The organism is Halobacillus sp. AWH4_228, from assembly GCF_056158365.1.
Genome location: NZ_JBSWTE010000001.1, coordinates 1657199 through 2579944, shown reverse-complemented (window position 1 = coordinate 2579944; position 922746 = coordinate 1657199). Strand labels below are relative to the sequence as shown.

Below are 922746 nucleotides of genomic sequence, written 5' to 3'. Positions count from 1 at the left end.
AGGAATATGCTGGCGTTATGGAGAGAATGGGGAGTGGATGTGATCTTGAAGAAAGCGTGGGAGCAGGGCGTCATCCTTGCAGGTGTCAGTGCCGGATCGATCTGTTGGTTTGAAGAAGGCGTCACGGATTCCTTCGGAGGGGAGCTGGAACCGCTGCAAGGGCTGGGCTTTCTTTCGGGAAGCCACTGTCCGCATTATGACGGCGAACCGAAACGGAGGCCGGCATATAAGAAATTAATGTCCGAAGGGAAAATCAAGCCCGGACTGGCCGTTGATGATCATGCGGCCGCCCACTATATTGATCACCATCTGCACAGAGTGGTGAGTTCTAAGCCGAATGCCAGGGCTCACCGGCTTTATCATAACCATGGTATACAGGAAGAGGAGCTGGAGACGCATTACTTAGGAATGGATGAATGAACATACATCAAAAAAATTTGATGCATTCAATTGACATCCTTCCTGAGGGATGAATATAATGCAGTTAGATCAAAAAAATTTGATGTAGAGGTGAGACGATGGAAACGGTCGATCAACATGCAGGAACCGGGAAGGAACTTTCCTTTGAAGGGTACGAAAAGAAATTCAAGGCACTCGCAGATCAGCTTCGTCTTAAAATCATGTATGAACTGAATCAGAAGGGACAGCTGTGTGTCTGTAATCTGACAGAGCTTGTCGGACTCCCGCAGTCCAAACTGTCCTACCATTTGAAAATCCTTCATGATGCCGGTTTTATTCAGAGGGAAAAGAAGGGGACCTGGAACTATTATCAGCTGAACGATTCGGAAGTTAAATCCATCCTATCCCCGGAACTCTGCTGCATCTTTTACCCTGGTCAGTAGTCAGGGTAAATCTATACATTATACATCAAAAAAAATTGATCTACTGTGATCATTACATCAAAAAAAGTTGATGCAGGGAGGGATCTTATGAATGATTTTCTCGAGTTTATGAAAACATTCCTCATTTTGTTTGCGGAGTTGACCGCATTGTTCATTCTCATCAGCTTCCTCGTCAGTCTTCTGCAGCAGAAGGTGACAGAGGAGCGGATTAAACGGGTGTTGGAACGACCGAATAAGTGGAGCGGCTACCTGTATGGAACGGTGCTCGGGGCACTGACGCCCTTCTGTTCATGTTCGACGATCCCGATTCTGGCGGGGCTGCTTTCTTCTAAAGCACCGTTTGGACCGTCCATGTCCTTCTTAGTAGCCTCGCCATTATTGAACCCCGTCATTGTCCTTCTGCTGTGGACGCTGCTCGGGTGGGAATTGACGTTGTCCTATGTTCTGATTGTCGGTGCTTTCTCCATCCTGATTGGAGTGGTATGGGATCTGCTCGGGCTTGAAAAGTTCGTGAAAAATGTAAGGGTCCGGAAAGGAAGCACTACTGCTGAAGCGGATGAGCCGAAATGGAAGGTGGCGCTGCGGGACGCCTGGGGCTTCTTTTACCCTGTCCTGCCGTTCCTTCTACTTGGGGTATTCATCGGAGCATTCATCCATGACTTCATTCCTAAGGAGATGATCGCCAGGTTTGCAGGTGGAGATCAACCATGGACGATCCCGGTGGCTTCTGTCATTGGTATCCCCATGTACATCCGAGCGGAAGCGATTCTGCCGATTGCCGATGCACTCGTTAGTAAGGGCATGGGGATCGGTGCCATTATCGCCTTGGTCATCGGTGGTGCGGGCGCGAGTATTCCTGAGGTGGTTTTGTTGAATAAACTGTTCAAACCGAAGCTCGTCACAGCTTTTGTTGTCTCCATCCTCGTCGTGGCGGTATCCACAGGGTTTATCGTGCAGACGGTACTTTAAAGGAGGTGAAATCCATGGCTGAAAAAAAGAAAGGGCTCCGCGGTTTGTTTTCCAAATCTGATAAAAACTGCTGTCATGTAGACATTGAAGAGGTAGAGGAAAAAGAAACAAAGGAAAACGATAGCGAAGAGGGACAGGAGGAAAACCGTCAGGAAAACGCATAGAGTCTGCCGGGGGAGTCTTCAAGGAAGGCTCTCCTGCTTCTGTGATGAAGAATGGAGGAGGGAATGACGTATGCTGCATCAATCGGGCGCATTGACCAAGGAATATTTTAAGTCTTATTTAAAGCTCGTGTTAAACAGTGGAGACCTCTCTATCGAACAAGCGCAGGAAATCGTCCTGCACCGATTGTTCGGCGGTGACAGGTCTGCGTTGGGAGGAGAATCACTGGAAAACTTCCAACGAGCCTGCGAGGAAATAAAGCAGGAAAAGCGTCCTTAATCCAAAGGATGCTTTTTTTAGTATTGAGTTTAGGTTTGGGTTTTGAAATAATTGGAATCGTAGAAGAGGAGGAAAACAAATGTTTACGATGCATGTGGATGATGACGTAGAGCTGTCCATCCTGGAATTGAGACACGCGGAGTCCTTGTTCCAGCTGGTCGACAAAAACAGGGACCGCCTCGGGGTGTGGCTTTCCTTCCCTGAAAAGACGAGAGAAAAAGCGGACTCACTAGCTTTCATCAGAAGGTCCCTGACAAGGATGGCCGATGGAAAAGGTTTCTGGGCCGGCATCCTGTATAAAGGAGAACTGGCCGGTTCCACTGGATTTCTATACATAGATGAGGAAACGGGAAGAACGGAAATCGGCTACTGGCTCGGAGACGACTTTACGGGCAGGGGGCTGGTAACGAAAGCGGTCCGGAAGATGGTCGATTACGCATTTTTTGAGCTCGGTTTAAGAAAAGTGGACATTCAGACGGCCGTAGGAAATGGGAAAAGCAGAGCGGTCCCCGAACGGCTCGGATTCACGAAGGAAGGAGTCCTGCGTGAGTATGAATATTTGAACGGAAGCCATCACGACAGGATCGTTTATGGTTTGTTGAAAGAGGAGTGGGGGAAATTTTAACGAACGATTATAAGCTGAAAAAGATTCTGCGGATGGTCGTATTAGGAATGGGTCTAATGGTCATAACAGCCGGCATTTATCAAATCATTCATCTACATTCATCTTCTCCTTTTCGGTTTCTTTTACCACTTCAAATGGCAGCCTTAGCTGTTTATTGGAGCGTCCAAAGGAAGCTGGAAAGGTTTGGAGGTGATCAGTCATGAGTTATTCCATCAATCCGAAGAGGATCAGGGATACGGTCACACTTCTCTTTCCCCTTCTGTGGTTACTCCTCTCCAGCGCATTCGGTGCATCGATTCAACTGTTCCTGGTGATTCTATTATTCTTAGCGATGGGGAGTTTATTTCGATTTCAAATTGATATTCAGGATCAGCGATTGATTTATACCGTTACCTATCTGAAGAAGCGGGTGTTAAAGAAAGAACTGGTACCTGCGCATATCCAAACGCTTAAATTCTTCCGGACCGGCTGGAAAAAGAAAGCCGCTGCCATTCAAACCTATAAGGGCTTGAACATCCCGTTAGTGGTGATGACAGAGCCGGAGGGGTATGACGAATTACTGGCTTTTGGCAGGAGAAAGCAAATCGATGTAGAAAAAACAAAGGACTACATGCTTTTGGAACGGATGGATTCCTAAAAGGAAATGAAAGAGGAGGAGTTCTATGTATCGATCCTTTGTCGTATGTGTTCTTCTTTCCGTTGTTTTCATTTTTTCTGCCCTTGTTTCCTGGTATGAAGGAAGTGCGCTTCTGGATAAATCATGGGAATGGGCCCATTCCACTCCTTTTTCCCAAATGATCAACGGAGAGGTAAGGGGAGAGGAGCAGATCATCCAGCTGGATTACTTTGTATATGCCGCTAAGTTCAGTCCGCTGTTTCCGATGCTGATGTTCAGCAGTTTCATTTTATTGCTTTTGGCGGTGGGCTCCATCCTGACGAAAGGCCGGTGGAAAGGGTCGATGGTTTTACTGGCTTTGTTAGGGGCGGGGCTGTTCGCTTTCAGTTACCTCAGCTATGCTTCCTCCACAATTGGCGGACATCTCTTTTTTTACTTTGGAATAGCAGCCGGGATGTTTGCCGTGGGAAGTGCCCTGTTGATGTATGTCCGGTTCGGCCGGAGAACGGTATAACAAAGGAGGATGTTCATTGGTACACCATATAGCAGCGGCGATCTATTTTTCTTTTTCCATGCTGCTGTTTGTCATCATAGAAATGGCGCAGAGCTTTCCGGGAATGTCATTCCGGTATGATTCCAGCGCTGTGCCCTGGCTGCCCTGGCTTCTTTTTGTGACAGGGCTGTTTTATTTAGGATGGAAGAAGATGAAAGAAGAGTAGAGGTTACGTTTAGGAGGTCGCGATGTATGAAAACCTATGTGATTTTGTTTGTGCTTTTATTAATTACACATACCATGACCCTTGTGAACATTACAATTTTTGATGGTCAATGGAAAGGCATGGTTCTGTTTTTCTCCAGCATTCTTTTTCTTATGGGAGCCGTGTTCTTTGGGACAGAATTCAATGCACGAAGAAAAATGAACACCTAAGGTCAGGAAAAGACTCCACCCCGCCATTATGGCGGGCTTTTTTATGGTTAATCTCTCACGATCTGCTGATTTTTTTACAGGTAATGACCTGCCTCTCTATCAACTGGAAGAGAGTATCCTTCAAAGAGATTAGCATTGAGAAATATGTATAAATTTGGAATAATAGATAGAGAGAATAATAGAAAAGGGATGAAGGGGATATGGCAGGAAGAAAACCACTGATCAAACGGATTAAATGGCCTGGCTGGGTCGTTCTTCTGCTGATTGCCGGTCTAATAGGAACGGGAATGGTAAAATGGCTCACGCCTGTATCTGGTCAAAGCAGCAGCGCCCCCTACCTCTATTTCCAGGAGGAGACGGAGGAAGCGGATACCTACACGCTCTCCATCAGCACCGCCTCCATGAAAGAGGATGAACAGAACGAGGCTGTCCAAGCGTGGATTGAACAGGAAAAAGAAAGCTTTTTCAACAAAGTGGAAAAGTATAACGGGGAGCTCGGTGACGGCCGACGTGCGCATTTAACCATTGAGGTTGATGCTCATCAGGGGCGCGGGGATACATACAGCTTTATTTTCCGCTCCCACAAAAGGGTGGAGGAAAAGCAGTCCGAGTCCAAGGTGCGGGTCTTTTCACTAAACAGGGAAAATCAAAGCGTCACGCTTACGAACCTGCTGGATAACCCTGAAGCCGTCCGAGGGATTCAGGAAGGTGTGGAGAAGCAGTTGAAAAAGGAGAACCCTGATGGGGAGGCGCTTGCAGATATGATAAACCGGCCGGATGATTGGAACTGGTCCATACAAGGGAAAGATTTGACCGCTTATTTCAATCCGGAAGACCTTGGAATAGACAAGGAAGATTTTGTTCAAGTGAACGTATCGTTGGAAAGGATTCTTTCTTTTACAGACTCCGGACAAAAAGTGGTGGCGCTTACCTTTGATGATGGTCCAGACCGGAAAGTGACACCGGAAGTTCTGGATATTTTAAAGCATCACCATGCCAAAGCCACTTTTTTCATGATGGGGGAACAGGTGGATAAATATCCCGACCTTGCCAAAAGGGTGGCTGAGGAGGGGCATGAGATCGGTAACCATACCGACCAGCACAAGGATTTAACGAAGATTGGGATGCCGGCCGTCAAGAATGAAATGCAGGCGTCCCGTAAGAAAATTTCAAACGTCACAGGGCAACAACCGTCGGTTTTCCGCCCTCCTTACGGTGCTGTCAATGAAACCGTAGAGGAAGCGGCAAGGCACTTTGGGTCATCAGTCGTATTATGGTCCGTGGATTCCCACGACTGGAAAAGCAGAGATCCGGAGGCCGTGAATAAAGTGATCAAGGAAGAAGTCGTACCCGGCTCGATTGTCCTGCTGCATGATGTGCATAAGGAAACAGCCGAAGCTCTGCCGACGCTGCTGGACTATTTGGAGAAGGAAGGTTATCAGTTCGTGACAGTGTCTGAACTGCTTTCCATTCAAGGGTGAGAAGGAGAATGGTATGAAAAAGTTAGGGATATTTATGATACTCGGTCTTCTGTTGGCCGCCTGCTCGAATGAAGAAGGAGAACCTGAACAGAAGGAAGCATCGAAGGATACGCTGGCAGTTAAGCCGGCAAAATTGTCGGAGCGTGAAGAAACAATCATTTCCCATCTGGGCAGCGGATTCGAACGTTTTTACACTATAGAGGGGGAAATACCTGAGGGAGAGGGCTTAAAGACTACGACTTATGTAATCGAAGATGGAAGCGAACCGGAAGAACGGTTTTCATCATTCTCCGGAGAAGAAGGGGAGGAAATCTATAAAAAAGACCTCTTCAGCTTTCACCTCGGTGAAATGGAAGAACAAACGTCTGTGAGCGTCGGAACGATGGGGGGCCGGTCAGGAGGAACGATTCAGCTTCCGGACTCGTTAACCGGGTATTCATTTACTGGAATCGAGCAGGCCTTCAACATGGAAAAAGGGGTTTCCTATTATCCTGCTTATATGATTGCCGGTAAAGAGGATATGCTGCGTGTGCCGGGAATCGAAGATGCCCGGCAGATGCCGGATGCTGTGAAAGAGGCGGATTATGCGATCGTCTTTCAATTGGAATGGATCGATGATGAAACGTATGAGCCGTCCGGGACGTAAGGAGTAATGGGGCTTAGTTACAGAAAGAGCATGACTATGCCCCCGATCAGTAAAAGGATAGACACGAAGAGCAGGGCCATTTTCTTTGGACGGTCGAGTTTGTGAAAGAGCCGGAAGAACATGCTGTTCACCTCCATAAGGAAATCAGTCTTTGTTATACATACGCTGACCAACTTGATTAGGTTTCGGAATCATCTGGGTGAGGAAAAATATAACAGATGCTTACTTCTTGGGAGGGGATTTGCTGTATGCAGACGATTGAGGATGTAAAGGTAGAAAGCGTCGATATTGAGCGTGTGCGACAGGCGAAGAAGCGCCAGCTTTTATTCTCCAATCTTTTGATGGGTGGGCTGCTTGGTTTTTATGCGGTTTGTGTGTTCAATCAATGGCCGACGGCGTATTTCTTAATCCTTGGTACAGTTGTTTTAATAGGCACAGCCATGTACAAGCTTTTCTCGTTATGGAGAGGAGAAGCTTGGGGATCCAAAGATATAAGAGTCATAGAGGCTTTTGAAAAGGAGCAGATGGGAAGGGAGAAGTGGCGCAGGAATAGAGGGATAGAAATTTCCATACTTATTGCTTTCCCTGTCATCGCCCTTGGATTTTTAGGACTTACTAATTTTGGGCGTCCACCTGCGGATCTCTTTTCCCTCTTTCTCCCTATGGGACTGACATGGGTATTAATAAACGCTCGAGAAATCGGAAACATCAAAAAGCTGTCCAAGTAAAGCCTTCGGGTTTAGGATTTTATCGCTTATAAGGAGTTCTTGTCATTATGAAATGGAAAGTCACCACATACGCTTTGACAGGCGGGCTTGTGGGAATGTTTATTGATGGAATAATGCTCGGTGTTTGTGCCGGCTGTCTGGTTTACATCGGCATGGTAGTCGAGAAACGCTTCGATTCATGAACAAAGGGGAGCGGATCATTTATGACCCAATCAGATAAAGCTTATGATAGAGAAAAGCTGAGGCAGGAGGATTTAAAAGAAACAGTCCCGGCCGGGAACACGGCGGCGGACTGATGGATTTAGTCGGCAGCCTCGGCTGGAAAGGAACAGGACTGATTCTTGTCGGTTTGATTCTGGTCTTCATTCTTTTTTCGATCTTTCTTCGCTGACAAAGAACGGTGTTATACAGAAGAGGTTGCCTGCGACTGTCCAGGCAGCCTCTTCATTTTTTAAAAAACAGGGAAGGGCGCCTGCATGAAAATCAGGGTCCGTCATACACGCCTGGAGCCCATCTTGTTTGTTCTAGGATGATTCAAGCCACGTAACCAATGTTTTGATAATAATGTCCTGCTGTTCTTGAACAGGAATATCCGCTGGCTTGTCCCCCTTTTGCTCTCCGTACCAGCCGAATTGGGCGTGGTTGCCACCCTTGACTTCATAGAGGACAGCCATATCTGAAAGAAGCGGACTCTTTTCCTCGATATCTGTGAGCGTAGTCAGGCCATCCTTTTCTCCGTAGATGGACAGCATCGGGAAGTCGGAGTCCGAAAAGTCATTTTGATCAGCCGGGTAGGAAGCCAGGAAAAACAAGCCGTCCAGTTGTTCTTGATTGTCATCGGCATAAGAGGCAGCGGCAACACCACCAAGGGAATGTCCTCCAATGAACCATTCATCAAGGGGGGAGTTTTCCAGCATTTCATCCGCTTTTTGTGCTTCTAGGATGGGAAAGTTGAACCTCATGGACGGAATTGCCGTCAGGTATCCCTGTTCCCGCAGTTGGTTTCCGATATAGCTGTACGCTTCGGGTTCGACTTTCGCTCCAGGATATAGCACGACCCCGGCCTTCGGCTCCCCGTCCGGTTCAAAGATTACCCAGTCTTCCTGACGCTCTGGAATGTCTGATAGTTGGTCCGAGGGTTCGAAAGTCTGCTCCGCCCATATATAGAATGCTCCAAAGGCAAGCAGAGCGAGGGTGAACATACCAGCAAGGATATACAGAAGCCATTTTTTCATAAGCCTTCTCCTTCTCTTTATCTGTTGTTATTCTATTCTACTAAAGACTTTACAAAAAAGCCGCTTTGATGAATGGCGGATCCTGTGTTGTGTGTTTTCTACAAAAGAAGGAAGACCTGCACGAGGCAGGTCTTCCTTTATTCGTGTGCTGATTTCATCAGATCTTCTGTTACGGAAGGACCGACCGCTCCTGTTCCGCCTAAAATGGTGAAGTGACGGATGCCGAGCTCCTCTGCTGCTTCTGCAATGGAAGCATCAAGGTATTCAGGAGGAACAAGCAGGAACGTGCTGTTTTCTTTAGCCGCCAGAATCGATCCTGTCAAAGCATCGGCGAAATCTGAACCGGTAGCTATAAATGCCCGGTCTGCCGGATTCAACTCCTTAGCAATCAAGGCTGAAGTTTCATAACGATTGTCACCGCCGTAACGGACGGCTGAAGGGAGCGCATGAAAAACTTCATCAGAGATTACACGCGTGCCGCCGACCGCTATCGCAGCATCCACATCGGTAAGGGCCAGGGCCGTCACGTCGGGGAGTTGGGTGTCTTTCGTAAGTAAGATTGGGTGGCCCTCTCCAGCAGCGTAGGAGGCGATGGCCAGGGCATCAGGGAAATCCATACCATTCGCTACTACAGCTTGTTGAGGATTCCCGTTTAAGACAGCAGCAATATTAGCTGCCGTTACAAACCGGTCTTTACCACCAATACGCTGAACGGTAAGGCCGATTCCCTTTAACTGACTTTCAACAAAAGGAGAGACCGCTTCTGTACCGCCCAGAACAACGGCTTTGTCCGCTCCGAGTCGCTGGATTTCTTCCCTGACCTCAGCTGGCAGGCGTTCCTTTGTCAGCAGGATGGGCGCATCCATATGGTAGGCAAGTGGAGAGCCTGCCAGTGCATCTGGGAAATGATCCCCCCTGGCAAGGACGATGGTGTCTGATTCGTCCCAGCCCTGTTTAGAGATTTCAACAGCTGTTTCATAACGGTTCTCTCCGGCAATCCGGTCTGTGGCAATAGGGACGAATGGTTTGACCGCTTTCCAGAACTCCTCAGCGATTCGTTCATAGCCCTTTTCACCAGGATGGACGTTCTGCGGGTTCGGGAGATAGGCGTCATAATTCTCAGCCACTGCCTCAAACGTAGCGACATAGTCACTTCCTGATGCAGACGCCACCTTCTGGATGGTTTGGTTCAATGCGTCCATCAACTGAATGAACTGCTGCTGGTCTTCTTCAGGGTAGGCAGGAAATGAATTGTAGTAGCCCATAAGGAAGATCTTCGCATCCGGATTGACGGTTCGAATCTGACGGACGACTTTTCCATAATTCTCGCCCACATTCTGCAGGATTGATTGTACGACTTCCGGATTTTTAAGCTCGTCAGGGTCTTTACTGAATACCTGTAAAAAATCGTTGGCTCCAATACTGATCGTAATCAAGTCGGCTTCAGCGGCTGATTTGAGAGCCTCCTCATTGGTCTGCATCTGACTGAGCAGCCCTTCCGAGGTGAGGCCGGGAACAGCATAGGCCTTCGTGAACGTTTCCAGCCTGTCGACGTTTTCCAAATCGTTGGCTAAAAAGTCGGCATAGCTGAGTCCTGCAGAACCGTCGGATTGAATACCGTAGGCGAGGGAATCACCAAGCGCCGTGTATCTCCATTTTCCGTTTTCCGTTGATTCTGCTGCCCATCCTTGGGCAGGGAAAATCAGCAATGACACAAGGAAAAGGATGGACCATAACCAACGCCGCTTCTGTTTGCTTCTATACACTTGCTTTCCTCCTTCTCACGTGATCTTTATAGAAAGAACGTGTGTTTTATATATTTGCGCTTTTTTCCTTTATACCTGCAAACCGTCGAAAAGAAAACCCGTTTTTGTTCTCAGTCACAATGGAATATATTGGTTGTTTTATGATAAGGTGAACGTAATGGAAGGAGGGAGGCCGATGATACCAGCACTCCTGATTATTATGATCTCAGTGGCCGTTGATTATTTCTGGCTTGATGTGGACAGAAAAAGGTGGGGTTGGATGAAATCGTGGAGCCGCTCCAAGAAAGCGTTGTTTCTCTCCGGGTTCCTGCTCGTTTCCATCCTTATCTATACTGGTATGGGCTGACCTCGGGAAATGGGATAACCCTCAGCTTTGGAGGGACGGTGTGGGAAGATTGATTTTGGAATAAAAGGGGAGGATCCAATGACTTCTGTTCCTATCCGGTGGATGCTTGTGTTTGTCCTTAGTTTATTGGCGATGCTGGGCATCTATTATACGATGAATTTCAGTTATTTGGATTATAGTGTAACCGACAAAGATCAGCTCGTTATCCATGAAGGATGGAAAGAACCCGGGCCAATCATGAATTCAAACGTTTCCGGTGAAGAGGCTGGTTTAAGTAAGCTTGGCACACATATGGAAGCCTTTAACCAATGGGTTCTCGCGGCAGCGGTTCTCCTCCCGGTTTTCATAGCAACATACGCCGTATTGACGAGTAGGAAAGCCCTCGGCAGACATCCCAGGAAAAAGGGGCTGTTGTGGGTAACAATTGTTCTCCATACAGCTGTCTGTGTGTTTTTCCTCATCCAGTGGATCCGTTATGCGGACCTGATCAATACGACCGTACATAACGTCATGTTCAAGTAACCCCTCTGAAAACAGGGCTGAAGGGTAAAGAAAGCATCGCAACTATCGGTCGAACCCTTTCATAAGCTGGCAGCTCTCTATCCATAGCAGCGATTTTTCTCGTAATGGGAAGGTCCTGGCAAGGCCATAGAGAGGTCCGGTGCCATGATCGTTTAGAAAAAGAGAAGAAGGGGGCGTGAAAAATGCCTGTATGCAGAAATTGTGGGCATGAATGGCCTTGGAAAGATACCCAGAGGCTGTCCATACGCAGGGATCGCGGAGCGGTCTGCCAGTTCTGCGGCGAGAAGCAGTTCCAATCCCGCAAAAGCATGCGCAAAGTATCGCTTTTTCATATGATGCCATTATCGGTCCTGCCGTTTGCCCTTGTGATGGATGTCTCGATAGCTGTTGGACTGGCTCTGCTTTTTACAGCGGAAGCCGGCTTTTTAACCGCTTTTCCATGGATGGTGGAACTGACGAGTAAAGAAGAAGCGCTTTGGTAAAGTAAACGTCTGTTGGGAAGATCCCCCGCAGACGTTTCTTTTTCCCTTCCGCTACCAAAAAACTCTCCTTTTTCATCAGACTCCTGTTCGAGTGAAGATGAGGTTTTGTATATCCAAATAAATAGACGTCGCTAACCAATACTTAAACCTGATCATTAGGTGTGGTTACGAGGAGCGTTTGGTGGTGACGCCTGCGGGAACAGCGCGAGTCGAAGATCCACTTGGGCAGATGTTCTTCCTGCCCAAGTTAGCTGAGGCCGTGCCCGCGGCAAGCACCCACCGATAAGCGGAACGTGACCATCAACACGGCACAGACAGAAATGGTTGTCCCGAGTAGGATCCAATGATTGTATGCGGAAAGGGAATGGTCAATGTTCCTGGAGACAATGGACATACAAACGTTTTCCATCAAATGAAAAGACCTGCCAATTTGGCAGGTCTTTGCTTAGTCAGCTTGCTTTCCGGCTGCTGTGATGAGGTTTCATCAAATAATCGTTAAAGAACGAATCGGTCTCTCTGACAATCACTTTATAAAGCAGCAGGAGCGCGATTAAGTTCGGAATCATCATAAGCGCATTGGCCATGTTGGCGAAGGCCCAGACAAGATCCAGCTGCATAACAGCCCCCATGAAAGTGGCCCCGACGTAAACAAGACGGTAAGGCACGATATACTTCAATCCAGCCAGGTATTCAAAGCATTTCTCCCCGTACATATACCAGCCTACAATCGTTGAGAACCCGAAAAAGATCACCGAAAAGGCGACGATATATTCCCCGACAGTTCCCAGCGCATGACCGAAGGCTGCACTGGTAAGCGCACCACCGTCAAGGCCGGACGCGTGCTGGACGCCTGAAATATCTCCGCCGGACGGGTCCCAGAATCCGGTCATGAGAAGGACAAGTCCTGTCATTGTACAAACGATGATCGTCACAATAAACGTACCGGTCATCGCTACAAGCGCCTGCTTCACCGGGTGGTCGGTTTTGGCATTCCCCGCAATCAAAGCAGCTGTACCAAGTCCTGCTTCGTTGGAAAAGATTCCTCTGGAAACCCCGCTCCGGACAGCTTCCATAACGACGACACCAGCAAAACCGCCGACCGCAGAAATAGGTTGGAAAGCGTAGGTGAAGATCATCTCAAACGCCGGTATGATCGCATTGTAGTTCATCGTAATTATCAGCAGGGCTCCGCCTATGTACAGAAAAGCCATGACCGGTACAAAAAATCCGGCCACCGTACTGATCCGCTGAATCCCGCCGAAAATGATCAGGGCCGTAAACAGGACGAGCACCGTTCCCGTAATCCAGCCATTGATATGAAAACTTTCGTTCATCACATCCGCAATGGTGTTGGACTGCACACTGTTGCCGATCCCGAGTGCAGCAAAGGCACCGAAGAAGGCGAAAGCGACAGCGAGCCATTTCCACTTGCTTCCAAGCCCGCGTTCCACGTAATACATCGGTCCCCCGGAGTATTCGCCATTTTCATTTTTTACGCGGTATTTCATGGCAAGCAGGGCTTCAGCATACTTGGTAGCCATCCCGAGAAGACCGACAATCCACATCCAGAAGATCGCTCCAGGCCCACCGAGTGTCAGTGCCGTAGCCACACCGGCAATGTTTCCATTTCCGATTGTCGCCGATAAAGCCGTCATCAGCGTTTTGAAGTTACTGATATCTCCTTCGGCACTTTCGGTTTGATCCGTTTTTTCCTCTTTTGTGAAGGCGAGCTTGAAGGCATAAAAAAGCTTTCGGAACTGCAGTCCCCGCAGCATCACCGTTAAAAATAAGCCTGTCCCGAATAATAGTATAAGACTGGGTGTTCCCCATAGGACATCGTTGATTTGATTTAATAGTTCCAGCATGAAATCCCCCCTGAAATCGGTTGATACGTTGTTGTGTGGTGGATGTAAACGGTTTCTCCTTTCACACTTTACCATTCCTGTTTCTATAACTATTTGTGTAGATGTGAAATTCTAAGCGCTTACATTTGTAAAAAAACACAAAAGTTTGTAGAAAAGAGGAGAACGGGGGGAACCGACCATTTGGAATCGCTTTAAGTTTAAATATTCTAATAATTTAAACTGGTATAGACAACTATAAGGGAATGGTGGTACGATGGCTTCAATGAAACGTTTTCATATTTTAGAGGAGGTACACCATCATGTTGAACTTTTTACAAAGAATCGGAAAGTCGCTCATGTTTCCGATTGCTACGCTGCCGGCTGCTGCCCTGCTTGTCAGGCTCGGGATGGAGGATTTTCTCGATCTTCCGTTCATTACAGCAGCGGGAAACGGAATTCTAGGCAACCTTGCCCTTATATTCGCCATCGGAATTGCGATGGGTTTGTCGAAGGATGGAAGCGGAGCCGCCGCTTTGGCGGGTGCCGTCGGGTATCTGGTTCTTGATAATGGAATCGGTGCCATAAATGAAGATGTAAAGATGGGCGTTTTTGCCGGGGTGATCGCCGGGATTGCGGCTGGTTTGCTTTACAACCGCTACAATGATGTGAAGTTCCCGGAATTTTTATCATTTTTCGGAGGAAAACGATTTGTACCCATCATTACGTCCGCGGTTATGGTTGTCGCCGCTTTTGTTCTGGGTTATGTCTGGGTCTATCCGCAGGCCTTGTTGGATTCAACAGCGGACTGGATATTAAATGGTGGAGCCGCTGGTGTCGGTATTTACGGATTCTTAAACCGTCTGTTGATTCCAGTCGGACTGCACCATGTGATGAATACATTGATCTGGTTTGATTTTGGTACGTTCACAACAGAAAGCGGAGAGGTCGTGCGCGGGGAGATCAACCGCTTCTTGAACGGCGATCCGTCTGCAGGAAGCTTCCTGGCCGGATTCTTCCCTGTCATGATGTTCGGTCTGCCTGCAGCTTGTCTCGCTATGTATGCCGCAGCGAAAAAAGAACGCAAGGCAGCCGTCGGGGGGATGTTCCTCAGTATCGGTCTGACATCGTTCCTGACAGGTGTAACAGAGCCGATCGAATTTTCCTTCATGTTCCTGTCTCCACTCCTTTATGTTGTACACGCTGCTTTAACAGGAGTATCGATGATTCTGGCCTACCTCTTTGATGTTCGTCACGGTTTTGGATTTTCTGCCGGGTTGATCGACTACGTATTGAATTACAATATTGCCCAAAACCCGTTCACTCTTATTTTGATCGGATTGTTCATGGCTGCCGTCTATTTCTTTGTTTTCTACTTCCTGATCATCAAATTAAACTTGAAAACACCAGGTCGTGAAGACGAAGAAGAAGTGCAGACAGAGGTGGAAGATGGAGCAGACGAATATGAAGCCAAAGCTTATCATTATTTAGAAGCTCTTGGTGGTAGAGATAATATTGAAACGCTCGACTATTGTACAACCCGTCTACGTCTTGAAATGAAGGACCGTGACATTGTCAATGAACCCGCTTTGAAGCGTTCCGGCGCCCGCGGCGTAATGAAGATCGGCCGTAACAACCTGCAGGTCATCGTTGGAACGACGGTGGAGTTTGTAGCGGAAGCTATGAAGAAACAGATGCAGAACCCAGGAATGACGGTTTCCTCTGCTCCAAGGGCCGAAAAGGAAAAAGCTCCTGGATCTACCGGACGAACATTAAACAAAGAAGAGTTCGCCATGCCGGTCAATGGACGAATTCTACCGCTTGAAGAAGTACCGGACCAAGTCTTTGCAGAAGGCATGATGGGGCCGGGTCTTGCAGTGGAACCTTCCGATGGCACCATCACTTCTCCGGTCAAAGGAAAAGTAGTCCAAGTCTTCCCGACGAAGCATGCGGTTGGTCTGGAAACAGATAAAGGTCTTGAACTGTTGATTCACGTTGGTCTGGATACGGTGAAACTTCAAGGGAAAGGATTCGAAGCTCTTGTTGAAGCCGGCGATCTTGTCGATCAAGGAACGCCGTTATTGCAGGTGGCTCTTGATGACGTGAAGAAGGAAGCACCGTCGGTCATTACACCGATTATTTTCACGAACCTGGAAAATGAAGTCGTCCATGTGCTCAAGCAGGGAACAGCAGATCGTGGAGATAAAGAGATTGTGGAAGTCACCAGTGAAAAGGAGGACGATGGCAATGAATGAAATGGTCATGACGAATGTGGACATCGTTTTCACTGACCGTACCATCTCATCCGGCTCTGTGCGGATCCAAGAGGGGAAAATCGCTGAAGTTTCGACTGGTACACTGAAAAGCTCTGGAACAGTTGTTGATGGGAAAGGCCGGAGGATGCTCCCTGGGTTCATTGATGTACACATCCATGGAGCGGCTGGGCATGACGTGATGGATGCTGTGCCGGAAGCAATCCATGGCATGAGTGTACAGCTGCCGGAAGAAGGAACGACCAGCTTCCTTGCGACGACGATGACCCAGTCACGCGAAAACATAACGAAAGCTATCAGAAACGCTGGGGCATTCAAGGAATCCCAGGTCCCCGGCGAGGGTGCCGAAATGCTCGGCATCCACTTGGAAGGTCCGTTCATTTCAGAGAAAAAGGCCGGCGCCCAGCATCCGGATCACATTATCAAACCATCCGTCGAGTTGTTTCACGAATGGCAGCAGGAAAGCCGCGGTCACATCAAGCTTGTTACGGTTGCCCCTGAAACCGAGGGGGCCTCTGCTTTCATTGAAGACGTGAGCCGGACAGGTGTGGTCTGCTCGCTCGGTCACAGCGATGCGCGTTTCGATCAGGTAACAGAAGCCGTCGAAAAAGGAGCGCGTCATGTCACGCACTTGTACAACCAGATGAGCGGCCTGCATCACCGGGAGCCCGGACTTGTAGGCGCCGCCTTTATGAATGACCGTCTGCTCGTGGAAATGATTGTCGATCATATTCATGTCCATCCGGATGCCGTCAAATTAGCGTATCAGAATATCGGAAGCGAACGGTCGGTTTTGATCACAGACGCGATGCGTGCCAAATGTCTTCCGCCGGGGACGTATGATCTTGGCGGGCAGGATGTTTTTGTAGAAAACAATGAAGCCAGGTTGTCCGATGGAACCCTTGCCGGCAGCATTTTAACGTTGGAGGAAGCCGCTAAAAAGATGAAACAGGACGCTGGATTGTCATGGCAGGAACTGGTCAGTATCACTTCCTGGAACGCCGCCGTCCAGCTTGGTGTCGAAGACCGTAAGGGGAGCATCGAACAAGGAAAGGATGCCGACCTTGTGCTGTTGGATGAACAAGGAAATGTCACCCTTACCATGTGCAGAGGAACGATCAGCTACAACGCAGAGGAGGGGCAGTAATGGAAATCATCGTTACGAACAACTATGAGGAACTCAGTAGAAAAGCGGCAGAGATCATTGACAGCCAGGTGAAGAAAGACCCTGCTTCTGTCCTCGGTTTAGCTACAGGCAGCACACCCCTTGGAACGTACAGGGAGCTTGTAAAGAGTTATGAAAAAGGAGAGACGGACTACAGCCAGGTTTCTACGTTGAACCTGGATGAATACGTCGGCTTGAGTCCGGATCACCATCAAAGCTACCGCTGTTTTATGAACGAGCATCTCTTTGACCTGGTGAACATCCAGAAAGCCAACACCTACATTCCTGATGGCAAGGCAGGGAACCTCACTGAGGAGTGTGAACGGTATGAGCAGGTCATTGATGAGATCGGCCCGCCGGACCTGCAGCTGCTTGGCATCGGCGAAAACGGCCATATCGGTTTCAATGAGCCGGGAACGTCATTTGAGAGCGGCACCCATGTCGTGGAATTGACGCCTTCTACGCGTCAGGCGAATGCCCGTTTTTTTGATACAATGGAGGAAGTACCGACGCATGCGGTTACGATGGGGATTCAATCCATTCATAAAAGTAAAAAAATCATTCTGCTGGCCTCCGGAAAGCGCAAGGCTGAAGCGATCCGTCAGCTGATTTACGGGGAGAGGGATGAGCAGTTTCCGGCTTCCTCCTTGAAAGAGCATCATGATTTGACGCTGATCGTCGACCGTGAGGCTTATGCGTTAGTTAACGAGAAAGGGTGAGGGATTGTGCTGAAAAAGAATCATCCGCTCCCGATGTATTATCAAATTGAAGAGTTTTTAAAGCAGGAAATCAAGGAAGGAACGTTCCATCCGGGAGATATGATCCCTTCGGAAAGAGAGTTGTCGGAACGCTTTCAAGTGAGCCGGATGACCGTCAGACAGGCCGTATCCAACATGGTCAACGACGGCATCCTGTACAGGGAAAAGGGAAGAGGAACGTTCGTCGCAGAAAAGAAAATTGAACAGCCTCTGAAAGGGCTGACAAGCTTTACCGAGGACATGAAGCTGCGCGGCATGAGTTCATCCAGCCGTCTGTTATCGTTTGATGTAATACAGGCCCCTCAGGACATTGCCTCTAAATTGAACCTTGAAGATGGCGGGGAGGTGTATGCCGTCAAACGAATCCGATTCGCTGACAAACAGGCGATGGCAGTGGAAACGTCTTTTCTTCCTGTTTCTCTGCTTCCGGATCTTACAGAGGAAATCGTCCAGGGATCGATGTATGAGTATTTGGAGAACGTGCTTGATTTTAGAATCAGTCATGCGCGTCAGGAGATTGAAGCCCGTGCGGCCGATGAAAAAGACAGTGGAGATCTTCATATTGAAGCCCACTCGCCTGTTCTCCATATTGAGCGTTGCAGTTATCTTGATAACAAAGTTCCGTTCGAAGTCGTCAAATCCACCTACAGGGCGGATCGCTATAAGTTCATCAGTGATATTGAGCGGTAAGGAGGATGTCATGAGTTACTTATTGGATGTGACCCGCCGCCTGCAGTCATTGGCAGGGCGCCGGTCAGAGGCTTTTGAAGCCATCAGTCGTCGGTTTGCGGAAGTAATCAGCAGGGGCGGTGTGATTCATACGTTCGGTTGTGGGCATTCCAGTTTGATTGCCCAGGAAGCGTATTACCGGGCCGGCGGTCTCGTTCCGGTCCGTCCGATACTCATCGAGCCGCTCATGCTTCATAAGGGCGCCGTGCAGGCAAGCCAATATGAAAGAACCCCCGGTTTTGTCGGTCCGTATCTGGAAAAGGAAGACGTACAGCCTGGAGATGCGGTACTGATCATCTCCACCTCAGGCCGAAATCCGGCTCCAGTGGAAGCAGCGGAATTTTTCAGGGAGATGGGTGTGTACACAACAGCTCTGACATCGCTCCGTTATGCTGACTCCCAGCCTTCCCGGCTGGATTCCGGGAAGCGGCTGGAAGATAGGGCTGAGGATGTGATTGATATGGAAGTTCCGGTCGGTGACGCAGTCATGAAAGGGAAGGAAACGGATCATTCCCCCGTATCCACGGTACTTGGGACGGCTATCATCCACGAGCTTTTGACCCGCACCATTCATCACTTGGAGGAGAGCGGTAAGGAAGTGCCGATATTCAAAAGCGGGAATGTGGATGGCTCTGACGAACATAACCAAAGAATGATGAAGCATTATACCCAGATTCGTTTTTAACGTGAAAGCACGTTCTTAGTATGCATGGCGGTTCGTGGAATAAGGAAAATCAAAAATCCCGTCCCGTGAACAGGTTTCGTTCACCGGACGGGATTTTTGTGTTCAGCCTTTTAAGTTGCTGCGGATATACTGGATGATTTTCCTCAGTTCTGTCGGTGCCGGACGACCGAATGGACTCGTCTGTCTCTGCTGGTACAACACCCGTCCCTCAGCATCGGTCAGAAAGTAGGCCGGGTCTCCGTGCGTGCCGTGGTCTTCGTAAGGCGCATCTTCATCGTGGAAGTGCACCTGGTAGTCTTTTAAAAACTGGAAGTCCGTATCATTCAGCACAGGAAAGCTGAATTGATGCTCCTCCTGCATTTTTTCAAGATCGGCTTTTTCGTCGTGAGTCACAGTAATCAGATGGATCTTTTTATCGTTGAAGTATCCCTGGTCCTTTTCCAGCTGATCGAGCTCGTTCATGCAGGCAGGGCACCACGATCCACGGAAAAATATAATCAAATGCCAGTGATCCTCGTCATGGCTTTTTAAATCCTCAGAGAAACAGAATTCCCCGCCGGTAATTTTCGGAAGGGTGAAATCAGGCGCTTTGTCATTCAATTTGAACATTCATACACACTCCTTCATCCATTCTTCTCTCCTAAAATGCCCATATTCAAATGTAAACATGTGTAAAGATTTTGTCATTTACCTTACAAATTGGAAAAAGCAGGATTAAAATAAAGGCAGAAGGGAAAAAGGATTCAATATACTTATAAGGAGGTTTGAAACGATGGCAGATTTGAAAGCGCTGATCTTGAACTGCAGCTTAAAGAAAACATCGGATGAAACATCCCATACCGAAGCTCTCGGGCGGGAGGTACTCGATATTCTGGAGAATGAAGGGGTACATACGGAAACGGTCCGTCTGGCGGATTATCATATTCCAAACGGCGTGGCGAAGGACCTCGGGGGCGGAGACCAGTGGCCGGAGATTTTTGAAAAGGTCAAAGAAGCGGACATCCTTCTGATCGGAACACCGCTCTGGCTCGGGGAGAAAAGCAGCATCGCAAGCGTGGCGATGGAACGTTTGTATGGAAGCAGCAGTGAAACGAATGAAAAAGGGCAGGCGGTCTACTACAACAAAGTCGGAGGCGTCGTCATTACCGGGAACGAAGATGGAGCGAAGCACGCCGCTGCCTCCATTATTTACGGGCTTTCCCATATCGGTTTCGTCATTCCGCCGAATGTGGATGCCTACTGGGTCGGAGAAGCCGGTCCCGGCGCGTCTTATCTGGATGAAGGCGGCGGACAGGAGAATGAGTTTACAAAAGGTCATGTGAAGATGCTTGCCTACAATACGCTGCACCTGGCCCGTATTTTCAAGGAAAACCCTATTCCTGCTGTTGGGAATACCACAGAGTAAAAGGAGCTGCTATATGGAAACGACCCATCAAAGTGTATTAAGTGTCTATACAGAAACGAGAACATTCACAGAGAAGCTTGTTGCAACGCTGAAGACGGAAGACTTTGTCGTCCAGGCGGCTAAGCATGTGAGTCCGGCGAAATGGCACCTGGCGCACACGACATGGTTTTTCGAGAAATTCATTCTGGAAGTGTACATTCCTGATTACCGGCATTATAACGAGGCGTTCCTATTCCTCTTCAACTCCTACTATGAAACCGTCGGAGAATTCCACCCGCAGGAGAGGCGTGGTTTGATTACCCGCCCGACGGTGGAGGAAACGATGGATTACCGCCGTCATGTGGATCAGGAAATGAGCCGCCTGCTTGCCGGACGTGTCGGTGACGCAGATATTGACGGGCTTGTGGAAATCGGTCTGCAGCACGAACAGCAGCACCAGGAGCTCATCTTAATGGACATCAAATACAACTTTTCCTATAACCCGCTTTATCCGGTATTCAAGGAGCAGGTGGATGCTTCCTATGGCCGTGCTCCTGAGCTTTCGTTCTTTGAATTCGAAGAAGGGGTCGCGGAAATCGGTCATAACGGGGAGGGGTTTGCTTTTGACCATGAAGGTCCGCGCCACAAAACGTACCTTCATCCGTACCGCATTGCCAACAGGCCGGTAACAAACGGGGAGTTCATGCAGTTTATGGAGGCAGGTGGCTATGAACAGCCCGAGCACTGGCTTTCGGACGGCTGGGGAACGGTGAAGGAACATCAGTGGAAGCATCCTCAGTACTGGGTGAATAAAGACGGGGAATGGCACATGTTCACACTTTCCGGTCTGCAGAAAATTGATCTGGATGCTCCGGTCAGCCATGTCAGCTTTTACGAAGCCGACGCGTATGCGAGATGGTCCGGGCACAGGCTTCCGACAGAACAGGAGTGGGAGCATGCCATGGAAGCGCTTGAGGTGGACGGTCACTTTATGGAGCATGAGCAGTATCAGCCGCATTCCATTTATAAGGGAGATGGAACGATCGAAAAGGCATACGGCGATGTGTGGGAATGGACACAGAGCCCATACGTTCCCTACCCGGGAAATAAACCACTGGACGGAGCTCTTGGTGAATACAATGCCAAATTCATGGCGAACCAGATCGTTCTCCGTGGAGGCGCCTGTGTTACACCGCAGTCCCACATCCGGGCGACGTACCGGAACTTTTTCCATCCGCAGATGCGCTGGCAGTTCAGCGGTATCCGATTGGCGGAGGATGTATGAAGACGCATTTGAATGTAAAGGCGCCATCCAATATTCTCACCGGTCTTTTAGAAGAAAAGAAATGGATTTCCTCTAAATTTTTATACGATGAGCAGGGGTCACAGCTGTTTGAACAGATTACAGATCTGCCGGAGTATTACCAGACACGGACAGAAGCGCAGATTCTTCTGGAAAACCTGAGTGCATGGAAATCCGTTTTCCATGAACCATCCGCCCTGATTGAGCTGGGCAGCGGCAGCAGTAAAAAGACGAAAATTCTGCTGGATCATGTGAAGAACATTGAAAGCTATATTCCCATCGATATTTCTGAAGAATTTCTGGCGGATACGGTGACTCAGCTGCAGACATCGTATCCGGGGATTCATATTCAAGGCGTCAGTGCGGACTATACACAGCCGTTTACACTCCCTGATTTGAAGGGGAAGAAGAAAGTCGTTTTCTTCCCAGGCTCTACGATCGGAAATTTTGAACCGGAGGAGGCAGAGCGTTTTCTCGGAAATATCCGAAGCCTCCTGCAACCCGGCGATCAGCTGATCCTCGGAGTTGATCGCAAAAAAGACGAAACGATCATGGAAGCCGCTTATGATGATGCGGCAGGGGTGACCGCAGCGTTTAATAAAAACTTGATCACAAGGATGAATCGTGATCATGGAGCATCGATTGATGTGGAGAGTTTTTCTCATGTGGCTCTTTATAATTCAACTGCCGGGAGAATTGAAATGCACCTGGAAAGCGTCAGGGATCAGGTTCTTTCCGTCGGCGGGTATACCATTGAGATGAAAAAGCAGGAAAGAATCCATACAGAGAACTCCTATAAATATGATTCGGAAGATATGATTCAACTGGGCAGATCGAGCGGTTTTCTGCTTCAGCGTGTCGTATCAGATGAAAGAGAGTATTTTAGTGTCTGTCTGATGGAAGTGGTTTAGGTGGAAGGCCCGGACTCTGTCAGCAGGGTCTGGACTTTCTTTTTAATAAAAGATAAAGGGAGGAAAAGAAGGGTGATTTTGATCAGTTCCTGTCTGGCTGGTATGAAAGTGCGCTACGATGGCACCGACTGCCTCCAGGAGAAAATTCAAAAATTAATATTGGAAAAGAAAGCGGTTCCCGCCTGCCCGGAACTGCTGGGAGGATTCATGGTCCCGCGCCCTCCGGCAGAGATTATCGGCGGTGATGGAGAGGATGTCCTGAAAGGCCGGGCCCGTGTAATGGAAAAGACAGGAACCGATGTAACAGAGACGTACATAAGAGGGGCATATTTGACGTTGGAAACGGTAAGAGATCTGCAGATTGATACGGTAGTGTTGAAGGAGGGAAGCCCGTCCTGCGGCAGTACCCTCGTCTATGACGGCACGTTCAGCGGGAGACAGGTTACTGGAAAAGGGGTCACGGCGGCCCTGCTTGAACGGAACGGCATACAGGTGATGAGTGAAATTGATTTTATCCATACGTTGGTGTAAAGAGCCCCTCTCCAGGGGCTCTCCTCATGTAGAAAAGCTTTTCTCCTCGAGGGGGGGACTGCGATTGTCACGCTCCGCCTATCGGTGGATGCCCGCCGCGGGCACGGCCTCAGCTGACTTGGGCACGAAAACCACCTGCCCAAGTGGATCTTCACCTTATGCTTTTCCACAGGCGTCACCATCGAACACTCCACGTCGCCTTCCCTTATGCGATCTAGGATGTTTAAGTCGCGTTTGCAGGAATAGGGATCTCATCTAAAGGGACTCTTATTATTGGATGAATCCGGCTATGGAAGTAAACAGACAGAAAACAGAGACCGCATAATAAATGGAGGCACGCTTTTTGGTTGTTTCTTTTTGTTCTTCAAGGCCAAGGATAACCATAAGAATGGCAAAACCTGCGAGAGTGAAAGACAAAAGGTCTCCTGATTTATCTGTCCATAATCCGTAGCCGGACAAAAGGATGATTATGACTGATAAGAGGATTCGAATCTTTTTTAACATATGTATCCGCTCCTTATAAGTGGATGGTTCTCTTTAACTGCTGCCTTCCCTTAGAGGACATAAAACAACAAGACAAGACTGACAGCGGTAAAGCCGAAGTTTAAAATGGCATGCTTATTTTGGCGGATCAAGTGATACCTCCAGGCGTCCAGTCCGCTTTTCACTGTCCAGAACAGGATAAGAAAGAGGGATCCCGTGTAGGTGTTGGATGGATTGACATCCAACAGAAACCATCCGGCAGTGATCAAAAGCGCAGCGGGAAGGATGTTCCACGCAGAAAGGACTTTCAGTTGTGTCATTGTTTTCCTCCTCTCCGAGCCATATTTTACCTGAGATGAGCATAAAAAAACACCCGTCCTGAAAAGGGCGGGTGTTTTTAGAATGAAATGACTTGACTTGTCCTTCCCTGCAGAGGACCATTATCGTGGATATCCAGCGCTTTGGTAAGGTGGAAGAAGGAGCAGGTGTCGTTGTCTACCTCGCTTCCCTGAAGGCTTCTGCCATTGATGGAGCGATGCAGAAAGTCAAAGACGTTATTATCCGTTCTGTGTAACGGTTTATAATAAAGAGACACTATGAATATGCTCAATAGTCTTTTCTTCATGAGGGGGAGGAAATTGAAGCGGTGTGTCGAATTTGGTAAGGATTGGTTAAAAAAGGAGGTTTGTATATGTCGTATTCTTATATCATAAACGTAGAAGCGGCCATTATGAAAGAGGACCATATTCTACTTATTCAAAGGTCACCGGAAGAGGAGCACGCGGGAGGATTGTATTCGCTGCCTGGAGGGAAAATGGAGTTCAGTCCGGATTCCCTTGATGTGCTGGAAGATAACGTCCGCCGTGAAATTAAAGAGGAGATCGGCCTCACTTTGGATGGGGACCTTACCTATGTACACAGCAATACTTTTTTAATCGGGGATATCCAGGTTCTGAATATCGTGTTTTTGACTACGGATTTCACAGGAGAGCCCTATATAAAGAGTCCGGAAGAAGTGGCGGACATGGTCTGGGTCGAGCCGGGTCTAAACGAGAGTCCCGTCCCGATTCCTCCATGGACCGCCAACAGTATCCAGAAAGCCGTGGAACGGCAGTCGAAAATTTGTTTTTGACAAAAAATTCTAACGTGTTACGATGAAAGGGAATTTAATAACGAGCGATCCACTAGGGGTGCCTTCTCAAAGGCTGAGATTAAAGTGATGCTTTAAGACTCTTGGAACCTGATCTGGTTTATACCAGCGTAGGGAAGTGGCCGATACCTATACATGTCTATGAAAATAAATGTATATCAGCCACTTTTCCTATGCCGGGGAAAGTGGCTTTTTTAGTGGAAAAAATCAGTGGCGGATCGTTCAACAAAGGAGAGAGTGGATATGACATTTTCAGAAGAAATCAGAAAGGCCGTGGATGAGATTTGGGAGGGAAGTTTTCACCATCCTTTTGTCACAGGGATTGGAGAGGGAACGCTTCCTCTCGAAAAGTTCCGTTATTATGTGCTTCAGGATTCGTATTACTTGTCTCATTTTGCCCGTGTCCAGTCACTGGGAGCTGCAAAGTCTGAAGATATGGCTGTCATGGCCAATATGGCGTCTCATGCTCAAAGTACGTATGAAGCTGAGCTTGGGCTTCATGAGAATTTTTCGAAGCAGCTGGGCATTACGCAGGAAGAGCGGGAGCAGTTCAAACCGTCACCAACGGCCTATGCGTATGCGTCCCATATGTACAGAGGAGCGTATAACGGGGACTTAGGGGATGTGATTGCGACGATTCTTCCGTGCTACTGGCTGTATTATGAAGTCGGCGAACATTTGAAAGAATCGTCACCGGAAGAACCGGTCTATCAGGAATGGATTGCGGCTTACGGAGGGGATTGGTTCCGGACGCTTGTAGAAGAGCAGATCGAGCGCCTTGATGAACTGGCTGAAGCGAAAACAGATGCCGGCAGATCCCGGATGAAGGAATTGTTTATCATCAGCAGTCAGTATGAATATATGTTCTGGGAAATGGCTTACCGTATGGAGGAATGGCCGTTTGATTTAAAACAGTCGATCGCAGCCGGACGTGAATGAAACTGCACGTCATTTCCACAGGGCGGCAGTCCAGGGAGGAACTGTGCACAAGGGTGGCTGCGATTGAACCGATGATTGATTTCTTCCATCTTCGTGAAAAGCAGTGGTCCGCAAGTGAAGTGGCGGATACTGTAGATGCTTTGACAGACCTTGGGTTTCCAACCGAAAAGCTCGTCATCAATGACAGGGTGGATGTAGCCGTGGCAAAAGCAGTGCCTCACGTGCAGCTGTCCGGACACAGTCTTCCGGTCGAAGAGGTTAAGCGGGCTTTTCCTTTTTTAAACGCCGGGTGTTCGGTCCATTCTGTAGAAGAAGCTGTCACTGCAGAAAAACGGGGAGCAGATTTTATTTTGTTCGGACATGTCTTTGAGACAGCATCCAAGCCTGGATCGGCGGGACGCGGGCTCGAGGCTCTGCAGAGGGTCACACAGGCAGTCTCGCTGCCTGTCACCGCGATAGGGGGATTGACACCGGAAAATGTCAGCCGTCTTCAGCCCTTTGGAGCGTCGGGAGCGGCTGTACTATCCGGCATTCTATTAGCAGACGATGCGGAAAAGGCGGTCCGCCGTTATCAATACCGACTGGGAAGGAGATGGAGGGATGTTTTATGACGCAATTGTTGTGGGTGGTGGAGTGATTGGGAATTCTATTGCGTATCAGCTGGTTAAGCGGCAGAAAAAAGTCCTCGTCATCGACCGGGGGAAAACTGGACAGAAAGCATCAAGCGCCGCCGCCGGCATGCTTGGGGCTCAGTCCGAATGGAAAGGGGACGATCCGCTTTTTCAAATGGCGAGAACGAGCCGGGCGATGTTTCCTTCTCTTGCAGCTGAATTGAAAGAACTCAGCGGGGTGGATATCGGACTCCAGCAGAAAGGGTTGTATAAAATTGCCCTTACGAATGAGGAAAAGGAAGCGTGGAAGCAGCTGGGGAAATCGCAGGAAGCGGTCGGTGAAACAGCCCGGTGGATCGATCGTGATGAAATGCGTGATACAGAGCCGTCTCTTTCCGACAGGATTACAGGAGCATTATACCTGCCGGAAGACGGACAGGTAGACGCACCAAAGCTGACAAAAGCGTATGCGGCTTCGGCCGCAGCGCTCGGCGCGGATTTCCTGGAACACACGGACGTCACCGGTTTGGTGGAAGAAAACGGTCGGATCATTGGAGTCAACACCATCGGAGGCACGTATACAGGGGATGCGGTCATCGCAGCTGCCGGGGCGTGGAGTGCTTCGCTTTTGAATGCTGAACGCACCATTGTGGAAACGTACCCGGTCAAAGGGGAGTGCTTTTCTGTCCGGACGAAACGGCCGCTCATCACAGGGACCCTTTTCACAAAAGGCTGCTACATCGTTCCGAAGGCGGGAAACCGCCTCGTTATCGGCGCCACTGAACAGGTGGGTTCCTTCGACGAGTCCGTTACTGTAGAGGGCCTTTTTCAATTGATGGAAAAAGCCCGACGCCTCGTTCCTTCACTTCGGAATGCCGAAATGGAAGCTACGTGGGCCGGAATCCGGCCGCAGACGAAAAGCGGCATTCCTTATGTCGGTCCACATCCTGAAAAAGAGGGGCTGTGGCTGGCGACAGGCCATTACCGGAACGGCATCCTGCTTTCGGCGGTGACTGGAACGCTGGTGGCGGACCAAATCGAAGGGAAGCCGGTGGAGCCGGACTGGGTGACGAGTGGACAAAGCTTCATCACGTTATAAAGGAGGATCATCATGAATGTGAAAATTAACGGCGAGTGGCATGAGATTCCTGACCACCTGGCTGATGTCCGTACGCTTCTGAGCCACTTTCAATTGGATAACCGAGTGGTGATGGTGGAACTGAACGACACCATTTTAGAAAAAAGCGAGCACGGCCATTCACAGCTGCATGAAGGCGATCAAATGGAACTGGTCCAATTCGTAGGAGGGGGATAATCATGCTTAAGATTGGAAATTTCACGTTTAACTCACGACTGCTGTTGGGGACAGGGAAATATCCTGATTTTGAAACGCAGAAAAAGGCTGTAGACGTATCGGAAACCGATATCCTTACCTTTACCGTCCGGAGAATGAATATTTTTGAACCGCAGCAGCCGGACCTGCTTCAACAGCTCGATGTCGGCCGTTATACACTTCTGCCTAACACGGCAGGGGCGGAAAATGCTGAAGAGGCGGTGCGGCATGCAAAATTAGCCAAATCTTCCGGACTTTGCGATATGATTAAGGTAGAAGTAATCGGCTGTAAAAAAACGCTTCTGCCCGATCCGGTCGAAACGTTGAAGGCGACGGAAATGCTGTTGGAGGAAGGCTTTACGGTTCTTCCTTATACGTCGGATGACGTCGTCCTTGCAAAACGACTGGAAGAAATGGGAGCCCACGCCGTAATGCCAGGGGCGTCCCCGATTGGGTCAGGGCAGGGGATTCTCAATCCGCATCAGCTGGATTTGATTATTGAACAGGCCGAAGTGCCGGTCATTGTGGATGCGGGCATCGGTTCACCAGCCGATGCAGCAGCGGCGATGGAACTTGGCGCTGATGGTGTGCTGTTGAATACTGCTGTATCTGCCGCCGATGATCCTGTGAAAATGGCGGAAGCGATGAAGCTTGCCATACAGGCAGGACGGCTTGGATTTGAAGCAGGGAGGATCCCGAAAAAGCGTTATGCTGCGGCCAGCAGTCCAATGGAGGGAATGAGCCGAACATGAACGACCGATATTCAAGACAGACTCTGTTCCAGCCCATCGGGGAAAAGGGGCAGGAGAAAATCAGCAGCAAACATGTACTGATCATCGGGGCAGGTGCCCTCGGAACCGGAGCCGCTGAAAATCTTGTGCGCGCCGGGGTGGGAAAACTGACGATCCTTGACAGGGATTATGTGGAATGGAGCAATCTTCAGCGTCAGCAGCTGTATACAGAAAAAGACGCAGAGACCCGGCTTCCGAAAGCGGTCGCTGCCCGGCAGAGGCTGGAGCAGGTAAACAGTGAGGTCATCATTGATGCAAAAGTCGTCGATGCGACACCGCTTGAACTGGAGCCCCTTCTGGAGGGCGTTGATGTCATCATTGATGCCACTGATAATTTTGATATCCGGATGATCATCAATGATCTTTCCCAAAAGCATCAGATCCCGTGGGTTTACGGGGCCTGTGTCGGGAGCTATGGCATCAGCTATACCATTCTTCCGGGAGAAACGCCGTGCCTGCACTGCTTGATGGAGCAGGTGCCGCTTGGAGGATTGACATGTGACACCGCAGGTATTATCAGTCCAGCGGTCCAGATGGTGACCGCTCATCAGACAGCAGAAGCTATGAAACTGTTAGTCGAAGACTGGGACGCTGTCAGGAAGAAACTCGTTTCTTTTGATCTATGGACGAACCAGCATTCAGCCATCGGCGTCTCCAGCGTGAAAAAGGATGACTGTCCGTCCTGCGGCCGAGAGGCATCCTATCCGTTCTTATCCTATGACCAGCAGATGAAGACAGCTGTCCTCTGCGGGCGTGACTCTGTGCAGATCCGCCCGGCATCGAAGCAGGAATGGAACCTGACCGTGCTCGCCGAGACCCTGTCCGGTCAGGACGGCAAGGTGGAACAGAACCCGTACCTGCTTTCGTTTACGACCGGGGATAAGCGGATGGTGTTCTTTAAAGACGGACGCGCCCTCATTCACGGAACCCAGAGTGTAGCCGAAGCGAAAACCCTCTATCATCGGTATACAGGATAAAAAAAGCTCAGAGACCCTGTCTCTGAGCTTTTTTCCATTTGTAGAGAGCACGTGTTCTTTTCTAATGCCTCCTGAAGCTCCGGCAAACCGCTTTAAGCTGATGAGCGTTCAAGTCAACCCATCCCTATTTTCATCTCGTCATTTAGTAAGGTCTCGTGAAGTGTTTGGTGGTGACGCCTGCGGGAACAGCGCGGACCGAAGATCCACTTGGGCAGGTGGTTTTCCTGCCCAAGTCAGCTGAGGCCGTGCCCGCGGCAAGCATCCACCAAAAAGCGGAAGGTGACCACTCTGCATAATATAGGGAGCAGTTTTTCCAATAGGTAAGCACATCGTTACCCCAGCGCGACATCGAGCGTCATCATGATGGCGAAACCGAGCATGAGACTGATCGAAGCGAGGTTCACGTTCCCTTTTTCATGAGAACCCGGGATGATTTCCTTAGCCACGACGAAAATCATCGCCCCGGCAGCGAAGCTTAACGCATAGGGGAGAATCGGTTCGATGAAAATCACAGCAACCGCACCAACGACGGCCGCGATTGGTTCGACCATGCCGGAAAACTGCCCGAACATAAAGCTTTTCTTCTTGCCCATCCCGTCACGGTGGAGCGGCATGGATACGGCTGTACCTTCCGGGAAGTTTTGAATACCGATACCAAGCGCCAGGGCGACCGCTCCGGCAAGCGTCGATTCCGTTCCGCTCGAGGCAAGCGCACCAAAGGCTACACCGACGGCAAGTCCCTCCGGGATGTTGTGCAGCGTCATGGAAAAAATGAGCAGGGCGGTCCGATTTTTAGCACGGTTATCCTTGATGTCATTCAAATACTTATCTGTATCCAAAGCCGGAAGCATCCGGTCAATCATCAATAGAAGGGCTCCGCCCAGTAAAAAACCGACAAGGGCTGGAATCCAGCTTGGTACAGGACCATTCTCAGACATTTCAATAGCCGGTGCAAGCAATGACCAGTAACTCGCCGCAATCATCACCCCGCCGGCAAAAGCCAGCATACTATCGAGAAACTTTTGATTCGTCCCCTTTACGAAGAAGACGAGAGCGGCTCCGAGAGCTGTCATGCCCCACGTAAAAAGAGTACCGATAAAGGCCTGCATCACAGGGTTCATATCTTGAAACGCTTCAATCATAGTTATCACCTTTCTAAAAGTTGCCTTCGTGCAAAATTTGTTTATGCGGTCATTTTACATACGTTAAGAAAAAACGTCAAAAATACAGCCTGCGTTCCTTTAACCTTTCTGGTGTCTTTAAAAACCTTCCGAATCTTTTGTTATTTTTCCGTGAGCGCTTTCAAAGAATGGAAGAATACAGTAAACTGAAATTAAAAGATAGGGTTGGGGGAAGTGGCGTGGAGTATAAACCGATTCGGAGAAAGAAAATTTATGAACAGGTAGCGGATTCGTTATTGGAATCTTTAAAGGAAGGTCGGTTGAAGCCGGGGGATAAGCTGGACAGTGTGGAAGCTTTGGCAAAAAGCTTTGATGTCGGCCGGTCAGCAATCAGGGAAGCGCTCAGTGCGCTGCGGGCCATGGGTATTCTTGAAATGCACCAGGGCGAAGGGACGTATGTCAAAACGTTTGACCCTGCCCGGTTCACCGTTCCTGCATCTGTCGCGTTTCTAATGAAGCCGGAAGATATGAGAGAACTGCTGGAAGTCCGGCAGATCCTCGAGGTGGGGGCGGCAGGAGCGGCAGCTTTATCACGGACAGATGAAGACCTTCAAGCCATGGAAGCGGCTCTTTTTGAGATGGAAAGAGCGAAGGGGAATGGAGACATCGGGGAGCAGGCGGATCTGGCGTTTCACATGGCACTAGTAAAAGCTGCTCACAATCAAATGCTGTTTCACCTCATGCAGAGCGTGTCGGAAATCATGATGCAGGGCATGCGGGAGACAAGGAAGCTCCTTCACACCGAAGAAGGCACACGTCAGCTGCTGGACCAGCATCAACGGATTTTTGCTGCCATAAAGGAAGAAAAAAACGAGGAAGCGCAGGCATTTATGGTGGAACATTTGAATCACGTCAGAGAATCGCTCAGTGGAATCATTTCGTGATGAAAGGGTTCTACTCCAGTCATCAGATGACCTTATGATTAAAAGGGAGGATGAATGATGAACGTTTCGTTATTTATCACTTGTTTGTGTGATACCTTTACGCCGGATGTGGGGAAGGATACGGTACAGCTGTTGGAGCGTTTCGGATGCGAAGTGGATTTTCCAGCTGGTCAGACGTGCTGCGGACAGCCCGCCTACAACAGCGGGTACACGACCCAGTCCAAACAAGCCGTCAAGCAGATGATTGCAGCCTTTGATGCGTCCGAGTATGTCGTTGGTCCATCAGGTTCCTGTGTGCAGATGATGAAAGAATATCCACATATTTTGAGGGACGAACCGGAATGGCAGAAACGCGCAGAACATGTAGCCGGAAGAACCTACGAGCTGACGCAGTTCATCGTAGACGTTTTAGGCATCGAAGACGTTCGCTCTACTTTTCAAGGTACAGCTACCTACCACCCCTCCTGTCACATGACGAGGCTGCTGGGAGTAAAAGATGCGCCGCGCCGCCTTTTGGAAAATGTCGAAGGACTCACCTTGATCGATCTGCCTCAAGAGGAGGACTGCTGCGGGTTCGGCGGGACATTTGCTGTGAAAAATGCGGCCATATCCGCACAGATGGTCGAGGAGAAAACGTGCCACGTCACGGAGACAAAAGCGGAATACTTAATCGGCGGCGATATGGGCTGCCTCATGAATATCGGCGGACGCTTATCACGGAACGAAGATGACGTGAAAGTGCTGCACATCGCTCAAGTTCTGAACAGCCAATAACGGGGAGGGCGGACAAATGAGTATAAAAATTGGAACGAAAACGTATGCGGACCGGATTCAGGAAGGGATCGACAACACGTTTATGCGCAGCGCCGTCAGCTCAGCGCAGGGCCGTTTCCGGACAGGGCGGCTGAAAGCGGCAGAAGAGCTCGGAGACTGGGAGGACTGGCGTACGCTTGGGGAGGAGATCCGCAGGCATACAATGGAAAACCTCGACTCCTACTTGCATCAGTTGAGTGAGCAGGTGGAAAAAAGGGGCGGAACGGTGTTTTTTGCTGAGACGGCCGAGGAAGCCAACGCCTATGTGAAGAAGGTCGCTGCGGAAAAACAGGCCCGGAAAGTCGTCAAATCGAAGTCAATGGTGACGGAGGAAATCGGCTTGAATGAAGCCCTTGAGGAAAGTGGGTGTGAGGTTGTGGAATCGGATCTTGGCGAATGGATTCTGCAGCTCGATGAAGACCCCCCGTCCCATATCGTTACGCCCGCCCTTCACAAAAATAAAAGCCAGATCAGAGAGACGTTCGTCACGAAAAAAGGCTATACGAAAACCGATGACCCGGAAGAACTGGCGGCTTTTGCCCGCGAGCAGCTCCGGCAGGATTTTCTGGAAGCGGATATCGGTGTAACCGGCTGTAATTTTGCCGTAGCCGAATCGGGTACCGTGACGCTCGTGACGAATGAAGGAAACGCCCGTATGGTCAGTACACTCCCGGATACACAGATTGCTGTGATGGGCATGGAACGAATCGTACCGACATGGGAGGAGCTGGAGGTGCTTGTCAGCCTGTTGACCCGCGCGGCGGTCGGGCAGAAACTGACGAGCTACATTACGTCGCTGACGGGCAGTCGTCTGGAAAATGAAGTGGACGGCCCGGAAGATTTTCATCTGGTCATCGTCGATAACGGCCGCTCGAAGATTTTAGGAACGGAATTCCAGTCCGCCCTCCACTGCATCCGGTGCGCGGCATGTATCAACGTCTGTCCGGTTTACCGCCATGTCGGCGGACATTCGTACAATTCCATTTACCCGGGACCGATCGGGGCTGTCCTTACACCGCTGCTTGATGGGTATGAAGACCATAAGGAGCTGCCTTACGCTTCCAGTCTTTGTGCGGCCTGCACCGAAGCCTGTCCGGTGAAAATCCCGCTTCATGAACATTTGATCCGCCACAGGGAAATCATCGTGGAAAAGGAACAGAAAACGACCAAAGCGGAGCGGCTCGCTATGAACGGTTTTGCACAATGGGCCTCGACGCCTGCTGCTTACAAACTCAGTACGAAAATGGCGGGAACGGTATTGAAACCGTGGACGAAGGACGGGTCGATCAAGAATGGACCGGGTCCGATGAAAGCGTGGACGGCAGCCCGGGATTTTCCGGCACCAGCGAAAAAGAGCTTTCGAACGTGGTTTGATGAACGGGAGAAAAGGAGGGAGAAAGATGACCGTCTATAATCGGGAACGCTTCCTGGATCAACTCGCCGGACAATTGGGAAGGGACCGGAGAACAAGGGCTGAACGACCAGCCTACTCCGTACAGCCTCAGGAGCGGGTCTTCCAAGGAGCAGACCAGGATCAGCTGCTGGGAAAATTAAAGGAACAATGTGAAATTATTCATACGACCTTGGTAGAAACGACAGTTGATGAGCTTGGGGATACCTTGAGGCGTGTATGGGAGGAGGGTCATATTCAAAATATCGTCAGCGCCGGCGGTCCCCGTCTGGAAGCGTACGGTCTTTCTGATGTCTTTGAAACAATGAGACAGGATGGTTACCATGTCCATGTGTGGGATGAGCAGGAAGGACAGAAGAACGTGACGACCGCAGAAAAGGCCGGGGCCGGCATCGTGTTCAGCGATGTGACCCTTGCTGAATCAGGGACCGTCACCCTTTTCAACGATCGTTGGAACGGAAGGTCAATCAGCCTGCTTCCGGAAACCTTCGTAGCGGTTATCCCGAAAAGCACGCTCGTCCCGAGGATGACGCAGGCAGCAAAAATCATTCATGAGCAGGAGAAAAAAGGGGTGCCTGTTTCCTCATGCGTGAGCTTTATTACAGGTCCGAGCAACAGCGCGGATATTGAAATGAACCTGATTGTCGGGGTGCACGGTCCGGTGAAGGCGACCTACATCGTCGTCGATGATAGGTAAAGTTGAACGAAAAAAGAGGCCGTACACGGAACAGGCACGGCCTTTTTCAATCAATCGTGAGTTTTTGCCCGGTAATAGGCAAAGGCACAAACCACGTATAAGACAGGACCAATGGTAAAGAACAACAGTCCTGAAGTTAAGTAATGGTGATGATGGTAATAGTCCCAATTAAAGAAGAAATGAAGCAGTCCGGACGCCAGGGCAGCGATGGCGATGATGTAATGGAACCATTCATCCTTTTTCAATTTGTCTTTCATAGCGGCTTCCTCCTGTCAATCACGTTGTCCTGCTGGTTGTCTTGGCAGGGGCTGTTCCTATCTTACCATATCCACTTGACAGGTCATAGAAAACAGAACACTTTACATAAGAATAGACAATGAGTCTGGGGGAATAGGTATTTTTCATAGAAGTCTGGCCGCTTTTTTAGCTGCTATCAGTTTAAGTATCATTTGGAACATAAGAAGCCCGGGATATGACAATTCGGTCATGGTTTTCGGCTTTACATTCCCGCTCTTTCTAATCGGAGGAACGCTGGCTGACAAGATCATTACATCTGTTCACAAAAGCTTTCCGATACGCTCACCGCTTCGTCTTGTTATTTGGATCCTGGCGGGAGGTGCTGCCGGATGCATCCTGGGTGTTTGCTTTGTGAAATCGGAGGAAGACCTCCTGTTATCAGGCTTAGGGGCGGGCAGTGCCCTGCTTTATGCAGCAGTGCTGAACATGATTAGGTTGTTGAGCTCCCTCATGAACGAAAAGGAGGAGAACTATGAAGACAGCCGGGCGTAAGCTGGAAAAGTTCTGCCGGACGTATGGCGCTCTCCTTGTTTTTATACGTTCGTACATACATGGGGAGAAGGGGGTCTTTTCCTGCCTTGGTTTTTCCTTGCCGGCGGTGTTATCTGCGGTTTGTTCGGCTTTTTTGATCTCCGTCGTGCTATTCCTAGAAGATAATCGTCCACAAAACGGTTTCTGCTTTTAGGCGGGAGCTGTTTTCTTTTTGATGATTCTTATTGAAAATGATTCTCACTTTCACTATAATGTGTGTAACAGATCAAAAAAGGGAGCGGATACATATGCACGACGTGACGATTATCGGCGGAGGACCAGCCGGGCTTTTCTCAGCTTTTTACAGCGGTTTACGAAACATGAAAACGAAAATCATCGAAAGCCACCCGTTTCTCGGCGGCAAGGTGCATGTATACCCTGAGAAAATAGTCTGGGATGTCGGGGGTCTTCCGGCTGTCACCGGACAGCAGTTGATCGATCACCTCGTAAAGCAGGGAACGACGTTCGATCCGGATATCGTGCTGGGAGAAAAGGTAACGTCCATCGAGAAGGTCGACGGTACATTTAAGCTCACCACCCATAACGGACAAGTGCACTGGTCGCAATCTGTGATTGTCGCAGTCGGCGGCGGCATCATCGAACCGAAGAAACTGGATATCCAGGGAGCGGAGAAATTTGAAGTCAGCAACCTTCATTATACCGTGCCGTCCTTTCAGCGCTTTGCCGGCAAGCGTGTGGTCATTTCGGGAGGAAGTCATTCAGCCATCGACTGGGCGAATGAACTGGCTCCCATTGCAGAACGTGTCCATCTCGTTTACCGCCGGGAAGAACTGAAAGGTCATGAAGCGAGTATTGACCTTCTCATCGAACAGGGCGTTGAGCTGAATGAGCAGTCCGCCATCCAGGCGTTGACCGCCAATGAAGCAGGAACGGAGATCAGTCAGGTTACGCTCACCCATCCGGAACACGGGGTAAGAACGCTGGATGTCGATGAAGTCATCATCAGCCATGGCTTCAACCGAGACGCATCCCTTCTTGACCAAAGCCCGATCCCGCTGGAGCGGGTGGATGACTTTTTCATAAAAGGCTCTGCCCAGAGTGCCTCCTCGGTCCCGGGCTTGTTCGCTGCTGGTGACATCCTTCATCACGAAGGAAAGCTTCACTTGATTGCCGGGGCCTTCCAGGATGCAGCCAATGCCGTGAACCTGGCCAAGCAGTATATCGATCCAGAGGCCAGTGCCCGTGCGATGGTCTCCTCCCACAATGAGCGTATGGATGAATACAATAAAAAATGGAAGGAAGAACAGCTGGTTTCTTCCTGACCGAAAAGCCTCTGCTTAAAGCAGGGGTTTTTTCTTATTTCGAACAGGGAAATGCTTCGTTGGCGTGGAAAGAAGAAAAGGGAGTGCTATTTTACATCATTGAAACAAGACAGGAGGAGTAACAAATGAATACAGTCCGATGGGGAATCATAGGATGCGGCAATGTCACAGAAGTCAAAAGTGGTCCGGCGTTTCAACTTATCGACAACAGCTCGCTCACAGCGGTTATGAGAAGAGACGGGGAGAAGGCTGAAGACTACGCCAGGCGTCACGGTGTTCCGAAATGGTATGACAAAGCGGAAGCACTGATTCATGATCCTGAAGTGGATGCCGTCTACATAGCCACACCGCCTTCCTCTCATAAGGAATATACGCTCATGGCAGCAGAAGCGGGCAAACCCGTTTATGTGGAGAAGCCGATGGCAGACCGTACGGAAGCTTGTGCCGAGATGGTGGAGATTTGTGAAAAGCATGGCGTACCTCTGTTTGTCGCCTATTACCGTCGATCACTTCCGAGGTTTTTAAAGGTTAAAGAGCTGCTCGACAATGGAGCTATCGGAAATGTCCGGTTTGTATCCATCCAACAGACGCAGCGTTTAACGGAAAGAGACGAGCAAGGGAACTGGCCGTGGCGCGTCATGCCGGAAACGAGCGGCGCCGGGTTGATTTATGATGTGGGGGCCCATACCCTCGACCTTTTTGACTATCTCCTGGGTCCGCTGAAGGACGTGAAAGGCACCGCCTGTAACCTCGCTGACGTGTACCCCGCAGAGGATACGGTCAGCGGAACGTGGCGGTTTGAATCTGGAGCGGCAGGCACAGGCGTGTGGAACTTCTCCTCTTACAAACATGAAGATAACAACAAGATCGTCGGCTCAAAAGGAGAAATCCAGTTTTCCACGTTTGATGACAAACCGGTGAAGCTGCTTACAGAAGAGGGAGAAGAAGACTTTACTATTGAACACCCCAAGCATATCCAGCAGCCTCATATCGAGTCGATCGTTCATGAGCTTACAGGCAAAGGGACGTGTCCGAGTACAGGGGAGACGGCTCTTCGCACCAACCGTGTGATGGATGAATTGTTAAAAGACTATTATGGAGGTTGAGTTGTGTTTGTCATTATCCCGAAATTGAGTCTTCAGTGAAAGGGCAGGAGACTCAGTTTCGAGATATGAGGCGGAATTGGATGATTTTTGAAAATTTAAAGTAAGCTGATCGTAATATATAAAGAAAGGCGGTGTGAAATATGTCTCAAGACGTGCTGTTTCTCATAGTTATCATATCTATGGCTGCATGGGTTATGGTGTCTAAAGAGGCTGTAAAACCTTCAAATAAAATAAACCGGTGGAAAATGATAACATTATTGTCTGTTGGTTGTTTATCTAGTTTATTTATAACGATCACTCTTTTCCAAAGCCTGTCGTAGTTTCAATAAATGGATTGTAGTAATTGATTCGCACACACCTCGAAATCAAGTCTTCTATAAGTGGAGGCTGAATTTTAAGAGGTAATGTTCATGCGGTGTTTTTTTTATAATATACTTAAAAAAATAAAGGAACATTCTGGTGGAAAAAATTATTGAGCAAAATAAAGATGAAATAATGATGAAGTATATTGTAGTTAGTGTTTTTTCATTGCTGACTGTAAGGAAGTTCGAGAAAGTAGAGAAATTAAGAAACGATTTAAAAGAACAGATAGAACTAAACCATGATTCTAATAGAATATAAGGAATAACATAATATGGAAGATCTCATTTTCCAAAAATAAAAGACGCCCTAAAAAGGGCGTCTTTGCGTATTGCGGCGAGTGACAGCACTCCACATTAGTGCCTTGCCATAAAGGCGCGTCAATCTCGTCTTATGCAATTCAGCTCATCGCTGGATAAGTGTAACATAATGCAGCTATTATGCCAATAGAAAATTCCCCCTTTATTAAAAGCCATTGACGGACGACTTTTTTAATCCCCCCCAGTCTTGGGTACCGCCGGCAAAACGCTGATAGCACAAACTGAGATAATTCCGCTTTTCTGATCCTTACCGTTACTCATTAGAAAAATGAACCATTACTTTAACCTTAGTTACGATCTGAAATTTAAGACAATTACTACTATTATCGTATTTACCACTACCCTATAGTCCTGTACACTTAAATCGAAACGTTTCACCAATCTTTGAAAGGAAATGTTTTTTTGAAAAAGAAGGTTTTCCTTTTGTTTTTTACCCTTATCCTAGTGATGAGTGTTGCCGTACCAGCCGAATCTTCTGCTAAACAGTCCCCAAAGGGAAAAGAGGTTGCTTTAACCAAACAATTGAAAGCGATTTCAAAAAAGACGTACCGTTATTTTGAAGATTTTACAGTGGACGAGACGGGACTTACTTATGATGCTGTCAGATATGATGAAAATGGGGAGATGACAGCACAGAAGCATACTTCACCAACTAATATAGGAATCTATATGATGAGTACGATTGCAGCGGAGGAAGCGGGGCACATTTCCCGTGATACAGCTGTTGAAAAAATTAAGACGACACTTACGACCCTTGAAAGTATGGAAACATGGAATGGGCTGTTTTATAACTGGTACAATACATCCGATGGATCGCTGTATACGGACTGGGGGGAGTTCATTTCAACCGTAGATAATGGCTGGCTTTCTGCAGGGTTGATTGTCGTCGGGCAAGCGTACCCGGAGCTCTATGATCAGTCTGACGAAATCGTAGAGGATATGGATTATTCCACCCTCTATACGCCTGAAGTCGGGCAGATGAGAGGCGGATATGATGTCGCAGCAGAAAGCTATACGTCCCACCATTACGGAGCGTTTTACACGGAACCACGTGTCGCCAGCTACATCGCTATCGGTAAGGGGGATGTTCCAAAAAAACACTGGTGGATGATGTACCGCACGATGCCGGACAGCTGGGATTGGCAAGCTCAGAAGCCGGAAGGATATTTGACGACGTATGATGGTGTGGACGTGTTTGAGGGCCACTATTCTTACAAGGGTAAAAAGTATGTACCAAGCTGGGGCGGAAGCATGTTCGAAGCTCTCATGCCACCTCTTGTATTAAAAGAAAAAGAACTGGGTAAAGACGCCCTGGGACTGAACAATAAGCGTCATGCTGACATTCAAATCCAATATGCGAAAGAGGAAGGATACGCAGCATGGGGAATGTCTCCTGCCGCGACGCCTGGGGATTATTCGGAATTCGCCGCTACACCGCTTGGCATGGATGGATATAAGTCAGATGGCACGGTAACGCCTCACGCCACTTTCTTAGCTCTTGACTACGCACCGATGGAAGCCTTCAAAAATATCCAGCAATTGAAACGTTTCGATACTTACAGCAAGTATGGCTTCTTAGATTCCGTCAATGTAGAAACAGGGGAAGTGACCAATGCTTATCTCGCTCTCGATCAGGGTATGACAATGGTTTCGATCATCAATTATTTGAAAGATGGGGTAATCAGAGATTATTTCCATGAATCGGACATTGGACACGGTCCTGAAGATTTACTGATCAAAGAAGAATTCTCCATCGAATAATCAATAACCCGGTGACTCTCAAGAGAGAATCACCGGGTTATTTCATTTGCTTCTTACAGAAGAGCGTTTCACAAACTCTGTGGAAAGATCAAACGACTGGTCCACCTGCTCTCCGGCAAGCATTTGGAAAATGGTATGGACTGCTAAAGCGCCTGCTTCATACTTTGGTTGCTTGATGGTTGTCAAAGGGGGGGTTACATATTCCGATAACTGGATATCATCAAATCCGACGATAGAAACGTCATCCGGAATAGATATCCCTTTTTCCGAGAAAGCTTGAAGGCCACCGATGGCCATCTCATCATTAGCATAAAACACAGCATCTGGCAATTGCTGCTGGGCAATAAGCATTTTGGTTGCCCGGTAACCACCTTCACGAGTGAAATTCCCGCTAATTTTAAAGCGGGATTGAAACGGGAGGTTATTGTCTTTCAAGGCATCTGAAAAGCCTTTAAACCGTTCCTCATTGTCGTGGGAATCATGGGGACCACTAATATAGGCGATCGACCTGTGCCCATTCTTGATCAAATGCTCCGTGGCTTGATTGGCTCCATGACGGTTATCAACTTTCACATGGATTGCAAACGGATTTTGAACTTCCCGATCCAGCACGATGATAGGGAAGTCTTCACGTGCAGACTCCTCAATTAACTGGGTGCTGACATTATTCGCAAGAATGATGGCTCCGTCCACTCGTTTCTCCCGCAGGAATTTTGTCGCAGTGGATCGATCGCCCCCAAGGGAGCTGCAGGCGATCAAATCATACTGATGGCTGGCGGTCACTTCCTGGACCCCTTTGATTAACTCAGAAAAGTAGGGCCCTGACATATCACTCAATATTAAGGCGATGGTATTCGTTTTGGTCCGTTTCAGATCGGAAGCGAACCCGTTCTTTTGATAATTTAATTCTCTAGCGGCCTTAAGCACCTTTTCAATCGTCGATGCACTCACTTTTTGATTGCCATTTAACGCATAGGAAGCTGTCGAAAGAGCAACCCCTGCGCGCTTAGCCACATCTTTAATTGTAGCCATATTAAATCCTCCATCTGTCCATTCATATACTTAAACTATAACACTTCTCACAAGAAAACCGTCTTATTTGATTCCCGACATGGTAAAACCTTCCACAATATACTTTTGAAAAAAAGAAAAGATGATGATGATGGGTACGACCATGAAAGCAGCCCCTGCCATTTGCAGGGCAAAATTATTCGCATATTGTCCCTGCAGTAAGGAAAGTCCCACGGATAAGGTGTAAAGACTTTCATCGTTGGCGATGATCAACGGCCAAAGGAAGCTGTTCCACCCTGCGATGAAGGTCAGAATCCCTTGAACAGCAAAAATCGGTTTCGCAATCGGAATGACCAGACGGAAAAAGATGTAAAATTCTCCCGCGCCATCCAGCCTCGCTGCTTCAATCAAATCATCAGGGATTGTCGTCATGAACTGACGGAATAAAAAGATGCTGAAGGCGACAGCCAAGCCCGGTAAGATAATACCTGTCATCGTATTCGTAAGTCCCATGGCATTTAACAACAGATACACAGGAATCATGGTGACCTGACCGGGGATCATCATTGTCGCCAAGACGATATAGAACACTTTTTCCCGGCCTTTGAAATCATATTTAGCGAAACCATAGCCCGCCATCGCATTAAATAATAACCCGAGGAAAGAGAAGAACACAATGACGAGTGTATTCCTCAAATAGACGGCAAAATTCATGTTGGTAAAGAGGTTGATGTAATTTTCAAGGGTTGGGTTTTCCGGAATGATGGTCGGTGGGATCGCCAACACTTCACTTTCAGGCTTGAAAGAACTGGAGATCATCCAAATGAATGGAATCGAAACGAGAATGCCTCCCGCTACCATAATAAAGATGACAAGCGCTTGTTCCCACTTGTTTTTCTTAGTCGCTGCTGCCATAACTGCTGAAACCCCCTTCGGTTAATATTCAGTATCTGATTTTCTCAATTTGAATTGGATCATCGTTACAACGATGATCATGGCGAAAAGCACAAAAGACCCAGCTGCTGCATAACCGAATTCACTGAATTGAAAACCTTCCTTGTAAATGAAAAGGGCAATGGAAATCGTGCCGTCCAACGGCCCGCCATCAGTCATGACGAACGGTTCTTCGAAAAACTGCATCCAGCCAATCAGGGTGGTCACGGTCACGAAGAACGTAGCGTAGCGTAGGAGCGGCAACGTCACATGAAAAAGCACCTGCAAACGGTTTGCTCCATCCATTTCGGCTGCTTCATAATAGGATTTAGGGATGCCCTGGAGAGCCGCCAAGAAAATGATCATATTGATCCCGATCCCTTTCCAAACCGCTAAGATAATCAATGAAATCTTAGCGATGGTCGGTTCCTGCAGCCATGGGATGTTTTCAACTGTAAGCAGGGAGAGAATATAGTTGAACAAGCCGTATTCCGTGTTGTATAAATAACCCCAGATCACAGCGACAGCAATGATATTCGTGATCGAAGGCATGTAGTACACGGCCCGGAACATCGAGAAAAGCCTGCTGGTTCCATAGTTCAACAGCAAAGCGATGGATAACGAACATATGATGACTAAAGGAACACCAATAACCACGTAAAAGATAGTGTTGAAAATGGACTTGATAAATGTATCATCTGCGAATAGGGTTTGGTAATTTTCAAATCCGATGAAGGAAATCGAAGACCAATCGGCCAGACCTTTCAAGTTCATATCCGTGAAACTGATAAAAAAGGCAATAAGAATCGGAATCAAACTGAAAAGGGATAACAGGAGAACAGCTGGAGATATGAACAGATAAGGATATCTATTTTTTAATTTCATGAAAACCCACCTACCTTGTTATGACATGGATAAAAGAAGATGGAATGGGGTTCCATTCCATCCTTCCATGGATGTTTTATTCTTCAATCAAGCTTTGAGCTTCCTGGTTGAATTCTTCAAGCTCTTTTTCTACGTCGGCTCCACCTACAGTAATGCGCTCGATATGAGCCAATAGTTCCTGGGCAATGCGTTCAAATTGTTCGGTCTGCAAACCAGGCTTTGTATTCTCCAGCTGCTCTCCGAATGTTGCATACATCGGATCTTCCTGCATCACTGGATCTTCCCACGCTTCCGTCCGGGAAGGGAGAGTGTTGGACTCTTCCAACCAGCTCAATTGTGTATCTACATCTGTCATATAGGAAATGAATTTCAGTGCACCTTCCACGTTGTCGGAACTTTCAAAGATGGATAGGTTCGCGCCACCCATGCTGGACGTATTCGTTTCTTTGGTCGGCATGACAGCGGTCGCCCATTTTCCTTCTAGGTCCGGGGCCTGATCATTGATGATATTGATCATCCAGGGACCACTGAAGAACATTGGTTTCGATCCCTCCTTGAAAGCTTCCACGATGTCTTTGCCTTCCTGTTTCTGACTGATTCCTTCTTCGAAATAACTGGTATAATATTGCATCGCTTCTTTGAATTCCGGAGAATCAAAATTCAAATTCCCTTCTTCAAGGTCCGCCTCATAACCATTCTGCCATGCGAAAATGAAAGGGGTGATCTGATCATTTCGATCGATATCCAGACCATACATATCCTCGCCACGGTCCGCTAACGTTTGAGCGGCTTCCTTCAGCTCGTCCCACGTTTTCGGTGCTTCTTCATAGCCTGCTTCTTTCAAGATATCCTTCCGGTAGTAAATAACCCGTGTATCGGCATACCAAGGGATTCCTACGATCTCGTCATCATGTTCCATCGTCGTTACAGAACCATCGAAGTAATTTTCCTTTGCGAAATTCGGATAATCCTCCATATATTCGGATAAATCGAGGAGAGCTCCTGCTTCTGCGAATTCCGGTACCCATGTTGTGCCCAGTTGGACGACATCGGGTCCATTTCCTGAGGCCACCGCTGTTAACAATTTATCATGGGCTGTATCCCATGGAATAGCTTGCACATCGACCGTCAAACCTTCGTTCTTTTCCTCGAAATCTTTACTGAACTGTTTCAGTTTTTTACCTTCTTCTCCCATCGCCCACACCGTTACCGTGTTTTTATCCCCTTCAGAGGATGAGCTGTCCGAGCATCCTGCCAACATCAATGATGTCATAACAACAACGATCAACAACCATAGTTTTCCCTTCACGTAAAGCACCCCTTTTTGAAAAATCAAAGTTTATTGAAACGTTTCGATAAATGAATTATAATTGACTTTGTATCCGCTTTCAACTACTTCTTTGATTTTTTTATAAAATTTAATAAAGACTTATTTAATGAATAAATAAAGTAGTTGACGGATAATAATGGTGACATTATACTGCGAATATACTTATTCGAAACGTTTCACTAATTCTTAAACTGAGGGGGAACATTCATGGGAGAACATCAACTGAAACACTTATTGGATCAAATGACTGTAGAAGAAAAGGTGGGACAGCTCGTCCAATTGGCCACACCCTTTTTCAAAGGAGCTTCCGATCGAGGGGAAATTACAGGTCCGATGGTTCATATGAATATAGATGAAGAAGATATCAAACGTACAGGTTCAGTACTAGGAGCTTCAGGAGCGAAAGAAACGATCAATATTCAAAAGGTTCATATGGAAGAGAGTCGGTTAGGCATTCCTTTGTTGTTCATGTCGGACATTGTTCATGGGTTCAAGACCATCTTTCCTGTACCCTTAGCAATCGGCTGCTCCTGGGATATGGTGCTGGCTGAAAAGAGTGCTTCCATTGCAGCTAGAGAAGCGGCTGTCGCCGGCGTGCACGTCACTTTCGCTCCGATGGTGGATTTATCACGGGAACCCAGGTGGGGGCGAATCATGGAAAGCACAGGGGAGGACACCTTCCTGAACAGCCAGTTTGCCCGGTCATTCGTCCGAGGTTTTCAAGGAGATCTGGAAAATGATCCTCACAAAGTAGCTTCCTGCGTCAAACACTTTGCTGCCTATGGGGCGCCGGAGGGCGGACGTGATTACAATACCGTCGATATGTCCGAATGGCAGCTGCGTGAAAACTACCTTCCCGCCTACAAGGCTGCGTTAGATGAAGGTGCGCAAATGGTGATGACAGCCTTCAATATTTTAAATGGTATGCCATCGACAGGGAATGAACCGTTAATGAGGGGCCTTCTCCGAGATGAATGGAAGTTTGATGGCGTGCTCATTTCTGATTGGGGAGCGGTGAAGGAATTGATCCCTCACGGCGTCGCAGAAAATGAAAAGCAGGCAGCGGAAAAAGCAATGAAAGCGGGCGTCGATGTCGAAATGATGACGTCCTGTTACGTCAATCATGTAGAAGAACTGATCGAGGAGGGGAGATTGGAAGAAAGCACCCTCGATGAAGCTGTGCTGCGTATTCTGCAATTGAAACAGAAACTTGGATTGTTTGATAATCCTTACCGGGGAGCGAGTGAACAAGAGGAAGACACCCATATTCTCTCCACGGAAAACAGAAAGGCTTCCCGTGAACTGGCCGCTAAATCGATGGTACTCCTGAAAAACGAAGGGACTCTACCTTTGCAGAGGGATCAAAAGGTCGCTTTGATCGGTCCATTCGCCGACAATACCGATATTCTCGGGCCGTGGTCATGGGGAGGTTCAGCCGATGATACTGTTACCGTTGCTTCCGGCTTCTCCCAATACTTATATGTAAACCAGCTCCTAACTTCAGCAGGGACCGGCATTGAAACGGGAACGGACGAACAAATGGAAGCGGCACTGCAAAAAGCCGCACAGGCAGAATCCATCGTTGTAGCGCTGGGGGAGCATTCTGATATGAGCGGGGAGGCTGGATGCCGGGCAGACATCCGCATTCCTGAGGTCCAGCTAGAGCTTCTGAAAAGAATCAAAGCATTAGGGAAACCTGTCACTGCCGTTCTATTCAATGGACGTCCTCTGGATCTACGCGAAGTCATTGAAAATGCCGACGCCGTCATTGAAGCCTGGTATCCAGGAACCGAAGGCGGGAACGCGCTCGCAGATCTCCTATTCGGCGAAGTGAACCCATCGGCTAAACTGACGATGTCGTTACCTTATTCCGTTGGACAAGTTCCGATCTACTACAACCGTTACAACACAGGCCGTCCTAAAGGTGCGCCGGATGCCCAGGAGCGCTATGTATCTCAATATCTCGATATCCCGAATGAACCATTATTTCCGTTCGGGTATGGATTGAGTTACAGCCGATTTGAATATGCCCAATTGATGGTTTCCTCGAAGCGGATCCAACAAGATGAATCACTGACAGTCTCTATACAAGTTACCAACACAGGTGATTATGCTGGAGAAGAAATCGTTCAGTTATATGTGAGAGATTTGGTGGGAGAGGTTGTCCGACCGTTGAAAGAGTTGAAGGATTTCGAAAAGGTTTATCTCCATCCTAATGAGAAGAAGGTCATTCATTTCACTCTTACAGAGGATCAGCTCAGGTATTATCATTCGAACATGGAACATAAAAGTGATGCAGGGGAATTTGAGGTTTTCGTAGGACCAAACAGTCGGGATGCACAGTCTGTAAGATTCTTTCTTGATTAAATCCATCTTCACTCCAGAACCACATGGAATCTTTCCATGTGGTTTTTTAAGTTGATCTTTATAGAATCATACATGCCTATTCATTTATAGGTAAATTACTGAAGAAGGTTCGCGCAGAGTAATTCCTACCTGCCTATTCCTAAGGGGTTGTTTTTGTAGGTGCATATATAAAGGGGGGGATAGAAAAAACTCCGGTTGGTAATAACCATCGCTGGTTTGCGATTCAAATGCAAAAGCATCAACCTGAAATACTTTATAGCTGGGTGAATCTTTCTTAATGAATAATAAGTACCATATTTTTGTTTATTTTTTGTAAAAAAACTAGGTTATTTAGTTTTTATATGTATAATAGGGTTAGTTATCCTTATCAGTAAAATATTACATGATAAGGATAATTTTTTAATTTTGAGAAAGGAGTACAAATCATGTAACGCGCGCTTTTCATATAGCTGTTTTCTGAAGCCTATACCATACATATCAGCAACGCAGTTTCAGGCGAAAAATACTTAAAAAGGGATGATGAGATGAAATGTCCACAATGTAACCATGAACAAATATCCGGGAAGTTCTGCGGAGCCTGTGGTGCTCCGTTGGATCAATCCACTCCGGTAGGAAACGCGGAACAGGCTGCAACAGCTTCTACCATGGGAAATCAATCAGCCGGATCCGGCAAGGAATCGGTGGAGAAAGTTAAAAAGATGTCGGGAGACTATGGTCAAGGAGCTCTGCGTTTTCTAAAGCAGCCTTCCTTAGCCTTCCATACAGGAGAATCGGCTTTTGCTCAAGGCCTTGTCACGCTGATCATCTATATGGCGGCTTTTTCTATGAGTCTTTATTTCTTAGCTAATTCATTATTCAAGCTTATGGGCATGGGTTTTGGAGAACAGGCTTCTCTTCCGTTCTTCAATATCAGTTCCAGATTATTTTTAGTTTCTTTGATTGGACTGGTTATTTGTTTGGCTTCTCTGTTTATGATGGCAAGGTTTATGGGGCTGTCATTAACGATTAAACAACTAATTGCTCAATATGGCTCCTTAGTCACTCCGTTTGCTGCTATTAACGTGCTGGCCATTGTATTTGGACTTAGCGGGGCCGTGGTTATGACAATGTCGTTATTAGGGATTTCCACCACGTTCGTGCTTACAGTGGTACCAGCTATATTTATTTATCATAAGGGACTTTTGTTGAATGCGGATCGAAATGTGTTTTATTGGAGTACAGGAACCAGCTTATTGATTTTGTTTATTTCCTACTTGATTTGGGATTGGATTATTTCGGATATGTTGGATAAAGTCGATTCATTTCTATCCTTCTTTTAATAGTATACAAACGCAATCTATAGAGTTATAGAATAAAGGAGCGGTACAATTGAAATATTGCACGAAATGCGGGGAGAGTCTTGAAGAGAACCAAACGTTTTGTATTTCCTGTGGATCTAAGCAGATGGAAAATCAACCGGAGGCTCAAGCAAATGTCGCACAGCCTGTTCAGCATCGTCCTCCAAGTAAGCCGATGTCAAAGAAGAAAAGAGTCGGGATTTTCTCAATTATTGCTTTAGTCGTTTTATTAACGAGTGCACATTTTATTATTTCATCGGTAACCGATCCGTTAAAGATCGTTCAGGCAATGGATCGAGCGGTCACTGATCAAGATGCAGAAGCGTTTTTTGATGAGGTGGATGTTAATGAGACCGCATTGATTAATAAAGAAGAATATTTATCTTATATTCATTCTTCTGATTGGGAAAGCATGCGAATCCAGTTGACGGAAGGGTTCGAAAGTGAAGATGGGCAAACGTTTGATTTCTCCATTTACGAATATGGTGGAGGTAAAGTGTTCACTGTAAAAGAGCATCCTAAGGTGTTCGGCTTGTATTCCACCTATGATATCGAAGCCATCCCCAATCAAGTGGTCGCTTCTGCAAATGTGGAAGATACGAGTGTTTCCATTGAAGGAGAAACTTTGAGAGTGAAGGGCGTTTCTGAATACCAGGATCTTACTCTGGCCTATCCAGGAGAGTATGACGTTAAGGGAGAGGCTGAATCCGAGTTCGGAACTTTTGAGTACAGGGGTACATGGAGTGTTTTTCCCAATGAATTAAACGAGTCTGAGTTAATGATTGATTTTCCAAGTAATTCCTACACCCTGGATACAAATAAAGAAGACGCTATTTTATTTATCAATGGAGAAAGTACGGATAAGCCTTTGTCAGCCTACCCGGAACTCGGGCCGTTTCCCGTAGAGGAAGAAGTGACGGTTCACGCTGAGTGGGAAGATGAAGATGGGAAGACTCATACAACTGAAAAGGTGGATACACAATCCAATCTATGGGGGTCAATACCATTATATTTTGAGGAGTTGGAAGCGGAAGAAGTCCATGCGGACAGAGAGCCCGATACCAATACCAACACAACAGAGGATGCGGATAATAGCCAGGGGGAGACTATTGAAAAGGCTGAAGTGGAAGATTTCATGCTGCAGTTTTTGGGGCAGAGCATAGATGCTTTAAATTCTAAGGATTTCTCCATTGTGGAACCATATTTCAGTGCAGACGGAACTGGTAAAGCAGAATCACGTGATTTTATAGAATCAGGTCGAGTTGAGAGTGAAACTTTACTGGATGGAAAAATGCTCAATTTGAAAGAAGTGGACGAAGGTGAATATGAGGTAACCATGAGTGAAACTTATGAAATTGATTACTCAGATGGAGACTACAAAGAACCGACTTTTGAAGCGACTTATCTCCTCAAAGAAGAAAATGGTGAATTAAAAGTCGATTCCTTTGTGGAAATCAATTGACTTGTAAACATTAAAAGTGGGAGTGTAACCAAACCGATGGGGAAGGGTTCCACGTTAAGACGTGGAACCTTCAACTTGTAGAGGAATTTTTGTTTCTTTACGAGCTTTTTTCTTTCTTACCTCCAGGAGCGAAAGCCCCTTTCCGTGGCCGAGCTTCCTCGCAATACCTACGCTCGGCGATTTCGGACTACTCGTTCTTTAAAATCGAAAAAGACTCTTCTTCACCCGGATCACCCTTGCTGGATGGAGGACAACCTTTTTCATATTCCGGCAGGCAGCCGTCATCAGCGCAGCCCATGCCGTACTTTTGAATCTGCGAACCTGCATAGGGTGCAACCTCTCTCCTCTATATTCTAACGTCGGCACGAGGAGCGTTCGGTGGTGATGCCCGCGGCATTCATCCAACGATAAGCGGAATGTGATCCCTTTACACGACAATTGGAAAACTCTAACTGGTTAGCACAGGCTTTTTCTACAGCAAAAAGGTTCCACGTTTAAGACGTGGAACCCTTTTGGTTTTATTTGGCGTTCGTGAAGCCGCCGTCGATGCGGACCACTTCGCCATTGATATACTGAGCTTTCGATGTAAGCAGGAAATTGACAAGCTCGGCCACTTCTTCTGGTGTTCCGAGCCGCTGCTGCGGAATTCCTGCTTCTGCGCTTTTCTTCATTTCCGGGTTCGCCTCAAAGTAGGAAGCGACCATTGGTGTTTCGGTCGGACCTGGGGCTACGGCGTTGATCCGCAGACCGTCTTTGGCATATTCGGCCGCCATACTCTTCGTAATTCCTACAAGGGCGTGTTTCGTGGCGGAGTATGTGACAACCGTTGTCTGTCCGATGACTCCGGCACTGGAAGCGGTGTTTACGATAGCGCCTCCGCCGTTTTTAATCATCACATCGGCTACATAGCGGATGCCGTACATGCTTCCCATTAAGTTAATATTGATGATCTTTTCAATCTCTTCGATATCTGTATCTAAGTAGTATTTTCCGCTCCCGGAGATGCCGGCGTTGTTGAAGAAGTAATCGATGGTACCGAACTTTTCGACGGTTTCATCGACATATTTTTTCACTTCTTCCGCTTTGGAAACGTCAGCCTGTACAAAAATCGCATCAGGTCCGATTTCTTTTACCAGTTTGACGGTTTCCTCTCCCGCTTCCTCGTTGACATCAACGACGGAAATGTTGACACCTTCTTCTGCCAGTCTCAGTGCAGCGGAACGGCCCAGGCCACTGCCGCCTCCTGTAACAATTGCAACTTTACTCATCATGATAACCTCCTATGTCAATAGTAGAAATGATGTGTTTCCGGTGTTTCATGTTTATTATAGAAGTCCTTGATGAAAAAAGAGAAGCAAACTGCTCAGAGTCATACGTGGTTAAATTTTCCTATAGAAATATATGGGTGAATACCGGTTCGTTTGCCAGGGTTATCTTGTAATAAACAACTTAATTGGTAAACTATGTTATTATTTTCATAAGAATGATAAAGCAGGTTTTATTCTTTATCGATGGGGATGAGAGAGGGAGGAGGGGTGTTATGATATTGCATTCGATCATAGAAGGGGAGGGAGATCCTGCCGTTTTTCTTCACGCAGGGCTTCAGACGGGGGAGAGAGATTTTGTGGAACAGCGGAAATCGCTGAAATCTACCATGTGTGTCATTGCTCTGGATTTAAGAGGGCATGGAAAATCAAAGAGTGATGATCTGGGTCATTATTTTGAAGCATGCGCGGAAGATATCAAGGATACGCTCGATCACTTAAAGCTGAAGCGCGCCCATCTCATCGGTGCCTCTATGGGAGCCTTGGCTTCGGTAGTCTTTGCGAAACGGTTTCCGGAGTATGTGGCTACGTTAACGACTTCAGGGATCATGGCGGACAAGCCGGATCACTGGCTGGAAATCCATGAAAAAGAAGCGTCTTTTCAAAGACAGCTGCGTAATGATAAAGACATAAATCAACATTTCACAGAATTGCACGGACCAGGTTGGGTGAAGCTGCTGGACCTTGCTCAAGATGAGAATTGGTATCCATTTTCTTACACAAAAGACTTGGACGGGGGAAGTATTCCTGTTCTTTGTATCGCCGGTGAAGAAAATGAGTTTGAAACAGCCACTGTTTTGAAATATAAAAGAAATCATAAGCATGTTCACGGAGCGGTGGTCCCATTTGCCTCCCATTTGGTCCATCAGGAGAAGCCGGAGGAATTCAATCGTTTCCTCCATCAGTTTTTAGAAAGCTATCCGTTAAAAAGATTCCAAGAGGTGGATGGTTTAGGTTTATAGATGATCCATCCATGGGAAAGGAAGTCCTTTATGGGTTTAGTGCTTATTTTTATTATTATTGTAACGGCCATATCCATTGAACTGCAGCTGCGGAAATTGAATAAAACCAACGAACAGATTTTGAAACACCTTCAAGAAGGGAATAGAGAAGGAAAAGAACTTACGTAGTCAGGCTTACAGGTAAAACCTATTCACAAAAAGGATGATGAATCATGAGAAGGCTGCAGGCAGCAGCGCTTGTAGGACTGATCATCTGTCTCGTGCTTTATCTGACGGGGTATAAGAACACCTTGATATACGAAATGGCTTTCTTCATTACTATCGGACTGACACTATGGTGGACGGTGGTCAAATGGAAGTGGAGACGCAGAGAAGTAGAAAGAAACCGGACTTGATGGGTAATCAAGTCCGGTTTTTTCATGCTGCCTGGTCAGCGTTCTTTTCTTTTTTATCAACGACGGCGGATCCGACGATATCACCAAGCACGTTAGAGGCTGTGCCGGCCATGCCGATCAGTACATCCACGCCGGCGATGAGGGCGACAATTTCAAGCGGCAGGTTGAACATCGTCAATACCGCAGACAGGGTGACGAGCCCAGCCGCCGGGATGCCTGCTGTTCCGATGGAAAGCAGCGTGCCGACAGCGACGATGGTAATAAAATCGACCGCAGAGAGATCGAGTCCAGTAATGTTAGCGGCAAAGACGATGGAAACCCCCATGCGCAGTGCGCCTCCATCGGAATTGAAAACCGCTCCGATCGGGAGGGAGAAGTGGGCGGTTCGTTCGGATATGCCTGCTTTTTTAGCCGCTTCAACAGCCACCGGCAGGGATGCAATACTGCTGGAAGTGAAAAAGGCGGTCACGTAAGCATCTTTTGTCCGGCTGAAAAATTGTCGGATGTTCACTTTGGCATACATCAGAAAACCGGTATAGACGAAAATCCAGAGAAGTGCGACGCCTAAATAGAAAACACCGGTAAAGGCGAACAGGGACTGGAAGGTTTCCCATCCTTGTGTGGCAAATGTGGAGGCTCCAATAGCGAAAATCCCGATGGGTGCATAAAGCAGGATTCCTTTTAACAGAAGGAAAAACATTTCATTAGCGGCACGGAAAAAGCGGTATAGAAGATCGCCGTATTCCTTATGCTCCTCTGTTCCACGGAAACGCATTATGGATAACGTCAAACCGATGATGACAGCGAGAAAAAGGATGCCCATCAGTTCACCTGAGGAGAACGCCTGGAACAAGTTGTTCGGGACGATATTCAGCAATACATCAGAGAATCCCGGTGTCTCCGGCTTCTCAACATCAGCAGCAGGGAGGGTGAGGCCTGTGCCCGGGTTGATCCAAAGCGCAAGTCCGACCCCGATTAAAACAGCGGCCGCTGTCGTTATGCCGTAATAGCCGAGCAGCTTACCACCAAGCCGGCCGAGGTGTTTCGGACTGATTTCATTGATAGCCAGGACGACGGTCAGGAAAATGACGGGAACGGCGATCAGATTGAGCAGATTGATAAGGATGGTTCCCAGCGGCTGGACGATTTCCATCTCCGGTCCGACGACAATGCCCGCTGTAATACCAAGGACGAATCCGATGGTCATTTTTAATAGAAAAGAAGAATGTTTGTATAACTGCCAGATTTTTTTCATAGGTTACCCCTTTCTTTCTTGTACAAAAGTACATTATAACAGCAACTCATCCAATCCGGTAATCATTCATCCTTGAAAGATTGAAACCCGTATATTTCCTGAAACGTACAAGAAATGGAAGGGAGAGTTTTCATGATTGCCGATATGTATAAAAGAAGAGAGCGGACCGCGTACAGTCTTTTAATCCTTGTGCTGCTCATTACAGCTGGGGTGATTATTTTTATGAGGCCGTCAGGAACAGAAGAGTGGATGGAAACGGGATTCTTTCTCTTTCCGATCCTCCTCCTGATTTTCATTTCGCTTTCAAGCCGGAGGAAATACAACAAAGTCCGAAATATGGCTATCGAAGATTCCACTCGTTCATTAAAGGAACTGGATCATCTCGTTATCCAGCCGGATGCAGGCTTGTACCCGAGGCTTCTCGCTTTTGAGAAAAACGGAGCATATGTAGGAATGTTGAAAGTGGATGACCTGCCATGGTGGAGCCGCCCGCTCGTTGCCTTCCGTTCCTCTTTTCTGTCTTTTATTCCCTGCACCTTTCGTTTTTACTCCAATGAAGGGAGACCGTTGTTTTCCCTGCATAGGAAAGGGTTTAAGGAAACGGTGGTGGCAATTGATAATGAGAAGGAGGAAAAGGTGGGCTCTTACATACAAAAGGAATTCAAAAGCCTTATCCATATGAAGGGGATGATAAAGAATTCACGGGGGGAGGAGGTCTTATTCGTGCAGGCTTCCGGGTTATCCGGGGATTTCACACTCAAGGATGAGACCGGTCACACCTGGGCCCATTTTTATAACGGACGCTTTCCTATCGAATATACCCGGATCTTCCGTGATATAGACAATGATATGGTAGAGTTATCGGATACGCTGACAAAGGAAAACAAGACACTGCTGCTTGGAACGATCAGCTTTTTATTCATCGAGCGCCTTTTACGGAAATAAAAACGCTTTCGTCCTGTGAATTAAGAAAATAGGAGGGAGATCCTCAGATGGTTCCTCCTGTAAATGACCCCGCTGCTCTTCATGAAGCAGCGGTTTTTTTGTGACTATAGTCCTGCGTGAAATAGAAGGGAGGGATGATGGATCAACATTTTGTTTCTTTTAAATTTTGCAAATATTCACCGGAGCTTATATACTATACAACATCCATTTTAGGAAATCTTTACGTTTCATAGGCAGGGAAAAGAAACTATGAATACATATTCAGGAGGATTGTATCGTATATGAGTGTACCAGCAGAGAAGACAGAGATGCAGCATGAGAAAAAACGCCGGTGGGAGATGCCGGATACGTACGTCATTTTATTTGCCGTTCTCCTTGCTGCATCCATTGCTACCTATTTCGTCCCCGCTGGAACGTTTGAGCGGGAAACCGTTGAGGGGGTGGAACGTGTGGTTCCTGGCACCTTTAGTGCCGCTGACGGATCCCCGGCCGGATTTATGGACATTTTCATGGCGCTTCAGGAAGGAATGATCCAGTCTGCCGGGATGATCTTTTTAGTCTTGTTTGCCGGTGGAGCCTTCGAAGTGGTTGAACGTTCAGGCGCGGTCAAGGGAGGAATCCTGAGAGCGGTCCATTTGACCCGGGGGAAAGAGTTCTGGCTCATCGCTGTCGTCTCCACGTTATTTGCCATTGGTGGAGCGGTCGGTGTAATTGCGAACGCGGTCATTCCGTTCGTAGCAATCGGAGTCATCATTGCCCGGGCGTTGAAGCTCGATGCGATTGTGGCGGTATCGATTACGTTCGGAGCGACGTTTGCCGGGTTTAACGTAGGTTTCCTGAACCCTTACACCGTAGGAATTGCTCAGTCGATTGCTGACATCCCTTTGTTTTCAGGGATGGCGCTGAGAATGACTGCGTTCGTCGTGATCGTCGGGGTGACCATTGCTTATACGTGGAGATATGCGAAAAAGTTGTTACAGGATCCGTCGAAAAGCCTGATGGGTGTCTTGGATGAAGGGGAGGAAAAGGGGGGGTTAAAAGCACCGTTCACCACCCGCCATAAATGGCTGCTCGGTTTTGTCGGGGCCTGCCTTGCCTTTTTCATTTACGCTACAATCCAGTTTTCCTGGACGATCAATCATATGTCCGCCTTCTTTATCGTCATTGGTCTTGGAGCGGGCATCATCGCTGGTATGAACTACAATAAACTGGCACTGACGTTTCTCGATGGATGTCAGAAGCTGGTGTACGGCGCTCTGATCATCGGTGTTGCCCGGGCTGTGCTTATTGTGATGGAGAACGCCAAGATCCTTGATACAGCTGTACACGCCCTGTCGGTTCCTCTGCAGGAACTCACCCCCGTCACAGCTGCGCTCGGTATGTTTGCGGCGAACGGAGTCCTGAACTTTCTCGTCCCATCCGGAAGCGGTCAGGCGATGATCGCCATGCCGATTCTATCCCCGCTGGCGGATATGGTCGGGATTACCCGCCAGGTTGCCGTTCAAGCGTATCAATTCGGGGACGGGTTTACAAACAGCATCTTCCCGACGTCAGGCCCGCTGATGGCCAGTCTGGCCGTTGCAGGAGTTCCGTGGATCAAATGGGCGAAATGGATGCTTCCCCTGATGCTGATCTGGGTCGTCATTGCTGTCGTGATGCTCTCCATCGGGGTTGTCATCAACTGGGGACCTGTATGATCACAGGATTTTGAAAAGGAATTTCTCTTCTTCATGTCGAATAAATAAAAGAGCAGGACAAGGTCGTCCTGCTCTTTTAGAAACTCAAGTATGATGGAGGAGGAATGCATCATGTCCGGGGTATTTTCTATGGAACAGACGGTTGATGTACTAAAAAATAAGGGGCTGTCCAATCGGGATATTCTCTCCAACGTCGACAGCAGTCACTTTCCATTTGAACAGGAAGATATCGTTATGGCCTTCATTGATCTGCAGATTGAGTGTTCTTCGGACGAAGATTATGACAAGCTTGTGAATTACTTATATGGATTTAAAAACAACGCCTCCTAACTTCAGCCTCCGGCACCAGCTGCCGGGGGTTTTCCTATGCCTTTTATAAAAAATCAAGTTGAGGGTGTGGTATTTTTTTGAAATAATGGATAGGTCCGATTCAGGAGGTGTCAGTGTGAAGGAATATATCCGATTCTTTATATGGATGATCGTTGGAATGACGATCTTTCTGGTTCTTTTTTCAACGTTTGAGGACGGATGGATGGAGATTGCAGGGACAGCTGTTGCTGCCACCTTCTCCAAGTGGGCCATCGATAATTTCATGAAGGATCGAAAGAAAACATCAGAGAATCACTAAATGAGAAGGAAAGAAGTGATCATTCATTGTTTACCAGCCACAGCAAACTGGAAGTTAAGCCGCAATCTCTCTATAAAAGTCAGAAGCAGCAGTTTTCGATTCGGGCAGGTGGGGCGTTGATCGGGATGATCGAAGAAACAGCTGAGTCGGCGTCCAGCTGGAAGGATCAGCTGCTTCAATGGGTCAGCTTACATTTTATATGCAGTAAACATTTTCGTATGACCAACCCTAAAGCTGAGCCTGTGGCTGTTTTTAGTAAAAAGAGAGGACTGAATCAGCAGATCGATATTTTTGGCCGGGATGGGAAGCGGGTGGCCGTCCTTGAGCAGAAATTAAAATTCAGTTCTCAACGGTTGAGCGTCCGGGATACAGTTGGCCGCCTGCTGCTTTCGGCGGAGGGAAAGAATGGGTCACTGGATTTTGTGGTATATGAAGAAGGTGATCCTTCCTCAAAGCTCTCGACTATCAAAAAACGGTCGATTCCATATCCGACAACAAAGGAAGCTTTAGTGTCCATGGATCATTATGAGGTCAACAACCGTAGTGATCTTTCTGAGTTTCAACAGCTGTTGATCCTGATGATCCCGGTCATCGTCTTTGATCAGTTACATAATGCTTGAAACGTACTTGGAGTCCCAATCTATAAATCTGTCAGGGTGGTGTGTGTATGTATGGGTTCGAGCATGTGCCTCAATGGTACTATTGGAGTGCCATCGTTGTCTTTATTCTTTTCTTTATTATAGCGAAGTGGTGGATGGATAGAGATTAGAAGGGTTGGATGAGAAATCAACCGCCGGAACCAATACCAATGGGGTGAAAGTGGATTCAGAATGTGAACGACTATAAGAGGTGAAACTTTCATCCGTATCCATTGTCGAAAGGGAAGTTGTATGGAGAACATAGAAACAGAAGTTCAAGGGGTATTAACGTTTAAGGATGTCCACACGTTTATGCGGTTGAAAATGCAAAGATCAATAAAGCGTGTGGTCTTATTCTCTTTTTTAATATTAACGGGATTCTTTATCTCATGGTCTCAGGGACACTGGCTGGTCAACATTGTGTTTTCTGTAATGGAAGCTTTATTGTATACCTTTTTCCTCTGGCTGTTATGCCGGTTATTCGTCTATATGACCACACGTCTAACTTATGCGAAAAACCGGCATTTACAATCACCCATCACTTATCAATTATCTTCAGAAGGTGTTATTCAGAAGGGAAAAAACGCGTATTTATTACTGGAGTGGGATGAACTCACCTCTATAATGGAAAGAGAAGAGCATTTCTTCTTATCCGTTTACCGCACGAAAATTTTTATTGTGCCGAAGCATTTCTTTTCATCTAAAGAGCAGGTGGTTAATTACCGCAAGGCTTTGGATGAGTTTGCGGGAAGCAGAACGAAAGTGGATCTGAAAAAAGGATAGATAGGAAAGTATCGACTGGCTTTAGGACGGTCATTGTTCCTGCTTTTTAAGGAGGTGTTCTGGATGTTTGATTGGGTGTCAAGGGGGAGAGAGAGGTTTTCCATACACGTGGACGAACACACAAAACTCAGACTGCTCCATCCCTCAGATCAAAATGAGTTATTTCAGCTGATTGATTCCTCAAGAGAGCATTTACGAGTATGGCTCCCATGGGTGGATGCAGTCACACAGCCTGAACACTCCCTGCAGTTTATTCAACGCTCGCTTCAACAGTATGCGGATAACAACGGTTTTCAGGCAGGAATCATCGATAAAGGAGAACTGGCAGGGGTGATTGGTCTGCATGGCATCAACTGGGAACACAAATCCACTTCAATTGGCTATTGGATAGGAATGCACTTTCAAAAGAAGGGGTTAATGACAGCCGCCTGCCGGCAAGTCGTACGCCACTGCTTCCAAACGCTGAGGTTGAACCGAATTGAACTCCGGGTCGCTGTTGGAAATGAGAGCAGTTCGGCCATTCCCCGGCGGCTCGGTTTCGCATATGAAGGACGAATCCGTGAAGCAGAGATGCTCGGGAAGACGCACGTGGATCATGATGTATTTGGACTGTTGGAATCAGAGTCCGAGTTTACATGCAAAGCAAAAGGAGCTCATGGTACGATAGGGGATAGACAGGAGGAAGAACGATGACAAAGAAATTGTATTACGAAGATGCGTACCTTACGAGTTTTCATACATATGTAAAAGAAACCGGAATGGATGACCGCGGAACGTACGCGGTTCTTGAGGAAACGGCCTTTTATCCGACAGGAGGAGGTCAGCCTCACGATACCGGCACATTGAACGGGACTAGGGTTGTTGATGTCGAGGAAATCGATGGGGAGATCCGTCATTACCTGGCTGAAGCCCTGCCGCTGGAAGACACAAGTGTCCATGGCGTCGTGGACGAACAGCGGCGTAATGACCATCGGCAGCAGCACAGCGGACAGCACATCGTATCCGCCATTTTCCATGATGATTACCAGATTCCAACGACAAGCTTTCATTTGGGTGACGATACGGTTACCATCGACCTGGATACCCCTCAACTCAGTGAAGCCGTCATGAAGGAAGCAGAAGCGAAAATCAATAAGGTCATCCGCGCTGGTTATCCGATTGACACGAAATGGGTGACAGTGGAAGAAGCAGACACCTATCCACTTCGCAAATCGTTAAGTGTGGAAGGGGACGTGCGTCTTGTCATCATCCCGGAGATCGATTACAGCGGCTGCGGCGGCACACACCCCTCATCGACCGCGGAAGTGGCAACAGTGAAATTCCTCGGCTGGACGAAGAACAAAGGGCAGGTCCGTCTGGAATTTGTCTGCGGCGATCGTGTTTTGAAGCAGCTTGAAAACAAACATCAGGTCATCCAAGGAGTCAAGCATCTGATTTCCCGTCCGGAAGCGGAGCTGGTAGATGAGGTGAAGTCTCTCATCCAAGGTGACAAGGCAAAAGATAAAAAAATCGCTGAACTGGAAGAGGAGCTGTTATCTTATGAAGCTTCAGAGCTGGCAGCCGCTCATCGGGAGGAAAAGCTCATTGTGAATGTGTACAAGGATCGTTCCATCAAGGCTCTGCAGTCTCTGGCGCAGGCCGTGCTCAAGAAGACCTCTGACCATCAGGTTGTCTTTGTGAGTGAGCAGGAAGATCAGCTTCAATTTGTTATGGCAAGAGGGGAATCCCTCGATGGGAATATGAATGCGGTCGCCAAACAGGTGATGCCGCTGATTGAAGGCAAGGGAGGCGGCCGGCCTCACTTTGTTCAAGGGGGCGGCCGGAAGCTGATGTCCGGCGAAGCATTTGCTCAAAAAGTGAAGGAACACCTCCTTGCTCCTGCTGATTAAATAAAAAAGAAGCGTACCTGAAAAAGATCAGGTACGCAGTTTGTAGAGAAACCCCTGTTTCTTTACAAGCTTTTTATCTTTCTTACCGCCAGGACCGAAAGCCCTTGGAGGTTCTTTAACATCGACAAAGACTTTCCTTCACCCAGCTCAACCTTGCTGGATGGAGGAGAGTCTTTTTTATATTCCGGCAGGCAGCCGTATCAGCGGCTGTTCCTTCCCTTTTTCTTTTCCACGCAAGTGCGCAACAGCGCAGCCCATGCCGTTCTTTTGAATCTGCGAACCTGCTTCGTGCACAACCTCTCCTCTATATTCTAATGTCGGCACGAGGAGCGTTCGGTGGTGATGCCTGCGGGAACAGCACGGGCCGAAGATCCACTTGGGCAGGCGACCTTCCTGACCAAGTTAGCTGAGGGCGTGCCCGCGGCATTCATCCACCGATAAGCGGAAAGTGACCCTTCCCACGACAAATGGATAACTCTACCTGATTAGCACAGGCCTTTTCTACAGCCATCGTACCTGGAAAGGATCAGGTGCGCTTCTTTTTATGATTGAATCGTTTCTGTCTGCATGTTCTTCGAAGGCTGGACGTGCTGATTCTTCCAAAAATAACCGACCAATCCTCCGATCACGGCCGGCAGTATCCAGCCAAGGCCGATATCGTAAAACGGCAGGTAGGCAGCATAGAGGGTGTTGACTGATTCCAGCCAATCGGCTGCAATTGATGGGATCGTTCCCACGAGGGCATTGTATCCATCGATGATGCTGACGAAAAAGGTGAGCCCCATGGCTCCAGCATAAACGGTCTGCTTATGGTTGAACATTTTAGAGCTGAGACCGAGCAGAAGAAGAACGATGGCCAGCGGATATAAGAACATCAGTACAGGCACTGCATACTCGATGATATTCGTCAGCCCAACGTTTGCTACGATAAAGGAAAACAGGGATAACACAAGGACGAACGTCTTATAGCTGACTTTCGGATAGATCGTATGGAAAAATTCACTGCAGGCAATGATCAGACCAATGCACGTTTTCAAACAGGCCAGGATGATGATCAAGGCAAGCAGAATGGAACCATAGGACCCGAAGTAGAACTGAGAAACCGCTGCAAAGGTCAATCCGCCGTTTTCAAACTGGCCGACGGCTGCTGTACTGGAGGCCCCCATATACGTAATCAATCCGTAAATCAGCGCCATCAAACTCATGGCAAACAAGCCGGATTTCCACGTTGTACTCGCAATCGCTTTGGAGTCGGTGATCCCGAGACGGCGGATCGCATGAATGACCACAATCCCGAAAGCGAGGGCGCCGAGCGCATCCATCGTGTTGTAGCCTTCCTTGAAGCCGGTCATGAACGGCATGGCTTCATAAGCTCCGGTCGGGGCACCGAAGCTTCCCATCGGCTTGATGATGGCTGTAACGATAAGAATGGATAAGAACAGTAAAAAGGTCGGAGTCAGATACTTCCCGACGATATCCATCACTTTTGCCGAATTAAGAGAAAAGTAGTAGGCCGCCGCAAAAAAGATAAAGGTGAAAACGCCGAGCCAGATAGCCGCTGATCCTTGGTCAAGGAAAGGTTCGAATCCAACGACAAATGGGACGGTAGCTGTCCGGGGAATCGCAAAAAACGGTCCAATGGTTAAGTATAATAAAAGAGCAAATCCCGTGCCGAATAATGGATGAACCCGGCTGGCCAGGTCATGCAGTCCGCGGCTTCCGGATAAGCCGATGGCAAGGATACCCATGAACGGAAGTCCGATGGCTGTGACGAGAAAACCGATCAAAGCCGGCCAGAAGGAAGTTCCAGCAAGCTGTCCAAGCTGAATCGGAAAAATCAAGTTCCCGGCCCCGAAAAATAACCCGAACAGCATGGTTCCGATCATGATGTAGGTGGAAATGGAAGTTCGTTGTTGCATATGCATGTTCCTTTCTTCGATGTAGTCGTCATTCGCTGAACGAATAAAGATTATCCTACCAAGAATCGATGGAAGGAACAATAGGCTTACCGCAATTCGTTGAAATTATTTGTCTTTTTCAAAAATGGCATCGTTTTCTTTGGAACGATCTGGATAGAGACCCGTTTCCACCCTTGCTATTAGATGATTTTTTTGACTTTCCCAGAGTGGTCATGCATGATATTTCCGTAGGAGATTTTTCCGGCTGTACGGAAAATGGGGGATCGTCCAGGCGGGTCATCGTGGTTGAATGGCCGAAGCCTGAAATCGTACACAGGGAGGAAACATACATGAAAAAAACGTGGATCTGGATGGCTGTTGCAGCCGCCGTTGTCATTGTGATCGGCGCCATAGCTTTATTAAGCGGGGGCCAGTCAAGTGAAGATACAGCGGATCGTTATGAAAGCCAGCCTTACTTAGGTGAGGAGAGCGCAGAAGTAAATATTGTGGAATTCGGGGATTACAAGTGTCCGTACTGTAAGGATTTTGAGTCTGGATTCTTTCCATTGATTGATGAACAGCTGATTCAAACCGGAGATGTGAAATTTTACTTTATTCAATATCCATTCATCAATGCGGATTCCGACCGCTCTGCTGAATTTGCTGAAGTCGTTTATGAGGAGCTTGGAAACGACACCTTCTGGGAATTTCATGAATTGATGTATGAAAAGCAGGAACCGGGAACCGAGCAGCAGGAAGTTTACACCGAAGATTACTTATATGACACACTGGCAGAAGTCGTCAGTGAAGAAGAAGCGCAGTCTGTTCTTACCGCCTATCAGGATGGTGCTGGAGAAGAAGCGCTGGATCGTGATCTTGACTGGGCTGGTGATTGGGATGTCACTGGAACGCCGACGCTCTTCGTTAATGGTGAAAAGTTTGAAGGCAGCTCTATCGATGACCTCGTTCAAATGGTTGAGGAAGCAAAATCGGAATAAAAAGAAAAACCTGCAGCAGGCTAAGTTCAGGCCTTGCTGCAGGTTTTTTTATGGTTCCAAATCTCCATAGGTGGTTCCCCACTTATGCATCTGTTCAAGAATCGGCATCAGCGTTTTTCCCATATCTGTAATGGAATACTCGACTTTTGGAGGAACAGTATCATATTGGAAGCGGATGATGAATCCATCCTCCTCCAGTTCCTTCAACTGCTGACTCAACACCTTATGCGAAATGCCGGGAAGCAGGTTCCTCAAAGCGTTGTAGCGAAGCGTGCCGTCTACGCTCAAGTGCCAGAGGATGACGGTTTTCCACTTGCCGCCGATCTTTTTCAATGTATATTCAATGGAGCATTTAAGCTTTCCATTATCGTCCATCGGTGCCTTCATAAACGGGCTCCTTTCTAACTTTTTGGTAAGCCTCTTACTTTAAAGTGCGTTCTTCTCAAACGTCTAAATCTAACTATAATGGAATTTGTAAAGGAAATAAAACAAGGAGGAATAAATAATGATGACTTTTCCAAGATCTTTTTCCCATATTGGACTTTCTGTCCCGAATTTAGATGAAGCCGTTAAATTTTACACGGAGGTATTTGGCTGGTATGTCATTATGGAGCCTTCAGAAGTGAAAAATGATGACACAGCCATCGGCCAGATGTGCCGTGACGTCTTCGGAAACGAGTGGGAGCAGTTCCGCATTGCCCACCTCGCTACAGGTGACCGTATCGGTGTCGAGATGTTCGAATTTCCGGAGAACGAGCAGCCGGAAAACAATTTTGAATACTGGAAGACAGGCATCTTCCATTTCTGCATCCAGGACCCGGATGTAGAGGGCATGGTTGAAAAAATTAAAGCCCACGGTGGAAAGCAGCGCATGCCGATCCGTGAATACTATCCTGGAGATAAGCCGTACCGGATGGTTTATGTTGAAGATCCGTTCGGCAACATTTTTGAAATTTACTCCCACAGCTATGAGCTGACGTATTCTGACGGAGCTTATTAATAAACGAACGCCCTTGTCCTTGCAGACAGGGGTGTTTCTTTTTATGGTAGGGAGAAAGGAGGGAGCTGGATGAACGTGATGGAACTATTACGCACAGGGTCTGAGAAGCAGCGGCACGTCCTGCGGTTGTTTCACAAACTGAACATCGCTGCACAATTCAAGGAAAACCACCCGGTCATCTGTGGAACCATTCCACTCGGGATTGATTTGGAGGACTCCGACGTTGATATCATCATGCAGACAGAAAACCATTCCTTTTTATTGGAAAGATGGGAGAGATTGTATGGAGGCTTTTCCAATTTTAAAATTGTAGAAAAATACATACGAGGGCGTAAGGTCGCAAAAGCCAATTTCCGGTACGGGGGACTGGAGTGGGAATTGTTCGCTCAGAACCAGCCGGTGACCGATCAGCATGCCTGGCTTCACATGTTTATTGAATACCGTATCCTCCGGGAGGATCCTGCTCTCAAACCCATCATTCTTCAGAATAAGAAAGACGGCTTTTCCACGGAAGCCGCATTCTGTGATCCATTAGAAATCGAAGGGGATCCATATGAAGGGCTGCTTGCTTATGGAAAAAAGAAGGGGTGGATTTGAAAATAGTCTGTTTATTGCGGGCGTTCTGTTTTATAATTATATCAAATAGATATATATCATATTGATATAAAAGGAGCAGCCTATGAAGGAGAATCATACCCCTTATGCCCTGCTTGGCTTGATGACAGCAGGATTTCACACAGGCTATGAGATGAAGCGGATGATGGATGGGAGCTTGAATCACTTTTGGAAGATCAGCTACGGACAGATTTACCCGACGCTTAAGAAACTGGTGGAGGAGGGAAATGCAGAGGTTCATGTCACCTCACAGGAAGGCCGGCCGGATAAGAAGGAGTACATCATCACTCCGTCCGGTGAGGAACAGCTCCGGTCCTGGCTGATGAAACCGGTGGAGGATCTCCCGGTGGAGAAAAATGAACTGTTGCTGAAGCTGTTTTTCAGCCGGAATCAGCAGAAATCCGTCATTCTTCATCAGTTGGAAAGCTACAGAAAAAAACTGTATGAGAAGCAGCATACGTACCAGAGCATCAAAGAACTGCTGCTGAGCGAGGAGTGTCCGTCGGAAGACGCGCCGTTCTGGATCATTACCCTGGATTACGGACTCGCTACGACGGAAGCGGCTGTCGAATGGTGTGAGAAAACGAAATCCCGTATCGATGAAATGAAGGAGGAGTAACGTGGGGAAACAAGTGTTTCAAGGACGTTATACGACACAAGCGGCAGGAGAGCAAGGGTTTGTCGTTTTTCTCATCGGGATGCGGATCAATAAATGGCGGGCGGTACACAAATGGCTTCCTGTGCTCCGGGCGATGCCGCCGATGATCAAGGAGCTTTATACACATAAGGACATGGGATTTCTTGATATGGAGAACTTCTTTACAGGCCGGACGGTGCTGATGGTGCAGTACTGGAAATCTGAGGAGGCCTTGATGGACTATGCCCGTGGGAAAAAGCATCGGCAGGCGTGGAAGAAGTTTTACCAACTAGCCGGGGATACAGAAGAAGTCGGCATCTATCATGAAACGTATCTTCAGAAACCGGGGCAGTTTGAATCGATCTATGGAAACATGCCGAAATTCGGGCTGGCTAAAGCCATCGGTCATACAAAAATCAGCCCGCAGACCGTTTCAGCGCGCCGGCGGTTGAAAAGGCAGGAGGCTGTGAAAATGGATGAATCCTCCCGCGGCCGGTTGTGAAGAAAACGGATGTTTTTTTGTAATTCAGGAGTCCAGCGATTCTTCTATCATGTTTATGGAAAACAGGGAGGAGCTTCTGTCTGACAGAAGCTCCTCCCTGTTTTCTTTTTTGATTTGGTGATGTTACGAATTTTGTCCGGTCCTTTCATGGCTTTTAATTATACATCATTACAAAATGGAGGACGGCCGGCTCATCGTAGGGGTTATGATACCCGTGGAGCTGATCAGCACTGAATTTAATCGCATCATACGGTTTTAGATCATAGAAGTCGTCCTGGATCTGAATACGGGCACGTCCTTCCATCACTGTGATGTATTCGACCACTCCGGATTGGTGGGCATCGGTGACATATTCGGTTCCCGGCTTTAAAAAGGCGCGGTGCGTCTCGATTGCGTCAAAGCTGCGGGTGGAAAACATCGGTTCAAGTGTTAAGGACTCATCTGCACTCAGAACTTTATTTCCTTCATGTTTTCTTGATATGACAATTTCCTGCTCCTCGGCAAGCAGCGTGGAAAGAGGGATCTGCAGACCGTTGGCAATTTTCCACATGACGGTAAGGGATGGATTGGCTTCTCCGCGCTCGATGTTGCCAAGCGTCAGTTTACTGACATTCGTGAGGTCGGCCAGGTCCTGCAGACTGAGCTGCTTTCCTTTTCGCAGGCGCCTGAGCGTCACTCCGGCCTGTCTGGCCATTTTTTCAGCATCGTTCTTTTGGGGATCGCTCATCATTTTTCCTCCTGTAGATGGTTTTCATTTGATCATTCTTTTGGTATATTATGATGTATCATCAGTTAAATATAATATATAAAGGTGTGGTGGAGATGAGAGAGATTTTGCTCGGTGTAACGGCCTCGATGTTTTTTGCTGTCACCTTCATTCTGAATCGGTCGATGGAACTAGCCGGTGGCAGCTGGATGTGGAGTGCATCCCTGCGCTTTCTATTTATGGTCCCGTTCCTGCTTCTCATTGTACGTGTAAGAAAGAATGGGAAACAAGTGTTTATAGAATTGAAAAAGCATCCGGCCACCTGGATCGGATGGAGCTTTGTCGGATTCGTTCTGTTTTACGCTCCCTTAACCTATGCCGCTGCCTACGGTCCTGGATGGTTGATCGCCGGGACCTGGCAGGTGACTATTGCGGCCGGTATCCTCCTCACTCCGTTTTTCCACACGACTGTGTACATCGGGAATCGTCCTGAAATAAGGCGGGAGCGGATTCCGATGCGCTCGCTGCTTATTTCCTTTCTTATTTTAACAGGAGTCTGTCTGATTCAACTCCAGCATTTGGAGAAGGTCACACCACTGGAACTAACAGCAGGGATTCTTCCTGTTCTTATCGCTGCCTTCTGTTATCCTCTTGGAAATCGGAAAATGATGGCCTTCAGCAGTGATCGTCTGGATACCTTCCAGCGCATTCTAGGCATGACGCTTGCCAGTCTCCCGTTCTGGTTGATTTTAAGTACGACGGCTTTGGTCACAGCGGGACCGCCGGCGCAGGGGCAGGTACTCCAGTCCTTCATTGTCGCCGTCTGCTCCGGTGTGGCAGCCACAACCTTATTTTTCATAGCAACAGACCGCGCCAGGCATCAGAGCGGAAAGCTTGCAGCTGTCGAAGCCACGCAGTCCACCCAGGTTCTGTTCGTCCTTCTAGGAGAAGTGCTTCTATTGTCTGCGCCCCTTCCTGGTTCAACGGCCTTTCTGGGAATGGGGTTATTAATCACAGGAATCATTCTGCACAGCCTGTCCGTTAAAAAAGGGAGTGCGCCGGTACAAAGCGGCGTACAGATGAAAAGAGCTTGAATATCCAGAAACCCGGATCAGCTGTTCCGGGTTTTTTCATTTTGTTCTTGCCTTTCTTGAAACGTTTATGCTATGTTCTATGTAACCGGTTACACAATGCAGGAGTGAAGCTATGGTAACGATAAAAGATGTAGCGAAACATGCGGGGGTGTCCGTGGCTACGGTATCACGCGTGTTGAATAATAATGGCTATGTAGGCACAGAAACACGGAAGAAAGTGATGGCGGCTATTGAAGAGCTGAATTACAGCCCGAACGAAGTGGCACGGTCGCTGTATAAGCGGGGCTCCAGATTGATCGGCCTGCTTCTTCCGGATATAACAAACCCGTTTTTCCCTCAGCTGGCCAGAGGAGTGGAGGATGAGGCCGGCCGCCAGGGCTTCCGTCTTCTACTCGGAAACAGTGATGAGGATATCGAAAAGGAAATGGACTACATTCAAACCTTTGTCCAGAATAATGTGGTTGGTATGATTACGGCGACGAACCACGTGGATTATGATATGTACCAGTCGCTCGATCTCCCGCTGGTCCTGCTTGACCGTACGTCAAGCAGTTATCCCGCTGTGTACGCAGACGGCCGGGAAGGAGGAAGGCTCGCAGCAGAGACCCTCATTAAAAAAGGGGCGCAGCGGGTGACGCTCGTCAAAGGCCCTGCCCATGTTAAACCCGCAGTTGATCGCTACCGGGGTGCCATGGAGGTTCTTGGGGAAGCGGACGTGGATTTTTCCGTCATGTCAACGACCTCCTATGCCTTTGAGGAAGCTTTGAACTGGGCCGAGGAGCTGTTTCAGAAATTTCCTGAAACCGACGGCATCATTGCCAGTAATGATATTGTCGCCATCGCCATCGTCCATGAAGCGTTGAAGCGGGGGAAAAACATCCCCGGGGATCTGCAGATCATCGGCTATGACGATATCCCACAAAGCCGTCTGTCCTATCCGCCGCTGACGACCATCCGCCAGCCGGCTTATGAAATGGGTAGAAAAGCGGCTGAACTGTTAATACAAAGAATTGGACAGCCTCAACAAGAGCACCGGTCCATTCAAATGCCGGTGGAATTGATCGAACGACATACAACACGAAAGGATGATCAAGAATGAAAAAGCCGACCATCGCTGTCATTGGCAGCTCTTCCATGGACCTTGTCGTCTCCTCTGACAAACGGCCGGAGGCAGGTGAAACCGTATTAGGTAAAGCATTTGATACCGTGCCCGGGGGCAAGGGGGCGAACCAGGCGGTCGCAGCCGCCCGTCTGGGAGCTGATGTCTATATGATCGGATGTGTAGGGGAAGACACTTACGGAGAAGAAATCACAGCCAATCTGAAGAAAAACGGTGTACGAATCGACTATGTGGAACCGGTTACACATGAAAGAAGTGGAACAGCCCACATCATCTTAGCAGAAGGCGATAACAGCATCGTCGTCGTCAAGGGAGCGAACGACCATGTCACTCCGCAGTATATTGAAAAAGCAGAAAAACTTTTGAAGAACAGTGATCTTGTGATGATTCAGCAGGAAGTGCCGGAAGCAACGGTTGTTCATGCCGCAGAGCTGTGCTCCCGTTATGGCGTGCCTTTGTTGTTAAATCCAGCTCCGGCAAGACCTGTACCACAAGTGGTCCTGGATCAAGTCAGCTACGTCACACCGAATGAACATGAAGCCGCTGTATTATTCGGAGGCCTGGCTTTATCAGAGGCGCTCCAGGCACACCAGAATAAATTGTTCATCACCGAAGGCGCAGCCGGCGTCCGTTACCATAATGGAAGGGAAGAAGTTCTCGTACCGTCCTTCCCGGTCAAGGCTGTCGATACGACGGGAGCGGGGGATACGTTTAATGCCGCCTTTGCTGTCGCTGTTGCCGAAGGAAAAGAGATGGAAGAAAGCCTGCGTTTTGCCAACCGGGCGGCCAGCTTGTCTGTCACCGGCTTCGGAGCGCAGGGGGGAATGCCGTCCCGTGAGGATGTTGAGGAGGCGATGAAGCCATGAAGAGACACGGCATCTTGAACAGCAGCATTAGTAAAGTGCTCGCCGATCTCGGTCACACCGACCGGATCGCCATCGCTGATGCGGGCCTTCCGATACCGGCAGGAACATTGAAGATCGACCTTGCCTTAAAAGAGGGAGTACCCGGGTTTATGGAAGTGGTACAGGTCGTGCAGGAGGAGATGTGTGTAGAAAAAGTGACCACAGCGGAAGAGATGAAGTCCAATCCGGCTGTTCAGCAGGAAATGAGAGACATGTTCACAGCTGTCGAGATGGACGAACGTTCCCATGAAGCGTTCAAGCAGGAGCTGACAGATGTTAAAGCTGTCATCCGCACAGGTGAAATGACGCCTTATGCCAACTGTATCCTGCATGCCGGGGTCATTTTCTAAAAAGGGGTGAGACGATGCATATTACGATGAATCAGATTCATAAAGCGTTTGGAACGAACAAAGTGCTGGAAGGCGTGGATATCGAAATCAAGGAAGGGGAAGTCCACGCCCTCATGGGAGAGAACGGGGCAGGTAAATCAACGCTCATGAATATCTTGACCGGCCTTCACAAAAAGGATCAGGGGACGATCCAGATTGACGCTCAGGAAAAAACGTTCTCCAACCCAAAAGAAGCGGAAAACTACGGCATCGCTTTTATTCATCAGGAGATGAATGTCTGGCCGGAGTTGACCGTTCTGGAGAACCTGTTCATTAATCGGGAACCGGTTACATCTTTTGGGATTATCCATACGAGAAAAATGAAAGCGGTTGCGAAGGAACAGTTTGAAAAGCTCTCCATTTCCATCCCGCTTCATAAGGATGCCGGACAGTGTTCGGTCGGGGAGCAGCAGATGATTGAAATCGCCAAGGCGCTCATGACCGATGCCAAGGTGATTATTATGGACGAACCGACAGCAGCCTTAACCGACAGAGAGATTGAAAAGCTGTTCGGCGTGATCCGTTCCTTAAAAGCCTCGGGGGTTTCTATTGTTTATATTTCCCACCGGATGGAGGAGATTTTTGACGTCTGCGACCGTATCACCGTCATGCGGGACGGCCGTACCATTGATACGACACCGATTCCGGACACGAGCTTTGATGAAGTGGTCCGCAAAATGGTGGGGCGTGAACTCACCGATCGTTTTCCAGAAAGGCAGGCCGATGCGGGAGAAACCGTCCTTGAGGTGAAAAACCTGACACGTCCGGGCGTATTCCAGGACGTCAGTTTCCAAGTGAAATCTGGTGAAATTGTTGGGGTTGCTGGATTGATGGGGGCGGGAAGAACAGAGATCATGCGGACGATTTTCGGACTGGATGGAAAATACGAGGGAGACATCCATGTGAACGGTCAGCGTGCCGTTATGAAGAATCCGGGCCAGGCGATCAAACTCGGACTTGGGTTAATTACAGAAGACCGGAAAGACGAAGGACTCGTGCTTGATTTTCCTATTAAAGATAACATCGCTCTCCCCAGCCTGAAAAGCTTCACAAAGCGTTCGCTCATCCAGGATGGCAGGGAGCTGGAATTCGTGGAGATGTTGATCAAGCGCCTGACAATCAAAACCGAATCCGCCCAAACCGAAGCGAAGAACTTATCCGGCGGGAATCAGCAGAAAGTGGTCATTGCCAAATGGATCGGCATCGGGCCGAAAGTGTTGATTCTTGATGAACCGACACGTGGAGTGGACGTCGGGGCAAAACGGGAGATTTACCAGTTGATGAACGAGCTGACCGACCGTGGAGTAGCTATCCTGATGGTGTCCTCTGAACTGCCGGAAGTACTCGGCATGAGCGACAGGATTCTCGTCGTCCACGAAGGCACCATTTCCGGTGAACTGGACCGGTCGGAAGCGACACAGGAAAAGATTATGACATTTGCGACAGGAGGGAACGTCCATGATGAACGCCATTAAAAAAACGAACAGCATCGGCCAGTCACTGCAGAAGCTGGGGCCGCTGGTCGGGCTTCTTGTACTTATTACCGTTGTATCCATTATAAACCCAAGCTTTCTGGAACCTTTGAACCTATTAAACCTGCTACGTCAGGTTGCCATTAACGCCCTCATTGCCTATGGGATGACCTTCGTCATTCTCACCGGCGGCATCGATTTGTCCGTCGGATCGATTCTTGCTTTATCGAGTGCCCTGATGGCCGGGATGATGGTATCCGGCATTGATCCGATTTTAGCTATTCTGATCGGATGCCTGCTTGGTGCGCTGATGGGAGCTGTCAACGGACTGTTGATTACAAAAGGAAAGATGGCTCCGTTTATTGCTACATTGGCAACGATGACGATGTTCCGTGGTCTGACTCTTGTCTATACCGACGGAAACCCGATTACAGGACTTGGCGACAGCTATGCGTTTCAGCTGTTCGGCCGCGGCTATTTCCTCGGCATCCCTGTACCTGCGGTGACCATGCTGCTCGCTTTTGCTGTTCTTTGGGTGATTCTTCATAAAACACCGTTCGGACGTCGGACGTATGCGATTGGTGGTAACGAAAAAGCGGCGTTCATCTCAGGAATCAATGTTTCCCGGGTGAAAGTCCTTGTCTATTCTTTAGCCGGTCTATTGTCTGCACTTGCTGGGGCGATTCTTACCTCACGCTTGAATTCAGCACAGCCGACTGCCGGTACATCCTATGAACTGGATGCGATTGCTGCCGTTGTGCTTGGCGGGACGAGCTTATCCGGAGGGCGTGGTTTGATTGTCGGTACATTGATTGGCGCCTTGATCATTGGAACGTTGAACAATGGACTGAATCTGCTCGGGGTCTCCTCCTTTTTCCAAATGGTTGTTAAAGGTGTCGTCATTATTATTGCCGTCCTCATGGACCGGAAGAAATCAGCGTAGGAGGGATGAACATGATCAAACGATTGTTACTTATCATCGGTGCAGTCCTGCTTTTTCTTAGCGGATGTTCTCTGCAGCCGCCGGAATGGGCCAAACCGAACAATAATAAAAATCCGGAAGATATTAAAATAGGATTGTCTGTGTCGACTTTGAATAACCCATTTTTCGTTTCCATGAAGGACGGGGTGGAGAAAGAAGCAGAAGCCCAGGGGATGGATGTTGTCGTCGTTGATGCACAGAATGATGCAGCTAAACAAGTCAGCGACGTGGAAGACTTGATCCAGCAGGGGGTCGACGTCCTGCTGATCAACCCGACCGACTCTTCGGCGGTTTCAACGGCTGTCCAGTCTGCCAACAGCCTCGGCATTCCCGTCGTTACGCTGGACCGTTCTTCTGAAAAAGGAGAAGTGGCCACTCTCGTCAGTTCGGATAACGAAAAAGGCGGGAAGATGGCCGCTGAATATATGGTGGAACAGCTGGGAGAGGACGCCAAAGTGGCAGAGCTTGAAGGTGTTCCCGGAGCCTCTGCAACGAGGGAGCGGGGAAGCGGCTTCCATACGGTAGCTGATGAGCAGTTGAATGTGACGGCTAAGCAGACCGCGAACTTCGATCGTACAGAAGGCTTGAATACGATGGAGAACATTCTTCAGGGAAATCCGGATTTGGAAGCAGTCTTCGCCCACAATGATGAAATGGCTCTGGGCGCCTATCAGGCCATTCAAAGCTCCGGTCGTGATGTACTAGTCGTTGGTTTTGACGGAAATGAAGATGCAATGACGAGTATTCAGAACGGCAATCTTTCCGCAACCGTCGCCCAGCAGCCGGAACAGATCGGCTCGCTGGCTGTCCAGGCAGGCGCAGATGTACTGCAGGGAGAGGAAGTAGAGGAAACGATTCCGGTTCCTTTGAAACTGGTAACCACAGAGAACATCGGCGAATAACTGGAACTCCTGCATATTCGTCAGTGGGATTGATCAGTATCCGTACTCACGTTCCATTTATTGATGAGGTTCTGTTCCCGCAGACGTCACCAGTGTACGCTGTGGATCCCTGTAAAGCCTGCCGTGAATTTTCGAACCACTTTGAAGAGACAGCCATAGAGCTGTCTCTTTCTGTTTTTACTTGTGTTTTACCATGTGGTTTGTAATACTGACAGGACATAGGACGAAGGTAGGATTGATGACAACCGGCCCCGGTTTGACGAAAACCCGGATTCTTGAAACTATTGGACCTGGCTTCCGAAAGCAGAGGGGGGCAGGGCCGTTTTCTTTCCTTCAGCTTGCGAAACGATCGATCTTTATTTACGCGCGTTTCAATTTTTCAATACGAGAAATAATCTATGAAACGATGCACAACAGAGATAGGAGGGAGTCCTTTGCGTAATATTCTAATCAAATTTATCCGCCTTGATAAAACGACGCTGCTGATCGGCTCTTTCCTGATTATTTTCGGCAGTACGTTCACCATCATGTGGATCGAGCCCGAAACCTTCACGAGTTTTCACGACAGCCTCTGGTGGGTAATGACGACGATATCGACCGTCGGTTATGGAGACATCTCCCCACAAACAACCGCCGGTAGAAATTTTGCCATGCTGCTTTACCTTGTGGGTATCGGTGTGCTGGGTGTTGTCATCAGCCTGATTGCCAATGCGATGGGGATTTTTAAAAAGCGGAAGGAGGAAGGGAAATTGAGTTATCACGGTAAAGGCCACATTGTCATCGTTGGCTGGTCCAAAAAAGCGGCGCTGGCCATTGATGAAATCCTGCTGGCCGATAAAGAGACAGAAATTGTCCTCATCGATGAGGTAGAAAAAGAACCTCTCAACATGAAGCGTGTCCATTACATAAACGGCAGTCCGATGAAAAAGGATGTTCTTGACAAAGCCAATCTTGAAGACAGTAAAAGTGCGATTGTTTTTGCGACAGACTGCTCGGACAGTTCGAGGCTTGTCGACGGCAACTCGCTGCTCGTTGCTGCAGCGTTGGAAAAGAATGCCCCTCACGTCCATACAACGGTCGAGGTGCTCGACCGCGACCACGTTCCGATGTTCAAGCACAGCAAAGTAGATGAGGTCGTTTTATCCGATGAGTTTGTCTCCCGAATGCTCGTCCGCTCTTCATTCCAAAAAGGCGTTTCCGGATTATTCAATCAGCTTATCAGCCGGGAGTCCGGTTATGATCTTCGCCAGATTGAAAGAAAAGAAGAATGGAAGACCTACCGCGATGTTGTCGAGGATGTCACGTCGCAAGGGGGCAATGTCATCGCCGTCGGAGAAAACATGGACATCTATAAACACTTGGATGAGCCGCTCCCTGAAGGGGCGCATATCCGTGTCGTCTGTGATAAACAAACGTATGATGCGCTCTGCTGATCCCTTAGAGTATTGAAAAATCCGGCTGAGTACGGGATAATGGTCCGGGATTTTCCGTAAGAAAGGGGGGAGGAATGTTACCTGTACTAAACCATTCCGGTCTAATGGTCATGGTCGTTGTCCATCTGCTGACAGCTGTCATTCTATTTGCTGTGTCGTATACATATGAAAAGTCAATCATTACCGATCGGAAAAACAAGTGGCTGTTTTTCATCATCAGTCTGATCTACAGCTGGATGGGGACAATGATTATTGTAGACAGCCTGTTTGATCTGCATAGAGACCATGAACTCTCTGTTTTTATGTACCGTAATAGTCTGGTGCTCTTATGGATCGGCTTTATTCTGGTACAGCTCCTCGTGTACAAATGTTTAAACCAGGTGGAAAGCAGAGGAATAAATAAAAAAGGAGAGGGCCCTGAGGTCCTCTCCTTGTCTGTAGAAAAAGCCTGTGTCAACCCGTTAGCGTTGTCCATTTGTCGTGGGAAGGGTCACACTCCGCTTATCGGTGGATGAATGCCGCGGGCACGCCCTCAGCTAACTTGGTCAGGAAGGTCGCCTGCCCAAGTGGATCTTCGGCCCGTGCTGTTCCCGCAGGCATCACCACCGAACGCTCCACGTGTCGACGTTAGAATATAGAGGAGAGAGATTGTGCACGAAGCAGGTTCGCAGATTCCAAAGAACGGCATGAGCTGCGCTATTGCCGCTTGCGTGGAAAAGAAGGGAAAGAACAGGCGCTGATGACGGCTGTCTGCCGGAATATGTAAAAGATTGTTCTCCATCCAGCAAGGGTGAGCGGGGTGAAGGAGAGTCTTTGGCGATGTTATAGAACCCCCAAGGGGCTTCGCTCCTGGCGGTAAGAAAGAAAAAAGCTCGTAAAGAAACAGGGGTTTCTCTACAAGCTGAGGAGAGGACCCCGGGGCCCTCTCCTTTTCTATGATTCCGATCCGGTTTTTATAGGAGTGACTGTCCTCTCCAGCTCCTTTGTCACCTGATCCTTATATTTGGATTCCACTAGAATATAAAGGAAGTCTCCAGCTTTGATTTCTGTTTCACCATAAGGGGTGATGACCTGATTATCACGAATGATGGCATTAATGTTCGCATGGTTCGGGAAAGACAAATCCCGCAGCCGGCTTCCCACCACCGCTGATTCCTGGCTTGTCTGATACTGGATCATTTCCACAGCCACCTTCCCCATCGATATCAGCTCGATGGAATGGTGTGGGGTATCCTTTTTCGGCCCGACAAGGTTTAAGCGGTCCGCCATCCATGAGATCGTCGAGCCTTGAATCAACGCTGACGTCAACACGATAAAGAAGACGATGTTGAATAAGGTCTGACTGTTGTTCAATCCATCTACGACCGGAAAAGTAGCGAGGACGATTGGAACGGCTCCCCGCAGTCCGGCCCATGAAATGAACAGTTTTTCCTTGAACGTATAGTTGAGGCGGATCAAGGAAAGGAAGACAGCGGCCGGCCGCGCAACAAAGATGAGCAGCAGAGACAGGATGATGCCGTCATACATCACTTCGGATGAAAACAGCTGGTCCGGAAAGACGAGCAGCCCGAGGATGATGAACATGAGAATTTGTGCCATCCAGGCAAAGCCTTCATTAAATTGAAATATGGAATACCGGTATGTCAGTTCCCGGTTTCCAATAACAAGCGCGGCAATGTAAACAGCCAGGAATCCGCTTCCGCCGACGAACGCGGTGATTCCGTAGGTCAAGAGCGCAAATGCAATCGATAAGATTGGATAAAGGGCACTTGATCCGAGTCGGATGCGGTTGATAGAAAAGGAGGCTGTCCAGCCGAACAGGACACCTAACACGAGGCCCAGGCCCATCTGAAGGAAAAATGTGGGGATGAGCATCCAGATGGAGCTCCCTTCATTGGAAATCAATTCAATGAAAGAAAGCGTCAAAAAGACGGCCATAGGATCGTTGGTGCCGGATTCCGCTTCCAAGGTCGCTCCCATTTTCGCTTTGATGTTCCGTTCTTTTAACACAGAAAATACAGCGGCGGCATCGGTCGAACCGACAATCGCTCCGAGCAGCAGTCCCTCCATCAAGCTTAAGTCAAGCAGAAGAAAAGCCGCCGCCCCAATTAACGTCGATGTAAGGACAACGCCGATGGTAGCGAGGGACAGAGAAGGCAGGGCCACCGAGCGGACGGTCGACCATTTTGTGTGAAGCCCGCCTTCAAACAAAATCAGAACAAGGGCGAAGACCCCGAACAACTGAGCCACTCCCGCATCATCGAAATAGATGATCCCAAGGCCGTCACTCCCGATAATCATTCCGACAATCATAAACAGAATCAACGCCGGCAGCCCCCAGCGGCTGGAAAACTTGGCGGCCACGATGCCGCTGAAAAGTAAAAACGCGGTAATAAGTACAAACGCATCCGTTCCAAAAGCTTCAATAAACATTCCATAACTCCCTTATTCAATGTGTAGATGAAGGACCATGCCTGCAGCTCCAAGCATGGTCCCGTTTTTACAAACTTATGATCTGCTTCAGCTCTTTCGTATTGACCATGTCCCAGGAAAAATCGATCCACCAGGAGGACCAGTCCGCTCCGTTTAGAGCACCGAAGAACCAGACAGACCCGAAAAAGCATAGATAGATAAATAGAACGACCACGGCATAAAGCCCTGTGTCTTTAGAATTTTTCAACGCGCTGTCTCCTTTATATGGAATCGTGTGGATCCATGAGAAAGGAGCATTTATGTATAGGTTGAATTCGCATGCCTGGCAATGAGAAATCCTCTGTTTTCACCCTGATAACCAAACACCTGGTTCTCAACTAGTTCATGGAACTGGACAAGGGAGAAAAGGGGAGCGTTTAAAAACGCAGAAGGTCCCTCATCATCCTGGTCCGGAGGCAGAGGAAAGGATAGAGGCTGGAAAAAGACGGCCGCGCCGTCCGACAACTGAACAGATGACGCGATATTCAAATCGTCAGACCAGCTGTAGGCAAGCTCCAGAAATTTTCCATGCGGACTTAAAACCGCTGCAAACAACAGCATGCATCCTGCGATAAAGAGACGCATCCTTTTCCTCCTTCCAAACAGGTGATCTTTCTATTATATCAATCGATCCAATTAAAGTCATTGGAGAAGAACGTGGGAAAAACAATGGCGAAAGTGAAACGTCCGCCGGCTTCAATCGTATAGAAAGGCAGAGAAAAAATGTCCGGGGGGAATTCATATGCTGAGATGGCTGATTTATTCGTTCGTAATCATCATGAATGGCTCGTTTCTGCTTGCAGTTTTTAACGTGTGGACGGATCGAACCGCTTTTGGGGTGATGATCACAGGGGCAGTAGTCATCATAGGAACCTTTGAAGTCCTGCATCGGCGGGGAAAACTGACAGATCTGAATAAGGGAGCGTCTTAAATGCGTCATCTACTGCCGGTGATTTTAGTTATGGCAGCTATAGGTCTTCTGATTAAGGTTATAGATATATTTCCAGCCGGTTACACCGTATTTATTGGAGTCGTGTCAATCTTTCTAATGTATGACAGCGTTAAAGCGTGGAAGGATCGCTCATTCATAACAGCAGTGAGTAAGATGCTGATGTCGGTGCTGCTGTTTATGATGATGGTCACACGTGTTTTTTAACAACAAGGGAGGTGGACGGACGTGGGTTTTGCTTCCTGGTTTATATTGTTGTTCACCTTATTTATGGCGATCGGTGGTTTTAAAAAGAAGAATAAGAAGAGATGAGAATAGAGAAAGCCGCTGATTATGAAGCGGCTTTCTTTTTTTGGGAGCGTCGGAACCACCTGTCTCCGGTTTCATTGACAACGATGGAAAAGAGAATCAGGCCGATGCCCGCCCACTGCAGGAGGGTCACCTGTTCCTTTAACACCACCATAGCCGATACAATGGCGACCGGCAGTTCTACAGAGCTGAGAATATTGGCCAGCCTCGCAGAAATGTGCGGGGCCCCTCCAGCGAAAAACAATGGGGGAATCACAGCACCAACCATCGCAATACCGAGACTGATCAGCCAAAGCTCTCCTTCGAAGACAGGGAACGTTGGAATGTCCCTGGAAAAAACTATCAGTACGAGCAGGAGTGAGCCTGTGATCATCCAGGAGCTGCGGAGCACGGAATTCACTTCCGGTGCGGCCTGTCCACTCGTATAAATAAACGCCGCATAGGAAAGTGCAGATAAAAGGCCGAGGATCAAGCCGGCAGGAGGGAGTTCACCCACGCCTCCCGAAAGCACCTCGGACGCCAGAATGACACCCGACAATGTAATCGCAAGGGAGACGAAATGCACTTTTTCCGGTGATTTCTTTAAAAAGACCCATTCAATCAGCATTCCGATCCAGACAAATTGGAAAAGCAGGAGTATGGCCATGGAAGCGGGAATATACTGCATCGCTCCGTAATAAAAAATACTTGTTAAGCCTACGGACGACCCGGCGCCCATCACCTTGAGCCGGTCAATGTACTTTATTTGCCGGATCTCCTTCCAATGCGGGAAGGACAACAGCCACAGCAGAATGAACGCGATCATCATCTGTGCGATGTTCAACTGACCGAGCGAATATCCCTCAGCAAATCCATGCTTCACAAAAATCGGGGTGAAACCGAAACTTGCTGCTCCGGTAAATACCAGCAAGGCTCCTTTCTTTTTCATACCGTCACCTTCTTTCTTTATCCATCCTCCACTTTATCATGAACGAGAAAAGACGGCATCCGGGATAAATAGTTCTGTCCATGAATCTGCTGAATAAGATGAAGATGGGGATTTCTTGAAAGGGGAGTGGCACGATGTATCCAAACGAAAATCCGGAGCAGCTGGCGTGGCAGGCGATGAAATATGATATGCTTTCGAATTACTACAAGTATATTGACCCGAATAAGCATATCCACTATTACCATAAGCACCTGCAGTGCATGCAGCAGTGGGTGATGTGTGAACGCAGTGAAGGGATGGGCATGGGTGGCGGTGGAACAGCAAAAGTAAGAGTTCTTCATGCTTCACCGGATGCACCGAACGTGGATGTCTATGTGAACGGTCAGAAAATATTGGAAAACGTCCCGTATAAGCAGCAGAGTGAGTATTTGGAAGTTCCTCAAGGGCAGTACCGCATAGATATTTATGCCGCTGGTGACACTTCGCAGCCTGTTCTGACCCAGACTGTAGCTGTTGAAGCAGATCAATCCTATACGGTGGCCGCAGCTGGAAAAGTCAATCAGCTTCAGCTCATCCCGGTTGTCGACAACGATCACACCGCGTACGGCAATGCCAAGGTCCGTTTCTGGCACCTGTCTCCAAACGCACCGGCTGTAGATGTAGCTGTCAAAGGCGGAGATGTCCTGTTCAGAAATGTGCCGTTCGGCCGGGCGACCCGCTATATCACGGTTCCACCGACGACAGCTGATTTAGAGGTCCGGGTAGCGGGAACGAATCAGGTCGTTCTCGAAGTGCCGGGGGTAACCTTGAACCCGAATGAAGCTTATACGGCTGTTGCGGTCGGATTAGCTGGTGAGCAGCCGCCGCTCGAAGCGATTTTTCTACAGCCATAAAAAAGGAAGCGTTCATGATGAACGCTTCCTTTTTTATTCAGAAGCCTGGCCGGCTTTCTTCTTGCTGTAATGCTTTCTTGCTTTCATCCGGTTGCCGCAGACGTCCATGGAACACCATTTGCGCCGTCCTTTTTGGTTCACGAACAACGCCAGACAGTCATCGTTCTGGCATGCAGAAATCTTTTCCCAGATGCCGGCTTCCTTGTGATGGAGCATTTGATAGGCAAGGAGTGCCAGCAGCCCGTCCGAACCCCCTTTTAAAGGGACGGGTACAAGCGCACCCTGTTCGAACATGAACTGCAGCGTTCCTTTCGTCCATTCACTCAGCATGTGTGTGAATCCTTCTTCATTCTCTTTCCTGTAAAAATAAGAACGGCTTCGATCACGGAAATCGCGGAGTTTATCAGTGTGAAAGGCTTCCTGTTTGAGAGCTTTCATCTGCTGATCCGAGAGGAGTCCGTGGTAAGACATGAGGTCAAGCCATTGATACACCTCTTCTTCTGTCGTTAAATAATCATTCGCCTGATCCCAGTGGCTGTTTATCGTATTGAAAAAGTTAATAAATACATAAGAGGAAAATTGGGACAGTGTCATCCGATCCTGCATCATAAAAACCTCCGAATCCTTTCTATTGACTTATAGTTTAACATACCTTATCATTCTAACCGTAATAAAATTATTTACAGGTTAGAAAATAACCGGCAAATGGAGGAATATATCATGGCAGTTACAAACGTAACCGATGCAGACTTTGCAAATGAAACCAAAGAAGGCCTTGTCCTTGCGGATCTTGGTGCCCCATGGTGCGGACCATGTAAAATGATCGCCCCTGTTCTTGAGGAACTGGATGCTGAAATGGGCGAACAAGCGAAAATCGTAAAACTGGACGTTGACCAAAACCCTGAAACTGCGCAGGAATATGGAGTAATGAGCATCCCGACACTTCTTTTCTTCAAAGACGGAGAGCTGGTTGATAAAAAAGTCGGCTTCAAATCAAGAGAAGAACTTGCTGAAACATTGAATCAACACCAATAATGAGTAACGGAGGCTGCGGCCTCCGTTTTTTTTATGGGGAAAATGGAGAAAAATTGATATATCGCGAAATTAATTGATATAGACTGGAAAAAATCGATATATCACAAATTTAGTTGATATATTCTAAAAAAATCGATATATGTGGAAAAAGACTGATAGCCCCGCCTGACCGACCGATATCACCTCCGGCAAAAAAGTTTTCGCTTTGACATCTTCCTGACTTATTTCTTTTTTATGATGAACATGTACCAAATACATGAAGTCTACAGGAGGACGTAAAGACATGAAAAACCTACTATCGAAAAAAGCGCTGACAGGGGCTCTTGCATTGGCGATTGCCATCCCGGGTATCTCTTATGCGGCGACAGATGCAGAAACAGATACGGGTTCAGAAGCCGCGCAGGAATCGGTGGAAAGCGGGGAAACGGAAATCCGCAGCCTGCTCCAGCAGTTTAAAAACGGGGAGCTGAGCGAAGATGAAATTCTTGAAAAGCTGCAGGAGCAGAAACGCTTTTTCTTCCAAACAGGCGGCCACCCTTTTGAGGACGTAGATGAAGAAACCAAAGAGAAACTGGAAGAGATCAGGTCCAAGGTGGAAGCAGGCGAATGGACGAAGGAAGAAGCGAAAGCAGAACTGGAGGAGCTCGGGATTGAGCAGCCCCGTCATCGCGGTGGAAAAGGTCATCGCATGGGCGGAGACCTGACTGAGGAAGAGCGCACCCAGGTGAAGGAGATCCGTGAGCAGGTCAAAAGCGGTGAACTGACACAGGAGGAAGCACAGGCCCAGCTCGAGGAACTTGGCTTGGACATAAAACCTCGCGGTCAGGCCCCGGATACAGAGGAAAGTGAAGAAGCAGAACCTACGGATTCCGCTGTATAATCTCCTCTTGCGAGTAAAGAAGGCTTTTCCCACAAAGCCTTCTTTTTTTATGATTTTTTCTCACCGGCCCTGGTTACCCTTTATAATGGAAGCAAAGGAGAGCTGAAACGATGAACAAAGTATTGATTGTAGAAGACGAACCGACCATTTCCCGTGTTCTCCAAGCCTATTTATCCAAAAATGACATGATCACTGAACAGGCGTGGACGGGGAATGAAGCCATGGAAAAATTCACTGCACAGCGCCCGGATCTCGTTCTGCTTGATGTGATGCTTCCGGACAAGGATGGATGGACGGTGCTGACGGAAATCCGTGAAAAAAGTGCCTGCCCCGTCATCATGCTGACCGCGCTCGGCGAAATCGATCATAAACTGAAAGGGTTTGAAACAGGGGCAGACGATTACATAGCTAAACCATTCATCGGTGAAGAAGTGGTGGCAAGAGTGAAAGCGGTCCTGAGCCGCCCTCCGGCAAGAGTGGAGGACCAGCTTCTCCGCATAGGATCACTTGTCGTCGACCCGGCTGCTCATACCGTCCATAAAAATGGAGAGGAAATTGAACTGTCTCCAAAGGATGGCAAGCTGTTTATTTTTCTTACCCGTCATCCGAACCAGACCTTCACACGGGAGCAACTGCTTGACCGGGTATGGGGCTACGAATATGAGGGGAGTGACCGCGCGGTGGATTTGTCGATCAAGCGTATCCGTAAGGCGCTGGGAGACTCAAAGGAAGAGCCGTATGACATCAAAACACTGCGGGGATTGGGGTATCAGTGGAGTGTACAAACCTGAGAAGCGTAAAACGATTTTCCATTATTGGTCCAGAAGATACTTAGCTACGCTTCTCATCGGACTGATTCTCATAGCCGCAGGGTCCGTCTGGTGGATCAAGAAGACGACCGTTGATCACCGGTTGAATCTCATGCACATTGTCGGACAGGAAATCGCTGATAGAATTGTGACGACAAATGGCCGGATTCTTTCGGGGCCGTTGTTTGAGGAGATTTTAAGAAACCGCGCAGGAGAATTGGATGTGGATGAATCTCCGGCCGCACTGATAGTCACCGATCAAGGAGAAATCCTCGTTTCGAATCAGCGCGGAGGCCAGATCAGGAATGCCGGCGATTATGTCGATGAATCGTTGTATCAGACGACCGAGTCTGTAATTTCGCTGGATCAGAATCAGCGGGCGTACGTCATCAGCGAGCCGATTGTCAGCGGAGAAGAAACGCTTGGGTATGTCGTTTTAGTCAATGATAAGGAAACGCTCAGCCGTCTGAATCAGGAATACGGACTGCTGGCTCTGCTGCTCGGTGGTGTCGGTCTGCTCGGCTGGGGGGTCATCTATTATTTGACAAGACAGCTCTCGAAGCCGTTGAAAGAGACAGCCCGTGCAGCCCGGATGGTCAGTGAAGGCAGCTATGATATCCAAATGTCTTCGCCGCCGAAGGAAAAAGAACTGGCCGAATTGATGGATTCCTTTACGGATATGGCCGCCAAGCTGAAGCAGTTGGAAGAGATGCGCACCGAACTCCTGGCGGGGGTGACTCACGACTTGAAAACCCCTGTCACTTCGATGAGCGGTCTGATCCAGGCGGTCAAGGATGAGATTGTCGAAGGGGAGGAAGCCAAAGAATATCTTGATTTATCTCTGCAGGAGGTGGAACGCCTCCAAGTCATGATTCAGGATCTATTGAGCTTTAATACGTACGCCGCAGGAGCCCTGCCGATGTACAAAAAGCATCAGCCGCTTCGTCCGATTCTGACCCAGTTTCAAAAACAGTGGCAGTCAGATCCGGATCACATACCCTTGGACGTGCGGTTCCCAGCGGAGGCTGTCCCTCTTTCTGTTGATGATCACCGGCTGAAGCAGATCTTATTCAATCTTGTTCAAAATGCCGATCAAGCAGTCGAGGAAGGAAAAGTCACTATAGATGTCAGCCGGGACGAATCCGATCTGATCATGAAAATTTCCGATACCGGAACAGGCATTCCGGATGACGAGCAGACGCTCATTTTCGAACGTTTCTACCGAGGGAAAGACAAAAAGCTGAAACAGAGAGGCCTCGGACTCGGTCTTCCTCTCAGTCGTATGCTTGCCGAGGCGCACGGAGGACGTCTTGAGCTGACTGAATCATCGGAGAACGGCACAATTTTCACGTTGAAGCTTCCTCTTCTGGAGGAGTAGGCGTACGATAGTCTCCTATTTATATAAGACCCTGATCAACACCTGACATCCAAATGCTGTCAGGTGTTTGTTTTGTCGAAAGAAAGGGAAAGGATTGGTAACGTTCGAGGGGGGATAATTTTGGAAACCCGTATGTGGAACATTCAACGCTACAACGAACAGTACGGGCAGGAGGAAGAAGACATCGTAGCTGTCGAATACCCGTTGACCATCGTTGTCAATGGAGAGGAATTCGCTACGATGGTCTGCACACCGATGGATATGGAAGACCTTGTCATTGGTTTTCTTGCTTCGGAAGGTGTCATTCTTTCGTATAGGGAATTGACGAGCCTGACGATCGACGAGGAGCGCGGCTTTGCCTATGTGGAAACATCCCGCAGCGTTCCGTTTGTAAAAGAAGGGCAGAAACGCTGGCTTGGAAGCTGCTGCGGAAAAAGCCGCGCCTTTTACTTTCAAAGTGATGCGGCTACCGCCAAGACGGCCGTGGATACGACGTCGTTTTCTCCAGAAAAGTGTTATCAGCTGATGGAATCCTTTCATCAGGAAGCGGGCATGTTCAAACAGACTGGAGGCGTCCACCAGGCTGCCATTGCTGGTGTTTCGGGCATTTTGAAGGCGTATACAGATATCGGCCGTCATAATGCTCTTGATAAATTATATGGGTGGATGCTGCGAAAGCAGGTAAGTCCAAAAGAAAAGATCGTGATTTTCAGTGGCCGGATTTCTTCGGAGGTTCTTTTGAAAGTATCCAAAATGCGTTTCGGACTGCTTTTGTCAAAATCGGCCCCCACAGATCTGGCGCTGCAACTGGCTGATGATCTGAATATTACAGCCGCCGGGTTTGTCAGAGGAAACCGGATGAACGTGTACACCCATCCCGGCCGTGTAAAGGAAGAAAGTAGAGGAGGAGTTATGATTGAATGAACATACCGTCGTAAAAATAAACGGCACAGAATACCTTGCTGATCATCCGGACCAGACACTCATCCAATTAATGAATAAAGTCAATGAGCAGGTCCCTCAGATTTGTTACAACGAATCCCTTGGACCGATCCAGACCTGCGATTCCTGTATCGTTCAGGTCGACGGAGAGCTTGTCCGGGCGTGCGGGACCAAAGTCAGGGCGGGGATGAAAGTGCAGACGCAGCTTCCACATGTACATAAAGCACAGAAGGAAGCACTTGACCGTGTTCTGGAAAAACATGAACTGTACTGCACGGTCTGTGATTATAACAATGGATCGTGTGAAATCCACAATACAATGGCAGAATTCGGCATTGAGCACCAGGAACGTCCATTTCAGCCAACAAGCTATGAAAAGGACTACTCCGGCACGTTTTACCGTTACGACCCTGACCAGTGTATCCTGTGCGGCCGCTGTGTGGAAGTTTGTCAGGACGTTCAGGTAAATGAGACGCTGACGATAGACTGGGAGCGTCAGGAGCCGCGTGTCATCTGGGATAATGATGTTCCGATTGATCAGTCTTCCTGTGTCAACTGTGGGCAGTGCTCCACCGTCTGTCCGTGTAACGCCATGATGGAAGTCGGCATGGAGGGAGAGGCCGGATTTTTGACGGACACCGAGCCTGGAATCCTGAAATCGATGATCAACTTAACGAAGAAGGTGGAAACCGGTTATGGTCCATTGTTCGCTGTATCTGATTCTGAAGCAGCGATGCGTGAGGAAACGATCAAGAAGGAAAAAACCGTGTGTACCTACTGTGGTGTCGGATGTTCCTTTGATGTATGGACGAAGGACCGCCAGATTCTGAAGGTGGAACCGAGTGCCCAGTCACCGGCCAACGGCATATCCACATGTATTAAAGGGAAATTCGGCTGGGACTATGTAAACAGTGAAGACCGTCTTCAGAAACCTCTCGTCCGCCGCGGTGATCATTTTGAAGAGGTGGAATGGGACGAGGCGATGCAGTATGTGGTCGATCGTATGAAGAAGATCCTTGCTGAAAAAGGACCGGATCACCTGGCCTTCATCGCATCCTCCAAAGCGACCAACGAGGAATCCTACCTGATGCAGAAGCTGGCCCGTCAGGTGATCGGAACGAACAACGTGGATAACTGTTCCCGTTACTGCCAGGCACCGGCAACGAAAGGGTTGTTCCGTACGGTGGGGTATGGCGGCGATTCCGGATCCATTGATGATCTCGGAGACAGTAAACTTGTCATTACCATCGGCTCCAATACAGCGGAGTCCCACCCAGTTCTTGCTTCGCGCATCAAACGTTCCCAGAAACTGTTGGGACATAAGCTGTTCGTCTTTGATTTGAGAAAGCATGAAATGGCGAAGCGTGCGGATCGTTTTTATCAGCCGAAATCAGGAACCGATCTTGTCTGGCTTTCCGCTGTTACGAAATACATTCTTGATCAAGGCTGGGAAGATAAAAACTTCCTGGACGACTGGGTCAACGGCTTTGATGAATACCGGGAAAGCCTGGAGCCGTTTACGATGGAATATGCATCTGAACTAACCGGTATCCCTCAGGAGGAACTGAAGCAGGTGGCGGAAGAAGTGGCCACATCGGAAACGGTAGCGATCTGCTGGGCGATGGGCGTGACGCAGCATATGCTTGGCAGTGATACAAGTACAGCGATCAGTAATCTGCTGCTTATTACCGGAAACTACGGGAAGCCGGGTACAGGCGCTTATCCACTGCGCGGCCACAACAACGTACAGGGATGCAGTGACTTCGGAAGTATGCCGAACTTCTTCCCCGGCTATGAATCGACAGAGGATGAGGAAGTCCGGGCCCGTTATGAAAAAGCCTGGGGAACAGAGCTTCCGAAAGAAACCGGCATGGATAACCACGAGATGATTGAAGCCATTCATGACGGGGAGCTTTCCATGATGTATGTCATGGGTGAGGACACAGGAATTGTCGATGCCAATATTAATTATGTAACAGCCGCCTTTGAAAAGCTCGATCTGTTTATCGTACAGGACTTGTTCCTGACCAAGACCGCTGAATATGCCGACGTTGTGCTGCCGGCCTCCCCAAGTCTTGAAAAGGACGGCACGTTTACGAATACGGAACGACGTATCCAGCGTCTTTATAAGAGCTTTGACCCGCTGGAAGGCACAAAGCCGGACTGGGAAATCATCCAGCTGATGGCCAAACATTTTGGTGTGGACTGGGGCTATGAGCATCCATCTGAAATTATGGCAGAAGCGGCCGGACTGGCACCATTATTTGCAGGTGTTACGTATGACCGTCTGGAAGGGTACAATTCCCTGCAGTGGCCTGTAGCCGAAGACGGGACAGATGAACCGCTTCTCTTTACGGAAGGGTTCCCGTTTGAGGATAAAAAGGCGAAGCTTTATCCACTGACGTATGAGCTGATGTACGACACCAATGAAGAGTATGACCTTCATGTGAACAACGGCCGGCTGCTGGAGCATTTCCACGAAGGCAACATGACTTACCGAACATCGGGCATCCAGAGGAAAACACCGAATGCCTTCATAGAAGTTTCCGAGGAACTCGCCAAAGAGCGGGGCATTGAAGAAGGAGCGGAAGTGAAGCTGATTTCTGAATCAGGAGAAGCGACCGGACAGGTGACGGTTACTGACCGTGTCCGTGGAAAAGAGATCTTCCTGCCGTTGAACAGCAATGGTAAATCAGCCATCAACTATCTGACTGATAACCGTGTCGATAAAGATACCGATACACCGGCGTATAAGGAAATTGCTGTGAAAATGAAAGTGCTGAAGAAGAAAGGGAAGTCGCCGATTCCGAAAAATAACCACCGGAATGGAAACCCGGTGCCGCAGATTAGTGTGAAGGTCCAGAAAAAATGGCAGCGGGAAGATTACACATTCCCAGGCAGGGGGGCTCATTAATGGCACGGGCGATCACCGATATCAAACGGTTGGAGAAATCGCGGGAAGAAGTCATTGAAGAAAATGTCCAGGAGGTCAAAGAAGCGGTCGCAGACAACAAGGATGCGATCCTGGAAGGCATCGAACTGCTCAGCGCCTTTCAAAAAGAAGGAACGCTCGAAACGCTTTCGGCTTTTGTGAAGGCGAAGGATGAAACCCTCGCCAATGTTGTCAGGGAAATTGACAAGGAACAGTATACACCACTGTTGAACAATCTTCCTGAGCTTGTTTTCCTGCTTGGCGACTTGAACGTCAGTGGCATCCGCAGCTTGAGCAGCCGCCTGAATAATGGTCTGGAGCGTATGGAGGATGAAGGAACGACGAAAAAGATGAACATGCTTGATTTTGCCAAAGTATTGAAAGATCCGGAAATCAACCGGAGCCTGACAATGCTGATGTCCTTTTTAAAAGGGATGGGACAGAAGTAATCAGCAAATAGAAGCCTGAACCAACATGTGGTTCAGGCTTCTTTGTTCAGATTCGTCATCGGGAGGAGAGGATGAACTATGTTGAATCAAACCATTGCCATTGTTACAGGAGTGGGGAGGGAAAAAGGCATCGGTACAGCGGTATGTCACGCACTGGCGTCTGCTGGAGTGGATATTTTCTTCACTTATTGGTCGGCTTATGACCGGTCGATGCCTTTTTATGACAGAGATAAAGATGAAGGATGGCCGGATAAACTGGAAGCGCAGATTCAACAATCCGGGGTCCGCTGTGCGTCACTGGAGCTGGATTTATCGGAAAAAGAAGCCCCGGAAAAATTGATCGATGAGGTGGAAGAACGCCTCGGGAGTCCTTCCATTCTTATAAACAATGCGGCCTATTCCATTGACGCAGACTTTAAATCTATGAATGCAGCTATCCTTGATGCCCATTACGAGGTGAATGTCAGAGGCACCCTTTTATTAACGACGGCTTTTGCAAGGAGAATCGAAGGCAGACACGGAGGAAGGGTGGTTCATATGGTTTCCGGACAGGATCAATCGCCGGAACCGGGAAACCTTGCCTATGTATCGACGAAAGGGGCTGTCTCTGCCTTCACGAAATCTGCAGCGGTTGAACTGGCGCCGCTGAATATTACTGTTAATGCTGTCGACCCGGGCCCGACGAACACAGGGTGGATGACCGGGACGCTTAAAGATGAACTGAAGCCAAGATTTCCAATGGGACGGATCGGTGAACCTGAGGACGCGGCCCGCCTGATCTGTTTTCTAGTCGGAGAAGATGCCGGGTGGGTGACGGGGCAGATCATCCATTCCGATGGAGGCTTCCGTTCATAAAAAACCACCCTTGGAAGCTGACAGGGACGGTCATGGCTTTTCTTATGAAAGACGGGCCGTTTCTTTTACATAATCACGCGACATTGAAATGAACTCCCGCGCTGAAAAGGCGAGGTACTTATTCTTCTTCCATACCAGCCCGAGCTCCAGGCGGAGGTTGGGATGCGACAGAGGAAGAACAGCGATATTTTTGTCAGCCGCTTCCCGTGCAATCTGACTTGGAAGCAGGGCGGCGCCGACTTTTGCCTCCACCATCTCCATCATAAAGTCACGGTGGGAGCTGTGGCAGACGATATTCGGGTGAAAGCCGGCTGCCCGGCACTCTTCAATGATGCGGTCGTGAAGAGTAAAATCCTCCCGGTATAGAATGAAAGGTTCATCCTGGAGTTCACCTAGATGGACGGTTTCCTTAGCAGCCGTAGCTGTATCTTTATGGACAAGAAGCATCAAAGGATCGTCCACAACCTTTAACGTATGAAATTGCGACGATTCCACAGGCAGGTTGCATACGAGTCCAAAATCCAGTGAACCGTCTTCAACGCCCTGCTTGATCATCTTCGATCCGACTTCACTTAAGAGAATGTCCACTTCGGGATATTTGTCACGGTAATAACGGATGATTTTTGAGAAAAAAGCTGCCCCTGTGATCGGTGGTATGCCGATACGAATCTTCCCTTTTTTCACGTTCGTAATATCATCCAGCTCCGCCGTCAAATTGTGAAAGGCATCCAGTACTTGAATGGCATGGGCGAGTACAGCTTCTCCGGCATCGGTCAGCTGCAGGACCTTGGATCTGTAAAACAGCGGCACACCAAGCTCTGTTTCCAGCTGCTTGACCGTTTTACTTAACGAAGGCTGGGACACATGCAGGGTAGAAGCGGCTTTTGTGAAGCTCATTTGTTTAGCGACTTCTGCAAAGTATTGCAAATGACGAATATCCATATCCATTCCTCCCTGTAAAAATCAGGTCATTCAAATGTCCTGGTATAACTAAATGGAATAATAGTGATTCCAAATATGTATTTTAGATATGCTCACATCTATTATATGATAGAAAGCAACCAATAGATAGAAATTTCCGACAATTATTGGAAGCGTTTTCTGTCGGATGTTCTTTCCATTTATGAAGGAGGAATAAAGAATGCAGGACTATGTGAAAGTGGGAAACATTCAGGTCGCTCCTGTGCTGTATGAATTTATTAATAAACAGGCGGTGCCGGAAAGCGGCATCTCCAGTGATGACTTCTGGTCCGGTCTTGAAGCCATCCTGGACGACCTCACTCCAAAAAATAAGCAGCTGCTGCAAATCCGTGATGAGATGCAGGAAAAAATCGATGATTGGCATCTCAACCATGATCTATCCAACAAAGAGGCCTATACGTCGTTTTTAAAGGAACTGGATTACATCGAGCCGGAAGTCGGGGACTATTCCATTTCCACAGAAAATATTGACGATGAAATCTCCCGTCAGGCAGGTCCTCAGCTTGTGGTGCCTGTAAACAATGCCCGATATGCCATCAATGCTGCCAATGCCCGGTGGGGAAGCTTGTATGATGCGTTATATGGGACGGATGTGATCAGTGAAGCAGATGGAGCCGAACCTAAAGGGGACTACAATCCCATACGCGGCGAAAAAGTCATCACCTATGCAAAATCGTTTCTTGATCGGACATTCCCACTTGCTGAAGGCTCACATGAAGACGTCGAAGGTTACAGGATATTTGACGGCCGTTTGCAAGTGAAAACGTCAGCAGAACCGACGGAGCTGAAATATCCGGAGCAGCTGGCTGGATTCACTGGAGGACCAGATGCACCGGCGGGCGTGCTGCTTGTCAACAATGGTCTCCATGTCGAGATTCAAATCAACCGTAATCATCCGATCGGTCAGACGGACAAGGCTGGTGTGAAAGATGTGCTTGTGGAATCAGCAGTGACGACGATTATGGATTTTGAAGACTCCGTGACGGCCGTTGATGCGGACGATAAGGTCGAAGTCTATCAAAATTACCTCGGTCTGTTAAAAGGCGGTCTTTCTGTCACTTTTCAAAAGGGAGACCGTGAGATCAAGAGAGAGCTGAACCCGGACCGGACGTATACGACGCCGGACGGAAGTTCCCTGATTCTATCCGGGCGCTCTCTTATGTTTGCAAGGAATGTCGGGCATCTCATGACGACCGATACGGTTCTTGATCAGAACGGGGAGGAAGTGCCGGAAGGAATCCTCGATACCGTTGTCACCGGACTGCTGGCAAAACATGATTTGTTGAAAAATGGGCCGTATCAAAACTCCGCCAAAGGGTCTGTGTATATTGTAAAACCGAAGATGCATGGCTCCAAGGAAGTGGCGTTCGCCAACGAGTTGTTCAACCGGACAGAGCAGCTGCTTGGCTATGAAAAAAACACATTGAAAATCGGCGTCATGGATGAAGAACGGCGCACAACCTTGAATTTGAAGGCCTGTATCAATGAAGTGAAGGAGCGCATCGCATTTATTAATACCGGATTTCTTGACCGGACCGGCGATGAAATCCACACATCTATGGAAGCGGGGCCTGTCATCCGCAAAAATGATATGAAAGATTCGCCATGGCTGCAGGGCTATGAAAAATCGAATGTCCTTGTCGGCGTCCATGCCGGATTCCGAGGCCGCGCGCAGATTGGAAAAGGAATGTGGGCGATGCCGGACCGAATGGCAGAGATGATGGCCGTGAAGGACGGCCAGCTGAAGGCGGGAGCGAACACCGCATGGGTGCCTTCCCCGACAGCTGCAACTCTTCATGCCCTTCACTATCATGAAGTAGATACAGCCGATGTACAAAAAGAAATTTCCGGGGACCCTGCCGTTCTTCAGCAGGACATTCTGAAGGTTCCTGTATCAAAGGACAGAGACTGGAGGGAAGCGGATATCCAGCATGAACTGGATAACAATTCCCAGGGAATTCTCGGCTATGTTGTCCGGTGGGTCGAGCATGGCGTCGGATGTTCGAAAGTACCGAACATCGACGACGTTGAATTGATGGAAGACCGGGCGACGCTTCGGATTTCCAGCCAGCATATGGCGAACTGGCTCCACCATGGTATCGTCCAGGAAGATCAGGTCATGGAAACATTGAAGCGGATGGCGAAGGTCGTGGACGAACAGAATGTGGATGACCCTGAGTACAAAGCGATGTCCCATAACTATGAGCAAAGCGTGGCCTTCCAGGCGGCCTGTGATCTTGTGTTCAAAGGAAAAGAACAGCCGAACGGCTATACCGAACCGATTCTTCATAGACGACGCCGCGAAGCGAAACAGAAACAATATGCCAGCCATTAAGAAAAGGGAGCCGGAATTCCGGCTCCTGTTCTCTTTCCGGCAGGGTCTGGTAGGAAACCAGAAGGGAGGAGCCTGATGGACACTCAGGAACATGTGAAGCTTAAGGATATCTATGGAAATAGAGGAAGCCTGCTTCATGAACCCGTAACGGAGGAAGGAATCAGGGAACTGCTGACACAGGCCCATAAGGAAGGGCCGCACGTGGCTGTTGAATCCGGAGGCACGAAGCGGTTAGCCTACGGATTCGGGCGTGATCTCGTCATCGGACTACGTGTGGTCTATCCTGATGGACGGATCATCCCTACAGGTGGGAAGGTCGTAAAAAATGTTGCCGGTTATGATATGAATAAATTGTTGAAGGCATCCGTGTCTGGGAGTTTGCTTTATTTGCTGCTTTTGCCATGACCATTCCGTATACCATCGTTGCAAACCTTCTCGGACCTGAATTTCCGTCTATGATTGGCGGATTGGTTGGACTGGCCATCGTCTGGACGGCTGAAAAAGGGATCTTCAATCTTGGCTCTATATTAGCCGCCATGATTATGACCGCGCCCGTCTATGTAATCGCCACCCATCATAAACGGCTTCCGGAAAGCCGGCTTCGGAACCTGAAAAACGTACGTGCAGCCAAATAAAACTACGCCCGGGATGCAGGCTGCATCCCGGGCGTGTTTTTAAATATCGATGAAGAACCAGATGACCATGATTAGTGTGATGACAATTTTAGCCGCGGTACCACTAAGGAAGCCGAATAAAGAGCCGATAGCGGCCTTGAAGGCATCCTGGCTTTCCCTCTTTTGAACAAGTTCTACAATGATGACAAGGACAAAAGGGACGACTAAGATCCCAAATGGCGGGATAATAAACGAGCCGATAATGACGCCGATGGCCGCTGCCCGCTCGCCCCATTTGCTTCCCCCATACCGTTTCACAAAATAACTATTGGCGATGATATCGGATATGATAAGCAGAATCGTAAGCACAACCGCACCGATCCAGAAAAAGACCGACAGTTCGTTCCCATCTACAAAAAAGAAATAGATCAGGAATCCAATCCATAAAACCAATGGTCCTGGAATGATCGGGAATATGACACTGGCAAAACTCGCCACGAAACTTGCAATGATGAATACCCATATTAGAATTTCCATTGTTCCATCCTCCTCATTTACACTACGCTTCTATTACGATTCACAACAAAAAAGGTTTCTAAACTTTTCTTTCTTCAATGCTTAGGTTTTGTTTAAAAGAGCAAAGTGAGCTCTCATAAGGGACCATAGCTAAGGAAATTCCGTCTCATCACCTTGTGTGTACGGACGTCCAAGGTGTCTTGGCAGCACGAACTAAGGGATTTCAGTCGTTCCAGCGGTTCTGTAATCTTCATATTTTGCAAGTGGATAGGCCTGTATACGGACGGTTTGTAAAAACTGTCGAGGTTGTGTGTACGATAGACTTTTTCCGCAGAAGATTTCTTAGATTTTCTATAAAAAAAAAGCGGCCTTCTATTATTTAGAAGGCCGCCTCTTTTCCCGCTCATCATTTGGTAAGGTCACGAGAAGCGTTCGGTGGTGACGCCTGCGGGAACAGCGCGAGCCGAAGATCCACCCGGGCAGGTGTTCTTCCTGCCCGAGTTAGCTGAGGCCGTGCCCGCGGCAAGCATCCACCGATAAGCGGAACGTGACCATCTGGACATATGGTCACGTTCCTACGATTTGAATGATCGTATTTCTGAAATTTACAGACCTGTGTAAGCATCCGACTTTAAAGGTTTATTTTAGACCTAGTTCCTGGCGGTCCGGTGGAGCCATGAATTCAGGACCGACCGGGTCGTTGACATGCTTCAATAAAATCTCATCAATATCATGCATCGTCTGCTCGTCGATCTGGAAATCACTGATACCTTTGACAGGATTGAGCTGGTCCGGACGACGTCCGCCCATTAGAGCAATACCGGAGCCGGGCTGATCAAGCACCCAGCGCACCGCAAGCTGAAGGACCGATTTTCCGAACCGTTTCTCAGCAAGCTGTTCCAGTTCCTGTACAGCGTTTAAATACTGCTTGAACCGCGGCTGGTTGAATTTCGGATCATTGTTTCTCAAATCATCGCCTTCAAATTCCCGATCGGTGGACATTTTTCCGGAAAGGAGTCCGCGGCAGAGGGAACCGTAGGAGATCGTTGTGATCTCATGATCCTGCACGTATGGCAGTGTTTTGGATTCAATATCACGTTCAAATAAATTGTAAGGGGGCTGGAGCGTGTGAAGCGGTGCAGCTTCACGGAATATATCCATCTGCTCCGGCGTGAAATTACTCACTCCGATGGCACGGATTTTTCCCTGCTTATGCAGGTAGGCCAGCGCTTCAGCGGTCTCATGGATCGGTGTGACCGGGTCCGGCCAGTGCACCTGATAGATATCGATGTAATCCGTCTGCAGGCGTCGGAGTGAATCTTCCACTTCCTGGTGGATCCGCTCTTTGCTTGCATTACGGAAGACCGTTTCTTCGTCTTTCCAGTCCATAGCTACCTTCGTCGCTAAGAGAAGATCTTCGCGGCGTCCATACTGGCGGACGGCTTCTCCGACAATTTCCTCTGATTTACCAAACCCATATACTGGGGCTGTATCAATTAAGTTAATGCCTTGATCGAGAGCGGCATGAATCGTTTGGATGGATTCCTTCTCATCTGTGCCGCCCCACATCCAGCCGCCGATGGCCCATGTGCCGAGGCCGATGCGGCTGGCTTCCATTGATGTATTACTAATTCTTACTTTTTCCATTATTTCTTCACCTCCACAATCAAACACATTATGGTCTGTACCCGATTTTTGCAGAAATTAACCACACCCATTTGTAACTTTTCCAGCCGAACCTATCCACTTTCCAGATGGCAGGTTATAATAATGGTAATGACGAAAGGGGCTGGGGGAGTGGAAACAGCGGGAAAGTTTCATACAGAAAAACAAAAGCACCGGAAAAAATGGAAAAGGCCTGTATTTTGGACGCTTGGAATTACGATTTTTTTAATGATTGCTGTCGTTATTTTTGTAAACGCTTACACTTTGAGGAGCCTTCCTGAAACAGAAGGTGACGTTTCGCTGCAGGGGTTAAACGGACAGGTTGAGGTGCTCCGTGACGAAAATGGTGTGCCTCATATTGAAGCGGAAAGCCTGGATGATTTATTCATGGCCCAGGGCTATGTTCAGGCGCAGGACCGGATGTTCCAGATGGAGCTGGCCCGCAGGCAGGCGTCCGGCCGGTTGAGTGAAGTGGTTGGTGAAGCAGCCATTGAACAGGACCGGTATTTCCGGACATTGGGACTTAGACGGGCGGCGGAGAAATCGCTGGCTGTATATCCAGAGGAAACGATGGAACTGTTGCAGGCTTTCGCAGACGGAGTGAACGCTTATATGGAAACAGAGCCGCTCCCACCCGAATTTGCCATGATGGCCATTGATCCCGAGCCCTGGACACCGCTTGATTCATTAACAATTGGAAAATATATGGCTTTTGACCTGGGCGGGCACTGGGAACGCCAGGCGTTCAACTATTATATTCTGGATAATTTTTCTGAAGAGGAAGCCTATGAATTGTTTCCCGCTTATCCGGAAGGAGCTCCAACCGTTCTAGCGGATGCGGAAGGGCTGGACGTGGAAGAAAGTCTGGCTCATGCGGTTATTCCACACGAATTCAACGGCAGTAACAACTGGGTGGTCAGTGGCAGCCGGACGGCTTCCGGTTCGCCGATGCTGGCTGATGATCCTCATCTCGGAATGGCCACCCCGTCCATTTGGTATCAGATGGATTTAATGGCTGATGATTACCAGGTTTCCGGTGTCATTTTTGCCGGTATCCCGGGAATCATCCTCGGCCACAACAAATCGGCAGCCTGGGGGGTGACGAACGTCGGCCCGGATGTGCAGCAGTTGTACATGGAAAAAAGAAATCCGGATAATCCGGAGGAATTTTTGTATGAAGGCCGGTGGGAGCAGGCGGATGTGATCGAAGAAACCATTGAGGTGAAAGATGGAAGCGATGTTCAGATGGATGTACTGGAGACAAGACATGGTCCTGTGATCAGCGAGTTCAGTGAAGGAGCAGAGGGAGATACGGTCCTGTCGCTCCGGTGGACAGCACTGGATGCAACGACAGAGCTTGATGCGATACTGGAAATCAATCAGGCGGATGACTGGGAATCGTTTGAGAAAGGCCTGGAAAAATTTTTAGCTCCTGCACAGAATTTTGTTTTTGCCGGGAAGGACGGCACGATCGCCTATAAAGCGAACGGCCGTATTCCGATTTATGACAATCCGGATGATGCCCTGCTGCCATTAAGAGGATGGGAAGCAGAGGATGAGTGGCAGGGCTATATCCCTTTTGATGAGCTGCCTACGGTCATCAATCCTGAGGAAGGGTTTGTGGCTACAGCCAACAACAAAGTCGTTTCCGATGATTATCCTTATCACATCAGTCATAACTGGGCTCAGCCTTACCGGTATAACAGAATTGCTGAGATGCTTAAAAATCATGAATCGGTAACTTTGGCTGATATGCAGGACATGCAGATGGATGTCAAAAACCTGCAGGCTGAAGAATTTCTGCCTTATCTGTTGGAACATACGGAAGCTGAAGGAAACTTGGAAAAGCAGGCGGTCACCCTGTTGGAAGAATGGAATTTTGAAGATGATCGGAATCTCCCACAGCCGCTTCTATTCCATCTCTGGATGGCCGGCATCGAAAACGAATTGTATGAATCATCCATTCCCAAGTCCATTCAAAGTCTTTTCCGAGGTTCAGCTCAAACGACAGATGAGCTGTTGAGAATGGACAGGGACGGTGGAAATTCTTTATGGATGGAGAAAGCCGGAGGAAGTTCAAAGGTGATCACGACGGCTTTTGAAACCACGGTTCGGGAATTGGCTGAGGAATATGGGGAAGATCCTTCTGCGTGGAAATGGGGAGAGTATCACGCCGTGGAATTTACTCATCCGTTATCCAGTATTGGTTTTCTGGAGCGTTTCTTAAATCCAGGCGATCCTTCCCCTGTCAGTGGAAGCCGGGTAACCGTCAGAGCCGCGGGTTTTAATGAGAACGGCCTCGTCAATCACGGTGCCTCCTGGCGTTTTGTCATCGATATGGCCGAGTCACAGAAAGGATACCATCTCGTTGGTCCCGGGCAGTCCGGGCATTTCCGAAGCGCCTGGTACCATGATCAGCTGGAGGACTGGGTTGAAGGCGACTATCATGTAACAAGCCTGGATGAACAGGAAGGCGGAGTGCTTACGCTTAGCCCGTAACATGAATGCTTAGTCCATCCGGGTTTGGGGAATGACTAAAGATGTCATTTTCTAATAAGGGGGCATCCTGTTGTGCATGGGTTTCATGATGTTTTCATCCAGATTTTAATTTTATTAGCGATTTCCATTACCGTTATCGCGATTGCCAATTTGTTAAAGGAGCCGGATTCGATCGCGCTCGTCCTTGTCGGTCTTGTGCTGGGATTGACGGAACTTCCGGTGATCGAGGAAGCAGAACGGTACATCACACAATCGGAAGTGTTCCAAGCGACGATCATCTCTTTGTTTCTGCCGATTTTACTGGGTGATGCAACGTTGAAGCTGCCGTTTCATCATTTGTTTTCCGAAAAGAAAACCGTCATGGGACTGGCCTTTATGGGAACGTTCATTTCAGCGATTTGTATCGGGACTGCGTCCTATTTCTTCCTGGACCTTCCTTTGGCTGTTGCTTTCACGTTCGCTGCGCTCATGAGTGCGACGGATCCCATCAGTGTCCTGTCCATTTTTAAGTCGCTCGGAGTACCTCAGAAGATGTCGACGATTATGGAAGGCGAGTCTCTATTCAATGACGGGATTGCGGTCGTATTATTCAAAATCGCGAGCATTTATCTGCTTACCTACATTGAAATGGGATGGTCTGGCCTTGGCAGCGGAGTTTTCATGTTCCTGAAATTCGCCATTGGGGGGGCGCTTGTCGGTCTTGCCCTTGGATTTTTCTTCTCGCAGATCATTCGTTTCTTTGATGATTATCCGCTCGAGGTGGCCTTCAGCGCCCTCTTGTTTTTCGGAAGCTATTTCATTGCCGAGCATTTCCATACATCCGGAGTTATCGCTGTCGTTGTAGCAGGGTTTGTTTTTGGAGATTACGGGGCGAAAGTCGGCATGTCCAAGCAGACAAAAACGAACATCAACACGTTCTGGGATTCGATCACACTCCTTGCGAATGCGTTGATCTTCCTTATGGTCGGTCTGGAAATCCGGAACATCAATCTATCGGAAAACTGGGCCTATATCGCAGGGGCTGTCGTGATTGTACTGATCGGCCGGACGATCGCTCTTTATATCAGTACGGGTTGGATCAAGGAGCTGAATGCCAAGGAGCGTCTGCTGATCAACTGGGGCGGTCTGCGGGGAAGTTTGTCTGTCGCCCTTGCGCTCAGTCTGCCGATGGATTTTTCCGGGAGGGACCAGGTGCTGCTGTTAACCTTCTCAGTCGTGCTGTTTTCATTGATTGTCCAAGGGCTGACATTGAAGCCGCTGATCAAAAAGCTTGGTCTTGTCTGAGTCCCGAACAAAGACGCCGTTTCCCGGCGTCTTTTTTTATGTCTAAAAGTTATAACCCCATGTTAAATGAGCATTTTCGGAACGGTTCGAACTGGTTTTATACTGAACCTGTACCAAACACATGCCTGAGTCGTTGAAAGGCAGAAGGAGAGGCTGCCGCAAGATACATGTCTCTGAAGAGGGGTCGTCCTTCAATGGGGAGAAAAGTAATGCCTCTGTATTCCATATGTTTTGCCATCCATTCAGGAAAATAAGCGATTCCCATGCCCTGGGAAACAAAACCGGAGTGGGCATGTTCATGCACCGCCGTGCTTTCGTAAGAGCCTCCCATTTCTTCAGCAAGGGACTGGAAGCGGCTTGTGAACCGCTGGTTTTCAGCAGGAAGAATCTGATGCTCCTTCAAGCATTCCTCCAGGGATACGGTCTCCAGATCAGCAAGAGGAGAGTCATTGGAAACCGCAGCGACAAAGTGATCCCGGAATAGAAACGAAGCGTACAGCTCTTCCCATTCCGCTGGGGTCGGCGGACCGGTGGGGATGGGGACGATCCTGTCTGTCCTCCTTGCCGGGCCTTGTATCGAACTCTGGTCCACCAAGACAGCCGTGCTCCTATCTTCATAAAAAAAACGACCAGCGCAAACTGGTCGTTTTCTTTTCTACGTTATGCTCGTCAGGATCTTTGGATAGGCTTTAAGGAAAGCCTGTTTGTTGTGTGAATGTGCTGTATTTACGAACAGCTTATTGGTGGTGACGGCTGCAGCAGACATCCACCGATTCTCAGGTCCCTATTTTAAAGAAGCTCTTGAAGCTGTTGGACGGCACAGGAAAGATCCTCATGGAGAACGATATCAAACCAATTGTCCTTGTCTGTAGGTTCATTATTGATCAGGATCGACGCCGCTCTGCCGTGTTCCCGTGCGAAATAAGGAAGAAGACTGAATGGCGTAACCTGCAGGGAAGTTCCCATAACGAGAAGCAGGTCAGCCTCCCTGATGATCCGCTCGGCTTCGTCATGAGCTGTAATCAGGTCCCCGAACAGCATGACGCCGGGTTTCAGCGTCGTCCCACACTCCCTGCACACAGGAACCATCCTCTCCATCACACTTTCCAACGAATAAGAGCGTCCGCAGTCCTGGCAGAACGATTGGTTCAACGTTCCGTGATACTCGAGAACAGATGAGCTGCCAGCGAGCTGGTGAAGACCGTCGACATTCTGGGTAATGACAGACACATTACGTCGCTCCGATTCAAGCTCGTGAATGAATTGATGGACGTCGTTTGGACGATACTCCTGTAGAAGCTTTAAACGGAAAATGGCTTTGTACTTTTTCCAGAAGTCATCCGGATGCCTTTGGAAATAATCGCTGGACATGTAGTATTCCCGCGCATGATCTTCTGTCCACAATCCTTCACTGGAGCGGAAATCAGGTATTCCGCTTGCCGTTGATACACCCGCCCCGGTGAGAACGACGATCCGCTCTGCGCGTTTTATCCGGCGGGCTGCTGCTTCATAGGACATGAGGATCTCTCCTTACTGTTTATTGAATCCTTTTCTCTTCACGATACCGGTCACATCCATACGCATCGGTTTTGAGAAACGACGCCGCATCTGGTCCGTCCATGAGTCGCTTCGGTTGTTCGTCTGACGGGCCTCGTAATAAGAAGCAATTTCCTTGTCAAAAGCAGCAAGCTCCTCTTTGTGGTCCCGCTTGTAGCTGTTTTCAAAGTAAACAGCCTGTTTTGGCAGGCGTGGTTTAAGATCGGGCTCGTGATCCGGGACGCCGATGACCATGCCGAATAAAGGCAGGACATGCTTAGGCAGGTCAAGGATTTCATCAACTTTATCCAGTTGATTCCGAAGGCTTCCAATATAGCAGATGCCCAGTCCCATCGCTTCAGCGGCAATGGCGGCATTCTGGGACGCAAGCGCTGCATCGATGGCGGACACGAGAAAATGTTCGCTGTTTTCCAGGTTGGACAGCATCTGCTCATACTCAGATGGTGTGGCGTACAATGTATGGCGGTATAAGTCCGCACAAAAAACCAACAGGTGTCCGTTGTTTTTTACATAACCCTGGCCCGAAATTTCGGCCAGCTGGGATTTCTTCTCCTCATCCGTCACACCGATGATGCTGTAAGCCATCATGTAACTGGATGTGGAAGCCTGCTGGGCTGCTTCAATAATGGTGTTCAGTTGTTCGTCTGTCAACTTTTCATCTTTGAATTTACGGATGGAGCGGTGGTTCAACAAAGTCTCTATCGTCTGGTTCATTTTCCTGCCTCCTCAAAAGTGCTGCACATGGATCTTTTTCATTTTCTTCCTTTAAGGTAACAAAATCGACAGGAGAATGGTAATGATATGGCTGTTTTTATTCTTACAGGAATAGAAGGAATCCGTTAGAGGGGTGCAGAATCTTAAGGTATAGGAAAAAGACGAGGTGGTAAAAGTGGCGGAACTTTACAGCTTCCATTCTTTTAAAAAAAGGAAGGAAACAATAGAACTGATCCCGGATAAAAGGCTCCCCGTAGCGGTCTATCAGAGTGTGCTTTATTATATTCATCTGGATGTCACGGAACTTCAGCAGCCAGCATTTGAATACATGTCCACCCAGGGCAGTCTGCAGGAAATTTATCATGATAACCGCCTGCTTTTTCTGCATACCTTTCAATCGCTGCTGGTCCATTGGAAACTCATCTATACACCGCATGTTCTTCCGGAAAACCCGTTTGCTGTTTTTGGGACCGTCGGAGATTTATGCGCGTATATCGAAAAAAGGGTGAAAGCTCTATAAGACGATGATTACTCATGTCTTACAGCTTTCACCCTTTTTACATTGACGACTCCTAAGTATATCTGGGTAAGTCCGACACCGAACAGGACGGGAGCGGCACCAGTGACAAGGTAGGTGCTGATCATTGTCTGGATGATCCCCATGCTCATCATTAGTAGATACTTTTCCTGTTTAAAACTGAAGTAGGTCCCGATGAGGGAAAGAATGGCTAGTCCGACAAGCAGCGGTGCTGCCCATGGATAAAGGTATAAAGCTTCCATAATTATTTGTACCTCCTGATTGTTTTCTGAATTTTATAAAAGTTTATCATCTGAGTGTAATGGCTTCAACAGTGAAAAACGTCTAGTTTTGACGCTTTTCTGTTGTTTGAGGTATGGATAGGTATTCCCGTGCTGCTGCTTATTTAAACTTGTTCGTACAACATTTTTTTACATAGAGAGGGTGTTGGAAGGATGAATGGAAAGATTGTCGTTGATCATTTATCTAAAACATTTAAAAAAGGCGGGGTTCAAGCTGTCAAGGATGTTTCTTTTAACGTGGAAGACGGAGAGTTCTTCGCCTTTCTCGGTCCAAACGGAGCTGGGAAATCAACGATTGTGCAGATTTTGACTACCTTGATGAATGCAACGTCTGGATCGGCTTTTGTTGCAGGCTTTGACGTAATCAAGGAACCGGAAAAGGTGAGGCGCCATATAGGTGCGGCCCTTCAGGAAACAGGGGTCGATCCGGATCTGACCGGCCGGGAAATGCTTGAGCTGCAGGCATGGATTTTCGGGTTCGGTAAAAGGGAGGGGCGTATTCGCGCAGAAGAGCTTCTGGATATTGTGCAGCTGACGGAAGCTGCTGAGCGAAGAATCGGACGGTATTCCGGAGGCATGCGCCGGCGTCTCGATCTGGCGCTTACCCTTGTACATGAACCTGCCATCCTTTTTCTGGATGAGCCGACAACAGGGTTGGATCCCTCCAACCGTATCGCCGTGTGGGAGGAGTTGAGGCGGTTGAATAAAGACAAGGGAACGACCATTTTTTTAACCACCCAGTATTTGGAGGAAGCCGACAGTCTGGCTGACCGGATCAGCATCATTAACGATGGAGAAATCGTGGCTTCTGGAACACCCAGAGAGCTTAAGGCTCGAATAGGGAGTGACCTTATCGCCCTCACTCCTGTGGATGGAGGAGATGAAGACAGGACGCTCCACTTGTTGAAATCCGGTCTGATCGATGCGGATGTTATTAGAAAACAGGAAAAGATTTTGATTTACGTTGAGGAAGGGACGAAACAACTGTTGGAAGTGACACGTATTCTCGATCGGGAAAATATTGAAGTCGAGGATATCCAATTATCCTCTCCGACCCTGGATGATATTTTCCTGAAGATTACAGGAGAGGGGAAGAAAAGCTATGAGCAGTAATGTGTGGAGAGATACGTGGCTGATGACAAGAAGAAACGTGAAAACGACCTTAAGAAATCCGTTTTCTTTTATTCCCAATCTGATGATTTCCGCTTTTTTTCTATTGGTCTATGAAGGAGGGCTGAGCGGGATATCTCAGCTTCCAACGTTTGAGGGAGCCAACTACTTAGCTTTCATTCTGCCTGTATCCATCGTTTCGGCAGCCATTGGTGGAGCCGGTGGGGCGGGGCAGAGTATTGTGAAGGATATTGAAAACGGGTTCTTTTCCCGGCTGCTGCTGACGCCTGCCTCGCGTCTTTCGATTGTCCTTGGTCCGATCATTGCGGGGATGCTCCAGCTTTTTGTGCAGACGCTGCTTATCATCGGGATAGCTTTTTTGCTGGGTCTTGAAGTCCGGACAGGCGTGGGAGGCGTCCTGTTTGTCCTTCTGATCGCCATCGGATGGGGACTTGCCTTTGCCGGGTACTCCGCCGGTGTTGCTTTACGGACAGGGAACGCGCAGGCTGCTCAGGCCGGAACGTTTATCTTTTTTCCTCTTATATTTTTAAGCACTACGTTCGTCCCCTATGAGCTCATTGACGCGCAGTGGCTCAAAATTGCTGCGGTCATCAACCCGACCACCTATATTTTTGAGAGTATGCGGACAGTTCTGATTGATGGGTGGGTCTTCTGGGATATGATGCAGGGGGTCATCGCCATTACCATCGTCAGTACATTGACCATTACTTTTGCGGCAGTCTCAGCGAAGCGGGCGGTTTCCCGTGGATAATTAAGGAAAAAGGGAGATTCTGGCCTTCCTCGTATGGTAGACTAAGGATAATAATGAAGCAAGGAGTGGTGTTTATGTCAAATAACAGACGATTCATAACAAATAGCATCCAACAAAACAGAGGAGGACACCACTCGTAGCGTCCTCCACATATTCAGGAGGAATGGAATGAAACGGAAGGATTTTACAACATACTTTAAAGAACAGCTGCAGGATGGAGAAAAGGCCGGCAGGGTGACGACATCCACCCACGGCATTTACACAGTGGCCGACGATGAAACGGAGCGCTTCGGTGAAGTATCCGGACGCTTCCACTATCATACGGTTGAAGACAGCGGTTTTCCTGCTGTAGGGGACTGGGTTGTCATTAAGCCCTGTGATCAAAGCAGGCGTGTGAAAATCCAGCGTGTATTAAACAGGAATACGGTCTTATCCCGGAGTGCTCCTGGACAGACCCACAAAGAGCAGGTGATAGCGGCCAATGTGGACGTTGTCTTTATCGTCACAGCTTTGACTCAGGAAATGAATCCGAGAAGAGTGGAACGGTATATAGAGCAGGTGTATGAGAGTGGGGCACGTCCAGTTATCGTTTGTACGAAAAAGGATGTATCTGCGTCGCTTCATAAACAGCTGCTTCAGGTTGAACAAGCAGCCCCGGGAGTCCCTGTGTATCCTGTGAACAGCCTTCTTGGAGAAGGGCTGGAGCCATTGAAACAAGAATTAACACCTGGATTGACCGTTTCTTTGATCGGTTCTTCGGGGGTAGGGAAATCCACGTTAATGAACGCTCTGCTTGAACAAGAAGTACAGGAGACACAGGCCGTCAGGGAAGAAGATGATCGCGGGCGTCATACGACGACACATCGAGAGTTGTTCCGCCTGCCTGACGGCTCTTATATGATCGATACGCCGGGAATGAGGGAGCTTCAGCTCTGGGGAAACGGTGAAGGGAATCTTGATTATACGTTTTCTGATATTGAAGCTTTAAGCGCCGGGTGCAGGTTTCGGGACTGCCGTCACGAAGAGGAGCCGGGGTGTGCGGTCAAAGCGGCCATTCAAAGCGGAGAGATGGAAGCGAGCCGGTTGAAAAGCTACTATAAATTGAAGCGTGAACGGAGACGTCTGGAGTTGAAGGATCAGTACGGAACTCATCGGACGAATCGTATGCTGCATGGTCCCAACGCTGTCAAAGAATAAAGACATCGGTATCAACAAACGCCCCCTGAGAACAGGGGGCGTTTGTTGATACCATATAAGAAAGCATCTCCCGATAGGAGATGCTTTTTGTCGTTCTTATTTATTCATATACTTTTCGATTTCCCATTTACTGACCTGCAGGGAATACTCTGTCCATTCTTTGCGCTTTTCTTCAATATAGGCACCGGATGTGTGATCACCAAGGGCTGATAGAAGAAGCTCGTCTTTCCCAAGGGCGCCAAGCGCTTCTTTCAAGTTTGTTGGAAGTGTTGGAACACTATCGTCCTCGACTTCATACAGGTTACGGCTTTCTGCTTCACCGGCGTCCATTTCTTTCTTGATTCCGTCAAGACCCGCCTGGATCAGGACAGCAAGCGTCAAGTAAGGGTTGGCAGTCGGGTCCGGGTTCCGGACTTCGAAGCGTGTTCCTTTTCCACGGGTTGTTGGTACTCGGACCATACAGCTGCGGTTGGAGTGGGACCATGCCACACTCACCGGCGCTTCATAACCTGGTACAAGACGCTTGTAAGAGTTTACGTTCGGGTTCGTAATCGCAGCGATTCCGCTTGCGTGGTGAAGAATACCCGCAATGAACTGCTTCATTGTTTTGGAAATGCCGTCAGAAGCATCCTCATCAAAGAAGGCGCTGTCTCCGTTTTGGAACAAGGATAGGTGACAGTGCATTCCAGAACCGTTTTCACCGGAAATCGGCTTCGGCATGAAGGTTGCATGATAGTCATGGTTGGTGGCGATATCTTTGACCACGTTTTTGAATGTTTGAATGTTATCGGCTGTTTTCACCATGCTGTCAAAACGGAAGTTGATTTCGTGTTGTCCCATAGCTACTTCGTGGTGGGACGCTTCCATTTCGAATCCGTATTTCTTAAGGGTACGCACGATGTCACGGCGCACTTTATCTCCTTTATCTTTAGGAGAAGCATCGAAGTATCCGCCGCGGTCGTTCATTTCGCGGATTGGGTAGCCGGCGTTGTCCAGTTTGAATAGGAAGAATTCCGGTTCAGGACCAACGTTAACGGTATAGCCCATGTCTTCCGCTTCCTGCATCGCACGTTTAAGAATGAAGCGTGGATCGCCTTCAAATGGCGTTCCGTCCGGCTTGTAGATGTCACAGATGAAACGTGCACTGCGATCTTCGTCCACAAGGGAAGGAAGAAGCAGGAAGGTGTCGAGATCAGGATAGAGATACATGTCACTTTCCTGAATATCCGAGAATCCGGAAATGGAGGAGCTGTCAAACATTGCTTCATTCTCAAGAACCATTTCAAGCTCTTCAACTGGAAGTTCTACGTTTTTCGTATCCCCAAGCATGTCCGTGAATTCCAAGATAAGAAATTCAATATTGTTTTCCTTTACTTCATGAATGATCTGTTCTTTCGTGTATCCCATTGATTTACCCTCTCTCTTTATAATTTGTAAGTTTTGTATCCATTTCACTTTGGATATGTAGCTCTTTTTTCTTTATGTAAGGAATTCTAACATAAAGTGTAGAGTAATCTCAAACCCTTTTAGGAAATTCCCCAAAAAAATATTCTGAAACTTGTGTAAAGCAAGAAAATAAGATGGGAATCATAAACTTAAAGGGAAAGGGGATGGCCTGTCATGATAAAATTCATCCATTTATGGAAGGTTTTTTTCTGTTTTTTATACCTGTTCCTGCTCAGCGGCATGCAGCCGTGGCTTCAGGAAACGGCATCCGAGGGGCACATTTACAGGTATCTGCTTATGATGCAGACCGCCTATATTCCCGTGGGGATGATCCTTGCCCTTCCGGTGAATTTCTCTTCCTTTCATTTATCAAAGCCGGCCTTTACTCTGCTTACCTTCTATGTCATACCCTGTTTTCTGTTTCTTTATGTACCTTTTTTATTTCCAGGGTTCATGATCTTTCCAGAGGTTCTTCATGCCGACCCTTATGCAGGTATGATGGTGCAGGTGCTTCTTGGGTATGGAATGCTCTCCGTCTTGAAGGAGTGTGGCCCGTCAAAAAATGGAGGCCGTAATGGACGCGGGCGTTAATCTATTTTATAATCGTATCGGACAAGCAAACTTACATAGAAAGGATGATTTTAAATGAGTAAGACATTTATTTTCGGTCATAAAAACCCGGATACCGATACGATTACGTCTGCACTTGTGTATGCAGATCTGAAAAAGGCTCTTGGCGAGGACGTGGAACCTGTCCGCCTTGGTGAAGTGAACGGGGAAACACAATACGCACTGGATCAGTTTAACGTAGAAGCGCCGCGTCTTGTCGAGCGTGTATCTGATGAGGTGGAACAGGTGATCCTTGTCGATCACAACGAGCGGCAGCAGAGTGCAGCAGACATTGACGACGTTACGGTTCTTGAAGTCATTGACCACCACCGTATTGCCAATTTCGAAACGAAAGGCCCGCTTTACTACCGTGCAGAACCGGTCGGTTGTACAGCAACAATTCTTCTTAAGCTTTATAAGGAGAAAGGACAGGAGGTTTCCAAGCCGATGGCAGGGCTGATGCTTTCAGCTATCATCTCTGATTCCCTTCTATTTAAATCTCCGACATGCACGGAAGAAGACCGTCGTGCAGCGGAAGAGCTTGCTGAAACCGCCGGTGTCGATACAGAAGAGTACGGCTTGAACATGTTGAAGGCCGGCGCGGATATCAGTGATAAAACAGCGGAAGAATTGATTTCCCTTGATGCCAAGGAATTCGATATGGGGGGCAGGAAAGTTGAGATCGCCCAGGTGAATACCGTCGATACGAATGATGTCCTTTCCCGTAAAGCAGAACTCGAAGCAGCAATGGATATAAATGTGGCTGAAAAAGGACTGGATTTATTCGTGCTTGTCGTTACAGACATTCTTGAAAGTAACTCCACTGTCGTTGCTGTCGGTAGTGAAACAGCAGCTGTCGCCGAAGCTTTTGAAACGTCCCTTGATGGAAACCAGGCGGTCTTGAGCGGCGTTGTTTCCCGTAAGAAACAGGTCGTACCACCGCTTACTACGTATTTTGGATAAGGAACACAGAACTCCCCTTTCATAAGGGGAGTTTTTTTATGTCATTGACAGCCTGTGCAGAAAACTCTATAATTTGCGATAATGATAATCATTTTCAATAAGGGGTTGAACATGTTGACCATCACGGACATAAAAATTACCGAACAGGAAAAAACAGAAACCTTTACGTTCCGGCCCTTGAGTGAAAAGGATACCGATACGCTGTTTGAATGGATGCATCAGAGGCACATTGCCCCTTTCTGGAAGCTCAATCTTCCGATGGAATCGTTTAAAGAGTGGGTGCGGGCATCCATCACTGCAGATCACAAAGACTGTTATCTTGTAGACTGGAATGGGGAGCCGGCGGGATATCTTATTGCTTACTGGGCGGGAAAGGATCCTGTTCACCACTATTATGACCACGAGGCGGGGGACCTCGGCATGCATGTACTTGTAGGTCCGGAGAAATTTTTGAACAAGCAGGCAGGACGGCAGCTGCTGCAGTCCATGATTCAGTTTTTGTTTTTTACCTATCGTACAGAACGGATCATAGGAGAACCGGATATCCGCAACCGTATCATTATTCCCATTATGAAGGGTCTGGGAGGAAAGGTTCTTCACCGGATTCAACTCCCACATAAGCGGGCAGCGCTTATAGCAGGAGAGAAGCAGGCGGTTGAACATGTCCGTAAAAGCCAGGGGATCCAAGTTGCCTTCCGGATTTCAGAAGAAAAGGAGGGTGTATATGGAAAAGACGCATCAAGTAGATGAACAGGTGCTTGAATTATTACATAAAATCGGCCGGAAAATGCAACAACTCCAGCATCCACCTTTAGATCTGTTGACAGCCCGACAGTCGCGCGAGTACTACAAAGTCGCGCGTACGTATTTCCCTGACCTCCCTGCCCAGGGTGTGAATACAAGGGAGGACAGGGTTTTGTCTGCCGATGGGCATGAGATTCCTGTCCGCATCTATACGCCTTCAGGTAAAGAAGAACTCCCTGTACTTGTCTATTTCCATGGCGGGGGATGGGTGTTCGGGGATATTGACAGCGCTGATTCGGTCTGCCGTTATCTCTCCTCCCATTCAGAGGTCACCATCGTTTCTGTCGGATACAGGCTTGCACCGGAGCACAAGTTCCCGGCAGCATATGATGATGCACGTGCCTCCGTTTTATGGGCCCGGCAGCAATGGCCGGACGCTCCGGTCTATTTAGGGGGAGAAAGCTCCGGTGGTAATCTGGCCGCAGCCGCTTCTGGATATTTCAGGGATAATCACGAGGTTTCTATTGAAGGGCAGCTGTTAATTACGCCGGTCCTTAATTACGATTTTTCGACGTTCAGCTATCAGGAAGACTTCCGCTATAACTTGACAACGGGAAAGATGAAATGGTTTTTCAATCATTACTTACATATGGAGGAAGAGGGAGAAAAAGAAGAAGTTTCTCCCCTTCGCCTGAAGAATAAACGCGGGCTGCCTGAAACACTGCTTGTTACAGCCCATTTCGATCCCCTGCGGGAGGAGGCCGCTGCCTATCACAGACAGCTGCAGGAGTCCGGTGTCCAGGCATCAAGGCTCCATTTCGAAGATCTCGTTCACAGTTTTATCAATATGGCGGGCGCGGTGGATTGTGCCCAAGAAGCCCTTGGGGACATAGCCGCTTCTTTCAAAACCATGATTCATCAAAACGAATCCTGACAGGAAGGACCAGGAGAACACGGCACTGCTTCGCACATCCTATGGAGAAATCCTCTTTCGGTGATCCGCATCGTTTATTCATCACCGGCGGCTTTTTTCATACACTAATAGTCGAGGTGAGGATATGCCGAGAATTCAATATAATAATTCCGACGTTGACTTGATGGCCCGTATGATGAGGGCGGAAGCGGTAGGAGAAGGAAAACAGGGGATGTTGTATGTAGGGAATGTCATTGTGAACAGGGCCAAGGCAGATTGTCTGGATTTTAGAAATGTGCGGAATATCAATGACGTCATTTATCAGGTTCAAGGCGGGAACTATTCGTTTGAAGCTGTTCAAAAAGGCAACATGTTTTATAACCGGGCACGTTCTACAGAAAAAAGACTGGCAAAAAAGAATCTGGATTACTGGCGGCAGCATCCGGCTAAATATTCCCTCTGGTATTTCAACCCCTACGCCCCATGTCCAGACACATGGTACGGCCAGCCCTTTGCAGGACAATACAAGAAGCACTGTTATTATGAGCCGGCTCCTGGGTCATGTGACAGTGTGTATATTGGAAGTTGAGCAGCAAACATGCAATGAGGCCCTTGAACGGGTCTCTTTTTTCTATAGCAAAGGGGTGGATGGAATTGCCAGCCAAGAGTTTTTTTGAAACAATAGAAGCAGGGTGCAGCCTTACATATATCCTTTAGAGGTCATGAAAGCTGATTCGGCAGTTTTTCCTTTTTATTCCATAGTTCATGAACGTTTGATAAGGACTCATTTAGGAAAGACAATCGGAGTGCGCTTCTGCAGGCTTCCGGAGTACGAATCCGGCTTCGACTGTAAGGAACGAGGAGGGTAAAGGAATGAATACAATAGAGAGCTTGTACGAGTTTTCCATCGCTGTCCTGCTTCTATGCAGTCTGCTTTCCATCCTGCAGTTGAGAAAAACGAAAAAGGAAAGAAAGCTGTCCTTGTTTGAAACCGGTCTTTATGCGGCTATGCAGGGAGCCGCTGCCTTATGGGTCGGAACCTTTCTTTATATTTATTATATCGGGTAGGGCCCCGGATCGTTTCGAAAATCTCAGCGCGCGGTTCATATGAAAACCTGCTATACTTTTTATAAAAGATTTCGAACCTGCCAAACCGGCGGGAGAGGAGGAGCCATCGTGTTAAAGGATAAATACTTAGAACTGCTTGCCAAGGAATACGATAGTGAAGAAAAAGTGATTACCGAACTGATCAATCTGAAAGCTGTCCAGAATCTTCCCAAAGGAACGGAGCACTTCGTCAGTGATCTGCACGGCGAATACCAGGCCTTTCAGCACGTACTCCGCAATGGGTCAGGCAAAGTCCGTGAAAAAATCAGTGACTTGTACAAAGGCATTCTATCTGAACAGGAATTGAACGAATTCGCTACGCTGATTTATTATCCTGAAGAAAAAATGCAGCGGATTAAAAATTCCTTCGACCGCAGGGAGGATCTTGAGCTGTGGTATGAGGTCATGATTGAGCGGATGATCAAGCTGATTTCTTATGCCTCTTCCAAGTACACCCGCTCCAAGCTCCGCAAAGCCCTTCCAGAGCCTTTTGTTTATATTGTGGAAGAACTGCTGTACAAAACCGAGGACTTTGCAAATAAGGAATCCTACTATAACAAAATCGTCCAGCAGCTGATCTCCCTCGATCAGGCTGATCAGCTGCTTATCGGGCTTTCGTATACAACACAGCGGCTCGTCGTCGATCATCTGCATGTTGTCGGGGATATCTATGACCGTGGCCCGGAGCCGGATAAGATCATGGAAACGTTGATGGACTACCATTCCCTTGATATCCAGTGGGGGAACCATGACGTTCTCTGGATCGGCGCATATGCCGGCTCACAGGTATGTCTGGCTAACATCATCCGTATTTGTGCGCGCTATAATAACCTCGATATTATTGAAGATATGTACGGCATCAATCTGCGTCCGCTGATGACCCTTGCCGAAAAGTACTATGATGATAACGTGCCTTTCCGGCCGAAAATCCAATCCGGTTACCAGCCGTCGGAGGATGAAATTGTCCAAATTTCAAAAATCCATCAGGCCATAGCCATGATCCAGTTCAAACTCGAGAGTCCAATCATTAAACGGCGCCCATATTTTAATATGGATGAACGCCTTCTACTGGAAAAAGTCGACTATGAGCGGCAGGAGATTACGCTGCAGGGAACCACGTATCCGTTGGAAAATACCTGCTTTGCGACCATTGATCCGGAAGACCCGTCCAGGCTGCTGCCAGAAGAGCAGGAAGTCATCGACAAACTGTTGTTTTCTGTCCAGCATTCTGAGAAGCTGGCGAGACATATGAAATTCTTAATGAAAAAAGGCAGTCTTTATTTGAAATATAATGGCAACCTGCTTATCCACGGGTGTATACCTATCGATGAAGATGGAAATATGGAAGAGATGAAGATTGAAAACCAGACATACGCGGGAAGGGAACTTCTTGATCAATTTGAAAAATTCCTGCGTCAGGCCTTCGCAAATCCGAATACCATCGATGACCTCGCCACTGACATGGTGTGGTATTTATGGACGGGAGAACATTCCTCCTTGTTCGGGAAACGGGCCATGACTACGTTTGAACGTTATTTCATCAGTGACAAGGCGACTCATAAAGAGAAGAAAAATCCTTATTATTACCTTCGTGAGGATGAAGAGATCTGCAGGAAAATTCTAAAGGAGTTTGATATGAACCCAGACCAGGGTCATATTATTAACGGTCATACACCTGTAAAGGAGATTGAAGGGGAAAATCCGATCAAGGCCAACGGGAAAATGGTCGTCATCGACGGTGGTTTTTCAAAAGCCTATCAGCCTAAAACCGGAATCGCCGGTTATACGCTCCTTTACAATTCTTACGGGATGCAGCTCGTCGCCCACCAGCACTTCAACTCGAAGGAAGAGGTTCTTCGTGACGGAACCGATGTATTATCCGTGAAACGCCTCGTAGACAAGGAACTGGAACGGAAAAAGGTGATGGAAACGAATGTAGGACAGGAGATTCAGGAAGATATCGATAACCTGGAGCAGCTGTTGAAAGATCGTTATTTGAAGTAAGGGAGAAGATATAATGAGTGAAACAGGGTTACTCGGGGCAGGGAGTATTCTCGTAGGAGACCTGCTTGTCCAGGGCTTGTTTTTTCTGATTCTCGCCGCTGCTGTCGTTGGTGTGGTTTCTTTTTTCATTACATCGAGAAAAAAGAAGGATAGGCTGGACCTCATAGAAGAAAAGCTGGATCTGCTCATCCAGGAATGGAAGGACAAAAAATGATAACCAAAGGAAGGCTGTTTTACCAGCCTTCCTTTCAGTCTGTAGAAAAAGTTCGTCCTATCCAGTTAGAGTGGTCCGTATGTCCTGTTGAGAAGGCACGTTCCGCTTATCGGTGGATGCCTGCCGCGGGCACGGCCTCAGCTAACTTGGTCAAGAAAACCCTCTTGACCAAGTGGATCTTCGGCTCGCGCTGTTCCCGCAGGCGTCACCACCGAACGCTCCTCGTGCCGATGCAGCTATACCCTATGATAAAAGAGAACGTTGAGCATCGCTCCTTCGTCGTTTCAAATGAACAGGACAAGCTGCGTTACGGCCGCTTGCGTGGGGAAAATCCTATTCATGACCAAGTATTGGTGATCGTTCCTTTGGAGTCACTAGAAAAAAAGTTTCTCTACAAGCTGAAAAGGAAGGCTGTTTACCAGCCTTCCTTTTTTAATGGTGTCCTTCATGGGTTGTCATGTCGGCAGGGGCCTGATCTTGAAGATACTGAATGTCTTCAGGAGTCAGTTCACCTACTACAACCTGGGTCATCGGTGAAATGGTTGAGCCTTCATTGGAGGCATGAACCTTTACAAAGTACAGGCCTTCGGTTTCCAAGCTTTTTTCTGAACGCCATGATCCCTCTTTATGATGGCTCATGGCGTTCATTCCAGATGACGTTCCATCCCGATTTGTCCATTCGATATGTACGAAATCAGGGTCTGTTACCGGCTGTCCGTCTTGAGTGAGGGTGACAGTTGTAACAGCTGATCCACCTTTAACTAAATCTTGAGGTATGGAAATTTCCGCTTGGAGGGGGTGTGTAACCTTATACATGGATGCAGCATCTTCCTTCAACTGACATCCCGACAATAACAGCAAAGCTCCAATGATGATGGATATTCCATTAAGCTTCATGGAAAAACCTCCTTAAGGTTCCCACTCGTCTAATGATCAGCTGATCAATGAGAAGGGCGGCCAGCAGGGACAACCCCGCCAGTGGAAAGAATAAGCCGAGAAGAAGCAGTAAGGTGAAGAATGGCTTCACGCTTCTTTCTTTTCTCTCTCTTGGCGCACCCATGCTGTGACTGGGCTTCTTTTTCAACCATAGGTAAACGCCGCTGACAACTACGAGAATAATTCCAAGGCAGATGAAGAGGCTTAGAAGCTGGTTGACTATGCCGAACTGAGTTCCTTTGTGAAGGGTGATCCCCAGAGCGACGGTCTTTCCGATCCAGCCATAATCTTCAAACTGATAGTTGGCAAGAACGGCATTGGAATATTGATCGATGTGAACCGTTGCTTCATCTTGAGCACGTGGTGGAAAAGCGGATAAGGTGTACACGCCTTCCGGGGTGCTTGGGTAGTAAACACTATACGTCGGGTGAATATCCAGCCGTTCCGCTTTTTGAACCACATCATTTATGGAAACAGGCGTCAGCCCCTGGACAGCAGAAACGGGAACATCCAGGGTTTCTGCGGCCCATGGCACTTCCGCAATATCCTTTGTTTCCATATTCGAGGTCGGAGCGCTGCCTGTCCAGACGGAAGGGGGATAGCCTTCCCCAGTATTTGTGGCCATGTTTTGGAAGTTGGTGCCCCAAAGCCCGGACCAAGGAAGACCGGTCATTATTAAGAAAAGCATGCCGGCAGAAATCCAGAAGGCAGGAACCGTGTGCAGATCCCGCCGGAAAATATTCTTCCCTTTATTGAAACGCGGAATCCATATACCCCAGGGGCCTTTCCTTTTCCGGGGAAACCATAAGTATATGCCTGTCACGATTAACACAACACCCCAGCTCGCGGCTAATTCAACAATTCTGTCGCCCGTTGTGCCAGCCATCAGCTCTCCGTGAATTTCTTCTATTTTATCCATAATGCGGTCTTCATCTTTTAAAGTTCCCATGGTTTCGCCTGAGTAGGGATCAACGAATACCGTAAGTCCATCCCCTTCAGTCTGTAGGTTGACTTCACTGGAGCGGATGGGAGATTCTCCTGGGCGGAATGCAGTAGTAGTTCCTTCTGGATATTCAGCTTCCGCTGCCTGCACCTGTTCGGATGCGGGTACCTTTTGGCCTGTTTCTGTTACCTCATGATACTCACTGTAAAGAACAGCTTCAATCTGGGGTTTGAACAGGTAAACAGCTCCTGTAACGGCCAGTATCAGAAGAAATGGGGCGAAAAGGATACCTGCGTAAAAGTGCCATTTCCATATCGTCTGGTAGAGGGTCGCTCTTTTTTTCTTTTTTGACTGCTTATCTGCTGGAAGGGGATGATGGCTCATGTGTCCGGCTCCTTTAACATTGGGATGGTTTGGTTTTTAGTCGGCATAAAGATTACGAATGAACGATCCAACTGGATCAATATGCATAGATAGATTTTGAGGATGGAGAAAAAAGCTGCATCTATCAGGATATAAAAAAAGGACAACCCCTTCAAATAGAATTGGATAAGGAAGAAAATTACGAGATGATTGTGCGATTCTTGTCATGAAATAGTCACAGAACAGACAAAAAAAGCTCTCCATAAGGAGAGCTTAAGAGTGTATTCATGTTCAGACCTTTAAAGGGAGCGGCGTTTTAGTAGTTTTCATTAAACTGCTGGATGGTTGTGGTCAGCTTGTCGAGCTGCGATGAGTTTTGTATGGAAAAAGAAGGGTCGTTTACCAACGTTTTGATTTCTTCCTTCAGCGTTCGTAAGGAAGACGCCAATGCTTTATTGTCTGCATCTGTCTCCTGTTCGAAGGAATGGTGGGTGATGATTCCGTTCAGAGTGAACAGGGCGTTATTGTACTCGTTGAACCATCCCTTTTCAAGCAGGGCTGAACGCTCGGCCGTATTTAAGAGGCGTTGGTTTCCCGTCAACCGCTGCAGACTTTTGGTCAAAAGGGCCGTCTTCATTTGGGCTCCAGCCTCTCCAGAGTCCTGGTTGTGGTAGGATTCATAGCTGATCGCTACATCTTCCAACATAAAGGGGAGTTCTTTAATGATGGATTCAGAGGCGGCCACTGAAAATTCATCCACATCATCCGCCCGGCTGAAATCAAATGCCAGATAGGAAGAGAGGAGTGTTGTGAAAAGAAGAACGGCACTGATCAGTTTCCATCGATTCATGTTTGGTGCTGCCACTCTTCCCGAAGAACCCCCATGCGGATAGAGTCATAATAGTCACCCTGATAGATACGGACTTTCCGCATCCTTCCTTCAATTTTCATCCCCAGCTTCTCCCCGACACGCATCATTCGTTCATTCCGCGACCACGTCGTAAGCCCTATCCGGGCCAGTGGGAGGTTCTCGAATAAATGCCCGATCCAAAGCTTGAGCGCTTCTGACCCATAGCCGCCGTTCCAGTAGACAGGGTCGTATATCCCGATGCCGACCTCGAGCCACAGCGAAGGCTTGTGCTCCCAGTAATAGGAAACGGTGCCGATGATGACTCCGTTCACTTCGATGATCAATCTTGAATCGGGTTCATCGGGGGCGAGCCTGCGCTTTCTGGCGTACTCATGACTTCGATAGCTGTCCATTGTATGAGGCTCCAGAGGATAATAAGGAGCATCCCATTTTTTCCATTCCGCGTTTTTTCCATAAATTAAAGGATAAAGAATGGGTATATCTTCTTCTTCAATACTTCGTAGTGTAACGAGCTGACTGGTCAATTTTAGTGCCTTATTCAGTTTTTGCAAGCGCATCCCCCTCCGTTCACACTTTTTTCCATCGTACCATAATTGAAGAGGGTTGTTTGAAAAAATGGAAGTGTGGAATTAAAATAAGGAAACGTACATAAGCAGGGCAGGTGAGAAGATGATTCATGTTATGGCCTATTCAAAAGAAAACGGCCTGAAGGAAGGTTTATCGGTGGATGACCTGCATAACCAGCAGTGGGATTGGTACTGGGTGGATTTTGAAGCCCCGACCGAAGATGAAGTGAAACGGTTGGAAACAGATTTCCATTTTCATCCGCTCGCCGTGGAGGACTGTCTCCATGGATTGCAGCGGCCGAAGCTGGATTATTATGATGATCACACATTTCTCGTCATCCATTCAGTCGACAGCACGACATTGGAACGGAAGGAAGTGGATATCTTTCTCGGGGAATGTTCCATCGTCACCTTTCATAAGGAAAAGAACGCCCCCCTGGATCAAGCGCATACTATCGTAAAACGGACGCGCGATTTCACCCAGGTGGATGAATATTATATTTTCCATCAGATTCTGGATAAAGTGGTCGATAACTATTTCCCGATCATTTACGGAATTGAAGATCATATCAATGATATTGAGGACAATACGAAAAACCTGTCGATGGAAAAGCTGCTGGAGCAGTTGTTTGACAGGAGGGGGGAACTGTTGACATTAAGGCAGACGGTTCACCCGATGCGCGATCTTTTGTATCGGATTTTGAACTCTCATCATTTGGAAGGGGTGTTCGAGCGGAGGGAATACTTTGCGGATATCCATGACCACCTGATCAAAGTGGCAGATATGATTTTGTCCAACAGGGAAATGACGCAGGATATCCGGGACAGCTATATGTCTTTAAACTCCCATGAGACGAACCGGACAATGCAGATTTTGACCGTCATCAGTGTCATCTTTATGCCTTTGACATTCATCGTCGGGGTGTATGGCATGAACTTTCAACATATGCCGGAGCTTGGATTCCAATACAGCTACCTGATCGTCTGGATCATTATGATCGGTGTTGCTGCAAGCATGTTCTTCTGGTTCAAAAATAAAGGATGGTTTGATTAAGGAAAAGGCGGAGAATGAATCTCCGTCTTTTTTCCGTCTTAAGGAGGAGAAAAGTTCACTCGTCCGGCCGTTATGGAAATGAGGGGGGCGTTCTATACTGGAGATAACTACAAAACAAAGGAGATGAAAGCATGTGGAACCCTTTGGAAATCTCCATTGATATGGAAGAACGCCGGCCTCGATAAACGAAAAAAAGCGCCTGGAGATCACCTCCAGGCGCTTTTGACTTTAATCTTCCTGATCAAACCAGAGCAGTTCGTCGTCGTCGACGAAACCATTATAGTTAATGAAGATTTCTTCATCCGCTTTGATATCTGTATAAGCATAAAAGTCAAACGTATGCGTATCAAAATTAATGACATAATTCGCGTTCGGTTTATAGGAATGATTGAACATCATCCCGTATCCAAGAACGAAGGCGGTATGGTTTTCCCCGTATTCAAAGGCATAATCGGCAAGCATTGTTTTTTCAATATGCTCGTGTTCTTCGTTCGGATAAGGAATAACCGGTGCCCTGTGGATCAATTCGTCCTTTTGAATATTACGGACAGCAAACATTCCGCGTCCCAGTTCGTCGTCTTCCAGTGTGGAAGTCCGTACTTCGATCATTTCGTTCACCTGCACTTTCTGTTGAGCGGTCTTCTTCCCTAGTCTGACAGGTTGAAGGGAAAAATACAACTTTCCCTTTCGAAAGAATAAGAAAAACAAGCGGTTGGATACTATACGTGACTCATCAAATCAAGGGAGGAGCATTCCCGTTGCTGAAAAAATACAACATGGTGTTCAAAGTATCCGCTGCTATTATGCTTGTGCTGGTCGTGTTCGGGGTCATATGGCCGGACGCGCTTGAACAGACGACCTCATCCATAAAAACACTCATTGCCAACACCCTCGGGTGGTATTACTTAATTGTTGTCACCTTGTTTCTTCTCGTTTGTTTATCTTTTTTAGTCACACCTTTGGGAAGGATCAAGCTCGGAAAGAAGGACGATAAGCCTGAATTTTCCCGTCCGACATGGATTGCGATGCTGTTCAGTGCAGGTATGGGAATTGGGCTTGTGTTCTGGGGAACAGCGGAGCCGATCAGTCATTATGCTGTCAGTTCACCGACAGGGCAGACAGGAACTGAGCAGGCCATTAAAGATGCTATGCGCTTTACGTACTTTCACTGGGGCATCCATGCGTGGGCGATTTATGGCATCGTTGCTCTTGTGCTCGCTTATTTCAATTTCCGTCATGAACAGCCGGGGCTGATCAGTGCGACACTGAAGCCGCTGATCGGTGAAAAAGCAGCGAAGGGCGCGTTCGGCCAGGTCATCGATATTCTGGCTGTGATCGCTACTGTAATCGGGGTTGCAACCACCCTTGGGTTTGGTGCCGTTCAGATAAACGGAGGTCTTTCGTACTTGTTTGACCTTCCATCCGGCATTCTTGTCCAATTTATCATTATCGCTGTCGTGACGGTCTTGTTCATGATTTCCGCCTGGTCAGGACTTGGAAAAGGAATTAAAATTCTCAGTAATGCCAATATGGGACTGGCGAGTCTGCTGTTTCTGCTCGTCTTCATCCTTGGGCCGACCATGTTTATTTTGAACTTATTTACGAACTCAATTGGTACGTATGTACAGAATCTGCCGATGATGAGCTTCCGGATTGCTCCGTTAAATGCCGAGACGAGAGACTGGATTGACGCGTGGACATTGTTCTACTGGGCCTGGTGGATTGCCTGGAGTCCGTTCGTCGGTGTGTTCATCGCAAGGGTTTCCCGAGGCCGGACCATCCGGGAGTTTGTCTTTACGGTCCTCGTGGTACCCTCGATTATCGGGTTCCTGTGGTTTTCCACATTCGGGGGGACAGCGATTGACATGGAGCACAGCGGTCTTCGTATGATATCGGAACTGACAGCTGAAGAATCCCTGTTCGGAGTATTTGAAAATCTCCCGCTCAGCTGGATGGCTTCCATTACAGCCATGACGCTTGTGGCAACCTTCTTCATTACCTCTGCGGATTCCGGGACATTTGTCCTCGGGATGATGACGACAGGGGGATCGGAGACTCCGGGAACTTCTATCAAACTGACGTGGGGCGTGCTTCTTTCCGCAACAGCGGTTGCTCTTCTATACACGGGAGGCCTGCAGGCTCTGCAGAACACGATGATCATTGCTGCGCTGCCGTTTTCCATTATTATGCTGCTGATGGTTATCAGCTTTATCAAGGCGATTTATAAGGAGGGAAGGGAACTGGGCGTCGGCCGGTTCAACCCGCCGCATAAAGATAAATAGAAGAACCCCACGGCCGGTACAGGGCTGTGGGGTTCCGTTTTGTTCAGTTCTTCAGGATATCGTGATCGACATACCGTTTTCCGTTCAATTCGCTGATGATATTGACGGCTGTTTCTGCACCGTGGCCGGCTGTAATGATGGTGTGTACACTTTTTCCAGCAACTGTCCCGGCTGCCCAAGCTTTCGGGAGGGATGTACGCCCATGCTGGTCTGTTTCAATGATTTTAGCGACCCGTGGTTCGGTGCCATCGGTCGTCTTTACGCCAAGCTGTTCAGCCGCCTTCACGGACATTCCGGTAGCAAACAGGAGATGTTCCGACTCATAGCTGCCTTCCGTAGTTGTGATTTCATAATAGGCGCCATCCTTAAAGGAAAGATTAGTCACTTCTTCAGACTTTAACTCCGCTCCGAATTTTTTCAGCTGCTGATGTCCCGTTTCAAGAAGGGCCGGACCTTCGATCGCGTCCACCCCATAATGATTCTCGACCCAGGCTTTTGCGGTTATACTCTTTCCGTGATCGAGTACGAGCGTTTTTTTACCTGCTTTCGCTGTAAATAGACCAGCTCCGGCCCCGGCTGGACCGGCACCAATGATTGCAATATCGTACATGCCTGTCACTCCTCTACATAAAATTGGTAGACAATTCAATTATATCGGAATGATTAGAAAAAATAAATTTCATATTTCGTGAGCAACCCCGTTGCTTTATCCATAGATGTCACGTATGATTCATTTCGGAATGCGAAATAAAAGGAGGAGAGATCATGAGTGAAGAACAAACGGTCCGCAATCCGAGGGGATTACTGATCTCTCTTTGTGCGGTCATGATGATGTCTGTGATGAACGGGACAATGTTCAATATTGCCGTTCCGGATATCGCTAAAACGTACCAGCTGATGCCGTCAGAAGTCAGCTGGGTAATGACTGGATATATTATGGTTTATGCTGTAGGGGCTCTTACTTACGGCAAGCTTGCTGACTATTATCCGTACAGAACGCTCATTACGTTCGGACTAACGGTTTTTGCCGTGGGGTCTCTGTTCGGTTTCTTTGCCCAGAATTATGCCATGGTCCTCATGGCCCGTGTTATTCAAGCTCTTGGAGGTGCGATGATCCCGGCGCTTGTTTTCCTGGCTCCCATCCGGTATTTTCCGAATGAACGCGGAAAAGTACTTGGGATTGTATCTTCAGTCATGGCTTTTGCGTCGGGGATCGGTCCGATCGCCGGAGGATTTATCGCTGGCTTTCTTGACTGGCGCTATTTGTTCCTGACATCAGCGCTGATCATCATAACCCTGCCGTTTCTGAGGAAGAATCTGCCTCAGGAAGAAGCGAAGAAGGGATATATCGATTACGTGGGTGCTGGTTTGATCGGAGGTTTCATCTCTACCCTTCTTCTGGCGATTACACTCGGAGTGACGTGGCTTTTTGCCGTATCCGCCCTGTTTTTTGCCTTGAACCTTTGGCGGATGAAGATGATTGATGAACCGTTTATCCCGCCTCATCTATTTAAAAATGTCAAATACACAGCGACGATCGTTACGAGCTTTTTAGGTGTTGTGTGCTTGTTCGGAATGATGTTTATGCTTCCGATTATGTTCAGGGATGCCTACCAGATGGATACGATGACCATCGGTCTGATTCTTTTCCCTGGTGCGATCAGTGCGGCCCTGATGGGACAGAAGGGCGGAAACCTTGTTGATTCCAAAGGGAATACCTTTGTCCTTTATCTTGCTTTAACGCTGTTGATCACGGGATTTGCCGTTCTGTCCACCCTCGTCGGTGCCCATCCGTATGTGTTGAGTGCCGCTATCATTATTTCATACATGAGCTTCCCGCTCGTTCAGGCTTCTTCTGCCGATATTCTGGCCAACCTGCTTCATAAAAATGAAACAGGGGTCGGGATGGGTGTGTTTAATCTATTGAACTTTGTCTCAGGAGCTTTAAGTGGAGCGGTCATCGGAAAAGCATTGGATCTGTATGACCCTTTCCAACCTATAAATGTGCTTGGATTTAACGGGAACACAGCCATTTACAGTAACGTCTTTTTAGTTTTTGCTGTCATCATTGCCGTTGGTTTCATTCAGTTCAGGCTGAACTACAACAAAACGAAAAAGCCGGCAGCACAAGAAGAACCCGCCTCCTTATAAGGAGCGGGTTCACAGCTTGTAGAGAAATCTCTGTTTCTTTACAAGCTTTTTTCTTTCTTGCCGCCAGGAGCGAAAGCCCCTTCCCTTTCCGCGGACGAGCGCCCGAGCTTCCTCGCAAAACCCACGCTCGGCGATCTCGGCCCACTCGTTCTTCCGCAGGAGTGGAAGGGGCACCGCTCCTTGGGAGTTCTTTAACATCGACAAAGACTCTCCTTCACCCAGCTCAACTTTACTGGATGGAGGAGAGTCTTTTTTAGATTCCGGCAGGCAGCCGTATCAGCGGCTGTGCTTTTCCTTTTTCTTTTCCACGCAAGCGGAAAGTGACCCTTCCCACGACAAACGGAAAACTCTAACTGGTTAACACACGCTTTTTCGACAGCCAAAGAACCCGCTCCTTATAAGGAGCGGGTTCTTTTTCATTTCGTATGATAAAAGAGTGATGATTGCGTAAAGCGGTAAGTATGCCTGTTAAACAGGGATGGATGTTTCGTCCGTGACCATGGAAGAACTGTATTTCCTGCGGCAGACACTGTTTACGATGGTGTCGTCAAGAAATGCGGTGATCTCCTCGTATACATCTTCTACACAGCGGCCGTCAATGATCAGCACGAATGGGTCATCTATATTCATGAATAGGAAAAAAGACAACATTTTGGGAAGGTGTCCGGCATCTGCAATCAATTGATTCTGATGGATGTATAAGTCGCATCCATGCTGTTTGACGGTATGGTGCACCTTCATGATTTCATTCGTTTTTAAAGGACGGTTCAACTGAATCTGGTAAGATGACAGCTCATTCACTGTCGTCACCTCCGTATTAGTTTGTTGATATAACGTTACCCCGGTGCTGTTTATACTAAACATCGACGCATTTACTCTTCATATATCATTTTCCGTGTCATTCCACCATCGACCACAAGGTTTTCCCCATTCACAAAATCGTTCTCCGGATCGGTCAGGTAAAAGCAGGCTTTCGCCACATCCATCGTCCGGCCTGCACGATTGGATAAATGCTGGAGGTGGTCACCTTCTGTCAACTCCTCGGAGCCTGTGTGGATCCAGCCGGGGCTGATGCAGTTGACCCGGATGGACCACGGAGACAGGGAAGAGGCCATGGCATGAGTCAGCGCTGTAATGCCGCCTTTGCTGGCTGCATAGGCTTCTGAATCCGGCTCACTCATCAAAGCTCTCGTGGAAGCCATATTTACGATTCTTCCGTTCGTCCCATTCTTTTTCCACAGTGCTGCAGCGAGCTTGGAAAAGAGAAATACGCTGCGGAGGTTGGTATTCAGTATCCGGTCCCAATCTTCCACAGACAACTCGAACATGGATGTAAAGGTGCTTTCTCCGGCATTATTGATAAGGATCGAAAAGGAACGGCTGTCTTCATTCAACTGTTGAAAAAGCTCCGCTGTACTATCCGGGTCACTGACATCACAATAATAAAAAGCGCCTCTTCCTCCGGGAAGGCTTTCGAGTGCTTCTTTTCCTTTTTCCCGGTCCTTATCCACCCCGATGACCTGAAAGCCTTTTTCTGCATAAAATCTTGCTGTCCCAAAACCAATTCCATCTGCCGCACCTGTGATCAGGACGGTTTCATTGCGTTCGCTCATGGGTTGTCCACCTTTTTCTCTAGATTGGAATAGCTTTTCAGCCTTGTTCAAAAGCAAGCCTCATGATAAGCTTTTTTTTAACAAAAGGATGCACGTTCTCTCCCGTAGAGCCAACCATATTAGGGAGAGATTGGAAATCGACGGAGGTGATCGTATGGCTCGTGTTACCCTGGTAGATGTATTTAAGCACAGAATAACACAAAAGTATCTTCAACGCTCAGGCATTCATCACGCGGTCACCGTGGCAGGTTATGCGTTTGATATGGCGGTTGAAAAAGGAGTGGATCCAGATCTTGCAGCGAAATCAGCCCTGCTTCATGATATGGGGCACTATGAATGGTACAGGGATGGGAAATGGGATTATGATGAATACCGCCGACATGACATCCATGCCATCAAAGGAGCAGAGAGGGCTCATAAACTGCTGATCCGGCTTGGGGAAGACCGGCTGACTGCGAAGGATGTATCCGTCGCTGTTCTTCTGCATACGGACAGCTACCTTCCGTTTGGACTGGATGAAAAAAGAACCCCGCTCCAGCATGTGGTCGCCAAGGCCGATGAAAAAGATGAACAGCCGATGGGGCTGCATCATTATAAGGAAATGGATAAAAGTGAAGCATTGAAACGTCTGCACGAACTGGACCAGAAAATCGAAGCCTTTTTCGATGAGAAGGATCCTGAATCTGTATGAAGCGTTTCAGAAAAGTCAAATGATTTACACAAAAAGGTTTACAATTGGAAAAAAGCCCTATATACTTTCCATTGTAAGAAAAAATTCTCAGAAAGCGAGGTCGGAAATCATGAAAAACACAAAAACGGTTTTCCTGAATAATTTCATACCATCGACCTGCGCTCGGAATAATTTCTGAGACCAACGACTATTTTACCTACAATGAATCATGATAGCCGCAGGAGGTGCATATTGTATTCCTGTGGCTTTTTTAATGGATTTGAATGTTGAAAAGCCGCAGACCTCCTGCGGCTTTTTCTTATGCTGTCAAAGAGTAATTTTACTCTTTTGATATAAAATTACACTATATTTATGAAGGAGTTGACACGTATGACGATTCATTTTTTCCTGTTTACGATTCATGTGACCAAAAAGAAGCAGCAGCGTCTGCAGCCGGTTCCCGGGTACCAACCCACAGTCAAAGACGAATGGCTCGACCGTAAATCATCCGCTTTTAACCGCTACGTGTAAATACAAGAAGGAGGAGAATAAACAATGACACAAACATTCAAGATGGTCTTTATGAGCTGGTTCAATGCGGAGAAGGATACGGATTAGCCTCATTACAAAGAGGAGGTAGAACGATGAGATTGAATATGCTGATGTTTACGATTGTTATTGAACGGACCAGTCGTAAAAACATGGATCACTCCATCCAGCGTGCCCGCGCGATTGGGAAGAAGATCAATGATGTGAAATCCAAATACCACATATGATGCAAACCCCTGCTGTGCAGGGGTTTTTCTTTGGCGTATCCTGATTTTGGTATCATATTGAAATGTAGAGCGGTGAAGAATAAGGACGAGGGGAGGGAGTCGAGATGGCTTCAGGGAATAAAAAACTTGCTGAAACCGGCAGAAAGAAACCAGCAGAACGTAAACGAGGACGTGGCAGAGATCAGGGGGAGACAGCCGTGAACCACGTCGTCAATGTCTATGACCCCATCTAACAGAACAATGACAGGGTGAGTTGTATAAAGGCTGCCGGTACATACACCGGCAGCCTTTTTCTTATGGTTATCCAATACCAAGGGATGATCCTTGTTCTTCTTCTGTGAAGTAGGGACAGAGGTGCCTCATGGTAGACGTGTTTGATGATCTCTCTGCATGATTCAGGGGAAGGGGGGAATCCCTTTCTCCTGAATCTGACTGGAGGAGCCTGTCGGTAATTACTTCCGCAGCAGGTCCATCACACACAAGGTTCCGGTATCATCGATCTATAACGTAAGGTCCGTAAGAAAACATGGGCTGTCCTTATGTTTCAGAATCGTCTGTAAAGGGAAAAAATGATTACATTCGACAACCTTTGAAAAAGTTGGAAAAATGCTTTATGTTCTAAGAAGCGTATCCATTTTACCTGATCACAGAAAGGAAAGAAATAGATGGCACATTTACATAGAACACCTCTTCCCGTCCTGGATGCTGTGGAAAGGGTCATGCAGTATAAACGAAAGGGCGGGGTGGAAAAGAAATTCCTTCATGAAAGTGGTGGACGAGTGCTGGCAGAAGATGTATCTGCCACTCATGCCGTACCTCCTTTTCATAAATCTCCTTACGACGGTTTTGCTTTGTCTTCAGCGGATACAAAAGACCTGTCCCGCGAAAATCCGGGAACGTTCCAGGTTATAGAAACGGTGGCTGCAGGACACCGGGCTTCAAGGGAGCTGCGGCCGGGGGAGGCCGTCAGAATAATGACAGGTGCTGAAATCCCACAGGGGGCGGACTGCGTAGCTATGTTTGAAATCTGCACCACGGGAGAAGATCAAACAGGGCACCCGGTTATGACGCTTAAGAGGAGGATGGATGCAGGGCAGAATGTAATTCAGAAAGGCTCGGAAGCAGAGCAGGGAGAAGTGCTCGTACCGGAAGGAGCTAAAATAAATCCGGGGGTCCAAGCCCTGCTGGCCACGTTCGGTTATTCTGAAATCAGCGTATATAAAAAACCCAGGGTAGGTGTTTTTGCCACAGGTACAGAACTGCTGGAAGTGGATGAACCTCTGGAACCTGGGAAGATCCGCAATTCCAATGCATCTATGATTCAGGCTCAGTTGCAGAGGTCCGGGGCAGCGTGTACATATTTAGGAAAACTGGATGATGATTTTGATTCCTGCTATGAAGCGGTCTCCAGCGCTCTTGGAGATTACGATGTATTGGTGACAACAGGGGGCGTCTCTGTCGGGGATTATGATCTGATGCCGGATATTTACGAAAAGCTGGATGCGGAAGTCTTATTCAATAAGGTGGCGATGAGACCGGGGAGTGTTACAACGGTCGCTGAGCATCGCGGAAAACTGCTGTATGGACTGAGCGGAAATCCTTCGGCCTGCTATGTCGGGTATGAATTATTTGTCCATCCGATCCTTCAGCATTTTATGGGGAACACACGTCCCTATCACACCCGGGTGCAGGCTGTTCTTGGTGAGGATTTCAAGAAAGCCAATCCATTTATGAGGTTCGTCCGTGGGAAACTGCACTACGAAGAGGGGAAAGTCGTCGTTTATCCCGCCGGCATGGATAAATCAGCCGTTGTGACCTCACTGGCCCATACAGATGTTTTCATCGTCTTAAGAGGCGGAACAAGGGGATACAGCAAAGGGGACATGGTGGAAGCCGTCCTTTTGGAAGACCAGACGGGTCAAACACAATTTTAAAGGGGTGATCCTATCGATTCCCGTATCATAGACCGACTAGGAAGGCCGATTAAAGATCTGCGGATATCTGTTATTGATAAATGCAATTTCCGCTGCAGCTATTGCATGCCTGCCGAGATTTTTGGACCGGATTATTTATTTATGCCGGAAAAAGAGCGGCTCAGCTTTGATGAGATCATACGTCTTGTCCACATCTTTGCCCAGTTCGGTGTCGAAAAAATCCGTCTGACCGGAGGGGAACCTCTGCTCAGAAAGGATCTGGATGTACTCATCCGGCGTATCCGGGAAATTGACGGAATCAAAGATATCGCTTTGACGACGAATGCGGTGATGCTTGTGAAGCAGGCAGAAAAATTGAAGGCCTCGGGACTAGACCGGGTGAACATCAGTCTTGACGCCATTGAAGATGAAGTGTTCAAGAAAACCAACGGCCGAGGAGTTCATACGGATCCGGTCCTGCGTGGAATTGAAGCCGCGAGAAAGGCTGGACTGGGAATTAAAATAAATATGGTCGTAAAAAAAGGAATGAATGAGGATCAGATTCTTCCGATGGCCCGTTACTTTAAAAAGACGGGGGACAACCTTCGATTCATTGAGTTTATGGAAGTCGGAAACCATAATGGGTGGAATATGGATGCCGTCGTATCAAAAAAAGCCATCGTTGATGCTATTCATGAGGAGATGCCTTTAATTCCGGCAGAAGCTAATTATTACGGAGAAGTGGCCTCCCGTTATCAATATGAAGATGGGTCAGGGGAAATCGGCATCATTTCATCGGTTACTGAAGCGTTCTGCTCCAGCTGCACGAGAGCCCGTTTGTCAGCAGACGGGCAGTTGTATACCTGCCTGTTTGCGGATTCAGGATACGATCTGCGTGGACGTCTGCGGGAGGATTGGAGTGACGAGGACCTGACCGATTATTTGATGGCTGTATGGGAAGGACGTGCCGATCAATACTCGGCTGACAGAGCCCGGGGAAAACCGATGAAAGAGCGGAAAATTGAAATGTCCTACATCGGAGGATAGAAAAAAGTAAGATTCAGGCTTTTCTCACCCCCTCCTTTTCCTCTATAATAAGTTATAATGATGAATCCCGGAGGTCATTCGGATGAAAACCTTTAAATTGATTTCATTGGACATTGTCGAAGAGAAGAACGAAGACATTACGCAGCGGAGAATCAAGCTGCAGGATGGTTTAATCATCAACCGTGAAGATGATCACGGGCGCTGGGTGATTGAGGCCTACATGGATAACAGCTACCGTTCCTTTTTTGAGGATATGTACCGGAACGGGGATGAGATTATTATCCAGGCGAAGATTACGAAACAGACAAACCGCCCCGCTACGTTTATGGTCAAACCGATCGATTTTAATGAAATTGGTGGTTCAATGAATGTCATTTTCATGGGAACGATGATGGATCGTCAACAGGAACAGGTTGAAAAAGTGCTCAAACAGCTGCTTGATGAAGGATATCAAGGGGAGGATCTGTTGGAGCAGTTCAAGCAGAAAGGCAGCGAATCGAAAGCTTAATTGAACGGACAGAGGCGTCTGGGATCCCCCCCCAGACGCCTTCTATGTGCTTCTTTTATCAGCTTTTGTAAATTCATAAATCATGGAAGTATTATGTCGATTATCCTGCTATACTATGAATGATGGTCATCATCGAACAGAAAAAGCAGCATCAAAAGGAGTTTTAGTATGTGGGTGAGAAGAAAAGGCCTGCGGTGGCTTAACGATTTAACACCATTTCAGTTGATTGCAGTGTATTACCTGCTCGCTGTGACCATATCTTCCATCTTGATCGCTCTGCCTGTAGCTCACCAGGACGGCGTGAAGTTGGATTTTATTGATATATTATTTACAGCTGTCAGTGCTGTCAGTGTAACAGGGTTGACAACGGTCCCTACAGCCGAGACTTTCAGTACACCGGGCATATTCATCCTCGCTATCGTCCTGCAGCTTGGCGGGATCGGCGTCATGACGCTTGGAACACTGATCTGGCTTGTCCTCGGGAAGAAGATCGGCCTGAAGGAACGGCGTTTGATCATGACCGATCAGAATCAGACCTCCTTCCAGGGAATGGTACGGCTTGTGAAGGAAATTGTCCTCGTAGTGCTTTTAATCGAATTGATTGGATTTTTAGTGCTGGGTACGTACTACCTCCAGTATTTCGATCCCGGGGAAGCTTACCTTCAAGGATTTTTCGGGACAATCAGTGCCATGACCAACGGTGGTTTTGATATTACAGGACAGTCGCTCGTCCTCTTTAAGGACGACTACTTTGTCCAGTTCATTAATATGATTTTGATTATCGCAGGGGCGATCGGCTTTCCCGTCTTAATTGAGGTGAAGCAGTATCTCCTCCAAAATCAGGAGGAGAAGACGATTCGTTTTTCCTTGTTTGCCAAGCTTACAACCCTGACATTTTTTGTCCTGGTTGTGTTCGGGACGATCATGATTGTCCTGCTTGAGTTCAATCATTTCTTTTCTGATAAGACCTGGCATGAAATATTCTTTTATGCGCTTTTTCAATCCGTCACCACACGGAGCGGCGGCTTATCCACGCTGGATATCAACCAGTTTACAGAGCAGACCCAGTTGTTCATGTCCTCGCTGATGTTTATCGGGGCGTCTCCAAGCAGTGTCGGAGGCGGGATTCGAACGACAACTTTTGCTCTTGTGGTCATTTTTGTGCTCACTTTTGCCCGCGGAGGAAATAACATCCGTATTTTCCGTCGTGAGGTTCATCCGGAAGACTTGAATAAAGCCGTTGTCGTTTTAATTGTTGCTCTATTTGTCTGTCTGAGCGCTGTAATTACATTAACGATTACAGAACCATTTACTTTGAATGAACTTGTATTTGAAGTAACATCTGCATTCGGAACCGTCGGGTTATCCCTGGGGATCACCCCTGGAATGACAACATTCGGGAAGTGTGTGTTAATGCTCCTTATGTTCTTAGGAAGAATAGGTCTGTTGACATTCTTGTTTACGTTCCAGAAAAACGATGCCAGGGGTAATTACCATTATCCGAGAGAAAGAATCATCATTGGATAAACAACAGGAAGAATAGGTTCAAAGCCGGATTCAGGATCTACTCCTGTTCCTTATGGTAACCGTGGAAATCGTCCACGGCGCCGATCATGCAGCGGGCAGCTATTCCCAACGCACACGGTTTTGATGCTGCAGATAAAGACAAAGAACACAGCGCTTGGGCTGTGTTCTTTTTTAATAAGGTATAGGATGAGTCTGTAGAAAGGGGACAGGGAGATGACATACCCTCCTGTTCCCGAATTTTCTTTTCAGACCGGCCCGGCCGCCTGATCTCACTGCGGCAGTTTATGACCAACCCATCAGCAGTAAAATGCTGCACCTACAATAATAAGCAGGATGAACAATACGACGATTAAAGCAAAGTTGTTGCGGTAGCAAGGTCTGTGGCATTGTCTTCCTCCGTAAGGATAGCCTCCGTACATAAGCTCACCTCCTGTTGTTACATTCGTAGCCTATGCAGAGGGAGGCTGTTGTGTATGGTCATTCACCCAGAAAGATCAGTTCATAAATGTCGGTGGAGATAACTTCGTAATGCTGCTCCTTTGGTGAAGGGCATCAGCCTGCTGCTTCTGCTGATGGCTGCATTGGTCGAGCTCTTCGCACCAGTGGTTTATCTGTTCATTGTTATACTGGTTATGGGGCGGATGCTGAGTCGAATGAGAAGGGTAATAAGGTCCCGAAATTCTTTGGTTTGCATACATAGACAGTCCTCCTTCGGCTGTATTTTTCCCATAATTCATGATTTTATCCCGTTAAAATCGGTAGAGGAGAAGGTTTTTTGACACATGTGTCGAAAATAATTAATGTGAATGCTCTTATGTAGGTTATAGAACAACGAAGAAGGGTACATCATGTGTATAGGAAAAAAGACCGGCACATTGAGGAAGTACATTGAATAGCCGGCTTTGTACATATTTTGTATAATGATTGCACAATAGATGTCACATAAGAGAAGGTGAACGTAATGAAAAAGATCGCTGTGATTGGTGCCGGCCCCGGAGGGCTTGCATCGGCTATGATTTTAGCCGCAAAAGGGTACGACGTAGACGTTTATGAAAAACAGCCGTTTGTAGGAGGACGAAACGGTCATTTTTCTTTAGGAGAATATACGTTTGATATTGGACCGACATTTTTAAGTATGCCGCAGATCATGGAGGAGATCTTTGAGATGTCAGGGAGGAACGTCCATGATTATCTCGATTTAAAAGAACTGGCACCAATGTATGAGCTGCAGTTTGATGGGAAACGCATCCCGATGTATCGCGATCGGCAGAAGATGGTGGAAGTCATCCAGAAACATTTCCCTGGAAATGAACACGGGTATGAGCGGTTTATGGAGGAGACAGGGGAGAAGATGCAGGCGCTGATGCCGCTGCTGCAGACGAAACATAACCGTCTGACGGACTATGTTTCCAAACGGGCGTTGAAAGCCCTGCCGAAGTTGTCACTGGGTAAATCCGTGTACGATGTCCTCTCCGACTACTTTACGGATGAGAAGTTGAAAATAGCCTTTACATTCCAGGCTAAATATCTCGGCATGTCTCCGTGGGAATGCCCGGGAGCTTTTTCCATTCTCTCGTACATGGAACACGAATGGGGCGTATTTCATCCCATTGGAGGAGTCAATCAGCTTTCCAAGGCGATGGCCGCAGTGACAGAAGAACACGGTGGGAAGATCCATTTGAACAGTGGAGTAAAACGAATCCATACAGATCATCAGGCCATTTCGAGCCTGGAACTGGATTCCGGCGAAATTGTGAAGGCGGACGAATACATCATCAACGCCGATTTTGCAGAGGCCATGACGAAACTCGTTGATGACGGCGTCCTCCGCAAGCATTCGAAGAAGAAGCTGGAGAATAAAAAATTCTCCTGTTCCACTTTTATGATCTATGTCGGCCTGGACAAAAAGTATGAAATGCCTCATCACACGATCCTGTTCGCCGAAGATTATAAGAAGAATGTGGAGGAAATGACCAAAGACCTCGTTTTATCCGATGAACCCTCCATCTATATTCATAACGCCAGTGTCACGGATGATACACTGGCACCCGAAGGTCATTCGGCTGTTTACATTCTGGCCCCTGTACCGAACAATTATTCTGAAATCGACTGGGAGGATAAGGAAGATACTTTTAAACAATTGGTCTTTGACGAAATAGAAGCAAAAACCGGCTTTTCAGACATTCGGGATCATATCGTCGTCGAGAAAGTTCTGACACCGAAACAATGGGAAACGGACCATTTTGTTCATCAGGGAGCTACGTTCAGTCTTGGTCACCAACTGTCGCAGATGATGTACTTCCGCCCTCACAACCGATTCCAGGAGCTGGATCACTGCTGGCTTGTGGGAGGAGGAACGCACCCGGGAAGCGGTCTTCCTACGATTTTGGAATCGGCACGAATCACCACCGGATGGATTACCGAGAAAGAGGTGGAGCCGGTATGAGACGTACAGCCATTGTCGGAGGAGGAATAGGCGGACTTGTGACCGCTTTGTACTTGTCCAAACAGGAAGGACGACACGTGTCGATTTTTGAGAAGAACGATTTTCTAGGCGGGCGTTTAACTTATGAGCGTCACGGCAGTTTCAAGATTGACCAGGGCCCGACCATCGTCCTTCTGCCCGAAATGCTGCTCACCATTATGGAGGAGGCGGGAATTCCGAGAGAGGAAATCCCTATGGAACCGTGTGATCCGTTATATCATATTCATTTTAAGGATGGGTCCATCTATACGAAACATAGAAATCCAGCTCTTCAGAAGGAAGAACTGGAAGCGAAATTTCCAGGGAACGAACAGCATTTCGACCGGTTCCTTCAGGACATGAAAACGAGGTTCCTGCAGGGGAAAGCACAGTTTCTTGAAAAGTCTTTTGTCGAAAAACGGACGTTCTTTTCGGGGAAGAACATCAAAACGCTGATGAAACTGAAAGCTTATCAAAATGTGAAGAAGATGATGCGGACGTACTTCGATGATGAACGTCTTGTAGAAGCGTACACACTCCAGACGCTGTACATCGGCGGTCACCCCGAGCAGTCTCCGGCGATGTATTCGCTCGTTTCCTACAGTGAGCACGAACACGGGATCTGGTATGTCAAAGGAGGGTACGCCCACCTTGTGGAGATCATACAAAAGGAATTGGAACGCCGCGGCGTTTCGATACACACGAATGCGGAAGTGAGCCATGTGGAGGTGGAGGGGGGAGAAGCTTCTTCCATTACCGTCGATGGAGAAACACGTTCTTTTGATGAATATATCCTGAATGGTGACTTTCCATTAATGGATAAACTGATGCCCGAGAAGAAGCGTCTGAATCGAAAATATACGGCTTCCTCCGGATGTCTCCTCCTCTATATGGGTCTTGACCGTATTTATGAAAACAACACGATGCACCAGTTTTTCATGACGTCTGATTTCGACCATCATATGAAACAGGTATTTATGGATAAAGTGCTTCCTGATGAACCATCCTTTTACACGTTCCACCCATCCATTATCGACGGCTCCCTGGCTCCGGAAGGAAAAGGGGTATTGTATACGCTGATTCCAGTACCAGCTGGAAAGGACGTGGACTGGAACGGAAAAGAAGCATTGATCGAACACGTCCTGGATGAAATGGAAGCCCGCGGTTTCCCTGAACTCCGAAACCATATCGAATGGATGCATGTCCGTTCTCCGGAGGAAGCGGCAAGAGACGGTTTGTTTGAAGGCGGCAGCTTCGGGATTGCCCCCACCCTGTTCCAATCCGGTGTCTTCCGACCACAGCTTCAGCCTTATCCGGTCAGGAATGTATATGCTGTCGGAGCGTCTGTTCACCCCGGCGGGGGCGTCCCTATTGTTATGCAGGGAGCAAAATTGTTGGCAGATTATTTGCAATATGGGTCTAAAAAAAGGCATAATTACAAGCGAGGTGTTTAATGATGACGGATTTGAATCAAGCATACCATCATTGTCGAAGGATTATTGAAGAACATTCCAAGACATTTTCCAAAGCATTCGCTATGCTGCCCAGGCAGCAGAAAAGGGCTGTCTGGGCCATTTATGCTTTCTGCCGGCGTGTGGATGATATTGTTGATGAAGGGACGAACCCGAAAGCAGAGCTGGAGGCGTTCGCCTTTGAATTTGACCAATTCCTTGAGGGAAAGCTTGAACTGAATGATCCGTGCTGGCTCGCTCTGGACGACGTTTTCCGACGTTTTTCTATAGATCCGGACCCATATTACGATATGATCAAGGGGCAGCGGATGGACCTGTATCCGACTTTGATTGAGACGAAGGAAGATCTTCTTGACTACTGCTATCATGTAGCGAGTACCGTTGGTCTGATGCTGCTGCCTGTCATTGCTCCCGGGCGGACGGCTTCTTTAAGGCAGGGGGCTGTTGAACTCGGTTATGCGATGCAGTTGACCAACATCCTGCGGGATATTGGAGAAGATGTGGAAATTGACCGTGTATACTTACCGACACAAGTCATGGAATCCTATGGTTATACCTCTCGGGATCTGCAGAATGGAAAAGTAAATACCGCCTTCATACAAATGTGGGAGGACCTGGCTCATGACGCAGAAACCTATTACGAGAGGGCTTTGAAAACCATTCCCGATTATCCGGTGTATTCCAGAGCTCCTGTGGGGGGAGCGGCGAAGATGTATCGTGCGATCCTTCCCACCGTTCGAAAAAATGATTACCAAGTGTTCGGCCGCCGGAATTACGTTTCGGACAAGCAGAAGAAGCAGATCATTGCAGAAATGCAGTGATGCTGCTTCTTTTTTTATGTAGGAAAGGATCCTGTTCTGCCCGCATAAGCTGATAGAGGGGAATACGAGTGAGAATATTATCGATAGTCAGTGCCCTGCTTCTCATTTGCTGGGGAATCGGTTTATGGATGCAGAAAAAACAGGATGGGCATGAAAAGAAAAGCCGAGGTCTGCGGTGGTTGGAAAAAGTACGTCTGATGGAACAGTTGTGGGAACCGGTCAAGGAAATTAAAGGGGTGGCAGTTGCACCGCCTTTAAGAATTGTTGCCGTACACACCCGTCTTGCCGACACAGAAGCTATCCGAAGGCTGAAAACAGCATGGCTGATGGACTGGCGGTACGAAGGAAAAGGGCTGGTGACAGAGTCAAACTCTGTGCTTTTTTACTATGAAGATGGACGTCCATACTGGGCCTTTCATGAGCTGTGGAATAAACCAGGATCTGGTAAAACAGCAGAAGGCTATCACGATTAGCAGCGGGCGGAGGAATGACCGCTGCTTTCTTTATAGGACAAGACCGTGGCGGCATAGAAAAAGGAGGAAGCTATATGACGCTTGTGTTATGGATAGCAGGAGGCTTATTCGTGTCAGGACTGTGCTTGAATAAGATATTGAAGAATGTTCTAGTTTTATGGATCTCTGCTATCGGAATCGGCTCCGCTTGCGGAGCCGTTGTTTCTTCGGGTATTCCGGGACCGCTCCTGCTGGCCTCCTATGGGATGATCTTTCTTGCCGGAGCGGGGGTGTCAGGCGGGATTCGTTCCGCAGTCGATTGGACAAAAAGGGAAAGCGGATGATTCATGCGCCGGGGCGTCCACAGGTATAGTTTTCTATAATATAGCAGATACTTGTAACTACGATCTGTTGTTTATAGAAAGGAGCGTCCTGATGCAGGAGAAGTATTTGATCTACTATCAGGCAAAATCTGGTGTAGTCAAACGTGTTCCCGTGTTTGCTGCTCACCGGGAACAAGCCCGGGAAAGCCATTTGAGAAAGTTTCCTGAAACAAAAATTACACACATCCGATTACTTTAGAAAAGAGACGAATAGCATCCGTCTCTTTTTTTTATGGGTGGTGAAGGGAATAAAAGGGAACACAACAAGGAACAAAAGGACTAGACAGGAGGGATTGGATAATGACGAAGGATGAAGAGATGATTCAGCGGGCGCTTATCATAGCCCGCCGTTCTAAAAAACAAGGAAATGCGCCGTTTGGTGCCCTTCTCGTGAAAGAGGGTGCTGTAATCATGGAGGAAGGAAACCAGGTGCATACAAACAGCGATCCCACCCATCATGCAGAGCTTGCCTTAATCAGGCGTTTCTGCCGGGAAACAGGGGGGACAGACTTGAGTGACTATACGTTGTACACAAGCTGTGAGCCGTGCGTCATGTGCGCCGGTGCTATCGTGTTTTCCAGCGTCCGCCGGGTGGTATACAGCGTTTCAAATAAGCAGATGGCTGAGAAGACAGGCTCGGGAATCATGGTGCCCTGTCATGACGTTTTCAAAAACAGCCCCCATCAACCATCGGTGAAAGGGAACGTGTTGAATCGGGAAGGAATAGAGCTTTTTAGTTGAAAACCGCTGGAAAATCCAGCGGTTTTTTGCATCCCTTTTTGTCGAACACCGGCTGTTTTGCCGAGGAATCGAGGGATTCTGCGGTTTGAAATAATATTTCATAGTTCGTTTTCCTTCTTGAAATTATTCCTTTTTATTGGTAAAGTTATGAGAAAATTAGAAATATTAACACATAATGACTAGGGAGGAAAGAACTGTATGAAGCTGTATCTTTCTGTCGACATGGAGGGAATTACTGGGGTTCCCGATCACACCTTTGTCGATTCGTCCAAACACAATTATGAACGCGCTAGAAAAATCATGACACAGGAAACGAATCATGTGATTGAAGAAGCATTTCGAAATGGGGCCACTGAGATTCTCGTCAACGACAGTCATTCTAAAATGAATAACCTGCTTATTGATGAAATCCATCCGGATGTGTCGCTTATTACCGGAAGTGCGAAACCTTATTCGATGGTTCAGGGACTTGATGCGGGCTTTGACGGCGCGGTGTTTATCGGCTATCACGCAAGAGCGGCCCAAAAAGGGGTGCTTTCCCATTCCATGACGTTTGGAGTGCGTCACTTTTTCATTAACGACAAACCCGTTGGAGAACTGGGGTTCAATGCTTTGATGGCCGGCTACTACGGCGTGCCTGTCCTGATGGTGGCTGGTGATGATTGTGCAGCAGCTGAAGCCGAAGACCTGGTGCCGAACATCGTGACGGCACCTGTGAAAGAGACCATCTCCCGTACAGCCGTGAAAAGCCTCACACCGAAAAAAGCCGGTGAGCTTCTCCGGGAGCGAACCGCACTTGCCATAAATAGACGGGGGGAAATAAAGCCGCTCACGACAGCAGCACACCCTGAGCTGAAAATTGAATTCATGAACTATGGACAGGCAGAATGGGCCCATTTGATGCCGGGAACCACACTTGAACCAGGTTCAACAACGGTTCATTTTAAGTCCGTCGATCTACTGGAAGCCTACCAGGCGATGCTCGTCATGACAGAACTTGCGATGCAGGCGACATCAAGCTGAGGGGAGGAAAAACGATTGGTTACATACATAGTGAAACGTTTGGTTTACATGGTTGTTACCGTTTTTATTATCGCTACGTTAACATTCTTCCTGATGAACTTGATTCCAGGATCACCGTTTAACGAAGAAAGGACCACTAATGCAGCGGTTCAGCAGAATCTGGAGGAGCATTACCACTTGAATGAACCGCTCGCTGTCCAGTATGTGCTTTATTTAAAATCCATCATCACTCTTGATTTTGGTCCTTCGATCAAGCAGCCGACCGAAACGGTGAATTCTCTGCTTGGCCGTGGTTTTCCTATCTCAGCTGAACTCGGAATCTGGACGGTTCTGATCGCGCTGGTATCCGGGGTGGCTCTCGGAGTGTTTGCGGCTTTAAAACATAACCATCTGATTGATTACATGGCCATGACTATCGCCGTTCTCGGCATTTCCATTCCAAACTTTGTCCTGGCTACCATGCTGATCCAACAGCTGGCTGTACAGCTGGAATGGCTTCCGGCAGCGACCTGGAGTTCTCCTGCTCATATGGTTCTCCCTGTACTCGCCCTTGCAACAGGGCCGATGGCGATTATCGCCAGGCTGACACGATCGAGCATGTTGGAAACCTTGACCCAGGACTACATAAAAACAGCCCGTGCCAAAGGGCTTTCTCCCTATAAGGTCGTTGTGAAACATGCATTGAAAAATGCCTTGATGCCGGTCGTGACCATTATGGGGACCCTCCTTGCAGGAATTTTAACAGGCACTTTTGTTATCGAAAAAATCTTCGCTATTCCAGGTATGGGCAAATATTTCGTAGAAGGGATCAACCAGAGGGACTATCCAGTCATTATGGGAACGACCGTATTTTACAGCGCTTTTCTCGTATTCATGCTGTTCCTTGTTGATATTGCCTATGGCTTTTTAGACCCGCGCATCAAACTTCATAAGGAAGGGGGGAGCAGCTGATATGTCTGCTTTAAAAGAAAAGCAACGGGATGATTCCCATTCATCGATTCCGGATGAGTGGTTCCGGCCAAAAGAGAAAAACATCGATGAGGCTGAGTCTGTGGTCCGTCCTTCCCTTTCATACTGGGAAGATGCCTGGCGCAGGCTCCGCCAGAACAAATTAGCCATGGCAGGGTTTGTTTTCCTCATTCTGCTTGCCGTCATGGCGGTGATCGGCCCATGGATTTCCCCGTATACCGTGTCCGAAGCTTCCCTGGCTGATCAAAACCAGCCCCCGTCTCTCAGTCACTGGTTCGGGACGGATGAACTCGGCCGTGATGTGTTTACAAGAACGTGGTATGGAGCGAGAATTTCTTTGTTTGTCGGTTTGATGGCCGCCCTGATTGATTTCTTTATCGGAGTCGTTTATGGAGGGATCTCCGGTTATAAAGGCGGCCGTACGGACAATGTGATGATGCGGATCATTGAAATATTGTACGGCCTTCCTTACCTGCTCGTTGTCATTCTTCTGTTAGTCGTTATGGGGCCGAGCCTTTTGACCATCATTATTGCTCTTACAGTAACCGGATGGGTGGGGATGGCAAGGATTGTCCGTGGGCAGGTGCTGCAGTTGAAGCACAACGAATTTGTGATGGCTTCGCAGTCCTTTGGTGCCAAAACGAAACGGATCATCCAGAAGAATCTGCTGCCTAATACGATGGGGCCCATCATTGTACAAATGACGCTGACCGTTCCGACGGCGATTTTCGCCGAAGCCTTTTTAAGTTTTCTCGGTCTCGGCATCCAGTCTCCCTATGCCAGCTGGGGAGTCATGGCGAACGATGCCCTCGGCGTCATTTTGTCGGGGGACTGGTGGCGGCTGTTTTTCCCGGCCTTCTTTATTTCAGCAACGATGTTTGCATTTAATGTGCTCGGGGACGGGCTGCAGGATGCGCTCGACCCACGCTTAAGGAGGTGAGGATGTTGAACAAGATTCTTGAAATTCATGACCTGCATATCTCCTTTAAGACGTTCGGAGGAGAAGTGCAGGCGGTGCGCGGAGTCAATCTCGACTTGTACGAAGGAGAGACGCTTGCAATTGTCGGAGAATCCGGCTGTGGAAAAAGTGTGACAGCCTCAAGCATTATGCGCTTAATCCCGACCCCTCCGGGACAGATCAAAGAGGGAAGCATTCTCTTTAAGGGAAAGGACATGACGAAACTGTCCGACAAGAAAATGAGAGGGATCCGTGGTGTCGACATATCGATGATCTTCCAGGATCCGATGACAGCCTTGAACCCGACGTTGACTGTCGGTGATCAGCTTACAGAAGGGCTCAGACAGCACCGGCGTGTGACGAAAAAAGAAGCGGAAGGCCAGGCTGTGGACATGTTGAACCTCGTCGGCATTCCGAATCCTGATGAACGGATGAAGCAGTATCCGTACCAGTTTTCCGGCGGAATGCGGCAGCGGATTGTCATTGCTATGGCTCTTATCTGTGAACCGGAGCTCTTGATAGCCGATGAACCGACGACTGCCCTTGACGTAACGATTCAGGCGCAGATTCTCCAGCTGTTTAACAAAATTCAAAAGGAAACCGGAGTCTCGATCATCCTGATCACACACGATTTGGGTGTGGTTGCGAAAGTGGCGGACCGGATCGCGGTCATGTACGCAGGGAAAGTCGTCGAAACAGGTACAAGGCGGGAGATCTTTTATGAGCCGCAGCATCCCTATACAAAAGGGCTTCTGCATTCTGTTCCCCGTCTGGACCAAAAAGGAGAAAAGCTGATTCCGATTGACGGTACGCCTCCGGATTTGTTTTCACCACCGGAAGGCTGTCCATTTACCGCCCGGTGTCCGGCTGCTATGGAAGTGTGCAGCAGGATTTATCCATATCCAACGGTCCGCAGCGAAACCCATGAGGTGGACTGCTGGCTTCAAGATGAGCGGGCGGAGAAATACTCAGCAACCATTCAATCATGATCAAAGAGAGGGGTAGTACGATGAAAAAGTGGCTGCATGTTTTATGGGGGATTGCAATTATTGCTGTGCTGGCGGCCTGTACAGCCAACAGTTCTAGTGAAGAGGACAATGCGGAAGGGGAGCAGGCAGAATCAGGAGACACTAAAACATTACTGCTCAATAATGGGGAAGAGCCGACGTCCTTTGACCCTCCGATGGGATTTGATTCCGTTTCCTGGAACGCTTTGAACAACCTGATGGAAGGAATGACCCGGCTCGGGAAGGATCATCAGCCTGAGCCTGCAGCGGCAGAGGAGTGGGAAGTTTCTGAAGATGGTAAGGTTTACACGTTTATGATTCGTGAGGATGCCAAATGGTCCAATGGTGACGACTTAACAGCAGGAGATTTTGAATTTGCCTGGAAACGTCTTTTGGATCCTGAAACGGCCTCTCCGGCTGCGTTTCTCGGCTATTTCATTGAAGGTGGAGAAGCGTTTAACAATGGGGATGGATCAAAAGAAGATGTGATGGTCGAGGCCGTAAGCGAGAAGGAGCTGAAAGTGACCCTCTCCTCACCAACCGGTTACTTCCTGAATATTATCTCCAACCCGGCGTTCTTCCCGATTAATGAAAGTGTGGCGGAAGAAAATGCCGAATGGTATGCGGAAGCGGACAGCTTTGTAGGAAACGGACCGTTTACGTTGGACGAGTGGAAGCATGACAGTGAAATGACGTTTAAGAAAAATGAAAACTATTGGGACAAGGATACAGTCAAGCTGGATGAAGTTCACTGGGCCATGGTCAATGATACCAACACAGAATACCAGATGTATGAAAGTGGGGAACTGGACACGACGAACATCCCGGCTGATATGTCCGAAGAGCTGATGGAACATGAACAGCTGAAAGTTCAAGACCAGGCGGGCACCTATTTTTATCGTTTTAATGTAAACGAAGAGCCGTTCCAGAACAAGAAAATCAGACAGGCGCTTGCGATGGCTGTCAATCAGCAGGACATCGTTGATTATGTAACGAAAAACAAAGAAGAACCTGCTTACGGATTCGTTTCCTATGGATTCGAAGGCCCTTCCGGGGAAGATTTCCGTGAACAGAATGGAAACCTTGTAGAGTTCAACGCTGAAGAGGCGCAAAAGCTGCTGGAGGAAGGGATGAAGGAAGAAGGCTATGAAGAACTGCCTCCAATCACTCTTTCCTATAATACAAGTGAGTCACATAAAAAGGTTGCGGAAACGATCCAGCAGATGTTCAAGGAAAACCTGGATGTTGACGTCACCCTGGAAAATGCAGAGTGGAACGTATTCCTCCAGAATCAAAAAGATTTGAAGCACCAGTTGTCACGCAGCTCCTTCATCGCCGACTATGCCGATCCGATCAACTTCCTGGAAAGTTTCGTCACCGATTCATCCATGAACCGGACGGGCTGGTCCAATGACGAGTATGATCAATTCATTGAACAGGCGAAAAATGAAACCGATGAAACGAAGCGGTGGGAGCATATGTATGAAGCAGAGAAGATTTTATTTGAAGAGATGCCGATCTTCCCGATCCATTTCTACAACTTCGTTCTGCTCGAAAAAGAAGGCATATCCGATGTCATCCGTCATCCTGTCGGCTATCTGGAATTGAAATGGGCAGATAAGGAGTAACAACCAAAGGGGCACCCGGCTGAGCCGGGCTTGCCTCTTCTCTATGGAGGAGTCTATGCAGAAACCAAACCGATTACAAAAAGGAGATACGGTTGGAGTGATTGCTCCAGCCAGCCCTCCGGATCTAACGAATTTAACAAATGCGCTGCCGTTCCTGCATTCGCTGGGATTGAACGTTATGATCGGACCAAACGTTAAGCGGACATACGGCTACTTGGCTGGCACAGACCGTGAACGACTGAACGACCTGCATCAGATGTTCAGAGATCCAGCCATTAAAGGGATTTTCTGTGCCGGAGGGGGGTATGGGACCAGTCGTCTGGCTGCTTCCATCGATTACAGCATGATCCGCAGAAACCCCAAAGTATTCTGGGGCTACAGCGATATTACTTTTTTACATACCGCCATCCAGCGTCAGGCAGGTCTTGTCACATTTCACGGACCGATGTTGAGCTCGGATGTCGGGAAGCCCGGCTTTGATGATCGTTCAAAACAGCGGTTTACCCAGCTGTTTCATCCGGAGACATTTACGTACACCAATAAGACATCACCGTTACAAGTAATCTGTAAGGGGACGGCTTCGGGCAGACTTGTGGGGGGAAACCTTTCCCTTCTTGTCAACTCCATCGGTTCCCCTTATGAAATCGATACGAAGAACCGGCTTCTGTTGATCGAGGATGTCGGTGAGGAACCTTACCGGATTGATTCTTTCTTAAGTCAATTAAAGCTTGCAGGTAAACTCGACGACGCTTCCGGTATCGTCGTTGGTGATTTCAGTGAGACCGATCCTAAAAAGAAAAAAGAAACGATCGAAGTTCAGGAAGTATTCCGTCATTATTTTGCTGATCTTCAAAAACCGGTCCTGTCAGGATTTAGAATCGGTCATTGTCTGCCTCACTATGCTGTGCCTCTCGGGGTGGAGGCGGAGCTGTGCAGCAACGCGGAATATTTGAGGATTGCCGCAGGTGTTCAATAACGAAAGGGGGGGAAAGCGATGAAAATCCAGTCCGTAGAAACAATGAGGGTGGCCGTTCCACTACACAAACCATTTATAACCGCTCTTCGTACGGTGACCGTCGCCGAATCGATCTATGTGAAAATTGAATTTGATAATGGTCTGACAGGCTGCGGGGAAGCCCCGCCCACACATGTCATCACAGGGGAATCGCTCGGAGGTATTGAGCACACGATCAAGGAGATTTTGACACCGGTGTTAATTGGCTCCGACATATTGCAGAGAGAAGCTGTATTTGAGTCTCTCCATAGGAGCTGTGTAGGAAACACCAGTGCCAAAGCAGCCGTCGATATGGCATTGTATGATGGGCTTTCTCAAGCTGCCGGACTCCCTCTTTATCAATTTCTTGGAGGGTGGACGGACCAATTGGAAACGGATTATACCGTCAGTGTCCATACACCAGAGGAAATGGCGGAGGACGCTGACGCCTATATCCAGCGAGGATTCCGCGTCTTGAAAGTGAAAGTTGGTAAAGACAGTATCCACCATGACATTGAACGCATACAAGCCATTCATCAAAGAATAGGAAAAAAAGCTGCCATACGACTTGACGCTAATCAAGCGTGGACAGCAAAAGAAGCTGTCTACGCGATCCGTGAGATGGAAAACAGGAAGCTTCCGATCGAACTGGTGGAGCAGCCGGTCAAAGCGGGAGACATTGATGGACTTAAGATGGTGACCGATGCAGTAAGTACGGTAATTATGGCTGATGAGAGTGTGTTTTCTTCAGAAGATGCGATACGTATTTTGAAAACAGGAAGCGCAGATATGATTAATATTAAATTGATGAAAAGCGGAGGGATTCACCAGGCCTTGAAAATCAATGCGGCTGCTGAAAGTTTCGGCGTCCCGTGCATGGTGGGGAGTATGATTGAAACGAAACTCGGCATTACCGCAGCGGCCCATTTTGCTGCCAGTCAGAAGAACGTAACGAAAGTAGATTTCGATGCTCCTCTCATGCTTACCGCAGACCCTGTTGAAGGAGGCGTGCATTACAATCAGGCGGTTATGACTCTACCAAAAACGCCGGGTCTCGGCGTTTCCAGGCTCTCTTTAAAGAATACCGGGATTTCATAAAAGGAGGAAGACCATGACAAAGAAACCAGCAATCGAAACAGTCTGGGTGGTGGCCGTTCCAGTAGCCACGGTCTGGACGGCACCAGACTCCCCGAGAGACTGTGATGAAGCAGGCCTGTCAGCGGTCAGTTCGATGTCCGAATGGCTGAACCAGCTCGATCATAAACAGAAACTTGCACTCTGCGATGACAATCTCGTTCAATCCCAGCTTTTATACGGCGAAGAAGTGATCGTCGATGACATGAAGGACGGGTGGGCACGGATTATTATTCCGCATCAGGCTTCGAAAAAAGATGCCCGGGGGTATCCCGGCTACATACCTGAAAGGCAGCTCAGTGCTCTGGCGGATTCCAAATGGCAGGGAAATGGCATGCTCGTTGTCCATGATAAACAGACGATGCTTCTGGATGAAAAACGCCAGCCGTTCCTGGAGCTCAGTTATCTGACCTCTCTTCCGGTCATTCAAGAGGAGGGCGTGCTGATCAAGGTCCGTACCCCTCATGGAGAAGGCTATGTATCTGCAGAGGCTGTATCGGTTTACCCTTCTGGTGAAGCGGTCCCGAAAGGCAGTGGAGCAGCCATTATAGAATCAGCAGAAACCTTCCTTGATCTGCCTTATTTCTGGGGAGGGATGAGTGCATATGGGTTTGACTGCTCAGGTTTCGCTTATGCGCTGCACAAAGCTCATGGCTACATCATTCCGCGTGATGCCACTGATCAAGTGACCAAAGGAGTGGAAGTACCGATCGATCAAAAGCAGCCTGGCGATCTGTTGTTTTTTGCCTATGATCAAGGTCAGGGGCGTGTTCACCATGTCGGGTTCTATTATGGAGACGGAAAAATGCTTCACTCTCCGAACATAGGGAAGAGCATTGAAATCATTGAGCTGAACGACACGATTTATGAAAAAGAACTGTGTGCGGTACGAAGATACTGGGAAGAAGCGGAGGAGGCAGGATGACGATGGAAAAAGTATTGGAAGTCAAACAATTGAAAAAGCACTTTGACATCGGCAGAAACAAATCGTTGAAAGCTGTGGACGGCATCAGCTTTGATGTATATGAAGGGGAGACGTTCGGCCTTGTCGGGGAGTCCGGGTGCGGCAAATCGACCACAGGCCGGACGATGATGAACCTGTATTCCGCCACAGATGGAGAGGTTCTATATAAAGGGAAAAGTGTTCATGATCGTAGTGAACAAGAGCAGTTCCACTTGAAAAGAGAGATGCAGATGATCTTTCAGGATCCTTATGCTTCTTTAAACCCAAGATCCACGGTCGCGGAAATCATTGCGGAACCCATGGAAATTCACAAGCTCTTCCGAACAAAGCGGGAGCGGATGGAACGGGTGTATGAACTGCTTGAAGAAGTCGGGTTGAACCGTGATCATGCCAATCGATATCCACACGAGTTCAGCGGCGGACAGCGGCAGCGGATCGGGATTGCCCGCGCTCTTGCTCTTGATCCATCCGTCATTATTGCAGACGAACCTATTTCTGCGCTCGACGTTTCTGTCCAGGCTCAGGTGGTCAACCTGTTGGAGAGGCTGCAGGAGGAGAAGGGGCTCACGTATTTGTTTATTGCCCACGACTTGTCTATGGTGCAGCATATATCGGACCGCATCGGGGTGATGTATTTAGGTCACCTCGTCGAGCTGACAACCAGTGATCAGCTTTATAAAAAACCCCTCCATCCTTATACAAAAGCGCTGTTGTCTGCGATTCCAATTCCTGACCCGGATTTGGAAGATGAGCGCGAACAAATGATTATTGAAGGGGAAATTCCCAGTCCGATCGATCCTCCAAGCGGGTGTGTGTTCCGGACAAGGTGCCCCGCAGCGATGGACCGTTGCGCAGAGGAAGTTCCAAAATGGCAGGAGGTTGAAAGTGGACACTATGCAGCCTGTCATTTGTATAACGAAGACGATCCGTCAGGGAAGGATTTACATAGCCGATCAATCTCCCTTTCCTGATGCATTTCCTATTTTTTTTTTTGAAACGATTGGCTGCTTGTTTCGTATAGACAGAAGAAGGAGGCAGCCTGATGAAAAAGTATTTGATTTTTATAAGTAGTTTTATCGTTCTCTATTTTCTCTATCAATATCTCACTGGTATAATTTTGACGATCCAATATGACCCTGGGACAGGCGGAGCTGGGAGTGGTCCATCCCATCTGTTGATCCTGGTCGTGGTGGCCACCGTATCCTATTTCCTGTCTTGTCTTCCAAAAAGAAAACAAGCATAAACTTACATAATAAAAGAGGCTACCATTTCCGGCAGCCTCTATTTGCAGGTGTGGCATTCATTCGATATGGACAATTTTTCCGATGATTTGATTAGCTACGTTTTCTCCACTGAGAACGACCATCGGGGAACCACCACCAGGATGGGTGCTGCCGCCACAGAACCATAAGCCTTTCAAGTCCTGGGATTTGTTGAACGGCCTCATAAAGGCCTGACTCCTGCTGTTGGAGGAAGGGCCGTAAAGCGAACCACGATAGGCTCCGAATGTCACTTCAATTTCCTCCGGTCCGATGACCTTTTCATATACAAGATGATCACTGATGGGGATGCCGGCCTTTTTCAGCTTTTCATAGATCAGCGCTTTGTAATGGTCCTTATTCTGCGGATGCCCGCCAACGGCTGGAGCATTGACGAGAATAAAACAATTATCCCCTTTAGGAGAAACATCAGGATCTGATTTTGCTGACGTACAGATATAAATCGTCGGATCGTCGGCATACCTTCCACGGGACAGCTGCCGGAACTCTTTTTTGTAATCACCCGAAAAGAGCAGATGATGGTGGTGCAGCTGGGGAAGATAGGTATCCAGTCCTGCCATGATCACAAAAGCGGAAATGGAAGGATCGTAGGAAGCGAGCTTTCCGTCACTCATTTTTTTCCTTTCCTTCTGATCGATGAGGTCCGGGACTGCCTGGAGCAGATCGCCGTTTACGATGACATGATCGGCTTCAAAGAAATCGCCATCCCCTGTTTCGACGCCTACGGCACTTCCTTGATACGTATGGATTTTTGATACGGTGGTGCCGCTGTAGAGATGGACGCCGGCAGCTTCTGCTGCTTGAACGAAGGCTTCCGCAATTTTCGTATTGCCGCCTTTCACATAATACACCCCCTCATTCCATTCAAGGTGGGCAATCATACTGAATGTGGCCGGAGCTTGATAAGGATTGGATCCGATATACGTCGAGTACCGGTTCAAGGCCTGAATGATATCAGGATTGGTAAAGTACTGTCTGAAAAAATGATCCATCGATTGGAGCGGGCGTACCTTCATCATGCTCTTCATAAGGGCGGGAGACAGATAATCCTTCCATCCGTTGAATGTTCTGTGCAGAAAATGCTTCCGGGACATATGGTAGAGCCGCTCGATCTCCTTCAGAAACGGTTCATAAGCCTGGTACCCTTCAGGATCAAGCTGCTTCAGCTGTTTTTTCATAACATCCTGATCGGTGGAAAAATCAAAGGTCGTGCCATTCGGAAAGACATTTCTCGTATGAGTGTCAATCTTTTCAAAGTCGAGAAGATGGGGGGAGAGTCCAGCTTTCGACAGCACTCTTGTGAATACATCCGGCATTGTCATAGTATTGGGGCCAAAGTCGAAGTGATAGCCTTCTTCGTCTACGGCCATCATTTTGCCTCCAAAATGGCTGTTCTTTTCAAACAATTTCACATCTACGCCTTCACTGGCCAGGTGGACCGCAGCGGAAAGACCGCCGAGTCCACCCCCGATAATGACTGCTTTCATTGATACGACCTGCCTTTCCATTGATAAGTACGTCCTCGTTTATGTACAAGCATGGATGCCCACATCATCGCAATCAGCAGCACTCCTGCTACTGGCATGAGAAACGACAGCCACAAGGGGTGTCCTGTCCGTGCATCCACATACATTTTGAACGTAATCAGCAATACATAGGGAAGCAGCAGGTAAAAGGCTCCCGTGAAGACACCGAAAACGGCGAGGCCCCCTGGGAGTATAAAAAGGATGGCATACAACACGGTTAGGAAAACGACCATCCATGTGGAACGTCCGATGCCGGTGTATAGATTCTTCTTAAATCCTGCCCACGTTTCTTTGTTCGACTCGTACATATACGACAGAGCAGATGATGTAATATTGGCAAGGATCATGCGGTAACCGTTCTTTTTCACTTCACGAGCGAGATGAACATCTTCTACAAGCGAATCCTTTACCGATTCATGACCTCCGACCGCCTGATAAGCCGACCGTTCAATCATAATAAAAATGCCGCAGGCTGCTGTAAACATCGGCTTTGTCGTACGGTTGGCCATAAAAAGTGGAAGGTGAAGCAGCACGACCATATGCTGAAGCGGCACAAGCATATGGCTGAGAAAATGATGATTCGGGTAATAGGGAAATCCGCTGAGCATAGAAGCTTTTCTTTTGTTCATTGTTCCCAATGTTTGCTGGATCACGGATGGGGCGACACGGGCATCTGCATCCAGGAAAAACAGGTAGTCGCCCCCTGCTTTTTCTGAAAGCTGGTGGCAGGCATGAACTTTCCCGTTCCATCCATCCGGCAGCTCTTTCCCCTGCAGAATCGTAAACCGGGCATCCTCCGCTGTGAGAGAGAGTAGTTTTTCATAGGTACCATCCTCGGAATGGTCATCAAGAAGAAGCATCTCAAGATTTGGATAGGTGAGTGATGATAGCGAGTGGATCAAGCCCTCCACGTTATCCACTTCATTCCGGAGGGGGACGAGCAGGGAAACTTTTTGATCCGCCTCTTCGTGTTTACCTGCCCGCAAAGGATATAGGAATAAACTGTTAACCATTGTCCATACGTTCATGACGACTAAAAGAAGGACAAAGATAAAAAACCATAGCAATGACGGCAGCCTCCTTTCTGTTTAAATAGGGCGGAACAGCTGATGGTCTTCCTGTAGGACTCGTGTCCGGAGTTCATCCAGCTGCTTCGTGGCGGCTGTTTCAAAGTAACGGGTCATAGATTTCCGGTTCAAATCGGAGTACCCCTCCTGTGGAAGGGGGTCCCCGATTGTTATGTAAGCATTCGGTTTTCGTTCATGCTCCAGGGCATAATAGATGGAAACAGGCACCACGTTGACGTGTGGAGCTTTTTGCACGATATAACTGATGCCGGAAAAAAACTCAAGCGGACGTTTTTCCAAAGGCTGTTCCGCCCCCTGGGGGAAAATCCATACCGTTTTTCCTTTAGATAACAGATCCGCACTATAGGAAAGGGATTCTATAAGATGCTTGTGGCTGCTGCTGTTGATGGAAAAGGCGCCAATGCTCCTGAAAAAGGGGAATTTCTGCAGCCCATCCTCATGCATCATACCGTATCCGTCGGAATGGACGACCTGGTCATTGAGATAAAAGATGAACAAAGGGTCCCACCATGCTGAGTGGTTGATAAGAAATAAGGTATTCTTTTTTGGAACGGTTTCCGGGGCATCCAACAGGATCCGGTTGAAATGTTTGTTCAGGAACATCCGGTTGAAACGGGTAAACCCCCACTCGATGATCGGACGTTTATGAGACGGCTTGAACATGTTTTTTCCTCCAAAAATAAAGAGCGTACCAGCAAGCGGTTAAGAGAGCGACAAGCGTGATAGCCAAATACAGCCCCCCGGTAAAGGCCATACAGATAAATAAGAACACCATCAGCCCGAACACCAAAGCCATTCGTTTCGGCCATGTTCCCTCATTCACCAGGTTATCCGGATTCCATATCAGGAATACGAGATGGAAGAAGGCGGCGGTGACAAACCAGCCGGCAAAGTTGCTGAAAGGAATGTCATAATAAAAGCCGGGTTCCTGCCAGATCCAGTATTCTTTTACTTTATAGGATACTGGATCGAGAATAAGATCGATCGTTACCGCACACAACGCTCCCGTCAAAAGAAACGTAAGGAAGCGGGGGAGGGATGGAAGGCCGCTGGAAATAACACGAGCGATTTCGTGGGAGCACCCGATGATCAAGAGCCAGGCAAACCCAATGGTGACAGGGGTGTCGGCGATCTTTATCCCAAAGTCCTGCGTGTAGTCATAGGTTCCGAACAGGAAGTTGTAGGCCACTCCTAAATGTTCGATATAAATACTGGCAGCTATAATGAACAGGCTGTAGAGGATGCCTGTTCTTTTCCCATACATATGTATAAAGTACAGCCCGGCGACAATACCGGCAGCGATTAAAAATACACTGTTGGCCCATTCGAGCCAGGGGGGCAGCCAGTCAAAGGTAACCAGGAATACGCCGCATATGTACCAGAAAATAAAAAAGCGGAAAATATAAGTGGACATGAACGCACCTCAATTTCTACGAAGAATATCAAATATATAACAGGGTCGAGACCTCCTTTCATGATACCTCATCCATATAGAAAATAAACAATATTTTGTATTCAAATGGAATCCGGATACAGGGGTTCCTTTCATGCACAAAGAGCAGGCATGGGCCTGCTCTTTGTGTTTGTCTATTCTGTTACGTATGAGCCAGCTGCCCTTTTCGGATGTGCGGCCGGCGTTTCTGCATGAATGGAACGATCCAGTGATCCAGGCCGTACCGCCCGGCGTTGATACCAGCAGCAAGGATAAAGACCGTCAGGATGACCATCTGTGGATTCGTGCTGACTGTACCACTGAACAAGAAAGCAAAATTCATCAGGATGCCTCCAAAGGCTGCAGCTGTTGTAAATAATCCAAGGATAAGAGCGATGCCCGCAAGAATTTCTCCCCACATGACGAGCTGTGCGAATAATGGATGATTCGGAAGCGCGAACCCTTCAAGGAAAGCCGCCCACCATCCTTGTACGGCCGGGTGATCGCCTGCCGCCTGACTGATGGCTCCCTGGAGAAATCCCTGGACTTCAAAACCATCGGTCAGCTTACCAATACCAGCTTTCAGCCACGTCACACCGATATAAACCCGGATGACCGCTAACACAGCAGCCGCTATTTTATTGGTTCTCAGGAAATGATTCAACATGTTCCTCACTCCTTCGTTTATTATGTTCATTGTTTCACATGATTGCCGGCATCTTTGTTACAACTCCATTATATAATGAATCATGAGCATGGATGGTGTATTGCTCACTATTTCACAATATAGCCATAAACATAAGAACGAATGGTGAACAGTGAGTGGCAAAGGAAGGTTATCGGGAAAGAATCCCGTATAAAGAAGAGAGAATGTCTAAAAATAAACGAAGCAGATGAAAGCGTTTTTTGTTAAAATGGGAGCAGAGAGAGGAGTGGGAAGATCATGGAAATGGTCATGAATGTAGTAAGTATTGTCGTTATGCTGGGATTGATCGGCCTCACGATTTTTGATCACGGTTAATACGTAGAAAAAAAGAAAGCCCGGGAACCTGTCATACAGGTTCCCGGGCTTTTTTCTTGTTAACGCACGCGTACGCAGATGAGCTGTTTATCTAGTTGAATTAAGCTAGGACGCGCTTGTATAGCGTGATGCAGTAGGTACCGCTGTCACCAAGCGCAGAGGTAATCGTAAATGAAGTCGGGCTGTTGACGCTGACAGAGTCAGTAACACCTGGAGCTGCTGCAAGAACCCCTGCGGGTGTACCTACGACTGCCCCTGCTACAGGAGCGAGACTGGAAGCGGAGTTGAAAATCTGGAAGGTTCCGGAGACGTAGCTTCCTGCAGGAGCGTTCCACACTTCTTCAGCTACAAGTGCTCCATTGAAATTCCCACAAATTTTTTCCTGAACAATCTGCGCCTGCGGACAGCAGGCCGAATGTGATTGACACATAATTATATTCTCCTTTGTTTTATTAAGCTAAAACACGTTTATACAACGTAATACAGTACGTGCCGGTTACCCCGGCGAGGGTGGTTACCGTAAATAATGTCGGGTTGTTAACACTTTCGGAAACCGTGTTCCCCGGCAGGGCTGTCAAAACGACATCTCCGGCTGTGACAATGTTCCCTGCACTTGATGCTGAATTAAATACTTGGAACGTTGCAGAAACATAGCTGCCGGCTGGAGCCTCCCATAAAGTATCAGCGACCAGCAGTTCATTGATATTCCCACAGATTTCCTCCTGGACGATCTGTGCCTGGGGGCAGCACGCGGACCCGGAATCCGAATAGACACCACACATATTCATTCCTCCTTGCAGTCTCAAATTTCACTTCTACACTATAGTAATAATCTATGTCATTTCGTAGAAACAGCTTGTGTATCCGTCTATGAAGACTTACCATATTGTAATTTGGGCCGCAGAAAAAATAGGCCGACACCTATTTGTCTTTCACTTCGATTATAGAAGTGAGAGGAGGTGAGAAATATGGCCGTAACCAACACACGCATGGATTCCCGGCTGCAGCTTGTATTAGCGGTTGGACAGGATGAAGAGGGAAACATGGTTTACAAGACGAAATCATTTAACAACATGAAAACCGAAGCAACGGATGAACAGCTTTACCAAACCGCAGCTGCGCTTGCACCGCTTCAACAGCACATCATGGAAGAAGTCGCCCGAGACAACCGCTCGATTCTTACTGAAGAATAATAACAAGGAGGTCAAACGATGAAAAAGCTCGAGCTTAAGTTTTTAAATGAAGAAAACAGGACAGTGACAATCAGTCTTGATGATCCAGTAGAACCAGTGGATCCGGCTTTGGTGAACGCTGCGATGGACGAAATCCTCGTGCAAGACTGTTTTACTTCAACTGGGGGAAGTCTTGTATCCAAGAAAGAAGCCCGTATTGTGGAACGGAACGTATTTGATATTGCGTTGTAAATGAAGAAAGCCGCCCGGGAGATGCGGGCGGCTTTTTTATCAAAAGGAGGATGCTGCCCTTGGACACGTGGATATCCATCATGGCGGATGTCGGTTTTCCGGTTGCGGTGACCTTTTACCTGCTTCACCGGATCGAAGGAAAGCTGGATCAGTTGATTGAAACGATGCATCAGTGGCCGGAAAAGCTGATCGATCAAAAATAAAGAACATCCAGCCATGACAGGCTGGATGTTCTTTTTAATTGGTAAGCCCCCATTGATTGAATGGATAGATGACCAGTTCTGTACGGCCGATGATCTCATCTTCTTCGATAAAGCCGAGACCGTTGCGGCTGTCTTTACTGATGGAGCGGTTATCTCCCATGACAAAGTATTTCCCGTCTGGAACATCCACAGGACCGTAGTCTCTCGTAGCGGAGGCCGCATCTTCACTCAAGTATTCCTGCGTCTGCTTTTCTCCATTAACATAAAGCTCGTGGTCCCGGATTTCGATGGTATCCCCCGGCTGACCGATGATTCGTTTCACATAACTTTTAACAGGACGTTCAATGATCACGATATCTCCACGCTCAGGTTCATCTATATAGTAGATAATTTTATTGAACATGACTCGTTCACCGTTTTGAAGAGTAGGATCCATACTGGCACCCTCTACGATAGACGTGGCGAAGAAGAACGTTCTTAGAATGAAGGCCAGCGTGATGGCGACGGCAATGGCTTTCAACCATTCCAGCCATTCATTTTTAGATTGTTCAGACAATCTCATCTTCCTTTCTCGATGAACAGAAATGATTTCGCTTTTATTTTACCATATTGGTTTAGAAATGAAAGGGAGATCGATTTCAATGTAATGGATATGTAACATAGGAAAGGGGGAATCTTCGTCAACCTATGTCGAATTGTAAATTGTTTTAGCATATATCTTTACAAATGGAATGAAAATTGAGATAATTTTTTTCGTGCAGGTTGGACAGGCGAACAAACATTCCTTTTGCTTACGTATTTGAAAGAGATAAAGACAAAAAGATAGGACTGGCAGGAGGTCGTCGCACGTGCAGGTCATGGATAAAGAGACGATGCTGGAAGAGATTGAGCACCTTCGAAAAAGAATGATGGAGGTCGCCAATGAAAAGGGATTCTCCAGTGTGGAATCGGTTCAAATCAGTCAGCGGCTGGATACATTACTCAACGAGATTCAACAACAATCATAAAACTTACAGAGCTTACCGTTCTGTAAGTTTTTTTATGTAGCTGCCCTCAGCGATGATGTCATCTATACATAAAGAGCAGATCAGTTTTTTTCTGTTTGATTGGAACAGGAAAGAGGATCGATCAAAGGGCGGGGATCACATTCCTGAGCAGTCACAGCAATGGTGGCAGGGTGAATCACTTTGACCGACTGGCAGATATCAATCAGCAGTTCCAGGCAGAGGCAGTGTTTGATTTTCGTAATCATTTGTACCCTGCAGGTAAAATGGGTCACTTCACATTGGATACTCGTGCCTGGCGGGGCACAGAGGAGCAGTTTTTCAATTTGCGAAAAGGCACACACACAGACGCATCCATTAGGGAGTTTGACACCCAGACAGCCTTCTTTACATAAAGTAACTTCATGAAGGATGATTTTTTCACCAGACGGCAGAAGAACCGGGACTTCTTTTCTCTGTCCAATTTCCCTGCAGATAATGGAGTCAAGACCTGATTTCCTGCAGCACCCATCCGTTAAAAAGCAGGTGTAACATTCACAGTCGAGAGGCAGTTCTTCCTTTCCTTGGGGAAGGATGTAATTTAAATCCAGGCAGTATTTTCCTCTCAGTACCATATCCCCCGTACGGACAACTTCAAGGCTCTGAAGACCTTGAACAGTCCTGCTGAATGTTTTCCCTGTACCACTATTTACTTTTTCGCCATTAATAAAAATAAAAAGATCGCTTAAATCTCCCTGCTGAAGGGTGAGGACAATGGTTCCTGTAATCGGTTCAGTCAACAGCGACTGCCAAAGCAGTTGACGGGAATCATTCGTCAAGGTGAAGTTGCCGCAGACCTCATCCATAAGGATATCATCACGAAATGAAATGGTTAAACACTTCGTAAATTGAAGAGGTGCGGTCACCCAGTCATACACTTTTTCTGTTTGTATACAATGCTTATCCATAAGATCCCCCCTTTTAGAATAGTAGCCGGCACCTGTAAACATTCATGCTGGTCCCTCTTTTTTATCATTCGTAACAAACGCTCCTCCATCTTCTTCCTGCAGGGAACCATAACGGCTCATGGACAGATCGGTTTCACGGGTTCCGGATCTTCGCATCCGGTGATTCGCAGATTATCCAAAAAAGCAGCCGAGTTAAACACCCGGTCAATGACATCAGCCACTCTGATCTGAAGGGTGATCAGTTCACAGCTGTAGCAGGACAGGTCAAGCTCCGCTGTGTAGATGTCCGTAGTCACAGCGTTATACGTAACATCATTAGGTGTAGGGAAAGGTGGAAGAGGTGCCATGGAATTCCCATTCGGCATATTGGAAAAGGGCGCAGCATTCGTAACCGTTACAGGATTTCCATCCGGGAGCAGGGCAATATTTTCTGTCCCGAGAGAAGTGAAGACATCCGCCCGGAAATAGTCGGCAAACGCTCCGACAAACTGTGGATTTTCCTCGGTACCGAATTTCCAGTCGAATGTCAGCTTGCCGGGGTCTTTCGGCAGAAGGAATTGAAGCCTGACGGTGACAACATCAAGAGACACCTGCCCATCCGGGGAACCTAAGGGGTCTCCGGCGGGCACGATGGGCCCGCCTGTATTTTCAGATACGAAAGTGGTGGCTGTTCCAGGAGTAAGGCTGGCAAAACCGCTGCTTAAAACGACAAATTCATTTCCATTCGTCGGAAAACCCTGGAGCGCCGTAGAGAAAATTTCACTTTGAACAGACGGGCCTGTCACTGTAGCATTTACTAAACAGCACTTTGTCAAGGGAGTGACCAGTGCTTCAACAATTTCATCTATTGTGGCCATACCGGCACACTACCTTTCCTATAAAGATTGAATTTTGGGATAAATCGGAAAAGGCAGGAGTAAAAGGTATCCTGCCCCGCCATTCATAATCGATAATTCGCGCTGATGCAGTATTTTCCACGGCATGCGTTTCCTGCTGCCGCCTCTGTATTACAAATGATCCGGACTTCATCAAAGGTCTGGACCGTCACTGATCGTGTGTTTCCGTTACTCCCAAGTGTTGCCAGAGGGATCGTAAAGGTTTCCACCACCACTCCACCATTCGCTACATAAACAGTCAATGGATCCGCACACCCGGTATCATAAAAGACACTGATGGTACCGGCATCAATCGAAAAACTTGAGGTCCAGACCGTTTCTGCAAGGTCGAATGCCGGGTCTGCCGTATCAGTTAAACAATCGATTGTGAAGTTTCCGCAGAACTCATCCATAGCAAATTGACCACCGCGGTCGGGACAACAACAATTCGCCATTCGTTTTCCTCCTTGAATCGTTATAGTACAGCCTATGATAAAAAGAAGAAGCTGCATAGGTTTGTGTACTAGAGGAATGAAAGTTTTTAAAATCAGGCATTTCTAATAAAAAGACACATCCGTCATGGATGTGTCTTAAAACAATTTGGCCCAGGCCGTCGGTTTTCCTTCGTTTCTCTAATAAGGGGCTTGTTTCTGTAATCTTGTAAATAAAGGTTTGTTTTGAGAAACGTTGATCGCAATTAACCATGGATAAAGGCTTTGATTCACAAAGACTTAGTGACGATGCAAACATCCAGCGTTAAGTCGCACGTGACCATCTACACATGAGGCCTTTGCATCTGCAAGCTGTCACACGTGTTTTTGTTATTTCAAATATTTCTCAAGTCGATCGAGACCTTTTTTCAGTGTTTCCATGCTGTAAGCGTAGGAAAGTCGCATATATCCTTCTCCATAGCTGGAAAAAGCATCTCCCGGCACGAGGGCCAGGCCGGCTTCTTCCACCAGCTCGACGGCTTTATCTGTGGTCGATTTACCATCCAGGGGGAATTGGATAAACAAATAAAAGGCACCGTCCGGCTGAGCGAATGATAATCCCATTTGTTTGAGTCGATCTGCTGCATAATCGCGACGTTCCTTATAGGCATCACGCATGTTCTCCGCTTTCTGCTTCTGATTGGACAGTGCTTCCAGAGCAGCATATTGGCTGATCGAGGTGGCGCAGGACACGTTATATTGATGGACTTTCAATAGATGACGGGACAGCCATTCCGGTGCAAGCAGATAGCCGATCCGCCAACCTGTCATGCTGTGGGACTTGGATACTCCGTTCACGACGATGACGTTGTCGCGGACATCCGGAATAGAAGCAATGGATGTATGCGGCTGTTCGTAGACGAGCTCGCTGTAAATTTCATCAGCAATGAGGAAGATGTCGTTTTGCTTGATGACTTCAGCGATGTCCTCCAACTCTTCTTTTGTTAATGAAACACCGGTCGGGTTGGAAGGGTAGGGAAGAATGACCGCTTTAGTTTTTTCGGTGATATGTGACTGAATAATGCCGCCGGTGAGCTTGAATTCCTCAGCACTCGTATCTGCAAATACCGGTATGCCGCCGGCGAGCCGGATCAATGGTTCATATCCCGGATATACAGGGCCGGGGAGGATAACTTCATCTCCAGGATGGAGGATGGTACGCAGGGAAAGATCCAGCGCTTCGGATGCTCCGACCGTTATAATGATTTCCCGTTCGGCGTCATAAGAAAGACCATAGGATGCGGCCGCATGATGCTGGACCGCCTGGCGGAGCTCAAGGAGACCGGCGTTATGTGTGTAGCTCGTCTGGTCTCTTTCAATCGCCTGGATACCCGCCCGCTTGACAGCTTCAGGGGTAGGGAAGTCCGGCTGGCCGATGGTCAGGGAAACGACGTCCTCATAATGGCTGACCATATTAAAAAAGCGGCGGATGCCTGAAATTTCGATGTTTTTAACTGTTGGGTTGATCAAATGCTCCATTATAGCTCTCCTTTTTACATAAAGTTAACAAAATGTTCAAACAATTTAAGTATATCATTTGTTGAATTTTGTTATAATTCAAACTAAGACAAGGAAAGGAAGTGTAGAATGAGGTCGATTCACCGTTTATCTTTTGAAGAACTTGTTGATCGTAACAAGCAGCAGCTGCTGCAAGACGAAGAAGCGATTGAAGAAATTGAAAGACAAATAGATGAAAAACATACAAATAAACTTCGTCCTGACCATGTTGTAAATTAATGACTGTACTAAAAAAAGCGGCCGCCTGCAAGGGGCTGCTTTTTACATTTTCATAGGAACGTGGGAGAATGTAAAGCATAAACCATAACTATTTTCAGGCAGGTGATCCATATGAACGATGTTGGTTTAGTGTTGGAAGGCGGGGGGATGCGGGGAGCATATACCGCAGGAGTCCTGGATTATTTTCTCGATCAGGGTCTGCATTTCCCCTATGTTGTCGGAGCTTCTGCCGGCGCGTGTAATGGCAGCTCCTATGTAGCGAGACAGCGGGGCAGGAATTACCGGGTCATTGTTGAATACGGGGATCATCCCGAATACATATCCTATAAGCGAATGCTGACGAAACGGCAGTTGTTTGGCATGGACTTTCTTTTCGACAAGCTTCCAAATGAACTGGTCCCTTTCGATTATGACTCATTTATGAAACAGACGACGAAGTTCGTCGTAGCGACAACAGACATGGATTCCGGCAGACCGGTCTTTTTTGATTCCTTCCATGACAGGGAAAGTCTTCTGAAGGTCATCCGGGCTTCCAGCTCGCTTCCGATGATTGCTCCCAGCATTGACTTCGGTGGATTTCAACTCATGGACGGCGGTATTGCCGATCCGATCCCATTGCAGCGTTCGATTGATGACGGTAATCAAAAGCATGTGATCGTCCTGACAAGAAATGACGGGTATACGAAAGAAAAATCCAAAGCGGGCTGGTATTTGAACCGGCGGTATAAAAAGTTTCCGAACTTCGCTAAAACGATGACAGACCGCCATTTAAACTACAATGCCCAGTTGGAACACGTAAGAAAATTGGAGGAGGAGGGCAGGGCTCTCGTCATCCGTCCCCGCCAGCCGCTGGTGGTCAGCCGGATTGAGAGGAACCGCGACCGGCTGCACAACCTCTATACGCAGGGCTATCAGGAAGCAGAGGATCTTGGAGGACAGCTGGCCGATTTTCTTCAGATGGATCACTTAGAAATGAGCCGGACATGAGACCTGAGTATATAGCGTCTGAAATCAATGAAGCCTTGGCGGAACATAAGGATGACCGCCAACGGCAGCCGATGGAAAACTATATGAAAAACCACTTTCCATTCTATGGAATCCAAACGCCCGAAAGGAAAAAAATCCTGGCTCCTTTTGTGAGCGACAGTAAAACCTACCATGAGAAGGAACGATTCGGATTGGCGTTTCAACTTTTTCAGATGCCTGAGAGAGAATGTCACTATGCAGCCCTGGCTGTCTTGGAAAAAGGGAAAAAGGCGGTTTCTCCGGAGGCGCTGGAGTTTTACAGAGAGCTCCTTTTGATGAAACCGTGGTGGGATACTGTTGATATGATCGCTTCCCATCTGTGCGGCGAATATTTTAAGCTCTACCCGGAACAGCTGCGTCCATATACAGAACAATTCCGTGATTCGGACTTTATGTGGCTGCGTCGTGCCGCACTGCTTTTTCAACTGAAGTACAAAGGGGAGACAGATGAAGCCCTTTTATTTGAAACCATCCTCCGTTTAAGAGAGGAGAAGGAATTTTTCATCGAAAAAGCCATCGGATGGGCCCTCAGGGAATACAGCAAAACCGATCCGGATGCTGTTATCGATTTTTTGTCGACGCACGAATGCCGTCCCCTCAGCCGCCGGGAGGGATTGAAGTGGCTGAAGAACAAGCAGCCTCACCTGCTGGACCGTCTCTAGGTTTATTCCTTAAAGCTCCTGTTCATAATGGAGAAGAGAACAAGGATAAAGGAGACGTACATGATGAATATGGGTGAATGGCTCGATCCTCACTTTTTGGAAGAACCGATCCAATGGCTGGATGAAGATATCCTTCAGATATTTGGTATGGAGCCGGAATACATCCAGTTTCTTCTGGTGTTTGCTTTCATGGGGGCTTTGATGTGGGTGGTAAAGCCGGTGGTCGAGTGGCTGATGCTGCGAAACTGGCTCATCTTTTTAAGTGGCGGGGCCTCTGTATTGATCGCGCTCGTTTTCCTGCAGATGGTGGACAGGTATGCCATGTCAGGAACAACATCCACCCTGCCGGAATACTACTGGTTCATCTGCCTTTCCGCTATCAGTGGATACGGTCTCACCCTCGCCGGGTGGCTGACGGTAAAACAGGCGTACCTCAGATTCACGAAGCGTAAAAGAAGGAAGGCTGCTTGAACTCTCTTTTAAAAAGAGAGTTTTTTTCTTCACCACTGGACGAGTCCTGCCGATACTATAGGAGGATGTTTAGAAGAAAGGGCGATGTTCATGAAACAGGACCAGGGAATTTTACTGGAGAGTGGTACCAATGAACTCGAAATCGTAGAGTTTGGAATTGGTGAAAACCGCTTCGGTATGAATGTGATAAAAGTGAAAGAGATTTTAAACCCGCAGCCAATGACAAAAGTGCCTCACTCCCACCCCTCTGTAGAGGGGATCATCGATATACGCGGTGAAGTCGTGCCCGTCGTCGATGTTGCGCATGCGCTGGGATTTCCAGCCTCTGATCGTCCGGAAAAGGATAAGTTTATTCTCTCGGAATTCAACCAGACGAAAATCGTTTTTCACGTCCATACGGTTACTCAGATTCACCGGATTTCATGGGAACAGATTGAAAAACCGAATCAAATGTATCAAGGCCTCGACACGCAGATCACCGGGGTCATCAAAAGAGAAGAGGATATGCTGCTTCTGCTTGATTTCGAAAAAGTGGTCGCTGATATCAACCCGGAAACGAGTATGAAAAAAGAACAGCTCCGGGAGCTGGGACAGCGGGAGCGTTCTTCGAAAAAGATTCTTATAGCTGAAGACTCTGCCATGCTCCGTGCGATGCTTCAGGAAACGTTGAGTGAAGCCGGGTATGATCAGACCGTCAGTTTTGAAAACGGCAGGGAGGCGTGGGATCATCTCGAAGGAATGATGGAAGAAGGAAAAACGATGACCGAGGAATACCAGCTGATCATTACAGATATCGAAATGCCTATGATGGACGGTCATCATTTTACGAAACTGTTGAAAGAGCATGAGCAGCTGCAGGTACTTCCTGTTGTCATATTTTCCTCCCTTATTACAGAAGATCTCCGACATAAAGGAGAACGAGTAGGGGCAGATGCCCAGGTTTCCAAACCGGAAATCGTGGAGCTGGTCAAAATCATCGATCAAAACATCTTGTAACATAAAGAAAAATCCGCTGGAATCAGCGGATTTTTCTTTATTTCTTCAGTCGTTCAAACAGTTCGTCATGCCAGGCATAGGCCTGTTTAGAAAGGGTTTCCGGTCCTTGTTTTGTAGGGGATGATTCTACAATCAGGCTTTTTTCATGATCGGATAGATGCTCATAAGAAGCTCTCATTTCTGTGGTATACTCCATATACTTTTTCAAGTGCCATAGAAAATCGTCCATTGGATTCATCGTCATAGTGATCCTCCTCCTCTGGTACTTTCATTCCTTCTTCCTGAAAGAACGAAACATCAAAAAGGAAGAGAATTACATTCATCTTCTTGGGCGCTGATTCCAAGGGGTTTCCGTCCTTTGGCCGAGCAGGGATGGCTGCGGAGTGGAATGAAAAGCGCGGGGAGAGCTCTTTTTCGGCTGCTTCCAGTTTAAATATTGGTATAAGGTCCGTTTCGCACGGGACAAAGACAGCTTCGGCTTAGGGTTGCGGTAGGACTGGTCGACCCGGCCAAGGTGTTCCAGGTGCTGGAAGTCATCCTTTGCTGCTGGTACGTGAAAATAATACCCGCCAATTTCGATCAGAAGAGTGGAATGCTGCTGACTTAAACGAGGATGATCAGAATAATGAAGACCAACTTTCCTGGCCCGTTTCTCCTTCAGCAGGAGGTCGATGGTGTGTTTTTTTATGTCATATAAATGTTTCGGCTCAGGAGCCGTTTTTGCGTGGCGGTTTACGATGAATAATGATTCGGCAATTTCACGGTCGGATAGCTGCTTTCTGTTCATCTAAGATCTCCTTTCCATCCAAGTATAGCGTTCCCTCTATCGATTGACAACATTTTACATTGGTCACTTTTTATATTCTTTTAAATCTTTGATGATCTCGTTGATGCTGTCGGCACTTGTCCCACTGTAATTCTCTAATATGTCCCCGTCAGGACCGACAAGAAAAAAGCTCGTTCCGTGGGCCATCTGATCGGAATCTTCCATTTTCTTGACAGGGGATTGAAAGGATTTGATTGACCATTCTTTGACATCCTCATAGGAATAGCCCGTCAGGAAGTCCCAATTGTCGTAGTCTGGCTGATAGGCATCCGCAAAGCTTTTCAGCACATCCTTCGTATCATTCTCCGGATCCACACTCACAGATACGAGCCGGGCGTCCAGATTTTCCGATTCCAACTGCTGCTGGAGTCTGGACATATGTCCGGTCATTGGAGGGCAGACGGTTTCACAATTGGTGAAAATGAAATCAACGATCCAGTAGTCCCCTTCATAGGACTGGGGGAGGGTTCGTTCTTCTCCGTTCTGATTGACAGCGTGGAGGGGATTGACATCCTGCGATCCGCATCCTGTTATAAAGAGAACGGTACATAGTAGTCCAAACCAAAGTTTTGCATTCATGTTCCTGCCTCCATGTCTTTAGATGAGTCTAGTGTAACATTCAGGGGAGAAGAGAGGCGCCGATTCTGTCATCTGTCACAAAACTGTACGAGTCAGGAACCCTTATGCTTGAGCTGGAAGACGGAATATTCCGGCCTGCAGAGAAAACGGTAAGGGAGTCTTGTCGTACCGATCCCGCGGCTTACATATAAGTCGAAGGTTTGTGTGATTGTATAATGTCCTTCCACATACTTATCGGCATAAGGCGGTGTAATCAGATGACCAATCAAAGGGAGCTGCACCTGACCGCCATGACTGTGACCAGAAAGCTGGATATCGACAGCTCTGTCTGTGAAGCGGTCGGCTACATCCGGCTCATGAACCATCAACAATGTGAAAAGCTCTTCATCCGCCCCGTATAAAGCTCTGGCAATGTCCGGTTTCCCGAGCATCACATCATCCAGTCCTGCCAGAGTGAAGGAAGCGTTCCCGTTTTTTATGGATCTATGCCCATTTTGGAGCAGTTGAAAACCGGAGGCATCCATCACCTGCTGAATTTTCTCGGTCCCATAACCGCCATGGTCATGGTTGCCGTAAATCCAGTATTTCCCTTTGGAGGCGTGGAGTTTTTTGAGTACATCCACAAGCCTCGGTGAAAAAGGATACGTCTGCGGTTCATCCACCAGGTCACCCGTGAACAAAAGCAGATCAGGCTCTTCTTCATTGATTTTCCGGACAAGCTTCTCAAGTTGTTCCAAATCATAATGAAACCCGAGGTGGGTATCGGAAAACTGCAGTATTTTAAAGTTATGAAAGGCACGAGGTACCTTTGGATGCTCGATGACATACATTTGTCTGGAAAGCAGACGCGGCTCTATATACCAGGCATAAGAATAACCGAGCGCACCGATCCCCACAAATCCGGCTATTCCGGTGGTCATCCGCTTGATAAACTGGCGGCGTGTTAAGTTCATAGCGATTCTCCTCTGAAATTCTTTCGTCATTATATCACGAATTACTGTAAGAAGAAGTCGAATGATCGATTAAATTTCTAAAATGAACAGGAATTCATTTTCCTTTTGTGGAATGTAAGTTAAGAAGTCAAAAAGATGGAGGTACATGATGAAGGATCAAGTAATCATCGTTACTGGTGGGTCAAGCGGTATGGGGCTCCATATGGGGAAACGTTTCGTTTCCGAAGGAGCCCGTGTAGCTATTACTGGAAGGAACGAAGAACGTCTGGCGGCCGCTAAACAGGAAATAGCAGGCGGAGATGAGTCTGCTGTTCTGACCATTCAAATGGATGTCAGAGAAGTGGAGGATGTACAGCGGATGGTACAGGAAACCGTAGATGCATTCGGGACCATCGACCACCTCGTCAATAATGCGGCCGGTAACTTTATAGCTCCAGCTGAAGAACTTTCACCAAATGGCTGGAATTCGGTTATTAATATAGTCCTCAATGGTACATTCTACTGCAGTCAGGCCGTTGGCAAGTACTGGATTGAAAACCATATCAAAGGGTCGATCCTGAACATGGTGGCTACATATGCCTGGAATGCCGGGGCCGGCGTCATTCATTCTGCCTCAGCGAAAGCCGGCGTTCTCACAATGACCCGGACCCTTGCGGTGGAGTGGGGAAGTAAGTATGGAATCCGGGCCAACGCCATAGCTCCGGGACCGATTGAACGTACGGGAGGGGCCGATAAGTTATTTCAGTCCGAAAAGGCTGCGCAGCGTACGATTCAATCGGTGCCGCTCGGACGTGTCGGAACTCCAGAAGAGATTGCCGGACTGGCAAGGTTTATTCTTTCTGAGGAAGCGGCTTATATGAACGGAGAGTGTATCACCTTGGATGGTGGTCAGTGGTTGAATAAGTTTCCTTTTTAAACGTTTATCATCCCATTGTGTATAAATGCCGGGAGGAAACAGACCCAATCGGTTCTTCCATGAGCAGGCATGTCCTGTATGAATGAAGACAAACCTATAATCGGAAACTGCCGGGGAAAATTCCCGGCAGTTTTTTGTTTGTTTCAAAGGTTCTTATGCTTGATGGACTTGAACAGCAGGCCTTGTACTTAGACTCCCTCGCTTCTTTGATTCCTTGTTGACGAGGATCCAGCCGTTGATCGGCTATACAACATTCAAGACTTTCATCATCTGAGGATGGTAAGCCATTCGATCAGTTTTTTATATAAGATGTCACTTTTGTATACCCCCGGTAAGTAATTATGAAAATATGAAACCTACATAGATTTTCAAACGTTTCTTTTGACTATCTATACCTATACCGGGTATATTAAGCTTATCAAAGGAGGCGGAGAACATGTGTGAGCACTCATTACCTGAGAACAGCGGGAAAGCCCCGGTGACGCCAAGAACCGACGATGAAAAGCAGGCCGTCGTAAACAGGCTGCGGAGAATTGAAGGTCAAGTCCGTGGTATCCAGAAAATGGTCGAGGATGACCGTTACTGCGTCGATATTCTCGTGCAGATTTCTGCTATAGATAAAGCCTTGAAACGTGTCGGCTATTCTCTTCTTGAGCGGCATACACACCACTGTGTGAAAGATGCTATTCAAAAGGGAGACGGAGACGAAGCCATTGATGAATTAATGAAAGTCGTCCAGCAGTTCTCCAAATAAGGAGGGATCATGATATGTCAGATACAAAAGAAATACAATTTGGTGTAACAGGAATGACATGTTCCGCCTGTGCTTCCAGAATTGAAAACGTGTTAAATAAAATGGATGGCGTGGAACAGGCAGACGTCAATCTGGCCATGGAAAAAGCGTCTGTTTCCTACCGTAATGATGAAGTCGATGCCAGTCAGATCAAAGAACGGGTGGAGAAACTCGGCTATGGTCTCCGCATGGAAAAGCTGGAACTTGATATTGAAGGGATGACATGCTCTGCCTGCTCCTCCCGCATCCAAAAAGTGCTGAGCCGGACGGATGGCGTCAATGAGGCAGCCATTAATCTGGCGACAGAAGCGGGAGTCGTGGAATATGACCCATCGGAAGTCACGGTCGATGATATCATTGCCCGCGTGAAAAAGCTCGGATACGGTGCTGTAGTGAAACGTGACCGGGAGGATCAGAAGGAAAAGAAAGAAGAGGAAATCCAACAGAAGAAACGCCGGTTATGGATTTCGGCTCTCCTTTCCCTTCCTCTGCTATATACGATGGCTGGTCATCTTCCTTTTGGTCTTGCTTTTTACGTGCCTGAACTGCTGATGAATCCGTGGTTTCAATTTCTTCTGGCAACTCCCGTCCAGTTTTACATCGGGGCGCCGTTTTACAAAGGGGCCTGGCGGGCGTTATCCAATAAGAGTGCCAACATGGATGTACTCGTTGCGCTGGGTACCTCGGCGGCTTATTTTTACAGTGTTGTAGAAATGATCCGCTGGATGAGCGCATCAGACGGGATGCCGGATCTTTATTTTGAAACGAGTGCCGTCCTCATTACGCTGATCCTCGTAGGGAAGTTGATTGAAGCCCTTGCTAAGGGAAGAACAACAGCCGCCCTTTCCCACCTGCTGAATCTGCAGGCGAAGGAAGCTGTCGTTTTTAGAGACGGAAAAGAAGAGAAAATTCCTGTTGAACAGGTTCAGGTGGGCGATGAGCTCATCGTTAAACCTGGAGAAAAAATACCCGTCGACGGGACGGTCCGCTCCGGGATGACTTCCATCGACGAATCGATGATTACCGGTGAATCGATTCCGGTCGAGAAAATGGAAGGAGAAGCGGTCATCGGATCCACCATCAACAAGCATGGTACAATCCGAATGACAGCGGAAAGGGTAGGGAAGGATACCGCTCTTTCCGGCATCGTGAAAATCGTCGAAGAGGCCCAGGGGTCCAAAGCTCCCATCCAGCGTACAGCGGATCGGATTTCCGGAATTTTCGTGCCGATTGTCGTCGGAATCGCCTTGATGACTTTCTTAGTATGGATGATCTTTGTATCTCCAGGAGAATGGGGGTCTGCTCTGGAGGCTGCGATTGCTGTCCTTGTTATTGCCTGCCCTTGTGCTCTTGGTCTTGCTACGCCGACCTCGATCATGGTTGGGACCGGTAAGGGAGCAGAACACGGCATTTTATACAAAGGCGGAGAATATTTGGAGGGGACACATAACCTGACCACTATTCTGTTGGATAAAACGGGGACCATTACGAAAGGGAAACCGGAAGTCACGAACTTTGAATCGTTTGATGATCGTTTTGATCTGCTGCATCTCGCTGCTTCTGCGGAATCGGCATCTGAGCATCCGCTTGCGGAAGCGGTCGTTGACTATGCGGGAAAGCAGGAGACAGCGCTGGCAGAACCTGAGCGATTTGAAGCCGTTCCTGGCTATGGGGTCATTGCAGACATAGAGGGACACCACATTATGATCGGTACGAGAAAATTGATGGAACGGGAACAGCTGGATTATGAGGCATATGAATCGAAAATGGCAGATTTTGAGCAGGAAGGGAAAACAGCGATGTTCATTGCTGTCGACGCTGCACTTGCAGGTATTATGGCTGTGGCTGATACGGTGAAGGAATCCTCAAGGGAAGCTGTTGCCGATTTGAAGAAGCTTGGTCTGGATGTGTACATGGTCACAGGAGACAACCGCCGGACGGCTGAAGCGATTGCCAAGGAAGTAGGCATTCACGGCGTCTTTGCAGAAGTGCTTCCAGAAGAGAAAGCGGAAAAAGTGAAGGAACTGCAGCAGGAAGGTCATAAAGTAGCCATGGTCGGGGATGGAATCAACGATGCTCCTTCGCTTGCTGTTGCCGATATAGGGGTAGCGATCGGGACTGGGTCGGATGTTGCGATTGAAACCGCAGATATTACTCTAGTCGGAGGAGACCTTGCCCATCTCAGCCAGGCCGTTTCCCTCAGCAGGAAGACGATGCGCAACATCCGCCAGAATTTATTCTGGGCACTCGCCTACAACAGTGCAGGGATTCCGGTGGCGGCGCTCGGGCTGCTCGCGCCCTGGGTGGCTGGTGCGGCCATGGCCTTCAGCTCGGTCAGTGTTGTAACCAATGCTCTCAGACTGAAGCGGGTTAAATTGTAAAGGAGGAACGATAATGGAAATGATGCTCCAAGTAGAAGGAATGACATGTGACCACTGCAAGAAAGCGGTGGAAGGAGCTTTAGCCGGACTTTCCGGTGTGGAACAAGCCGATGTCAACCTGAAATCGGGAGAGGTCCGTGTTTCTCATAACGATACGGTCTCCAATGAAGCTTTGAAAGAAGCAGTCGAAGATCAAGGATACGATGTAGTCTAAATAAAAAACGCTGCGCATAAAGCGCAGCGTTCAGGCTTTAGAAAAAGCCGTGTTATCCAGTTAGAGTTGTCCGCCTGTCGTGTTGAGGGTGACACGTTCCGCTTATCGGTGGATGCTTGCCGCGGGCACGGCCTCAGCTAACTTGGTCAAGAAAACCCTTTTGACCAAGTGGATCTTCGGCTCGCGCTGTTCCCGCAGGCGTCACCACCGAACGCTCCTCGTGACGATGCCTGTGGGAAGACAGCTTTACCCTCGGATAAAAGAGAACGTTAAGCATCGCTCCTCCGCCGTTTCAAAAGAACAGGACAAGCTGCGTTACTGCGGCCTGCGTGGGAAAAATCCTATCCATGACCAAGTATTGATGACCACTCCTTTGGAAAAAGGTTTCTCTAAAAGCTAAACGCTGCGCATAAAGCGCAGCGTTTTTTTATCCGATGATATAAAAGAAAATCGTGAAGAAGTGAAGGATCGACCCTCCGAGTACGAACAGGTGCCATACCATATGGTGGTAGGTGAAGCTTCTCCAAACGTAAAAGATGGAACCGATGGAATAAAGGACGCCTCCTACGACGAGGTAGGTGATGCCGGCAGCTGGTAACTGGGCAGTCAAAGGCTCCCAGGCGAGAACGATGAGCCAGCCCATCAGCAGGTAGAAGACCGTGGACATAAAGACGTACTTTTTCACGAAAAATACTTTGAAAACGATCCCCAGAATGGCAATTCCCCACACGATTCCGAAAAGCGTCCAGCCGAGGGAACTTCTCAGTGGAACGAGGAGAATCGGTGTATACGTCCCGGCAATAAACAAATAGATGGCGGAATGGTCGAAAATCTCAAAGAGATCTTTGGCGCGGCCGGGAGGAAAACTATGGACGAGAGTCGAAGAAGTGTAGAGCAGGAGCATCGTTACTCCGTAAATCGTCACACTTGTAATGTGCCACGCATTGCCTCCGAGACTTGCGAAAACTATCAGCAGGACAAGCATAGCCACACTCAGGACGGCTCCAATTCCGTGAGTTACGGCATTTGCGATTTCTTCCTTTTTCGTAAATGTATGTGTCAGCATCGATTCAACCCCAATATTGTTCAGTTATATTCATTATAAGCGGTTAAGAAAAAATTATAAAGACCAAGTGTGTTTTACAGGTTTTGACAGCCTGCGAATCGGGGTATCAGATAATCGTCAACCTGGTCAGAGAGAGATTTGTCGGGAATTGCGGTTCGAGTTTTAGGATGATGTATGATAAACTGTTTATGGTCCAATGAACGTCTCTTTCTGCTCCTTCAATGTTTGTGAAAAAAAGAGGAGTGAAGTAGAACATGGTAAGTTTACAAAAAGAAACACTGCGTATTCCATTAGTATCTGAGCTGATGATTCCATCTGAGAAAGTGGCCCACGTACAAATCAGCAACCCGTTGGAGCATGCCCTGCTCGTATTAGTGAAATCCGGGTATTCCGCTGTTCCTGTACTGGACCCATCCTATACATTTCAAGGTGTGATCAGCAAAACGAGAATTTTAGAGGAAACGATTGGTATAGAAGAATTCGAGATGAACCGTCTTTCTGAAATTATGGTTAAGGAAGTCATGGATGATCAAGTCCCATGCCTCACCAAGGAGCAGACGATGATTGATGCGCTTCACAAACTGATCGATCATCCTTTTGTATGTGTAACAGACGACAAAGGCGAATTCGACGGTATTGTGACCCGTAGAACGATATTAAAACAATTCAGCAAACACTATCATGAAACGTTGAAGTATACCATGCTGGAGACAACATAATCTTCCATCTATGGTAAAATGGATGACATCCACCGGGTGTCATCTTTTTTTATAACGAAAAAGGTGGAGATACATATGTCGAATACACAACAAAATAGAGGACTGGTCCTCGCTTCGATTATGCTGGCGATGTTTCTGGCGGCTATTGAAGCTACCATCGTTTCAACAGCCATGCCGAGTATCGCTGCAGACCTCGGCGGTTTCCGATGGTATTCATGGGTGTTCTCCGCTTATCTTTTGACGAATGCGGCCACCGTTCTGCTCTTCGGCCGTCTCTCTGATGTTTTTGGTCGGAAACCCGTGTTTATGACCGGCATCGGTCTGTTTCTAACCGGAGCGGTTTTATGTGCGCTTGCGCCTTCAATGGAAGTCCTGATTGGGGCAAGGCTGATACAGGGACTTGGTGCAGGGGCTTTGATGCCGATAGCAACCACCATCGTCGGAGATATCTATACAAAAGAAGAACGGGCCCGGATCCAAGGATGGCTGTCCAGTGTGTGGGGCATATCTGCAGTCGCAGGACCGCTGCTCGGCGGATTGTTCGTCGATGTGCTCAGCTGGCCTTATGTCTTCTGGATGAACCTGCCTCTCGGTATGCTGGCTCTGCTGGGCATTTTATTCTTCTTTAAGGAAGAGAAAACGAAAGAAAAACGGAGCGTAGACCTGCCCGGTTCCGTATGGGTGATGATTACGATCAGTTCCTTGATTGTCATTTTGGTTGAGGGCGGGACAAGCATCCCGTGGCTTTCGTGGGGGATGGCTGCACTGGGTGTGATTTCCACAGGAGGGGCCCTGGCTTTTATTATTCATGAAAGAAAGATGGAGGACCCGATGATGCCGCTCGACTTGTGGCAGATCCGGTCCATCCGTTACTCCAATGCCACGTCTCTGATTACAGGTATGATTTTGATCGGGGTGAGCAGTTACCTTCCGGCTTTTGTCCAGGGCGTGATGGAGCAGTCCGCTACAGTGGCAGGATTTACCCTTACAACAATGTCGATTGGCTGGCCGGCGGCATCAGCAGCTGCCGGACGGTTGTATTTGAAGATCGGTTTCAGACCTACAGCTCTCGCCGGCGGTGTTTCTCTTATAGTGGGAAGCATTCTCTTTTCCTTGCTTTCTCCTGAGAAAGGACCTTTATTCGCAGCAGCTGGTTCTTTGTTCATTGGAATCGGGATGGGATTGACGACCACTTCTTTTATCGTCTCCATTCAAAATAGTGTAACTTGGGAGAAAGAGGGATCGCTACGGCTTCCAACATGTTTATGAGGACGATCGGAAGTGCGCTTGGAGCAGCCCTTCTCGGCGGTCTGCTGAACAGCCGCGTATCTGAGGCGATTGAGGAGGCCGGCATGGGCAGTAAATTGAGCATTAACGATACGAACGCCCTGCTCCGGGAAGAAACACGGCTGTCTTTAGGTGAAGAAGCTCTTGCCGTACTGCAGCATGGACTGACCTCGGGACTTCATATCGTATACATCAGTCTGGTCCTTTTAGCGGCCGTAAGTTTTCTACTGATTCTGCAAATTCCGAAAAAAGATTGATAACCCCGGACATCCTTTGATAAAGTAAAGGATGAAAGATACATAAAGGAGGAAGAAATGACTGATGAAACAAATGGATGCCAACGAGATTATTTCTTTTATCTCAAACAGTGAAAAATCTACACCTGTAAAGGTTTATCTTAAAGGTAACAATCTGGAAAGCCTTGAGTTTGGTGACCAGATCCAGGACTTCATTACTGGAAATACAGGTGTCATTTTCGGAGAATGGAAAGTCATTCAGCCACTTCTTGAACAGTATGAAAATGACATTGAGGATTATGTCCTTGAAAATGACCGCCGCAACTCTGCCATCCCGCTGCTTGACCTGAAGAAAGTCAATGCACGGATCGAGCCGGGTGCTGTGATCCGTGATCAAGTGGAAATCGGTGATGGAGCGGTGATCATGCTGGGAGCGATGATCAATATCGGATCCGTAGTCGGAGAAGGCACAATGATTGATATGAACGTCGTTCTCGGCGGCCGCGCGACGGTCGGTAAGAACTGCCACATCGGTGCAGGCGCCGTTCTCGCGGGAGTCATCGAGCCGCCTTCTGCCCAACCGGTTGTAGTAGAAGACGGCGTTGTCATTGGTGCCAATGCGGTCGTCCTTGAAGGTGTCACAGTTGGAGAAGGTGCCGTTGTAGCAGCTGGAGCGATTGTAACTGAAGATGTACCGGCAAACACACTCGTGGCGGGAACCCCGGCTAAAGTGATCAAGGAAATTGATGACCAGACAAAATCAAAAACAGAAATCAAACAGGAGCTGCGTAAGCTGGATAACTAATTCCACTTCATAAGCTTTATACAGGCGTAGTCCAAAGCGGGCTGCGCCTGTCTGATACCCTGCGGTCTGCAGGGTTTTTCTATAGAAGGAGTGAGTGTTTTGCAACTGGATCAACTGATAGACATCCGCAGGGAACTGCATCAAATCCCTGAATTGGGATTTGAAGAATTTAAAACACAGACCTATTTACTTTCCTATATTGATACACTGCCTCAGGAAAGGTTAACGGTAGAAACGTGGAGGACCGGTGTATTCGTCTATGTGAAAGGGACAGAAGGGAAGCGGACGATCGGGTACCGCGCAGATATCGACGGCCTGCCTTTGACAGAAACCACCGGTTATCCGTTTTCATCGATCCATGAAGGGCGTATGCATGCGTGTGGGCACGATTTTCATATGACCATTGCCCTCGGTGCATTGACCCGGCTGGCTGAACAGCCAGCAGAAGACGACATTGTATTTCTCTTCCAGCCGGCGGAAGAAGGCCCGGGCGGAGCCGAGCCGATGCTGGCCTCTGAGCCAATGAAACGAATGAAGCCGGATATTATTTTTGCGCTGCATGTAGCTCCTGACCTTCCTGTCGGGACAGTGACTTCGCGTCCGGGCCTGTTGTTTGCCAACACGAGTGAACTTTTCATCGATTTCAAGGGGGTAGGAGGGCATGCCGCCTTTCCTCACCTGACGCATGATATGGGTGTGGCGGCAAGTACGTTTGTTACACACATCCAGCAGATTGTGGCCCGCCGGATGGATCCGCTCGACAGTGCCGTCATTACCGTAGGGAAAATCGAGGCCGGCACTGTACAGAATATCATCGCAGAAACAGCAAGGCTTGAAGGAACGATCCGCACTCTTTCTCCAGCATCCATGAAGCTTGTGAAAGAAGAAATCGAAAAAATCGCGCGCGGGTTTGAAATTGCCCACGACTGCAGCATTTCCATAGATTACGGCTCCACTTATCATCAGGTGTATAACGACAAGGAGCAGGTGGAAGCTTTTCAAAAGGTGATGAATAATCTTTCCTATACGTTCAAAGAAGCCCCTATGGCCATGACAGGGGAAGATTTCGGATACATGTTGAAAGAGATTCCGGGTTTTATGTTCTGGCTTGGGGTGGACTCGGAGGCAGGTCTGCATCAATCTTCTTTAATGCCGAAAGAGGAAGCGCTGGTTGTAGGCGTTGACACTGTCGAACAAACGCTTCGTTCTTTGTAAGCAGGCGTATAGCTTCCCCGCTTATGTGAACACTAGAGAAAGGTGTTTAGAATACGTCAGTAATGGTAAAACATGTGTAGGAGAAGTTCACATAAGCAATGATCGAAAAAGAGGAGGGACGACTCCTCTTTTTCTATAGTGGAGGGGATCGGCTGAAATGGAATCGGTGTTGAAGTTATCTGCAGTAGCGGTTTTAATCATTTTGACAGCTTTCTTTGTAGCGAGTGAATTTGCAATCGTAAAAGTGAGAAAAACACGGATTGAGTCGGCTGCCTCCGATGGGGATAAACGGGCGGGCAACGCCTTGAAAGTGTTGAATGACCTGGATTACTATCTATCGGCGTGTCAGCTCGGAATCACGATCACAGCCCTCGGTTTAGGGTGGCTGGGCGAACCGACACTGGATGTCCTGCTCCGGCCTTTGTTTGATCGTTTTCCGCTTCCTGAAGGAGTTACCCACACGCTCTCCTTTGCGATTGCGTTTTTCGTCATCACATTTCTTCATGTCGTACTCGGGGAACTCGCTCCGAAGACAGTAGCCATCCAAAAAGCAGAAGCGCTCACGCTGGTCTTATCCAGGCCTTTAATGCTCTACAGCAAGGTCATGTACCCGCTGATCTGGCTGTTGAACGGCGCTGCCAATATCTTTGTACGGATGATGGGATTTCATACAGCGAATGAATCTGAAGAGGCTCATTCTGAAGAAGAACTGCGCCATATATTATCCCAAAGCTACCAAAAAGGCGAAATCAACCGTTCAGAATATACGTATGTCGACCGGATATTTGAATTTGATAACCGTACAGCCAAGGAGATTATGATCCCCCGGACAGAAATGGCTGTGATCAATGTCCATCAGCCGGTGTCCAACATCATACGTGAAGTGAAGCAGAATCGTTTTACCCGTTATCCTGTTATAGATGGGAATAAGGATGAAGTGATCGGAATCATCCATATGAAAGAGCTGTTGTTTGATGATGCAGAACATCATACATCCCTCCGGCCTTTCATGAGGCCTGTGATGAAAGTGTTCGAAAATGTGCCCATTCATGACCTGTTGGTGAAAATGCAGAAGGAGCACAACCATATGGCTGTTCTGATTGATGAGTATGGCGGGACGGCCGGTATCGTGACGGTCGAGGATATCCTGGAAGAGATCGTCGGGGAAATCAGGGATGAATTCGATGCAGAAGAGGAACGGGACATCAAACGCTTGAAAAACGGCCACTACCTCGTCGAGGGGAAAACAGCGGTTCAGGATATTAATGAGTACTTCCAGGTACATCTTCACCATGAGGACATTGATACAATATCCGGCTGGATTTATACGCAGGACTATGAGGCTGAAGAAGGGACAGTTGTCGTGAGCAGCGGCTATTCCTTTAAGGTTGTCGATATGGTGAAAGGGCAGATAAAAAAAGTGGAAATATGGAAAGTGGAAGAATGAGAAAACGCCCGGATCAAATCATCCGGGCGTTTTTCTGTTATTCTTCGTTTTTATGAACGTAGACTTGATGAGGGAACGGAATTTCAATGCCTGCAGCATCAAGCGCTTCTTTCATCGCTTTTCTCAAGTCGCGTTCCACGGCCCACTGTTCCATGTTTTCCGTCTTACCAAGAATACGGATGACGATATCGGATGATCCGAGGCTTTGGACACCAAGGACGTCCGGACCTTCTTTGAAGCGTTCATCCTCTTGGAAGTCCTGAGCCACTTTCTGCAGGACAGCCATTGCTTCGTCAATGTTCTCATCATACCCGATGCCAATGTCCACAAGGGCACGCATGTTGCCGCGGGAGTGGTTGGCTACACCTGAAATGTTGCGGTTTGGAATGAAGTTCAACGTTCCATCAAAGCTCCGGATGCGGGTTGTGCGGATGCCTACTTCCTCGACAATTCCGTCATAACCGCCGGCGGTTACGTAATCATCCACTTCCACTTGACGTTCAAGCAGGATGAAAAAGCCGGTGACAATGTCTGACACAAGACCCTGGGCTCCGAAACCGATCGCAAGACCAACGATTCCTGCACCGGCAAGGAGAGGGCCGATTTCAATGCCGACAGCACTGAAGAGCATCATGACGAGGATGAAAATAAGAGCATAGGAAAAGAGGTTAACAGAAAGTTTCTGTAACGTTTTATTCCGTCCTTCGGAGAGTTTCCTCTGGGTACTTAAGCGGTTGATGGCCGATTCGATGGCTTTACGGCCGAGTGGTTTTGCAATAGCATAACCGATCAGGAGTACGAGCACTTTCAAGCCGACTTGAATGAGCAGTTCGACAAGCTCTGAGAGGTTAAATTGCATTCCTTCTTCAAATAAATTCATAGCTGCATGGAGCTCCTTTCTTTATGTCCTTGTACTGACCTCTCTAATAGAATAGCGGAACGTAAGGGATGATTTCAATGATTTGTCGAAAATACGCATAAAACTTCGCATATCCGCTTGCGTTTTTTACATTTCTTTCTATTTGCCAAGAGGCGTATAGGGACACCCTAATCTTGTGCATATAATGGAAAGACATAGGCAGGCGTGAGCTGTTCAGGCTGGACAAGATCCAAAAGCCGGGGAAGGGAACCCAGGAGCCATTTGCTGAGATCCTGCGGTAAAGCGGGAAAGGGCTTAACAGAAAATTTTAAAAATTATTTCAAATGGGTGGCAATTTATTTCGATACCCGATATATTTATAAATACGTTGACAGCGAAGGAGGTCATGATTTGGATACGTTCAAAAAGTTGAAACAGTTTTACTGGCCGTTTAAAAGTTATTTTTTATGGTCCATGTTCGCCCTGCTTTTTGTTACAGCTATTACCGTGGTTTATCCGATTGTCTTGCAGAAAACGATTGACGATGCCGTATCAGGGGAGCAGTACAGCTTAATTCCCTATTTATGTGCTGCTTTTATCGGACTTATGATTGTTAAAGGAATCGCTACATATTTCAACCAGTATTATGGAGATTATTTCGGCATACGTTCGGTTTACACACTCAGGGATGAAATTTACAAGAAACTGCAGCGTCTGCCTTTCCGTTACTATGACAACGCGAAAACGGGGGATCTGATGTCCCGTTTGACAGCGGATGTGGAAGGCTTCCGGTTCTTTTTATCCTTTGGCTTTTCAGAACTGCTCCGGATTGTCCTGTTGATTGTGATCAGCTTGATTGTCATGTTTTACTATTCCGTTCCTCTGGCACTGGTCACGATGGCTGCAATGCCGTTTCTTGGGATAGTCGTCTACCGGTTTGACCGCCGTGTGCACCCGGCTTTTCGTAAAATCCGGAAATCATTCGGTAAATTGAATACAAGAGTACAGGAAAATATCAGTGGAATGAACACGGTAAAATCTCTTTCCAGAGAGGATTTTGAAATCGGTCGTTTCTCCAACCGCAGCAATGACTACAGGACGAAGTATATCGACACCTCCAACATATGGTCGCGTTATTTTCCGCTGATGGAGTTTATCGGAAACGTGTCGGTTGTGGCACTGCTGGCCTATGGCGGGTATCTTGTCATCAATGGCTCGCTCCAGCTTGGAGAGCTGGTGGCCTTTTTCAGCTTTGTATGGTATATCCTCGGTCCATTGATGAATCTGGGGTTTGTCATCAACCAGTTTTCACAGGCCAAAGCATCCGGCGAGCGGCTGCTTGAGATATTAGAAGCTCCGGAAGAGATTACCGAAAAGGAGGATGCCATCCATCAGGAACGACTGAAAGGCCATGTCACCTTCAAGGATGTCACACTGACGTATGTGGAGGATGATGACTCAGCACTAAAGGAGATCAGCTTTGATGCCCCACCTGGGAAAACGATCGGGTTAATCGGAGCTACAGGGTCAGGCAAGACGAGTATCACCCAGCTGATTACCCGTTTTTATGAACCGGAAAAAGGGGAGGTGCTTGTCGACGGCCGGCCGGTTTCGGATTATGGATTGAGAACCCTCCGGAAGAATATAGGCTTCGTGCTCCAGGAATCGTTTTTATTCTCGACTTCGATCAAGGAAAATATCGCCTATGGTAATCCAGATGCGACTATGGATGATGTGATTGATGCAGCCAAAAGAGCCCAGGCTCATGAGTTTATCATGGAGTTGTCCGAAGGCTATGATACGCTCCTTGGAGAGAGGGGCATGGGATTATCCGGCGGACAGAAGCAGCGGATTGCGATTGCCCGCGCGATTCTTATTGACCCTGCTGTTCTCATTTTGGATGATGCGACCTCAGCTGTGGATATGGAAACCGAGTTCAACATCCAAAAAGCTCTACAGGAAGTCATGAAAGGCCGTACGACATTCATCATTGCCCACCGCATTTCCTCGTTGAAGCACGCCGATGAAATCATCGTTCTCGAAGATGGAAGCGTGAAAGAACGCGGGGTGCATGAAGAGCTGTTGAGCAATGGAGGACCGTATCAACGCATTTACGATATTCAATACCAGGACAAAGAAAAGATTCTAAATACAGCTTCCCATCGATGAAAGGAAGGAGGGACATTCTATGGCAGGAAAAAATAAACACTTAAACCGTTTCAAATATTCACAGGATCAGGCCATTGAGAAGCCTTTTAACTGGGCACAGATGTGGCGTCTGCTTACGTACATCAAGCCGTATACAAAAAAACTTCTGCCTGTATCCATTATTTCCATGCTGATTTCCACGCTCGTCCGGCTGATTGTACCGATTTTAATTGGTAAGGTGGCTATTGATACTGCGATTGCAGAAAGAGACAACGGTTTATTGATCCAGCTGGTGCTGGGAATTGCAGGCTTGTATGTTCTCAGCTACATCGCCAACGCCTTGAGGATTAAGTATGTCAACATTCTGGGGCAGAACGTGATTTATGATCTCCGACAGCATTTGTTTTCCCATGTCCAAAGGCTGTCGCACAAGTTTTTTGATTCAAGATCTGCCGGTTCCATTCTCGTGCGGATTATGAATGATATCAACTCGCTTCAGGAACTGTTTACAAACGGGATCATCAACCTTCTGATGGATATTGTTCTCTTAACTGGGATCATCGCTATTCTGCTGGCACTCGATCCGAAGCTTGCCCTGGCGATTCTCGTGATCATGCCGCTGATGTTCTATATTTCCACGAAGCTGCGCCGGAATATCCGACGCTCCTGGCAGCAGGTACGAATCCAGCAGTCCAGGCTGAATTCCCACTTGAATGAAAGTCTGCAGGGCATTCGGATTACCCAGTCCTTTACACAGGAGAAGGAAAATACCGAATACTTTGACGGGGTGAACACGGATAACTTTCTCGCATGGAAGGAAGCGACGAAAAAAAGTGCGATGTTTCGTCCGTTTGTCGAAATGAGCAATGCCATCGGTACAGTCATCCTCGTTTCATTTGGGGCCTGGTTGATTCTTCAGGGAGATATCCAGGTCGGAACGTTTGTATCGTTCGCCTTCTTCCTTGGGATGTTCTGGGAACCTATATCCAGACTGGGGATGATGTACAACCAGCTTCTTATGGCGATGGCAGCCTCTGAACGGATCTTTGAATTCCTGGATGAAGAACCAAATGTCGAGGAGAAGAAAAATGCCGTGGAACTGAAGGATATGAAAGGTCACATCGAATTCGACCACGTTCAGTTTGCCTACGATTCCAAGCGGATTGCTCTTCATGATATCAACCTTGAGATGAAACAAGGAGAAACGGTGGCCCTTGTTGGACATACGGGATCAGGGAAATCTACGATTGCCAACTTGATCAGCCGTTTTTACGACCCAACCAAAGGTGCCGTCAAAATCGATGGGGTGGATTTGAAGGATGCTTCCATTGATAGTATCAGACAGCAGATCAGTGTCGTTCTTCAGGACACGTTCATTTTTTCGGGAACGATTATGGAAAATATCCGCTTCGGGCGTCCGGGTGCTACGGATGAAGAGGTGAAAGAAGCGGCAGAAGTGGTAGGAGCGGATGGTTTTATCCAGCGCTTGAACAACGGCTACGAAACCGAAGTAGAGGAGCGGGGGAATATTCTTTCAGCCGGAGAACGGCAGCTTCTCTCCTTTGCCCGGGCCCTGCTTGCCAATCCGAGAATTCTCATTCTGGATGAAGCAACAGCGAGTATAGATACAGAAACCGAATTGAAGATTCAACAGGCTTTGAAGAAGCTCCTGAAAGGGAGAACAGCCATTATGATCGCCCACCGCTTATCAACGATACGTGAAGCCGACAACATTTTCGTGCTCGAGCATGGAAAGATTCTTGAGCAGGGATCTCATGATGAACTTATGGATCAGCACGGTGAATATTATGAACTTGTAAAAGCCCAGTTCCAAATGCTGGATGCCATATAATAAATCACCCTGTAGAAAAATTCTACAGGGTTTTTTCTTTTGAACAACGTTAGAAAAGAACGGAGGAGGGGAACAGGCAGATAGGTCGACAGGACGGATGGTGTGCGGTACGATAAGAATTGAAAAGACTTTGTGAAGTTTGTCACAAAATAGTCATCATCTTGAATACCACAACGGTGTTTTACGTTTTATACTAATCCCAGAACAGATTTTGAGATTATTCCTGGGTAGGAGGGAACGAATTAAGATGTTTGGATTCGAAACCGTCGAAGTGAGTCGTGCGCTCACTGCGATGACATTACTATTTCACGCCATTTTCGCAACACTGGGAGTCGGGGTCCCCGTCCTCGTGTCCATTGCGGAATTCATCGGAATCAAGCGGAAGGATCCGCATTACACTCTGCTCGCCAGGCGCTGGACGAGAGGGTATACGATTACGGTCGCTGTCGGAGTTGTGACAGGGACGGCGATCGGTCTGCAGCTGTCACTCATCTGGCCGAGCTTCATGAGGCTTGCGGGGAACGTGATTGCTCTGCCGTTATTCATGGAAACCTTCGCCTTCTTCTTTGAGGCGATTTTCCTAGGGATCTACTTATATACGTGGGACCGGTTCAAGAAGCCGATCTACCACTGGCTGTTATCCATTCCTGTGGTCATTGGAGGAACGATGTCCGCCTTCTTTATTACAACGGTGAATTCGTTTATGAACACGCCCCAGGGTTTTGAGCTGGAAGAGGGCCGTTTTACATCGGTGGATCCACTTGCGGCGATGTTCAATCCTGCGACACCGACGAAGGTCTTTCACGTCATATCTTCCTCTTATTTAACCGCTGCAGCGGTGCTTGCAGGGATTGCTGCTTTCATCATTTTGATAAAAAAAGGATCCCTCTATCACAAAAAAGCATTAAAACTTACAATGACTGCCACTTTTATCTTTGCCATGCTTACAGCGCTTGCCGGTGATTTATCGGCGAAGTTTCTGGCTGAGCATCAACCCGAGAAGCTCGCAGCCGGGGAATGGCACTTTGAATCCGAAGAAGGCGCAGACCTTGTTGTATTCGGTACCCTGAATGAGAACAATGAAGTTGAAAACGCGATCAGGATTCCCAATGCTTTAAGTTTCCTCGCTCACGGCGATTTTAATGCAGAAGTGGAAGGGCTCGAGGAAACACCTGAGAACGAGCGGCCTCCCTTATGGATCCACTATATGTTCGATCTGATGGTATCGATCGGCTTTTACACCCTGGGGATTTCTCTGCTCTTCCTTGTGCTCTGGAAATGGAAGAAAGGAAACCCGTTCCATCCTATTCTCTTGTGGGGAGTAGCAGCGGCTGGTCCTTTGACGATGCTCGCGATTGAGTTTGGCTGGATTTATGCCGAAGTCGGAAGACAGCCGTGGATTTTGAGAGGCTTTATGACTGTTGCGGAAGGTTCGACGACATCTCCGTACATCGGCTGGATGTTTGCGCTGTTTGCTGCCGTCTACCTTGTGCTCGGTGTTGGATGTCTGCTTACGTTACGCAAAATATTCAAAGGCAAGCCTGCCGAGCTTGAACTGGAGCACCGCTTTCCGAATACAGCCGCAGCCAGCAGGGAGGGACAGTCATGAGCTATGAAATCATCGGGATATCCGTCCTCTGGTTGTTCCTTTACGGATATTTGATCGTCGCATCTGTAGATTTTGGTGCTGGCTTTTTTGCCTATTATGCAAGAATAACGAAAAAGGATCACTTGATTAATCAGCTGATCTCCCGGTACCTCTCTCCGGTATGGGAAGTGACGAATGTTTTCTTCGTCTTTTTCTTCGTCGGTCTTGTCGGATTCTTCCCGGATATGGCGTATTATTTTGGGCAGTCCCTGTTGATTCCGGGAAGTATTGCGATTGTTCTCCTTGCTATACGGGGATCCTTTTATGCGTTTGAAAACTATGGATCCAAAGACAACTCCCTCTACATGTTCCTTTACGGAGCGACAGGGCTGCTCATTCCGGCCTCTTTATCCACCGCTCTGACGATTTCAGAGGGAGGCTTTATTGAAGAAACGGAAAATGGTGTGCAGCTTCTTTTCGGAGAACTGTTCTCAAGCCCTTATTCATGGAGTGTCGTTTTTCTCGCCATCGTTTCCGTTCTTTACATCAGCGCGATGTTTTTAACGTATTATGCCCATCGTGCAGGAGACCGCCCGGCACTTGAAATTGTCAGGAAGTATGCCCTGTTCTGGAGCTCTCCGACCATCATTGCCAGCCTCACGACATTTATTGCTTTGAGTCAGCAGAATCCAGAGCATTTTCAACGGGCGATTGACTTGTGGTGGGTGTTCGGAATTTCTGTAGGGTTCTTTATAACTGCATTGTTCCTCGTCTATACAGAAAGGTTTTACGGATGGGCCTTTATAGCCGTCATGCTTCAGTTCTTCGTAGCTTTCTTTGGGTATGGAGCGTCTCATCTTCCGTATCTGCTTTATCCGTACGTGACGATTTCCAATGCGGTGACGAATGAATCGATGGCTGTGGCGCTTGTCATTGTCTTTATTGCAGGTCTTTTCCTGCTGATTCCATCGCTGATTCTCCTCATGCGCATGTTCTTGTTTGATGCAGATTATGTGAAGGGGAAAAAGTAGCAGAGCTCCTTCTCTACGCTTACTGAAGAAAAACACCTGCATCATGTAAGGTCACGGATCGCTTATTGGCGGATACCAGCCTGACCAAATAGATATCGATAAAAGGGGAGAACCTCTGTTTGACAGACGTTCTTCCCTTTTTGCTCTGCAAGACCATAGTGGTAAAGAACATGTCCCTTATGAATACCCCGCCTTTCCCCGGTCCCGTCTGAATGGTAGGAGCTTCTTTAGGCAGTGGAAGAACAAGTGGTTTCTACTTTTTTATGTGATGGACACAATTGTGTGATAGAATAAGCATAGATTTTTTACGTGATAGATGGGGGTCGGGAAAGATGAAGAAAGAATTTGCCGTCATTGGTCTTGGACGATTCGGGGGCAGTATATGCCGCGAATTAAGCCGTGAAGGAATGGAAGTGCTGGCGCTTGACCTTGATGAGGATAAAGTCAATGAATACAGGGATATCGCGTCTCATGCCGTCATTGCAGATTCGACGGATGAAAATGCCCTGAAAGAACTTGGATTCCGCAACATTGACCATGTCATTGTTGCCATAGGTGACAATATACAGGCCAGCATGCTGACTACTTTGATTCTAAAAGAAATGGGCATCAAAATGATTACGGTCAAAGCCCAGAATGATTACCACGAAAAGATCCTGAACAAAATCGGTGCCGATCAAGTCGTCCATCCGGAAAGAGATATGGGGAAAAGGATTGCTCATAATATCATTTCCAATAATATTCTGGATTACATCGAGCTTTCCGATGACCACAGCGTTGTCGAGGTGAAAGCCGGCAGTAAAATGGGCGGACAAACATTGGTGGACCTCGATATCCGTGCGGAATATGGGTGTAACGTCGTTGCCATTAAGCGGGAGAAGGATGTGATTGTCTCCCCGATGGCTACGGAGGAAATCAGGGAAAGTGATGTCCTGATCGTCATTGGTGCAGACAAAGATATCAGCCGCTTTGAAAAAAATCTTGTTGTTGAGGACTAAACCAGAAGCCCCGGTTCCTATATGGAATCCGGGGCCTTTATTATAAGTGTTTATAAATAATAATAAGGACATGCCGCTCATTGGTCTCATTCGGAGGCGAGATTCAATCAGCTTTTCCTTTTTAAACAGCAGCCCCCTCGTTTAACAGGACGCTCGACTTTATTTTTCGTCGTTTCAATAACGATTGGGGTTGGGGTTTGTTTCATGGTCCGGTTGACCTTAACCAGTCTTTTTCTTCTTTTTTCTTTCATAGCCACCTCTCCTTACACCTTGATACTGTAGTATAAGCACACTATGGAAAAAGGGAAGGGCGCTTAACGCTCCCCGATATGAAATGGGTGCTTTACATAGCGGCCGTCCCATATGGAGTAGCAGGCGGAGCGTGGAGAATGGAATTTGTAGGAGATGATCACCATTTTTACCGTGCTGTCCTGGTGACTTTGAAGATCATAAGAGGAGGGCACGGGTGCTGTTCCCGGATGGGTATGATAAACGGCCAACACCTGCTGCCCTGATTGTTCAATGGCTTCAAGGGTGGAAGAAACGATGGTCTTACTGACAAAAAAACGGCGGGGGGAAGGGCGTTCGTTCACAAGCGGCCAGATTTGCTCAACCTTTTCACCGTGACCCGAGATCAGTCCGCAGGCTTCATTCGGCAGGCAGGTATACCCGTGATCGACCATTTGCTCATATAACCTCTGATCAATCCTCACCATTATCCGTTCCACTTCTGAAAGATGGAAAAGATCGAAGAGAATTCCCGTTTTTTAGCAGGGGTCTCCTTCTCCAATAATGGTTCTGACCCAGGAGAGACGATTTCCGGCTTATGCCTCTGCGTGATGTTAGCCTTTTCGATTGAGACAGGGGAGGTGCGTTTCATCCCCTTGGAGGCCTGTTGTTCAGGGAGAGTTGATTCCTCTGCTGGAATGGCCGCGATGGTATGAGCGATGGTTTGAACCAGCGCTTTTTTATTTTCAGGCTCTTTCTGAATTGTAGTTACCGCCGGCGGAGTGTGGGAACTCACGGTCTGGGCGGGTTCTTTATCGTTTTTTTTTGAAGTTGACTTTAAGATGGTATTTTTGACAGGTTCTATAAACGGGTGGCGGGACGACCGTTTATGTCCTCTCCGGGTCGACTCTTGTGCGGTTGGATAGTTTTGCTGATACTGGCCCGGTTGTGGTGGATAGTAGGAGGCAGGGCTGGAATATGGATAAGGCTGCTGGGGAGGGTAATAGTCCTGTCTCTGGGCTGGATACATGGGCGAGGAATGCAGCATCGTCTTCAGTCTCCGATACTCTGAAACTTTAGGTCCTGCCTGCTCTTTCGCCGTCGTCTTCTGTTCGGTGTATTCCTGCATCTTCTGCGCTTTCATTTCCGCTTTTAACTGATCAATTTCACTTTTTAACCGGTCATTCTCAGATTGCTGCACTTGTTCCTGTTCACGATCGTCCTGCTGTTCAATAATCACATTCATTTTCTGAATTAAATCTTTCAATTGCAGGCGGTCAAGCTTTTCCTTGATGTCTTCCACATCATCTTTCAATAGATGAACATGCTCACTCAGTTGCTGAACTTGAGCTGTGAGCTGATTCGTTCGCAGCTCAAGCTGCTGGTTGAATTCTTCCATTTTGTTGATAACTCCTTCTAACAATAACTTATAATGAAGCGGATCTTTTCCCCTGTACCCATCCTCCACCGTCCAGTCACCATTTTCCAGAGATTGGACCATCTCCTTAAAAAGGTTGATGTTCCATTTTAGGAGCTCCACATGGTCCGGGCCTGTATGGCTGAACTGTCCCATCATTCATCACCCTTACCAGCACAGTATTATAGTATTGATTCGTTCCTGATCCGTGACACATCGCTGAGGTGTTTTTAAGACACCTGCCCACGGTTGTGAAACGGCTCTTTTTACATATCAGCCTATGCCCGCCTTTGGGATGTTATGTGTGGAACATTTCCTTTGGGCTGGACAGACACCATATGAGGTCTCCTGCATGTAATATAGGTGTTCGCACAAAATTGTAAAATCCCACCAAACATCAGCGAATGTACTAGACCCAAGCTTTTTTCCAGACATATGCTACGAATGAAAGAAAAATCTTATTCGGAGGTGTTTGCTAACCATGCAAGCAAAAAATCTTAATGGGGGCCAGGAGCTCCTATGTATCAACACAACAAAAGTTTATGACTGGGTAATCAATGAGGCTTCGTTTGATCTAACAATCGGAGACTTTGAGCTTCCCGTCGGTCCCTCAGGAGAACAGCTTGAGTGTGATGACATTGAAGAAGTCATCTGTACAGTAGAGCCGCGTGAAGACGATCCGATTGAAATCGTCGGACGCGTCGATCAGGAGCTTGTCGTTGACGGAACGCTGTTGACGCTTCAGCTTGTGAACATTCGTAAATACTTTACGGTAACCATCGCTGTAGAATTGACAGCAGAAAATGGTGGAGCAGTTGTAGAAGTAGGAGAAGCTGACTTTGTCCGCTGTGAGCAGGTACTATTGTGTGCGCCGGAAGGAACAGACGTGGAGGTTACTTATACAGACCTTGACTGTTTTGTTTGTAACTTCACGTGTGAAGAAAATGGAACAGCTGGAGATTCCCTTGATGACATCACGGTATCCGTGCGTCTCTGCCAAAGCATCCAATCCACATATCCAGTAACGCTTGAGCTTATTGCTGAGTTCTGTGAGCCGCGTGATCTGCTTCCAATCCCACCTTGCCCGGCACCAACAATGCCGCCACAATGTCCGGTATTGTTCCCAACGGCTGACGATGGTGATAATGCGTAAACCAGCTGCATAAATACAAGAGAGGAATCCCTTCTTCTCTTGTATTTTTTTTGGAGGTGGCATGATATGGAACGGTTGTTGCAGTTGAAAAAACAGCAGGAGGCCCGCATCAAGGACATCCGTAAAAAAGTCACCGCATTGAAGGCAGGACAGCACAGGGCTGTTATCTGTTTTTTTACGTATTCCATCCACGTTTCCCATGATTCCGATCAGGAAAGTATGATGATCGCAAGTTTTCATATCCGTAACCTGGGTCACCAGGTGATGCATGACCCTTACATCTGCCTTAAGATGTCAGAGGATTCCCCATTTCAATTCTCAGGAAAATATATACATAAAGCTCAAGTCGCAAAAATGAAGGCAGCAGGTGCCTGGCTTCGGATGGATGAAGAACAGGCGAAGAACGAATTCTGGTTAAAACCCCTGGAGCAGAACATGATTGAACCTGGAGGGTCCCTGACCTTCGCAAATTTTCAGCTGAAATGGAAACCGGAGAAATCCTATGCTTCCATTATGCAGGGATTTGCGTATGGAAAAGGGTGGGAATCCGGTGTACCCTCCTTGAACCAGATGAGTGCAAGTGGTGTGAAAGGGGAGGGAGATTGATGGCGGAAGAAAATGTCCAGCAATTTATAAAGCATTGGCTTGTTGAAAAATTAAAACAGAAAAAGAGTGCCAAGCGGACAGATGACCATAGTTTTGTTTTTCTGGAGGAGGACTCCTTGAAGCTGCTTTTCCTATACCTGATGCAAAAACAGGAGCAGGGGGGAGAGCTGGAAAAGTCTCCTCTTGTCGATGAGGTGGAACAGTGGATGGGGGATGTACTGGTACAGCTCGAAGAGATTGAGGCCCTTTTAGATGAGGGGGAAGAATGAAAGAATCTTAAGAACGGGACGGAATCCCCGTTCTTTTTTTGTTTACTGAATGAGCGATAAGGAAATACAAAGGATAGACGAGAAATTCAGCAAGTTGAAAGGATGAAGCATATGTTTGAAAAACGTACAGGAGCATTACTGACACAGCAGTTGATCGACTGGGGTGTGGATCATGTATACGGCATGCCTGGTGATTCTATAAATGAATTGATTGATGATTTGAGAAAAAGGAAGGACGAGATCGAATTTCTTCAGGTCCGCCACGAAGAGACAGGTGCTCTGTCGGCAGCCGCATATGCGAAGCTTACTGGAAAACTTGGTGTGACGATGGGGATAGCCGGTCCGGGAGCCATCCATCTATTAAATGGACTTTATGATGCGAAGGCTGATGGTGCGCCTGTCCTTGCTATCGTGGGGCAGGTACACAGCGAGGAAATTGGAACCGGAGCATTTCAGGAAATTAATCTGGAGCGCATGTTTGATGATGTATCGGTTTTTAATCAACGTGCGGAAACGGAAGAACAGCTCCCGGATCTGCTGGACCAGGCAGTGAAGGAAGCTTATGCCAATAAAGGCGTGTCTGTATTGATTGTCCCGGATGACTTATTCGCTAAAAAGCAGAGCGATAACACGAGACGGACATCCGGTGAATTTTTCAAACCGGAAATTTTCCCTCGTCAGGAACATTTAAATGAGGCAAGGAAGTTGATTGAGAAGTCCGAAAAACCGTTGATTCTGGCAGGACAGGGGACGAAGTCTTCAGCCAGTGAACTGATTGCCTTCGCCGAAACCATTAAAGCGCCGATCATTATGAGCCTGCTCGGAAAAGGGATCATTCCCGATAATCATCCCTATTGTCTGGGCCAGCACGGTCAAATTGGTACCAAACCGGCGTACCATGCGATGAAGGAAACCGACCTTCTCATTTTAGTCGGCACCCAGTTTCCTTATCGTGACTTTCTCCCGGAACAAGTGAATGCGATTCAGGTTGATCGGGAGCCCGCTCACCTTGGCAAGCATTATCCGATTACAACAGGCCTTGCCGGGGACAGCCGGGAAACACTGCAGGCGCTGACCGATGTGATGGAACCAGTGGAAGAACGCAGCTTTCTGTCTTACTACCAGGAAAAGATGAAGGATTGGCGTATTGCTGTACAGGAGGAAAAGAGAAGGGAAGAGGATCCTCTACATGCTCCACAAGTAATGTATGAATTGGAAAAACATTTGAAGCCGGGGGCAGTCGTTTCCGGAGATGTTGGGAACGTTACCGTATGGCTCACACGCTTCCTTCATCTCGTCAACCAGAAATTCCTCATTTCCGGCTGGCTTGGAACAATGGGGAGTGGACTCCCTGGTGCCATAGCAGCGCAGAAAGCTCATCCGGAGAAGCAGGTGGTCGGAGTATCCGGAGACGGAGGGTTCTCCATGGTCATGCATGATTTCGTCACCGCTGTTAAATACGACCTGCCGATTAAAATGGTTGTTCTGAATAACAGTAAAATCGGGATGATTAAGTATGAGCAGGAACAGATGGGACACTTGAATTATGCAACAAACCTTGGTGAAGTGGACTTTGCCAAATTTGCTGAAGCGTGCGGAGCAGAAGGCTACCGCATTGAATCCTATGAAGAACTTGGGACCAAAATGAAGCAGGCATTCCTCTCAGATAAACCGGTTCTGATTGATGTAGTCATTGAAGACCAGGCTCCGCTTCCAGGGAAAATCGATTACACATCGGCGGTGAATTATTCGAAGTATATCGTGAAGGAATTCTTTGAATCCGGAACGCTGGACCTTCCTGACCTCAAGAAATCCATTCAACGTTTATTATAATACCACATCAAAAAAGCCCGCTGTCGAGAGACAGCGGGCTTTTTCATTACACTTCCATAATGATTGGAAGAATCATCGGACGGCGTTTTGTTTTTTCAAACAGGAACGGCGCGATGGTATCTGTAATTTCATTTTTAATTTCAGACCATTGAGTCGTACGGCGCTCCATCACTTTTTCAACGTGGGAGCTGACGAGCTGCTGGGCTTCTTTGATCAAGTCCTCGGATTCTCTCATGTAGACAAATCCACGGGAAATGATGTCAGGACCTGAAGCAATCTTAAATTCCTTCATGTTGATACTGACTACAACGATGACAAGACCTTCTTCAGAAAGGATGCGTCGGTCCCGAAGAACGATATTACCAATATCACCGATTCCGCTTCCGTCTACATAAACAGACCCGGATGGGATCTTTCCTGCCACAGAGGCTTCTTCCTTGCCTAGGGCAAGCACATCACCGTTATCCATAACGAAGCAGTTCTCTTCCTGAACGTCGCAGTCCAGACTCAATTTCACATGTTCTTTCAGCATGCGGTATTCACCGTGAATCGGCATAAAGAACTTCGGCTGCATAAGGCGGAGCATGAGCTTCATTTCTTCCTGACTGCCGTGTCCGGATGTGTGGATATCATTCAGTGGTCCGTGAATAACATCGGCACCTGCACGATACAGCTTGTTTATGGTACGGCTGACACTAATTGTGTTTCCAGGGATTGGGGAAGAAGAGAACACAACGGTGTCGCCTGGTTGAATTTGAATCTGACGGTGGGTGCCGTTGGCGATTCTTGACAGGGCGGCCATTGGTTCACCTTGGGATCCGGTACAAAGGATGACGACTTCGTTTGCCGGCAGACGATTGATCTGCTGGGCATCAATGAATGTATCCTTAGGGGCACGGATATATCCAAGTTCCTGACCGATACGGATGGAAGATTCCATACTGCGGCCGAATACGGCAACTTTACGGCCATGTTTAATAGCGGCTTCCACGACCTGTTGAAGGCGGTGGATGTTCGACGCGAAGGTCGCAAAAATTAAACGGCCGTCCATACGCGTGAAGATGTCATGGATGCTTTGTCCCACAACACGTTCTGATTTAGTGAAACCAGGAACCTCACTATTGGTACTGTCGGAAAGGAGGGCAAGAACGCCTTCTTTACCGATTTCAGCCATTTTAGCAAGGTTGGCCGGTTCACCTACAGGAGTGAAATCAAACTTGAAGTCACCCGTGTGAACGACGTTGCCTGGTGGTGTTTTTACAACAATTCCATAAGAATCAGGAATGCTGTGTGTCGTCCGGAAAAAGGATACGGACGTTTTGCGGAATTTAATCACGTCTTCTTCCTGAATCGTGTTTAATTTCGCACTGCGCAGCAGGCCGTGCTCATCCAGTTTATTACGGATTAAGCCGATGGCAAGCTTCCCTGCATAGATTGGAATATTGAGTTCACGCAGAAGGTAGGGAATACCACCGATGTGATCTTCGTGACCGTGCGTGATAAACAGACCTTTGATTTTATCTTGGTTCTGCACGAGATAAGTATAATCCGGAATGACATAGTCGATACCGAGCAGTTCGTCTTCCGGGAACTTAATCCCTGCATCAATGAGGATGATTTCGTCTTGGAATTGTACGCCGTATGTGTTTTTACCGATTTCACCGAGGCCTCCAAGGGCAAACACGGCGGTCTGGTCATTTTTCACAAATTTCATCGGTTAAAACTGCTCCAGCCTGAAATCTTCGGATTGCTGCTCATATGCCAGGTGATCCTCATCAAGCACCTGGATATATTCGATATTAAATCCTGCATTTTTTAATTTTTCACGTACTTGTCTTTCGGTTTCCGCTTCGAGGTACATGCTGTCTGTACGTTCGCGGACAGGAACTTCAGTATCAAGTCCCTGATACAATACTTTGAATATCATTACGTTATCGCTCCTAACTAGATATAATTTCCACATTCTTGTCCTCTCATCATCATAGCACGATTCCAGCGTGTATGGTAATGATTCTTGTATGCGCAGGTGGCCGTACACCTGAAACAATGATTTACGCGTATGTCTTCCGCTTCATAAAATTTTTCCAACGTTTTCTAAGCTTTCTTCTCAGACGCTTCATCATTTGCATCCATCCCCTTTATGTTGATGAAGAAAACGCCAAAAACGTTAAACCGCCCAATCCCTGTTATCTCTAGTATAATACGGTTTGTGAAAGAATGAAACATTTACATTTTATATTTTGTCATTATGGTGTGTTTTTCTTCTCAAACCTATCCACTCATGCTACAGTATAGCCAAAGAGCAGGACATGCTATGATAAGAGCGCAGAAATGAAAGAATTTGAATATGCAGGAGGAACGCTTATGGATAAGAAAATTGCCTTTTTTGATATTGATGGAACACTGCTTGACCACGATAAAAAGCTTCCGGAGAAGACGAAAAAAGCGGTTCAGGATCTGAAGGATCAAGGCGTTTACTGTGCCATTGCCACCGGACGTGCTCCTTTTATGTACAAAGAGCTGAGAGAAGAACTTGGAATCGATTCCTATATCAGCTTCAACGGTCAGTATGTTGTTTTTGAAGGGGAGGAAGTCTACACGAACCCCCTCTCAGGACCTGATCTTGAAAAGCTCCATGCTCATGCAGAATCGAATAATCATCCGATGGTGTTCATGAACCATGAGGAGATGAGGGCCTCCACTCCGGATCATGAAGATATTTCTTCCAGCCTCGGAACATTATACATTGATCATCCGGATGAAGATGCGTCTTTTTATAAAGGAAGAAACATTTATCAGTCCCTGATTTTTTGTGAAGGCGATGAAATTGAAGAGTACAGGGAAGCCTTTCCGGCCTTCGATTATATCCGCTGGCACCCGGTGTCCTGTGATGTGCTTCCCCGTGGAGGGTCAAAGGCAGAGGGGATCAAGAAACTCGTAGAAGCCGCCGGCCTTAAGATGGAGGACACTTTTGCCTTTGGTGATGGATTGAATGATATTGAAATGATCCGGGAGGTCGGCACCGGTGTAGCTATGGGGAATGCCGTGTCCGAAACGAAGGCTGTGAGCGATTTTGTTACGGTTGATGTTGGAGAGGATGGCCTGTCCCACGCGATATATGAACTTGGCTTATTAAAATAATGAAAAGAGCGCCGCTGAATGATCAGACGGCGCTCTTTTATTAACGATCGGCGGGTGTGGCGTTTTCCGGTTCTTTGAACGGCTGCTCCTGGTCGATGTGATCGTAGAACATCACTCCATGAAGGTGATCGATTTCGTGTTGGAAGACAATGGCTGCGTAATCCTTCAGCCGCAGTTTCACATCATTCCCTTCCAAATCTGTCGCTTTTACTGTGATTCTCCGGTACCTTGGGACATATCCGGGCACTTCACGGTCGACCGAAAGACAACCTTCTCCAGTGGATAGATACGTACGTTCCACTGAGTGGCTGACTATACGGGGGTTGAACAGACCGTAACTGTATAGTTTATCTTTCATATCTGTAAAATGTACGGCCAGCATCCGTTTGTTCACATTGATCTGAGGTGCTGCAAGGCCGACACCGGGACGCAGGCCGTAGCGGCTGCACACCTGTTCATCCTGGCTGTTTTTTAAGTATTGAACCATTTCCTCCAATGTTTTCTTATCCTCTTCAGAAGGAGGGAGGGTTACTTCTTCCGTTACTGTCCTTAATGCGGGGTGACCCTCGCGGACAATATCGTCCATTGTGATCATGAAACAACATCCTTTCAAGCTTATATCTTCCTCTGTATTTCCATTGACAGGACAGGTGAATGAATTCGGTACTTTTCAATTCCTGCCAATTATTATACTATTGTAGATATGCTTAGTTTACAATAATGTGTCAGGGATTACGAGGGGGAAATGTTGTGCGATTACATACGATGATCGGAGCGCTTGCCGCAGCGGCCTTAGTTATGACAGGCTGTTCCAATCAAGCGCCGGAAGAACAAATTTACGAGCATTTGGAAGAAGCCGTTTCACAGGAAGAAACGTTCCGTGAACAGCAGGAGCCGATGGTTGAACTGGAAGAGCAGGAACAAAAGCTTTATGACGAAATCATTGCCTTGAATATGGATCAGTTTGATCAAATCAAAGAAAAATCAGAAGAAGCCGCCGGCATTGTGGAAGAGCGACGGAATAAGTTGGAGCTCGAAAAAGAAAGCATCGATGCAGCTAAAGCTGAATTTGATGAGATTAAATCTCCTGTAGAAGATCTAGGCGAGGAGAATCAGGAAGCTCAGGAAAAAGCGCAGGAGCTTATAGATGTCATGGAGAAACGGTACCGTACATATGAGGAGTTATACAGCGCCTATGATGAGGCACTCACGCTTGATGCGGAATTGTATGAAATGACGCAGAAGGAAGACCTGAAGGAAGAGGACTTGAAATCTCAAGTTGAGAAGATTAATGAAAGCTACAATACGGTTATAGAAAAGAACGAAGCGTTCAACCAGTATACAGATGAATACAATACATTGAAGAAAGAGCTTTATGAAATGATGGAACTCGATGTGACCTATGAAGAATCCGAAGAGGACACAACAGAGGAAGAAGCTTCTTAACAACAAAGGACCCGCTTACATACGCAAGCGGGTCTTTTGTTGTTTTTATGATGACGCTTCAACCCTCCCCGTTTTGACACCTGCCCATGGGCGAGGGGTGACCGGAGTCTTAAGTCCATCCATGCCGCGAAGAAGGGTGCTTTACGCACCGGATATGATTTACGCTGACTGGACTGCCCGGAAATGCCTGCCTATTAAAGCCTCCCATTTGATTATTAAGGAGAAAAAACATAAGATTAATACAGGCTTAAATTTTGGGTGATACAGTGTTAGTTTTTTTCACCGCAGGATCTGCCGGGTTTCGACTGCTGTGCAGCGGCTCTTTCCTCATCTGGATATTATCTGCATCGAAGTGATTGACGAATGATGACGAATTGAGCTAAACTACAAAGTGGATTGACATTGTACCATTGAATCTTAGTTAACAATTGTAACAGTTTTAGATATCTCCTCGTCATGATTAATCCATGGATGTGAGGGGTAAAACGTAAAGAGCAAATCGGTACAGTTTTTTTCATAATTGGGAAAGCTACTTACAGCATCCATTTTTAAAATACGAAAGGAAAGGGTGAATGACTTGAAACGAACTCTAGAGAACATTGAAAACCAGTTCGAAACGTTTCAAATCCTTAACGAAGAAGGCGAAATCGTAAATGACGATTTCATGCCTGACCTATCAGATGAAGATTTAAAAGAAATCATGCGCCGTATGGTATATACGCGTATTTTGGACCAGCGTTCTATTGCGCTTAACCGCCAGGGACGTCTAGGTTTCTACGCTCCAACAGCAGGGCAGGAAGCTTCACAGCTTGGAAGCCAGTTTGCATTGGAGAAAGAAGACTTTATCCTGCCGGGATACCGTGATGTACCACAGTTGATCTGGCACGGTCTTCCACTTCACCAGGCTTTCCTGTTCTCCCGTGGACATTTCAAAGGAAACCAAATGCCTGAGGGCGTGAACGCAGTAAGCCCGCAGATTATTATTGGTGCACAAATTACACAAACAGCCGGCGTTGGTCTTGGCTATAAAAAGCGCGGCCAAAACGCTGTAGCGATTACTTATACTGGTGACGGCGGTGCCTCCCAGGGTGACTTCTACGAAGGTATCAACTTTGCAGGTGCTTTCGGTGCCCAGGCGATCTTCGTTGTACAAAACAACCGTTTTGCGATCTCTGTACCTGTAGAGAAGCAGTCTGCGGCTCAGACCATTGCTCAAAAAGCAGTCGCTGCTGGTATCGAAGGAATCCAGGTTGATGGTATGGATGTTCTTGCTGTTTACGCGGCTACAAAAGAAGCTCGTGACCGCGCTGTAAACGGTGAAGGTCCTACATTGATCGAAACTCTTACTTACCGTTACGGCCCTCATACCATGGCTGGTGACGATCCTACACGCTACCGTACGGAAGATGAAGACAGCGAGTGGGAGAAGAAAGATCCAATCGTGCGTTTCCGTAAATTCCTCGAAGCTAAAGGTCTTTGGTCTGAAGAGGAAGAGAACGAACTGATCGAAAAAACAAAAGAAGAAATCAAAGCAGCGGTTAAAGAAGCTGACAACACTCCTAAGCAGTCGGTAGCCGATCTTATCGGTATCATGCACGAGGAACTTCCATCCAACCTACAGGAGCAGCTGGAAGAATATAAGGAAAAGGAGTCGAAGTAAATCATGGCACAAATGACAATGATTCAAGCCATCACAGACGCGATGCGCACAGAACTTAAAAATGATGAAAACGTGCTGATCTATGGTGAAGACGTTGGTCAAAACGGCGGAGTATTCCGTGCTACTGAAGGTCTTCAAAAAGAATTCGGCGAAGATCGTGTATTTGATACACCCCTGGCTGAATCCGGAATCGGCGGTATGTCCATCGGACTTGCACTAACCGGCTTCCGCCCGGTACCAGAAATTCAATTCTTCGGCTTCGTTTACGAAGTCATGGATGCGATCAGCGGCCAAATGGCTCGTTACCGCTACCGTTCCGGCGGTACACGTCCAATGCCGATCACGGTTCGTTCTCCGTTCGGCGGCGGTGTTCACACGCCTGAACTTCACGCGGACAGCCTTGAAGGTCTAATGGCACAGCAGCCTGGCCTGCGTGTAGTTATTCCATCCAACCCTTACGATGCCAAAGGTCTTTTGATCTCTTCCATCCGTAATAATGATCCAGTTATCTTCCTTGAGCATATGAAGCTCTACCGTTCTTTCCGTGAAGAAGTACCGGAAGAAGAGTACACGGTGGATCTGGATAAGGCAGCCGTTAAGCGCGAAGGTACAGATGTAACTCTTGTTGCTTATGGTGCAATGGTTCATTCTTCCCTTAAAGCGGCAGAAGAACTTGAGAAAAATGGAATCAGCGCTGAGGTTCTTGACCTTCGTACGGTTTCCCCTGTGGACTACGAAACAATCCTTGCATCTGTGAAGAAGACAAACCGTGCCGTTGTTGTGCAGGAAGCACAAAAGCAGGCCGGTATCGCTTCCAACATTGTAGCTGAAATCCAGGAAAAAGCGATTCTTCACCTTGAGGCCCCGGTTCTGCGTGTAGCTGCACCAGATACGGTATATGCATTTACTCAAGCGGAAGAAGTATGGCTTCCTAATCACAACACGATCGTTGAAAAAGTCAACGACGTTATGAACTTTTAATTATCTCTAATTACTAGGAGGGAATACCCGTGGCATTTGAATTTAAACTGCCTGATATCGGTGAAGGTATCCACGAAGGTGAAATTGCAAAGTGGTTCGTCAAACCAGGCGACGAAGTAAAAGAAGACGATGTACTCTGTGAAGTACAGAACGACAAAGCCGTTGTTGAAATTCCTTCCCAGGTGGATGGTACTGTAAAAGAGATCCATGTTGATGAAGGCGAAACAACAACCGTAGGTACTGTAATCATCACAATTGATGACGGTTCCGAGGACACTGGTTCTTCTGAAGCTCCTCAGGAAGAGAGCGCTGAGGAAGAAAAAGCAGAGGCTCCTAAAGAAGAAAGCAAAGAAGAAAAAACTGAACAGCCGGCTGCATCTTCTGCAGATGCAGATGTAGACGAAGACAAGCGCGTCATCGCTATGCCGTCTGTACGTAAGTTTGCCCGTGACAATGACGTTGAAATCCGTCAGGTCCAGGGTTCAGGCAAAAATGGCCGTGTTCTTAAGGAAGATATTGAAAGCTTCATGAACGGTGGACAAGCGGATACAGCTTCTTCTGAAGCTCCAGCTCAGGAAGAGAAGCAGGAAGAAGCCTCCAGCAAACCGGCAGCACCAGCTGCAGGCGAAGCTTATCCAGAAACTCGTGAGAAGATGAGTGGAATCCGTAAAGCGATCTCCAAAGCTATGGTGAACTCCAAGCATACAGCTCCTCACGTAACATTGATGGATGAAGTGGATGTTTCTGAACTTGTTGCACACCGTAAGAAGTTCAAGAGCGTTGCTGCAGAACAGGATATCAAGCTGACTTACCTTCCATATGTTGTGAAGTCCCTTGTTTCTACACTGAAGAAATTCCCTGTTCTAAATACGTCCATTGATGACAATACGGATGAAATTATTCAGAAACACTACTATAATATTGGTATTGCTGCAGATACAGAAAAAGGACTGATGGTTCCTGTCGTTAAAGATGCGGATCGTAAGTCTGTATTCTCTATCTCAAGTGAAATCAATGAACTGGCTGTTAAAGCCCGTGATGGTAAACTTTCTGGTGAAGAGATGAAAGGTGCTTCCACAACGATTACGAATATCGGCTCTGCCGGTGGTCAGTGGTTTACACCAGTTATCAACCACCCTGAAGTAGCTATTCTAGGAATCGGCCGTATCGCTGATAAGCCGATCGTACGCGATGGTGAAGTCGTAGTGGCTCCAGTTCTTGCTATTTCCCTAAGCTTTGACCACCGTATTATTGACGGTGCAACAGCTCAGCACGCAATGAACAACATCAAGCGTTTACTGAACGATCCACAACTAATTATGATGGAGGCGTAAAGTATGGTAGTAGGAGATTTCCCAATTGAACTAGACACATTAGTAGTAGGTGCGGGCCCAGGCGGTTATGTTGCTGCCATCCGCGCCGCCCAGACGGGTCAGAAAGTAACCATCGTTGATAAGGGCAACCTTGGCGGTGTCTGCTTGAACGTCGGCTGTGTACCTTCAAAAGCATTGATTCAGGCGGGTCACCGTTACGAGCATGCTAAAGGTGCCGACGACATGGGTATCCAATCTGAAAATACAACGGTTGACTTCTCCAAGGTCCAGGAATGGAAGAGCGGCGTTGTAAACAAACTTACCGGCGGTGTTGAAGGTCTTCTTAAAGGAAACAGTGTAGACATCGTAAAAGGTGAAGTATACTTTGTCGATAAAAACACGGTACGCGTTATGGATGAGAAAAACTCTCAAACCTATACGTTCAACAATGTGATTATCGCAACAGGATCCCGTCCAATTGAACTTCCAAACTTCAAGTTCTCTGACCGCGTGCTTGATTCTACAGGAGCTCTTTCCCTTCAGGAAGTTCCTAAGAAGCTTGTCGTAATCGGAGGAGGATACATCGGTACGGAGCTTGGTACAGCGTACGCAAACTTCGATACGGAAGTAACCATCCTTGAAGGTATGAAAGATATCCTTGGCGGATTCGAAAAACAAATGTCTTCCATTGTGAAGAAACGTCTGAAGAAAAAAGGAGTGGCCATTGAAACAAACGCGATGGCTCAAGGTGTGGAAGAAACAGAAAATGGCGTAACAGTTACGTATGAAGTGAAAGGCGAAACAAAAACCGTTGATGCTGATTACGTTCTTGTAACGGTTGGACGCCGTCCGAACACTGATGAAATCGGTCTTGAAGATCTTGGATTGAACATGACGGATAAAGGTCTGATTGAAATCGACAACCAGTGCCGCACAAACCTTGATAACGTGTATGCGATTGGTGATATCGTAGCTGGACCTCCGCTTGCTCACAAAGCTTCCTACGAAGCGAAAGTGGCTGCTGAAGCTATTGCAGGCGAGAAAACAGAAATTGATTACCACGGCATCCCTGCTGTAGTATTCTCTGATCCAGAACTTGCTTCTGTTGGTTATACTGAGCAGGAAGCTAAAGACGCAGGATATGAAGTGAAAGCTTCTAAATTCCCGTTTGCAGCTAATGGTCGTGCCCTTTCTCTTAACGACAGTGACGGTTTCCTTAAACTCGTTACGCGTAAAGATGATGATCTTGTTATCGGTGCTCAAATTGCCGGTCCAAATGCCAGTGACATGATTGCTGAGCTTGGTCTTGCCATTGAAGCTGGAATGACTGCTGAAGACTTGGCTCTTACCATCCACGCTCACCCTACACTTGGTGAGATTACGATGGAAGCTGCTGAAGTTGCTATCGGTCAGCCGATTCACATCACGAAGTAATGATAAAGTAAAAACTGCCGGACAAAAAGTCCGGCAGTTTTTTTATGTTTCCACATAAAACGGGGGATCAGCGCCCCTGAATTAAAAAGAAGCAGTCCGCCGGGAGCGGGTGCTTCTTTTTGTTTGGAGGTATGTTGTTTATGTTCCTGAGAGCACGAGTGCTTCCTCCAGGGTGGATGAAATTCGATGTTCGGTTTCAATACCGGAAAGCCGGGTAATCGTACGGCCTTCCTTTTTGACAACGAGCATAGGGAGAGAAGCCCTTTCAATATCTTCGACTTTGTGGGAGTCTGTGGTCGTTTGTTTGAATTGCAGGCGGTTTTGGTCCTGATGCTCTAGTTTCCAATTCAGAAGGGCGCTCATGTAGTTTTCAGCCTTTTCCTCCTGATCTGGATTCGTGTAGAGGTATAAATCATAATCATCAGGAGATGTAGAAAGGACCTGGACTTCTTCAGACTGACCGATACAGCCCATTAATAGGAGAAGGACGGTGAAGATCATAAGTTTGTTTGTTTGCATGCAGCTTCTCTCCCTTATCTGAGTTCATGTTCAGTTTAACAGATGAAGAAGATGGATCCCGGGTTGTTATGGATTTGTCACAGGAATGAAAGCCTGGTGTTTTATAATGAAAAGAGATGTTAAAGAGGGGAGGTTATCATGGAGAGTAGGATTGGATATAAAAATGCCCGGGTATTTTACCCGGGCGTTTTTATTGAGCTTATCGTTTTTTCTTAAGGTCGACTTTCTTCGCTTCTTCCTGGAACGTTTTCAACAGGGAGAAACAGATGAGAATTAAAATGAATGTGAACGGGAAGGCTGCGATAATGGCAGCTGTTTGAAGGGCTCCCAATCCACCCTGCCACAGCAGCACAGCAGCAGCTCCTGCCTGAATGATTCCCCAAGTGAATTTCACCTGGTTTTTAGGATTCAGGCTTCCATTTGTCGTCTGCATACCAAGAACGAAGGTTGCAGAGTCGGCAGATGTGATAAAGAATGTGCTGATTAACAGCAGTCCGATGACACTCATGACAGCTCCGAGCGGAATGTGCTCGAGCATGGAGAATAGAGCAACTTCTGTACCAAGTTCATTAACGTCAGAGATGATATCTATACCGTCAAAGTATTCAAGAGAAATTGCTGTTCCGCCGAATACGGAGAACCAAAGGGCACCGAAGATCGTTGGAACGAGCAGGACACCAAGAATGAACTCACGGATGGTACGGCCGCGGGATACACGGGCAATGAATGTACCTACGAATGGTGCCCATGAAATCCACCATGCCCAGTAGAAGATCGTCCAGCCCTGAACCCAGGAATTATCCTCAGCAAAAGGCGTCAGACGGAAACTCATATAAGGAAGGTCACGGACATAAGAACCGAATGTCGTCGTGAAGTAATCCATAATAAAGTTCGTAGGACCTGCAAACAGTAGGAAAACCATTAATGTAATCGCTAGTACGATGTTTGTATTACTCAGGTATTTAATCCCCTTGTTCAATCCTGTCATAGCAGAAACCATGAACAATACGGTAACAGCACAAATGATGATCAGCTGCAGTGTAAACGTATCCTCAAGTCCATCGATGACAAATGCAAGACCACTTGAAATCTGCAGGGCACCAAGTCCGAGTGATGTAGCGACACCAAAGATTGTGGCAAATACAGCGATAAAGTCCACGATTGTACCGATTGGACCTTTTACTCTCTTCTCGCCTAATACCGGTGTAAGAGCCGCACTGATAACACCAGGGGCATCTTTTCTGAACTTAAAGTAGGCAAGGGCAAGAGCAAGTACAGCATAAATGGCCCAAGGGTGGAGTCCCCAGTGGAAGAAGGAATATTTCATGGCAGCCTGGGCTGCTTCTTCACTCATAGCCTCCTGTCCTGGAAGTGGCGGCGTGTGGAAGTGGGAAAGTGGCTCCGCAGCTCCCCAGAATACAAGGCCGATCCCCATACCTGCACTAAACAGCATCGCAAACCATGTAATGTATGGATATTCCGGCTCGTCGTCAGGCTTACCAAGCTTCAGCTTTCCGAATTTAGAAAAGACGAGGAAGATGGCAAAGATTAAGAAGCCTGTAGCAGATAATAGATAAAACCATCCGAATTTATCGGTTAGAAATCCCTGAATTGTAGATGTAACGTTGCTTAAGTTCCACGTGGGAAGGGTGGATTCAGGAATAACACCCCATCCAATGAATAATAGTGCAGCGACAACTGAGATATAAAACACTTTCGTCACTTGATTCATGAAGAAAATCCCTCCTATTAAGTATTATGTTTGATTCCCCTCATAAAAATCAGGTCTAAAAGTAGCACCTTTTCACGACATGCATCTGTTTTTCTGACAAATTTTGCAATTCTTCCAGAACATCGTGAAAACAAAGCATTTCGTAGATTAAAATGGTTTGAGGGGGTAAGTGATGCCTGTACCCGGTCTGTTTCACGACATGTTCTTCTTTCCATTTCCAAAATGCTTCATCCAATTGATGCACCATATTGAATTGTTTCTCCCTGATCGAATGAGCCGGGTCAAACAGTACATTGACATATTCATCCGTCAGTTCGAGAAGCAGATTTTTTTCGCTTTCCGTAAAATCAGAGGCTTTTGTCTGGACATACTGCAGGTTCCCCAAATGATAGGCAATCTGCTGAAAAGCGGCAAGCTTTCGCTGTGAAAGCTGAAAAGAAACCATCTCTTCGTCGGTATGACGATGGTACTTCCACTCCTCACGCTGATACCGTGACAGCTGGTTCGTTGTTTCCAGATGGGCAGTGAGTTGTCGGTATGACCGCTGAATCCCACGGGATTTCTCTTTAGAATCTGCCGTTACATTCTCGATTATACGCCTTAAGAGCAGACCAGCTTGATTATACAGACCATTGATGTTTTTGTAAATCGTGGGGGAATAGTTGGGTGGAAGCAGGAAAAAATTCACAAATGTCGATATGATGATCCCAATGGATGTAGTACCCAATCTTGTGAAAAACGAAACAAAATACTGGTCCTGAAAATCGGGAATCATAGCTGTAGCTGTGATCGTGGCCACCAAAATCCCATCATCAAGCTTTAATTTGTGGCAGACGGCAATCGTAGCCATGGCGACCAGTGCGAATGTCAGCGCACCTTTACCGAATAATCCATAAAAGGCAGTTGCAAGTAAAGCCCCGATTGCTGATGCAGGAAACCGGACCGCTGCCTTCTTAATGGAATCTGCTGCCGTATGCTCGATGGTCACTATAGCTGTAATAACAGCAAAGATGATCGGCAAATTAAAAAAACCGCATATTAATGCAGTCAAAAAGACAGAGATTCCCGTTTTCAACGTCCGGCTTCCTAAAATCTTAAATTTCTTCAATGTATGAAGCATAACCATCACCCATATGTCGTGTCTTCTGACCACGGTTCCTTATTATATAATAAATTACCCAAAAACGATAGAAAAAATGTCGGATAATCTATTATAATGATAAAAGTGGAAATACATAACAGTGGAGGGTCAAAAATGAAACGATGGTTTAGTGTGTTCCTGCTTATGCTTGTATTCCTGGCTGCCTGTGGCGGCAACGAGGGAACATCAGGGGCAGAAGAAGATCAGACAGCGTCAGATGAACCGGCTGCTGAGCAGCAGGAAAAGGACAGTACGGAGTCGTCAGAAAACCCTGAAGAAGGGGAAAAGGAAGAAGAAGAAACGCAGCAAGCGTCAGATGAGGAAGAGGCTGCGCAGGAAGCTTTCGTGCAGAAAGAGGCTCAATATGAAATGACAGACACCTGGTCTTTCCAGCCGATTGCAGATGCTGATCCGAAGGTGGCTTTATTAACGATTGATGATATACCTGATGAACATGCCATGGAGATGGCTGAAACTTTGAAAAAGAAAGGTGCCCCCGCCATTTTCTTTGTAAATGGACACTTTTTAGACACTCCGGATGAAGAACTGGCAGAAAAGAGAAAGCAGTGGGTGAAGGACATTCATGACATGGGCTTCCCAATCGGAAACCATACTTATTCCCATAAGGATCTTAAAACAATGTCCGAGGAGGAACAGCGGGAGGAAATCCTGACAGTAAGTGACCAGATTGAAGAAATTACCGGGGAACGGCCGGTGTTTTACCGTTCGCCGTTTGGCTCGAATACAGACTATGTCAAGCAGCTCGTAAAGGAAGAGGGCATGCTGCTGATGAACTGGACGTATGGCTATGATTGGGAACAGGAATACCAAAATGCGTCATCGCTCGCTGATATAATGGTTAATACACCATTGCTGGCCAACGGCGCAAACTTGCTGATGCACGACCGTGACTGGACGAATAAAGCTCTCGGGGATATCGTAGATGGATTGAGGGATAAAGGATATACCCTGCTTGATCCAGCGCTTATTCAAACCCCTTAAATATTGACCATCACTTAAAAAAAGGAAGCCGCCCGGCTTCCTTTTTCTTTTATTCTTTTTTGAAGAACAGGATCATATAATGGTAGGTGGGCGACTTATTAGTATGACATATATTTTAAAAAGTTATACTAAAAGGGTTGATTTTCACAATAAGCCATATTAAAATAAAACTACATTGAAAACGATTACAAAAATGAAGGGGTGGATATGAATGGGAACAATCGTATGTCAAGACTGTCAAAAGGTGATTGAGCATTACGAAAACGAGAAGGTTTCTACTTTATACAGCACATGCCCGACATGCACGGATACCGAAAAATAAACCTGAAAAAAGCCGGACGCTGTGATGCGTCCGGCTTTTTTAGGTTTACTTGAAGGCTTTCTGCTCACGGATGACTCGGATTGTTTCTAAGGTATCATCAACGGGTCCCTGGACAGGGAGTCCTGCCTCCACGTTTTCATAAATGTAATCAATGTTATCGGCGGTAATGATTTCTCCAGGGATGAAAATAGGGATTCCCGGGGGATAGACCATCACAAACTCGGCACTGATTCTGCCTGCTGCCTTTTTCAAAGGAACCGTCTCGGTGGTGGAGTAGAACGCCTCTCTTGGAGAGAGCGCAAGAACAGGGATGTCAGGAACTTTTACAGAAACGGGTGTTACTTCGGCCTCGGTCCGGCACAGATCTGTTAAATGATGCAGCGCTTGTACAAGTTTTTCGACTTCCTGCAGGCTGTCGCCTGAAGTGATGATACAAAGAATATTGTAAAGGTCGGAAAGTTCCACCTCAATGCTGTAATTCTCCCTTAACCACACTTCAACATCGTAACCGGTCATGCCGAGATTTTTCACTGAAATAATCAGTTTGGTCGGGTCATAGTCGATCGTTGCGCTGGACGATAAAATATCAGCACCTGGACAGAAAATGGCTGGAATTTGATTGAGCTTTTCACGTGCGCGATCGGCCAGCAGAATAGCATTTTCCATCAGTTGATGTCCATGAATGGCAAGATGACGCCTTGCTGTATCCAGGGAGGCCAGCAGAATATAGGAGGTCGATGTCGTATGAAGCATCGACAATACAGCCTGTACACGCTCATGAGACACAAGCCCTTCTCTTACATTCAAAACAGAGCTCTGCGTTAAGGACCCGCCCAGCTTGTGGACGCTGGTGGAAGCCATATCCGCTCCGGCCTCCATAGCGGACATAGGCAGACGCTCATGGAAGTGTATATGCACACCGTGAGCCTCATCGACGAGGACGGGTATATCGAAGCTGTGGGCAATATCCACAATTCCTTTTAAATCAGCCGACACACCGAAATACGTCGGATTGATAACGAGCAGGCCCTTAGCATCCGGATGTGCCTCACAGGCCTTCTTCACGGCGTCTGTCGTAATGCCGTGGGAAATGCCAAATCGTTCATCCAGTTCCGGATGGATAAAAACAGGCTTGGCCCCGGAAAAAATGATGGCAGTGGTTACCGACTTGTGCACGTTTCTTGGAACAATGATTTTGTCGCCCGGCTGGCATACACTAAGTATCATCGTCATAATGGCTCCTGAGGTCCCTTGAACAGAAAAGAACGTGTAGTCGGCTCCAAAAGCCTCTGCTGCAAGCTCCTGTGCCTCTTTGATCATGCCTTGTGGATGATGGAGATCATCCAATGGCTGTATGTTAATTAAATCAATCGATAATGCATTTTCACCGATAAAGGAACGGAATTCCTCGTCCATTCCACGTCCGCCTTTATGACCGGGGATGTGAAATTGTACGGGATTGCGCTCCCGGTGTTTTTTCAACCCTGTAAACAGGGGGGTTTCATGTTGATTCATGTATGGGAACACCTCTTTATAATAGCAAAGCAAATGAATTATAGCAGAGTCCAGAACCTTGCGCCAGTCTTTTATGTCTCCTTTTTCCAATCGTGCTAAACTAGAAGTATGGAGGTGGAGCAAATGAAATGGAATACACGAGTGACGGAACTTTTGGACATTACATACCCGGTCATACAGGGAGGGCTGGCCTATCTGGCCTATTCGAATCTGGCCGCCGCTGTTTCGAATGCCGGCGGGCTTGGTCAGCTGACAGCTATGAGCATGGAGGGACCCGAACACTTGAAAAAAGAAATTAAGCTGGTCCGGGAAAAAACCAACCGGCCGTTCGGGGTCAATTTTGCGATCGGCCAGCACGGGCGCCCTTTTGAAAAAATGGTGCAGACAGCCGTGGATGAGCAGGTGCCCGTGGTTTCTGTTACTGGAGGGAATCCACAAGGTGTTTTGGAAGCGCTTAAAGGTACCGGCATTAAAACGCTCGTCCTTGTTGCTGCGCGGAGGCAGGCGGTAAAAGCTCAGGAGCTTGGGGCGGATGCTGTGATGGTGGTCGGTCATGAAGGGGGAGGCCACCTCGGGCGTGATGATGTGGGGACGCTCGTCCTTACTCCACAGGTCGTCGATGCCGTCGATATTCCGGTTATTGCTTCCGGGGGAATTGGAGACGGCCGGGGTTTAATGGCTGCGTTGTCCCTTGGTGCGGAAGGAGTGGAAATGGGAACACGTTTTATTGCTACAAAAGAGTGCACCCATGCGCACCCCGCCTACCAGGACGCCCTGATTAAAGCAGATGAAACGTCAACGACCGTCATTAAAAGAAGTTTAAAAGCTCCGGCCCGGGCCTTGAAAAATGACTGGACAACTCGTATTTTAGAATTGGAGCAGGAAAATGCCGGCTATGACGGTCTCCGCTCCTATATCAGCGGGGATGCGAATAAAACATTTATATACAAAGGACAGGCCGGTCAAGGCTTTGGATGGGCCGGACAGATTGCCTCCCGCATCCATGATGTCCCAACGGTCGAAGAACTCTTTGACCGGGTGATCAAGGAAGCGGAGGATATCCGCACCCGCTGGTCCTGATGAAGGAGGAAAAAAGATGAGTTATACTTATCCAATTGATGAAATCCACTGGTCAAAGGAAGAGATCATCGATGTTGTGAATTTCTACAGTATCGTTGAACAAGCGTATGAGCAGGGAGTGAAGCGGGACGACCTGCTGCTGGCTTATACACGGTTTAAACAGATTGTGCCATCGAAGAGTGAAGAAAAAACACTCTGCGGGCAGTTTGAAAAAGATTCCGGATATTCCTGTTACCGTACCGTGAAGCAGGCGCGCAGTCTCTCAGAGGGTGACCGATTGAAAATGTAAAGAAAAAAGAGACACACGTCAGACGTGTGTCTCTTACTTTTCTTCCAGTTGTTTCGTAAAACGATACAAAGGCTCCAGCGTCTGGAATGTCTCCCGGCAGAATTCAATGAATGCCTCAGGATCCTTCAATCGGTCATCTCCACGCTGAAGCTGACGTCCACAAAGGATCTCGGCTTTCTTGACGGTTTTCAACCGTTCCGTCATTTTGGAGAATGTCTCGTCGTCCACATCGCTGTGAGGGGCCGCTTCGGGCTTCGTATGATCGACAGACCACACAAAATCCTCTGGAATGTGCGAAAGGATATCCTCTTTATTTTCTTCCAGCTTGGAAGCGAAGTCTACTTTGATTGGACTTTCATAAATGACGGCAAACCATACAAATACGTGGGTTTCCCACAAGCCGATCTGGAAGTGGGGAAGTTTTTTATAGCCGCGTTTACTGGAGGCAAGAGCGGCCCACGTATCGTTTGGCGGATTGGTTTTGCGACGGGCATGCCTGGCGACGTGGACAAACATTTCATCGCCTGTCATAGCTGTAACATCCGCTGAAAGTTCCTGTGCTGCCGCTTCAAGTTTAGGGGAGATCCTTTCCCGCAGAGCTTCCATTCGATTTTCCAGTCCGGGAATGGAAAATACGTCAAAGTCTTCTTGTTTAAAACCTGTAAAAGTCGTCAAACTATCATCTCCTACCATTTCTTCCATAATAGTTTAACACAATTCGACAAAGTTACTAAGGGATGTGTTTGACTGGTTTGAATGCGTGAAAAATGGGTTACATATAAGTAATCTAAATGAAACTTCTGTCGTTAAAGCCACATATATATAAGGTAAGGATTTAAAAGGGAGGGATTGCAATGAAACATGTAATGGAAGCGTTGCGTAAGAGAGAAGCTGAAGAGAAGCTCCCGGTAATCCGTATGGAGATTGATTATGAACTGGTCACCCTGCATGATGCCATGATTGCAGGAGACGCCGAGCAGATGTCAAAGACAAAAAGGCGTCTGACTGAACTTCGTAAACAATTGATTGAATGGTCGATCTAGAACCAGGCAGCGATAGAGTTGCCTGTTTTTTTTGTGTTCCTTCCCTGTAAAGGGGTGAATCCTGTACCGCGGGCCTCCCTCTACCAATGGCAGGAAGCGTGAAAGATTTGTGATGGAAGGGGATCAAGCATGCATTTGTTGCCTGCATTTGGTACGATTAAAGGTGAGACTGATAAAAGGGGTACGATGCTATGGATCAACAGACAAAGAATGAAGTGTTCGATCAAGCTAAAGCATGGATACTGGAAGCGGGCGAGCGGATCAAATCAAAGATTGATGCCCCCCGATCCATTGAAACAAAATCCAATCCGAATGACCTTGTAACAGAAATGGATCAGCAGACGGAACAATTTTTCGCAGAGAAAATTAAAAATGCCTACCCGGATCATTATCTGCTTGGAGAAGAAGGTTTTGGGGATGAACTGGAAGACATCGGAGGGACCGTCTGGATTGTGGACCCTATTGACGGCACGATGAACTTCGTCCACCAAAAACGCAATTTCGCTATATCCATCGGCATTTACGTAGATGGTATAGGGGAAATCGGCTTTATTTATAACGTCATGGAAGGGACTCTTTACACAGCGAAACGAGGGGAAGGGGCATGGAAAAACGATGTGCAGCTTCCACAGCTCAGCAAAGACCGTCCGTTAAAGCAGTCGATTCTCGCTTTGAATACAACCTGGCTCATTCCTGAAAACCCATTTATAGAACATAAAGGGGTGGAGGAGCTTGTGAAGACGCTTAGAAGCACGCGTTCTTACGGGTCTGCCGCTCTTGAACTTGCATTCGTGGCTGAAGGTATTCTCGATGGATATTTAACGATGACGCTGATGCCGTGGGATTATGCAGCAGGTAGTATCCTCGTCCGCGAAGTAGGTGGAATCGTTACCCGTGCAGACAAAGAAGAACTGGATTTATTAAATAAAACAACCGTGCTTGCCTGCCGGTCCAACATTCATGATGAAATCATCAATGATTATGTACAACTGAAAAGATAGAACAAAAGCGACCTTGGGAAAAGGTCGCTTGTTTTGTGTGCGGATGAATTAATCGGCATGAACTTCATCCCGTCTTCTTTTGCGGCGGAGACCGACGCTCATGAGAGCAAAGCCGGAGAAGAAGAGGAGTCCGGCCAGCCAGAACAAATTCTGGCCGATGGCGAATCCGACAAAAACGAAACTTAAAATGACAAGAACAGCAAGCATTGCATTGTTCACCATAATTTTTGAATCACCTCTATTCGATACCAGTATATCGGATTTGAACACGGATGAAAATGGTTTCACGGGTAGCAACCCAGTCTCTTTTCTAGTAATATAGAGAAAAGGACAGGATCTCTTGAGGAGGAACATCATGCAGGATACATCGACACTTCCAGTACCGACGGATTTATGGCCGGTGGCCGACTTTTTCTTCCGCGGGCTTGGAAGCGAAGTGAACTTAAATGATGAAAGCGAAGTAACGATGTTGTTTCGCTCATTTATGCTGTTATACTTAACGACTGTCATTTTAACGGTCATTACCTTCAAACTGGGATTTGCAAAGAAGCTCCCTTTGCTGAAGACCATTGTTGTTTATGCCGTCCTTATTATCGGTACATTCGTGTTGACGTTGATTCTGGGACTGAATCTGCCCGTACCAGAAAGTCTGCTTGCAGCCGCATTAATTCTTGGTATATACAGGGTGAGACTGCACAGGGAGCGTTCGGCCAGGCATCAGGGAGAATCGTAAAACGGGAAAAACCCGGCTTCATTCATAAGCCGGGTTTTTTATCGTTAACTTAAATGTTTTTCTCTTTTACGCTCGCGGTGGAATTTGAAATCACCCGTGGCCAGTCTTTTTTTCGTATTTTCAGCTATCCGCTCATGACATGGCTGACACATATACGTGTTGATCCTCCGGTTTCTTAACCGTTTCGCCTGAAGACAGTAGCTGTCTATTTTTTCAATATGATCACAAATTACGCATTGGACACGCATATACTCACCTCTATTTACTTAGTACGGTTGCCTCTAGTGTAACACATGTGAAAATTTAGAAATAGATGGAGTTTCCACGTTTTAACGGAACTGGGTTTGGGAACTGTTATTATAGAAGTCATGGAAAGGATGATAATAGTGAGAAAACGCTGGATGGTTACAGCAGCAGGCGCCGTGGCCGGCGGGGTGGCTGCCTATTTTCTTAAAGACGGTGACAACAGACAGAAAGTGAAGGACAAGGCAGGTTCCCTTCAAAGCCGCCTGAAAAAAGGTGACGATATGCCGATCGAAGAAGCGGGCAAACCGGAAACCGCTGACTTGGAAAACTCTAAAATGGTAAATGAGGGATCCCAGTTCGGAGTTCAGTACTATAATGAACTGACGGAAAAAGAAAGAGAAATTTTGGAAAAAAGTAACAGCTAAATCCTTTTTAGGATTTAGCTGTTTTTCTGTACTAATCCGAATGCGATTGTTCCTTCTCTATTTGATCCAGCTGCTTCTGTTCTTTTTCCGGAATGGAGTCCTGGCTGCCATTGGACTCCGGTTCTTCATTTATAGGACCTTCAGGCATGTACCGGGCAATAATCTGACTGAGTTCATCGGTCAAGGCCCCGATTGGGTGTCCTTGAGAGGCTTTGTCCCCGATCCCCCTGAGGCGTTCGACGACATCAGCATCCGCAAATACGGCGGCCTGCTTTCCGTAAGGATCATTTTTCAGCGCTTCAGCAACTGAATATTTAATAACACCAACTCTGGCCCGGTCGAGGTCTTTGTCTACATCAATGCCGACCGCTACATAATCACCGAGGACGACAGCAGTCGCATCATGGACATCCGGAACTTGTACAGCCAGCCCGGCTAAATGCTCGGCTGCTTCTTCACTTGTCAGTGTCTTTTTCTCAATGGGATCGGAATCAGATACGTATTTGTACTTTGGATCGCTCTGCTTTTCTTCCAGGAGGGATTGTTCATTATCACCCTGCTGACAGGCACTCAGAAGTAGGAAAACAGCTATCAATAGGAACTTGTTCAAAGGAAACCACCACTTTTTTTACTTATAGTCTGTGTCTGAGGAGAGATAATATACAAAAAGGACAGCTGCAGGCAGCCGTCCTTCGTCTTTACTGAAAGATGATTTTCTTTATTCCTTTGACAGGAGTTTCGCGGTTGGATCCATCACCGAAGTATAGGTGAACAGGGCCCTCCGTCTGTAAAGGTTTTCCGTTTTCAGCAAATAAAAGCAGGGCATCTTTCAAATCATCGGCTTGGATGATTTCTTCTCCCTGATCAGAAACGAGCGCCGCTTTTTTCGAATCCGCGGAAGGCTCACTGGTTTGCAGGAAAGGGAGAAGGGGCATTAGGAAAGTGCCGTTCATAATTCTCTGTTTTTCGTACCGGTTGATGCTTTTATTTACAGGTGGATTCAGTTTCTGCTGGTAAACTTCTCTGTCGAAGCGGAGGGATTTCCGTTTCATTTCATCTTCCTCCTCAGGGGAGGTTTCCGGGGATCCCCCTTCAAATGCTTCAGTAAATGTTAATTTGCGGTCATCAAAAATCCATACGGTGGGGTCTAAAGTAATCGGGAATTTTACTTTTCCAGTTAGTTGAACAATCATGGCTGAAGCCACCTTTCAAAATAGTAAGAATCATCCATCCAAAATCATAGCAGATAATGAATTCGATTTCATTAAAGGAGGCTCTTTTCTTTGATTAAAGATATTTCCGAACAAGTATTAAATGAGTGGCTTGAAAATGTCCGTCCCTACGCCTATGATGGCCAGGTGGCCGATTATATCCCTGCACTGGGAAGACAGAATCCTGAAGACCTGGCCGTTGCCATCCATTACCAGGACGGGGACACGGTAGAAGCGGGACAGACAGAAGTCCGGTTTACGCTTCAAAGCATATCAAAAGTCATCTCCCTGGCCCTGGCGCTAATGGACAATGGGGAGGAGTATGTGTTCGACAGAGTGGGAATGGAGCCGACTGGAGATCCGTTCCACTCCATTTACAGACTGGAGCAGATCCCCTCCAAGCCGTTGAATCCGATGATCAATGCCGGAGCGCTTGCTGTGACCAATATGATTCACGGGGTGACACCTGATGAAAAAGTAGGCCGTCTATTGAGCTTTGTTCATGATTTAACCGATGATCACAGCATCCGCTACAACGAAGAAGTGGCAAGTTCAGAATTCGAAACGGCCTTTTTGAACCGTTCTCTGTTGTTTTATATGAAACAGCACCAGATCGTGACCGGCAGTGTAGAGGAAACGCTCGATGCTTATACAAAACAATGTGCGATTGAAGTCAACGTCTGTCAGCTTGCACGGATCGGGGCTCTGCTTGCCAATGAAGGGCGGGACATTTCTTCGGGACGCCGGATCATTCCGAAACATCTTGCCCGTATCTGTAAAACTTTTATGGTCACATGCGGGATGTACGATGCTTCCGGGTCCTTTGCCATTAAAGTTGGAATTCCTGCCAAAAGCGGTGTCTCCGGATCGGTGCTGGCTTCTCTGAATAATTTCGGAGGAATAGCTGTCTATGGTCCAAGCCTGGATGAAAAAGGAAACAGCGTCATAGGTTTGAAGCTTCTGGAAACATTGTCCAATCGATATGACCTCTCCATCTTCTAGGCGGCGTCCATTCCAATGTTGCAATTTTCACGCCGAAACGATAATATAGTGAGAAGAAAGACTTGTGTAATGGAGGGGATTTCAATGTTGTCTGATGTGGCTGTGGATCATCGGGAAAAAGCCTATGCCCTTCTGAAAGCTGACGCTGATAAAATATTAAGACTGATTAAAGTCCAAATGGATAATCTCACAATGCCCCAGTGTCCACTATATGAAGAAGTTTTAGATACACAGATGTTTGGATTATCCCGTGAAATACATTTCGCAGTTCGCTTGAATTTAATCAGCGAAGTAGAAGGTAAAGATTTACTGGATAACTTGGAAAAGCAGCTGAACGTTCTGCACGAAGCTGCCCAGAAGTCATAACATAAAGCTCAAATTGCGACAGATCCTGTTGTAGTTTGGGCTTTTTTTATGTCTTCTCTTAAATGGAACGGAAGCTTCTAGTCAGGTTAAATGTAAAATTGTCAGATTTGAAGGAATTTTGCCACAGTATAGAGAATCTAGGTAAGCGGAGAAAAAGATTTTACGTACATAGAGGGAGTGGGAAAATGACAGAGACAAAGAAGATCAGTAAAGTACTTGTAGCGAACCGTGGAGAGATCGCCATCCGTGTATTCAGAGCGTGTACAGAGCTTAATATCCGTACAGTAGCGGTGTATTCCCAGGAAGACACCGGTTCCTATCACCGTTATAAAGCTGATGAGGCTTACCTTGTCGGGGCAGGAAAAAAGCCGATTGATGCATACCTTGATATTGAAGGCATGATCGATATTGCCAAAAGTGTAGGCGTGGATGCCATTCATCCGGGCTATGGTTTTCTATCTGAAAATATTCAGTTTGCCAGACGTTGTGAAGAAGAAGGGATCGTTTTCATCGGTCCGACCAGTACCCATTTAAATATGTTCGGGGATAAGGTGAAAGCAAGGGATCAGGCTGTTCAGGCAGGCATACCGGTGATCCCGGGCAGTGATGGACCAGTGACTGGATTGAAGGAAATTTACGATTTCGGAGCCAGGCATGGTTTCCCCCTTATGATTAAAGCGGCTATGGGCGGGGGCGGCCGGGGAATGAGGGTGGTCCGAAGTGCTGAAACACTGGACGAGTCGTATGACCGTGCCCGTTCGGAAGCGAGAGCAGCTTTTGGAAGTGATGAAGTCTACGTTGAAAAGCTGATTGAGGAACCCAAGCATATCGAGGTGCAGATCATCGGAGACCGCGAAGGAAATATCGTCCATTTATATGAACGGGACTGCTCCGTGCAGAGACGTCATCAGAAAGTCGTAGAAATTGCTCCGAGTGTGAACTTGAGTGACCAGCTCAGGGAAGAGATTTGTCAGGCAGCTGTCAAGTTAATGGAAAACGTTTCTTATATCAACGCCGGAACAGTTGAGTTTTTAGTGACAGATGAAGAGTTCTTCTTTATTGAAGTGAATCCGCGTGTCCAGGTTGAGCATACCATTACGGAGATGATCACAGGAGTGGATATCGTCCAGACTCAGATCATGGTGGCGGAAGGCCGCAGTCTGCACAGCAGCCCTATAGGAATTCCGAAGCAGGAAGAGATCCGCACCCATGGTTTTGCTATCCAATCAAGGGTTACAACAGAAGACCCGCTCAATAATTTCATGCCCGATACCGGAAAAATTATGGCTTACCGTTCAGGTGGAGGTTTCGGTGTGCGTCTTGATGCGGGCAATGGATTTCAGGGAGCGGTTATTTCCCCGTATTATGACTCCCTGCTCGTGAAGCTGTCTACGTGGGCGCTGAGCTTTGATCAGGCGGCCCATAAAATGCTGCGGAACCTGAAGGAATTCAGAATCCGCGGGATTAAAACGAACATCCCTTTTCTGGAAAATGTTGTGCAGCACAAGCAGTTTCTATCAGGAGAGTATAATACGACGTTCATCGACAGGTCTCCGGAACTTTTTGTATTTCCTAAGCGGAAAGACCGTGGGACGAAGATGCTCACGTATATCGCGGACAGGACAATTAATGGATTTGAAGGGTATGGAAACAGGAAGAAGCCGGTGTTCCCTAAGCCGCGCATCCCTGTGATCAATCATTCTGAACGGATGCCCGGCGGGACGAAACAGATTCTTGATGAGCAGGGACCAGAAGGCCTCGCCGCATGGTTGAAAAGTCAAAAGCAAGTACTTCTGACCGACACCACCTTCCGTGACGCGCATCAATCTCTGCTGGCTACTCGTGTCCGTACAAAAGATCTGGAAAATATTGCGGAACCGACGGCACGTCTGCTGCCGGATTTGTTTTCGCTTGAGATGTGGGGAGGCGCAACTTTTGATGTATCCTACCGATTTTTGAATGAAGACCCGTGGGAAAGACTGTTGAAGCTGAGAGCCAAAGCCCCGAACGTGCTGTTCCAAATGCTTCTCCGCTCATCCAATGCAGTAGGTTATAAAAATTATCCGGATAACCTGATCCGTGAGTTCGTGGATAAGAGTGCATCCGCGGGGATTGATGTCTTCCGGATTTTCGATTCCCTGAACTGGGTGGAAGGGATGAAGCTGACAATCAATGCGGTTCGGGAATCCGGTAAAGTGGCAGAAGCGGCCATGTGCTATACCGGTGACATCCTTGATACAGGAAGACAAAAATATGACCTGGCCTATTATAAAAAGCTGGCGGAGGAACTGGAAGAGGCTGGTGCCCACATCCTCGGAATTAAGGACATGGCGGGGCTGTTAAAACCGGAAGCCGCCTATCAGCTGATTTCCACACTGAAGGAAACCGTAGATATTCCGATTCATCTTCATACACATGACACCAGCGGCAATGGACTGCTCACCTACAGTAAAGCTGTTGATGCAGGCGTGGATGTCGTTGATGTTGCTGCAGGTTCAATGGCCGGCCTTACTTCACAGCCGAGTGCCAACAGCCTCTACTACGCACTGGAGGGGCATGAGCGTAAGCCTGAGCTGAATATCGAATCTTACGAGAAGCTTGGCCATTACTGGGAAGACACTAGAAAATATTATCAGGATTTTGAGAGTGGCATGAATGCTCCACATACTGAGGTGTATGAACACGAAATGCCGGGAGGGCAGTACAGCAACCTTCAACAGCAGGCAAAAGCTGTCGGTCTTGGTGAGCGCTGGGACGAAGTGAAGAGCATGTACCGCCGGGTGAATGATATGTTCGGCGACATTGTTAAAGTCACACCATCCTCCAAAATCGTAGGAGACATGGCTCTTTATATGGTACAGAATGAATTGAATGAAGATGACATTTATGAAAAAGGGGAGTCCTTTGATTTTCCGGACAGCGTCATTGAATTTTTCCAAGGATACCTCGGTCAGCCTTATGGAGGGTTTCCGGCTGAATTACAGCGGATCATTTTGAAAGGAAGAGAACCTATCCAAGTACGTCCGGGCGAACTACTGGAGCCGGTCGACTTCAATAATTTAAAGGAAACACTCTTCCACTCTCTGGACAGACAGGTGACAAGCTTTGATATGATCAGCTATGCGTTGTATCCGAAGGTATTTATGGATCATCAAAAATTCAGAGACCAGTATGGAGATATGTCTATGCTCGATACGCCGTCCTTCCTTTATGGAATGAGACTCGGGGAGGAGATCGAAGTCGAAATCGAGCAGGGGAAAACCTTGATCGTAAAACTTGTTTCGGTAGGTGAACCTCAGGTCGACGGAACGAGGACGGTATACTTTGAGCTCAATGGCCAGCCCCGGGAGGTCGTCATCAAAGACGAAAATGTAAAAGCGGCTGTCCAGGAGCGTCCAAAAGCAGATAAAACAAATCAGAAGCATATCGGTGCGACAATGCCCGGCACGGTGATTAAAGTTTTATCCAGTAAAGGGGAAAAGGTGAACAAAGGCGACCATTTGATGATCACGGAAGCTATGAAAATGGAAACCACCGTTCAGGCTCCTTTTGATGGAGTGATCAAAGACATCTTCGTCAATAATCATGCAGCCCTTCATGTAGGCGACCTTTTGATTGAGTTTGAATAAAAAGGATTCAACGGATAACCGGCGGCTGGATAAGCAATAAATCCCGGTACCCTGCCTGTGTGTTCTTAAAGAGCACACAGGCAGGTTTTTTTATAGTGCAGGAATTTCCCTTTATATTTGAGCGGAAGCATGTAGGAACATTCAGTTATCAGGGCAGACTGATAGAAAAGGACATTTTTGTCATAGAACGTTCACTCCTGATGGTCCATGTTCCCGATACGGTCATGTAAAATAGACGGAGCGGAATTTACAACCGTATGACAGATTGAATGCAACTTCATGTACAACAGGCTGGCAGGCAGACGAAATTTCAGCTGAACATTTCAATGAACGTCGTCAACACTCCGGAAAGGGAGTGGAAATAAGCGGGCGTGGTAGATACTAAGAGGGAGGAGGACAGGTTTCACAAATTTGTCACAAATTCATAAAATTATCCGGTTTAAATAGATAGAAAAAACATTACATGATACAATTATTTTGATGTTTCTTGTCACTGGGATACGTGCAAGGACGGAAACATCTCCTGTTTCGTCATGAACTTGTTACAATGATGAATCAGGGGAAGTAGAAGGAGGAAGATAAACGATGGACAATCCAAGAACAGTCGAATCTGCTTCTACAGAAATGATCCAAACAAAAACCCAGGAAACTACTTTGTTAGCTGATATAAAAAGTTTAATCAAAGTTGGTATTATTAACTCTAATTTGATTACCGCGTTTACAGGGTTCTGGCTGGCCTTATATTTTACAGGCACTCTATTCACAGACCAGTGGGTCACTTTCCTGTTAACGATGCTTGGTACCGCTCTGGTGATAGCGGGTGGCTGTGTTATTAACAACTGGTATGATCGGGACATCGATCCGATCATGTCGAGAACTCAAACGCGTCCCACCGTTACAGGCTCCATATCACTGCCTGTAATTAAAAATATGGGAATCGCTCTCTCCATACTGGGGTTTGTTGTTCTGCTTTTCACTACATGGCAGGCAGCATTATGGGGGGCATTCGGATGGTTTGTCTACGTCGTCCTTTATACGATGTGGTCAAAACGCCGATACACGATCAACACGGTGGTCGGAAGTTTTTCCGGCGCTGTCCCGCCGCTGATCGGCTGGGCTGCGGTGGATCCGGGCCTTCAGCTTGAAGCCCTGATTCTATTTCTGATTATGTTCATCTGGCAGACGCCTCACTTCCTGGCGCTTGCCATGAAGAAAAAAGATGAATATAAGGCTGCGGGTATTCCGATGCTGCCTGTTGTACACGGGTTTAAGATGACAAAGCGTCAGATCGTCGTCTACGTCGCATGTCTCCTGCCCCTGCCGGTATATCTGGCATCTCTGGGTCCTGTTTTTCTTGTCACAGCTTTCCTTTTATCCTTTGGCTGGCTGGCCCTGGGTATAGCTGGTTTCTTTATGAAGAATGATGATAAATGGGCCACATGGATGTTTGTTTATTCTTTGAATTATATGACCATCCTGTTTTTTATGATGGTAATCGTGACACTGCCTTTCCCATTTTAATGAACTGACCCCCGCTCCGGGGGTCGGTTATTAAATAAATCATGCATGACAAAAGAAAGAGAGGTATTTCAGATGAGAGGTTGGATGGGAAAATTCCGTTCGTTAATACTCTTTGGTGCACTGACACTGATTCTTACCGGTTGTGGTATTGAAAATGTTAGCGCTTTAAAACCAAAGGGATACGGATCGGAATTATTATTTGATCTAATGATGATCAGCATTGCAATCATGATTTTTGTCTTTGTTATCGTCATGGCAATCTATGCTTTCGTTCTATTCCGATTCCGGGAGAAAAAAGGACAGGAAGACAGGATTCCGAAGCAGACGGAAGGAAACAAGGCGTTGGAAGTGATCTGGACAGTCATTCCAATTATTCTCCTGCTTGTACTTGCAATCCCTACGGTTCAGGCAACGTTTGATCTTGCGGATCAATCTTCCCAGGATGATGAAGGGACACTGACGATCGATGTAACAGGGAATCAGTATTGGTGGCAGTTTACATACGCCGACCAGGAAATTTCAACGAGCCAGGAACTCTATATACCTACAAATGAAAGGGTATACTTAAACATGAAATCCAGCGATGTGATCCATTCATTCTGGGTTCCTGCTATTTCTGGTAAGATGGACACCAACCCTGGTGAAAACACGAACACGATGTACTTAGAAGCTTATGAAGAAGGGGTTTATGAAGGGTTCTGTGCAGAATTGTGCGGTCCTTCCCATTCATTGATGTACTTTAAAGTCGTAGCGGTCAGTCCTGACCAATATGACCAGTGGGTGGAGGATATGAAAAATGTGGATCCTGAAGCTGAACCTGAAACCGCTTCAGCTCAGGAAGGGCAGGAATTGTTCAACAACAACTGCATGAGCTGCCATGCCATTGGCGGAGGTTCTGCGGGGGTAGGCCCCAACCTGGCCAACTTTGGAAACCGTTCCAAAATCGCCGGTATTCTTGAGCCTACAAAAGAAAACCTGAAAGACTGGATCGTGCACCCTGATGAAATTAAGCCGGGCAACCAAATGCCTGCAGAGCTCGTGACAGAGGAAGAGGCTGATAAGATTGCTGACTATCTGCTGGAGCTGCAGCATTCGGATGTCGGTCAGGACGTTCCTGTCATTGAAGCAAGCGAATAAGTTTTGAGAAAGAGGTTGAAAAGGGAGGTTAAAGCGTGAGTACTGCAACAGCACAAAAGCGTGGGCTCGGCGCTGCGATTTGGGATTACTTAACTACGGTTGACCACAAAAAAATAGCCCACTTATATTTGGTAGCCGGCGGATTGTTTTTCTTAATCGGCGGACTTGAAGCCATGTTAATTCGTATTCAGCTGATGAAACCGGATAACAATTTCATCTCAGCTGGACTCTATAATGAAATGATTACGATGCATGGAACAACAATGATCTTTCTGGCAGCTATGCCGCTTATATTTGCTCTAATGAATGCGGTCGTCCCTCTGCAGATAGGGGCAAGGGACGTTGCCTTTCCATTCCTGAACTCACTCGGCTTCTGGCTGTTTTTGTTCGGGGGTCTTCTGTTGAATGTTTCCTGGTTTACAGGAGGGGCGCCGGATGCGGGATGGACCAACTATGCACCGCTCTCAACATCCTCCCCGGGACACGGCGTGGACTACTATGTCATGGGGCTGCAGATCTCAGGGGCAGGGACGTTAATCGGGGGGATTAACTTCCTTGTAACCATCGTCAATATGAGAGCGCCCGGGATGACTTATATGCGTATGCCGCTGTTTACATGGTCTACGTTCGTAACCAGCACATTGATTTTATTTGCTTTCCCGGCTTTGACGGTCGGTTTGTTCCTCATGATGTTTGACCGGATGTTCGGATCTGCATTCTTTGATGTCGGTCTCGGTGGTAACGTTATTATCTGGGAACACCTTTTCTGGATTTTCGGACACCCGGAAGTATACATTTTAATTCTTCCGTTATTCGGAGCATTCAGTGATATTTTCTCCAACTTTTCCAAGAAACGCCTGTTCGGTTATTCCGCTATGGTATTTGCGACAGTCCTGATCGGGTTCCTTGGATTCATGGTATGGGCTCACCATATGTTTACGGTCGGGATGGGACCGATTGCCAACTCCATCTTTGCTGTAGCAACGATGGCCATTGCCGTACCTACAGGAATTAAAATCTTTAACTGGCTGTTTACGATGTGGGGCGGTCAGATTAAAATGACCTCCGCCATGCTCTGGTCCATCGCTTTTATCCCGTCATTTACAATTGGAGGAATGACAGGGGTTATGCTTGCGGCCGCAGCAGCGGACTATCAGTATCACGATACGTATTTCGTTGTTGGACACTTCCACTACGTTATCGTCGGAGGGGTCGTCTTCGGTATATTTGCATCCCTTCACTACTGGTGGCCGAAAATGTTCGGTAAAGTTCTGAACGAGAAACTTGGAAAATTGGCATTCTGGCCGTTCTTCATCGGTTTCCATCTGACGTTCTTTATCCAGCACTTCCTTGGTCTTATGGGAATGCCGCGTCGTTACTGGGTCTTCCTGGAGGGACAGGGTCTCGATGCAGGAAACTTAATCAGTACGATTGGTGCATTCCTGATGGCTATTGGTACAGTCATCTTCCTGATTAACGTTGTGTACACGTCTGTAAAAGAGAAAAAGGTCAGCGGTGATCCTTGGAACGGCCGTACGCTCGAATGGTCCATTCCGTCACCACCGCCGCACTACAACTTCGTTCAAACACCACTTGTACGTGGTCTTGATCCGCTATGGGTGGAAAAAATGGATGGAAAAGAAGGCATGACACCGGCAGAACCGCTGGGGGATATTCATATGCCTAACGCTTCAATTCTTCCATTTACGATTTCTCTTGGGCTGTTCATCGCAGGATTTGGATTCATCTACCAGGTTGATGATCCAGCATGGCTTATCGCCGTCTTTGCAGGTATGGGAATCACGCTTGGTTCTATGCTGATCCGCTCACTGAAAGACGATCTCGGCCATCATATTCATAAAGAAGAACTGGAAGAAGATATTAAGAAAGGGGTGGGCAGATAATGAGTCATGAAGACGTTCTAAATCCGAAGCATATGCCCCATGATCCAGAAAAGGCCACCCTTGAAGGAAAAAATAAATTTCTGGGCTTTTGGTTCTTTCTTGGAGGAGAAACGGTGCTTTTCGCGAGTCTTTTCGGTACCTATCTCGCTCTGAATGGATCCACACAGGGGGAGAATACACCTGACCACCTGTTCGGCCTGGAACTTGTGTTCATCATGACGATGCTTCTCCTTACAAGCTCATTGACCAGCGTTTATGCGATGTACCATATGAAAAACCATAATTTCAGCAAGATGCAGACGTGGCTTGCCATTACGGTCTTTCTCGGTCTCGCGTTTCTTGGATGTGAGATTTATGAGTTCTACCATTACATCCATGAGTATGGATTCACGTTCCGTTCTTCAGCGTTTGGATCCGCATTCTATACGCTCGTTGGTTTCCACGGCGGACACGTATTGTTCGGACTCAGCTGGATTACGGCTCTTCTTCTCCGGAACCGGAAGAGAGGACTGAATCTGTACAACGCTCCGAAGTATTATATCGCCAGCCTATACTGGCACTTCATTGACGTCGTATGGGTGTTCATCTTCACCGTTGTATACCTTATGGGAAAGGTGGGTTAACGGATGGCTGATCAAACACAATCCAAACCGATGCACAAAGTGGAATATGAGAAGCAGCAGCATAAAGAGGAAATGAAGCACCAGGTCCTGACCTTTGCTTTAATGATCCTGTTTACGCTGATTGCCTTTGGTATGGTCGTCATGGAAGTGAATTCCTATTTCATTATTCCTACGCTGATCATCCTTGCTATCGTGCAGGTCGCTTTCCAGCTTTACTATTTCATGCATATGAAAAACAAGGGGCATGATATGGTTGCATTAATGATGTACGGGGGAGCAGCTGTCGCTCTTCTGACGATTATCACCTTTACTTCGATCATCTGGTGGTAATCACTAAAAATCAGATAGGTGAAAAGCAAAAAGACCGGATATCCGGTCTTTTTGCGTCTATCAACAGTTATGGCTAAATTATGAACAATCGTAAAATTCTGCCTGGAAGGCTCGTTTTTTATAGTTAAATTAGGTAAAATGAAAACGTATAAGTCTACAATCTGAGGTGAGACACCAATGTGGTTGGAACTACAAATATTCGGGTTTCGGGCGTTATGGAGTCCTTTTTACTTTCTGTTTGTCCTCGGACTGGCTCTGGTCTATTTCTACATCACAGGCCCCGGCAGGAAAAAGGGGGAGGAGAGGCCCAATCCAGCCCGGCAGTTTATGTTTTATACAGGCCTTGTGCTCTTGTATATCGTAAAAGGATCTCCTGTTGATTTACTGGGGCACATCATGTTTACGGCCCATATGACGCAGATGGCTTTGTATTACCTTTTGTTTCCGATCCTTATCATCCGTGGGATTCCCGCATGGATATGGGAATGGCTGTTCAAACAGAACGTTGTACGTCCAGTGATGAAGCTGTTAACGAAGCCGCTCCTATCTTTGATTTTGTTTAATGGGTTGTTTTCGCTTTACCATATGCCGGTTATTTTTGACTACGCTAAATCCAGTGAAACCGCCCATGCGGTGATTACTACCGTCATTTTGATTACCGCCTTTTGTATGTGGATTTCCATATTTCCACCTCTCGAAAGTATGGATGCTCTCAGTCCCATTATGAAAATCGGGTTCATATTTGCGAATGGGGTACTGATTACACCTGCGTGTGGATTGATTATTTTTGCAGGGTCCCCGCTGTATGCGACCTATTCAGAAGCAGGCGCCTGGCTGCAGGCCATGAGTCTGTGCGTACCCGTTAACGTGCTGTCGGACTTATCTGCAAGCTTAAGCGGTCCGGCTTATTTCACTCCGATGCCGCTTATTGAAGATCAGCAGCTGGGTGGCATCATTATGAAGGTGACACAGGAAATCATATTTGGTTCCGTCATCGCCTATATTTTCTTCAGCTGGTTCAACCGTGAGCGTGATACCATTGATCCGCTTCCTGGTGAGCTGTCGTCGGAAACATAGAGAGATTTGATTGAGGAGAGGTGAAGGTATGCCTTTGCTGCCGACGTTGAGTACATTTTTCATCGTTTTGAGCGCTGTTTTAGTTGCAGTCGGCTGGGTGTTGATCGTAAAGGAAAGAAGGGAGCCGCACAGGAAAGTGATGATAGCGGCCGCTGTCAGTGCCCTGACATTTTTCATTATTTACGTAAGCCGGACCATTGTTGTAGGAAACACAAGCTTTGGCGGTCCGGACGACATTAAAATTTTTTATACTATCTTTTTAATTTTCCACATCTTCCTGGCAACAGTGGGGGCGGTCTTTGGAATTGTTACACTCGTCCTTGCTTTTAAACGGAAGATCAGCAGGCACCGGCGTGTGGGGCCCGTGACAAGCGTGATCTGGTTCTGTACAGCGGTTACCGGAGTAGCCGTCTACCTGCTCTTATATATCATCTATGATGGTGGAACGACCACAAGTATGATCAAGGCTATACTTGGAGGGTGAGGAAACAACGGACCGTACGAACGGTCCGTTGTTTTTATTTTGAAAGAAGTGTTTTTATTGTTTAAACCACGGGGATAAAAGGAATAGGAGAACCGATGGACATAATCTGCCTACATAATGAAAGGGATGGATAAAAGTGGAAATTAATACAGGAAGGCTGCGGATTTTTCCGATCACCCTTGATCTGGCTCAAACCTTAATGAAGAATTCATTGGCTTTTTATTATCAATACCAGCTCCCCTGGAACAAAAACTGGCCTCATGACGGCTTGAAAGCTATGCTGCCTATTTATACGGAACGATTGGAGGAGCGTGCAGAAGAAATGGGGTTTGGTCCCTGGGTGATGATGGACGCCGCAGGGGAACATGTCGTTGGAGATATCGGCTTTAAAGGGAGCCCTGATGAGGATGGGAACATCGAAATCGGCTATCATGTCGTTGCCTCGGAGAGGAATGCAGGCTATGCTTCCGAAGCCGTCGGCGAGTTGTGCCGTTGGGCATTCACCCAGCCGGGGGTGGAAGGCATTGAGGCTCAGTGTGATAAAGGAAATATTCCGTCACAAAAAGTTTTGATCAATAATGGTTTTTCTCATACAGGAAGAAGCCAGGACATTCTGGTCTTCAAGAAGGAAAAAGCAAGAAATGACCATAAACAGAATTCATATAAGGCTAAATAAAGCAGCAAAAAACCTGAAGCACCGCTTCAGGTTTTTTGTTTGTATAAAAAGTACCCCCGTAAGGAAGTGTTCTGTTTGGTTTCTCCCGGCTGCCTTTGGAGAGGGTGTGATCTACATACAGATGTCATTGATGTTAAAGTTTATAGTTCCATTTGATAATGCCGGCTTCTTTGGCTGAGTTAAAGGCAATAACCACGAGCGGTCCAAGGATGAATCCAAGCAGACCGATCAGCTGCAGACCAAGATACATAGCAATCAATGTAGCCAGCGGAGATAACCCGATGTGTCGTCCCATCACCTTTGGCTCTACAGTTCTTCGTATGGCAAGCAGGATTACAGCCAGGACACCCAGCTGTGTTCCCATGGCAATATCCCCGACAATGAACATGTACACGGACCATGGACCGAGAATAACTATGGAACCAATTATCGGGACAAAATCAATCGCCCATATAATCAGCGACATGATGACGGCCACCTCCGGCGTAATCCAGAGCAGTCCAATAAGGGAGACGACAAAAATAATGATACTTACAAGAAACTGTGCCTTTAAAAAGCCAAAAACGACATACCCGAGACGGGCGTTCATGAACTTCACTTTTTCAGATGTGGCTTCAGTAAAAGAGTCATGCATCTTTTCACGCAGACGCGGAAGTTCAAGCATGAACAGAAACAACGCAATCAAGTAAACGAGGAAGCTGACAAGCAGTTCCGGGATTTTTGCTGCTGCAGCTGCAATGTTGCCCAGCTGCAGCCTTTCTGAAATGGCCGTAGTGGTCCGGTCGACGGTGTTGTATATTTCATTGGTCACTTTATCGACGAATTCCTTCGGCATATTTTGAGTGAAGCTGGCCATGTGTTTTTCCCAGTCTAACAGCACATTGTTTATTTGATTAATGTATAACGGTGCGTTATCTGCCAGCTGGACCACCTGCGTGACAGCTCTTGTGACAGCAAAAGCTCCAAGCAGTCCGAGTAGAATGAGAAACAGCAGAAAGACAATCGTCACCGACATTTTTCTGTTGATCCGGAACCGGAACTGCATCAGACGTACGGCTGGGTTTAAAAACAGGGCCGTCACAAACGCAAGGATCAAGGGAATGGACACAGGCAGGATGAAGTAACCTGCCACGATGAGCAGGATGGAAAGTATAAGTAGAATCCATTGTTTTTTTGAAAGATAGCGTAACAATTTATGTAATTTTCTCCTTTCCCCATTAAAATCAAGTGATTTTCTTATCCGGGGGATTCCGGTTTTAAAAAAAGCCGCTCACCATACAATGATGTGCGACTAAAGAAATCACTTATTGGGTGAACCTCAGCGGCGGTCCGGGTCGTTTGAAAGCTCTTCCACTTTTTGCAGGACTTCGTCGTTTTCGTTTTCCTGTGCCCATTTTTTCAGCTTGTCCAGGACAACGTGCTCCGGTACCTGGCTGTGGTATTTTTTCGCAGGTTCAGCTACTTTGGCAATCAGTGCTTTGGCTTTTTGGATCATGTCATCTGAGAAACCTTCCTGATGCCCGTATTCTACACCGTGAGGGTAGTAATGACGGCCGAGCAGCGGCTTCATCAGACGGATCACCGCATCTCCTTTATCAACGTCTCCTTCAAGGGCAAACCCTTGAATCCGGACGTAGTGGGTAATGTTTTTCTCAGGAGCCATTAGTTTGTAATCATATGTAACACGTTCATAATCCCAGGAACCGCCCAGGATAAATCCGTTTTTCTCCATGATTTCAGTCAATGGTTTGTAATCGACCACAAGACCTTCAAGACCAGTGCCTTCTAATTTCATTACTTTCCACCTCACCTATTTGGTATGTATCTTCCTTCATTTTAGTATGAAATGACCCAGGTTGCAATTCCTGGCAGAAACACCAGGGCGTGTCAGCAGTTTCCTCATCATTATACTATAAATAGACAGAGGCTGCATGTAATAAATTCGGTCGATCGGGGACACTAAACAGTGATCATGATCAATGAGGAGGATCTTTGTATGAAAACTGTAAAAGATATCATGACGAAGGATGTTTCCGTTTGTCAGACGAGTGACCAACTAAGTGATGCAGCCAAGCTGATGAAAGACAAAAACGTCGGGGCTGTTCCTGTCTGCGACGATCAAGGCAATGTGATGGGTATGGTCACAGACCGTGACTTGGTTATCCGCGGCTATGCGGATAAAAAACCGGATTCAACACCAATTCAGCAGGTGATGAGTGACCGGATGTACAACTGCGCACCGGATTGTTCCCTGGAAGAAGCGAGCCGTATCATGGCTCAACACCAGGTCCGCCGCCTGCCTGTTGTTGAAAACGGACGTCTGGCCGGAATCATCTCCCTTGGTGACCTGTCCACAGATGAGATGTCTGATCATGCAGCAGGTGTGGCGCTGCAGGATATTTCAGAACGGCCTGAACTTCATTAATAATGGAAAGCCTGCCTGCCGCAGGCTTTTTTTATTTCATCCATGAAGGGGATTTTCCGTTTAGATGAACGCCTGCCTCCATGATGCATAGGCTATACTGTTAGTTTTTAAGTGTGAGGTGGGATGAGGATGAGTACAGGGGAACTGCATCCATCTGTCCAGCAGTTCAAAGCATTTGTCGATCAACACCCCGGCGTCAAAAATCAATTGAGAAAAGATCATAAGCTTATTCAAAGCTATTATGAAAAGTTTATGATCCTCGGTGAGGATGACCCTTTTTGGGAAAGTCTGCCTGAGGCGGAGAAGAAAATTGATACGACAAAGAAGATGGATTGGCTGAAACAACTGGGTGTCCTTATGGAAGATTTGAACTGGGAAGAGGTCTCGAAGCAGATAGAGGAATTGAATGGAGCGATCGGGCAGTTTCAGCAGTTTATGACGGATGTAAGAAAAACACGCCAAAAAGATGAGCAGGAATTTGAATATCCGTATTATTAATTTCTTGCAGGTGGAAAGTTTCTCTCATTTCCATCTGCTTTTCTATTTGATAAGATAGAGAGGGAGGTGGACATACAGTATGTTAGCAACAATGGAAATTGTCGATCTTTTGGACCGTTCAGAAACGATTGGCCAGATGGTTCTACATTCTGAAACGATGCAGCAATATCAGGAGGCAAAATTTGCTCTTGAACAAGATAAAGAGGCGCAGAGACTCATTAAAAGCTTTGCAGATATGAAAGATCATTATGAGGATGTGCAGCGATTTGGACGCTACCACCCTGATTATAACTCCATCATGAAGCAGGTCCGCACCGTAAAACGCGAGATGGACATGCATGAAACGGTGGCCCGGTTCAAGCGGGCAGAACGGAATATCCAAAAACTACTGGATGAAATCAGTGAGAGTGTTGCCTTCAGTGTGAGTCAGCAGATCAAAGTGCCTAAGAACGGCATGGCCCTGACAGACACAGGCTGCAGCGGCGGCTGTGGCAGTGGGGGAAGCTGCGGGTGTGCTTCCTGATTACGGGTTCGTAAAACGGATGCAGTCGTCACAGAAATTGCCGCAGCAGAACATTTTTCTCTGCGGGACGAGAAACCGCACACGGTAAACATAAAACGTCTGAGTCCTGCGTACATAATTCATCGCAAGGCTCAGGCGTTTTCCTTTCATCGCTTTCGCCGCACACCATTTTAATTGTTCTTCCATCTCCTTTTGTGAGGTGTTCTCTTTTGGATACACATAGACAAAAGGAAGACCTGTAAACGATTTGAACTCTGCTTTTAATAGGAGATCGGATTCATTCAGCAGCTTTTCAAACAGCTGCACGGCTCTTTCGTGGTCAGTCCACATCCAGGACACTCCTTTCTGAAATTGTCTGATTTCATTGCCCCCGTCCTGAGGATTTGGTACACTTACGTTAGAAATCAACGTTCCACAGGGAGTCGAGGGATGGTATGAACAAAACAAACCGGCAAGGTCTTATCGTATATTTTCAGCATATGAAAAATATTAGACAGATAAAAAAACACGGTCACTTGATCTACGCCTCCAAAAAGATGAAGTATGCGTTACTTTATGTGAATCAAGAGGATGTTGAATTCAAGATGGAAAAACTGGAGCGGTTACCTTTCGTTTCCCGTGTTGTCCCTTCGCATAAACCGGAAGTGCGCACGGATTATGAAAATTCCAAGCCTGATAAAGCGAAGCAGTATGATTATAAAATGGGAATATGATTCCACAAAAAAAGCGCCCTCCGGGGCGCTTTTTTCAGCTTAATGGAGCAATGTACCGGTTCATCCGTAAAATCCCGATCAAATGCTGATAATATAATTCCGTTTCCGGAAACAGGGAGGAAGGTTTGATGGTAAACTCATGAACTTCTTTATCCGCCTGCTTCACCATCTTTTGAAAAAGCTCAAACCGCTGATTCGGAATCTCATGCGGATTAGGGATTCCTTCACGACATATGTAAATCGGCTGGAATTTCCCGTTTGCCGTCGGGTTCATGACCAACGCGAGGGAAGCGGAAGGTCTTCCTTCTTTCTCGCAGTAAAAGGCGATGGCATGCTGAATGCGATCAGGCATCCGCTCCCCCATTTCAATCAGTTCATAAATATCGGCGTAGCCTTCGCCGAGTTCAATAAATTTTTGTATCATGAGCATGTACGTCCTTTCTCGTATCCATTAAACTAAACGTAGCATGTTTTTTTCTAAATGTGAACGATAAATATACTAGAAGCAGCAGGTGGGTTGCCCTATGAAGTTCTTTGTTAGGATGGCCTCCATCATTTTGATCGGCGGCATGTTGGTCTTATTATACCCATGGAGCGGGTTAGAGAAGAAGGGGGAAGAGCCAGAGGAGTCAGGAGAGGTGGGCGTCCATGTAAAAAGGAGCATGCTCCACATTTCTTATACGTTTCACAACCTGGCGCCGGGCATTTACAAAGTTGAATTACCGGTGAAGGCCGGGGAGCTGTCCTGTTCTTATGAAAACGGCCGTTCCTGCTGGATGGACCATCAGCAGTTGAACTACGAGGGCGGGGACCCTGTGACTGTTCACTATCAACAGCCTTTTGAAGAGGGTTTTGTCGATCAGTCATGGCTTTTGAAACTTCACAAGGATGGTGAATACCAGGATATCCCTTTCACCTTGACTGTAAAGGACTTCTCAAAGGAAGCTTTGATATGGACGGCTCCTGTGAAGCTGGAGAGCAGCATCGCTATGGAACATGTCCATTATTACCGCTTCCAGGTGGCGGAAGAGCCCTTTCCTTTATTCGCTGCTGATCAAACACAGCAGGATGTATGGGACGTTGAACATAATACGGTCATCTATGAAAAGGATGAGCCCCTTACCTATGAACAAAAAGCAGACCTCCGTCGGGCGCTGGAAGGGCAGATCGGGAGGATTGTTGAGCTGGACCGCAGCCATTCAAGAATTGCGGAATCTCTTGTGACACGGAAAGACAGGGAGGTGGAGAAGCTTGAAGGAGAAATTCTCACTGCCCACCTTCAATCATTCGCTGACGGATTATCTGATTTTCACAAACAGGTTATCCAGGACGTGTATCGTTCTGACCCTCCATTGACAGAAGCTGGAGAACAGATAAAGTCAGGCTTGTCGACGCAGGAGCTCCAGTCCTGGAAAGAAGTGCTCCTATCTGAAGATCAGGTGGAGAATGTTCCGGTTTTCCTTGACGACACGCTTTCGGAAATAACACAAGGGACGACTCATTACTTCCAAAGGGCAGGAGTCAATAAGGATGTTCCCTTCTTTTTCACCGTAGATCAGGCTCTCCAATTCCAACGAGCCCGTCTGGAGGGAAGGGCGGTCCGGTACAAGCAGGCCTGGTACTACCCACTGGCTTCCATTTTAAAAGCGTCCGGTTTTTCATGGAGCACCCTTGAAAACGGAAAGGGGTATCGAATACAGACAGATGATAACCATTTTCGTTTTTTCGTGGATCAGGATTCCTTTATCGTGAATGAAGAGGGCTTCGGCACGGGAGAGGAAGTAGTTAAGTCCCTGGGAGGGGTTGTGTACATGAAAGAGGAAGAGCTGGAGAACCTCCTCGATATCCAGGTGGTAAAGGATGAAGGCATGATTACTTTCCAAAAAAAATAGGGCTGTCCATAAAGGACAGCCCCGCTTTTTTGTATCATGCGAAATGAAACAAAAAAGTAAAGGGAGAGGAGAAACCGGAGGAAGAGCTTATGGGGATGTAAGCCTTCTCCGTTTTCAGAAGCAGTATCATCCGCTTCAAAAACTAGTATGGACGGAGGTCTTTTCTTTTATTCACGATGGGTGAAATTTTTTCTTGCTCCGTCATCACAGGGTTGGACTTCCCTGGTTGTTCGGATTTGTGGTAGGATTATGGGGAATGCTGACAAGTGAGGTGTACTGGATGCGAGTGATTGCAGGCGATTTTAAGGGAAGACCGTTGAAGTCTGTCCCTACACATAAAACACGTCCAACGACAGATAAAGTGAAAGAAGCTGTGTTCCACGGGATCGGCCCTTTTTTTGATGGAGGCAGGGCTCTCGATCTTTTTGCTGGAAGCGGAGGTCTCGGAATCGAAGCACTCAGCCGGGGTGTAGGTTCCTGTGTATTTGTTGACCAGCAGCATCAGGCGGTCAAAACCGTATATGAAAACATTGAACTGCTGAAGCTGGAGGACCGCACCGAGGTTTTCCGTACGGATGCGTACCGGGCCATGAAAGCAGCGGGGAAACGCGGGCTTCAGTTTGACTACATCTTCCTGGATCCTCCTTATAAGAAGTTTTCCTATGAGGAGCTGATGGAAGCGCTTTTAGAACATGATCTTGCTGCTGAAGGAGCGAGAATTATCTGCGAGCATGATGCTTCGGAAAAAATCCCCGAGCAGGTAGGTCCGTTTAAACGGGTGAAAACCGATCATTATGGCAGTAATATCGGTGTATCTATTTTTGAATGAGGAGTGAAACGTATGACACGGCTGGCAATCTGCCCGGGAAGTTTTGATCCCGTTACATATGGACATCTGGATATCATCCGCAGGGGAGCGAAAGTATTTGACCACGTCATTGTGGCGGTGTTTAATAACCAGAGTAAATCCCCGCTGTTTGATGTGCATGAAAGAACAGCCCTTTTAAAAGAAGTGACTAAAGATCTTGATAACGTTTCTGTGGATGCATGCAATGGTCTTTTAATGGATTACGCAGAAGAAAAGGGCGCCCAGGCTATTATCCGTGGATTAAGAGCGGTTAGTGACTTTGAATATGAAATGCAGATTACGTCCATGAACAGAAAACTGAACGATGATATTGAGACGTTTTTTGTTATGACGAATAATCAGTATTCTTTCCTGAGTTCAAGCATTGTGAAGGAAGTAGCGAAATACCGGGCCAACATCGGTGATCTTGTGCCACCACCCGTGGAAAAAGCACTTTCTGAAAAATTTTAATCAAAAGGTATAATAAATATACGGATAAAGGCTGTCGAGCTGATGCTCGGCAGCCTTTCTATTTAATGATTTTTTACTGCCTGGGTCCGCCAGCGGATGATAATCATCAGCAAGATGGCACTCAATGTCAGCGGTGGTCCGTACTGTTGGAAAAATGCAAGGATGGAAAACGGATCAGAACGGGCAGGGTTCCAGCTTGGAATGGTCGATGTCTGAAAAGGCTGATACAAAACGTACATCAGGTACGTCAGACAGGCAGCAATGACGGCGTGCGCGCACCTGGCGAGAGCGTAGGGAAGGAAACGTATATCCGTCTCTGCCAGGATGCTTGCAATCTGGGCTTGTATAGAAAAGCCGTGAAATCCGAGGATGAAACTGACAGCCGCCAGCTGAGCCGGGAGTGATTCATGGGACTGAGTGACAGCACCGATCCCTGTCGTCAGTTCAAGCATCCCTGCAGTTAAAGGGACATGAAACCCTTCCGGGAGTGCGGTGAGGGCCAGGAAATGGGTGAACAGGTGGATGAGCCCCGTCTGCTTCAATAATTCGGTCAGTACGGAAAACAGCATGATGAAGCCGCCCACCATCAGCAGGGTATCCACAGATTTGGTCACTGCATCCCCCAGCAGTTTTCCGAGCGTCCGGCCGTCCCTTAATCTGGAGTGGTGCATCGTCCAGAAGGCCTCTTTGAGAGAAGAGGAGGTGTGATCCCTCCTTTGTGTCCGGTCCTTTCTTTTATAAAACCTCATCAGGATACCAATGATAAAGTTGCCGCCGTAATGGGCTGCAGCAATTAAAATTCCGAGTTCTGCATCGTGGAAAAAGCCGACCGCTACGGCCCCGAAAATAAATAGAGGGCTGGAGGCGTTCGTGAAAGCTACGAGCCTTTCCGCCTCGGTTCTTGTGACCTGTCCGTTTTTGTAGAGGTCAGTTGTCCACCTGGCTCCTGCTGGATATCCGCTGGCCATTCCCATGACCCACACAAACCCTCCGCAGCCGGGGACATTGAACAGCGGACGCATGATCCGCTCACTGACAGCACCGAGGCCGTGGACGACACCGAACCCGATCAAAAGCTCAGCGGTGATGAAAAAAGGAAGAAGGGATGGGAAAACGACTTCCCACCAAAGATCAAGGCCTCTCAAGCTCGCGGTTAAAACGGGAGTAGGGAATAAGATTAAAGATGCAGCCAGTCCGACTGCAAATACAGCGAAAGTGATGGTTTTTATCACAGGTAAGGCCCCCTCCTTTCCGCCCGCAGTTTCCTGTACTTATGATTGTGGAAATAGTAAAATGGTGATAGATTTCGACAAAGTTACCACTTGTCCCTATATCATTTGTACGCTCATAAGGGAATGGTTTATTCCATAAAATAAACCACATGATGAAGGGGGAGTATCCGTGAATAGACCTGTTATCGGCCTTGCGCTTGGTTCAGGGGGAGCGCGTGGGTTCGCTCACCTGGGTGTTATTAAAGTCCTTCATGATCATGATATTCCTGTGGATATGGTGGCAGGCAGCAGTATGGGAGCTCTCGTCGGCTCTTTTTTTGCTGCCGGACAGAGCATTGATGATATGTATAAACTGGCCTTAACCTTTAAACGTAAATATTACCTTGATTTTACTGTGCCTAAGATGGGCTTTGTACAGGGGCGCAGGATTAAAGAATATATCCGGCTGTTTACGTTTGGTAACAATATCGAGGATTTTAAAATCCCTCTTTCGATTGTAGCTACAGATCTGTATGCCGGAGAAAAAAAGATATTCACGACAGGACCTGCTTGTGATGCTGTCCGGGCAAGTATCGCTATACCGGGAATCTTTGTGCCTGAGAAAATCAATAACCGACTGTATGTAGACGGTGGTGTGATTGACCGTGTTCCTGTTTCTGTTGCCAAACAGATGGGTGCTGATTTCATTATTGCCGTGGATTGTGCCCATTTTGATTCCGACCCCAACATTCATTCTATTTATGATGTGATCACCCAAAGTATCGATATTATGCAGGATGAACTCGTCAACGCCATCGGGGTGTCCTCTGATGCAGATGTGATGATCAAGCCTGATGTAGCGGCCTACAGTTCACGAGCGTTTACGAACCTTGAGGAAATCGTGAAGGCAGGTGAAAAGGCGGCGGAGGATCGGATAGAGGAAATCAAGAGAAAGCTTGCGGCGTGGAAGGAGTTAAATGATTATGAGAGCGAATAGAAAACTGGTTATTACAGGGATTATCGTTATTTTAGTGACGGTCCTGTTAACCTCATGGCGTCTGCCTTATTACATATACAAACCAGGGACTGCGGATGCACTGGACGACATTGTAGAAGTGGCGGGAGGCTACCCGAGTGAAGGGGACATGCACCTCGTAACGGTCCGGGGTGGACAAGCGACGCCGGTTCTCTGGCTGCTTGCCCAGTTTCAGCCATTTCATCAAATTTACCCGATCGAAGACATCCGTCCGGAAGGGGTAAGTGAAGAAGAGTATTACCATGCACAGCTGCAGATGATGGAATCCTCTCAAGAGGCATCTAAAGTGGTCTCTTACCAGGCGGCAGACAGGGATATTGAAATCAATTACGAAGGTGTTTTCGTGATGAGTGTAATTGAAGGGATGCCGGCGGAGGAAGTACTGGAGACCGGAGATCAAATTACAAAAGTGGATGGCAATGACATTCAGGAGACGAGTGACCTGATTGACTATGTGAATGGTAAAGAAGCTGGATCAAAGGTTACCTTGACGCTCATCCGTGAAGAAAAAACCTTGGAGCGTGACATCGAACTGGCTCCTTTTCCTGATACGCCGGAAAAAGTAGGAGTAGGGATTTCGCTTGTAACCGACAGGACGGTCAAAGTAGATCCTGAAGTAAATGTGAAAAGCGGGGAAATCGGCGGGCCGAGCGCTGGATTGATGTTCTCGCTTGAAATCTATGATCAATTGACAGAACAGGATATTACTCAAGGACTTGAGATCGCTGGAACAGGGGAAATCAATTACGAAGGAATCGTCGGACGCATCGGAGGCATTGATAAGAAAGTCGTGGCAGCCTCAGAACATGGAGCCGATGTTTTCTTTGCCCCTAATGAAGAAGGAAGAGAAGGATCGAACTATGAAACCGCCAAAGCGGCAGCAGAAGAAATCGATACAGAAATGGAAATCGTCCCTGTCGACACTTTCCAGGATGCTCTGGAATATTTAGAAAAACGGAATGCTGATCAAAGCTGACTGTCATAAAAAGCCGTGCCCTGGAAGGGGCACGGCTTTTTTTAAGGGTGGGATGGCAGAATGACAGGCGCCTCAAATTCTCTATTCAGCCGGTTTACCCGCACAGCGGCTGGGAAGAGGCTGTAATAGGCAGCGGCCGCACGTGCTTCAAGGTCAAGAAGCGGATGCTGCATCGCCTGTGGCTGGGTGATGAACGGAATGCGTGTTTCTTTTTTCGCCCATTTCAAATATTTTCTTCCGGACTCGTTCATACCAAGGATGCGGGCATAGGGAGGGGGCGTCTCTCTTAAGCCCCTTCGTGCGTCCTCTTTGTCTGTCCCGACGAGCACATGGGTCATTGTCCGCTGAAGTCTCGTCCACGTATAGCGTTTCGTTTTGACACGGTTCATGAAGTCCTCGAAGGTGACTGCTTTTTTCATCGCTCGTTTTAAGCGGTATTCAAGCCCCTCATCTACGCCGTGGAAACAGCGGAGTGTGTCTTCATCCATCGTCAGGATCTTATATTGGAGCAGGTGGAAATAAGCTTCCCACTCATGCCAGCAGCCGTACATCTGTTTATAATCATCCAGAAGGGACGGGACGGACGACGGCAGGGTCTCTTCCGTTTCCTTGGTCAAAGTTCCGGCCTTAAGCATCTGCCTCCGGATGCTTGTAGCGCTTGCAATCGGACCGGTGATGTTTTCATCATGATAATGGCTGTTCTTCCTGTGAATGGTTAAAGGAGTGACAGAAGGAGCGTGGGACAGGATCTGTTTGACATAGCTGTAGCCCAGGATGTTATTGGGCTGGGAAAGATCGACCGCTCCTGAAGGGAACTGGATGGACTCATAGGCCAGGCGGGAGGATTCAGGGAAAGAATGTCCTTCGTTCAGGTGACTTTTCAAGGATGCGTTAAATTCATCCTGGTGGTCATTCATATGGCTGTATGCGTCCATGAAGGCACCGATATCCCCGCTTTCACTTCCGAAACATATCGCGTCGACCCCGGCTTCTGCGAGTGTCTGAACAGCTCCCTGGCTGAAATAGTCGCTGTGCTGGACGGCATAAAGGAACGGCAGTTCAAGAACAAGATCCGCCCCGTTTTTCAAGGCTGTTTCCGCCCGGTGCCATTTATCCATTATGGCTGGTTCTCCGCGCTGCAGAAAATGACCGCTCATAATGGCGATCATCACATCCGCCCCGGAGTGCTCCCTGGATTGCTCCAAATGATAGTAATGCCCGTTATGAAACGGGTTGTACTCGACAACAACCCCGCATGATCTCATAAAAAGCCTCCTTTAGCTGATTTCCGCTGTTGAACATGTGTTTGGTTTATTTTATCATGGAATAGGGGAAAATTCGCTTGTTTCCCTGTAAATATGTTATCTTTATTAAACAACACAGCTGAAAGGAAATGCTGTAAAGAAAAAATATTGACAAATCAGCGAAATCCTTTTACAATAACTCTTGTTGCCATGAGGTGATAACTATGAAATTTCCTCTACAAAAACTCAAACAGACGGGTGATGATCCGTTTTACTTTGAGGAACATGTAGATATTCGCGAATTAGAGCAGATGAACAATGACATTCGCAGGATTTCCCCTGTTCATGTCAAAGGTCAAGCAATCACACGAGGAAATGATATAACGGTAACTTTTTCGATTGATGGAGAAATGGTGTTGCCTTGTGCCCGGACGTTAGTAGATGTGACTTACCCATTTCACATTGATGCTCTGGAGGCATTCAATCTGTCACCTTACCATACAGAAGAAGATGACTCTGAAGTTCATCCCGTGAATGGAGAAGTGCTTGACTTAACGCCTTATATCAAGGAAAATGTACAACTGGAGATTCCGACACGCGTATTTTCCGAAGATGATGAGGCTCATGAAGCAGCCCCTGATGAAGGGAAAGGCTGGCAGGTGGTTACAGAGGAACCAGAGGAAAAGAAAGTGGATCCTCGAATGGCTAAACTGCAATCATTATTGAATGACAAAGAGAACGAATAAGACTATCTTCATGGTTCTCAGATTCTTACTTAAAGGAGGTGTACAACATGGCAGTACCTAAGCGCAGAACGTCTAAGAAAGTCAAGAACCAACGCCGTACGCACAAGAAACTTCACGCACCAGGAATGGTGAAATGTGATAACTGCGGCGAGTTCTCAAAACCACACCATGTTTGCAAATCTTGTGGACAATATAATGGAAAACAAGTGGTGAACAACTAATTCACCAGGAAAGCCTGACTTCGGTCAGGCTTTTTTTTATGGCCGTATAGGATTCGGTGTCATGATCTGGTACATTGAAGGAAGAAAGGGAAGGGAGAGGTGTGCATGAGCCACGTTATCGTCAAACGCCGGGAAGGAATGGCTGAAGTGATCCTGAACAGACCGGAAAAACTGAACGCCCTATCTTCAGAAATGGCCTCAGAACTGAAATGGCAGCTGGAAGAACTGAGGGAAAAAGAGGATGTAAGTTTTGTCGTTCTTACAGGAGCTGGAAAAAAAGCGTTCTGTGCTGGTGGGGATTTGACGGAGTTCCACGGTCATTTATCGATGGGGGAGGCATATGAAAAGCTGAATCGGATCAAAGAGGTTGTCTACGATCTCCTGACGTTTCCCACCCCGGTCGCAGCTCTTTTGAACGGACAGGCAAGAGGGGGCGGTTGTGAGCTGGCGACGGCCTGTGATTTTCGTTATGGGTCGGAAACGGCGTCCTTTGGATTCGTCCAGGGCAATCTCGGTCTTGTGCCTGGTTTCGGGGGTGGGGAGCTGCTTTATGAAAGGATCCATCCAACACGGGCCGCCCACTGGTTAATGGACGCAGAGATGTACACAGCAGAAGAGGCCCTCCGGATCGGATGGCTTCATAAAGTGTGGACGGAAAAAGAAGTGGAAGGCCGTATGTTCCAGGGGTTTATGAACAAAACGCCCAGACAGATGAGGATTTTGAAAGGGCAGTATTTAAAGCGCATGGATACAGGGAATCTTCTGGACCGTATGGAGGCTGAAGTGCTGCAGTGTTCCAGACTCTGGGAATCTGCGGAGCATAAAAGAGCCGTAAAAAAATTCTTGCAGACAAGAAAAAGATGAAAGGTTACGATTCTATCAATCATCCCTCCTGCATAACTATAAGCAAACGATAGAGGAGGGATGTTTATGGATGCCCCTAGGCAGGACGCGTGGAAAGATGATGAGGACCTTCTGCTCGCGACAACGGTCTTAAAGTACATCCGGGAAGGGAAAACGCAGCTGGAAGCTTTCCAGGAGGTCGCGGCTCATCTGCACCGTACTCCGGCAGCCTGTGGCTTTCGCTGGAATGCCACAGTGAGAAAGCAGTACCATAAGGAAATTCAAGAGGCGAAAAACAGCCGTAAAGCCACTCGCACTCTCTACACCCCCCCGGCCACTGCGGAAGAAACCCCCATGTCTCTGGATGCGGCGATCTCATTTTTGAAAGAAATGAAATCAAGACAGCATGAGGAAGAAGGAAAGGCGAGTCTCGAAGATCAACTGAAACAGCTGAATGAAGACAATGAAAAGTTAAGGCAGGAGCTTAAACAGTGGGAAGCTGCCTGGAATGAAATGGATAAGCTCGTCCACTGGGTCAAGAAGCAGCGAACAAGTGAAAGTGGTGTGTGATTCATACGGCCTGTGAGATTGGTTTTATTATCTGTTATCCCATCTATCCTCAAAAAAAGGCCCCTACAGCAGAGTGTAGCGGCCTCATTCTCCTTCATCAGTATTCTCTTTCCTCCACGCCGGAAGGCATCCAGATGAGCGGATTTTCTCCTAAATCTCTTTCCATATCATACTGAGCTTTTTGGAAGCCCGTCTTTTCCCAAAATCCGTGGGAATTGATTCTTGGGTTGGTTTTTATTGGGAGCTCAAAACTCTTAGCGAATTCTACCAATGACCGGCCGAAGCCCTGACCCCTGTAATCAGGAAGAACTTCCAGCTTCCACAGTTCAAGGTAATCCTGAGCGGGATCAAAATAGTGATCGTATTTAGCTCTGACTCTGTACAGGCTCATCCGCGCAACTAAAGCGCTTCCATAGTAAATGCCGTAAAAAGGTGATTCGCTGTCGTTTTCCACAATGTTGCTTTCCAGATCTTCGAGCATTGCAAGTTCCTGATTGCCGTATTCTTTAAAGCGCTTGAATTCTTCCAGTGTTTTGTAATTGACTAATAAAGGTTCTACTTTTGTTTTTGTCATCATGAAAGAAACCCCTTTCAATTATCTATATATACACTCATTATAATATAAAAATATTCAGAAAGAAATGAATAATTACCAACGGGACAGGAATCGACTGCAATTGTGAAAAAGTTTCTGCTACAATGAGAACTTAGATAAGGATGAACGGGGGAGAGGGGATGAGAATAGGGGTTATCGGCGGGGGTGCTGTCGGGTTATTAGCCGGAGCTTATCTCGGAAGGACACATGATGTACATATGGTGGTAAGAAACGAGGAACAAAAAGATATCCTCTGCCGCGAAGGTATCTGGTGCGATGCACTGTCTTCAGCTGTTTTTGTAGAAGCTCATGTATATCCGCGGATGCCCCGGGACATGGACGTCTGGCTTGTCAGTGTGAAGCAGTATGATCTTAAAGGGGTTCTATCTCTGCCTCTTCCTGAAAACGGCAAGTATCTTTTTCTCCAGAATGGTATGAGCCACCTGGACCAGCTTCAAAGCCTCAATCTGGATACGTTTGCTGCCGTGGTGGAACATGGAGCGCTCAAAGTTTCCTCCAATGAAGTGGCCCATACAGGGAAAGGGCGCATAAAAGCGGCTCCATTCACAGGTTCGCTTCCTGATATGGAAGAGCTGGCAGACTCTCTCCATCAAGAGGATTTTCCTTTTCTTGTCCATGCTGACGCGGTGGAAATGCTCTCAGAAAAGCTGGTGGTCAACGCAGTAATCAATCCACTGACTGCGTTATTCAAGCAGAAGAACCGTGCGGTCAAAGATAATCCTTATATCCGTTCACTCGGGTACCGGCTTTGTGAGGAAGCCTGCCGTACGCTTGGTCTGGATGTCCAGCACCAGTGGGACCGGGTGCTTTCTATTGCGGAACAGACCGGTGGAAACCAGTCATCAATGTGGAAGGATCTCCAAGAGGGACGTCGAACAGAAATAAAAGCTATTTCCGGATTTATTCTCGACCGTTCCCGTGAAGATCTTCCTGTTCATCAGTTTATCCTGGAAGCTGTGCACGCCATGGAATATGAAAAGGGGGTGATCGTTGATGAGTGACTGGCTTGCCTATAGTATCGGTGCTGTCCTTACCCTTCCTCTTCCATTCCTGGTTGTCTTTTATTTCTTCGCAAGGAAATGGAGTAAGCATAAGTGGAAAGCCATCCACCGGACGGCCGGCTTCACGGCTCCTGTGTTTGTTCTGGCTGTCCATGTTCTGCTGATTGTTCTGTTTGACCGCAGTTTTTTTCCTTTCATTCTAATCTTTCTTCTCCTTCTGCTGGGGCTGTCCATCATTACCCAGTACAAATTAAAGGAAGAGGTCCGGCTGTTCCGGGCTGTCCGTGGTTTTTGGAGAGTGAGTTTCCTTTTGTTCGGCCTGTTTTACATCGGACTGTCGACCTTCGGATTGATCTTCCGGTTGTTTTTCAGCTGAATCCTCCGCACGTGTAGTCCTGCACAGGACCGGGAATACTAAAGCAGCAGACTGCTCTCTATCAGGAGCAGTTTTTTTATGACTCTTTACTTTTCACCTACAGGGAATGAGGACAGGGGAAATAAGAAATGTTCATCTTATAAACAGATAAGGTGAACTCTTGGCTGGTTTTTTGTACAATACAATAGGATACATACTGTAAAGTGTAATTCTGCCTACAAAGGAGCCTTAATATGCGTATTGATTCTATGAACATGGAGCCGAAACAGACGCTGTTTCGTGATTATAAATATAGCTATGAAAAAATTGCCGACCGTTTTTCCTATTCTCCTTACGACGAAAATGTCTGGGCCGACCGCCTGGAGGATTTGAAAACCAAGACGTACCAGAGAGAAGCCCTCTCAGGAGTATTGAAGACAATGAACGAAAAGTGGGAGGTCCCTAGAGAAACGCTGGAAAATATAGAACGGCTGAAAGATGAAGAGAGTGTTGTGGTTATAGCGGGTCAGCAGGCGGGTCTGCTTACAGGCCCCTTATATTCGGTTCATAAAATCATTTCAGTCCTGCAGCTGGCCGGACAGAAAGAAAAGGAACTGGGCCGGCCGGTCATTCCCGTTTTCTGGATTGCCGGGGAGGATCATGACTTTGATGAAATCAATCACATCATGATGAAGCAGGAAGGACGGATGGAGAAGAAAACGATCGGGCATGAACCTGAAGTGAAATCCTCCGTTTCCGAACTGCAGATGGACCAGACAGAAGCGGATGCGTGGCTTGAAGATGTGTTCCGTATGCTGCCGGAAACCGAGAACACGAACCACTTCTACCAGCTGGTACAGGATCATCTGCACCAGTCCGACAGCTATACCGATTTTTTCGCCCGGTTAATCTATCAGTTGTTCCCGCATGAGGGTCTTGTATTGATCGATGCCCATGACCCAGAGGTGAGGAGACTGGAGACTCCCTATTTCACAACCATGATTCATCAAAACAGGGAAATGGCCGGAGGTGTTTTTTCTGTTCTTCAGAAAAACCGTCAGGAAGGCTATGAAACGCTGCTGGACAGTGAAATGCAGGATGCCCACCTCTTTTACCATGATCGCGGCGATCGTATTCTTCTCGTCCGTGACGAGGAGGGAAGATTCAGAGGGAAAAATAACGAAGTGGTTTTGTCTAAAGAAGAACTTCTTCATATTGCTGAGGAATCGCCTGAAAAACTGAGTAACAATGTAGTCACACGACCATTGATGCAGGAATCCTTGTTCCCGGTCCTGGCTTTCATCGGCGGTCCTGGTGAAATCAATTACTGGTCAGCGCTGAAGCCGGCATTCGATGCCGCTGGTCTCTGTATGCCGCCTGTCCTGCCGCGGTTATCCTTTACGCTGGTAGACAGGAAAACGGATCGTAGTCTTCGTCACTTCCAGCTTTCAGTTGAAGATGTGGTGAAGAATGGCGCGGCGGAGAAGAAGATGAACTGGATCAGTGCTGTGAGCACACCGCCGGTGAAGCGGCTGAGTGAGCAGGTGAAGGATGAAATAGCCCGAATCCATGCTCCTCTCCGTGAAAAAGCCGCAGAACTTGGGGGAGACCTCGGCCAGCTTGCCGATAAAAACCTTGCCTATCTACAGGAGACGGTGGCTTTCCTTGAAAAGCGGATGCTCCACTCGCTGGAGGATACGTATCGCAGAGAGCTCGACCAGTTTGATGATATCGATATCACCCTGCATCCGGCTGATGGTCTCCAGGAACGCATGTGGAACATTCTCCCATGGGTGAATGGATACGGCTTGGCTTTGTTCCAGGAGATGAACAGACACCATCTGAGCTTTGAACACGACCATTATGTCGTTTACTTGTAGGACGTGTCCCCACCTTCTCCCACCTTTACAAAAACGTGTGATTCCTTTGAAAATCCTGCCTTTACAGGCAGGATTTTTTTTGTGGGGGGAGAATCATAAAAAAGTAAGTGGAGAAAAGTGGGGCGATGTGGTAAGGTGAAAATAGAAGGTGGGGGACCTCTATGTTCATGGGAGAATTTCAACACAACATTGATACGAAAGGGAGAATCATCATCCCTTCGAAATTCCGTCCCGGCCTGGGCGATTGTTTTGTCCTGACGAGAGGATTAGATCAATGCTTATTTGCCTATCCTATGAACGAGTGGAGACTGCTGGAAGAGAAACTGAAAAAACTTCCCCTTACTAAAAAAGATGCCCGTGCTTTCACCCGTTTTTTCTTTTCGGGAGCTGTAGAGTGCGAAGTGGACAAGCAGGGACGTATCAATATCCCCGCCCCTCTGCGTAAGTACGCTTCCCTGGAAAAAGAATGTGTGGTCATCGGCGTTTCCAACCGTATCGAGTTTTGGAGTCACGATGAGTGGGAAAGTTACTTTGATGCATCAGAAGAATCCTTCTCTGAAATTGCTGAAAACATGCTGGATTTTGATATTTGATATTTGACATTTGACAGATTAGAAACGAGTGAAATTTATGTTTGAACATTACAGTGTACTAAAAAATGAAACCATTGAATCTTTGAATGTGGACCCGGAAGGCATCTATGTCGACTGCACCCTTGGTGGCGGAGGGCATTCGGAAGTCATCGCCTCTGCCTTGACAGGAAAGGGAAGACTCATTTGTTTCGATCAGGATGAAACAGCCCTGCAAGCAGCAGAAGAGCGTCTGAAACCTTATGAGGAGCACATTACGTTTGTCCGTGCCAACTTCCGCCAGTTAAAGGAAGAGCTTCTTGAACTCGGTCTTTCAGAAGTTGACGGAATTATTTACGATCTGGGAGTGAGCAGCCCTCAGCTGGATGTCGAAGAACGCGGCTTCAGCTACCATCAGGATGCTCCACTGGATATGCGCATGAACCAGAATAGTGACTTAAGCGCCTGGCATGTCATCAATGAATGGGCGTATGAAGATCTTGTGCGCATTTTCTTTAAATACGGGGAAGAAAAGTTTTCAAAGCAGATCGCCCGTAAAATTGAAGCTGCGAGGGAAACCGGCCCGATTGAAACGACAGGCCAGCTGGTTGAATTAGTGAAGGAAGGAATACCTGCACCGGCAAGAAGAAAAGGTGGACATCCGGCCAAACGGATATTCCAGGCTGTGCGGATTGCTGTTAATGATGAGCTGGGTGCTTTTCAGGACAGCCTTCAGCAGGCAGCTGAAATGGTCAGCGTCGGCGGCCGGGTAGCCGTCATCACGTTCCATTCCCTTGAGGACCGGTTATGTAAGCAGGCCTTCAAAAAATGGAGCTCGAACCCACCACTTCCAAAAAATATTCCAATGATTCCAGAGGACAAACAGCCACCTTTCCGTTTAGTCAGTCGAAAGCCTATAGTAGCGGAAGAGCGCGAATTGGAGGAAAACCGCCGTTCCCGTTCAGCGAAATTGAGGATTGCCGAGAAAGTCAAACCTTGGAATAAAGAATTCGAATTTAATGAAGGGTGGAAACAAACATGAGTGCTGAAAAGATTAGAAAACAGCAGCCTTTACAGCAGCCTGACAGACAGAAACAGGTCAAGGTAAAGGTACATAAAAAGAAATGGTTAAGTACCGGCGAAAAATTTTTGTATTCCATAACCACCTCTGTAGTACTGGCGGCTTCTGTTTTTTTAATCCATACCTCAGCAGAAACGGATGCCATCAACCGTGATATCCGCAGTTTGGAGCAGGACATATCCAAACAGGAATCCCAGAATGAAAATCTGGCCTACCAGGTGAAGGAATTAAGCAACCCGGACCGAATCCTGACGATAGCCAAGGAGAACGGGTTGAACATTCAGAATGCCCAGGTGAAACAGGCCGGCAAAATCAGTCAAGAATAAACGCTGGTGATCATCTATGATGAACAATAAAAAAAACCTTAGTTCCTTAATATTAATCGCCGTGTTTTCCTTGTTCTTCCTCGTCATCGTGGGGCGCTTCCTCTATATAGAAACCGCCGCCACCATCGAAGGGGTGGATTTGTCCGAGTATGCAGAGGACATCCGTACAAGCTCCTATGAAATCGATGCCGCCCGGGGGAAAATCTACGATAAGAACGGAATGGTCCTTGCTTATGACCGCCCGACCTACAGGCTTTATGCTGTTGTAGATCCCTCCTATTCCAAAAACCTTCCTGAGCCCCAGCATGTCGACGATATCGACGAAACCGCTTCGGGGCTTGCGCCTTTATTAGGGATGGAAGCGAGTGAGATTGCGGACAAGCTGAGATCCGCTCAGGAAGACGGCCGTTTTCAGGTAGAGTTCGGGACGAATTCCAGTTCTCTCACTCAAGAGGAAATGGAAGAGATCAAAGACCTTGAACTGAATGGCATCTCCTTTAAGGAAGAATCCAAACGTTATTACCCGAACGGTGTGTTTGCCTCCCACTTAATCGGTTTTGCCCGCACCCAGGAAGGCAGCATTTCCGGTGTGACCGGCATCGAGAAGCAGATGGAGGATTACCTTCAGGAGGAAAAAGGGAAAATCAGTTATGAACGGGATAAATACGGGACGAAGCTGCTGAATCCGAATGAAATTATGACCGAACCAGAGGATGGCAGCGATGTGTATTTAACGATCGACCAAAAAATCCAGACATTCCTCGAGGACGCGATGTCCCAGGTGGATGAACAGTACAATCCAGAGAAAATCATGGCTGCTGTGATGGACCCTGAAACAGGAGAGGTTCTTGCCATGAGTAACCGCCCAAGCTACAATCCGAATGATATCGGTGACGTGGATAACTGGTACAACGACTTGATTTCCTATCCGTTTGAACCCGGTTCCACGATGAAGATCTTTACATGGGCAAGTGCCATGGAAGAGGGCGTCTATAACGGGAATGAACTCTTTGAATCCGGAACCTATAAAGTGACGGAAAGCTCCCCATCCATTGGCGATCATAACAATGGACAGGGGTGGGATGATATTTCATATGACGAAGGTTTCCGCAGATCTTCCAACGTGGCTTCCTCGAAGCTTGCCTATGAGGTGCTGGGACCGACGAAGCTGAGGGAATATCTATCCGATTTCAACCTCGATCAGAAGACGGGGATTGATCTGCCGAATGAAACGACTGGGAAATTTGTGTATGAGCGTCCCATTGAGCAGATTACGACCTCCTTCGGCCAAGGCTCTACATTTACGCCGATCCAGCTCATGACGGGGGCTACAGCCATTGCCAACGATGGGGAAATGATGCGTCCATACATGCTTTCCAAAATTACTTCCAGTGACACAGGAGAGGTGATCGAGGAAGGGAAGCCGGAGAAGATTGGTGAGCCGGTTTCTGCTTCGACAGCCGAGCAGATGCGTGAATTGATGGGCACGGTGATTACCTCAGAAGATGGAACGGGCCAATCCTTTAAGCTGGACGATTATTCCCTTGCAGGCAAGACAGGAACCGCCCAGATCAGTAAGCCCGGGGAAGGGTATCTGACCGGCCGGAACAATTATGTCTTTTCCTTCCTGGGAATGGCTCCTGCAGAAGATCCCGAGCTGTTGATGTATGTAGCTGTCCAGCAGCCGGAACTTGAGGTGACAGAGCTCGGATCTGAGCCTGTTTCCTATATCGTTCGGACCGTGATGGAAAACAGCCTGCATTATTTGAACATTCAGCCTGATAAAGATGCAGAAGAGTCTTTGGAACCTGTCACGATTCCAGACGTATCTGGAAAGTCCGTTCAGGAAGCTGAGGACACGCTTCAAGCTTCTTTCCCTCATGTGGAAGTGATTGGTGACGGAAACACCGTTGAAGCTGTTCTCCCCTCATCAGGAGAGCAGGTCGTGGAAAACCAGCGGGTGTTTATTGTAACCGATGAGCCGAAGATGCCGGATTTGACAGGATATTCGCTCCGCGATGTCCAGCGTCTGGCAAAGCATTTCAACTTGAAAATGGAAATTATGGGCAGTGGTTATGTAGAAACACAAAGCATTGCTGCTGGTTCTGAAATCAAAGATGATGGTTATTTAGTCGTTGAACTGGCTGTGCCGGAACAGCCGTAACCCCTTGTCCAGGCAGTGTTCTAATCGTTTTTCGATTGCATATAGTGATACAAGCTGACTCTACGACTTGTTAAAGGAGTTATGGAGATGAGACGAGTATCACAGGTAATCGTAAAGAAACGATTAGTCACTGTCTTTTTTGTGGGCATGTTTATTTTCATGGTCATTGCCGGAAGGCTCGGGTATGTGCAGTTCTTCTTGAGCGACTTTCTCATTGCGAAGGCTGAAGAGTCCTGGAGCAGGGATATTACCTTCGAGCCCGAGCGGGGGAAGATTCTTGATACGAATGGAGAGGTGCTGGTAGGAAATCAGTCAGCGCCGACAGTCATGGTTGTACCGAGGCAGATTAAAGAACCCGAACAGACAGCGAAGAACCTTTCGAAGATTTTGGATATGAGTGTGGAGAAAGCCTACACACACGTAACGAAGCTGATCTCCATCGAAAAAATTCACCCGGAGGGACGGAAGATTTCAGAGGAGCAGGCGGCGGCGATTCAATCGTTGAATATGCCGGGTGTCTATATTGCTGAGGATTCAGAGCGGTACTACCCGCACGGCTCTTTTTTATCCCATGTGCTGGGTTTCAGTGGCATCGATAACCAGGGTCTTCTGGGACTTGAAGCGTATTATGATGACGAGTTGAAAGGCGAAAAAGGAGCCTTATCCTTTTTCTCTGATGCCAAGGGAAAACGGATGCCGGATATGGCGGATGTGTATGAGCCTCCTATTGACGGGAAAGACCTCAAGCTTACAGTGGACTATCAAGTGCAGTCCATTATCGAACGGGAACTGGATATCGCCCAGGCCAAATATAACCCTGACGGAGCGGTAGCGCTTGCTGTCGATCCGGATACGGGCAAAGTGGTAGGGATGGCGTCCAGGCCGAACTTTGATCCGGCGGATTATCAAAAAGTGGAACCCGAGGTGTACAACCGCAACCTTCCTGTGTGGAGTACATATGAGCCGGGATCGACCTTTAAGATTATAACCCTGGCTGCAGCACTTGAAGAGGGACTTGTGGATCTTGAAGAGGAACACTTCCATGATTCCGGTGCTGTAAAAGTGGACGGGGCGACCCTGCACTGCTGGAAAAGCGGGGGGCATGGAGATCAGACGTTTTTAGAAGTGGTCCAGAACTCCTGTAACCCTGGTTTTGTGGAACTTGGAGAACGCCTTGGCAAAGAAAAGCTGTTCGACTATATCGACTTATTCGGCTTCGGCTCGAAGACAGGGATTGACCTGGAAGGAGAAGGCAGTGGTATTTTATTCAAACGGGAGAATGTGGGCCCTGTCGAACAGGCGACCACTGCTTTTGGACAGGGAGTATCTGTCACACCGATCCAGCAGGTCATGGCTGTAGCCGCCGCTGTGAATGGAGGCTATTATTATGAGCCATACATCCAGGAGGCCTGGCTTGATCCAATATCAGGAGAAGTGCTGGAAGAAAATGAGCCGGTGATGAAAGAACAAGTCATATCAGAAGAAACCTCTGCCCAGATCCGTCATGCGCTGGAAAGTGTTGTCGCACAGGGGACCGGCCGGGGCGCCTATGTAGAAGGGTACCGTGTCGGTGGGAAAACAGGTACAGCGCAGAAAGTCGGACCGGACGGGAAGTATATGGAGAATAACCACATCGTTTCCTTTATCGGTTTTGCCCCTGCGGATGATCCGGAGCTCGTTGTTTATCTTGCCATTGACAACCCAAAAAACACCGTTCAGTTCGGCGGCGTCGTAGCAGCACCGATTGTTGGAAACATCATGGGGGATAGTCTGCGGGCCATGGGGGTGGAACCACGCAAGGATGGTTTGGAAAAAGAATACGCCTGGCCGGAAGAGCCGCTCGTGGAAGTGCCGGAAATTACAGGGATGGACAAGGAAGATTTGAGCCGGATGCTGATGAATTTAGAGGTAGAGGTCAGCGGTGAGGGGACGAAGGTCGTTACTCAGGCACCAGAAGCAGGAGTAAAGGTTCCTACAGGGTCTACCGTCCGTGTTTTTCTTGGGGATTGATGTTTTTTCGTCATTCATTAAATCTGTAAACGGGGGAGGGTGACAGTGTTGAAATTAGAAAAGGTACTCCGCTTTGTCCCTTTTTACCAAAGTTCACGGTCGTTGAAGCACGTCAGTATTACCGGTCTCAGTATGGATTCACGCGCAACCTCACCTGGAGACATGTTTATCTGCATGCGTGGGGTGAACATGGATGGTCACCGCTTTGCGGCTGACGCCGTCAAGCGGGGGGCGGCAGCTGTGGTAGCTGAAGAGCCGCTGCCTTTGAATGTTCCAGTTATTCTTGTTAATGATACAACCAGGGCGGCTGCTATGACAGCCGCCGCTTTTTATCGCAACCCTTCAGAAGGTCTCCATGTGACAGGAATTACAGGAACCAATGGCAAGACGAGCATCAGTTATCTGCTTTATGATATATTCCAGAGGATGGAGAAGAAGACAGGGTTAATTGGAACGATTGAAGTGGATATTGCCGGAAAGCGGCGGCCTGTGAAAAATACGACGCCTGATACCTTAACCCTCCATCAATATTTCAGCGATATGAAAACAGCCGGTGTGGAGCATGCGGTGATGGAAGTGTCATCTCATGCGCTCGATCAGGGGCGGGTGTACGGATGTGATTTCGATGTGGCGGTATTTACAAACCTGACGAGGGACCATCTGGATTATCATGACCATTTTGATGATTATCTTCGTGCGAAGTCCCTATTGTTCGCACAATTAGGGAATGGGTATAATAAACAACGGGAGCGTTTTGCCGTTATAAATATTGACTCCCCTGCAGCTCCGAAGTTTATCCGTTCTACTTCGCAGGGACTGCTGACCTATGGCGTAAAGGGCAGGGCTGATGTTCAAGCCCGGGACTGCCGCCTGACGGAAAAAGGGACTTTTTTTCAAATGGAGACCCCGATTGGAACGATTAAGATTGAAAGCCCTTTGATGGGGGAATTCAGCATTTATAATATGCTGGCTGCAGCTGCTGCTGCCATCCTGTCCGGCGCGCCACTTGAGACGATTCAGCAGTCTTTTCTTCATACCAAAGGGGTGAAGGGGCGTTTTGAATCGATTCGGGAAGGGCAGCCTTTTGGAGTGGTCGTCGATTATGCCCATACCCCTGATTCTCTTGAGAATGTGCTGAAAACGGCAGCAGCTGTCACTACAGGGAAGATCATCCTCGTAGTCGGATGCGGCGGGGACAGGGACAGAAGCAAGCGGTCCGTGATGGGGGAAATCAGTGTCCAGCATGCAGATCACGTAATTTTCACAACAGATAACCCCCGCTCGGAAGACCCCGGTCAGATTTTTGCGGATATCACCGCAGATCTGCATGGGAATTACCAAATTGTCGAAGACCGCAGGGAGGCGCTCGAAAAGGCCGTTCGTTCTGCTTGTGACGGGGATATGATCCTCATAGCAGGAAAAGGCCATGAGACGTATCAGGAGATTAAAGGGGTCCGTCATCCCTTTGATGATAGTGAAACGGTAAGAGAGATAATAAGAGAAATGAAGGAGCATTCATAATGATTTTTGACGTTCAGGAGCTTACACATCTATTTCCAACCTTTAAAGGAGCCGGCAAAGATAAAATCGCTGTCTCCTCCATCATGACCGATACAAGAAAGGCGGCTCCGCAGAGTTTGTTCGTCCCCATCGTAGGGGAGAGCTTTGATGCCCATGCCTTTGCCGGTGAAGCCATTAAACAAGGAGCGGTGGCTGCCTTGTGGCAGGAAGACCAGCCGCTTCCCGCTTTGATCCCTACCGATTTTCCGATCTTTTATGTAACGGATACGACCAAGGCGCTCCAGGATCTCGCCTCCTGGTACTTAGAAAAAGTTGATCCGATTGTCATAGGCGTCACAGGCTCCAATGGAAAGACGACAACAAAGGATATGACTGCCGCTGTGCTCGGAGCGAAATTCAACACCCATAAAACAGCGGGAAACTTTAACAATCATATCGGTCTTCCTTTGACGGTCCTGGCTATGCAGCCGGACACTGAAGCCGTCGTATTGGAGATGGGCATGGACAGAGCGGGTGAGATTTCCGTATTGTCCCACATCGCACGGCCGGACCACGCGATCATTACAAACATCGGCGAATCCCATATCGAAAATTTAGGTACCAGAGAAGCGATTGCCGCCGCCAAGCTGGAAATTACAGATGGACTGGCGGAGGGTGGCTGCCTGATTATCGACGCCGATGAGCCGCTGCTTGATCATGTGAAAACAAGAGCAGGTACAATCGGCTGCGGTTTCGGGCCGTCGTCTGACTATAAAGCTGAAATTACAGCTATGACGGACGATGCTTCTTCGTTCCAGCTGATGGAAGAAGCGTATGAACTGCCAATGACAGGCCGCCACAATGTGAAAAATGCTTCGTTTGTCATCGCCCTTGCCAAACGCCTTGGATTGACAAAAGAGGAGATCCAGCAAGGGTTTCAGCAGATGCAGATGTCTGCCATGCGTTTTGAAAAGCATCAGGGCCATAAAGGATCCCTCATTATAAATGATGCCTATAACGCCTCCCCGACATCAATGAAGGCAATGATTGAAGTCGTCCGACAGTTGACATCCAAAAGAAAAAAGGTGTTAATATTAGGGGATATGTATGAGCTCGGAGAGAAATCAGAGGAGCTGCACGCCGGTGTAGCCGAAGCGGTAGATGAAAAGATTGACGCTGTCTTTACAATCGGCGTCCATTCTGAGAAAATTTCAGAGGCTGCTTCCTCCCGTTATCCGGACATGGAAGTCAAACATTTCAAAGAAAAGCAACAAGCAGGTCATCATATCCGCCCGTTATTAACAGCGGATACCGTCGTACTCATGAAAGCATCACGTGGAATGAAATTGGAAGACATGCTGCCAGACCTTGTGGAGTGATCGACAGGCGATGATGTTGCAAAAGGAGGAAAACAAACGATGAATGAATACATACTACTGTTAACAATGGTCCTTTCATTCGCCATCACTGTAGTCATTTCGCCGATGATCATTCCATTTTTAAGACGTTTGAAATTCGGTCAAAGTATTCGAGACGAGGGACCCCAGTCCCACCAGAAAAAATCCGGCACCCCGACGATGGGTGGTGTCATGATCATTGTATCTGTCGTGATCACAACATTGATCTCATCCTATTGGTTTAACCCGGACACGGGGAACATCCAGTTGTTCCTTGTGTTATTTGTTTTAGTCGGCTACGGCCTTCTGGGCTTTTTAGATGATTATATTAAAGTAGCCCTGAAAAGGAACCTTGGATTAACATCCAAACAAAAGATGCTCGGGCAGATTGTCATTGCTCTTGTCGTTTACATGATTCTGCGGCAGTCCGATTTCCCGACGTATATCAGTATTCCCGGTACATCCATTGATTTTGACTTGGGCTGGGGGTACGCCCTGCTGATTTTATTTATGCTCGTAGGAGCATCCAATGCGGTCAACTTAACCGATGGCCTGGACGGTCTTCTGGCCGGAACTGCGGCGATTGCCTTCGGTGCATTCGGAATACTTGCATGGACAGGCCAGCTGAATGTAGAAGTCACCATTTTTTCCCTGGCTATTGTCGGTGCCCTTCTCGGGTTCCTTGTATTTAATGCCCACCCTGCCAAAGTATTTATGGGGGATACCGGTTCCCTTGCTCTCGGCGGGGCGATCGCAATCATAGCTATCCTGACAAAAATGGAATTGATCTTAGTCGTGATCGGCGGAGTTTTCGTCCTGGAAACCCTCTCGGTCATCATCCAGGTCATATCCTTTAAAACAACTGGGAAACGCGTGTTTAAAATGAGTCCCCTTCACCACCATTATGAACTGAAAGGCTGGTCGGAGTGGCGTGTCGTAACGACGTTCTGGGCGGTCGGACTGATTTTTGCCGTGCTTGGTATTTATATTGAGGTGATGTTTGGATGAAGAAGCTAAGCGGATTTCCTTATACCCATGTTCTTGTTCTCGGTCTTGCTAAGAGCGGGACCGCAGCGGCACAGCTGCTGCTTGACAGTGGAGTAAGGGTGAGAATCAACGACTTCAAAGCAGATCCGGACAGTCCGGAAGTGCACTATTTAAAAGAGAGCGGTGCGGAAGTCATTACAGGCGGGCATCCATTATCTGTACTGGATGACATCGATTATGTTATTAAAAACCCGGGGATTCCTTATGAAAATCCGGTTGTGGCAGAAGCGGTCAACCGCCATCTTCCTGTCGTCACGGAAGTGGAATTGACAGGCTGGCTGCATGAAGGACCGATGATTGCTGTTACAGGTTCCAATGGAAAAACGACGACGACAACGCTGATCCACGAAATGATTCAAGCGGATCGGGAACCTGTTTCCCTTGCCGGAAACATCGGTCACGTCTCCTGTGAGGTAGCCAGAAACACGTCTGAAGCTGAAACGATGGTCACGGAACTGTCTTCCTTTCAGCTACTTGGCACCCAGACCTTCCGTCCGGATATTGCTGTCTGGCTGAATCTCTACGAAGCCCATCTGGATTACCATCATACGCTGGCCAATTATCATAGAGCTAAAGCGCGGATTACTAAAAATCAGACAGAGGAGGACGTACTGGTCTACAATGCGGATGACGCAGCCATTGCATCCTTTCTGCCTGAAGTGACCGCAGAGCTTGTTCCTTTTTCTTTGAAAGAGCAGGGGAAAGGGGCCTGGGCGGACGAGACTTCCATCTACTTTGAAAATGAAGCCATTATGAAGAAGGCGGATATCGTTCTCGTAGGGGAGCAGAACCTGCAGAACATTCTCGCGGCTGTGGCAGCCGTGAAAGCCAACGGAATAAGCAGTGAAGCGATTGTAGAGGTACTCTCGACCTTTGCTGGAGTTCCCCACCGGCTGCAGTATGTGACGAAAAAGAACGGCCGTTTATTCTACAATGATTCAAAAGCTACGAATCTTCTGGCCACCTCATACGCTCTACGGTCCTTCGAAAAGCCTGTCATCCTTTTGGCCGGCGGTCTGGACAGGGGAACGAGCTTTGACGGCCTGATTCCTTACTTAGCTGGAGTGAAATCCATGGTTGTCTTTGGTGAAACCGCAGACCTTCTTGCCGGAACCGCGGAGAAGGCTGGCATTTCTGATGTCGTGAAGGTCGATACGATGCAGGAGGCCGTCAAGGAAGCGTATCAGCGTTCTGCTGAGGAAGATGTTATTCTTTTAAGCCCTGCATGTGCCAGCTGGGATCAATATAAAACGTTTGAAGAAAGAGGCCACATGTTTATCGAAGCTGTGCATACCCTTTAATAAGGGCTTATGTGACAAGCTTAAGCCCTGTTTTCCATTTCAGATGGGAGGTAGGGCTTTTTTTATGGAAACGACAAAAAAGCCGGATATATGGTTGATCACCGCTATTCTCGGCATTTTAATCATGGGAATTGTAATGGTATACAGTTCCTCCAGCATCTGGTCGGAGTACAAGTTTGATGACCCGTGGTTCTTCGCTAAGCGTCAGATTCTCTTTGCAGCAGCAGGTCTGATTGCCATGGTCGTTCTCTCCAGAATTCCTTACTATGTCTGGCACGCGCATTCGAAAAAGATTATGATCATCTGCCTGCTTTTTCTTGCCGCTGTTCTGATTCCCGGTGTTGGAATGGTGAGAGGTGGGGCAAGGAGCTGGATTGGTGTGGGGATGTTCAGTATCCAGCCGTCAGAGTTTATGAAGCTGGGGTTGATTCTTTATCTTTCCCGCTTTCTTTCTGAGCGGCAGAAGAAGATGAATTCGTTCCAGGAGGGATTCCTCCCTGCCCTGGCTCTGATCCTTTTTCCTTTTGCCCTGATTATGCTGCAGCCCGATTTAGGGACAGGCGTCGTCATGGTGGGGACATGTCTCGTGATGCTGTTTACTTCCGGCGCGCGGATCAGCCATTTTATGTGGATTGCAGCTGCTGGAATGGCAGGCATGATCGGTTTAATTGCTTCAGCTCCCTACAGGATCAAAAGAATTACAGCTTTCCTCCATCCATGGGAGGACCCGCTTGGGGCAGGTTTTCAAATCATCCAGTCGCTGTATGCGATCGGTCCCGGCGGACTGCTCGGTCTTGGTCTAGGAAACAGCATGCAGAAATTCTTTTATCTGCCTGAGCCGCAGACTGATTTCATTTTTGCCGTGCTTGCTGAAGAACTGGGATTCCTGGGTGGTTTTTTTATTCTTTCGCTCTTTTTTATTGTGCTTTGGAGAGGCATACGGACAAGCCTGCTCGCTCCTGATTTGTTCGGGTCGCTTCTTGCTCTTGGAATCGTCGGTATGGTCAGTATTCAGGTGATGATTAACGTGAGTGTTGTCACAGGTTTGATTCCTGTGACGGGGATCACTTTACCGCTTGTCAGCTACGGGGGATCTTCCCTCACTTTGACACTGGCTTCTCTTGGACTCCTGCTCAGTGTGAGCCGCTATTCCACCCGGTAAAACCGCTGCCCTTTACGGCAGTGGTTTTTCCATTTTTACGGGGAGGCAAAGTCCAGAAAAAATTGGCAGGAGGAATAAGGTTTGTCCGGGGAAATACCGGGGTAATTATGTGGGCGGTGCGTTTCTTTGCGGGAAGGAAAGAAGACCCTTTCGACATAACAATCAAGAAAGGTACGGCTTCTGCACAAAAATGTTAGGAATCTAGTAAAACTCACTCAATCTCCCCCCCTCATTTTGTGATATAATGGGAACCAATTAGGTGTATTTGGAAATCCGAGACACCTTTGCGAGGACTATCATTCTTTCAAACAGCTAGATGGACAGCAGAAGGGTGTCTAGCCAGAAGGAGAAATGCCCGTTATGGAAGAAAGAAAAGTAGTTTCCATAGAAGACCGTATACCAAAACTGAAACAGACGAGGCGTAAAAAAGCCAACCGCCGATTAATCTTATACTTAACGATTTTATTTTTTCTGATTGCTGCCGTTGTTTACCTGCAGTCTCCACTCAGTAATGTACGGAATATCACCGTAGAAGGCGAATACCATGTGTCTGCAGAGGAAATACAGACCCTTTCAGGAATCACGACCGAAACGAATTACTGGAGAATGGATCCGGAAGAACTAAAGGCAAAGGTTGAATCTCACGAAGAGATTACCTTTGCATCGATCGACCGTTCTTTTCCAAACGATGTAACAATTGAAGTGGAAGAAGCGGAACGGATCGGATACGTGCAGAGCAATGGTCAGTATTATGTCATCATGGAAGACGGTTCGAGGCTCGATGAGGAAACAGCTCTTCCTGGTGGAGACGCTCCGGTTTTAGCAGGATTTGATAAAGAGATGTACTTGAAGGAAATGTCCGGGGAATTAAAAGAACTGCCTTCGAGTGTAGCGGACTTGATTTCAGAAGTTCACTGGGAACCGGAGGACGGAAACCCTTATAAAATCCGCCTGTATATGAATGATGGATACCAGGTGGAAGCTTCCATACGGACATTTTCGGAAAAAATGCCGGCTTATCCTTCCATTGCCGCCCAGCTGGAAGAAGGGGCGGAGGGTATCATCCATATCGATGTAGGGGCTTATTTCGAAGAATTCAGCACAGCTGAAGATAATGAAGAGAACCCCGGAGTGGAAGAAGATGCTGGTTCAGAGACAGAAAGTGAAGCGCCGTCTGAAGAAGGTGGAGAGCAGCCCGCAGAGCCGGAGCAGGAAAACACAGCCGCTGATACAGAAGGGGCACAGGATCCGGTCGTAGACGAACCGTTGAGGCGGGAATAAGGTGCTGCCGGGCTGGATGGTGTGTTTTTTCCAGCCCTTCCCAAAACCTTTTCCCCCGTCCGGAAATTACTAGTGGAAAACATAAAAAAAAAGCGTATGTAAGAGGAAATTAACGAAAGTCTGTGGAAAACAACTAATGTACTGGTTTTTTATACGATATCAAGGGATATGACCCATGCAATATATCATTTCATTTACGTTTATATTGCAATGATTGTATTTTTTACATGAATTCGATATGCTTTGAACTACTCATATGGCTTGTAACAGGAGGTGCGTCACTGGTGAATCAAAATGAAATACTAGTAAGTTTAGATATAGGCACAAGTCGAATTAAAGTTATTATTGGTGAAATTATGAATGACAGCCTCAACATCATCGGGGTTGGTACAGCAAAATCAAATGGAATGAAAAAAGGGGCGATCGTGGATATCGATCAAACCGTTCATTCGATTCGATCAGCCGTCGAACAGGCGGAGCGGATGGTGGACATGAAAATCGACCGTGTCGTCGTAGGCGTCAACGGCAATCATATACAGCTGCAGCCATGTCACGGAGTCGTGGCGGTTTCCAGTGAAACGAGGGAAATCGGAAATGAGGATATTACACGGGTCATTGATGCGGCTCAGGTTCTGTCTATTCCGCCGGAACGGGAAATTATCGATGTGATTCCGCGCCAGTTCATTGTGGATGGTCAGGATGAAATTACCGACCCGCGCGGTATGATTGGTGTCCGTCTTGAAATGGAAGGTATGATTATCACCTGCGCTAAAACCGTTTTACATAATACACTCAAATGTGTGGAACGAGCAGGGCTGGAAGTACTCGATGTATGTCTGCAGCCACTTGCCTCCGGGACCGTTTCCCTCTCCAGCGACGAGACGAATCTCGGCGTAGCTCTAATTGATGTAGGAGGCGGCTCGACAACCATCTCCGTTTTTGAAGAGGGGCACTTGAAAGGAACGAGCATGATTCCTTTCGGCGGGGATAACCTTACCAAGGATTTATCCATCGGTCTGCGTACATCAACAGAAGAAGCGGAACAGGTGAAAGTGGAACATGGACACGCTTTTTTTGACGATGCGAACGAAGATGAGAATTTTTCCGTCACAATTATTGGCAGTAATCGTCAACAGGCATTCAATCAATTGCAAATCTCTGATATGATTGAAGCTAGACTAGAAGAAATTTTCGTCTTTGCAGCACAGGAACTTCAGAAAATGGGTGTTCGTGAATTACCAGGAGGTTTTGTTCTCACCGGTGGTACGATGAATATGCCGGGAGTGCTTGAGCTTGCCCAGGATGTATTCCACGCTAACGTCAGACTGGCTATTCCTGATTATATCGGCGTTCGTGAACCGCAGTTTACCAGCGGCGTAGGCATCTTGCAATTCGCCTATCGTAATGCGAAAATACAAGGAAAAGAGATATTTCCTTCTGTCTCAGATGAATTTCAGGAAAGACCACAGCCGAAAAAGCAGAAGCGTTCGGCAAAACCACAGCCTAAAGAAGAAAAAGAAAAAACAGAAAAGAAAAAAGAGTCAGGCTTCAGCAATCTCTTAAAGTATTTCTTTGATTAAATCACAAGTTTGAGTCGGTCGATCGACGGACGAAGTAATAAATCTTGTAATCTCGTGTATTAGGAGGAACGGAAGATGTTAGATTTTGATACAAGCATGGATCAGCTGGCAACTATTAAAGTAATCGGTGTAGGAGGCGGCGGAAGCAACGCCGTCAACCGAATGATTGAACATGGAGTCCAGGGCGTAGAGTTTATCGCTGTCAATACAGATGCCCAGGCTTTGAACCTTTCCAAAGCAGAAGTGAAAATGCAGATTGGTGGAAAATTGACACGCGGACTAGGTGCCGGAGCGAATCCGGAAGTCGGTCGCAAAGCGGCTGAAGAAAGCAAAGAGCAGATTGAGGAGGCCCTTCAGGGAGCCGATATGGTCTTTGTTACCGCTGGTATGGGCGGAGGAACCGGTACGGGTGCTGCTCCTGTCATTGCACAGGTTGCTAAAGAACTGGGTGCCTTGACTGTAGGGGTTGTTACACGTCCATTTACGTTTGAAGGACGCAAGCGCTCTACACAGGCTACAGGCGGAATCGAAGGCTTGAAAGGCGCGGTAGACACATTGATTGTGATACCAAACGATCGTCTTCTTGAAATCGTAGATAAGAATACGCCTATGCTTGAAGCCTTCCGTGAGGCGGATAACGTCCTTCGTCAAGGTGTTCAGGGGATTTCCGACTTGATCGCCGTTCCCGGCTTGATCAACGTGGACTTCGCCGACGTGAAAACGATCATGGTGGACAAAGGTTCTGCTCTGATGGGCATCGGTATTGCTACAGGAGAAAGCCGCGCAGCAGAGGCTGCTAAAAAAGCGATTTCCTCTCCGCTGCTTGAAACTTCCATTGATGGTGCCCACGGGGTGCTGATGAACATCAGCGGAGGAGCGAACCTGAGCTTGTATGAAGTACAGGAGGCCGCTGATATTGTAACGTCTGCAGCCGATCAGGAAGTGAACGTTATCTTTGGTTCCGTTATCAACGAGAATCTTAAAGATGAAATCGTCGTAACGGTTATTGCAACTGGATTTGACGAGACTCAGCTGGCACAGGGACAGCAGAAAAAGCGCCCGCAGATCAACCAGCAGAAGCCTGCTCCTCAACAGCAGCAGCCGGAACGTGAGCGCAGTACTGTTCGTGAAGAACAGCCGCGCCGTGAAGCGCCGCAGCCACAGCAGAAAGGGAATACGCAGGAAGAAGATACCCTGGATATTCCAACATTCCTAAGAAATCGTAACCGCCGCCGCTGATGATGGCAGAAAGCCGCCGTACTCTCCATGAGTACGGCGGCTTTTTTTTCGGTTTCAGTCTTCTACAAAACTTGCCAGCAGCATGATCAGATTGCGACAGACTTTTCAATCGGACGGACTTATACTCGGTGTAACAGCAGAAAAAGGGAGGGAGAAAGGATTTTATATTTGGATGCTGTCTGGCTGCTTAATCTTTTGATGGACGGCATGATCCTGTCGCTTACCCAGGGTCTCACCCGTGCAGGGTCCTCGAAATGGAGGATGGCTGTCGGAGCTTTTACAGCATCGCTGATTGTACCGGTGACCATTTATATGCCGGATTCATGGCTGGTGGGCAGTGCAGGGAAACTGCTGTTTTCCGTAGGCATTGTTCTGACTGCCTTTTCCTTTACTTCCCTCCGTGCTTTTTTTGTCCAGTGGGTCACGTTTTATTTCGTAACGTTTGCCATTGGAGGAAGTATGATGGGGGTCCATTTTTTTCTCGCTTCAGAAGTCGACGTCTTGAAGGGAGCGGTCGTCACGTTCAGCGGCGGGTATGGGGATCCGGTAAGCTGGCTGTTTGTTGCCGCCGGCTGTCCTTCAGCTTATCTGTTTACCAAATGGAGGTTCAACCAGCTCCAGATTCATCAATTGAAATATGAGGATGTTTATGAAGTGGACATGGTATGGAACGGTCAACATGCTGTATGCCAAGGCCTTGTGGATAGTGGGAATCAGCTGATTGATCCAGTGAGCAGAAAAATGGTGTTTCTCGCTGATCCATCGGTGTGGAAGCAGCTTCTGGCCGATGGGGAACTGGATCAGTTGAAAGAGGAGGAGGTACTCGCTTCTCTCCATGAGCTGCCCGAAACGCTGCAGTCTGCTGTAAGGCTTGTCCCTTATCAGGCAGCCGGGATATCCGGCAGGCTCCTCGTAACACTCATGATCGATCAGATTACTGTACAGACAAATGAGGGGCCGCTGGTAATCAAACAGCCTCTCGTCGGTGTCCAGCATCAACCGTTAACCCGGGACGGGCTTTATCAAATGCTGATCCACCCCCATGTCATGATCAAAGGAAAATCAGCGTAAGGGAGAAGGAGGATTCCATGTTCAAGTGGATGTTCAGAGCGCGGCTCTGGTATTACCGGTTGTTAATGAAGCTTGGGATTAAGCAGGATGAAATTTACTATATCGGTGGTAGTGAGGCACTTCCGCCCCCCCTTTCCAGGGAAGAAGAAAAAGAGCTTCTGGAACGTCTTCCTAAAGGGGACAAAGCTGCACGGGCCATGCTGATTGAGAGAAACCTGCGGCTGGTCGTTTATATTGCCAGAAAGTTTGAAAACACAGGGTTAAACATAGAAGATTTGATCAGTATCGGGACCATTGGTCTGATCAAGGCCGTAAATACCTTTGACCCGGAGAAAAAGATCAAGCTCGCCACTTACGCCTCCCGCTGTATAGAAAATGAGATTCTGATGCACCTGCGTAAAAGCAATAAGCTGAAAACCGAAGTTTCCTTTGATGAGCCTTTGAATGTCGACTGGGACGGCAATGAACTGCTATTATCCGATATTCTCGGTACGGAAGAAGATCTGATTACAAAAGGAATTGAAAAGAAAATCGATAAAAAGCTTCTCAAATCTGCACTCGAGCAGCTGAATGACAGGGAAAAACAGATTATGGAGCTCCGTTTCGGCCTGATTGGAAAAAAAGAAAAAACCCAGAAGGATGTAGCCGATATGATGGGGATATCCCAGTCCTATATATCAAGGCTGGAGAAGAAAATCATCCGCCGTCTGCAGCGGGAGTTCGACAAAATGGTCTAAAAACCTCATGTAAAGCCGATGCATAAAATTCCCACCCAGGGAGATACTGAGAACTGATTACAGCTTCCTGGGAGGGTCTTACATTGACACGACATAAAGTAGAGATATGCGGCGTAGATACATCAAAACTTCCGGTACTGAAAAACACAGAAATGAAAGACCTGTTTGTACGACTGCAGAGTGGAGAGCTTGAGGCCAGGGAACAACTGGTGAATGGAAATCTCCGCCTCGTTTTATCCGTGATTCAACGCTTTAACAATCGTGGGGAATATGGCGACGATCTATTCCAAGTGGGATGTATCGGCCTTATGAAGTCCATAGATAACTTCGATCTTAGTCACAATGTGAAATTTTCCACTTATGCTGTACCGATGATCATCGGAGAAATCCGACGATACTTAAGAGACAATAACCCGATCCGGGTTTCACGGTCCCTGCGCGATACAGCCTATAAGGCCCTGCAGATGCGGGAGAAGATGATCAGTGAAACCAATAAGGATCCGGCTCCACATGAAATTGCCGAACGGATGGGTGTTCCCCACGAGGATGTCGTATTCGCTATGGACGCTATTCAGGATCCGGTCTCTCTGTTTGAACCGATCTACAATGATGGAGGCGACCCGATTTTTGTAGTGGATCAGCTGAAGGATGATCGGGAGAAAGATACCGTATGGATCGATGAACTGTCCTTGAGAGAAGGTATGAAAAAACTGAACGACCGGGAAAAAATGATTTTGACCAAACGCTTTTTTCAGGGGAAAACCCAGATGGAAGTGGCCGAAGAAATCGGAATTTCCCAGGCGCAGGTATCAAGGCTTGAAAAAGCAGCCATCAAAGAAATGAATACCTCCATGTTTCAATAAAAGAACTTTTCTGCCGCCGGGCAGAGAGGTTCTTTTTGTTTCCAACACGTTAGTCACAATGTGGGAATATCCTTAAGAATACAGGGAAACGAGCCACTTTTTCTATTCTCCACAGCCGCTGCATATAGTAAGATAAGGAGTGTGAGCTGAAATGAAAATCACCGAACTGCAGATGAAGGACGTCATCGCCATGGAAACAGGAGAACGACTCGGGTACATCAGCGACCTTGATATTGATACGCAGCGGGGCCGCTTGAAAGGGCTTGTACTGACGATGAAAGGAAAAGCTATGGGTCTGTTCGGAAAAGAAGAAGAAATGACCATCCCATGGGATCAGATCGTAAACATCGGAGCGGACGTTATATTAGTGAAAAAGTCTGCCTATAAAGGACTGCCTGCAGTTCAAAAGACAGATTCAGCAGAATAGAGCAAGAAATGAGAAGGAAAATGTGTTAAAATGAATGAAATTGAGGTGGTGGGTAAGAAATGGAACCCTTCAAACGACAATCAACGAGACAGCTCTCTTGTTTCCAACAGTATCCTGAAATCATTTCCGGAATAACGACGAGGAACGGAGGGGTCAGCCGTGGTTCTTTTGCATCCATGAATATGGGGCTCCATGTCCATGACGACAAGGACCTGGTCATAGAAAACCGCAGACTTCTTGCAGAGGAAATCGGTATCCCTTTGTCCCGGTGGGTCATAGGGGAACAGGTTCACGGCACAAAAGTAGCTGACGCCGGCTCCCTGCCGGCTGGTGCTGGTTCCGAGTCATTGGAAACAGCCGTTCCTGGAGTGGACGGGCTGATCACAAAAGAAAAGAATCTGGTTCTTGGAGCTTTTTATGCCGACTGTGTGCCCCTGTACTTTTTCGATCCCGAATCCCAATGGATTGGAATTGCTCATGCAGGATGGAAAGGAACCGTTCACGGCATGTCCGGCCGGATGATTGCTGCGCTGGAGGAGAAAGGGTCCTCCAGGGAGGATATCCAGGTTGTGATCGGTCCATGCATCAGTCCAGAGCGGTATGAAGTGGACGACAACGTCATCCGTCACATACCAAAGCCCTACCACGAAACATGCGTTTCGAATAAAGGCGGCGGTCGGTATCAACTGGACTTGAAAGAATTAAATAGACACATGTTAATCGAATTGGGAATGCAGGAATCCGCAATTCAGGTTTCCGGTGCATGTACATACGAGAAGGAAGATCAGTTTTACTCCCATCGCCGTGATCAGGGTGAAACAGGGCGGATGCTCGGTTTTATTGCTTTGAAAGCTTAAGGGACGGGAAGGAGTTCAGCAATGTCTGTAGCAGAAAATCTAGCAGAAATTAAAGGAAATATTGAACAGGCCTGTCAAAGGTGTGGACGTGATGCCAATGAAGTATCCATTGTGGCGGTTACAAAATACGTGTCCACCGAGCGGGCGCAGGAAGCATTGGAAGCAGGGATACACAACCTTGGGGAAAACCGCAGGGAAGGGCTGCTTGAAAAATATGAGGCGGTCGGCGATCAGGCCACCTGGCATTTCATCGGCACGCTGCAGTCCCGGAAAGTGAAGGAAGTCATCGATTATGTGTCGATGATTCATTCCCTTGACAGGCGCTCCCTGGCAAAGGAAATTGATAAAAGGGCGTCTGCACCTGTACCATGCTTCGTTCAGGTGAATATCAGCGGGGAGGACTCCAAGCATGGGCTCCCTGCCTCAGAAGTGGAAAGCTTCATAGAAGCTGTGCAGGACTTTAAACATGTAAAAATCGTTGGTCTGATGACAATGGCTCCGCATACAGAAGATGAGGAGCGTCTCCGCGGCGTCTTCCGTCAGCTTCGGGCCTTAAGGGACCGGATCAGGGATAAAGGGTATGCCCATGCCCCTTGTGAATACTTGTCCATGGGAATGAGCAATGATTATGCGCTGGCTGTAGAAGAAGGAGCTACTCACGTACGACTCGGTTCCTGTCTTGTCGGCGGACAATAAAACAATGAGGTGATGGAAATGAGCATGAAAAATAAATTCCGTTCATTTTTTACGTTAGACGATGAATATGAATACATTGAAGAAGAAGTGGAAGAAGATGACGAAGAGTCCCATCAGCCCCAGAAAAACACGAAGAAGCAGGACAGTAACAACATTGTCAGCCTGAAAAGTGCAAAGTCCTCGTCCAAAATGGTCCTGAGTGAACCGAACAGCTACAATGAGGCGCAGAATATTGCGGATCAGCTGGTGAGCCGACGTGCCGTTGTCATTAATCTGCAGCGCGTCGATCACAATCAGGCGAAGCGGATAGTAGATTTTTTAAGCGGAACCGTATATGCTATAGGTGGAGACATTCAAAAACTAGGTTCACAAACCTTCCTCTGTACACCGGATAATGTAGAAATTTCCGGATCGATTTCTGATATTATCACAGCAGAAGAAGAGGACTTGAATAGAAGGTGGTAAGTCATGGCTTTTGTTTTTAACATTTTAACGACAGCACTACAATTATACAGCTGGATCTTGATCATTTACATCCTGCTTTCCTGGTTTCCGGGAGCACGTGAATCCAGCTTCGGGCAGATACTCGGCCGCCTGGCGGAACCGTTTCTCGAGCCTTTCAGGAAAATCATTCCACCGCTTGGGATGATCGATCTTTCCCCGCTCGTCGCCATTATCGTTCTGCGGTTTGCTTCGCAGGGATTGAACCAGCTTTACTGGATGCTTGCAGGGTTATAAAAGAAGGAACAGAAGCTAGGGCATTTCCCGCTCTTTTCTGTTCCTTTTGGTAGTTATGGAGGATTTTTATGGACATGTACCAGCATTTTAGAAAGGAAGAGCATCCGTTTATCGACCAGGTGGTTTCCTGGCGGGAGGATGTGGCTTTAAAGTACCAGCGGCGTTTATCAGATTTCCTCGACCCGCGTGAGCAGAAAATTGTCAAAGCAGTGATGGGCAATGACGCGGATTTAATCTGTCAGCTTGAAGGCGGTGCGGAAAACAGTGAGCGGAAGCGGGCGGTCATTGCTCCTGATTATGAGCAGATCGACAAGGAAGACTTCCGGCTGATCCTGCTTCAGGCCGAATACCCGGTGAAATTCGTAACGATGGAACACAGAGATGTCCTCGGGGCTTTTATGTCTCTTGGCATCCGCCGTGAGAAAATCGGGGATGTTGTCGTCAAGGATGGAATCATCCAGCTGACGGCCGCTGCTGAAATCAGCGATTATATCAAAATGAATTTGACGGGAATCAAGCGTTCCACCGTCGAATTCAAGGAGGTTCCTTGGACGGGTCGTATAGAAAGTGATGAAACGTGGACGAAAAAAGAAACGACGGTTTCTTCGCTTCGTCTGGATGTCATCGTGAAAGAAATCTACGGCATGTCCCGAAAGAAAGCCGGTCTATTTATTGAAGGCGGCCATGTGAAAGTGAATTTCCGGACCGTGGAAGACGGTGCATTTTCTCTGGAGCCCGGAGATTTGATTTCTCTCAAGGGAAGAGGGAGGAGCCGTCTGGATGAAGTAACGGGCCAGACGAAAAAGGACAAATACAAAATTATGACAGCACGCCTGAATTAATCCTGCTGAAAAGAAGGAAATCGCAGGTTGTTGTCGAATCTTTAACATAACGAGTAGATGGGGAGGTGGCTGGTGTGCCTTTAACACCATTGGATATTCATAACAAAGAATTCACCCGGGGCTTCCGTGGGTATGACGAAGATGAGGTCAACGAATTTCTGGATCAGGTCATTAAGGATTATGAAATCGTTATCCGTCAAAAGAAAGAATTGGAGCGCGAAGTGACTCAGCTGAATGAGAGACTTGGTCATTTTAATGATATTGAAACGACATTGAATAAATCCATCCTTGTGGCTCAGGAAACGGCCGAAGATGTAAAAAACAGTGCAAACAAAGAGTCGAAGCTCATTATTAAAGAAGCAGAAAAGAACGCTGACCGTATTATTAATGAAGCACTGGAAAAATCACGCCGGATCTCCATTGAAGTCGAGGATATGAAAAAGCAGGCTAAAGTATTCAAAACGAGGCTCCGTATGCTTGTGGAAGCACAGATTGATATGATTGAAAATGATGATTGGGATCATCTGTTTGATACAGAGATTGACAATGAGCAGGAAGTGGAACGGAAAATGGAACAGGAGTACAGCTCCCAGCCTTAACAGCATTCTACATAAACTGGTCCGTGCCATTCATCAGGCACCGTTCTGTGCAGCGGTGCCTTTTCCTATGGGAACAGGTTTCGCCTGTCGAAATGTGGTACAATAGCCAGGGATAACAATTGTTTGATGGAGGACGCGTATGTATGTGTATTATCTGACAGCCTTGGTGCTGATCATACTGGACCAGTGGACGAAGTATCTGGTCGTGACTAAAATGGAAATAGGACAAAGCATCCCGGTTATCGAGAATTTCTTCTATTTAACATCACACCGGAATCAGGGAGCTGCCTGGGGAATTCTCCAGGGGCAGATGTGGTTTTTTTACATTATTACGGTAATCGTGATTGGATTTGTCATTTACTATCTTCAGCAGATGGGAAAGCAGAGCCGCCTTGTAGGAGCCGCCCTTTCCTTGATTCTCGCCGGAGCTGTCGGCAATTTCATTGACCGGATTTTTCGGAAGGAAGTCGTGGATTTTGCCAACACGTATATTTTCACCTACGATTTCCCAATCTTTAATGTCGCCGATTCGGCGCTCGTCATCGGTGTTGCTTTCATCATGATCGCTGCTTTTTTAGACGAGCGTAAAAAGAAAGGAAGTATAGAATCTTGAGTGAACAATACAACGTAACAGAAAAAGACCAATCCACCCGGATTGATAAATTATTAACAGAAGTCATTGAAGAGGTGTCCCGATCCCAGATCCAGGGATGGCTGAAGGATGATGTCATTCTTGTGGACGGAAAAGCTGTCAAAAGTAATTATAAGGTTCAGGAAGGGGAAACCATTACATGGCATGTTCCTGACCCGGAGCCGATGGATATTCTGCCGGAAGATATGAACTTGGACATCGTTTATGAAGACTCCGATGTGATCGTCGTCAATAAACCTTCAGGGATGGTCATCCACCCGGCCGCCGGGCATTATTCCGGCACACTCGTCAACGGGCTGCTTCATCATTGTACAGATCTTTCCGGCATCAACGGGGTGGAACGGCCGGGTATTGTCCATCGAATTGATAAAGATACGAGCGGGCTCCTTATGGTGGCTAAAAATGATAAGGCCCACCGCTCTCTTGCAGACCAGCTTTCCAAGAAAACAGTGGAGCGGAAGTATGAAGCGGTCGTCCATGGAGAGATCAGTCATGAATATGGAACCATTGACGCCCCGATCGGCCGTGATACAAAGGATCGTCAGAAGATGACGGTTGTCGATGGCGGCCGTGATGCCGTGACCCATTTCCGGGTCATCCGTCTTTTTAATGATTTTACCCACGTCGAATGCAAGCTTGAAACAGGGCGCACCCACCAGATCCGTGTCCATATGCGGTACATCAGCCATCCGCTGGCCGGTGACCCGAAATACGGACCGAGAAAAACTCTCGATCTTAATGGTCAGGCGCTTCACGCCAAAGTGCTGGGATTTGAGCATCCTTCCACAGGAGAGTGGATGCACTTTGAAGTGGATCCTCCCCGGGAATTTACGGATGTTCTTCGTGAACTCGAGCTTCGTGAAGGGTAAATCCAGTCTTGACAAAAGATGAATGCTTTGACATAATCCTTAATAGAATATAAAGACCTTTAAGAGCAGTCCCGTGAGGCTGAGAAGGTACGGTAATTTTACGAGTGATCTATGCGTAAAAAACCCCTTTTCTGCCTACACGTGGAAAAGGGGTTTTTTTGTAAAGGAGCTTGCCCATGAATCCGAAAGCTACGGTTCTGGACGATGCAGCCATCCGGCGGGCACTCACCAGAATCTCCCATGAAATCATTGAGAAGAATAAAGGGATTGAAGATCTTGTTCTTGTCGGGATAAAAACACGCGGTGTTCCCATTGCCGGGAGGATAAGAAATAAAATAGCCGAAATTGAAGGCCGGGAACTGCCGGGGGGAGAACTGGACATCACGTTATACCGGGATGATCTCACCCCTGAGAAACAGACGTCCGAACCGGAATTAAAAGAAACCAATATTGAAACGGATATTGATGGAAAGAAAGTGATTCTCGTCGACGATGTGCTGTATACAGGACGAACGGTGCGTGCCGCAATGGATGCACTGATGGATCACGGTAGACCGAAGGAAATCCAGCTTGCTGTTCTCGTTGACCGGGGACACAGGGAACTCCCTATCCGTGCGGATTATGTCGGTAAGAATGTGCCGACTTCCCTTGAGGAAGTCATCACCGTAACGCTTGCGGAAACGGACGAGAAAGACGAAGTGAAAATTTTCGAAAGATAACTGAATGAACACGCCCTTTAAAAAAGTCCCGTGAGGCTTAAAAGGAATCGTATGGACCTTTCGTGTAGCAGCTACACGTGTGCCTCTTTACGCCTTTTAAGCGTAGGGAGGCTTTTTTTACGGGCAGAGGAGGAATGAACAAATGGAAAAACATCAACCAGCATTAGACATTCATGAAGTTCCGGCAGCCGGGAAGTGGCTGACTTTAAGCCTGCAGCACTTGTTTGCGATGTTCGGCGCTACCATCCTTGTCCCCTTTCTGACAGGACTTTCCCCAGCCGTCGCTTTAGTATCCAGTGGATTTGGAACTCTCGCCTATCTGTTAATCACAAGAGGAAAGGTACCGGCCTATCTTGGTTCAAGCTTTGCTTTTATTTATCCCATTATTGAAGTATCGAAGACGAGCGGAGCAGCCGGGGCCATGGTCGGAAGCTTTCTGACAGGCCTTGTATACGGGGCGGTCGCTCTCTTCATCACTGTTTTTGGAACGAAATGGCTGATGAATCTGCTGCCGCCGATTGTCGTAGGCCCGGTCATCATCGTCATTGGTCTTGGGCTGGCTTCCACAGCGGTCGATATGGCCATGTACCTGCCTGGACAGGAAGAGAATGTATACAGCAGTGTACACTTGACGACAGCTCTGGTCACCTTAGGGTTAACAGTCATCGCATCCATCTTTTTCAGGGGGTTCTTCTCCCTGCTGCCCATCTTGTTCGGTATTGTCGGCGGATACATCTTTGCCTTATTCCAGGGTATTGTGGATACAACGGCGATTCAAGCAGAATGGCAGGCACTCACTTCAGCAGATTCTTTGACAGGCTTTCTCGGAGCGTTCTTCCAAGTTCCTGACTTCATCGTTCCCTTTGTCGACTTCAGCCCATGGGAAGTGATCAGCTGGGAAATTGCCCTCCTGATGGTGCCTTTTGCCCTTGTTACGATTACTGAACATACAGGGGACCAAATGGTTCTTTCCAAAGTGGTAGGGCGGAACTTTTTGAAAAATCCGGGGCTTGATAAATCGATTCTCGGCGATGGAGCGGCCACTATGATCGCATCCTGTCTGGGCGGGCCTCCGAATACAACGTATGGGGAAAACATCGGCGTGCTTGCCATCACAAGAGTCTACAGCGTTTTCGTTATCGGAGGGGCAGCAGTCATCGCAGTCATCTTCGGTTTTATCGGAATGGTCACGGCTGTGATCGGGTCTGTCCCGTCGGCCGTTATGGGAGGGGTTTCCATTCTTCTGTTCGGAATTATCGCTTCCAGTGGACTACGCATGCTGATTGATAATCAAATTGATTTTGGAGAAAAACGCAACCTGATAATAGCATCCATCATCCTTGTTCTCGGCGTAGGAGGCGCCTTCGTACAGGTCACCGAGGAGGTTCAGATCGCCGGGATGGCTCTGTCAGCAGTGATCGGCGTCTTCCTTCATCAAGTGCTGCCAGGAAAAGAAAAAGGCTATGGCAATGGAAAAATGTTTGAAGAACCTGAAGTGGAAGAGAAAAAAGAACAGCATGAAGTGGCATAACCAAGAACACACGTTTTAATCGGGTCCCGTGAGGCCCGGAAAGGTGTACCAGGGAATGGCTCGTCTGCCTGCGCAGCGAGTGAGGCACCCCCGTACACCGGGGGTGCCTTTTTCTTTGTATACCGGTCAAAAATCAAGAAGATCGGAGTGAAGGATATGCCTGTAGTCCAGCCATTACAACATCTATTATCTATGAAGGAACTGAGCCCGGCGCAGATATTCCAGCTTATCGAGAGGGCGGAGCGTCTGAATAAGCCCGGGGATCGTCCCTCTTACCATGGCAGGTTTGCTGCCAACCTTTTTTTAGAACCAAGCACACGGACCAAAGTAAGCTTCCAGATTGCTCAGCGAAAATCAGGGTTTGAGCTCATCGATCTGGAGGGGCGGGAGTCCAGCCTGACGAAGGGGGAAAGTCTCTATGACACGTTGAAAACACTCGAATCCCTTGGAGTCGAACTGGCAGTCGTCCGTCAGTCACAGACGGGTCTGCTTCAGCATTGTGCTTCACATTTGAATCTTACTCTGATCAACGGAGGAGATGGTTGTGGCGAGCATCCCACACAGAGTCTCCTGGACTTGTATACCATTTATGAACAGTTTCATAGTTTCAAAGGGCTGCGCATCTGTATCGCTGGTGATATTAAACACAGCCGGGTAGCCAGGTCGAATGCTGCCGCGCTTTCCCGCCTTGGAGCGGAGGTTTATTTTGTCAGTAAACCCGAATGGCAGGACGCAGCCATAGCGGATCATTACATTTCTATGGATGAAGCTGTCACAAACTGTGATGTACTGATGCTCCTGAGAATCCAGCATGAGCGGCATATCCATCGAGAAGACACGGCCACGTACCTTGAGCAGTACGGATTGACGAAAGAAAGGGAAGCGAGAATGGATGCGCACAGCATCATCCTTCATCCAGCTCCTGTCAATCGCGGAGTTGAAATCGATCGTGATCTTGTAGAGAGTGGTAAGTCAAGAATTTTCAGGCAGATGAGCAATGGAGTTGCTGTTAGGATGGCTGTTATGGATTCGTTAATGAAGGGGGAACTGTAAATGAAGGTAAAAGTAATCAATGCTCGTATGCTGCAAAGCGATGGAAAGATGGAATCCACAGAAATGGTGATGGAAAATGGGAGGATCCAGGAAATAGGGCAGAACCTTAACCAAACGGTTGTCGACCGTGTATGGGATGCGGAAGGTCTTTTCATCAGTCCCGGCTTTGTTGATGTACATGTCCATCTGCGCGAACCAGGTGGAGAAGCGAAGGAGACGATTGAAACTGGGACACAGGCAGCAGCGAAAGGTGGATTTACGACCATCTGCGCCATGCCGAATACCACCCCTGTCCCTGATGATGGGCAGACCCTGGATGAGCTCCAGCAGCGAATAAAAGAGACGGCCCATATCCGTGTCCTGCCTTATGCTTCCATCACAACCCGCCAGGTCGGCCGGGAACTTGTGGATATGAAAACACTGGCAGACAAAGGCGCCTTCGCCTTCACTGATGATGGGGTGGGAATTCAGGATGCGGGAATGATGCTGGAAGCCATGAAAGCTGCCTCAACGGCCGATAAAGCTGTAGTCGCTCATTGTGAGGACAATTCTCTTGTACATAAAGGGGTGTGTCATGAAGGGGATGTGAGTCAGCGTCTTTCGCTGCCGGGCATCATGTCAACGGCGGAATCTGTTCAGATTGCCAGAGATGTCCTGCTCGCTGAACAAACCGGCTGTCACTATCACATTTGTCATGTTTCCACCAAAGAATCCGTACGTATCATCCGCAACGCAAAAAAAGCGGGGATCCATGTAACGGCTGAAGTGACTCCCCACCATCTTGTCCTGAAGGAAGACGACATCATCGAGGATCATGGGTTTTATAAAATGAATCCACCGCTTCGCAGCAGAGAGGACCAACAAGCCCTTCTTGAAGGTTTAAAAGATGGCACGATCGACTTTATCGCTACAGACCATGCTCCACATACAGAAGAGGAAAAGCAGCAGGGCTTTTTAGACGCCCCCTTTGGGATTACAGGATTGGAAACGGCTTTCCCTCTACTATATACACACCTCGTTGAAGAAGGATTCTGCACTTTGAAGGAACTGGTGGATTGGATGACAGTAAAGCCGGCAGCCGTTTTCCATCTGCCTTACGGTACGCTTGCCCCTGGTGCTCCTGCAGATTTTACTATGATTGATTTAACCAGTGAAAGGGATGTGGTGCGGGAAACATTCCTTTCGAAAGGAAAAAACACGCCATTCAATGGCTGGACACTGAAAGGCTGGCCGGTGTTAACCGTAGTCAACGGAAATCTTGCGTGGGAGGAGAGTACACATGAAGCAGCTCGTACTTGAAGATGGAACAGTATTCAAAGGAGAAGGTTTTGGAAGCGAAAGGGAATCGATCGGCGAAATTGTTTTCAACACAGGAATGACAGGTTATCAAGAGGTCCTGTCCGATCCTTCCTACTGCGGTCAGATTGTGACTTTTACGTACCCGTTGATCGGAAACTACGGCATCAACCGTGACGATTTTGAAACGGTTCACCCCGCTGTGTTCGGAGTTGTTGTGAAGGAGCACTGTGCAAGGCCTTCAAACTTCCGCAGTGAGGAAACCCTGGATGCTTACCTTGAGGCAAGGAACATTCCCGGGATAAGCGGAGTAGATACGAGAAAACTGACCAAGATCATCCGCCGTTACGGTACGATGAAAGCGATGATTGCCTCCAGTGAGCGATCCCCCTCAGAAGTTATGAAAATGCTGGAGGATTCACCTTCTTACAACAACCAGGTGCAGCACGTATCCACTGTGAAACCGTACGTTGTACCCGGCCGAGGGAAAAGGATTGTTTTGATGGACTTTGGAATGAAGCATGGTATTTTAAGGGATTTTGCCAAGCGCAGCTGTCACGTCACAGTTGTCCCGTACCATACCAGTCATGAGGAGATCTTAAGGCTGAAACCGGACGGCGTTATGCTCTCCAATGGCCCGGGAGATCCGAAAAATGTCCCGGAGGCTGTGGAAACCGTACGGAACCTCATCGGGCGTGTTCCGGTTTTCGGCATCTGTCTCGGCCACCAGCTGATTGCTCTTGCAGGTGGCGCCGATACGATGAAAATGAAGTTCGGACATCGTGGGTCCAATCAGCCTGTGAAAGATCTTGAAACGAATCGAACTTTCATTACCTCACAGAACCATGGGTACACCGTAGCGTTGGAATCTCTTGAAGATACGGAATTGATGGCAACACAAGTATCTCTGAACGATGAGACAGTTGAAGGGCTGAAGCATCGCACACAGCCCGTTTTTAGTGTGCAGTATCACCCCGAAAGCTCACCGGGACCAGAAGATACAGCGTGGTTGTTTGACCACTTTCTTGAAAACATCGAACAGACGAACAAGCGTACAAAGGAGGAACCTCAATGCCTAAACGTACAGATATAAATAAAATCCTCGTCATCGGATCCGGTCCCATCGTCATCGGTCAGGCGGCTGAATTTGATTATTCCGGCACCCAGGCCTGTCAGTCTTTGAAAGAGGAAGGGTATGAGGTCATTCTGGCAAATTCCAATCCAGCTACGATCATGACGGATCATACGTTTGCGGATCAGGTCTATATGGAACCTTTGACTCTTGAATTTATGAAAAAGATTATCCGTAAGGAGCAGCCGGATGCCGTGCTTCCGACACTGGGAGGCCAGACAGGTCTGAACATGGCCGTCGAACTTCATGACTCAGGCATTCTCGATCACTACCAGGTGGAGCTGCTCGGTACACCGTTGGAAGCGATCCAGCGCGCGGAGGACCGGGAGAAGTTCCGCTCCCTCATGCACGAATTGGAGCACCCTGTTCCGGAAAGTGATATCGTCAGTACAGTGGATCAAGCGTTACGTTTTGCCGATCGTATCGGCTATCCAGTCATCGTCCGTCCAGCTTATACGATGGGCGGAGCCGGTGGAGGGATTTGTGATCATGAAGAGCAGCTGAGGGAAACGGTGAGAAGCGGACTGTCACTAAGCCCCGTCTCCCAATGTCTCGTCGAGAAAAACATCGCCGGATTCAAGGAAATTGAATACGAAGTGATGCGGGACCGTGCCGAAAATAAAATTGTCGTCTGTAACATGGAAAACTTTGATCCAGTCGGAATACACACGGGTGATTCCATTGTAACCGCCCCATCTCAAACACTTAGTGACAGAGAATATCAGATGCTTCGAAACGTGTCTTTGGAAATTATCGAAGCTTTGAAGATTGAGGGAGGCTGCAACGTGCAGCTGGCTCTCGATCCCGGCAGCTTCCAGTACTATGTGATTGAAGTGAATCCAAGAGTCAGCCGTTCCTCCGCGCTTGCTTCAAAAGCGACGGGTTACCCTATCGCAAAAATTGCTGCGAAAATTGCAGTAGGGATGACGCTGGATGAGATTCAAAATCCGATTACAGGAACCACATATGCCTGCTTTGAACCTGCGCTGGATTATGTCGTATCCAAAATTCCCCGTTGGCCGTTCGATAAATTCGCCAAGGGAAACCGCGTTCTGGGCACACAGATGAAAGCGACAGGCGAAGTGATGAGCATCGGCAGGACTTGGGAAGAGTCCTTGTTGAAAGGCATCCGCTCGCTTGAAGGGGGGACGGAAGAACTGCGTCTGGCCCACGCGTCCCGTTTAACCGCAGAGGAATTGAACGAACGGATTGTGAAAGCGGACGACGAACGGATTTTCTTAATTGCCGAAGCTTTCCGGCGGGGCTTTTCTATAGAGGAACTTCACGAAAAAACAGCGATTGATGAGTTTTTCCTTTATAAATTGGAGCAGATCATCCTTCTGGAACAGCAGCTTGAAACAGAGGGAGTGTCTGCTTCTCTCCTAAGGAAAGTGAAACAGCTGGGGATGTCCGACCAGCAGATTTCCCGTGCAGCAGGAGTCTCGGTCGATGAAGTCCGACAGAAGCGGAAGAGTATGAATATTGAACCAGTCTATAAAATGGTAGATACGTGCGCAGGGGAATTCGCATCCGAAACGCCGTACTTTTACAGCAGCTATGAAGAGGAAAATGAATCCCTTCCCTCATCAAGGAAAAAAGTGCTCGTCATTGGATCCGGCCCGATTCGAATTGGTCAGGGGGTCGAGTTTGATTATGCTACGGTGCACTCGGTGCTTGCGTTGAAAGATATGGGCTATGAAGCGATTATTATGAACAACAATCCGGAGACGGTTTCCACTGACTTCAGTGTCTCCGATAAATTGTACTTCGAACCTTTGACCCTTGAAGATGTTCTCAATGTCACCGACCTTGAAAATCCTGAAGGCGTAATCGTTCAATTCGGTGGACAGACAGCGATAAATCTAGTAGAAGGGCTGAGCCGGCATGGCATCCCGATCCTTGGAACAACGATGGAAGCCATCCATGAAACAGAAGACCGCGACTTGTTTGAAAAGCTGCTCAACCGTCTGAATGTACCGAAACCGGGAGGAGAAAGTGTGGCTGGTGAAGCAGAAGCTGCAGCCGCAGCTGAGAAAATCGGTTATCCCATTGTCGTCCGCCCATCCTATGTCCTCGGTGGTAGAGCAATGGCCATCGTGTATTCGCGTGAAGAACTGGCTTCCTATCTGGATGCCAATGCTTTTGTTCATAACGGCCACCCCATTTTGATCGATAAGTATATGACAGGGATGGAAGTGGAAGTAGATGCCATTACAGACGGTGAGGATGTGTTCGTACCCGGTGTTATGGAACATATTGAACGTGCCGGTGTCCACTCAGGTGACTCCATGGCTGTCTACCCACCCCGGCGGTTGACTCCTGCGCTTGAAAAGCAGTGTCTGGACATCACAGCTGATATCGCAAAAGAATTGAAGATGAAGGGTCTCGTCAATATCCAGTTCGTCATTTCAGATGGGACCGCTTATGTGTTGGAAGTTAATCCCAGAGCGAGCCGGACCGTTCCTTTTCTCAGCAAAATAACCGGTGTTCCGATGGCCGGGCTGGCAACGAAAGTGCTGATGGGGGGGAAATTGACCGACCATGGCTACAGCACGGGAACGGCCCGCAAGCCGAAAGGGGTCTATGTGAAAGTGCCGGTGTTCTCCTTTGAAAAATTAAGAAGTGTCGATACGACGCTTGGACCTGAAATGAAATCGACAGGGGAAGTCATCGGGTATGATGAAACGCTGGAGAAAGCCTTATACAAAGGCATGATATCCTCTGGATTAAAAATACCCGTCCAAGGATCTGTCCTCTTAACGGTTGCTGATAAGGATAAGGAAGAAATGGTGCGCATCGCCGGGACCTTTGATGAACTCGGTTTCCGTTTGTTTGCCACAGAAGGCACGTCAACCGTAATTGCCCAGGAAGGTCTTCCTGTAGAAGCGGTCGGTAAAGTTGGTTCGGCAGAGAGGGATGTGCTGGACCTTATTCAGAACGGTGAAGTTCAATTTGTCATCAATACGTTGAACAAAGGGATGCGTGCAAGGTCTGACGGGTTCAGAATCCGCCGGGAAGCTGTGGAAAACGGCATTGCTTGTCTGACGAGCCTTGATACGGCAACGGCTATCGTTGAAGTCATTAACGCCATGTCTTTCTCGGCAAGAGCCATTACTCCGATGGAAGGGGTGGGGCAGTGATCAGAGAAGATCTGACGGTTGTGGATCATACGCTGGTTGCCGAAGATACGTACCAATTAATTCTTTGCGGGCGTATGGTGCATGACATCAAGCAGCCTGGACAATTTGTTCACATTCGGACAAGTGCGGACGAATATTTACGTAGGCCGGTATCCATCTCGGATTACAATATAGATGAGGAAACAATCACCCTGTTGTACAAAGTGATTGGAAAAGGAACAAAAGCTCTTACAGCCTATCAGATAGGTGATTCTCTTGATGTGCTTGGTCCCGGAGGCAGAGGTTTTCCTGTAAAAGCTCTGCCTGGAGAGAGTGTCCTTCTGACAGGGGGAGGCATCGGTGTTCCCCCTTTATACCGGCTGGCACGTGAGTTGTATGAAAAAGGAGCGGACCTTACTATTATTCTCGGATTTCAATCCATCCGTCACGCTTTTTTGAAGACTGAATTTCAACAATATGGGAAAGTCCACATTATGACAGATGACGGAACCTCCGGAAATAAAGGGTTTGTAACAGACGGGATTGCCGGAATGTCTGGTTCGTTTGACCGCTATTATACGTGCGGACCTACGCCCATGCTGAAAGCAGTGGTCAACCAGCTCGGTGATACAGAAGGATATATTTCCATGGAGGAACGGATGGGATGCGGGATCGGCGCTTGTTTTGCCTGTGTAGTGCCTTCCCATGATGAAAAAGGCTACAAGCGAATCTGCTGTGACGGTCCGGTCTTTCACCATAAGGAGGTTGTGCTTTCATGAATACGATGATTCAACTGCCCGGCCTATCTTTGAAAAATCCGATTATGCCGGCTTCCGGATGCTTTGGTTTTGGTCGTGAATATGCCCGCTTTTACCCGCTCGCTGAACTCGGGGCTGTCATCATGAAGGCTGCCACCGGTGAAAAGAGATATGGCAATCCAACTCCGCGGGTAGCAGAATCAACGGGAGGGATGCTCAATGCCATTGGTCTTCAAAATCCAGGGGTCGAGTCGATCATTCAGGATGAAATCCCATTTCTAAAGGCCCAGCAGGTACCGATCATAGCAAATGTCGCCGGCAGTACGGTAGAGGAATATGTGGAAGTAGCAGAAAAAATCTCTGTTCATGTTGATGCTCTCGAACTGAATATCTCCTGTCCGAATGTCAAGGAGGGCGGCGTTCAGTTCGGAATGGATCCAGTGCTTGCGGAGGATGTTACACGCAGAGTCGTTCAAGTAAGCCGTGTTCCGGTATATGTGAAGTTGTCGCCGAATGTAAGCGACATCGTCGTCATGGCCAAAGCGGCTGAAAGGGGAGGAGCCTCCGGCCTGTCTATGATCAATACGCTGACCGCTATGCGCATCGATCCATCCTCGCGGAAACCTGTTTTATCGAACGGGACCGGAGGATTGTCCGGAGCTGCCCTGAAGCCTGTCAGTATCCGGATGATCCATCAAGTTTATCCCGAAGTCGGTATCCCCATTATCGGAATGGGAGGGATTGAAACGGCAGCCGATATTGTCGAGTACCTGTTGGCAGGAGCGAGCGCGGTGGCTGTAGGCAGTGCGAACTTTAAAAACCCACTCATATGCAGCGAACTCGTGGAACAACTGCCGGAGACGTTACACCATTATGGATTTCAATCTGTAGAAGAAGCTGTAGGAGGTGCGCATCGTGAAAGAGTTGAAGCCGGTCTACTTCGCCCTTGATTTCCCCTCAGGCCGCGAAGCGTTTGATTTTTTGATGGAACATCATCTGGAAGGTGTTCCAGTTAAAGTAGGCATGGAGCTTTTTTATAAAGAAGGCGCCCCGTTCATTGCCGAACTGAAAAGACGGAACCACGCAGTTTTCCTGGATTTAAAGCTTCATGATATACCGGAAACCGTCCGCCGGGCGATGAAAAACCTTGCCGGTCTCGGTGTAGATATCGTTACGATTCATGCGTCCGGCGGCAGCCAAATGATTGGAGCTGCCCGGAAGGGGTTGAACGAAGGCGCAGATGGAGGGCCCCCTCTTTTGTTTGCCGTCACCGTCCTTACTTCCATGGACGAATGGTCATTGAGCAGGGAATGGAAGGTAGAAGGATCAACGAAAGACATGGTCCTTCATTACAGCCTCTTAGCGGAAGAACATGGGGCGGATGGAGTCGTGTGTTCTGTTCATGAAGCATCCTTGATCAAAAAAGAATCAGGGCTTCTTACGTTGACCCCGGGGATCAGGCTCCCGGGAGGGCACGTGCACGATCAAAAACGGACAGCCACTCCTGCAAAAGCCGCTATGGAGGGAAGTGATGCCATCGTCGTTGGCAGACCTATCCGGAACAGCGGTGAACCTGAGGATACATATCAAACCATCAAGGGGGAATTTCTGCATGGAAAAAAATCAGTTGATTCATAAACTGCTGGATATTGGTGCTGTCAAAATGTACGAGGAGGATTACTTCACATGGACCTCGGGCATCCAATCCCCGATTTATTGTGACAACCGTTTGACGATGTCTTATCCCTCCGTGCGTTCGTCTGTTACAGAGGCGTTTGTGGACATGATCCGGAAACTGCCGGGAGAGGTGGATGGAATAGCCGGATGCGCCACAGCCGGTATTCCGCATGCAGCATGGGCAGCCGATCGTCTCAATCTTCCGATGGTGTATGTGCGCGGGACCGCCAAAAAACACGGGCGCAGAAATCAGATTGAAGGAGTGGTTACCAAAGGCAGCCGTGTAGTCGTCATTGAGGATTTGATTTCCACTGGGAAGTCTTCCATACAAGCTGCAGATGCCCTGCGGGAAGCGGGGGTGGAAGTGGCAGGGATTTTATCCATTTTCACCTACGGCCTGGCGGAAGCGAAGCAGGCGTTTAAGGAAAAGGAGTACCATGTTCAATCGATTGCCAGCTATGATGATCTACTGGATGAGCTGTACCAACAGGAAGAACTGGATGACCTTCAGCTGGAGAAACTGAGAGTGTGGAGGGAAGACCCTTACGTTTTTACAAATTCTTAAATGAGGGAAGAGTTGCTATTTTCATCTTGTCCTTGTACCATTAATACAACACAACGTATTGGTGATGACGATGAAATCTAACAAACATTCCTTTTTTATTCTCATGAATGCCTCCCTCGGACTATTAACCTGCTTCGTTTATTTATACACGTGGGTCGCTTTTTCCTTTATGGAATCCATGCTGTCATGGGAACCCCTGCTCAGTCTGGCAGGGTCGCTGACGATATTTATATTATGGAATATGTACATGTTGAAAAAGGAAGCGAAAAGATACTGGGCCCAGGCGGTTTTTTCTTATGTGGCCTCGATTGCCGTTTTTGCTTATTTTTTAACTTGAAGCTGCGATGCCGATCGCAGCTTTTTTCGTCCGGGGCTTTTGATGGAATGTTCTTACAATAGAAAACGTCAGGACGTGAGAGTTGTCCTGACACTTAAAAATCGATAAGATAAATGACTATACATACGAAAGAGGGGAGCATCAATAAATGAAAGATTTAGTCAAACAGTCCTACTGGCTGCGGCGTCTGCTCGCCTCTGATCCGGGCAGGCGGAGACTGGCCCAGGCGGGGAAAGCTACGCTGAGTTTGATTTCATCGGTTTTTACAACGATGTTGATCATGAACGTCTTTGCCATCGATCCGCTTTTTCCTGCGATCATCTCCGGGATTGCCGGTCTGATGGGCATTATGATTGTTATGGATGATACAAAAAGAAAAAAACAGGTGACAACCCTTCTCCTGGGAGTGGCTGCATGTTCAGGGGTGACGCTTGGGTCCTTGACTGCTTCAAGCCCCGTCCTGGTAAGTATCCTGATGATTGCTTCGATAGGTGCAGCTTTTTATTTTTCGCAGCATGGAAGCCGGTATTTTTCTCTTGGAATGATTGGGTTCTTCACAATTTATTTCTCCTCATTTCTTCAGCTGTCACCGTCCCAGTTTCCCTGGTTTTACCTCGCAGTAGGTATCGGCATTCTTTATGCCTTTCTTTACAATTTCTTCCTATTCGAAGACACAAGGCAGATGCTGCGGAGAAGCACGGTTTCCTTCCACAGGCAGGCAAACTTGACGTTCGACCTGCTTATTGAGGTGATTAAAGACCCCGAACTCCAGCCGTCCCGGTTGAAGAAGCTGGGCAGCAACGTAAGTAAATTAAGAATTTACGCCAACCAGGTCGCCGCTGATCTACACCAGCAGGACAGCACAGAAATCTGGCCGGGGCTTCAATCCGGCCGGCTGCGATTATATATTTTCGATACGACCATGTTTGTTATGACGCTTTCGGAAAGCCTGCAGAAATTGAAGGAAGACGAGGCATTGGATTTGAAGGAGCTGCGCTATCTTCTCGTCGATCTGCTTCTGACGTTGAAAGATGCCGATGTGCTTGACCCACAGCCGGAAATGAAGAGTCTTCAGGAGGCTGAGAAAGTGGTCGCAGGTATCCGGCATCAGCTTGATCACTGGATGATGAATGCAACCGATCTCCCTGATGGACGGCTTTATTTGATCAGAAGAATTGAAACAATGGCTTCCCACGTGACAGAAGGCGCCTCGGAAGTGCAGCGGGATATTCACTTCAATGAAGCAGTGGAACATCCACCGGCAGCAGATGAAGAGGCGGTGGATGAGAAGGAAGCGGGGCCTGCCGGACTGAAACCTGCTGAGAAAAAAGCCGTGCAGGCGTTGATTGCAGGAAGCATAGCTATTGTTACGGGCTATATCATTTCTCCGATTCAGCCGTACTGGGTCCTGTTGACCGCTTTTATTATCCAGCTCGGTACGGAAACCGTCGGCAGGACGTACTTAAAAGCTTTTGAGCGTTCCGTCGGCACATTCTTCGGTGCTTTCTTCGGTTTTCTCGCTGCTTTGTGGCTCTCCGGCCACCCTTACCTTGAGGTTGTCCTATTGTTTCTGGTTATTTTTACAGCTTTTTACTTTCTTACGGTTTCCTATACGGTGGCAAGCTTCTTTATTACGATGATGATTGCCTTTATTTATGATCTGATTCTCGGTGGAGTTACGCCGGAGCTTCTTGGAGCGAGGGTCATTGACACAGTGGCCGGAGCTGCGATTGCTCTTGGTGTTTCTGCTTTCGTCTTTCCCACGAGTACTAAGGACAAGCTTTCCGAGGCCTTTCGTGAATATTTTACACAAATGTCTCAATTAATCAGCCAGTATTTAACCAACATCAAGGGTACGAAAGGAGTTAAAGGTCTTGCGCAGCAGGCCTTGGATCTGGATGCGAAAATGCAGGAAATTGAGGAAGAATCCAAGCCTGCTGTACAGGATCCTATTTTCCGAGGGGACAAAAACCTTACAGCCGTGCTGACCGTGATTACAGCCGTCAATTATTATGCCAAGCACCTTGTCGCCTCTCCATACCCCAAATACACGAATCACAGTCATGAAACACTGGAACTTCTAACAGCGGTTCAGGATAAACTGGAAAAGAATCTGCAAGGTTTGATCCATCAAATTGAAACAGGAAATCATTCCGATCCGGTTTACGACCTGCTGGAGGAAAGGGAGCAGGTGGAGTTGAAAGTGCAGCCGGGAACAGAGGATAAGGAAAATCTGCTCCATCACCTTTATTACATCTGGAAAATCAACCGTTCCATTACGATTCTCAGGGACAGGCTTGATCATATGAGGAAAAGATAACCGTCTGGTTTGAGTCCAGGCGGTTTTTTTATAGAAAGCTCTGTTAAAGTCTGTTGTTGTTATTTTAAACGATTACTAAATCGTCTCCGTCTGGAATCAGGGGTCCGGTCCGTTGTTTACTCAGAGCATGGGATGGCAGGGAAAACCGTCCGCTTTCCGAGGGGAACGATGAGCCTCCTCGAACTTCGTTCTCCGGGGTCTTCCCTTGTTCCTTTTTCCCGCAGGAGTCTACCTGTTTTCCCTGCCATCCCTTTCGTAGTGGTGTAACGGACTTCGGTTATGTCCTTTCTAACTACCCTACTTTGAAGAGGCGGCCTTGGGAATGGCGGGACTCCTGTGGGATGAAGGTACATCGTGAGACCCCGGAAGGCGCTGCCTGAGGATGCTCACGGTACCCCACGGAAAGGGAGTCATTCCCAAGGCCGCCTCCTACAAACCCCATGAGAGAAAGGGGTGATAGGAGCTCACATGTTAAATAACAACACCAAGCAATAACAGAGCCTTATAGAAAAAAGCTGCCGAGAAATTTTCTCGACAGCTTTCCCGACGCGTGTACGCCGGCGTTTTGTCATGGGAACTCTGACTATTGCTCTTCAACGGCCATCAAAAGATCTGCCCGCTTTAGAGATCGTTACGCGTTCTTCACCACTGCTGGGCTGGACCGCGTCCCGGCTCTTCTTTGGGTTGCGTTTTGATTTTGAGTTCTTTGGCATGACTGCAGCCTCCTCTACTAAGATCAAGGTGCTCTCTTAGTATGGCTGCCTGTTCCTGTTTTATTCCTCTGCCTGTTTTTTCATCATCCGGACATAGGAGGCATCCGGAGTTACAAACAGGGTCTGCTGATGATCATAGGTAACGAAACCGGGTTTTGCTCCGGACGGTTTTTTCACATGCCTGATTTGTGTGTAGTCAACAGGCACGGAGGACGACCGGCTCGATTTACTGAAGTTTGCCGCCAGCTGGGCGGCTTCAAGCAGTGTGTCTTCACTTGGGTTCTCATCTTTAATGACTACGTGGGAACCCGGAATATCTTTGGCGTGCAGCCAGATATCAGATTTACCTGCCATCCGGTTGGTTAAATATTCATTCTGTTTATTGTTGCGCCCGACATAGATCATCGTCCCGTCACTGGATCGGAAGGTTTCCGGGGACGGTTTTTTAGGCTGGTTTTTCTTACGCCCCGGGGAGGCGTTCTTTTTCTTCATATAGCCTTGTTCCCGGAGTTCCTCCCGGATTTCTTCAATATCTTCTTCCCTAGCTGTTTCGACTTGTTGAATCAAACGTTCGAAGTAGGTGATTTCAATGTCCGCTTTTTCAATTTCCTTTTGAACCACCTGCTTGGACTTCTTCAATTTCTGGTACGTCTGGAAGTAAGACTGGGCGTTCTCACTTGGCGTTTTATTCGGATTCAGCTCGATTGACATTTCCTTTTGGTCAGAATCGTAGTAATCAACGACCGTTACACTTTCGTCTCCATTTTTAACGAGGTGCATATGAGCGGTCAGCAGTTCGCCGAGCTTTTGATAATCCCCGGCTGCTTCAGACTTTTTCAAGGTATCTTCGTGTTTTTTGATTTTCCTCTGGTTTTTGTCGCGTTCATTTTTCAGAAAGCGGAATAAATCACCAGCCTGCTGTTTGACACGATCCCTTTCGGCTTTCCCTGAATAAAAAGCGTCCAGCATGTCACTCACCGTAGAGAAAGTTTCTCTTTCTTCTCCAAAGGCCTTCAGCGGCAGTACATAAAATTGTTCTTTGTCCCCGCGTTTCACCTGTGGTTCATACGAGTGATCCAGTATTCGGTTCCGTACTTCCTCATAAGCAGCTTCGTATCCTGAGGGTCCGTTCATTCCTGCTTTTTCTGCGATCTCCTTTGTAATCATGGGGGAAAAGCCCATGACAATGGAGAGAATCTGTTTGTCCAGGCGGCCCGCATTAAAATCCAGTTTTTTAAGGAGTTGGGCCGGTTCGAGTTCCAACGGGCTTATTTTGCCCTGCTCCGGCGGCCGTTTATAGGGCTGGCCCGGCATAATCGTCCTGTGCCGGTTCTGGGAAGGGGGAAGGTGCTTGATGCTGTCCAGAATATGCCCCTCCTGTTCGTCGACAAGAAGAATATTGGAGTGTTTCCCCATCACCTCAATGATCAAGGTTTTATACGTTTCGTCGCCGATTTCATTCCGTGTGCGGATATGGATCTTGACAATCCTCTCCATATCCACCTGTTCAATTTTCTCTATAAATCCTCCTACAAGATGCTTGCGCAGGAGCATACAGAGCATCGGCGGTTCTTTTGGATTGTGGTATTGATCATTGGTTAAATGAAACCGTGCATAGGATGGATGAGCGGATAATAGAAGCGTATATTTCGTCCGCTGGGAGCGGACAGTGAATACAAGCTCTGTATCCGTGGGTTGATAAATTTTCATGATTCGTCCGGACTGAAGAACATTGTTCAGCTCATTTGTCGCCGCCCGGGTTACAATTCCGTCGAAAGACATAGTCTCTTCACCTCTCTAAAAGGTCATTATAGCATGATTTTACGCCGGATTTCTAAAGAATCATACCAGTCGCTCTGAAAGAGGAAGTTTGGTAAACTAGACAGTATCAATGAAGAAGCGGCAGGTGAAGGAGATATGGTTGACAGTATGACCGGATATGGACGGGAAATATCAGAGCAGGAGGGAACACGGATCGTGGTGGAAGTCAGATCCGTGAATCATCGGTTTCTTGATGTTCATATGCACCTTCCTTCCTCTTTGTTATTTATGGAGGACCCGGTAAGGAAACTTGTTAAAGAAGCCCTGCACCGCGGGCGGGTCGATGTGTACATAACGATGGACGGCGGCGGCCTGCAGAAAAACGTCGAGGTGGACTGGGCAGCAGCGGAGCAGTACATTCAGGCGTTGGAAGATATGAAGAGCCGGTTTCATTTGACGGGTGATATAACTATTGATATGGTATCCAAGTTAGAGAATGTCTTCGTTACTAAGGAATCGGATGACATCCCGGATTCTTTTCAACAAAAGCTGAAGACGTCGGTGGAACAGGCTCTGCGGCAGCTGAAGGACATGAGGGGACGGGAAGGAAAGCAGCTTTCAAAGGACCTCCTATCCAGACTCAAGGCTGTCGCCTGCTGGCTTGACATGATGGACCAGCGCCGCCCTGAAGTGATAAACGAATACAAAGCGAGAATACGCGCCCGAATTGAAGATTACGCTGCACAGCCCCTTTCCCAGGATGAACCAAGAATTCTCCAGGAAGTGGCCCTTATGGCTGAAAAAGGGGATGTCACCGAAGAGTTCACACGGATGCATTCCCATCTTCAACAGTTTGAGAAGGCTCTGGACCAGCGCGGGTCCGTCGGGAGACGTCTGGATTTCATCCTTCAGGAAATGCACCGGGAAGTGAACACGATGGGGTCAAAATCCAATGACACCCTCCTGATGGAGTATGTACTTAACGTGAAGGGTGAATTGGAAAAAATGAAGGAACAAGTGCAAAATATCGAATAACAATTGTGTTCTGTACGGTTTTTTTCATATAATAGAGTTAATGATTAAGTGCTTGGCCATAAGAAGGAGGAGTCAGCTTTGAGTTTAAAATTGATCAATATCGGGTTCGGGAACGTTGTGTCTGCCAATCGAATCATTTCCATCGTTTCACCGGAATCCGCTCCAATCAAACGTATCATTACTGTCGCCCGTGACAATAATAAATTAGTAGATGCTACATATGGCCGCCGTACACGTGCGGTCATTATCACAGATAGTGATCATGTCGTTCTGTCTGCTGTTCAGCCGGAAACCGTCGGCCAGCGTGTAATCAGTAATGATGAGATTTCAGATGAAAACTAGGAGGACTATTTGCAGTGATTGAACAGAAAGGTATACTATTTATACTTTCCGGCCCATCAGGTGTCGGAAAAGGAACTGTACGGAAGGCTCTGTTCGAGCAGTCGACAGACCTGCGATATTCTATTTCCATGACGACGCGTGCCCCGCGTGAAGGGGAAGTGGATGGTGTCGATTATTTCTTTAAAAGCAGAGATGAATTTGAAAAGCTGATCACAGAAGGACAGCTGATTGAACATGCCGAATATGTGGGCAACTATTACGGCACGCCGAGACATTATGTGGAAGAGACGTTGAACCAGGGGAAGGATGTATTCCTTGAAATTGAGGTTCAGGGCGCATTGAAAGTCCGCGAAAACTTCCCGGAAGGTGTGTTCGTATTTTTAATTCCTCCTTCTCTTGAAGAATTAAAAGACCGAATCGTAAGCCGGGGTACCGAAACAGAGGAAAAGGTGAAAAACCGTCTGCTGGCGGCTAAAGAAGAAATTGATATGATGGATGCCTACGATTATGTCGTTGTCAACGATCAGATTAATCACGCCGTTCAGAAGGTCCAGTCCATCGTAGCCAGTGAACACTGCAAACGTGAGCGCGTGGCCCATCAATACAAAAAAGCATTGGAGGAAAATTAATTATGATGTTAGAACCATCCATTGATTCCCTGCAGAAGCAGATCAAATCAAAATATACACTTGTCACACTATCAGCACGAAGAGCCCGCGAACTGAAGCAGGGAAGTGCTCCTATGGTCGAAAACCCAACCTCTCATCAGCAGGTTGGTGTAGCTCTGGAGGAAATCCGCGACGGGAAATTGAACTATATTGAAGCGGAAGAGATCCAGGAAAGAACGGAAACCACATAATAGCATTGTTCCCGGAACAACGTAGGAAAAGCCGCGCATCTGTCTGACGATCAGCGCGGCTTTTCCTACGTATTTTATCGTAAGATTTTCACAGGCAGGGAGGTCCATCACATGTTAAAAGATAAAAAGATTGTCCTGGGCGTATCAGGAGGAATAGCTGCATACAAAGCGGCGGCCCTGACAAGTAAGCTTGTCCAGGCAGGAGCCTTCGTCAAAGTCATTATGACAGAGAGCGCAAGAAATTTCGTCGCTCCGACGACCTTTCAGGCACTGTCCAGACAGCCGGTCTATACCGATACGTTTGATGAACAGGACGCCACACAGATCCAGCACATCGATGTTGCCGACTGGGCCGATTTATTCCTGATTGCGCCCGCTACAGCCAATACGATTGGCAAGCTTGCCGGCGGGCTGGCGGATGATATGCTGTCAACGACACTGCTTGCGACCGAGGCTCCCGTGTACATTGCACCGGCGATGAATGTGCACATGTACAGCCACCCGGCCGTCATAAACAACATGAAACAGCTGGATGAATGGGGCTTTCGTTTTATTGAGCCTGGTGAAGGGTATCTGGCCTGCGGATATGTCGGGAAAGGAAGGCTGGAAGAACCGGAGAGCATCGTTAAAGTACTGGAAGATGAGTATCGGAAAACCGAGTGGTTGAAAGGCAGAAGGGTCCTGATTACAGCAGGACCAACGCAGGAGAAAATTGATCCGGTCCGGTATTTCACGAATCCTTCGACCGGAAAAATGGGGTTTGCTCTTGCGCGGCAGGCGGCTCGAAGCGGTGCTGATGTCACCCTGATCACCGGACCTGTCTCCCTTCATACGCCAAAAGGGGTGGAGCGCATTGATGTAGTCTCTGCTCAGGAGATGTATGAAGAAGTGCTGAAGCATTATCCAGCGGCCGATCTTGTGATCAAATCCGCCGCTGTCGCCGATTACAGGCCAAAGGAAACCTTTGAACACAAAATGAAAAAATCCCCGGGAGGATATGCGGTTCAAATGGAGCGCACACACGACATCCTGCAGGAGCTCGGTACACGGAAGGAACATCAGTATCTGATCGGCTTTGCCGCCGAGACGAATGATCCTGAGCGTTACGGAAGAGAGAAGCTGGAGAAAAAGAACCTGGATGCCATAGTGATCAACAATGTGGCCGAGGAAGGGTCCGGCTTTGGTACGGATACGAATGCCTCCCTTTTCATTCAGAAAAGTGGTCGTGAAAAAATCTATCCCATGATGACGAAGGATCAACTGGCAGAAGAAATCCTAAAGGAAGCCTCTCAGGAGATGACGGGGCGTGACCGCACGTGATTGCCAATGTCATTGTGGACGTAGCCTCACAGAATACCAACAGACCCTTTGATTATGAAATCCCTGAAAAATTTGAAGGAATTGTACAGCCCGGGGTCAGAGTCATCGTCCCCTTCGGACCGAGGAAAATTCTCGGCTATGTGATCGCCTTGTCAGAAACGTCCAGCTTCCCCTCCGTGAAAAAAATCACTGATGTACTGGATGTCATTCCGACGTTGACGGAAGAACTGCTTCACCTTGGGAAATGGCTGTCCAATTATACGTTGAGTTATTATATATCCTGTCTACAGGTCATGCTGCCGCAGGTTATGAAAGCCAAATATAGAAAAGAGCTGTGGAAACTCTCGGATGAACCGCTGGATTCAGCCCTGGATGCTGTGTTTGATGGGAGGGGCGTCATGGATTTTGAAGAGTTCGAACAGTCCGGTGTCAGTTACCATATCCTTAGAAAACATATGAACGAAGGCGAAGTGGATGTTCACTATGAAGTAAAGAGCAGGGAAACGAAAAAGCTGAAGGCTGTGGTTGCGCCGGCTGTTTCTCCTATCGATATGGAAGAAAAGCTGGAAGACCTCCCGCCACAGGCAAAAAAACAGCGGGCCATCGTTGAATATTTCCTTCAGCATCCAGAGCCACTGGACAAAAAGCGTTTGCTGGGTAACCTTCAAACTACTCCTGCTGCGTTGAAGCCTCTTGTGGAGCAGAACGTGCTCAAAGAGTACAAACAGGAAGTCTTCCGCGATCCGTACGGAGGACGGGAATTTAAACGAACGACGCCTTTTGAACTAACCGAAGAGCAGGAAACCGCCATCCGGCCGATTCTTTCAACCATCGAAAAACAGGAGCACGACGTGTTTCTCCTTCACGGTGTAACGGGAAGCGGGAAGACGGAAGTATATATGCAGTCGATTCAGCAGGTGCTGGATAAAGGGGAGGAAGCCATTATGCTCGTCCCCGAAATTGCTTTAACCCCTCAGATGGTGGAGCGGTTTAAAGGACGTTTCGGCTCCAAGGTAGCCGTCCTTCACAGTGCTCTGTCAGCTGGAGAGAAATACGACGAATGGCGTAAGATTCAGCGTCAGGAAGTACAGGTCGTTGTAGGAGCCCGGTCTGCCATATTCGCCCCGTTTACGAATCTTGGGCTGATCATTATTGATGAAGAGCATGAGACGAGCTATAAGCAGGAAGACAGGACGAGGTATCATGCCCGCGATGTCGCTGTCCAGCGCGCGAAAACACACAACTGTCCAGTCGTTCTGGGAAGTGCGACCCCGTCACTGGAAACGTATGCGCGGGCTGCGAAAGGCAACTATCAGCTGCTGACACTAAGCAAACGGATGAATGAGGCTGTGATGCCTGAGGTGGAGCTTGTGGATATGAGAGAAGAGCTTCACAGCGGGAACCGATCCATGTTCTCGATTCCATTAAAGGAAAAAATCGAAGAGCGGCTGGCTAGGAAAGAACAAGTCGTGCTGTTTCTTAACCGACGGGGATATTCCACGTTTGTCATGTGCAGGGACTGCGGCCATGTAAGCGAATGCCCGCACTGTGATATTGCATTGACTTATCACAAGCGGCAGAACCGCTTGAAATGCCACTACTGTTCTCATGAAGAGCCCATGCCGGAGAAGTGCCCGGAATGTGAAAGCAAAACGATCCGATACTTTGGTACAGGAACTCAAAAAGTCGAGGAAGCCCTGCAGGAACTGATTCCTGAGGCGCGGATCATCCGGATGGATGTTGATACAACGAGGAAGAAAGGCGCTCACGAAAGACTGCTTACACAGTTTGGCGAGGGAAAAGCGGATATCCTGCTTGGAACACAGATGATCGCCAAAGGACTCGATTTCGGGAATGTCACACTTGTCGGTGTGCTGGCTGCGGATGCGATGCTGAACCTGCCGGATTTCCGTGCCTCCGAAAAGACCTTTCAGCTGCTGACCCAGGTGAGCGGACGGGCCGGACGCCATGAGAAAAGCGGGGAAGTGGTTGTCCAGACGTATACACCGGAACATTACAGTATAGAGCTTGCGAGTACGTACGATTATGAACAGTTTTTCCAGGAGGAAATGAAGCTTAGAAAAGCATTCCGGTATCCGCCTTACTATTATTTGACGTTGTTTACAATTTCGCATCCCAACCAGTTGAAAGCGGAGGAAGCCACCCGTAAGATTACGATGTTTATGCAGCAGAAGCTGTCCGAGCAGGCGCACGTACTGGGTCCAACCCCTTCTGCGCTGGCCAGGATCAATAATAGATATCGCTATCAATGCATGGTAAAATACAAGAAGGAACCCGAGCAGCGGAAGTTTGTCGAACGAATACTGCACTATTATGAAGATGAATTGAAACAGGAAGATGGTTTACAGATTACGGTTGATTTTCAGCCGTATCAGTTGATGTAGGAAGGAGCCGTCAGTTATGACACGAATTGCGTTTATGGGAACACCGGACTTTGCGGTCCCTGTTCTTGACCGGATTATGAAAGAGGGATATGAAGTGGTGGTGGCTGTGACCCAGCCGGACCGTCCAAAGGGGAGGAAGAGGGTTCTTACACCGCCGCCGGTGAAAACAGCAGCCTTGAACCATGGTATTCCGGTGCTGCAGCCCGAAAAAATCAAGCATGAATATGAGGATGTCCTCGCCTTTGAGCCGGACTTGATCGTCACAGCGGCTTTCGGACAGATCCTCCCGGAAGCGCTGCTGAACGTTCCGGAATACGGATGCATCAATGTCCATGCCTCGCTGCTGCCCGAATTCCGGGGAGGAGCTCCTATCCACTATAGTATTCTGGAAGGAAAAAAAGAAACCGGCGTCACTATTATGTATATGGTGAAAAAACTGGATGCCGGCGATATGCTTTCCAAAGTGGTCGTTCCGATTGAAGATACCGATCATGTCGGCACACTGCACGATAAATTATCAGCAGCGGGAGCCGATCTTCTGGCTGACACCCTGCCTGAATTGCTGGCTGGGAACATCACTCCTGAAGTTCAGGATGAATCCAAAGTCACATTTGCCGGCAACATTAAACGTGAACAGGAGCTGATTGACTGGAGCAGAGATCAGCAGGACGTCTACAACCACGTCCGGGGTCTTCATCCCTGGCCGGTGGCGTTCACGTACTGGAATGGTAAACCGATGAAAATCTGGTGGGCCGAAAAAGTTTCCGGACACTTTTCCAAAGCCCCGGGAACAGTGGTCAAAATCGAGGAGGACGGTTTCCTCGTTCAGACAGGAGACGGAAAAGCGTTGAAAATTGTATCCCTTCAGCCTTCAGGAAAGAAAAAAATGGACGGGCAGTCGTTCGTTAATGGCGCCGGCCAATCTTTAAACGAGGGCGACGTATTGGGGGAGCAGCATGGCTAAGTATGTATTAAGAGAAACCGCGCTCCATCTATTAACAAGAATCGGTGAGCAGGGAGGCTTCAGTCACGTCCTGCTCGACAGAGAAATGTCCAAACAGGAGCTCTCCCGTCAGGACGGGGCACTATTGACTGAAATTGTTTACGGAACTCTGCAGCGCAGAGACTTGATCGACTATTATATTCAGCCTTATACAGCCGGTCAGAAGAAAATTAAACCGTGGGTACGCTGGCTGCTTTACATGTCAGTCTATCAAATGATCTTCCTTGAACGGGTACCGGACCATGCGGTCATCCACGAGGCGGTGGAAATTTCGAAAAAACGCGGACATAAAGGAATCTCCTCCTTTATGAACGGCGTTCTGCGCAATGTACAGCGAAAAGGTGTTCAAAGCCTTGATCACATTGAAAATGATGGTACACGTCTGGCGGTTGAAACCAGTCATCCTGAATGGCTTGTGCGGAGGTGGGTGGATCAGTACGGCATGAAAACGACGAGGTTGATGTGTGAAGCGAACAACCACCATCTTCCTATGTCCATCCGCGTGCAGCCACTCAGAATCAGCCGCGGTGAGGCAGCCGGCCAGCTGCGACAGGAAGGGTTTTCGGTAGAAGAGAGTCCATTTTCCACACAAGGCCTGGTTGTAAAAGATGGGAACATTATAAACCACAGGCTCTTTAAAGAAGGCTTGGTAAGCATTCAGGACCAGAGTTCCATGCTGGTTGCGGAAATGATGGACCTGGATGAAGGGATGGCTGTCCTTGATGCGTGCAGCGCACCAGGAGGCAAAACCACGCACATAGCAGAAAAGATGAAGGATAAAGGAAGCGTGACGGCTTATGACCTTCATGAAAAGAAGGCAAAGCTCGTCAGTAAAAAAGCTGAACAGCTCCAGCTTACTTCCATCAAGGCCGGCCAGGCGGATTCCCGGACGCTCACATCGCTGCATGCGTCTGAGAGCTTTGATCGGATCCTGCTTGATGCCCCATGTTCAGGTCTTGGTGTACTGAGAGGCAAACCGGATATTAAGTACCATAAGAGTGAGGAAGATATCTATAAGCTCAGGAGTATCCAGGACGACTTGTTCCACGAGGTGGCACCGCTCCTGAAATCCGGTGGAAAACTGGTCTACAGCACATGTACAGTGGATCGGCATGAAAACGAAGAAGCGGTCCGTCATTTTCTGGATCAACATCCGGAATATGAACTGGATCCATCCTTTGTCAACGATCTTCCGGATGCTCTTCGTCAAGGGGAAGGCCTGACCGGAACCGGTCTCCAGCTGTTTCCCCATGAGTGGGATACGGACGGCTTTTTCCTGACGCGATTGGTGAAAAAATAAAGGCACCTGCTTCCTGTTGATGGAAGCAGCCGGCCTTCTATGGATGACAGTAACTGAAAAAGGCAGGTGAACGTCCATGATAGAGTACTACCTCACAGATCAAGGCAGAGTAAGGGCTCATAATGAGGATGCAGGCGGCGTGTTCAGAAATCATTCCGGTCAGGTGCTTGCTGTCGCAGCCGACGGCATGGGAGGGCATCAGGCAGGTGATGTCGCCAGCCGGATGGCTGTTGATGTTTTACATAAGGAATGGGAGCATACGGGTTCGTTTCAAACTCCGAATGGTGCTGAAGAGTGGATAAAAGAAACCATCCGTTCCGCCAATAATGAAATCAAAACCTATGCTTCTGAACATGAAGAATGTGCCGGCATGGGGACGACAATAGTGGCAGCTATCTGCACGGACCAGTTTGTCTCCATTGCCCACGTCGGAGACAGCCGTTGTTATTTAGCGAATGCTTACGGATTCAAAGCCGTTACGGAAGACCATTCACTCGTCAATGAACTTGTCAGGTCCGGACAGATTACAGAAGAACAGGCCGAGCATCATCCTCGCAAAAATGTTCTGCTGAAGGCGCTCGGCACAGAATATGATCTTTTCCCGGATGTCCAGAGTATGGAGTGGGATCCGGATAACCGGGTTCTTCTTTGTACAGACGGTCTGACCAATAAAGTGAGTCATGAAGAATTGAGTGGTTTAAGTGATCACAAAGGAGACTGGTCCGATTTCGCCCACTCTCTTGTTGAGCGGGCCAATGAGCGGGGCGGAGAAGACAATATCACTCTTGCCATTGTCCATCATCTCCCACCCCAAGGTGAGAAGGAAGGTGTGGATTGATGCTCAATGACCGTCTTCTTAATGACCGTTACCGTGTCGATAGAATGATTGGCGGCGGAGGGATGGCGAACGTTTATTTAGCTCATGATACCATCCTGGACAGAAGCGTAGCCATCAAGGTACTAAGGCTGGAACACGGAAATGACGAAGAGTTTATTGCGCGTTTCCACCGGGAAGCCCAGTCCGCCACCAGCCTTTCTCATCCGAACATCGTCAATATATATGATGTCGGGGAAGAGGACGATTTATATTATATGGTCATGGAATATGTTGACGGCATGACACTGAAGCAGTATATCCAACAGAACAGCCCCGTTGATGTTTCGGAAGCGGTGGATATTATGCGCCAGGTAACTTCTGCCATCACCCATGCCCATGACAACGGCATTGTACACAGAGATATCAAGCCGCAGAATATTTTGATTGATCATTACGGCCATGTGAAAGTGACAGATTTCGGAATTGCAATGGCTTTGAGTGCGACCGCTCTGACTCAGACAAATTCAGTTCTTGGTTCTGTTCATTATTTGTCTCCTGAGCAGGCGCGTGGGGGAATGGCGACGAAGAAATCCGATGTTTATTCGATGGGCATTGTTTTCTTCGAACTGTTGACTGGACGTCTTCCTTTTTCAGGCGAGTCTCCTGTATCCATAGCCCTTAAGCACCTGCAGCATGATACACCTTCGTTGAAACGATGGCATCCTGATCTGCCGCAGAGTGTGGAAAATGTCGTATTGAAAGCAACAGCGAAAGATCCGTTTCACCGTTATCCCACCGTGGTGGAAATGGAACAGGATATAGAGACCTCACTTGAACCTTACCGACTGGGTGAAAAACCCTTTGAACTGCCGGAGGAAGATGAAGAGGAAAAAACGAAAGCCATCCCCGTCATTACGAACGACGCCTACGGGGATCACACAGAAGATCATACAATCATCCATACCGGCGAGTATCAGCCGGTCAAGGATACAAAAGTGCATCATCAGCAGCCGGCAGAGGAAAAGCAGCCGGTCGATAAAGAAAAGAAAAAGAAGAAAAGAAAGATCTGGCCATGGATCCTGACATTCCTGCTTCTGATCATACTAGGGGGCGGAGCTGCCCTGTATTTTACACCAGGCATCATTCAGCCTGCCGATGTGACCATTCCTGAAGACCTTGACGGAAGGGAATATGAAGAGGTCTACAGTGAACTGAGTGATTTGAACTTGATGGTCAGCCGTGAATCTCAGTTTTCAGATGAAGTGGAAGAGGGTCTTGTTATTACGACAGATCCTGAACCCGGCAGGACAGTGAAGGAAGAAACAGAAGTCACGATCTATACGAGTAAAGGAAAAGAACGGGAAGAATTCCCGGATTATGTGGGTGAAGAATATGACCAGGTCGATAAGGAACTCCAGGATAAGGGGTACGCAGGGATTGAACGTATTCCTGTTTCCAGCGATGAACCGGCTGGTCAAATTGTCGCCCAGCTCTCTCCGAACCCGGGAGCAAGCGTAATTCCGGAAGAAGAGGAAGTCATTTTCCGCGTCAGTACCGGACCCCCGACCATTAATCTGGGCCGGCTGGACAGGATGACCCAGGAACAGGCGGAGAAATATTTAAAGGATCGCAGCCTGGAGGTTGAAGTTGCTGAGAGCTACTCGGAGACTGTACCTGCCGGAGAGGTGATTACACAGGATCCGGAGGCGTACACCGATGTGAAAGAAGGGTCAACGGTAACTATCACCATATCCAAGGGGCCGGAGGAAAAACCTCCAAGAGAAGAAAACGTAACGCTGGAAGTTCCGTTTAATGAGGAATCGGAAGAAACAGAACAGCAGGTGTTGATTTATGTCGATGATTATGAAAACGATATGGAGACACCAGTCGTGGAAGAAACCATCACAGAAACCACCTCTTTTGATGTAACACTGATTATAGAAGAAGGCGGGGAAGCGTCTTACCGTGTGCAGCGAGGTGATGAAGTGATCGATGAAGGAAATGTTCCTTATTAAGAAGGTGATCAAGTGGCAACCGGAAAAATTATAAAGTCCCTCAGCGGTTTTTATTACGTGCTTCATGACGGAGAGGTTTATCAATGCCGTGGGCGCGGAAACTTCCGTAAGAAAAAAGTGTCCCCTCTCGTCGGGGATATGGTGGATTTTAAGGCGGACAACTATGAAGAGGGCTACATCTTATCCATTCATGACCGGAAAAATGAATTTGTAAGACCGCCGATAGCCAACGTCGACCAAGCGTTGATTGTTACATCAGCCATCCATCCTGATTTTAATTCGCTTCTTCTGGACAGATTTCTCGTTCTCGTTGAGGCTAAACGGATCGAGCCGTTTATCGTGATTTCCAAGATGGATCAGCTGGACAGCGCTATGGTGGAAGCAATGGAGGAGTATAAGGCACAGTATGAGAAGGTTGGATACCCGGTCATTTTGTCGGCTGTGAACGATTCCGCTTCCATGGATGAGATACAAGCGCACCTGGCTGGACGGACAACGGTGATTGCCGGGCAGTCCGGAGTCGGTAAGTCGTCGCTGCTGAATTCCATCGACCCCCGTCTTTCCATCGACACGGATGAAATCTCTGAAAGTCTTGGAAGAGGAAAGCATACGACACGCCACGTGGAGCTGTATGACATTTCCGGTGGGTTAGTAGCCGATACGCCGGGGTTCAGCTCCCTTGAGTTCGGGGATTTACAGCTTGAACAGCTGCCGGAGTGCTTCCCGGAATTCGTAGAAGTACAAAATGATTGTAAGTTCAGAGGCTGTCTGCATCATAAAGAGCCTAAATGTGCGGTGAAAGCCGGTGTGGATAACGGCGTTATATCAGAGCACCGCTATGACCACTACCTGCAGTTCATGCAGGAAATCCAGAATAGAAAGCCGAGGTATTAAGGCATGACAAAAATTGCACCTTCCATCTTATCTTCTGATTTTGCAAGACTGGCTGAAGAGATCCGGGATGTGGATCAAGGCGGAGCGGATTACATTCATGTGGATGTTATGGACGGCCATTTTGTCCCTAATATAACCATAGGCCCCTTGATTGTTGATGCGGTAAGGCCGGTCACCAATCTTCCGCTTGATGTCCATTTAATGATTGAGAACCCGGACGCCTATATAGAGGCCTTTGCGAAAGCGGGAGCGGATATCATCACCGTCCATCAGGAAGCTTCTCCTCACCTCCACCGCACCCTCCAGCTGATTAAAAGCTTCGGAGTGAAAGCGGGCGTGGTCATCAATCCGGGGACACCGGTCGAAATGATCCGTCCGGTTCTTAAGGATGTGGATCTTGTTCTATTGATGACTGTGAATCCAGGATTTGGCGGTCAGGCATTTATTCCTGATGTGCTTGATAAAATCAGTCAGGTGGCTCAATTAAGAAGCGATGCCGGACTTTCCTATGAAATTGAAGTGGACGGCGGTGTCAACGAGAAGACCGCCCGTCTCTGCACAGAAGCGGGTGCGGATGTTCTTGTGGCAGGCAGTGCGGTCTTTAATCAATCGGACAGAAAACAAGCCATTGAAAGGATCCGCGCCTCGTTGTAAATCACAGCGGGAACCAAGTGACTCTGCATGTAGAGTCTTAGTCGAAAGAGCTCAGAGGATTGGTCAGAATCCTTTGGGCTTTTTCTATAGAAAGGGTGAGCATACGTGAAAAAAGTTATCGTAGTCGGCGGAGGGCCGAAAGCCTATATTCCCAGCTTCCAAAGATGGGCAGAGGAAGATGTAGAATGGATCGGAGCAGATCAGGGAGCAGAAGTGCTTGTAGAAGCCGGGATAACCCCTGATGTGGCCATCGGCGATTTCGACTCCGTCAGCGCTGCTTCCTATCAGAAGATTAAAGATGAGGCCCGAATGATACATACCTATCCGGACGAAAAGGATGAGACAGATTTGGAGCTTGCGATCAATGAGGCACTGAACCGGAAAGCCGAGCATATCGTATTACTCGGAGTAACAGGGGGAAGGATGGATCATTCCCAGGCGAACATTCAGCTGTTGTATCCGTTAATGAAAAAAGGGGTGAAGGCGGTTATTGTGGATCATCAGAACCAGGTGGAAATAGCAGGGTCCGGTTCGCATAAAATCAAAGAGGACCCACAGTATCCCTATCTATCTTTTCTTCCTGTGACCCTGGAGGTGAAGGAGCTTACACTCAACGGCTTTTATTATCCACTTTCCCGGGCGTATCTGCCCTTCGGGTCCACCTTATGCATCTCCAACAGGCTCGTTGAAGATACAGGTACTTTTTCATTTGAGTCAGGCATACTCTTAGTAATAAGAAGTACAGACTCAATGGATCACGGAAAAGGGCGTTCGCATTAGTTCACTTAGGAGGAGGGGGCTCTTTTGAAATTTTACACCATTAAACTCCCGCGTTTTGTCGGGGGGATAGTGCGCGCAGTCATAAGTACTTTTAAAAAGGATTAGCTCCGGGCCATACGTGCCTGAAGGGAGAGAATAAGTGTCTCCCGGAAGGCCCTGATGCGATTCGGTGGTCTTTGGGAATGGAGGAGATGGTCCCGGGGACTGCCATAATCATATAAAGGCAAGAAAAAAAGCACCCGCAGAACGGGTGCTTTTTTCAACTTGTCATTATACGCGCTGGACTTTACCAGATTTAAGTTCACGCGCTGTTACGTAAACTTTCTGAGGCTTGCCATCCACAAGGATACGTACTTTTTGAACATTTGCTTTGAATTTACGTTTATTAGCGTTCATCGCGTGTGAACGGTGGTTACCTGCGCGTGTACCTTTACCAGATAGAACACTTCTTCGTGCCATGAAAATCCCTCCTGTTACATACAAAAATCATCAGATACTTAGTAACTTTATCATATGTATGTAGGCTTTGCAATAATCTCCGGACAATTATATCAAGAATTTTTTCTTGACAGACAGATTGAATTGTTTCAAAGTATATTAGGGGATAACCGGCTTATTTTCAACAGTCAACACAAATTCAACACCCTTCACTTGTGTTATAATTAGGAGAGAAATTGAGGAATCTAAAGGAGGATCTATATGTCTGTGGATTTGAACAACCAATACGGCCATATAACGATTAGCAATGAAGTTATTTCAACGATTGCTGGAGGAGCAGCTGTAGAGTGCTACGGAATCGTCGGCATGGCTTCTAAAAACCAGCTGCGGGACGGGCTGGCTGAAATGCTCCGTAAAGAGAACTTTTCCCGGGGTGTCGTTGTCAGACAGGAAGAAGATCGCCTCCACATTGATATGTATATTATTGTGAGCTACGGTACAAAGATATCGGAAGTCGCTCATAACGTCCAATCCCAAGTAAAATACACATTAAACAAAACAGTCGGATTGTCCGTTGACTCTGTCAATATTTTCATCCAGGGAGTCCATGTGACAAGCGAATAGGTTGCAGTTGCAGTCAAAGGAGGAAGTAAGTGTGACGTTACAAAAGCTTGACGGCAGAACATTAGCCGAGATGATTTTACAAGGAGCGCATTATTTAAAGCAGAATTCGCAGATGATCGATGCGCTGAATGTATTTCCTGTACCTGACGGGGATACAGGAACAAATATGAATCTTTCCATGACCTCCGGAGCGGACGAGGTGAGAAACGTTTCCCAGGACCATGCAGGAGCAGTTTCCACTTCTCTGTCCAAAGGTCTTCTTATGGGTGCGCGTGGAAATTCAGGAGTAATTCTTTCCCAGGTCTTCCGCGGCTTTGCAAAAGCCATTGAGAATAAAGAAGTGTTAACGACCCGGGATTTCTCTGAGGCCCTGCAGGGTGGTGTGAAAACAGCTTATAAAGCTGTGATGAAACCTGTGGAAGGGACGATCTTAACTGTTGCCCGTGAAGCAGCGGAAGCATCTGTGGAAATAGCTGAAAAAGAAGTGGATTTCATTCCTTTCATGGAAGGTGTCGTAAAAGCAGCCAAAGCTTCCTTGAAGCGGACACCAGAACTTCTTCCGGTTCTAAAGGAAGTCGGTGTGGTCGACAGCGGCGGCCAGGGACTCGTTACCATTTATGAAGGATTTCTGGCCAACTTGAAAGGCGAGGAAATGCCGGATGTTGAAGAATTGGTTTCCATGAATGAAATGGTAAACGCCGAACACCACAAACTTGCCCAGGATTTCATGAATACCGAAGATATCCATTACGGCTATTGTACGGAGTTCATGGTGAAATTCGAAGAGGATAAGCTTGCTGAGAATCCTTATGATGAAGAAGCTTTCCGTAATCAGCTGAGTGAATTCGGTGATTCCCTGCTCGTCGTGTCTGACGAAGAACTGGTCAAAGTTCACGTCCATGTCGAGTACCCGGGTGAAGCTATGACGCTTGGACAGAAGTATGGAAGCCTGATCAATATGAAGATTGAAAACATGAGGGAGCAGCATACGTCCCTCGTAGGTAATAAGAAAGAAAAAGCCGTGCCTGAGAAAAAAGCGCCATATGGTATTGTCACCGTCAGTATGGGCGAGGGGATGAAGAAACTTTTTGAAAGCCTCGGAGCCACAGTAATCATCCAGGGTGGTCAAACGATGAATCCTAGTACCCAGGACTTATCGGAGGCCATTAAAGAAGCGCATGCAGAACGCGTGTTCATTCTTCCGAATAACAAAAACATCGTGATGGCAGCAGAACAGGCTGCAGAGATGGCGGAAGCGGAAGTGGCTGTCATCCCGACGAAGACCATTCCTCAAGGGATGAGTGCTATGCTTGGTTTCAATCCTGAAGCAGATCTCGATACGAACAAAGAAGAAATGACCAGTTTGATGTCAGAAGTGAAGACGGGGCAGATTACCTATGCCGTCCGGGACACCCAGATTGACGGACTTGATATTGAAAAGGGTCATTTTATGGGGATTTCCGACGGGAAGATATCAGCTACCGATAAAGACGCCCTCACAACAGCGAAAACACTGCTGAACCAGATGATTGATGAGGATGAAGATGAAATCCTTACTATTCTTACAGGGGAAGATGTGGACGATAAGGATGTGGCTGAACTGGAAGCTTATGTGGAAGAAACCTTTGAAGATTTAGAGGTGGAAATCCACCATGGTGGCCAGCCGATTTACAGCTATATCTTCTCTATCGAATAAAATGCAGCGCTTCTGGATTTAGAACAGCGTTCGCAGGCTGTCGGGATTTTTCCCGGCAGCCTTTTGTAATGGTCTATGGTCTGAATGCAGGAGCGGAGATGAAAGAAATGGTTTCACAGAGGATATTGATCAACCATTAGACAAACGCCTTGGCGGTTTGTTTTCTAAGCTTGTCATTCTATAAGCTGAAAGCGCAGTTCTCCATTAGAACTGCGCTTTTTTTAACCGTGTTTCCGTCTGCGGGTGCCGGTGCCGTTGAATATATTTTCGAACTGAGAAGATAACGGCAGCAGCATATCCGGCAAGAAGCAGGCTGTAGATGATAACTAAGGTCTGTTCACTCCATGTGGCATAGGTGAGCAGGGTCCGGCTGTTCGTCAAGATGATAAATCCACCCGCCGCTACCCCAAGCACGAGAGGGGGGAGTTTTTTCACAAGCCAGGCAGCGAGGGGGGCTGCAATAACGCCACCGATCACAAAGGCGAGCACAAGCATCCAGCTCAGCTCTTCCCACCCAAGGAAGATCAGGAAGCCGGCCGTAGCAGATAAAGTAACGATGAATTCACTTGTATCTACGGTGCCGATGACTTTTCTGGGAAGGATTCCTTTGCTGGATAAGAGAACAGGTGTATTTACCGGCCCCCAACCCCCGCCGCCCACGGCATCAAGAAAACCGCCCAGAAAACCTAAGGGAAACAAGAAGCGCCGTCGAAATGGTCTTTTTTCTGTATGCAAGGGCTTCACTCGATTCATCAGTAAAAAGCGGATGACCACATAAACGCCAAGCCCTAGTAAAAAAACGGAAATGTACGGACGGATCAGCTCACCTGGAATCCAGCTGAGCAGAGCAGCCCCGGCAAAGGCACTGATCCCTCCGGGGAGAGCAAGAGTCAAAACGAGACGCTTATCCACGTTGCCGAATTTATAATGGGAAAACCCGGAAGCTGCCGTTGTAGCAATCTGGGACAAATGAATAGAGGCGGAGGCCACCGCCGGAGCCATTCCATAGGCGAGGAGGATGGTGGAGGAGCTTAAACCAAATCCCATTCCGAGGGCTCCATCCATCAATTGAGCAAAGAATCCAACCAGTGAAAATATAAGTAATTTCTTCATCGTACCTCTCCTTTTGATTAAACACATAAGATTACTTGGTTTTAACCATGAAGAGGCATAAAAAAACCTCTTCATCCAGAAGAGGTCAAGCTTCCTCTCCTTATCTTTCAGACCACCGTCTGCTGGAATGAGCACCTTTTCCAATGTGAGGTTGCTGCGGGATCATCAGACCAGTTTCCTCCCCCGGCTCTTTATAAGGATATATGTAGCCCGCGCTGAAAGCGGAATTCCTAAGTACATGAATAATATATTCAAAGCTAAAACATGGATGACGATTTGTCAATGGTTTACAATAAAATAAACAGAAAACTAGTAATATTTAAAATGCATGTTGACATATCTTTAAATCGGGTCTAATATTTGAATCAAATCTTTTGAACAAAATCTGGAAACATTTTTCTTATCGAGAGAGGTGGAGGGACTGGCCCTTGGAAGCCTCGGCAACGGATCTGTCGTCATGAACAGAAGCTGTGCCAATTCCAGCAGGTGATCAACACTTGGAAGGATAAGAAGAACGGTTGAATCATGTATAATGACTCTCCTTTCTTCTTACCATCAGAAGAAAGGTTTTTTTGTTGAAGATAAGAAAGGAGGAGCTTATGAATACGAGTGCACCGACATATGGAACATTCACCGGGGATCCTTTACTTTATATGGATATTGATGATGGACACAAAGGGGCAGAGAGTGTGATTCAATGGGCTTACGGGCATTATGGAAAACAGCTCGTTTATGCGTGCAGCTTCGGTGCTGAAGCGATCGTACTGCTTGACTTCATTGCAAAGGCACAGCCGGATGCCGACGTCGTTTTTCTGGACACTGGACTTCATTTCCAGGAAACCTATGATTTGATAGACAAAGTGAAAAAGAGGTATCCGGATTTGAACATCCATATGAAAAAGCCGGAATTGACAGTGGAAGAACAGGCAGAGGAATATGGTCCGGCCCTTTGGAAAAGGAATCCCGACCAATGCTGTGCCATCAGAAAAATCAAACCGCTGGAAGAAGCCCTGACAGGAGCGGCGGCCTGGATGTCGGGATTAAGAAGAGAACAATCTGCAAGCCGGAGTCATACGAACTTCGTCAACAAGGACGAACGCTTCCAGTCCATCAAGGTATGCCCCTTAATTCACTGGACATGGGAAGACGTATGGACTTATATCCGACTAAATAGCTTGGATTACAATGAATTACATGACCAAAGCTATCCAAGTGTCGGCTGCATCCCCTGCACAGCGAAAGCGCTGGATGACGGCCGTTCAGGAAGATGGCAGGGATTTGATAAAACCGAGTGTGGACTCCACACAGCGGGAGATACGAAACAATAAAGGAGAGATGAATGATGTCCATTATTCAACCGCATGGCGGGCAGTTAATCAATCGTTTTACAGCACAGCCGGATACGCTTCCGGAACAAAGGATCGAGCTTGATGCGATGGCGTTGAGTGATATCGATTTAATCGCTAATGGGGCATACAGTCCGCTTCAAGGATTTTTAACAAGGGAAGATTATGATCACGTCGTTGAAAATCTTCGTTTGAAAGACGGCACTCCCTGGAGTCTCCCGATCACACTGCCTGTTTCTGAAGAGCAGGCCCGTTCGTTACATGGTCAAGCGGCTCTTGTGAAAGATGGGGCAATCTACGGTGTGATCGAAATCGAAGACATTTACAAGCCGGATAAACAGAAAGAAGCTGCAAAGGTTTACTTAACGACAGAAGACGCTCACCCGGGGGTCAGTAAACTTTACAAGCGCCCGGATTATTATGTCGGTGGCAGAATTGAAGTATTCCATCGTCCGGAGCGGGAGCATTCAGACCATTACTACCTTGATCCCGAAGAGACAAGAGAACGATTCCAACAGGCCGGATGGGAAAAGGTTGTCGGTTTCCAAACGCGTAATCCTGTTCACCGTGCTCATGAATATATCCAAAAAGCGGCCCTGGAAAGCGTAGATGGACTATTTCTGAATCCGCTCGTAGGAGAAACGAAAAGCGACGATATCCCGAGTGATGTGCGCATGAGAAGTTATGAGGTACTCTTGGATGAATATTATCCGGAAAACCGGGTGACGCTGGCTGTTTTTAATGCGGCCATGCGCTATGCAGGCCCTCGGGAAGCCATCTTCCATGCGATTGTCCGGAAGAATTTCGGCTGCTCCCATTTCATAGTCGGGAGGGATCATGCAGGTGTCGGCGATTACTATGGTACATATGACGCTCAAAAAATCTTCAGCCACTTTGAAGAAGGAGAGCTGGAAATAACCCCGGTCTTTTTTGAGCACAGCTTCTACTGCAAAGCCTGTGAAGCAATGGCTTCTCATAAAACCTGCCCCCACAGCAAGGAGCATCACGTAATTTTATCAGGAACAAAAGTGCGCGAGCTGCTTCGGAGCGGCAAGAAACCACCGAAAACGTTCAGCCGTCCGGAGGTCGTGGAAGTGCTGATTGAAGGGCTTAAACAACAGACAGCGGATGTAAAGGGGTGAATGGAATGGCAACGAATTTAACATGGCATGAAGCTGCCGTCCAAAAAAAGGATTACCGGAGTAAAAATGGTCATTTCAGTGGTGTGCTCTGGTTCACCGGTCTCTCAGGGGCTGGTAAATCCAGCATTGCCAACCATTTGAACCGCCTTCTTTTTGAGCACGGCATCCAAACCTACCTGCTTGACGGGGATAACGTTCGTCATGGATTAAATCGGGATCTTGGTTTTTCTGAAGCCGACCGGACAGAGAACATCCGTCGGATCGGTGAAGTATCCAAATTGTTCACAGACAATGGTTCCATCGTTTTGACGGCTTTTATTTCTCCATACAGGGAGGACCGTGACCGGGTCCGATCCCTTTTGGAAGAGGAAGAATTCATGGAAGTCTTTGTCGACTGTCCTGTGGAGGAATGTGAAAGCCGGGATCCTAAAGGACTGTATAAAAAAGCAAGGGCTGGGGAAATCTCCGGTTTTACCGGGGTGGATGCTCCTTACGAGGCACCGGTGAATCCGGAATGTGTCGTTCGGTCTGACCAGCATTCCATCCAAACCTGTGCGGAACAGATTTTTCAACTTCTTATTGATAAAAAGTGGCTGAACGACAAGGAGGGATAACGTGACCAAAGTATATATCGTAGGTGCAGGTCCTGGAGACATTGATTTGATTACCGTGAAAGGTCTTAAAGCTGTCCAGAAGGCTGAAGTTGTTCTGTATGACAGGCTCATCAATCAGGATCTTCTTGAGGAAACGAAAGCAGGGGCAGAGCTCGTCTTCTGTGGGAAAAGGCCCGATCATCACGCACTGTCCCAGTCAACCATCAATCATCTTCTTGTCAAATACGCCCTTCAAGGGAAAGTGGTCACACGCCTTAAAGGAGGAGATCCATTTGTGTTCGGCCGCGGAGGGGAAGAAGCAGAAGCTCTTGCAAAAAGGTCCATTCCTTTTGAGATCGTTCCAGGAATTACATCCGGGACGGCTGCCCCTGCGTACGCCGGCATTCCGGTCACCCACAGGGAATACAGCTCGTCGGTCGCTTTCATATCCGGGGTCAGTAAGAAAGGAACAGATGAAGAAGCGTACTGGGAGCGGGTCGTCAAAAGTATGGATACGCTGTGCATCTACATGGGTGTCAAAAGACTTCCGGAGATTTGTGATCGGCTGAAAAAATATGGGCGGTCTCCAGATACGCCGATGGCCCTTATCCAGAATGGAACGACGAACAGCCAGAAAATGGTGAAGGGAACAATCGATACGATTGTAGAAAAGAGCCGTTTTATCGAAAACCCTGCCATGATCGTTGTGGGGGAAGTGGTGGAGCTGAGCAGCCACCTCCAATGGTTCGACCCGGCCGGTGAGGACGCCCGTGTATCTGCGGAAACGATTGTAGGCTAGGAAGAGGAGGATGAGGATGGAAGCTGTCCTGTATGTAAGTCACGGAAGCAGAAAAAAAGCAGCCACCACCCAGGCAGAGGACTTTTTACACCGTGCAGCGGAAGCGCATGATCTGCCTTATGAGATTTGTTATCTGGAACTCGCTGAACCTGATATATCAGAAGGGGTGCGGCGCCTTGTGGAAAGGGGAGCATCCAGCATCGTTGTACAGCCGGTCCTGCTTTTGAGTGCTGGTCACTATTATAAAGATATCCCTGAAGAGATTGATCAAATCTCCCGCCTTTACTCCGGCCTGACGTTTTCCTATGGAGAACCTCTGGGAGTGCAGCCATCGATTATAAAAGCGCTCGCTGAACGTGTGCAGGGAACGGATGTACCGGTTCAAAAAGGAACGAATATCCTCTTGGTGGGAAGAGGAAGCCGTCACCCGGATACACCAGAAGCCGTCAAAAAAATTGCGCAGCTGCTGAAGGATGAAATCAATCATTCCCACGTGGAGGTCTGTTACCTCGCGGCTCTTTCCCCGCGTTTTCCAGAGGCTTTCCACCGGTCCATCGAGGATTACGAACATACAATCGTTGTGCCATACCTTTGGTTTACCGGTGTATTGATGGAAGAAATTCAAGAGGAAGTCTATCAGGCTGTCCAACAAGGATATTCAGCTGCTGCCGCCCATCATCTGCAGGATCACCCGGCGATGGAACATTCACTTCAATTCAGGGTGAAGGAAGCGCTGAACCGAATGTCCAGAGCGGAGTGAACGGTTAATGAAGCCTTTATCCATCGATTTACACAAAAAGAAGGTCGTTATTGTCGGAGGTGGCAGAGTAGCAGAGAAGCGTTTGAAATCTCTCTTGTCAGAGGGTCCGGAACTGACGGTGATCAGTCCGGAATTGACAGAAGCCCTTCGTCAGTTATGGGAGAAGGGGGGATTTGAGTGGAAGCAGAAGACTTATTTCAAAGGGGACGCGTCCGGTGCTTTTCTGCTCATTACGGCTGCTGATCAGCCTGAGGTGAATGAACAAGCGGCGGCTGAGGCCGGAGACGTTCCGCTGCTCAACCGTGCAGACAATGGAGGCGGGAATGTTCATTTTCCTGCCCATATGAAGAGGGGAAGACTCTCTGTTTCTGTCACAACAAACGGGGCCAGCCCTTCGTTGTCAGCCGAAATTAAACAGAGGTTTGAAGAGCAGTTTCCGGAGGATTACGGGAGTTATGTCGATTTTTTGTTCACGTTAAGGAATGAACTTCGACATGCCGGCTTTTCATCTGACCGGAGGCGTTTTTATCTGGAGGAGGGATTGAAAGAATCCTGTCAATCCAAGGTGAATCAGCAGTTATTGCTGGAAGAAATACATAAGGAGAAGGAGGCGGATGACTGTGAAAGGTCTGGCCGGTAAAAAGATAGGGGTGGCAGCTGATCGGCGCGCGGATGAAATTGCCAGGCTGATTCGTAATATGGATGGACGCTCCGCCGGCTATCCCATCCAAGGCTCTCAGCAATATAATCAGGAAACGGCCCGTCGGGATGTTCATCATTATTTAAAAAAGCCCTTTGATTATGTTTTGTTAACGACTGGTATAGGGGCTCGGACATTGGAAGAGGCTGCTGCAGGCATTGGTCACCGCCGTTCATTTGTAAAAAAATTATCTGATGAAATCCTGCTCATCCGCGGTCAAAAAACTGCTGACTGGTTGAAGGAACAAAACCTCGCTTATGAATGGATCGCTGAAGACGGGACAATGGCAAAGCTGTTGTCCTATATGGAGAATAATACCGCAAAAGCAGGAAAAAGTGTGTATTTACAAGCCTATAACCTGGATGATGCTGCCTTAAAAGACCGTCTTGAGGAAATGGGATACGATGTTTATTTATCAAAACCCTACTCATTCCTGCCTCCGGATCCCGATATTTTAGGTAGGCTGCGAAGAGAAATTACAAAGGAAAATCTTGATGCGGTCGTTTTCACCAGTAAAACCCAGGTAAAACAGCTGTTTTCGAAAGAGCAGCAGCCGGTCGTCGATGCCTTTAATCGAAATGTTCTCGCTGCTGCTGTCGGAAAGGTAACGGCAGCCGCTTTGGAAGAGCAGGGGATTTCCTATGTCCTGCAGCCTGAAAAAGCGAAGATGGGCGCTATGATTGTAGCGCTGGAGCGTTATTACCGGGAGGGCGCGCACACGGCCGCTCATTTTTGACTATGGAGGTGACAGAATTGTCGTTACAAGTAATCAACAGTCCGTTCAATAAAGAGCAGACGGAGTTACTGAACCAGCTGCTCCCAACATTGAATGAGCAGCAGAAAATCTGGCTCAGCGGCTATCTGGCCGCAGGGGCAGACCGTGGAAGTGGAGCAGCACAGGAAACAGAAGCAGGGGTCCCGGCAGTGGAAACAAGACACGTCACCCTTTTATATGGATCGCACACAGGGAACTGCCAGGAGCTTGCCGAAAAGTTTTCCGGCAGGTTGAAGGAAAACGGACTGCAGGTTTCTGTCGAAGATATGGACCGGTACAAACCGAAGTCCTTAAAAAAGGAAGAAGATCTATTGATCATTACCAGTACCCATGGAGACGGCGATCCTCCGGATAATGCGCTCTCCTTTTATGAATTTCTTTACAGCGGGCGTGCACCAAAACTGGATGGTGTCCGCTACAGTGTGCTTGCCCTTGGGGACAGCTCGTACGAATTTTACTGTCAGACAGGTAAAGACTTTGATAAACGTTTGGAAGAGCTTGGAGCAGAACGTATCGTAGAACGCATGGATTGCGACCTCGATTATGATGAAGAGGCGGAGGACTGGATCAATAAAGTCATCAATTCTCTGGAAACAGCTGAAGAAGGTAAAAAGGTGCAGGCCGCTCCCAATCCCCAATCATCCGGACCGGTGTATACGAAGAAAAATCCGTTTTCGGCGGAAGTGCTGGAAAATATCAATTTGAACGGCCGTGGTTCCAATAAAGAGACCCGGCATCTGGAACTGGATCTGGAAGATTCCAATCTTGCATATGAGCCTGGGGACAGTCTTGGAATCTACCCGCTTAATGAAGAGAAGCTGGTCGATCAATTAATTACTCTGATGCAGTGGGATCCTGAGCTTTCCGTTACCCTTAATAAAGACGGAGAGGTCCGTGCATTAAGGGAAGCCCTTTTGTCCCATTTCGAGATCACTGTGCTTACTAAACCGCTGCTCGAAAAGCTGGGAACCTTCACCAGTAATGAAAAACTGCAGGAAATCCTTGCATCCAAAGAGGCGCTTCAAACGTATATGGACGGTCGAGATCTTCTCGATGTTCTCACAGACTTCGGTCCATGGAACCTTGGAGCAGAAGAACTGGTGCAGCAACTTCGCAAAATCCCGCCTCGTCTGTACTCCATAGCGAGCAGCTGGAAAGCGAACCCGGACGAAGTTCACTTGACTATTGGCACGGTTCGGTATGAGAGCCACGGAAGGAACCGGCTTGGTGTATGTTCAGGCCAGTGTGCAGAACGGATGGAGCCTGGCGGAAACGTAGATGTATTTGTCCAGAAAAATTCCAACTTCAAGCTGCCGGAAGATGGATCTGCTCCTGTCATTATGATTGGTGCTGGAACTGGAATCGCCCCGTACCGGTCATTTCTGGAAGAGAGAGAAGAAATGGGATTAGAAGGGAATACCTGGTTATTCTTCGGAGAACAGCATTTCACGACGGATTTTCTTTATCAAACCGAATGGCAGCGCTGGCTCAAAGATGGCGTTTTATCCAGGATGGATGTCGCCTTTTCGAGGGATAACGAAGAAAAAGTGTATGTACAGCACAGAATGACCGAGCGCAGCAGAGAACTCTTTGAGTGGATGGAAGCAGGAGCTTACCTGTATGTATGCGGGGATGAAAAACATATGGCCAAAGATGTCCATCAGGCCCTTGTATCCATCGTTCAGAAGGAATCCGGAAGGACTGAGGAAGAAGCAGAAGCCTATATGGCAGACCTTAGACAGCAGAAGCGTTATCAGAGAGATGTGTATTAACCATCATTGAAATGAAGAAAACGAAAGGAGAGGACAAAGCATGACAAAATCCGATCACCCCTCTCACCAGACACAGGGACCACCGGACGCAATGGAAAAAATCAAGGAGGAAAGCCGGCTGCTGCGCGGATCTCTCGTGGAAAGCTTTCAGGATCCCATTACCGGGAGCATCCCGGATGACCAGACAAAACTGTTGAAGTTCCATGGAAGTTACATGCAGGATGACCGGGATATCCGGAATGAACGAAAAAAACAGAAACTTGAACCAGCGTATCAATTCATGGTGCGTGTCCGGCTTCCAGGAGGCACAGCCACACCGGAACAGTGGCTGACAATGGATGAACTCTCTGATCAGTATGGAAACGGAACATTAAAACTGACGACAAGACAGACCTTTCAAATGCACGGCATTCTGAAATGGAACATGAAGAAAAGCATTCAACGGATGGACCAGGCGCTCATGGATTCCATAGCCGCCTGCGGAGACGTGAACCGGAATGTCATGTGCAACGTATATCCGGATCAGTCCAATGTTCATCACGAAGTGTATGAGTGGTCGAAGAAAGTAAGTGAGCACCTTCTTCCGAAAACAAGAGCTTATCATGAAATCTGGCTGGATGAGGAGAAAGTTGCCGACGGCAAAGAAGAGGAACCAATCTACGGCCCTGTATATCTTCCGCGGAAATTCAAAATCGGTGTGGCCGTTCCCCCTTCCAATGATGTGGATGTTTTTTCGCAGGACCTGGGTTTTATCGCGATTGTGGAAGATGATCAACTCACCGGCTTTAATATCGCCGTCGGCGGAGGGATGGGGATGACTCACGGCGACGAACATACGTATCCCCAGTTAGCGCGTGTCATCGGCTTCTGCCCGGTCGATAAAATAGTCGAAACAGCTGAAAAAGTCGTCACCATCCAGCGCGATTACGGCAACCGGTCCAACCGTAAAAATGCACGGTTTAAGTATACCGTTGACCGGATGGGGCTGGACTGGATCAGGGAAGAGCTGGAAAGCCGTCTCGGCTGGGAACTTGAAGAAGCAAGGGATTACCATTTCGATCATAATGGGGACCGTTATGGCTGGATCAAAGCCGCTGATGGCACTTGGCATCACACCTTCTTTATCCAAAACGGCCGGATTAAAGATGAAAAAGAATACCAGTTGAAAGCCGGATTGAGAAAAATTGCCGGTATTCACGAAGGCGACTTTCGGTTAACTCCGAACCAGAACGTGAGCATAGCAGGTGTGACCGATGCAAAGAAAGAGGAAATATCAGCGGTCATCGATGAGTACGGACTGACCGATGGCAGGCAGAATTCAGCGCTGAGGAGGAATTCCATGGCGTGTGTCGCTCTTCCGACCTGTGGACTGGCGATGGCAGAGTCGGAGAGATATCTCCCGTCCCTCGTCGATAAATTGGAAGATATTCTAGATGAATACGGGCTCTCAGATGAAGAAATCATTATCCGTATGTCGGGCTGCCCGAATGGATGTTCCCGGCCGGCTCTTGGTGAAATTGGATTCATCGGGAAAGCACCGGGGAAATACAACATGTATTTAGGGGCTGGATTTGCAGGAGACCGCTTGAACAAAATCTATAAAGAAAACATCGGGGAAGAAGAAATTCTCCTCGAGTTAAGGCAGATGTTTAAGGAATTTGCGCTTAACCGTTCCGAAGGTGAAAAGTTCGGGGATTTCGTCATCCGAGCCGGTTATGTGAAGGCCGTTTCGTCAGGCACAGAGTTCCACACCTCCTGATCATGTGTCACCTGCCGGCTTTCTCTGCATATCTTGTAGGGGAAACGACAGGCAGAGAGGTGTAGTAACATGGATGATAAAAAGAGTCAGCTCCCCGGTTTTTTTGAGCATACGTTTATGGATCTGGTTCGGGCCGTGGACTCGTTTTTTGATCAGTCCCTTCATGCAGCAGAATCTTTCTCCCAAAAAAATGCGATTCCTATCGATGTTTATGAATCAAACGGAGAGATCGTCGTTGAAGCTGTCCTTCCGGATGTGGATGAAAATCAAATCCGTATTGACCGCTCCGGCCGGCAGCTGCGCATTCTTATCGAACAACAGCAGCTGCGGGAAGTGAATGATGAAGGGCGCGATTACTACAGCCGGACCCACTTCAGAAAGACCCGGGAACAGATGATCGAGCTGCCATTTGAAGCTGACGTCACCAGCAGCCGTGCTTCGTTCCATAACGGGGTATTGAAGGTTGTCTTTCAAAAAAGAGGGCCGTTGGAGTCCATACAAATTGAAAGGTAAAGGGGAAGTGTAGCGGCTTCTCTTCTTTTTTTAGTGGTATATATGAAGGGGAAGGGGGGAGGCTGTGCACCGTTACTGGGTTCCCTATAGCTGGAGGCCGGTCACTCCGATTTATGAAAGACCCGGACCTTCATATCCAGAGGTGGAAGTCTCTTTGTTCAGAGAATCCGCCGTTTCAATGGAGAAACTCATCAAGGATGCGGAAAGACTGGTTGGGAAAATTCACGACGATGCATCCTATGCTGAGCAGATCATGATGGCGGCTCAACAGTCCAATCATGAAAAAGTGGACGGTCTGCTTGGTGAATATGTATCAAGTTCATTTCAGACCACATATAATCCGGATCGTCTGAAGGTCACCCTTGGATCACAGGACAGCAGACGTGACTGCTGCCGGCTGACACTCGTACTCCGCTGGAGATAAAAAAGCTTGAAGAGAACGTCATGACGTTCTCTTCAAGCTTTTTTTAAACTACATGAATCATTAATGTCCAAGCGAGCGTACGATAAATTCAACGAGAAAGATCATGGCGATGAATACGACAGGGGTGGACAATTCCCGATGCCTGCCCAGGGCAAGCTTTACAATCGGATAGGCTATAAAGCCGAAGGCCATTCCGTCAGCGATGGAATACGTGAAAGGAATCATCACGATAATTAAAAACGCCGGCATGGATTCAGAAAGCTGATCAAATGGAATTTCCTTGATGTTCTGAACCATTAGGGCTCCAACGATGATCAGGATCGGAGCAATAGCTGAAGATGGAACCATGGAAATCCATGGGATCAAAAACAGGGTGGCTCCGAATAGAACGGCCATGGTCAGCGCCGATTTCCCTGACTTTCCTCCGGATGCAATGACAGCAGCACTCTCTGCGGAAGAAACCGTCGGTGATGTACCCAGAAATCCAGTGGATAAGGCGGAAAATGCGGTTGCCTGATAGGACCGTTTAAATTTGTCCTCCTGATTGAGCATGGAAAGCTGACCGTGGATCAGCCCCATATTCTCGAAGATGAGAACGATCGCCAACGGGAAAACCGCCATCCAGAAACCAAACCCGAAGATTCCGGAAAAGTCCGGCAGCATCAGAAAGCTCTGTTCCTGGATATCGATGCTTTTTCCACTTTCCCCGAGCAGCCCCGTGAAGTGGGCCAGTACGGTCCCGGCAATCATCGTCACTAAAAAGTTGCCGGGGACGTTTCTTGAGAATAGAAAAATCCCGATAAATAAGGTGATGACACTGGTAATCACCATGGCAGATGACGGGTTGCCAAGCGTGATCAGGGAATGTTCCCCCTTGACAACGAGGCCTCCCTTTTCGAGTCCGATCAGCGTCAGGAAAAGCCCAAGCCCGACGGTGATGGCATGCTTCAAAGAAGCGGGAATGGCATGTTTCAGCCAATCGCCGAGCTTTGTGAAAGCAGTGATCAGAAAGATGATGGAAGCCATCGTCACGACAGCGAGTCCTTCCTGAAAGGACATGCCCGTTCCTTCGACAATCGAGTAGGCGAACAACGCATTGACGCCCATCCCGGGGATGAGAACCATCGGTGCGTTCGCATAAAAAGCCATGATCAAGCAGCCTAACGCGCTGGCAAGGATAGTAGCAACCATACCGCTCTCAAGCGGCAGCCCCGCACTCTCCAGAATCTGACTGTTGACGGCTACAATATATACCGTTGTGAAATAACCGATCAAACCTGCCAGTCCTTCTTTTTTCCAGCCCGCCTGTTGATGTTGCTGATTGAGCATTTCAATCCCTCATATGAAATTATCCCTCTCCCGCCCGGTTACCGAGTAACCCACAATCTATTATTCTACTCTCTCAAAAGAAAACAATCAACCAGTCAAAATATGGAGGGAACGAAAAGGAAGGAAGATTAAAGTGGAATGTGATAAGATGATAAAGGAATGTTAGAATGTAGTAAGCGTTTTCATCACTTACCTGTTCAGGTTTATATAGAAAGGAAAGGGATCTTAATGAAGTATAGATCTGTGTTTGACATCATCGGTCCTGTTATGATCGGGCCTTCCAGCTCGCATACTGCAGGAGCGGCCCGCATCGGCAGGGCTGCCCGCCATTTATTCGGAAGGGAGCCGAAGTACGCCCATATCCATCTTTACGGGTCATTTGCTAAAACCTACAAGGGGCATGGGACGGATGTAGCCATTATTGGTGGTCTCCTGGACTATGAAACCTATGATGAAAGGATAAGCACTTCCCTTGAAACGGCCAGAGCTTCAGGCATGAAAATCCGTTTTCACGAAGAGGATGCCCATACCGATCATCCAAACACTGCCCGTGTAAAGATCGGCGATGAAGACGGGGAACTGGAACTTGTCGGCATTTCCATTGGAGGAGGCAAGGCTGAAATCACGGAATTGAATGGTTTTGAACTCCGGTTATCGGGGAGCCACCCGGCTATCCTTCTTATTCATAACGACCGTTACGGAGCTATTGCATCAGCGACAGCGGTCCTTGCAAAAAATGAAATCAATATCGGCCGGATGGAAGTATCCAGAAAAGCCCAGGGGGAGCAGGCTTTGATGGTCATTGAGGTTGACCAGAATATTGATGATTCCATACTTAATGAACTGGAACGCGCAGACCACATTACTCAAGTGGCTAAAATCTCAGACTAGACATACAAAAGGAGTGTTCGCATGTTTCGCAATGTAGCAGAACTGATCGAGCTTGCTGAAAGTGAGCAGATACAAATATCTGAAGTGATGATTCGTCAGGAAATGGAAGTGAAGCAGCTTTCCAGGGAAGAGGTCTTTGCCCATATGGAAAGGAATCTCGACGTCATGGAAAAAGCAGTGGAAGATGGTTTGAAAGGTGTGCAGTCCCACAGTGGATTGACCGGAGGGGACGCTGTACTCATTCAGGATTACATGAAAAACCATACCCCGTTGTCAGGTCAGCTGTTGATGGACGCCGTCAGTAAGGCAGTGGCCACGAACGAAGTAAATGCGGCTATGGGCACCATCTGCGCCACGCCGACAGCCGGCAGTGCGGGGTGTGTGCCGGGTACTTTGTTTGCCGTTAAAAATCAGCTGAATCCATCACGTGAGCAGATGGTCCGGTACTTGTTCACCTCAGGTGCTTTCGGTTTCGTTGTTGCCAATAATGCATCGATATCAGGGGCTGCGGGTGGATGTCAGGCAGAAGTCGGCTCCGCTGCTGGAATGGCTGCCGCGGCTATTGTGGAAATGGCAGGAGGCACGCCTTCCCAGTCTGCCGAAGCTATGGCGATCACTTTGAAAAATATGCTTGGATTAATTTGCGATCCTGTTGCTGGACTTGTCGAAGTCCCGTGTGTGAAACGAAATGCCATGGGGGCTTCCAACGCTGTTGTAGCGGCAGATATGGCCCTTGCCGGTGTGAAGAGCAGAATTCCATGTGATGAAGTGATTGATGCCATGTATAAAGTAGGGCAGCGGATGCCGTCAGCTTTCAGGGAAACCGCCCAGGGTGGACTGGCTGCGACGCCGACCGGACGCGAACTCGAAGCAAAAGTGTACGGAATATCTTTAAAGAAAGAGTGAATGATGTGCTGCAGCAACCGATTAGTGAAATCAAAGGAGTTGGCGAAAAACTGCAGTCCCATTTAAACGAACTGGGGCTGTTTACGGTGGAGGATCTTTTGTTTTATTTTCCACATCGTTATGATTCCTATGAAGTCAAACCGTTGACGGAACTGGATCATAACGAGAAAGCGACCATTGAAGGGGAGATTGTCTCCGAACCTGTCGTCAGCTATTACGGACGGAAGAAATCAAGGCTGACCTTTACCCTGCAGGTGGAGCATTTTGCTGTGAAGGCGGTCATGTTCAACCGGGCCTTTGCGAAGAAGCAGCTGCAGCAGGGGGACACCGTCACAGTGACAGGGAAATGGGATCAGCAGCGTCTTCAAGTGACGGTCAGTCAATTCAAAAAAGGGGAGTCGAAAAGTCAGGCGCCGATCCAGCCCGTCTACACATTAAAGGAAGGGGTGAACATGAATACCCTCCGGAAAGTGATGACGGCAGCTTTCCACGAATATGGTGGATCGGTTAAGGAAATCCTTCCGGAGGATCTTGCTCTCGCTTATAAGCTCCCACCCCGGCAGGAGGCCCTGCATCAGATGCATTATCCGGAAAACCGGGTGATGCTCAAACACGCCAAGCGCCGGTTCGTATATGAGGAATTTTTAATTTTCCAGCTGAAAATGCAGCTGCTGCGTAAGCATAACCGTGAATCGACGCAGGGCATTGTTCAAAGGTATGATAATCAGAAGCTGACCGGTTTTGTCCAGTCCCTGCCCTTTGAACTGACTGGGGCACAGAAGCGCTCGCTTGCGGAAATTTTGAAGGATATGAAACGTCCCCACCGTATGAACCGCCTGCTTCAGGGGGACGTAGGCTCAGGGAAAACCGCTGTTGCGGCGATTGCTCTCTATGCTTCCATCACCGCTGGATACCAGGGGGCTTTAATGGTTCCGACGGAAATTCTGGCGGAACAGCATTATCAGTCTTTGTCGGCCATGTTTGAAGGCCGGGCAAGGGTGGAGCTTCTGACTGGTTCTATTAAAGGGAAGAAACGCCAGGAAATCCTCGAAGCAGTCAAAGCGGAGGAGATTGATATTCTTGTAGGAACACATGCGCTCATTCAAGATGAAGTCCTATTCAGTCATCTCGGCTTTGTCATTGTAGATGAACAGCACCGCTTCGGTGTAGAACAGCGGCGGACCTTGAGAGACAAAGGTCTTTCCCCCGATGTATTGTTCATGACGGCTACACCTATCCCGCGGACGCTGGCCATTACGGCGTTTGGTGATATGGATGTCAGTGTCATTGATGAAATGCCGGCGGGACGTAAGCCTGTAGAGACCTACTGGGTGAAAGGTGAAATGACCGACCGGGTCTTGAATTTCATCAAGAAGGAAATCGATCAGGGACACCAGGCCTACGTCATCTGTCCGCTTATTGAAGAGTCGGATCAGCTGGATATTCAGAATGCCATTGATCTGTACCATCAGCTCAGCAGTGTCTTTGAGCCGGATATTTCTGTTGGTCTGATGCATGGCCGCCTCCATAATGATGAGAAGGAAGAAGTGATGAAGGAATTTGCAGAGAATCATCTGAATATCCTTGTTTCCACAACGGTGGTGGAGGTAGGTGTGAACGTTCCCAATGCCACGATGATGGTGATTTATGACGCCCAGCGTTTCGGCCTTTCCCAGCTTCACCAGCTGCGCGGAAGGGTCGGGCGTGGATCTGACCAGAGTTATTGTATTCTTCTTGCTGATCCAAAAGGGGATGTCGGTAAAGAACGCATGCGGATCATGACGGAGACGAACGATGGCTTCGAACTGTCTGAGCAGGATTTGAAGCTCCGGGGTCCAGGGGACTTCTTTGGGAAAAAGCAGAGCGGATTACCTGAATTTAAAGTAGGGGATATGGTACACGATTACCGCGCGCTTGAAACGGCAAGAAAAGATGCAGCCGAAATGATTGAAGAAGACATCCTGGATCAACATGAATCTTACAGCTCGTTAAAGGAAGTCGTCTATAAGGATAAGCAGATCATGGAAAATGTTCTGGATTGAGTGGAAAAGGGCACGTCCTGACAGGGGGCGTGTTTTTTTCGTTTCCGCTTTTCCTAGGACGGGCATCCGTATTTTTTCAATGAATGGGTTTTCAATCCTTGCGTTATGGTTTCCGGTATTATATATTACTATTAGTACCTAGTCATAAAAACGAGGCTTATGGCTGGATGAACGGTGGTATTTGTGTGAAAAAAACCAAGAGAGTACGTCAGGAAGAACTGAAGACACGTATTGAGCAAATGCCTTTCACAACGGATGAAGAACTCGCTAAATCCTTTGGTGTCAGCATACAGACGATCCGGCTGGACAGGATGGAGCTCGGAATTCCCGAGCTGCGGGAGCGGATTAAATCGGTGGCCACACAGGAGTGGAATGAGACGGTGAAAGCTCTGCCGGTTGAAGAAATCATTGGAGAGGTCGTTGATTTAGAGCTTGACGACCGTGCCATTTCCATATTGGATATCCGTCCGGAACACGTTTTTTCAAGAAACCATATCGCCCGGGGGCATCATCTGTTTGCCCAGGCCAATTCACTAGCTGTCGCTTTGATCAATGATGAACTGGCTTTGACAGCCCGGTCGACGATTCATTTTTCCAGACCGGTCAAACTGGGTGAACGCGTAGTAGCGAAGGCGACGGCCAAAGGTGAAGATGATAAAGGGCGAACGATCGTAAGCGTCCACAGTTTTGTTGGAAACGAGGAAGTGTTTGCCGGTACGTTTGAAATGTACCGCTCGAATCAGTAAAGGAGTCGAATATTCATGAAGTTAGCCATTGATGCAATGGGTGGGGACAACGCCCCTGAAGCCATTGTGAAAGGAGCTGTCAAGGCAGCTGACACGATTGATGGTTTGTCCATCACACTCGTAGGAGACGAATCACAAATCCGTCCGTTTTTGAAGGATCAGCCGAATATAACGGTCTTACATACAACAGAAGTGATTACTTCGGAAGATGAACCTGTACGGGCTGTTCGCAGGAAGAAAAAAGCTTCCATGGTCATGGCTGCGGCAGAAGTGAAAGAAGGACGCGCGGATGGATGCATCTCGGCTGGTAATACCGGCGCCCTTATGAGTGCAGGTCTTTTCATCGTCGGCCGCATGCCCGGCGTAGAACGTCCGGCTTTAAGCCCTACCCTCCCGACGATGGACGGAAAAGGCTTTTTAATGCTGGATGTTGGAGCGAACGTCGATGCCAAACCGGCCCATCTGCTGCAGTATGCCGTCATCGGTTCGATTTACTCAGAAAACGTCCGTAAAATCAACAACCCAAGAGTGGGGCTGTTAAATGTCGGAACGGAAGGTGGAAAAGGAAGCGACCTTACGAAGCAGGCGTTTCAGCTCATGAAGGAAGCGCCGATTAACTTTGTCGGGAATGTGGAATCCCGCGATCTCCTTAATGGGGTGGCTGATGTCGTCGTTACAGACGGATTCACAGGAAACGTCGCTTTGAAAACAATAGAAGGAACGGCTCTTACGATGTTTTCCATGATCAAGGAGACATTTATGAGCAGCTGGAAAACGAAAATCGCTGCCGGACTCGTGAAAGATGACCTCCGCGGCTTGAAAAACCAGCTGGACTATAGTGAATACGGCGGAGCCGGGTTGTTCGGCCTCGCCTCCCCGGTTATTAAAGCCCACGGCTCCTCGAATGAGCGTGCTGTGCTGAATGCGATCCGCCAGGCATGTGAAATGGTAGAGCTGAATGTGACAGAAACCATCTCCAGTACGCTGGACCGGATGAAGGAAAAGGAGGAATCAGAATGAAAAAGATTGCAGTCGTTTTTCCAGGCCAAGGCTCCCAGGAAGTCGGAATGGGACGGGCGATGTATGAAGCCTATCCTTCTGTGAAAGAATTGTTTGATAGAGCTGACGAAGGACTCGGGTATTCCCTTACATCCCTGATGTTTGAAGGCCCGGCCGAAGAACTTACGAAAACGGAAAATGCCCAGCCGGCCCTGCTGTTAAACAGTATCGCCATCCAGCAGGTGCTGTCTGAAGAAGGAGTCAAACCAGACATGACGGCAGGACACAGTCTTGGTGAATACAGTGCCCTCACAGCCGCCGGCGCGCTGGATCCGCTTGAAGCGGTTCAGCTTGTCCATATCCGTGGAAAGCTCATGGAAGAAGCGTACCCGACCGGGAAAGGTACGATGGCCGCTGTACTTGGACTTTCCCAGGAGGAAATCGAGGATGTCCTGACAGGGTTCGACGGAGAAAAAGCCGTTGATCTCGCTAATATCAACTGTCCGGGACAGATCGTCATCTCCGGTACGAAAGAAGGCGTGGAGGCAGCTGGTGAACAATTGAAGGATAAAGGCGCAAAACGCGTGCTTCCTTTGAACGTGAGCGGACCTTTCCACTCCCGTCTTATGGAGCCGGCGAGTGAAGAATTTGCGGGTCATCTCAATGACCGTACGATCAGAGATGCCTCCATCCCGGTATATGCCAATGTTTCGGCAGAAGCCGTCACAGAAGCGGAAACGATTGAGCGCCTGCTTGTAGAGCAGCTGTATTCGCCTGTGCGTTTTCAACAGATTCTAGAGGCATTTGTCGAAGAAGAAGTTGATGCCATCGTAGAAGTGGGGCAGGGAAAAGTTCTCAGCGGGCTTGTGAGAAAAGTCCAGCGTCGTATGAAGACGTTCAGCGTCCAGGATCCAGATTCATTAAAGGATTTTGTAAAGTGGTATAAGGAGGAAGCCTGATGTTACAGGAACAAGTAGCTCTCGTTACAGGAGCATCACGTGGCATAGGCCGTGCCATCGCTTTAGAACTTGCCCGCCAAGGAGCTAAAGTGGCGGTCAACTATGCAGGAAGTGAAGATAAGGCGGAAGCGGTCGTGCAGGAAATCATTGCCGGCGGCGGTTCAGCGATGAAGATACAGGCCGATGTTGCCAGCGAAGAAGATGTGAAGCAGATGGTGAAAACAGTCGTCGATGAGTTCGGCCGCCTGGACATTCTGGTCAATAATGCCGGAATCACCAAGGATAACCTTCTCATGCGTATGAAGGAAGAGGAATTTGATTCTGTTATCAATACGAATCTGAAAGGGGTTTTCCTCTGCACGAAAGGGGTTACCCGTCAGATGATGAAACAGAAGTACGGCCGGATCATTAATGTAGCCTCCATCGTCGGCGTTTCCGGCAATCCGGGACAGGCGAACTATGTGGCTGCCAAGGCAGGCGTTATCGGGATGACAAAATCCAATGCCAAGGAATTGGCGGCCCGTAATATTCAGGTGAACGCTGTAGCTCCCGGTTATATCACCACCGATATGACGGATGCTCTTACAGAAGAACAGCGTGAGCAGATGCTTGCCCTTATTCCATTGAAACGTCTGGGAGAAGGGGAGGATGTGGCGAGAGTCGTCCGTTTCCTGGCCTCAGAAGACGCCGCATATATGACCGGTCAGACGCTTCATGTGGATGGCGGAATGGTGATGTAAAAACCACTATGGTTTTTCTCTGCAAAATTTACTATAATGACTGAAGGGAGGTGAGGTTCCAATGGCAGAAACATTTGATCGCGTAAAACAGATTATCGTCGACCGTCTAGATGTTGACGAATCCAAAGTAGTTATGGAAGCTTCCTTCAAAGAAGATCTTGAAGCAGACTCTCTTGACGTAGTCGAGCTTGTAATGGAGCTCGAAGACGAGTTTGATATGGAAATTTCTGATGAAGAAGCTGAAAAAATCAATACAGTTGGCGACGCTGTGAATTACATAAGCAGCCAGTCATAAAAAGGTCAGCTGTCCGTTGTTCAACGGGCAGCCTTTCCTGTATTCAGAAACTTTTAGTAAAGGACAAGGTGATTTATGGGTGATTTCTCCAGTTTCCAGAAGCAGATAAATCAATCATTTCAGAACATTTCGTTGCTGGAGCAGGCTTTCACGCATTCATCTTATGTGAATGAGCATCGTAAAACCGACCGGGAGGACAACGAACGTCTTGAGTTTCTCGGGGATGCCGTTTTGGAGCTGGGTGTTTCCCAGTATCTCTACCGGGAGTTCCCGGATATGGCCGAAGGGGAGCTGACGAAGTTCAGAGCCTCGATCGTCTGCGAAGCCTCATTGGTCGAGTTTGCCAATGAACTGAATTTTCAGGACTTGATTCTTCTCGGCAAGGGCGAGGAATTGACGGGCGGCCGCAACAGGCCTGCGCTATTGGCAGACGTATTTGAAGCCTTTATCGGAGCTTTATATCTGGATCAGGGGTATGAGGCGGTTATTCGTTTTTTGAAGACCTACGTCTATCCAAGAGTCCAAAAAGGTGCTTTTTCTCATGCGATGGATTATAAAAGCCAGCTGCAGGAGTTTATACAGCGGGATAAAAATAGTAAAATTGAGTACGAAATTGTGGAAGAAAGAGGCCCAGCACACAGCCGGGAATTTATCGCTCACGTGATGATCCAGGATGACATCGGCGGTATCGGCGTCGGGCGTACGAAGAAGGAAGCAGAGCAGAAAGCGGCTCAGCAGGCTTTAGAGAATCAAGGCGCTCGATTTTAAAAAGGACCGTCATCAGCCTTAAGCGGCTGTAGACGGTCCTTTTTTTCATCGCCGGTACCGGCCCAGTTCCTGGACAAACGCCTGGATTTCAGAAACACTGAGCTGTCCCTTCATATTAATGATGTCGTAGAGGGATTTGATTTCCTCATATTTGTCTAAATCATAATCCTCCGGTTTCATAAGGGAACGATTGACCACCTGAAGTTTTTCGGCCATATCGTCAATGATAAATGCAAGATTTTCTTGTTTTGGTTCTTGTAAACTCAAAAGCTGATTCCTCCTTCGGCTGACTTCATCCGGTTTAGTACATATGATAAAGGACTTTGTCCAATTATGAAACCCTTTGACGGAAGGAAAAGAACGCTGGAGGCTTCCTACCGTAGGGAAAGCGTTTATGATAAAATATATTAGTTGAGTGAATGAAAGATTGTGAAGATACAGGAGGATGACTATGTTCCTCAAACAGTTGGATACTATTGGATTTAAATCATTTGCCGACAGGGTGACCGTGGATTTCGTTTCAGGCGTTACATCTGTGGTCGGTCCGAACGGCAGTGGGAAAAGTAATATAACAGATGCCATCCGCTGGGTGCTCGGAGAGCAGTCGGCCCGTTCCCTGCGCGGTGCGAAGATGGAAGATATTATATTTGCAGGGAGCGACTCGCGTTCTGCCCTGAATATGGCAGAAGTGACCCTTACGCTCGATAACGAAGATCAGACCCTGCCCCTGGATTACCAGGAGGTCAGTGTAACAAGAAGAGTTTACCGATCAGGAGAAAGTGAATTTTACATCAATAACCAGACATGCCGGTTGAAGGATATTATCGACTTATTTATGGATTCTGGTCTTGGGAGAGAAGCTTTTTCCATCATCAGCCAAGGGAAAGTCGAGGAGATTCTAAGCTCGAAGGCTGAAGAGCGCCGGACCATTTTTGAAGAGGCGGCCGGTGTCCTCAAATATAAACAACGGAAGAAAAAAGCCGAATATAAACTGGCGGAGACTCAGGAGAACTTGAACCGTGTGGAAGACATCATTCATGAAATCGATGGACAGCTGGAGCCTTTGAAAGAACAGGCTGCTGTGGCTGAAGACTACCTGGAGAAAAAAGAAGAATTGAAGCATATCGAAATTTCCCTTTTAATTACTCAGATTGAGGGTCTCCACAAGGATTGGCAGGTTGTTTTAAAGGAACTGGAAGAGGTCAAGAGCGGAGAAGCGTCGTTGAGGGCTGATATCACTGCCAGGCAGGAATCTGTGGATTCGAAGCGGGACCGCATTCAAAAGCTGGATGAGTCTTTGGAAAGTCTTCAGGAAAAGCTGGTGGAGCTGACGAGGGAACTCGAAAATCTGGAAGGTAAAAAGCAGCTCATGAAAGAGCGGCATAAACATTTCGAAGAGAACAAATCCAAACTTGAAGAAGCCTACGAAGAACTCTCGAACAAACTTGAAACGCTGAAGGCCGTTACGACAGAAGAATCATCCAAATTGGAGGAAGTGCGGGAAAACCGCCGGAAATCCAAGCAGGAGCTCAAGGAAACGAATCAGGCGCTCAATCAGAACCTTCAGGAGATGGAAGACCAGATTGAGGATTTAAAAAGTGATTATATCGAACTATTAAACAAGCAGGCCGCGAAACGTAATGAAAAACACCTTCTGGAGAAGCAGCTATCAGAACTGCATTCTAAAAAAGATGTTCAGAGTGGAAAATTCCAAGGCCTCAGAGAAGAGCGGGAAACGCTTGAAAAAGAGCGCAGCCGGTTAACCGCAGAACTTGAAAAACTGGCGTCGGAACGCAGCGAACTGGAAAGCAGCCTCCAGGAAGTGTCGGCTTCGCTTGATGAAAACAAGCAGGCGTATCAGGAATGGCAGGAAAAACTGTACAAAGGGTATCAGTATCTTGAGAAGATGCGTTCCAAAAAGGAAATGCTGGAAGATATGAAAGAGGACTTCTCCGGTTATTTCCAAGGGGTCAGGGAAGTTTTAAAAGCGCGGCAGAATGGACGCCTCTCCGGTATAGAAGGGGCCGTCCTTGAGTTGATTGACATTCCGTCCGCCTACATGACAGCCATTGAAACGGCCCTCGGAGCTCAGGCCCAGCACATTGTTGTCCAGGATGAAAAAGCAGGAAGACAGGCCATCCACTGGCTGAAAACCCAGCACAAAGGCCGTGCCACCTTCCTGCCCCTTTCAGCCATCCAGCCCCGGTATGTAACCGGTGCCGGTTCGCTGAATCAACAGGATGGATACGTAGGAGTCGCAGCTGAATTGATTCACGTCCCGGAGATGTACGCCAAAGCTGTGCAGCACCTGCTTGGTCATATCGTTGTAGCGGAAACCTTGGAACACGCCAATGCGATTGCCCGTGTGCTGAACCGGAAGTACCGGGTCGTCACGCTGGAAGGAGATGTCGTCAATCCCGGTGGTTCTATGACGGGAGGAGCAAAGAAACAATCCGGCCAGTCGTTGTTTACCAGGGAAAAAGAGCTTCAGGAGACAACCGGAAAAATAAAGGATTATGAAAAGAAACTGCAGGATGTTGAACAAAAGGTTATGCAGCTGAAGCAGAGCCTGAGTGAACAGGAACAAGCGAAGGAGTCCTATGCAGAAAAGCTTTCTCATATGAAAAATAAAGAGTATGAAAAACAGTCCGATGCCAGGGAAAATGAAGTCAAATTGAACCATATTAACAGTCAGCTCCACCTTTACGATCAGGATCAGGCCCAGTTTGATCAAGATCGTACACAGGCGGATGACAGGCTTCAAACCCTGACAGAGAACCTCAGCTCTCTGGAGGAGGAACTTGGCTCGACCCAGCAGCGGATCGAAGCCCTTACTGCAGCAAAAGACAGGCAGAAAGAAGATGAGGAAGCTCTTCAAAAACGGCGTCAGGAACTACAGATCAAGCTCGCCGAGCAGGAATCGGCCGTCCATAACCAACAGGAAAAGGTCAGTCGATATGAAGAGGAGAAAGCACTGATTGAGCAGGAACTTCGTGGAAATAAAGCTTCTTATCAGCAGCTGATGGAAGTGGTGGAATCCAATCAAACCGAAGAAGAATTAACAGAGCTGATCAAAAATGCTGGACAGGAGAAAGCGGCAGCCTCAGAAGACATTCATTCCCTTCGCAAAGAACGGGCGGATATCAGTGCCGATGTGCATAAAGAGGACGCATCTCTGAAGGAACACAACCGGCTGCATCAGAACTACCTGCAGGATATCCAGCAGAAAGAAGTGAAGGCCAATCGTCTGGACGTGGAGCTTGATAATCTCCTCACGTACCTGCAGGAAGAATACGTAATAACTTTTGAAAAGGCGAAACGGGACTACGATACCGTTGAAGATGTGGATCAGGCTGCAACGAGAGTGAAACTGATCAAACGGTCCATTGAAGAGCTTGGGACCGTCAACCTTGGGTCTATTGAGGAATATGAGCGGATCAAAGAGCGCTACGAGTTTCTCAAGGGCCAGCAGGATGACCTTTTGGAAGCAAAAGGAACCCTTCATAGTGTCATTAATGAAATGGACGGGGAAATGAAACGGAAATTCGAAGATACCTTCACGAAGATCCGTGCCGAATTCAATGAAGTATTCCGGACGCTCTTCGGAGGAGGACGTGCCGATCTTCAGCTGACTGATCCGGAGAACATGCTGGAAACCGGAGTGGATATTGTCGCTCAGCCGCCTGGCAAGAAGCTTCAGAACCTGAGTCTTTTATCTGGTGGAGAAAGAGCGTTGACAGCCATTGCTCTGCTGTTTTCTATATTAAGAGTCCGCCCTGTGCCGTTCTGTGTTCTGGACGAAGTGGAAGCAGCTCTTGATGAAGCCAACGTCGACCGGTTTGCCCGGTTCTTGAAAGAATTCAGCAGAAATACACAGTTTATCGTGATCACCCACCGTAAGGGAACAATGGAAGAATCGGATGTCCTGTATGGAGTAACGATGCAGGAATCGGGCGTGTCGAAACTTGTTTCCGTCCGTTTGGAAGAAACACCTGAACTATTGGAAGCATAGAAAGGAAGATTGGATGAGTTTTTTCAAAAAGTTGAAAGATAAATTTGTGAAGGGGCAGGACGGCGAGGAGGAAAACAAGGATCAGCACCCTTCTGATCCTGCAGAAGGCAGCGGCTCTGTTTCTTCAGAGGAGGAGTCTCCTGAAGTTTCTGAATCCCTTCCTGAAAAAGAGGAAGCACCCGTGAACGTAGAGCCTGCCGGGGAGGAAGACGCTGATTCCCATGCTTCCAGAACGGAAGAGGACGATGGGGAAGAGGATGTCGATCCAGGTGTACCCGGGACCGAAGAGGACAAGAAGGAAGAAGAAAATGCCGGAACTGAAGCCGGCAATCCTGTGGATGACGACGAGGACGAACGTCCATCCGAGGCTGTAGAGGAAGAGGAAGAGAAAGAAACGATCGCTTCCAAGTTTAAAAAAGGACTGGCCAAAACGAGGAATTCCTTCTCAAGTAAAATCAATGACCTTGTGGCCCGCTATCGTACTGTAGATGAAGATTTCTTTGAAGAATTGGAGGAAGTGCTGATTTCCGCTGACGTAGGAGTAACCACCGTCATGGAAATGATAGAGGAGCTGGAATTGGAAGTGAAACGCCGGAATGTCCAGGATCCACAAAAGGTCAAGGAAATCATTTCTGAAAAACTGGTGGACATTTATTATGGAGACGACGATGCAGGAGAAGTGGAAGGCCTGACGGAAAATCCGGATGGTCTGACCGTGTACTTGTTTGTCGGAGTCAACGGTGTCGGAAAAACGACGACTATCGGGAAGCTCGCCCACCGTTTGAAATCAGAAGGGAAAAAAGTCACTCTGGCTGCCGGAGATACGTTCAGAGCCGGCGCTATTGAACAGCTGGAAGAGTGGGGGAACCGTGTAGGAGTCAACGTCACGAAGCATTCAGAAGGCAGTGATCCGGCCGCCGTAGTTTATGACGGCATAAAAGCGGCTGAATCCCGCGGCGCGGATGTACTGATTTGTGATACCGCCGGCCGCCTGCAGAATAAAGTCAATCTCATGAATGAGCTTTCCAAGGTGAAGCGGGTCATCGAACGTGAAATTCCGGGTGCTCCTCATGAAGTTCTGCTTGTTCTCGATGCAACCACTGGTCAGAATGCCATGAGCCAGGCGAAAACGTTCGCAGAAGTAACAGACGTATCCGGTATCGTCTTGTCGAAGCTTGATGGAACGGCTAAAGGCGGGATCGTCCTTGCCATCCGGAATGAATTGGAAATTCCGGTCAAGCTTGTCGGGCTTGGTGAGAAAGTGACCGACCTGGAAACGTTTGATGCCCACGCCTTTGTCTATGGCCTGTTTGCTGACATGATAGAGGAGTACGAAGAGGATTAAGAAAATACGCTGTAAACCTTGACACACATGGACCTGCTCCGTTAATATTTATGTGTAAAGGTATTTCACTTAACAAGGAGTGCTACAAGCGTGCTTGAAAAGACGACAAGAATCAATTACCTATTCGATTTCTACCAATCGCTGCTGACTCCTAAACAGAGAAATTACATGGAGTTGTACTATCTGGAAGATTATTCTCTTGGTGAAATATCCGAGACCTTTGATGTATCCCGTCAAGCGGTGTATGATAATATCCGCCGGACGGAAACCATGCTTGAAGAATATGAAAAAAAGCTTCATTTATATGAGAAATTCCAAAAACGCCAGCAGGTAATAGCGGAAATGGAAGCTGCTGTTGATAAACAGGAACTTCCAAAGCACACGGCCGTCTGGCTTGAACAATTACAAGAATTAGAATAGGAGGGTTTCTTCGATGGCATTTGAAGGTTTATCCGACCGTTTGCAGGAAACGATTAAAAAAATCAAAGGCAAAGGGAAGGTAACCGAACAAGACGTAAAAGAGATGACGCGGGAAGTCCGTCTCGCCCTCCTCGAGGCCGATGTTAACTTCAAAGTAGTGAAGGATTTCGTCAAACGTATCCGTGAACGGGCAGTCGGCCAGGAAGTTATGGAAAGTCTGACTCCGGGCCAGCAGGTCATTAAAGTCGTTCAAGAAGAGCTGACCGAGCTCATGGGCGGCAATGAAAGTAAAATTGCCGTAGCCAAGCGTCCTCCAACCGTCATTATGATGGTTGGTCTTCAGGGTGCCGGTAAAACCACGACCACGGGAAAACTGGCGAACCTTCTTCGTAAAAGTTACAACCGTAACCCGATGCTGGTTGCTGCTGACGTCTATCGTCCGGCCGCCATCCAGCAGCTGGAAACGCTCGGGAAGCAGCTGGGCATGCCGGTGCACGCTGAAGGGACAGAGGCAGACCCTGTGGATATTGCGCGTAATGCGGTTGCCAAAGCGAAAGAGGAACATCACGATTATGTTCTTATCGATACCGCCGGCCGCCTTCATATTGACGGAGATCTTATGGGCGAACTGCAGCAGATCAAGGATGCTGTCAATCCGGATGAAATTTTCCTTGTCGTCGACTCCATGACCGGACAGGATGCCGTCAACGTAGCGGAAAGCTTTGATGAACAGCTGGATGTCAGCGGCGTTCTTTTGACGAAGCTTGATGGCGACACCCGTGGTGGTGCAGCACTGTCCATAAAGGCCGTCACTGGAAAACCGATCAAATTCGCCGGTATGGGGGAAAAGCTGGATCAACTTGAAGTTTTCCATCCCGAGCGTATGGCCTCCCGTATCCTCGGTATGGGAGATGTGCTCACTCTTATTGAAAAGGCTCAGACACAGGTCGATGAAAAACAGGCCAAAGAGCTGGAATCTAAAATGAGAAATGCTTCTTTCACGTTTGAGGATTTCCTTGAGCAGATGGAGCAGGTGAAGAACATGGGGCCCCTTGATGAGATTTTGAATATGATTCCCGGGGCCAACAAGATGAAGGGACTGCAGAATGTCTCCTTTGACGATAAGCAGATTGTCCATGTGGAAGCAATTATTCAGTCTATGACCAAGCATGAGCGTCAGGATCCGTCCCTGATGAATGCAGGCCGTAAAAAACGGATTGCCAAAGGTTCAGGTACATCTGTTTCAGAAGTCAACCGTCTTTTGAAACAGTTTGAAGAAATGAAGAAAATGATGAAGCAGATGAGCAATACCAAAGGGAAAAAAGGCCGCGGAATGAAATTTCCGTTTATGTAATGGAAAAAACCTTTACACACCCTTGAAGTTCTGCTAAAATCTAATTCTGTGTGAAACAATTAATTAAAGAAATTTTGGAGGTTGTTAAATATGGCAGTAAAAATTCGCCTAAAACGTATGGGATCCAAGCGTAACCCATTTTATCGTGTAGTAGTTGCAGATTCCCGCTCTCCTCGTGATGGCCGCATCATCGAGCAGATTGGAACATATAACCCGGTTGTAAACCCAGTTGAGGTTAAAATCGACGCTGACAAGGCGATCGACTGGATGTCCAACGGTGCCAAGCCGAGCGATACAGTCCGTAACCTATTCTCTAACGAAGGCATCATGAAGCAGTTCCACGATAAGAAAAACCAATAATAAAATAGTGGTGATATCATGAAAGCCTTAATCGAAACGATCGTCACTCCGCTTGTCGATCATCCTGATGACATCAAGGTGGATGTGAAAGAAGAAGAGCACAAAATGGTGTATCATCTTTCCGTCCATCCGGATGATGTCGGTAAGGTGATCGGAAAAAACGGGCGGATAGCGAAAGCGATTCGAACTGTCGTGTATGCGGCAGGCTCTGATTCTGATAAAAGAATCTATTTGGATATCATGTAAGAAGGGAGAGGGAGAACCTTTCCCTTTTTTACTATGTAATCTTAAGGATAGGGAGGCGGTCAGCGCATGCAGATCATTAGAAAAGTACCTGTCAAACAAGTCCTGACAGATTCCAGCCGGGCCCAGCTTAAAGAAAGGTTCAACCAGAGGGAGCGCCAGCTTGATGAAGAATGCCGGCAGCTTGCTTTTGAACAGAAAAAACTGGAGCGCAAACCCGGTGTATCCAAACAGGAAGTGGAGCGGAGGTTTTCCCGTGAGATCAGCCGCCGGAGAGATCAGCTCAGGTGGATGGAATATCAGCGTAAACAGCTCGATATCCTTCCGGATGGAAGTGAGCTGGAAACGGATGAAGTCGACACGCTAGTCACGATCGAGGAAGGTGACGTGTGGGAAGACATTATCCAGGACCGCCAGATCACCATTAAAGATGGAAAAGTCATACGAGCGAGGTAATAACATGGATAGACAAATGTTTAATGTCGGAAAAATCATTAACACACATGGGATCAAAGGAGAAGTGAAAGTCCATCGAATCACGGATTTCGAGGAACGCTTCCAGCCCGGGCAGCTTTTGTATTGGGTAAGTGATAAACAGGAAACAAGAACTTTGGTCGTCCGCAGTCACCGGGTCCATAAAGGATTCGACCTGATCAGCTTTGAGGATCTTCCATCCATTAATGATGTGGAACCGTTGAAGAACGTGACCTTGATGGTTTCAGAAGAGGAACAGGAAGAACTCGGGGATCATGAATTTTATTTTCATGAGATTATCGGATGTACCGTCTACCTTGAATCAGGGGAAGAACTAGGGGTTATCAAAGAAATCCTGACACCGGGCGCCAACGACGTATGGGTCGTGCAACGCCGGGGAAGCAAAGATCTTTTGATCCCTTATATCGAGCCGGTTGTGAAGAAGGTAAATCCAACGGAAAAAACGATCATCATCGATCCAATAGAAGGGCTGCTGGACTGACATGCATATCGATATATTAACGCTGTTTCCAGAAATGTTCGAAGGTGTCCTGCAGAATTCCATTATGAAGCGGGCTCGGGAGCAGCAGGCTTTTTCATATGAATATGTGAATTTCCGTGATTACACAACAAGTAAGCATAATAAGGTGGATGACTATCCTTACGGGGGTGGAGCCGGTCTTGTACTCTCCCCTCAGCCGATTTTCGACAGCATTGAGGCCATCCGGGAAAAATCGGAAAAGCCTCCACGCGTCGTCCTGCTTTGTCCGCAGGGGGAACCTTATTCCCAGCAGAAGGCGGAAGAGCTTTCTGAGGAAGACCATCTTGTATTTATCTGCGGCCATTATGAAGGATATGATGAGCGCATCCGCCAAGAGCTCGTGACCGATGAAATTTCCATTGGAGACTACGTGCTCACTGGTGGTGAACTCGGAGCTATGGTTGTCATTGATTCCGTTGTCCGTCTGCTTCCCGGGGTGCTCGGAAATGAACAGTCGGCTCCGATGGATTCCTTTTCCAACGGCCTTCTGGAGCATCCTCATTATACACGGCCGGCGGATTTCCGTGGGATGAAGGTCCCTGATGTCCTTCTCTCGGGCAATCACGCTAAAATTGATGAGTGGAGACACAAAGAGTCTTTGAAGCGTACGTATGAACGCAGACCGGATCTCTTAGAGAAAAAAGAGCTGTCGGATCAGGAAAAAACGTGGCTGGAAGAGTGGAAAAAATAACAGCCGGCGGTTGAAGTTTTTCTCCCTGTATGGTATATTAAATTTTGTGCTTAAACGATCGGTTTAAGTGGAAAACGATGTTCCGCTGCCTCTTAGAAGACAAGAGCATTAGTTAAAAAGGAGTGAAGATCATGCAACAGTTGATTCATGACATTACAAAAGAACAGCTTCGTACAGATCACCCTGACTTCCGTCCTGGTGACACTGTCAAAGTACACGTGAAGGTTGTCGAGGGCACCCGTGAGCGTATCCAGGTATTCGAAGGTGTTGTTATTAAACGTCAGAACGGTGGAATCAGCGAAACATTCACAGTTCGTAAGATTACTTACGGCACAGGTGTTGAGCGTACATTCCCAGTTCATTCACCACGTATTGCTAAAATCGAACGTTCTCGTCGTGGTAAAGTACGCCGTGCGAAACTTTACTATCTACGTAACCTTCGTGGTAAAGCAGCACGTATTAAAGAAATTATCTAAACCGGTGAAAAGGAGCTTGCGTATGCCAAGCTCCTTTTTTCTACTTTATAATAAGTTCCAGCTGTTATACGATGAAAACAGCGGAGATGAACGTCATAAGACAGGGAAGTGGGGAAATGAAGCAACAGTGGTTGGACTGGGTCAAAGCATTTGCCATCGCTGCTGTTCTGGCAGTGATTGTACGGGTATTTATTTTTGCACCTGTTGTCGTCGAAGGACCGTCTATGCTTACGACACTTCATAGTGGAGATCACCTCATTGTGAGTAAGCTGCATAAACGTCTGACTTCTCCTGATCGGTTTGATGTCGTCGTTTTTCATGCAACAGAACAGAAAGATTACATAAAACGGGTCATCGGTATCCCAGGGGATCACATCGCCTATGAAAATGATCAGTTATATGTGAATGGCGAACGGGTGGAGGAGCCCTTTCTTGAGGAAAGAAAGGCACAGCTTCCGGAAGGCAGCATACTGACCAGCGACTTCAGGATGGAAGAGGACATTCCAGGTGGTTTTGAGGAAGTGCCTGAAGGTCATGTCTTTGTTCTTGGGGATAACCGGGACAACTCCACCGACAGCCGCGTCCTCGGCATGATTCCGGAAGAACAGCTGGTTGGAGAAGCTGTATTATCCTACTGGCCGCTGGACCGCATCCGTATCGTTAATTAGGAGGATTTACATGAGTATACAATGGTTTCCCGGGCACATGGCAAAAGCGAAACGGGAAGTAGCAGAAAAATTAAAGCTCGTCGACTTTGTCATTGAACTTGTCGATGCCCGAGCACCTTTATCTTCACAGAACCCGATGCTTCACGGGATTCTTCAGGAAAAGCCGAAAATGGTTGTGCTGATGAAAAAGGATCTGGCTGATCCTGCAGTCACAGAGCAGTGGATTGACTATTTCCAAAACAAAAGTATTCCCGCTGTTGCGATTGAAGCCAATCAAAAGCAGGATGTCCAGCGGGTAATTCAGAAGGCAAAAGCCCTCGGGAAGGAAAAAATCGATAAGCTCGTGGCCAAGGGCATTCGTCCAAGAGCATCAAGAGCGATGATTATCGGTATCCCGAACGTCGGAAAATCGACGCTGATCAACCGTCTTGTAAATAAAAGAGCCGCCAAAACGGGAGATAAACCAGGGGTTACGACGAAACAGCAGTGGATTAAAGTGAAGAAAGAATTTGAACTGCTGGATACACCGGGAATCCTCTGGCCTAAATTTGAGGAAGAAGAGGTCGGATACCGTCTCGCGTCCATCGGAACGATCAAGGATCAAATTCTGCCTAAGGAAGATGTGGCTGCCTACGTGATTGATTTTCTCAGCCGGGAATATCCAAGTATGCTTGAACATCGTTTCGGGCTGGACCAGGTTGATGATATGATGGACGTTTTTGAGCACATTGGTAAAAAACGGGGCTGCCTGGAAAGCGGGGGCCACGTGAATTTTGAAAAAGTGTCCGATATTATTCTTCAGGATTTACGCACAGGAAAACTCGGGCTGATCAGTCTGGAAACTCCTGAATAGATGCAGGAATGAGCGCTGCAGGCCCGTGCCTGGAGCGCTTTTTTTATGGGTGTGAACCTTGTAGATCCGACAGTCGAACGAAAAGAAACGGAGGAGCCATCATGTCCAAACGTACAATCAATGAAATTAAAGCCATGCTGCAGGCACAGAAGCCGACAGAAGCCGAATGGGAGGAACTGTCCGGGGATACCCGCAAAGGGGTACAGCAGCTGTTAAAGCAGTATACAGACAGGCAGAAGAAAAGAGAAGCCCTTCGAAAGCAGTATGAAGACATGCTCGAGTTTGAAAAAAAAGCCTGGGCAGGTGAGCGCCAGTATGTATGCGGTATTGATGAAGCCGGCAGGGGGCCGCTTGCTGGGCCGGTCGTCGCAGGAGCGGTTGTCCTTCCCGATGATTATTATTTGGAAGGTCTCTATGATTCCAAGCAGCTTTCAGAATCCAGGCGGGAAAGTTTCTATGAACAGATTACGAGAGATGCCGACTGGGCAGCCGGTATTGTATCCAGCAGGGAAATCGATCAGCTCAATATCTATCAGGCCGCCAGGCTCGCTATGAAACGGGCCGTATCCCAGTTGAAACACGAGCCGGATCACCTTCTGGTCGATGCGATGACGCTCGGTGACGGATGGAGTGAAACGAAACTGATCAAGGGGGACCAGCGGAGTGTATCGATCGCTGCAGCCAGTGTGGTTGCCAAGGTAACGAGGGACCGGATGATGGCAGAGCTCGATGAAGTGTATCCGGGTTACCAGTTCAAGTCCAACCAGGGCTATGGAACAAAAGATCATCTTAGGGCCCTTGAAACCTATGGAATCACCCCTGTACACAGGAAAACCTTTGCTCCCGTTAAAAACATGCTCTAGAAGGAGGGGGCGTTTTCGTTATTGAAACAGCCTCTTCAAAGGAAGCAGGAACAGGGGGGAGCCGGATCGGACCGGTTCCTGCTTCCTTTTGTTTACATAAGATAATTTTTGTTAATCTATTGAATTTTTCGACAGATATCACGCTTTTTATGGACAATTGACAGCGTTTTTTTATACAATGTACATGCAGTGAAAATTGATGGGAGGATGAAACATGAACATTCATGAGTATCAAGGAAAACAAATCATGCGTGATTTTGGCGTTTCTGTGCCAAATGGATACGTAGCTTATACAGTCGATGAAGCTGTTGAGGCAGCAGAGAAGCTTGGCAGCAGCGTTACTGTCGTGAAAGCGCAGATCCATGCAGGTGGGCGTGGAAAAGCGGGCGGAGTGAAAATCGCCAAAAATCTTGATGAAGTCCGTACATATGCCGATGACATACTAGGTTCAACGCTTGTCACCCATCAGACTGGACCAGAAGGCAAAGAAGTTAAGCGCTTACTCATCGAGGAAGGGTGCGACATTCAAAGTGAATATTATGTCGGTCTTGTCCTTGACCGCGCGACAAGCCGTGTAACGATGATGGCCTCTGAGGAGGGTGGTACGGAGATTGAGGAAGTGGCATCTGAAACTCCGGAAAAAATCTTCAAGGAAGTCATTGATCCGGTTACAGGTCTGACTCCTTTCCAGGCAAGACGTCTGGCATTCAATATCAACATCCCTAAAGAAGCCGTCGGTAAAGCGGTCAAGTTCATGCTTGGATTGTATGATGTGTTCGTTAAAAAGGACTGCTCCGTAGCTGAAATCAATCCCCTGGTCACGACTGGAGACGGAGATGTCCTTGCCCTGGATACAAAATTGAATTTTGACGACAATGCTCTATTCCGTCAAAAAGATATCATGGAGCTTCGTGATCTGGATGAAGAAGATCCGAAAGAAGTGGAAGCATCCAAGTATGATCTCAGCTATATCGCCCTGGATGGCAATATCGGCTGCATGGTTAACGGCGCTGGACTGGCTATGGCGACGATGGATACAATCAAGCACTACAGCGGTGATCCGGCGAACTTCCTTGATGTCGGCGGCGGTGCGACGACGGAGAAAGTCACCGAGGCTTTCAAAATTATTCTATCCGACGATAACGTAAAAGGGATTTTCGTTAACATTTTCGGAGGCATTATGAAATGTGATGTCATTGCTGAAGGTGTCGTTGCAGCGACGAAGCAGATCGGTTTGACGCTTCCGCTTGTTGTCCGACTCGAAGGAACCAACGTCGAGGACGGGAAGAAAATCCTTGATGAATCCGGTTTGAACATTACTTCTGCAGATTCCATGGCAGAAGGCGCACAAAAAATCGTGGAACTAGTGAAGTAGGAAAGGCGGGGAATGAGATGAGTGTATTTATTAACAAGGATACTAAAGTGATTGTTCAAGGGATTACAGGATCAACAGCCTTGTTTCACACCAAGCAGATGGTGGAATACGGCACACAGATCGTCGGTGGAGTAACACCAGGCAAAGGCGGTACAGAAGTGGAAGGCATTCCCGTATTCAATACCGTGTCAGAAGCGGTTGAAAAAACAGGTGCCAACGCTTCGGTCATCTATGTACCTGCCCCATTTGCTGCAGATGCCATCATGGAAGCGACAGATGCAGAAATGGATCTGGCCATCTGCATTACCGAACATATTCCTGTTCTGGATATGATTAAAGTGAAACGGTATATGGAAGGCAGGAAGACCCGTCTTGTCGGGCCGAACTGCCCGGGAGTGATTACGCCGGATGAATGTAAAATCGGCATCATGCCTGGATACATCCATAAGAAAGGCCATGTTGGGGTAGTATCCCGATCCGGTACATTGACGTATGAAGCCGTACACCAGCTGTCCGAGGCAGGGATCGGTCAATCAACAGCCGTCGGTATCGGTGGTGACCCTGTAAATGGAACCGACTTTATTGATGTCTTAAAAGCCTTCAATGAGGATGACGATACAGAAGCGGTCATTATGATTGGTGAAATCGGAGGCACTGCTGAGGAAGAAGCGGCTGAATGGGTGAAAGCGAACATGAACAAACCTGTTGTCGGCTTTATCGGAGGCAGAACAGCCCCTCCAGGGAAACGTATGGGGCACGCGGGTGCCATCATTTCCGGAGGTAAAGGAACAGCGGATGAGAAAATCCGTGTCATGAATGAGTGTGGGATTCAAGTGGCAGAGACTCCGTCTGTCATGGGAGAAACCCTTATTGAAGTGTTGAAAAATGAAAATCTTTTCGATAAATGTAAGACCCATTAAAAGGTAGCCCGGGGAGGCCGTATCTATACAGATGCGGTCTCCTTATCATGAAATCCAATACAAATGAGGTGCTGTATGAATTCCAAACGAATCAGACTGATCGGCCTGCACAGCCTTTCGATAATAAGCAGAGCACGAATAAGAACCCTGCTGACATCGGACCCTGAACTTGATTTCCTCACAAACCTTTCCCCCAAAGAATTCGCTTCTTTAACAGGCACTCCTATCCGCACCTCCCAAATGATTTATCGAAGGCTGAAAGACCCTAATATAATGAAGAAACTCGACAACTATCTTCGGAGGTATACCATTTTAACGTGGTTTGATGACCAGTTTCCTCCTATGTTCCGCACCATTCCCGACCCTCCTCTCGTGTTATATATGGAGGGCCATCCCCATCTACTCTCCAACGTTTTTTCCCTCAGCGTTATCGGTACAAGAAAACCCTCTTCCTACGCTTTCCCGGCAATGAAACAGGTGCTCACCCCACTCATTCAGCAGGGAGCTTTGATTGTCAGCGGGATGGCTTATGGAATTGATCAGTATGCGCACACCCTCGCTGTTTATAATGGGGGGAAGACGGCTGCTGTTCTTGGGTCGGGTTTTGAGCATATTTACCCTTCAAACAATCTTTCTTTGTATAAACAAATGGCTGATCATCATATAGTCATTAGTGAATACCCTCCTGATATACCGCCGAAGAAATATCACTTCCCTGAACGTAACCGGCTTATTTCAGGATTGAGCCCAGCCACATTTGTCATTGAAGCAAAAATGAGAAGTGGGACAATGATTACGGTGGATCAGGCTCTGGAGCAGGGGAGAAGTGTGTATGCCCTTCCAGGTCCGGCGGGAAGCCCGACAAGTGAGGGGTGCCACCACCTTATAAATGAAGGGGCCAAGCTTGTTCACACGTACCAAGACATAGCTGAAGACTGGTTTGAAAAATTTGAATAATCGGTGACAAAGGTGGTACAGTACTAAGAAGAATTAGTCGTTATTCCCTAATAAAGAGAGAGGACCGGTTTGACAAACGGTTTCATTGTATTTAATAATAGGGAAGATTTATTTTATGTAAAATTTATAGAGAAAACACCTCTATGGGAGGAACCTGTATGGCAGATTATCTTGTAATAGTGGAATCACCTGCAAAAGCAAAAACAATTGAACGCTATCTTGGAAAAAAATATAAAGTTAAAGCTTCCCTCGGGCATGTCCGTGACCTTCCAAAGAGTCAAATGGGTGTGGACGTGGAACATGAATTTGAACCGAAGTACATTACGATACGAGGCAAAGGTCCGGTATTAAAAGAGTTGAAGACGGCCGCTAAGAAGGCTAAGAAAGTCTATCTTGCAGCCGACCCCGACCGTGAAGGGGAAGCCATCGCCTGGCACCTTGCCCACAGCCTGGACATTGATGACCAGTCCAAATGCCGTGTCGTATTTAATGAGATCACTAAAGAAGCCATTAAAGATTCCTTTAAACAGCCGCGGAGCATCGATTCCGATCTTGTGGACGCTCAGCAGGCCAGACGTATCCTTGACAGACTTGTAGGATACAACATCAGCCCGATTCTCTGGAAAAAGGTGAAAAAAGGGCTGAGTGCCGGGCGCGTACAATCCGTTGCAGTAAAAATTATTATTGACCGCGAGAATGAAATTAAAAAATTCCAGCCGGAAGAATACTGGACGATTGAAGCTGATTTCCTGAAGGAGAAGGAGCCTTTTGAAGGGTCTTTCTACGGTGTCGATGGTAAGAAGCAGGAACTTAAGACTCAGCAGGATGTGGAAACGATCCAGTCCCGTCTGGATGGCAGAAACTTTACAGTAGACAAAGTAAACAAGCGGGAAAGGCGGCGGAATCCTTCGCTTCCATTCACAACGTCCTCCCTCCAGCAGGAAGCAGCGCGAAAGCTCAACTTCCGGGCTAAGAAGACGATGATGATTGCCCAGCAGCTTTATGAAGGGATTGATCTCGGCGGCAAACAGGGGATCACTGGTTTGATCACCTATATGCGTACCGACTCCACACGTCTTTCGAATTCTGCAAAGGATGACGCCAAACAGTACGTGGAAAACAATTTCGGGAAAGAGTTTCTTGGTGCCGGCAAAGCGGCTAAAAAGCAGGAAGGTGCACAGGATGCCCACGAAGCGATCCGGCCGACAGGGGCTGATCGAGACCCTAAAGCGATGAAGAGTATCCTCTCCAGGGACCAGTACCGTCTTTATAAGCTGATCTGGGACCGTTTTATAGCCAGTCAAATGGCACCGGCTGTCCTTGACACGATGACCGTACACATGACCAATGAAGGGGTGGAGTTCCGTGCGACGGGCTCTGAGGTCAAATTCAAAGGTTTCATGAAAGTCTATGTCGAAGGCAATGATGACAACAAGAAGGAAAAGGATAAACTCCTGCCTCATCTCGAGGAAGGCATGACGGTGAAGGCAGAGGAAATCAAGCCGAACCAGCACTTCACTCAGCCGCCTCCACGCTATACCGAAGCGCGCCTTGTAAAAACGCTGGAAGAACTGGGGATTGGACGCCCTTCCACTTACGCCCCTACGCTTGATACCATCCAGCGCCGCGGATATGTCGCATTGGATAATAAACGATTTGTCCCAACCGAGCTTGGCGAAATCGTCCTTGATCAGCTGCGCGAGTACTTTCCGGAAATCATTGATGCGGCGTTTACGAAGGAAATGGAAGATGACCTGGATGCCATTGAAGAAGGCAAAGAGGAATGGGTCAACATTATCGGCCAGTTCTATCAAGGTTTTCAGCCGAGACTGGAAAAAGCAGAAAAAGAAATGGAAGAAGTGGAAATTAAGGATGAGCCGGCAGGCATTGATTGTGAAAAATGCGGCCATGAAATGGTTTATAAGATGGGACGCTATGGAAAGTTCCTCGCCTGTTCCAACTTCCCGGAGTGCCGGAATACGAAGCCGATTTTGAAGAAAGTCGGAGTCACTTGTCCGAAGTGTAAAGACGGAGAAGTAGTAGAAAGGAAGAGTAAGAAAAATCGGAAGTTCTTTGGATGTGAAAACTATCCGGACTGCGACTTTATTTCCTGGGATAAACCGATCAGCCGGCCATGTCCGAAATGTGAGTCGCTGCTTGTAGAGAAGAAAGTCAAGAAAGGTACCCAGATCCAATGTACCAGCTGTGATTATAAAGAAGAACCGCAGGCTTGAGTCCTGTTATATTTTCAAGAGCCTATGACTATCCTTATAGTCATAGGCTCTTTCCAATTATTTTAATTGACACGGGTGGAGTTGGACGCTATAATTACGCTTTGGTAAGGCTACATACTTGACAGCACTGATGGCACAGTAGCTGGAACCGGAAATCCTGTAATCTTTTCCAATTAATTGTTTAGACTTGGAAACAATTCAGAATTTTGTTACATTTTAATTAAATCCATTGTTTATTCAGTCAATGGTGTGATAAAATTTAATCGCCTTTGTGAGGTGAAAAACTCATGCATTCCTATAAAGAATCGTTTATGGAGTACCTTCAGATCGAAAAGAACGCGTCGCCTCTGACAATCAAGCATTACGGCAGAGATATTGATGAGTTCTATACTTTCCTTCATGCGGAAGGGACAGCCATTGAGAGCTGTGATTATTCGACCGTCCGAGTATTTTTAACAAAGCAGTATGAAGCAGGGTACGCGAGAAAAACTGTTTCCAGGAAAGTGTCCAGCCTCCGGAGTTTTTTTAAGTATTTAGAAAGGGAGAATTGGTTTGACAACAACCCGTTCGCCAATGTGTCGCTTCCTAAAGCGGAAGCTCCTATTCCTAATTTCTTTTATGAACAGGAACTGGATCAGCTTTTTCAAGTCAGTGATCTGACAGATCCACTCGGACAGAGAAATCAGGCTCTTCTCGAACTGTTGTATGGAACGGGGATTCGTGTGAGTGAATGTGTCCAGTTGAAAACAGGAGACCTGGACTTTTCCCTGAACACAGCTCTTGTCCTCGGAAAGGGAAGAAAAGAGCGGTATGTTCCTTTTGGAAAGTCAGCTTCACAAGCGCTCCGAACATACATGGAAGACGGCCGTCTTGACTTATCGTCTAAACAAAAGGACCCTGTCCGGACATTGTTTCTCAATGCCCGGGGTGGACCGCTTACGGCTGATGGAATTCGTTTGATTTTAAATAAAATGGTGAAAGAAGCTGCGTTAACTGTGGATGTTCACCCTCATAAGCTCCGGCATACGTTTGCTACACATATGCTGAACGAGGGGGCTGATATGCGGTCCGTTCAGGAACTGCTCGGCCATGAGCATTTATCTTCCACGCAGATCTATACGCATGTAACCAAGGATCGACTGAGAAATGTATATATGAACAGCCATCCAAGAGCGAATAAGAGGTGAATCATATGGATCAGCAATTTCACGCAACGACTATTTTCGCCGTCCAGCACAATGGGAAGTCAGCCATGAGCGGGGACGGACAGGTGACATTAGGAAATCAGGTAGTGATGAAGCATACAGCCAGGAAAGTGAGAAGACTGTTCAACGATCAGGTACTCGCCGGCTTCGCCGGTTCCGTAGCCGATGCTTTTACACTTTTCGAGAAATTTGAAGGCAAGCTTGAAAGTTATGACGGCAATCTGGCAAGAGCCTCTGTGGAACTGGCCAAGGAGTGGCGCAGTGACCAGGTATTAAGGAAGCTTGAAGCCATGCTGATTGTAATGGATAAGGAAAAAATGTTTCTCGTCTCCGGAACAGGGGAAGTCATTGAACCAGATGACGGAATACTTGCCATCGGATCCGGCGGAAACTTTGCGCTCAGCGCCGGACGCGCATTAAAGAGATACTCCCCGGATCAGTCCGCTCCGGATATCGCAAGAGCTGCGCTGGAAATTGCCGGAGAAATCTGTGTGTTTACAAATGATCAGATCGTTTTGGAAGTTCTCGAATAAGGAGGACCAGGAATGTCTATACAGTTAACCCCTAAACAAATTGTAGAAAAACTGGATCAATACATTATTGGACAGGACAGCGCCAAACGCTCCGTCGCTATTGCTCTTAGGAACCGTTACCGCCGTATGCAGCTGACCGATGAGCTGAAGGATGAAATTGTTCCGAAGAATATTTTGATGATGGGTCCGACAGGCGTTGGTAAAACAGAAATCGCCCGCAGGCTTGCCAAGCTTACAGGCGCTCCTTTTGTAAAAGTAGAGGCCACCAAATTCACGGAAGTCGGCTATGTCGGCCGTGACGTCGAATCCATGGTGCGCGACCTCGTCGAAATGGCGGTCCGTATGGTCAAGGAAGAGAAAATGGAAGCGGTCAAGGACCGGGCCGAAGAACAGGCGGATAAGAGACTGGTTAAACTTCTCGTTCCATCCAAGAAGAAGCAGAATAATAATTTCAAGAATCCTTTTGAAATGCTGTTTAACCAAAATGGCCAACAGGACAACCAACCCGACGAGTCCCAGGAAGAAGCCGAAATCGAAACGAAGCGGAGCCGGATCCGCCACCAGCTCGATATGGGTGAGCTGGAAGACCGGATGGTGACGATAGAGGTCGAAGAATCGCAGTCTTCCATGTTTGATATGCTCCAAGGTTCAGGAATGGAACAGATGGGGATGAACATGCAGGATGCATTCAGCCAGTTTATGCCTAAGAAAAAGAAAAAGCGCCGCCTTTCCGTATCAGAAGCGAGAAAAGTTCTGACCCAGGAAGAAGCGGGAAAACTTGTGGATATGGATGAAGTTGGACAAGAAGCGGTTTATAAAGTAGAGCAGTCCGGGATGATCTTTATCGATGAGATTGATAAGGTCGCGGCAAAAGGGGACAACCAGGGGAATGTATCCCGTGAAGGTGTACAGCGTGATATTCTTCCGATTGTGGAGGGATCCACGATTGTAACGAAGTATGGACCTGTAGCGACCGATCACATCCTCTTCGTAGCAGCGGGCGCCTTCCATATGTCCAAACCCTCCGACCTGATCCCTGAATTACAGGGCCGCTTTCCGATCCGAGTGGAGCTTAACAAACTCAGTGTGGCCGATTTCAAGCGTATATTAATGGAGCCTTCCAATGCGCTTTTAAAACAATATAAAGCTTTACTTGAAATTGAAGGTATAAAGGTTGAATTTTCTGACGATGCTGTTACCAGACTCGCAGAAATCGCTCATGAAGTGAATCAGGAAACAGATAATATCGGTGCCCGCAGACTTCATACGATTCTCGAAAAACTGCTTGAGGATCTTTCGTTTGAAGCTCCGGATGTCATGATGGAAACCATCGAAATTACACCACAGTATGTAGACAGTAAATTATCATCAATTGTTAAAAACAAAGATCTCAGCCGATTTATCTTGTAGGAGAGATCAACAAGGAGGAAATGCACATGAAACTACTAGATCGTGCACGTAAGATCAACGCAATGCTGCAGAAAACAACAGGAAAGTCCGTCGACTTCAATGATATGTCCGCTACCATGCGTGATGTCATTGAAGCCAACACATTCGTACTGAGCCGTCGCGGAAAGCTTCTCGGCTTTGCGATTAATCAGGAGATTGAGAACGAGCGTATGAAGGCGATGCTTTCTGACCGCCAGTTCCCTCAGGAGTATACCCAGAGTCTGTTCAATATCCAGGAGACAACCCCTGATATTGATATCGACAGTGAATATACCGCCTTCCCTATTGAAAACCGCGATTTGTTTGAGAACGGTCTGACAACCATCGTTCCAATCATCGGGGGCGGACAGCGCCTCGGTACATTGATTCTGAGCCGTCTTAACGGAAATTTCAATGACGATGACCTGCTTCTAGCCGAATATGGTGCCACGGTTGTAGGCATGGAGATTCTTCATGAGAAAACAGAGGAAATCGAGCAGGAAGCACGGAGCAAAGCTGTTGTGCAAATGGCGATCAGCTCCCTGTCCTACAGCGAACTTGAAGCCATTGAACACATTTTTGATGAACTGGAAGGCAATGAAGGCCTGCTGGTGGCAAGTAAAATTGCCGACCGCGTGGGAATCACCCGTTCTGTCATCGTAAATGCACTTCGCAAACTGGAAAGTGCAGGAGTCATCGAGTCCCGTTCTCTTGGGATGAAGGGAACCTATATTAAAGTTCTTAATAATAATTTCTTGCTGGAGCTACAGAAGCTTCGCACAAACTAAAAAAAGCAGGCCGTGTGCCTGCTTTTTTTTAAACCCTTTTTATAACATCCTGCCTCTCTTTGTGCCTATTGGATTATTTTTTTATATTCTAATAAATACATACTATTCGACACACTTTTATGACATAATGTTCATTATAAGATTCTATTCGACAATTTTTCCATTATCATACACTTTATAAGGTATTTAATCATAGTTAATATGTACTATTTGTAATACTCTCGTAAAAAAAATCAGGATTGTATAGACAAATTTTAAGTAATTTTTTTAAAATTGAAGATGGGATATGGAAAAAATGTCGAATGAAGGATAGAGGTGGAAAGGTGAGCCTGTTTAATGACACGTTTACGTCCCTTCAGGGTGCTCTTGATTATTCTGCGGCCAAAAACAAAGCGTTATCCAATAATATCGCCAATGTAGATACGCCGGGATATAAGGCAGAAGGGGTGGCATTCAAAGATATCCTTGCCAAGGAAACGTCGTTCCAGACGAAAACTACACATGCCGGACATATCAACTTCAGCGGTGGCGCTGGTCAATCCTATACTACATATAAGAAAAACGATTCATCCTATCATCCGAACGGAAACAACGTGGATATAGATAAAGAGATGAACGAGCTGGCACAGAATCAGATCCAATATCAAGCGCTCGTGGAACGTATGAACGGGAAGTTTCAAAGTCTTCAATCCGTATTAAAAGGTGGTGGTTAATCGATGAGTATATTTCAGGCTATGAACGCCAGCGGCAGCGCATTGACGGCCCAGAGGCTGCGTATGGATGTCGCATCATCCAACATTGCCAATGCGAATTCCACGAGGGCTTCCATCAATGAAAATGGAGAGTGGGAACCATACCAACGGAAGATGGTTGTTTTGGAACCGGAGAAGCAGGATTTCAAGCACGTCCTGCAGCAATCCACAGAGACCGGCCGTGCATCAGGTGTGAAGGCTTCGGAAATTGTGGAGGACGAAGAACCTTTCAAGATGGCGTACAACCCGTCCCATCCGGATGCGGATGATGAAGGATATGTTCAAGTTCCCAACGTGGATCCCCTGCAGGAAATGGTGGATATGATGAGTGCAACACGCTCATATGAAGCAAGCGTTACATCGCTGAACGCTTCGAAAAGCATGCTGATGAAAGCTTTAGAGATTGGCAGATAAAGAAAGGGGATAGATAACGGATGGCAGAAATGATTCCATTAACGAGTGTGAAATCCATATCCGAACCTGTGCAGTCACAGTGGCAGAAAGGGGTTTCCCCGAGTGAGGCCCATCAGTCATTTTCCGGTCAGTTAAAGAACGCCGTGGATCAGTTGAATCACGTTCAAGTCGTATCAGACGAAAAAACGAAGGCTCTTGCCACCGGCGACATCGATGATCTCCATGATGTCATGATTGCATCCCAGAAAGCCGGTATTACGATGCAGACAGCTGTGGAAGTGCAGAGCAAAGTCATCGACGCGTATAAAGAAATGATGCGCATGCAGGTATAGCAGTTCATGAGAAGATTTGCATTATACGATTCGGTTGAATCGTAATTTTTTTGGGGGCAGTTATGAAAGAGCAATTACATGGATATAAAGAGCGGCTGACTGCTTTTTGGAAAAGCCGCAGCAAAGGACAGCGCAGCTTGATGACAACAGCAGGAGCTGTGCTGGTTATTGCTTTAATCGTGATCAGTGTGCTGGCATCCAACACGGGGATGGTACCTCTCTACAAGGATATTACTGTTCAGGAGGCCGGACAGATTAAAGCGGAACTGGATACACGCGGCATCCCTTATGAGCTGGACCAGGGGGGGACAAGCATTCTTGTTCCTGACTCAGAGGTGGAAGGGCTTCTTGTAGATCTGGCCGCTTCGGGCATTCCGAACAGTGGAACGATCGACTACAGCTTTTTCAGTAATAACATCTCGTGGGGGATGACAGACAATGAATTTGATGTCATCAAACTGGATGCTATGCAGACGGAACTGGCTGGATTGATCACAGGTATTCAAGGGATCGAAAATGCAAAAGTGATGATTAACATGCCTGAAGAACAGCTTTTTGCTGCAGATGCCGAAGCGAATGCTTCGGCGTCTGTTGTCCTTGATGTCCAGCCGGGGTATCAGCTGGAAGCGGGCCAGGTTGAAACGCTTTATAACCTGGTTTCCAAGTCTGTACCTGACTTGTCTAAAGATAATATCGTCATCATGGATCAAAATTTCAATTATTTTGACAATCAATCTGAAATGGCTGGACAGGAAGAGATGTATACATACCAGCAGAAGGTCAAATCAGATATTGAAAAAGATATCAAACAACGGCTGCAGCATATGCTCGGAATGATGATCGGGGAGCAGAAAGTGATTGCAACCGTAACGGCAGATATTGATTTTACTAAAGAAAACCGTGTGGAAGAGCTTGTGGAACCGGTGGACCCCGAAACGATGGCAGGGCTCCCTGTAAGTATGGAATTGATTGAAGAGACATACGAGGACGGTGCTGTACCCGAAGGCGGAACGGCCGGAACAGGGGACGAAGATATTCCGAACTATGAAGCCGGCGAAACCGGAAGCGGCGATTATGAAATGAAAAAAGAAACGATCAATAATGAATTCAACCGGATTAAGAAAAATATAGAGGAAAGTCCGTATAAAGTACGTGACCTCGGTATTCAGGTGGCAGTGGATAATAAAAAGTCCGTGAACGAAGACGGCTCTGTTGAGTATTTGACTGCAGCAGAAGAGCAGACCGTTCAGGAAAGTGTTCAATCGATTGTAGACTCGATGATTACAACATCCATCAATGAAGAATACGAGCAGGAGAATACCGACGGAAAGGTTTCGATCGTATTCCAGGAATTCAGCGGCCAAGTGGAATTTCCAACCGGTGAAACGTCTACGGGGCTTCCGTTGTGGGCCTACATCGTGGCTGGAGGCCTGCTTCTGGTCATCATTATTCTAATCTGGAGATTATTGAGACGGAACAAGGAAGAGGAAGAAGAAGAATTTTACGTGTATACAGAGGAAAGCGCCGTACCTGAAGAAAAAACAGAAATTCCGGAAATAAAGGAAAAAGAAGATGAATCAACTCAAAAACGGAAACAGCTGGAAAAGATGGCGAAAGAAAAGCCAGAGGATTTTGCGAAGTTACTGCGCTCCTGGATTTCGGATGATTAAGGAGGTCTGAAGATGGCTTTGAACAAGCAGACACTGACAGGAAAACAAAAAGCAGCCGTCCTCCTCATATCTCTGGGACCCGACGTTGCTGCACAGGTATATAAACATTTGACAGAAGAAGAGATTGAACAGCTCACTTTGGAGATTTCTTCTGTTCAAAAAGTGGAAGCTGACAAGAAAGAAGATATTCTCGATCAGTTCCATCAAATTGCTTTAGCCCAGGACTACATTTCCCAGGGAGGCATCGGATATGCCAAAACGATCTTGGAAAAGGCACTGGGTGTGGAAGAAGCGTCTAATATCATCGGGCGTCTGACTTCTTCTCTTCAGGTGAAACCGTTCGATTTTGCAAGAAGGGCGGATCCCGGACAGATTTTAAATTTCATTCAAAATGAACATCCGCAGACGATCGCTCTCGTCCTTTCATACCTGGATGCCGAGCAGGCTGGACAAGTCTTATCAGAACTTCCACAGCAGCAGCAGGGCGATGTGGCGAGGAGGATTGCCGTAATGGATTCGACGTCTCCTGAAATCATCAGTCAGGTGGAGCAGATTCTTGAAAAGAAATTATCGGCCACCGTCACAAACGATTACACGGAAACGGGTGGTATTCAGGCCGTTGTCGAGGTATTGAACGGGGTTGACCGCAGCACAGAGCGTACCATTTTAGATTCCCTGGAAACCCAGGATCCAAACCTGGCAGAGGAAATTAAAAAGCGGATGTTTGTCTTTGAAGATATCGTCGCCCTCGATAACCGGGCTGTCCAGCGTGTAGTCAGAGATGTTGACCAAGATGATCTGCGTCTGGCGCTTAAGGTGTCCAGTGAAGAAGTGAAAGAAGTTGTCTTCAATAATATGTCCGACCGTATGGCCCAGACCTTTAAAGAAGAAATGGAGTTCATGGGTCCTGTACGTCTGCGTGATGTGGAAGAAGCTCAAACGAGGGTCGTTTCCACTATTCGACATTTAGAAGACATTGGCGAGATCATTATCGCCAGAGGCGGAGGAGATGACATCATTGTCTAACTATCCACAGGATACCGGCAGGGTCATTCAAATCAAGAAAGTAAATCCAGTCCCCCATCCTTCTGAAGAGGAATACAGCTCAGAGAATCTGGAGAACCACAAGGATTCCCTTCAACAGGACATCCATCATCTGCAGACTAGAAAGCAGGAGCTGATCCAGCAGACGGCTGCCGAAATTGAAGCAATGAAACAGACCTGGGAGGAAGAAAGAAAAGTCATTGAAAATGAAGCCTTCCGGAAAGGCTTTGAAGAAGGAACATCTAAAGGGCAGGAGGAAGGCAGACAGGTGTATGAAAGCCGGATCGAACAAGCGAATCTTGTCGTTGAAAAAGCCGGGATCCTTCAAAAAGAAAAGGTAAAGGAAAGTGAACGTATGATCCTGGATCTTGCCTTGACGTGTGCGGAGAAAATCGTAAAAAAACAACTGATGGAACAACCGGAAGCGTTCCTTCCTTTGGTCAGTGCAGCCATTGAAGAAGTGCAGGCGCAGCCAGAAGTGACCATCTATGTTCACCCGGATCAGTTCGGTCTTTTACAAGAGCAGAGAGAAGAGCTTCATGAAGCTGTTCGTCACAATACAGACCTTTCCATATACGTTGAGGCAGAACTTCCTCCTTTTACATGCAGAGTTGAATCCCCATTTGGAATTATCGATGCAGGAATTGACACACAGCTGACAGAACTTCGTAAAGCCGTCTTGAAAGCTGCAGAAAGGGCGGATGCAGATGAATGAATCTTTTTTTGAATCCGTGATCCGCCGGGCAGATACGTATAAGCGCTACGGTAAAATTCACCGCGTCGTCGGTCTGATGATTGAGTCCAAAGGTCCGGAGGCTTCGATCGGAGAAGTGTGTACCATCCATTCGCCGATACATGGACAAGCAACGATCCAGGCGGAAGTGGTCGGCTTCCATGATGAAAACATTCTGCTTATGCCTTATCAGGAAGTGACCCATATCAGTCCTGGAAGTCTTGTGGAAGCTACTGGATCCCCCTTGAACATTCATGTGGGCAGAGGCTTGATCGGGAGTGTTCTGGATGCCTCCGGACAGCCGCTGGACGGAAGCCGTCTGCCCAAGGGTTTGAAGGAATATCCGACGATTCAGGACCCCCCGAACCCTTTATCGAGGCCGCCGGTAAGAGAGCCGATACAAGTCGGTGTCCGCGCAGTAGATTCCTTGTTGAGTGTGGGCAAAGGGCAGCGTGTAGGAATTTTTGCAGGCAGTGGTGTTGGAAAAAGTACGTTGATGGGCATGATTGCCCGTAACAGCTCGGCGGATTTGAATGTGATCGCCTTAATCGGAGAGAGGGGCCGGGAAGTCCGGGAATTTATCGAACATGATCTTGGAGAAGAAGGCTTGAGGCGGTCCATTGTTGTTGTGGCAACTTCAGATCAACCGGCTTTAATGAGAGTGAAAGGGGCTTATACTGCGACTGCCATCAGTGAGTATTTCCGTGACCTTGGCTATAACGTCAACCTGATGATGGATTCCGTCACAAGGTTTGCAATGGCCCAGCGTGAAATCGGTCTGGCCACAGGCGAACCCCCCACTACGAAAGGGTATACGCCTTCTGTCTTCGCTCTCCTTCCAAAGCTTTTGGAACGGACAGGGGCTTCCAGCAGGGGAACGATCACAGCCTTCTATACTGTTCTCGTAGATGGGGATGACTTAAACGAACCGATCGCTGATACAGTCCGTGGTATTCTGGACGGCCATTTTGTTCTTGATCGTAAACTGGCTGAGCAGGGAAGGTTTCCGGCAGTCAATATCCTGAAATCCATCAGCCGCGTGATGAAGCAGATTGTCACAGAGGAACATGCTCATGCAGCATCCCAGCTCCGTGCTCATCTGGCAACGTATGAAGAGAACAGAGAATTGATTCAAATTGGCGCTTATAAAAAAGGGTCCAGCCGGGACATTGATGAATCGATTTCCTACTTTCCGCACCTGGTGAAGTTTTTAAAGCAGGATGTATATGAACCGGCAAGCTATGAAGGTTCGGTGGAAGATTTGAAAGGGTTATTTGACTAGGGGGATTTGTAAATGACGGCCGTTGTCCAAACCTATCAAAAGATTAAGGACTTAAGAGATAAAGACAAGCATGAAAAGCAGAAAGAGTACCAAAAAGCAGTAGAAACCTTTGAAAAACGGGCCCGGGAACTGTATGAAAGGCTCAGGGAAAAAGAGCAGGCAGTTGAACAGTTCAACGACTCCTTATCACGGGGGACTCTCCCGGCCGGCGCTTTCGTTCAACACCGGCAGTATATTGAACATTTAGAAGCCATCGTCGATGATCTGCAGCCGTTCGTCCAACAGGCCCGTATGAAAATGGAGCACGCTCAAACTGTTCTGACAAATGCTTACATCGAAGTGAAAAAGTATGAAAAATTAATAGAAATGAAGGAAGAAGAAGAAGTGCAGTGGATGAAATACGAAGAAAATGCACGCATGGATGAACTGTCCATGAATCAATACTTAAATTTCTTAAACAGGTGATGGTATGGCTGGAAAAATAAAAAACACCCCAACAAAAGAGCGTTCCTTAGGTAAAATCATGCTCGCTGTCTTTATTCCCGTTATCTTTCTTGCTGTCCTCGCATGGGTAGTACTGACACTGTCAGGGATGAACGTTTCCAAAGAGGTTGGAAAAGCGGCGTCTGCCATTCCCGGACTTTCAACAATCACTTCTTCCAATGAAGCAGAATCGACCGGTGAAACAAGTGATCGTCTGGAGGCAGCACTGGCAAACAAAGAAGCTGAAATCAACCAATTGAAGCAGGAGTCTTCAGACAAAGAATCATTGTTGGAAGAGAAGGATAGACAAATCCTTCAGCTTCAAGCCGATTTGGAAGAAGCTTCCCAGCCGGCCGTGCAGGAAGAGGAGGCTGAAGATTCTGTCAAGGATCTGGCCTTGTCGTTCCGTGAGATGGACGCAGAAGATGCAGCGCCCATTTTACAGGAAATGAATCAGGATAAAGCTGTACTCGTTCTAAAAGAGATTACGAATAAAGAACGTGGAACGATTTTAGGCGCTATGGAATCGGCAGCCGCAGCCGAGATTGCCGTCCGTTTAATGGATGAATAAACGACACATTCGATAAGGAGGTGAAGAAGATAACCACACTATTTTCATTAGTACCAACGTCGGTACCCATGCAGCCACTCACGAGCTCTTCTTCTAAGACTGATGGAATTTCATTCAAACAAGCGCTTCAGGCTGTGAAAATGTCTGAGATGGGTACAGCTTCACGGGCGGATACCAGCGAGAACGGTGGCTTGGAAGAACTGACGAATCGAATGCAGCAGTTGATCAATGAAGTTGGACAGCAGGTAGAGTCTGTGTCCCCAAAGGGTGTCCCGGAAAACGACGGATGGGATATACATAATCAATGGGCCCGGATTCAAGGAGAATTCCAGAAGTTTCTTTTGATGCATACCGGCAGATCATCGAGCATCAAGGCGGATTCGCAGACGAAAATAAAGCCGGTGCAGGGTATACCGTCCGAGGTTTCCAACCAACACCCTCTTGTGAAAGCCGGGGCCGCCGGTAATGAACAATTACTGGAAGTGTTAAAGAAATTAGTTTCAATTGGTACGGCCTCTCCCAGCCAGTCGGAAGAACAGAGGGCGGGAAGTCCTCCGATCGTGGAAAAGGACCCGGATTTGGATTATTATTTGACATCGTTTCTACCGAAAACATCCGGGCTCCTATCGTCACCTTCTCACGAATCGGTTCAGGAAGAGGTGACGGCAGGTTTGAACAGACGGTCTCAAAGAAAGGGACAGAGAGATGTTCCCTTCTCATTTGATTTTCAAGTACATTCCTTGATGAAAAATGAAGAAACAGGCCGGATGGTTGAGAAGGTTAGCACAGAAGGAAAGGGCCCTGCACAGGATCGTCCACTTTTTGTAACAAAAGAAGCCGCCGTGACTTTCGTTTCTCAACTGGAAGGTCTATTGGAAACATTGAATCCAATGGCTGGTGCGGATGAAGACCAGGCAGCGATGACAGATCTTGAAGATCAGCTGCACGCAATTGGAGTTACGCAGTCCCTGTTCATCCCCAGGGAAACAAAGGGTGATCAATTCCGAATGACTCCTAAAGATGAACCTACAAGTTCAACCCCTGCCCTTTCAAGGGGATGGAGAGATTTTCATCAATCACTCATGCATCAGGCTTCCGGCAGGGAATCCGGTGAAACCATAGACTCTCTCATCGGGAAGTTTGCTCCTGTAGCGGCAGCTTTGCAAAACATGCACCCGGATGATGCAGCGGTTGAAATGGCTTCTCTTTTTCAGGAAAGCCACCCTAAAGTGAAGGACATGCTTACAGCCCTGGTCAGAGGGGGGCAAGTCATTGATGCATCTGCCAGTGTAGAAAAAGGAGACGTTCTGCCTCAGAGTGTTCTCAATCGTGTGCCTGCAAGGGGAGCTCTGGATGTTGAACCCACGCTGATGTCCTTTTCAAAACAGTTCAAGAGTTTGGTTGAGGCCTTCAGGAAGGGTGAGCAGCCAGGATCAGAGTTGAAAAAAATAGTGATTCCGCTGACAAAATCCGTTCAACAGGCTTCCATGGATGTTGGGAAACAGGACGTCGTCGACCGGCTTTTCCGTGATACTCCGGTTGAGAAACAAATTTTTCTACAGCTTGCTGCACGGCTGGACCAGCATCAAAAGCTTCCTCAAGCCTACCAGCAGCACCCTTTGACGGGAAGAGAGATGGGCAGGTGGGCCCAGGAAGCGTTAAGAAACACGGCTGGTGCGGATGAAGCCCAAACACCTTCCTGGCCGGGGACTTCTGGAGTGATGTCTAAAGTCGAACAATTGGTCCTCCACGTGAATCAAACGGGAAGTGATCAGACCCGTCCTGCTGGTTTTCTGCAGGAGCTGGAGCGGATGGTCCATAACAGCCGCTTGTTGACACATGCTTCCGGGATGAAGGAAATGCAGATCCAATTGAAGCCCGGGAGCCTCGGAAACATGATGGTACAGGTGACCCAGCAGAATGGTGAGATGATTGTCAAACTAATGGTGCAGACCCAGGCAGCAAAGGAACTCCTTGAAGGGAACCTTCATCATTTGAGACCTGTGTTCTCCCCCCAGCATGTAGTGGTTGAAAAGAATGATGCCCTGGCATTCGCGCAGCACCATTCCAGCGGACAGGCAGATGATGAACAGGGATCGTCTGATGAGTCCCACAGGGAGAAAGAAGACAGTCCGCATGTGAATGAAGAAGAGGAAGAGGATGCCGCCTCTTTTGAAGATATTTTATTGAATGAGAAAGTGTAGGTGGTTCCGTGACTTCGATCGATCCGTCTTATTATCTGAAAAATCAGCAGACCCAAACATCCGGAAGCAATATCCTTGAAAAGGATGATTTCCTGAAAATCCTGATGACTCAAATTCAAAATCAAAACCCGCTTGATCCTATGAAAGATCAGGAATTCGTTTCGCAAATGACGCAGTTTTCAAGTCTGGAGCAGATGACGAATATGTCGACAGCGTTCCAATCCTTCACAGAGCAGCAGAACATGTCATCCTTGATTACCTACAGCCATCTGATCGGAAAGGAAGTTACGTATACTTCCAAGGATCAGGGAGATTTGAGAACAGATGTCGTTGCTGCTGTTAATCAAAAAGAAGATGGCACATATGTTGAACTGCAGTCCGGAGGTCTCGTATCAGTGCAGGATTTGACAAAGGTGAGTCAAGAGAGCGGATCAGGAAAGCAGGAAACCTGATGGACCCGCGCATCCATGCTGTCCAGCCCCCTCTCATGGGAAGGCAGACCAGCATAAGGACAGAGAAAGAAACGTCGGCTTCATTTAAGGATGCTCTGGAGGAAGCAGCGGGGTTGAAAATCAGCAAGCATGCGGAGCAGCGTCTGAAAACAAGAAACATTTCCATTGCGCCGTCTTCCTGGGAACAGATTTCTGCAAAAATGCAGGAAGCTGAAACCAAGGGCGTGACTGATTCTCTTGTATTGACAAATGAAGCAGCGCTGATCGTCAGTACGAAGAACCGGACCGTCGTAACCGCGATGAACCGGGAGGAAACGCAGTCGCAGATTTTCACGAATATCAATGGCACCATTTTTATCAATGAATAGGCTGGACCCGTATGAAGGGAAGCCGCAGCTGGGGCGGAAGGACAGAAGCACCGGCATTAAAAACCGAAAGGAATGTTGACTACATGCTACGTTCACTATATTCAGGAGTTTCTGGAATGAAAGGTTTTCAAACAAAATTAGATACGATCGGCAACAATATTGCCAACGTGAACACATACGGCTTCAAACAGGGACGCGTCACTTTTCAGGATATGATGAGTCAGACGATGTCCAATGCCCAAGGTCCGATTGCCAATGATAATGGTGGCAATGTGACAGGGGGACTGAATGCAACCCAGGTCGGTCTTGGGACACAAATCGGCTCCATCGATACCATCCATACACAGGGGAACCGGCAGTCCACCGGTCGTCCACTTGATCTTGCACTTGAAGGAGACGGCATGTTTGTGCTTGCGGAAGCGGGAACGGCTGGCGTTAACGTTGGTGGAGAAAACACAGATCTTTCACAACTGCAGGTCAGTTTCACAAGAGCCGGGAACTTTTACTTGGATGATGATGGCTCACTCGTCAATAACAGTGGGAAGTATGTCATTGGTAACGAGGGTGCGATTACTATTCCTGATGACGCACAGAGCTTCAGTGTCCAGACGGATGGAACTGTCAACTACATTGACGCTAATAATAACGTTCAGCAGGCGGGTCAAATTATGCTCGCCAAATTTTCCAATCCCGGCGGTCTTGAGAAAGTCGGCGGAAATGAATATCGTGCCACGCCCAACTCTGGTTTTATAAGCAGTAATGCAAATGACGATGAGTTGAATGACGTGTCTGATCTATCCGTTGCCGGTCAGAATGGGACAGGCGGCATGATTGCAGGGGCGCTTGAAATGTCCAATGTCGACCTTGCCGATCAGTTCACTGAAATGATTACATCCCAGCGTGGATTCCAGGCCAATACGAAAATCATCACCACTTCTGATGAGATTCTGCAGGAACTAGTCAATCTGAAGCGATAAGGAGAGACGGAGGGTGCCGACCCTCCTCCTTTCTATGATTACATTGACAAAGTTAAACGGGCAATCTTTCACCTATAATGCGATTTACATAGAACAGGTCCAGTCTAATCCGGATACGACCATTACCACTGCCCGCGGGCGTACATTTCTCGTGTTGGAATCAGAGGAAGAAGTGGCTCTGAAGGTAACGGACTATTTTCGCAGCATAGGCCTGACCCAGGCTGCAGATAAGGCAGGTGAGTAAAAAGATGAACATTTTCAAAGGAATGATCATCACGTTAAGCACCTTAACGATTCTCGGTGTTGTAGCGCTTGTTTTCGTCCTGAACGTCAATGGCGGAGAAGAAGGATCCGGAGAACGCAGCATTGATGATATCCGGGAGGCCTCTTTTGTAACAGAGGAGATCACCACGGACTTGAAAGATGGAAGCTATGTGAGGATCAGCTTTCAAGTCGTCACAGACAGCACAGCTACGAAAAAGGAACTGGAAAAGAGAGATTTCCAAATCAGCAATACATTGATTAAGGAATTATCTGTGATGAAGTCGGAAAGCTTTCAATCTGGCATTTCTGATTTAGAGGAAAAGATGAAATTAAAGATGAATGAGCTTCTTACAGAAGGTAAAGTCACGGACGTTTATACCGTAAACAAAGTCCTTCAATAATCGAAGGAAGGGGGAGAAAATTTGGCGGAAGAGGTTCTCTCACAAAATGAAATAGATTCCCTTCTATCTGCACTGTCTTCAGGAGAGATGGACGCCGAGGAATTAAAGAAAGAAGAAAAAGAAAAGAAAGTCAGAGTGTATGATTTTAAGCGGGCCTTGAGATTTTCCAAGGATCAGGTCCGAAGCCTGTCTAGAATTCACGAGAATTTCTCCAGGCTGCTGACGACTTACTTTTCTGCGCAGTTACGCACGTATGTAGACATACAGGTAGCGTCCGTGGACCAGCTTCCTTATGAAGAATTTATCCGGTCGATCCCGGCCATGACCATTTTGAATATTTTCAGCGTCCCTCCACTGGAAGGGCGCATTCTGCTCGAAGCCAACCCCAATGTCGCCTACGCCATGCTGGACCGCGTCCTCGGAGGCCGTGGGAGCAGTGTGAACAAGGTGGATAATCTGACCGAGATCGAAACGACGATTATGTCCCACTTGTTCGAACGAGCGCTTGAAAATTATCAGGAGGCATGGGGATCGATTGTGGACATCGACCCTATGCTTGAGGATTTCGAGGTAAACCCTCAATTCCTTCAGATGGTTTCTCCCAATGAAACTGTTATCGTCGTTTCATTGAACACGACGATCGGAGAAACGAGCGGCATGATCAACGTCTGTATTCCACACGTTGTATTAGAGCCGATCATTCCGAAGCTCTCCGTCCATTACTGGATGCAGAAAGAACAGTCCAAAGAAAGAAATCCGGAGGACTATGAAGCGATCAGCCGGACGATACAGGGAGCAGAGCTTGATATGCTTGCTGTCCTTGGCGAGGCGGATATGAGTATTGAGCAGTTTTTGAACCTTGATGAAAATGATGTCATCCGTCTCGACCAATCCATCGAACATCCGATGATTATGAAAGTGGATGATGAACCGAAATTTTACATTCAGCCTGGACAGGTGAAAAGTAAAATGGCTGTTCAAATATTAGACGAATTTACAAAAGGAGGCGGGGAAGATGAGTGATGACATGTTATCCCAGGACGAAATTGATGCGTTATTGAATGGCGGGGCTGACGCAGGAGACGATAAAGCTTCAGATCTGTCTGCCAAAGAGTCGCATCTGGCCATTCTTGAGGAAGATGCGCTCGGCGAGATTGGAAATATATCGTTTGGAAGCTCCGCAACTGCGCTGTCTTCTCTGCTCAATCAAAAAGTAGAGATCACCACGCCGGAAATCGCTGTCGTGTACCGGAAGGATCTGGCGGACGAATTTCCCAAACCCCATGTCGCCGTCGGAGTGACTTATACAGACGGATTCACAGGAGAAAATGTGTTTGTTATGAAGACGAAGGATGCAGCCATCATCGCTGATTTGATGCTCGGGGGGGATGGTCTGAACCCGGATGAAAACTTGAATGAAATCGCATTAAGCGCCGTTCAGGAAGCTATGAATCAGATGATGGGGTCTGCAGCGACCAGTATGTCCACCATCTTTAATAAGAAAGTGGATATTTCACCACCATCGATCAATGTGCTGGACTTGGAGGAACAATCAGGGGAGGATATGATCCCTGAGGAGGAAACCTTGGTCAATGTAGCTTTTCAACTCAAAGTAGGAACATTGATCGACTCAAAAATCATGCAGTTGATCCCGCTGAATTTTGCGAAAGACCTGGTAGAGCAGCTTCTCGATCCGGAAGGCTCACAACCAAGCAAAAACATTTCAGATGAAAAACAAGTGCTGGAACAGACCGGTCCTGCTTCACCTGAAGAACCACAGACGTCACCGGAGCGTGAAGTTACAGAATACGAAGAGCATCCGGCTGATCCGCAGTATGTGGGGGGGCCTGCAGGCCGAAGTGCTCAGGATGCAGATGTGCAGCATGCACAATTCCAACAGTTCGAGCAGTCTCCATCCATGACAGGAACCGCTCATAAAAACCTTGATATGCTGATGGACATTCCGTTAAAAGTCACGGTGGAACTCGGAAGGACGAAACGGACGGTGAAGGACATTCTTGAATTGTCTGCCGGGTCTGTCGTGGAATTGGATAAACTCGCCGGTGAGCCTGTTGATATTCATGTAAATGAAAAGTTGATGGCTAAAGGGGAAGTCGTCGTTATTGATGAAAATTTCGGTGTGCGGGTGACTGACATTTTAAGTCCAAAGGACCGGCTGACAAAATTACGTTAATACAGGAACGAAATGACAGGAGGAAGAGAAATGGGAGAAAGAATACTGATTGTAGATGATGCAGCGTTCATGCGTATGATGGTGAAGGACATTTTAACAAAAAACGGATATGAAATTGCCGGGGAAGCAGAAGATGGACAGAAAGCGGTAGAGCTTTACAAAGAAGAAAAACCGGACCTTGTCACGATGGATATCACCATGCCGGAAATGGATGGGATTACGGCCTTGAAGGAAATTAAGGCGGTTCATCCAGACGCAAAAGTCATTATGTGTTCAGCTATGGGGCAGCAGGCGATGGTTGTGGACGCAATCCAGGCCGGTGCCAAGGACTTTATTGTGAAGCCTTTCCAGGCCGACCGTGTGATTGAAGCGATTCAGAAAGCGTTAAGCTGAAGCGGGGAATATGATGTTTTCTGCACCAAGAGTATCAGCAATGTTGATGTTTACGGTCCTCCTGCTGACGTTTTTGCCTTTGCAAACGATGGCCCAGCCCTCTGTGAACGAATGTTTATCAAATCCGGAACTCGAGGGCTGCCCTGGTGCAGATGCGGATATGGATGCATCTGAGCCGGCTGAAGCAGCACAGGATCAACCTTCGCTTTTGTGGAACTTCATGAAGCTCGGACTGGCCTTGGTTTTCGTCGTGGCCTTGATTTATGGATTGCTGAAATTGTTCAACCGTAAAAACCAGTGGGTGAACCAATCAAGAACTATGGAGAACCTGGGAGGGATGAGTCTCGGGCCTAATCGTTCCATACAGGCGGTAAGAGTAGGAGAGCAGGTGTTTTTATTAGGTGTAGGCGATACGGTGGAGTTGATCACGGAAATAACGGATCAGGATACGAAGGCCTCTTTTCAGAAAAAGGACCAGGGCCCTTCCATTCCAAATGCTTCCGTGCAGAACCTGCTGCGTAAAATTCCCGGTCATCAAGAGCCGAAAAAGGATACCTCGACGTTCCAATTCCAACAGCTTTTTGAAACCCAGCTGAACGATATGAAACAGAAACAGAAAAAAGCAGCGGAGAGAACGAAAGGGGGGCAGGATCATGAATGAATTTGTAGATATCTTTACAAGCTCAGATCCTGAAAACATCGCTACCTCTGTCAAACTGCTGCTGTTGTTGACGGTTTTATCACTGGCCCCGGGTCTGTTGATCTTAATGACCAGTTTTACAAGGATCCTTATCGTTTTATCCTTTGTCCGGACATCGCTGGCTACTCAGCAGATGCCTCCCAACCAGGTGTTGATAGGAATCGCTTTGTTTCTGACGTTCTTCATCATGGCTCCTACGTTTGAGGAAGTCAACGAGCAGGCGTTAACCCCATTGTTTAATGAGGAAATCACCTTAGATGAAGCGTATGATGAAGCGAGTGCTCCGATGAAGGAGTTCATGGGCAAACACACCAGACAGAAGGATCTGGCCTTATTTATGAATTATTCAGGTCTGGAAGCCCCTTCTTCTATCCAGGAAGTCCCGCTTACTACACTGGTGCCTGCTTTTGCCATCAGTGAACTGAAAACCGCTTTTCAAATGGGGTTCATGATTTTTGTCCCATTTTTAGTCATTGATATGGCTGTCGCCAGCGTGTTGATGTCGATGGGAATGATGATGCTTCCACCCGTCATGATTTCCCTGCCGTTTAAGATTCTGCTGTTTGTCCTTGTGGACGGCTGGTTCTTAATAACGAAATCATTGCTGGAAGGCTTTTAAGGAGGAACCACGATGAATAGCAATATGGTTATCTCATTTGCCAAGGAAGGCATTTATACGGTGCTGCTGATTTCGGGGCCCCTTTTGATTCTTGCCTTAACGGTAGGACTGGTCGTGAGTATATTCCAAGCTACAACGCAGATTCAGGAACAGACGCTTGCCTTTATCCCGAAAATCGTCGCCGTTTTAATTGGACTGATCGTCTTTGGGCCTTGGATGCTTACCAATATGGTTGAATTCACAGCGGAAATCTTTAGTAACTTGAATATGCTGGTGGGCTGACTATGATCGAATCAATTTCGCTCGTGAATCTGCCGGCATTTCTGCTGGTCTTCGTCCGGGTGGCCGCTTTTTTCGCATCCCTGCCTTTGTTTTCTTATCGGACAGTACCGGTCACTCATAAAATAGGGTTCAGCTTTTTTTTAGCCGCCTTGATGGTTTTCACCCTTCCCGTTCCTGAACTGACGGTGGACGGGACCTATTTTCTTCTGCTTTTAAAGGAGGCGGCCGTTGGACTCGGGGTCGGCCTTTTGGCTTACATTATTCTGGGCGCCATCCAAATCGCTGGAGGGTTCATCGATTTTCAAATGGGCTTTGCCGTCGCCAATGTGATTGACCCTCAAACAGGGGCTCAAAGTCCTTTGGTGGGCCAGTATATGTATATCATTACATTGCTGTTCATTTTAGTCGTCGACGGCCATCATTTGATGATTGATGGAATTTTTTACAGCTATCAATTCATCGGCCTTGAGCAATTCCTTCCGATGAAAGAAGAAGCCTGGATCATGTTTGTCCTACAGTCGTTCAATAAGATGTTTATGATTGCTTTTTTAATGGCGGTACCTATCGTTGGGTGTCTGTTCCTCGTTGACATCGCCCTTGGAATCGTCGCCAGGACCGTCCCACAGTTGAACGTGTTTGTTGTGGGGCTGCCTTTGAAAATTTTTGTTGCGCTGTCTGTTCTCGTTATTGCAATGAGCTTTTATGTCTATTTGATTCAAATACTGTTCGAAACGATGCTTGAAACCATGAGGGGATTTATGGATGTACTTGGAGGCTGATGAACAATGGCATGGATGAAATTGGATCTGCAATATTTCGCAGCCGATGAAAAGACGGAAAAAGCAACACCAAAAAAGAGGCAGGATACGAGAAAAAAAGGCCAGGTACCTAAAAGTCAGGATGTAAACACAGGGATCCTGCTGTTGTTTATGTTCGGCGGTCTTTTCCTCCTAGGCGGATATATGAGGGACGCGGTATTACAAATGTACCGCCATGCTTTCACTTATTATGTGCACCAGGACTTAACACAGGAGCAGACCCATACCATTTTTGTTGAAATGACGATGGAAACAGCGAAGGTGACAGCCCCGCTCATGGGTATTGCAGTCGTTGCAGGGATCGCTTCCAATCTTCTTCAAGTAGGAGTCATGTTCACAGGGGAGCCTTTGAAGGCGGATTTGAAAAAAATCGATCCGATTAAAGGAGCCAAGCGGATTTTTTCTGCACGGGCCCTTGTGGAATTGTTGAAGTCTCTGCTGAAAATCAGCGTCGTCGGTGTGATCACCTTCTCTATCATTTGGGTGAACAAAGATCAGATGATGATGATGTCGCAGAAATCGGTGGAAGATGCTGTGTCTTTCTTCGGGACGATTACTGTCATCATGGGAATCGCTTCCGCTCTGGCCCTGCTGGTCTTATCTGTTCTCGATTATACATACCAGCGTTATGATCACGAGAAGAACATCCGAATGTCCAAAAAAGACATAAAGGATGAGTATAAAAACATAGAGGGTGACCCTCAGATCAAAGCGAAAATCAAAGAAAAGCAGCGCCAGATGTCAGCATCGAGGATGATGAGTGAAGTGCCGCAGGCCGATGTCGTCATCACCAACCCGACCCATTACGCTGTTGCGGTGAAATATGATGACCAGAAATCCGACGCTCCGATCGTTGTAGCCAAGGGCGTGGATTTTCTCGCCCTTAAAATTAAGGATATTGCCAGGGCGCACGACATTGTAACCGTGGAAAACAGACCGCTGGCCAGATCGCTTTATGCCAAATGTGAAATAGACAAGCCGATTGATGAAGAGTTTTTTAAAGCGGTGGCGGAAATACTCGCCTACGTCTACCGGCTGCAGGAAAAGATTTAAGAAAGGAGTGCCCTTATGTCACCAAGAGATTTATCCGTCCTGTTAGGTGTAATATTGATCATCATTATGCTTGTTATACCTTTACCTGGGTGGCTCCTCAGCTTTTTTATTCTTATTAATATCACGCTCGCTCTTATCGTTATTTTAGTATCCATGAATATGGATGAGGCGCTCCAGTTTGCCGTCTTTCCGACCCTTTTGCTGCTGCTTACGTTATTCCGTCTTGGTTTGAACGTGTCCACGACGCGTTCGATTCTTTCTGAGGCGGAAGCCGGTGGTGTTGTAGAAACCTTCGGAACTTTTGTGATTGGTGGTAATCCTCTCGTAGGTTTCGTTGTATTCATCATCCTTGTTATCATACAATTTTTAGTTATTACCAAAGGGGCGGAACGTGTGTCCGAAGTAGCTGCTCGCTTCACTCTTGATGCGATGCCAGGAAAACAGATGAGTATTGATGCCGACTTGAACGCAGGCATGATCAATGAACATCAGGCTAAGGAACGACGCGGAAAAATTGAAAATGAGGCCGATTTTTACGGAGCCATGGACGGAGCCAGTAAGTTCGTAAAAGGAGACGCTATCGCCGGAATTATTATCGTGATCATCAACATCATTTTTGGATTGATTATCGGCATGGTCCAGATGGGCATGTCTTTTAATGAAGCTATTGATACATATATGCGTCTGACCGTTGGTGATGGACTCGTCAGTCAGATTCCGGCTCTGCTCATATCGACCGCAACCGGAATTGTAGTCACAAGGGTCGCCTCAGAAGGGAATTTGAGTTCTGATGTGACCAGTCAGCTGCTCCGCTATCCAAAGCTTCTTTATATTGCAGCCGCCTCCATCTTCCTTCTCGGCCTGACCCCGATTCCCATTTTCTTAACGAGCCTGATCGCCGGAGTGCTGGCGTTTGGAGGGTACCGCCTTTCCAGGCAGTCTGAAAAGCAGGACATTGAAGAACCGGAGGAAACCGATGAAGCAGAAGGGGATCAAATGCGGTCGCCGGAGAATGTGGTTGATCTTATTAGTATGGATCCGATTGAATTTGAGTTCGGTTATGCCTTAATCCCCATCGCCGATACGAGCCAGGGGGGAGATCTGCTCGATCGGATTGTTATGATCCGGCGGCAGCTCGCCATAGAACTCGGCCTTGTCATTCCTGTTGTGCGTATCCGTGATAACATTCAGCTCAGTCCGAACGAATACCGGTTGAAAATCAAAGGAAACCAGGTAGCAGGTGGAGAGCTTCTGCTGGATCATTATCTGGCCATGACCCCGGGTGATGAGGATGACGGAGTCGAGGGCATGGATACTGTGGAACCTGCGTTTGGACTCCCGGCAAAGTGGATCACAGAAGATATGAAAGATGAGGCGGAATTGTCAGGATACACGGTTGTCGATCCTCCATCTGTCGTTTCGACTCACATAACGGAAGTGATTAAGCGTCATGCCCACGCCCTCCTTGGCCGTCAGGAAACCCAGCAGCTGATCGATCATTTGAAGACCTCCTATCCAATATTGGTTCAGGAAGTCACCCCTGATCCACTCAGTGTCGGAGATGTTCAAAAAGTGCTGGCCAAACTGCTGCGTGAAAACATCTCGATTAAAAATCTGCCGGTCATTTTTGAAACACTGGCCGATTTTGCAAAGATGACCAATGATACAGAACTGTTAGGTGAGTACGTGCGCCAGTCTCTGTCCGCACAGATTACGAGTCAGTTTAAGGGTGGGAATGATCAGATGAAAGTGATTACCGTCTCCGGTCAAGTGGAGAAACTTGTTGCAGACCATATTAAGCAGACGGAGCATGGCAGCTATCTTGCCCTTGATCCTGAAAAACAACAGGCGGTGTTACGCTCTGTAGCTGAACAGGTCGAACGGGTCACCCTTCAGGAGGAGACGGCGGTCGTCCTTTGTTCGCCGGCCGTGCGAATGTACATGAAGCAGCTGCTGGACCGGGCACTGCCCCAGGTCGTCGTGCTTTCGTATAACGAATTAGATCCAAGTGCCGAAGTCCAGAGTGTCGGGGTGGTGAATGTATCGTGAGAATAAAAAAGTTTCACGGAGTATCGATGCCGGAAGTTATGAAAAAAGTGAGAAGTGAATTTGGGACAGAAGCCGTAATCTTAAGCTCAAAAGTAATAAAAAGTGGAGGCTTTCTCGGGTTGTTTAAAAAAGAAATGACAGAAGTGGTCGCAGGTATGGACCCGGAAGTTCCTGTTGAACGAAAGAAAGCCATGCCCTCTGAACCACTTCTGGATAAGGGGAACAATGGAGAAAACCAGAAGATTCTGGATGAAATAACTCAGTTGAAAGCCATCATTCAAGATAGGTCGACAGGGAATTCGGCTTTGTCCCCGTTGATGCAGGAGTTGGAACGGTATTTATCAGGACAGGGGCTTCAAAAGCCATACGTTCAAACCCTTGTATCTTCCATACTGGAAAAGTATGAACCCCCGGACAAACGTGGTGAGGTCAAAAGAATGGCGGTAGAGGAACTGACGGACATGCTCCGGCAGATTCCGTCCGGGCATACGTTTCAGAAACGGTACATCCACTTATTCGGACCGACAGGGGTCGGAAAGACGACTACCCTGGCCAAGCTCGCCGGAGATGCGGTGTTGAATAAGGGGTGGAGGGTTGGTTTCATTACAACCGATACGTACAGAATTGGTGCAGTGGAGCAGTTGAAGACCTATGCCGGAATTCTTAATGCCCCGGTTGAGGTGGCTTATAACATAGAGGATTACAGGCAGGCGAAGGAAAAGCTGGCGGATGTTGATCTTGTTCTCATTGATACCGCAGGGCGGAACTATCGGAATCGTGCATTTATAGAAGAGCTCCAGAACGTGATTGATTTCGAAGAGCAGGCGGACCATTTCCTTGTCTTATCCTTAACGAGTAAATATGCGGATATGCAGGCGGTTTTTAATAATTTTTCTTTCTTACCTGTGGAGAAGATTATTTTTACAAAAGAAGACGAAACATCAACGCTGGCGGATGCTGTCAATTTGATTTTGAAGAACAAACGGGGGGCAGCTTATATCACAAATGGACAGGACGTGCCCGACGATATCCAAAGCATGTCTCCCGAACATATAGCTGTCCAGCTTATGGAGGGGTATACCGATGAAGGATCAGGCTGAACTTCTTCGGACACGCATGATTTCCCGTGAATCCAGTCCCCCTGCGCGGGTGGTAGCCGTTGCCAGTGGAAAGGGAGGGGTCGGGAAATCGAACATCACGATAAATATGGGGTTATCCCTGTGCCGCTCAGGAAGAAAAGTGTTGGTGCTGGACATGGATGTCGGGATGGGGAATGTGGATATTCTTTTAGGACGAACATCGGCTTGTAGTCTTCCTGATCTTATACGGAACCGGCTGACGTTTCAGGAAATTATACAACACGGACCGGGCGGGCTTGATTATGCTGCAGGCGGGTCTGGTTTGACAGAGTTGTTCAATATGAATGCAGTGGACTACGAATTTTTGGACGAGCAGCTTGAAGACGTCTCGAAAATATATGATGTCATCCTTCTTGATATGGGAGCGGGGATTACGGAAAGCAGCCGTTCATGGCTGCTTTCCGCTCATGAAGTCATTATTGTGACAACGCCGGAGCCTACGTCGATTACCGACGCTTATGCCCTGATGAAGCAGCTGGTTCATAAAAACCCCGTACTTCCATTCTCGTTTATCGTCAACCGGGCGCAGACCAGACCATCGGGGGAACGCACGTTGGCACGTCTTCAGGAGGCTGCGCATAGATTCTTACATGTTGACGTGCATCAACTAGGTGTCGTTCTTGAAGATCGGCAGGTTCTTGAAGCCGTTTTGAACCAGGTCCCTTTTCTGATCCATGCCCCTTCAGCAAAAGCGAGCCGGGCCGTGCATCAAATCACCGGACGGTTTTTAAACCGGACATCATCCAGCATCCATTTGGAAGAACCGGGATTCTTGGAAAAATTAAAACGGCTCGTAAGGAAGGGGGAAGCGCAGTGAAAGAAATCAAAGTACTGGTCGTCGATGACTCAGCCTTTATGAGGCGGGTGCTGAGCGATATGCTCCAGCGGGATCAGCGTATCAAGGTTGTGGGTGCTGCCAGGAATGGACAGGATTGTCTTCAAAAACTGAAGCAGGTTCAACCCGATGTGATTACGATGGATGTGGAGATGCCCGTCATGGATGGTCTGTCCACTCTGGAGTGGATCATGAAGGAAACACCGCTGCCAGTCCTCATGGTGTCCAGTCTTACTAAAGACGGGGCTGAGAGCACGTTGAAGGCGATGGAACTTGGCGCCGTGGATTTCATACCAAAACCTTCGGGCGCGATATCTCTTGATATGGAAAAAGTAGAAGCTGAAGTAATAAGGAAAGTGAAAGGCGCGGCGGAAGCAAGGGTGGGAACATTGCCTTGGAGCCATCCTGTTGAAAATCCTCCCCCTGTTTCGTTCCAAAAAGGGAAGAAGAAACGGGTCGTAGCGATCGGCACCTCTACGGGAGGACCGCGAGCTCTTCAAAAGGTTCTCGCCGCCCTTCCGGAACAACTGCCGGCGCCGCTTTTGGTCGTCCAGCATATGCCGCCGGGATTTACTAAGACCCTGGCTGATCGGCTGGATAAGCTTTCTTCCCTTACTGTCAAAGAGGGAAAGCATGAAGAAGAGTTGAAAAACGGTGTCGCTTATATTGCTCCGGGAGGAACGCATATGACGGTTGTTCAGAAAGGGGAAGGGCTTTTCCTTGAATTAAATGGACAGGCACCTGTGAATGGACATCGGCCGTCCGTCAATACATTGTTTCAGTCCCTTGCTGCTGTACAAGGATGGATGGTTACAGCGGTTGTGATGACCGGAATGGGCACGGATGGACTGGAAGGCATGATCAAGCTTCGAAGCAGTTGTCCGACCTACACCATTGCAGAATCTGAACAATCCTGTGTCGTCTACGGGATGCCGAAAGCGGTCGTTAAGTCAGGACTGGCTGATGAAGTGACAGATGTCTCGAATATAAGCGCCGCAATCGTGCAGGCGTTGGAGAAGGGGTAAAGAAATGGAAATGAATCAGTATTTAGAAGTCTTTATTGATGAAAGTAAAGAACATCTCCAAGCCATCAATGATCATCTGCTTGTTTTAGAAAAGAACCCGCTGGATACTGCTGTCGTCCATGAGATTTTCCGTTCAGCCCATACCTTGAAAGGAATGGCGGCGACAATGGGATACCAGGATTTGTCGGACCTGACCCACAACATGGAGAATGTGCTGGATGCGGTCCGCAATGAACAGCTTCAAGTGAATGAAGGGGTGCTGGACACCGTCTTTGATGCGGTCGACGACCTGGAAGCAATGGTCCTTGATATTGCTGATGGCGGGACTGGAGAGCGGAATGTAGAAAACGTAGTCCGAAGACTTGAGGCGGTTGAAAAAGGTGGAGAGCAGCTGTTAAAAAGTCAAAATCCCATCGGTGTAATGCAGGAAACAGAGCTCCAGATCGATGCATTTACAAAGAACGTGATCCATATGGCAGAAGAGTCCGGGAATAAGGCGCTGAAGATTCACATACACCTCCGGGACGACTGCCTGTTAAAAGCTGCGAGAGTGTATATGATTTTTGAAGTTCTTGAACAAGCGGGAGAGGTCGTCGCTGCCTCTCCTTCTGTTGAAAAACTCGAAAATGAAGAATTTGAGCACAGCTTTACCGTCCTTTTCATTACAGAGGGGTCAGAAGATGACATCCAGGCAAAAATTGAAAAGGTGTCAGAGGTGGAGCACGTTTCTGTAGAGCTGTATAAGAAAGAGGAAACACAGGCGATGGAACAAATCCCGGTTCAGCCTGAACCAGAAACAAACAGCAAGGCAGCGAAAGAAGCGGGTAAACCATCCTCCAGCGGGCGTACGATCCGGGTGAACATTGACCGTTTGGATGCTCTTATGAACTTGTTTGAAGAACTTGTGATTGACCGGGGACGCTTGGAACAAATTTCTGCAGATCTTGCCCATCCGGAGCTTCAGGAAACGGTGGAGCATATGACGAGAATATCCAGCGATCTGCAGAGCATCATTTTGAACATGCGTATGGTCCCGGTAGACCAGGTGTTTAACCGATTCCCGCGTATGATCCGCCAGCTTTCAAAGGATTTACATAAACGTCTGGAATTAACCATAACGGGTGCGGACACAGAATTGGACCGCACCGTTATCGATGAGATCGGAGATCCCCTCGTCCATTTAATCAGGAATGCGGTGGATCACGGCATTGAGAGTCCTGACGAGCGTGAAGCCAAAGGGAAACCTGCGGCAGGAAAAATTGAATTAAAGGCTTATCACAGTGGCAATCATGTTTTCATCGAAATCAAGGATGACGGAGCAGGGATCAACCGTACGAAAGTGGTCGAGAAAGCCGTCAAAAATCAGGTCGTTACAAAAGAGCAGGCCGAAGCAATGTCTGATTCCCAAGTGTTTGATTTGATTATGGAAAGTGGATTTTCCACGGCTGACCAGATTTCGGATATTTCAGGGAGGGGTGTCGGCCTGGATGTTGTCAGGAACACCATCGAATCCCTTGGCGGGGCTATAACAATCGAATCGGAGTTTGGAGAAGGCAGCCGGTTTTCCATCCAGCTCCCTCTGACACTTTCCATCATCTCTGTCATGTTGGTCGAGGTGCAGAAAGAGAAATATGCCGTTCCGCTTTCTTCTATTATAGAGACCGCTATTGTGAAGAAAAAAGATCTGCTGCACGCCCATAACAAAAGGGTGATGGATTTCCGCGGCAGGGTCATTCCTCTTGTCTACTTGACAGAACTTCTGCAGGTGCCTGTGGAGCGGGAAGAAGATGATGAATATTCTGTTGTCATCGTCCGCAAAGGTGACAAAATGGCAGCTCTTGTCGTCCATTCATTTATTGGACAGCAGGAAGTAGTTTTGAAGTCTCTCGGTGACTATCTATCCGGAGCGTTTGCTATATCAGGCGCCACGATTCTGGGTGATGGTCAGGTGGCATTAATCCTGGACAGCAATGCGTTAATCAAATAAAAGGAGGGGTTTTCATGACAGAATATAAAGGGCACGCGCAGAAAGTCATCGTTTTTCAAATCCAGGACGAGGAATATACCCTCCCTGTCCAAACGGTGGGGTCGATTGAAAGAATGGTGCCGATCACCCGGGTACCGGGAGCCAGGCCTTTTGTAAAGGGAGTCATCAACTTAAGAGGGGTCGTCACTCCTGTGATCGATCTGCGGGAGAGGTTCGGCTTTGAACCGGCTCCGGAAACCGAACAGACGAGGATCATTACGGTCTCAATCGAAGATATGAACGTTGGTTTGGTGGTGGATGCTGCCAACGATGTTCTCGACCTCGAAGACGATCTGGTCGAGCCGCCTCCTGAAGTTGTCGGTACTGTGGAAGCCGCTTATATTCAAGGCGTGGCGAAAATGGAGGACCGGTTATTTATCCTTTTGAATCTGGAGAAAGTGCTGGACAAAGAAGACGTGTTGGAATTGGAAAAGATGTATGGATAATTCCTGGACCATTTCCGGACAATCCCGGGTGATACACGACCAAAAGAAGCGTATAAGAATCGGGATTGGCCAAATGGCTGCTGCAGGAACGGATGCCTTACTCACCACAACTGGACTTGGATCCTGTGTTGGAGTGGTACTGTACAACGGGAACGGCATGGCCGGCATGATCCATATCATGCTGCCGGAGGCACAAACGGCTCTCCATGGTCGTGTTAACCGGTGGAAGTATGCAGATACGGCTGTTGATGCTCTTGTTGATTCTCTCATCAACAAAGGGTGCAGACCCGGGAGCTTAAAAGCGAAGATCGCGGGAGGGGCTCATATGTTTTCGGTGAAAGATCAGAGTTCAAGGATTCGTATAGGAGAGCGGAATGTGAGTGCGGTGAAAAGCCGCCTTGCGGATCACTTTATCCCGATCATTGCGGAGGATACAGGGGGACGGACCGGAAGATCCATCCTGTTTAATGTGGAAACCAGTGAAATGAACATAAAAAAGGCCGGCGTCGGTGAGCTTCTATTATGAGAGGGCGCGTGCGGGTCTATGAAAAATTGAAAAAATGAAAAAATGCGGGGAGGATGAAAATGGCAGGTGGTTTATCTCCTCAGGAACAACAATGGTGGAATTTATGGACGAACGAAAGAGACGGTGAGGCGGCCAACCAGCTTGTCCAGCTTTACGATTATCTGGTAAATTATCACGTCCATCGGATTACAGCACATTTACCGAAAAATGTGAGCAAAGACGATGTAAGAAGTCTCGGAATGCTTGGTCTATATGATGCTTTGAAAAAGTTTGACCGGTCCCGGGACTTGAAATTCGATACGTACGCTTCCTTCCGCATCCGCGGTTCGATTATTGATGGTTTGAGGAAGGAAGACTGGCTGCCGCGTTCGGTGAGGGATCGGACTAAAAAGATTGAACAGGTGACAGAGGAGCTTGAGCAGAAGCTGCAGCGTCCAGTCACGTCCAAAGAAGTGGCAGAAGCCGTCGGAATATCCGCCCAGGAAGTAGAAGCGGCTGTCAAGGACTCCTTGTTTGCCAATGTCCTTTCTATGGAAGAGAAACCGAAAGACGGGGGCGAAGATCATAAGGAAGGCATCGGATACTCGATTCCCGATGAGGAAACCGGTTCTCCGGATTCCTCGCTCATCAAACAGGAAAACTATAAGGAACTGGCGGAGCAGATTGACCAGCTGAAGGAAAAAGAGAAGCTGGTGATCAGTCTTTTCTATAAAGAAGAGCTCACGCTTACGGAAATCGGCCACGTTTTGAATTTAACGACGTCCCGGATTTCACAGATCCATGCCAAGGCGATTTATAAACTAAAGCAGTCCCTCCAGAATGTGATGTAGCTGGGCAGAGGATGAGAAAGAAAGGATGTGACTCTCCTTGACATCATTTTTATTAGTGATCAGTTTTCTCATTGACGGATTAATATTATTCGGCCTTATGATAATGATGAAAAAAATCCGCCGGACAGAAGAACTGGAGCTTCGACAGGAAAAGGTCGCTGCGGAGATCGAAGACTTATTTTCCTCTTACCTGTATGAAATCAAGGAGGAAAACAGACGGATGGAAGCATGGGCATCTTCAGGCACCGGTTCAATGGAAGGGACCATGAGCCCTGTAAATGAAACGAAGGCCGGCGTGTACGAGCCTCCCCTCCCGGATGAAGGAGCAGGAGTGGAGCAGCCCTCCATTCATTCTATGGTCATGAATATGAAGAAGGATGGGTGGTCTGTGGAAGAAACAGCGAAGGCATTGAACAGAGGTAAAACAGAGGTGGAACTGATGTATAAGTTTAATCAGTAAAAATACTGAAAAAACTTGAACCATCCATACCTTTATGGTATATTTACTGACGGTGTCAATACACACGCCTTTGGATCTGCTTGTGAGGTTGCTCCGATACGGAGTTCACAGGAAGGAAATGAAAAGGGCGGAGGATACTAAAAAAACCAAAACAGGAGGAACAAACATGTCTGTAATTTCTATGAAACAGCTTCTAGAAGCTGGTGTTCACTTTGGACACCAAACACGCCGCTGGAACCCGAAGATGAAGAAATACATCTTCACGGAGCGTAACGGCATTTATATCATTGACCTTCAGAAAACCGTGAAGAAGGTTGATGAAGCATTCAACTATGTGAAAGAGGTCGCTGCTGACGGCGGTAACGTTCTTTTCGTAGGTACGAAAAAACAAGCACAGGATACTGTACGTGATGAAGCTACCCGCTGTGGTATGTACTACATCAACCAACGCTGGTTGGGCGGTACCCTTACAAACTTTGAAACCATCCGCAAACGTATTAACCGTTTGAAAGATATCGAGCGTATGGAAGAAGACGGTACTTTCGATGTACTTCCTAAAAAAGAAGTCGTTGACATGCTTAAAGAAAAAGATCGTCTTGTTAAATTCCTTGGCGGTATTAAAGAAATGAAGAGTCTTCCTGATGCAATGTTCGTCATCGATCCTCGTAAAGAGCGCATCGCGATTGCTGAAGCTCATAAATTGAATATCCCAGTTGTAGGTATCGTTGATACGAACTGTGACCCTGACGAAATCGATTATGTCATCCCTGCAAACGATGACGCAATCCGTGCTGTCAAACTGCTTACTTCCAAGATGGCTGACGCTGTCCTTGAAGCGAAGCAGGGGGAAGAAACAGAAACAACTGAAGAAACTGAAGCTGCTGTAGAAGCTGCTCAGGAGTAAGAAGGGTCTAAAGGTGATAAGGGGGTATACCTTTATCACCTTTTTTCAAGAATTCCTTTTATTCAACCAGTTCCGGTACAAGGCCGGACTGTTTAACCTTGTACATTAAAAAGGAGGCTTTCACAATGGCTGTAAATGCTAAGATGGTAAAAGAACTACGTGAAAAAACAGGTGCTGGAATGATGGATTGTAAGAAAGCACTGACTGAAACTGATGGTGACATGGATAAAGCGATCGAATGGCTTCGTGAGAAAGGGATTTCCAAAGCGGCTAAGAAAGCAGACCGTATCGCAGCAGAAGGTTCTGCAGCAATTGAAGTCTCCGGAAACACGGCTGTTCTTTTCGAAGTAAACTGTGAAACAGACTTCGTTACGAAAAACGACCAGTTCAAGGAACTTCTTAAAGATCTTGGGCAGCACCTTGTTTCCCAGAAACCTGCCTCTGTAGAAGAAGCTCTTGAACAGAAGCTTCATGGAGAAGGCGAAACACTAAGCACATACATTACAGAGCGCGTAGCGAAAATCGGAGAGAAAATCTCCCTCCGCCGTTTCTCTATCAAAGAGAAAACAGACAACGACGCATTTGGTGCCTACATCCACATGGGCGGCAGCATCGGCGTATTGACTGTTCTTGAAGGTTCTACAGATGAAGCTGCTGCTAAGGACGTTGCTATGCACGTAGCTGCTGTTAACCCTCGTTATGTTTCCCGTGATGAAATTCCTCAGGAGGAAGCAGAGAAAGAGCGTGAACTTCTTAAAACACAGGCCTTGAACGAAGGCAAGCCTGAAAACATCGTTGAAAAAATGGTGGAAGGCCGTTTGAACAAGTTCTTCGAAGAAATCTGCCTGCTTGACCAGAGCTTTGTTAAAGATCCGGACCAGAAAGTGAAGCAGTATGTTGCTTCCACAGGCGGCCAGATCACGAACTTCGATCGTTTCGAAGTCGGCGAAGGTATGGAAAAACGTGAAGAAAACTTCGCAGACGAAGTCATGAGCCAAGTTAAAAAATAATGATGGTGAAAATAGGGGACACTGCAGGTGTTCCCTATTTTCAAAAAGGCTACATACATGATATACATGCTATGAGCAGCCATGTTCGACTTTTAGAAAAACACACGGGAGGTAACTATGACTACTGCTCGCTATCGGAGAATTGTATTAAAATTAAGTGGAGAAGCCTTAAGTGGAGAAGCAGGATTCGGACTTGAGCCAAGCATCATAAAATCTGTGTCACGTCAGGTGAAGGAAGTAGCTGAACTGGGCGTGGAAGTAGCGGTTGTTGTCGGTGGCGGCAACATCTGGCGCGGCAAAGTCGGTGCTGAAATGGGCATGGACCGTGCAAATGCTGATTATATGGGAATGCTTGCTACAGTCATGAACTCACTGGCTCTTCAGGACAGCCTGGAAAACTTAGGGATCCCAACCCGTGTCCAAACTTCTATCGAAATGAGACAGGTGGCTGAACCTTATATCCGCCGTAAAGCCATCCGTCATTTAGAGAAAAAGCGTGTAGTTATTTTTGCTGCCGGAACAGGAAACCCGTATTTCTCAACAGATACGACAGCTGCCTTAAGAGCGGCTGAAGTTGAAGCGGATGTCATTCTTATGGCGAAAAACAACGTGGACGGCGTCTATACAGACGATCCGAAAACGAACGAAGATGCCGTGAAATATGATGAGCTATCCTACATGGATGTTTTAAATGAAGGGCTGGGCGTAATGGATTCAACGGCTTCTTCATTATGTATGGACAACGATATCGATTTACTGGTATTCTCGATTACGGAAGATGGTAATATTAAAAAAGCCGTTATGGGCGAAAACATTGGAACTATTGTGAGGGGGAAATAAATTATGTCTGAAGCTGTGATTAATGAGACGAAACAACAAATGGAACAAGCGGTGCAAGCTTATTCCCGTCAACTTGCCACGGTAAGAGCGGGTCGTGCGAACCCTTCCATCCTTGACAACGTATATGTGGATTACTACGGTGCAGCTACACCGTTGAACCAACTGGCGCAGGTATCAGCGCCTGAACCACGTCTGCTTGTTATTACTCCATATGACAAAACAGCCATTGCAGAGATTGAAAAAGCGATTCTTAAGGCAGACCTTGGTCTTTCTCCATCCAGTGATGGGAATGTTGTACGTATCAACATTCCGGCACTTACGGAGGAACGTCGTAAGGACCTTGCAAAAGTTGTAGGAAAGTATTCGGAGGAAGCGAAAGTACAGGTTCGTAACATCCGCCGCGATTCCAACGACCGTTTGAAGAAGCTTGAAAAAGACGGGGAATTGACAGAAGACGATCTTCGCTCCTATCAGGACGATGTGCAGAAGCTCACCGACCAGAATGTAGAGAAGATTGATCAACTGGCTAAAACAAAAGAAGAAGAAATCATGGAAGTTTGATTTTTCTTTAACCTCATATGCCATAAAGTGGTAAAGCCGCGCTGTAGATGTTTGGCAGCGCGGTTTTCTTTTTTTCACCAGCTGTGGGTCTCGGCATATACGTTCATTTTAGTATATAATAGAAAGATGGAAGAAACGGACTGGAGGATTAACGATGCCAATCAAGTTTCCATTCGCAAAAACAAAAAAACAAGCAGAAACACAGTCGCTCGGCCTTGATCATACTCATCTGCCGAAGCACGTGGCCATCATTATGGACGGAAACGGCCGCTGGGCTAAAAATAGAGGAATGCCGCGGATTGCGGGTCATAAAGAAGGCATGGGTGTTGTCAAAAGGATTGTCAGCTATGCTTCTGACCTCGGTGTTCAGGTTTTGACGCTGTATGCTTTCTCCACAGAGAACTGGAAACGACCGAAGAATGAAGTGGAGTTCCTCATGAAGCTTCCTGTAGATTTTCTGAATACATATCTGCCTGAATTGATTGAGAAAAATGTCCAGGTCCGTACCATTGGTGATTTTGATGTTCTGCCTCCACACACGAAAAATGCCGTCCAGGAGGCCATTCAAAGAACGAAAGACAACGATGGACTTGTACTGAATTTTGCCTTGAACTACGGCAGCCGTTTTGAAATGGTGCACGCCGTCAGGCAGATCGCAGAAAAAGTGAAAGAGGGCGGCCTCGATCCATCAGATATCAGTGAAGAAATGTTTTCATCAGAGCTGTATACGTCTGAGCTGATTGAGCCGGATCTTCTCATCCGCACAAGCGGGGAGCAGCGCTTAAGCAATTTCCTGTTATGGCAGCTGGCCTATGCAGAATTCTGGTTTACAGAGGTGTATTGGCCTGACTTTAATGAGAGCCATTTCGAAAAAGCTCTTTATGATTTTCAAAATCGCAAACGTCGGTTTGGCGGAGTATAAGGTGTGAATGAAGGAATGAAACAACGAACAATTACTGCTGTCGTAGCAGCACTTATTTTTATCCCGATCGTCCTCCTGGGAGGATGGCCGTTTAAAGCTTTTGTCTATTTCATAGCCAGTATCGCTCTCCTCGAGCTGATACGCATGAAGAAAATCGCCCGGTATTCGGTCGCGGCAGGTCTTGGTCTTGTCTTGATGTGGGCGCTCATGTTTCCGTATGGGGTCTTCGACAATGTGGTGGACTCCGATGACCTTATAACGAAATCGGAAATCACTCTGCTGGCCGTCCTCGTCCTGCTGAGTTATACCGTGCTTGTGAAGAACCGGTTCACCTTTGATGATGCAGGCTTCCTGCTGCTCTCATCCATTTATATTGGAATGGGCTTCAACTACTTAATCGAGACAAGGGAAGCAGACTTACCGTATATTCTGTTCGCCCTATTCATCGTATGGGCAACAGATACGGGTGCCTATTTGTTCGGAAGGTCGTTTGGGAAACATAAACTGTGGCCGCAGATCAGTCCTAAGAAAACGATCGAAGGCTCTATCGGCGGCGTGGTCCTTGCCTGTGTCGTAGCCTTTATTTTTCATCTGATCCAACCCCTGGAGCATTCTTTGATTGTCGTTCTTCTTGTAACGGTGCTCATATCGATTGCGGGGCAGATTGGAGATCTTGTTGAATCAGCTTTCAAGAGACATTATGCAGTTAAGGACTCCGGAAAGATCCTTCCCGGGCACGGTGGTGTTCTTGACCGGTTTGACAGCTTGATATTCATTCTTCCAATTCTGCATTTGATCAACTTTATTTAGTAATCAAGAAGGGATGGGGAATATGAAACACATTTCATTATTAGGAGCGACAGGCTCGATCGGAATACAAACCCTGGATGTCATCAGACTCCACCCTGAACAGTTTTCGCTGTACAGTATGGCATTCGGCCGTAACGTTGAAAAAGCAGTCCCGCTTATACAGGAATTCAAACCAGCAGTCATCGTGGTGCAGGACGAGGATACGAAGCAGCGTTTGAGGAAGGAAATCGATCATTCCCGCATTTTAACCGGCGGAGAAGGTTTAATTGAGGCCGCTTCTGCCGATGATGTGGATGTCGTCGTCAACGCTGTGATGGGAAGTATCGGTCTGCCGGCCACTTTAAAAGCCATTCAGGCCCGTAAACAAATCGCCATCGCTAATAAAGAAACCCTCGTAACGGCGGGTCACCTCGTCATGGCAGAAGCCGAAAAATACGGGGTGGAACTGCTTCCAGTGGACAGCGAACATTCCGCGATCTTTCAGGCTTTAAATGGTGAGAACAGGAAAGAAATTGAAAAATTGATTATTACCGCTTCCGGCGGCAGCTTTCGTGATAAGACGAGAGATGAACTGAAAGGCGTGACGGTGGAAGATGCGCTGAACCACCCTAACTGGAGCATGGGGGCCAAAATCACGATTGACTCAGCTTCCATGATGAATAAGGGACTGGAAGTTATTGAAGCCCACTGGCTTTTTCAAGTGCCATATGAACAGATTCATGTTATTCTTCATAGGGAAAGCGTGATTCATTCCATGGTGGAGTACGTGGACAGGAATGTCATTGCCCAGCTGGGAACGCCTGACATGAAAGTGCCCATCCAGTACGCCTTGACCTATCCGAACCGGATGGACCTTCCAATTACAGAGCATTTGAATTTAGAAGAAATTGCGACCTTGAATTTCGAGAAAATGGACATGGATCGTTTCCCATGCCTGCGTATGGCTTATGAAGCAGGCAGAGCAGGGGGATCGATGCCGGCCGTTTTGAACGCAGCGAATGAAGAAGCCGTTCAAATGTTTTTGGAAGGACGGATTTCCTTCCTGGAAATCGAATCATACATCGAAGAAGCGTTGGAAAGGCATGACAAGATTCATAACCCGGACTTGTCTACCATAATTTCTATTGATGAGGAAACAAGGAAGAGAGTCCGTTTCCATTTAAATTAAAAGGAAGGTGCTTCATTTGACTACAGTGATTGCATTTATACTCATGTTCGGATTATTGGTGTTCGTCCATGAGTGGGGGCATCTCATATTTGCCAAACGGGCAGGTATGCTGGCGCGGGAGTTTGCCATCGGCTTCGGGCCGAAAATATATCATTTTAAGAAAAATGAAACCTTGTATACGATCCGTCTGCTTCCCATCGGCGGCTATGTCCGTGTAGCCGGGGAAGACCCTGAACTTGTAGAATTGAAAGCCGGTCATCATATCGGCCTGGAATTCAATAACGACGGGAAAGTAAATCGGATCATTGTGAATAACAAATCCAAACATCCGGAAGCCCGTGTGATTGAAGTCGAAAAAGCGGATCTCGACCATCGGCTTGTTATTGAAGGTTATGAAGTGGATGAAGATGAAAAGCTGTTTTTTGAAGTCGATCCAAAAGCGATGTTTGTGATGGATGAAAATGAAACACAAATCGCTCCCTATAACCGCCAGTTTGCATCCAAAACTGTACCGCAGCGGGCGATGCAGCTCTTTGCCGGTCCCATGATGAATTTCGTCCTTGCGATTATCCTGTTTATGATTTTAGGTTTCATTCAAGGCGTGCCTTCAGATGAGGCCAAGCTTGGTGAAATTCAAAATGGTACACCAGCCCAGGAAGCTGGTCTGAAGGCCGGGGATGAAGTGACCGCTGTGGACGGCGAATCCGTCAGTACATGGGAGGAATTCACGGCTATCATCAGGGATCATCCTGGTGAAGAAGTTACATTAACGGTGGAACGGGAAGGATCCGTCCAGCAGATGAATGTGACCCCTGCATCCATAGAAGATCGTGATATGACGATCGGCCAGGTGGGTGTAGCGAGAGCGTTTGAGGAATCGTTTACTGAAAAACTAACGTTTGGCTTTACTCAGACGTATGAGTGGGCCGGATTGATCCTGACGAACCTTGGTAAACTTGTGACCGGTCAGTTTTCACTGGATATGCTTTCAGGTCCTGTCGGTATTTATGATGCTACGGACCAGGTCGTTCAGACAGGATTCACCAATTTCGTCATGTGGACAGCCATCTTGAGCATTAACCTCGGGATCGTCAACCTTCTTCCGCTTCCTGCCCTTGACGGGGGCCGCCTGATTTTTGTAGGGCTTGAGGGTGTCAGAGGGAAGCCGATCGATCCGCAGAAGGAAGGTCTCGTCCATTTCATTGGATTTGCTCTTCTGATGCTGCTCATGCTTGTCGTAACATGGAACGATATTCAACGCTTATTCCTATGATGAATCCTACAGCTGGAAGTCTCAAGGCAACAGGCGTTACCTGGACTTCCGGCTTTCTTTTATTAACATTGAATTGAGGTGTAGATGATGAGACAAAGTCATATGTTCATTCCTACTTTAAAAGAAAACCCAGCAGACGCAGACATTAAAAGTCATCAGCTTTTAGTCCGCGCCGGCTACATACGCCAGATTGCCTCGGGGATTTATAGTTTCCTTCCGATCGGGCAGCGTGTGCTGAGGAAAGTTGAAAATATTGTAAGAGAAGAAATGGAAAAGATCGGTGCTCACGAAATGGCTATGCCTGCCCTTGAACCTTCAGAACTATGGAAGGAAACCGGCCGCTGGTCTACGTTCGGCTCCGAGCTGATGCGCTTGAATGACCGTCACAACCGTGAGTTTGCTCTGGGAGCGACGCATGAAGAGGTGATTACAAGCCTTGTACGTCATGAAGTGAAAAGTTATAAGCAGCTTCCATTGACGGTTTTCCAAATACAGAATAAATTCCGTGATGAAGCACGTCCCCGTTTTGGCCTGCTCCGCGGCCGCGAATTTTTAATGAAGGATGCCTACTCCTTTAACGAATCGTATGAAAGCCTTGACGAAACATACGAGAAGATGTTCCAGGCCTACTCCAACGTGTTCTCCCGTCTGGGCTTGAATTTCCGTGCAGTCATCGCTGATTCCGGTGCGATGGGCGGAAAGGATACGCATGAATTCATGGTCCTTTCCGAAGTCGGGGAAGATGTAATCGCCTATTCAGACACTTCCCGTTATGCAGCCAATATAGAAATGGCACCTGTTACAGCTGTTTATGAAAAGTCTGCAGCAGCTCCCGTCGACATGGAGAAAGTCGAAACCCCGGGCTGTAAAACGATGCAGGAGGTTGCTGACTTCTTTGGACACCAGCTTGAGGAAGGTTTAAAAGCCATCCTGTTCAAAGTAGACGAGCAGTTTGTTCTGGCTGTCACAAGAGGAGATCATGAAGTCAACGATGTGAAACTGAAAAACCTTTATGATGCCGGCGTCGTAGAACTTGCTTCAGCAGAGGATACGAAGCGTCTGATGGGTGCAGGCTTCGGATCCCTCGGACCTGTAGGAGTGCCGGAAGAAGTGGATGTTGTGGCGGATACAGCTGTTGAAGCTCTTGTGAACGTCACCTGTGGGGCCAACGAGGACGGATACCACTATAAAAACGCGACACCAGAAAAAGATTTCCACGTATCCCGCTATGCAGATCTCCGCTTCATTCAAGAAGGAGATCCTTCTCCAGACGGGGAAGGGGTTATCCAATTCGCCCGAGGGATTGAGGTGGGTCATGTATTCAAACTTGGCGAATTCTATTCGCAGCGTATGAATGCAACTTTCCTCAATGACCAGGGGAAAGCGGAGACGATGATCATGGGATCTTACGGGATCGGTGTATCCCGGACACTCGCGGCTGTCGTAGAGCAGTATAACGATGACCGCGGCATCACGTGGCCGGCTAATGTGGCACCATTCCAGGTTCACCTTCTTTCCATGAATCCGAAGAAGGAAGAGCAGAAGGAGCTTGCAGATCAATTGTATGACCAGCTGCTTGAATCCGGCATCGAAGTTTTATATGATGATCGTAAAGAACGAGCCGGTGTTAAATTCGCCGACAGTGATCTATTCGGAATCCCGGTTCGTGTGACGGTTGGAAAGCAAGCCGGTGAAGGAATTGTGGAAGTGAAAGAACGAGCGACTGGAGAGCAGAAGGAACTTTCCGCTTCAGAAATCGCTGACTATATAAAAAACTGGTACAAAGCTTAATTGTTTCACAGAAAATACCCTTGCTTGGGATAAGATGAGCAAGGGTATTTCCATGAACGAGCTTAGTCCTTATGGTAAAGGGAGGAATCACGATGAGTGTGAACAGTCAGGAGAAGATGCACTATTTACTGGAACAGATCCAGTTTCCTCATAATCTGATTGAACCTCATTTTAAAGAAAGCCGGATGGAGAAGCTGGTCGTCTTCAAGGAAAAGAAAGCGTGGCATTTTCATTTTGCCATGCAAAGGCCGCTTCCACCTTCTGTTTATGAACTGTTCACAAGTAAATTGGTCCATGCCTTTCGTTCGATTGCTGAAGTAGACTGGACCATTGAAACAGCGGATAAAGAGCTGGCCGGTGAAGATATTGTAGAATACTGGCAGAACTTTATTAAGACGCTGACAAACCTGACTCCGGGATACAAAGATCTGCTGTTGGAACAGCAGCCTGAAGTTAACGGGAACAAGATTATGTTAACTTGCAGGAATTTAGCTGAGAGCCATGCCGTACAGAAAAAGCTGGAAGAGCCTCTTAAGCAGTATGCGCAGCGTGCAGGTCTCCCTGCATTTGTTTTATCCACACAGGTGAAACATGAAAAAGACGAGATCAAGAGGTTCCAGGAAGAACGGCAGAAAGAAGATAAAATCCTTGTCCAGCAGGCTGTGAAGGAACAGGAGGAGCGGGCGAAAGATAAGGACGACCAAAGGCCTAAAGGTCCGATTGAAATTGGTTATAAAATCCAGGATGATATCATCCCTATGGAAGAAATTCAGGAAGAAGAAAAACGGATCGCTGTCCAGGGGTATGTGTTTGATGCGGAAGTGAAGGAACTCCGCTCAGGCCGGCATCTTCTGCTGCTCAAGGTCACGGATTACACCGATTCGTTCTCCATCAAAATGTTCTCCCGCGGCGATGATCATGCTGACATGTTCAAGCTCGTCCAGGCGGGAATGTGGATCAAAGCCCGCGGCGGCGTACAAACGGACAGCTTTACCAACGAGCTGACGATGATGGCCAATGATATCAACGAAGTGAAGCCGAAGCTGCGTCAGGATGAGGCACCTGAAGGAAAGAAACGGATTGAACTGCATGCCCATACGACAATGAGTGCCATGGATGCCCCCGTGTCTCCATCCCGTCTGATTAAGCAGGCAGGGGACTGGGGACATGAAGCGATTGCCATCACCGATCACGCTGTCGTTCAAGCTTATCCTGATGCCCACAGTGCAGGGGAAAAGAATGGGGTTAAAATCCTATACGGTGTCGAAGCCAACCTGGTTGATGACGGAGTGCCGATTGCCTATGGGGAGCAGGACCGCGATTTGGAAGATGCCTCTTATGTTGTTTTTGACGTAGAGACGACAGGTTTATCTGCTGTTTACGATAAAATCATTGAACTGGCAGCTGTCCGTATTCAAGGAGGAGAGATTGTCGACCGCTTCGAATCCTTCGCGAATCCTCACCATCCCCTGTCCCAGACGACCATTGATTTGACAGGGATTACGGATGATATGGTGAAGGATGCACCGGAAATCGAAGAAGTGTTAAAGGATTTCCATACATGGACAGGGGATGACATTCTCGTTGCCCACAACGCAAGCTTTGATATGGGCTTCTTAAATGCCGGCTATCAGGCCATCGATCTTGGGAAAGCGGAAAACCCGGTCATCGATACGCTGGAGCTGGCCCGGTTCCTTGTGCCGGAACTTAAAAATCACCGGTTGAATACCCTTTGTAAGAAGTTCGATATCGAGCTTACCCAGCACCACCGGGCTATTTACGATGCTGAAGCAACCGGTTATCTTTTGTGGAAACTTCTAAAAAGGGCCATGGAACGGGACATTACCAATCACCAGAATTTGAACGATTATATGGGGGAAGGGAAAGCTTATCAACGCTCAAGACCTTCCCATGCCACACTGCTTGCGACAAATAGTACCGGCTTGAAGAACATTTACCGCCTGGTTTCTGAAGCGCATGTGAATTATTTCTACCGTGTGCCGCGGATTCCCAGGTCGCTGCTTAAAAAGTATCGGGAAGGCATCCTTATCGGATCCGGCTGTGATAAAGGTGAGGTCTTTGAAACGATCATGCAGAAATCGGAAGAAGAAGCTGAAAAAGTGGCTGACTTCTACGATTACATTGAAATACAGCCGCCGGGGAACTATTATCACCTTGTCGAAAAAGATCTCGTTCAGACGGAAGCACAGATCCTTGATATTCTGAAGCGTCTCACCGCTCTTGGCGAACGGCTCGGCAAAACGGTCGTGGCTACAGGGAATACCCATTACCTTGAGCCTCATGAAAAGCAGTACCGTCAGATTCTCATATCGTCACAGAACGGAAATCCTTTAAACAGACAGACCCTTCCTGAGGTGCATTTTAAGACGACGAATGAAATGATCGATGAGCTTTCCTTCCTGGGAAAAGAAAAAGCTGAAGAACTCGTCGTAACGAATACGCATAAAATCAATGATATGATCGGGGAAGTTTCCCCTGTGAAAGATGATCTCTATACACCGAACATTGAAGGAGCGGATCAGGAAATCCGTGATATGTCCTACAATAAAGCGCGGAGCATCTATGGCGAATCCATCCCTCAGTTGATCGTGGATCGGTTGGAGAAGGAACTCGATAGTATCATTGGAAACGGCTTTGCGGTCATCTATTTGATCTCACAAAAGCTTGTGACCAAATCCCTTGAAGACGGATACCTTGTCGGTTCACGGGGGTCGGTCGGCTCGTCCTTTGTTGCGACAATGACAGAAATCACCGAGGTTAATCCGCTGCCGCCCCATTATGTCTGCCCATCGTGCCAGTACAACGAATTCTTTACGGATGGTTCCGTCGGTAGTGGGTTTGACCTGGATGAAAAAGACTGCCCGGAATGCGGGACATCTTTAAAGAAAGACGGCCAGGATATACCCTTTGAAACCTTCCTTGGGTTCAAAGGAGATAAAGTCCCGGATATTGACTTGAACTTCTCCGGTGAGTATCAGCCGCATGCGCACAATTATACGAAAGAGTTGTTTGGGGAAGATAACGTGTATCGTGCCGGAACGATTGGTACGATTGCTGAAAAGACCGCTTATGGCTATGTGAAGGGCTATGCCGGTGATCATCAGCTGCATTATAAGAACGCGGAGATAGACAGGCTTGTCCATGGATGCACAGGAGTCAAGCGGACGAGCGGCCAGCACCCTGGAGGCATCATTGTTGTGCCGGATGATATGGAGATTTACGACTTTTCCCCCATCCAGTACCCGGCAGATGATACAAAATCCGAATGGAGAACAACGCACTTTGATTTCCACTCCATTCACGATAACCTCCTCAAGCTGGATATACTTGGACACGATGATCCGACCGTTATCCGCATGCTTCAGGACTTAAGTGGAATCGACCAGAAGGAGATTCCTGTCGACGATCCAGAAGTTATGAAAATCTTCAGCGGACCTGAAGCTCTCGGAGTAACGGCGGACCAGATCCTGTGTAAAACCGGAACCCTCGGTGTGCCTGAATTTGGTACGCGTTTCGTAAGGCAGATGCTCGAGGATACAAAACCTAAAACCTTTGCCGAACTTGTCATCATTTCCGGTTTGTCACACGGAACGGACGTATGGCTTGGAAATGCGGAACAGCTGATCAATGACGGCATTTGTACACTTCCCGAGGTTATCGGCTGCCGTGATGATATTATGGTGTATTTAATGCATAAGGGCCTTGATCCATCTCTTGCCTTTAAAATCATGGAATTTGTAAGGAAGGGTCGCGGCCTGCAGGACGAATGGATTGAAGAAATGAAAAAGCACGGGGTCCCGGACTGGTATATTGATTCCTGTAAGAAAATCAAATACATGTTCCCGAAAGCCCACGCCGCTGCCTATGTCCTGATGGCCGTTCGGATCGCCTATTTCAAAGTCCATTACCCGATTTACTTTTATGCGGCCTATTTCACCGTCCGTGCCAGCGATTTCGAACTGGAAACGATGATGAAGGGATCCGAAGCGATCCGTACCCGTATGAATGAAATCCAGAGCAAAGGGTTTGATGCGACACCGAAGGAGAAAAGTTTGATGACCGTGCTGGAAATTTCTCTTGAGATGTGTGAGCGTGGGTTCAGCTTTAAAAATGTGGACCTGTACAATTCAAGTGCTACGGACTTTCTAGTGGAAGGCAGTCAGTTGATTCCACCATTCAATGCGGTTGACGGACTGGGTACTAACGCGGCCATCAACATTGTTCAGGCCCGTGGTGAAGGAGAATTCCTTTCCAAGCAGGATCTTAGAGAACGGAGCCGTATCTCGAAAACGGTTCTGGAGTATCTGGATAACTTCGGATGCCTGGAAGGAATGCCGGATGAAAACCAGCTCTCACTTTTTTAGGGGCGTGGTTTTCTCCATCATCTGGCCTCCGGTTGCAAACCATAGGCAGTTATGATATATTTTTTATGGTGAGAAGAGCGATAGGAACGCCGAAAGAGTGGGGGAACCCGCTCTTTTGTCATATTTCAGGCTCTTACTTTTGTGGAAACTTTTCAATGCAGCAGGGGTTTGTATGCCCGCGAAGAGAACCGCTATGATCCATGTCATAGCGGTTTCTCGTGGCCTCTGTAACTGGAAAGCACTGGTACTTAAATGAAATCAGCCCGACCATCTCATACTAAGGGGTACGAAACAATGAACAGGCCAAAGGAGGGAAAAGCATGAGCAATCATGTGACATCCGTAGCGGAACGTCTTGTCCAGCCAATCTTAAATGATATGAATTTGGAACTTGTCGACATCGAATACAAAAAAGAAGGACAGAACTGGTATCTGCGCGTCTTCATTGATAAGGAGGGCGGCGTTGATATTGAGGAATGCGGTCAAGTATCGGAGCAGCTGAGTGAGAAGCTGGATGATGAGGACCCTATTGATATCCCATATTTTTTAGAGGTTGCTTCTCCAGGAGCGGAACGCCCGTTGAAAACGGAAGCGGACTTTAAGAAGTATACCGGTCATTACGTTTATATGAAGCTGTATGAACCGATTGATGGGGAGAAGGAGTTTGAAGGGACGCTGAAGTCTTTCGAAAATTCCACAGCTGTCGTAGAAATCCGTATAAAAACAAGAAAAAAACAGCTGGAAGTTCCTTATGAAAAGATAGCCAAAGCAAACCTAGCTGTTACGTTTAATTAAGGGGGAGAAATCGTTGAGTAGTGAACTATTTGATGCCATGGATTATCTGGAAAAGGAAAAAGGCATCGACAAGAATCTGTTATTGGAAGCGCTGGAAGCAGCACTTATCTCTGCTTATAAGAAAAACTTTAATTCCGCAACCAATGTTCGTGTGGATATTAATGAACAGGAAAGTACAATGAAGGTACTTGCGAGGAAAGAAATCGTAGAAGAAGTGATGGATCCACAACAGGAAATTTCCCTTGAGGAAGCCAACGGGATCGATCCAAACTACGATATTGAAGACGTCATCGAAGTGGAAGTAACACCGATGGACTTCGGCCGGATCGCAGCCCAGGCGGCCAAGCAGGTGGTAACCCAGCGTGTCCGTGAAGCAGAGCGGGGCATTATTTACGGGGAGTACGTGGATCGTGAAGAAGATGTGATGACAGGAATCATCCAGCGAAAAGATCCTCGTTTTGTTTATGTAAACCTTGGTAAAATTGAAGCACGCCTTCCTGAAGGTGAGCAGATGCCTACAGAAACCTATGAGGTTCACGATCGTTTGAAAGTATTTGTGACGAAAGTGGAAAACAGCAACAAAGGACCTCATATATACGTGTCCAGAACGCATCCGGGTCTGCTGAAGCGTTTGTTTGAAATGGAAGTACCTGAGATTTATGATGGCACTGTGGAAGTCATGAGTGTTGCCCGTGAAGCGGGGGACCGTTCCAAGATCTCTGTGTACGCCCAAGATCAGGATATTGATCCGGTGGGCTCCTGCGTAGGGCAGCGCGGGCAGCGTGTCCAAACCATCGTAAACGAATTGAAAGGTGAAAAGATTGATATTGTCCAGTGGTCTGAGGATCCTGTTGAATATGTTTCCAATGCGCTGAGCCCTTCCAAAGTCGTGGAAGTTCTTGTCGACGAGGAAGATAAAGCGACAACCGTCATCGTTCCTGATTACCAGCTTTCCCTGGCTATCGGAAAACGTGGCCAGAATGCCCGTCTGGCAGCAAAGCTGACAGGGTGGAAAATTGATATCAAGAGCGAAAGCGAAGCACGTGAACAAGGTCTTCTTTCTGAAACAGCAGAAGAAAGTGACGACTTTGATGAAGATCTTTTAGAGGATTAAGGAGGGGGAAGACAATGACCCGTTCCAAAAAACAGCCGCTTCGGAAATGTGTCGTCACTCAGGAGATGCTACCGAAGCAGCAGTTAATCCGAGTCGTCCGTAATAAAGACGGAGAGGTATTTGTGGACGACACTGGAAAAATGAATGGCCGTGGGGCCTATGTAACTAAAAGTCTGGATGTTATTGAGCAGGCAGAAAAACAACAGCTGCTGAACCGTCATCTGAAAGCTTCTGTCAGTAAGGAAGTTTATGAGGATCTTAAATCCAAAGTGCAGGCGGATCCATCATGAGTGGAAGTTACTTGAACCTGATCGGTCTTGCCGTCCGTGCGGGGAAATGCACGTTTGGAGAAGAATCCATCGTTAAGGATATCCGCAAGCGGAAAGCCAAGCTGGTTCTGATTGCCAATGACACTGGAAAACAAACAAAGAAAAAGCTGACAGATAAATGCAGCTTTTATCAAGTACCCTGCTACGAGGTGGATGACAGAGAAGTTCTGTCACAGGCCGTCGGTAAAGCGGGGAGAGTCGCGATCGCAGTTCTGGATCAAGGATTTGCGAAAAAGTTGCAATCGCTGCTCGATGAATCTATTCGGGGGTGAAAGATATATGAGTAAAATGCGCGTATATGAATATGCCAAAAAGAACGAACTATCAAGTAAACAAGTGATTGAGAAACTCCAAAGCCTGAACATTGAAGTGACCAATCATATGTCTACATTAGAAGACGGATCAACTGAAAAGCTGGATAAAGCGTTCGGGAAGTCTGCAGGGAAGCAGAAGCAGGATAACCAACGTGGAAATTCCAAGCCGAACAACAATAATAAAAAGCCTGGGAACCAGAAATCCCGCGGGAACAACCAGAAGAGACAGAAGCCTTCTTCCCAGCAGCAGGCTCCGAAAAAGCATAAGAAGCAGCTGCCTGAGAAAATCACTTTTATCGGCAGCTTAACCGTCGGTGAACTAGCAGAAAAACTGGGCAGGGACTCTTCTGAAATCATTAAGAAGCTGATGTTCCTCGGCGTAATGGCAACAAAAAACCAGGAACTGGATCCAGAATCCATTGAGCTGATCTGTGAAGAATTCGGTGTAGAAGTCGAAGAAGAAATCGTGATTGATGAAACAGATATCGAGAACATGACTTTTGACGACGAACCGGAAGATCTTCGTGAGCGTCCAGCTGTTGTAACGATCATGGGTCACGTGGACCACGGTAAAACGACACTTCTTGACCAGATCCGTAACACGAAGGTAACCGAAGGGGAAGCCGGCGGAATTACCCAGCACATCGGTGCCTATCAAATTGAAGAAAATGATAAGAAGATCACTTTCCTTGATACTCCAGGACACGCCGCCTTCACAAGCATGCGTTCCCGTGGTGCGCAGGTGACAGATATTGCCATTCTTGTAGTTGCAGCTGATGATGGAGTTATGCCGCAGACAAAAGAAGCCATCAGCCACGCCAAAGCAGCGGAAGTCCCGATCATTGTTGCTGTCAACAAAATGGACAAAGAAGGGGCCAATCCGGACCGCGTCATGCAGGAGCTTATGGAGTATGAGCTTATTTCTGAAGAGTATGGTGGAGAAACGATTTTCGTTAAAATGTCCGCCGTTCAGGGAGAAGGTATTGACGAGCTTCTTGAAATGATCGTTCTTGTTTCTGAAATGGAAGAACTGAAAGCGAACCCTGAACGTCATGCGTACGGAACTGTTATTGAAGCAGAGCTTGATAAAGGACGGGGCCCTGTTGCCACCCTTCTTGTTCAAAATGGTACGCTGAACGTCAGCGATTCCATTGTTGTAGGTAACACATGGGGCCGTGTCAGAGCGATGGTCAACGATATTGGGCGCCGCGTGAAGACGGCAGGACCATCTACTCCTGTTGAGATTACCGGATTGAACAATGTTCCACAGGCCGGGGACCGTTTCCTTGTCTTTGATGACGAGAAGAAAGCCCGCTCCATCGGAGAAGCCCGTGCCCAGAAGCAGCTGGAAGTCAACCGTGGTTCCAACGCCAGAGTAAGCCTTGATGACTTGTTCAACCAAATCAAGCAGGGTGAAGTGAAGGAAATCAACTTGATCCTTAAAGGAGACGTTCAGGGTTCTGTAGAAGCACTGGCCGGATCTCTTGAAAAGATTGAAGTAGAAGGCGTGAAAGTTAAAATCATCCACACAGGTGTCGGTGCGATTACAGAGTCTGATGTAAACCTTGCATCTGCGTCCAATGGAATCATCATTGGTTTCAATGTGCGTCCTGACGGGAATGCTAGAAAAGCAGCAGAATCTGAGGATGTAGAGATCCGTCTTCACAACATCATTTATAAAGTTATGGAAGAGATCGAATCAGCGATGAAAGGGATGCTTGATCCTGAATTCGAAGAGAAGATCATCGGTCAGGTGGAGGTTCGCGAAATCTTCAAAGTGTCCAAGATCGGTACCATTGCCGGTTCTTATGTTACGGACGGTAAAGTCACCCGCAACTCCGGCATCCGTGTCATCCGCGACGGCGTCGTTATTTATGAAGGTGAAATTGATGCCCTGAAGCGTTATAAAGATGATGCGAAAGAAGTGGCACAGGGGTATGAGTGTGGAATTACCATCAAGAACTTCAATGACCTTAAAATCGGTGACATTATTGAACCGTATGAAATGCAGGAAATTGAACGCAAATGATAATAAGCGCAGAAGTGGATTGCTTAATCTATGATGCGCAGTCGTTGAAAAATAAGCGTGCTGTATTAAAAAGGATCAAAACGAGACTGCACAATGAATTCAATATCGCTGTCAGTGAATTGGAGTTTCAAAATCTCTGGCAGCGGACACGTCTCGGTCTGGTTACGATTGCCAGTGATAAAACAATTGCTGAGCAGACGATGCAGCAGGCGCTTACTTTCATCGATTCTTTTCCGGAAATTGAACGGACGGAAACACAGATTGAATGGCTGTGATGTTTTGTTTGGAAGAGGTGAATGAACATGAACGATTTACGTGCCAGCCGCGTAGGGGAGCAGATGAAAAAAGAGATGACGGATATCATCAGCAAGAAAATCAAAGATCCCCGCGTAGGCTTTGTCACCGTTACAGAAGTAAAAGTAACCGGTGACCTGCAGCAGGCAAAAGTATATATTTCCGTATTAGGGGACGACAAACAAAAGCATGACACGCTTGTTGGCCTTGCCAAAGCAAAAGGGTTCATCCGCTCTGAAATCGGGCAGCGGATCCGACTTCGGAAGACCCCGGAGATTATGTTTGAGTTTGACGAAGCCATCGAACGAGGAAATCGTATTGAAACGATTCTCCGCGATCTGAACGATACAGAAAGCTGATAGGAATCCGTGCTGCTACAGCACGGATTTATCTTTGAAAAAATAAGGATGCTGGAGGTGGGGGTATGGATGGAATTCTGCCGCTTTGGAAGCCGAGGGGCTTTACTTCCCATGACTGTGTAAGTAAGGCTCGCGGGATGCTGAAAACTAAGAAAATTGGACATACCGGAACACTGGACCCGGATGTGGAAGGTGTGCTTCCGCTTTGTGTCGGAAAAGCGACGAAAATCGTTCCTTTCCTCATGGATACAACGAAAGTATATGAGGCTGTCGTTACCCTTGGATACTCAACGGATACGGAAGATGCCTCCGGAAACACTGTAGAAATAAGCAGGCTGGACGAGCCGCCTGAAATTCAGGGTATAAATGAGGCTCTCGCCGCTTTTACAGGAGAGATCACTCAGACCCCTCCGATGTACTCGGCCGTCAAGGTGAATGGGAAAAAGCTGTATGAATATGCCCGTGAAGGAAAGACGGTTGAACGTCCTTCCAGAAAGGTATACATAAGTGAACTGCATGTAACATCTCATGATGCGTCTCTTGAAGATGGTACGTATTCATTCGGCGTTCGTGCCGTCTGCTCAAAGGGAACGTACATCCGGACGCTATGTGTGGATATCGGAAAAGCGCTCGGCTTTCCGGCTCATATGAAGAGTCTCATACGCACAGAAACGGGGGACATTCAAAAGGAGGACTGCTTCACTTTCGATGCCGTGCAGGAAGCAGTGGATCAAAACCGCGGTGCCGAGCTGTTGCTGCCGCTTTCCAAAGGGCTCTCACACCTCCCGTCGATTGATGTAGACGAAGAAACGAGAGATATGGTTAAGCACGGCCGTGTCCTTGACGAACCTGATGATTTGGAAGCTGATACGTTTACGATTCAGCACGGACAGGAAGTTGTGGCAGTTTATCAAAAGCATCCTACGAAACCGGGGTACATCAAGCCGGTGAGAGTATTTTAAAATTTTGTAAAGCGGGTGACTGCAGTGGAGACCTTTTACTTAACTTATAAATCTGCTGATTTTCCGGTTCCCGATCCTAACGTTATGGCCGTCGGCTTCTTTGACGGTATTCATAAAGGCCATCAGAAGGTTATTGAAGCAGCAGTGAACGAAGCTGGACGTACAGGTGTCCGCAGTTCAGTGATGACGTTTGATCCGCATCCCTCTGTTGTACTTGGCAGGGGGCGTCCGCACGTTTCGTACATTACACCTGTTCAGGAAAAAGAACGTATCCTGAGCGCCATGGGCGTAGACTATCTGTTCATCGTAACTTTTGACAGGGAGCTCGCAGCCCTTTCCCCACAAGATTTTGTGGACCATTTTTTCGGGTCATTACAGGTGACGCACGTTGCTGCGGGTTTTGATTTCACTTACGGCCATAAAGGAAAGGGCACAATGGACGATCTTCCCCATTACGCAGCCGGTCGTTTTACACAAACGACTGTAGCTAAAGTGGAGGAGGATAAAGAAAAGGTCAGCTCGACGAGGATACGCGGACTGTTGGAAGCGGGAAATATCCAGGAGATCAACCATCTTTTAGGGAGGCCTTTTTCTGTGGAAGGGGAAGTGTGGAGTCCCGGAAGCCGGAACGTCCGTTTTACCCCTTCCAAACAGTATTTATTTCCGGCGGCAGGGGCGTATTACTGTCACCTGAATATTCACAGGGAATCCCGCCCCTGCCTTGTTACCGTTCCGGAACAGGCGGATGCCGGCTGGACAGCAGCTTTGCTTGATGAACTTCCAGTGGAGAAAAGCACAGCGGCCCGCATGCAGTTTTCAGCACGGTCCGAAAGCCCAGAAGAGCCGGGCAGAGAGGATATTGAAAGATTTTTCGGCATAGAATAAGGGTTTCTCTTGCATTTCGCGACAAAAAATTGTACTCTTTAATATGGAACCTTCGCTTGGCGGTTCGTAACTCCGACGACCGCTCGGGGAATGGGAATTCTTAAATATTTACAGGAGGTGTAGTCAACATGGCTATCACACAGGAACGTAAACAAGAACTAATCAACGAGTACAAAACTCACGAAAACGACACAGGTTCTCCAGAGGTACAGATTGCTGTACTTACTGAGCAGATCACGACATTGAACGAGCACCTGCGCGCTCACAAGCAGGACCACCACTCCCGTCGCGGACTGCTTAAAATGGTAGGTAAGCGTCGTAACCTATTGAACTACCTTCGTAATAAGGACATTACACGTTACCGCGAGTTAATCAAGAGCCTTGGCTTGCGCCGTTAATGAGTGGAAAAAGCGGGAGTATTCCCGCTTTTTCTGTATGTTTACATACAGAAGGGTGTAAACTTACAATAGTCCCTTCAGTTGAATTAGAGTTATTGAGAGGAGTTTAGTTCTTTATGGCAGAAGAAAAACAAGTGTTTTCGATTGATGTCGCCGGCCGTACTTTTTCAGTGGAAATTGGTGAACTGGCGAAACAAGCGAATGGCGCAGCACTCATCCATTATGGTGATACAACGGTGCTTTCCACGGCAACTGGTTCAAAAGAACCGAAGGACCTGCCGTTTTTCCCTTTAACCGTAAATTATGAAGAGCGTTTGTATGCCGTTGGTAAAATTCCAGGCGGCTTTATTAAAAGAGAAGGACGTCCAAGTGACAAGGCCGTTCTTGCCTCCCGTTTGATTGACCGTCCGATCCGTCCTCTTTTCCCTGACGGTTACCGGAATGATGTACAGGTGATCAGCTCCGTGATGAGTGTGGATCAGGACTGTTCATCTGAAATGGCGGCAATGCTTGGATCATCTATTTCCCTTGGGATTTCAGATATTCCATTTGAAGGACCGATCGCCGGTGTCATCGTCGGCCGTGTTGATGGAGAATATGTGATCAACCCGACGGTGGAGCAGCAGGAAAAGAGTGATATCGACTTGACTGTTGCCGGTACGAAAGATGCCATTAACATGGTGGAAGCTGGAGCACAGGAAGTTTCCGAGGAAGACATGCTCGAAGCGATCATGTTCGGACATGAGGAAATCAAGCGTCTTGTAGCTTTCCAGGAAGAGATTATTGCAGCGGCCGGCCGTGAAAAGATGGAGGTCAAGCTGTTCGATCTTGATGCAGAATTGAAAGCGAAAGTAGAAGAACAGGCGAAGGCTTCTCTTGTAGATGCCATTAAGACGGAAGAGAAAAAAGCCCGTGAAACTGCAATCGATCAGGTGAAAGCCGATATTACTGCGCTTTATGAAGAGCAGGAAGCTGATGAGGAAACATTGAAGCAGGTCGGTTCCATTCTTGATGATATGGTGAAGACCGAAGTGCGCCGCCTGATTACGAAAGATAAAATCCGTCCCGATGGCCGTGGCGTCGATGAAATTCGTTCATTGTCCTCCCGTGTCGGGCTGCTGCCACGTACACATGGATCTGGATTGTTTACACGTGGACAGACGCAGGCATTAAGCGTATGTACACTTGGAGCTCTGGGGGATGTTCAAATCCTTGATGGTCTTGATCTTGAAGAATCCAAGCGCTTTATGCACCATTACAACTTCCCTAAATTCTCTGTTGGTGAAACAGGACCCATCCGCGGACCGGGCCGTCGTGAAATTGGACATGGTGCTTTAGGTGAGCGTGCCCTTGAGGTTGTGATTCCATCAGAAAATGATTTCCCTTATACCATCCGTCTTGTTTCTGAAGTGCTGGAATCCAATGGCTCGACTTCTCAGGCGAGTATCTGTGCAAGTACGCTTGCGATGATGGATGCGGGTGTGCCGATTAAAGCACCAGTAGCCGGTATTGCTATGGGACTTGTGAAATCCGGTGAGGATTACACGATCCTTACAGACATTCAGGGGATGGAAGATGCTCTTGGTGATATGGACTTTAAAGTAGCTGGAACAGCTAAAGGTGTAACAGCTCTTCAAATGGACATTAAGATCGATGGTCTTTCAAGAGAAATCCTCGAAGAAGCACTCGCGCAGGCGAAAAAAGGTCGTATCGAGATTCTTGAGTCTATGCTGGCGACGCTTCCGGAAACTCGTTCCGAGCTTTCTCAGCATGCACCGAAAATCATGACGATGAAAATTAATCCGGATAAAATTCGTGACGTTATTGGACCAAGCGGAAAGCAGATCAACCAGATCATTGATGATACAGGTGTTAAAATTGATATTGAGCAGGATGGGACGGTCTTTATTTCATCCACGGATGCCGGCATGAACGCAGCCGCTCAAAAAATCATTGAAGACATCGTCCGCGAAGTTGAAGTCGGCGAAGTTTACAATGGTAAAGTGAAGCGTATCGAGAAGTTCGGAGCTTTCGTTGAACTGTTCAAAGGCAAAGAAGGACTTGTTCACATTTCTGAAATGGCTGAAGAACGCATCGGTAAAGTGGAGGATATCGTATCCATCGGAGACTTTATCAAAGTGAAAGTAAAAGAAATCGACAATCAAGGACGTATCAACCTGTCCCGTAAAGCTGTTCTGATCGATGAGAAAAAAGAACAGGAATCCAACGTCGAACAATCCTAAACTTTAAAGAAAAGAAACTGGCTTGCCAGTCTCTTTTTTTTGCCTTTTTTTCCTTTGAAGCCAAAGTAGAGGCCGGATCCTGTATGTTCTAAGGTCTAACATCCATCCTTCTTCCATACGATGATAGCAGGGGGGATTGTCCATGAAGTTCCGAACCGCTGCGGCAGGTATTATCATTCTTTCTTTTTTAACAGGTGTGGGACTGGCTGTTCTTACAACAGATAAAAACGTCCCTGTCTACAAGGAAAGCTCCCTGTACCAAAAGATCCTGAATGAAAAAGACCGCTATGAACTAAAGGCGGAGGATGCTGTGATCGATTCGGTATGGAAAAAAACACCGGGGATTTCCGGGCGTGAGGTGGATGTCGAAGCTTCTTATCGGAAAATGAAGAAAGAAGGATCTTATAAAGAGGACCACTTGGTATATAAGATGACCCGACCGGATGTATCTCTTGATGATCTGCCAGCTGCACCGATATACAGGGGGCATCCGGATAAAAAGGCGGTCTCGCTTTTTATCAATGTATCATGGGGAGAGGAGTACATTCCGGAAATGATTGACGTGTTGAATAAGCATCAGGCTAAAGCTGCCTTTTTTATTGATGGGGCATTTGCCAACGAGTTTCCTCATTTAATACAGATGATTGAGGAAGAGGGGCATACCATTGGAAGTCATGGATACGGACACAAGGATATGGGGCGGATGTCAAAAGCCGAGGCAGCAGATAATTTGAAGCAGGCCGATGATATTCTCTTTGCATTAACAAAGCAGAAAATAGAATATTTTGCTCCTCCATCCGGCAGTTTTCATATGGAAACGGTGGAGGCGGCAGATGAACTGGGGATGGAGACGATGTTGTGGACCGTGGACACGATCGACTGGCAGAAGCCAAGCAAAGACGTTCTTGTCACCCGGGTGCTCAATAAAGTACATAACGGGGCGACGATTCTGATGCATCCGACACAGGTGACCGTTGACAGTCTGCCACAGCTTATAGAAGGCATCCGCAAAAAAGGGCTGCAGATCTCGGACCTGCCGAAAATGTTAAGTGAAGAAAGATAGGAGGGCATGGGGATGAGAATGAAGGCGATGGCAAAGAAAGAAGTCATTGATGTGGAAAACGGGGAGAAACTTGGGGTTTTGGGACGGGCGGATTTGATTATTGATCCAGATACCGGCCGGATCATTTCACTTGTCATTTTAAATCATGGGTTGATTGGAATTGGATCTTCCAAGCGGGAAATGACGATTGACTGGGAACAGATACAAACAATCGGAGAGCATACGATTCTATTGAAAAGAAAGTGATGGGCCGCAGCGTGTGCTGCGGCTTTTTTTGTTGGTGGTTGAAATCACTAACTCCGCATTCCGGCATAGGATACAAGGAGATAAGACATTAGAAAAAGGAGACATCCGGGATGCTAACAGGATACCATATTGCAGTTATTGGTGGCGATGCCCGGCAGATTGAGCTGATAAGAAAGCTTAATGAATGGGGTGCCGCCGTTTATCTTGCAGGATTCGATCAACTGAATGAAAGCTTCAGGGAAGCTGTCGACCTTGATCTTGATAGTAAGCAGGTAGAACAGCTCGATGCCATCATTCTTCCCGTACCTGGAACGGATGGGAATGGAAATATAGAGGGGATTTTCTCCAACCAGTTGATTCAATTAAAGGAAGAATGGTTAAAGAAAACACCTCCTCACTGTCAGATTTATACCGGAATCGCCAACGAACATTTATACACACTGGCAGAACGCGCGGACAGGAAATTAATCCCACTTATGGACCGGGACGATGTAGCGATCTACAATTCCATTCCTACTGTAGAGGGGACATTGATGCTTGTGATCCAGCATACAGACTTCACCATTCACGGGTCGAAAGTAATGGTGCTTGGACTCGGGCGTGTCGGGATGAGTCTGGCCCGCACTTTTCATCACTTAGGCGCTGACGTCAGCGTCGGTGTAAGAACAACGAGCAGCTCCGCGAGGGTGCATGAAATGGGGCTGACACCGATTGATATGAAAGGGCTGGAAGGTAGAGACATGTCTTGTGACATCCTGATCAATACAATTCCGTCACAAGTTGTGACACCGGGGATCATAAAACAGCTTCCTTCGCATGCCTTAATTCTGGATCTCGCTTCCAAGCCCGGAGGAACGGATTTTCGATACGCCGATAAGCGCGGGATTAGAGCACTGCTGGCTCCGGGTCTCCCTGGTATTGTGGCACCGAAAACAGCAGGCCGGATCATTGCTGATGTCGTTTCCAGGCTGATCCAGGATCATTCCAGAAAGGAAAATGAAGCATGATAAATTTAAAAGGCAGAGTCATTGGATTTGGATTAACCGGTTCTCATTGTACGTACCACGAGGTTTTCCCCGTTATGCAGGAGCTGGTCGATATGGGGGCCACCGTTGTTCCAGTGTTATCCTATACGGTTCAAAAAACAGATACACGTTTCGGGGAAGCCGCGGATCATCTGAAGAAAATTGAAGAAATTACAGGGGAAAAACCGATCATGACCATTCCGGATGCGGAGCCGCTCGGGCCTAAGCGTCCGCTTGACTGTATGGTCATTGCCCCATTAACCGGGAATTCCACAAGTAAACTGGCCAATGCTCTAACCGATTCTCCTGTATTGATGGCAGCTAAAGCTACTCTCCGAAATGAAAGCCCCGTCGTGCTGGCCGTGTCGACAAATGATGCGCTCGGACTGAATGGCATCAACGTGATGCGCCTGATGGCTACGAAGAATATTTATTTCGTTCCGCTCGGTCAGGATCATCCATATAAAAAGCCGAATTCCCTCGTAGCGGATATGACCCTGATTCCGGAAACCATTGAAGCAGCTCTGGAAGGAAAGCAGCGGCAGCCTGTCCTGATTGAAAGATATCCAAATTAATTAAAAGTTTCTTTTCAGTGATTCTTCCATTTATGATAAAATAACAAAAATAGTGACATGTTTTACTATTCTTACAATAAAACAGCGAAGGAAGGGTGCCGAAGATGAATGATACAAACCAATACAATGTAGCCGTCGTAGGAGCAACCGGAGCGGTAGGCTTGAAAATGCTCGAAACTCTGGAAGACAGGGATTTTCCTATTGGAGAACTTAAACTCCTTTCTTCCAGCCGGTCTGCCGGTCAGAAATTAACGTTCAAAGGCAGAGAATATGTCGTGGAGGAAGCTGTACCTGAGAGTTTTGATCATGTGGATATTGCCTTGTTCTCTGCAGGGGGATCGGTTTCTAAAAAGTTCGCCCCTGAAGCTGTGAACAGAGGCGCAGTCGTCATTGATAATACCAGTGCATACCGGATGGCAGAAGGTGTACCGTTGGTCGTGCCGGAAGTGAATGAAGCGGATATTCAAAAACATAAAGGCATTATTGCCAATCCCAACTGTTCAACGATCCAAATGGTTGCTGCACTTGAGCCTGTAAGAAAGCAGCTCGGCCTCAACCGGGTGATCGTTTCTACCTACCAGGCAGTGTCCGGCGCGGGGAATGAAGCAGCTGATGAGCTGAGGGAACAGTCGATGGACTTTTTGAATGGCGAAGATCTAAAAGCAGAAATCCTTCCGGTTAAAGGGGACGAAAAGCATTTTCCGATCGCCTTCAATGCGCTGCCGCAAATTGACGTTTTTCAGGAAAACGGGTATACCTTTGAAGAAATGAAAATGATCAATGAAACGAAGAAAATCATGCATGCCCCGGATCTATCCGTCGCGGCAACGTGTGTACGTCTTCCGTTCTTTACTTCCCATGCAGAAAGTGTCTATGTTGAAGTAGAACAGTCCGGAGTGAGCGTTCAGGATATTCAGGATCTGCTGAAACAGGCACCCGGTATCACACTCGAGGATGATCCTTCCACCCAGACATATCCAACGCCGCTGACAGCTGCCGGAAAAAAAGATGTGTTTGTAGGAAGGGTCCGGAAAGATCTTGACCACGAGAAAGGGTTCCATATGTGGGTTGTTTCTGACAATCTCCTGAAAGGTGCTGCATGGAATTCCGTTCAGATTGCAGAGCGTCTCGTTGCTAATCAATGGCTGTAAACTTCTTATGAGTTGAGGTGGCCGAATGAAATTGATTGTACAAAAGTTCGGAGGAACATCAGTCCGGGATCTGGAAAGCAGATCCCGGGCTGTCCATCATGTGAAAAAAGCGTTGAATGAGGGTAGTAAAGTAGTGGTGACCGTGTCGGCTATGGGGCGCAAGGGGAGTCCGTATGCCACAGATACGCTGTTAAGCCTGATTCATTTTCCGGACATTGATGTATCACCAAGGGAACAGGATTTGTTGATGTCCTGTGGGGAGATTATCTCCTCGATTGTATTCTGTCATGAATTGTGCAAAGAAGGGATCAAAGCGGTATCCTTGACTGGTGCCCAGGCTGGAATCGTTACCAATGATGATTTTACAAAAGCAAAAATCACGCAAATGAATCCAGGCCGCATTTACAGGGAATTGAAACAGGTGGATGTTGTAGTCGTCGCAGGATTCCAAGGGCAGACGCTTCAGGGAGAGACTACGACGATCGGCCGAGGAGGCAGTGATACAACGGCTGCCGCACTGGGAGCTTCACTTCAGGCGGAGTACATCGACATATTCACCGATGTGGAAGGTATTATGACCGCAGATCCGAGGCTTGTCGAAGGTGCCCGGCCCCTCCAGAGCATTACGTACAATGAAATCTGCAACCTGGCTTATCAAGGTGCCAAAGTCATCCATCCCCGTGCTGTTGAAATTGCCATGCATGCGAAAGTCCCCATCCGTGTAAGGTCGACCTATTCCGATTCCCCGGGTACATTGGTGACGGGATTGAGAGACCATGCCTCCGGCCGTGATTTAATTGAAAGAACGGTGACCGGGATCGCCCATATCAACGGGCTTACTCAAATTAAAGTTCAGTCCAAGGAAGACCCTTCCAAACTTCAATCCGATGTCTTCAAATCGATGGCATCCGCCAACATTTCTGTCGACTTCATTAATATCTCTCCAAGCGGCGTTCTCTACACCATCAGCGACCTCTATACGAAAAAAGCCCGCCGGATTCTTCAGGATATCGGTTACGAACCGGAAATTCGGGAAGGCTGTGCGAAAGTATCCACAGTCGGGGCAGGCATTACTGGGATTCCGGGCGTCACGGCCGACATCGTTCAAGCACTGACAGACAAAGGGATTCAAATTCTTCAGTCCGCAGACTCCCATACCACCATCTGGGTTCTGATAAAAGAAGAACATTTGATCCAGGCCGTCAATGCCCTTCACGACGTCTTTCAGCTGAGTCATACAACAAGAAAGGGAGAAATGCAGCCATGAGTTTTGGGAAAGTTTTAACGGCTATGGTCACTCCTTTCGATGAACAAAACCGGGTGGATTTTCATCAAACCTCCATCCTTATTGAACACCTCATAAGCAGCGGCTCCGACGGCCTTGTCGTAACGGGGACCACAGGAGAATCTCCGACGTTGACCCGAAGTGAAAAAATTTCCTTATGGAAGCATGTCGTCCAGGTCGTTCATAAGCGAATTCCGGTCATCGCAGGCACGGGCAGCAACAACACGAGGGATACGATTGAAATGTCCCGTCAGGCCGAAGCAGCAGGCGTCGATGCGGTTATGCTCGTAGCTCCGTATTATAACAAACCGGATCAGGAAGGCCTGTATCGTCACTTCAAAGCGGCAGCCGAATCCGTCTCTCTCCCCGTTATGGTTTACAATGTACCCGGGCGGTCCGTAACAAAAATAGAACCGGATACGGTCGTGAGGCTTTCAAAAATCAGCAACATAACATCTGTGAAGGAAGCATCCGGTGACCTCAATGCCATTGCCTCCATCGTATCCCGCACAGGCCCCGGATTTGATGTGTACAGTGGTGATGATCATTTGACACTGCCGGCCTATGTGATTGGCGCTTCAGGCATCATTTCTGTAGCATCACACGTCATCGGAGATGAAATGCAGCGGATGCTTCGTCTGTTCGACCTTGGAAGAGGACGGAAAGCAGGAGCCCTGCACCGGGAACTGCTTCCGATCTTTGAGGGCATGTTTTCAGCGCCTTCCCCTGCACCCGTAAAAGCAGCCCTGCGCTGTATAGGTATTGAAACCGGCGGTGTGAGGCTTCCACTTCGTGCGTTGACGGAAGAGGAAGAGAAAGATATCCAAACACTGCTGGATCATTCTTCTGTACAGAGTTGACCGGCTGATAGGCCGGTCTTTTTCTTTTCCCATCCGCATTCCGCTCCCACAGCATTGGATTCTCTGTATGTTTCTTTCCGTTTTCAGTCATACTACGGGAAAAGAATGTGAAAGGAGCGGAACAGATGAAAGACGAACCTTCCAAAGAAAAAGATCCATCCAAATCCCAGTCATCCCTTGTTGACAAAATCCAGCAGCTTGGGCAGAGCAATGTCCCTCAGCCGGCAGATTCAAATATCCATGTCCTGCCGATCATCGGCCAGGTGGAGGGCCATGTCCAACTGCCTTCACAAAACAAAACGACTAAGTATGAGCACCTCATCCCACAGCTGATCGCTATTGAGCAGAACCCGAAAATCGAGGGTCTTGTCGTCCTTTTGAATACAGTGGGCGGCGATGTAGAAGCCGGATTGGCTATATCAGAAATGATTTCTTCGCTTTCCAAGCCGACGGTATCCATCGTGCTTGGAGGAGGCCATTCCATCGGCGTCCCGATATCCGTATCAGCCGACTATTCATTTATTGTGGAAACAGCCACGATGACCATTCACCCGATTCGGATGACAGGTCTTGTTATCGGAGTGCCGCAGACGTTTGAATACATGGATAAGATGCAGGAGCGTGTCATCAGTTTCGTCACCAAACATTCCAATATTCCCGAAGAAAAATTCAAGGAACTTATGTTTGATAAAGGCAACCTTACTAGGGATATCGGAACAAATGTTGTTGGTCAGCAGGCGGTGGATCACGGTCTCATAGATGCAGTGGGCGGTGTCAAGGAAGCGATGGCTAAATTGAACGAATTGATTGAAAGCAATAAAAATGCGGACAGTCAGGTGGTCCAATGACGATTTTATATACCCCTCTAAGTGAGTATGATGTGTTTCCTGACGAATCCACCATGGAGATGGTGTATCACGAACACGAAGACTGTCCCATGATGTGCAGAAAGGGGCAGGACGGTAAAAAGCAGATTGTCCAGATTCTCTCTACAGATCCTTCTCATTTTCTGGATCCGTCTTTACAGCCGGGTCAATGGTTGGACTCGTAACAAGAGGACAAGCTGTGGTATAATATAAGAACTGAATGGCGGGATGTCGGTCGTTTTTCTTCAGCAGTGTATGAAGGAAGCACCGGCATCCTTCTCTTTTCAGTTTTAGTCAGGAGGTGGAATTATTATGGCTGGAAAACGCAAAAAAAAGAAAAAGCAATCCAATTTGAAGAGCCATGTAAAATTTGAGCTCGTGGGTCTTTTGTTTCTTTTTCTTGCTGTGATTGGAAGCGGGGCATCAGCGATCAGCGATGGAGCCATCCCGGGTGGATTGGAAAGGTTCTGGCAGTTCCTTTTCGGCGTCTGGTATTTTATCGCTTCGCTGTTCTTTCTCATTGTAGGGATCTTCTTAATGGTGAAGAGAAGGTGGCCTTCGTTTTTACATAAACGCTTATTTGGTATTTATCTGATTCTTATATCCCTCATTCTGTTTACGCATCTGGAGACTCTGTCTGCTGATTTAGGAACAGGAAATGGATCCATATTAACGATGACATGGGAACGGATTACAGAAATGATGCGCGGAGAGCGCTCCTTCTACAGTGCTGGAGGCGGGTTGACAGGAGCTGTTCTATTATCCATCACCTATTATCTGTTTGCCCAGGCCGGGGCAGCCATCGTCGCCTTTTTCCTATTTATCACAGGCATATTGTTTGTGAGTGAATGGTCGCTGGGGGAGCTGTTTGCGGTCATTGGAAAGAATATGAAAAAACTGGGCCGTGAACAGGTGGCCAGAATGAAGAATCAAAAACAAGACCGGAAAGTGAAGAAAGAAGAAAAAGCAAAGGAACAGGAAGAAGAAGAGGAATCTGTGGTCTATGACATCAGTGATTCGCCTTCCGTTGTGGAAGAAGAATCGAAGAATGAACCGATCATACAGGATTTCACAGAAACCGCCTATGCAGCTCAGGAAAAAGAACAGCCTTCTTCTACCAAGCCTTCAGCCGGTAAACCGGAATCTGATGGCGAGGACGCGGCGCTTGAAAAATCCATGCCGACAGCTGAACTGGAAAACCATGATTATCATCTGCCTGGAATTGAACTGCTGGATGAACCCACATCATCCCCTCAGAGCCAGGGGCGTTCACACATCCAGGCTACGGTAAGAAAACTGGAGAAAACGTTCCAGAGTTTCGGCGTGAAAGCAAAGGTAACCAAAGTTCATGTCGGGCCTTCGGTCACAAAATATGAGGTTTACCCGGATGTAGGGGTTAAGGTTAGTAAAATCGTAAACCTTAACGATGACCTTGCTCTTGCTCTTGCAGCCAAGGATATCCGGATTGAAGCACCAATTCCGGGAAAGTCTGCCGTCGGAATTGAGGTGCCGAATCAGGAAGTGTCGATGGTTTCTCTGAGGGAAGTACTGGAAACAGGCAGGTCAAATCCTGAATCCAAGCTCAGCTTTGCTCTAGGGCGCGATATCTCCGGTGAAGCCGTGATGTCCGAATTGAATAAAATGCCGCACATGCTTGTCGCCGGTGCGACAGGAAGTGGTAAGAGTGTCTGTATCAATGGCATTATTACGAGTATTCTTATGAGAGCAAAGCCCCACGAAGTGAAAATGATGATGATAGACCCGAAAAAAGTGGAACTGAATGTGTATAACGGTATTCCTCATCTCCTTGCGCCCGTTGTGACGGATCCTAAAAAAGCCTCCCGGGCCTTGAAAAAAGTGGTATCGGAAATGGAGCGGAGGTACGACCTGTTTTCTGATACCGGAACAAGGAACATTGAGAGCTATAATGAGTACATTAAAAAACACAATCAGGAACAGGAAGATGAGCAGCCGCAGCTGCCTTACATCGTTGTCCTGGTGGATGAGCTTGCCGACTTAATGATGGTAGCTTCCAACGAAGTAGAAGACGCCATTACACGGCTGGCCCAGATGGCCCGTGCCGCCGGCATCCATTTGATTATTGCGACCCAGCGTCCTTCGGTGGATGTCATTACCGGTGTCATTAAAGCCAATATTCCATCCCGGATTGCGTTCAGCGTATCCTCACAGACCGATTCAAGGACCATCCTCGATTCCGGTGGAGCCGAAAAACTGCTCGGCCGGGGAGACATGCTGTTCACGCCGGTCGGTTCCAACAAGCCGACACGTGTCCAGGGGGCTTTCTTGTCTGATGAGGAGGTGGAGCGGGTCGTGCAGTTCTGTGTCGACCAGCAGAAAGCCCAGTACCAGGAGGAAATGATCCCTGAAGAAGAAAGTGAAGTAAAACAGGAAGTGGATGATGATCTCTATCCTGATGCGGTACAGATGGTCATAGAAATGCAGAGTGCGAGTGTTTCCATGCTCCAGCGCCGTTTCCGTGTCGGGTATACACGGGCTGCGCGCCTGATCGATGCTATGGAGGATAACGGTATTGTCGGTCCTTATGAAGGAAGCAAGCCGCGTTCTGTCCTGGTATCCCAGCAGAGTGAGGAACAGCATACATCATGAAAAAAGACAGCCTGGTTAACCAGGCTGTCTTTTTTTAATAAGCTCTGTTAAAGTCTTTTGTTGATATTTTAAACGATTACTAAATCGTCTCCGCCTGGAATCAGGGGTCCGGTCCGTTGTTTACTCAGAGCATGGGATGGCAGGGAAAACCGTCCGCTTTCCGCGGCTCATGGTACCCCGCGGAAAGGGAGTCATTCCCAAGGCCGCCTCCTGCAAATCCCATGACAGAAAAGGGGGATAGAAGCTCACATGTTAACTAACAACACCAAGCAATAACAGCGCCTTTTAATAAGATGAACATGAAGAATGTGTTCAAAAATATGATCATTCTTAAAGTTTCACATTCTGTCAAAAATGAAGCAAAATTCATAAAAATGAACTAAGTCTATTTATTTATCTGTTGAATAGTGTTATATTATTGTCAAAATATGATGTGTCGAACGTCAGAGGTCAGATCACTGCTGTGACACTGGCTGATCCATAGATTCCGGGGTGAAACATATGTCAATCAAACAGGATACACGTCACCTTTATTTACAGGTGATTGAACAAGTGAAAAGAGATATTGAAAACGGTATCTTTAAAGAAAAGCAGAAACTGCCTTCCGAGTTCCAGCTTTCTAAATCGCTCGGTGTTTCCCGAGCTACTTTAAGAGAGGCGCTGCGGATTCTTGAAGAAGAGGGAGTCGTCACAAGACGTCACGGGGTGGGGACGTTTGTGAACCCGAAGCCTTTGTTTACGTCAGGCATTGAAGAACTCGACAGTGTGACAGGCATGATAACGAAGTCGGGGATGACACCAGGGACCCAGTATCTTTCTGCTGATTTAGTAGAAGCGACCGAAGAAGATAAAAAACGTTTTTCACCTTTGGATGTCGAGCACCTGGCCAAAGTGGAGCGTGTGCGGACAGCGGACGAGCATCCTGTCGTTTACTGCACAGACAAGATACCGGAAGGGCTGCTTCCCATTGATCAGATCCGAGAAGCGGACTCTTTGTTCAATGTACTGGAGAAATACACTGGAAAGAAGATCGGCTATGCCGTCACGCACATTGAACCGATCGGCTTCCATGACCGGATTTCACCAATTCTGAACTGTGAGCCGGATCAGTCGCTGCTCCTGCTTAAACAGATGCATTATTCCCAGGATGATATCCCGATGCTTTTGTCTTCCAACTACTTCAGGGCTGATAAATTCAGCTTTCACGTTTTGAGAAAAAGAGTGTAAGCGTTTACAATTTGATAGCTTCAGGGAGGTGAGGCCTCTACAAACTGCCGTAAGTTTCTCTTGCTTCAACTTATACTTAAACCAATAGGGGGGTAAACGTTTTGTTGAAAAGTCGTTTTCTTATGGTATTTGTTTTGTTAGTAACGTTAGGAATGATCCTTGCTGCCTGTGGTTCATCAGATAGTGAAGAAAGTACTGGAGGAGATTCCGGTGAGAGCTCTGGAAATGAAGAGTCAGGCGGGGACGGCGGAAGTGGAGACTTCTCAGTGGCAATGGTTACCGACGTCGGCGGTGTTGATGATAAGTCCTTTAACCAGTCTGCATGGGAAGGTCTGCAGGCGTTCGGGGAAGAGAATGGATTGAGCAAAGGCGAGGGGATTGACTACGCTCAGTCTGAAAGTGATGCGGATTATGCGACAAACCTGAACCGTCTTGTTCGTCAGGATTACAACCTGATTTTCGGAATCGGCTACCTTCTGCAGCCGGCTATTAAAGAAGTCGCCGGGCAGTACCCTGATACAAGCTTTGCGCTTGTTGACTCCGTTCAGGAAGGGGACAACATTGCAAGCATCGTATTTAAGGAACATCAAGGTTCCTTCCTTGCTGGAGTTGCTGCTGCAAAGAAAACACAATCCAACCAAATTGGTTTCATCGGCGGGGTGGACGGAAGCCTGATCAACAAATTCGAAGCCGGTTTTGTAGCGGGCGTTAAATCCGTGAATGCGGATATTGATGTAGAAATTGAATATGCTGAGAATTTCAATGATCCAGAAAAAGGACGTGCTTTAGCCTCCAATATGTATTCCAAAGGTGTGGACGTGATTTATCATGCTTCCGGCGGAACTGGGAACGGAGTCTTCGCAGAAGCGAAGGATTTAAAAAATGCCAGTCCGGATGAAGACATATGGGTGATCGGTGTTGACCGTGACCAGTATGAGGAAGGCCAGATCGGTGATGCCAACGTTACACTTACTTCCATGGTGAAGCGGGTGGATATCGCTGTTCAGGATGTATCGGAGCAGGCGATGAACGGGGAGTTTCCGGGTGGAGAAGTCATTGAGTATGGTCTTGAGGACGATGCTATCAGCATCGCTGAAACAAATGAAGAAGCGATGACGGAGGAAATTACTTCTTCTGTTAATGAATGGAAGGAAAAAATCATTAACGGCGATGTAGAAGTTCCGAGCACTCGTGAAGAACTGGAATCCTTTGTAGACGCACTGTAGGGAGAAAAGGCTGGTGAGAGCCGGCCTTTTCTTATGTCAATGAAAATCATCAAATGAAAAGCTGTTCCGGCCCTTTTCCTTTGGTGATTTTTATAGGTCAAACGGGGGAGGAAGAGAGATGGAATATGTTATTGAAATGCTGAAAATCAGAAAAGAATTTCCAGGCATTGTTGCCAATGACGATATTACGCTCCGGGTTCAAAAAGGAGAGATTCATGCGCTGCTAGGCGAGAATGGAGCGGGGAAATCCACCTTGATGAATGTTTTATTCGGTCTTTATCAGCCGGAACAAGGCGAAATAAAAGTCCGTGGTGAACAAGTGAAGATTACGGATCCGAATACAGCCAACGCCCATGGTATAGGGATGGTCCACCAGCACTTTATGCTTGTCGATACATTTACGGTCACTGAAAACATCATTCTTGGCAGCGAGCCTAAAAAAAGCGGTACGGTCGACATAAAGAAAGCGGAAAAGCAGGTCGCAGAGTTATCGAAACAGTACGGGCTGAATGTAGACCCGAGTGCTAGAATCCGTGATATATCCGTCGGTATGCAGCAGCGTGTAGAAATTTTGAAAACGCTTTATAGAGGGGCGGATATCTTAATTTTTGACGAACCAACGGCCGTTCTGACTCCTCAGGAAATCAAAGAACTGATAGAAATCATGAACAATCTGGTGAAGGAAGGCAAATCCATTATCCTGATTACCCATAAGCTGAAGGAAATTATGGAAGTGTGTGACAGGTGTACAGTCATAAGAAAAGGGCGTGGAATCGGAACGGTGGATGTGAGCGGTACGACCCCTGATCAACTGGCAGCGCTTATGGTCGGCCGTGATGTCAGCTTTTCAACGAAGAAAACAGCCGCTCACCCGAATGAAGTCTACCTCTCTATTAAAGATCTTCATGTTAAGGACGGGCGTGGGGTCCACATGGTCAAAGGACTGAATCTGGACGTCCGGTCTGGAGAAATCGTCGGTATTGCCGGTGTGGACGGTAATGGACAGTCGGAGTTGATCGAAGCTGTTACAGGCTTGAGAAAAAGTGAATCAGGGACGATTCACCTGCACGAAAAAGTCATCTCCAATCTTACACCGCGGAAGGTAACCCAGTCCGGCGTCTCCCATATTCCGCAGGACCGCCATAAGTTTGGTCTTGTCCTTGATTTTCCGATTGGAGAAAATATGGTTCTTCAGACCTATCACAATGAGCCGTTTTCTAAAAAAGGTGTGATGAACTTTAAGAACATATATAAAAAAGCGGCAGATTTGATCGAGGAATATGACGTCCGGACTCCTGATGCCTTTACAAAAGCAAGAGCTCTATCAGGCGGGAACCAGCAGAAAGCGATTATCGGCAGGGAAGTGGACAGATCACCAGATTTGATAATAGCCGCTCAACCTACAAGGGGGCTGGACGTAGGAGCGATTGAGTTCATTCATCGAAAACTGATCGAAGAACGGGATAAAGGGCGTGCCATTCTGCTTCTTTCCTTTGAACTGGATGAAATTATGAATGTCAGTGACCGGATTGCGGTTATGTTTGATGGTTCCATTATTCGAGAAGTAGCTCCGGAAGATACGAATGAGCAGGAGCTCGGACTGCTTATGGCTGGAAATACTGGTCAGAAAGCGGGGGGCGTCTAATGTTCTCCAACCGGATGATTAATATCTTGATCCCCGTGCTTTCTGTTATCCTCGGTCTTGGTGCTGGTGCTGTGATTATGCTTGTATTCGGATACAACCCGTTAGAGGGGTTCACAGCTTTATGGAAGGGGGCTTTTGGGGATTCCTACTTCTTTGGTGAGACGATCCGGCAGGTGACTCCCTACATCCTATCGGGGCTGGCCGTCGCTTTTGCCCTCAGATCAGGCCTGCTTAATATCGGCGTTGAGGGGCAGGTGTTTGTAGGCTGGCTGGCGTCCGTCTGGATTGGGATATCTTTTGAGCTTCCTATGGTCATCCATCTCCCTCTGGCGATTACTGCAGCGGCTTTTGCCGGGGCAGTGTGGGGCTTCATACCCGGACTTCTGAAAGCGAAATTAGGTGTCCATGAAGTGATCGTTACGATTATGATGAACTACATTGCTCTTTATGTCTCTAACGCCGTAATACGAAGTTTGTTGACCGATGGTGCTGACCGGACGGAAAATATCGCTGCTACTGCGTCATTGAAATCAGAATGGCTGGCTGAGATGACGTTTTATTCAAGGATCCACTATGGATTTATTATCGCCATTGCTATGGCGGTCGTCATGTGGTTTATATTGAACCGGACAACGAAAGGATTCGAACTGCGGGCCGTCGGGTTTAACCAGCATGCATCCAACTATGCAGGAATGAATGTGGGGCGGAACATTATAACCGCTATGGTCATATCCGGAGCTTTTGCCGGCCTGGCGGGTGCCATGGAAGGCCTTGGTACGTTTGGTTTCATGTCGATCAAATCAGGCTTTACGAATATCGGTTTTGACGGAATCGCAGTCGCCCTTCTTGGAGCAAATACAGCTGTAGGGGTGGTTCTTGCCGCCTTCTTATTCGGCATTCTGAAGATAGGTGCCCTCAATATGCCGACAGAAGCCGGTGTGCCAACCGAACTCGTAGAAATCATCATCGCTCTTATTATTTTCTTTGTAGCATCCAGCTATATGATTCGCTGGGTCCTTCTACGGTTCAAGAAGGAGGGGAAATAAAATGGAATTTATAGAGGTGTTCAGCCGTATCCTCGGATCCGCTGTTATTTTTGCAACCCCGTTGATTTTCACAGCGCTCGGCGGAGTATTCAGTGAGCGTTCCGGTGTTATAAACATCGGGCTGGAAGGTCTGATGATCATGGGGGCATTTGTAGGGATTGTCTTTAACCTGACTTTCCACACGGTTTTTGGTGCTGCAACTCCCTGGATATCCATGCTGGCGGCAGTGATCGTATCCGCACTGTTTTCCCTCGTCCACGCGGCAGCATCGATTACCTTCCGCGCTGATCAGGTTGTCAGCGGTGTGGCCATCAACTTTCTTGCCCTGGGCATCGGGCTGTTTCTTACAAAGCAGTGGTATGACAAAGGGCAGACAGACTTCATCAAGCAGCCTTTTTACTCTTCGGATGTTCCTGTTCTTAACGATATTCCTATTGTAGGGGAGATGTTGTTCAGTGGCTGGTACTGGACGTCTTACCTTGCTATTGCCATGGCGTTTGCCGCCTGGTTTGTGCTGTACAAAACTCCGTTCGGCCTTCGGTTGAGGTCGGTGGGCGAACATCCGATGGCGGCGGATACGAACGGTATTCATGTATACCGGATGCGTTATATCGGCGTGATGATTTCAGGTGCCCTGGGGGGACTGGGGGGTTCCGTTTACGCTATGACTGTAGCGTTGAACTTTTCTCATGGCACCATTTTAGGGCAAGGATTCATCTCGCTTGCCGCCGTCATTTTTGGAAAGTGGCATCCCCTTGGGGCTCTTGGAGCAGCTATCTTTTTCGGCTTCGCACAAAGCCTGAGCATTGTGTCCTCCGACATTGCCTTTTTAGAAGATGTCCCTTCGGTTTTCATGCTGATCGCTCCATATGTTCTGACGATTCTCGCACTCGCTGGATTTATTGGACGGGCGGAAGCACCTAAATCCCTTGGAGAAGCATATATTAAAGGAAACCGATAAATATCTGTCCGGTGCTTTGGTACCGGGCTGATTTTTTTACTTTTGTCCACATTTCCCTTACTATAAAACTTAGTTATAATGGATGAATATGGACATGTGCGTCTATACTACTAAAAAGTACAAGGAGGATGGAAATGAAAATTACAAAAGAAACGATACTCGAAAAAGATGGGTACCGTCTACATATTTTACCAAGTAAAAAGTATAAAACGATGAATATCGTAGCCAAATTCAAAGCTCCTTTAAAACGTGATGGAATTACGGAGAGGGCGCTTCTTCCGCATGTGCTTCAAAAAGCTACAAACCAGCACCCATCTGTAAGGTCCTTTCAGGCAGCATTTGAAAATCTTTATGGAACAGCTTTATCCAGTGATGGTTCGAAAAAAGGCGAAAACCATGTCATTAGTTTCCGGATGGAAGTGGTGAATGAATCCTACCTGAATGACAACGAACCGATTCTGGAGGAAGCATTCCAGCTGTTCCACAATGTCCTGTTTGATCCGAAAACTGTGGAGAACGGTTTTGACCCTGAAATCGTCGAGCGTGAAAAACAGACACTTGAACAGAAAATCACTTCTATTAAAGATGATAAGATGAGCTATGCCAACCTTCGTCTCATGGACCACATGTGTAAAGGGGAGCCCTACGCCCTTCACGTCCATGGGTATCAGGAGGACATGTCCTCCATTACTCCGGAATCGCTTTACACTTATTATCAGCAGATGATCCAACAGGATATGCTGGATGTATACGTAATTGGAGATATGGATGATAAAGATGTGGAAACATTAACAGACCGTTATTTCCAACGCAGTGGCAGCACGAACGAAGATAACGATCAGGTTTCTGTGTCCAAAGATGTCCAGGAATCTGCAGAGATCATTGAACGTGAAGAGGTCAATCAGGGAAAACTTCATCTCGGCTATCGTACATACACGAAGTTCGGTGATGATGACTATTATGCGCTGCAGGTCTTTAATGGTATTTTCGGTGGATTTCCGAGCTCGAAGCTGTTCATGAATGTGCGGGAAAAGCACAGCCTCGCGTACTATGCGGCATCTAGATTTGAGAGTCATAAAGGCCTTCTGCTTGTCTTCAGCGGGGTGGACCCGAAGGACTATGATCAAGCGAAATCCATTATTCTGGAGCAGATGGAAGCGATGAAAAATGGAGACTTCACAGTAGAGCAGGTGGAGGAGACGAAGGAGCAGGTCATTAATCAGCTGAAAGAGACGATGGATAATGCCAATGGATTGATCGAAGTGCTTTACCATCAGATGCTTTCCGGAATCGACATGCCGGCGGACCAGCTTATCGAAAATATCCGCGGAGTAACCAAAGAGCAGGTCGTTCAAATGGCGGAAAAGATTAAACTGGACACCATTTATTTCTTAACAAGTCACGAGGGAGGGGAAGAGTGATGGAAGAGTTAGTCTATCAACAATTGAATGAAACGGTTTATCAGGAAACACTCGACAACGGTTTGAAGGTATTCCTTCTATCAAAGCCTGAAATGGCAAAAACTTTCGGGATCTTTACAACCAATTACGGTTCTATAGATCAAACATTCACGCCGATCGGTCAAGATGAAAAAGTTACAGTTCCAGAAGGGATTGCTCACTTTTTGGAGCACAAGCTGTTTGAAAAAGAAGACCGGGATGTTTTTCAGGATTTCACCCGCCTCGGGGCTTCTGCAAACGCCTTTACGTCCTTTACAAAAACCGCCTATTTGTTTACAGCGACCAGTCAGGTGGAGAAAAATGTCCAAACTCTGCTGGATTTTGTACAGGATCCCTATTTTTCGGAGGAATCGGTAGAAAAAGAAAAAGGGATTATTGCACAGGAGATCCGCATGTATGACGACCAGCCGGACTGGAGATCCTTTTTCGGAACCATCCAGAGCCTTTACCATAATCACCCGGTAAAAGTCGATATAGCCGGTACGGTGGAAAGCATTCAGGAAATAACGAAGGACGACCTATATACGTGTTATGAAACGTTTTATCATCCGTCCAACATGGTTTTATTCGTGGCCGGTAACATTGAACCTGAATCCATGATGACATTGATTCGTGAAAACCAGGGACAGAAAGAATTCCCTCCAGCACCTGAAATCAACCGTTCCTATCCGGATGAACCTGCTCATGCCGCCCGGAAGGAACATTCCATTACGATGCCGGTAACAACGGCAAAAGCCATGGTTGGTGTTAAGGAGGATGTCAGCGGGTTGAAAGGAGAAGAACTGCTGCGGCGGGAACTTCTTTCCGGCATGATTCTTGATTATTATTTCTCCAAGAGCGGAGCCTTTTATGAAGAATTGTACAAAGCGGATCTTATTGATGACAGTTTCCAGTTCGAAACAGAACTCGACCGTCACTTCGGCTTTACGATTCTTGGCGGCGATTCAAGAAAACCGGATGAAATGGCTGGCCGGGTGAAGGAAATGCTGCATGAATTAAAAGACATGCGGATAGCTGATGAAGACTTTACTCGTATGAAGCGTAAAAAAATCGGTCAATTCATGCGTGCGCTCAATTCACTTGAATTTATAGCGAATCAGTTCACTCATTACCATACGCTTGGTGTTGATCTATTCGAAGTGCTTCCGGTGATTGAATCATTGACAGCTGACGATGCTGAAGAATACCTCAAAGACTGGCTCAATGAAGAAGCCATTGCTGTTTTCCAGGTAAAACCACAGTCCAATGAATCGTAAACGCTGCCTTATCCTTGGAGCGAGCGGGGGGATTGGTGAAGCAATTGCCCACCGGGTCGTCGAGGATGGCTGGGCCGCAGGCGTGCAGTATTATACCAACGAAGAGAAAATCCGTTCGATGCAGCAGGATGTTCCGGAAGATCAATGGGCGGGCGCTTTTCAAGGTGATCTTTCGACAGAGGAAGGTCTGAATGCCTTTCTCGACCTGCTTCCAGCTGAATGGGATGCGGTTATCTTTGCCGGCGGCCATATGTACAGCGGATTGTTTCAGGATATGGATGCCGGGGATATGGACGCGCTGTATTATGTTCACGTGAAAGCCCTGTGGATGACAACCCGGCATATACTGCCGTATATGATTCAGCAGAAACAAGGGAATATCATCGTTATATCCTCCATTTTCGGTACAGAAGGAGCAAGCATGGAAGTTGCCTACAGTTCCGTCAAGGGAGCACAGAATGCATTTGTGAAAGGACTGGGACAGGAGCTTGCTCCCAGTCATATCCGGGTAAATGCGGTGGCTCCTGGTTTGATCCAGACGAAGATGAACGAACACCTTACTTTGGAGGACCTTCAGGCTCTCGAAAATGATATACCTATGGGTCGTGCCGGAACTCCAGATGAGGTGGCTGATGCTGCCGGATTTTTACTGGGCGGAGATTCCCGCTATATGACGGGACAGATTCTCCATGTCAATGGCGGCTGGTCTTAATTTCATGAATAAGACCTGTTCTTCCTTCTCATACTAAGCTTGAAAAAATTCAGAGGAGGGAACAGACATGTCTGTGCTCGATAATTGGGATTCTTGGAAAGACTTTCTTGGTGATCGTCTCCATCAGGCGGAAGGACAGGGGATTAATAACGGAGCCGTTTCCGAACTAGCGTATGAAATCGGAGGGTACCTGGCCAATTCTGTAGACGCTAAAAATAACGAGGAAGCCGTTCTTCGTGATTTGTGGAACGTCGCAGATGAAAAAGAACAGCATGCAATCGCTAATATGATGGTGAAGCTTGTTCAAAATAACGGTTCCCAGCAGTAATCGAAAAAAATCCGTACAATTTGTACGGATTTTTTATTTATGTATTTCTGCTATTTTTTTGCAGAGATCATAGTTCCCGCCTTTCCTATTTAAAGAAAATCCTTTATGATAGATAAAAGAGTAGATCAATCCAAATATCACTCATCTTTGACAAATACCGACATTTTTTTAGAGGGGTTGGAACATGGATAAAACAGAATGGTATCTGGAATATGAAATTCAATACAACCGTCCGGGACTTCTGGGGGACATCTCCTCCCTGTTGGGTATGATGGCCATTAATATCGTGACGATCAATGGAGTTGAAAATTCGCACAGGGGCATGCTTCTTCTCTGCAAGGATGACGAGCAGATCACCCGCTTAAAATCGATTTTAGATACAATGGACACGATTAAAGTAACGAAACTCCGCCGCCCGAAATTAAGAGATCGTTTAGCAGTCCGTCATGGAAGATACATACACAGTGATATCGACGACCGCAAAACCTTTCGTTTCAACCGGGAAGATCTTGGACTCCTGGTTGACTTTATGGCGGAATTGTTTATGAAGGAAGGCCATAAGCTTGTCGGGATCCGTGGCATGCCGCGGGTCGGTAAGACTGAATCGGTGGTGGCGGCAAGCGTTTGTGCCAACAAGAGGTGGCTGTTTGTCTCCAGTACATTGTTGAAGCAGACGGTAAGGAACCAGCTGATCGATGAGGAATACAGCGATGATAACCTGTACATCATTGATGGAATCGTTTCTGCAAAACGGGCCAATGAGAAACACTGGCAGCTCGTCAGGGAGATTATGCGTCTTCCGGCGACCAAAGTCATTGAGCACCCGGATATTTTTGTTCAGGAAACCGAATACAAGCTGGATGACTTTGATTACATCATTGAACTTAGAAACAATGAAGATGAAGAAATTACTTATGAACCTGTGGAAAAACCGGAAATGAAGATGAATGAGGGATTTTCCATGTTTGATTTTTAAAATTGGATGGTGTTACACATGGAGATTGGAGCTAGATTAAAGGAAGCAAGGGAGACGAAGGGACTTTCGCTTGAGGACCTTCAAGAAACAACGAAAATACAGAAACGGTATCTTCAAGCTATAGAAAGTAATGATTTTCAAGTTCTTCCGGGGAAATTTTATACCCGCGCATTCATTCGTGAATATGCTTCTGCTGTCGGTCTGGATCCGGAACAGGTGATGGAAGAGCACAAAAATGAACTGCCCACATACGAAGAGGAAAATACGGTCCAGTTCAGCCGGGTACAGAAATCAAAGCAGGAAGCCGCTCAGAAAAGCGGAGGCACTTCCCGCTTCCTTCCTACTTTCCTTACGGTAGGGCTTGTCGTCGGTGTGATATTAGTCGTTTGGATTTTCATGCAGAGCGGCAGTGAAGACAGCGGAGCACCTGCGGACAGTTCATCATCAGATGAAATCAGTGTTCCGGCCGGTTCTGAAGAAGACACGGCTGAAGAAACGTCCGGTGATGAAGAAGAAGCACAGGCGGATGAGCAGGAGCAGAACGAAGACAGCGGTTCTGAGGAAGAAAAGGCTGAAGAGAAAGAAGACGATCGTGAGCCTGAAGAGTCCGGGGAAGAACAGCCGGGCGTGGAACTTTCGGAAGAGGGGACAGGTTCATTCCCGATGCACACTTATGAAGTGGTGCCGGCTGGAGATTCCAAAGTAACTGTTGAATTTTCCGGAAATGTCTATATGGAGGTTCAATCCCCGCAGGGGGGAGAGAATCTTGTGACTCCCCGTGAATATACATCTGCTGACTCTCCTGTTACCATTGATATAGGAGACAAGCAGGAAGTATACATTAAAACCGGAAATGCTCCCGGTATGACGGTAAACGTGGATGATCAACCAGTCACTTTCCCTGATCCTGAGCTGACAACGCAGAAGTTATTGTTGCAAATGAAGGAATAAAATCTATATAATCATGAACGGGCTGCCCTTTCAATATCGACAGAGTGACAAAGCCTCTCGATTGACCGGGCAGCCTTTTATTTACTGTGTAGTAGGAGTGTGGAGAAATGAATTTACCAAACAAGATTACGTTATCCAGAATTTTTCTAATTCCCATTTTTATTATTCTCATGAGTGTACCTTTTGGATGGGGCACGCTGGAAATGGGAGAAAGAGAACTTCCAGTGGCTCACCTTGCCGGTGCGGTTCTCTTTATTATTGCATCCACTACGGATTGGATTGACGGGTATATTGCCCGTAAATATTCACTCGTGACCAACCTCGGGAAGTTTCTCGATCCTCTGGCCGATAAACTGCTTGTAAGTGCGGCCCTCATCCTGCTCGTAGAGATTGGACTTGCTCCGGCATGGATTGTCATTCTCATAATCAGCCGCGAGTTTGCTGTTACAGGGCTGAGGCTTGTCGCAGCTGGTGAGGGAAGTGTACTGGCTGCCAGCCAGATGGGTAAACTGAAAACATGGATTCAGATCATCGCCATTTCAGCACTGCTTCTCCATAACTGGCCATTTGCTTTTATCGGTTTTCCCTTTGGTATGATTACGCTGTATCTTGCCTTAATCATTACGGTGTATTCCGGCTATGATTACTTCAAGAAAAACTGGCATGTGATGAGAGATTCTAAATGAGAACTGAAATTATTGCCGTAGGAACAGAACTGCTTTTAGGTCAGATTGCAAATACAAATGCCCAGTGGATATCACAGAGAATGGCAGAACTCGGACTTCCTGTATACAGTCACGCCGTGGTTGGAGATAACCTCGACCGTGTCGCGGGTTCTTTCAGGGAAGCATCGAGACGTTCGGATATTATTATTGTTACAGGCGGCCTCGGACCGACAGAGGATGACTTGACAAGAGATGCCGGGAGTATGGTCCTCGGAAAGTCTGTCCATGAACATGCTCCGTCTATGGAAAGAATCGAAGCTTATTATAAAAAAAACAATAAAACAATGAGTTTGAATAATAGAAAGCAGTCCCACGTTTTTGACGGGGCATTCGTACTGGATAACAAGGAAGGAATGGCCCCCGGCCAGATCATTCAACAGGGAGAAGTCATCTGGGTGTTCCTTCCAGGGGTGCCCCGTGAGATGAAGGCGTTAATGGAAAGCGGAGTGATTCCTTTTCTTCAGAAGTCCTTTTCTCTTCAATCAGAGATTGTTTCGGAGATGCTCCATTTTATAGGTATCGGGGAATCGGATCTTGAAACACAGCTGCAGGCGCTCATTTCCCATCAGACCAATCCGACCCTTGCCCCTCTGGCCAGTGAAGGCGAAGTGGGTTTACGGTTAACTGCAACAGGGGAAACGACAGATGAAGCAAAAGCGAAAATTGCTGAGTTGAAAAAGGTTGTTCTTGATAAGGTTGGGGATTTTTATTATGGAAGTGACGATGAAACGATCGAAAGCACCGTTCAGCGCCTTCTTTCCCGCCGAGGATATCGTCTTGGGGCAGCAGAGAGCTTCACAGGTGGAAAGTTCATAGAACGTATGATTGCCCTTCCTGGTGCTTCAGCGGTCTGTCAGGGCGGTCTGACGACTTATACGGCCGAAATGAAGGAGCAGGTCCTTGATATTCCAAAATACCTGATCAGAGAATATGGAACGATCAGTCATGAGTGTGCCGAGATGATGGCTCTGAATACCCAGGCCCTGCTTCATGTGGATGCTGCTGTCAGTTTTACAGGAGTGGCCGGACCGGATTCAAGTGAAGGGAAGGAGCCTGGAACCGTATTTATCGGCCTCCAGATCAGGGACAAGAGTCCTGAGGTCCACCGGTTCCAGTTCCCGGGTGGTCGTGATCAAGTAAGGGAACGTGCAGTGAAGAAAGGCTTTGAGCTTTTGTTTCATCACTTGAAAAATTGAATTTTGAATAATGGAACGCAAAAGGTTTTTGATATTCTCTCTGGGAGAGCATCAAAAACCTTTCGTTCCCAACAGGTAAAAAAACGGGAACAAATATTCGCTTTTCGGTTGGCAAATCCTTTAAAACAAGTTATGATAAGTATAGAAATTTTGAAAGGCGGTATACAATGAGCGATCGTAAACAAGCATTAGATATGGCATTGCGTCAAATAGAGAAACAATTCGGAAAAGGTTCGATCATGAAGATGGGTGAAGGTGCGGAGCAGAGGGTTAACACCGTTCCCAGTGGATCACTGGCTCTTGATGTGGCCCTTGGGGTCGGCGGCTATCCGCGCGGCCGGATTGTGGAAATATACGGACCAGAATCTTCAGGTAAAACTACTGTTGCCCTTCACGCGATTGCGGAAGCACAGAGGAAAGGCGGTCAGGCGGCATTCATTGATGCGGAGCACGCCTTGGACCCGGTCTATGCAAGAGCTCTGGGTGTCGACATTGAAGAACTTCTGCTTTCCCAGCCGGACACAGGGGAACAGGCTTTGGAAATCGCTGAAGCCCTCGTACGCAGCGGGGCCGTAGATATGGTGGTCATTGACTCTGTGGCTGCTCTTGTTCCAAAAGCAGAGATTGAAGGGGAGATGGGTGATTCCCACGTGGGTCTGCAGGCACGCTTGATGTCCCAGGCTCTTCGTAAGCTTTCCGGTGCGATTAATAAATCGAAGACGACGGCTATTTTCATCAACCAGATTCGTGAGAAGGTCGGCGTAATGTTTGGTAACCCGGAAACGACTCCCGGCGGGCGCGCCCTGAAATTCTACTCTTCTGTCCGTCTTGAAGTTCGTCGTGCAGAAACATTGAAACAGGGGAACGAAATGGTGGGGAATAAAACCCGCTTGAAAGTGGTTAAGAACAAGGTGGCACCGCCATTCAGACAGGCTGAAGTAGATATTATGTACGGAGAAGGAATCTCCAGAGAGGGAGAACTTGTTGATATTGGAACAGACCTGGATCTCATTCAGAAGAGTGGATCATGGTATTCATATAATGACGAACGTCTCGGTCAGGGTCGCGAGAACGCCAAACAGTACCTGAAAGAGAACGTTGAAGTTTATGAGGAAGTGAAACGTCTGATCCGCGACCATTATGGTATGGAAGCTGACGAGGAAAAGGCTGAAACTTCCAGTAAAGACAGCCAGGAAACGCTGGACGTATAAACCGTTTCTGCGGGCAGAATGAAGAAAGCAGCGCTGAAAAAAGCGCTGCTTTTCCAATATTTCCAGAAGCGGGAATAAACTGATAGTTTTAAATTTTTGCATATGTCAGCAGATACATAGCGGGATTCCTTGACATTCCGCATAGTCAGGCATAAAATGAATGTGTATCATTTTCATCTTTATACCCTTAATTTAACAAATGAAACTGAAAATGAATCGTTTGTATTTACCGACAAACGGACCAAGTTCATAGCAAGAGGAGGTGAAATTATGGATTTGATATCCTCGCTCATCTTCATTTTGCTTGCCCTTATCATCGGTTCTGTTGTTGGTTATCTTATTCGGAAGTCGATAGCGGAAGCGAAAATTTCCAGTGCTGAGGAATTAGCCAGACAGATTGTGGAGGAAGGTCACCGCAATGCTGAATCGGCCAAAAAAGAAGCTCTTCTTGAAGCGAAGGAAGAGAATCAGAAATTCCGCCAGGAGGCTGAAAGTGAAGTTCGCGAACGCCGCTTGGAACTGCAGAAAACCGAAAACCGTTTGAATCAGAAAGAAGAGAATCTTGATCGTAAGAGTGGAACGCTGGATCAGCGTGATCTTTCACTCGAGAAGAAAGAAGGAACTCTTGCCGAGAGACAACAACAAATTGAAGAAATGGAAAGCAAAGTGAAAGCTATGCTTCAAGAACAGCAGACAGAGCTTGAAAGAATTTCAAGCTTAACATCTGATCAGGCCAAACAGGTTATTTTGGAACGTGTTGAACAGGAAGTCTCTCATGAATCGGCGCTTATGATTAAAGAAGCGGAGAACCGGGCGAAAGAGGAAGCCGATAAAAAAGCAAAAAATATTTTATCCCTTGCTCTCCAGCGTTGTGCCGCTGATCACGTAGCCGAAACCACCGTATCTGTTGTCAATCTGCCTAATGATGAAATGAAAGGTAGAATTATCGGCCGGGAAGGACGAAATATCCGTACGTTGGAAACGTTAACTGGTATTGATCTTATCATTGATGATACACCTGAAGCGGTTATTTTATCCGGTTTTGACCCAATCCGAAGAGAAACAGCACGTATGGCTCTTGAGAAACTTGTTCAAGATGGACGTATACACCCTGCGAGAATTGAAGAAATGGTTGATAAGTCCCGCCGCGAAGTGGATGATTACATCCGCGAGGTCGGGGAGCAGACAACCTTCGAAGTCGGGGTTCACGGTCTTCATCCAGACCTTATCAAGATTCTCGGCCGCCTTAAATATCGTACGAGTTATGGTCAGAATGTCCTTAAGCACTCCACGGAAGTTGCCTACTTATCCGGTCTTCTGGCCGCAGAACTAGGTGAAGATGAAATGCTTGCCCGCCGTGCCGGACTTCTGCATGACATCGGAAAAGCGATAGACCATGAGGTAGAAGGAAGCCACGTTGAAATTGGTAAGGAACTTGCCATTAAGTATAAGGAAAACGACACGGTCGTAAACGCAATCGCTTCCCACCATGGAGATGAAGAGCCTACTTCAATTATTTCTGTACTCGTTGCGGCTGCTGATGCCTTATCTGCAGCACGCCCGGGCGCAAGAAGTGAAACGCTCGAAAATTACATCAAGCGTCTTGAAAAACTTGAGGAAATTTCTGAGTCTTACGAAGGTGTGGAGAAATCCTTTGCGATTCAGGCAGGTCGTGAAGTACGTATTATGGTCCGCCCTGATGAAATTGATGATCTTGAAGCAACAAGACTGGCGCGCGATATCCGGAACAGAATCGAGGGAGAACTCGATTATCCGGGACATATTAAAGTAACGGTCATTCGTGAAACGCGCTCTGTCGAGTATGCGAAATAAATAAAGCGGCCTTAGCGGCCGCTTTATTTATTTTGTAGAGGAAAAACAGGAAACATTACACAACTAAAGGAATGAATGATCTATGAGAATTTTATTTATTGGAGACGTTGTAGGTTCTCCGGGCAGAGATATGGTAGAGACGTATCTTCCAAAATTGAAAAAAAAGTTTCAGCCGGCCGTCACGATTATCAATGGGGAAAACGCAGCCTCCGGAAAAGGGATTACGGAAAAGATTTACCGTCGGTTCTTGGAACTGGGTGCGCAGGCAGTGACTCTCGGGAACCATGCGTGGGATAAGAAGGAGATTTTTGAGTTTATTGATAAGGTGGATTATCTTGTCCGACCGGCCAATTTCCCGGAAGGTACGCCGGGGCGGGGCCTTACGTACGTAAAGACTCCAAAAGGGGAAATTGCTGTGATTAACCTTCAGGGGCGGACGTTTATGGCACCTAACGATGATCCGTTCCGAAAAGTAGATGAGTTAATAGAGCAGGCATCTAAGCGCACCTCTTTAATTTTCCTGGATTTTCATGCGGAGACGACCAGTGAAAAACAAGCCATGGGCTGGTATGTGGATGGGCGCGTCAGTGTTCAGGTCGGCACACATACCCATGTTCAAACGGCAGATGAACGGATTCTTCCGGAAGGCACAGGATATATTTCAGATGTAGGAATGACGGGTCCTTACGATGGAATCCTTGGAATGGATAGAGAAGCGGTGTTGAAACGTTTCAAAACGAATCTTCCTGTACGTTTTGAAGTACCTAAAACGGGAAGAGCACAACTAAGCGCCTTCTTGGTGGATGTGGATGATAAAACAGGGAAAACGGAAAAAGTAAAGCGGATCTTAATCAACGACGACCATCCTTTTTTTGAGTGATTATTTGAATTTTGCGACAAATTCATTCATAATGAAAAGGTAATATCCTACATCTCCAAGAATATAGTAGTTATGGAACAACTATAGTGATTGAAGGAGGAACTAGTAATGGAAGTCTTAAAAGTATCAGCAAAATCCGTACCTAATTCTGTAGCAGGAGCTTTAGCGAATGTCGTAAGAGAAAGAGGATCAGCTGAAATGCAAGCCATTGGTGCAGGGGCTCTAAACCAGGCTGTAAAAGCGGTAGCCATTGCTCGAGGATTTGTCGCCCCCAGCGGAATGGATTTAATATGCATTCCAGCTTTTACGGATATTCTAATTGACGAAGAAGAACGAACAGCGATTAAACTGATTGTCGAACCCAGATAACTGATCCTTCAGGGAGATCCATTACTTTACATTACCTGTTTCATTTTAACGGATAAACCGCACTTAATCAGTGCGGTTTTTTTATATGGATTCCCCGCAGCACCCGCCTCTATCGAAAGCGGTATCATTTTATGATCACTTGTGTTTTTACAGTGGACATGAGAATTTGATTATTTACCTATTCATGTTAGAATGGCTTTATAAAGGGATAAAGATGAAATATATTCAGGGGAGATGTTCACTGTGAATGGAAAGATGAAAGCAATCATAAAACATTACCGCGGACCCGGAGCGAAGCTTGAGGAAGTGGATATTCCTCAGGTTAAGGATGATGAAGTGCTCATCCGTGTCAAAGCTACCTCCATCTGCGGAACGGATGTACATATTTATAACTGGGACGAATGGTCAGAAAGTCGTGTCCAGCCGCCGTATGTGTTCGGGCATGAATTTTCCGGAGAAATTGTGGAAACAGGAACAAATGTGGAGCATTTTAAAACAGGGGATTACGTCAGTGCGGAAACACATCTTGTCTGTGGACACTGCCCACAGTGTTTGACAGGAAAGTATCATATCTGCGCCCATACAAAAATCATTGGCGTTGACACACAGGGGTGTTTTGCTGAATATGTGGCTCTTCCAGCGGAAAATCTATGGAAGAATCCGGAAGATCTTCCTTCCGATATCGCCTCCATCCAAGAGCCGATGGGAAATGCCGTTCATACCGTCTTGAACGGGGAAGTAACAGGAAAAACCGTTGCGGTTATCGGCTGTGGTCCTATAGGCCTGATGGCTGTCGGAGTAGCTGTCGCTGCAGGCGCCTCCCAGGTGCTGGCCTTTGATTTGAATGCATACCGTCTGGAACTGGCGGAGAAGATGGGCGCAACAGCTGTTATTCACTCGTCTGAAGAAGATCCCGTGAAAAAAGCATTAGCACTGACGAATCATGACGGAGTCGATGTAGTCTGTGAAATGAGCGGGCACCCTGTAGCTATGGATCAAGGTTTTAAGATGGTGACTAATGGAGGGCGTGTTTCCATTTTGAGTCTGCCGACCAAGCGGGTCAGCCTGGATGTCACGAACGATATCGTATTCAAAGGAGTGGAAGTCCAGGGGATCACGGGCAGGAAGATGTATGAAACGTGGCAGCAGGTCTCCCGTCTTCTGCAATCCGGTCAGGTGAATGTGAAACCGATCATCACCCACCATTTGAAACTGGAGGAATTTGAAAAAGGTTTTGAATTAATGAATGAAGGTTTATGCGGAAAAGTAATTCTTCACCCATAATTAAAGGAGGATGAACGATGAAAGGTTTTGAGTATTTACAGAAAGAGCTGGATGAAATGCAGGAACAGGGAACATTCCGCCGCTTGATTCCATTGGAATCCGCTCAAGGGTCCAAAGTGACAATCAAAGGAAAGGAAGTTATCCAGCTTTCTTCCAATAACTACCTGGGGTTGACTTCCCATCCAAGGTTAAAAAAAGCGGCAGAAGAAGCGAATGCGGAGTATGGCGTTGGAACAGGTTCCGTGAGAACCATTGCAGGTACATTGAAGATGCATGAAGATTTTGAAGAAAAACTGGCTGCATTCAAACATACAGAAGCTGCCCTGGTCTTCCAATCCGGGTTTACTACCAACCAGGGTGTATTATCCTCCATTCTTGGTAAAGACGATGTTGTCATCTCTGATGAGTTGAATCATGCTTCGATTATAGACGGAATCCGCCTGACTAAAGCCGACAGGAAAATTTACAAGCATGTGAACATGGAATCTCTGGAAGAGGCATTGAAAGAGAGTGGGGACTACCGCACACGTCTTGTTGTGACGGACGGTGTTTTCTCCATGGATGGTAATATAGCGCCGCTTCCAGAAATTGTCGAATTGGCTGAGAAGTATGATGCGCTGATTATGGTGGATGATGCCCACGCGAGTGGTGTGCTTGGTGATAATGGTCGAGGCACAGTGAATCACTTTAATTTAGACGGTCGTGTTCACATCCAGGTGGGGACTTTGAGTAAAGCCATCGGTGTGCTCGGCGGTTATGTAGCCAGTACAAAAACGCTGAGAGAGTACTTGATTCATAAAGGACGTCCATTCTTGTTCAGTACATCTCATCCACCTGCTGTGACTGCTGCCAATGAGGCTGCGATCGATGTCCTCCTGGAAGAGCCGGAATTAATTGAACGCCTCTGGGACAATACCTCTTTCTTTAAGGATGGTTTAACAAAGCTTGGGTTTGATACGGGTATCAGTGAAACGCCGGTCACCCCGGTTATGATTGGCGATGACGCTCTGACTCACACCTTCTCCGATGAATTATTTAAAGAAGGCGTTTTTGCCCAGGGCATTGTCTTCCCGACTGTGCAGAGGGGGAAAGGTCGTATACGGACGATTGTAACGGCGGAGCATTCCACGGAAGAGCTCCAGCAGGCTTTGAACGCTTTTGAGAAAGTGGGAAGAAAGCTGAATATTATCTAAATCAAGAGGACGTATGTAAGTCTCTGTGATCAATTGCAGAAAGACAGGTAAATAGAAAAGTCTAAAAGGATCGTTGCGTTAGGTCACTGCCGGAACGGTCCTTTTTGTTCTGTATTTTTCCATTTGACTTAATTTATCATGAAAAACTTGATATAATGAGACAGTTAGAAGGATCGGCTTGAAAGGAGATTATAATGAACGAACAGCAGAGAAAAGAAATGTCTCAGATCCGTCAGACTGATATTTCCGCTGCAGATCAGGACAATTTGAACCGATTGAAACAGCAGTCAAGTGAAGATTACGTTAAATATTTCCAAACGACCTATCAGCCTCCGAATATGAGGGATGCCCAGCGCCGCAAACGCAAGGAAACAGATATCCATTATGATTTTGAAATACCGGAAGATATGGATCAGGCCGGCCGTGGAAAGAAATATATGATTCGTACATATGGATGCCAGATGAATGAACATGACACAGAAGTTATGGCCGGTATTTTTGAAGAAATGGGCTATGTGTCCACGAATGACACGAAAGAAGCAGATATTATCCTGTTGAACACGTGTGCCATCCGCGAAAATGCTGAAAACAAAGTTTTCGGAGAAATCGGACACCTTAAACCGTTGAAAATGGAGAATCCGAATCTGATTATTGGAATCTGCGGCTGTATGTCACAGGAGGAATCCGTAGTCAATCGTATTTTGAAGAAGCACCCATTCATCGATCTGATCTTTGGTACCCATAACATCCATCGTCTCCCGCAGCTTGTAAAAGAAGCGATGTTCGGGAAGGAAATGGTCATTGACGTATGGTCCAAGGAAGGCGATATTATTGAAAACCTCCCCCGTTCACGAAAAGGGAAAATTAAGGCATGGGTGAACATTATGTACGGCTGCGATAAGTTCTGTACATACTGCATCGTTCCGTATACCCGCGGGAAAGAGCGGAGCCGTCTCCCTGGAGACATCATCCAGGAAGTCCGTCATCTCGCAGCGCAGGGCTATAAGGAAGTGACGCTTCTCGGCCAGAATGTGAACGCTTACGGAAAAGATCTGGATATGGAATACGGACTCGGGGACTTGATGGATGAACTTCGGAGCATCGATCTTCCCCGTGTGCGTTTTACCACCTCCCATCCAAGGGATTTCGATGACCGGCTGATTGAAGTGCTCGCTAAAGGCGGCAACATGCTGGACCACATCCACCTTCCTGTCCAGTCCGGGAATACAGATGTTCTGAAAATTATGGGACGGAAATATTCCCGGGAGGAGTATCTGGAGCTTGTCCGTCGTATTCGCAGCGCTATGCCGGGAGCTACGCTTACCACAGATATTATCGTCGGTTTTCCTAATGAAACAGAGGAACAGTTTCAGGACACCCTTTCCCTTGTAGAAGAGGTGGGATTTGAAGCGGCTTATACGTTCATCTACTCCCCAAGGGATAATACACCTGCAGCGAAGATGAAAGATAATGTATCGATGGAGGAGAAGAAAGACCGTCTCCAGCGTCTGAATAAATTGGTGAATCAGCAGTCAGCCGAAGCGATGAGTCAATATGAGGGCGAAGTGGTGGATGTTCTTGTCGAAGGGGAAAGCAAAAATAATCCAGACGTCCTGGCCGGATATACGAAACGGAACAAGCTTGTGAATTTCCGGGGGCCCCGTTCCATTGTCGGAAAGATCGTACCTGTAAAAGTAATCAAGGCAAAAACTTGGTCTCTGGATGGAGAACTGGTAGAATCTAGCGTAGAGGTGAAATAAATGGCACAATACACACGTCAAGAAGTAGTCGATGAAGCAAAAAAACTGGCAAAAATGATGGCTGATATAGAAGAGATTGACCGTTTCAAGCAGCTGGAATCCAAGTTGAATGAAAACCAGAAGGTGCAGTCGCACATTAAGAAAATTAAAGCGCTCCAAAAACAGGCCGTGAACTTCCAGGCTTATGGAAAAACGGAGGCGCTGAACCGAATTGAAAAAGAAATTGACCGTCTGCAGGATGAGCTGGATGAAATCCCGGTCGTGGCTGAGTTTAAAGAAACACAGACGGTCATCAATGATATTTTACAGATGGTTTCGAGTACGATTTCCCGTGAAGTTACCAATGAGGTGATCCGTTCCACAGGAGGAGATCTTCTTCAGGGGGAAACGGGTTCTTCCAACAATCAAAGTCATGGCTGCAGCCGTTGATGCATACACTTCCGTCAGAGGGGTTTCCCTCCGGCGGATTTTTTTTCGTACAATTTTATAGGCTCGTGCATACAATGAAGTAAACACGTCCTTAGGCTTTTCTCATGGAATCACCATTCGCCCAGACCATGCATAGGATGGGTGGTAGAATAAGGAGGAATGAGAGCTCATGTCTTTTTTTGAACGGGATTACAGAGAAATTATTACCAAAGCTGTAATCGGTAAAGGTAAAAAGTTTACAGAATCCACGCACACCATCAGCCCTTCCCACCGTCCAACAAGTATTCTGGGATGCTGGGTTATCAACCACATCTACAACGCGAAGAAGAAAGGGGATCACGTAGAGGTATCCGGCAGTTATGACATTAACGTCTGGTATTCCTACAACGACAATACTAAGACAGAGGTCGTAACAGAACGGGTGACCTATTGCGACTACGTTAAGTTGAGTGTGAAAGACGACAACTGCATTCATGATGATTTTGAAGTCATTGCGAAAGTCGTCCAACAGCCGAACTGCCTGGAAGCTACGATTTCCGGCAACGGCCAGAAAATTGTAGTAGAAGTAGAAAGAGAGTTTGTGGTTGATGTCATTGGTGAAACCAAGCTTTGCGTAAAAGTGGACCCGCATGGCTGCGGACACGATGACGACTATGAGCAGGATTTGTCATCAGATGATTACTCAGCGATTGAAACGGACTTCCTTCCATCTTCTTCAAGCAGTGATGACCATGACGATAAGCATTAACTCCCTGATCTTTCAGCAGGGGGTTCTTTTTTTGGGAAAGGCTTTGAAACACAGGGTTCTGCGTCAATGCTCTGCGTTTGGCATGGAGATTTCTTAAGGTTTACCTATGAGCGATTTGTTAAAGAGGGTTGTTTCCATGTGCTATAATGGATGAAGAATTCTACGTACGTTTTGGAGGATTGACCGAATGGCACAGTATACACCAATGATGCAGCAATATTTAAAGATTAAAGCCGATCAGAAGGACGCGTTTTTATTCTTCAGGCTCGGGGATTTTTATGAGCTTTTTTTTGAAGATGCCCTGAAAGCATCGCAGGAACTTGAAATCACCTTAACAAGCAGAGATGGCGGGGGAACTGAACGCATTCCGATGTGCGGCGTCCCGTATCACTCGGCAGAAAACTACATAAGGCAGCTGATTGAAAAAGGCTTCAAGGTGGCGATTTGTGAACAGGTGGAAGACCCGAAGGAAGCCAAAGGCGTTGTAAAAAGGGAAGTCGTCCAGCTAATTACGCCGGGTACCGTAATGGAAGGCAGCATGCTGGATGAGAAGGAAAACAACTACCTTGCTTCATTGAGCGCTTTTGAAGATGGATCATATACCGTGAGCTACAACGATCTAACTACCGGAGAGAATAGCACAGCCTTAATTCCCGGAGGGTTTGACGCAGCCTTGAGTGAATTGTACAGCCGACCTGTTCGTGAAGTTGTCGTTGCCTCCGATTTTGATGAAGAGCAGCAGTTGATGCTGAGGGAGCGCCTCGGTTACACACTCTCCCACCAGGATGAGACGACCATTCATCCGGACCTCTCGTCACTGACGGCAGGAATCCAGCAGGACAAGCTGTTAACAGGATTCGGCCGGTTGTTGAACTACATCCAGCATACGCAGAAGCGCTCGCTCGATCATTTGCAGCCGGTAAAAGTCATTGAGCTGAAACAGTATATGACGCTCGATATGTACTCGAAAAGGAACCTTGAGCTGTTGGAAACCATCCGTAAGCAGGGGAAAACAGGCAGCCTGCTTTCAGTGGTAGATAAAACGAAGACATCCATGGGCGCACGCATGCTGAAAAAATGGATGGAGCGTCCGCTTCTTTCGAAACAGGCCATCGAAACACGGCATGAGCAGGTGGAAGGTTTCCTTGATCAATTTTTTGAACGGGAAACGCTGCGGGAACAGCTCACCAACGTGTATGATCTGGAACGTCTGGCGGGGCGGGTAGCTTTTGGAAACGTCAATGCCAGGGATCTTCTCCAGTTGAAAAATTCCCTTGCGCGGATTCCTGAAATACTTGCTACGCTTCAGCAGTTTGACAACACTTCAGTGAAAGAACTATATCAGACGATTGATCCTCTGGAGGAGCTTAAGGATTTGTTGGAGCATAGTATTGCCGAAGATCCTCCTATCAGTGTGAAAGAGGGTGGGTTGATTTGTGACGGATACGACCAACAGCTCGATGACTATCGCTCAGCTTCGAAAAATGGTAAGCAGTGGATTGCTGAGCTTGAAAAGAAAGAGCGGGAAAAAACAGGCATTAAATCCTTGAAGGTCGGGTATAATCGTGTCTTCGGCTACTATATTGAAGTGACAAAAGCCAATCTCCGCTACCTGCCCGAAGGCATGTATGAGCGGAAGCAGACATTGACCAACGCAGAGCGCTTTATAACACCGGAATTAAAGGAAAAGGAAACGTTGATTCTTGAGGCGCAGGAAAAGAGTGTGGAACTTGAGTACCAGTTGTTCCTCAACGTCAGGGAGAACGTCAAGTCCTATGTACAAAGACTGCAGCATCTGGCTGAACAGATCAGCCGCATTGATGTGCTGCAGGGTTTTGCCCAGGTGGCGGAATCGTATCAATATGTCCGCCCATCTTATAACGACCGCCGCATGGTCGATATTCAGCAGGGCCGGCATCCGGTGATTGAACGGGTCATGCAGGATGGAACATTTGTACCGAATGACATCTATATGGATGATGAAACGGATGTCCTTCTGATTACCGGTCCGAACATGTCCGGTAAGAGTACGTACATGAGGCAGCTTGCTTTAACAGCCGTTCTTGGTCAGATGGGAAGTTTCGTTCCGTGCGGTTCTGCCTCTCTTCCGATATTCGATCAGATTTTCACACGAATCGGAGCGGCAGACGATATTGTGTCCGGGCACAGTACGTTCATGGTGGAAATGCTTGAAGCCAATCACGCCCTTACACATGCAACAGAAAACAGTATGATCCTGCTGGATGAGATCGGAAGAGGAACGAGCACCTATGACGGAATGGCGCTGGCTCAGTCCATCGTAGAGTACATTCATGGAAGAATTAAGGCAAAAACATTATTCTCCACCCACTACCATGAATTAACATCATTGGAAAATGAACTGGATCGTTTGAAAAACGTCCACGTAAGGGCGGAAGAATACGAAGGAAATGTCGTCTTTCTGCACCAGATCAAAGATGGCCCAGCCGATGAAAGTTACGGCATCCATGTTGCAAAACTGGCCGATCTTCCGGATCCGCTGATTAAACGGGCGACAGAGCTGCTGGAACACCTGGAAGGGGCATCCGGGCCCAAAGAATCGGCTGCAGGGGATGAAGAAGAGCAGCTCAGTTTATTTGTAGAAGAACCAAAAGAAAAACCGAAACAGGAAAAGCAAAGCGCCAGCCAGATTTCAAATCTTGAAAAGCGGCTCTCATCTCTTGATTTAATGGAGATGACACCGATGGACGCTATGAACGAACTGTATCAGCTTCAAAAAAGCTTGAAGAAATAAAGGAGGTTCACGTATGGCACGCATTCGACTGATGCCTGATCACCTGGCCAACAAAATCGCAGCCGGAGAAGTGGTCGAGCGGCCTGCCTCTGTCGTAAAGGAACTGGTGGAAAATAGTATTGACGCAGGTGCATCCTGGGTGAAGATTGACTTGATGGAAGCCGGTCTTCAGCGCATTCGTATCATCGATAACGGAGCAGGGATGGAGGAAGAAGACTGTGAGCGGGCTTTTCACCGGCACGCAACGAGTAAAATTCTGGATGAAAATGATCTATTCCATGTGCGCACCCTCGGCTTCCGGGGAGAAGCTCTGGCAAGTATCGCTGCCGTCAGCCGGCTCAGCATTCAGACGTCTACAGGTGAAGAAGCCGGAACAAAACTGGACCTTGAGGGCGGTCACCTTATGCAGAAGGGACGAGGAGACGCGAGGAAGGGTACAGATATCACGGTGGAAGAGTTGTTTTTCAATACTCCGGCACGGTTGAAATATATGAAGACGATCCATACAGAACTTGGTCATATTACAGATGTATTGAACCGGATTTCCCTGGCCCATCCCGAAGTGCAGTTCGTTTGCACGCACAATGAGAAGCAGATTTTCAAAACCAACGGACGCGGGGATCTGCTGCAGGTGATTGCCAGCATCTACGGCATGAATACAGCGAGGAAAATGGTTCCTGTGGAAATGGAAACGTCGGATTTCAAAGTGAAGGGGTATATAGCGAAGCCGGAAGTGTACCGGGCTTCCCGGCAGTATATGTCCACGATCATTAACGGCCGCTATATTAAAAGCGTGCCTTTGAATAAAGCCGTTCAACAGGGGTATCATACCCTTCTGCCAATTGGGAAAAATCCAATTGTTGTCCTGAATATTGAGATGGATCCGATTCTTGTTGACGTCAACGTCCATCCATCTAAATTAGAAGTACGGTTCAGCAAGGAAAAAGAGCTGTATGCTCTCCTTGAAGAGACGATCCGCCATACATTTCGTAAGGAAACCCTCATTCCTGATGTTCAGGAAACGAAAGCGAAACCGAAAAAGGAGTATTCCGAACAGAAAACGTTTGCGTTTCATGAAACAAGGAAAGAAGAAGCTCATAATCAAAGAGAGTCTGCTGCCGATCATCTGCTGAAAGAAGAGCCGCCGGCTGCACCGGAGATGAAAGAAGAGCCGTCCCCTGTTTTTGCAGGAGAGCAGGAAGCGATGCTGAAGGAAATGACGGCTGATTTTAAACCGGAAACCACCGAGGAAGAAGCTGCTGGAAAGCCGGATGAACAGGAAAATGAAGCGTCGTCTAAAAAGGAAGGCGGCCGCCGCGTTCCCGTCATGTACCCGATCGGCCAGCTTCACGGGACTTATATACTCGCCCAGAATGAAGAAGGGATGTATATCGTCGACCAGCATGCAGCACAGGAAAGGATCAAATATGAGTTTTTCCGGGATAAACTGGCTCAGGTTGATCATGAGGTCCAGGAGCTGTTAATTCCATTAACCTTTGATTTTTCTAAACAGGAAGCATTGAAAATTGAAGAATATAAAGAGGAACTCGAAAAAGTTGGCTTGTTCTTTGAACCATTCGGTGACAACACGTATATCATCCGCAGTCACCCGACATGGTTTCCTGCTGGATTTGAGCAGGAAGTCATTGATGATATGATCCAGCAGCTCGTTCAGGATGAGCGGATAAACATTCTGAAATTGAGGGAGGAAGCAGCCATCCTTATGTCCTGCAAGCGATCCATCAAAGCCAATCATTACTTGAATCAATCCGACATGTTTCAGCTTCTTGAGGAGCTGAGGACGTCGACGGATCCATTTACCTGTCCACACGGACGACCGATTATTGTTTTCTTCTCTGAATATGAGATGGAAAAAATGTTCAAGCGTGTTATGTAAATAGAAAAAAGACAGCCGGATTTAGATCCGGCTGTCTTTTTTTATGGACAATATATAAACAGATACAAGTAGTTTACGTAATATTATTTCTGTATGTCTGCATTAATTTTCAAGAACAGGGGAGGGTCAGGAAATGTTTTTCTGCTGGAGCAGAAAACGAAAGTAATTATCGATCTGCTTAATATCTTCCGGCTGTATTCCGAACCAGGCTTTTTTATCAAAAAACACAGGTTTTGAATATCCCTTCGTTTCCAGAAGGTGCTTGATTTCCCTCATTTCATCTTCCAATTCGTCGCTCAATCCAAGGAGATAATCTGCAGTGGTATGAAGAGCATGAGCAATCTTCGACAAGTCTTCTAGATCAGGGGATGTATAGCTGCGCTCCCAGTTGGATACCACTTGGGGAGAAACACCGACTTTTTCAGCCAGCATAGCCTGAGTCAAACGTCTTTCTTTGCGAAGTGTGCGAATCCTTTCATGAACCACGGTAGACGCCTCCTTTTTTTATACTATAACACAAACTAACGATATGCGATAGTAAGACTAACGAATATTTTGAATTTAACTAACGGAATCCGTTACTATGACTAACGGATTCCGTTGATTAAGTCGTTGAGGTATGATTGTAGAGCCATTCATGTATAATAGAGATGGAACAAAGGAGGTGGAAGTTTGAAACCAATGGTAGCTGCTGTTGTTGGACCGACCGCGGTCGGTAAAACAAAGCTGGGTGTCCAGATTGCCCAAAAGTTTAATGGAGAAGTTATCAGTGGCGATTCCATGCAGATCTACCGGACTATGGATATTGGAACAGCCAAAGTGACCCGGGACGAAATGCAGGGAATTCCTCATCATATGATTGATATCAAGGATCCTGAAGAGTCTTTTTCTGCAGCTGAATTCCAAAGGAAGGTCCAGTCATTAATATATGAAATTCAAAAGCGGGGGAAACTCCCTGTTTTAGTAGGTGGAACCGGCCTTTACATACAAGCAACCTTGTTTGATTTTGAGTTTACAGAGGAAAAGAAAGACGAAGCAGTAATGAAGCGGCTTGAAGAAGAGGCAGCCGATCAAGGTCCCGTGCATATGTACGAAAAGCTTAAAAGCCTGGATCCTGACCAAGCAGCTAAAGTCCATCCAAATAACAGCCGCCGGGTGCTGCGTGCGCTCGAAATTTATGAAACAACTGGGAAAAAGATGAGTGAGCAGGAGGCGGCGAAAGCCTGGGATTCTCCATTTACCCCTCTTTTGATCGGTCTTGAGATGGACCGGGAGCGTCTCTATGAGCGTATTAACAACCGGGTGGATCAAATGGTGGAAGAGGGTCTTGTGGAGGAAGTCCGCCGCTTATATCAGGCAGGACTTAAAGATGCCCAGTCCATGAAGGCCATCGGCTATAAGGAATTGATTCCATTCCTGGAAGGGGAGGTGGACCTTCAGGAAGCGGTTGACCTTCTTAAACGGAACTCCAGGCGCTATGCCAAGCGGCAGTACACGTACTTTAAAAACAAACTGGATGTCCACTGGTATGAGGTAACACCTGAGAACTATGAGGATAAATTTCAAACGATTTTCGCAGATTTAGCAGGAATGATCGATAAAAGCGGCGAATCGTAATATTACAGATAGAAAAGAGGAGGAAGATCCATGGCTCAATCCGTAAACATTCAAGATAACTATTTAAATCAACTACGCAAGGAACGTATGCAGGTGACAGTCTTTCTTACCAACGGCTTCCAACTGCGTGGAGTAGTGAAGGCTTTTGACAATTTCACTGTTTTATTGGAAACCGAAGGGAAGCAGCAGTTGATATTCAAGCATGCCATCTCTACATTCGCACCAATCAAAAATGTATCGCTGGATAAGGAATAAGGCTTACATAAGTCTTGAGTGAATGGGAAAAGCGGATGCTCTTGAAGCATCCGCTTTTTTGTGGTTTTATCAGACTGTTTTTGCTGTGGGCGTTTGTCACAGGTTCTTTCCCTGATGCGTATGATGAAGCAGAGTAAGGAGGGATCCACGTGTATCCGCAAGCTAAAACAGCAAGGCCTGGTACGATTAACATTGTGCTTCAAGATGCAAAGGCAGGGCCTGCACCAGAAAGCAGGGTCCTCACCAAGGAACTGTCCCCCCCGCCCTTCCAGATGATTGATGATTTCTTTTCTTCCATAGTAGGTCTTGAAGGTTTGAAAAGGCAGATGAAAGAGATCTATGCGCAGGTGGTCATTGCTGGGAAAAGGGCTGATGCCGGGTTGAAAAAGAACCAGCAGGTGCTTCATATGGTGTTTAAAGGGAATCCCGGAACCGGAAAAACGACATTGGCCCGTATGGTCGCCCGCCTTTTTCATGAAGCGGGAGTGCTTGAAAAAGGTCATTTTATTGAGGCGGACAGAAGTGACCTGGTGGGAGAATACATTGGGCACACCGCTCAGAAAACAAAGGATTTAATCCATAAAGCCCTTGGAGGGGTTCTTTTTATTGATGAGGCGTATTCACTGGCGCGTGGTGGTGAAAAGGACTTCGGTAAGGAAGCGATTGATACCATTGTGAAATGCATGGAGGATCACCATGATGAACTCGTCATCATCCTTGCCGGGTATCCGGAAGAAATGGAAGATTTTCTAACCATTAACCCCGGCCTATCCTCCCGGTTTCCATTAAAGCTTTCCTTCAAGGATTATTCGTGGCGTGAGTTGTCTTCCATAGCCGGAGGGATGCTTAAAGACAGGGAATACCAGTTGGCTCCTGCAGCTGAGGTGAAACTTCACGAACATCTGCGGTCCGTCTGCTCCCGCTCCCGTTTGAATTTTTCCAATGCCAGATATGTGAGGAATATGATCGAGGAAGCTGTCCGGAGGCACGCGTTTCGTATCATGACAGAAGAGTCCCCGGCAAAAGCGGTACTGATGACGCTTGAAGCCGAAGATTTTTCATTTCCAAAAGACGAAGGGCGTGTCCATTAAAAGGGGATGATACTCATAGATCCCCTTTTTCTGTTATGATGAAGGTGGATGATACAGGTGTAGAAAAGAAGGTGTTTAGATGAGCGCAAATGAACGCGTCATTTTAGTAGCAAGAAAAGATCCGGCGGAGCTGGAGGAACGCTTCCAGTCTTCTTTGGAAGAACTGCAGTCCCTGACAGAAACCGCCGAGGGAGAAGTGTGTAAGATTATTACACAAAAGCGTGACCGGGTTCATCCGGCCACGTATCTTGGTGAGGGTAAGCTGCAGGAAATTAAGGAAGCCGCCGAAGATAATGAGGCGGAACTGATTATATTCAATGATGAGCTTTCTCCAGGACAGCTTCGAAATATTCAGGACATCGCTGAGGTCAGGGTCATTGACCGCAGCCAATTGATTCTGGACATATTTGCCGGCCGGGCACGGACGAAAGAAGGGAAGCTTCAGGTAGAGCTCGCACAGCTGCAGTACCTCCTTCCACGTCTTTCCGGGCAGGGAACGTCACTGTCCCGACTCGGGGGTGGAATCGGAACCCGTGGTCCTGGTGAAACAAAACTTGAGACAGACAGGCGTCATATCCAGCGCCGGATTGATGATATCAAACGACGGCTGGATGCTGTTGTGAAGCAGAGGGAGCAGTATAGAAAGAGGAGAAAAGAAAACCGGGCGTTTCAGGTGGCTATTGTAGGTTACACCAACGCAGGAAAATCGACATTCTTCAATAGAGTCACAGACAGCCGGTCGTTCGAGGAGGACCTTTTGTTTGCGACGCTTGATCCTTTGACACGGCAGATGAGCCTGCCTTCGGGCTTCCAGGCGCTCGTATCGGATACGGTCGGTTTCATTCAGGATCTTCCAACAACGCTGATCGCCGCTTTCCGTTCCACATTGGAAGAGGTAACGGAAGCAGATTTTATCGTTCACATGGTGGATGCGTCCCATCCGGATCACATCCAACAGGAGAAAATCGTGCTGCAGCTGCTCGGAGACCTCGGTGCTTCGCAGCTTCCCATGCTTACGGTCTATAATAAGATGGACCTTCTGAACGAAGATTTCATTCCGGATTCATTTCCTTCTATAACTGTGAGTGTCCATGATTCCATCGATTTGAAGCGGATCCTTCATAAACTCGAAGAGGTACTTAAAGAAGAATGGGACGAGTATGACGTCTTCATCCCTGCTTCTGAAGGGAAACGTCTGCAGCAGTTCAAAACGTACAGCATGGTCACATCGCTTACGTTCCATGAGGATAAGGAAGGGTATGCCCTTCACGGATATATCCATCCCGACCATCCATTGAAACATCAGATTTATTAATAGAAAGAGAGTGCAGCATGAATATTCAAGCTTTGAAAGAACAAGTAGAAACACAAATTACAGATCAACACAGACACATTGCGCGCATCGTTGAAGAAAACCAATCCAAGGTCCTTGATGCCTTTCAAAAACTACGGGTCAGTGATTCCCATTTCAATCCAACAACAGGATATGGGTACGATGATTTCGGCAGAGATACCCTGGAAGCCTTGTATGCCCGGATTTTTAAGGCGGAGGATGCCCTTGTCCGTCCTCAGCTTATTTCAGGCACGCACGCGATTACGACGACACTGTTCGGCGTGCTGCGCCCGGGAGATGAGCTTCTCTACATATCCGGGGATCCTTATGACACGCTGACAGAAGTGATTGGTACAGAGGGTGGAGAGGATAAAGGTTCCCTTAAAGATTTCGGTGTAACGTATCGGTCCACCCCTCTGGATGAGGCGGGTGATTTTTCCAAAGGAAAAATCAAGGAAGCTGTATCGGAGAAAACAAAGGTTGTCGCGATTCAGCGCTCCAAAGGCTATGACAACAGACCTTCCTTCCCCATTAAAAAGATAGAGGAAATCATTTCGTTTGTTCGCAGCTTGAAAGAGGATGTCATCATTTTTGTTGATAATTGTTATGGCGAATTTGTGGAGACAAAAGAACCTCTTGAAGCAGGAGCAGATCTTATCGCGGGATCTTTGATTAAAAATCCTGGTGGAGGGATCGCCCGCATTGGCGGATATATAGCCGGGAATAAAAGTCTCATTGAATTGTGCAGCTACAGGCTGACAGCTCCGGGGCTCGGTAAGGAAACCGGGGCCAGTTTGAACAGTCTCCAGGAAATGTACCAGGGGATTTTCCTCGCTCCCCACGTCGTAGGGGAAGCGCTGAAAGGAGCTGTCTTCACATCCAGATTTTTAAGTGAATTAGGCTTTGATACGAATCCGTCCTTCGATGCTCCGAGAACGGACTTGATCCAATCCGTCAATTTTGAAAGTGCCGATCAGATGATCCGATTCTGTCAGGCTATTCAGCAGGCATCTCCGGTGAACTCCCATGTAACCCCACAGCCGAGTGCCATGCCTGGTTACGAGGATGAGGTCATTATGGCTGCGGGGACCTTCATACAAGGGGCGAGCCTGGAGCTCACGGCCGACGGTCCTGTACGCCCGCCGTTCACCGCCTATGTACAAGGCGGACTTACGTATGCTCATGTGAAAACAGCTGTGATGAAAGCGGTGCAGGGTCTTGCCGATGAAGGAATGGTAAAGGTGGATTCCAGAGCCTACTAAAGCCCTTACAAAAAAGCGCGGCTATAGTGTAAACATTCCTCACATATGTTGACATCTTCCCTCTGTCACGTATAATAAAAGTATCATCTTTACGGGAGGAGGCACATCGATGAGTGATGAAATTCGTCGTTCTATGCCGTTGTTCCCGATGGGGATTGTTCAATCGTTAACAGACCTTACAGCCAGGCAGATCCGTTATTATGAGCAGCACGAGCTGATCCACCCTGCCAGGTCTGAAGGGAACCGTCGTATTTTTTCCTTCAATGATGTTGATCGACTGCTTGAAATCAAGGACCTCATTGACCAGGGAGTGAATATGGCGGGAATCAAAAAAGTTCTTAAGCTTGAAGAACAGCCCGAGAACGAGGTATACGATGGAGACCGTGTGAAGGAAGTTCACAATGAATTGACCGATAAACAGCTCCGCCGTATGCTGCAGCAGGAACTATTCACCGCGGGAAGACAAGGAAAACTAGCCATCAGGCAGGGAGAAATGTCAAGATTCTTCCATTAATGAATTTTTGTTGGAGAGGGGTATTTCTATGGGTTTAACAAGAGAAGAAATATTTAAGAAAATCGACGAGGAAAATGTCAAGTTCATCCGTCTGCAGTTCACGGATATGCTGGGCACAATCAAAAATGTGGAGATTCCACTAAGCCAGCTCGACAAAGCACTGGACGGAAAAATGATGTTTGACGGATCCTCCATTGAAGGATTTGTTCGTATCGAGGAGTCAGATATGTACCTGATCCCTGACCTGGATACGTTTGTCGTTTTCCCATGGACGTCAGAAAAAGGGAAAGTGGCCCGATTCATCTGTGATATTTACAACCCGGACGAAACTCCTTTCGAAGGATGCCCGCGCTATAACTTGAAGCGCAACATTAAGAAAATGGAGAAACTCGGATTCTCTGCCTTTAATATCGGTACAGAACCTGAATTTTTCTTGTTTAAATTAGACGAAAAAGGCGACCCATCCCTGGAGCTGAATGACCGTGGCGGTTATTTTGACCTCGCTCCTACCGATCTTGGGGAAAACTGCCGTCGTGATATTGTGCTGGAACTTGAGGAGATGGGCTTTGAAATCGAAGCCTCCCACCACGAGGTTGCCCCGGGTCAGCATGAAATTGATTTTAAATATGCAGATGCTGTGAAACACTGTGATGATATCCAGACCTTCAAGCTTGTTGTTAAAACGATCGCGCGTCAGCACGGTCTGCATGCAACCTTCATGCCGAAGCCTCTGTTTGGTGTGAACGGATCTGGTATGCATGCCAACATGTCCCTCTTTAAGAATGGGAACAATGCGTTCTTTGACGAAAGTGGAAAGGAACAGCTTTCCGATGTGGCTTATCAGTTCACAGCAGGCATTATTAAGCACGCAACAAACTTTACAGCGGTGACCAACCCGACTGTAAACTCCTATAAGCGTCTCGTGCCGGGATATGAAGCGCCATGCTACGTAGCCTGGTCCGGACAGAACCGCAGTCCGCTTGTTCGAGTACCGACGTCCCGTGGCATCAGCACACGTATTGAAGTGAGAAGTGTGGATCCAGCCGCCAACCCTTACATGGCAATGGCTGTCCTGCTTGCTGCAGGTCTTGATGGTGTGGAAAATGGACTTCAGGCTCCAGCACCAGTAGACCGCAACATTTACGTTATGGATAAAAAAGAACGTGAGGCTCACGGTGTCAAAGACCTTCCTGCAACATTATATGATGCATTGGAAGAGCTTCAGGAAGACCCGATCATGGTGGAAGCTCTCGGTGAGCACCTGTTCGAGCATTTCATTGAAGCGAAGGAAATCGAATGGGATATGTTCCGTACCCAGGTTCATCCTTGGGAGCGCGAGCAATATCTGCAGACCTATTAAATAGAAAGACAGAAGGCCCTGACTTACATAAGTCGGGGCTTTTTTATATTTTCCTCAGCATCTGCCGTTGGAATCACCCCGAATCCTGGGAGAAAATCTAACATGGTTCATCATTTTATAGGAAAGGCCGACACCAACGTTCTTATCCAAGCATACATTTGGAGTAGGATGATAGAAGAATGTCCTAGTAAACCCCCTTTTCCAGGAAGGAAGAGTGGAGAGAGGGATGTATATGGCAAGATTAATCAATCCAACAGGGAAATGGAATGGACGTACAGTAGCTTTGGATGATGGACATGGAATGGAAACTCCGGGAAAAAGAACGCCATACATTCAGGAATTAGGCAGACAAATCAAGGAGAACGAATTCAATCGTAAAGTTGTACAGTATTTATCGAACATTCTGCTGGATCATGGATTCCGCGTGCTTCTCGTAGCACCGACAGATGAAGACACACCATTATCCTACAGGACGAGAGCGGCCAATGAGAACAATGCGGATATTTATGTATCCGTTCACTACAATGCTTTTGATGGGTCCTTTGGCGGGGCAGATCCAAACGGAATCGAACTTTACGTCTATCCCGGATATTTGAACCGGTCCGCCGGGCGTCTTGCTTCATCACTTGCGAAATACTTACGCCAGGGCACCGATCAAAACTTCAGAGGGATTAAAGAAGCGAACTTCCACGTTCTACGTGAAACGGATATGCCGGCAGTGTTAACAGAGAACGGCTATATGGATAACAAGCGGGAAGCATTATTGATGATTGACGAACGCTTTCAAAAAGAAGTTGCAGAGGAGCACGCCCGGGGCATTTTAGAATACTTTGGAGTTCCGTTCAATGGCGGAATCGACTATCTTTCGCTTGGGGATACCGGCGCGGAAGTCAAGGAAATGCAGGAGAACTTATTAAAACTGGGTTATACCATGAATGGTTATGGAGCTGACGGCAGCTTCGGTCCTGCCACAGAAGCGGCAGTCAAGGCTTTTCAAAAAGACCAGAAGCTTGAAGTGGACGGCTTTTATGGACCGAAAACGAAAGCGGCTGTGCAGAAAGCCTTGGAAGACCTGGATAAAGGAGAAGAGGAAATGGAAAAATTGGCAGTTGTCATAAATTCTTTTGCGGATTTTCCTGCCGTTGAAGCGCTGGCAATCCGTAAAAATGCATTAATTGCACTTAGAGCCGTAGCAGAAAAACGTCAGGTGGCTGAACAAATTATTGTGGCTGGAGGAGGCACAGATAGGCTTAAGGGGAGTAATTTTATTGACTTGACGGGAAAAACCAGATTGGAAACCTCCCAAAACATTAAAAATTATTTAAGTAAATAAAAGAGCTGCAAAACATTCCAGTGTACATTTCCCTTGTTCCTGCATATAATAAATGTAGAACAAATGTTCGGTTAAGGGGTGTGCAATATGGAAACGATTTTCAAACAGTCTGTAGAAAATAAGAAGATCATCGATATGATCTATTTATCTAAGGGGAAACATTGGTCTCAGCGTTCTGTAAGAGTGATTAAAAACCATCCTGATGCCATCCTTGCTTATTGTCTGCAGAAGAAGAGCGTCCGCACATTTTTGAAGAAGAATATTTATTCTGCTGATTTCCGGAGACGGAATAAAAGAAATCGTACGGGGGCTTCTTAACGTTCATATTCTCATGTTCAATACAAAAAACGGCGGGATTGCTCCCGCCGTTTTTTGTATGTGTATTAATGAACGGTACGGTATAAGCCGACGACTCTTCCGAGAATGGATACATCATTTAAAATGATCGGTTCCATCGTGGCATTTTCAGGCTGAAGACGGATGTGATTCTTCTCTTTAAAGAATCGTTTGACAGTAGCCTCTTCCTCTTCCGTCATAGCCACAACTATATCCCCGTTCTGGGCAGTCTGCTGCTGTCTGACAATGACCATGTCCCCGTCAAGAATGCCCGCCTCAATCATACTTTCTCCTTGAACGATAAGGACGAACGTATTGTCTTCCGATCCTGCAAGCGTATCCGGGAGGGGAACATATTCTTCAATGTTCTCTACCGCCGTAATCGGTGAACCAGCCGTAACTTTACCGATGACAGGGGCATAAGTGGCTTCCCCGCGGGGGATACTGTGGTCTTCTTCCAGCTCAATCACTTCGATGGCCCTTGGTTTCGTAGGATCCCTGCGGATATATCCCTTTTTCTCAAGACGGGATAAATGACCGTGGACGGTGGAACTGGAGGCCAGCCCTACAGACTGACCGATCTCCCTTACAGATGGGGGATATCCTTTTAGTAGAACCTGTTCTTTTATGAAATCTAGTATTTCCTGCTGCCGCTTTGAAAGTTTGCTCATAGATTAGCACCTCGTACATAGGATTATAGTAACCACATTGTACCATGCCATCCTCAAAAATACAAACAAGCGTTCGAAAAAAGTCGTTGACAAGAACATACATTCGTCTATAATAGGTATTAGAAAACGCGAACAGAGGTTCTTAGGAACGTTCGTTCTTAAATGGAGGGTTAATTATGTTTAATAAACTATCAAAACTGGACTACACTTATATCGTTTTGTTTATTGTTAGTTTTGCTATTCTCTATTATTCTATGGTTACAAGCGGATAAATCTTGAAAACCAGTAGAAGCGGGGACATACATCATGAGAGTAATCCTATATTGTCGCGTAAGTACGGAAAAGGAAGCCCAGGTCAGCTCCTTGAAAAGACAGAAGGCAGAACTGTATGCCATGGCCGAACACCATGGAATGGAAGTGGCCGCCTGTATAGAGGAGCAGGCGAGCGGGTATGAGATTGAACGGGAAGGTGTTTTCCAGATGCTTGATGCTTTTTCCAATCACGAAGCAGAGGCTCTGTTGGTTCAGGATGAGACGAGGCTGGGCAGGGGAAATACAAAAATCGCTTTGTTCCATCAATTGAACCGGTTGAATGTTAAGGTTTATTCCTTAACCCATAACGGGGAACTGCATCTTTCCGAGTCAGACTCCATGGTTCTTCAGATTGTGGGCATCGTTGAGGAGTACCAGAGAAAAATTCATAATATGAAAATCAGGCGGGGGATGCAGAAAGCGGTCGCCGAAGGCTATGATCCATCTTCGAACCTGTCCAATCAGCATCTGGCAGCGGGGAGAGAGAGGAAGGAATTTCCGATCGAAGAGGTTGTCAGGCTCAGAGGGAGTGATTTGACGTTCAAGGACATTGCGGCAACACTAAGAGGGCTTGGGTATGATGTATCCAAGGCAACGGTTCACCGTCGCTATCAAGAGTACATATCACTTGAAAAAGAAGAATAGGCAGGTTACTATAGGAACATAAGGGAGACAAGAGTCTTAGGGCTGCTTGTCTTTTTCATGTTCTAAAGCTGATCCAGACTATAAAAAAAGGAGAAGGATCTATGTTATCTCAAGAAAAATTGGACCGTATAAACGAATTAGCCAATAAATCAAAGCAGCTGGAATTATCGGAAGAAGAGAAAAGCGAACAGAAGAACCTGCGTCAGGAATATTTACAAAGTGCCCGTAAATCATTCAAAAACCAGTTGAAAGGTGTCACGGTTATCGATCCTGCCGGGAATGATGTGACTCCTGCCAAACTGCGTCAAATGCAGGAAAACGAAAAGAAAAACTAAACGACTGAACCGATCCGCATCTTCTTTAAAAGGTGCGGATTTTTTTCGTTTAATTCTACAGAAACACGGGGAAATTAAGGAAGGGCGGAGGACAAAAGTTTGCACAACGCCTTGTTTCATTATAGGATAATACATGGTACATATACCTGTACAGAAAGGGGATTATTGGAAATGGCAAAAAGTCTTGAACAAACTTCAATTGATACCATTCGAACACTAACGATCGACGCAGTAGAAAAAGCAAGTTCCGGTCACCCGGGTATGCCTATGGGGGCTGCTCCAATGGCTTATAAACTCTGGACGGAATTTATGGATCATAATCCTAAAAATTCAAAATGGTTCGACCGCGACCGTTTCGTCCTCTCCGCAGGACATGGATCCATGCTTCTATACAGCCTTCTGCACCTTTCCGGCTATAACGTGACAATGGATGATCTAAAATCATTCCGTCAGTGGGATTCTAAAACTCCCGGACACCCGGAATATGGACATACAGACGGTGTGGAAGCAACAACCGGTCCTCTGGGACAGGGACTCGCAATGGCAACCGGAATGGCGATGGCTGAAGCCCACCTTGCCGGAAAATACAACCGCGAAGGCTACAACGTCGTGGACCACTATACATTCTCCATCTGCGGTGACGGTGATTTGATGGAAGGAGTTTCCCAGGAATCTGCTTCGCTTGCCGGCCACCTTGGTCTTGGAAAGCTGGTTGTCCTTTATGACTCCAACGATATTTCTCTTGATGGAGATCTTGACCGTTCCTTCAGCGAAAGTGTTGAAAAACGCTATGAAGCATATGGTTGGGAAGTTATCCGTGTCGAGGATGGTACCGACGTGGAAACGATCGGACAAGCGATCCAGCAGGCAAAAGCCAACACATCCCAGCCTACGATGATCGAAGTGAAGACTGTGATCGGCTATGGTTCTCCTAACAAGTCCGGTAAATCTGATTCGCACGGTGCTCCACTGGGCGAAGAAGAAGGAACAGCTGCCAAACAGTTTTACGGATGGGAACACGAACCATTCCATGTTCCTGATGAAGTATACCAGGACTTCCAGGATAAAGTTCAGAAAAATGGCGAGGACAAAGAGCAGTCCTGGAACGAATTGATGGCTTCCTACAAAGAAGCTTATCCAGAGCTTGCTGAAGAACTGGAAGCCGCTATCCGTGGAGAGCTGCCTGAAGGATGGGAGAAGGAACTTCCATCTTATAAAGTCGGCGAAGACAGTCCGGCTACCCGTGCAGCATCTGGTGACGCCATCAATGCATTGTCCAAAGCCGTTCCATATTTCTTTGGTGGAAGTGCGGACCTTGCAGGATCCAACAAAACGGCTGTGAAAGGCGAAGAAGATTTCTCCCGTGAGAATTACGCCGGCCGCAACATCTGGTTCGGTGTACGTGAATTCGCTATGGCAGCTGCCCTGAACGGTATGGGGCTTCACGGCGGATTGAAAGTTTATGCTGGAACATTCTTCGTATTCAGTGACTACCTTCGTCCAGCGGTTCGACTGTCAGCTCTTATGAGTCTTCCAGTCAATTATGTGTTCACTCACGATTCCGTTGCTGTAGGGGAAGACGGCCCGACCCACGAACCTGTGGAACAGCTGGCTTCTTTAAGAGCAATGCCGAACCTTTCCGTGCTTCGTCCGGCGGATGGGAACGAAACCAATGCAGCTTGGAGGCTTGCTCTTGAGTCCGAAGATAAGCCATCAGCCCTTGTGTTGACTCGTCAGGGACTTCCTACACTGGAAGGAACAGAAGAGCATGCATACGAAGGTATGAAACGTGGGGCTTACATTTTGAGTGATTCAGATAAAGATGAGCCGGATGCCATTCTTCTTGCTTCTGGTTCAGAGGTTCAGTTGATTGCTAAAGCTCAGGAAGAACTTAAGACAAAAGGCTATGATGTCCGCGTCGTGAGTGTGCCTTCCTTCGACCGCTTTAATGAGCAGTCCGCTGAATATAAAGAAAAGGTTCTTCCGAACAGCGTGCGTAAGCGCCTGGCTGTTGAAATGGGAGCTTCCTTCGGCTGGGAGCGCTATGTAGGTCTTGACGGATCTGTCATTGGTATCGACACATTCGGTGCCTCAGCTCCAGGTAATACAGTCATTGAGAACTACGGCTTTACGGTTGAAAATGTTGTCAAACATGCTGAAAACCTTATGAAGTAAGTGGAGAAGGCTGTTCCTATAGGGACAGCCTTCCTTATACATATGTGAATCTCATGTGATAAACTTTTACGATAGAAGCATCCAGCCGTTTTATAAGGAACAAGCTTGTGACCTTTTCGAAAATGGCTTGACTTATGGTATAATAAAGAGTAAGAATGAATGTTGTTTCTCCCAGAGGACGGAAACCGGGTACTTTACTCATCCAAGGGGTATCTTCACCATTGGAGTCGTTTATGAAGGCTGCAGAGGTGGAGAGGAGGCCGCGTTAGAAATGGCTATTGTATTCTATTAATCGTTTTACTATACTGTTATGGGAGACAACACGAAGGAGGAAGACGAAGACATGACATTGGGGATCGTTTGGGTTATCATCATTGCTCTATTGACTCTTGTCGGTGGTGTTGCACTAGGCTTCTTCATCGCCAGAAGATATATGATGAACTATTTGAAAAAGAACCCGCCAATCAATGAACAAATGTTACGTACACTGATGATGCAGATGGGGCAGAAGCCTTCTCAGAAGAAGATCAATCAGATGATGCGTTCCATGAACAACCAAATGAAATAATTAATCAAGCCTTCTTTCCCGGGAAAGAAGGCTTTCTCTATGAGGGCCGTTCAACAGATGTTCACATCGCCGTGTCCTTTTAGCAGATTCATCTGCTAAAATAGACAGCGGATCATATCATGAAATAGGAAGGGGAGACTGATTATGGATGTTAATTTATTCCTTGCCTTTGGAGCAGGCTTTTTATCGTTTATTTCCCCATGTGTCTTTCCTTTATATCCCGCCTTTCTTTCGTACATAACAGGAATGAGTGTGCAGGAATTAAAAGAGGACAATGGCATGTTGAAGCGGACCAGTTTTATACATACGCTTCTTTTTCTGCTGGGCTTCACAACAATTTTCCTGATTTTAGGTTTTTCCGGCTCGTTCTTTTCCCAGTTTCTTATCCAAAACGAAACGATCATCCGGAGACTGGGGGCCATTCTCATTATTTTCTTCGGGTTTGTCATTATTGGTGTATTCAATTTCGACTTCTTAATGAAAGACCGGAAAATCACCTTTAAGAACAGACCATCCGGGTACTTAGGGACATTTTTAATCGGCCTTACGTTTTCGCTCGGGTGGACCCCGTGTACCGGACCGATTCTTGCTGCTGTCCTTTCCCTGGCTGCTGATTCACCTGATTTGTTTCTCGTGATGATGATCGCCTATTCCCTGGGTTTTTCAATTCCTTTTTTTGCGCTTTCCTTCTTCATCGGACGTCTGGGATGGATCAGAAGGCACAGCGCGGGTATTGTAAAAGCAGGTGGGTACATTATGATTGCCGTAGGAATTGCCCTGTATTTCAACTGGATGTACATGCTTACGTCCTATTTAGCCGGCTTGTTTGATTTTCAAGGGTTTTAATGCGTGGATTTTACCCGTTTTTTGTATTATCATGAAAATAGAAAACATATCACTAAAGGAGAAATCGTATGACCCGGACCAATGACATCATTTTACGAACCACTACAACGCTGATCGCCTTCATTCTGCTTGGATTTTCAGCCTACTTGTTTTTCGCCGGCCACAATGCGCCGGGAGGAGGCTTTATTGGGGGCCTCATGACATCAGCGGCTATTGTGCTGATGTATATGGCCTACGGAATCAAATCGATGGAGAAGATTCTTCCGATCAATTTCAGGCATGTGATTCCTGTTGGACTGTTGATTGCAGCATTGACGGGTATCGGTGGTCTTTTATTTGACCAGCCGTTTTTGACCCAGACCTTTGCCTATTTCCAGCTTCCTGTCCTGGGTAAAACCGAGCTTGCTACAGCACTGCTGTTTGATCTTGGAGTGTATCTTGCTGTCGTAGGCGTGACGATGACCATTATTCTCACCATTGCGAACGACCGCGGGGAAGAGGAAGGTGTGTAAGGACCTGTGAAATCACGGGAACTTTAGCTGAAGGTGAAAGGGACCGCGGTGATCCTCAATTCTTGATCCGTACTAGATGGAACAGAAAGAGTGGATTTATATGTTTTGGTTGATTGCAAGTACGGTGGCAGCCGCTTTCATGGCTACAGCGATGATCTTCGTGCGCCTGAGAGCAGCTAGAAAGCCTGCCAGTGTGAAAAAAATTATTCTACCGCCATTCTTTATGAGTACAGGCGCCTTGATGTTTGTTTTACCGATTTTTCGTGTCGAGTGGACGCAGGTTCTCGAGGCTGTATCCATCGGAGCGCTTTTTTCTATCTTCCTCATCCGGACCTCGAAATTCGAAGTCCGGGATGGCGATATTTACTTAAAACCTTCAAAGTCATTCATCATGATTTTGTTCGGACTTCTTGCTGTAAGGATCATTTTTAAATTGATCGTCGGCCAGCATGTGTCTCTGGGAGAGACGAGCGGTATGTTTTTCCTGCTCGCCTTTGGCATGATTATTACCTGGCGCCTTGCCATGCTGAAACAGTACTTAAGCCTGGAAAAGAAGATACAGACAGGAAAGGACCCCGCCTGAACAGCGGGGTCCTTTTTTCAATTCTCCAGAAGCGTCTGGTACGGAGTCATATCGATTTCTTTTTCATTCAACTTCCTGACCAGAAACTTATGGTCCCTTTTCGGTGTGGCAAGAATGTAGCCTTCGATGAGAATTTCTTCTGTGATTTTTTTCTTGCGGCTGCTGAGGGCAAGTTCACCAATGCGGCCGGCAATTTTCTGGCGTGCTACATCCCTGAACAGTTCTGGAACAGGAGAAATCAGTTCCTCCAAGAGCTCCTTCTGATCCTTCGACCACATATGCCGGGTCTTGTCCACATAGTATTCTTCCCAGTCTATGGTCGATTTTCCATCCTCTTTTGGGAGTCGTTTTAAAAATTTCCGGAACATAAAAAATCCGCCGATGGCCATCAGGCTGACCATAATGATTATCCAGCCGACTATAAAGAGTGCAAAACCACCTGACATAAGATCACCCGTTTCATATTCAAATCTTTGTTAATTTTATTATAATTCGAAGTGTAAGCAAACTCAAGTAGAGATGGAATGTTGTTTTTTGTTTAAAAAACTCCCAATTCAGAAAAATTTGCTGTCATTCATTTTACTTATAAATCGTTTTCATTTACAATTAATAGTGCGGATTTGATACCTGGGTAATACATAAGGGTTCAAATGTACAAATTTGGGGAACAATGACGCCTCTATAAAGGCCATTGTTTGAATATTGATGAGGGGGTAAAAGGAAAATGGCTAGCAATGCATTTCAAGCTCGCAAACAATTTGACCTAAACGGCCAAACCTATAACTATTATGATCTGAAAGCCTTAGAAGATGCGGGACACGGCAAGATTTCCCGTCTGCCTTTCTCCATCCGTATCCTACTGGAGTCTCTGCTTCGTCAGCACGACGGACGTGTCATCAAAGATGAGCACGTGGAGAGTCTAGCAAACTGGGGAACTGAAAAATCAAAAGGGGAAGATGTACCATTCAAACCTTCCCGTGTTATTCTGCAGGACTTCACCGGCGTACCGGCTGTTGTTGATCTTGCTTCCTTGAGAAGAGCAATGGTCGACATGGGCGGAAGTCCAGACAAAATCAACCCGGAAGTACCGGTGGATCTTGTCATCGACCACTCTGTCCAGGTGGATAAATACGGCACACCTGATGCACTGAATGTGAATATGGAGCTTGAGTTTGAACGAAACAAAGAGCGTTATGAATTCCTTCACTGGGCCCAGAAAGCTTTTGATAACTACCGTGCTGTTCCACCGGCAACAGGTATTGTCCACCAGGTAAACCTTGAATATATTGCAAATGTCGTTCACGCGCTGGAAGCGGAAGACGGCACCTATGAGGCTTACCCGGATACACTTGTAGGTACAGACTCCCATACGACGATGATCAACGGTCTCGGTGTTCTTGGCTGGGGTGTTGGTGGCATTGAGGCTGAAGCTGGAATGCTTGGTCAGCCGTCTTATTTCCCTGCACCGGAAGTCATCGGGGTCAAGCTGAATGGCAGCTTCCCACAGGGGACAACAGCTACGGACCTTGCATTGAAAGTAACCCAGGTGCTTCGTGAGCAGAACGTTGTCGGGAAGTTTGTGGAGTTCTTTGGTCCAGGACTACAGGAAATGCCATTGGCTGACCGTGCTACGATTTCCAACATGGCACCGGAATATGGAGCTACATGCGGCTTCTTCCCGGTGGACGGGGAATCTCTGGAATATCTCCGTCTGACTGGACGAAGCGAAGAGCAGATCAACCTTGTCGAAGAATATTCCAAGCGCAACAACCTCTGGTATGATCCATCTTTCGAAGATCCTGAATTTACGTCATTGGTTGAAATCGATCTCGGGGAGCTGGAGCCGAACTTGTCCGGTCCTAAGCGTCCACAGGATTTGATTCCATTATCCAAGATGAAGGACTCCTTTGAAAAAGCGATCACCGGCCCTGCCGGCAACCACGGATTCGGACTTGATAAGTCTGAATTTAAGAAAGAGGCGGAAGTCCAGTTCGAAAACGGCGACAAAACGGTCATGAAAACAGGTGCTCTTGCAATCGCAGCGATCACGTCCTGTACAAACACCTCCAACCCGCACGTTATGCTTGGAGCCGGACTTGTTGCGAAAAAAGCGGTGGAAGCCGGACTGCAGGTTCCTGACTATGTGAAGACGTCCCTTGCACCGGGCTCCAAGGTTGTAACCCGCTATCTTGAGGATTCAGGATTAATGGATTACTTAAACCAGCTTGGCTTCAACCTTGTCGGGTACGGCTGTACCACATGTATCGGAAACTCCGGTCCGCTTCTTCCTGAGATTGAAAAAGCGATTGCTGACAGTGACCTTACCGTGTCCTCTGTTCTTTCCGGTAACCGGAACTTTGAAGGGCGTATCCACCCGCTCGTGAAAGCCAACTACCTGGCTTCTCCGCCGCTTGTTGTTGCGTATGCACTGGCTGGTACGGTTGATATCGACCTGAAAAATGAGCCGATCGGTAAAACAGCGGATGGAAAAGGTATCTACTTTGACGATGTCTGGCCTTCCCAGGAAGAAATTAAAGCGGAAATCGCCCGCGTAGTGACTCCGGAAATCTTCCGTAAAGAATATGAAAGTGTCTTCAATTCCAATGAAAAATGGAATGAAATCCAGACGACAGATGAGCCATTATATGATTGGAATGATGATTCCACATATATCCAGAACCCGCCGTTCTTTGAAGGTCTTTCCAAAGATCCCGAGACAGTTAAACCACTGAATGGAATGCGGGTTGTTGGTAAGTTCGGTGATTCTGTTACGACGGACCACATTTCACCGGCAGGAGCGATTCCAAAAGATATGCCGGCAGGAGAGTACCTGCAGGATAAAGGAGTCAGCCCGCGTAACTTCAACTCCTACGGTTCCCGCCGTGGTAACCATGAAGTTATGATGCGCGGAACGTTCGCCAACATCCGGATCCGTAACGAGCTTGCGCCGGGTACAGAAGGTGGATTTACAACTTACTGGCCGACAGAAGAAGTCATGCCGATTTATACGGCAGCTATGAAGTATCAGGAGGATCAAACGCCTCTGATGGTCATTGCCGGTAATGATTATGGTATGGGAAGTTCCCGTGACTGGGCGGCCAAGGGGACCGACCTTCTCGGCATTAAGACAGTAATCGCTGAGAGCTTTGAGCGTATCCACCGTTCCAACCTTGTCATGATGGGAGTTCTTCCACTGCAGTTCAAACCGGAAGATTCTGTTGAATCCCTTGGTCTTACAGGTCGGGAGACGTTCGACGTTGAAGTCGGTGAAGACGTGAAGCCGCGTGACCTTGTTAAGGTAACCGCTGTGGATGAAGAAGGCAATAAGAAAGAATTTGATGTCATTGCCCGTTTTGACAGTGAAGTGGAAGTGGATTACTACCGCCATGGTGGAATCCTGCAGATGGTTCTGCGTAATAAGCTTAAATAATGGGAAAGAGAGGCCGCTCTTTTGAGCGGTCTTTTTTTATTCCCGGCTTTACGGACATAATCTTTTTTTATATTCTTATACATAGAATAAGGACAACCAGAAGCGGGGGAAATCTATGCAGAAATGGATCGCTGGTCTTTTTTTAGCCGGACTTCTCATATTCGGCCTCTTTTCTGTAACACAGGAAAAAAGCGCGGAACATCAGACTTCAGATGAGCCTGGAATCAGCGGCAGTCAGGACGGTACAGGGATGACGGCCCCCAATGCTCCTGAAGGGCTGCAGGTGGGAGATACTGCTCCTGATTTTACGTTGGAAACTCTCGAGGGTGAAAAGGTCAGCCTCTCTGATTTTAAAGGGAAAAAGGTGTTTCTGAATTACTGGGCGACATGGTGTCCGCCGTGCAGGGAAGAAATGCCTGAAATGCAGCGTTTTCAGGAAGCATATGGAGAAGAAGTCGTTATCCTTGCTGTGAATGGGACAGGTTCTGAAAAAAGCATAGAGAATGTTGCTACGTTCGTAGAGGACGGAGGCTACACGTTCCCAGTGCTGCTGGATAAGGAATTATCCTTGAATCAGGATTATCAGATCATTTCGATACCGACCACCTATTTCATCGGGACAGACGGCACTATCCAGGAGCCCCGGATCGTAGGGCCAATGACATATGAGGATATGGAAAAAATGAAAAATGCGCTAAAATAGGAATAATTTTTGTCCAAAGTGGAAATCATACCAGTAAAGGAGAGATTTCCATGAGAAAACATAAACCTGTTTCTTTTGAAGAGCGTGTAAAAGAAAACATAAGAACGATTGAGTCTGATCAAAAGCTGATGGATCAGATTGATGATCGTATAGAAAAAAGACATAAGGACCGTTTAAAGCAGATTCCGTCATAAACCGGAATCTGCTTTTCTTTTTTTACGTGTTCATAAATCCGTCCTTTATGGGGAAAGTAAGGATGACTCCATGAGGATGGGGCGATTGAACGCAGACAGGAGGGTTTTGTATGTCTCATAAACAACAGCATATGGCCAATCAAAAACCAAATCCAGATAACCGTGCCGACAATGTAGACCGGATTCAGGAGAAAGTGCAGAACACGATTGAAAACATTGAAGCTTCTCATGATGCTCTTGCGTATGCTACAGAAGAGGAACAGCATAACATTGAAGACAAAAACAAACGGAGAAATGAGTCTCTCCGAGCGATGAGGCAGGAGATCAAAGAAGAGTCCGCCCATTCCCGACATCAACAATATTAAAGAGCTGACCGCTTCTCTAAAAGGAGAAGCGGTTTTTCATATCGTGTGCATCTTCATCTACATGTTCCGGTGACTATGATAAAATGTAAACCGGTGATAGAAAAGGAAGTGATGTAGATGCTGAATACGTTGAGACAATGGAAAAGTATAGATCAGGCCCCTCCTATTACAGAGGTGGAGGCCCTCCGGTATGTGAATGAAGGGACGGAGGACAAGGAACTGAAAGCGGTCCTTTATACCGCCCTTGCTTATCACAGGATGAAAAGACACCCCGGGGAAGACCCACTGGCTGATCAGTTTATTGATGAAGCCCGCCGGCTGGAAGGGTCCCACTCCCTGGTTACCGACCTTTATGAGTCAAAACAGCTGATGAAGGCGTACGCCATACTGAAGGAGACACCTTTGGAGCAGTGGATCCTCCACGAGACGGACCATGACTCTGCAAAAGCTAAAAAAGTAAAATCGATACATGAAGATGTGAAAGAAGTCATCAGTCAATGGAATCATGACCTGGCAGAAAAGCCCCTGCTTGATGTTTCCAGTCGTCTGAAAATTTACCAGGATATTTATAACGAGCTGGTAGAGCTGAAGGAGATGCTTGAAGAAGCCATCCATTCCATTGAGAATCGGAGAATCCGTGTACCGGTCAAGGAAGTGAATGAGCGGACAAGGCAGCTTTCTGATAAACAGGATGACATCCACCGGCGGCTGCCGGAGTTTTTAACGGAAACAGCAAGCCGTAATCCGTTGGAAGCCCTGGATCAAATGGTCGGCCTGCAGGATGTAAAAGACTACATCCACCGCTACTACCGCTTCCTGCAGTATCAGCAGGAACGGAAAAACTTCGGCTTTACCATGGTGGATGAACCAGGGTTACATATGATCATTACAGGTAACCCGGGGACAGGGAAAACGACGATGGCCCGACTGTTGGCTAATATTTACCATGAGCTTGGTATTCTTGATACGAAAGAGGTTGTTGAAGTCAACCGTTCGCATCTGGTCGGTTCATATGTCGGACAAAGTGAAGAGAACACGATGAACTATGTGAAACAGGCCATCGGTGGGGTGTTGTTCATTGACGAAGCCTACAGCCTGCGCAGGGAAGGTCAGACAGGCAATGATTATGGACAAGCCGTCATAGACACCCTGGTGTCTGCCATGACAAGCAAGGAATACGGCGGAAAGTTTGCGGTCATCATGGCTGGGTATCCAGAGGAAATGCGCCAGTTCTTATGGTCCAACCCAGGACTAAGGAGCCGATTCCCGGAGCAGAATCACATTGAACTCCCGGACTATCAGATGGATGAACTCATGAATATAGCCGAACAGACGGCGCTTGAGAATGATTTCTTTTTTACAGAACAGGCCAGAAAGCAGTTTGACTCCCTGATCGATAAAGAACGGGTCGATGATTCATTCGGGAATGCCAGAACGGTAAAAAACCTGGTGTTAAAAACGGTGTTTCACAAAGGAGCACAGGAAGCAGAGCGAGATAAACAGCACTGGCTTGATCATATGCGGATTACGACGGAAGACTTATCGTGGGATAAGGACGATAAGCTGGAAGAACGTTCCCCTATGCAGCGGCTTGATGAATTGATCGGTCTTTCAAGTGTTAAAACAGAAGTCCGGAAGTTGTCATCATTCGTGCAGGCCCAGCAGAAACGGAAAGAAAAAGGATACCCGGTTGTACCTATTCAGCTTCATTCCGTTTTCTCAGGAAACCCGGGAACAGGGAAGACAACCGTCGCCTCCATCTATGCCGATGTATTAAAAGAATGCGGTCTATTGAAGAGGGGGCACATGGTTGTCGCATCCCGATCTGATCTTGTAGCCGGCTATGTCGGTCAGACCGCCATAAAAACCAAACGAAAAATCAGAGAAGCGCTCGGCGGCGTTCTTTTTATCGATGAAGCGTATGCCCTTTATAATGGGGGACGTGATGATTTCGGAAAAGAAGCCATTGAAACACTTGTAGATGAGATGACAAAGCATAACGAGAACCTCGTTGTCATTTTAGCGGGTTATAAGGTCGAGATGGAGCAGCTGGTTGAAAGTAATCCAGGGCTGTCGTCCCGATTCAAGAAATACTTTCAGTTCCCTGATTATACAGAACAGGAGCTGTTGGAAATGACCCACTACCATGCACAGAATTACGGTTACTTTTTCAATGAATGGGCCGAGTCGTACCTGCTCGAAAAATATGCCGGGCACTATATTCGCGGAAACGGACGTTTTGTTAATAATCTAGTAAATGAAGCCGTCCAATACCAGGCCATCCGTATGCTTGAAGATGAGCCTGAGGATATGAACGAGCTTGAACTGCCAGACTTGGAAAAAGCCTGGAGTGCAGTGAGAAGGGAGTCTTAGTGATGAAAATTGTGGAAACACCAATCCAGGTCAGGTATCAGGAGACCGATATGATGGGGGTCGTCTATCATGCCAATTATTTGATTTGGTTTGAAATCGGCCGGACCGCTTTTATCGACGGCCTGGGGTTCAGCTATGCGGAAATTGAAAAAGAAGGAGTCGTTTCACCGGTCATTGACGCACAGGTCAGCTTTAAAAAACCTGTCCGCTACGGAGATGATGTCTGCGTGCGCACATGGGTGGAGTCCTATGACGGTCTCCGGGTATCCTACGGGTATGAAGTGGTGCACGCTGACGGGTCTACAGCCGTGACTGGTGTCACCAAGCACGTAGTTGCAAAAAGCGGCAGTTTCCGCCCGGTGTCTATCCGAAAAAGCTTTCCTGCATGGCATGAGGCTTATCTTTCAGCAATGGAGACGACAGGCTGATGGCGTTCGGTGTAAAAAGGGAAGAGCTGCAGGCGTGGAAACATCAAGTCCAGAATGGGGAAGTGGCATTTCTTACACATTTCTGGATCGATGATCGTTTTCCAGGCTGTGATACCGTGACAAAAGCCGGATGCAGTGACCTGGATGCATTAAAGAAGTGGGGAAGCCGCTACGACCTTCACCCGGGATGGATCCATCTTGACCCTTATCCTCATTTTGATTTGTTCGGAAATAAACAGTATGAGATATTAAAAGCGGAAGGCAGATGGGATCATATTGAGCGTTTCGCGCTCAGGAGAAAAGAGACATAAATAAAGACGCCCCAAGGGCGTCTTTATTTTTTATATTCGAAGGAAGGTTCTTCCCATTTTGTATCATATTGAACTTCCAGGGAATGATCATCAAAATACCAGGCATCATCTGATTCTATAAAGAAATGAATCCGTCCTGTTTTTGTTTCGGCGACCGGTTCAGTAGGTTCCTCCAATTTAATTGCCAGGGAAAATCCAGGCTGAAGGCCCCCGGTCCCACCGTACCTGACGTAAAAACGGAGATGGGCCTGTTCATCAATATCGAGTTCATTTTCGTACCATTCGGCAGCTTCTTCGGTTACAGTTAAATTCATATCTCAGCTCAACTCCTGTCATTAAAAATCATCTATATCCTGCTATATCCGTAAAGAGGAGAAGGTAAACGTTCCGTCTCCGCTTTACTTGTCTGCGTGTTCTTTTTTCATCGGTACAGGGTCGAATCCACCCGGATGGAAAGGATGGCATTTTAAAATCCGCCGCGCCGTCAGCCATGTTCCTTTAAAAAAGCCAAAGCGCTTATAAGCCTCAAGTCCGTATGAGGAGCAGGTAGGCTGAAAACGGCAGCTCGGTGGAAAAAAGGGGCTGATTCCCTTTTGATAAAAACGGATCATGCCGATCATGACCTGTTTCATCGTTCTTCCTGTGTACGCTCCAGCTTCTTGTCGTAGCTCAAGGAAGCCACTGCGTCGTGAAGGTGAATCGATTCCTCATTCCGGCACTGAACTTCAAAGGATTCCACAAATGGATATTCATACAGATCGGCAGCGACAAGACGGACGATATCCTCGACAAACCGAGGGTTCTCATAGGCCTGCTCCGTGACCATTTTCTCATCCGGACGTTTGAGCACCGGGTGGATCCTGGCACTTGCATTGCTTTCAGCGGCTTCCAGCAGGGCAGCTTTCCAATCGATCTCCTGTTCATTGAAGTCGTCTGTCAGTTTGACCGTCATCGTCACATTCCCGCGTTGATTGTGCGCACTGTACTCACTGATTTCCTTCGAGCATGGGCACAGCGTCGTAATTTTCCCAGTCAGGGATACCGTGACATCATGACTGGTCTCCTGATCGTACTCCACCCGGATAGTGGCATCCGCATGATTCATTCCTGTCAGGTCGGAATAAGGACCTTTCCTCTCAAAGAACCATGGGAAGGTGACTTCCACTTCAGCGTCCGTCTGTTTCAGGCGTCCGGCCAGTTCTTCGGTGAACTGCTTCAATGTTTCAATATCTATGGCAAAACCTTCGTTGTGATATTTATCAAGCTGTTCAGTGAACCGGCTCATATTCGTTCCTTTACTGCCTTTAGCAATCGAGGAACCAAAGGAAAAAGTACCGATGGTCGTTTGAATCTGCGGGGTCATGCTGCTTGGGATACGGATCGGATGCTTCACGTTGGAAATACCGACCATATCAATATCGAATAGAAAATCTTTTCTTGAATTTTGAAGATCAGCCATCTGATCTTTTTCAACGGGTTTCGTGCGCGGACCTGGATCGACAGACCCGAATAATTTATGTCTTTCTTCTTTAGTAGGCAGCTGTTTTGTCTGATTTAGTTCGGTTTTATTCATAGCAAGGACTCCTTTCAGGCCTTCTTTCTATGTCAAAGTATACCTTATGTATTTCTTTAATGACAATGGAATGCTTATGGAAATGTGCCGTCTATCTAGGATGCTTCAATTAAAGAAAGCCTATCCTTGGAGGACAGGCTTTCGTGTTACATCCACGTGATTTTAGGTTCTGTCTTATTGATGATTCTTTTAATATTAGAGCGGTGCCGGTAGATGACAAAAATCGTAAAGACAGATATCACCATCGTCAAGCCATACTCCTGCAGAAGGATGGAAGCTGTTATCCCGACAAGCCCGCACACCATTGAGGAAAGGGATACATATTTGGTCAAATATAATAGGATGAAAAACGATAGCACAAGTACAAGAAACACCAGAGGGTTCACTCCGAGAATCACGCCTCCGGACGTAGCGACGGCCTTCCCTCCCTTGAACCCGGCAAATACGGGATACATATGACCAATCACGGCAAAAATACCTATAATAAGCGGGATGACTTCTGCTCCGAGAAAAAATGGAAGGGCGGCAGCCAGCGTCCCTTTTAAAATATCGGCAATCGTAACGATCAAGCCGGCTTTTACTCCGAGAACGCGGAACGTATTCGTCCCACCGAGATTTCCGCTGCCATGTTCTCTGATATCTGTGCCATAACCCACTTTTCCAACGATCAGTCCTGATGGAATGGAGCCGAGGAGATAGGCGGTAAGGGAATAGAGTAGATATTCCAATAAGTTCAACTCCTTCATTACTTTCTTTTATTTTATCATGACGACGTTGGAGAAAGAACGGAAAATTCTATCAGCTTCTCTTTCTTCCAAGAACCTCTATGTATATGACGGAAAGCTGCAAATCAAACGCCGCAACATCTTATTATACCAATCAGAAAAGTTGTGACAAGGCTTTTCCACCGCTTTTGTGCGGGAAGGTTGAATAATTGCAATAGGTTTCAAGGTGTGTGAATGTGGGTAAATAGTACGGTCTTTAGTTTATGAAGGAGGAAATGCATGATAACTTTTACAGATGTGTCCAAAACGTACCCGGATGGGACGGCGGCTTTAAAACATATAAATCTCGAGGTGAAAGAAGGGGAACTGCTCACCCTGATCGGTCCGAGTGGATGTGGAAAGACAACGACGATGAAAATGATCAACCGGCTCATTCATCCAACTGATGGGACGATAGCGATACATAATAAGGACATTAAAGAATACAACGTTCATGAACTGCGTTGGAACATCGGTTATGTTCTTCAGGAAATCGCCCTCTTTCCACACATGACGATTGAGGAGAACATCGCCATTGTTCCTGAAATGAAGAAATGGAAGAAAAAAGATGTATCCGCGCGGATTGATGAGTTGATGCAGATGGTCGGTCTTGACCCTGAGAAACACCGGAAACGTAAACCGAGTGAACTTTCAGGTGGACAGCAGCAGCGTGTAGGGGTGATTAGAGCATTGGCAGCGGACCCGGATATTATCCTCATGGACGAACCGTTCAGTGCCCTTGATCCAATCAGCCGGGAGCAGCTTCAAAAGGATATCCGGAACCTGCAGCAGGAAATTAAAAAGACCATTGTGTTCGTGACGCACGATATGGATGAAGCCCTGGCCCTGGGAGACCGCGTCTGCCTGATGAAAGAAGGCGGGATTGTCCAGGTCGATACACCGCAGAATTTCCTTCTCCATCCGGCGGATGATTTTGTCCGTGATTTTATCGGAGGCAGGAAATCCCCATGGCTGACAGCTGTGGATATCATTATGGATCAGTCCGGAAGCAGGATTTTCCCTTATCACGACTTTCAACAGGGGCTGATTCCGGACAACGGATCGTATGTTCTCACCTCAGAAAAAGGTGTGTATCAAACAGGCGTCACGGACGGCAGGGAAGTCATGATGCCGGTCCTGAAGAACGGAACGGTTCTCCGGGAAGCCGTCTCTGAATTTGAAAAAGGCTCCCACCGGGTTCTTCCCGTTATAAAAGGAGACCAGCTCGTCGGTACTCTTTCCTATAAAGATATCGTTCATTACTTAAAAGAGAAATCTGATGAGGAACAGGGGGCTGTTCAGCTGTGAATGGATTTATTCAGGTTTTTGCAGAACGACAGGATGTACTGTGGGAGAAAGTGTGGGAGCACCTGCAGATCTCCATTATTGCCCTTGTGATCGCAACATTGATTTCTGTACCGCTCGGCTTGCTGTTAACGAGAAAATTGAACATTGCTGAACCTGTAATCGGGGTGACAGCGGTTCTTCAGACTATTCCCAGCCTGGCCGTCCTCGCTTTCTTGATTCCATTTTTCGGAATCGGCGAAACGCCCGCCATCATAGCTTTGGCAGCATATGGACTGCTCCCAATACTCAGAAATACGTACACTGGAATAAAAGAAGTGGATCCGGCATTAAAAGAAGCGGCTACCGGGATGGGAATGAGTTCCTTCAGACGGTTATCCCGCGTCGAACTTCCGCTTGCGATGCCGGTCATCATGGCGGGTATCCGGACATCGATGGTCTTGATTGTGGGTACGACGACCATTGCCGCACTCATTGGAGCTGGAGGCCTTGGTGACTTGATCCTGCTCGGTCTTGATCGTGGAGGCGATGCCAATTTGATCCTTCTCGGAGCGATTCCTGCGGCTCTGCTTGCGATTCTGTTGGATCTTATCCTCCGATTGTTTGAACGGACATCAGCAAAGTCCGGGTTCCGCTCGCTCGTCAGTCTTCTTGTTATTGCCGCACTCATCGCTGTAGGACCGCTGCTGTTCAGCAGCAAATCGCAGAATGATCTCGTTCTCGGGGCTAAACTCGGGTCCGAACCGGCCATTTTAATCAACATGTACAAACTTCTCATCGAAGAGGAAACAGATCTTCAGGTTGGTTTAAAACCAAACCTTGGGAAAACAGACCTTGTTTTCAGCGCTCTTGAAGAAGGAAGCATTGATATTTATCCTGAATTCACAGGAACTGCCATCGTTTCCCTTATGGGAGAACAGGCGCAAAGTAACAAGGAACAGGAAGTTTACCAGCAGGCAGCCGATGGAATGAGTGAACAATATGACATGGCCTACCTGGAGCCGATGCAGTTCAACAATACGTATGCTGTCGCAACGACGGAAGAGCTTGCCGGGCAGTACGGACTGGAAAGCATCGGGGACTTGAAACAAGTGGAAGATCAAATAACAGCCGGATTCACCCTCGAATTCAATGACCGCCAGGACGGTTATCAGGGAATGAAGGAAGTGTATGATCTTGATCTCGGGGAAGTAAGAACAATGGATCCAGGTCTCCGCCAGGGAGCGATCTCCAATGGCGAAGTGGACATCATTGATGCCTATGCCACAGCAGGGTATATGGTGGACTTGAACCTCAAAGTGCTGGAAGATCCGGAAAATCTGTTTCCTCCGTACCAGGGTGCCCCGTTGATGAGACAGGAAACACTTGATCAGTTTCCGGAAATCGAAGATGCTTTAAATCAACTGGGCGGTAGGATTACCGGAGATGAAATGCGGGAAATGAACTATGAAGTGGATTTTGAAGACCGTTCACCAGAAACGGTGGCCCGTGAATATCTCGTTGAAGAAGGGCTTATCGAAGAATAGGAGGAATGGACATGCCATTTGAACATCCGTCTCCAGAGGAGATTAAGAATGTATTAAAAGAATCTAAAACAATTGCGGTTGTCGGACTATCCGATAAACCACACCGCACGTCCTACCAGATCAGTGAAGCCATGCAGGCGGCAGGGTACAAAATTATTCCCGTAAACCCGACGATAACAAAGGTGCTTGGCGAACCGGCCGCCGCTTCGCTTCAGGAGATCGAGGAGCCGGTGGATATTGTAAATGTGTTCCGCCGGTCTGAATACCTGCCGGGAGTGGCCGAAGAAGCCCGGAGCCTTGGGGCGAAAGCTTTCTGGGCTCAACAGGGAGTGTATCATGAAGAAGCGTGGGAACAGTTGAAAGATACTTCCACAAAGGTGATTATGGACTCCTGTATCAAGGTTGCGCACAGCTTATACCGGTGATCAAATAAAGATGAATTTGAAAAAATCCCTGTCCTTTCAGGGATTTTTTCACGTTATCTGGAAGAATTATGTTTGCGAAACGATGTAAAATCGCTACAATATAACAAGCAGTGTTTTTTTGAGAGCGGTTGTATAAACAGCATCCATTTCACGAAACGATATAAGAAGGCATAAGACAGGCAGCAGAATAGAACGGGAAAAACCCTCTGTTCCACTGCGTGTCTTATAACTGAATCTGCCCGTGTAAACAGGAAAGTCATTTACACAATCGAACGTTTGTTCTATCATGATAATTAGTTGCTGTGTAAGAGAAAGGAGCCGATTGGAAATTGTCGAGTCAAAATCATACGTATTCAGATGATTCTATACAAGTATTGGAGGGGCTGGAGGCTGTCCGGAAGCGACCGGGGATGTACATTGGATCTACGGACCACCGTGGTCTTCATCACCTCGTCCACGAAATCGTGGATAACGCCATCGATGAAGCTTTATCTGGATTCGGACAAAAGATGACGGTTACCCTTCATAAAGATGGAAGCGTTTCTGTGCAGGATGAAGCCCGCGGCATGCCTGTAGGGATGCATAAAACCGGTAAGCCGACACCGGAAGTGATTTTAACCGTTTTACACGCCGGAGGTAAATTCGGCCAGGGCGGATACAAATCCTCCGGCGGTCTTCACGGCGTCGGAGCATCTGTGGTTAATGCCTTATCCGAATGGCTGGAAGTTCATATCTGCCGTGATGGGGAGAAGTACTATCAGCGTTTTGAAAAAGGGGGCGTGCCTGTTACCTCCCTGGAAAAAAAGGGAGCCACACGCAAAACAGGGACAACCATCCGGTTCAAGCCGGATCCTGAAATTTTTTCTGTAACGAAGTTTAATTTTGAAACCCTTTCGGAAAGACTGAGAGAAGCGGCTTTTCTTCTGAAAGGCTTTCGTATCATCTTAGTCGATGAGCGTAAGGATGGAGAGAAAGAGGAATACCAGTATGATGATGGACTGGTTTCATTTGTTAAATATTTAAATGAAGAGAAAGACACCCTTCATCACGTCGTATCGTTTGAAGGCATACAGTCAGAGATAGAAGTGGACTTTGCGTTTCAGTTTAACGATGGATTCGCAGAAAATATTCTTTCCTTCGTCAACAACGTTCGTACAAAGGATGGCGGAACGCATGAATCGGGAGCGAAGACAGCCGTTACCCGGGTGTTTAATGATTATGCACGCCGAACCCAGCTGTTGAAGGAAAAAGATAAGAACCTCGAAGGAAACGATATCAGGGAAGGCTTTACAGCGATCATTTCAGCAAGAATCCCTGAGGAGCTTCTTCAGTTCGAAGGCCAGACGAAAAGCAAGCTGGGGACATCCGAAGCCCGGTCGGCTGTTGACAGTGTGGTAGCCGAGAAACTCACTTATTTCCTAGAGGAAAATCCCGATTCGGCCTCGATGCTGATTAAAAAGGCGATCAGGGCGAAAGAAGCAAGGGAAGCCGCGAGAAAAGCGAGGGAAGACGCCCGTTCCGGTAAGAAAAAGAAGCGGAAGGATACGCTTTTAAGCGGGAAACTGACCCCGGCGCAGTCAAAAAATGCGGAGAAAAACGAACTGTATCTTGTAGAGGGGGACTCTGCGGGCGGTTCAGCCAAACAGGGGCGTGACCGCAAATTCCAGGCTGTTCTTCCTCTCCGCGGTAAAGTCATTAATACAGAGAAAGCTAAAATTGCGGATATCTTTAAAAACGAAGAGATTTCTACGATTATTCATACTATCGGTGCAGGAGTCGGAGGGGATTTCACCCTTGAGGACTGCAATTACGACAAAATTGTCATCATGACCGATGCGGATACAGATGGTGCCCACATCCAGGTGCTGCTGCTTACCTTCTTTTACCGCTATATGCGGCCCTTAGTGGAAGCCGGCAAAGTGTTCATCGCCCTTCCACCGCTTTATAAAGTATCCAAAGGCAAAGGAAAGAAAGAAAAAACCGAATACGCCTGGGATGAGGATGGGATGCAGAAAATCCTGAAGGAATTCAAAAATGGGTATACGATACAGCGCTACAAAGGTCTTGGTGAAATGAATGCCGACCAGCTGTGGGAAACGACCATGAATCCAGAATCCAGAACGCTGATCAGGGTTACAATTGATGATATTGCCCGTGTGGAACGAAGAGTTACGACATTGATGGGAGACAAAGTAGAACCTCGCCGAAAATGGATTGAATCCCACGTTGCCTTCGGTCTTGAAGACGAAGCAAACATTCTGGAAAACGATAAAATCCAATCATAAAAGGGGGACGTTCTGTTGGCTGAGGCAGAGAAATTTTTAGATTTACCTTTAGAGGAAGTTCTCGGAGACCGTTTCGGGAGATACAGTAAATATATTATTCAGGAAAGGGCCCTCCCTGATGCCAGGGACGGGCTTAAGCCTGTTCAGCGGAGAATCCTGTATGCGATGCATCAGGAGAAGAATACGCACGATAAAGCGTACCGGAAATCCGCAAAAACGGTGGGTACCGTTATTGGTAACTACCACCCTCACGGAGATACATCGGTGTATGATGCCATGGTACGTCTGAGTCAGACATGGAAAGTACGCAAACCGCTTGTGGAAATGCACGGAAACAACGGAAGTGTCGACGGCGACCCGCCGGCTGCCATGCGTTATACAGAAGCAAGGCTTTCAGCGATATCGTCTGAACTGCTGCGGGATATAGAGAAGCAGACCGTTGAATTCATTCCTAACTTTGATGACACGATTGAAGAGCCGACGGTGCTCCCGGCGAAGTTTCCCAACCTGCTGGTGAATGGATCCACAGGAATTTCAGCCGGATATGCAACCGAAATTCCCTCCCATAACCTTGGCGAGGTCATTGACGCGGTCATCATGAAAATTGACAAGCCTGAGGCGGAAGTATCGGAGCTGATGACCAAATTAAAAGGGCCGGACTTTTCCACTGGAGGAATCATTCAAGGCGTAGACGGAATCAAAAAAGCCTATGAAACAGGGAAAGGGAAAATCATTGTCCGCGGCCGCGCGGAGATCCAGGAACAGCGGGGCGGACGTGAACAGATCGTCATTGATGAAATCCCATTTGAAGTCAATAAGGCCAGCATGGTTAAGCGGATGGATGAACTCCGTATCGATAAAAAAGTGGAGGGCATTGCAGAAGTACGTGATGAAACAGACCGTACAGGCCTGCGCGTTGTGATTGAATTGAAAAAAGATGCCAACAGTGAAGGTGTCCTGAATTACTTATACAAGCATACCGATCTTCAAATTTCCTATAACTTCAACATGGTCGCGATCCACGACCGGACTCCGAAGCTTCTCAATCTTCCGATGATGCTCGATGCCTATATCGCACACCAGAAAGAAGTCGTGACCAGACAGTCCATTTATGACTTGAATAAAGCGAAACGCCGTGCACACATTGTGGAAGGCTTGATCAAAGCGATTTCAATCCTTGATGATGTCATCACTACAATTCGTGCGTCCAAAGATAAGGCAGATGCCAAGGCACGGCTGATCCAGGAGTACGCTTTCAGTGAGGAACAGGCGGAAGCGATTGTAACCTTGCAGCTGTACCGTCTGACAAACACAGACATTACAGCTCTCCAAGCAGAAGCGGAAGAGTTGAGGAAGCAGATTGAAGAGCTCGAAAAGCTTCTCACAAGTGAGCGGGAAATGCTGAAAGTCATCAAGTCCGACCTGCGGGCCATGAAGAAAAAATACAAAGATGACCGACTGACAAAAATTGAAGATAAAGTGCAGGAACTGAAGGTGGACTTGGATGTAATGGTGGCCAGTGAAGATGTCCTCGTTTCCATTACAAAACACGGCTACATTAAACGGACGAGCTTGCGATCCTACGCGGCATCAAATGGCGAGGATTTTGCTCTGAAGGACGGTGACCACCTGCTGCGTCTGGTGGAAATGAATACAACCGATACGGTTCTGCTGTTCACGAATTTAGGGAAGTACCTGTTTCTACCTGTTCATAAACTGCCGGATATCCGTTGGAAGGATTTGGGTCAATTTATATCCAACATCGTTCAGGTGGAAAAAGACGAATACCTTGTGGAAGCTATTCCAATACGGGAATTCAATGATGAGGATTTCCTGATGTTCTTTACGAAAAACGGCATGGTTAAAAAGAGTGAACTCCGTCTTTATCAGGCGCAGCGGCATTCCAAAGCCCTCGTGGCTGTGAATTTGAAAGGCGATGATGAAGTCGTCGATGTTCATATGACGGAAGGGACAGGGGATATTTTTCTCACCTCCAGCAAAGGTTACGGCCTCTGGTACAAGGAAGATGAAGTCAATACCGTGGGACAGCGGGCGGCCGGCGTCAAAGCCATGACATTGAAAGAAGGCGAACGGGTCGTATCCGGACAGATTTTCAAAGCGGAAGAAGACCCTTCGGTCGTCATGACCACTCACCGCGGGGCTGCCAAGCGGATGAGACTGAAGGAATTCGATCGTACGTCCAGAGCCAAGCGCGGTGTAATTATGCTTCGGGAGCTGAAGAAAAACCCGCACCAAATTGTAGATGTTCATCTCGTTCAAAGGGAAGACCAGATTGTACTCATGACAGAAAAGCAGGAGACGACGACGGTTAATCCGATGGACTTGAAAGCGAATGACCGGTACAGCAACGGATCTTACGTCCTCGATGTAGATCAAAAAGGAAGTGTTGTCGAATCCTGGGTGAAACCAGGGTACGAAGTGCCTTTTAAGCTGGAAGATGAAAACAGCCAGTAAAAATCAACGCCGACGGTTCAAAGCTCATGAACCGTCGGCGTTCTTTATTCAAACTTAGTAGCAACTCCGATATATAAAACAAAAAAACCATCAATAAGAAAAACCGGAAAATCAAAAGAATATACGTTTTTGACGCAGGAAAGAAATTGGATATGATTGTATTTTCAAAATACTATGATAAAATGAAGGTATATTCAGTTGAAGGGAGATGATGTATGAGCCGCTTACGCAGCACCATTCTCGAAACTTCTCTGCGGTTATTTGATGAACATGGTTTTCACGGTGTGACGGTTAACCAGATTGTAGCAGCCTCGGGGACATCCAAAGGGGGCTTTTACCACCACTTTCAATCCAAGGATGAACTCCTATTTGTGATTCATGACACCTTTATTACATACGTATTGAAAGAGGCTGGAGCAGCCAACGTGATTCACACCTCACCAACAGCCAAAATACAGGCTGTCATCCATTCTTTTGTGAAAGTTTTTGATTTATACAAACCACATATTTCTGTCTTCTATCAGGAAAGCAACTACTTAAAGCCGGCCTACGAGGAAAAAATTAAACGGAAACGGGATGAATTTAAGGACATCATTTTCGGGATCATCCATGAAGGTCAGGCGGACGGTGATTTTAGAAAGGAACTTCCTCTTGAAGTAACCGCTATGGCTGTCTTAGGGATGGTCAATTGGATATACAAGTGGTATCAGCAGGATGGAAGGTATTCCATTGATGAAATTGCGGAGGTGTACATTGATTTAATCCTTCACTTTTTACTGCCCGGAAGCAGCGAGCAGCTCATGCATCATATGAATAAAGTCCCTTTTTTTTACGATGTTAAGTAAACGCTTTCATTCTTTTTGTGTGCTTTACAGACCAACCAGTCGGTCTAAAATACAGCAAGGGGGAGTAAAATGAACTTTGAACTGACGAAGGAACAGGAAATGACACGGAAAATGGTACGGGACTTTGCGAATGACGTTATTGCACCAAGAGCGGTGGATATTGATCGAAATGCGGAGTTTCCGAAGGACATTTTCGATGAGATGGGGAGACTCGGTCTACTTGGCATTCCATTTCCTGAGGAGTACGGCGGGTCCGGCGGAGACACGGTCACGTACGCTCTGGCTGTTGAGGAAATCGGCCGTGTATGCGGGTCCACAGGGCTGAGTTATGCTGCAGCCGTATCTCTTGGAGCGAGTCCCATCTATTATTTCGGTACTGAAGAGCAGAAACAGGAGTATCTTATTCCGCTTGCTAAAGGAGAGGGACTTGCTTCTTTTGGTTTAACAGAGCCAAATGCAGGTTCGGATGCCGGCGGTACGAAAACACGCGCTGAATTAGTGGGGGATCATTATGTGATCAATGGAGAGAAATGCTGGATTACCAACGCAGAGTATGCCAGGTCCATTACGGTGACGGCAGTCTCGGGAAAGCGTGAGGACGGAAAAAACATCATTTCCGCGTTCATCATTCCTAAAGACACCAAAGGCATGAACATTACCAGCCCTTACGAAAAAATGGGTGTCCGTGGTTCCAATACTTCAGAAATCATATTGGAAGATGTGAAAGTACCGAAGGAAAACATTCTTGGTGATCCTTCCAAAGGGTTTCATCAGTTTTTGTATACATTGGACGGCGGCCGTATATCCATTGCAGCCCTTGCTGTCGGTATTGCTCAGGCGTCTTTGGATAAAGCCCTTGCCTACGCGAAGGAACGGAAGCAGTTCGGGCAGTCCATATCAAAATTTCAAGCCATTCAATTTAAACTGGCGGATATGGCCATGGAAGTGGAGCTTGCAAGGAACATGGTGTTGAAAGCCGCCTGGTTAAAGGATCAGAAAAAGGATTTCACGAAGGAATCCGCGTATGCGAAACTTTTCGCCTCTGAAACAGCGTTCCGTTCATCCAATCAAGCCATCCAAATCCATGGCGGGTATGGATACATGAGGGAATATGAAGTCGAACGTTTTCTAAGAGACGCCAAGCTTCTTGAAATAGGAGAAGGAACATCTGAAATACAGCGTATGGTCATCGCACGCCAGCTGGGATGCTAATTGAAGGAGGACGAGAGAATGACACTGCTCGAACAAACAGTCGGACAGCTGTTGGAGGAAAAGGCTTCGCTATATCCAGATCAGGAAGCTTATGTGTATCCCGAAAAAGGGATTCGTAAAACGTATGCGGCATTTAATGAAGAAGCTGATGCGGCCGCAAAAGGACTGATGGCTCTAGGGATAGAAAAAGGCGATCATCTGGCTGTTTGGTCTGATAATAAGCCGGAGTGGCTGATCACGCAGTTCGCTTCAGGGAAAATGGGCGGTGTGCTCGTTACCGTAAATACGAACTACCGCGCGCAGGAGCTTGAATATTTGCTGAAACAATCGGATGCCTCTACGCTCATTCTTGCTGAGGACTTCCGCGGAGCCTCCTATATGAACATTTTGAAGGAAATCTGTCCGGAACTGGAATACTCAGAGAAAGGCAGCCTGCAGAGTGAACGGCTTCCTTTTTTAAAGAACGTTGTTGTTCTGAGTGATACTCCGCATAAAGGGTGCTATTCCTGGCAGGACGTTATCGATATGGGGATGACCATTCAGGACGAGGAGCTTGAGGCAAGAAAACAGTCGCTGACGTCCACAGATGTCATCAACATGCAGTACACCTCTGGCACGACCGGCTTTCCTAAAGGAGTCATGCTCTCCCATTATAATATTGTGAACAACGGAAATCAGGTGGCCGGCAGCATGAACCTGACGCATCAGGATCGTTTATGCATTCCTGTCCCGTTTTTCCACTGCTTCGGATGTGTCCTGGGCACGCTTGCTGCGGTATCCAAAGGCGCGGCAATGGTCATTTTAGAACAGTTTGAACCGAAAAAGGTCCTGCAGGCAGTGAAAGATGAGGCATGCACAGCACTGCATGGGGTCCCGACGATGTTTATCGCAGAACTCAATCACCCAGAATTCGAAGACTTAAAACCTACGACCCTCCGCACGGGTATTATGGCGGGTTCGACATGCCCGATGGAAGTGATGAAAAATGTCATTCATAAAATGGGGGCGGAGGAAATCACGATTGCTTACGGGCAGACCGAGTCCTCACCAGTCATCACCCAGACCAATGTGCATGATCCTGTCCACCTGCGGGTCAGTAGTGTCGGCCGTCCTCACTCTAATGTAGAGGTGAAAATCATTGAACCGGCTACGGGTGAAGAAGTGGAACCAGGTGTACCAGGGGAACTTTGTACCCGGGGCTATCTTGTGATGGAAGGCTATTACAAAAATGAGGAAGCGACAAGCGCAGCCATAGACCCTGATGGATGGCTCCATACCGGGGACCTCGCTGTCAAGGATCACGAGGGCTATATCGAAATAACCGGAAGGATGAAAGACATGATTATCCGCGGCGGAGAAAATGTGTATCCAAGGGAAATTGAAGAATTTCTGTATCAGCATCCTGATGTACTGGATGTCCAGGTGGTCGGTGTGCCGGATGAAACGTACGGGGAAGAGATTATGGCCTGGATCATTCCAAAAGAAAATACGTACATAAATGAAAGCGATATCAAAGAATTTTGTGAAGGGCGGATTTCCAAACATAAAATTCCGCGTTATATCTTATTTACGCAGGAATACCCGATGACTGCCAGCGGAAAAATCCAGAAATTCAGATTGAGGGAAAATGCCCTTGATCTATTACAGACAGGAAAATGAGGGAGGAATTGGATGTTCAAAAAAATATTGATTGCCAACCGCGGGGAAATTGCAGCCCGCATCATCCGTACATGCCGGCGGATGCAGATCCAAACCGTTGCTGTTTATTCTGAGGCCGACCAACAGGCTCCTTTTGTAAAAATGGCGGACGAAAGTTATTTGATTGGAAAACCCAGGGTCAATGAGTCTTATTTGAACATCGATAAGATTTTGGAGGCGGCATTGAAATCCGGGGCTGAAGCGGTTCATCCAGGATACGGATTGTTAAGTGAAAATGCGGGGTTTGCACAACGAGTAAAAGAAGCAGGCCTCACATTTATTGGACCAGAAGCTGATGTCATCGCAAAAATGGGAGACAAAATTGCTGCGCGTGCCGAAATGAAGCAGGCCGGTGTGCCTGTCGTTCCAGGTACTGAAGAAGCGGTGGCTTCTGTAGAAGCAGCGAAAGCAGCAGCTCAAACGTTCGGATATCCGGTTATGTTGAAGGCAGCTGCCGGCGGAGGCGGGATCGGTATGCAGGCCGTCCATTCTGATGAGGAACTGGAAAAAGCATTCGAAGGAAATTCCAAACGGGCCAAAGCATTTTTCGGAGATGGAAAAATGTTTATTGAAAAGTTAATCGAAGAGCCGCGCCACATCGAAATTCAGGTTCTTGCGGATCATCACGGCCATGCTGTTCATTTGTTTGAACGGGAATGCTCCATTCAAAGAAGGCATCAGAAAGTGGTAGAGGAAGCTCCTTCCCCGGTCCTTTCAGAAAAAACCCGCCGGGAAATGGGAGACAGTGCCATCAAGGCTGTGGAGAGTCTGCAATACACCAATGCCGGAACGATTGAATTTCTTGTGGACCGGAATGAAAACTATTATTTCCTTGAAATGAACACCCGTCTGCAGGTGGAGCATCCTGTAACAGAGGAAATATCAGGTGTGGATATTGTAGAGCAGCAGCTGAAGATAGCCGCTGGTGACAAACTACTCCTTCAGCAGGATCGTCTGCAGATCAACGGACACGCGATTGAAGTACGCATATATGCTGAGGATCCGAATACGTTCTATCCATCACCGGGGACGCTTTCGAACCTGGTGCTTCCGGAAGGGCCTGGAATCAGGCACGAACTGGCCGTGGAAAGTGGATCAGAGGTCACGCCCTTTTATGATCCGATGATTGCTAAATTGGTTGTTCATGGCAGTGATCGAAACCAAGCGGCTGAACGTCTTGCCAAAGCACTCCATGCCTATGAAATTGAGGGAATCAAATGCAACCTGACAATGTTAAAACGCATCATCACCCATGATAGGTTCCGTGAAGGAGATACAACAACAAGCTTCATTCAAAACTATTATCTACCTACTTTAACCAACCACTAAAAGGAGGACTACACATGTTTGAAGTAAAAGCATCGATGGCAGGAAGTGTATGGAAAATCACAGCAGAAGAAGGGGCTGAGATCAATGACGGGGAGGATGTCGTTATCCTAGAATCGATGAAAATGGAAATCCCCATCTCCGCAGAAACGTCCGGGACGATCAAAGAGCTGAAAGTAAGCGAAGGGGACTTTGTCAACGAAGGCGACGTTATTGCGATTATTGAATCATAGGAGCGGATGGTATGCTGAACCTGCCTGATCATGTAACGATAAAGGAAGTCGGACCAAGAGATGGTCTTCAAAACGAAGCAGAGGAAATCCCAACCGAAAATAAAGTCACTTGGATCAATCTGTTATCTGCAACGGGATTGTCTTCGATAGAAATCAGTTCGTTCGTACATCCGAAGTGGATCCCGCAATTGAAGGATGCTGCAAAGGTGGCCGCATCCATAGAACGGAAACCTGGTGTTACGTATGCCGCTCTCGTTCCGAATCAAAAAGGTCTGGAGGCAGCTTTAACGACTGATGTCGATGAAGTCGCCGTCTTTATGTCCGCCAGCGAAACCCACAATCTAAAGAACATTAATAAAACGATTGATGAAACGTTCCCTGTGCTGGAAAACGTTGTACGGACAGCCAAACGCGAAGGGAAACAGGTGCGGGGCTATGTGTCTACAGTCTTCGAGTGTCCTTATGACGGGAAAACCTCACAGGACCAGGTCCTCCGGGTAAGTGACCGATTGTTGCGCATGGGCATTGATGAGTTATCCATGGGAGACACTCTCGGGACAGCGGATCCAAAGCAGGTGGACGAAGCGCTTGACTATTGGAAGCAGCACCTTCCATTAGAAAACATGGCGATGCACTTTCATAACACGAGAGGAATGGCGCTGGCGAACATCGTGGTATCCATGCAGCATGGAATCACCACCTTCGATGCGTCTCTGGGCGGTCTTGGCGGCTGTCCTTATGCGGACGGAGCCTCCGGAAACCTTGCAACAGATGATCTTGTTCATATGCTCCACCAGATGGGGGTTCACACAGGAATAGATGAATCCGCTCTCCAAAGAGCAGCGGATTACATGCAGCGTGTCCTTGGAAAACCGCTTCCCAGTCACGGCATGCAGATCCTGAATAAGGAAAGGGTGTAAGTCATGAATGAACTCATCCGTATGGAAGAGCCGGCGGCCCACGTTTGTCAGCTTACATTAAATCGACCGGACGCGGCCAATGCTCTTTCTCATGCGCTTTTAGATGAGCTGTCTGAAAAAATCGACCATATTCAGTCCCGCTCCGATATCCGGGTCGTCTTACTTACAGGAGAAGGAAGCAAGGCGTTTTGTGCGGGAGCGGATCTAAAGGAAAGGTCCGGAATGTCGGACGAGGAAGTCGTCAAAACCGTGCGGAAAATCGGGGATACTCTTCGTAAATGGGAAAAAGTCACTGTTCCTACGATTGCTCTCATCAATGGAGCGGCTTTCGGAGGCGGACTTGAGCTTGCTCTGGCCTGTGATTTACGTATGATGAGTTCTTCAGCGAAAGTGGGGCTCACGGAAACATCCCTCGCGATCATCCCCGGGGCAGGCGGTACCCAGAGACTTTCAAGATTGATCGGTCCGGGGCGGGCAAAGTCGATGATTTATACAGCCAAACCTGTGGAAGCAGCCAAAGCATTCCAGATGGGGCTCGTTGAATATATGTATGAACCGCAGATGCTTATGGAAGAAGCACAGGATTTGGCTGCCTGTATAGCAAGAAACGGCCCTTTAGCTGTAAAGGCTGCCAAAAACGCAATGGATACCGGGTTTGACATGCCGCTGGAGGAAAGCCTTGAAATTGAGCACGCCGCATACAAGTCGACCATCCCGACGACAGACCGGGTCGAGGGTCTGAACGCTTTTAAGGAAAAACGCAGACCGGAATACAAAGGAGAGTGAGCACGTGGAAAAAACGATGTCGGATCAGCAGTCGTTTGAAGAACGGGTGAAAAAAATCGCCCGGGGCGGCGCAGAAAAATATCATGAAAAGAACGCAGAAAAAGGTAAGATGTTTGTTCGCGACCGCCTCCAGTTGTTGTTTGATGAGGATATTGATATCGAAGATGCTTTTTTTGCCAACTGTCAATCAGAAGGACTTCCAGCAGACGGGGTCGTTACAGGAATCGGCAGGATGAACGGCGAAACCGTGTGTGTGATGGCCAATGACTCTACAGTAAAAGCAGGTTCCTGGGGCGCAAGAACAGTGGAAAAAATTATACGTATTCAGGAAACCGCTCTGAAAATCAATGCTCCAATGCTTTATCTGGTCGATTCAGCGGGGGCAAGGATCACCGATCAAGTCGATATGTTCCCAAACCGGCGCGGAGCGGGACGTATTTTCCATAACCAAATCAAATTATCCGGACGAGTTCCCCAGGTTTGTCTGTTATTCGGACCATCTGCTGCAGGAGGGGCTTATATTCCAGCCTTTTGTGACATTGTCGTTATGGTTGATGGCAATGCCTCCATGTATCTTGGTTCTCCAAGAATGGCAGAAAAGGTAATCGGGGAGAAGGTATCCCTTGAGGAGATGGGTGGTGCGTCCATGCACTGCTCTGTATCAGGATGCGGAGATGTGCTGGCATCAGATGAGAAGGAAGCCATAGGGTATGCCAGGACCTATTTGAGCTACTTTCCAAGTTCCTATCAGGAGCGTCCGAAAACAAGGGAAGCAAGAGAACCGCAGGCGTTTGAAAAAACGATTGAAGAGTTGATACCTGAAAACCAGAATGCTCCTTTTGACATGTATCAGTTCATCGACCGGATTATTGATGAGGACTCCTTTTGTGAAATTAAGAAGAAGTTTGCTCCGGAATTGATTACAGGACTCTCCAGGATCAACGGAAAATCTGTCGGCATCATCGCTAATCAGCCCAGGGCCAAAGGAGGCGTGTTATTTCCGGATTCAGCAGATAAAGCCGCCAAATTCATTCAATTGTGTGATGCCTTTAATATCCCTTTGTTGTTCCTCGCGGATATCCCGGGCTTCATGATTGGAACGAAAGTGGAACAGGCGGGAATTATCCGTCACGGGGCAAAAATGCTGGCGGCTATGAGTGAAGCGACGGTTCCTAAAATCTCTGTCATTGTCAGAAAGGCGTATGGCGCAGGGCTGTATGCCATGGCAGGCCCCGCTTTTGAACCGGACGCTTGCCTCGCCCTGCCTACAGCTCAAATCGCTGTGATGGGACCGGAAGCGGCTGTGAATGCTGTCTACGCCAACAAGATTGCTGCCCTTCCGGAAGAAGACCGTCCTGCCTTCATTAAAGATAAGCAGGAGGAATATAAGGAAAACATCGATATTTACCGGCTGGCTTCAGAAATGGTCGTCGATGATGTCGTGAAACCCGGCCGCCTCCGTCACGAATTGAGTACACGCTATGAAGCCTATACACGTAAAGATGTCCAATTTACAAATCGAAAGCACGGGGTCTACCCGGTTTAAAAACAAACGCCTGGATCTTTTTTGAGATCCAGGCGTTTGTCATGATTCTGTGCCGGCTTTTCTACCAAGATCAGAGATTTCCTGTACACTTTCAGGGTTTTCAAGGGCGCTCAAATCTCCTGTGGACTGGTTTAAATAAGCAGATTTAACCGCACGGCGCATCACTTTGGCATTTCTCGTTTTAGGAAGGTCTGATACCAGGTGGATGATGTCCGGTGACAAAGCTTTTCCGAGCTTCTGATGCAGATGCTTTTTCAATTCTTCAATCAAAGACGCTTGCTCCACCGGTTCATCGTTAACCACTACAAAAGCGACCGGTTCTTCCCCTTTGGTTTCATGAGGGATACCGATGACGCCGGCTTCCAACACAAGAGGGTGGTCCACGAGTACCGTTTCCACTTCCGAGGGACCCAGCCGTTTACCTGCTACATTCAATACGTCATCAGACCGACCGGTAATTGTAAAATAGCCTTTATCATTTTCTACCACCCAGTCTCCGTGCACCCATGTATCCGTAAAGCGGCTCCAGTATGCTTCTTCGTACCGCTCGTCATCTTCAAAAAAACTGTTGGTCATGCCTGCCCATGGCTTACGAATCGCCAATTCACCCACTTCATTAATCACACGTTCTCCTTGATTATTCAATACGACAGCATCCATGCCAGGCAGGGCAGCATTGAAAGTGACCGGCTGGATCGGCTTGATCAGGATATTTCCAAGAATGCCTCCGGATATTTCTGTCCCTCCTGAATAATTAAAGATCGGTACCTGTTTATGACCTGCATGTTCAAACAGCCAGTTCCATGGTTCTTCATTCCAAGGCTCTCCTGTAGATGCAATCAGTTTCAAGGAGGTAAGAGAATGACGATGCAGCCATTCAGGCCCGTACTTCATCGATGTGCGTACCAGCGTTGGAGAAAGACCGAGATGTGTCACGTTATACGTGTCGACAATCTCCCATAAGCGGTCAGGTCTGGGATAATCCGGTGTGCCTTCAAACATGACGATGGAGGCGCCGTTAATAAGACCTCCGTAAACGAGGAAAGGCCCCATCATCCATCCCATATCGGTGTACCAGAACAAAGTATCCTCCTTAGTAACGTTCATACAGATTCCCGCATCAAAAGCGGCTTTTATCGGAAAACCCGCATGTGTATGAACCGCACCTTTCGGTTTACCTGTCGTACCTGATGTGTAAATCAACATGAAGGGATCACCGGCTTTTGTAGCGGCTGATGGAAAAGGACCCTTTTTTTTCTGCAGTGAAGACCAGGCAACGTCCCGCGGCTCATGCCACTGGATATCCGTACCGGTTCGCTCAACAACAAAGACATGCTCCAGAGAGGGACACTGCTCTGCTGCTGCATCTGCCTGATCTTTCATTTGAATGGTTTTCCCGCGCCGGTAGAAGCCATCGACCGTTATCATGGCTTTTGCTCTTGAAGCCTGGATTCTTGCAGCTACGGCATCTGCTTTATATCCGGAGAACGCAGGGGAAAAGACAGCACCGACTTTAGAAAGGGCAAGCATACTGATCAGGGTTTCCGGAATCATCGGCATATAAATCGTCACAATATCCCCTTCCGCTATACCATAGCGCTGGAATCCGTGTGCAGTCTGATCGACAGCTTCCTGAAGTTCTATAAAAGAATAGGAGGATGAATCGCCACGATCTCCTTCCCAGAACAAGGCCGTTTTATTTCTATGCTCCGGGTCTTCCGCCCATTTGTCGAGGGCATTATGAGCCGCGTTGATTTCACCTCCGACAAACCATTGGGGATACGGGAGGCCCCGGGACAAATCAAGCGTCTTTTTGAAGGGAACAGACCATTCGATGCCGAGTTCCCGGCATGCTTCCTCCCACATCCATTCCACCCGGTCTGTTGTGACTTTATGAAAGGTATCATAATCCGTAAAGCCTGATCTTTTCATCCACTGAAACAAGCGGGTGGATTCTTTCTGCTTTTGTGTCGGATTCCATACATTTGGATATGTACGCATAGAAACTTCCTCCTCATTCAGGAATGACTTGAATCCATTATATAATAAAGCGTTTTCATAAACTACAAATGTACAGATTTCACAAACTTTATAAAAAAATCCAGAAAATCTGAAACAAAAGGAGGGGGTTTTTCGATATGCTAGACAGCCCTTCTTTTTACAAGGGACTAATGGAAGGAGTGGATGGTATGTTCGAGGGAGCTTTAACGGTTATTATTCTGGGAGTTCTTGGTGCTGCCTTAATCATCGGCGGAATTGTAACCTTTATTATTTTCCGTCTGCGTTATAAAACGGCAAGTTCCAATGAAGCTTTGATTGTAACAGGGCCGAAGCTTGGAGATCCGGAACAGGAAAAGAACGTGTTTGAAGATGATAACGGAAGGTCGGTTAAAATCATTCGGGGCGGCGGGTATCGTCTCCGGATGTTCCAGACAGCAACACCCATTGATTTAACGTCCTTTCAACTGCAGGTCAATTCTGAGAAGGCCTACACAAAGGAAGGGATTCCGGTACGCGTAGCCAGTACAGCCGTCATCAGTATCGGCAGTGAGCTTGAGATTATGGCGAACTTTGCTGAGAAGTTTCTCGGGAAGAAGCAGAACGAGCGGGAATCAGAACTGAAGGATGTACTGAATGGACATTTGAGGTCCATTATCGCCTCCTTGCCGATTGAGAAGATTTACAACGACTTTAAAGAAGTCAATACGCAGGTGAAGCGGATTGCAGAAGCAGACTTGAAAGGCATGGGTTTTGAGATTACATCCTTTGCTTTGAATGATGTGGAAGATGTAGACACCGAGAACGGCTACATAGATGCGCTCGGGCGCCCTCATATCGCTGAAGTACAGAAAAAAGCGAATATGGCGGAATCGGATGCAACGAAGGAAACACGCATTTATCAGGCTAAGAACGATCAGGAAGCGCAGGATGAGGAAAACCGACGCCTGACGGCTGTTGCATCTTCCACTAAAGAAAAAGATATTAAGGAAGCGGAATTCCAGACTGAAACAAACCGGGCGAAAGCGAATGCCGACCAGGCTGGTGAACTGGAACGCCAGAAGCTTGCCCAGCAGATTAAGGAAGAGGAATTGAAAGTTCAGTATATTGAAAAGCAGCGGGCCGTGGAGCTTGAAGAAGAAGAAAACAAGCGGAGACGATCCATTGCTGATGCGGAAGCTTATGAAGTCACGAAACGGGCCCAGGCAGAAGCAGATAATGAGCGGATCAAAGGGGAGTCTGACGCCGAAGTTATCCGTCAGCGCGGTATAGCGGAAGCGGAATCGAAAGAACGGATGGCCAAAGCAATGGAACACTACGGTGAAGCGGCCATTATGGAAATGTTGATTAAGGTTCTTCCTGAATATGCAGAGAAAGTGTCCGCGCCGATCAGTCAGATCAAGGATATGAAAGTGATTGATATGGGTGGAGCAGACTCCAGAGGTGGCTCCTCTAAAGTTGCAGGCAATGTAACCTCGACAATGCTTGGGATACAGGAGTCTTTGAAGGAAACAACAGGCATGGATCTGAAAGCGATGCTTGAGAGCTATGTTTCCAGAGGAACCGTCAATGGTTTTGCTTCTGAGGATAAAAAAGGCGCAGAGGAAGCGGCAGCAGCAGCTGAATCGCCTGAACAGGATGAAGAATCATCAGGGGACAAGCCAGAAGAAAACGAAGAAAAAGAAGAATGACGAAGCGGCGGGGAGCGGATGATGCTTCCCGCATTTTTTATCATTTCAGGTTTAAACTATTGGGATCGTGGGTAAAATCTCATTTAGGTCTCAAAGTCCGACATATTTCGTTTTCTTCTGAGTGTTTATGGAGTTTACAAAGAATTAATTGTTTCAAAATTGAATTAATGGTAAAGTCAAAAACGTAGAGACCATGACTGAACAGGAAAGGCATACCGGTTTGGTGGAATCTTTCCAGTTTTCGAACATTAGTCAAAAGTGTTACTCTATAAAAGAGAATACGAGTATGCAAGATGTAACTAGGAGGTAGATTATGAGAATTATTGTAGCAGGGGGAGATGGTTTCTGCGGATGGCCGACTGCCCTGTACCTATCCAAGCAGGGTCATGATGTAACCATCGTAGACAATTTAGTACGCAGAAAGTATGATGACGAGCTTCGCTCCAATTCAGTAACACCCATTGCCACACTTGAAGAGCGGGTGGCCAAATGGAAAGAAGTATCAGGGAAAGAGATTAAAACCTTTATCGGCGATCTCAACCACTATGATTTCCTGAGTGAAGTTTTCCGTCAGGTGGAGCCTGAGGCGTTCGTTCACTTTGCTGAGCAGCGTTCTGCTCCTTATTCCATGATTGACCGTGAGCATGCGGTGTATACGCAGACGAACAATGTCATGGGGAACTTGAACGTTCTTTATGCCATCAAGGATTTCGCACCGGAATGCCATTTGATCAAACTGGGCACGATGGGCGAATACGGCACACCCAACATTGATATTGAAGAAGGATATATTGAAATTGAACATAAAGGAAGAAAAGACACGCTTCCATACCCTAAGCAGCCGGGCTCTTTCTATCACTTGTCCAAAGTGCATGACAGCCATAACATTACGTTCGCCTGCAAAATCTGGGGTATTCGTGCGACAGATTTAAACCAGGGTATCGTTTATGGTTTACATACCGAAGAAACACGTATGGACCCGGTGCTTGTGAACCGTGTGGACTATGACGGTGTGTTCGGGACGGCTCTGAACCGCTTCATCAATCAGGCAGCAATCGGGCATGATATTACGGTGTATGGTTCAGGCGGACAGACGCGTGCGTTCCTAAACATTGAAGATACCGTGCGCTGTGTGGAAATCGCCGCGGAAAACCCGGCAGATAAAGGGGAATTTCGTGTATTCAACCAGTTTACAGAATGGTTCTCCGTTCAGGAGCTGGCTGAAAGAGTTTATAAGATCGCGAAGGAGGAAGGTCTTCAAACAGAAGTGAAGAAGATTGAAAATCCTCGTATTGAGAATGAAGACCATTATTATAATGCGGTCAATACGAAACTCCGTGACCTTGGTCTGGAGCCTCATCTGCTGACAGACGATGTGATCCGGGATATCCTCCGTACAGCTGTTGAAAACAAAGATCGTATTATCCAGGAGAATGTTCTGCCATCAATTACCTGGAAGTAAGGAGTTTTCCGCTTTGAAAATCGCCATCATTACAGAAACTTTCCTGCCATCAACAGATGGAGTAGTTACAAGACTGAAGGAAGCCATTACGTATCTCCTCAACCAGGATCATGAAGTGGTTGTCATTGCTCCAGATCTTGGTGTGAAGGAATACAAAGGAGCGATTGTTGAAGGGGTTAAAACGACAAAACTGCCTTTTTACAGGTCCAAGGAATTCAGCCTGCCTCAAAAACGGGTGAAGGATCTGCTGCAAAAGCACGATCCTGACCTCGTTCACGTGGTCAACCCAGCCCTCGTCGGGGTTTCTGGTGTGTATTATGCGGATAAGCTGAATTACCCGCTGATTGCTTCATACCACACACACGTGCCGAAATACCTGGACTATTACAGGCTTTATCCATTTAAACCGCTTGTATGGTGGTACTTCAGAAAGCTTCATAACTACGCCCATGTCAACTTATGCACATCACAGGCGATTAAGACGGAGCTGGATGATAAGAATTTCCATAATGTCAGCGTATGGGACAGAGGTGTAGCTGTGGATCATTATCATCCCGGACACCGGACCGAGTCTATGCGCAGCCGTTTATCCAACGGTAAACCAGAAAATAAGCTGCTTGTGTTCGTCGGAAGACTGGCACCTGAGAAAGAAATTCATAAAATCAGGCCGCTGCTGGACGAACGGGAAGACATTTCTCTTGCGATTGTGGGGGATGGTCCTGTCAAAGGAGAACTCGAGGAGGCCTTTAAAGGGACGAATACAGTGTTTACAGGCCTGCTTCATGGAGATGAACTGGCTGAGGCATTTTCTTCTTCAGACGCGCTTATTTTTCCGTCGGTGACCGAAACACTGGGTCTTGTTATATTGGAGGCTATGGCGTCAGGTTTACCCGTCATAGCAGCCAAGAGTGGTCCGACAATGGAGCAGGTGGAAGATGGCCGCACAGGGCTTTTATTTGAAAATGAGAATACCGAAAGCATGATTGAAGCCATCAACCGTTTGGAAGATACCTCTCTTTATGCCGACCTTTGCAGGAATGCCAGGAAGGAAGCTGAAAAACACAGCTGGCAGAAGCCTTCTGAGCAGATCTTGGACTATTACTACAAAACGCTTCGCGTGTACGAGGAAAGTACAGCTCAAACACCAAAAAAATCGAAAGTTAAGGTCACAGAGTAATAACTCTGTGGCTTTTTTATGCAGTTTTAACTCCAATGAAAGGATAATAACGGAATAAGAACATACGTTCTATACCCGAAAAAGAGGCACATTTTACACTTTATCATAATATTCTTACTTATTACTTAGTAGCAACTCCAATAAATAAATAAAAAAAACCATACATAACACGTAACAAATCGGAGGGAGGTCAAACTAGTACAAATTCATATTCAAATCAAGGAGCTGTTTCAATGAAATGGCAGGGAAAATTGGCATCAGGCGCTTATATGAAGGAAACGAATCCGTGTGACATGCAGCAGATTGAGCATTTTCAAATCAAAATACTTAATGAAGATCAATAGATTCATCTAAATGAATATTTGAAAAAACAAAGAAATGATAAAAGTCATGGGTTAACCATCAATGAACATATGCTGGTGCCGTTAAATAGGATGGATGTTCATAGGATTTTGTTGGAAGATGTTACGGCAATTTGAAATTTCATCAATCAACTGAAAGATACTCAATGATCATTATGTGCTGCGATAAAACAGTAACATTTGATTTTTAATTGCATGCGGAATGTCTACAATCCTGTTTCATTTTGTTTTGTCTCAATAACATGAGTAAACTTAATATTTGAGACAGGATTACATGATTTGCACTAGCTTAGTATAATATATATTATGTTAACTAGATAAAAAGTAAAAATTAAGAGGATCATGAATCATCCCCTTTTTTATGGTTCACCAATTTTTCAGCTGCCCTTCGGAATTCCGGGTCTTTTCTCAACCATGTCCGATACGTATTTACAAGAATGACTACTTCTTTGCATGCATCCAATTCAGAAGCATGTTTGCTCAGCTCATGTAAAACGATTTCTTTTCTTTCTTTTACGGCCAAACTTGTTTTTAAGTGTTTAAGATCTTGGAGTTCTTTATAATCCATTTCTTCTTTATTGAATTCTGCCAGTTTCCGGTCTATACATAAGTCATGATTTTCATACATCCATCTGCTGAACTCAAATATAGACTTCCGACCACTGACTATAACCCGCACATATGGACCACTGGGCTTCGCATAGCATGAACGATTCAGACCCTCCAACCATATTCACCTGTTTTTTTGATCATTAATGTTTCCATCACCATCAAAATAACCGCGGACAAAATGATTGAGATATACTCCAGGTACAAGAGAAAACTTCAATTTCATGGATTTATTGGGGACCATGTTTTAAAGTAATGCTCGTTGACGTGATATTTACGTTTCCAGCTGCCGCGGGGACGCATAGGCACATTCATCTTTTTCAGAATAAGACGAATGGCGGCCGGAGTAATGCCCGCCTCTCCTGCAATCACTGTTGTACTTTCCCCATGTTTGTACCGTTCTGCAATTTCTTCATTCGTCAGCCGGCGTCTCCTTGAACTCGATCCATTCGATACCATGATCAGCCTCCTTAGACTAGTTAAGATCATTATACCGAACATTTGTTCCTGTATCTATTTTTCCGCACTTTTACATGCCACACCTTTTTTTTCAATCCTTTAAGTAAGCGTATACATCATTGCTGTTAAAGGATTCAGCTGAGATGCTCAAAGATACTTCGCTTTCGAGTATTTGAAATAACTCAGCGATTGTGAGGAGCGCCTTCCAATTCCCATTGTAATCACTTCCTGTATAAGTGGCTTGATAAGATACCCAAAGTTCTTCAGGAAGAAATCGTTCAAAATATTTACCGGAACTGCCGACAGAGACTGAAAAATCATGTTTTGAGCCAATGTACCAGCTCATCATTTGGTGCAGCATCCTTCTCACAGGACCCTCCAACATCGTTTTAGCATAAGGCAGCTGCTTCCGCTCCAAGCCTTTAGCCACATACAGGCTGACCCACCAGAATTCATTGCTGCAGCGATAAACCTCTTCCTGTACAGGTTTCTCAACGATGTAATCGCTGTTGTCTGGAGCAGGAATTTCCGGAAGACACCCATCTTTGTCGAGCAGAACTTCCGTTAAACTCTCGAATGTTTCAGGAAGATCGTGGACGTCAACGAGAGTCAAATCAATTCTTGTCCCATCTGTAAACTGCATCAAATAAGCAAACCGTCCCCTCCTTCCATCCTCATCGTATAAAGGATAATGATCAGGCATCTGTGTGATCAGCCGCTCCCCGAAAACATCAATCCATGTGTGATCTTTCATAAAGGACGAAAAATCAGACACGATACTGAATGTCGTAATCCTGAAGAGCGTCATGTTCTGCACTCGCATTGACCCTTGATCCATTTAACAGCACCGCTCGTATCCGCTCATCCTGCTCAGCCGTATGTAAAACCAAATCATACATCTCCTGTTCTGTACGCACCTTTAAACCCCTCTCCGATAGTTGTCATTCTTTCATCCATTGCTTACGATAAGAATGAGGTGGTGTATTATGAAAAAAATGTCCGTTTTGATCATTACCATTTTCGTTTTTATTCTCTATCGTCCTAAAAGAGTCCATTCCTGTACATTCGACCCTGCAGAGGTGTTACCAGGAGATGTATTGTTTTCTCCTATTGGTAAACGGGAGTCCAAATATGTAGGCCATGCAGGTATTGTCACGACAGATAAAAAGGTTCTACATTCCATTCCTTCCGGTTTGGTCAAGGATGAACCTGACGTTTACAAAAGAAAGTTCCGCAGAGTTTCTCACTACCGGGCACATGAGGAAGACACAGGCCTGCGTTCTGCTGCGTTTGCTGAATGTTTATACCAGAGATACCCTGAAGCTTTGTATCGTATTCACACCCCCTTAAATGGCCCTGAGGACGTTCAGTACTGCACAAAAATTGTCTGGCAGTCCTATTACGCTGCTGGAGTTAATTTAGGATTTCTGCCTGAAAAAGCCAGAGCCGTCCACCCCCTTTGGTTAAGGGACAGCAAGCATTTATATCCATTAAAGAGGCGTTCAAACCGTTGAACGCCTTACATAATTCAGGAAATCCGCTTCTGATAAAATCTCGATCGATGCTCCCTGGCTTAACAATGTCTCCGCTCTTTCCAATTTGGACGTTTTTTCTCCTGCGGTGTACCGCTCATACGTTTTGGTTCCAACGACCACAAAATTGGTGGCTGCTTCAATATCATAATGAAACACTCCTCCGTGCTGAATCACCTTCTCAACAGCTTCCTCCCTCTTCATATGGGAAAGCCGTCCGGTAAAGGAAACCGAAGCCTTGTACAAAGGATGAGAAGGATCCAATTCTACGGATGCTGCTGTGAAAGAAGAAGCTGATGGCTTCTGTGCTCTCCGCTTTTTATTCAACCGCGCCGGTTCATAACCCCCTTCATACATCATCCCGTTCGTTGTCCCTGATTTATCCACGAGATCTTTAGAGTCGGCCGCTTGCAGCTTTTCTTTTGCCTTCATGAAAATATGAGCCGCTGCTTTTGCATCTTCAAGAGCATGGTGATGGGAAAATGAAAAGCCCAGATGATCCGCTACACGATTCAAATTGTATTTAGGAAGCTGCCACGTCTTCCTTGAAATATTCAATGTACAGTTGTAGGCAAGCATGGGATAAGGAAGGTTGTACTCATCGAGGACGGCTCTTAGAACACCCATGTCAAACTGGGCATTATGAGCGATCAAAAGCTTTCCTTCCACCATGGATTTAATTTCATTTTCCCACAACGTATGAAATTCCTCGGCATCTTTGACATCTTCCTTGGTAATTCCGTGCACGCGTACATTTATGGGAGCAAAATAATTCTTCTTCGGTTTCACCAAACGGTAATATTCCCTGACAAGCCGTCCGTTTTCATACTCCACAAGCCCGATGGAACAAACCGACCCTTTGGATGCATTAGCCGTTTCAAAATCAAGCGCTGTAAAATTCATAACAATCTCCTTTCCCCTTCCTTTCTTTATGATAAAACGCTTCGGATGATTCGTCTAATATAATCCATCCGGACTGCATAGAGAACCCATCATCCGCTTATGATAAGAAGGAAAGGAGTGGCATAAATGACCTTCGATTTCGCACGCCTCCCCTCAGATCAGCTGCAGCAGATCAAACAGCTGGAGGAGAAATACAACATTGTATTGATTGCTTACGATGACAAATACATGAAATAGAAAAAGGTGCCTGATCCTATGGGCACCTTTTGTTTATCCACCCGCATAGATTTGCGGATTCTATAAAAACTAATGAGGATAAAGGAGGGATGATGATGAAGCGTAGAGGAAAACGGACATTTTATAAAGGAGCAGTCTTTCTTATGGCTCTTTTGTTTCTTTCCGTGTCCTTCAACCACGTGTTTGCCCAGCCTGATTATGCCAAATGGGGGAAAGCAGCGGTTGAGGAAACGGATAAGAACTATCCAGATTACGACCTGGTGAATTATGATTATCAGGGGAAAGTGGCCATTGCAGATAACCGGGAGCAGTATACCTTCCTTTTTACTATGGATCAAGCGGGCACAAAAAAGAACGTACGCGTGTATGTCCTGGTCAATCCTGCAGAGGATCAATTGATTGAGATCCAGTTTGAAGACATAGCGTCTTCTTCTCCGTAAAAAAGCACACCTCCTGAGGGGTGTGCTGGATTTATGGTGTATAAAGGGTGAATTTATCGTCTATGGACGTCCTTTTTTTAGGTTCTGGTTTTTCGTCAAAGTACCCCATGTGAATGAAGCCGACAACCTTTTCATCCGGCTGAATCCCAAGCAGTTCATGAACCTCCGGGTCATAGATGTGCGGATTCGTCTTCCAAACCACGCCAAGGTCTCTTTCCCATGCCAGCAGCTGGAAGTTTTGAAGCAGACAGCTGACGGCGCCGAAATTCTCCTCCCACACTTTCTGCCTTGGATCTTCATCCATCACAACAATTAAGAAAGCAGAAGGCTTGCTGAAATAATCTCTGCGGTCTTCCTTCCGTTCTTCCGGAAACGTCTCGACGAGGGAAGATACAAAAGCCTCTTTCTGCTCAGAAGGTACATAGATGAACCGCCATGGTTCACGCATCCCGTGGGTTGGTGCCCATACGGCATCCTCCAGAAGTTCCTTCACGAGTTCTGTCGGTACAGGTTTATCCAGATAGCCGGTTTTGATGGAGCGTCTTTCTCTAATAACCTCTGCTAATTTTGATTTGGTTTGATTCATGCCTCTCACCCTCATTATCATCATTATTTATGGTAATGATAATCGTTCTCAGTGATGTTGTCAAGGCCGCATTCTTTAAAGTAGAAAAAAGACAGGGATCCCCCCCTGTCTTATGCTTTATCAAAGACCTCTAAGAACTCCCCGTAACCTCTTTCCTCCATTTCATCAACAGGAATGAACTCAAGAGCGGCACTGTTCATGCAGTAGCGGAGCCCGGTCGGTTCAGGTCCATCATTGAACACGTGGCCAACATGGCTGTCTCCCCCTTTACTGCGCACCTCTGTCCGCATGCCGAAAATGCCCGGATCGTCTTTCGTGACTATATTCTCTTCCACCAGCGGCTTTGTAAAACTCGGCCATCCGGTCCCAGATTTGTATTTATCCTGCGAGCTGAACAACGGTTCCTTGGAAACAACATCCACGTAAATGCCTGCCTGCTTGTTGTTCCAGTATGCATTATCGAACGCCTTTTCTGTTCCATCCTGCTGGGTGACTTTGTATTGGATGTCACTCAGTTGATCATTCAGTTGTGCCTTTGTCCATTCAACAGTGTCCCCGTTATACATTTCAATCGTTTTCGTGCCGGCTGACGCCTTTTTTTCAGGATCGGATGAAGCCCCCGTGTTTTTACTCCATGTGAAAAGGCCGATGCCTGCAACGACGATTATAAGGGAAAGCCAGATCGATAGACTTTTCATAAATCATCCTCCTTTGATCGGATTATTTTTATTTTAACATGCAGCAGGAACGATGAATAAATTTGTGCCTGCTGCATGTGTTATAAACAAGAGACAACTCGGCTATCCTGATTAACAGACAGGAGGTGCAATTCAATGCATACATGGATCTTGCTCATATTTTCTGCCTTCATTCTCCTTACTGCCTGCGGAGAACCTGTCGGTGAAAAGGAAGCAGAGACAGCCGAACTTAACGCCGTAGACAATATATCGTATGAGTTGGCGGATTCGACCGCCGGTGCTTTTTCATTTACTGCCTTTAATCTCGATGTTCACTATCCCGGAGGTGTAACCTACCGCGTGTACTATTCAGCTTATGATCAAGGAGCGCAGGCGGTTGTGTACGAAATGGGCAGAGAAAGAATCTCAGGGACGAAAGCCATGAATCAGTTGACGCCCCTCTTCCGGGAAATGAGTTTTGATGCAGATTCCCCAAATGCCCTTGTCATCAACGACGTCCTGCACATTTTTGGACTGGATACCGGATATGAACACTTTTCGCTGCGTGTCACCTATGCAGACGAGCCGGAGCGGCATTATGAAAGCAGTAAAAAACAGCCCCTGTCAAACCAATGACATAGCGGCTGTTTTGTTTTTTTGTTTAGGATTGGAGTTGCTACGAAGTTCGAAGTGCAGATACTCAGTTATGCTTTATAACGGTGCGTCCGTCTTTCTGCTCAATTTTGTCCTGTTTCATCAGCTGGCCAAGCGCACGTTTGAAAGAAGCCTTGCTGATTTGGAACGTTTCCCGGATTTCATCAGGAGAGCTTTTATCATGAAGCCCCATGACTCCGTCGTTCTCCTCAAGGAATTGGAAAATCATCTCGGCATCTTCAGACATGCTTTCCTGTTTTAACGGTCTTAGAGATAGATTGATTGTACCATCTTCCTTGACGTCAATGACACGGCCCTCAATCGTCTGTCCGAGACGCGGTTCTTCTTTACGCTCATGCGGATGGATAAACCCGCGGTAGCCTTCGCCTGTCAACACAGCTGTACCGGCTTTTATGGCCCGGTAAACCCTTGCTGTCACTTCTTCCTTCAACAATTCCGCAGGGGCCGGCTCAAGATCGTCCATCACTTCCTGCTCGCTGATCGGTTCGCCTGTCAACCGGCCTTTTTTATCCAGTTCCAAACTTATAAATAAGTGATCCCCTTCTGCCGGCCAGACTGATTTAAACAGGGGCAGATGGTCAGAGGACACAAGAATATCCTTATCCGGAAGTCCGATATCAACAAATACCCCTGTGTTTGGAGAAATTTCGACAACTTCGGCCCAGCCGTAGGAGTCACGGGTGATTTCCGGAAGATCTGCCACCGCTGCCGCTTCTCCCTTTTTATTCATATATAAAAAGCATGACAGTTCATCACCAAGTTCAACAGACTCGTCCACTTCTTCATCAGGAAGGAAGTATTCTTCATTTCCTGCCGTCACCTTGAATCCATGGGTCACTTTTTTTGTTAAAACAGCTTTTTTTACTGTTCCTAAATATTGTTGTTTACTCACTTTATTCACCCTTTTTGACAAGTCATGTCGTCCATTATATCCTAGTTTGTCTCATTTTAAAATATCACGGGGAATGGAAGCATAAAAAAAGCACGGGGGAAACCCGCGCTTCTGCTTATTAGCACCACCAGGAAGCTCCGACAATAATAAGGAGAATGAACAATACAACGATCAGCGCAAATCCTCCACCATATCCTTTACTCATACTTATTCCCCCTTTCCCTTTTATATATGAGAAAAAGGAGGAATTGGTATGGGTGAATGACTCATTTTTCTCCCGAAGCCATTACGTACGGAACTGTTCAGCAAGCAGACGGTAGGATTCTTTCTTATCCTCCAAGTCGTAAATATTCGTAATGATGAGGAATTCATCAGTCTGGTATTGCTCTGACAATTCGAGCAGACGCGCCTTCACCTGCTGGGGGGAGCCGATAACCGCACGCCGGCGGTTCTGCTCGATTTTTTTCTTTTCGATTTCAGAATACGTACAGCTTTCCGCCTCTTCTATAGAAGGAACACGGGTCTCGAGTCCTTTTTCAACCCGAAGGAGCCACAAATCCTGACTAAGCGCCAGCTTTTCTGCTTTTTCCTCTGTCTCTGCACAGACAACAAAAATACAAACATTCACATCCGGCTGGTCGAGCGAGGGGGAAGGCTTGAACTTTTCCCGGTAGGCCCGCAGTGCATCCTCACCATTGTCTGGACTGATAAAATGTCCGAGTGTGAATCCGGTGCCATTCACTGCTGCATGACGTGCCCCGCGTTCAGACAAACCGAGAATCCACGTTTCCGGCTGTCCCTCTGTTGAAGGCCTTGCGGTCACACCGTAGTAATCGCTTCCCTTAGGCATGGTCCCGTGCAGAAACTGCTGCAGCTCTTTCACCTGACGCGAAAAGGAGCTGAGCGGCTTTTCCAACCCATCCGTCAAGGCCAGTCGTGTTTTCCGGCCGCCCCCGGGTGAGCGTCCAAGACCAAGGTCGATTCTCCCCGGATAAAAAGCCTCCAGCACTCTGAAATTTTCCGCTACTTTCAACGGACTGTATTGAGGGAGGAGGACTCCCCCGGAACCGACACGCATCCGGCTGGTAGCTGCCGCAATCTGACCGATCAGGATTTCCGGAGAAGATCCGGCCAATCCATTCGTGCTGTGATGTTCGGCCACCCAGTACCGGTAATAACCTAGTTCCTCCGTCCAACGGGCCAGCTCAATGGTGTTTAGCAGCGCCTGTTCGGCAGAATCCCCTTTGGATATAGGGCTTTGATCAAGTACACTCAGTCTCACTTGTTGTCATCCTTTCGGGCTTAACGATACACATCTTTCATAATCTGGTTCAATATCTGAATCTGTTCTTCAAACAACAATTTATACCGCTTCTTTAAAACGTCAAATTCTTCTTTCCCCTGGTCGGTTAAATAATACCAGTAAACCTTCTGACGTTTCTTATCGTGGGATTTATAATCTTCTTTCCGATAGAGTAACCCCTGCTCCGTCATTTCATGTAACGTATCCAGAAGTGTTGAAGGTGCCGGAATCCAGTTCTTCGTCAGTTTTTTAAACTCCTGCTTAAAATGTTCACTGATCATCGGCTGGCGGATTTGTAACAAGTGCATGATGTAAAATTTGGTGAACTGGGCTGCGCTCATATTTAATGCAAAACGCTTCGGGTTGTTTTTATGTGACACGGCGATCCTCCCCTTCCTTATTGAATACTTTCATTCTACAATAAATGATGGTAGATTTGTCCAATCATAAGCACATTTGTTCGCTTGATGATGGTTTTATTTTTCATCTCGGAGTTGCTACTAAGTAATAAGAGAGAATATTATGACATTTGAAAGCCGATTTTACCGAAGTTTTTAGTATCACGGATGTACGTGAAAGCTTCCTCCGCTTGATCCAGCGGGAATATCCTGTCGATTTCCGGACGGATGTTATGGTGTTCGATACAAGCGATCATCGACCTCAGCTCCTCTGCACTTCCCATCGTAGACCCCAGCAAATTATACTGTCCGTAAAAGAACGCGCGGATATTCAAGGTGACTTCGTCTTCCGTACTGGATCCGAATGTAACAATCGTTCCCCCTTTACGGACAGCACGCAGTGATTTATTGAATGTCGCGGCTCCTATACTCTCAATCAATAGATCGACGCTCTCACCAGCCAATTCTTCACTCCAATCCGATTCGGTCAGGACTGCTTTATCCGCTCCTGCGTCCAACGCCTGTTTGAGCTTCTCCCTGGACCGTGACGTAACGATCACTCTGGCCCCTTCTGCCTTAGCGAATTTGAGCGCATACGTCAGGACGCCTCCGCCGATTCCTGGAAGCATCACGGTGTCTCCTGATTTAAGGTTCCCTCTTGTGAACAAAGCTCTAAAAGCCGTCAATGCAGCCAGCGAAAGGACCCCTGCTTCTTCCATAGTCAAGTGCTTCGGTTTCATCTCCAGATGGTCTTCTGTACATATGTAAGTCTCCGCAAACGTCCCGTGGTCAGGAAAGCCGACGATCTCAAACCCTTCCGGGGGAACATCACTGTTTTTCTGCCAGCCGAGTCCGGGATTGACTATGACTTCATCCCCTTTTTTAAAACGCGTCACATCTCTGCCTGTTTCCTCAACGATCCCTGAGGCATCTGAACCGGGAATGACAGCTGGATCTTCACCTTTATGCCTTTTTGTAACCACTGCAAGATCCCGACGATTCATCCCTGCTGTATGGATGCGCACCTTCACTTCACGGGAGTCCGGCGTTTTCTCCTCCATCATTTTCACCTGAAGACCTTCCAGACCATCTTTTCCTTCATGTACAATCGCTTTCATCATTTGTCTCCTTTCCAACTATAAGATGTCTTAAGTCTATCAATAAGACTTCCTATATAAAAGAAAAAAGACCTTTTCAGAAGGACTGAAAAGGTCTTTTCGTTTGATAATATTGAATTTAGTCCGCAAGTACCTGTACTTTTACAGTCTGGCGTCCGAAATCAAGAGCGTCACCGCGGTCCTGCATATAAAGATCAACACGGTTTCCGTTGATGGCACCGCCGGTATCACCAGCAATGGCTGTTCCGTAGCCTTCCACATATACTTTAGAACCTAATGGAATGACGTTCGGGTCTACAGCAATAACTTTCTGGTTTGGATTCGCATTTAAATCAATACCTGTGGCTGTTACGCCGCTGCAGCCTGTGCAGTTTGCCGTGTAGGCCGTTGCTTCAGCTGTGATTTCCTTAACTACATCATTGCTCGTTCCTTTGTTTGTGTTCGCTTGAACAGCTTCAGTGGACTCAGCAGATGTTTCTTTTGCGGAAGCATTGCTGGAGCTGCTTGATTTCTGGCTGCTCTCACTGGACTTGGCTGTGCTTTCTTTGGCAGGAGCTGTAGATGTCTCCGCAGCTTTCTGTCCGTCAACCTTGAATTGTTCCCCTGGGTAGATGAGAGTGGAAGATAAATTGTTCCAAGCCATCAGCTGATCGACGGAAATATTGAATTTTTGGCTGATCGCGAACAACGTATCTCCGGATTTAACCGTGTACGTGGATGCGTTCGAAGATTTAGTAGTAGAAGTAGATGCTTGATTGTTATGTGCGTTAGATACGGCTAGTGTTTGACTTGGATAAATTAGATTGGAATTCAGATCGTTCCAAGATTTCAGATTGTTGACAGATACGTTGTATTGTTGAGAGATGCTCCAAAGAGTATCCCCTTTATTGACGGAATATTGTTCAGATTCGTGAGCACTCACAGATGTGGCAAATGCTCCAGTCAAGGCTACGGTTGCTGCAACAGAAAATACAGTTTTTTTCATAGGATAGTGCCTCCCCTTGTTTGTTCGATCACTTTGTATTTTTTGATGTGATCAATTCACAATTACTAGATTACCAGATATTTCGTATAAATGAAGAACAAACAAGCAACAGTTTCGTTGCAAACGTAACATCTATATTTCACTATCATTACAACAGGCAGAAAACCAGCGCCTTTTCGATGATAAAAGCGGAAGATTGACAAAATCCGTCACGCTTCAAGGCACGTTTCAAGGGGATTTAGTCATTCAAAAGGTCGAACAAGGAGGAAATCAAGGGGGAAAAAGAAGAAAAAAAGCCTGTCATTTTGACAGGCTTTTCAGTATTTATGCGTATTGAGCAGCGACCTGCTTTTGAATTTCCGGATCATTCAAATAATCATCATACGTCATTTCCTTGTCTACAAGACCACTTGGCGTCAATTCAATGATGCGGTTGGCGATCGTTTGAATAAACTCATGGTCATGAGAAGCAAAGATAACAGATCCTTTGAAATTGATCAACCCTTTGTTCAAGGCTGTAATGGACTCAAGGTCCAGGTGGTTGGTTGGTTCATCCAGAAGAAGAACGTTTGCACCGGACAGCATCATCTTAGACAGCATGCAGCGGACTTTTTCTCCTCCGGACAAGACGTTCGCTTTCTTCAATGCTTCCTCTCCGGAAAACAGCATACGGCCAAGGAATCCGCGCAGGAACGTTTCTGTTTCATCTTCCGGTGAATACTGGCGGAGCCATTCAACGAGGCTGCGCTCAGAATCGAAGAACTCGGAGTTGTCTTTAGGGAAGTAGCTTTGAGAGGTCGTAACGCCCCATTTATAGCTTCCTTCATCCGGTTCGATCTCACCCATAAGAATCTGGAAAAGCGTGGACTTGGCCACTTCGTTCGCACCTACGAGAGCCACTTTATCATCTTTGTTCAATGTAAAGCTGATGTTGTCCAGCACTTTCACACCATCAATGGTTTTGGACAGGTTTTTAACCGTCAGCAGGTCATTCCCGATTTCCCTGTCCGCCTGGAAGGAAATATACGGATACTTACGGGAGGAAGGCTGGATATCATCCAGGGTGATCTTATCCAATAGTTTCTTCCTGGAAGTTGCCTGTTTGGATTTCGAGGCGTTGGCACTGAAGCGGGCCACGAACTCTTTGAGATCCTTGATTTTTTCTTCCTTCTTCTTATTCTGCTCCTGGGCCAACTTCATTGCAAGCTGGCTGGATTCGTACCAGAAATCATAGTTTCCGACATAGACCTGGATTTTCCCGAAGTCAAGATCGGCGATATGGGTACAGACATTGTTCAGGAAGTGACGGTCGTGGGATACAACGATTACAGTATTTTCAAAATCGATAAGGAAATCCTCAAGCCACTGGATCGCTTTAATATCCAAGTGGTTGGTCGGCTCATCGAGAAGCAGAACATCCGGATTGCCGAACAGCGCCTGGGCAAGAAGGACTTTCACTTTTTCCGAACCGGCAAGCTCACTCATCTGCTTCGTCTGCAGTTCTTCACCGATTCCAAGTCCTTTAAGAAGGCGGGCCGCATCGGAATCCGCTTCCCACCCGTTCATTTCTGCGAATTCACCTTCCAGTTCAGCCGCACGCATGCCGTCTTCCTCGGAAAAATCACCTTTCATATAAATGGCGTCTTTTTCTTTCATGACTTCGTACAGGCGTGTATGGCCCATAATGACCGTTTCAAGCACCTGATATTCATCGTATTCGAAGTGGTTCTGTTTCAAGACCGCCAGACGCTGGTCTTTTTTCAGGCTTACATCTCCGATTTGTGGTTCAATTTCTCCGCTCAAGATTTTAAGGAACGTGGATTTACCTGCTCCGTTTGCCCCGATTAACCCGTAGCAGTTTCCCGGGGTGAATTTTATATTGACGTCTTCGAACAGTTTCTGGTCACCGAATCGAAGCCCTACGTTATTAACTGTTAACATGTCTGAATCCTCCATTGCTTTCGTTTGTAGAACAAGAAAAGTATATCATTCATCCGCTTCATAGAACAGTCATCACGGAGATTTCACGTACTCATTTTCACGACACCATTCGAGAAACAGCTGATAATCCGTGCTGACTCTTTCCTTGTAATGCCTGGACCATAAATTGAGCTCTGTCTGGAAATCCGCCTTATGCCCGCGAATAACCTCCATAATGGCATCCTCACTATGATAGGAAAGGATACCTTCATCGATATCTGCATCCGCCCGCGCATGAATTTTGGCACTGATCTGAGCCATTGTTTTCAGTGTCTTCTTCAGCCGCTTCTCCTCCAACAGATGTTTCGGTTTAAGATCTTTGGAATAAGGCGAACGTTCGCGCACATAATAGTCGCTGTTATTCATCGTAAAGTACCCAAGATACGGGTCGGACAAATGGTGCATCGCCTGCTGGGTGTGAATCACCCGCCGTCCCTGCTGACGATGTTCCGTCCAGAACTGTTCATCATATGGGAAGAAGTAGGCTGGAATGGGCGTGCGCGCTTCCTTGGCTTCCAGTATGATGTCATCTTCATGACTGTCCCCCGATTGGCCTTCTATCAAGATGTAATACCGGTTGAGGCCGGTAGAGCCGATCCCCGAGCCTCGCTTTTTCACGATATCTTTGATCCGGTAAAATTCACGCGGCCGGCGCAGTTTTTGATCAAGGGACTGGTAGTAATCGTCCCATGCTTTAACCAGCTGCTCATATTCCTGTTTCGGTACCGATGCCAATTTCTCTTTGCCGATATCAAAGGAACGGATGGAATCATGCTTGACGATCGTCTGTTTCTCCAGTTCATGGGAAGCCCGGCGTTCTTCTACTTTTTGAATCGCTTTTTTTACAGCGCCTTTACTTTCCTCTTTGGTAAAGTACATCGTCTGTGGATCCTGATCTCTATGATGGAAGGCTTCCATCTGCTTCACGTAATGTTTCAGATAATGATCGACCATCGCATCATGACTGTCTTCAGGATAACCCAGTTGATCCATAGTTAAACGGATACTGACAACCATACGCATCACGTCGTATAAATACGAACCGAGATAGCCCTCATCGAAGTCATCCACATCAAAGACGATATCCTTGTTTTCATTTTGAAACACACTGAAATTATCAAAATGGAGATCTCCCATGATCCATGTCGGCGTTTCATCAGGGGTATGGAACCTGAACGGCAGTTCCGTGGCATCGTGAAAGAATAGATAGGCGCTCCCTCTGAAAAAGCTGTAGGGACTCTCCATCATCTTTTGATACTTCTGCCTGCGCTCCTTCTTCGATAATTTCATTAAATCCCCGTCAAAGCGGTCCAAAATCGTGCCCAGCGTATTTTTTCTGAGTGCTTGTTTCGTTTCCAGCATCTGCTTTACTTTGTTATCCATGGCTGGTTTCTCCTCCTCTCACGGAAAAAAGCGACCGCCCGTGAGCAATCGCTTTTTTTACCATATCATGACTGAGATTTATAATACAGGCTGTTGTTTTCCACAACTTGAAGGACTTTGTTTTCTTCCTTCATATCGCTGCCGCACATTGGACATTTCTTCTCATTGTTCGTACGGAAATTATCCCTCTGCCAGCAGTTGCAGTCATCGGATGAACAAACCCAGATTTTTGTGTCTTCTTCTTTCACTTCAGCTTGATTTTTCTTTCCGAATGCCATTGAAGCAGCCCCCTTTAACTCAATTATGATAGAAAAAAGACTGACTTGCTAAAGCCAGTCTTTTTATGATTTTATAATTTCGTTACGTTTGCAGCTTGTGGTCCGCGATTTCCTTCAGTTACTTCAAACTCTACAGCTTGACCTTCTTCAAGAGATTTGAAGCCTTCTTCGTTGATTGCGCTGAAGTGTACGAATACATCGTCTTCGCCTTCAACCTCGATAAAACCAAAACCTTTTTCCGCGTTAAACCACTTCACTGTACCTGTTTTCATGGAATGGATCCTCCAATATTTCTAAATTAATATGCGTTTTGCTTTAATGAAAAAATCACATATTATAAAAAGTACCAATAGAATTGATCACTCTTTATAATAGGTGATTAGGAAGAATGAACTTCTTAATATTGGTAATTCAACCTTTATACTTACTATACTACGCCTGCGGTTTGAAGTCAAGTACACTCCCTTCACATCACTCTACTTCCATTATATCCGTAAAGGAGGAGCATTATTCCTCCCCATGATGATTTATCCGGATTGAATGACGGCACAGGCGATTCTTTTCCCTGAGCGTCCGCTGGGCTGGGACTGATAATCATCCGGACCTTGATGAATGATGACACTTCTTCCGATAATATCACGGACTTGAAAACGATCGGTAAAGAAAATCATCCGTGCCCTTCCCTGATTGGAAAAAAGCACAGGGAAATCTCCCGCATGATTGCCGTGCGGCTGCTGATCAGGATTCCAGTGCCCCCCGGCCGTTGCAAACGGATCGCTCCCGTCCCCAATTTCACACAATCCCTTTTCGTGGATATGAAAGCCGTGAGGGCCCGTCTGAACTCCGTTTTTTTCCTTTTTAAACGAAGGCAGTCCTTCCACATAAACGAAAACCTCAACACCATATGGCATCTGGTAAAACTGAATACTCCCCTTCAGTCCGGGGGCAGTGGGGCTTGACGAAAACTCAGCAGAAGCTGTCTGTGATGCATACTGCTGCCGGTACATTCCCTGGTTCGGATTATACAACATGTTCGTCACCCTCCTTTCCTGTACACTGTATGCGTCTGATCAGCGGGTGATGATAAAAGAATTTCCCCGGCCGGGGAGGAGGAAGAGAACCCCGGCCGGGGAAAATCGTCTTAGTCTATGGTATGTTTTTCTGTTCTCATTTAGACCTTGGAAAGCTGATCCCAGGCTTTCTCCACCTGTTTCCGGTTTACAGGGGTCCTGTAGTGATTGATCAGCTGATCGAACTGCTTTGCTGTTTCATCGATCCAGGAGCGGCGGGCCGTCGCATATACATCTGCCCATTGAGTCTGGTAATAAGGCGTTACGTCTTTGGAAATCTGCTCCAATTGCTGATGCAGAACATCCGATGCACGTGGAGCGGCCGCTTCTTTCATTTTTTCTTTTTCATTTTTCTCAAAGAAGGATTTCGTCCCCTTGAACATTTTCCTGATCTGATCCTGTTCCGCGGCCGTAAGCTCGATCTCCCCTTCGATCTTTGGAATAGGCATATCAGGAAGCTCAAGTGTATCGAGATGGATGGACGCTTCGATGTGATGGAGGTTTTTTTCAATTTTAGCCCTCGTCTCATCGAGATGCTGTGTAATAAACTGCTCCACACGGACACATACAGCCTTGACTTCCTCTTTCATGTCAAAGGTCATCTCTTCAAACAACTGTTTTTGTGCCTCTTTCACCTGCTCTTTCACATCCTGGTGCCATCCATTAATAGCCGCAGGGTTGAAATGGCGCTTGAACAGATCGTTGAATTGAAGCATCATCCGTTCATGGACATAATGAAGCTGCTTATCCATTTTGTTCTGCACCGCTTTTTCAGCCCCGCCGTCATACTCTTTTTCGAAAAGATCCAGCGCCTGCTGCCTGCGTTCTTCCAGTTGTGCCTTTTTCTTTTTTCTTTCTCCTTCATCCATGTGGCTGCTTTCCACCATGGATTGGACATAATTTTTCACACGCTCCAAATCACTTTCAATGGAAGCCGTCATCACTTGGGATAACTCCTCTTCCAAAAAGGAAGAAAAACCGTCTTCAAATGCCCCCATACCGGAATTTTCATCTTGATGGTATTTTTTCTCTTTCAACCCCAGCAGACTTGAGACCGGGTAAAGCCTCGGATTCCGAATTCCGAATGCACTCAGCTGGGTTTCCACATAGCTTTCCACCTGCTGCAGTTCTTCCTTGGACTGCGCAAGGTCTTTGGCATTGATCAGGAAGAACATCTTATCCATGGCAAAACTGTCCTTGACCCTGCCCAGTTGTTTCAGAAACGTTTCATCTGCTCTTGAGAACGGGTGGTTGTAATAGGTGACAAATAAGACAGCATCGGCATCTTTAATGTACTGAAAGCTGACATTCGTATGACGGGCATTGACGGAATCGGCCCCCGGTGTATCAACAAGCGTCACGCCAGCCCTTGTCCACGCACAATCGTAGTACACATCCATCGACTCGATAAAACAGGACTTGTCCTCTTGGGAAACAAAAGCAGCCAGCTGCTCCCAAGGCACAGACATCCTTCGTCCCAGATGTTTCTTCATCTGCGGATATCCATCGTAAAAGGCTTTTAGGAATGAGCGCTCTTTCTGCTCCCGTGATTTCCACTCCTCCACTTCCATTTCATCCAGTTCCTCCCAGGCTGTTTCCAAGGAAGAAAAAGATGCGTACACAGCAGCAATGTCCTCCAGCATATCCATTTCTGACTTTACGGCAGCTTCTGCCGATTGGTGCGGATGATCACTTGATACAGGAGATATCCGGTTGATGGCTGCTGTTGTCGGATTGGGGGACACAGGCAGAACGTCATCTCCGAGAAGCGCATTGCCAAACGAGGATTTCCCCGCGCTGAAGGCACCGAATAAAGCTATTGTAAACGTCCGGTTGTCAAGCCGGGTCACTTTTTCCTCCAGCCGGCGGGAAAGGTCATCCATGCTTTCCAAATCCTGAATAACAGCCAGGGCCTTCTCTGTCCTGTCTTTCACCTGATCCACAGTTGAACTTGGAGAGGGAGCCGGCCTGCCTTTGGATGGTTCTCCCACTATAAGGTTCTCATCCTCGTCCATGACGCCTGCTGGATGTTCAGGAGCATCAGACACCCGCTCTTCCATGCGCTCCTCATCTTCTTCTGCCTGTTTCCTGTTTTCTGCAGATATCGTGTCAGAAAAACTTTCATGAAGGCGGTTGGAGAACTGCCGGACCTTTTCAATGATGAATTCCAGTTCCTCGTCGATCTTCTCTAAGTCTTCATACGCAGAGAATGCTTGGTCATGTTGATGCAGCACATCCTGTTTTTTTGCTGATACTTCTTCCAAAAAAGCTTTTTTCCATTCTCCGAGAAAGGCTTTGGCCTGCCGTTGAATATCAGCTTCCACTTCATCGGTATATCGAAGAACATAAGCCCCTGTAACCGAAGCCCCTGATTGAACCAGTGTTTCCAGACGTTCTTTTGGATAGTGAAAATCCATTTCCTGAACGATTTGAAGAAGCTCCGTGGAATGGATGCCGTAAGCGTCCAGCAGTTTCATCATCCGTTCCCGCACCGGCCATTTCAACTGTTCTTCCATCGTTTTTTCCAAGGCCTCGTAAAAAGCGTCTTCCCTCATCTGTTTTTCTTCCTCGGTTTTTTTCTTCGCAAACAGCAGACCGACTTTAAAGTCCGGCTGCCGGGAGTGCAGGTAAGCTTCCGCATACTCACGGAGGGCGCTCGGCATCAAGTAGGCATTGGAAACAAACTGATAGATCCGCTTTTCAAACACCTCGTCGGCCGCTTCTTCCAGTTCGCTGTACTCACGGATCAGATCCGGATCCATCGGACTTTCGTCAATGGCCGATTGAAGGTTTTCTCTCTGTTCAAGAAGTTCTTCCCGCTTCTCTTCAAAGGTCTCTTCATAATCTCTGACGGTTTCTTCCATTAAAGCAGCGGCTACGTCATCCGCCTGCTGTTCTATGAGGGAAAAATCCCTGTCAAACAACTGTTGGAAATGGTATTTCAACTGCCTGTACTCATTTTCTTCCATTGCAAAGTCTCTCATGGATGTATAATAGACCGATTCCGGGTGAATCCCCCACTGTTGAAAGGCCGCTTCAACACTTTTTTGGTAGTCGCCAAAAGTAAGCTGGTCCTCTACATGCTTATCCACCTGGTTGATCACCACGGTAAAAGGGGTGTTCCTCTGCTGCATTTCCAATAAAAACAATAGATTTACTTCCGACTGGACATGGTTGTAATCCATAACATAATACATGTAGTCCATCACGTGCAGAGAAGATTCGGTGATCAGCCTGTCTGCATCATTCGTAGAATCTACGCCAGGGGTATCCAGGACAGAAACGTGGGGTGGAAGGAGACTGTCCGGACGGCTGATTTCCAGTCCGGTCACACGTTCACCGTCCCTGCACCATGCCTGTATCGTCTCCGGCTCTACATCCGCTTCGTATTTCACAGGCGCATCTGAAGTGAAATACGCCTTTGTATAGACGGGCCCTGTTCTCAAACGGACAATATTGGCGCTCGTCGGAATAGGACTTGAAGGAAGGAGCCGGCTTTCCAGCAGCGTGTTGATCAATGTGGACTTGCCGGCGGAAAAATGGCCGGCAAAACCGATGACCATTTCCTCCTGCTTGATTTTTTTGATCAGATCCATAACCTTATCTTTTTGTCTGCTCATCCCTTCTTGTTTTAAAAAGGCATAAAGGTTTTGAAGTTTCATGGCATTTTTACGTGTCGTTGTCTGCATCAAAGGTCTCCTTTACGGTTTACGTCTATCCTTATTGTACGCCGCAGACCCCTTCATCTCAATATGGTTTTTCAGGTGATGCCGTCCAGATAGGGAATATCCATAACTGTATCAATCCATCCGAACATTTTTTTAACAGGGGAACGGCGTCCCTTGATCCAGTTGTCGAAGGAAAACGAAACAGCCTGTGCATCACCGCCAAGTCCGAATCGGAGAGAAAGCGTCTCCGGGGAATAACCAGCTGTATGAATCGTACCCGAAGACCGTTCATACTGATCAGAAAAAATCGGACCCGAACGATCGTTCAAAAATTGAAAGGCGTCTTGGGCATCCCACTCCTCCTTCTGTCTGACGATCATTTTGGAAAGCCGCGTTTCTGAATCTGACAAGTGTCTGCGGTTCTCCTGGGGCATGTGGGAGAAATGGTTGGTACAAGCCTGTCCTTCTTTCTTGATCACCCCTCTGGGGGATCCTTCCAAAATAGAAGATCTGCCGGCTTTATCAAAAAGGACATAATTGAATGAATGGCGGTGGGGGAGCTCTTTCAGCAGCTTCTCTGCTTCAACGGTATCCCGGCAGCTCTCCAAAAGAATTCTAGTCAATGTACAGCAGATGAATCCATCTTCCGGGTGAAGACGATTGACGAAGTTGTAGCCAGCACATAATCCATGTTCATTCATGCCATCGGTGCGTCCGATGATCCGCTGACCCGGACCGATGGATGCGGTCCCGTTATCCGGCTGGTAAATCAGGAACCGCCCTTCATAGGTTTTCGGGTTGTAGTCATAGTTGCGGATCATATAGTTGCTGCCAAGCATGATAGAGCATCCGGAACGATCCCATTCCTGCTGCCAGCCGCTGTATTCATGAACGGTTTCTTCAAGGGACCATTGCAGACCTTCCGAAAGCCCCCTCAGCTCTTCCCATAGGAGCGGCGCCCAGTGCATAAGCATCGCTTTCACATGTTCTGTATCTGTTTGATAATGACGGATGGACCGCGGTCTGCGCTGGAGGTGACTTTCATAAAGGAGGGTCTGTTTCAGTCTTTTTCCCTGCTCATATCCGAAATCATCGGCCCGGCCCTTGAACTGGATGACTTCACTGGACAGTTTTTTCATTGCCAGACTCGTCCATTTCTTGAATGATTTTATGAAATCCAGCGTCATACAAGATGTCGTTATGATCGGCCCCTGGAAGAATATCGACTGGACGTTCCCAGATATCTTCCGCCCACTTCTTCAATTTCTCTGCTTCGATAACCTCATCCTCACTGCCGACAGCAATGGTCACTGGTGCCTGCACACCTTTCAGCAGGCCGGGGGTCACTTTCTCGGGAAATCGGGAAACCAACAACCGGAAGGAAAGGGACAGACGGCCGGTATCGGCGAATTCGTCAGGAATTTCAGCGGCTGGAGCCTTTTCAAACCGGTGGATATTCATTTTATATAAGGTCATTAACACCATGACCTTTTTCGTATAGACGGTGTACTCGACATCATCTCCTTCTCCGGAAGGATCAGTTGCGTCGTTTTTATAAACGGGAACGGCCGGATGAAAAAATGGAGCCGTGAAGATGTAGGCATCTCCGATGGCAGGATTTTTCTTGATCAGGCGCAGCAGGTTGGCACATCCCATGGAATGCCCCATCAGTGTGATCCGCTTGTACCCTTTTTTCCTGATATAGTGAATGAAATCAAACAAATCATCATCATACTGTCCGATATAATCCAGGTCACCGCGCTTATTTTTATGATCATAGCCTCTGAGGACCGGAAGAAAAACGTCCGCATCTCTCCGGCAGGCGGAGGCGAACTTTTTCTGCTCCGTTAATTCTGCCGTGATGCCGTGAATGATGATTACCGCCTCGTCGCTATGGGCGGATTGATGGTAAGACATATAGGAAAGCGTAGAAAAATCACGCGCTGTATACATTTTCCATGTGGCTTCAGTCATAGGAACGGCTCCTTTTCTCCATGTATTCTTGGAAATGCTGCACTTTTAAATCATCGAGGAACCTTTGTTTCAACGCCTCGATGTACTCCGTGGATAAGTAACGCTCTCCGCCGCGGACAATCTCTTCAGCATAGTGGAAGGGCGGAGGTGAGTCTTCTTTCTTAGAGAGCACGGTGAATGTGACAGCCTGCAGGACTGAACCATCATCCGTTTTCACCGGCACGATGGCAGGTCTGTATGCCCCTGCTTCCACCCCTTCCCGTAAAAAAAGGTATTGAAGGGCCTGCTTGTTGATTCGATAAAGGACACCTTCCACTTTTTGCTTCACGCCCTCTCTGATATCCGCTCTTGCTCCATCATTCAAATGGTAAGAAAAGGCTAAACAATAGTCATCCAGCGTTCCTCTTCCTATGACATCCCCAAAGAGATGGTGGACCTTCTGGGTAATGAACCGGGCATCATCCATGCAGGACCCGTAGGCGAAATAAATGTAGGAGTCTTGCTGAAGGAACTGATGAACCTTCCAGTCGTTATGAGGAATCGATTGCTTCGCCACTCCGTTCCAGTAATAGGTTTCTGCCATAACGGAGTCTGTGTCCCAAAAGACTTCTGTTTCTTTCCTATACCAATTCCCATCCCCACTTCCTGGTTGAAAGCCTTCGAAATTATCAAGCAAAGATAATAAAGCGGGCGGAATATGATAGAGTTCTCCATACGTCCATGTATGCTGGTCTTCCAAAAGAAGCGGTTCATATAAGGGCCCGGAATGAAGCGTGCCCCTTACAAAGGCCTGAGCGGATACAAGCTCTGCTTCTCCCAATAGGTGATGATTGTCCTGACCTGAACATAAGGATCCATAAACAAATACGTACACGGGTGTCATCCTTTCTTGTGAAAATCCTTGGCTGCTGGATATTCTTCCGTGGAAGCACTGGACAGCACGGCATTCAGCACCGCTTTTTCCATACACCATGCAGCAGCAGCCGCTAGAGCGTTCGGGTCACAGGGAACCTGATTGTCCGACATACAGAAAATCGTATCCCCGTCCACAAATGTATGGGAAGGGCGGATTGTCCTGGCCAGACCGTCATGAGCCGCATCGGCCACTTTAGATGCCTCTGCTTTCGTCAAAGCCGCATTTGTAAGGATGGTCCCAATGGTCGTATTTCCTTTGAAACGATTGGTATCCGTATCTTCCATTTGACGAAGAAGCTGCTTTTCTGTATGTAAAAATTCATTTCCTTCATAAAGACCCGCGATCACTTTTCCTGTGGCCGGATCGACCACATCGCCAAAACTGTTGACCGCTGCAACAGCTCCGATTTCCACTTGCCCGATTCGGCAGGCCCAGCTTCCGATTCCGCCTTTCATGCTGTGTGTCTTTCCCAGCGCTTTTCCTACCGAAGCCCCGGCGCCCGCTCCGTAATTTCCCATTTGGAACGCAGGTGCCTCATAAGCGGACCGAGCAGCCTCATAGCCGAGTTGGGCGTCCGGACGTTCGACGGCGGGATCGTCGGTCAAGTCAAACAAAATGGCTCCTGGAATAATCGGAACTTTAGCCACCTGCACATCAAAGCCGATTCCTTTTTCTTCGAGAAATTTCATGACACCGGAACCGACATCAAGTCCGAAAGCGCTGCCGCCGGAAAGGAAGAGGCCGTGAATGTGCTGGACAAGGTTTTCCGGCCGCAGCAGGTCGGTCTCCCTCGTCCCCGGCGCACCGCCCCGGACGCTTACACCTCCGACAGCACCTGTTTCATGAAGCACAACGGTACAGCCGGTACGGCCTGATGGATCTTCTTTCTGTCCGATTTTAAACGGGGACAAATCCGTAATCTTCATTTCTTTCATCCTTCTTCCTCCTTATTGAGGTTTGCCTGCAGGGGGACGCAGGGAATTGTTCAGAGAGGAACTGGAGGTGCTGACACAATGGAAAATAATAGAATTCTTGTACATGGACGCGTTCAGGGAGTCGGTTTCCGGGCTTCTGCCAAGCAGATGGCTGAACAACTCGGCGTAACGGGCTGGGTCAAAAATCAGCCGGACGGAACCGTCCTGATCGAAGCTGAAGCTGAAGAGGGTCAGTTGAAACGTTTCATTGAAAAAATCAATGAAGGTCCAACTCCTTTCAGCCAGGTTGAATCCCTTGATATAACTAGTCAAGATGAAATTCAGGGTTACAGCAGATTTAAAGTTGTCCATTAAAAGATGACCGCTTCCCGCGGTCATCAATGCTTGTAGAAAAACAGAAGTTTTTCTACAAGCTTTTTTTTAGATGTCTCTTTTTGCTCAGGCCTGATGCAGCGGTCGTACAATGATTTCATTTACATTTACGGATTTCGGCTGTGTCACAGCATACGAAACGGCGCTGGCAATATCTGCAGCTTCAAGGGGCTGCATACTGCGGTCCTTAAACATATCCAGAACTTCTCCGTCAGTGATGTGATCGGTGAGCTCTGTTTCTACCGCCCCGGGAGAAATGTTGGTGACGCGCACACCGGTTTTGGCCAGTTCTTTTTCCATACCCATGGACAGCGCTTTTACTGCGTACTTGGTCGCGCTGTACACCGTGCTGGAAGGAAACACTTCATGGCCCGCCACTGAGGAAACATTGATGATGTGGCCGGAATCCTGTTCAAGCATAATGGGCAGTCCGGCATGAATGCCGTACAGCACACCTTTAATATTCACATCCACCATCTGTTCCCATTCGTCTACATGATCATTTTTCAGGAAGGAAAGCAGCATAACACCGGCATTATTGATGAAAATATCCAAACGGCCGAAGGCATCTTTCGTTTCCTTCACGAGATTTTCGACATCCTCCCGCTTCGTAACGTCCGTTTCGACCACTTTCGCTTCTACTTGATACTGACTTGTAATTTCGTCAGCAAGCTCCTGCAGGCGTTCCGCGCGGCGGGCTGCCAATACGACATGAGCTCCCTGTTCTGCGAGGGAGTGAGCGATCGCTTTACCGATTCCGCTGCTTGCCCCTGTAATAACTGCTGCTTGATTTTGTAACGTTGTCATAAAATAGCCTCCTATGTCCGAATTCTTTATGTATCTACCCGGAATTCAAGATAATTATTCATTGGAATGCTGTGAAGAAATGGGATAATAAAAAACGCCCTCCTTAATCGTAAGGAGGGCGTTTTTTTGTATGTGCCTTATTGTTCTTCGAAGAACTTGCGGTTGATTTCGATGTATGGGGTTTCCTCTTCAGGAACTTCATCCTCGATATAAATAGCTTCTACCGGACACACAGCTTCACATGCGCCGCAATCTATGCAGATGGCAGGATCGATATAGAACATATCTTTTCCTTCCTCGATACAGTCAACCGGGCACACATCCATGCATTCTCCAGCTTTTTCATCTTTACAAGGGGATGTAATAACAAATGCCATTTCGTTTTCTCCTCCTTTAAGTGGAATTAAGTGTGCTTACATTTCTATATTCACCTTGAATAGCTAAGATAAACACCACAATCTATCATAACGATTTTATGTCAAAATCGCAATCCGAGGTCTGACAACAGAAGAAATAAAGAAAGGAAAGATGACAGCCGAGCTGTCAATCTTCCCAAATACGTTCCACAATATATTCTCCGCCCTGTTTCTGGACAAGAAAAACATCCGGGCGTGACAGCCGTTTCCAATCATAAAATCCAATTTCACGGTTATACTTCTGCAGCAGCAGAGCAAGAAGATTCCCGTGCGTTACGAGGAGGACATTTCCACAGTCTTGATTTTCCAGCTCCTCAATGAGCGAGAGGACCCGGTCCTTCGCTTCTACAGAGGACTCACCTCCGGTTAACTTCAAATCAGGATCCTGAAACGTATCGTGAAGGACTTCTTCCCAGTCATCCAATGGTTCGTGACTGAGGACCCTTTCCTCCAGGCGGTCGTCTCTTTCAATTTCCATGTCCTTGGACCGGGCATAGGGTCTGATGGTCTCAACGGCCCTCAAATAGGGACTTGAGATAATACGGTCAATGGTTACACCAGACTGATCCAACAGGACCGCCAGTTTCTGTGCTTGACGTATTCCAAGCTTAGTTAAGGGTGAGTCTTCATGCTGCCCTTCTGTTTCACTGTGGCGGACGATAATTAGTTTATCCATTTCTACCCATCCTCCCCTTTCCGTCACCTTACTCTTATTATGGATGATGGAACGAGTGTTTACAAGAAAAGTCGTACTTATCTTTTATAGACCCTTTGTCCTCTGTGCCAGGTTTCCAGGACACTCAACTCGTGCAGGTGCTCCGGTTTGATTTCCTCGGGATGCTGATCCAAAAGAACAAAGTCAGCCTGATAACCACCTTTAATGATGCCCTTGTGATCTTCATTGTATTCAAGTTCCGCCGGTGTTTTTGTAAATCCGGTGTAGGCCGCCTGAAGGCTGATCTTTTCCTGCGGCATCCATCCACCTTCAGGGCGCCCGTCCAAGTCGGTCCGGTTCACCGCTGTAAAAATCGTCACAAAAGGATCCAGGGCGCCGATAGGAAGGTCCGAGCTCAACGTAATCGGAATCTGTTCTTTCAGAAGAGTTTCATAAGCGTCAGCGTATGGAACGAGACTTTCCGGCGACCAGTGGTGTTTTTTATCCCATTCATCAAGCAGGAAGGAAGGCTGTGTTTCAATATAAGGGGCAGCCTCTCTCATGCGTTGGATAAGATCAGGAGCGAGCGTCTGGGCATGAATAATCCGGTGGCGGAACCTTTCCGTTTCTGCTTCCGGCTGTTCAAGGGCTGTCAACGCCTGCTCCACCGCCCGGTCTCCAATCGCATGCATAGCTACCTGCATCTTTTGTTCACTCGCATAACGGACCATTTCATTCAATTGATCCTGGGTATAAATCAAAATGCCGTCCGTATCCGGCTGAACGGGGTAAGGGCTGCGCATGGCTGCTGTAAACAACCGTTGTGTCCCGTCAAGGAAGATTTTCACTGATCCTACCCGCACCCGTTCTGTTCCCCCGCCCGTACGGAGGTCATTATGAAGGCAGTAGTTTTTCAAATCATCGATATTGAATATATAATGGTGCAGATGAACATCGATGGGAAGTTCCCCTTCTTGTTCAAGCTGTGTATACGCTTCCCACAAGCGTTGATAAGACCCGATGAAGTTGATGTCATCGGTATGAACCGACGTGATACCACAGCGGCTTAAATAAGGTATTCCGGTTTTCAGCGCCTCTTTCGCATCCGCAGCGGAACGGCCCCAGAAATGGTGTTTAATGTAATGAACAGCAGTATCCTTAAAGCGTCCGTTCCATTCCCCGCTTTCATCTGTTTCCTTGAATTCATCCGGTTCCTGTTTAAACGCTTCCTCCTCTTTCAAACGCTCCAAAGCTTTCTGGCTGATTACGCACTCATGTCCATCCTGATGCATGAAGTACATATTGGCATCAACGTGAATCTCGTTCAAATCCTCAGCGGTAAGCAGACCATCCAAATCGTCAAAGTTCCCATCATTGAACCCTTTTCCATAAATCCAGTCATTCTGTTCAATCTTGTCATAGTGGTCCTCGACCATCTGTTTCATTTCCTTCCAGCTTTTCGCTTCGGTCAAGTCCAGCTCCTTTTTCAAAAGACTGTAGCGTAAAAGGTGCATGTGGCTGTCATTGAAAGAGGGGGCTAGGACTTTCCCTTTCCCATCTATGACCTCCCCGCCTTCTAAAGGCTCTTCAGAGATTTTTTCGAACGTTCCGCCATTTATTTTAACCGCATACGTTTGATCATCATAAGGGTGGGAAGGATCGTAAATTCGGACATTATTTATAATCATAAAGAAGGCATCCTTTCTTCTTATAGGCTTATACCCCCATACCCCCGCCAATCTTGACTGTAAACGTCCAATTCTCACAATATTCGACATTCGTACAGCCAATAAAAAAGCTGAAGGGCATCCCTTCAGCTTGTCTCATACTTCTTTGAAGTAATCTTTGTAGAAACCACCGATTCTGCCGGAGTTGTCTACTACAAAGTAAAATTCTTCGCTTTCATTTTTAACGTCGTACACCTTACCTGGGGTGAGGACGTTGTTGACAACGAATTTAGCGGCGTCATTATGGACGCATTCGATTTGTTTTATCGTTTTATTGTTTTCCCAATCTTTATGAATCACAGCACTACCTCCTTTGTTCCCTGCCTTCTATCATACACGGAACAAGGATGTGACTCAATACAGACACCATTAAAACTGCGCCGCATACCACTCGGCGGCTGCCCGTACTTCCTGTTCAGTCAACTGGTGCCCCATCCGCTCCCAGTGATCCGTGACATGGGCTCCGGAAGCTTGAAGCAGTGATTTTAAATCATGGGTTTCAGAAGCCGGACAGATCGGGTCGTTTTCACCGGCACCAATAAATACGGGAATTCCCGTCTGATCAGGAAGCTCTATCCCCCGTCTTGGCACCATCGGGTGGAACAACACCGCACCAAGCAGACTCTTTTCATAATGAAACAGAAGGCTGCCAGCAATATTCGCCCCATTGGAGTATCCTGCGGCTACAATCTGATCCCGTCGGAAGCCGTAATGAGCGGCAGCTTCATCCAGAAACTCGGATAATTCCTTCGTCCGCTCAACCAAATCCTCTTCATCGAAAACCCCTTCTCTAAGCCGCTTAAAGAAGCGCGGCATTCCGTTTTCAGAAACGTTCCCCCGGACAGACAAGACGGAGGCTTCAGGATCGATCATCCCGGCGAGTGGGAGAAGGTCCTGTTCTGTCCCCCCTGTCCCGTGCAGAAGCAGAAGAACTTTCTCATTCTGCCCTTCTTTGAAGATGTGCTTCATATTCATGTGAATCCCTCCGTTTTTTCTTTATCATCATATCTAAAAACATGATATCTTTAATTCAAGATATTGTCAAAGAAAGAACCGCCTTTTTAAAAAGCGGCGGGTTCATTCGTTTCTTTGGGACAAACCGTGTTCCATCATATGGAACAATTGCTGCGTCATATCCTCTGCTCCGATTTTTTTTCGGTTGGAAAATAAAATCGAATGAAAAATAACGTCGGAGATGAGCGTGGAGGAAACATCTGTCGTCCACAACCCAGCTTCTTTCGCTTCTTCAATCCAGCTGCCCATAAGTTGTTGGGTTTTCATGAGATCCTTATGAACTTCGGTTTTATATAACAGGGCTACCTGCTTATCACTCGTTTGAAGTTCGTGAATCATTTGATCAATGTGATACGTATCGGCGTGCTCCAGAAAAATGTGAAGCAGCTGCTTTAATTTTTCGTTGGGAGGAAGATCCGGCGGCACCGCCTCAATTTTTCGATTCATTTCATCCATCATCGCTCTCATGTACGAGAGAATCAGTTCCTCTTTATTTTTGAAATACTCATAAAGGGTGCTGCGGCTGACTTGAAGCTCTTCAGCCAGTTTTTTGAAATAAACCTCCTGGATACCACCGTTTCGCAGTACTTCCCCGGTTACGGTTAAAATTTCATCTTTGGTTAGGATTCGTTTTCTGCCCAAGGTCCGTTCCTCCTCATCCAATCATTATAGCATTGGATGACAGCTGCTTCTAACCCTGACTCTCTGAACAAGCCATTCAGCGGAAAAGATGCTTCAAATATCCGTATCCTTTTTCGTCCATCTGATCTTTCGGAATGAATTCGAGCGCTGCAGAGTTTATGCAGTAACGAAGTCCTCCCTGGTCTACAGGGCCATCGTCAAAGACGTGTCCGAGATGCGAATCGGCTCCACCGCTCCTGATTTCCGTACGGAACATGCCGTGGGAAGTGTCTACTTCCTCTTTGACCTGCTGTTTCTCAATCGGCTTGGTGAAGCTCGGCCATCCACAACCGGCGTCATATTTATCTTTCGAGCTGAACAGCGGCTCTTTAGAAACAATATCCACATAGATGCCTTCCTCTTCATGGTCGAAATATTCATTATCGTAAGGACGTTCCGTGGCATTCTCCTGTGTTACTTTATATTGAATATCACTCAGCCGTTTTTTTAGATCTTCAGGATCCTTTTTATAACTCCAGTTGTCCTGGATAAATCCAGCACGTCCGGATCCTTTTTTGTAACGCTTGTAGTGGAACGCGTTCTTCTTATAATACTCCTGATGCTTGTCCTCCGCTTCATAAAAGACGGCAGCGGGAAGGATTTCAGTAACAATCGGCTGGCTGAATCTCCCTGATTTCTCCAGATCCTGTCTGCTTTGTTCAGCGACTGCTTTCTGTTCTTCGTTATGGTAATAGATGGCTGTTGTATAGGAATGGCCCCGGTCAGCAAACTGCCCTCCGTCATCTGTCGGGTCTATCTGCTGCCAGAATAGTTCTACGAGCCGTTCGTAGGGGAAGATTTCCGGATCGTATACGATTTGAACAGCTTCTCTATGTCCGGTTGCTTCTGAAACCACCTGCATGTACGTCGGATTTTCCGTATGTCCTCCGGTGTATCCAGAAACAATGGATTCGATCCCAGGTCGTTCATCGAAAGGTTCCACCATGCACCAGAAGCACCCTCCGGCGAATGTTGCTTTTTGTAATGTATTAGTCAATATGAAGCCTCCTCCGGCATTGTGTAATCAATAACCTTTGTTCCTATTCTTGCTAATTCATAAAAAAAAATCAAGCCACACGCACAGCCTAAATAAACAATTTAGGCTGTGATGTTCCTTGACTCTTTTTCTTTTTATGCGATTTGGAGGTATGTTTACTCCTCCCTTTCCCCCTGCTGGAGCTTTCTCTGGACTCCCAGCTGTAGGAGGAGGATGGTGATTCACCCGATTTTCCTGATGACTCATCTACCTCTTCTTCATCCGGCTCATTCATGATTTTCATCATATTAATCATTGCTGGGATATTTTTGATCATCGGACCGTACTGCTGCATCATCGGCGCGGCAGTCTGGACAGCCTTCAGCGCTGTCTGCATATGCCCAAGCCACCCGGCCCCTCCTGTTTTGGCAGCGGCGCCGGCCGCATTAAACGCATTGGAACCAAGGCCTCCGCCACCGAGAAAGCCCGCTCCGGGTACAGATCCTAATCCGGCATTCCCGAAAAACCCGGGAGCTCCAGCACCAAAACCGCCTTTACCAAGCAGACCCGGCAGACCTCCGAATCCACGGGAACCAGCATTTGCGAGAGGTCCCATAGAACGCATCATCTGTGGACCTGCTGCTTGTTGAAAGCCCGGGAACGCCCCCATGGGAGGGTATGGTGGTTGACCAGTAGGAAACATAACAACCCCTCCGAAACTTTAGAATACTGTAACATATGCCCTGGGTAACCGTATGGTCTGGGCTCAAGCCTCTTCAGGATTGACTGGAAGCGCCCAGTTCACAGGAGATTCCCCATGCATGTTCAGAAACTCATTAGCCTTGGAAAAAGGGCGGCTGCCGAAAAATCCACGGTGGGCAGCAAACGGACTGGGGTGGGAAGATTCGAGAACGAGATGGCGCTCCCGGTCTACAAAATCAGCTTTCTTTTGAGCATGTTTTCCCCACAATAGGAACACCACAGGCTGTTCTCTTTCATTGATCTTCTGGATTACAGCGTCGGTGAACTTTTCCCAGCCGATTCCTTTATGGGAATGAGGCTCATGCGCGCGCACCGTCAAAACATCGTTGAGCAACAGGACACCTTCCGCAGCCCATGACTGGAGGCATCCGTGGTTGGGTTTCTTTATGTTCAAATCTTGTTCCATCTCTTTATAAATATTACGAAGAGAAGGTGGAATAGACACGTGGGGACGGACCGAAAAGCTGTATCCATGAGCCTGACCCTCATTGTGATAAGGGTCCTGTCCCAGGATGACGACTTTCGTATCTGAGAGTGCCGTTCCCTTCATAGCGGCTAAAACGTTCTCGCGCTCAGGGAACACGTGCGCCTGTTCATATTCTCTTTCGATTTCCATTTCAAGCTCCCGGAAATATTCTTTCTGCTTTTCCTGCTGCAGCACCGGTTTCCAGTCATTTTCAATCGTAAGCAATCCGCTCTCTCCTCTCTGTCATTGGCAGGGGTGGAGCAACTATTTCCCGGGCAAGCGCATCATTAGACAATAGTCTTAGAGCCGGATCTTCTCCTCGGGACGAATTTTGTTGGACAACGTCACTCCCTGCCCTTTTCCCGCAGGTTTTGCTCCTCAACCAAAAAGGAGCAGCCCTGTTCTTTACCGGTTATTGAAAAATAAATTGAAGCGAAGACCCTTTAGGACCGCTATATACTTGTAGTTTGGCCGGGATTTCCTCTTTCAGCTGGGACACGTGGGAAATAATCCCGAGCATGCGGTTTCCATCCTGAAGTACCCGCAGACAACCGATGGCCTGCTCCAGTGATACTTCATCAAGGGTTCCGAACCCTTCATCAATAAATAAAGTATCAAGCTGAACCCCTCCCGCATGGGATTGGACAACATCAGCCATACCCAGGGCGAGACTGAGTGAGGTTTTAAAGCCTTCCCCGCCCGACAATGTCCGTACAGAACGCTGCTGTCCTGTATGATGATCGATTACTTCAAGATCCAGGCCGCTCTGCGCACCTCTTTTGGCAATTGCCCCGCTCCGGACCAGCTGATATCTGTGGTCCGTCATTTGATCAAGGCGGATATTCGCCTGGACTAGAATTTCATCAAGGAAAGAAGCCAGCACATAGCGTTCAAGCGAGAGCCTCATAGGGTTATCTCCAGCAGCAAGCTGGGCCAGTTCAGCCACATCATAATAATCAGCAGCCAGTGCTCCAACTTCCTCCACGAGACGTGTGATATTTTTTTCGACGTCCCTGTTCTGCTTCAACATCACCTGAATTTCATTTAACTGCTCCTGCCTGGCGTCCCGGGCCGCCTTTTTCTCCTCCAATCCCTTATGGAGAGCATCCATATCAGGTTTTTCGGTTTCTTTCAGCTCACGGTTCAATACACCCAGCCGTTCTTCTACCATTCCTTTCCGCTTATCATGTTCAAGAATTCTTTTCTCCATAGCCTCCCGTTCAGAAGAAGGTTTAAGAGCCTCCCTGTACGCCTCTATAGAGGGGAAGGAAAATTGGTCAAGCGTTTGATTCATTCGTTTTTCCCGATCCTCCACAGCTGCTTTCATTTCCTCTACATACGCACGGCCTTCCTCTACGGCAGTCTGGACCTGCTGCCGTTCTTCCCGTTTCTGCTGATAAACGGCCTGTGCTTTCTCCCAGCTTTGTTCTGCTGCAAGATATAAAGCTTCCTGATTCTCTGTTTCCTTTTTCAACGTTTCTGCATCGGTCGTTTCAAAGGCTCCATTCTTTTCCATCGCATGGATGTCAGCCTGAACATCAGCAGTCTTCTGGCGGGAAGACTGGAGAGCTTCCTGGAGATTCTCTGCCTCCCCGCGGAGCTGGACGATCGTACCCTCCAGTTCTTCCAGCTGTTTGTTTTCCTTTTGGAGGCGTGCTCTCTTTTCTTGAAGACTTTGAAGTTCTTTATTGTAAGAGTCAAGATGCTCCCCGGCTGTGTCCACAGCTTTTTGAATCGATGCATCCGTCATGTCTGTCATATCGTCCTGCAGTTCCTGGTACAGACGGTCGGTCAGCTGCCGCTGGGTTTCGCCTGCTGATTTTACCTGGACAAATTCCTCTTGAAGCTTGGTGAGCTTCTCGTCGTGTTTTTCATAGACTTCTTTAAGCTGCTGGATCTCCGCTGCACTTTTAACAGCTGCCGGTTGCCGGGCAGGTTGAGGATGGTGGTTCGAACCACATACCGGACAGGGCGTGTTCTCCACGAGGTTCATGGAAAGCGTATAGGCATGGTGCCCCTGCACCTCTTCAAGAGCAGATTCATAGGCCTCCTTGGATTTCTGCTGGTCTTTCTTGGCTGAGTCAAAGCGGACCATGAACGATTGATAGGTTTTCCGGAGCTTCTTCAACTGCTCCCATTCCCGGCTCAATTGCTGGAGCTTCTGCTTTTTATTACCCATGTTTTCCTGCTTCTGCTTTAATGTGTATTCTTTTTCAGCGAGAGAAGGATCTTCTTTAACGCTTTCCTTCAGCTTCTCAACTGTTTGAGATGCGTCCAGCAGCTTTTTTCGATTGGTTTCGACAGCTTCCTGATCTCGGCGGAAATTTTCCTTATGCTGCTTGAGCACCTCCACCAGCGAAAGGTATTCCTTCAGCAGTTGTTCTTCTTCCTGCTTCTTTTTCCATTTATTTTTCAACGCTTCGCGATGCGGGGCGTTCTGTTCCTCTGTACGGTATTTTTCTTCAGCTTCCTGATACTCCTTTAACAGGGAAGCTCTTCGCTCTTCTTTCTGTTGGAGGCTCGTCTGCCACTTTTCCAGTTCAGCTTTACGATTTTTATAATCCTTTTCATAAGGAAGGACCTCCGCAGCCTTTGCCGCCCACTGTTTTTCCTCCTGCAGCCGATTCACTTCAGGCTGCCGGTCTTGAAGCTTCTGCTGTTCACGGACCAGATGCTCTTTTTCCTGAAAAAGTTCTGTCACCCGCTGCTGTTGATAGACATGTTCCTGGAAAGCGTCTGTCTCCTTTTTGATTTCCTGCAGCTTCTCCTGCTTTTCATGATAATGATTTTCCTGGTCGATAATCCGCTGTTGCAGACGTTCTCTCACTTTTGAAAGCTCCTGGATTTCTTCTTCTTCCTGCTGATCCGGGTGCCAGTGAATTTTCTCTTTCTCCTGTTCGATTCTCCATTCAAACTGCTTCATCTCATCTTCAAGTTTTTTTGCTTCAGCCTTGAAATGAGAGGTCAATGCGTCAAAAAATTCAGTTTTAAATATGCGTTGGAGAATTTCTTCTCTTTCTTTACTATTTTCTGAAATCAGTTTCCTGAATTCTCCCTGCGGAATCATGATCATTTTTCGGAACTGCTCATAGTCCAGCCCCATCAATTCCTCGATGGTATCGTTCACTTCCTTGATCTTTGAAGCAAGCAGCCGCTCCTCATCATCCATGATCTGATACAGCTCTGCCCGGGCCGGCTCTTCTTTATATCCTTCGCCCCGTTCCTTTTTCTTCTGCTGTTTCGGAAGACGCTTGATGCGGTAGGTTCTGCCTCTCAATTCGAATAGATAATTCACATAAGTGAGGTCCTCGGGAGAAGCAAAATGACTTCTTAAGGTATCCTGATCGCGGTCACTCCCGCTGGCCCGCCCGTACAGGGCAAAACACATCGCATCAAAAATCGTCGTCTTGCCGGCTCCGGTCGGTCCTGTAATTAAAAAGATCGATTCGCTGCCAAGGGTCGTAAAGTCGACCGTCTGCTTATCTCTATATGGTCCGAAAGCATTCATCGTTATCGTTATGGCTCTCATATTACTGCTCCCTTTCCTTTTTCTTTAACGCATGAACGGCCTGTTCAATCATGTCCTTCCGCTTTCCAGGCAGGGGATCTCCTTTGATATCTTCATAGAAAGAGGCGAAAAGTTCCGAGTGAGAGAGAGTCTGTCTTTTCTTCACATGCTCCAGATCGTCCATTTCAGGGTTGGACATCGATCTTTTTCTTTCTAAATGAAGGATGTTCGGATAAACTTGACGGAGTTTTCCCATCGGATCAAGCAGTTGTCCGTCATCCAATAGACGAACATGCAGATAGTCCTCTTGATTGGACACTGCATCACCCGAAAGAAGATCTTCAAAATACCCTTCAATCACTTTGAAATCCCGCAGCGGATGTAAAGGGATTTTCTCTATCTCACACGTGCCGTCCTCATCCATATGGACAAAGGTTACGGATTTATTGTGACTGGCTTCCGAAAATGAGTATTTCAGCAGCGAGCCGCTGTAGCGGATATAATCCCGGGTCACACGCTGGGGTTGATGCAGATGACCGAGTGCCGTATACGCAAAATCCGTAAACAAGGAGGCATCCACATAAGGGCTGCCCCCGATCATTGAAAGCCGTTCTTCTGATTCGGATTCCATCCCTCCGGCGAGGAACGAATGACCGATCCAGACATGTCTCTCCGCTGAATCAAAGCGCTGTTCGATATCGTTGATGATTTTCTCAGCTGCCTGGTGATGGGATTTTATCGAGTCATCATCAAAGACCTTTGCTGCTTCTGCCGGCTCTAAGTAAGGGATTAAATGAAAATGGACAGGCCCGTGATCGTCATATAACGTGACAGGCTTCCGATCTTTCTTTAATTTAGAATCTAAGAACAATCCCTGCCTGCGGAACATTTCGCTTCCGAACTGTAAACGATCTGGACTGTCGTGGTTGCCTGAAATCGCAAGAACAGGGATCTGCAGTTCATTGACCAACGTCGTCAGTGTATCGTTCAACAGCTCCACAGCCTCTTTAGGAGGTATGGAACGATCGTATAAATCGCCTGCGATAATAATACAATCCGGCTCTTTTTCTTTGACTATATCAATGAACCGCTCAAGCATATAACGTTGATCATCCGTCATATGTACATAGTTGACGATTTTTCCTAAATGCCAGTCGGCGGTGTGAAGGAACTTCATTGGATCACCTCATTCTTCTACTTTTTCATATTCATCATAAAGCCGGTCAAAAAGGCTGAGAGCCCCTGCAAAAGGAGCATTCCACTCCAAATAGCGGCTGATTTCATCATAGGAGACCGACTGTTTGGGAAAGCTGTGATCTTTGAACATCCACTCAGCCAGCTGCTTCTCCTCATCCATTTTTTTGTTTCCGCGGTAACGCATCATATAATGATAAAAAGATTTCATACAAATCCTCCTGTCTCTCTTTCTATAGTTTTATCACGAATAAAAGAAGCCGGCAAAAAATTCAAGCCGGTCTTCCTTGAAGAAAAAAGATCCCCGGCCGGGGATCTTTCCTATTCTTCGATATCCGATTCCATAAATTCTCTGTGCTTTTCAAGCTTTTTCCGATAAACCATCCGCGATAAAACGATACTGATTTCATATAAAATAATTAAAGGCACGGCCACGACCAGCTGCAGAATGAAATCCGGCGGAGATATAATCGTGCCGATAATGACCAGCACAAAGTAGGCATACTTTCTGATCTTCACGAGCAGGACAGGGTTAACAATACCCAGGCTGGTTAAGAACATGACGATGACCGGAATTTCAAATAACACCGCAAATGGAATCGTCACCCGGAATAAAAATCGGAAATATCGTTCCACTGTATAAATCTCATTGAACATCCCATTGTTCAGCGACAGCAGAAATGGAAGGATCAACTCTACGAAAACGAGATACCCGAACGTCAGCCCTCCCAGAAACAAGATGAAGATGGCTGGTATGTAGGAAAGAGATGCCTTCCGTTCCTTAGGGGTCAACGCAGGTTTAATAAACAGCCACAGCTGCAGAGACAGAACAGGAAGAGTTCCGACAACGGCAACCAGTGTGGCGAATGTAAAGATGATCCAGATGATTTCACCTGGACTGGTCATGTTCAGTTCAAAGGGTAGATCTTTGATGAAGAAGTATTGAATTTGATCTACGTAGAAGAAGCCGGCAATAAAAAAGGCGGCAAAAAAGACGAGCGTCCAGATTACGCGTTTCCGTAATTCACTTAAATGGTCGGTTATGTTCATTTCGATATCTTGAGATATATTTTCGTTGGACAAATCATTCACCTCCAGGCTTCCTCCAGCCTGACAAAAAGGAAGATGCAAGGGGAAACCCTTACATCTCCCTTATTCATTTAGTCTGTCTTTTTCTTTTCAGTTTTCCCATTGTCCTCATCGGACATGATATCGCCGGTCGCTTTTTTGAATTCCTTCAGAGAGCTTCCAAAGGCCTTGCCGATTTCAGGAAGCTTGGAAGGGCCGAAGACGACCAGAGCGATGATCAAAATCAGAATCAGCCCGGGTACTCCAATACTTGATAACATGGAAATCACTCCGTTTATGCAGGGTGGTGGTTATTTTTCGGTCTCCTTTTCCTCTGAATCACTAGTCAGATCGCGGGCCGAATTCTTGAATTCCTTTAATGTCTCTCCGGCAGCCTTTCCGATTTCAGGAAGTTTCTTTGGACCAAATATCACCAAAGCAATCGTCAGAATTAAGATCAACCCCGGAATACCAATACTTGAGAGCATATCCTCACCGCCTTTTTCTCAAAACGACTAGTCCTTGACCCGGAACCGTCGTTGATGCTTGGAAAAATTCTCTTGATAGCCTTATCATATCATTCATGACGGGGGTTTGTCTCTATCCCTTCGTCTTTTTTCAACCATTCCTCCGCCTTTCTATAATCGGACGGTGTATTCATGTTGAAGAAATGCTTGTCCAGGACATTTAGAGGGATGGGAGAAAAATCGTTGATGTCCTTCGTTCGGATCCCGGCCAGGAATTCTCCTACTTTTCTTCCACCCTGCTGTATGAATGTGTCCAGGGTATGTACCGTCCGTTTGTGATACAAACCGGATAATGGATGTCTGCGGCCGTTATGGCAGGGAATCACCGCGTCCGTTTGGGAATCCGCATACGTTAGCAGATGGCGGTAAACCTCCGCGGAAAGAAAGGGCGTATCACAGGCCGTAACGGCTATCCACTCCGCTTCCGCATGGTTCATGACAGCATGGATACCCCCGAGCGGCCCCGTCTGCTCAAAATGTTCCGGAACTGTCGGATAGACCGGGTGTGCATCGTGTTGATTAATGATCAAATGCGGCGTCAATACAGCAAGGCGGGACAAAATTCTTTCCAGCACCGATGTGGGGCCGAGCCGCAAAGAACTTTTATCCATACCCATCCTCGTCGATCCCCCTTCATTCAGAACAGCTCCGCATACGGGCTTCATGAAATCCGCTTCCGGTCGTAGGTTCGGAAGTAATAGTCATAAGGGTTTTTCTCGTCCTTCATGCCTTTCGTTTCGGAGGATAACGTCCACTGATCATAATTGAATGGCGGGAAATAGGTGTCGCCTTCGAATTCAGCGTCAATATAAGTGAGATACATACGGTCGGCATAAGGAAGCATTTTCTCGAATAATACACTGCCTCCGATGACGAACCATTCCTTATCGGGCTGCTCCTGCTCCAGTTTCAGAATCTCATCCGTGGAGTGTATGACGGTACAGCCTTCCCTGTCATAGGATTTGTTTGATGTCAAAACAATATGCTTTCGTTCAGGAAGCGGACGGCCGAAGGATTCGAAGGTTTTTCTTCCCATGATGATGGTTTTCCCCCAGGTCATATCCTTAAAGAATTTAAAATCGTTGGGGATATGCCAGGGAAGGTCGTTATCTTTTCCGATTAGTTGATGACGATCCATCGCAAAAATAAATGAAATCACAGTCTCACAGCCTTTCTATGGTTTACACCGCTACCGGTGCTTTTATTCCCGGATGAGGGTCATAGTCTTCGATTGTAATATCCTTCATCTCAAAGTCGAAAAGACTTGAGATTTCACTGTTCAGGTGAAGCTTCGGCAGCCTTCGGGGTTCTCTGCTGAGCTGTCGTTGAATCTGGTCTATGTGATTGGTGTAAATATGGGCATCTCCAAGCGTATGAATGAACTCTCCGACCTCGAGGCCGCATTCGTGGGCGATTAAGTGTGTCAAGAGGGCGTAACTGGCGATGTTGAAAGGCACACCCAGGAAGATATCGCCGCTCCGCTGATAAAGCTGGCAGGAAAGCTTACCATCCGCTACGTAAAATTGGAACATGGCATGACACGGAGGCAGTGCCATATTGGAAGGAACGTCCTCCGGGTTCCATGCCGTTACGATATGGCGGCGGGAATCAGGGTTGGATTTGATGCTTTCCACCACATTTTTCAATTGATCGATGCTGCCGTCCCTGCTCGTCTTCCATTCCCTCCACTGCTTTCCATAAACAGAACCAAGCTCACCGTAGGTATCAGCGAACGTATCATCGGTAAGGATTTTCTCCTTAAAACGATTCATCTGATCTTCATAAACCTTTTGGAATTCCGGATCCTGCTGACTCCTGCGGCCGAAGTCCGTCATATCCGGCCCGTGGTAGTCCTCACTTTCCACCCAGGTTTTGAACGCCCATTCATTCCAAATATTGTTATTGTGCTGCAGAAGATATTTAATGTTTGTATCTCCTTTAATAAACCAGAGCAGCTCACTCGCAATCAGACGGAAAGGCACCCGTTTGGTCGTTAAAAGAGGGAAACCTTCTTCTAAATCAAAGCGCATCTGATGGCCGAACACAGAATATGTACCTGTCCCTGTCCTGTCGGATTTTTCACTGCCTTCTTCCAATACGAGCCGGCACAAATCAAGATAGGCCTGTTCGTTATTTGTCATGATGATGAACCTCCTCATTGGTGATGAAAATATCATTTTGCATTTCTTCAAGGAATTGTACCATAAATGAATGGCGCCTGGAGGCCTCATTTCTGCCTGTTTCCGTATTCATTAGAGAGACCAGTTTCAGTAACTTTTCCTCAAAATGACTGAACGAATCGCGGGATCCATCTTCTGAATACAACGGCTGTCCATGTGCTCCACCATAAGCAAACGTGCGTGCGATACCAATGGCACCTATCGCATCCAGCCGGTCAGCATCCTGGACGATTTTTCCTGTCCACGTTTGAGGGATACGTCCTTTTGAAAACGACACATCACGGATTGATGCATCCAGTTCTTTTACCTCGCTGTGGGTCAGGGACAGGGAAAGAAGAAACGAATCTCTTTCTTTCAACGCCTGTTCAGGATGTTTTGTCAGCTTCCGGTCTCCAATATCGTGGAGCCAGCCGGCCGCTTCACACATAAAGGGGTCCCCCTTCTCCTTCCTGGCAATCGCAGCCGACCAGAAGGCGACCCGTTTCATATGCTCGTAATCATGGCCGGTCGCATCCCCTGAAAACTGCGAGGCCGTATAGGTCCGGATTCTTTCCAACATCTCTGTCTTCTTCATAGAACCTCCTAAAAATTGAATAAATCCATCTGTCTTGGATTTAAATCGTTGTAATGGATGTTCAGCATTTCCTGAAACTGTTTGGCATTGTCTGCGGCATCCCCGCCGGAATTATTGTTGAATAGGAGCGTAACCTCAGGGGTCTCCTGTTCGAGCTCCCGGGCCCGCTCCGCCCATTCGGCAAGCTCATCATGGCTGTACCGGTAAAGAAAACGGACTTTACGCCAGTCTTTCCGGCCATTTTTGTTCCATCCGTGTGTATTCCGTCCATGAAAACGCACGAGCGTCTTATTGGGATGGGTCGGCACAAGAATACGGGGAACGGACCCTTCTCCTGCCTGTGGTTCATCACAGATGCTGTGAATCCACTGCTGGTCCTTCATAAAGGAAAGCGTCTGTTCTCTGTACTCCTCCTGAAACCACGTTCGGTTCCGGAATTCAAGAGCGATTGGATACGGCTCCAGCCACTCCCGTATATACCTCAATTTGCGGATGTGCTCTTTTCTTACATCAAACCACGGAGGGAACTGAAACAGCAGGGCGTTTACTTTTCCAGCTTCCCATACCGGCTGGACCGATTCCTCATAACGGAGCATAAGATCTCTCGCTTCCTGAACGGACCTGGATTCCCTGTCATGTCCTGTCAGCTGGTTGAATGCTTTAATAACAAAAGAGAATGAGTCCGGTGTCTCTTTCAGCCACTTTTCGTAGCGGGACAGCGGCTGAATCGCATAAAAAGCTGTATCCACTTCCACTACAGGGAAATGGGAAGCATATTCGGAAAGCTTGTTTTCTGAACGCGTTTTCTCCGAATAAAGAGAGGCGTGATCGCCCCACCCGGTAAGTCCAATATTAATCGTCATCGATGTCCCTCCTCTTTGTATAACAGCGTCCACAGGAAGATGATCAAAGATTAGAACAATCCTTTTACAACTCCGGACGCATCAACATCCATCTGGAGAGCTGCCGGATTTTTAGGCAGCCCCGGCATCGTCATGACATCTCCCGTCAAAGCTACCAGGAATCCAGCACCGATGGAAGGATATAAATCTCTCACTGTAATCGTGAAATTTTCCGGACGTCCAAGCTTCGATGGATCATCGGAAAGAGAGTACTGGGTTTTGGCCATACAAATCGGCAGATGGTTGAAGCCCAGGTTGGTCATCTGGCGTATTTGTTTTTCAGCTTTGGATGAGAATTCAACGCCCGAGGCTCCATAAATCCTGCGGGCAATTTTTTCTATTTTCTGCTCTATGGCATCTTCGAGCTCATACGTGTAGGCAAGCGGCTGATGTTTTTGGTCTGCTGCAGCTATGACTTTTTCAGCAAGATCCAATCCACCGCTGCCGCCTTTCTCATGAACCTGGACAAGAGAAACGGACGCACCCTCCTGCCTACACCACGCTGTCAAGGCATCGATCTCTGCTTTAGTATCTGTCGGAAACTCATTGACAGCAATCACATAAGGGACTTGGAACTGCTCTATCGTTTCCATATGTTTTTTCAAATTGGCAGCCCCTTCCATTAAGGCGGCTGTATTTTCGTTGTGAAGCTCTTTTTTGTCCACTCCTCCATGCATTTTCAAGGCACGGATCGTTGCTACAATCACAACGGCATCAGGTTCAAATCCGCCTGCACGTGTTTTGATATCAAGGAATTTCTCTGCACCCAGGTCTGCTCCAAACCCGGCTTCTGTTACGGCGTAATCGCCGAGTTTTGCAGCCATCTTCGTAGCCTTGACACTGTTGCATCCGTGCGCAATATTGGCAAACGGCCCCCCGTGTATGATTGCCGGAGTATTCTCCAAAGTCTGAACCAGGTTGGGTTTAGCAGCATCCTTCAATAGGAGAGTAAGAGCGCCTTCATAACCGAGTTCCTGAACGGTTACAGGTTTTCTGTCATACGTATACCCGATGACCATGCGGGCCAGGCGTTCTTTTAAATCCTGAAGATCTGAAGCCAGACAAAGAACAGCCATAATCTCAGAGGCGACGGAAATCATAAACCCATCTTCCCGCGGTACACCTTTGACAGGCCCTCCCAGTCCTACGACGACTTCTCTTAAGGCCCGGTCGTTCAAATCCACCACCCGCTTCCATGAAACACGACGAGGGTCGATATTCAGCTCGTTCCCCTGGTGTATGTGATTATCTATAAAAGCCGAGAGGGCATTATTCGCAGAAGTAATCGCATGAATATCTCCTGTAAAGTGCAGGTTGATTTCCTCCATCGGGACCACTTGGGAATACCCACCACCGGCGGCTCCGCCTTTCAATCCCATTGTCGGCCCAAGGGAAGGTTCCCTCAAGGCGATGACCGCCTTTTTGTTCAGCTTGTTCAAAGCCTGCCCAAGCCCCACAGTAACTGTGGACTTCCCTTCACCGGCAGGCGTCGGGTTAATGGAGGTTGTGAGGATGATTTTCCCGGATGACCGGCCTTCCAGCTTTTGTTCAAGTTTGTCAGACAGCTTTGCTTTGTAATGTCCGTAAGGTTCCCAGTCCTCTTCAGAGAGATTCAATCCGGCTGCTATGTCCTTGATAGGTTTCATTTGTGCTTCAAGGGCTATATCAATGTCTTTCTTCATATGTATCATCCTTTCTATTTTCCACCTCTATTGTACCTTACACCGTTTGATAGTTATAGTCATCCACTCTTGCGGACCCTCCCAACGTGTATCCGTTTCCTTATCTTGATTTAAAAGGTTTTTTGAAGAAAAAAGTATAGTCTGAATGTTGACGCTTTTTTTCTCATAAGATATATTTGTAGTAAGCAAATATCACGATCGGAAAGATAAATGACTGGTAAAGCCCATAGGAGTGACCGGAATTTATGTTCCGCACTTGTATGGTTTTTTTATTTCGGTCTGTATTTGTAATTCCCACGTTTGACGTGCAAGATTTAGGAGGAAACAACATGCAGAATGGTACAGTAAAATGGTTTAACGCTGAAAAAGGCTACGGCTTCATCCAGGTAGAGGGCGGCAACGATGTATTCGTCCACTTCTCTGCGATTCAGGAGGAAGGCTTCAAATCCCTTGAAGAGGGACAGGCCGTAACATTTGAAATCGTTGAAGGCGACCGTGGTCCACAGGCGGCCAACGTTGTAAAAGCATAAATCTCCAAAAAAAGCAGTCTCTTTTGAGATTGCTTTTTTTCATTTGCCGTTATCCTTGCATTCCTGCCTGTTCCGTCGTATAATTTAGCGCTGTTGTACGCATACGCGGTTCGGGAACTCCCGCGTTACCAAAACTAGGAGGAATAACAGCATGAATAACGAAATGATATGGCTGATTTTTGCAATCATAAACTTCATACTTCTGCTTGGTGTGTACCGGATATTCGGTAGAACCGGCTTGTTTGTCTGGATCGGTATGGCTACAGTGGTGGCCAACATCCAGGTCGTGAAAACCATTGAGTTGTTCGGTCTACAGGCGACACTTGGAAACATCGTCTATGGAACAGCCTTTTTAGCTACAGACATATTAAATGAAAAATACGGAAAGAAAGAAGCTGGAAAAGCGGTTTGGCTCGGATTCAGTTCTCTGCTTGCCATGACTATCCTTATGCAGGGGGCTCTCCTGTTCACGCCAGGATCCAATGATATCGCCCACCCCGCACTGGAAACATTGTTCGGTATTGTTCCGAGAGTAGCAGCCGGAAGTCTGGCCGCCTATCTGGTGAGTCAATATTTTGATGTGTGGCTCTACGCCCGGCTGAAGAAACGGTTTGCAGATGATAAATTTTTATGGATCCGCAACAACGGAAGCACCATGATCAGCCAGCTTCTGGACACAGCGGTTTTCTGCTTCATCGCCTTTTACGGCGTTTATCCATTTGACATATGGCTGGAGATATTCCTGACCACCTACATCATTAAATTTATAGTATCCGCTTTGGATACCCCATTCTTTTATATAGCAAAAAAATTTCCACGCTCTGAGTGAGGAGGGCCTTCATGATTGAAATATACACCGATGCTGCCTGCAGCGGCGATCCGGGTCTGAGCGCCGCAGGGATTGTGATCAAAACCAACAATCAAACCGAAGAACACCAGTGCTTTCTTGGGACATGGACCAATCATGAAGCGGAATTCCTTGCGGTCAGCCGCGCTCTGGAATTGTGCCGGTCGTATTATCCGGGTGAGATCATTTCCATCCGGTCTGATTCAAAAATCGCTGTCGATACACTGGATCGGAAATATACGAAAAACAAAAAGTTCCTTCCTTTATTCGAGCACATTCAGGAGCTGGAACAGTCCTTTTCCTTTGTATTTTATAAATGGATCCCAGATAAACAAAACCGGCATGCAGACAAGCTCGCCCGCGAATGCCTGTTGAAACACGCACAAAACCCAGATCAATCCTGATCTGGGTTTTGTTATGACTTCTTTAAAGCCAGCTTCTGCTCCACCACTTCATAGGCCCGGCGCTTGTTTGTAATCGATGCGTCTGCAATAAGTTCCAGAACACTGATAAAGAAGCTGGCGTCAAAGGACTGCTGTGCTTTCAGTGTCGTCCGGACGGCAATAATGGTTTTCCATTCAGCTGCATTCGTCGAATTTTTACCAAAGTAAATAAACTGTACATCCTCATCACTCAGTTTAAAGCCTCTGCTCCATAGATCCTCAAGAAAATAAGCCAAGTCATGTTTTCGATTCATAGGACGCTCCTTCGTGCATAGATCGTTGAAACCTTCACGTTCGCGAAAGAGTGCAAAACCACTCTTTCTGTCCGCCCCCATTATAGCATCTTTATTCGACAAATCTCTTCTCTCTCTGCTTCTTTTTCAAAAATAAAGCCAGGTCCCAGGGCCTGGCGGAGATGGATGTTTCCTATTTTTTTCTCGTTTCCTCGAGGGATGCACGTTTTTGTAATTTCAATCGGTCGATGGCAGGAGCAGCCCCGACATGAGCTGTTATATAGACCATAAGCACACTGTACACCATCATCACAGCAAGAAGAAGCAGAACCATCATCTGCACACCTTTCTAATTGAAAATGATTTTCATTTCTATTTAGAAATTATAGCAGAGCTTCGGCAGGTCCGCAACGGAAAATCCCTCCTATACCCGCTCCTTCAGCGCTTTTTCTTCTTCCGGGATCCGGACCGTTAAAACCATGAGATGAAGAAAAGGAAAAACAAGGGCAGTCGCATAAGCATGAAACAATACAGGAATCACCAGCAGCTCAAAAAATACAATCACATAATTAGGATGCTTCATATATTTATATAATCCACGGCTGATCGGTTTTTCCTCAGGAAGAACGAGAATCCTTGTGTTCCACCTTTTGCCAAGCGTAGAAATGCACCATATTCTCATCCCTTGGAGAACTATAAAAAGAAAAAAGGCGGGATAGAAGATTGGTTGAAACACAAAAGTAGTAAACGTGTATTCTGCTATGATGGACAGAAAAAACAGGGCATGCAGAAGGATGAACAGATAATAGTGATTACTTCCCCATTCTTTCGCACCTTGAGAAAGCATCCATTTCCGATTTCTTGCTGCCAGAATAAGTTCACCCAAGCGCTGAAAAATAATCAGCGAAAAGATCAGCCACAACAGCATCTCCATCTATACCCACTCCAAACTGATAATTTCTGAACTAAAGCCAGGCCCGAGAGATGTCATCAACGAACGCGTGCCCGTTTCAGGCCGCTGATCCATGATATGCTCCAGGACAAAATGGACGGTTGGTGAGGACATGTTTCCATGCTGCGCCAATACGTGTTTGGAGGAAATCAGCACAGAATCCTCCAGATGGAGAACTTCCTTATACGCCTCCAGTACTTTCTTCCCTCCGGGGTGAGCGACGATAAATGGAAGCCCGCTGACATCCCATTGGTGTTCATTCAATACTTCACGTACATGGACACTCCAGAAATCCTTCACTAACCGTGGAATACTTTTTTTGAATATCACTTCAAAGCCATTGTCCACAACACGCCATCCCATTACATCTTCACTATTCCGTTTTGTTTTGGAGCTGGCACTAATTATCGAAGGAACCGCTTCTTGAACCTGATTGTTCATTTTCCATGTATCACCTGAAACAAGCACGGCAGAAGCACCGTCTCCGAATAATGCTGTTCCTACAAAGTTGCTTGTTTTTGCATCATCCAATTGAAATGTCAAACTGCAGAGCTCCACACAAACCACCAGCACGCAGCTATCCGGATGTCCCAGCAGCCATTCATAAGCTTTTGCTACTCCACTCGTTCCACCTGCACAGCCAAGACCAAAAAGCGGGGTTCGTTTCACACTTTCTTTAAGATGCAGTTCATTCATTATGTAGGCATCGAGGGTTGGAGTGGCAATTCCTGTTGATGAGACAAAAATGACGTGATCGATGGTTCCATAGTCAAAATCTCCTCCAAACACCTTTCCTACACAATTTTTCACTGCTTTTAAACTGTACTGGAGAGCTTTATCGACGTACAAGTCATTTCTTTCCTTTAATCCGTGCTGTTTTTTATACCAATCCAATGGCTGCGCAAACTGTCGTTCATGTACTTCCGCATGTTCAAAGATGGGAAGCAGTCGTTTCATTTCGTGAGGTTTCATGGGAAACAGTTCTTTTACGAGATGCTGGACATCTGTTTGAGGACAGGGATATTCCGCACGGGCCGTTCCTGCAGCAATAATGTAAGGCATTGTCATCCTCCTTTTTCTTACTATGTGTAAAAAAAGGAGATTTATGTTTGTATCGATTTCTTCTTATTGATGGTTTTTTCTTTTTTTATAGTTCGGAGTTGCTACTAAGTTTTAAGTTAGAGTTATAAAGCATAGATTGCGCCATGGATGATAGCTGTTTTGTTCGTTTTTTAGAAACCGTAAATGGTCATGCCTCCATCTACAAGGAGTGTCTGTCCTGTCATATAATTGCCGGCATCTGAAGCAAGAAATACGGCTGCGCCGCTGAGTTCTTCCAGCTTCCCTATCCTGTTTAACGGCGTCCGTGCGAGAATTTCTTTCACATACTCCTCATCCTGAAGCAGCTTCTCTGTCAGGGAGGTTGGAAAATACCAAGGCCCGATTGCGTTCACATTGATGTTGTGCTTCCCCCATTCAAGGGCAAGATTCTTAGTCATCTGAATGAGTGCACTTTTCGTCATGGCATAAACCACACCAGTACGAAGAGCGGTGTGCCCTCCCACAGAAGAGATGTTAATAATCTTACCTGCCCTGTTATCCATCATGATCCGTCCGGCATATTGAGAAAGAAAGAAGGCGCTTTTCATATTGGTATTGATGATCTGGTCCCATTCCGATTCGGAGACGGAGGCAGCTTCACTCCGGATATTCATGCCGGCGTTATTCACCCAGATGTCAATGGGTCGCCCCTGCCTTATGTTCTCGACTTTTTCAATGATAAGGTCATAATGATTAATGTCTTCTACTATTGGAAAAGCCCGCTGCCCCAGTTCCTCTACGTCATCCTTCACTTGGTCAAGCTCCCGGCTGTTTCTGGCAATGATGATGACGTCTGCACCGGATTCAGCAAAGGCCAGTGTAATGGCCCTTCCGATCCCTTTCGTTCCTCCCGTGACAACAGCTAAGCGGTGATCCAGTCTGAAATTTGGCAGATACATAGGTTATCCTCCTGTTTATTCGATGAATTTTCAGTATATTGTAACATTTTTGCTAATTCTTTACATTTTCCTCCTGCTTTTTTACAATAAACGTTGTAACTACATAAGGGGGTCATAACTTTGAAAAAATGGTTGATTGCTCTCGGTGTAACTTCGGCATTGATAACAGCCGGTTGCAGCGGAGACACAGAAGAAAGCAGTGATTCAGAAGGACAAAACGAAGAAACGGCTGAAACTGAAGAAGATAACAGCCAGGATCTTAAACAATCACTGATGGATGCCCAGATGGAATTGACCGATACATTTAAACCGCACCAGCAGAAAATTTCCGCCTATCAAGCAGCGGCTGCTGAGGAAGAGCCGGATACAGAAACCATTACATCAGCAGGCGAAGAAGCGAAAACAGCTGCTGGTGAAGCAGCGGCTGCTGCTTCAGACTACACAATAGAAACCGAACTTCCTGATGAAACGAAAACAAAAATCCAGGAAGCCATGCCTTCTCTTCAGGCCTACTACGAGGAAGTAGAAAAAGCATTGGATGAAAACATAGAAGAAGCCGACTTCTCAGCTGCCGATGAAAAAGCAGCGGAATTCAATGAGCAGTTTGGTCAGATTCTAAAAGATGCAGGCTTCCCAGCTGCCCCGGATTTAATTGGTGAAATGTCATAATGATAAGATACCCAGCTGCATGCAGCTGGGTATCTTTTTAATTACTTGGATAACTTATAGATGTTCTGGTATTTTTCAGTGACGTACGTAATGAGGTAATCGGGGTTCAACCCTTCTCCTGTCACATCCTGGATAATTTCAAGCGGCTTCTTCATTTTTCCATACTTGTGAATGTTCACCGTCAACCACTCCTGAATCGGTTTGAAATTCCCTTTTTCCATACATTCATTCACATCAATATCTTTCCTCATCGCCGCGTTTATCTGGGCTGCGTACATATAGCCGAGAGCGTAGGAAGGAAAGTAACCGAAATCTCCCCCTGACCAGTGGATATCCTGCAGCACTCCCTCACCGTCGTTGGAAGGGATGATGCCAAGGTAGTCCTCCATCTTCCTATTCCATAACTCAGGAAGATCCTTCACTTCAATTTCCCCGCCGATCAAGGCTTTCTCCAGCTCATAGCGGACCATAATATGAAGGCAGTAGGTCAGCTCATCCGCTTCAATCCGTATGAATGACGGCTTCACTTCATTTACAGCTTTATAAAAGTCACTTAAAGGAAGCTCCTTAAAGCTTTCGGGTGCATAGTTCTTGAAGACAGGGTAATGGTTTTTCCAGAAGCTTTCACTTCTTGCGATAAAGTTCTCCCAGAAAAGGGACTGGAATTCATGGATTCCCATGCTTGTCCCATCCGCCAGAGGAGTGAAGGCCAAGTCTTTTGAAATGTTCTGCTCATACAAAGCGTGCCCCCCTTCATGAATGGTCCCGAATACAGCGGTCCGAAAATCTTTCTCATCATATTTCGTCGTTACCCGCACATCCTTCTGGTTCAATCCGATTGCAAATGGATGGATGGTTTCATCCAGACGTCCCGCCTCAAAATCATAGCCCATCCGCTTCAAAATCTCCTCACTGAAGGCTGCCTGCTGATCTTTAGGAAAATGTCCCTCCAGAACCGATGGGTCGGGTTTATTATCAGAAGCTTGAATATCAGAAAGCAGACCTGTCAACGCTTCTCTTACCTTAGGAAAAACCTCATCAAGAATCCGGACGGTCATGCCAGGCTCATAACTGTGCAGGAGCGCGTCATATTTATGCTCTTCATATCCCCAATATTCAGCAAAGCGTCGCTTATAGTCCACCAGTTCTTCTAAATAGGGCTGGAATAAGGCAAAGTCATTGTTGTCCTTTGCTTCCGCCCAGACCGCTTCCGCCCGGCTCTGCAGTGTCACGTATTCCCTGTATTCTTCTGCCGGGATTTTCACCGTGCGAAGGTACGTTTCTTCCGCTTCCTCGACTGCTCTCTCCATCAGCCGACTGGATGTCCGCCCCTTCAATTCACTGATCATCGTTTTCATATGATCAGAGGTCTGGATTTCATGCACTTTGGAAGAAAGGACTCCAATCACCTCTGAACGTCCTTCTATCCCTTTTTTCGGTGCTTTCGTCCGCATATCCCAGGCCATTAACCCAATAGCTTCTTCATAGGACGCCTGTTCCTTCAGCAGAGCTTGAAATTCCTTCTCTGTATGACTGCTCACTATACCCTCTCCTTTTTACATCATCGTTATGTAGCTGCCTTTTCATTATAGCAGTCTTTCTCTTTACACACAGGAATAGAAAAAGACCGCCCGGTCATCCGGACGGTCTTCTCCTTCACTCTTTAAAACTCTTTGGCTGTCTGTTTTTTCTTCTTCCCGAAATATTGATAATAGTCCGTCTTGATATATCCATTGAAGAGCTTCCTCTTCTTTGTAGCGGACTGGCCGTACAGCTTTTCGAATCCTTCGTGGGACGTCAGGATGTAAACGCTCCATGATGGATAATCACGCATGATCGTACCAAGATCTCTGTACATCTGCTCCACTTCTTCACGGTCACCGATCCGCTCCCCGTAAGGTGGGTTGGATACAATATATCCCCCATCATGCTTCGGCTTCAAATCATTCATCTGCATCTGCTTCCACGACACAAGCTCACCAAGTCCCGCTTCCATCGCATTTTTTCTGGCGATTTCAATCATTTTCGGATCAAGGTCTGACCCTGTAATGTCGAGAGGCTGATCATAATCGGCGGCATCCTCCGCTTCCTGAAAGGCATCATCCCAGGCTTTTTGAGGAATGAATCCCCAGCCTTCCGATGCAAATTCGCGATTAAACCCTGGTGCAATATTCTGCCCGATCAAAGCGGCTTCGATCGCGATGGTTCCAGAACCGCAGAAAGGATCGACAAACGGCTTGTCCGGATGCCAGTTCGTAATCTGAACGAGTGCTGCGGCCATTGTCTCCTTCAACGGGGCTTCCCCCTGTCCCACTCTATATCCGCGCTTATGGAGACCTGAACCGGATGTATCGATTGTAAGAAGGGCTTCATCTTTATGAATGGCCACTTCCACTCTGTAAAAGGAGCCGGTTTCCTTCAGCCACGAGGCCACTCCATGCTTTTTCTTCAACCGTTCCACAATCGCTTTTTTAACAATCGCCTGACAATCCGGAACACTGTACAGTTTCGATTTAACCGATTTTCCTACAACGGGGAATTCACCGTCTTCTTCAATGAACGTTTCCCATGGCAGGGCTTTCGTTTCTTCAAACAATTGATCAAAGCTTGTCGCTTTGAACCGGCCGACCAGCAGTTTAACCCGGTCTGCTGTCCGAAGCCACAAATTCGTACGCGGAATGGCTGACACATCGGCTTTGAAAAGGACACGTCCATTTTCCACTTCCACATCCTCATACCCGAGCGCTTTCACTTCTTTACTGACGATTGACTCCAGGCCCATCGCCGCTGTCGCAATTAACGTTACTTTTCCCGCCATATTTTCTCCCTGCCTTTCCATTTACATATGAAAGTCAAAATAAAAACCCTTCTAAAAAGCATAGGGCTTTCCAGAAGGGTAGCTTATACATAATGAACGACCTTTGAATACTCTGTAAGCCATGTTCTGTTCCATCGTACTGCCAGCGGTGGTCAGCCTCGTACTCCGGTGGCAATCATCTATCTGCCGTAAAACGGCCTTTTCTCCGGTTCGTTTCCCTTCAAAAAGTGCCCCTACCTAAATTTGGGTTGCTCGCTCGCGGGGTTTACCTCGTTCCACCCGGCATATTTCTATACCGGCTCCGTCACTGTGGCACTTTCAAGGTAGTCATTCCCTATCCTTAGACGTAGGAATTTTCCCTGCCGTAAGTTCAAAAGAACTCCCCTGACTTATGATTTCGTCAGGCACGAACACTACAGACATCTCAGTACTGTGCGAGCATGGACTTTCCTCTGCACAGTCAAGCTGCGCAGCGATTACCCGAGTATTCAAATGTATGTTGTCATCTGTTTCATTTACGCTTTAATGACGCACTGATAGAGTATACCAGAATCCTTCGCTTTTGTCATGTGGATTTTTTTGTCATTCTTCGGCGTATTTGTTTCCGAACACAGCTTTTTCCAGATTGGAGACCCGCTTCAGAATGTCGTAATTGACCTGCGGTGTGCTGCCTGTGTTCTGCTTCTGCCTGGAAGCCGTCTCTCTTGAGGACATTTTCTTCAAACGTTCATTTTCGTGTTGGAGGCGTTCAATCTCCTGCTGGAAGCGGTCATAGTCCTGAATAATTAAGTCCAGATACTCATCCACTTCTTCCTGGTTGTACCCCCGCATGGATGTTTTAAAGTCTTTTTCCAGTATATCCTTACCTGTCAAATGATACTCTTCTAAGTTCATTCTTTTCACCTCTGTTCCACACATTACCTACATTTTTTCAAATGGAGACCCAATTGTCAATTTCATTTTTGTATAAAAAATCACTGACTCCAAAAATCCGGATCAGCCATCCGCATTTCCTCAACGGTTTCCTCCAAATCAAACGGGGTAATATATAGAATCTGATAATTTCCTTTTTCCACAGCTTTTTCCGCCATATTTAGAAAGAAGCGTGGACTGCCCTCGGTCTCTTCATTATATAAAACGAGGCAGGCATCCGAGTGTTCAATAAGAAACTGATCTCTGGCCTTGAACTGATACGGTCCTTCATACCCCTTATTATAAACAGGTTGGAAAAAATCAGCCGTCATCGTAACTTCCTCATAAATCATCTGCAGATCTTCCGGCCAGCGCTCCTGCTGGTTCTCAAAAGGAGGAATGATGCCGAGGTTGACCGCATAATCTTCATCCTTCAGGTCAAGAACGACTTCAGCGGTCCAGAGTTCCACACCCATCTGCCCGGAAACAAGCACCCATTCAAGACCTTCATCGATATATGTAATCAGACGCCTTTTGATGGTTTCCTTTATAAAGGAGACTTTATCATCCTGTTGTTTGAATATCCCTATTTCCATAGGTTTGTAACCGGTAACCACTAACGTTCTCACAGACGCACCGCCTTTCATTTGTTCCTTGATTTCTCTATTTTACCCATGTTTAAGACAAAAAGAAAATAAGCCACTGGTGTGGTGGCTTATTGATTTACTCTCCGAATCCCGGACCCATCATCGGCATCTGGCCGCTCATCCCAGGCATCTGCCCCTGGTTCATCATCGGCATCTGGCCGTTCATTCCAGGCATCTGACCTTGATTCATCATCGGCATCTGGCCGTTCATCCCAGGCATCTGGCCTTGGTTCATCATCGGCATCTGGCCGTTCATTCCGTTCATTCCCGGCATCTGGTTCATTGGCATTTGTCCGTTCATATCTGCCATTTCGCCTTCTTCCATATCTCCCATAGGGCCCGCACCCTGCTGGTTCATGTTTTCCATCCAATTATAGTCTGGAGAAGACCCTTGAGGGTAGGCAAATTCCTGCGTTTGGAAATTGTTTTGTTCGGAAACCATGTATGGGAAGTAATGGTTATTGTTCAACAAGTGGTTATTTCTTACGAGAATGTGTGTCGGGTGAATGTAATCCTGATTTTCACAGAAAAAATTGTCTACAACACAATGTTGGACCGGACATACAATTGGACAGCGGTTGCTGCACTGTGACATCGGTCCACAGCCGCACGAGTCATGCATTGAATGGTGATGCATTCTCCTTCACTCCTTGTTCTGTTATTCCTTATCAGCGTATGTCATAAACGGGAAGGATGTACTAGGCGAAATCATCATATCTCCCGCTCCTTCTGCTTGTACACCAATAATTAGAAAGAAGAACAAGCTTCTTTTGAACGGTAAAAAGCCCACGTAAATCGCTGACTCACATGCCGATATCCAAAGAATGTCAGCGAATACATAAAAGAAAGACTGCCGTAATTTCGACAGTCTTTCTCGTCATTCAAATCCATTACTCTTCCGGAAGATCAGAAGGCGCAAAGGAAAACGGCAGGATTTCATCCATCGTAAATGTTTTGGAATCACCGTTTAAATTGGTTGTATAAATCGCTACTGAGGAATCGAAAAATTCACTCATCACCTGGCGGCAGGATCCACAAGGAGGTACAGGCCTTCCTGTGTCAGCCGCTACAGCAAGAGACTTGAACTTTTTATGTCCATCGGAAATGGCTTTGAATATAGCGACGCGCTCTGCACATAAGGACACCGGATACGCGGCATTTTCAATATTACACCCTGTATACAGGCTGCCGTCTTCTGTAATGAGCGCTGCTCCTACAGGAAATTTGGAATAAGGTGTGTAAGCCGTACCTCTGGCTTCAACGGCATGTTTCATCAATTGTTTTTGTTCCAACGTCATCCCTCCCTATTAGTGGGAAGGTCATTATATATGAATGAAAAACAAAAGTAAAGCGATTTCAATAGAGGAAACCCGGCACATTGAGCAGGTTGATATTTGACACATGTGTCGGAAAAAAGCGTATACTGGAGAAGCACATAAAGAATAAGGGAGGAAAGCACATGAAGACACTATTACAATACAACAAGATTGTATGGGTATTTATTTTACTATTATTGTTTACAGGTATCTTCACGTACCTGCAGCTTCCCAAACGGGAAATTCCTGAAATTAACGTGAACGTCGCTTCCATTTCCACGGTTTACCCTGGAGCCACGCCCCAGGAAGTGGAAAGTACCATTATCAACCCTCTTGAAGAGGAATTATCTTCGCTTGAAGGTGTGGACGAACTCACTTCCGCCTCTACATCAGGTTTCGGGTCTGTAACAGCGTCCCTGGCAGGCGGGGCCTCTGTAGATACGGTGAATTCTCAAATCAGACAAGCCGTATCCGATGTTTCCCGCGGGTTCCCTGATGAGGTTCAGGAACCTGAAGTCAATACAGACACGACTATGTCTGCTGTCGCTTCCTATAACCTGACTGCTGATGAACAGGAAAGTCTGTATGACCTGCGCAGTGACATAAAGGTGTGGGAAGAAAAACTCACCTCCATCACAGGGGTCCAGTCGATTTTGGTCAAAGGGCTGCCGGACGAGCAGTTGACCGTTTCACTAGACAATGAATTCCTCGAGGAAAACCAGCTCACACCTGTGGCTGTCATTCAAAAACTCCAGCAGGAAATCAGTCCTTCCGCTATTGGAACAGAGGAAACCAATGGTGAAATTAAGCAGCTGCTGTTTCAAAAGTACGAAAGTGCAGAGGAACTGGGCGGGTTAAATATAGGCACCAGCCCTGACGGATCCCCTCTTTCCTTATCCGATGCAGGGGAAACGACAATCACAGACAAAGCATTGGAAGATCGTATTATCTATAAAGGAAAGCCGGCTCTTTCTGTAACGATTCTCGCTGAAGAAGGAGTCAACATATCCGCACTGCAGGAACAGATCACCGGACAGGTCAAAGAATTGAGCGGGGATCTGCCTGAAAACATAGAAGTCGAACAATTTTATACCCAAAGTACCGTTATTGAAGAAGTGTTTACGAACTTAATCACTTCCTTTGGAATATCGCTGCTTGCTGTTATCGTAATCATGGTCCTGGGTCTGCCTCTATCATCGGCCGTTCTGGTCGCCCTGGCTATACCTGTTTCCATCATAATCGGCTTGATTCCGCTTCCGTATGTAGGCGTTGACCTTAACCAGATTTCCATCATCGGCATGATCATAGCCATCGGTATACTGGTTGATGACGCCATCGTGGTCAACGATAATATACAACGCAGGTTTCAACTGGGAGACGGTCCTCTTGAAGGAACGGTACGAGGAGTAAGAGAAGTAGGAAAATCCATAGTGACCTCTACATTAATGATCATTTTCAGTTTCTTTCCGCTCATGTTCCTTTCAGGGACTAACGGCGATTTCATTCGAGCGCTTCCTTCTGTATTGATTTTTACAATCACCGCTTCCACCATCATCGCACTCACACTGATTCCAACGGTCCAGTATGCGAGGAAACGGAAAACCAAACAAAAGAAAAAATCTAAAACAGGCTTGCTGGGCGGGCTTTTCGACCGGCTTGAGCGTGTCTATGCCGGCCGTCTGCTTCCTAAAACGACGAAACGGCCATGGGTGACGGCTGGATCCGGAATCGTGATCTGCATCCTGCTTGCCCTGCTTGCCGTTAAAATTCCATTTGAATTTTTCCCGGCTGCCGACAGACCTGAAGTGACTATCAATGTGGAAAATCCGAAAGGAACAACGCTTGAGGACACAGAAACAACCCTGCAGGATATGGTACGCTTTATCGAGGATTCGGAGGAACCCGTAACGGAAACAGCCACTTACGCAGGTACAGGCCTTCCGAATCTGTTCAGCTCCGGACTCCAGCAGACTGGAGAAAATACCGGACAGGTGCTCATCCGGGTGGACAGGGAAGAAACAAGCGCTTCCGCTTTTATTGAAAAATGGGAGGAACCGCTTCGCAATGAGTTTCCAGATGCGGAAATATTCCTGGAGACCATCGTATCAGGTCCGCCGCCTTCTCCACCTGTTCAAGTGAAGATTCAAGGCCCGGATATCAATCAGTTGTTTGAAACGGCTGAGCAGGCTGAGCAAGAGTTTGCCTCTATTGAGGAATCCGAAATTGTAACCATCAACGCCGATAAAAATCAGCCGTTTGTTGAATATATCCCTGACAGAGCTCTGCTTGCTGAGAATGGCATTGCCGTTGATACCGTTGTATCCCAGCTTCAGCTGGCCAATTCAGGCGCACCGCTGGGTACATTCGACAATGGTGTCACACGCCTTCCTCTCCAAGTCATCCTGGATGATGGCAGCGAAGAAGGAGCAGTTCTTGAAGAACTCCGCGTAGCTGCTTCAAACAGTGAAAACGGGCCGCCTGAAACGTTTACACTGGATGAAGTAGTCTCTGTTGAGGAAACGGAAGGCATCGGAGTCATCCCTCACTTAAACGGAGAACGCACATTAACGATCGAAGCCTATCCACAGGAAGGTTCCGAGGATGAATTTTCCAGTAAAGCTGAAGAAGTGACCGCCTCCATTAAAGAGAACCTGCCTGAAGGTTATTCTCTTGTAGAAACCGGACAGAATGACGCGCAGACGGAATTCTTCATTGAAGTATCCAAGTTATTTGTAATCGTTCTGTTCCTGATCTATTTAACCATTGCCGTTCAATTCAACTCCCTGTTTATGCCGCTGCTGATTACTGGAACGGTATTCCTCGCTGTCACGGGTGCCATTGTAGGACTATTCGTTTCAGGTGAACCACTCAGCTTCCTGGCTGTTCTGGGTATCGTATCCTTGTCCGGCATAGTCGTTCGAAATTCCGTCATTCTGGTGGAATTCATTGAGCAGAATCTCGGCTCCTATGCGACGACAACAGAAGCCGTCATTGAAGCAGGACGTGCTAGAATCCGTCCCATTGTCCTGACTTCCCTGACATCCATCGCTGCATTAACACCGATCATCTTTTCCGGCGATGTCTTATTCAGGCCATTAGCTGTATCGATCGTTTCCGGGCTTGCTTTTTCCACAATACTCACATTACTGCTCGTTCCTTCGTTCTATTTGATTTTCGCAAAAGTGACGAAAAGGGAAAAGCGGGCCTAACAAATAAAACCGGAGCTGACTTCATCAGCTCCGGTTTTATTATTTTCTTACGATGACCTTTTTTCGATATCACTCAAAATCATATCCAGCACATAATGGGATGACTGATATAATTCCTTGAACCGTTTGCGATCCACATCCAGGTAATAGCTGTGGAGAATGATCATCTCAATATTTTCATGTGTCGATTTCACCTGATTCGGGTGAACGGACGATTCTCTATTTTTCACAAACTGCTCCGCTTCCTCCATCCATTGATGGTTGACCTCGAACATCGGTTTCGTTTTTTCCTTCACATGTTCGAAGAAATCCCGGTTGTTTCTGTCCACAGGTCCATCTGTCTGGAGAAAGCGTTTATGCTGTTGATCGATCAAGGATTTCAATTCCAGTGTATATTCTTTTAACGACATCCTCCCACACCTTTCCTTTCTACTCTATCATGCGGGCAGGGATGGCATCAATTTTATCCGACAGACCTTTTCTTAGCCTGCTGCGCGATTCTTCCCATGTAAGCCTGGCGTTTTTCTTTTTTCATATGCCTCAACTCACCCTGCAGGTTCAAAACCTCTTCCTTTAAATCATCCACTTCTTTCCGGTGGGCGACCGTCATGGAGAAAACAATTTCATCCGCTTTCAAGGACATTCTTCTTTCAAGGAGTGAGAATTTTTCCTGCAGCTGAAAAAGCTGACGCTCAAATTCCTCAGGCGTGACGACAATCGGCTTGGTCATGGGCATCTCCCCCTTTATTGGATACATAACAAATTCTCTTCCCCATGCATATCTCCTTTAGGAATGACAAGACTAGAACTAAAGCAACAAAACAAGTCAAAACCATCATTACCTTCGACATTAAAGGAGGAGTACACATGGCAGGAAAAAAAGATAAGAAGAAGAAAAAACCGGTGAAAGCCGAGACTGACAATCCTAAGCTGGCGGGAGAAAACCGACCGGCCACATAAGGATGATGCTGCTGCTATTTCTTTTAGCAGCAGTTTTTTTATCCTCACAAACGTAAAGGGATTTTCGAAGGACTATATATACAGGTTTAACATGTCTGTTCATAGGGAAATTTCCCTGGTGCTGAATCTTTCTGTGTCGGAATTGTGACAAAATGAAACTTTCCTCTGGTTCAAACGTCTATAAGAATTGAACCATTAGTATATATGCGTGGAGCGTAAATTTTGGTATGATACTCTCATGGCTACAGGGAGGGAAAAACATTGAATTATCCCAACGGGAGACGCAGCCCAAGCCGTCATGCTGCTCCCCAAGGAAAGACAAAACCAGAATTCAGCAACAGAGGAATGACCCTTGAAGAAGACATTAATTTAACGAATGAATATTATCTGCAGGCCGGAACGGCGGTCATCCACAAAAAACCGACACCCGTACAGATCGTTCAGGTGGATTACCCAAAGCGCAGTGCGGCCGTTATTAAGGAAGCTTATTTTAAACAGGCGTCCACGACAGACTATAATGGTGTCTATCGTGGCAGGTACATTGATTTTGAGGCAAAAGAGACGAAGAATAAAACGTCTTTTCCACTCAGTAATGTCCATCAGCATCAGGTGGATCATATGAAAGCCGTGGAAAAACACGGGGGCATCAGCTTTTTCATTATTAAATTCACACCCAGGGATGAGGTCTACCTTCTACCCTCTTCGACGCTGTTCGCCTATTGGGATGATCAGCAGAACGGAGGTCGGAAATCGATCCCCTACAACAGTATTGACAAGGAAGGTTTTCGTATTCCTTTTCGTTACCAGGCCCGGATTGATTACGCCGGGGTTTTGGATAAGCTTTATTTCTGAAATGGAGGATATGTAACATGGCAAACGATAGCCAGTCGCGTACAGCACGACGAAAACAAATGAAATCATCGAAAAAAACTAAAGGAACATCAAAGTTCAAAAAAATCTTTATGACCCTGTTAACCATAGGAATCGTTCTGATGATCGGTGTCGGTGCATTATTTACTTATTATGCTGTTTCCGCCCCCGCTCTGGATGAAGAGAAATTATCCGATCCTTTTTCTTCGAAAGTGTATGACGATGACGGTGAGCTTATTGCTGATCTCGCAGGAGATGAAAGGCGTACAAAAATTACGTACGATGATATTCCTGCGGTCATGGAAGATGCGGTGCTGGCAACGGAAGATGTCCGCTTTTACGATCATATCGGTATTGACTTCCAAAGAATCGGCGGGGCCATTCTAGCCAACATCACAGGCGGATTTGGTGCCGAGGGTGCCAGTACAATTACCCAGCAGGTTGTCAAGGAGTCCTTCCTGACAACAGAAAAAACGATTAAGCGAAAAGTTCAGGAACAGTATCTGGCCATTAAACTCGACCAGGAATATTCCAAGGAAGAAATTCTGGAGATGTACCTGAACAAGATCTATTACGGCGCAGGTGCCTACGGGGTAGCAGAAGCCGCAGAAACGTATTTCGGTAAAAAAGACCTGAATGAACTAACTCTGCCGGAAGCCGCTTTGCTTGCCGGTCTGCCCCAGCGTCCAAGTGGATACATGCCTTTTGAGAACCCGGATCTTGCCAAAGACAGGATGAATACCGTCTTGAGCCTGATGGTCCAGCACGGGAAAATCACAGAAGCCGAGGCTGATGAAGCGAGAAATGTTGAAATTGAGGACATGCTGGTCGAAAGACAACAGGAAGAAGCGACTCCCTACCAGGCCTTCATTGACAAAGTAGCCAAGGAAGTTGAAGAAAAAATGGATGGCGCCGATATTTACAAAGACGGATTGAACATTTATACAACCTTGGACACGGATACACAGGATTATGTCCAGCAGCTCCTCAGCGATGAAGGCGGTATTTCCTGGCCCGACGATGAACTGGAAACCGGTCTTGCTGTAACGGATACCCAGACAGGTGCTGTCAAAGCCATCGGTGGAGGACGGAACTATCAGAAAGAAGGCTTCAACTTTGCAACGGACATCAACCGTCAGCCCGGCTCCACTTTCAAGCCGATTGCTGCTTACGGGCCGGCGGTTGAATACAATAAAATTTCCACCTATCATCAGCTCAATGATGAACAAACAGACTTTGGTGACTGGTCGCCGAATAACTTTGACAATCAGTTTAGAGGCTGGGTTTCTGCCCGCTATGCCTTAAGCCGCTCATTGAACATCCCTACCATTAAACTTCTGCAGGAAGTCGGCGTGGATAAGGCTCAGGACTTTGCCGAAGGACTCGGCGTTGACTTTGGAGAAGAAGGCATGTCCTTGAACGATGCCATTGGAGGAGGATCGACAGGAATGAACCCTCTCCAGATGGCAGGCGCTTATGCGGCCTTTGGCAATGAAGGCGTCTACGTGGAGCCTTACACTGTTGAAAGTGTTGAAATTCCCGGAGAAGGTACGATTGACTTAAAACCTGAACCGTCTTCAGCTATGAGCAGTGCCACCGCTTATATGGTATCCAACATGCTGCAGACCACGATGAGTGAAGGTTCAGGTACGTCCGCCAACGTGCCCAGCCTTCCAGAAGCCGGGAAAACAGGAACCACGAACATTGGAGATGTAGCCAACAACTCATGGTTCAGCGGTTATACGACGAATTATTCCATCTCCATCTGGACGGGGTACGGAGAAGATAACTCCCGTGGACTGTCAGATGCAGCTAGAAATATTCCTAAACAGATATTTAAACCTTTGATGACCCAGATTTCTCAAGGTAAGGATACGGCTGACTTTACGAAACCTGATTCCGTATCCTGGGTGGATGTTGAGGAAGGATCCAATCCCGCCCGCCTTCCGAGTGATTACACCCCGGAAAGCCGGATCGTTACAGAGCTCTTTCATGTAGACAATCAGCCTTCCAAAGTGTCACAGGTATTCCAGAAGCTTGACCCTGTTGAAGGGTTGTCCGGTCAATTCAATGAAGAGTCATCGACGATTGATTTGAACTGGAATTATGGCAGTACTGATGGCGTAACTTTCCGTATCGCTGCATCCATTAACGGCAGTGAAAGCAGACAGCTTACAACGACGAAGGATACCAGCGTGGAAATTACCAGCATCGACCCTGCTGCCACCTATGAATTTTCCGTCGTTGCCATCAGCGATAACGAAGAAGCTGAAAACAGCGATCCTGCCACTGTCCGTGTTCAGACACCTGGTTCTATCGGAGATGAAGAACCGGAAGAAGAACCGGAGGAAACCGAAGAAACGGAAGAAACCGAAGAAAATAGTGATGAAGAACCACCTTCTGAAGAGCAGGAACCAGCAGAAGAAACCGAAGAAGCTGATGAAAACTCCGATGGAGAAGAAGGAAACGGGGAGGGAAGTGAAACTCCTCCTGAAGAAGAACAGGAGAACAATCAAGAGAACGAAAACAACGAGCAGAATAACGAAGATAACAGCAATTCGGACACTGATAATGGAAATTCCGGAGAAAATTCTGGTGAAGGAGGCGGCTCAGAAGAGCAGCCTCCTCAGGAAGAAAATGATACAGAGCTGCAGCAAAATGAAGAAGATGAAGAAGAAGAGTAAAAAATACCCGTACGCTTTTATGCGTACGGGTATTTTCATCCGTTTTTTTCTTTCTTTTTCATTCTCTTCTGCCCCTCCCTGCAAAGGGAAAGCAGTGAACATTCTTCACAGTTGGGACGCTGGGCTTTGCAGTGATAGCGCCCGAAAAAGATCATCCGGTGATGCGTGACGCTCCACTCCTCTACCGGGACTTTCCGCATCAATGTTTTTTCTACTTCAAGGACGGAATCCTTCCAGCGGCAGATGCCAAGCCGCTTGGAAACACGTTCCACGTGTGTGTCCACGGCGATGGCTGGTTCATCAAAAGCGACCGAGGCAACAACATTTGCCGTTTTCCTCCCCACCCCGGCGAGGCTTTCCAGCTGTTCTTTTGTGGGGGGAACTTCGCCGTCATACTTTTCAAGCAGGGTCTCCGACAACTTTTTAATATTTTTGGCTTTGTTACGGAATAGTCCAATCCGCTTGATGTCATTCTGGAGTTCTTCCAGCGGTACGTTCACATAATCTTCCGGACTTTTATATTTGGCAAATAAATCCGGAGTCACTTTGTTCACCAGCGCATCCGTCGCCTGAGCGGACAAGACGACAGCTACAAGAAGTTCAAATGGATTGGTGTGGTTTAATTCACATTCAGCCTCCGGATACATCGATTCGAAAATATCCAAGCAGTAACGAATTTGTGATTTATTTAACATGAGCCTTTTTTATGAATCCTCCTCCAGCCAGTTGTAATAGAGAGAAATATCCCTCTTTTTTCTTTCCTGATTCTGTGTCCGCTGAGCGGGCTGGCCCTGACGGAACTGTTTCCCCTGCTCTCTGGCCTGCTCCACCGTGCGGATCCCTTTTTTCTTCCATTCCCTCAGGATACGGTCGATGTATTTGAAATTAAGCTTGCTCATCAATACAGCTTCTCTTAAAGCAGCTTTAATTAAAGCTGGCGACTGTTCTTCCTCATCCAGCCAGATGTTGATCGTTTCAATCTCAAATGGTGACAAAGGTCTGCCGAATTCCTGTTCAAATAATGGAAAGATGTTATCATCATAATTCGTTTCCTTTTGCGGACGCGCCTTGTTCACGGTGAACAGTTTCTCCCATAATGGTTCAAGAGAATAACGCTCATTGAGGACCTGATGTTCGTTATGGTTCTGCTCAATGGTCATCAATCGTTTTTGAATAAGGCTGCGCAGAACTTTTGAACAGTCCTGGCTTGTGATAGATAAATGCTCTGCGATTTGTTCAGGTGTCGGAAAATCATTTCCTTCTGTTCCGAACCTGTGAATCTGCAGCAGGACAACCAATTCGGTTTCATCCATATTCAACTGGTGATAATGCATCAGCAGCTGTTTGGGAACGACTATTTGGTTATCAAGGATGTCTTGAAAGCTTTGGTATTTTCCCAAATGAATTCCTCCGTTCCTATACTTGCTCATAGAATGAAAAACACCGATAAGCCGTAGGCTTAACATCGGTGTTTTTCTCTGCCGTCTATTTTATCATGGATACAGGCGGTTAAGCAGACGTGGGAATGGAATCGTTTCACGCACGTGTTCGACACCTGCGATCCAGGCGACTGTCCGTTCTAAGCCCAGTCCAAAACCTGAGTGAGGCACGCTGCCATACTCACGAAGCTGCAGGTACCATTTATAGGCATCTCCGGAAAGGCCGTGTTCTTCATAACGCTGTTTCATCAGCTCAAGATCATCAATACGCTGGGATCCACCGATGATTTCGCCATACCCTTCAGGAGCGATCATGTCTGCGCATAATACTACTTCCGGACGTTCCGGATCCGGCTTCATGTAAAATGCTTTGATTTCTGCCGGGTAATTGGTGATGAACACCGGTTTGTCATAAGCTTCGGCAATAGCCGTTTCATGCGGTGCACCGAAGTCTTCTCCCCACTCAATGTCATCAAATCCTTTTTCCTTCAACAGCGTCACGGCATCATCGTAGCTGATTCTAGGGAACGGTGCCTTGATTTTTTCCAGTTTTTCTGTGTCACGGCCGAGTGTATCGAGCTCGATTCTGCAGTTGTCCAATACTGACTGGACCACATGGCTGACATACTGTTCCTGAACTTCCAGGCTGTCCTCGTGATCCATAAAGGCCATCTCCGGCTCAATCATCCAAAACTCAATCAAGTGACGACGTGTTTTAGATTTTTCCGCACGGAACGTTGGTCCAAAACTGAAAACGCGTCCGAATGCCATCGCTGCCGCTTCCATATAAAGCTGTCCACTTTGAGAGAGATAGGCATCCTCTTCGAAATACTTCGTATGGAACAGTTCCGTGGATCCTTCTGCTGAGGAACCGGTCAGGATTGGTGGATCAATTTTTGCATAGCCGTTTGTATTGAAAAATTCATAAGTTGCACGGATAATTTCGTTCCGCACTTTCATAACCGCATGCTGACGTTTGGAACGGAGCCACAGGTGGCGGTGATCCATAAGAAATTCTGTTCCGTGTTCCTTTGGCGTAATCGGGTAGTCGACGGCTTCCTGAATTACTTCAAACCCTGTCACCTGCATTTCATAGCCGAGGGGGGACCTTGTATCCTCTGCAATGACACCGGTCACATAAAGAGAGGTTTCCTGGGTAAGTCCTTTGGCCTCCTGGAACTTTTCTTCGCCGATGTCCGCTTTAACGACGATCCCCTGCATGAATCCTGTACCGTCACGGAGCTGCAGGAACGCGATCTTTCCGCTGGACCGCTTATTACTTAACCAGCCACCAATGGTGACTTCTTTTCCAATTTGTTTTGCTGCTTCTGAAATCGTTGTTTTCACACGAATACCTCCAACACTGCTTTATGATTGATGTTTCTCGACGAACCGCTTGATCCGTCCGGCTGCTTCCTCCAGCTGCTCCAGGGAGGTTGCATAAGAAAGCCTTACGTTCTCAGGACTTCCAAAACCGGATCCGGGAACCAGAGCGATTTTTTCTTCATCCAATAGTGCTTTCACCATGTCGTCAACAGATGAAAATCCGCATAGGGAAGCGGTCTCCTGAACGTTCGGGAACAAGTAGAAGGCACCGGAAGGTTTGGCACATTTCACTCCAGGAATCTCCAGAAGGAGCTCATGAAGAACGTCCAGCCTTTCCTTGAATGCTTTTTTCATTTCCACTACTTTTTCTTCTGAGCCTTTATAGGCGGCAAGTGCCGCATACTGGGCAATAGAAGTTGGATTTGATGTGGAATGGGAAGCCATATTGGTCATTCCTTTTATAATCTCTTTTGGACCCGCTGCGAATCCGATTCTCCATCCTGTCATAGAATGGGATTTGGATACCCCATTGATGATCACTGTCTGATTGTATAACTCATCAGATAGCTGCGCAATGGAAACATGCTTTTCTTCGGTATAAATCAATTTTTCATAAATTTCATCCGACACGATTAACAACCCGTGTTCAAGACAGATTTCTCCAAGAGCTTTCAGTTCCTCTTCAGAATACATCATACCTGTCGGATTGCTCGGTGAATTGATAATCACCGCTTTGGTTTGATCGGTAATGGACGCTCTCAACTGCTCTGGAGTCAATTTAAAGTGATTGGCTTCTTCAGCCGGCACAATGACCGGATTCCCCTGTGCCAGTTTGATTTGTTCCGGATAGCTCACCCAGTAAGGAGCAGGAACGATCACTTCGTCCCCTGGATTCAAAATAACCTGGAAGAGCGTAAACAGGGCGTGTTTGGCTCCTGTTGTTACAATGATTTGTTCGTTGGAATACGTCAGCGCCTGATCGCGCTTCAATTTATCGGTGATGCTTACTTTCAATTCAGGAATTCCACCCGCTGGTGTGTATTTGGTCAATCCATCATCCATGGCTTTTTTTGCAGCGTCCAGAATATAAGAAGGCGTATTGAAGTCCGGTTCTCCCGCTCCAAGTCCGATGACATCGTGTCCTTCTGCCTTCAACGCTTTCGCCTTGGCTGTAATCGCTAATGTAGTGGATGGTGTTAATGATTGTACACGTTCTGCTAACTTCATGAACCTCACTCCTTAATTGTTTTGTCGGAACGCAAACCTCTGATCAAAGGATTCTCCACTTAATGTAAAATAATCAAGTACATATCTGCCCTGCTCATCAGTATAAACGAGCTCATAGACAGGCTGTTCCTCTTCGTATCCGTAGGAGACATCCTTGAAACGGCAGTCCGGACAATTCGAGGACCACCGGCTGATCAGTTGTTCTTCTGAGAGAACTTCAGCTTGATTCACATCGGTCAAAACCGTGTCGACTGCTTCATTGATGAAAACGAGCGAGGCTTCTCCGTCTGACGCTTCCCCTTTTACGACGAACACTTCTGTTTCCCCGTTGTACGTTTCAACCTGATCCACGGCCGTCATATTCGTTTTCTGCAAGGCAAAAGCTGCGGCCTGTTCATGCCCTGCGGTTCTGTCCTGATTAATTTGTGTATACATCCAGATGAAAAAAATAAGTAAAAGAAGAACAAGTCCAGCGAGAATTCCGCCGCCCCATTTGACCCACTTAGGTACGGTATATGGTGAAGACTGCGGTTTCAGCATCGTCATCATCCAGCGCCATTCCAAACATTAGGTTATCTTCTTTCAATGTGCGATTCAATGTGTCTACCACTTTATAGAGGTCATCTGTCTTTTTAATTTTAACTGTAGATAACGTTTCTATTTTGTTTTCCATCGTTTCTTCCTCCCTTTACCAGGCCTGTGCCCGATTGTAATTATAACAGCTCTTTCCGCACCAGGGTATCGGTTACAGCCAGTTTTCAATCCGGTCCATTAGTTTTTTTGTCGAATCATAAACGACCGGTATATCAGGAAGGGATGATAAGAAATACTTCCCATACTTCGATTCCATCAGACGCTGATCACACACGATGACAACGCCTCGGTCACTGCTGCTTCTAATCAGCCGCCCGAACCCCTGTTTAAATCGGATGATTGCCTGCGGAAGGGACTTTTCCATAAACGCATTTTTCCCTTCCTGCTTCAGACGTTGATCGATCGACTTCTGCACAGGTTGATCCGGGGGTGCGAAAGGCAGCCGCACCATCATGAGACAAGACAAGTCATCCCCTGGAATATCCACACCTTCCCAGAAGGAACTCGTCCCGAGAAGGATGGCCTGATCGAATGCCTGGAAATTCTTTTTCAAACGGTCTCTGCTTCCGCTCGAAATCCCTTGTGCAAAAATCATAAATTCTTCAGGGTCTATGAATTCCTTTAAGAGACTGTATGTCCGGCGGAGCATATCATAAGAAGTGAAGAGCACCATCATCCGTCCGTTTGTGACATGTGCTGTTGAATAAATCGCTTCACTCAAAGCTTCAATAAATGTATCGGGATCGGTTTTAATATCAGGAAAGTCATCCGGTACCAACAGCTGCACCTGTTCGTGGAAAGGATATGGAGAAGGAATCGACGTCTCGATGACATCAGGTTCATCTCCAAGACCCAGCGATTCACGGATGTACTTGAAAGAATCTCCGGTTGTAAGCGTGGCACTGGTCAGTACGACGCTCTTCTTCTGATTGAACAACCGTTCCTTCAAAATGCCGGGAGTGTTCAATGGTTCGCTGTACAAGTAAATCGAATTGGCTGCCCCTTCCCCTTCAATTTCAATCCAGCGGACACTCTCTTCATCCTGACTATCAAAATAGTTGATCAACTGATGCCGGATATCCAGACAGACTTCCTTTTGCGTGTGGATTCTCGAAAGAAGGATAGGAATGCCATGGTCTTCTTTTAATGTAAGAAGAATCTGCAGTTCATTCTGCATGGACGTCAACTGCTCGGTTATGACAAACACCGCAGACAAAAAGCGGTTCGACATTTCCTTCGCACTCTGCATGAACGAAGCGGACCGTTCTTTTTCCAGAGTCATCTGTGTCCGCCCTACATCACTTCTGCCTCTGTTTGAATTTCTTTGCTTTTTCACATGCTGGTAAATGTACCTGGAAAACTGGCTGAGTTCTTCCTTAGCTTCATCCACGGCCTTTTGGAGTTTGTTCAGGTGACTGTAAAAGGACTGCGGGACAGGCCATCCCTTATACAGACTTTTCTGGGCAAGTTCCGTCGTCTGCGTTAAATACCTCTGGAGATCCCTGTAGTTCATCCGCAGGCCGAAATACCTTCCGGCTACGGCTTCCAGGTGATGGGCCTCATCCACAACGGCACGATCATAGGAAGGCAGGGATGTTTCTTCTTTGATGATATCCAGACAGAACAGAGCATGGTTTGTAATGATGATATCAGCCTCTTCCGCTCTTCTCAACGCCCACTGGAAAAAGGAATCATCCGTATACCCGAGCTGTTCCGTTTTAGAGGACTGCTCGGCTGAAACCTTATGCCAGAATTGACGGCCGTTCGAAGGAAGCTGAACTTCATCAATATCACCGGTTCGTGTTTTAGTGAGCCAGACGAGAAGCATAGCTTTCGTCAGAGCTGTATCATAATTATCCTGATAGCTGCGCTCAAGCTCATATTGAAAGTGAATCAAACTGATGTAATGACCTTTACCTTTGTATAAAACGGCACGGATTGGTCTTGGAAACATACGTTCAATTTTCGGAATTTCTTCTTCCAGAAGCTGTTTCTGCAGGCTGTTGGTATGTGTCGTTATTAAAATACGCTCATCATTTTTCACCGCATGATAGACCGCAGGAAGAAGGTAGGCGGCGGACTTCCCGGTACCGGCCCCTGCTTCGATCACAGCGTGACGGTTCTCTTCCAGAGCCTTGTGGACATGGGAGGTCATTTCCTGCTGTCCCTTCCGGATTTCATATTCCGGAACCATTGATTTCAGACCGTTCTCCCCTTCATATACCTCTTTGTTCCACTGCTCAAAAGGTGGAAAGATTGAGGAAGAAGCGGAACGCACCTCATCCGGGCGGCGGCTCCGGACAGCTATACCGTACAAAATTTCGATATCGGTGTCTTTTTGATTCCGATACCTCGCTTCCTCTACCGCAGACTCGAAAAAGGACCTCAGGTCACTTTTCAGTTTTGCCTCGATTTTCAGTAGCTGGGATAGTGTCCTTTCCGGAAGGGCCTGCATCTGTTTCAGCAGATACTGCAGCAAATCAGCAGTCACCTGGGCATCTGAGAGCGCTCTATGCGGGCGGTCATGGCCCATGTCCAGCTTTTCAGCCAGATGTCCGAGTTTAAAAGCAGAGGAAGTCGGAAGCATGATCCTGGCCAGTTCTACTGTATCAATGATGGGATTATGTAAGCGTGGAAATCCGCATCTCTGCAGTTCATCATTTAGGAAACCAAGATCAAATTCAATGTTATGCGCCACGATATAAGCATCTTTGAATAATGGATGAATGTCCCCAGCTATTTCTGAAAACAATGGCGCATCCATGACATCCTCTTCATCAATCCCGGTCAGAGACGTAATAAAAGGTGGAATTTCTCTTTCCGGATAGATCAAAGAAGAGAATTCACGAATCACGGAACCTGCTTCATTCATTAGAACGATTCCGATTTCAATGATCCGGTCTCCTTTAGGTGATGCGTTTCCTGTTGTTTCTAAATCTACGATTGCAAATGTTGTCATGTTACCCCTACTTTCACCACAAAAAGGAAGGACCCTGCCTTCACGGACAGGCACAGATCCTCTTCTCATGCTTTAAGCTTTCAATAAAGTGGAAGCGTTGATAAAGGCGGCTCTTCCTCTATCATTTCCACCACCTGATTCTGTTCATTCATGAGAGCAATTTTTGGACGGAATTCCCCAAGCTCTTCCTCACTGAGCATGGCATAGGCTACGATGATTACGATATCACCCGGCTGCACGAGACGGGCGGCTGCTCCGTTCAGGCAGACGACGCCACTGCCTCTTTCTCCGGCTATCACATAGGTCTCCAGCCGGGCACCATTATTATTGTTGACGACCTGGACTTTTTCGTGGGGAAGAATCCCCGCCTGATCCAGAATATCCTGATCTATCGTAATGCTTCCCACATAGTTTAAATTCGCTTCCGTAACACGGGCGCGATGAATTTTTGATTTCATCATCGTTCGAAACATCTTGTTTCCTCCCTGTGCCTCACCCTGTTGTTATCTTTCCATTCCGGTCAAAAACCACATTATCAATCAGCCGGGCCTTTTCATAGAAAACGGCAGCGGCCAGAATAACAGGCCTGTCTATGACGTCCACAGATGTCAATTCAGGATAAGATAGTAATTCAATATAGTCTATTCTACCACGAGTTCTGCTTTCGAGAAACTTTGTAACCGATTCTATGATTCGGGCGGGGCTCCTCTCCCCATCCTCCACCATCCGCCTTCCTGCCTGCAGCGATTCCTGAATCGCCGGGGCCTCATCTCTTTCCCCTGCTGTGAGGTGAACGTTACGACTGCTCTTGGCAAGGCCGTCTTCCTCACGCACTGTAGCTACAGGGACGAGTTGGATATCATAATTGAAGTCGTTGATCAGCGCATCAACGACAGCCACCTGCTGAGCATCCTTCATCCCGAAATACGCTTGATCGGGCATCACGATGTTGAATAATTTAGTCAAAACCGCGGCCACCCCGTCAAAGTGTCCGGGCCGGCTTTTTCCACACAGCACATCCGTCCTTTTCGTGACAGACAGCTGAATCGACATAGGCTCCGGATACATCATGGCTGTGGTTGGGAAAAATAAAACATCCACGCCGTGTTCTTCCGCTAGGTTTCTGTCCCGTTCTTCATCGCGGGGATATGTATCCAGATCTTCTCCAGCTCCAAACTGCAGGGGATTGACGAAAATGCTGAGGATAACTATGTCATTTTCGCTCCGGGCGGTCTCGATCAACTTCAGATGTCCTTCATGAAGGTAACCCATCGTTGGAACAAACCCCACGGTCCGGCCTTCCTTTTTCACCTGTTTTACATGCTGCTGTACATCTCTAATGTTACCAAATACTTTCATTCCCAATCACTTACTCCTTTGGAAGACCCGACATATTCATTGTAAACGTATGTTTTTCCTCAGGAAATGCCCCGCTTTTAACCTCTTGGACATAGCGGGTAATCCCGTCCCCAAAAGCTTGATTTCCATCGGTGTAGGACTTCACAAATTTAGGGAGACGCCCCACTCCATAGTTGAGAAGATCATGGTAGACCAGAACCTGCCCGTCACAGTCGGCTCCCGCTCCAATCCCGATGGTAGGGATGGCCAGCTTTTCGGTTATGAAGGAGGCCAGTTGACGAGGAACACATTCAAGAACGAGCATCATCGCCCCGGCCCTCTCGATTTCCAATGCCTCATCCAGTAAACGCGCAGCGGTTTCCTTGTCTTTTCCCTGCACTTTGTATCCACCGAGCACATTGACCGACTGCGGCGTCAGTCCGATGTGTCCGACAACCGGAATGCCGGCTTTGACAAGCTTAGCTATGGTTTCAGAGACTTCTCCGCTTCCTTCCAGTTTCAAAGCCTGTGCGTCTGTTTCCTGGTACAGCTTTTTCGCGTTGCTGAGTGTATCAGCTGTGGAAATGTGATAAGACATGAACGGCATATCTACAACTTTGAACGTTTGGCCTGCCCCGCGGCTGACCGCTTTTCCGTGATGGATCATATCCTCGACGGTCACAGGAATCGTGGATTCATAACCGAGGACGGTCATACCAAGACTGTCGCCGACTAAAATCATATCAGCTCCCGCTGCTTCCACTAGTTTCGCAGAAGGATAATCGTAGCTTGTCACCATCGCTATTTTTTCTTGATCGTGTTTCATTTGAAGGAACTGCTGTTTGTTAAGCAAGGTATCCACCTTCTCCCCAATGAATTTCCGCTGAATACAATTTCTCTTCTTCCCCTGTCTTTCTCCTGGCGCGCAGAGCTCCATCCGGTTCGATTCCGAGAAGAGTCGCTTCCCACGTCTCTTTCATCGTCGAAATCGTGACGTCCTCCCCGATCTTATATCCGTACTTCTCCCAGTCTTCTTTGACCGATTGGAAGCCATCACAGATGAACTGGTCGTAGGAGGATTCAAACAATGTAAGAAAATGCTGGATCGTTTTTTGTATGTTCCAATCAACACCGGACTCGGTTTTAAAGGAAGAGGCTTTATAACGGATATCAGAAGGGATGTCTTCCTCCTCCTGATTGACGTTCATGCCGATGCCGAGCACGATGTACTGGATCGTATCCTGTTCTGCCTGCATTTCTGTAAGAATTCCCGACACTTTTTTGTGATGGATCAACACATCGTTCGGCCACTTGATCTGTGGCTCAAGCTCGGAGCGCTCATCAATCATTTTAGCAATAACCGTAGCTGCAAGAAGGGTCAACTGCGGCGCTTCCACGGGTGGCAGATCCGGCTTCAGCAGAAAGCTCATCCATATCCCTTTGCCTTTCGGTGAGTCCCAGCTACGGGCCATGCGTCCTTTTCCTCCGACTTGTTCATCGGCGACCACAACGGTTCCATGTGGTTTCCCCTGCTTGGCCATCTGATGGACGATTTCCTGTGTGGAATCCACCTGATCATAATGATACAGCTGGTGTCCCATCCACCGGGTTTCAAGACCCCACTGTAATGTGTTTTCGCTGATCTTGTCCGGGAACCCTTGGATTTTATACCCTTTCCGTTGAACCGCTTCGATTTCATAGCCGTCTTTTTTCAATTCATTCATATGCTTCCATACAGCGGTCCTTGATATATTCAGCTGTTCAGATAACTGCTGTCCGGAAATATGACCTTCCTGCTTCGTCAATAATTCAATCAGATGTTTCCGGGTGGATTCCATGTGATGACCCACTCCTTTATTTTTTCATAATCGTTCTCCAGCACCCCTTCGACTACATTGCGCTCCACGGCCTTCATCGTTTCTGATATCCAGGGGCCTTTCGTTTTTTCCGGGTGCAGGGCAATCAAGTCCATCGACTCAAACTGAAGGTCTTTTCTATGGCCGATAGGCAGGTGATGCTTCTGATCCAACAGGCGTTCTTTTATGCCACGATCCATTCCTGCCGCTTCCGTGACACGGTCAAATGAACTGTACAATGATTCGGGAAGACAGTAGGCCAGCCATGCGGTCACATCTTCTGCGTCCGTATAAAGGGTCATGGCTTCCATCAGTTGATCCGTTTCTCTTTTTTCCTGATTCGATCGTTTCCATGTTTTAAGAAAAGCAGATGCAGGAAAAGAAGAATCCTGAAGACAGAGAAAGTTTGCTATCTCCGGCCACGATTTCAAAGGGCTGAGCGGAGGATTTTTAAAAAGCCCCGTTTCTTTAAGAAAAGGAAGCTGATGTAACAGACCGGTTTCCTCAAGAAGCCCCAGCGCATTCTTTATGCCTTGACCAGCGAAGGTTTTTCGTGTCTCTTCCGCCACTCGTTCCATCGATATGTTCGCGAGTAGTGGAGCCTGCTTTATCAGCGCCTCTTTTGTGGCCCCTGTCACTTCAAAACAAAGCTGGCTCGAAAAACGGACCGCCCTCATCATTCGTAAAGGGTCTTCCTGAAATCGGTCGCAGGGATTACCGACAGCCATTATCTGTTTATGTTTTATTGCCTTTCTCCCATCAAAAGGATCAATGATCCTGCCCTGTCTGTCCATGGCCATAGCATTCATCGTAAAATCCCGCCGGGCAAGATCTGTTCGAATATCAGAGACGAAGGTCACCTCATCGGGATGCCTGTAGTCCTCATATCCGGATTCTGTTCGGAAGGTCGTCACCTCATAGGAGATGGATCGGTGTCTGACGATGACCGTGCCGTGCTCGATACCAACAGGAATGACCTTTTCAAAGATTTCCTGGATTTTCGAAGGAGGCAGGGATGAAGCGATATCGATATCACCAACCGCTCTACCACTTACATGATCCCTTACAGCACCACCGGCTATATACGCTTCGCCACCGGCTTCCTCAATTCTCTGCATCACCTCAAAGGCTTGTTCAAAAAGAGGGTCATGCTTCATCAGCAAGCACCTGCCGATACAATTCTTCATATTCATTCAAAATGGTGGCTGTGGCAAATTTATCCTGCACGACTGTTTTCGCCCGTTTAGACATTTGGTGATGATGGTCCGTGTCAGCAAGGATTTTATTGGCAAAATATGCCGTCTGTTCAATATTCCCCAGTTCAGCTATATAACCCGTTTCACCATGATCAATAACTTCAGGTATCCCTCCGATATTCGTGCCGATGGACGGAACACCGCAGGCCATCGCCTCAAGGAGAACCAGACCGAAGCTCTCTTTTTCGGACAAGAGAAGCTTAAGGTCAGCAATGGAAAGCAGATCACTGACATTCTCCTGCTTCCCAAGGAATAATACATCCCCATCCAATCCGAGGTCCTGAACAAGCTGATAACAGGCGGAATACTCCGGACCGTCACCGACGAGAAGGAGCTTTGCAGGTCTTTCCGATCGGACTTTGGCAAAGGTCCGGATCACATCAGGCACCCGCTTAACCTTCCTGAAGTTGGAAATGTGAATCAAGACAGCATCCTCATCTTTGATGCCGTAATGGTCCTTCAAGTGCTGGTTCGACTTCCGGTAATATTCACGTTCATCAACGAAGTTGTAAATCACATCAATGGAACGATCTGTATGTAGCATTTCCTGTGTCTGGTCCACAAGACTATGAGAGACAGCGGTCACACGGTCAGACTGTTCAATACCGAATTTGATCATTTCCTGAAGGCTCGTATCGATCCCCAGTACAGTAATATCCGTCCCATGAAGGGTCGTTATAATTTTCACATCACGGTTACACATCTGCTTGGCTAAAATAGCACAGACCGCATGCGGCATCGCATAGTGCACATGAAGAATATCCAGTTCTTCACGATTGATGACATCCGCCATCTTTGCTGCTAATGCCAAATCATAGGGTGGATGCTGAAAGACAGGATAGCTGCTGACCTCCACCTCGTGGTAATAAATATTCGGATACACCCGGTTCAGCCGGAAAGGTACCTGTGAGGCCACAAAATGTATTTCATGCCCATTTTCAGCGAGCAGCTTACCCAGTTCTGTTGCGATGACACCTGATCCCCCGACAGTCGGGTAGCAGGTGATTCCTATTTTAGCCATACTACGTTCACTCCTGTTTTCTGTTCTCTTCTATGATGCTGTTCCATTCAATATCGTCATGATCGAGAGCTCTTACCATAATCTCTGCGCCTGCCAGGTTCGTTGCAACTGGAATCTGGTGGACATCACAAAGGCGTAGAAGAGCGCTGATGTCCGGCTCATGAGGCTGGGCAGTGAGCGGGTCTCTGAAGAAAATGACCATCTGCATTTGTTCGTCTGCAATTCTCGCTCCGATCTGCTGATCCCCGCCGAGCGGGCCGGATTGGAAACGAGTCACGTTCAATCCAGTTTCATCCGCAATCCGCATACCTGTCGTTCCCGTTGCGAAAAGTTCATGCTTCGAAAAAACAGCGGCATGCTTTTTTGTAAACTGAATGATATCTTCTTTCTTTTTATCGTGGGCAATTAAAGCAATGTTCATGGTCAAACTCCCCTTTTAATCGAGTAGATGTTCCAATCCATAAACCAGCGTATCCAGTTCAACAGCTTTTTCAACAGCAAGCTTCACTCCACTCATGAAAGACTCCCTGTGAATGGAATCGTGCTTGATTGTGAGGGTTTCTCCAAGTCCACCGAAGACGACTTCCTGGTGAGCGACGAGCCCCGGAAGACGCATACTATGAATTCTCATTCCCTCTTCATCAGCACCACGGGCGCCCTGCAGGGTTTCTTTTTCATCCTTGTGGCCCTGATGATGAGGATTGCGGACTTCCTTAATCAACTCCGCCGTCTTCACCGCTGTACCTGATGGGGCATCAAGCTTCTGGTCATGATGTTTTTCAATGATTTCAACATCAGGAAAATGCTTGGCGGCCCATTTGGAAAACTGCATCATTAAAACGGCGCCGATAGCGAAGTTCGGTGCAATCACGGTACCCAGCTGTTTTTCTTCGGCAAGGCTGGTCAATTCCTGAAGCTGCTCCTGCGTAAACCCCGTTGTGCCGACCACCGGACGCACGCCATTGTTCAATGCAAGCTTCGTATGGATATACCCGTTATCCGGCGTCGTAAGATCAATCAGTACGTCCGCCTCCACCTCATTCAGGCAGACTTCGGCATCCGTGTAGATCAAAGCGTCCAAGTCAGGGAGTCCCTGGATATCCCTGATATTCATGCCGTCATTTTCCCTGTCAATACATGCGGCCAGGCTCAAGTGCTGCTCCCGTTGTATCATATTCAAGGCTTCACTGCCCATTTTACCACGAGGTCCTGCTACAATCACCTTAATCGTTTCCATTACTCTTCCTCCTTTTTAGTCCAACGGTCTTTATCCCGAGTTTCTATTTTGCTCATGGACTGCTCAAATGCCTCAGACAGGTCGATATCAAGAGAGTTTGCGAAACAAGTCAGCACAAAGATGACATCGCCAAGCTCCTCTTCCAATGCTTTATCCTTTTCGGTCTTTTTCTTAGGTTTCTCCCCATATCTGTGATTGACTTCCCTTGCCATTTCTCCAACTTCTTCTGTAAGCCTTGCCTGAAGGCTGAGAGGTGAGAAATACCCCTCTTTAAATTGTGATATGTAGTTATCGACACGTTTTTGGATGTCCTGTGTTGTATATTCCATTATAAGTCCCTCTTTTCCTTCACGGATTCTCTCTAAATGTTAGCCAAAAGGAGCTCATTTGACAAATTTTCCGTTTATTCCACCTTCTCCTGCCTGTTCATATTGCCGCTCATTCGACAAACAACTATAATGATAATCGTGCAGATGACCTTGGAGGTGGACATATGAAAATTTTCGGACTGCGTGTGAAAAATATAACCCTGATTATACTGGGGTCCGCTGTGTTTTCGTTCGGGATCGTTCATTTCAATATTCAGAATGAACTCGGTGAAGGCGGCTTCACAGGGATCACCCTTTTACTGCTGTATTTATTCAACTGGGATCCTGCTGTGATGAACATTGTTTTGAACATTCCCGTCCTTTTTATCGGATGGCGGATTTTGGGACGTACGACATTCTTGTACTCCTTGATTGGAATTGTCGCGGTTTCCGTATTTATAGCTCTGTCCCAGCGGTATATGATTACCATCGATCTTTCGGATGATCTTACACTGGCTTCGCTGTTTGCGGGGGTGTTTATCGGCGTCGGTTTAGGAATCATATTCCGATATGGCGGAACAACCGGTGGTGTGGACATCATCGCCAGACTCATCAACAAATACCTTGGCTGGAGTATGGGCCGGGCGATGTTCGTTTTTGATGCTCTCGTGATTTTCATTTCTGCCATTACTTATTTAGAACATGTCCGAGGAATGTATACGCTTGTCGCGGTTTTTGTCGGTGCGAAAGTGATTGATTTCATCCAGGAAGGTGCCTACGCTGCCCGTGGAACGACCATCATATCGGAAAAGAGCGAAGAGATCTCACAAAAAGTTATGCAGGAGATGGATCGAGGTGTGACCGTACTTGACGGCCGCGGATCGTTTTCCGGTTCTAAACGGGATGTTTTATATTGTGTTATAGCGAAAAACGAAATTGTGCGGCTAAAGACCATCATCGAACAGATTGATCCCCATGCGTTTGTAGCCGTCAGCCACGTCCATGATGTGATGGGTGAGGGGTTTACTTTGGATGAAAACAAAAACCCCATTGACTAGGACCATCCTGGAAAACAAAAAAAGACCTCCGCTGCCGGAGGTCTTTTTTCCTGTCCTTTACTCTTCGTTCATCCCAATGAACATGAATACAAAGCGGAGAAGTTCGGCAAGGGCAACGAGTGCACCCGCCACATATGTCATTGCCGCAGCATTGAGGACCTTCTTCGTTTTCCGTTCTTCATCATTCCGGATGACGCCGGTCGACACCAGCTGTGCCATGGCACGGTTGGAAGCATCGAATTCCACAGGCAGTGTAATCAGCTGGAACAGCACGGCTGCTGCGAAGAAGACAATCCCGACAAAGACAAGACCTGTCATCTGAAGCAGCATACCACCAATCAATAGGAAGATAGAGATATTGGAACCAAAGCTTGCTACCGGGACGAGGGCGCTTCGGAAACGAAGGAAAGCATAATCCTCCGCATCCTGTATGGCGTGCCCCACTTCGTGTGCTGCCACTGCTGCACCGGCTGTGGAGCGTCCGTGATAAATGTCTGAAGAAAGACGAATCACTTTGGAGCGCGGATCGTAATGGTCTGTCAAATGGCCGCGGACTTCTTCCACAGCTACATTAAAGAGGCCGTTGTCATTAAGAATTTTTCGTGCTACTTCAGCACCTGACATGGACGATGAAGTAGGGACTTGTGAATATTTTTTGTACGTAGACTTCACTTTAGACTGAGCCCACAAAGGGATAATAAAAATCAAAGCAAAGTAAATGATAAAACTCATTTGTCATTCCTCCATAAGAATGGTTCTTAGGTCAATTTTAGTCAAATCCCTCTGGAAAATCAACTATTATGTTCTTTTATTGTGTGTCTAATTTTTGAACGGGAAGGGTGCTTCATCACCCCTACATAAAAAAGAACCGCAAGGATAAATCCTCCCACCCCGGCAGCCGTTCCCTGCAAAGACACTCCTTCACCACTGCTGCCCTGAACCAGCGCATCGACCATTGCAGAGGAATAGGCAGCCGTTTCGGCCGTCGGTTGAAGATGATGCTGTTCAAGTGCCTGCCGGAGCTGTCTGGTATCTACAGTGTCATACACGTGCATCACGACCGGCTCAAGGTTCTCCCAGTCCAGAAGAACCTGCTCCGCCGGAGTACTATACAATGCCTCATGGAAAGCTGCTAATTTTTGTTCCACTGCTGTTTCTCTGTCTGGTGCAGTAAGCACTTCAAAGAATAGGAGAGCCGCTTCCGACGGCCGGTCTCCATTTTCGGACATGTTCAAGTTCTCCCAGACGGTTCGGTCCTCTTCAGACACCCCGCGCATATAGGTTTCCATATCCGTCCACCTGCTATGCAGGAGCCTCTCTGCTGCCTCAATTTTTCCGTCATGAAGAAGTGACCTGTACTGGCTGTAAAATCGTTCCCACTGCTCCGGGGCTCCCTCACCCCACCCATCATGCAGGCTCAGCGGCATGAGTGTGAAAATCAGGGATATGAACACAACTTTACACACCTGTCCCATTTCACTTCTCCCCTCTCATTATCCCGATTAGTTACATGTTATGAAAGGGGATCCACATTTAGACGTTCTGTATCTTTTTCATAAGGGAATAGGCTGCACCTATACAGATCAGACTCAGCCAGAAGGTGAAATAGCCGATTTCCTTCATATGCTCCATAATTGCCGGATAGACAGGCATCTGTTCAAAGACATAGTCAATGACATCATTATGAAGCGTCCATACAGCAGCAAAAAGAATATGCCTGATCCGCATTGCATAAAAGGGCGCATACAGAACCCCCTGAACAGCCATGGCACTATGAGAAAGTATAAGCATGTAACCGGTCCACGGCAGAGCGCCATATTCCATAAAGGTAAGACCGTTCATCACCACCGCCCATACCCCATATTTAAGCAGTGTAATGAGCGCGAGCGCTTCTATATATGGGACATTCCTTCCGAATAGATAAAAACCAAGAAAGATTGTAAAAAACAAACTGGCTGTGGGGCTGTCAGGAACAAACAGGAGGAAGATCGGTTCTGTTACCTCCAGCTGCGGTTCATACCATAGATACCCGTAAATCGTTCCTCCGAGATTAACAAAAAATAATACGATTAAAAAAAGCCGGTGCGTCAAAATATATGTCAACATCTGTTTCATGCGAACCTTCCTCCTGTAACAAAAGAAACCGCGCATGTTTCAGCGCGGCATTCATCAATCTATTTTGTTCATTCTTCAGAAGACCCATTCTCTTCTTCTGAATCTTCACCATTCTCTCCTTCAGAGGAACTTTCTTCCTCGGAAGATTCTTCTTCAGAGGAGCTTTCTTCCTCGGAAGAGCCTTCTCCTTCGGAAGAACCTTCTCCTTCGGAAGAACCTTCTCCCTCAGAAGAGCCTTCTCCTTCAGATGAGCCTCCTTCACCACTGCCTGCCCCGACAACAAACTCAGCAAGCTGCTGAAGTTCCTCATCCGTTCCGTTAAAGATTCCAGCCGGCATGGCGCCTTTACCATTCACTGCAATGTCCTTCACTTGGTCAACCGTCAGCTCTGCATCAATTAATGATGGGTAGCTTCCCTGACCTTGAAGGGCATCGCCGTGACAGCTCAGACAGTTGGCTTCATAAACGGCATAACCCGGAGCTGATTTATCAATTGTGGATTCAACCGCTTCCACGTTCACACCATATTTCTCCGCACGCATTTCGTAATCTGCATGTGTGACGGATTCATAGGTAAGCCAAAAGGTGGCTGCGAAACCAAGAAGCATCAGGCCTACAGCAATTGGACGCTTGTGAGGACGTCGTTCCGGTCCACGGTCCAGGAACGGTGCCAGCAGAAGTGCACCGAAGGCAAGACCCGGCATAACAATCGCTCCGAGAACAATGTAATCCCCGCCGGCAAATTGATATTTAAGGAATTGATACAAGAACAGGAAGTACCAGTCCGGTAGCGGAATGTAACTCGCGTTGTTTGGATCCGCCTGCTGCTCCAGCGGTGACGGATGGGCAGCGGTAAGTATTAAAAACCCGATCAGAAAGACCGATCCTACCAGCCACTCTTTCAACAGGAAGTTGGGCCAGAACGCTTCCGTGCGGCCTGGATATTCTGAATAGTCTTTTGGTAAATTGGCTTTTTGTTCGGCAGTGACCCTTGAATCACCGACGAACTTCATCCCTTTTCCCCTATGCACAGCTTTCCCTCCTTCTTTTGCTATTTTATAGTGGTCCGGAAATACCTTGTTTACGGATTAGGACAAAGTGGAAGGCCATTAATCCGAACAATGCTGCCGGAAGGAAAAATACGTGGATAGCAAAGAAACGTGTAAGCGTTTGAGCACCAACAATCGATGGGTCACCGGCAAGCAGTGTACGGATTTGATCTCCGATAAACGGTGTTGCCGCTGCAATCTCAAGACCTACCTGAGTAGCGAAATAAGCTTTGTTATCCCATGGAAGCAGATACCCTGTAAAACCAAGACCAAGCATGACAAAGAACAATAGGACCCCAATCACCCAGTTCAATTCACGCGGCTTTTTATAAGCGCCCTGGAAGAATACCCGCAGTGTATGTAAGAATAACATCACAATGACGAGACTGGCGCCCCAGTGGTGCATCCCACGTACGATTTGACCGTAAGCAACCTCTCGCTGTAAGTAATAAACCGATTTCCATGCGTTCTCAATATCTGGTACATAGTACATGGTCAGGAACATTCCGGACAGAATCTGAATGACTGTTACGAAGAATGTAAGACCACCAAAACAGTAAACAAATGCTGAAAAGTGATGTGCCGGGTTGACGTGCTCAGGAACTTCGTGATCCGCTATATCACGCCATAACGGGGTTACATCGACACGCTCGTCCACCCAGTCGTAAATTCTCTGAAGCATGTGTTATGCCCCCCCTCTGTCTTTTGCTTCACCTAAATAAAGCATACCTTCTTTGGTTTCGTGCTCAAAAACAGGTAATGGTGCGGTCGGCGGTGTGCCCGGAACGTTATCGCCGTCTTTTGTATAACGGCCCCCGTGACACGGACAGTAGAACTCATTCGGGTACTCATCATTGGAACCCCAGTCCACTGTACAGCCTAAATGGGTGCAGATCGGTGACAGGGCAACGATTTCATCATTGTCATCCTTGTATACCCAGGCTGTTTTCTGTACTTCAGATTCGTACCAGCCGTCCACCTGGTCGATGGTCCACTCGAAGCGCTGCGGCTCTTTTGTGATCTCATCGACAGAAGCAACCGATTTCAAATCGCCGCCTTCTTTGGACTTCAAAACGGGATCGATTGCGAACCGAACCATCGGAGCAAGCATACCGGCAGCCATGAAACCGCCTACACCAGTGAGCGTGTAGTTCAGAAACTGACGTCGGGACACCCTCTTTTTATCGCTCATACTTTTCCCCCCTCTATGCTGTAATCCATGCAGCATGGATCGATCACACATGGTTTAACTAGGACATTACCATGATAGCGCAATCTTATAGCCTGGTCAATAAAATATCAAACCTTGTCGGAAGTTTTATCCAGTCACCAATAGGCCTGGATCAGTTCACTGATGCCGCGGGCCTGTTCCTTCACAAATGCCTGTGTTTCTGTCGATTTCATGCTGCCGCTCGACATCCCCGGCACCCAGATTAAACGGCCGGCCAAATCATCCTCATGTTTCTTCCAGCCGCTGTCGAACGTAAATAGGAAAACGTGTTCAAACGGCTGTTCCCTGAAACGCCGAATCCACTCATTTAATCTTTCTTTCTCCTTTTCGTATCCACCCTTTAAATAGGCATAGTCAGGGGAAAGAAAGATCCTGCCTCTGTATTCTTTTTCAATCAGGTTCATAAACACCTGATTCAGCTCCCGTTGGAAAGCCTGCCCGACCATCTGCTGGTCCCCGGCGGGGTCAAAGGGTATCAGTGGAATCATTAGCGTGTCCACGTATTGTTTTTCCGGTAAGTACTGGGTCGTATCTGCTTTCGTCCATTTCATAAGTATCCCCTGCCTTTGTTATGTACGTTTTTCTATATTTTACTACATAAAAATAAAAAATAAAGTCAGCGAACATCATAGGATGCTCCTGACTTTATTTTTTAATAAAACGCACTCAGTTCCTCTTTCACTTTTTCGAGCCGGCCGCACAACTCGGTAAAAACCGTCCGTTCCCCATTGATCAGGGATTCATCAATCTGTTCTTCAATCTGCTTTCTCCGATGTTGGAGAAGGCTGATTTTCAACAGGCGGTCTGCTTCATTCTTATCACGGTCATTCAAATAATAATCTTTGGGGAGATATGGATTCTCTTCAAGAACAAGCGCATATTTGGAACACTGCTGGGCATTCTCGAAGTTCATCTGAATATAAACCGGCTCCCCCTGATTCATACGAAGATCATGAAAGGATTTTTCCGCATCGTTGGTCATGACCTGACCTTTATAAAACCGGAAAGGGGGATCAGAGACTCCCTGCGCACTAATTTCCATACCACGGGGACAAAACTTCACTTCCTGGACGAAATGAACACTGGATAAAAGAGATTCATGATTCATTAAATAGTTAAGAATCCAGACACTTTCCCTCTTTTTCAACTGAAAGTGATTCAAAAACCAGCGGACAAAATCTTTTTTCTCATCCACAGAAATTGGTGTCTGCATATGCGCCCCTCCTGCGCTTTAGTTTTCCATTTATTCCTCATTCAGACGCTTAACGAAATCCTCGATCTCAGTATCAGCAGGGTCGATGGCAAGGTATTCCTTGAAGACACGGACACCTTCTTCCATACGGCCGTCCTCAACGAGGAAGTATCCGTAGGATTTGAGGAAGTCGGTGTCTTCCTTAAGGGAAAGATAAGCCTGGCTGTATTGTTCATAGGCTTCCTTGAAACGCTCTTCCTCTTCCAGAGCATGGGCAAGCTCCCATAGATAATGGGGGTCTTCCTCACCTAAGGAAATCAGTTCTTGAATTAAATCGATGATCTGATCATAGTCCTCATCGGATTTAAAGTTTTCAATCAGAAACAGAACAGCTTCTTTATAGCCGGGGTCCAGGGCGACCGCTTCCCGCATGAGACGGTATCCTTCTTCCTTATTCCCCTGACGGTGGGAAAGACTGCCGGCAAGGTGATAAAGTTCTTTGTTGAATTCGTCTTTAGCAAGTCCTTTTCGAGCCATATCAAGGGCTGCCTGAGGCATCCCTTCGGACTCATAAGCCTGAGCCAGGTGTGGATAAACCGATTGGAAGTAAGGATCTTTCTCAATCAGTTCCTCCCAGACGTGAATCGCGATATCATTACGGTTGGCCTGGAAAGCCACAAATCCATAACGGAAGAGAACATCCGGATTGTCCTCTTCCACCTTCTGGAAGAATTCCAACGCCTGCTCAAATTCCCCATTGGCCGCATAGGCTTCAGCCAGTCGTGTGGCCACTTCTATATCACCAATCACAGGCTGATGGTGCATGGCATTTTCATAATACGGGATACTCTTGGAGTACTCCCCATTTGAAAACGCGAGTTCACCAAGAGCAAAATCAATAATGGCTGAGTTTGGTTCCACGTTTTTAGCAGCCAGAAGTTTTTGTTCGGCTACTTCATACAGCCCCTGGGCCTGATACAAATCAGCAAGCTGTACCAGCGCCTGAAGATAGTCTTCGTCTTCAGGTCCGAATTGGTTCAGCAGTTCGATTGCTTCATCATCCTCATCAAGATCGATGTGAATTTCTGCCATCATCACTTTCAATTCCTGTTCTTTCGGATAGCGTTGAATTAGTTCGTGAAGCACCATTTTCGCTTCTTCCAGCATTCCCCACTGCATGTACAGTTCTGCAATGGTAAAACGCTCCTCTTCATCCGCCTCTGGCAGATATGTTGTCAGTGTTTTTATTGCATCTTCCGTCTTATGGGCCTCCATTTGACGAATGGCTTTTTGTATTTCCTCCATGATGACATCCTTTCCACGTTAAGCACATGCATGTGATTCTTCACTTTATTTAGATCGGATGGAGTTTTCCATCCGTCCGCTCGTATTTTTGTTTATTGGAACAGCACTATGATATCTGAAAACATCCTTCTCTTCAAACGTTCCGGCTCTCCATCGGAAAACCACGTCTTTCAGATTAATCATACCATAATGTCCATACAGTGAAGACCACATTTCTGATTAGTCGTTCGACGATATTCCATTCCGCTGACGAATTTTGTCCAAGGTTTCCATTCAGGAGCGGGTAAGATGAAAAGAAGAATAGATGTCAGGGTGCGGATGTCTGTTTATGTACAACAGACCTCTTCATGATGTGGTCATATTCCAGATATCTGCTGCGTAAGCTATTCACTAGGTGTTCAAACCGAAGAAGCAGGTCTCTCTTTTCAGTCATAAGCCGCCGTCACATAATCCCACCAGGCCGAATGCGCTTCCATTACCATAAAAATCTGTACGCCCCATCCCTTTCCTCGTGGTGACCCTCTCTGGTGGACATCCCTGAATCATCTTCTCTTTTCTTTTACGCAAAGAAGCTCTCTACGATTACCTCCACCAGGCAGGCTTTTTATATCGTATGAGAGCTTCAATGAAACTATGAAGTTATTTTAACGGAGGACTCCATTTAAATGCTCAAAAAAGGAAGGATAGGAAATATTGATGCAGTCCTTGTCCTGAATCGTGACCGGCTCAGCACTGATAAGAGAAGCGACAGCCCCCATCATCCCTATTCTGTGATCACCATAAGAGTGGACGCTGCCTCCTGTTAAAGAAGCTCCTCCATGGATGACCATACCGTCCTCAGTGGCCTCTGCTTCAGCTCCGAGCTTCGTAAGAGTAGTCACGACCGCTTCAATACGATCGGTTTCTTTGAATTTCAGTTCTTCAGCATCCTTAATGACGGTTGTTCCTTCGGCTTGTGTCGCAGCAAGGGCAATAATCGGGATTTCGTCAATAAGATTCGGGATCAGCTCACCATCCAGCTGCAGAGCCTTGAGACGGGAGCTTCTGACCCGGACGTCTCCGACCGGCTCGCGCCCGATATAGGTATGGATATCCGTTTCAATATCCGCCCCCATTCTTTTCATCGCGTGAATAATGCCGTCTCTGGTAGAATTCAACCCCACATCTTTAATCAGGAGATCACTGCCTGGAACGATGGCAGCAGCGACAATGAAAAATGCGGCTGATGAAATGTCTCCGGGAACTTTTATATCTGATGCCTGTGGCTGCTGACCACCCTCGATGGTAATGGCAGCTCCCTCTATGTTAAGATCCACGCCGAATTCAGGAAGAAGCATTTCTGTATGATTTCTTGTCTGTCCGAGTTCGATCACTTTGGTCTCCCCTTCGGCCAGCATGCCTGCAAGGAGGAGGGCTGATTTCACCTGCGCGCTTCTGACGGTAAGCTCATGCATAGTCCCTTTCAACTTACGGCCCCTGAACGCGAGAGGAAGCAGACGATTCTCATTCCTGCCGGAGATATCCGCTTCCATCTGCTTTAATGGGACGACGACACGATCCATCGGCCGCTTGGATAAGGATGCATCCCCAAAGGCCATCGTAAATAAAGGCAGCCCCGCCAAAACCCCGCTCATCAATCTTGCGGTTGTTCCGGAGTTGCCGAAATTCAATGGAGAAGACGGCTCCTTGAGGCCTTGAATTCCTCTTCCATATACCGTCAGACGGTCATCCTGCTGATCAATTCTGACACCCATCTCACGAAAAGCTTCGACAGTCCGAAGGCAGTCCTCTCCCGTTAGGAAATTGGTAATATGTGATGTTCCCTCTGCCAATCCCGAAAATATAACAGACCGGTGGGATATTGATTTATCGCCAGGGACAGACATAGTCCCCTGCAGCTGCTTCTGTGTCGGCTGCAATTGTATCTCTGTCATTCTTCTGCCTCCCTTGTTTACTGCTGCACCATAACTTCATATTTTTTCTCCTGCAGGACTTTATGACTCAGCTTCTGCTCTTCGCTTGTAGCAAAGCTTACACGCAGAACTCCTGTAATCCCTTCACGGATTTCGAGGATTTGAATGTTTTTTATGCTGATTCCATCCGCTGCCAAAAGACCAATCACATCATGGATAGCCCCCGGCTGGTCATGAATATCTACATAAATGTCATAAAAAGCGGGAATGGCTCCCCTTTCCTTCACAGGAAGACCGTCACGGTAAAGCTTGGCTTCTTTCAAGTATTCATATGTTTCCTCTTCCGCCTCCTCCTTCAGGAAGGTGCGGACTTTATCCATTTCGTTGATCCAATCCTCAAGCATTGCAATAAGGAGGTCCCTGTTTTGAAAGAAAATATCCTGCCAGAGCTTCGGGTTGCTGGAAGCGATCCGGGTGATATCCTTAAAACCGCCGGCAGCCAGATGTTCAATGTATGGGTGGGTTTCCTGCCAAACCTTCGCCTGATGCACGAGGGAGGAAGCAATTAAATGTGGAAAGTGGGAAATGACCGCAGTCATTTCATCATGTTCACTTGTCGAAAACGTCAGGAAACGAGCGTTTGTTTCGGATAGTAAATCCTTAAGCCTTTCCGCTTCCTTCTTTGTGCCATTAAGGGCGGGCGTGAGAACGTATATCGCATTTTCAAACAGATGAGGTTTCGCCGCTGTATAGCCCTGCTTGTGTGAGCCGGCCATTGGATGGCCGCCCACAAAGGAAAGCAGAGGGTGTGTCAGGCGGTCCGCTGCTTTTAAAACCTGATTTTTCACAGATGACACATCCGTAACAAGCAGCGGTTTAGTCAGCTCCACGTTTTCCAGCTGATGGAGAAAATCGATGGTGACTGAAATAGGCGTAGCCAGAATACATACATCCGCCTCCACCACTGCTTTAGAAAAGTTAAAAGATGCCTGGTCAATGACGCCCTGCTTCAGCGCCATATTCAAAGCTGCTTCGTCTCCGTCCATACCGATGACAAAAACATCTTCTTTCTTAGATACATTCATTGCAATCGATCCGCCGATTAATCCTAAACCGACGATGAGGACCGTCTGTTTCATGACTGCTTAACCATTTCCAGCTTCTTTTTCATGGCCTGTTGAATCTGGAGCATGTCGTCTTCTCTGCCGATAGTCAATCGTATGGAATTCGGCAGTCCAAGCGCTTCGCCGGAGCGAACGATAAACCCTTGAGTAAGGAGGTATTCAAACATCTCATCCCCGCTGATAGGGAGCTGGATCAAAAGGAAGTTCGCCTGGGTGTCATAATAGCCCAGACCGTTTTCATCACAGAAACGCATCAAGGCTCTTTTATTTTTATGGGTGGCTTCCACTGTTGTCGTAATAAATTCCTGATCGTCCAGAGCGAGTATCGCAGCAGCCTGGGCAACTGTAGATGTATTGAACGGTTCTCTTGCTGGTTCAAGTACCTGAATGACCTCCGCTGCGGCCAAGCCGAATCCGATACGCAGGCCGGCAAGACCATAAGCTTTTGAAAAGGTACGAAGAACCATTACGTTCGGGTATTGATTTAATGCAGAGACCGCATCAAAAGAATCTTCCGCTTCCAGGTATTCGTAGTAGGCTTCATCAAGCACGACCAGTACATGTTCAGGGACTCTGGCCAGCACGTCTTGTATCGTTTCTTCGTTGATGTGAATCCCTGTTGGGTTATTCGGTGTACAGATCCATAAAACACGCGTGTTTTCATCAATTTGACGAATCATTTCCTCGAGGTCATGATGACCTTCCTTCAACGGAACTTCCCTCACTTCCGCCCCTTCTATCAAGGCATTGTGACGGTACTGGGGAAACGTCGGAGAAGCCATGACCGTATTGGCACCAGGCTCAAGGAATGTGCGGCAGATGATTTGGACAACTTCATCCGATCCATTTCCAAAAATGATCTGGTCTTCATCCACCCCAAGAAAACTGGAAACCTTCGTCCTCACACCCGCTGCATAGCCGTCCGGATAAATTTCCAGTTTGGAAACGAGCTTTGGAAGCTCTTCCTTCACCACAGGAGAAAAGCCGTATGGATTTTCGTTGGAAGCCAGTTTGACAATACGGTCAAGCCCGTACTCTTTTTTCACCTCTTCAATGCCTTTGCCGGGTTTATAAGGTTTCATCGTCTTAAGAATATCTTTTGCTTTCATGAAAAAACTCCTCTCAACTCTTTAAATCAGGGCGAAGTCGAACGGCCTGATGATGATATACATGCTGAATCTGTGCCTGCTCAATCTCAGTCCGGGCCGTCACCATCACGCGGATGCATTTTTCAAGGCTGCCAGGTACGGGAATCTCCCTCATGCACATGACAGGCACATACGTCCATCCATCTATCTGCCTCAAGCTTTTCGCTGGAAAGGTATCCGTTAAATCTTCGGTAACGGTAAAGTAAACGGAAACGACATCATCCGCATCCAGCTGGTTAGCCGTAATGATCGCCTGCATCATTTCTAATGAACGGTTGACGATTTCATCCTGTTCATTGTTTTCGACGGTCGTAGCTCCTCTGATTCCTCTGATCATCATCCGTTCCCCACCTCTTCTATGACACATTTTAATTCATTTAACAGGAGACTGTCATCCATGGCCTGGACATAAGGATGTCCTACACCATCCAGCAGAACAAAGTTAATCTGCCTGCCGATCGTTTTCTTATCCCACTTCATACGATCCACCAGTTTTTCAGCATCAAGGCCTCTCAATAGATCAAGCGGGTATTCATTTTTTCTTAACCAGTTTACATAATCATTTACTCGTAAATCTTTTCCGCTTGTTATGCTGCTCAATTTCAATGCATATAAAAGCCCGAGGGCTACAGCTTCTCCATGTGTCACTCTGCCATAACCGAGCTCGGATTCAACCGCGTGGGCAAGCGTGTGCCCAAGATTCAAGTACTGGCGGATATCCGCTTCCTTCTCGTCTTTTTCCACGATAGAGGCCTTCACTTGAATGCCTCTATATAAATCTTCCTCCAGCTGCCTGCTTGTCAAGGTATCCAGCGACACATCAAGAAGGCTGTCAAGCCAGTTTACATCACTTAGGAACGCGTGTTTAATGACTTCTCCGTAACCGGAGCGGATTTCCTTCCGGGAAAGTGTAGCGATGGTTTCAAGGTCATAAACGACTTTCTGAGGGTTGAAAAAGCTCCCGATAAGATTTTTTCCTCTGTGATGATTGATGGCTACTTTCCCGCCGACACTGCTGTCATGAGCCAGAATTGTAGTCGGCACTTGGATATAATCGATACCTCTTAAGTACGTTGAAGCGGTAAAGCCCGCGAGGTCGCCAATCATACCGCCGCCAAGGGCGATGATCAATGAGCGGCGGTCCAGCTGATGAGTCGTGCAGGCATCGAGGAGCTGCTCATAACATTCCATACTTTTCGATGCTTCCCCACTTGGGACCACAGCAGTATAGACGTACCGGTCACTGGTAAACGACTGCTTTACATCTTCGAGGTAATAATCCGATACCTGATCATCGGTAATGATCAGGATGGACTGATAGTCTTTTTCCAACATGTCAGGAATCCTATGACGAATCCCTTCTCCAAGGACAACCTCATATTCATGTGTACTTGCCGTGATCTGTAATGTCTTCATCAAAAATCCCTGATTTCTTTTCTGTAATCATCAACCGCCCGCTTAAGACGTGGGAAATAGTCGGATGGAAATTCTTCTGTTATCGCTTTGGCCAGTTCAAAAGCAACGATATGTTCCATTACAACAGACGCTGCCGGTACTGCACAGGAGTCTGACCGCTCGATACTTGCATTAAATGGCTCTTTCGTTTCGATATCCACACTCTGCAGAGGCTTGTATAACGTCGGAATCGGCTTCATAACGCCTTTGACCACAATCGGCATCCCTGTAGTCATCCCGCCTTCAAACCCGCCAAGACGGTTCGTCCTGCGTGTGTAACCTTCCTCTTCACTCCAAAGGATCTCATCATGGACCTGGCTTCCAGGTTTTCTTGCTGCTTCAAAACCAATTCCAAATTCCACCCCTTTGTAGGCGTTGATGCTCATCACGGCCTGGGCAATTTTAGCATCAAGCTTCCGGTCGTACTGGACATAAGAGCCAAGCCCTGCAGGCATCCCTTCTACGTAAACCTCAGTGACCCCTCCGATGGAATCTCCGTCCTTCTTCGCATCATCAATGGCTTTCATCATTTTTTCAGCCGCCTGTTCGTCAAATGTACGGACAGGAGAAGCCTCGGAAATTTCACGGCGTTCGCTCAGGGTAAGATTTTCATCTACATCACTGACGATGCCCGCGATTTCTCTTACATAGCCGGCAACTTCAATGCCAAGTTCTTTAAGGAGAACTTTCGCGACCGCTCCTGCACCTACCCTTGCAGCTGTTTCCCTTGCTGATGAACGTTCCAGAACATTCCGCATATCACGATGACCATATTTCATTCCGCCATTTAGATCGGCGTGACCCGGGCGGGGCTTCGTTACAGTCCGTCGAATTTTATCTGTACCTTCGGGAAGGGGATCTTCTCCCATAATATCTGTCCAATGCTTAAAGTCATCATTATGTACAACAAGCGTAATGGGTGACCCTAACGTATATCCATGTCTTACACCACTTGTAATTTCTACGAGATCTTTTTCGATCTGCATCCGTTTTCCACGACCGTAGCCACCCTGGCGGCGTATGAGTGATTCATTGATCTGTTCCCTCAACAGTGGAAGATGAGAGGGGATGCCTTCCAGTATTGTTGTCAGTTGTTTTCCGTGTGATTCACCAGCGGTTAAGTAGCGCATGAATATTGTACCTCCTGTATAGGTACCCCCGGATATAACGGGGGATAAATTTTAGATACTACTATATCATAAGGAATCCCGTTTGTAACATCGAAAAATTCAATTTTTTTATTAATCTTTCATGAAAACGCTTTTACACCCGAGGCCGCCGATGCTCTATTTACTTTCTGGTAAAAAAAGGTATCAAAAACCTTGAAATGATAGTGTTCCGGCGAAAAAATCTGCTCCGTACTGCCTACAAAGAAAATGCCGTCCGCCTTCAGAGACTGGTTGAATTTAACATACAGTTCCTTTTTGGCCTCTTCCGTAAAGTAAATCATGACATTGCGGCAGACGATCAGGTCGCACTTGGAAGGGAAAGCATCGGCCAGCAGATTGTGTTCCTTAAACACGACGCGGCTCCTGATATCTTCGTGAACACGGTAAAATGGACCTTCTTTAGTAAAGTGCGCCTGCTTTATATCATCAGGAACTTCTTTGAGTGACCGCTCGTGATACACGCCTTCTTTCGCACGCGCCAGAGCTAGAGGATCGATGTCTGTAGCGATAATTTCCAACTGTTCCCGAGGGAAAAAACGCGCAAAGATCATCGCCAAGGTATAAGGCTCCTCCCCCGTAGAACATGCGGCACTCCATATGCGCAGACGCTGATTCTTTTTCGATAAATGAGGAATCACTTTCTCTTCCAGAACATCAAAACGCTGCCGGTTTCGATAAAATTCTGAAACGTTGATCGTGACTTTATTCATCAACTCTTCCAATAGTCCATGGTCCCCCTCCAAAGCTTGAAAGTAGCTTATAAAACTGGGGTACCCTCTTTTGTCACGCAGTGAGGTAAGTCGCCGTTTCATCTGCGTCTCTTTATAGAGAGAAAGGTCAATGCCTGTCTTTGCATAAATATTTTCCGTAAAGCTTAGGTAATCATTTGTCATCCCCGCGCCCCCTGCTTCTATAATCTACCCTTAAGATTACGCTACCGCCTGCTTATTGTAAATATAGAGAGGTAGAAACAAAAAAACCGCCCGCAGGCGGTTTTATCGTTCATTCATAGACCCAGGCAAGGCTGTCTTTTTGATAATCAACCAGTTCTCCTTCGTTGAAGAACAGGGAAATTTCTCTTTCTGCACTTTCTATTGAATCGGAGCCATGGATGACATTCTTCCCAACGATCATGCCAAAGTCCCCGCGGATCGTCCCAGGAGCTGCGTCTGAAGGCTTTGTAGCCCCCATCATCTGTCGTGCGGCCGCTATGACGTCCTCCCCTTCCCATACCATTGCAAATACAGGACCGGAAGTGATGAATTCGACCAATTCACCGAAGAAAGGCTTCTCTTTATGCTCGCCGTAATGTTCTTGTGCCAGTTCCTCTGGAATAGACATCAGCTTGGCACCGGCCAATTTGAAACCTTTCCGCTCGAATCTTCCTGTGATTTCTCCAATCAAATTACGCTGTACACCGTCGGGTTTTACCATTAAAAAAGTCTTTTCCATGACAAACACCTCATCTTATGTATAGTCTGAAAGCGCTTTTAATAAGTGCCATAAAAAGTCTATCAAACAATGAAAGGAAAGGCAATAGAATCATGCCCTTCTTTTTCCAATATACTTGGCGATTCCTTTCAAAGTCTGCTTGGCACGCCCTGCTGGAAGTCCATTGAGTGACTGATAGGCTTTCTGCAGATACAGATCGCTGATTTCAAGAGATCGTTCAATCGAACCATTTGTCTGGATGGTCCGGATTAGAGGCTTCAGTTTTTCTGTCGTTTCCGCTTCTGTGCCTGTAAAAGCTTCCTGAAGCTGCTTCTTGAAAAGCGGGTCTTCCATAGAAAGAAGCACCGGCAGCGTCACATTTCCCTGCAGAAGGTCACTGCCCGCCGGTTTACCAAGCTCCTCTTCAGAAGCTGTAAAGTCCAGCACATCATCGATGATCTGATAGGACATCCCTACATTGTAGCCATATCGGTAAAGCGCTTTTTCCCTCTCCTCGGCAACATTCGCAGCAATGGCTCCCAGGCGGCAGCTGGCCGCGATAAGCAGGGCTGTTTTCCTTTTGATCCGTCGTAAGTAGGTGCGGAAATTCTGGTGGACATTGTATTTGTCCTTAATCTGTTCAATTTCACCAAGACACAATTCCACCATCGTTCCAGCAAGAATCTGATGGGCCTTCGGGTTTTCAAGAACCGACAGCGTTTCCAGAGAGCGTGCAAATATGTAATCCCCTGTATACATCGCAATGCGGTTATCCCACCTTGCTTTAATGGTTGGTTCCCCTCTTCTCAGCTCCGCTTCATCTATGACATCATCATGGACGAGAGAGGCTGTATGGATCAGCTCTAAAGAAACAGCAACGGCTTTCATCCGCTCAATATCATAATCGCCGAATTTGCCCCCGAGAAGAACGAAGACAGGGCGGATCCTCTTGCCGCCTGCCTGGAGAAGCTGACTGGACGCATCTCTTAAAACCGTATTGTTGGACTGAATGGTATCATTGACTGCATCTTCAATCACAGCCAGGTCATTTTTTAGAAAAGAGTAGATCATAGCTAATTTCATTCTAGTTCATCCTCGGTTAAAGCTTTTCACCCATATGCATAGCTGCTACGCCGCCTGTATAGGATTTGACAATGACGTTGGAAAGGCCGGCTTCCTCAAACATCATTTTTAATTCTTTCTTGCCGGGAAAGTCCTTGGCTGATTCATGAAGCCAGCTGTACTCCTGATAACTCTTTGCAAACACCCTGCCGAAAAGCGGCATGATATTTCCGAAATAGAAGTAATACATCCGTTTAAAAAACGGATTTGTCGGCTGGGAGGTTTCCAAACAGACGACTTTACCGCCGGGCTTGACGACCCGGTACATTTCCCGAAGCACCTGCTGGTAATCTGGCACGTTCCTTAAACCAAATCCAATGGTTACAAAATCGAATTGATTATCCTCAAATGGAAGTGCCATCGCATTTCCATGCTGAAACTCAACCTGACGCACTCGACCGGCCAGCTTTTTCTTGATACCGACAGAGAGCATGTTCTCACTGAAATCCAGGCCGGTGACTTTTCCATTGCTGCTGACGGCTTCTGCCAAAGCCATTGTCCAGTCCCCCGTCCCACAACAGACGTCAAGGGCCGTATCGCCCGGCTGGACATTCATGCGCTTCATGACGTCCCTGCGCCAAAGCCTGTGCTGTTGGAAGGAAATAATGGAATTCATACTATCATAACGTCCGTATATTTTCTCAAACACATGGTGTACCCGTTCTTCTTTCGTCTGTGGATCCATAACTTACCCTTCTTCCGCGATCTGTCTATGATTAAATTGATGATGAATAGCTGCATGAACGTAGGATTTCAGCCAGTTGAAATGAATGGGCAGCTGGGCCACCGCTGCCTCAAGATGGTTCACATGACTCTGCAGCATCTGTTCAAGGCTTCCGATCACCTGTCCGTGATTCCCGAAAAGGCCGGGCCTTTTCACAAGGGCTTCAATCAACGGCGATACGTTCCCCTCCTGATAACTGCGTTTTTCCTCCATCAATTTCTTAGCCAGCAGCCATTCCCCTGCCATGTCATTGATGGCTGTTTTTTGAACATAAGAACCTACTCTTTGTATGAGCAGCGATTCAATTTTCTTCACACCATCCAGAAATTCCTGAAAAGACTCCACATCTTTATAGTAGAGTTCCATTTTGAGCTCATTGATTTCCTTTATGGCTCCCGCAAGGGTATGAATCATGGGAATATCATTCAACTGGGATAATAAATAATAGTAGAGCCCGCTGAAATAATCACCAGCCAGAACCGTGAGCTGGCGGTGCCTTACTGTTTCTTTATCATCTTCGTCATCAGTCAAGGTAACCAGATCATGGGTGTCCAGAGCAATTTGTACGAGCATGGTCGTAATAATATACTGCTCTTTCTTCTCCACCGGCAGTGTTGTATGGTTCATAATGGAAGATAAGATAACAAGTTTGTCGTCATCGATGTGCGGCTCAGGTATAAAACGAACCAAATAAGGATGGCGGACCTTGGCTGCGATTTTACTTTTGAGCTGCTTAATATCGTTATCTGAAGAATTCAACATGATCACCCGGTCCCTTCCTGAACACTAATAAACATTCCTATTATAGCATATTTCGCCATTCCCTGTATGTATCGGACACCAGAGGATATCCATCACTCTGTGTCGTTGGTCATTTCCCCGTGGCTCGTCTGAATAACCGCTTTTCCGCGTACCTTCACAGCAGATGTATGCTCTGTAAACTGAGCAATCATCACTTCATTACGGTCCAGCTTTTCGGAATGGTGGAATCTTGTGTCCGTTCCTCTTGTAAGACCAATGACATTCACACCATCTTCCAGTGCTTTAATTACAAAAAAATCGTTGTTGGATGCAGACATCGCAGGAGCCCTCCTTCTTTATCTTAACTATGTCTTAATGAGCCGCCTTTGTCAAAATATCCACCCTGTTGAATGGGCCTGAGATCGCGATTCAACTACAGTATGGACGCATAGCCGGCTTTTTACTATGAAAAAAAGGAAAAGGGTGCAGTGTGCACCCTTTTCCCAAGCCCTATGTAGCTGATTATTTAACCGCATCTTTAAGGGCTTTACCAGGTTTGAACGCTGGTACTTTGCTTGCAGAGATTTCAATCTCTTCACCAGTTTGTGGGTTACGGCCTTTACGTGCCGCACGCTCACGAACTTCAAAGTTACCGAATCCGATCAGCTGGACTTTGTCACCATCTTTAAGTGAATCCATGATAGATTCGAATACAGAATCTACAGCTTGAGTCGCATCTTTTTTAGAAAGATCTGCTTTTTCAGATACCGCATTGATTAGATCTGTTTTGTTCATGACATTCACCTCCTCCCGAGAAGGTTAAACTCATTCAAGCGGTGTTCACCGCTATAAATGTTTATTTAACGGTCATCATTTGATGACAAGCCTTATAATAAACGAGTTTTTCATGAAATTCAATAGACAATCCTTTAAAAATCGCGTTACAATGCGATTTCAACGCTGAATTGTGGTTCACTTTCCATTCAGACGCGAAAATGTCCAACAATTACAAAAAAACCTGCAAAGCCTGTCATGACAACGTTTCTACCAGTATGAACATCTTCTCACAGGTTAATACGACGTTGTTGTAAAAAAATCCTTCATTTCAAAGTTTTTCAGTAAAAAAATTTTCAAATCCTTCGTCCAGAAAGCCTGAAAAGACGCGGTTTTCACATTTCACCCCATTTGAAAGCGCCTCCCGGATTGCAAGGAGCAATCCGGAATACCATCCTTATGTATGCCTTTAGATCAGGTACCAACGTTCTTCCAGCTGCTTTTTCTGATAAAAACCCAAGGATGCAGATCAAAAGCCATAATAAAAATAAAAACGGCTCTTAATAAGAGCCGTTACAGAATGATTGCGATCATACCGCCTGAACCTTCATTGATAATCCGTTCCAGTGTTTCCTGAAGCTTGTAGCGGGCATTTTCAGGCATTAATGCCAGTTTCGCCTGGATACCTTCTCTGACAATAGAACTCAGGGAACGCCCGAAAATGTCAGAATTCCAAATGGAAAGCGGGTCATCTTCAAAGTCCTGCATTAAATATCGGACGAGCTCTTCACTCTGTTTCTCTGTTCCGATAATCGGCGAAAATTCAGACTGCACATCCACTTTAACCATATGAATGGAAGGGGCAACCGCCTTGAGACGCACACCAAACCTCGATCCTTGTCTGATAATTTCCGGCTCATCCAGCTTCATATCTTCAAGAGAAGGAGCTGCAATCCCATAACCGGTCTGCTTTACCATTTGCAGGGCATCAGCCACTTGATCATATTCGCGTTTTGCATAGGAGAAATCCTGCATGATTTCCAACAGGTGATCCCTGCCCCGGATTTCTTCACCTACAATTTCCTTCAGGACATGATCATATAAGTGCTCCGGTGCCTGCAGGTCAATTTCAGCGATCCCTTCACCAAGATCCATGCCCGAAATATGAGCCCCTGTTATATACTCATACTGATCGAAGCTGCCTACGACATCGTCGACATCCCGGAGACGCTTGATGTCTTTGACAGTATCTTCGATCGCCGCCTGCAGGTTCGCTCTCAACCAGTGCCTGGAGTCAAGCACCATCACCCAGCTCGGCAGGTTCACATTCACCTCAAGGACCGGAAATTCAAACAGCGCTTCCCGAAGGACACTCTGAACATCCTGTTCTCTCATACTCTCTACAGAAAGAGCCAGGCACGGGATATCATATTTCTCCGCAAGGGACTCCCGGAGATGTTCGGTGTTCGGATGATGGGGCTGGGCGGAATTGATGATCATAATAAAAGGTTTTCCAACCTCTCTCAGTTCTTCAACAATTTTCTCCTCGGCCTCCACATAATCCTGCCTTGGTATTTCGCCTATCGTCCCGTCTGTCGTGACTACAATTCCAATCGTGGAGTGCTCCTGGATCACTTTCTGTGTCCCTATTTCAGCTGCTTCATGAAACGGGATGGCCTCCTCATACCACGGCGTGTGAATCATCCTCGGCCCGTGTTCATCTTCATAGCCGACAGCCCCGTTAACAGCATAACCCACACAGTCCACCATTCGGACTCTGATATCCAGATGGTCATCTATTGTAATATTAGCCGCTTGGTTAGGGACGAATTTAGGCTCGGTGGTCATAATCGTTTTTCCAGCTGCACTCTGTGGCAGTTCATCCAAAGCACGTTCCCTGTCAGATTCCTCATCCATGTTGGGCAGTACAACAAGCTCCATAAATTTCTTTATAAATGTTGACTTACCCGTGCGTACAGCACCGACAACACCTAAATAAATATCTCCATTTGTCCGTTTGGAAATATCACTGAAGATATCAACCTTTTCCAAAGGATCCCCTCCCAAATGTAATTTCACCACCATACAAGCCTAGACACTCTGATTCTATGACGTTGTCCCAGGTGAATATGCCAGAAATCTATAATCAAGCGGCACAAGCACCTCAGCCTGGGAAAGGAACGTGAAAGAGAAAGACATAAAAAAACCGCTCCCACAGGGGGAACGGTTCAATCAGGAAGATGACGGGGCGGTTAAAAATACCGGCTCTCCCTCTTCCACCGTATAGGCCGTTGAATAGGCAGGCACAATCGGGGTATAATCCGTCAGAAGAAAACGAATGTCCTCTCCTGCCTCATACGCATGGTCCTCTGATCGAAGATACGCATAGAGGTCTTTCCGGTAATCGATATAGACCTGTCCCTGCTCATCCAGGTAAACCGGAAGACGTTGATCAGAATATGGACTGTCCACCATTGGCGGCTCATCCATTCCGATCTTCTCATAATCCAGCTTGTACACCCCTTGGGACACGAAATCTCCTAAAGGAGGATAGCGGTTGTTATCCGTATAGAATTTGACTTTCACCTGGAGTGACCTGACTTCTTCTGTCGTCCGCAGGTCCAGCACTTTCACAGTCGGATCCGTTTCCGGATGAATAATGACATACTGGTAATGGCCCCCGTTCTCAAAAGATGTCCCCGGGAGTTCTCCAAGAATGTTCATTTCCTTCAGCTTGCTGAACTCAATAGGATATTTTTGAAAAAGCGGTGTATCCTGATCTTTCGTCTTAATAGGAAGAAGCCCGTCTGTTCTTTCCTGATAAGTATCGACAGCGTCCTGTACCATGTTCAGCTGCTGATCGTTGGGAACCTGGTTTTTCTGAAGTCTTTCTTGAGGATATAAGCACCCGGTTAACAGGAAAAGAAGAATGAGCAGCCCTGAGTAGTGAAAAATCTTCATGCTGTTTCCTCCTTCGTTAAGCGGTTGGGCCGCTGAGTACAATGTAAAAAATAATCAAGCCGCCCACGATCATAAACAGGTAGGCAAACACGGCGGTAACGGCTGAAAAAATGCCCTTTAATTTAAATCTGCTTAAATAGATGAGACCAATAGCAAGGAATAAGGAGATGATTCCAGCAAAGGATATGTACATATTCAGCATGGATTCAGACATAAATGGCCCTCCTTTGGTGTACATTCGACTTTTGACATTATACCATATCCTGTTCGTAAACGGATACATAAAAAAACCGGGGTGCTCCCACCCCGGGTGACTAAACAATTCCCTGACCAGCTCATGTGTAATGATTGCTGCGTGATATCTTATGCATACGATGGAAAGACCGCCTCCTCAGGCGCCCACCAGTTCGCAATTATTTCAAGAATTTACCTAACGTATTCATATCCAGAGGCATATTCTGACTAATAACGGCTTCAACGATTTTGTCTTCCTTCTGCTTGGATATGTTTTTGCCGGCGACCGCTGACAACTGCCGGACCAGCCCCCGCACCGTTTTTTCGTCCGAAAAGTCTGCGTGCTGGACCTTATCAGCGACCTTGAATACATCCTGAGCATCGATGTTTGCTTTTTTCTTCAGGTGATCAAAAATACTCTTTTGAAAATCACTCATGAACAATTGACCTCCTCGTGCATTAGGTTCTGTGTAGTATATGCACAGAGGTCATGATGTGTCAGTCTTTCAACTGCTGGTCAAGGATATTTGTCAAATCCTCCATTTCATGCCTGCGGATCCGTGTCATTAATTGATCCACGACATCACGCGGACCCTTGTTCTCAAACAAAATCTGGTAGATTCCTGTGGTGATGGGCATGTCGACATTCTGATCGGAGGCGAGTTGATAGGCCGCCTTGGCTGTGCGAACCCCTTCCACAACCATCCCCATATCTTCAAGCACCTGTTCAAGTCCGCTGCCCTGACCAAGCTTATACCCGGCACGCCAGTTTCTACTGTGTGAACTTGTACATGTAACAATCAGGTCACCGATTCCAGTCAAGCCTGAAAACGTCAGGGGATTCGCTCCCATGGATGTACCCAGACGTGCGATTTCAGCAAGGCCTCTCGTGATAAGCGCCGCCTTGGCATTATCTCCATAACCCAGACCATCGGAAATCCCCGCTCCTAAGGCAATGATGTTCTTCAAGGCTCCACCAAGCTCCACCCCGACAAGATCCGGGGAGGTATATACACGGAAATTATGGTTGATAAAGATATCCTGCACTTTTTCGGCCACGGTTAGATCGGCAGCCGATACCGTTACCGTCGTCGGCTGCCGGCGGCTGACTTCCTCTGCATGACTCGGCCCTGACAACACAACAATATCTTCATAACTTTCTTTTGGAATTTCTTCAGCTATGATTTCAGATACCCGTTTGTAAGTTCCGGGTTCAATCCCTTTCGCTGCGTGAGTGAGGATGACTTTATCCTGTAGAAGATCCTTCAGCTGGGTGCAGACCTCCCTTATGGCTTTCGTCGGAACAGCCAATAGGATATGGCCGGCCCCTCGAACGGCTTCAGCCATTTCATGTGTGGCCTGGAGCTGTTCAGGAAGTGCTACACCTTCCAGGTATTTTTCGTTTGTATGTGTGCGGCTGATCTCTTCAGCCAGACTTTTCCGATGTGCCCACAAATGGACATCATGGCCATTATCAGCGAGAACGAGAGCCAGGGCCGTCCCCCAGCTTCCCGCACCTAAAACCGCTATCTTTTCCACAGTATCGACTCCCTTCCTACAGCTTAACTCCGTTTTCTTGCAAAGATTTTAATAGGAGTTCCTTCAAATCCAAATGCTTCCCGGATCCGATTTTCCAGGAATCGTTCGTACGTGAAGTGCATAAGTTCAGGTTCATTCACAAAAACCACAAAGCTTGGTGGTTTCACGGATACCTGGGCAGCATAGAAGATTTTCAGCTTCTGTCCTTTAATGGAAGGAGAAGGATTCATAGCCAGAGCATCCATGATGACTTCATTCAACACGTTGGTCTGCACCCGTTTGGCATGATTTTCGCTGACTTCCAACACTCTTGGAAGCAGGGTATGAATGCGTTTTTTCGTCTTGGCAGACAGATAGACAATCGGTGCATAATCAAGGAATCGGAAGTTATCCCGGACTTTATCTTCGAATTCCTTCATCGTTTTTTCATCAGTATCCAGCGTGTCCCATTTATTCACGACAATAACGACCGCCTTACCGGCTTCATGGGCATATCCGGCAATTTTCTTATCCTGTTCCTGGATCCCGGTATCTGCATCAATCAACGTTAAAACAACGTCGGAACGCTCAATCGCTTTCAATGCACGGAGAATGCTGTATTTCTCTGTAGATTCATACACTTTTCCTCGCTTACGCATTCCCGCGGTATCGATGATGACATAGTCACGACCGTCTTTCGTAAATGGTGAATCAACCGCATCCCTTGTCGTTCCGGCTATATCGCTGACAATCACACGCTCTTGACCGAGCAGGCTGTTTACAAGCGAAGATTTTCCGACATTCGGTCGTCCAATCAAGCTGAACCGGATAGTATCATCATCGATTTCCTCCTCGATCCGTTCAGGGAAGTGTTTAACCACTTCATCAAGCAGATCCCCAAGGCCCAGGCCATGTGTGCCGGAAATCGGGAAAGGTTCACCGAATCCCAGGGAATAAAACTCGTAGATATTCTCCCTCATCTGCGGGTTATCCACTTTATTTACAGCCAGTACGACAGGCTTATTGGATTTGAAGAGCAGTTTTGCCACCTCTTCATCGGCTCCGGTAATGCCGTCACGGCCATTGACCATGAAAACGATGACATCCGCTTCATCTATAGCCACCTGTGCCTGAGCACGCATCTGCACAAGAAGAGGCTCGTCCCCGATTTCAATGCCACCTGTATCAATGACATTAAAGGTGGAGGTGAGCCATTCGGCTTCTGCATAAATCCGGTCTCTGGTTACCCCCGGCGTGTCTTCTACAATAGATATTCTTTCTCCAACCAGCCGGTTGAATATTGTTGATTTACCGACATTCGGTCTTCCTACGATTGCAATTACTGATTTTCTCATGAAAGGATCATCCTTTCTTCATTCTATTTTCATTATTTCATGTTTCAACAGCAGTGAAAAGCAAAAAAAGACTGCTCCCCTACGGCTTGATGGTTTCCGCCCATCACCCGAAGAACAGCAGCAAGCCATTAACTTTTTTATCTTAGCAGACTTTAGGAAAAGAAACAATTCTTTCTTCAACGTTCAGTGCTTGACAATAATATAGAGCTGGTCACTCAACCGGTGGGCGATTCCATCTAAGATGGCTTCCAAATTAGCGGCCACCGCCTCCATCTCCTCTTTTGTTTCACACTTGAAAACAGCAGCACTTCCCTGGACTTTATTATCCAGTGTCGTAATGGAGGCGAGGATCGCTTTTTCCATTTTCATTTGCTATCACCCACTCCGTTTCCCTGGTTTTTGTATCGCATTTTCCAGCACCGGTACATTGGCTATGACTTCTCTGGCACGGGCGGGATCCTTCTCCTGGGGGAGGATGAATACACCGATCCGTCCATCATTCAAGTCACGCTTAATGAGTGGCACAAGAGCCGGAGTCCCGGAATCACGGAAGACCCCGAGCGTTACAGACACATCATGAAGAATTGCCTGCCGCTGGCCGAGGTTGGCAATCGTAGAACGGATATTAAAAGATTTAGGCGTCAGGATAAACCCCATCCCATACCTCAGAATTTCATCCTGCCGTTCAGGGAGACCAATATTCATAATATAAATGTTATCTACGTAAAGACCAGCCCCATCGAACGTGAGCTCCCTCTGTTCAATCGTTACGATATCGCCCAGTTTAGAGCCACTCATTAAGATGGAGGACAATACAAAACAGGCCGCTGCCGCCCCGAGAGCGGCCCACATATTCACTGCAAGGTAGCAGAGCGTTACGATGAAAGATGTAAAGATCACCAGATAATTCCGGCTTTCAAAGGCTACAGCAATCCCTTCGATATACGTGTTCCCACGAGGTACGAGTTCATAGCTGTCCATTTCAGCCAGTGTATTTCTCTCCATGTTCCGCACCTCTCTGAACTGGGACGCAGCCAGCGTCAGAAAAGTAACAGCTGTGAATTCCTTTTCCATAATAGATGGAATGGCAATGGTCCCGAGAGCAGCGGCAATAAACCCCAAAGACAAATGGATGATCTTTCCATGCAGATAGGTCGGATACTGACGGTAATCCGTCCGCATCATAAACACCCTCAAAACGGTTCCTGCGATAATCCCAAACAAAATGGGATATGTATATTCATTCATGCATATGCGTCTCCCTTATGTTTACTTTTTCCTGCTCCTGCATTATTTTTCTTCAATGCACGTAAACCATGCACAAAAAGAAGAAATAACAACCCTTTCAGAACAAAAACAAGCATCGGCTGGGCCGTTACCACCCCTTCCTTCCCATAGAAACGGAGGACAACATAGGTGAGGGTCATACCTGAGCCGTTGATCAACAACCAGAGACCAGCCACTCCTCTCAAATCAGTCACAATCATCCTCAAAAGCAGGACCACGACAAACCCTATCGAAAATCCAGGCAGGTGCATCCAAACCGGATGAATGATGATAAAAAGGCTGGCGGACGCATAACCAATGCTTAAGAAAAACAACCATAAATAAACCACCAGCGGCCTTTTGTAAAAATATATGAGATATAGACCAAATAGGATAAGAAGGGCGAGGTGGGCATAAAGGTAGGCGGATGGGGAAATGATACTCCAGCTGTATGTACACATAAGGATGAAAAGAAAGAACAGCAAGGCTGTTCTTGTTCGGGTGTGTTTCATAAAAAACCAGGCACAGATGACAAGCACCCAGGCATACCAGTAAACCGCCATACTTTCCAACTCCTTCACTGTCATTATGGAAGGTTTTGGACAGCTTTAAACATGGAGCACATAAAAAAAGACCTATGACTTCACTGTCATAGGTCTTTCCCGCGGGTAAGCCCGCGGTCATCTGCTTTTTTCAAGGATGGAACAGGTTTAAGATATACGGACAGACTTCTGATACAGGAAGTATACCTTATAGAAAGCTTTTTCAAGATAAGTCTTCGTTCCCATCACCTCTAACAAAAGAGGATTGATAAAAACACGGCTGCCGTCATAATTCCGGCAGCCCGAGAGATTACCAGCGGCCATTCGTTATCCTCTGCTCCTGCCACGCTTTTGTTTCTCCTGTCAGAACAAAAGGCTTATCAGGAAGTTCTTCAGGGCTGGAGGCGTTTAAAAGCATCATAGCCATCTTCAATTCCTGGTGGATATGATGGATTTCATCGATTAAAGCTTCCCTGCCTTCCTCTAGAAGAACTTTTAACAAAGAACCAGCCATCCCGAATCCGCAGGCTCCAAGAACCATAGCTTTCGCCCCATCCAGTCCGTGTCTGATGCCTCCTGAAGCGAATATGTGCATGTTCTGGCTGCTGCGCGCCTCAAGAATAGAGGCTGGTGTAGGTATCCCCCAGTTATTAAAGGAAGAAAAAGGCTTTTCCCTCCGGAGGTTTTCCACTCGTGAGAAGTTGGTTCCCCCCCGGCCGCCGACATCTATGTAACGCACGCCGATATCGTATAGCGTTTGTGCCGTTTCCACCGACATGCCGTAGCCGACTTCCTTGACGACCACAGGGAGATCCATCCCGTGTGCGATTTTCTGGATGTTCGTCATCCGGGCAGTAAAGTCCCTGTCCCCTTCCGGCATGATTAATTCCTGCAGGGTATTGATGTGGATCTGCAGCGCATTCGCGTCAATCATACTGGCAGCTTCTTCCGCCTGCTGCAATGATGCCTCACTGCCCACATTGGCGAATACCACCCCATCCGGGTTCATTTCTCTTACGACTTCATAGGTTGATCGTTCTTCCGGTCTTTTGATTGCAGACATCTGGGAGCCGACAGCCATTCCTATACCGGTTTCCCTTGCTGCAATAGCAAGATCGCGATTGATTTCTCTTGTCTTTTCTCCGCCTCCACCGGTCATGGCATTAACAAAAAGAGGGGAACTTAATTTAAGTTCCCCCGCTTCTGCCGTTAACGTGATTTGATTGAAATCCAAACGGGCCAGGCTTTGATGAATGATTTTCATATCATCAAAATGGTTATAAGGCGCCCGTTCATGACCTAAAGCATGGCGGATATGATCAATTTTTCTTTTTGATCTACTCATATCCATCACCACGTACGATTTATTTTTTGTATTTATCCAGCTTGTCACCAATCATATCGCTTAGAGAAAAGCCGGAATTGTCTTCTTCTCTTTCATATTGTTCAATATCCGCGCGCGTTTCATCACGCTCCAGTTCTTTCATGCTTAGAGACAGGCGTTTCGCCCCTTCATCCACATCCAGAACTTTCACTTGAACAGTCTGGCCTTCTTCGAGCACCTCATCCGGCGTCCCGATATGGCGGTTGGAAATTTGAGAGATATGCACAAGACCTTCGACTCCAGGGAAAACTTCCACAAAAGCACCGAAGCTTACAAGGCGGCGTACCGTACCTTCAAGAGTTTCTCCGGAGTTCACCTTATTCTGGATATCGTGCCAAGGTCCCGGCTGTGTAGCTTTGAGGGAAAGAGAAATTCTTTCATTGTCGCGGTCAACAGAAAGCACTTTAACCTTCACGGACTGGCCTTCTTCAACCACATCTGCCGCTTTCTCCACATGCTGGTGGGAAAGCTGGGAGATATGTACAAGACCGTCAATACCTCCGAGGTTTACAAACGCGCCAAAGTCAGTAAGGCGCTGTACTGTACCTTCGATGACCTGTCCTTCCTCAAGGGATTGAAGAACTTCCTGCTTCTTGGCTGATTCCTCTTCTTCCACGACCGCACGGTGAGAAAGAATGACACGGTTCTGCTCCCGATCAAGCTCAACCACTTTAAGAGAAAGTGTTTTCCCTTTGTAGTCTTCAAAATCTTCCACATAATACGTTTCAACGAGAGAAGCTGGAATAAATCCACGAAGACCGATATCTACAACAAGACCGCCTTTTACAACGTCCTTGACTTCTGCTTCGAAGATTTCTCCACTTTCGAATTTAGCCTCAAGATCCTGCCACGCCTTATCGGCGTCTACAGCGCGCTTGGAAAGTACGATTTCATCGTCTTCCACTTTTTTCACCTGCAGGGTCAGTTCGTCCCCTTCATTAACTGCGTCTGATGCTTTTTCAACATGAAGGCTGGATAATTCACTGATGGGTACAATCCCCTCGACTTTATATCCAACATCTACAAGGACTTGTTTTTCTTCGATTTTCACGACCTTACCAGTCACGATGTCCCCTGCAGAGAATTCTTTCATTCCTGATACTTCCTGATTCATTTCATCCATACCAAGCTACCTCCTTCAATTTCCGACACAACCTAATAATACAGAAATGCCCTTTTGTCTAACTTCTAATATTTAGAGCATTTTGTCAAGTGATTACGCCATATCATTCATGAATTTTATGCAATTGTCTGATTTCTTCCATGATCCGGTCTGTTACGACCTGGGCCGACGCTTTCTGTTCACGGTATTCCGACATGTCTATCGGTTCTCCATAAACGACCTTCAGACGCTTAAACTTTTGATAAGGTCCGATGATAGCACACGGAACAATCGCAGCTTCAGATCGAAGGGCGAAGAACCCGGCACCGGCAAGTCCCTGACCGATTTCCCCGCTCTTCTGTCTTGTCCCTTCAGGGAACAGCCCAAGGGCGTGACCTTCTTTAAGAATATCCAGACCCTTGCGGAGAGCATTTCTGTCTCTCATCCCGCGTTTAATTGGGAACGCGTGGACTTTTTTCAATATTCCCCCAATCAAAGGGTTTTTAAACAACTCTTCTTTGGCGAGGAAGTAAATATTCCGGCTGCTGGTAATTCCAACCACAGGCGGGTCTACATTCGAAATATGATTGGAACAGATAATAACCGGTCCATCTGCCGGAATATTTTCCTTCCCTACAACCTTAATCCGGTACAGGGGATAGAAAATGACACTGCAGAGCAGCTTACCAATTTTATAGAGGCTCATCGTTATTCCCCCTTTGGACTTTTCTGTTTCACGATTTCCAGGATACGGCCGACGACTTCTTCAATGTTCATCGATGTGGTATCCACTTCAACGGCGTCATCCGCTTTGAGGAGCGGGGATACAGCACGGTTGGAATCCAGCTCATCACGGCGGCGGATTTCTTCTTTTAATTCCTCAAGGTTTGAGGGATATCCTTTTTCCACATTTTCCTTATGGCGGCGCTCCGCTCTTTCGTTGACAGATGCGATCATGAAGATTTTCACTTCCGCATCCGGCAGCACATGGGTTCCGATATCACGACCGTCCATCACAACACCTTTGTCCTTAACCAATTCCTGCTGACGGCGTACCATTTCCTCCCGCACTTTCCTGTGTTTTGCTGTAATAGATACCTGGTTGGTCACTTCTGCCGTGCGGATGCGCTCAGATACATCACTCTTATCTACGAGGACACGCTGGCCCTCATCCGACTGGACAAGGTTCAAATCCGTTCTGTTTAAAAGGGAAAAAAGAGCGTCCTCATCCTCAAGCGAGACATTTTCCTCGATGGCTTTCCATGTCAGAGCACGGTACATAGCTCCTGTATCCACGTAGATAAATGAAAGTTTTTCTGCGACTTTTTTTGCTACTGTACTCTTTCCGGCAGCCGCTGGACCGTCAATTGCAATCGTGATTGTGTTCATCATACGTTCTATTTCCTCCATCTGTCCTGACTACAGGGTGGAAACCGATCCTACCCTTGTAATGACTACTTTTACCATTGTTCAGAATAACACAATCCCAGGGAGAAAATCTATTTAAAAAGCTAATTCAGCGCTTTAGCCCGCCACTTCATCTGTTGTTCAAAGCAGTAGCGGATGATCTGCTGGCGGTCTCTTTCCTCTATATCCGTAAACTCTACCGATATACGGGCCGTTTGGCTGGAAGTAGCCGGGACCACCCGGACAACCGAACCTGCTGCCAAGAGATAAAAATAATCTCCGGCATTCATAGGAAGCACAATGGTGAAGTCCATCCCATCCCCTTGTTGAATGTCATGATGCGGAGGCTTCGTAAACATCATCCCCCCACCACTGATGTCACTGGTTACGGTCGTGAAGGAATAATCAGAAGAGCGCGCGGCTACATCCACGGCTGCATCCACCCGCACGTAACGGCGCCGTTGAATACGCACAAGATCATTCACCCCCGGAAAAGAAAGGACAATGACCGGTATGTTTTTGATTTTCCGCGTCAACACTTCTGTTTTAAACCAGTACACGCAATCATCTTCTCCCACAAAACTCGCATGAAACAGCGTCCCTTCATAAAAGAAACCTGTTTTTCCTGTTTCCGTATGGATGGGATAATCAATGTATATCCGCTCCTGTTCAATATCCACGAGTCTGCACCTGTACTTATCGGGCACATCTTTTGAATGTCCGTCCGGAACCTCCAAGATGACGGATGTTCCTATAGGAAAAATCTCCATTTAAACCCCTCCCTTGACATGAATCAGTTAAGGGAATTATCTCATTATAAAGAAGAAAAAGGAAGAATATAGGCACAAAGTTTTAAGAAAAAAGACACCCTCCTGTTGGAAAGTGTCTTTTTTCTATTAAATTTCCTGATTGAATTTCATTTCTGCTTTCTTCAACGTTTCGACCTTTTCTTCTTCTCCTGTGGATGCATTTATGAATATACGGTAGGTTGTATTTTCCATCGTAGTTAGAAATTCATAACACAGCACCTGTTCCTTCAAATCATTTTCAATCACAGACAAATGATGTTCCTGGACATCCACGTTCGGATTCACTTTGGAGCGTGCTTCTTCCAGTGTAATTTCCGGCTCATTCAAATCCTGGTCCTTATGATAATCGTAATAATCTCTGGCCGACAGCCCCAGGACCTCGCCATTATCCAAGGCAACTTTAACAACGACGGCATCCGGGAAAAAGCGGACATCGTTTTTCGTATAAAGGAAGCGGAAGACACCCATTTTGTCATACTGGTTGCTTTCTACAAGTTCAAGATTGTCAATATCCAATCCGCTGACAAACTCCTTGGCCTTCTCAGAAGCCTCATACAGACTTATTTCAGGATCATTGACGTCCCGGCTGATCATCATAGTCAACGGGTGTCCACCTTTTTCAGTAAGGTCGATATACCCGTTTTTATCTCCTTCCTGGAAGGAGGCTGTATAAGTAGGAACATCTGCTCCTTTTCCTGATTTCGTCAGCGTAAGCTTCTCGGTATCCACTTTTTCAAGCCATTGGGAAGCTGTTTTCTTCGCTTCTTCCTTGGTCAGGTTTTCTCCTTGAAGATTGCGGTAATTTTTCTCAGGCCCGGAACTTCCAAACCCGACCTCTGTAACAGAGCTTTCAAAGCTGTCCATCGATTTTTCAACTGTTTTAAAACCATTGACAATCGTATTATCACCGGCTTCATCATTCGTGGCCAGCGCCAGCTCCACATCCATCCAGCGAAGGTTGTCACTCAACACTACATTCTGCACTTTCCTCAGTTCGCTTTCAATCTCCCCTGACTTTTCGTGCAGTTCTTCCAGCAGTTTAACCTCTTCATCACTCAGCGGTTTTTTCTCCAAGTCCCTCACCGCTGTGAGGTAGGCAAAATCACCAACGTCGTAGAGAAATTCTTCTGTCTTGCTAAACGGAAGCAGCGTCAGGGGCAGCTGCCCGACATCCGAATTAGCTTCAGAAGAAATTTTCCATATGTCCGCGAGCTGCGGGGAAAGACTCTGCTTGGAATTCATAGCCAGGCTGGAGCCGATCTTGTCATGAAGGAGATCGATGTTAAACGTAAGGTCATGAAAAGCGCGTTGATAACTGTTTTCCGCTTGAATAAGAACCGCATTTTTATCCTGATTCTCCTGATACCCCCATACGCCCAGACCGACAGCGGCAATACTTAAGACAACAATAAAAGACCACCTGATCATACTCGCACCTCCTATTTACAAAAGATATGTTTTCCAATCTGCTTGATTTGAGGTCTTGTCCAAATCCAGTCTGAAGTGGCGGTATTTGGATTAAAGTAGTACAACGCCTGTCCGGATGGATCCCATCCATTGATGGCATCCATGACCGCCTCCTTGGCCTGATCGTTCGGCTCGAGCCAGATCTGACCGTCTGCCACGGCTGTGAATGCCCGAGGTTCAAATATGACCCCCGATGCTGTATTCGGGAACGAAGCACTCTGAACTCTGTTCAATATGACAGCCGCAACAGCCACCTGACCTACATAAGGTTCCCCCCTGGCCTCGCCATAGACGGCATTCGCCATAAGCTGAATATCATTTTGTGAATATCCGCTCGGAACGTTGACAGCTGTCGGCTCATCCGGCTGTCCCCCGCCCTGGTCCCCTCCCTGGCTTTCCGGCTGTTTTGAAGATGGAGGAGATTGACCGGAAGGCTGCTTCGTCTGCTGGCTTTTTGGAACGCCGCCATAATGGGTGAAGTCTTTGCCTTCCTGGATCTGTTTTTTCACATATCCTTCATCGTAATTACTGGCTTTGACAAGCTTATCCTTCACTTCCTGACCGGCCAGGCCATCGATGTCCAATCCAAATTCATACTGGAAATTCCGAAGCCCCCAATAAGTCCCCCAGCCGAACACACCATCAATATCGCCATTATAAAAGCCGAGATACTGAAGCCTTGCCTGCAGTTCAATGACATCATCGCCTGTTGCCCCCTGCTGGATGACCTGACTGGAAAATCCATGAACCGGTTTGCTCCATGTGCCATCTGCTATTGGGAATATCAGCAGGACCAGACCTGCAGTAACGACCATTGTTTTCTTCCATAACATCCACCATACACCCCTGACGCAATAATTTAGTTATGGAAGTAGTTTTTTACTTACGCCGGACTTTATACATTCCCGTCATCTGTACTCGATGAAATGGATTTCTGTAAAAACGCCTGCAGGTAATTTTTTGATTGAAAAACAGGTGAATGGCAGTAAAAAAACACCCTCATCAGGGTGTCTCTTGATTTCTATGATAGATGGATTCATGATGATCGTTGGCGAGTCTGATTTTTCGAATTCCGACTATCCATAAACCGACCATAAACGGGGTGATCCAATACGCCCACGTATCCGTCTGAATCGTGATGATGTAATCATAAATCGTATGTAATACAACAGGGATGATAAGCGCACAGGCCAGAGACTTTCGGATATGGACCGTTGTAAACTTCGCCTTACCCATATAATACCCCATGATGATGCCGAACAGGGCATGGGAAGAAACAGGAAAGACCGCCCGGAGCATCGCAATTTCAATCCCTTTATTAAAAAGGAAAAGAACATTTTCGATCGTCGCGAACCCGAGACTGACCGCTCCACCGTAAATGATGCCATCATAGTGGTGATCGAAATGAGAATGTCTGTAGGCGACAAATAATAGAAAAAACCATTTGAAAAATTCCTCCAGGAGACCTGCAAGGAAGAAGGATACAAATAACTGGTTTGTAATGACCTGTTCCGTCTCAAAGGCATACTGGATAAACATGATGGGAAAAACCATAATGACGCCGATAACAAACATCCGTATAATAAGAGGGAGAGGCTCAAGTTCTATACGCTTGCTTAAGTATATGAATGTCATGATGGCCACAGCAGGTGATATGGCAGCGGTCAATATGGCCAAGGTAATCAACCCTCTCTCTTTCTTTCAACTAAGATTCATCGTATCATGAAGAATAAAGAAAAGGAACTATCGATATAGAAAGTTGGTGGATGATTCATGAAGCGCATTTTAATCATACATACAGGTGGAACCATCTCAATGAAAGAAGATAAGGAAACCGGTGAAGTCAATACCTCCTCCCGCCATCCGCTGGAGGAAATCACAACAGTTCTTCAAGGACAGGTGGAAATTGAGGATGATATTCTATTCTATCTTCCTTCCCCGCACATCCGTCCCGACCATATGTTGAAACTCGGCCGCTATATCCATGAAAAAATGGCCAGACGAAATTATGATGGCGTCGTAATCACTCACGGAACAGACACATTGGAGGAGACAGCCTACTTCCTGGATTTGTTCTTACAAACAAGAAAACCCGTCGTCGTAACAGGAGCGATGCGTTCAAGTAATGAAATAGGAGCGGACGGGCTCTACAACCTGCTAAGTGCCATAAAGGTGGCGAGCTGTGATGAAGCCCAGGACAAAGGTGTGCTCGTCGTTATGAATGACGAAATCCACACAGCCAAAAATGTAACGAAGACGAGCACAAGCAATGTTGCGACTTTCCAGAGCCCTCAATACGGGCCTATCGGAATTACGACAAAATCAGATGTCTTTTTCCACCATAAGATGACCCGGCATGACTCCTATCCGATCCAAAACATAGGCAAACGTGTGTCTTTGATTAAAGCATACGCAGGGATGGACGGCGATTTAATCGATGCGGTACGCGAAAGCCGTGTGGACGGGCTGATCATTGAAGCACTCGGACAGGGTAACCTCCCTCCTGAAACGATGGAAGCACTGGAAAGAACAATTAAGGAAGGCATTCCCGTTGTCCTTGTTTCCCGCTGCTATCAGGGAATCGTCCAGGACACTTACGGCTATCCCGGAGGCGGACGACAGCTTAGAAATATGGGCATCATCTTCGCAAACGGCCTGACAGGTCCAAAAGCCCGCATCAAGTTAATGGTGGCTCTGGAGATGACGGCGAATATGACAGAACTCGAGCATATGTTCAGCTGAAAAAAAACGTTCAGGCGGGTGCCTGAACGTTTTTTTACGCTTTTGATTCCGGTGCGATGGAAGCAGCGATTTTCCCGCCGTGGTGGCGTCCGTTTTCAATAAAGATTTCATTGTTGTTATATCCGGCAGCGATGACACCGGCAATATAAATGCCTGGAACATTCGTTTCCATTGTGTCCTCATTAAAGGATGGACGCCCGGTTTCCTCGTTTATCTCCACGCCCATTTTCGTCAGGAAGCTGTGGTCAGGTTGATAGCCCGTCATTGCAAAGACAAAGTCGTTCGCCACACTTTTTTCTTCCCCATTGCATTCATATCGGACGGCATCCTGAGTAATCTCTTTTACGTCGGCACAAAATTCCATGGTAACGATTCCTTTTCTCACAAGGGCTTCAAACTGAGGGAGAATCCATGGCTTGATACTTTTCGAATAATCTTCACCACGATACAGAACGGTTACCCGAGCACCTGATTTTTCCAGTTCCAAAGCAGCATCCGCTGCCGAGTTTTTTCCACCGATGATGACGACATTCTTGTTGTAATAGGGATGGCCCTCTTTGAAGTAGTGCATCACTTTAGGAAGCTCCTCCCCCTGGACACCCATGAAGTTCGGCTGATCATAATAGCCTGTCGCAACGATTACCTGGTCCGCTGCATACGATGATTGTTCACCCGATGATTTTTCTGTATGGATGATGAACCCGCTAGTTTCTCTTTCAACCTTTTGAACCTTTTCGTACGTATGCACCCGCAGGTTCTCTCTCTCCGCCACCGCACGGTAATAAGCAAGCGCCTCATTACGCACCGGTTTCTGCCTTTCAGAAATAAAAGGAATTTCACCAATTTCCAGTTTTTCACTGGAGCTGAAGAAAGTTTGATGGGTCGGGTAATGATAAATAGAATTTACAATATTCCCTTTTTCAATGATTAACGGTTCAATACCAGCCTTCTGAAGTTCAATAGCTGCACTCATCCCACAGGGACCGCCGCCGATGATGATGGCTTTTTCTTGTTGATGCACGTATAACACTCCTCTTTCCAACAACGTTCTTCCGTTCATTTCAAAAAAATGAATCTCCTACCATCATCATGATAGGAGATTCCATTTATAGAATCAAGTTATATCCATCCACGGAAACGGGATGCTTCTGCCATTTTTCTGACCCCGACCATATAGGCGGCCAGTCTCATATCCACGCGCCTTGTTTCTGATGTACGGTAGACATTGTCAAAACCTTTGACGATGACTTTATGAAGCTTCTCTTCCACTTCTTCTTCTGTCCAGTAATATCCCTGGTTGTTCTGTACCCACTCAAAGTAGGAAACGGTTACGCCCCCGGAAGAAGCCAGTACATCCGGCACAAGAAGGATGCCGCGCTCAGAAAGAATTCTCGTTGCTTCGAGTGTCGTTGGCCCGTTCGCTGCCTCTACGACAATGTTCGCTTTCACGTTATAGGCGTTATCTTCTGTAATCTGGTTTTCAATAGCTGCGGGAACAAGAATATCACAGTCAAGCTCCAGCAGTTCTTCATTCGTAATTGTATTGTTGAACAGGTTGGTCACTGTGCCGAAGCTGTCACGACGGTCCAGAAGATAGTCAATGTCAAGACCATCCGGATCGTGAAGCCCTCCGTAGGCATCCGATATTCCGACCACTTTAGCACCTTTATCATGCATGAATTTCGCAAGGAAGCTTCCGGCATTACCAAAGCCTTGAACGACGACTCTTGCGCCTTCGACATTGATGCCTTTTTTCTTGGCGGCTTCTTCAATGCAGATGGTTACGCCCTTCGCTGTCGCGGTTTCCCTTCCGTGGGAACCACCGAGCACCAGTGGTTTACCTGTAATGAAACCCGGGTTGTTAAATTCATCAATGCGGCTGTATTCATCCATCATCCACGCCATAATCTGTGAATTGGTAAATACATCGGGAGCGGGAATATCTTTCGTCGGGCCTACGATCTGGCTGATCGCCCGGACGTATCCGCGGCTGACTCCTTCCAGTTCACGGAAGGACATTTCCCTCGGATCACATACAATACCGCCCTTACCTCCGCCGTACGGAAGATCGACAATACCGGCTTTTAAACTCATCCAGATGGAGAGCGCTTTGACTTCTTTTTCAGACACATTTGGATGAAAACGGACGCCGCCTTTGGTTGGACCTACAGCATCATTATGCTGGGACCTGTACCCTGTAAAGATTTTAATCTGATCGTTGTCCATTCTTACAGGAATTCTTACGGTCATCATGCGGACAGGCTCTTTCATTAATTCATATACTTCATTAGGGTATCCTAATTTATCAAGTGCTTTTTTAACCACGGTCTGCGTGGATTTCAACACGTCAAGTTTGTCATTTTTTTCGTTTGCATTGTCTGCAGGCTTATCGGCTACCATCCATTTACCTCCTATATCATCCATTCGATTAGGGCTCTTCTTTCAGTGAATAGTATACACGTTCCTCTGCCTGTTGGAAAGGTCGAAACCAGCTTTTTCATCCGTTTTCACAAAGAAGTTGTAAGCGATTACACTTTTTTCTCATATGCAGGCTGGGACAGATCCACGAACGATTGGATTAAATCATCATAACTTAAGCCGATCTCTTGAGCGGCATCAGGAAACAGACTCGTCGGCGTCATTCCCGGCAGGGTATTGACTTCAAGAATAACCGGTTCATTTTTATCATTAATAATGAAATCCACGCGTGAATAAACGTCACATCCCAGCAGCTGATGAGCACGAACGGCATCTTCCTGAAGCTTCGCCGTCATATCAGCCGGCAGTTCAGCTGGTACGATATGTTCACTTCCACCTGGTTGATATTTTGAATCAAAATCGTAATAATCATTCTTCGGAATAATTTCAATGACCGGAAGAGCCTTCTCTTCCCCTCGGCGCCCCATGACGGGTACAGTTACTTCTCTTCCTTTTACATAGTCCTCTACGAGAATCATAGAATCCGACTGTGCTGCTGTTTTAACCGCCAGGCCGGCATCTGCCTCATCCTTTACGATGGTCAGTCCCAGTGTGGACCCTTCCTGGTTCGGTTTAATGACATAGGGAACCTGAAACTGCTGCTTGATCGTATGTTCAATCGAAGACCATTGACTCTCATCTGTAACATCAAAAGCAGCGCTCTCCGCTGTGTTCAAGCCGTTAAGGGAAAAGATCTGCTTGGATTTAGCCTTATCCATGGCCAGAGCAGAAGCCAGCACCCCTGAACCAACATACGGGAGCCCCTTCATATCAAGAAGACCTTGAATCCTTCCGTCTTCGCCAAAGCGTCCGTGCAGACCGATGAATACAAGGTCCACATCAAGCGCTGTGACCTGGTCCAGATGATCCGGGGAAAAATCGACGGCCGTAACCTCATGGCCTTTATTTTTCAATGCTTGTATAATTCCCTTCCCTGTAGACAAGGAAACTTCCCGTTCCCCTGAGGTTCCTCCATATAACACCGCAATCTTCATTTCCTACACTCCATTTCCTACCACGATATAGATTTGCCAACCTTTATAGTAACACGTTTGACAATAGGCCTTCTATCCATAAATAAAAAGAACGAGCTTTTCTTCAAGACTCGTTCCTTCATCATTAAGAGAAATGTTTAGTTATTGATTCACAGGCATCTTTGTCCATAATCGATTTCCCATATTCCATCAGCCGGTATGAGGTTACGGCTGTGGCTGAAGCGTATTCAGAAAGCAGGGCAATGACCTGATCCTGGTCCAGGTGATCTATTTCTTTATCTTCCAAAAGCATATAATAGGAATCCTCATAATGATAAATACTTCCCCCTGTCACACCAAGCTGATGCAGGTGGATCCCCGCCTGGATGACGTGTTCGAAATCAGAAAAGGAAAACATCATTTCCTTGCTCTCATCAAGGGTTACCTTCATTTCAAGGTAGTCTTCGTCATCTTCCTCAATATCAGCAGGCTCTGTTCTTGTCACAACGACAAGCATGCCTTGTGCCTGAAGCAGATAAACCTGCACGAGCAGAACTCCTGTAAGCTCTACTCCGAGCTCTATGCCTGCGTCATACATCATATCGCTGAATATCCGGTGTACGCGAGGTAGATCATTCCAGAGTTCCTCGCGGGAGAGGCCCCGGTCCATTAAATCGTCAAAAGTAAGGAAAATCTTGAATTTTTCACTCGTCATTCTCTCTACTCGCATATGATCGCCCCCCTGGTCACGATGTGTTATCTATATAGTATGATGACCGGCGCCAATATGGCACCTTTTTTCAAATTATATCCGACATTTGAAGCCGGGGGCAAATATAATTTCCCAGTCCATCAGTTCATTTGCAGCCACTGTTCCCATGCACGCTTGGAATTTCCAACGATAAACGGCTGTATCCGTTTCTTGTCCAATTCAGAAAGCCGGTCATAGGCATACCCGCCGAGACCTATCTTAAGAGAAGGAAATTCACGCTGAAGCGCCTCGGCCAGACGAATCGTGATCGGTATATTTTTCTTTAGTGTACAGGACATAAACATATAAGCGGGGTCAATTTCATTGATCACAATATCGATATCTCCTCCTGCGATGCTCTGGCCGAGATAGATGACATCATAACCTTTCCGCTTCAAAAAGAGGGCAAAAATAAGCAGGCCCAGTTCATGCCGTTCATTCGGGCCGCATACGAGCAGAGCTTTAGGAAGCATACTGTCCGAAGGAATGGAAAGAAGCATCATGCCTATACGGGAGCGGATAAACTGACTGGCAAAGTGCTCGTGGGCGCTTGTGATTTTGTTTTCCTCCCAGAAATCCCCGATTTTCACGAGAATCGGACCGATAATATCAATCGCCACCGTTTCAGGCGTGAACAGACTGAATGCATGATCAAGATGCCGCTGAGCGTCATTCTCATTAAACGAAAGAAGGCTGTCCAGCAGCTGATCACCAATTTTATCAAGCTGTGTGCGGTTTTCTGAGTGCTCATTATGGGTGACGGCGTCTTCATTGCTTTCCAGGAGTGAAACCGCCTGTGATATCGTAAAACCTTTATCCACTTTTTCCATCAACCATTTTAATATCCTGATATGCTCATCTGTATAAAGCCGATGACCTGCTTCATTGCGGGAAGGACGGATCATTCTGTATCGACGTTCCCAGGCTCGGAGTGTTCCAGGCTGGATGCCCAGCATCTGTGACACCGCTTTAATATTATATTTTGCTTTAGTCGTAGCCATAAGCCTGCCTCCAAGTAAGTCTTTTACTTTAATTATATAGGAATCAAACGGATTGTGTAAAATTTGTATATTCTTTATGCAAGGTTTTTAGAAGAATCCTTTACATATCCGCTGATGTCAATGACGTGACACTCTGCTCTTGTCCCAAGTCTTAACGGCAGAAGGGATGTTCCGTACCCTTCACTCACCAGGTGAGGAACAGAAGCCCTTCTGCTCCATCCTCCGCGCTGATAGGGACCTATGCCGAACAGCCTGATCTGTCCCCCGTGAGTATGACCACTCAATACGAGATCATACTTGTTTTTTTCCTGGAGATTCATCTGACTGTATACATAGGGATCGTGTACGCATAAGATCTGGAAACAGGAAGAATCAGCCAGTTTCAGCGACCGCCTCGGCTTCAGGAAATAAGGGTCAAGACCCGTTACTATGAACGGTGTTCCTCCTATTCCTTCTCCCTCCACATCTTCATTGGACAACGATACAACCCGATGTCTGTCCAATACGGCCGTCAGTGGTTCTTCGATCAGTTCATGATCATTGTTGCCTGGTATAAAGTAAACCGGTACTTCCCAGTGTTTCAAACGTTTCAGGTTCGTCTCAAGTTTAGAAATGGATGTCCGTTTATCCACCAGGTCTCCACCGATAATGACAGCATCCACCATCCCGGCTTTCTTTAATGTTTGTTCTTTAATGATGCGGTTATGTATATCAGAGATAAAGAAAATACGCAGGTGGTCTCCGTCTTTTCCAAAGGCGTTCTGCACCTTTTCCTCTCTGACATGATCTTTACCAGCCAGGTACCTCATATACAACAGCACACTGAGCCCTGCCACAGCCAATACAAGTATCCATATCACCAATTCCATCCCACCTCCTTGTTTTCCGCAGCGAAAATATCATCATAGCATATCCAAAAAAACACCGCTATGCCCGGATAGGCACAGCGGCAGTGGTTATACATGTTTGACGCTTAAGATTCGAAAACCTGACTTTTCAAGTTTTTTCGTAAAGGCTTCTATATTATCATTTTCCTCGATTTTCAAAACGATTCTCCTTGCCAGCTTATCTGTCTCGTCAAAGGTAGCAAGAGAAATCACGTTTTCGTGATAGTTTTTGATGATGTCCCCCAGCCGTTCAATCCGGCCCTCAGACTCTTCTGACGTAAAGGCGATCCGAATGCCTTGTTTCTTTACACCGAAGGCACTCTCAAATTGTTCAATCACATCATACCGTGTCACAAGCCCTTGAAAAACACGATGGTCATCCACCACCGCGAGTACAGCAAAGCCCTTGAACATAGGTAGTGTGCGTTCAAACACTTCTTCATTGGTAATACAGAAATCTTCATATCCGGCCGCTTCCCCAGCAGGGGTTTCTTGCAGGAAAGTCCCCGTGTCTTGCCGACCGTCCTTTTTATAGCAGGATTCATAAATCATTTCCTTCGAAATCATACCTTTGAAAAGGTTCCCCTCCAGTACAGGCACAGCTTCGATGTCTTTCTGCTCCAACAATTCCAGCACGTCTTTCAAACTGGTGTTTACATCTGCTGTAAATGACTGATGAACTGGTTTCATGATCCCTTTTACAAACATACCTGTCACCTCTTTCTTTTATGGTCAGTACCTTATTCGCCTGAAGCCGGCGGTTCTCCTGCCTTAATCAGAATAGGACAACATTTGGACACATATATTTTTGGAGACAAAGGGAGTGTTGAAATATGTATACACCAGTGAAGTGCTACCACCCTTATTACGGGCCTTTTGATCCGTGTCCACCCATCAGGACCAAGTGTTACCAGACACCACCTAATTTATACCTCGGATTCCAGCCAATGAACCTGCAGCAGTATCCTCTGCAGGAAGCTTTGTACAAAGGAACCTTATGGCCCTGTCTTTATGACCCCTACCCGACGCCCGTACCTAAAGGAGGTAAAGGATGAAGCAGGGTCAATCCCACGATCAGGAGCGCTATTCCTTGATGGAAAAAATTCAAATGGTCGATTTCGCTCTGGTTGATTTAACGCTTTATTTGGACACACATCCCGAAGATACGCAGGCGGTTCAGCAGTTTAATCAGCTTGCAGTGGAAAGCCGGGATTTGAAAACCGTCTTTGAACAGAAATACGGCCCCCTCCGGCAGTATGGAGGCAGTTTTTCCGGGTATCCATGGAACTGGTCCGATGCCCCTTGGCCATGGCAGGTGTAAATCTTTGAACTTTAAGGAGGTAGAATATGTGGTTTTATGAAAAGAAACTGCAGTATCCGGTTAAAGTAACGGAATGCAACCCCAGACTGGCCAAATATCTTATCGAACAATACGGCGGAGCGGACGGGGAACTGTCGGCCGCCCTCCGTTATTTGAATCAGAGATATACCATCCCTGATAAAGTCATCGGTTTATTAACAGATATAGGAACAGAAGAATTCGCCCATCTTGAAATGATTGCAACCATGATTTATAAATTAACGAAGGATGCTACACCTGAACAAATGAAAGAGGCAGGGCTTGGTGCGCATTACGCCAACCACGATCACGCTTTGTATTATCAAAACGCAGCAGGTAGTCCTTGGACAGCTACATATATAGCAGCCAAAGGAGATCCCATTGCTGATTTGTATGAGGATATAGCTGCCGAGGAAAAAGCACGGGCCACTTATCAATGGATCATTAATATGTCCGATGATCCGTGCCTCAATGACAGCCTCAAATTTCTCAGGGAGCGGGAAGTCATCCACTCCCAGCGCTTCCGTGAAGCTGTGGAGATTTTAAAATTCGAAAAGGACCGGAAACAATTCTTTTGACCGTTCAGCGCTCCACCGTGATTTCTTCATGGTAGGGCGCTTTTTCATTCAGATTCAGCGGCTGAAAAGATATCCCCTTGAGCCATTCGCCCCATAAAGGATAAGAGAAGATAAAGCAGATGAGAACTATGAATACGATAAACCAAAAACTGATCCAGGCGGTGCTGACTTTCCACCTGATTCTTCCCGTTCTGCTCGTATGGACCTCCTGCCGCGGCGGCAGCCCCAGCACGTCGAGGTCTTCCTGTTCCTTTTCTTCATGGATTTCGCGTTTATCCGTCTGATGCATGCTTCTCCCCCCATTTCCCGAGTCTGATCCAGACACCGAGAACAACATCAATGATGAAATGAGCTGTAATGGTAACAGGGAGACTTCCTGTTACTTCATACATGTACCCGATAAAGAAACTGACAAATAAAACCGATAGCAGCAGCACCACCCGTGTTAAGTAACGGATATGCAGAATGGCAAACAGTACACTTGCCGTTATATAACCGAACTCATGATGGAGGACGCCCCTGAACAGCATTTCCTCGCTTACGGCAACGAGCAGAGTGATGAAGATAATTCCAGGAAAAGACCGGCTCGCAAAAACCCTTTTATTGACTCCTCCATCATCATAAGCCCTCACAGGTAAAACATACAGGAGAAACAAATCAATGAGAAGGATAATAAGTCCTGGAATGACACCGTAAAGCCACCAGTGCCTCCAGTTTATGTGAAATTGCTCCTGCCATTCCGCAAGAAACGAATCAAAAAGAAAGGCACTTGCTACGACAGCGGCAGACATAATGATCATCTGCGTCAAAAGGAGGTGAAAGGTGATTTGTTTGTCTGACATTTCCTGGATCATTTCCTGCTGGGCCTCACGCATGGGGCGGCCCCTGATGAAAAATCATCTGCAGGCGCTCTCTCCAAGATTCTGCTGCCGGAGTTTCCAATGATTCATGAAAGGTCAGATGATTTACAGAAAAACCACAGGCATCACAGCATGGAACATAAGGCGCCCGGATTTGGTCCTGAAAAGATTGGTATAACGCTTCCCTGCGGCATCCTGTATGATGGATCCATGTCAGCATTTCCGTAAGTTTCCCCTGTTTATAGGTCCACCGTTCCCGCAGCAGCGCATGCAGCCGGCTCTCGAAATCCATCGGAAACGGCTGAACCTTTCCATGATCCAGCACGCCCCGCTCTTCTGCCTGGTATTTGATGAAATTCCACTGCGATTCAGAAAGTTGAAGCTGCTCCATGATCGATGCGTCCTCCAAAAGTCCGCGTCCTTCCTGACGTTTCAAATAACCAAGGACCAGATCCAGCTGCTCCCGCTCAGGCAGCTCACTCTGGATAAGCATTTGAGGAAGGTAGTGATCTTTTTTTGTAAACAAAACGAGACTGGCAGAAGGTTTTCCGTCCCTTCCCGCACGACCGATTTCCTGAATAAACGACTCGGTCTGGGCCGGGAGGTGAAAATGAATAACCAGACGGATGTCTTTTTTATCCACGCCCATACCAAAGGCACTTGTACAGCAGATCACATCCAGCTGCCCATTCATAAACTGCTGTTGAACGAGCATACGGTCCGTCTGTTCCATGCCTCCGTGATAGAAGGCGGTCCGGTGGCTGAGCTTCTCTCTCAGCACAAAGCTTACCTTCTCCGCCCACTGGCGGCTGGAGAAATAGATCATCGTCGGTGCGTGTATATGGGAGAGGATGTTTACGATTCTTTCTGTTTTCTCGTCGGGGCTTTGGACTTCCTCCACTGACAGGCTGATGTTCTGTTTATCCATAGGATAGATATGGCGGACCATCCCCGGACGGTTTAGTTTCTCCATGATATCCCCCTGGACTTCAGGTGTAGCAGTGGCGCTCAGAGCAAGTACAGGAGGGCTCCCTATCGAATCAATGATCCGGTGCAGTTTCAGATAATCTGTACGGAATTCGTGCCCCCACTGGGAGATGCAGTGAGCTTCGTCAATGACAAAAAGTGGAACGGTCATTCGTTTAAAGTCCTCCTGGAGCCGTTCATTTTGAAGCATTTCCGGTGAAATATAGACAAGATCATACTGATCAAGGTTCTGAATCACTTGTTTTTTTTCCTTTATGTCCATAAAGCTGTTCAATGCTGTAACCGATTTATATCCGGCTGCCTTCAACTGCTTCACCTGATCGACCATCAAGGATATAAGCGGGGAGACAACGATGGTTGTTCCTTGGAGAAGCCGTGCGGGCAGTTGATAGCATAAGGATTTACCCGTGCCTGTTGGAAGAATCCCCAGAACATCGTTTCCGTCCATCACATCCCGGATGACATCTTCCTGCCCTTCCCGGAACTGATCAAAGCCGAAATATTTTTTTAATGCTGCTGCTAGCTGTGTACTCAAGATAATGGCTTCCTTTCTATGTGCGTGCTCCGCCCATGAGCCAGAGCCAGGCGGATTTCAAAGTAATCATAGACGCCTCCAAGATCCTGATGAATGTGCTTCAGCCGCTGGGTATTCAAATCAACCGCTTTTTGATTGATCTCCACGACCTGGTCCGCCGTCAAAAAGGGAGAGACGTCAAAGTCAGGAGTTACAAGGGCGGCTTCCACAATATGATCCTGTATCGTGCTTTTCTTCAAACGCCGGATAGTCACAATCTCTTCAAGGGAAAGCCCCTGGGCTATAAGCTGATAGGTTTTCCCCGCGGACGCTGTAACGAGATGGGAGGCTTGAAGACCGCGGGTGCATAAATGGAGGACAGGATAGGCATCCTGGTCCATTTTTGCCTGCTGAAATAGATAATAGTACGTATGTCTCAGCCCCAGCAGGACATCCTCCTTGGACATCCTGAATTTTTCTTTAAGCTGATCCATAGTCAGACCTATCCACCCTCCACCCGTAAGGCGGTGAGTAAACAGCTCCGCCTGGATTGGATCATGACCAGAAAGAAGCCTTTCCAGTTCTTCATACAAGGATTGGTTGAGGCGGGCCAGCTTATTCTGGAAAGTGGCGAACACCTTTTTCACCCATAGCTGGGCTTCTGGATTGTCAACAATGGCTACATAGGACTGAATCCCCGCTTCTTTATTTGAAGACGCCTGTACGAGAAGGTTTAAACGGGAAATGAAGGCCGGGACCACTTCATGCCAGGTCATCCCCTGAAAATACGGGAACGTGTGCGGAGACGGCTGCCGGCTGTTTTCTGTTATGTGCGGGAAACTCTGCTCATTCAGAACGATTTCTCCACGATGAGACATCTGGTCGATCACGGTATCCAGTCGTCTGCGGTCCAGCTCTGGAAAAATACCGAACAGATGATCAAGCTGATATGCTTTGGCATCCTGCATGGTCTGGGAGGATCTTTTCCCTGTCAGCATATTAAAAATACCAGATACCGTCCGTTCCCCTTTAAACCGCTGGATGCAGTGAAGAACAATAGATTCAAACATCCACCCACCACCTTTCTCGTTTGATTTTTTCATCGTTCGTACAACACGCCCTGAAAAACAGCTCCTAGTCAACCATTTGAAAAATACAGGGGGGAGATTTACAATAGGACGTGGACCACTTTCATAGACAATGCCTGTCAATATAGAATGGTTAGAAAAAGGAGGGGAAAACCCTTTGGCGAAATACACGATGGTCGATAAAGAAACCTGTATTGCCTGCGGGGCCTGCGGGGCTGCTGCTCCGGACATCTATGATTATGATGACGAAGGACTTGCCTTTGCAGTGATGGATGATAATGAGGGGACGGAAGCTGTACCCGATTTATATGAGGAAGATATGGAAGATGCCTTTGACGGCTGTCCAACCGATTCTATTAAAATTGCGGAAGCTCCTTTTCATGGAGATCCGTTGAAATTCGAATAATATACACCGGCCCCTTTTAAAAAGGGGCCTTTCTTATATGTCACGTGCTATCTTCTCCAAATGGAGTTCTGCCTCCACACGATTCCATGTTGAAAAAAGCCTCGTTCCCGCTCTACTGATGCGGAAATGTCCGCTCCTTTCATTTCGTTCGAGCTTAAAACTGCTTTTTTCAGTGATGACCGTCCACGTCACCGGCAGGGTGGATGGGACTTCCTCCCCGGCGTTTATATGAAGATGGGCAGCCGTTTCCAATATTTCCAGAGGCGCATCGCCCAAGACTCTCCTGATGATCTCACTTTCTCTGAAGAGCGCACAGACCGCTGTGACCGTCGTCCACCCAGCCGTCGTTCGCTGCTTTTCGATTTGAACAAGGGTCTTTTTGGACAGACCAATGATTTCAGCCATACGGTTCTGTGTGTATCCATATTCCACCCGGATAAGCTTCATTTTTCGAGAAATTAATTGCTGTATCTCCATTTGATCCATCTGCATGTCTCCTTTTTCAGACGGTTCTATTTTAACATGCATCAGCCGGAACGTCCCAAAAAAAAACTCCCCTGAACATGGGGAGTTTGGTAAGGATCATGATTCTACATTAAAGGGACCGGGCAGATCGACAGGTTTTGTTAAATCATACCCTCCTACTTCCTCCACTCCCATTCCACCAAAGGTGACCCGGGACATCCCGAAATGGCGGGCCGTAGCTGAAACAGCCTCAATCATCAGAATGAGTTCCTGTTCGCTCTTCCACTCCTGATGAGTAATGTCCAGCTGTACATGCCCTTCTTCAACCTTATCGACGGCAAATTCCACATGGTCTGGTACAGAGGGTCTGATATACGTTCCTCCACCTTTCTCCTTCATCAAGTTCAACACGTCTTCCAGCGATGGTTTCCCTTCCGTAGGAACCGGAGCCAGATAAGAGGAGGACTGGGCGTTATACTGGTACAGCTTAAACATATACTCCCCTTCCGAAATCGGGTCCAGGCTGTTCAGTTCCCCGTAATTCCCCATCGGGACCGAATCATAGGAAGGACGATTCAACGCAATGGTGCGCACTCCTTTTCCTTCCAACTCCCAGCGGATACTTTCCATGAGCATTTGCACATACGCAGTTCCTGCCGGCTCAAATTCATCCGGAAAAGTAACCTCCGCCTTTTTCGTCTCTTCATCAATATCAATCTCGACGTTCTGTAGAAGCCTGTCTGACAGCCCTTTCTCCTCCGCTTTTTCCTTTGTATAAGGAAGAGCATCGTGAGTGGAAACCGGAATAACAACTTCCGCATTCCTTCCCGGATAAGCGAATGTAAACCACTCATCCTCCTTGATAGAGAACGATCCATCGGGCGCCTCAGAAGACTCCCCCTCTTCCTTCGCAGCGGATCCTGCAGAACTTTCTTTTTCAGGGCTCTCCAGAGACGGGGAAGCTTCATCACTGGTCTGTGTGGAAGGCTGGGTATTCAATTGTTGATTCTGTGCCATAAAGACAGGGATAAAGACGGCGAGCAGTACGAGCACGGCACAGACGGCAAATCCAGGCCCCAGCCACGAAGGGATACGTTTTTCCTTCCGGTGTAACTTTTGGTTGACTGCCTTGTAGAGAACATCTCTGGATTGATGATCTTTTATGGAAGGAAGCCTGGATAACTGCTTTTCCACGTTCTGTCTATTAGATTTTTTCATATTCTCCTCCCCCTCCTTCCACTGAATCTGTATATTCTTTCACGGTTTTCAGCGCTCGATGCTGTGTCGTTTTCACTTTACTTTCTGTCCAGCCCGTAACCTCGGAAGTTTCCTTAATCGAAAGCCCCTGGATATAACGGAGGATCAAAACGGTCCGCTGATCGACAGAGCAATGGTTCATCGCCAGGTAGACATGCCGCACATCCTCACTCTGGATAATGATTTCTTCAGGGAGTGGAGCGCGGTCAGGAAGCTGGGCGCCCTTATCGCCCCAGTCAAAAAATTCAGCCACACGATCCCGCGTCCTTTTCTGACGGCGGAAGTGATCGATGGTTACGTGACGAGCAATGGAAAACAACCACGTTTTTTCCGAGCTTTTCCCATGAAAAGATTGATAGGATTTCAACACTTTCACGTAAACATCCTGGACAAGATCCTCCGCCAGGTTACGGTCTTTTACCATATAAAAAATGAACTGAAACAGGTCCTGGTGGTAATGATCATAAAGTTCATCAAAGAACGCTCTCAATGGCTGTACCTCCTGCGATACTTATTTAGACGCTCCTATGTATCAAACGTTACACTTTCATCTTAAAGTCTTCGTTTAGAAAAGAAAACCAGATCTTTCAAACGTCCAAAAAAAACGTAGAAGCAGCCTGCAGCAGGCAGCTTCTACGTTACGGATGGTAAGGGATCTTGAAGGTGAAGGTTGTCCCTTCTTTCAGCCGGCTGTGAACACTGATTGAACCTTCATGAGCCTCTACAATGTTCTTCGTGATGGCAAGACCAAGGCCGGTCCCTTTCTTGTAATTCTTATTTTCACGCTTTCTTGATTTATCTGCTTTATAAAAACGCTCGAATACAAACGGCAGATCCTCTTCAGGAATGCCGAGGCCGGAGTCACTGACCGCCCCCACCCATGCCCCGGTTCCGGCTTCCACACGAATCATGACTTCGCCGCCTGTTTCTGTATGACGGATGGCATTATCAATCAGGTTGGTAAACACCTGCTCGATCCGGTCGGGATCAAAAGAGGCCGTTTCCACTTGAGGATCTATAGCTGAATGAAGGATCACGCCCTTTTCATTCGCAACCCCCTGGAACTTCCTGATGATCTTATGCATGTAGGATTCCATATCCAACGTCTCCATGGACAACTGGATATGCCCCGCCTCCATACGGGCCAGATCGAGCAGTTCATTGACGAGCCTGCCGATCCGAAGCGATTCATCATGGATAATCTGAGCCAGTTCATTCTTTTCCTCTTTGCTTTCCGCGATGTCGTCCACAATAGCTTCACTGTAGCCCTGGAGCATCGAAATAGGCGTGCGAAGCTCATGGGATACATTGGCAATGAAATCTTTCCTTAGTTTATCCAGACGCCTCTCATCTGTCATATCCCTTAGAACAGCCACCGCACCACGGATTTTCTGACGATCGTATAGAGGCGTCATTAAAATCACCCATGACCGCCCCTGCAGAGTTGCTTCTGTCATCAACTCCTGTTCTTCGATAATGACGCGCTGCAGCAGTTCCTGTAATGGTTCAGGAAGATCTACGTGTCCATCTGCCCCTTGATTTTCAAACTCATACGCCTCCAAGTACTGTTCAGCAGGCGGATTGGATACAAGAACATCCCCTTGACGGTTCACGGTAATAACCCCATCCGCCATGGACCTAAGAATCCCGGACAGCTGTTCTTTCTCATGATTCAGGGCATTAATATGAAATTTCAGCTCCCGACCCATCCGATTAAAAGCCATAGCAAGCTCGCCGATTTCATCATGAGTACGGATCGGGATTTTCGTATTGAAGCGGCCTTTAGCAAGTTCAAGGGCGCTTTCCCTCATTTTTATCAAAGGCGAAGTAATTCTCGTCGACAAGAAGAAAGCAAAGATGGTAGTTAAAACAATGGCAATCCCTGCACCAAGGAAGATGATTTTAGTCGTTTGTTCAGAAGTCTCTTCAATCGTATCCAGCGACTGATAGACAAACACCGCCCCCTGACCCTCGGTGAGGGGTGTACCTACAACCATAATGCCGGTTTCTCCGGCACTCAGATCAGCTACCTTTTTCACGTCCATGCCTTCTTCCATAACCGTGGATAAATCAGGGTCGCTTCTAAACCAATCATAATTGATGACAGGAAGATTCTCAGAGGAGCTTTCCGCCGCAATCTGACGGTCCGGGCCCCACGTAATGACAGCCCGGCTCGCAGGATCTTTGACGAGTTCTGTCGTAGACAAAAGAAGATCCTCATCCGACTCATACCTCTCCACCACTTCCGATATTTTATCAGCGGTCTGGAGAAGATGCCGTTCCGCCTCAAGAATGTGGTAATTCTGAAAAAACTCCAATAAAAGGATGGTTAAAATAAACAGAACAAAACATACGAGAAAGAGGATGGTAAACCACAATTTACCTACGACACTACGCCAGAACATCAATCGCCGGAGACCTCAAATTTATAGCCGATGCCCCATACCGTTACAATCATTCCGGCAGCTTCTGCGGACACTTTACTGAGTTTTTCACGCAGTCGTTTCACATGGGTATCGACCGTTCTCAAATCCCCGAAAAATTCGTACTGCCATACCTCTTTCAAAAGCCTTTCCCTATCAAAAACCTTATCCGGGGCCTGCGCCATAAAATGCAGTAGTTCATACTCTTTCGGTGTCAAAGATACTTCATTCCCATCAGCGGTTACACGGTGGGCATCATTATCAATCGTCATATGAGGAAAAACAAGGACGTTGCGGGCAGAGGTTTCCGTTTCCAAAAACTTCGTCGAGGAAGACCTGCGCAGCAGGGCCTTCACCCGCAGAACCACTTCCCTCGGACTGAAAGGCTTCACAATATAATCGTCAGCCCCTGCTTCAAAGCCCTGGACACGATTCGCTTCTTCTCCTTTGGCCGTCAGCATAATCACCGGTGTCGCTTTCTTCTCACGCAGTTCACGGCAGACGTCAATGCCGTCTTTCCCCGGAAGCATCAAATCCAACAAGATCACATCATAATCTTCCTGGACCGCTTTTTGGAAGGCTTCTTCGCCATCCTCTGCCTCCTCAATCACGTAATCTTCTCTTTCAAGATACATACGGATCAACCGGCGGATACGTTCCTCATCGTCCACGACCAGTATTTTAGCTTCTCGTTCCATAATATCTTCCTCCATTACCATTTAAATCGATTGAATGTACAGCAAGGGCAGCACGATTCAAAACCGTCTGCCCTTGATCTTATGCATAAGAATGCAAACCTGAAATGATTAAGTTAACGGCGATCAAATTAAACATAATGATACCGAAACCACCAACAGCCAGCCAGGCAGACTTCATCCCCTGCCATCCGCGGGAAAGGCGGAGGTGCAGATAAGCGGCATAAAAGAAGAAGGTGATCAAAGCCCAGACCTCTTTCGGGTCCCAGCCCCAGAACCTGTCCCATGCCTGCTGGGCCCAAATCATAGCGAAGATCAGTGCCCCGAGCGTAAAGACCGGAAACCCGATGGCTACCGCCCGGTAAGACACTTCATCAACAAGCTCAGGATTAACCTTTTTCAACAGCGGCTGAATGACCGCCGCAATACGTCTGCGGAAAACGAGGCGTAAGCCCCAGTAAAGAACAAGTCCGCCAGCGACAGCCCAGAGGAATGTATTGAATTTCTTCGCTGCATCTTCGCCACGCATCCATTCAGGAGCATCAAACAAAGGAGATACCGCATCTTCAGTCAGTAATTCCCCTCCAGCAGGGCCTGCAATGGCGGGCATCTCATAGGTGATGGTCATCGGCTGTCCTTCGACTGGTGCTTCAAAATCCGCCTGGTAATTAAGAGCACTGAAGGTTGAGGAAAGTACGATAAACGCAACTGTAGCGGCAATGATATAGATGACAAACTCAAGCCACATCGTATGCTTGGATCGTTTCGTCTGATCCACCTGCCGGATAAGAAAGATTAAACCGGCGACAAAGCTTACGGACAGGATTCCTTGACCGAGAGAAGCTGTCGTTACATGAATATAAAGCCAGTGCGACTGCAGGGACGGGACGAGAGGTGAAATCTCTGTCGGAAACATGCTCGCAAATGCAATGAGAAGCAGAGCAATCGGCAGGGCAAACAGACCCAGCAGATCCACACGGTAAATAAAGTAAAGGACAATAAAAGCAAAAACGAGCATCATCCCAAAGAATGTCGTGTATTCAAACAAATTACTGACTGGGGCATGACCACTTGCTCCCCACCTTGTAAAGAAATATCCAAGCTGCGTAAGAAATCCTATGATGGTAATCGTAATACCGATATTTCCAGCCACTCTGCTGCTGCCTTTCTTCTTATCTCTTATTGTTCCCCCGAAGAAGAAGGTAGCCGTCAAGTAGATGAAAAATGCCGCATAAAGCAGGTTACTGCTTATGGTCGTTAAATCTCCCATGTTCATCCTCCTGACTCTATGATTTCATTTCGTGCTGATCGACGGGAGCTTCTATTCCTGTTCCCTCAATCGCTTTATCAATCTCCATCCTTAATGCATACCAGTTTTTATTCGTATGCCCTGCAATCCAGACACCATCACTTCTAGGCTGAAGCCAGATTCTGCGGTGGTTCCAGTACATGCCCTGGGCAACACCGATCATAAAGACAGCGCCTCCAAAAGCAATCAGCCAGAGCGTTTCATCCTTTTTCACGGTCAGACCGGTCACATCCCTGACATCAAATTCAGTCAGACCGAGCTTGTACTCATTTTCACCACCAGCATCAACATTGGCTCCTATACCGAGAAAACTGGTTTCAGGTTCAGACTCCCCTGGAGGAAATAATTGAAAAACAAAGGCCGGGTTCCTTGGATACTTCGACACGGAAACCGGTTCCCCATCTTCCAGTTCATAATCAGGAAAATAGTTGGCGATTTCCACCCTGTAGCCTCCGTCCAGTTCATATGTAGATTGAGGATCTGTCAGATCGACGGTGAATTCTCCATAGTTGGTCGATTCGTCATCCTTGTCATGAATCTTAAAGGACATTTCCTTGAATTCATTCAGCTGATAACTGGCTTGATAAAGGGCATAATCACCGAATTTCAAAGGATTGTTCATCGTGGATGCCCCTTCTTTGACCTGCTCCAGCTCCGGTTCAGCTCCCGGGACATCCGAATTGGTGCGCTCATAGATCACAGCATCCGTCCGGAAGGTTTTAGGAATGGCTCCATTCTGATTTTCAATCGCTTCTTTAAACCGGGCATCATCAGGATTATCCTTGTCATACGTTTCCAGTGTAAAAGCTTTATTTTCAATATAATACTGCCCATCCGTTCCGGAAATTAAAATGGTTTCCCCTTCCCGGACCCAGATGAATTCATCGACATAAAAAGCCGGGACGAATCGGAGAAGAGCCCCGATCAGAAAAATGATCAGGCCGATGTGGTTGACATACGGTCCCCACCGGGCAAACCGGTTTTTCTCCGCCAGCAGATGACCATCCTGTTCAAACACACGAAAACGCCGTTTCTTCAGGTTGGTTTTGAAACGCTCCACATCCACTTTCTGAGTTTCTGTCGTTCCGAACACCCGCTGTTTCTTCATAAACAACTCATGCCGTTTCGGCTTCTGGTTTTTCAAGGTTTTGTATAGAGGAAAAAATCGGTCGATGCTCGCAATAACGATGGAAATACCGATCATGGCAATCAGCAGCATATACCACCAGGAACTGAATAAATCATGAAAACCAAGCTGATAATAAATCTGACCTGCGATTCCGTATTGATCCCGGTAGTGGATGGCCGGATCAGCATTCCCAGGTATAAACACTTCCTGTGGAAAAATCGTTCCTACTGCTGAAGCTATGACAGTAATAAAAATGAGCCAAACGCCCACTTTAACAGAGGAAAAGAAATTCCATATTTTATCAACCATCGTCCGGTTATACGTCTGGGACCTGCGGGCACTGCCATCATAGCGCATGTTCAGCAATTCCTTCTGATCATTGCCGTCAATATGCTGATTCCCCTCGATCGGTTTTCCGCAGGACTCACATAAAACGGTACCTTCGGGGTTTACGTGTCCACACTCACAGGTAATCTCATTCATAATAAAACCTCACAATATATAAGTAGACTCTATTCCTCTGGTGAAATCTCCTGCAGGTACCCCTCCAGTTTTTCCAATGTCAGCGGGCCGATCACCTGCTCTTCAATATCACCTTCCGGATTGATGAATAAGGTCGAAGGGATCGGACCGATGTTATACAGATCCATCACCTGTCCTTTTTTATCCTGAAGAATCGGGAAGGAGAGGTTATATTCATTCACAAAGTTTTCTACAACCAATTCTGTTGAATCCAGGTTGACGGCAAGGATCTCCACACCTTTTTCCTTATACTCGGCGTATAACTCTTCCATATAAGGCATCTCATCCTTGCACGGACCACAATAGGTGGCCCAGAAGTTCAGCATGACTCCCTGCCCTTCCAAATCACTCAATTGAACCGTTTCTTCCGTACCGAATTTCTTCAATTGAAAATCAGGCGCCTCTTCCCCTTTGGCAACAGCCACCTGATCATCTTTTCCATTTGCCACGAGAGCAAAAACGACAAGGCCAATCATAACCGTCAGCATGGCAGCCCGGAAGATCAGCCTTTTTTTCTTTTTCCGGATGGTTTTCTCTTTCATAGCCGTCACTCCCAGATCATTATATCATCGATTGGAAAGTCAAAATATGAACGTTATTCAACATTTTCTTCAGCGAGCTGGCGCAGCTGTTTCACTTCAAAAGGCTTCAGAGGACGATAATCTCCGGCATTCAGCCCTTTAAGGTCCAGCGTTCCGTATCGTTCACGTTTCAGTTTATCTACCGGGAAACCGAGGGTATCGAACATACGGCGCACCTGACGGTTTTTCCCTTCATGCAGAATAACCTGAACGATTGCTGTATTTTTTCTGGAATCCGTAGAGTTGATTTTTGCATGGACAGCTTTTAAATACTCCCCGTCCACCGTGATCCCTTTTTTCAACTGCTTCAACTGTTCCGGCGTCGGAATCCCTTTCGTTTTTGCGATATATACTTTGTTGACTTCATGGCTGGGATGCATAAGCATATTAGCGAAGTCCCCGTCATTAGTGAGCAGGATCAAGCCGGATGTATCATAATCCAGGCGTCCGATCGGGAAAATCCTCTCTTTCACTTCAGGAAGAAAGTCTGTTACGACTTTCCGGCCTTTGTCATCGCTTACACTGGAAATCACACCTCTTGGTTTATAGAGCATGAAATAGACAGGTTCCTCTTTATCGATTGGGACACCCTCTACTTCAACATCGTCGTTTTTTCCAACCTTTGTTCCAAGTTCCGTGATAATTTCACCATTCACTTTCACTTTTCCATCCAAAATCATCTGTTCTGCTTTTCTTCGTGATGCAACACCGGCATGGGCGATCACCTTTTGTAGTCGTTCCTTCTCTGCCATACGACCGTCACCAACTTTCTTCTGTTTCTAAAATCTCTCATGTCCCCTGCAGCTTTCCTTAAGCAAGTGAACATACCATTTACATTATACACATTCTATATAGGTTTGAACAAAAAAATCATCCTATCATTGGAATAGGATGATCACAATTATGATTGATGCCAGTATACCAACTAAATCTGCAAGGAGTCCAACCTTCAATGCATCGCCCATCCGCTTGATTCCTACAGCACCGAAATAGACGGTGATGATGTAAAGCGTAGTATCTGTGCTTCCCTGCATGACGGATGCCAGATAGCCGATGAAAGAATCAGGGCCGAACGTGCGGATCAGTTCTGTTGTCATACTCAATGCGGCCGTTCCCGAGATGGGCCGGATAAAAGCCAGCGGCAGAATTTCCTCCGGTGCGCCGAAAGCATTCATAACGGGTTCGAACAATACGAGCACCGCTCCCATAGCTCCTGAGGCCTGAAAGACGGCGATGGATACCATCATGCCTAGAAGGAAGGGCAGCAGGGACACAGCAATCTGCAGCCCTTCCTTACTCCCTTCTACGAAAACCTCATAAGAGGGAATCTTTTTTATGGTAGCCGTGACCAGTACGAGGCAGATGATTCCCGGAATCAGCCATATACTGATCATAATCCAAGCCTCCGCTTTCTCCTGTAATAAAAATAGCGGTCGATGCAGAGGGCGGCGCAGGTGGAAATGATTGTGGCCAGTATGGTAGCCCCGATGATCGATGTAGGGTCAGAGGATCCATATTTCATCCTGACCGCTATAACGGTTGTAGGAATCAACGTTAACGAGGATGTGTTGAGGGCAAGCAGGGTAATCATGGAACGGCTGGCATGGTCCGAACCGGATAGATCCTTCAATTCCTTCATCGCCTTCAGCCCCATCGGCGTCGCTGCATTCCCCAGCCCGAACATATTGGCCGTCATGTTCGATAAAATGTATCCAAGTGCAGGATGGTTGTCCGGGATATCTGGAAAGATCCGGCGGACTACAGGTTTAAATAACACAGCAAGTCCTCTTAACAATCCAGCTTCTTCCGCGATCTTCATCAGCCCAAGCCAGAACACCAGCACCCCCGCGAGACTGATCGTAATCATAACAGCCTCATCCAGCGTCTGAAATATCGCCTGGTTGACCTCTTTCATTGTGCCGTTGAATGCCGCATAAACAATACCGATGATTGCAAGAAGCGCCCAGATCAGGTTGACCATGGCGCCACCCCCATCATCCGGTGAAGAAAATCACCGACTTCCCGCAGAAAAGACTGCGACGGCCGTTCTTTCCAAACGGCTGCTTCTACGATTGGGACGCGGCCCGACTTGTAATAAGTAACCCCTGCCATGATTTCCGCCCCTTCTTCTACAGGGTAAAACACGGCCTCCAACTGCTCTTTTTCAGATGGAAGTAATGGATAAGCTAAATCTCTCGGTACATAATAGGTTTCTCCCCCCACTTTCACCGTGCCTTTCTTCTGCAGAAGGACGGTTTCAAAATGGGCGAATCCCCACTCGAACATGTTTCTATGATCATTCCAATCGTCCGGTGCATTCAAAGTGACCGCAATCAATTCCATTCCCTCTTTAGCAGCAGAGGTGACCAGCGTCCGTCCTGCTGCCTTGGTGAAACCTGTCTTTCCACCATTTGTCGGATCATAATACTGAGTGAGCATTTTGTTCTTGTTCATCCACGCGTAGTCCCTGTTTTCTGAAAGGTAGGATTCGCTTCCCGTAATTTCACGAAACGTTTCATCTTTCATTGCATAAGCCATCAGCAGGCCTAAGTCGTAGGCGCTCGAAAGATGGAATTCCCCGTCCAGGCCGTGGGGGTTTTCAAACCGGCTGTCATTCATCCCGAGCCATGCGGCCTTATCATTCATCATCTGGACAAAGCCTTCAACACTTCCTCCCACATGTTCAGCTATAGCAACCGCTGCATCATTCCCACTCCGGAGCATGAGACCATAAACAAGATCCTTTAAGCGGATACTTTCTTTTTCTGTTAGATAAATGGAAGATCCCTCTGTATACACGGCTCTCTTACTTACGGAAACCTTCTCATCCATTTTGCCTGATTCAACGGCAATCAACGCCGTCATGATTTTAGTTGTACTGGCAATCAAAGCTGGTTCGTAGGCATCTTTTTCATACAGGACCCGTCCGGATGCTGCATCCATCAAAACCGCGTGCTCGGCTGATACAGACAGCGCTCCTTCAGCTTGAACCGGGTGTAAACTAAACCATTGGAAAGCGAGCAGGGCGGTCAAAATCATATATAAACACCTTTTCAAGAGGAGCTCCTCCCATTCTAGTCGTTTGCTACACCTTATGCCTGAATGTACAGGCATATGAATCATGAAGCTCCCGCCCAGTCGTAAAAAAATGCTGCCCCTGGATCAGGAGCAGCAAGTGTCAGTCTTCATCATTTAATGGATCTTTCTCAAATTTTTCAAAGAAAAGATCGGCATCTCCTGCCATATCCTCAGGGTGTTGCAGGTCCTCAAGAGGTGGAAGGTCGTCGATCGATGTCAAACCAAAGTAAATCAAAAAGTCCTTCGTCGTTCCATAAAGAATTGGACGACCAATAGCGTCCTTGCGTCCTTTTTCTTCAATCAGACCTCTATTGACAAGGGTTTGTATAGAGCGGTCACTTTTCACCCCGCGCAGATCGTCCACTTCAATTCTCGTTATCGGCTGCTGATATGCGATGATCGCCAGCGCTTCCAGAGACGCCTGCGAAAGTCTGGTTGCGCTCGGGGAATCCAGCAGACGTTTGTAGTAGGACGCATGCTCGGGTTTCGTTGTAAGATGCAGGGTTCCCTGGGACTCCATAATCATCAGCCCCCGGGATGGATGCATATAAGCTTCCTGCATACTCTCAATCAAATCATCTACAGAAGATTTGTCTATTCCCAACAAATCCATCAACTTCTTTTTCGGCACTCCTTCTTCACCGGAGGCAAACAGCACCCCTTCTATGATTGCTCTGTATTCCTCTAATTCCATGGGGCATCCTCCATCTTAAACACAATTAACTCTTCAAAATGCTTCTGCTGCACGCAGGTAATATCATTGCTTTTCATTAACTCAAGAAGGGCAATGAACGTAACGACAATATGGGGCCTCGTCCGTTTTTCGAACAACTGGTAAAACGGAGTCCCTTCTGGCGAACGCTGCATTTGATGTAATATTTCGTCCATACGCATCTGGATGGGAATTTCATCGCGCCGGACCCTGGCTTCATCGGGCTGTTTTTCTTTACTACGTTTCATCAGCCTGCCCATGGCCTGGATCATATCATAAATCGATGCTTCTCCCGGACGGACTTCCGCCTTTTCCTCTTCCTGGTCCTCTACACTTAAAGGTGGACGCGTATAGATCCGATTGGCATCCAGCTCTTTCTGCTTCAATTCATCCGCGGCCTGCTTGTATTTACGGTATTCGATCAAGCGCCGCATCAATTCTTCCCGTGGGTCTTCTTCGAGTTCCATATCTTCCATATCTTCTTCCATTTGAGGCTGAGGAAGCAGCATCTGTGACTTTATAGCCAGCAGTGTTGCAGCCATCACCAAATATTCACTGGCAAGATCAAGTTCTAATTCCTGCATCGTGTGAATGTAATGCATGTATTGATCCGTTATCTGTGAAACAGGAATATCATAGATATCAATTTCGTATCGATTGATAAGATGTAAAAGAAGATCCAGAGGCCCTTCGAAGCCTTCCACTTTCACTTGGTAGCTTTTTGTCATGTTATTCTTCCTTTACCACTGATTCTTCACTTTTATCATATCAGAAATGTTCTTATGCCAACAGGTGGTCTAAACGGTGCCCCTTGTAGATGAATGGGTGTATCCTATAAACTATAGAGAGCGGGCACGCCGGTTTCGAATAAATGACGCGGACCAACAGGCTTCCGCTTGAAATGGAGTAATTGCAATGTACCCTTCTCTTTACTTGGAATTTCTGGCCCATTTTCATGGGACAAGGGATTACTTTGAATGCCATGAAGTGCTCGAGGAGCACTGGAAAAATACAGACCCCGGCAACCGACAGTCTGTATGGGTTCTGCTTATACAAACAGCTGTGGCTATGTACCATGACCGGCGGGGCAACCAAAACGGCGCTGTCACTCTTTTAAAAAGGTGCGTCCATCATATGCCTGCACAGCGGGAATCCCTTGTACATCTGGGGATTGATCCAGTCCACATGGAACAAAAGCTTTCCTCAGAACTCTGTCGTGTACGCAGCGGTGAACCCTATGTAAGCTGGAACTTTTCCATTACGGACCCACAGCTTTTACAGGATGTTGATGAAATCTGTCAAAGTTGGGGAGTGGCATTCGGATCACCCAGCAGGATGGAAGATGAAAGACTGATTCATAAGCATAAGCGCAGAAGATAAATTTCCCCATGAGAAAAGAGGTGCCGCAGAGGCACCTCTTTTATCTTACAACTGGGAAGAAGCACTTTCCTCATCACATTTTTCAATGAACGTTTCTGTAGCTGTGTCAGCACAGATTTCACATTGATCTTTAAAGTGAAGACGGATGCTTTGAATCATCCTGCGTCCAATCCCCTGATTACGGTGGGATGGATTAACGGAGACGTGCTGTACGACGGCTCTGCCGTCCTCCAGACGGACGCCCACCGCCCCCAGAATATCTTCTTCTTTCCATAAAAACAGATACCAGTCAGGATCTGCATCATACCGCCGGATGACATCCTGCAGATTGCGGACGTCTGTAACTTCCGGCATAAAGGAAAGCAGACCCATAGCTATCTTTTCAAAAGATTTTTTATATCGAATCAGCATATTAACCCCTCAATTATGAAATAACTAATCGTATTGGTTATCCACATACATTTAAGTCATATCATTCTATTCAAGTAATTGTCCACTTGTCTGTCAGGCCGGACACCACGATTTTACATAACAATGCCAAACCAGTAAAACAGGCCCCAGCCAATGCTGAATAAAGCGAGAATGGTAAACAGTGTCCAGTTTTTCCATTTCATCTTGTATCCCCCGGTCGAACGAATTTCTTATCCCCGTTCAATAAGAATATAGCAACAGGATAAAATATTCAACCCTCTCTCCACAAGCGCAACAGACTACTTAAGAGTGATGATACAGCATGGCGCCTGTGACGGGAATCAGGCGGACACCCGGTCACCTTACGTCTCCCTCTCTCAATGAATGACTCACCGTTCATTTCATAAGCAGATGTAACCGCTCTTTTCCTCCCCGCCGGACAGAAAAAGAGGAGCCGCTGATCCAACAATGGGTCATTGTCTTTTCAAGCCGGCTCATCCAATACCTTATTTATCTTCTACTCTTACCTTCTGCATAACGTCACCGACACGTACACGGTCAACGATATCCACACCTTCAATGACTTTTCCAAATACCGTATGACGGCCATCAAGGTGAGGCTGCGGAGAATGACAGACAAAGAACTGACTTCCTCCTGTGTCCTTGCCTGCATGGGCCATAGACAAGGATCCGCGCTCGTGCTTATGCGGGTTTCCTTCTGTTTCACATTTAATTGTATATCCAGGACCACCAGTACCTGTTCCGTTCGGGCAGCCTCCCTGAATGACAAAGTCAGGAATAACACGGTGGAAAGTCAGGCCGTCATAAAACTCATCGTTGGCCAGTTTCTCGAAATTGGCTACCGTATTCGGCGCAGCTTCCTCATAAAGCTCAGCCACCATTTTCTCACCGTTTTCAAATTGAATCGTTGCTTGTTTCATTTCTCTTTCCCCTTTCCATTCTCGTATGACAAATCCAGTCTGGTCATATCCTGATAACTTTCTCTTTGGACGACCAGCTGATGTTCCCCGTTTTCCACAAACACAACTGCCGGTTTTTGAAAGCGGTTATAATTACTTGCCATAGCATAACCATACGCTCCTGTACTGAAAACTGCAAGTGTATCTCCATGCTCAACAGCAGGAAGCGCCACATCCCATATTAGCATATCTCCGGATTCACAGCACTTCCCGGCAATTGAATAGGTATTTTCTTTAGGCTCATTCATTTTCTCCGTAAGGGCGGCTTCATATTTTGCATTATACAAAGCAGGCCGGATGTTATCCGTCATTCCCCCATCAACTGATAGATAAGTCCGCACGTCCGGAATGTTTTTCACAGAACCTACTGTATAAAGGGTCGTACCCGCTTCTCCCACAATCGCCCGGCCGGGTTCAATCCAGATCTCAGGCATCGGGTAGTCGAACTGACAGGATAAGGCTTTCACCTCTTTAATAAGAGCGTGTGCGTACTGATCCAGTTCAAGCGGCTGATCCTCTTCCGTATACTGAATCCCGAATCCTCCACCAAGATTGACGACAGAAGCTTCATAGTGATAGGTGTCCTTCCACTCGTGAAGGGTGCGGAATAGGCGCTGGGCAGCCATTTGAAAACCATCCGTTTCAAATATCTGGGAACCGATGTGGCAGTGAAGTCCCTTCATGTGTATATTCGGGTCTTCCTGGACTTTCTGAAACGCCTCCTCGGCCTGGCCGCTGCTCAAGTCAAACCCGAACTTGGAATCTTCCTGACCTGTGAGAATATAGTCATGGGTATGCGCTTCTATCCCTGGTGTAACACGAAGAAGCACATCCATCGTTTTATTTTGTTCTTTCAATACAGCGCTCAGCAGTTCAATTTCGAAGAAGTTATCGACAACAATGCATCCAATGCCGCAGCGCACAGCCATCTCAATTTCCTGGATGTTCTTATTGTTTCCATGCATATGGATTTTTTCTACTGGAAAACCTGCTTCGAGAGCAGTGTGAAGCTCTCCCTGTGAAACGACGTCAAGGCTCAGCCCTTCCTGATGGGCGACTTGAAGGATCGCTGTGGAAGAAAAAGCTTTACTGGCATAAGCGACCTGGGCAGGAACGTTATATTCTTCGAATGTACGTACAAACGCCTGCGCATTCGCACGGATTCGGTCGACATCATAGACAAATAACGGCGTGCCGTAGTGGTGGGCGAGCTCATTTGCCGGCACTCCGGCAATCATAAGCTGCCCTTGTTCATTTACTTCGTGATTCATACCATCCCGCCTTTTTTGTTCAAACGTATGTACTTGGAATAAAAAGAAAATGCCCTTTATTGGTAAAGGACATTTTTTAATTGTCTATAATTTATCACATTGCTGAAAGACCGGCAATATGATTATTTCTGCCGCTGGTTATTTTGAGGGTGGACCACACTCGGCCGCACCTTGAGTGACGGCATACTGAGCCGCAGTATAATCTGCAGCGCTGCTTTGGCATTGAAAGGCAGGAAAGGCCAGAGATAAGGCGTGTTCAGCGATTTTGTATGAGCCAGTAGTAGAACGAAACCAAGGAAACCGATCATTAAACCTTTGATACCAAAAGCGGCTACTAAAATGACAAACAGCACACGGGCCATCTTATTGGCCACGGACAATTCATAACTGGGAGTGGAATAGGACCCGATTGCGGCAACGGCTACATAGAGGATAACCTCCGGGACAAACATTCCCACGTCAATAGCAATCTGCCCGATCAGCACGGCCGCAATCAGACCCATAGCTGTCGATAACGGTGTCGGGGTATGAATGGCGGCAATCCTGAGCATTTCGAGACCGAGATCCGCAAGTAGAATTTGAATAATGATCGGTATGGCCGTCTCTTCATTCGGGCCGATAAAAGCCAGCGCCTGAGGGAGCAGATCCGGCTGCATTACGAAAAGCATCCAGAGCGGCAGTACAAATATGGATGAAAAGATTCCAAAAAAGCGCACCCAGCGGACAAATGTACCTACGGCCGGTGCCTGCCTGAATTCCTCCGCATGTTGAACATGATGGAAGTAGGTCGTCGGCGTAATAATCACACTCGGGGAGGTGTCCACCATAATGACGACGTGCCCTTCAAACAAGTGGGACGATGCCACATCCGGTCTCTCCGTATAGCGGACAAGCGGAAACGGGTTCCTCCCCTGCTTGACGAGGAATTCTTCAACCGTCTTATCCGCCATGGAAAGTCCATCGATATCGATGTTTTTAATTTCACTCTTAATCAAATCGACAAGCCCGGGATCTGCGACATCCTTGATATAAGAAATGCAGATATCGGTCTTTGACCTTTCTCCTACTTGAAGAATTTCATGACGAAGACGTTCATCACGAATTCTCCGCCTTGTTAAAGCAGTATTTTCAATAATATTTTCAGTGAATCCGTCCCTGGATCCTCGGATCACTTTTTCTGTATCCGGCTCTTCCGGTGTACGGCCCGGGTAGGTACGGACATCCACGATGAACGCTTCTGTCTCTCCTTCTACAAAAATGATGATCAGCCCGGATAACAACTGGGTGATGCACTGGTTCATATCTGAAGAGGATTCCACCTGCTGGTGTGGAATATCGTTCTTGATCCGCGAGCGGATGGAATCCTCTTTTTCCGAACCTTCATTCAATTCGAACAACTGCCTCATAATTTCTACTATGATGGGTGTCTCTACAAGACCTGTCACATAATACACATTGACTTCTGTTCCAAGAATATGAACGGTGCGGAATCCAAGATCAAAGGATTGTTCAACCCCTATCCTCTCGTTCATTGCTTTTCTATTCTGTTCCAGTTTCATAACGATGGGTGCTTCTTTTTGATCCGGCATTCCTTTCACTCCTTGAGGCATCATTATCCTTTCGGTTTAAAAAACACAGCAACGATAAAGCCAAACAAAATGGCAGAGGCAATTCCTGCAGACGTTAGTTCGAAAATGCCGACAGCTATTCCGATGAACCCATGCTTTTCCGACTGTTCCATCGCTCCGTGCAGAAGGGAATGTCCAAAGCTGGTAATCGGCACCGTAGCCCCCGCCCCTGCAAACTCAATGAGTTTATCATAAATGTCGAAAGCATCGAGAACCGCCCCCGCCACAACAAAGGAGGACATCACGTGGGCAGGTGTCAGTCTGAATACATCAAGCAGGATCTGGCCGATGACACAGATTCCTCCCCCTACGATAAAAGCCCATAAAAAGGTCATGAGGCTCCCTCCCCACGCTTTAATACAACTGCATGCGCTATACCTGGAATCGATTCCTTCTGCTGAATCATCATCGGACTCATCAAAGCTCCGGTGGCTGCGACGAGCACCTTGTTATATTTTCCGTCCATCAAATCCTTTAGCAGTTTTCCATACGTGACCACAGCGGAACAGGCACAGCCGCTCCCCCCGGCAAATACAGGCTGATCGCTGTGATAGACAAGCATGCCGCAGTCTTTATGGACTTCACTAAGGTCATACCCATCCTGCTTCATCATATCTCTGAAAATCGGCGAACCTACAGATGATAAATCCCCCGTCGCTATCACATCATAATCCGAAGGCATTCTCCCCATATCCTCCAGGTGGGTTTTAATCGTATCCCATGCCGCCGGAGCCATAGCGGATCCCATATCGAAAGGATCCTTGATGTTATAATCCATCACCCTTCCGATTGTTGCCGCTTCAACTTGAACAGGGGAAGGAGTCCTGGAAAGAAGAGCGGCACCGCTTCCGGTTACCGTATACGTCGCTGTTTTCGGCTTCTGTCCTCCATATTCCGTCGGGTAACGAAATTGGCGTTCGGCTGTACAATTATGGGAACTCACCGCTACTAAAGCCTGATCTGCAAACCCGCTGTCGACAAGAGCCGCGCCTGACGCCAGGGTCTCCATGCTCGTCGAGCAGGCACCGAACATGCCGAGAACGGGAATACCAAGCTGGCGGGCCACGTAATTTCCAGTCACGTTTTGATTGAGAAGATCACCCGCAAGGAACAAATCGATGGCGGACTGATCGACTCCTGCTTTTTGGAGACACGCGTATACCGCATCAAACATCAGCTTCCTTTCCGCCAGTTCCCAGTTGGATTCTCCACAATGGAGTTCCTTATGGATTACATCATACGTCGACCCGAGAGGCCCTTCCCCTTCCATCGGTCCGACAGCTGTACCTGAAGCCTGTATATAAACTTGATTGGAAAATGTCCATGTGTGCTTTCCAGCTTTACCCATTCCTGTTTCCTCCTAGAATATAAGTGACCAAAGGTATCGGAAAATCCCTAAAACATAAGCAGCCACGACACCGAAGACAATGACCGAACCCGCAAGTTTAAACAGGTTGGTCGCCACCCCGAGAACAAGGCCTTCTGATTTATGTTCAAGGGCTGCACTCGTAATCGAGTTGGCGAAACCAGTCACCGGTACAGCCGATCCAGCCCCCGCAAACTGCCCCAGCTTGTCGTAAACACCAAAACCTGTCGCGAGCGCTGCTAAGAGAATAAGGGTGGCCACTGTAGGATTCATTGCATTTTCTTCATTATAGTCAAACCAATGTATATACATTTGTGATAACAATTCTCCGAACACACAGATGAGGCCGCCTACAATGAATGCTTTTATGCAGTTCATTACATAAGGCGGCTTCGGTTGATAGGATTTGACGGCATGTTCAAAATTCTGCTCATTCAAAGGCTGCTTATCCATACATATCCCTCCAATTTGCGGATTATCTGACAAAAATGATCCATTGAAACAGCGAACCTGCGATTTTCCCAAGCACCAGCGCCATTAATAACGTAAAGAGATAACCATCGACTCCTATCCTTTTAAAAAGCAGAGGAAAAACGTTCAACACTTCTGTGAGAGCCGCTGCAAGCATACCGATGAAGATCCCATGAAACAGCCCCCACACGCCGAGCCCCCACCATGTCATCTGAAGAGGAAAGCTGCCAAATGATAAATAAATCCCGAAAAACACACCAGTGATGACCGCCCATTCGTAATGCCTCAACTTTGATTCCGAATGGCTCAACTGCATGAGACGCGGTACAATACCGAGGACAGTCAGGAATGCTACAAATCCTGTGCCGACGGCAATCCCTGAAGCCAGTCCGATTAAGATTTCAACGATCCACATCCTTTTTTTCCACCTTATTTTCTTTAATGGCTACATAATGATCCAGATCCTCCTGGTAGTTAAAGATCTCCACTTCCATGGGACTCGGTTCTTCATTGAACCTTTTCTGGAACCAATGGTTAAAAAATAAGATCATACCGATTCCCAGTCCGATCGAATAAGGAATTTGTATCCATAATGGATATTCGGCTTCCCGTCCTGTCAGCATCAAGTGCAGCTTCTGCTGCACGGACTGCATGCTGACATCGAAATGGAAATTCATAATAGCCATGGCGGCTCCGATAAATAATAAGATCCAAATAGCACTGATCAACATGGGATTCGGTTCCTTCCCGTGTTTCTCTATATGCACGACGCAGCAGGATGGGCCGATCAATTGGACTTCTGTACCAGGCTGTTGATGAAGGATCTGCTCCACAATCATGAACGCGTCAATGACGACAATGTTCTGGTCCTCAGGTGTCACGGCATGCAGAACGATTTCCTTCAAAGGGGCGATCTGCTGTTCAGCCCCTGTGATTGCAGCCGTATCCTTAAGACGAATTTCTGCCTGAGGATGAACGTAAATGGACTGCTTCAGACGAATATAGACGGGTGCTGTCATCTTTCACGCCCCCTGTAATGGTTAGATACGTTTATTATGCGTGGTGCAGCGGAAATCATACGCCACCCTCTCCTCGCTGCAGCAGGTGTCCAATAAAAAAACTGCACCTTCAGCAGGCGCAGTCCTTTAACTCGTATCATTCATGGTAGCTTTCATATCCGCCAGAATCTTTTTCTCCAGCCGGGACACCTGGACCTGTGATATGCCAAGCCTCTCAGCAACTTCTGTTTGTGTTTGGTCTTTATAATACCTGAGATAAATGATGAGACGCTCCCGTTTATCCAGCCGGCTCATGACATCCTGCAGTGTAAGCTGATCAAACCAGCTGTCATCCTCCTCAGCGATTTGGTCAACAAGGGTAATGGGGTCTCCTTCATTTTCATAAACGGTTTCATAAATGGACTGAGGTGCCCGGCCGACATCCTCTGCCTGGACAATTTCCTCCTTGGACATACCGAGAGCCCCGGCCAGTTCATTGACGGTTGGCGACCGGCCATATTCCTTTAAAAGCTCTTCTTTTTTCGCCCGGACTTTATGATTCAGTTCCTTCAGACTGCGGCTTACCTTGACACTGCCGTCATCTCTGATAAACCGTTGAATTTCACCAATAATCATAGGAACGGCGTACGTAGAAAAACGCACATCATAACTAAGATCAAATTTATCAATGGACTTTAAAAGACCGATGCAGCCGATTTGATAAAGATCATCCTGATCATACCCCCGGCGCAGATAACGCTGCACCACCGACCAAACAAGCCTGGTATTCTTTTCAACAAGAAAATCCCTGGCCTCTTGATCTCCTGCCTGACTTTTCTTAATCAATGCCTTTACATCTTTATCCGACAGACGTTCTTTAGTGGCATCTCCCATAGGCGCAGCCTCAATTACAGAGCGCACGGGTGGACGTCAGCTGCTTGGTCATACGGATGGTCGTCCCGACCCCGGGCTCAGATGTGATATCCACTTGATCCATAAAGTTCTCCATAATTGTAAATCCCATACCGGAACGCTCCCATTCCGGTTTGGAGGTATATAAGGGTTCCTTGGCAAGATCGATATTATCAATACCGCTCCCATGGTCCTTGATAATCAATTCAATTTCTTCTCCATCCATGGCACAGGTAAGAACAATTTTTTCGTCACTCTTTTCTTCATAGCCATGAATAATCGCATTGGTAACCGCTTCGGATACAACGGTTTTAATATCTGTCAGCTCCTCCATCGTCGGGTTGAGCTGACTGATGAAGGAAGCGACGGAAACCCTGGCCAGAGATTCATTGGCGCTGATACTTAGAAACTCAAGGGTCATTTCATTCCGCATGATGCCACCCCCAGACTTTCCAGTGCAGCGGCTTCATTATCCATCAGCTGTATTATTTTGAATAGACCGGACATATCAAACAAGCGTGTAACTTCAGGGGATACAGAACAAACGACCATGACATTCCCTTTAGCCTGTACTTCTTTATAACGACCAAGCATCACACCAAGGCCGGAACTGTCCATAAAGGATAGTTTTTCCAAATTGACGATCACATGTTCTACCGCTTCATTTTCCAGATGTTTCTGCCAGGCTTCCCTCAAGTATCCTGTTTCATGATGATCGAGCTCTCCATTTAAACGAACGATTAAAACATTTTCCCTGACAGCGAATTGACTTTGAAGACTCAAGTGAATTCCTCCTCTGACATTTAAGAGTCCCTAAGTCTTTTCGTCCTTTTCTGAGTCATTTCCTGCTCTGGTACAATACTAGTGGGAAAGTGCTAAAACCTCTGAAAGCTCGTCAAATTCCTCCAGGACCGTTCCCATAACTGGAAAAATCCTGCTTCTTCCACTGGTTCTGTAGTTTCCAGACGTACTTTGGCGACTTCCTCACCACCATTTTTTACAACAACCCATCCCATGTGCGCCCCTTTTTCATAGGGAAGACTTCGACTGTCGTCTACCTTCAACTCTGTTTCATAATCTGTCTTTTTGTCATTTTTCTTCTTCAGAACAACAACATCTTTCTCCGGTTTCAACACCGCTTGACGAGGCTCTCCCCTTGTCAGGTTCAGCGTTGTCATCGCATCATCCTTGGAATAAAGCTTAACACCTTCAAACTGGGAAAACCCATAGTCCAGCAGACTAGAAACATCAGCATTGCGCTCTTTCGGGGTGGCCGCCCCCATAACGACTGCAATCATATGCATATCATTCCGCTGGGCGGATGCAGTCAGGCAGTATTTCGCTTCGGAGGTGTAGCCTGTTTTCAAACCATCCATTCCGGGATAGGTTTTGATGAGCTTGTTCGTATTCACCAGCCAAAATTCATTATCCTGTCCTTTACGCAGGTAATCATCATAAATCTTTGTATAGGTGGTTACTTCATCGTGGAGAAGTAATTCACGGGCCATAACAGCCATATCACGGGCGGTACTCAGGTGGTTTTCAGCCGGTAGTCCCGTCGGATTTTCAAAATGGGTGTTTTTTAAACCGAGCGCCTCTGCTTTTTTGTTCATCATCGCTACAAATTCTTTTTCACTACCGGCAATTCGTTCAGCCATTGCTACGCTGGCATCATTACCGGAAGCTACGGCGATTCCTTTGAGAAGGTCTTCCACTGTCATCTCCTCCCCAGCTTCAAGGAAAATCTGCGACCCTCCCATGGATGCGGCATGTTCACTGACGCGGACCATTTCGTCCAGAGTGATTCCGCCCTTTTCCAGTTCCTCCATGATCAATAAAAGCGTCATGACCTTTGTCATGCTTGCTGGAGGCAGCTTCTTATCTGCATCCTTATCAAAAAGTGTCCGCCCGCTGTTTTTTTCCATCAGCACAGCCGATTTGGCTGAGTTCACAATATCCAATGACGCCTTTTCCTCCGCTGATATGCCCGCCGGAAGGACAGCGGCGGATAAACACATAGCCAGGATGACACCTATTAATTTTCTCATTCCCTAAACCTCCCATATAGCTGTAAGTGCCCCTAGCTTTCCCTTTCCATGATCTTCTATACAAACCTCTTTGCCGCATGTTTTTTATGATCATCCCCATAAAAAAAGACGGAGCCACTGGGACTCCGTCTTCCGGTTTATTTAATGATGTTGTGGATCAACGTAGGTTTTTCCACCTGTTCGTTCGAAATCGTATACGCCTGCTGGACCTTTTGGATCGAGTCTTCCGGCTGTTCATCATCACTTAGAAGAACGACGAGAAGTTCTCCCGCTTTTACCGAATCACCAATCTTTTTCTTCATCGTAATTCCGACGCCATGGTTGATTTCATCATCCTTTGTCGCACGACCTGCACCGAGGTACATAGCGGCAACACCAATGGATTCCGCGTCAATAGCTGAAACGAATCCATCTTTGTCGGCTTTTACTTCTACTTGATACTTCGCCTGCGGAAGTTTGGAGAGATCGTCGATCATGGATACATCTCCCCCTTGTGCTTCAATAAGGTTGCGCAGGGATTGAAATGCCTTGCCGTTTTCAATATTGGCTTCCAGCGCTTCATATGCATCCTCGTAACTAGGGAACTTATCAGCCAGGACAGCCATATGGGAAGCGATTTCCAAGGATAGTGTACGAAGGTCTTCCACAGGGCTTCCCTGTAGTATTTCCGCCGCTTCCTTAATCTCGTTCGCATTTCCAACTTCATAACCGAGCGGCTGGTTCATGTCACTGATCACTGCTACGGTTTTTCTTCCCAGGTTATTACCAATATTAACCATTTCACGCGCAAGAGCTTCGGAATCCTCCAGCGTCTTCATGAAGGCACCCGTTCCTGTTTTTACATCCAAAACGATGCTGTCTGCCCCGGATGCAATCTTCTTACTCATGATTGAACCGGCGATGAGAGGCAGGGAGTTGACTGTTCCAGTTACGTCCCTCAGTGCATAAAGCTTCTTATCAGCTGGTGCCAGATTGCCTGTCTGTCCTGCAACCGCGAGCTTGAATTTGTTGACATTCTCGATGAACTTCTCTTTGCTCATCTCAATTTCAAGGCCTTTGACAGATTCCAGCTTGTCCAGTGTCCCGCCTGTATGACCGAGGCCGCGCCCGGACATTTTCGCAACGGGAATACCAATGGATGCAACAAGAGGCCCTACAATAAAGGTCACTTTGTCACCGACACCGCCTGTCGAGTGCTTATCCACTTTCTTCCCATCAATTTCCGAAAGGTCGATCGTTTCACCAGAGTCGACCATCGCTTTCGTCAACGTTGCCGTTTCCTCCTGTGTCATCCCCTGGAAATAGATGGCCATCGTAAGGGCGGACGCCTGGTAATCAGGAATGTCTCCTTTTGTATACCCTTCCACAAAAAACTGTATTTCTTCTTTGGTGAGTTCCCCGCCGTCACGTTTTTTAACAATTACATCATACATTCTCATGTCCTATCACCCTTTGCTTTTACTAAGAATTTCAGGCGGTGACTGAAGAGCCACCACCTTAGCTGCTTCATTTCAAACACGTCAAACAGAAAGTGTACGGAGCAGTTCCTTAACAAACCCGAGAAAATCTTCACGAACCTGTGCTGTTGTTTCAATCACTTCATCATGGGTGAGCGGCTGGTCAAGAATACCAGCAGCCATATTGGAGATACAGGAAATACCAAGAACTTTCATCCCTGCGTGGTTGGCCACCATGACCTCAGGTACCGTGGACATACCTACAGCGTCTCCACCAAGCGTACGGAGCATGCGGATCTCCGCTCCCGTTTCATAGGCAGGACCCGTGTTGCCCACATACACACCTTTTTGGATGCCAAGGTTTAACTTCTCCGCCGCCTTTTCTGCATGAACAACCAATTCACGGTCATAAGCTTCAGACATGTCCGGGAAACGGGCTCCCAGTTCATCATCATTTGGTCCGATCAACGGGCTGTCCCCCATGTTATTGATATGATCGGTAATCACCATCAAGTTCCCAGGCTCAAAGGAAGTATTGATGCCGCCGGCAGCGTTTGTGACAAATAGAGTGTCAACCCCGAGCTCTTTCATCACGCGTACCGGGAAGGTAACCTGCTTCATCGTATAGCCTTCGTAATAGTGGAAGCGGCCCTGCATAGCAATGACCTGCTGTCCTTCAAGCTCTCCGATGACGAGCTGTCCTTTATGACCCGAAACCGTTGATTCCGGAAAATGAGGAATTTCGGAATAAGGGATGGCTGTAGGGTTTTGGATTTCTTCCGCTAAAACCCCCAGGCCGGATCCTAAAATCAAGCCTACCCCCGGCTGTCCGGTGAGCTGCTGTTTAATAAATTGAGATGCTTCTTTTACTTGCGTTTGATTCATGATCATACCCCTCCCTATTGGATATCCTTTAAGAAACTCTGCCCATGCTCAGGCATTTGAATGTCGAAGTTATCGGAAATGGTGGCCCCGATATCTGCGAACGTCCGGCGCTGCTCCAGTTCTTTCCCTACATCAATTCCTTTATGGTAAACGACAAGGGGAACAAGTTCACGCGTGTGATCTGTACCATGGTGGACCGGGTCATTGCCGTGATCAGCCGTAATGATTAACAAATCATCGTCTTCCATCTTTTCCAATACTTCGGGAAGGCGCTCATCATAAGCTTCCAAAGCTTCCCCATATCCTTGAGGATCACGGCGGTGGCCGTACTTGGCATCAAAATCAACCAGGTTCAAAAAGCTCATGCCACGGAAGTCTTTATCCATGGATTTCACTAACTGGTCCATTCCGTCCATATTGTCCTTCGTTCGAACCGCTTCTGTCACACCTTCTCCATCATAGATGTCGGAAATTTTACCAAGAGCTACAACATCAAGACCTGCATCTGCCATTTCGTTCATGACTGTGCGACCAAATGGTTTCAAAGCATAATCATGACGGTTGGATGTACGTTCAAATGCGCCGGGCTCGCCAACAAACGGCCGGGCAATGACGCGGCCGACCATATATTTCTCATCCTTGGTAATCTCCCTGCAGAATTCACAGATCTCAAACAGTTCTTCGGGTGGAACGACATCTTCATGGGCAGCAATCTGAAGAACAGAATCAGCCGAAGTATAAATAATTAAATCGCCGGTTTCCATATGGTGTCCGCCAAGCTCTTTAATGATTTCTGTTCCTGAGGCCGGCTTATTTCCTACGATGCCTCTACCTGTCTTTGCCTTGATTTGATCCAGCAGTTCGTCAGGAAAACCATCGGGGAAGGTGCGGAACGGCTGGTCGATGTAAAGACCCATAATCTCCCAGTGACCGGTCATCGTATCCTTCCCATTGGAAGCCTCCACCATAGTCGTATAATGCGCCTTAGGTGCAGAAGCTTGTTCAATTCCCTGAATCCTTCTGATGTTGCTCAATCCAAGCTCTCCCATATGCGGCATATTCAAGCCGTTCATGTGGGCGGCGATATGTCCGAGTGTATCTGCTCCTTGATCACCAAACTTTCCTGCATCCGGGGCTTCCCCGATCCCTACGGAGTCCATCACAACCAAAAATACGCGTTTAAATGAATTCATCAACGATCCCTCCTGTTTTTTAATTTCCCAAATTCGTCTGAAACTACCCTTTTTCCATAGATGTAGGATGTCAGACATCTGTAAAGCAAAAAAAGTTTACGCTCGCGGATGATACGAGCGGTAAACATCTTTCAACCTTGTTTTTGAGACGTGTGTGTAAATCTGTGTCGTGGAAATATCTGCATGTCCCAGCATTTCCTGTACTGCTCTTAAATCCGCTCCGTTCTCAAGCAGATGAGTGGCAAACGAATGGCGGAGCGTATGTGGAGTCAGTTCTTTCTCCACCCCCATCTCTCGAGCAACCGCTTTCAGAATCTTCCAAAATCCTTGCCTGGACAGCTTATTCCCATGATGATTCACAAATAATTCTTCCGTGTTTTTCTGTTTGACCAGCGCACCACGGCCTGTATCCAAATAATTTTCCACGGCTTCTTTCGCCATATCCCCTAGAGGAATGATCCGTTCTTTGGATCCTTTGCCAAGGCAGCGGACAAATCCCATCGTCAAATGGAGATCACTGACCTTCAGAGACACCAGTTCCGTTACACGGAGCCCTGTGGCATAAAGCATTTCAAACATGGCTTTATTCCTTGAGGAAAGAGGATCCCTGGCATGGATGTTCAAGAGTTTATCCACGTCATCCGAAGAAAGAACTTTAGGAAGCCGGCGTTCCTTTTTCGGTGTTTCTATATGTAGGCTCGGGTCATGCTCTGTCTTTTTCTCCCTGATCAAAAACTGATGAAAAAGACGGATGGAAGACAGAAAACGTGCCGTCGTAGCCGGAGATCTCCCTTGATCATTCAAGTGGTGGAGGTATTTCATAATATGGGCCCTCGTCACCACATCCCACGATTTAATCTGTTCTTTTTCCTGCATAAACGCCGTGTACTGCGTAAGATCCCTTTTATAGGATTGTATTGTGTTGGGTGAAAGTCCGCGCTCCACCGTTAAATAGTGATAAAAATCTTCAAGAGCATACTGCATCTTCCACCTACTCTCCTAATCGAAAAAATATCGATAGACGATCGGCCCAATCAGAATCTTGAGAACTGGACACCTTTACGGCTGATCCCCCTGGAGGATCATATCGATGCTGCCTTTCGTATTCTCCATGAACCATTCTCAATGCCATGTAAAAGACGAACGTGCAGACAGTAAAAACTAAGAGGACTTTGACTAAATCTCTTAAACTATGCCGAAGCCGGCCCACTCCATCACCCCCACCGCTGTCCTTTATTCAAGGATATGCCGGAAACAGCTCAAAATATACGCAGCGGAGGTGAAAGCATCCGTATCTAGAACACAAGTCCATCTAGCATTAACGTACACGATTTTTCTTCATTTGTAAATAAAAACGAGCAGATGCTTAACATCTGCCCGGTCCCTCTATAAAAAAAGCCACTATGATTCTGCATAGCGGCCTCCGGCGTTCATTTTTTATTTTCTTCCGCAGATGAAGCAGCGACCGCCTGCTTTTGACAGACCCGGCAGATGCCGTGAAAGGTCAAACGGTGATCCTTCACTTCAAACCCCCACTGACTTTCAACTATTTTTTCAACATCAAGTAGAAGGTCTTCCTCGATTTCCTCCACGGATCCACATTCGATGCAGACGAGATGGTGGTGGAAATGTTCGGCCCCTTCTTTTCTAAGATCATAACGGGAAACGCCGTCTCCAAAATTGATTTTGTCGACAACTTTCAATTCTGATAAAAGTTCAAGTGTACGATATACGGTAGCAAGACCAATTTCAGGTGCTTTCTCTTTTACGAGGAGGTAAACATCTTCCGCACTTAAATGATCTTCTTCGTTTTCCAGTAAAACCCGTACAGTTGCTTCCCGCTGTGGTGTAAGCTTATAACTTTGGGAATGCAGCTGCTTCTTTATCTTTTCTATACGATGTTCCATATCGTTCGTCCCTCCCTCGTCTTACCATTCTCATTATAATCAGAGACAGAACGAGTGTCAAATTATAATCATTTTAATCTGTTAATGATAATCGTTATTATCTGGCGGCGGATTTATTCATTCGTAAAGCCACTTTAAAACCAGTTCCAAAATAGAATTTGAAATAAAAACCTCAATCACGGAAGATACCATCAGCACAGCCATCAATGCGCCGAACAATCCACTGTACCGGACGAACCCCTTCATAAGAGGCTGGTGCACCCTTCTTATAAAAAGCTGCTTACAGAGGGTAAGTGAGAATATCAAGGCAAGAGAGCCGGCGATCAGGTAAACGGGAATGATAATCAAATTCTGGGGTGCTATGGAAACGGTGGAAATCAGCAGACCGTACCATCCCATCTGGTTGACAAGAAAGCCGACGGAAAAGCCGAGCACCAGTCCTTTAATGAATAGCAGCACAGTAATGACAGGCATACCGATGACGGAAATGCCCAGCAGAAACAACAGCAGCATATACTTTACATGGTAAAGCACACTGTCCTTCCATAAAACAGCTTTTCCCGTTCCAGGAGACGAAGCCTGCTGCTCAAAAAACTGCTTCAAATAGAAAAAGAGATCTTGTTTTTGTACAAAGTTCATACTGTTTACGATGACAGCCCCGAAAATGATTCCCATAAGAAACAACACAAAAATGAATACGAAAATATTCATATGCGACTGTACATCATTTTTAACCATCCGCATGCCCTGGTGCATTATCCCTCATCCTTTCTCCTACCTGGTCTATGACCAATCTATGAGAAAAAATGAAAAAGTAGACCTGAAAAAGCTAGTGGATCCTCCCGTACTTCCCTCCCCCGCCTTTGGAGATAGAAAGCCGCCCCTGCCTCATATCGATCATTTTTTCAATGGTCGGTTCGGGCAGGATACCGGCCAGGTCCTGTTCGGCTGTGTGATGAATGATATTCATCTCATTTTGAAACGCTTCTATCAGCTTTTGATAGGTTTTCGGGCCGATTCCTGGAAGGGTATGGAGAGGCACCTGTGGAATATATGGCGGCCTTTCCCGCTCCTGACGCTTGTCTGACAACTCACGGATTCGATCGGACACCCCTTTGATCCATTTTCCTTTCCCGCAGGAAGGACAGCGTCTTTCCTGATTGTCAGACTGTTGCTGCAGACAGGCGGCACATACCGTCTGAAAGTATTTGCCCATTCTCGGATTCATACCATAGTTGACCTTCACTTTCCTTCCTCTAAGATTGTGCAGAGCCAGACGCAGCTCTTCAAATGAAGGGGTTTCCATCTGAATGGTTTGGTATTCCCTGGCCATGTTGGCCGTAGAATGGGCGTCTGAATTGGTTACATACGTATAAGGCTGAAGTTCAAAGATATGCGAAGCCATCTCCGTATCCGCACTCAACCCAAGTTCAACAGCATCAATGGCGGTACTGTCCAATACTTCTATTAATGACGTCCGCACTCCCCTGCCATAAAGGCTTTTGAAAGGGGTGAAAATATGGGCCGGGATAAAGAGTCCTCCGTGCTCCCTGACATACGACTGGAGCTCCCGGGCTGTACCATAGAAACGCTGGGAGCTCAGGGAGATGTTTTTCATTTTGTTGGAAAGCCAGCTTGAAAAACGAACCATATCCCTCAAATACGGAAAATAACAGAGCAGATGCACAGGACCTGAACAGGAAGCATCATATACTTCAATCTCTGCTCCAAGAATCAAAACCGTATGCTTGTATTGAATACCGCCATCCTGAAGCTCCTTTGCCTGACCGTTCGTTATATGAGATTGAATTTCATCCTGGACAGCAGGAGACTGGGCATCAATAACCCCTACCATATCCAGTCCTTTGGAATGGGAAGCTTCTTCAACCACGTTCGTAAGGGTCAGCTTCTTGGATCCGGTAATTTTCACAGGACCACCGTTCCAGTCGCGCCCGATATGGATATGTAAATCTGCGAAGTAATCCTTCATTTCTGCTTCAACTGCAGATATAGGAGGGCGTAGGCTGTTTTCGCATCATGGATTCGCTGGTCCTTCTCCAGCTGGACCGCTTCGTCCAGAGTCAGTTCCATCACTTCTACAAATTCGTCTTCATCCCCGTCCGGCTGGATATCCATCGGCTTGATTTGATCCGTGAAATAAACATAGACGAGCTCATCTGCAAAACCCGGGGATGTGTAGAAGGATGTGACCAGTTCCAAATCTTCGGTTGTATAACCGGTTTCCTCCTCAAGCTCTCTCATGGCACATGTTTTCGGTTCCTCTCCCGGTTCCAGCTTGCCGGCAGGAATTTCAACGATACTTTTCTCCATCGCTTTTCGATACTGTTCCACAAGGACGAGTTTCCCTTCCTGGGTCGTCGCGATAACCGCCACCGCTCCCGGATGTCTGATGAGCTCCCGTTTAGATGTATGCCCATCGGGTAAAGTAACACTGTCTACGTCAAGCTGGACAATTTTACCTGTATATATGGTTTCGGTCTGGTAGGTTTTCTCTTCAAATTTTTTCATCGATTTCATCCTCTCTGATTATCTACCGCCATTCTATCACAGGAGTAGCGTCTACAATGAATATTACGATAAACTATACAGGAAAGGATGATTCTATGAAGAAACGACGCCTTGGAAATTCAGATTTATACGTATCAGATATCGGGCTGGGGTGCATGTCCCTGGGAACCGACTACGCTAAAGCAGAAGACATCGTCCACGAGGCTCTGGACTCCGGCATTAATTATCTGGACACCGCTGACTTGTACGACTATGGACAAAATGAAGAAATCGTAGGTCAGGCCGTTAAAGGACGCCGAGATGACGTGATCATTGGTTCAAAGGTCGGTAATAAATTCACCCCCGGGGAAGAAGGCTGGACCTGGGACCCTTCTAAAAAACACATCAAAGAAGGGGTGAAGAGCAGTCTGAAACGGCTCGGTGTGGATTATATCGATTTATATCAACTTCACGGGGGCACGATTGAGGACCCTGTAGATGAAAGTATCCAGGCTTTTGATGAACTCGTGGACGAAGGATTGGTGCGCGCCTACGGAATATCATCCATCCGCCCGAATGTGATTAAACAATACGTGGAAAAATCGAACATCGTAAGCATAATGATGCAGTACAATGCCTTGGACAGGCGCCCGGAGGAGCTTCTCGACTATCTTTCTGACCATAACATCAGTGTATTGGCCCGCGGTCCATTAGCCAAAGGTATGCTTTCAAGCCAGGGGCCTGAAAAAGCAGCGTCGAAAGCAGAAGACGGGTATCTGGAATACAGCAGGGATGAAGTGCTGGCCATCGCTGAAGAGTGGCCATCCTTAACAGATTCAGATAAAAACGCAGAAGCGCTCGCCCTTCAGTATGTCCTCCACCACCCTGCAGTGGCCTCCGCCGTTTTTGGCGCCCGGACGACGGACCAATTGGCTGACAGCCTGACATACAGAACCGCTCCTGCTCTAACAGATGAAACGTACAGGAAGATCCAGTCGTTAACAAAACCTCTTACTTATCAAAAACATCGTTCTTAAATAAGAGCCTCCGGGATCTGCCCGGAGGCTCTTTTTATTCTTTCCAGGTCTGCTCCAGCACCCTGACCCAGTTTTTATTAGTCAGCTGCTCCAGTTCGTTCTTTTTCCACCCTCTTCGCTCAAGCACACTTAAAAGCATGGGAACCCCTGTGACATCCTTCATAGCATCCGGCACCATCGTACCGTCAAAATCTGACCCTAAGGCAACATGGTCTACACCAATCCGGTTTCTGACATAATCGATATGATCAGCAATATCCTCCAGGGAAGCCTCAGGATCCCCTTCAGCACGGGGGGTTACCATATTCGGATCAATGCTGTACGTCACCCCTATCAGACCACCGGACTGCCCTATCTTATCGATTTGAGGATCTGTTAGGTTCCTTGATACCGGGCAGATCCTGTGAACGTTGGCATGTGTAGCCACTAAGGGTTTATCGGAAATCGCTGCCACATCCCAGAATCCCTGCTCATTTAAATGAGAAAGATCAACCATGATACCCAGTTCACTGCACTTTCGAACGAGTTCTTTCCCTTCAGGTGTCAGCCCCGGGCCGGTATCAGGAGAAGAGGGATACCCGTAAGGGACGCCCTCCCCAAATGGATTCGACCTGCTCCAGACGGGCCCGATGGACCGAAGCCCTGCTTTGTAAAACACATATAGCAAATCAAGATCTTTATCGATGGCCTCTGCGCCTTCCATGTGGAGAATCCCTCCCATCCATTCCCCGTCTACGGCTTTCTTCAAATCTGTTATCGTCCGTATCGTTTTGAAGGTTCCCTTTGACAATTCTTCCAATTGGAAAAAACGGGTCATTGACCTGGCAGCAGCAGCGAGCGCATATTCCCTTGAAAGTCTTGGAGGCAGAGATTTCATATAACCTGCCTGAGTATGGACAATGCTGGGATCAGGATCTGATTTTGGATTGGGAGCAAAAACCGCAAAGAACCCGGCCGCAAAACCTGCTTTTCTTCCACGGGTAAAGTCCAGATGAGCAGATGGGAGTCCCGTAAAGAAAGCGTCAGATCCATCATTCAGTTCCAACAGCGTATCGTGATGTCCGTCAATAAATCGAAGCATATGTATTTCCCTTTCCTAATTAATGGATTTGTTTTTTCTTACCAGCGCGCGGATTTGACCTCTGTGATTGATTTCATCTTCCATCACATGAAACCAGAGACAGCAGGGATTACGGACGACACCGTTCGGCCATGTCCTTGGTTCATAAAGCCACTCATCCTCTTTCTCTTTGAGCCTTTCCATTGTCCTGCGGCGGACGTCTTTCAATTGTTTAATATAAAAGGAAACGGGGGCCGAATGGATGGACTCCGCCGCTCCTCTTCCGAGCATCAGGGCATCTCCCCACCGCTGTTCCTCCTCTTCATTCAGGTCTCGCTGTTCAAAACTGATCACCTGATGGACATATTCTACAGCAGCCGTATGAAGGAGGAGAGCTCCAATAGAATTTCCCCCTTCCTCAGACTGAAATTCATAAATAATCAAGATCAGACCTCATTTCTTTTTTACAAAATGTTCATGAATCAGCTAGAATAACAGAACTTTTCTTTTCCTCTGCCTGTTCATTCGACAAAACTATGTGTTTACCTCTCTATTACAGAAACATCCATCGAATTATGTAGATATTTTTGTGGTTTAAAACCGTTGAAATGACGGTATATGCTAAGTACTAACAAATCGGTTCTCTCCGTTCGCCACTTGTCACCAAATCCATTCAAACCCCTGAGGAGGAAAACCAATGAAAATCAAAGTTGGTATTTGGACGCGTTTGACAAACAAGGACAAAATGATTCTCTTAAAAGCAGTAAGCCAGCAGTCCATCTCTAAAAAATCCGCATAAATCTTTCTACTTTACCCATGCCCCGGAAAAGCAGCGGAAACCGACAACCATCCTCCTATACGTATGTTCAAACCTGCCCAGGCAGGTTTTTTGCTGTTTCCAAATGCACATTATGAACGCTGTGTAAAGTTCACTTGGATATCCGCCTCCTCCGCATAATCATTTTTTCAGGCGAATAAATAAATACCAGTAGACATGCGTGAAAAACATGGAGGGGGATAATCATGAAAGTCGCCATTTTCACCGATACCTACGCACCTCAAATCAATGGGGTTGCCAAAACGCTGAAGAAATGGACAGATTTCCTGGAAACCAAGCAGACGTCCTACCGCCTATTCGCCCCGAATCCCCTTGAAACCTGTGATTATAATGAGAACATCCACCGCTTTAAGAGTCTTCCTTTCTGGTTATACCCGGAATGCCGGCTGGCCCTCCCCCGTCTATCCCATATCCGAACGGAACTGGAACAGTTCAAACCAGACATCATTCACGTTGCGACACCGTTCAATATGGGGTTGACAGGGCATCATTATGCCCGGAAATTGAACATCCCTTTGGTCGGGTCGTACCATACACATTTTCACAAGTACCTGGACTTTTACAAAATGTCCTGTTTAACCCCGCTGATCTGGAAGTATATGCGGTGGTTTCACAAGCCTTTCAAACGGATTTTCGTCCCGTCCATAGAGACGAGGGACGAGCTGCTTAAGAAAGGATTGTCCAATGTGTGCATCTGGTCAAGAGGCGTCGACAGTGATCATTTCCACCCACAGCCACAGTCTACTTACCTGCGAGACACATTCGGGGTCACTGAACCATTCATCTTAACGTATGTCGGCCGGCTGGCTCCCGAGAAGGGACTGGACATTCTCATGAAAACAGCTGCCGCCCTCCCTTCAGAATGGCATCCGTATATTCATTGGATGATAGTCGGAGAAGGGCCTTTATATCAAACACTTCAACAGGAAGCACCGGCCAACATGACCTTTACCGGTTACAAAAGTGGCATGGATTTGAGCCGGATCTATGCAGAATCCGCTCTGCTCGTCTTCCCCTCTGCGACGGAGACATTCGGAAATGTCGTGCTGGAGGCCCTGGCATCTGGAACGCCGGCCGTTGTAGCAGATTCCGGGGGCGTCAAGGAAATCGTCCAGCACAGGAAAACAGGGTGGACCTGTACACCAGATGACCCTTCCAGTTTCGTTTCAGCAGTCACACACCTGCTGCAGGATCCGCTTTTACTGAAGGCCATGAGCGAAAAAGCCAGAGCCTATGCCTTAACCCGTTCTTGGGATGCTGTGTTCTATGGATTGCTGCAGGAGTATCAAACCATCGTGGAAGAAGTACCGGTGCTGTCTCATGCGTAAAAAGGAGATGATGATGTGAATAAGCTGGCTGTCATTGGAACAGGGTATGTGGGACTGGTTACAGGAATCTGCCTGGCTTCCCGCGGACACCATGTCACTTGTATGGATGTTGATGAATCTAAAATTGAACAGATCAGCCGGGGACACCTCCCTCTTTTCGAGCCGGGATTACAGGAGCTTCACGAAACATGTACAGCCGCCGGCAGCCTTTCCTATACGACAAGTCCGGAAGAAGCTGTCCAGCATGCAGAAGCGGTTTTCATTGCTGTCGGGACACCTTCGCGCGCAGACGGGGGTGCCGATTTATCGTACATGCATACCGCTGTCCGCGATATAGCTCCATTTCTTCAAAGCCATTCGGTCCTCATCATCAAAAGTACAGTTCCTGCCGGTACTCATGCAGATATTAAAGTTCGGCTGGACCGAACGACCGGCCGATCCGTCCAAGTAGTTTCCAACCCCGAATTTTTAAGAGAGGGCTCCGCCGTCAACGATTTCTTTTACAGTGATCGTATTGTTATCGGTTCAACCGATCCTTATGCCGCTGCCTTCGTTGAGCATATTTACGAGAGTCTCCCTGCCCCGGTGCTTCATACAGATCCACAGACAGCAGAAATGATCAAATATTCATCCAATGCCTTTCTGGCAGCCAAAATCAGCTTTATCAATGAGATGGCGTCCTTATGTGAAGCTGAAGGAGCCGACATCACGATGGTGGCTGCAGGAATGGGGATGGATAAACGGATCGGTGAAAGTTTCCTAAGGGCCGGTATCGGTTACGGCGGCTCTTGTTTTCCTAAAGATACAGCCGCTCTGCTTTATTCAGCCGAGCAGAAAAAACTGCCCGTCCCCCTGCTTTCCTCTATCAATGAAGTCAATCGAAAACAGCCGGGGGCTTTCTTACAAAAGATCCTTGACCGGTTTGGCTCTATAGAAGGAAAAAAAGCCGCTGTGCTTGGTTTAACGTTCAAGCCCAATACAGATGACCTGCGTCTTTCCCCCGCCCGGGAGGTCATTAATCTTCTTACCTCGGAAGGAGCAATGGTCATTGGATATGATCCTCTTATCAGTAAAAGCAGGAAACGGATATGGCAGATTCCTCTGGCAGAATCGATGGAAGAAGCATTGACAGGTGCTGATTTGGCCGTCATCTGTACAGAATGGAAAGAAATCGTCGACTTCCCTCCAGCCTGTTATCCTTCTCTGATGAAGGAGGCCAATATTTTTGATGGAAGAAATTGTTACGAAATTAAACAAGCTTTACATCTGCCTCTTTATTACTCCTCTGTCGGCCGGCCTGTGTATAAAGGAATATAGCAAGGAAGCCTTCAGCAAAGAACTGAGGGCTTTTTTCATATCCCCCTCTTTGTTTACATAACAATATATCCGTCACCTATTAGAGCAGAATGTTTTTCCCGGTGAAGAACACGGCGTATAATGGACGTTTAGTAAGTTGAAAAAGGAGGAAGGAATGTGTCTGAACAGACCCCCAACCGAATCCTGATGGCAGCTTTACTGCTTGCAGGATCGTTTATAACCATATTAAATCAGACGCTGATGATCACAGCCATCCCACCGATTATGGATGAAATGAACGTGTCCGCCAACTCGGCCCAGTGGCTGACAACCGTATTCATGCTTGTCAACGGCGTCATGATACCAGTGACCGCCTTTTTAATTGAGCGTTTTTCCACCAGGCAGCTATTTTTAAGTGCCATGGGAATTTTCACAGTAGGGACCATCCTCGGAGGGATTGCCCCAAACTTTCCTATGCTCTTATTCGGCCGGGTGGTCCAGTCCATGGGAGCAGGTGTGATGCTGCCATTGATGCAGACTGTTTTCTTAATGATCTTCCCTGTCGAACGGCGCGGCACGGCCATGGGTTACATTGGACTGGTCATTTCTTTTGCACCGGCCATCGGCCCCGCCTTGTCAGGGTGGATCACTTCTGAATTCAGCTGGAGATTTTTATTCTGGCTTATTCTCCCGCTGCCCATTCTTATCATCATTGTTGCGTATTTCATATTGAAAAATGTAACAAAACTGACCTATCCAACGGTCGATCCCTTATCCATCATCCTGTCTTCAGCAGGATTTGGAGGACTTTTGTATGGCTTTACACTGGCAGGAAACGCCGGATGGTCTTCGCCATTGACACTAGCCGTGCTCGCCGGAAGCTCAGCTGCCCTCGCTTTATTCATAACAAGGCAGTTGAAAATGGAGCATCCGATGCTGGAATTCCGTGTGTTCCGCTATCCTGTTTTTTCAATAACGACCGGAATTGCCATGATTGCCTTTTTAGGCTTAATCGGATCGGAAACCTTGATCCCTCTTTACATGCAGGACATGCGTGAATTTACAGCCTTCGAATCCGGACTGGCCCTGCTTCCGGGTGCCGTTATTACAGCATTCATGTCTCCGATAACAGGAAGGATTTTTGACAAAATCGGTGCCCGGCTGCTGGCGGTCTGTGGACTGATCATCCTCACCGGTGCCACAGCTGCCTTTTCGTTCCTGGATATCCAGACAACATTCACGACCATTACAGTCCTGTATGCCATTCGGATGTTCGGTCTCTCCATGGTTATGATGCCTGTGACAACGGCAGGATTGAACCAGCTGCCTAACCGGTTGATTCCGCACGGGACTGCGATGAGCAATACTATGCGGATGGTGGCTGCATCTGTTGGCACAGCCGTCCTTGTAACGATTATGACATCAACAACCCAATCAGCTGGAGGTGATCCCGCCATTGATCATCCTGCGATTTTTGGAGTGAACACGGCCTTCATGGTCATTACAGCCTTATCTATTGTGGGAATTGTGCTTGCATTTTTTGTGAAAAAGACCCACCCGCCTGATGAAGCAGAAGCAGCTTCTCCTGCACCGGAAACGGACAAAGAAGAAGCTTCCCTTCACACGTCATAGGGGCATTCCAAATAAAAAAAGCGTGTAGAGAAACTTCATGTTTTTCTACACGCTTTTTTCATAGAAAGTATCCGGACATGGTTCTGAATCGATGTTCAAATAGACTAAATCACAGGCTCTTACTTAAATAAACGATCTGTAGTATAAGGACTGACGTCCATGGACGTATCCTCCCCTGCTGCAAGTGCAGCCAGCTGGGCGCCGACATAGGGTCCACTCGTCAGCCCCGATGCCCCCAAACCGTTGGCAGCAAGGATATGCGGCTGATTAGGCAGCCGCCCGAAGACAGGGAGCGATCCAGGAGTGAAAGGTCTGAACCCTACCTTCGTTTCTACATAGGCAGCTTCCTTCAACCCCGGCGCTGTGCGAAGAGCTTTTTCCAGCAGTTGATGAATGCCACCAGCTGTAACCCGTGAATCATGCTCATGAATTTTTTCTTTCGTCGCTCCGACAACAAGTTTCCCTTCTTCAAAACCAAGCATATAGTGGCTGAAAGGCGGCAGGAGGACCGGCCAGTGCTCCGTTGCATACCCGGTCAGATGAAGGTGGATGATCTGCGCTTTCTCGAAGGTCACCCGCGGGCTCAGGGCAGAAGGCGCAAACAATTCCCGCATCCAGGATCCATTCGTAAGGATCATTTGATCGGAATGCTGCGGCACACCATCAATGTCGACACCTTGTATTTCCCCTTTATATGTACGCAAAGAGGCGTTCCCATAGATAACTTCTGCTCCTTTCCTCTCGGCCGCTTTCAAAAGAGATTCGGTGACACGGCTGCCATTTACTCTCCCCGACCCCGAGAGGTGAAGAGAGCGGTAATGTTCCGCAAGAGGTGGAAACATCTCCCTTGTTTCTTTTGGAGACAGCTTCGATATCTCCCCCATTTCCGGCGTTTCCATTTTCCGCATTTCTGCATAAGCGGCTTTCCGGTCAAGCTTTTCTTCGGTATCGAATATATTGAGTGCGCCCACCCTTTTATAACCCGGATCAGAAATACCGGCTTCCTTAAGATGCTCCACCAGTTCAGGGTAATATCCCGCGCCGTTGACAGCGAGCTGGTACCAGTCCTTACTCGTCCGGTTTGTCAGCCATGGACAGATGATCCCAGCCGCATTCCGTGTAGCCTGTCCACCTTCCCCACGGTCTACAATCGCCACTTTTTCTCCTTTGGAAGCTAAATGGTAAGCTGTGGAAGCTCCCAGTATCCCAGCTCCTACAATGATATAATTCATTCTATACACCTACATTTTCATTCATTTTCTTATGATAGTTTAAAGCAAAAATGTCTGGAAAGATAGGGAGCGCCACTATTTTCAATACACCTCCCACTGCAGAGACTGGTTCTTTGACGCCCGTCAAAATATGATAGGATGGATGAGTAGTTCCAAAAAGGAGTGAATCCGCTCATGAATGAACAATTAAAAACAGGAATTGCCTTGATTGCAAGTTTTTTCCTTGCTTTTGCGGGAGCAAGCCGGATGTTAACAAGCCAGCTGGAAGATATGGCGGTATGGACGGCATGGATGTTTATCATTACCGGTGTGATCGGAATCATCGCCAATGGATTGAAATGGAAAAAAATCAACCGTACCCCCGGGACATCCAGCCCTAAGAGAAACCATAAGTAAAAAAACGTCCAGCAGCTGCTGGACGTTTCCGGGATAATCCTTTATTGATACTGATGAACATCGGTCTTTATTTCGTTACGCAGGTTCAGTACTGTCTCACGGTCCGAAGTAAACGGACGTTGATAGGACTGCTTGTATGTTTCATGACCTTTGCCGGTGATTACAATGACGTCTCCTTCCCCGCCACCCTCGACGGCCGTTTTTATGGCTGAGGTTCTATCAGGAATGATCCGCCCGTGAGACCGGCCTTCTTCTTCATGTAGTTTATAGAGGGTGGCCGTCATTTCTTCATAAGCCACCGCGTTCAAATCATCAAGGGTCAGGATATAGCCGTCACTCCACTCTGCCGAAGCTTGCAGCATAGACGGCCGCTTGGATTCATCCCGATTCCCTCTGAATCCAAATACATGAGTAATATTGCCGTCATACTGCCGGGCAGCGGTTTGAAGGATGTGACGAATACTGTCTGCTGTATGAGCATAGTCGATGATCACATGCACACCATTCGGCGTGGAATACTGCTCAAAGCGACCAGGAATACCTGGGAACGATTCTAAAGCATCGACCATTTTCCCTTTTGAAACTCCTAAACAAGCAGCAGCTGTACAAGCCTGAAGCGTGTTATAGCTGTTGTAGATACCTGTAATGGGGGTTGGATAATAAAAAGAGTTTCCATCTTCAAAGACGCGGACTCCTTCGTCATTGACCTCATCAATTCGGATATCACAAGCGGCATTTTCACCTATAGAGGTAACCGCAAGTCCTTCGTCTTTAAGCAGACTTGAGAGTCTGTCCCCCCACGGGTCATCCACATGAATGATGGCCTGTCCCCTTTCCTTCATCATAAAGAAGAGTTTGGACTTCGCCTTAAAATAATCTTCCATTGATGGATGGTAATCCAAGTGATCCTGCTGAAGATTAGTAAATAGCGTGATATCAAAGGACACCCCCTCCAGGCGATGCTGGTCCAGCCCATGGGAGGAGACCTCCATCACGACCACATCGTCCCTGCTTTCATACAACCATTTATGAAGGTCCACCACGCCGGGGGTCGTCTGGAACCCTTCCACGGATTTCCCATTCATATAATTCCCTACCGTTCCAAAGCGTCCGCAGGAAAAACCGCTGGACTCCAGAAGATGATGAAGCAGATGTGTAATGGTCGTCTTTCCATTGGTCCCCGTCACTCCTATTATCGTTTTGCTTCGTGCGGGATATTGATAAAAAGCCGCTGCCAGTATCCCCAGCGCTCTTCTCGGTTGTTCGACGTACAAAAATGGTACGGGGATATTTTCCGGCTTTTTGCTTCCTACAATGATTGCGGCTCCATTACGGCAGGCTTCGTATATATAATCATGGCCATCTGCCTCATGACCTTCTACCGCTGTAAATATTTGACCAGGGCTCACCTGTCTTGAATCATCTGTAATTCCTGTTATGTCTTTTTCCAGCCCAAGTGTTGTAAAGGGCTGGGGGTCTATGTTTAACAGTTCGAATACCTTCTTGATTTTCACGAGGACGTCTCCTTTACTGCGACATTCATGTACAGCCCTTATTTTAAAACAATTCAGGCTTTCACGTACAAATATTTTCATGATGTTATTGAATTTTAATGTCATCCCCTAAATCCTGGTTCATCAGGAAAATTTGAAACCATCCCCTTCCCCGATCCGTATAGTAATTGTCGATAGAAATTCGATGAACATGTATACTATGGAAGAGATTGAAAGGAGAGTACATATGACAAAAAGAATTACCGCGGCAGTCATTGCCGGTGCCCTGCTGATCGTAGCGATTGCCGTCCAGGCGGCTGGAGCATTTTTATCACAGGAAGATGAGGAAAAGAACGGCACGATGTCCCTTTTCTCCTCCAGTGAAAAGCTGGAAGAAAAAGTGGTGGAGAAAGGGTCTGGATCCAACCGCATCGTAGAAATCAACCTTGAGGGAGCGATTATGGACAGTCCAGGTTCCAACACCAATCCGTTCAGCGGTGGAGGCTATCAGCATGACCGTTTCATGAAAAAACTCGAGCAGATCAAAAATGATCCAACCATCAAAGGTGTGCACTTATATGTGAACTCGCCGGGCGGCGGTGTTTATGAGAGTGCAGAAATCCATGATAAACTGATTGAGATTAAAGAAGAAGACAAAATGATCTATGTGTCCATGGGGAACACGGCTGCTTCCGGCGGGTATTACGTTTCTGCGCCCGCTGATCAAATTTATGCTTCCAACGACACGTTCACCGGCTCCCTTGGTGTCATTATGCAGAGTGTGAATTATCAGGAGCTCGCTAATGAGTACGGCGTCAAATTCAACACGATCAAAAGTGGCGAGTTCAAGGATATTATGAGTCCCACAAAAGAAATGACGGAGGCTGACAGGGAAATTCTCCAGACCTTGGTTGATGAATCCTATCAACAGTTCGTTGACGTTATTTCTGAAGGAAGAGATATGTCTGAAAGCCGTGTGAAGGAACTGGCTGATGGAAGAATTTATTCCGGTAAGCAGGCAGCTGAAAACGGACTTGTTGACCAGATCGGCTTCCGCGAAGATACCCTTGCTGCTTTAAAAGAAGAAATCGGTGGAGACCCACAGGTGTTTGAATACAAGAATACAATCACATCTTTGTTTGATTTCCCAATGGCGCAGAGCTTGATGCCAGACAGTGAGATCCGTTATATTGAACAGCTGATCAGTGAGCGTCAAGGTCCCACATTGATGTACATGTACACAGAATAAGGAGGAGTAAAGATGGAAACTACAGAATTTGAACAACCCAGTCACCCATTATCCACTTTAGTCCTTCAGCAGAAGGATGATATACAGAGAGTCATTTTTGCGGGATTTATCCCCCGCTTTTTTGCCTATCTCATCGACCTTCTCGTCATCTGGAGTGTGAATTCCATCGTAACAAAACCACTGCTGCGCCTCGTTAACCTGGAGGATGCGCAAATGTGGATCCCTTTGTTCAGTGCAGAAAATATCATGACGTCCTTGATTTTCTTCCTGTACTTCATTCTGATGACCAAGTTTTTCCAGGCATCACTCGGGAAGATGGTGTTCGGTCTATCCGTTGTGTCTCTGACACGCAGCAGGATGAGTAATGGTCAGATTATCTTCCGGGAGTGCATCGGACGTTATATCAGCATGGCCCTCGGAGGACTTCCCTATCTTGTCGTGGCCTTCACAAAACGCCACCAGGGCATCCATGATTTATTTGCTGATACTTCTGTCATTAAAAACCGATTTACAAAATTGAACGATCAAATCGAAGAAGACAACCGGTAATGAAAAGCCTGCTCCTCAAAAAGGAGCAGGCTTTTTTCAGCGGTATGGATCTTGTTTTCCTGTACCATTCTTTTCCCCTTTTTCTCTTCGAAGTGCATTTAAATCCTTCTTGCTTTTATTTTTCGCTTTTTTTCCCATGTTCCACCCTCCTTTCCTTCTTATCCTTTGTTATTTTTCTGCAGCTAATGAAGCAGTTTCTTCCATTTCGAAGGCTGTTCCGCTTTTCAGGGTAATCCCTCATGATTGGCTCATACTAATAAAAATTCCAAGAATCTTATGGAGGGCTTTCCGTTGAATGTCAAGGAGTACCTGTCCCAGAAGAAAAACGATGACTGCGTTACGATCAAAACCATCCCATTTGATTCCCACAACATTTATGTTTTATATATGCCTTCTATTACAGATATGACTAAGATCCAGGATTCCATTCTTGCCCCGCTGCTTGAGTGGAACAACCCGGATCACCAAACCGTAGAGCATGCATTTTCGGCAGAACCGCTGACGATCCTTTCTCAAGCAAAGGATATGGACAGTCACCTTCTCAATGGATATACACTAATGCTTGAGAGAGAAACCGTATATGCTGTTGAAACGTGCGGATTCCATTACCGTGCTGTATCAGAGCCTGTATCTGAAATGACTCTCCGGGGCGCCCGGGATGGGTTTATTGAATCACTGGAAGAAAACATCAAGCTCCTCCGTGTTCACTTGAGATCTACACATTTAAAGTTCGAACACCTTTCTCTCGGTTTGAAAGCTTTCACCCATGTAACCATTGCCTACGTGGAAGAGGAAGCCAATGAAAAATTATTGGAAGAAGTAAGAAAGCGTATAAAGGCCGTTAAAGAAGACTACCTCCCGGATGGAGGGGTGGTCGAACAAAGCCTGGAGAAAAATACGTTCTCTTTATTTCCTGAGCTCCAGGAAACCGAACGACCGGCTAAAGTCGCCAACGCCCTGGCTGAGGGAAAGGTGGCCATCTTCGTGGAAGGATCCCCTTCTGTCCTGTTAGCACCTGTAACCTTGAATTCCCTTTTTCAGACATCAGATGATTACAACTTCAAATGGATTCCTGCGTCTCTCATTCGTCTCATGCGGTTTGCTGCTGCATTTCTTGCTGTTATGCTGCCATCTATCTATATCTCCTTGATTTCCTTTCATCATGGATTAATTCCAACAGATCTGGCCATCTCCATATCCAAGACAAGAGAAGGTGTGCCTTTCCCTTCATTCATGGAAGCATTTGTTATGCAGATGACGATTGAAATCCTCCGGGAAGCCGGCATTCGTCTGCCTAAGCCTATTGGACCGGCTGTCAGCATTGTAGGAGCCATAGTAATAGGTGAGGCAGCTGTAACAGCCGGAATCGTCAGTCCATTAATGATCATCGTCGTCGCCTTTGCAGCTATCTGCTCCTTTACCATTGTCGATTACAGCCTCAGCCTTGCGTTAAGGACGGTGAGTTTCGTCATGTTGTTTGTCGCTGCTATGCTCGGGATTTACGGCTTAATCCTCGCCGTCTTTATTCTGAGTATCCATTTGATTCGGTTGAACAGCTTTACAGTCCCTTACCTGGAACCCTTTGCTCCTTATTACCCAAACAGATGGAAAGACACATTGATCCGGTTACGATTTGATAAAGAAGGTGGTTTGGATGAGTGATTTAAGACAATTGACTTCCATTCAGCTGATCGTCATCTTTATATCAGCGATGATCGGCGTAGGGATCATTTTGATGCCGCGTGACCTGGCCAATGCTGTGAACTCCCCGGACTTATGGGTCAGTATCATCATCGGCGCTTTTCTTATGTGCCTGATCGCCACTTTGTATGTTTTATTAGTCACCCGTTATCCAGGTCTCACTTTCTTTGATATGTCAAAAAAGATCACAGGCAGATGGGTCGGAACGCTGATCAACCTCTTTTTCATTTTTCACTGTCTCATTGTAGCCTCCTATATTTTAAGAGTGACCACAGCGATTATAAAAAATTACCTGTTGGATACCACTCCCTTATATATCATCATTGGATCATTTATGCTGGTCAGCCTTTATTTAATCAGCAACGGACCTGGAGATGTCGTCCGTTTCTTCCAGCTGTACTTTCCTGTCATGATGTTCATGTTTCTCATTCTTGCTCTTCTGAGTTTCAAAGATGTGGATGTTCAAAACTTAAGGCCTGTCCTGAAGAGCAATCTTATGACAACGGTCACCCAATCGAAGATATCTTTCTTTTCATTTATCGGCATTGAATTCCTGATGATTTTCTCTCCCCTCATCAAAACGAAAAAAATAAAAAAACTGGCTTTATCTGTATGGACCAGTATTATTGTGACAGCTGTGATCTATGTGATTTTTCACATTTTAACCATCGGGGTTTTAGGCATAGCGGAACTAAAGGAAAGCACGTTTCCCACGATCGAGATGGCCAAAAGCATTGAATTTCAAGGTTTCTTCTTTGAACGTTTTGAATTGATTTTCATTTTCGGCTGGCTGATCACTGTATTCACTTCATTCGTGACTTATACTTATGGGATGATTCTCGGCATTGGGAAAGTAACGAAGCCGGGCTGGTGGTGTATGGCTGCCGCAGGCCTTTTGATTTTCACTATCACCCTTTATCCGGAAGGCCTTACAGAAGTGCTGGATTACTCCTCTCACATTCAATGGATCAGTGCGGCTGCGGTCATCGGATTCCCTGGACTGTTACTGATCGTATCATTGATGAGGAGGCAGACGCATGACACTTAAACCTATTTTCTGTCTGGTTTGTTCGACTTTCCTGTTAACGGGATGCTGGGATATTAAGGAAATTGAAGATGTCGGTATTGTTACCGGACTTGCTTTAGACGTTGCCGAAGATGACCACATGTTAATGATTAATCAATATGTAAAGCCTGGGCAGATTCCTACACAACAGGACAGTTCCCAGCAGGACAGCCCGTATCAAAATCTCGAATCAACCGGAACAACGCTGTTTGAGATGATTCGTGAGAACTCACTCGAGAGTAACCGACCGCCAAACTATACTCATTTAAAATCGATTTTATTCTCAACCAGGCTGCTCGAAAAAGAGAAGCTCAGCCAACTGATTGACCTTTATATCCGCGACCACGAATTCCGCCGGACTGTTCCAGTATTCATTACAATGGATCCTGTTCAGAACATATTCAACGCCCAGCCGGAAAAAGAGCTGTTTCCATCCATCCAAATTAAAGAATTAAGTGAAAACTACCATAAGAATAATACCAACCCTAAAAACTTAACGATCGGAGATATGTCCCAGTATATTTCAGAAAAAAGAAGCTTTATTATACCTGGAATGGCTATGATTAATGGAAATATCAAATCCTACGGAGCCGGCGTCATTTTAGGAAAAACGTCCCAATATATCGGCTGGATTCCACTTGAAAAGATGGAAGGCGTCCGTTACCTCCATAACAATGTGGAAGGTGGATACATTTATTTAAGCGAAAAAAATATCGTAGACGGACCCGTCGTTCTGGAAATTAAGGGGGCGGATTCCAAATTTGACGTTTCCTTCTCTGACGGGGAACTTTCCATGAGTGTTGATGTAAAGGTGACCACATCCCTTGGCGAGGACTGGGGCGTTGACCGCAACGTTTTTAAAACGGGTTGGGAAGAAGGAATCAAGGAAGCCGCGGACAAAAATATCGAGGATAAGATCAATGCCATTCTTCAGATCGCGCAGAAAGAATTAAAAACGGATTTTGTCCACCTTTCCCAGTGGGTACGTATCCATCAGCCGGACTATTGGAATAAACATAAAGAGGAGTGGGATGAAATCTTCTCCCAGATGGATATTGATGTGAAAGCAGAAGTTCGTATTAAGGACTTTGGCACACAGAACTTCAACATGGAGTAACATTTTTTGATTCCTCTTCTTCTTCGGTTTACACTTTAGGAGAGAATGTTGGAGAGGATGATTAAAATGGGACAGGAAATCAAGGGAAAAACCGCCTACATTACAGGAGCCGGACGCGGGATCGGAAAAGCCACCGCTCTCAAGCTTGCCTCTGAGGGCGTGCACGTCGGGTTAATGGCCCGCACAGAAGAAGAGTTAAACAAAACAGCAGACGAAGCAAGGGCTTATGGAGTACAAGCCGCTGCAGTCTCTGTAGATATTGCCCGGCAGTCAGACGTAGAACAGGCGGTTGAACAATTAAAAGAGCGTATCGGCTCTGCCGATATCCTCATTAACAATGCCGGCATGGGGCTTTACGGGGATTTCCTGAATATCGATCCTGAAGATTGGAAACGCACCTTTGAAGTCAATGTATTCGGTACCTACCATGTGACCAGGGCGGTCCTCCCCGATATGATGGAGAAAAATCATGGGGATATCATCAACGTTTCTTCAAGCAATGGTATAAAGGGAACTGCAGGATCCACTTCCTACAGCGCCTCGAAATTCGCTATACAGGGAATGACGGAAGCGCTGATGCAGGAAGTGCGCAGAAACAACATCCGTGTCTTCACCCTGAACCCGAGTCTTGTGGCTACAGAGCTTGTCTTTGGAGATCATTTGGAAGAGCAGGATAAGGAAAAATATATGCAGCCGGAGGATATTGCCGAGTATATGACGGCTCAATTGAAGCTTCATCCAAGAATCTTCATTAAACAGTCCCTTCAATGGGCTACCAATCCATTCTAATTTTCAATGGTGTAAAACCCGTCCTGTATTGGAGACACCTCCACGCGGGACGGGATTTATTATGTCATTTCGCTGCGAATAATCCTCAGCTGAGACAGCTCTTTCAACCACTATGCAGATGGAAGATATCAGTGCCTGTTTAAGTCATTGGTAACCTGCCTCTTCCTTATTTATCACTCCAACGGAAAAACCTCGCGGCTAATACTGTAGAAACGACGGCAATGCCGATCAATACAAACACTTCGAATCCATATTCAAAAATGGGTGCTTCGTTCCACGTCCCACGCAGAAGTTCGATCACATAATAAAGCGGAAGGACTTTGGCTGTATATTGGAGGACTTCCGGCATCATTTCCAGGGGAAAAGTAGCCCCTGACAAGAAAATCATCACATTCAAAAACAATGAACTGATCGCAGCCGCAGACTGTGTATTTTTAGCCAATGATGTAATAAAAAGAGCAAAAGGGAAAAAGGCAGCGATACTTAGAAAAAGAGCAGCTAGTGTGCTTCCCATATAAAGTGGAAGTTCCAGGTCATACATCAACATTCCAAATACAAGAAGGAGCAGAGCAGAACAAAGAAAAATCACCGTCCCTTGAACTGTGTGAGCAGCCAGGATCTTCCACGGCTGTAAAGGGGTGGATTGATATCTGCGCAGGACTCCGGTTTCCCTGTAGCCGGCCAAAACGGTTCCCAAGGTGAAAAAGGAAGTGGTCACGATATTTACTCCGATCCAGGAAGGTACAAATAACGCAGCAAATGAAAAGTTTCCTTCAGCATTGTCTCCAAACATGGATCCAAACAGCCAGATCATGACGACTGGAAATAAAAAGGTCCAGAATACACTGAGACGGTCGCGGAAAAACATTTTCGTTTCCAGCTGTGCAAGCTTCCATACGACATTCATCTGGCTTCCTCCTTCTCCAAATACTGGACAAAAAGATCCTCCAACGTCCCTTTAGCAAATTGGAAATGATTTAAGGATAGATTCTCTTGATGACCATAGGCGAAGAGATGATAACTGGTGAGCTGCAGATCGTCACTGTACACTTTAAACGTATCTTCTTCTTTTTCAACTTTGACCACCCCCGGCATAGATGGAAGCTTTACATAAGGAAAATCATCGCTTTGAAATGTGATCAGCATGGCACCACTCTGCTCAAGCAGAGCGGAGGGCCGGTCCATTGCTTTCAGTTCACCACTGTAAATCATTGCCACCCGGTCACAGAGCTGTTCAGCCTCTTCCATATAATGGGTTGTCAACACGATAGTGCTTCCCTTCTCTCTCAACCGGCGGATCAACGTCCACATTTCCCTTCTGGCGTGGGGGTCCAGTCCCATACTCGGTTCATCAAGAAAAATGATTTCCGGCTGGTGCAGGGTCGCCAGTGCCAGGGTAACCCTCTGCTTCCATCCTCCTGACAAATCTTCGAAACGGACATTCATTTTCTCCTCCAGCCCCAGCATTTCCACAAGCTGTTGTTTCATTACTTTTCCTGGGTAAAAAGCAGCAAATAAATCCAGGGCTTCTTTCACTTTCATTTTCTTTTGAATGGATGTCGCCTGAAACTGAACACCAATCCGCTGATTCAATTGTTGAAGTTCCTTATTCGGCGTAAGTCCCAGCACATCAATGGTTCCACTGTCAGGCTTCAAAATTCCTTCAATCATTTCCAGCGTCGTTGTCTTGCCCGCTCCATTGGGTCCAATGATCCCAAAAATTTCTCCCTTTTTGACGGAAAATGAGACGCCTTTGACAGCCTGCACTTTTCCGAAGCTTTTGGTCAATCGGTCCACTTTGATTACAACCTCCATTTGCTCTCCACCCCTTCTTCGTCCTTTCTGACCCTTCTTACGTATCACACAGAGATAAGTTTCAGAATAGCAGGAAAAATCACGCGCCTGCTATAGTTCCATCATAAGACCGATGGTTGATAAATTCCTCCAGTTCTGTCCGACACGTCAGATCATCCCAGTCAAATACCTTCGTTCTTTCTTCACCTGCATAAACCTCCATTCAAAAAAGCCGCCTTCCAAGAGAAGACGGCTCACATGTTATTCTTCTTTCATCCATTGTGGCTTACCAAAGCCTTCAAACTTTTCATCCATGATTTCCTCAAACTCTTCCGATTCCACAACTTCCTTAATATCCTTCGTAAACTGGGCATCCAGATCTTCGGTCTTGACAGCTACCCGGTTTCTATAATCATCCGGCATATCTTCGAGGGCGAGAGCACTCAGCAGATCCATCTCGGCAGCAAGCGCATAGTTACCAGGAACCATGGATAGATCCTCGCTGTCCACCAGTCGTGGCAGCTGGCCGGCTTCTACTTCAACGAATTCGATTTCTTTTGGATTTTCTACGATATCGTTCAAAGAGGCACGAAGAGGGTCTACATCTTCCTTCAAAGTGACCAGACCTTCATCTTCAAGAATGATCAGCGCTCGGGCCAGGTTCGTCGGGTCATTGGGAATCCCCATCGTACTGCCTGTTTCAACACCATCGATATTCTGATACTCACTGGAATAAATACCCATAGGTGCTGTTGGAACAACAATGACCTCGGACAGATCCAAATTGTGTTCTTCGGCAAAGGACTCCAAATAAATTTTATGCTGGAACAGGTTGGCGTCAAGATCTCCATTGGCTAACGCTTTGTTAGGCTGCACATAATCCGTAAACTCTTTATTGGTTACTTCATAGCCTTTCTCCTCCAGCAGCGGAGCAATCGCTTCGGTGACCATATCACTGTAAGGACCGGATGTAGCTCCAAAGCGGATGGTTTTCTTCTCTTCTGCATCTGCATTTTCTTCTCCGCCACCACAGGCAGACAAAAAAGTAATGATTGTTAAAGCTGCAAACAAGGTTACGATTTTTTTCATTTTATCTTCCTCCTGAACTTCGTTTCGTCTTGGGTTAACTTTTTTTCACTGTTTTTGCCAGGAAATCCCCAGCGTACTGGACTACCTGAACAAGGACGATCAACACAATAACCGTTGTAAACATGACGAAATTATCATAACGGTAATACCCGTACCGGATGGCGAGGTCGCCGATCCCTCCACCGCCAATTGCGCCGGCCATTGCGGAATACCCGATCAAGCTGATGGCTGTTATCGTTAAACCACTGATCAAGCCCGGCTTGATTTCAGGAAAAATGATATCTTTAATAATCAGCCATGGGGAAGCCCCACATGCGATAGCCGCTTCTATGACGCCTTTATCAATATCCCTGGCGGATGATTCTACAATTCTTGCATAAAAAGGAATCGCTGCGGCCGATAAAGCAACGGAGGCGGCAATCGGTCCTGTTGTCGTACCTAAAAGAAAATTAGTAAATGGGAATAAAAACACAAGCAGGATGATAAATGGAATGGAACGGACAAGGTTTACAAAAATGCCCACAGCTCCTTTGATCCATTTGTTTTCCAAAAACAAGTCACGGTCGGTAACAAATAGCAGCAACCCCAGAGGCAGACCGGCGATAACGGCTACGCCAAGTCCGATCCCTACCATGATCAATGTTTCCATAAATGATTTATTCAGCTCGGGCCACAGGTTGATCAGCTGATCGATCATGATTCAGCACCTCCACTTCATCCAGTATCGTTTTCAGATTTTCCACAGCTCTCCCGACTTCCTGCGGGTCACCGGTTAATTCCATAACAAATGTACCGAGGGCTTTTTCCTGTATATAATCCACATTTCCATGAAGGATGTTTCCCTTGATTTTATAGTTCTGAAGCAGATCCGACACAACCGTATCTCCCGCCTGTCCGCCGGTAAACTTCATCTGGACAATGGTGCCGCGGCTGTTTTTCAGCAGTTCTTCCGGAACATGGAAATCGATCACTGTTCGAATAAACCGCTTTGTCAAAGCATTTTGAGGAGAGGCGAAAATTTCGTAGGCCGCCCCCTGTTCTACCACTTTTCCTTCTTCCATGACCGCACAACGGTCGCAGATTTCTTTCACCACTTCCATTTCGTGTGTAATCAATACAATGGTTAGTCCGAGCTCCCGGTTGATTTTCTTTAATAGTTTCAGGATCGACTGTGTCGTGTTCGGATCGAGTGCGGAAGTTGCTTCATCGCACAGCAGCACTTTAGGATCGTTGGCCAGTGCCCGGGCAATACTGACCCGCTGCTTCTGCCCTCCACTCAATTGAGCGGGGTACTGATCGGCTTTATCGCTAAGACCTACAAGTTCCAGCAGACGCCTGGCACGATCATTGCGCTCCTGTTTTGGTTTACCGGCCGCTTTCAAAGCAAAGGCCACGTTCTCCAAAACCGTTTTCCCCATAGCAAGGTGGAACCCCTGGAAAATCATGCCGATGGACTGTCGTGCTTTTCTAAGGTCCTTTTTGGAGAGAGAAAGCAGATCGATCCCATCGATATAAACCTTTCCTGATGTCGGGCGTTCCAATATGTTCATGCATCGGAGGAGTGTACTCTTACCAGCTCCACTGTATCCGACGATTCCATAGATTTCCCCCTCCTGAATATCGAGAGAAACCTTGTCCACCCCGATCACCTGTTTTTTCTTGGATGTGTAAATTTTACTGAGCTCCTGGATGGAAATCATAACCGTCCTCCTTTACCTAATAAAAAAACTCTCTTCCTTATCAAGAAGAGAGTTTCGCATAACTATCAGCCAAACTCTTATCTCCCGGAATATCATTCCGGCGGATTTAGCACCACTCCACATGGAAGGTTGCTGTGACGTCTACGGGCCTTTCCCTCAGTCACTCTTGATAAGAATTAGTTGTTGCTATTCGTTTATGATTTACAACTTTAACGCATCATTCTGCATTTGTAAACAATTTTCCCAACATTTCATTAATGGACAGGGATGTGCCGGGAAGCCTATTACGTTGTTTAAGTGACTGGAAGAGGAAGGAATAAAAGGAATAACAAAGAAAAGGGAGAGTGAAAGAATGAACAAACAAGGAGAAGACCTGCTTAAAGAATATAGAAATGGCATTGAAACCCTGACCGAACACCTGCCGGAGGCCACAAAAGAATACAATCACTTTACCGGCTCGTTCTTTGAAGACGGAGAACTCAGCAAAGGTACCAAGCACTTAATGGCTCTTGCCATCAGTGTGAAAGATGGAGATGAAGCCAGTATGGCCTATCACATGGATCAGTGCGTCGAAGCAGATTGTTCGGACAAGGAAATTTATGAAACGATGGGTGTATCAGCTGCTTACGGCGGGGGCTCTGCCATGAGTCAGGCCGTCACCACAGGTCTGAACATTCTTCAGGAATTCCGAAACCGTTAAGCTGCAAAACCGGGGGGCCTGCTCCCGGTTTTGTTATTGACATATTATTCTGTCATCTGGATAATGATGGCTATATCATTACCAGAGGTGATCAACCATGAAAAACGTAACTGTACAAGGAGCACCTGCGATTTATAAAGCTGAGCCTGGAATTTTAAGGAATATACCGGAATTGTTGGAAAACCAGGCCTTTGCAAAAGCAGGAATCATTCACGGTGAGCAGTCGTGGAAGGCTGCTCAGCCCTATTTTCCAAAGCTGACGATGCCGGTCCAATCGGAAGCCTATAACGGGGAGTGCTCCCATAAAGAGGTCATGCGTCTCAGTGAAGCCCTGCGGGACTGTGACGTCTTGATCAGCATCGGAGGCGGAAAGGTCCTTGATCTCGGAAAAGCCTGTGCCGATCAATTGAATATTCCAGTCGTGCTCATTCCTACACTAGCCTCAAACTGCGCACCTTGGACGCCGCTCAGTGTGTTTTACGATGATGAAGGGAATTTTGAGGAATACATTATTTATCCACGTAGTACATGGATGCTGCTTGTAGAGCCTGATCTGCTCGTTCGTGCCCCGGAACCTTATCTCAGGGCCGGCATCGGCGATACGCTCGCCAAATGGTATGAAGCGGATGTTCTCACGAGGTCTCTCGCCTCCAAACCGATTTCCGTAGACATTGCGCTGCACGCGGCCGGATTATGCAGGGATGTTCTCATACAAGATGGTACAGAAGCTGTGGAAGCCGTTCGTCAGCAAGCCGTCATACCTGCCTTCATGAGAGTTGTGGAAACCATTATTATGGCTGGCGGTATGGTCGGTGGATACGGGGATAGTTATGGAAGAATCGCCGGAGCCCATTCAATCCATAACGGCTTGACCAAAGTACCGGAAACCCACGCTTTCCTTCACGGAGAAAAAGTGGCTTATGGTATTCTCGTCCAGCTTGCTCTGGAAGGCCGCTTTGATGAAATTGAAGCACTCACCCCTTATTACCAGGAGATGAACCTGCCGGTAACCCTCGATGACTTCAACTTGACCAACAAGGCAGAAGCCATCTCCATAACAGCGGAGCATGCTGTAAAACCGGGGGAATCCATCCGATTAATGAACGTCATGGATGCCGCTCAAGTGGAGGAAGCGATGACCCAGATTGAAAATGGTTAACCGCTGATGCGGTTAACCATTTTCAATCTTCTTGTTGCCTGGTATGGAAGAGCATACCCAAGTGAAGCTACTCCATACAACGATTTATATTTCCTGCCCAAGTCAGCACAGGCCGGGACCGCGGCAGGCATCCACCCGTCAGCCGGACGCGAACATCCAGATGAGAAGGTATGATCCAGGAAAAGATATGTTTTTTTCTAAAGGCTAAGGAAAACGGTCGTTTCCTTTACCCTCCTATTACCTCTCCGACATAAATCCCACTAGCCGCTGCCTGGGACAAGGAATGAGTGACGGATGAGCAGTCTCCGACCAGAAAAAGTCCCGGGACGTCCGTTTCAAAATTCCTGTTGGTTGGAATAACTGGTTCGTAAAATTTAGCATCAAGCCCATAAAGCAGCGTGTCAGGATCCACCGGTTCACCTATCGCTGCTTCAAGAGAGGTCAGGAACTCGATGAGAGCCTCTATATAAATATGTGGCACTTCTTCTATCAGCGATCCTTCGTCAGCGGAAAGAGAAGGAATCACGGAGTTTGCATGAATTGAAGTCGTCCCCTTTCCCTTTTTCAAATCTTCAAGACGCTGGACCACGATTCTTCCCCTCGAACGATTGATTCCTCCAATGACGCGTGATGCTTCTTCCACCGCCTGCTTTAGACTCGGAAAGTAACGGGTGACAAACAAAGTGAAATTCAAATTTTCTCCCGGCACCCCTTGTTCTCGTGAATTCTGACCATCAGGCATGACAAGTCCATGCTGATGTTTTCGAATAATCCTGCCTTTGGGATTCATACAGTATGTGTAGGCCGTAAAACGTGACGTTTTTTTCAAAAGTTTCGTTTCAAATGATTCTTTTAGGAGAGCATCCAGCTGGCCGCCCCGCATTTCCAACCGTATACCCAGGTCCAGCCGCGTCTCCCTCGGTTCGATGCCAAGCGGTTCCGTTATCCGTGTGAACCACTCCCGGCCGCTGTTTCCTGTCGCAAGCACAACTTTTCGACTTAGAAACTCCTCACAATCTGTAACGATACGGAAACCTTCACCCACCCGTGTAATGGAATTGACATGGGTGTTAAAAGAAAAGGAAAGCTTATTGACTAAGTGTTCATATAGGTTTTGAAATACCTCCTTCGACAGGGAAGTACCAAGGTGGCGTACCTCCGTCGTTAAAACGGTCAAGTCACCACAAGCAGCCCTTCTTTTCACATGCTCGTTATCTGTTGAATACATGTCCACACGGTCTCCTCCAAAACCGGTTAGAATGCGGTCCACTTCTTTCATAAGGCGGGCGGTTTCCTTTCCGCCGATTTTTCGTGGAAGCTCTCCACCAAAAGCGTTGGTAAAATTGAATTTTCCCTCTGAATTCCCAAGACCGCCAAAGCCTATGTACTGATCGCAGGCTCCAGAGCACGTGCAAGGTTGTCCATGCCCCTGTGCGCAGGATCTCTCTTTCAACGGTTTTCCTACGTCTACGACTTTCACTTGAAGTCCGGGGTGTTTCTGGACAAGGGTGTAGGCCATAAATGTTCCCGCTACACCAGCACCGACAATGGTCACATCATACATGTTCCTGCCTCCGCTCTTTAATTATTGCGTAGACACACGTGTCTGTCAGATGTTTCCCATCCACGGATCGATCATCATTACGCAACATTCCTTCAAGATGGTAGCCAAGTTTTTCGGGAACCTGCCTGCTTTTTTCATTTTCCCTTTCACATCGGATTTCTACACGCGCTCCACCGAGATCATAAAGAGCCAGCCGCGTTATTTCACGCACGGCTTCCTGCATATACCCATGCCCACTCCATTTGGTGTCGATCCAGTACCCGATTTCAAACTTCGGAATATCCCAGTCAATAGTATGAAGTCCAGTCGTCCCAACAAACGCTCCATTCTCCTTGTGAAAAACAAGATACCGGAGTTTTTTTCTTTCCATAAAATCTACATGGGCCTGCCTGATATTGCTTTCTGTATCTTCAATCGAAGGCATCTCCTGCACAAAAGGAAGCCACGGCTTCAACTCCTGTTCCGACCGATGAACAGCTTCATTAACCGCCGGGCCGTCTCCAGCCTCCGGCCTCCGTAGACGAAGGCGTTTCGTATGCAGCACATAGGGAACGTCGATATGTATAGGATCCAAGGTTTCCTCTCCCCTTTCTCACTAATAGAATACCAGACTGTTAACCTCTTTGAAAAAAGATTTACATTCATCTTATATAAAATAAAAAGAGGAAGAAGGGCCTTCCCCTTCTTCCTCTTTTTATTCATTTATGAAACCGCCGCTTTACCCTTCCCTGCAGCGATACGGCAATAATGGTTTTTGGCTTTCCACCTTTGATACCCGGAATAAAAACCGACCCCCAGACTAAACACGGAGAGAGCAACTGCCATAACCCAGGAAAAATCCGTAGTCATAATAGCCGGAAGCCAAACTTGAGCCGATTGGGAAAATGACGAGCGCAGACTATAGAAAAACGGCCGTTCCAGCCAACGCTCTTCCCAAATCTGCCATAATTGTTCATTCGTCTTACGTGCCATTGTTGTTTCATATAAAAACAGCCCGAAAAAGAGCATGGCAGCAAGATAAATGATTCCAGTCACCGATTCAAAGAAAAGCTGAGAAACCCCCACCAGAAAGGCCATAATCAGAAAGTTGTACCACATGGATTTCCGGCTTTTCATCCGAATGGAAATTTGATCCACGCTTTCTTCATCCAACGCTTTTTCCATAACATGCTCCCTTTCTGCCTTTTTTGTTAGGTTACCAAAAAAATACAGAAAAGGAAAACACCCCTTACATCAAAGGTTCCCTTGTTTTGAATCTGCTGGATACGTACCATCTGCATCGTGTTTTTCCCGCCCCTGTAAAGGTGGATTAAACACACAGATCATCCGCATATCCGTGAAGGCACGGAGCACGTGTTCATCATGCTGATCCAAGGCGTATAAAGTGTTTTTGCGAATGGGCCAGGTCCTTTGATCAGAAACAGTCACGACCTCGCCTTCCCCTTCTATACAGTAGACCGACTCGAGATGATGCTTATACCACATTTTCGTTTCCGTCCCCGCCCTGATTACAGTATCGTTGACAGAATAACCCATATGATCTTCAGCAACAAGTAAACGCCGGCTGATCCAGTTCCCTCCATCCACTTCCCTGTTGGATCCAACAACATCTTCCAGTGCTCTCACTTTCATCTGCCATCCCTCCTTGCCTTACTTTATTCCATAGACACCAACGTAGACCCTTTCATCTGCCATCCCTCCTTGCCTTACTTTATTCCATAGACACCAACGTAGACCCTTTCATCACATTCTCTTTCTGTAAACAAAACAGGCCTGAGGGACCATGTTTCGATGGTTCCTCAGGCCTTTCTGCGAGAAGTGGAATGTGCGCTGTTCAGGCAAGCAGACATGCGTGATCATATAGATAAGCGTATCTCAAATCAATGAAAAGAAAATGCTGGTCGGTTAATGGAAAGCTGAATGTGCGGACCATTTCTTTCGTTTCAATATCCGAGTAAAGGTCCGAAAGAAGACCGGCGTGCGTTTCCCTCATTTTCATCACATTTTCCAGAAAATACGGGCGGAAAGCCCAGTTGGATCCTCTTTTATCCGTTTCCATAAACCAGTCGTCTTCTTTTTTACGGAAGTTGGAGGATACTTGTTGACCGTCCATGTGGCAAATGAACATACGGAAGCTTTCATTGTGAAACTTCTCCGTCACCCCATCAATAAACGCATCGGATTTCTTTGGTCCTTCCCACCTGGCCAGGAGCTGTCTCACCTTGGCTTCCCAATGTTTCACATACTGCTGACGATCTTCCAACAGGCGTTTTTCCCGCTGTACAAAGCCGCTCATCCGTTCTTTGATATCCACCGACAGCGCCCCTTTACCTATGGGGTCGAAGGATGGGTGGGCAAGGTAATATCCCTGATAGAATCTGCTGCCGTGCTTCCAGGCAAAATACAATTGAAAATCATCCTCGATATTCTCAAATAAAAGTGCCGCCCCGATCCGATGGGCGAGCATAGATAACGAGTACATGATATCCTGAAAAGCATCTCCATCCTGTCTGCGGATGATCCCTGTATCAATTTTTAAAATATGGGGTTCCAAAAGTCTGATCCGGTCGATATTCGAGCTCTTTGCTCCAACATGATCCACGGCAATCTGGATACCGTACGTTTTAAAATACAGCAGAAGGTGGTTCAAGGTTTCAAAGTCTTCATCAAAATCATGTTCAGTCACTTCAATGACAATACGACTCAGGTCAAATCCCTGGTCCTTGAATTGAAGGAGCGACTGCAGGAGATCATCCCCATTGTTCACCATCAGCTGCTTAGCATTGCGGTTGATAAACAGCAGACCTTCTGTTCTGTTATCCATCATCATGTGGACCGCTTGAGTGAGGACGACTTGATCGACCTCCACTTTGAATTCCTCCGGCACGTCCGTATCATGGAAAAAGGGACCAAGACTCTCCCACGTCTGATTTTCTTTATAACGGGCCAGCACCTCATATCCGATCACATCGTGATTAATTGCACTGACAATCGGTTGAAAGACAGGCTTTATTCTATGTAAGTTCCCTACAATATCCAGTGGATCCATGAGTCTCCTCCTTTTCACGTCATTCTATTATTATACAATACAAGCCGTAGTCAGCTAAAGCATGTGTTTGACAAGGTGATTTTGCCGCTTCATCCATACAAGCATCTAAGAAAACTCATATACTAAAAGAGATTCTTGAAAGGAGAAAGATTGATATGAAAACCATTGTCATTGACCCGGGGCACGGAGGTACAGATCCAGGTGCCGTTTACCAAGGGTATCAGGAAAAGACCTTTAACCTATCCATCGCCCTCAACGTCCAGCGTTATCTTACGGAGCATTATGAAGTTGAAATTGTCATGACGAGAACGTCGGATGTAACGGTTTCCTTGAGCAGGCGGACGGCGGCTGCTAATTCCGTCAACGCTGATTTCTTCCTATCGATCCACAATAATGCCGCCGGTGGAAGCGGATTTGAAAGTTATATTTATAACGGAACTCTTGCTCCGAATACTCAAGCTTACCAGTCCATCATCCATAACACGATTTATCAAACAGCTTCAAAATACAGCGTGAACAACCGGGGCATGAAGCAAGCCAACTTATTCGTCACCCGCGAAACACAAATGAGTTCCCTTTTACTCGAACTCTTATTTGTCGATCATCCCGACGATCTGTCCCTGCTGAGAAACTCCGCGTTCATCAACGACATATCCAGAGCTATCGCGGAAGGAACAGCCAAAGCTCTACAGCTGCCGAAGCTTTCCAGCACCGCAGCGACTGAGAGCTCCACGTTATACAAAGTGATGGCTGGAGCTTTCCAAAGCAGAGAAAACGCAGAACAACGAACCGAATTTTTATTTCAAAACGGTTTCGCTGCTTTTATTGTGCCTGCCTCCATCTCAGGCGGGGTCTATTACCGGGTTCAAACAGGAGCTTTCTCCAAGGAAATAAATGCCAAATCACAGATAGACCAATTAAAGCGGATAGGGATCGCAGACGCGTATATCCTCGCCGGAACAGACAAATCCGAATCCCCTGTGCCGGAAGATGATCTGTACCGGGTCATTGCCGGATCGTTCCGAGAAAGGAAAAATGCCGAGGAACGGATGAACCGGCTTACCGCTGCCGGATTATCCTCGTTTATCACCACTTTAGATATCGGCGGCCTCACCTATTACCGGGTTCAAGCCGGCGCTTTTCAAGAAATGGATCATGCCAAAGCTCTTGTGCATCAATTGAAGTCGTTCGGTATCATCGACGCCTTCATCTGGTCGGGTTCTGATTTCCCAGCCGCACCAGATTCACCTGCCCCCGAAACACAGGAAGACAAGTGGACCATTCTTGGGCAGAGTGTGATTGACGGTTGTCAGCTTGACCAATTTGTCCGTTCGGTCTATCCCGGTGCTCCAGAGCTTGGTCAGTACTATATGGTATACGGAAACCTTTACGGCATACGAGGGGATATTGCGTTTGCCCAGGCCGTGCATGAAACGAACTATTTCCGTTTCACCGGCGATGTACAGAGAGATCAGAATAATTTTGCAGGTATTGGTGCTGTAGGTGGTGGAGTGGCCGGGGCATCCTTTCCGACACCCGAAGAAGGTGTCCACGCTCAGATTCAACACTTATATGCCTATGCTTCCAGCGATTATATTCCTGAGGGGGTGAAGATTGTAGATCCACGATTCGAACTTGTTGCACGGGGAAGCGCCCGCACATGGACCGCGTTGAATGGAAAATGGGCTGTACCTGGTGATCAGTATGGCCAGCTTATTTTATCAATCTATCAACGAATGGCCGAATACACACGGAAGTCTATAGAAACCCAGCAGCAGACCCTGCAAACACTCATTCAAGATTTAAACCAATAAATAGAACCGGCTGCCTTACAGGAACCGGTTTTTCGATTGAATACAGAAACATTACTTCTCTTTAGGTTCTTTTGGCTTCATCATTGTAAAGGATATGAGTTCCCCCCAGCTCCGTCCTTTTTTATCCAATACGGATGTTGCAGCAGAGACAAACAGCCACCATCCATTGGTCAACAGAACCGGGCCGAATCCAAGAACAGCTCTTATCATGGATTGAAACACATGAGGGCTTCCTCCATGCGTCGAAACGACAGACATATTTGTCAGCAGCATGCCTAACGTTCTCCCCTGTAAGAATAATGGCAGAACTATCAACATGGTCAGATGGATCGTGATAAAGGCCTGCCAGAATACAGGGTTGGGATCAAATCCCCTCCCGGTGTCCTCTAGATACGTGTATAGAGCAGCCCCTGTTCCGGATAGGAGCAGCTCCCCGCCAAATCCCAGAAATTTCAAAAACAAGTACTTCGGGCGCATAATCTTCCCTCCTTGTACGTATCCTATGGATTCTTTCCGGAAAAGGTCAGCCCATTATTCCGTCTTTTGTCACGCTTGTAAGCCATCATGAAGTGACAGTTTCGTTAACGTTCGACATCATGAGATGATTTTCAAGCGGATTTTTTATATACTATTCCTGCAGTCTATTATGAGATGGGGTTTTACTTTGGAAATAAAAAAAGATTTTAATTATGTACCATGGGTGGTTGGATTGTCCATTGCTATCAATCTAATTGTCGTGGCCTTGTTGTTCCTCCCGGAAATTGGAAGCGAGACCAGCTTTGACATTACACTGCTCCCATTACTTAATGCCGTATTCAATTCCTTCACATTCGTGTTTCTGCTGGCGGCTTTATTCATGATTATCCGAAAGAATATTACGTGGCATAAACGATTCATTTTTGCTGCCTTTACAACAACAGCATTGTTTTTAGTTTCATATCTCACGTACCATTCCATGTCTGAATCAACGTCCTTCGGCGGCGAGGGTCTGGTGGCAGGTATTTATTACTTTATTCTGATCACCCACATTGTGCTGGCCGCACTTATTGTACCCCTTGCCCTGTTAACACTGTTCAGAGGTCTGGCAATGAAAGTGGATAAACATAGGAAAATCGCCCGCTGGACGATGCCGATCTGGCTTTATGTCAGTTTGACAGGCGTCGTTGTCTATTTAATGATTTCTCCTTATTACTAAAACGAGTCACGTGTCTTTGGATACGTGGCTTTTTTCTTTTTTATATTACAAAAACAATAAGTAAACGGGAAAAGTTGGCTATTTCCCGAGATATTTGTTATTGTAGAATAACAGCCGGTAGGGATTGAATCCGGTTACGTCTATGAAAATATAATGAGCACATGTCCAACCAGCTTACGGCCATAAGGAGACTAACTAATGGACATTCTTAACTTTATCAAGGAAGAAGGATTTACGTCTGCAAGATTCCAATCGTTCGCAGGGAAAGATACGCTCATTCAATTGAACCGGATTACGGATATGAAGGAACTATTCGGCCTGCTTGATATGAACCCGACAACTGTGCGGTACTATCCTTATGAAAAACTTCCTTATCTGGACTGCTCTCAGAATGAAGACAACTTAAAACTAAGATTATTTAAGCCATAAAAATAACCGGGATACATAACACATGTATCCCGGTTTTCTTTATTCCTTTATATTCAGGGAAAAAGATAATTCACGAAAAGTGGTCAGGTTTAAACGAGGGGTGTCTCCTTCAGGTCATCCACTGAGCAGACGCTTGTAAAACACTGTTTGATTCAGCCATCAATAACATCGACACCAATACTCCCGGTCACATGGACGTTCACCTCATGGACAAGGATGACCACAAAACCAGCACTTGCTGCTCAGTAAAGCAAACAGGATCCCAATAACCTCTCTTTTTCCAACATCTACGTCCGACAGAGGCGCTACAGCCTCTCTTCCGTTTTACCATTCCCCTTGAAAAGCATGGATAATTTTCCAACGCTGAACCGCCGTAATTCCTTTCCACTGTTGTTCAGCTGCAGCAAAAGCTTTTGTTCCGTCTCCCCAGTCCCAGCTGATATCCCAGATGCCTTCTTCCTTCAGCGTTTTCAAATAATAACGGATGTTTTCCAAAACTAAAGGTTTGTATTTAGCATACAACGGATGCTGTGGGGACGATATTATGTCAGTCGGAAGCGCACCGTACCCACTTCCCCATTCCGAAGGATCCTGACTGAAACAGTTCTCGCCTAACGTAAGAAGGTGGGACTGCACCTGATCAAGCCCGTAAGGCATTTGATTATGGACGAGTCCTTTATGCTTGTCCACGGAGATTAGTAGATTTTGAAAACACTGCCATTCGTGGAAATCCATCTCACTGACACTCATCAAATGTTCAACAGCTTTAACGGCTCCAGCCACACCCGTTTTCCAGGCTTCTGTTTCCCTTTGAGAGCAGTCGATGAGAAAACCGGCCAATTCCGCCCCCGGGTTAAACATCCAGTTGGACTGCACCCCTTCCCTCCACGACCACCAGGGCGCATGAGGAAAATGGTTGACTTCAGGAATAACCGAAGGCCACATCCCTGATTGACGATCGTATGAGCGAAGGAGGTAGGAAACCATCTGTTGAAGCAGCGGCTCTTTGGAAGATACATTCAATTCAGCAAGCACTTGGGAAGCTGCCCATGTGGCCATTGGAGACGAAGCTGGAAGTTGAAAATCCGGCTCAATTCCGTGACCAAAACCTCCATCTTCATTTTGGAACGCACTCAAGTATACGAGGACCTTTTCTTTAGGACCTCTTTCAAAAAGTGCTTCCCATCTGGCTGCTTCCAATGGACGTGCATACCGCTTCATCCACCTGCTTGTGCGATTCATGTGAGTGTTCATATCTGTCTTCCCCTTCCCATTGATGGTATCCCTTGTCTTCTGATTGTCCGACTCTTTTATTCCACTCAAGATATGACAGATTCTATTATCTTCAGCGTATCACGATTGGAAGATTTTGAAAATGAACTCTATCATTCGTATTCATAAAAAGGAGAATAAACATTTACAAATATTCCAACATCCGCTACGATAGAGTCAATACAAAAAACTGTATACATATGAGGCACTAGGGGAGCTGCTGCGAGCGGCTGAGAGGATGATCCGACCCTTGGCACCCGAACTAGATAATACTAGCGTGGGGAAGTGCAGCCGTTCTATCAATCAGGCCTTTACAGGTTTTATTCATCGATCAACGGACTGCATTCCCATGGGATGCAGTTTTTTTGTGTTTGGGTCTGTTATTGCTTGGTGTTGTTATTTAACATGTGAGCTCCTATCACCCCTTTCTGTCATGGGATTTGCAGGAGGCGGCCTTGGGAATGACTCCCTTTCCACGGGGTACCGTGAGCCTCCTCAAACTTCGTTCCCCGCGGAAAGCGGACAATTTTCTCTGCCATCCCATGCTCTGAGTAAACAACGGGCCGGACCCCTAATTCCAGACGGAGACGATTTAGTACTCGTTTAAAATAACAACAACAGACTTTAACAGAGCTTTGTGTTTAAAAAAAGGAGGAATGATGGATGAATCAAGTTTGTGGTACATCGAAAATTGCTGGATGTTCGTTTTCCATACATCCGATGAGTGATGAGTTTGCGGGTATAATTCTGGAAAGCTTAAAGGAAGTGGATACATCTAAAGTATGGCTCGATACCGATGATGTCTCTACGACGGTACGGGGGCGGATGGAACATATTTTTGATGTGACAAAGGCTATCCTTCTTCATGTATCCAAAGAAGGTGTTCATGCGGCTTTTCATGCGACTTATTCAATCGGGTGCCCGGGAGACTCGGCTGGAGACACGTATATGGCTGAATCCCTGCAACGGAGGAATGAAGACACTTCCCGCTCGATTACCCAGCCATTAGCAGCTAAGTTTTCGCTCTATCCAATGGGAGGGGACAGTTATATGGATACAATATACAAGCAGATTGAAGCGATGAAATCGAAGGGCATCCAAGTGACGCCCGCCCACTATTCTACAAGACTTGACGGAGATACCCATACGGTTTTCGAAGGGTTGGAAAACGTTTTCCGTGAGACAGAAGCTTCAGGGTCGTCTCACACCGTCATGACTGTATCGGTGTCGGTCAACAGCCCTTCCTCCAGGGGGAGCATCTTATGAAAAACTGGAAACTCAAAGAAATCGTTGTTCTATCTGTCTTGTCCGTCGTTTTCGCTGTCGTCTATCTCGCTTTCCTGCCTGTTGGAAAACTTCTCTCAGGTCTCTTTGGTCCAATCGGATATGATTTTATCTTTGGTATCTGGTTTATCGTATCCATCATTGCCGCCTATATTTTACGCCGCCCGGGCGCAGCTTTTCTCTCTGAAACCATCGCAGCGACAATTGAAGTTCTGCTCGGGAATGCTTCCGGTCCCCTATTGATTCTAACGGGAATGATTCAGGGATTCGGAGCGGAAAGTGCGTTTGCTCTGACGCGTTACCGGTCTTATCATCTTTCTGTACTCATGCTCGCCGGCGTGATGGCTGCCGTTTTCAGTTTCGCATGGGGGTATTTCCAATCTGGATACGCTGCGTTAAGTGGTGGATACGTCGCTGCCATGCTGATTGTCCGTATGGTCAGCGGCGCTGTGATTTCCGGAGTATTGGGTAAAGCCGTGGCTGACGGACTTGCCCGTACCGGCGTCCTTTCCAGTTTTGCTCTCGGGCGGGAATTAAGAAAGAAGAAGGCTTCCTGATGAAGACGGCTGTACAATTGGAAAACCTGACGCTTACGTATGAAGAAAATGAAAAAACCGTATTGACGGATATCACCCTCTCCATCGAAAACGAACAGGACACCCTCATCCTTGGCCCGAGCGGTTCAGGAAAAAGCTCGCTTGTCCAATGTATAAACGGGCTTTACCCGGAGGATTTGGATGGCGAGATGAATGGGCGTGCTGCCATTTACGGACGCTCAACAAGCGACTTCAAACCGGGAGAGCTGGCTAAAACTGTTGGAAGTGTTTTTCAAGACCCCGAAACTCAATTTTGTATGCTGACCGTCGAGGATGAAATCGCCTTTGGTTTAGAAAACCTTCATGTACCTGCTGAGGAGATGGAACACAAAATAGATGATGTCCTTGCACAGGTGAATCTACTGGATAAAAAAACGTCGTTCATCCATCACTTGTCCGGCGGACAGAAGCAGAAACTGGCCCTTGCCTGTGTGCTGGTGATGGAGCCGGACATCCTTCTCCTGGATGAACCGACAGCTAATCTGGATCCGCAGTCTGCTCGTGATTTCATTACTATTCTGACTTCCATAAAAAAAACTAGAAGTCTCACCTTGATTGTGATCGAACACAGATTGGAAGGATGGCTGGAACTTCTCAAGCATGTCATTGTACTCCACTCCGATGGCGGGATTCTTACAAAGGGGCCGTTAAAAGAAGTCATCAATAACCAGGGCCGCGCCATCCACAATCAGGGGATCCGGCTTCCCTATGCTGTGCAGTACAGCATAGACGAAGACTGCCCTCCTCCCTATCCATTTACCCTGGAGGAGTTATCGCAGCGGAACATTGAAGTTCCATCAAATGTTCGTAACCCGAACAGACGCGGAAAGGCGCTCTTGGAATTATCCGATGTCCAGTGGAAACATATTTTAAAGGATCTCACTCTCTCCCTTTATGAAGGAGAATGGATTGCTGTGGTAGGGGCGAATGGAAGTGGCAAATCCAGTCTTTCCAAAATAATGGCCGGCATCACAAAGGCGGACAGAGGCACAGTGACTTGGAAAGGGACATCCATGAAAAAATGGAGAGCGGACAACTTACGTACACAGGTGGGGTACGTTTTTCAAAATCCGGAACACCAATTTGTAACCGATGAAGTGTTCGAGGAGATTGCTTTCAGTTTAAGGCAGCGGGGAACACCCGAATTGGAAATACGCCGGCAGGTTGAACATCTGCTCTCCCTGTGCCGATTGAATGGATTAGACAGGCATCATCCTTATCAGTTAAGTCAGGGGCAGAAACGCCGTTTAAGCGTGGCCACGATGATCGTGGAAAATCAATCGCTTCTTTTGCTGGATGAACCGACTTTCGGTCAGGATGCGGTCTCGACCCAACAACTGATGGCTCTGCTTGAGCAGCGCTTTCAACAAGGGACCACCTTATTGATGATCACACATGATGTGGAGCTTGTTCACCAATATGCGACAAGGGTGATTGTGATGGAACAAGGAAGGATCGCTTACGATGGTCTCCCAGAACATCTTTGGAACGATAACCGACTTCCGGGTTGGCCTGTTGAACCTCCCCTTCCTGTTCAACTGAATCGATTATTAATAGAAAGGAGCCGCTTTCATGTCCCTTCATACTCTTAATCCTGCCATGAAAGCCTGCACGATAATAGGACTCGTCTTTGTACTCGCCTTCTTATTCGATCCTGTAACCCCTTTCGTCTTCACAGGATTTACAATCGCTTTGACACTGATTTTCGGCAGGTTTCGGAAACGAGTATATGTCCTATACCTCTCCGCGTTCACCGTATTCGCCTTCGGCATGCTGTGGACGACCATTGCCTTTGCCGATGCACCAGCAAGTCCCGACGAGACTATCCGCCTTGCTGGGTTTCTGTTCCCAAAAGAAGATTTATTGATGGCTCTGGCGCTTTCCTTTCGTGTAATGGCCTTTGCCGCCTTATCTCTTTTGTTTGTATTTACGACAAACATGGTTCATTTCATATTAAGCCTCATTCAACAACTGAAACTGCCTCCCAAGCTTGCATATGGTCTGATGGCAGGATACCGTTTCCTTCCAATGATGAAAGAAGAATTCGATCAGATTCGGGCGGCCCACCGCATACGAGGAGTCACAGAATCCAAATCGCTCAAAGGAAAGTTTAAACAGTTGCAGCGCTATTCCATCCCTCTTTTGGCAGGCGCTGTCAGAAAAGCAGAACGAACAGCTGCTGCCATGGAGTCCAAAGGATTTACGGGGGAACGGTCACGTACGTTTTACAGACCGATGAAAATCAGCGCAAAGGACTGGGGGTTTCCTCTACTCATGTTTACGGTGCTGGGGGCATTGATCGTTCTGTCTATTCACTTAGACTATTTCCAATGGTACAACGGCCAGTTTTAAATCCATGTCCAGCTGGATACCTTCCCGGATATTATTAGAGAAGGATAGAGAGGGCGCCCACCCTCTCTATCCTTCTCTCCACTTTAAATAAAGCGCTTACCTATAACGACGAATTATTCTTCGTCGATGATGGACCGGATGTATGAGGCATCGTTTTGTGACAACTCCGAAAACCGGATACTATTCCACGTCTGTCCACTACGAATTCCAAGCACAGCCCTGTCTTCTTCAAACCAAACCCTTGCGTCCAGAATGCCGATGGACCGTTCCGGACTGATCAACTTCAAGGTTACATCAGGATTTTCCATGTCCACAGATGCCCCTTCCACCGGTTTTTGATGCAGCAGAATAGTGAGCACCGTATCCAGTTCAGCCTGATGTTCTCCATTATGAAGTGTGGCAGCCGTTTCTTTATTCTCCCCTGCTTTCACGGCAGTCAACGTATAGGAAGGTGTGTCACCAACATATACAGCAGCCGCATACCCTCCACCAAAAATAAGTCCAATACCGGCGATCCATAATAAAAGTTTCCCTATGTTCATTGGTTACACATCCCTACTTTAACGTTTACTGAATTCGGTACGCAGGATGGAATACATATAGGCATGATGATTTTCTCCATTTTGAAACAGGTAGCCCCGCAGCAGGCCCTCTCTAAGAAACCCCGTTTTCTCAAGCACTCTGGAGGAAGGAGTATTCGCCGGAAAGGTAACCGCTCCCACCCTGTATAGTCCTAAGTCATCGAACGCATAAGCTAGAACACGTGAAACGGCTTCCGTAATCAATCCCCTCTTCCAATAGCCGGGGTGCAGTTCATACCCTATTTCAGCTTTTCTCCCCCAGAGGCTTATATGACTCAGCCCCACCGTACCGATAAACTTTTCTTCTTCGCTGAGCAAAATGCCCCATCGGACAGCCTTTTCAGACTTAAATTGTTCTTTAAAGGTTTGAATCATTCCGTCAGCCTGATCCCGGTGGGTGAGCGAAGGCATCCCTATATACTTTGTCACTTCGTCTCTGGACAAGATGTGAAAATAGTCATCAATATATCCATCAGTCATTTCCACAAGACGCAGCCGTTCTGTAGTCAATTCCTTAAACTCCATATCGTTCCCCCATCCGCCATCCTGAGCCTGTTCATCTGACTTTCAATCCCTTATATTCGAAAGGATACCATGCTGCCTGCCTTGTCATAATCGATTATACGTACATAATAGCGGGGATCACTGGTTGACCCTTGCGAACCGGGCATTTCCATTACGACAGCCTTATGATGGATGACTCCTGTTCTTTTATTTGAAAACAGATAGGAAAATAAATGATTCATTTGCATTCAAGCATCTTCTTGACTTCTACTTTATCATAATTTTCCAACAACTATAACCCTGCCATATGGAATCAAAGAAGAATAGAATAAAAGATTGACGACTCCATGAGGTTGGAATATTATACAAGTGTAGACAGCTGAAAGAACGCTAACCAGCTCTTCATTATCTCGTGTGAAAAAACGAAAAAATAGCTATTCACCACTCACATCCATCCCCGGATGGAGTCATTTATTCTGATCATGAAGGAGAAATCAGCCTATGCTTGCCAAACTTTTCAGCTGGATCAAAACCGGATTTCCTCAAGTGGATCTAGTCTTATCAGGGAACCAATTCAAACCCGGCGATTCAGTCCAGGGCTCTTTTCACGTAAAAGGGGGACTCACCCATCAAACCATTCAACGTCTGGAATGTGACTTATTTAAAGAGGAAGCAGGAAGAAAACCAGCTTTTATACAGCCCATTACAACCATCTTAATGAATAGAGAACTTGATTCCAACGAAGAAACTGAGTACCCATTCCATTTCGTCCTGCCTGAAGACATGGAACAGACCTCTCCCGATATCGCCTATGTTCTGCAAACGAAACTTGTTCTCGGAAATAATCGTAAAACATCCGATACGGATGAAATTCGTATCACTCTCCTTCCTCATTAGGAGAAAGATCAAAAAAGCGTCACCCACCATGGATGACGCTTTTCAGCTGCGGGCGATTTAAAATTGAAAATCCCCCTCTTTCATCAGCAGGACTTCACTTCCATCCTCGTTTATGCCTGTTACTTCCATATCTCCAGTACCAAAGGTCACATTAACGGACAATAGCGACGTATTCAGCCCAGCTGTCTTCAACTCTTTCTCAGATTGGTTCATGCCGTTCTGAATATTGGAAGGAGAAGCATGTCCAATTCCGATATGACAGGATGTATTCTCATCAAACAGTGTGTTGTAAAAAAGAGTATCCTCTTGAGCAAGTGGGGATGTATGAGAGACGAGAGCGATTTCACCAAGGTATTGGGATCCCCCGTCTGTGTCAATGAGATGCTGCAGCACTTCCTGCCCTTCTGCCGCATAATAGTCCGTAATCCGCCCGTTTTTAAAAATCAGATAAAACCCATCGATAACACGTCCCCCATAAACTAGCGGTTTACTACCTGCCAGTCGCCCATTCACTTTATTTCTATGGGGAGCAGTAAATACTTCTTCGGTAGGAATGTTCGGAAAGAATGGGATATCTTCTTTATCTGAGACTCCCCCGCCGATATAGAGATGGTTTTCAGGTAGACCAACGTGTAAATCCGTTCCCCGGTTATTCTTAAAATGCAGGGATTCAAATTGGCTCTCATTCAGGAAATTCTTCCGGGACTCGAAGGCTGCATGGTGAGTTTCCCAATCCTTTACAGGGAAATCCCCGTCTGCCCGGGCTCCTTTTAAAATCGACGTCCACAAGGATTGTAAAGCTTCTTTTTTACGTAGGTTTGGGAATACCTTCAATGCCCAGTCAACACTCGGTACAGCGAGAAGACACCAGCGTATCTCGTGGGATCTAATCTTCGTGTGATAATCCCTCAATTTGGCACGAGAAGCTTTTTGAAAACAGGCCACCCTCTCAGCAGAAACCTCCTTAAACATTTCCGTATTCTCAGTAATAATATGGATATAAGCGGCGTCTGCCTCTTCCCATTCCCGAAAACGGGCGGCCTGCCAATCCGGATAGTACCCGATGATGCGATCTGGTGCATGTAAGAAAAATTCTTTGGCAGACTGTACATCAGTCCAATCGATATGTACATTTGATGCACCCGCCTTATAGGCTGCCGTTTGAATGAAACGTGCAAACGGTGCATTTTGGATATCACTATGAATAATCAACATCTGCTGTTTTTGTAGATTCACACCAACTTTTACAGCGAGTTCTGCGTACTTGTATAACGCTTCTTCACTTATACATTCATAGATTCCAGTAGTCATTTGATATCTCCCCAGAAGTAGTATGATGATAGATTCTCCTGCCGGGCTCTCTTCTGCTTTGATCTCCCAGCTTTTTATACATGTCTATTTCAATCTTTCTATCCTTAGCAAATTCCTTATAGAAGAGTTTTTCCTTTTCACCATTTTGATTGAAAGTTTCAATCCGGACCATATCACCTGCGTGAGTCCCTTTAATCATTTCTGAATGAATGGGGGGCTTTTTCACATCTTGCAGTCTTTGATTTAGAAGATCCAAAAAAACCTTCCTTTCATTGCATGAGATCAACAGGGAAAGCTGAACCATCAATTCTTAGAGTGGTTGAAACGGTTTCGTAAAATGAGAGATGAGGCGGCGAAAACAGCAAAAGAACCTGCTGATCCAGCAGCCAATAAGAGTTCAAAGTCCCCTGTTGGAGATTTAAATAATAAAGGAACAGATAGAATTAAAACCGCACCGCTAATACTTAAACCTAATATAGAGAAGGCCAATAACTGATTCACAAAAACACTCCTCCGTTATGACTGCTTATATTTTTTATAGATCCCGTTATGGCAGAAGGCGGGCTTTGGATATTTAAGATTTGCGCGAAAATGATATTTCCTTCAACCAGAGGGCGAGTTAACAAAGGTACTATTGATTGCATTCCTATTTAACATTGAATCCTTGTTCAATCCATGATCCTTTCACGTACTTCATTTCACCTTAAATGCAACAGCAAAGGACAGAATAGCAAAAAGCATAAAAAAGAAACAAAGAATGCCATAAGCTGCCCCTTCGAATCCCCTGATGTTAACAAATCCAATATAAAAAAGGATAAGAGCTGCAATACTCAATAAAGCTCCGGGTAACATCCTGATAAACAGAGAAAAACCCTTTTTGCTGAACCACCAAGTAAGACCCAATACAAGGATCTCTGGAAAGAATGATACGAGTAAAGGTCCGTAAATCATCATAAAATTCCCTCCATTTTATTATGTCTATGTGGTTCATATGATACCATAAAATGGATATTAACAGGTTGCATACGGAACCTAAGTGCATAGATTATCTAATAAGACCTTCCCCTCGCTTGTTAAAAATGCAAAGCAGTATTGACATCACGGAATACGGTGTAGGAAAGTAAAACCATTTCCATTCCTATTCCTTTTATTTTCTGAAATACCTTCATGGATTCGAACATCAGTTTGAGAGCTTTGATTCCGAAAGATACAAAGGGAAGATCTTTTGTTAAACAAAAGATCTTCCCTTTTTCAAATGATTATTGGGTGAGGGCACGGGGGTGTTCAGTGGTGATGACTGCGCGCCAAAGATCTACTAGAGCAGGGGCTCGGATGACACCCACCGATAAGCGATACGTTAACGCAACCACGACATGCGGGGCAGCGATTGTTTCTCAACAGACAAAAAGCCGCTGCCTAAGCAGCGGCTCTTTTACTACAATAGGATTTCCTTATCCAACGTTCTGATCAGATACAGGAAGATCCTCTTGTTTTCCTTTTTTCATAAGTTTATCAGCAATCGCAGTAATGGCTCCATCGCCTGTAACGTTCGTTGCTGTACCAAAGCTGTCTTGAGCCAGGTAGAGAGCAATAATTAAGGAAACCATGGTGGAATCGAATCCTAACATCGATTCGAGGAGGCCGATAGCTGCCATAACTGCTCCTCCCGGCACACCCGGGGCTGCAATCATTGTAATTCCTACCATAAGAATGAATGGAAATACATCAGCAAATGTTGTTGCTTGTCCCAGCATATACATAACCGCCATGGCACAGCTGGTAATTGTGATTGTACTTCCTGCTAAGTGGACATTCGCAAGTAACGGTACAGCAAAATCTGCGACACGTTCGCGCACTCCCATTTTCTTCACTTGTTTTAATGTCACTGGAATCGTAGCTGCCGAGGACTGCGTTCCTAGTGCTGTAAAGTAGGCAGGCGTCATTTTCTTCAATAGACTGAATGGATTTCTGCCATGCATACTGCCCGCAATACCATAGATAACGACAAGATAAAGCAGGTGCAGAGCTATGATCATCAAGAACACTTTTGCGAATACACTTAAAATCGTACCGACTTGTCCTGCATACGTCATATTCGCAAAGATTCCAAATATATGAAACGGTAAGAGAGGAATAATGATGTTCTCTATCACCTTTTGGATAATGGAACGAAATTCATTCATGACATGTAACAAAGAATCGCCTTGAACAGCCGTCATTCCAACTCCTAATAGGAAAGATAATATAAGTGCGGCCATGACGCCCATAATTGGAGTCATTTCAACTGAAAAAGGTGCTTCCACCAGGGATTCCTCGGGATTAGCAAAAGCCGCTCCACTTTGTCCCTGCAAAAAAGATGGATACAGGTTCCTGGCGAATAAGAAAGCCGCTGTACCTGCCAGAACTGTGGAGACATAGGCTAATCCAGTCGTCAGACCCAGCATCTTTCCTGCCCCCCGGCCCATTGATGCAATCCCAGGCGCAATAAAACCGAGAATGATTAACGGGATGACAAAGCTTAGGAAATTACCGAATAAACCTGTGAATGTTGCAGCGATTTCAATCAGGATTTCCGGTGCAAACTGTCCTATAATGATCCCCAGCGCTATTGCCAGGACAATCCTTACTAATAATGGTATTCTTTTCATCTCCCTCTTCCTTTCTCCATTTGTAAAAATTTAACGAGTTAATGTGTTATAGAATAAATCATGGTTTATACACTACCTTTTTTTCTATGGTTTGTGAAGTATAAAAAACAACAAAAACAATGGATAGTAAAGAATAAAGCTACGGGCTCATGTTACCGACCTTCGGCGTCCGGTTACAGCTGTTCAGGTCATCCATTGACCTTCGAGCACCGCACCACAGCTCTAATAATGCACTCTATAAAAACAAAAGCGTCATCCTCCAGGGATGACGCCTTTTTATGCGGCAGCTCTTTCTTCCTGATTCTTTTTGATTTTGGAAATGGCGTGGATATTGATTAAAATTCCTGCAGAGAACATCATCATCAATAACGAGGTTCCACCAAAACTGACAAACGGAAGCGGAACTCCCGTCAAAGGAATCAAACCTGTCAATCCTCCCAGGTTGATAACAGCCTGAATGCCGATTAAACCGGAAACACCGATAGACAGCAGCCTTCCGAAGGTATCATGACTGTTCATACTGACATAAAAACCACGCAGGACGATAAGAGCGATCAGTCCGATCACAACAGCCACTCCAATAATCCCCAGTTCTTCCGCTACAACGGCCATAATAAAGTCGGTATGCGCTTCCGGCAGATAGCCAAGCTTTTGCACCCCGGCTCCGAGGCCTGTACCGATAATCCCGCCGTTATGGATAGCGAGATAGGAATTAATCAGCTGGTAGCCTGCGTCATCCGCATATTCAAAGGGTTGGTAGGCACCATCAAACCGGGAGAGCTGTTCTTCACTCAAACCGAATTGGTACATCGTAACGGCAGCCACTAAAACGAGACCGAGCATAAAGAACAAATGGGACTTCTTCAAGCCGCTGGACATAATGATCAATCCGGAAACAGCCAGAGCGATTACTGCTGTGCCCAAGTCCGGCTGCTTTAAAATCATAGCCACGACAAGCATTGTAATGATCATTGGAGGAAGCAGTCCTCGTGTGAAATCCTGTATGTAGCTGCTTTTTTTCGTATAAATAGCAGCCAAGTAGATAATCAGGGACATTTTTGCGAGTTCCGCCGGCTGAAAGCGTCCGATCAGCGGGAGGCTGATCCAGGACTGAGCGTTGTTGGTCGTTTGTCCAATGACAAAAACCATCCCTAGTAGAATGACGGTCACCAGTAAAATGAGTTTAAATAAACGGCGGTAGTTTTTATACGGAAAGATGATCCCGAAAAATAAAGCGCCGATTCCCAGACCCCAGGAAAGCAGCTGTTTTTCAAAGAAATATCCGGGGGTTACGTCATACACCATGACACCACTGACCATGCTCGCGCTGTATACCATGACAGTACCAAAGGCGGAAAGCGCCAGTACGGCGAAAAGGATTGAAAAATCGATGTTCTTTAAGATTCTGACTATCATTGGTAACCCTCTTTCATTTTGGTGCTGATAGATAAATTATAAGGGTTCTCCCCATGTAAAAAAAGCATTCCTTTTAAATTAAATCAAAAGTCTTTATAATATCGATGAGAATGGTAGGAGGTTTGTGGAATGATCTATCTTTATGTCGGCTTCGGTGGGTTTATTGGGGCATCCCTGAGGTACTTGATTGGTCTTTTATACGTAAATACGAGTGGATTTCCTTATTCCACCCTTTTTGTGAATCTGTCCGGCAGCTTTCTGCTGGCTTGGATGACCGCAGGACTGATCAACAAATATCAGCTGACGGCTGAGTGGAAAGCTTTTCTGGGCACCGGACTCATTGGATCTTATACGACGTTTTCCACTTTGACAGCAGATGCGCTTTCGCTGTATCAGCATGGCAGTGAATGGGAGAGCCTTCTCTATATAAGTCTGAGCATCGGGGGCGGATTTTTATGCTCTTTCCTTGGATTCCACCTCGCAGGGAGGAAGACTGGATGACGATACTGTTAGTACTCCTGGCAGGGGCAGGTGGATTCATTGGAGCTGTCCTGCGCTATACCATAAGTAAATGGATCAACAAACGGACGTCCTCTTCCTTTCCTTGGGCCACTTTTGCTGTCAATATGACTGGTTCCTTTATGCTCGGTACAACAGCAGGCCTGCATCTTTCAGAAACATGGATAACTTTGGCCGGAACAGGGATCATGGGAGGTTTGACCACGTTCTCCACGTTTAAACTGGAAGCCCTCCACCTCCACAGGGGAAGGGAATGGAAAACACTTGCAGCTTATACCATTGTCAGCTATACCTTGGGCCTGTTCCTGTATATCATTGGGTATTCCTTCCCTTCCCTGCTGTTACACCTTTAACTGATGGGGCCCGCTTCTTTCCAGTACGACTCTATCTCATCCTGAAGGGGCCCTTTATAATCAGAAATTCCCACCAGCTGGACGACTTCATTAACGAGGTGCTCTGTCTCCTGCAGCGCCTGTGCAGGAGATGCCTCAAAGATATAAGTCAACCTCTCAGACATCCTTTCGGGTTTAACGTCCATCTGCTCCAGGGTATCTTTCATCCATTTAAAGGAAGGGTGTTTGACGTACATCTGGTTTAATCCGTGAAGAATACCGAAAAGATTGTGATGAACCCCGCACATGACAGAATAAAACATCAGCCAGTCCTCTCTTTCACACAACGCCTTACGACTGCGCCAAGGACTGCCAAAATCCAGATGGATTTTGATCATCTTTTCCGCTAAGGCTTCCGGATAAACATTCATCTCCTCCTTCAGTATCTCTCCTACATGATGGCCGTGTAATACGACCCCGTCCTGAACAGCTGCAAGAAGGCACTGCTTTTCATAACTCACATCCAGCTTTTCCTTTACATCATGGATCACCTCTGAAATCGTCCTCGTTAAAAAGCTGCTGATTTCAAACTTCACCCCGCTTTCATCGTGATACGTTTCAGACCACTCCCCCTCTTCATAAGGGTAAAACGTACGAAGGATTCCGTTCCCTCTTTTCACCGGACCCATGCGGTCGGAATCACTCGGCGGCTCTTTCCACAACACATGCAGTTCAATATCAGAATGATGATCACCCAGGTTCCTGGACACAGAACCGGCTAAAATGACAGCTTGCACGTTGTCATTTTCCTGATAGAAGGACGCCATGTATACAGCTTTTTCATTTAAATTCAAACAAATCCCTCCTCCTTTTTCCGTTTTCATTTTCCTTGCCCTGCAAGCAGACCTTCATACTCCGGCAGGGAATAAGGTCTGCAAAGAAAAACCCGCACGATGATCCCATGTTTCACCGTACGGGTGTTATTTTCAGATTCGATTTTACCAAGCTTTAGGTTTATAAAGCTTTATACCATATATTCATATCTTCGAGTCCACTGCCGATCATACTGTTTTGAATCATACATCCCCCGAACGTGAAGCCCTGCTGTCTTGCCACGATATTCATCCCCATGGAAGCTGCACGCGTATAGGAGAACATCGTCTGGACGCCGAGATGTTTCATTTTTTCTTCCAGGTGTGGGTACTGACAGGATAAAAGACCTTTTCCTCTATGAGAAGGAAGAGTTGCGCAGTCTGTAAATTCCGCTGCATTAAATTCACGAAATAGATCAGCGGAACAGGAGCTCACCAGCTGATGCCCGTCATGAATAAGGGAAAAATAAACATCTTCTTTCATCAGCTGTTTAATATAGGAAGGGTCATGAATAGGGGTTGGGTATTTCGGAAAAACCTCTTGGTACAGCTCGGCCATTTCCTCTGCATCCTGCTCTTCTGCCCATCGGATATCATACCCTTCAGGCAGGGGCCTACCCCCGGTCTGCTCCTGAATGTTTAATTCCTTGAGGCGAGGAATCACATTGCCCGTGCCGGCTCTCCCTCTGTCAGGATTCAAATACCTGGCATAAATCAGCGCATCCTCCCCTTGGAAAAAACCTTGGATTTCACCTTCATATATAAAGGAATGCTCCTCTGCAATCGATGTTTCTTTTTGATCCGCCCGCACATAGAAAATGATTTTATCGCAGTCGTTATCCAGAGCCGTCTGAGAAAGGTCATCCAGTTCTTCCTCAGTGATCCAGTCTGGAAGCTTGTACACCTTGATCCGCTTATTGACAGGTTCCAAATGAACATCATCGTTTTCCAAAAGCGTTTGAACAGAAAGATCCACCTTAGACATCATCACTTTTTCTCCCCTTTATGAGTTTCAAGTCAGCTTCATTCACTTGTACTCTTTTATTTTACAGGGGCCTGGATAAAGAAGGAATATGTCTCGAGGGACTAATTATGACGACATTTGTAGAATTTCCGAGAGTGCATCGTCAATGGCAGGATATTCAAAGGAAAATCCCGCTTTGACCAGACGATCCGGAATGACCCAGCGGCTTTTCAACACCAATTCAGTTTCTGTGCGGATAAATGCAGAACCCAGCTCAAGCATCCACTTCGAAGCGGAAAGTCCAGAACTCCGCCCCATTTGCTCCCGCATGATTTCCATGAAATGTTCGTTACTGACCGGCCCGGGGGCTGAACAGTTAAAAGCACCGGTTAAATCAGACCGATCTTTCAGGAATAACACAATCCTGAACAAATCTTCCACGTGAATCCAGCTGAACATCTGCTTCCCACTCCCTTGGACACCACCGAGACCAAACTTGACTAAATTTTTATAAGGGCCCATCACACCTCCCTCTTTACCGAGAACGATCGCTGTCCGAAGCGCGACCCTGCGGACTCCAGGCAGGCTGTGGGCATAGAAGTGATCCTCCCAGGTCGATGCGACATTGACGGAAAACCCACTCCCTGTTTCCCCTGACTCCTCCGTCATCGGCCGGTCTTCCGCATGCCGGTAAATCGTAGCTGTACTCGAGTTCATCCACACTTCCGGCGGGTGGGAACACGCTTTAAGAGCTTTACTTAGAACATGCGTCGTCATGACGCGTGAGATCATAATTTCGTTTTGATTACGTGGATGATACCGGCAGTTCACAGATTTGCCTGCCAGGTTCACCAACAGATCGGCTCCCTCCAGAGCCTGAACAATCCCGTCAAAGTCTTCCCAGTGAATATACCCGGGCTGCCTGGAAATCGTACAGGTTTCAACCCCCATCTCTTCAAATCGCTGCTTAAAATACCTGCCGATAAATCCAGTTCCTCCAGCCAATACCACTTTTTTCATATGTAAACCACCTTCCTGAAAAATAATGAGCGCGCAATGCTCCTTCCTGCGGCTTGTAAGCCATAGGTTTATTTTACCATGAAGGTTACGTTCTTTTCTTGAATTGGCGGGCATGAGATTTGGCAAAATCAATGATCCGCGCATACGTATCTTCGTCAAAATCTTTTTTGGTTGTATTAAAAAGGGCAGCACTATCCTCATCGATGATCTTTATCCTCGCCCCTCCACGGACGTAAAGCGTGACGTAAAGAAAGGGCTCTTTCATGCCCAGTGCCTTTTTCAGTTCAGGTGCAAAATCAGCAGTGATCAAGAGTCTGTCCTCCACCTGCTTCAAGGACAGCTGGCTGAGGAACTGCAGGTTTTCGATTTCTTTCCATACCATGTTTACGCACTCCCTGTTTTTTCTTTTCCTTACCAATATCGTCTTCTTTTAAACATCACAACCACTCCTTCTGTTGAGCGGCCGCTGATAACATGTGGCGCCACCAGTATAACGCCGGGATGTTCATCTTGTTTGAAATTTATGTAAAAATTAAGAAAAGAGGGGGCGCCCCCCCTCTTTGGCTGTAGAAAAGGCCTGTGTTAACCAGTTAGAGGTATCCATTTGTCGTGGGAAGGGTCACATTCCGCTTTTCGGTGGATGAATGCCACGGGCACGCCCTACGCAGGATCCCAGATTAAGCAGAACGGCATGGGCTGCGCTATGGCCGCTTGCGTGGAAAACAAAAAGGGAAAGAACAGGCACTGATAACGGCTGCCTGAAGGAATATGAAAAAAATTGTCCTCCATCCAGTAAGGGTGAGCGGGGGGAAGGAGAATCTTGTTTGATTTTCAAGAACTCCCAGGGAACGGTGCCCCTTCCACTCCTGCGGAAGAACGAGTGGGCCGAGATCGCCGAGCGGTTTTTTTGCGAGGAAGCTCGGGCGCTCGTCCGCGGAAAGGGAAGGGGCTTTCGCTCCTGGCGGTAAGAAAGAAAAAAGCTTATAAAGAAACAGGGGTTTCTTTATAAGCTGAGAGGGGGCGTCCCCCTCTCTTTTCCTACACTTTATGATTCTTTTCTGTAATAACCACTCCCCGCTTCGCCATTTCCGTGATATAAAAATCACCGGGAACAACTCTTTCGGGAGGATGGACCCCACGCTTTGTGATCCGGCCGCTTCCGATCATCTGGGCAGCCACGGATATCGTATTAGCGGTCGCTCTTGCCATCGCCGTTACATTGGCTTCCCTGTCTTTATACGTGATCATTTCATAGCAGCAGGATTGGTCTGCCCCATCCTTCTGTCCTTCTACAAGGACTCTTAAAAGTACAGCGTCATCCTTTTCTTTTAGTTCTAAAAGAGGATCGATGCTTTTCAGGAGAACTTTTCTCGTATTGATTTTCCTCCCGTCTACTTCCACTACGTTCCCTGCCCTTGTGAGGTTCAGGTCGACGAGCAGCTTCATCTTCGCTGCATGACCAGGGTAACGGATCGTTTTATATTCCAGCGTTTCAATATCCGGGTAGGATTGAAGCAGCGTCGATGTCCCTCCGGAAGTGTGAAAAGCCTCCAGAGGGCCGAAACGGTCAAAGTAGATCGGCTCTATTTCTGTCAGAGATTCCACTTCTTCCAGTTTCCCTTTTCTTATTATCGTAGAAGGATCGGAATAGTGGTCCAGCAGTCCTTCCATAGAAAAGACATGATTATACTCAAGCGGAGGCTCAGGGCGGACAGGAATCCCCCCGACGTACAGCTTTATCCCACTCAAGCTGTCCAGTTTTGATGCGCCATACCCTGAAAGGATATTGATCATCCCGGGGGCTACACCGAGGTCAGGGATGATGGTAACCCCTGCCTTTCGGGCGGATTCATCCAGTTCAAGCACACGGTCGGTAATGTGACCGATATGACCTCCTAGATCGACGGAGTGGACACCTGCCTTCACTGCTGTACGCGCAACAATTTCGTTAAACGAATAAAACAAGGCATTGATCACGACATCGTAGTCCTGCAAAAAGCTCTCCAGCTGCTGTTCATTGCCTGCATCAACCTGATAGGCCGAAAGCTTTGGAGAATGCAGCGTATTAACGACAGCCTCGGCTCTTCTCTGATCAATATCAGCCAGACCGACATGTGTTACACCAGGACTGTGAACAAGGTCTCTGGCCGCTTCCTTTCCCATGAGACCGGATCCTAAAACAGCCACCTTCATTGGATCACTCCTTCTGCCCGTTATGAACCTTCCTCAACATCAATCTGCGCCCGCTGCAGGCGGCCGCTGAAATCGACATAAACGGCCTTCCATTCTGTGAATACATCAAGAGCCGCTACTCCGGAATCTCTATGACCGTTGCCCGTGCCTTTTGTTCCGCCAAACGGAAGGTGGATCTCAGCACCTGTCGTTCCCGCGTTCACATAAACGATTCCTGTGTCGAGATCCCGTTGGGCGGCAAACACTCGGTTTACATCTTTAGTGAAAATCGAACTGGACAGGCCGAATTCCACTTGATTATTGATATGAACCGCTTCTTCAAAGCTTTTAACAGGAATAAGGGATACCACCGGCCCGAAAATTTCTTCACGGGCAATCCGCATGTCCGGGGTAACATCTGTGAAAATGGTCGGGGCGAAGTAACAGCCGTTTTTCAATGGGCCTTGGTCCATCACAGAACCTCCTGCAAGAAGCTTTGCCCCTTCTCGTTTCCCAATGTCTACGTACTGCTGAATTTTTTCGAGGCCGCCTCGATTGATAATCGGCCCCACCTTTATCGACTCATCAAGGCCGCTGCCTATTGTCAGCTTTGCCGTTTCCTTGAGCAGCCGCTCCTCCAGCTCTTTTTTAACGTTCTCGTGCACCATGACACGGCTGCAGGCGGTGCAGCGCTGTCCACTTGTGCCGAACGCACTCCACAAAATCCCTTCGACCGCAAGGGATAAGTCAGCGTCATCCATGACGATCACACCATTTTTACCGCCCATTTCCAATGACACTTTCTTCAGGCGGCTTCCGCACTTTCCAGCAATGTGCCTGCCAACTTCGTTCGATCCGGTAAAGGATATAACACGGATGTCATCCTCTTCGATCATCGCTTCCCCTACGGTGGAACCGGATCCGAACACAACGTTCAGGACACCTTCAGGAAGGCCGGCTTCCTGAAGAATCCCTGCCAGTTCAAAGGCCATGAACGGGGTTTCGGTTGCAGGTTTCCAAACGACGGCATTTCCAGCAACGATGGCAGGAAAGGACTTCCACGTTGCTATGGCAATGGGAAAGTTCCAAGGGGTAATAATTCCGACGACACCTACTGGGGCACGGACGCTCATAGCAAACTTATCCTTCAGCTCGGAAGGAGTCGTCTGTCCAAACAGGCGCCGTCCTTCTCCAGCCATATAGAATGCCATGTCGATCCCTTCCTGCACCTCCCCACGCGCCTCTTCAATGACTTTACCGTTTTCCATCGTCAGCAGACGAGCCAGATACTCTTTTTTCTCCTTCATGATCAAGCCTGCTTTATAAAGGACCTCCGCCCGCTGCGGTGCAGGAACAAGCGCCCATTTCTTCTGGGCAGAAACGGCCGCCCTGGTCGCCGCCTTGACGTCCTCTGCGTTGGACAACGGAACGTCGGCTAGTATTTCTGAATCAGCCGGATTATACACCTTGGTCATTTTTTCTGTAGAAGGTGCCTTCCATTCACCATTGATAAAGTTCTTTAACTTTTTTACCTGGGTGATTTCCACGTGCTCACTCCTCTTGGTTACTGATTTGACCGGAGACTTGAAATGGTCCGGTTCAGGGAAATCTGCTCTGGATCACATTCAATTTCAATGACTACAGGGACGTTCGACTGTAGAGCTTTTTCCAAGGCTCCGTCGAATTCCTCCACTGTTTGTACATAGAAACCTTCCGCTCCCATATGACGGGCTATTTTACTGAACCGGACCTCCCCAAGGTCTGTTCCTGCGACCTGATGCGGGTAATGCATTTCCTGATGCATGCGGATGGTTCCGTACATACGATTGTTAAAGACAAGACTGATTACAGGAATGTTGTATCTGACGGCGGTCTCCACTTCCTGCATGGTCATCATAAACCCTCCATCTCCGGAGAGAGAAACGACGATTTTTTCAGGAGATGCCAGCTTCACTCCAAGGGCTGCGGGAAGTCCGTAGCCCATAGCCCCGGAAGTCGGCCCCACATAGGAATGGGGATGACGAAATACAAAAAACGAATGAAGCCATCCCGCAAAATTACCAGCATCGTTGGTAATCACACTGTTTTCTTTAAGTCTGTTCTGCAAACAATCAATAACCCGGCCATTCAACATCTGCCTTCCAGCATTGGTCAGCGTGCGTTCATATTTCAACCGCCTTTGTTCCGCCCAAGAAACCCATCCGGCGGGAACATCCATGGATTCCAGCTTTTTCAATGTTTGTCGTGCGTCAGCGGCCACCCCAAGGAACGGCGGATGCACACGTCCAATCGTCTGTTCATCGATATCTATATGAATGACCTTATGGTCGGGAGTGAGAAGCTTATAGTCCTGTGTTGTAATTTCTGATAAACGGGTGCCGATCGCAACAATCGTATCCGCTTGACGGACCGTTTCCAGAATGTCCGCATCGGTCCCTAACCCGAGGTGACCGGCATATAAACGGTGGTCGTTTGGAAAGCTGTCATGTCTGCGGAAGGCCGTAACGACAGGAAGGCTGAAACGTTCCGCGAAAGAGACCAGCTCTTGTTCTGCGCCTGCACGCTTAATCCCGCCCCCGGCAATCACAACCGGACGGACAGCGGACTTCAAGGCAGTCTTTACGGCTTCTACTTCCTCTTCAGAAGGTGCAGGTGCAGGTATGGTAACCGCCGGACCGAATGTCATAAGGGCTTCTTTTTTCAAAACATCCTCAGGCAGCGAAACCACCACCGGCCCGGGCCGCCCTGTCTGTGCAATCCGGAAGGCACGCTGAATGATTTCTGCTGTCCGGGGCGGCTCTCTGATTTCAGCCACCCACTTCGCGATAGGTTTGAAAAAGGCTTCCAAATCCACTTCCTGAAACCCTTCACGCCCCTTGAAGCTGGAATGCACCTGTCCAAGAAGAACGACAAGAGGCGTGGAGTCCTGCGCAGCCGTATGGACACCAATGGCAAGGTTGGCCGCTCCAACTCCTCTAGTGGCCATGACGACACCTGGGCAGGATCCCGCTTTCCCATAGGCTTCCGCCATAAACGATGCACCACCTTCATGCCTGGCGGAAATCAACTGCATGGAACGTTCCCTTGATATGGCATCCAGCACCGGTAGAAAACTCTCACCCGGGACACAAAAGATGTGTCGGACACCTTCCATTTTTATACACTCCACAATGGCCCTGGCACTGGACATAACCGCTTGCTTCACACCATCACCCTCCCTTCATCGCCTTTTTCATCCTCAGCACAGCCTCATGCAGACGCTCGACGGGGTGGGTCAGACTGATGCGGATGTACCCTTCTCCCTGCTGCCCAAAGGCTGTCCCGGGTGTCAGAATGATTCCGGCTTCATCGAGCATTTTTTCAGCAAAGCTCTGGGATGTAAATCCTTCCGGGACGTGCGCCCAGACAAAAAACGTCCCTCTGGGTTTTACGGCGCGGACATTCATTTCCTCCAGCTCTGGAAGAATAATATTGAAGCGCATTTCGTACGTCCTGTTATTGGCTACGACAGAATCAAAACTGCTGTTTAAAGCAGCTGCTCCTGCTTTTTGAATGGCAGGAAACTGCCCTGTGTCCCTGTTGCTTTTGACAAGACCGAGGCCTTGAATAAGTTCTTCGTTTCCGGCGGCATATCCCAATCTCCACCCTGCCATATTGAAGCTTTTAGACAGAGAGCCGAATTCAATGCCAACATCCTTTCCTCCCTCAGCCTGAAGAAGACTTGGAGATTGATAGTCCCCGAAGGTCACAAGATCATAAGCGGCATCCTGCAGAAGGATCAGTTGATTTTTTTTCGCGAATCGGACAGCTTGTTCATACGTTTCCATGCCAACCGTTCCACCGGTCGGATTGTTGGGATAGTTCAGGATCATCAATTTTGCCCGGGTACAGTCCCGCTCCGAAATTTGATCAAATGCAGGTGCAAAATTTTCCTCTGGGTTGAGAGGATAAGGAATCGTCACCCCATAGGCCAAATGCACTGCTGATTGATACACCGGATAGCCGGGGTCCGGCGCCAGGACGCCGTCGCCAGGATTGAGCATCGACTGGATCAAATGGGCAATCCCTTCCTTTGAACCGATCAGGGCCAAAACCTCCCTGTCCACATCAAGGGATACATGAAAACGGCGGTGATAAAAATCCGTCACGGCCTGCTTGAATTCCATACATCCATGATAAGGGGGATACTTATGGTTTTCCGGCTTTCTGACTTCCTGAATAAGCTTGTCTATAATAAACGGCGGTGTAGAAAGATCCGGAGCTCCGATCCCCAGATCAATCACATCAATCCCCTGCGCCGTAAGAGCCATCTTCTTTTTATGAAAAAGAGAAAACAGATATGCAGGCAGACTCTGCACCTGTTTGGAAAGTGGAATCATTTACCCTACCTCCAGCCTGTCCTATATTCACATTCACCGTACTGTCTTATCCTATTAGCCGGATAAGGCAGGTATGATGATAGATTTTACCCATTCATAGGCTGCCCAGCTTCTGCATAGGATGAGATACAACCCGTAAAGGACAACGTTGAACCGTAATCCCCGCGTTTCCCAAGCCAGTCGGATTCATACCACGTATGGGTTCTTCTGGCTTTTTCTATGGAAGGAAGTGGTCGTATATGGAGACAGCCTTGAAAGGACGTCGGATCCTTGATTTGACCCGTGTGCTGGCAGGCCCCTACTGTTCCATGATCCTCGGTGACCTTGGCGCAGAAGTCATAAAAATAGAGGCCCCGGGCGGCAGTGATGAAACACGCTGCTGGGGTCCTCCCTTCAAAAATGGAGTCAGCTCCTATTTTTTGTGTACCAATCGGAACAAAAAAAGCTTAACGGTGAACCTCAAAAAGCCGGAAGGCATACAGATCATCGAAAAACTCGTCCAAACCTGCGATGTGGTCATTCATAACTTCAAGACAGGGACGATGGAAAAGCTCGGAATCGGATATGACCGTTTAAAAGAGATCCATCCAGGGATCGTCTTCTGTTCTATTACCGGATTCGGTGAAACCGGACCGTACCGGGACAGACCGGGATACGATTTTATCATTCAGGCCATGAGCGGCTTAATGAGCATTACCGGAGATGAAACATCCGGCCCGCAGAAACTGGGAGTAGCGATTACCGATATTCTGACCGGTCTTTACGCGTGTATCGGCATCCAGTCCGCTTTATTGGAACGCGAGGTTTCCGGAACAGGGCAGAAAATCGACCTTTCCCTTTTCGATTCAGCTGTAAGCGCCCTTGTGAATATCGGCAGCAATTATTTAATGACCGGTCATCTACCTGAGAGACTCGGCAGCCGTCATGCCAATATCGTCCCTTACCAATCGTTCTATACGAAGGATGGAGAAATTGTTATTGCTGTAGGAAATGACCGGCAGTTCATGCAATTGGCAGAAATGCTCGGTAAACCCGGGCTGGGATCGGATGAGAAGTTCAACTCCAATACAGGAAGAGTAAAAAACAGGAAGGAACTTTCAGCCATCCTGCAGAAGTTGTTTTTAAAGGAAAATACTTCCTTCTGGGAACAAGCCTGTCTGACTAGGAATATCCCTTTCGGCCCCATTCAAACGTTGGAGGACGTCTGGAACGATCCGCAATTGAAGGTCAGGGAAATGTTTATCCGCATGCATCACCCACAAGCGGGAACGACATCCATCATCGGAAGTCCGTTGAAACTTTCAAAAACTCCCGTAACCTACCGCACGGCTCCACCTGAACCAGGTGCCGACAGTGCAGGCCTTCTATCGGAACTCGGATATGCCCCAAACGAAATACAACGACTGAAAAACGGTGAGATCATATAAGGAGTGATGGTATGGATTTTTCGTTTACACAGGAACAGGACATGCTTCGTAAAACGGTCCGCAGCTTCGTCGATCAGGAAATTATGCCGAACATCAGACAATGGGATGCTTCCGGTCATTTTGACCACGGTGTCCTTCGACAGCTGGCAGACCTCGGACTGATGGGGGTGTGCATACCTGAAGATTATGGAGGAAGCGGGATGGATTATAACGCCCTGGCAATTGTCTGTGAGGAACTGGAGCGTGGCGATACCGCTTTCCGCACCGCGGTATCCGTGCATACAGGCCTGAACTGTATGACACTTCTGCAGTGGGCCTCCGAGGAACAGAAAAAGCGTTATCTCATCCCTCAGGCCAAAGGACAAAAAGTGGGTGCGTTTGGACTCACAGAGCCCGGTGCAGGATCTGATGTTGCCGCCATTCAGACGACAGCTGTCAAAGATGGGACCGAATACGTGTTGAACGGGCAGAAAACCTGGATCTCCCTCTGTGATGCTGCCGATCATTTTCTCGTCTTTGCCTACACAGATAAAAGTAAAAAGCACCACGGTATATCCGCCTTTATCGTCGAACGGACATTCCCTGGTTTTTCATCAAAAGCTCAAAAAGGAAAGCTCGGTATACGTGCGGGGAATACGGGAGAATTGTTTTTTGATGGTGTGCGCGTGCCGGAAGATAACCTGGTCGGGCAGGAAGGCGATGGGTTTAAAATAGCGATGTCCGCCCTTGATAATGGACGCTTTACCGTCGCAGCCGGAGCCTGCGGACAGATTATGGCCTGCCTGGAAGCAAGTGTGGATTACTGCCATGAGCGGAAAACGTTCGGAAGGGAAATCGGCAGGCATCAGCTCGTCCAACAGATGATCGCCCGAATGGAAGCCGGCCTGCAGATGAGCCGCCTGCTCGTCTATAAAGCAGGTGAGTTAAAAAACGAAGGAAAAAGAAACACAAGAGAAACATCTCTGGCCAAATGGCAGGCGTGCGATTTTGCCAACAAAGCCGCTGATGATGCTGTACAGATTCACGGTGCTTACGGATATTCTGATGAATACCCTGTTGAACGGTATCTGCGGAATTCCAAAGCTCCCGTCATATATGAAGGCACACGAGAGATCCATACCATCATGCAGGCCGAGTATGTTCTCGGATATCGGAAAGATAAACCATTAGACCGGACGATGCCGGCGTGGAAATCTTAAATCAATCAAAAAACAATAGCCTGCAGGTGCCCCCTGCAGGCTGTTATTCCTCACTCCTTCCACTCAAAGCTGCTCTCACTTTTCATTTCGATGCGAGGATGATTACGAAGCTTCCCAGCCAGTTGAAAAAGAGCTTCATCTTTTTGTTTCGCCTCAATCATACAGTCGATCTGGTCTACTGTACCGGCGGTTTTCTCAATGAACGCCAGAAACATATCCGGATCAACATAATCAGCATGACTGTTGAAAGAATCCGGACTTTTCGGGCTGGAGATATGCATTTTCACAGGAAGCGGGGAATGGGTCCACGTCCCTAGGACACGGTCCCAATTCTCTTCCCATTCTTTATGCTCATGGTTCGCCATATGATGATGAAGATCAAAAACGAGGGGGATTTGAAGTTTTTCACATACATAGAGACAATCGTCCAGCGTGTAGGAAGTATCATCATTTTCGATCATCACCATTTTCTGGATCCCCTTTGGAACGAGAGCCCAGTTCTCTATAAAACGCTCCAGAGACGATTCTTTGTCCTGGTACCGCCCTCCGAGGTGAAAGACGCATCGATGGGTCGGATCGATCCCCATATGATGCAGAAGGAGATAATGATACTTCAACACAGTGATAGACGATTGGAAAATCTCTTGATTACGGGCGTTCAGCACCACAAAATGATCAGGATGGAAATCCAGCCGCATCCCATTCTCCCGGGCGAAGTCTCCAAGCATCTTCAAGTCCTGCTTAATCGGCCCAAGGTAATCCCACCCTCGTAAAGCCTCATGCGTGGCGAGGGGAACAAGACGGGAACTCAAGCGAAAAAACTGGATATCGTGTGCTTTGTTATGTTTCAAAAGTCTGAGGCAGTTCTGTAGATTGGCAGAAGCGGTTCGCTCCAGTTTCCTTTTTGCAGCCTCCTGATCTTTCATCTGGGCAAATCGTTTATAAGTTACGGTCTGAGAAGGAGAAGCATTGTGCAGATGAACACTCATAGCCACATAGCCGAGTCGGAATAATGTCATAACCATCACCAAGATTCTTTTTCTATATCATCTGTCATGAAATTCCCGCTTATGCATGGTCCATTCGTTTTAACAGCACCCAGCTCATACTGAGAAAAAGAGGATAAAAAACAAGGGCAAGGGCAATCGGCATTACCCAGGTGAACATACTTACACTCACGGGCACGGCTGTTAAAAGGAACCACTTCACCGTCAGCGTAACGAGGACGACACTGGGAAGAAGCACAGCTAAATATCCTGTTGTTACATCCGTTCTCTTCGTGAAATAGCATCCAAGACCTGTACATACAAGAGCACTTCCTACGAGGAACAATCCAAACAAGGTCATTATCATGGAAATACTCAATGGAAACGCCTCCTTATTATAACTCCTTCTAGATGAATGGTGGCATCCCCTGCCATTTTCCTCATTTTTCCACTGGATGTTTTCCAAATGTTTCATTATCCCTCAATCCGGATATACACGTAATGTACACACGAAGAATTACAAAAAAAGGAAAGGGAGTTTTCAGTAATGGCGGATCGTTTTAAAACGGGAGAAAAAGCGCCGGAGAATGGCACTTACAAATTCGCAGGACTTGTTGATGGCGGTAAGGAAGACAGCGTAACAGAAGACGAAAAGCATGTTGAACTGAACAGCGGCGACTCTTTCCCACCTATCAGTTCCCAAAACCAGGCAGCCTATTGGGAAAAAGCGTAACGATACACAACTGAGAATCTACAAGAGGAGGAATTTAAAGTGAAAGACCCAAAAGAGCAGGCAGCAGAGATGAATGAAGAGAAAAAAGATGAAATCATGAGCAACTTCCAAACGTTTAAGGACTACCTCGGTGATAAAGTCCGTAAAGGCGAAAAACTGGGCCTTGGTGAAGAAGGTCTTACAAAGGGCGCCAAACGCGTAGCGGATTATTTAGCTGAATATGAAGAACCAAGAAACAGGGAAGAGAAGGTTCTCAATGAACTGTGGAATGCGGCAGACAAAAATGAGCGGGAGCACATTGCACACGCTCTTGTAAAAATGGCCGACCAAACCAATTAAAAACAGACCCCCCGCGGCTGATCCAGCCGACGGGGGTTTTTTAACGTGGGAGAAGAGGGTGGAACAACGCCCCTGCTGCTTTACGGATCGCTGCCTCCTCTTCTTTTTTATAGCTGATGATAAAACAGGTGGAAGGGCCGGCGGATTTCTTTACATCCAATGAACAATGTTCAGGAAAAGCTGCTGCTAAATCATTCGCCTTCAACATTTCCTGCAGCTCGTAAAGAATTCCTTTGGAGCCGACAGGCAGCATTTCAAAAACGGACGGATGATCGGCGAGCTCTTTAAATAACGACAACGGCGCCATCCGGTCCTCCTTCTCCATCACTTCCTGCCCGACCAGCGGCTCACCGATGACAGCAAAAGCTGCCCATTCCGGTGTACACCCTGCCTTTACATTTGACGGGCTTACTTTCCCTATGACAGTGAGGCTGAGCGCAGACTGCTGCAGGGGGAAATTGGATTCGGTGCTCCCAGTCACGGAAACAGAAAGACCGAGACCTTCAGCCAATTCGTTGATCCGATCCACGCACGGCTGCCACACATCTTCTCCTGAAAAGTTGTGCAGCAGGATGGATAATGGCTCAGCCCCTACTGCGTAATTTTCCATAAAGGCCACCCTGAACATAGATTCCGCCACAAGTGGATAAGGAGCTTGAATGTAATCGGCATCCTTTTCGCCGATATTCGCCGCGTTATCAGAACTGATTACTAGATCGAACTGTTTATCAAAAGGAATAAACGTACTATCCCGCACTGACTTTCTCCTCCTTCGCCCCCATAAGTACCGGTTTTATTTTCTGTAATACAAAGCAGAACAAGATGACATTGATGCAAGCGCCTGCTGTGAGAGCCGGGACAAGGGTCCAGTAAAACACAGAGCTCATCATCCATAAAAATGGGAGTGGTAAAACAAGGCTGTTGAAGGTGATGAAAAACAAATATCCCGTCCATCTGCTCTTATTGTAAATAAAGGGAAACAGCAAAAGAAGCAGGGCCATTTCCACCGAAATAAACAGATGAAAAGGACCGAGTGGAAAACCGCCGGTGAATGCGGAAAGAAGATGGCCGAGACCACCGGTCACCGCTCCACTGACCGGTCCAAGAACAATAGAGGCAAGAAGCGCCGGCACAGCATCAAGCGCGATACTTCCAATGCCGACGGGGATTTTCAACAAGCCGCCTACAGCGGCCATGGAAGTGAACATCGCGGTCCACACGAATTTCTTCACGTATCTTTAGACTTTCGCGGACGGCCTTTGAACACTTCCGCACTGCGGATATACTCTACATCCTTCTCCCCACTGACGAAATTGATGTACCGGCTGACCGCAAAAAAGTAGTCGGATAACCGGTTCAAGTATCGCAGGCACACGTCATGAATGTCCTCGACTTTCGCAAGGGAAACGACGTTTCTTTCCGCTCTCCTCGTAACTGTCCGTGCGATATGCAGCGTGCCGGCAGCCGGTGCCCCTCCAGGCAGGATAAACCGTTTGAGCTCTGGCGTTTCTGCAATATACTCATCCATCCGGTCTTCGAGCCAGTTCACACTTTTCTCTTCCAATTTATAGGGATGATCCGCTTTTTTATTGGCCAGATCACCTCCACAGTCAAACAATTCATGCTGGATCCGTTCCAGTTCCTGATCCACCTGCTGAAGTGAATCGATCGACAAATCCAATTCTGTTCTTGCTTTTCCGACAAAGCTGTTGGCTTCATCAACCGTACCATAGGCTTCTACACGGATATCATCCTTGTCCACCCGTCCTCCGATAACACTCGTCTGGCCTTTATCACCAGATTTTGTATAAAGTCTCATTTGATAACCTCCTGTTTATTTCAATTGTTCTGCAATGCCGAACCACACCACATAAGCATGGGCTGCCTCTTCCATGATCCTTTGATATAAGAAACCTGTCCGGTCGCGCCACTCTCTGTCCGACTTTTCCAATGGAACAATCCCTCTGGTAATATCCGTGCCTATCAGAAGCAGACGGCGCTGAGGGGCCTCGTTCTCCCATGACAACAAAGGTTCCAGCCAGGACCAACCTTCTTCCGTCTCCCTGGCCATAAATTCAATGTTTTCAAGAACGAGCTGATCTGTGTCCGGGATGTGCACCTCCTGGGATTTCAAGTCCATCCACGTGTGCTCCTCATAATGGTTCAGCCACATATCCCGGGCCCATTTTCCTTTTCCGTTATAGGATCCACCTGTAACAAATTCCATGATATCCCCCCTTCCCCTTTTTGCTGAAGCTTAATTTTGAGACCTTCTCCAGGGTGGACTGGATAGGTCCAAAGAGGTGTTCCTGTCACCCAGCTGACCATTTCCCTTAATGGACCTCCGTGGGTAACGACCACAGCGGATTGGACCTGCTGTTTCTCGACCACTCTTAGCAGATACAGCAAAAACCGATTTACTCTCTGTTGGAAATGCGGATATGATTCCCCTCTCGGTGGTGTAAACCGGTCCGGCCGGGACACCCACGCCCTATAGAGGTCATTATCCCTTAAATCCTCATACGTGCAGGTTTCCCAGTCACCGAAATGGATTTCCCTGAGAGAAGAACTTCTTCCGTATCGACAGCCGGGGAACAACAGCTCCGTCGTTTCCACGCAGCGAAGCAGATCACTGCTGAAAACCAATCCCATATCAGGGAGCTGATCCTTGAACATTTGTACACTTGTTTTCCCCTCTTCAAGAAGCGGAACATCACTCCAGCCGATATATTGTCTCTGCTTGTTTCCATCGGTTAATCCATGACGGATAAAATAGAGATCCACCATACGATCCATAACAGTGTTTCCCCTCCTTCCACCGTTGCACCTAATACATCCCCCGTCATTCCCCCGAACGAACGGATAGATCCATTCCGGAAAAGCCAATACATCAAAAAAGCTGCTGAAAACGAGAGGACGGCCGGAATCCAGAACAGATGATATCCAGCAATGAATACGGCCACCCAGATAAGGTTCTGCAAAAGACTGATGATCCATAGTTTTTTTTCATAAGCTGACTGAAAAAGCACGCACAGCCCCTCCTGCTTGGCAGGAGGTGTCCAGGCAAAATGATAAAGAAGGATACTTCTGCTGATCCATGGAAGGACAAGGAGGCCGAAAGCAAATGCAGCAAAGGATACATGCAGGGTTTCCATTAAAAACAGGAAGCGGACGGAAAGGAGAAGGAGAACGGAAAGGACGCCGAAAGCCCCCGTGCGTGGATCACTCATGATCTCCAACCGTTTATCGATGGATTGGTAGGAGAAGAAAGCATCTCCTGTATCCATCCACCCATCCAGATGAATGCCTCCAGTGAACACACCGCTGATAATCAAAGCTGAGAGCGCGATCCCTTCATTAGACATAGGCGTATACACATCCAGCAGAAAGGAAACCCCCAATGCGCATCCTCCGGCGGCAAGCCCGACCCAGGGCAGACTCACCATGGCTCCCCTCAACTGCCTTCCCTCCATCGGCAGCTCACGACGGACAGGTAAAATGGAGAAGAATTGAAAGGCCAGAAGAAATCCTTGAATCCATGCCTTCATGGTACAAGCTCCTCCCCATTTAATAAGCGCAGGAGCGCATCGGTATCCACTTCTGCAGCTAATTCATCCGCTGCTTTGTCATAAGGGTCTTCTTCCTGATCTGCTTCAGGAAGGACCGGAAGATTCTTTTCTTTACGGAGCCTGTTCAACCAGTCTGTTCGAAAGCCATCATTATGGAACACATGATGCAGATGGGTGCCTATTACTCTGCCATCATTCCAGACTGCACCTTCATCACGGCTGTTAAATGTGAACAAAGCTGGAACTTCGTCTTCAGCGGTGACTTCTCCGAGGTGAATTTCATACCCTTCAATAGACTGGGGTCCGAAACCACTGGAAGCGTGCACTTCTCCCCGGACCTGCCTCGTCTGCTTGTCGGTATGAAACACCGACCTCATTGGCAGGATGGACAGTCCTTCATGGGAACCGTGTTGGTCTGTCAGCTGGCGGGTAAGCATTTGATAGCCTCCGCATATCCCTGCCGCTGTCCCTCCCCGGTGTATATAAGAGGTCAAAGCTTCGGCCAGACCTTTGTTTTGCACCGCTTTCAGGTCTTCGATCGTACTTCTTGTCCCCGGAAGAAGGACAGCATCTGGACATCCGAATTCTTCCTTACTGTACACATAGCGGATACTGACATCCTTTTCCCTATAGAACGGATCGACATCTGTAAAATTGGAAACGTAGGGAAAAACGATGACGGCAAGATCCAGAGACTTGGTACCTGTGGACGCCTTAGGGGGACGTAATGATAAGGAATCCTCCGCTTCAATATGATGTTCGATATGCGGAAGAACCCCGAGGATAGGGAGCCCCGTATAGGTTTCGAGCCACTTCCGCCCATCTTCGAACAAGGCAGGATCCCCACGGAATTTATTGATGAGGATCCCTTTGACCCTATCCCTGTGATGCGGGGGAAGCAGTTCCAGCGTACCGACGATGGATGCAAAAACCCCGCCCCTGTCGATATCCGCTGTCAGCAGGACCGGAACGTCAGCAAGGTCGGCGACAGCCATATTCACAAGCTCCCGGTCATTTAAATTCACTTCAACAGGACTTCCGGCTCCTTCAATAACGATATAGTCAAAAGAGTTATTCAGTTTGTCAAGGCTCTGCTTGATAGCTTGAAGCCCTTCTTCATAAAAGGCAGCCCGGTAATTACTCCCTGAGAATGTCTTCATAGACTTTCCAAGACAGATGACTTCCGCATCCTGATCGTTTCTCGGTTTTAAAAGGATTGGATTCATTTCCGGAAGGGCCGGTGTCCTGCACGCCTCTGCCTGGACTCCCTGGGCCCTGCCGATCTCCGTTCCCCAATTGGTTACATAGGAATTATTCGACATGTTCTGCGACTTAAACGGCGCCACTCGATATCCCTGATTGGAGAGCCACCGGCAGATTGCGGTTACAATGAAACTCTTTCCTACATTGGAAGCTGTTCCTTGTATCATTAGTCCCTTCATAGCTGTTGCCCCTTTTTAAGCCGGGCGTGGCCGAACTGCATATGATAGACAAGCTCGGCCATATCAACCAGTTTTACATGGAGGGTTCCCAGCAGTTGTAAATATTCTTCAATCACAGGCGGATGATCGGAAGCATCCGAAAATAGATCATTGGAAACAACGATCAGATGACCTGCCCGTTCATTTAAATGAATGATTTCACCCAGGATCGCGGCCACAAGGTCATCCACACAGGTATCCCCGTCCATCTTCACCCATTCATTCGTCGCCCAGGTCGTTAAACAGTCCAGGATGACAACGCTGCCATCGGGAAAAGAAGCTTCCGATGGTTGGACTGGATGCTCATGAAGAACCCATGTAGATAACGAATTTTCCCTGGCCTTTTGATGATAATCAATCCGGTGCTGCATTTCTTCATCTGTGTTAACCCCTGCAGCAATATAATGAAGGGTTTCTTCTCCTGTACCCTCAGCTTTCCTCTCCGCCATGCTGCTTTTGCCACTCCTGACACCGCCTATCACTACTGTAAGCATACACTTCTCCATTTTTCCAGAGCTTTGAGAAGCAGGTCATTATCCGCCCGCTGTTTCACGGCCACACGGACAAAGGCTCCGTTCAACCCCTTGAAGTTATTCGTATGCCGGACAGTCACGCCTTCCTGCAGGAGAAAACAGATCATGTCATCGGCCTGGCTGTGGAAAGGGTCTCTCATGAGAAAGAAGTTCGTTTCCGTGGATAAAGGAGTGTAGCCCAGCCTCTTCAATTGTAAAAAGAGGAAAGCTTTCTCCCTGGACAGATCAGCAGCTGTCTGCCGGGCGAATCCTTGCTGACTCAAACAATACATGCCCGCTTCCTCAGCAAGTGCGTTGACACTCCACTCCGGCTGCAGGCGCTTCAGTGCTTCAACCACCTTTGCCTCTCCCATTACATAACCGAGGCGGAGTCCGGGTATGCTGTACATTTTTGTGAGGGAGCGAAGAAGAAGAACATTCGGAAATTCAAACAAGTCGGGTGAGAAGAAAGGCTCTCCTGAAACAAAATCATAAAAAGCCTCATCAATCACGACCTGAACGTCGTTGAATTTACAGAGTTTTAACAACCCATACAATACATCAGGCTGATAGGTTCTACCTGTCGGATTGTTGGGATGACAAAGTATGAATAGATCCAGGCTCGGGAGGTGTGGAAGAATATCTGGAATAAAGAGATGAAAGTTCCTCTCTTCCGATACATAAAAGTTGACGATGTCACAACCATACGCTTCACACGCTTTTTCGTATTCGGAAAAGGTTGGTTGAATAATCCCCACCCGCCTGCCCTGCCAAAATCGGGCAATCATATGAATAAGTTCAGAAGCTCCGTTGCCGACGAGTACCTTTTCTTCCGGCAGATCCTGCATCAAAGCAATTCGTTCTGTAAGCCGCTTTTGCTCAGGATCGGGGTATTCATGGATCAAATCCAGATGGTGTGCCATATGACCCTTCAACCCGGCCGGAGACCCGTATGGATTTGTATTCACGCTGAAATCCGTAATCGTTTCTTTAGGTATTTTCCCCTGCATTTGATAAAGTTTATAAGGATTTGCACCATGAGACGGCCAGTTCAAACCCAATCCCCCCTAACCAGAGCAGGACAATCCATGCTGCCACCGTCCGTGTTAACAGTACATTGACCTGCTTGATTTGTATGTCTGTCAATTCATGATGAGGAAAACCAATATACGGGCGGAATGACTTTTCCCCAAAATACGTATTTTCTCCACCTAAACGTACGCCAAGCGATAAAGCGGCGGCGGCTTCCCCCCAGCCACTGTTCGGACTTGGATGATGCGAGGCCTGAGAAGACAGGTGATGGAACCTCCACCGCTTTTCACGGGCTGTTCCATTGGAAACGATGAGCGTCACGCAAGCCGTCAGCCGGCTTGGGATATAGTTAAATAAATCATCCATTTTCGCTGATACATACCCGAAGGCTTTGTATCGCTCTGTTTTGTAGCCGACCATTGAATCACACGTATTCACCGCCCGATACAACACAGCGAGTGGTGCCCCACCGATCAAAGCGTAAAAAAGGGGTGCCGTAACACCGTCACTTACATTTTCCGCCACCGTTTCGACCGTACCACGGACAAGCTCCCTCTCTTCAAGATGGCCCGTATCCCGGCCGACAATCCACCCAAGCTCCCGACGTGCAGTCTCCCAATCCCCTTCCCTCAAAGGAAGATAGACGTTAAGAGCGGCTTCTTTCAGCCCTTTTCCTGCAATCGTCGTCCATATAAGAAGCCCTTCTACAATGACGGACGCGGAATGACTCCATAAAGCGGCAGCGGCTGCCATCCCCCATGCAGTCAGAAAAGCGGAACCTGTAACGACAATCCAAAGAAGCGCTCCTCTCCAAACCTGATACCGGCCCTTGTTCCAGGACTTCTCCAAAACCGCAATAACCTTTCCCATCCCTGTAACAGGATGAGGCATCTTTGTGGGATCTCCAAAAAAGAAATCCAGGAGGCATCCTAATGTGAGGGCAAGCAGATGGGAAATCAAAACCCATCTTCTTTTCGATTGAGGTATCGGGCAGCCGCTTCCTTCGTCGCTTTGTATACAGCTGGACCGACCGCTCTGCCTAATGAAGAAATCGTTCCTCCATATTCCAGCATCGCTCCCTGCTGTGTGCCTGCGATTAAAACACTATCTGTAGAGGTGCCTGTTGCCGCCGTACCCGTTACAGGATCGTTAACAGCCATATCCATCAGAGCCCTCACCTTAGCCTCTGTTGCGGTCATCAGGCTTTGAGCATAGGCCTGTTCAGATAAATGTCCGTCTATGAACACCCAGGTATTGATCGTCCCCGGCACAGTTTCTTGTAGATGACTGCTGCCGTGGACGACATCCACAGCGTTCCCTGTTCCTGCTGTGACGACGACGAGCAGCGTAAAATCTTCATTTTCAACAAACTCGGTCGAAAGATCCTCGACGTCCGCCGCTGTCATCATGCCCACGGTCCTGTGGATCTGACAGCCCCATCGCTCCGCTTCTGTCCTCAAATAGCCCCCTGGATCATCACACCGGAAAGAATGGTCTACCTGGACATTGATAAATTCTTCAAACCAGCCGAAGCCGGGATGAAGAACAGCCGACGAATAACACTTCAAAGGTTGACGACTTTTGTAATAGACCCGCTCCTTTGAAACGTCCAACTGATCTGGTGACAGGATGGATTTCGGTTTATCTTCGTTAAAAGAGGGGACGACATTTGTAAACGGCTTCGAAAAGGAGGGGTGAGCATGGACATGGATATCCGATCGGTAGACGGCTGACAGGTGCTGTTCATTCAGCACCACTTCCGGTTCTTGCAGCGCCTTCACCCTTCCTTGATCCAACAACAGGAGACGGTCGCAGTACAGGCTTGCCAAATTCAAGTCATGAAAGATCGCGACGACCGTCAGTCCGTTTTTCAAGGACCACTGTTTTAATGCGTCAAGCATCTGCTTCTGATAACTGAAATCCAGGTGGTTCGTCGGTTCATCCAATAGAAGAATGCGAGGTTTTTGAGCCAGCGCCTGGGCCAGGAAAACACGCTGACGCTCCCCTCCACTAAGGGATAACAGCGACTGGTGCCTGAACTGTGTCACCCCGGTTTGTTCCATCACTTCTTCTGCAATCTGATAATCCTCTCTTGTCCACTGTTTGAAAAGTCCTTTTTGATAAGGGTAGCGGCCTATCAACACAGTCTGCTCCACTGTTGTGGAAAAGGACACATCATGATGCTGGGGAAGGACTGCCATTTCCTTCGCTGTTTCTTTCGCTGTCATACGGCTGATCGGACGGCCCTGAATGGCAACGTCCCCCCTGACTCCCGGCAGCGTCCCGTTTATCGCTTTAAGTAACGTCGTCTTTCCACTGCCGTTCGGACCGAGGATACCAAACATTTCACCCTTAAGTATAGAAAAGGACAGATCATGAAGAATGTCATGGTCGTAACCGGCATAGAGATGTTGCACGTCAATCATGAACTTCTACCTCCTTTTCTTCTTCGGATTAGTATGGCAGCAAACATCGGTGCCCCGATCAGAGCGGTGACCACACCTATAGGAAGCTCGGATGGGGTGACGATTGTTCTGGCCAGTAAATCAGCGAGAATTAGAAATGCACTTCCATTCAAGACACACAGTGGTATTAGATGCCGGTGATCACTACCAAACAACTTCCTGCATATGTGAGGGATAACCAGTCCGACAAATCCGATGGTCCCGGATACGGCAACAGCCGCACCAGTCAAGATAGAGGCCGCAGACAGGACCACGTATTTTTGACGCTCCACATGAACCCCGAGCTGCCTGGCCCGCTCCTCACCAAAGGTCATCGCATTCAGTTCCTGTCCTGTAAATATGAGCAATAGGACTCCACCAACAAAGAAAGGAAGCATCAAATGGACATAATCCCAGCCACGGTTACCGACACTACCAAGCAGCCAGTTGATGATCTGCCGCAGCTCCTCTCCTGTCAAAGAAATCATAAGGGATATGAATGATCCGAGGAATGAGCTGAAGATAATCCCAGTTAAGATGATCGTCGTCATGGACATCGATCGGTCTACAAGCCTGGCAAAACCTACGACGATAAAAATCGTGCAGATCGCTGCCGTAATACTTACGACTGGAAGCGTAAAAGAACCGGCAAAAGGAAGACTTATGCCCAGGAACAAAACCGCAACCGCTCCCACCGACGCCCCTGAAGACACGCCGAGTGTATAGGGATCCGCGAGCGGGTTTTTAAGCAGACCTTGAAAAGCGGCCCCTGATACAGCCAGTGCGCCGCCTACCAATCCTGCAAGAACGACCCTCGGCAGCCGGATCTGCAGAATAATTGCCTGCAGAGTAGGATCTGTCCCTTCAGACACAGGCAAAAATGGAAGCAGCTGCCCGCCGATGATGCGGGCAATAGCTTCGAAGGAAATCGGGACACTGCCAAGGGAAGCCCCGAGAAAAATGCTGAACACTAAAAACAAGACACTGCCAATATAATGTGTCGTCTTATTCGCTAAAAACGTCTGGATAAACGGCTTCTGCAAGTTCCTGAACCCCTTCAACTAAACGTGGACCCGGACGTGTGACAAGATCGGAATGAACATCATAGACTTGTTCTTCCTCTACAGCAGGTACGGTGTCCCAGCCATCCCGGCTTAAAACACTGCCTTGAGGATCTTCTGTGTAATAGCCATACGTCGTAATGATGACGTCCGGCTGCAGTTCAACAATTGCTTCATTGTTCATTTTGAACCAGCCTTCCTGATCCCCGACAACGTTTTCCGCCTGAATAGCAGCCAGCATTTCATTCAAAAATGTGCCTTGTCCACCTGTGTAGATTTCAGGTTCCGGTGACACTTCCACAAATACATCTTTTTTGTCTTCCTCAGCAATCGCAGCCGCCTTTTCTTCAACCGCTTTCAAGTCTTCCTGCATACCAGAGACGATCTCTGAAGCTTTTTCGCTTGTTCCGGTAATATCTCCAATCGTGGCAATCGTTTCATAGACCGTATCGAACGAAGAAGCATCCTTAACGACATAAACGGAAATCCCTGCATCACGAATCTGCTGAAGGGCTTCTTGGGAAGTATGCGCTCCGGAAGCATGAGCAAGGACTACATCCGGCTCAAGTGAAAGGATTTTCTCTACATTCAAATCCTGTCCTCCGATTTTCTCTTTTTCGGCAGCTTCTTCCGGGTAATTGGCGAAATCACTAACCCCGACCACTTCCTCGTTCAAGCCAAGTGCAAACAGGATTTCCCCATTGCTTGGAATTGTACTGATAATATTATCCGGTTCTTCTTCGATGGTTACTTCATTATCCATAGCATCCGTTAAGGTCAATGGATAAGAACCCTCTTCCCCGGACGTTTCATTTTCTTCTGTCGTTTGGTCGGACTGGTCCTCGGAAGACTCTGCATCCTCATTCCCACCTGAAGCACATCCCGCCAGTAGACCGATGACAAATATCACAGCCAGCAGTTTTCTCCATAAATGTTCCATCTTTATTCCTCCCCTTATTCCTTGGAACACAAAAAAACACATCCCCGGAAAAGATGTGCACCATTAGAAAACACCGCAGACGGGTCCCTTCTAATCTTTCGACACACCCTCCTATCCGCGTAGGTTTTTTTGGTGTTTAAAGCAGGCAGGTCTCCTGACTTCAGGTCAACAAGCCCCGCTCCTTCCCATACGTTTTTGCGTACAGTGGATCATCTGCGGGTCTCTCTCTGTTACAGTGGCGGGACCGTGCTGGAATTTCACCAGCTTCCCTATTAAGCAATTGAGTCGTTCAATTGCGCCTGCTTTTCCAATATGTAGTTCATTTCTATTGTAAACGAAATTTGACTAAATTGCTCCCATTTTCTTTTTTTCCGCCGGACTTTATTTAATCCAACCTGCCTGTCAAAGCTGTCCATCCTCTTGTCATAATCCGTCCATTTCACTAACGTGGACCAAAGAAGCTTGAATGATATACCTTTCAGGCGCGTCTCCAACAAAATTAAACGGGTAACAGGTAGTCAGTGTCAATGTCGGCTCCTTCTTATCCACAATGACAGAGCGGTCGTCTGCATCAGTAACCCAGGTCTTCTCTACTTTGTATTCATAACGCTTTTGTTCATACTCATAAAAAAGGGAATCTCCTTGTTTGATATCGCCCAGGTTCGTAAAAACCGTCTCCCGGTGCCCGCTTAACACGGTATGCCCTTTTTCATCAGGAGTGGTGGTCCACTCACTCACATACATGCCGACGCCCCGTTTCAGTGAATCCTCATCCGCGCCCCAGTAAGTGGTGTATCCTTTGTTAAGCATCGGGATGATCAGCCTTCCCATCTCTTCTCCTTTTTCATATGTAGATACTTGCTCACTGTACACCTTCTCTTTCCCTGCCGTTTTACGATCAGGGCCATCCAAGACCGCCATTTCATTTATTTCCGTGGAAGCTTCCTCCCATGTACTGATTTCTTCTTGGGAGACCTTCTCTACTGCACCGGCAGCATTCCACCATTGAAGTCCATAAAACAGAGAGATGGAAAGCCCGATGGTTATGATCCCAATAAGAAATTTATTCACGAAAAAACCTCCTTTTTCATTAATAAAGAAAGGGAGAAGCCGCTGTGCGGCTTCTCTATCTCCTTCTTATGCTGTCTCTTTTCTTCTGTACAAAAGGACGACTCCGGCAGCAGCGGCAGCAAGTGCACCTGCTAATGCGTAAACCGGTTCATTGGAAGACGTGTCTGGAAGCTCACCGCCGGCAGCCTCTTCGAGTGTCTGGGCATCCAGGACTTCCTGAGGAATTTCAATAGAGCCTACCCCATTGAAGTTGGAAAGAGTGACATCAGAAGTCTGACTGATAGTTACAGATTCACCGCTGTCCTCAAACATCATTTTCATGTCCATCATCATACCTGTCATATAATGGTTTTCTTTATCAATGGTTACTTGATAAGAGAAATCTTCAATTTCAACTTTCTCCATCAACTGCTCCATCATCTTCTGCATTTCAGCAGACTGCTCCGAATCCTGCTGACTGCCGGAAGATTGAAGCATTTGCGTGGACATTTTCAATAGTTTTTCGCCGTCACCTTCATAGGTCAGTACATAAGCGTCATCTTCCTCACTGACGGTCATGTCTGAGGCAAGCGGCATCGCTTGGGACATCTGCCCTTCTGCCATCATGGATTTTTGAAGATTTCCAAGATCTCCGGACATTTTCACCCAGCCTTCCTCAGGCACCTGAACGTGATACCCATCCTCCGTCAAATATGATTCCGTTTCCTGACCGGCAATGGTCGTCATCATATGCATTGTAAGAGGATCAAGCATGACATCCGCCTTTGATTCAGATGTCACTTCGGAGTTTTCTCCGCCTTCCATCCCCGGTACTGTCTGTTCAGAAGACGTATGGATCGTATAGCTGTCCAGACCCATCATCGCTTCGTTCGATTTTTTCAAGATGTCTTCCGCACTCCTATCAGCCGCAGCGGCTTGAAGAGGTAACGCAAACAGAACAGCACCAGCCATCATCGTACTCAAAAACTTTTTCTTCATCCAAACACTCCCGTTTCATATTGGCTTCTACGGTGAGTTTCCTATGTATGTATGATCCAAAAGCTGACCCAACCCACTATTTTCCACCTACAGGTTAATAACCCACCCCTCTCACTTTTAAACATAAAATCCTCATTTTCTGCATTTTTATTCCAGATGTTGTCGAAGGATTGAGTCTATAGTCGTTAGGAACGCCGGTTACTTTCCCGAAAGGTACAGAGATCCATCCTGATGGATTTGGCATGCAGAAATTTCCTTAAAAGAAACAAACCCCTCCGTTTTCACCTGCTCCTGAAGCCATTGTTCGCTGAAACCGCTCTGCTGGAGTTGTTTCTTGACAACTTCTCCATCTATGATCACCAGGTAGGGAGAAGAGGTGGTTTGAGTTAAAAGGTTCATATGGGCAGGAGTGACCGGAGAAGCCTCCGCTTTCCTTAATACACTGACAGTCCCGTCGGTTTCGAGTACAGCTGCTTCCACGTGGCTGAAACTGAAGACACCTTTTTTTCTTAACTCGGCAATAAGTTCATCCACTGTAAAACGTACTTTTTTCATTTCTTCCATCTGAATCTGTCCATCTTTCATGAGTATGGCTGCTTCACTATTGAAAATCCGGCGGATCCAAAGACTTTTCAACGTCAAATGGTCGATAAGAAAAACCAGTCCGGAAAATAAAGCGAGGGCAAGGATGCCACGCGGAAGGGACACACTTGGGGACAGAAACGTCGTCGCTGTCATACTTCCCAGGGTTATACCTGCAATAAAATCGAAAAGCGTCATCTGGGATGTCAATTTCTTTCCAAGTGTCCGGGCCAGTATATATAATACAAAAAATAAAACGATTCCGCTTCCAAGATACATAACCGTATTCATCAGGCACCCTCCTTACTTTTTTCCTTAACCCTAGCGTTCCATATTTCATCAGGGATTATGAAAAAGCCACCGAATTTTATATTTGGAGGGTTCCTGTGTGAATAATAAGCCTTTAAGTTGATGAAATGAAACGGCTCTGAAATAATAAGACCACACCTACTAGAAACGGAGGTATAAACATGGATGCATTTATCCGCTCCGATCAATACCATTATATAAAGAATGAAACCCAGAATCTGCTGAACGGCCACCGGACGACCAATGATTCATCGGTCACTCAGGCACTTACCTCTCTTTCTTCCGAAAAAGCCCTCGATGTTTTTGAAGCGTTAACGGAAGGACAGCACGAATTGATCCGTCAGATTGAAGAGGTGCAGGAAGAAACAGATGCCATTTTTTATTTTTCCAGACTGAAGCATTATGTGATTCCTTTCCCGAAGCTGACCGACGCAGAAATCAGCCTCCTGTTTCCTAAAGTAAAAAAACTTCAGGTTCCGGAATTCGATGAAATGGACTGGGCTGAAATGTCCTATATGGGGTGGAATGACCCTGCAGCCAATCGTAAATATATCATCACGAAAGTCGACGACCGGTATACCGGTCTTTACGGACACTACCTGCCATCCAGGCAGAAGAACATATGCACGCTCTGCCATGAACAGGAGCGTGTCGGCCTGTTTACGGTCACCAGCAAAGGAAAAGATGCTGAAGAAAGCGTAACCCGTGGGAATTATATCTGCTATGACAGCAGGAAATGCAACGAAAATATAAAGTCCAGGAAACCTCTGGAGTCGTTCATCAAGCGTATGATGAACCTATAAAAAAAGCCCATCCGGAATCCGGATGGGCTTTTTTTATGCTTGTTTCTGTTCAGTTTCTTTGTCGTAATCGGGAGAAACCGCCCGCTTAATCGTCAAGGCAATGACCACAGTGATAACTCCCAGGGCAAGCGCAAACCAGTAAGCTTGATGAACGCCGGCTGTCATGGCTTCGGTCATTAGGGCACTTCCCTCCTGTGCCTGTTCTCCATCGAGATAATTTCTCTGCCCCTGGCTCATAATGCTGACAAAAATGGATACTCCAAGCGCCCCTCCGATCGGCTGCAGCGTATTGGCTATCGCTGTTCCATGAGGATACAAGTGCTTCGGCAGCTCATTCAGCGCATTGGTCTGGGATGGCATCATAATGGCTGAAATCGACAACATCAGCAGGATATAAGCAAGAACAAAACTCCACGTCGGGATGGAGGGTGTGATTTGGCTGAAGAAGAACATCACCCCTGTCAGGATAATCGTCCCGGGAATAATCAGCTTCCGTGGGCCGACTTTGTCAAATAACGTCCCCATGACCGGTGACATCAACCCATTAAGCAGGGCGCCGGGAAGTAAAAGCAGTCCGGCGATTTTGGCGGAATATCCAAGGGGACCCTGGAGATACATCGGCATGACGATTTCGGAAGCGAACATCGCCATAATGACAATAACAAAAATAGAGATGCCTCTGGCATAGCTCGGGTATTGAAAAACCCGTACATCAAGAAGCGGCTCATCCAAACGGAGCTGGCGGAAAACAAACCAGACCATGCTGATAACTGCAGCAGCCAGGATCACAATGATCGAGGGTGAGGCGAATCCTGCTTCCGTTTCCCCTGCACTGCTGAAGCCATAGACGATTCCGCCGATTCCTATAGAAGAAAGGACAATCGAAATTGCATCCGCCTTCGGTCGTGTGATCTCACCGACATTCTCAAGGAATTTCCATGCGAAAATGATGGAAAACAAAGCAAATGGAATGACGGTAATAAACAACCAGCGCCACCCCAGGAAATCAACAATGACCCCGGATAATGTCGGGCCGATCGCTGGAGCGAACATGATGACGAGTCCGAATGTTCCCATAATCCTTCCTCTGACCGCAGGCTCATACAGCAAAAGAAGGGCATTCATAATGACAGGAATTAACAATCCCGTTCCCACCGCCTGAATCATACGCCCGGTTAAAAGCATCGGAAAGTTCAATGCGGACGCTGCAATTGTCGTTCCTATTAAGAAGATCGTCATAACTCCGATAAACATCTGTCTCGTCGTAAACCATTGAATTAAGAGGGCGGATATCGGCATCAAGACCCCCATCACCAACATGAAGCCCGTGGCCATCCACTGGACCGTCGGAGCACTTAAGCCGAAAACATCCATAAGTTCTGTTAAAGCTATGTTCAAAAGCGTCTCGTTGAGAATGGCAAAAAACGCCCCGATCATAAACGTGGCCAATATAATTTTTCTATTCTGCGTCGTCTCCATTTTGAACCTCCATCTTCTCTGTCAAAGTACAATCCTTCCCTATGTTCTATAAAATGATCCACTTTTGCAAGGGTTTTGCTTTTCTTTACGATCATTTACACCTGCTTTTACAAAGACTTCCTTATAAAGAAAAGATATCAATCTTTCTTTGACAGAAAGCTCACAATGATGTAAATTACTATTGTACGAACAATAATTTTAATTATTACTAAAATATTCGTGTTTCAGGAGTGATTTTGATGGAAAATGTATTTGATTATGAAGATGTTCAATTAATTCCCGCAAAATGTGTCGTAAATAGTCGTTCTGAATGCAACACCTCTGTTCAATTTGGAGATCATACGTTCAAGCTGCCTGTGGTTCCCGCCAACATGCAGACCATTATTGATGATGAAACAGCAACAAAGCTTGCTGAACATGGATATTTCTATATCATGCACCGCTTCCAGCCTGAAACACGCACCCGTTTTATTGAAACCATGAAGGAAAGAGGTTTAATTTCTTCCATTAGTGTTGGTGTGAAGGAAGACGAATATGAATTTATCGAATCATTGGCTGCGCGCCATCTGACTCCGGATTATATTACGATCGACATCGCCCACGGACATTCCAGCGCTGTCATTCACATGATTCAGCACATCAAAGCCCACCTTCCTTCCACGTTCGTCATTGCTGGAAATGTCGGTACTCCAGAAGCCGTCAGGGAACTTGAAAATGCCGGAGCCGATGCCACTAAAGTAGGAATCGGACCAGGAAAAGTATGTATTACCAAAGTCAAAACCGGTTTCGGTACGGGTGGGTGGCAGCTGGCAGCTTTACGCTGGTGTGCAAAGGCAGCCAGTAAACCTGTTATTGCCGACGGCGGAATCCGCACCCATGGAGATATCGCAAAATCCATCCGTTTTGGCGCCTCCATGGTAATGATCGGCTCCCTCTTTGCCGGTCACGAAGAATCCCCGGGAGAAACCGTTGAAAAAGATGGGAAACTCTACAAAGAATATTTTGGCTCTGCTTCTGAATATCAAAAAGGGGAAAAGAAAAACGTCGAGGGCAAGAAGATGTTCGTAGAATACAAAGGACATTTGAAAGATACCCTTACAGAGATGGAACAGGATCTTCAGTCCGCCATCAGTTATGCAGGCGGTACCGACCTTGATGGCATTCGACACGTGGACTATGTCATTGTAAAAAACTCCATCTTCAATGGAGACAAAGTTTATTAAAAAGAAAACCGGCCGCTTCTACGGCCGGTCAGGCTGTCGGTAACGTTTCCGGCAGCTTTTTTTGTACAATGGATTCCCGATCTTATGAAAAGCCCGTTAAGTATGCCTGCAGAAGCACGATCATTCGAAGATCTGCTTGGTCAGGAATCTCTACCGGAAAAAGTTAACGGAGGCCGTGCTACCGACAGGCTTCTTCCCATATGCGGGCCTTTGCAATCAAGATGACATAAAGCCACCTCTACATGATGTTTCTAAAGCCGGGACGGTCTTCTTCTTTTCCATCCGTATCAATAATCTCGCTGCAGAAGTGGGATGTATATATCAAAATCATGATGATCCATTTCCCTTGGCACCGGGTACTTCTCGAACTTGATTTGCAGATCATCATACTCCACACCAGGTTCACGATGAGGTTGTCTCCCCATATTCTTAAACCATTGATAGACAGCTGTATAGGTATCTGCAACACTTTTTCCTTTCAAATGCTGCACGTGCAGATAGGTTTGTTCTGGAATCGTTTGAAGATTCATCGTCGAGGGAATTTCCACCGACTCGTCAACCTGAATAGTGGACAAATCCATCATCCCTCGTATGATAAGAAAACCCCCATTGTTCAGATAGATGCTCAAGGTCAGCTCTTGCGATCATTTCCGCCATTACACCCTCTATAAACCCTTTCAGATCCGAAAGCTCTGTGTAACTCCCTTCCCATCTCCGGCAGGCGGTCTTCCATTCCGGAAGCGTAATGATTTCCATAAACTCACTCCTTTCCCGTAAAACAAGATTTATCAGTTATGTCAGAGGTTCAATCTGTTTTCTCTACTACGTATGTGCCTCTTTTTCCCCTTTCCAAACCAGCCCATATAAATAATCAGGTCTTCCAATAATAAGCATCCATCTATTCCGTTACCTTGTTTCGCTGGACAGTGCCGCCTGCTCTTCTACACGGTCGACAAACTCCTGGACGACTGTATCATTCCCTTTTTTATTCGCCAGCTTCATCATGGCACGGCCGACAAAGTTGGTCCCACGATTGGACCCGGAGTATATCAACCTTGTTGTTGAATCATCTACTTTTTCCAATCGGAAGGACGCCGTTACTTCAAACGCTCTGCCAATCACAAAAGCGATTTTCTTATGTTTAAATGCCGGTTTGTCTTCATACACAAGCGTATCTACAGTATAGGTTTCGAGACGCTTCCCTTCTCTGTAAGTCTGAAGATGTTTCGCACCAGCTTCCGTTTCTGTTTTTTCGATCAGCTTATGCTCTTCCACCTTAGGCATGATCCGCTTAATGTTTTTATCTTTGAAAAGATCCCACACATCCTCAAGTGAAGCGCCGATCATTTTTTCTTTTTCCCATTCTATCATTCGTTCTCCTCCTTACCAGATTGGATAAAATCATCCAGTTCCTTAATTCTTTCTTGAATATCTTCTGCCTCTTGTTCCATTTTGCTTTTCTTTTCGGCTAACAATTTTTCCAGAATGGTAAAGGAGTCATCGTCCATGACCGTTTTCATTTCCTGTATGGAAAAACCGAACCTCCGCAGTTTACCAAGCAGAAGAGCGAGAAAATAGCTGCCGTCATCATAGTACCTGTACTTGTTTTCGGGATGAATAAAAGCCGGTTCCAACAGGCCCACCTCTGCATAATACCGGAGTGTATCCTTGCTGAGGCCGGTAATGTTTGAGAATTCACTTCTTTTATACATGACACACCCTCCTGCACTTATTATAAACCGTGGGGTACACACCATAGTCAAGGAATCTTTCCAAATGAAAAAAACATCCCCTCCCATTGACCTTATTTCCTCTATCATTACGAATCTTTCACGCTGCACCAGGCAGGATAAAAGTCCGGGTAGTTTTTGTTTCATGTTTAACGTTGAAAGATATTGTCTGAAGTGTGGACTTCAACCCTATTATGCGAAGTAAGAACATGAGGAATTTACCTTGTCATATAATGGAAATTTACATGCGCTTAATCATAAACCTGTTAAACAATCTATCGCAAAGGAGTCCGCTATGCTCACTAAAGTAAAGCAAGTCTTATTTTTAAAGCGCTTGGAAAAAGTGCTGGGATCTTACAGGATAGACGTTCATTGAGCCGGCTATTCAATCGATGACGGTTCACTACTCCAAGGACGTGATTAACAGAAAAATCATCCTCCGTTTTATCAGTCTATTTTTCAAGCAGACGCAGTTTGATCCGCTGGACAATATCATGATCAATATTGCCCCTGCCCAGCGCAAGGATTTTCTACGTAGTCTTGTAACAGGATTCCTTATTCTGCTGGCCTACTTGAACAACAAACCGGGGAATGTTCCTGGAATGCTCGACTATGCCGTCGTCATTTCCACTGCTTATACGGTTTTGTCCCATGGAGAAAACAAACTTCGCCACCCGGATGTTCTCACAGGAAATGTAAGCATGCTGTCCATCGGGGCAGGAAACATTCTTCAAGTAGCGATGGTAACGTGGGCTGTCAACGTCCTTGAGCTTTTAAATGATTCAAATAAAAAAAGAATACTGGCATTCTAAAAAAACAGGAGGTATCACTATGGTATTAAATAAGGATTTCATGATGGGATTTGTATCAGGAACAGTCGTTGGAGCAGTGGGCTACCGGCTCTACGAACAAAACCAGGGTCAGCTTTCACAGCTCATTCAAAACCCCGGCGTTCAATCTATGAATTCACTGCCTTCCCTTTCAACGAACGAGAATGAAGTTACGATGGAGGACTTGATCGCACAGAAAGAACGCCCGGAAGATTATATTGCCGAGAAAAAAGTGAACAGCGCCCAATAAGAAGAAGGCCAAAAGGTACACTCCCCCGGAATGTACCTTTTTTATAAACTTTCGTATAATATTCTGTCTTCACTGTTGACATTTCATGGAGTTAGCTATATATTTTGCACAAAGGAAACTTTTTATGCCAAAAGCAATATTGTCATCTTTTTTTGGGACCCCCATATAGTAAAGGGGTATCTTTTTTAAACTAAAAGTTGCACTCGGCAAATTTAAATGCCCTAATATAAATTTTATGAAGACATGCACGAACCATGCATATAGAAAATGATTAAAGGAGGATCATCATGCACCACCCAGCTATATCCATCAAAGATCTTCACGTTTCCTATTATGGAAATGAAGCTGTCAAAGGTATCAGCCTCTCTGTGCAGCCAGGGAACCTTATCGGCATTATCGGGCCAAACGGCGCAGGTAAATCTACGTTTCTAAAAGCTGTACTGAATCTGATTCCTAAAGATAAAGGAACCATACAGTTATTCGGGAATCCCATTCAGGAAGCACGACGGAAAATCGCCTATGTCCCTCAAAGAAATGATATCGACTGGGATTTTCCAATTACTGTCCTCGATGCTGTCCTGCTCGGCACCTATCCCAACCTGAAACTGTTCCGGAGACCGGGAAAAAAAGAAAAAACCTGGGCACTGGAGTGTTTGGACAGAGTCGGTATGAAAGATTTCAGCAAGAGACAGATCGGTGAACTTTCCGGGGGACAGCAGCAGCGTGTATTTCTTGCCCGCGCCCTGGCCCAAAAAGCGGATATGTTCTTTCTTGACGAGCCTTTTGTAGGAGTCGACGTATCCAGTGAGGAAACGATCGTCAAGATTTTGAAGCAATTATGCTGGCAGGGAAAAACCGTCGTGGTCGTCCACCACGATTTAAGTAAAGCAGAAGAATATTTCGATCAGCTCATTTTACTAAATAAAGAATTGGTAGGTTTCGGTCCTGTCAGTGAAGTTTTCCGTACAGAAACCATCGCCAAAGCTTACCAAGGGCAATTCGCCTTTATGAAAGAGATTGGAGTGTAATTATGGAATTTATTGAAGCCGTCTTTCAATATGAATTTCTACAAAAAGCGCTGCTTACATCGATTATGGTCGGTATCATCTGCGGAGTCATTGGCTGCTTCATTATCTTAAGAGGGATGGCACTCATGGGAGACGCCATCTCACACGCCGTCCTACCTGGTGTTGCCATTTCTTATATGCTGGGAATCAACTTCTTTTTCGGTGCCGTTTTCAGCGGTGTATTGACGGCCATTGCCATTGGATTCGTCAGTCAAAACAGCCGGATCAAACATGATACATCCATTGGAATTATGTTCACCGCTGCATTCGCTGCCGGGATTATCATTATTACACTGCTGAAGAGCAGTACAGATCTGTATCACATCCTGTTCGGGAATGTCCTCGCCGTCCGTTCGTCAGATATGTGGATCACCATGGGCATCGGTCTATTTGTTTTGGCAGCTGTGTATTTATTCTATAAAGAACTGCTCGTTACATCCTTCGACGAAACGATGGGGGCCGCCTATGGGCTGCCTGTACGTATGATTCATTATTTTCTTATGACTCTGTTGACGATGGTAACCGTGGCTTCTCTGCAGACCGTCGGCATTGTCCTCGTCGTAGCCATGTTGATTACGCCGGCAGCAGCCGCTTACCTATTAACAGACCGGCTTTCCATCATGATTTTTCTCGCTGCCGGTATCGGCGTCATATCAAGCATTACAGGGTTGTACTTCAGTTTCACCTACAACCTGGCTTCAGGAGCTGCCATTGTTTTAGCAGCCACCGCTCTTTTTATTCTCGTCTTCCTTTTCTCACCAAAGCACGGACTTCTATGGAAAATGCTGAAAGCAAGGAAAAAGCGGGCATCCCTCGTTTAATGAATGAATAAAGTTAATGGGAGTCATCATTAATGCAGGGAAGACAAGTACCTCTTCCCTTTTACCACTTGTTATCTAAAGCACCATGGTATAAAACAACGATTAACGAATAGTCAGGAGGAATGATATTATGTTGAAAAAGAATTGGATCCTTAGTGTACTCGTGTTTTCCACTCTGCTCTTTCTGGCAGCCTGTGGAGACAATGAAGCAAGCGGTACGAAAGAGGAAGATGAAAAAGTACAGGTCGTAACGACGTACTCCATTATTTATGACATCGTTAAAAATGTCGGTGGTGACAAAGTGGAGATTCACAGTCTCGCTCCCATCGGCTCCAACCCCCATGAATACGATCCACTACCGGAAGATGTTAAGAAAACAACGGATGCTGATGCCGTATTCTACAATGGTTTGAATTTGGAAGCGGGAAATTCATGGTTCAATAAACTGATGGAAACCACCGGAAAAGCCGGCGACGATGCTCCTGTCTTTTTAATGAGTGAAAATGTTGAAGCCATGTACTTAACGACAGAAGGCAAGGAGGGTGAAGAAGATCCTCACGCCTGGCTGAATATTCAAAACGGGATCCAGTATGCTGAAAACGCACGGGACGGCCTGATTAAGGTGGATCCTGAGAACAAGGAAGTCTATGAAAAAAATGCAGAAGAATATATCGCAGAACTGCAGGATCTGCATGATGAAGCAGTGGCCCAGTTCGAGGAAATCCCCGAGGAAGAACGTGTGCTCGTTACAAGTGAAGGAGCATTCAAATATTTCAGTGAGGCTTACAACTTCCAAGCCGAATACATTTGGGAAATCAACCAGGAAAACCAGGGGACTCCTGATCAAATCACTAGAATTGTAGATTTGATCAATGAAAGAGAAATCACAGGATTGTTCCTCGAAACCAGTATTGATGCCCGGAGTATGGAAGCTGTATCATCAGAAACCGATGTTCCGATCAGGGGTAAAGTCTTTACCGATTCCCTTGCTGAACCTGGAGAAGATGGAGACAGTTACATCTCCATGATGGAATGGAATATCAAAACGATTAAAGAAGGATTGACTCAATAAATGATAAAAACGCCTCCCGGCTGATCGGGAGGCGTTTTTTGTACAGCGGGAAGCGGCCGGGACCCACCCCCTGTATATATATTCATTTACGTGTCTTACAGCCTGATTTTCAGTGATTCAAGAGACGTAATAATTGGCTGTCCTGTGACTCTGAAATATTAAAAGGGAGAGTTTCTGGACTTCAGAAACTCTCCCTTTCTTCAAGAAAAGCCTATGATAAGCTCTCTTCCTGATTGCCAGTAGACATCCATATTTTTTTAATAGTCAACGGATGTCCCGCAATAGGAAACCGGTGATCAGGACTTCTTCAATAATAGATAAATAAAATAAGGGGCGCCGATAAGCGCAGTCATAATTCCGGCTGCAACCCCATCGGGTTCTGCGATGTTTCTCCCGACCGTGTCAGCAAACAACAGGAGCCACCCTCCTATCAGGATACTCAAAGGCAGGTACAGCTGGCTTCTCGGACCGATAAGTACCTTGGCCAGGTGAGGAGCCATCAAACCGACAAATGCAATCCCTCCGGTAACGGATACAGCAGAAGCAGCAAGAGCTACCGCGGTCATCAACATAATAAAACGCTCTTTCTTAAGCGGAAGACCAACGCCGATGGAAACCGGTTCACTTGTGTTTAATAGATTCATAACGTTGCTTTTCCAAAGCGCAAATGGAATTAAAACGATGATCCATGGCAGCAGCGCAAGGATGAAAGGCCAGTCTGTGCCCCAGATACTGCCTGCCAGCCATTTGGAGATAAAGTCCACTTTCTCCCTTGGTGCTGATGAAATGAGAATAATCATTAAACCGGAAAGAGCCATGGAAAACCCGACACCGACCAGCACTAAACGGACAGGCTCAAACCCGGTCCTTTTATTATAGGAAAACAAATAAATACCCAGAGCCGTGATCATTGCTCCCCCGAATGCGATCAGTGGAAGAATATAAACGAAAGAGCCTGCATCAATGGGAGCAAACAAAAAGAAGAGCGCAACAGCAGCCCCTGCCCCTGCATTGATTCCGATAATTCCCGGATCAGCGAGATCATTCCGGCTGATCCCTTGAAGAATAGCGCCGGATAAAGCAAGAGCCATCCCCGCCAGTACGGTTATGATCATCCGTGGAAGACGAATCGAAAATAAAACAAATTCCTCTTTAAAACCGCCGTTCCCGAGGATCGTTGGAAGAATCCGGTCATAGGAAACGGAGGAATATCCGAGACCAAGCCCTGCTACAGCGGTTGCTAAAATTAAGAGTGAAAGCAGGATCAGATATAGACGTTGTTTTTTCAAGACAGAAGGATGAATCATGAGAATGCATTCCCCCTTTTTTGTATAACAAAGAGGAAGAACGGCAGACCGAGTACAGCAACAATCGCTGCAACCGGCGTTTCATAAGGGGCGTTAATCGTCCGGGCCAATGTATCCGCGAGGAGAAGGAAAGCTCCACCGAACAAAGCAGACATCGGAAGCACCATCCTGTAATCATTTCCCACGATCGGTCTGACCATATGGGGCACCATCAAACCGACAAAGGCAAGGTTTCCGACCAGCGCCACCGCTGCTCCGGCCAGCAGGGTAATGACGATGAATAAGATAATTTTAACAGTCAGGATATTCTGCCCGAGTCCAACGGCCACTTCCTCATTCAAGCTGATAATCGTCAGCTGACGGGCCAGCAGGACAGCAACGATCGTCCCGATGAATACAATGGGAGCAATCAGCTGTATCTGACTCCAGGACGTTCCGATCAACCCACCGGCCGTCCACATGGATACATCTTTGGACACTTTGAAATAAAGGGCTACACCTTCGGCCACAGCGAACAAAAACGCTGAAATGGCTGCTCCGGCAAGTACAATCCTGAACGGAGAAAAACCGCCGCGTTTAGCTGAACCGATTCCAAACACAAGAACCACTCCGACGGCCGCTCCAATGAAACAGGCCAGCATAATTCCCATGTAATTCGCAGAAGGGAATAAAGCAAGTGTAACCGCAAGTGCAGCATTTGCCCCTGCGGTTAAACCAAGCAGACCCGGATCAGCAAGAGGGTTCCGGGTCAACCCCTGCATAATCGCCCCTGACACCGCCAGCGCCGCACCGACAAGGGCTGCAGCAATCTCCCGCGGCAGACGGATTTCCCTTAACATCGTCGTGGTTGAGTCCAGCGAACTGGTCGTCATGGAAACCCACACCTGCTTAAAGGTGGTGTCCGCCGCCCCGAATGTCATGGCGACAAAGAAAGAAAGGATGAGGACGGCGATTCCAATTATGAATTTATATAGTTGCCTTACTGAAAAAGTCTGCATAAAGTCTCATCTTTTCTACAAAAGGTTATTCGTTCAAAAACTTCTCTTGAAAGAAGCTGAGCTGGTGTTCCAGTGAAAGAGGATCATTGAAGTAGAAAGCTTCGGCATCTGCTTCAAACACTTGATCGTTTTCTACAGCAGGAATATTCTTGTACGTTTCCGTTTCCTGGAAGGAGCTGTCTGCACCATCCGACTTACTGAAAATCATGTAATCCCCGGCAAAGTCTGAGAGCACTTCCGGAGAAATCGCATAGAAACCATCCTCAAGCGCCATTTCCTTCACTTTATCAGGCATCTTCAGTTCCATCTCTTGATAGAGAATTTCTGTTCCGCGTGCCCAGTTATCTCCAAAGACATAAAGCTGCTTATCAAACTCTTCGAATACAGTGACCGTCGCATCTTCACCGATTTCATTTTTGATTTCTGTACCCGCTTCCCCGGCTTTTTCCTTAAATTCATCCACCCACTGCTGGGCTTCCTCTTCTTTATTCAGAAGTTTCCCGATTTCCACATGCTGCTCCAAATAATCGAGCTCACCATACGTGTAGGTGACGGTCGGAGCAATTTCATTCAGCTTGTCCTTGTTTTTCGTGTTCGCCAGCCCGATAATCAAATCCGGGTCAAGCTCAATGATTTTTTCAAGGCTTTCATCAGAAAGCTCTTCTGCATCCGCAAGATCTTCCTCGAACAACGGGTTGCCTTTAGACCATGCGTCCACCCCTACAATGTTCGTATCCAGCGCAAGAACATTACCCGCGAAGGACGAGAGGACAACCACTCGCTCCGGCTCAGCCGGAACTTCAACTTCACCGTTTTCGGACTCATACATTCTTGTTTCAGAATCAGAACTCGTCTCTTCGGTTTGTGTATCGTCTCCGCTTTCATTCCCTGTATTTTCGTTTTCTGTTTCTCCACCACCACAGGCGCTAAGAATGAGCAGCAGTGACAAGAGACCGATCAGCCAGATTTTCTTCATGATTTCTATCTCCCTTTAATAAGTTGTATGTCAAACAAATAGGTTTTCCTGTTCGAGGGTCCGCAACGATTTCAGCATCAATATGAAAGACCCTTCTTAACACGCTTTTATGAATGACTTCCTGTCCGGATCCAGACTTTATGATTCGTCCGTGCTTCAATGCAATCAGGTGATCAGCAAATCTGGCAGCCTGGTTGACATCATGAAGCACCATGACAATCGTCCGTCCTTCTTCTTTATTCAGCCGTTCCAGCAGTTCGAGAACTTCCAGCTGGTGTGCCATATCAAGATAGGTCGTCGGTTCATCAAGCAGGATGAGATCTGTTTCCTGAGCCAGGGCCATTGCAATCCATACCCGCTGCCGCTGTCCACCCGACAAGGCGTCCACCGGCCGGTATTTAAATTCCGTCATTCCTGTCATTTCAACAGCCCAGTCAATGATCTCCCGATCTTTTTTCGATAGACGGCCAAACCCTTTTTGATAAGGAAAGCGTCCGTATGATACAAGCTCACCGACTGTTAATCCTGGAGCACCTTCCGGAGATTGAGGAAGAATCGCCATCTTTTTGGCCAGTTCCTTTGTCGGGTGATGATGAATGCTTTCACCGTCCAGATAAATGCTGCCTTCCTGTTTAGGGATGATGCGTGCAATCGATTTCAGCAGTGTGGATTTCCCACAGCCGTTGGCCCCAATAATCGTCGTTATTTTCCCTTCCGGAATTTCCAGTGTCATATCCTCTACAATGAGTTTATCCTCGTAGCCCACATGGAGACCATCCGTATGTAGACGTGTCATAATAAGGACCCCTTTCGAACATTTAAACCATTTAACAGTGATAATGATTCTCACTCTCGTACATTATACTACGTGCTCCCGGGAAATTTGTCAACGCTTCATTCCCTTTCAAATGTGCGGAATTACCCATTCCATGAAAAAATACGATACTATTCTGTATTTTCCATAAAAAAAGAAGCAGAGCGGTGGCTCTGCTTCTTTTGATCCTCTGCTTAATTGACGCCTACATTATTCCAAGCCTGTGTAACAGCGCTGGCAGTTGAAGATCCATATAGATCCTGAGCTGACTGCTCAAGCGCCTGCTTGGCACTGGAAAAATTACTGTTCGGTGTCAGGTAAACCGTAAGGGCACGGTAATAAATCTTTTCTGCTTTCGATTTCCCAATGCTGTTAATGGTATTGTAAGCAGCTTTGTTCGGAATGCCGCTGTTGATGTGGACACCGCCCCAGTCCCCTGCTTCTGTATTCGGAAGGTTGCGGTATTCATTCATATGAGAGGGCTGGTCATAGGCATTCGGATTGGACATGGAACGCAGCGCATCTCCTGAACGACCCGGCGTATACACATCCTCACCCATCAGCCAGTCCTCTGAATCTACAAAATAACCAAACACATCAGAGAAGGACTCATTTAAAGCTCCCGGCTGATTTTCATACACAAGGTCAGCGGTCGTATCTGTTACAGCATGAGTCAATTCATGAGCGACGATATCGTCAGCACCGGATAGATATGTGAACGTACTGCCGTCCCCATCTCCATAAATCATCTGGTTCCCTGTCCAGGCTGCGTTATTGTAATTCGAACCGTAATGGACAGTGGAACGAATATTGGATCCCTGGTCATCATAACTTTCACGACCGAATGTATCATAGAAATAATCAAAAACTTCTCCAGCATAGTAATGAGCATCTACAGCCGCTTTCTGTCTTTCGCTTGTGAACGTATTACCTGAATCGGTAACATAACTTCCTGGTAGATTACTAAATTGTCCACCATAGTTATCAAATGTTTCAATAACCCCGCTCATTGGCTTTGTCGTATCATATAAATAGTACGTGTTGTTGTACGCGTAGGTGTTAAGTGATTTCGTATCTCCCAATACACCTGTTCCTGTACCTGTAGCTTCATGGACAGCATTGGCAGCTTTCAACACTTCTCCTGACTCCGCATTAATATACACCTTCCAATTGGCAGGATAAGGCTGAGCAAACTGAAGCTCCACTTGGTAAGCCAGCGTATACCCCTGTTCACCATGGAACACAACAAGGTCTGTGTTTTCCGTTAACGTTTCAAAATCTTCACCTACATCACTTTTCTGGACTTTATCCGCTTCACTGCGATCTACGTCAATGTGTTTCCAAGCGAGCATCAACGACTTCGTCTTGCTTACGCTTCGTTTTTCTTCAAGCTTGTCTGGTGCATCCATATGAAATTCACCATTCACAGCTGAAACATTCCCGTTCTTATCGGTATGTACCACGACTTCTGAATCAGCGACAGGGATTCCCTCAATCACCCGTTGGTATGTGTAATGCTTCATTCCAAGTTCACCGGTTTCTGTATCCATTAATTTCAAATCTTTGGATGGATTCAGCTGAAAGTCTTTCGCATTCTGCTTAAAGAATTCCTGGATCCCTTTTTCTGATTTGACATTTTTCGCCTGCCATTCTTTCTGCATAAACTCCGATGCGTTCGGTACCTCTTTTACATCTTTGCCTGTCTCCGCATGAGCGAGTGTCCCGCCAGACACAAGACTCGTACCCAGAACAAAGGTAGCCATTACTGATTTCCAATTCATCGAATCCCTCCTATTTATCTAGCACATTTTTAATATATCATAATTTTCAGTTAATGAAATTGTGAAAGTAATAGGGTTTAAAACCGTTTAAGATTGTCTTTTTTCATCGAACTTGGGAATATTTCTGCGGTTCAACTAACGAAAATATCCTCGACCATAAAAAATCCCGGATGTCTCATCCGGGATTTTCTTCGGTCTATGCGTTTTTGCGAAGCAGTCTCATACTATTGAGGATGACGATCAGAGCAGCACCTGTATCACTTAACACAGCCATCCACAACGTTAAGAAACCTGGAAAAATCAAAATGAGCGCCGCCAGTTTCGTAAGCAGGGAAAACCAAACGTTCTGTTTGATAATGGTCAAGGCTTTACGGCTCAATCGTATCGTATGAGGCAGCATTTCCAGATTATCCGCCATTAGAACTACGTCAGCTGTTTCCATAGCTGTATCCGTCCCAGCACCGCCCATCGCAATACCAAGGTCTGAGGAAGCAAGAGCAGGAGCATCGTTGATCCCATCCCCCACCATAGCCACTTGTTTCCCTTCCTCCTGCAGTTTCTCGATCGCTTTTGTTTTATCTTCCGGCATCAAATCAGCGAAATAACGGTCCACACCTGCTTCTGCTGCTATCCGCTTGGCGGTCCCCTCGTTATCTCCCGTAAGCATAACCAGTTCTTTTAACCCCGATTGCTTCAAGGATTGGATCGACCGGATCGTGATTTCCCTGATAGAGTCAGCGACAGAAATGATCCCATGTATTTCTTTATCCGTACCTATAAGAACGAGGGTTTTCCCTTCTGACTCGAGCTGATCCAATTGATTTTCCACTTCATCCAGATCAACTCCCAGTTCTTTGAACAATTTCGGATTCCCTGCGTAATAGACAGTTCCATCTATCTTGGCCTGGGCGCCTTTGCCAGGCCGTGTGCGGAAATCACTCCCGCGGGCTGTTGATATCTGCCGTTCTGATGCATAAGATGATACGGCTGCCGCTATCGGATGAGTAGAATATTCTTCAATCGTCCCCGCAATCCTGATGAGATTCTCTTTTTCTCCATTAAGAGCAATAACATCTGCTACTTTCGGTTTACCTTCTGTCAGGGTACCGGTTTTATCAAAGGCAATAGCTTGGATGGCACCCGCTTTTTCAAGGAATGTTCCACCTTTGATCAGTACACCATGCCGGGCTGCATTCCCAATGGCCGATACGATCGCTACCGGGGTGGAGATCACCAGGGCACACGGACAGGCAACAACAAGCAGGGAAATCCCTTTATAAAGCCATTCGCTCCATGCTCCTCCTGTAACCAACGGAGGGATGACCATTACTAACAGAGCCAGCATAAACACAATAGGTGTGTAAACAGCTGCGAATCGGTCTACAAACGCCTGGGTAGGAGCTTTCTTTTCCTGTGCTTCTTCCACCAGATGTATGATTTTTGCAATGGCTGTATCTTCGGATCGTTTCGTTACACGGACTTCCAAAGAGCCACTCTCATTAATCGTCCCGGCATAAACTGTATCTCCTTCCTGCTTATCAACAGGAAGAGATTCACCTGTAATGGGTGCCTGGTTCAAGCTGGAAGCTCCTTGGATGATCTCTCCATCCAATGGAACGCGGTCCCCCGGCTTGACAACGATGACCTCCCCGATCGATACCGCTTCAACAGCTTTGCTGACCCACTGACGGCCTTCTTTCACCAACGCTTCAGCCGGAGCAATGTTCATTAAGCTGCGAATGGAATCTCTCGTTTTTTCCAACGATCGATTTTGAAGGGCATTCCCTAACGCAAACAACCAGACGACCATAGCTCCTTCGAACCATTCCCCAATCAGGGCTGCTCCAAGAGCCGCGGAAGCCATCAGCACGTTCATATCAAGCGAGCCGCTTCTCACAGCATAGAAAGCACTTCTTAACGGTTTCCACCCTCCCACGGCAATGGCCAGCGCATAGAAAGCCGTCACCCATACGACAGACAGCGACGTGAAGGACCCGATGAAGCCCAGGGCAAGAAGAAACCCTGACATTGCAGCAGAAGGAAAAGGTCTTCGAGGAATCTTTTGACCTTCCTTAGAGGAACCCCCTTTTTCAAGATAAGCTTCAAAACCCGATTTTCGGACTTCTCTCATGATCTCTTCAGGTTTTGTCGTGTGAAGGACATGAAGTTTACCTGTGGAAAAATTCACGCGTACATCCTGAACACTGGGATGATTCGAGAGGTGCTTTTCAATGGTCACGGCACACGAACCACAGTCCATCCCTTCTACTTTATATGTTTCCATCTCCCTGCCGGTTTGAAGAGGCTCGGCTTCAAATCCCAGCTTTCTCAACTGATTAGGAATTTGTTCATAAACAGCCCGGCTTTCTCCGCCGACAACCATTTTAGCTGTACCATAATGGACGGAAACAGATTGCACTCCCTCTTTTTTTCGGAGACTTTTTTCAATCGTTGCGGCACACGAAGGACAATCCATGCCTTTAATCTGGTATTCTGCAAGCTGTGTCGGAGGTGCCGATGGACCGGAAGCCTCGTCTTCCTCTTCTTCACTGGTTTCACAGCATACGTTCTCCTGATCCTCTTTTCGTTGATTGGAGGGGCAGGAATGTTCCTCATCCCTCCTGCTGGAAATCTCTTTCGAGCAGCAGGAAGACCGGGACTGGATCGCTCCCGGCTTTTGCTCGTGGCTGCCGGAACAGCAGCTATTTTGTATATCTTTTTCGTTCGTACTCATAAACCCCATCTCCATTCTGTACCATCACTCATGTTCGTTGTGCAGTAAGGCGATCGATACTAATTGCCGGACATGTTCATCAGCCAGGGAATAAAAGACGAGCTTCCCCTTCTTCCTATGCTTAGCAAGATTCATATTACGCAGGAGCCGTAAGTGATGAGAGGCCGTAGCGGTTGTCGATCCAATAATATTTGCCACATCACACACGCACAGCTCATCTTCCAGGGTTAGAGCGTAGGCGATTTTCATGCGTGTCGGATCGGAAAGAGCTTTAAAAATCTGCTCCACGCCGGACACCCGCTCCACCTGAGGCTGCACGCGCTGAACAAGCGCCTCGTCATAACAGAAGATATCGCACGTATCTCCGGCTTGCTTTTTCATTACCTTTTCAGGCATTCTGTCCACCTCATTCAAATACATGTTTGATTGTATACCCATCATATGCTCTACGCTTTCAAGCGTCAACATTCAAACGAAGATTAGAATGAAAAAACTGCCTCTCGAGAGACAGTTTTTCCTGGTTTTGTTTTATCTCAAAACCTACTTTATGTATCAAGCTGCTTCCGGAATACCGTACTCACTTTTTCGTACTGCATATGTTTCTCGTAAAATTTATGGGCTCTTTGTCTTGTGAGTCCTGAAGATAAAGCGATGCTTGTAAAACCGGGCTGCTCGGCCCATCCTTCAATGAACTGCAGGAGGATGCTCCCCCATCCCGAAGAGCGCTCTCCGGCAGTTGTGACTAAATCACATACCCATACGAACCGGCCGTAGTACAGCGTCGTCATCGGCTTGAATCCTGCAGCAGCCACAAGCAATCCATCGTTCCATAATCCATAAAGGTGATAACGATCCACAGAGACGGCCTCCTGAACAAGTTCTACAAAGCTCTGCTCACTTAAATGGGGACGCAGCTCCTGCATGACTGGAAAAACAGAACGGAAATCAGATTCCGTTTTCATTTCTATGATTTTGTACCCTTTCATCTTCCCTCTCCTCCTGCACTATTACCCTGTAAAGAAACCACCGTTTCAAGCCCCCGCTGCAACCATGAACCAGACCACGCTTCCTACGACAATCACCAATAAGATGACCATCATCCATATGATCGACTTCATACGATTCACTCTCCTTTTGTTCATTGTAACAAAGAAAGAGGTGAAAAAAATAAACCTTCATCCGGTATGGTCATGCCAGATAAAGGTTTTCCTTTTACTTTTTCTTCTTCATCATTTTCTCCATAGAAGCCATGTCTTTCGGCACTTTGCCATCAAGAATAGCCTTGACGATCATATCTTCTTTCTCCCTGGATACCGGACGATTGGCAAGGGAAGATACTTTCTTAATTACGTTGCGAATGGTTTTTTCATCTTTAAAGTTTGCCCCCTGCAGGGATTGTGCCAGCTTAAAGACTTCATCCATTTTGACGCCTGTCTTTTTTTCAAATTTATCAAACAACGAGAACCCTCCTCCTCCATTCATAAGATTCATACATATCCTATGTGCAGAAAAGAAAGGCCGTATATGCATCTGTCCCTGTTTCCTTGATTCCTTCCAGATAGCAGACACGGGTCGTTTTTTATCTACCTGTCAGTAAAAAGGGAACCCTGATAGATTTCTGATGCACTTTTTTGAAGCAAAGAAAGCATCGTTTCTTCCGGGTGGGATCTATGGTAGGACGCCACCATCCGGTAGCCCAGCTGGTATCCAGCCCACTTCGGAAGTCCCTGCCTTCGACTGCCATACAAATAATTCATATGTTTCTTCTGACCTCTCAAATAGATGGAAGGAAGGTATTTCTTTTTCCAGATCTGCTTCAAATGCCGGTCGGAATACCTTTGTGTCCATGGTGCGGTGTATTCTTCCCCGTAGAGTTCGAGGACTGCGTATTCTCCTAAGCCCTCAATGATAAGGGAATCCAGAAGTGTGACCTTATTCATTGAATAGGCCCCTTGGTGAAGGCGGCAGACATGGTTGTACTCATGAGCAAGTACAGCTTTCCAGTCGTCCTTTTCCGAAACCCCGCCATAAAAGATATACAACGCCTCTTTGAAAGCTGCTCCACCTCTCTCATGTTTTCCGAAGAGACCTCCCGTTTCTTGAAAAGGATATAAATAAACAGGTACATCAGGACCGTGCCACATTTTTTTCAGACGCATGAATTCCTTCTCCAGACGCGAATATAACTCGTGCTCCTCCCACTCTTTCACAAACCTTTCTGCTCTTTGGTAGTTTTCGGGCTTAAATAATCCATAGAAGTGAAGAAGCTGTTGGATTTCTTTTTCTGTAAACTCAGGAAACGGATGATCCTCCGTCCTGCATAACATCTTTCGCTGCATTTCGTTTATATCCACTTTCCTTTTCGCTGCAGCCTTGCAAAATCGTTCCACGGATTCCGCCGTCGGCACCACGCCCATGCCTATCCCCCACTTCAGCTTGAACTTTTGTACAAGTATATGTATCAACTTTGAACTCATGTGAATCTCTGGTGAAGTAGACAACCGCACACGCAGGATTCAGACCTGGACATATGCTATCAGTGTAGAGGAACCATCCTCAATTCATGTCAGAAAGGAGTTTTCCTCAATGGGCTTTGGATATGGTGGATACCCTGGTGGTTTCGGCGGCTATGGCTGCGGTTATGGATACGGTGGATACGGATCGGGCGGCGGTTTCGTACTGATTGTTGTATTGTTCATTCTCTTGATTATCGTTGGAGCAGCTTTCGTCTGCTGATCAACCAGCGGGTGCCCGTCGCAGGCACCCGCTTTCCTGTTTTCCGATCGTTTTATGTTATATCCCGTATGAAAAGGGTATAGGACTAGGAATGAAATAGAAAAGGAGTGTCCAACTTTGACTACATTCAAATTAAACCAAGATGCACCTGATTTCACACTACCAACCATGTCCGGGGAAACCTTCAGCTTCTCAGACACGTTAAAACAAGAAGGAGAAAACTGGAACCTCATCGTCTATTTCCGCGGCTCCTGGTGCCCGGCCTGCATGAGTGAACTTGATGAATTCCAAAACAGCAGAGACTATTTCGACAAACATAACATCCGCCTCATAACTGTCACGCATGACGATAAGGCAGCTCTTGAGAAAATGGTGGAGGAGCATGATTTCACATTCCCTGTGCTTATTGATGAGAACCTGGAATTCCTTTCTTCCTACGGTGTCCATTATCATGATGAGCAGGCGCCGTATGAAGATCATGGAACTCATGGAGAACCGGCCTACTTTCTGACAGATGACCAGGGGAAAGTCTTGTATCAACAGCGTCAGACAAGCCCATTCGGCCGCCCCCACCCAAATGAAATCCGTAAAATCGTTAAGTATATCCGAAGCAACTTGAAATAACAGGCCTTTTCCTATACGACCGCTGAGAAAAGCACCGGTTCTGCGGCTGACGGGGATATTTCCGTCAGCCTTTTTCTAATCCTGATCTGCTGCAGGATTTTGGTCCATGCCCCCCCAGACTCGATCCGTTTTATTCTGAAACGAGCTGTATCAACAAAAAGACCGGTGCCGAACGCACCGGTCTTCCTTATTGCAGCAGGTGATAAAACAATCGTTCCCGATCTTCAATGAACTGCTTCATAATGTGGTAATGACTCGTTTCTTCGACCCCGACTTTCCGGCATCCTTCCTCTGTAAGCTGAACAATGTCTGCATGAGGATAAGCCATAAGAATCGGGGAGTGGGTGGATATGATGAACTGGGATTCATTCTCTACAAGGTCATGCATTCTCGAGAGCATCGAAAGCTGCCTCAATGGAGAAAGGGCGGCTTCAGGTTCATCCAGAATATACAGCCCCTTTCCGAAGAAACGATGATTGAAGGCAGCAAAGAAAGACTCTCCATGGGACTGCTCATGCAGGGAGGTACCTCCAAAGGAATCAATAACCTTCCCCCCTCCCATCGGATCACTATCCATATCCTCAATATTTGTTGCTACATTATAGAACGTTTCTGCCCGGAAGAAAAATTGATCGTCCGGTTTTTTTATCCCTTTAACAAGGCGCAGGTACTCATCAAGGTGAGAGTGCGAATCATAGCTTGTGAAATTGAAATTCTTTGTCCCGCCTTCAGGATTAAACCCATAGGCTACAGCCGCTCCTTCAAGCAGAGTGGATTTCCCCATTCCATTCTCACCTACGATGAACGTGACATTAGGATGGAACTGAAGTTCGTTCAATTCCCTCAGCACAGGTAAATGAAAAGGAAAGGATTGAAAGGATGGAACCTTTTCTCTTAACAATTGAAGCGATCGGATATACATATCATTCCTCGATAATTTTGCCACGGGATGTCCACCTTTCTGATATACATGAAATATTCTTTCTGCCCATACGATGGTAGAAGCACATATGATGAGGGAGGAGCAGATTAGTGAAAAAAATCATCCTGTTCACCGACCCTGGTATTGATGATTCCATCGCCATTATGTATGCCCTGATGCATCCCCAAATTGAAGTGCTCGCCATCGTCTCAAGCTACGGAAATGTAACGAAACAAAAAGCTGTTGATAACGCAGCTTTTCTTTTGAATAAAGCCGGATTCCCTTCCATTCCCATGATCGGTGGAACAAACAGTCCATTGAGTGGTGAAACCCCTGAGTACTACCCTGAAATTCATGGGCCGGACGGACTCGGTCCATTGACTCCTCCACCCTTTAAAGGGAGACTCAACAACTTTTCTGATGTGTATGATATTCTCCTTGCCCATACCGATGTAACGATTGTGGACATCGGGCGGAACACAGCGCTTGCGCATTTATTTCTCCTCGGGAGCGATATAGAACCTCACATTAAAGACATTTTCCTCATGGGTGGGGCCTTTTTGGTTCCAGGCAATGTCACCCCATCTGCGGAGGCCAATTTTTTTGGTGATCCCGTTGCCGCCAACATCGTCCTTCAGCGGGCTGCGACCATCTATATCATTCCCTTGAATGTGACATCAAAAGCCGTCATTACCCCTCACCATATCCAGCAGATCACGGATTATTCTTCTCATCCCCTTGTGCCTATTCTCAAAGAACTTATGGATTACTATACAGAAGCTTATCAAACCCTTATCCCCGGAATCAAAGGGGCTCCTCTCCATGATGTATTGACTTTATACTTGATGATCAACCCTGGGAAGGGAAGATATGTAAGAAGATCCGTCTCTGTTTTAGTCGAAGGGGAAGGAAAAGGAACATCTATTGCCGATTTCCGCCCGGGGTCACACTCCAACCCGGGTGACCCTGCGATTTGTCTTGAATTTGATGTGCAGGCTTTTGTCGATGATTTCATCTTTACCATCAGCTCTTCCCCAATCTCCACCACGACGCACCCGAAAAGGGAGGGCCGCTCATGAAGGATGCAGCAGAAAAGGCCGTTTCTGAAATCACTTCTGCCGTCCAGGCTGAACAGGGCCACGATGGTCACTACTCTTACTGTTTTGAAAACAGTCTTTCCACAGATGTCTCGATGATCCTTTTGCTGCGCTCGTTTACGAATGATGCTTCCACCGTCCAAAGTCTATGCACACGACTTGCTTCCTTACAACAGCCAGAAGGCTGGTGGTCCCTCTATCATGATGAAAAAGGGAATCTATCTGCAACGATCGAAGCTTCATTTGCCCTTCTTTACGCCGGGTTTTATAAGAAGGAAAGTCCGGAAATACAAAAAGCTTTTCATTTCATCCGTGCCAAAGGAGGTCTTCGCCGCTCCCACTCCATGACAAAAATTTTACTTGCCATCTACGGGGAATATGATTGGCCGCATGTCTTCCACCTGCCTGTTCATATCAGCCTCCTCCCCCCTGAATCGCCTTTGTCCTTTTATGATTTCAGCAGCTATGCAAGGGTGCATATGGCACCGATCCTGCTTATGTCCGACAAAAAATTCCGCCTGTTGAAACCAGGGATTCCAGACTTTCACACATTGAACAACCGAACAGTGGCAGATGGATCAGACCATCGTTCTCCACAGCTGCTTGCTCATATAAAAAGGAAAATTCTCCATCTTGCCGGAGCTCCAGAGCAGCTGTACTGGACCGCCAGAAAAAGACTGGAATCCTATATGATTGATCGAATTGAATCGGATGGAACACTTTATAGTTATACGAGCTCCACCGCTTATATGATTTATGCCCTGCTGTCATGCGGGTATAAAGAATCCCATCCTGTCATACAACGGGCCATTTCAGGATTGAGAACCCACCTCTTTCCACTCCAGGAAGGGTATCATATGCAGAACTCCCCCTCAGCCATATGGGATACCGCCCTGGCGGCTTATGCTCTAGGCCTTCCTCCATCATCTAAAGCAGGCTGTACCAAAGCATTATCCTTTCTCCTCCAACATCAGCAGTACAAATACGGAGACTGGGTGATGGGAGCGCCTTCTCTTCTACCCGGAGGGTGGGGGTTTTCAAAAAGCAATTCCATCCATCCTGATCTTGATGATACCACGGCAGCTTTACGAGCTCTTTCCCCTTTTTAAAAAGTCATCCTCCGCTCACGAACCATTATACTCGTGGGTTGAACTGGGTGATGGGACTTCAAAATGAAGATGGGGGCTGGCCGGCTTTTGAAAAAGGGAAAACAAACCCACTCCTCCGCTATGTGCCGATGGATGGAGCTGCGCATGCCGCTCTTGATCCATCCACAGCGGATCTGACAGGGAGAACACTGGAATTCTTATGCACAGATGGTGGTCTTAAACCTGACCATCCAAGCGTAAAAAAAGCCGTCCATTGGCTGATCGATCATCAGGAAAAGGACGGTTCATGGTACGGACGCTGGGGAGTCTGTTACATCTACGGGACATGGGCGGCGCTGACCGGTTTGGCCGCTGCCGGAAAAACCATCGACCACCCTGCCGTTCTCAAGGCAGCTGAATGGTTGATGTCCATTCAGAACACGGATGGCGGCTGGGGAGAGTCATGCCGGAGTGATCAAAATGGAACATACACTCCGTTAGGCACCAGCACACCCTCTCAGACAGCCTGGGCTTTGGATGCTCTTCTTTCGGTTTACAAAAAAAGGACGCCTGCCATTGATCAAGGAGTCTCCAGTCTGTTAACGCAGCTGAAAAACGAAGATTGGAGTACCCGATATCCTACGGGAGCGGGCCTGCCCGGAAATTTTTATATCCATTACCACAGCTATCATGCTATCTGGCCGCTTATCGCCTTGAAAAAATACCTGCAGATGGACGAATAATCAGCCGTGGGCTTCAGGCCCGCAGCTGATGCTCCTCTGTATGTTCACGTACCTCCGGCTTTTTCTCCAGTTTATAAACAAGGACACCACCGATTAAAAGAGCAATACCAAGCAGCTTCTGCCAGGATAAATCGGAAGCAGCAAACCCGAACCATCCTCCTGTATTAATGATGAATGCAAGAACGATCTGGGAAATCAAAGCAATTGAAATAGCATAAGCCGGGCCGATCAACGTAACTCCCTGCATTAAAAAGAAAACGATTCCAACACCAAAGACCCCGCCGAATAGATAAATCGGATTTACATTTCCAAAAGTGAACAGACTTTCCCTTTCAACGGCGTAAAACACCGGCAGTGAACAGACAAGGCCAAGACCGAGCACTAGCGTTGTTGTGGCCCATGGCCCTGTTTTCTCACTGACCCGGGCATTAAAGACATTTTGCAGACTGATCAATATGCCTGCCGCGACGGCAAGAATGATGCCTGACATCGAATTCCTCCTTATTCATAAATATTACCTTTTGCCAGCAGCCGGAGCTCCTGTAAATTTTTTATCATAATCGATCCTCTCGACCTTTCGATAACTTCATCAGCTTCCATCTTTCTCAGGACCCGGTTCAAATGGCGGTAGCTCGTTCCAATCCACTCGGCCAGTTCGGATAAGTTGGACGTACGCATTTCCTGATGAAAAGCGGTCCCTTCACCTACAGAAGAGATGGACAGCAAGTACCCGGCCAGCCGGACTTCAACTGGATAAAGCATATGCATACTCGTAAAATGAGCCTCTGTATAAAATTTATGTGCCACCATTTCCAAAAGGAAACGGAGAATAGCCGGGTGCTCCTTTTCCAAATCCTTCAGTGCTGCATAAGGAAAACCGATCATTTCACCCGAACTGACCGCTTCAACAGAATTAAGTACGGCACTTTGCTTTACATATTCAACATCGCCGATGACTGCGAGCGGTTTTTTAAACCGGTTGATCAGTGACTGGCCTTCTGGTGTGAGGGTGTAAATTTTAATTTTCCCTTCGACTAAGAAATAAAGCCGGTCCAGCTTTTCCCCCGGCACAAATAAATCTTCACCTTCTGTAAAGGAAAACAATTGAAGCTTATCCTTATAGGCTCCGGGAAAATACTGGTCAAGATCATACATGGACAGGTAGTCCATCATTTTCTTTGTGTTTGCTTCTTTCATGGTGATGTCTCCTCTAAATCAAAGTTGAAAAAGGATCACGCCAAGCACCATCATCGTCAGTCCTGCCGCCTGCCTCAGGGTAATCGGTATTTTCTTCTCACCAAACCATCCGCGTGATTCAATGATAAAGGCGGTACCAATCTGCGCGACGAGTAAAACAGCAATAGCAGCAGCCGGACCGATCTGATGGATAGCGGTTAATTCGGAAAAGACGACAATGACACCGAAAGTCCCTCCGGTCAAATATACGAAGGGAACACGCGCAAAGCTCTTCCCTTTTCCATCTCTTACTTTCATATAAATGGAGAATGAAATGGCAAAGGCCACCAAATGAACCATTGATGTTGTATGCCAGCCGCCAATGGAATCACTCATTCTCGCTTTGAAAATACCCTGCAGGGTGATACAAAGACCTCCAAGCAGGGAAAATAATGCACCTTTCATACGTCAACCTCCTGTTCTTCCTATATTAAAAAGGAAGACAGAGCACCCGGAAAGGACATATGTCCTTTTTCGTCATAGATGCAAAAAAATACAGAAACAGACACGTTAGTTGACCGCGTCCTGTTTCTGCTTTTCTTTTTGTTTCTCTTTACTTTTTTTCACCCGCTCCTCCAGTGTCCGCTTCAGCTGGGCCTTATACTTCTCCTCGACAAGGATGTATAAAAAGTCCCCAGCGTGAATCTCTGTCTCTCCGTAAGGGGTAATCACTTCGTTATCGCGTATAATGGCACTGATATTGGCACGGTTGGGAAAGCTTACCTCATGCAGTTTTTTTCCGACAACCGCTGATTCAGCATTGGTCTGATACTGAATCATCTCGGCTTTGGCTTTCCCCATCGATATAAGTTCGATGCTGTGGTGGGGCACATCCTTTTTCGGACCTACCAATGTCATCTTCTTGGCTACATAGGAAATCGTCGATCCCTGCACAAGGGCTGATGTCAGAACCACAAAGAAAACGAGGTTGAACAAGCTCTGGCTGTTTTCCAAGCCTTCTACAATCGGGAACGTAGCGAGAACGATAGGGACAGCTCCCCGCAAACCAGCCCACGATATAAACAACTTTTCCTTATTCGAGTAGTTCATGCCAAGTAATGACAAAAACACGGCGGCGGGGCGGGCAATTAAAATAAGCACCGCTGAGAGCAGAAGACCATTGATCATGATCGGGGCGGTGAACAATTCACTCGGAAAAACAAAAAGGCCGAGAATCACAAACATTAAAATCTGCGCCATCCATGCAAAGCCTTCGTTAAACTGAAAGATGGAATACCGGTATGTCAATTCGCTATTACCAATCACAAGCGCCGCTACGTATACTCCAAGAAAGCCACTGCCTCCGCTGAATGCTGTTATGCTGTAAGTAGCCAGGGCAAAGGCTACCGAGAAAATCGGATAAAGAGCACTGGAATCCAGTTTAATCTTATTAATCGAAACCGAAGCGAGTTTCCCTAACACAAAACCAAATACAAGACCGAGACCCATCTGGAAGAAAAAGCGGGGAATCAGCATCCACAGGGATGTATCCGGTGAAGTAATCAATTCAATGAAAGATAAAGTCAAGAAGACGGCCATCGGGTCGTTCGTCCCTGACTCGGCCTCAAGCGTCGCTCCCATTTTCGCCTTGATATTCCTTTCTTTCAAGGCAGCGAAAACGGCTGCAGCATCAGTGGATCCTACAATGGCACCAAACAAGAGGCTCTCCAACAGACTGAGTTCAAACAGAAAATAGACGGAAAACCCGGCAATCATCGAGGTAAGGAGCACACCAAGGGTGGCGAGTGACAGAGACGGAAGTGCAACAGACTTCACTGTAGCCCACTTCGTATGGAGCCCGCCTTCAAATAGAATAATGACAAGGGCAAACACACCTATCAACTGTGCCGTTGATGCATCGTTGAAATAAACGATGCCGAGGCCCTCACTTCCGAATAACATGCCGATCAAAATGAATAAAATAAGCGCCGGGATCCCCCAGCGGCTTGAGAATTTAGCTACGAATACACCGCTGAAAAGTAATAAAGCGGTTAATAATAAAAATGAGTCTGTTCCAAAAGCTTCGAAAAACATGGAAGGTCTATGCTCCTTCGTTGGTAATGGGGATTTTGAGGAAAAAGACGTGAGTCATCTATAATTATCCTACAGGACCCGGCCAAAATCAAAAAGACTGCCTGTGAAGCCATTTGTGAATCCAAACCGCCGCCTGAGCTCCATCGGCTGCCGCTGTACTGACCAGCTGAGAATGCATCAAAATATCCCCAGCAGCCCAGACGCCTTCAATATTTGTCATTTTCGTTCGGGGCTCCACGAGAACGTGTCCTTTATCATCCTGAATGACACCGAGAGAGTAAGCCAATTCGGTTCGGGGGCGGCTTCCACCAAAAGCAAGAAAGGTTTTTTCCACAGCCCAGGACTCTCCAGTGGAACTTCTCAAGGACTGGACCTGTCCAAGATGATGGGCAAGGTCCGTAACCACCGCTTCATAGACAGGGATTTCCTTATCCTCAAGCCCCCTTCTTTTCTCAGCAGTCAATGGAAGGGCACCATGGTTGACATAAATAATATCTCTCGTCCAGTAATAGATGGTTTCCACCATGTCCGCCCCTGGGTCTCCGCACCCCCAGACAGCTGTCCGTTTGCCTTTCACTTCATACCCGTCGCAATCCGGACAAATATAGACAGAAACCCCCAGACACTCCTGTAAACCAGGGACATACGGGTATGCATCCTGGACACCTGTAGCGAACAAAAGACTTTTACCTTTGTACACGCGGTCTTTCCGGGTCTGGACAATAAAATCTGTGAAAGACTTATGAACACGGCTGACCTCTTCTTCCACACGCGTAACTCCAAGAGCCTCTACTTGTTTCAGACCACGCCTTCTCAATGTATCCCCGCTGACACCGTCCGGAAAACCAAGCAGGTTACTGTATTTCCGGCACGCCGAGGACCTCCCTGAACCAGCATCTACGATAAGGACGCTCCGCATATACCTTCCAAGCTGGACGGCTGCCTGCAGCCCGGCCGGACCTCCTCCTATAATAATGCAGTCATAATTCATCGTATCCACGCCCGTTCAACCTTTTCGCTTACCTTTCCCACGTGCGGATTATTTACTCTTTTTTTCTCCGCACCCTGTCATCCAGCGTCCATCCCCTTTATAATGAGTAAGAGCAATTTTACTACAAGGAAAAAAGGTGTTTACGACTATGAGTTTACTAACAGTAAAAAACCTGAGCCACGGCTTTGGTGACCGTGCGATTTTCGAGGATGTGTCCTTCCGTCTTTTAAAAGGGGAGCACATCGGGTTGATCGGTGCCAATGGCGAAGGTAAATCAACGTTTATGAATATCATTACTGGAAAACTTGAACCGGATGCCGGTTCCATCACCTGGTCCAAGCGGATCCGGATTGGTTATCTTGACCAACACGCAGACCTTGCCAAGGGCATGACCATCCGTGACGTGCTGAGAACAGCTTTTCAGTATTTATTTGATATGGAGCAGGAAATGAACAACCTCTTCGCAAAAATGGGAGAAGTCTCTCCTGAAGAACTGGAAACCCTCCTGGAGGAAACCGGAAGCATTCAGGATATGCTGACCAACAATGATTTTTACACCATTGATGCAAAGGTGGATGAAGTCGCCAATGGGATCGGGCTGGATGATATCGGCCTTGAGCGGGATGTCCACGACTTGAGCGGTGGTCAGAGGACGAAAGTGCTGCTTGCCAAGCTGCTGCTGGAAAAACCGGATATCCTGCTTCTGGATGAGCCGACCAACTATTTGGACGTCGAACATATTGAATGGCTGCGCACTTACCTGCAGCAGTATGAGAATGCCTTTATTCTCATCTCTCACGACATTCCTTTCCTGAACAGTGTGGTCAATTTGATCTATCACATGGAAAACCAGGAGCTGAACCGTTATCCGGGAGATTATGAGGAATTTCAAAGAGTATATGAAATGAAGAAACAGCAGCTGGAGGCCGCTTATAAAAAGCAGCAGAAGGAAATCGCCAGCCTCAAGGATTTCGTAGCCCGCAATAAAGCCAATGCCGCTACAAGTAAAATGGCGATGAGCCGCCAGAAAAAGCTGGATAAGATGGATGTCATCGAACTGGATAAAGAAAAACCGAAACCGAGCTTCCAATTCAAGCAGGCCCGTACACCGGGAAAGTATCTATTTGAGACGAAAGACCTCGTCATCGGCTACGACGAGCCTCTGTCCCGTCCTTTGAATTTATCTATGGAACGCGGCCAGAAAATAGCCCTCTCCGGGGCAAACGGAATCGGTAAGACGACCCTGCTGAAAAGTATCCTCGGGGAAATCCAACCTGTCTCCGGATCCGTGGAACTTGGAGAACACCTGCACATCGGATACTTCGAACAGGAGCTGACCGATGTGGGAAGCCGCACCTGTATTGAAGAAGTGTGGGAAGAATTCCGGCACTTCACCCAGTATGAAGTACGCGCCGCCCTCGCTAAGTGCGGGCTGACTAGAAAACACATTGAGAGCAAAGTCCAGGTGCTCAGTGGTGGAGAAAAAGCAAAAGTCCGCCTCTGTAAGCTGATCAATAAAGAAACCAATCTTCTCGTTCTTGACGAGCCGACCAATCACCTGGATGTGGATGCCAAAGCTGAACTGAAAAGAGCCCTTAAGGAATATAAGGGCAGCGTTCTGCTCATTTCACACGAACCGGAATTTTACCAGGATATCGTGACGGATGTATGGAATTGCGAAGACTGGACGACGAAAGTCTTTTAATGGAAAAAGGCTGCATCCTTGTCAGCAGCTTTCGACCACACGGCAAAAAGGGGAGGTTTTCTGTTGGACAGAAAACCTCCCCTTTTTATTTCAACATGACAGAGGCAGCAGGGACAGGAGTTTTTTTATTCAGGAAGGAGCTCAGACTACTCTACTGCTGCAGAAAAAAGCCTTAAAAGCTGAGTCCGATTTTTGAATTCCGGACTTTTCTAAAGACTGTCATAAGAGCGCAACCGCTTCCATTCCTCTTCCAAAATTTTATGATTGACACCCCCTCTTACACCCTAATAAAATGTGGTGAGAAATTTAGAGAGTGCTGTGCATTTTCATTTGGAAAAGGAAGGGAGGAACATGTATGCTTTACCGCTCAATCGTCTATCTGACCGGTATGCTTATTAACTTCTTCGGTGTTGCGCTGCTTATCAATGCCACACTGGGAGCTGGATTCTGGACGTCATTTTTCATCGGGGTTTCTGACCACCTCGGATTTACGGTCGGTTTCTGGTACGGGGTTTTTCAGCTGATAATTATCTTCATCAATGCAAAGCTCATGAAATCAATGCCTGAAATCCGGGCGGTCATCCCTGTATTCCTGGAAAGTCTCATCCTGGACTTCTGGCTTGAAATCGTCTTTGCAAGTGTAAACTTAACGGCTGCCCCGTTCTTCGTAAAAGTTGTGACTCTGCTTGCCGGTGTCATCATTATCGGTATTGGTGTAGCCATCTACATTCTGCCGGAATTCCCGAGAGCGCCTGTCGATCAGCTTTTCCTTGCTGTCAGTGAACGTTTCCAATTAAGCCTGCAGGCAGGTCAGACGATTGTAGCGGTCATCATGACCTCTCTGGCCTTCCTTATTGGAGGACCTGTGGGACTTGGAACACTGGCCCCTATGCTGTTTCTCGGTCCCGTGATCCAACTGGCTTATACAAAAGTTTATCCGCTGTATCACCGACTGCCGGCAGCAGCAGATCAAGCCTATCAGGAAGCTCCATATTAAAGCATAATCGAATTATTTTACCAACCGCCTGCAGAGAAACCTCATGTTTCCCTGCAGGCTTTTTCATTCATCCTCCTCCCATTCATAACAAAAACCCGGGCTTCTTAACGCCCGGGTTTCTCTCTTTACCATTCACATAAAAAGGGCTGATTCTTTTCATCCAGACACGCCTGAATCCTTTCCAGGAAATTCGTCCATGTGACAAGCTTTTCAGCCTCTTCCAAATTGAAAAATCCAACATCCAGAGCCTCTGCGGTCGTTTTCAATTCTCCTCCAATCACTTTTCCAATGAAAAGGGCATTACAGATAGACCGATCAACGTTTTGAAAAATGCCGCAGAACCGGATCACTTCAATCTTCAATCCACATTCCTCTTCAGCCTCCCTGACAGCAGCTGCCGTTAAGGATTCTCCTTCCTCCACCTGCCCACCGGGAATCTCCCAGCCCCGCTTCGGCCCCTGAATCAGTACAAATCTTCCTTCTTCATTCAATATGACCGTCGCTGCCGATATGATGTGCTTTGGTGCCATTCCTCCCGCGACCTCCCCTTATTCTGTAAACTGTGCGTATGTTCACCTGCTCTTCCTTATGTAGATGACCAGGTGATGGGCAGCACCCGATGTTCTTCAACATAGGATACAAGATCACTGATTACTTCCCCAGCTGAAGTGTCTCTGCTGAGCCTTGGGCTCTGCCCCGACCAGAGGGACATGTATTCCGGGTTTCCTTTGGCTGCGGAGGCCTGTCTGATCGCTTTTGTCATTTGGTTTTGCAAAGGGTATGGGAGCAGGTCCTCATGTCTGCTCAACGATTTTGTAAAAGTGTTACGGATGCCCCGGGCCGGCTTTCCGCTGAAGGCGCTGGTTAATGTCATTTCATCTTCTCTGGCCTTTTGGATCATCTCCTTATGCAACTCATGGGCTCCGCTCTCCCGGCTTGTTACGAAGGCGGTTCCCATCTGGACCCCTTCAGCGCCAAGGGAGAGAGCAGCCGAAAAACCACGGCCATCCATGATTCCGCCCGCTCCAACAACCGGAACCTTCACCGCATCTACGACCTGGGGAATGAGTGAAAAGAGACCGATCATGCTCTTCTCAAAACTCTGCAGGAAAGAGCCTCTGTGCCCGCCTGCTTCACTTCCCTGAGCAACGACGATATCCATGCCTTTCATTTCATTCAAAACAGCTTCTTCAACAGTTGTAGCTGTTCCTATTGTAATGACACCTGAATGTTTCAATGCTTTCATGACCCTTCCTGAAGGGAGACCGAATGTAAAGCTTACGACTGGTATCTTCTCTTCCAATACGACATTGATCTGCTGTTCAAACAATTCCACATCAAGAAAGGGGTCCTGACGTTCGTGTACAGCCAATTTATCATAGTAGGGTTCCAGCGCCTTATGGGCGGCTGTCACCTCTTCTCCACTTACTTCGGGATATTCTGGCACAAACAGGTTCACAGCAAATGCCCTGCTGGTTTTTTCTTTGATATTTTTAATGGCCGACCTCATTTCCTCAGGGTGCATATAACCACCGCCGAGTGTACCGAGACCTCCATGGTTCGACACTTCTGCTATAAGGGACGGAGACGAAACTCCTCCTGCCATTCCCGCCTGTATGATGGGATACTTGATAGAAAGCATATGGACAAGTCGGTGTTGCTTCTCCATTTACCGAACCTCCTCTTTTCAGATGCATCCAATATCAACATTGACAGATCATCAGCAGATTGCCATCCGGATCTTTGAAATTAAAATAGTGGTGGTGCTGGATTTCTGTCACAACATTGATGTTCTGAGACATCATGTAATCATAAGCAGCTTCTATATCTGTCGTATTCAAATGAAAAACCGGAATATCAAATGTTCTGCCGGGTTCATATATCCGGCTGTCCAAAACCGCTCCAGTCCCCTTCATCGGCAGGATGTACAAGTGGTCATGGACGATTTCACCGTCATTGGGTACACCTAATAGGCAGCAGTACCAGTCACGGGATTTTTCTATATCCCGGACAGGGATAAAAACGGTCCCGATTTCATTTTTGACCGGAGTGGTCATATTACTTCCTCCTCTGTTTCGGTCTGCCTTTCAACGATAAAGAGCATCCGTCACAAGGATGCTGTACAAGTAGGAATCCCGCCAGCCTTGATCGAGTTTCAAATGCCCTCTCATCCGTCCTTCCTTCTCCATTCCGTTCTTTTCCAAAACACGGATGGCTGCGGCGTTGCGTGGATCACAGACAGCCTCAATTCTATGCAGGGTCAAGTTTTGGAATCCGTAGGAAATCATCTGCTCCGCCGCCTGTGTAGCGATGCCGCGTCCCCAGTACCCCGGGTGGATCACATAAGAGATCCGGCCGATTTCATTTTCCTTATCCAGAATATTCATTTCAGCAGCTCCGATCAAATGACCTTCTTCAATATCCGCCAGCCCCCAAACATACCTGGTCGGGTCCTCCACGCTCGTATCGGAAAGGACCTGCTCTATGTAAAGTTTCGTTTCTCTCTCTGAATTCGGTCCCCATGCCTGAAAACGACAGACGTCAGAAATGGACGCATAGCTGTGGACCGCTTCCCAGTCCTCTGATGTAATCTCCCGCATAAAGAAATTCGTTGCTGTTTTCATTCGTCTGCTCCTCTCAATATCCATACTCTTCCTTTACCCTTTACTTCTCCCTGGGAACAGAAAAATCCTTTTCCCAACAAAAAAAAGCACAATTCGGGAATGAATTGTGCTTACAACCATCACTTCTGCACGGGGATCCAAATCTCAGAAAAGTAATCGTTCCTATAAGGATCTCCTTCAGGATAGACTTCGAGTTCAGGACCGGGGGCCTGTGTGTAGCTGCTTGAAGGAAACCATTCGGAATAAATTTGTTCCCACTTCTCCTGCATCGCCTGAGGCATTGGACCCTTCACTTCAAATACAGCCCAGACAGCTTTTGGAATGGAGATGGAGGTCATAGAGGCAGGAACTTCGTTCACACTGGCTGCAGCAATCGAGTAATCAATGACACCTTCTTTTTCATCCGACCGATCTTCACAGATCCCCAAAATCCCTCTGACCGGTCCGTTATTCACTGCTGCGATTTCCTCAACCGTGCCATCCGTATTTAATTCCACCCACATCTCAGGGATTTTCTTTAGGTTTTCCCCGTGCAGACAGGATATTTCCCTTTTCACTCCAACAGCCTTAAACCCTTCCTTTTCCTCAATATGAAACTTCATCGGCTCAGCTCCTTTGATAGTTACTTGAATGACGAGGGGATTAAAAACAGTCACCTTCCTTTCAGGAAGCCTTATCTCTCTCGGCGGGCATCCATGCTGTTTTCGGAAGGCCCGTGCAAAAGATTCCGGGGATTCATAGCCATATCGATACGCAGCATCTATGACTCTGGTGTTCCCCTGCTTCAACTCCAGGGCTGCAAGTGTCAACCTTCTTCTTCTGATGTATTCCATTACCGTTGTACCTGTTAAAAGATGAAAAGTTCTTTGGAATTGAAACGGAGAAAGACAGGCCTCCCTGGCCGCTTCCTTCATCGAAAAATCCTCTTTCAAATGGCTTTCTAAATATTGAAGTGCTTTCTGCATTGTTTCAATGCCTTTCACATCTCTCCTCTCCTTTCCTTCTCTTTTACCTTAGCACGAGTAAACATTAAAAACCTGCCCTCCCATGCTCTTGGATGACAGGGTTGACGGTTGTAATGAAAAACCGTTGTCCGTTATCGTTCTGTATTTGGAATATCTTCATATGTTTCTACATCTATCTCGTACACATCACCGGATGCGACGCTTTCTGAAATTCCATAAATGCCCATTTACACAGCGTTAACGTATGGCACCGTTTCTTCTCAGCCTCTTCCTTTCCTATAGTTCGCTTTTCATAGAAGAACCTATCTTTTCACCCTACTGTACGCATAAAAATAAATTCCCTCTGTTGTCCTACATCTTTAAATGATTCCCAGTCCATGCACCCATCTATTGGAGGAAGGATTTGAAATGGAACGAAAACAAGAGATGCATTTCTGCATCTCTTGAAAAAAGAACCGCTATTGTTTTCCTTTTTCCACAGCCTCGTGGATATGCTTTAAATATTTGTTCTGCTCGTCCATCTTAGTAGTGATTTTCCGTGTGTTCTTTTCTATCGTATTCGTGATGGACCAGAGCGATATAATAATGACTACAACAACTATAAGACTGATGACATATCCCTCCTCCGTCTATTACATATCATTTATTGGTAATTAATAACCGCAGGGTTTGGATCCAGCCTCAGCACATCTTCGGCACTCATCACCGGTTCGTCCTTTTTGTAAAAGATTTTAAATCCTCCGTACTGGACAGCTTCATTACGGACGAATTTGCGGTAAAGAGACATTTTAGTCGCTGAATCCCCCCACCCATCATAGTTGAGGACAACTTCAACGTTATCTGTCGGTGTGATGGCTTCCTTGTTTGTCAGCGCTTCATCCATGAATTGGTGGACGAGAATCATTTTATCCGGCAGGTCGTTTTCCTCCACCATCGTTGATAAATAATCCACTGCCTGCTGTACTTCTGCTCCATCTACCTGACCTAGATTCACTCCCGGCGTTTCGCCTTCAGCCACGTGAAATTCCGTATCGATGGCAAGATGGACATGCGGGAGTTTCAACCATTTTTCCAACAGCTTGACCTGATTCATCACAGAATCGGTCCCCAGCTGAACATCAAGCATCAACAAAGCATCATTCTCCTCAGCGAGTTCCGCGTAACGGTCGATATCTTCAGGCGAGGTGCGGTGATAATATTTACCTTCCGGACCAGGCGTGCGCTGCGCGACCGTACTGATCAACTCAATCATCGGAACAGCCGGTCGTTCAGGATCAGCGTTGGAATAGGCTTGTGTCTGTTCCTTTAGATTTTCCATGAGTGCGTCGGGTTCCATTTCCCCAAGGATCCCCATATTTTCAGAATCCGGGTGCCCATAATAAGCAACGATTCTATGATCCTTCAAAGGGCCTGAACTTTCATCTTCAGCCCCTTTCACAAGTGTTTCTCCCACCGGCACCATCCGGGTCCGGTCACCCCCATGCGCCTCTGCAGACGGCATGTTGTTTAATTCTTCTTCGGTTAATCCTTCTTTTAAAGGAGCTGCTGAATCATCCGGCTCTACGGCTTTAAATGGTTGTTCCGTGTGCTGAGTATCTGATGAAGCCGATTCTGTCCCTTCGTTTTCCTTCGTTTCTTCTTCCGTTTCTGTTTTATTGTCCTGTTGATCCGAAGACGATTCTTCTGAGCATGCGGCTGCGAATACTCCCAGAACCAACACAAATAGTATCACTGTAATCTTTCTCATGCAGTCACTTCCTATGTAGTAGATTCAGTTTCCTACCTGATAGAAAACTTCCTATATCTTAACATAAGCCGTTGAATTATTTGATAGGTAGAATCGATTAGATTATTCACAGCAGATGACGATGTTCCCGCTTGTATTATTGCTGTAACCTTGACCGTTTTTTCGTTGATCTCTCTTTTTCCTTCTACACTTATGGAGAAAACCGCCCATAAAAAAACCGCCGGGAGACGGCGGTTTCACTGAACTTTTTCTAATTTATGAACTTCACGTGAGGAGGTCAGATCTTTGGTCGCTTCACGATAGGCCTGATAATGGTCAGAATCGATATGCATCTGCAGCGCCTCCTGGTCCTTCCACGTTTCATAAAAAGCGAATACAGAAGCATCATCAAGAGAACGGTGAAGGACGTAATCGACACAACCCGCTTCGTTACGGGAAGGCTCGATCACTTTTTTCAATTCATTGAACAGTTCCTCCTCCCGTCCTTCTTTCGCTGTTAGAAATGCATGAATCGTTATCATAGTTATTCTCCTTTTTTTACAGCCGGGTCAGGCTGGTGACTTACTGCCTTTTCATTTTACAAAAACTCATGTCAGTAGAGAAATCATCCGCTCATGAAGTGGACAAAGATCCGACGCTTATTGTTCCCCAAAGCTTTCTTTCCATACCAGCATTCATCATATGGTGATTAAGAAAACTCATCCAAGAGGTGGTTCGCCGTTTAAGCAGACGCATGCTGATTTTTACTGGTGAGTGTAAAGAAGAGTACCGCTCCTATAAAGGATGTGCTGAATAAAATCAGTCCCATAGGTACAGCAGACGTTTCATCCAAACCGACCAGCGGTGAAACCACGGCTCCAAACAACAGCGGAAGCATACCGAGAACTGCACTGGCGCTTCCCGCGCGGTGGCCCTGATGTTCCATGGCAAGAGTGAATGTACTCGTCAGCACCATTCCCATCGCTGTCATATAAATGAAAATAGGAGTAACGATGGAATACAAAGGCCCTTCTATCCAAGTCATTACCAGTAGAAACCCTGTGGCGGTTACAGCTGTCAGAACAGCCGTACGCAGCAGGCTGCGCTCATGGATGATTCCTCCGAGACGACCGATCAAAAAGCTCCCTGTGATGATGGCAAGTCCATTCATTCCGAACAAGATACTGAAGACTTGGGGAGATACGTTATAAATGCCTTGATAAACGAACGGTGTTCCGGATACATAAGCGAAGCTTCCCCCGTGGACAAAGCCGATGGTCAACGCATACCCAATGAAGGAACGATCTTTAAGCAGGCGTCCAATCGTCAAAATAGATTCTTTGACAGAGCTTGGAATCCTTTTCTCCTTTGGAAGAGTTTCCGGCATTTTCCCAATGACCGTCAAAACGATAGCCGCTCCGACAATACTTAAGAAAAAGAAAATCGTTTCCCATGTTGAAAATGGCAGCAGCAGAATCGCCCCTCCTGTCATCGGAGCAATCATTGGAGCGGTCGCATTAATAACCATCAATAATGCAAAAAACTTCGTCAATTCGCGTCCTGTAAACACATCACGCACAACCGCACGTGAGAGAACGATTCCTGCCGAAGCAGTAAAACCCTGCAGAAACCTTGCTATAACAAGAATGGTAATGTTCGGTGCCAGTGCACTCAAAAGTGAAGCAACAGAGAATAAAGCCAGAAAAATGGTTAATGGCTTTTTTCTGCCCTGCGCATCACTGATTGGACCTACGACGATCTGTCCAACAGCCAGACCTATAAGACAGGCGGTCAGGCTGAGCTGCACCAATGAAGCACTTGTATTTAGATCAGACGCGATAGCCGGAAAACTCGGCAGATACATATCAATATTCAGCGGACCCAGAATCCCGAGCATTCCAAGCAGAAACGCTAATCCGATTCTTTCTTTCCCTGTTGGGTTTTGTAACATTGTTCAAACACCTTCCTCTTTCTCTCTATCTGTAAATAATCCCTGCTATATATATCTCAATCACCTGTTTGTTAAACTTCGATTTTATCCCTGTTCCTTTGAAAAGTCTATGCTTTTCTGTATGATTCACTGCTCTTGATTGAAAACAGCTTTACGAAAGCGGTTCCTTCATTAGATAAATAACTCTGTTAAAGTCTGTGGTTGATATTTTAAACGATTACTAAATCGTTTCCGTCTGGAATTAGGTTCCGGTCCGTTGTTTACTCAGAGCATGGGATGGCAGGGAAAACCGTCCGCTTTCCGCGGGAAACGAAGTTTGAGGAGGCTCACGGTACCCCGCGGAAAGGGAGTCATTCCCAAGGCCGCCTCCTACAATCCCATGACAGAAAGGGGTGATAGGAGCTCACATGTTAAATAACAACACCAAGCAATAAGAGAGCCAAATAAATAAAAGACCTGACTGTGTCAGGTCCATAATCCTTCCTTCTTTTACATCCATTCTGCCTGTGACTGCCTTTGTTCCGGCTGAGGTTCATAGGTTTGTCCAAAAAGCCTGGCGGGATTTCTGGAAAAGATCTGCTCCAGCTGCCCGCTGGTTACGGCTCCCTCCTCCAGTAGACCAGGAAGAATATGCTGGAATAAATAGTCCGGCTTCCAGTTTTTCAGGAGATCCTTCAGGGGATCAGGCATAACCGGGTCCCGGCCCCACCAGACGTTGACCGTATCATGGGAAAGAAACAGCTGGTCTTCATACCCTGATCCAAGAAGAGCCTTTAAAACAATTGTCCGCTGCTCATCCGAAGGGGCGCCGACTATTCCCTGAAGGCCCCAACGATCCATCGCAAGATTGACTCCGTGCTTCAGCACCTGCAGATGTTCCGTAATATCTGTCGTTCCACACATGTGGCCGATCACAACCTTTTTAGGATCAGCTCCTTCTTCCTTTAGGAAAGCTGCCTGTTCCGGTCCCATGGTTCCCTCCTGCGTATGGGTTAAAAGAACGATGCCTGTTTCTTTCTGCACTCGTACCGCTGCCCGGAAAAACATGCGCTCATACTCCGTAATTTCCCCTTTGCTCGAAGCCAGCTTGATGATGCCCGGTTTAATACCGGTTCCTTCTATCCCTCCGGTTATTTCTGCTTTGAATAATTGATAGATTTCCTCTTCAGCTGTTCCAAGCTGCTGACGGAACTTAAAGTAAGGGGTGGCCCCTTCCCCTTCATAGTAATAACCGGTGGCACAAATAATGTTCAGGCCGCTCGCTTCAGAAACGGCTCTGAGCAGTTCTACATGACGTCCGCATTCATTCGGAGTAGGATCGACGACCGTTTCAACCCCCTGCGTCTGCATCAATTCGGCCACTTTAAGGCCCTGTTGTTTTTTCTCTTCAAAATCAAACCCTCCAAGGGTCAGGTCCCCTTGGAAACCAGGATACCCAAAGAAAAAGTGTTCATGAATCAATGTTTTGCCAAGCTTGTCCGCCTTGATCGGTCCTGTTACCGTTTCAACGTACTGCATGGACTCCTCCTCCTTTATTATACCTACCAGTCAGTATGTTAAGGCCAAAAAATAACCTTATCTCAAGGATAAGGTTATTTATCAGAATATTCAATGCACTTATAAAAATATAGCGGTTAGTCGATGTAGGAGCGCAAAGCTTTTTCAAAAACATTCCAGAACTTTTCCTTGTCCAAATGAACAGCAAAATGGACATTCGGTTCTTTTTTCGTTACACCAAGGAGATCGACACTTGTCATACCCGTAGTATATTCTCCTCTTGTCTCCACGTCCACATGCACATGCCTGCATTCGAAGATGTCTGGTTCTATAAGGTACATAGCTGTACACGCGTCATGAATGGGTCCGGCTTCAAAGTTAAAGACATCTTTATACGTTTTCGAAAAGAATTCCAGAAGCTCAAAAACAAATTGGGCAGCGGGGTGATCGACAGCTGCAACCCTGTCCATAATATCCCGGTCGGCGAGTGCTTGATGTGTCACATCAAGACCAAACATCGTAATCGGAATGCCGCTTTTGAATACGTGCTCAGCCGCTTCTGCATCCACCCATATATTAAATTCGGCCGCTGGCGTCCAGTTCCCGAACGTTCCCCCGCCCATCAAGACGATTTCCTCAATATTGTTCTTAATCCCGGGCTCCTTGATGAGAGCTGAGGCAATATTTGTCAAAGGACCTGTCGGGACGAGCGTGATTTTCTGTTCTGATTGAAGAGCTTTTTCAATAATCAAGTCCACCGCATGCTGTTCAACCGGCTCTTTTGTCGGAACGGTTGGAAGTTCGGGACCGTCAAGCCCCGATTTCCCATGAAAATCTCCTGCTGTCACCGGACCGCCTGTTAAAGGTTTTGCCGCTCCCTCAGCCACTGGAACGTCCAGTCCTATCATTCCACAAACATGTAAAGCATTGGATGTACATTTCTCCACTTCTACATTTCCGCCCACGGTCGTTATCGCTTCGATTTGAAGCGGACTTATTTGAGAAGCTGCTAAAATAATCGATATGGCATCATCATGGCCGGGGTCACAGTCGAGAATCACTTTCCTTCCCATGGTACACACCTCCCCTTCCCACATCAGGAATAATTTGGATCTTTTTCGTCTGTAATAAGCATGTGTCCGGGCGCATGGGTTATCATAATCGAAGGCTGTGCCTGAAGGGCGGCATTCTGCGGAGTTACGCCGCATGCCCAGAATACCGGTGTCATTTCATCCCTGTCGAAGGTAACAGCTTCACCATAATCCGGTTGTTGAATGTCGTCGATTCCGATCTGCTCCGGAGAACCGATATGGACAGGCTCACCGTGGGAAGATTCAAATTGCTGGGAGATTTCCAAAGCCTGATCGACTAAATGATTCGGAACGGCACGCATACTTACAACCATGTCACCTTTGAAGATGCCTGCTTCTTTAAGGGGAATATTCGTATCAAACATTGGGACGACTTTGTTCTGGTCTTGATGGAGCAGAGGAATCCCCCCGTCAAGAAGGGCCTGTTCAAAGGTAAAGGAACATCCAATGAGAAAAGTAACAAAGTCATCCTGCCAGACTTCGTTCAAATCCAGGACTTCCTCTGAAAAGAAGCCGTTTCTATAAATCCGATAGCGCGGGAGATCGGTGCGGATATCCGCATCTGCGGAAGCCGGATTCGTCACCCCCGCTTCCATAACTTCCACAACCGGACATGGTTTTGGGTTTCTCATACAGAATAAAAGAAAATCGAAAGCGTAGGCTTTCGGGAGCGTTACCAGATTGGTTTGTATATACTGTTCACACAAGCCGGAAGTTGTTCCAGTCAACTCCTGACTTCGAAATTTCATTCGTGTTTCCAATGGATTCATACCAACACCCTCTCTTGTCTATGGTTCTATTATAGCGAAAACAACCCTGATTTTTAAATCATTCCAAGTATTCTGCAATTTAATGAAGCAGAACTCTTTGTACATCCAGTCTACCCGGGAGGGCAGGTTTTATCTTTTCCGGCAGAAAAGTTTACGATAACAATCGTACCATACCAAATACCCGGGGAGTGCCCCCGGGTATGCTTCAGGATATGAAGTCTGCTAGAAAGTTGAAAAAGGCGAGCCATGCTAAGGACGCGGCACTCATAGCCAGTACGAATATAGATAATATGGGATGAAACCCTTTTTTATACTGGGCCTGAAATATGAAGAGAGCAGAAACAACGATGCCTGCAGCGAAGGCAAAGCCGAACAATAGATTAATTGCCCCTTCAAAGGTGAAATCATATCTGAAAATGATGGTAAGCATGTATAGAATATCTATAGCAGCCAGAATAATTAAAAGACTTCTCTTCACGAATACTCCTCCAATTGTAATCTGTAGTCCTTCCTCCTTTGCCTTTTCCATAAAAAGATAAACGTACGGATGTTCGAACAGAGCACACAAAAAAACACCTGAGCATCTCAGGTGCTTTCGTCTTATAACAGAAACATTCCAGCAATACTGGCTGACAGGAAGTTGGCCAGTGTTGCGGCAGCGACAGCTTTAAGACCCAGGTTGGCTACGTCTTTCCTCCTGTCAGGAGCAAGGCCGCCAAGGGCGCCGATCTGTACGCCGATACCAGACAGGCTGCCAAAGCCCGTTAATGCAAAGGTCGTCACAATCTCTGCCTTCGCACTTAATTCATTTTTAGCTTCGCCAAGACTGGAAAACGCAACAAATTCATTGGCCATGATTTTCTCCCCAATAAATCCAGCTGCTCTAACAGCCTCTTCCCAAGGGACACCAATCACGAATGCCAGAGGAGCCAGCACATATCCAAGCAGCTGCTGAATGGTAATCGTAAAGCCGAACAAACCACCGATCCAGCTGACCATCCCGTTCAACAGGGCCAGAAGGGCGATGAACGACAGCAGGATCGCTCCGATATTCAAGGCCAGCCGTAAACCGGTCACCGCTCCGTTTGCCACAGCATCGAATACGTTCGACGTATCGCTGTCTTCCGGGTTGATATCAGAGAACTCTTCCGAACGCGGCTCAGTCTCTGGAAGAAACAATTTAGCCATCACAAGGGCCGCCGGTGCAGCCATAAAAGAAGCGGCCAGCAGATACTCTACGTTAATACCGAGAAGTGTATATCCTACAAGCGTTGACCCGGCTATAGAGGTGAATCCACCAGTCATCACAGCAAACAATTCCGATTTGGAAATTTTGGATATAAATGGACGGATCAATAACGGCGCCTCTGTCTGTCCGACAAAAATGTTCCCTGCAGCATTGATGCTTTCCACCTTCGTCGTGCCGAGAACTTTAGACAGGAATCCTCCGATCAGCTTTATGACGATCTGCATAATACCAAGGTGATACAATACAGCAATCAAAGAACTGAAGAATATGATCGTCGGCAGGACTTGAAAGGCGAACAGCATGCCCATCCCTTCCTGATTGATCAGCGGTCCATAAAGGAAACCGATTCCTTCCTCTGTGTATCCGATCAGCTTACTTACTCCGGAAGACATGGCTCCGAGTAGTTTCTGCCCTCCACTGGTTGCGAAAACCAGGAAGGCAAAAGAAACCTGCAGCAGAAGACCTGCGCCAACGGTTCTCCAGCGAATCGCTTTTCTATTTGTTGAAAATAGCAGGGCCAGAATGAAGACGACACTCACTCCGCCTAACCCCCATAAGATATTTATCATGTTGAAACCCCTCTTCCTTTTCATCCACTGTTTCATGTGCTACCGTTTCGAACTAAAGGATAAATGATACCAGTTGAAAAAAAGGGCCGCAATAGGTTTATAACAAGTAAGAATTGTCCGATAATGCAAAAAAATGGACCCCTTCTATGGGATCCATTTTCATTAAGAAGCATTTTTTTCGTAGGCTTTGTTCAGGTGACGACCAGACAGGAACCAGCCACCGACAGCGATACCAAGTAAAAGGGTCCAGAAGATCACCGTCCACACAAGACCATGAGCGAAATGTTCATCCAGTATACCGACATCCTTATGGGATAACGTTATGACAGCAAGTTTCACCCCCACCCAGGCAACAATTAGATAAGCCGTCGTCTCCAAACTTGGACGTGTTTCTAAAAGCTTCACGAACCAGGAAGCAGCGAATTTAATCAAGACCAAACCAGCAATACCTGCTGTTATAACCACGATGAATTGACCACCGTCCATGCCTCCGATTACTGGCAGCGGGGATTCCGGAAGCGCAAGAGCCAGCGCCACAGCAGCAAGGATGGAGTCGATAGCGAAAACCAGATCGGCAAACCCGATTTTCACAACCGTCGGCCAGAATCCCTTTCCTTTTCCTTCCTGTGCTGTTTCTTCATCGTCACTCTCCCTCGATAAAATATTTTTCAAACCAAGGTAGATCAGGTAGGCGGCACCAAGAGCCTGCACCTGCCATACACTGGCGATGAACGATATAGCAAATAAAGCACTGAAACGGAAAACAAAAGCACCGATAATTCCATAATTGATCGCCCGTTTCTTCTGGTCCTCCGGCAGATGTTTAGCTATCACGGCGAGAACAAGAGCATTATCCGCAGATAACAAACCTTCAAGACCGATTAAAATTAACAGGGTCCACCCGTATTCAATCCAAATAGATTCCATGTTTTATTCCCCTTCCTGATGAAGGCTTCTGTATCGTTTACAGAAGCACACAAAAAGACCCTTACCCTGATTGGTAAAGGTCCTGCCAGCAGCATGTATGCCGCCAGTAAAGCCGAGAGTGGAAACTCTGTCATGATGACTTTACTGTTAAAGCTACTCCCCTTCATAACTAGTAAAACTATAGCAGAAGGATAGAGAAGTGGTCAATACAGCTTAAAAACTATACACGGCACAAAGAAGGGATGCCTTGAAGTTCCTGATTCACTTCCGCCGCAATCATAACAGAAATCCTCTTCTGCGATTCTTCTGTTAAACCGGCGATGTGAGGGGTCAGCCTGACGCCTGGTGCATGGAGGATAGGGCTTTCAGGTTGGACAGGTTCATTTTCCAGCACATCGAGAAAAGCACCTGCCAAACGCCCTTCATGTAAGGTGTCAGCCAGAGCAGTCTCATCGACAATGCCGCCCCTTGCGGTATTGATGACCCAGGCAGAAGGTTTCATCATCCGTAAGGCTTCTCTGTCCACAAGGTTTTTCGTGGCCGCATTGAATGGCACGTGAATGGAAAGAAAATCGGACGTCCTCAGTACGTCTTCCCATTCTTTTTTCACAACGCCCGTTTCGTCAATCATATAATCATATTCAGTACGAAAAGGATCATAGCCGATCACATTCATACCGAAAGCCTTTGCCCGTTTTGCTGTCCTGTGGGAAATCTCCCCCAGACCAATGAACCCGAGCGTTTTTCCACTTATTTCAAATCCGGTATGTACCTTTCTTTCCCACTTGCCTTCAGTCACACTCTTATGGGCTTCATGCAGAGGGCGGCGGGCGCTGAGAACCGCCTGCATCACATACTCCGCCACAGACACGGCATTCGCGTTTTTAGCTGAGATGACAGAAATCCCCCGGTTTTCCGCTTCGTTCCGTTCAATATTATCCAAACCTACGCCCAGCCGGCCGATGACCTTAAGATTTGGTGCACAGCTCAACAGCTCCTCATCCACCTGGGTCTGGTTCCGTACAATCAACGCATCAGCGTCCCGAAGATGCTCCAGCAGCCCTCTTCTGTTCTTATACCATTCTTTATCGTATGTTACTTCGTGGCCTTGATTCTCAAGAATCTCCACGCCCTCCGGCCATATTACTTCACTTATGAGAATATTCACAGTTCTCCCACCCTTTCCTTTCTTTCATTAAACCATTTTGTTGGAGAAGGGACAAAGGATGTCGTATGGTTTATCGAATTTGAAGGATAATCAATCAAGGTGACCAACCAGCAGTCAGAAAAAGACTGCGCCGATCCAAGGTTCCTTAGAAAATCCCGTGCGGTTTCCTTTACACCTCTTTCTCAGGATGCCTTTTTAAAATCCGTTCATCTCCGTCATTTCTACTGCTCATAGCCGAATATCACCTTTTGACAGGCTTCACACCTATGAGCTGGAATCTTCCTTACTTTAAGAAGCGCACTTTCTACCAGAACCTCACTACCAAAATCCATAACAATCGAATCAGGCGATTCTGACCAGCAAATCTTCCGCGGAGAGAATATGTATCCCGCTTTAAGTTTTCGGACACAGTCAGGGCATAGCATGATGTCCTTGTTCATTTTTTCAGCACCACCTTTTTAATGCTTGGAAGGGAACAGCGGACTCTTGTGGTTATAAAACGCTTTAACCTCCACATAAATAGACATGAGCTTCCACTTATTCAAAAGACTCCGCTACTAAAACGAGGGTATCTTTAGATAACTGCTCCAGACGACTTTCGAGTTTATAGGTGATAGCTTCTGCCGTCCATTTCAAATATTTTGTGTTGTTATCCACGGCATACTTTCCTGTACCATCACCAACAGCAATCTCTTCCGTTTCCATGCCCTCCAATGGAAGATCTCCCTCTTTCATCGTGGTCAATGTCATGGATTCTCCCGACTCACCATGAAAAATAAACACTAAAAGAGTATCTTTATCTTCCTTCGTTCCAGCTTTTATTTCGACACCATGCACCTCATAAGGCATCACTTGAGGGAATTGGGGCTGAAACGATTCATCAGAAGAACGGGTCTCCAGACTTGAATGGTCATACTCATATAATCCGTCCGATGTTTTTTCCACGGTATCAAAAGCATGCCTCAATGCCTGGCCCTCCGTAAAATAGATCCGAGTGATTTCCCCATCTTCATTTGTGTTTACTCTCCCACGAACATCAGCCGTTTCACCATTATCTACATTCACCTGGTAATCAAAAATATAATCTGTTGCTACGTCGCTTTGCTGGATGTCTTTATTTTCTACTTCCATCTTCACTTCACTGCTGTACGCTTGTTGGTGATACCTTGTAAGCAGATTCGTCTTCATCGCCTGATCCATATAATCCTCCGTTAAATAGGGTGCGAACTGCTCCGTATAATAGGCATGAACCTTTTCATAACTGCCTTCTTCATACAACTCCTTAACCTCTTCTCCCGGTCCTGTGAACAGCTGCGCGAGCACTTTCGATACATCATCTTTCGTTGTGGTATTTTCTTCATGGTCTAAAGAAGACTGGGAAGATGTGCATCCTGCAGTAAAAAAAAGAACAGCAAAGACAATGGAAACCTTTTTGATCATGAAACAACCTCCACCTCTCCTTCTTTCCTGACTCTACGAACACCAGGGGTATCCAGTTTCAAAATTTAGTAAATGATTCCTTATTTTAGAACATATCAAACGTTGTTGACGAAAAAAAGAAGCTGCGTTTAAGCAGCTTCCTTGTCTACTCTTGATTTTTTTGTTTCCCAAAATGGAAAATGCCGACCAATATACCCAGGGCCGTCATGCATAAAGCGAGAATAAGTCCGGCCCACGGACCGACCCCGGCAATGAATGGGACAGAAAGTGCGGTGACGAGGCCACCTCCTAAAAATGGTTCATAAACGAGCTGCTTATATCCGAAAGCTTCAAATGCCGGGGACTCGTTGTCCGGATCGACGATGCGCATCAATAGAAGGCCCGTGGCCGTCACCCCCATGGATTGACCAAAATCTCCGATCCCTCGTTCAAACCAGTAATTTGGAATGATCTTGGGAGCAAGGAAAATAAAGCTGAAGAGGTTCCATGAAATCCCGGCCACAGCCAAAATTAAGAAAGGCACAAGATAGTCCCCGATCACTTCCAGGGAAACCGTTGCGATGGCTGAGATAATTAACAAGTCCAGAGCCAGCCCCTGGATGCGGTTCACCATTCTCCGATCAATCAAATTGTATTTATCATTTTTGTTAAAGAAAATCTGAATGATAATGCCGCCGAACATAGCAACCGGAAACAATGGAATGTATGTCATGAAGCTTGATCCTGTCCAATTGGCAATCGTGATGCTTTCAAGTCCGATCAGCCCTTGTAAAATACCCCAGCCAATCAGAATGGCGACCATTATGATGGAGAGGTGGAAGGATAACGGCTCGATGGATTCAGGGCGGAGAGTCATTTTCCCGGCAGGTTCACGATTCTGATATTCCATAATGCCGCTCTTCCGCAGTTCAGAAAATCCATCAACATCCTTGATGACCTCGGTCTTGTTGTTCCGGACCGCCCAGTTAATCAAGATAATACCAAAGATGACCCCTGATAAAACACCCACAGTGGCCAGGCCGATCGCTAAATCGAAGGCTTCTGAAAAACCTAGCTCTTCAAATGTACTTGCCATTCCCGCCGCTGTACCGTGTCCTCCTTCAAAAGCCACTTCAATAAGAGCACCGGCCATCGCTGGAATATCGAAAAAGGGTGTTAAAATCAGCAGTACGACTAACAAGCCGATGACATACTGTCCCCACCCGACGGCCCAGCCAAAGGCAAGCTGAGGGCCGCCGTAGGTCCACACGTCTTTCAATTTAGGCATAGCCGCTCCCAAGAAGAGAGAAGCAAATACTACGTTAATCATTAACCCTGGAAGGGCTGACCAAACCTGGATAATCGTATCTGTCATAATGCCGTTCGTTAAGAAATGCCCTTCTGCCACAAATTGGGCTGCAATTTTCCCAAGCACCTGCGGACCTAATAATAAAGCTATAAAGCCGCCGATAATCGATGCCGGCAGAAAAAGATCCTGAAATATTTTCACTTTTACTCTGATAATCTTCCCGATGATAAGAAATACACCAATGTATAATAGCGCAAAACCTATTTGTTCCGGACTCATTATCCCATCACCCCGCTGTTTTTAAACTTCAATTCATGAATAACCTTTTCCCCCGATTCCCGCTGAAAAAAGAGTTTTAAACGCTTATGAAAAAAGAAAGACTTTTCAATCATTTCCTTTGAAAAGTCTTTCTTTCTTATACATCCTATCCTAGATCCCAACCGATCCCCTCTATGGAAATCATCCTCTTTCCTGAACCTGATGACAGGCACTGTTCCTGAACGAAATCGATGATTTTTTGGAGGTGTGGATTCTGAGGGGGTTGTGGCCTTATACGATTCATCAACAAAAGCCGAATTGAAAACGAAATGAACTTCGACCATGGGTAACTTCAGCAAAGAACGAGGTTTACGTTTCATCATCGAATGGGGAATGCTTTACCTACATGTATAATTCGGTCTGTATTATTCCGGCTGCCTTAGTAAAAATAATAGAAAACCCATCTGCTTCTCTATCTTTTCAGCGACTGTGATATTCATCTATACCATAGTTCATATCCTGTCATAGAATGTACTATCTTGATATTCAGGAGGTGTATGGTATGAATCATAAACCGTGTAAAAAGGATTCTCATCCCGATGTGGATGTAATCACCTGCAGCTGCTGTGTTACTGGACTAGCTAATCTCATCTCCAGCCGTTTCCGCTGCGGAGATACGATTGGCATCACTTTCTTCGTAGAAGAAGGAGCAGGCATTTTTGTCGGCAGGTATCGAGGACTGGAAGACTATGTTCTTGAAATCGATGATCTACTTGTACCTGGGACAACCAGTTTCATTCCACTATGTGATGTAGGGAGTGTCGAAAAAGGCCTTCCGCTGCAGGAGGAACCTATGCAGATCAGCAAGGTCACCAGGGTGACAGAGTAAACGTATAGATCGACCCTCTCATTGAACAAAGAAAAGGGAGCCACTTTTATCGTGCTCCCTTTTTTTTCGTGATGTAATCTGAAATCCCTTCACTCATCCTGATGCATTAGTGGCTCCAGTTCAGCTAGTAAGCGAGTGGTTTCATCCAACAGCTCTTGGTATTGCACAATGCCGGTGATCAATACGGCTGTGTAGACGCCTGTACCCAGTATAAATAAAACTCCCTTCCAAAAAGGATTCAGACTCGTATCCTTCTCTTTGATGCTGGATTTCAATCTTATAAGTTTAGATAGAGGGAAATAGAACAATAGCAGGACATAAGAAAGGAAGGCCGCATACATTTGTCTTAATTGTTTTTCATTCACCCAGAGATACGTCAGTTCTTCCGGCTTGTCCTCCAGCGACTTCCAGCTTATAACAGTTTGATGAACGGTGCTTCCTCTCCAATTATATTCTTCGACCCTCGTTGTCTGATCTCCCAACTCTTTGACGCCTACCCCAAAAGGAGCGGGAGTATCTCCGAATGATACGACATGATACACAATAAAGATAAGAATGATGAATAGAAAATGGATTGCTTTGTCCATGCTCTCCTCCTCTCCCACCTTGAGACAACACTTTCATCTTCTATTGAATCTATTTCTCTAAGGTTTCCATCAATATGTAAAAGTACCGGGGATCACCTGTGTTGAAGTACGTATACCACGCTTCCAGGGTTCTTTCCGAAAAAACGTCCAAGTGCTTAAGTATAAGATTCGCAAATAAAAGGGCTCCTGCAGAGCTGGCTGTTATAAGGTTCTGATCCGCTACGGCCTTTATGTCCTTGTAATACGCCTCCCCATCATAGTTCGGACGGACCATATAAAGATATTCAAGACTGTTGCTGTTATGGAAACGAATGTTTAACAAACCGGCTTCAGCAAGCATCGGTGTGGCCCCACAAATGGCAGCAACCGTCGCCCCACAGTCCAGAAGCTTCGCTGCTTTATGTATGATGGGTTGATGGATACATCGGTTCCACGTATCTGCTCCGGGCAGCAGCAAAACGGTCGAAGGAGAAAGGAGGATCTCATCCGTGGTTATATCAGGTGTAATCCTCATCCCTCCTTTTGTCGTAATTGTTTCTTTTCCTGCCCCTGCCACCTGAAGTGAAACATCTTCCCGTCTTCTTTTAAAGTACTGCCCCGAGTTCAACTCAGCGGTTACATAGCCAAGTTCCCAGTCTGCCAAGGTATCTAAAGCATAGACATAAACGTTCATTCTACCAACCTCCATTTTTTACGCACTTCCCACCACAATCCCTAAGACAGAAAAACCATTCCTGTTAAGACAGAACACATCGCCTGCTCCCCCATACAAAACCTTCTATAAGGGACTACGAAATGCCTTGTATAAAGTTTCATAATGAAGAGAACCCCTCCACCTATAAGTCTACGTTCATTTTCCCATTATCGTCGAAACGGCGCTGCCTTCTTAACTTCCGCTTTTAAATACCGGTGTATTTTTTCCGAAAATTCTATTGATTCTCACTATATTTTCCTGTAATGTATAACGCAAGCGAAAGGATACACGTTGATCAAACGGATCAGCTGCTTTAAAAATTACATACGAACTTATCCAGAGAGGTGTAGGGACTGGCCCTTTGATACCTCAGCAACCAGCCATTGGCACGGTGCTAAATCCAGAAGGCAGTTATACTGCCTTGAAGATAAGGAGTCTTAGATAAATGGAAGGCCCCTTATCAAAGGAGGTCTTTTTTTAATGGAAATATACACCACTTCTTCTGTTAAAAAGAGCTCCATCAGAATCTGTGAGTCAGCATATTCCTTTAGAAGGATGAGCTTTCTAATATATTTATTCAATACCAAATGGAAAGGTTGTTGTGAAATGAAACGATCATTAGAGCAGAGGTTACAGGATGGACCCGTCATTTGTGGAGAAGGTTACTTGTTTGAATTGGAGCGCCGCGGCTATTTACAAGCTGGATCCTTCGTACCGGAAGTAGCGCTGGATAACCCGGAGGCACTCAAACAGACTTATCGAGACTATATGCTTGCGGGCTCCGACGTTGTGTTAGCATTCACGTATAACGGTCACCGCGAAAAAATGAGAATTATTGGAAAAGAAGAATTACTGGAACCGCTCAACCGTCAGGCAATTCGTCTGGCTAAAGAGGTGGCTCAAGAGCATCCAGAGGAAGAAGCTCTTGTGGCTGGGAACGTTTCCAATACCAACCTGTTCAATCCGGATGATCCTGAAGCTGTTGAGAAAACAAGGAGCATGTTTGCAGAGATGATCGGCTGGTGTAAAGAGGAAGGTGTAGATTTCGTGAATGGTGAAACCTTCTACTACTATGAAGAAGCTCTGATTGCTCTTGAAGAAATTCAAAAGCAGGACCTCCCTGCTGTCATCACATTCGGTCTGATGGGGGAGAACGTCTTGCGGGATGGCTATGAAGTCGAAGAGGCCTGCCGCTTATTAGAAGAAAAAGGGGCGCTCGTTGTAGGAATGAACTGTTTCCGCGGTCCGGCAACGATGCAGCCGTACGTTGAGAAAATCCGTAAAACCGTGGACGGTTATGTTGGGGCCCTTCCAATCCCTTACCGGACAACGGAGGAGCATCCTACTTTCTTCAACCTGCCGGACGGTGGCTGTGCCTGCACGCTCCCAACGGAAACAACGTTCCCAACATCTCTCGACCCGCTCTATACGAACCGCTATGAACTGGCGGAATGGGCTAAGGAAGCTCACGGTATCGGTGTGAACTACCTGGGACTCTGCTGTGGAGCGTCTCCGGCTATGCTTCGTGAAGTAGTCGAAACTGTCGGACGCACAGCTGTAAACTCCACGTATTCACCAGATATGAAGAAACACTTCCTATTCGGCAGTGATGACACGCTGCAGGATCATATAACATCGTATAAAACAAAAGCCTAAGCAAAAAAAACGCCTGTCCTACTTGGACAGGCGGCTTTATTAAAACGAAAACGGCAGGGCTCACAATGCATTTGGATTCCCCTGGTTTTCTTCCCTTTTGTATAAGGTGCGTCCTTCCTTAATTGTTTCTTCAATCTGTATTTCTTTGATCTGCATGGGGTCTACTTGGAAGGGGCTCTGATCAAGGATGACCAAATCAGCTAGCTTCCCTGCATGAAGGCTTCCTTTTGTCTCTTCTTCTCCATATTGATAGGCGGCATGAATCGTAACGGCTTGAAGAGCTTCATACACGGTCGTACGCTGTTCTGCTCCAATCGTTACTCCTGTTCTCGTTTTTCTATTCACAGCACTCCAGATCGTTTGAAGCATGTTCGGCTTGATAACAGGAGCGTCCTGATGGAAATTGACAGGAAGACCTTTCTTTATGGCTGATTTAGCCGGACTGATCCGGTTTCCCCGCTCTTCACCGAGGTTTTTCAAGTGGACATCTCCCCAGTAATACGTATGATCAACAAACATAGAGGGGATCATTCCAATCTTCTTCATTTCATCCAGCTGATCATCACGGACGGTCTGGCAGTGAATCATGACCGGTCTGAGCACATCTTTCTCCGGATCTTCCGTTTCTTCTACAGAAGCTTTATAGCTTCTCAGCAGCTGATCGGCTGCTGCATCTCCATTGCAGTGAGTTAACAATTGAACATCGTCTTGAACCGCCTGTTTTGTAAACTGCTTCACCTGCTCATCGCTGTACCAGGCACTGCCTCTATACGTTTCCTCTCCTTCATAAGGTTCCGTAAGCCAGGCTGTTTTCCCCTGCGGAGAGCCATCTAAGAACATTTTGTATCCACCAAGCTTCAAGCGTTTATGGTATTGCTTCGCATAAAGAGGGTTGGATGCAAAGATCTCATTCGGATTGGTGTCCATAAGAGGGTAGGATACGACATCAATAAGCAGTCGGTCCTCTTCAGCTAAGGCTTTACACAACTCGACGAACTGCTGAGAGGCGGCTCCATCCTGCACAGTTGTTATCCCATTCTGTATATAAACGTTCTGTCCTTCTTCCACCATCTTCAAAGCATCCATTTCCATCCCTTGTTGCAGATACGGTTGAATTAATGAAAGACTTGTTTCCTCAAAATATCCGTTTGGTTCCATACTTTCTGCCATCCGGCCAATGGTTCCACCTTCGACTTCCTCCGTTTCGGAATCAACGCCTGCCATTTGCAGAAGAGCGTCGTTAGCACAACCCATGTGAGCGGAAGCGTGAAAAACAAAGAGAGGTCGATCTGTGACCTCGTTCAGGATATCCTTGGCAGGGTGGTGTCCCTCATCCAATATCGTGTGATCATAGCCAAACCCAATAATCACTCCGTCTTGTTCGTCTTCCTGCTGCTCTATGTATTGACGAAGCGTGCGCTTGACATCTTCAAAGTTTTCGCAGCCGCTCAGATCTGCCATCCGGGAAACCGGACCTACAAAAGAGATATGCCCGTGGGGGTCAATAAACGAAGGCATTAACGTTTTCCCTTTCAAGTCCACTTTTTCCACCTCTGATGGATGTGCTTCCTTCTCGATTTCCTGAAGTGCGCCCTTACGTTTAATCCATCCATCCTCGATTAAAATCGATTCGACAAACGTATTTTCCTCTTCCATAGTAAGAATATTTCCTCCGTAGTAAATCGTCTGCATGGTCATGTCTCCTCTTGTAATCGTCTAGGTCATGGGGGAAAGGTTCTAATGGTTTGATCTCCATTTTCCCCTTAAGTAATGAAGAGGATAGTATAACATGAGGAAAAAATGACCAAAAAGAGACTTTACACCGGGTTCCTTGCTCCTATTCTTTTAGGTCACCCTATTCATCCATCATGCACACATTTCTCCTTCCAAACCTCCCCTGTATGTTCATAATTCGTCTACTCTGCTCCGTTCCTCTTTATAAACACCCGGGTCCTTTATACAGGAAAACGGCTGATCCGCTTACGGGTCAGCCGTTCTGTGCAGGTCTCGGCAATCTTTGCATCATCGTCCATACAGACGCCGTTTTTTTAGAAAAGAAGGAACAGAATCTATCCAATCCTTCCATATTCTGATAGCATTCCATATATCAAATCGTATGGAGGAAGTCACAATGAGTCAAAAGTCTGCTCTTTTTTCAATCGGTACAGGCGCCGCTTTATGGGGAATGATCGGTTTTTTCGTCACGTATTTGTACAGCATCGGGTTCACTCCTGCACAAGTCGTGTCGCTGAGGGTTTTATCAGCCAGCCTGCTTCTGGGGATTTACCTATTATCAAAAGACCGCCGCTTCTTTAAAATAAAAGCAGGCGACAGCCGATACTTTATCGGGACGGGGATCATCAGTATCGTCCTCTTTAACTGGTGCTTGTTCAGTGCGATTGAGGAAACGTCTATTTCTGTAGCATCCATCCTTCTCTACACAGCTCCGGCGTTTGTCACAATGCTTTCACGGCTGATTTTCAAAGAATCATTGACGTTGCGGAAAGTCTCTGCTCTTTTGATTACCTTTACAGGCTGTGCCCTTGTCGTCGGCATCGTTCCACATTCGGAACAATCCATTTCCATGTATGGACTGATTCTTGGACTTGGATCAGGATTCTTTTATGCGTTATACAGTATTTTCGGGAAGTTTGCCCTTGTGCACTATGATTCACTGACGGTTATCTTTTATGCGTTTGTATTCGCATCAATCGCTATCGTGCCATTCAGCGGCCTTTGGAATGAGGCTTCTTTATTTTCAACCGTATCCACATGGCTCTATGTACTGGGGCTGGGGCTCTTATCTACGATGCTTCCGTTTATTCTATACACGAAAGGTTTGAGTTTCATAGAATCGAGCAAGGCCTCCATTATCGCTACCATTGAACCAGTGGTCGCCACACTCATGGGTTTTCTCGTCTTTCGGGAGCAGTTGACCTTTTGGCAGTACGCAGGGGTCGGCCTCGTCATTACGGCTGTCATCATCGTACAGGAATCAAAGAAAAACAGCAGCGCCACCCACCGGGAAACGGAAAGATCAGCCGTCAACCAGCTTCGGGGTTGATGGATCCTTCATTTCACAGCCGTCTATTTCTACATAAAAAGGAACCGTTCATTTTATTCAATGAACGGTTCCTTTTATATGTTATCAATCATTTCCGTTTACTTACTGAGCTGTATATCCACCATCAATAAGAACGGTTTGGCCTGTTACACTCTTCGCCTTGTCACTGGCAAGGAACATAGAGTAGTCTGCAATTTCTTCTACTTGAAGCAGGCGTTTTTGAGGAACTAGTGGATAAATAACTTCCTCCAACACCTTTTCCAGTTCCACGCCACGGGATTTGGCAAGATCCTTCAATTGACCACGTACAAGTGGTGTATCTACATACCCAGGGGCTACAGCGTTAACTGTGATGCCATGTTCTGCACCTTCAAGGGCACTTACTTTCGTCAAGCCGATGACTCCGTGCTTGGCACTATTGTAAGCGGCTTTACCAGAGAATCCGATGACACCGTTAATGGAAGCCATGTTCAGGATACGTCCCTGCCCCTGCTCCTTCATAATCGGGAAGACCGCTTTCGTTGCGATGAATGGTGCTGTCAGCATGATGTCCTGCATCAACTTGAATTTTTCTGTCGGGAATTCTTCAAGAGGAGATACGTGCTGAAGCCCTGCGTTATTGATAAGTACGTCAATGCGGCCATAGGTTTCAACCGTCTGGTTAATAGCGGCATTGATTTCGTCTTCGCTCGTAACATCCGCTTTTACCCCCATAGCCGTTAAGTTCTGCTCGGTCAGCGACTTTGCGGCTTCTTGTACACCGTCTTCATTAATATCAGACAAGACGACTTTTGCACCGTTTTCTGCAAAGACTTTTCCGATTTGGTACCCGATTCCCTGAGCTGCTCCTGTAATAAATACAACTTTGTTTTCAACCATGTCTATCAACCTCTCTCATGTATGTTCTTGATGAGCTGCTGCTTTTAACTCAAATTCGATTGTACCCAAAAACAATTTCCATTTCATGCATTACGAATTATGCGGAATATTCGTTTTTCCCCGAAAAATGCATGAATTCTCTATCTTTCTATTTCTATTGATTACTGTAATGCGTGAGAGTAAGATATTTCTTGTTGCAAAATATTGTCGAGTTTTGTCAAACGCAATTCTACTTATAATAATTACCAAAAGGAGGTAATACCATGTTTGCTATTATCATAGGACTTGTCTCTTTAATGATCATGGCGTACTTAGGCTGGTCCATACTATGGATTGCCCCAATTGCTGCTTCCATCGTAGCGATTCTATCAGGCATGAATATTCTGGATGCATTCACATCTGACTTCATGAGTGGGTTTGCTTCATTTGCGAGAGACTTCTTCCCCATCTTCCTGTTTGGGGCGGTCTTCGGAAAACTTATGGAAGTAACAGGGAGTGCCCGGAAAGTAGCCAGCTTTTTATCCAGAATTGTCGGAAAAGAGCGGGCGATTTTAGGGGTCCTTTTAGGTGCTGCCATCCTAACTTACGGCGGTGTGAGTCTATTTGTTGTCGTCTTTGTTATGTATCCTCTGGCTATTAACTTGTTCAGAGAAGCCGATATCAGTCGGAAAGTCATTCCAGGAACGATTGTGCTTGGTGCGTTCACCTTTACAATGACTGCTCTACCCGGTACAGCTCAGGTCCAGAACTATATTCCTACCGAATACTTTGATACAACGATGATGGCTGCGCCGATCATCGGTATTGTCACCGGATTGATTATGGCTGTCGGCGGATACTTTTATCTTTCCTACCGGGCGAATAAACTGACGAAAGCCGGAGAAGGCTTTACAGAGCCGCAGAATAAGGTTGGAACCGAGAGTTCCGGGAACGATCCCAGCGTCTTTTTATCCTTCCTGCCGCTTCTCTGTGTAGTCCTTTTGATTAACATCTTCAACGTAGAAATGCTGATTGCTTTATTCATCGGAATTATTCTAACGATTATCTTGAATTGGAAAGCATTCCACGAGTTCATCACAGCATTGAATGATGGAGCCAAAGGCGCTGTAACTGCCGTTGTGAATACAGGTGCAGCCGTTGGATTTGGAGCAGTCGTTCAGGCTTCCCCTGCTTTTCCAGCGATTAAAGAAGCGTTATTGAACATCAAAGGCGGCCTTGTCATTTCAGATGCGTTAGCTACTCAGGTGCTGGCGATGATCACCGGATCCGCATCAGGGGGAATGAACATTACCTTGAATGCTCTCGGATCTGACTATTACCAGCAGGCGATGGAGATGGGAATGAACCCGGAAATCCTTCACCGGATTACAGCCATTGCATCCGGAGCTTCGATTCTTCCGCATAACGGTGCCCTATTGACTGTATTTGCGATTACAGGCTTAACCCACAAAGATTCCTATAAAGATATCTTCATCGTTGCTCTGCTCATTCCGTTTGTGGCAACAGTAGTAGGAATTTTGATGTCCTATATTGGAATTGTATAAAACAGACCGAGGAGACTATATCCTTTGCCTGTGAAAGAATTCCTGAAAAATAAGCAGGATCCGTCGTATATTGTTTCGGCGGATCCTGCTTATTTTTATCCATACCGTTTTTTCCAAGCGGGCGGATTTTAACAGCAGAAGTCATAAGGGTGCAGTGGCGGTTCGGCTTGATAGCTCCAGGGAGATACCAATTTTGAGTCATTCCATCCCCATGCGGCAAGAGCAGATCCGCAGGCATCCAGCGTATGGACATGTTCGAGTGATTCTTCCGGAATATCGAGCATATTCATGTGATCCCTCAACCAATCCAGCACTTCTTTTCGGATAGAGCGGTCTTTTTTGTACGAAAGAAAATGGTCTGCGTCATCCACCCGTGTCAGAACAGCTGCACCGGGATGGACTTCAACGACTTGAATATCATACGGCGTATCCAAATGGGAAAGCTCTCTTGATAACCGAATCCCCCTCAGAGTCAGGTACACCATTCGTGTCATAGTCGGAGTCATAATGGAGGAGGATCGTCCTCCTTCTCCCATAAGGAACTGCCGTAAAGAACGGTCTCTCATGCGATCGCCCCCACCATCCTGATAAGACAGTGGCGCATCGATTCCGACCACAACCTTCCCCTCTGATGCCAGCCTGCTCAGTGTATCTATAATGTCCCCGTCACTGGCCGGAGTAACTTTTTCTTTGAAAATCAGTGCATCTTTCCTGTCCTCAAAAATCATCACGACCGTATCGGCATGATTGCTCGGACCTGATAAGTCAATGCCTGCGTAATACACAGTAAATCCTCCTTTTCCTTAGTTCTGTTATACCTTCCAAACCCTTCGCAAAAACAGGAAGCGCATACAAAAGATCTCTTCCTTTTGGCTCAGGAAGAGATCTTCAAGGGGATCAGACGCTTGATATTGCAGAAGCGGTCTTATATTTATAGACCGTTTTGTAAACATTCATGATGTTTTTTGCGGTTTCCTCAACAAGAGGACCAGCATGTTCACTTAAATAATCGAGAGTGGAGGGCGCGTGGGCAATACTGAAAAAGGCTTGAATGCCTTTTTCTTCAAGAAGCGCATAACCATCGCTCAAACTCCCAGCTATACAAAAGACAGGAACGTTAAACTGTTTTGCTCTCATTCCTACGCCCATAGGAGCCTTGCCGAATAACGTCTGGCGATCTGTTTTCCCTTCCCCGGTAAGTACGAAATCCGCACCTTCCAGTTCAGCGTTGAAATCAATACTATCCAGAACGATTTCAATGCCCGGCTTTAATTCAGCGTTTAAGAACGCCATCAAACCAGCTCCCAGGCCTCCGGCTGCCCCAGCCCCTTTTTCATGCCTGATATCCTTATTGAGATATTTGTGAATCTGCATTCCATAATGATGTAACGCCTGGTCCAGTACTTCTACCATCTCCGGCGTGGCTCCCTTTTGAGGGCCGAAAACAGCCGAAGCCCCTTCAGGTCCACACAGTGGATTTTCAACATCACAGGCGGTTATGAACAGAGTAGAAAAAATCCTTTTGTCCAATTGATCCGTCCTGATTTCATGGAGATCCAAAAGTGCTTTCCCTCCATTAGGCAGCAGGCGCCCTTCCCTATCCAGCAGCTCTGCTCCAAGTGCGGCAGCCATACCCGCGCCGCCGTCATTAGTGGCACTGCCGCCTATGCCGAGGATTACTTTCTTTACTCCGTAATCCAGCGCTTTTTTAATCAGTTCACCCGTGCCGTATGTCGTTGTTTCATAGGGATTCAAATCTTCTTCGGCAAGGAGTGTAATACCGGAAGCTGCGGCCATTTCTATGACAGCCGTCTCCCCGTCTCCCAGAATGCCCCAAGCCGCTTGGACTTTTCCACCAAGGGGTCCGGTCACTTCGTTTGTTTGAAGCTTTCCACCCGTGCTCTTCACAAGGGACTCAACCGTACCCTCTCCTCCATCTGCAAGCGGAAATGAACGGACCTCACAGGAAGGAAACACCTGTTTAATGCCTTCTTCCATACTCCGGGCAACTTCAACAGCAGATAAACTGCCTTTATAAGAGTCAGGGGCTACTATACATTTCATAGACGTATCCTCTCCAAATGTCCTCCCGTACTTCGTTTACATAGAGTCTTGATCTTCTTCAAGCACCTCAAGGATTTCATTCCTTGCTCTTTTCCGGTGCGACTGCATCGAGGCCTGAGCCGCTTCTGCGTTACCCGCCTTCATACACGCAGCTATGGCCCTGTGCTCTACAATCGACTGCAGCGGGAGCGGACGTTTATTTATCGTAAGCAGGCGGGCGCGGTACAATTGATCGGCATGAACATCAATCACATTAGCCAGTCGTTGATTCCCTGCATGTTCTATAATTGTAAAGTGAAACAAGTTATCCAGCCTTGCCCATTCATCAAGATCATTGTGTGACAACGCCTGTTCCTGCTGGGAAATAAGTTCTTCCAGATGGTCCAGATCATCACCGTCCATGACTGATACAGCAAGGCCGGCGGCTAATCCTTCCAACATTTCCACCACTTCATAGATTTCTTTCAAATCTTTAGCAGATATCGGTTCAACTTCAAACCCTTTTCTAGGGATCAGGTGGACGACTCCTTCGGTCTGCAGACGGATTAATGCTTCCCTTACAGGAGTGCGGCTCATATCTAAAACTTCTGCAATCTCCCGTTCCAGGATGGTCGGGCCCGGCAGAAGCTTCAGGTTTCTGATTGCCAGTCGTAAAATCTGATACGCTCTGGCCGGCAGTTTTCGTTCGGACACATGATGGATGATCGGCGCCAACCGTTCCTTCATTTCCTCTACTCTTGTATGCGGTTCTGTACTCACTGATGATTGTTCTCTCATAAATTCACCACTCTGACTTTTGTCTTCCTTCCATTATAACAAGAAGAGAGTAAAAAGAGAGCGCACTCCCTTTTTACCCTGTATGGAATTTAGACATTTGCGTATTTGGATGAAATGTGTGAGATAATCGCGTCTGTGACTTCTCTTGTCGAGCTGGTTCCCCCAATGTCTGCTGTTAAGATACCATCTTTCGTTGTAGCACGGATGGCCTCATTAATTAAGTCTGCTTCCTGCTTCAGTCCAAGGTGTTCCAGCATGAGGGCAGCACTGCCGATGGTTCCGATCGGGTTGGCGATTCCCTGTCCTGCAATATCAGGGGCAGAGCCGTGGACAGATTCAAACATACTTGGGAAACGGCCGTCCAGATGAATATTTGCACTCGGGGCGATTCCAAGACTTCCAGCAAGAGCACTGCCGAGATCGGATAAAATATCCGCATGAAGGTTGGAAGCCACCACTACTTCAAGCTCTTCCGGATGAAGTACGAAGCGTGCAGCCATCGCATCCACGAGCCATTGATCGGTTTCGACTTCAGGATAGTCCCGGCTTACGCGCTTGAAAACTTCATCCCACAATACCATGCCGTACTGCTGGGCATTACTTTTTGTGACACTGGTCACTTTTTTCCGGTCTCTCTTCATGGCCAGATCAAAAGCGTGGCGAATCACTCGTTCACAGCCTTCCTCTGTAAATACAGAAGACTGGACGGCCACTTCTTTTCCAGGTCCGCGCCCGGCAAAATTACGACCGCCGATACCGGAGTATTCACCTTCTGTGTTTTCCCGGACTAACACCCAGTTCAACTTTTCCTTATCCGGATGATTCAATTTCCCTTCTACACCTGGCAGGAACTCAACCGGACGAATATTGGCCCACTGATCAAAACCTTGACAAATGGCAAGACGGAGTCCCCAGAGGCTTATATGATCGGGAACGGTCGGATATCCAACAGCTCCGAAGTAAATAGCATCATGATCTTTGATTCTTTCCAGTCCATCCTCATCCATCATCTTTCCATGTTCAAGGTAATATTCACACCCCCAAGGAAAGTAATCGCTTTCAAAAGTGAACTTATTAGAAGTCTTTGATAGATGATCGACGACACGAAGCCCTTCTTGAATGACTTCCTCTCCAATACCATCACCCGGAATTACAGCTAGTTTAAAATGTTGTTTGTTTTCCATCGATACATTCCTCCTGAAAGATTTTTTGTTTAACTATTCTAAATATTAATTAATGTATACGTTAATGTCAAATTAAATTTGATGTAAAAGATAAATATCCCAATTTTTGAAAATAGTTTGACAATAATGTATACGTAAAGTATCATTCAGACATGAAAGCGTTATCAAAAAGGTGAAAGGAAGGGATAAACGGATGTACTTACATTCTGTCTGGGAGCAATTATGGAAATGGGATCGCAGCCTTCGAAAGGATATAAAGCATGTAACTTCTTTTGTATTTGCAAAATCTTCTTCGAATGCAGCTGTACAGGAAGAGATTGATCCATCAAAGGAACTCGTCGATGACAAACCTCCACGACCGGGGAATTATTCCACCCCTCAGAAAATCGGATTGTTTGTGGGACCCCTTTTATATGTGTTGATTACCTCACTGGTTCAGCCGGAAGGAATGAACGCAGAAGCGGTCCAGATGCTTGGTCTGATCAGCTGGATTGCTACATGGTGGGTAACCGAAGCGCTGCCGATTCCGGTCACGTCCCTGCTTCCGCTGCTGCTTTTTCCGTTAACAGGAGTGATGGAGACCGGTGAAGTTTCCTCCTCTTATGGCGATCCTCTGATCTTTTTATTCGCTGGGAGTTTTATGATTGCTTTAACGATGGAAAAATGGAACCTTCATAAACGAATCGCTTTAGCTATCATTGCCTTTATAGGAAGTAGTCCGAATATGATTATACTTGGTTTCATGACAGCGACCGGTTTTTTATCGATGTGGATTTCCAATACAGCCAGTACAATGATGATGGTTCCAATCAGCCTGGCTGTTACGAAACACGTAGCCGAATCCTTGAAAAACAACACAGATGTAACTCCCGGAAACTTCCCTTTTGGTACCGCCATTATGCTCGGAACCGCGTATGCAGCAACCATCGGTGGATTCGGCACACTGATCGGTGCTCCGGCCAACACGATTTTGGCTGCAACGGTGAATAATTTATACGGCATTGACATTTCCTTTGCCCGATGGATGATGTTCGGTCTTCCCATGGTTGTTCTTCTTGTACCTCTCGTCTGGCTCTATCTTGTTAAAGTCGCCTATCCAATGAAAATCAAGAACATTCCAGGCGGAAGAAAAATTATAAAGAAGGAATTAAAAGAACTTGGAAAAATGAGTTACGAAGAGAAGATTGTACTGACTGTATTTTCCCTGACAGCGCTGGCTTGGATTACGCGGAGTCTTGTCCTTGAACGCTTTATTCCCGGTATTGATGACACGATTATCGCACTGCTTGGAGCAGTCCTGCTCTTCTTAATTCCTGCCAAAAATAAAGAAGGAAGCATTCTCGATTGGGATACAGTCCTGAAACTGCCCTGGGGAATCCTCTGGCTTTTCGGAGGAGGTCTCGCTCTTGCTGCGGGTATCGTCAGTTCCGGTCTGGATAAATGGATCGGCAGCCAGCTCGTCAATTACAGCAGCATCCCATTCTTCCTTATGATTGGTTTAATCATCGCCGTCATCACGATGTTAACCGAGTTCACATCAAACACAGCTACTTCTACAATGGTCTACCCTATTGTTGCTGCAGGCGCGGCTGCCTTAGGAACAGATCCTATTATTCTTATGGTGGCTGCTTGTATGGGTGCGACGTTTGCCTTTATGTTCCCTGTAGCGGCACCACCGAATGCGATTGTTTTTGCAACCGGTTACATCAAAATGAGCCGGATGGCTTCAACAGGAATCTGGCTGAACATCAGCTGCATCCTCTTCTCTATTGTCATCGTCTATTTCTACGTCCCTGTTATTTTTGGAGGTTTACTGAACTAACAACCTGACTCAGGGGGCTCTGCTTTGTGCAGGGCCTCTGTTTTATTCTTTTGGAAAGCGGATTACAAATCATGGATTAAGGGAATGGACGTACTGTATTTATTCATGACAAGGAGGGTATGGAATGACTGCAAAGAAAGTGTTGATCATTACTGGAGATGCTGTTGAAGCCCTGGAAGTGTACTACCCTTATTTCCGCTGCCTGGAAGAAGGTTTCGAAGTTGACATTGCCGCCCCTCATCAAAAGAAACTGAATACCGTCATCCATGATTTCGAGGATTGGGAAACGTATACGGAAAAGCCCGGATACTTAATTGAAGCCGGAATTGCATTTGCTGATGTGACACCGGAAAATTATGATGCCTTGATCATCCCTGGTGGACGTGCTCCGGAACACATCCGCATGAATGAAGAAATTCCGGGTATGGTCCGCCACTTTTTTGAAAACGATAAGCCGGTTGCCGTCATGTGCCATGGCAGCCTTGTCCTGACGACTGTCCCTGATGTGGCCCGCGGAAGGAAAATGACCGCATATTCGGCCTGCCAGCCGGAGGTGGAGAGTATTGGTGCCGAATATATGAATGAAATGAATTATGTTGATGGGAATCTCGTATCCGGACATGCCTGGCCGGATCTCCCGAACATTATGAAAGAGTTCGTGAAGCAGGTAAAAGAAACAACCGTCCATACGTAACTATAAAAAGGACACCTTGAGAAGGTGTCCTTTTTATCAGCTTGTGACCGTGAAAGAAACTCCGGTAAGACGCTCGGATTCTGCCCAAAGTTCTTCCGCATCCACTACATCAAGGGTTTCAGTTTTCGGCTTCACGACGACAGGATCTCCTTTCATCTCCATAAATCCTGAAGGTCCAACATAACGGCCGCCTTCAAGGTCCGGATCAGTGGCTGCGCGTATCCCCGGAAGTGCTCCTTCATAGGCACTCTGGGTGACACGTTTCAACACACCACTCAGAGCTTTGTATAAGAAACGGTCTTCAATATGACGGGCGAGATCCGTCTGTGCTCCCCCGGGGTGGGCACCAAGTGATTTGATGGATAGTCCGGCCTGATCGATCCTGCGCTGCAGTTCAAAGGCAAATAGTAAATTAGCAAACTTTGAGCGGCTGTATGATTTCATAGGGGTGTATCCTTTCCCCTGTTCAAACATAAGGTTATCAAAGTTCACAGAGCCCGATTTGTGGGCATTGCTGCTGATTGTCACAACCCGGGAGCCTTCTGTAGCGGCTAACCGTTCAAATAAGCGGGCCGTTAAAGCAAAATGACCCAGGTGATTGGTTCCGAACTGAAGCTCGAAGCCATCCTTCGTTTTACCATAAGGCGTTGTCATCACTCCGGCGTTATTCATCAAGATATCAAGGCGGTCATATTTCTCTTTGAATTGTTCTGCAAAGGAAGCGACAGAATCCAAATCTGCTAAATCCAGCTCCATTACGTCTACTCGAATATCTGACTGTTGTCTCTTTAGCAGATCGGCGGCTTGTTCTCCACGTTTCTTAGAACGTGAAGCCATAATCACTGTGGCCCCTTTTTCACCGAGGACTTTGACTGCTTCCAGACCAAGGCCTCCATTCCCACCTGTCACAACTACGATTTTCCCTTCCATGGATGGTATCGATGGAACGGACCATTCTGTTACGTTCATGCTTTCATCTCCTCCTGAGTGTCCATCATTCATTGGCTCCTGCCTTTACGAGAAAGGTACCTAGTTTAAATCATAAGACAAAGTTCATATAGAAGAAAAGAAAACGACTCGGTTGTCAAAAAATTCTAAAGACATCCATAAAAAAGAGTGGTGTCCAGATAAGACACCACTCTTTTTTAATACCTTTATGGAAAACAATGCCGGGATGAGAACACCCCGCATTGGAATCTGTTCTTTTTACGCTTGATCCTGCTTACGGCGGAAACCGATGAAGGCAGCAAGAACAGCCATACCCATGGAAGCGAAAGCGATCATCCAGGCATTCAGCCCGCCATCATCACTCGTACCGCCCAAGCCGGTTTTCGGCATTTCAGATGGCATGTCGCTGGCAAACATGTCAGGATTCTGCTCCACAATGGCTCCGGATAATCCTTTTCCTACGCCGTACATGTGGCCGTATGCTTCACGTACCTGCTCATAGGCCATTTCGTAGTCACCATTCACATAGTTATCAAAAGCTCCAGTCAACTGCTGCACGTGCATCTGCAGACCTTCTGCTGTATTTTCAGCCATCAATTTACCTTCTGTTGCTGTATCAAGGAATTTGGAGAATTCCTGTCTGTACCCATCAAGAGCTTTCAATGCTTCTTCTTTCGCCTGCTCATCATCATTTCCTGTTGCTTTTACATAATCAACAAAGTAGCCGATGTGCTCGGACCACATGTCTTCAAACTGTGCACCCGCTTCTTCCCCGTAGACAGAGGAAATAGCTGCTGATAAATCTTCTGTGTTATGACTTAGAGCTTCGGCAGCTTCTTCAAAGTCCTCCGCTCCGTCGCCACCTTTCTGCATAGCGAAAACGGCAAGAGCTGCGTGTTCAGAGAGAAGATGGTTCAAGTCAGCACGGAGATCAGCGGCTGGTGTGGCCGGCGTTGTATTTTCAAACTTCTCCGGGAACTGGTCTGTAATGGCTGTTGATAATCCTTTACCAACACCGTACATATGCTCGATGCTCATACGGAGATTTTCGTAAGCTTCGTCAAAATCGCCTTCCTCGTAGCTGTCAAAAGCTCCAACTAGTTGATCTACGTGCATTTGAAGCCCTTCAGCCAAGGCAGAGGCTTCTAATCTCTCTCCTGTTGCTGATTCCATAAAGGATGAGAAATCCTGTCGGTAGTCGTCAAGATTATCAAGGGCGGCCTGACGTCCCTCTTCATCATCTTCCGCTGTTGCTTTTACGTAGTCAACGAAATAACCAATGTGTTCGGACCATAGGTCTTCAAACTGGCTGCCAGCTTCTTCCCCGTAGACAGATCCGACAGCACCGGATAGGTCCTTCGTATTCGCCTGCAGGGCAGCGGCTGCCTGTTCAAAGTCTTCACCGCCTTCCAATCCTTTCTGCATCGTTACGACAGCCAGGTAGGCATGTTCAGAAAGATAATGATCCAGAGTCGCACGAAGATCGGCGGCCGGGGTAGTTACCGTTACTTTGTCCATTTGTTCATGGTCGCCATGATGGTCGGCAAAGGCCGGGCTCGCTGTAGGTATTAATAGAGCTGCTGATAGCGGAAGCGCTGCAAAAGTCTTCTTCCAATTTACTCTGTGTGTCATTGATTCATCCACTCCTCTTTGAATTGGTTTCATACAGCTAACGAGAGGAGATGATATGTGGATCACTATTTCTATGATTTTTTTTGGAAACTAGTCACCCCCACCAGGAATAACGTCTATCAAGCGCTCTATGTCAGGGGACCTGGTATGTTTTCTATCTACTTATTTCATTTCATCTGGCCTGTCACCCTGCCGGAGCAGGGGCACGCGCATACACTATTCCTAAGACAAGATCATAACCTGGAGGTTACGATAACTATGGATAATATAAACAACCCTGTGCAGCCTGGGAAAATTAAATCGGGAAACTTGTGGGTGCTGGATAATTTTAATCCGGAGCTGATTTTGAATGATATCCTCCGCCTGAACTTAAACACTGTGAATGTACCGATCAGGGTGGACATTCCCAGCCGTACATCATTAACCATGACAATCAATGAAGCTCAAAAACAAAAAGCGGTCGAATTGATTGAGGTTTTGACCAGTAAAGGGATTCAAGTGATGCTGGAGCCGTTCCCATTCATCCAAGGAGGACAGTACGGGGAAACCGAATGGAACCCCGCAGATAAAAAACGATGGTTTATGTTGTGGCAGACGACGGTGCTCAATCCTTTAATTACCACCATCGCCATCCCCTATCAAGTCTGGGGATTGAATATTGCCTCCAACCTCGTCAACTTTGAATCCATGGAATCCGACTGGGAGGCGATGATCACAGAAACGAGGCGGCAGTTTGAAGGTATCGTCGTATTGCGTACGAACTGGTGGTATACTGCATCCTGGAGTCCTCAGACACAGCAGGATTTTACAGCAAAAATCAACCGCTCTTATTGGAAGCTTGTCGATTTCATATCTATTGATGCCTGGTTTGAACTGAACAATCAGGCAGTTCCAACTGTCGAACAAATCAAAGCTTCCATGACATCCACAGAGGTTTACAACAGGAAGCAGAACGTCCTGCAGGAAATCCAGCGATTCCATGAAGTCACCGGAAAAGAGATTTATTTTGGCGGATTTAACATTCCAGCTCTTGAATATGGACTGAAGTTTCCTTGGAACGAGGCTGTTTCTCCTGTTAAATCTCCAGCTGTTCAAGCGAATGGCTGGACTGCCTACAAGGAAACGCTGGAGGATCTTTCCTATTTTCTCGGATTTTCCGTATGGGTCATCGGAAATAACGACCCGGAATATTCGTACAGAGTTGAGCCTGAAACTGCTCTGGTCATTCATGACTGGTATTATGATGACACATGCTCGGAAAAGGAGTTAGAAGAGCTGCGTCAGGAATTGGAAACCCTTCAAGGAGAGATCACCCTTCTTCAGGAACAGATTCAGGAGCTTGAGCTTGAGCGGGGGCAGTGGCTTGTAAGAGAAGGGGAACTTGTGAATCGGATTGAAGATCAACAGCAGATCCTCAATGAAATCAGAAGACTGGTCGACAGCGAAACATAACGAAAACAAAAAGAGCTTTCCGCTTATCCACGGAAAGCTCTCTTCTATTAAAGTCCGGCTTGAAGAATAATATCTCCCTGCGGCGTTTGGTTGCCCGTCTGTGGTTCCTTCGTAATGGCAACAGCATCCCACGATTTTTCTTCATTTATCGTAAACGCTACTCCACCACTGCCGGTATCATTCGTTGTAAAAGCACCAGCCGGTTCCGGTGTCTCTCCTTCAATCAGCCATACTTGATACACTTCGCCTGGTTCCAGGTTTTCCAGGTTCTGCGTTTGTACGAGAAGCTCCTGTTTGGTTTCCCGGTTTAATAACGTAGCTGTTCCAGCAGCATTGGTCCCTTCAGCAGAAGCCAGTTCTGTCTGCTGAAGCGGTGAAGCTGTACCGGATTCGCTGTCCTCCAGTTCGGAAAGAGCTGTTTGGATTTCCGTAAGGCTCGATTCCAACTGTTCATTTTCTGAGGCCAGATCGGATACTTCCAGTCCAGTATACACGTTCATACCAATGGAAAGAAGCAGTCCTGCAGCCAGTACACCTGACCAGGCTTTCCACTTCACAGGTCTCTTCGTACGGACAGGTGTGTTGTCTTCCTCCTCATTTGAGAAGACTTCGTCCAATACCCTCTGCTTCATACCTGAAGGTGGTTCCGTCTGCTCCATATATGACGGCAGATCCCCCATCAAGTCTTCCAATTCCTTCAGTTCTTCCTGGCACCGGGGGCATTCGGATAAGTGTTTTTCAAACTGTTTTCGCTCGATATCTGATAATTGATCATTTATATAATCCAGGATGTGGTCACATGGTTTATCGTTCATAAACGATCCCCCCTTCTTTCTCAAGGTGCTCTCTCAATTTCTTCAGCGCCAGCCGGACACGTCCTTTGACGGTACCGAGGGGAATATCACATTTTTCCGCAATCTCTCTTTGAGACATCCCTTGAAAATAAAAGAGACAAATCATTCTCTGTTGTTCGTCCGGGAGCGTATGAACAGCTCTTCGAAGCTGATCCCGCTCCTCTTTATCTTCAATTTCCTGCTCAACGCCCGGCAGGTCTTCTTGAACAGAATCACGCTGATCCCATTCTACTTCCTGAACTTTTTTCTTTCTTATTAAATCAATGGAAGCATTCCTGGTAATCGTCAAAAGCCAGCTGGAGAACTTTCCCCGCCCGCTGACATACTGACCGGCCCCTTTTCCTCTCCACAACTTCATAAATACATCCTGCATGACTTCCTCTGCTGCCTGCGAATCCTTCATCATGCGAAAGGCAAAGGAGTACAGCAATTTTTCATATCGGTCGTAAAGAACTTCAAGGGCCTCTTTATCTTTCTGCCTGATTCGTTCATACAAATCCAAGTCTGTCGGTTGGGCCATTCAGAAATCTCCTTTAAATCCATAATGATACTAGTATATCTGTTTTTATCAAATCCTTCACGTTTTATATAGAATACGGATAAAAACAAGTTTTGGATGTGTCTGAAGCAAAAAAATCATCCACCCCGCAAAACGTGGAATTCACCGTAATGCATGATGGATGCCTTTCCCAAACAAAAACCCCCGCATAAACTAATTATGAACAGGGGGTGAGATCATGAGCTACGGATACGGAGCAGGCTTTGCGCTGATTGTTGTTTTGTTTATTCTCCTTATTATTGTTGGAGCTGCTTATGTTAAATACTAAAATGAAACGCCGGTCAGAGTGCTCCACTCTGACTCTTTTCTACTTTTGCGGAAATGCATGGAGCAACCTGTCCGAAAGACGGCTGACTCTTGCCCGGTTGTAGCGCTGAATCATGATGAAGGGCAGATTAAACAACAATGCATACATAATCATGATCCACCCTGCCCATGCTGGATTAAATAGAAAAAACAAGGGCGCAGGGAAAATCTGCATCCAGTGTGAGAGTTCCGATCTGGTAAGCTGCTCTTCCAGCTCACTATATGCATACACGTTTCTAATCGATGCCGCTGTCTTTCCTCTACCTTTGTTCACCCATTTCCTCGCTTCTGGAAGCATTGTTTTCCATCTATGAATTCCGAAAGACCGGTAAATACGCCCACGACCTTCCCAGCTCTTCGTCCTTAATAATGGATGCAGGAACCGGATAAAGGAAGCAGGTGCCATAGCTGTGATGCCGCTGACAGCTAAATGGATGAACAGCCATATAACTGCATTGAAGACCATCGATTCACCTTCTTTTCTCCTTTTCCATATACATAATAATCAAATCCTTATCAGCTGGTGCTTCTCGGGCTTCGTTTTCCCCTTTTTCCAAAGGTGTATTCACCTCAGCCGGTTTGATTAATGTAGGATATCTAAGGGAACACTACCCTAAAAAAAGAGAGGTCTTTTATGTTTATCCAGTGGATTGCTCGTCTCCTGCGTATGCTTCCTAATAAAGCAGCACGCACGTCTACCATTCAAAAACAGAAAGTAAAGAAGCGGGTCGATGTTTTAGTCGACACTTCGATTGCTCCAGTAGCGGTCACCTATTACGAACCGCTTCACTCTACCTATAATAAACCACCGGTTTATATAAACCTCCACGGCGGGGCCTTCATTATGTATAACAAAGAAATGGATGACCCGTACTGCCGGTACCTGGCTAACAGGACAGGTTGTGTGGTCATCAATGTAGAATACGGCAAAGCGCCGGAACATCCCTTCCCTGCTCCAATCATCCAGCTCTATGAAGTATTGGCCTGGGTGAAAAGCAATCCCGAAGGTCTGAACATCGACCCTGACAAGTGGATGGTCGGAGGGCAGAGCTCAGGTGCCAACATCGCTGCTGCTTTGTGTTTATACTTGAAGGATCAAGAGGAGCCTCAGCCCCTCCTCCAGGTTTTATCGTGTGCCATGCTTGATTTTGCTACCCCGTTTTCTGAAAAACCAGAACCAGATAAATGGCGTTCCAAATACCCTCAGTTCGCCCATTTTCTGAACCTCTGCTATGTCCCTGAACAAGGACAGGACGTCCATCCCTACGCATCGCCTGTTTACGCAGAGAATGTCAGCGGTGCAGCCGAAACTGTCATGATCACAGCGGAATATGATGCCTTCAAGCCTGAAGCGGAGAGATACGCGAAAAAGCTGAAAAAAGCAGGTGTCCCTGTCCATCACCGCCTATTTGAAGACTGTTACCACCTGTTCACGCATCTTGGTCCCACAGAAGCAGCCACAGAGGCATGGGATACGATCGCCGCTCACATCAGGAAGGCCGCTGCTGAATCAGGCGCACCAATCAAGCAGATATCCTCATAAATAGAAATCCCCCTCCTTAATGAGGGGGATTTCACCTTGTAGAGAAACCCCTGTTTCTTTACAAGCTTTTTTTCTTACCGCCAGGAGCGAAAGCCCCTTGCTGGATGGAGGACAGTCTTTGCTATATTCCGGCAGGCAGCCGTCATCAGCGCAGCCCATAGCGTTCTTTTGAATCTGCGAACCTGTTTACTCTCCTATTTATTCTAACCCGACACGAGGAGCGTTCGGTGGTGATGCCTGCGGGAACAGAACCGAACGCTCCACTTGGGCAGGCGGCCTTCCTGACCAAGTCAGCGGAGGGCGTGCCCGCGGCATTCATTCACCAATAAGCGGAAAGTGACCCTTCACACGACAAATGGACAACTCTAACTGGTTAGCACAGGCTTTTTTTACAGCCAAAAAACCCCCTCCATAAAGAGGGATTATTTTCCACTGATCATAATCTGCATGGCGATGAAACTGAAGATGAGGCCCTGGGCTTTTTGGAGCTTTCCTGTCGAAATCCGGTGAAGCACGTGCTGTTGAATTTTTTCTGCTAACACGGAGACCAGGAAGAATACAAGAAAAGCCTGGGTGATAAAAATCAATCCGAGTAAAAGCATCTGTAGAGAAACACTCCCGCGGGACGGATCGGCGAAAGGTGGAAGAAGGGCAAGGAAGAATAACGATACCTTCGGATTGAGAAGGTTCATAAGGATCCCTTTCCTGTAAAGCTTTTGGTATTTTTCCGAATTCCCCTGCGCTGCTCCATTCGCTGGTGCTCCACCCCGGAAGGATTGAAAAGCGAGAAAAAGCAGGTAAGCGGCCCCTGCATATTTCACGATTTCAAACGCCGCCGCTGATTGATAGATGACCGCTGATACTCCAAGGGCAGCTGCTGACACGTGGATCACCAGCCCAGTGCACAGCCCAAGGGCCGTAACAATCCCCGCCTTGGCCTGCTGGACAATACTTTGAGCCAGCACAAAAAGGATGTCCGGTCCCGGACTCAGTGTCAACAAAAGGGAAATCCCGATAAATGATAAAACAACAGAGGTTTCCAAAGCGTTACCTCTCCGCTCCTTCTTCGCCTGTTTCATACAGTTCCAGGGGCAGCTGATCAGGGTCCTTGAAAAAAGTAAATCTTCTTCCGGTATACGGATCAATCCTCAACTCTTCTACAACCACCCCTTTTTCCTCCAGCTCTTGTTTGGAGCGTTCCACGTCCTCTACGGCAAAAGCGAGATGTCTGAGACCTCTTGCTTCCGGATCATCCGGCCGTTCTGGTGGGGATGGAAAAGAAAACAATTCGATTTGATTTTCACCTGCTTGAAGATCGAGTTTATAAGATGCCTTTTCCTCCCGATAGTTTTCAGCTATTACCGGTAAACCGAGAATATGTACATAGAAATGTTTCGAAATTTCATAATCTGAACAAATTATTGCAGCATGATGAATTTGTTTTACAAGCATCCCATTCCTCCTCTGAGTAATCTCTTCTACTATAACGGGACAAACGATTTCCTGTCACCATTCTCTTCGATTTTTATTGACTTTTCCATGAAAGCGTTCTTATAATAGAGCAAACAAATGTTTGACTATTCAAACATTTGTTTATGAAGGGGGAATTATGATTAATGGAAAAGTTGACCACACGTGAGCGTCAGGTGTACCAGCAGATTGTCAAAAACCCTTATATATCCCAGCAGACCCTCTCAGAAGCTCTTCAACTCTCCCGTTCCACAGTAGCCAATATTATTTCCGGTCTCGTTCAGAAAAATGTCCTTCTCGGTCGTGCCTATGTGTTGAACAAATCCAGACAGATCCTCTGCATCGGAGGCGCCAATGTCGACCGGAAACTCCACACCCATGAACCGCTTCAAATGTACACATCCAACCCTGTCTATTCCCGTTCCAGTGCTGGAGGTGTAGCGAGAAACATCGCCGAAAACCTTGGAAGGCTGGGCTTTCACCCTTCGCTTATTACAGCAGCCGGCATGGACGCTGACTGGGACATGATCGAAAAAGCCTCCCGTCCCTTTATGAATCTGGAAGGTACTCTTCATCTCCCTCACGCCACCACAGGTACATACACAGCATTGATGAATCCTCAGGGGGAATTGCTTACTGCGCTCGCGGATATGGAGGTTTTCGAGGCGATTGTTCCTCCCCTTGTTATGAAAAGTGAAATAAAGATGAGGCAGTCGGAATGTATGGTTGCTGACCTCAACTGTCCAAAAGAGACGTTGGAACTCCTGCTTAGGATGAGCCGCAGTTTCTCGGTCCCCCTTGCGTTCGTTACCGTCTCTGCCCCTAAGATGAAGCGCCTGCCCAAAGATCTGCACGGACTTACGTGGCTGATGACCAATATTGAAGAAACCGAAGCTCAATTCGATATGTCTATTGACTCCAAAGAAAAATGGTACCTCGCCGCAGGTTTATGGCTGGAGATGGGCATCGACAAAGTGACCATTACCTCCGGAAAGGACGGCGTCGTCGTTGGGGAGAAGGAAGGAGGTATCCATCACTTCCCTTCTTTTTCAACAGGGGATGTCAGCGATGTGACTGGTGCGGGAGATGCTTTCTGTGCCGGTGTTTTATACGGATGGATGGAAGGCATGGAACTTCAGGAAATTATAAAAACGGGGATGATGAATGCAGTAAAATGCATTCAGTCCCCCTACACGGTCCGGCAGGATTTGACCCCGTCCCTGCTGACCCAGGATGTGGAGGAATTTGTATGAACCCTTATGTAGACATCTCCGAAGAAGTGGCTTACGCTCTGGCAGAAAACCTCCCCGTAGTCGCTCTTGAATCGACCATCATCTCACACGGCATGCCGTTTCCTCATAATTTACAAACGGCGGAGGACGTGGCTTCCATCATACGGGAGCATGGCGCTGTACCGGCCACAACCGCCATTATGGATGGAAAAATCAAAGTGGGACTCACAAAAGAAGAATTAAAGAGACTTGCCTCTGAAAAAGAAGTGATCAAAGCGTCCCGCAAAGATATTGCGTACCTTGCTGCTTTAGGAAAAACAGGTGCAACGACCGTGGCAGGGACGATGTTCTGCGCCGGTCTTGCTGGTATCTCGGTGTTTGTAACAGGCGGCATCGGCGGTGTCCACCGCGGCGCCGAGTCCACGATGGATATTTCAGCGGACCTTGAGGAACTGGCTCAAACAAACGTCGCTGTCATATGTGCCGGCGCGAAATCCATTCTCGATCTCGGCCTGACACTGGAATACCTGGAGACAAAAGGAGTTCCTGTACTCAGCTATCAAACAAATCTGCTTCCTGCCTTTTTCACAAGATCGAGCGCCTTTTCCTCCAACTATCAAGTCAATCATCCGGATGAAATCGCAGCTGTCATCGACACCAAATGGTCGCTCGGCCTTGACGGTGGCCTGGTCATTGCCAATCCTATTCCTGAACACAGCGCACTGGAAGAATCCTATATGAACCAAATGATCGAGGAAGCTTTACATGAAGCCGGTAAGCGAAATATTACGCAGAAGGACGTTACCCCCTTCCTGCTTGATTATATCCACAAGGCGACACAAGGAAAAAGTGTACAGGCGAACATCGCGTTAATCAAATCCAATGCGGCCTTAGGAGCAGAAATAGCGGCTGCCTACCAAAAGCAAAGACATTCCGTCCAATCGATATAGCTCCTATATCAAAATGATGACATTCCCCTGCGTTTTTTTACAAATAATGGGCCGGATGCCCTGTTTCCTGTCAGACAGCACTAGGCCATCTAAAAACCGGGAATAGGAGAATATAAGTCATAAAACCCGAGGAGGATGATTATGCTGTGGCTGCTGCTCGGTATTCTGGCTGTCGTTATTGCTGTGTCGATCTATTTCGATCGAAAAAGAAGGAAACGCATGAAGCGGGAAACTCAGTCTGAGGACGCCCACCGGTTAAAGGAAACCTACTATATCGATGGAGCGGGAAGGAAATCATCAGATCCAAAGTACAATAAACAATTGTAAAAACAGCAAAAGGACAGGGATTCCCCTGTCCTTTCACTGTTTCATTAAAAATCGAATTCATCCGGATGCGGGCCGCTGCGGGCATTCTCATTGAGTGCGTCCAGTTCTTTCATCTCTTCATCCGTTAATTCAAAATTGTAGATGTTGATATTATCTTTTATTCGGGAAGGCGTCATGGATTTCGGTATGGTTACGACATCATGCTGGATATCCCAGCGCAGAATAATCTGAGCCGGTGATTGATCATGACGCTGCGCCAGCTGCTGGATAACCGGGTGATCCAATAGATCCGCATTCATTAATGGAGACCATGCCTCGACTTGAATGTCGTGTTTTTCCCCGTATTCACGAACCTCCTGCTGGGTCAGTTTAGGATGAAACTCCACCTGGTTGATAACAGGCTTGACCTCAGCATAGGACAACAGATCATCCAAATGGTGGACTTGGAAGTTACTAACGCCAATCGATTTTACGCGCCCTTCTTTATAAAGGGATTCCATAGCTTTCCACGGCTGTTCATATTTCTTATTCCCCGGCCAGTGAATCAAGTAAAGGTCCAGATAGTCCAGACCCAGTTTCTCTAAACTTTCTTCGTAGGCATTGATGGTCCCTTCATAATCGAGGCCGTCATTCCACACTTTGGAAGTCACGAAAAGATCCCCGCGTTTTACAATCCCCTCGTCTACGGCTTTCTTAATTCCATTTCCTACACTGCGTTCATTCCCATAAATGGCAGCAGTATCGATGCTTCGGTAGCCTTCCTTAATGGCTGTAACAACAGCTTCCTCAAGAGCTTCCCCTTCGTCGACGCGGAAGACTCCATAGCCGATTTCCGGCATTTCCAAACCGTTATTCAATGTTTTCATATTGGTTTTCATGATATTTTCCTCCTCTTCATTGTTTGTTGTTTTCATCTGCTCGAAACTCATTACCGAAAGAAAGAGAACCCAAACATTGTTACTGTTCTACTTTTCTCAATAAACCTGTTAACAATACAGCCCCGACAACCATGATGGCACCAATCCAAGGGGTATGAATAAGACCGATACCGTCTACGATGATTCCGCCGACAAAAGAACCGATGGCAATTCCGACATTAAAGGCGGCAATGTTCAAAGCAGATGCGACATTGACTGCGGATGGGACGTATTTTTCAGCCAGGTTAACGACGAGCACTTGAAGACCGGGAACGTTCATAAAGGCAAACAGCCCCATTAGGAAGATAGCGATAAGCCCCGCAACCTTGAAAGGAGCAGCAAACGTCAACCCAAACAGGATGACGGCTTGAAACACAAACATCCAGAATAACGCCCGGAGCGGGTTTTTGTTAGAAGCTTTCCCACCTACAACGTTACCGATTGCTACAGCCACCCCATACACCAGCAGGATGATGCTGACCCACTTGGAACTGAATCCTGTTACATCTTCAAGTAAAGGAGTCAGATAAGTGAAGGCGACAAAGGTCCCTCCATATCCAAGGGCTGTAATCAGGAAAGCCAGCATGAGTTTTCCATTTTTCAGGATTTTCAATTGTTCACTGAATTTAGCAGGCGCCGCTTCTTTCAAGTTACTTGGAACTAAAATGGAACTGGCGATCATACCGACCACACCAAGCAGAGCAACTCCCCAGAAGGTGGCTCTCCAGCCGAAAGCCTGTCCAATGAACGTCCCCAGCGGAACGCCCGTGACCGTAGCAACCGTCAATCCTGTAAACATAAAGGCGATGGCACTGGCCCGTTTATGTTCAGGTACAAGATCTGCGGCTATCGTGGAACCGATGGAAAAAAAGATGCCATGAGAGAAAGCGGTAATGAAGCGCGCGACGAGAAGCAGGCCGAAACTTGTCGACAGGCCAGCTACCGAGTTCCCGATAATAAACAACACCATCAACGACAATAAAAGCGATTTACGGCTCATTTTACTCGTAAGAGCCGTTAATACAGGCGCACCGACAGCTACCCCGAGGGCATAGCCGGAAATCAAAAGCCCCGCCAGCGTAATGGATATCGATAAATCACCGGCGATGGATGATAATAAACCTACAGGCACAAATTCCGTCGTTCCAATTCCGAAGGCACTAATGGCTAAAGCAATCAGCGCAGGAGTGCCTCCTTTTGATTTAGGTTGATCAATCGTTTCTGCGTATGAACTCATGAAGAAGTCCTCCTCTTTCTTTTTGTGAGTCCGGAAAAGCAAAGGCGCCTTTGACCATTTCCGGATTTCTCTATTGAATGTCATGCACGCCCGGGGAACATAAATGGCATATCCATCGGGTAGCTAAACGGGCCCGGGCCTCTTTAACGCGGGCCAATCCCCCGGGGACAAAAATGATTATGCTACGAATGAAACTTTTTAGAAAGTACGTACTTTAAAGTCACGTAGGTACTTTTTAGTAACATTTGTGCCGCCAGAGGGTTCAGCCGAGACCATATCGTTCCACTTTTTTATGGACACCGACAAAGGAAGTTATAACGATGGAACATTTCATAAAGATATGATAAATTTTTAAAGCGTTGAAAAGAATCAAAGACGTGTCTTCCATTCATAAGGAACGTGAACCATGAAGGAGTGGACCATGATGAAAAAATACAACATCCCCGTTGAGGCAGCTCTTGAAGTCATCGGTGGGAAGTGGAAAGTCGTTATTTTATGTCATTTAATAAAGAGCGAATTACGAACGAGTGAATTGAAGCGTCTCATGCCGGGGATTACCCAGAAAATGCTTACCCAGCAGCTAAGGGAGCTCGAGCAGGACGGGGTGCTGGACCGGGTGGTTTTCAACCAGGTTCCACCGAAAGTTGTTTACAAACTAACGGACTACGGCTGGTCCTTAAAGCCCGCTCTGGATATGCTCTGTGCATGGGGGGAACAGCACATCGAGAACTGCTACCCGGATAAATCCGAAGTTCTTACCGATGACCATGAATTAGAAAAAGTATAAAAAAAGGTCAATGCCGCAGCCGGCATTGACCTTTTTTATTTAATCGGAACCCACACTTCCTCTTCAGCATTTAGATCATCCACCCTGTAATCCGGCCCCAACCTCTCGAAGTGGGGGCGCACATCCACTTCATACGGAGAGTTCGGAAGCCACTCATTAAAAATAGTACCAAGGGTGCCTGCAAAGGTGTGCGCCGGTCCTTTATGAATAAAAACAGCGTACAGCCCTCCATGTATAGTAAAGCTCTCCATACCTTCCGGAAGTTCTTCATTAGATTGGGCGTGAACTGCCACCCACCGGGTGAAGCGGGTATCATAGGTGAACGTGTTCAGGTCAAATCCTTCCGGATAAATGGATAGGTTATAAAAGCACTCGTCCTTCCGCTCTTGAATCATTTTCACCTTAGGTTTGAAGCTTTTCCACAACTCTACAGTCTTATCTTCAGTCAAGGTCATGCTCCTGCTTTCTCCTATAAGATGCATATTTCCAAGCTGAACGATTTGCGGATCCATACGGCTGCCTCCTCTACATATTTCTACATCTTGTAACAAATTTAACAAAAACAGGATTTAAATGTAGACTTTAAGGGTAAGAAGAAGAATCAACCCCTGCTTTTTATTATTACATATGAGGTGAAGAAATGAAGAATGTAACTCCTGTTTTTTGGTATGGGTTAACCATCTGTGCCTTGTTCGTGGTCTGGGGATCGATCAGCCCTGATCAGCTTCAGACCGTCACTTCCGAAATTACGGCTGATATTTCAAACACGTTTGGATGGTACTACCTGATCATCGTTTTAGCGATGCTGATTTTCTGTATTTACTTAGTATTCTCCAGGTTCAAAAACCTGAAGCTTGGTAAAAAGGACGAGAAACCTGAATTCTCCCTGCCTACATGGTTTGCCATGCTTTTCAGCGCCGGTATGGGGATGGGCGTCGTCTTTTGGACGACAGCAGAACCTGCTTCCCACGCGTTCAAAAGCAGTCCTATAGCTCCTGAGGGAAGCGAGCAGGCGATTAAGGATGCCATGCAGTACTCCTTTTTCCACTGGGGCATCCACGCCTGGGCGATTTATGCACTCGTCGCTCTTGTACTTGCCTACTTTAAATTCCACAAAGGCTACCCCGGGTTGATCAGCGCCACTTTAATCCCGTTGTTCGGCAAAAAGGCGATGAGCGGCCTGCCGGGCAGGCTGATTGATGTGCTTGCCGTCGTCGCCACCGTCGTTGGTGTAGCCGCGACACTTGGGTTTGGTTCCGCTCAGATCAACGAAGGACTGGGATACTTATTCAACGTTCCCACTAACTTTACCACCCAGTTTATTATACTCGTCGTTTCCATGGTGCTCTTTATCGCCTCTGCGTGGTCGGGCATCAGCAAGGGAATCAAATATTTAAGCAATACGAACCTTTTTCTCGGATTTGGTTTGATGATTCTTTTGTTTATCGTAGGACCTTCCATACTGACATTGAATATGTTTACACAGTCTCTTGGAAACTACGTAACCAACTTTTTTGATATGAGTCTCCGCATTGCTCCTCTTAATGAGGAAAGCCGATCGTGGATCAACTCGTGGACCATTTTTTACTGGGCGTGGTGGATTTCCTGGTCACCTTTCGTCGGGATTTTCATTGCAAGGATTTCCCGCGGAAGAACAATCAAGGAGTTCATGACCGGTGTGCTGGTGGTTCCATCTCTCGTCTGCTTCGTCTTCTTTGCTGTCTTTGGAACAGCCGCTATCGATCTGCAGCAGCGGGGCATTGAAGCCATTTCAGAGTTCCCGATTGAAACCGCAACGTTTGCGACACTGGATTACTATCCGCTTGGCACACTCATGTCCTTCATTACGATTTTCGTAATTGCGATTTTCTTTATCACCTCTGCGGACTCCGCTACGTTCGTATTAGGAATGCTTTCCACCAAAGGGTCATTGAATCCAGATGGTACAGTCAAAATTTTGTGGGGACTGGCTCTGACAGGTATGGCCGCCACCATCGTTTATTTTGGTGGAACACAGGGATTGCAGAACGTCCTGATCATAGCTGCTCTCCCATTCTCTGTCGTCATTTTACTTATGGGAGGGTCCTTCTTCAAAGAGGCCAACCGAGAAATCAAAGAACTGAAAAAAGCAGAATCCAAGCCGTCCCGAATGAAGAAGCGGGCGCAGTAGCCTGATGATTTCTTTTTAATATTCCATATCTTCTTCGCTTATCTGTCAACAGGCTCTTGATATCGAACCTTTATATGTTACAATACCAATAACATTCGGATATTTTCATATAATAGCAGGGATAAGGCCTGCAAGTTTCTACCGGTTTGCCGTAAATGAACCGACTATGAAAAGCCTGACAGATGAAGAATCCTTTCTGGATTCTTCTCCTTACGATGCCAGCTGTGCGTATCGTCCGGCTTCTCATAACTTTGAGAGGTGGACGATACGCATTTTTTTATGAAACATCCAATGTAATTCATCATCAAGGTGGGAATCCTATGGAATTGTTGGAAAGAAAAATCAGAGAAGAAGGACGTGTACTCTCCGCATCTGTTTTAAAAGTGGATGCCTTCATCAATCATCAAATCGATCCCTTATTAATGGACAGCATTGGACGTGAATTCGCCGACCGATTCTCAGAAGCAGGCATTACAAAAATATTGACGCTTGAATCGTCCGGAATCGCTCCTGCTCAAATGACAGGCCTTCACTTACAGGTTCCTGTTGTTTTTGCCAGAAAGCGCAGATCATTGACGCTGAACGATCAGTTGTACACCTCTGAAGTCTACTCCTTTACAAAAGAACAGGCGAGTGAAATTGCCGTCTCTCACGAATTCATAAACAGAGACGATCACGTCTTGATCCTTGATGATTTCCTGGCGAATGGACAAGCGGCTCTCGGTCTCCTGCATATTGTTGAACAAGCAGGAGCTACTCTGGAAGGAATCGGTATTCTTATCGAAAAATCCTTTCAGGATGGCGGCGGAATATTAAAGAACAGAGGGGTCCGAGTGGAATCCTTAGCCCGCGTTGCTTCATTGGAAAACGGACGTGTCCAATTTGTTGAAAAGGTGGGAGCACAGTGAAACAAATCACTTTAGCCATCCAGCATCTTCTTGCGATGTACGCTGGAGCCATTCTCGTTCCATTAATTGTCGGCAGTGCCCTCGGGTTAAGTTCTACACAACTGACGTATTTAGTTGCCGTAGATATTTTCATGTGTGGAGCGGCAACCATCCTGCAGGTTGTGAAGAACAAATATTTCGGTATCGGACTGCCTGTTGTGCTCGGCTGTACCTTTACAGCCGTCGGTCCGATGATTGCTATCGGAAGCGAATACGGAGTGACAGCCATTTACGGCGCAATTCTTGTATCCGGCCTGTTCGTCCTGGTGATCAGCCGCTTTTTCAGTAAGCTTGTCCGTTTTTTCCCTCCGGTTGTAACAGGGTCTGTCGTTACCATCATAGGAATTACTTTGATCCCGGTTGCCGTACAGAATATGGGCGGCGGACAAGGGGCAGAAGACTTCGGCTCGCTATTCAACTTGTCTCTGGCTTTCGGTACACTGGGTGGCATTATCCTCTTATACCGGTTTACTCGTGGATTTTTCCAGTCCATCTCCATTCTTATGGGAATTACTGCCGGTACACTGACCGCCTTCTTCTTCGGCCGGGTAGATACAGCAGCTGTTACGGAGGCTTCCTTCTTTCACATGATCGAACCCCTATATTTCGGCATCCCTACGTTTCACTGGTCAGCCATTTTGACGATGATCCTTGTCGCTATGGTATCCCTTGTTGAATCGACGGGCGTTTATTTTGCTGTCGGTGACCTGACTGATCAGGAAGTGAAGGAAAAAGACTTGAGAAATGGGTATCGGGCAGAAGGTATCGCCATTCTGCTCGGCGGCTTTTTCAATGCTTTTCCTTACACCGCCTTTTCTCAAAATGTCGGTCTTATGAACATGACTGGTGTGAAATCAAAAAAAGTCATCTTCATTATGGGTGGCATGCTGCTTGGACTCGGCCTGCTTCCTAAGGCCGCAGCCTTAACAACGATCATCCCCACTCCTGTTCTAGGTGGAGCGATGCTTGCTATGTTTGGCATGGTGATTGCCCAGGGGATCAAAATGTTAAGCAGGGAAGCCGCCGCTTCTCCTGAGAATTCTATGATTGTTGCCTGTTCCATCGGCATGGGGCTTGGTGTAACTGTAGCACCGGAACTATTCGCCCAGCTGCCTAACAGTATTCAAATTTTAACAAGCAACGGCATAGTAGCTGGAAGCCTTACAGCTATCGGTCTTCATATCATTTTCCATATGACCCGCAGACCGGCTGAGAAAAAAACAGACGCTGTGTGGCAGGAAGGGGCCTGAAACGAACAACCGCCGGCAGATAATGTTCTGCCGGCGGTTGTTCGTTTATTCATAGGGCTGGTTGGGAATTTCAAGGTTCCACCGCTTCTCAAAATCCACATACTCGGTAAAATTATGCTGCTCCCCAATCATGTCCTCATCTAAATAAGGCGAATATGTCCGGTGGGTCAGCGTATTTTTATTCAAGTCGAATTCAATGATTCTCAGGAACCCCTCCCCTCCATTCGGATACCCTTGGTAATCAGCAGCATATTGATGGACAGGCAGTCCCGCCTCATTTTTACGAATCTTGCGGTAGGTTCCGCTGTAATGACCGTTGACAGTCATGAAAATTTGACTATTCTTCGCAATCCACTCGTTATAAATGAATGACGGAGAATTCCCTTTGGATTTTCTTACATAAGGTTTTTCTGAAAGCCGGCCTTTCGTATCCATAAGCAGATGGGTGACAACGATGACCGGCATGTCTGGGTGTTCATCAAGAACACGCTGGGCCCAGGCAAGATCTTCACCGGGCAGGTCGATATTTAAAAAAAGGAGAAGAAAATCTTTTCCTTCTGCTGAAAACGTATAATAGGAGTTCAATTCATTTCGAGAGTGTCCTCCATAACCCGGGTGCCCCTTCATCCGTCTGCTGCCAAAGTACTGTTTATAGTGAGCCGCTTTACCCCCCATATCGTGATTTCCCATCGCTATTCCATATGGCACTCCGGCTTGATCCATCCGGTCAACGGCTTGATCCGCATTTTCCCATTGATGTTTTTGATTTTTATCCACCACATCCCCTAAATGGGCGGCAAAGCGAATATCCTCTTTTTCAAAGTTATCTGCCAGCCACTGAGTCTGGGCATGGAACCTTTCTGGAAACTCATCTGAATACAACTGGGTGTCCGGAAGCAGCACGAGCTTAAATCTGCCGTCCCCTTCCAGATCCGTGGCCTCACTATTTACGGTATAAGCAACGGCAAGACTGAGAAATAGTATAAGAAGGCTTTCATTAATCCAGAATACAGCCGTTCTCACCGATACCCTTCCTTTCTTCTATAAAGAACCAACCAGATTCCTTTGTTGTTCCTTAGTGTGTCCATTCCAATACGGGATATGAAGGAACAGGACTGGGGCTCTTTGGAAGAAAGCATGGATTCAGGCTCAGACAAATTATTTTGAGTCTCGAAACAAAATTGATAAGATAACCATAGGATTCTACAAAGAAATGAGGACAGGATATGACTGAAAAAACACTCTCTCACACAAAATACAGCGTTCTAGACCTTGCCCCCGTTACAGAAGGCGGCACACCGGCTGACTCCTTTAAAAATACAGTGGATCTGGCTCAGCATGCTGAGCGCTGGGGATTTAACAGATACTGGTTAGCGGAACATCACAATATGCCGTTTATCGCAAGCTCGGCTACTTCCATAGCCATCAGCCACGTACTGCACCATACAGATTCCATTCGAGTCGGATCCGGCGGGGTAATGCTGCCCAACCATGCTCCACTTGTGGTCGCTGAGCAGTTTGGTACACTGGAGACTTTATTTCCTGGACGGGTTGATTTAGGCCTCGGACGGGCACCGGGAACAGATCAGCTGACAGCTGGTGCGTTAAGGAGAAACCTGGATAGTGATCCAAACGAGTTTCCTGAGCAGGTGGAAGAATTAAGAGGTTACTTTGCCGGCGAAAACCGCATTCATGCTGTACCAGGAGAAGGACTGAATGTGCCGATCTGGCTCCTTGGTTCCAGCGGATTCAGTGCGCAGCTGGCTGGACAGCTGGGACTGCCGTTCTCATTCGCCAGCCACTTTTCCCCGAACAATACGGAAGGAGCGCTGCGTTTATACAGACAACAGTTCCGTCCATCCGATGTGTTGGACCAGCCCTATGTGATGGTTGGTGTGAATGTGATTGCCGCCGATACGGATGAAGAAGCGGAATATCTGGCCACATCCCTCCAGCAGCAGTTCCTGAACCTCGTCCGGAACACGAACATGCTGCTTCAGCCTCCAGTTGAAAACATGGAGGATGTATGGACGCCAAGGGAAAAGCTGGCACTCATGCAGCAGCTCGGCTCTTCCATTATCGGAAGTAAAGAAACGGTCAAAGCCAAACTGGAAAGCTTCCTTCAAGAGACAGAGGCAGACGAAATGATGATCATTTCTCAAATTTACGATCACGATAAACGGCTGCGCTCTTATGAAATCATTTCAGAAATCATGAACCCATAAAAAAAGAGCGTCCTCCGGGGCGCTCTTTTTCTGCCATATTTTACTCGATTAACATCCTTCCTCCGACCGAACACTAAGGAAAATACAAGGAGGGATCTTATATGGGAAAACGCACATCTCAAATGAACGCCGCTAAAACCAACAATAAAACACCGAAGGAAAGCCTGCCTGTTGAAGAAGAACCAGGACACCGCACGAATAAAAACCGACCTGAAGAAGGACCGGGCGCACATCAATAGTAAGCAGGCGAAGGTGGGAGGTCTCCTCCTCTCACCTGTTATTCAAGTGCAGATCCCCGGACTGTGTAGCAATCTGTATGATGTTCTCTTCACTCCCCTTCCCAAGCACAGCTCGAAAGGAGTGCTCCTCTTTCTTTTCATACAACAAATCCTCCCAGTTTACAACCGCTTCTCCTGACCGGCTCGTAAATAAAACCGTTCCATCTTGAGGTGCTGCCGATTCATAACTCACATGCACATCCCCACTGGTCGTTTCCACATCCAAACCCGTCAGTGTCTGCATTCCGGTCAAGGAAAGATCTCCGGAAGCCGTGTTGACCCTTGTCTTCTCTCCCTCAGCATCCTCTTCCGTAATGGATCCGCTCTTCGTCTGATAAGTTCGCGCGCCCGCTGTAACAGCTTCCCCTGCGATATCTCCACTGGAAGTTTCGATGGCCAGAGTCCTTTCAATCTCATTATTCACCATGTCCACAGATCCCGACGAAGTTTTGATATTTAAAGACGCTGTTGTCATTTCCTCGATACGGATGTCTCCGGATGATGCCTGCATCGTCAGCGCCTCATATTTTTTCTCAGGAAGCACAATGTGTAAGGAAGCATCTTTGAAGGGAGAAAAAGGAAGCAGACGGATCCCTTTTCGTTCCACTTCTTCAATATGTAGTTTCCCTTGAGAGTAATGGTACGTAAAAAGGGGTTGGTTTGTCTTTCCTTCTGCACTCATTTCAACGTGGGAGACAGATGCGGTCTGAATGTCGACATCCATGGATGCCACCTCGATTTCAATCCTCTCGACTTCTTGTTTTTCATACTCAGTCACAGCATTCACCTCCTGGCTGCCCCATAAAGAATACAAAGTGACTCCTGAAAGCAGAACAAAAAGAAATAAACAGATGCCTATCCATATTTTTTTCATAAGCCCCCTCTTTCGTCATTAAAAATATAAGATGCCACTCTGACATATGTATATGAGGTGCGTATCCACCTTTTCTTCAGCCGTATACGCACGTGCTTTTCCTAACCTCCTCCGTTGTTTCTATGGTTTACGGAAAAGAATGGAAAAAGGTTTCACCTATGACACAATTTTTATAGACCCGTTTGTTTTATACCTTCTACCCACGCATCGTGAGGTGCAGCATCCTCCTCTTGTTTTTCTGTCGGTCTCTTCGACCAGAAGGTTGCCAATATAGGTCCCGAGATATTGTGCCATACGGCAGCAAGAACGTTTGGCAGCGCAGCAAGGGGACCAAAATGGGCTGTAGCAAGCGCTACACCAAGACCGGAGTTCTGCATCCCTACTTCAATGGAAATCGCCCGGCGCTTGCTTTCATCCAGCTTCATAACTTTTGCCGTTCCATAACCAAGGGACAAACCGAATAGATTATGCAGCATAACTGCAGCAAAAACCATCACACCGGAACTGATGATGCTGTCTACATTCGCTGCCACTACTGCCATAACAATAATGATGATGGCCAGAACAGAGATGAGCGGGATGATGGACGTTCCTTTGTCAACCACTACCGGGGCAAGCTTACGTACACCGACTCCGAGAGCGATCGGAATAATGATAACCTGCACGATTGAAATAAACATGGATACCGGGTCCACAGGGAGCCACTGACCAGCCAGAATCAGGAGAATCAATGGTGTGAAAATGGGAGCAAGAAGCGTTGACAACGAGGTCATCGCCACAGACAAAGCCAGATTCCCTCTAGCAAGAAACACCATGACATTGGAAGAGGTCCCTCCAGGAACTGAACCGAGAAGCACAAGTCCTGCTGCAAGCTCGGCAGGAAGCTTCAACAAATACGCAATAACAAAAGCAGCCAGGGGCATAATCAAAAATTGAGACAGCACCCCTATGATGACTGGAACCGGTTTTTGCACGACCATCTTAAAATCCACAGGTTTTAGTGTAAGTCCCATTCCGAACATGACAACTCCAAGCAGAATGGTAATGTAGGCTCCCAGACCGAGAAAAGTGGAAGGGAGGAAAAAGGCGGTCAGCGCAGCCCCCACCACCCAGAAAGCAAAATACTTTCCAGCTATATGACTAATAGATTCAAGCATCTTCATTGATTTGTCCTCCTTGTTGGAACGAGTTTATCCGGGTTCATGATTCCTTTTGGATCAAGGGCCTGCTTAATTTTCTCCATAACAGCCAGTGCGGCCCCATGTTCCTGTTTCTGATACTTCATCTTTCCTCGTCCAACCCCATGTTCACCCGTCGATGTTCCACCACATGCAAGAGCATATTCTACAATGGCTTCATTCAACTGCTCCGCCTTAGCGGCTTCCTCAGGGTGATCCGGGTCCAGCATAAGAAGCGCATGATAATTTCCGTCCCCTACATGACCAAGAATTCCGGCATGGAGGCCCAGTTCTTCAATGACACCACGTGCGTGATTCACGGCTCCAGCCAGTTTGGAAATCGGAACACACACATCCGTCACCATCAGCTTCCTGCCGGGAAAGCTGTGGATATAGGCATAGGCCAGCTGATGCCGCGCCTCCCACAGCTTCACCCGCGCAGCATTGTCTTTTTCGAATTGGATCCCCATACAATGATGTTCCTGGACGATGGCTTTCACAAAGTCAATATCCTCTAAAAGCCCGGACTCATTTCCATGGAACTCTAAGAATAAAGTCGGCTTTTCATCATAGGTTGTGTGGTTGAAATGGTTCACCTGCTGCATCGACCGATCGTCCACGAGTTCCATTCTTGCAATAGGAACACCCGCCTGCAGGATAGACACCACGGCTTCCACAGCATCATTGACGGTTGGAAAAGACGCTCTTCCCGCTGTAATGTGCTCAGGAATACCATATACTCTAAGAGTTAGTTCTGTCATGCATCCAAGAGTTCCCTCTGAACCGACATAAAGACTGTTCAAATGGTAACCGGAAGATGACTTCCTTGCCATACTGCCTGTATGTATACAGCTTCCATCAGGCGTGACCACTTCAAGGTCATGCACCTGATCTTTCATGACTCCATATTTAACAGATGTGGTCCCACTTGCATTCGTGGCTGCCATCCCTCCAAGCGTGGCATCTGCGCCGGGATCTACCGGAAAGAATAAGCCGTATTTCTTCAACTCCTTGTTCAGCTGAGATCTGGTTACCCCAGGCTGGACTTTCACTAGAAAATCTTTATCCCTCACTTCAAGGACTTTGTTCATTTGTGAAAAATCAATCGTAACCCCTCGGACATATGGGATCACGTGACCCTCAAGGCTGGTTCCCAGCCCGAATGGAATAATGGGTATCCCGAAAGCGTCTGCAGCTTTTACAACCGCCTGTACCTCTTCTGTCGTCTCCGGAAAGACAACCAGTTCCGGTCTTTCCGGTTTATGATAGGACTCGTCCCTGCTGTGATGATCAAGGACAGTTGTGTTCGTTGAAAGTTGATGGTCCTGAAGCACCAGCTTCAATTCTTGTATGAAATCAGCCATATCTACTGCCACTGCTATTCCTCCCGCCTGTATTGTGTCTCACATTATACATAATAGTCTGAATTTTACAACAGGAGGTTGTTTTTTTCATTTTTTTCTAAAGGATTTTTAAACCCATAGCTTTTTTCCACATAAAAAAAGCACCCCTTTTTTATAATCAGGAGTGCTTCAGCTAAAAGAAGCAAGTTTTGTATAGACTTCCCCGAGCGTCCGGTACCCGTTCTCCCGTGCTTCCTCGACCGCCCGAATCCATAAGGCTGCTGCAGCCTTGGCATCAGATAAAGCATGGTGCCGATGGTCAACCGGTATTTCATACGCCGCACAGCATTCATCAAGGGAATTCAGATCCTGGTTCGGACGATTCACTTTGGTGAGAAAGGTTGTATCAAGGATCCGGTGCCGAAACTTCCGCTTCATTTCCGTCCATGCCGCATGATTCATAAACTTTCGTTCATGGCCGGCGTGATGGGCGACTAAGACATCACTCTGGATATACCTGTAAAAATCGTGCAGGACCTCCTCAAGCGGTGGGGATTTCTGCGTCATCTCCTTTGTAATGCCCGTGAGACATGTAATTTCATCAGATATGGAGCCCCTGCACTGGACGAGCGAATAGAAGGATTCCTTTTCAATCTGCAAGCCTCTGATTTTCACAGCCCCTATCGAGAGGATGCGGTCTCCTTGATAGGGGTGAAAACCGGTCGTTTCTAAATCAAAGACGACGACAGGAAGATCTACAAGCGGCAGATCCAGCACATTTTTTTCCTTAATTTCACGCTCCAGATTTCTAATGTAGGCCTGGTTGGAAGCACTGCTTTGATTCAGGGATGAAAAGCCACTTCCGAGCCGGCCGGAGAGATCTTTTACAAATTGAGTAAATGGATTCATAGCACTCCCTCTTTAGATAAAACCGCTTTAGCATGCTCAATGGCTTCATGGCCGTATTTCATCCAGGATTTCAACCGCTTTTTTTCTTCCGCTTTCAGAGAATGTACTGGAACATAATGCACCCCGCCATACCCATCCGATTCCTCCACCTTATGGAGCCGGAACTGAAGAAATTCTTGAAACTGCTGCTTATAAAAATGAAGTTCCGGAAAGTCCTCCTCCAAATAGTCATACCTCGACAGGGTGGAAGGGACATGCAGCTGTTTATAGAAAGCCAGAAGTCTCGCTGCATTGACAAACGGAAAGTAAATGGTTTGTTTAAGATCGACGCTGCCCTGCCGGCTTCCCTTCTGTTCCGGAAGCAGCTGCCCGAACACGCCCTTTCCTTTTTTTATAAGCTTCACGTTCTCCACAACTCTTTGATACAGATGAGGGTGCTCTTGGAATGCTGTGAAAATTTCATTTTTTACCGGTGCCAGCCTGTCTTTTTCACCCACGAGAACTCTTGAATCGAAGAAGATCTGCATATGACGGAGAGCCTGCCAGTCCCCCTGCTGCAGCCACCCTGATACCTGCTGCTTCATTTCCTCTTTCGGCTGACACCAAACTGGATTGGAGGACATGACATCTCCCTCACATTCTTCATAGCCGACAGCGGCAAGACCGCGTGTGATTTCAGCACCCAGCGTGAGAAAGTAATCCTGATCAGACTTTCCTCCTTCAAAAATAAGACCGTGGTCCTGATCACTCCAAATGGACTGCTCGCCCCGCCCCGCGCTCCCCATGAGATAAAAACAAAAAGGAGCAGGCGGCATTCCCTGCTCATTTCTCACCCGTTCCTCTGCAAGTCTCACCGTCCGGGAGATGAGCTGATCATGAAACACATTCAATTCCTCAGAATCGGTCAACAGACCAGGGATCATCGTTTCCCGCCATGTACGCAGCTCTTGATAGCTTTCGCGCATGCCAACTCCACCCTTTATCTCTATTTAGGCTCCTGAATTCGACTTCGGTGGTGTCAGGTTCTCAGGATACCCATACCCGCCATGTTCACTTATATCAAGTCCCATAATCTCTTCTTCCTCGGAAACACGGAGGCCGCCCATTGCCTTATCCATAACCTTCAAAATGATGAAGGAAACAACAAACGCATAGAGACCAGAACTGACGACTCCCAGAATCTGTACACCCAGCTGTTCAAATCCCCCGCCGTAGAAAAGTCCGGGACGACCTACAGCGGCAAGTTCCGGCGTTGCAAATAAACCGTTGGACAATGTCCCCCAGATCCCTACTGTACCGTGAACAGAAAGGGCGAATATCGGGTCGTCGATTCTCCGTTTATCGAAGAACCTCATACTGAAGAAGACGAACGCTCCTCCAATCAAGCCGATCAAGACAGCCGCCCATGGAGCAACGAAGGCACAGGAGGCGGTAATGGCAACCAGACCAGCTAAAGCTCCGTTCAGTGTTGTCGGTACATCCGCCTTCCCAGTCACGGCCCATACCATAAGCATTGCCCCAACAGCCCCCGCACCGGCTGCCAGCTGAGTATTCAAGGCGACATAACCGAAAAAGGCATCCCCCACACCAAAAGTACTTCCCGCATTAAAACCAAACCAGCCAACCCAGAGAATGAGCACACCGAGAGCTGTGAACACCTGGTTATGACCGGCAATCTCATTCGATGTACCGTCTTTATTGTATTTACCGATCCGCGGTTTCAAGATCATGGTTGCTGCCAGAGCCGCCATGGCTCCGGTCAGGTGAACAACAGTGGAACCGGCAAAGTCCTGTTTCCCGTGCTCCGCGAGCCAGCCGCCGCCCCAGATCCAGTGAGCGATAACCGGGTAGATAAGTATTGAAAATAAGACCGCAAAAATAACGTACCCCATCAGTTTCGCCCGCTCAGCAAAGCCACCGAAAGCAATGGTCATGGCAATAGCTGCGAAAGCTAATTGGAACATAAAATCAACGGAACCAGCCAGTCCCTCTCCCATCGTTTCTGCATCCCCGTAAAAGAACTGGGATAAGCCTACAAAAGCATTCCCCTCACCATAGATCAACCCATACCCGACAGCCCAGAAAACCAAAGAAACAATTCCCACTGTAAATACGGTTTTCCCTGCAATATGGCCGGCATTTTTCATACGTGTCGATCCCGCCTCCAAAAGGATAAACCCTCCCTGCATCAACAAAACAAGAATCGTACAGACAACAATCCAGAGATTGTTCATTAAAAACGTGGCTTCCATGACTTACCCCTCCATGTTAGATTTCTTAACATAATATGATATATACTACTGTACCAAAGTCAAAATGTTAACACAATTGTTTATGTAAGGATTCTTCACATTTTTCAAAATTTATAAGCGGGCTCTACACGCTGTACCTTTACACAGAATGATTCGCCCTTTCCATTTATACATCCGTCCAACTCTTTAAGAAAAAACCTTTACCCACTGGTATTTTAAACATGAAAAAAGGCTGTGGAGATCACGTTCTCTACAGCCAGGCACCCTTTATCCTGCTATACTAACCGGAAAAGTCATCAACGATTTTATACTTTGGATGTTTTTCAATCAATTCGGATACCGTTACAAACTGGAAGCCATCTTCTTTTAATGCAGGGAGAATACGGTTCAATGCCTGGACCGTCTGAGATCTGTTGCCTCCGAAATCATGAAAGAGAATGATATCCCCATTCTTTGAATGGTCTAGAACTGTATCCACAATCCGATTTACCCCGGGGCTCTGCCAGTCTTTTGTATCCTGATGCCAGGACCACATGACTACCATATATCCTTCCTCGCTGGCGGTATTTACAATAATGTCATTGTAAACACCGCCGGGTGGGCGGAACAATTGAGGAGGCGTCCCCGTAATCTCCTGGATTACATCTGCCGTAAAGTCAATTTCCTTCACAATATCTTGTTTTGATATTCCGGTGAAACTCGGATGATGGTACGTATGGTTGGCTATTTCATGTCCTTCCTGCGCCATCTCCCTGATCAAGTCCGGATGCTTCTGAGCTCGTGACCCGACTACAAAAAATGTACCCTTTGCCCCGTATTTTTTTAGTACTTCCATAATTTCGGGTGTGTACGTATCACTCGGTCCATCATCGAATGTGACGGCAACCCATTTGGACTCTGTCGGTACTTCCCAGATCGCGGTCCCTTTCTCTTCATAAAAGTGCCGCGGATGAGCGTCCGTCGAGAGTAGAGGAAAACTTCCAAAAAACAGAAAAATAGCAGCAATGCCAGATGTCAGTTTCATCTCTGACCCCATTTCTTTTTTTATTAGTGTGCAGAGCGGCGGTCATCTTATTCCATAGAAAAAAGCTCTCTTTGTTGGAGAGAGCTTTTCTGCTTATTGATCGGGTTTTAAAATGGTCCGCTGAAGGGGGACGCCTCCCATGGAAACATTTCGTTCAATGAAGACATAACGGTTTCCATTGATCGTAAACACCCCGTCCCCTTCATAAGATGCTTTGTAACCCTGGTTCTTCAATTCAGCCAGAACAGCCTTCGTATATTCGCCGAAATCTACATACCGGCCATCCAAATCCAATTGGATATGCCCCTTCCGGTACCCCATAAGCCAGTTGAATAACATGTACAAACCGACACCTGCGGTTAGTGTGACAATGACTTGAATCATTAGACAGCCCTCCTGATCATCTTCTTCTATTCCATACGAAAAAGAGGAGGAAGGCGTTTCAATCTGCGGTTCATTTCCTGTTAATCCTGCTGTTTCGTCGGTGCCAGGTCGATTTCGCGAATCGTTACAGACGATGGCTGCTGATATGCATAATAGATGGCCTCGGCTACAACTTCCGGCCGAAGTCCTCCTTCAATGGATGCTTTCCAATCCCTGTACCCTTGTTTGATGCCATCATCAGACGTATGACTGATCAGTTCTGTTTCCACAACGCCCGGAGCAATAGTTGTTAAGCGGATATTGTCACCAGCTACTTCCTCCCTGACATTTTCCGTCATGGCGTGAACAGCAAATTTCGTTCCCACGTAAGCGGCATGATCCGGGAAGGTTTTTCTGCCGGCAATCGACCCAATATTAATGATGGTACCCTGCTGATGCTTTTTCATAGACGGAAGAACAGCCTGCATCCCGTGTAGAACTCCGAGTACATTCACATCATACATTTCCTTCCATTCAGCTTTGTTTTGATTAGTAATATCTCCTAAAAGCATGCGTCCAGCGTTGTTCACCATCAGGTCAACAGGCCCGAACGTCTGCTCCGCTTTCTCTATTGCAGCCTTTAAAGCCTTGTCATTCGTAACGTCCACATCTGCTTTCATGACGTGGTCTCCAGAAAACCCGTCCAAAAGATGCTGGCGATAAGCAGAACATTGAAGCCTTTCTCTATCAATAATGAAGCCGTTGCTTTCCCTATCCCGCTGGAAGCTCCTGTGACTGCGATAAACCCTGTTTTCATCATTATTCCCCTTTCTTTTCTTTCACTCATGGGTAGTGTACAGGAGGAATCATGAAGAAAAAAGTACGCACTTTCATGTCAGATGGTGACATCAAGGTAACGTATAGAAAGGACGACGTATGGAAAATATCCTTTACTTAAATGAATTTGACGCCACGCTGCAGATGATTCAGGGAAAATGGAAAGTTCTGATCCTCTATGAAATCTATGAATGTCAATACCGGCGTTTCGGGGATTAGAAGCAGTATATACAAGATGTTTCCCATAAAACATTGACGAGACAATTAAGAGAACTGGAACAAGACGGCCTCCTGTTCAGGAAGGTTTATCCAGAAGTTCCACCAAAGGTTGAATATTCATTGACGGAACGGGGGCGTTCCTTGATTCCTGTTCTAGACTTAATTTGTGACTGGGGGCTGCAGCATGTTCCTAAGACGCAGCTGGAGCGGGTGCTGTGTGAGGAGGAATAGAGGGAGGCTTCTGAACAGGCATCGAATGTCTGACGCTTGTTGTATATAAAAAAGACGCTTCTTTCCCAGCCGGAGTGGCTGAAGAAGAAAGCGTCTTTTTTCAATTCCATAAAGGTCTCAGATCCTTCAATCCTTCATCTAAACAAGAAGCACACGGTCAAGAGCCGGCCATACAAGGAACTTTCGGACACTCCTCGCATTCGCCTGCAATCGCGTATCCTTCAACCGTAAATCCTTTTTTTCTAAGAACTCTTGCTGCCATATTTTTCTCAACCTCGTTGGTGGAGATCAGCAGCAGCGGCTGATCCGGCAGCTCTCCTGCGTGCCGTTTCAAATAGGCCAGAGGCAGGCAGTACGCCTGTGGATACGGATCCTTATAGGAAATCTGATAATCCCGGGTATCAACAACGGCTCTGCCTGTAAAAGAGCGGCTGGGTGTTATAGAGACTTTATGGACTGACCGGGCCGGCCAGATCCGATAGAGGATGTGGTATAAGGCAAACATGATCAAAGCACTCATTACCGCCGTCATGACCCATCCCTCCTTTTTCATTTCATTTTCTAGTTGTATTTTATACCCCCGTTGGTATAAATGTCAACAAAGAGAACCTCCCCGTCGATAAGGGGAGGTTCTTTTTAATGAACCATCCGACTGTGACCTTTCCAGAATTCTTTCCTGATCACCACTTTTTGTATTTTTCCGGATGCGGTCTTTGGTAATTCTTCAATAAAGGAAATGCTCTTCGGTACTTTAAAATGAGCGAGTTTTTCCCTACAGAAGCGGACCACTTCTTCTTCCGTCAAACTTTCTCCTTCTCTGAGTACAATGCTTGCGTGCGGAACCTCCCCCCATTTTTCATGAGGAACTGCCACGACAGCCGCTTCCAATATGGATGGATGATCGTACAGCGTTCCTTCCACTTCGATGGAAGAGATGTTTTCGCCACCGCTGATGATGACGTCTTTCTTCCGATCGACGATTTCAATATAGCCGTTCTCGTCCACGACTGCCATGTCTCCGGTATACAGCCAGCCATTACGGATGGCAGCTGTTGTTGCTTCTTCATTTTTGTAATAACCGTCCATAACATTGTTTGACCGTGTAACGATTTCCCCTATGGTTTTTCCATCATGCTCAACCTGGCTGCCCTGCTCATCAACGACCATTACCCGGCTGCCTATCATACTATAACCTGCTTTCGCCTTCAAACGATAACGTTCTTCCGACTCTTTCTCCAAATCCATGGACTTGAGCTCAGATGTCGTAATGAGCGGCGAGATTTCAGTCATGCCGTACACTTGAATGAATTTCCAGCCCAGGTCCTCTTCCACTTTCCTTACAAAAGCCGGAGGTGGAGCCGATCCCGCAATCACGACGCGCACATCCTGTTTAATTTGCGGATCGGCCGCTTCATAAGCCTCAATCACCATGTTCAACACCGTGGGAGCCATATGTAACACGCTCACCTTATACTTCTCCACCTTATCAATGATGGCGGATGGATCGTTTTTTCGCAGCATCACCTGTGTCGCTCCATTTGCTGTGTAGTAAAATGGAGACCCCCATCCGTTCACATGGAACATCGGGAGTACATGCAGCAGCGTATCCTGATCCGAAACACGTAAATGATGCATCGAAGATAAGGCATGCAGATAGTTCGACCGGTGACTCAACACAACACCTTTGGGATTCCCTGTCGTCCCGCTCGTATATAACAAGGAAGCCGGATCTGTTTCCTCCACCTCAGCTCTTGGATATGAGTCGCAGGAAAAGGAGTGAAGCCAGTTTTCATACCCCTGTCCAGATGTGTCTCCATGGACAATGACGTGCTGCAGGCATGGGAGGTCATCGACAATGTTCTCCACCAGAGGATACAGCGAAGCATCAACAAGCAGAACTTTACTTTCACTATGTCTCAAAATGAACTGATAATCCGCCGGCTGCAACCGGGTATTCAAGGGCGTCATGACAGCTCCAAGCTGAAAGACTCCATAAAACCCTTCCAGCATTTCTGTTGAATTGGGAGCCAGGTAAGCCACTTTGTCCCCTTTTCCTACACCAAGTGCATCCAGGCCGCGTGAAAGCCGGTTGACCCTCTCATTCAACTGACTGTAGGTCAATGAAAACGTGTCGTCTATGACTGCTGTTTTTTCTGCATATAGTTCTACTGCCCGATCAAGGAAATCGGTTAAAACTAAAGGTACATGCATGCCAACACCCTCCTAATTAAAGCGCTTACAATAAGTGTAAAGAAATTTCTGTTATCCAGCAACTTCTCCTTCCGCTGTTTTTGCCGGAGAGGGTTTCGTCAGGTCGGAAGCCTCCCTCCTGAATTTCCTTCCGAAGCCAGAAATACCGGTGCCCCATTGAAAACTCCTCTATAATCCGACACCCCCTGCCGGTAAAAAAAGCCCGGATATTCGACAACCCAGCCATTTTGGTCAACGACCAGTGCTGTTTCATAATTTCGGCACCTGTACTGGAAAATCCGGCAGCCATCAGAGTCCCCTAAATACGTATATGTCTGCAGGATTGGCATCACTTCCCGGCTTAACGGCTGCACGGAGACCATTTTGAATGTTCTTTTCTCCCCTATCACCCATGAAACCCGGTTGATTGGAAGCGAGTTGGTTAAAGGTGTGATGGACAAGTCAATATTGGACGCCCCGTCCAAAGTCTCCATGTAACTGCCCTCCACCCACCATTTGTCCTCTTTAACGGTCTCAATGACAAAAGGGTCTTCTTCTTCATTTGTAAAAATTTTAAGCTTTTTTGTTTTCCAATCATGGCCGAGTCTAAGGAGATAAGATACGCGGTGGGGGCGTCTGTCATTGATCAGCAGAACGGTCCCATTCACTTCCATACCGTCAGGCCGTTTGTTAATGGTTACATATTCCGAACCGGCGGCGTCAAGATGATCCCACATGATACGCTGCAGCAATAGGGTTTCCTCCTTTTTGATATCATCGGCTATCTGCCGGACTTCTCCCTCTTTCATTCCCTTATTTTAGAAGAATTCGTTGAGATACAACGATATTCCTTCCTTGTTTTACATACGGTTTTATTTCCTGCATACACTAGAAAAATCATGAAAACCTGAAAATAGATCTGCATATGGGAGGGGGGGTACGGTGAAATTCCGGTCTGATGCAGGGGTATTAAAAAAGCAGTTAAAAAACGCCTTAAAACCAGGTGACACACCGCCGATCCATAAAGAAGAGGAAAGAATGCTGGAGGACATTAAAAATAAGACCAAAAAAGCCAACCGGAACAATGTTACCCGTACGAAAGCCTATATGGATTTCTTTCTCATCCACCCCGAAATCCACTGGGCTCTGCTTGCCCATTTAGTTTCAAGAAATGCCGGATGGAACATGACCGATTTGAAGGGGTCTTATCTTCCTAAACTGCTGACAGCAAAAGAAACGGTTGATTTCTATGTATTTTTGGAACGCGGAAACTGGCTCATCTTTCAAGATGCCTATCCTCAACTGCTTCTCTATGAATACAGCAGGAAACAGGGGGCACCTCTTTGGCATCTGTTACCCTTTCTGAATGTGTCTGCCTTCATGCGCCCTTTTTGGGAGCGTTTTTGGGAAAGCGGCCGCAGTGAAGAAATCACCAAAGCGCTGATTGTTAATGAACAGCATTATATTGAAAACCGCGTTCTTAACAACTCCCTTTACATGCAGACAGTAATGGATAAAGTCATGTTCAAACTTCAGGAACTGCTGTCCATGAACCATATCCTTTTCCCTTACCTGACGCCTGTGCAAAAACGAATAAAACTGACAGGTGGAACGGTCCACCATTTCACTTCCGTAAATAAACGCGTCTCCCTGGGGCGTTCTCTCTACGACCTGCTCTATTCCATAGAATCCCGGCTTGAATCCATTATTCTGTGGGCGGAATCCCGTCCTCATACCGGCTCAAGAGCTGATTACTGGCCCGAGTTATTCTTTATGGAAGGGGATGGTTCAACACCTGTACCTTCTCCAAGCCCCTGCAGAGGAATTGGGAGAAACAAACTTTTCAGTCCGACCTTGTCAATGGCCTGGGATGACTGGGTCCATCCTAGTGCGGAAGAAGGAGACTGGTTTACCGATTGTCATGTGCTTCGTCTGCTGAAAAAAAAGCCGGAAAAATTTTCAGGAGACATCGAAGGTCCCTGCTGCCGGTCTCTTGAGGAAATCCAGGCAGCTATTCAAGCGAAACAAACGTTTTTTTCATAGAGCGCTGCACAAAAAACCGTCCAGCTTCCATAAATGGAGCAGGACGGTTTTTATGTGAACACAACCCCCACACCTTTCAGCCTTTCACCGCCCTTGTCGCAACCATTGTCTTTATGTACTTGTCGATTGTCCGCCCGTTTCCAAAATCATCTTCGTAAAAACCGGTAATCATCAGGCCGGCTTCGATCTGTCCTTGAATCTGATCTTCAAGCGTGTGTCCGAACTCTACAGCCTCGTTCTCTTCAAAAGCATCTTCCAGTCCCGAATATGGAATCGCATGAGCCACTTCAAGCTTTCCTTCCTCTTCTTTCTGGTCATCAAACAGGTAAAGAACCGGATTCATAAATCCAGCAATCAACGTACCTTTTCTTTTCAATACCCGGGAAGCTTCTTTCCATACCGGCCGGACATTTTCCACAAATACGTTGGAGACGGGGTGAACAATGATATCAAAGGTTTCATCTTCAAAAACGGACAAGTCAGTCATGTCCCCTTGAACGGTTCTAAGGGAAAGCCCTTCCCTTTCACTTACCTTTCTATCCTGTTCCAATTGGGCCGCCGATAAATCGAAAACTGTGACGTCAGCTCCTGCGGCTGCGAGTACTGGTCCCTGCTGTCCGCCACCAGAAGCCAGACACAGCACTTTCAATGCACTGACAGACTTCGGAAACCAATGTCCTGGGACTTTCCTTCCTGCAGTTACCCCGACTGCCCAATCACCAGCAGAAGCCTTCTGAATGACTTCTGCATCGACCGCTCTCGTATAGCGGACCTGATCCTCGACTTTTCGATCCCAGGCCTTTTCGTTGTGCTTTTGAATATTCGTCATTCGTTTTCCCCCTTTTCTATTGGGTGGGCCTGCCCCCAGTACTTTTCAATTTCCGAGAGCAGAGACTCTTGGTCTTCCGCCGATAAGTAACCCATATAAAGTTCTTTTGAGTGGTCCGATTTCCTTTTTATGATCAAGACGTCCTTTACTTTTGTTATTCTAATGATGTCATCAAATGGAAGGTCGAGATAGCCGCCTCCCAGTCCTCTATGGATCGTTAATCCATCCTTACGCACGACTGTATAGATACGTGTTTTCATAGTCAGCACATACCAGACCGCTCCCCCACTGATGAGGACGCCTGCAGGGAGCGTATAAAGAAGAGAACGGTCTCCCGTGAGGAGGGCGGTTACCACTGACACAACGCTGCAGACAATGAGGACAAAAGCGGTCCGAGCCGCTTTTGTCTTTCTTAAGGTGCTGCTGTACGTGTAGGCTGCGACCATGTTTTCTCCTCCCCTTTCACTTCCTCCCTGTTCTACGTATCTCCCTCTGCATAAGTTTCGTTCTTTGGAACATTTTTCCCTTTCCACTTTCTCTTGACGGTAAACCGACCGGTATGGTTATATATAAGAAGAATATACCGATCGGTTTACTTTAAGGAGGGTGATGCTTCATGAATAAAAAATTGAACGTACTGGCCGCAACAGGATTTGTAATTATGTGGAGCTCAGGATTTATCGGAGCGAGACTCGGGACCGATGAGGCAGCTTCTATGACGGTGTTGATGTGGCGTTTTATAACGGCTGCTGCTATTTTAGGGATCTGGTGGTTATGGAAGCGGCGCACCCGTTTGAGTCCTAAAAGTGTGATGACTCAGGTGTTGATCGGTCTGCTGGCTCAGGGAGGATACTTATACTGTGTATTCCTTTCCGTTGAACAGGGGGTTTCAGCGGGGACTTCTAATTTAATAACGACGCTGCAGCCTATAGCAACAGCTCTGCTCGCGGGGCCTGTTCTAAAGGAAGGGACATCCCGTAAACAGTGGATCGGATTATTCACCGGCATCACAGGCGTATTGTTCGTCGTTTACGGTGATCTTGGAAAAGCTTCAGACGTACCGATCTGGGCTTATGGACTGTCATTTGCAGCCATGATTTCCCTTGTCATCGCCACACTATTTGAAAAGACAATCAAACGTCCCTTATCTTTAATGGATGCGCTGCCGATTCAAACAGCCGTAACTGCTGTTTTCTTTACAGCCATTGGGATAGCAACGGACAATGCGGCGTCCCCGGCTACCTTTGATTTCTGGTTCGCAATCGCCTGGGTCGCCGGTTTGTCCACCATTGGAGGATACGGTTTTTACTGGTTGAACTTAAAAATCGGCAGTGTTACAAGAGTCAGCAGTCTCCTTTATTTAACACCACCTGTCACAATGATCTGGGCTTATGTTATGTTTGGAGATACAATTGGTTTCTTAACCATCTCAGGAATGATAATATGTTTTCTAGGCGTATGGGTCATTCAAAAAGCAGAAGCCGGTCCTTGTGAGACCGATCCGTACAAACAATAGATGGAGGTGGCTTGCATGGGTGAAACGACAAAAATGACACCGGCGGCCCGGCGGATTCTGGATACCGCTTCAGAGCTGTTTTATTCCAAAGGCATCCATGCTGTAGGTGTGGAAACCATCGCAAGTGAAGCTGGTGTAACCAAAAAGACCCTGTATGACCGATTCGGTTCTAAGGATCAGCTTATTGTGGCGTACTTGGAAGAGCGGGATCAAAAATGGAGGGAGCACCTGTTCTCCTGCATGGATGAAGTGCCGGACGATCAGCCGCTGGATAAAATCCTGCGTATTTTCGATGCCCTTGAAAACTGGATGAGCACACGGAACAAAAGAGGGTGCGCCTTCGTAAATGCCCTGGCTGAGCTTTCTGAAGAAACCCATCCAGGCCGGAAGGTTATTATGGAAGAGAAAAAGTGGTTGAAGGAATTGTTCTCCTCCCTTTTGGAACAACTGCAGATGGAAAATCCTGGTCCTATAGCAGAACAATTATTTATTCTTCACGAAGGGTTAATGGTGACCTATTCCCTTGATATTTATGAACGAGGGACCACAGGAGCAAAAGAAACGGCACACATGCTCATTCAATCCGCAGACTATAAAAAAGAGGAAGCCTGATATCAGGCTTCCTCTTTTTTTGCTCATACAGCCTCTGTTTCCTTCTCCTCACCTGTTCCTGAACGCTTTTCCTTCACATGCTTCAAGAGAGCAACAATAAGAAAACTGACAATCACAAGCAGCAGCCAGGAGCTGATCTTCCCCACATGAACAAGCGTCCAGGCGTCCTGCTGGCCGGGATACTGCCACGCACCGAAAAATGTTGCAATGTTTTCAGCAATCCAGATAAAAAAACCGATCAGGACAAAGGACAGAACGAGCGGCATTGAATATTCCCGCCCCTGAACAATATAAGTTACCCGTGTCCGAATAAACAGGAGAACGACAAGGGATGCGAGCCACCAACGGATATCAATCCAGAAGTGATGAAAGAAGAAATTGAGGTAAACCGCCTGATAAACAATAAATTTTTATTCATATTCGATACTTTACTCTATACGGGCTAAGTTCTCCGTTGACCCCTTCACTTTTTTCTGCGTATAATAACAAAAAAGGGACACTGTCCCAAAATGGAGGTTTTTCGATGAATAAAGTGTTGTTGATTGGAACTGGTGAAGTTGGCAGTCATATTTTGGAATTTATCGTTCGTGATCCTAAATGCCCGGAGCTGGTTGTTTGTGATATTAATGAGGAAGACGGCAGGAAGAAAGTGCATAACGCCTTAAGCGGAGCGGCCGTCAGCCGCCTGTACCCTGAAGTTACGTTCAAAAGGCTGGACGTAACCAATGTCCAAGAAACAGCTGATCTCATTGACAGGGAGCAGCCAGACGTCATCATCAACTGCGCGGTTCTCCAGACGTGGCATACCATCCGTAAGCTTCCTAAGGAAGTCTATGAAAGGTTGAGCGCAGCCAGTCTCGGTGCATGGCTTCCATGCCAGCTCGCCCTTGCCTACCACCTTATGCTGGCCGTACGGCAATCCTCTGTTTCCCCGCATGTGATTAATACAGCTTTATCCGACCTGGTCAATCCTGCCCTTGGGAAACTCGGACTTGCCCCTACTATCGGTATCGGGAATGTGGATGTAATTGAACCTTCTGTAAAACTTTCAGTTGCTGAAAGCCTTCATGTACCGGCAGATGCCGTAACGATCTACCTGGTCATCCATCATCAATGGTGGGTCTATCCAAGAGAAGCCGGCTATCAGAAAGCCCCGCATTATATGAAAATTATGGTGCATGACCAAGATGTTACGAACCAGTTTGATACTGAACAGCTGCTGTGGGACGCCATCAAACAGTATCCGGAGGGCACAGCATTCACAACCGTTTCCGCAAGCTCCACCATTAAAAATATGTTTGCCCTCCTCCAGCCAGCTAAGTTGCTTACACACTCCCCCTCTCCACAAGGGCTGCCCGGCGGGTATCCTGTCTATTTGAGCCGGGAAGGGGCTGAACCCGTCCTCCCGGAAGGATTGACGCTGGAAGAAGCCGTTCAGATCAATGAAGCTTCTGCCAAGCTGGATGGGATTGATCACATCAGCGAAGATGGGACCATTTATTATTCGGACTATACCCATCAGATTTTGAAGGAAATGCTTCATTTCGATCATGCCAGCTTCAGACCGGAAGACAGCCTCCAGCTCGCAAAAGAAATGATGAGCAGCTACCAAACGCTCGCTGCCCGTTACCAGTCTTAAAAGCCCCACCCACCAAAAAGACGTGGTATGATAGAGGGAAAATGCGTTTGTTACGTAAAGGAGGTCATGCGATGCCTTCGCGTATTGCAGCCATTGATAATGCGATTGACATATTAATGGTTCTCAGCCAGAACAAAGAAAAGAGCATCCGGGAGCTCGGGGTCCAGCTTGATATCTCTAAAAGCACGCTGCACCGGACGCTTCAGACATTGGAATCCCGGGGATTTGTTAAACAGGACAGTGTTACACAAAAATACTCTCTTGGTTATCAAATCCTCGAACTCAGTGTTCAATTAAAGGCTCATCACGAATTAAGAAATGCAGCCGTTCCCCATATGGTGGATCTGCGTGACCGGCTGGGGGAAACGGTGCAGCTGGCTGTTATGGAAAATGATCAGCTTCTGATCATCGAGGCGGTCGAAGGAACGAAGGAACTAAGGTTTTTCTCCAAAGCAGGCCAAACCCTCCCTGTCACCTATGGTAATTTCGGAAAAGTATTCCTGGCTTTTATGGATATCAAAAAACGGGAGCATTATTTAGCCGGCCAGCCACTGGAGAAATATGGATCCCGTTCCATTATCGATCAAGGGGAATATATAAAGCAGCTGGAACACGTAAAGGAAGAACGGCTCTCCAAAAGCGTGGATGACCCGATTGATGGATCGATCAGCATGGCCGTACCGATTTTCAGCAAAACTGAAACCGCCGCAGCCCTCTCCATCGTCGGTGCAAAAACCGATCAGCTCCTGGCTGATCAGGAAAAATGGGAGAAACTCCTTAAAAAAGCAGGAGAAGCTGTATCAAACGAACTCTCCAAAACATAACAAAAAGACCGCTGCCCCGCAGCGGTCTTTTTGTAGATGAACCTCATATTCCCCTATCTTCTCCAGGAACTTAAAAACTCTCCCGGACCCTTTCGTTTCATTTTTTCCCACCGTCACTTGGGAAGGTCGTGAGAAGCGTTCGTTGGGGACGCCGGCGGGAACAGCACGGGCCGAGGATCCACTTCGGCAGGTGTTCTTCCTCTCCAAGTCAGCGGAGGCCGTGCCCGCCGCAAGCATCCACCGCTAAGCGGAACGCGACCATACACATGTCTTGCGAAAAGTAGTATTTTCCGGACACAATGAATCCGGCCTTTGTCTGTTAAACGTCGGTTCCCACCTTTCTCACACGGGCTTTCACGTCAGCGACAATGGAGGTAATGATGTGAAAGGAATCCCATTCTCCATCAGAATAAGAAATAATCGGATACTCCTTCGGGAACAGCTTCTTTTGAATGTCATGATTGGACAGTCCGGATTCGTGAAGGTGCTTAATTTCTGCATAGAGGTGCTGGAGATGGTCCAGTTTCTCTTCCAGGCGGCGGCGCCCATCTTCTATATAACCGGCATGACCACAAAACATCGGTCCAAAATCGTAAGTGAGCACCTTTTGTATGGAGTTCATAATCTGCGGGATGGACTCCTCCCGCATGATTACCTTTGTCTTCGGCCGTACGTACAAATCTCCTGAAAATAACAGGCCACGATCTTTGTTGAACAGGGAAACGTGATCTACCGCATGGCCCGGCGTTTCAATCACTTCCCAGTCCAATTGACGGGAGGAAAGCCGAGACGGGTACGGGACAGGATGAAAGGCTTCCCGAAGCCCCCACGTCTTCCTTCGGTATTCCGGGTAAGGAGCAAATTCCTTACACGTATCGATGCCGGATGGGTGAACATAGATCGGAGAACGGTGGTGCTGTTCCAGCCACGCCGCAGTCCCTGTATGATCTTCGTGGTTATGCGTCAGAGCCGTCACATCTATCGGTATGCGTTCATAAAACGAAATGAGTTCATCTTCAAAATGACGGGTGCCCGTATCTACAATCATACCGTCCACGTAATACGCATAGACGCTGCCCATATGAGAGACGACCATTTCCACACATGTGACCTGCTCTTTTTCAAAGACTTGAAACATAGGATTCACTCCTTTTTAGATTCTTTCCCTATTGTAACATGAATGAATAATCATTCACTATATAATAAATTCATCAAAAAATAAATAGTCCGTGTCGTAGAAGTGGTTATTTCTAAAGTGGTTGCACTGCCTCCTTTTTCGCAGGAATCACCGGGTCCCTGATCCGTTTGGAAAAACATGCGTTTTCTAGTGACTCCAAAGGAGCGATCACCAATACTTGATCATGGATAGGATTTTCCCCGCGCAAGCGGCAGTGACGCATCTTGTACTGTTTTTTGAAACGGCGAAGGAGCTATGCCAACCTTTCTCTATCATCATAGCGTAAAGCTCCACAGGCACCGGCACGAGGAGCGTTCGGTGGTGACGCCTGCGGGAACAGCACGAGCCGAAGATCCACTTGGTCCAATGGTTTTCTTGACCAAGTGGATCTTCGGCTCGTGCCCTCTCAACATGACATACGGACGACTCTAACTGGATAAGACAAACTTTTTCTACAGACTGAAAAAATAAGCACCCCTTAGTGGAGTGCTTATTTTTTGAAAGTTTTCCAATCGAGTTCACTCTCATTAAGAAGCTCTTCAAAACTCTTATTGGCTTCTCTGCGCTTTCTTTCTTCCATCCGGCGCTGCTTTTCCTGTTCTTCCCGTTCTGCTGCCTGCTGTTTCCATTCATTCTGCTTCGACTTGAGTTTGGATAAAACATCGGCGTTCAGCTGGGAGCCCAGCGAGCCTTCTTCCAGTTTCTTTTTACTCATATCGTCGCTCCTTCTTTCACGTCTTTGATCGGGATGATCGGATTCAAGATACCATCAGGGCTGGAAAGGCGGAAAGTGCCACGGACAAAATCAAGCTTCATCTCCTTTTTGAAGAAAATGGCCTGCTGGTTGTCAATAATGACCGGATAATCTTCATTTTCCACTTTCTCATCCGTCGTCCGCTCTTCATGCTCCAGACGAAGGGTCGGGAGTCCGTTCACTCCACAGCCGCACCCTTCAGTATCATAAAAAAGGCGGAGAAGCGGCCGGCCGGCCTCCTGTATCTGCTCGAGCTGTTGTTTAGCTTCATCTGTGATGCGTAGTTTCATCTTTCATCCCTCCTGTCCTTCTATTGTAAAAAATCCTTTAACAAAGAACAATCGTTTTGATTTTATTCGGCATAATGTCCGCCAACTAGACGGCTGCGGTGTCGAGCTGTGCCGGCGTCCGTCCAGGAAACCGCCCGGAGCAGCATATCCTGGCCGAACCGTTCACGAATCTCATCCATGACATATCCGAGGTCACGTTTTTTATCCTTTCCTTGATCAAACAAGTCCAGCTGAACACTGGCATCCTCCGTAATACTGCCAAGCGAAATGGATAGGCGGCGGACGACTCCCCCGTTGTAAAAGCGGTGAAACAAAGTGAGGCAGGCATGATAAATATCCATCGTAATGCTTGTCGGCTGATTGATGGATACAGACCGGTGAAAGCCGCTGCCATCTTCCCTTTTACTGTAGCCGATACCGAGCGAAATCGTCCGGCCCGCATGGCCCTTGCGGCGCGCACGACGGGCCACCTCCTCACACATCTCCAGGATAACGTACTTCACTTCCTCAGGATCCGGATAATCCCTGAGGAGAATCTGACTTTTTCCATAACTCACCTGGCCATGGATAATCGGAGCTCCCGGATCGGATAAGTCCACCCCATTCGCATGGTAATAAAGTTGATTCCCCATCACACCAAACGCCTTCTCCAGTCGTTCCAGCGGAAATTTTGCCAGCTGGCCGACTGACCAGATGCCCATCCGGTTCAACCTATGCTCCATCCGCGGGCCGATCCCCCACATCTCAGACAAAGGGGCGACGGGCCACAATTTCTCCTGAAAGTTCTCAAACGTCCACCGCGCTATGCCCTTCTTTTTCGCTTCCAGATCAAGACACAGTTTGGATAACAGCATATTCGGTCCGATTCCGATGGCGGCATCCAAATGGAAGGTTTCCTTCAATTCATCAATAATCATCTGTGCCGTCTCATCCGGACGGCCGAATTTCCCTTTGTTCCCTCCAACTTCCAAAAAGCTTTCATCGACACTGTACGTATGGATGTTCTCTTTAGGAACGAATTTATGAAAGAGGTGCGTGACTTGCGTAGACACCTCCAAATATTTCCTCATTTGAGCGGACACAATCACAATATCCGGTGACGATGGTATTTCAAACAGACGGCTCCCCGTACGGATGCCGTATTTCTGTTTCATGGCCGGTGTCGCAGCCAAAACAACGCTCCCTCTCCGGTTCATATCCGCAACGACCGCCAGGGAACAAGTTAAAGGATCAAGCCCGCGGTCAATCGCTGCACAGCTGGCGTAAAAACTTTTCATATCCACACAGAGGATGCCACGATCCGGATAGCGGGTGTAATCAATATTCGGATTGCTCATGTCCCTTCTCCTTTCGTTTTTACTACTATTATGCGAATATATGTTCGTGTTTGCAAGTTCCAATTCCTGTAATCCTGTCTTGAAATATAAAAAAACCCCCGGCCAGCAGGCCCGGAGGTTGGATATCCTTATTTTTTCTTAAACTGTTTATGCATGATTTTTTCGACCGCTGAGGGAGCTACCGCGTATACTTTACTTCCTGAATTCATCCAGGAAGGCAGGTTGATCTCCCGCTGTTTCGTGAATAAGCGGCTGATGACGACTCTTGCCACCTTATTCGGATCCAGCATCATCTTATCCACGGCTTTTTCATAATTCCCACTCGGGTCCGCCTGCTTAAAAAAGTTTGTCCGGACAGGACCGAGGTTGACGCTCGTTACATGAAGGCCGAGCGGCTCTACTTCCATCCTTAATGCGTTGGTAAACCCAAGCACGGCATGTTTCGTAGCGGCGTAAACAGCGGATTTCGGCGTCGCCATCTTCCCAGCCTGGGAGGCGATATTCACAATATGCCCTTCCCCGTTCTGAAGCAGGTGGGGCAGCAGTTGATGAGTTGCGCGGAACAATGACGTCACATTGACTGACACCATCCGGTCAATATCCTGCCAGTTTGAATCGGCTACATAATCGAACACCGCCACCCCTGCATTGTTAATCAATGCATCGACAGACCCCTGTTCATAGCAGATTTTGTCAATGGTGTCTTTCCATTCTGCATCATTGGACAGATCGGCTTTATACCACGGACAGGATGTGCCGAAAGTGCTTTCGATGGTTTCACTCATCAGTTCCAGTTTATCCTCTGACCTGGCCGTCAAAATCGGAACAGCACCTTCTGATGCTGCATGGATGGCAAGAAACTGTCCGATTCCGCTGGAGGCCCCGGTAATCAGGATCTTTTTTCCCTTTAAACGTTCATTCATATGATCACCCGTTCATTTCGTAAAATTTCTCCCCTTCTATGATAGAGGTTTTCAGCCGATTTATCGACTCCAAATAATCCAGCTGTCCTACGGTCTCCGACATCGTCAGCCCAAGCTGGGATTCTACATGCTTGGGAAACAGACGCTCACATACGTCATAGGCACGCTGCGGTCCGTCCTTAAACATGCGGAAAACTTTTTCCGCCCGCTGCTCCTGCTTTGTCAGACGGGTTTGTATAAGAGCATTCACATCACCGAACACCTTCCCATGGCCCGGATAAACCGTGTTCATGTTCAAAGGAAGCAGTTTCTTCATGGAAGCCCGGTACTGAAGAAGAGGCTTCGGCCGTCCTTCTCCCGGACTGTAGGCAGGCTCCAGTAAAGGGTTGGAGGAAATATGGGCAAGAAGATGATCTCCCCCGATCAAGGCACCGTCGTCTTTCCGGAAAAAGGACAGGTGGTTCTGGGCATGCCCAGGGGTTTCAAGCACCTCCCATTCGTCATGGCCGGGGAGAATACAGCCTTCTTCCAGGAGGTGCGTCATTTTCCCTTCTGCCGTCCATTTCAGCGGTTTTTTCAGCCCTTTCAATAGAGAATCAAAGCGCTCCGGGACACCCGATTCCTTATACATCCACTTAAAAAATGATTCGTACCGTTCAAAGAAGCTGTCATCCCTCTCCAGCCACGGCTTCAATTTAGGATGACCTGCGATCGTCTGGACACGTGAAAAACGATCCACCCAACCCATATGGTCAGGATGATGATGTGTAAGGATCACCTGCTCAATATCCTCAGGCCTGTACCCTGTCATTTTCAACTGATCGACAAGCGCGTTCCAAGCATCTTCTGTACGGACACCGGCATCCACAAGGGTAAGGCGGTCCCCTTTCAACAGGTACGTATGGACATCTCCCACCGCATAGGGCGTAGGCATTGTGATTTGAGTAATTGTATCTTTCAATGTTTTCATACCCTTCCTCCAAACTGAATGAACATTCATTTCTTATATTGTACCATGTTTCTTTTCGGATTTCCCGCATACGGATGTTTAAATATCCTATAATTCGTAATACTCTTTCTAGTAGCACTTTTTCAAACACCCTTCAAAAAAGTCTTACAATTCTTTATACTTTAACGCGTCTATGTAAAAGAAAGAACTTTTTGAAAAGCTGTAAGGAGGAGAATCATGGAAAAACAGGAGAAAAAAGGGCTGACAATGCGCCTGCTTGACGGCGTGGAACGTGTCGGGAACAAACTTCCCCACCCTGTTACATTGTTTGCTGTTTTTGCACTGCTGGTCATCATTGCTTCATGGATTGCTTCCACAGCAGGTGTTGAAGTGGAAGATCCCGCTTCAGGTGAAACCCTGCAGGTGGTGAATCTGCTTTCCAGTGAAGGTATTAAATATATGTTTGAAAGCATGGTTGAAAACTTTGTAGGATTCGCACCACTTGGAACCGTGTTGGTCACGATGCTGGGTATCGGGATTGCTGAGAGATCCGGATTGATCAGTGCGATGCTCCGGGGTCTCGTTACTTCCGTGCCACGCTCATTAATGACTGCTTCCCTCGTTTTCGGAGGAATTATGTCCAGTATGGCCGCAGACGCCGGGTATGTCGTCTTGACGCCCCTCGGTGCCGTACTGTTTGCCGGCCTCGGCCGACATCCGCTTGCTGGACTTGCAGCTGCTTTTGCCGGTGTATCCGCCGGATTCAGTGCCAACCTGCTGCTGACCGCTCTGGATCCACTGCTTGGTGATTTAACGATCCAGGCAGCTGCTACCATCGATCCGGAGTATGCGGATACGATTTTGTATACGATGAACTATTACTTCATGATTGCCTCTGTGTTTGTATTAACGATTGTCGGTACCATTGTGACAGATAAAATCGTTGAGCCGCGTCTTGGCACCTATAAGGGCGGCGTGAAGGAAGAAGTCAACTACTTAACAGCCATTGAGAAAAAAGGAATGACAGGTGCACTGATCGGTTTCATCGTGACCATCGCTCTCATGGCTCTGCTTGTTGTACCGGAATGGGGACCGCTGCGTGATCCGGATGATTTTCTTGCGTCTCCATTTTTCCACAGCCTTGTTCCTGTTATCTTGATTTTGTTTTTTGTCCCAGGATTTATTTATGGAAAAGTGACGAAGGAAATTAAAAACGATAAGGATGTCGCCGGGCAGATGTCCGATACGATGGCTTCCATGGGCATGTACATCGTCCTTGCCTTCACGGCAGGACAGTTCGTTGCCTACTTCAACCACACCAACCTTGGTAAAGTGATTGCCGTCAGCGGGGCCGATTTTCTCGATAACCTTGGCTTTACAGGCATCGGCCTGATTATCGCCTTCATTTTTGTGGCCGGATTCATCAACCTGTTTATCGGAAGCTCTTCAGCCAAATGGGCGATTATGGCGCCGGTCTTCGTGCCACTTATGATGCAGCTCGGTTATTCACCGGAATTGACAACCCTTGCCTACCGGATTGCCGACTCTACGACCAACGTCATCTCACCGTTGATGCCGTACTTTGCGATTGTGATTGCTTTTGCACAAAAATATGATAAAAAAGTGGGCATTGGTACACTGATTTCCGCCATGCTCCCTTATTCCATTGCCTTCTTCATCATCTGGATGATTATGCTCCTCATCTGGATGATGACAGGTCTTCCCATCGGCCCTGGTGCCGGATTTGAATACAATGGATAATCAAAAAGCCTGGAATGATTTTCATTCCAGGCTTTTCTTATGTGCTTCACGCTTTAAATAGTTCGTGAATCGTTTCGGTTACGATTTTTGGAAGCTTTTCAAAACTGTAGGTCAACTCAAGCCGCTCCGTCCACTGGTGAGGATCCCTACCCAGAGGGCCTACGTTAATAATCGGCATTGTGATCGATTCCATGTCTTCCGCCGGCCATTCAAACCCATTTCCGTGAATCGGCATCTGTTTCGTCAAATCCGTCAGGGACGAGCGGGCGGATGTCGGGCCGATGAAGCTCAAATCTGACAAACCTGTAAAGTACTCCACTACTTCAAGTTCTTCTCCATAATGTGTACGGGCATAATCCATAGCTGTCTGCGCTCCGTGCTGGATCATTGGATCGTGGTGCGAGGAAACCGCCGGATAGAACGGTGGACTGTAAAAAAGAACAATCATCGGACTGATATCCTTACACAGGGAAGCGAGACTCTGCACGAGAGTCGTTGAGAAATCACGATCTCCCTGATCACGCAGTTTCACAAGCCGGTTCTGCCGACGTTCCACTTCCATCTCCCCATACCTTTCGACCGCTTCTTTGTAAAGCTGGTCATACGTAAGGATCGTGATATCCGGATGAAAGGCTGACGTCTGGGTGCCTTCCAAATAATACGATGCCTGATGATGATAATGATTGATGATCTTGGCTTTTGCACGTTGGGCGGCCAGCAGCAGCTTCTCATTCAATTCCTTGATCGTCTGCTTCATATACAGGACGTTGTACATGGCCACAGCTGCCTGCGGGGTCTGTACGGAATATTCAAATTTCAAGTCCCGCTGCATCAAACTGATCGGCGGCGGTGTCCGCTCTTCCCCGACCTTTTCGATAAAGGCTTCATTCAGCTCCATTTCCTGAGCCAGATAGCTGACCATTAAATTGGCATTCAGACCGCCGAAGGGCTCCCCTGCATGGGTTTCCTTCCCGTAACACAGGAAACCGGGCAGCGCTTTCCCTATGGAACCGGTATATAAATAGTAGGCCGGATCACCCGGATACTTACTGAACATCGGCTCACCGTTCAAAGCGGTCTTATACACGAGATTTTCTTGTTCTTTGATTTCCCTCAAGGCCGGAAGTGCTGCCAGCATCCCCTCAGAGTTCACTTCCTCATCAGGAACCGCAATGAGCAGTAGATTTCCTTCAAATTCACCATTCATCGCCTTTTCCAAAAGAGACAAATGAACAGTTAGACCAGCTTTCATATCCATCGTCCCCCGCCCGAAGAGCCAGTTTCCGGATTCCAAGTCCTTCAACGCTTCTTTTGGCAGGTCGCTGCTGTTTTTATGTAGTTCCTGCGTTAACTCCCGTGGATAGAACGCCAGATTCTGATACGATCCGTAATCTTCGACACCAACGACATCAACATGGGCAAGCAGGACGATGGTTTCCTCCGCTTCTCCATTTTTCACAAGCGCAGTGAGAAGCTGTCGTCCATCATCAAGAGGATGCCGTTTAAGATGATCGGGATGCTTTTTATAATAATCCCTGTCCTCCAAAATATAATATAAGTATTCAATGATGGCGATCTCTTCATCGCTGTTCGTAATACTCGGATACTCCACCAGCGAGCAGAGCAGATCCGTCAATTGTTCTTTCGTCTGCCATACCTTCATCACTCCACACTCCTTGTTGACTTTTCACAGAATATCAAACACAATCAGACTCATAGAGCCCACTTGGAAGAGGTGACCCCCTTGGTAAAAACACTCGTTTATGCCCACAGAGGAGCAAGTAAACTGGCTCCGGAAAACACCATGCCCGCTTTTGAGCTGGCTCGTCAGGCTGGCGCAGAGGGAATTGAAACCGACGTCCAGCTGACGAAAGACCAGGTTCCCGTGCTCATTCATGATGAAAACCTGAGACGTACGACGAACGGAACCGGGTTCGTACAAGATTATACATATGCGGAACTCCGGCTTCTTGATGCTGGAAGCTGGTTTTCGCCGGAATTTTCTGATACATCCATTGTATCACTAGACGAGTTCCTTCGCTGGTTTCGTGACCAGCCGATGTTCCTGAATGTGGAATTAAAAACGAATGTCATTGAATACAAGAATATTGAACGCATCGTCTACGATTCCTTAAAGCGGTATCACGTCCTGGAACGGACCGTCATATCAAGCTTCAATTCGGATTCTATCGAACGGATGAAAGAAATCAATCCTTCCGTGGAGACAGCCTTTCTCACCTCTACAAAAATGAGGCGGCTTCCTCACTATGCGAAATCCCTGCAGGCTGACGCCCTTCATGTGAAACACCGACTGTTGGACAAACGCCTCGTTAAACAGGCGGCGAAGGAAAAACTGGCCCTGCGGATCTATACCGTCAATCGACCGGCCATGATGAAAAAATGCTACAAGCTTGGAGTCAACGGCATTTTCACCGATGTGCCCCACCTTGCTCTTGAATACAGGGAGCTGCACCATAAACGGAGTGGCCGATAATGCTGTTCTGGATCTACGTGCTGGCAGCAGTTGTATGGGTCGTTCTACTTGTTGATTTTAAGACAGGGATACGGAACATCCCCTCCCTGTCTTCGGCCGGCCTTTCACATTCAGATCCGGTCGCGGACATTTCCATTATCATCGCTGCTAAAGACGAGGAAAAAGCAATCATCCAGACGCTGGACTCCCTTGTTCAACAAACCCTCCCTCCTGATGAAATCATCGTTGTCAATGACCGTTCTACCGACAAGACGGGCACATGGATTGATGAGGCAGCTGCCCGTCACCCGCAGATTATCCCTGTCCACGTGACGGATCTCCCGGAAGGCTGGCTCGGTAAAAATCACGCCCTTCACCTGGGAGCCTCCAAGGCCGGAGGAGACTATCTATTATTTACAGATGCGGATATCCATTTTCACGAGGATACCCTCCGATATGCCGTGAAGCTGATGGAAAAACACCAGCTCGACTATGTAACAGCCGCTCCTGATCTCAAGGCCGGTTCGTTCCTTTTAAAAGGTTTAATCTCTTTTTTCTTATTCGGGTTCAGTTACTTGAAACGGCCGTGGACCGCAAATGATCCGGGGTCAACTAAAGGGATGGGTATTGGTGCCTTCCAGTTCATGAAAGCTGAGGCGTATGAACATATCGGCGGTCATGAAAAAATGAAAATGCGGGCGGACGATGATCTGGCTCTTGGTCAGCGGATGAAAGCCGCACGCTGCTCTCAAATGTTCGTTTCCGCTACCCAGCACCTCTCTGTTGAATGGTATCCAGATCTCCCTTCCGCCCTGAAAGGGTTTGAGAAAAACGCCTTTGCCGGACTGAACTACTCATTTCTGCTTTCCATTTCTGCTTTATTTGGTGTCTTTCTATCCCAGGTCCTTCCTTTTTTCCTTTTGTTTCATCCCGATTCCTCCGTGCAGATGATTAGCTTCATCAATGTCCTTTTGTTATTTTATTTATATATCTTATCGACCCGGGCGTTTACAACGTATCCACTGTGGCTTGCTTCTGTCCTTCCGCTGTCCGCTGTTCTGTTTCTCTACATGCTGGCACGGGCCCTCATCCTGACATGGTTCAGAGGCGGCATTGAGTGGCGGGGAAGCCGGTATTCGCTGCGTGAACTGAAACAGAATTTCCGGGACACCAAGGAGGAGTCTGAATGAAACATCGATTATTCCAACCCTGCACGATAAAAAACGTCACGTTAAAAAACCGGATCGTTATGTCTCCCATGTGTATGTATTCCTTACACGAACAGGACGGAAGAGTCCAGCCCTTCCACCTCGCCCACTACGAAAGCCGCGCTGCCGGTCAGGCGGGTCTTGTGATGATTGAAGCCACCTCCGTTCTACCGGAAGGAAGGATTTCCCACGAGGACCTCGGCATCTGGGAGGATGACCAAATCGAAGGATTGAAGAAAATCAATGATGGCATTCACCGTCATGGAGCTGCCTCCGCCATACAGCTTGCGCATGCCGGACGTAAAGCGAATCTCAAGGGAGAGATTTTCGCTCCCAGCGCAAAAGCATTCAACTCTTCGATGAAAGAACCTGTGGAAATGTCCAAGGAAAAAATTGAATCAGCCATCGAAGCTTTCCGCAAAAGTGCCGGACGTGCAGAAAAAGCCGGATTCGATATCATCGAACTCCACGCCGCCCATGGCTACTTGATCAACCAGTTCTTGTCCCCGCTCACCAACTTCCGGACGGACCAATACGGAGGCAGCCGCGAGAGCCGGTACCTCTTTCTTCGTAAAGTCATTGAAGCCGTCAAGGAAGTGTGGTCCGGTCCATTGTTTGTACGGATATCCGGTGAAGAATATCATGAGGATGGGAATACCATGGATGACTTTCTTTATTTCTCCTCCGAGATGAAGACGCAGGGAGTGGATCTCATCGATGTCAGCTCCGGGGGCGTCGTCCCTGCATCCATCGAGCCTTACCCGGGTTATCAGGTGACATTTGCTGAACAGATCAAGCACGGGGCGGATATCGCGGCAGGAGCCGTCGGTTTAATTACCAGCGGGATACAGGCAGAGGAAATTCTGCAGAACGAACGGGCCGACTTGATCTTCATCGCCCGCGCCTTTTTAAGGAACCCTTACTGGCCGAAACAGGCTGCTGATGATCTTGGTTATTCATTAGAAGGACCAGGGCCGTATACAAGAGCCTGGTAAAGGATGCACCTCAACTGCCGGATCCAAGTCCGGCAGTTTTTTGTACCATATGAAGTGAGTTCTCCTTCCGCGGATGGTATCATGGAGAAAGTAGGAGTGTGTTGCTATGGAACTATTTTTTCTAGGGACAGGATCCGGAGTCCCATCAAAAGAGCGGAATGTTTCTTCGCTCGTTTTACGAATGCTCGAAGAACGGGGAACGACATGGGTCTTTGACTGCGGGGAAGGCACCCAGCAGCAGATCCTGAATACAACGATAAGGCCCCGCAGAATCGAAGCTATTTTCATTACCCACCTGCACGGCGACCATATATACGGGCTGCCCGGTTTATTAAGCAGCCGGTCCTTCCAGGGCGGCGAGAGTCCTGTAACCGTTTACGGTCCTCGCGGATTAAAAGAATACATTGATATCAGCTTGAGATTAAGCGGAACACACCTGCGCTACCCTCTGTATGTCGAAGAGGTTGAAGAGGGGCTGTTGTTTGAGGATAAACAGTTTATTGTTGAAGCTGTCCGTCTGGAGCATGGGCTTGAGAGCTTTGGGTATCTCCTAAAGGAAAAGGACCAGCTCGGTGAACTCCTCCCATCAAAGCTGCAGGAGCTTGGTATCCAGCCAGGCCCCATTTATCAGCAGATTAAAAGCCGGCCGGAAACAGAGCTGGAAGATGGACGAATCATTCGACGGAACGATGTCACCGGTCCCCCTAAAAAAGGAAGGAAAGTGGCCATTCTTGGTGATACCCGCTGTCTCCCGGAGCTTGCCGGCCCCTTGAAAGGCTTTGATGTCCTCGTTCATGAAGCAACGTTTGCCGGTGATCAGGAGGAAATGGCCTTTAATTATTTCCACTCCACCGTGAAACAGGCCGCCTCCCTCGCTAAAGAAGCCGGTGTGCGTGAGCTGATTCTCAACCACATCTCATCCAGGTACCAGGGGACAGCCGTCCAGCAGCTGCTGGATGAAGCCAGGGAAATTTTCCCGAATACGACCATTTCCAAAGATTTTTACCAGCATTATATTTCCAGAAATCATTGAGGAGGCCCCAGGATGCATACCCTTGTACAAGCACAAAAATCATGGTTCCAGGAAGGTCACACGAGAAGCTACACCTTTCGCAGGGAGCAGCTGCAGAAGATGAAACAGATGCTCACTACCTTTGAAAAACCGATTTTGAATGCATTAAAATTTGATTTGAACAAATCCGAATATGAAGCCTATGCCTCAGAGATTGCTTTTCTGAAGAGTGAAATCGACCATCATCTTAAACAGTTGAAAAACTGGATGCAGCCGACAAAGGTTAAAGCGCCTCTCACACATACCGGTTCAAAAAACTACATCAAAAAAGAGCCATTCGGAACCGTCCTTGTCATTGCCCCGTGGAATTATCCGATTCAGCTGGCCCTCGCCCCGGTGATCGGAGCCGTTGCGGCCGGAAATACGGTCATCCTTAAACCCTCCGAACTGACACCGACCGTTTCCTGGGTATTGAAAAAGATGGTGGAGCAGTACTTCCCTTCCTCCTATATCGCTGTTGTGGAAGGGGATAAGGACGTGACGCAGGAGCTGCTCGACCAGCCTCTGGACTACATCTTCTTCACAGGCAGTGTTCCGGTTGGGAAAATCATCATGGAAAAAGCGAGCCAACGGTTGATTCCAGTCACCCTCGAACTTGGCGGGAAGAGTCCAACCATCGTCCATAAAGATGCGTCTGTAGACCTTGCTGCCAAACGGATTGTCTGGGGGAAATTCACCAATGCCGGGCAGACCTGCATTGCTCCAGACTATTTGTACGTCCATCATGAAGTGAAAGCTGACCTGATCCGATCGATGAAGAAGTACATCCAGGAGTTCTACGGAGAACATCCTCTCAAAAACCCGGACTATACGAAAATCGTGAATGCCTCCCACTTTAAGAGACTTTCCAATTATCTAACGTCCGGTACGACTGTTGTCGGAGGGGCTGTCGATGAACGCCAGGAGAAAATCGCTCCTACCATCCTCGATCAGGTGACTTGGGCTGATCCTGTGATGCAGGATGAGATTTTCGGACCGATTCTGCCGGTCCTCACCTATGATGAACTGGATGAGGTGGTTGAACAGATCAACGAACGTCCAAAACCACTGGCCCTTTATTACTTCGGAGAAAATGAAATCGAACAGCAGCAGGTGCTCAACCGCATTTCATTCGGTGGAGGCTGTATCAATGACACCCTTTACCATATTATCAACCCTCACCTCCCCTTCGGGGGCGTTGGTGAAAGCGGCATGGGTCATTACCACGGCCAGGCCAGCTTTGACACGTTCACCCATCAGAAGAGCATCACAAAACAAACCACTAAATTCGATCAAAGCTTCCGTTATCCCGGTTCATCCCTTGGACTGGCTATCATGAAGCGGATCTTCGGTTAATTAAAAGACTCTGTTAAATTTTAGAGTTGATATTCCTATAAAAAAGGAACTTCCAATCTTGTGGAAGTTCCTTTTTTATAGGAATAGGCTTATTGAAGTAAAGCCCCCAATAATTTAAAAATTGATTTCAAGATAAATGAAGGTTGAATAAAACCTAACCATTCAATATTCAAGTCTCACGAGCCTTATTAAGGAAGTGTGTAAGCATTCTTTCCATCACTGTATCGTCTTCCTAACTCGGCTATAATACAATAATGAACGAACAAAAAAATAACCGAATTCGATAACGATGATGGTTTGCACAACTACCACCCAAAAGGTCGAATCAAGAATTTCCCCCTGGAAAATTCCATTGATATTCATTGTGATTAACCATATATAGAGAATCACCAAAGGTAAAAATATTCCTCCCTGCCACAGAGTAACACGCTTGGCATGCTTTAATTTGTGATGGGGGTCAGTGTACAGTTGGGGTCTTTCCTCATCATTAGTGTACGTTTTCGACCATAATGTCCAAGACATAAACAGAGAAGAAGAATGAAACAATTGACTCCACCCTTGATCGCTATGCATATAAAAATAGTCCGATTCAATCGTTTTTTGAAAATCAGCCGCATAGCTTACCATTCTCGGTTCTCCTTCACTGAAGGAAAACCTAAGCCCCCATCTGCTGACTTTTTCTAACTGATATCCTTTTTGTTCCATACACTCCAGCCATTTTTCTAAACGGTCAGGAGCAAACACCCAGGCTAAACGCCATTTCGTAAACTTGATAAGGCTTGAGTTCCGTTCTGTAGAAGATGATGGATCTACTTTCAGTTTTTTCAACCCTTTATGTAACGTGAGTGTTGAATAAGGAATTACAGTCCAAAGCGTCAGTCCTACAGTAATAGTTATTGCCCAATAAGGACTGGGAACGAACGTCGCTGATCCACCACCTAAAAGTACTGTGAGAGTCAGCATTCCAGCCATTCCGGCTGCGATAAGCATATAAATGAAAACCGCCATGAAAGTATAGTAATGAACTTTGTTCCTTGAGGCCATGTTATCCCTTATAGGCTCCTTGTTTGCAGCACCCTCATGGCAGATCATTCTCCAACGACCTTCTTTCGCAACCGATTTCCAGCCTGCCTCAACTAAAGCCTGTGGGAAGTGGTCAACCTTCTCATATTGAAGTCTATAGGTATAGGTTTTAGGGTCCTCTTTTTTAAAATAGAACTTTCTTGTCCACCGATTGAGTCCAGTCAAAAAAAGCCCTTCGCTTGCTTTCTTTTCCAGCCATTGTTCCGTTTTAATCGGATCGTAACTCCAAAAGGGTCGAAAAATCGATGTGGTCATAAAAACTCCCCCTTATATCTGACTGCATTATTGTAGAGTTCATTAAGTCTTTCTATCTCCATTCTCATGATCTTTTTACCGTCTTCTGTAACTTCATATACTTTTTTCCGCTCACCATCTGCATACTTGACGATCAAACCATCGCGTTGCATCTTCGTCAATGTTCCATACACAGTCCCCGAACCTAAACTTATTCTCCCTTGTGTTAGATTTTCAACGTGTTTAATAATGCCATAGCCATGGCGGGGTTCAGTTAATGCAAGCAAAATGTAGAAAGCCGTTTCAGTCATAGGTATGTAAGTTTTTTCTGGCTTTTTCATTAATTAATCCCCTTTTTCCATTTTTAAGTATGTCACACTACGACTATATCACACTGTGACATAAAATGCTGAAATTTTTGGACATAAACTTAAGAGATATCTAACCATCTAAATTTCATAATTTTTCCACCCTATAGGAAATCCTCCTTTTTAAAAGGCTTATTAAAAATGACTTTGTTAAAGTTTAGTGTAATATTACTAGAAAAAAAGAACTCCCAAATTTGTGGAAGTTCCTTTTTTTACAATTGGCTTAATGAACTAAATCTCTCGTTAGTTAAAGACTCAATTTCAAGAGGACCTTACATTTTTTCTTTTGAAAACGGAGGATGTTTGGTAAAAACAAATAAAATGAATAATCCTATAGTAGAAAAAAATATGAGGTAATAACACCAAATCCACTCATAGTAAAGGTTTTTAAAATAGACCAAGCTGTAGCTATACTTACAATAAAGGCAGGTATATAATAGTTGGTATTTTTATCGTTCTTAACTTTTACCGATAAGTATAAGACTTGTAAAAACAGAAAAGTTAAGAGTATCACCTTAATGATAATTGTCTGAAAATTAAAGGAGGGCAATCATTTGTTTCAGAATTGCCCCCATTAGCGAAAGAGTTGGTTTCAAGATATCTTTTAGTAAGCATTTAACTTACTCACCGTTTTACTTTTCAGATAAAAAATACCTTGCATTCACAAAAAATATAGTTCCAAGAAGAAATAACATAGTTATGAACCAACTTGCAATAGCTGAAAAATCACCTTTGAAAATATATTCACTTGTTAAAGTAACAAATACCATCGTTGCCATAACAGCATACAAACCTATTAAATGCTTCATTAGTTTCATCTCTCCTTTATGACGTACTTATACATAACTCTCGTCATTTCGATTGGCTGGTCTTGAAATAGGACCTGTTTTCATTATGTAACAAGGGGGCACGCTATTAAGCAAACGCCCCCCGTTTCATGAAGACTTAATTTCGAGATAATTCGCCATTATCTATAAAACTGCTTTTATTTACGTTATCAAAAAAATAATCGAAGTAATCAGAAATGGTGAACCGAATATGCCAATCTTCATTCCTAACCTTCTTTCTTCTCTATCTCCTTTATCTGTTGAAGCCACATTTAATTCAGACCTTCTAATAAACGTTTTCATAAGGAAAGCAGAAATTAAAGCTGACCCAAAACCGATAATATTAACTAAACTAATGAACATTTTCAGGCTAAAGAATATTGTAATTGACAATATAATTAATAATAAGAAACCATACCCTAAAGCGTTTCTCATTGTCACACCTCTTTCTTTATTTTCATCGGGGTTATGCCAAAACAAGTGAACAAGAAATATTAACTTATAATATTCCCTAATAAAGTAAAGCCCCCCGTTTATGTAAGACTCAGATTCGAGATATTTCTTACTGTTTTTTTACTTTAGCACCCTATACATGAAGACTCGAGTTCAAGGCATGTTGGAGAAGATATAGATTTCGCCCGTTTAGCTTTGCATGTATAAGCTATGTCTCTTCCCTTGAATTATTAAATATATAATTGTACTTACAAGCATTAGACAATATGTTGTATTTTGAGCAATCCCAACCATGTTGTTCCAGTTACTTCCCCCATTTATGATTATCTGCACCATTAACCCTATAGTTAGAATTAAGATGGTATAATGGTTCTTTTTCAATAAAAATCCTGCAATTCCACCTAACAATCCCCCAACAGCAGAAACTATGTACCACACCAAATACATGAGTGCTCTTTCTTCAAGTGAACTAGTTACGGTGTTGCTTCCATAGAACTTACTAATTACAAAGTAAAACGTTATAGCCGCTAGCGTATAGATTACTCCTACAATTACTGATCCTTTCAATTCCCTTGCAAATAAAAACCCAGCCACCATCGCTAGTAAAAACCACACTGGCAAAGAGTTGATCATGACCGCTAAATAGGATACGACAAATTCAATCATCGTTATCTTTTCACCAAAGTATGGTAAATTATCTGATATAACTGAAAATATACCAACGAGCAATCCTATAGTACACGAAAAAATGGTAAAGCTTCTCCACCGAATCATGTGCTTTTTGTTCTCTTTCAATAAAACCATCCTCCCCCAGTTACTAAAAAAAGCCTTGTTCTCATCAAGACGCATTTAAGATGGTATTAGTTTCTTAATATTGATAAAATATGTATTAGAGGCTGACACAAATTAAGAATATCCTTCAATAAAAGGTGTACCATTAGGTTCAGGATTTGCCCCCGTTTACGTAAGACTTGAATTAGAGATATACCTTATTGTTTTACAATATGTCTCTTATCGAAAAAACAAGGAATAAATTATAAACCCAGCTATTATTAGGAGAATAAATATACCAGTTCCCTTCCAGCCTAAGCCACCAACTAAATCTGCAAGATTGCTTCCGTGTCCACTACTTGAAGGATTGCTTAACTCTTTTTGACTTAGTTTTTCTCTTCTTTTTTCAGGAGTTTCATTTCCCATCTAATTCCTCCAAAATCATTTCTCTTAATAAACATACGATACTAATCCAGTTTAGTTTCAAAACTGGCTATTATCTAGAACCCAAGTCTTCACCTAACCTGCCCAAAACATTAAGAAGAGGGCAATTCTTTTGTTGTAGAATTGCCCCCCGTTTCTTGAAGACTTGATTTCGAGATATGTTCAAGCTTTAAGTAAAATGCTCTTCTCTTCGTATTCTAGTACTTCTCTTTCTAGGGTTATAAATTATCTTTGATTCATTATCTATTTTTAACTTCTATTAGATCTTCGATAACTTCCTTCTTCTTTTTTATTATTTTACCTACGAATTCATCAAAGCTTTCTTTAGGATAATGAGGGTTTTTGGGTACAGATAATTTACTAAAATCCAATCCTTCCATAGATTTCATAAAAGCTTGCCTCACTCCTTTTATTGCCACCCCACCATATTCTGGAATAATGTCATAAAGTTTCTTTAATTGTTCCAGGTGTTCTTCTAAAGTAAGGGTACTAATATCTTCATACGTTGCCTCTACTCTTTTCCTAAACATAATATTTAAATCATTGCTATCAGCAGTTGCAGATGAAGAATTCTTTCGAAAATAGATTTGATTATTCTTGAGAACATCTGATTCTCTTTCAGCTATAAAAGGGACTTTCTCATATTGTTCTGCTACGAATATTGCGATAAATGATTTACCACTTAACTCATCATAACTTTCATCTTCTGGAAAATTAATAATTTCAGGAGAATAATCAAGGAGATGGCTGGGAATCCATCTATTAATATTCCTTTCTAAATCGGTAGGATCAACCATTTCTGACAAACCTACAGGGTTACCAGAATCGTCTACCCCTATTAATAAGGCACCACCGCCAGAATTGGCAAAAGCTAAGATGTGTTTTGCTAACTTATCATAAGAAGGTAACATTTCCTTAAAATCCAAGTCATTGCTCTCACTATAATTTTCGCTTATTAATTTTTGGAATCGGAACTTGTTTATGGTTCCTTCCTCAAGATCATAAGACTTATAAAATGATCTCATATTAAATCTTATTGCATTGTCCATAGTAGCCTTCTCCTATCCATTCTGATTTCCAAAAAAAACCTATTTATTATGTTATTTTAGCATATCAAAACTACAAAAGTTATTAATGGTGAAAATTATTCTGCATGTCTGATGGCTATAAAGGGGGGCGTCAGGAAAATGCGAATTTACAACTTTCAGCAATTTAGAACATAAAAAATCGGTTCCTTTACAACGCTTAGGAACCGATTTTCTGATTTAGTTTATTAAGCTAAAGCCCCCGTTTACGGAAGACTCGAATTCAAGATGAATTTCTGAATATTTTATGTAATTACATATGCATTATGTTCGTTTATAAATGTGCAGTTAATACTTTTATCACTGGAGAAATGAAAAAGATAGCTGCAACAATATATAAATATCCTCTTTTCTTTTGCTTGGCCATTACCTGTTCAACTCCCATTAGTAAAAAGAAGATGAACAAAAAGGGGATAAATAAAACAGATAGTATCCGAACATTATTAACAAATAGATGAGAGAACCCCAGCACCATAGCAATGATAGCTAGGATAAAATTCACTAATTTAAGTGCTTTCAATGCTTACTTCCTTCTAATTAACTATTTGAGGAACCTTCCCCGTTAGCACAATAAGTTGATAACTACTGCGTGCAACTATTGCCCCCGTTAGTTGAAGACTTGAATTCGAGATATTACAAGAAAATTTCTAACTAACGCATTGCAGTAATCTTATACACTTACTTCGGGATATGTGAACCACTTGAAACATTTATTTCACCCAGTTCAATTCTATTTCCGTCAGGGTCTTTTAAAACCGAAATAGTTCCCCAATCAAACTTCATATAATTATGTAAAAAAACAACACCTTTTTGCTCTAACCGTTCTACCTCAGTGGTTAACGAGTCTACATCAAAACGTAGAACAGTGGGGTTTTGCTCTCTGTTTTTTTCTTGAGCCGAGCCCACACCTCCTTGTTCTATCATTAAATATCCACTTGGTAAATCAAAAGTAACTAATGTTTTTTTCATCTTTCTTACAGGCAATTGCAAAATATCCCTATAAAAACTAATGCATTTTTCGTATTCTTCAACAAATAATATCAGTCCAAATTCTCTAAAATTCATACAATCACTCCATATTTATTTGTTTTGAAATTTTATATATTATTGTTTCTATACCTCTTTCCATTATGTTGCTCTGCTAGCAATAAGCAATAATCACTGTTTAGCTATCGGCCCCTATACAGGAAGACTTGAATTAGAAATAATTTGAGTTACCGTTATCATAAAAAATTACACTTTTACTATTTGCGTATCAAAAGCAAACTCTATATTCAGTCCAGAACTTTTTAACTTACTTTCTAACTCTTTAAAATCATCAAAACTCAACCCATTTGGTTCTTCGATGTGTGTTAAGATTACATGCTTAGCTTCAAGGTTTTTGACGATCTCTAAGGTTTCATTAAAGGTTGCTTCCTCCTGAAATACAGGGTGATCTTCAGGTAATATTCTTTCGCCGTGTAATGGATGAAATTCAAAAATACCCACTGGTAATATAGCAAGGTCAACACCTATTAAGTCCTTAGGTGGTACCCAATCATTCAACTCATCCATAGCAATAAGCACTTTTTTATTATCGCTCTCAATTAAGAATGCATAAACATAATCCTCTGCCAGCCTAAACGGAAAAATTTTTGTATTATTTAAGAATACGATCTCTCCATCCTTTAGTTTATTTAAGGTAGCAAATTCTTGTGATTCAAAGAAGTGTAGATGGTCGCTACTACCAAGAAATGTTTTGAAATCTGTATCTACTTGTTCTGGTACATAAACATCTAATTTCTTATGATGAGGAGGATGGTTAATCCAATCTGCACTTAAAGATTCAATTATTCTTCTTCCCATTACGTGGTCTGGGTGCCAATGAGAATATATCAACCCTTTGACATCCTCTACAGTAGAACGGTTAATCTGCTGGTAAATATCTTCTGGTGTGTCTATCAATAAATCAGGACCATGTACAAATATACTTGGCCCCATTCTACTGAATGGCACCCCCTTATTTCTTGCTTCTGAACAGACATTACAATTACAAAGTGGTCTAGGTATCGTTATGGCACCACCCGTTCCAAGAAATTCGATCTCCATTTCTAATAATCCCCCTCCAACAACATTTCCCAAAATATAACACTTATGTGCGTTTAGTGATTGTATTATCTAAATATTCCTGAAGATTAACTAAAAAGCGATAACTCATTTAGTTAAAGAAGACCCAGACAATTTATTTTAAATTTTTCTTCATTACGAAGTTGACAAAGTCAGTACCCTTCAAATTCTTGGTTTGTTTTTTTAATAATTGATAACCTTGTAACTCGAAAAATGGTTTTGCAGTTATACTTGCTTCAGTAAACACCTCTGTAATACAAATCGATTTAGCACTCTTTTCGATTTGAGTTAATAGTTTAGAGGCAATCCCTTGTCTTTGGTAATCTTTGTGAATATAAAGTAAATCAACTTCCCCTATTTTATTTAAATTCCCAAATCCTACAATTTGCTTGTCAATAACAGCAACATAAGTAAAGCTTTCTTCAAGACGTTTTTCCCAAACTTCTTCATTAATTATACTGCTTCCCCAAGCTTCAACTTGTTTTTCAGAGTAGTCTCCAAGATTAACTGTAAGAATAGTTTCCCTGAATAAGTTTATAATTTGTTTTGTATCTGTTATGTCAAACCTTCTAATTAACACGATGAACACCGCTTTCTAATTACACAGAAATTCACACCATCTTGTTCAAGTAAACTGCTCCATTAGTAAAAAGCGATCATCCATCATTGAATAATCGCCCCCAATTCTTCAAAAATTAATTTCAGGATATATTTTGTATGTCAAGGTAAAATAACTTTCTTCTTGATTTTATTGAAAAGACTCTGCTGCCTCAATTAAATCATTCTTTTCAACTTTAGTTTCCGACTGTTCATTAAAATATTTTAAAACATAATGAATCTTTCCTTCTGCCCATCTCAAAGTCTTATTTCCTGAACTATCGACAAAATATTCTCCAGATTTATCCCCTACTTGTACATCTTGATATTCTTCTTGAGAAGTAGAAGAAACGTCACCACCGTTTATAGTTAATAAACTAAGGTGCTCCTTACTTTCTCCATAGAAATCAAATGTTAAAGTTTTATATGGCTGCTGCACTTTAGGGGGATGACTAAATTCAGCTTGTTCTACTTCAAATGGAAGTTCTGTCGGAAGTTGAGGGTTGAAAGCCAAATCTTCCGTTTTTTTGCTCAGTTCATCATTATTGAATTTGTGTAATCCATTAGTCGAACTACACCCCCCTAAAATCAATGCTAATGTTATTATTAGTAATAATTTTTTCATACTATCTTCCCTTCTATGAAAATGTTGTTGTTTGCATGTTAAAAGTGTAGTCTACAGCATATACATGCGAAAGGTCTCATATTTCACATACGATTCAGAATTATTAAAGTTTCAAATATTATTATCGCGAACCTAAATCTTCAAGTATCATACCCAATCCAAAATAAGGAGGCAATTCTCCCTTATAGAATAGCCCCCGTTAGTTGAAGACTCGATATCGAGATAATCTAGATCCACTCCTCAATACAATGGACGGATTTTGTCTTTGTATCAAATCTCACTTTCTTTCCTATAGCTAAAGGATGCATGGGGTGAGTATGGCATGTATCAAATTCACCTAAAATAGGAATTTCATTATCGTCTAATTGTTCCATAAGAACATCTATAGGTTTCTTACCAGTTCCTAGATCATCATATCCTTCGTGTTTTCCTAAAATTATCCCTGAGACCTTTTCAAAGATTCCGTGCATTTTTAACATAGCAAAATTCTTTTCCACTATCGCCGCGTTTTTACCACAATCCTCTACCAGTAAGACATCTCCGTCTTTTATAGGAGGGAAATACTCTGTACCAATAAAACCATACATTGCATTTACATTCCCACCTACTAATCTGCCTTCCGCAACACCGGTGTTTCTTGTTATCCACTCATTTCGATATAGAGTTTTTTCTTTAGTTTTGTCTAACCAATTAACAGGTTCATCCGACCAATATCTAGGCATTGGAACTTCATAAGGAAGACTACTTTCAGCCATAAAGTAGTTTACAAAGTATTGATAAGTATCATTAATTAATGGTTCAAATTCACCAAATGAAGGAATGAGGGCGGGACCATAATATGTAGTTATATTTGTTTTATGATAAAGAGCAAGAATGATAGCCGTTGCATCTGAATAACCTACCACGATCTTCGGATTCCTTATTAACGCTTTGTAGTCTATATATGGTAAAAGGCTGTTAGAATTGGTTCCGCCAATCGTGGACATCACCATTTTTATTTCTGGATCTCGCAATAACTCATTTAATTCATTTGCACGCGCTTTTGGTGAACCCGAGCGATAAACTTCAGCCTTTCCTGTCAAATTTCCTTCGACTATAATTAAACCTTTGCTTTCCAGGAATGATTTTGCCCGTTCATATCGTTTTCTTGCTGTAACCGTTGCTGGTGATGATGGAGTGAAAATCCCCACCTTATCACCTACGTTTAATTTTTGCATTGAAGCCCCAGTCCTCTCTATTAGAAAAAATTGAAGATGATATTACGAAAACGCCCCCGTTTCTGTAAGACTTGATTTCGAGATATTTTGTGTAATTTACTACCTTCTCGCATTACTCGAACCGGACAGATGGCTATCCTAATCAAGTTGAGAGAGATAATGCCCCAATTAAAACAATAATTCCAGCTAGAAACAATAAATACACTGCACGAGCTTTCCGTTTATTTTGGAACTCTGAAATACTGTAATTTAAAAGCATGGCCCCAATAAAAAACTGAGTATAGTATAAGATTTGTTTGTTATCAGTTATAACACTAAGAACTATTAAGGAAATTACTATAATGGCTGCTACAATTCTAATTGCTTTCATCAGGACCCTCCTTCCTCTTATAACTATTAATATAATAGATGTTACTGATGGTTTTTTGTTCTGCTTTTATCTATGTATGTAACAAAAAAATACAATGACCATGATAACAGTCCAACCAATGCAGTAATCCAGCCCTGGATATTTACTTCAAAGAATAAAACTATGAAGAAATAAACTAAACATAACAATCCAATAGCCCTACTTAATTTATAACCCAAAATATTCCTCCCTCTCTAACTTACGTCTTTGGACTTTTATACCGATCCTGTACATGTATTAATACTCTAGAAGCGAACCAAGTCTTTTAACACTAAGAAGGAAAAAATAATAGCTACAAAAATATTAAAATATCCTCTTCTTTGTTGCTTATCCTTAATTTGTTCAATTCCCGTTAGTAAAAAGAAAATTAACAAAAAAGAGATAAATATATCTGATGGTATTTGAACATTATTAACAAATAAATGAAAGAACCCCAGAGCAAACCCGATGGTAGCTAGGATGTAATTCACCTTTCTCAGTACATTCACCGCTAATTCACTCCTTTAACATTTTTCTCACTAAACTGCTTCGTTATTGAAAAAGCCACCGTCCATATTGAACAATCGACCCCGTTTATGTATGACTCGAAACCGAGATACTCTGAAGTTGATCTTCAACTATCGCTCGAATAGTTTAATAACATAAACCCTGATGCTATAAACACTACAATTAGAATTAATTTTATGTAACTACTATGTTTAGGTGTTCCATGGTCTTTCTCTAAATATGCTATATAGTTCACAAGTAAAAGTAATCCAACGATTGATGTAGCAAATCCCACTTTGTCATCTTGTATTAACATAGCCCTTAAAGCCATGAATCCTACTAGAAAATACCCCAAATACCCCATTGTAAATTGCAAAATATGCTTCATACCTTATCCTCCTAAGTTACAACCAATAAGGTGTTTTACTACCTTCAACAACAAAATATACAACCTACTTTGAGTAACAATTATCATTTTTATCGACATTACTTCTCCGTCAGTACAATATACAAAAGTAATTATTCAACTAACGCCCCCCGTTTGATTAAGACTTGAATTCAAGATAATCTCTCTTTAGTGGAAACTTTCTTCTAACGGCAGTTATTGCGTGAGATCTAAAATCCTAAGTATTCATTTACAAAAAAAGGACCATTATTAGGTCCTTTTTGATTAATTACTGGTTTATATATTTTATAACAGCCATTTCTTTACCAAACCTATCTCCATTATCTAAAAACCCTAAGCTGGAATAAAGCTGGTGGGCACCTGCATTCATAGGATGATAACCAACAACAATTTTCGTTGCATTTGGTAATTTTTCCATTTCTAAAACCATTAAATTAGTTGCTGCTTTGCCTATACCCTTACCTTGGTAATCTTTATCAACCATTATTCTGTAAACCCAATAACCATCAAGTTCTTCTTGAACCGAATTGTACATTAAAAAGCCTACTAATTTCTCTTCAAAATATATAGCATAAGGTTTTAATGTAGGCTCAAATTTTGTTTGAGCTATTGATATTGCATTTGATTCTATGAATTCTGCTTGTTCTGTTGATACCTCTAATTCACAGCACTCATACCAGTTCTCTTCATTTAGTTCTACAAGCTTCACGTTTTCTGTATTCACAAATGTTTCCCCTTTCAGAATTTGGGAAAACGCTAAACAACTTTGTTAATTCGGCGTAATCCCCTTAAATTTATTACCGATTATTGCCTTCTTGTTTAACATAATGAACGCCTCCTATAACAATTATTGTCTAGAAATAATATGATGAATTTTCAGACTTTCCAATTATAGCACACTTTTTGCTCATCCATAATTGCGACTTATTAAAGAAAAGCCCCCGTTTTTATAAGACTCGAATTCAAGATAATCAAAGCTAGGGGTGGTTCTTATGCCTTAATCTGAAGCGCTAGAACCGTCCCCTCACTTCCAAAAAGCATGGTAATTATTTAAACTAACATAAATCTGCAAATTTGCTTTATTTAGCTCATCTATTTATTGAATCCATTAACTGGAAGAAGTATTCAGGTTTATGAGTCTTATTTAGGTTATACCATGAATGTAATATATCTGGTGTAAATACATCTAATTTTTTCAGTACCTCCATTGCAAATTCCAGAGGAGCTATCCCTGATGCAGTAATTAAATTCGCATCAGATACCGCAGATCCCAACTCATAGAACTTTTCTCCATTATAGTTAGGACATACCATTTTAGTATATTCTAAGTTATTACTTGTATGTTTTCTAGTATCTAAGTATCCCATATTCGCGAGGGCCTCAATGGAGCCACATATTGCAGCAACAATCGTGCCAAGCTTTAAAGCCTGGCCGATTTTTTCCAAGATAGGCTGATGAATATCTTCACTCCAAGTAGTCCCTCCTGGTAAAATTAAAAGATCTTTATGCTCAAATATAAATTCATCAAGGGACATATCTGGTTTTATGCTCAGTCCTCCCATCGTCGTAATTATTTCTTTATTAGCTCCTACTGTCATTACTTTTAAAGGTGCTAAATCTTTTTTGAAATACCTTCCTGAGTTTAGTTCAGCAATTAAATATCCATATTCCCAGTCTGACATGGTATTAAATACATATAAAAAAACTTTTTTTGTTTGCATCCAATAACACTCCAATCACATTTGATATAGCCAGTATAATAAAACTTCCCTGACAGTTAGCGTCAGGGAAGTGATTATACTTCATGAAATTTTATTAAATCCGACAGAACTTCAACAAGTCGTTTCTTTAGACTGATTGGCTCAATCACTTTAATAGATTGATTGTACGGTAAAAGTAAATAAGGTACATATGTATGGAGTACATCTTTTTCAAGAAGAAAAACGGCTCGATTGGAAGTCCGTTCTTGTAAATAATGTCCTAAAAACCAATGCTGACAAATATCATCCAATACACTTTTATCCCCACTAATAACGAAAGAAATCCCCCTTTCCTTATCTTCTATAGCCGGAAGAAGATTTCTTGTAAAAAAGTCATGTGCTGAAAAATTTTTGGGCCGGTTAAACTTATTTTCGGTTAGCATTAGACTTTCGATGCGATCTACTCTAAAACTACGGATATCATTTCTAAAATGACAAAATCCAATCACATACCACTTATTATTCCAATAAATCATTCTATACGGATCGACCAATCTCTCATCTAACTGTTTTTCTCCACTTTTATGGTAAACAATTTTTATTGAGTACCCGTCAGCTACGGCCTGCTCCAACTCCTTCAAAAGAGGTTCCATAGAAAATGAACATGATCGACTGATCACTTCAAGACTCGTTAAATGTTGGTTTACCTTTGTTTCCTGCTCTTTATTTGAGTAGTTACTTAGTTTTGAAATGGCCCTATTTAGTGCCTCACCACCATAATATCCGGCTTCTTCTGCAAATACAGCAGCGTGAAATAGCGAAGTTTGCTCCTCAAAATCAAAAAAAAGAGGAGCCTCAATAAAATTGTTCAATAAAGTGTATCCACCGTTATGTCCTGGTTCTGAAATAATAGGTACGCCACTTGTTGAAATTGTATCAATATAACGATACACAGTCCTTATATTCATCTCTAACTTTTCTGAAATTTGTTTTGCAGTAATTTTTTTATCTGAACGAAGCATCCATAGAATTGCTAACATACTATCAATTTTAGGCATATAATCCCCCCTCTATCTATATAATTAATGACCATCTTATATTTCCAATTATTTCAAGTGTTATAATACTGAGCCATCCCCTAATTCCATTAAATGGCCGGCTAATTCAATAATATCCGTCTATATATTTAGAAATGGGAACCAACCATTATTAAAGATTAGCCCCCGTTTTTATAAGACTTGAAACTGAGATAACTCCCAAATTATGTAGTATAAAATCACACCAAAAACAATATTTAATACTATAGTGTTTGTTATTGGACATTTAAATTAACGTCTTTTCTCTTCTTCACTATATTTACCGCGAATCTAATTATTAAATAAAGGATAAGTACATTTAACAGAAAAGTCGCAGGATTAATGGCCATTCCATCATTTCCGCTAAATAAGTTATCAAAAAGCCAGACACTGTAAGGTTCTTTCTGGTGTATCGTTATATACTTTAATGGAAATCCAAAATTATGGTTGCCTATCCCTTCATTAGAATAATTACTAGGTATGAAATATGGTATAAAAATACATAAAAGCAAACTCCAACTCATATGTTTCCAGTTTAACTTCTGCACAAAACCCCTACCTGATTAAACTTTGTTCGCTTTTTAAATTTATAATTTATATTCATCAGAACCACTATGCAAGTGAAATTAAGGGGGAGTACTCTTTTAAGCAATCGCCCCCGTTTTTATAAGACTTGATTTCGAGATAAATGAAGCATATTTTTAACTAACGCTCTAGTTACTTTAACGAATTTTCCATTTGTTCTCTCCGGATTTCCCGTATACACTTCCACAATCCCATTCCTCCAGCCAGCATTGATGGAGGAAGACTCCAATATAGGTACCCCCAGTTCCCTGTCACCCCTGCCATCAACAGGAAAAAAACAGGGAAACCGACTAACACGATGATGGACGTAGCCAACGCGATCCGTGTTTCTTTTTTCATCCAACCCCTCCTTTTCTTCCATCATTTTACCATATTTCCCCATAGTACTCAGATATGGGAAAGACCCACAAACGATTTCCCGCGAACCCGGTATTTATGTATTTTTAAACGGAGCCGTGTAATAGACGTAAAAAAAACAGAACGTCTGGGCATCGATTTCTACATCTTCGTATTGAACTAAAGCCCCAGTTTTTATAAGACTTGAATTCGAGATAATTACTCTCAAACTTTGTTGAGTGTTAAACTGAAGTGATTTTTAGTCATTGCCCAAAATTGTTAGGCTTTATTAGGGAAAAGGAGATTTCATATTACTTTTTTTCCATTACCGCAAAATAATTATCTTCATTATCCGCAAAATTAAACACTCTACCCGATGGCATATTCACAATTTCTCCCACAGATATTTTTTCATTTTGCAAATTACTATATAGATTTTCAAAATTCTTAGAGTAGAACATTAAAGAAGGTGTATCAAGATTTAATCCTGGAGACATTTTAGCAACAAATTCTTTGTTGTGAAGAACAATGGTCGTTTCAGCCTCCTTTTTGGGAGCAATCTCAATCCATCTCATTCCCTCATCGTTATTTTCTTCTGAAGTCACAATAAACCCTAATTTCTCTGTCCAAAAATTCACTGCTTCGTCTTGGTTATCAACATATAACATAATTTGCCCTACTTTAGTAAACACAATTATCCACTCCCTAAAAGTTATACTCTTAATATTCTCTATTTAGCAAGTGAATGCCTCCTTTTCTAAACTGTCTCCAAATAATATCCCCACATTTCATTCAAGATTTGCCCCCGAATGTTTAAGACTCGAAGCCAAGATGCTTTTACAATTTGTCTCTACGCCTCAGCTTATTTATTTTAGGAATAATAAAGTACCAGGAAATCAAACCGCCTATCATTAGTCCTATGATGGTTGGCCATTTCATTTCCCCGTATATGAAGTACACAGAGAGAATAGAAACGAATGCAAAAACAAGTGCAGAGATAATACCATCTTTAGTTCTTTTGCTCATTTTGCAATTCCCCTTCTCCTACTTATATTTGAAACTATACCTTTATTCTTGGTGTTTTGTATTCCTTAAGGTATTAAAGAATAGCCCCCGATAGTTGAAGACTCAGTTTCAAGATACCATAATGATTTCCTTTATAACATGGATCTCTAAACTACAACTATTCTTCATTTTTCTGCATTAAACTTAATTTCCCAAGAAACTGTTCTTTTCTCGATCGGGTGTTTTTGGAAGTTTGTAGGACGGAGGCTCCGTCACCAAAAGGAAATGGAATAAAATAGCGCATTGTATCCTTTCTTTAACTAAGTTCTCTTTGGTATATCACTTCCCCACCTTTATCAAAAATTTTTACAGACCATTGACCGGTTAGCCTAGGGGCTTCGTTACTTTCGTGGAAAAAGATAAAACCTGTTTCACCATTCACATCTTTGGTAACTTTAGATTCATCAGAGAACGTAACTTCAATTGAATCTCCTTGATTGATTAATTTTTTATCATTGATAATAATGTAGACGTGCGCATTATCTCCACCACTCATCCCTATCGATAAAGCTTGAGGCGTACTATTGCTCCACCCTGTATATGCAGAGGAGAGTTCTTCTTTTGATTTGTAGAGTGTGTACTTACTGCCCTCTTCTAATATGTAAACCAATCCATTTCTTTTCTCGATAGCCAAGGGTTCTACCCCACGTTCATCGATAAACTTTTCTATATCAGAATCGGAGATAGAATTTTGGTCTTGAAGGTTATCTTTTTCAGGAACAAAAAGATAAATTGAACTTACTATAATCCCTAATACAAGAAAACCTATAATTGCTTTTTTCACTTTTGTCCCCCGTTTCTATAAGACTTGATTCTGAGACAATTGAATCATATTTTCAACTAACAAACCCTTTAGTTTAATTTGAATACATCACCAAATCAGAAACCATGAAGGCAATATACAGTAAAGTAATTGCTATAACACATAATAAAAAGATCTTAAATTTCTCCATAACAATTTCCACCTTTAATCAACAATCCTACTCCGTCGTTTGAAAATTTCCATTTATCAAGTGACTTTGTTGCATGTAATAAGGCAAGTATCTTTGTAAGCAATGCCCCCGTTTCAGTAAGATTTGATATCAAGATAATTGTAAAGACCTTACTGTTTCTTATTAGAACGTTTTTCATCATATTCTTCCGTCTTTGATTGAAAAAAGGAAATACTCAACCAGCCAATAACTGAGAGCACACCAACAAATATGGACGCCCAAAAACCCATTTGGCTCCCTCCTTAAATAAAACCTTTTACACCTTTGATTCCCCTTCTCGAAATCATTTCTAAAATACACTAACACTAATACGAGTGAGTTGTGATAAAGTTTCAAAACTGCCAATTATCTCGAAACTGAGTCTTCAACTAACCTGCCCTTTAGCAAAAGACTCAGTTTCGAGATATATATGCAACTAGATTCAATGGTTACAACAGTAATGTAGATAATCTAAGGGTTTCCTGGATTTCAACGATTAGAAATAAATTCCTTTTAACCACATTCCTCGTCACTTCATTCCGCTGATATTGGATACTCTCTAACACCTGAAACAAGGTAAGGTACAGGAAATAGGTGTCGTCCATTTCAACGATACCCTGGAATGTTGAACTTTCCATCTGTTTTAATGCCGAAAGAAGCTTGTGCCTCCAATAGAACAAGGTTACGTGGGTAACGTCTCCCATCAACTTGGCTGCTTTACGGAGCGAATAACCCTCTATCATACATTCGATAAACTTCATCCAGCGATGAAGATGGCGCGTGCGGTATACAATATCAACATTAAACTTCAGCAGAGCCAATAAAAAAAGACACTCCGTTTTTCATGAGTGTCTTTTTTTCTATTAATCCTGTTGTTTTTTCAAAGCTTCCTGCAGGGAGACTTGTTTCAACTTCCGTTTGGAAAGAGCAATCGAGAGTGCATAGGTCAGCATAATGACGACAAATCCTGCAGCTGCCATCCACAAGGATACATCTGTCGGAAGAATGAATCCTGTCTGCTCTACGAGGGAGTTCATCAACTGTCCAAGCGCCAAACCTGCCAGAGGTATTGAAATCAAATAAGAGAGCATCACAACAGGTGTATAAACACTAAGAACAAGCTTGGATACTTCACTGTTGTGATAGCCCATGACCTTGAACAAGGAGATGGAAGGCGAATTTTCCTCCACGATCAAATTCGTCAACAGCGTAAGGACGATGACACTGATGACGACAGCAAAAACAGACATTCCGATTACCGATGACCGTGTAGCTCCGGATGTCGCTTCAAAACTGTCAATCACCTTCTGCTTATCTTCAATTTGATAAACATCCGGCCCCCGTTCCGGTGCTTCAGCCTGCCAGATGGCACTGTAAGCATCACCGGGATAGCCGAGAAATTCGTTAAAGGCCTCCCGGGGCAGGTAGATCTGACTGCCAATATACACATCAGCCACTCCCGCCACCTGAACGGTCATTTCCTCGTCATTTAAGGAGTTGGTAAGCGTTATGTCCTCCCCTGCCCCGACACCAAGGACCGCCGCAGCCGGTGTACTCAGAACAGCACCTTCCTTAAGTTCGGAGTTGAGTTTTTCCTCGTCAGAAAGAAGATGGATATAAGGGGTGTTTGTTTCGATTCCATACCCCGTCAATTTTGCATCCTCACCTTTTACATTCACTTCGCCGACGGTAAAAGGATCAGAACCATCGGCTGGTTCTTCCGTTTGTAAGGACTGGTAATAAACCGCATAATCGTAGGTCATAATGTCCTCATACGTCGTTTCCACCAGTTGATCCATACTGTTGAACGTAATAAAACCAAACAGCAGTAAAACGGTTGAAAACATGACACCAAGGAAGATATAGAGACTCCTCGCTTTGTTACGGACAAGGAGGCGCAGTCGGAACCGTTGAATAAAGCTGCCTTTGTTCAATAGCGGAAGACGCTCCAGCCACGATTTCCTGCCGACCGTCACTTCTTTCGGGCGCAGAAGTGTCAAAGGATCGACTTTTAAAGCCCTGTGAATCCCCCACGCTGTCAATGAGAGCATGAGCACCAGAGGAATAATCAGACCAATGACGAGCACCATCGGATTAAAATCGAACATAGATAAGGCAGGTAGATTGAAATAGTTTGCATATAGATTAGATAACGGAACGGATAAGGCGGCACCCGCTGCCAGTCCGAGAACCGTACCACTTAGGCCGATGACCCACGCATAGCCGAGGTAATGCCGAAGCAGTTCATTCCTCCGGTAGCCAAGCGCCAGCAGCGTCCCGATTTCCTTGCGCTGCATATCAATCCGGCGTCTCATTAAAAGAAGAACCATCGCTGCAGCAAGAGCCAGAATGAAGAGCGGGAGTGTATTGTTCATACTTTTTGCGCCTTCAATTTCTGTATCCACGAACTGAATCCGGGGGTTGTCACCGGCTTCTACAAATTGCAGAATGGTCGTCTCCGCACGGACAGCCTCCATGAAACCATCAGGAACCTCTCCATCACTGGACCATCCCGTGATTTCTGTCTGGGACAGGGACGACCACTGATCCATGACACGCTCTGAGGCTATGGCTATACCGAATTTCTCCGCATCGCTGATCAAATCCGTCAATTGTTCAATCATGTAAATATAGTCAGGAAGAAAAACAAATCCTGTCACTTCCATCCGTTCTCCGCTGATTTCCACCTCATCACCGATATGCAGATCATTTTTTTCAGCAAAAACGGAGGAAACAGCGATTTCACTGTCATCTGTCGGGTTCGAACCCTCGGATAGATAAGGAAGGTTGATTTCTTCTGTTTGTGAAAAGACCCTGAGCACTGAACCGTCTACATCAGCATCATAATAGGACCTGGCCTCAAGGGTGACACCAAACTCCTCCTCCCACTCCTGCAGCTTGGAGGAGTCCACCGGCTCAGAAGGTACGAAATGGAAGGTCTCCTGTTTATAATCTTCGGTAAACCTGGCATTCCGCTCTTCCAACGTCGTCACAGCCATCGACAAAGAGACATACAGCGTAACAGCCAGCAGGAAGAGCAGAATGACACCGGCATATTGAAATTTCTTCTCTTTCAGTGTACGGATCATCGATTTTTTTAAAATCATGACCACGTCACCTGCTCAGGGTCCACCAGTGTCTCGTTTTCAAACGTCTCTACGATTTCCCCGCTGCTCATCCGGATCACCTGATGGGCCATCTCTCCGATTCCCTGGTTATGAGTAATGATGAGTACGGTCGTTCCGTACGTTTCGTTCACGTATTTCAGCAGCTTCAAAATATTCTTACCCGTATCCTCATCCAGGGCCCCCGTAGGCTCATCACATAACAGGATGTTCGGATTTTTAATTAATGCACGGGCGATGGCCACACGCTGCTGCTCTCCACCACTCAATTGAGAGGGGAATTTATCTTTTTTATCAAGCATTCCCACTTTTCTCAGCGTATCCTCCATCGAAAGCGGATTACTGCTCAACTCCCGGCCGACTTCTACATTTTCCTCAACAGTAAGAGTGGGAATAAGGTTATACTGTTGGAAAATGAACCCAATATTTTTTCTTCGATATTCCGTCAGCTGTTTGTCCTTCAATTCATCAAGCGTCCGGCCATCCACTACAATCTGTCCTTCGTCATAGCGGTCGATGCCCCCGATCACGTTCAAAAGTGTGGATTTACCCGATCCGGAAGGCCCTAGAATTGTGACAATCTTTTTGTCCGGTACAGTCAGACTCGCCTCACGCAGCGCCTTAACCGTCACCTCTCCGCTTTGATACGTTTTTGTAACCTTTTCTGCGAAGATCGCCATTTCATCATCCCCATTAAAAAGTTTTGTAATATTTTATGTTTTATATTTCATTTTAAGTTTACAACACCCCTAAAAAAAGTCAACTACTTTTGAAATATTTATATGATATTATTTCATTTTTATCACATCCATCTGATTTGTTTACTGTTTACATACAAAAAAACCGGACAGAGCTTTGTATGCTCTGCCCGGTTTTCCTTAGAAAGAGGGAAGGTTGTCCAGGTTGTTGGATTGTATGCCATCCGGCTCACTGCGCAGATGGTCTTCCCCATCCTTACCACGAATCAGGTTCACGTGTTCCAACTCACCGATGCGCGCCATTTCGTGGGCCTGCTTATAATCGACCACACGCCCTGACGCCAGCTGCATCTCAACAATGCTTCCCTGACCGTTCTTTTTTACAGCGACAATTCGTTCCGGCATAGTTCTCAACCTCCTCCTTTATAGAATCCCCTGAAGCGTTGAGGCTATGAACAGCAAAGAATGGAAAAAGCAGCCGCTCCCGGCTGCTTTTGATTACATATCGTGCGATGTTTTTTGTTTTTGACGGGAATGACGGGCCTGCTTGGCTTTGTGTGAGCCCTGCGCCTTTTCGCCATATGCCTGATCCGGACCGAGAGGAATGTCCGGACGTGTTTGTTGTTTGGGTCCCATGCGGCGTCCACCCATTAGAAACCGCCTCCTTATCTGCGTTTTCGAGCAGGCTCCGGCCCCTCCATCATCGTCGCCCCTGGATAACTGAGGCTCTGATCACGGTCGGACTGGACCTTTCCGGACTTTTTCAATTTCTTTTCTTGTCGATCTCTACCCATGATTCCTTCCTCCCTTCCTGTTTAGTATGAAACAAAAAAGCGGAGTCATGCCTGGGAATCACTTTTTATAATCGTCCAGAAAGTCTTTTTGAAAGCTGGTGGATATTTTGGTTTCATCCGGATTCGTCAACGTGCGGAAAGGGTTTTTCCCGTATTTCTCTGTGAGTGTATCAATGGTTTTATACAATTTTTCCTTACCGGCATACTGTTCATAATTGAATAGATCAAGCTGCTGGGTGACCTCGGATTTTTCTGCGAGGTCACCGGCAGTTACACCGAGAAGCCGGACAGGATCCTGATTCCAGTGCTGGTCAAAAAGCTGGATGCTGTGTTGGAACAGTTCATCGGGTTTACTGATGAATTCCTGAAGCTGGCGGCTCCTCGTCACCGTTTTCCGGTCATGATACCGGATCATGAGCTGCACGTTCCTGGCAAGGACCTTTTTCCCGTTCATCCTCGCAGCAACCTTATTGGAAAGCCGGCGCAGGACGGTTTGGATTTCATCCTCGTCCGTCGTGTCATGAGGAAGCGTTGTGGAAGTGCCGATACTTTTGAAATCATGCACAGCTTCAGGGTCCACCAGTCTGTCGTCCATTCCGTTGGCTCTGTTCTGCAGACGCTCTCCATTGATACCGAGGATCCCTTTCAGTTCTATGACGGAATGCAAAGCAAGTCCGCCGATCGTTTCGATCCCAATTTTTCTTAACTTCTCTGCTGTTTTGGATCCCACGCCGTGCATGTCTTCAATCGGAAGCTTCCAAAGCGTACGCTCGAGATCCCTTTTTCTTAAAATGGTTATCCCCATGGGTTTCTTCATATCGGAAGCCATTTTTGCCAGAAATTTATTCGGAGCAATCCCGATACTGCATGGAAGATCAAGCTCTTCGGCGATCCGCTGCTGAATGCGTTCTGCAATTTCAGGAGGAGAACCTTGGTCGGAACAGTCGGTAATGTCCATGTAGCCTTCATCAATGGAGACAGGCTGGACGAGAGAGGTCACATCGGCGAGAATTTTGAACATCTCTTTGGATGCTGTGCGGTAGCGTTCAAAATTCGGCCGCATCACCATCAGGTCCGGACAGAGTCTTCGCGCTTCTCCAAGCGGCATGGTCGTTTTCACTCCGTATTTTCTTGCTTCATAGCTGCTCGTCACGATGATCCCGCGTCGTTCTTCCGGATTGCCGGCAATAGCTAAAGGCTTCCCTTTTAAGCTGGGATCAAAGGCAGCTTCCACTGAAGCATAGAAGCTGTTCATATCCACATGAAAAATGACCCGCCCTTTTTTTGGATACCACTTTGAAGCCATACGTCTTTCCTCCATTAGAACATTTGTTCTTTTATTATAGCATAGACCACGGGATGTATGGTGCGGACTGCTCGCACCGGAAAAGGCTGCATCATTCAAGTGAAAAAACAGCCGAAATAAAAACCCGCACGGCGCTTGAGATACACCGTACGGGTTTTGTATAGAAGAAGGGACTCTCCCTCTTCGTTAAGATGCCGCTTCTTCAGCAATAGCTGTAATAAATTCGGCAATTTTTTCAAGTTCAGCTACAGGGATGCGCTCATTGGTCGTATGGATTTCTTCGTAACCGACGCTCAAGTTCACCGTCGGAACTCCGTGGCCGGCAATCACGTTGGCATCACTGCCGCCGCCGCTGCGGAGCAGTTCGCTTTCCCGGCCGATCCGTTTGGCTGCCGAGCGGGCCACTTCGACCACTTCGTCACCAGCCTCCTGCTTATAGCCCGGGTACATGACCTGGATATCCAGGTCCACTTCTCCACCCATTTCTTCTGCTGTTTCATAAAATGCCTGTTTCATTTTCTCGACCTGCTCTTCCATTTTCGCAGGGTCGAGCGAGCGGGCTTCAGCGAGAATTTCGGCATGATCGCATACGATGTTGGTTTTCTGACCACCTTCAAAGCGTCCGATATTCGCTGTCGTTTCCTCATCAATACGTCCCAGAGGCATTTTTGCGATGGCGCGTGACGCCAGCGTGATAGCTGAAACCCCTTTTTCAGGAGCTACACCGGCATGAGCCGTTCTGCCTTTGACGACAGCATTGATTTTCGCCTGTGTCGGAGCCGCTACGACAATATTTCCAACCTGCCCGTCACTGTCAATCGCATAGCCGTATTTCGCTTTCAGGAGCGAACTGTCCAGAGCTTTCGCACCGACAAGGCCGCTCTCTTCTCCGACTGTAATAACGAATTGGATATCTCCATGCTCTACGCTCTGCTCTTTCAGAGAACGGATAGCCTCAAGGATGGCAGCAATCCCTGCTTTGTCATCCGCACCGAGAATCGTCGTTCCGTCCGTGACGACATACCCGTCCTCGATGGAGGGTTTTACGCCGTTCCCTGGCACGACGGTATCCATATGCGAAGTGAAGTAAATCGTATCGGCTCCATCTTTCGAGCCTTTGAGATTACAGATCAGGTTGTTGGCTCCGTGACCTGTCGCGTAAGCCGCCTCATCTTCCAGTACTTCAAGTCCGAGGTCCGTGAATTTCTTCTTGAGTACTTTGGAAATCTCTGCTTCCTGCGTTGTTTCGGAATCAATTTGGACGAGTTCTAAAAATTCGTCCAGCAAGCGCTGTTTGTTGATTTCTGCCATGGATATTTCCTCCTTCATATGTAACCACATTCCTCTTTGTACGTTAGCGGAACGAAAGAATCATGTCAATTAAAGAGGAATATTTCCATGCTTTTTATAAGGACGTTCCTCCCGCTTGTCCTGCAGCATATCCAAAGCCTTTACGAGTGTGCTCCGCGTTTCCCGTGGATCGATGACATCATCGATCATCCCGAGACCTGCAGCAACGTATGGGTTGGCAAAACGTTCGCGGTATTCATTGATCTTATTCTGCCTCGTTTCTTCAGGCTGTGCACTTTCCTTGATCTCCTTGGCGAAAATGATGTTGGCGGCTCCTTCAGGCCCCATGACCGCAATTTCAGCGTTCGGCCAGGCGTAGACAAGATCCGCTCCTATGGACTTACTGTTCAGCGCCACATAGGCCCCGCCATACGCCTTTCGGGTGATCACTGTAAGTTTGGGCACCGTAGCTTCTGAATAGGCATAAAGAATTTTTGCTCCGTGTCGTATGATTCCCCCGTGTTCCTGTTTAATACCAGGGAAAAACCCGGTTACATCCTCAAACGTAATAATAGGGATATTGAACGAATCGCACGTACGGATGAATCGTGCGGCTTTATCGCTGGAGTCGATATCCAGCCCGCCGGCCATATATTTCGGCTGATTGCAGACAAGGCCGACAGCCCTGCCGTCCATACGGGCAAAACCAACGACAATGTTTTTGGCAAAGTCTTTTTGAATTTCAAAGAATGACGACTCGTCCACCACTTCATCAATAATGACGCGGACATCATAAGGACGGATGGGATCAAAAGGAACCTTATCGGTCAGGTCCGGACGGAAATGATCCCTCGTTTCTTCCTGGATCATTGGTGTTTTCTCTTCGTTATTCTGAGGAAGATAACTGATGAGCCTCCGTACAGCATCCAGGGCCTCCGCTTCATCCGTTGTCTTCATATGGGCATTTCCACTGAGCGTATTGTGAACGCCGGCGCCTCCGAGATCCTCAGCGGATATTTGTTCTCCCGTAACCGTCTCTATGACTTTCGGTCCCGTAATGAACATCTGGGACGTCTTTTCCACCATGATGACGAAATCGGTGATGGCCGGTGAATAGACCGCTCCACCTGCACACGGTCCCATAATGACTGAAATCTGTGGGATGACTCCCGAATAGATCGAATTGCGGTAAAACACCTGTCCATATCCATCCAGAGATGAAACCCCCTCCTGGATTCTCGCTCCTCCCGAGTCATTCAAACCGATGAAAGGCGTTCCGTTCTTGGCAGCCAGATCCATGACGGCAGCAATTTTCTTTGCATGCATCTCCCCCAATGCTCCGCCATACACTGTGAAATCCTGGGCAAAAAGATACACACTTCTTCCATCAATTTTCCCGTATCCTGTGACTACCCCTTCTCCCGGGGCTGTTTTGCCGTCCATCCCGAAGGCATCATGACGATGCTCTATGAAAGGGTTCAGCTCAATGAAACTACCCTCATCCAAAAGGTGATCGATCCGTTCACGGGCCGTCCATTTCCCTTTTTCGTGCTGCTTATCGATGCGTTCGTCCCCGCCGCCGAGTTCAACCTCTCTGCGCTTATCGTATAATTCGTTGATTTTATCGAAAATATCCATGTCTACTCCCCCTTCCCTGGCTGCCAGAGTTCATAAAGAACACCGCCGGAAGCTTTCGGATGCATAAAGGCAATATCGGCCTGATGAGCACCCGTTTTCGGCTCTTCATGAATCATTCGGATTCCCTGTTCCTTGTATTGCTGAAGGCGTTTATGCAGATCATCGACTTCCAAGGCGATGTGATGGATCCCACTGCCTCTTTTCTCCAAAAAGGAAGCGATGGCGGAGGTTTCATTCAGAGGCTCCAAAAGCTCCAGCTTCGTCTCACCAATCCTTAAAAAAGCAGCACGAACATGCTCCGATTCCACGTCCTCTACAGCTTCCAGTTCCATACCCAGCGTATGCTGATAAAAAGGAAGCGCAGCATCAATGCTTTCCACTGCAATCCCGATGTGGGCAATTTTCTTTGGAGTGCTGATCGTTTCTTGATGGATCAGCTGCTTAATATAAACGGCAATGGCGTCTGTCGGCGATCCGCTGGTGAAAATTTTGTGGACCCCTTTTCCTTCCAGATAAGGAATATCCTCAGCCGGAATGACTCCTCCACCGATGACAGGGATGTCATCGGCCCCTTCCTTCTTGAGAGCTTCCACTACTTTCGGAAACAAGGATTTGTGCGCTCCGGATAACGAAGATAAACCGACGACATCGACATCCTCCTGCACGGCAGCCCGGGCAATCTGCACCGCAGACTGTCTCAGACCTGTATAGATGACTTCCATTCCGTGGTCCCGGAGAGCCTGGGCGATGATTAAAGCGCCGCGGTCATGCCCATCCAGCCCTGGTTTAGCTATAAGTACTCGAATTGGCTTCATACTGACTCATCCCTTTCTACATCGCTGTATATTCACCGAATTCATCACGCAGGACGTTGGCAATTTCCCCGACTGTGGCATAAGCCTGGACAGCCCTGACGATCGGAGGCATGACATTGTCCTGCTCCGCTGCTGCGTTGCGGAGTTCCTGAAGGCAGCGATCGACGACTTCCTGATTTCTCTGCTCTCTTACCTGCGTTATTTTTTCTATCTGTCCTTTTTCAAGGGCTTCATCCACTTTCAAAAGATCCGCATGGATTTCTTCATCCACCTGATACTCGTTCATGCCGACAACGATATCCTCTTTGGATTCCATCCGCTTCTGCGCCTCGTAGGCTGCCTGATGGATTTCCCGCTGCATGTACCCCTCTTCTACAGCCTGAACAGCCCCGCCGAATTCACTGATCCGCTCCAGGTATGCACCGGCCTCTTTTTCAATCTGGTCGGTCAAGGACTCGACATAGTACGACCCAGCAAGCGGATCGACTGTGTCAGCGACACCGCTCTCATTGGCAATAATCTGCTGTGTCCGCAGAGCAATTCTCGCCGAATCCTCTGTCGGGAGCGCCAGCGCCTCATCCCTGGAATTGGTATGAAGACTCTGGGTGCCTCCTAATACAGCGGCCAGCGCCTGCATCGTTACGCGGACAATATTATTATCCGGCTGCTGGGCCGTCAGCGTACTTCCACCTGTCTGGGTGTGGAAACGCATTTTCCAGCTCTTTGGATCCTCCGCTTTGTAGTGCTCTTTCATGATTTTTGCCCACATCCGGCGCGCTGCCCTGAATTTGGCTGCTTCTTCAAAAAACTGATTGTGGGCATTAAAGAAGAAGGCCAGGCGTGGAGCGAATTGATCCACCTTCAACCCTGCTTCAATGGCAGCATCTACATAAGCCATGCCGTTGGCGATCGTAAAAGCGACTTCCTGCACAGCGGTCGATCCTGCTTCACGGATATGATAGCCGGATATGCTGATGGTGTTGAATTTAGGCAGGTGCTCCTGACAGTAGGCAAAAATATCTGTGATGAGCCGCATGGATGGTTTTGGAGGATAAATATACGTCCCTCTGGCAATGTACTCCTTCAAAATATCGTTTTGAATCGTACCGGTCAGCTTTTCCCTCGGCACGCCCTGCTTCTCCCCTACCGCAATGTACATCGCAAGGAGAATGCCTGCGGGCGCGTTTATCGTCATGGAGGTGCTCACTTGATCGAGTGGAATTTCATGGAACAGCTGCTCCATATCTTTCAGTGAATCAATCGCTACACCGACTTTGCCGACTTCCCCTTCAGCCATGGGGTCGTCTGAGTCATAGCCGATCTGTGTCGGCAGATCAAAGGCAACGGATAAGCCTGTCTGGCCCTGCTTCAGCAGATAACGGAAACGCTCGTTCGTCTCTTCTGCTGAACCAAACCCGGCATACTGGCGCATCGTCCAGTACCGGGAGCGGAACATCGTCGGCTGAATCCCTCTCGTATATGGATACTGCCCTGGAAAACCGATTTGGTTTATGTAATTTTCACTTAATGATTCGGGTGTGTAGAGACGATCCACAGGAATATCCGAACTCGTATGAAAAGAATGACGGCGCTCTGGGAAACGCTGCATGGTTTTTTCTACATTCTTCTCCCATTCCTGCTTGAAATGTTGTCCATTGGATGACAGGGTCATTGGAAAAGCCTCCTCTTTCGTCTATTCTCTTCTAGCATACCAGAAATGAAGCGCTTACCTATCTAAAAATTAACATAATTCACAACAAATTGTGAATCCAAACGTCCCCTTGTCCATTTTCTTTTTTTTCGGTAAAATATTGAACAGGAACGACTGAGAAGGAGGTTACCAACCTTGGCTGAAACGAAAAAACGCTCAAAGCGGGAACGCCGCATGAAAATCGTTATTTATATTATGATTCTCTCCATGGTTCTCTCTACGGTACTGGCGGGAGCGAGCTTCTTCCTATAAAAGAGAAAAAGCCGGGCAAGGTGGTTCTCCACCCTTCCCGGCTTTTTTAATTCAAAAACTGCTGCCATTTCTTTTTCAGCCACTGTTCATATAAATCTTCCATTGATACGTCCGGATCGTCTACGATCCAAACGTCCATCTCTTCTTCAATCATCGTGTATAAGGTTTCCACGTCGTTATTTTTCAGTCTGATACACCCTGCCGAAGCAGAGGTTCCGACCGACTCCGGCTGATTCGTGCCGTGGATGCCGTAAATCCGGCCGTCTGTTCCCTCTGCATCAAACCCGATCCAGCGGCTTCCCAGAGGATTTTCCGGAACGCCGCCTGGAATATTGTTTTTTCGATAATACGGATCTACGGCTTTTACTTTAATCACGAATAGTCCTTCCGGTGTGAGTTCATCGGTTTTCCCAACAGCCGCAGAAGCTTGGAATGTCTGCTCCCCGTCCTCATAGACCACGAGTTCGTGTACGGCTTTGTTGACAAGGACGACAGGCTCTTCAGCTGACGCGGGAAGCAGCAGCTGGAGGCCGGTGAGGACAAGAAAAAAGAATGTCATGTATATCCCTTCTTTTTATTTCAAGTTTCCCCGCCCTCAAGCCCTTTATACGTCACTCTTCTTAAATGACCGTTTAATGATTAAATATTCCTCAATCTCATTAAGCAAGTGAAAAAGGCTCGCACGCATTTCAAATTCTTCGCGCGTCTGTGGAAGATCATCCTCCCTGAACTCCTCCTTCATCTCTTTGAACCGCTGCAGATAAATGACTGCTGTATTACCAGGATGAATCGCCCCGGCTAAATCATCAAAGAAATCCGCGATTTTAGAGCTGTGCATATTCGAGGTGGAAATCCGGCTCACAAGCGGAAGCATCCGCTCCAATAACTCAAACTGTTTGGTCCGCATGTGAAAGTAATGATAAAAATGATTATGAGTCCGAAGCAGGTGGTTTTCTACGTCCCTGTAGGATAAGGATTTGGCTTTTTCAAGCAGTGCCGCTGTTTCTGTAAGCTCATGCCCTGTCCAGTCATTGTCTCCATCTCTTAAAAACGTAGCAAGCTCTTTCATGATCAGGGAAAAGTTATGCTCGACCTGACTCCGGTATTCCCCCAGTTTATTTTCCAGACTCGGCATGTATAAATTCAGCAGCAGGGCCGTACCGATTCCTACAGTAATCAGGATCACTTCATTTATAATGATCTCCCAGCCTATACTGCCTGAGCCGTATAAATGGAGAATGATGACTGAACTCGTCACAATACCAGGTGTAATGTTCAGCCAGACGGTCACAGGGATAAAGGCAAAGAGCATGATCCCGATAGCCAGCGGGTTATATCCGATCAGCTCAAAAAAGGCGAACGAAAAAACCATAGCTACAATACATGCTGAAAAACGGTGCCATGCACTTAAAAATGACCGCTTCCTCGTAATCTGGATGCAGAGAATCGTCAGGATTCCTGCTGATGCAAAGTTTTCCAGCTGCAGCATCTGGGCCACCCAGATGGCAAAAGGGGTGCCTAACGCTGTCTTAATGGTACGGTATCCTATCTTCAATGTCTGTCTAATCCTTTCTCTTCCTAATACTGTCTAAAACTTATGCAGAAAAGCAAAAGGACCTTTGCTCATCACAAAGATCCCAAGCCTTTTCTTTATTATACCTCTTCGCAGTATTCTTCAAAACTGCGCTGAAGCTTTCCGATGACTTCCATCGGTTCAAAGCCTTCGATATCATGACGCTCCACCATCGTCTGGATTTTCCCATCCTTCAAAAGCGCGAAGGAAGGAGAAGACGGCGGGTATCCTTCGAAATACTCGCGTGCACGGTTCGTCGCTTCGCGATCCTGACCGGCAAACACTGTGACCAGGCGGTCCGGGCGTTTATCATAATGAATGGCATGGGCAGCGGCTGGACGTGCAATCCCTCCTGCACACCCGCAGACGGAATTGACCATAACAAGAGTGGTTCCTTCCTGAGTCAGTGCCTGATCGACTTCTTCAGGTGAAGTAAGTTCGGTGTACCCCGCTTGCGTAATTTCTTCACGTGCTTTTGTAACGACATCATTCATGAAAATATTGAAATCCATTAGACATGGCCCCTTTTTATAAATACTATGAACATTTTACCAAGATAACGGAAGGCTTTCAATTCTTCTGCCGTTTCTTTCCTGTCTGAAAAAGCTTCCTCCTGCCGGAATCGGGAACTATCCTTCCCATCCAGAGACAAGACATATCGACATCCGACAGACCGTAAAACCCGGAAAAGAGGTATCCAATAAAAATCAGGCTGCCTGAAACTTTAGCAGGCAGCCTGTAAGCAGCCGATGCAGCTGCTTCTCCTCTTTAATAGATGGAAGTATTCTCTTCACTCATTTTCTCGAGAATTTCCTTTACACGGGCAAGGAAATTACCGGCAACAAGACCATCAAGCACACGGTGATCCAGCGACAGACAGAGATTAACCATATCACGCGCACCGAACATGCCATTTTGATAGACCGGTTTCTTCACAATAGATTCCACCTGTAGAATGGCTGACTGTGGATGATTAATTACACCCATGGACTGAACGGATCCGAACGAACCCGTATTGTTTACAGTAAAGGTTCCGCCTTCCATATCCTTGGACGTCAATTTCCCGTCACGGGCTTTACCAGCCAGTTCTGTAATATCACGGGCAATGCCTTTGATACTTTTCTCATCGGCATCTTTAATCACGGGCACAAACAACTGATCTTCTTTAGCGACAGCGATGTTCAAGTTAACCGCCTTGCGTTGAATGATCTTATCGCCTGCCCATGTACTATTAAGCTGTGGATATTCTTTCAAGGCCTGGGCAACAGCTTTGACGAAGAAAGCAAAGTAGGTCAGGCTGTAGCCTTCCTGTTTTTTAAATTGATTTTTCTTCGCATTTCTGAGCTCCACCAAATTGGTCACATCCACTTCGACCATCATCCACGCATGTGGAATTTCGGTTTTGGATTTTACCATATTGGCAGCAATCGCCTTACGGACGCCGGTGACAGGGATTTCGATATCCCCTTCTCCTGCCTGGACGTCAGGAACAGAAGGAGCCGGCTTGGCTGCGGATTCGGGCGCAGACGGTTCGGCAGCCGGAGCTTTCTGTTCCGTCTGTGGACGGTCTTCGGCTTTTGGAACTCCTCCACTTTCAATCACTTTCTCAACGTCTTTGCGGGTGATCCGGCCGCCGCGGCCCGTCCCGTCCACCTGATTTAAATCAATGTCATTTTCCTGAGCAAGGGTCATGACTGCCGGTGAATAGCGTTTCTTCTGCCCCTGGTCCTTCCCATTCGAAGCGGGTTCGGATGCCTGTGCCTTTGAAGACGACGTTGAAGGTTCTTCTTTCTGCTCAGCCGCTGCCGGTTCTGAGGAAGAGCCTCCACCTTCGATTTCAATATGACACATTAGTTCACCAACTTCGATGGTATCTCCTTCAGAAGCCACTAAATCCTTGATCACACCCGTGAAGGACGAAGGGACTTCCGCGTTCACCTTATCCGTCATGACTTCAGCAATCGGATCATATTTGTTTACTTTATCTCCTGGCTGGACCAGCCAGGTGCTGATAGTGCCCTCTGTTACACTCTCTCCGAGTTGAGGCATGTTGATTTTTTCTACGCCCACGACGAACGCCTCCTCCATTAAAATTCTGCGAGATCACGCATCGCTTTTTCGACTTTATCAGGATTCATCATAAAATGCTTTTCCATTGTCGGTGCATACGGCATGGAAGGAATATCAGGACCTGCGAGACGCTGGACAGGAGCGTCAAGATCAAACAGACAGTTTTCGCTGACAATAGCAGAAACCTCTGAAATAATCCCGCCCTCTTTGTTATCTTCCGTGACAAGCAGCACTTTTCCAGTTTTGGAAGCTGCTTCAATGATGCTTTCCTTATCTAAAGGGTAAACCGTACGAAGGTCGAGGATGTGGGCATCAATGCCTTCTTCTGCAAGCTTTTCTGCTGCCTGAAGAGCAAAATGAACGCACAATCCGTACGTAATGACCGTAATGTCCGATCCTTCCCGCTTCACATCTGCTTTTCCAATCGGAAGTGTGTAATCTTCTTCAGGAACTTCCCCTTTGATCAAACGGTAGGCCCGTTTATGCTCAAAGAAAAGAACAGGATCGTTATCACGGATGGACGCTTTAAGCAGACCTTTCACATCATAAGGTGTGGACGGCATCACAATCTTAAGGCCCGGTTGATTGGCGAATACTGCTTCAACAGACTGAGAGTGATAAAGAGCCCCGTGAACTCCCCCCCGTACGGCGCACGGATAGTGATAGGGGCGCTCCAGTCGTTGTTGGACCGGTAACGGACCTTCGCTGCTTCTGAAATAATCTGGTTGACCGCCGGCATGATAAAGTCCGCAAACTGCATTTCAGCAACCGGACGCATCCCATACATAGCCGCTCCTATGCCCACACCAGCAATGGCAGACTCGGCAAGAGGCGTATCCAGTACACGATCTTCTCCAAATTCATCATAAAGGCCGTCCGTTGCACGGAAAACGCCTCCGCGCTTACCAACGTCCTCTCCTAGTACAAATACTTTTTCATCCCGCTGCATTTCTTCCCGAAGTGCCTGGGTGACAGCTTGAATATACGAAATGACTGCCATAATCGTGCCCCCTCCTTACTCTTCGTACACGTATTTCATTGCTGATTCCGGCTCGGCATAAGCCGCATTTTCAGCATAGTCGGTGGCTTCATTGACGATGTGATTGATTTCGTCATTCAGCTCTGTTTCTTTCTCTTCCGTCAAAATCCCCTGCTCACGGAGATAGTTGGCAAACGTAACGATGGAATCTTTCTTCTTCGCTTCATCTACTTCGTCACGCTCCCGATAAACACGGTCGTCATCATCACTGGAGTGCGGCGTCAGGCGGTAGGAAACCGTCTCGATCAATGTCGGCCCCTCCCCGTTACGTCCGCGGTCTGCAGCAGCTTTTACTGCTTCATAAACAGCAAGTGGATCATTTCCGTCGACCGTATACCCAGGCATGCCGTACCCGATCGCCCGGTCGGATACTTTCTCACAGGCCAGCTGCTTGGAGACCGGAACAGAAATAGCGTATTTATTATTTTCAACCATGAAGATCACAGGGAGTTTATGGACGCCCGCAAAGTTGGCTCCCTCATGAAAATCCCCCTGGTTGGAAGATCCTTCTCCAAAAGTAACGAGAGAAACGAAATCTTTCTTCTCCATTTTCCCTGCAAGAGCGATCCCTACAGCGTGAGGCACCTGGGTGGTTACGGGAGATGACCCTGTAACAATCCGGTTTTTCTTCTGGCCGAAGTGTCCTGGCATCTGTCTCCCTCCGGAGTTTGGATCTTCCGCTTTAGCGAAACCGGAAAGCATCAAATCCTGTGCCGTCATGCCAAAGGAAAGCACAACTCCCATGTCACGGTAGTAAGGAAGCGCATAGTCCTTATCTCGGTCCAGTGCGTAGGAGGCGCCGACCTGGGCGGCTTCCTGCCCTTGACAGGAAATGACGAATGGAATTTTCCCTGCACGGTTCAAAAGCCACATCCGTTCGTCAATTCTTCTAGCTAATAGCATGGTGCGGAACATATCCAGCACCTGTTCGTCCGTTAATCCTAAATCCTTATGGCGGTTTTCAGCCATGAGTTTCCCTCCTTTGTTCTTATCCGTGAATCTGATTCCCATCAACAGCCATCGCTGCCTCTCCGACAGCCTCGGCGAGGGTTGGGTGAGGATGGATGGTTTCAGCAATCTCCCAAGGCGTTGCATCCAGAACTTTGGCCAGCCCTGCTTCCGAAATCATATCGGTGACATGCGGGCCGATCATATGGACACCCAGCAGATCGTCGGTATCTTTATCGGCAATGATTTTCACGAATCCGTCCGTTTCCCCGTGTACGAGTGCCTTACCGATGGCCTGAAACGGAAACTTACCGGTCTTAATGTTATACCCTTTTTCCTTGGCCTGTGCTTCCGTCAGTCCGACACTGGAAGCCTCCGGGCTGGAATAAATGCAGCTTGGAATCTGTTCAGAATTCAATGGATGGGGCTCGTTGTCTGACATGTGCTCCACCGCCGTCATTCCTTCATGAGAAGCGACATGGGCCAGCTGCATCCCACCGATTACATCACCAATCGCATAAATATGACTTTCTTTTGTTTGATAATAGTCATTCGTTTGTATGAAGCCGTTCTCCACTTGAATATCCGTATTCTCAAGACCGATGTTGGTCACATTGGCGGAACGACCGACAGATACGAGCATTTTTTCCGCTTTATAGGTTGTGGTTTCTCCGTCAACTTCAGCCTGGATTGTGACACCATCTTCCGTTTCAAGTGTTTCGGAAAGGACTTTGGCACCGGTAACAACGTCCACACCTTTTTTCTTCATCTGTTTTTTCATTTCCCTGGAAATATCCTCATCTTCTGTTGGGAGAATGTGAGGAAGATACTCAAGGACGGTCACCTCAACGCCGAAGTCCGCGAGCATGGAAGCCCACTCGATGCCGATAACTCCGCCCCCGACAATGATAATGGACGATGGGAGTTCTTCCATATTCAAGGCTTCATCGGAGGTCATCACATCCTCCCCATCCACTTCCAGGCCGGGCAGACTTTTTGGACTGGAGCCGGTTGCAATAAGGACGTTTTTCGGAATCAGCATTTCATTCTCTTCACCGTTGTTCATTTCAACAGAGATGGTTCCTGCGGTCGGTGAAAAGATGGAAGGGCCGAGAATTCGGCCGAAACCTTCATAAACATCAATTTTCCCTTTTTTCATCAAACCTTGAACACCTTTATGTAATGTGTCCACAATCGACTGCTTTCGTTCCTGGACTTTCTGGAAGTTCAATACAGGGTTTTCAACTGTAATGCCGTAACTGTCGGCTTCTTTCGTTTGTTTGAAAACTTCTGCACTTCTCAATAATGCTTTTGATGGAATACAGCCTCTGTGAAGACAGGTTCCGCCCAGTTCACGCTTTTCAACAATCGCTGTTTTCAAGCCGAGCCTTGAAGCACGGATGGCGGCTACGTAGCCTCCCGTCCCGCCTCCTAGAACTACTAGATCATACTCCTCTGCCATATCTACCGCTCCTTTTTATTCCTGAAAATTCGGATACTGCTTTGGAATTTCTTCGTGATTGAGGACGCGCAGTGTTCCTTCATTCAATGCCTCCAGTTCATTTTCTCCTGGATAAACGAGCACATCAGCAATCCAGTGTACCCGTTTGGAAATCTCTTTGATGAAGGCTTTTCCATAGGCCAGTCCGCCTGTCAAAGCGACGGCGTCCACACGACCTTCCATCACAGCACTCATGCTTCCGATCTCTTTGGCAATCTGGTAGGCCATAGCGTTGAAAACTATTTCGGCCTTTTTGTCGCCATGGGCGATCATACTTTCGACTTCCCTGGCGTCATTGGTATCGAGATAAGCCATGAGCCCTCCCTGTCCGACGAGTTTCTTCATGACTTCATCACGGTAATACTGGCCTGAGTAACACATCGAGACAAGGTCACCGGCAGGCACGGTACCGGCTCGTTCAGGTGAAAAAGGACCATCGCCGTGAAGACCGTTGTTGACATCAACTACACGGCCTCCAATATGAGCACCGACGGTAATTCCTCCACCCATATGAGCGACAATCAAACGGGCCTCCGGATAATCCATCTCCAGATCAGCTGCCGCACGCCGGGCGACCGCCTTCTGGTTCAAGGCGTGAAAAATACTCTTCCTCGGGATTTCCGGCACGCCTGAGATCCGGGCGAGCTCCTGGAGCTCATCGACAACCACGGGGTCGACGATATAGGCTCCGATGTTCAGCCCGCGGGCAATTTCATAGGCGATGATGCCGCCAAGGTTGGAGGCATGTTCTCCATTATAGCCGTTTTTCAAATCTTCAAGCATCGCTGCATTTACTTCGTAGGTGCCGCCTTCAATTGGACGCAGGAGTCCGCCTCTTCCGCAGACGGCACTCAGTCTGCTTATATTAATCCCTTCCTGATCGAGCACATCAAGAATGACCTGCTTTCGAAAATCGTACTGGTCGATAATACGTTTGAATTGATTGATTTCATCTCCGCTGTGGCGGATCGTTTTTTCAAAGACGGCTTCCAGGTCATCAAACACGCCGATTTTTGTTGACGTGGAACCGGGGTTTATAACCAGGATTCGATGAGTGTGCACAACAAAGACCTCCGTTATCCGTTCTGTCTTCTGCTTAGGATGTGATGGCCGTTCTGCAGGAACTGGCTGCGGGAACGACGCATACGCTCAATGCGTTCTTCCGCCATACGATCCGCTGCAAGATACGTAGGAATATTATCACGGCGGGAAATGTCAAATACACGGGAAACGTTATCGTAGATGGTTTCCACTCGCTTCATCGCACGGTCCTTATTGTACCCATGAAGTTCATCGGCAACGTTGATCACGCCCCCCGCATTGATGACATAATCCGGTGTATAGACAATGCCTTTCTCATGAAGAATATCACCATGTTTCGTTTCCTTGAGCTGGTTGTTTGCTGCACCGGCAATGACTTTCGCTTTCAACTGCGGAATCGTTTCATCATTGATGGTCGCACCCAGAGCACACGGTGCATAAATATCACAGTCCACGCTGTAGATTTCATCCGTCTCCACTGCTTTAGCTCCGAATTCTTCAACAGCACGCTGAACAGCTTCTTTATTTATATCGGTAACAACCAGATTCGCACCTTCCTCGTGAAGATGGCGGCACAAGGTGAAAGCTACGTTCCCGACACCCTGGACTGCAATGGTCTTACCTTCAAGGGAATCTGATCCAAAGCCTTCCTTAGCAGCTGCTTTCATACCACGGTATACCCCATAGGCTGTTACAGGGGAAGGGTTGCCGGAAGAACCGAAGGCAGGAGAAATCCCTGTGACATAATCGGTTTCCTCATGAATCAAATCCATATCCTGAACTGTTGTCCCCACATCTTCCGCTGTAATGTACCTTCCGTTCAGTCCTTGAATGTAACGGCCGAATGCGCGGAACATCTCCTCATTTTTATCCTTTTTCGGATCACCGATGATCACGGTCTTTCCACCGCCGAGGTTCAGACCGGCCGCTGCGTTTTTATAGGTCATTCCTTTAGCAAGACGCAGCGCATCTTCAACTGCATCGTCTTCGGATGCATACGTCCACATGCGGGTCCCTCCAAGAGCGGGTCCAAGGGTCGTATCATGAACGGCGATAATCGCTTTCAAACCAGACTGTTCATCCTGACAAAACAACAACTGCTCGTAATCATATTCCTGCATATAGCTGAAAATTTCCATTTTGTATTCCTCCTAGGATTGACTGGCTTTTAAAGCTAAAGCCAGTGAGTAAATTTTGCTCTGGGCTTCATCAGCCCTTGATGTTAACACGATGGGAGCAGATGCTCCACTGATCACACCCGCCACTTTGGCATGGACGAAGTATACAAATGATTTATAAAGCGCATTGGCCGTCTCGATGGTAGGAACAACGAGGATATCTGCCTGGCCGGCTACTTCTGACTGAATGTTCTTATGAGCAGCCGCTTCTGCATCTACCGCATTATCAAAGGCGAGCGGGCCGTCAACCACACAGCCCGCGATTTGACCACGGCGGTTCATCTGGGTCAGCAAGGCTGCATCGGTGGATGCCGGCATTTTAGGATTGACTGCCTCTACGGCTGCGAGGGCAGCCACTTTCGGATTGTCCCATCCTGCTTTGTGGGCCACTTCCACCGCATTCAGAATAATCTCTACTTTGTCTTCCAGCGTTGGCTGAATGTTCATAGCGGCATCTGTTAAGTATATTAATCGGTCTCTCCCGGGAATTTCAAACAAAGCTACGTGGGAAAGAACCTTTCTCTTTTTAAGGCCGTATTCCTTATGGAGCACTGCCTGCAGGAGGGTCTTCGTATCTACATGCCCTTTCATCAAGACATCCGCTTCCCCCTCTGCTACAGCCTGTACAGCCACGAGGGCACTTTCTTTCGGCTGCGCCGGTTTCCACTGCAGATCCGGGTGGTCAAGCGACAGGCCCGCCTCCGCGGCACACGTTTTAAGATCCGCTTCTTCACCTGTAAGGATAAAACGAGCCAGTTCCTGGTCCAAGGCCATTTTCACGGCTTTTAATACTTCTGGATCTGCGGCCTGAGCGACAGCCACGGTTTGTCTGCTCGTTCGGTCAATGGTTTCTATCAGTTCATCTAACGATTTCAAAGCTTCACCTCATCCCTAATCTCATTCATGCAAATTTCATGCCAAAAGTCTGAGACGCCCGTACAGCCCCACAAGGCATTTCGGCACCTGCAGGATTCTGCATTATGAAAAATATTGCATGCTGTTTTTATCCAATCCATACTTCTCAAGCTTATAATAAAGGTTTCTAATGGAAATACCGAGAGCCTTGGCTGTTTTGGTCTTATTAAACTCGTGCGAACGATACGCTTCGACGAGCAGTTTCTTTTCATAGTCGTCCACAGCCTCCTGCAGTGTCTCCCCTCTCCAACCAGCAGATGTCCGGCCCGGTTCTACGGAATCCTCTTGTTTTTTAAGAGTGGGCAGATGTTCAGGCTTTATGATTTCATCTGTATGTTCCATATAGATCATCGCTCTTCCGATAATATTCTCCAGTTCCCTTACGTTTCCAGGCCACGGATAGTCCATTAAACACTGGTAAGCCGCTTCATTGAGGGACGTTACGTTACGCCCATAATCCTCGTTGAGCTTTTGAATCAGGTGGGCGGACAGCAAGGGGATGTCCTCAATCCTCTCCCGGAGAGGAGGGATATAAATAGGAAGACGGTTCAGCCGGTAATACAAGTCTTCTCTGAAATTTTTATTCATAATCGCTTTTTCCAGATTTATATTCGTAGCAGCAATGACCCGCACATCAATGTGAACCGGTTTGGTTCCGCCCACACGAATCATTTCATTTTCTTGAAGCACACGCAAAAGTTTCGCCTGCATAGGCAGAGTCAATTCTCCTATTTCATCAAGAAAAATACTGCCGTTGTCTGCTTCCTCGAATAATCCCTTTTTCCCTCCACGGCGCGCCCCGGAGAATGCTCCATCCTCATATCCGAACAACTCACTTTCAAGCAGCGACTCGGCAATAGCCGCGCAATTCACCCGGATAAACTTGTTATGACGTCTCCCGCTTTCATTATGGATGGCATGTGCAAACAATTCCTTCCCTGTACCTGATTCGCCTCGCAGGAGCACCGATGCCGGAGTCCGGGCTCCGACCTTGGCCTGTTCGAGTGCCAGGGTCATTTCAGGTGAATCTCCGATAATGTCATCAAACGTGTATTTCGCTTCAAGGCTTCGGATAATCTGCCGGGCTCTTTTCAATTCACTTGTCAGGGATTTAATCTCTGATACATCATGCAGAACTCCGACACTTCCCTTTAGTCTGCCATCGACAATAACAGGGGCCACGTTCACCAGGACATCTTTCCTGGCAGGACCAACCTTCATCCGTACTCCTCGGACAGGCCTGCGCGTACGGAGGACTTTCATATGCATACTTTCTCCTTCTGAAATATCCACTGTCGCAGGCTTTCCGACGATGTCTTTTTCCGGAAGACCGGTAATCCTTGTGTAGGCAGGATTTACCATTAAACCGCTTCCATTCTCATCTACAACAGAAATCGCCTCATCCGACGATTGTATAATAGCTTCCAGCATGGTTTTGACTTCTTTCAGGTCGGTGACTTCCTCAGCCAGGTGAACCACCTCTGTAATATCCTTGAACACGGCATAGGCACCAATGACACTTCCATCTTCATCAATCATTGGTATCCTGGTTGTCACAACCGTCTTTCCATTTTCCAGTTCCAGCTTCTTGTTCACTTCCTCGTGTTTGGATGCCATCGTGTAAGGCAGTCTGGAGGCGGGAATAATCTCTTGAACAGGACGATGGAGAACGTCCTGATGACTTCTGCCCAGAATCCGGGAAGCGCTGGGGTTGATGAATGTAATGTTCTCCTTGTTATCGACGACGATCATCCCATCGTGAATGCTGTTTAAAATGAAATGCTGGTTATCCGTCTGTCGTTTCAGCTTTTGAACAAGAGCTTCCTTTTCTTCAAGAAGTTCGGCTGTCACATAAGCCACAGACCCTGGAATAACAACCGTCGTTTCGTCTCTTTCTTCTCTAATCGACTGGAACACATCTTCCTGTCCAGTCGCTTCAATAACGATATCAATCTTTTTATGTATCCATTCCTCCCAGGACCCGCCCGCAGGAATTCCACAGGATTCCGCAAGAGCAAGACCAGGAGCGTCTGAATTGATGTCTGTCACAGCCACTACCTGCATACGGTCCACTTGACTAAGCAGCTTCAGCAGAGCGGTACCGCCTTTGCCGGCTCCAACAATCAATACTCGTTTCATTTCACCACACCCTGCAATATTTTGCGTAACTTCATCGTATATCAATCTGCATATTTTAGCAAGCATGGGATTGTTCCCACTTCCCTCCCCATTTGATATACTGTGAATGGACTATAAAAAGGAGCGATGCCCATGCGCCTCATAGCACTACTGCTATTAGTAACTCCGGGTTTGATCGCCGTCTACGGCATAAAATTAATCCGTGATGCCCTTTTCGGGGAATTCCATGATCTTTACTTTCATATTGCCCTCCAGGGTCTGGCTGGTATTCTATTTTTCGCAGGCGGACTGGCTTTCATTGGAGGCTTCATTCTCCACCGGGACAGAAAAAGGAACTTGACTAAAGGACGGTTCAAACAATCCAACTATCCAGAATGAAGGAGTTTTGCTCTGTGACAGAGTTTGAATTATTCAGGCAGCAGTACCCGTTTGACCTGTTGTCTGAGGAGGAATTCCAGGACGTTTTCGGAAAAGCTTCCGTAAAGGAATACAGCACAAACGAATTTATCATTCATGAGGATCAGGAAGATGATTCGATCGATATCCACTTTATGATCTCCGGTCTTGCCAAGAACATTATGCACCGGTCCAACGGCCGGCAGCTGTCTGTCCGCTTTTATTATCCCGGTGATTTGATCGGAGTCATGATCTTATTGACGAGCGGAGAAATGCGGTTCTCTGTACAGGCTCTTGAACCGATAAAAACGATCTGTTTTGAACGTGAATCCTTCCTGCAGATCATGTCAAACAATACCCAGTTTTCCAAAGTGGTGATGGACGGAATCAGCCACTTGATGAAAAGCTTGTATGACGAGGTCAAATATAAAAGTTCCTCCACAGATGAGGAGGACGACCGTGAATTATATAAAAAAAGAGCCGATGCTTACATGGAGCCCCCTACATTCATCCATCCCCAGGCTTCCATTGAAAAAGCAGCCCGGATGCTGCAGCAGCAAAAAATTGAAGCGCTTATCGTGAGCGAGGATTCAAGGTCGATGGTTGGGATGATCGGCTACAGCGAAATTTTAAAAGCCTACTTCGAAAATGATCATAACAACCCCGTCCAAGCCTATATGTCAGAGGAAGCATATGAAATTAGTGAGCAGGAGTTCATCTATGATGCGCTTAGTTATTTGAAACACCATCCGACAGAAATCATTCCGGTCCTGCACAAGGACAAAGTGGTCGGTATCTTAAGGCAGTCGTCGTTTTTCACCATCAAGAACTCGGTGTATTTCGACCTCACCTACAAAATTTCCAATTCTGCGAGTGTGGAGGAAATCAAGTCATTGTCCCCGATTTATAATGAACGGTTCCAGCAGTTTGTCCGCAGCTTAATTAAAGACAAGATGCTGGCCTATGATATTGCGGAATTGATGACAAACTACAACGATAGAATTCATAAGCAGATTGTTCAGATTGCAGAAGACGAAATGATCCGCGAAGGCTATGGTGCGCCGCCGGTGAACTATTGTTTTCTTGTGCTTGGAAGTGAAGGCCGTAAGGAGCAGGCTTTTTCCACCGATCAGGATAATGCGATGATCATGGCGGATTACGATAAGTCCAAGCATAAGAAGAAAATCGATGCCTATTTCTCCATTTTTTCCAGGAAGATCAATGATATGCTCCATGAGTGCGGATATCCGTACTGCACAGGAGGAATCATGGCCAAAGAGGACAAATGGAGAAAACAGACAGATGAGTGGCATGCGGATATCGATCAATGGATCACCAAGATGGATGCGGAAGAAATCCGCGATTTCACCATTTTCATGGATTTCAGGCCTATCAGCGGAGACTACTCCCTGGCCTATGATTTGAAAAAATACGTAACACAAAAGGTTCAGAAATCCTTGAACCTTCATCAGCTCTTGATGAAGGATACCCTTCGGTTCCGCGTTCCCGTGCAGCCTTTTGGCAGGATTTCAGGCATCGGTAAAAAACGCACCTTGAATATTAAAAAATCTGCCATCATGCAGATTGTCAACGCCATACGCATTTACAGCATGAAATATGGAATTGAAGAAATCAATACAGTCAACCGCCTGGACGCCCTGGCCGAACATGAACGTTTCCACCCCAGGGACGTGGAAAACGCAAAAACAGCCCTGCACAGGCTGATGCTTTTCCGTCTGCAGTCCAACCTTGAGCAATTGGAAGAAGGAGACACCTTATCCAATGACTTAAAGCTCACTCCACTGAAAAAGGAAGAACGCCGCTCCTTGAGAGAAGCGCTTATTATTGCGAAACGGCTGCAGCAGGTGCTTGAACTGAGTTATAACCGAAATCGGGTGGTTTGATGTTACCTGTTGACTTACAGATCATAAAGTATCTGCTTTTTGAAAAACCATTATATCATTACAAAATAAAACCTTATTTAAGATGGCATACGTATCACCAGCTGGAACAGAGCCTTCACGAGGCCGGGAAAGAGGCGCACTTCAAAGAACAGCCGCTGACCTCTCTCGATTTTACCATCTTCGATTTAGAGACCACCGGCTTTCTTCCTGAAATCGGTCACGAGATCATTTCCATCGGGGCGATTCGTTTGAACGGATGGAATGCCTGTCACAGAAAGACGTTTTATCAAGTGATCCGGCCGATCCGTCCTGTCAACAAGCAGACTCTTCGTCTTACCGGCCTCTCCAAGGATCAGTTGAGAAACGCCAGTCCCTTTATTGAAGGGTTTCAATCTTTCATGGAGTTCAGCGAAGGATCCGTCTTGGTCGCTCATCCAGCAAAATTTGATATGCGTTTTCTCAAAACAATGTTGAAACGATGGAAGCTCCCGGAGTATGACCCGCACGTGATTGATTCCCAGGTGATGGCCCAATGGCTGCTCCCGCATGTCCGCCATCAGCTCGATCCACTACTGAAACATGTCGGCATTGAAAAAAGGGACCGGCACCATGCCTTGAATGATGCTATTATGACGGCAGAGTTGTTCCGTTTCCTTTTGGAGAAGACCGAACTGCACGGCATTCACACACTGGATGATTTATACCAGCAGTTCGATGATCTAAAAAAGACGAAGCCCCGATTTTAAGGGCTTCGTCTTTTTCTATCTATTATTCGAAAAACGTGCGGTATAACGACTGAACTGCATCAGCCAGTCCTTCTGTCTTCACTCCAAACATCATGGAAACCTCAGAAGATCCCTGGTTAATCATCTCGATGTTCACATCAGCTTCCCTGAAGGCACAGGCTGCCTGGCTGGCAATTCCGATGGTCTGGTTCATCCCTTCTCCCACGATCATAATCATCGCCATATCCCGTTCGATGATAACCGTGTCCACTTTCAATTCTTCCTTAATTCTGCCGACGACCACTTCCTCTTTCTCCGGCGGAAGCTGGTGATCCCTTAGTACAACAGACATGTCATCGATTCCAGAAGGGGCATGTTCAAAGGAAACTCCTTCATCTTCCAGAATCTGCAGAAGTTTCCGCCCAAAACCAAGCTCTCTGTTCATCAAGTATTTACTGACATACAAGTTAAGAAAGCCTTTGTCACTGGCAATTCCCACTACATGGGATTCACGCTCAGGCAGATCTGCTGTAATCATCGTCCCAGGTGCGGAAGGGTTGTTTGTGTTTTTAATGCAGACGGGAATTTTAGCTTTAAAAGCTGGAATAAGCGCCTCATCATGAAAAACCGAAAAGCCGGCGTACGATAATTCACGCATTTCCCTGTAGGTCAGAGAAGTCAGTTCCTTCGGGCGGTCCACATACATCGGATTCACACAATAGACCGAATCCACATCGGTGAAGTTCTCGTAAAGTTCCGCCTGCAGCCCTGCTGCCACAATCGAACCGGTAATATCCGACCCACCTCTGGAGAAGGTTACAAGGGTCCCTTCAGGTGTGTAACCGAAAAATCCGGGGATGACGAGGATTTCCCTGCGCTCCCTTAAACGGTAGAGCTGGTCGAAACTTTCTTCTAACACAAGAGCTCCACCGGGTTCATCACGGACCAGAATGCCCGCTTCCTTCGGATTTACATAAGAGGAGTCATAACCTTCCTGCCTTAAATAAGCGCTCAAGATTAACGCGGTCCCGTCTTCACCACAGGATTTCAAGGAGTCTATGGCTTTGGCTTCTTTTTTCTGCACCTGCTCCATTGAGAACTCCAACCGCTTCCTCACTTCTTCCAATACATTCATCGGAAGGTTCAACTCATCGACCATCGATTGAAAACGGTCAACGATCATTTTATATACCTCATGGTCAACCTGATCGTGTTGGATTGATTCCCCCAGCTTGATGAGCAGATCGGTCACTTTCTGATCGCCGCTGTATCGTTTCCCAGGAGCGGAAACGACGACAACACGCCGGTTATCTTCAGACGTTACGATATCCTTCACTTTTTGGAGCTGTCCTGCATCGGCAACGGAGCTGCCGCCAAATTTTACGACTTTCATATGTACAACACCTCATTAGAGTACCAAAGTAATTAATAATTAAGAATTGTAACACAAATGAGGCGGAAAGTTGAACAGATTTATCAAAAAAATTTAAAAAACTTTTTTTCTTATATTTCTACAAGTTTTTTACAATTTCCTTATAAATTTGTTACATATTTGTTTATTATCCTATATTATGGATACTAGGAGGAAGGGTGATCAGATGGTTTTGATGAATGACGGGTTCGGCGGAACACGATATTATCCAGAAAACAGCGAGATGTCTGTCCTTTGCAGCTATTTTGATCAAGGACACAGATATGTCATTATTCAATATTTGGACCTTCCTTTCAGTTACCGGTTGATTAACCTCGACGGCCTTGCCTTTGTCGATAAGGAAGCCCATGATTTCTTGAAGGACGAGCTCTTTTCCATTGACGAAGGGGTTTATGATAACGCAGAGCTTGCAGGACAAATTAAACAGCTAATGACATAAAAAAGCACGTATGTTGTCACATACGTGCTTTTTCAATGGATCAGCTTGCTCGATGCTCCAGGCGGAGACGATCAGCCACCATCGCGATGAATTCGCTGTTCGTGGGTTTTGCTTTTGTATTGGAAATCGTATAGCCGAACAAGGAGGAAATAGCATCGATATTGCCCCGGTTCCAGGCTACTTCAATGGCGTGGCGGATGGCCCGTTCGACACGAGATGCTGTTGTGTTATATTTAGTGGCGATATCCGGATAAAGAACTTTTGTAATGGATCCAAGCAGTTCCAAATCTTTATAGACCATTGTAATGGCTTCACGAAGGTATTGATACCCTTTAATGTGGGCCGGCACCCCGACTTCATGAATGATATGGGTGATGCTTGTATCGAGATCCGGTTTTTTCGATCTTGCTGAGGAATAACTGCTGCCGAGGGCACGATTGATGGGATCGCCGGCATGTTTGATCTGGCGGACCTGCTCTCCAAGGTGATCAAGGTCGAATGGCTTCATCATAAAATAAGCCGCTCCAAGTTCGACAGCTTTTTTCGTCACTTCTTCCTGGCCGAACGCGGTTAACATAATGACCTCAGGATGCTTGTCCATATCCCTCAGCTTGTTCAACACAGCAAGGCCGTCGAGGTGCGGCATAATGATATCCAAAATCAGCACGTCCGGTTTCTTCTCTTCGACCATTTGCAGACAGTCTTTTCCATTGTAGGAAGTACCGACCACTTCTATATCGTGAGTGTCTTCAAAATACTCTTCAAGAAGCTTTACCAGCTCTCTATTATCATCAGCCAAACACACTTGAATCTTTTCCATTCCTTTTTCCTCCTTAAGAGAATAATCCTCTTTATTTCCGTAATACACGTATTCGACAGGCATATAAGACTTTCCTTTTTTATTATAACAAAAAATATAAAGAATTAGAGAATATCTGGCAAATGCTTAAAAATACTCGGTTTTTCGTATGTATTCGACATATGCCCGGCCATCGGTGTCGAAATTTGTCGACGAAAAGGAAAAGGAGCCCTTTATGAGCTCCTAGCCTGCTTTCTTTTCCTCTTCTTCTTCATGAAGGTTAATACCTGCTTCCTGAAGCATCCATTCAATATGGACGCCATATCCGCTTGTCGGATCGTTGACAAACACATGAGTCACGGCACCGATGATTTTTCCATTCTGGATGATCGGGCTGCCACTCATCCCCTGAACAATCCCTCCCGTTTTATCCAGAAGCTCAGGGTCTGTGATTTTGACAATCATTCCTTTTGTTACCGCAGATTTCTTCGGCATATTGCTGACAATTTCCACATCAAAGGTCTGCATTTTCTCCCCGTCAAGGACCGTCATAATTTGAGCCGGGCCTTCTTCCACCTGTTCTGCGAAACCGATAGGAAGTCCCTCCGGATATTCCTCATTCGTCATATCATCATCTAATGTTCCAAAGATACCGAACGGCGTGTTTTTTGTAATGATTCCGAGGCGGTCGTTCCTCAAGGAAAACCTGGCTTTTTTCTCTCCCGGAACGCCCTGTGCTCCTTTTTCAATGGAGGTGACCTGCGATTTGACAATGGTGCCTTCATGAATTTCAATCGGCTTCTTCGTATCCATATCCGAGATGACATGACCGAGAGCGCCATACTTTTTCGTTTCAGGATCATAAAAAGTCATTGTCCCTATCCCAGCTGCAGAATCACGAATATACAGACCAATCTGATATTCCTTTTCCCGCGGGTTGTAGGCCGGTGTCAGGCTTGTCGTCGTTATTTCCTTTCCCCGTTTAATTTTCAGTTTCAGGGGTTCTTCCTTTTCCCCGGTTTTCTTTACGATGGAGGATAATTTCTCCATACTGTTAATTTCCTCTCCATTGCCTTCAAGCAGGATGTCGCCGATGAGAATTTCCGCCTTTTCTCCTGGAGAAGTCCGTTGTTCGCCTTTTCCGTTTACAAGGTGGTGCCCTACGACAAGCACACCTTTCGTATGAAGCTCTACACCTACCGACTGACCGCCGGGGATCAACCGGATATCCTTGAACGGCTCCAGGCTGGTTTTTTTAACCGGTACACCTGCAAACTCATAAAACACTTCGTGATCATTTGTGGACGAAAACGCCGTCCACGCTTCCTGGTCAACAGAAGGTTGATCAGGGCTGGCGCCGACTTTTACTTCTGTCGGGATGGATAGATAGTGCTGGACAGGGGCATAAAAGGGCAAAATAAGCATAAACAGCAGGAGAACAGAACCACATATATAGTTAAAGGCTTGATTTTTCACGGGTTCACTCTCCTTGTACTCCAGTACCAACTAAATGGCTTACTTATAATGTGGTCTTCCTTAATCCTTTTTAAACGAGCATAATCTGAGTAATTATAGTACCGTTTGCCTTGCTTTGAAACATTCTCCAACGTATAGGTAAACGTTGTATAAAGAGGTGTGTCGGTGGAAAAGATAAAACAAACAAAAGCGCATGGACTCGTCCATGCGCTTAGGTTCATCATAATGATTTACTTTTATGTTTATCTGCCATCGTAAGCAGTTCCCGTGCATGCTCAACGGTTGTAGCGGTTAATTCTGCTCCGGTAATCATGCGGGAGATTTCGTCAGCTTTTTCATCCATTGTAAGTTCCTTGGCTGCTGTCGATGTCCGCTCATCCTCCACACGCTTTTCAATCCGGACATGGGTATCCGCCATAGCTGCTACCTGGGGAAGGTGGGAAATACAGAGCACCTGCGATCCCTCAGAGATCCCGTAAATCTTCTCAGCAATCGCCTGGGCCACCCTTCCGCTGACACCTGTATCCACTTCATCAAAAATCACGCTCGTAATGCCCTGATGCCGCGAGAAAATCCGCTTCAACGCAAGCATAATCCGGGACATCTCACCCCCGGATGCTACTTTATGTAGTTCTTTCAGCGGCTCTCCGGGATTGGTCGTGATCAGGAATTTCACTAAATCAATACCGTTTGGCAGCAGCTGGACAGGAGTACCATCCAGTTCCGGATCTCCTTGTTTCCCCGGTTTCGTCTGCAGGTCCACAGCAAAGGCTGCTTTCTCCAGATAAAGGTCTCTCAATTCTACATGAATGAATTCAGCCAGCTGATCTGCAGCTTTCACGCGGATTTCACGCATCCCCTGCGCCTCAAGAAGAGCATCCTCGGACAAATCGGCGATTTCACTCTCCATCTTACTCAAATGGGAATCTTTATTGCGGATTTCATCTATTTCCTCTTCAATCCGTGAAGCATACTGAAGCATATCATCCACCGTAGCTCCGTACTTCTTCTTGAGACGGTTGAGTTCGTTCAGCCGGGATTCGATCTGGTTGAGTCTCTCAGGGTCGAATTCAAGCTCTGCCATATGGTTACTCAGCTTAAACGTCATTTCTTCCATCAGGTAATACGTGTTCGTCATTTCTTCCGACAGTTGTGCAAGGTTTTCATCCACATCGGATGTACTTTCCAAAGAAGTCATTGCATGACTCAGCCAGTCCATTCCGCGCTGTTCCCCGTACAAAGAATAATAGGCATCATGAATGCCTTGGTACACCTTCTCAAAATTCATGAGTTTCTTCCGCTCTTCGGAAAGCTCTTCATCTTCAAGCGGCTGCATTTCAGCTCCTTGAAGCTCGCGCAGCTGAAATTCAAGCAGATCCAGACGCTGAGCCATTTCCTGCTCATTCTCACTCAATTCTTTATAGCGCTTCTTCATCGTTCTGTACTTGTCATAAACGCTCTCATACTCGTCCAGGACCGAACGAAGCTCTTCACCGGCAAATACATCCAAAAGCTCGACGTGCCGGTCAGGATCCATAAGCGACTGCGTCTCATGCTGGCTGTGAATGTCGATCAAGGAATGTCCGAACTCCCTCATGATTCCGAGTGTCACCAGTTTTCCATTCACCCGGCAGATGCTTTTCCCCTGATGGGTAATGGTCCGTTCAAGAACAACCATGCCGTCCTCATCAATATCGACACCATAGTCCTGTCCGACCTTATGGATCGGATGCTCAGGCTGCACGGTAAACAACCCTTCAATTTCAGCTTTTTTTGTTCCATGACGAACAAATTCAACGGATCCCCGACCACCGGAAAGAAGCTGGATCGCATCAATAATGATGGATTTACCAGCACCTGTTTCACCGGTCAGTACAGTCAACCCTTCTTTGAACGTGATTGAGATCTCATCAATGATTGCAAAATCACGAATAGACAACTCTGTTAGCATGAAACCATCCACCTCAGTTATAGCATATTTAGCAACTGCTCACTAATTGACTCCGTATGATCTTCACTGCGGCAGATAATTAAGCAGGTATCATCTCCGCAGATGGTCCCCATAATTTCATCCCATTCCAGATTATCCACGAGAGCACCTACAGCATTGGCGTTCCCCGGCAGAGTTTTCAAAATAATAAAATGTCCGGCCCGATCTATACTGACAAAGGCATCCATCATGAGCCGTTTCAGCTTTTCAAACGGATTGAAGCGCTGATCTGCAGGGAGACTGTATTTGTACCGGCCATCCATCATCGGCACCTTTACAAGATGTAGTTCTTTGATATCGCGGGATACGGTTGCCTGGGTGACATTGTATCCCATACCCTTCAATCGATCGACCAGCTCATCCTGGGTTTCAATATCGTCGTTTGTGATCAGTTCCCTGATTTTGATGTGACGTTGTCCTTTGTTCATGACCATCCTCCGTTTCAAGTCCTTCCATAAGAAAAGGGCCTGTGCTAAGCCCTTTTACATTCATTATGCGTTTCTGCTGTGCGCCTCATGCGCTTCTTTGACTACAGCATCGATATCCACCTGTTCTCCACTGCTGCTGCCTTCATCAAGCCGCAGATGGACGAGGAATTCTATATTCCCATCCCCGCCGGTAATCGGAGAAAAAGTGAGTCCATAAACAGAATATCCGTGATCAGAAGCAAAATCAAGAATTGTTTTTACGACCTCTTTGTGAATCGAAGGGTCTCTCACAATTCCTTTTTTCCCTACCTGTTCTCTACCTGCTTCGAACTGTGGTTTTATTAGTGCTGCCACATCTCCCTGCTGCTCCAGAATCTCAGCAAGAACCGGCAGAATGATACGAAGGGATATGAAGGAGACATCGATGGAAGCAAACTGCGGCTGACCGTGTGTAAGGTCCTCTTTCGTCACATATCGGAAATTGGTCCGTTCCATAACAACCACCTGGTCATGATTGCGGAGACGCCAGTCAAGCTGATTATATCCGACATCCACGGCATAGCTGAGTCTGGCTCCGTTCTGAAGCGCACAGTCCGTAAAACCGCCTGTGGAGGAACCGATATCAATCATAATCTTGTCCTTAACGGAAAGATCAAAGTGCTTCAATGCTTTTTCAAGCTTCAATCCGCCGCGGCTGACATACGGAATGGGACGGCCTTTAACAATCAACTCCAGATCCTCGTCCACCTTCAAGCCGGGTTTATCAAGGCGGACCTGTTCATGAAAAACAAGTCCGGCCATGATGGTTCGTTTCGCTTTTTCACGCGTTTCTATATAGCCTTTTTCTACAAGTAATACATCTAAACGTACTTTTCTGCCCATATCTTTTATGCCCTCTGTTGTTTTGTAGGTATCAATTCTTTTAGGTTTTTAACCATGTTTTCCGGGGTCAATCCGATTTCTTCCCAGAGCTTTGGTACACTGCCGTGCTCAATGAACCGGTCTGGAACGCCCATCCGGCGCACCCATTGGGAGGTGTAATTGTTTTCCTCAGCGAATTCAAGCACTGCTGAACCGAATCCTCCCTGAAGAACCGCTTCCTCTATTGTCAGAATCGGCAGCCCCTGCTTCATCATATCATGCAGCATGGACTCGTCCATCGGTTTGATGTAACGGGCATTCACCACCCGCACAGACCGTCCTTCTTTCTCCAGACGGCCCGCCGCATCAAGAGCTGCATCAATGGTCGTCCCAAACGTAAGGATGACAGCCTCTGTCCCCTCTTTCAGGATTTCCCAGCTGCCGACGGGGATGGACCTCATATGTTTATCCGTGTCGATTCCTTTAGCGTTCCCCCGCGGATAACGGATTGCAAAAGGCCCCTCTTCATATTCTGCAGCTGTATGAACGAGATGCTGGGCTTCATCCTCATCTTTCGGCATGCTGATGATCATATTCGGAACAGACCTCAGGAATGCAATATCAAACACACCCTGGTGGGTCTCTCCGTCAGCTCCGACGAGTCCTGCGCGGTCAATACCGAAAATCACATTCAATTTCTGACGAGCCACATCATGGACCACCTGATCATAACCGCGCTGCAGGAACGTGGAATAAATGGCCAGAAACGGCTTCATCCCCTGGGTCGCAAGACCAGCGGACATCGTGGTAGCATGCTGTTCGGCAATGCCTACATCAAATAAACGGTCCGGGAATTCCTCGCCGAATTTTTCCAGTTTGGACCCGAGAATCATGGCAGGAGTTACAGCCACTATGCGGTCATCTTCCCGTGCCTTTTTAATCAGCGCATCACTGATAACCGAGCTCCACGCAGGAGGAGCATCGACCGGTTTGATTTTCTCTCCTGATTCGATTTTATAAGGACCTACACCGTGCCACTTGTCCTTCACATCGGTTTCGGCGGGATGATACCCTTTCCCTTTCTTGGTCATTACATGAACGATGACCGGTCCGTCTGTTTTTCTCGCATAGTTCAGGTTTTCCATCAAGTCTTCAAAGTCATGACCATCCACCGGTCCGTAATACGTAAACCCGAGCTCTTCAAAGAACATGCCCGGAACAACAAAGTACTTCATGCTGTCCTTCAAGCGCTCTGCTGCCTGCGCGAGTTTTCCTCCAACGGCGGGAATCTTCTTCAGCAGCCATTCGAGATCATCCTTGGCACGATTGTACTTCCCTGCACTTCTCATCCGGCCGAGCGCCCCGTGCAGGGCTCCTACGTTTTTAGCGATCGACATTTCATTATCATTCAAGATAACGGTTACATTCTTTTTCTCATGCCCGATATGGTTCAGCGCCTCCAGCGCCATACCGCCTGTCAGGGCTCCATCACCAATGATGGGAAGGATGGAATGGTCCTGTTTTTTCAAGTCGCGTGCAATAGCCATCCCCATGGCCGCGGACAGCGAAGTTGAACTGTGGCCGGTTTCCCATACATCATGCTCACTTTCATCACGTTTCGGGAAGCCGCACAAGCCCTTATACTGCCGCAGTGTGTCGAACTGCCCTCCACGGCCGGTCAGAATCTTATGGATATATGACTGGTGCCCGACATCCCATATAAGACGGTCAACGGGACTGTTATATACTTTATGAAGAGCCAGAGTCAGCTCCACTACTCCCAGGTTCGCCCCGAGGTGGCCGCCTGTTGTGGCCAGGTTTTCAATTAAAAACTGTCTCACTTCTGCTGCAAATTCTTCCAATTGCTTCGTATTCATATCCTTCAATAACGAAGGGTCGTTGATTCTGCTCAGATCCATTGAAGGACCCCCTTGTAATTATCTTGATTTTTTAGTGGACGACATGACATTTGATAATATTCTTACATTTAATTTGTTTTCTAACCATGCAATCACCCTGGCAGCAAAAAAGATAATCTGCGTGGATTTATTGATGGCGAAGAATTTACCAATGGCTTTTCCTCCCACCGTCAGTGCTGCCACGATACTGGTAAGGGCTACGTTAATACCGATTTGGACGGCAGACCCTTCTGTATACCCGAAACTCGAAGCAAGCTGAAGTACGACGACAGTGGAGGCCGTACCACTAACTATACCAGATATATCCCCTATAACGTCGTTACAGAAACTTGCGAATCGATCCGCATTTCTGACAATCGCAATAGCTTCCTTGGAGCCCGGGACTTTCTCGGAAGCCATCGCATGGAAGGGCTTCTCTTCAGCAGCTGTAGCTGCTATACCAAGCATATCAAAGACTACACCGGTAAACACGATGATAAATACAATGATCAGTCCAATGACCCACATGACTCCACTTAAAACGGAAGAAGAGATAACTGAAAAAATAGCCGCTAACACAAATGTGATAACGGCAATACTCAAACTGAAATTTACGGCTTTTTTTAATTTATTATCCATTCTTACCCTCTATATCTATATATAATCATAATTTAATTATGTAACAGAAAGGAATGGTCACAAAACGGGTAAAAATTGCGGCTTAGGTCTAGTAGGTTTTCCCAATCAAGTACCGAGTGTCACCACTCTGGCGGTTCCCCTTTAAACTCGACTCAGCCTCGTTTCCGATAACTGGACTAGATTGCCACTCAGTCCGCACTATAATTCCCGTTTTATGTCCATAGAACAGTCTAGGGGATTTCCCCGACAGCCTTTGACCGTTCCTTAGCCTCTTTTGCAGTTGTGATTTCATACAGCTTACGTCCCAGGACCACAGTGGCCATCTGTAGTCACAGGGTCTCATGGACTGTAATCCCCTCAAAAACCACTCAAGGCAGGCTACGCTGCGCATATAGATGTTACTCCATATGCTGCAGGTTCATACCCCATTTCATAACGGTATCTGGCTCAGAGCCCGTTACAAGAATGGGCCTCCGCGGAAGCAGGGTCAACGCCCACATGCCTTTGTGGATCGCCCTGCGACCTTAACTCCCAGCATCGACCCAAGGCTGGGCGCCTCAAGCCAACACAAGGAACTTCATCGATGTGCCCTTTGGCGGATTTTTAGGCCCGCCTTCAGGAACGGAGGACCGACTAGAATACTGCACCATTCCTTTTGTAAAAATAATATATCATATTTCAGCACACACCTCAATCGAAATCCTTCCGATTAATGATCACGCGTACTTAAATAGTGAATAAGTTGTGACAGAACCGTACCTTCCACACCTGCTTCCGTCAAAGCGGACTCAGCTGTTTTGACGTAATGATCCTTCTGCTCTTTTGCACCGTCCAGACCGAGAAGACCCGGATAGGTACTTTTATCATTCACCACATCACTGCCTACAGGTTTACCGATCACTTCTGCATCGCCGGTCACATCCAGAATGTCGTCCTGGATCTGGAAAATAAGGCCGAGCGCTTCCGCCATTCCGCTCATCTGCTGCATGGATTGCTCTGAGGCCTTTCCAAGCTTTGCACCTGCACGGATCGCATATTTCAACAGCTCGCCGGTTTTGTTTTTATGAATGGCTTCCAGAGACTCGAGAGATATCTCTTTTCCTTCACTCAGCATATCCTGCATCTGACCTTCGACCATACCTCTTGGACCGGCAGCTTTAGTCAGCTCCTGAATAAGAAATAATTTTTCTTCCTGTGCAAGAGACGGGTCTTCTGCAATCAGCTGGGTACTCATGGTGAGCAGGGCATCTCCGGCAAGAATAGCTGTCGCTTCATCGAATTTTTTATGATTGGTAGGCAGCCCGCGCCTGGTATCATCATCATCCATAGCTGGAAGGTCGTCATGTATCAAGGAGTACGTATGCACCATTTCAAGAGCGGCGGCAGCGGTCAACCCTTTGCCCGCTGGAGCTCCAAAGGCTTCCGCCGTGGCCAGAAGAAGAATAGGACGCAGCCTTTTCCCACCAGCCTCAATAGAATAAAGAATCGAATCCTGAAGTCTGCCAGGGACGGTATAATCTCTTACATACATGGTCAACTGGTCGTTAATGAACGTTTGTTTATCTGTTAAATAAGCTTTCAAGTCCACAGGCTATTCTTCCTCCTGTACGGTGAAAGGTTCAAAATTCCCATGTTCATTCATTATCTGCTGCATCTGCTCTTCCACTGTTCCGAGCTTTTCACTGCATACCTTTGAAAGCTTCATCCCCTCTTGATAGTATTGAATAGCTTTCTCAAGGGGGACTTCGCCGGTTTCCAGCTTTTCGACAATTTCCTCAAGCTGATTCATGGCTTCTTCAAAACTGATTTCCTGTTTATTTTCCTCCATGTTCATCCTCCTTCACCGATGTAACCTGACATTGAATGAGACCGTCCTGGACTTGAAGGGAAAGACTGCTTCCCTCCGACACCTGACCAGCCTTTTTAATGACCTGATTTCCCTCATCAAAAGGAATGGCATAGCCGCGTTTCATAATTTCAAGCGGATTCAGCAGGGTCAGCTTATCCAGCGTGGAATGGAAACGGTCTTTTTTCCGGGAGACAATGGTATCCAAAGCTTTTTGGAGCTGTTTCGTATCCCTTTGAAGAGACTCAGTTCCTTCTTTGATTTTTTTATCGGGCCCCTGCTGCTCCAGCCGTTTGATTAGATAACCCAGCTGTTCACGGCGGCTCGTCTGCTGCCGGTTCATCTGTTTGGTCAGACGTTCCAGCACCCGGTCCAGGTCCTGTTCTTTCTGACGCATCAGCTGTTCCGGATACTTAAACGCATAGGATTTTTTCAATCGGTTCAGCTTCTGCCTGGATTCAGTCCGCTGTCCGTCCATGGATCTTATGAGCCTCTGTCTGAACTGCTGCACCTGTTCCCTCAGTTCCGTAATGGAAGGGACGGCTACTTCTGCGGCCCCAGTAGGCGTCGGTGCTCTCCAATCAGCAGCAAAATCACTGATGGTTGTATCCGTTTCGTGACCGACGGCAGAAATAATGGGAATCGACGATGCTGCAATCGCCCGGGCGACTATTTCTTCATTGAATCCCCAAAGATCTTCAATAGATCCACCGCCGCGGCCGACGATTAAAACGTCGCAATCGAGATGCTCATTGGCGTACCGGATGGCGTTGGATACCGATTCTGCTGCGCGCTCCCCCTGGACAAGAACCGGAAGGATGGATACCGGTACAATCGGATAGCGTCGCTTAATCGTTGTCAAAATGTCCCTGACAGCCGCACCGGTAGGAGAAGTGATCACCCCGATATGCTTTGGATATGTAGGAAGCTTTTTCTTACGTTCTTCAGCAAACAGACCTTCCTTCTCCAATTTCTCCTTCAGCTGTTCAAAAGCAAAATACAAGGCACCGATTCCATCCGGCTGCATTTCCTTAATATAGAGCTGATACTGCCCCATCGGTTCGTATACGTTGATCTCACCTTTTACGAGGACATTCATCCCATTTTCAGGCATGAATTTCAGCGAGCGGTTGCTTCCGGCAAACATAACCGCCTGAATTCTTGCCTGATCATCTTTTAAGGACATATACATGTGTCCTCTGGAATGATGTTTGAAGTTGGAAATTTCTCCTCTGAGCCATACGGTCTTCAAATGAGGATCGCCGGATAGTTTCCGTTTGATATATTTGGTTAAAGCCGTTACCGTCAAATACTGGTCCTGCACGACAACGCCTCCTTACACGCGGTGAATCTGCTTCGCCGCCTTAATGGTATTGTGGAGCAGCATGGTAATGGTCATCGGCCCCACCCCTTTGGGAACAGGAGTGATATGGGAGGCCAATTCCTTAGCTGATTCAAAGTCAACATCGCCGGTCAGTTTACCATTTACACGGTTGACTCCGACATCAATGACGACAGCACCTTCCTTCACATGTTCCCCGGTTACGAGTCCCGGTCTGCCTGCCGCTACAATCAGAATATCTGCCTGTTTCGTATGAGACTTTAAATCCTTTGTCCGGGAGTGGCAGTGGGTGACCGTTGCATTTTTATTGAGAAGAAGCTGCCCTACAGGCTTACCGACGAGGTTGCTGCGCCCTACAATGACGGCATGCTTCCCTTCCACAACAATAGCTGCACGTTCAAGCATCACCATAATCCCATATGGTGTGCAGGGGAAAAAGGTATCCTGGCCTGTCAGCATTCTGCCAACGTTTTCAGGATGGAAACCATCCACATCCTTGCCAGGGTCGATCGCTTCAATTATTTTCTGATCAGAAATATGCTCCGGAACTGGAAGCTGTACCAGAATACCATGAACCGTATCATCCTGGTTCAACCGATGGATCAAATCAAGAAGCTCCTGCTCAGAGGTTTCCTCAGAAAGTTCAATAAGATCAGAATCCATACCTACTTTTTCAGAAGCCCGCTGCTTCCCTTTTACATAAGATTTTGAGGCAGGATCTTCTCCGATAATGACGACAACCAGTTTAGGGTGTACACCTTTTTCATGGAGCACCGCCACCTCCTGCTTCATCTCTTCCCGTAAATCTTCCGCTAACTGCTTTCCATAAATAACTTCCGCTGCCATCTCCGATTCCCCCAGTTCAAAGTTAGATCATCTTGGATAAAACGCCGTTGACGAACTTCCCGGAATCTTCTTCGCCGAAGATTTTAGCAAGTTCTACTGCTTCGTTGATTGCTACTTGTGTCGGGACATCTTCGTTATGTTTCATTTCATACGCGGCCATTCGAAGAACGGTCTTCTCTACTTTAGGAAGACGTGGGAACGTCCAGTTGTCCAAATGGTCGGCAATCCACTGATCCAGGTCATCCCTGTAGTCCATGACTCCGTGGACAAGATCGTGCAGGAATGGATCCACCTCTGGATCTTCTACCACGTGCTGGATGGCCTCATCCGTATCAATATCCTCTGTAATCGTTTGAAAAAGCGCCTGAAATGCTTTTTCTCGTGCTGTGCGTCGTTTCATGTTCATTCTCCTTTAAGGTAATATCCGTTAGAATCATAACATTTTAGTTGGATAAAAGCCATGATAACAGGGATATACAGCCTGGTGTTTCCTTAGTGCAAAAAGAAAAATCAGAAAGGGTCTCCCCTTTCTGATTCCTATGAATAGGCTTCCGTTTCGTTTTCTTCTTCTTTTGCTCCCTCCATTTGGATACCAACGATGTGCACATTGATTTCACTAATTTCAAGAGCTGTCATATTTTTCAATGCCTGGCGGGTATTGTCCTGGATTTTCTGGGCGGTATCAGGAATACTGATGCCATAATCCATAACGACGTAGGCGTCAATCAAAATGCCGCTTTCTGTCAACTCCACTTTGACACCCTTGCCGTGATTTTTCTTGCCCAGTCGTTCTGCAACACCGGAGGCAAAGTTCCCCCGCATTGAAGCAACTCCTGCCACTTCGGATACGGCGATGCCCGCGATGACTTCAATTACTTCAGGAGCAATCTCAATATTGCCTAATGTCGATCCATCTGTCACATTCAACAATTGCTTATCAGTCATTAATGACCACTCCTTTTAAGCTTCATCTTTCATAATCGGATATTTCTCAAGGAACTTGGTATTAAAGTCGCCATTCACAAAGACTTCATGCTCCATCATACGCTGGTGGAACGGAATCGTTGTATGGACACCCTCTACGACAAATTCATCGAGCGCACGTCTCATACGACGGACGGCTTCATCTCTGTCACGGCCGTACGTAATGAGCTTGGCCACCATAGAATCGTAATAGGGAGGGATGGTATACCCCGGGTATGCTGCAGAATCCACACGCACACCGAGACCTCCCGGCGGCAGGTACATATCAATTTTCCCTGCCGAAGGCATGAAGTTTTTATAAGGATTCTCCGCATTGATCCGGCATTCAATGGACCAGCCTTCAAACTCAATGTCTTCTTGTTTAAAGGAAAGCTTTTCATCGTTGGCAATCAGCAGCATCTCTTTAATAAGATCTACACCTGTTACCATCTCGGTCACCGGATGCTCTACTTGAATACGCGTATTCATTTCCATAAAATAGAAGGATTCCGCCTCTTTATCGAAAATGAATTCTACGGTACCGGCCCCTGAGTAATTAACAGCAAGAGCCGCTTTGACGGCAGCATCGCCCATCTTCTTCCTCATCTTTTCGGAAATTGCCGGAGATGGTGTTTCTTCGATAAGCTTCTGAAGACGGCGCTGGATCGTACAGTCCCGCTCTCCCAGGTGCACAGCGTTCCCGTGGTTATCGGCAAGTACCTGGATTTCCACGTGGCGGAAGTCCTCAATGAACTTCTCAATATAGACGCCCGGGTTGCCGAACGCCGTTTCCGCTTCCTGCTGGGTCATGCGGATTCCTGTTTTCAGATCATCTTCATTACGGGCTACACGGATTCCTTTTCCTCCACCGCCGGCTGTCGCTTTGATGATGACCGGATATCCGATGTCGTCCGCTACCTTCAAGCCTTCTTCCTCGCTGCTGATGATTCCAGCGGAACCGGGTACAACCGGAACTCCCGCTTCTCTCATCGTTTCTCTGGCCACATCTTTCGTCCCCATTTTTTGAATGGCATAGGCGGATGGGCCAATGAAGGTGATGTTGCATTCTTCACACATCTCGGCGAACTCTGCGTTTTCAGAAAGGAAACCGTATCCTGGATGGATCGCATCCGTCTGTGTCAGGATTGCCAGACTTAAAATATTGGTATAGCTCAAATAGCTGTCTTTACTTAATGTAGGTCCAACACAATAGGCTTCATCCGCCAGCTGGACGTGCAAGGCTTCTTTATCTGCTTCAGAATAAATGGCGACCGTCTCAATGTCCATTTCTTTGCAGGCACGGATGATCCGGACAGCAATTTCACCTCTGTTGGCTATTAAAACTTTTTTAATCAACGTCTCATCCCCCGCTTACTTAGACTTCACTCGGAACAACGGCTGTCCATATTCGACCAGTTCGCCGTCTTTAGCCAGAATTTCTACAACCTCACCAGAAACTTCCGCTTCAATTTCATTGAAAAGCTTCATAGCTTCAACGATACATACGACAGAGTCTTCTTTGACATCGTCGCCGACTTTCACGTAGGCATCCTGGTCCGGGGACGGAGACACATAGAAGGTTCCGACCATCGGAGACTTGACTTCAGCATCGTAATCGCTGGAGGCAGCTTCTGCTTGATGTGCTTCCTCTGCAGCCGGCTCTTGATTTACTTCCTTGCTCTGCGCAGGCTCCTGCGGCTGTGGTTTCGGCTGTGCCTGAACCGTCTGCTGCGGCTGTACAGCTTCTGTAACAACCTGCTCCTGTTGTTTTTTCATCGAAACTTTCGTCCCATTTGCTTCATAGCTGAATTCATCGATGGAAGATTGATCGATCAGCTTAATAATTTCTCTGATTTCCTGTACCTTTAACATAGCTGGCACCCCTTTTATGTATAGTTGCTTTATAACTGGTACTAATAACTCCTCTTAACATTCTATTATAAATTCCTGCTTTCCTGCAACTGAACCTCCTGAAAGAAGGTAGAAAGACAGACGTTATCCGTTAACAATTGGCAGTTCTATAGGTCTGTGGATTTCTTTCTCCACCACTATTTCCATACACACGGCTTTTTAACCATGCACAAAAAGAAGCTGCCGTTTTCAACGGCAGCTTCAGCTTGTAGAGAAACCCCGTTTTTTTGCAAGCTTTTTTTGTGCAGTTCGTGCGGGCGAAAAAGACTCTCCTTCACCTATCTCACCCTGGATAGGTGAAGGGCAATCTTTTTCATATTTTGGCAGGCCGCCGTCAGAAACGCTTGTTCGCGTACATTCTTTTTTTCCACGCAAGCGACAATAACGCAGACCATGCCGTTCTTTTGAATCTGCAAATCTGCATAGGGCACAGTCTCTCTCCTCTATATTCTAACGTCGGCACGAGGAGCGTTCGGTGGTGACGTCTGCGGGAACAGCACGGGCCGAAGACCCACTTGGGCAGGCGACCTTCCTGTCCAAGTCAGCGGAGGGCGTGCCCGCGGCATTCATCCACCGATAAGCGGAAAATGACCCTTCGCACGACAAATGGACAACTCTAACTGGTTAACACAGGCTTTTCTACAGCCAAAGAAGCTGCCGTTTTCAACGGCAGCTTCTTTTGTTCAGCCTGCAGGCTGGAATTGAACCTGTACCTGCTTATGTCCGAATTCATCGGAGACCATCTGGATTATCTGGTTCGTTTCTTCCTTGGATAACTCCTGGGCTTTTACGGTTACGTGGACGACGTCATCTTCGGCACGTACGAGGACATCATCATACTGGGCGCTTGCAAGGATGGTATTTTCGATGATGGATTCTTTTGATTGATTGGTTTTAATCGTTTCCATTTTTTCCAGTGCTTCATTTTTCTCGTCAGTCGTAAAATCACTGGACGCTACAATTTCGGAAAGCTGCTCCTGGACCTGATCCCGCTGGTTTTTCATATCGAGACGGATAGCTGAAAATAACTCATCAGTGGAAATTTGCGAAATCACTGTCCCGTCTCCTGCCGTTTCAACGTTTTCCCCTTCTGCTTCTTCACTGGTCATTTCAGCCCAGTCCTCTTCCTGAATAAAAGCCATCTCGCCGTTTTCCGGGGATGTCATGTAGTAAACACTCAACACAATCAAAAGACTCAACATTGTCAACAGCCACACCGTTTGTTTTTTTACCAAGGTAATCCCTCCTTATTGTTTAGGCAGAACTGATATTCTATGTGTCGGTACATCAAGCACCCGGGAAACAGCTTCAACCACCCATTCCTTCACCTGAATTTGATCGACTCCCTTGGCCGTTACGAAAACCCCGCTGACTTCAGGCTTGGATGTCTGGGTGAGCAGCGGAACTTCGCGGTCACCCTGTCGGACTAGAACCAGCTGCTGTTCTCTCGTATAATCTTCAATTTCTCTTTCTCCTCCATTCTTATCGGATTCTTTTGTGTTCTGTTTGCCTATGATCAAGTTTTTGTCATACTCCTTTTTGTGTGTGGATGATAGATTTATCATAATATCCACAGCACTGACACCCTGGATATTCTCAAGAAGCGGCTTGAGCTGTTTTTCATATTCCCCTTCCAGCTGTGTGATGGAATCGGTCTGTTCCGGAGATGGAGAAGTTTCCGATGCAGCCTGCTCCTGTGTACTCCCTGCCGCGGGAGGGGTACGCGGCTCTGCATCCGGCTGGAACCAGCTGCTGACAAGAATGATAAGAACCCCGATCATTCCAAGACCAATCAAATACTTGGTCTTGTTCACCTTCTTCCCTTCCTTATCGGACGATAGAGTGATCTTATTCCACCATTTATTCATCCTGATCCTCCCAGTGGATTTCTATTTGTTCAGGCTTCAAGTCCAGTTTCCCAGCCACCCAGTTCACCAGTTCTGCATCCTCTTCCGAAGAGACTGGCGGGGAGGGCTCATCCATAAAGGAGATATCGACATTCTCCACGTCCCCCATCTCCTGGCTCCGTGATAACGTCAGTGTCACCTTTTCAAGAGTTTCCACGCTGTATGGCTGTCCGGTAAAAGTCATCGCCGTATCCTGAAGCGTGACATCCTTCTCTTCTTCCAACGAAGGCTGCAGTTCAGCAGATAGAGCTTGGGTAACCTGTTCTAATCTATATGCATCTTGTCCCTGCAGTATTTCATTTTTCTTCGATTCAATAGTGTCATCCAAACCGTCGGTATCCCACTGCTCTTCCATTTTCTGATCAGCCGACTGCAACAGACGCTCAGGATCGATCTGCAGAAGCTGAAGCAGGGGGCCGAGGAAAACAAGAAGCAGTAAAATGGACATCACAAGTCTTGCATAGTTCTTCATGACCCCCGACGGCAGAAGCGCATCCGCAACCATTGCCAAAAGAAGGAATAATACGATTCTTGTAATCCACTCAATAAATAAGTCCATTACCCGCCCCCCTATCTGATCATCATTGTAATATTGCTTGCTGCGACCATAATGACTATGACAAGGAAAAACATCATGGAGACCATAAGCAGTGCGGCAAAGATATAGAAAATGTGCCGGCTGATTACATCCATCGCCTGGATGACCGGTCCATCGCCGAGGGGCTGCAGCAGGGCAGCGGCCAATTTATAGATAATCGCGATAGCAAGGACTTTGATTGACGGAAAAACAGCGATGCCGAGGAGAATGACCACTCCTGCAATCCCGAGGGTGTTTTTTAATACAAGAGAAGCCCCAAGTATGGTGTCGGTGGCATCTGTAAACAAACGTCCGACAACAGGAACAAAATTTCCGGTCACAAACCGGGCTGTTTTCATCGTGATGCCGTCCTGAACAGCCGTGACGGTTCCCTGCACGGAAATAACACCAAGAAAAACGGTAAGGAAAATCCCCATGACAGCCATTCCCGTCTTCCGTAACAGTTCTGCTAAATGGTCGACCTTGAAGTCTTCATTCAAACTCCCGACAATCAATAAAAGAGCTGATGATGTAAATAACGGGATAAGCAGATATTTAACCAGCAGACCACTGGACTGAACGAGAGCGATGATGATGGGATGGAAAAAAGAAATGGACATGAGATGACTGAAGGAAGCCATGATACCAAGAAGAAGAGGGATCAGACCGATCATGAAACTGCTCATCCGCTCCACCGCATCCAATGTATAGACAATCACCTGCCGGAAACTTTCCAATGCAAGAGTCAGCAGGACGAGATAGACGACCATGTACGCTGCTTTACTTACGACTGAATTTTGAAAGGCGGACTGCACAGACTGCAGGAGCGTGCTGAATAAGGTTAGAAATAAAAGAGAAGAGAGCAGCCGGCCGTTTAAAAGAAGTTCGTGAAAGAAAAATTCCACCATTCCGGAGTACCAGTCGGAAGACTCGAGCGCCCCTTCCTTTTGAATAAACTCCATAAAGTTGTCATGCTGGAAATTCGGCATATAATCTCCATACTGCTGCTGCAGATCCTCCCAGTTCGCTTCCATATCTTCTGTTGAAATGTATTCCGACATGGAAGGTCCTGTCGTTTCCGGAGCTTCAGGGGATGCCGCAGAAGCCGAAGGAAAAAGAAAAACCCCGATGATCCCTGCACACAGCCACTTCCATAGACGTTTCATCTGCTCCCCGCCTCCCTAACCTCCGGGTATGAATTGAAGAATGGTTTCAATGACAGCTGTAACAATTGGAATGGCAAGCATCAAAATGAATAATTTCCCAGCCAGTTCCACTTTCGATGCCAAAGCATTGAGGCCGGCATCCCGGATCAGCTGGGCACCGAATTCAGCGATATATGCAATACCGATGATTTTCAAAATCGTTTTGAAGTACATCGGTTCCACCTGGGCCTGATCAGCCATATAGGAAAGCAATGTAAATACATAAGTCAGTTGATCGAGGACGGTCAGGAAAATAACGATGACGGTGAAAAGGAGAAGCAGAAAAGCGACTGATGATTTCTGTTCCTGCAGCAGAATGATCAGCATAGTCGCAACAAGACCCAGCGAAACAACCTGGATAATATCCATAAAGCTATCCTTGGTAGAGAAAGACGGATTTGATCTGTTGGAACAAGTCAGCCAGACGGTGCAGGACGATAAACAGTACAATGATAAATCCCGTCAATGTGACAGCCTGGGCGATCTCTTCCTTTCCCATTTGTTTTAGAATACTGTGAATCATGGCGACGATAATTCCTACTCCCGCTATTTGAAAAAGGATTGTGGCATCTTGGAGCACAATGGTCCTTCCCCCTTCTATATAATTAAGATGATGACGAGAAGACCGCTTAAAACCCCCATCCCTCTGGCCATCTTCTGGTACTGATCGCCTACTTCCAATGCTTCCTGAAGCACTCTGTCTAAATGGTGGATGGTCAATTGGATCTGTTTCTGCTGCTGTTCCAGATCATGTTGTCCGAGGGTCCGGCCGAACTGAAGCAGAATTTCCATTTCTGTTTTGCCCATGGCATTCCAGGGCCAATGTTTTTTCAAAAGGGTTTCCCAGAGAACGGAAAAATCCCGGCAGCTGTCCTGCTCCTTTTGAAGCTGCTCAAAAAATCCGGCTATCGGCATAGGCAGATGTCTCGATAAGGTTTCACATACCTCCCAGAGAGAAGACTGACCATAAACCATCTCCGCTTCAATCAGTTGAAGAGCATTTTTCCACTGTCTGATATGGCCGGGCCTTTTTTTGAACCGGGATGCAATTTCAAACCCGCCCAGTGTTGTAACGGTTAAAATGATGACGGCGCCGATCCACTCCATCCATCCGACCTCCTTCCCCTTCACCAAGAACTTGTCCAAGGTGGTTATACACCTTCCATGTAAGGACCGATCCTGCACGCAGACGTTCCAGTGTAATATAACGTTCGAATACTTGGTCGTGCATCAGTTGGGAAACCGACGGTCGCCGGCTTACGGACTCCACCCCGTTACCATGCAGACTGCATATGACCTTCACACCGGTATAAACCGCTTCCTGAACAGCACGGGCATCCCTTTCCCCGCCGATTTCATCGACGATTAAAACATCCGGGGACATGGAACGGATCATCATCATCATCCCGTCCGCTTTTGGACAGGCATCCATCACATCTGTACGGGTGCCGACGTCCAGCTGCGGAACCCCCCGTAAACTGGCTGCTATTTCCGACCGCTCGTCCACAATGGCGACTTTAGACGGTGAATAGGTACTTGCTGCTGCCCCAATAACACAGGCCAGTTCACGGAGCAGTGTCGTTTTTCCGGAATGAGGGGGGCCTATGATCAGAACACTTCTCCATCCCATCTCGTCATAAAGATAAGGAAGCAGAGAGGATACCTGCCCCCTCGTGGATCGAGCGACGCGGATGTTCATAAAAGAGATATGCTTCAACGTCTCTACTTTATCTTCCTGTGTGTTTGCTTTGCCCGCCATCCCTACGCGGTGGCCGCCTTCAATAGTAATAAAACCCTCTTTCAGTTCATCCTTGAATCGATAGAGAGAAAACTGGCTGATTTGATTCAAGACGTAGGAGAGATGATCCGCGGTCATCGAGAGAGACTCTAAAACGGAATAGCCTGAACTGCTGATCATCTCTATGGGACGTTCCACCCTTAAACGGATCTCCTGGACTCTCCTCCAATCCACCTGCTCTAGTAAAACCTTCTGAAATGAAGGCGGAAACAGACGTAAAATCTCTTTCATCCTTCTCCTACTCCTTTATTTGGTTTACTTCATATGTATGTCCCACGTTTATACTTATGACAGGTCAAATCATATAAAAGTAGAAGAAATCAGCACGTACTAGAGTTCTGCTAGAGCAGGCCTCTAGTGCAATTTGGGAGGGCGGACATAAAAAAAGCGTGCTCCCGGATGGGAACACGCTTGATGATCGATTTCATTACGCACGGGAGACATATTTGCCGTCTGTTGTGCTGATGAGCAGTACTTCACCTTCATTAATGAAGAAAGGTACCTGAACCGTTAATCCTGTTTCAAGCGTCGCAGGCTTCGTACCTCCGCTCGCCGTATCACCTTTGATTCCCGGTTCTGTTTCTGTCACTTTCAATTCCACATTTTTCGGAAGCTCGACACCAATGGTCTCACCTTGATACGACTGAATCTGAACTTCCATGTTTTCCTTCAGATAATTCAGCTGTTCCTGAATAGTCGCAGAAGGAATTTCCACCTGCTCATACGTTTCCATATCCATGAATGCATGCATGTCACCATTAGCGTAAAGGTACTGCATTTTACGGTTTTCGATATGAGCACGTTCTACTTTCTCTCCACCGCGGAACGTTTTTTCCTGGATGTTTCCATTACGAAGGTTACGAAGCTTTGAACGAACAAATGCGGCTCCCTTTCCCGGCTTTACGTGTTGGAAATCCATAACCTGCCAGATTCCACCATCTACTTCAATTGTTAAACCTGTACGAAAATCGTTTACTGAAATCATACGTTGTTCCTCCTTCTTTCCTTACAAAGTAATTAGCTCTTTCGTTGATTGGCTCAGACGCTCGTTGCCGGTTTTCGTTACGATCGTGTCGTCTTCAATACGGCAGCCGCCGACATCCGGTACATAAATCCCCGGTTCCACAGTAACGACCATGCCTTCTTCTAGGATCGTCTGTTCAGAACGGAAGGAAAGTCCCGGACCTTCATGAACATCAAGACCGATGCCGTGGCCTGTGGAGTGTCCAAAATAGTCCCCATATCCTTTTTCTTTAATATAGTCACGGGTGAGAGCATCCGCTTCCTTACCGGTAATACCTGCTTTAATACCTTTCATACCTCTTAACTGCGCCTGTAAAACCGTATCATAGATATCTTTCAGCTGATCACTGATTTCCCCAACAGCGACGGTTCTCGTAATATCAGAACAATACCCCTTATAGAGAGCACCGAAATCCATCGTGACAAGCTCACCGGACTGAATTTCCTTTTCCGAGGCTGTGCCGTGCGGAAGGGCAGACCGATAACCGGACGCTACAATAATATCAAAGCTGGAGGAAACCGCTCCCTGCTTCCTCATGAAAAACTCCAGTTCATTGGAGATATCGATTTCCTTAACACCTGGTTTTATGTAGCTTAGAATGTGGTCAAAAGCGTCATCAGCAATCTTAACAGCATCCTTTAATATACTAATCTCCTCATCGGTCTTAATCAAGCGTAATTTTTCAACGAGCCCAGAGGTTGGGACAAGTTCAGCATCCATCACCTGTTTGTACTGCTCGTAGGACGAATATGTAACGTGATCTTTTTCAAAGCCGACCCGTTTCAAACCAAGTTCCCTGGCTTTGGCAGCTGCCTCTTCGTGCAGGGGACGTTTATGCTCGATAATGTCGAACCCTTCCGTCTGATCGGCGGCCTGCTTGGTATATCGGAAGTCTGTAATCAGAAAAGCATCACGGCCTGTAATGAGCAGAGCTCCTGAAGAACCTGTAAAACCGGAAAGATACCGTCTGTTTTTCGAACTCGTGATCAATAGTCCATCCAGTTCTTTTGTCGCAGCTGCTGTACGCAGTCCTGTCAATTTCATCATATTAGTGATCTCCTCTCTCATTCAGCTTATGAACCAACCCTTCTACCGCCAGTCGATATCCATCGATTCCGAATCCTACGATCTGTCCTGCCGTGACAGGAGCAAGCATCGACGTATGCCGGAAAGCTTCTCTCGCGTGGATGTTGGAAATGTGGATTTCAATGACTGGTAAGGAAACGGAACTCACTGCATCCCGCAGAGCTACACTCGTATGAGTATAGGCAGCAGGGTTCATGACGATCCCGTCCGCAGATGCTTCAGCCTGGTGGATCCAGTCCACGAGATCCCCCTCATGATTGGATTGGTAAGCCTCCACCTCGAATCCGGCTTTCTGCGCGGTCTCAGTAACGAGCCGGACCACATCCTCAAGTGTACCGGTGCCATATGTTCCGGGCTCGCGGACACCCAGACGGTTCAGGTTCGGCCCATTCAGTAAATAAATCTTCTTTTTCTCCATTCCATATCCCCACCGTTCCCCAAAGGATCATACAGTTAAATCTTATCATACTCCCTCCTTATTTGAATAAGAATCTGCCGTTTGATTAAATTCATGATACTCATAAGATATGGAATACCCTACAAACACACCGTATAAGATAAATAAACAGGCCGTTGTCACCCACGTATCACTGCTCAGTTCCATGAAACCAGGAATTGCTGGAAACACAGGGGTTAACACAAAATAGACCACACCCCACAGAAGCAGTCCAAAAATGGCGCCCGGCCAAATGCCTTTTCTTGATCTTAAAGTAAAGTAATAAACGAAAGCCGTTCCGATTGAGAGAAGCGCAACTATCAGCACCGAAAGAACTTCTGCGAGCCATGTTCCAGTCCAATCCGTCTGCCAGAAGGACCGGAATATAAAGGATGCTGCGGACACTTCCGTAAAATGAAAATAATAGGCGCCGGCACCCAGAGCACTCCATAAAAGCCCCCCGGCAAAACCTGTTGCTGCCGCTTTTGAGGCAACACTCTGCCGGGGCTCCTGCTTCCGTTGATCTTTTGTTTGTTCTGCCATCTCCATCACCTCTTTCCTCATTTTAACCAACCCGCATTTTTTCATGCCCGCTTTCATAATAGACCTAGTGATTCTTCTCCATTTGTTGTAAAATAAAGGTCCAGACATACTTACCATGTTTCTAGTTTAGAGGTGACAGTCTAAAGGAAAGAAAAGAATAACCCCGAATCTTTCACCTGAACTTTGAGTATAAATACTGCATAAATTCATCTACTACGGAAACAATTGAAAATAGCACATACCCGCCACAGGAAATGTTGAAAAGTGTACAATCCAGGGTATATATAACTAAAAGATGTCGTACAGGTGACCTAATACTAGAAGGGAGGACATTGACATGCGTAACTGGATGACACCAGTCATGTACATTTTAATCGGGCTTGCCATTTTCTTTGTAGGCGTTCAGCTGTTTACCAATACATCAGGTTTCTTAACAAACATAGTGGTTATGATCGGGATGGCGGCTATCCTCTATGGAGCCATCTACTTCTTCTTCCTCCGCGGACGCGGATTTGGCGGGGGTTCCGGCAACCGCACAGAAATGAAAAAATACAAACAGGCCGTTAAACAATCCAAACAGAAATACAAACAGCCTGCACCGGTCGTCAAGAAAAGTCCGGCTGCGAAAACAGCGGTTAAATCCGCTCCGTTCACACGCAAAAAAAGCCGAAGAACAAACGGGCCGCAGCTCCGGGTCATTGAGGGAAATAAAAACAAAGACAAAAATCGAGCCTCTTTTTAAAAGGCTCGATTTTATTTTGTCCATCTTTTTAAAAATTCCAATGCATGCTGGCGTCCGTAATTCATCAAATGTTCTTTTTCCTCATTCGTCATATGAAAATCAGTGGTTTCTATGCCGCTTACCGGTATGAAAAGAATATCCTTACTGATGGATTTTGAAATGTAACGGGAGTCGTGAGCCCGCTGCATCGTTTTAAACAAGGCATGAAACATCTGGATGGCGTTTCTGATTTTCTGTTCAGGAAGCTTATCCGGCTCATCACTTAATTTTAAGCCGATTACTGGTCTCGTCCGGCATCCATCCTGCTTTTCCCATATCCACAATGGGAAATTACTAAGGACCCCTCCATCGACGATCACCGATTTCCCACGCTTTCCATGAATCTTCACAGGAATAAAGAAGTATGGAAGACTCGAGCTCATTCTTACAGCTTTTGCCACGGAAAATGTAGCGGGATCAATGCCATAAGTACTCTTCAAGTCATCGGGGAGGACGACGATTCTCCCTAAAGTAAGATCCGAACAGATGATCTTCAACGATCCGGGCCGGAGATCTGCGAACGTACGCACCCCTTTTTCCTCCAGCCACTGAGCCAGTACGGTTTCCATCTGCGCCCCGTTGTAAAGGCCGAGACGATAATAGAGGAACAGCCATTTCATAAAAGGGAAGACCCGGTCTGTCAGTGGAACATGGATCATCTCTCCAAAGGATATGGACATCAGACGGGATTTGATTTCCCCGGCTGTATACCCCGCTGCCGTTAATGCCGCCAGAATTGCTCCTGCAGAGGTACCGGCAACACGTCTGAACTCATAGCCCTGGCTCTGTAGTTCCTCGACGGCTCCTATAAAAGCGAGTGCCTTCACCCCGCCTCCGGAAAACACCCCATCTACTTTCACCACGCTTCACCCCGCTTTAATTCATTATAAACAGCGGGTCCACTAAATAGAACGCAGGTGGCAGAATTCCCCCTTCCTCATAACTTCCCGCCACGAGCCGGTTGGACATAAAAAAAAGACACGGACATCCGTGTCTCAGGCACTCTATTCGTTATTCTGGTCTTCGTTTTTCTTCTGCACTTCTCTCAAAGCTTCCACATACCCTTTATTCTCATCAAAGAACTGGACAAGGTCGCCGATACGGTCGATGGAATTCCAGCTCATATGGTGCTCAATACCTTCGACATCCTCATAGATGTTTTCCTTATCTACACCGATCAGTTCCAGGAACTGTTCCAGCAGCTCATGACGATACACCAGCCGCTTCCCGATTTTTTTCCCTTTCGGAGTCAAAATCAATCCCCTGTACTTTTCATAATTCAAATACTGGTCGCGATCGAGTTTCTGGACCATCTTCGTCACGGAAGACGGGTGAACATCCAGGTTCTCAGCAATATCCGAGACGCGGGCATAACCCTTTTCTTCAATGAGTATATAAATTTGCTCAATATAATCTTCCATGCTTGGTGTTGGCATGATGAACCTCCAATACCCTGTCTTTATGTAGATATAACGCTTGTGATCTGCTGATGACTACATAGAAAAATGATACACTAGTTTCTTATGTGATACAAGCAGCCGCTGTTTAACATAAAAAAACAGTCCTTCAGATTTGAAGGACTGTTTTTCTAGTTATTACAAACCGCACTTCAACTGAGCATTACAGTTGGTACATGTGTTACAGCCGCCGATGTCTTCCACGGTTCCTTGACGGCAGACCGGGCATGTGTCGCCGACTTCCGATCCAATCGTCACGTTCGTCTTATCCAGCTCATGAACGGTATCGACCAGGACAACACGTGGACGCTTGTCATCTTCAAACAGTTCCGTCTGCTCTCCATCAAAAGCGTTCTCCTCAGCTTTCAAAGTAAGCACCTGGCTGTCACGGCTCCCATCCACGTACACGGTACCACCTTTCGCACCGCCCCGGTACAGGCGCTGATAGACGCTTTCCACTTGTTCGACCGTATATCCTTTGGGTGCATTGACCGTCTTGGAAATACTGCTGTCGACCCAGCGCTGAATGACGCACTGTGTATCCGCATGAGCTTCCGGAGACATCGTCATCGCCGTCACAAACCATTCAGGAAGCTGCTCCGGATCCTGCTCTGGATGTGCATCCAGATACTCCTGAAGGATATCCGCCTTCACTTCAATAAACTTGCCTAAACGACCACTGCGGTAGTAGGAGAAGGAGAAGTATGGCTCAAGACCTGTACTTACTCCTACCATTGTTCCTGTACTTCCGGTTGGAGCTACAGTAAGCAGGTGGGAGTTACGGATTCCATAAGTCAGAACATCCTGCCGAATATCTTCCGGCATCTGCTTCATATACCCTGTCTGAATGAAGTTCTCACGAAGTTGTTGTGTTTCTTCATCCGTGGCTCCGACAAGGAACGGGAAGCTGCCTTTCTCCTTCGCGAGTTCAATGGATGCGCGGTAGGCTGTGACAGCGATCGTTTCGAAAATTTCATCCACCAGTTTGTTGCCTTCTTCTGAACCATAGGTTGTTTCACAATAGATCAGGAGATCATGGAGACCCATGACACCAAGGCCTACACGACGCTCACCAAGGGCCTGTACTTTATTTTCCTCCAGGAAGTAAGGAGTAGCATCAATCACGTTATCCTGCATACGGACACCACGTGTAACAGTTTGTGTAAGTTTTTCAAAATCGACCGTTTTATTTTCCTTATCCGCTACAGACGCCAGGTTTACGGCCGCCAGGTTACAGACGGAATATGGCGCAAGTGGCTGTTCCCCGCATGGATTGGTCGCAACGACCTTCTGTCCATAAGCTGTCGCATTTGTCTTTTCGTTGGCATTATCAATAAAGAAGATTCCCGGTTCTGCTGAATACGTCGCGCAGACATTAATCAGATTCCACAGCTCTTTCGCTTTAATGGATTTGTAGGCCCGCACACCGAAGCCGCGTTTTTCCCACTCGCGTACATCGCCGCTCTCATGCCATTCTTCATTATAGGCGTTCATTTCCTCTCCCGTGTAATTCTCTACATCAGGGAAACGAAGCTGGTATTCGTCATCATTTTCCACAGCTTCCATGAACTCATTCGTGATACAGACGGAAATATTGGCTCCTGTCAGGAATTCTGAATTATGAACGGAATACGTCCCGCCGAGGGCCAGTTTTTCCTGTGCTTCCTGCACGCTTTGATCTGTAAAACCACCCTGACCCTGAATGTGCTTGTAATTGACGACACTTTGATAAAGGTCTTTTTCCACTTCGGTCAACGGCGTGAATTTCAGCTTGTCCTTCGCCAGTTGTTTAATGTTTTCATCTTCCGTATTTTCAATAAGAAAACGGAGGATACGCGGGTTCTGCATCTTGGAAATAATGAATTCAAGAATGTCTGGATGCCAGTCTGCCAGCATGATCATCTGGGCACCACGTCTGGATCCCCCCTGCTCCACCAGGTGGGTCAGCTTAGCAATATCATCCAGCCATGAAACGGAACCGGATGATTTCCCATTCACCCCGCGGGCGAGCGTGTTCCTCGGGCGCAGGGTCGATCCGTTCGTCCCGACACCACCGCCACGGGACATGATTTCCATGACTTGTTTACGGTGATCCGAAATGCCTTCCCGTGAATCCTGGATATAAGGCATCACGTAGCAGTTGAAGTAGGTCACATCCGTATTGGAACCTGCTCCGTACAGCACACGGCCGGCAGGTATGAAATTCAGGCTGGATAACTCCTCGTAAAATTCCTCAAAGCTCTGCGCCTGTCTTTCCGGATCTGTTTCCACCTCTGAGAGTCCTGTCGCATTTCGTAAAGCAATTTGTTCATAATAAACTTCCAGCGGTTTATCGATGGTATCAAGATTTCTTTTAATGACGCCGGTCTCTCTTTCTTCCTCACGGTCGAGAACGTTCACGAACTCGTCTTCCACTTTTACAAACGCTTCGTGGGTCTGCCAGTCAACGGACTGAATGAAACCGAATCCGCGAGCCGGAAACTTCGGATCGTCTTTTACTGTAAGTACGACAAAATCCCCTTCGGACAACGTCAGCTTTTCTGTATCTTTAAACGCATAACGGTCGAGCATGACAAGCCTGGATACCCCTTTGTGGGTAATGGACATGTTGTCCGTTACCGGGTGGACCTGTGGGAACTGTTTGATATCGGCATTCAGCCGGTCTATGTTGATTTTTGTATGCACATCTTTAGAAGTTGTCGTCTGCATGTTCGCATCTCTCCCTTATCTTGAAAAAGCCAATTCCATAATTGATATATGTAACATACCACATATACAGATTTTTAATCAATATATTGTGTTTGTTTATTATTCGATCACCATATATTGTGTTATTGAACGAATGTGTTGAATTTTGTCAATCAGAAAATCGTAAGATACAGTTAGAAAAAAGCAGGGAATAAGAGGAAAGCACCTCTCATGTCTTTTTTTTTCGATTTTTCCTGTCTTGCATCTGTTAAATCGATATAATCCCCTCCAAAACGGCATTTTTTTCAGGCAGGAAGAAAAATTTTTTTGAAATACCCGCCCTTCCCTTCTATAATAGATAAAAGAATAGAGAAAACAGGGGGGAAATGAAAATGGAATTATGGATCTTACTCGGAGCACTTGTTCTACTTATTGCTTTCGGTTTGTATAGATTCTTCAAAACAAGAAAAATCTTGAACACGATATCTGAAGAAGAATTCCGTCAAGGTTACCGCAAAGCTCAGCTGATTGACGTCCGTGAACCGAAGGAATTTGACGGGGGTCACATCCTCGGAGCGAGAAATATTCCGCTCTCACAGCTGAACAACAGACTCGTGGAAATCCGCAAGGACAAACCCGTCTACTTGTACTGCCAGAGCGGCGCACGGTCTGCACGTGCGGCAATGACCCTTCATAAGAAGGGGTACAACGACCTGAACATGCTTGAAGGTGGCTTCAAGAAATGGACCGGCAAAATTAAGACGAAGAAATAACGAAAAATATCACAACACAGGAAAACCGGCTCCCCACGAAGGGGGCCGGTTTTTCTCTATTCCATCGGGTGGCGGAGAACAGGCTTCCTTGCTGCCTGGGTTTCATCCATCCGGCTGACAATCGTCGTATGAGGAGCTTCCTGAACCGTCTCCGGCTCATCTTCTGCTTCCTTGGCTATTTGAAGCATACGATCGATAAAGTCATCAAGAGTTTCCTTGGATTCCGTTTCCGTCGGCTCAATCATCAACGCTTCCTCCACATTGATCGGGAAATAGATCGTCGGCGGATGATAGCCGAAGTCAAGCAGGCGTTTAGCCATATCCAGTGTTCGTACGCCGAGTTTTTTCTGACGGCGGCCCGACAGAATGAATTCATGTTTACAGTGCCTGTCAAAAGGAAGATCGAATGCTTCCTGCAGTCTGCGCATCATATAGTTGGCATTCAAAACGGCGTATTCACTTACTTTTTTCAATCCCTCCGGTCCCATTGTGCGGATGTACGTATAGGCCCGCACATTGATTCCGAAATTCCCATAATAGGGCTTCACCCGGCCGATGGAACGTGGACGATCATCATCGAATCTGTACCAGCCGTCTTTTTTCGTAAGGATCGGCTTGGGAAGAAACGGCTCAAGCTCTGCCGTTACACCTACAGGACCTGATCCCGGACCACCGCCACCGTGAGGGCCTGTGAAAGTCTTATGCAGGTTCAAGTGGACAACATCAAAGCCCATGTCTCCCGGCCTTGCATACCCTAATACAGCATTCAGATTGGCGCCGTCGTAATACAGTCTGCCACCCGCTTCATGAACGATGGCCGCCATTTCCTCAATATCCTCTTCAAACAGACCAAGCGTGTTCGGGTTTGTCAGCATCAGTGCAGCTGTCTGATCGTCTACGACACGCTTCAGGTCTTCAAGGTCCACTAATCCCCGCTCGTCTGATTTTACCGTCACGGCTTCGAACCCAGCTACCGTAGCAGAGGCAGGGTTCGTACCGTGGGCCGAATCAGGCACAATGACTTTTGTCCGCTGATGATCACCATTAGCCTCATGGAAGGCACGAATCATCATAAGTCCTGTCCATTCGCCATGAGCACCTGCCGCAGGCTGAAGCGTGACGGTATCCATACCTGTAATTTCCGCGAGCGTTTCCTGAAGATCATACATGAGGTGGAGCGCCCCCTGAACCGTTTCCTCCGGCTGGTACGGATGGATATGGCTGAAGCCGGCCAGTCTGGCTACATCTTCATTCATTTTCGGATTGTATTTCATCGTACACGATCCAAGAGGATAAAACCCGGAGTCCACCCCGTGGTTACGTTTGGACAGACCTGTGTAATGCCGCATAATCTGCAGCTCGCTGACTTCCGGCAGATGAGGTGCGTCCTGTCTCACATACTTATCTTCAAACATCTCATCAATATCGGTATCCGGCACATTCAGTTCAGGAAGACTGAACCCAGTGCGGCTCTCCTGACTCAATTCAAAAATCAATGGAAAGTCTTGGTTAGCCATTCAAATCCCCCATTTCCCCTGCGAAGGTGTCGATTTCTTCTTTTGTACGGATTTCTGTAACCGCAATCAGCATACAGCCTGCCAGACGTTCATCTGTACGTCCAAGGTCATACCCACCAATAAATCCTTTCTCCAGAAGCTGCTGATTGATCTCTTTCACAGGCTTCTTCATGCGGATGACCAGTTCATTGAAAAAGGCTCCCTTATACAAAACTTCGATGCCCCGGGATTGAAGCTGTTGTTTCATGTATAACGTCTTCTTAATGTTCATCGCCGCCATCTTTTTCAATCCCTGCTTCCCTATGGACGACAAAGCGACCGAAGCAGCCAGTGCATTCAATGCCTGGTTGGAACATATGTTGGAAGTCGCCTTATCCCGGCGGATATGCTGTTCACGCGCTTGAAGGGTAAGGACGAAACCTCTGCGTCCACCCTCATCCACCGTCTGGCCCACTAGACGGCCGGGCACTTTTCTCATCAGTTTTTTCGTTGTTGCAAAATAACCGCAGTGCGGACCGCCATACTGGGCAGGGATTCCGAACACTTGAGCATCGCCGACGACAATATCAGAGCCAAACGCACCAGGCGGAGTCAAATACCCGAGCGCAAGCGGATTGCTTGAAGTAATCATCATCGCCTTTTTCTGCTTGTCTACGAGGTGGCGGATGGAATCAAGCGGCTCCACCTGACCGAAGAAATTAGGATATTGAACGACCACTCCAGCTGTATCTTCATCGAGGTGATGTTCCAGCTGTTCAAGGTCTGTCAAACCTTCCTTGTGGTCGATTTCGATGATTTCAACCCCCGGTCCCTTGGCGTAGGAATGAATCACAGCGAGAGATTCTGGATGGACTGCTTTGGATACAAGCACTTTTTTCTTTTTCGTCTGTCCAGCAGCAAGGTTAACGGCTTCGGCCAATGCTGTCCCGCCATCATACATAGAAGAGTTGGCGACATCCATGCCTGTCAATTCACAAATCATCGTTTGAAATTCAAAGATCGCCTGCAGCTCCCCCTGGGATATTTCCGGCTGATAAGGGGTGTAAGCCGTATAAAATTCAGACCTTGATATGACGTGGTCAACAATGGAAGGAATGTAATGATCATAAACCCCTGCTCCAAGAAATGACGTATGGGATTTGAGGTTGACGTTCCGATCGGCTGTATCCGCCAGTTCTTTCATCAACTGGTATTCATTTTTCGGCGGCTTAATATTTAAATCACCTTGAAACCTTACGCGTTCAGGAATATCAGCGAACAATTCTTCAGATGACTGGACACCGATGGTCTCAAGCATTTCTTTTTTATCTTTTTCCGTCATAGGCAAATATCGAAATTCCATTGTTCCATCCCCCTCAGGTATTTATCTTTTGTAGAAAGGTGTCGGGACGACCCTGGCCTTCAGGCGTCTCTTCCGAACCTGAACCGTTACTTCTGTCCCTTCCTCTGTATACGCACGGTTAAGTAGAGCGAGTCCGACATTTTTACCCAATGTCGGCGACTGGGTCCCTGTTGTTACAAAACCAATCTTCTCATCGCTGTCATAGACCTCATAATGAGTACGCGGAATACCTTTATCGAGCATTTCAATACCGACCAGCTTCCGCTCGGGCCCCTTTTTTTTCTGTTTAACGAGAGTTTCCTTCCCAATGAAATCCTCTTCCTTTTTTATTTTGACGGCAAAATTCAGACCGGCTTCAATCGGCGTAATATCACTGCTCAACTCCTGTCCGTAAAGAGCGAGGTTCGCTTCAAACCTGAGCGTATCTCTTGCACCGAGACCGATCGGACGCAGCCCTTCCGGCTCACCTGCTTTTAATAGAACCTGCCAGAGATCCGGCCCTGAAGCTGAAGGAAGGTAGATTTCAAATCCATCTTCCCCTGTGTAACCTGTGCGGGAAACAATGGCGCTGTCCTGCACTCCATCAAGGGAAACGCCCTGTTCAAATCGGAAAAACTTAATGGCGGACACATCGGTATCCGTGAGCTTTTGAAGAATCTTTTCTGCTTTTGGCCCTTGAACAGCCAGTTGAACATACGTATCAGAAACATCCCTCACAGACACATCGCCCTCGGCGTGACGTTGAAGCCATTCCAAATCCTTTTCCCTGTTCGCCGCATTGACGACTAACAGATACGTGTTTTCAGAAAGGTGGTAAACGATCAAATCATCAACCGTCCCTCCATTTTCATAGCACATAATCGTGTACTGTGCTTTTCCAGGGACGAGCTTTGAAGCATCGTTCGTCAGCATTTTCTGTAGAAAAGCCAGGCTGTCGGATCCTTCGATCATGATTTCCCCCATGTGAGACACATCAAAAAGACCAGCCGCATTTCTTGTCGCTGCATGCTCCTCTTTAATGCCGGAAAAATGCACCGGCAGATCCCAGCCTCCAAAATCAATGGTTTTCGCTCCAAGCTTTTCATACTCGGGATATAAAGGTGTTCGTTTCAATTCTGTCAATTCAACCACTCCTTTACGTCGTTCCGCCCATAAAAAAAGAGACTCCTCCGCTATGAGCGGGAGTCTCTGTCCGTGAACCAGAAAGTTTCACACCTGTGGAGGGTGTTTGCTTCTTGGGTGGTCCGCCCGTAGAAGGCAGACGCTCTCCAGAGCTGCGTCCTGCAGAGGTCTTTTTGCCTGAGAGATTCACAATTCTGCTTGCTCCTTCGGCGCCCTTACAAGGGTCTCTCCCTCTGCAGTCATTCGCGTTTGTATTTTCCTAGATTTTACCGGGCATACTATCGTGTAATGTATGGATGACACTTCATTTCCCGTTCATTATATCATGCGTGTCCGGCAAAGAACACGAAAATTCTACAACAATTCACAATCTTAAAATATCGGAATCCGGAGGGTTGTTTCCATGTTTACCATTCATCCAGATCAAACGTTCATCCACTCTCTGTCCAGCCATCTTGACCAATCGGAACATCTGGCCTCCTGGGAAGGATTTAAACTGGCCTACCAGGCTGCCCAATTCAAAACCGTGCCGGAATTCGGAGGTCTGCTGGCACTTGATCACCTTCCTCATGTAGACTTTATGGATCATCAGATAGAAGCCGCGGAAACCGTCGTTCATCACATGAACGGCCGTGCGATTCTGGCTGATGAGGTCGGACTCGGAAAGACATTGGAAGCCGGGCTGATTTTAAAAGAATACATGATTCGAGGCCGAGCTGAAAAAGTGCTCATTCTTACTCCTGCATCCCTCGTTAATCAGTGGATTCAGGAATTGAATGAAAAATTCTACATCCAGGCTGCATCCCCGAGAAAAAAGCAGGCGTCCTGGAAAGAGTGGGATGTTGCGGTTACATCCATTGATATGGCTAAAAGGGACCATCACAGAGAAGAGATTCTTTCCCAGGAATACGATTTTATCATCATTGATGAAGCCCATAAGCTGAAGAACCATCAAACGAAGAATTATCAGTTTGTCCAGTCTTTAAAAAAGACCTACTGCCTTCTTCTCACAGCCACCCCCATCCAGAATAAGCTGAGTGATTTATTTAACCTTGTATCCATCCTGAAGCCCGGATATTTAGGAAACCTGACGGACTTTAAAAAGAAATATCAAAAGCATGCCCGGGAAGAAGAGCATATCCAGCATATTCACTCCCTTGTCGGTCAGCTGATGATCCGCAACCGCAGAAAAGATACAGGGCTTGATTCCTCTAAACGCAGGGTGAGGAATGAAAGACTGACATTTACAAATGAAGAAGCCGAACTATATCAATCCCTTGAACAGTTAAAAGCTGATCATCCTTCGTTCACATGGCTGACCCTGGCCAAAGAACTGTGTTCTTCAAGGGAAGCCTGTTACATGTCTCTAACCCAATTGAAGAAGAAAGCCCCACCTGAAAGACAAGCGGTTTATGATGATTTCATCGAGGCGCTCGGCCGGCTTCCCCACCATATTAAAGCTGAACGTATGGTGGATCTGATAAAGGAAAAAGATGAGAAATTCATCGTTTTCACCGAATACAGAGCCACCCAGTTTTACCTGCAGTGGTATTTACAGCAGCATGGAATCACATCTGTTCCATTCAGCGGGAAATTTAATAAGAGCAAACGTGACTGGATGAAACAGCTTTTTCAAAACAAAGCACAAGTGATGGTCGCTACAGAAGCAGGCGGAGAGGGCATCAACCTCCAGTTCTGCCACCATATGATCAACTATGATCTCCCCTGGAATCCGATGCGTCTTGAGCAGCGCATTGGAAGAATTCATCGTTTCGGACAAAAATATGATGTGAATATTTATAATTTTGCTGTAGAAAACACGATTGAGGACCACATTATGAAGATGTTGTATGAAAAAATTGAGGTCTTTAAGAATGCGGTCGGAGATCTGGATCACATTCTCGAGCAGATTCCCGGCGGGACGTTTGAGCAGCAGATACAGTCGATTGTCAAACAGTCCGAAAGTCAGGGGGAAATGGACATTAAGTTAAAAAATCTTGTCAGTTACGTTGAACATACGGTTAATGAAAGGAGAGAATCGAGTTGAGTGTTCTCCACCCCTACGCTGCATTTGTTGAACATTTTTTCGCTGCCTATAATTGTCCGGTTCTTGAAAAAGGCCCCACTCATTTCACCGTCCAGTTGACGAGTGAAATGGATGAAGAAATCATGAACCGCCCCTTTTACTGGCACTATATGAAAAAGATGAACCGCGAAGGCGAACCGATGCGCCTCACGTTCACCCAGACCGATGGCAGTCAGAAACAAGGCATCTACCTTCATGCCGGAACACCTAAACTGCATGCCCTCTATCAAACAGCCATCAATAAAGGAAAGACTGCCCGGCTGTATGAGCGCATCCCGCCGGAGAATGCAGGTCATACAGCTGTAAGTCCGTGGCTTGTCGTCAACTTCCTGCTGCATTACCGCGGGAAACAGGCACGGGATGAACCACTTTCCATCGGATTGAATCTCATTCATGGAACGATGATGTTAAAGATGATGGAAAAACTGGAAACGGTCCCGTTCGGAAACACTGTATCAGACTATACGTTCCCCATGACGCCTGTCATTTCACTTTCCAACGCATACAGACGGATGGAAAAGCACGTGGAGACGTATATTTCATCACAAAATAATCAATGGGCGGTGGAATCACATCAGCATTTACAAAGAGAAACAGCGCTGCTTGAATCCTTTTATGCGTCGGAAGACATCGATCTCGAATCGTTTACGAAAGAACGTGACCAGATGGATACCCGCTATAAGCCCTGCATTAAGCTTGAAGTGGTCAATGGTGGTTTGTTTTATATTTCTCAGGAAACAAGTGCTCCGTGGATCCATCAAAAAAGCCGCTGATGAACAGCGGCTTTTTTAATGATGGGAGATGTTCCGTTTCCTTTTGAACATGCGTATAGCAAGAGGAATTAATCCAAACCAGTAAACAGACGATTTCTTTGAAGGTTTTTCCCGCTTTCTCTGTTTCTTTTCTTCTTTGGACAGCTGCATGTATTTGACCATTTCCTCCGTCAAAAACTTCACATAGTCATTTTGGTTCATAAAATCCCCTCTTTTAAGCATCAATTACAAATAGTATGCCCGGGAATTCATCATTTTAGACGTGCGGCAATCTCCTCAGCAATGACTTCTGGAGCTTTATCGTCCACGACAACCACGTAATGAGCGGCTTCCTTATAAAGGGTAAGCCTGTCTTCAAAACGCTGCTTTTTCTCCGATTCATCCCCTGACCATAACGGCCGGGATGTATCATTTTTCAATCGACGCACAATGGTGTCCCATCCGGCATGAAGGTAGATCACGGTACCCTCCCGCATCATCTCACGGTTCTCCTTGGACAATATGACACCACCTCCGGTGGAAACAACGGCTTCATCCTCTAAGCCTCGCAGAAAATCCCGTTCTTTTTCCCTGAAATAGCCTTCGCCATGCTGAGCAAACATTTCCGGGATAGTCATCCCCTCCTGCTTTTCGATACTTTCATCCATTTCTATGCAGGAGCACTGTAGTTTCTCTGCAAGCCTTGAAGCGATGGTTGATTTTCCACTTCCCATAAAACCAATTAAATAAATCATTTTGTTCCCCTTTCCTATTTTCATGCAGGATATTTTCACTTTATGTCGAATACTTCTATTTAACCACGATATAAATGAGGTGATAACCCTTTGAAATCCATTGCGACTTATGCTTATGACCTGATCGTCTCCGCAGTTCAGCAGTCCGCCTCGGACATCCACTTTTCCCCCTACCGCGAATCATGCTCCATTTATTTCAGAATCCATGGCGAAAGAATTTTCCACTCCAGTCTTCCTATGCCTTTGTACCAAAAAACACTCTCCTACTTTAAGTTCACTTCCGGGATGGATATCGGTGAGCAGAAACGTCCGCAGAACGGGACCTTTCAACACCGCTCCGGCAGCAGCCTCTTTGACCTCCGTCTCTCTACGCTTCCTATCCAGGACTCCGAAAGCCTCGCTGTCCGAATCCTCAATCCTATGGATCATACCCCGCTGGAACAGTTATTTCTTTTCCCTCATCAAGGAAAACGATTGAAACGATGGCTTCATCACCGCAGCGGCATGATTTTATTCACAGGACCGACCGGCAGTGGAAAGACCACCACTTTATATGCCCTTCTTCAAGCCTTGATGACGCAGAGTTCGTATCAGGCCATCACACTCGAGGATCCTATTGAGAAAAATATTAACAACCTTATTCAGGTACAGGTGAATGAGCGTGCGGGCATCACCTATGATACCGGGTTGAAAGCAGCCCTCCGACATGATCCTGATCTTCTTATGGTTGGTGAAATACGCGATCAGGCAACCGCTCAATTCGCCTTCCGAGCGGCCTTAAGCGGGCATCTCGTCATTAGTACAATCCACGCTAAAAATGCCGAGGGAACCCTGCACAGGCTGAGGGAAATGAACATTCAACAAGTGGAAATGGAACAGACACTCCTGGCCATCGCCGCTCAGCAGCTGGTTTCCCTTACTGGAAAAGACCGCCTTCCTAAACGTGCGGCCATCCTTGAAACACTGGAGGGCGGTCAGCTGCTCCGGGCTCTGAACGGGAGTCCCTCCTCTATTTATACTTTCGAACAACTAAGGAGGAAAGCTTATGCGCTCGGCTTCATTTCTAAGGAAGAAATGGCCGATTAAACGAACACCGGGCCCTTCCATTCAACTGCAGATCGATTTTTTTCACAGGTTGAGTCATATCCTCGAAAAAGGATACCCCCTGCTCGAGTCCCTCTCTATGACAGGATGGGACGCGCGCCTCCAGCCAGTCAGTCATCAATTGATTGAAGTGCTGAAAGGAGGTGACACGTTAAGCCTTGCGCTGGAGAAAGCCCATTTTTCCAATACCGCCACCCAGTACCTCTCCTTCAGTCAGTACCAGGATGACCTGCCAAAAACGTTTAAACAGTGCCGTGAACTTCTGCTTATGAAGAAAGAATACAAGGAGAAATTTCTCGCGGCTGTCCGCTACCCCGTGTTCCTTCTTCTGTTCCTTTTCCTTACTTTTATCATTATGAAAAGGACGATCATCCCTAATTTCACTACCTTGTTTGCTGATCAGCAAAGTTCTTCTCTGACGCTTATGCACCTTATGAACCATGGCTTAAACACCGCTGCTATATTGTTTGCCGCTATCTTTATTCTAGGAGCAGGGCTCGCTGTTTTCATTCCAATGCTGCCGTTTGAGAAAAAAATGCAGGTAATCGAAAGATTTGCTCCACTGCGTATGTATCATTCCTACAGGCTTTCTTTTCTCTTTTCCTCCCATCTGGCCTCCCTTTTCCAAGCCGGACTCCCTCTGAAGGATGCCCTCATGCTCGTCAAGGAGCACAAGCAGCATGACATCCTGTCCTACTATTGTACGAACATTCTCGAAAACCTGTCTGAAGGGAGCACCATATCCGCTTCCCTTCACCAATGCCGTTTGTTACGAAAAGAACTGACGGATGTGTTCCATCATACCAATGATATGCAAGCTCTCATGCACGAACTGGATCTGTTCTCGGAGTTTCTCATGACCCTCATGCAGGAAAAAATCCAGAAATCCATCCAATGGATCCAGCCTGTCTTTTTTGTCGGCATTGCTTTTGTCATTGTAATGGTCTACGCCGCTATTATGCTGCCCCTCTACCAATGGATGAATCAATTATAAATAAAGGAGATCGACCTATGTGGAAAAATGAAAAAGGGTTTACGCTGATAGAAATGCTGATCGTTCTGCTCGTGATTTCTGTTCTGCTGATCATCACCATCCCCAACTTGTCGCAGAACACAGAAAATATCAGAACTAAAGGGTGTGACGCCTTAAAAGTGACGGTGGAAGCTCAGATGGAAGCTTATCAAGTCGAAAACAATGCTGTTCCGACCATCGAAGAGTTGAAAACAGCTGAATACATCAAGACAACCGAATGTCCAGATGGTACAGCCCTGACCATTACAAACGGTGAGGTAGTGGACGCTGCGGGGGAATAAAGGATTTACCCTGACAGAAACGCTTCTCGTCCTGCTCACATGGTCTGTGCTGATTCTCTGCCTGACTCCGATCCACCACTCCACTTATGAGCAAGTGAAGACTACGCAGGTCCTGGAACAATTCAAGGAAGATGTATACCTCATTCAACATTTATCCATGAACGATCATGGGTACCATTCACTCCGTTTTAATACAAGCCGGGGATACTATTACATTTACGACTCCCTTCACAGGGAAACCATCACAAAAACTACACTGCCTGAAGGGTGGACGATTGAAATGCTGACACTTCCCTATAACGTTTACTTCAACCAGCAGGGGACCATCCGGAAAGCCGGGACGATGAGGATTTCATCACTTGATGCTACGTATAAAATCACGTTCCCTTTTGGGACGAGCAGGATGAGAATTGAGGAACTCTAACGGGTTCACTCTTCTGGAAACCGTTACAGCGTTCAGTGTCCTGCTGGTGCTGCTTCTCACCCTCTTCCCGGCTCTTATCTCACTCGAAAACGGCCGGGCCGCTCTTTCATGGGAACGGGAAGCTGTTTCCCTTTTATACGATGAATATCACCTTCACCTCCAAGAGAACCGGCCCTACCCTTATACAAAAGTGTATCAAATTCAAAATCCAGTCACACTGATATTCACAAAGGAAGGCGGTGGCACGGGCTGTGCCTATTGGAAGGATATCAATGATCGCGAAAATGAATTCTGCCTGTATGATGTTCCGCCGGAATAAGGGCTATACCTTCACGGAAGTTGTTCTGAGTCTGACAATCCTGACCATCGTAACAGCCTTCATCAGTCCCGTCTTTCCTCTCATCAAAGGTATGAGCAGCTATACAGAGGAATTTGCTGCGGAACAATTCACCCATGTTCTTTATGAGGAGGTAAGTCAGTCCAAGACGTATACCTTCACCCGGGACGTCCTTGTCGTTACAGACAAGGATGACCGGACTATCGAAATCTCCCAAAATGGCTCCACGATTAAACGTACAGTAAATGGAAAGGGATACGAAATCCTTCTGGAAAACGTTAAAAACCTGTCGTATACCGAAAAGGACTTTATAGTATCTGTAGAGGTGGGTTTAACAAATGAGGAAACTTTTGAAGAGGTGGTTCACCTGCCTCACAAAAAGTGAATCCGGTATGATTTTCCCCTGGGTCCTGATGGTTACCCTTGTCTTTGTCCTTCTTGTATCATACACAGCTGCTTCCTTTGAAAACCACCACAGGCTTACACAAAGCCACCAATATGGCATTACAAAAAAGCATCTGCTGGAGAGAGCACGGCACTACATCAACACTGAGCTGGCACAGGTACCAGATAGCGAGGCGTTTTTTCCCTATTCCTACCACACCGCGAACGGAACAGCCGCTGCGGAATGCAGGAAAGAAACCGAAGCCTTATGGAAGTGCAGCTGGGAATTATCCGTGAACCAATCGGGAAGTAAATATGTTGTCACTTACCAATATCCAGACAAATAAAAATGCACCTCCATTCAGGTGCACCATTAAGTAAGTTCATGAAATTTTTTCTGTGTATTCCACGCGTTTATCTGTAATTCCACGCAGTCCCTCTGGATCATAGCCAATGACAAGCTTTTCGCCATTTGTCAAAATCGGACGGCGCAGCAATTTCGGCTTTTCAATCACAAGGTTCAAAAATTCATTGAGGGAAAGGTCGTCTACATCAATATCCAAAGCCTTGAATTCCTTGCTTCTTTTAGCTAGTATTTCATCAATTCCGTTTGTTGTAAGGGCGAGAATCTGTCTCAGTTCATCGGCTGTAGGAGTTTCACGGAACAAGTGCTGTTCGTTAAAAACGACCCCCTGACTGTTCAACCATGACTTCGTGCGTCGGCAGGACGTGCAACTCGGGTAGGTATAAAATTTTAACTCTTCCATGCTCAGCTCTCCTCGCTGTGTGTTATTTATCGTTGTACAGTGATTGTATAACCTTTGTACAATATTTTAAACACATTTCTTCACTTGACATAAAATGTTCACAATTATAAGGCATTTTTCTGCATAATTACGCAGCACTCATCGAAAAATACAAGCAAGATCCATGAAAGATCGGATGAGGTAAAGAGTTCACACTGAATCAGGACGATTACGAGTAAGTGTAAATGGATATACACATACTACACAAAGGAACATGTATCCGTTTTATTTACAATTATTTCAGGGTCGTATATAATATGGGTGATGGTTTAACGACAGAAAAGGAGGGGGAAAAAAGCATGGATCGTATGTTTCGAGTTCTGGCCTTTTGGACAGGTATTTTCGCTGTCATGTTTTATACCGGTGATATGGTGGAAGCATCTCTACTTTCACTAGTTCAAACGGCTTTTTTCCTTACTATTGGGTATCTTAAGCTGTCAGAGCGTATGTATGTGTACATATTTTTCTCATACCTGACAGTCTTTATGATTGGTTTTACTTACTACTGTTCGTTTATTCTGGTACCGGGGTTTGGTGGACACTAGAAAAAAAGCTGTTATCCAGTTCTATGGATAACAGCTTTTTTTTAGTTAAGGAAAGGATTTTCCTCTATCTCTTCGCCCACTGTAGTCGGTTGGCCATGTCCGGGGAAAATCCGCATATCCGCCCGCAGCGAAAACAACTGCGTCCGGATGCTCTCCTCCAGCACCTCCCGGCTTCCACCAGGAAGGTCCGTTCTCCCAATGCCGCGCTGGAAGAGTGTATCACCTGCGATGGTAAACCTTTGATTCCTAAACACAAAGGACACGCTGCCCGGTGAATGACCGGGAGTAAAACGCACTTCAAACGGAAAGCCTTCCAATTCCATTGGCCCTTCCTTAAGGAACTCATCCGCAGGAGCCGCTGTTATCCGGCCAAGCCCAAACAGCTGGGAACCATTTTTCTCAGGATCTCCGAGCCACCCGGCTTCGTTTTCGTGTATGTACACAGGAGCATCATAGGCCTCCCTCACCTCATCGACGGCACCGATATGGTCGAAATGGGCATGTGTCAGAAGGACTGCTTTCACGTCCAGTTCTCTTTCCTGGAGATAACTTTCCAGCTTTTTGTAATCACCGCCGGGGTCGATAACCAGCGCTTTTTTATTCTCATGAATAATGTAAGCGTTTGTGGATACCGGTCCTAAGGGAAGACGGGAAATTTTCATCATAGGATCCACCTCTTTTTGATTTTCAGAAAATACGGAGAGATAACTCGACATTTTCCTTATAATACTATAAAATATGAGTATCAACGTTCGTTACATATAGTATAACATCCATGGTTTTGGGATGATAATAAAGAAAAGTGGGCCGGGAGGTGCTGAATTTGGTAACAGCTATTCTTCTATTACTTGTTACAATTCTTTGTGTCTTTGCAATTTTCCGCGAACTGAAAACAAAAAACTTTTTCGCTGTCCTTTTTGCAGGGGCCTCAGCTTTAGTTTTTGGCTGGTTCTCTGTCATGACAATCTGGTACAATCTCTTTGCTTAAATGAAAAAGCAGGCTCTTCTGATGAAGAGCCTGCTTTTTTTAGGATCTGGAACTGCGGATTTCCTCTTCCGACTGGAGCAGCTGCTTCTCCCTGTTAAAGAAATACCTATACATAGCGAGCGTAATAAACATAGAGCTTAAGGATACAGAAGAAAAGATACTCAGGGAAATCACAAGCTGATATTTAATCGCCATAACCGGCGATACACCTCCGAGTATCAAACCCGTCATCATTCCGGGAAGCTGTACAAGACCAATGGTCTTCAGCCGGTCTACGTTTGGGATCAATGAAGCATGCAGTGTTTTTTGTACAATTAAATGTGAGGCCTGCTTCGGCTCCGCTCCGAGTGATAAAGCCGCCAACAGCCGACCATTATTTTCCTTGAACTCACTCTTCATCCTTTCGAGAGCCAGTCCCATGGCTGTCATACTGTTCCCAATGACCATCCCGCTCATCGGGATGACTTCTGAGGGCTTAAACTGGATCATGTCAAAGATCAGCCAGAGACCGAGCACTCCTGCCTCAATCGCAACCAGACCGGCGAATAAGACATAGCCGACATAAGGCAGCTCTTTTCCCCGTTGCCTGGCATGAAAAGTGGCGATGATGATCATAACCGAGAGCATAAGAGGAATACCATAAGAGGCCGGGAGTTCAAATAGAAAGGTTAATATGTAGCCGATGGCAAACAACTGCACCGTCCCTCTGAATGTTGACCACAACACACTTTTACTGACTCCAAGCTGATAAAAATAAGACAAAGCAAGCGGGACGATGACAAAGATCACTAAAAATAATAATGACTGATTTGATATTTCAGGAGCCAACCTTCACCACATCCTTACTGTTCCAAAAATTCACGGAGTCGTTCCGTTTTCGGGTTTTCCAACATTTCCGGGATGGTTCCATCCTCTTGAAGCTTTCCGTCAGCAACAAAAAGGCCGCGCGTTCCAAGCCGCCGGGCCTGATTCAAATTATGAGTAACCATCACCATCGTCAGTTCGTGTTCTTGTATGAGCTCTTCCAACACTTCCTCGATTTCTTCAGCCGTCCGGTAATCCAGTGCACTTGTCGGTTCATCCAGGAGCAGGACATCCGGTGAATTCGCAAGTGTCCTTGCCAGGGAAACCCGCTGCTTTTCTCCTCCGGACAGTTGATCGACATCCCTTTCCAAATAGCTGGATGGCAGCTGGACATAATCCAGGAGCCTCCTGCCGTCCTCTTCCTGCCATTCACCAAAAAGGCTGGGACCATATTTCAAATTGTCCAGAACGGTCCCCGGAAACAAATTCGGAGCCTGCAGGACCAGCCCCACCTTTTTTCTTAATTCCGTTACAGGGTGTTCAGAGATAGGCGCATCTTTAAAATAGATGGTCCCCTTCCCGGGATCATTCAGTCGGTTCAATAAAAATAACAGCGTGCTTTTTCCAGCTCCTGATGGACCGAATAAAATGACTTGATCTTTTTTTTCTATTGTAAAATTCAAATCCTCCAGCGGCTGCTGGCTGACATGTTCAAAACGAAACACAGCCCTTCCCCCTTTTTCATCTATCTGCCTATCTTTACCCTCCTGATAGGACATTTATGCAGCAGAAAAAAAGCCTGCACAGTTCAACTGTACAAGCTTTTCTCATTATTTAAAATCATAGAACCGGAATAAATCTCCGTAAATAATATTATCAGAGTAGTTCAACTCCTGGTCCACTTCCTGCTTCACAGGTTCACAAGCTTCCGCCTGCCCTTCTTCCAACGGTTCCCCTGTTTCCCTGTCATAGCATGTCTCACTGGTATAGACATACTCTTCCGTCACAAAACTGCCATCACGGAGAGCGATGAAATCTTTTTTCTTCTCAGAGAACATGTTGTCACCAAAGGTCATATCGCCTCCGGAATCAACCCCCAGCAAATGCAGCAGGGTCGGTTTCACATCAATCTGCCCGACGACCTTATTCTCCACGCCCCCATTTTCATACCCTGGGATATGAATCATGAACGGGACACGCTGCAGCTGTGTTTGAACGAATGGATCCACTTCTTCTCCAAGGAACTGACTCATCGCTTTATTATGAAAATCGCTGATGCCGTAGTGGTCACCCATCATAACAATAATGGAATCCTCATAAAGATCCGCATCCTTCAGCTGTTGGAAAAACTGTTCCAGCGCTTCATCTGTATACCTGGCTGTCTGGAAGTATGCATTCAACGTATTGGAATTGGAATCGTATTTGTCGATATGCGCCTTTTCTTCCGGCAGTTCAAATGGGAAATGGTGGGTCAGCGTAATAAACTTGCTGTAAAACGGCTGCTCCTGCTCTTTCAAATAATCAATCGACTGCTCGAAAAACGCCTTATCCTCAAGTCCCCATCCAAAGGAATTTTCCGGTGTCACGTCAAAGGACTGCTCATCGTGGAACTCATCGTATCCGATATTGTCATACATCACATCCCTGTTCCAGAAGCTTCCATTGTTAGCATGGAAAACAGATGTTTCATATCCTTCATTGTTGAGAATTTCAGGAAGCGCATGGTACTCATTCCCGGCATGGGTGAAGTACACCGCTCCCCTGCCAAGAGGGTACAACGAATTTTCCACGATAAACTCTGAGTCAGACGTTTTCCCCTGAGCAGTCTGATGATAGAAGTTTTCAAACGTAACCGTATCACTGCTTTCCTTCAATTCGTTCAGGAAAGGTGTGGTCTCTACTCCATTGATTTCTGAATCATATAAAAAGTGCTGGAAAGATTCCACACTCACGAAAATCACATTTTTATCTTCAGCAATCCCGTACAATTCAGCATCCTTATCAGCTTCATCCGGTGATTTCTCTTGAAGATAAGACTCGATTTCACTAATTTCACTACCATCAGCGAATACTCTCTGCGCTCTCGTTTTTGTCTGCATGGTCGCATCATACACGTGGTAGTTAAAGATGCCTATGTTTTTGACGAGATACTCGCGGTCAAACGCACGCACAAACAGCATCGGACGCTCAATTTCAGCAAGGACGACATTGCCGGCCAGCAGCAGAAAAGTGACGGCTGTTGCAGCGATCTTCCCACGCTTAGGAAGCTTTACAGTCAAATCAAACCTCTGTCTGCTCAAGTACCAGACGATGGCTGCATCGGCAAAAATGAAAATATCCTCGATATGCAGAAGCGTAAGGAAACTCCCTGTTAAGTCCGCTGCATTATTCCCCTGGAACAATACAGGAATGGTAATGAAATCAGTGAAATTCCGATAGAAGATCAAGTTCACGAACAAAATAAAAGAACCGAGAAGCACGGTCCACCTTAAGTATTTCCGTTGATTCTTAGGTTTCATCCATACACTGATGGCGAAAATCAAATAGGCACTCGCAATCGGATTAAACAGCAGGATCAATTCCTGCATGGGGTTTTCAATCGATAAATCAAACATAAATCGGTAAACGATGTATGTCTTAATACCAAATAAAACCGTAGCAATCATAAATAAAGGCATGCGAATATTTCTCAATTGCATGGTGGTTCCTCCTCTAGTACATCTATGGCCATATCTTTACATTTTTTAACCATAGCCATTATTTAACTTTACATTTTCCACTTATTATCAATATTAAACCGTCACTTTATATATGACGTCTATTGTACCATAAAAGTTTCAAATTTTATTACCCTGATTTTACCAGTTTCGATAAGGTCTATCTACCTATTTCATCATCATGGCCTCCTCCAACATGAAGAATGTTTTCTATGAGCCGAATCCCCACAAAAAAACTGGAGCCGACAAGGCTCCAGTTTTTTTATTTGTTCTTTTTCACTAAATACGCTCCACCGATAACCCCGGCATCATTTCCAAGTTCTGCAAATTCAAAAGTGGACGCTTCCGCTGTTCGGGAAAGGGCATATTTACGGTACGCCGTCTTCAAGGGGTTCAGCAGTTGATCACCAGCCTGTGAAACCCCACCACCGATGACAATTTTCTCAGGGTTGATAACGATTGCCATGTTGGCAATTGCCATTCCAAGCACGTCGGTTACCTGATGAAGAACAACCGATGCCGCTTCGTCTCCCTCCGCAGCAGCTCTGAAGACATCTTTGGCTGTAAGCTCATCGGATTGAATAAAGGAATGAAGAGCAGAGTCATCATAGTTTTCCGCTTCCACTTTCGCCTTTCTAA

At 46.9% G+C, this 922746-nt stretch carries 985 protein-coding genes, 1 other RNA gene, 9 pseudogenes and 10 riboswitches (2 of these 1005 only partly in view); of the genes and pseudogenes, 524 read left to right on the top strand and 471 right to left on the bottom strand.

What is annotated here, in order from left to right; all coding sequences use genetic code 11:
- The 15 genes from ACXADP_RS13215 to ACXADP_RS13145 form a co-directional block, all read left to right on the top strand.
- Positions 1–420: the 3' portion of a Type 1 glutamine amidotransferase-like domain-containing protein gene (locus ACXADP_RS13215; RefSeq protein WP_474971646.1), read on the top strand. Its footprint begins 282 nt before the window's first position; only the last 420 of its 702 coding nucleotides appear in the window; the start codon falls outside the window, past its left edge; the stop codon is at positions 418–420.
- 98 nt (positions 421–518) lie between these two features.
- Positions 519–842 carry an ArsR/SmtB family transcription factor gene (locus ACXADP_RS13210; RefSeq protein WP_474971645.1) on the top strand — a complete coding sequence of 108 codons (324 nt, stop codon included), beginning with the start codon at positions 519–521 and terminating at the stop codon, positions 840–842.
- 87 nt (positions 843–929) lie between these two features.
- Complete coding sequence (locus tag ACXADP_RS13205; RefSeq protein WP_474971644.1) at positions 930–1811, top strand: permease; 882 nt, start codon at positions 930–932, stop codon at positions 1809–1811.
- Positions 1812–1825: 14 nt separating this feature from the next.
- A complete protein-coding gene (locus ACXADP_RS13200; protein WP_474968190.1) occupies positions 1826–1975 on the top strand; it encodes a hypothetical protein in 150 nt (49 codons plus the stop codon).
- 70 nt (positions 1976–2045) lie between these two features.
- Positions 2046–2252 carry a hypothetical protein gene (locus ACXADP_RS13195; protein WP_474971643.1) on the top strand — a complete coding sequence of 69 codons (207 nt, stop codon included), beginning with the start codon at positions 2046–2048 and terminating at the stop codon, positions 2250–2252.
- Positions 2253–2331: 79 nt separating this feature from the next.
- A complete protein-coding gene (locus ACXADP_RS13190; protein ID WP_474971642.1) occupies positions 2332–2877 on the top strand; it encodes a GNAT family N-acetyltransferase in 546 nt (181 codons plus the stop codon).
- A 199-nt stretch (positions 2878–3076) separates the two neighbouring features.
- The gene (locus ACXADP_RS13185) at positions 3077–3514 is read left to right on the top strand and encodes a hypothetical protein (RefSeq protein ID WP_474971641.1); all 438 of its coding nucleotides are present in this window, start codon (positions 3077–3079) and stop codon (positions 3512–3514) included.
- 25 nt (positions 3515–3539) lie between these two features.
- Positions 3540–4007, top strand: a complete 468-nt coding sequence (locus tag ACXADP_RS13180; protein WP_474971640.1) for a YjdJ family protein — start codon at positions 3540–3542, stop codon at positions 4005–4007.
- A 16-nt stretch (positions 4008–4023) separates the two neighbouring features.
- On the top strand, positions 4024–4212 hold the full coding sequence (locus ACXADP_RS13175) for a hypothetical protein (RefSeq protein WP_474968195.1): 189 nt from the start codon (positions 4024–4026) through the stop codon (positions 4210–4212).
- Positions 4213–4238: 26 nt separating this feature from the next.
- Positions 4239–4421: a hypothetical protein gene (locus ACXADP_RS13170; RefSeq protein WP_474971639.1), complete on the top strand. Its 183-nt coding sequence runs from the start codon at positions 4239–4241 to the stop codon at positions 4419–4421.
- Positions 4422–4621: 200 nt separating this feature from the next.
- Positions 4622–5902, top strand: coding sequence for a polysaccharide deacetylase family protein (locus tag ACXADP_RS13165; protein WP_474971638.1), 1281 nt, complete (start codon positions 4622–4624; stop codon positions 5900–5902).
- A 13-nt stretch (positions 5903–5915) separates the two neighbouring features.
- On the top strand, positions 5916–6548 hold the full coding sequence (locus ACXADP_RS13160; protein WP_474968198.1) for a hypothetical protein: 633 nt from the start codon (positions 5916–5918) through the stop codon (positions 6546–6548).
- Between the two features lie 248 nt (positions 6549–6796).
- Positions 6797–7276: a hypothetical protein gene (locus tag ACXADP_RS13155; protein WP_474971637.1), complete on the top strand. Its 480-nt coding sequence runs from the start codon at positions 6797–6799 to the stop codon at positions 7274–7276.
- A gap of 47 nt (positions 7277–7323) precedes the next feature.
- On the top strand, positions 7324–7458 hold the full coding sequence (locus tag ACXADP_RS13150; RefSeq protein WP_474971636.1) for a hypothetical protein: 135 nt from the start codon (positions 7324–7326) through the stop codon (positions 7456–7458).
- Between the two features lie 113 nt (positions 7459–7571).
- Entirely contained in the window at positions 7572–7667 is a 96-nt protein-coding gene (locus ACXADP_RS13145) for a DUF6366 family protein (protein WP_474971635.1), read from the top strand.
- Between the two features lie 133 nt (positions 7668–7800).
- Here ACXADP_RS13145 and ACXADP_RS13140 read toward each other — a convergent pair whose 3' ends face one another.
- Both ACXADP_RS13140 and ACXADP_RS13135 read right to left on the bottom strand, forming a co-directional pair.
- Positions 7801–8511 (bottom strand): alpha/beta hydrolase, encoded by a 711-nt coding sequence (locus tag ACXADP_RS13140; protein ID WP_474971634.1) that lies wholly within the window; start codon positions 8509–8511, stop codon positions 7801–7803.
- 137 nt (positions 8512–8648) lie between these two features.
- Positions 8649–10277 carry a cell wall-binding repeat-containing protein gene (locus ACXADP_RS13135; RefSeq protein WP_474971633.1) on the bottom strand — a complete coding sequence of 543 codons (1629 nt, stop codon included), beginning with the start codon at positions 10275–10277 and terminating at the stop codon, positions 8649–8651.
- Positions 10278–10452: 175 nt separating this feature from the next.
- On the opposite strand from ACXADP_RS13135, the gene ACXADP_RS13130 reads away from it, so the two are divergent.
- The 3 genes from ACXADP_RS13130 to ACXADP_RS13120 all read left to right on the top strand — a co-directional run bounded on the left by ACXADP_RS13130 (position 10453) and on the right by ACXADP_RS13120 (position 11627).
- Positions 10453–10623: a hypothetical protein gene (locus ACXADP_RS13130; protein WP_474971632.1), complete on the top strand. Its 171-nt coding sequence runs from the start codon at positions 10453–10455 to the stop codon at positions 10621–10623.
- 78 nt (positions 10624–10701) lie between these two features.
- On the top strand, positions 10702–11145 hold the full coding sequence (locus tag ACXADP_RS13125) for a hypothetical protein (RefSeq protein ID WP_474971631.1): 444 nt from the start codon (positions 10702–10704) through the stop codon (positions 11143–11145).
- Positions 11146–11327: 182 nt separating this feature from the next.
- On the top strand, positions 11328–11627 hold the full coding sequence (locus ACXADP_RS13120; protein ID WP_474968205.1) for a TIGR04104 family putative zinc finger protein: 300 nt from the start codon (positions 11328–11330) through the stop codon (positions 11625–11627).
- Positions 11628–12076: 449 nt separating this feature from the next.
- Here ACXADP_RS13120 and ACXADP_RS13115 read toward each other — a convergent pair whose 3' ends face one another.
- Positions 12077–13492, bottom strand: coding sequence for an alanine/glycine:cation symporter family protein (locus ACXADP_RS13115; protein ID WP_474968206.1), 1416 nt, complete (start codon positions 13490–13492; stop codon positions 12077–12079).
- A 299-nt stretch (positions 13493–13791) separates the two neighbouring features.
- Here ACXADP_RS13115 and nagE point away from each other — a divergent pair, with 299 nt between their 5' ends.
- The 5 genes from nagE to ACXADP_RS13090 are packed head-to-tail and all read left to right on the top strand — an operon-like array spanning position 13792 to position 19078.
- Positions 13792–15723 (top strand): N-acetylglucosamine-specific PTS transporter subunit IIBC, encoded by a 1932-nt coding sequence (gene nagE / locus ACXADP_RS13110; protein ID WP_474971630.1) that lies wholly within the window; start codon positions 13792–13794, stop codon positions 15721–15723.
- The gene (gene nagA, locus ACXADP_RS13105) at positions 15716–16888 is read left to right on the top strand and encodes an N-acetylglucosamine-6-phosphate deacetylase (RefSeq protein ID WP_474971629.1); all 1173 of its coding nucleotides are present in this window, start codon (positions 15716–15718) and stop codon (positions 16886–16888) included. Before nagE ends, nagA begins: the two co-directional genes overlap by 8 nt.
- On the top strand, positions 16888–17625 hold the full coding sequence (gene nagB / locus ACXADP_RS13100) for a glucosamine-6-phosphate deaminase (RefSeq protein ID WP_474971628.1): 738 nt from the start codon (positions 16888–16890) through the stop codon (positions 17623–17625). Before nagA ends, nagB begins: the two co-directional genes overlap by 1 nt.
- Before the next feature lie 6 nt (positions 17626–17631).
- Complete coding sequence (gene phnF, locus ACXADP_RS13095) at positions 17632–18354, top strand: phosphonate metabolism transcriptional regulator PhnF (protein ID WP_474968210.1); 723 nt, start codon at positions 17632–17634, stop codon at positions 18352–18354.
- 10 nt (positions 18355–18364) lie between these two features.
- A complete protein-coding gene (locus ACXADP_RS13090; protein ID WP_474971627.1) occupies positions 18365–19078 on the top strand; it encodes a sugar isomerase domain-containing protein in 714 nt (237 codons plus the stop codon).
- Between the two features lie 102 nt (positions 19079–19180).
- Here ACXADP_RS13090 and ACXADP_RS13085 read toward each other — a convergent pair whose 3' ends face one another.
- On the bottom strand, positions 19181–19687 hold the full coding sequence (locus ACXADP_RS13085) for a peroxiredoxin family protein (protein WP_474971626.1): 507 nt from the start codon (positions 19685–19687) through the stop codon (positions 19181–19183).
- 163 nt (positions 19688–19850) lie between these two features.
- Between ACXADP_RS13085 and ACXADP_RS13080 the strand changes: the two genes are divergently transcribed.
- The 4 genes from ACXADP_RS13080 to ACXADP_RS13065 all read left to right on the top strand — a co-directional run bounded on the left by ACXADP_RS13080 (position 19851) and on the right by ACXADP_RS13065 (position 23207).
- Entirely contained in the window at positions 19851–20483 is a 633-nt protein-coding gene (locus ACXADP_RS13080; RefSeq protein WP_474968213.1) for a flavodoxin family protein, read from the top strand.
- Positions 20484–20496: 13 nt separating this feature from the next.
- Entirely contained in the window at positions 20497–21747 is a 1251-nt protein-coding gene (gene egtB, locus ACXADP_RS13075) for an ergothioneine biosynthesis protein EgtB (protein ID WP_474968214.1), read from the top strand.
- A complete protein-coding gene (gene egtD, locus ACXADP_RS13070) occupies positions 21744–22676 on the top strand; it encodes an L-histidine N(alpha)-methyltransferase (RefSeq protein ID WP_474971625.1) in 933 nt (310 codons plus the stop codon). Before egtB ends, egtD begins: the two co-directional genes overlap by 4 nt.
- A gap of 72 nt (positions 22677–22748) precedes the next feature.
- Positions 22749–23207: a 2-thiouracil desulfurase family protein gene (locus ACXADP_RS13065; RefSeq protein WP_474971624.1), complete on the top strand. Its 459-nt coding sequence runs from the start codon at positions 22749–22751 to the stop codon at positions 23205–23207.
- 270 nt (positions 23208–23477) lie between these two features.
- Here the strand turns inward: ACXADP_RS13065 and ACXADP_RS13060 are convergent, their stop codons facing one another.
- Complete coding sequence (locus ACXADP_RS13060) at positions 23478–23711, bottom strand: hypothetical protein (RefSeq protein ID WP_474971623.1); 234 nt, start codon at positions 23709–23711, stop codon at positions 23478–23480.
- Between the two features lie 50 nt (positions 23712–23761).
- The gene (locus ACXADP_RS13055; protein WP_474971622.1) at positions 23762–24010 is read right to left on the bottom strand and encodes a hypothetical protein; all 249 of its coding nucleotides are present in this window, start codon (positions 24008–24010) and stop codon (positions 23762–23764) included.
- 92 nt (positions 24011–24102) lie between these two features.
- On the opposite strand from ACXADP_RS13055, the gene ACXADP_RS13050 reads away from it, so the two are divergent.
- From ACXADP_RS13050 to ACXADP_RS13015, 8 genes are all read left to right on the top strand, one after another.
- Positions 24103–24264, top strand: coding sequence for a hypothetical protein (locus tag ACXADP_RS13050; protein ID WP_474971621.1), 162 nt, complete (start codon positions 24103–24105; stop codon positions 24262–24264).
- 117 nt (positions 24265–24381) lie between these two features.
- On the top strand, positions 24382–24822 hold the full coding sequence (locus ACXADP_RS13045; protein ID WP_474971620.1) for an NUDIX domain-containing protein: 441 nt from the start codon (positions 24382–24384) through the stop codon (positions 24820–24822).
- Positions 24823–24866: 44 nt separating this feature from the next.
- Positions 24867–24974, top strand: a riboswitch (TPP riboswitch).
- Positions 24975–25083: 109 nt separating this feature from the next.
- Positions 25084–25779, top strand: coding sequence for a thiaminase II (tenA, locus tag ACXADP_RS13040; RefSeq protein ID WP_474968221.1), 696 nt, complete (start codon positions 25084–25086; stop codon positions 25777–25779).
- Positions 25776–26390, top strand: coding sequence for a thiazole tautomerase TenI (tenI, locus tag ACXADP_RS13035; protein ID WP_474971619.1), 615 nt, complete (start codon positions 25776–25778; stop codon positions 26388–26390). The genes tenA and tenI overlap by 4 nt, the downstream gene beginning before the upstream one ends.
- Entirely contained in the window at positions 26380–27489 is a 1110-nt protein-coding gene (gene thiO, locus ACXADP_RS13030; protein ID WP_474968223.1) for a glycine oxidase ThiO, read from the top strand. Before tenI ends, thiO begins: the two co-directional genes overlap by 11 nt.
- 12 nt (positions 27490–27501) lie before the next feature.
- Positions 27502–27705, top strand: a complete 204-nt coding sequence (gene thiS, locus ACXADP_RS13025; RefSeq protein WP_474968224.1) for a sulfur carrier protein ThiS — start codon at positions 27502–27504, stop codon at positions 27703–27705.
- A gap of 2 nt (positions 27706–27707) precedes the next feature.
- Positions 27708–28475 carry a thiazole synthase gene (locus tag ACXADP_RS13020; RefSeq protein WP_474971618.1) on the top strand — a complete coding sequence of 256 codons (768 nt, stop codon included), beginning with the start codon at positions 27708–27710 and terminating at the stop codon, positions 28473–28475.
- Positions 28472–29491 (top strand): thiazole biosynthesis adenylyltransferase ThiF, encoded by a 1020-nt coding sequence (locus ACXADP_RS13015; RefSeq protein ID WP_474971617.1) that lies wholly within the window; start codon positions 28472–28474, stop codon positions 29489–29491. Before ACXADP_RS13020 ends, ACXADP_RS13015 begins: the two co-directional genes overlap by 4 nt.
- Before the next feature lie 332 nt (positions 29492–29823).
- Here the strand turns inward: ACXADP_RS13015 and ACXADP_RS13010 are convergent, their stop codons facing one another.
- Positions 29824–30633: a ZIP family metal transporter gene (locus ACXADP_RS13010; RefSeq protein ID WP_474968228.1), complete on the bottom strand. Its 810-nt coding sequence runs from the start codon at positions 30631–30633 to the stop codon at positions 29824–29826.
- A gap of 218 nt (positions 30634–30851) precedes the next feature.
- Here ACXADP_RS13010 and ACXADP_RS13005 point away from each other — a divergent pair, with 218 nt between their 5' ends.
- The 4 genes from ACXADP_RS13005 to ACXADP_RS12990 are packed head-to-tail and all read left to right on the top strand — an operon-like array spanning position 30852 to position 34477.
- On the top strand, positions 30852–31556 hold the full coding sequence (locus ACXADP_RS13005; protein WP_474971616.1) for a FadR/GntR family transcriptional regulator: 705 nt from the start codon (positions 30852–30854) through the stop codon (positions 31554–31556).
- Between the two features lie 57 nt (positions 31557–31613).
- The gene (locus ACXADP_RS13000; RefSeq protein WP_474971615.1) at positions 31614–32330 is read left to right on the top strand and encodes a (Fe-S)-binding protein; all 717 of its coding nucleotides are present in this window, start codon (positions 31614–31616) and stop codon (positions 32328–32330) included.
- 16 nt (positions 32331–32346) lie between these two features.
- Complete coding sequence (locus ACXADP_RS12995) at positions 32347–33783, top strand: LutB/LldF family L-lactate oxidation iron-sulfur protein (RefSeq protein WP_474971614.1); 1437 nt, start codon at positions 32347–32349, stop codon at positions 33781–33783.
- On the top strand, positions 33770–34477 hold the full coding sequence (locus ACXADP_RS12990; protein WP_474971613.1) for a LutC/YkgG family protein: 708 nt from the start codon (positions 33770–33772) through the stop codon (positions 34475–34477). The genes ACXADP_RS12995 and ACXADP_RS12990 overlap by 14 nt, the downstream gene beginning before the upstream one ends.
- Before the next feature lie 50 nt (positions 34478–34527).
- Here ACXADP_RS12990 and ACXADP_RS12985 read toward each other — a convergent pair whose 3' ends face one another.
- On the bottom strand, positions 34528–34734 hold the full coding sequence (locus tag ACXADP_RS12985) for a hypothetical protein (RefSeq protein ID WP_474968232.1): 207 nt from the start codon (positions 34732–34734) through the stop codon (positions 34528–34530).
- A 391-nt stretch (positions 34735–35125) separates the two neighbouring features.
- Here ACXADP_RS12985 and ACXADP_RS12980 point away from each other — a divergent pair, with 391 nt between their 5' ends.
- The 4 genes from ACXADP_RS12980 to ACXADP_RS12965 all read left to right on the top strand — a co-directional run bounded on the left by ACXADP_RS12980 (position 35126) and on the right by ACXADP_RS12965 (position 40135).
- Positions 35126–35266 (top strand): hypothetical protein, encoded by a 141-nt coding sequence (locus ACXADP_RS12980; RefSeq protein ID WP_474971612.1) that lies wholly within the window; start codon positions 35126–35128, stop codon positions 35264–35266.
- Between the two features lie 287 nt (positions 35267–35553).
- Positions 35554–36588, top strand: coding sequence for an NAD(P)/FAD-dependent oxidoreductase (locus tag ACXADP_RS12975; protein WP_474968234.1), 1035 nt, complete (start codon positions 35554–35556; stop codon positions 36586–36588).
- A gap of 125 nt (positions 36589–36713) precedes the next feature.
- A complete protein-coding gene (locus ACXADP_RS12970; protein WP_474971611.1) occupies positions 36714–37694 on the top strand; it encodes a Gfo/Idh/MocA family protein in 981 nt (326 codons plus the stop codon).
- A 1103-nt stretch (positions 37695–38797) separates the two neighbouring features.
- On the top strand, positions 38798–40135 hold the full coding sequence (locus ACXADP_RS12965) for a glucoamylase family protein (protein WP_474971610.1): 1338 nt from the start codon (positions 38798–38800) through the stop codon (positions 40133–40135).
- Positions 40136–40177: 42 nt separating this feature from the next.
- Here ACXADP_RS12965 and ACXADP_RS12960 read toward each other — a convergent pair whose 3' ends face one another.
- From ACXADP_RS12960 to ACXADP_RS12945, 4 genes are all read right to left on the bottom strand, one after another.
- Entirely contained in the window at positions 40178–41167 is a 990-nt protein-coding gene (locus ACXADP_RS12960; protein WP_474971609.1) for a LacI family DNA-binding transcriptional regulator, read from the bottom strand.
- 63 nt (positions 41168–41230) lie between these two features.
- The gene (locus ACXADP_RS12955; protein WP_474971608.1) at positions 41231–42061 is read right to left on the bottom strand and encodes a carbohydrate ABC transporter permease; all 831 of its coding nucleotides are present in this window, start codon (positions 42059–42061) and stop codon (positions 41231–41233) included.
- Positions 42062–42082: 21 nt separating this feature from the next.
- On the bottom strand, positions 42083–42964 hold the full coding sequence (locus tag ACXADP_RS12950; RefSeq protein ID WP_474971607.1) for a carbohydrate ABC transporter permease: 882 nt from the start codon (positions 42962–42964) through the stop codon (positions 42083–42085).
- Positions 42965–43040: 76 nt separating this feature from the next.
- Positions 43041–44273, bottom strand: coding sequence for a sugar ABC transporter substrate-binding protein (locus ACXADP_RS12945; RefSeq protein ID WP_474971606.1), 1233 nt, complete (start codon positions 44271–44273; stop codon positions 43041–43043).
- A gap of 228 nt (positions 44274–44501) precedes the next feature.
- Here ACXADP_RS12945 and ACXADP_RS12940 point away from each other — a divergent pair, with 228 nt between their 5' ends.
- The 4 genes and pseudogenes from ACXADP_RS12940 to ACXADP_RS12925 all read left to right on the top strand — a co-directional run bounded on the left by ACXADP_RS12940 (position 44502) and on the right by ACXADP_RS12925 (position 49460).
- Positions 44502–46661: a glycoside hydrolase family 3 N-terminal domain-containing protein gene (locus ACXADP_RS12940; protein ID WP_474971605.1), complete on the top strand. Its 2160-nt coding sequence runs from the start codon at positions 44502–44504 to the stop codon at positions 46659–46661.
- 524 nt (positions 46662–47185) lie between these two features.
- Positions 47186–47980, top strand: coding sequence for a hypothetical protein (locus tag ACXADP_RS12935; RefSeq protein WP_474971604.1), 795 nt, complete (start codon positions 47186–47188; stop codon positions 47978–47980).
- 49 nt (positions 47981–48029) lie between these two features.
- Positions 48030–48095 (top strand): annotated as a pseudogene (locus ACXADP_RS12930) (zinc-ribbon domain-containing protein); the annotation flags it as partial.
- A gap of 9 nt (positions 48096–48104) precedes the next feature.
- The gene (locus ACXADP_RS12925; protein WP_474972316.1) at positions 48105–49460 is read left to right on the top strand and encodes a TcaA NTF2-like domain-containing protein; all 1356 of its coding nucleotides are present in this window, start codon (positions 48105–48107) and stop codon (positions 49458–49460) included.
- Between the two features lie 198 nt (positions 49461–49658).
- Here the strand turns inward: ACXADP_RS12925 and ACXADP_RS12920 are convergent, their stop codons facing one another.
- A complete protein-coding gene (locus ACXADP_RS12920; RefSeq protein WP_280513294.1) occupies positions 49659–49787 on the bottom strand; it encodes a hypothetical protein in 129 nt (42 codons plus the stop codon).
- Between the two features lie 191 nt (positions 49788–49978).
- Entirely contained in the window at positions 49979–50728 is a 750-nt protein-coding gene (locus ACXADP_RS12915; protein WP_474968236.1) for an SDR family NAD(P)-dependent oxidoreductase, read from the bottom strand.
- 272 nt (positions 50729–51000) lie between these two features.
- On the opposite strand from ACXADP_RS12915, the gene ACXADP_RS12910 reads away from it, so the two are divergent.
- From ACXADP_RS12910 to ACXADP_RS12900, 3 genes are read left to right on the top strand one after another with little or no spacing between them, the layout of a single operon-like run.
- Positions 51001–51747, top strand: coding sequence for an alpha/beta fold hydrolase (locus ACXADP_RS12910; protein WP_474971603.1), 747 nt, complete (start codon positions 51001–51003; stop codon positions 51745–51747).
- A 30-nt stretch (positions 51748–51777) separates the two neighbouring features.
- On the top strand, positions 51778–51915 hold the full coding sequence (locus ACXADP_RS12905; RefSeq protein WP_156896435.1) for a hypothetical protein: 138 nt from the start codon (positions 51778–51780) through the stop codon (positions 51913–51915).
- Positions 51916–51959: 44 nt separating this feature from the next.
- A complete protein-coding gene (locus ACXADP_RS12900; protein WP_027953909.1) occupies positions 51960–52142 on the top strand; it encodes a hypothetical protein in 183 nt (60 codons plus the stop codon).
- A gap of 22 nt (positions 52143–52164) precedes the next feature.
- Here the strand turns inward: ACXADP_RS12900 and ACXADP_RS12895 are convergent, their stop codons facing one another.
- Entirely contained in the window at positions 52165–53397 is a 1233-nt protein-coding gene (locus ACXADP_RS12895) for a dicarboxylate/amino acid:cation symporter (RefSeq protein WP_281657844.1), read from the bottom strand.
- Positions 53398–53529: 132 nt separating this feature from the next.
- On the opposite strand from ACXADP_RS12895, the gene ACXADP_RS12890 reads away from it, so the two are divergent.
- The 8 genes from ACXADP_RS12890 to ACXADP_RS12855 all read left to right on the top strand — a co-directional run bounded on the left by ACXADP_RS12890 (position 53530) and on the right by ACXADP_RS12855 (position 59977).
- Positions 53530–54342, top strand: a complete 813-nt coding sequence (locus ACXADP_RS12890) for a hypothetical protein (protein WP_474971602.1) — start codon at positions 53530–53532, stop codon at positions 54340–54342.
- A gap of 281 nt (positions 54343–54623) precedes the next feature.
- Positions 54624–56039, top strand: a complete 1416-nt coding sequence (locus ACXADP_RS12885; protein WP_474971601.1) for a YfcC family protein — start codon at positions 54624–54626, stop codon at positions 56037–56039.
- Positions 56040–56150: 111 nt separating this feature from the next.
- Positions 56151–56369 carry a hypothetical protein gene (locus ACXADP_RS12880; protein ID WP_027953913.1) on the top strand — a complete coding sequence of 73 codons (219 nt, stop codon included), beginning with the start codon at positions 56151–56153 and terminating at the stop codon, positions 56367–56369.
- Between the two features lie 115 nt (positions 56370–56484).
- On the top strand, positions 56485–56667 hold the full coding sequence (locus ACXADP_RS12875) for a hypothetical protein (protein WP_474971600.1): 183 nt from the start codon (positions 56485–56487) through the stop codon (positions 56665–56667).
- Positions 56668–56693: 26 nt separating this feature from the next.
- Positions 56694–57287 (top strand): hypothetical protein, encoded by a 594-nt coding sequence (locus ACXADP_RS12870; RefSeq protein WP_474971599.1) that lies wholly within the window; start codon positions 56694–56696, stop codon positions 57285–57287.
- Between the two features lie 270 nt (positions 57288–57557).
- Complete coding sequence (locus ACXADP_RS12865) at positions 57558–58088, top strand: YcxB family protein (protein WP_474971598.1); 531 nt, start codon at positions 57558–57560, stop codon at positions 58086–58088.
- Between the two features lie 63 nt (positions 58089–58151).
- Positions 58152–58781: a GNAT family N-acetyltransferase gene (locus ACXADP_RS12860; protein ID WP_474971597.1), complete on the top strand. Its 630-nt coding sequence runs from the start codon at positions 58152–58154 to the stop codon at positions 58779–58781.
- Positions 58778–59977, top strand: a complete 1200-nt coding sequence (locus tag ACXADP_RS12855; RefSeq protein WP_474971596.1) for an alanyl-tRNA editing protein — start codon at positions 58778–58780, stop codon at positions 59975–59977. Before ACXADP_RS12860 ends, ACXADP_RS12855 begins: the two co-directional genes overlap by 4 nt.
- Positions 59978–60519: 542 nt before the next feature.
- Here the strand turns inward: ACXADP_RS12855 and brnQ are convergent.
- Positions 60520–61896, bottom strand: coding sequence for a branched-chain amino acid transport system II carrier protein (gene brnQ, locus ACXADP_RS12850; protein ID WP_474971595.1), 1377 nt, complete (start codon positions 61894–61896; stop codon positions 60520–60522).
- 329 nt (positions 61897–62225) lie between these two features.
- Here brnQ and ACXADP_RS12845 point away from each other — a divergent pair, with 329 nt between their 5' ends.
- Positions 62226–62873 (top strand): DsbA family protein, encoded by a 648-nt coding sequence (locus ACXADP_RS12845; protein ID WP_474968247.1) that lies wholly within the window; start codon positions 62226–62228, stop codon positions 62871–62873.
- A gap of 48 nt (positions 62874–62921) precedes the next feature.
- On the opposite strand, the gene ACXADP_RS12840 is transcribed toward ACXADP_RS12845, so the two are convergent.
- The gene (locus tag ACXADP_RS12840) at positions 62922–63260 is read right to left on the bottom strand and encodes a winged helix-turn-helix transcriptional regulator (protein ID WP_051254583.1); all 339 of its coding nucleotides are present in this window, start codon (positions 63258–63260) and stop codon (positions 62922–62924) included.
- 121 nt (positions 63261–63381) lie between these two features.
- Between ACXADP_RS12840 and ACXADP_RS12835 the strand changes: the two genes are divergently transcribed.
- The 4 genes from ACXADP_RS12835 (at position 63382) to ACXADP_RS12820 (ending at position 65627) form a co-directional block, all read left to right on the top strand.
- The gene (locus ACXADP_RS12835) at positions 63382–63873 is read left to right on the top strand and encodes a lactoylglutathione lyase family protein (RefSeq protein ID WP_474970374.1); all 492 of its coding nucleotides are present in this window, start codon (positions 63382–63384) and stop codon (positions 63871–63873) included.
- 69 nt (positions 63874–63942) lie between these two features.
- Complete coding sequence (locus ACXADP_RS12830) at positions 63943–64470, top strand: DUF4269 domain-containing protein (RefSeq protein ID WP_474971594.1); 528 nt, start codon at positions 63943–63945, stop codon at positions 64468–64470.
- Positions 64471–64552: 82 nt separating this feature from the next.
- Entirely contained in the window at positions 64553–65107 is a 555-nt protein-coding gene (locus tag ACXADP_RS12825) for a PadR family transcriptional regulator (protein WP_474968249.1), read from the top strand.
- 1 nt (position 65108) lies between these two features.
- Positions 65109–65627 carry a DUF4188 domain-containing protein gene (locus tag ACXADP_RS12820; protein ID WP_474968250.1) on the top strand — a complete coding sequence of 173 codons (519 nt, stop codon included), beginning with the start codon at positions 65109–65111 and terminating at the stop codon, positions 65625–65627.
- A gap of 154 nt (positions 65628–65781) precedes the next feature.
- On the opposite strand, the gene ACXADP_RS12815 is transcribed toward ACXADP_RS12820, so the two are convergent.
- A complete protein-coding gene (locus ACXADP_RS12815) occupies positions 65782–66354 on the bottom strand; it encodes a helix-turn-helix domain-containing protein (RefSeq protein WP_474971593.1) in 573 nt (190 codons plus the stop codon).
- Positions 66355–66449: 95 nt separating this feature from the next.
- Between ACXADP_RS12815 and ACXADP_RS12810 the strand changes: the two genes are divergently transcribed.
- The 9 genes from ACXADP_RS12810 to ACXADP_RS12770 all read left to right on the top strand — a co-directional run bounded on the left by ACXADP_RS12810 (position 66450) and on the right by ACXADP_RS12770 (position 75145).
- Positions 66450–67427 carry a DMT family transporter gene (locus tag ACXADP_RS12810; protein WP_474971592.1) on the top strand — a complete coding sequence of 326 codons (978 nt, stop codon included), beginning with the start codon at positions 66450–66452 and terminating at the stop codon, positions 67425–67427.
- Positions 67428–67539: 112 nt separating this feature from the next.
- Entirely contained in the window at positions 67540–68526 is a 987-nt protein-coding gene (locus ACXADP_RS12805; RefSeq protein ID WP_474968253.1) for a LacI family DNA-binding transcriptional regulator, read from the top strand.
- Positions 68523–69413, top strand: coding sequence for a ribokinase (rbsK, locus tag ACXADP_RS12800; RefSeq protein ID WP_474968254.1), 891 nt, complete (start codon positions 68523–68525; stop codon positions 69411–69413). The genes ACXADP_RS12805 and rbsK overlap by 4 nt, the downstream gene beginning before the upstream one ends.
- A complete protein-coding gene (gene rbsD / locus ACXADP_RS12795; protein WP_474971591.1) occupies positions 69410–69802 on the top strand; it encodes a D-ribose pyranase in 393 nt (130 codons plus the stop codon). The genes rbsK and rbsD overlap by 4 nt, the downstream gene beginning before the upstream one ends.
- Positions 69803–69816: 14 nt before the next feature.
- Positions 69817–71316, top strand: coding sequence for a sugar ABC transporter ATP-binding protein (locus ACXADP_RS12790; protein WP_474971590.1), 1500 nt, complete (start codon positions 69817–69819; stop codon positions 71314–71316).
- A complete protein-coding gene (gene rbsC / locus ACXADP_RS12785; protein ID WP_051254585.1) occupies positions 71300–72256 on the top strand; it encodes a ribose ABC transporter permease RbsC in 957 nt (318 codons plus the stop codon). The genes ACXADP_RS12790 and rbsC overlap by 17 nt, the downstream gene beginning before the upstream one ends.
- An 11-nt stretch (positions 72257–72267) precedes the next feature.
- Entirely contained in the window at positions 72268–73197 is a 930-nt protein-coding gene (gene rbsB, locus ACXADP_RS12780; protein ID WP_474971589.1) for a ribose ABC transporter substrate-binding protein RbsB, read from the top strand.
- Between the two features lie 434 nt (positions 73198–73631).
- Positions 73632–74630 carry a potassium channel family protein gene (locus ACXADP_RS12775; RefSeq protein WP_474968259.1) on the top strand — a complete coding sequence of 333 codons (999 nt, stop codon included), beginning with the start codon at positions 73632–73634 and terminating at the stop codon, positions 74628–74630.
- Positions 74631–74704: 74 nt separating this feature from the next.
- Complete coding sequence (locus ACXADP_RS12770) at positions 74705–75145, top strand: hypothetical protein (protein WP_474971588.1); 441 nt, start codon at positions 74705–74707, stop codon at positions 75143–75145.
- 418 nt (positions 75146–75563) lie between these two features.
- Here the strand turns inward: ACXADP_RS12770 and ACXADP_RS12765 are convergent, their stop codons facing one another.
- The 3 genes from ACXADP_RS12765 to ACXADP_RS12755 form a co-directional block, all read right to left on the bottom strand.
- The gene (locus tag ACXADP_RS12765; RefSeq protein WP_474968261.1) at positions 75564–77063 is read right to left on the bottom strand and encodes a potassium/proton antiporter; all 1500 of its coding nucleotides are present in this window, start codon (positions 77061–77063) and stop codon (positions 75564–75566) included.
- 67 nt (positions 77064–77130) lie between these two features.
- Entirely contained in the window at positions 77131–77310 is a 180-nt protein-coding gene (locus ACXADP_RS12760; RefSeq protein WP_474971587.1) for a hypothetical protein, read from the bottom strand.
- Between the two features lie 50 nt (positions 77311–77360).
- Positions 77361–77687: a hypothetical protein gene (locus tag ACXADP_RS12755; protein ID WP_474968263.1), complete on the bottom strand. Its 327-nt coding sequence runs from the start codon at positions 77685–77687 to the stop codon at positions 77361–77363.
- Between the two features lie 157 nt (positions 77688–77844).
- Between ACXADP_RS12755 and ACXADP_RS12750 the strand changes: the two genes are divergently transcribed.
- Both ACXADP_RS12750 and ACXADP_RS12745 read left to right on the top strand, forming a co-directional pair.
- Positions 77845–78033, top strand: coding sequence for a hypothetical protein (locus ACXADP_RS12750; protein ID WP_474968264.1), 189 nt, complete (start codon positions 77845–77847; stop codon positions 78031–78033).
- A complete protein-coding gene (locus ACXADP_RS12745; RefSeq protein ID WP_474968265.1) occupies positions 78034–78258 on the top strand; it encodes a hypothetical protein in 225 nt (74 codons plus the stop codon).
- A 124-nt stretch (positions 78259–78382) separates the two neighbouring features.
- Here ACXADP_RS12745 and ACXADP_RS12740 read toward each other — a convergent pair whose 3' ends face one another.
- Positions 78383–79288: an EamA family transporter gene (locus ACXADP_RS12740; RefSeq protein WP_474971586.1), complete on the bottom strand. Its 906-nt coding sequence runs from the start codon at positions 79286–79288 to the stop codon at positions 78383–78385.
- Between the two features lie 134 nt (positions 79289–79422).
- Here ACXADP_RS12740 and ACXADP_RS12735 point away from each other — a divergent pair, with 134 nt between their 5' ends.
- Positions 79423–80181 (top strand): DUF4397 domain-containing protein, encoded by a 759-nt coding sequence (locus ACXADP_RS12735; protein WP_474968267.1) that lies wholly within the window; start codon positions 79423–79425, stop codon positions 80179–80181.
- Positions 80182–80214: 33 nt separating this feature from the next.
- Here the strand turns inward: ACXADP_RS12735 and ACXADP_RS12730 are convergent, their stop codons facing one another.
- Complete coding sequence (locus tag ACXADP_RS12730; RefSeq protein WP_474968268.1) at positions 80215–80787, bottom strand: CGNR zinc finger domain-containing protein; 573 nt, start codon at positions 80785–80787, stop codon at positions 80215–80217.
- A gap of 114 nt (positions 80788–80901) precedes the next feature.
- On the opposite strand from ACXADP_RS12730, the gene trxA reads away from it, so the two are divergent.
- From trxA to ACXADP_RS12690, 8 genes are all read left to right on the top strand, one after another.
- Positions 80902–81216, top strand: coding sequence for a thioredoxin (gene trxA, locus ACXADP_RS12725; protein WP_474968269.1), 315 nt, complete (start codon positions 80902–80904; stop codon positions 81214–81216).
- A gap of 283 nt (positions 81217–81499) precedes the next feature.
- Positions 81500–82096, top strand: a complete 597-nt coding sequence (locus ACXADP_RS12720; RefSeq protein WP_474971585.1) for a hypothetical protein — start codon at positions 81500–81502, stop codon at positions 82094–82096.
- Positions 82097–82206: 110 nt separating this feature from the next.
- Positions 82207–82887: a response regulator transcription factor gene (locus tag ACXADP_RS12715; protein ID WP_474971584.1), complete on the top strand. Its 681-nt coding sequence runs from the start codon at positions 82207–82209 to the stop codon at positions 82885–82887.
- A complete protein-coding gene (locus tag ACXADP_RS12710; protein WP_474971583.1) occupies positions 82835–84283 on the top strand; it encodes a HAMP domain-containing sensor histidine kinase in 1449 nt (482 codons plus the stop codon). Before ACXADP_RS12715 ends, ACXADP_RS12710 begins: the two co-directional genes overlap by 53 nt.
- 120 nt (positions 84284–84403) lie before the next feature.
- A complete protein-coding gene (gene fdhD / locus ACXADP_RS12705) occupies positions 84404–85207 on the top strand; it encodes a formate dehydrogenase accessory sulfurtransferase FdhD (RefSeq protein WP_474968273.1) in 804 nt (267 codons plus the stop codon).
- Positions 85200–88139: a formate dehydrogenase subunit alpha gene (gene fdhF / locus ACXADP_RS12700; protein ID WP_474968274.1), complete on the top strand. Its 2940-nt coding sequence runs from the start codon at positions 85200–85202 to the stop codon at positions 88137–88139. The genes fdhD and fdhF overlap by 8 nt, the downstream gene beginning before the upstream one ends.
- On the top strand, positions 88139–88606 hold the full coding sequence (locus tag ACXADP_RS12695; RefSeq protein ID WP_474971582.1) for a helical membrane plugin domain-containing protein: 468 nt from the start codon (positions 88139–88141) through the stop codon (positions 88604–88606). The genes fdhF and ACXADP_RS12695 overlap by 1 nt, the downstream gene beginning before the upstream one ends.
- 78 nt (positions 88607–88684) lie before the next feature.
- Positions 88685–89461 (top strand): SDR family oxidoreductase, encoded by a 777-nt coding sequence (locus ACXADP_RS12690; RefSeq protein WP_474971581.1) that lies wholly within the window; start codon positions 88685–88687, stop codon positions 89459–89461.
- Positions 89462–89503: 42 nt separating this feature from the next.
- On the opposite strand, the gene ACXADP_RS12685 is transcribed toward ACXADP_RS12690, so the two are convergent.
- Complete coding sequence (locus ACXADP_RS12685; protein ID WP_474968276.1) at positions 89504–90403, bottom strand: LysR family transcriptional regulator; 900 nt, start codon at positions 90401–90403, stop codon at positions 89504–89506.
- Positions 90404–90602: 199 nt separating this feature from the next.
- Here ACXADP_RS12685 and ACXADP_RS12680 point away from each other — a divergent pair, with 199 nt between their 5' ends.
- The 3 genes and pseudogenes from ACXADP_RS12680 to ACXADP_RS12670 form a co-directional block, all read left to right on the top strand.
- Positions 90603–92777, top strand: a complete 2175-nt coding sequence (locus ACXADP_RS12680; RefSeq protein ID WP_474971580.1) for a malate synthase G — start codon at positions 90603–90605, stop codon at positions 92775–92777.
- Positions 92778–92996: 219 nt separating this feature from the next.
- Positions 92997–93131, top strand: a pseudogene (locus ACXADP_RS12675) (FAD-binding oxidoreductase); the annotation flags it as partial.
- 2 nt (positions 93132–93133) lie between these two features.
- Positions 93134–93283, top strand: a pseudogene (locus tag ACXADP_RS12670) (L-lactate permease); the annotation flags it as partial.
- Between the two features lie 168 nt (positions 93284–93451).
- Here the strand turns inward: ACXADP_RS12670 and ACXADP_RS12665 are convergent.
- Positions 93452–93928 (bottom strand): DUF456 domain-containing protein, encoded by a 477-nt coding sequence (locus ACXADP_RS12665; RefSeq protein WP_474968278.1) that lies wholly within the window; start codon positions 93926–93928, stop codon positions 93452–93454.
- Positions 93929–94546: 618 nt separating this feature from the next.
- On the bottom strand, positions 94547–95554 hold the full coding sequence (locus ACXADP_RS12660; RefSeq protein ID WP_474968279.1) for an aldo/keto reductase: 1008 nt from the start codon (positions 95552–95554) through the stop codon (positions 94547–94549).
- Positions 95555–95677: 123 nt separating this feature from the next.
- Here ACXADP_RS12660 and ACXADP_RS12655 point away from each other — a divergent pair, with 123 nt between their 5' ends.
- A complete protein-coding gene (locus tag ACXADP_RS12655) occupies positions 95678–98071 on the top strand; it encodes a penicillin acylase family protein (protein ID WP_474968280.1) in 2394 nt (797 codons plus the stop codon).
- 72 nt (positions 98072–98143) lie between these two features.
- Positions 98144–99355 (top strand): cation:proton antiporter, encoded by a 1212-nt coding sequence (locus ACXADP_RS12650; protein ID WP_474971579.1) that lies wholly within the window; start codon positions 98144–98146, stop codon positions 99353–99355.
- 97 nt (positions 99356–99452) lie between these two features.
- Here ACXADP_RS12650 and ACXADP_RS12645 read toward each other — a convergent pair whose 3' ends face one another.
- The 3 genes from ACXADP_RS12645 to nfsA all read right to left on the bottom strand — a co-directional run bounded on the left by ACXADP_RS12645 (position 99453) and on the right by nfsA (position 101626).
- Positions 99453–99947: a LysR family transcriptional regulator substrate-binding protein gene (locus tag ACXADP_RS12645; RefSeq protein ID WP_474972315.1), complete on the bottom strand. Its 495-nt coding sequence runs from the start codon at positions 99945–99947 to the stop codon at positions 99453–99455.
- Between the two features lie 197 nt (positions 99948–100144).
- Complete coding sequence (locus ACXADP_RS12640; RefSeq protein WP_474968283.1) at positions 100145–100873, bottom strand: NAD-dependent protein deacylase; 729 nt, start codon at positions 100871–100873, stop codon at positions 100145–100147.
- Positions 100874–100885: 12 nt separating this feature from the next.
- Positions 100886–101626, bottom strand: a complete 741-nt coding sequence (gene nfsA, locus ACXADP_RS12635; RefSeq protein WP_474968284.1) for an oxygen-insensitive NADPH nitroreductase — start codon at positions 101624–101626, stop codon at positions 100886–100888.
- A gap of 175 nt (positions 101627–101801) precedes the next feature.
- Between nfsA and ACXADP_RS12630 the strand changes: the two genes are divergently transcribed.
- The gene (locus ACXADP_RS12630; protein ID WP_474968285.1) at positions 101802–102146 is read left to right on the top strand and encodes a hypothetical protein; all 345 of its coding nucleotides are present in this window, start codon (positions 101802–101804) and stop codon (positions 102144–102146) included.
- Positions 102147–102154: 8 nt separating this feature from the next.
- On the opposite strand, the gene ACXADP_RS12625 is transcribed toward ACXADP_RS12630, so the two are convergent.
- The gene (locus ACXADP_RS12625) at positions 102155–102406 is read right to left on the bottom strand and encodes a hypothetical protein (RefSeq protein WP_474968286.1); all 252 of its coding nucleotides are present in this window, start codon (positions 102404–102406) and stop codon (positions 102155–102157) included.
- A gap of 192 nt (positions 102407–102598) precedes the next feature.
- Between ACXADP_RS12625 and ACXADP_RS12620 the strand changes: the two genes are divergently transcribed.
- From ACXADP_RS12620 to rsgA (ACXADP_RS12610), 3 genes are all read left to right on the top strand, one after another.
- Positions 102599–103558: an ATP-binding cassette domain-containing protein gene (locus ACXADP_RS12620; protein WP_474971578.1), complete on the top strand. Its 960-nt coding sequence runs from the start codon at positions 102599–102601 to the stop codon at positions 103556–103558.
- Complete coding sequence (locus tag ACXADP_RS12615; protein ID WP_474968288.1) at positions 103548–104327, top strand: ABC transporter permease; 780 nt, start codon at positions 103548–103550, stop codon at positions 104325–104327. The genes ACXADP_RS12620 and ACXADP_RS12615 overlap by 11 nt, the downstream gene beginning before the upstream one ends.
- A 168-nt stretch (positions 104328–104495) precedes the next feature.
- Positions 104496–105524 (top strand): ribosome small subunit-dependent GTPase A, encoded by a 1029-nt coding sequence (rsgA, locus tag ACXADP_RS12610; RefSeq protein WP_474968289.1) that lies wholly within the window; start codon positions 104496–104498, stop codon positions 105522–105524.
- 96 nt (positions 105525–105620) lie between these two features.
- Here the strand turns inward: rsgA (ACXADP_RS12610) and glnA (ACXADP_RS12605) are convergent, their stop codons facing one another.
- Entirely contained in the window at positions 105621–106931 is a 1311-nt protein-coding gene (gene glnA / locus ACXADP_RS12605) for a type I glutamate--ammonia ligase (protein WP_474968291.1), read from the bottom strand.
- Positions 106932–107144: 213 nt separating this feature from the next.
- Between glnA (ACXADP_RS12605) and ACXADP_RS12600 the strand changes: the two genes are divergently transcribed.
- The 8 genes from ACXADP_RS12600 to ACXADP_RS12565 all read left to right on the top strand — a co-directional run bounded on the left by ACXADP_RS12600 (position 107145) and on the right by ACXADP_RS12565 (position 113524).
- Positions 107145–107561 carry a hypothetical protein gene (locus ACXADP_RS12600; RefSeq protein ID WP_474971577.1) on the top strand — a complete coding sequence of 139 codons (417 nt, stop codon included), beginning with the start codon at positions 107145–107147 and terminating at the stop codon, positions 107559–107561.
- Positions 107562–107615: 54 nt separating this feature from the next.
- Complete coding sequence (locus ACXADP_RS12595) at positions 107616–108542, top strand: manganese-dependent inorganic pyrophosphatase (protein ID WP_474968293.1); 927 nt, start codon at positions 107616–107618, stop codon at positions 108540–108542.
- A 111-nt stretch (positions 108543–108653) separates the two neighbouring features.
- Entirely contained in the window at positions 108654–109292 is a 639-nt protein-coding gene (locus tag ACXADP_RS12590; protein ID WP_474971576.1) for a GNAT family N-acetyltransferase, read from the top strand.
- Entirely contained in the window at positions 109267–110220 is a 954-nt protein-coding gene (locus tag ACXADP_RS12585; RefSeq protein WP_474971575.1) for an alpha/beta hydrolase, read from the top strand. The genes ACXADP_RS12590 and ACXADP_RS12585 overlap by 26 nt, the downstream gene beginning before the upstream one ends.
- A 124-nt stretch (positions 110221–110344) precedes the next feature.
- The gene (locus ACXADP_RS12580) at positions 110345–110788 is read left to right on the top strand and encodes a cell wall hydrolase (protein WP_474968296.1); all 444 of its coding nucleotides are present in this window, start codon (positions 110345–110347) and stop codon (positions 110786–110788) included.
- A gap of 284 nt (positions 110789–111072) precedes the next feature.
- The gene (locus tag ACXADP_RS12575) at positions 111073–111267 is read left to right on the top strand and encodes a hypothetical protein (protein ID WP_474968297.1); all 195 of its coding nucleotides are present in this window, start codon (positions 111073–111075) and stop codon (positions 111265–111267) included.
- A gap of 108 nt (positions 111268–111375) precedes the next feature.
- The gene (locus ACXADP_RS12570) at positions 111376–113310 is read left to right on the top strand and encodes a fructose-1,6-bisphosphatase (RefSeq protein WP_474971574.1); all 1935 of its coding nucleotides are present in this window, start codon (positions 111376–111378) and stop codon (positions 113308–113310) included.
- A gap of 13 nt (positions 113311–113323) precedes the next feature.
- Positions 113324–113524 carry a hypothetical protein gene (locus tag ACXADP_RS12565; protein WP_474971573.1) on the top strand — a complete coding sequence of 67 codons (201 nt, stop codon included), beginning with the start codon at positions 113324–113326 and terminating at the stop codon, positions 113522–113524.
- A 432-nt stretch (positions 113525–113956) separates the two neighbouring features.
- Here the strand turns inward: ACXADP_RS12565 and ACXADP_RS12560 are convergent, their stop codons facing one another.
- The 4 genes from ACXADP_RS12560 to ACXADP_RS12545 form a co-directional block, all read right to left on the bottom strand.
- Positions 113957–114421, bottom strand: a complete 465-nt coding sequence (locus ACXADP_RS12560) for a FixH family protein (protein ID WP_474971572.1) — start codon at positions 114419–114421, stop codon at positions 113957–113959.
- Positions 114411–115787 carry a PepSY-associated TM helix domain-containing protein gene (locus ACXADP_RS12555; protein WP_474968301.1) on the bottom strand — a complete coding sequence of 459 codons (1377 nt, stop codon included), beginning with the start codon at positions 115785–115787 and terminating at the stop codon, positions 114411–114413. The genes ACXADP_RS12560 and ACXADP_RS12555 overlap by 11 nt, the downstream gene beginning before the upstream one ends.
- Positions 115788–116082: 295 nt before the next feature.
- Positions 116083–116616 (bottom strand): hypothetical protein, encoded by a 534-nt coding sequence (locus ACXADP_RS12550; protein WP_474971571.1) that lies wholly within the window; start codon positions 116614–116616, stop codon positions 116083–116085.
- Complete coding sequence (locus ACXADP_RS12545) at positions 116613–117179, bottom strand: GNAT family N-acetyltransferase (RefSeq protein ID WP_474970375.1); 567 nt, start codon at positions 117177–117179, stop codon at positions 116613–116615. Before ACXADP_RS12545 ends, ACXADP_RS12550 begins: the two co-directional genes overlap by 4 nt.
- Positions 117180–117306: 127 nt before the next feature.
- On the opposite strand from ACXADP_RS12545, the gene corA reads away from it, so the two are divergent.
- Entirely contained in the window at positions 117307–118257 is a 951-nt protein-coding gene (gene corA, locus ACXADP_RS12540; protein WP_474968303.1) for a magnesium/cobalt transporter CorA, read from the top strand.
- Between the two features lie 228 nt (positions 118258–118485).
- Here corA and ACXADP_RS12535 read toward each other — a convergent pair whose 3' ends face one another.
- On the bottom strand, positions 118486–118866 hold the full coding sequence (locus ACXADP_RS12535; RefSeq protein WP_474970376.1) for an SET domain-containing protein: 381 nt from the start codon (positions 118864–118866) through the stop codon (positions 118486–118488).
- 152 nt (positions 118867–119018) lie between these two features.
- On the opposite strand from ACXADP_RS12535, the gene ACXADP_RS12530 reads away from it, so the two are divergent.
- Positions 119019–120539 carry a glycine betaine uptake BCCT transporter gene (locus ACXADP_RS12530; protein WP_474972314.1) on the top strand — a complete coding sequence of 507 codons (1521 nt, stop codon included), beginning with the start codon at positions 119019–119021 and terminating at the stop codon, positions 120537–120539.
- A gap of 43 nt (positions 120540–120582) precedes the next feature.
- Here the strand turns inward: ACXADP_RS12530 and ACXADP_RS12525 are convergent, their stop codons facing one another.
- Entirely contained in the window at positions 120583–121149 is a 567-nt protein-coding gene (locus ACXADP_RS12525; RefSeq protein ID WP_474968304.1) for an FAD-dependent oxidoreductase, read from the bottom strand.
- 155 nt (positions 121150–121304) lie between these two features.
- Between ACXADP_RS12525 and ACXADP_RS12520 the strand changes: the two genes are divergently transcribed.
- Positions 121305–122690 (top strand): MFS transporter, encoded by a 1386-nt coding sequence (locus ACXADP_RS12520; protein WP_474968305.1) that lies wholly within the window; start codon positions 121305–121307, stop codon positions 122688–122690.
- Between the two features lie 468 nt (positions 122691–123158).
- On the opposite strand, the gene ACXADP_RS12515 is transcribed toward ACXADP_RS12520, so the two are convergent.
- The gene (locus ACXADP_RS12515; RefSeq protein WP_474968306.1) at positions 123159–123491 is read right to left on the bottom strand and encodes a hypothetical protein; all 333 of its coding nucleotides are present in this window, start codon (positions 123489–123491) and stop codon (positions 123159–123161) included.
- 71 nt (positions 123492–123562) lie between these two features.
- Positions 123563–124303 carry an SDR family NAD(P)-dependent oxidoreductase gene (locus ACXADP_RS12510; protein ID WP_474968307.1) on the bottom strand — a complete coding sequence of 247 codons (741 nt, stop codon included), beginning with the start codon at positions 124301–124303 and terminating at the stop codon, positions 123563–123565.
- Between the two features lie 154 nt (positions 124304–124457).
- Between ACXADP_RS12510 and ACXADP_RS12505 the strand changes: the two genes are divergently transcribed.
- The 8 genes from ACXADP_RS12505 to ACXADP_RS12470 all read left to right on the top strand — a co-directional run bounded on the left by ACXADP_RS12505 (position 124458) and on the right by ACXADP_RS12470 (position 130744).
- Positions 124458–124994, top strand: coding sequence for an HD domain-containing protein (locus tag ACXADP_RS12505; protein WP_474968308.1), 537 nt, complete (start codon positions 124458–124460; stop codon positions 124992–124994).
- Positions 124995–125363: 369 nt separating this feature from the next.
- The gene (locus ACXADP_RS12500; protein ID WP_474968309.1) at positions 125364–125504 is read left to right on the top strand and encodes a hypothetical protein; all 141 of its coding nucleotides are present in this window, start codon (positions 125364–125366) and stop codon (positions 125502–125504) included.
- Positions 125505–125617: 113 nt separating this feature from the next.
- Positions 125618–125749, top strand: a complete 132-nt coding sequence (locus tag ACXADP_RS12495) for a hypothetical protein (protein ID WP_474968310.1) — start codon at positions 125618–125620, stop codon at positions 125747–125749.
- Positions 125750–125853: 104 nt separating this feature from the next.
- Positions 125854–125982 carry a hypothetical protein gene (locus tag ACXADP_RS12490; protein ID WP_474968311.1) on the top strand — a complete coding sequence of 43 codons (129 nt, stop codon included), beginning with the start codon at positions 125854–125856 and terminating at the stop codon, positions 125980–125982.
- Positions 125983–126414: 432 nt separating this feature from the next.
- Positions 126415–127683 carry a molybdopterin molybdotransferase MoeA gene (locus tag ACXADP_RS12485; RefSeq protein ID WP_474971570.1) on the top strand — a complete coding sequence of 423 codons (1269 nt, stop codon included), beginning with the start codon at positions 126415–126417 and terminating at the stop codon, positions 127681–127683.
- A 12-nt stretch (positions 127684–127695) separates the two neighbouring features.
- Positions 127696–128709, top strand: a complete 1014-nt coding sequence (moaA, locus tag ACXADP_RS12480) for a GTP 3',8-cyclase MoaA (RefSeq protein ID WP_474972313.1) — start codon at positions 127696–127698, stop codon at positions 128707–128709.
- 82 nt (positions 128710–128791) lie between these two features.
- A complete protein-coding gene (locus ACXADP_RS12475; RefSeq protein WP_474968313.1) occupies positions 128792–129217 on the top strand; it encodes a YwpF-like family protein in 426 nt (141 codons plus the stop codon).
- 168 nt (positions 129218–129385) lie between these two features.
- Positions 129386–130744, top strand: coding sequence for a TrkH family potassium uptake protein (locus ACXADP_RS12470; protein WP_474971569.1), 1359 nt, complete (start codon positions 129386–129388; stop codon positions 130742–130744).
- 296 nt (positions 130745–131040) lie between these two features.
- Here ACXADP_RS12470 and ACXADP_RS12465 read toward each other — a convergent pair whose 3' ends face one another.
- Positions 131041–131163 (bottom strand): YjcZ family sporulation protein, encoded by a 123-nt coding sequence (locus ACXADP_RS12465; RefSeq protein WP_084162986.1) that lies wholly within the window; start codon positions 131161–131163, stop codon positions 131041–131043.
- Positions 131164–131238: 75 nt separating this feature from the next.
- Positions 131239–131442, bottom strand: coding sequence for a hypothetical protein (locus ACXADP_RS12460; RefSeq protein ID WP_474968315.1), 204 nt, complete (start codon positions 131440–131442; stop codon positions 131239–131241).
- A 263-nt stretch (positions 131443–131705) separates the two neighbouring features.
- On the opposite strand from ACXADP_RS12460, the gene ACXADP_RS12455 reads away from it, so the two are divergent.
- The 17 genes from ACXADP_RS12455 (at position 131706) to ACXADP_RS12375 (ending at position 146997) form a co-directional block, all read left to right on the top strand.
- Positions 131706–133190 (top strand): phytoene desaturase family protein, encoded by a 1485-nt coding sequence (locus ACXADP_RS12455; protein WP_474968316.1) that lies wholly within the window; start codon positions 131706–131708, stop codon positions 133188–133190.
- Positions 133187–134662, top strand: a complete 1476-nt coding sequence (locus ACXADP_RS12450; RefSeq protein WP_474971568.1) for a phytoene desaturase family protein — start codon at positions 133187–133189, stop codon at positions 134660–134662. The genes ACXADP_RS12455 and ACXADP_RS12450 overlap by 4 nt, the downstream gene beginning before the upstream one ends.
- Positions 134663–134664: 2 nt before the next feature.
- On the top strand, positions 134665–135501 hold the full coding sequence (locus ACXADP_RS12445) for a phytoene/squalene synthase family protein (protein WP_474968318.1): 837 nt from the start codon (positions 134665–134667) through the stop codon (positions 135499–135501).
- A 68-nt stretch (positions 135502–135569) separates the two neighbouring features.
- Positions 135570–135974 carry a hypothetical protein gene (locus ACXADP_RS12440; protein ID WP_474971567.1) on the top strand — a complete coding sequence of 135 codons (405 nt, stop codon included), beginning with the start codon at positions 135570–135572 and terminating at the stop codon, positions 135972–135974.
- A gap of 74 nt (positions 135975–136048) precedes the next feature.
- Positions 136049–136297, top strand: coding sequence for a hypothetical protein (locus ACXADP_RS12435; protein ID WP_474968320.1), 249 nt, complete (start codon positions 136049–136051; stop codon positions 136295–136297).
- Positions 136298–136388: 91 nt separating this feature from the next.
- Entirely contained in the window at positions 136389–136535 is a 147-nt protein-coding gene (locus tag ACXADP_RS12430; RefSeq protein ID WP_474971566.1) for a hypothetical protein, read from the top strand.
- Positions 136536–136636: 101 nt separating this feature from the next.
- Positions 136637–137077: a nucleoside deaminase gene (locus ACXADP_RS12425; protein ID WP_474971565.1), complete on the top strand. Its 441-nt coding sequence runs from the start codon at positions 136637–136639 to the stop codon at positions 137075–137077.
- Positions 137078–137275: 198 nt separating this feature from the next.
- Positions 137276–138100, top strand: coding sequence for a M55 family metallopeptidase (locus ACXADP_RS12420; protein WP_474971564.1), 825 nt, complete (start codon positions 137276–137278; stop codon positions 138098–138100).
- Between the two features lie 15 nt (positions 138101–138115).
- Entirely contained in the window at positions 138116–139051 is a 936-nt protein-coding gene (locus tag ACXADP_RS12415) for an ABC transporter permease (protein WP_474968323.1), read from the top strand.
- Position 139052: 1 nt separating this feature from the next.
- Positions 139053–140009 carry an ABC transporter permease gene (locus ACXADP_RS12410; RefSeq protein ID WP_474971563.1) on the top strand — a complete coding sequence of 319 codons (957 nt, stop codon included), beginning with the start codon at positions 139053–139055 and terminating at the stop codon, positions 140007–140009.
- 5 nt (positions 140010–140014) lie between these two features.
- Positions 140015–141016: an ABC transporter ATP-binding protein gene (locus tag ACXADP_RS12405; RefSeq protein WP_474970379.1), complete on the top strand. Its 1002-nt coding sequence runs from the start codon at positions 140015–140017 to the stop codon at positions 141014–141016.
- A gap of 20 nt (positions 141017–141036) precedes the next feature.
- The gene (locus ACXADP_RS12400; RefSeq protein ID WP_474971562.1) at positions 141037–142662 is read left to right on the top strand and encodes a peptide ABC transporter substrate-binding protein; all 1626 of its coding nucleotides are present in this window, start codon (positions 141037–141039) and stop codon (positions 142660–142662) included.
- Between the two features lie 55 nt (positions 142663–142717).
- Complete coding sequence (locus ACXADP_RS12395; protein WP_474971561.1) at positions 142718–143638, top strand: S66 peptidase family protein; 921 nt, start codon at positions 142718–142720, stop codon at positions 143636–143638.
- Between the two features lie 18 nt (positions 143639–143656).
- A complete protein-coding gene (locus tag ACXADP_RS12390) occupies positions 143657–144754 on the top strand; it encodes a dipeptide epimerase (RefSeq protein ID WP_474971560.1) in 1098 nt (365 codons plus the stop codon).
- 13 nt (positions 144755–144767) lie between these two features.
- On the top strand, positions 144768–145715 hold the full coding sequence (locus ACXADP_RS12385; protein ID WP_474971559.1) for a C40 family peptidase: 948 nt from the start codon (positions 144768–144770) through the stop codon (positions 145713–145715).
- On the top strand, positions 145712–146725 hold the full coding sequence (locus ACXADP_RS12380; RefSeq protein WP_474971558.1) for an ABC transporter ATP-binding protein: 1014 nt from the start codon (positions 145712–145714) through the stop codon (positions 146723–146725). Before ACXADP_RS12385 ends, ACXADP_RS12380 begins: the two co-directional genes overlap by 4 nt.
- Before the next feature lie 71 nt (positions 146726–146796).
- Entirely contained in the window at positions 146797–146997 is a 201-nt protein-coding gene (locus tag ACXADP_RS12375; protein ID WP_474971557.1) for a hypothetical protein, read from the top strand.
- 57 nt (positions 146998–147054) lie between these two features.
- Here the strand turns inward: ACXADP_RS12375 and ACXADP_RS12370 are convergent, their stop codons facing one another.
- The 7 genes from ACXADP_RS12370 to ACXADP_RS12340 form a co-directional block, all read right to left on the bottom strand.
- Entirely contained in the window at positions 147055–148521 is a 1467-nt protein-coding gene (locus tag ACXADP_RS12370; RefSeq protein WP_474971556.1) for a phytoene desaturase family protein, read from the bottom strand.
- Entirely contained in the window at positions 148518–149627 is a 1110-nt protein-coding gene (locus tag ACXADP_RS12365) for a glycosyltransferase family 2 protein (RefSeq protein ID WP_474971555.1), read from the bottom strand. Before ACXADP_RS12365 ends, ACXADP_RS12370 begins: the two co-directional genes overlap by 4 nt.
- Before the next feature lie 21 nt (positions 149628–149648).
- Positions 149649–150311, bottom strand: coding sequence for a lysophospholipid acyltransferase family protein (locus ACXADP_RS12360; protein ID WP_474968333.1), 663 nt, complete (start codon positions 150309–150311; stop codon positions 149649–149651).
- Positions 150292–151062: a carotenoid biosynthesis protein gene (locus ACXADP_RS12355; RefSeq protein ID WP_474971554.1), complete on the bottom strand. Its 771-nt coding sequence runs from the start codon at positions 151060–151062 to the stop codon at positions 150292–150294. The genes ACXADP_RS12360 and ACXADP_RS12355 overlap by 20 nt, the downstream gene beginning before the upstream one ends.
- A 181-nt stretch (positions 151063–151243) precedes the next feature.
- The gene (locus ACXADP_RS12350; RefSeq protein ID WP_474971553.1) at positions 151244–151747 is read right to left on the bottom strand and encodes a DoxX family protein; all 504 of its coding nucleotides are present in this window, start codon (positions 151745–151747) and stop codon (positions 151244–151246) included.
- Positions 151748–152201: 454 nt separating this feature from the next.
- Positions 152202–152531 (bottom strand): S-Ena type endospore appendage, encoded by a 330-nt coding sequence (locus ACXADP_RS12345; RefSeq protein WP_474968336.1) that lies wholly within the window; start codon positions 152529–152531, stop codon positions 152202–152204.
- Between the two features lie 22 nt (positions 152532–152553).
- Complete coding sequence (locus ACXADP_RS12340) at positions 152554–152883, bottom strand: S-Ena type endospore appendage (protein ID WP_474968337.1); 330 nt, start codon at positions 152881–152883, stop codon at positions 152554–152556.
- 186 nt (positions 152884–153069) lie between these two features.
- Here ACXADP_RS12340 and ACXADP_RS12335 point away from each other — a divergent pair, with 186 nt between their 5' ends.
- The 3 genes from ACXADP_RS12335 to ACXADP_RS12325 are packed head-to-tail and all read left to right on the top strand — an operon-like array spanning position 153070 to position 153728.
- Positions 153070–153294: a DUF1659 domain-containing protein gene (locus ACXADP_RS12335; protein ID WP_474971552.1), complete on the top strand. Its 225-nt coding sequence runs from the start codon at positions 153070–153072 to the stop codon at positions 153292–153294.
- An 18-nt stretch (positions 153295–153312) separates the two neighbouring features.
- Complete coding sequence (locus ACXADP_RS12330) at positions 153313–153525, top strand: DUF2922 domain-containing protein (protein WP_474968339.1); 213 nt, start codon at positions 153313–153315, stop codon at positions 153523–153525.
- A 59-nt stretch (positions 153526–153584) separates the two neighbouring features.
- A complete protein-coding gene (locus ACXADP_RS12325; RefSeq protein WP_474971551.1) occupies positions 153585–153728 on the top strand; it encodes a YvrJ family protein in 144 nt (47 codons plus the stop codon).
- A gap of 34 nt (positions 153729–153762) precedes the next feature.
- On the opposite strand, the gene lepB (ACXADP_RS12320) is transcribed toward ACXADP_RS12325, so the two are convergent.
- Positions 153763–154290 (bottom strand): signal peptidase I, encoded by a 528-nt coding sequence (gene lepB, locus ACXADP_RS12320; RefSeq protein WP_474968340.1) that lies wholly within the window; start codon positions 154288–154290, stop codon positions 153763–153765.
- A 295-nt stretch (positions 154291–154585) separates the two neighbouring features.
- On the opposite strand from lepB (ACXADP_RS12320), the gene ACXADP_RS12315 reads away from it, so the two are divergent.
- The gene (locus tag ACXADP_RS12315; protein ID WP_474970380.1) at positions 154586–154735 is read left to right on the top strand and encodes a Spo0E family sporulation regulatory protein-aspartic acid phosphatase; all 150 of its coding nucleotides are present in this window, start codon (positions 154586–154588) and stop codon (positions 154733–154735) included.
- Positions 154736–154815: 80 nt separating this feature from the next.
- Here the strand turns inward: ACXADP_RS12315 and ACXADP_RS12310 are convergent, their stop codons facing one another.
- From ACXADP_RS12310 to ACXADP_RS12295, 4 genes are all read right to left on the bottom strand, one after another.
- The gene (locus ACXADP_RS12310) at positions 154816–155679 is read right to left on the bottom strand and encodes a BMQ_0737 family morphogenetic spore coat protein (protein WP_474968341.1); all 864 of its coding nucleotides are present in this window, start codon (positions 155677–155679) and stop codon (positions 154816–154818) included.
- Between the two features lie 116 nt (positions 155680–155795).
- Positions 155796–156536 (bottom strand): choice-of-anchor L domain-containing protein, encoded by a 741-nt coding sequence (locus tag ACXADP_RS12305; RefSeq protein WP_474968342.1) that lies wholly within the window; start codon positions 156534–156536, stop codon positions 155796–155798.
- A gap of 83 nt (positions 156537–156619) precedes the next feature.
- Positions 156620–157009 carry a DUF3992 domain-containing protein gene (locus tag ACXADP_RS12300; protein WP_474968343.1) on the bottom strand — a complete coding sequence of 130 codons (390 nt, stop codon included), beginning with the start codon at positions 157007–157009 and terminating at the stop codon, positions 156620–156622.
- 366 nt (positions 157010–157375) lie between these two features.
- Positions 157376–158524 carry an aminotransferase A gene (locus ACXADP_RS12295; RefSeq protein ID WP_474971550.1) on the bottom strand — a complete coding sequence of 383 codons (1149 nt, stop codon included), beginning with the start codon at positions 158522–158524 and terminating at the stop codon, positions 157376–157378.
- 108 nt (positions 158525–158632) lie between these two features.
- Here ACXADP_RS12295 and ACXADP_RS12290 point away from each other — a divergent pair, with 108 nt between their 5' ends.
- From ACXADP_RS12290 to ACXADP_RS12270, 5 genes are all read left to right on the top strand, one after another.
- Positions 158633–158782, top strand: coding sequence for an FbpB family small basic protein (locus ACXADP_RS12290; protein WP_474968345.1), 150 nt, complete (start codon positions 158633–158635; stop codon positions 158780–158782).
- Positions 158783–158893: 111 nt separating this feature from the next.
- Positions 158894–159769 (top strand): patatin-like phospholipase family protein, encoded by an 876-nt coding sequence (locus ACXADP_RS12285; RefSeq protein WP_474971549.1) that lies wholly within the window; start codon positions 158894–158896, stop codon positions 159767–159769.
- Positions 159766–160470, top strand: a complete 705-nt coding sequence (locus tag ACXADP_RS12280; RefSeq protein WP_474968347.1) for a DNA alkylation repair protein — start codon at positions 159766–159768, stop codon at positions 160468–160470. Before ACXADP_RS12285 ends, ACXADP_RS12280 begins: the two co-directional genes overlap by 4 nt.
- Before the next feature lie 63 nt (positions 160471–160533).
- Entirely contained in the window at positions 160534–160941 is a 408-nt protein-coding gene (locus tag ACXADP_RS12275; protein WP_474968348.1) for a hypothetical protein, read from the top strand.
- A gap of 90 nt (positions 160942–161031) precedes the next feature.
- Entirely contained in the window at positions 161032–161937 is a 906-nt protein-coding gene (locus tag ACXADP_RS12270; protein ID WP_474970381.1) for a chemotaxis protein, read from the top strand.
- A 37-nt stretch (positions 161938–161974) separates the two neighbouring features.
- Here ACXADP_RS12270 and ACXADP_RS12265 read toward each other — a convergent pair whose 3' ends face one another.
- The 4 genes from ACXADP_RS12265 to ACXADP_RS12250 all read right to left on the bottom strand — a co-directional run bounded on the left by ACXADP_RS12265 (position 161975) and on the right by ACXADP_RS12250 (position 164295).
- Positions 161975–162181, bottom strand: coding sequence for a hypothetical protein (locus ACXADP_RS12265; protein ID WP_035531270.1), 207 nt, complete (start codon positions 162179–162181; stop codon positions 161975–161977).
- 75 nt (positions 162182–162256) lie between these two features.
- Entirely contained in the window at positions 162257–162724 is a 468-nt protein-coding gene (locus ACXADP_RS12260; protein WP_474971548.1) for a YkyB family protein, read from the bottom strand.
- 63 nt (positions 162725–162787) lie between these two features.
- Entirely contained in the window at positions 162788–163342 is a 555-nt protein-coding gene (locus tag ACXADP_RS12255; protein WP_474971547.1) for an SCO family protein, read from the bottom strand.
- Between the two features lie 92 nt (positions 163343–163434).
- Positions 163435–164295 carry a metallophosphoesterase gene (locus ACXADP_RS12250; RefSeq protein ID WP_474971546.1) on the bottom strand — a complete coding sequence of 287 codons (861 nt, stop codon included), beginning with the start codon at positions 164293–164295 and terminating at the stop codon, positions 163435–163437.
- Between the two features lie 148 nt (positions 164296–164443).
- On the opposite strand from ACXADP_RS12250, the gene fadH reads away from it, so the two are divergent.
- The 4 genes from fadH to copZ all read left to right on the top strand — a co-directional run bounded on the left by fadH (position 164444) and on the right by copZ (position 168599).
- The gene (gene fadH / locus ACXADP_RS12245; RefSeq protein ID WP_474971545.1) at positions 164444–165211 is read left to right on the top strand and encodes a 2,4-dienoyl-CoA reductase; all 768 of its coding nucleotides are present in this window, start codon (positions 164444–164446) and stop codon (positions 165209–165211) included.
- A 436-nt stretch (positions 165212–165647) separates the two neighbouring features.
- Positions 165648–165965, top strand: coding sequence for a metal-sensing transcriptional repressor (locus ACXADP_RS12240; protein WP_474968353.1), 318 nt, complete (start codon positions 165648–165650; stop codon positions 165963–165965).
- A gap of 14 nt (positions 165966–165979) precedes the next feature.
- A complete protein-coding gene (locus tag ACXADP_RS12235; protein ID WP_474971544.1) occupies positions 165980–168385 on the top strand; it encodes a heavy metal translocating P-type ATPase in 2406 nt (801 codons plus the stop codon).
- A 13-nt stretch (positions 168386–168398) separates the two neighbouring features.
- Positions 168399–168599: a copper chaperone CopZ gene (gene copZ, locus ACXADP_RS12230; protein WP_474971543.1), complete on the top strand. Its 201-nt coding sequence runs from the start codon at positions 168399–168401 to the stop codon at positions 168597–168599.
- Positions 168600–169026: 427 nt separating this feature from the next.
- Here copZ and trhA read toward each other — a convergent pair whose 3' ends face one another.
- On the bottom strand, positions 169027–169665 hold the full coding sequence (gene trhA / locus ACXADP_RS12225) for a PAQR family membrane homeostasis protein TrhA (protein WP_474968356.1): 639 nt from the start codon (positions 169663–169665) through the stop codon (positions 169027–169029).
- A gap of 254 nt (positions 169666–169919) precedes the next feature.
- On the opposite strand from trhA, the gene cbpB reads away from it, so the two are divergent.
- The 6 genes from cbpB (at position 169920) to ACXADP_RS12195 (ending at position 175374) form a co-directional block, all read left to right on the top strand.
- Entirely contained in the window at positions 169920–170384 is a 465-nt protein-coding gene (cbpB, locus tag ACXADP_RS12220; RefSeq protein ID WP_027954032.1) for a cyclic-di-AMP-binding protein CbpB, read from the top strand.
- Between the two features lie 75 nt (positions 170385–170459).
- Positions 170460–171653: an MDR family MFS transporter gene (locus ACXADP_RS12215; protein WP_474971542.1), complete on the top strand. Its 1194-nt coding sequence runs from the start codon at positions 170460–170462 to the stop codon at positions 171651–171653.
- Positions 171611–171928, top strand: coding sequence for a hypothetical protein (locus ACXADP_RS12210; protein WP_474971541.1), 318 nt, complete (start codon positions 171611–171613; stop codon positions 171926–171928). Before ACXADP_RS12215 ends, ACXADP_RS12210 begins: the two co-directional genes overlap by 43 nt.
- A gap of 64 nt (positions 171929–171992) precedes the next feature.
- A complete protein-coding gene (dapD, locus tag ACXADP_RS12205; protein ID WP_474968358.1) occupies positions 171993–172712 on the top strand; it encodes a 2,3,4,5-tetrahydropyridine-2,6-dicarboxylate N-acetyltransferase in 720 nt (239 codons plus the stop codon).
- 99 nt (positions 172713–172811) lie between these two features.
- On the top strand, positions 172812–173927 hold the full coding sequence (locus ACXADP_RS12200; RefSeq protein WP_474971540.1) for an N-acetyldiaminopimelate deacetylase: 1116 nt from the start codon (positions 172812–172814) through the stop codon (positions 173925–173927).
- A gap of 157 nt (positions 173928–174084) precedes the next feature.
- A complete protein-coding gene (locus tag ACXADP_RS12195; RefSeq protein WP_474968360.1) occupies positions 174085–175374 on the top strand; it encodes a hemolysin family protein in 1290 nt (429 codons plus the stop codon).
- Between the two features lie 37 nt (positions 175375–175411).
- On the opposite strand, the gene ACXADP_RS12190 is transcribed toward ACXADP_RS12195, so the two are convergent.
- A complete protein-coding gene (locus ACXADP_RS12190) occupies positions 175412–176254 on the bottom strand; it encodes a mechanosensitive ion channel family protein (protein ID WP_474968361.1) in 843 nt (280 codons plus the stop codon).
- Between the two features lie 390 nt (positions 176255–176644).
- On the opposite strand from ACXADP_RS12190, the gene ACXADP_RS12185 reads away from it, so the two are divergent.
- From ACXADP_RS12185 to ACXADP_RS12165, 5 genes are all read left to right on the top strand, one after another.
- Positions 176645–178402: an ABC transporter ATP-binding protein gene (locus ACXADP_RS12185; RefSeq protein WP_474971539.1), complete on the top strand. Its 1758-nt coding sequence runs from the start codon at positions 176645–176647 to the stop codon at positions 178400–178402.
- A 19-nt stretch (positions 178403–178421) separates the two neighbouring features.
- On the top strand, positions 178422–180233 hold the full coding sequence (locus tag ACXADP_RS12180; protein ID WP_474968363.1) for an ABC transporter ATP-binding protein: 1812 nt from the start codon (positions 178422–178424) through the stop codon (positions 180231–180233).
- Between the two features lie 247 nt (positions 180234–180480).
- Positions 180481–181842 carry a cytochrome ubiquinol oxidase subunit I gene (locus ACXADP_RS12175; RefSeq protein WP_474968364.1) on the top strand — a complete coding sequence of 454 codons (1362 nt, stop codon included), beginning with the start codon at positions 180481–180483 and terminating at the stop codon, positions 181840–181842.
- Positions 181839–182852: a cytochrome d ubiquinol oxidase subunit II gene (locus tag ACXADP_RS12170; RefSeq protein ID WP_474971538.1), complete on the top strand. Its 1014-nt coding sequence runs from the start codon at positions 181839–181841 to the stop codon at positions 182850–182852. Before ACXADP_RS12175 ends, ACXADP_RS12170 begins: the two co-directional genes overlap by 4 nt.
- A 332-nt stretch (positions 182853–183184) precedes the next feature.
- Positions 183185–183850 carry a potassium channel family protein gene (locus ACXADP_RS12165; protein WP_160835446.1) on the top strand — a complete coding sequence of 222 codons (666 nt, stop codon included), beginning with the start codon at positions 183185–183187 and terminating at the stop codon, positions 183848–183850.
- A 107-nt stretch (positions 183851–183957) separates the two neighbouring features.
- Here the strand turns inward: ACXADP_RS12165 and ACXADP_RS12160 are convergent, their stop codons facing one another.
- The 3 genes from ACXADP_RS12160 to ACXADP_RS12150 form a co-directional block, all read right to left on the bottom strand.
- Complete coding sequence (locus ACXADP_RS12160) at positions 183958–184101, bottom strand: hypothetical protein (protein ID WP_156896443.1); 144 nt, start codon at positions 184099–184101, stop codon at positions 183958–183960.
- A gap of 63 nt (positions 184102–184164) precedes the next feature.
- Positions 184165–184566, bottom strand: a complete 402-nt coding sequence (locus ACXADP_RS12155) for a M67 family metallopeptidase (RefSeq protein ID WP_474968366.1) — start codon at positions 184564–184566, stop codon at positions 184165–184167.
- Complete coding sequence (locus ACXADP_RS12150) at positions 184566–185651, bottom strand: hypothetical protein (RefSeq protein ID WP_474971537.1); 1086 nt, start codon at positions 185649–185651, stop codon at positions 184566–184568. Before ACXADP_RS12150 ends, ACXADP_RS12155 begins: the two co-directional genes overlap by 1 nt.
- 325 nt (positions 185652–185976) lie before the next feature.
- On the opposite strand from ACXADP_RS12150, the gene ACXADP_RS12145 reads away from it, so the two are divergent.
- The 4 genes from ACXADP_RS12145 to ACXADP_RS12130 all read left to right on the top strand — a co-directional run bounded on the left by ACXADP_RS12145 (position 185977) and on the right by ACXADP_RS12130 (position 189356).
- Positions 185977–186648, top strand: coding sequence for a BMQ_0737 family morphogenetic spore coat protein (locus ACXADP_RS12145; RefSeq protein ID WP_474971536.1), 672 nt, complete (start codon positions 185977–185979; stop codon positions 186646–186648).
- A 66-nt stretch (positions 186649–186714) separates the two neighbouring features.
- Positions 186715–187254 (top strand): hypothetical protein, encoded by a 540-nt coding sequence (locus ACXADP_RS12140; protein WP_474968369.1) that lies wholly within the window; start codon positions 186715–186717, stop codon positions 187252–187254.
- On the top strand, positions 187254–187523 hold the full coding sequence (locus ACXADP_RS12135; RefSeq protein ID WP_474971535.1) for a hypothetical protein: 270 nt from the start codon (positions 187254–187256) through the stop codon (positions 187521–187523). Before ACXADP_RS12140 ends, ACXADP_RS12135 begins: the two co-directional genes overlap by 1 nt.
- A 111-nt stretch (positions 187524–187634) precedes the next feature.
- Positions 187635–189356 carry a pyruvate oxidase gene (locus tag ACXADP_RS12130; RefSeq protein ID WP_474971534.1) on the top strand — a complete coding sequence of 574 codons (1722 nt, stop codon included), beginning with the start codon at positions 187635–187637 and terminating at the stop codon, positions 189354–189356.
- Positions 189357–189402: 46 nt separating this feature from the next.
- On the opposite strand, the gene rnjA is transcribed toward ACXADP_RS12130, so the two are convergent.
- Both rnjA and ACXADP_RS12120 read right to left on the bottom strand, forming a co-directional pair.
- Positions 189403–191070, bottom strand: coding sequence for a ribonuclease J1 (gene rnjA / locus ACXADP_RS12125; RefSeq protein ID WP_027954048.1), 1668 nt, complete (start codon positions 191068–191070; stop codon positions 189403–189405).
- 3 nt (positions 191071–191073) lie between these two features.
- Positions 191074–191283: a DNA-dependent RNA polymerase subunit epsilon gene (locus ACXADP_RS12120; protein ID WP_474968372.1), complete on the bottom strand. Its 210-nt coding sequence runs from the start codon at positions 191281–191283 to the stop codon at positions 191074–191076.
- Positions 191284–191720: 437 nt separating this feature from the next.
- Here ACXADP_RS12120 and ACXADP_RS12115 point away from each other — a divergent pair, with 437 nt between their 5' ends.
- Positions 191721–192497, top strand: coding sequence for a Cof-type HAD-IIB family hydrolase (locus ACXADP_RS12115; RefSeq protein WP_474971533.1), 777 nt, complete (start codon positions 191721–191723; stop codon positions 192495–192497).
- A 40-nt stretch (positions 192498–192537) separates the two neighbouring features.
- Here ACXADP_RS12115 and def read toward each other — a convergent pair whose 3' ends face one another.
- On the bottom strand, positions 192538–193092 hold the full coding sequence (gene def, locus ACXADP_RS12110; RefSeq protein WP_474968374.1) for a peptide deformylase: 555 nt from the start codon (positions 193090–193092) through the stop codon (positions 192538–192540).
- Positions 193093–193247: 155 nt separating this feature from the next.
- Between def and ACXADP_RS12105 the strand changes: the two genes are divergently transcribed.
- The 5 genes from ACXADP_RS12105 to lpdA (ACXADP_RS12085) all read left to right on the top strand — a co-directional run bounded on the left by ACXADP_RS12105 (position 193248) and on the right by lpdA (ACXADP_RS12085) (position 199331).
- Positions 193248–193943: a YkyA family protein gene (locus ACXADP_RS12105; protein WP_474971532.1), complete on the top strand. Its 696-nt coding sequence runs from the start codon at positions 193248–193250 to the stop codon at positions 193941–193943.
- Positions 193944–194520: 577 nt separating this feature from the next.
- Complete coding sequence (gene pdhA / locus ACXADP_RS12100) at positions 194521–195603, top strand: pyruvate dehydrogenase (acetyl-transferring) E1 component subunit alpha (RefSeq protein WP_474968376.1); 1083 nt, start codon at positions 194521–194523, stop codon at positions 195601–195603.
- A 3-nt stretch (positions 195604–195606) separates the two neighbouring features.
- Positions 195607–196584, top strand: a complete 978-nt coding sequence (locus ACXADP_RS12095; protein WP_027954054.1) for an alpha-ketoacid dehydrogenase subunit beta — start codon at positions 195607–195609, stop codon at positions 196582–196584.
- Positions 196585–196613: 29 nt separating this feature from the next.
- Positions 196614–197918: a dihydrolipoamide acetyltransferase family protein gene (locus tag ACXADP_RS12090; RefSeq protein ID WP_474968377.1), complete on the top strand. Its 1305-nt coding sequence runs from the start codon at positions 196614–196616 to the stop codon at positions 197916–197918.
- A 3-nt stretch (positions 197919–197921) separates the two neighbouring features.
- On the top strand, positions 197922–199331 hold the full coding sequence (gene lpdA / locus ACXADP_RS12085; RefSeq protein ID WP_474968378.1) for a dihydrolipoyl dehydrogenase: 1410 nt from the start codon (positions 197922–197924) through the stop codon (positions 199329–199331).
- A gap of 138 nt (positions 199332–199469) precedes the next feature.
- On the opposite strand, the gene ACXADP_RS12080 is transcribed toward lpdA (ACXADP_RS12085), so the two are convergent.
- The 3 genes from ACXADP_RS12080 to ACXADP_RS12070 form a co-directional block, all read right to left on the bottom strand.
- On the bottom strand, positions 199470–199850 hold the full coding sequence (locus ACXADP_RS12080; RefSeq protein ID WP_474971531.1) for a hypothetical protein: 381 nt from the start codon (positions 199848–199850) through the stop codon (positions 199470–199472).
- Between the two features lie 199 nt (positions 199851–200049).
- On the bottom strand, positions 200050–201582 hold the full coding sequence (locus ACXADP_RS12075) for a glycine betaine uptake BCCT transporter (RefSeq protein ID WP_474968380.1): 1533 nt from the start codon (positions 201580–201582) through the stop codon (positions 200050–200052).
- A gap of 55 nt (positions 201583–201637) precedes the next feature.
- Positions 201638–202702, bottom strand: a complete 1065-nt coding sequence (locus ACXADP_RS12070; RefSeq protein ID WP_474971530.1) for an FUSC family protein — start codon at positions 202700–202702, stop codon at positions 201638–201640.
- Positions 202703–202837: 135 nt separating this feature from the next.
- Between ACXADP_RS12070 and ACXADP_RS12065 the strand changes: the two genes are divergently transcribed.
- Both ACXADP_RS12065 and ACXADP_RS12060 read left to right on the top strand, forming a co-directional pair.
- The gene (locus ACXADP_RS12065) at positions 202838–203725 is read left to right on the top strand and encodes a polysaccharide deacetylase family protein (protein ID WP_474971529.1); all 888 of its coding nucleotides are present in this window, start codon (positions 202838–202840) and stop codon (positions 203723–203725) included.
- Positions 203726–203936: 211 nt separating this feature from the next.
- Complete coding sequence (locus tag ACXADP_RS12060) at positions 203937–204047, top strand: GapA-binding peptide SR1P (RefSeq protein WP_084162990.1); 111 nt, start codon at positions 203937–203939, stop codon at positions 204045–204047.
- Between the two features lie 45 nt (positions 204048–204092).
- Here ACXADP_RS12060 and ACXADP_RS12055 read toward each other — a convergent pair whose 3' ends face one another.
- Positions 204093–205562: an aminotransferase class I/II-fold pyridoxal phosphate-dependent enzyme gene (locus tag ACXADP_RS12055; RefSeq protein WP_474968382.1), complete on the bottom strand. Its 1470-nt coding sequence runs from the start codon at positions 205560–205562 to the stop codon at positions 204093–204095.
- A 108-nt stretch (positions 205563–205670) separates the two neighbouring features.
- Here ACXADP_RS12055 and ACXADP_RS12050 point away from each other — a divergent pair, with 108 nt between their 5' ends.
- Complete coding sequence (locus tag ACXADP_RS12050; RefSeq protein ID WP_474971528.1) at positions 205671–206642, top strand: NAD(P)H-dependent flavin oxidoreductase; 972 nt, start codon at positions 205671–205673, stop codon at positions 206640–206642.
- A gap of 16 nt (positions 206643–206658) precedes the next feature.
- Positions 206659–206931, top strand: a complete 273-nt coding sequence (locus ACXADP_RS12045; RefSeq protein ID WP_474968384.1) for a UPF0223 family protein — start codon at positions 206659–206661, stop codon at positions 206929–206931.
- Positions 206932–206964: 33 nt separating this feature from the next.
- On the opposite strand, the gene ACXADP_RS12040 is transcribed toward ACXADP_RS12045, so the two are convergent.
- Positions 206965–207606 (bottom strand): YktB family protein, encoded by a 642-nt coding sequence (locus tag ACXADP_RS12040; RefSeq protein WP_474968385.1) that lies wholly within the window; start codon positions 207604–207606, stop codon positions 206965–206967.
- 179 nt (positions 207607–207785) lie between these two features.
- Between ACXADP_RS12040 and ACXADP_RS12035 the strand changes: the two genes are divergently transcribed.
- Together ACXADP_RS12035 and ACXADP_RS12030 are read left to right on the top strand one after the other, a co-directional pair.
- Positions 207786–207974: a hypothetical protein gene (locus ACXADP_RS12035; protein ID WP_474968386.1), complete on the top strand. Its 189-nt coding sequence runs from the start codon at positions 207786–207788 to the stop codon at positions 207972–207974.
- 191 nt (positions 207975–208165) lie between these two features.
- Positions 208166–208975, top strand: coding sequence for an inositol monophosphatase family protein (locus tag ACXADP_RS12030; protein ID WP_474968387.1), 810 nt, complete (start codon positions 208166–208168; stop codon positions 208973–208975).
- A gap of 48 nt (positions 208976–209023) precedes the next feature.
- Here the strand turns inward: ACXADP_RS12030 and ACXADP_RS12025 are convergent, their stop codons facing one another.
- On the bottom strand, positions 209024–209197 hold the full coding sequence (locus ACXADP_RS12025) for a DUF5325 family protein (protein WP_474968388.1): 174 nt from the start codon (positions 209195–209197) through the stop codon (positions 209024–209026).
- A gap of 133 nt (positions 209198–209330) precedes the next feature.
- Between ACXADP_RS12025 and ACXADP_RS12020 the strand changes: the two genes are divergently transcribed.
- Positions 209331–209708, top strand: a complete 378-nt coding sequence (locus ACXADP_RS12020; RefSeq protein WP_474968389.1) for a YlaH-like family protein — start codon at positions 209331–209333, stop codon at positions 209706–209708.
- A 44-nt stretch (positions 209709–209752) separates the two neighbouring features.
- Here ACXADP_RS12020 and ACXADP_RS12015 read toward each other — a convergent pair whose 3' ends face one another.
- Entirely contained in the window at positions 209753–209956 is a 204-nt protein-coding gene (locus ACXADP_RS12015) for a YlaI family protein (RefSeq protein WP_084162991.1), read from the bottom strand.
- Positions 209957–210094: 138 nt separating this feature from the next.
- On the opposite strand from ACXADP_RS12015, the gene ACXADP_RS12010 reads away from it, so the two are divergent.
- Positions 210095–210379 carry a hypothetical protein gene (locus ACXADP_RS12010; protein WP_474971527.1) on the top strand — a complete coding sequence of 95 codons (285 nt, stop codon included), beginning with the start codon at positions 210095–210097 and terminating at the stop codon, positions 210377–210379.
- Positions 210380–210410: 31 nt separating this feature from the next.
- Here ACXADP_RS12010 and ACXADP_RS12005 read toward each other — a convergent pair whose 3' ends face one another.
- Positions 210411–210989 (bottom strand): YhcN/YlaJ family sporulation lipoprotein, encoded by a 579-nt coding sequence (locus ACXADP_RS12005; RefSeq protein WP_474971526.1) that lies wholly within the window; start codon positions 210987–210989, stop codon positions 210411–210413.
- 88 nt (positions 210990–211077) lie between these two features.
- Positions 211078–211572, bottom strand: a complete 495-nt coding sequence (locus ACXADP_RS12000; protein WP_474971525.1) for a hypothetical protein — start codon at positions 211570–211572, stop codon at positions 211078–211080.
- Positions 211573–211662: 90 nt separating this feature from the next.
- Here ACXADP_RS12000 and glsA point away from each other — a divergent pair, with 90 nt between their 5' ends.
- From glsA to ACXADP_RS11945, 11 genes are all read left to right on the top strand, one after another.
- The gene (gene glsA, locus ACXADP_RS11995) at positions 211663–212592 is read left to right on the top strand and encodes a glutaminase A (RefSeq protein ID WP_474971524.1); all 930 of its coding nucleotides are present in this window, start codon (positions 211663–211665) and stop codon (positions 212590–212592) included.
- A gap of 84 nt (positions 212593–212676) precedes the next feature.
- Positions 212677–212958, top strand: coding sequence for an Fpa/YlaN family protein (locus tag ACXADP_RS11990; protein WP_027954072.1), 282 nt, complete (start codon positions 212677–212679; stop codon positions 212956–212958).
- 185 nt (positions 212959–213143) lie between these two features.
- A complete protein-coding gene (gene pyc / locus ACXADP_RS11985) occupies positions 213144–216587 on the top strand; it encodes a pyruvate carboxylase (RefSeq protein ID WP_474971523.1) in 3444 nt (1147 codons plus the stop codon).
- 585 nt (positions 216588–217172) lie between these two features.
- The gene (gene cyoE, locus ACXADP_RS11980) at positions 217173–218108 is read left to right on the top strand and encodes a heme o synthase (RefSeq protein WP_474971522.1); all 936 of its coding nucleotides are present in this window, start codon (positions 217173–217175) and stop codon (positions 218106–218108) included.
- Between the two features lie 72 nt (positions 218109–218180).
- Positions 218181–219245, top strand: a complete 1065-nt coding sequence (coxB, locus tag ACXADP_RS11975) for a cytochrome c oxidase subunit II (RefSeq protein ID WP_474971521.1) — start codon at positions 218181–218183, stop codon at positions 219243–219245.
- A 35-nt stretch (positions 219246–219280) separates the two neighbouring features.
- Complete coding sequence (gene ctaD, locus ACXADP_RS11970) at positions 219281–221149, top strand: cytochrome c oxidase subunit I (RefSeq protein WP_474968397.1); 1869 nt, start codon at positions 219281–219283, stop codon at positions 221147–221149.
- A complete protein-coding gene (locus ACXADP_RS11965; RefSeq protein ID WP_474968398.1) occupies positions 221149–221772 on the top strand; it encodes a cytochrome (ubi)quinol oxidase subunit III in 624 nt (207 codons plus the stop codon). Before ctaD ends, ACXADP_RS11965 begins: the two co-directional genes overlap by 1 nt.
- Positions 221773–221775: 3 nt before the next feature.
- Positions 221776–222102: a cytochrome c oxidase subunit IVB gene (ctaF, locus tag ACXADP_RS11960; protein ID WP_027954078.1), complete on the top strand. Its 327-nt coding sequence runs from the start codon at positions 221776–221778 to the stop codon at positions 222100–222102.
- Between the two features lie 177 nt (positions 222103–222279).
- On the top strand, positions 222280–223179 hold the full coding sequence (gene ctaG / locus ACXADP_RS11955) for a cytochrome c oxidase assembly factor CtaG (protein WP_474968399.1): 900 nt from the start codon (positions 222280–222282) through the stop codon (positions 223177–223179).
- A gap of 28 nt (positions 223180–223207) precedes the next feature.
- Entirely contained in the window at positions 223208–223663 is a 456-nt protein-coding gene (locus tag ACXADP_RS11950) for a DUF420 domain-containing protein (protein WP_474968400.1), read from the top strand.
- Positions 223664–223799: 136 nt separating this feature from the next.
- The gene (locus ACXADP_RS11945; RefSeq protein WP_474971520.1) at positions 223800–224339 is read left to right on the top strand and encodes a GNAT family N-acetyltransferase; all 540 of its coding nucleotides are present in this window, start codon (positions 223800–223802) and stop codon (positions 224337–224339) included.
- A gap of 133 nt (positions 224340–224472) precedes the next feature.
- On the opposite strand, the gene ytvI is transcribed toward ACXADP_RS11945, so the two are convergent.
- Positions 224473–225531: a sporulation integral membrane protein YtvI gene (gene ytvI / locus ACXADP_RS11940; protein ID WP_474968402.1), complete on the bottom strand. Its 1059-nt coding sequence runs from the start codon at positions 225529–225531 to the stop codon at positions 224473–224475.
- 126 nt (positions 225532–225657) lie between these two features.
- Positions 225658–226134, bottom strand: coding sequence for a YugN family protein (locus tag ACXADP_RS11935; protein ID WP_474968403.1), 477 nt, complete (start codon positions 226132–226134; stop codon positions 225658–225660).
- A gap of 201 nt (positions 226135–226335) precedes the next feature.
- Between ACXADP_RS11935 and ACXADP_RS11930 the strand changes: the two genes are divergently transcribed.
- The 3 genes from ACXADP_RS11930 to ACXADP_RS11920 all read left to right on the top strand — a co-directional run bounded on the left by ACXADP_RS11930 (position 226336) and on the right by ACXADP_RS11920 (position 227785).
- Positions 226336–226764, top strand: a complete 429-nt coding sequence (locus ACXADP_RS11930; RefSeq protein WP_027954084.1) for a CBS domain-containing protein — start codon at positions 226336–226338, stop codon at positions 226762–226764.
- 129 nt (positions 226765–226893) lie between these two features.
- Entirely contained in the window at positions 226894–227262 is a 369-nt protein-coding gene (gene ylbD, locus ACXADP_RS11925) for a spore coat protein YlbD (RefSeq protein ID WP_474968404.1), read from the top strand.
- Between the two features lie 79 nt (positions 227263–227341).
- Positions 227342–227785, top strand: a complete 444-nt coding sequence (locus ACXADP_RS11920) for a YlbF/YmcA family competence regulator (RefSeq protein WP_474971519.1) — start codon at positions 227342–227344, stop codon at positions 227783–227785.
- Here the strand turns inward: ACXADP_RS11920 and ACXADP_RS11915 are convergent, their stop codons facing one another.
- A complete protein-coding gene (locus ACXADP_RS11915; protein WP_474968406.1) occupies positions 227786–228115 on the bottom strand; it encodes a hypothetical protein in 330 nt (109 codons plus the stop codon).
- Positions 228116–228219: 104 nt separating this feature from the next.
- Between ACXADP_RS11915 and ACXADP_RS11910 the strand changes: the two genes are divergently transcribed.
- Entirely contained in the window at positions 228220–228498 is a 279-nt protein-coding gene (locus ACXADP_RS11910) for a YlbG family protein (RefSeq protein WP_027954088.1), read from the top strand.
- A 34-nt stretch (positions 228499–228532) separates the two neighbouring features.
- Here ACXADP_RS11910 and ACXADP_RS11905 read toward each other — a convergent pair whose 3' ends face one another.
- Positions 228533–228922 carry a DUF7147 family protein gene (locus tag ACXADP_RS11905; protein ID WP_474968407.1) on the bottom strand — a complete coding sequence of 130 codons (390 nt, stop codon included), beginning with the start codon at positions 228920–228922 and terminating at the stop codon, positions 228533–228535.
- Between the two features lie 100 nt (positions 228923–229022).
- Between ACXADP_RS11905 and ACXADP_RS11900 the strand changes: the two genes are divergently transcribed.
- From ACXADP_RS11900 to coaD, 3 genes are all read left to right on the top strand, one after another.
- A complete protein-coding gene (locus ACXADP_RS11900) occupies positions 229023–230390 on the top strand; it encodes a hypothetical protein (RefSeq protein WP_474971518.1) in 1368 nt (455 codons plus the stop codon).
- A 256-nt stretch (positions 230391–230646) separates the two neighbouring features.
- Positions 230647–231219, top strand: a complete 573-nt coding sequence (gene rsmD, locus ACXADP_RS11895; RefSeq protein WP_474968409.1) for a 16S rRNA (guanine(966)-N(2))-methyltransferase RsmD — start codon at positions 230647–230649, stop codon at positions 231217–231219.
- Positions 231220–231231: 12 nt separating this feature from the next.
- Entirely contained in the window at positions 231232–231708 is a 477-nt protein-coding gene (coaD, locus tag ACXADP_RS11890) for a pantetheine-phosphate adenylyltransferase (RefSeq protein WP_474968410.1), read from the top strand.
- Positions 231709–231770: 62 nt separating this feature from the next.
- Here the strand turns inward: coaD and ylbJ are convergent, their stop codons facing one another.
- Positions 231771–232940, bottom strand: a complete 1170-nt coding sequence (ylbJ, locus tag ACXADP_RS11885) for a sporulation integral membrane protein YlbJ (RefSeq protein WP_474971517.1) — start codon at positions 232938–232940, stop codon at positions 231771–231773.
- Positions 232941–233109: 169 nt separating this feature from the next.
- Between ylbJ and ACXADP_RS11880 the strand changes: the two genes are divergently transcribed.
- The gene (locus tag ACXADP_RS11880; protein WP_474968412.1) at positions 233110–233916 is read left to right on the top strand and encodes a patatin-like phospholipase family protein; all 807 of its coding nucleotides are present in this window, start codon (positions 233110–233112) and stop codon (positions 233914–233916) included.
- Entirely contained in the window at positions 233903–234931 is a 1029-nt protein-coding gene (locus tag ACXADP_RS11875) for a SepM family pheromone-processing serine protease (protein WP_474971516.1), read from the top strand. Before ACXADP_RS11880 ends, ACXADP_RS11875 begins: the two co-directional genes overlap by 14 nt.
- A gap of 41 nt (positions 234932–234972) precedes the next feature.
- Here the strand turns inward: ACXADP_RS11875 and ACXADP_RS11870 are convergent, their stop codons facing one another.
- Positions 234973–236196 carry a nucleotidyltransferase gene (locus ACXADP_RS11870; protein WP_474971515.1) on the bottom strand — a complete coding sequence of 408 codons (1224 nt, stop codon included), beginning with the start codon at positions 236194–236196 and terminating at the stop codon, positions 234973–234975.
- A 203-nt stretch (positions 236197–236399) separates the two neighbouring features.
- On the opposite strand from ACXADP_RS11870, the gene ACXADP_RS11865 reads away from it, so the two are divergent.
- The 4 genes from ACXADP_RS11865 to ACXADP_RS11850 all read left to right on the top strand — a co-directional run bounded on the left by ACXADP_RS11865 (position 236400) and on the right by ACXADP_RS11850 (position 238555).
- Positions 236400–236921 carry a YceD family protein gene (locus tag ACXADP_RS11865; RefSeq protein WP_027954098.1) on the top strand — a complete coding sequence of 174 codons (522 nt, stop codon included), beginning with the start codon at positions 236400–236402 and terminating at the stop codon, positions 236919–236921.
- Between the two features lie 47 nt (positions 236922–236968).
- Positions 236969–237142 carry a 50S ribosomal protein L32 gene (gene rpmF / locus ACXADP_RS11860; protein WP_027954099.1) on the top strand — a complete coding sequence of 58 codons (174 nt, stop codon included), beginning with the start codon at positions 236969–236971 and terminating at the stop codon, positions 237140–237142.
- A gap of 105 nt (positions 237143–237247) precedes the next feature.
- Positions 237248–238006: an enoyl-CoA hydratase/isomerase family protein gene (locus ACXADP_RS11855; RefSeq protein WP_474971514.1), complete on the top strand. Its 759-nt coding sequence runs from the start codon at positions 237248–237250 to the stop codon at positions 238004–238006.
- A 66-nt stretch (positions 238007–238072) separates the two neighbouring features.
- A complete protein-coding gene (locus ACXADP_RS11850) occupies positions 238073–238555 on the top strand; it encodes an RsfA family transcriptional regulator (RefSeq protein ID WP_027954101.1) in 483 nt (160 codons plus the stop codon).
- A 97-nt stretch (positions 238556–238652) separates the two neighbouring features.
- Here ACXADP_RS11850 and ACXADP_RS11845 read toward each other — a convergent pair whose 3' ends face one another.
- On the bottom strand, positions 238653–239129 hold the full coding sequence (locus ACXADP_RS11845) for an N-acetyltransferase (RefSeq protein ID WP_474970383.1): 477 nt from the start codon (positions 239127–239129) through the stop codon (positions 238653–238655).
- A 161-nt stretch (positions 239130–239290) separates the two neighbouring features.
- On the opposite strand from ACXADP_RS11845, the gene ACXADP_RS11840 reads away from it, so the two are divergent.
- From ACXADP_RS11840 to ACXADP_RS11645, 40 genes are all read left to right on the top strand, one after another.
- Complete coding sequence (locus ACXADP_RS11840) at positions 239291–240172, top strand: 2-dehydropantoate 2-reductase (RefSeq protein WP_474968416.1); 882 nt, start codon at positions 239291–239293, stop codon at positions 240170–240172.
- The gene (locus tag ACXADP_RS11835) at positions 240165–240548 is read left to right on the top strand and encodes a DUF3397 domain-containing protein (RefSeq protein ID WP_474968417.1); all 384 of its coding nucleotides are present in this window, start codon (positions 240165–240167) and stop codon (positions 240546–240548) included. The genes ACXADP_RS11840 and ACXADP_RS11835 overlap by 8 nt, the downstream gene beginning before the upstream one ends.
- A 233-nt stretch (positions 240549–240781) precedes the next feature.
- Positions 240782–242407, top strand: a complete 1626-nt coding sequence (gene bshC, locus ACXADP_RS11830; RefSeq protein ID WP_474971513.1) for a bacillithiol biosynthesis cysteine-adding enzyme BshC — start codon at positions 240782–240784, stop codon at positions 242405–242407.
- A gap of 161 nt (positions 242408–242568) precedes the next feature.
- Positions 242569–243000, top strand: a complete 432-nt coding sequence (mraZ, locus tag ACXADP_RS11825) for a division/cell wall cluster transcriptional repressor MraZ (RefSeq protein ID WP_027954105.1) — start codon at positions 242569–242571, stop codon at positions 242998–243000.
- A 37-nt stretch (positions 243001–243037) separates the two neighbouring features.
- Positions 243038–244018 (top strand): 16S rRNA (cytosine(1402)-N(4))-methyltransferase RsmH, encoded by a 981-nt coding sequence (rsmH, locus tag ACXADP_RS11820; protein WP_474970384.1) that lies wholly within the window; start codon positions 243038–243040, stop codon positions 244016–244018.
- Positions 244015–244383 (top strand): cell division protein FtsL, encoded by a 369-nt coding sequence (gene ftsL, locus ACXADP_RS11815; protein WP_027954107.1) that lies wholly within the window; start codon positions 244015–244017, stop codon positions 244381–244383. Before rsmH ends, ftsL begins: the two co-directional genes overlap by 4 nt.
- A gap of 16 nt (positions 244384–244399) precedes the next feature.
- Positions 244400–246547 carry a penicillin-binding protein gene (locus ACXADP_RS11810; protein WP_474971512.1) on the top strand — a complete coding sequence of 716 codons (2148 nt, stop codon included), beginning with the start codon at positions 244400–244402 and terminating at the stop codon, positions 246545–246547.
- 87 nt (positions 246548–246634) lie between these two features.
- Positions 246635–248557: a stage V sporulation protein D gene (locus tag ACXADP_RS11805; protein WP_474971511.1), complete on the top strand. Its 1923-nt coding sequence runs from the start codon at positions 246635–246637 to the stop codon at positions 248555–248557.
- 45 nt (positions 248558–248602) lie between these two features.
- Positions 248603–250078, top strand: coding sequence for a UDP-N-acetylmuramoyl-L-alanyl-D-glutamate--2,6-diaminopimelate ligase (locus tag ACXADP_RS11800; protein ID WP_474971510.1), 1476 nt, complete (start codon positions 248603–248605; stop codon positions 250076–250078).
- Positions 250078–251436 carry a UDP-N-acetylmuramoyl-tripeptide--D-alanyl-D-alanine ligase gene (locus ACXADP_RS11795; protein ID WP_474971509.1) on the top strand — a complete coding sequence of 453 codons (1359 nt, stop codon included), beginning with the start codon at positions 250078–250080 and terminating at the stop codon, positions 251434–251436. Before ACXADP_RS11800 ends, ACXADP_RS11795 begins: the two co-directional genes overlap by 1 nt.
- Positions 251437–251475: 39 nt before the next feature.
- Complete coding sequence (mraY, locus tag ACXADP_RS11790; protein WP_474968422.1) at positions 251476–252462, top strand: phospho-N-acetylmuramoyl-pentapeptide-transferase; 987 nt, start codon at positions 251476–251478, stop codon at positions 252460–252462.
- On the top strand, positions 252459–253802 hold the full coding sequence (gene murD / locus ACXADP_RS11785) for a UDP-N-acetylmuramoyl-L-alanine--D-glutamate ligase (protein ID WP_474971508.1): 1344 nt from the start codon (positions 252459–252461) through the stop codon (positions 253800–253802). Before mraY ends, murD begins: the two co-directional genes overlap by 4 nt.
- Positions 253803–253866: 64 nt before the next feature.
- Entirely contained in the window at positions 253867–254964 is a 1098-nt protein-coding gene (gene spoVE, locus ACXADP_RS11780; RefSeq protein WP_474968424.1) for a stage V sporulation protein E, read from the top strand.
- 360 nt (positions 254965–255324) lie between these two features.
- Positions 255325–256245 carry a cell division protein FtsQ/DivIB gene (locus ACXADP_RS11775; protein ID WP_474971507.1) on the top strand — a complete coding sequence of 307 codons (921 nt, stop codon included), beginning with the start codon at positions 255325–255327 and terminating at the stop codon, positions 256243–256245.
- A 284-nt stretch (positions 256246–256529) separates the two neighbouring features.
- On the top strand, positions 256530–257825 hold the full coding sequence (gene ftsA, locus ACXADP_RS11770; RefSeq protein ID WP_027954115.1) for a cell division protein FtsA: 1296 nt from the start codon (positions 256530–256532) through the stop codon (positions 257823–257825).
- Positions 257826–257900: 75 nt separating this feature from the next.
- The gene (gene ftsZ / locus ACXADP_RS11765) at positions 257901–259064 is read left to right on the top strand and encodes a cell division protein FtsZ (protein ID WP_474968426.1); all 1164 of its coding nucleotides are present in this window, start codon (positions 257901–257903) and stop codon (positions 259062–259064) included.
- A 168-nt stretch (positions 259065–259232) separates the two neighbouring features.
- Entirely contained in the window at positions 259233–260135 is a 903-nt protein-coding gene (gene spoIIGA / locus ACXADP_RS11760; protein ID WP_474968427.1) for a sigma-E processing peptidase SpoIIGA, read from the top strand.
- Positions 260136–260152: 17 nt separating this feature from the next.
- On the top strand, positions 260153–260872 hold the full coding sequence (gene sigE / locus ACXADP_RS11755; protein WP_027954118.1) for an RNA polymerase sporulation sigma factor SigE: 720 nt from the start codon (positions 260153–260155) through the stop codon (positions 260870–260872).
- A gap of 83 nt (positions 260873–260955) precedes the next feature.
- A complete protein-coding gene (sigG, locus tag ACXADP_RS11750) occupies positions 260956–261735 on the top strand; it encodes an RNA polymerase sporulation sigma factor SigG (protein WP_027954119.1) in 780 nt (259 codons plus the stop codon).
- Positions 261736–261886: 151 nt separating this feature from the next.
- Positions 261887–262162, top strand: coding sequence for a YlmC/YmxH family sporulation protein (locus tag ACXADP_RS11745; protein WP_027954120.1), 276 nt, complete (start codon positions 261887–261889; stop codon positions 262160–262162).
- Positions 262163–262221: 59 nt separating this feature from the next.
- A complete protein-coding gene (gene pgeF, locus ACXADP_RS11740) occupies positions 262222–263019 on the top strand; it encodes a peptidoglycan editing factor PgeF (protein WP_474971506.1) in 798 nt (265 codons plus the stop codon).
- Positions 263020–263040: 21 nt separating this feature from the next.
- Entirely contained in the window at positions 263041–263715 is a 675-nt protein-coding gene (locus ACXADP_RS11735) for a YggS family pyridoxal phosphate-dependent enzyme (protein WP_474971505.1), read from the top strand.
- Between the two features lie 18 nt (positions 263716–263733).
- A complete protein-coding gene (locus ACXADP_RS11730; RefSeq protein WP_027954123.1) occupies positions 263734–264180 on the top strand; it encodes a cell division protein SepF in 447 nt (148 codons plus the stop codon).
- 3 nt (positions 264181–264183) lie between these two features.
- On the top strand, positions 264184–264453 hold the full coding sequence (locus tag ACXADP_RS11725) for a YggT family protein (protein WP_027954124.1): 270 nt from the start codon (positions 264184–264186) through the stop codon (positions 264451–264453).
- Between the two features lie 68 nt (positions 264454–264521).
- Positions 264522–265295, top strand: a complete 774-nt coding sequence (locus tag ACXADP_RS11720; RefSeq protein ID WP_474968430.1) for a YlmH family RNA-binding protein — start codon at positions 264522–264524, stop codon at positions 265293–265295.
- A 74-nt stretch (positions 265296–265369) separates the two neighbouring features.
- Entirely contained in the window at positions 265370–265894 is a 525-nt protein-coding gene (locus ACXADP_RS11715; protein WP_027954126.1) for a DivIVA domain-containing protein, read from the top strand.
- Between the two features lie 139 nt (positions 265895–266033).
- Positions 266034–266507, top strand: a complete 474-nt coding sequence (gene lspA, locus ACXADP_RS11710; protein WP_027954127.1) for a signal peptidase II — start codon at positions 266034–266036, stop codon at positions 266505–266507.
- Positions 266504–267415 (top strand): RluA family pseudouridine synthase, encoded by a 912-nt coding sequence (locus ACXADP_RS11705; RefSeq protein WP_474968432.1) that lies wholly within the window; start codon positions 266504–266506, stop codon positions 267413–267415. Before lspA ends, ACXADP_RS11705 begins: the two co-directional genes overlap by 4 nt.
- A gap of 176 nt (positions 267416–267591) precedes the next feature.
- Entirely contained in the window at positions 267592–268134 is a 543-nt protein-coding gene (gene pyrR, locus ACXADP_RS11700; RefSeq protein ID WP_474971504.1) for a bifunctional pyr operon transcriptional regulator/uracil phosphoribosyltransferase PyrR, read from the top strand.
- A 142-nt stretch (positions 268135–268276) separates the two neighbouring features.
- Positions 268277–269665: a solute carrier family 23 protein gene (locus tag ACXADP_RS11695; protein WP_474971503.1), complete on the top strand. Its 1389-nt coding sequence runs from the start codon at positions 268277–268279 to the stop codon at positions 269663–269665.
- A gap of 156 nt (positions 269666–269821) precedes the next feature.
- Complete coding sequence (locus ACXADP_RS11690) at positions 269822–270718, top strand: aspartate carbamoyltransferase catalytic subunit (RefSeq protein ID WP_474971502.1); 897 nt, start codon at positions 269822–269824, stop codon at positions 270716–270718.
- Positions 270719–272017, top strand: coding sequence for a dihydroorotase (locus ACXADP_RS11685; RefSeq protein WP_474971501.1), 1299 nt, complete (start codon positions 270719–270721; stop codon positions 272015–272017).
- A complete protein-coding gene (locus ACXADP_RS11680) occupies positions 271998–273107 on the top strand; it encodes a carbamoyl phosphate synthase small subunit (protein ID WP_474968437.1) in 1110 nt (369 codons plus the stop codon). Before ACXADP_RS11685 ends, ACXADP_RS11680 begins: the two co-directional genes overlap by 20 nt.
- Positions 273086–276286, top strand: coding sequence for a carbamoyl-phosphate synthase large subunit (gene carB, locus ACXADP_RS11675; RefSeq protein WP_474971500.1), 3201 nt, complete (start codon positions 273086–273088; stop codon positions 276284–276286). Before ACXADP_RS11680 ends, carB begins: the two co-directional genes overlap by 22 nt.
- Positions 276283–277044: a dihydroorotate dehydrogenase electron transfer subunit gene (locus ACXADP_RS11670; protein ID WP_474968439.1), complete on the top strand. Its 762-nt coding sequence runs from the start codon at positions 276283–276285 to the stop codon at positions 277042–277044. The genes carB and ACXADP_RS11670 overlap by 4 nt, the downstream gene beginning before the upstream one ends.
- Positions 277041–277973, top strand: a complete 933-nt coding sequence (locus ACXADP_RS11665) for a dihydroorotate dehydrogenase (RefSeq protein WP_474971499.1) — start codon at positions 277041–277043, stop codon at positions 277971–277973. The genes ACXADP_RS11670 and ACXADP_RS11665 overlap by 4 nt, the downstream gene beginning before the upstream one ends.
- On the top strand, positions 277939–278661 hold the full coding sequence (gene pyrF / locus ACXADP_RS11660) for an orotidine-5'-phosphate decarboxylase (protein WP_474971498.1): 723 nt from the start codon (positions 277939–277941) through the stop codon (positions 278659–278661). The genes ACXADP_RS11665 and pyrF overlap by 35 nt, the downstream gene beginning before the upstream one ends.
- Positions 278636–279265: an orotate phosphoribosyltransferase gene (gene pyrE, locus ACXADP_RS11655; protein ID WP_474968442.1), complete on the top strand. Its 630-nt coding sequence runs from the start codon at positions 278636–278638 to the stop codon at positions 279263–279265. The genes pyrF and pyrE overlap by 26 nt, the downstream gene beginning before the upstream one ends.
- A 70-nt stretch (positions 279266–279335) precedes the next feature.
- Positions 279336–279602, top strand: coding sequence for a hypothetical protein (locus tag ACXADP_RS11650; RefSeq protein ID WP_242520185.1), 267 nt, complete (start codon positions 279336–279338; stop codon positions 279600–279602).
- A 148-nt stretch (positions 279603–279750) separates the two neighbouring features.
- Complete coding sequence (locus ACXADP_RS11645) at positions 279751–281922, top strand: FUSC family protein (protein WP_474968444.1); 2172 nt, start codon at positions 279751–279753, stop codon at positions 281920–281922.
- A 773-nt stretch (positions 281923–282695) separates the two neighbouring features.
- On the opposite strand, the gene ACXADP_RS11640 is transcribed toward ACXADP_RS11645, so the two are convergent.
- Positions 282696–284417 carry an Rqc2 family fibronectin-binding protein gene (locus tag ACXADP_RS11640; RefSeq protein WP_474971497.1) on the bottom strand — a complete coding sequence of 574 codons (1722 nt, stop codon included), beginning with the start codon at positions 284415–284417 and terminating at the stop codon, positions 282696–282698.
- 135 nt (positions 284418–284552) lie between these two features.
- On the opposite strand from ACXADP_RS11640, the gene ACXADP_RS11635 reads away from it, so the two are divergent.
- The 14 genes from ACXADP_RS11635 to spoVM all read left to right on the top strand — a co-directional run bounded on the left by ACXADP_RS11635 (position 284553) and on the right by spoVM (position 297925).
- Entirely contained in the window at positions 284553–285431 is an 879-nt protein-coding gene (locus ACXADP_RS11635) for a YicC/YloC family endoribonuclease (protein WP_474971496.1), read from the top strand.
- 78 nt (positions 285432–285509) lie between these two features.
- On the top strand, positions 285510–285773 hold the full coding sequence (remA, locus tag ACXADP_RS11630; RefSeq protein WP_027954142.1) for an extracellular matrix/biofilm regulator RemA: 264 nt from the start codon (positions 285510–285512) through the stop codon (positions 285771–285773).
- Positions 285774–285787: 14 nt separating this feature from the next.
- Positions 285788–286402 (top strand): guanylate kinase, encoded by a 615-nt coding sequence (gene gmk / locus ACXADP_RS11625; protein WP_474968447.1) that lies wholly within the window; start codon positions 285788–285790, stop codon positions 286400–286402.
- 2 nt (positions 286403–286404) lie between these two features.
- Positions 286405–286632: a DNA-directed RNA polymerase subunit omega gene (rpoZ, locus tag ACXADP_RS11620; RefSeq protein ID WP_474968448.1), complete on the top strand. Its 228-nt coding sequence runs from the start codon at positions 286405–286407 to the stop codon at positions 286630–286632.
- Positions 286633–286743: 111 nt separating this feature from the next.
- Positions 286744–287952, top strand: coding sequence for a bifunctional phosphopantothenoylcysteine decarboxylase/phosphopantothenate--cysteine ligase CoaBC (coaBC, locus tag ACXADP_RS11615; protein WP_474968449.1), 1209 nt, complete (start codon positions 286744–286746; stop codon positions 287950–287952).
- Entirely contained in the window at positions 287949–290357 is a 2409-nt protein-coding gene (gene priA / locus ACXADP_RS11610; RefSeq protein ID WP_474971495.1) for a primosomal protein N', read from the top strand. The genes coaBC and priA overlap by 4 nt, the downstream gene beginning before the upstream one ends.
- A 16-nt stretch (positions 290358–290373) precedes the next feature.
- The gene (gene fmt, locus ACXADP_RS11605) at positions 290374–291321 is read left to right on the top strand and encodes a methionyl-tRNA formyltransferase (protein WP_474968451.1); all 948 of its coding nucleotides are present in this window, start codon (positions 290374–290376) and stop codon (positions 291319–291321) included.
- Positions 291314–292660: a 16S rRNA (cytosine(967)-C(5))-methyltransferase RsmB gene (gene rsmB / locus ACXADP_RS11600; RefSeq protein ID WP_474971494.1), complete on the top strand. Its 1347-nt coding sequence runs from the start codon at positions 291314–291316 to the stop codon at positions 292658–292660. The genes fmt and rsmB overlap by 8 nt, the downstream gene beginning before the upstream one ends.
- 76 nt (positions 292661–292736) lie before the next feature.
- A complete protein-coding gene (locus ACXADP_RS11595; protein ID WP_474971493.1) occupies positions 292737–293498 on the top strand; it encodes a Stp1/IreP family PP2C-type Ser/Thr phosphatase in 762 nt (253 codons plus the stop codon).
- On the top strand, positions 293498–295492 hold the full coding sequence (pknB, locus tag ACXADP_RS11590) for a Stk1 family PASTA domain-containing Ser/Thr kinase (RefSeq protein ID WP_474970386.1): 1995 nt from the start codon (positions 293498–293500) through the stop codon (positions 295490–295492). Before ACXADP_RS11595 ends, pknB begins: the two co-directional genes overlap by 1 nt.
- 12 nt (positions 295493–295504) lie before the next feature.
- Positions 295505–296386, top strand: coding sequence for a ribosome small subunit-dependent GTPase A (gene rsgA / locus ACXADP_RS11585; RefSeq protein ID WP_474971492.1), 882 nt, complete (start codon positions 295505–295507; stop codon positions 296384–296386).
- A gap of 3 nt (positions 296387–296389) precedes the next feature.
- Positions 296390–297040, top strand: a complete 651-nt coding sequence (rpe, locus tag ACXADP_RS11580) for a ribulose-phosphate 3-epimerase (protein WP_474968455.1) — start codon at positions 296390–296392, stop codon at positions 297038–297040.
- Positions 297041–297145: 105 nt separating this feature from the next.
- Positions 297146–297820 carry a thiamine diphosphokinase gene (locus ACXADP_RS11575; protein ID WP_474971491.1) on the top strand — a complete coding sequence of 225 codons (675 nt, stop codon included), beginning with the start codon at positions 297146–297148 and terminating at the stop codon, positions 297818–297820.
- A 24-nt stretch (positions 297821–297844) separates the two neighbouring features.
- Positions 297845–297925, top strand: a complete 81-nt coding sequence (spoVM, locus tag ACXADP_RS11570; protein ID WP_035531293.1) for a stage V sporulation protein SpoVM — start codon at positions 297845–297847, stop codon at positions 297923–297925.
- Positions 297926–298090: 165 nt separating this feature from the next.
- Here the strand turns inward: spoVM and rpmB are convergent, their stop codons facing one another.
- Entirely contained in the window at positions 298091–298279 is a 189-nt protein-coding gene (gene rpmB / locus ACXADP_RS11565; protein ID WP_027954154.1) for a 50S ribosomal protein L28, read from the bottom strand.
- 240 nt (positions 298280–298519) lie between these two features.
- On the opposite strand from rpmB, the gene ACXADP_RS11560 reads away from it, so the two are divergent.
- Together ACXADP_RS11560 and ACXADP_RS11555 are read left to right on the top strand one after the other, a co-directional pair.
- Positions 298520–298882 (top strand): Asp23/Gls24 family envelope stress response protein, encoded by a 363-nt coding sequence (locus ACXADP_RS11560; RefSeq protein WP_474971490.1) that lies wholly within the window; start codon positions 298520–298522, stop codon positions 298880–298882.
- Positions 298883–298913: 31 nt separating this feature from the next.
- Positions 298914–300578 carry a DAK2 domain-containing protein gene (locus ACXADP_RS11555; protein WP_474971489.1) on the top strand — a complete coding sequence of 555 codons (1665 nt, stop codon included), beginning with the start codon at positions 298914–298916 and terminating at the stop codon, positions 300576–300578.
- Between the two features lie 204 nt (positions 300579–300782).
- Here the strand turns inward: ACXADP_RS11555 and ACXADP_RS11550 are convergent, their stop codons facing one another.
- Entirely contained in the window at positions 300783–301691 is a 909-nt protein-coding gene (locus ACXADP_RS11550; protein ID WP_474968458.1) for a sulfite exporter TauE/SafE family protein, read from the bottom strand.
- Positions 301692–301788: 97 nt separating this feature from the next.
- A riboswitch (SAM riboswitch) is annotated at positions 301789–301891 on the bottom strand.
- Positions 301892–302088: 197 nt separating this feature from the next.
- Positions 302089–302203: riboswitch (SAM riboswitch) on the top strand.
- An 87-nt stretch (positions 302204–302290) separates the two neighbouring features.
- On the opposite strand from ACXADP_RS11550, the gene ACXADP_RS11545 reads away from it, so the two are divergent.
- The 11 genes from ACXADP_RS11545 to ACXADP_RS11495 all read left to right on the top strand — a co-directional run bounded on the left by ACXADP_RS11545 (position 302291) and on the right by ACXADP_RS11495 (position 312274).
- Positions 302291–303019 carry a phosphoadenylyl-sulfate reductase gene (locus tag ACXADP_RS11545; protein ID WP_474971488.1) on the top strand — a complete coding sequence of 243 codons (729 nt, stop codon included), beginning with the start codon at positions 302291–302293 and terminating at the stop codon, positions 303017–303019.
- Positions 303020–303033: 14 nt separating this feature from the next.
- On the top strand, positions 303034–304179 hold the full coding sequence (gene sat, locus ACXADP_RS11540; RefSeq protein WP_474971487.1) for a sulfate adenylyltransferase: 1146 nt from the start codon (positions 303034–303036) through the stop codon (positions 304177–304179).
- 5 nt (positions 304180–304184) lie between these two features.
- Positions 304185–304793 (top strand): adenylyl-sulfate kinase, encoded by a 609-nt coding sequence (gene cysC, locus ACXADP_RS11535; RefSeq protein WP_474968461.1) that lies wholly within the window; start codon positions 304185–304187, stop codon positions 304791–304793.
- A 1-nt stretch (position 304794) separates the two neighbouring features.
- Positions 304795–305571, top strand: coding sequence for a uroporphyrinogen-III C-methyltransferase (gene cobA, locus ACXADP_RS11530; protein ID WP_474971486.1), 777 nt, complete (start codon positions 304795–304797; stop codon positions 305569–305571).
- A 16-nt stretch (positions 305572–305587) separates the two neighbouring features.
- Positions 305588–306331 carry a sirohydrochlorin chelatase gene (locus tag ACXADP_RS11525; protein WP_474971485.1) on the top strand — a complete coding sequence of 248 codons (744 nt, stop codon included), beginning with the start codon at positions 305588–305590 and terminating at the stop codon, positions 306329–306331.
- 7 nt (positions 306332–306338) lie between these two features.
- A complete protein-coding gene (locus ACXADP_RS11520) occupies positions 306339–306971 on the top strand; it encodes an NAD(P)-dependent oxidoreductase (RefSeq protein ID WP_474971484.1) in 633 nt (210 codons plus the stop codon).
- Positions 306946–307767: a uroporphyrinogen-III synthase gene (locus ACXADP_RS11515; protein ID WP_474968465.1), complete on the top strand. Its 822-nt coding sequence runs from the start codon at positions 306946–306948 to the stop codon at positions 307765–307767. Before ACXADP_RS11520 ends, ACXADP_RS11515 begins: the two co-directional genes overlap by 26 nt.
- 17 nt (positions 307768–307784) lie before the next feature.
- A complete protein-coding gene (locus tag ACXADP_RS11510) occupies positions 307785–309578 on the top strand; it encodes an assimilatory sulfite reductase (NADPH) flavoprotein subunit (protein WP_474971483.1) in 1794 nt (597 codons plus the stop codon).
- Between the two features lie 40 nt (positions 309579–309618).
- Positions 309619–311337 (top strand): assimilatory sulfite reductase (NADPH) hemoprotein subunit, encoded by a 1719-nt coding sequence (cysI, locus tag ACXADP_RS11505; protein ID WP_474971482.1) that lies wholly within the window; start codon positions 309619–309621, stop codon positions 311335–311337.
- A 69-nt stretch (positions 311338–311406) separates the two neighbouring features.
- Positions 311407–311850: an Hsp20/alpha crystallin family protein gene (locus tag ACXADP_RS11500; RefSeq protein ID WP_474968469.1), complete on the top strand. Its 444-nt coding sequence runs from the start codon at positions 311407–311409 to the stop codon at positions 311848–311850.
- Between the two features lie 64 nt (positions 311851–311914).
- Complete coding sequence (locus tag ACXADP_RS11495; protein ID WP_474971481.1) at positions 311915–312274, top strand: YuzC family spore coat inner layer protein; 360 nt, start codon at positions 311915–311917, stop codon at positions 312272–312274.
- Between the two features lie 60 nt (positions 312275–312334).
- Here ACXADP_RS11495 and ACXADP_RS11490 read toward each other — a convergent pair whose 3' ends face one another.
- Positions 312335–313603, bottom strand: coding sequence for an NCS2 family permease (locus ACXADP_RS11490; protein WP_027954168.1), 1269 nt, complete (start codon positions 313601–313603; stop codon positions 312335–312337).
- 228 nt (positions 313604–313831) lie between these two features.
- Here ACXADP_RS11490 and sdaAB point away from each other — a divergent pair, with 228 nt between their 5' ends.
- The 9 genes from sdaAB (at position 313832) to rnc (ending at position 321949) form a co-directional block, all read left to right on the top strand.
- Positions 313832–314494 carry an L-serine ammonia-lyase, iron-sulfur-dependent subunit beta gene (gene sdaAB, locus ACXADP_RS11485; protein WP_474968471.1) on the top strand — a complete coding sequence of 221 codons (663 nt, stop codon included), beginning with the start codon at positions 313832–313834 and terminating at the stop codon, positions 314492–314494.
- A 21-nt stretch (positions 314495–314515) separates the two neighbouring features.
- A complete protein-coding gene (sdaAA, locus tag ACXADP_RS11480; RefSeq protein WP_474968472.1) occupies positions 314516–315400 on the top strand; it encodes an L-serine ammonia-lyase, iron-sulfur-dependent, subunit alpha in 885 nt (294 codons plus the stop codon).
- A gap of 5 nt (positions 315401–315405) precedes the next feature.
- On the top strand, positions 315406–317442 hold the full coding sequence (gene recG, locus ACXADP_RS11475) for an ATP-dependent DNA helicase RecG (RefSeq protein WP_474968473.1): 2037 nt from the start codon (positions 315406–315408) through the stop codon (positions 317440–317442).
- Positions 317443–317609: 167 nt separating this feature from the next.
- Positions 317610–318188 carry a transcription factor FapR gene (gene fapR, locus ACXADP_RS11470; protein ID WP_242520187.1) on the top strand — a complete coding sequence of 193 codons (579 nt, stop codon included), beginning with the start codon at positions 317610–317612 and terminating at the stop codon, positions 318186–318188.
- 15 nt (positions 318189–318203) lie between these two features.
- Positions 318204–319208 carry a phosphate acyltransferase PlsX gene (gene plsX / locus ACXADP_RS11465; RefSeq protein ID WP_474971480.1) on the top strand — a complete coding sequence of 335 codons (1005 nt, stop codon included), beginning with the start codon at positions 318204–318206 and terminating at the stop codon, positions 319206–319208.
- The gene (gene fabD, locus ACXADP_RS11460; protein WP_474968475.1) at positions 319205–320146 is read left to right on the top strand and encodes an ACP S-malonyltransferase; all 942 of its coding nucleotides are present in this window, start codon (positions 319205–319207) and stop codon (positions 320144–320146) included. The genes plsX and fabD overlap by 4 nt, the downstream gene beginning before the upstream one ends.
- Positions 320146–320886: a 3-oxoacyl-[acyl-carrier-protein] reductase gene (gene fabG / locus ACXADP_RS11455; RefSeq protein ID WP_474968476.1), complete on the top strand. Its 741-nt coding sequence runs from the start codon at positions 320146–320148 to the stop codon at positions 320884–320886. The genes fabD and fabG overlap by 1 nt, the downstream gene beginning before the upstream one ends.
- A gap of 61 nt (positions 320887–320947) precedes the next feature.
- The gene (gene acpP / locus ACXADP_RS11450) at positions 320948–321181 is read left to right on the top strand and encodes an acyl carrier protein (RefSeq protein WP_027954176.1); all 234 of its coding nucleotides are present in this window, start codon (positions 320948–320950) and stop codon (positions 321179–321181) included.
- 75 nt (positions 321182–321256) lie between these two features.
- Positions 321257–321949, top strand: a complete 693-nt coding sequence (gene rnc, locus ACXADP_RS11445; RefSeq protein ID WP_027954177.1) for a ribonuclease III — start codon at positions 321257–321259, stop codon at positions 321947–321949.
- Between the two features lie 45 nt (positions 321950–321994).
- On the opposite strand, the gene ACXADP_RS11440 is transcribed toward rnc, so the two are convergent.
- Complete coding sequence (locus tag ACXADP_RS11440; RefSeq protein ID WP_474968477.1) at positions 321995–322216, bottom strand: DUF1128 domain-containing protein; 222 nt, start codon at positions 322214–322216, stop codon at positions 321995–321997.
- 184 nt (positions 322217–322400) lie between these two features.
- Here ACXADP_RS11440 and smc point away from each other — a divergent pair, with 184 nt between their 5' ends.
- From smc to mutL, 108 genes are all read left to right on the top strand, one after another.
- Positions 322401–325961, top strand: coding sequence for a chromosome segregation protein SMC (gene smc, locus ACXADP_RS11435; RefSeq protein ID WP_474971479.1), 3561 nt, complete (start codon positions 322401–322403; stop codon positions 325959–325961).
- A 13-nt stretch (positions 325962–325974) separates the two neighbouring features.
- On the top strand, positions 325975–327306 hold the full coding sequence (gene ftsY, locus ACXADP_RS11430) for a signal recognition particle-docking protein FtsY (RefSeq protein WP_474971478.1): 1332 nt from the start codon (positions 325975–325977) through the stop codon (positions 327304–327306).
- 90 nt (positions 327307–327396) lie between these two features.
- Positions 327397–327726 (top strand): putative DNA-binding protein, encoded by a 330-nt coding sequence (locus tag ACXADP_RS11425; RefSeq protein WP_474968480.1) that lies wholly within the window; start codon positions 327397–327399, stop codon positions 327724–327726.
- A gap of 13 nt (positions 327727–327739) precedes the next feature.
- Complete coding sequence (ffh, locus tag ACXADP_RS11420; RefSeq protein WP_027954182.1) at positions 327740–329080, top strand: signal recognition particle protein; 1341 nt, start codon at positions 327740–327742, stop codon at positions 329078–329080.
- Positions 329081–329170: 90 nt separating this feature from the next.
- On the top strand, positions 329171–329440 hold the full coding sequence (gene rpsP / locus ACXADP_RS11415) for a 30S ribosomal protein S16 (RefSeq protein WP_160835583.1): 270 nt from the start codon (positions 329171–329173) through the stop codon (positions 329438–329440).
- An 18-nt stretch (positions 329441–329458) separates the two neighbouring features.
- Positions 329459–329686, top strand: a complete 228-nt coding sequence (locus ACXADP_RS11410; protein ID WP_027954184.1) for a KH domain-containing protein — start codon at positions 329459–329461, stop codon at positions 329684–329686.
- Between the two features lie 66 nt (positions 329687–329752).
- Positions 329753–330139, top strand: coding sequence for a YlqD family protein (locus ACXADP_RS11405; protein WP_474968481.1), 387 nt, complete (start codon positions 329753–329755; stop codon positions 330137–330139).
- Between the two features lie 4 nt (positions 330140–330143).
- Positions 330144–330659, top strand: a complete 516-nt coding sequence (gene rimM, locus ACXADP_RS11400; protein ID WP_474971477.1) for a ribosome maturation factor RimM — start codon at positions 330144–330146, stop codon at positions 330657–330659.
- 1 nt (position 330660) lies between these two features.
- Positions 330661–331389: a tRNA (guanosine(37)-N1)-methyltransferase TrmD gene (gene trmD, locus ACXADP_RS11395; protein ID WP_474968483.1), complete on the top strand. Its 729-nt coding sequence runs from the start codon at positions 330661–330663 to the stop codon at positions 331387–331389.
- A 131-nt stretch (positions 331390–331520) separates the two neighbouring features.
- Entirely contained in the window at positions 331521–331865 is a 345-nt protein-coding gene (gene rplS, locus ACXADP_RS11390) for a 50S ribosomal protein L19 (protein WP_027954188.1), read from the top strand.
- Between the two features lie 116 nt (positions 331866–331981).
- On the top strand, positions 331982–332533 hold the full coding sequence (lepB, locus tag ACXADP_RS11385) for a signal peptidase I (RefSeq protein WP_474971476.1): 552 nt from the start codon (positions 331982–331984) through the stop codon (positions 332531–332533).
- Between the two features lie 10 nt (positions 332534–332543).
- Complete coding sequence (gene ylqF, locus ACXADP_RS11380) at positions 332544–333386, top strand: ribosome biogenesis GTPase YlqF (RefSeq protein WP_474968485.1); 843 nt, start codon at positions 332544–332546, stop codon at positions 333384–333386.
- A 101-nt stretch (positions 333387–333487) separates the two neighbouring features.
- Positions 333488–334249: a ribonuclease HII gene (locus ACXADP_RS11375; protein WP_474971475.1), complete on the top strand. Its 762-nt coding sequence runs from the start codon at positions 333488–333490 to the stop codon at positions 334247–334249.
- 214 nt (positions 334250–334463) lie between these two features.
- Positions 334464–335624, top strand: a complete 1161-nt coding sequence (gene sucC, locus ACXADP_RS11370) for an ADP-forming succinate--CoA ligase subunit beta (RefSeq protein WP_474968487.1) — start codon at positions 334464–334466, stop codon at positions 335622–335624.
- A 17-nt stretch (positions 335625–335641) separates the two neighbouring features.
- Positions 335642–336544 carry a succinate--CoA ligase subunit alpha gene (sucD, locus tag ACXADP_RS11365; protein ID WP_027954193.1) on the top strand — a complete coding sequence of 301 codons (903 nt, stop codon included), beginning with the start codon at positions 335642–335644 and terminating at the stop codon, positions 336542–336544.
- Between the two features lie 75 nt (positions 336545–336619).
- The gene (gene dprA / locus ACXADP_RS11360; protein ID WP_474971474.1) at positions 336620–337501 is read left to right on the top strand and encodes a DNA-processing protein DprA; all 882 of its coding nucleotides are present in this window, start codon (positions 336620–336622) and stop codon (positions 337499–337501) included.
- 158 nt (positions 337502–337659) lie between these two features.
- Positions 337660–339735 (top strand): type I DNA topoisomerase, encoded by a 2076-nt coding sequence (topA, locus tag ACXADP_RS11355; RefSeq protein WP_474968489.1) that lies wholly within the window; start codon positions 337660–337662, stop codon positions 339733–339735.
- Positions 339736–340022: 287 nt separating this feature from the next.
- A complete protein-coding gene (gene xerC / locus ACXADP_RS11350; RefSeq protein ID WP_474971473.1) occupies positions 340023–340922 on the top strand; it encodes a tyrosine recombinase XerC in 900 nt (299 codons plus the stop codon).
- Between the two features lie 5 nt (positions 340923–340927).
- Positions 340928–341473, top strand: a complete 546-nt coding sequence (gene hslV, locus ACXADP_RS11345) for an ATP-dependent protease subunit HslV (protein WP_027954197.1) — start codon at positions 340928–340930, stop codon at positions 341471–341473.
- A gap of 12 nt (positions 341474–341485) precedes the next feature.
- On the top strand, positions 341486–342883 hold the full coding sequence (hslU, locus tag ACXADP_RS11340; RefSeq protein ID WP_474971472.1) for an HslU--HslV peptidase ATPase subunit: 1398 nt from the start codon (positions 341486–341488) through the stop codon (positions 342881–342883).
- A gap of 26 nt (positions 342884–342909) precedes the next feature.
- Complete coding sequence (gene codY / locus ACXADP_RS11335) at positions 342910–343689, top strand: GTP-sensing pleiotropic transcriptional regulator CodY (protein ID WP_027954199.1); 780 nt, start codon at positions 342910–342912, stop codon at positions 343687–343689.
- 323 nt (positions 343690–344012) lie between these two features.
- Positions 344013–344402 (top strand): flagellar basal body rod protein FlgB, encoded by a 390-nt coding sequence (flgB, locus tag ACXADP_RS11330; protein WP_474970387.1) that lies wholly within the window; start codon positions 344013–344015, stop codon positions 344400–344402.
- 3 nt (positions 344403–344405) lie between these two features.
- Complete coding sequence (gene flgC, locus ACXADP_RS11325; protein WP_474971471.1) at positions 344406–344855, top strand: flagellar basal body rod protein FlgC; 450 nt, start codon at positions 344406–344408, stop codon at positions 344853–344855.
- A 29-nt stretch (positions 344856–344884) separates the two neighbouring features.
- On the top strand, positions 344885–345187 hold the full coding sequence (gene fliE, locus ACXADP_RS11320) for a flagellar hook-basal body complex protein FliE (RefSeq protein WP_474972312.1): 303 nt from the start codon (positions 344885–344887) through the stop codon (positions 345185–345187).
- Between the two features lie 62 nt (positions 345188–345249).
- Positions 345250–346857: a flagellar basal-body MS-ring/collar protein FliF gene (fliF, locus tag ACXADP_RS11315; protein ID WP_474971470.1), complete on the top strand. Its 1608-nt coding sequence runs from the start codon at positions 345250–345252 to the stop codon at positions 346855–346857.
- A gap of 12 nt (positions 346858–346869) precedes the next feature.
- Positions 346870–347883 (top strand): flagellar motor switch protein FliG, encoded by a 1014-nt coding sequence (gene fliG / locus ACXADP_RS11310; protein ID WP_027954204.1) that lies wholly within the window; start codon positions 346870–346872, stop codon positions 347881–347883.
- A complete protein-coding gene (fliH, locus tag ACXADP_RS11305) occupies positions 347876–348616 on the top strand; it encodes a flagellar assembly protein FliH (RefSeq protein WP_474968494.1) in 741 nt (246 codons plus the stop codon). Before fliG ends, fliH begins: the two co-directional genes overlap by 8 nt.
- Positions 348609–349916: a flagellar protein export ATPase FliI gene (gene fliI / locus ACXADP_RS11300; protein WP_474971469.1), complete on the top strand. Its 1308-nt coding sequence runs from the start codon at positions 348609–348611 to the stop codon at positions 349914–349916. Before fliH ends, fliI begins: the two co-directional genes overlap by 8 nt.
- A gap of 12 nt (positions 349917–349928) precedes the next feature.
- Positions 349929–350381, top strand: a complete 453-nt coding sequence (fliJ, locus tag ACXADP_RS11295; protein WP_474971468.1) for a flagellar export protein FliJ — start codon at positions 349929–349931, stop codon at positions 350379–350381.
- A gap of 4 nt (positions 350382–350385) precedes the next feature.
- On the top strand, positions 350386–350970 hold the full coding sequence (locus ACXADP_RS11290) for a MotE family protein (RefSeq protein ID WP_474971467.1): 585 nt from the start codon (positions 350386–350388) through the stop codon (positions 350968–350970).
- 140 nt (positions 350971–351110) lie between these two features.
- On the top strand, positions 351111–353174 hold the full coding sequence (locus ACXADP_RS11285) for a flagellar hook-length control protein FliK (protein ID WP_474971466.1): 2064 nt from the start codon (positions 351111–351113) through the stop codon (positions 353172–353174).
- 8 nt (positions 353175–353182) lie between these two features.
- Positions 353183–353626 carry a flagellar hook assembly protein FlgD gene (gene flgD, locus ACXADP_RS11280; RefSeq protein WP_474968499.1) on the top strand — a complete coding sequence of 148 codons (444 nt, stop codon included), beginning with the start codon at positions 353183–353185 and terminating at the stop codon, positions 353624–353626.
- Entirely contained in the window at positions 353626–353994 is a 369-nt protein-coding gene (locus ACXADP_RS11275) for a TIGR02530 family flagellar biosynthesis protein (protein ID WP_474968500.1), read from the top strand. Before flgD ends, ACXADP_RS11275 begins: the two co-directional genes overlap by 1 nt.
- Before the next feature lie 83 nt (positions 353995–354077).
- Positions 354078–354971: a flagellar basal body rod protein FlgG gene (gene flgG / locus ACXADP_RS11270; RefSeq protein WP_474971465.1), complete on the top strand. Its 894-nt coding sequence runs from the start codon at positions 354078–354080 to the stop codon at positions 354969–354971.
- A gap of 13 nt (positions 354972–354984) precedes the next feature.
- Positions 354985–355215 carry a flagellar FlbD family protein gene (locus tag ACXADP_RS11265; RefSeq protein ID WP_474971464.1) on the top strand — a complete coding sequence of 77 codons (231 nt, stop codon included), beginning with the start codon at positions 354985–354987 and terminating at the stop codon, positions 355213–355215.
- A 4-nt stretch (positions 355216–355219) separates the two neighbouring features.
- Positions 355220–355636 carry a flagellar basal body-associated protein FliL gene (fliL, locus tag ACXADP_RS11260; protein ID WP_474968502.1) on the top strand — a complete coding sequence of 139 codons (417 nt, stop codon included), beginning with the start codon at positions 355220–355222 and terminating at the stop codon, positions 355634–355636.
- Positions 355637–355657: 21 nt separating this feature from the next.
- Complete coding sequence (gene fliM / locus ACXADP_RS11255; protein WP_474971463.1) at positions 355658–356659, top strand: flagellar motor switch protein FliM; 1002 nt, start codon at positions 355658–355660, stop codon at positions 356657–356659.
- The gene (gene fliY / locus ACXADP_RS11250) at positions 356652–357830 is read left to right on the top strand and encodes a flagellar motor switch phosphatase FliY (protein WP_474971462.1); all 1179 of its coding nucleotides are present in this window, start codon (positions 356652–356654) and stop codon (positions 357828–357830) included. The genes fliM and fliY overlap by 8 nt, the downstream gene beginning before the upstream one ends.
- Before the next feature lie 30 nt (positions 357831–357860).
- Positions 357861–358223, top strand: coding sequence for a response regulator (locus ACXADP_RS11245; RefSeq protein WP_474968505.1), 363 nt, complete (start codon positions 357861–357863; stop codon positions 358221–358223).
- A gap of 40 nt (positions 358224–358263) precedes the next feature.
- Entirely contained in the window at positions 358264–358884 is a 621-nt protein-coding gene (locus tag ACXADP_RS11240) for a flagellar biosynthetic protein FliO (RefSeq protein ID WP_474971461.1), read from the top strand.
- Positions 358877–359542 carry a flagellar type III secretion system pore protein FliP gene (fliP, locus tag ACXADP_RS11235; RefSeq protein ID WP_206932597.1) on the top strand — a complete coding sequence of 222 codons (666 nt, stop codon included), beginning with the start codon at positions 358877–358879 and terminating at the stop codon, positions 359540–359542. The genes ACXADP_RS11240 and fliP overlap by 8 nt, the downstream gene beginning before the upstream one ends.
- Positions 359543–359554: 12 nt before the next feature.
- The gene (gene fliQ / locus ACXADP_RS11230) at positions 359555–359824 is read left to right on the top strand and encodes a flagellar biosynthesis protein FliQ (protein ID WP_474968507.1); all 270 of its coding nucleotides are present in this window, start codon (positions 359555–359557) and stop codon (positions 359822–359824) included.
- A 2-nt stretch (positions 359825–359826) separates the two neighbouring features.
- Positions 359827–360603 carry a flagellar biosynthetic protein FliR gene (gene fliR / locus ACXADP_RS11225; RefSeq protein ID WP_474971460.1) on the top strand — a complete coding sequence of 259 codons (777 nt, stop codon included), beginning with the start codon at positions 359827–359829 and terminating at the stop codon, positions 360601–360603.
- A 6-nt stretch (positions 360604–360609) separates the two neighbouring features.
- Complete coding sequence (gene flhB / locus ACXADP_RS11220; RefSeq protein ID WP_474971459.1) at positions 360610–361695, top strand: flagellar biosynthesis protein FlhB; 1086 nt, start codon at positions 360610–360612, stop codon at positions 361693–361695.
- Positions 361696–361710: 15 nt separating this feature from the next.
- Positions 361711–363744, top strand: coding sequence for a flagellar biosynthesis protein FlhA (flhA, locus tag ACXADP_RS11215; RefSeq protein WP_474968510.1), 2034 nt, complete (start codon positions 361711–361713; stop codon positions 363742–363744).
- Positions 363741–364844 carry a flagellar biosynthesis protein FlhF gene (gene flhF, locus ACXADP_RS11210; protein WP_474971458.1) on the top strand — a complete coding sequence of 368 codons (1104 nt, stop codon included), beginning with the start codon at positions 363741–363743 and terminating at the stop codon, positions 364842–364844. The genes flhA and flhF overlap by 4 nt, the downstream gene beginning before the upstream one ends.
- On the top strand, positions 364828–365700 hold the full coding sequence (locus ACXADP_RS11205; protein WP_474968512.1) for a MinD/ParA family protein: 873 nt from the start codon (positions 364828–364830) through the stop codon (positions 365698–365700). The genes flhF and ACXADP_RS11205 overlap by 17 nt, the downstream gene beginning before the upstream one ends.
- Entirely contained in the window at positions 365697–366743 is a 1047-nt protein-coding gene (locus tag ACXADP_RS11200; RefSeq protein WP_474968513.1) for a protein-glutamate methylesterase/protein-glutamine glutaminase, read from the top strand. Before ACXADP_RS11205 ends, ACXADP_RS11200 begins: the two co-directional genes overlap by 4 nt.
- Before the next feature lie 4 nt (positions 366744–366747).
- Positions 366748–368730 (top strand): chemotaxis protein CheW, encoded by a 1983-nt coding sequence (locus tag ACXADP_RS11195; RefSeq protein WP_474968514.1) that lies wholly within the window; start codon positions 366748–366750, stop codon positions 368728–368730.
- 14 nt (positions 368731–368744) lie between these two features.
- On the top strand, positions 368745–369215 hold the full coding sequence (locus ACXADP_RS11190; RefSeq protein ID WP_474968515.1) for a chemotaxis protein CheW: 471 nt from the start codon (positions 368745–368747) through the stop codon (positions 369213–369215).
- Positions 369208–369741: a chemotaxis protein CheD gene (locus tag ACXADP_RS11185; RefSeq protein ID WP_474971457.1), complete on the top strand. Its 534-nt coding sequence runs from the start codon at positions 369208–369210 to the stop codon at positions 369739–369741. Before ACXADP_RS11190 ends, ACXADP_RS11185 begins: the two co-directional genes overlap by 8 nt.
- Positions 369742–369800: 59 nt before the next feature.
- A complete protein-coding gene (locus ACXADP_RS11180) occupies positions 369801–370571 on the top strand; it encodes a FliA/WhiG family RNA polymerase sigma factor (protein ID WP_027954230.1) in 771 nt (256 codons plus the stop codon).
- A 37-nt stretch (positions 370572–370608) separates the two neighbouring features.
- Complete coding sequence (locus tag ACXADP_RS11175; protein WP_474971456.1) at positions 370609–371031, top strand: hypothetical protein; 423 nt, start codon at positions 370609–370611, stop codon at positions 371029–371031.
- A gap of 166 nt (positions 371032–371197) precedes the next feature.
- Complete coding sequence (rpsB, locus tag ACXADP_RS11170; protein WP_027954232.1) at positions 371198–371935, top strand: 30S ribosomal protein S2; 738 nt, start codon at positions 371198–371200, stop codon at positions 371933–371935.
- Positions 371936–372060: 125 nt separating this feature from the next.
- Positions 372061–372945, top strand: coding sequence for a translation elongation factor Ts (gene tsf, locus ACXADP_RS11165; protein ID WP_474968518.1), 885 nt, complete (start codon positions 372061–372063; stop codon positions 372943–372945).
- Positions 372946–373062: 117 nt separating this feature from the next.
- On the top strand, positions 373063–373785 hold the full coding sequence (gene pyrH / locus ACXADP_RS11160) for a UMP kinase (protein WP_027954234.1): 723 nt from the start codon (positions 373063–373065) through the stop codon (positions 373783–373785).
- Positions 373786–373788: 3 nt separating this feature from the next.
- A complete protein-coding gene (gene frr / locus ACXADP_RS11155; protein WP_027954235.1) occupies positions 373789–374346 on the top strand; it encodes a ribosome recycling factor in 558 nt (185 codons plus the stop codon).
- Positions 374347–374500: 154 nt separating this feature from the next.
- Positions 374501–375268, top strand: coding sequence for an isoprenyl transferase (locus ACXADP_RS11150; RefSeq protein WP_474971455.1), 768 nt, complete (start codon positions 374501–374503; stop codon positions 375266–375268).
- A gap of 15 nt (positions 375269–375283) precedes the next feature.
- Positions 375284–376078 (top strand): phosphatidate cytidylyltransferase, encoded by a 795-nt coding sequence (locus ACXADP_RS11145; protein WP_474971454.1) that lies wholly within the window; start codon positions 375284–375286, stop codon positions 376076–376078.
- Positions 376079–376100: 22 nt separating this feature from the next.
- Positions 376101–377246 carry a 1-deoxy-D-xylulose-5-phosphate reductoisomerase gene (gene dxr, locus ACXADP_RS11140; protein WP_474971453.1) on the top strand — a complete coding sequence of 382 codons (1146 nt, stop codon included), beginning with the start codon at positions 376101–376103 and terminating at the stop codon, positions 377244–377246.
- Between the two features lie 16 nt (positions 377247–377262).
- Entirely contained in the window at positions 377263–378519 is a 1257-nt protein-coding gene (rseP, locus tag ACXADP_RS11135; protein ID WP_474968522.1) for an RIP metalloprotease RseP, read from the top strand.
- A gap of 87 nt (positions 378520–378606) precedes the next feature.
- Complete coding sequence (locus ACXADP_RS11130) at positions 378607–380310, top strand: proline--tRNA ligase (RefSeq protein ID WP_474970389.1); 1704 nt, start codon at positions 378607–378609, stop codon at positions 380308–380310.
- Positions 380311–380402: 92 nt separating this feature from the next.
- The gene (locus tag ACXADP_RS11125; RefSeq protein WP_474971452.1) at positions 380403–384695 is read left to right on the top strand and encodes a PolC-type DNA polymerase III; all 4293 of its coding nucleotides are present in this window, start codon (positions 380403–380405) and stop codon (positions 384693–384695) included.
- A gap of 320 nt (positions 384696–385015) precedes the next feature.
- A complete protein-coding gene (rimP, locus tag ACXADP_RS11120; RefSeq protein ID WP_027954242.1) occupies positions 385016–385489 on the top strand; it encodes a ribosome maturation factor RimP in 474 nt (157 codons plus the stop codon).
- A gap of 13 nt (positions 385490–385502) precedes the next feature.
- Positions 385503–386603, top strand: a complete 1101-nt coding sequence (nusA, locus tag ACXADP_RS11115) for a transcription termination factor NusA (RefSeq protein WP_474968524.1) — start codon at positions 385503–385505, stop codon at positions 386601–386603.
- A 14-nt stretch (positions 386604–386617) separates the two neighbouring features.
- Positions 386618–386893 carry an RNase P modulator RnpM gene (gene rnpM / locus ACXADP_RS11110; protein WP_474968525.1) on the top strand — a complete coding sequence of 92 codons (276 nt, stop codon included), beginning with the start codon at positions 386618–386620 and terminating at the stop codon, positions 386891–386893.
- Positions 386890–387204 carry a YlxQ family RNA-binding protein gene (locus ACXADP_RS11105; protein ID WP_027954245.1) on the top strand — a complete coding sequence of 105 codons (315 nt, stop codon included), beginning with the start codon at positions 386890–386892 and terminating at the stop codon, positions 387202–387204. Before rnpM ends, ACXADP_RS11105 begins: the two co-directional genes overlap by 4 nt.
- A 7-nt stretch (positions 387205–387211) precedes the next feature.
- Positions 387212–389275: a translation initiation factor IF-2 gene (gene infB, locus ACXADP_RS11100; RefSeq protein WP_474968526.1), complete on the top strand. Its 2064-nt coding sequence runs from the start codon at positions 387212–387214 to the stop codon at positions 389273–389275.
- Positions 389272–389550 carry a DUF503 domain-containing protein gene (locus ACXADP_RS11095; protein ID WP_160835642.1) on the top strand — a complete coding sequence of 93 codons (279 nt, stop codon included), beginning with the start codon at positions 389272–389274 and terminating at the stop codon, positions 389548–389550. The genes infB and ACXADP_RS11095 overlap by 4 nt, the downstream gene beginning before the upstream one ends.
- A 27-nt stretch (positions 389551–389577) precedes the next feature.
- Positions 389578–389928: a 30S ribosome-binding factor RbfA gene (gene rbfA / locus ACXADP_RS11090; protein ID WP_027954248.1), complete on the top strand. Its 351-nt coding sequence runs from the start codon at positions 389578–389580 to the stop codon at positions 389926–389928.
- 65 nt (positions 389929–389993) lie between these two features.
- On the top strand, positions 389994–390890 hold the full coding sequence (gene truB, locus ACXADP_RS11085) for a tRNA pseudouridine(55) synthase TruB (protein WP_474971451.1): 897 nt from the start codon (positions 389994–389996) through the stop codon (positions 390888–390890).
- 24 nt (positions 390891–390914) lie between these two features.
- A complete protein-coding gene (locus ACXADP_RS11080) occupies positions 390915–391775 on the top strand; it encodes a bifunctional riboflavin kinase/FAD synthetase (RefSeq protein ID WP_474971450.1) in 861 nt (286 codons plus the stop codon).
- Positions 391776–391903: 128 nt separating this feature from the next.
- The gene (gene rpsO, locus ACXADP_RS11075) at positions 391904–392173 is read left to right on the top strand and encodes a 30S ribosomal protein S15 (protein ID WP_027954250.1); all 270 of its coding nucleotides are present in this window, start codon (positions 391904–391906) and stop codon (positions 392171–392173) included.
- Between the two features lie 116 nt (positions 392174–392289).
- On the top strand, positions 392290–394416 hold the full coding sequence (gene pnp, locus ACXADP_RS11070; RefSeq protein ID WP_474968529.1) for a polyribonucleotide nucleotidyltransferase: 2127 nt from the start codon (positions 392290–392292) through the stop codon (positions 394414–394416).
- A gap of 142 nt (positions 394417–394558) precedes the next feature.
- Complete coding sequence (locus ACXADP_RS11065) at positions 394559–395479, top strand: polysaccharide deacetylase family protein (protein WP_474971449.1); 921 nt, start codon at positions 394559–394561, stop codon at positions 395477–395479.
- A 12-nt stretch (positions 395480–395491) separates the two neighbouring features.
- The gene (locus tag ACXADP_RS11060) at positions 395492–395725 is read left to right on the top strand and encodes a YlmC/YmxH family sporulation protein (protein ID WP_474968531.1); all 234 of its coding nucleotides are present in this window, start codon (positions 395492–395494) and stop codon (positions 395723–395725) included.
- Between the two features lie 110 nt (positions 395726–395835).
- Positions 395836–396732, top strand: coding sequence for a dipicolinic acid synthetase subunit A (gene dpaA, locus ACXADP_RS11055; RefSeq protein ID WP_474971448.1), 897 nt, complete (start codon positions 395836–395838; stop codon positions 396730–396732).
- Positions 396732–397325: a dipicolinate synthase subunit B gene (locus ACXADP_RS11050; RefSeq protein ID WP_027954255.1), complete on the top strand. Its 594-nt coding sequence runs from the start codon at positions 396732–396734 to the stop codon at positions 397323–397325. Before dpaA ends, ACXADP_RS11050 begins: the two co-directional genes overlap by 1 nt.
- A gap of 104 nt (positions 397326–397429) precedes the next feature.
- Positions 397430–398476, top strand: a complete 1047-nt coding sequence (locus ACXADP_RS11045; RefSeq protein WP_474971447.1) for an aspartate-semialdehyde dehydrogenase — start codon at positions 397430–397432, stop codon at positions 398474–398476.
- A 25-nt stretch (positions 398477–398501) separates the two neighbouring features.
- Positions 398502–399743, top strand: a complete 1242-nt coding sequence (dapG, locus tag ACXADP_RS11040; protein WP_474968533.1) for an aspartate kinase — start codon at positions 398502–398504, stop codon at positions 399741–399743.
- Positions 399740–400621 (top strand): 4-hydroxy-tetrahydrodipicolinate synthase, encoded by an 882-nt coding sequence (gene dapA, locus ACXADP_RS11035; RefSeq protein WP_474971446.1) that lies wholly within the window; start codon positions 399740–399742, stop codon positions 400619–400621. Before dapG ends, dapA begins: the two co-directional genes overlap by 4 nt.
- 125 nt (positions 400622–400746) lie before the next feature.
- Positions 400747–401469, top strand: coding sequence for a ClpP family protease (locus ACXADP_RS11030; protein ID WP_474968535.1), 723 nt, complete (start codon positions 400747–400749; stop codon positions 401467–401469).
- Positions 401466–401672 (top strand): YlzJ-like family protein, encoded by a 207-nt coding sequence (locus ACXADP_RS11025; protein WP_474968536.1) that lies wholly within the window; start codon positions 401466–401468, stop codon positions 401670–401672. Before ACXADP_RS11030 ends, ACXADP_RS11025 begins: the two co-directional genes overlap by 4 nt.
- 127 nt (positions 401673–401799) lie before the next feature.
- Complete coding sequence (locus ACXADP_RS11020) at positions 401800–404115, top strand: DNA translocase FtsK (protein WP_474971445.1); 2316 nt, start codon at positions 401800–401802, stop codon at positions 404113–404115.
- A gap of 501 nt (positions 404116–404616) precedes the next feature.
- Positions 404617–405342 carry a GntR family transcriptional regulator gene (locus ACXADP_RS11015; protein ID WP_474968538.1) on the top strand — a complete coding sequence of 242 codons (726 nt, stop codon included), beginning with the start codon at positions 404617–404619 and terminating at the stop codon, positions 405340–405342.
- 104 nt (positions 405343–405446) lie between these two features.
- Positions 405447–406568 carry a BMP family lipoprotein gene (locus ACXADP_RS11010; protein WP_474970390.1) on the top strand — a complete coding sequence of 374 codons (1122 nt, stop codon included), beginning with the start codon at positions 405447–405449 and terminating at the stop codon, positions 406566–406568.
- A gap of 118 nt (positions 406569–406686) precedes the next feature.
- Positions 406687–408213 (top strand): ABC transporter ATP-binding protein, encoded by a 1527-nt coding sequence (locus tag ACXADP_RS11005; protein WP_474971444.1) that lies wholly within the window; start codon positions 406687–406689, stop codon positions 408211–408213.
- On the top strand, positions 408213–409259 hold the full coding sequence (locus ACXADP_RS11000; RefSeq protein ID WP_474968540.1) for an ABC transporter permease: 1047 nt from the start codon (positions 408213–408215) through the stop codon (positions 409257–409259). The genes ACXADP_RS11005 and ACXADP_RS11000 overlap by 1 nt, the downstream gene beginning before the upstream one ends.
- A gap of 1 nt (position 409260) precedes the next feature.
- Entirely contained in the window at positions 409261–410220 is a 960-nt protein-coding gene (locus ACXADP_RS10995; protein ID WP_474968541.1) for an ABC transporter permease, read from the top strand.
- Between the two features lie 134 nt (positions 410221–410354).
- Positions 410355–411641 (top strand): EF-P 5-aminopentanol modification-associated protein YfmF, encoded by a 1287-nt coding sequence (gene yfmF / locus ACXADP_RS10990; RefSeq protein WP_474968542.1) that lies wholly within the window; start codon positions 410355–410357, stop codon positions 411639–411641.
- Positions 411641–412936, top strand: coding sequence for an EF-P 5-aminopentanol modification-associated protein YfmH (gene yfmH, locus ACXADP_RS10985; protein WP_474968543.1), 1296 nt, complete (start codon positions 411641–411643; stop codon positions 412934–412936). Before yfmF ends, yfmH begins: the two co-directional genes overlap by 1 nt.
- Entirely contained in the window at positions 412926–413648 is a 723-nt protein-coding gene (gene ymfI / locus ACXADP_RS10980; protein ID WP_474968544.1) for an elongation factor P 5-aminopentanone reductase, read from the top strand. Before yfmH ends, ymfI begins: the two co-directional genes overlap by 11 nt.
- Positions 413649–413715: 67 nt before the next feature.
- Positions 413716–413976: a DUF3243 family protein gene (locus tag ACXADP_RS10975; protein WP_474968545.1), complete on the top strand. Its 261-nt coding sequence runs from the start codon at positions 413716–413718 to the stop codon at positions 413974–413976.
- 184 nt (positions 413977–414160) lie between these two features.
- Positions 414161–414952, top strand: coding sequence for a DUF3388 domain-containing protein (locus ACXADP_RS10970; protein ID WP_474968546.1), 792 nt, complete (start codon positions 414161–414163; stop codon positions 414950–414952).
- A gap of 18 nt (positions 414953–414970) precedes the next feature.
- Positions 414971–415903: a helix-turn-helix domain-containing protein gene (locus ACXADP_RS10965; protein WP_474971443.1), complete on the top strand. Its 933-nt coding sequence runs from the start codon at positions 414971–414973 to the stop codon at positions 415901–415903.
- Positions 415904–416010: 107 nt separating this feature from the next.
- On the top strand, positions 416011–416589 hold the full coding sequence (gene pgsA / locus ACXADP_RS10960; protein ID WP_027954273.1) for a CDP-diacylglycerol--glycerol-3-phosphate 3-phosphatidyltransferase: 579 nt from the start codon (positions 416011–416013) through the stop codon (positions 416587–416589).
- Positions 416586–417824, top strand: coding sequence for a competence/damage-inducible protein A (locus ACXADP_RS10955; protein WP_474968548.1), 1239 nt, complete (start codon positions 416586–416588; stop codon positions 417822–417824). Before pgsA ends, ACXADP_RS10955 begins: the two co-directional genes overlap by 4 nt.
- Positions 417825–417991: 167 nt before the next feature.
- The gene (gene recA / locus ACXADP_RS10950) at positions 417992–419035 is read left to right on the top strand and encodes a recombinase RecA (RefSeq protein WP_027954275.1); all 1044 of its coding nucleotides are present in this window, start codon (positions 417992–417994) and stop codon (positions 419033–419035) included.
- 270 nt (positions 419036–419305) lie between these two features.
- Positions 419306–420868, top strand: a complete 1563-nt coding sequence (rny, locus tag ACXADP_RS10945; RefSeq protein WP_027954276.1) for a ribonuclease Y — start codon at positions 419306–419308, stop codon at positions 420866–420868.
- An 82-nt stretch (positions 420869–420950) separates the two neighbouring features.
- Positions 420951–421748 carry a TIGR00282 family metallophosphoesterase gene (locus tag ACXADP_RS10940; RefSeq protein WP_474971442.1) on the top strand — a complete coding sequence of 266 codons (798 nt, stop codon included), beginning with the start codon at positions 420951–420953 and terminating at the stop codon, positions 421746–421748.
- 108 nt (positions 421749–421856) lie between these two features.
- Complete coding sequence (locus ACXADP_RS10935) at positions 421857–422117, top strand: stage V sporulation protein S (RefSeq protein WP_474968552.1); 261 nt, start codon at positions 421857–421859, stop codon at positions 422115–422117.
- Positions 422118–422360: 243 nt separating this feature from the next.
- On the top strand, positions 422361–423401 hold the full coding sequence (gene tdh, locus ACXADP_RS10930) for an L-threonine 3-dehydrogenase (protein WP_474971441.1): 1041 nt from the start codon (positions 422361–422363) through the stop codon (positions 423399–423401).
- Positions 423402–423418: 17 nt separating this feature from the next.
- On the top strand, positions 423419–424594 hold the full coding sequence (locus tag ACXADP_RS10925; RefSeq protein WP_474968554.1) for a glycine C-acetyltransferase: 1176 nt from the start codon (positions 423419–423421) through the stop codon (positions 424592–424594).
- A 194-nt stretch (positions 424595–424788) separates the two neighbouring features.
- On the top strand, positions 424789–426354 hold the full coding sequence (miaB, locus tag ACXADP_RS10920) for a tRNA (N6-isopentenyl adenosine(37)-C2)-methylthiotransferase MiaB (RefSeq protein WP_474971440.1): 1566 nt from the start codon (positions 424789–424791) through the stop codon (positions 426352–426354).
- On the top strand, positions 426355–426783 hold the full coding sequence (locus ACXADP_RS10915) for a YlbF/YmcA family competence regulator (RefSeq protein ID WP_027954282.1): 429 nt from the start codon (positions 426355–426357) through the stop codon (positions 426781–426783).
- A 169-nt stretch (positions 426784–426952) separates the two neighbouring features.
- On the top strand, positions 426953–427531 hold the full coding sequence (locus ACXADP_RS10910) for an outer spore coat protein CotE (protein ID WP_027954283.1): 579 nt from the start codon (positions 426953–426955) through the stop codon (positions 427529–427531).
- 187 nt (positions 427532–427718) lie between these two features.
- A complete protein-coding gene (mutS, locus tag ACXADP_RS10905) occupies positions 427719–430304 on the top strand; it encodes a DNA mismatch repair protein MutS (protein WP_474968556.1) in 2586 nt (861 codons plus the stop codon).
- Positions 430305–430317: 13 nt separating this feature from the next.
- Positions 430318–432201, top strand: coding sequence for a DNA mismatch repair endonuclease MutL (gene mutL / locus ACXADP_RS10900; protein ID WP_474971439.1), 1884 nt, complete (start codon positions 430318–430320; stop codon positions 432199–432201).
- A gap of 126 nt (positions 432202–432327) precedes the next feature.
- Here mutL and ACXADP_RS10895 read toward each other — a convergent pair whose 3' ends face one another.
- Positions 432328–432687: a helix-turn-helix domain-containing protein gene (locus ACXADP_RS10895; protein WP_160835678.1), complete on the bottom strand. Its 360-nt coding sequence runs from the start codon at positions 432685–432687 to the stop codon at positions 432328–432330.
- A 186-nt stretch (positions 432688–432873) separates the two neighbouring features.
- On the opposite strand from ACXADP_RS10895, the gene miaA reads away from it, so the two are divergent.
- The 9 genes from miaA (at position 432874) to ACXADP_RS10850 (ending at position 441284) form a co-directional block, all read left to right on the top strand.
- The gene (gene miaA / locus ACXADP_RS10890) at positions 432874–433818 is read left to right on the top strand and encodes a tRNA (adenosine(37)-N6)-dimethylallyltransferase MiaA (protein ID WP_474971438.1); all 945 of its coding nucleotides are present in this window, start codon (positions 432874–432876) and stop codon (positions 433816–433818) included.
- Between the two features lie 30 nt (positions 433819–433848).
- Positions 433849–434073: an RNA chaperone Hfq gene (gene hfq, locus ACXADP_RS10885; RefSeq protein ID WP_474968559.1), complete on the top strand. Its 225-nt coding sequence runs from the start codon at positions 433849–433851 to the stop codon at positions 434071–434073.
- A gap of 149 nt (positions 434074–434222) precedes the next feature.
- Positions 434223–435164, top strand: a complete 942-nt coding sequence (locus ACXADP_RS10880) for an AAA family ATPase (RefSeq protein WP_474968560.1) — start codon at positions 434223–434225, stop codon at positions 435162–435164.
- A 79-nt stretch (positions 435165–435243) separates the two neighbouring features.
- The gene (gene hflX, locus ACXADP_RS10875) at positions 435244–436479 is read left to right on the top strand and encodes a GTPase HflX (protein ID WP_474968561.1); all 1236 of its coding nucleotides are present in this window, start codon (positions 435244–435246) and stop codon (positions 436477–436479) included.
- A gap of 17 nt (positions 436480–436496) precedes the next feature.
- Positions 436497–437759, top strand: coding sequence for a methionine gamma-lyase family protein (locus tag ACXADP_RS10870; protein ID WP_474971437.1), 1263 nt, complete (start codon positions 436497–436499; stop codon positions 437757–437759).
- A 109-nt stretch (positions 437760–437868) separates the two neighbouring features.
- A complete protein-coding gene (locus ACXADP_RS10865; protein ID WP_474968563.1) occupies positions 437869–438273 on the top strand; it encodes a MerR family transcriptional regulator in 405 nt (134 codons plus the stop codon).
- Positions 438274–438301: 28 nt separating this feature from the next.
- Positions 438302–439633 carry a type I glutamate--ammonia ligase gene (glnA, locus tag ACXADP_RS10860; protein ID WP_474968564.1) on the top strand — a complete coding sequence of 444 codons (1332 nt, stop codon included), beginning with the start codon at positions 438302–438304 and terminating at the stop codon, positions 439631–439633.
- A 232-nt stretch (positions 439634–439865) separates the two neighbouring features.
- The gene (locus tag ACXADP_RS10855; protein ID WP_474971436.1) at positions 439866–440966 is read left to right on the top strand and encodes an N-acetylmuramoyl-L-alanine amidase; all 1101 of its coding nucleotides are present in this window, start codon (positions 439866–439868) and stop codon (positions 440964–440966) included.
- Between the two features lie 87 nt (positions 440967–441053).
- Entirely contained in the window at positions 441054–441284 is a 231-nt protein-coding gene (locus ACXADP_RS10850) for a hypothetical protein (protein ID WP_474968566.1), read from the top strand.
- 65 nt (positions 441285–441349) lie between these two features.
- Here ACXADP_RS10850 and lexA read toward each other — a convergent pair whose 3' ends face one another.
- Entirely contained in the window at positions 441350–441973 is a 624-nt protein-coding gene (lexA, locus tag ACXADP_RS10845; protein ID WP_027954294.1) for a transcriptional repressor LexA, read from the bottom strand.
- A 306-nt stretch (positions 441974–442279) separates the two neighbouring features.
- Here lexA and ACXADP_RS10840 point away from each other — a divergent pair, with 306 nt between their 5' ends.
- The 7 genes from ACXADP_RS10840 (at position 442280) to ACXADP_RS10810 (ending at position 447949) form a co-directional block, all read left to right on the top strand.
- A complete protein-coding gene (locus ACXADP_RS10840; RefSeq protein ID WP_474968568.1) occupies positions 442280–442930 on the top strand; it encodes a YneB family resolvase-like protein in 651 nt (216 codons plus the stop codon).
- 101 nt (positions 442931–443031) lie between these two features.
- Positions 443032–443265 carry a DUF896 domain-containing protein gene (locus ACXADP_RS10835; protein ID WP_474971435.1) on the top strand — a complete coding sequence of 78 codons (234 nt, stop codon included), beginning with the start codon at positions 443032–443034 and terminating at the stop codon, positions 443263–443265.
- A gap of 171 nt (positions 443266–443436) precedes the next feature.
- Positions 443437–445440, top strand: a complete 2004-nt coding sequence (tkt, locus tag ACXADP_RS10830; protein WP_474971434.1) for a transketolase — start codon at positions 443437–443439, stop codon at positions 445438–445440.
- A gap of 343 nt (positions 445441–445783) precedes the next feature.
- Positions 445784–446008 carry a YneF family protein gene (locus ACXADP_RS10825; RefSeq protein WP_008640348.1) on the top strand — a complete coding sequence of 75 codons (225 nt, stop codon included), beginning with the start codon at positions 445784–445786 and terminating at the stop codon, positions 446006–446008.
- Positions 446009–446149: 141 nt separating this feature from the next.
- Positions 446150–446854: a cytochrome c biogenesis CcdA family protein gene (locus ACXADP_RS10820; RefSeq protein ID WP_027954298.1), complete on the top strand. Its 705-nt coding sequence runs from the start codon at positions 446150–446152 to the stop codon at positions 446852–446854.
- Positions 446855–446922: 68 nt separating this feature from the next.
- Positions 446923–447366 carry a Na(+)/H(+) antiporter subunit B gene (locus ACXADP_RS10815; RefSeq protein WP_474968582.1) on the top strand — a complete coding sequence of 148 codons (444 nt, stop codon included), beginning with the start codon at positions 446923–446925 and terminating at the stop codon, positions 447364–447366.
- 100 nt (positions 447367–447466) lie between these two features.
- A complete protein-coding gene (locus ACXADP_RS10810) occupies positions 447467–447949 on the top strand; it encodes a CcdC family protein (RefSeq protein ID WP_474968583.1) in 483 nt (160 codons plus the stop codon).
- 17 nt (positions 447950–447966) lie between these two features.
- Here ACXADP_RS10810 and ACXADP_RS10805 read toward each other — a convergent pair whose 3' ends face one another.
- Positions 447967–448395: a DUF2621 domain-containing protein gene (locus ACXADP_RS10805; RefSeq protein ID WP_027954301.1), complete on the bottom strand. Its 429-nt coding sequence runs from the start codon at positions 448393–448395 to the stop codon at positions 447967–447969.
- A 278-nt stretch (positions 448396–448673) separates the two neighbouring features.
- Between ACXADP_RS10805 and acnA the strand changes: the two genes are divergently transcribed.
- From acnA to ACXADP_RS10770, 7 genes are all read left to right on the top strand, one after another.
- Positions 448674–451379, top strand: a complete 2706-nt coding sequence (acnA, locus tag ACXADP_RS10800; protein ID WP_474971433.1) for an aconitate hydratase AcnA — start codon at positions 448674–448676, stop codon at positions 451377–451379.
- Between the two features lie 115 nt (positions 451380–451494).
- Positions 451495–452082, top strand: a complete 588-nt coding sequence (locus ACXADP_RS10795; protein ID WP_474971432.1) for a TlpA family protein disulfide reductase — start codon at positions 451495–451497, stop codon at positions 452080–452082.
- A 50-nt stretch (positions 452083–452132) separates the two neighbouring features.
- Positions 452133–452276 carry an FbpB family small basic protein gene (locus ACXADP_RS10790; protein WP_084163013.1) on the top strand — a complete coding sequence of 48 codons (144 nt, stop codon included), beginning with the start codon at positions 452133–452135 and terminating at the stop codon, positions 452274–452276.
- A gap of 110 nt (positions 452277–452386) precedes the next feature.
- A complete protein-coding gene (tlp, locus tag ACXADP_RS10785) occupies positions 452387–452641 on the top strand; it encodes a small acid-soluble spore protein Tlp (RefSeq protein ID WP_474968586.1) in 255 nt (84 codons plus the stop codon).
- Between the two features lie 117 nt (positions 452642–452758).
- Complete coding sequence (locus ACXADP_RS10780; protein WP_474968587.1) at positions 452759–455014, top strand: AAA family ATPase; 2256 nt, start codon at positions 452759–452761, stop codon at positions 455012–455014.
- A 2-nt stretch (positions 455015–455016) separates the two neighbouring features.
- Positions 455017–455442, top strand: a complete 426-nt coding sequence (locus tag ACXADP_RS10775) for an acyl-CoA thioesterase (protein WP_474971431.1) — start codon at positions 455017–455019, stop codon at positions 455440–455442.
- Positions 455442–455753, top strand: a complete 312-nt coding sequence (locus tag ACXADP_RS10770; protein ID WP_474971430.1) for a hypothetical protein — start codon at positions 455442–455444, stop codon at positions 455751–455753. Before ACXADP_RS10775 ends, ACXADP_RS10770 begins: the two co-directional genes overlap by 1 nt.
- A 23-nt stretch (positions 455754–455776) precedes the next feature.
- On the opposite strand, the gene ACXADP_RS10765 is transcribed toward ACXADP_RS10770, so the two are convergent.
- The 4 genes from ACXADP_RS10765 to plsY all read right to left on the bottom strand — a co-directional run bounded on the left by ACXADP_RS10765 (position 455777) and on the right by plsY (position 458054).
- Positions 455777–456067, bottom strand: coding sequence for a HesB/YadR/YfhF family protein (locus ACXADP_RS10765; protein WP_474968590.1), 291 nt, complete (start codon positions 456065–456067; stop codon positions 455777–455779).
- Between the two features lie 84 nt (positions 456068–456151).
- Positions 456152–456385 carry a membrane protein insertion efficiency factor YidD gene (yidD, locus tag ACXADP_RS10760; RefSeq protein ID WP_474968591.1) on the bottom strand — a complete coding sequence of 78 codons (234 nt, stop codon included), beginning with the start codon at positions 456383–456385 and terminating at the stop codon, positions 456152–456154.
- Positions 456382–457326: a GTP cyclohydrolase FolE2 gene (gene folE2 / locus ACXADP_RS10755; protein WP_474971429.1), complete on the bottom strand. Its 945-nt coding sequence runs from the start codon at positions 457324–457326 to the stop codon at positions 456382–456384. The genes yidD and folE2 overlap by 4 nt, the downstream gene beginning before the upstream one ends.
- A gap of 146 nt (positions 457327–457472) precedes the next feature.
- Positions 457473–458054 (bottom strand): glycerol-3-phosphate 1-O-acyltransferase PlsY, encoded by a 582-nt coding sequence (gene plsY / locus ACXADP_RS10750; RefSeq protein WP_474971428.1) that lies wholly within the window; start codon positions 458052–458054, stop codon positions 457473–457475.
- 276 nt (positions 458055–458330) lie between these two features.
- On the opposite strand from plsY, the gene ACXADP_RS10745 reads away from it, so the two are divergent.
- The 13 genes from ACXADP_RS10745 to ACXADP_RS10685 all read left to right on the top strand — a co-directional run bounded on the left by ACXADP_RS10745 (position 458331) and on the right by ACXADP_RS10685 (position 474672).
- Entirely contained in the window at positions 458331–459398 is a 1068-nt protein-coding gene (locus tag ACXADP_RS10745; RefSeq protein WP_474968594.1) for an ABC transporter ATP-binding protein, read from the top strand.
- Positions 459395–460921 (top strand): ABC transporter permease/substrate-binding protein, encoded by a 1527-nt coding sequence (locus ACXADP_RS10740; RefSeq protein WP_474971427.1) that lies wholly within the window; start codon positions 459395–459397, stop codon positions 460919–460921. Before ACXADP_RS10745 ends, ACXADP_RS10740 begins: the two co-directional genes overlap by 4 nt.
- Before the next feature lie 11 nt (positions 460922–460932).
- A complete protein-coding gene (locus tag ACXADP_RS10735) occupies positions 460933–461346 on the top strand; it encodes a CoA-binding protein (RefSeq protein ID WP_474971426.1) in 414 nt (137 codons plus the stop codon).
- A gap of 329 nt (positions 461347–461675) precedes the next feature.
- Positions 461676–463631 (top strand): DNA topoisomerase IV subunit B, encoded by a 1956-nt coding sequence (parE, locus tag ACXADP_RS10730; protein WP_474968598.1) that lies wholly within the window; start codon positions 461676–461678, stop codon positions 463629–463631.
- A gap of 15 nt (positions 463632–463646) precedes the next feature.
- Entirely contained in the window at positions 463647–466106 is a 2460-nt protein-coding gene (gene parC, locus ACXADP_RS10725; RefSeq protein WP_474968599.1) for a DNA topoisomerase IV subunit A, read from the top strand.
- Between the two features lie 215 nt (positions 466107–466321).
- Positions 466322–466951, top strand: coding sequence for a TetR/AcrR family transcriptional regulator (locus ACXADP_RS10720; RefSeq protein WP_474968600.1), 630 nt, complete (start codon positions 466322–466324; stop codon positions 466949–466951).
- Positions 466952–467020: 69 nt separating this feature from the next.
- Positions 467021–468163: an acyl-CoA dehydrogenase gene (locus tag ACXADP_RS10715; protein ID WP_474971425.1), complete on the top strand. Its 1143-nt coding sequence runs from the start codon at positions 467021–467023 to the stop codon at positions 468161–468163.
- A gap of 18 nt (positions 468164–468181) precedes the next feature.
- A complete protein-coding gene (locus ACXADP_RS10710; protein WP_474971424.1) occupies positions 468182–469822 on the top strand; it encodes an AMP-binding protein in 1641 nt (546 codons plus the stop codon).
- A gap of 12 nt (positions 469823–469834) precedes the next feature.
- Complete coding sequence (locus tag ACXADP_RS10705; protein WP_474971423.1) at positions 469835–471190, top strand: acetyl-CoA carboxylase biotin carboxylase subunit; 1356 nt, start codon at positions 469835–469837, stop codon at positions 471188–471190.
- Positions 471191–471204: 14 nt separating this feature from the next.
- A complete protein-coding gene (locus tag ACXADP_RS10700; protein WP_474968604.1) occupies positions 471205–471420 on the top strand; it encodes an acetyl-CoA carboxylase biotin carboxyl carrier protein subunit in 216 nt (71 codons plus the stop codon).
- 11 nt (positions 471421–471431) lie between these two features.
- The gene (locus tag ACXADP_RS10695; RefSeq protein ID WP_474971422.1) at positions 471432–472340 is read left to right on the top strand and encodes a hydroxymethylglutaryl-CoA lyase; all 909 of its coding nucleotides are present in this window, start codon (positions 471432–471434) and stop codon (positions 472338–472340) included.
- 3 nt (positions 472341–472343) lie between these two features.
- Positions 472344–473126 (top strand): enoyl-CoA hydratase-related protein, encoded by a 783-nt coding sequence (locus tag ACXADP_RS10690; protein WP_474968606.1) that lies wholly within the window; start codon positions 472344–472346, stop codon positions 473124–473126.
- Positions 473127–473142: 16 nt separating this feature from the next.
- Positions 473143–474672 (top strand): acyl-CoA carboxylase subunit beta, encoded by a 1530-nt coding sequence (locus tag ACXADP_RS10685; RefSeq protein ID WP_474970391.1) that lies wholly within the window; start codon positions 473143–473145, stop codon positions 474670–474672.
- Positions 474673–474711: 39 nt separating this feature from the next.
- On the opposite strand, the gene ACXADP_RS10680 is transcribed toward ACXADP_RS10685, so the two are convergent.
- Positions 474712–476673 (bottom strand): AMP-binding protein, encoded by a 1962-nt coding sequence (locus ACXADP_RS10680; protein ID WP_474968607.1) that lies wholly within the window; start codon positions 476671–476673, stop codon positions 474712–474714.
- 188 nt (positions 476674–476861) lie between these two features.
- Between ACXADP_RS10680 and ACXADP_RS10675 the strand changes: the two genes are divergently transcribed.
- From ACXADP_RS10675 to ACXADP_RS10665, 3 genes are all read left to right on the top strand, one after another.
- Positions 476862–478361 (top strand): flotillin family protein, encoded by a 1500-nt coding sequence (locus tag ACXADP_RS10675; protein ID WP_474971421.1) that lies wholly within the window; start codon positions 476862–476864, stop codon positions 478359–478361.
- A gap of 313 nt (positions 478362–478674) precedes the next feature.
- Positions 478675–479823 carry an NAD-dependent epimerase/dehydratase family protein gene (locus ACXADP_RS10670; RefSeq protein ID WP_474968609.1) on the top strand — a complete coding sequence of 383 codons (1149 nt, stop codon included), beginning with the start codon at positions 478675–478677 and terminating at the stop codon, positions 479821–479823.
- 13 nt (positions 479824–479836) lie between these two features.
- A complete protein-coding gene (locus ACXADP_RS10665; RefSeq protein ID WP_474968610.1) occupies positions 479837–481000 on the top strand; it encodes a glycosyltransferase family 4 protein in 1164 nt (387 codons plus the stop codon).
- 702 nt (positions 481001–481702) lie between these two features.
- On the opposite strand, the gene ACXADP_RS10660 is transcribed toward ACXADP_RS10665, so the two are convergent.
- The 3 genes and pseudogenes from ACXADP_RS10660 to ACXADP_RS10650 all read right to left on the bottom strand — a co-directional run bounded on the left by ACXADP_RS10660 (position 481703) and on the right by ACXADP_RS10650 (position 483329).
- A complete protein-coding gene (locus ACXADP_RS10660) occupies positions 481703–481990 on the bottom strand; it encodes a hypothetical protein (RefSeq protein WP_474971420.1) in 288 nt (95 codons plus the stop codon).
- A gap of 203 nt (positions 481991–482193) precedes the next feature.
- Entirely contained in the window at positions 482194–482430 is a 237-nt protein-coding gene (locus ACXADP_RS10655; protein ID WP_474971419.1) for a helix-turn-helix domain-containing protein, read from the bottom strand.
- A gap of 91 nt (positions 482431–482521) precedes the next feature.
- Positions 482522–483329: pseudogene (locus ACXADP_RS10650) on the bottom strand (aminoglycoside 6-adenylyltransferase).
- 87 nt (positions 483330–483416) lie between these two features.
- Between ACXADP_RS10650 and ACXADP_RS10645 the strand changes: the two are divergent.
- On the top strand, positions 483417–483944 hold the full coding sequence (locus tag ACXADP_RS10645; protein WP_474968613.1) for a hypothetical protein: 528 nt from the start codon (positions 483417–483419) through the stop codon (positions 483942–483944).
- Here the strand turns inward: ACXADP_RS10645 and ACXADP_RS10640 are convergent.
- The gene (locus ACXADP_RS10640; RefSeq protein ID WP_474968614.1) at positions 483933–484865 is read right to left on the bottom strand and encodes an exonuclease domain-containing protein; all 933 of its coding nucleotides are present in this window, start codon (positions 484863–484865) and stop codon (positions 483933–483935) included. The two genes, ACXADP_RS10645 and ACXADP_RS10640, sit on opposite strands and share 12 nt — an antisense overlap.
- Positions 484866–485197: 332 nt before the next feature.
- On the opposite strand from ACXADP_RS10640, the gene ACXADP_RS10635 reads away from it, so the two are divergent.
- Positions 485198–485542 carry a DUF3889 domain-containing protein gene (locus ACXADP_RS10635; protein ID WP_474968615.1) on the top strand — a complete coding sequence of 115 codons (345 nt, stop codon included), beginning with the start codon at positions 485198–485200 and terminating at the stop codon, positions 485540–485542.
- A 31-nt stretch (positions 485543–485573) separates the two neighbouring features.
- Here ACXADP_RS10635 and ACXADP_RS10630 read toward each other — a convergent pair whose 3' ends face one another.
- Both ACXADP_RS10630 and msrB (ACXADP_RS10625) read right to left on the bottom strand, forming a co-directional pair.
- Positions 485574–486128: a nitroreductase family protein gene (locus ACXADP_RS10630; protein WP_474971418.1), complete on the bottom strand. Its 555-nt coding sequence runs from the start codon at positions 486126–486128 to the stop codon at positions 485574–485576.
- 110 nt (positions 486129–486238) lie between these two features.
- Entirely contained in the window at positions 486239–486826 is a 588-nt protein-coding gene (gene msrB / locus ACXADP_RS10625) for a peptide-methionine (R)-S-oxide reductase MsrB (RefSeq protein ID WP_474968617.1), read from the bottom strand.
- Positions 486827–486961: 135 nt separating this feature from the next.
- Between msrB (ACXADP_RS10625) and ACXADP_RS10620 the strand changes: the two genes are divergently transcribed.
- Complete coding sequence (locus ACXADP_RS10620) at positions 486962–487441, top strand: YusW family protein (protein WP_474971417.1); 480 nt, start codon at positions 486962–486964, stop codon at positions 487439–487441.
- Between the two features lie 64 nt (positions 487442–487505).
- Here ACXADP_RS10620 and ACXADP_RS10615 read toward each other — a convergent pair whose 3' ends face one another.
- The 16 genes from ACXADP_RS10615 to ACXADP_RS10540 all read right to left on the bottom strand — a co-directional run bounded on the left by ACXADP_RS10615 (position 487506) and on the right by ACXADP_RS10540 (position 504380).
- Positions 487506–488372, bottom strand: coding sequence for a CvfB family protein (locus ACXADP_RS10615; RefSeq protein WP_474968619.1), 867 nt, complete (start codon positions 488370–488372; stop codon positions 487506–487508).
- A gap of 118 nt (positions 488373–488490) precedes the next feature.
- Complete coding sequence (locus ACXADP_RS10610) at positions 488491–488577, bottom strand: YjcZ family sporulation protein (protein ID WP_035531317.1); 87 nt, start codon at positions 488575–488577, stop codon at positions 488491–488493.
- A gap of 81 nt (positions 488578–488658) precedes the next feature.
- The gene (locus ACXADP_RS10605) at positions 488659–489654 is read right to left on the bottom strand and encodes an LLM class flavin-dependent oxidoreductase (RefSeq protein WP_474968620.1); all 996 of its coding nucleotides are present in this window, start codon (positions 489652–489654) and stop codon (positions 488659–488661) included.
- A 20-nt stretch (positions 489655–489674) separates the two neighbouring features.
- Positions 489675–490055, bottom strand: a complete 381-nt coding sequence (locus ACXADP_RS10600; RefSeq protein WP_027954338.1) for a helix-turn-helix transcriptional regulator — start codon at positions 490053–490055, stop codon at positions 489675–489677.
- Between the two features lie 140 nt (positions 490056–490195).
- The gene (locus ACXADP_RS10595; protein WP_474971416.1) at positions 490196–491191 is read right to left on the bottom strand and encodes a zinc-dependent alcohol dehydrogenase family protein; all 996 of its coding nucleotides are present in this window, start codon (positions 491189–491191) and stop codon (positions 490196–490198) included.
- A 118-nt stretch (positions 491192–491309) separates the two neighbouring features.
- The gene (locus ACXADP_RS10590) at positions 491310–492176 is read right to left on the bottom strand and encodes a 3D domain-containing protein (protein ID WP_474968622.1); all 867 of its coding nucleotides are present in this window, start codon (positions 492174–492176) and stop codon (positions 491310–491312) included.
- Between the two features lie 324 nt (positions 492177–492500).
- Positions 492501–494117, bottom strand: coding sequence for an ABC-F family ATP-binding cassette domain-containing protein (locus ACXADP_RS10585; RefSeq protein WP_474968623.1), 1617 nt, complete (start codon positions 494115–494117; stop codon positions 492501–492503).
- Between the two features lie 72 nt (positions 494118–494189).
- Positions 494190–495539, bottom strand: coding sequence for a DUF2252 domain-containing protein (locus ACXADP_RS10580; RefSeq protein WP_474968624.1), 1350 nt, complete (start codon positions 495537–495539; stop codon positions 494190–494192).
- Between the two features lie 65 nt (positions 495540–495604).
- Positions 495605–495817, bottom strand: a complete 213-nt coding sequence (locus tag ACXADP_RS10575; RefSeq protein ID WP_027954343.1) for a cold-shock protein — start codon at positions 495815–495817, stop codon at positions 495605–495607.
- 71 nt (positions 495818–495888) lie between these two features.
- Positions 495889–496089 (bottom strand): cold-shock protein, encoded by a 201-nt coding sequence (locus tag ACXADP_RS10570; protein WP_027954344.1) that lies wholly within the window; start codon positions 496087–496089, stop codon positions 495889–495891.
- Positions 496090–496344: 255 nt separating this feature from the next.
- Positions 496345–496848 (bottom strand): superoxide dismutase family protein, encoded by a 504-nt coding sequence (locus ACXADP_RS10565; protein ID WP_474968625.1) that lies wholly within the window; start codon positions 496846–496848, stop codon positions 496345–496347.
- A gap of 140 nt (positions 496849–496988) precedes the next feature.
- On the bottom strand, positions 496989–500576 hold the full coding sequence (locus ACXADP_RS10560; protein WP_474971415.1) for a dynamin family protein: 3588 nt from the start codon (positions 500574–500576) through the stop codon (positions 496989–496991).
- 71 nt (positions 500577–500647) lie between these two features.
- Positions 500648–501694: a C45 family autoproteolytic acyltransferase/hydolase gene (locus ACXADP_RS10555; RefSeq protein WP_474971414.1), complete on the bottom strand. Its 1047-nt coding sequence runs from the start codon at positions 501692–501694 to the stop codon at positions 500648–500650.
- On the bottom strand, positions 501675–502529 hold the full coding sequence (locus ACXADP_RS10550) for an alpha/beta hydrolase (RefSeq protein WP_474968628.1): 855 nt from the start codon (positions 502527–502529) through the stop codon (positions 501675–501677). The genes ACXADP_RS10555 and ACXADP_RS10550 overlap by 20 nt, the downstream gene beginning before the upstream one ends.
- Positions 502522–503403 (bottom strand): gamma-glutamylcyclotransferase, encoded by an 882-nt coding sequence (locus ACXADP_RS10545; protein WP_474971413.1) that lies wholly within the window; start codon positions 503401–503403, stop codon positions 502522–502524. The genes ACXADP_RS10550 and ACXADP_RS10545 overlap by 8 nt, the downstream gene beginning before the upstream one ends.
- Positions 503404–503408: 5 nt before the next feature.
- A complete protein-coding gene (locus ACXADP_RS10540; RefSeq protein ID WP_474971412.1) occupies positions 503409–504380 on the bottom strand; it encodes a P1 family peptidase in 972 nt (323 codons plus the stop codon).
- Positions 504381–504458: 78 nt separating this feature from the next.
- Here ACXADP_RS10540 and ACXADP_RS10535 point away from each other — a divergent pair, with 78 nt between their 5' ends.
- A complete protein-coding gene (locus ACXADP_RS10535) occupies positions 504459–504734 on the top strand; it encodes an acylphosphatase (RefSeq protein ID WP_474971411.1) in 276 nt (91 codons plus the stop codon).
- Between the two features lie 84 nt (positions 504735–504818).
- Here ACXADP_RS10535 and ACXADP_RS10530 read toward each other — a convergent pair whose 3' ends face one another.
- The 22 genes from ACXADP_RS10530 to ACXADP_RS10425 form a co-directional block, all read right to left on the bottom strand.
- The gene (locus ACXADP_RS10530; RefSeq protein WP_474971410.1) at positions 504819–505559 is read right to left on the bottom strand and encodes an SDR family oxidoreductase; all 741 of its coding nucleotides are present in this window, start codon (positions 505557–505559) and stop codon (positions 504819–504821) included.
- 137 nt (positions 505560–505696) lie between these two features.
- Positions 505697–505936 (bottom strand): indolepyruvate ferredoxin oxidoreductase subunit alpha, encoded by a 240-nt coding sequence (locus ACXADP_RS10525; RefSeq protein ID WP_008640010.1) that lies wholly within the window; start codon positions 505934–505936, stop codon positions 505697–505699.
- 166 nt (positions 505937–506102) lie between these two features.
- Entirely contained in the window at positions 506103–506651 is a 549-nt protein-coding gene (locus ACXADP_RS10520; RefSeq protein ID WP_206932753.1) for a histidine phosphatase family protein, read from the bottom strand.
- A 77-nt stretch (positions 506652–506728) separates the two neighbouring features.
- Positions 506729–508318 (bottom strand): amidohydrolase, encoded by a 1590-nt coding sequence (locus ACXADP_RS10515; protein ID WP_474968633.1) that lies wholly within the window; start codon positions 508316–508318, stop codon positions 506729–506731.
- 135 nt (positions 508319–508453) lie between these two features.
- Positions 508454–508657 carry a DUF6501 family protein gene (locus tag ACXADP_RS10510; RefSeq protein ID WP_474968634.1) on the bottom strand — a complete coding sequence of 68 codons (204 nt, stop codon included), beginning with the start codon at positions 508655–508657 and terminating at the stop codon, positions 508454–508456.
- A 69-nt stretch (positions 508658–508726) separates the two neighbouring features.
- Positions 508727–509326, bottom strand: a complete 600-nt coding sequence (locus tag ACXADP_RS10505; protein WP_474970392.1) for an alpha/beta hydrolase — start codon at positions 509324–509326, stop codon at positions 508727–508729.
- Positions 509327–509434: 108 nt separating this feature from the next.
- Positions 509435–510013, bottom strand: coding sequence for a TetR/AcrR family transcriptional regulator (locus ACXADP_RS10500; RefSeq protein ID WP_474971409.1), 579 nt, complete (start codon positions 510011–510013; stop codon positions 509435–509437).
- A gap of 76 nt (positions 510014–510089) precedes the next feature.
- Entirely contained in the window at positions 510090–511049 is a 960-nt protein-coding gene (msrB, locus tag ACXADP_RS10495; RefSeq protein WP_474971408.1) for a peptide-methionine (R)-S-oxide reductase MsrB, read from the bottom strand.
- 88 nt (positions 511050–511137) lie between these two features.
- Positions 511138–511731, bottom strand: coding sequence for a VrrA/YqfQ family protein (gene vrrA / locus ACXADP_RS10490; protein WP_474971407.1), 594 nt, complete (start codon positions 511729–511731; stop codon positions 511138–511140).
- Between the two features lie 63 nt (positions 511732–511794).
- Positions 511795–512481, bottom strand: a complete 687-nt coding sequence (locus ACXADP_RS10485) for a uracil-DNA glycosylase (protein ID WP_474971406.1) — start codon at positions 512479–512481, stop codon at positions 511795–511797.
- 187 nt (positions 512482–512668) lie between these two features.
- Positions 512669–515785: an AAA family ATPase gene (locus tag ACXADP_RS10480; RefSeq protein WP_474971405.1), complete on the bottom strand. Its 3117-nt coding sequence runs from the start codon at positions 515783–515785 to the stop codon at positions 512669–512671.
- Position 515786: 1 nt separating this feature from the next.
- Complete coding sequence (locus tag ACXADP_RS10475) at positions 515787–516941, bottom strand: exonuclease SbcCD subunit D (RefSeq protein WP_474971404.1); 1155 nt, start codon at positions 516939–516941, stop codon at positions 515787–515789.
- A 9-nt stretch (positions 516942–516950) separates the two neighbouring features.
- The gene (locus tag ACXADP_RS10470) at positions 516951–517169 is read right to left on the bottom strand and encodes a YozE family protein (RefSeq protein WP_474968641.1); all 219 of its coding nucleotides are present in this window, start codon (positions 517167–517169) and stop codon (positions 516951–516953) included.
- Positions 517170–517279: 110 nt separating this feature from the next.
- Positions 517280–518008: a twin-arginine translocase subunit TatC gene (tatC, locus tag ACXADP_RS10465; RefSeq protein WP_474970393.1), complete on the bottom strand. Its 729-nt coding sequence runs from the start codon at positions 518006–518008 to the stop codon at positions 517280–517282.
- Between the two features lie 110 nt (positions 518009–518118).
- The gene (gene tatA / locus ACXADP_RS10460) at positions 518119–518307 is read right to left on the bottom strand and encodes a twin-arginine translocase TatA/TatE family subunit (RefSeq protein WP_027954362.1); all 189 of its coding nucleotides are present in this window, start codon (positions 518305–518307) and stop codon (positions 518119–518121) included.
- A 30-nt stretch (positions 518308–518337) separates the two neighbouring features.
- A complete protein-coding gene (locus tag ACXADP_RS10455; RefSeq protein ID WP_474971403.1) occupies positions 518338–518514 on the bottom strand; it encodes a twin-arginine translocase TatA/TatE family subunit in 177 nt (58 codons plus the stop codon).
- Positions 518515–518603: 89 nt separating this feature from the next.
- The gene (gene mobA / locus ACXADP_RS10450; RefSeq protein ID WP_474971402.1) at positions 518604–519218 is read right to left on the bottom strand and encodes a molybdenum cofactor guanylyltransferase; all 615 of its coding nucleotides are present in this window, start codon (positions 519216–519218) and stop codon (positions 518604–518606) included.
- Positions 519215–519712: a dihydrofolate reductase gene (locus tag ACXADP_RS10445; protein ID WP_474971401.1), complete on the bottom strand. Its 498-nt coding sequence runs from the start codon at positions 519710–519712 to the stop codon at positions 519215–519217. Before ACXADP_RS10445 ends, mobA begins: the two co-directional genes overlap by 4 nt.
- 22 nt (positions 519713–519734) lie before the next feature.
- Positions 519735–520694 carry a thymidylate synthase gene (locus ACXADP_RS10440; RefSeq protein ID WP_474971400.1) on the bottom strand — a complete coding sequence of 320 codons (960 nt, stop codon included), beginning with the start codon at positions 520692–520694 and terminating at the stop codon, positions 519735–519737.
- The gene (locus ACXADP_RS10435; RefSeq protein WP_474971399.1) at positions 520684–521307 is read right to left on the bottom strand and encodes an HD domain-containing protein; all 624 of its coding nucleotides are present in this window, start codon (positions 521305–521307) and stop codon (positions 520684–520686) included. The genes ACXADP_RS10440 and ACXADP_RS10435 overlap by 11 nt, the downstream gene beginning before the upstream one ends.
- Positions 521308–521315: 8 nt before the next feature.
- Positions 521316–522170 (bottom strand): DUF72 domain-containing protein, encoded by an 855-nt coding sequence (locus tag ACXADP_RS10430; RefSeq protein WP_474968646.1) that lies wholly within the window; start codon positions 522168–522170, stop codon positions 521316–521318.
- Between the two features lie 50 nt (positions 522171–522220).
- Positions 522221–523891, bottom strand: a complete 1671-nt coding sequence (locus ACXADP_RS10425) for a formate--tetrahydrofolate ligase (RefSeq protein ID WP_474971398.1) — start codon at positions 523889–523891, stop codon at positions 522221–522223.
- Positions 523892–524220: 329 nt separating this feature from the next.
- Between ACXADP_RS10425 and ACXADP_RS10420 the strand changes: the two genes are divergently transcribed.
- The 3 genes from ACXADP_RS10420 to ACXADP_RS10410 all read left to right on the top strand — a co-directional run bounded on the left by ACXADP_RS10420 (position 524221) and on the right by ACXADP_RS10410 (position 525672).
- Positions 524221–524421, top strand: a complete 201-nt coding sequence (locus ACXADP_RS10420; protein ID WP_474968648.1) for a cold-shock protein — start codon at positions 524221–524223, stop codon at positions 524419–524421.
- A 151-nt stretch (positions 524422–524572) separates the two neighbouring features.
- The gene (locus tag ACXADP_RS10415; protein WP_474968649.1) at positions 524573–525250 is read left to right on the top strand and encodes a queuosine precursor transporter; all 678 of its coding nucleotides are present in this window, start codon (positions 524573–524575) and stop codon (positions 525248–525250) included.
- A gap of 11 nt (positions 525251–525261) precedes the next feature.
- Positions 525262–525672 carry a ribonuclease HI family protein gene (locus tag ACXADP_RS10410; RefSeq protein WP_474971397.1) on the top strand — a complete coding sequence of 137 codons (411 nt, stop codon included), beginning with the start codon at positions 525262–525264 and terminating at the stop codon, positions 525670–525672.
- A gap of 11 nt (positions 525673–525683) precedes the next feature.
- On the opposite strand, the gene ACXADP_RS10405 is transcribed toward ACXADP_RS10410, so the two are convergent.
- The 5 genes from ACXADP_RS10405 to ACXADP_RS10385 all read right to left on the bottom strand — a co-directional run bounded on the left by ACXADP_RS10405 (position 525684) and on the right by ACXADP_RS10385 (position 528896).
- On the bottom strand, positions 525684–525965 hold the full coding sequence (locus ACXADP_RS10405) for a DUF6123 family protein (protein WP_474968651.1): 282 nt from the start codon (positions 525963–525965) through the stop codon (positions 525684–525686).
- Between the two features lie 172 nt (positions 525966–526137).
- Positions 526138–526278 carry a hypothetical protein gene (locus ACXADP_RS10400; RefSeq protein WP_474971396.1) on the bottom strand — a complete coding sequence of 47 codons (141 nt, stop codon included), beginning with the start codon at positions 526276–526278 and terminating at the stop codon, positions 526138–526140.
- Positions 526279–526368: 90 nt separating this feature from the next.
- A complete protein-coding gene (locus tag ACXADP_RS10395) occupies positions 526369–526878 on the bottom strand; it encodes an isoprenylcysteine carboxyl methyltransferase family protein (protein ID WP_474971395.1) in 510 nt (169 codons plus the stop codon).
- On the bottom strand, positions 526879–527958 hold the full coding sequence (locus ACXADP_RS10390) for a type III polyketide synthase (protein WP_474971394.1): 1080 nt from the start codon (positions 527956–527958) through the stop codon (positions 526879–526881).
- Positions 527959–528128: 170 nt separating this feature from the next.
- Entirely contained in the window at positions 528129–528896 is a 768-nt protein-coding gene (locus tag ACXADP_RS10385; RefSeq protein ID WP_474968655.1) for an SDR family NAD(P)-dependent oxidoreductase, read from the bottom strand.
- A 120-nt stretch (positions 528897–529016) separates the two neighbouring features.
- Between ACXADP_RS10385 and ACXADP_RS10380 the strand changes: the two genes are divergently transcribed.
- Positions 529017–529565, top strand: a complete 549-nt coding sequence (locus ACXADP_RS10380; protein ID WP_474968656.1) for a hypothetical protein — start codon at positions 529017–529019, stop codon at positions 529563–529565.
- Between the two features lie 41 nt (positions 529566–529606).
- Here ACXADP_RS10380 and ACXADP_RS10375 read toward each other — a convergent pair whose 3' ends face one another.
- The 7 genes from ACXADP_RS10375 to ACXADP_RS10345 all read right to left on the bottom strand — a co-directional run bounded on the left by ACXADP_RS10375 (position 529607) and on the right by ACXADP_RS10345 (position 535234).
- A complete protein-coding gene (locus tag ACXADP_RS10375; protein WP_474971393.1) occupies positions 529607–531106 on the bottom strand; it encodes a carboxypeptidase M32 in 1500 nt (499 codons plus the stop codon).
- Positions 531107–531228: 122 nt separating this feature from the next.
- On the bottom strand, positions 531229–532383 hold the full coding sequence (locus tag ACXADP_RS10370; protein ID WP_474968658.1) for a THUMP domain-containing class I SAM-dependent RNA methyltransferase: 1155 nt from the start codon (positions 532381–532383) through the stop codon (positions 531229–531231).
- A gap of 110 nt (positions 532384–532493) precedes the next feature.
- Positions 532494–532871, bottom strand: an RNA gene (gene rnpB / locus ACXADP_RS10365) — RNase P RNA component class B.
- 94 nt (positions 532872–532965) lie between these two features.
- Positions 532966–533277: a cell division regulator GpsB gene (gene gpsB / locus ACXADP_RS10360; RefSeq protein WP_281658065.1), complete on the bottom strand. Its 312-nt coding sequence runs from the start codon at positions 533275–533277 to the stop codon at positions 532966–532968.
- Positions 533278–533357: 80 nt separating this feature from the next.
- Positions 533358–533924, bottom strand: a complete 567-nt coding sequence (locus ACXADP_RS10355) for an SLOG family protein (protein ID WP_474968659.1) — start codon at positions 533922–533924, stop codon at positions 533358–533360.
- Between the two features lie 94 nt (positions 533925–534018).
- Positions 534019–534579: a CotD family spore coat protein gene (locus ACXADP_RS10350; RefSeq protein WP_474968660.1), complete on the bottom strand. Its 561-nt coding sequence runs from the start codon at positions 534577–534579 to the stop codon at positions 534019–534021.
- A 253-nt stretch (positions 534580–534832) separates the two neighbouring features.
- Positions 534833–535234, bottom strand: a complete 402-nt coding sequence (locus ACXADP_RS10345; RefSeq protein WP_027954381.1) for a cytidine deaminase — start codon at positions 535232–535234, stop codon at positions 534833–534835.
- Positions 535235–535401: 167 nt separating this feature from the next.
- On the opposite strand from ACXADP_RS10345, the gene ACXADP_RS10340 reads away from it, so the two are divergent.
- A complete protein-coding gene (locus ACXADP_RS10340; protein ID WP_474971392.1) occupies positions 535402–538467 on the top strand; it encodes an efflux RND transporter permease subunit in 3066 nt (1021 codons plus the stop codon).
- Positions 538468–538514: 47 nt separating this feature from the next.
- On the opposite strand, the gene ACXADP_RS10335 is transcribed toward ACXADP_RS10340, so the two are convergent.
- Together ACXADP_RS10335 and ACXADP_RS10330 are read right to left on the bottom strand one after the other, a co-directional pair.
- Positions 538515–538877, bottom strand: a complete 363-nt coding sequence (locus ACXADP_RS10335) for a DUF1798 family protein (RefSeq protein ID WP_474968662.1) — start codon at positions 538875–538877, stop codon at positions 538515–538517.
- A 53-nt stretch (positions 538878–538930) separates the two neighbouring features.
- Entirely contained in the window at positions 538931–539197 is a 267-nt protein-coding gene (locus tag ACXADP_RS10330; protein ID WP_474968663.1) for a hypothetical protein, read from the bottom strand.
- 491 nt (positions 539198–539688) lie between these two features.
- Here ACXADP_RS10330 and recU point away from each other — a divergent pair, with 491 nt between their 5' ends.
- Positions 539689–540279 (top strand): Holliday junction resolvase RecU, encoded by a 591-nt coding sequence (recU, locus tag ACXADP_RS10325; protein WP_474968664.1) that lies wholly within the window; start codon positions 539689–539691, stop codon positions 540277–540279.
- A 17-nt stretch (positions 540280–540296) separates the two neighbouring features.
- Positions 540297–542981, top strand: coding sequence for a PBP1A family penicillin-binding protein (locus ACXADP_RS10320; protein ID WP_474971391.1), 2685 nt, complete (start codon positions 540297–540299; stop codon positions 542979–542981).
- Positions 542982–543016: 35 nt separating this feature from the next.
- On the opposite strand, the gene nth is transcribed toward ACXADP_RS10320, so the two are convergent.
- The 16 genes from nth to ACXADP_RS10240 form a co-directional block, all read right to left on the bottom strand.
- A complete protein-coding gene (gene nth / locus ACXADP_RS10315; RefSeq protein ID WP_474971390.1) occupies positions 543017–543676 on the bottom strand; it encodes an endonuclease III in 660 nt (219 codons plus the stop codon).
- Between the two features lie 9 nt (positions 543677–543685).
- Positions 543686–544381, bottom strand: a complete 696-nt coding sequence (locus ACXADP_RS10310) for a DnaD domain-containing protein (protein ID WP_474968667.1) — start codon at positions 544379–544381, stop codon at positions 543686–543688.
- A 93-nt stretch (positions 544382–544474) separates the two neighbouring features.
- Positions 544475–545767, bottom strand: a complete 1293-nt coding sequence (asnS, locus tag ACXADP_RS10305; protein WP_474968668.1) for an asparagine--tRNA ligase — start codon at positions 545765–545767, stop codon at positions 544475–544477.
- 21 nt (positions 545768–545788) lie between these two features.
- Positions 545789–546973 carry a pyridoxal phosphate-dependent aminotransferase gene (locus tag ACXADP_RS10300; protein ID WP_474971389.1) on the bottom strand — a complete coding sequence of 395 codons (1185 nt, stop codon included), beginning with the start codon at positions 546971–546973 and terminating at the stop codon, positions 545789–545791.
- 12 nt (positions 546974–546985) lie between these two features.
- Positions 546986–547513: a cell wall elongation regulator TseB-like domain-containing protein gene (locus ACXADP_RS10295; RefSeq protein WP_474971388.1), complete on the bottom strand. Its 528-nt coding sequence runs from the start codon at positions 547511–547513 to the stop codon at positions 546986–546988.
- On the bottom strand, positions 547476–547646 hold the full coding sequence (locus tag ACXADP_RS10290) for a YpmA family protein (protein ID WP_084163023.1): 171 nt from the start codon (positions 547644–547646) through the stop codon (positions 547476–547478). The genes ACXADP_RS10295 and ACXADP_RS10290 overlap by 38 nt, the downstream gene beginning before the upstream one ends.
- 72 nt (positions 547647–547718) lie before the next feature.
- Positions 547719–550526: an ATP-dependent DNA helicase DinG gene (gene dinG / locus ACXADP_RS10285; protein ID WP_474971387.1), complete on the bottom strand. Its 2808-nt coding sequence runs from the start codon at positions 550524–550526 to the stop codon at positions 547719–547721.
- A gap of 80 nt (positions 550527–550606) precedes the next feature.
- Complete coding sequence (panD, locus tag ACXADP_RS10280) at positions 550607–550999, bottom strand: aspartate 1-decarboxylase (RefSeq protein WP_474968672.1); 393 nt, start codon at positions 550997–550999, stop codon at positions 550607–550609.
- Between the two features lie 19 nt (positions 551000–551018).
- Entirely contained in the window at positions 551019–551885 is an 867-nt protein-coding gene (gene panC / locus ACXADP_RS10275) for a pantoate--beta-alanine ligase (protein ID WP_474968673.1), read from the bottom strand.
- Positions 551886–551895: 10 nt separating this feature from the next.
- Complete coding sequence (gene panB / locus ACXADP_RS10270; RefSeq protein ID WP_474968674.1) at positions 551896–552717, bottom strand: 3-methyl-2-oxobutanoate hydroxymethyltransferase; 822 nt, start codon at positions 552715–552717, stop codon at positions 551896–551898.
- Entirely contained in the window at positions 552710–553702 is a 993-nt protein-coding gene (locus tag ACXADP_RS10265) for a biotin--[acetyl-CoA-carboxylase] ligase (protein ID WP_474971386.1), read from the bottom strand. Before ACXADP_RS10265 ends, panB begins: the two co-directional genes overlap by 8 nt.
- Entirely contained in the window at positions 553678–554877 is a 1200-nt protein-coding gene (locus ACXADP_RS10260) for a CCA tRNA nucleotidyltransferase (RefSeq protein WP_474968676.1), read from the bottom strand. The genes ACXADP_RS10265 and ACXADP_RS10260 overlap by 25 nt, the downstream gene beginning before the upstream one ends.
- Entirely contained in the window at positions 554867–555997 is a 1131-nt protein-coding gene (gene bshA, locus ACXADP_RS10255; RefSeq protein WP_474971385.1) for an N-acetyl-alpha-D-glucosaminyl L-malate synthase BshA, read from the bottom strand. Before bshA ends, ACXADP_RS10260 begins: the two co-directional genes overlap by 11 nt.
- 7 nt (positions 555998–556004) lie before the next feature.
- Positions 556005–556418 carry a methylglyoxal synthase gene (mgsA, locus tag ACXADP_RS10250; protein WP_474968678.1) on the bottom strand — a complete coding sequence of 138 codons (414 nt, stop codon included), beginning with the start codon at positions 556416–556418 and terminating at the stop codon, positions 556005–556007.
- Between the two features lie 15 nt (positions 556419–556433).
- Positions 556434–557234: a 4-hydroxy-tetrahydrodipicolinate reductase gene (dapB, locus tag ACXADP_RS10245; RefSeq protein WP_474968679.1), complete on the bottom strand. Its 801-nt coding sequence runs from the start codon at positions 557232–557234 to the stop codon at positions 556434–556436.
- Complete coding sequence (locus tag ACXADP_RS10240) at positions 557234–557563, bottom strand: nucleotide pyrophosphohydrolase (protein WP_035531332.1); 330 nt, start codon at positions 557561–557563, stop codon at positions 557234–557236. The genes dapB and ACXADP_RS10240 overlap by 1 nt, the downstream gene beginning before the upstream one ends.
- Positions 557564–557727: 164 nt before the next feature.
- Here ACXADP_RS10240 and ACXADP_RS10235 point away from each other — a divergent pair, with 164 nt between their 5' ends.
- Positions 557728–558600 carry a YitT family protein gene (locus tag ACXADP_RS10235; RefSeq protein ID WP_474968680.1) on the top strand — a complete coding sequence of 291 codons (873 nt, stop codon included), beginning with the start codon at positions 557728–557730 and terminating at the stop codon, positions 558598–558600.
- Positions 558601–558657: 57 nt separating this feature from the next.
- Here the strand turns inward: ACXADP_RS10235 and ACXADP_RS10230 are convergent, their stop codons facing one another.
- The 39 genes and pseudogenes from ACXADP_RS10230 to prsW all read right to left on the bottom strand — a co-directional run bounded on the left by ACXADP_RS10230 (position 558658) and on the right by prsW (position 592815).
- Positions 558658–559332 carry a zinc metallopeptidase gene (locus ACXADP_RS10230; RefSeq protein WP_474968681.1) on the bottom strand — a complete coding sequence of 225 codons (675 nt, stop codon included), beginning with the start codon at positions 559330–559332 and terminating at the stop codon, positions 558658–558660.
- Between the two features lie 59 nt (positions 559333–559391).
- Positions 559392–560075, bottom strand: coding sequence for a hypothetical protein (locus ACXADP_RS10225; RefSeq protein WP_474971384.1), 684 nt, complete (start codon positions 560073–560075; stop codon positions 559392–559394).
- Positions 560076–560133: 58 nt separating this feature from the next.
- A complete protein-coding gene (gene lhaT, locus ACXADP_RS10220; RefSeq protein WP_474972311.1) occupies positions 560134–560706 on the bottom strand; it encodes a lipoprotein heptaprenylglyceryl N-acetyltransferase LhaT in 573 nt (190 codons plus the stop codon).
- Between the two features lie 281 nt (positions 560707–560987).
- Positions 560988–561746: pseudogene (locus tag ACXADP_RS10215) on the bottom strand (c-type cytochrome); the annotation flags it as partial.
- A gap of 25 nt (positions 561747–561771) precedes the next feature.
- Complete coding sequence (qcrB, locus tag ACXADP_RS10210) at positions 561772–562446, bottom strand: menaquinol-cytochrome c reductase cytochrome b subunit (RefSeq protein WP_027954406.1); 675 nt, start codon at positions 562444–562446, stop codon at positions 561772–561774.
- 3 nt (positions 562447–562449) lie between these two features.
- On the bottom strand, positions 562450–562956 hold the full coding sequence (locus tag ACXADP_RS10205; RefSeq protein WP_027954407.1) for a QcrA and Rieske domain-containing protein: 507 nt from the start codon (positions 562954–562956) through the stop codon (positions 562450–562452).
- A gap of 134 nt (positions 562957–563090) precedes the next feature.
- Positions 563091–563546: a DUF2487 family protein gene (locus tag ACXADP_RS10200; RefSeq protein WP_474968683.1), complete on the bottom strand. Its 456-nt coding sequence runs from the start codon at positions 563544–563546 to the stop codon at positions 563091–563093.
- Positions 563547–563647: 101 nt separating this feature from the next.
- Positions 563648–564208, bottom strand: a complete 561-nt coding sequence (locus ACXADP_RS10195; protein ID WP_027954409.1) for a ReoY family proteolytic degradation factor — start codon at positions 564206–564208, stop codon at positions 563648–563650.
- Between the two features lie 30 nt (positions 564209–564238).
- On the bottom strand, positions 564239–565492 hold the full coding sequence (locus tag ACXADP_RS10190) for a tetratricopeptide repeat protein (RefSeq protein ID WP_474968684.1): 1254 nt from the start codon (positions 565490–565492) through the stop codon (positions 564239–564241).
- A gap of 644 nt (positions 565493–566136) precedes the next feature.
- Entirely contained in the window at positions 566137–567426 is a 1290-nt protein-coding gene (aroA, locus tag ACXADP_RS10185; protein ID WP_474971383.1) for a 3-phosphoshikimate 1-carboxyvinyltransferase, read from the bottom strand.
- A gap of 17 nt (positions 567427–567443) precedes the next feature.
- Positions 567444–568544, bottom strand: coding sequence for a prephenate dehydrogenase (locus ACXADP_RS10180; protein ID WP_474968686.1), 1101 nt, complete (start codon positions 568542–568544; stop codon positions 567444–567446).
- Positions 568541–569638: a histidinol-phosphate transaminase gene (gene hisC / locus ACXADP_RS10175; RefSeq protein ID WP_474971382.1), complete on the bottom strand. Its 1098-nt coding sequence runs from the start codon at positions 569636–569638 to the stop codon at positions 568541–568543. Before hisC ends, ACXADP_RS10180 begins: the two co-directional genes overlap by 4 nt.
- Before the next feature lie 13 nt (positions 569639–569651).
- Positions 569652–570014, bottom strand: a complete 363-nt coding sequence (gene aroH / locus ACXADP_RS10170) for a chorismate mutase (protein WP_474972310.1) — start codon at positions 570012–570014, stop codon at positions 569652–569654.
- Positions 570014–571093 (bottom strand): 3-dehydroquinate synthase, encoded by a 1080-nt coding sequence (gene aroB, locus ACXADP_RS10165; RefSeq protein WP_474968688.1) that lies wholly within the window; start codon positions 571091–571093, stop codon positions 570014–570016. The genes aroH and aroB overlap by 1 nt, the downstream gene beginning before the upstream one ends.
- On the bottom strand, positions 571093–572262 hold the full coding sequence (gene aroC, locus ACXADP_RS10160) for a chorismate synthase (protein WP_474971381.1): 1170 nt from the start codon (positions 572260–572262) through the stop codon (positions 571093–571095). The genes aroB and aroC overlap by 1 nt, the downstream gene beginning before the upstream one ends.
- Before the next feature lie 119 nt (positions 572263–572381).
- Entirely contained in the window at positions 572382–573194 is an 813-nt protein-coding gene (locus ACXADP_RS10155; RefSeq protein ID WP_474971380.1) for a CheR family methyltransferase, read from the bottom strand.
- A gap of 109 nt (positions 573195–573303) precedes the next feature.
- On the bottom strand, positions 573304–573753 hold the full coding sequence (gene ndk / locus ACXADP_RS10150) for a nucleoside-diphosphate kinase (RefSeq protein ID WP_474971379.1): 450 nt from the start codon (positions 573751–573753) through the stop codon (positions 573304–573306).
- Positions 573754–573843: 90 nt separating this feature from the next.
- Positions 573844–574815 carry a heptaprenyl diphosphate synthase component II gene (gene hepT, locus ACXADP_RS10145; RefSeq protein WP_474971378.1) on the bottom strand — a complete coding sequence of 324 codons (972 nt, stop codon included), beginning with the start codon at positions 574813–574815 and terminating at the stop codon, positions 573844–573846.
- A 16-nt stretch (positions 574816–574831) separates the two neighbouring features.
- Entirely contained in the window at positions 574832–575539 is a 708-nt protein-coding gene (locus ACXADP_RS10140; RefSeq protein WP_474971377.1) for a demethylmenaquinone methyltransferase, read from the bottom strand.
- Between the two features lie 3 nt (positions 575540–575542).
- Complete coding sequence (locus ACXADP_RS10135) at positions 575543–576340, bottom strand: heptaprenyl diphosphate synthase component 1 (protein WP_474972309.1); 798 nt, start codon at positions 576338–576340, stop codon at positions 575543–575545.
- Between the two features lie 92 nt (positions 576341–576432).
- On the bottom strand, positions 576433–576657 hold the full coding sequence (gene mtrB / locus ACXADP_RS10130) for a trp RNA-binding attenuation protein MtrB (RefSeq protein ID WP_027954422.1): 225 nt from the start codon (positions 576655–576657) through the stop codon (positions 576433–576435).
- Between the two features lie 184 nt (positions 576658–576841).
- Positions 576842–577114: an HU family DNA-binding protein gene (locus tag ACXADP_RS10125; protein WP_008638574.1), complete on the bottom strand. Its 273-nt coding sequence runs from the start codon at positions 577112–577114 to the stop codon at positions 576842–576844.
- Between the two features lie 552 nt (positions 577115–577666).
- Positions 577667–579145 (bottom strand): stage IV sporulation protein A, encoded by a 1479-nt coding sequence (gene spoIVA / locus ACXADP_RS10120; RefSeq protein WP_474968693.1) that lies wholly within the window; start codon positions 579143–579145, stop codon positions 577667–577669.
- A 180-nt stretch (positions 579146–579325) separates the two neighbouring features.
- Entirely contained in the window at positions 579326–580054 is a 729-nt protein-coding gene (locus ACXADP_RS10115) for a hypothetical protein (RefSeq protein WP_474971376.1), read from the bottom strand.
- Positions 580055–580070: 16 nt separating this feature from the next.
- Entirely contained in the window at positions 580071–580268 is a 198-nt protein-coding gene (locus ACXADP_RS10110; RefSeq protein WP_027954426.1) for a DUF2768 domain-containing protein, read from the bottom strand.
- A 199-nt stretch (positions 580269–580467) separates the two neighbouring features.
- Positions 580468–580725 (bottom strand): stage VI sporulation protein F, encoded by a 258-nt coding sequence (locus ACXADP_RS10105; protein ID WP_027954427.1) that lies wholly within the window; start codon positions 580723–580725, stop codon positions 580468–580470.
- A gap of 61 nt (positions 580726–580786) precedes the next feature.
- Positions 580787–581827: an NAD(P)H-dependent glycerol-3-phosphate dehydrogenase gene (locus ACXADP_RS10100; RefSeq protein WP_474968695.1), complete on the bottom strand. Its 1041-nt coding sequence runs from the start codon at positions 581825–581827 to the stop codon at positions 580787–580789.
- A gap of 23 nt (positions 581828–581850) precedes the next feature.
- A complete protein-coding gene (gene der, locus ACXADP_RS10095; protein WP_474968696.1) occupies positions 581851–583161 on the bottom strand; it encodes a ribosome biogenesis GTPase Der in 1311 nt (436 codons plus the stop codon).
- Between the two features lie 183 nt (positions 583162–583344).
- Positions 583345–583530: a capping complex subunit for YIEGIA gene (locus ACXADP_RS10090; RefSeq protein WP_027954430.1), complete on the bottom strand. Its 186-nt coding sequence runs from the start codon at positions 583528–583530 to the stop codon at positions 583345–583347.
- A gap of 6 nt (positions 583531–583536) precedes the next feature.
- On the bottom strand, positions 583537–584409 hold the full coding sequence (locus tag ACXADP_RS10085) for a YIEGIA family protein (RefSeq protein WP_474968697.1): 873 nt from the start codon (positions 584407–584409) through the stop codon (positions 583537–583539).
- Complete coding sequence (locus ACXADP_RS10080; protein WP_474971375.1) at positions 584406–584990, bottom strand: YphA family membrane protein; 585 nt, start codon at positions 584988–584990, stop codon at positions 584406–584408. The genes ACXADP_RS10085 and ACXADP_RS10080 overlap by 4 nt, the downstream gene beginning before the upstream one ends.
- A 289-nt stretch (positions 584991–585279) precedes the next feature.
- Entirely contained in the window at positions 585280–586314 is a 1035-nt protein-coding gene (gene fni, locus ACXADP_RS10075) for a type 2 isopentenyl-diphosphate Delta-isomerase (RefSeq protein ID WP_474971374.1), read from the bottom strand.
- A gap of 19 nt (positions 586315–586333) precedes the next feature.
- A complete protein-coding gene (gene rpsA, locus ACXADP_RS10070; protein ID WP_027954434.1) occupies positions 586334–587476 on the bottom strand; it encodes a 30S ribosomal protein S1 in 1143 nt (380 codons plus the stop codon).
- A gap of 103 nt (positions 587477–587579) precedes the next feature.
- Positions 587580–588161, bottom strand: coding sequence for a lysophospholipid acyltransferase family protein (locus ACXADP_RS10065; protein WP_474968700.1), 582 nt, complete (start codon positions 588159–588161; stop codon positions 587580–587582).
- Positions 588162–588163: 2 nt separating this feature from the next.
- Positions 588164–588847, bottom strand: coding sequence for a (d)CMP kinase (cmk, locus tag ACXADP_RS10060; protein WP_474971373.1), 684 nt, complete (start codon positions 588845–588847; stop codon positions 588164–588166).
- 119 nt (positions 588848–588966) lie between these two features.
- Positions 588967–589632, bottom strand: coding sequence for a flagellar brake protein (locus ACXADP_RS10055; protein WP_474968702.1), 666 nt, complete (start codon positions 589630–589632; stop codon positions 588967–588969).
- Positions 589633–589758: 126 nt separating this feature from the next.
- Positions 589759–591099 carry a germination protein YpeB gene (gene ypeB / locus ACXADP_RS10050; RefSeq protein ID WP_474971372.1) on the bottom strand — a complete coding sequence of 447 codons (1341 nt, stop codon included), beginning with the start codon at positions 591097–591099 and terminating at the stop codon, positions 589759–589761.
- Positions 591100–591110: 11 nt separating this feature from the next.
- Positions 591111–591971: a spore cortex-lytic enzyme gene (sleB, locus tag ACXADP_RS10045; RefSeq protein WP_474968704.1), complete on the bottom strand. Its 861-nt coding sequence runs from the start codon at positions 591969–591971 to the stop codon at positions 591111–591113.
- A gap of 169 nt (positions 591972–592140) precedes the next feature.
- Entirely contained in the window at positions 592141–592815 is a 675-nt protein-coding gene (prsW, locus tag ACXADP_RS10040) for a glutamic-type intramembrane protease PrsW (protein ID WP_474971371.1), read from the bottom strand.
- Between the two features lie 96 nt (positions 592816–592911).
- On the opposite strand from prsW, the gene ACXADP_RS10035 reads away from it, so the two are divergent.
- Positions 592912–593880: an asparaginase gene (locus ACXADP_RS10035; protein WP_474968706.1), complete on the top strand. Its 969-nt coding sequence runs from the start codon at positions 592912–592914 to the stop codon at positions 593878–593880.
- A gap of 34 nt (positions 593881–593914) precedes the next feature.
- Here ACXADP_RS10035 and ACXADP_RS10030 read toward each other — a convergent pair whose 3' ends face one another.
- From ACXADP_RS10030 to ACXADP_RS10000, 7 genes are all read right to left on the bottom strand, one after another.
- Entirely contained in the window at positions 593915–594853 is a 939-nt protein-coding gene (locus tag ACXADP_RS10030) for a YpdA family putative bacillithiol disulfide reductase (protein WP_474972308.1), read from the bottom strand.
- A 146-nt stretch (positions 594854–594999) separates the two neighbouring features.
- Positions 595000–596280, bottom strand: a complete 1281-nt coding sequence (locus ACXADP_RS10025; RefSeq protein WP_027954443.1) for a Glu/Leu/Phe/Val family dehydrogenase — start codon at positions 596278–596280, stop codon at positions 595000–595002.
- Between the two features lie 128 nt (positions 596281–596408).
- Positions 596409–597353 (bottom strand): D-alanine--D-alanine ligase, encoded by a 945-nt coding sequence (locus ACXADP_RS10020; RefSeq protein ID WP_474968707.1) that lies wholly within the window; start codon positions 597351–597353, stop codon positions 596409–596411.
- 124 nt (positions 597354–597477) lie between these two features.
- Positions 597478–598062, bottom strand: a complete 585-nt coding sequence (locus ACXADP_RS10015; protein ID WP_474968708.1) for a genetic competence negative regulator — start codon at positions 598060–598062, stop codon at positions 597478–597480.
- Positions 598063–598184: 122 nt separating this feature from the next.
- Positions 598185–599084 carry a MerR family transcriptional regulator gene (locus tag ACXADP_RS10010; protein ID WP_474971370.1) on the bottom strand — a complete coding sequence of 300 codons (900 nt, stop codon included), beginning with the start codon at positions 599082–599084 and terminating at the stop codon, positions 598185–598187.
- A gap of 74 nt (positions 599085–599158) precedes the next feature.
- Complete coding sequence (locus ACXADP_RS10005) at positions 599159–599944, bottom strand: metallophosphoesterase (protein WP_474972307.1); 786 nt, start codon at positions 599942–599944, stop codon at positions 599159–599161.
- A gap of 96 nt (positions 599945–600040) precedes the next feature.
- The gene (locus ACXADP_RS10000) at positions 600041–600679 is read right to left on the bottom strand and encodes a CBS domain-containing protein (protein ID WP_474971369.1); all 639 of its coding nucleotides are present in this window, start codon (positions 600677–600679) and stop codon (positions 600041–600043) included.
- A 125-nt stretch (positions 600680–600804) separates the two neighbouring features.
- Here ACXADP_RS10000 and ACXADP_RS09995 point away from each other — a divergent pair, with 125 nt between their 5' ends.
- The 3 genes from ACXADP_RS09995 to ACXADP_RS09985 are packed head-to-tail and all read left to right on the top strand — an operon-like array spanning position 600805 to position 601888.
- Positions 600805–601026, top strand: a complete 222-nt coding sequence (locus ACXADP_RS09995; protein ID WP_027954449.1) for a spore coat associated protein CotJA — start codon at positions 600805–600807, stop codon at positions 601024–601026.
- On the top strand, positions 601023–601292 hold the full coding sequence (locus tag ACXADP_RS09990) for a spore coat protein CotJB (RefSeq protein ID WP_474968711.1): 270 nt from the start codon (positions 601023–601025) through the stop codon (positions 601290–601292). Before ACXADP_RS09995 ends, ACXADP_RS09990 begins: the two co-directional genes overlap by 4 nt.
- Positions 601293–601318: 26 nt before the next feature.
- The gene (locus ACXADP_RS09985) at positions 601319–601888 is read left to right on the top strand and encodes a manganese catalase family protein (RefSeq protein WP_027954451.1); all 570 of its coding nucleotides are present in this window, start codon (positions 601319–601321) and stop codon (positions 601886–601888) included.
- A gap of 4 nt (positions 601889–601892) precedes the next feature.
- On the opposite strand, the gene ACXADP_RS09980 is transcribed toward ACXADP_RS09985, so the two are convergent.
- The 4 genes from ACXADP_RS09980 to ACXADP_RS09965 are packed head-to-tail and all read right to left on the bottom strand — an operon-like array spanning position 601893 to position 605319.
- Positions 601893–602177 carry a hypothetical protein gene (locus tag ACXADP_RS09980; protein WP_474971368.1) on the bottom strand — a complete coding sequence of 95 codons (285 nt, stop codon included), beginning with the start codon at positions 602175–602177 and terminating at the stop codon, positions 601893–601895.
- Positions 602161–602763: a lysostaphin resistance A-like protein gene (locus tag ACXADP_RS09975; protein WP_474971367.1), complete on the bottom strand. Its 603-nt coding sequence runs from the start codon at positions 602761–602763 to the stop codon at positions 602161–602163. Before ACXADP_RS09975 ends, ACXADP_RS09980 begins: the two co-directional genes overlap by 17 nt.
- A complete protein-coding gene (locus ACXADP_RS09970; protein ID WP_474968714.1) occupies positions 602756–604270 on the bottom strand; it encodes a RecQ family ATP-dependent DNA helicase in 1515 nt (504 codons plus the stop codon). The genes ACXADP_RS09975 and ACXADP_RS09970 overlap by 8 nt, the downstream gene beginning before the upstream one ends.
- Entirely contained in the window at positions 604267–605319 is a 1053-nt protein-coding gene (locus ACXADP_RS09965; protein ID WP_474971366.1) for a YpbB family protein, read from the bottom strand. The genes ACXADP_RS09970 and ACXADP_RS09965 overlap by 4 nt, the downstream gene beginning before the upstream one ends.
- Positions 605320–605494: 175 nt before the next feature.
- Between ACXADP_RS09965 and ACXADP_RS09960 the strand changes: the two genes are divergently transcribed.
- Complete coding sequence (locus ACXADP_RS09960) at positions 605495–605743, top strand: ferredoxin (RefSeq protein WP_027954456.1); 249 nt, start codon at positions 605495–605497, stop codon at positions 605741–605743.
- A 33-nt stretch (positions 605744–605776) separates the two neighbouring features.
- On the opposite strand, the gene ACXADP_RS09955 is transcribed toward ACXADP_RS09960, so the two are convergent.
- The 14 genes from ACXADP_RS09955 to ACXADP_RS09890 form a co-directional block, all read right to left on the bottom strand.
- On the bottom strand, positions 605777–606229 hold the full coding sequence (locus tag ACXADP_RS09955; RefSeq protein WP_474971365.1) for a helix-turn-helix transcriptional regulator: 453 nt from the start codon (positions 606227–606229) through the stop codon (positions 605777–605779).
- A gap of 96 nt (positions 606230–606325) precedes the next feature.
- Positions 606326–607426, bottom strand: coding sequence for a hypothetical protein (locus ACXADP_RS09950; protein WP_474968717.1), 1101 nt, complete (start codon positions 607424–607426; stop codon positions 606326–606328).
- A complete protein-coding gene (gene sigX / locus ACXADP_RS09945; RefSeq protein WP_474968718.1) occupies positions 607413–607955 on the bottom strand; it encodes an RNA polymerase sigma factor SigX in 543 nt (180 codons plus the stop codon). The genes ACXADP_RS09950 and sigX overlap by 14 nt, the downstream gene beginning before the upstream one ends.
- Before the next feature lie 148 nt (positions 607956–608103).
- Positions 608104–609870, bottom strand: a complete 1767-nt coding sequence (locus ACXADP_RS09940) for an ATP-binding protein (RefSeq protein WP_474968719.1) — start codon at positions 609868–609870, stop codon at positions 608104–608106.
- The gene (locus ACXADP_RS09935; protein ID WP_474968720.1) at positions 609870–610586 is read right to left on the bottom strand and encodes a response regulator transcription factor; all 717 of its coding nucleotides are present in this window, start codon (positions 610584–610586) and stop codon (positions 609870–609872) included. Before ACXADP_RS09935 ends, ACXADP_RS09940 begins: the two co-directional genes overlap by 1 nt.
- Before the next feature lie 79 nt (positions 610587–610665).
- Positions 610666–611853 (bottom strand): c-type cytochrome biogenesis protein CcsB, encoded by a 1188-nt coding sequence (gene ccsB, locus ACXADP_RS09930; RefSeq protein WP_474968721.1) that lies wholly within the window; start codon positions 611851–611853, stop codon positions 610666–610668.
- A gap of 16 nt (positions 611854–611869) precedes the next feature.
- Positions 611870–613504, bottom strand: coding sequence for a cytochrome c biogenesis protein ResB (resB, locus tag ACXADP_RS09925; protein ID WP_474971364.1), 1635 nt, complete (start codon positions 613502–613504; stop codon positions 611870–611872).
- 29 nt (positions 613505–613533) lie between these two features.
- Positions 613534–614085 (bottom strand): thiol-disulfide oxidoreductase ResA, encoded by a 552-nt coding sequence (gene resA / locus ACXADP_RS09920; protein WP_474968724.1) that lies wholly within the window; start codon positions 614083–614085, stop codon positions 613534–613536.
- 53 nt (positions 614086–614138) lie between these two features.
- Positions 614139–614876 carry a pseudouridine synthase gene (locus tag ACXADP_RS09915; protein ID WP_474968725.1) on the bottom strand — a complete coding sequence of 246 codons (738 nt, stop codon included), beginning with the start codon at positions 614874–614876 and terminating at the stop codon, positions 614139–614141.
- A 126-nt stretch (positions 614877–615002) separates the two neighbouring features.
- A complete protein-coding gene (locus tag ACXADP_RS09910; RefSeq protein ID WP_474968726.1) occupies positions 615003–615518 on the bottom strand; it encodes a spore maturation protein in 516 nt (171 codons plus the stop codon).
- Positions 615515–616105 carry a nucleoside recognition domain-containing protein gene (locus ACXADP_RS09905; protein WP_027954467.1) on the bottom strand — a complete coding sequence of 197 codons (591 nt, stop codon included), beginning with the start codon at positions 616103–616105 and terminating at the stop codon, positions 615515–615517. Before ACXADP_RS09905 ends, ACXADP_RS09910 begins: the two co-directional genes overlap by 4 nt.
- The gene (locus ACXADP_RS09900; RefSeq protein WP_474972306.1) at positions 616093–617163 is read right to left on the bottom strand and encodes a D-alanyl-D-alanine carboxypeptidase family protein; all 1071 of its coding nucleotides are present in this window, start codon (positions 617161–617163) and stop codon (positions 616093–616095) included. The genes ACXADP_RS09905 and ACXADP_RS09900 overlap by 13 nt, the downstream gene beginning before the upstream one ends.
- Positions 617164–617302: 139 nt before the next feature.
- Positions 617303–617896, bottom strand: coding sequence for an SMC-Scp complex subunit ScpB (scpB, locus tag ACXADP_RS09895; protein WP_474971363.1), 594 nt, complete (start codon positions 617894–617896; stop codon positions 617303–617305).
- Entirely contained in the window at positions 617887–618642 is a 756-nt protein-coding gene (locus ACXADP_RS09890) for a segregation/condensation protein A (protein WP_474968729.1), read from the bottom strand. The genes scpB and ACXADP_RS09890 overlap by 10 nt, the downstream gene beginning before the upstream one ends.
- 187 nt (positions 618643–618829) lie before the next feature.
- On the opposite strand from ACXADP_RS09890, the gene ACXADP_RS09885 reads away from it, so the two are divergent.
- Complete coding sequence (locus tag ACXADP_RS09885; protein ID WP_474971362.1) at positions 618830–619294, top strand: DUF309 domain-containing protein; 465 nt, start codon at positions 618830–618832, stop codon at positions 619292–619294.
- Positions 619295–619339: 45 nt separating this feature from the next.
- Here the strand turns inward: ACXADP_RS09885 and ACXADP_RS09880 are convergent, their stop codons facing one another.
- The 22 genes from ACXADP_RS09880 to ACXADP_RS09775 all read right to left on the bottom strand — a co-directional run bounded on the left by ACXADP_RS09880 (position 619340) and on the right by ACXADP_RS09775 (position 637350).
- Positions 619340–619705, bottom strand: a complete 366-nt coding sequence (locus ACXADP_RS09880) for a GNAT family N-acetyltransferase (RefSeq protein ID WP_474968731.1) — start codon at positions 619703–619705, stop codon at positions 619340–619342.
- A 506-nt stretch (positions 619706–620211) separates the two neighbouring features.
- Positions 620212–620646 (bottom strand): peptidylprolyl isomerase, encoded by a 435-nt coding sequence (locus ACXADP_RS09875; protein ID WP_027954473.1) that lies wholly within the window; start codon positions 620644–620646, stop codon positions 620212–620214.
- The gene (gene lysA / locus ACXADP_RS09870; RefSeq protein WP_474971361.1) at positions 620643–621956 is read right to left on the bottom strand and encodes a diaminopimelate decarboxylase; all 1314 of its coding nucleotides are present in this window, start codon (positions 621954–621956) and stop codon (positions 620643–620645) included. The genes ACXADP_RS09875 and lysA overlap by 4 nt, the downstream gene beginning before the upstream one ends.
- Positions 621957–622078: 122 nt before the next feature.
- Positions 622079–623545 (bottom strand): spore germination protein, encoded by a 1467-nt coding sequence (locus ACXADP_RS09865; RefSeq protein ID WP_474968734.1) that lies wholly within the window; start codon positions 623543–623545, stop codon positions 622079–622081.
- Positions 623546–623568: 23 nt separating this feature from the next.
- On the bottom strand, positions 623569–623919 hold the full coding sequence (gene spoVAE / locus ACXADP_RS09860; protein ID WP_474968735.1) for a stage V sporulation protein AE: 351 nt from the start codon (positions 623917–623919) through the stop codon (positions 623569–623571).
- Positions 623916–624932, bottom strand: a complete 1017-nt coding sequence (gene spoVAD, locus ACXADP_RS09855; RefSeq protein WP_474968736.1) for a stage V sporulation protein AD — start codon at positions 624930–624932, stop codon at positions 623916–623918. The genes spoVAE and spoVAD overlap by 4 nt, the downstream gene beginning before the upstream one ends.
- A gap of 12 nt (positions 624933–624944) precedes the next feature.
- The gene (spoVAC, locus tag ACXADP_RS09850) at positions 624945–625403 is read right to left on the bottom strand and encodes a stage V sporulation protein AC (RefSeq protein ID WP_474968737.1); all 459 of its coding nucleotides are present in this window, start codon (positions 625401–625403) and stop codon (positions 624945–624947) included.
- Positions 625404–625425: 22 nt separating this feature from the next.
- Positions 625426–625836, bottom strand: coding sequence for a stage V sporulation protein AB (locus tag ACXADP_RS09845; RefSeq protein ID WP_027954479.1), 411 nt, complete (start codon positions 625834–625836; stop codon positions 625426–625428).
- Entirely contained in the window at positions 625823–626440 is a 618-nt protein-coding gene (locus tag ACXADP_RS09840; protein ID WP_474971360.1) for a stage V sporulation protein AA, read from the bottom strand. The genes ACXADP_RS09845 and ACXADP_RS09840 overlap by 14 nt, the downstream gene beginning before the upstream one ends.
- 126 nt (positions 626441–626566) lie before the next feature.
- Entirely contained in the window at positions 626567–627313 is a 747-nt protein-coding gene (sigF, locus tag ACXADP_RS09835) for an RNA polymerase sporulation sigma factor SigF (RefSeq protein WP_474968739.1), read from the bottom strand.
- 10 nt (positions 627314–627323) lie between these two features.
- Positions 627324–627764: an anti-sigma F factor gene (gene spoIIAB / locus ACXADP_RS09830; RefSeq protein WP_474971359.1), complete on the bottom strand. Its 441-nt coding sequence runs from the start codon at positions 627762–627764 to the stop codon at positions 627324–627326.
- Entirely contained in the window at positions 627749–628114 is a 366-nt protein-coding gene (gene spoIIAA, locus ACXADP_RS09825; protein ID WP_474968741.1) for an anti-sigma F factor antagonist, read from the bottom strand. The genes spoIIAB and spoIIAA overlap by 16 nt, the downstream gene beginning before the upstream one ends.
- A 92-nt stretch (positions 628115–628206) precedes the next feature.
- Complete coding sequence (locus ACXADP_RS09820; protein ID WP_474971358.1) at positions 628207–629379, bottom strand: D-alanyl-D-alanine carboxypeptidase family protein; 1173 nt, start codon at positions 629377–629379, stop codon at positions 628207–628209.
- Positions 629380–629516: 137 nt separating this feature from the next.
- Positions 629517–630818 (bottom strand): pyrimidine-nucleoside phosphorylase, encoded by a 1302-nt coding sequence (locus ACXADP_RS09815; RefSeq protein WP_474971357.1) that lies wholly within the window; start codon positions 630816–630818, stop codon positions 629517–629519.
- Between the two features lie 81 nt (positions 630819–630899).
- Positions 630900–631721: a purine-nucleoside phosphorylase gene (locus ACXADP_RS09810; protein WP_474968744.1), complete on the bottom strand. Its 822-nt coding sequence runs from the start codon at positions 631719–631721 to the stop codon at positions 630900–630902.
- 14 nt (positions 631722–631735) lie between these two features.
- On the bottom strand, positions 631736–632914 hold the full coding sequence (gene deoB, locus ACXADP_RS09805) for a phosphopentomutase (protein WP_474968745.1): 1179 nt from the start codon (positions 632912–632914) through the stop codon (positions 631736–631738).
- A 96-nt stretch (positions 632915–633010) separates the two neighbouring features.
- Positions 633011–633898 carry a site-specific tyrosine recombinase XerD gene (gene xerD, locus ACXADP_RS09800; RefSeq protein WP_474968746.1) on the bottom strand — a complete coding sequence of 296 codons (888 nt, stop codon included), beginning with the start codon at positions 633896–633898 and terminating at the stop codon, positions 633011–633013.
- A gap of 7 nt (positions 633899–633905) precedes the next feature.
- On the bottom strand, positions 633906–634124 hold the full coding sequence (locus ACXADP_RS09795; protein ID WP_084163029.1) for a DUF4227 family protein: 219 nt from the start codon (positions 634122–634124) through the stop codon (positions 633906–633908).
- Between the two features lie 220 nt (positions 634125–634344).
- A complete protein-coding gene (gene fur / locus ACXADP_RS09790) occupies positions 634345–634821 on the bottom strand; it encodes a ferric iron uptake transcriptional regulator (protein WP_027954489.1) in 477 nt (158 codons plus the stop codon).
- 117 nt (positions 634822–634938) lie between these two features.
- Entirely contained in the window at positions 634939–635577 is a 639-nt protein-coding gene (gene spoIIM, locus ACXADP_RS09785) for a stage II sporulation protein M (RefSeq protein WP_474968747.1), read from the bottom strand.
- A 73-nt stretch (positions 635578–635650) separates the two neighbouring features.
- Positions 635651–636811, bottom strand: coding sequence for an endonuclease Q family protein (locus ACXADP_RS09780; protein WP_474968748.1), 1161 nt, complete (start codon positions 636809–636811; stop codon positions 635651–635653).
- The gene (locus tag ACXADP_RS09775) at positions 636808–637350 is read right to left on the bottom strand and encodes an NUDIX hydrolase (RefSeq protein WP_474968749.1); all 543 of its coding nucleotides are present in this window, start codon (positions 637348–637350) and stop codon (positions 636808–636810) included. Before ACXADP_RS09775 ends, ACXADP_RS09780 begins: the two co-directional genes overlap by 4 nt.
- A gap of 95 nt (positions 637351–637445) precedes the next feature.
- Between ACXADP_RS09775 and ACXADP_RS09770 the strand changes: the two genes are divergently transcribed.
- Entirely contained in the window at positions 637446–638366 is a 921-nt protein-coding gene (locus tag ACXADP_RS09770; protein ID WP_474972305.1) for an aldo/keto reductase, read from the top strand.
- Positions 638367–638400: 34 nt separating this feature from the next.
- Here ACXADP_RS09770 and ACXADP_RS09765 read toward each other — a convergent pair whose 3' ends face one another.
- Complete coding sequence (locus ACXADP_RS09765) at positions 638401–639447, bottom strand: dipeptidase (RefSeq protein ID WP_474971356.1); 1047 nt, start codon at positions 639445–639447, stop codon at positions 638401–638403.
- Between the two features lie 15 nt (positions 639448–639462).
- Positions 639463–639870: a DinB family protein gene (locus ACXADP_RS09760; RefSeq protein ID WP_474968751.1), complete on the bottom strand. Its 408-nt coding sequence runs from the start codon at positions 639868–639870 to the stop codon at positions 639463–639465.
- A gap of 579 nt (positions 639871–640449) precedes the next feature.
- Here ACXADP_RS09760 and ACXADP_RS09755 point away from each other — a divergent pair.
- From ACXADP_RS09755 to ACXADP_RS09745, 3 genes are all read left to right on the top strand, one after another.
- Positions 640450–641592 (top strand): glycosyltransferase family 4 protein, encoded by a 1143-nt coding sequence (locus tag ACXADP_RS09755; RefSeq protein ID WP_474968752.1) that lies wholly within the window; start codon positions 640450–640452, stop codon positions 641590–641592.
- A gap of 15 nt (positions 641593–641607) precedes the next feature.
- Positions 641608–642909, top strand: coding sequence for a UDP-glucose dehydrogenase family protein (locus ACXADP_RS09750; protein WP_474971355.1), 1302 nt, complete (start codon positions 641608–641610; stop codon positions 642907–642909).
- Positions 642910–643065: 156 nt separating this feature from the next.
- Positions 643066–644520, top strand: coding sequence for an MDR family MFS transporter (locus ACXADP_RS09745; RefSeq protein WP_474968754.1), 1455 nt, complete (start codon positions 643066–643068; stop codon positions 644518–644520).
- A 119-nt stretch (positions 644521–644639) separates the two neighbouring features.
- On the opposite strand, the gene ACXADP_RS09740 is transcribed toward ACXADP_RS09745, so the two are convergent.
- The gene (locus ACXADP_RS09740; protein ID WP_474971354.1) at positions 644640–645752 is read right to left on the bottom strand and encodes an NAD(P)/FAD-dependent oxidoreductase; all 1113 of its coding nucleotides are present in this window, start codon (positions 645750–645752) and stop codon (positions 644640–644642) included.
- 174 nt (positions 645753–645926) lie between these two features.
- Here ACXADP_RS09740 and ACXADP_RS09735 point away from each other — a divergent pair, with 174 nt between their 5' ends.
- Positions 645927–646148, top strand: coding sequence for a hypothetical protein (locus ACXADP_RS09735; protein ID WP_474968755.1), 222 nt, complete (start codon positions 645927–645929; stop codon positions 646146–646148).
- A gap of 41 nt (positions 646149–646189) precedes the next feature.
- On the opposite strand, the gene ACXADP_RS09730 is transcribed toward ACXADP_RS09735, so the two are convergent.
- Positions 646190–647662 carry a UDP-N-acetylmuramoyl-L-alanyl-D-glutamate--2,6-diaminopimelate ligase gene (locus tag ACXADP_RS09730; protein WP_474971353.1) on the bottom strand — a complete coding sequence of 491 codons (1473 nt, stop codon included), beginning with the start codon at positions 647660–647662 and terminating at the stop codon, positions 646190–646192.
- Positions 647663–647888: 226 nt separating this feature from the next.
- Here ACXADP_RS09730 and sppA point away from each other — a divergent pair, with 226 nt between their 5' ends.
- The 6 genes from sppA to ACXADP_RS09700 all read left to right on the top strand — a co-directional run bounded on the left by sppA (position 647889) and on the right by ACXADP_RS09700 (position 654112).
- Positions 647889–648890, top strand: coding sequence for a signal peptide peptidase SppA (gene sppA / locus ACXADP_RS09725; protein WP_474968757.1), 1002 nt, complete (start codon positions 647889–647891; stop codon positions 648888–648890).
- Between the two features lie 12 nt (positions 648891–648902).
- Entirely contained in the window at positions 648903–649439 is a 537-nt protein-coding gene (locus ACXADP_RS09720) for an RDD family protein (protein WP_474968758.1), read from the top strand.
- A 291-nt stretch (positions 649440–649730) separates the two neighbouring features.
- A complete protein-coding gene (locus tag ACXADP_RS09715) occupies positions 649731–651101 on the top strand; it encodes a spore germination protein (protein WP_474968759.1) in 1371 nt (456 codons plus the stop codon).
- Positions 651094–652188, top strand: a complete 1095-nt coding sequence (locus ACXADP_RS09710; RefSeq protein WP_474968760.1) for a GerAB/ArcD/ProY family transporter — start codon at positions 651094–651096, stop codon at positions 652186–652188. Before ACXADP_RS09715 ends, ACXADP_RS09710 begins: the two co-directional genes overlap by 8 nt.
- A complete protein-coding gene (locus tag ACXADP_RS09705) occupies positions 652178–653323 on the top strand; it encodes a Ger(x)C family spore germination protein (RefSeq protein ID WP_474971352.1) in 1146 nt (381 codons plus the stop codon). Before ACXADP_RS09710 ends, ACXADP_RS09705 begins: the two co-directional genes overlap by 11 nt.
- Positions 653324–653389: 66 nt before the next feature.
- Positions 653390–654112 carry a 3-ketoacyl-ACP reductase gene (locus ACXADP_RS09700; protein ID WP_474970402.1) on the top strand — a complete coding sequence of 241 codons (723 nt, stop codon included), beginning with the start codon at positions 653390–653392 and terminating at the stop codon, positions 654110–654112.
- Between the two features lie 166 nt (positions 654113–654278).
- On the opposite strand, the gene ACXADP_RS09695 is transcribed toward ACXADP_RS09700, so the two are convergent.
- The 5 genes from ACXADP_RS09695 to ACXADP_RS09675 all read right to left on the bottom strand — a co-directional run bounded on the left by ACXADP_RS09695 (position 654279) and on the right by ACXADP_RS09675 (position 658695).
- Positions 654279–655019, bottom strand: coding sequence for an ABC transporter permease (locus ACXADP_RS09695; protein ID WP_474968762.1), 741 nt, complete (start codon positions 655017–655019; stop codon positions 654279–654281).
- Complete coding sequence (locus ACXADP_RS09690) at positions 655016–655927, bottom strand: ABC transporter ATP-binding protein (RefSeq protein WP_474971351.1); 912 nt, start codon at positions 655925–655927, stop codon at positions 655016–655018. Before ACXADP_RS09690 ends, ACXADP_RS09695 begins: the two co-directional genes overlap by 4 nt.
- 240 nt (positions 655928–656167) lie before the next feature.
- Complete coding sequence (locus ACXADP_RS09685) at positions 656168–656995, bottom strand: MetQ/NlpA family ABC transporter substrate-binding protein (protein WP_474971350.1); 828 nt, start codon at positions 656993–656995, stop codon at positions 656168–656170.
- A 34-nt stretch (positions 656996–657029) separates the two neighbouring features.
- A complete protein-coding gene (locus tag ACXADP_RS09680) occupies positions 657030–657695 on the bottom strand; it encodes a methionine ABC transporter permease (protein ID WP_027954511.1) in 666 nt (221 codons plus the stop codon).
- On the bottom strand, positions 657652–658695 hold the full coding sequence (locus ACXADP_RS09675; RefSeq protein WP_474971349.1) for a methionine ABC transporter ATP-binding protein: 1044 nt from the start codon (positions 658693–658695) through the stop codon (positions 657652–657654). The genes ACXADP_RS09680 and ACXADP_RS09675 overlap by 44 nt, the downstream gene beginning before the upstream one ends.
- A gap of 74 nt (positions 658696–658769) precedes the next feature.
- Positions 658770–658871, bottom strand: a riboswitch (SAM riboswitch).
- 176 nt (positions 658872–659047) lie between these two features.
- On the opposite strand from ACXADP_RS09675, the gene ACXADP_RS09670 reads away from it, so the two are divergent.
- Together ACXADP_RS09670 and ACXADP_RS09665 are read left to right on the top strand one after the other, a co-directional pair.
- Complete coding sequence (locus ACXADP_RS09670; RefSeq protein WP_474971348.1) at positions 659048–659395, top strand: carboxymuconolactone decarboxylase family protein; 348 nt, start codon at positions 659048–659050, stop codon at positions 659393–659395.
- A 97-nt stretch (positions 659396–659492) separates the two neighbouring features.
- Positions 659493–660554: an iron-containing alcohol dehydrogenase family protein gene (locus tag ACXADP_RS09665; RefSeq protein WP_474971347.1), complete on the top strand. Its 1062-nt coding sequence runs from the start codon at positions 659493–659495 to the stop codon at positions 660552–660554.
- A gap of 226 nt (positions 660555–660780) precedes the next feature.
- Here the strand turns inward: ACXADP_RS09665 and ACXADP_RS09660 are convergent, their stop codons facing one another.
- The 5 genes from ACXADP_RS09660 to ACXADP_RS09640 form a co-directional block, all read right to left on the bottom strand.
- On the bottom strand, positions 660781–662118 hold the full coding sequence (locus ACXADP_RS09660; protein ID WP_474971346.1) for an NAD(FAD)-utilizing dehydrogenase: 1338 nt from the start codon (positions 662116–662118) through the stop codon (positions 660781–660783).
- Positions 662111–662692, bottom strand: a complete 582-nt coding sequence (locus ACXADP_RS09655) for a GNAT family N-acetyltransferase (RefSeq protein WP_474971345.1) — start codon at positions 662690–662692, stop codon at positions 662111–662113. Before ACXADP_RS09655 ends, ACXADP_RS09660 begins: the two co-directional genes overlap by 8 nt.
- A 128-nt stretch (positions 662693–662820) precedes the next feature.
- Positions 662821–663282: a hypothetical protein gene (locus tag ACXADP_RS09650; RefSeq protein WP_474971344.1), complete on the bottom strand. Its 462-nt coding sequence runs from the start codon at positions 663280–663282 to the stop codon at positions 662821–662823.
- 69 nt (positions 663283–663351) lie between these two features.
- A complete protein-coding gene (locus tag ACXADP_RS09645; RefSeq protein WP_474968772.1) occupies positions 663352–663750 on the bottom strand; it encodes an ectoine synthase in 399 nt (132 codons plus the stop codon).
- 202 nt (positions 663751–663952) lie between these two features.
- Complete coding sequence (locus tag ACXADP_RS09640) at positions 663953–665167, bottom strand: EAL domain-containing protein (RefSeq protein ID WP_474968773.1); 1215 nt, start codon at positions 665165–665167, stop codon at positions 663953–663955.
- A gap of 155 nt (positions 665168–665322) precedes the next feature.
- On the opposite strand from ACXADP_RS09640, the gene ACXADP_RS09635 reads away from it, so the two are divergent.
- Complete coding sequence (locus ACXADP_RS09635; RefSeq protein WP_474968774.1) at positions 665323–666981, top strand: N-acetylmuramoyl-L-alanine amidase; 1659 nt, start codon at positions 665323–665325, stop codon at positions 666979–666981.
- 51 nt (positions 666982–667032) lie between these two features.
- Here ACXADP_RS09635 and ACXADP_RS09630 read toward each other — a convergent pair whose 3' ends face one another.
- Positions 667033–667458: an RDD family protein gene (locus tag ACXADP_RS09630; protein WP_474968775.1), complete on the bottom strand. Its 426-nt coding sequence runs from the start codon at positions 667456–667458 to the stop codon at positions 667033–667035.
- Positions 667459–667645: 187 nt separating this feature from the next.
- On the opposite strand from ACXADP_RS09630, the gene ACXADP_RS09625 reads away from it, so the two are divergent.
- Positions 667646–668176, top strand: a complete 531-nt coding sequence (locus tag ACXADP_RS09625) for a DUF420 domain-containing protein (RefSeq protein WP_474971343.1) — start codon at positions 667646–667648, stop codon at positions 668174–668176.
- A 198-nt stretch (positions 668177–668374) separates the two neighbouring features.
- Positions 668375–668605: a hypothetical protein gene (locus ACXADP_RS09620; protein ID WP_027954522.1), complete on the top strand. Its 231-nt coding sequence runs from the start codon at positions 668375–668377 to the stop codon at positions 668603–668605.
- Between the two features lie 324 nt (positions 668606–668929).
- On the opposite strand, the gene ACXADP_RS09615 is transcribed toward ACXADP_RS09620, so the two are convergent.
- Positions 668930–669859, bottom strand: coding sequence for a hypothetical protein (locus ACXADP_RS09615; protein ID WP_474971342.1), 930 nt, complete (start codon positions 669857–669859; stop codon positions 668930–668932).
- 218 nt (positions 669860–670077) lie between these two features.
- A riboswitch (TPP riboswitch) is annotated at positions 670078–670178 on the top strand.
- Between the two features lie 362 nt (positions 670179–670540).
- On the opposite strand from ACXADP_RS09615, the gene ACXADP_RS09610 reads away from it, so the two are divergent.
- From ACXADP_RS09610 to ACXADP_RS09595, 4 genes are read left to right on the top strand one after another with little or no spacing between them, the layout of a single operon-like run.
- Positions 670541–671143, top strand: coding sequence for a YkoF family thiamine/hydroxymethylpyrimidine-binding protein (locus ACXADP_RS09610; protein ID WP_474968778.1), 603 nt, complete (start codon positions 670541–670543; stop codon positions 671141–671143).
- On the top strand, positions 671140–671718 hold the full coding sequence (locus ACXADP_RS09605) for an ECF transporter S component (RefSeq protein WP_474971341.1): 579 nt from the start codon (positions 671140–671142) through the stop codon (positions 671716–671718). The genes ACXADP_RS09610 and ACXADP_RS09605 overlap by 4 nt, the downstream gene beginning before the upstream one ends.
- Positions 671718–673349 (top strand): ABC transporter ATP-binding protein, encoded by a 1632-nt coding sequence (locus ACXADP_RS09600; protein WP_474971340.1) that lies wholly within the window; start codon positions 671718–671720, stop codon positions 673347–673349. The genes ACXADP_RS09605 and ACXADP_RS09600 overlap by 1 nt, the downstream gene beginning before the upstream one ends.
- Entirely contained in the window at positions 673330–674109 is a 780-nt protein-coding gene (locus ACXADP_RS09595) for an energy-coupling factor transporter transmembrane component T family protein (RefSeq protein ID WP_474968781.1), read from the top strand. The genes ACXADP_RS09600 and ACXADP_RS09595 overlap by 20 nt, the downstream gene beginning before the upstream one ends.
- Positions 674110–674222: 113 nt before the next feature.
- On the opposite strand, the gene ACXADP_RS09590 is transcribed toward ACXADP_RS09595, so the two are convergent.
- Both ACXADP_RS09590 and ACXADP_RS09585 read right to left on the bottom strand, forming a co-directional pair.
- The gene (locus ACXADP_RS09590) at positions 674223–674651 is read right to left on the bottom strand and encodes a hypothetical protein (RefSeq protein ID WP_474968782.1); all 429 of its coding nucleotides are present in this window, start codon (positions 674649–674651) and stop codon (positions 674223–674225) included.
- Positions 674652–674669: 18 nt separating this feature from the next.
- A complete protein-coding gene (locus tag ACXADP_RS09585) occupies positions 674670–675215 on the bottom strand; it encodes a GNAT family N-acetyltransferase (RefSeq protein WP_474971339.1) in 546 nt (181 codons plus the stop codon).
- Positions 675216–675695: 480 nt separating this feature from the next.
- Here ACXADP_RS09585 and ACXADP_RS09580 point away from each other — a divergent pair, with 480 nt between their 5' ends.
- Entirely contained in the window at positions 675696–676091 is a 396-nt protein-coding gene (locus ACXADP_RS09580; protein WP_474971338.1) for a sporulation protein, read from the top strand.
- Between the two features lie 57 nt (positions 676092–676148).
- Here ACXADP_RS09580 and ACXADP_RS09575 read toward each other — a convergent pair whose 3' ends face one another.
- The 6 genes from ACXADP_RS09575 to ACXADP_RS09550 form a co-directional block, all read right to left on the bottom strand.
- Positions 676149–677402: an aminopeptidase gene (locus ACXADP_RS09575; protein ID WP_474968785.1), complete on the bottom strand. Its 1254-nt coding sequence runs from the start codon at positions 677400–677402 to the stop codon at positions 676149–676151.
- Positions 677383–677658, bottom strand: coding sequence for a hypothetical protein (locus ACXADP_RS09570; protein WP_474971337.1), 276 nt, complete (start codon positions 677656–677658; stop codon positions 677383–677385). The genes ACXADP_RS09575 and ACXADP_RS09570 overlap by 20 nt, the downstream gene beginning before the upstream one ends.
- 47 nt (positions 677659–677705) lie before the next feature.
- On the bottom strand, positions 677706–677903 hold the full coding sequence (locus tag ACXADP_RS09565) for a hypothetical protein (protein WP_474968787.1): 198 nt from the start codon (positions 677901–677903) through the stop codon (positions 677706–677708).
- A gap of 192 nt (positions 677904–678095) precedes the next feature.
- A complete protein-coding gene (locus ACXADP_RS09560) occupies positions 678096–678356 on the bottom strand; it encodes a YesK family protein (protein WP_474968788.1) in 261 nt (86 codons plus the stop codon).
- 497 nt (positions 678357–678853) lie between these two features.
- Positions 678854–680050: a dicarboxylate/amino acid:cation symporter gene (locus ACXADP_RS09555; protein WP_474968789.1), complete on the bottom strand. Its 1197-nt coding sequence runs from the start codon at positions 680048–680050 to the stop codon at positions 678854–678856.
- Between the two features lie 276 nt (positions 680051–680326).
- Complete coding sequence (locus ACXADP_RS09550; protein ID WP_474968790.1) at positions 680327–681466, bottom strand: FtsW/RodA/SpoVE family cell cycle protein; 1140 nt, start codon at positions 681464–681466, stop codon at positions 680327–680329.
- Positions 681467–681595: 129 nt separating this feature from the next.
- On the opposite strand from ACXADP_RS09550, the gene ACXADP_RS09545 reads away from it, so the two are divergent.
- Both ACXADP_RS09545 and ACXADP_RS09540 read left to right on the top strand, forming a co-directional pair.
- Entirely contained in the window at positions 681596–681967 is a 372-nt protein-coding gene (locus ACXADP_RS09545; protein WP_474968791.1) for a fluoride efflux transporter FluC, read from the top strand.
- Positions 681964–682338: a fluoride efflux transporter FluC gene (locus ACXADP_RS09540; protein WP_474968792.1), complete on the top strand. Its 375-nt coding sequence runs from the start codon at positions 681964–681966 to the stop codon at positions 682336–682338. The genes ACXADP_RS09545 and ACXADP_RS09540 overlap by 4 nt, the downstream gene beginning before the upstream one ends.
- On the opposite strand, the gene ACXADP_RS09535 is transcribed toward ACXADP_RS09540, so the two are convergent.
- The 8 genes from ACXADP_RS09535 to ACXADP_RS09500 form a co-directional block, all read right to left on the bottom strand.
- A complete protein-coding gene (locus ACXADP_RS09535; RefSeq protein WP_474971336.1) occupies positions 682335–683171 on the bottom strand; it encodes a DUF4037 domain-containing protein in 837 nt (278 codons plus the stop codon). The genes ACXADP_RS09540 and ACXADP_RS09535 overlap by 4 nt on opposite strands.
- A 160-nt stretch (positions 683172–683331) precedes the next feature.
- On the bottom strand, positions 683332–684177 hold the full coding sequence (gene ablB / locus ACXADP_RS09530; RefSeq protein ID WP_474971335.1) for a putative beta-lysine N-acetyltransferase: 846 nt from the start codon (positions 684175–684177) through the stop codon (positions 683332–683334).
- A gap of 102 nt (positions 684178–684279) precedes the next feature.
- Positions 684280–685173 (bottom strand): TIGR01777 family oxidoreductase, encoded by an 894-nt coding sequence (locus ACXADP_RS09525; RefSeq protein WP_474968794.1) that lies wholly within the window; start codon positions 685171–685173, stop codon positions 684280–684282.
- Positions 685174–685258: 85 nt separating this feature from the next.
- Positions 685259–685555, bottom strand: a complete 297-nt coding sequence (locus ACXADP_RS09520) for a hypothetical protein (RefSeq protein WP_474968795.1) — start codon at positions 685553–685555, stop codon at positions 685259–685261.
- A gap of 656 nt (positions 685556–686211) precedes the next feature.
- The gene (locus ACXADP_RS09515; RefSeq protein WP_474968796.1) at positions 686212–687366 is read right to left on the bottom strand and encodes a saccharopine dehydrogenase family protein; all 1155 of its coding nucleotides are present in this window, start codon (positions 687364–687366) and stop codon (positions 686212–686214) included.
- A gap of 20 nt (positions 687367–687386) precedes the next feature.
- Positions 687387–688892 (bottom strand): aldehyde dehydrogenase family protein, encoded by a 1506-nt coding sequence (locus ACXADP_RS09510; protein ID WP_474968797.1) that lies wholly within the window; start codon positions 688890–688892, stop codon positions 687387–687389.
- Between the two features lie 17 nt (positions 688893–688909).
- A complete protein-coding gene (locus ACXADP_RS09505) occupies positions 688910–690535 on the bottom strand; it encodes a thiamine pyrophosphate-dependent enzyme (protein WP_474970404.1) in 1626 nt (541 codons plus the stop codon).
- A gap of 19 nt (positions 690536–690554) precedes the next feature.
- Positions 690555–691724 (bottom strand): aminotransferase class I/II-fold pyridoxal phosphate-dependent enzyme, encoded by a 1170-nt coding sequence (locus ACXADP_RS09500; RefSeq protein WP_474968798.1) that lies wholly within the window; start codon positions 691722–691724, stop codon positions 690555–690557.
- Between the two features lie 239 nt (positions 691725–691963).
- Between ACXADP_RS09500 and ACXADP_RS09495 the strand changes: the two genes are divergently transcribed.
- Together ACXADP_RS09495 and ACXADP_RS09490 are read left to right on the top strand one after the other, a co-directional pair.
- Positions 691964–693151 (top strand): CaiB/BaiF CoA transferase family protein, encoded by a 1188-nt coding sequence (locus tag ACXADP_RS09495; protein WP_474968799.1) that lies wholly within the window; start codon positions 691964–691966, stop codon positions 693149–693151.
- 11 nt (positions 693152–693162) lie between these two features.
- Positions 693163–694350, top strand: coding sequence for an acyl-CoA dehydrogenase family protein (locus ACXADP_RS09490; protein ID WP_474968800.1), 1188 nt, complete (start codon positions 693163–693165; stop codon positions 694348–694350).
- Between the two features lie 50 nt (positions 694351–694400).
- On the opposite strand, the gene uvsE is transcribed toward ACXADP_RS09490, so the two are convergent.
- Together uvsE and ACXADP_RS09480 are read right to left on the bottom strand one after the other, a co-directional pair.
- Entirely contained in the window at positions 694401–695369 is a 969-nt protein-coding gene (uvsE, locus tag ACXADP_RS09485; protein ID WP_474968801.1) for a UV DNA damage repair endonuclease UvsE, read from the bottom strand.
- Between the two features lie 49 nt (positions 695370–695418).
- Complete coding sequence (locus ACXADP_RS09480; protein WP_474971334.1) at positions 695419–695715, bottom strand: hypothetical protein; 297 nt, start codon at positions 695713–695715, stop codon at positions 695419–695421.
- Between the two features lie 168 nt (positions 695716–695883).
- On the opposite strand from ACXADP_RS09480, the gene ACXADP_RS09475 reads away from it, so the two are divergent.
- Both ACXADP_RS09475 and ACXADP_RS09470 read left to right on the top strand, forming a co-directional pair.
- Positions 695884–696069: a YjzC family protein gene (locus ACXADP_RS09475; protein ID WP_474968803.1), complete on the top strand. Its 186-nt coding sequence runs from the start codon at positions 695884–695886 to the stop codon at positions 696067–696069.
- A 69-nt stretch (positions 696070–696138) separates the two neighbouring features.
- The gene (locus tag ACXADP_RS09470; protein WP_474972304.1) at positions 696139–696408 is read left to right on the top strand and encodes a DUF3243 family protein; all 270 of its coding nucleotides are present in this window, start codon (positions 696139–696141) and stop codon (positions 696406–696408) included.
- 40 nt (positions 696409–696448) lie between these two features.
- On the opposite strand, the gene ACXADP_RS09465 is transcribed toward ACXADP_RS09470, so the two are convergent.
- The 16 genes from ACXADP_RS09465 to ACXADP_RS09390 all read right to left on the bottom strand — a co-directional run bounded on the left by ACXADP_RS09465 (position 696449) and on the right by ACXADP_RS09390 (position 710369).
- Positions 696449–697165, bottom strand: a complete 717-nt coding sequence (locus ACXADP_RS09465; RefSeq protein ID WP_474971333.1) for an ATPase — start codon at positions 697163–697165, stop codon at positions 696449–696451.
- Positions 697155–697640 carry an ECF transporter S component gene (locus tag ACXADP_RS09460; protein ID WP_474968805.1) on the bottom strand — a complete coding sequence of 162 codons (486 nt, stop codon included), beginning with the start codon at positions 697638–697640 and terminating at the stop codon, positions 697155–697157. Before ACXADP_RS09460 ends, ACXADP_RS09465 begins: the two co-directional genes overlap by 11 nt.
- The gene (locus ACXADP_RS09455) at positions 697637–698227 is read right to left on the bottom strand and encodes a cob(I)yrinic acid a,c-diamide adenosyltransferase (protein ID WP_474968806.1); all 591 of its coding nucleotides are present in this window, start codon (positions 698225–698227) and stop codon (positions 697637–697639) included. Before ACXADP_RS09455 ends, ACXADP_RS09460 begins: the two co-directional genes overlap by 4 nt.
- 15 nt (positions 698228–698242) lie before the next feature.
- Positions 698243–698635, bottom strand: coding sequence for a bifunctional adenosylcobinamide kinase/adenosylcobinamide-phosphate guanylyltransferase (locus ACXADP_RS09450; RefSeq protein WP_474971332.1), 393 nt, complete (start codon positions 698633–698635; stop codon positions 698243–698245).
- A complete protein-coding gene (locus ACXADP_RS09445; RefSeq protein ID WP_474971331.1) occupies positions 698572–699204 on the bottom strand; it encodes a histidine phosphatase family protein in 633 nt (210 codons plus the stop codon). Before ACXADP_RS09445 ends, ACXADP_RS09450 begins: the two co-directional genes overlap by 64 nt.
- On the bottom strand, positions 699162–699956 hold the full coding sequence (locus ACXADP_RS09440; RefSeq protein ID WP_474971330.1) for an adenosylcobinamide-GDP ribazoletransferase: 795 nt from the start codon (positions 699954–699956) through the stop codon (positions 699162–699164). Before ACXADP_RS09440 ends, ACXADP_RS09445 begins: the two co-directional genes overlap by 43 nt.
- Positions 699953–701419: a cobyric acid synthase gene (locus tag ACXADP_RS09435; protein WP_474971329.1), complete on the bottom strand. Its 1467-nt coding sequence runs from the start codon at positions 701417–701419 to the stop codon at positions 699953–699955. Before ACXADP_RS09435 ends, ACXADP_RS09440 begins: the two co-directional genes overlap by 4 nt.
- Positions 701416–701907 (bottom strand): bifunctional adenosylcobinamide kinase/adenosylcobinamide-phosphate guanylyltransferase, encoded by a 492-nt coding sequence (locus ACXADP_RS09430; RefSeq protein WP_474971328.1) that lies wholly within the window; start codon positions 701905–701907, stop codon positions 701416–701418. Before ACXADP_RS09430 ends, ACXADP_RS09435 begins: the two co-directional genes overlap by 4 nt.
- 32 nt (positions 701908–701939) lie before the next feature.
- Positions 701940–703025, bottom strand: a complete 1086-nt coding sequence (gene cobD, locus ACXADP_RS09425) for a threonine-phosphate decarboxylase CobD (protein ID WP_474971327.1) — start codon at positions 703023–703025, stop codon at positions 701940–701942.
- On the bottom strand, positions 702991–703959 hold the full coding sequence (gene cbiB, locus ACXADP_RS09420) for an adenosylcobinamide-phosphate synthase CbiB (RefSeq protein ID WP_474972303.1): 969 nt from the start codon (positions 703957–703959) through the stop codon (positions 702991–702993). Before cbiB ends, cobD begins: the two co-directional genes overlap by 35 nt.
- Positions 703959–705428: an adenosylcobinamide amidohydrolase gene (locus ACXADP_RS09415; protein WP_474971326.1), complete on the bottom strand. Its 1470-nt coding sequence runs from the start codon at positions 705426–705428 to the stop codon at positions 703959–703961. Before ACXADP_RS09415 ends, cbiB begins: the two co-directional genes overlap by 1 nt.
- Complete coding sequence (locus ACXADP_RS09410) at positions 705425–706489, bottom strand: FecCD family ABC transporter permease (RefSeq protein ID WP_474968814.1); 1065 nt, start codon at positions 706487–706489, stop codon at positions 705425–705427. The genes ACXADP_RS09415 and ACXADP_RS09410 overlap by 4 nt, the downstream gene beginning before the upstream one ends.
- The gene (locus tag ACXADP_RS09405; protein WP_474968815.1) at positions 706452–707447 is read right to left on the bottom strand and encodes an ABC transporter substrate-binding protein; all 996 of its coding nucleotides are present in this window, start codon (positions 707445–707447) and stop codon (positions 706452–706454) included. Before ACXADP_RS09405 ends, ACXADP_RS09410 begins: the two co-directional genes overlap by 38 nt.
- 127 nt (positions 707448–707574) lie before the next feature.
- A riboswitch (cobalamin riboswitch) is annotated at positions 707575–707765 on the bottom strand.
- Between the two features lie 105 nt (positions 707766–707870).
- On the bottom strand, positions 707871–708518 hold the full coding sequence (locus tag ACXADP_RS09400; protein ID WP_474968816.1) for a class D sortase: 648 nt from the start codon (positions 708516–708518) through the stop codon (positions 707871–707873).
- A gap of 66 nt (positions 708519–708584) precedes the next feature.
- On the bottom strand, positions 708585–709496 hold the full coding sequence (locus tag ACXADP_RS09395; protein WP_474971325.1) for a DUF6612 family protein: 912 nt from the start codon (positions 709494–709496) through the stop codon (positions 708585–708587).
- A gap of 198 nt (positions 709497–709694) precedes the next feature.
- Positions 709695–710369, bottom strand: coding sequence for a DUF421 domain-containing protein (locus ACXADP_RS09390; RefSeq protein ID WP_474968818.1), 675 nt, complete (start codon positions 710367–710369; stop codon positions 709695–709697).
- Between the two features lie 179 nt (positions 710370–710548).
- On the opposite strand from ACXADP_RS09390, the gene ACXADP_RS09385 reads away from it, so the two are divergent.
- The gene (locus ACXADP_RS09385) at positions 710549–711190 is read left to right on the top strand and encodes a FusB/FusC family EF-G-binding protein (protein ID WP_474968819.1); all 642 of its coding nucleotides are present in this window, start codon (positions 710549–710551) and stop codon (positions 711188–711190) included.
- Positions 711191–711223: 33 nt separating this feature from the next.
- Here ACXADP_RS09385 and ACXADP_RS09380 read toward each other — a convergent pair whose 3' ends face one another.
- Positions 711224–712669, bottom strand: a complete 1446-nt coding sequence (locus tag ACXADP_RS09380; protein WP_474968820.1) for an MDR family MFS transporter — start codon at positions 712667–712669, stop codon at positions 711224–711226.
- 239 nt (positions 712670–712908) lie between these two features.
- Here ACXADP_RS09380 and guaC point away from each other — a divergent pair, with 239 nt between their 5' ends.
- Positions 712909–713892 (top strand): GMP reductase, encoded by a 984-nt coding sequence (gene guaC, locus ACXADP_RS09375; protein WP_474968821.1) that lies wholly within the window; start codon positions 712909–712911, stop codon positions 713890–713892.
- A gap of 287 nt (positions 713893–714179) precedes the next feature.
- Here the strand turns inward: guaC and ACXADP_RS09370 are convergent, their stop codons facing one another.
- From ACXADP_RS09370 to ACXADP_RS09355, 4 genes are all read right to left on the bottom strand, one after another.
- The gene (locus ACXADP_RS09370) at positions 714180–714467 is read right to left on the bottom strand and encodes an effector binding domain-containing protein (protein ID WP_474971324.1); all 288 of its coding nucleotides are present in this window, start codon (positions 714465–714467) and stop codon (positions 714180–714182) included.
- The gene (locus ACXADP_RS09365) at positions 714448–714648 is read right to left on the bottom strand and encodes a hypothetical protein (protein ID WP_474968823.1); all 201 of its coding nucleotides are present in this window, start codon (positions 714646–714648) and stop codon (positions 714448–714450) included. Before ACXADP_RS09365 ends, ACXADP_RS09370 begins: the two co-directional genes overlap by 20 nt.
- Positions 714649–714798: 150 nt before the next feature.
- A complete protein-coding gene (locus ACXADP_RS09360; RefSeq protein ID WP_474971323.1) occupies positions 714799–715263 on the bottom strand; it encodes an SRPBCC family protein in 465 nt (154 codons plus the stop codon).
- Positions 715260–715604, bottom strand: coding sequence for a MerR family transcriptional regulator (locus ACXADP_RS09355; protein WP_474971322.1), 345 nt, complete (start codon positions 715602–715604; stop codon positions 715260–715262). The genes ACXADP_RS09360 and ACXADP_RS09355 overlap by 4 nt, the downstream gene beginning before the upstream one ends.
- Positions 715605–716014: 410 nt before the next feature.
- On the opposite strand from ACXADP_RS09355, the gene ACXADP_RS09350 reads away from it, so the two are divergent.
- The 5 genes from ACXADP_RS09350 (at position 716015) to ACXADP_RS09330 (ending at position 719662) form a co-directional block, all read left to right on the top strand.
- Positions 716015–716434 (top strand): hypothetical protein, encoded by a 420-nt coding sequence (locus ACXADP_RS09350; protein ID WP_474971321.1) that lies wholly within the window; start codon positions 716015–716017, stop codon positions 716432–716434.
- 19 nt (positions 716435–716453) lie between these two features.
- On the top strand, positions 716454–716702 hold the full coding sequence (locus ACXADP_RS09345; RefSeq protein ID WP_474968827.1) for a hypothetical protein: 249 nt from the start codon (positions 716454–716456) through the stop codon (positions 716700–716702).
- A gap of 287 nt (positions 716703–716989) precedes the next feature.
- Positions 716990–717730, top strand: coding sequence for a metal ABC transporter ATP-binding protein (locus ACXADP_RS09340; RefSeq protein WP_474968828.1), 741 nt, complete (start codon positions 716990–716992; stop codon positions 717728–717730).
- Between the two features lie 2 nt (positions 717731–717732).
- On the top strand, positions 717733–718590 hold the full coding sequence (locus ACXADP_RS09335) for a metal ABC transporter permease (RefSeq protein ID WP_474971320.1): 858 nt from the start codon (positions 717733–717735) through the stop codon (positions 718588–718590).
- 130 nt (positions 718591–718720) lie between these two features.
- Positions 718721–719662 (top strand): metal ABC transporter solute-binding protein, Zn/Mn family, encoded by a 942-nt coding sequence (locus ACXADP_RS09330; protein WP_474968830.1) that lies wholly within the window; start codon positions 718721–718723, stop codon positions 719660–719662.
- A 296-nt stretch (positions 719663–719958) separates the two neighbouring features.
- Here ACXADP_RS09330 and ACXADP_RS09325 read toward each other — a convergent pair whose 3' ends face one another.
- The 10 genes from ACXADP_RS09325 to ACXADP_RS09280 all read right to left on the bottom strand — a co-directional run bounded on the left by ACXADP_RS09325 (position 719959) and on the right by ACXADP_RS09280 (position 730737).
- A complete protein-coding gene (locus tag ACXADP_RS09325) occupies positions 719959–720969 on the bottom strand; it encodes a FecCD family ABC transporter permease (RefSeq protein WP_474971319.1) in 1011 nt (336 codons plus the stop codon).
- Positions 720966–721967, bottom strand: a complete 1002-nt coding sequence (locus ACXADP_RS09320; protein ID WP_474971318.1) for a FecCD family ABC transporter permease — start codon at positions 721965–721967, stop codon at positions 720966–720968. The genes ACXADP_RS09325 and ACXADP_RS09320 overlap by 4 nt, the downstream gene beginning before the upstream one ends.
- 25 nt (positions 721968–721992) lie before the next feature.
- The gene (locus ACXADP_RS09315; protein ID WP_474971317.1) at positions 721993–722943 is read right to left on the bottom strand and encodes an iron-hydroxamate ABC transporter substrate-binding protein; all 951 of its coding nucleotides are present in this window, start codon (positions 722941–722943) and stop codon (positions 721993–721995) included.
- Positions 722894–723739, bottom strand: coding sequence for an ABC transporter ATP-binding protein (locus tag ACXADP_RS09310; RefSeq protein ID WP_474971316.1), 846 nt, complete (start codon positions 723737–723739; stop codon positions 722894–722896). The genes ACXADP_RS09315 and ACXADP_RS09310 overlap by 50 nt, the downstream gene beginning before the upstream one ends.
- Positions 723740–723951: 212 nt before the next feature.
- Entirely contained in the window at positions 723952–725538 is a 1587-nt protein-coding gene (locus ACXADP_RS09305) for a M4 family metallopeptidase (RefSeq protein ID WP_474971315.1), read from the bottom strand.
- A 196-nt stretch (positions 725539–725734) separates the two neighbouring features.
- Entirely contained in the window at positions 725735–728272 is a 2538-nt protein-coding gene (locus ACXADP_RS09300) for a heavy metal translocating P-type ATPase (protein ID WP_474971314.1), read from the bottom strand.
- A gap of 24 nt (positions 728273–728296) precedes the next feature.
- Complete coding sequence (locus ACXADP_RS09295; RefSeq protein WP_474968837.1) at positions 728297–728668, bottom strand: ArsR/SmtB family transcription factor; 372 nt, start codon at positions 728666–728668, stop codon at positions 728297–728299.
- 149 nt (positions 728669–728817) lie between these two features.
- Positions 728818–729258, bottom strand: a complete 441-nt coding sequence (locus ACXADP_RS09290) for a GNAT family N-acetyltransferase (RefSeq protein WP_474971313.1) — start codon at positions 729256–729258, stop codon at positions 728818–728820.
- Positions 729259–729484: 226 nt separating this feature from the next.
- Positions 729485–729730, bottom strand: a complete 246-nt coding sequence (locus tag ACXADP_RS09285) for a stage VI sporulation protein F (protein WP_027954587.1) — start codon at positions 729728–729730, stop codon at positions 729485–729487.
- 125 nt (positions 729731–729855) lie between these two features.
- Positions 729856–730737, bottom strand: coding sequence for a DUF2268 domain-containing putative Zn-dependent protease (locus ACXADP_RS09280; protein ID WP_474971312.1), 882 nt, complete (start codon positions 730735–730737; stop codon positions 729856–729858).
- A gap of 121 nt (positions 730738–730858) precedes the next feature.
- Here ACXADP_RS09280 and ACXADP_RS09275 point away from each other — a divergent pair, with 121 nt between their 5' ends.
- Complete coding sequence (locus ACXADP_RS09275; RefSeq protein WP_084163045.1) at positions 730859–731008, top strand: YjcZ family sporulation protein; 150 nt, start codon at positions 730859–730861, stop codon at positions 731006–731008.
- A 117-nt stretch (positions 731009–731125) separates the two neighbouring features.
- A complete protein-coding gene (locus ACXADP_RS09270; protein WP_474971311.1) occupies positions 731126–731632 on the top strand; it encodes a peroxiredoxin family protein in 507 nt (168 codons plus the stop codon).
- Between the two features lie 187 nt (positions 731633–731819).
- Here the strand turns inward: ACXADP_RS09270 and ACXADP_RS09265 are convergent, their stop codons facing one another.
- Complete coding sequence (locus ACXADP_RS09265) at positions 731820–732554, bottom strand: AAA family ATPase (RefSeq protein WP_474972302.1); 735 nt, start codon at positions 732552–732554, stop codon at positions 731820–731822.
- Positions 732555–732664: 110 nt separating this feature from the next.
- Here ACXADP_RS09265 and ACXADP_RS09260 point away from each other — a divergent pair, with 110 nt between their 5' ends.
- Genes ACXADP_RS09260 through ACXADP_RS09250 form a run of 3 tightly spaced genes read left to right on the top strand, consistent with a single transcriptional unit; the run spans position 732665 to position 735482 of the window.
- Positions 732665–733633, top strand: a complete 969-nt coding sequence (locus ACXADP_RS09260) for a nucleoside hydrolase (protein WP_474971310.1) — start codon at positions 732665–732667, stop codon at positions 733631–733633.
- Positions 733630–734760, top strand: a complete 1131-nt coding sequence (locus tag ACXADP_RS09255; RefSeq protein WP_474971309.1) for a hypothetical protein — start codon at positions 733630–733632, stop codon at positions 734758–734760. The genes ACXADP_RS09260 and ACXADP_RS09255 overlap by 4 nt, the downstream gene beginning before the upstream one ends.
- Positions 734761–734810: 50 nt before the next feature.
- A complete protein-coding gene (locus ACXADP_RS09250) occupies positions 734811–735482 on the top strand; it encodes a hypothetical protein (RefSeq protein ID WP_474972301.1) in 672 nt (223 codons plus the stop codon).
- 13 nt (positions 735483–735495) lie between these two features.
- On the opposite strand, the gene ACXADP_RS09245 is transcribed toward ACXADP_RS09250, so the two are convergent.
- From ACXADP_RS09245 to ACXADP_RS09225, 5 genes are all read right to left on the bottom strand, one after another.
- The gene (locus ACXADP_RS09245) at positions 735496–735972 is read right to left on the bottom strand and encodes a DMT family transporter (RefSeq protein ID WP_474968842.1); all 477 of its coding nucleotides are present in this window, start codon (positions 735970–735972) and stop codon (positions 735496–735498) included.
- A gap of 11 nt (positions 735973–735983) precedes the next feature.
- Positions 735984–736679: a Crp/Fnr family transcriptional regulator gene (locus tag ACXADP_RS09240; RefSeq protein ID WP_474971308.1), complete on the bottom strand. Its 696-nt coding sequence runs from the start codon at positions 736677–736679 to the stop codon at positions 735984–735986.
- A gap of 18 nt (positions 736680–736697) precedes the next feature.
- Positions 736698–737123, bottom strand: coding sequence for a DMT family transporter (locus ACXADP_RS09235; protein WP_474971307.1), 426 nt, complete (start codon positions 737121–737123; stop codon positions 736698–736700).
- 105 nt (positions 737124–737228) lie between these two features.
- Positions 737229–738752, bottom strand: coding sequence for a potassium/proton antiporter (locus ACXADP_RS09230; RefSeq protein WP_027954595.1), 1524 nt, complete (start codon positions 738750–738752; stop codon positions 737229–737231).
- An 88-nt stretch (positions 738753–738840) separates the two neighbouring features.
- Positions 738841–739743, bottom strand: coding sequence for an NAD(P)/FAD-dependent oxidoreductase (locus tag ACXADP_RS09225; RefSeq protein ID WP_474972300.1), 903 nt, complete (start codon positions 739741–739743; stop codon positions 738841–738843).
- Positions 739744–739891: 148 nt separating this feature from the next.
- On the opposite strand from ACXADP_RS09225, the gene abc-f reads away from it, so the two are divergent.
- Both abc-f and ACXADP_RS09215 read left to right on the top strand, forming a co-directional pair.
- On the top strand, positions 739892–741448 hold the full coding sequence (gene abc-f, locus ACXADP_RS09220) for a ribosomal protection-like ABC-F family protein (RefSeq protein ID WP_474971306.1): 1557 nt from the start codon (positions 739892–739894) through the stop codon (positions 741446–741448).
- A 355-nt stretch (positions 741449–741803) separates the two neighbouring features.
- A complete protein-coding gene (locus tag ACXADP_RS09215) occupies positions 741804–742445 on the top strand; it encodes a YczE/YyaS/YitT family protein (protein ID WP_474968845.1) in 642 nt (213 codons plus the stop codon).
- A gap of 125 nt (positions 742446–742570) precedes the next feature.
- On the opposite strand, the gene ACXADP_RS09210 is transcribed toward ACXADP_RS09215, so the two are convergent.
- From ACXADP_RS09210 to ACXADP_RS09120, 19 genes are all read right to left on the bottom strand, one after another.
- Positions 742571–742975 (bottom strand): NUDIX hydrolase, encoded by a 405-nt coding sequence (locus tag ACXADP_RS09210; RefSeq protein ID WP_474968846.1) that lies wholly within the window; start codon positions 742973–742975, stop codon positions 742571–742573.
- Positions 742976–743031: 56 nt separating this feature from the next.
- Positions 743032–744114: an NAD(P)H-dependent flavin oxidoreductase gene (locus ACXADP_RS09205; RefSeq protein WP_474971305.1), complete on the bottom strand. Its 1083-nt coding sequence runs from the start codon at positions 744112–744114 to the stop codon at positions 743032–743034.
- Between the two features lie 34 nt (positions 744115–744148).
- Complete coding sequence (locus ACXADP_RS09200) at positions 744149–744502, bottom strand: VOC family protein (protein ID WP_474971304.1); 354 nt, start codon at positions 744500–744502, stop codon at positions 744149–744151.
- A 30-nt stretch (positions 744503–744532) separates the two neighbouring features.
- Positions 744533–745069 (bottom strand): GNAT family N-acetyltransferase, encoded by a 537-nt coding sequence (locus tag ACXADP_RS09195; RefSeq protein ID WP_027954602.1) that lies wholly within the window; start codon positions 745067–745069, stop codon positions 744533–744535.
- A 119-nt stretch (positions 745070–745188) separates the two neighbouring features.
- Positions 745189–746052, bottom strand: coding sequence for an AraC family transcriptional regulator (locus tag ACXADP_RS09190; protein WP_474971303.1), 864 nt, complete (start codon positions 746050–746052; stop codon positions 745189–745191).
- Between the two features lie 625 nt (positions 746053–746677).
- Positions 746678–747781 carry a hypothetical protein gene (locus tag ACXADP_RS09185; RefSeq protein WP_474971302.1) on the bottom strand — a complete coding sequence of 368 codons (1104 nt, stop codon included), beginning with the start codon at positions 747779–747781 and terminating at the stop codon, positions 746678–746680.
- A 236-nt stretch (positions 747782–748017) separates the two neighbouring features.
- Positions 748018–748302 carry a putative quinol monooxygenase gene (locus ACXADP_RS09180; protein ID WP_474968850.1) on the bottom strand — a complete coding sequence of 95 codons (285 nt, stop codon included), beginning with the start codon at positions 748300–748302 and terminating at the stop codon, positions 748018–748020.
- 200 nt (positions 748303–748502) lie between these two features.
- A complete protein-coding gene (locus ACXADP_RS09175; protein ID WP_474968851.1) occupies positions 748503–749711 on the bottom strand; it encodes a Bcr/CflA family efflux MFS transporter in 1209 nt (402 codons plus the stop codon).
- A gap of 489 nt (positions 749712–750200) precedes the next feature.
- The gene (locus ACXADP_RS09170) at positions 750201–751229 is read right to left on the bottom strand and encodes a phosphotriesterase family protein (RefSeq protein ID WP_474971301.1); all 1029 of its coding nucleotides are present in this window, start codon (positions 751227–751229) and stop codon (positions 750201–750203) included.
- A gap of 116 nt (positions 751230–751345) precedes the next feature.
- Complete coding sequence (locus ACXADP_RS09165) at positions 751346–752281, bottom strand: nucleoside hydrolase (protein ID WP_474971300.1); 936 nt, start codon at positions 752279–752281, stop codon at positions 751346–751348.
- Positions 752282–752304: 23 nt separating this feature from the next.
- Positions 752305–753069, bottom strand: a complete 765-nt coding sequence (locus ACXADP_RS09160) for a putative hydro-lyase (RefSeq protein WP_474971299.1) — start codon at positions 753067–753069, stop codon at positions 752305–752307.
- Between the two features lie 205 nt (positions 753070–753274).
- Positions 753275–753547: a hypothetical protein gene (locus ACXADP_RS09155; protein WP_474971298.1), complete on the bottom strand. Its 273-nt coding sequence runs from the start codon at positions 753545–753547 to the stop codon at positions 753275–753277.
- A gap of 122 nt (positions 753548–753669) precedes the next feature.
- Positions 753670–754884: a NupC/NupG family nucleoside CNT transporter gene (locus ACXADP_RS09150; protein WP_474972299.1), complete on the bottom strand. Its 1215-nt coding sequence runs from the start codon at positions 754882–754884 to the stop codon at positions 753670–753672.
- 165 nt (positions 754885–755049) lie between these two features.
- Positions 755050–755814: a TerC family protein gene (locus tag ACXADP_RS09145; RefSeq protein WP_474971297.1), complete on the bottom strand. Its 765-nt coding sequence runs from the start codon at positions 755812–755814 to the stop codon at positions 755050–755052.
- Positions 755815–756034: 220 nt separating this feature from the next.
- The gene (locus tag ACXADP_RS09140; protein WP_474971296.1) at positions 756035–756982 is read right to left on the bottom strand and encodes a hydroxyacid dehydrogenase; all 948 of its coding nucleotides are present in this window, start codon (positions 756980–756982) and stop codon (positions 756035–756037) included.
- Positions 756983–757203: 221 nt separating this feature from the next.
- Positions 757204–757407 carry a PF20097 family protein gene (locus tag ACXADP_RS09135; RefSeq protein ID WP_474972298.1) on the bottom strand — a complete coding sequence of 68 codons (204 nt, stop codon included), beginning with the start codon at positions 757405–757407 and terminating at the stop codon, positions 757204–757206.
- A gap of 112 nt (positions 757408–757519) precedes the next feature.
- Positions 757520–758422: a DUF4367 domain-containing protein gene (locus ACXADP_RS09130; protein ID WP_474971295.1), complete on the bottom strand. Its 903-nt coding sequence runs from the start codon at positions 758420–758422 to the stop codon at positions 757520–757522.
- A 145-nt stretch (positions 758423–758567) separates the two neighbouring features.
- Entirely contained in the window at positions 758568–759989 is a 1422-nt protein-coding gene (locus tag ACXADP_RS09125) for a sodium/glutamate symporter (protein ID WP_474971294.1), read from the bottom strand.
- Positions 759989–760351, bottom strand: coding sequence for a hypothetical protein (locus tag ACXADP_RS09120; protein ID WP_474971293.1), 363 nt, complete (start codon positions 760349–760351; stop codon positions 759989–759991). Before ACXADP_RS09120 ends, ACXADP_RS09125 begins: the two co-directional genes overlap by 1 nt.
- Before the next feature lie 179 nt (positions 760352–760530).
- Between ACXADP_RS09120 and ACXADP_RS09115 the strand changes: the two genes are divergently transcribed.
- Positions 760531–760857, top strand: a complete 327-nt coding sequence (locus tag ACXADP_RS09115) for a hypothetical protein (protein ID WP_474971292.1) — start codon at positions 760531–760533, stop codon at positions 760855–760857.
- Positions 760858–760946: 89 nt separating this feature from the next.
- Here the strand turns inward: ACXADP_RS09115 and ACXADP_RS09110 are convergent, their stop codons facing one another.
- Positions 760947–761444, bottom strand: a complete 498-nt coding sequence (locus ACXADP_RS09110) for a hypothetical protein (RefSeq protein WP_474971291.1) — start codon at positions 761442–761444, stop codon at positions 760947–760949.
- A 49-nt stretch (positions 761445–761493) separates the two neighbouring features.
- Positions 761494–762117, bottom strand: coding sequence for a DJ-1/PfpI family protein (locus tag ACXADP_RS09105; RefSeq protein WP_474971290.1), 624 nt, complete (start codon positions 762115–762117; stop codon positions 761494–761496).
- A 350-nt stretch (positions 762118–762467) separates the two neighbouring features.
- Positions 762468–762572, top strand: a riboswitch (SAM riboswitch).
- Positions 762573–762744: 172 nt separating this feature from the next.
- Here ACXADP_RS09105 and ACXADP_RS09100 point away from each other — a divergent pair.
- A complete protein-coding gene (locus ACXADP_RS09100) occupies positions 762745–763794 on the top strand; it encodes a homocysteine S-methyltransferase family protein (RefSeq protein WP_474971289.1) in 1050 nt (349 codons plus the stop codon).
- 60 nt (positions 763795–763854) lie between these two features.
- Here ACXADP_RS09100 and ACXADP_RS09095 read toward each other — a convergent pair whose 3' ends face one another.
- Positions 763855–765486, bottom strand: coding sequence for an amidohydrolase (locus ACXADP_RS09095; RefSeq protein ID WP_474971288.1), 1632 nt, complete (start codon positions 765484–765486; stop codon positions 763855–763857).
- 439 nt (positions 765487–765925) lie between these two features.
- Between ACXADP_RS09095 and ACXADP_RS09090 the strand changes: the two genes are divergently transcribed.
- Positions 765926–766858 carry a DMT family transporter gene (locus ACXADP_RS09090; RefSeq protein WP_474971287.1) on the top strand — a complete coding sequence of 311 codons (933 nt, stop codon included), beginning with the start codon at positions 765926–765928 and terminating at the stop codon, positions 766856–766858.
- Between the two features lie 102 nt (positions 766859–766960).
- On the opposite strand, the gene ACXADP_RS09085 is transcribed toward ACXADP_RS09090, so the two are convergent.
- Positions 766961–767737, bottom strand: coding sequence for a 3-hydroxybutyrate dehydrogenase (locus ACXADP_RS09085; protein WP_474968868.1), 777 nt, complete (start codon positions 767735–767737; stop codon positions 766961–766963).
- A 263-nt stretch (positions 767738–768000) separates the two neighbouring features.
- On the opposite strand from ACXADP_RS09085, the gene ACXADP_RS09080 reads away from it, so the two are divergent.
- The gene (locus tag ACXADP_RS09080; protein WP_474968869.1) at positions 768001–769281 is read left to right on the top strand and encodes a GntP family permease; all 1281 of its coding nucleotides are present in this window, start codon (positions 768001–768003) and stop codon (positions 769279–769281) included.
- Between the two features lie 128 nt (positions 769282–769409).
- Here the strand turns inward: ACXADP_RS09080 and ACXADP_RS09075 are convergent, their stop codons facing one another.
- The 4 genes from ACXADP_RS09075 to ACXADP_RS09060 form a co-directional block, all read right to left on the bottom strand.
- Complete coding sequence (locus ACXADP_RS09075; RefSeq protein ID WP_474968870.1) at positions 769410–770066, bottom strand: DUF429 domain-containing protein; 657 nt, start codon at positions 770064–770066, stop codon at positions 769410–769412.
- 112 nt (positions 770067–770178) lie between these two features.
- Positions 770179–771345 (bottom strand): glycerate kinase family protein, encoded by a 1167-nt coding sequence (locus tag ACXADP_RS09070; RefSeq protein WP_474968871.1) that lies wholly within the window; start codon positions 771343–771345, stop codon positions 770179–770181.
- Positions 771346–771381: 36 nt separating this feature from the next.
- Positions 771382–772071 (bottom strand): GntR family transcriptional regulator, encoded by a 690-nt coding sequence (locus ACXADP_RS09065; RefSeq protein WP_237417222.1) that lies wholly within the window; start codon positions 772069–772071, stop codon positions 771382–771384.
- A 140-nt stretch (positions 772072–772211) separates the two neighbouring features.
- Positions 772212–773306, bottom strand: coding sequence for a tartrate dehydrogenase (locus tag ACXADP_RS09060; protein WP_474968872.1), 1095 nt, complete (start codon positions 773304–773306; stop codon positions 772212–772214).
- Positions 773307–773499: 193 nt separating this feature from the next.
- Between ACXADP_RS09060 and ACXADP_RS09055 the strand changes: the two genes are divergently transcribed.
- Together ACXADP_RS09055 and ACXADP_RS09050 are read left to right on the top strand one after the other, a co-directional pair.
- Complete coding sequence (locus ACXADP_RS09055; protein ID WP_474968873.1) at positions 773500–775128, top strand: SLC13 family permease; 1629 nt, start codon at positions 773500–773502, stop codon at positions 775126–775128.
- A gap of 124 nt (positions 775129–775252) precedes the next feature.
- Positions 775253–775822: a DJ-1/PfpI family protein gene (locus ACXADP_RS09050; protein WP_474968874.1), complete on the top strand. Its 570-nt coding sequence runs from the start codon at positions 775253–775255 to the stop codon at positions 775820–775822.
- A gap of 36 nt (positions 775823–775858) precedes the next feature.
- On the opposite strand, the gene ACXADP_RS09045 is transcribed toward ACXADP_RS09050, so the two are convergent.
- Positions 775859–776791, bottom strand: a complete 933-nt coding sequence (locus ACXADP_RS09045) for an oxidoreductase (RefSeq protein ID WP_474968875.1) — start codon at positions 776789–776791, stop codon at positions 775859–775861.
- 237 nt (positions 776792–777028) lie between these two features.
- On the bottom strand, positions 777029–778402 hold the full coding sequence (locus ACXADP_RS09040; protein ID WP_474968876.1) for a copper amine oxidase: 1374 nt from the start codon (positions 778400–778402) through the stop codon (positions 777029–777031).
- A gap of 147 nt (positions 778403–778549) precedes the next feature.
- Here ACXADP_RS09040 and ACXADP_RS09035 point away from each other — a divergent pair, with 147 nt between their 5' ends.
- Positions 778550–779854, top strand: coding sequence for a glycoside hydrolase family 113 (locus ACXADP_RS09035; protein WP_474968877.1), 1305 nt, complete (start codon positions 778550–778552; stop codon positions 779852–779854).
- A 47-nt stretch (positions 779855–779901) separates the two neighbouring features.
- On the opposite strand, the gene ACXADP_RS09030 is transcribed toward ACXADP_RS09035, so the two are convergent.
- Positions 779902–780669 (bottom strand): anti-sigma factor, encoded by a 768-nt coding sequence (locus ACXADP_RS09030; protein ID WP_160836492.1) that lies wholly within the window; start codon positions 780667–780669, stop codon positions 779902–779904.
- Complete coding sequence (locus tag ACXADP_RS09025) at positions 780659–781228, bottom strand: RNA polymerase sigma factor (protein ID WP_474968878.1); 570 nt, start codon at positions 781226–781228, stop codon at positions 780659–780661. Before ACXADP_RS09025 ends, ACXADP_RS09030 begins: the two co-directional genes overlap by 11 nt.
- 217 nt (positions 781229–781445) lie before the next feature.
- Here ACXADP_RS09025 and ACXADP_RS09020 point away from each other — a divergent pair, with 217 nt between their 5' ends.
- Positions 781446–781535: a YjcZ family sporulation protein gene (locus ACXADP_RS09020; protein ID WP_035531392.1), complete on the top strand. Its 90-nt coding sequence runs from the start codon at positions 781446–781448 to the stop codon at positions 781533–781535.
- A 39-nt stretch (positions 781536–781574) separates the two neighbouring features.
- Here the strand turns inward: ACXADP_RS09020 and ACXADP_RS09015 are convergent, their stop codons facing one another.
- Positions 781575–782039, bottom strand: a complete 465-nt coding sequence (locus ACXADP_RS09015; protein WP_160836011.1) for a glycosyl-4,4'-diaponeurosporenoate acyltransferase CrtO family protein — start codon at positions 782037–782039, stop codon at positions 781575–781577.
- A gap of 168 nt (positions 782040–782207) precedes the next feature.
- On the opposite strand from ACXADP_RS09015, the gene ACXADP_RS09010 reads away from it, so the two are divergent.
- Complete coding sequence (locus ACXADP_RS09010) at positions 782208–783116, top strand: alpha/beta hydrolase (RefSeq protein WP_474968879.1); 909 nt, start codon at positions 782208–782210, stop codon at positions 783114–783116.
- Positions 783117–783538: 422 nt separating this feature from the next.
- Here the strand turns inward: ACXADP_RS09010 and ACXADP_RS09005 are convergent, their stop codons facing one another.
- The gene (locus ACXADP_RS09005; RefSeq protein ID WP_474970412.1) at positions 783539–784159 is read right to left on the bottom strand and encodes a LysE family translocator; all 621 of its coding nucleotides are present in this window, start codon (positions 784157–784159) and stop codon (positions 783539–783541) included.
- Between the two features lie 4 nt (positions 784160–784163).
- A complete protein-coding gene (gene gloA2, locus ACXADP_RS09000) occupies positions 784164–784568 on the bottom strand; it encodes an SMU1112c/YaeR family gloxylase I-like metalloprotein (RefSeq protein WP_474968880.1) in 405 nt (134 codons plus the stop codon).
- 164 nt (positions 784569–784732) lie between these two features.
- Between gloA2 and ACXADP_RS08995 the strand changes: the two genes are divergently transcribed.
- From ACXADP_RS08995 to ACXADP_RS08985, 3 genes are all read left to right on the top strand, one after another.
- Entirely contained in the window at positions 784733–785839 is a 1107-nt protein-coding gene (locus ACXADP_RS08995; RefSeq protein ID WP_474968881.1) for a carbohydrate kinase, read from the top strand.
- Entirely contained in the window at positions 785836–786768 is a 933-nt protein-coding gene (locus tag ACXADP_RS08990; protein WP_474968882.1) for a pseudouridine-5'-phosphate glycosidase, read from the top strand. Before ACXADP_RS08995 ends, ACXADP_RS08990 begins: the two co-directional genes overlap by 4 nt.
- A 141-nt stretch (positions 786769–786909) precedes the next feature.
- Positions 786910–787095, top strand: coding sequence for a hypothetical protein (locus ACXADP_RS08985; protein ID WP_474968883.1), 186 nt, complete (start codon positions 786910–786912; stop codon positions 787093–787095).
- A 44-nt stretch (positions 787096–787139) separates the two neighbouring features.
- Here the strand turns inward: ACXADP_RS08985 and ACXADP_RS08980 are convergent, their stop codons facing one another.
- Complete coding sequence (locus tag ACXADP_RS08980; protein WP_474968884.1) at positions 787140–787973, bottom strand: aldo/keto reductase; 834 nt, start codon at positions 787971–787973, stop codon at positions 787140–787142.
- Between the two features lie 79 nt (positions 787974–788052).
- Positions 788053–789249, bottom strand: a complete 1197-nt coding sequence (locus tag ACXADP_RS08975; protein WP_474968885.1) for an MFS transporter — start codon at positions 789247–789249, stop codon at positions 788053–788055.
- Between the two features lie 424 nt (positions 789250–789673).
- On the opposite strand from ACXADP_RS08975, the gene ACXADP_RS08970 reads away from it, so the two are divergent.
- Entirely contained in the window at positions 789674–790036 is a 363-nt protein-coding gene (locus ACXADP_RS08970; protein ID WP_474968886.1) for a winged helix-turn-helix transcriptional regulator, read from the top strand.
- A gap of 35 nt (positions 790037–790071) precedes the next feature.
- On the opposite strand, the gene ACXADP_RS08965 is transcribed toward ACXADP_RS08970, so the two are convergent.
- A complete protein-coding gene (locus ACXADP_RS08965; RefSeq protein ID WP_474968887.1) occupies positions 790072–790548 on the bottom strand; it encodes a GyrI-like domain-containing protein in 477 nt (158 codons plus the stop codon).
- A 128-nt stretch (positions 790549–790676) separates the two neighbouring features.
- On the opposite strand from ACXADP_RS08965, the gene ACXADP_RS08960 reads away from it, so the two are divergent.
- The 3 genes from ACXADP_RS08960 (at position 790677) to ACXADP_RS08950 (ending at position 794403) form a co-directional block, all read left to right on the top strand.
- Positions 790677–792206: a BCCT family transporter gene (locus tag ACXADP_RS08960; RefSeq protein ID WP_474968888.1), complete on the top strand. Its 1530-nt coding sequence runs from the start codon at positions 790677–790679 to the stop codon at positions 792204–792206.
- Between the two features lie 85 nt (positions 792207–792291).
- Positions 792292–792393: riboswitch (purine riboswitch) on the top strand.
- 133 nt (positions 792394–792526) lie between these two features.
- Entirely contained in the window at positions 792527–793114 is a 588-nt protein-coding gene (locus ACXADP_RS08955) for a xanthine phosphoribosyltransferase (RefSeq protein ID WP_474968889.1), read from the top strand.
- Positions 793111–794403, top strand: a complete 1293-nt coding sequence (locus ACXADP_RS08950) for a nucleobase:cation symporter-2 family protein (RefSeq protein WP_474968890.1) — start codon at positions 793111–793113, stop codon at positions 794401–794403. The genes ACXADP_RS08955 and ACXADP_RS08950 overlap by 4 nt, the downstream gene beginning before the upstream one ends.
- A gap of 45 nt (positions 794404–794448) precedes the next feature.
- Here the strand turns inward: ACXADP_RS08950 and ACXADP_RS08945 are convergent, their stop codons facing one another.
- Positions 794449–795426 carry a metallophosphoesterase gene (locus ACXADP_RS08945; protein ID WP_474968891.1) on the bottom strand — a complete coding sequence of 326 codons (978 nt, stop codon included), beginning with the start codon at positions 795424–795426 and terminating at the stop codon, positions 794449–794451.
- A 203-nt stretch (positions 795427–795629) separates the two neighbouring features.
- Here ACXADP_RS08945 and ACXADP_RS08940 point away from each other — a divergent pair, with 203 nt between their 5' ends.
- Positions 795630–796628, top strand: a complete 999-nt coding sequence (locus ACXADP_RS08940) for an LLM class flavin-dependent oxidoreductase (protein WP_474968892.1) — start codon at positions 795630–795632, stop codon at positions 796626–796628.
- A gap of 101 nt (positions 796629–796729) precedes the next feature.
- Positions 796730–796867, top strand: a complete 138-nt coding sequence (locus ACXADP_RS08935; RefSeq protein WP_474968893.1) for a hypothetical protein — start codon at positions 796730–796732, stop codon at positions 796865–796867.
- A gap of 31 nt (positions 796868–796898) precedes the next feature.
- On the opposite strand, the gene ACXADP_RS08930 is transcribed toward ACXADP_RS08935, so the two are convergent.
- The 9 genes from ACXADP_RS08930 to ACXADP_RS08890 form a co-directional block, all read right to left on the bottom strand.
- Positions 796899–797684 (bottom strand): DUF4097 family beta strand repeat-containing protein, encoded by a 786-nt coding sequence (locus ACXADP_RS08930; protein ID WP_474968894.1) that lies wholly within the window; start codon positions 797682–797684, stop codon positions 796899–796901.
- A 266-nt stretch (positions 797685–797950) separates the two neighbouring features.
- Complete coding sequence (locus ACXADP_RS08925) at positions 797951–798943, bottom strand: bile acid:sodium symporter family protein (protein ID WP_474968895.1); 993 nt, start codon at positions 798941–798943, stop codon at positions 797951–797953.
- Complete coding sequence (locus ACXADP_RS08920) at positions 798940–800334, bottom strand: FAD-binding oxidoreductase (protein ID WP_474971286.1); 1395 nt, start codon at positions 800332–800334, stop codon at positions 798940–798942. Before ACXADP_RS08920 ends, ACXADP_RS08925 begins: the two co-directional genes overlap by 4 nt.
- A gap of 156 nt (positions 800335–800490) precedes the next feature.
- Positions 800491–801210, bottom strand: coding sequence for an exonuclease domain-containing protein (locus ACXADP_RS08915; protein WP_474971285.1), 720 nt, complete (start codon positions 801208–801210; stop codon positions 800491–800493).
- The gene (locus ACXADP_RS08910; protein WP_474971284.1) at positions 801207–802175 is read right to left on the bottom strand and encodes a DUF294 nucleotidyltransferase-like domain-containing protein; all 969 of its coding nucleotides are present in this window, start codon (positions 802173–802175) and stop codon (positions 801207–801209) included. The genes ACXADP_RS08915 and ACXADP_RS08910 overlap by 4 nt, the downstream gene beginning before the upstream one ends.
- Before the next feature lie 24 nt (positions 802176–802199).
- Entirely contained in the window at positions 802200–803462 is a 1263-nt protein-coding gene (locus tag ACXADP_RS08905) for an ammonium transporter (protein ID WP_474968899.1), read from the bottom strand.
- Positions 803463–803742: 280 nt separating this feature from the next.
- Entirely contained in the window at positions 803743–804486 is a 744-nt protein-coding gene (locus ACXADP_RS08900; protein ID WP_474971283.1) for a polysaccharide deacetylase family protein, read from the bottom strand.
- A gap of 93 nt (positions 804487–804579) precedes the next feature.
- A complete protein-coding gene (locus ACXADP_RS08895) occupies positions 804580–804870 on the bottom strand; it encodes a hypothetical protein (RefSeq protein WP_474971282.1) in 291 nt (96 codons plus the stop codon).
- Between the two features lie 80 nt (positions 804871–804950).
- The gene (locus ACXADP_RS08890; protein WP_474972297.1) at positions 804951–805601 is read right to left on the bottom strand and encodes an SDR family oxidoreductase; all 651 of its coding nucleotides are present in this window, start codon (positions 805599–805601) and stop codon (positions 804951–804953) included.
- Between the two features lie 313 nt (positions 805602–805914).
- On the opposite strand from ACXADP_RS08890, the gene ACXADP_RS08885 reads away from it, so the two are divergent.
- Positions 805915–806136 carry a winged helix-turn-helix transcriptional regulator gene (locus tag ACXADP_RS08885; protein ID WP_474970413.1) on the top strand — a complete coding sequence of 74 codons (222 nt, stop codon included), beginning with the start codon at positions 805915–805917 and terminating at the stop codon, positions 806134–806136.
- 157 nt (positions 806137–806293) lie between these two features.
- On the opposite strand, the gene ACXADP_RS08880 is transcribed toward ACXADP_RS08885, so the two are convergent.
- The 3 genes from ACXADP_RS08880 to ACXADP_RS08870 all read right to left on the bottom strand — a co-directional run bounded on the left by ACXADP_RS08880 (position 806294) and on the right by ACXADP_RS08870 (position 809078).
- Positions 806294–806668: a hypothetical protein gene (locus ACXADP_RS08880; RefSeq protein WP_474968902.1), complete on the bottom strand. Its 375-nt coding sequence runs from the start codon at positions 806666–806668 to the stop codon at positions 806294–806296.
- Between the two features lie 104 nt (positions 806669–806772).
- Positions 806773–808347, bottom strand: a complete 1575-nt coding sequence (locus ACXADP_RS08875; protein ID WP_474971281.1) for a long-chain-fatty-acid--CoA ligase — start codon at positions 808345–808347, stop codon at positions 806773–806775.
- A gap of 98 nt (positions 808348–808445) precedes the next feature.
- Positions 808446–809078, bottom strand: coding sequence for a putative glycolipid-binding domain-containing protein (locus tag ACXADP_RS08870; RefSeq protein WP_474968904.1), 633 nt, complete (start codon positions 809076–809078; stop codon positions 808446–808448).
- Positions 809079–809268: 190 nt separating this feature from the next.
- Between ACXADP_RS08870 and ACXADP_RS08865 the strand changes: the two genes are divergently transcribed.
- Positions 809269–810369, top strand: coding sequence for a DUF2515 family protein (locus tag ACXADP_RS08865; RefSeq protein WP_474968905.1), 1101 nt, complete (start codon positions 809269–809271; stop codon positions 810367–810369).
- Between the two features lie 76 nt (positions 810370–810445).
- On the opposite strand, the gene ACXADP_RS08860 is transcribed toward ACXADP_RS08865, so the two are convergent.
- A complete protein-coding gene (locus ACXADP_RS08860; protein WP_474968906.1) occupies positions 810446–811198 on the bottom strand; it encodes a class I SAM-dependent methyltransferase in 753 nt (250 codons plus the stop codon).
- The gene (locus ACXADP_RS08855; protein WP_474971280.1) at positions 811195–811644 is read right to left on the bottom strand and encodes a hypothetical protein; all 450 of its coding nucleotides are present in this window, start codon (positions 811642–811644) and stop codon (positions 811195–811197) included. The genes ACXADP_RS08860 and ACXADP_RS08855 overlap by 4 nt, the downstream gene beginning before the upstream one ends.
- A gap of 170 nt (positions 811645–811814) precedes the next feature.
- On the opposite strand from ACXADP_RS08855, the gene ACXADP_RS08850 reads away from it, so the two are divergent.
- Together ACXADP_RS08850 and ACXADP_RS08845 are read left to right on the top strand one after the other, a co-directional pair.
- Entirely contained in the window at positions 811815–812714 is a 900-nt protein-coding gene (locus ACXADP_RS08850) for a DMT family transporter (protein WP_474971279.1), read from the top strand.
- 15 nt (positions 812715–812729) lie between these two features.
- Positions 812730–813326: a TetR/AcrR family transcriptional regulator gene (locus ACXADP_RS08845; RefSeq protein ID WP_474968909.1), complete on the top strand. Its 597-nt coding sequence runs from the start codon at positions 812730–812732 to the stop codon at positions 813324–813326.
- A 23-nt stretch (positions 813327–813349) separates the two neighbouring features.
- Here the strand turns inward: ACXADP_RS08845 and ACXADP_RS08840 are convergent.
- Positions 813350–813718, bottom strand: a pseudogene (locus tag ACXADP_RS08840) (DUF817 family protein); the annotation flags it as partial.
- Positions 813719–813849: 131 nt separating this feature from the next.
- Here ACXADP_RS08840 and ACXADP_RS08835 point away from each other — a divergent pair.
- A complete protein-coding gene (locus ACXADP_RS08835) occupies positions 813850–814965 on the top strand; it encodes a saccharopine dehydrogenase NADP-binding domain-containing protein (protein ID WP_474968910.1) in 1116 nt (371 codons plus the stop codon).
- Between the two features lie 71 nt (positions 814966–815036).
- Positions 815037–815789, top strand: coding sequence for an IclR family transcriptional regulator (locus ACXADP_RS08830; protein WP_474968911.1), 753 nt, complete (start codon positions 815037–815039; stop codon positions 815787–815789).
- 319 nt (positions 815790–816108) lie between these two features.
- On the opposite strand, the gene ACXADP_RS08825 is transcribed toward ACXADP_RS08830, so the two are convergent.
- The 6 genes from ACXADP_RS08825 to ACXADP_RS08800 form a co-directional block, all read right to left on the bottom strand.
- Positions 816109–816927, bottom strand: a complete 819-nt coding sequence (locus ACXADP_RS08825; RefSeq protein ID WP_474968912.1) for an MBL fold metallo-hydrolase — start codon at positions 816925–816927, stop codon at positions 816109–816111.
- Positions 816928–817456: 529 nt separating this feature from the next.
- Entirely contained in the window at positions 817457–817681 is a 225-nt protein-coding gene (locus ACXADP_RS08820; RefSeq protein ID WP_474968913.1) for a YqkE family protein, read from the bottom strand.
- Positions 817678–818010 (bottom strand): iron-sulfur cluster biosynthesis family protein, encoded by a 333-nt coding sequence (locus ACXADP_RS08815; RefSeq protein ID WP_027955490.1) that lies wholly within the window; start codon positions 818008–818010, stop codon positions 817678–817680. The genes ACXADP_RS08820 and ACXADP_RS08815 overlap by 4 nt, the downstream gene beginning before the upstream one ends.
- 62 nt (positions 818011–818072) lie before the next feature.
- Complete coding sequence (locus tag ACXADP_RS08810) at positions 818073–819347, bottom strand: Y-family DNA polymerase (protein ID WP_474968914.1); 1275 nt, start codon at positions 819345–819347, stop codon at positions 818073–818075.
- 128 nt (positions 819348–819475) lie between these two features.
- Positions 819476–820270, bottom strand: a complete 795-nt coding sequence (locus tag ACXADP_RS08805) for an SDR family NAD(P)-dependent oxidoreductase (protein WP_474968915.1) — start codon at positions 820268–820270, stop codon at positions 819476–819478.
- Between the two features lie 4 nt (positions 820271–820274).
- Positions 820275–821240 (bottom strand): MBL fold metallo-hydrolase, encoded by a 966-nt coding sequence (locus ACXADP_RS08800; protein WP_474968916.1) that lies wholly within the window; start codon positions 821238–821240, stop codon positions 820275–820277.
- 216 nt (positions 821241–821456) lie between these two features.
- Between ACXADP_RS08800 and ACXADP_RS08795 the strand changes: the two genes are divergently transcribed.
- Positions 821457–822980: an AbgT family transporter gene (locus ACXADP_RS08795; protein WP_474971278.1), complete on the top strand. Its 1524-nt coding sequence runs from the start codon at positions 821457–821459 to the stop codon at positions 822978–822980.
- Positions 822981–823026: 46 nt separating this feature from the next.
- On the opposite strand, the gene ACXADP_RS08790 is transcribed toward ACXADP_RS08795, so the two are convergent.
- The gene (locus tag ACXADP_RS08790) at positions 823027–824643 is read right to left on the bottom strand and encodes a M20/M25/M40 family metallo-hydrolase (protein ID WP_474971277.1); all 1617 of its coding nucleotides are present in this window, start codon (positions 824641–824643) and stop codon (positions 823027–823029) included.
- 81 nt (positions 824644–824724) lie between these two features.
- Between ACXADP_RS08790 and ACXADP_RS08785 the strand changes: the two genes are divergently transcribed.
- The 5 genes from ACXADP_RS08785 (at position 824725) to ACXADP_RS08765 (ending at position 830063) form a co-directional block, all read left to right on the top strand.
- The gene (locus ACXADP_RS08785) at positions 824725–825474 is read left to right on the top strand and encodes a glycerophosphodiester phosphodiesterase (protein ID WP_474968919.1); all 750 of its coding nucleotides are present in this window, start codon (positions 824725–824727) and stop codon (positions 825472–825474) included.
- Positions 825474–826643, top strand: a complete 1170-nt coding sequence (locus ACXADP_RS08780; protein ID WP_474971276.1) for a glycosyltransferase family 2 protein — start codon at positions 825474–825476, stop codon at positions 826641–826643. Before ACXADP_RS08785 ends, ACXADP_RS08780 begins: the two co-directional genes overlap by 1 nt.
- Complete coding sequence (gene namA / locus ACXADP_RS08775; RefSeq protein ID WP_474971275.1) at positions 826640–827656, top strand: NADPH dehydrogenase NamA; 1017 nt, start codon at positions 826640–826642, stop codon at positions 827654–827656. Before ACXADP_RS08780 ends, namA begins: the two co-directional genes overlap by 4 nt.
- Before the next feature lie 106 nt (positions 827657–827762).
- Complete coding sequence (gene rnz, locus ACXADP_RS08770; RefSeq protein ID WP_474971274.1) at positions 827763–828689, top strand: ribonuclease Z; 927 nt, start codon at positions 827763–827765, stop codon at positions 828687–828689.
- A gap of 12 nt (positions 828690–828701) precedes the next feature.
- Positions 828702–830063, top strand: coding sequence for an aldehyde dehydrogenase (locus ACXADP_RS08765; RefSeq protein WP_474971273.1), 1362 nt, complete (start codon positions 828702–828704; stop codon positions 830061–830063).
- A gap of 216 nt (positions 830064–830279) precedes the next feature.
- Here the strand turns inward: ACXADP_RS08765 and ACXADP_RS08760 are convergent, their stop codons facing one another.
- From ACXADP_RS08760 to ACXADP_RS08605, 32 genes and pseudogenes are all read right to left on the bottom strand, one after another.
- Complete coding sequence (locus ACXADP_RS08760) at positions 830280–831401, bottom strand: DUF2812 domain-containing protein (RefSeq protein ID WP_474971272.1); 1122 nt, start codon at positions 831399–831401, stop codon at positions 830280–830282.
- On the bottom strand, positions 831398–831721 hold the full coding sequence (locus tag ACXADP_RS08755) for a PadR family transcriptional regulator (protein WP_474968925.1): 324 nt from the start codon (positions 831719–831721) through the stop codon (positions 831398–831400). The genes ACXADP_RS08760 and ACXADP_RS08755 overlap by 4 nt, the downstream gene beginning before the upstream one ends.
- Before the next feature lie 659 nt (positions 831722–832380).
- Positions 832381–832557, bottom strand: coding sequence for a hypothetical protein (locus tag ACXADP_RS08750; protein WP_474971271.1), 177 nt, complete (start codon positions 832555–832557; stop codon positions 832381–832383).
- Positions 832558–832737: 180 nt separating this feature from the next.
- Positions 832738–833010, bottom strand: coding sequence for a hypothetical protein (locus tag ACXADP_RS08745; protein ID WP_474968012.1), 273 nt, complete (start codon positions 833008–833010; stop codon positions 832738–832740).
- Between the two features lie 207 nt (positions 833011–833217).
- Positions 833218–833823, bottom strand: coding sequence for a DUF6518 family protein (locus tag ACXADP_RS08740; protein ID WP_474971270.1), 606 nt, complete (start codon positions 833821–833823; stop codon positions 833218–833220).
- A gap of 216 nt (positions 833824–834039) precedes the next feature.
- Positions 834040–834225 (bottom strand): DUF6366 family protein, encoded by a 186-nt coding sequence (locus ACXADP_RS08735; protein ID WP_474971269.1) that lies wholly within the window; start codon positions 834223–834225, stop codon positions 834040–834042.
- Between the two features lie 257 nt (positions 834226–834482).
- A complete protein-coding gene (locus tag ACXADP_RS08730; protein WP_474971268.1) occupies positions 834483–835292 on the bottom strand; it encodes an AlbA family DNA-binding domain-containing protein in 810 nt (269 codons plus the stop codon).
- A 310-nt stretch (positions 835293–835602) separates the two neighbouring features.
- Complete coding sequence (locus ACXADP_RS08725) at positions 835603–835848, bottom strand: hypothetical protein (RefSeq protein WP_474971267.1); 246 nt, start codon at positions 835846–835848, stop codon at positions 835603–835605.
- Between the two features lie 158 nt (positions 835849–836006).
- Complete coding sequence (locus ACXADP_RS08720) at positions 836007–836393, bottom strand: VOC family protein (RefSeq protein ID WP_474971266.1); 387 nt, start codon at positions 836391–836393, stop codon at positions 836007–836009.
- Positions 836394–836561: 168 nt separating this feature from the next.
- Positions 836562–837416, bottom strand: a complete 855-nt coding sequence (locus ACXADP_RS08715) for an MBL fold metallo-hydrolase (RefSeq protein WP_474971265.1) — start codon at positions 837414–837416, stop codon at positions 836562–836564.
- A 133-nt stretch (positions 837417–837549) separates the two neighbouring features.
- Positions 837550–838014 (bottom strand): GNAT family N-acetyltransferase, encoded by a 465-nt coding sequence (locus ACXADP_RS08710; RefSeq protein WP_474971264.1) that lies wholly within the window; start codon positions 838012–838014, stop codon positions 837550–837552.
- 168 nt (positions 838015–838182) lie between these two features.
- Positions 838183–838656 carry a hypothetical protein gene (locus tag ACXADP_RS08705; RefSeq protein ID WP_474971263.1) on the bottom strand — a complete coding sequence of 158 codons (474 nt, stop codon included), beginning with the start codon at positions 838654–838656 and terminating at the stop codon, positions 838183–838185.
- 227 nt (positions 838657–838883) lie between these two features.
- On the bottom strand, positions 838884–839873 hold the full coding sequence (locus tag ACXADP_RS08700) for a S66 family peptidase (protein WP_474971262.1): 990 nt from the start codon (positions 839871–839873) through the stop codon (positions 838884–838886).
- Positions 839874–840015: 142 nt separating this feature from the next.
- Complete coding sequence (locus ACXADP_RS08695) at positions 840016–840243, bottom strand: DUF3953 domain-containing protein (protein WP_474971261.1); 228 nt, start codon at positions 840241–840243, stop codon at positions 840016–840018.
- 652 nt (positions 840244–840895) lie between these two features.
- Positions 840896–841156 (bottom strand): hypothetical protein, encoded by a 261-nt coding sequence (locus ACXADP_RS08690; protein WP_474971260.1) that lies wholly within the window; start codon positions 841154–841156, stop codon positions 840896–840898.
- A 286-nt stretch (positions 841157–841442) separates the two neighbouring features.
- Positions 841443–841898 carry a GNAT family N-acetyltransferase gene (locus ACXADP_RS08685; RefSeq protein ID WP_474971259.1) on the bottom strand — a complete coding sequence of 152 codons (456 nt, stop codon included), beginning with the start codon at positions 841896–841898 and terminating at the stop codon, positions 841443–841445.
- Positions 841899–842262: 364 nt separating this feature from the next.
- Positions 842263–842895, bottom strand: coding sequence for a type 1 glutamine amidotransferase family protein (locus tag ACXADP_RS08680; protein ID WP_474971258.1), 633 nt, complete (start codon positions 842893–842895; stop codon positions 842263–842265).
- A 74-nt stretch (positions 842896–842969) separates the two neighbouring features.
- Positions 842970–843932 (bottom strand): helix-turn-helix transcriptional regulator, encoded by a 963-nt coding sequence (locus ACXADP_RS08675; RefSeq protein ID WP_474971257.1) that lies wholly within the window; start codon positions 843930–843932, stop codon positions 842970–842972.
- A 735-nt stretch (positions 843933–844667) separates the two neighbouring features.
- Positions 844668–844874, bottom strand: coding sequence for a hypothetical protein (locus ACXADP_RS08670; RefSeq protein WP_474971256.1), 207 nt, complete (start codon positions 844872–844874; stop codon positions 844668–844670).
- Positions 844875–845182: 308 nt separating this feature from the next.
- Entirely contained in the window at positions 845183–845563 is a 381-nt protein-coding gene (locus ACXADP_RS08665; RefSeq protein ID WP_474971255.1) for a VOC family protein, read from the bottom strand.
- Between the two features lie 629 nt (positions 845564–846192).
- Positions 846193–846720, bottom strand: coding sequence for a hypothetical protein (locus tag ACXADP_RS08660; RefSeq protein WP_474971254.1), 528 nt, complete (start codon positions 846718–846720; stop codon positions 846193–846195).
- A 768-nt stretch (positions 846721–847488) separates the two neighbouring features.
- A pseudogene (locus ACXADP_RS08655) lies at positions 847489–847698 on the bottom strand (IS1595 family transposase); the annotation flags it as partial.
- Positions 847699–847770: 72 nt separating this feature from the next.
- Positions 847771–850014 (bottom strand): ABC transporter permease, encoded by a 2244-nt coding sequence (locus tag ACXADP_RS08650; protein ID WP_474971253.1) that lies wholly within the window; start codon positions 850012–850014, stop codon positions 847771–847773.
- Complete coding sequence (locus tag ACXADP_RS08645; protein WP_474968933.1) at positions 850011–850712, bottom strand: ABC transporter ATP-binding protein; 702 nt, start codon at positions 850710–850712, stop codon at positions 850011–850013. The genes ACXADP_RS08650 and ACXADP_RS08645 overlap by 4 nt, the downstream gene beginning before the upstream one ends.
- A gap of 198 nt (positions 850713–850910) precedes the next feature.
- Entirely contained in the window at positions 850911–851135 is a 225-nt protein-coding gene (locus ACXADP_RS08640) for a DUF3892 domain-containing protein (protein WP_474968934.1), read from the bottom strand.
- Positions 851136–851228: 93 nt separating this feature from the next.
- The gene (locus tag ACXADP_RS08635) at positions 851229–851381 is read right to left on the bottom strand and encodes a small acid-soluble spore protein P (protein ID WP_027955473.1); all 153 of its coding nucleotides are present in this window, start codon (positions 851379–851381) and stop codon (positions 851229–851231) included.
- A 14-nt stretch (positions 851382–851395) separates the two neighbouring features.
- Entirely contained in the window at positions 851396–851524 is a 129-nt protein-coding gene (locus ACXADP_RS08630) for a YpzI family protein (protein ID WP_084163123.1), read from the bottom strand.
- Positions 851525–851582: 58 nt separating this feature from the next.
- Positions 851583–852830: a DNA polymerase IV gene (locus ACXADP_RS08625; protein WP_474971252.1), complete on the bottom strand. Its 1248-nt coding sequence runs from the start codon at positions 852828–852830 to the stop codon at positions 851583–851585.
- 186 nt (positions 852831–853016) lie between these two features.
- Positions 853017–854141 (bottom strand): M20/M25/M40 family metallo-hydrolase, encoded by a 1125-nt coding sequence (locus ACXADP_RS08620; RefSeq protein WP_474968936.1) that lies wholly within the window; start codon positions 854139–854141, stop codon positions 853017–853019.
- 69 nt (positions 854142–854210) lie between these two features.
- Positions 854211–855758 carry an acyl-CoA carboxylase subunit beta gene (locus tag ACXADP_RS08615; protein ID WP_474971251.1) on the bottom strand — a complete coding sequence of 516 codons (1548 nt, stop codon included), beginning with the start codon at positions 855756–855758 and terminating at the stop codon, positions 854211–854213.
- Positions 855759–855760: 2 nt separating this feature from the next.
- Complete coding sequence (gene mce, locus ACXADP_RS08610) at positions 855761–856573, bottom strand: methylmalonyl-CoA epimerase (RefSeq protein WP_474968938.1); 813 nt, start codon at positions 856571–856573, stop codon at positions 855761–855763.
- A 16-nt stretch (positions 856574–856589) separates the two neighbouring features.
- Positions 856590–858245, bottom strand: a complete 1656-nt coding sequence (locus ACXADP_RS08605) for an acyl-CoA mutase large subunit family protein (protein ID WP_474971250.1) — start codon at positions 858243–858245, stop codon at positions 856590–856592.
- Between the two features lie 174 nt (positions 858246–858419).
- Between ACXADP_RS08605 and prli42 the strand changes: the two genes are divergently transcribed.
- Entirely contained in the window at positions 858420–858536 is a 117-nt protein-coding gene (gene prli42, locus ACXADP_RS08600) for a stressosome-associated protein Prli42 (RefSeq protein WP_242520466.1), read from the top strand.
- A gap of 46 nt (positions 858537–858582) precedes the next feature.
- Here the strand turns inward: prli42 and ACXADP_RS08595 are convergent, their stop codons facing one another.
- From ACXADP_RS08595 to ACXADP_RS08545, 11 genes and pseudogenes are all read right to left on the bottom strand, one after another.
- The gene (locus tag ACXADP_RS08595) at positions 858583–859095 is read right to left on the bottom strand and encodes a L,D-transpeptidase (RefSeq protein WP_474971249.1); all 513 of its coding nucleotides are present in this window, start codon (positions 859093–859095) and stop codon (positions 858583–858585) included.
- Between the two features lie 45 nt (positions 859096–859140).
- Entirely contained in the window at positions 859141–860091 is a 951-nt protein-coding gene (locus tag ACXADP_RS08590) for an aromatic acid exporter family protein (RefSeq protein ID WP_027955466.1), read from the bottom strand.
- A gap of 98 nt (positions 860092–860189) precedes the next feature.
- A complete protein-coding gene (locus ACXADP_RS08585) occupies positions 860190–860621 on the bottom strand; it encodes a BrxA/BrxB family bacilliredoxin (RefSeq protein WP_027955465.1) in 432 nt (143 codons plus the stop codon).
- A gap of 256 nt (positions 860622–860877) precedes the next feature.
- Positions 860878–862179, bottom strand: a complete 1302-nt coding sequence (locus tag ACXADP_RS08580; RefSeq protein WP_474971248.1) for a dihydrolipoamide acetyltransferase family protein — start codon at positions 862177–862179, stop codon at positions 860878–860880.
- Between the two features lie 17 nt (positions 862180–862196).
- Positions 862197–863179, bottom strand: a pseudogene (locus ACXADP_RS08575) (alpha-ketoacid dehydrogenase subunit beta).
- A gap of 15 nt (positions 863180–863194) precedes the next feature.
- Complete coding sequence (locus ACXADP_RS08570; RefSeq protein WP_474968942.1) at positions 863195–864187, bottom strand: thiamine pyrophosphate-dependent dehydrogenase E1 component subunit alpha; 993 nt, start codon at positions 864185–864187, stop codon at positions 863195–863197.
- A 19-nt stretch (positions 864188–864206) separates the two neighbouring features.
- On the bottom strand, positions 864207–865628 hold the full coding sequence (lpdA, locus tag ACXADP_RS08565) for a dihydrolipoyl dehydrogenase (protein ID WP_474968943.1): 1422 nt from the start codon (positions 865626–865628) through the stop codon (positions 864207–864209).
- Between the two features lie 15 nt (positions 865629–865643).
- Entirely contained in the window at positions 865644–866729 is a 1086-nt protein-coding gene (gene buk, locus ACXADP_RS08560; RefSeq protein ID WP_474968944.1) for a butyrate kinase, read from the bottom strand.
- A 14-nt stretch (positions 866730–866743) separates the two neighbouring features.
- The gene (bcd, locus tag ACXADP_RS08555; RefSeq protein WP_474968945.1) at positions 866744–867847 is read right to left on the bottom strand and encodes a branched-chain amino acid dehydrogenase; all 1104 of its coding nucleotides are present in this window, start codon (positions 867845–867847) and stop codon (positions 866744–866746) included.
- A gap of 12 nt (positions 867848–867859) precedes the next feature.
- On the bottom strand, positions 867860–868762 hold the full coding sequence (gene yqiS, locus ACXADP_RS08550) for a phosphate butyryltransferase (RefSeq protein WP_474971247.1): 903 nt from the start codon (positions 868760–868762) through the stop codon (positions 867860–867862).
- A 102-nt stretch (positions 868763–868864) separates the two neighbouring features.
- Entirely contained in the window at positions 868865–870940 is a 2076-nt protein-coding gene (locus tag ACXADP_RS08545) for a sigma-54 interaction domain-containing protein (RefSeq protein WP_474968947.1), read from the bottom strand.
- A gap of 132 nt (positions 870941–871072) precedes the next feature.
- Here ACXADP_RS08545 and ACXADP_RS08540 point away from each other — a divergent pair, with 132 nt between their 5' ends.
- The 3 genes from ACXADP_RS08540 to ACXADP_RS08530 are packed head-to-tail and all read left to right on the top strand — an operon-like array spanning position 871073 to position 873986.
- Positions 871073–871318, top strand: a complete 246-nt coding sequence (locus ACXADP_RS08540) for a DUF2627 domain-containing protein (RefSeq protein WP_027955456.1) — start codon at positions 871073–871075, stop codon at positions 871316–871318.
- Positions 871319–871332: 14 nt separating this feature from the next.
- On the top strand, positions 871333–873240 hold the full coding sequence (locus tag ACXADP_RS08535) for a DUF294 nucleotidyltransferase-like domain-containing protein (RefSeq protein WP_474971246.1): 1908 nt from the start codon (positions 871333–871335) through the stop codon (positions 873238–873240).
- On the top strand, positions 873240–873986 hold the full coding sequence (locus ACXADP_RS08530; RefSeq protein ID WP_474971245.1) for a 3'-5' exonuclease: 747 nt from the start codon (positions 873240–873242) through the stop codon (positions 873984–873986). Before ACXADP_RS08535 ends, ACXADP_RS08530 begins: the two co-directional genes overlap by 1 nt.
- Positions 873987–874008: 22 nt before the next feature.
- Here the strand turns inward: ACXADP_RS08530 and ACXADP_RS08525 are convergent, their stop codons facing one another.
- A complete protein-coding gene (locus tag ACXADP_RS08525) occupies positions 874009–875358 on the bottom strand; it encodes an aspartate kinase (protein WP_474971244.1) in 1350 nt (449 codons plus the stop codon).
- A gap of 205 nt (positions 875359–875563) precedes the next feature.
- Between ACXADP_RS08525 and ACXADP_RS08520 the strand changes: the two genes are divergently transcribed.
- Positions 875564–875836 (top strand): hypothetical protein, encoded by a 273-nt coding sequence (locus ACXADP_RS08520; protein ID WP_474968951.1) that lies wholly within the window; start codon positions 875564–875566, stop codon positions 875834–875836.
- A 40-nt stretch (positions 875837–875876) separates the two neighbouring features.
- Here the strand turns inward: ACXADP_RS08520 and spo0A are convergent, their stop codons facing one another.
- The 28 genes and pseudogenes from spo0A to ACXADP_RS08380 all read right to left on the bottom strand — a co-directional run bounded on the left by spo0A (position 875877) and on the right by ACXADP_RS08380 (position 899411).
- Complete coding sequence (gene spo0A, locus ACXADP_RS08515; protein ID WP_027955451.1) at positions 875877–876656, bottom strand: sporulation transcription factor Spo0A; 780 nt, start codon at positions 876654–876656, stop codon at positions 875877–875879.
- 222 nt (positions 876657–876878) lie between these two features.
- Positions 876879–878111 carry a SpoIVB peptidase gene (spoIVB, locus tag ACXADP_RS08510; protein WP_474971243.1) on the bottom strand — a complete coding sequence of 411 codons (1233 nt, stop codon included), beginning with the start codon at positions 878109–878111 and terminating at the stop codon, positions 876879–876881.
- Positions 878112–878331: 220 nt separating this feature from the next.
- Positions 878332–880062 (bottom strand): DNA repair protein RecN, encoded by a 1731-nt coding sequence (gene recN / locus ACXADP_RS08505; RefSeq protein WP_474968953.1) that lies wholly within the window; start codon positions 880060–880062, stop codon positions 878332–878334.
- Positions 880063–880079: 17 nt separating this feature from the next.
- Positions 880080–880529: a transcriptional regulator AhrC/ArgR gene (gene ahrC / locus ACXADP_RS08500; protein ID WP_027955448.1), complete on the bottom strand. Its 450-nt coding sequence runs from the start codon at positions 880527–880529 to the stop codon at positions 880080–880082.
- Positions 880530–880592: 63 nt separating this feature from the next.
- Complete coding sequence (locus tag ACXADP_RS08495) at positions 880593–881411, bottom strand: TlyA family RNA methyltransferase (RefSeq protein WP_474968954.1); 819 nt, start codon at positions 881409–881411, stop codon at positions 880593–880595.
- 5 nt (positions 881412–881416) lie between these two features.
- Entirely contained in the window at positions 881417–883309 is a 1893-nt protein-coding gene (dxs, locus tag ACXADP_RS08490; protein ID WP_474971242.1) for a 1-deoxy-D-xylulose-5-phosphate synthase, read from the bottom strand.
- A gap of 18 nt (positions 883310–883327) precedes the next feature.
- Positions 883328–883927, bottom strand: coding sequence for a hypothetical protein (locus ACXADP_RS08485; RefSeq protein WP_474968956.1), 600 nt, complete (start codon positions 883925–883927; stop codon positions 883328–883330).
- Between the two features lie 709 nt (positions 883928–884636).
- Positions 884637–885509 (bottom strand): polyprenyl synthetase family protein, encoded by an 873-nt coding sequence (locus ACXADP_RS08480; RefSeq protein ID WP_474970415.1) that lies wholly within the window; start codon positions 885507–885509, stop codon positions 884637–884639.
- A 9-nt stretch (positions 885510–885518) separates the two neighbouring features.
- A complete protein-coding gene (locus ACXADP_RS08475; RefSeq protein ID WP_027955442.1) occupies positions 885519–885755 on the bottom strand; it encodes an exodeoxyribonuclease VII small subunit in 237 nt (78 codons plus the stop codon).
- A complete protein-coding gene (gene xseA / locus ACXADP_RS08470; protein WP_474971241.1) occupies positions 885742–887097 on the bottom strand; it encodes an exodeoxyribonuclease VII large subunit in 1356 nt (451 codons plus the stop codon). Before xseA ends, ACXADP_RS08475 begins: the two co-directional genes overlap by 14 nt.
- Before the next feature lie 12 nt (positions 887098–887109).
- Positions 887110–887961, bottom strand: coding sequence for a bifunctional methylenetetrahydrofolate dehydrogenase/methenyltetrahydrofolate cyclohydrolase FolD (folD, locus tag ACXADP_RS08465; RefSeq protein WP_474968958.1), 852 nt, complete (start codon positions 887959–887961; stop codon positions 887110–887112).
- A 22-nt stretch (positions 887962–887983) separates the two neighbouring features.
- Positions 887984–888361 carry a transcription antitermination factor NusB gene (nusB, locus tag ACXADP_RS08460; RefSeq protein ID WP_027955439.1) on the bottom strand — a complete coding sequence of 126 codons (378 nt, stop codon included), beginning with the start codon at positions 888359–888361 and terminating at the stop codon, positions 887984–887986.
- Between the two features lie 137 nt (positions 888362–888498).
- Positions 888499–888906, bottom strand: a complete 408-nt coding sequence (locus tag ACXADP_RS08455) for an Asp23/Gls24 family envelope stress response protein (protein ID WP_474968959.1) — start codon at positions 888904–888906, stop codon at positions 888499–888501.
- A gap of 15 nt (positions 888907–888921) precedes the next feature.
- Complete coding sequence (gene accC, locus ACXADP_RS08450; protein WP_474971240.1) at positions 888922–890280, bottom strand: acetyl-CoA carboxylase biotin carboxylase subunit; 1359 nt, start codon at positions 890278–890280, stop codon at positions 888922–888924.
- A 15-nt stretch (positions 890281–890295) separates the two neighbouring features.
- A complete protein-coding gene (gene accB, locus ACXADP_RS08445; RefSeq protein ID WP_474971239.1) occupies positions 890296–890796 on the bottom strand; it encodes an acetyl-CoA carboxylase biotin carboxyl carrier protein in 501 nt (166 codons plus the stop codon).
- 317 nt (positions 890797–891113) lie between these two features.
- A pseudogene (locus ACXADP_RS08440) lies at positions 891114–891252 on the bottom strand (transposase); the annotation flags it as partial.
- Positions 891253–891518: 266 nt separating this feature from the next.
- Complete coding sequence (locus ACXADP_RS08435) at positions 891519–892070, bottom strand: SpoIIIAH-like family protein (RefSeq protein ID WP_474968962.1); 552 nt, start codon at positions 892068–892070, stop codon at positions 891519–891521.
- 12 nt (positions 892071–892082) lie between these two features.
- On the bottom strand, positions 892083–892703 hold the full coding sequence (spoIIIAG, locus tag ACXADP_RS08430; protein ID WP_206935132.1) for a stage III sporulation protein AG: 621 nt from the start codon (positions 892701–892703) through the stop codon (positions 892083–892085).
- Complete coding sequence (gene spoIIIAF, locus ACXADP_RS08425; RefSeq protein WP_474968963.1) at positions 892696–893301, bottom strand: stage III sporulation protein AF; 606 nt, start codon at positions 893299–893301, stop codon at positions 892696–892698. The genes spoIIIAG and spoIIIAF overlap by 8 nt, the downstream gene beginning before the upstream one ends.
- An 11-nt stretch (positions 893302–893312) precedes the next feature.
- Entirely contained in the window at positions 893313–894485 is a 1173-nt protein-coding gene (gene spoIIIAE / locus ACXADP_RS08420; RefSeq protein ID WP_474968964.1) for a stage III sporulation protein AE, read from the bottom strand.
- 15 nt (positions 894486–894500) lie between these two features.
- Positions 894501–894893: a stage III sporulation protein AD gene (gene spoIIIAD / locus ACXADP_RS08415; protein ID WP_474968965.1), complete on the bottom strand. Its 393-nt coding sequence runs from the start codon at positions 894891–894893 to the stop codon at positions 894501–894503.
- 4 nt (positions 894894–894897) lie between these two features.
- A complete protein-coding gene (gene spoIIIAC / locus ACXADP_RS08410; RefSeq protein WP_008637060.1) occupies positions 894898–895104 on the bottom strand; it encodes a stage III sporulation protein AC in 207 nt (68 codons plus the stop codon).
- 17 nt (positions 895105–895121) lie between these two features.
- The gene (gene spoIIIAB / locus ACXADP_RS08405) at positions 895122–895631 is read right to left on the bottom strand and encodes a stage III sporulation protein SpoIIIAB (protein WP_474971238.1); all 510 of its coding nucleotides are present in this window, start codon (positions 895629–895631) and stop codon (positions 895122–895124) included.
- Positions 895576–896553: a stage III sporulation protein AA gene (gene spoIIIAA, locus ACXADP_RS08400; RefSeq protein WP_474971237.1), complete on the bottom strand. Its 978-nt coding sequence runs from the start codon at positions 896551–896553 to the stop codon at positions 895576–895578. The genes spoIIIAB and spoIIIAA overlap by 56 nt, the downstream gene beginning before the upstream one ends.
- A gap of 196 nt (positions 896554–896749) precedes the next feature.
- Positions 896750–897307, bottom strand: coding sequence for an elongation factor P (efp, locus tag ACXADP_RS08395; protein WP_160836097.1), 558 nt, complete (start codon positions 897305–897307; stop codon positions 896750–896752).
- A gap of 21 nt (positions 897308–897328) precedes the next feature.
- Positions 897329–898393 (bottom strand): M24 family metallopeptidase, encoded by a 1065-nt coding sequence (locus ACXADP_RS08390; protein WP_474968968.1) that lies wholly within the window; start codon positions 898391–898393, stop codon positions 897329–897331.
- Between the two features lies 1 nt (position 898394).
- The gene (gene aroQ, locus ACXADP_RS08385) at positions 898395–898850 is read right to left on the bottom strand and encodes a type II 3-dehydroquinate dehydratase (RefSeq protein ID WP_474968969.1); all 456 of its coding nucleotides are present in this window, start codon (positions 898848–898850) and stop codon (positions 898395–898397) included.
- Positions 898851–898895: 45 nt separating this feature from the next.
- Entirely contained in the window at positions 898896–899411 is a 516-nt protein-coding gene (locus ACXADP_RS08380; RefSeq protein WP_051254697.1) for a YqhR family membrane protein, read from the bottom strand.
- Positions 899412–899748: 337 nt separating this feature from the next.
- Here ACXADP_RS08380 and ACXADP_RS08375 point away from each other — a divergent pair, with 337 nt between their 5' ends.
- Positions 899749–900153 carry an SA1362 family protein gene (locus ACXADP_RS08375; protein WP_474968970.1) on the top strand — a complete coding sequence of 135 codons (405 nt, stop codon included), beginning with the start codon at positions 899749–899751 and terminating at the stop codon, positions 900151–900153.
- 11 nt (positions 900154–900164) lie between these two features.
- Here ACXADP_RS08375 and ACXADP_RS08370 read toward each other — a convergent pair whose 3' ends face one another.
- From ACXADP_RS08370 to ACXADP_RS08360, 3 genes are all read right to left on the bottom strand, one after another.
- Positions 900165–901055 (bottom strand): patatin-like phospholipase family protein, encoded by an 891-nt coding sequence (locus ACXADP_RS08370; protein WP_474968971.1) that lies wholly within the window; start codon positions 901053–901055, stop codon positions 900165–900167.
- Between the two features lie 141 nt (positions 901056–901196).
- Entirely contained in the window at positions 901197–901628 is a 432-nt protein-coding gene (gene mntR / locus ACXADP_RS08365; RefSeq protein ID WP_027955423.1) for a transcriptional regulator MntR, read from the bottom strand.
- Between the two features lie 159 nt (positions 901629–901787).
- Positions 901788–904358, bottom strand: a complete 2571-nt coding sequence (locus tag ACXADP_RS08360) for a vitamin B12-dependent ribonucleotide reductase (RefSeq protein WP_474968972.1) — start codon at positions 904356–904358, stop codon at positions 901788–901790.
- A 371-nt stretch (positions 904359–904729) separates the two neighbouring features.
- On the opposite strand from ACXADP_RS08360, the gene ACXADP_RS08355 reads away from it, so the two are divergent.
- Complete coding sequence (locus ACXADP_RS08355) at positions 904730–905110, top strand: rhodanese-like domain-containing protein (RefSeq protein WP_027955421.1); 381 nt, start codon at positions 904730–904732, stop codon at positions 905108–905110.
- A gap of 56 nt (positions 905111–905166) precedes the next feature.
- Here ACXADP_RS08355 and gcvPB read toward each other — a convergent pair whose 3' ends face one another.
- From gcvPB to gcvT, 3 genes are read right to left on the bottom strand one after another with little or no spacing between them, the layout of a single operon-like run.
- On the bottom strand, positions 905167–906627 hold the full coding sequence (gcvPB, locus tag ACXADP_RS08350) for an aminomethyl-transferring glycine dehydrogenase subunit GcvPB (RefSeq protein WP_474971236.1): 1461 nt from the start codon (positions 906625–906627) through the stop codon (positions 905167–905169).
- The gene (gene gcvPA / locus ACXADP_RS08345) at positions 906620–907969 is read right to left on the bottom strand and encodes an aminomethyl-transferring glycine dehydrogenase subunit GcvPA (protein ID WP_474968974.1); all 1350 of its coding nucleotides are present in this window, start codon (positions 907967–907969) and stop codon (positions 906620–906622) included. The genes gcvPB and gcvPA overlap by 8 nt, the downstream gene beginning before the upstream one ends.
- 21 nt (positions 907970–907990) lie before the next feature.
- A complete protein-coding gene (gcvT, locus tag ACXADP_RS08340; RefSeq protein ID WP_474971235.1) occupies positions 907991–909091 on the bottom strand; it encodes a glycine cleavage system aminomethyltransferase GcvT in 1101 nt (366 codons plus the stop codon).
- Between the two features lie 64 nt (positions 909092–909155).
- Positions 909156–909243, bottom strand: a riboswitch (glycine riboswitch).
- 3 nt (positions 909244–909246) lie between these two features.
- Positions 909247–909334, bottom strand: a riboswitch (glycine riboswitch).
- A 160-nt stretch (positions 909335–909494) separates the two neighbouring features.
- Between gcvT and ACXADP_RS08335 the strand changes: the two genes are divergently transcribed.
- Together ACXADP_RS08335 and ACXADP_RS08330 are read left to right on the top strand one after the other, a co-directional pair.
- Positions 909495–911138 carry a DEAD/DEAH box helicase gene (locus ACXADP_RS08335; protein WP_474968975.1) on the top strand — a complete coding sequence of 548 codons (1644 nt, stop codon included), beginning with the start codon at positions 909495–909497 and terminating at the stop codon, positions 911136–911138.
- Positions 911135–911950: a YqhG family protein gene (locus ACXADP_RS08330; protein ID WP_474968976.1), complete on the top strand. Its 816-nt coding sequence runs from the start codon at positions 911135–911137 to the stop codon at positions 911948–911950. The genes ACXADP_RS08335 and ACXADP_RS08330 overlap by 4 nt, the downstream gene beginning before the upstream one ends.
- A gap of 15 nt (positions 911951–911965) precedes the next feature.
- Here ACXADP_RS08330 and ACXADP_RS08325 read toward each other — a convergent pair whose 3' ends face one another.
- Complete coding sequence (locus ACXADP_RS08325) at positions 911966–912151, bottom strand: YqzE family protein (protein ID WP_474968977.1); 186 nt, start codon at positions 912149–912151, stop codon at positions 911966–911968.
- 50 nt (positions 912152–912201) lie between these two features.
- The gene (locus tag ACXADP_RS08320) at positions 912202–912684 is read right to left on the bottom strand and encodes a shikimate kinase (protein ID WP_474968978.1); all 483 of its coding nucleotides are present in this window, start codon (positions 912682–912684) and stop codon (positions 912202–912204) included.
- A gap of 90 nt (positions 912685–912774) precedes the next feature.
- Here ACXADP_RS08320 and comGA point away from each other — a divergent pair, with 90 nt between their 5' ends.
- The 7 genes from comGA to ACXADP_RS08285 are packed head-to-tail and all read left to right on the top strand — an operon-like array spanning position 912775 to position 916594.
- Complete coding sequence (gene comGA / locus ACXADP_RS08315) at positions 912775–913770, top strand: competence type IV pilus ATPase ComGA (RefSeq protein ID WP_474968979.1); 996 nt, start codon at positions 912775–912777, stop codon at positions 913768–913770.
- Entirely contained in the window at positions 913730–914782 is a 1053-nt protein-coding gene (locus tag ACXADP_RS08310) for a type II secretion system F family protein (protein WP_474971234.1), read from the top strand. Before comGA ends, ACXADP_RS08310 begins: the two co-directional genes overlap by 41 nt.
- A gap of 17 nt (positions 914783–914799) precedes the next feature.
- Positions 914800–915102 (top strand): competence type IV pilus major pilin ComGC, encoded by a 303-nt coding sequence (gene comGC / locus ACXADP_RS08305; RefSeq protein WP_474968981.1) that lies wholly within the window; start codon positions 914800–914802, stop codon positions 915100–915102.
- 46 nt (positions 915103–915148) lie between these two features.
- The gene (locus tag ACXADP_RS08300) at positions 915149–915526 is read left to right on the top strand and encodes a competence type IV pilus minor pilin ComGD (protein WP_474968982.1); all 378 of its coding nucleotides are present in this window, start codon (positions 915149–915151) and stop codon (positions 915524–915526) included.
- The gene (locus ACXADP_RS08295) at positions 915513–915845 is read left to right on the top strand and encodes a prepilin-type N-terminal cleavage/methylation domain-containing protein (protein WP_474968983.1); all 333 of its coding nucleotides are present in this window, start codon (positions 915513–915515) and stop codon (positions 915843–915845) included. The genes ACXADP_RS08300 and ACXADP_RS08295 overlap by 14 nt, the downstream gene beginning before the upstream one ends.
- Entirely contained in the window at positions 915799–916248 is a 450-nt protein-coding gene (locus ACXADP_RS08290; protein ID WP_474968984.1) for a competence type IV pilus minor pilin ComGF, read from the top strand. The genes ACXADP_RS08295 and ACXADP_RS08290 overlap by 47 nt, the downstream gene beginning before the upstream one ends.
- The gene (locus tag ACXADP_RS08285; RefSeq protein WP_474972338.1) at positions 916214–916594 is read left to right on the top strand and encodes a hypothetical protein; all 381 of its coding nucleotides are present in this window, start codon (positions 916214–916216) and stop codon (positions 916592–916594) included. Before ACXADP_RS08290 ends, ACXADP_RS08285 begins: the two co-directional genes overlap by 35 nt.
- Positions 916595–916630: 36 nt before the next feature.
- Here the strand turns inward: ACXADP_RS08285 and ACXADP_RS08280 are convergent, their stop codons facing one another.
- Positions 916631–917014 (bottom strand): Spx/MgsR family RNA polymerase-binding regulatory protein, encoded by a 384-nt coding sequence (locus ACXADP_RS08280; RefSeq protein WP_474968986.1) that lies wholly within the window; start codon positions 917012–917014, stop codon positions 916631–916633.
- A gap of 338 nt (positions 917015–917352) precedes the next feature.
- Here ACXADP_RS08280 and ACXADP_RS08275 point away from each other — a divergent pair, with 338 nt between their 5' ends.
- On the top strand, positions 917353–917598 hold the full coding sequence (locus ACXADP_RS08275) for a DUF2626 domain-containing protein (RefSeq protein WP_027955405.1): 246 nt from the start codon (positions 917353–917355) through the stop codon (positions 917596–917598).
- Positions 917599–917639: 41 nt separating this feature from the next.
- Here the strand turns inward: ACXADP_RS08275 and ACXADP_RS08270 are convergent, their stop codons facing one another.
- Positions 917640–918263 carry an MBL fold metallo-hydrolase gene (locus ACXADP_RS08270; RefSeq protein WP_474968987.1) on the bottom strand — a complete coding sequence of 208 codons (624 nt, stop codon included), beginning with the start codon at positions 918261–918263 and terminating at the stop codon, positions 917640–917642.
- A gap of 158 nt (positions 918264–918421) precedes the next feature.
- On the opposite strand from ACXADP_RS08270, the gene ACXADP_RS08265 reads away from it, so the two are divergent.
- On the top strand, positions 918422–918586 hold the full coding sequence (locus tag ACXADP_RS08265) for a DUF2759 domain-containing protein (RefSeq protein ID WP_084163120.1): 165 nt from the start codon (positions 918422–918424) through the stop codon (positions 918584–918586).
- 39 nt (positions 918587–918625) lie between these two features.
- On the opposite strand, the gene ACXADP_RS08260 is transcribed toward ACXADP_RS08265, so the two are convergent.
- The 4 genes from ACXADP_RS08260 to ACXADP_RS08245 all read right to left on the bottom strand — a co-directional run.
- A complete protein-coding gene (locus ACXADP_RS08260) occupies positions 918626–919414 on the bottom strand; it encodes an ABC transporter permease (protein ID WP_474971233.1) in 789 nt (262 codons plus the stop codon).
- 14 nt (positions 919415–919428) lie between these two features.
- Positions 919429–920115: an ABC transporter ATP-binding protein gene (locus tag ACXADP_RS08255; RefSeq protein WP_474968989.1), complete on the bottom strand. Its 687-nt coding sequence runs from the start codon at positions 920113–920115 to the stop codon at positions 919429–919431.
- A gap of 105 nt (positions 920116–920220) precedes the next feature.
- Positions 920221–922089 carry an LTA synthase family protein gene (locus ACXADP_RS08250; RefSeq protein WP_474968990.1) on the bottom strand — a complete coding sequence of 623 codons (1869 nt, stop codon included), beginning with the start codon at positions 922087–922089 and terminating at the stop codon, positions 920221–920223.
- Positions 922090–922369: 280 nt separating this feature from the next.
- Positions 922370–922746: the final stretch of an ROK family glucokinase gene (locus ACXADP_RS08245; protein WP_474968991.1), read on the bottom strand. The gene runs 583 nt beyond the window's last position; 377 of the gene's 960 nt are visible here — the last part of the coding sequence; its start codon lies off the right edge, out of view — the gene reads right to left on this strand; it ends in the stop codon at positions 922370–922372.

Coding starts and splice junctions, on each gene's coding strand:
- ACXADP_RS13210 (WP_474971645.1), top strand. CDS start 519: ATGGAAACGGTCGATCAACATGCAGGAACCGGGAAGGAACTTTCCTTT.
- ACXADP_RS13205 (WP_474971644.1), top strand. CDS start 930: ATGAATGATTTTCTCGAGTTTATGAAAACATTCCTCATTTTGTTTGCG.
- ACXADP_RS13200 (WP_474968190.1), top strand. CDS start 1,826: ATGGCTGAAAAAAAGAAAGGGCTCCGCGGTTTGTTTTCCAAATCTGAT.
- ACXADP_RS13195 (WP_474971643.1), top strand. CDS start 2,046: ATGCTGCATCAATCGGGCGCATTGACCAAGGAATATTTTAAGTCTTAT.
- ACXADP_RS13190 (WP_474971642.1), top strand. CDS start 2,332: ATGTTTACGATGCATGTGGATGATGACGTAGAGCTGTCCATCCTGGAA.
- ACXADP_RS13185 (WP_474971641.1), top strand. CDS start 3,077: ATGAGTTATTCCATCAATCCGAAGAGGATCAGGGATACGGTCACACTT.
- ACXADP_RS13180 (WP_474971640.1), top strand. CDS start 3,540: ATGTATCGATCCTTTGTCGTATGTGTTCTTCTTTCCGTTGTTTTCATT.
- ACXADP_RS13170 (WP_474971639.1), top strand. CDS start 4,239: ATGAAAACCTATGTGATTTTGTTTGTGCTTTTATTAATTACACATACC.
- ACXADP_RS13165 (WP_474971638.1), top strand. CDS start 4,622: ATGGCAGGAAGAAAACCACTGATCAAACGGATTAAATGGCCTGGCTGG.
- ACXADP_RS13160 (WP_474968198.1), top strand. CDS start 5,916: ATGAAAAAGTTAGGGATATTTATGATACTCGGTCTTCTGTTGGCCGCC.
- ACXADP_RS13155 (WP_474971637.1), top strand. CDS start 6,797: ATGCAGACGATTGAGGATGTAAAGGTAGAAAGCGTCGATATTGAGCGT.
- ACXADP_RS13150 (WP_474971636.1), top strand. CDS start 7,324: ATGAAATGGAAAGTCACCACATACGCTTTGACAGGCGGGCTTGTGGGA.
- ACXADP_RS13145 (WP_474971635.1), top strand. CDS start 7,572: ATGGATTTAGTCGGCAGCCTCGGCTGGAAAGGAACAGGACTGATTCTT.
- ACXADP_RS13140 (WP_474971634.1), bottom strand. CDS start 8,511: ATGAAAAAATGGCTTCTGTATATCCTTGCTGGTATGTTCACCCTCGCT.
- ACXADP_RS13130 (WP_474971632.1), top strand. CDS start 10,453: ATGATACCAGCACTCCTGATTATTATGATCTCAGTGGCCGTTGATTAT.
- ACXADP_RS13125 (WP_474971631.1), top strand. CDS start 10,702: ATGACTTCTGTTCCTATCCGGTGGATGCTTGTGTTTGTCCTTAGTTTA.
- ACXADP_RS13120 (WP_474968205.1), top strand. CDS start 11,328: ATGCCTGTATGCAGAAATTGTGGGCATGAATGGCCTTGGAAAGATACC.
- ACXADP_RS13115 (WP_474968206.1), bottom strand. CDS start 13,492: ATGCTGGAACTATTAAATCAAATCAACGATGTCCTATGGGGAACACCC.
- nagE (WP_474971630.1), top strand. CDS start 13,792: ATGTTGAACTTTTTACAAAGAATCGGAAAGTCGCTCATGTTTCCGATT.
- nagA (WP_474971629.1), top strand. CDS start 15,716: ATGAATGAAATGGTCATGACGAATGTGGACATCGTTTTCACTGACCGT.
- nagB (WP_474971628.1), top strand. CDS start 16,888: ATGGAAATCATCGTTACGAACAACTATGAGGAACTCAGTAGAAAAGCG.
- ACXADP_RS13090 (WP_474971627.1), top strand. CDS start 18,365: ATGAGTTACTTATTGGATGTGACCCGCCGCCTGCAGTCATTGGCAGGG.
- ACXADP_RS13085 (WP_474971626.1), bottom strand. CDS start 19,687: ATGTTCAAATTGAATGACAAAGCGCCTGATTTCACCCTTCCGAAAATT.
- ACXADP_RS13080 (WP_474968213.1), top strand. CDS start 19,851: ATGGCAGATTTGAAAGCGCTGATCTTGAACTGCAGCTTAAAGAAAACA.
- egtB (WP_474968214.1), top strand. CDS start 20,497: ATGGAAACGACCCATCAAAGTGTATTAAGTGTCTATACAGAAACGAGA.
- egtD (WP_474971625.1), top strand. CDS start 21,744: ATGAAGACGCATTTGAATGTAAAGGCGCCATCCAATATTCTCACCGGT.
- ACXADP_RS13060 (WP_474971623.1), bottom strand. CDS start 23,711: ATGTTAAAAAAGATTCGAATCCTCTTATCAGTCATAATCATCCTTTTG.
- ACXADP_RS13055 (WP_474971622.1), bottom strand. CDS start 24,010: ATGACACAACTGAAAGTCCTTTCTGCGTGGAACATCCTTCCCGCTGCG.
- ACXADP_RS13045 (WP_474971620.1), top strand. CDS start 24,382: ATGTCGTATTCTTATATCATAAACGTAGAAGCGGCCATTATGAAAGAG.
- tenA (WP_474968221.1), top strand. CDS start 25,084: ATGACATTTTCAGAAGAAATCAGAAAGGCCGTGGATGAGATTTGGGAG.
- tenI (WP_474971619.1), top strand. CDS start 25,776: ATGAAACTGCACGTCATTTCCACAGGGCGGCAGTCCAGGGAGGAACTG.
- thiO (WP_474968223.1), top strand. CDS start 26,380: ATGTTTTATGACGCAATTGTTGTGGGTGGTGGAGTGATTGGGAATTCT.
- thiS (WP_474968224.1), top strand. CDS start 27,502: ATGAATGTGAAAATTAACGGCGAGTGGCATGAGATTCCTGACCACCTG.
- ACXADP_RS13020 (WP_474971618.1), top strand. CDS start 27,708: ATGCTTAAGATTGGAAATTTCACGTTTAACTCACGACTGCTGTTGGGG.
- ACXADP_RS13015 (WP_474971617.1), top strand. CDS start 28,472: ATGAACGACCGATATTCAAGACAGACTCTGTTCCAGCCCATCGGGGAA.
- ACXADP_RS13010 (WP_474968228.1), bottom strand. CDS start 30,633: ATGATTGAAGCGTTTCAAGATATGAACCCTGTGATGCAGGCCTTTATC.
- ACXADP_RS13000 (WP_474971615.1), top strand. CDS start 31,614: ATGAACGTTTCGTTATTTATCACTTGTTTGTGTGATACCTTTACGCCG.
- ACXADP_RS12995 (WP_474971614.1), top strand. CDS start 32,347: ATGAGTATAAAAATTGGAACGAAAACGTATGCGGACCGGATTCAGGAA.
- ACXADP_RS12990 (WP_474971613.1), top strand. CDS start 33,770: ATGACCGTCTATAATCGGGAACGCTTCCTGGATCAACTCGCCGGACAA.
- ACXADP_RS12985 (WP_474968232.1), bottom strand. CDS start 34,734: ATGAAAGACAAATTGAAAAAGGATGAATGGTTCCATTACATCATCGCC.
- ACXADP_RS12975 (WP_474968234.1), top strand. CDS start 35,554: ATGCACGACGTGACGATTATCGGCGGAGGACCAGCCGGGCTTTTCTCA.
- ACXADP_RS12970 (WP_474971611.1), top strand. CDS start 36,714: ATGAATACAGTCCGATGGGGAATCATAGGATGCGGCAATGTCACAGAA.
- ACXADP_RS12960 (WP_474971609.1), bottom strand. CDS start 41,167: ATGGCTACAATTAAAGATGTGGCTAAGCGCGCAGGGGTTGCTCTTTCG.
- ACXADP_RS12955 (WP_474971608.1), bottom strand. CDS start 42,061: ATGGCAGCAGCGACTAAGAAAAACAAGTGGGAACAAGCGCTTGTCATC.
- ACXADP_RS12950 (WP_474971607.1), bottom strand. CDS start 42,964: ATGAAATTAAAAAATAGATATCCTTATCTGTTCATATCTCCAGCTGTT.
- ACXADP_RS12940 (WP_474971605.1), top strand. CDS start 44,502: ATGGGAGAACATCAACTGAAACACTTATTGGATCAAATGACTGTAGAA.
- ACXADP_RS12935 (WP_474971604.1), top strand. CDS start 47,186: ATGAAATGTCCACAATGTAACCATGAACAAATATCCGGGAAGTTCTGC.
- ACXADP_RS12925 (WP_474972316.1), top strand. CDS start 48,105: ATGGAAAATCAACCGGAGGCTCAAGCAAATGTCGCACAGCCTGTTCAG.
- ACXADP_RS12920 (WP_280513294.1), bottom strand. CDS start 49,787: ATGCAGGTTCGCAGATTCAAAAGTACGGCATGGGCTGCGCTGATGACG.
- ACXADP_RS12915 (WP_474968236.1), bottom strand. CDS start 50,728: ATGAGTAAAGTTGCAATTGTTACAGGAGGCGGCAGTGGCCTGGGCCGT.
- ACXADP_RS12910 (WP_474971603.1), top strand. CDS start 51,001: ATGATATTGCATTCGATCATAGAAGGGGAGGGAGATCCTGCCGTTTTT.
- ACXADP_RS12905 (WP_156896435.1), top strand. CDS start 51,778: ATGGGTTTAGTGCTTATTTTTATTATTATTGTAACGGCCATATCCATT.
- ACXADP_RS12900 (WP_027953909.1), top strand. CDS start 51,960: ATGAGAAGGCTGCAGGCAGCAGCGCTTGTAGGACTGATCATCTGTCTC.
- ACXADP_RS12895 (WP_281657844.1), bottom strand. CDS start 53,397: ATGAAAAAAATCTGGCAGTTATACAAACATTCTTCTTTTCTATTAAAA.
- ACXADP_RS12890 (WP_474971602.1), top strand. CDS start 53,530: ATGATTGCCGATATGTATAAAAGAAGAGAGCGGACCGCGTACAGTCTT.
- ACXADP_RS12885 (WP_474971601.1), top strand. CDS start 54,624: ATGAGTGTACCAGCAGAGAAGACAGAGATGCAGCATGAGAAAAAACGC.
- ACXADP_RS12880 (WP_027953913.1), top strand. CDS start 56,151: ATGTCCGGGGTATTTTCTATGGAACAGACGGTTGATGTACTAAAAAAT.
- ACXADP_RS12865 (WP_474971598.1), top strand. CDS start 57,558: ATGGAGAACATAGAAACAGAAGTTCAAGGGGTATTAACGTTTAAGGAT.
- ACXADP_RS12860 (WP_474971597.1), top strand. CDS start 58,152: ATGTTTGATTGGGTGTCAAGGGGGAGAGAGAGGTTTTCCATACACGTG.
- ACXADP_RS12855 (WP_474971596.1), top strand. CDS start 58,778: ATGACAAAGAAATTGTATTACGAAGATGCGTACCTTACGAGTTTTCAT.
- brnQ (WP_474971595.1), bottom strand. CDS start 61,896: ATGCAACAACGAACTTCCATTTCCACCTACATCATGATCGGAACCATG.
- ACXADP_RS12845 (WP_474968247.1), top strand. CDS start 62,226: ATGAAAAAAACGTGGATCTGGATGGCTGTTGCAGCCGCCGTTGTCATT.
- ACXADP_RS12840 (WP_051254583.1), bottom strand. CDS start 63,260: ATGAAGGCACCGATGGACGATAATGGAAAGCTTAAATGCTCCATTGAA.
- ACXADP_RS12835 (WP_474970374.1), top strand. CDS start 63,382: ATGACTTTTCCAAGATCTTTTTCCCATATTGGACTTTCTGTCCCGAAT.
- ACXADP_RS12830 (WP_474971594.1), top strand. CDS start 63,943: ATGAACGTGATGGAACTATTACGCACAGGGTCTGAGAAGCAGCGGCAC.
- ACXADP_RS12825 (WP_474968249.1), top strand. CDS start 64,553: ATGAAGGAGAATCATACCCCTTATGCCCTGCTTGGCTTGATGACAGCA.
- ACXADP_RS12815 (WP_474971593.1), bottom strand. CDS start 66,354: ATGAGCGATCCCCAAAAGAACGATGCTGAAAAAATGGCCAGACAGGCC.
- ACXADP_RS12810 (WP_474971592.1), top strand. CDS start 66,450: ATGAGAGAGATTTTGCTCGGTGTAACGGCCTCGATGTTTTTTGCTGTC.
- ACXADP_RS12805 (WP_474968253.1), top strand. CDS start 67,540: ATGGTAACGATAAAAGATGTAGCGAAACATGCGGGGGTGTCCGTGGCT.
- rbsK (WP_474968254.1), top strand. CDS start 68,523: ATGAAAAAGCCGACCATCGCTGTCATTGGCAGCTCTTCCATGGACCTT.
- rbsD (WP_474971591.1), top strand. CDS start 69,410: ATGAAGAGACACGGCATCTTGAACAGCAGCATTAGTAAAGTGCTCGCC.
- ACXADP_RS12790 (WP_474971590.1), top strand. CDS start 69,817: ATGCATATTACGATGAATCAGATTCATAAAGCGTTTGGAACGAACAAA.
- rbsC (WP_051254585.1), top strand. CDS start 71,300: ATGATGAACGCCATTAAAAAAACGAACAGCATCGGCCAGTCACTGCAG.
- rbsB (WP_474971589.1), top strand. CDS start 72,268: ATGATCAAACGATTGTTACTTATCATCGGTGCAGTCCTGCTTTTTCTT.
- ACXADP_RS12770 (WP_474971588.1), top strand. CDS start 74,705: ATGTTACCTGTACTAAACCATTCCGGTCTAATGGTCATGGTCGTTGTC.
- ACXADP_RS12765 (WP_474968261.1), bottom strand. CDS start 77,063: ATGTTTATTGAAGCTTTTGGAACGGATGCGTTTGTACTTATTACCGCG.
- ACXADP_RS12755 (WP_474968263.1), bottom strand. CDS start 77,687: ATGCGTCTCTTTATCGCAGGATGCATGCTGTTGTTTGCAGCGGTTTTA.
- ACXADP_RS12750 (WP_474968264.1), top strand. CDS start 77,845: ATGCTGAGATGGCTGATTTATTCGTTCGTAATCATCATGAATGGCTCG.
- ACXADP_RS12745 (WP_474968265.1), top strand. CDS start 78,034: ATGCGTCATCTACTGCCGGTGATTTTAGTTATGGCAGCTATAGGTCTT.
- ACXADP_RS12740 (WP_474971586.1), bottom strand. CDS start 79,288: ATGAAAAAGAAAGGAGCCTTGCTGGTATTTACCGGAGCAGCAAGTTTC.
- ACXADP_RS12735 (WP_474968267.1), top strand. CDS start 79,423: ATGTATCCAAACGAAAATCCGGAGCAGCTGGCGTGGCAGGCGATGAAA.
- ACXADP_RS12730 (WP_474968268.1), bottom strand. CDS start 80,787: ATGCAGGATCGGATGACACTGTCCCAATTTTCCTCTTATGTATTTATT.
- trxA (WP_474968269.1), top strand. CDS start 80,902: ATGGCAGTTACAAACGTAACCGATGCAGACTTTGCAAATGAAACCAAA.
- ACXADP_RS12720 (WP_474971585.1), top strand. CDS start 81,500: ATGAAAAACCTACTATCGAAAAAAGCGCTGACAGGGGCTCTTGCATTG.
- ACXADP_RS12715 (WP_474971584.1), top strand. CDS start 82,207: ATGAACAAAGTATTGATTGTAGAAGACGAACCGACCATTTCCCGTGTT.
- ACXADP_RS12710 (WP_474971583.1), top strand. CDS start 82,835: ATGACATCAAAACACTGCGGGGATTGGGGTATCAGTGGAGTGTACAAA.
- ACXADP_RS12695 (WP_474971582.1), top strand. CDS start 88,139: ATGGCACGGGCGATCACCGATATCAAACGGTTGGAGAAATCGCGGGAA.
- ACXADP_RS12690 (WP_474971581.1), top strand. CDS start 88,685: ATGTTGAATCAAACCATTGCCATTGTTACAGGAGTGGGGAGGGAAAAA.
- ACXADP_RS12685 (WP_474968276.1), bottom strand. CDS start 90,403: ATGGATATTCGTCATTTGCAATACTTTGCAGAAGTCGCTAAACAAATG.
- ACXADP_RS12680 (WP_474971580.1), top strand. CDS start 90,603: ATGCAGGACTATGTGAAAGTGGGAAACATTCAGGTCGCTCCTGTGCTG.
- ACXADP_RS12665 (WP_474968278.1), bottom strand. CDS start 93,928: ATGGAAATTCTAATATGGGTATTCATCATTGCAAGTTTCGTGGCGAGT.
- ACXADP_RS12660 (WP_474968279.1), bottom strand. CDS start 95,554: ATGGAAAAAGTAAGAATTAGTAATACATCAATGGAAGCCAGCCGCATC.
- ACXADP_RS12655 (WP_474968280.1), top strand. CDS start 95,678: ATGGTAATGACGAAAGGGGCTGGGGGAGTGGAAACAGCGGGAAAGTTT.
- ACXADP_RS12640 (WP_474968283.1), bottom strand. CDS start 100,873: ATGTCCTATGAAGCAGCAGCCCGCCGGATAAAACGCGCAGAGCGGATC.
- nfsA (WP_474968284.1), bottom strand. CDS start 101,626: ATGAACCAGACGATAGAGACTTTGTTGAACCACCGCTCCATCCGTAAA.
- ACXADP_RS12625 (WP_474968286.1), bottom strand. CDS start 102,406: ATGGAAGCTTTATACCTTTATCCATGGGCAGCACCGCTGCTTGTCGGA.
- ACXADP_RS12620 (WP_474971578.1), top strand. CDS start 102,599: ATGAATGGAAAGATTGTCGTTGATCATTTATCTAAAACATTTAAAAAA.
- ACXADP_RS12615 (WP_474968288.1), top strand. CDS start 103,548: ATGAGCAGTAATGTGTGGAGAGATACGTGGCTGATGACAAGAAGAAAC.
- rsgA (WP_474968289.1), top strand. CDS start 104,496: ATGAAACGGAAGGATTTTACAACATACTTTAAAGAACAGCTGCAGGAT.
- glnA (WP_474968291.1), bottom strand. CDS start 106,931: ATGGGATACACGAAAGAACAGATCATTCATGAAGTAAAGGAAAACAAT.
- ACXADP_RS12600 (WP_474971577.1), top strand. CDS start 107,145: ATGATAAAATTCATCCATTTATGGAAGGTTTTTTTCTGTTTTTTATAC.
- ACXADP_RS12595 (WP_474968293.1), top strand. CDS start 107,616: ATGAGTAAGACATTTATTTTCGGTCATAAAAACCCGGATACCGATACG.
- ACXADP_RS12590 (WP_474971576.1), top strand. CDS start 108,654: ATGTTGACCATCACGGACATAAAAATTACCGAACAGGAAAAAACAGAA.
- ACXADP_RS12585 (WP_474971575.1), top strand. CDS start 109,267: ATGGAAAAGACGCATCAAGTAGATGAACAGGTGCTTGAATTATTACAT.
- ACXADP_RS12580 (WP_474968296.1), top strand. CDS start 110,345: ATGCCGAGAATTCAATATAATAATTCCGACGTTGACTTGATGGCCCGT.
- ACXADP_RS12575 (WP_474968297.1), top strand. CDS start 111,073: ATGAATACAATAGAGAGCTTGTACGAGTTTTCCATCGCTGTCCTGCTT.
- ACXADP_RS12565 (WP_474971573.1), top strand. CDS start 113,324: ATGAGTGAAACAGGGTTACTCGGGGCAGGGAGTATTCTCGTAGGAGAC.
- ACXADP_RS12560 (WP_474971572.1), bottom strand. CDS start 114,421: ATGAAGCTTAATGGAATATCCATCATCATTGGAGCTTTGCTGTTATTG.
- ACXADP_RS12555 (WP_474968301.1), bottom strand. CDS start 115,787: ATGAGCCATCATCCCCTTCCAGCAGATAAGCAGTCAAAAAAGAAAAAA.
- ACXADP_RS12550 (WP_474971571.1), bottom strand. CDS start 116,616: ATGAATCGATGGAAACTGATCAGTGCCGTTCTTCTTTTCACAACACTC.
- corA (WP_474968303.1), top strand. CDS start 117,307: ATGATTCATGTTATGGCCTATTCAAAAGAAAACGGCCTGAAGGAAGGT.
- ACXADP_RS12535 (WP_474970376.1), bottom strand. CDS start 118,866: ATGATCGAAGTACGGACTTCCACACTGGAAGACGACGAACTGGGACGC.
- ACXADP_RS12525 (WP_474968304.1), bottom strand. CDS start 121,149: ATGTACGATATTGCAATCATTGGTGCCGGTCCAGCCGGGGCCGGAGCT.
- ACXADP_RS12520 (WP_474968305.1), top strand. CDS start 121,305: ATGAGTGAAGAACAAACGGTCCGCAATCCGAGGGGATTACTGATCTCT.
- ACXADP_RS12510 (WP_474968307.1), bottom strand. CDS start 124,303: ATGAGCGAACGCAATGAAACCGTCCTGATCACAGGTGCGGCAGATGGA.
- ACXADP_RS12505 (WP_474968308.1), top strand. CDS start 124,458: ATGGCTCGTGTTACCCTGGTAGATGTATTTAAGCACAGAATAACACAA.
- ACXADP_RS12500 (WP_474968309.1), top strand. CDS start 125,364: ATGACGATTCATTTTTTCCTGTTTACGATTCATGTGACCAAAAAGAAG.
- ACXADP_RS12495 (WP_474968310.1), top strand. CDS start 125,618: ATGAGATTGAATATGCTGATGTTTACGATTGTTATTGAACGGACCAGT.
- ACXADP_RS12490 (WP_474968311.1), top strand. CDS start 125,854: ATGGCTTCAGGGAATAAAAAACTTGCTGAAACCGGCAGAAAGAAACCA.
- ACXADP_RS12485 (WP_474971570.1), top strand. CDS start 126,415: ATGGCACATTTACATAGAACACCTCTTCCCGTCCTGGATGCTGTGGAA.
- ACXADP_RS12475 (WP_474968313.1), top strand. CDS start 128,792: ATGAAAACCTTTAAATTGATTTCATTGGACATTGTCGAAGAGAAGAAC.
- ACXADP_RS12470 (WP_474971569.1), top strand. CDS start 129,386: ATGTGGGTGAGAAGAAAAGGCCTGCGGTGGCTTAACGATTTAACACCA.
- ACXADP_RS12465 (WP_084162986.1), bottom strand. CDS start 131,163: ATGTACGGAGGCTATCCTTACGGAGGAAGACAATGCCACAGACCTTGC.
- ACXADP_RS12460 (WP_474968315.1), bottom strand. CDS start 131,442: ATGTATGCAAACCAAAGAATTTCGGGACCTTATTACCCTTCTCATTCG.
- ACXADP_RS12455 (WP_474968316.1), top strand. CDS start 131,706: ATGAAAAAGATCGCTGTGATTGGTGCCGGCCCCGGAGGGCTTGCATCG.
- ACXADP_RS12450 (WP_474971568.1), top strand. CDS start 133,187: ATGAGACGTACAGCCATTGTCGGAGGAGGAATAGGCGGACTTGTGACC.
- ACXADP_RS12445 (WP_474968318.1), top strand. CDS start 134,665: ATGACGGATTTGAATCAAGCATACCATCATTGTCGAAGGATTATTGAA.
- ACXADP_RS12435 (WP_474968320.1), top strand. CDS start 136,049: ATGACGCTTGTGTTATGGATAGCAGGAGGCTTATTCGTGTCAGGACTG.
- ACXADP_RS12430 (WP_474971566.1), top strand. CDS start 136,389: ATGCAGGAGAAGTATTTGATCTACTATCAGGCAAAATCTGGTGTAGTC.
- ACXADP_RS12425 (WP_474971565.1), top strand. CDS start 136,637: ATGACGAAGGATGAAGAGATGATTCAGCGGGCGCTTATCATAGCCCGC.
- ACXADP_RS12420 (WP_474971564.1), top strand. CDS start 137,276: ATGAAGCTGTATCTTTCTGTCGACATGGAGGGAATTACTGGGGTTCCC.
- ACXADP_RS12410 (WP_474971563.1), top strand. CDS start 139,053: ATGTCTGCTTTAAAAGAAAAGCAACGGGATGATTCCCATTCATCGATT.
- ACXADP_RS12400 (WP_474971562.1), top strand. CDS start 141,037: ATGAAAAAGTGGCTGCATGTTTTATGGGGGATTGCAATTATTGCTGTG.
- ACXADP_RS12395 (WP_474971561.1), top strand. CDS start 142,718: ATGCAGAAACCAAACCGATTACAAAAAGGAGATACGGTTGGAGTGATT.
- ACXADP_RS12390 (WP_474971560.1), top strand. CDS start 143,657: ATGAAAATCCAGTCCGTAGAAACAATGAGGGTGGCCGTTCCACTACAC.
- ACXADP_RS12385 (WP_474971559.1), top strand. CDS start 144,768: ATGACAAAGAAACCAGCAATCGAAACAGTCTGGGTGGTGGCCGTTCCA.
- ACXADP_RS12380 (WP_474971558.1), top strand. CDS start 145,712: ATGACGATGGAAAAAGTATTGGAAGTCAAACAATTGAAAAAGCACTTT.
- ACXADP_RS12375 (WP_474971557.1), top strand. CDS start 146,797: ATGAAAAAGTATTTGATTTTTATAAGTAGTTTTATCGTTCTCTATTTT.
- ACXADP_RS12370 (WP_474971556.1), bottom strand. CDS start 148,521: ATGAAAGCAGTCATTATCGGGGGTGGACTCGGCGGTCTTTCCGCTGCG.
- ACXADP_RS12360 (WP_474968333.1), bottom strand. CDS start 150,311: ATGTTCAAGCCGTCTCATAAACGTCCGATCATCGAGTGGGGGTTTACC.
- ACXADP_RS12355 (WP_474971554.1), bottom strand. CDS start 151,062: ATGTCCACTTATATTTTCCGCTTTTTTATTTTCTGGTACATATGCGGC.
- ACXADP_RS12350 (WP_474971553.1), bottom strand. CDS start 151,747: ATGTTGAATCATTTCCTGAGAACCAATAAAATAGCGGCTGCTGTGTTA.
- ACXADP_RS12345 (WP_474968336.1), bottom strand. CDS start 152,531: ATGTGTCAATCACATTCGGCCTGCTGTCCGCAGGCGCAGATTGTTCAG.
- ACXADP_RS12340 (WP_474968337.1), bottom strand. CDS start 152,883: ATGTGTGGTGTCTATTCGGATTCCGGGTCCGCGTGCTGCCCCCAGGCA.
- ACXADP_RS12335 (WP_474971552.1), top strand. CDS start 153,070: ATGGCCGTAACCAACACACGCATGGATTCCCGGCTGCAGCTTGTATTA.
- ACXADP_RS12330 (WP_474968339.1), top strand. CDS start 153,313: ATGAAAAAGCTCGAGCTTAAGTTTTTAAATGAAGAAAACAGGACAGTG.
- lepB (WP_474968340.1), bottom strand. CDS start 154,290: ATGAGATTGTCTGAACAATCTAAAAATGAATGGCTGGAATGGTTGAAA.
- ACXADP_RS12315 (WP_474970380.1), top strand. CDS start 154,586: ATGGATAAAGAGACGATGCTGGAAGAGATTGAGCACCTTCGAAAAAGA.
- ACXADP_RS12310 (WP_474968341.1), bottom strand. CDS start 155,679: ATGGATAAGCATTGTATACAAACAGAAAAAGTGTATGACTGGGTGACC.
- ACXADP_RS12305 (WP_474968342.1), bottom strand. CDS start 156,536: ATGGCCACAATAGATGAAATTGTTGAAGCACTGGTCACTCCCTTGACA.
- ACXADP_RS12300 (WP_474968343.1), bottom strand. CDS start 157,009: ATGGCGAATTGTTGTTGTCCCGACCGCGGTGGTCAATTTGCTATGGAT.
- ACXADP_RS12295 (WP_474971550.1), bottom strand. CDS start 158,524: ATGGAGCATTTGATCAACCCAACAGTTAAAAACATCGAAATTTCAGGC.
- ACXADP_RS12290 (WP_474968345.1), top strand. CDS start 158,633: ATGAGGTCGATTCACCGTTTATCTTTTGAAGAACTTGTTGATCGTAAC.
- ACXADP_RS12285 (WP_474971549.1), top strand. CDS start 158,894: ATGAACGATGTTGGTTTAGTGTTGGAAGGCGGGGGGATGCGGGGAGCA.
- ACXADP_RS12280 (WP_474968347.1), top strand. CDS start 159,766: ATGAGACCTGAGTATATAGCGTCTGAAATCAATGAAGCCTTGGCGGAA.
- ACXADP_RS12275 (WP_474968348.1), top strand. CDS start 160,534: ATGAATATGGGTGAATGGCTCGATCCTCACTTTTTGGAAGAACCGATC.
- ACXADP_RS12270 (WP_474970381.1), top strand. CDS start 161,032: ATGAAACAGGACCAGGGAATTTTACTGGAGAGTGGTACCAATGAACTC.
- ACXADP_RS12265 (WP_035531270.1), bottom strand. CDS start 162,181: ATGACGATGAATCCAATGGACGATTTTCTATGGCACTTGAAAAAGTAT.
- ACXADP_RS12260 (WP_474971548.1), bottom strand. CDS start 162,724: ATGAACAGAAAGCAGCTATCCGACCGTGAAATTGCCGAATCATTATTC.
- ACXADP_RS12255 (WP_474971547.1), bottom strand. CDS start 163,342: ATGAATGCAAAACTTTGGTTTGGACTACTATGTACCGTTCTCTTTATA.
- ACXADP_RS12250 (WP_474971546.1), bottom strand. CDS start 164,295: ATGAACTTAACACGCCGCCAGTTTATCAAGCGGATGACCACCGGAATA.
- fadH (WP_474971545.1), top strand. CDS start 164,444: ATGAAGGATCAAGTAATCATCGTTACTGGTGGGTCAAGCGGTATGGGG.
- ACXADP_RS12240 (WP_474968353.1), top strand. CDS start 165,648: ATGTGTGAGCACTCATTACCTGAGAACAGCGGGAAAGCCCCGGTGACG.
- ACXADP_RS12235 (WP_474971544.1), top strand. CDS start 165,980: ATGTCAGATACAAAAGAAATACAATTTGGTGTAACAGGAATGACATGT.
- copZ (WP_474971543.1), top strand. CDS start 168,399: ATGGAAATGATGCTCCAAGTAGAAGGAATGACATGTGACCACTGCAAG.
- trhA (WP_474968356.1), bottom strand. CDS start 169,665: ATGCTGACACATACATTTACGAAAAAGGAAGAAATCGCAAATGCCGTA.
- cbpB (WP_027954032.1), top strand. CDS start 169,920: ATGGTAAGTTTACAAAAAGAAACACTGCGTATTCCATTAGTATCTGAG.
- ACXADP_RS12215 (WP_474971542.1), top strand. CDS start 170,460: ATGTCGAATACACAACAAAATAGAGGACTGGTCCTCGCTTCGATTATG.
- dapD (WP_474968358.1), top strand. CDS start 171,993: ATGAAACAAATGGATGCCAACGAGATTATTTCTTTTATCTCAAACAGT.
- ACXADP_RS12195 (WP_474968360.1), top strand. CDS start 174,085: ATGGAATCGGTGTTGAAGTTATCTGCAGTAGCGGTTTTAATCATTTTG.
- ACXADP_RS12190 (WP_474968361.1), bottom strand. CDS start 176,254: ATGAATTTATTTGAAGAAGGAATGCAATTTAACCTCTCAGAGCTTGTC.
- ACXADP_RS12180 (WP_474968363.1), top strand. CDS start 178,422: ATGGCAGGAAAAAATAAACACTTAAACCGTTTCAAATATTCACAGGAT.
- ACXADP_RS12175 (WP_474968364.1), top strand. CDS start 180,481: ATGTTTGGATTCGAAACCGTCGAAGTGAGTCGTGCGCTCACTGCGATG.
- ACXADP_RS12170 (WP_474971538.1), top strand. CDS start 181,839: ATGAGCTATGAAATCATCGGGATATCCGTCCTCTGGTTGTTCCTTTAC.
- ACXADP_RS12165 (WP_160835446.1), top strand. CDS start 183,185: ATGAAGAAAGAATTTGCCGTCATTGGTCTTGGACGATTCGGGGGCAGT.
- ACXADP_RS12160 (WP_156896443.1), bottom strand. CDS start 184,101: ATGAAAGAAAAAAGAAGAAAAAGACTGGTTAAGGTCAACCGGACCATG.
- ACXADP_RS12155 (WP_474968366.1), bottom strand. CDS start 184,566: ATGGTGAGGATTGATCAGAGGTTATATGAGCAAATGGTCGATCACGGG.
- ACXADP_RS12150 (WP_474971537.1), bottom strand. CDS start 185,651: ATGGGACAGTTCAGCCATACAGGCCCGGACCATGTGGAGCTCCTAAAA.
- ACXADP_RS12145 (WP_474971536.1), top strand. CDS start 185,977: ATGCAAGCAAAAAATCTTAATGGGGGCCAGGAGCTCCTATGTATCAAC.
- ACXADP_RS12140 (WP_474968369.1), top strand. CDS start 186,715: ATGGAACGGTTGTTGCAGTTGAAAAAACAGCAGGAGGCCCGCATCAAG.
- ACXADP_RS12135 (WP_474971535.1), top strand. CDS start 187,254: ATGGCGGAAGAAAATGTCCAGCAATTTATAAAGCATTGGCTTGTTGAA.
- ACXADP_RS12130 (WP_474971534.1), top strand. CDS start 187,635: ATGTTTGAAAAACGTACAGGAGCATTACTGACACAGCAGTTGATCGAC.
- rnjA (WP_027954048.1), bottom strand. CDS start 191,070: ATGAAATTTGTGAAAAATGACCAGACCGCCGTGTTTGCCCTTGGAGGC.
- ACXADP_RS12120 (WP_474968372.1), bottom strand. CDS start 191,283: ATGATATTCAAAGTATTGTATCAGGGACTTGATACTGAAGTTCCTGTC.
- ACXADP_RS12115 (WP_474971533.1), top strand. CDS start 191,721: ATGGATAAGAAAATTGCCTTTTTTGATATTGATGGAACACTGCTTGAC.
- def (WP_474968374.1), bottom strand. CDS start 193,092: ATGATCACAATGGACGATATTGTCCGCGAGGGTCACCCCGCATTAAGG.
- ACXADP_RS12095 (WP_027954054.1), top strand. CDS start 195,607: ATGGCACAAATGACAATGATTCAAGCCATCACAGACGCGATGCGCACA.
- lpdA (WP_474968378.1), top strand. CDS start 197,922: ATGGTAGTAGGAGATTTCCCAATTGAACTAGACACATTAGTAGTAGGT.
- ACXADP_RS12080 (WP_474971531.1), bottom strand. CDS start 199,850: ATGCAAACAAACAAACTTATGATCTTCACCGTCCTTCTCCTATTAATG.
- ACXADP_RS12075 (WP_474968380.1), bottom strand. CDS start 201,582: ATGAATCAAGTGACGAAAGTGTTTTATATCTCAGTTGTCGCTGCACTA.
- ACXADP_RS12070 (WP_474971530.1), bottom strand. CDS start 202,702: ATGCTTCATACATTGAAGAAATTTAAGATTTTAGGAAGCCGGACGTTG.
- ACXADP_RS12065 (WP_474971529.1), top strand. CDS start 202,838: ATGAAACGATGGTTTAGTGTGTTCCTGCTTATGCTTGTATTCCTGGCT.
- ACXADP_RS12060 (WP_084162990.1), top strand. CDS start 203,937: ATGGGAACAATCGTATGTCAAGACTGTCAAAAGGTGATTGAGCATTAC.
- ACXADP_RS12055 (WP_474968382.1), bottom strand. CDS start 205,562: ATGAATCAACATGAAACCCCCCTGTTTACAGGGTTGAAAAAACACCGG.
- ACXADP_RS12050 (WP_474971528.1), top strand. CDS start 205,671: ATGGAGGTGGAGCAAATGAAATGGAATACACGAGTGACGGAACTTTTG.
- ACXADP_RS12045 (WP_474968384.1), top strand. CDS start 206,659: ATGAGTTATACTTATCCAATTGATGAAATCCACTGGTCAAAGGAAGAG.
- ACXADP_RS12035 (WP_474968386.1), top strand. CDS start 207,786: ATGAAACATGTAATGGAAGCGTTGCGTAAGAGAGAAGCTGAAGAGAAG.
- ACXADP_RS12030 (WP_474968387.1), top strand. CDS start 208,166: ATGGATCAACAGACAAAGAATGAAGTGTTCGATCAAGCTAAAGCATGG.
- ACXADP_RS12025 (WP_474968388.1), bottom strand. CDS start 209,197: ATGGTGAACAATGCAATGCTTGCTGTTCTTGTCATTTTAAGTTTCGTT.
- ACXADP_RS12020 (WP_474968389.1), top strand. CDS start 209,331: ATGCAGGATACATCGACACTTCCAGTACCGACGGATTTATGGCCGGTG.
- ACXADP_RS12015 (WP_084162991.1), bottom strand. CDS start 209,956: ATGCGTGTCCAATGCGTAATTTGTGATCATATTGAAAAAATAGACAGC.
- ACXADP_RS12000 (WP_474971525.1), bottom strand. CDS start 211,572: ATGATTGTTCAACTAACTGGAAAAGTAAAATTCCCGATTACTTTAGAC.
- ACXADP_RS11990 (WP_027954072.1), top strand. CDS start 212,677: ATGTTGTCTGATGTGGCTGTGGATCATCGGGAAAAAGCCTATGCCCTT.
- pyc (WP_474971523.1), top strand. CDS start 213,144: ATGACAGAGACAAAGAAGATCAGTAAAGTACTTGTAGCGAACCGTGGA.
- cyoE (WP_474971522.1), top strand. CDS start 217,173: ATGGACAATCCAAGAACAGTCGAATCTGCTTCTACAGAAATGATCCAA.
- coxB (WP_474971521.1), top strand. CDS start 218,181: ATGAGAGGTTGGATGGGAAAATTCCGTTCGTTAATACTCTTTGGTGCA.
- ACXADP_RS11965 (WP_474968398.1), top strand. CDS start 221,149: ATGAGTCATGAAGACGTTCTAAATCCGAAGCATATGCCCCATGATCCA.
- ctaF (WP_027954078.1), top strand. CDS start 221,776: ATGGCTGATCAAACACAATCCAAACCGATGCACAAAGTGGAATATGAG.
- ctaG (WP_474968399.1), top strand. CDS start 222,280: ATGTGGTTGGAACTACAAATATTCGGGTTTCGGGCGTTATGGAGTCCT.
- ACXADP_RS11950 (WP_474968400.1), top strand. CDS start 223,208: ATGCCTTTGCTGCCGACGTTGAGTACATTTTTCATCGTTTTGAGCGCT.
- ACXADP_RS11935 (WP_474968403.1), bottom strand. CDS start 226,134: ATGAAATTAGAAGGCACTGGTCTTGAAGGTCTTGTGGTCGATTACAAA.
- ACXADP_RS11930 (WP_027954084.1), top strand. CDS start 226,336: ATGAAAACTGTAAAAGATATCATGACGAAGGATGTTTCCGTTTGTCAG.
- ylbD (WP_474968404.1), top strand. CDS start 226,894: ATGAGTACAGGGGAACTGCATCCATCTGTCCAGCAGTTCAAAGCATTT.
- ACXADP_RS11920 (WP_474971519.1), top strand. CDS start 227,342: ATGTTAGCAACAATGGAAATTGTCGATCTTTTGGACCGTTCAGAAACG.
- ACXADP_RS11915 (WP_474968406.1), bottom strand. CDS start 228,115: ATGTGGACTGACCACGAAAGAGCCGTGCAGCTGTTTGAAAAGCTGCTG.
- ACXADP_RS11910 (WP_027954088.1), top strand. CDS start 228,220: ATGAACAAAACAAACCGGCAAGGTCTTATCGTATATTTTCAGCATATG.
- ACXADP_RS11905 (WP_474968407.1), bottom strand. CDS start 228,922: ATGATACAAAAATTTATTGAACTCGGCGAAGGCTACGCCGATATTTAT.
- ACXADP_RS11900 (WP_474971518.1), top strand. CDS start 229,023: ATGAAGTTCTTTGTTAGGATGGCCTCCATCATTTTGATCGGCGGCATG.
- rsmD (WP_474968409.1), top strand. CDS start 230,647: ATGCTGACAAGTGAGGTGTACTGGATGCGAGTGATTGCAGGCGATTTT.
- coaD (WP_474968410.1), top strand. CDS start 231,232: ATGACACGGCTGGCAATCTGCCCGGGAAGTTTTGATCCCGTTACATAT.
- ACXADP_RS11875 (WP_474971516.1), top strand. CDS start 233,903: ATGAGAGCGAATAGAAAACTGGTTATTACAGGGATTATCGTTATTTTA.
- ACXADP_RS11870 (WP_474971515.1), bottom strand. CDS start 236,196: ATGAGATCATGCGGGGTTGTTGTCGAGTACAACCCGTTTCATAACGGG.
- ACXADP_RS11865 (WP_027954098.1), top strand. CDS start 236,400: ATGAAATTTCCTCTACAAAAACTCAAACAGACGGGTGATGATCCGTTT.
- rpmF (WP_027954099.1), top strand. CDS start 236,969: ATGGCAGTACCTAAGCGCAGAACGTCTAAGAAAGTCAAGAACCAACGC.
- ACXADP_RS11855 (WP_474971514.1), top strand. CDS start 237,248: ATGAGCCACGTTATCGTCAAACGCCGGGAAGGAATGGCTGAAGTGATC.
- ACXADP_RS11850 (WP_027954101.1), top strand. CDS start 238,073: ATGGATGCCCCTAGGCAGGACGCGTGGAAAGATGATGAGGACCTTCTG.
- ACXADP_RS11845 (WP_474970383.1), bottom strand. CDS start 239,129: ATGACAAAAACAAAAGTAGAACCTTTATTAGTCAATTACAAAACACTG.
- ACXADP_RS11840 (WP_474968416.1), top strand. CDS start 239,291: ATGAGAATAGGGGTTATCGGCGGGGGTGCTGTCGGGTTATTAGCCGGA.
- ACXADP_RS11835 (WP_474968417.1), top strand. CDS start 240,165: ATGAGTGACTGGCTTGCCTATAGTATCGGTGCTGTCCTTACCCTTCCT.
- bshC (WP_474971513.1), top strand. CDS start 240,782: ATGCGTATTGATTCTATGAACATGGAGCCGAAACAGACGCTGTTTCGT.
- mraZ (WP_027954105.1), top strand. CDS start 242,569: ATGTTCATGGGAGAATTTCAACACAACATTGATACGAAAGGGAGAATC.
- rsmH (WP_474970384.1), top strand. CDS start 243,038: ATGTTTGAACATTACAGTGTACTAAAAAATGAAACCATTGAATCTTTG.
- ftsL (WP_027954107.1), top strand. CDS start 244,015: ATGAGTGCTGAAAAGATTAGAAAACAGCAGCCTTTACAGCAGCCTGAC.
- ACXADP_RS11810 (WP_474971512.1), top strand. CDS start 244,400: ATGATGAACAATAAAAAAAACCTTAGTTCCTTAATATTAATCGCCGTG.
- ACXADP_RS11805 (WP_474971511.1), top strand. CDS start 246,635: ATGAGACGAGTATCACAGGTAATCGTAAAGAAACGATTAGTCACTGTC.
- ACXADP_RS11795 (WP_474971509.1), top strand. CDS start 250,078: ATGATTTTTGACGTTCAGGAGCTTACACATCTATTTCCAACCTTTAAA.
- mraY (WP_474968422.1), top strand. CDS start 251,476: ATGAATGAATACATACTACTGTTAACAATGGTCCTTTCATTCGCCATC.
- murD (WP_474971508.1), top strand. CDS start 252,459: ATGAAGAAGCTAAGCGGATTTCCTTATACCCATGTTCTTGTTCTCGGT.
- spoVE (WP_474968424.1), top strand. CDS start 253,867: ATGGAAACGACAAAAAAGCCGGATATATGGTTGATCACCGCTATTCTC.
- ACXADP_RS11775 (WP_474971507.1), top strand. CDS start 255,325: ATGGAAGAAAGAAAAGTAGTTTCCATAGAAGACCGTATACCAAAACTG.
- ftsZ (WP_474968426.1), top strand. CDS start 257,901: ATGTTAGATTTTGATACAAGCATGGATCAGCTGGCAACTATTAAAGTA.
- sigE (WP_027954118.1), top strand. CDS start 260,153: ATGTTCAAGTGGATGTTCAGAGCGCGGCTCTGGTATTACCGGTTGTTA.
- ACXADP_RS11745 (WP_027954120.1), top strand. CDS start 261,887: ATGAAAATCACCGAACTGCAGATGAAGGACGTCATCGCCATGGAAACA.
- pgeF (WP_474971506.1), top strand. CDS start 262,222: ATGGAACCCTTCAAACGACAATCAACGAGACAGCTCTCTTGTTTCCAA.
- ACXADP_RS11735 (WP_474971505.1), top strand. CDS start 263,041: ATGTCTGTAGCAGAAAATCTAGCAGAAATTAAAGGAAATATTGAACAG.
- ACXADP_RS11730 (WP_027954123.1), top strand. CDS start 263,734: ATGAGCATGAAAAATAAATTCCGTTCATTTTTTACGTTAGACGATGAA.
- ACXADP_RS11725 (WP_027954124.1), top strand. CDS start 264,184: ATGGCTTTTGTTTTTAACATTTTAACGACAGCACTACAATTATACAGC.
- ACXADP_RS11720 (WP_474968430.1), top strand. CDS start 264,522: ATGGACATGTACCAGCATTTTAGAAAGGAAGAGCATCCGTTTATCGAC.
- lspA (WP_027954127.1), top strand. CDS start 266,034: ATGTATGTGTATTATCTGACAGCCTTGGTGCTGATCATACTGGACCAG.
- pyrR (WP_474971504.1), top strand. CDS start 267,592: ATGAATCCGAAAGCTACGGTTCTGGACGATGCAGCCATCCGGCGGGCA.
- ACXADP_RS11695 (WP_474971503.1), top strand. CDS start 268,277: ATGGAAAAACATCAACCAGCATTAGACATTCATGAAGTTCCGGCAGCC.
- ACXADP_RS11690 (WP_474971502.1), top strand. CDS start 269,822: ATGCCTGTAGTCCAGCCATTACAACATCTATTATCTATGAAGGAACTG.
- ACXADP_RS11685 (WP_474971501.1), top strand. CDS start 270,719: ATGAAGGTAAAAGTAATCAATGCTCGTATGCTGCAAAGCGATGGAAAG.
- ACXADP_RS11680 (WP_474968437.1), top strand. CDS start 271,998: ATGAAGCAGCTCGTACTTGAAGATGGAACAGTATTCAAAGGAGAAGGT.
- carB (WP_474971500.1), top strand. CDS start 273,086: ATGCCTAAACGTACAGATATAAATAAAATCCTCGTCATCGGATCCGGT.
- ACXADP_RS11665 (WP_474971499.1), top strand. CDS start 277,041: ATGAATACGATGATTCAACTGCCCGGCCTATCTTTGAAAAATCCGATT.
- pyrE (WP_474968442.1), top strand. CDS start 278,636: ATGGAAAAAAATCAGTTGATTCATAAACTGCTGGATATTGGTGCTGTC.
- ACXADP_RS11650 (WP_242520185.1), top strand. CDS start 279,336: ATGAAATCTAACAAACATTCCTTTTTTATTCTCATGAATGCCTCCCTC.
- ACXADP_RS11645 (WP_474968444.1), top strand. CDS start 279,751: ATGAAAGATTTAGTCAAACAGTCCTACTGGCTGCGGCGTCTGCTCGCC.
- ACXADP_RS11640 (WP_474971497.1), bottom strand. CDS start 284,417: ATGTCTTTCGACGGAATTGTAACCCGGGCGGCGACAAATGAGCTGAAC.
- ACXADP_RS11635 (WP_474971496.1), top strand. CDS start 284,553: ATGGTTGACAGTATGACCGGATATGGACGGGAAATATCAGAGCAGGAG.
- rpoZ (WP_474968448.1), top strand. CDS start 286,405: ATGATGTTAGAACCATCCATTGATTCCCTGCAGAAGCAGATCAAATCA.
- coaBC (WP_474968449.1), top strand. CDS start 286,744: ATGTTAAAAGATAAAAAGATTGTCCTGGGCGTATCAGGAGGAATAGCT.
- fmt (WP_474968451.1), top strand. CDS start 290,374: ATGACACGAATTGCGTTTATGGGAACACCGGACTTTGCGGTCCCTGTT.
- rsmB (WP_474971494.1), top strand. CDS start 291,314: ATGGCTAAGTATGTATTAAGAGAAACCGCGCTCCATCTATTAACAAGA.
- ACXADP_RS11595 (WP_474971493.1), top strand. CDS start 292,737: ATGATAGAGTACTACCTCACAGATCAAGGCAGAGTAAGGGCTCATAAT.
- pknB (WP_474970386.1), top strand. CDS start 293,498: ATGCTCAATGACCGTCTTCTTAATGACCGTTACCGTGTCGATAGAATG.
- rpe (WP_474968455.1), top strand. CDS start 296,390: ATGACAAAAATTGCACCTTCCATCTTATCTTCTGATTTTGCAAGACTG.
- rpmB (WP_027954154.1), bottom strand. CDS start 298,279: ATGGCACGAAGAAGTGTTCTATCTGGTAAAGGTACACGCGCAGGTAAC.
- ACXADP_RS11560 (WP_474971490.1), top strand. CDS start 298,520: ATGTCTGTGGATTTGAACAACCAATACGGCCATATAACGATTAGCAAT.
- ACXADP_RS11550 (WP_474968458.1), bottom strand. CDS start 301,691: ATGAAGAAATTACTTATATTTTCACTGGTTGGATTCTTTGCTCAATTG.
- ACXADP_RS11545 (WP_474971488.1), top strand. CDS start 302,291: ATGAATACGAGTGCACCGACATATGGAACATTCACCGGGGATCCTTTA.
- sat (WP_474971487.1), top strand. CDS start 303,034: ATGTCCATTATTCAACCGCATGGCGGGCAGTTAATCAATCGTTTTACA.
- cysC (WP_474968461.1), top strand. CDS start 304,185: ATGGCAACGAATTTAACATGGCATGAAGCTGCCGTCCAAAAAAAGGAT.
- ACXADP_RS11525 (WP_474971485.1), top strand. CDS start 305,588: ATGGAAGCTGTCCTGTATGTAAGTCACGGAAGCAGAAAAAAAGCAGCC.
- ACXADP_RS11520 (WP_474971484.1), top strand. CDS start 306,339: ATGAAGCCTTTATCCATCGATTTACACAAAAAGAAGGTCGTTATTGTC.
- ACXADP_RS11515 (WP_474968465.1), top strand. CDS start 306,946: ATGACTGTGAAAGGTCTGGCCGGTAAAAAGATAGGGGTGGCAGCTGAT.
- cysI (WP_474971482.1), top strand. CDS start 309,619: ATGACAAAATCCGATCACCCCTCTCACCAGACACAGGGACCACCGGAC.
- ACXADP_RS11500 (WP_474968469.1), top strand. CDS start 311,407: ATGGATGATAAAAAGAGTCAGCTCCCCGGTTTTTTTGAGCATACGTTT.
- ACXADP_RS11490 (WP_027954168.1), bottom strand. CDS start 313,603: ATGCTCAATCAGCAACATCAACAGGCGGGCTGGAAAAAAGAAGGACTG.
- sdaAB (WP_474968471.1), top strand. CDS start 313,832: ATGAAGTATAGATCTGTGTTTGACATCATCGGTCCTGTTATGATCGGG.
- sdaAA (WP_474968472.1), top strand. CDS start 314,516: ATGTTTCGCAATGTAGCAGAACTGATCGAGCTTGCTGAAAGTGAGCAG.
- fapR (WP_242520187.1), top strand. CDS start 317,610: ATGAACGGTGGTATTTGTGTGAAAAAAACCAAGAGAGTACGTCAGGAA.
- plsX (WP_474971480.1), top strand. CDS start 318,204: ATGAAGTTAGCCATTGATGCAATGGGTGGGGACAACGCCCCTGAAGCC.
- fabD (WP_474968475.1), top strand. CDS start 319,205: ATGAAAAAGATTGCAGTCGTTTTTCCAGGCCAAGGCTCCCAGGAAGTC.
- fabG (WP_474968476.1), top strand. CDS start 320,146: ATGTTACAGGAACAAGTAGCTCTCGTTACAGGAGCATCACGTGGCATA.
- acpP (WP_027954176.1), top strand. CDS start 320,948: ATGGCAGAAACATTTGATCGCGTAAAACAGATTATCGTCGACCGTCTA.
- rnc (WP_027954177.1), top strand. CDS start 321,257: ATGGGTGATTTCTCCAGTTTCCAGAAGCAGATAAATCAATCATTTCAG.
- smc (WP_474971479.1), top strand. CDS start 322,401: ATGTTCCTCAAACAGTTGGATACTATTGGATTTAAATCATTTGCCGAC.
- ftsY (WP_474971478.1), top strand. CDS start 325,975: ATGAGTTTTTTCAAAAAGTTGAAAGATAAATTTGTGAAGGGGCAGGAC.
- ffh (WP_027954182.1), top strand. CDS start 327,740: ATGGCATTTGAAGGTTTATCCGACCGTTTGCAGGAAACGATTAAAAAA.
- rpsP (WP_160835583.1), top strand. CDS start 329,171: ATGGCAGTAAAAATTCGCCTAAAACGTATGGGATCCAAGCGTAACCCA.
- ACXADP_RS11410 (WP_027954184.1), top strand. CDS start 329,459: ATGAAAGCCTTAATCGAAACGATCGTCACTCCGCTTGTCGATCATCCT.
- ACXADP_RS11405 (WP_474968481.1), top strand. CDS start 329,753: ATGCAGATCATTAGAAAAGTACCTGTCAAACAAGTCCTGACAGATTCC.
- rimM (WP_474971477.1), top strand. CDS start 330,144: ATGGATAGACAAATGTTTAATGTCGGAAAAATCATTAACACACATGGG.
- trmD (WP_474968483.1), top strand. CDS start 330,661: ATGCATATCGATATATTAACGCTGTTTCCAGAAATGTTCGAAGGTGTC.
- rplS (WP_027954188.1), top strand. CDS start 331,521: ATGCAACAGTTGATTCATGACATTACAAAAGAACAGCTTCGTACAGAT.
- lepB (WP_474971476.1), top strand. CDS start 331,982: ATGAAGCAACAGTGGTTGGACTGGGTCAAAGCATTTGCCATCGCTGCT.
- ylqF (WP_474968485.1), top strand. CDS start 332,544: ATGAGTATACAATGGTTTCCCGGGCACATGGCAAAAGCGAAACGGGAA.
- ACXADP_RS11375 (WP_474971475.1), top strand. CDS start 333,488: ATGTCCAAACGTACAATCAATGAAATTAAAGCCATGCTGCAGGCACAG.
- sucC (WP_474968487.1), top strand. CDS start 334,464: ATGAACATTCATGAGTATCAAGGAAAACAAATCATGCGTGATTTTGGC.
- sucD (WP_027954193.1), top strand. CDS start 335,642: ATGAGTGTATTTATTAACAAGGATACTAAAGTGATTGTTCAAGGGATT.
- dprA (WP_474971474.1), top strand. CDS start 336,620: ATGAATTCCAAACGAATCAGACTGATCGGCCTGCACAGCCTTTCGATA.
- topA (WP_474968489.1), top strand. CDS start 337,660: ATGGCAGATTATCTTGTAATAGTGGAATCACCTGCAAAAGCAAAAACA.
- xerC (WP_474971473.1), top strand. CDS start 340,023: ATGCATTCCTATAAAGAATCGTTTATGGAGTACCTTCAGATCGAAAAG.
- hslV (WP_027954197.1), top strand. CDS start 340,928: ATGGATCAGCAATTTCACGCAACGACTATTTTCGCCGTCCAGCACAAT.
- hslU (WP_474971472.1), top strand. CDS start 341,486: ATGTCTATACAGTTAACCCCTAAACAAATTGTAGAAAAACTGGATCAA.
- codY (WP_027954199.1), top strand. CDS start 342,910: ATGAAACTACTAGATCGTGCACGTAAGATCAACGCAATGCTGCAGAAA.
- flgC (WP_474971471.1), top strand. CDS start 344,406: ATGAGTATATTTCAGGCTATGAACGCCAGCGGCAGCGCATTGACGGCC.
- fliE (WP_474972312.1), top strand. CDS start 344,885: ATGATTCCATTAACGAGTGTGAAATCCATATCCGAACCTGTGCAGTCA.
- fliF (WP_474971470.1), top strand. CDS start 345,250: ATGAAAGAGCAATTACATGGATATAAAGAGCGGCTGACTGCTTTTTGG.
- fliG (WP_027954204.1), top strand. CDS start 346,870: ATGGCTTTGAACAAGCAGACACTGACAGGAAAACAAAAAGCAGCCGTC.
- fliI (WP_474971469.1), top strand. CDS start 348,609: ATGAATGAATCTTTTTTTGAATCCGTGATCCGCCGGGCAGATACGTAT.
- fliJ (WP_474971468.1), top strand. CDS start 349,929: ATGACGGCCGTTGTCCAAACCTATCAAAAGATTAAGGACTTAAGAGAT.
- ACXADP_RS11290 (WP_474971467.1), top strand. CDS start 350,386: ATGGCTGGAAAAATAAAAAACACCCCAACAAAAGAGCGTTCCTTAGGT.
- ACXADP_RS11285 (WP_474971466.1), top strand. CDS start 351,111: ATGTCTGAGATGGGTACAGCTTCACGGGCGGATACCAGCGAGAACGGT.
- ACXADP_RS11275 (WP_474968500.1), top strand. CDS start 353,626: ATGGACCCGCGCATCCATGCTGTCCAGCCCCCTCTCATGGGAAGGCAG.
- flgG (WP_474971465.1), top strand. CDS start 354,078: ATGCTACGTTCACTATATTCAGGAGTTTCTGGAATGAAAGGTTTTCAA.
- fliL (WP_474968502.1), top strand. CDS start 355,220: ATGAACATTTTCAAAGGAATGATCATCACGTTAAGCACCTTAACGATT.
- fliY (WP_474971462.1), top strand. CDS start 356,652: ATGAGTGATGACATGTTATCCCAGGACGAAATTGATGCGTTATTGAAT.
- ACXADP_RS11245 (WP_474968505.1), top strand. CDS start 357,861: ATGGGAGAAAGAATACTGATTGTAGATGATGCAGCGTTCATGCGTATG.
- ACXADP_RS11240 (WP_474971461.1), top strand. CDS start 358,264: ATGTTGATGTTTACGGTCCTCCTGCTGACGTTTTTGCCTTTGCAAACG.
- fliP (WP_206932597.1), top strand. CDS start 358,877: ATGAATGAATTTGTAGATATCTTTACAAGCTCAGATCCTGAAAACATC.
- fliQ (WP_474968507.1), top strand. CDS start 359,555: ATGAATAGCAATATGGTTATCTCATTTGCCAAGGAAGGCATTTATACG.
- fliR (WP_474971460.1), top strand. CDS start 359,827: ATGATCGAATCAATTTCGCTCGTGAATCTGCCGGCATTTCTGCTGGTC.
- flhB (WP_474971459.1), top strand. CDS start 360,610: ATGGCATGGATGAAATTGGATCTGCAATATTTCGCAGCCGATGAAAAG.
- flhA (WP_474968510.1), top strand. CDS start 361,711: ATGTCACCAAGAGATTTATCCGTCCTGTTAGGTGTAATATTGATCATC.
- ACXADP_RS11205 (WP_474968512.1), top strand. CDS start 364,828: ATGAAGGATCAGGCTGAACTTCTTCGGACACGCATGATTTCCCGTGAA.
- ACXADP_RS11195 (WP_474968514.1), top strand. CDS start 366,748: ATGGAAATGAATCAGTATTTAGAAGTCTTTATTGATGAAAGTAAAGAA.
- ACXADP_RS11190 (WP_474968515.1), top strand. CDS start 368,745: ATGACAGAATATAAAGGGCACGCGCAGAAAGTCATCGTTTTTCAAATC.
- ACXADP_RS11185 (WP_474971457.1), top strand. CDS start 369,208: ATGGATAATTCCTGGACCATTTCCGGACAATCCCGGGTGATACACGAC.
- ACXADP_RS11180 (WP_027954230.1), top strand. CDS start 369,801: ATGGCAGGTGGTTTATCTCCTCAGGAACAACAATGGTGGAATTTATGG.
- rpsB (WP_027954232.1), top strand. CDS start 371,198: ATGTCTGTAATTTCTATGAAACAGCTTCTAGAAGCTGGTGTTCACTTT.
- tsf (WP_474968518.1), top strand. CDS start 372,061: ATGGCTGTAAATGCTAAGATGGTAAAAGAACTACGTGAAAAAACAGGT.
- pyrH (WP_027954234.1), top strand. CDS start 373,063: ATGACTACTGCTCGCTATCGGAGAATTGTATTAAAATTAAGTGGAGAA.
- frr (WP_027954235.1), top strand. CDS start 373,789: ATGTCTGAAGCTGTGATTAATGAGACGAAACAACAAATGGAACAAGCG.
- ACXADP_RS11150 (WP_474971455.1), top strand. CDS start 374,501: ATGCCAATCAAGTTTCCATTCGCAAAAACAAAAAAACAAGCAGAAACA.
- ACXADP_RS11145 (WP_474971454.1), top strand. CDS start 375,284: ATGAAACAACGAACAATTACTGCTGTCGTAGCAGCACTTATTTTTATC.
- dxr (WP_474971453.1), top strand. CDS start 376,101: ATGAAACACATTTCATTATTAGGAGCGACAGGCTCGATCGGAATACAA.
- ACXADP_RS11130 (WP_474970389.1), top strand. CDS start 378,607: ATGAGACAAAGTCATATGTTCATTCCTACTTTAAAAGAAAACCCAGCA.
- ACXADP_RS11125 (WP_474971452.1), top strand. CDS start 380,403: ATGAGTGTGAACAGTCAGGAGAAGATGCACTATTTACTGGAACAGATC.
- rimP (WP_027954242.1), top strand. CDS start 385,016: ATGAGCAATCATGTGACATCCGTAGCGGAACGTCTTGTCCAGCCAATC.
- rnpM (WP_474968525.1), top strand. CDS start 386,618: ATGACCCGTTCCAAAAAACAGCCGCTTCGGAAATGTGTCGTCACTCAG.
- ACXADP_RS11105 (WP_027954245.1), top strand. CDS start 386,890: ATGAGTGGAAGTTACTTGAACCTGATCGGTCTTGCCGTCCGTGCGGGG.
- infB (WP_474968526.1), top strand. CDS start 387,212: ATGAGTAAAATGCGCGTATATGAATATGCCAAAAAGAACGAACTATCA.
- ACXADP_RS11095 (WP_160835642.1), top strand. CDS start 389,272: ATGATAATAAGCGCAGAAGTGGATTGCTTAATCTATGATGCGCAGTCG.
- rbfA (WP_027954248.1), top strand. CDS start 389,578: ATGAACGATTTACGTGCCAGCCGCGTAGGGGAGCAGATGAAAAAAGAG.
- truB (WP_474971451.1), top strand. CDS start 389,994: ATGGATGGAATTCTGCCGCTTTGGAAGCCGAGGGGCTTTACTTCCCAT.
- rpsO (WP_027954250.1), top strand. CDS start 391,904: ATGGCTATCACACAGGAACGTAAACAAGAACTAATCAACGAGTACAAA.
- pnp (WP_474968529.1), top strand. CDS start 392,290: ATGGCAGAAGAAAAACAAGTGTTTTCGATTGATGTCGCCGGCCGTACT.
- ACXADP_RS11065 (WP_474971449.1), top strand. CDS start 394,559: ATGAAGTTCCGAACCGCTGCGGCAGGTATTATCATTCTTTCTTTTTTA.
- ACXADP_RS11060 (WP_474968531.1), top strand. CDS start 395,492: ATGAGAATGAAGGCGATGGCAAAGAAAGAAGTCATTGATGTGGAAAAC.
- dpaA (WP_474971448.1), top strand. CDS start 395,836: ATGCTAACAGGATACCATATTGCAGTTATTGGTGGCGATGCCCGGCAG.
- ACXADP_RS11045 (WP_474971447.1), top strand. CDS start 397,430: ATGAATGATACAAACCAATACAATGTAGCCGTCGTAGGAGCAACCGGA.
- dapG (WP_474968533.1), top strand. CDS start 398,502: ATGAAATTGATTGTACAAAAGTTCGGAGGAACATCAGTCCGGGATCTG.
- dapA (WP_474971446.1), top strand. CDS start 399,740: ATGAGTTTTGGGAAAGTTTTAACGGCTATGGTCACTCCTTTCGATGAA.
- ACXADP_RS11030 (WP_474968535.1), top strand. CDS start 400,747: ATGAAAGACGAACCTTCCAAAGAAAAAGATCCATCCAAATCCCAGTCA.
- ACXADP_RS11025 (WP_474968536.1), top strand. CDS start 401,466: ATGACGATTTTATATACCCCTCTAAGTGAGTATGATGTGTTTCCTGAC.
- ACXADP_RS11020 (WP_474971445.1), top strand. CDS start 401,800: ATGGCTGGAAAACGCAAAAAAAAGAAAAAGCAATCCAATTTGAAGAGC.
- ACXADP_RS11015 (WP_474968538.1), top strand. CDS start 404,617: ATGTCAATCAAACAGGATACACGTCACCTTTATTTACAGGTGATTGAA.
- ACXADP_RS11005 (WP_474971444.1), top strand. CDS start 406,687: ATGGAATATGTTATTGAAATGCTGAAAATCAGAAAAGAATTTCCAGGC.
- ACXADP_RS11000 (WP_474968540.1), top strand. CDS start 408,213: ATGTTCTCCAACCGGATGATTAATATCTTGATCCCCGTGCTTTCTGTT.
- ACXADP_RS10995 (WP_474968541.1), top strand. CDS start 409,261: ATGGAATTTATAGAGGTGTTCAGCCGTATCCTCGGATCCGCTGTTATT.
- yfmF (WP_474968542.1), top strand. CDS start 410,355: ATGAAAATTACAAAAGAAACGATACTCGAAAAAGATGGGTACCGTCTA.
- yfmH (WP_474968543.1), top strand. CDS start 411,641: ATGGAAGAGTTAGTCTATCAACAATTGAATGAAACGGTTTATCAGGAA.
- ymfI (WP_474968544.1), top strand. CDS start 412,926: ATGAATCGTAAACGCTGCCTTATCCTTGGAGCGAGCGGGGGGATTGGT.
- ACXADP_RS10975 (WP_474968545.1), top strand. CDS start 413,716: ATGTCTGTGCTCGATAATTGGGATTCTTGGAAAGACTTTCTTGGTGAT.
- ACXADP_RS10970 (WP_474968546.1), top strand. CDS start 414,161: ATGGATAAAACAGAATGGTATCTGGAATATGAAATTCAATACAACCGT.
- ACXADP_RS10965 (WP_474971443.1), top strand. CDS start 414,971: ATGGAGATTGGAGCTAGATTAAAGGAAGCAAGGGAGACGAAGGGACTT.
- pgsA (WP_027954273.1), top strand. CDS start 416,011: ATGAATTTACCAAACAAGATTACGTTATCCAGAATTTTTCTAATTCCC.
- ACXADP_RS10955 (WP_474968548.1), top strand. CDS start 416,586: ATGAGAACTGAAATTATTGCCGTAGGAACAGAACTGCTTTTAGGTCAG.
- recA (WP_027954275.1), top strand. CDS start 417,992: ATGAGCGATCGTAAACAAGCATTAGATATGGCATTGCGTCAAATAGAG.
- rny (WP_027954276.1), top strand. CDS start 419,306: ATGGATTTGATATCCTCGCTCATCTTCATTTTGCTTGCCCTTATCATC.
- ACXADP_RS10940 (WP_474971442.1), top strand. CDS start 420,951: ATGAGAATTTTATTTATTGGAGACGTTGTAGGTTCTCCGGGCAGAGAT.
- ACXADP_RS10935 (WP_474968552.1), top strand. CDS start 421,857: ATGGAAGTCTTAAAAGTATCAGCAAAATCCGTACCTAATTCTGTAGCA.
- ACXADP_RS10925 (WP_474968554.1), top strand. CDS start 423,419: ATGAAAGGTTTTGAGTATTTACAGAAAGAGCTGGATGAAATGCAGGAA.
- miaB (WP_474971440.1), top strand. CDS start 424,789: ATGAACGAACAGCAGAGAAAAGAAATGTCTCAGATCCGTCAGACTGAT.
- ACXADP_RS10915 (WP_027954282.1), top strand. CDS start 426,355: ATGGCACAATACACACGTCAAGAAGTAGTCGATGAAGCAAAAAAACTG.
- ACXADP_RS10910 (WP_027954283.1), top strand. CDS start 426,953: ATGTCTTTTTTTGAACGGGATTACAGAGAAATTATTACCAAAGCTGTA.
- mutS (WP_474968556.1), top strand. CDS start 427,719: ATGGCACAGTATACACCAATGATGCAGCAATATTTAAAGATTAAAGCC.
- mutL (WP_474971439.1), top strand. CDS start 430,318: ATGGCACGCATTCGACTGATGCCTGATCACCTGGCCAACAAAATCGCA.
- hfq (WP_474968559.1), top strand. CDS start 433,849: ATGGCTCAATCCGTAAACATTCAAGATAACTATTTAAATCAACTACGC.
- hflX (WP_474968561.1), top strand. CDS start 435,244: ATGAGCGCAAATGAACGCGTCATTTTAGTAGCAAGAAAAGATCCGGCG.
- ACXADP_RS10870 (WP_474971437.1), top strand. CDS start 436,497: ATGAATATTCAAGCTTTGAAAGAACAAGTAGAAACACAAATTACAGAT.
- ACXADP_RS10865 (WP_474968563.1), top strand. CDS start 437,869: ATGAGTGATGAAATTCGTCGTTCTATGCCGTTGTTCCCGATGGGGATT.
- glnA (WP_474968564.1), top strand. CDS start 438,302: ATGGGTTTAACAAGAGAAGAAATATTTAAGAAAATCGACGAGGAAAAT.
- ACXADP_RS10855 (WP_474971436.1), top strand. CDS start 439,866: ATGGCAAGATTAATCAATCCAACAGGGAAATGGAATGGACGTACAGTA.
- ACXADP_RS10850 (WP_474968566.1), top strand. CDS start 441,054: ATGGAAACGATTTTCAAACAGTCTGTAGAAAATAAGAAGATCATCGAT.
- lexA (WP_027954294.1), bottom strand. CDS start 441,973: ATGAGCAAACTTTCAAAGCGGCAGCAGGAAATACTAGATTTCATAAAA.
- ACXADP_RS10840 (WP_474968568.1), top strand. CDS start 442,280: ATGAGAGTAATCCTATATTGTCGCGTAAGTACGGAAAAGGAAGCCCAG.
- ACXADP_RS10835 (WP_474971435.1), top strand. CDS start 443,032: ATGTTATCTCAAGAAAAATTGGACCGTATAAACGAATTAGCCAATAAA.
- tkt (WP_474971434.1), top strand. CDS start 443,437: ATGGCAAAAAGTCTTGAACAAACTTCAATTGATACCATTCGAACACTA.
- ACXADP_RS10825 (WP_008640348.1), top strand. CDS start 445,784: ATGACATTGGGGATCGTTTGGGTTATCATCATTGCTCTATTGACTCTT.
- ACXADP_RS10815 (WP_474968582.1), top strand. CDS start 446,923: ATGACCCGGACCAATGACATCATTTTACGAACCACTACAACGCTGATC.
- ACXADP_RS10810 (WP_474968583.1), top strand. CDS start 447,467: ATGTTTTGGTTGATTGCAAGTACGGTGGCAGCCGCTTTCATGGCTACA.
- ACXADP_RS10805 (WP_027954301.1), bottom strand. CDS start 448,395: ATGTCAGGTGGTTTTGCACTCTTTATAGTCGGCTGGATAATCATTATG.
- acnA (WP_474971433.1), top strand. CDS start 448,674: ATGGCTAGCAATGCATTTCAAGCTCGCAAACAATTTGACCTAAACGGC.
- ACXADP_RS10795 (WP_474971432.1), top strand. CDS start 451,495: ATGCAGAAATGGATCGCTGGTCTTTTTTTAGCCGGACTTCTCATATTC.
- ACXADP_RS10790 (WP_084163013.1), top strand. CDS start 452,133: ATGAGAAAACATAAACCTGTTTCTTTTGAAGAGCGTGTAAAAGAAAAC.
- tlp (WP_474968586.1), top strand. CDS start 452,387: ATGTCTCATAAACAACAGCATATGGCCAATCAAAAACCAAATCCAGAT.
- ACXADP_RS10780 (WP_474968587.1), top strand. CDS start 452,759: ATGCTGAATACGTTGAGACAATGGAAAAGTATAGATCAGGCCCCTCCT.
- ACXADP_RS10775 (WP_474971431.1), top strand. CDS start 455,017: ATGAAAATTGTGGAAACACCAATCCAGGTCAGGTATCAGGAGACCGAT.
- ACXADP_RS10770 (WP_474971430.1), top strand. CDS start 455,442: ATGGCGTTCGGTGTAAAAAGGGAAGAGCTGCAGGCGTGGAAACATCAA.
- ACXADP_RS10765 (WP_474968590.1), bottom strand. CDS start 456,067: ATGAATTTAACTGTAACCGAAGAAGCTGCCGAATGGTACGAAAATGAA.
- yidD (WP_474968591.1), bottom strand. CDS start 456,385: ATGAAACAGGTCATGATCGGCATGATCCGTTTTTATCAAAAGGGAATC.
- folE2 (WP_474971429.1), bottom strand. CDS start 457,326: ATGAATAAAACCGAACTAAATCAGACAAAACAGCTGCCTACTAAAGAA.
- ACXADP_RS10745 (WP_474968594.1), top strand. CDS start 458,331: ATGATAACTTTTACAGATGTGTCCAAAACGTACCCGGATGGGACGGCG.
- ACXADP_RS10735 (WP_474971426.1), top strand. CDS start 460,933: ATGCCATTTGAACATCCGTCTCCAGAGGAGATTAAGAATGTATTAAAA.
- ACXADP_RS10720 (WP_474968600.1), top strand. CDS start 466,322: ATGAGCCGCTTACGCAGCACCATTCTCGAAACTTCTCTGCGGTTATTT.
- ACXADP_RS10715 (WP_474971425.1), top strand. CDS start 467,021: ATGAACTTTGAACTGACGAAGGAACAGGAAATGACACGGAAAATGGTA.
- ACXADP_RS10710 (WP_474971424.1), top strand. CDS start 468,182: ATGACACTGCTCGAACAAACAGTCGGACAGCTGTTGGAGGAAAAGGCT.
- ACXADP_RS10705 (WP_474971423.1), top strand. CDS start 469,835: ATGTTCAAAAAAATATTGATTGCCAACCGCGGGGAAATTGCAGCCCGC.
- ACXADP_RS10700 (WP_474968604.1), top strand. CDS start 471,205: ATGTTTGAAGTAAAAGCATCGATGGCAGGAAGTGTATGGAAAATCACA.
- ACXADP_RS10695 (WP_474971422.1), top strand. CDS start 471,432: ATGCTGAACCTGCCTGATCATGTAACGATAAAGGAAGTCGGACCAAGA.
- ACXADP_RS10690 (WP_474968606.1), top strand. CDS start 472,344: ATGAATGAACTCATCCGTATGGAAGAGCCGGCGGCCCACGTTTGTCAG.
- ACXADP_RS10685 (WP_474970391.1), top strand. CDS start 473,143: ATGTCGGATCAGCAGTCGTTTGAAGAACGGGTGAAAAAAATCGCCCGG.
- ACXADP_RS10680 (WP_474968607.1), bottom strand. CDS start 476,673: ATGCGTACATATCCAAATGTATGGAATCCGACACAAAAGCAGAAAGAA.
- ACXADP_RS10675 (WP_474971421.1), top strand. CDS start 476,862: ATGTTCGAGGGAGCTTTAACGGTTATTATTCTGGGAGTTCTTGGTGCT.
- ACXADP_RS10670 (WP_474968609.1), top strand. CDS start 478,675: ATGAGAATTATTGTAGCAGGGGGAGATGGTTTCTGCGGATGGCCGACT.
- ACXADP_RS10660 (WP_474971420.1), bottom strand. CDS start 481,990: ATGTATGAAAATCATGACTTATGTATAGACCGGAAACTGGCAGAATTC.
- ACXADP_RS10655 (WP_474971419.1), bottom strand. CDS start 482,430: ATGGTATCGAATGGATCGAGTTCAAGGAGACGCCGGCTGACGAATGAA.
- ACXADP_RS10645 (WP_474968613.1), top strand. CDS start 483,417: ATGAAAAAAATGTCCGTTTTGATCATTACCATTTTCGTTTTTATTCTC.
- ACXADP_RS10640 (WP_474968614.1), bottom strand. CDS start 484,865: ATGAATTTTACAGCGCTTGATTTTGAAACGGCTAATGCATCCAAAGGG.
- ACXADP_RS10635 (WP_474968615.1), top strand. CDS start 485,198: ATGAAGCGTAGAGGAAAACGGACATTTTATAAAGGAGCAGTCTTTCTT.
- ACXADP_RS10630 (WP_474971418.1), bottom strand. CDS start 486,128: ATGAATCAAACCAAATCAAAATTAGCAGAGGTTATTAGAGAAAGACGC.
- msrB (WP_474968617.1), bottom strand. CDS start 486,826: ATGAAAAGTCTATCGATCTGGCTTTCCCTTATAATCGTCGTTGCAGGC.
- ACXADP_RS10620 (WP_474971417.1), top strand. CDS start 486,962: ATGCATACATGGATCTTGCTCATATTTTCTGCCTTCATTCTCCTTACT.
- ACXADP_RS10610 (WP_035531317.1), bottom strand. CDS start 488,577: ATGAGTAAAGGATATGGTGGAGGATTTGCGCTGATCGTTGTATTGTTC.
- ACXADP_RS10595 (WP_474971416.1), bottom strand. CDS start 491,191: ATGAAAGCGATTGTACATGAAGGAAAAGATGGTCTGGAAGGTCTTCAG.
- ACXADP_RS10590 (WP_474968622.1), bottom strand. CDS start 492,176: ATGAAAAAAACTGTATTTTCTGTTGCAGCAACCGTAGCCTTGACTGGA.
- ACXADP_RS10585 (WP_474968623.1), bottom strand. CDS start 494,117: ATGTTAACAGTTAATAACGTAGGGCTTCGATTCGGTGACCAGAAACTG.
- ACXADP_RS10580 (WP_474968624.1), bottom strand. CDS start 495,539: ATGGATAACAAAGTAAAGCAGATGCTGGAAACGAAACAAGCACTCAGA.
- ACXADP_RS10575 (WP_027954343.1), bottom strand. CDS start 495,817: ATGGCATTCGGAAAGAAAAATCAAGCTGAAGTGAAAGAAGAAGACACA.
- ACXADP_RS10570 (WP_027954344.1), bottom strand. CDS start 496,089: ATGAAAACAGGTACAGTGAAGTGGTTTAACGCGGAAAAAGGTTTTGGT.
- ACXADP_RS10565 (WP_474968625.1), bottom strand. CDS start 496,848: ATGTTGTATAATCCGAACCAGGGAATGTACCGGCAGCAGTATGCATCA.
- ACXADP_RS10560 (WP_474971415.1), bottom strand. CDS start 500,576: ATGCAGACAACGACACGTAAAAATGCCATGAAACTTCAAAACCTTTAT.
- ACXADP_RS10555 (WP_474971414.1), bottom strand. CDS start 501,694: ATGAAAAAACTGTCCAGTGAAGTCATCCAGTTCAAGGGCCGGGCCGAT.
- ACXADP_RS10550 (WP_474968628.1), bottom strand. CDS start 502,529: ATGACTGAAGCCACATGGAAAATGTATACAGCGCGTGATTTTTCTACG.
- ACXADP_RS10540 (WP_474971412.1), bottom strand. CDS start 504,380: ATGAAAGAAATGAAGATTACGGATTTGTCCCCGTTTAAAATCGGACAG.
- ACXADP_RS10535 (WP_474971411.1), top strand. CDS start 504,459: ATGGAAAATAATAGAATTCTTGTACATGGACGCGTTCAGGGAGTCGGT.
- ACXADP_RS10530 (WP_474971410.1), bottom strand. CDS start 505,559: ATGACAACGTTACAAAATCAAGCAGCAGTTATTACAGGGGCAAGCAGC.
- ACXADP_RS10525 (WP_008640010.1), bottom strand. CDS start 505,936: ATGGCATTTGTTATTACATCCCCTTGTAAAGATGAAAAAGCTGGAGAA.
- ACXADP_RS10520 (WP_206932753.1), bottom strand. CDS start 506,651: ATGGATAAACTAATTATCGTCCGCCACAGTGAAACAGAAGGGCAGCAT.
- ACXADP_RS10515 (WP_474968633.1), bottom strand. CDS start 508,318: ATGATTATAAATAATGTCCGAATTTACGATCCTTCCCACCCTTATGAT.
- ACXADP_RS10505 (WP_474970392.1), bottom strand. CDS start 509,326: ATGAAGCACATCTTCAAAGAAGGGCAGAATGAGAAAGTTCTTCTGCTT.
- vrrA (WP_474971407.1), bottom strand. CDS start 511,731: ATGTTTCCTACTGGTCAACCACCATACCCTCCCATGGGGGCGTTCCCG.
- ACXADP_RS10480 (WP_474971405.1), bottom strand. CDS start 515,785: ATGAGAGCCATAACGATAACGATGAATGCTTTCGGACCATATAGAGAT.
- ACXADP_RS10475 (WP_474971404.1), bottom strand. CDS start 516,941: ATGAAGTTCCTTCACACCGCCGACTGGCATTTAGGAAAAATCGTCAAC.
- ACXADP_RS10470 (WP_474968641.1), bottom strand. CDS start 517,169: ATGAAATCTTTTTATCATTATATGATGCGTTACCGCGGAAACAAAAAA.
- tatC (WP_474970393.1), bottom strand. CDS start 518,008: ATGAACATAACCGACCATTTAAGTGAATTACGGAAACGCGTAATCTGG.
- tatA (WP_027954362.1), bottom strand. CDS start 518,307: ATGTTATCAAGTATTGGAGTACCCGGGCTGATTCTGATTTTGATCATC.
- ACXADP_RS10455 (WP_474971403.1), bottom strand. CDS start 518,514: ATGCTCTCAAGTATTGGTATTCCGGGGTTGATCTTAATTCTGACGATT.
- mobA (WP_474971402.1), bottom strand. CDS start 519,218: ATGAAGCCCGTATGCGGAGCTGTTCTGAATGAAGGGGGATCGACGAGG.
- ACXADP_RS10440 (WP_474971400.1), bottom strand. CDS start 520,694: ATGACAAATAACGAACAGGCCTATCTTGATTTGTGCCGGCTCGTATTG.
- ACXADP_RS10435 (WP_474971399.1), bottom strand. CDS start 521,307: ATGAAGAAGACAGAGATGTTGGAAAGAATCCGGACCTATACGGCCTCG.
- ACXADP_RS10430 (WP_474968646.1), bottom strand. CDS start 522,170: ATGACGATTAATATTGGACTTACCGGGTGGGGCGATCACGCCTCTCTT.
- ACXADP_RS10425 (WP_474971398.1), bottom strand. CDS start 523,891: ATGAAGAAAGACATTGATATAGCCCTTGAAGCACAAATGAAACCTATC.
- ACXADP_RS10420 (WP_474968648.1), top strand. CDS start 524,221: ATGCAGAATGGTACAGTAAAATGGTTTAACGCTGAAAAAGGCTACGGC.
- ACXADP_RS10415 (WP_474968649.1), top strand. CDS start 524,573: ATGAATAACGAAATGATATGGCTGATTTTTGCAATCATAAACTTCATA.
- ACXADP_RS10410 (WP_474971397.1), top strand. CDS start 525,262: ATGATTGAAATATACACCGATGCTGCCTGCAGCGGCGATCCGGGTCTG.
- ACXADP_RS10405 (WP_474968651.1), bottom strand. CDS start 525,965: ATGAATCGAAAACATGACTTGGCTTATTTTCTTGAGGATCTATGGAGC.
- ACXADP_RS10400 (WP_474971396.1), bottom strand. CDS start 526,278: ATGGTTCTGCTTCTTCTTGCTGTGATGATGGTGTACAGTGTGCTTATG.
- ACXADP_RS10395 (WP_474971395.1), bottom strand. CDS start 526,878: ATGGAGATGCTGTTGTGGCTGATCTTTTCGCTGATTATTTTTCAGCGC.
- ACXADP_RS10390 (WP_474971394.1), bottom strand. CDS start 527,958: ATGCCTTACATTATTGCTGCAGGAACGGCCCGTGCGGAATATCCCTGT.
- ACXADP_RS10385 (WP_474968655.1), bottom strand. CDS start 528,896: ATGTATCTGCCAAATTTCAGACTGGATCACCGCTTAGCTGTTGTCACG.
- ACXADP_RS10370 (WP_474968658.1), bottom strand. CDS start 532,383: ATGGCGGGAAAAGTAACGTTAATTGCGACAGCGGCGATGGGCCTGGAG.
- gpsB (WP_281658065.1), bottom strand. CDS start 533,277: ATGAACTTAGAAGAGTATCATTTGACAGGTAAGGATATACTGGAAAAA.
- ACXADP_RS10350 (WP_474968660.1), bottom strand. CDS start 534,579: ATGCATCACCATTCAATGCATGACTCGTGCGGCTGTGGACCGATGTCA.
- ACXADP_RS10340 (WP_474971392.1), top strand. CDS start 535,402: ATGAAGACACTATTACAATACAACAAGATTGTATGGGTATTTATTTTA.
- ACXADP_RS10335 (WP_474968662.1), bottom strand. CDS start 538,877: ATGTCGTTAAAAGAATATACACTGGAATTGAAATCCTTGATCGATCAA.
- ACXADP_RS10330 (WP_474968663.1), bottom strand. CDS start 539,197: ATGACCAAGCCGATTGTCGTCACGCCTGAGGAATTTGAGCGTCAGCTT.
- ACXADP_RS10320 (WP_474971391.1), top strand. CDS start 540,297: ATGGCAAACGATAGCCAGTCGCGTACAGCACGACGAAAACAAATGAAA.
- nth (WP_474971390.1), bottom strand. CDS start 543,676: ATGTTAAATAAATCACAAATTCGTTACTGCTTGGATATTTTCGAATCG.
- ACXADP_RS10300 (WP_474971389.1), bottom strand. CDS start 546,973: ATGAAGTTAGCAGAACGTGTACAATCATTAACACCATCCACTACATTA.
- ACXADP_RS10295 (WP_474971388.1), bottom strand. CDS start 547,513: ATGCTGAAACCGCAGTCTTCACCATATACCGTACCTAAGTGGGTCAAA.
- ACXADP_RS10290 (WP_084163023.1), bottom strand. CDS start 547,646: ATGGAAAACAAAATAGAAACGTTATCTACAGTTAAAATTAAAAAGACA.
- dinG (WP_474971387.1), bottom strand. CDS start 550,526: ATGACAACATTTGCAATCGTAGATTTAGAAACAACAGGAAACGCATCA.
- panD (WP_474968672.1), bottom strand. CDS start 550,999: ATGTTTCGAACGATGATGAAATCAAAAATTCATCGCGCCCGTGTTACG.
- panC (WP_474968673.1), bottom strand. CDS start 551,885: ATGAAAGTATTTGGTAACATTAGAGATGTACAGCAGCATGTAAAACAG.
- ACXADP_RS10265 (WP_474971386.1), bottom strand. CDS start 553,702: ATGGAATCCACCCGGAAACATCTGATTGAATTATTGACGAAGCAGGAA.
- ACXADP_RS10260 (WP_474968676.1), bottom strand. CDS start 554,877: ATGAAGCATGACCCTCTTTTTGAACAAGCCTTTGAGGTGATGCAGAGA.
- bshA (WP_474971385.1), bottom strand. CDS start 555,997: ATGGCTAAAATAGGAATCACCTGCTACCCGACTGTCGGGGGATCAGGT.
- mgsA (WP_474968678.1), bottom strand. CDS start 556,418: ATGAACATTGCTTTAATTGCCCACGATAAAAAGAAAGAAGATATCATT.
- dapB (WP_474968679.1), bottom strand. CDS start 557,234: ATGGAAACGATTAAGGTGATTGTAGCAGGACCTCGTGGTAAAATGGGC.
- ACXADP_RS10240 (WP_035531332.1), bottom strand. CDS start 557,563: ATGGAATATACAACACAGGACATCCAAAAACGTGTCGATAACTACATA.
- ACXADP_RS10235 (WP_474968680.1), top strand. CDS start 557,728: ATGAAAATTTTCGGACTGCGTGTGAAAAATATAACCCTGATTATACTG.
- ACXADP_RS10230 (WP_474968681.1), bottom strand. CDS start 559,332: ATGAGTTTTATCATTTACTTTGCTTTGATTTTTATTATCCCTTTGTGG.
- ACXADP_RS10225 (WP_474971384.1), bottom strand. CDS start 560,075: ATGGGACAGGTGTGTAAAGTTGTGTTCATATCCCTGATTTTCACACTC.
- lhaT (WP_474972311.1), bottom strand. CDS start 560,706: ATGTTGACATATATTTTGACGCACCGGCTTTTTTTAATCGTATTATTT.
- qcrB (WP_027954406.1), bottom strand. CDS start 562,446: ATGCTTCAGAGAATTTACGACTGGGTGGACGAGCGTGTCGATGTAACC.
- ACXADP_RS10205 (WP_027954407.1), bottom strand. CDS start 562,956: ATGAGCGATAAAAAGAGGGTGTCCCGACGTCAGTTTCTGAACTACACG.
- ACXADP_RS10200 (WP_474968683.1), bottom strand. CDS start 563,546: ATGAAATGGACGAAAGCAGATACGACCCAGTACTTACCGGAAAAACAA.
- ACXADP_RS10195 (WP_027954409.1), bottom strand. CDS start 564,208: ATGCAGACACCAATTTCTGTGGATGAGAAAAAAGATTTTGTCCGCTGG.
- ACXADP_RS10190 (WP_474968684.1), bottom strand. CDS start 565,492: ATGGAGGAAATACAAAAAGCCATTCGTCAAATGGAGGCCCATAAGACG.
- aroA (WP_474971383.1), bottom strand. CDS start 567,426: ATGACAGAGATACAATTGCAGCCGACACAGAAGCAGCTGCAGGGGACT.
- ACXADP_RS10180 (WP_474968686.1), bottom strand. CDS start 568,544: ATGAAACAGACGGTCCTCATCGTCGGTTTAGGATTAATCGGCGGATCG.
- hisC (WP_474971382.1), bottom strand. CDS start 569,638: ATGAAAGCAAAAGATATTCTTAAGACGATGAAACCTTATAAACCCGGC.
- aroH (WP_474972310.1), bottom strand. CDS start 570,014: ATGATCAGAGGAATCAGAGGAGCTACGACCGTCGAAAACAATGAACAG.
- aroB (WP_474968688.1), bottom strand. CDS start 571,093: ATGAAGACATTACAGATCACGGCAAGTACACATGAATATGAGGTTGTC.
- aroC (WP_474971381.1), bottom strand. CDS start 572,262: ATGCGCTACTTAACCGCTGGTGAATCACACGGAAAACAACTGACAACA.
- ACXADP_RS10155 (WP_474971380.1), bottom strand. CDS start 573,194: ATGACAAATGATTACCTAAGCTTTACGGAAAATATTTATGCAAAGACA.
- ndk (WP_474971379.1), bottom strand. CDS start 573,753: ATGGAAAAGACTTTTTTAATGGTAAAACCCGACGGTGTACAGCGTAAT.
- hepT (WP_474971378.1), bottom strand. CDS start 574,815: ATGAAATTAGCTATGATCTACTCTTTTCTAAAAAATGACCTGGCTGTG.
- ACXADP_RS10140 (WP_474971377.1), bottom strand. CDS start 575,539: ATGGATCCACAGACGAAAGAAGAACGGGTACACCATGTGTTTGAGAAA.
- ACXADP_RS10135 (WP_474972309.1), bottom strand. CDS start 576,340: ATGTTGAATTCTTCAGATAACGATATTAAGCAGCTCAAAAGTAAAATC.
- mtrB (WP_027954422.1), bottom strand. CDS start 576,657: ATGTCTGCATCCAACAACGATTTTTTTGTAATTAAAGCACTGGAAGAT.
- ACXADP_RS10125 (WP_008638574.1), bottom strand. CDS start 577,114: ATGAACAAAACAGATCTAATCAATGCGGTATCTGAAAAAGCAGATCTT.
- ACXADP_RS10115 (WP_474971376.1), bottom strand. CDS start 580,054: ATGAAGATTTTTCACTACTCAGGGCTGCTCATTCTTCTTTTCCTGTTA.
- ACXADP_RS10110 (WP_027954426.1), bottom strand. CDS start 580,268: ATGTCTGAATCCATGCTGAATATGTACATATCCTTTGCTGGAATCATC.
- ACXADP_RS10105 (WP_027954427.1), bottom strand. CDS start 580,725: ATGAGTGATTTTCAAAAGAGTATTTTTGATCACCTGAAGAAAAAAGCA.
- der (WP_474968696.1), bottom strand. CDS start 583,161: ATGAGAAAATCAGTAATTGCAATCGTAGGAAGACCGAATGTCGGTAAA.
- ACXADP_RS10090 (WP_027954430.1), bottom strand. CDS start 583,530: ATGAAAATGGAAAAAGCGATCCTCGCCTCCATTACGACACTGGATAAT.
- ACXADP_RS10085 (WP_474968697.1), bottom strand. CDS start 584,409: ATGAATGAATATACATATCCCATTTTGTTTGGGATTATCGCAGGAACC.
- ACXADP_RS10080 (WP_474971375.1), bottom strand. CDS start 584,990: ATGGCGGTTTACTGGTATGCCTGGGTGCTTGTCATCTGTGCCTGGTTT.
- fni (WP_474971374.1), bottom strand. CDS start 586,314: ATGAGTAGATCAAAAAGAAAAATTGATCATATCCGCCATGCTTTAGGT.
- rpsA (WP_027954434.1), bottom strand. CDS start 587,476: ATGGATGAAATGAATCAGGAAGTATCAGGAATGAAAGAATTCTCTGCA.
- ACXADP_RS10065 (WP_474968700.1), bottom strand. CDS start 588,161: ATGAGCCTCTATAAAATTGGTAAGCTGCTCTGCAGTGTCATTTTCTAT.
- cmk (WP_474971373.1), bottom strand. CDS start 588,847: ATGATGAACACAATCACGATTGCAATTGACGGTCCAGCGGCTGCCGGA.
- ACXADP_RS10055 (WP_474968702.1), bottom strand. CDS start 589,632: ATGGAGATTTTTCCTATAGGAACATCCGTCATCTTGGAGGTTCCGGAC.
- ypeB (WP_474971372.1), bottom strand. CDS start 591,099: ATGATCAGGTGGTCTTTTATTGTTGTCTTAAGTATTGCCGCTGTCGGT.
- sleB (WP_474968704.1), bottom strand. CDS start 591,971: ATGTTATGGAAGAAAACAATGGTCGTTACTGCAGGTCTGGTCCTGCTG.
- ACXADP_RS10035 (WP_474968706.1), top strand. CDS start 592,912: ATGAAGCGCATTTTAATCATACATACAGGTGGAACCATCTCAATGAAA.
- ACXADP_RS10030 (WP_474972308.1), bottom strand. CDS start 594,853: ATGAGTGCAGCTATTGAACTTCAGAAGGCTGGTATTGAACCGTTAATC.
- ACXADP_RS10025 (WP_027954443.1), bottom strand. CDS start 596,280: ATGGTAGCCGATAAGCCTGCAGACAATGCAAACGAAAAAAATGACAAA.
- ACXADP_RS10020 (WP_474968707.1), bottom strand. CDS start 597,353: ATGAAGATTGCGGTGTTATATGGAGGAACCTCAGGGGAACGGGAAGTT.
- ACXADP_RS10015 (WP_474968708.1), bottom strand. CDS start 598,062: ATGCGAGTAGAGAGAATGACGAGTGAAAAATTCAAGATTTTCCTTACT.
- ACXADP_RS10010 (WP_474971370.1), bottom strand. CDS start 599,084: ATGGCTACGACTAAAGCAAAATATAATATTAAAGCGGTGTCACAGATG.
- ACXADP_RS10000 (WP_474971369.1), bottom strand. CDS start 600,679: ATGTTTGTAAAAGGGATCATGAAACCAGTTCATCAGTCATTTACAGCA.
- ACXADP_RS09995 (WP_027954449.1), top strand. CDS start 600,805: ATGTATACACCAGTGAAGTGCTACCACCCTTATTACGGGCCTTTTGAT.
- ACXADP_RS09990 (WP_474968711.1), top strand. CDS start 601,023: ATGAAGCAGGGTCAATCCCACGATCAGGAGCGCTATTCCTTGATGGAA.
- ACXADP_RS09985 (WP_027954451.1), top strand. CDS start 601,319: ATGTGGTTTTATGAAAAGAAACTGCAGTATCCGGTTAAAGTAACGGAA.
- ACXADP_RS09980 (WP_474971368.1), bottom strand. CDS start 602,177: ATGCATCAGACGGATAAACGCGAAATCCATGAAGAAAAGGAACAGGAA.
- ACXADP_RS09975 (WP_474971367.1), bottom strand. CDS start 602,763: ATGCGTGAGGCCCAGCAGGAAATGATCCAGGAAATGTCAGACAAACAA.
- ACXADP_RS09965 (WP_474971366.1), bottom strand. CDS start 605,319: ATGTTTGAATCTATTGTTCTTCACTGCATCCAGCGGTTTAAAGGGGAA.
- ACXADP_RS09955 (WP_474971365.1), bottom strand. CDS start 606,229: ATGGATCAAATGGAGATACAGCAATTAATTTCTCGAAAAATGAAGCTT.
- ACXADP_RS09950 (WP_474968717.1), bottom strand. CDS start 607,426: ATGAAAAAATCTAATAGACAGAACGTGGAAAAGCAGTTATCCAGGCTT.
- ACXADP_RS09940 (WP_474968719.1), bottom strand. CDS start 609,870: ATGTTCTGGCGTAGTGTCGTAGGTAAATTGTGGTTTACCATCCTCTTT.
- ACXADP_RS09935 (WP_474968720.1), bottom strand. CDS start 610,586: ATGGAACGAGAAGCTAAAATACTGGTCGTGGACGATGAGGAACGTATC.
- ccsB (WP_474968721.1), bottom strand. CDS start 611,853: ATGGGAGATTTAACGACCATAAGCAGTAACCTGCTTTATGCGGCATTT.
- resB (WP_474971364.1), bottom strand. CDS start 613,504: ATGAATGAGATTACCTGTGAGTGTGGACACGTAAACCCCGAAGGTACC.
- resA (WP_474968724.1), bottom strand. CDS start 614,085: ATGAAAGAGAAAACCATCCGGAAAAAGAAAAAAAGGCTGATCTTCCGG.
- ACXADP_RS09915 (WP_474968725.1), bottom strand. CDS start 614,876: ATGGCAGAGAAGGAACGACTACAAAAGGTGATCGCCCATGCCGGTGTT.
- ACXADP_RS09910 (WP_474968726.1), bottom strand. CDS start 615,518: ATGATCAGTATATGGCTGATTCCGGGAATCATCTGCCTCGTACTGGTC.
- ACXADP_RS09905 (WP_027954467.1), bottom strand. CDS start 616,105: ATGGTCAACCTGATCTGGGCGCTTCTTGCAATCATCGGTATTGTTTAT.
- ACXADP_RS09900 (WP_474972306.1), bottom strand. CDS start 617,163: ATGATTTTGACCGCCCTGCTCGCTTTCCAATGGTTTAGTTTACACCCG.
- scpB (WP_474971363.1), bottom strand. CDS start 617,896: ATGGAATTAGAGGAATACAGAGCAATCATAGAAGGGGTGCTGTTTGCC.
- ACXADP_RS09890 (WP_474968729.1), bottom strand. CDS start 618,642: ATGACAAAAAGCTACCAAGTGAAAGTGGAAGGCTTCGAAGGGCCTCTG.
- ACXADP_RS09885 (WP_474971362.1), top strand. CDS start 618,830: ATGTACCCTTCTCTTTACTTGGAATTTCTGGCCCATTTTCATGGGACA.
- ACXADP_RS09880 (WP_474968731.1), bottom strand. CDS start 619,705: ATGCTGATTCGATATAAAAAATCTTTTGAAAAGATAGCTATGGGTCTG.
- ACXADP_RS09875 (WP_027954473.1), bottom strand. CDS start 620,646: ATGAAACAAGCAACGATTCAATTTGAAAACGGTGAGAAAATGGTGGCT.
- lysA (WP_474971361.1), bottom strand. CDS start 621,956: ATGAATCACGAAGTAAATGAACAAGGGCAGCTTATGATTGCCGGAGTG.
- ACXADP_RS09865 (WP_474968734.1), bottom strand. CDS start 623,545: ATGCCGGATCAAAAAGAAGCACCCATCGTTATGAAACTGGAACAGAAT.
- spoVAE (WP_474968735.1), bottom strand. CDS start 623,919: ATGACCTTTTTATGGGCTTTTATCGTAGGGGGAGGAATCTGTGTCATC.
- spoVAD (WP_474968736.1), bottom strand. CDS start 624,932: ATGGGTAAAGCTGGAAAGCACACATGGACATTTTCCAATCAAGTTTAT.
- spoVAC (WP_474968737.1), bottom strand. CDS start 625,403: ATGGATAAGCAGCCTTTGAATGAGCAGAATTTTGAACATGCCGTCAAA.
- ACXADP_RS09845 (WP_027954479.1), bottom strand. CDS start 625,836: ATGTGGATCGTTGAAATCTTAATCGGACTGGCTTCAGGGATTGCCGTC.
- ACXADP_RS09840 (WP_474971360.1), bottom strand. CDS start 626,440: ATGACAGCACCCGTCTATATTCGTCTGAAGCAGTCCATTTACGTTCAT.
- sigF (WP_474968739.1), bottom strand. CDS start 627,313: ATGGGAGATGCCACTAAAGAACGTCTGTCGGATAAAGATGTAAAGGCA.
- spoIIAB (WP_474971359.1), bottom strand. CDS start 627,764: ATGCGGAATGAAATGACCCTTGAGTTTCTAAGTATCAGCGCCAATGAA.
- ACXADP_RS09820 (WP_474971358.1), bottom strand. CDS start 629,379: ATGAGAAAATTAATAGGTGTCATCCTGGCTATGTGTTTATCCGCCGCT.
- ACXADP_RS09815 (WP_474971357.1), bottom strand. CDS start 630,818: ATGAGAATGTATGATGTAATTGTTAAAAAACGTGACGGCGGGGAACTC.
- ACXADP_RS09810 (WP_474968744.1), bottom strand. CDS start 631,721: ATGAATCAAACGCAAGTAAAAGAAGCATCTCAATTTATTAAACAGCAG.
- deoB (WP_474968745.1), bottom strand. CDS start 632,914: ATGAATTCATTTAAACGCGTATTTTTGGTTGTGATGGACTCCGTAGGG.
- xerD (WP_474968746.1), bottom strand. CDS start 633,898: ATGCAGTATGCTCTTGAAGATTTTTATCACTATTTAACGGTGGAGCGC.
- fur (WP_027954489.1), bottom strand. CDS start 634,821: ATGGAACATCGTATAGAAAAGATAAAGAAGCAGCTGCATTCCCAAAGT.
- spoIIM (WP_474968747.1), bottom strand. CDS start 635,577: ATGCACCAGGGCATGCGGATGGTTAAAAATGATGTACAGTCGCATATG.
- ACXADP_RS09780 (WP_474968748.1), bottom strand. CDS start 636,811: ATGAAGGATTACTTCGCAGATTTACATATCCATATCGGGCGCGACTGG.
- ACXADP_RS09775 (WP_474968749.1), bottom strand. CDS start 637,350: ATGAAAAAATTTGAAGAGAAAACCTACCAGACCGAAACCATATATACA.
- ACXADP_RS09770 (WP_474972305.1), top strand. CDS start 637,446: ATGAAGAAACGACGCCTTGGAAATTCAGATTTATACGTATCAGATATC.
- ACXADP_RS09765 (WP_474971356.1), bottom strand. CDS start 639,447: ATGCTTCGATTTATTGACGGACATCACGATACGCTGTTGGAACTGAAT.
- ACXADP_RS09755 (WP_474968752.1), top strand. CDS start 640,450: ATGAAAGTCGCCATTTTCACCGATACCTACGCACCTCAAATCAATGGG.
- ACXADP_RS09740 (WP_474971354.1), bottom strand. CDS start 645,752: ATGAATTATATCATTGTAGGAGCTGGGATACTGGGAGCTTCCACAGCT.
- ACXADP_RS09735 (WP_474968755.1), top strand. CDS start 645,927: ATGAATGAACAATTAAAAACAGGAATTGCCTTGATTGCAAGTTTTTTC.
- sppA (WP_474968757.1), top strand. CDS start 647,889: ATGACAAAAAGAATTACCGCGGCAGTCATTGCCGGTGCCCTGCTGATC.
- ACXADP_RS09720 (WP_474968758.1), top strand. CDS start 648,903: ATGGAAACTACAGAATTTGAACAACCCAGTCACCCATTATCCACTTTA.
- ACXADP_RS09710 (WP_474968760.1), top strand. CDS start 651,094: ATGAGTGATTTAAGACAATTGACTTCCATTCAGCTGATCGTCATCTTT.
- ACXADP_RS09705 (WP_474971352.1), top strand. CDS start 652,178: ATGACACTTAAACCTATTTTCTGTCTGGTTTGTTCGACTTTCCTGTTA.
- ACXADP_RS09700 (WP_474970402.1), top strand. CDS start 653,390: ATGGGACAGGAAATCAAGGGAAAAACCGCCTACATTACAGGAGCCGGA.
- ACXADP_RS09695 (WP_474968762.1), bottom strand. CDS start 655,019: ATGAATGTCGTATGGAAGCTTGCACAGCTGGAAACGAAAATGTTTTTC.
- ACXADP_RS09690 (WP_474971351.1), bottom strand. CDS start 655,927: ATGGAGGTTGTAATCAAAGTGGACCGATTGACCAAAAGCTTCGGAAAA.
- ACXADP_RS09685 (WP_474971350.1), bottom strand. CDS start 656,995: ATGAAAAAAATCGTAACCTTGTTTGCAGCTTTAACAATCATTACTTTT.
- ACXADP_RS09675 (WP_474971349.1), bottom strand. CDS start 658,695: ATGATTTCCATCCAGGAGCTCAGTAAAATTTACACATCCAAGAAAAAA.
- ACXADP_RS09670 (WP_474971348.1), top strand. CDS start 659,048: ATGAACAAACAAGGAGAAGACCTGCTTAAAGAATATAGAAATGGCATT.
- ACXADP_RS09665 (WP_474971347.1), top strand. CDS start 659,493: ATGAAAAACGTAACTGTACAAGGAGCACCTGCGATTTATAAAGCTGAG.
- ACXADP_RS09660 (WP_474971346.1), bottom strand. CDS start 662,118: ATGTATGATGTGACCATTGTCGGTGCTGGTGTAGCGGGAACATTTATG.
- ACXADP_RS09650 (WP_474971344.1), bottom strand. CDS start 663,282: ATGGAAAAAGCGTTGGATGAAGAAAGCGTGGATCAAATTTCCATTCGG.
- ACXADP_RS09645 (WP_474968772.1), bottom strand. CDS start 663,750: ATGAAAGTGAGAGCACTGGAAGATGTTGTTGGATCCAACAGGGAAGTG.
- ACXADP_RS09640 (WP_474968773.1), bottom strand. CDS start 665,167: ATGGATCCACTGGATATTGTAGGGAACTTACATAGAATAAAGCCTGTC.
- ACXADP_RS09635 (WP_474968774.1), top strand. CDS start 665,323: ATGAAAACCATTGTCATTGACCCGGGGCACGGAGGTACAGATCCAGGT.
- ACXADP_RS09630 (WP_474968775.1), bottom strand. CDS start 667,458: ATGCGCCCGAAGTACTTGTTTTTGAAATTTCTGGGATTTGGCGGGGAG.
- ACXADP_RS09620 (WP_027954522.1), top strand. CDS start 668,375: ATGGACATTCTTAACTTTATCAAGGAAGAAGGATTTACGTCTGCAAGA.
- ACXADP_RS09615 (WP_474971342.1), bottom strand. CDS start 669,859: ATGAACACTCACATGAATCGCACAAGCAGGTGGATGAAGCGGTATGCA.
- ACXADP_RS09610 (WP_474968778.1), top strand. CDS start 670,541: ATGAATCAAGTTTGTGGTACATCGAAAATTGCTGGATGTTCGTTTTCC.
- ACXADP_RS09605 (WP_474971341.1), top strand. CDS start 671,140: ATGAAAAACTGGAAACTCAAAGAAATCGTTGTTCTATCTGTCTTGTCC.
- ACXADP_RS09600 (WP_474971340.1), top strand. CDS start 671,718: ATGAAGACGGCTGTACAATTGGAAAACCTGACGCTTACGTATGAAGAA.
- ACXADP_RS09595 (WP_474968781.1), top strand. CDS start 673,330: ATGTCCCTTCATACTCTTAATCCTGCCATGAAAGCCTGCACGATAATA.
- ACXADP_RS09590 (WP_474968782.1), bottom strand. CDS start 674,651: ATGAACATAGGGAAACTTTTATTATGGATCGCCGGTATTGGACTTATT.
- ACXADP_RS09585 (WP_474971339.1), bottom strand. CDS start 675,215: ATGGAGTTTAAGGAATTGACTACAGAACGGCTGCGTCTTGTGGAAATG.
- ACXADP_RS09580 (WP_474971338.1), top strand. CDS start 675,696: ATGCTTGCCAAACTTTTCAGCTGGATCAAAACCGGATTTCCTCAAGTG.
- ACXADP_RS09575 (WP_474968785.1), bottom strand. CDS start 677,402: ATGACTACTGGAATCTATGAATGTATAAGTGAAGAAGCGTTATACAAG.
- ACXADP_RS09560 (WP_474968788.1), bottom strand. CDS start 678,356: ATGATGATTTACGGACCTTTACTCGTATCATTCTTTCCAGAGATCCTT.
- ACXADP_RS09555 (WP_474968789.1), bottom strand. CDS start 680,050: ATGAAAAGAATACCATTATTAGTAAGGATTGTCCTGGCAATAGCGCTG.
- ACXADP_RS09550 (WP_474968790.1), bottom strand. CDS start 681,466: ATGATAGTCAGAATCTTAAAGAACATCGATTTTTCAATCCTTTTCGCC.
- ACXADP_RS09545 (WP_474968791.1), top strand. CDS start 681,596: ATGATCTATCTTTATGTCGGCTTCGGTGGGTTTATTGGGGCATCCCTG.
- ACXADP_RS09540 (WP_474968792.1), top strand. CDS start 681,964: ATGACGATACTGTTAGTACTCCTGGCAGGGGCAGGTGGATTCATTGGA.
- ablB (WP_474971335.1), bottom strand. CDS start 684,177: ATGATGTCTAAGGTGGATCTTTCTGTTCAAACGCTTTTGGAAAACGAT.
- ACXADP_RS09525 (WP_474968794.1), bottom strand. CDS start 685,173: ATGAAAAAAGTGGTATTGGCTGGAGGAACTGGATTTATCGGCAGGTAT.
- ACXADP_RS09520 (WP_474968795.1), bottom strand. CDS start 685,555: ATGGTATGGAAAGAAATCGAAAACCTGCAGTTCCTCAGCCAGCTGTCC.
- ACXADP_RS09515 (WP_474968796.1), bottom strand. CDS start 687,366: ATGAAGGTGGCTGTTTTAGGATCCGGTCTCATGGGAAAGGAAGCGGCC.
- ACXADP_RS09505 (WP_474970404.1), bottom strand. CDS start 690,535: ATGTCCAGTGCCAGGGCCATTGTGGAGTGTATAAAAATGGAAGGTGTC.
- ACXADP_RS09500 (WP_474968798.1), bottom strand. CDS start 691,724: ATGATTCCACTTTCCAAACAGGTGCAGAGTCTGCCTGCATATCTGTTT.
- ACXADP_RS09495 (WP_474968799.1), top strand. CDS start 691,964: ATGGAGACAGCCTTGAAAGGACGTCGGATCCTTGATTTGACCCGTGTG.
- ACXADP_RS09490 (WP_474968800.1), top strand. CDS start 693,163: ATGGATTTTTCGTTTACACAGGAACAGGACATGCTTCGTAAAACGGTC.
- uvsE (WP_474968801.1), bottom strand. CDS start 695,369: ATGACATTATTCCGACTCGGCTATGTGGCTATGAGTGTTCATCTGCAC.
- ACXADP_RS09475 (WP_474968803.1), top strand. CDS start 695,884: ATGGCGGATCGTTTTAAAACGGGAGAAAAAGCGCCGGAGAATGGCACT.
- ACXADP_RS09470 (WP_474972304.1), top strand. CDS start 696,139: ATGAATGAAGAGAAAAAAGATGAAATCATGAGCAACTTCCAAACGTTT.
- ACXADP_RS09455 (WP_474968806.1), bottom strand. CDS start 698,227: ATGAGACTTTATACAAAATCTGGTGATAAAGGCCAGACGAGTGTTATC.
- ACXADP_RS09450 (WP_474971332.1), bottom strand. CDS start 698,635: ATGGAATTTGTTACAGGTGGATCCTATAACGGAAAAGGAAAATGGGCC.
- ACXADP_RS09445 (WP_474971331.1), bottom strand. CDS start 699,204: ATGGATCGTATGGTGGATCTCTATTTTATCCGTCATGGATTAACCGAT.
- ACXADP_RS09440 (WP_474971330.1), bottom strand. CDS start 699,956: ATGAAGGCATGGATTCAAGGATTTCTTCTGGCCTTTCAATTCTTCTCC.
- ACXADP_RS09435 (WP_474971329.1), bottom strand. CDS start 701,419: ATGAAGGGACTAATGATACAAGGAACAGCTTCCAATGTAGGAAAGAGT.
- ACXADP_RS09430 (WP_474971328.1), bottom strand. CDS start 701,907: ATGGCGGAGAGGAAAGCTGAGGGTACAGGAGAAGAAACCCTTCATTAT.
- ACXADP_RS09415 (WP_474971326.1), bottom strand. CDS start 705,428: ATGATTGACGTGCAACATCTCTATGCCGGTTACGACCATGACATTCTT.
- ACXADP_RS09405 (WP_474968815.1), bottom strand. CDS start 707,447: ATGGAACATTTATGGAGAAAACTGCTGGCTGTGATATTTGTCATCGGT.
- ACXADP_RS09395 (WP_474971325.1), bottom strand. CDS start 709,496: ATGAAGAAAAAGTTTTTGAGTACGATGATGGCTGGTGCTGTTCTGTTT.
- ACXADP_RS09390 (WP_474968818.1), bottom strand. CDS start 710,369: ATGAATACGGTTATGTATCTTGGAAGCGGAATCGTTTTATTTTTTGTA.
- ACXADP_RS09385 (WP_474968819.1), top strand. CDS start 710,549: ATGGATGCATTTATCCGCTCCGATCAATACCATTATATAAAGAATGAA.
- ACXADP_RS09380 (WP_474968820.1), bottom strand. CDS start 712,669: ATGGAGACGACGCAGAATAGAAAAATTATATTGGCCACGTTTATGATC.
- guaC (WP_474968821.1), top strand. CDS start 712,909: ATGGAAAATGTATTTGATTATGAAGATGTTCAATTAATTCCCGCAAAA.
- ACXADP_RS09365 (WP_474968823.1), bottom strand. CDS start 714,648: ATGGAAATCATTACGCTTCCGGAATGGAAGACCGCCTGCCGGAGATGG.
- ACXADP_RS09360 (WP_474971323.1), bottom strand. CDS start 715,263: ATGATAGAATGGGAAAAAGAAAAAATGATCGGCGCTTCACTTGAGGAT.
- ACXADP_RS09355 (WP_474971322.1), bottom strand. CDS start 715,604: ATGTATAAAAGAAGTGAATTCTCAAACATTACCGGCCTCAGCAAGGAT.
- ACXADP_RS09350 (WP_474971321.1), top strand. CDS start 716,015: ATGACGGTTCACTACTCCAAGGACGTGATTAACAGAAAAATCATCCTC.
- ACXADP_RS09345 (WP_474968827.1), top strand. CDS start 716,454: ATGGTATTAAATAAGGATTTCATGATGGGATTTGTATCAGGAACAGTC.
- ACXADP_RS09340 (WP_474968828.1), top strand. CDS start 716,990: ATGCACCACCCAGCTATATCCATCAAAGATCTTCACGTTTCCTATTAT.
- ACXADP_RS09335 (WP_474971320.1), top strand. CDS start 717,733: ATGGAATTTATTGAAGCCGTCTTTCAATATGAATTTCTACAAAAAGCG.
- ACXADP_RS09330 (WP_474968830.1), top strand. CDS start 718,721: ATGTTGAAAAAGAATTGGATCCTTAGTGTACTCGTGTTTTCCACTCTG.
- ACXADP_RS09325 (WP_474971319.1), bottom strand. CDS start 720,969: ATGATTCATCCTTCTGTCTTGAAAAAACAACGTCTATATCTGATCCTG.
- ACXADP_RS09320 (WP_474971318.1), bottom strand. CDS start 721,967: ATGCAGACTTTTTCAGTAAGGCAACTATATAAATTCATAATTGGAATC.
- ACXADP_RS09315 (WP_474971317.1), bottom strand. CDS start 722,943: ATGAAGAAAATCTGGCTGATCGGTCTCTTGTCACTGCTGCTCATTCTT.
- ACXADP_RS09310 (WP_474971316.1), bottom strand. CDS start 723,739: ATGACACGTCTACATACGGATGGTCTCCATGTGGGCTACGAGGATAAA.
- ACXADP_RS09305 (WP_474971315.1), bottom strand. CDS start 725,538: ATGAATTGGAAATCAGTAATGGCTACCTTTGTTCTGGGTACGAGTCTT.
- ACXADP_RS09300 (WP_474971314.1), bottom strand. CDS start 728,272: ATGAGTACGAACGAAAAAGATATACAAAATAGCTGCTGTTCCGGCAGC.
- ACXADP_RS09295 (WP_474968837.1), bottom strand. CDS start 728,668: ATGCCTGAAAAGGTAATGAAAAAGCAAGCCGGAGATACGTGCGATATC.
- ACXADP_RS09290 (WP_474971313.1), bottom strand. CDS start 729,258: ATGAAAGGGTACAAAATCATAGAAATGAAAACGGAATCTGATTTCCGT.
- ACXADP_RS09275 (WP_084163045.1), top strand. CDS start 730,859: ATGGGCTTTGGATATGGTGGATACCCTGGTGGTTTCGGCGGCTATGGC.
- ACXADP_RS09265 (WP_474972302.1), bottom strand. CDS start 732,554: ATGTATATCCGATCGCTTCAATTGTTAAGAGAAAAGGTTCCATCCTTT.
- ACXADP_RS09255 (WP_474971309.1), top strand. CDS start 733,630: ATGAAGGATGCAGCAGAAAAGGCCGTTTCTGAAATCACTTCTGCCGTC.
- ACXADP_RS09250 (WP_474972301.1), top strand. CDS start 734,811: ATGGGACTTCAAAATGAAGATGGGGGCTGGCCGGCTTTTGAAAAAGGG.
- ACXADP_RS09245 (WP_474968842.1), bottom strand. CDS start 735,972: ATGTCAGGCATCATTCTTGCCGTCGCGGCAGGCATATTGATCAGTCTG.
- ACXADP_RS09240 (WP_474971308.1), bottom strand. CDS start 736,679: ATGAAAGAAGCAAACACAAAGAAAATGATGGACTACCTGTCCATGTAT.
- ACXADP_RS09235 (WP_474971307.1), bottom strand. CDS start 737,123: ATGAAAGGTGCATTATTTTCCCTGCTTGGAGGTCTTTGTATCACCCTG.
- ACXADP_RS09230 (WP_027954595.1), bottom strand. CDS start 738,752: ATGTTTTTCGAAGCTTTTGGAACAGACTCATTTTTATTATTAACCGCT.
- ACXADP_RS09225 (WP_474972300.1), bottom strand. CDS start 739,743: ATGAATTATGACTGCATTATTATAGGAGGAGGTCCGGCCGGGCTGCAG.
- abc-f (WP_474971306.1), top strand. CDS start 739,892: ATGAGTTTACTAACAGTAAAAAACCTGAGCCACGGCTTTGGTGACCGT.
- ACXADP_RS09215 (WP_474968845.1), top strand. CDS start 741,804: ATGCTTTACCGCTCAATCGTCTATCTGACCGGTATGCTTATTAACTTC.
- ACXADP_RS09210 (WP_474968846.1), bottom strand. CDS start 742,975: ATGGCACCAAAGCACATCATATCGGCAGCGACGGTCATATTGAATGAA.
- ACXADP_RS09205 (WP_474971305.1), bottom strand. CDS start 744,114: ATGGAGAAGCAACACCGACTTGTCCATATGCTTTCTATCAAGTATCCC.
- ACXADP_RS09200 (WP_474971304.1), bottom strand. CDS start 744,502: ATGACCACTCCGGTCAAAAATGAAATCGGGACCGTTTTTATCCCTGTC.
- ACXADP_RS09195 (WP_027954602.1), bottom strand. CDS start 745,069: ATGAAAACAGCAACGAATTTCTTTATGCGGGAGATTACATCAGAGGAC.
- ACXADP_RS09185 (WP_474971302.1), bottom strand. CDS start 747,781: ATGAGAAAGATTACAGTGATACTATTTGTGTTGGTTCTGGGAGTATTC.
- ACXADP_RS09180 (WP_474968850.1), bottom strand. CDS start 748,302: ATGATAACGATTCATGCATTTCTAACAGCGAAAGAAGGACGGGAGGAG.
- ACXADP_RS09175 (WP_474968851.1), bottom strand. CDS start 749,711: ATGTTACAAAACCCAACAGGGAAAGAAAGAATCGGATTAGCGTTTCTG.
- ACXADP_RS09170 (WP_474971301.1), bottom strand. CDS start 751,229: ATGCAGTACGTTGAAACGGTAACAGGACCGATCAAGGCGGACAAGCTT.
- ACXADP_RS09165 (WP_474971300.1), bottom strand. CDS start 752,281: ATGGGAAGGAAAGTGATTCTCGACTGTGACCCCGGCCATGATGATGCC.
- ACXADP_RS09160 (WP_474971299.1), bottom strand. CDS start 753,069: ATGAATCCATTGGAAACACGAATGAAATTTCGAAGTCAGGAGTTGACT.
- ACXADP_RS09145 (WP_474971297.1), bottom strand. CDS start 755,814: ATGGAATCTATTTGGATTGAATACGGGTGGACCCTGTTAATTTTAATC.
- ACXADP_RS09135 (WP_474972298.1), bottom strand. CDS start 757,407: ATGCTATGCCCTGACTGTGTCCGAAAACTTAAAGCGGGATACATATTC.
- ACXADP_RS09130 (WP_474971295.1), bottom strand. CDS start 758,422: ATGATCAAAAAGGTTTCCATTGTCTTTGCTGTTCTTTTTTTTACTGCA.
- ACXADP_RS09125 (WP_474971294.1), bottom strand. CDS start 759,989: ATGAGTCCGGAACAAATAGGTTTTGCGCTATTATACATTGGTGTATTT.
- ACXADP_RS09120 (WP_474971293.1), bottom strand. CDS start 760,351: ATGATGAAACGTAAACCTCGTTCTTTGCTGAAGTTACCCATGGTCGAA.
- ACXADP_RS09115 (WP_474971292.1), top strand. CDS start 760,531: ATGAATCATAAACCGTGTAAAAAGGATTCTCATCCCGATGTGGATGTA.
- ACXADP_RS09110 (WP_474971291.1), bottom strand. CDS start 761,444: ATGGACAAAGCAATCCATTTTCTATTCATCATTCTTATCTTTATTGTG.
- ACXADP_RS09105 (WP_474971290.1), bottom strand. CDS start 762,117: ATGAACGTTTATGTCTATGCTTTAGATACCTTGGCAGACTGGGAACTT.
- ACXADP_RS09100 (WP_474971289.1), top strand. CDS start 762,745: ATGAAACGATCATTAGAGCAGAGGTTACAGGATGGACCCGTCATTTGT.
- ACXADP_RS09095 (WP_474971288.1), bottom strand. CDS start 765,486: ATGCAGACGATTTACTACGGAGGAAATATTCTTACTATGGAAGAGGAA.
- ACXADP_RS09090 (WP_474971287.1), top strand. CDS start 765,926: ATGAGTCAAAAGTCTGCTCTTTTTTCAATCGGTACAGGCGCCGCTTTA.
- ACXADP_RS09085 (WP_474968868.1), bottom strand. CDS start 767,737: ATGGTTGAAAACAAAGTTGTATTTATTACAGGAGCAGCTCAGGGAATC.
- ACXADP_RS09080 (WP_474968869.1), top strand. CDS start 768,001: ATGTTTGCTATTATCATAGGACTTGTCTCTTTAATGATCATGGCGTAC.
- ACXADP_RS09070 (WP_474968871.1), bottom strand. CDS start 771,345: ATGAAATGTATAGTAGCCCCTGACTCTTATAAAGGCAGTTTATCTGCT.
- ACXADP_RS09065 (WP_237417222.1), bottom strand. CDS start 772,071: ATGAAGGAACGGTTGGCGCCGATCATCCATCATGTGTCCGAACGAAAA.
- ACXADP_RS09060 (WP_474968872.1), bottom strand. CDS start 773,306: ATGGAAAACAAACAACATTTTAAACTAGCTGTAATTCCGGGTGATGGT.
- ACXADP_RS09055 (WP_474968873.1), top strand. CDS start 773,500: ATGTACTTACATTCTGTCTGGGAGCAATTATGGAAATGGGATCGCAGC.
- ACXADP_RS09050 (WP_474968874.1), top strand. CDS start 775,253: ATGACTGCAAAGAAAGTGTTGATCATTACTGGAGATGCTGTTGAAGCC.
- ACXADP_RS09045 (WP_474968875.1), bottom strand. CDS start 776,791: ATGAACGTAACAGAATGGTCCGTTCCATCGATACCATCCATGGAAGGG.
- ACXADP_RS09040 (WP_474968876.1), bottom strand. CDS start 778,402: ATGACACACAGAGTAAATTGGAAGAAGACTTTTGCAGCGCTTCCGCTA.
- ACXADP_RS09035 (WP_474968877.1), top strand. CDS start 778,550: ATGTTTTCTATCTACTTATTTCATTTCATCTGGCCTGTCACCCTGCCG.
- ACXADP_RS09030 (WP_160836492.1), bottom strand. CDS start 780,669: ATGAACGATAAACCATGTGACCACATCCTGGATTATATAAATGATCAA.
- ACXADP_RS09025 (WP_474968878.1), bottom strand. CDS start 781,228: ATGGCCCAACCGACAGACTTGGATTTGTATGAACGAATCAGGCAGAAA.
- ACXADP_RS09020 (WP_035531392.1), top strand. CDS start 781,446: ATGAGCTACGGATACGGAGCAGGCTTTGCGCTGATTGTTGTTTTGTTT.
- ACXADP_RS09015 (WP_160836011.1), bottom strand. CDS start 782,039: ATGGTCTTCAATGCAGTTATATGGCTGTTCATCCATTTAGCTGTCAGC.
- ACXADP_RS09010 (WP_474968879.1), top strand. CDS start 782,208: ATGTTTATCCAGTGGATTGCTCGTCTCCTGCGTATGCTTCCTAATAAA.
- gloA2 (WP_474968880.1), bottom strand. CDS start 784,568: ATGCTTGTAAAACAAATTCATCATGCTGCAATAATTTGTTCAGATTAT.
- ACXADP_RS08995 (WP_474968881.1), top strand. CDS start 784,733: ATGGAAAAGTTGACCACACGTGAGCGTCAGGTGTACCAGCAGATTGTC.
- ACXADP_RS08990 (WP_474968882.1), top strand. CDS start 785,836: ATGAACCCTTATGTAGACATCTCCGAAGAAGTGGCTTACGCTCTGGCA.
- ACXADP_RS08985 (WP_474968883.1), top strand. CDS start 786,910: ATGCTGTGGCTGCTGCTCGGTATTCTGGCTGTCGTTATTGCTGTGTCG.
- ACXADP_RS08980 (WP_474968884.1), bottom strand. CDS start 787,973: ATGAAAACCAATATGAAAACATTGAATAACGGTTTGGAAATGCCGGAA.
- ACXADP_RS08975 (WP_474968885.1), bottom strand. CDS start 789,249: ATGAGTTCATACGCAGAAACGATTGATCAACCTAAATCAAAAGGAGGC.
- ACXADP_RS08970 (WP_474968886.1), top strand. CDS start 789,674: ATGAAAAAATACAACATCCCCGTTGAGGCAGCTCTTGAAGTCATCGGT.
- ACXADP_RS08965 (WP_474968887.1), bottom strand. CDS start 790,548: ATGGATCCGCAAATCGTTCAGCTTGGAAATATGCATCTTATAGGAGAA.
- ACXADP_RS08960 (WP_474968888.1), top strand. CDS start 790,677: ATGAAGAATGTAACTCCTGTTTTTTGGTATGGGTTAACCATCTGTGCC.
- ACXADP_RS08955 (WP_474968889.1), top strand. CDS start 792,527: ATGGAATTGTTGGAAAGAAAAATCAGAGAAGAAGGACGTGTACTCTCC.
- ACXADP_RS08940 (WP_474968892.1), top strand. CDS start 795,630: ATGACTGAAAAAACACTCTCTCACACAAAATACAGCGTTCTAGACCTT.
- ACXADP_RS08935 (WP_474968893.1), top strand. CDS start 796,730: ATGGGAAAACGCACATCTCAAATGAACGCCGCTAAAACCAACAATAAA.
- ACXADP_RS08925 (WP_474968895.1), bottom strand. CDS start 798,943: ATGAAGATGCTTGAATCTATTAGTCATATAGCTGGAAAGTATTTTGCT.
- ACXADP_RS08915 (WP_474971285.1), bottom strand. CDS start 801,210: ATGAATCCATTTACTCAATTTGTAAAAGATCTCTCCGGCCGGCTCGGA.
- ACXADP_RS08910 (WP_474971284.1), bottom strand. CDS start 802,175: ATGCGCGAAAGCTATCAAGAGCTGCGTACATGGCGGGAAACGATGATC.
- ACXADP_RS08905 (WP_474968899.1), bottom strand. CDS start 803,462: ATGGAAGCCACGTTTTTAATGAACAATCTCTGGATTGTTGTCTGTACG.
- ACXADP_RS08900 (WP_474971283.1), bottom strand. CDS start 804,486: ATGAAACTGACATCTGGCATTGCTGCTATTTTTCTGTTTTTTGGAAGT.
- ACXADP_RS08895 (WP_474971282.1), bottom strand. CDS start 804,870: ATGATTCAAGTCATTGTCACACTAACCGCAGGTGTCGGTTTGTACATG.
- ACXADP_RS08880 (WP_474968902.1), bottom strand. CDS start 806,668: ATGACGGCGGTAATGAGTGCTTTGATCATGTTTGCCTTATACCACATC.
- ACXADP_RS08875 (WP_474971281.1), bottom strand. CDS start 808,347: ATGCATGTACCTTTAGTTTTAACCGATTTCCTTGATCGGGCAGTAGAA.
- ACXADP_RS08860 (WP_474968906.1), bottom strand. CDS start 811,198: ATGACGAATATTCAAAAGCACAACGAAAAGGCCTGGGATCGAAAAGTC.
- ACXADP_RS08855 (WP_474971280.1), bottom strand. CDS start 811,644: ATGGTCGCAGCCTACACGTACAGCAGCACCTTAAGAAAGACAAAAGCG.
- ACXADP_RS08850 (WP_474971279.1), top strand. CDS start 811,815: ATGAATAAAAAATTGAACGTACTGGCCGCAACAGGATTTGTAATTATG.
- ACXADP_RS08845 (WP_474968909.1), top strand. CDS start 812,730: ATGGGTGAAACGACAAAAATGACACCGGCGGCCCGGCGGATTCTGGAT.
- ACXADP_RS08835 (WP_474968910.1), top strand. CDS start 813,850: ATGAATAAAGTGTTGTTGATTGGAACTGGTGAAGTTGGCAGTCATATT.
- ACXADP_RS08830 (WP_474968911.1), top strand. CDS start 815,037: ATGCCTTCGCGTATTGCAGCCATTGATAATGCGATTGACATATTAATG.
- ACXADP_RS08825 (WP_474968912.1), bottom strand. CDS start 816,927: ATGTTTCAAGTCTTTGAAAAAGAGCAGGTCACATGTGTGGAAATGGTC.
- ACXADP_RS08820 (WP_474968913.1), bottom strand. CDS start 817,681: ATGAGTAAAAAGAAACTGGAAGAAGGCTCGCTGGGCTCCCAGCTGAAC.
- ACXADP_RS08815 (WP_027955490.1), bottom strand. CDS start 818,010: ATGAAACTACGCATCACAGATGAAGCTAAACAACAGCTCGAGCAGATA.
- ACXADP_RS08810 (WP_474968914.1), bottom strand. CDS start 819,347: ATGAGCAATCCGAATATTGATTACACCCGCTATCCGGATCGTGGCATC.
- ACXADP_RS08805 (WP_474968915.1), bottom strand. CDS start 820,270: ATGAATGAACGTTTAAAGGGAAAAAAGATCCTGATTACCGGGGCCTCC.
- ACXADP_RS08800 (WP_474968916.1), bottom strand. CDS start 821,240: ATGAAAACATTGAAAGATACAATTACTCAAATCACAATGCCTACGCCC.
- ACXADP_RS08795 (WP_474971278.1), top strand. CDS start 821,457: ATGGAAAAACAGGAGAAAAAAGGGCTGACAATGCGCCTGCTTGACGGC.
- ACXADP_RS08790 (WP_474971277.1), bottom strand. CDS start 824,643: ATGAAGGTATGGCAGACGAAAGAACAATTGACGGATCTGCTCTGCTCG.
- ACXADP_RS08780 (WP_474971276.1), top strand. CDS start 825,474: ATGCTGTTCTGGATCTACGTGCTGGCAGCAGTTGTATGGGTCGTTCTA.
- namA (WP_474971275.1), top strand. CDS start 826,640: ATGAAACATCGATTATTCCAACCCTGCACGATAAAAAACGTCACGTTA.
- rnz (WP_474971274.1), top strand. CDS start 827,763: ATGGAACTATTTTTTCTAGGGACAGGATCCGGAGTCCCATCAAAAGAG.
- ACXADP_RS08765 (WP_474971273.1), top strand. CDS start 828,702: ATGCATACCCTTGTACAAGCACAAAAATCATGGTTCCAGGAAGGTCAC.
- ACXADP_RS08760 (WP_474971272.1), bottom strand. CDS start 831,401: ATGACCACATCGATTTTTCGACCCTTTTGGAGTTACGATCCGATTAAA.
- ACXADP_RS08755 (WP_474968925.1), bottom strand. CDS start 831,721: ATGAAAAAGCCAGAAAAAACTTACATACCTATGACTGAAACGGCTTTC.
- ACXADP_RS08750 (WP_474971271.1), bottom strand. CDS start 832,557: ATGAAGCATTTAATAGGTTTGTATGCTGTTATGGCAACGATGGTATTT.
- ACXADP_RS08745 (WP_474968012.1), bottom strand. CDS start 833,010: ATGAGAAACGCTTTAGGGTATGGTTTCTTATTATTAATTATATTGTCA.
- ACXADP_RS08735 (WP_474971269.1), bottom strand. CDS start 834,225: ATGGGAAATGAAACTCCTGAAAAAAGAAGAGAAAAACTAAGTCAAAAA.
- ACXADP_RS08730 (WP_474971268.1), bottom strand. CDS start 835,292: ATGGACAATGCAATAAGATTTAATATGAGATCATTTTATAAGTCTTAT.
- ACXADP_RS08720 (WP_474971266.1), bottom strand. CDS start 836,393: ATGAATTTTAGAGAATTTGGACTGATATTATTTGTTGAAGAATACGAA.
- ACXADP_RS08715 (WP_474971265.1), bottom strand. CDS start 837,416: ATGGAGATCGAATTTCTTGGAACGGGTGGTGCCATAACGATACCTAGA.
- ACXADP_RS08705 (WP_474971263.1), bottom strand. CDS start 838,656: ATGAAAAAATTATTACTAATAATAACATTAGCATTGATTTTAGGGGGG.
- ACXADP_RS08700 (WP_474971262.1), bottom strand. CDS start 839,873: ATGCAAAAATTAAACGTAGGTGATAAGGTGGGGATTTTCACTCCATCA.
- ACXADP_RS08695 (WP_474971261.1), bottom strand. CDS start 840,243: ATGAAAGCAATTAGAATTGTAGCAGCCATTATAGTAATTTCCTTAATA.
- ACXADP_RS08690 (WP_474971260.1), bottom strand. CDS start 841,156: ATGAAGCATATTTTGCAATTTACAATGGGGTATTTGGGGTATTTTCTA.
- ACXADP_RS08680 (WP_474971258.1), bottom strand. CDS start 842,895: ATGCAAACAAAAAAAGTTTTTTTATATGTATTTAATACCATGTCAGAC.
- ACXADP_RS08675 (WP_474971257.1), bottom strand. CDS start 843,932: ATGCCTAAAATTGATAGTATGTTAGCAATTCTATGGATGCTTCGTTCA.
- ACXADP_RS08670 (WP_474971256.1), bottom strand. CDS start 844,874: ATGAAAAAAGAAACACGGATCGCGTTGGCTACGTCCATCATCGTGTTA.
- ACXADP_RS08650 (WP_474971253.1), bottom strand. CDS start 850,014: ATGATTTTAAAAAAATCGATGATCCGTACACTGAAAGAGAAGAAATTT.
- ACXADP_RS08645 (WP_474968933.1), bottom strand. CDS start 850,712: ATGGCGATCTTCGCAGAAAAGGTTACAAAAACGTATCAAAGCGGAGAG.
- ACXADP_RS08640 (WP_474968934.1), bottom strand. CDS start 851,135: ATGCCGGAACGAATTGTCGCTGTAAAAAAGAACGGTCAGGGAAGCATT.
- ACXADP_RS08635 (WP_027955473.1), bottom strand. CDS start 851,381: ATGGGTGGACGCCGCATGGGACCCAAACAACAAACACGTCCGGACATT.
- ACXADP_RS08630 (WP_084163123.1), bottom strand. CDS start 851,524: ATGGGTAGAGATCGACAAGAAAAGAAATTGAAAAAGTCCGGAAAGGTC.
- ACXADP_RS08625 (WP_474971252.1), bottom strand. CDS start 852,830: ATGGCTTCAAAGTGGTATCCAAAAAAAGGGCGGGTCATTTTTCATGTG.
- ACXADP_RS08620 (WP_474968936.1), bottom strand. CDS start 854,141: ATGGCAGAAATCAACAAACAGCGCTTGCTGGACGAATTTTTAGAACTC.
- ACXADP_RS08615 (WP_474971251.1), bottom strand. CDS start 855,758: ATGGATATTTTCGATAAAATCAACGAATTATACGATAAGCGCAGAGAG.
- mce (WP_474968938.1), bottom strand. CDS start 856,573: ATGAAGCCAATTCGAGTACTTATAGCTAAACCAGGGCTGGATGGGCAT.
- ACXADP_RS08605 (WP_474971250.1), bottom strand. CDS start 858,245: ATGACCCTGTCATCCAATGGACAACATTTCAAGCAGGAATGGGAGAAG.
- ACXADP_RS08595 (WP_474971249.1), bottom strand. CDS start 859,095: ATGACATTCTTTTTTCTTGTCCTCACCGGCCTCCAGCTGCTGCTTCCC.
- ACXADP_RS08585 (WP_027955465.1), bottom strand. CDS start 860,621: ATGGATTTCAATATTTTCATGAATGATGTCGTTACAAAAGCACGTGAA.
- ACXADP_RS08570 (WP_474968942.1), bottom strand. CDS start 864,187: ATGGCTGAAAACCGCCATAAGGATTTAGGATTAACGGACGAACAGGTG.
- lpdA (WP_474968943.1), bottom strand. CDS start 865,628: ATGGCAGAGGAGTATGATCTAGTAGTTCTAGGAGGCGGGACGGGAGGC.
- bcd (WP_474968945.1), bottom strand. CDS start 867,847: ATGGAAATTTTCAGCTATATGCAGGAATATGATTACGAGCAGTTGTTG.
- ACXADP_RS08545 (WP_474968947.1), bottom strand. CDS start 870,940: ATGAAACGAGTATTGATTGTTGGAGCCGGCAAAGGCGGTACCGCTCTG.
- ACXADP_RS08540 (WP_027955456.1), top strand. CDS start 871,073: ATGCGCCTCATAGCACTACTGCTATTAGTAACTCCGGGTTTGATCGCC.
- ACXADP_RS08530 (WP_474971245.1), top strand. CDS start 873,240: ATGTTACCTGTTGACTTACAGATCATAAAGTATCTGCTTTTTGAAAAA.
- ACXADP_RS08525 (WP_474971244.1), bottom strand. CDS start 875,358: ATGAAAGTCGTAAAATTTGGCGGCAGCTCCGTTGCCGATGCAGGACAG.
- ACXADP_RS08520 (WP_474968951.1), top strand. CDS start 875,564: ATGGTTTTGATGAATGACGGGTTCGGCGGAACACGATATTATCCAGAA.
- spo0A (WP_027955451.1), bottom strand. CDS start 876,656: ATGGAAAAGATTCAAGTGTGTTTGGCTGATGATAATAGAGAGCTGGTA.
- recN (WP_474968953.1), bottom strand. CDS start 880,062: ATGCTAACAGAGTTGTCTATTCGTGATTTTGCAATCATTGATGAGATC.
- ahrC (WP_027955448.1), bottom strand. CDS start 880,529: ATGAACAAAGGACAACGTCACATCAAAATCAGGGAACTGATCACAAAC.
- ACXADP_RS08495 (WP_474968954.1), bottom strand. CDS start 881,411: ATGGGCAGAAAAGTACGTTTAGATGTATTACTTGTAGAAAAAGGCTAT.
- dxs (WP_474971242.1), bottom strand. CDS start 883,309: ATGGATCTGAGCAGAATCAACGACCCTTCGTTATTGAAGGATATGAAT.
- ACXADP_RS08485 (WP_474968956.1), bottom strand. CDS start 883,927: ATGGATAATAAATTAAAAAAAGCCGTAAATTTCAGTTTGAGTATTGCC.
- ACXADP_RS08475 (WP_027955442.1), bottom strand. CDS start 885,755: ATGGAGGAAAATAAACAGGAAATCAGTTTTGAAGAAGCCATGAATCAG.
- folD (WP_474968958.1), bottom strand. CDS start 887,961: ATGGCAGCGGAAGTTATTTATGGAAAGCAGTTAGCGGAAGATTTACGG.
- nusB (WP_027955439.1), bottom strand. CDS start 888,361: ATGAAACGACGCACAGCACGAGAAAAAGCATTTCAGGCGCTTTTTCAA.
- ACXADP_RS08455 (WP_474968959.1), bottom strand. CDS start 888,906: ATGACTGATAAGCAATTGTTGAATGTGACAGATGGATCGACATTAGGC.
- accB (WP_474971239.1), bottom strand. CDS start 890,796: ATGTTAAAGGTACAGGAAATCAGAGAAATTATTAAGCTGATCGATCAA.
- spoIIIAG (WP_206935132.1), bottom strand. CDS start 892,703: ATGAATAAATGGTGGAATAAGATCACTCTATCGTCCGATAAGGAAGGG.
- spoIIIAF (WP_474968963.1), bottom strand. CDS start 893,301: ATGGACTTATTTATTGAGTGGATTACAAGAATCGTATTATTCCTTCTT.
- spoIIIAE (WP_474968964.1), bottom strand. CDS start 894,485: ATGAAACGTCTATGGAAGTGGCTGTGTGCAGGGATCATCGGGGTTTTT.
- spoIIIAD (WP_474968965.1), bottom strand. CDS start 894,893: ATGGATATTATCCAGGTTGTTTCGCTGGGTCTTGTTGCGACTATGCTG.
- spoIIIAB (WP_474971238.1), bottom strand. CDS start 895,631: ATGGAGTGGATCGGCGCCGTCATCATTTTAACCGTTACAACACTGGGC.
- spoIIIAA (WP_474971237.1), bottom strand. CDS start 896,553: ATGAAAGAGATTTTACGTCTGTTTCCGCCTTCATTTCAGAAGGTTTTA.
- efp (WP_160836097.1), bottom strand. CDS start 897,307: ATGATTTCAGTAAACGATTTTCGTACAGGTTTAACAATTGAAGTAGAT.
- ACXADP_RS08390 (WP_474968968.1), bottom strand. CDS start 898,393: ATGATGAAATTGACAGGACTGCGTACAGCAGCTGCGACAAAAGAACTG.
- aroQ (WP_474968969.1), bottom strand. CDS start 898,850: ATGGAGAAAAAGAAGATTTATTTACTGAATGGGCCGAACCTGAACCGT.
- ACXADP_RS08380 (WP_051254697.1), bottom strand. CDS start 899,411: ATGGCAGAACAAACAAAAGATCAACGGAAGCAGGAGCCCCGGCAGAGT.
- ACXADP_RS08375 (WP_474968970.1), top strand. CDS start 899,749: ATGCGTAACTGGATGACACCAGTCATGTACATTTTAATCGGGCTTGCC.
- mntR (WP_027955423.1), bottom strand. CDS start 901,628: ATGCCAACACCAAGCATGGAAGATTATATTGAGCAAATTTATATACTC.
- ACXADP_RS08360 (WP_474968972.1), bottom strand. CDS start 904,358: ATGCAGACGACAACTTCTAAAGATGTGCATACAAAAATCAACATAGAC.
- ACXADP_RS08355 (WP_027955421.1), top strand. CDS start 904,730: ATGGAATTATGGATCTTACTCGGAGCACTTGTTCTACTTATTGCTTTC.
- gcvPB (WP_474971236.1), bottom strand. CDS start 906,627: ATGGCTAACCAAGACTTTCCATTGATTTTTGAATTGAGTCAGGAGAGC.
- gcvPA (WP_474968974.1), bottom strand. CDS start 907,969: ATGGAATTTCGATATTTGCCTATGACGGAAAAAGATAAAAAAGAAATG.
- ACXADP_RS08335 (WP_474968975.1), top strand. CDS start 909,495: ATGTTTACCATTCATCCAGATCAAACGTTCATCCACTCTCTGTCCAGC.
- ACXADP_RS08325 (WP_474968977.1), bottom strand. CDS start 912,151: ATGAACCAAAATGACTATGTGAAGTTTTTGACGGAGGAAATGGTCAAA.
- ACXADP_RS08320 (WP_474968978.1), bottom strand. CDS start 912,684: ATGATTTATTTAATTGGTTTTATGGGAAGTGGAAAATCAACCATCGCT.
- ACXADP_RS08310 (WP_474971234.1), top strand. CDS start 913,730: ATGCGCTCGGCTTCATTTCTAAGGAAGAAATGGCCGATTAAACGAACA.
- comGC (WP_474968981.1), top strand. CDS start 914,800: ATGTGGAAAAATGAAAAAGGGTTTACGCTGATAGAAATGCTGATCGTT.
- ACXADP_RS08290 (WP_474968984.1), top strand. CDS start 915,799: ATGATCGCGAAAATGAATTCTGCCTGTATGATGTTCCGCCGGAATAAG.
- ACXADP_RS08280 (WP_474968986.1), bottom strand. CDS start 917,014: ATGGAAGAGTTAAAATTTTATACCTACCCGAGTTGCACGTCCTGCCGA.
- ACXADP_RS08275 (WP_027955405.1), top strand. CDS start 917,353: ATGGATCGTATGTTTCGAGTTCTGGCCTTTTGGACAGGTATTTTCGCT.
- ACXADP_RS08270 (WP_474968987.1), bottom strand. CDS start 918,263: ATGATGAAAATTTCCCGTCTTCCCTTAGGACCGGTATCCACAAACGCT.
- ACXADP_RS08250 (WP_474968990.1), bottom strand. CDS start 922,089: ATGCAATTGAGAAATATTCGCATGCCTTTATTTATGATTGCTACGGTT.